Source organism: Methylosinus trichosporium OB3b, assembly GCF_002752655.1.
GTDB lineage: Bacteria > Pseudomonadota > Alphaproteobacteria > Rhizobiales > Beijerinckiaceae > Methylosinus > Methylosinus trichosporium.
The window spans coordinates 3,246,911-4,160,179 of sequence record NZ_CP023737.1 but is presented as its reverse complement, the minus strand read 5'-3'; the positions used below and the strand labels follow the sequence as shown (position 1 = coordinate 4,160,179).

Below are 913,269 nucleotides of genomic sequence, written 5' to 3'. Positions count from 1 at the left end.
CGGTGCGGCCGACGGTTCCGGTGATGTCGGCTAGCGATGCGGCGGTCTGCTCCAGATTGGCGGCGTGGCGCTCGGCGCGACGGGAGAGATCGTCGGCCGCGGCCACCGTCTCGCGCATGCCGGCGCCGAGCACCTGCGTGCTCTCGGCGACATCGGCGATCGCCTGCGACAATTGCTCGACCGCAGTGTTGAAATCGATCTGCAATCCGCGATAAGTGTATGGCACCGTCTCGGTGAGACGGCAGGTCAGATCTTTCTGCGCGATCTTCGACAGCCCGTCGCCGAGCAATTGCACGATGCGCGACTGCGCCGCGTTGGATTCCGCGATCATGCGCTCATCCGCCACATGATCGACGATGACCAGGCGCAAATTCTCACAGGCCTCGGCGAGCTCGGCGACGACATCCGCGCATGCGCCGATCTCGAGCCTGTGCTCGGTTTCGCCGCGCGCGAGATGCTGGACCGCCTCGGTCACCGCCGCGAGCGGAACGACCACCCGGCGCCACGTGCAGATCGAGGCGATTAGGCTCAGCGTGATGATCGCGGCCGCCAGCGCGAGGAGAAGGATTTGCCCATAGCCGCGCCAGGGCCCGAAAGCTCGAGCGTCGACCGCGAGGCTCCAGCCGACGACGGCCTGCAGCGCCGCGAAAGTCGCGATCGCGAAAAAAAGAATAGCCGAACGGGTTCGCAGGCTCGTCGGGAAAATCGAGGCGACGTCAGTCACTGTCGCGGCTCCGGGAAGCTCGAGCAAATGTTCGCGGCCTAGCCGCGATGGTGAGCAAGGGACGAGGATGCGCGTCGCCGCGTCGAGCCCCTCGGTCGAAGCTCGCTGGGAGAGATGGAATACGTCCGGATCGACCGGCGCAGCGAAAAGGCCTCATGCCGTCGGGACACACGTCCTGATTTCGCCGTGCGACATCAATGGCGCGCCCAGCGTTAAGGGCGAGTAAATCCGGCGCGGGACATGGGACCGGCGACCTCTCAAGCCGCCTCCCCGTCGGCCGCTATGGCGGCGGCGACGACTCTGTCGCGCCCGGCGGCTTTCGCCTGATAGAGCGCCTCGTCCGCGCGCGCGAGCGCGGCCTCTATGGCGGCTTCTCCGGCGAGCACAGCGGAGACGCCGATGCTGACCGTCAACCGCAGCGCCGACCCGGCCGAGGGCGTGCGGATCTGCATCGCCCCCTCGCGCAGCCGATGGCCGACCGCGACCGCGCCCTGCTCATCCGTCTCCGGCAGCAGCGCGACGAACTCCTCGCCGCCATAGCGTGCGACGAGATCCTCGGCCCGCAACATGCGCGCGCAGAGACCGGCGAATTCGGCGAGCACGGCGTCGCCGACCGCATGGCCATGCTCGTCGTTCACGCGCTTGAAGTGATCGAGATCGACCATCAGCACCGACAGTGGACGCCGATAGCGGGCCGCACGGCGAATTTCCGCGTCGGCGCGCGCAAAAAAATGCGAGCGATTGGCGACCCCCGTCAGCGCGTCGGTCGTCGCCAGCCGGTGCAGCCGCGCCTCCACCGCCTTGCGCTCGGAAATGTCGACGCCGCAGATCACCACGCCCGAGACGCCGCCGTCCTCGATCGGCGCGGCGGAGATCAGAAGATCGCGCCTCACCCCGTCCGGCGCGCCGACGCTCGCCTCGAAGCCGCTCACCCGCCGCTCCGTCTCCAGCAGACGCCGAAACTGCGCCCGATCGGCCGTCTCCATGTGAAGATCGGAGAGGTTCATGCGCTCGAGCACGGCCTCGCCCCCGAAACAGTCGAGAGCCGCCTGATTGGCGCGCAGCACGCGGCCGTCCGCGAGATCGCCGACGATCAGCGGCGCCGGAAGCGCGGCGAACACCGCCTCCAGCATCTTCTGACTGTCGGCGAGGCGGCTGCGCGCGAGCCGCTCCGAGCCAATCGCCGACCATTCCATGCGGCGCAGGCGATTCGAATTGGTCACCACCAGCATCAGGGCCGAGTTCAGCATGATCATCGCCAGAGCCATGCCGAGCGCCGTCTCCGATCCGCCGGGAAGCGTGTAGCCGAGCAGCATCACGGCGCTGCAGCCGACGCCGCCCATCGCGGTCCACACAAAGGCCGTCGGCACGACGAGATAATAGATCGACGGCAGCATGATCACGACGAACAGCGCAATATCGCTGCGCGAGGTGACGAGCGCTCCCACGCCGAGCGCGGTCAAGGCCTGCCAGCAGATGAGCCAGCGCTCGAGCGTCTCGAACCGAACGCAACGACGCGAGCCGAAATACGCGACGATCGCGACGAGGATGACGGCGCAGCGCGCGGGAACGGCCACATAAAAATGCGGCGTGCCGAAAAAGCGCCAGTCGCTGGCGAGAAACAGCGTGTTCAGCGCGATGGAGAGCAGAAACAGCAGACGCGCCTGGCGCGCCATCTCGGGAAAGCGCTCGTCCCGGAATGCGCGTTCGACGGCGGGGTCGCCGAATTCTCCCGAGAAAGCCGTGAGCCGAGCGGGTATGAACATCCTGAACACATGGCTGTAAATCGCCGAGCGCTCTACTGCTCAAAGCCGAGCTGCGCCGGCAGTCGACGTCGAAACAAGTGACGCCGGGACCATGACGAGGGTCAGCGAGCCGCTTTTTCGATCTCGGGCATGAGTGTGGCCTCCATCGCCTGCCGCGTCAATGGCCCGACGAACTTAAAGGCGATGGTTCCGTCGCCGCGGACCACGAAAGTCTCGGGCACGCCATAGACGCCGAAATCGATCGCCACGCGCCCGGCGAGATCGACGCCGATCGCGCCATAGGGGTTGCCGACATCCTCGAGAAAGCGGCGCGAGTTGGAAGGATCGTCCTTATAGGCGAGGCCGGCGAGCGCGACGCCCGCCTGAGCGAGCCGCGCGTCCCCGGCGAGCGCCATCAGCTGCGCATGCTCCTCGCGACAAGGCGCGCACCAGGAGGCGAAGACATTGACGACGCTCACGCGCCCCTTGCGCAGATCCTCGCCGGAAAGGCCGCCGACGCCGGGAAAGCCCGCCAGCGCCGGCAGAGCGAAGGCCGGCGCCTGCTTGCCGATGAGCGCCGAGGGCAGGCGCGACGCGTCGCCGGCGAAGAGACGGAAAAAGAACAGCACCGCGAGCAGCAGAAAGACGGCGAGCGGCAGGAACAGCGCGAGGCCGCGCCGCGGCGCCGGCCCGGAGCCGGATAGATCGACGCTCATCCCGCCACGTCCTCCTCATGCGCGCCGTCGCGCTCGAGACGGGCCAGCGTCGCGGCGAGGCGTCGATGATCGAGCCAGATGCGCAGAGCGACGACGAGCACAGTCGCCGCCGTCACCGCATAAGCGATGACGACATAGCCCCAATGATCCTCGCTCATCGCGCCGGCTCCAGCGCGTCTGCAGGCGCGCGCTCATCCGCGGCGACCGCCTGTGCGGTGAGCCGCGCCACGCGCCGGCGCAGGATCTCGTTGCGAATGGCCGTCAGATGCAGAAGCAGGAACAATGTCGTCGCGCCGAGCGCCATGATCAGCAGCGGCCACAACATGGCGGCGGCGATGGTCGGCCCGCCGGCGCGCAGCACCGAGGCCGGCTGATGCAGCGTATTCCACCAGTCGACCGAATATTTGATGATCGGAATATCGACGAATCCGACCAGCGTCATGATCGCCGCGATGCGCGCGCCGCGCGGAGAATCCTCCATCGTCTGGCGCAGAGCGATGAGGCCGAGATAGAGCAGGAACAGCACCAGCATCGAGGTGAGGCGTGCGTCCCACACCCAATAGGTCCCCCACATCGGCTTGCCCCACAGCGATCCCGTCACCAGGCAGATGAAGGCGAAGGCCGCGCCGAGCGGCGCCGCGGTCTTCTGCGCGGCGTCGGCCAGCGGATGGCGCCAGACGAGAACGCCGAGCGAGGCCGAGGTCATCACCGCATAGGCGAACATTGCGAGCCAGGCCGCCGGCACATGGATATACATGATGCGGACGGTCTCGCCCTGCTGGTAATCGGGCGGCGCGACGAAGAAGGCGAGATAGAGTCCGGCGCCGAGCAGAATCGAGCTCACGCCGCCGAGCCAGGGAAGCACGGCGCGCGTCAGCCGCAGGAAGACGGCTGGATTTGCGAGAGAGGTCAGCCAATTCATAGCGGGACGCGGCCGGGCGGCGGAGAATGCGCGCCGCGGCCCGCCGAGGCCGCGGCGCGTGCGAATCAATTCGCGGCTTTGGGCTTGGCCGGCTCCGCCGCGCTCTGCGGCTTGAAGCGGCCGTGCAGAATATCCATGGCGGCGATCAGCTGCTTGTCCTTCAGCGGATCCGGCGGGACATAGGCCTGGGAGCCGGTCTTCTCGTCGTCGCCATTCTTCAGATGGCCCTTGAGCGAGGCCTCGCCCTTGGTGTCGTCCTTGCCCTTCAGCTCGTCCGGCACATCCTGCAGAATGCTGATGTCCGGCTCGATGCCCTTGGCCTGGATCGAGCGGCCGGCGGGCGTGTAATAGCGCGCGGTGGTGAGACGCAGCGCGCCATTGCTGCCGCCGAGCGGGATGATCGTCTGCACCGAGCCCTTGCCGAACGAGCGCGTGCCGAGGATGGTTGCGCGCTTATGGTCCTGCAGCGCGCCGGCGACGATCTCCGACGCCGAGGCGGAGCCGCCATTGATCAGCACGATCACCGGCTTGCCCTTGGAGATGTCGCTCGAGGCGCGGGCGTTGTAGCGCTGCGTCTCGTCGGCGGTGCGGCCGCGCGTCGAGACGATCTCGCCATGGTCGATGAAGCTGTTGACCACCTGGATCGACTGGTCGAGCAGGCCGCCCGGATTGTTGCGCAGATCGACGATGAAGCCCTTGAGCTTGTCGCCGGGCATGTCGTGCTGGAACTTCTGCATCGCCGTGCGCAGCCCGTCCGACGTCTCCTCGTTGAACTGGGAGATGCGGATATAGCCGACGTCCTCGCCTTCCTTGTGCGAGCGCACCGATTTGATGTGGATCTCGGCGCGCACCAGCTTCACCTCGACCTTGTCGCGATCCTTGCCGCGCAACAGGGTGAGCTTGACCGGCGTGTTGATCTGGCCGCGCATCTTGTCGACGGCCTGATTGAGCGTGAGGCCCTGCACATTCTCGTCGTCGATGGCGAAAATGAGATCGCCGGACATCACGCCGGCGCGCGAGGCGGGCGTGTCGTCGATCGGCGACACCACCTTCACGAGGCCGTCCTCCTGGGTGACCTCTATGCCGAGGCCGCCGAACTTCCCCTCGGTCTGCGTCCGCATGTCCTTGAAGCCCTTGGCGTCGAGGTAGCTCGAATGCGGATCGAGCGAGGTGAGCATGCCGTTGATCGCCGATTCGACGAGCTTCTGCTCGTCCGGCTTCTCGACATAATCGGCGCGGACCTTGTCGAACACATCGCCGAACAGGCTCAGGTTCTTATAGGTGTCGGCGGCCGCGGCGAGCGCCGTCGACCCCAGAGCCATGCGCGCCTGTTGCCCCAGAGTGGCGAATCCCGCTCCGATGACGATACCCGTTATGATCAATGAGGCTCTGCGCATCATCCGCCAACCTTCTGAATCTCCGGCTTCGCCCACCATGGGCCCGGATCGATGGACGCTCCGTCCTTGCGAAACTCGACATAGAGAATGGGCTGTTTCGCGCCGATAGCAATGGCCGCCGCCGTCCTCACGGCGCCTCCGCCCATATTCGCCACCGGCTCGCCCGCCAGCACGAACTGACCTACAGTTACGGAAATCTTGTCCATCCCGGCCAGGGTGACATAATAGCCGCCGCCGGCGCTGATGATCAAGAGTTGCCCATAGCTCCGATAGGGACCGGCGAAAATCACCCAGCCGTCGCAGGGCGAGGCGACCACGGCCTGGTCCCGCACAGCCAGGGACACGCCCTTCTCGGTTCCGCCGGCGCCGTCCGCCGCGCCGAAGCGTTTCACCACCGCCCCCGCCGCCGGCAATGGCAGCCGGCCCTTCAGATCGGCGAAGCCGACCGCCGGCGCGAGCCGCGCCACATCCTTGAACGGCGCCGCCAGCGCCTTGGCGCGGCTCTCCCTGGAGGCGGCGGCCTCGGCCGCCTCGCGCGCGGCGTCCGCCTGCCGAACCGCCTCGGCGGCGCGCCGCGCCGCGTCGACCTCGCCTTCCATGCGGGCGATCAGCTCCTTGAGGCTCGTCGCCTTGGCCGCCAGCGATTTTGCCCGCTCGGCTTCGAAATCCAGCGCGCTCTGCGCCAGCATCAGCGCCTTCTGCCGCGCCTCGACCAGAGCCGCGAGCCGCACGCGCTGCTCTTTCAGCGCGGCGACCTCCACGGCGAGGCTCGCCTTCTCGGTCTCGACGCGCGCGCGTAAGGCGACGAGCTCGCCGAGATCGGTCTTCAGCGTGTCGATCTCGCCGCGCATCTGCGGCAGCACCGAGCCGAGCAGCATCGCCGCGCGAATGCCCTCGAGAATATCCTCGGGCCGCGCCAGCAGCGCCGGCGGCGGGCGGCGATCCATCCGTTGCAGGACGAGCAGCACCTCGCCGATCAGCTCGCGCCGTCCGGCCAGCGACTTGACCAGCGCCTCCTCCTTGCGCTGCGACGATTCGAGCCGGCCGGCGACCTCGTCGGCGCGCTTCTCCAGCTCCTCGATCTTGCCGGCGGCGTCGATCAGCGCCTCTGCGAGACGGGCGCGATCGGCGCGCAGCGATTGGATTTCGGTCTCGATCTTGCGCCGCTGCTCGGCCGAGACGCCGAGATTGTCCTCGACGCCGCGCAGCTCCATGCGCCGGCCGGAGAGCTCGGATGGCTCCTCCTGCTTGTCCGTGTCGGCGACCGCGGCGGTTTGCGGCGCGAGCGGGGTCGCGGCGACGGAGCCGCGCAAATGCTCGGCGCCGGCGGGGCTCGCCATATGGACGAGCATGAGGACGGCGGCGACGCCGTCCGCCCGATAAGCCATCCCCCGCGCGTGGAACCGCATCGACGCCTATCGCCCTTCGACCGTCGCAAGGGCGACATAATGGCGCGCGATTGCGAACAAAGCCTAACCCGTCTTATTCATGAAGGCGCTGTTGGAAGGGTGGCGAGCGTAGCATAGATCACTGAAACGGCGTAGGATTTGGTTGTTGACACCAACCCTTTCCCGCTGCACCGGCCTGCCACGCCCGCCATGACAGACGATACGTTCCCCGCCTTCTCGTTTCCAGCCGTCCAGGGCAAGAAAATCACAGCCGCTTTCGACGGCGGCCGCATCTCCTCGGACGGCGGCGTCATGCTGCTCGCCATGGCGGAGCGCCGGCTCGGCGTCGCCGAACGGCTGGCGCGCTGCTTTCCCGATCGCCGCGATCCTGCGCGCATCACCCACACGCTCGCCGATATGATCCGCGCCCGCATCTTCGCGATCGGCTGCGGCTATGAGGACGCCGACGATCTCGATTTTCTGCGCTCCGATCCGGCGTTCAAGCTCGCCTGCGGGCGCCTGCCCGACACGGGCCGCGATCTCGCTTCGCAGCCGACGCTGTCGCGGCTCGAGAACGCGCCGGCCCTGCGCGACGTGATCCGCCTGACCTATGCGCTCGTCGACCAATGGATGGCCTCCTACGAGAAGCCGCCATCTTCGGTCACACTCGACATCGACGACACCTGCGACATCGCGCATGGCCATCAGCAATTGTCGTTGTTCAACGCCCATTATGACGAGCGCTGCTTTCTGCCGATCCATGTCTATGACACCGAGCAGAGCCGTCCCGTCGTTATGATCCTGCGCCCGGGCAAGACGCCGTCCGGCGTCGAGGTGAGAGCGCATCTGCGCCGGCTCGTGCGGCATATCCGCAAGTCTTGGCCGACGACGGGCATCCTGTTTCGCGGCGACGGGCATTATGCGCGGCCCGAGGCGATGGCCTGGTGCGAGGATCACGGCGTCGATTACGTCTTCGGCCTTCCCGGAACCAAGCCGCTGTCCAAGAAGGTCGAGGAGACGGCGGACGCCGTCCGCGTCGAGCGCGCCCTCGACGACAAGGACGTCGTGCGAGGCTATGCCGAGACGCGTCACCGGGCCAAGTCCTGGGACAGAGAGCGCCGCGCGATCGCCCGCATCGAGGCGACGCGGCTCGGCCTCGACATTCGCTTCATCGTCACCAATCGCGCGCATGGCGCGCCGCAATGGCTCTATGAGAGTCTCTACTGCGCGCGCGGACAGGCGGAGAATCTCATCAAGCTGCACAAGACGCAGCTTTGCTCCGATCGAACCTCGTGTCGTTCGGCGCTCGCCAATCAGGTGCGCCTCGTCCTGCACACCGCCGCCTATTGGCTGATGCTCGGCGTGCGCGACGCGATCCCGCGCCCGCGCGACCTCGCCAAAGCCGAGTTCTCGACTCTGCGCCTGCGATTGCTGAAGATCGCCGCGCGCGTGATCGAGACCGCGAGCCGCGTGCGCCTCGCCTTCGCCGCCGCCTGCCCCGAGGCCGATCTCTTCTGCTCCATGCCGGCGGCGCTGCTCATGCCCGCAGGACCATGATCGACGGGGCGGCGCGCCCCCTCTCGTCTCTCCCATTCCTCCCAACGCGTTCCCGAAAGTGCGATCCTCGAAGCGGTGAAAAAGCCGAACGCCCCCGCGCGGCCCGCGAGCCGAACGGCCCGACGATGCAAAAAATCGGACCGTCACGAATAAGAGGGGCTAAACACTCCGGGAGTAGGCCGCGCCGACCTCTCTCGGCGAAAATCTGGTCCATTTTGCGGCGGCCCGAGACGGTCCGATCGCCGCGGCGAGAGAACTGGCCTTCGAACCAAATCGCCCCGCGAGCGTCGAGCGCGCGGGGCGAAACGGTCTGACGGGTAGAAGAAAGATCAGCGACCGATCTTCAGAGCTTTCACGAGCGCCGAGACGCGGCTGTCGCGAAGCGCGAGAGAGGGAAGCCCGAAGCGCATCTCGATCAGGCGCAGAATCGAAGTCGTGTCGTAATCTGCGTGATCGACGCCCGATGCGGTGAACTTCTTCGAGATCAGCACCGCCGGAATGCGCGTGCCGGGGCCCCATCCGTCATGCACGCCGGCGCGGCTCTGGCCCGGAGGCGGAACATGGTCCCACTGGCCGCCGAATTCGTCATAGGTGACGATGATCAGCGTGTCGTCGGCGTTGGGCCCGTCCAGCACCGCATCGATCAGATGCGCGACGTGCATGCTGCCGTCTCGCTCATCGGTGTAGCCGGGATGCTCGTTCTCCGCGCCGAGCGGCTTGATGAAGCTCACCGGCTTCAGCACGCCGCGTCTGGCCGCCGTGTAGAACTCCGCCTCGTCGCGCAGATGAAGCTTGCGCTCCAGCCGGCCCGGCGCGTAGGTGGCGAAATAGTTGAACGGCTGGTGATGGAACTGGAACAGCTTGTCCGGGCAATAGGGGAAAGTCGCGTTCGGAAGAGCATTGGCGTCGCTGCAGTTGGGACCCGCGCCATTGGTCCAGCCGGCGCCGTTCTTAATGCCCGCGGCGTTGGACCAACCGCCGGAATACCACGCCCAATCCACTCCCTGCGCCGTGAGAAGATCGCCGATCGTCGCATGGGCGAGCGGAGGAAGGCGCTTCGCCGGACTCGAGCTCGGGCTGTAGGGCTGATAGGACGGCTGGATGGTGTTGATCGCGTAGTTGCCGCAAACGACCGAGGCCGGGGTCGCGGGACGGCCGGCCGGCGGCTTGCAAGACGCGGTCAGAGCATTGTCGATCGCGCTCGAGCCCAGAGGGCTGGCGTAGAGCGGCGTCGACGTCGGCATGCCGTTCTCGTCGACCACGGAGTGCAGATCATTGGCTCCGCCATCATTCACCGCATTGTAGAAGGACGGCGTCTTGGCCGCGATCAGCCATTGATGGTTGAGGAAGGAGCCGCCGAACGCCGCCTGGAAAAAGTGATCGGCGATCACGTAGTTCGGAGCGGTCGGAAGGTGCAGATATTTGTAGAGCGGCAGCTTCGTCGAGTCGAAATAGCCCATCGACAGGCCGGCTGCGTCGCTGCCGGTCACATAACGATCCTGCTTGCCGCCGTGAATTTGATACTGCTCGCTGTAATAGCGGTGCATCAGATCGCGCGTGCAGCCTCCCGGGAGTCCCGATCCTTTCAGAACGCCATTCGGGCAGGTCGTATCCGTCGTCGCGATGAAGGAGTCGATCTTGAACGGCGCATTTTCGAAATGGCTCTCGAAGCTCGCGCCCGTCGTATCCGTGCAGGTCGTCGCGAGAGGCGACGGCGAGGTGAGATTGGCGTCGTTCTGCAGCAGGCAGGAATAGGAAGTCGTGCCGTCGGAGCGAACCTGCTTGGTGTGCGCCTCGTCGGCGGCGGGAAGTCCCTCCACCGGCGTGCCGCCGACGCTTCCCCACAGACCGAACAGATTGTCGAAGCTGTGATTTTCCTGATAGATCACGACGATGTGATTGAAGTCCGAGACGCTGGCGGCGAAGGCCGCTGGCGTTGATAAGGCGGCGCTCGTCAACGCCAGTATCGAAAGAGTCCGTTTCATGATGTCCTCCCCAGCACCTTTGCGAAGCGACGCTAGCTCAGCCGTTTATCGGCGCTGCGACACTTACGTGTCGAAAGCTTGACAGCAGAAACCGCGCGCGGAGCGAGCTCCGCCGCGTTCAAGGTCGAGGCGATCGGAAATTTTTATCGCGGGCGGGCTCGCTCTCGTTCACGCTGGCGGCGCGGGCCGAGCGGCGCCGGGATCGACTCGGCGCCGGAGACCGATTTTCGATCGAACGGAATCGTTCGATCAATCTGATTTCGCCGGATCGGATGATGCTCTAGCCGCGCGGCCCGATCACGATCTCGACGCCCTGCGGCGCCTCGGCGTTCTCGGGCGAGCTCGTAGCGGACAGCCTGCCGCGCTCGACTCCCATTCGCGCGAGATACTCCGTCACTCGCTCGGCGCGCGCATTTCCCGCCTCGCCGTAGGCGCGCACCTCGACCCTGGCGGCGGGGCACCGCTGCAGCAAGGACGAGATCTTCTCGAGCGCGCCGCTCGACATCCGCCGAATTCCAGCATTGCGGGTGAATCGGATCGGATATTCGGTGAGGATCGTCGCCACCGCCCTCTGGCAGGAGACGGCGTCGAGAATGCCGGAGGAAGTCGCCGCCGACTCCGCGCCGCGCTGACCATTCGGCCCCGGATCGAGCGAAACGCTCGTCTCGGGCCCGGCCTGTCGAAGCGCAGCCGAGGGCTGTTTCTTCGCTTCGGCCGGAGCTGGCGCTGGATCCGTGGCGGACGGCTCGGCCGTGGCGACGCGCGGGGCCTCCGACACCGGGGCCTCGACCACAACGAGCCGTCGAACGCCGGCAATCTGGGCGATCTTGCGCTCCGCCTCGGCGGCGCTCGCGTCGCGCGTCAACAGGAGGTCCCGCCCCTCGACCACGATCCGCGCCGGGTCGCCGCCGAACGTCTCGATAGCGGCGACGGCCCGGCGCGCCAGCTCGGCCTCGAGCGAGCGGCCGCCGACGACATTGGCGCCGACGACGATCAACGCGAGCGGGAGGAGGCCGACGGCCCAGCCCTCGTGCTCGCGCAGCGAGCGACCGCCGGCCAGCGCGCCGAGCGCCGCGCCGACGAGAAAGGCCAGGAAAAGGGCGAGGCCGGTCTCGAGCCACAGTCCGGCCCGGCCGGACAAGAGATGGAGAGCGGCGACGGGCAGTCCGGCGAGGACGGCGAGGCCGAACCAAGCGAGCCAGCCGGCCAGCGCGCCGCGCTCCGGCGCGCGCGCCAGCAGCAGGGCGGTCGCCGCGCCAATGGCGAGCGCCGCCATCCACCAGACCCAAAAATGCGTGACGAGAAAAATCATATCGCTCTCACCGAGGGCGCGCATGGACGGCGAGATTGCGTCACGGCCCGATCTTTGGCAAGGCTCGCGGACCTCTGAGGACACCACATGCGCACGCCCCTCTTCCTCGTCGCCATTCTCCTCGGCGCCTCGCCCGCGCGGGCCGAGGCTCCGCCGGTCGCGCGCGCGCCGTTTCACATTCCCGTCTTCAGCAATGACGCGATCACTTTGCTCGACGTGCCGATTCCGGCCGGCCGGGAGGCGGGCTGGCATCGCCATTCGCGCGACTTCGTGTTCGTCGTCGTGCGCGACAGCGATCTCCTGCTGCAGAATTGGGGCGAGTCCGAGACGACGCGCACGCATTGGCCGCGCGGCATGGCCGCCTTCAACGCCTTCTCGAAAAAACCCCTCGTGCATCGTGGGCAGAATATCGGCCCCGAGCCGCTCCACTTCGTCGGCTTCGAATTTCTGCAGGAAGCACCGCAGGGTCGAGCGACCTCCGCGCGTCCGCCTGCCTATCGCGAGATCATCGACAATGAGCGCCTGCGCGGCTGGCGGCTGATCCTGAAGCCGGGAGAATCGGCGCCGGGCTTCGCGCAAACAGCGCCGATGGCGCGCATCGTCGTCGAGGGCGGGCTGCTGATGGAGACATGGGAGAGCGGCGATCAGGCGATGGCGCTCGCGCCGGGCGCCTTTCAGTGGCGAGAGGCCGGCGCCGCGCCCGCGCTACGCAACGCAGGCGAGACGACGATCGAGGTCGTCGAGATCGAGACGAAGTGAAGGGAGCCCGACGCTTCGAGGCGCCCGCTGGGCGAACTCCTCGACGTTGAGGCCGTCATTGCGAGCGGAGCGAAGCAATCCAGAGCCGCGGGGCGGCCCCCTGGATTGCTTCGTCGCTGCGCTCCTCGCAATGACGGCGCCCTCCTGCCGAGCCGCATCGCCTCACACCCGCATCGGCATCAGCACATAGAGCGCGCTCGCGCCGTCGCGGTCCTGGATCAACGTCGGCGAGCCGGGGTCGGCGAGGCGGAACAACGCCGTATCGCTGTCGAGCTGGTCGGCGATGTCGAGCAGATAGCGGGAGTTGAAGCCGATGTCGATTGGCGGGCCGTCATAATCGGCCTCGATCTCCTCCACCGCCGAGCCCTGGTCGGGATTGGTCACCGACAGCACCAGCTTGCCCTCCGAGAGCGCGAGCTTCACCGCCCTGCCCCGCTCGGAGGAAATGGTCGAGACGCGGTCGACCGCTTCGCGGAAGGACGCGCGCTCGACGGTGAGGCGCTTGTCGTTGCCCGCGGGGATGACGCGGCCGTAATCGGGGAAGGTGCCGTCGATCAGCTTGGTCGTCAGCACGGTCTCGCCGAAGGAGAAGCGCATCTTATTGGTCGAGAGCTCGATCTCCACCGCGCCCTGCGCATCCTCGACGAGGCGCAGCACCTCATTGACCGCCTTGCGCGGCAGGATCACGCCCGGCATTCCCGCAGCGCCGGCGGGCGCCGGCAGCTCGACGCGGGCGAGACGGTGGCCGTCAGTGGCGACGGCGCGCAGCAGCTGATGGCCCTCGACCTCGGTCGAATGCAGGAAGATGCCATTGAGATAATAGCGTGTCTCCTCGCTGGAGATGGCGAATTGCGTCTTCAGGATCAGCTTCTTGAGGTCGGCCGGCGCGAGCTGGAAGCGATGCGAGAACTCGCCCGAGGTGACGTCGGGAAAGTCGCTCTCCGGCAGGCTCTGCAGCTGGAAGCGCGAGCGACCCGAGCGCAGCAGGAACAGCCCCTGCTCGCCGGTCCCCTCGAGCGAGACCTGCGCGCCATCCGGCAGCTTGCGCACGATGTCATAGAGCGTATGCGCGGGCAGCGTGGTCGCGCCCTTTTGCCCGATCTCGGCCGCAGCCTTCTCGGTGATTTCGAGGTCGAGGTCGGTCGCCTTCAGCAGCAGCCCGTCGGCGGCGTCGAGCAGCACATTGGCGAGGATCGGAATGGTCGTGCGCCGCTCCACCACCCGGTGAACATGCCCGAGCGCGCGCAGCAGCGCCGCCCTCTCGATGGTGATCTTCATCGCTCTACCTGTGCCGCCCGTCCAAATTATAAGGGGCGAAGTTTCGCAAGCCCGAGCGTTTCGCGCAAGAGGCGGTTGTCGGTCATCAAGTCTCCGAATCCGGGTTTGACGAGCAGAGCAATTCCAGCGTCATGGCCGCGCTCGTCGCGGCCATCCACGCCGTGACGGCTCGCGATGCTGGAACATCAGCCGAACATCACCGCCTCTTTTCCCCGCTTGTCGCGATGTCGCGGCGTGGATGCCCGCGACAAGCGCGGGCATGACGCGGTTGCACGGGGATTGTTAACCTCGAATCGAAGCCCTGGTCCCCTCGTGCTCGACAACCTCATGCAGATTGCATAAATTATGCGATATGCATGAGGAGAGGGTGAAGCCGTGCTCAAAGTCTCCGCCGCTGATTTCCAACGCAACATCGGACGCTATCAGGACATCGCCTTGCGCGAGCCGGTCGCGGTGACGCGCAACGGGCGCGAAAGCTGCGTGCTGCTGTCGGTCGATGAATACCAGCGCTTGAAGCGCCGCGACCGCCGAGTGCTCGCCGTCGAGGACTTCAGCGAGGAAGACATTGCGGCGCTCGAAAAGGCGGAAGTCCCGGCCGGCTATGAGCATCTCGACGAAGAGTTGAAAGACTGGAAGCCTTGAGCTGGCCGGCTCCCTGTCCCGGTCTGGTTATCCGCTACTCCTATCTTTGGGAACGAGAGGCGCGCGAAGGAAGAGAAGAAGGCGTGAAGGATCGTCCCTGCGCCGTCGTGCTGGTCCTCAAGGGCGAAGCCGGTGACGCGCCGCTCGTCTGCGTCCTGCCGATCCCCCACACGCCGCCCGTAGATGCGACGGAAGCCGTCGAAATTCCAGCCGTCACCAAGCAGCGCCTCGGACTGGATTCCGAACGCTCGTGGATCGTGCTGACGGAGACCAACGATTTCGTCTGGCCGGGGCCGGATTTGCGCCCTGCCGTCAACGGCGACCTTGCCAGCATCGTCTACGGAATGCTGCCGCCGCGCTTCTTCGCCCATGTCCGCGACAGGGTGGTGAGAATGCATCGCCTGCGCCGCCTCGGCCGCGTGACGCGCACGGAATAGACGCGCATTTCGCGCCTGTCTTTTGCGCGTCGGAAGCCGTTGAAAAGTGAGGGCGCGGCGGGTGTCGCAAAGTGTTGATTTTTTGTAACACGCGGTCTTGGGCAACCAACAAAGCGAGCTGCGCCGCTGCGCATTCCGAGCCTTCAAGAATTGTCGCGGTCATTAGTTCTTGATTGCCCTCAAGCGATCGATCTCCTCGCGGAGTGCACCATCGTCCCCTCCCTCTTTTGGGCGCCAAGCCATTGGCGTAACAAGGCCAGCCCTTTTGCGAGCGCTCGTGGGGTCCAGAGGCGCTTTTGCGGCACAGGACTCTCAGGGGTTGAGGCGACTACCGACAGGTAACCTCCCGGGAAATTAAGGACTACCATCACGTCCGCGCCCGCTTCAGCGCTCGCTTTCCTCGCTAAATCAGCGAACTTATCGATCACGTCAAGTTCACCCGAGCCGCGTCGCCATGTGAAGTTATCGAACATCGATGATTCCTTATTCTTCATGTCGGGAGTGTTGGATAAGCGCCTCATGTTTTATATGGAACTCGCAAAGGCTCCGTGCCCGCCTCCCCATCGGACTTTTGCATGCGCAGCGATTTTCTCACATGGGTGCGAGCTTTCGAGCAAAATCTGCGCTGCAAAAACGTTGCGTCGAAATCGCAGGCGAGCCTTTTCCGGGAGGCCCGCGCGACCCGGCCCCCTCCCACACGCTTTACCGGCCCTTAAATCGGCCGGTTTAAATCTATCCTCGCGCAACACCCATCGGAAGCAGCGGAGCGCCGCAGGCGGCGAGGCGACCTATGACGCGCGACAAGCGGCGACGCGAGCCACGATTCGCGGAGGACGGGCCCGGCGACCTTCGCGCCGACCCCAGCGAGAGCATCGGCATGGCGAAACGCAAGGCCAAGGCCCCGGCCGCGGAGGAGGCTCCCCCGCCGCCTCCGCCGAAGAAGCGGCGCCGCGGCTCGCTCGTCGGCGGCCTCGTCTATTGGGGCCTCGTCGCCTCGATCTGGGGCGGAATCGGCGCCGCCGGCCTCACCGCTTATTATGCGGCGCAGCTGCCGCCGATCGACACGCTCGCCGTGCCCAAGCGCCCGCCCAACATCGCCATTCTCGCCTCCGACGGCTCTCTGCTCGCCAATCGCGGCGACACCGGCGGCGCCGCGGTGCGCCTCAAGGACCTGCCGGCCTATCTGCCCAAGGCCTTCGTCGCCATCGAGGATCGCCGTTTCTATTCGCATTGGGGCATCGATCCGGTCGGCATCGGCCGCGCTTTGTCGCGCAACATCATCGGCCATGGCGCGATGCAGGGCGGCTCGACGCTCACCCAGCAGCTCGCCAAGAATCTGTTCCTCACCCAGGAGCGCACCGTCTCGCGCAAGATCCAGGAGGCGATCCTGGCGCTGTGGCTCGAGCACAAATATTCGAAGGACCAGATCCTCGAGCTCTATCTCAACCGCGTCTATTTCGGCTCCGGCGCCTATGGCGTCGAGGCGGCGGCGCAGCGCTATTTCGGCCATCCGGCGAGCGCCGTGACCCTCTCTGAGGCGGCCGTGCTCGCCGGGCTGATGAAGGCGCCGAGCAAGCTCGCGCCAGACCGCAATCCGGAAGGCGCGAGCGAGCGCGCCGGCCAGGTCGTCACGGCGATGGCGCAGGAGGGCCATATCAGCGAGTCCATGGCCAAGGCCGCCCTCTCGCATCCGGCGCGGGCGCGCCGCGAGCAGGCGGCGGCCGGCTCGGCCAATTACGCCGCCGATTATGTGATGGACATGCTCGACGACACGATCGGCGCGATCGATCAGGACATCGTCGTCACGACGACGCTGAACCGCAGCCTGCAGACCGAGGCGGAGAGGGCGCTCGCCGACGAGCTCGACAAGAAGGGCGCCAAGTTCGGCGTGTCGCAGGGCGCGCTGGTGGCGCTCGATCCCAATGGCGCGATCCGGGCTCTGGTCGGCGGCCGCAATTACGCCGACAGCCAGTTCAACCGCGCCGTGTCCGCCAAGCGCCAGCCGGGCTCGGCCTTCAAGCCCTTCGTCTATCTCGCCGGGCTGGAGCATGGGCTGACGCCGGACACGATCCGCGAGGATGGGCCGATCAATGTGAAGGGCTGGCAGCCGGAAAACTACAGCCATGAATATTTCGGCCCGGTCTCGCTGACCCGCGCGCTGGCGCTCTCGCTCAACACCGTCGCGGTGCGCGTCGGCCTCGAGGTCGGTCCCAAGACCGTGGTGAAGACCGCGCATCGGCTCGGCGTCAATTCCGAGCTGCAGCCCAACGCCTCGATCTCGCTCGGCACCTCCGAGGTGACGCCGCTCGAGCTCGTTTCCGCCTACGCCCCCTTCGCCAATGGCGGCATCGGCGTGCAGACGCATATCATCTCCAAGGTGAAGACCGCCTCCGGCAAGCAGCTCTACGCCCGCAAGGGCTCGAGCAACGGCCGCGTCATCGAGCCGCAGAATGTGGCGATGATGAACACGATGATGGAGGAGACGCTCTCCACCGGCACGGCGCGCAAGGCGGAGCTGCCCGGCTGGCGCGCCGCCGGCAAGACCGGCACCAGCCAAGATTTCCGCGACGCCTGGTTCATCGGCTACACGCCGCATCTCGTCGCCGGCGTCTGGCTCGGCAATGACGATAATTCGCCGACGAAGAAGGTCTCGGGCGGCAATCTGCCGGTCGAGGTGTGGAGCCGCTTCATGAAGGCGGCGCATCAGGGCGTGCCGGTGGCGGCGCTGCCCTCGGGCATTTGGCGACAGCCGCCGGCGGCGGACTCCTCGCCCTTCGCGCCGCTGCTCGGCCTCTTCTCGTCGGACGAGCCGGCCGAGCCGCCCCGCCGCGCCCGCGAGGCCCGGCCGGCGGCGCGCACCGCGGAGGCCCAGGAGCCGGGCGGCGCCGTGCATGGGCTCGAGGCGCTGCTGCCGCCGGCGGATATTCCCGACGCGCGCGCGCGGCCGCGCCGCGCCCCACCCGCCGAGGAGAAGAATATTTTCGAGAAGCTGTTCGGCGGCTAGAGCGCATTCCGATCGAACGGAAACGTACGATCGATCAGAATTCGCTCAAAAGAAGGCGCTCTAGAGCGCGATCGCCCCCTCCGCCGCGGCCGCCGCAGGATCGCCGTCTCCTCGCATCGGAGACGCGAGAGCGGCGAAAACGCGCCGCTCTCGGCGCACACTGAAAAATCAAACCCTAACGCTTGCGGCGACCGCGAGGAACGGGCTAAGCAGACGGCTCATCGTTGATAAGAGCGTCCCATGCGCTGCCCCTATTGCGGCTCGCCCGACACGCAGGTGAAGGATTCGCGACCGGCCGAGGATTCCTCGTCGATCCGGCGCCGGCGCGTGTGTCCCGGCTGCGGCGGGCGCTTCACCACTTTCGAGCGGGTGCAGCTGCGCGAATTGATGGTGATCAAGAAATCGGGACGGCGCGAGCCTTTCGACCGCGACAAGCTGATGCGCTCGCTGGAGATCGCGCTGCGCAAGCGCCCGATCGATCCCGAGCGGGTCGAGCGCATGGTCAATGGCGTCGTGCGCCAGCTCGAGAGCTCGGGCGACGCCGAGATCGAGAGCGCGCGCATCGGGGAATTGGTGATCCAGGGGCTGAAGTCGCTCGACGACGTCGCTTATGTGCGCTTCGCCTCGGTCTATCGCGATTTTCGCGAGATTGCCGATTTCCATGCCTTGATCGACGAATTGTCGCAGGGCGAGACTGAACGCGCGGCGGAGGCGGACGCGGCGGCGGGCGAGCGATGACGGAAGGCGGACCTTTCGCGCAGCAGGACGACGCCTTCATGGCGGCGGCGCTGGCGTTCGGCCGGCGCAATATGGGCCGCACCGGGCCGAACCCGGCGGTCGGCGCGCTCATCGTCAAGGACGGCGTCGTGATCGCGCGCGGCGCAACCGCCGTGGGCGGGCGCCCACACGCCGAAGCGGTCGCGGTCGCCGCCGCGGGCGAGGCGGCGCGCGGCGCGACGCTCTACGCCACGCTCGAGCCCTGCTCGCATCACGGCGCGACGCCGCCCTGCGTCGACGCCATCATCGGCGCCGGCATTGCGCGCGTGGTCTCGGCGCTCGAGGACCCGGACGCACGCGTCGCCGGCCGCGGCCATGCGCGGCTGCGCGAGGCCGGGATCGAGGTGGCCGTGGGCGTGCGCGCGCGGGAGGCGCGCGCCGATCACCTCGGACATATTCTGCGGGTGACGCAGGGCCGCCCCCTGGTGACGCTGAAGCTGGCGCAGACGGCGGACGGCTACGCCGCCGGCGCCGAGCATGATCCGCGCCTCTTCATCACCGGCGCCGTCGCCGACGCCGCCACCCATATCGAGCGGGCGCTGCATGGCGCGATCATGATCGGCGCCGGCACGGCGTCGGTGGACGATCCGCTGCTCACCGTGCGCCTGCCCGGGCTCGAGGGCGTGAAGCCTCTGCGCGTGGTGCTCGACGCCGGCCTGCGGCTGTCGCGCCGCTCCCGCCTCGCCGCCACGGCGCGCGAGACCCCGACTCTCGTCATCGCCGGCGAGAAGGTCGCAGAGGCCGCCGCCGCGGAATTCTTCGACGCGACGGCGATCGAGGTGGCGCGCGTCGCGCAGGAGGCCTCCGGCCGGCTCGTTCTGTCCGCGGCGCTGGCCGAGCTGGCGGCGCGAGGGGTGACGCGCGTGTTCAGCGAGGGCGGGCCGCGCGTCGCCGAGAGCCTGCTGCTCGGCGCGCTCGCCGACGAAGTGGTGCTGCACACGGGCCGCAAGCCGCTCGGCCGGCCGGGCCGGCTCGCGCTCTCGCCGGCGGCGCGGGCGCGGCTCGAGGACAGAGCCGCCTATCGCCTCGCCGACGAGGCGATGCTCGGCTCCGACCATATGACGCGCTACGAGAGGATCGGATAATGTTCACGGGCCTCGTCACCGACATCGGCGAAATCGTCTCGGTCGAGCCGCGCGGCGAATTGCGCCGCATCGCGATTTCCTGCTCCTATCCGCTGGAATCGATCGCGCTCGGCGCCTCGATCGCCTGCTCCGGCCCTTGCCTCACCGCCGTCGATCTTCGCCGCGAGGGCGGGCGCACGGTTTTCGAGGTCGACGCCGCGGCCGAGACTCTGGCGCGCACCACGGCCGGCCAATGGACAGTCGGGCGCCGCATCAATCTCGAGCGCTCGCTGAAGATCGGCGACGAATTGGGCGGCCATATCGTGACCGGCCATGTCGACGGCGTCGCGACGATTCTCTCCCGCGAGGACTTCGACGGCATGTCGCGCTTCTGGATAGAGGCGCCGCACGGGCTCGCCCGCTTCATCGCCGAGAAGGGCTCGGTGGCGCTCGACGGAACCTCGCTGACGGTGAATGCGGTCGAGGGCGACCGCTTTTCCGTGCTGATCATCCCGCACACGCTGGCGGTGACCACCTGGGGCGAATATCGCGCCGGCGACCGGCTCAATCTCGAGGTCGATCTGATGGCGAGATATGCGGCGCGGCTAACGGAGAAGTAGCGCCGCCATCGCGAGCCGCAGGCGGAACAATCGAGAGCGGCGGGGCGCATTTCGATGGATTCTCCCCGCCGCTCTGGATTGCTTCGCTTCGCTCGCAATGACGGCCGCCGGGATGAGCGAAAGTCGTATCCGGGGCGAAACGTCATTGCGAGCCGAAGGCGAAGCAATCCAGAGCGGCGGGGCGGGATTTCGACGATGCGCCCTGCGCTCGCGATGACGGCGCGGCTTATAGGCTTTCGCCGAAAAAATGTGTATCCATCGGCGCTTCGTTTCACGAGACGCGCCGCGCCCCCTTCCCCCGCTCTGCGGGGGAGGAGGATTCTCCGCTCTTCATGGAGGGTTCGCGCAGCGCCGATCGCGGAGGTTCCCTCCGCCTCAGGAGTCATGAATGGCTGGGTCCTATCGCGCCGACGACGATGATCTCGCGCCCGTGAACGGCGCGCGCATTCTCGTCGTCGAGTCGCGCTTCAATGAAGACATCGTCGAGCTGCTGCACGAGGGCGCCGTGCGCGCGCTCGAGGAGCTCGGCGCCGACGTCACCATCGTCACCGTCCCCGGCGCGCTCGAGCTCGCGGCCGGGGCCGCCATCGCGCTCGACGCCGCCGAGCAGGCCGGCACGCCTTATGATGGCGTCGTCGCCCTCGGCTGCGTCATTCGCGGCGACACTTATCATTTCGAGATCGTCGCCAATGAGAGCGCGCGGGCGCTCACCGATCTGTCGGTCGCGCGCCGGCTGCCGCTCGGCAATGGAGTGCTGACCGTGGACAATGAGGAGCAGGCGGCGGCGCGCGCCGATCCGAGCCAGGGCGGCGCCGACAAGGGCGGCGACGCCGCGCTCGCCGCGCTGGCGCTGGTGCGCTTGAAGCGCAAGCTCGGAGGCGTCGCATGAGCGTCGAGGAGAGGTCGGCCTCGCGTCTCGCCATCGTGCAGGCGCTCTATCAGATGGAGGTCGCCGGCAAGGGCCTCAACGAAATCTACGCCGAGTTCGAGGTCCATTGGATCGGCCGCGAGATCGAAGGGGACCAGTACAAGCCCGCCGAGCTGCAGTTCTTCCGCGACATCGTCAAGGGCGTGCTCGACAATCAGACGCCGATCGACCGCGCTCTGGACCAGGCGCTGCAGGGCGGCTGGCCGCTGCAGCGGATCGAGTCGGTGATGCGCGCCATATTGCGCGCCGGCGCCTATGAGCTGGGATTCCGCCGCGACGTGCCTGTCAAAGTGGTCATCAAGGAATATGTGGATGTCGCCGGCGCCTTCTTCGGGCCGACCGAGTCGGGCATGATCAACGCCGTGCTGGATCGGCTGGCGCGGCAGGCGCGGCCGGAGCATTTCGGCGAGAAGTGAGCGAGCGAGCATGAAGGCTCGCGTTCCAGAGGGCGCGCGGCTGGATCGCGAGCCTTAGAGGCTCGCTCTGACCGAGGGAGACCGACATGGCCGAGCGCCGCTTCAGCGAGGACGAGCTGATCGCGCAAATCTTCGCGCCGCTCGCGGCCGAAGGCGGACTCGGCCTCGCCGACGACGCGGCCGTGCTGCCCGCCGGCGCGGAACTCGTCGTCACCACCGACGCCGTGATCGCCGGCGTGCATTTCTTCCCCGATGATCCGCCGGCGCTCATCGCCAGGAAGGCGCTGCGCGTCAATCTCTCGGACCTCGCCGCCAAGGGCGCCGAGCCGGTCGGCTTTCTGCTGACGCTCGCCCTCCCCGCCGATTGGACCAACGCCTGGCTGCGCGACTTCGCCGCCGGCCTCGCCGCGGACGCCCGCGATTTCGCCTGCCCGCTCTATGGCGGGGACACCACGGCGACGCCCGGGCCTTTGACCGTCTCCATCACCGCCTTCGGCCGGGCCGCCCGCTTCGTCCCGCGCTCGGGCGCGCGGCCGGGCGATCTCGTCCTCGTCTCGGGGACCATCGGCGACGCCGCGCTCGGCCTCGGCGCAGCGCGCGGCGAGCCCTTCGCCGGAAAGCTCGGCGAGGCGGCGCGGACGCATCTCCTCGGCCGCTACCGCCTGCCGCAGCCGCGCCTCGCGCTCGCCGCGGCGCTGCGCGACCATGCGAGCGCGGCCATGGACGTCTCCGACGGCCTCGCCGGCGATCTCGCCAAGCTGCTGCGGGCGAGCGGCGCGAGCGCGCTTGTGGAGATCGCGCGCGTTCCGCTCTCACAGGCGGCGCGGGAGGCGGTCGCCCTGGAGCCGGCGCTGCTCGAGCGCGCCTTGACGGGCGGAGACGATTACGAGCTTCTCTGCTGCGCTCCGCCGTCGGCGGCCGCGCCCCTGGAACATGCGGCGCGGGCCAGCGGAGTCGCCTTGACGGAAATCGGCGTGGTCGCCGCAGGCCGCGAGCCGCCGGCCTTTATCGGCCGAGACGGCGAGCAAAGCCGTTTCGAAAAGCCGTCCTTCAGCCATTTCTGACAGCGGTCTTTTTTCACACGAACATGCCGAAAATGCCCGACAGGATCGCGGAGACGCGCTGTCCGCCCCTCCGCCGACGGCCCAGAGAGCCAGCGCCGGACCGAGAACCGAGCCGGCGGCGACCGCGGGGCGAAATCAATGGTTTCTCCCCCGTCGGCGTCCAGGGATAGGTCAGTCGCCCGATCGCCCTCAGCGTCGGCGTCGAAGCGCGGACAGACGGGAGGTTCGGCGAGAATGCACGCCGGCCGGAAGCTCGCGAGCGCAGGTTTCGAGCCATGCGCCCCCTACGGCGCCGCCATTGCCGAAAACCCGCGTTTCTGGCATGAGAAGGCCCGATATTCCCGATGGCCGCGGCCGAGCGATTCGGCTGCGCCGGGAAGCTCGTTGTCGCGGACAGGCAGTCGCCGCAAGCGCGTCTTCTCAGAACTCAACGGCGCGCGCGGCCGAGGAACGGAGAGGGCGCGATCGTCATGGTATTGTTTCTCAGCATCGTCTTCGGACTATTGTCCATCGCATATGGCGTCAAGACCTCGCAAGAGCTTTTGAAGGCCGACGCCGGATCGGCGCGCATGCAGGAGATCTCGGGCGCCGTCGCCGAGGGCGCGCAGGCCTATCTCAAGCGCCAATATACGACGATCGCCTATGTCGGCGGCGTCATCTTCGTTCTTCTCGTCATTCTGCTCGGCTGGGCGGTGGCCTTCGGCTTCCTCATCGGCGCGCTGCTCTCGGGCGCCGCCGGCTTCATCGGCATGAATGTCTCGGTGCGCGCCAATGTCCGCACCGCCCAGGCGGCGACGGTCTCGCTCGCCGGCGGCCTCGACATCGCCTTCAAGGCCGGCGCGATCACCGGCCTGCTCGTCGCCGGCCTCGCTTTGCTCGGCGTCGCAATCTATTATTTCGTGCTCACTGTATTCATGGGCTACGGCCCCTCCGACCGCACCGTCGTCGACGCGCTGGTGGCGCTCGGCTTCGGCGGCTCGCTGATCTCGATCTTCGCGCGTCTGGGCGGCGGCATCTTCACCAAGGGCGCCGATGTCGGCGCCGATCTCGTCGGCAAGGTCGAGGTCGGCATTCCGGAGGATGATCCGCGCAATCCGGCCACCATCGCCGACAATGTCGGCGACAATGTCGGCGATTGCGCCGGCATGGCGGCCGACCTGTTCGAGACCTATGTCGTCACCATCGTCGCGACCATGGTGCTGGCCTCGATCTTCTTCGCCGGCCAGGGCGGCCTCTATTCCGCGATGGTCTATCCGCTGGCGATCGGCGGCCTTTCCATCGTCACCTCCATCGCCGGCACCTATTTTGTGAAGCTCGGCGACGACGACAGCGACCTCGGCAAGCAGGCAAAGCCGATCTTCGACAAGATCGGCGTGCCGGACACGATCATGGGCGCGCTCTACAAGGGCCTCATCGCCACCGGCGCTCTCTCCATCGCCGGCCTCTTCCTCGCCACCACCTTCACCGTCGGCTGGGGTGAGATCGGCAAGGCCAATGGCGAGGCGATCCATGGCTACGGCCTGTTCTTCGCCGGCCTCATCGGCCTGCTGGCGACCGGCCTCATCGTCTACATCACCGAATATTACACCGCCACGGGCAAGCGCCCGGTGGTGTCGATCGCTCAGGCCTCTGTGACCGGCCATGGCACCAATGTGATCCAGGGCCTCGCCGTCTCGCTCGAGGCGACCGCGGCGCCGGCTCTGGTAATCGCCTTCGGCATCATCTTCGCCTATCAGGCGGGCGGGCTCTATGGCGTCGCCATCGCGGTGACCACAATGCTCGGCCTCGCCGGCATGATCGTCGCGCTCGACGCCTTCGGCCCGGTGACCGACAATGCCGGCGGCATCGCCGAAATGGCCGGCCTGCCCAAGGAAGTGCGCCAGTCGACCGACGCGCTCGACGCCGTCGGCAACACGACCAAGGCGGTGACCAAGGGCTACGCCATCGGCTCCGCCGGCCTCGGCGCGCTGGTGCTGTTCGCGGCCTATTCCAATGATCTGAAGCACTTCATCGACAGCGGCGTTCCTTACTTCAAGGGCATGGACAAGGTCGACTTCGACCTGTCCAATCCTTATGTCGTCGCCGGCCTCATCCTCGGCGGCCTGATCCCCTATCTCTTCGGCGGCATCGCCATGACCGCGGTCGGCCGCGCCGCCGGCTCGGTGGTGGAGGAGGTGCGCCGTCAGTTCAAGGAGAAGCCCGGCATCATGGACGGCACGGAGCGCCCGGATTACGGCCGCGCCGTCGACATGCTGACCCAGGCGGCGATCAAGGAGATGATCATCCCCTCGCTGCTCCCGGTCCTGGCGCCGATCGTCGTCTATTTCGGCGTGGCGCTGATCTCGGGCTCCAAGGCCAATGGCTTTGCGGCGCTCGGCGCGGCGCTGCTCGGGGTGATCGTGAACGGCCTCTTCGTCGCGGTCTCGATGACCTCGGGCGGCGGCGCCTGGGACAACGCCAAGAAGAGCTTCGAGGACGGCTTCACCGACAAGGACGGCGTCACCCATTACAAGGGCGGCGACGCGCACAAGGCCTCGGTGACCGGCGACACCGTCGGCGACCCCTATAAGGACACCGCCGGCCCGGCCGTGAATCCGGCGATCAAGATCACCAATATCGTGGCGCTGCTGCTGCTGGCGATCCTGGCGCGGTGAGCTGGTAACGAGTAGCGAATAGAGGAGGCGGGGGCGACCCCGCCTTTTTTGTGTTGAGTTCAGACGGCGGGCGTGGTCGCCCTGTGCGTGGCGGCGGGCGACCATGTTATGCTCGCGCCATGTTTCCGGTCCTACGCCTTCCTTTGCTCGCCCTCGCCCTCCTCCTCTCCGGCGCCGCCGCAGCGGCGCCCTGCCAGGACTTGGAGGACGACGGCGCGAGCTACACCGTCTGCGTCTTCGACACGCGCGTCGAATCGATCCGCCTCTTTCTCGCGGATGAGAAGAACGAGGTGTTCGGCTCCTTCTCCACGCTCGCCTCGGACCTCGCGCGCCGAGGCGAGACGCTGGCTTTTGCCATGAACGCGGGAATGTATGGCGAGGACCATCGCCCGATCGGCCTCTATATCGAGGACGGCAAAACGGAAAAGCGCGCCAACACCGCCTCCGGCGCCGGCAATTTCCACATGAAGCCGAATGGGATTTTCTGGGTGCAGGGCGCGCGCGCCGGCGTCGCCGAGACGCAGCGCTTCCTCAAAGAACGCCTGCGGCCGGCCTACGCCACGCAATCCGGGCCCATGCTGGTTCTCGGCGGACGCATCAATCCGCGCATCCATGACAGCGGCACGTCGGAGAAGATCCGCAATGGCGTCGGCGTGCGCGACGGCCATATCGTCGCTTTCGCCATCTCCAATCGGCCGGTCACTTTCCACGCCTTCGCGCATCTCTTTCGCGAGCGGCTGAAATGTCCGGACGCTTTGTTCCTCGACGGCTCGATCTCCGGGCTCTATGCGCCCTCGCTCGGCCGGCACGACCGCTTCCGGCCCATGGGGCCGATCGTCGGCGTGGTGGAAAAGGCGCGCTGATCGCGCGCCCTCAGGCCGCCTCGTGCAGCGTCCAGGCGCCGACGAAATCCGGATCGGACAGAATCTCGCCCGTCTCCCACAGCAGATAATCGCCAGGGCCGGCGTCCTTCAGCGAGCCCTGCTCGCAGGGAAGACGAATCGTCTTGCCGGCGTCCGCGCCTTCGAGCTCGATCTCGACGCTCTGCGCATCGATCGCGGCGATGGTGCCGAACATCTGCCGGATGACAGCGCCACGCGAGGTGACGCGGGTGACGCCGATCAGCGCGCGCTTGCCGACCATGCGGGCGTCGCAAGTGCTCATATAGGTCGCCATGTCTCAGTCCTCCCTTCGTTTCGATCTCTCGGGAGGATGCCGCGAGCGCCGCGCCGCCGCTGTGCGCCGGCGCACATCGCGGCCTCAGGCGCCGCTCAGCGCGCCGACATGAGCGGCGACGCAAGCGGCGAGATCCTCCGGCCGATAGCCGCCCTCCAGCAGAGACACGATGCGCCCGCCGCAGCGGCGCGCCGCGATCTCCATGAGGCGCAGCGTCAGCTCGGCGAAGTCCTGGCGCTGCAGGCGCAGCCCGCCGAGCGGGTCATGCAGATGCCCGTCGAAGCCGGCGCAAATGAGGAGGATGTCCGGCGCAAAGGCGTCGACCCTAGGTAGAATCTCGCGCCAAGCTTCGGCGAAGCGCGCGCCGTCGTCGCCCTTGGCGAGCGGCGCATTGACGATATTGTCATGCGCGCCACGCTCGCTGCGCGCGCCCGTGCCGGGATAGAGCGGCGTTTGATGGGTGGAGCAATAGAGGACGTCGCGCGCGTCCCAGAAGATCTCCTGAAGGCCGTTGCCGTGATGCACGTCGAAATCGACGATGGCGACGTGCTCGGCGCCATGCGCGGCCAGGGCGTGACGCGCGGCGACGGCGGCGTTGTTCAAGAAGCAGAAGCCCAAGGCCGCCTCGCGCGTCGCGTGATGGCCGGGCGGACGCATGGCGACGAAGGCGTTGGTCGCCGCCCCGCGCATCACCTCGTCGACGGCGAGCACCGCGCCGCCTGCAGCGTGGAGCGCCGCCTTCAGCGTGCCCGGGCTCATGGCGATGTCGGGCCCGAGCGTCGCGAGCCCGCTCTGCGGGGCGGCGCGCTCGAGGCGCTCCAGCAGCGCCGGGGCGTGGACGCGCAGGATCGCCTCGCGCGCGGCGGCCGGCGCCTCGGCGCGCCGCAGCGCGGAGAAGCGCGGCGCCGCTAGCGCGGAGGCGATGGCGGCGAGCCGCTGGGGCTGGTCGGGCCGGCCGGCGCCGACCTCATGGGCGAGGCCCGACAAATGCGAGACCAGCAGCGTCGCCCCCTGCGCTTGCGCAGGGAGGACGAGAGCGGCGGCGCCGAGAAGGCAGTCGCGACGCGTGAGCATTATCCCGTCAGGCGACCGGCGCCAGCATTGCTCCCACCTCCTCGCATTCCGCCGGCGTCAGGCGGAAGTCGAAGATGGAAAGATCCTGACGCATATGCTCCTGCGACGAGGAGCCGATCAGGCAGATGATGTCCTGCTGCGTCAGATAACGGAAGAACAACTCCGCCGGGCTTCGCCCATAAGCTTCGGCGAGCTCCTTCATGCGCGCATGAGCGAGGACGGCGTCATTGGCGGTCAGCGTCCAAAAACTCTGATAGAGAATGCCGCGCTCGCGGCAGATGGCGCGCAGCTCGCGGTCATAGCCGGTCTTGGCGTGGAAGCGGTTCTGCACCAGCGAGGGCGCGATCCGCGCGGCGCCGCAGAGCCATTCCAGCCGGCTCGGCTCGTAGATATTGCTGATGCCGAGCTGGCGAACGCCGCCCGAGTCGCACAGGCTCTCCATCGCCCGCCACGCCTCGAGCGTGTCGGCGTTCTCGACATAGGGCGAATGGAGGACGAGGCCGTCGAGACGATCGACGCGCAAATTGCGCAGCGACGCCGCGAAGGACTGGCGCACCTGCGCGCCGATGGCGGCGGCGGCGTCATAGGGAACGTTCTCCGGGTCCTGTCCCGGCAGCGGCGTGAATTTGGTCTGGAGATAGATGTCCGAGCGCGAGAGCCCTTCGGCGAAGAGCGCAGCGAGCCCCTCCCCCACGCCGGGCTCGTGATAATGCTTGGGCTGGCAGGCGGTGTCGACGCCGCGAAAGCCCGCGCGCAGCGCCTGCTCCACCAGGGACGCGGTGCGCTCCTTCTTCCAGGCCGTGCCATAGATCAGCCGCGGCATGACGACGCCGCGCGCCGAGACGATGTGCGAATCGTCGACGCCCTCCGGCGCGGTTGCGGTCATTCTCGTTTCCCTCAGGCGGCGCCGACGAACACCGTCAGCACGCCTGTATAACCGTAGAGATGGTGGCGCGCGATCTCGCCGCCGGCGAAAAAGCCAATCAGCGGCGTCGGACCCAGCGCTTCGCGAACCATCTCGAATTCGGCGTTGGGCGCGCCGAAATGCGGCCCGCCGCGGCCGGAGCAGCTGACATAGAGCGCGCCGCGCATGCCGCCGGCGCGTTCCGCTTGCGCGCGCACCTCGGCGACGATGCGCAGCAGATCATTGCGCGCCGCCTCGACGTTGCGCTTGCAGAAGGCGAGCTGCGCGCCATTCTGAAGCCGCTCGGGAACGACCAGCAGCCCGGCCTTGCGGCCGACGCCGACGATGTGGCGCACCTCGGTGTTGGCGCCGAATTGGCCGGGCTTGGCGGCCGCATCCTCGCCGACGGCGACGATGCCGACGAGCGTCTGCGCCAGCGCCTGCCCGAGCGCGTCGTCGGAAACCTCCGAGTCGAGGCCGAGATCCTCGAGCACGCAGTCGAGCGCCCGGCGATTGTCGAGCGTGACGAGATAATTGCCCTCCGCCCTCGTGACGGTTCGCCGGGGCCCGATCGGCTGGCAGCCCTGCGTGAGGCGGGAGATCACCGGCGCATCCGGCCCGAAGGCGACGCCGGACACGCCGCCGGTCAGAGGCTCGTCGGCAAAGCACAAATGCTGATTGCGCGCCGAGGAGAGGCCGCCGAATAAATAGCCGGTCGGGGTGTTGTCGCTCAACGCCTTCAGCTTTTCCTGCAGATCGGGCGTGGCGCCGTCGGCATGGACGAGCGCGGTGAAGGCGTCGAAGCCGTCCCAGGGAGCCGCCTCGCTGAAGATCCGGAACGAGGCCGGCGGCAATTCGCCCATCATCAGCGCCATGGCCGGCGTGTCGAAATATTCGGTCGCATCGGCAGCGACGCCGACCCCCACCGTCCCGACCCAATGCACGCCCGGCCATTGCTGCTTCAGCGCCGCCAGAATGCTCGCTGCGGCGGGAGTGTAATAATCTGAGAGATAGCACCAGCCGAGATTGGGCCGACGGTCGTCGCGCAGCCCGGCGCCGATCTGCTCGATGCAGGAGCGCAGGGCGTTTCCCCAATCGGGATCGCCGGCGTGAGCGCAGAGAAACGGGCTCATTGTCGCTTATACTCCCCCGACCGACGAAATGTCGTTCCGGGAAGCGAGATAGCAACGGCCGTGCCGTCCTCGCGAAGTCTCGCCGCGCGCCCCGCGAGAGAACGATAATGAGATTGAAAGAGCGAGCCTGAAGGCTCGCGGTCCGGGGACCGGGCTTGGACCGCGAGCCTTCAGGCTCGCTCTTTACCTCCCGTCAAACAGCTGAACACGCCACTGGCCCGAAACAACTCGCTATCCCACCTGCCCCCGGTGGCGCAGAAAATGATCGGCCAGCACGATGGCCATCATCGCCTCGCCCACCGGCACGGCGCGAATGCCGACGCAGGGGTCGTGGCGGCCCTTGGTGACGATCTCCGTCTCCTGGCCGCTGCGGTCGATGGTGCGGCGCGGCGTCAGGATCGAGGAGGTCGGCTTCACCGCGAAACGCGCGACGATCTCCTGGCCGGTCGAGATGCCGCCGAGCACGCCGCCGGCCTGATTGGAGAGGAACAGCGGCTTTCCGTCCGCCCCGGCGCGCATCTCGTCGGCGTTGTCCTCGCCCGAAAGCGCGGCCGCCGCGAAGCCGGCGCCGATCTCGACGCCCTTCACGGCGTTGATCGACATGAAGGCCGCGGCGAGATCGGCGTCGAGCTTGCCATAGATCGGCGCGCCCCAGCCGGCGGGGACGCCCTCGGCGACCACCTCGATCACCGCGCCGATCGAGGAGCCGGATTTGCGCACGCCGTCGAGATAATCGGCCCAGCGGCTCGCCGCCTCGGCGTCTGGACAGAACAGCGGGTTTCTGTCGACTTCCGCCCAGTCGAAACGCGCGCGGTCGATCTTGTGCGGCCCCATCTGCACCAAAGCGCCGCGGATCGTGACGCCGGCGACCACCTTGCGCGCCACCGCGCCCGCGGCGACCCGCGCCGCGGTCTCGCGCGCCGAGGAACGGCCGCCGCCGCGATAGTCGCGAATTCCATATTTGGCGTCATAGGCGTAATCGGCGTGGCCGGGTCGATATTTGTCGGCGATTTCGCCATAATCCTTCGAGCGCTGATCCGTGTTCTCGATGAGAAGCGCGATCGGCGTTCCCGTCGTCACCTGCCGTCCCGAGGAATCGGCGAACACGCCCGAGAGGATCTTCACCGCATCCGGCTCCTGCCGCTGCGTGGTGAAGCGCGACTGGCCAGGCCGGCGCTTATCGAGAAAGCCCTGAATCTCCGCTTCCGTCAGCTCCAGCCCCGGCGGACAACCGTCGACGACGACGCCGAGCGCCGGCCCATGGCTCTCGCCGAAAGTGGTGATGCGGAAGAGATGGCCGAGACTGTTATGGGACATTTTGGGTTCCGGATCGTAGGCGCCGGGGCTCGTCGGGTCACTTTACGGGATCGGCTGAGATCGCGACGCCGCGAAACCGCCCTCACCCCAAAGCGCGCGTCGCAATGTCCGACACATCGGCCGAGAGCGCCGGAGCCGCCAGGACGCGGCGCAAGGTCGCTTCGGCCAGCTTGCGGCGACGCTCCTCCAGCGAGCGCCAGGAGCGCAGCGCCGACAGGAGCCGCGCCGCGAGCTGCGGATTCTTCGGATCGAGCTCCAGCACCACGCTCGCCAGCAGATCATAGCCCGAGCCGTCGAGCGCGTGGAAGCGCGTCGGATTGCCATTGGCGAAGGCCCCGACCACCGCCCGCACCCGATTGGGATTGGCGAGCGAGAAATCCTTATGCTCCATCAGCTGCGCGACGCGCTTCGTCGTCTCCGCCTCGGGGATTGTCGATTGCAGCGCGAACCATTTGTCGAGCACGAGGTGATCGCCGGCGTAGCGCGCATAGAAGGCCTCGAAAGCCGCCTCCCGCGCTTCGCCCGGCAGCAGCGACAGGGTCGAGAGCGCCGCGAGCCGGTCGGTCATATTCGTCGCTTCGCCGAATTGCCGCTCGGCCAGCGCCCCGCCCTGCCCCGGATCGCCGGCGGCGATGAGGTCCAGGGCGGCGTTGCGCAGCGCGCGGCGGCCTGCGCTCCCGGCGTCGGGCGAGAAGCCTTCGGCCGGGACGAGCCGCGCGCGCGCGTCGGCGAGCGCGGCGGACAGACGGCGGCCGAGATCGCGGCGCAGCCCCGAGCGGGCGGAGAAGATCACATCCGGATCGACGTCGCGGCCGATCTCGCGGGCGATATCGATATCGGAGGGCAGCGACAGCGCCTGCGCGACGAGGCTCGGATCGCGCTCCGGCGCCTCGACCAGCCGGCCGAGCGCATCGAAGAAGGGGCCGTCGGCCTCGGCCGCCGGGCCGCCTCGCGCCGCCTCTATGCGCGCGAAGATCGAGCGCAGGGCGAGGCTCTGCGCCGCCTGCCAGCGATTGAACGGGTCGCTGTCGTGCGCGAGCAGCCGCTGCAGATCCTCGGCCGCTTGCGGCGGCGCGAGCCGCACCGGCGCGGAAAAGCCGCGCAGCAGCGAGACCACCGGATGCGAGCCGACATTCTCGAAGGCGACGACGCGCTTTTGCGTCGTGAGCTCGATCAGCCCGCGCTCGCATTCCTGCGCGCCGGCCTCGCGCGAGACGAGCGGAATCTCGTCGCCATTCTCGCCGATGAGGCCGAGCGCCAGCGGAATGACGAAAGGCTTCTTCTCGCTCTGCCCGGGCGTCGCCGGCGTCGATTGCTCGAAGCTGAGCGTCAGCCGCTTCGCCGCGGCGTCATAGTCGCTTTCGACGGTGACGAGCGGCGTGCCGGCCTGCTCGTACCAGAGCGAGAACTGTGAGAGGTCGCGCCCCGAAGCCTCGGCGAAGCAGGAGAGGAAATCCTCGATCGTCGCCGCCGTTCCGTCGAAACGGTCGAAATAGAGCGTCATGCCTTTGGCGAAATCATCGGCGCCGATCAGCGTCTTCAGCATGCGGATGATCTCGGCGCCCTTCTCATAGACGGTCGCCGTGTAGAAGTTGTTGATCTCGTGATAGATATTGGGCCGCACCGAATGGGCGAGCGGCCCCGCGTCCTCCGGGAACTGCTGCAGGCGCAGGCCGCGCACGTCGGAAATGCGCTTGACCGCGCGCGAGCGCTGGTCGGCCGAGAACTCCTGGTCGCGGAAGACGGTGAGGCCCTCCTTCAGGCACAGCTGGAACCAGTCGCGGCAGGTGATGCGATTGCCGGTCCAATTGTGGAAATATTCATGCGCGATCACCGATTCGACGCCGGCGTAGTCGCCGTCGGTCGCGGTCTCGGGCGAGGCCAGCACATATTTGTCGTTGAAGATGTTGAGGCCCTTGTTCTCCATCGCCCCCATGTTGAAATCGGAGACGGCGACGATGTTGAACACATCGAGATCATATTCGCGGCCGAAGACCTCCTCGTCCCAGCGCATGGAGCGAATGAGAGAATCCATGGCGTAGGACGCGTATTTCTCCTTGCCGTGCTCGACATAGATCGCAAGATCGACCATGCGGCCCGAGCGCGTGGCGAAGCGCTCGGAAATATGGCTAAGATCGCCGCCGACGAGCGCGAAGAGATAGCTCGGCTTGGGGAAGGGATCGCGCCAGAGCGCGAAATGCCGGCCGCCCTCGAGCGCGCCCGCGTCGATGCGGTTGCCATTGCCGAGCAGAACCGGCGCCTCGGCGACATCGGCCTCGATGCGCGTCGTGAAGACGCTGAGCACATCGGGACGGTCGAGGAAATAGGTGATGCGGCGAAAGCCCTCGGCCTCGCATTGCGTGCAATAGGCCGAGCCCGAGCGATAGAGCCCGGAGAGCTGGGTGTTGGCGGCGGGGTCGACCTCGGTCTCGATCTCCAGCACGAAGGGCGCGTCGGGCGTCGCGTGCAGCGTCAGCGCGTCCGGCGTCGCCTCGGCCGCGACGCTGGCGCCGTCGAGCAGCAGGCGGCGCAGGACCAGCCCGTCGCCGTCGAGCGTCAGCTCGGCGCCGGGGCGTCCTTTCGGATTGCGGCGAATCGCCAGCCGCGAGACGACTCGCGTCTTGCTGCGATGCAGCGAAATATCGAGATCGACCGAGTCGATGAGGAAATCCGGCGGCCGATAATCGGCGAGACGAATGCCCTGGGGCGGTGGATTGCGCATGGGACCTCGAAGTTCATCAACCCCTACACCCGGGGCGCCGTCCCGCGCAACGATGGTGGCGCGGCTCCGACTTGATTTTGCGGGTCGGCGCCCTGATATCGGGGACGTTTCACGCCAATGGAAGAGATCATGAGCGAAGATAAGAAGACCGAGACCACGCCGCCCGGAGAGGTCCCGCCGCTGGCGGGCGAGGCCGAGGCGCCGGCGGAGACGGCGGCCGAGGCCGGGTCCGAGCTGGAGGCGCTGAGGGCGGAAGCGGCCGGCCTGAAGGACAAGCTGCTGCGCACGCTCGCCGATATGGAGAATATGCGACGGCGGACCGAGAAGGAGGTCGCCGACGCCAAGGTCTATGGCGTCGCCAATTTCGCGCGCGAAATGCTGACCTTCGCCGATAATCTGCGCCGCGCGGTCGAGAGCGTGCCGGTCGGCGCGCGGGAGACTCTGGACCAGAGCGTCGTCACGCTGATCGAGGGCATGGAGCTCACCGAGCGTGACTTCCTGTCCCGGCTCGGCCGTTTCGGCGTCAAGCGCATCGAGGCCAAGGGCCAGCGCTTCGACCCCAATCAGCACGAGGCGCTGTTCGAAATCCCCGACGAGAGCGTGCCCAATGGCACGGTCGCGCAAGTGGTCGAGCCCGGCTATCTGATCGGCGAGCGCGTGCTCCGCCCGGCCAAGGTCGGCGTCGCTCGCGGCGGACCCAAGGGGTGATCGCCGACGCTCCCCCCGTCATTGCGAGCCGAAGGCGAAGCAATCCAGAGCCGTGGGGCGGCCCCTGGATCGCTTCGTCGCTGCGCTCCTCGCGATGACGGCGAGCCTCACAGCCACCCGTTGCGGCGGAACCGCCAATAGAGAAACGCGCATGTCCCCGTGATCGCGCCCAGGATGTAAAAATAGCCGAAGCGCCATTTCAGCTCCGGCATATGCTCGAAATTCATCCCATAAATGCCGGCGATCGCCGTCGGCACGGCGAGAATGGCCGCCCAGGCCGCGAGCCGCCGGGCGATCTCGGTCTGCTGCATCTGGCCGTTCATCAGGCTCGCCTCGAAGGCGAAGGCCAGCACCTCGCGCAAGGTGTCGATCGATTCGCGCACGCGGCGAATATGGTCGGTCACGTCGCGGAAATGCGGCTGCATGGCCGGATCGATCGCCATGACTTGCGTATGCTCGAGCCGCTGGCAGACGTCGACGAGCGGCGCGACGGCGTTGCCGAGCCGCAGCAGATCGCGGCGCAGCGTGTAGAGCCGATCGATTTGGGCGCGCCCCGGCGTGTGCTCCAGAATGGCGTCCTCGATCGCCTCGACCTCGGAGTTGATCGTCGCGAGCACGGGGAAATAATCGTCGACGATGAAATCGAGAATGGCGTAGACGATATAGTCCTCGCCCTCGGAGAGGCCGTGCGGCGCCGCCTCACAGCGCTCGCGCACCTGCGCGTAGGAGCGCGAGGCGCCGTGGCGGATCGACAGCACATAGCCCTTGCCGACGAAGAGATGCGTCTCGCCGAAGGCGATGCGGCCATTCTCCATCTGCGCCGTGCGCGCGACGATGAACAGCCCGTCTCCATATTGCTCGAGCTTGGGATATTGATGCGCCTTGCCGGCGTCCTCGATGGCGAGCGGATGCAGCCCGAACTGGCGCTGCACGCGCGCGAGCAGCGCCAGCGAAGGCTCGTGCAGCCCGATCCACACCACATTCCCCGGCTGCGCCGCGAAGGCGCCGGCGGCGTCGATGTCGATATCCTGCAATCGCTTGCCGCTGGCGTAGACGGCGGCGGCCACCACGCCGGGCTCGTGAGCGGGGTGATGCGATGGATCATTCATGGCGTTCGTCCAGCATGAGGCATGCGCAGACGAGAGGCCGAACACATGAATGAAAGGTTAAGGCGGAAACGCGCCGATCTCCCGCCCCGCGCTTGGAGAGTTACGGTGAAAGGCCCGGCAGGTCTCGCGGCGTCGCGGTTTCGCCAAGCCCGCGCAAGCGGCGCGCAGGGCGGGAGAAGGAGGGAACGTCGAGATTGCGCCTCACATCAGCGCACGAAAATCCTCGACCGTGAGCGGAGCGACGACATTGAGATCGTCGTCGAGAATTTCATACAGCGTGTCCTTGCCGCCATAGATCGTGAAGAACACGATCACATCCTTGTCGCCGCCGCCTTCGCGATGCGGATCGGGTGAGGGCGGGCTCACCTTGTAGCTGCCGACCGGCCGCATCTCCTTGATCTCCCCATTCGGGTGATAGAGCCGGTGCTCGCCCTGAATCACGAAGGTCTTGTTCAGCGTCTTGTGGCGATGCAGCAGGATCTTCTCATTGCCGGCGAATTTATACAGCACATGGATCAATCCATTGCTCTCGTCGATATCGAGCACCGACAGCCACAGATGCTCGGCGCCGGCGAGGCGCTTCCATTCGATGTTGCGGTCGTCGAAGGCGAAGCTCGGCATGGGTCCGCGTCCTCCTGATGGTTCTGGACGCGCAGAGTCTGGCCGAGAGCGCATGGCGCCGTCCAAGGACGTGCGCCTGCGCGTCGCCATGAGATTTACCCGCGAGCCGATTTGCCCGCCGAGCGCGGCCATTCCACGCCTTACGAAAGTTTCATCCGGCCGCCACTGCCGCGTAAGCCGGGCGGCCCCATTTTCCTCGGCAACGGCGGACGATCCGCCCCGCGCGCCCCCGACGGTCGCGCGCCAGATCGATGGAGACGGTTTGATGACCTCGCCTCTGCTTTTTCGTCGAGCTTTCGCCATGGGCCGAACCGCGCGCTGGCGCCGGCCCGAGCATCGCCCTTTCCGCATGGCCCTCTTCTCCGGCGTCGCCGCTCTTGCGCTCGGCGCCACGCTAGCGACGCCGCTCGCGGGCTTCGCCATGGCCGAGGCGCCGCCGGTCGAGAGCCAGACCGCTCCCGCCGGGCTCGGGCCCAAATCCTTCGCCGATCTGGTCGAGCGCGTGAAGCCGGCCGTGGTGGCGATCAAGACCAAGGCGATCGAGGTCGGCGGCGGCCCGGAGGAGGGCGTTCCGGGAATGCCGCCCGAGCTCTCGCCGGATGATCCGCTCTACCGCTTCTTCCGTCATTTCGGCCCGCCGCAGGGGCGCCGCCAGAAGCATGTCACCCAGGCGCAGGGCTCCGGCTTCGTCATCACCAGCGACGGCTATGTGGTGACCAACAACCACGTCGTCGAGCATGCGACTCAAGTGGAGGTGAGCTTCGACGACGGCCGCACGCTGCCGGCCAAGATCGTCGGGACCGACAAGCGCACCGATCTCGCGCTGCTGAAGATCAGCGACGGCAACAAGCTGGCGCATGTCGACTGGGCGAGCACGAGCCCGCGCATCGGCGACTGGGTGATCGCAGTCGGCAATCCGTTCGGCCTCGGCGGCACGGTGACCGCCGGCATCGTCTCGGCGCGCGGACGCGACATCGGCGCCGGTCCTTACGACGACTTCCTGCAGATCGACGCTCCGGTGAACCGCGGCAATTCCGGCGGTCCCTCCTTCGACGAGCGCGGCCAGGTGATCGGCGTCAACACGGCGATCTACTCGCCCTCGGGGGGATCGATCGGCATCGGCTTCGCCATTCCGGCCGAGGTCGCCAAGGATGTGATCGCGGCGCTGAAGGACAAGGGTCAGGTGGCGCGCGGCTGGATCGGCGTGCAGATTCAGCCGGTCACCCAGGAGATCGCCGAGAGCCTCGGCCTCAAATCCACGAAAGGCGCGCTGGTTGCGCAGCCGCAGCGCGGCGGCCCGGCCGATGCGGCGGGGCTGAAGTCCGGCGATGTGATCACCGCGGTCGATGGGCAGAAGATCGACAATCCGCGCGAGCTCGCCCGACGCATCGCCACGCTCGGGCCGGGCAAGACCGCCGACATCACTTATCTGCGCGGCGGCTCCGAGAAGACCGCGCGGCTGAAGCTCGGCAAGCTGCCGTCCGAGAAGGAGGCCGCGACCGAGACCGAGGACGACGGCGTGGAGCAGGGCTCCGCTCTCGCGGCCTATGGCATAGAGGTGGCGCCGGCCTCCGAGCTGCGCGGCCGCGGCGGCGGGGAGGGTCTGATCGTCGTCGGCATCGACCCCAATGGCTCGGCGGCGCAGAAGGGCCTGCAGCAGGGCGATGTGATCCTCGAGGCCAATGGTCGATCGATGAAGCGGCCCGGCGATCTCTCCGACGCCATCGACGCGGTGAAGAAGGAGGGGCGCAAATCCGTGCTGCTGCGCGTGAAATCGCAGGGTGGGACGCGCTTCGTGGCGCTCTCCGTCAGTCCGGCGTCTTAACGACTTCTTGCGTAGGGCCGCCATAGCCCCCACCCCCCGCGCGAAGCGGACCCGCGCAAGCAAGGGCGCCGGGAGATTCCGTCTCCTCTCGGCGTCTCTCCGGCAGACCGGCGCGCCCCCGCCGGTCTGCCGTTTTTGCTGAAGGTGCGCTATATGAAGGAAATGCGCATATTGATCGTCGAGGACGATTCGGAAGCCGGCGCCTATCTCGTCAAGGCGTTCCGCGAGCAGGGCCATGTCGCCGACCATGAGGTCGACGGCCTCGCCGGCTATGCGGCTGCCTCCGATGGTCGCTACGACGTGATCGTCGTCGACCGCATGCTGCCGCGGCTCGACGGCCTCTCGCTGATCTCGGGCCTGCGCGAGCAGAAGATCGAGACGCCGGCGCTGATCCTCTCGGCGCTCGGCCAGGTGGACGACCGCGTGAAGGGCCTGCGCGCCGGCGGCGACGATTATGTCGCCAAGCCCTACGCCTTCTCCGAGCTGCTCGCCCGCGTCGAGGCGCTGGCGCGCCGGCGCGGCGGCGCGAAGCAGGAGGAGACCGTCTATCGCGTCGGCGATCTCGAGCTCGATCGCCTCGCCCATAAGGTCACCTCCGCAGGACAGGAGATCGTGCTGCAGCCGCGCGAGTTCCGCCTGCTCGAATATCTGATGAAACATGCGGGGCAGGTGGTGACGCGCACCATGCTGCTCGAGAATGTCTGGGATTATCATTTCGACCCCCAGACCAATGTGATCGACGTCCACATCTCCAGGCTGCGCGCCAAGATCGACAAGAGCCGCGAGACGCCGCTCCTGCACACGATCCGCGGCGCGGGATATATGATCCGTGAAGGCGCTCGCTAGACTCTTCCGAACGACGGCCTTTCGGCTGTCGCTCGCCTATCTCGTGCTGTTCGCCTTCGGCGCGGCGCTGGTGCTGACGCGCGTGAAAATCCATGTCGAGGATCTGTTCGACGAGCAGACCGCGCAAACGATCGACGCGGATATTCGCGGCCTCGCCGAGCAATATGCGGAAGGCGGCATCCGCCAGTTGGTCGATGTGGTCGAGCGGCGCGTGCGCTCGCCCGGCGCCTCGCTCTATCTGGTGACGACCTTCGCCGGCGAGCACGTCGTCGGCAATATCGCCGCCATGCCGCGCGATCTGCCCGCGGGCTCCGAGCTCGTCGAGTCGGTGTATCAGCGCCGCGGCGAGACGACGCCGCATCATCGCGCGCTCATGCGGCTGTTCGTGCTGCCGGACGGATTCCGCCTGCTCGTCGGCTATGATCTGCACGATCGCAAGATGTTGCACGCGATTCTCGGCAAGGCGCTCGTCACCTCCTTGTTCTGGCTTGTCGCCATCGGCACGCTCGGCGGCATTTTCGTCGCGCGGCGCATCTTGGCGCGGCTCGACAAGATGTCCGCCTCGGCGCAGCGCATCATGGGCGGCGATTTGAAGCAACGCCTGCCGCTGATGGGCGCCGACGACGAGCTCGACCGCCTCGCCGGCAATCTCAACGCCATGCTGGAGCGTATCGACGAATTGATGACCGGCCTGCGCGAGGTCTCCGACAATATCGCGCACGACCTGAAGACGCCGCTGACCAGGCTGCGCAACCGCGCCGACGAGGCGCTGCGCGCCCATCTGACCGAGGACCAATATCGCGAGGCGCTCGCCGGGCTCATAGAGGAGTCGGACGGCTTGATCCGCATCTTCGACGCGCTGCTGATGATCGCGCGCGCCGAGGCCGGCTATTGCAGCGACTTCTGCAGCGAGTTCGACGCGAGCCGGGTGACGGCCGACATCGTCGAGATGTACGAGCCGGTCGCCGAGGAGCGCGGCGCGCATTTGGCGCTGCACGCGGAGCCCGGATTGACGCTGCTCGGCAATCGCGAGCTGCTCGGCCAGGCGCTGGTCAATCTCGTCGACAATGCGCTGAAATATGGCGCGCCGTCGCCGGGCGCGGTGATCGCCGTGGAGGCGCGGCGCGTCGGCGATCGCGTCGAGATCGCCGTGGCCGATCGCGGGCCGGGCATCGCCGAGAAGGATCGCGATCGAGTGACCAGCCGTTTCGTGCGGCTCGAGAATTCGCGTTCGCGGCCCGGCTCCGGCCTCGGCCTGTCGCTTGCGGCCGCCGTCGCGCGCCTACATGGCGGCGCCCTGCGTATCGACGACAATCGGCCAGGGCTGCGCGTCGCTCTCGATCTGCCGGCGCGATCGGCGCCGATGCGCCAAGGCGGCGCGGCTTCTGTTCCTCAGACCAATCTCGGCGCTGGTCTCGCGGCGCGCGAAGCGGCGAGATAATCGCGTCAGCGACGGACGCGGGCGCGCAGAATGGCGCGCAGCGCACGCCCATGCGGCAGAGCGCGCGCTCGCAGATCGTCGACGCGCTCGAAATCATCTTCACAGACAGCGCTCTGCGCGCCCTTGAACAGCAGCAGGCTGGTCGGCGTGACGATAATGTCGCCCGGCCGCAATGTCGGATCGTCGAGACGCAAAGTCTGCGCGCTCGACGCGTTTCGCCGCGCCTCCACCGCGTCGCGAAAGGCGGCGGCGGCCCGCGCCGCGAAGGCGTCATGATCCTGGCGCGCAGCATCGACGCGGCGCAACCATTCGTCGCGTTCGTCCTGCCGATGCTGCGCGAATGCGCCGCTTGTCGCGCCGGCGAGCATGACCACAGCGAGCATCGACGGGGCATGCCGACGAATAAACATTGAACACTTCATCACCGGCTTTCGCGTATCGCTTGCGGGCTACGTGTATTCCCCAGTTTGTCAATCGTCGCCGCGCTCAGAATAATGCCTATAGCGCGGGTTTCGCCGCGAGCGCTACGACATGGTGCGCTGCCGGCGCGCATGTTCTTCCGTGTTGTCGAATAATTGGGGCATGTTGCGATGATCATCTCGACACGAAGCCATGCGCGCGCAAATCGCGCGGCCGCGCCGCCGTCGCGCCCTCCCCCGCCGCGCGCCGCGGCTCGACATGTGACGCCGCCACGCCAGCGGCGCGAGCTGATCGCCGGCGCGCATCGCGCCTCGTCATTCTGCTGAAGAGATCAAAAGCTCCATGGCTCACATATCGCAGCAAGCGAGCGCGCTCGCCGATGTCGCCGCCGCTCGCCCGACATTCGCTCCCGCGCCCGGAACGACCAATGAGCACGCCACCGTCCACATCATCGACGACGACGACGCCGTCAGGGACTCGCTGGCGCTGCTGCTGTCCACCGAAGGTCTGCGCGTCGAGGCGCATGAGAGCGCCAGCGTCTTTCTCACCCATGTCCAGCCCGGCTCGCCCGGTTGCGTCGTCACCGACGCGCGCATGCCGGAGATGACCGGCATCGAGCTGCTCGAGGAGATGAAGACTCGGCAATTGTCGCTGCCGGTCGTCGTCATCACCGCTTACGCCGACGTCGATCTGGCGGTGCAGGCGATGAAGCAGGGCGCATTCGACTTTCTCGAGAAGCCCTTCGACAATGAGGCGCTGATCGCCTGCGTGCGGCTCGCGCTCGCCTTCGAGCGCGAGGAGCAGTTCCGCGCCGCCGAGACACAGACCATCCAGGCGCGCATGCAGACGCTGACGGCGCGCGAGAGCGAGGTGCTGGCGCGCCTGCTCGACGGCATGCCGAACAAGAGCATCGGCCGCGAGCTCGGCATCAGCGTGCGCACGGTCGAGGTGCATCGCGCCAATGTGATGTTGAAGATGAACGCCGGCAGCCTCTCCGAGCTGGTGCGCATGTCGCTCGCCGCCTCCGCGGCAGCCGCGGAGCAGCCGCGCGGCAAGGGCTGACGTCCATGTGTCGGCTCTGCCTGTAGCATGGCGGTCAAATTTGCGGCATAACTCCTCGGCGCGACGCTGCCGGCTCGGCCCGTGGGGGCCCTTCCGACCTCGTCGCTCGCACGGCCGCGGCCCGCTCTCCGTGGGAGCCGCGTCGCCGCGCTATGTCGAGGCGCCAGTGGACTCGAAGCTTTTTCTGCGGTTTGCGGCTTTGTCGGGGGTAGCGTTGCTGGCGGGCTGCTCTTTTCTTCCGGGCAGTGGGCCGTCGGGTGATTCGATAGTCGAGGCGACGGCTTCGGCCACGCCGGCCTTCGTCGGGGTCGAGATCGACGATTTTTCGCTCGAGGTGTTGGCGCGGCGGCGGGAACCGTCGCTGCGCGGGTCTTTCGGAGATTATCGCGCGTTGGCCTCGCAGCCGATCGGCGTCGGCGACGCGTTGCAGATCACGGTCTGGGAGGCGACGGCCGGCGGTCTGTTCTCCTCCGGCGGCGGCGACCACACGAGCCCCGGCTCGCGCTCGGCGACAATCCCCGAGCAGACGGTCGCGCGGGACGGCTCGGTCACCGTGCCCTACGCCGGGCGCATCCAGGTCGCCGGCCGCAGCCAGCAAGAGGTCGAGGCGCTCATCGTCGAGCGGCTGCGCGGCAAGGCGATCGAGCCGCAGGCGCTGGTGACGGTGACGCACAATGTGTCGAACATGGTGACGGTGACCGGCGAGGTGTCGCAGGGCGCGCGCGTGCCGCTGACGCTGCGCGGCGACCGGGTGATGGATGTGATCGCCTCGGCCGGCGGGTTCAAGACGCCTGTGCATGAGACCTTCGTCAGCCTGACGCGTGGCGACCGCACCGCACGCGTGCCGCTCGGCGCTCTCTTGGCGACCCCGCGCGAAGATATTTATGTACGACCTGGCGACATGGTGACGGTGGAGCACACGCCGCAGACCTTCACCGTGGCGGGGGCGTTGGGGTCGAACTCGGTGCTGGAGTTCGGCGCGCGCAGCCTGACGCTGGAGGAGGCGATCGGCAAGGCCGGCGGGATCGAGGATCAGCAGGCCGATCCGTCGGGCCTTTTCGTGCTGCGCTACGAGCCGAGCGGGATCGTGTCGCAATATCCGGCGACGCCGCCCGAGCTGGCGGCGCGGGCGCAAGTTCCTGTGGTCTATCATCTGGACATGCGGGACCCGAAGGCGCTGTTCGCGGCGCGCCGCTTCGCGATGCGTGACAAGGACATTCTGTTCGTTTCGAACGCCGGTCTGACGGAGGCGGGCAAGGTGCTGAAATTGGTGTCGATGCTGACGCAGCCGGCGGTCCAGGGGATTCGCACGGAGTCGCGGATCAAATAAGGCCGAAAACCGCCGCAGGGGCGCCGATAATCGGTTGACGGGGCGGAGCGTCGCAGGCAAGCTGAAGCTGGCCGAATGCTGCGGCGCCACAGACGGACATGCGATTCGAGGGACTCGCAGGACCGAGGCGCGACGGCGTTCGGATCGGCTGCGGTGTGTAGAAGTTCGGGTTCGGTTCATCCGAGTTCGGCGCCGTATGAGGCGCATGGAACGCCTGGCGTCGGAAATGGGGCGAAGCCGCGTCGCGAGGCGCCGAGCGCTTCACAATTGTCGAGGGGGCTTCTTGGCGGATCGATTGAACACGAGCGTGCTGGCGACTTGCGAGCGACGGCTCTTGGGCGCAATCGTTCAGCGCCTTCCGACCTGGGTGCTGCCGGACCAGCTGACGGCGGTCGGGCTGCTGGGAGCGGCGGCGACGGGGGCGGGGTTTCTGCTGTGCCATTGGTCGGCGTGGTTCCTGGCGCTGGTGGTGGCGGGGCTGGCGACGAACTGGTTCGGCGATTCGCTGGACGGGTCGCTGGCGCGGCACCGGTCGATCGAGCGGCCTCGCTACGGCTTCCTTCTGGATCATTCGAGCGATCTGATCGCGATGAGCCTGATCGTGGTGGGGCTCGGGGCGTCGCCTTTTTTCACCATGCCGTCGGCGCTGTTCGTGCTGTCGCTCTATCTGCTGATGAGCTCCTACACCTATCTCCGCGTGGCGACGGAGGGGGTGCATCGCCTGTCCTACGGCGGAATGGGAGCGACGGAGTTCCGGATTCTGGTGGCGGTGTGGGCGCTGATCGCGCATTGGGCCGGCCCCGGCCTGATCGAGGCGCGGATCCTGCGGTTCGCCTGGATCGACGTGTCGGTGGGCGGCCTGTCGGCCGTCGCCTTCACTTTGTTCGTGCTGATGGTTCGCCGCGATCTCGCGAAGATGGAGGCGGAGGAGGACGTCGGCGCGAGCGCGACGGTCCATCGCCTGCCGGCGCCGCGCCGGCGCGAAACGGCCGAGCCCCAGACCCTGCCGCCGCCGCCCGCCGCCGAGCCGGCCCCGCAGCTCCAGGGCGCGTCGCTGCGATAGGCAAAAAAACTCCCCTGCTCGCAATGGGAAGGCGCGGCGAGCGGCATATTTGGTCCGGATGATCCCATCCGGAGACCATCCCATGGCAGCTCATAGAGAAGCTCACACCGGCAATCGTGACGTTCGCGCCCGTCAGAAGGCCGCGCTCGACACGCCCACCGCCCTCTCCGCCGACGCGACGCGCGACGTGTCCGGCGCGCTCAACGCCGTGCTGGCCGATATTTTCGCGCTCTATCTCAAGACCAAGAATTTCCACTGGCACATGTCCGGGCCGCATTTCCGCGACTATCATCTGCTGCTCGACGAGCAGGGACAGCAGATTTTCGCCATGACCGACGACGTCGCCGAGCGCGTGCGCAAGGTCGGCGGCGCGACGCTGCGCTCGATCGGCCACATCGCCAGATTGCAGCGCATTCCGGACAATGACGCGGATTATGTCGATCCGCAGGACATGCTCGCCGAATTGCGCGACGATAATGGCGCTCTGGCGCTGCGCATGCGCGAAGCCCATTCGATCTGCGACGAGCAGGGCGACATAGCGAGCGCCTCGCTGTTGGAGACCTGGATCGACGAGACTGAGCGGCGCATCTGGTTCCTGTTCGAGGCCGGCCGCCGCGGCAACGCCTGATCGAAAGCTCTACGGCTGAGCCGGCGTCCCGCCGGCCTCGCGCGCCCGCGCGCGCTTCTCCCGCGCCGGAGCGAAGACCTCGAGCAATTGCCGCTTGATCGTCGCCTGGCGCGAGGCGGAGAGGATCTTTCCGCCCGTGAGATCGGTGACATAGAAAGAATCGACAGCCCGCTCGCCGAAGGTGACGATATGGGCCGAGCCGATGTTGAGGTTGAGGTTGGAGATGGCGTTGGTCAGATCGAACAGCAGGCCGACGCGGTCGAGGCCCGACACCTCGATGACGGTCGCGACATTGGAGAAGCTGTTGTCGATGACGATGTCGGGCGCGATGTCGAAGGCGAGGGAGCGGTCCTTGGCGCTGCGCGCGGCCACGGCCTCGGAGATGGCGATCTCGCCGCGCAGCGCCTTCTCGATGTAATCGGCGACGCGGCGCGCGCGGCGCGTCTCGTCCTCGTCGAGCGGGAAGGCGCGCGAGAAGAAGATGGTGTCGAGCGCGAGCCCGTCGGCCGTGGTGAAGATATGGGCGTCGACGATATTGGCGCCGCTCGCGGCGCAGGCGCCGGCGATGATCGACAGCAGCCGTCGATGGTCCTGCGCGACGACGGTCAGCTCCACCGCGCCGCTCTTGGTGTCGAGATCGACTGTGGTGGCGAGCGGCGCCTGCGCATTGTTCAGCTCGCGCAACAGGCGCGCATGGCGGACCTTGCGCGGCAGATCGGCCTTCAGCCAATAGGCCGAATAATGCCGCTGCGCATAAGCGTCGAACTCGGCGGCGCCCCACTCGCCGAGCGCGGCGCGCAGCTCCTCCTTGGCGAAAGCGACGCGGCTCTTGCGATCGGCCGCCGAATGGCCGCCGCCGAGCACCACCTCGGTCTCCCAATAGAGAACATTGAGCAGCTGCGCCTTCCAGGCGTCGAGCACGCCGGGCCCGACCGCATAGATGTCGCACATGGTGAGGACGAGCAGCATCTTGAGCCGCTCCATCGTCTGCACCGATGCGGCGAAATTCTCGATCGTGCGCCGGTCGGAGAGATCGCGGCTCTGCGCGATGCTGGACATCAGCAGATGATGCTGCACCAGCCAGGCGACCGTGTCGGTCTCGGCCGGGGTGAAGCCGAGGCGCGGACACAGCGAATGAGCGATGCGCGCGCCGGCGTGCGAATGATCTTCCTTGCGGCCCTTGGCGATATCGTGCAGCAGCAGGCCGAGATAGAGCGCCTTGCGATTGGCGATGGTCGGGAGAATATCGGCGGCGAGCGCCGCTTGCGCGGGGCCGCGGCCGGACTCCAGCGCGGCCAGCGCGCCGACCGCGCGCAAGAGATGCTCGTCGACCGTATAGTGATGATACATGTTGAACTGCATCATCGCGACGATGCGGCCGAATTCGGGAATGAAGCGGCCGAGCACGCCGGTCTCGTTCATTCGCCTCAGCACGATCTCGGTCATATTATGCGAGGTGAGAATGTCGAGGAAGAGACGGTTCGCCTCCTTGTCGGCGCGCAGATTCGCGTCGATGCGGCGCAGGGCGCGCGTCACGGCGCGCACCGCGTCCGGATGGATGGCGAGCGCGTGACGATCGGCGATCGAGAACAGCCGCAGAATATTGACCGGATCGCGCTCGAACACCTGCTCGTCGGCGACGCGGACGCGGTCGTGATCGACCGAAAAATCGCCGGCCGGCAGCTTTTGCGCGCGGCGCTTCAGCCGTCCGAGCACGCGGTCGAGCATGGCGCGAGGCTTGGCCTCACGCTCCTCGAGCGCCGCGCAGACAATGGCGGTGAGATCGCCCACATCTTTGGCGACGAGGAAATAATGCTTCATGAAGCGCTCGGTGCGCGAGAGACCGGCGCGATCATGATAGCCGAAGCGCGCCGCCAGCGTCGGCTGCATGTCGAAGGACAGACGCTCCTCGGCCCGGCCGGTGAGAAAATGCAGCATGCAGCGCACGCGCCACAGGAACTCCTCGCAGCGCTGGAACAGGGCCAGCTCCGCGCTGCTGAACAGTCCCGCGGCGACGAGTTCCTCGGGCTCGCGCACGCGATAGACATATTTGGCGATCCAGAACAGTGTGTGCAGATCGCGTAGGCCGCCCTTGCCCTCCTTGACGTTCGGCTCGACGAGATAGCGCGAGGAGCCGGCGCGCGAGACGCGCTGGTCGCGCTCGGCGAGCTTGGCGGCGACGAAGGCGCGCGTGTCGCCGCGCATGATCTCGCGCTCGAAGCTCGTCGTCAGCTCGCGATAGAGCTCGGCGCTGCCGAGGATGAAACGCGCCTCGAGAATCGTCGTGCGGATGGTCACGTCGGCGCGCGCCTGACGCAGGCATTCGGCGACCGAGCGGCTCGAATGCCCGACCTTCTGCCGCAGATCCCACAAGATATAGAGGATCGCCTCGACGACGCTCTCCCCCCAGGGCGTCTGCTTATAGGGCAGCAGGAACAGGAGATCGATGTCGGAGCCGGGCGCGAGCGTGCCGCGCCCATATCCGCCGACCGCGACGATGGTGAGCCTCTCGGCAAAGGTCGGATTATCGGCGACATAGACGAAGCGCACGACATAATCATAGATCGCGCCGATGATCTCATCCTCGAGATCGGAAAGGTAGCGAGCGCAGGCCATGCCCTTGCCGCCGGCGTCGAGATAGGCGCGCGCGGCCGCATGGCCGTCGGCGAGCGCGGCGCGCAGCCGCTCGACCACCGCGGCGCGCGGCGGCGCGCCGGGCTTGGCCTCGGCGCAGAGGGCGTCGATCGCCCCGCCGAGAGAGGCGCGGAGCCCGGCGGCGGCAGGGGGCCGCGGATGCGACGGCGGCGAGGCCTGGTGGCGCTGCTCGTCCAGCGCTCGCGTCACGTGCATCAGCCGGACTTGCGCAGGAAGGCGAGCTTCGCCTCGATCGCATCGAAGATCGGAGCGGCGAGATCGGGGCCGCCGACCCGCGCGAGCGCGCGCAGGCCAGTCGGCGAGGTGACGTTGATCTCGGTCAGATGGCCGTCGATCACGTCTATGCCGACGAAAAGGAGGCCGCGCGCCTTCAGCTGCGGTCCGAGCCGCGCGCAAATCTCGCGTTCGCGCTCGGTGAGCGCCGTCGCCGCCGCTGCGCCGCCGCGCACCATATTGGAGCGAATGTCGTTCTCGGCAGGGATGCGGTTGATCGCGCCCAGGGGCTCGCCGTCGACGAGCAATATGCGCTTGTCGCCGAGGACGACCGCGGGCAGGAAGCGCTGCGACACCCAGGGCTCGCGAAACATCGTATGGAACAGATCGAACAGCGAGCCGAAATTAGGATCGCTCACCGCCACTTTGAACACGCTGGCGCCGCCATGACCATAGAGCGGCTTCATGACGATCTCGCCCTGCTCGGCGCGAAAGGCCTCGATCGCCTGTCTGTCGCGCGAGATCAGCGTCGGCGGCATCAGCTCGGCGAACTCCATCACGAACAGCTTCTCCGGCGCGTTGCGCACGGCGGCCGGGTCGTTGACGACGAGGACCCGCGACTGGATTTGCTCGAGCAGATGCGTCGACGTGATATAGGCGAGATCGAAGGGCGGGTCCTGGCGCAGCAGCACCACATCCACGCCGGCGAGGTCGAGGACGCGCCGCTCGCCGAATTCATAATAGCGGGCGGGATCGTCGAAGACGGTGAGCGCGCGCGCCGGCGCCGTGAGCCGGCCGGCAACCAGCGATAGCGCGTCGGGCGTGTAATGCCAGAGCGCATGGCCGCGCCTCTGCGCCTCCAGCATCAGCGCGAAGGTCGAATCGCCGGCGAAATTGATGCGCTCGAGGGGGTCCATCTGGACCGCTATGTCGATCATGTCTCAACGCCTCATCGTCGGCGGCGCGGAGCCGACCGACAGGAAGGACAGCAGTTAACGCGTTTCGCGACCGGGCGAAAGCGCCGCCTCGTCCGCGCCCGGCCGGCGTAGCCGGCGTTAACTCGGCTTGAAGGAAGATCCGCCTAGCGTGTTCTCGAATCGGAACGCGGGAACAAACAGGATACGTGTCCCCAATGCGGTATTCATCGATCGGCGCCGGCCTCGTTTTTCGGCAGTTCCTCTTCCTGGCCCTGCTGGTGCTCATGGGAGCCACCGGCTTCGTGTCGGTGGTTCGCGTGCGCGATCTGGCGGACGCCGCCGCCGATCCGGCCAACGCCGCCCAGGTGGGCGTGCTGGTCGCGACCGCGAGCCGGGCGGCCGATTCGCTCGCGATCGAGCTCGCCATCGGCACGCTGGCCTCGGCGTTTCTGGTGGTCGGCGTGTCGATCCCGACCATACATCGCACGGTTTCGGCGCCGATCAAGACGATCGCCCGGCAAATGGCCGATCTCGCCGCCGGCGACACCACGATCGATGTGAAGGGCGCCGACCGCGCCGACGAGATCGGCTCCATCGCCAAGGCTCTGATCGTGCTGCGCGACGCCGTCCGCGCCAATAATGAGATGGCCGCCGAGATCAAGGCGCGCGACGACCGCGAGAATAGGCTGCGGCGCGAGGCGGCGATCCGCGATCAGGTCGAGCATTATTCGCACGAGCTGTCGGCGACGACCGCCAAGCTGGGCGACATGACGAAGAAGATGGCCGCCACATCGGAGGATATGATCGTGCAGGAGCGCCGCGCCCGCGAGGACACCGATTTCGCCCGCACCGCCTCGCTGCAGGCGGCCGCCGACGTCTCCTCGGTCGCCACCGCCTCCGAGCAGCTGCTGGAGGCGATCGGCGAGATCAGCCGGCAAGCGGTCGAATCGACCGCGGTGGTGCGGCAGGCGGTGCAGGAGACCAATGGCTCGAGCTCCGAGATGCTGCGCCTCTCCGCCGCCGCCAATCGCGTCGGCGACGTCGTGAACCTCATCTCGCGCATCGCCGCGCAGACCAATCTGCTCGCCCTCAACGCCACCATCGAGGCGGCCCGCGCGGGCGAGGCGGGCCGCGGCTTCGCCGTGGTCGCGCAGGAGGTCAAGAGCCTCGCCACCCAGACCGGCAAAGCGACGCAGGAGATCGCCGACCAGATCGCCGAGATCCAGGCGGCGACCAATCAGTCGGTGACGTCGATCGACAAGATCAAGACCAAGATCGCCGAGGTCGAGCATATTTCGGCGATCATCACCTCCGCCGTTCACGAGCAGGACGCCGCCACCAAGGAGATCGCCCGCGGCGTGCGCTCGGCCGCCGACAGCGCCGCGACCATGTCGCAGCATGTGACGCAGGTGGCGAGCGCCATGTCGCAGACCGGCGTCGGCGCCGAGGCGATCGTGACGCTGGCGCGCGAGATCGACCAGATGGCCCGCCGCACGCAGGCGCATACCGACGAGCTGGCTCGAAGCCTCGCGAGCTGAGTAAAGGCGTCCCGACACTCCTCCCCCCGCAAGCCAGCGGAGGATCGCCGCACCAGCGTCGCGGCGACGTGCGCGAGGTTCTGGCCATCCTCATCGGCCCCGCGCCAGAGCATCGCCGAAAGCTGTTATCGCATGCGCGTGCTCGGCGGCTCCGGAGCAATAGAGACCCGCCGCATCCGCCTCTCGTCGCGCGAACGCGAGCGCGCGTCGCGCGGGCTGCTCGGCTGCAGCGGCGCACGAGAGACTCCATCCCAGCCTTGCAATGAACACAATGCATGCATAGGGTGTTCATTGACATTGGATGGCTGAGTTCTCTCGCATACACCTCGGTGGATCTGACGACTTCCCTTCAATTTCGACTCGCAAACGTGCTCCATCTGGTGCGCGCGCGAAACCAAGGCACGATTGAAAGGAAATCGTCATGAATATCGGAACGGTGAAATGGTTCAACGCCACCAAGGGCTTCGGCTTCATTCAGCCCGACAATGGCGGCGCCGATGTGTTCGTGCATATCTCCGCGGTCGAGCGCGCGGGGATGCAGACCCTCGCCGAAGGGCAGAAGATCCAGTTCGATCTCGTTCGCGACAACAAGTCGGGCAAGAGCTCGGCCGGAAATCTCCAGATCGCGTAAGTGGTCGCCTCGTCTCATTGACCACGGATGTACTGGCAATGAGTCCTAGGTTCTCGCTGACAAAATAGCGAAAGGCTCCGCGCCCCAGAGGTGACGGAGCCTTCATGATTCAATGCCCCGTGAAAAAGCTCTCTCGATTTCGAGCACGCGGCGGCAGCGCCCGCTCCTCAGCCGCGTCGATCAGTCCGCCCTGCGATTTTCAGTATACGGTCGACCACAGCCCCGCGGCGCGAAAAAGAACGCCAGCAGCAAGCAGGCGAGACGCTCGCGGCCTTCAAACGAATGGGGCCGGTGGAGAGAATGGGACTGCCCCGATAATGCCTGATGAGACACATGCGTCGAGTGATCGCTTGCGGCGCAGGCAACCCGCCGCTCGTCGAGATATGCCGCCATTTCTTGCTCGGGAATGATCAGTCGAGGCCGAGGACCTCGCTTGTTTGCGTCTCGGAACCGCTGAAGCCGTCGAATTCATTTCGAGGAATTGGCGCGTCGCAAAAGCGGATAATCGGCATTCTCATATAGATCGCGGATTTCGGCGCCGACGTAGACGGTGTCTCCGACCTCGAGAGAGCAACTGCGCAGCCCATCGGAGGAGACGGATTCCATTGCGAAGCGGATAGCGTCCGCTGCCCGGGCGAATTTTTTGTATCCGAGGCTGTTCGGCCGAAATTTCTGGCCTTTGTAGGAGAACAATCCCGCTTCCATGCCGTAATCGAATGCGCTCATTCGTCCCATCCCCCTCTGTTCGACGCGGCTGCGATGCCGACACGCTCGCTTTCGTCGTTCTTCGGCGGTGGCAAGAAACGCTCCCGCTATGAACAAGAATGCTACACGCTCAGCCGCCTCGCTCCAGAGACGACTCCGTCACCACGCGTTCGAGACCGTCCCGTGTTCCCTTGATTCGATATTGCAGTCCCGCGCCGCCGTCCGGCAATTGGCGCGTCACCTGAAACGACACCCTTTCCGATCGTGCTCCGATGCAGTGGAGAACATGCGCCCCGACGTCGAACTTGTGCGTCGCCGACGGCCTGACGGCAGCCTTGACGCGATGACGTAGATTGCGGGCCAACTCGCTGACATTCGCGCTCATATCCTGCCCTTTCGGCTCGACGGGGAAATCGGATTTTTAAAGGGCCTAGGGATTGGCATCCGGTCGTGAGATCGAAGCCGCGTCAAGATGCGACCTCGATACGATCGGCAGAAGACTTCCCGCTGCGCGAATCGACGACGATCTCGTAAGAAATCTTCTGCCCCTCCGCGAGACCGCGTAGGCCGGCGCGTTCCACAGCCGTGATATGGACGAAGACGTCGGCTCCGCCGGCTGCCGGCTGTATGAACCCGAAACCCTTGTGAGCATTGAACCATTTTACGACGCCGGTGTTCATGGCTGTCCTTTCCGCGAAGGAACGATAGGGCGTTCGCGCAGCGCGGCGCCTTGTCGACTCAGTTTGGAGGAGGCGATGGGCTTCGCGCGCCCGGAGGTCGGCGCAACGGCAAGGTCATCCGACCGAAACCCGATCAATATCATATGGCGCGTCGTGAGCGCAGTTCAAGTGGCGTTCGGCCGCGGTTCCTTAGAAAACAATTCAGCATGGAGACGAATTCGCCGACGGCGTCGTCAGAATTAAGAAGCGCCGCGGCTTCCGCTGACCAAATGACGCCGACCCTGTCTCTCTATACAGCGAGCGCGTCTCGCGCGAAACGCTGGCCGGACACATCGGAGACGCTCGTGATGGTCGATGTCGAAAGCAGCGCCGCCTGCGTCTGCGCAACATCGATGGCGTCTGATGTCCGAGCTCCCGGCGCGGCTGCATCGCCTGCAGCTGCTGCGATATTGTTCTTGCGCAGGCGACAACCGCCGTATCGGGCAAGACGTTCTATGAGCAGTGGCGCTGTCGAGGAGAGCCGTTCGGTCGGCGAGCCGCGCCCCCGCGCGCGGCGGAGACGCGGCTGGGCGGGCGCAGCCGTCCACACGGGGAAGCGCTCGACTGGACGGCGCCAGACCGAGGCTTCCCTTCCGATGCATCACCACGCGATTTGAGTGCGCACCAGGAATGTGCTCGGATGCGCGCCGGCGAGATAAGGGCGGTTCCACGGCGCCACGAGCCTGGTGACGCGCGTCCAATTCGCCATGATGCGCACGCCATCGTCCGGATACCAGTTGAGGCCCACCGTGACATCCTCCTCACGACCGCCATTGACGCTCGAATTGGCGATGGCGGCCCGCGCCGCGGGGTTCGGCGCGAGCGCGATCAGATTGGCGAATGTGCTTCCCTGATAAGGCCCATTATTGAGATCGAGCGCGCTGTAGCGCGCGCCGAGCGCCCATGCGCCCCACCCGCCCGCGCTGAGCGGATGCTTGATCTGGATGGGTCCGAACGTCGCTGGTCCCGCGATATTCGAGACCGAATAAGTGGCGGCGCGCGACTCTCCGGTCAGGTACCACATGCCATAGACATAATAGCCGTTGAAATCGAGCGAGGTTCCGCCGGGCGCATAATTGCCTGCGGCTCGCGCCATCGCCAGCCGATCGGCGCGGCGATCATAATGGGCGCCGAGATATTCAGCCTGCACCGACAGCGGGCCATAGGCCGCCATGAATTCTGCGCCATATCCGATGACGTCGCGCACGCAATTGCCGGAAACCGCAGGGAGACCGCCGAAGGAGACGCCGCCGCAAGAAAGATCGGGCGTGCCGAGCAGATTGGTGCGAAGCGTGTTGCTCTCCATGAAGGTGTTGGAGCCGAGCGCCATCACGCGGTCGTCGCTCGATGCGGTGGCGCCATTCGGCTGATGATAGCGTCCGGACGCGCCGAGATGGATCATGCGATCGGCTTCGAGGATCGGCGCATAAGTGGCGCGCGCCGAAATGTCGAAATATTGCGAGCCGCCCGTCGCGACCCATCCTGCGGACGGCGAGACCCAAGAGGGAACCGGCGTCGTCGCGGAAGGCGACAGCGATTTGTCTTCCGGGCTCGTCGAGAACACGCCCGCCTTGAACGTCCAATTCCTGCCATGCGCGAGCGCCGACGCGCCGATATGTCGCGCCGCGCCGAATGCATCCGTCGCGAGGGAGCGTTCCAGAAAATCGATGGTCGTCTTCGCGGTGGCGCGCTCGAGCCCCATCGGCTCCCATTGATTGCCGACCTCGATCGCGACCGGCTCGGTCGTGAAGGGCAGAGTGAGCGCCGGATGCTTCAACACGAGATAGGCGTCACGGATGCCGGCGGCGCCTCCGACCGACGACGTCTGCGCGAACTCATAGGCGAATTTATATTCCCAGATGTGCGCCGCACGGCCCTCGATCTGCAACCAGGCCTGATTGAAGCCGACATTTCCCGAAAGTCCGGTCAACGGCATGGAGGAGCCGCCGCCGTCGATCAACAGACGTCCACCGATCTTGAAACTATAGGCCTTGTCCTCGCTCTCGACGAAGAGCCCGTTACGAAAGCCGATGAAGACCGGTGGAAGCGACGCCGAATGAGGAGCGCGGCCGACGCCCGCTCGAGCCGTCTCGGACGACGGCTTATCCGACTCCTCCTGCCTGCGCCCGCGACGACGCCGAGTCGTCGTCTCCAGCCCTTTGACGCGATCACGCAATGCGCGATTGTCGGCCTCCAGCCGGTTCAAGCGCTCGATCAATCGGCGAACATCCTCGCTTCCACTGTCTCGCGCATGGGCGGGCGCCGGATTTACGGCGGCCGCGCAACCGAGCGCCATGGCAATCAGACTCGCTTGTCCCAGCTTGCTCATCCTACTCTCCTCTTCTCGACGACGAACAAGGCGGCGCGATGCATTCGCTCGAGCGTCTTGGCTCTCGAGCGTCGTCGAAATCGGCGCGTGGACGGATCGCCCACGCAATAGTCATTGGACGATTCGTCGCCGAAGCGTCAGGCCTCGACGAGGGCGATCAGCCCTTCGAGCAGTGCGACGGGCTCCGGCGGGCAACCACGAATATGCAGATCCACGGGGATCACCTTGTCGACGCCGCCTTCACAGGCGTAGCTCTCCGCATAGAGTCCGCCGCTGCACGCGCAATCTCCGACAGCGACAACCCATTTCGGGTCCGGCGTCGCGGCATAGGTGCGCTCGACCGCCTCACGCATGTTCTTCGTCATCGGCCCGGTGACGAGCAGCACATCCGCGTGTCGCGGCGACGCGACGAAGCGCAGGCCGAACCGCTCGAGATCGTAGAAAGCATTGTTCAACGCATGGATCTCGAGCTCGCACGCGTTGCACGATCCCGCATCCACCTCGCGGATCGACAGGCTGCGGCCGAGCTTGCGACGCGACGCGGACTCGAGCCTCGACGCGAGCTCGGCCATCGCATCGTCGGCAGGCGGAGGAGCGCGTTCGGTCAGGCTGGACAGCGCGAGTCCCTGGAGCAGAAACTTCAGCATCGTGCGGCCCTCTAGAGATCGGTTCCGGAATAGGAACAGTTGAAGGATTTGTTGAGCAGCGGAAAGTCCGCCACGATGTTGCGCTCGATCGCCGCTTCCAGCAGCGGCCATTGAAACCAGGACGGATCGCGCAGCTGACAACGCTCCAGCATCCCGTCGGCGCCGATCCTCACCCAGGCCAGTATGTCGCCGCGAAATCCTTCGACGAGCGCCACGCCTTCGCGCATGGCGCCCGGCGCGGGGACCGCCTCGTTCTTCCACTCTCCCCCCGGCAGAATATCGAGAATCTGCTCGACGAGGCTCAGCGACGATCGCACCTCGTCGAACCGCACCCAAACGCGCGCGTCGACGTCGCCTTCGGTCGATGCGCCGAGCGTGAAGGACAGTTCCTCATAGGGCGCATAGCCGGGCGTACGCCGAGCGTCGAAAGCGCGGCCCGAGGCTCGTCCGACAACGCCTCCGCAACCGAATTTGCTCACCAGCTCGCTCGACGCATGTCCCGTGCCGACCGTGCGATCCTGCAGCGACGTTGTATCGCCGAACAGCTCGATCAACCGCGGCACGAGCGCCTTCGTCTCCTCGACCAGCTTGCGCAGCTGATTTTGCGCGCCCGGCGTCACATCCGCCGTCACTCCGCCGATGGTCACGCGATCCATCAACAGCCGATGACCGAAGCACTGGCGATTAGCGCGCAAGAAACGCTCGCGGACGACGCCGCAATGCGCGTTCATGAGAGCGAAAGCGGCGTCGTTGCAGATGGCGCCGATATCGCCGAAGTGATTGGCGAGCCGTTCGAGCTCCGCCATCAGCGCGCGAAGATAGACCGCCCGACGCGGAACCTTCATCTCGAGCGCGCTCTCCACCGCGCCGGCGAAGGCGATCGCATAGGCGACCGTGCTGTCGCCGGACACGCGTCCCGCGAGGCGCGCGCCGCGCGCCAGCGTCGCGCCCGCCATCAGCGTCTCGACGCCCTTATGCGTGTAGCCGAGACGCTCCTCGAGCCGCACCACCAATTCGCCATTGGCGGTGAAACGGAAATGGCCCGGCTCGATGATGCCGGCATGGACCGGCCCGACCGGAATTTGATGGAGCCCCGCGCCCTCCACAGGGAGAAACTCATAGGAGTCGGCCATATTGGGCGCATCAGTGCTCGGAGCCGCCGCGCCCGGCCGCCGCACGCCCCATCGTCCGTGATCGAGCCAGCGCCGCGCATCGGGGCTCTCCTCCGCCTCGACGCCATAGATGTCGCGAATGGCCCGCTCCAGCCGCAACGCCGGCGGATGCAGGCGACCGACCGACGGATAGCTCTTGTCGGGACATTCGAGCGTGACGATCGCGAACCCGCGGGCGGCCCGCTCCATCACCGCCATATGCACGGCCTCGCCGTCCGACCAGAGGCCGAGCAAATCCCCCTGCCCTTCCGCGAGCCCGACGACGATCTCGAGCCATGTCGCGCGGTCGACGACATGGCGCGGCCAGCCGCGCGCATGAGCGACAGGATCGCCTCTGAACATGCTCTCTTTCAGCTCTGTGGTTTCAAGCGCCATCGAAGCATTCCTTCAAGACTAGCCGAGGAGACGCGCCACATTCTGAAACCAGTCGACGATTCGCGGCGGAAGATAGAGACCGGCGATGAGGACCAGGGTCAGATGCAGGACCAGCGGCAGAAACGAGGCGCGCACCTCGCCGACGCTCTCACTGGGCGGGCCGAAGGCGAGCCCGGTCAAACGCAACAGCAACGCGCCGAACGACAGAAGCAGCCCGAAGACGAGCGGAATGGCGAGCAGCGGCTCGCGCGCGAAGGTCGAGGTGACGACGAGAAACTCGCTCATGAACACGCCGAGCGGCGGCAGCCCGGCGATGGCGACGACGCCGACGACGAGCCCCCAGCCGAGCAGCGGATGACTGGCGGTCAAGCCGCGAATATCGGCGATCTTCTGCGTTCCCTTGACCTGCGCGATGTGACCCACGGCGAAGAAGATCGCGGATTTCGTCAGGCTGTGCATCGCCATATGCAGCAGTCCGGCGAAATTGGCGAGCGGGCCGCCCATGCCGAAGGCGAAAGTGATGATGCCCATGTGCTCGATCGAGGAATAGGCGAACAGCCGCTTCACATCGTTGCGGGAGTAAAGAGAGAAGCCGGCGAAGATCAGCGATCCGAGGCCGAGCGCGATCATCAGCGTTCCCGGCGCGATCGCGGTGGGATTGGCCGAGAGCAGCATTTTGTATCGCAGCACCGCATAGAGCGCGACATTGAGCAGAAGGCCCGACAGCACCGCCGAGATCGGCGTCGGACCTTCGGCATGCGCATCCGGCAGCCAGGCGTGCATCGGCGCCAAGCCGACCTTCGTCCCATAGCCGAGCATGAGAAACACGAAGGCGACATTGAGAAGATGCGGATTGAACTCGGCGGCGTGCTGCAACAGCGAGGTCCAGACCATCGCATTATAGCCTTCGCCGATCACCGGCTCGGCCGACATGTAGACGAAGATGGTGCCGAACAGCGCGAGCGCGATGCCGACGCTGCCGAGGATGAAATATTTCCACGCCGCTTCGAGCGCCTCATGCGTGCGATAGGTGCCGACCATCAGGACTGTCGTCAGCGTCGCCAGCTCGACGGCGACCCACATGAGGCCGATATTATTCGCCAGCAGCCCGAGATTCATCGCGAACATCAGTGACTGATACATCGCATGATAGAATCGCACGAAGGGAGGCGTCAGCTTCCCGGACTCGATCTCATGCGAGATGTAGCTCGCGCTGAACATCGCCGTGGTGAAGCCGATGAAGGTCGACAGAACCACGAAGACGATGTTGAGGTCATCGACGAAGAGGAATGAGCCGGGCTCCGGCCGGGCGACGAGCAGCAGGAGCGCGCAGACGAACACTGCTCCGCTGACCGCGACATTAATGCGCGCGCCGCGCTGATAGTCCGACACGAAAGAGAGATAAACGGCGGCTCCGAGCGGCGTCAGCAGCAAGGAGACGAGCGCCAGATCGATCAAGAAGCTCATCGATAGCCTCCACGCGCGCGATCCAGCTCCGTGACGTCGACAGTGTCGAAACGTTCGCGAATACGGAAGAGGAACACGCCGATGACGATGAATGCGACGAGAATGGAGAAGGCGACGCTGATCTCGACGACGAGGGGCATGCCTTTGGCGCCCGTCGCGGCGAGCATCAGCCCGTTCTCGAGCGACATGAAGCCGATGACCTGGCTGACGGCGTTGCGCCGCGTCACCATCATCAGCAGGCCGAGAAGAACGACCGACAGAGCGAAGGCGACATCCTCGCGCGCGAGCGGCGCCGCCGAGGTCGTCGCCGGAAGAATCACGACGAGCGACAGAGCCACGAGGCCGATGCCGATCAGCATGGTGACGCCGACGCCGCCGACAATCTCGATGTCGCGGTGAATGCGCAGACGAACGACGATCCTCTTGAGGCTGAGCGGAATGACCAGCGCCTTGAAGATCACCGCGATCGCCACGGTGACATAGAGATGCGGCTCGTGCTCGACATAGGCCTGCCAGCCGACCGCGAGCGACAGAACGACAGCCTGAATCGCGAAGACATTGATGAGGCCTGTCAGACGATCCTGATAGAGCAGCATGAAGCTCAGCAGGACCAGGCTTCCTGCCAGCAGATGGGAGACGTCGAAAACCAGATGATCCATCACAGGCTCCGGGAGACGAACAGCAGCAGAAGCCCGAGCAGGCCGAGCATCAAGCCGGCGCCGAGGAAGTTCGGCACGCGGAAAACCCGCATCTTCGCGGTCGACACCTCGAAGAGGGCCAGCAAGAAGCCTGCTACCGCCACCTTGCCGACATAGCCGAGCGCGCTCGCCGCCATGGCGCCGACGCCGGCCTCATAAGGCGCTAGGCCCCATGGGAAGAAGATGCAGATGGTCAGCGAGACATAGAGCAGCAGCTTCATCGCCGCGGCGAGCTCGACCACGGCCAGATGGCGCCCCGAATATTCGAGCACCATCGCCTCATGGACCATCGTCAGCTCGAGATGGGTCGCCGGATTGTCGACGGGGACACGACCATTCTCCGCGATCGCGACAATGCCGAGCGCCACCAACGCGAAGGCGAAGGACACCGGCAGCTCTGAGCTCGACAACATATGATTGGCGACGACCGACAGCTCCGTCGAGCCGGCGATCAGCGAGACGATGAAGACGATCATCAGCATCGCCGGCTCGGCGAAGGATGCGAACATAATCTCGCGGCTCGATCCGATGCCGCCGAAGCTCGTGCCGACATCCATTCCGGCGAGCGCGAGAAACAGTCGCGCGCTCCCGAGTAGAGCCGTGATGACGATGAGATCGGCCGCCCAGCTGAAGGCGAGGCCCGTGGCGAAGGTCGGCGTGAGAGCGGTCGCGACCCATGTCGTCGCGAAAATGAGATAGGGCGCCGCACGGAACAGCCAGGATGCGTTCTCTGCGAGAATCACCTCCTTGCGCATCAGCCTCACGAGATCGCGATAGGGCTGCAGCAATGGCGGCCCCTGCCGGCGGAGCAGACGCGCCTTCACCTTTCGTGTGAAGCCGATGAGGAGCGGCGAGAGAGCCAGCACGAAAGCCATCTGCAGGCCCTGCGCGGCGAGAGCCAGGATCATTGCCATATTGCGATCCCCGAAAGCAGAACGATGAGCGCGACGAAGACGAGCATCAGATATCCCTGGATGGGAAGGGAATGGAATCTGTCGAGCTGCGTGGAGCAGAACGTCACTCCTCCGGAGATCGGCCGATAGATGTTCTCCATCACGCGGTCGGTGATATTCAGTGTAAATCGCGCCGGCCGGGTGTCGCCCGGCGCGGGCATGTCGACGAAATCGCGCGCGAGGAACACGGCGTTGGCGAACACGCGGCGGATCGGCTGGCTGAAGCTGCTCGCCGTATATTGAGTCGACGGCGCGGGGTCGGGATAACCGCAGTCCCAGGCGGGGCCCCTCTTCGATGCGTGCGAGCCGAAGCGATGCACGACGCGCGCCGCGAGCAGAGCCGAGAACACGATGAAGATGAACAGCACGACGCCGTTATAGGAGCTGCGGCTCTCCGCGATCGGGGCGATCGACAGAAAGGGCATGCCGCCGGGCGTCGGCATCTGCGCGCCGATGACCGACATGACCGTCGGCGAGATCACGCTGATCACGAGGCTCGGCAGCAATCCGGCCAGCAGGCAGGCCAGCAGCAGCCCCGCCATGGCGCCGAGCGACCAATCATCGGCTTCGGTCGCCGCCGTCGCGGGCTCGCTGCGCGGACGTCCGAGAAACGCGACGCCATAGGCGCGGACGAAGCCGCCGGCGCACAAGGCCGCGCTGAGCGCGAGCGCTCCGCCCACGGCCGCGATGATGAGCTTGAGGCTCCACTGCGGCAGCGATGGGCTGAGAAGGATCGACTGGAACACGAGCCATTCCGACACGAAGCCGTTGAGCGGCGGCAGCGCCGAGATGGCGATGACGCCGCCGAGCGCCACGAAGGCGGTGCGCGGCATCTTGTGGATGAGACCGCCGAGGCGCTCGATGTTGCGCTCGCCAGTCGCGCCTTGCACCGCGCCGGCGACGAAGAACAGCAGGCTCTTGAACAAGGAATGGTTCAGGGCGTGATAGAGCGCCGCCGTGAAGGCGAGCGCCGCCACCAGCGGAACGCCTTGCGACTTGAACGCCAGCGCGAGGCCGAGCGCGACGAAGACGATGCCGATGTTCTCGATCGTGCTGTAGGCGAGCAGCTTCTTGAGATCGCTCTCGACCGTGAGATAGAGCACGCCGAGCACGGCCGAGGCCGCGCCGAGCACGAGCAAGGGAATGCTCCACCAATAGGCCGGCGGGCCGAGAAGATCGAACACGACGCGAATGAAGCCGTAGATCGCCACTTTGGTCATCACGCCGCTCATGAGAGCGGAGACATGGCTCGGCGCCGCGGGATGCGCGAGCGGGAGCCACACATGCAGAGGCGCGAGGCCGGCCTTCGAGCCCGCGCCGAGGATCATCAGCGCCAGAGCGACGCCGGCGATCCAAGGCGCATGCGTCGCCGTGCGAATGGTGGAGAACTCATAGCCGCCGACCGATCCGGCGAGCAGACCGAAGGCCATCAGCAGAGCCAGCGTCCCGAAGCTCGCCATCACCAGATAGATGAAGCTCGCGCTGCGATTCTCCTCCGCTTCATGATGCGCGAGCACGAGCGCCCAGGAGGTGAGCGACATGAGCTCCCAGGCGACCAGAAAGACGAATGCGTCATCGGCCAGGAGCACCGCATTCATCGCCGCGAGAAAGGCGCAGAAAAACGGCAGCACCCGCGCCGGCTCCTTTTCGTGCGCGCCATATCCGATCGCATAGACGCTGGCCGCGACGCCGCCGAGATCGATGATCGCGACGAAGAAGGCGCTCAGCGAATCGAGCCGGAAATGCATTCCGATCCAGGGCAGGCCGAGCGGCGCAGATGCGAGCTGCGGCTCGGCGGTGAGCGCCGAGACCGCCGTGAGAAAAGAGACGAAGCACAGCGCCGCGGATATTCGATAGACGCGAGCGCCAATGTCCGTCCGCGCGCGGGCGACGACCGCATAGGCGCCCGTCGCGAACAGCCCGAGTGTCGATGTCAATAAGACCAGCAACTGCATCGCGGTCCAACCTTCCCGTTTTCTCTCGTCGGCGCGCCGGCGTCACGCCGGCGCGCATCTCGCGTTCTGCTCGAGCTCGATTACCGGCCCGGCTCCATTCTCTTGCGGGCAGCGAGCGGATGGTTGGACGCCGGCACATGCTGATCGAGACCCGACAGCAAGGCGCGGCCGCCGGTTCGCCGATAGTCGTCACAATAGTGATGCAGATATTCCATCACCGTGTGGTCGATGGTGGCCGCATCCGACATATCGATGACGACGGTCTTGCCTTCCGGGATCGACGAGAGGTCATTCTTCAGAAGCAGGAAGTTGACGAAATAGGCGGCGCCGCCGATCTGCACATGATAGACGCCGGGCTCACGCTCCTCGATGTGGATGTCGATCTTGAACACCTCGCGCCAGCGAATGCCGCGCCACAGATGGATGAGGAATTCGGTCGCGATGCCGATGCCGACGCCGATCAGCAGATCGGTGGCCAGCACGCCGACGATGGTGATGAGAAACACCACGAGCTGCTCATAGCCGATCTCGAGAGTCTTGCGGAACTCGTTCGGCGAGGCGAGGCGATATCCGGTGAAGACCAGCAGAGCCGCGAGCGAAGCCAGCGGAATCTCATGGATGAGCCGCGGAAACAGCGCCACGAAGATCAGCAGGAACGCGCCATGCGCAAAATTCGCCCAGCCGGTGCGCGCGCCATAGCTCACATTGGCGGAGCTGCGCACGATCTCCGCGATCATCGGCAATCCGCCGACCATGCCGGCGATGATATTGCCGACGCCGACCGCGGCGAGGTCGCGGTTGAGATCGGAACTGCGCTTGAAGGGATCGAGCTTGTCGACCGCCGCGGCGCTCAGCAGGCTCTCGAGGCTGCCGACGAGACAGATCGTCACCACCTGAACCCAGAACTCGGAATGACGGATCAGCGAGAAGTCCGGAAAGGCGAAGCCCGCGAGGAAATTCTCCGGAATGGAGACCAGGAACTTCGGACCGATCGTGAACTCGTGATGCGGCAGGAAGGTCGTCTGCGGCAGGAACAGATAGACGTGCTGATGATCGAGGTCGAAATATTTGCCGAGCGCCATTCCAACCAGGACGACGACCAGCGGCGCCGGGATCATCTTGAGGTAGCGGTTCTTGATCACCGACCAGATGATGAGCGTCACGAGGCCGAACCCGCCGACGACGGCGATCTCCGGATTGGGATCGATGAGGCTGCTCGGTATCGCTGCGATCGTTCCGAACAGGCTGTCCGCCTGCGGCTTGACGCCGAGCATCACATGGATCTGCTTGGCCATGATGATGATGCCGATCGCCGCGAGCATTCCATGCACCGCCGACGACGGGAAGAAGGCGCTGAGCTTGCCCGCTTTGAAGACGCCCATCAGCGTCTGTATGACGCTCGCGCACACGATGGCGGCGAGCGTGTAGCGATAGCCCGCCATCGCGTCGCCCTTGCCGAGCTCCTGGACGGAAGCGAGAATGACGACGATGAGCCCCGCCGCGGGGCCGGCGATCGTCACGAAGGAGCCGTTGATCCGCGACACCACGAGGCCACCGATGATCGCGGTGATGATGCCCGCCTGTGGCGGAAAGCCCGAGGCCATGGCGATGCCGAGACACAACGGCAGAGCGATCAGAAAGACCAGGAAGCCGGACAAGAGGTCGGAGCGCCAGTTCTGAACGAGCCCGGCCAGGCCGGTCTTCGGAAGCGCGACGAGAGGCTGGGCGGTTTGCGGGGGCTCGGGTTCAAGCGCGTTCATTGCTTCGGCTCCTCATTGTGCGAGCGCGACCCTGGAACAAGCGCGGGGCGGCGTCCGCCCTGCGCCGATCATGCGAGATCGGTCGCTCGGTCGTCATGGTAAAGCCCCGCCGCGGCGGAGGCGTTCCAGAAGAAGCTAGATCGTTACACGATGCTTCTAACAGATCGTGATACGATGTAAATGGGCTGGCGACCTCGGCGAGGCGCCGCGGCGGCCCGATCCCGGATATTGTTTCCGTTGGATCTGCGCGGCCATGGATGCTTTCTCCGACAGAGCCGACCGTGCGCGCGGCCGCCGCATGCGGCAATCCGCCACGGCCTGCTCGCGACAGCGGCCGAGGTCGCTACCGGCTTTCGCCGAAGACACGGACGAAATTATGACTCGCCCGTGCAAAAAAGTCATCCGTGAGAGCAGCTGCTCTGAACGCGACGCTCTCACGATGACAAGAACCGAGTCCATGGGCAATCCGCTCTTTTGCTAGGCGCCCGGCGCCCGAGCTTTCGCATGAGGCTTCGAGGCGCCGACTCCTCATCTCCCTTGTACGATTGTTTTTGCAGGTGGTTTTGTCGGCCCAGCCATTGGCGTGATCTTTGCTGCAAAAGGAGCGTCTAAAGGCGCGTCTCGCGCCGCCCGGCCCAACGAGGGGCCTCTCGCAATGCCGCTGATCTGGATGGCGCAGCCGCGCCACTCCAGGCAGCGGCTTTTTTGTTTCTCGAGCCCGGGCCACTGGGGCATCGCAATCGAGCGCCGCAAAGATGAGAAATCCGAGGACCCTGAAAAGACTGATCCGGAATCCCGCCCCCTGCGCAGCTCTCGCGCTCGCCGTCGGCGCCGCCCGCGCCGCCGAGGCGCCGACGGCGAGCCTCGAGCCCGCGCCGCCGCCTGCGCCGCTCGGCGTCTTCGGCGCCGACATGCCGCCGTCCGGCAAGTTCGTTCTCTCCATTATTCCGCAATTCGCCAACGCCTCGACTTTGCTGAAAGGAACCAGCGCTGTCTCGCCCGAGCAGGTGGTGACGACGACGCCCTGGCGTCTCGACCCGACGAAGACCTTGCGCGGCGTGCCGCAGAACGCGTTCATCGCCGCGCAGACGCTCGCGCTCGCCTATGGCGTCACCAAGGACCTCGCCATCGTGATGACGATCGGCATGCTCGAGAAGAATCTCGACTTTCTGACCTTCAAAGGGCCGAGCGGCGCGACGCGCCTCGGACAGAGCTACACGGGAACCGGCGGCTTCGCCGACGCCACCGCATCGGCGATCTATCGCGTCTATTCGGATCCCGTGCATCGGATCCAAATCAATCTCGGCCTGTCGTTTCCGACCGGGAGCGATCAGCACGACTTCACCTTGCTGCAAGCGGATGGGAGCTATCTGACGAGCCGGGCCTTCTATGCGATGCAGATCGGCTCCGGAACCTTCGACATCATGCCCGGCGTCGTCTACGCCGGCCATCTCGACAAATGGTCATGGGGCGTCTCCTATCGCGCCCGCCTGCCGCTCGCCGCCAATCCGGAAGGCTATCTCTATGGCGACCTGCACACATTCGACGGCTGGGGCGGCTATAGCTGGATTCCCGGCCTCACCACGACCTTGCGCGTCAACGCCTCGCTGCAGGGGCCGATTCGCGGCTATGATCCGCTCATCGCCGGCAAGGCGCCGGCCGCCAATCCCGTGTTCTACGGCGGTCAGCGCATCGAGCTGTTCGGCGGCGCGACCATCAGCGGAAAATTCATCGGCCTCGACAATGTGAGCCTCGCAATCGAGGGCGGCCCGACCGTCTATCAAAATCTCAGCGGCCCGCAATTGTCGAAGAACTGGCAGGCTGGCATGGCCCTGCGCTTCAAGATATAGAAATGGGCGCGAGCGCGACCTGCGCGCGTCGTCGACTGTCGACGCCGCCGCAGAACCGGACGACAGAACATTGAGGATCGTCATCGTCGACGAAAATCCGGTGCGCGCGGTCATTCTCGACGAAGGACTGCGCGAGGCCGGCTTCACCGATGTCGAACGCATCGGCGAGACCCATAATCTGCTCAAGCGCATCTATGCGCTCGATCCGGACGTCATTCTCATCGATCTCGAAAACCCTTCACGCGACACGCTGGAGCAGATGTTCCAGGTGAGTCGCGTCGTGCGCCGGCCGATCGCCATGTTCGTCGACCAGAGCGATACGGCCTCGATCGAAGCCTCGGTCGAGGCCGGCGTTTCCGCCTATATCGTGGACGGGCTGAAGAAGGAACGGATCAAGCCGATCCTCGAGCTCTGCGTCTCGCGCTTTCGCGCCTTCAGCCGGCTGCGCGAGGAGCTGGAGCGCGCCAAATCCGATCTCGATGAGCGCAAGACGATCGAGCGCGCCAAGGGCATATTGATGAAGGCCAAGAAGCTCACCGAGGACGAAGCCTATAAGATGATGCGCAGCGCCGCGATGCGCGAGAACAAGAAGCTCGTCGACATCGCCCGCTCGCTCATCACGGCCGCGGAGATGTTCAAATGAGCGCGACGCGCGTGCGAATCGGCTTCATCCCTCTCGTCGACGCGGCGGCCCTGCTCGTCGCGGTCGAGAAAGGCTTCGCCACCGCCGAAGGGCTCGAGGTCGAGCTCGTCCGCGAAGTTTCATGGGCGAACATGCGCGATAAGCTCGCAATCGGCTTGTTCGACGCTGCTCATCTGCTCTCGCCGATGGCGGTGGCGTCGAGCCTCGGCCTCGGCCATGTACGAGTGCCGCTGGTCGCTCCGCTCGTCATGGCGACCAATGGCAATGCGATCACCGTCTCGCCCGCGCTGTACGCCGAGATCGCCGCCGCGGGCGAGATCGCCGATCCCGCCAGCAGCGCGCGCACTCTCGCCGCCGTCGTCGCGCAGCGCAAGCGCCGCGGCGACGAGCCCCTGACCTTTGGCATGACCTTCCCCTTCTCCATGCACAATTATCAGCTGCGCTATTGGCTGGCGGAAGGCGGTCTCGATCCCGACGAGGATGTGCGGCTCGTGGTGCTGCCGCCTCCCTATATGGTGGAAAATCTGGCGCGCGGTCAGCTCGACGGCTTCTGCGTCGGCGCGCCCTGGAGCGCGGTCGCGGTCGAGGCCGGGGTGGGCGCCATTCTGCATTTCGGCTGCGATATTTTTCAGCGCGCGCCGGAGAAGGTTCTGGCCCTGCGCGAGAATGCAGTCGAAGAGACTGCCGATGTCGCCGCGGCTCTGATCCGCGCAGTGGTGAAGGGCGCGCAGCATATCGAGGGCGCCGATGGACTCGACGAGGCGGCGCGATTATTGGCGCGACCGGAATATGTCGGCGTCGACGCCGCGATGATCCGCCGCGTGCTCGAAGGCCGGCTGCGCATCGGCGCGACGCGCGAGCGATCCGCCGCAAATTATCTCGTGATCGGCGACGCCATGCGGCCGCAGCCGTGGCAGGCCGAATGGATTTACGCGCAAATGCTGCGCTGGGGCCAGACGCGCCATTCAGAGAGCGTCGAGCGGCAGGCGACGAACGTGTGGCGCCCCGATCTCTTCGACGCCGCCGTCGGCGGCGCGCCGACGCCGGGCGACATCGGCGCCTTCGCCGGCGCGCCGCTCGACGGCCGCGACATCGCCGATTATCTCGCCGGCTTCGCGATCGGGCGACGAGTCTGACCCGAACGACAACAGCAGCCGTCATTGCGAGCGTAGCGAAGCAATCCAGAGCCGCGGGACGGCGGCTCTGGATTGCTTCGCTACGTTCCTCGCAATGACGGCCCGCCCTGCGCGCATTTCTTGCGCGGATCAGTCAGACACTAGGCAGAGGCGCCCAAACGATCAGCGCCGCAGCGCTGACGCCTATGCCGCGACAAACGCTCAGAACTCTGCATTCACACGACAATCGATTCGGCGCGCAAATTGGCCCGAAAGCTGCAACGATAGGCGCGGTCAACGACGACCGCCGGTTCGCCGGCACGAGCCCACAGCCGGGCTCTGTCACAGAAGCGCTGCGCCGCTTCGGTCGTCTTGACGTTCCGAACTCTCGAAAGCGCGTGCGACCTGTGACGGAGCCGACAGGCTGTCCAACAGAGTCGGATCATGGCTGCATCGGAGAAAATGGACGCTTCCCGCAAGCTCGTCGTCATCGGCAATGGCATGGCCGCAGGGCGCGTGCTGGAGGAATTGCTCGAGCGCGACGCGAAGCGATTTCAGATCGTGACATTCGGCGCCGAGCCGCGCGTCAACTACAATCGCATTCTGCTCTCGTCGGTGCTCGCCGGCGAGAAGGATTACGACGAGATCGTCATTCACGACGAGCAATGGTATCGGCGCAACAATGTCACGCTCTTCAAAGGCGAGACGGTGGTGGCGATCGATCGCGCCGCCAGGACGGTCACGACCGTCTCGGGCCATTGCGAAAGCTATGACGAGCTGCTGATCGCGACCGGCTCCACGCCGATCGCGCTTTCTGTTCCCGGCGCGCATCTCCCCGGCGTCGTCGCCTTCCGCGATCTCGACGATGTCGACGCGATGCTGCGCCAGGCGAAGCGTGGCGGCCGCGCCGTGGTGATCGGCGGCGGACTGTTGGGGCTCGAGGCGGCGGCGGGTCTCCGAGCCAAGGGCCTCGACGTCACGGTCGTGCATCTCATGCCGACGCTGATGGAGCGCCAGCTCGATCCGTCGTCCGGCTATCTGCTGCAGAAAGCGATCGAGAAGCGCGGCATAGAAGTGCTGACGGGCGCCGAGACCCGAGCCATCCTCGGCCACGCGAAGGTCGAGGGCGTCGCGCTCGAGGGCGGAGACGTCATCGCTTGCGACATGGTGGTGATGGCGGTCGGCATAAGGCCGAACGCGCGCCTCGCCGAAGCGGCGGGCCTCCATGTCGAGCGCGGCGTCATCGTCGACGACGCCATGTCCACGAGCGATCCGCATGTGTTCGCGGTCGGCGAATGCGTCGAGCATCGCGGAACCTGCTACGGACTCGTCGCGCCTTTGTTCGAGATGGCGAAGATCGTCGCCGCGCGCCTCTGCGGAGACGAGACGGCCGTCTATCGCGGCTCGATCACTTCGACCCGCCTCAAGGTCTCAGGCATCGATCTGTTCTCGGCCGGCGATTTCTCGCAAGGCGAGGACGACGACGAGATCGTGCTGCGCGATCCGGCGCGCGGCGTCTACAAGCGCATCGTGCTGCGCGACAATCGCGTCAAGGGCGTGGTGCTCTATGGCGACACAGAGGACGGACCCTGGCTGTTCGATCTCCTGAAGAAGGAGACAGATATCGCGGCCATGCGCGACACGCTGATCTTCGGCGAGGCGTTTTCAGGAGGCGCCCAGGCGGACCCTATGGCGGCCGTTGCAGCCTTGCCGGATGATGCAGAAATCTGCGGCTGCAACGGCGTGTGCAAGGGAACGATCGTCGCGGCGATCGCACGCGGCGTCACGACGCTCGAGGAAGTGAGGGTCGAGACGAAGGCCTCGGCCTCCTGCGGGCAATGCACGGCGAAGGTCGAGACGCTGATCGCCGCGACGCTCGGCGACGCCTATAGCGGCGCGACGCGCAAGCCGATGTGCAAATGCACCGATCTCACTCATGAGGAGGTGCGCGGCTTCATCGTCGCCAGAGAGCTGAAGTCCATGCCGGCTGTGATGCAGGAGCTCGGCTGGAAGACATCCTGCGGCTGTCCCTCCTGCCGGCCGGCGCTCAATTACTATCTGCTCTGCGCTTTCCCGCGCGACTATCGCGACGACGCGCAATCGCGCTTCGTCAATGAGCGCGTGCACGCCAACATTCAAAAGGACGGAACCTTCTCCGTCGTGCCGCGCATGTGGGGCGGCCTCACCACTCCCGCAGAGCTGCGCGCCATCGCCGATGTCGCCGATCGCTTCCATATTCCCACAGTGAAGGTCACGGGCGGGCAGCGCATCGATCTGCTCGGCGTGAAGAAGGAGGATCTCCCCGCGGTCTGGGCGCAGCTCAACGCCGCCGGGCTCGTCTCTGGTCACGCCTACGCCAAGGGCCTGCGCACGGTGAAGACCTGCGTCGGCAAGGAGTGGTGCCGCTTCGGCACGCAGGATTCCACAGCGCTCGGCGTCAAGCTCGAGCGGCTTTTGTGCGGCTCGTGGACGCCAGCGAAAATGAAGCTCGCGGTCTCCGGCTGTCCGCGCAATTGCGCCGAGGCGACGGTGAAGGACATCGGCGTCGTCTGTGTCGAGTCCGGCTATGACATTCACATCGCCGGCGCCGCCGGACTGCATGTGCGCGCCACCGACCTCCTCGGCCATGTCGACACCGAGGAGGAGGCGCTGGAGCATGTCGCCGCGGTCATGCAGCTCTATCGCGAGGAGGCCGCCTATCTCGACCGCCTCTACAAATGGGTGGAGAAGACCGGGCTCGAGCGTGTGCGCAAAATGATCATGGAGGATCATGCCGCGCGCAAGGCGCTCTATGAGCGCTTCCTCGTCTCGCAGCGCGCCGTGCGCAAGGACCCCTGGGCCGAGCGCGTGGCGGGACTCGACGCCAAGGAATTCGCGCCGATCGCCACTCTTTCGTCCATCTCTCGCATAGCCGCGGAGTGAGGCGCGCCATGACCGATCGTGACTGGTTCGACATCGGCCCGCTCGAGCAAATCCCGCAACGCGGCGCGCGCATCGTGCGCACGCCGCGGCGCGACATCGCGGTGTTCCGCACCGCGGGCGACGAAGTGTTCGCGCTGGAGAATCGTTGCCCGCATCGCGGCGGACCTTTGAGCGAAGGCATTGTGCATGGGCGCAAGGTCGCCTGTCCGCTGCACAATTGGGTCATCGATCTCGACAGCGGCGAAGCGCTCGGCGCCGATCACGGCTGCGCCCGCCGCTTTCCGGTCAAGCTCTTAAAGGGCCGTGTCTATATCGAGATGGGAGCGGCGGTCGTCCCATGAACGCAACGCAGAAAGTCATTCGCACCACCTGCCCCTATTGCGGCACCGGATGCGGCGTGAAAGCGCTCGTCTCGCCGACCGGCGCGATCGAGATTTGCGGCGACGACGAGCATCCGGCCAATTTCGGCAGGCTGTGCGTCAAAGGCGCGGCGCTCGCCGAGACGCTCACAGAGGAAGGTCGCCTGCTCCATCCGAAGGTCAATGGCGCGCGCGCCGATTGGGAGACGGCGCTCCGCCTCGTCGCCGACCGCTTTCGCGAGACCATCGCCGCACATGGACCGGATGCCGTCGCCTTCTATGTCTCGGGCCAGATGCTGACGGAGGATTATTATGTCGCCAACAGACTGATGAAAGGCTTCATCGGCTCGGCCAATATCGACACCAACTCGCGCCTCTGCATGGCCTCTTCCGTCGCCGGCCATAAGCGCGCCTTCGGCGCCGATGTCGTGCCCAATGTCTATGAAGATCTGGAGACCGCCGATCTCGTGCTGCTGGTCGGCTCCAATCTCGCCTGGTGCCATCCGGTGCTCTATCAGCGGCTCGAGGCGGCCAAGGCGCGTCGGCCCGACCTGCGCATCATCGACATCGATCCGCGCCGCACCGCGACCAGCGAGCTCTGCGACGCGCATCTTGCGCTCGCGCCGGGCTCGGATGTCGCGCTGTTCCTCGGTCTGCTGACTTATCTCGATCGCGTCGGCGCCTGCGATCACGACTATGTCGCGCGTCATACGAGCGGCGTCGAGACGGCGCTCGCGGCGGCGAAGCCGTGGAGCATCGGCGATGTGGCTCGCGCGACAGGCGTCGTGGCCAGCGAGATCGAAGCGCTCTACGCGTTGTTCGCGACGCGCGAGCGTGTCGTCACCGTCTATTCGCAGGGCGTCAATCAATCGGTGCATGGAACCGACAAGGTCAACGCCATTCTCAATTGCCATCTCTTCACCGGGCGCATCGGCAAGCCGGGCAGCGGCCCTTTCTCGGTCACCGGCCAGCCCAATGCGATGGGCGGACGCGAGGTCGGCGGTCTCGCCAATCAGCTCGCCTGTCATATGGAGCTCGATGATCCGCATCATCGCGCCATCGTGCAGAGCCATTGGCGCGCGCCGACGATCGCCGACAGGCCGGGCCTCAAGGCCGTCGAAATGTTCGACGCCGTGCGCGACGGACGCGTGCGCGCAATCTGGATCATCGGCGCCAATCCGGCGGTCAGCCTGCCGCAGGCCGATGTCGTGCGCGCGGCGCTCGCCGCCTGTCCCTTCGTCGTCGTCTCCGACGCGATGGAGCACACGGACACGACGGCGCTCGCATCGGTCGTGCTGCCGGCGCAGGCCTGGAGCGAGAAGGACGGAACCGTCACCAATTCGGAGCGGCGCATCTCACGTCAACGCGCGCTGCGCAAGGGCGTCGGGGAATCGCTGCCCGATTGGCGCATCATCTGCCGCGTCGCGACGCTGATGGGCTTCGAAGGCTTCGACTACCAAACGCCCGCCGACATCTTCCGCGAATATGCCGCGCTTTCGGGCCGCCTCAACCACGGCGCGCGCGACTTCGACATTTCCGTTCATGAGGAGGCGACGCAGGCCGACTATGACCGCCTCGCGCCCTTTCAATGGCCGAGCCGCAAGGGCGCGCGCAAGTCGAGCGAGGCGAAGCGCTTTTTCGGTCGCGGTGGATTCTTCACGCCCGATCGCCGCGCGCGCCTCGTCGCGACGCCCTATGTCGCTCCTGCGCCGCATGAGCAGCACACGCCCTTTGTGCTCAACACGGGCCGCATTCGCGATCAGTGGCATACGATGACGCGAACCGGCGTCTCCCCGCGCCTCTCGCGCCATATCGCCGAGCCTTTCGTCGAGATCCATCCGGCGGACGCCGAGGCGCTGCGCATCGCGCCGGCGAGTCTCGTGCGCCTCTCCAACGCGCGCGGCGCCGTGGTGCTGCGCGCGCTCGTCACCGAGCGCCAGCGCCGCGGCGCGGTGTTCGCGCCCTTTCATTGGACGGGACTGCTGGCGAGCGCCGCGCGCGTCGACGCGCTCGTCGGCGCGGCGACCGACCCCGTCTCCGGACAGCCGGGATTGAAAGAAGCGCGCGTCACGGTCGTGCCGTTCCCGGCGCAATGGTTCGCCTTTGCGCTGACGCGAGAGAAGCCCACGTCCATTGCCGCCGATTACTGGGCGCTCGCGCGCACGCGTTTCGGCTGGCGCATCGCACTCGCGCGATTGAAAGCCCCGCCGGATCTGCGCGGCTTCACGCAGGCGCTGCTCGGTTGGCGGGACGACGACGTCATCGCCAGCGCCGAGGATCGCGCGCGCGGCGCCTGCCGCTTCGTCGCGACGCGCAACGGGCGCGCGCAGGGATTGCTGATCGCTTCGACACAGCCGGTCGCGGCGGCGCGCGACTTTCTCGTCGACGGATTCGACGACGCGCAGCCGGCCTTTCGCCTGCTCGCCGGAGGACCGGCCGCGCAGGCCGACCGCGGCGGCGCGATCTGCATCTGCCATGGCGTCGGCGCCAAGGAGATCGAGGCGGCCATCGCGCGAGACGCCGCGCCGAGCGTCGACTCCATCGGCCGCGCGACGCGCGCCGGAACCGGATGCGGATCGTGCCGTCCGGAGATTCATCGCCTCGTCAAAGCGGCGGCGAGACACGGCGCCACGCCGGCGCAGGCCGTCTGAACGATTTTTCCACCAGAAAGGAGCTTCGATGAAACTCGACGACTTCGAGAAAGCCGGTCATTGGCCGACCCTGCTCGCCGCCTTTCTCTATTTCGACGTCAGCTTCATGGCTTGGGTGTCGCTCGGACCGCTGATGATCTACATCGCCAAGGATATGGGGCTCTCGGTCGAGGACAAGCTGTCGCTGGTCGCGATACCCGTGCTCGGCGGCGCCTTCTTCCGCGTGCCGCTCGGCCTTCTCGCCGACGCGGTCGGCGCGAAGATCACCGGCGTCATCGCGCAGGCGGTGGTCATCTTCGCGGTCTCGCTCGTCTGCGTGTTCGGCCTCACCGGGCCGCTCGCCATCGCGCTGTTCGGCATATCGCTCGGCGTCGCCGGGGCCTCCTTCGCGGTCGCTCTGCCACAGGCCGGCCGCTGGTATCCGCCGCAATATCAGGGCGTGGTGATGGGCATCGCCGGCGCCGGCAACATGGGCGTCGTGCTCGACACTCTGCTCGCCCCCACCATCGCGGAGACTTACGGATGGCGCGCGGTCTATTGCGTGCTGCTGGCGCTGATGGCGCTCGTGCTCATCGTCTATTGCGCCGCCGCCAAGGATGCGCCGGTCGCCAAGAAGGCGATCACGCTCGCCGATTATGGCCGGCTGCTGACCGACTCCGACAGCCGCTGGTTCATGTTCTTCTACTTCATCACCTTCGGCGGCTTCGTCGGACTGGCTTCTGCGCTGCCGCTCTATTTCACCACGCAATATCATGCGACCGGCGTCGCCGCCGGCCTCGTCGTGGCGCTGATCGTCGCTTTCGGCTCGGGCTTTCGTCCGGTCGGCGGCTATATCGCCGATCGCATCGGCGGCGTGCGCACGCTGACGGCGCTGTTCGTCGTCGTCTCCGCCTGCTATTTCGCCATCGCGCTGCTGCCGGAAGGACCGGCGCCGGCCAAGGGCGGATGGAGCCTCACAGAGCTGCCGCCCATCGCCTTCGGCGCGGTGGCGCTGTTCTCGCTCGGCGTGCTGGCGCTCGGCATGGGCAATGGCGCGGTGTTTCAGCTGCTGCCGCAGCGCTTTCGCGCCGAGATCGGCGCGATGACCGGCCTCGTCGGCGCGGCCGGCGGGCTCGGCGGCTATTTCCTCGCCAAGACGCTCGCGGTCTCCAAGGGCATGACGGGAGGCTTCACCATTGGCTTCTCCTTCTTCAGCCTGCTCGCGCTGCTCGGTCTCGTCGGCCTCGTCTTCGTCAAGACGCGCTGGCGCACCACCTGGGGCGCCGTCTCCGGCGCACGCATCTGAAGGAGAAAGAGCTTGGCCCGCTCCGATCATGATCTGCGCATCGAGGCGGGCTTCGCCACCGAGACCGGCAAGCGTCCCGACAATCAGGACTATGTCGCCGTCTGCCTCGCTCCGCTCGGCGCCGGCGCGCTGCATGGCGTCGTCGGCGCCGTCGCCGATGGCGTCGGCGGCCATAAGGGCGGGCGCGTCGCCGCCGAGACCTGCGTGCGCGCCTTCATGGATGGCTATTATTCGCAGCCCGAGACGCTCGGCGTCGCCCGCGCGGCGTCGCGTGCGCTGGAGGCGGCCAATCGCTGGATCGCCTGGCAGGCGCGCGTCGATCCGGCGCTCGAAGGCATGGCGACGACCTTCAGCGCGCTCGTTCTGGCGCGGCGCACCGCCTCGATCCTCCATATCGGCGACACGCGCGTCTATCGGCTCGGCGTCGGCGGCTTCGAGCTGTTGACGCGCGACCATGTGCTCGGCGGCGGCGAGATGCGCCATGTGCTGCGCCGCGCCATCGGCCTCGAGGATGCGCTGCCCGTCGATCAATCCTCCTGCGCCGTCGCCCCGCACGACCGCTTTCTACTGTGCTCCGACGGGGTTCATGGCGCGCTGCGGCACGCCGATCTCCGCGCGCTGATGGCCGAGCGGCGCTCGCCGCAGGAGACCGCGACCCATATCGTCGAAGCGGCGCTCGCCGCCGGCGACGGCGACAACGCCACCGCCCTCGTCATCGATATTCTGGATCTGCCGCCGTCCGACGAGAGCGCCCTCGCCCGGCTGTTCGGAGACCTGCCGATCCGCGAGCCGCCCAAGATCGGCGAGAGCGTCGACGGCTTCGCCATAGAGGAGCGGCTGTCGGACGGCCGCTACAGCATTTTGATGCGCGCCCGCGACGAGGCGAGCGGCGCCGCGCTGGCGCTGAAATTTCCGCATCCGCGCATCGCGCAGGACGCGAGCTATCGGCTCGCCTTCGTCAGGGAGGCCTGGGCCGCGGCGCGCCTGCGCAGCCCCTTTGTCGGCGAGGTGATCGAGCTGCCGGCGGGACGCCAGAGCCGGCTCTATTCGGTCATGCCCTTCTATGCCGGCGAGACGCTGGAGCAGCGCCTGCGCCGCGCGCCCGAGCTCGGCCTCGACGAGGGCGTCGGAATCGCCATTCGCCTCGCGCGCGGGCTCGCGGCGCTGCATCGCTGCGGGATCATCCATCGCGATGTGAAGCCCGACAATGTGATCCTCGTCGCCGGCGGCGGGCTGCGGCTCGTCGATCTCGGCGTCTGCCGCGCGCCCGATCTCGAGGATTTCGCGCTCGTGGACGCGCCCGGCACGGCGAGCTACATGGCTCCGGAGCTGCTGGCCGGCGCCGCCGGCGACGAAGCCTCGGACCTCTATGCGCTCGGCGTTTCGGTCTACCGCATGTTCTGCGGCGCCTATCCCTACGGCGAGGTCGAGCCGTTCAGCCGACCGCGCTTCGGCCGGCCGAAGCCCTTGTCGGCGCGGCGTCCCGATCTTCCTGCCTGGCTCGACGCCGCGCTGCGTCGCGCCGTCGCCGTCGATCCGCGCGAGCGCTATGGCGATGTGCTGGAATTCGCCTTCGAGCTCGAGAATGGCGCGGCGCGCATGCCCCCGCCGCCGCGTCCCGCGCCACTCTATGCCCGCAATCCGCTACTGTTCTGGCAGGGCCTCAGTCTGGCGCTCACCGTCCTGCTGGCGATATCCCTCATGCGTCGCTGAAGCGAACGCTCGCGTCCCGCCACATTTGTGGGATGGGATCGAATTGCCTATATATCCCGAATCGGACGCCGGGGCGCTCGGCGCGATACGCCTTTGCTGGAGACGGATCATGAATCGTAAGCTCATCGCCGCCGCTCTCTGCGCCGGCCTCGGAATGGCCGGCGTCACGCTCTCGGCGCAAGCCGGGCCCTCGCCGATCAAGACCTTCGACACCGACAATGACGGCACGCTGGACCTCGCCGAGGTCGACAAGGCCGCCGGGGCGACCTTCGACAAGCTCGAGAAGGACAGCGACAAGACGTTGGACCAGAAGGAGATCGGCAAGCGCATCGGCAAGAAGGACTTCTCCGCCGCCGATCCTGACGAGGACGGCACCATCACCAAGGACGAATATCTCGCCTATGCCGCCGCGCTGTTCAAAGAGGCGGACAAGGACAATGAGGGCACGCTCGACGCCAAGGAGCTGAAGTCGAAGCCCGGGAAGGCGCTGCTGCAGCTGATGCGCTGACGCCCTCCAAAGGGGCGGCGCTTTCCTGTATGATTCGCGCCATGATCAGAAGTCGCGTAATCGGGGCGCTCATCGCCGCTCTCTTCGTCGTTCCCGCCGCCGCCGAGCCGTTGCGCGTCACATTCGGCGTGCTGCGGCAGACGCATTCGAGCGAGACCTTGTCGATCCTCGACCTCCCGGCCGAGGACGACACGCTCGCCGGCGCGCGCCTCGGCGCCGAGGACGACAACACCACCGGCCGCTTCACCGGCCAGAGCTTCGAGGCTCTCGACGCGAAGCTCGCGCCGGACGAGGACGCCGTCGCCGCGGCGATGCGGCTCGTCGAGGCGGGCGCGAGCCTCGTCATCGCCGATCTTTCCGCCGAGGATCTGCTGCGCGTTTCCGACGCGCTGAAGCCGCGCGACGCGCTGCTCTTCAATGTCTCCGCGCCGGACGACTCGCTGCGCGAGGAGGCCTGCCGCGCCAATGTGATCCATGTGGCGCCGACGCGCTCCATGCTCACCGACGGCCTCGCCCAATATCTCGTCTGGAAGCAGTGGCGGCGCTGGCTGTTGATCAGGGGCTCGCATCCCGCCGACGAGTTCCTCGCCGCCGCATACCGCGCCAGCGCGAAAAAATTCGGCGCGAAGATCGTCGACGAGCGCGTCTATGTCGACACGGAGGGCGGGCGGCGCTCTGATTCCGGCAGCGTGCAGACACAGCGCCTCATTCCGCCGCTGACGCAGAACGCGCCCGCCTATGACGTGCTGATCGCCGCCGACGAGAGCGAGGTGTTCGGCGCCTATCTGCCCTATCGCACGTTCGACCCGCGTCCCATCGCCGGCTCGGGCGGGCTGCGCCCCGTGAGCTGGGACGCCGCGCATGATCAATGGGGCGCGGTGCAGTTGCAGAACCGCTTCTTCCGCCAGTTCCGCCGCGGCATGAACGGGCGCGACCATCAAGCCTGGCTCGCCGCGCGCATGATCGGCGAGGCGGCGACCCGCGTCGGCTCCGCCGAGCCGAAGGCGCTGCGCGGCTTTCTCACCGGCGCGGACTTCTCGATCGCCGCCTTCAAGGGCGTACGCCTGTCGCTGCGCCCCTGGAACCTGCAGCTCCGCCAACCTATTCTGTTGACGGATGGCCGCATGACGGTATCGGTGTCGCCGCAGGAGGGCTTTCTGCATCAGACCACCGAGCTCGACACGCTCGGCGTCGACAAGCCCGAAACCAAATGCAGGCTGCCGTGATGAAGACGAGGAATCTCGACGCTCTCTTCCTTCTCCCGCGCGCGGGAGAAGGCAGCCCCGCGAAGCGGAGTCGGATGAGGGCCCATCCGTTCGCCAGTCCTGAGGGGCCCTCATCCGACCCGGCTGCGCCGGGCCACCTTCTCCTCTTCGGGGAGAAGGGACGCGCGCTGGTCTTATGTTGCGCCCTGGCCCTCGTCGCCTCCCCGGCCCACGCATTTCTCGCTTATGTCACCAACGAAAAGGGCAATTCCGTCACCGTCATCGACACGGACAAACTGACCGCGGTGAAGACGGTGAAGGTCGGCCGCCGGCCGCGCGGCGTCGAGATCTCCAAGGACGGCGCCGAGCTCTATGTCTGCGCCGGCGACGACGACACCATTCAGGTGATCGACACCAAGACTTTGCAGGTGTCCGGCAATCTCCCCTCCGGCCCCGATCCGGAGCTGATGATCCTCAGCCCTGACGGCAAGACCGTCTATGTGTCGAACGAGAACGACAATCTCGTCACCCTGATCGACACGCAGACGAAGAAGCGCGTCGGCGACGTGCCGGTCGGCGTCGAGCCGGAGGGAATGGCGGTGAGCCCGGACGGGCGCGTCATCGTCAACACCTCCGAAACCACCAATATGGCGCATCTCATCGACACGCAGACGAAGGAGATCATCGCCAATGTGCTGGTCGATGCGCGGCCGCGCTTCGCCGCCTTCAAGCCCGACGGCTCGGAGCTCTGGGTCTCCTCCGAGATCGGCGGCACGGTCTCGGTGATCGATCCGGCGAGCCATAAGGTCACGGATAAAATCCGCTTCGAGATTCCCGGCCTCTCGAAGGAGGCGATCCAGCCGATCGGCATTTCCTTCAGCGGCGACGGCAAGCGCGCCTATGTCGCGCTGGGGCCGGCCAATCGCGTCGCCGTCATCGACGTAGCGACGAAAAAAATCGAGAAATATCTGCTGGTCGGCCAGCGCGTCTGGCATCTCGCCTTCACGCCGGACGAAAAATATCTCCTGACAGCCAATGGCGTCTCCAATGACGTCTCGGTCATCGACACTGCGAGCCTCAAGGTGGTGAAGTCGATTCCTGTCGGCGCCTTTCCCTGGGGCATCGCCGTGGCGCCCAAATGAGCGCCGAGCCGCTGGCGCTCGACATCGCGCATGTCGGCCATTCTTATGGCGCGCGGCGCGCGCTCGACGATGTGAGCTTCTGCGTCCCGCCGGGCAGCTTCACCGTGCTGCTCGGGCTCAATGGCGCCGGCAAGAGCACTTTGTTCTCGCTGATCACGCGGCTCTACGCGGCGCGCGAGGGCGCGATCTCGATCTTCGGCCATGATGTCGCGCGCGAGAGCGGCGCGGCGCTGCGCCGGCTCGGCGTCGTGTTCCAGGCGCGCACGCTCGATCTCGAATTGAGCGTGATGCAGAATTTTATCTATCACGCCGCTTTGCACGGGATCGGCCCGGGCGAGGCGAAGCGGCGCGGCGCCGCGGCGCTCGCGCGCGCCGGCCTCGCCGATCGCGCCGGCGACAAGGCCCGCGATCTCTCCGGCGGGCAGATGCGGCGCGTCGAGATCCTGCGCGCGCTGCTGCACGAGCCGCGCCTGCTGCTGCTCGACGAGCCGACCGTCGGCCTCGACATCAAGGCCCGCGCCGACCTCCTCGCCCATGTGCGAGCGCTCGTCGCCGAGCGCAACCTCGCCGTTCTGTGGACGACGCATCTCATCGACGAGGTGGAGCCGACCGACGATGTGGTCGTGCTGCATCAAGGCAAGACGCTCGCCGTCGACAAGGCGGCGGCGATCATGGCCGCGACCGGGACTGAGACCATCGGCGCGGCCTTCGAGCGTCTGACCGGCGCCAAGATGCGCGACGCGGCGTGACGCCTGCGCGGCGCGAATGCGAGCCTGACGGCTCGCAGTCCAGAGCGTGCATTGGACCGCGAGCCTTCAGGCTCGCCCTCGAGCGAGCGGAGTCCCTATGACGACAGCGACCGGCTTCACCGCCCGCCAATATGCGATCTGTCTTGCCGGAATCGTCTGGCGCGAGGCGCTGCGTTTCCTGCATCAGCGCGAGCGCTTCGTCTCGGCGCTGGTGCGCCCGCTCGTCTGGCTATTCATCTTCGCCGCTGGCTTTCGCCAGGTGCTCGGCGTCTCGATCATCCCGCCCTATGAGACCTATGTGCTCTATGACGTCTATATCACGCCCGGGCTGATGGCGATGATCCAGCTGTTCAACGGCATGCAATCATCGCTGTCGATGGTCTACGACCGCGAGATGGGCAATATGCGCACGCTGCTGGTCTCGCCCTTCCCGCGCTGGTTTCTCCTCGGGTCGAAGCTCGTCGCCGGCGTCGCGGTGTCGATCCTGCAGGTCTACGCCTATCTGCTGATCGCCTATTTCTGGGAGATCGAGCCGCCGACGCCGCTCGGCTATCTCACCGTGCTGCCGGCGCTCGTTCTCTCGGGGCTGATGTTCGGCGCGCTCGGCATGCTGCTGTCGTCGGCGATCAAGCAGCTCGAGAATTTCGCCGGGGTGATGAATTTCGTCATCTTCCCGATGTTCTTCGCCTCTTCCGCGCTCTATCCGTTGTGGCGCGTGCAGGAATCGAGCCCCCTGCTCTACCGCATCTGTCAGGCCAATCCCTTCACTCATGCGGTGGAGCTGATCCGCTTCTCCTTCTACGAGAAGATCGCCTGGGACTCGCTCGGCCTCGTCCTCGCCTTCACCACGGTCTTCGCCGCCGGCGCGCTCATCGCCTATGATCCGGCGAAAGGAATGCTGATGCGCAAGGGGGGGTGACAGATCACCAAGGCGATCGCATAAAGGACTACAGTCCTGCCATCCTCGTTCTGAGGAGTCCGCAAAGCGGGCGTCTCGGAGGACGGCAACGGCGACAAAACCTTTGATTGCGTTCCGCGGCCGTCCTTCGAGACGCCGCCTACGGGCGGCTCCTCGAGACGCGGGTTAGGGGATCTATCCTTCACCCGATCGCCTGGAGAGATCACCGCTTCTTCTTGCCGCCGGTCTCCGCGGTCTTGAAGCTGTCCGCCAGTTGCGAGGCGAGAATGAGCGCGCGCGCCTCGGTCACTCGCAGCGCGCAATAGCCGAAATCCGCTTCGGAGACATAGGCGCGGCAAATCTCCTCGCGACGCGCCGAAAAGCCGGCCTGCTCGCGCACCAGCTCCTTGCGCGAGGCTTTATCGGATTTGATCTTGGCGTAGAGCGCCTTGAAGTCGTTCCGCATCTTCTGCTCGACGCGCGCCCGCAGCGTCAGCATGTCCTTCGCCTTCTTGGGGTCGAGCTCGTTCTCCCCCATGCCCCACAGTCCATTGGGATCGGCGCGGCAATCCGCCTGTTTCAGCACGCAGGCCTTGCCGTCGTTGCTCACCAGGATCGCGCCGTCCAGCGCGTCGAAAGTGAAAGGGCAGGCCGGAAAGTCCACCTCGTAGCGGCGCAGGCCGCTCTGCGTGCTCCGCATGGTGAGCCGCAAGCGCTCGACGACCTCTATGCGGCAGGCCTCCCCCGATCGCGATAGGCGATCGCCGGTGAGCGCGAGGCGGACGACCTCGAGCCCCTCGCCCTGCCGCTGCAGCTCGATGGCGCTGCGCGTGCCGTCGAGATAGAGCGCGTGGCCGACAATCGTGTCCTCGCTCGGCGGCTTGGGCGCGATGGGAGCGACCGGCCCGGAGGCGGCGGCGCGCGGACGCGACTTTCCACCCTCCATCGGCGCAGCGACGGAGCCCGCAGGCGCAGGCGCGATCGCTCCCGGCAGGGCGAGCTGCGCGCGGGCGCCGGAGAGAGCGAAAGCCGTCGCGAGGCCCGAGCCGAATCCGATGGCGCGAAGAAGCGGTCTGGACATGAAAGCAACAAAGCCGAAACATGAGGTCTCGGCAAGTGCGTACCGAGACCTTCTCGAAACGAGGCTCACCGCGGCGCGAGCACCATGATCATCTGGCGCCCTTCCATCGAGGGTTCGAGCTCGACCTTGGCGATATTGGCCGTCTCCGCCTTGACGCGCGTCATGAGGCGATAGCCGATATCTTGATGGGCGATCTCGCGGCCGCGGAAGCGCAAGGTGACCTTGACCTTGTCTCCTTCCTCGAAGAAGCGCTGAACCGCCTTCATCTTCACTTCATAGTCGTGCTCGTCGATGCCGGGACGCAGCTTGATCTCCTTGACCTCGACGATTTTCTGCTTCTTTCGGGCCTCGGCGGCCTTTTTCTGCTCGAGAAATCGAAATTTTCCATAATCGAGGAGTTTACAGACCGGGGGCTCGGAGTTGGGCGCAATCTCGACGAGATCGAGGCCCGCCGCCTCGGCGCGCGACAGCGCGTCCAGAAGCGGGATCGCTCCGTGATTCTTGCCTTCGGCGTCGATCAATTGCACATCGCGCGCGCGAATCTCCCTGTTGATGCGCGGGCCTTCCTTTTGCGGGGCCGCGGTGCTCTTCATTGGACGGCGAATGGATGTTCTCCTTTGACGAAACCGGTGGGACGTGACGAAACCGGTGGAAGTGGCGAGACGAGCCGGGAGGATCGCCGTCGAGCGAGCGGCAAAAGCCGCTCGCGCCCCGAAGGAGCCCCTCGGCGGCGGATCAGTGCGAGTAAAAGAATCTCACTCTCTTCGTCGAAGTCAACAGCCGAAATCGCGGAAGCCCCGGAATTTCCGCTTGGCGCGGCCGCGGCTCCTGCCCGATCGGGCGATGTTGCCGACTGCGCGCGCCAAGAGCGCGGCGGTCAGCCGCAATCGGAAAAGGCCGGGCAGCCGGCGCCGCAGCCCCCAGGCCCGTCCATTGACGCGCAAGGCGCCTCGGCCATAGCGCCTCCGCCGGAAGCGGGCTTGGCGATCACGGACAGCTGGCGCGTCAAATCGGCGCCGCCGCAGGCGGGGCATTGCGGAACGTCGTCGGAGCGCACAAGCGTCTCGAAGCCATGTCCACAGGAATCGCAGCTATAGGCATAGAGCGGCATGAAATCCTCTTTCGTGGAAGGTTGCCCGCTATGTGGCCGAAGCCGGCCGAGCGCCGGTCCGCCCGAATCGTCACGCTCTCATTTGCTTGCCGTTCTCGTCGAACAGGACCTCGGTCTCATCTTCGCCGAGCACGATCACCGCGCGGGCGAGCCCGCCCTCCGCCCGATATTCATAGGCGTGGCTGAGCTCGACCTCGCCATAGACGAGCTTTTCGGCCAACAGCAGCCGGTCGGCGTCATCATAGCGCGCCCGGAAATAGGTGTTGCGGTTATTGAGGTCGTTCGCCGCGAGCGGCGACACCAGATTGAGCGGCAGGCTGACGCCGCTGTAGGTGAGAAAATAGCGATAATCGCCTTCGTCGTTGCTCATGCGTTCCCCCTCGGATCGCCGCGTCTTCGCGCGGCGGCGTCGTCTTCGCTAGCGCGGCGCGCCGCGGAAGAAAAGCCTTTGTGAGCCCTCCGGCCCAACGAAGGAGGGCGGATGAGACGCCGCGCCGCGCTCTCTCGAAAGCCGCTTGACGAATTCACGAATCGGGATCAGCATTCACCTATCGCGACTGAACGGGCCGCGGGGTGTAAGGCGAATGACGCCGGCCTCGCGGAGACCCGACCGAGCGGGACCTCGGGGGAACGCGATGGTGCGGATCGACGCGAGCAATCACGCCGGTCGATATCATGCGAAACTTGCGAGAGGAGCATGACGCCACCGGGTCAGAACGATTGACCTCACTGGAGGTCGAAGGCGCAGCGAAGAAATCGAGCGCTGATTTCGGAGCACGCCAAATTCCTGATATCCGACGGAGAGCTACACGCGAAGGCCAAGCGCAACGCTCTCCGTAAATCCCTTCTGGAGCTTCCCAGACTTTTCGCTACAGGCGAAAATATCCGGCCCCGCGAGCCTCAGCGCTCCGGGGCCTTCATGCATTTGAACCAAGCGAAAATATCTCTTGATGCATCCCAGCGAAAGGTTCGTCATTGCGAGCGAAGCGAAGCAATCCAGAGCCGTGAGGCGACATCTTCCGATATTTCGCGGCGGCTCTGATTTTCCTTCGTCGCTTCGCTCCTCGCAATGACGCTCCCCCGATTGGTCGTAGGCCTTCCCCCGCCAGGAGCGCGGGAGAAGGCGAAACCCGCTCAATGCGCCAGCGACTTCACATCCTTGATGCCGGCGGAGACGAAATCCGTCCCGGCGACGCCCTTGCGGAGCACGGCCTCGGCGATCTTCACCGCGGCTTCGGCGGCGCTGGCGCGCACCTCGGCGGCGGCCTGAGCCTCGGCCTGGGCGATCTTGTCCTCGACCTGCTTGGTGCGACGAGTCACGAATTCCTCGAGGCGCTGGCGCGCTTCCTGAGCGAGCATCTCGGCCTCGCTCTTCGCCTGAGCGACGATGGCCTTGGCTTCGGCCTCGGCCTCCTCGCGCTTCTTCTCGAAGGAGGCGAGCAGGATCTCCGCCTCCGAGCGCAGGCGCTCGGCCTCGGCGAGCTCGCTCTTGATGCGATGCACGCGCGAATCGAGCGCGGCTCCCAGCTTCCTATGCGCGCCGACCCAGAAGAGCACGACGACGAAAATGCCGAAACCGACGGCGACGAAGAGTTCAGCGTCGAAATGCATGGGTTAAGACTTTCCTCAGCTCGCCTTGATGATCTGGAACTCGCCGCGCAGCGTATCGGCGGCGATGCGCGCGCCGGTCAGCTTCTCGAGGATCGATCCCGCCGCCTCGGTGGCGATCTCTTCGACATGCGACAGAGCCTGCGCCTTGGCGGCGGAGATCTGCGCGTCGGCCTCGGCCAGCTTCTTGGCGAATTCGGCCTCCTGCGCGGAGCGACGCGTCTGCGTCTCGCTGGCGGCCTGCTGCTGCGCGTCGCGGCCGATCGCCTGCGCCTGGGCCTTGGTGGCGCGCAAGGTCTCGTCATGCTCGGCGGCGGCGGCCTGCGCCTTCGTCTGCAGCTCGCGCGAGGCGGAGAGGTTGCTCTCGATGCGGCTCTCGCGGTCGCTGAGGATCGAGCCGATGCGCGGCAAAGCGATGCGCGACATCAGCACATAGAGCAGGCCGAAGATCAGCGCGAGCCACACCAGCTGCGGGGCGAAATTATTGACGTCGAACGGCGGAAAGTCGCCCCCGCCGTGATGCTCGACGGTTCCCTGCGTGGCGCCATGCGCCGGGGATTCGTGCGCCGCTTCCTCGGCGGCGGCGAGAACGATATTCGCCATGTCGGCTCCGAAACTTGTGTCGATCTGCGCGGACGGAACGAAGGCCCGGTCGTTGCGGCCGGGCCTTCGTATGCGATTACTTCAGGTAGAGCAGGATCGCGATCAGGAACGCGAAGATGCCGAGACCTTCGGCGAGCGCCGCGCCGATGATGGCGTTGGTGAACTGGCCGGCGGCGGCCGACGGATTGCGCAGCGCGCCGTTCACGAAATTGCCGAAGATGATGCCGACGCCGATCGCGGCGGCGCCCGTGCCGATGGCGGCGAGGCCCGCGCCGATCAGCTGGAAGGAAGACGCATCAGCCATTGTAGAACTCCTGCTCTTTTGAGGGCGACCATTTATTGTTGGATATTTATCAGTGGCCCGGGTGAATCGCGTCGTTGAGATAGACGCAAGTGAGGACGGCGAAGACGAACGCCTGAAGACAATTGACCAGCAGCTCCAGCGCATACATGGCGACGACCGCCAGCACCGGAATGGGCGACAGCACCGACCACGCGCCCGCGCCGATCAGCATCACCGCGAAGCCGCCGAACACGGCGAGCGTGATATGGCCCGCGAGAATATTGGCGAAGAGACGAACCGACAGCGAGATCGGCCGCGACAGGAAGGAGATGATCTCGATCGGGATCAGCACCACCAGCACCGGCGCCGGCACGCCATGCGGCACGAACAGCTTCAGGAAGCCGAATCCGTGGCGATAGAGCCCATAGAGCACGACGAGCGTGATGACGACGGCCGCGAAGGCGAAAGTGATGACGATCTGGCTCGACAGCGAGAAGGTATAGGGAACGAGGCCGATCAGATTCGACATCAGGATGAAGGTGAACAGCGTGAACACGAAGGGGAAGAAGCGCATCCCCTCCTTGCCCGCGGTCTGCCGCACGGTGTTGGCGACGAATTCATAGAGCGCCTCGGCCGCCGCCTGGCCGCGACCCGGCACCAGCGCGCGTTTGGAGGTGGCGACCATCGTCAGCAGAATGGCCGCGAGCGCCGCGAGCAGCATATAGAGAGCGGAATTGGTGAAGGAGACGTCGACGCCGCCGATGTAATACGGCGCAATGCGTTGGAGCTCGAACTGCTCGATAGGATTCATCGCCTGTCCCGGACGTGCGTCCGGCCCTTCGTCTCCGCGGAGCCGAAGGAGTCGGCCCGCCTGTTGTCACCCGCCGCCCCCCGCCCCTTTCGGCGGCGAGAGACGAAACACATTCCAGAACCCCGCCGCGACTCCGAGCCCCAGGAACAGGACCAGCAACCACGGCTTCGTGCCGAGCCAGACGTCCGCCTGCCAGCCGATGAGCGCGCCGACGAGGATCGCCGCCACGAATTCCGAAAGGACGGTGAAGCCGACGCTCATCGCCCGCCCGAACGACCCGCCGATCTGCAAGCCGCCGCCGGACGTCTGCTCGCGTCGATCCTCCTCCTGCTTGCGCAACGCGGCCTGGAGCTGCTCCAGACGGGCGCGAAGCTCGGCGTCGCTCACATTTTTCTCGGCGTCTCTCATCGGCTATCTCCCCGCGCGGTCCAGCATATGCGCGAGCTTCATAGATGATCGCCGAGAAACGCCCGGACAGGGGCGACGGAAGGGAATTCGACGCGATGCGAAACAGGCCGTGCGGCCAACTCGTTCGAGCCGCGCGCAACATATGGGCAGCGCCAGTTCGTGTCAAGACGCCGCTGCGACTTCCTAATATCTGTAAAATAACGAATTTTTCGATGTTGTTCAAATCTCGGGCGCCGGATTCTCTCGCGGTTGCGAAAGAGATCGCCGGCGCGGCGGCGCCTACCCGAAGCGAAGCGGTTCATCGACGGTTCAGTCGAGCCCCGCTTTATTACGAACCGTTCGTCGCAACGGTCGAGTGCGTCGGACAACCGAGATTACCGGAGAGCAGATCATGTTGCATTATAGGAGATGGGTCGTCGGGCTCTCGCTCGCGGCGGCCATCGTCGCTTCGAGCGCCGCGGGAGTCGCGCAGGCGCAAGCCGTGCTCGTCGAGCGAGCGATGCCGGCGCCGCTCGCCGAGGCGGCGCCCCCACCCCCGCGCGTCGGCGTCGCCTGGGTTCCCGGCCACTGGGTCTGGCGCGGCAATGAATGGTTCTGGGCGCGGGGACATTATGTCGAAGGCGTCGTGCCGGCGATGCCGGCGGCCATGATGGAAGCGCCGCCGCCACGTCCCTCGCCGGCGCATTTCTGGGTGCGCGGGCATTGGGGTTGGGAGAGCGGGCGCTGGAATTGGCGTCCAGGACTCTGGTTTCATCCCTGACGCGGCGCCGAGCCGGCGCGCGGTCATCGTCCTTCCGGCGTCTCTCCGGAAGGACGACTCGGCTCTCGAAACCCTGGGAGCAATCGGGGTATCGGAGCGTCAGCCGATGACAGCCTGCACGCCGTCCTCACCGAGCAGCGCCTTGATGCGCATCAAGAGTTGCAGCACGACGCCGAACACGCCGAGCGCCATCCAGCCGAAGAACACGAAGCCCCAGTGCAGCGGCGCGACGAACAGCTCCTCCATGAACCAGAAGGTATGCCCCCATTCGTTGAGGCCGACATTCGGAATGATCATGAAGGGGCCGATGGCGACGATGAGATAGGCCAGCGAATAGCCCTTGGCGAAATAGGGGATGCGCGTCTTGGCGTGGAAGAAGGCGCCGACCGCCATGATCGAGTAGATCGGATAGCTCATATAGAACTCGATGATGTGCGACGGCGTGAAGTCGGTGTCGCGGATCACCGTCATGTGCCAGGTGCCATCCTGCTCGGTGAAGAAGCTCGCGCCCCAATAGATGGCGATGGCGTAGATCGTCAGCCATTTGACATTGTCGACGAGCGCCCGCATCTCCTGGCGCGGCGTCACGGCGGACATGTCGCGCACGCGCGTCTTCCACAGCCAGCCGGCGAGAGCGAGGCCGCTGACGAGCTCCAGCGGGATCTCGGTCCACAGGATCGAGAGCCAATAGGTCTGGAACTCGGGCGCAAAGGAATCGAGGCCGGCGCGCCAGCCATAGATCTGCTCATAGATGCGCACGATCAGATAGAAGGTGCAGAGCGCGGCCGCGCCCATCCATAAGGGCTTCATATCGACGATGACCTCGGCGTCGTCCGCCGCTTTCGCCCGGCCGGCGGCTTCTGTCGTGAGACTCATGTTTCTCTCCTCGTTGCCTTCAAGAGGGCTGCGCGCCTCTTCCAAGAAGCGCCCGAGAAGGGGTAAGGTCGTCTCATCGCTGCGTAAAATGCATAGTTTTCATTGGGCTATCGAAACTTTTCAGTGGCCCGGCGTCTGTCGTTCTGGCGCCATGCGGACGCGCGAGCCTAGAGCGCTTTCCGATCGAACGGAATTGTTCGATCGATCAGAATTCGCTCGAACGAAAGACTGCTGGAGCGCTATCCGATCCGATTGGATCGGATAGCGCTCCAGCCTCGCGGACAATGGTGGAGCGACATGACCGAGCTGCGCAATTTCGATCTCAATCTGCTGGTGGCGTTCAATTTTCTGCTCGAGGAGCGCAGCGTCTCGCGCGCCGCGCAGAAGATGTTCATCAGCCAGTCGGCGATGAGCCATGTGCTGCAGCGCTTGCGCCAGCAGCTCGACGATCCGGTGCTGGTCAAAACGCCGCAGGGCATGCGGCCGACGCCGCGCGCGCTCTCGCTGGTCGAGCCCATAGCGGCGCTGCTCGCCGAGGTCGAGCAGGTGCTGCGCAGCTCCAAGGAGTTCTCGCCGGCGACGACGCAGCGCCGCTTCACCATCGCCACCAATGATTATGTGGAGTTCTGCCTGCTGCCGCCGCTGATGCAGGTCGTCGGACTGGAAGCGCCCAATATCGAGATTCATCTCGTGCAGACGCAGGGCTCGCTGGGTCAGGCGGCCGAGGCGGCGGATGTCGATCTCGTCATCGGCTTCGACGTGATCCTCGATCAGGCGCCCTATCTGAACCGCGAGCGCCTCTACACGGACCGCATCGTCTCGCTGGTGCGGCGCGGACATCCGGATTTTTCCCACGGCGAGGTCTCGCTCGAGCGCTTCATCGCCGCCAAGCACATGCTGATGTCGCGGCGCGAGGCCGGCACCGGCCTCATCGACGATTGGCTGGAGGCGCGCGGCCTCGCGAGAAAGGTCTCGCTGGTCGTGCCCAATTTCCTCTCGGCTCCGTGGATCGTCGCCAATACCGATCTCGTGTTCTCGCTGCCGCTGCGCATCGCCGAGCATTTCGTGCGGATCGCGCCGCTCGAGATCGTGCCGATTCCGATCGAGTTCCCGACCTATGACCTGTTGATGGTGTGGCATTCGCTGCAGGACAAGGAACCCGCCCACGCCTGGCTGCGCCGAACCATCGTCGACATCTGCCGCAAGGTCGCGCCGGAATGAACGCTCACGAGAGCCGCTGCTCGATCGCGATGCGGACCAGATCCATCGGCGTGCGCGCGCCGAGCTTGCGCTTCAAGAGCGAGCAGCTGTTGGCGATGGTCTTATAGGAGACATGCGCCGCCTCGGCGATCTCGCTCAGGCTGAGCCCCTTGCCCAGCATGCGCAAAATCTCCAGCTCGCGCGCGCTCAAGCCCGCGAGCGGATCGGCGAGCGTCTTGTCGAAGGCCAGTCGATTGGCCATGCGCGGCATCAGGAACAGGCCGCCGGCGGCGACCTCGCGCAGCGCCTTCAGCAGCAGAAAGGGATCGTCGTTCTTGGCGACATAGCCGCGCGCCCCGGCCTCGATCGCGCGCGCCGCGAAGATCGGGTCATCGTTCATCGAGAACACGACGACGCGCGCCTGGGCGTCATGCCGCAGAATGCGCCGCGTCAGCTCGAAGCCGGAGGCGCCGGGCAGATTGATGTCGACGACGGTCACATCGGGCCGCCAATCGAGAAAGGCGGCGAGGCCGCTGTCGGCGTCGCCGGCGTCGCGCGATTCGATGTCGCCCTCGGCCGCGAGAATGGCGGCGCAGCCGGAGACGATGATCGGATGATCGTCGACGATCAAAACGCGCATGACGGCGAGCCGCCTCCTTTGGGCGCGTCGATCGCGAGCGCCGGGACGGATCGTCCCTTACGGAAAAGCGGCGCAGCTTGTAAAGCTCGCGGCCGATGTTCCGCTCTCTTTCGCTCCGCGCCCGCCTCCTCGCTCTGCTCGGCGCCGCGCTCGCCGCGGGCCTTTGCGTCGGCGTTGGCCTGCTGATGCTGCACGCCGCCCAGCGCGTGCGCGCCGAATCCGACAGCACTGCGCGGCTGGCGCGGGAGTTCGCCGGCACGGCGCTCGCGAGCCTCCAGGAGTCCGAGGACCCCGTCGCCGCGCTGCGCCGCCTGTTGGCGGAGGTCGAGCAGCTGCGCCATATCCGCATCTACATGGCGGACGCGGGCGCTCCCGCGACGGCGGAGCAGCCGCGGCGCGCGCCGGCCTGGTTCGCAGCTCTCGTCGCTGCGCCGCCGAGCGTCACCCGCATGACGCTCGGGCGGGGGCGGCCGGACGGCGAGCTCGTCCTCGCCGCCGACCCCGGCGACGAGATCGACGAGATTTGGAGCGAGGTCGCGGCGCTGGCGCTCGGCGCGCTCGGCCTCGCGCTCGCCGGCTTCGCCATCGTGTCGCTGGCGGTGGGACGGGCGCTGTCGCCGGTCTCGGCGCTCGGCGAGGCGCTGGAGCGGCTGCGCGTCGGCGAGCGCTCGCTGCGTGTTCCCGTCGGCGGCGCGCCGGAATTCGTCGCCATCGCCGAGCGCGTCGAGCAGCTCGCCGAAACGCTCGCCCGGCTCGACGAGGAGAATCGCGCGCTGATCGACCGCCTTCTCCACGTGCAGGACGAGGAAAGGCGCGACATCGCCCGCGACCTCCACGACGAGATCGGTCCCTTCCTCTTCGCCATTCGCGCCGGCCTCTGCGCCCTCGCCCGCCGGCTCGACGACGACCGCCGCGCCGATTGCGCGCGCATCGAAGAGCAGATCGCGGCGCTGCAGCAGGTCAACCGGCGCATTCTCGCGCGGCTGCGGCCGGCGGCGCTCGAGGAGCTGGGCCTCGCCGGCGCGCTGGAGGCGCTGGCGAGCGGCTGGCGGGAGCGACGTCCCGAGGTGGCGATCCACCTCCTCTGCCGCGCCGACGCGGCGCTCGACGAGACGACGGCGCTCACCGCCTATCGCATCGCGCAGGAAGGGCTGACCAATGTGTTCCGCCATGCGCGCGCGACGCGCGTCGATGTGACGGTCGAGACGCAAATGTCGGACGGGCGGCCGGAATTGCGCATCGCTGTCCGCGACGACGGCGCCGGCCTCGACGCTGCGGCGCAGCAGGGCATGGGCCTGCGCGGCATGGGTTTGCGTGGAATGGGCGAGCGCGTCGCGGCGCTCGGCGGGCGTTTGACGTTTCGCCCCGCCGAGCCGCGCGGCGCGGCGCTCGAAGCGCGCCTCCCGCTCTCAGCGCGCGCGCCGGCATGATTTATGCCGCGGCGCAGCACGGGCGCCGCGGCGCCGCGGAGATTTGCGGCCGTTTCGTGACTTCTGCTCGGCGCGACGATCTGCCCCTCGCCAAGCCGAGGCGGATGGTTTATGTAGCAAAACGCACAAAGCGGAAGCAGCGCGGCGATAGCGCTGAAACCGCGAGGGGCGAGAGTTCCTAGTCTCCCCGTACAGCGGCATGAAGGACTGTCACATGGATTACCGGCGCTTTTTCGAGACGGCGATCACACGTCTCCAGGACGAGCGCCGTTACCGAGTCTTCGCCCATCTCGAACGCTGCGTCGAATGCTTCCCGCGCGCGCTCTGGCACCGGGACGACGGCACGACGCAGGATGTGACGATCTGGTGCTCCAATGATTATCTCGGCATGGGCCAGCACCCCGAGGTGATCGCCGCTATGGTCGACACCGCCGCGCGCGTCGGCGCCGGCTCGGGCGGCACGCGCAACATCTCCGGCACCAGCCATGCGATCGTCGAGCTGGAGAGCGAGCTCGCCGACCTGCACGGCAAGGAGGCGGCGCTCGTCTTCACCTCGGGATGGATTTCCAATCTCGCGGCGATCTCCACGATCGCCGATCTTCTGCCCGACTGTCTCATCCTCTCCGACGCCTCCAATCACAATTCGATGATCGAGGGCGTCAAGCGCTCGCGCGCCGAGCGCAAGATCTTCCGCCACAACGACCTCGGCCATCTCGAGGAGCTGCTCGCCGCGGCCGGCGCGCGGCCCAAGCTCATCGTCTTCGAGAGCCTCTATTCGATGAACGGCAATATCGCGCCGGTCGCCGAGATCGCCGCGCTCGCCGAGCGTTATGGCGCGATGACCTATATCGACGAGGTTCATGCGGTCGGCATGTATGGCGCGCGCGGCGGCGGCGTTTGCGAGCAGGCCGGCGTGATGGACCGTATCGATGTGATCGAGGGCACGCTGGCCAAGGGCTTCGGCACGCTCGGCGGCTATATCGCCGGCGATCGCGTCATCATCGACGCGATCCGCAGCTATGCGGCGTCCTTCATCTTCACCACAGCTCTGCCGCCGGCGGTCGCCGCGGCGGCGACCGCCGCTGTGCGCCTCTTGAAGACGCGCCCCGATCTGCGCGCCGCGCATCAGCGCGCCACCCATATCACCAAGCACGCGCTCGGCGCCGCGGGCCTGCCGGTGCTGGAGAACGGCTCGCATATCGTGCCGGTGATGGTGCGCGAGGCGGAGCTGTGCAAGGCCGCGAGCGACATGCTGCTCGAGCGGCACGGCATCTATATTCAGCCGATCAATTATCCGACGGTCGCACGCGGGACGGAGCGTCTGCGCATCACGCCGACGCCCTGCCATACGGGCGAGCATATCGTCACGCTGGTCGAAGCGATGGTCGATGTCTGGAACACGCTCGGCATCGCCTTCGTCGAGCCGCCGCAGCATCTCCACGTCGATCCCGAGAGCCGCGAGCGCTGTACCTATCCCGAGATCAAGCTCGCCGCGCAATAATCCGCAAACGGAGCCTGTTAGCGCGCTCCTTCTCCCGCTTTGGCGGGAGAAGGTGGCCCGACGAAGTCGGGTCGGATGAGGATGCGTTGCGATTTTGCGCGGTGAATGCGGAAGCGAGCCTGAAGGCTCGCAAATCCGCGCTTTGACCGCGGGCCTTCAGGCTCCCGTCAATTTCGGTGAAGCAATCCACTAAACCCGAGGCGCCCTCATCCGACCTCGCTTCGCGAGGCCACCTTCTCCCGCAAGCGGGAGAAGGAAGCGCGCTCGATCTTTCCGCCTTTTATTGTACCAGCTTGGGCTGGCTCGGGCGCGGCGCCTCGTTCTCTTGCAGAATGCCGAGGCGGCGCGCCACTTCCGTATAGGCCTCGACGAGGCCGCCCATGTCGCGGCGGAAGCGGTCCTTGTCCAGCTTGTCGTTGGACTTGATGTCCCACAGCCGGCAAGAATCGGGAGAAATCTCGTCGGCGACGACGATGCGCATCATGTCGCCTTCCCAGAGTCGTCCGCATTCCATTTTGAAGTCGACGAGGCGAATGCCGACGCCGAGGAAGAGGCCGGAGAGGAAGTCGTTGACGCGAATGGCCAGCGCCATGATGTCGTCGATCTCCTGCGGAGTCGCCCAGCCGAAGGCGGTGATATGCTCCTCGGAGACCATCGGATCGTCGAGCGCGTCGTTCTTGTAATAGAACTCGATGATGGAGCGCGGCAGCTGCGTGCCTTCCTCCATGCCGAGGCGCTTCGACAGCGAGCCGGCGGCGACATTGCGCACCACCACCTCGAGCGGAACGATCTCGACCTCACGAATCAGCTGCTCGCGCATATTGAGCCGGCGGATGAAATGCGTCGGCACGCCGATGTCGTTGAGATGCTGGAAGATGAATTCCGAGATGCGGTTGTTGAGCACGCCCTTCCCGTCGATCACCTCGTGCTTCTTGGCGTTGAAGGCGGTGGCGTCGTCCTTGAAGTGCTGGATCAAGGTTCCGGGCTCGGGCCCCTCATAGAGGACCTTGGCCTTGCCCTCGTAAATGCGGCGACGGCGGTTCATGGGGATCAACCGGGGCTTGAGAAAGTCCATCTGTCGGGCCGTGGCTCCCTCGGTTCGGCTCTCGGCGGCGTCGCCGGCCCGCCTTGCGGCGGTAGGACGTCGACCCGGAGCGGCGTTCGCAGCGGCCGCGGATGGAACGGGGTCCTATCCCTTTCCGGCGGCGGTTACAACCCGCGACGGGAGTCTAGCCGAATCGGCGAGCGGTTACAACTTGACTGAATTTTTATCAATCGGGGTGAACGTCATTAGCATTCCACCCTAAATCCGAATATAGGGCGCATGCCTCGCGAGCGCTTCTCGCGAGGCGGCCGAAACAGTCGAGGTCCAGATGAGCACGTTCGATAAGCGTGAGGAATCCTTCGAGAAGCGCTTCGTTCACGAGCAGGAGCTGCAATTCCGCGCCGAGGCCCGGCGCAACAAGCTGTTCGGCTTGTGGGCGGCCGAGCAGCTCGGCAAGAGCGCCGCCGAGGCCGAGAGCTACGCCGCGGCGCTCGTCGCCGCAGAGGCCTCTGCCGATGCGACGGAGCTGGTCTTCGCCAAGGTGAAGGCCGATTTCGAGGCGGCGGGCGTCGCGCAGTCGGACCATCAGATTCGCCGCACGCTCGACGAATTGCTGGAGACCGCCAAAGCCGAGATCAAAGCCGGCTGACGCATTCACGACATTCGAGAGAGGCCGACGCCGGCCTCTCTCTTCCAGCTCCCCCTGCTCAATGCCCCGCTTCGCGCTCATCATCGAATATGACGGCGGCCCGTTCGTCGGCTGGCAGCGCCAGGAGAATGGCGTCTCGATCCAGCAGCGGCTCGAGGAGGCGGTCGCGGCGCTCGAGAGCGGCGCGCGGCGCGTCGTGCATGGAGCGGGCCGCACCGACGCCGGCGTGCATGCGCTCGGACAGGTCGCCCATGTCGATCTGACGCGCGACTGGCGCGCCGACCGGCTGCGCGACGCGATCAACGCCCATCTGCGTCCCGACCCGATCGCCGTGCTGGAGGCGCGCGGCGTCGCCGAGGGCTTCGAGGCGCGTTTTTCGGCGGTGCGCCGTCACTATCGCTACATCATCGACAATCGCCGCGCGCCTTTGACGCTGCAGCGCGGCCGCATGTGGCATGTGAAGCGCCCGCTCGACGCCGCGGCGATGCATGCGGCGGCGCAGCTTCTGGTCGGCCGCCACGACTTCACGACCTTCCGCTCGACCGAATGCCAGGCCGAATCGCCGATCCGCACGCTGGAGCGGCTCGACGTGCGCCGCGAGGGCTCGCTGATCGAGATCACGACCTCGGCGCGGTCCTTTCTGCACAATCAGGTGCGCTCGCTGGCCGGCTCGCTGGAGCATGTCGGCTCCGGCCGCTGGAGCGCCGCCGATCTTCGCGCGGCGCTCGAGGCGCGAGAGCGCGCCCGCTGCGGCCAGGTCGCCCCGCCGCATGGGCTCTATCTCGTCGCCGTCGATTATTGAGCAGGCGCCCCGCTCACTCGATGCCGGCCTCGCGATTGCGGGCGTTGACGGCCTTGCGCAGCTGGTCGTTGATCGCGACCGGATCGGTCGGCGAAGGCTTGGCCATCAACAGCGCGCCACGCACCACCGAGGCCTCCTCGGCCGTCAGCACGACGGGCCCGGCCATGAAGGCGGCGTTGGGGAGCGTATGCAGAATGGCGCGCTTGTTGGGATGATCCTTGACCTCGACGACGCCCTCGGCGACCGGCTGGCCGTCGATGCAGACGAAAGGACCAATGACCTCGACCTTGCGGCCGTCGGAGGTCTCACGGATGAACGTCTTTTCCATCGATTTTTCTGCTCATGCTGGTGAGTTCGGAAGGCCGGTCCTCGGCCGAGCAGAACGAAGCAATCAGCGTGCCGCATAGCCGTCCCGCGAGCCCGAGCCGGACTCGCGGGATGCAATGAGGTCATCGCAGCTTCACCGTCAGATCCGTGCCGACGGCGCCGGTCTCGACGCTCGGCGGCTGATCGGAGACGATCAGCGAGCCGCCGAGCCACAGGCGCTCGGCGATGCGGTCGCGGACGTCCTGCGCGATCTCGATGCGGTCCAGCGCCTCGGCGGGACTCGACGCCGGGCCGCGCGATATTGAGCGCTCCTCGACCAGCCCCTTCTTGCGGCGCTCGCTGCGCGCCTCGGCGTAGCGCGCCGGCAACGAGACCACCGACCATTTCAGATCCTTGCCGCCATTCTCCGTCGCCGTGGCGATGAAGAGATGCGAGCCCAGCGCCATCTCCGGGTCGCGAATCGTCGCCGGCGCCTCGAACAGCGGCGTCAGCCCCTGGCGCACATAGACCTTGCGGTCCTTCTTGCTGACCAGAACCGAGATCGGCGTGGTGCGCAGCCGCGCATCCTTTTCCGCCTTGCTGGCGGCGGCGACGGCGAGGGTCGCCTCCTTCGAGCGCCGCACGGCGTCCGAGAATTCGGCGGCTCGGGCGGCCGAGGCGGCCTTGGCGGCGTCGAGCTGCGTCGTCGCCTCGGCGAGCGCGGCCTCGGCGGAGGTCTTGGCCACCGCCGCCGCCTCCTTGGCGGCCTCGGCCTTGCCGTCGCTCACCGGCGCTGTTTCGGGCGTCGCCGAGGCGACCGCCGGCCGCTCGGCGGCGGTGCGCGCCGTCTCGAAGCTCTTGGCCGCCGCTTCCGCCTTGCTCTTGGCGCTCGCCTGCGCCGCTTCGGCCGCGCGCAGATCCGCCGCGGCGCGCGCGACATTCTGGCGGGCGCCGGCGATGGCGGCGTCGGCGTCCTTGGCCGCCTGCGCGGCCGCGGCCGTGTCGGCGGCGGCCTTCACGATCAGCCTGTCGGCGAATTTACGCGGATCGAGCAGCTTCGGCTCGCTCGCGTCGCTCACGGTCGCGCCGTCGGTCGCGGGTTCCGCCGCGGCCTCGATCTGCATCTTCGGCGAGGGCAGCGAAGGATGCGAAATTTCGGTCGGCGCCACCTCATGCGGCGAGATGACGACGCGCTCGCCGATGCGCGTCAGGCCCCAGAGCTTGGAGGCGAAGCCGCCCGGCAGACGAATGCAGCCATGCGAGGCCGGATGGCCGGGCACGACTCCGAGATGCATCGCCACCCCGGACCAGGTGATGCGCTGCATGAACGGCATGGGCGCGTTGGAATAGAGGTTGGAATGATGCATGCGCTCGCGGCCGATGATGGTGAACATCCCTTCGGGCGTCGGATGGCCGGGCATGCCGGTCGAGACCATGGAGCGCTCGACGAGGCCGTTGTGATTGTAGATGGAGATGCTCTGATTGCCGATCGAGATCACCGCGAACAGCGGACGATCCGGACTGGGCGCCTCGACGCGCTTCTCGCGCGCCGCAGGCTTGGCGCGCCGGCGCGCCTTGCGCGCGGGCGGCGCCTCGGCGGCGGGAGGCTCTGGCTGGAGCGCCACATCCTCGCCGAACGCCAGCGCCGGCCCCGGCTCGAGCCAGAGAGCGGACGCGGCGAACGCCGCAGCGAAACCAGAAACAACGCAGGCGACCCCGCGGCGACGCGCCACAGCACAAACTCTCGACATGATCCGAAGTCTCCCAAACCCAGACTTTCGGCTTAACGCTCGAACCCGCCCCGCCGCAGGCGCGATCGATCGAGGCTTCGCACGACTTGGTTAAGGATTCGCAACCGGGTTGCGCTCGAGACGCGGCTTCGTGGCGCGAGCGGCGGCGGCGTGGAGCCATGAACTCGAACATGAACTTGACAATAGCCGAGCGGCGAGTCTTCATAGTGGAGGTCAAGCTGGTCGGCGACGCTCTACTCTGAAAAACTTTTTTTGCATTTAGCGCGCAGTTTCAGCAGCAAATTTCGGAGGCCAGTTATATGAAAAAAAGGATTTCACGATTCGAGCTTCTTGTCGCGATCGTTTTCGGCGCCTTGATGTCTGGGCTCGGCTTTCCCGGCGACAGTCACACGCGCAGCTCCTTGTGGTCGATCCCGGTGATTGGGTCCGCGTATGCGGAGACTGTCGGTGGTGAAGACCTTGGTGTGGAATGCGACAGCCCCCCCTGCCGTGTCGCGGCCGGCGCGCGTCCGACCACGGCGCTCACGAGCTTCATCGAGGATAGTTCTGAGACCACCTACATCGACGGTCGGATCAATTACGCAACCGGCAACTCGTTTTGGACAGAAACCGATTATACGACGGCCGGAAATTTCCCAATCGTGCTCGCCCGCTACTACAACAGCCAGCGCGACCCTTTCAGTCAGATGCCATCATTCGGAGACACATGGAGTTCTTCCTACAGTCGCTCGATAACCCTCACAAAAGACATACGCAATTGGGTCGAATACCACACCGCTCTCGTGACGCGCGACGACGGACGAATCTTAAAATTCAAGAGGACCGTCTGGGTTACCGGCCCCGAGCCGTGGTCTGCGCCGGCCAACTCCAGCTACCGGCTGGAGGGCGGTGGTGGCGGTGAGGAATACAGACTAATCACCGATAAAGATGAAACCGAAATATATAACACATCTGGACAGCTTATCTCTGTCACTGATCGCACAGGCGTCAAGATTGCGATCGGATATGACGGCTTGCAGCGTCTTTCGACAGTTAGCGACGTCTTCGGTCGTACGCTGACATTCACATATAACGGAGCGTCATTCCAAATTTCGGAGGCTCGGACGCCGGACGGGGGCGTCTACAGATACGAAATTGACTGGACTAACTTCCAACTGAAAATGGTTCAGTTTCCGGATCAGTCAAAGCGATACTACCAATATGACCGCTCTTTGCTGGCAGACGTATTGGACGAGAACGGCTCTAATTATGCGCATTTTTCTTATGACCAGCTTGGACACGCTGTTTCTACGGAGAGCGGAGACGGAGCAGGAAAGTACAGCCTGGATTACAGCGGCCTGCCATCGAACTCTGTCACGGTCACGACGCCGCTCGGCGCCGTGAAAAATTTCAACTTCGTGAAAATCGACGACTTGGCGAAGACGCTCGAAGTACGACGGCGTATTTGCGCCACTTGCCCCACAGTGCTGAGCGACGCGAGAACTTATGATGACCACGGTAATCTGACCAGCTACACTGACTTCAACGGCAATCGGACGACGATCGCCTACGATGGGGCCCGTCATCTGCCCACTTCCAAAACGGTCGCCGCCGGAACGGCGGTCTCGCGCACGATCACGACGGAATGGCGCACCGATTTCCGCCTACCGGCGAAAATATCCGACTATCAGCGTGAAACCACCTTCACCTACGACGCCAAGGGAAATCTGCTCACCGAGACGGTCGCTTCTGGGTCTTCATCGAGCACACGCTCCTACACCTACAACACATTCGGCCAAGTACTCACCGCAACGGACCCACTGGGCCGAGTGACAAAATATGCCTATGACGCCATGGGCAATCTCACGAGCGAGACCAATCCCCGCGGCCATGTCACGGCGTATACGAGCTATGACGCCAATGGCAGACCGCTGACGATCCAAGACCCGAACGGCGTCGTCACGACGCTGACCTATAATTTCCGCGGCCAGATCACCTCGCGCGTCACCCTCGGGCAGACGACGACCTACACATACGACAAGGCCGGCCAGTTGATTAAGGTTCGGGAACCTTCGGGCGCCGGGCAGGACTTCGGCTATGACGGAGCGCACCGGCTCACCGACATGCGCGATAGAGCTGGCAACCACCGCATCTATACGCTCGATGCCGCTGGTGGTCGGATCAAAGAAGAGGTCTTCGATCCGAACGGCGCGCTCCTTCGGACGCACAGCCGCACCTACGACAGCTACGAGCGCCTGTCCGAAGACTTCGGCGCGGCGGGCCAAGCTTCGAAATCCTGGTATGACGCCAATGACCGCGTCATCAGCTCGAAAGACAAGAACGGCAATGTCACGAATTTCACCTATGACGAACAGAACCGGCTCACGGAGACCCGGTGGCCGGACGCGAGGAAGATCCGCAACGCCTATGACGCCAACGGCCGCCTCGCCAGCGTCACCGACCCGCGCGGTCTGGTGACGCGCTACGCGTATAATTTTCTCGACCTGCGGGAGAAAATCACCAGCCCCGACACGCATGTCACCACCAAGACCTATGACGCCGCCGGCAATGTGCTGACCTCGACCGACGCTCTCGGCCAGACGACGACTTACCTCTATGACCAGCTGGGCCGGGTGGTGAAAGCGACCTATGCCGACGGCTCCAAAGCGACCTATGTCTATGACCAGGGCGACTATGGGATCGGTCGCCTCACCTCCATGACCGATTCCACCGGAACGACCAGCTTCGCCTATGACGCCTTCGGCCATGTGGTGCAGAAGACCCAGACCATCGGCGCCGTCTCGTTCACGACGAAATGGTATTATCACGCGACCAACGGGCGCCTCATCGGCCACACCTATCCGTCTGGTTTCAAGCTTCTCTATTCCTACGACAGCATCGGGCGCGTCAGCGCCATCACCCTCCAGCAACCGGACGGGACGACGCGGTCGACGCTGATCGGCGCGATCTCCTACGGCCCCTTCGGGCTCGTCACATCTTGGGATCCGAATGTTTCCGGCGGCGGCTCCTATGTCCGCAAATTCGATCTCGACGGGCGCATCAAGACAATCACCTCCCCGACCGGCAACAGGCTGACCTATGCCTTTGACCCCGGCGGGCGCATCACGTCGATCTCGGAAAGCAACCTTGCGGTCAAGAGCTTCTCCTATGACGTCAACGACCGCCTGACCAGCTATGTCCGCGGCTCGAATTCGATCCTCTATGAGTATGACGCGACGGGCAACCGCACCTCGGCCGGGGACGCCGCCTATACGATCGTGCCGACCAGCAATCGTATGAGCGATGTGACGTACAGCTCGGGCACGACCCAATCCTTTGTCTGGGACCAGGTTGGCGGGCTGCGGAACCAGGCCGGCGTGTTCTCCTTGAGCTATGACGCGCGCAATCGCCTCGTTGCGGCCAAGGTCGGCGCGCTGACGACGAGCTATGGCGTCAATGATCTCGGCCAGCGCGTGACGAAGAACGGGGCCAGCGGACTGGTCGAATATGTCTACGACCTTTCCGGCCATATCATCGGGACCTATGACGCGAGCGGCGCGGCGACGGAGGAGATCGTCTGGCTCGGCGACCTGCCGGCGGCGACGCTGCAGGGCGGCGCGGTCTATTTCATCATGCCGGATCATCTCGGCGCGCCGCATGAGATCGTCAATGCGGCGAACGCCCGCGTGTGGTTCTGGGACCACGACCCGTTCGGCAATGGAACGCCGACGGCGGCCGCGGGCTTCTCGCACGACCTGCGCTTCCCGGGCCAGATCTACGATTCCGAGACGCGCCTGCACAATAACGGGTTCCGCGACTATTCCCCCGCCCTCGGCCGCTATGTCCAGAGCGACCCAATCGGGCTCGACGGCGGGATCAACACCTATGCCTATGCGAAGAACAACCCGCTCAACCTCACAGATCCGACCGGGAATAACCCTATTGCTGTTGGAATTCTGACATGTGCTCAAAGTTCTTTGTGCAGTGCTGCCGTAGCTGCGATCGGAACTTGGTGGGGAACGAGGACAATTGCAGTTTCTCAGGGAGATCGATATCTTTCTGCTCCCCCTCCTCCAAATGAGGGGGATTCGGCTCCGCATGGAGCGGCAGATCATAATAAGGCAATCGACGATAAAGTGGCGGAGATAAAGGCGGAAGGCGCGAGAGATATTCGTAAAAATCAGGCCCAAGTTGACGCGGAGGGAAACAAAGTCGGCAGCAATCGCCCGGATCTGCAGTGGACCGATTCACGAGCGCGACGGCATGTGCTGGAGGTTGGCCGCAACAATGCACGCCTTCAGAGGCAGAAGGATAGAATTTCATGCAACGACCCAAACTGCGACGTCACGACAAAATACATCGGTCAACCGAACAGATGAGTATCCTCACCGCATACGAGAACTTTACTTTCTCCATCATACCTTGCGATCTGCATGTGGCGCGCGAAATGATACGGAGACAGGGCGCTCAATGGGAAAACATATTTGAAATTGATGAGGATGTGCACCGGGATGTCAGAATTATATACGATTCACCGGACGGCCCAAAGCGATATCCTTCTATTAACGTTGGAATTTTGTTGAGTGAGGTGGATGGAAACGATGGAAAGAAAACATTATTTGTCAGCAGTGTGACAGACGGATATTCGTCGATGATATTCTGCATTTCAAAGCTTATTCCTGGAGCGCATTTTAAGTTTGATGTGTCTCGCCCCGATTTGTTATATCCAGGAAACGCGATCCGTGTCCTCGAGGATGGAAAAAATGTTCGCACAGTCTATAGCATGCGTGACGGAGAGCGTTGGGTCTTCTTCGAGAATGGTCATCCATTTCCGTTTGAAGAGACTGACTTGTACCTTGCTCGTCGAAAAAGGGATCGCCTTACCCCAGAGATCATTTCGACCTACCTCGAGCGGATCGGCTACGGTTCACTGAAGCGAGAGTTTTGGATCAACGCTACCGCACCGGCGCGCTTGTTGGCTATGAGCAGTTTTAGGTTTTGTCGCCCCGATGATAATATAAATACATGAAATAATTACGAATTATATATATTTCCTGACAAGCTGGCGGCGCAATGGTCGCTTCGCGCGCCGCATGAGATCGTCGATGCGGCGAACGCCCGAGTGTGGCTCTGGGACCATCACCCGTTCGCTCGCGATCTTGCCAATCTTTCCAGGCGTCTTATGCTCCAAGCCGTTTTTGTGAAGCCCTGGTCGGGGCGCCGGAGCGGCTCGATCGGCGGCTTCGTCGATACTTACGCATATTGACGGCGCTGTCGTCGTCGCGGCTCCGAAAGCCCGGGAGAGTCATTGCAATGCTGGATTTTTCACACACGAAAATCGATTTCCGTCGATCGATCTTCAGCTACGACAAGGTGCTGGCCGCGATCGATGTCCTTGTCGGCCCCGCTATTCGCAAGAGAGCCGTTCGCAACAGCGCCGCCCTCGCGAATGAGACGAAAAGAGGGGGCTATCTCGATATCGGCTGCGGAGCCAACGCCCTCCCCGATTTCTGCAATTTGGATTACAGATGGGCCCCCGGCGTCGACATCTGCTGGGATGTGACGCATGGGCTGCCGTTCCCCAATGAATTCTTCGCCGGCGTGTTCACGGAGCATATGCTCGAGCACCTCGCCTTCGCCGACGCCCTGGCGCTGCTGGCGGAAACCCGCCGGGTTCTGCGCGCCGGCGGGACATTGCGCGTCGTCGTTCCTGACGGCGAGCTGTATTTGTCGGAATACGCCAAGCACTTGGCCGGCGGCGCTTCCAGCATGCCCTATGCCGAATATGACGCCGCGAATTTTCCCTTCGTCACGCCGATCATCAGCGTCAATCGCATCTTCAGAGAGCACGGACACCAGTTCATCTGGGACCATGAGACTCTGCGGCTCGCTTTGCTCGGGGCCGGGTTCGCCAAGGTCGAAAAACGCGCCTTCGGCGAAGGCGCAGACCCGAAGCTGCTCTGCGACAGCCCGAGTCGCCGGCTCGAATCCCTCTATGTCGAGGCGAGCTGAAATTTCGCTCCCGCTCGCCCCTCGCGCCGAACCGGCGTAGACTGCGGCCGGACCGCGCGCCCTGCCCTCGCCGCATGTGGCGCGCTAGATGTCGCAGATCGCCGCCGCCGGCGGGACGGGCCATGGAGCAGGCGTCATGAACTTCGCCCGGAAACGAGACCCTTCGCGGCCCCAGGCCTCGCCGGCGCTGGAGCGCCTCGTGCGGCGCGCGCTCGCCGCGCTCGCGCTCGAGCGGGGCGCGCGCGTGGCGGCGGCGCTCCTCACCCTGCTGCTCTTCTTCCTCGCCCTCTCCTTCTCGGGCGTGTGGCGGGAGCTCGGCCCGAGCCTGCGCATGGCCGGCGTCGCCGCTTTCGTCGCCGCGGCCGCATGGGTCCTTTTGCGCGAGGCGCTGCGCGGCCCGCCGCGGCGCGCGCAGGCGATGGCGCGGCTGGACGCGGCTCCCGGCGCCGAGCATCGGCTCGCCTCCTCGCTCGAGGACAGTCTCGCCGGCGCGCACGACGCGCCGACGCGCGCGCTGTGGGATCTGCATCGCCGGCGGCTCGAGCACAAGCTCACATCGCTCGCCCCGCCCCGGCCCGAGCCCGGCCTGCCGCGCTTCGATCCGCTGGCGCTGCGCGCCGCCGCGCTCGTCGCCGCCATCGCCGCCGCTTTCGTCGCCGGGCCGGAGCGCATGCCGCGGCTCCTCGCCGCCTTCGACTGGGACTCGGCCGGCGCCGACGGCGGCGCGCGGATCGACGCCTGGCTCGACCCGCCCGCCTATACCGGCCGCTCGCCCGTCGTGCTGCCGCGCGGCGGCGCGCGCGTCGCCGCGCCAATCCATTCCACTCTGGTGGTGCGCAGCTTCGGCGGGCGCGGCGTCGCCGCGGCGGGCGCCGGCCTCACGCCGCTGCCGCAGCGGCCGGCGCGGCCGGGGGCGAGCGAGAGCGAGGAGACGTTCAAGCTCGACGGCGAGGCCACCCTGTCGCTGCGCGGCGGCGGCTCATTCGATCTCTCCGTCATCCCCGACCGTCCGCCGACCATCGCGCTCGTCGACCCGCCCCGCGGCTCGGCGCGCGGCTCGCTGACGCTCTCCTACCGCACCGACGATGATTATGGCGTCGCCGCCGCCGAGGCGACCGCGGCTCTGCCGCCCGCCGCCGGCCGGCCGCCGCGCTCGCTCTATCCGCCGCCGCGCCTGCCACTGGCTCTGCCGCCCTCCCCCGCCGGGCTCGGCGAGGCCAAGGCGACGGTCGACGTCTCCGATCACCCCTGGGCCGGCGCCCGCGTGCTGCTGAGCCTCGTCGCCCATGACGAGGGCGGCAATCAGGGCGTCTCGGAGCCGGTCGAGACGGTGCTGCCGCAGCGCCGCTTCACCCAGCCGCTGGCGCGCGCGCTCGCCGAGCAGCGGCGCAATATCGCGCTCGACCCGGACCACGCCTCGCGCGCCCTCGTGGCGCTCGACGCGCTGAAGCTGGGCGCCGCTTTGTTCGAAACGCCCTCCGCCATTTATCTCGGCGTCGACTCCGCCAAGAACCGGCTCGAGCGCGCCCGAGACGACGATGATCTGCGCGAGGCCGCCGATCTCTTATGGGCAATGGCGCTCAGCCTCGAGGAAGGCGACGCCGGCGAGGCCGAGCGCGAGCTGCGCGCGGCGCAGCAGGAACTGCGCGAGGCGCTCGCCCGCGGCGCCGGCGAGGAGGAGATCGCCCGCCTCACCGAGCAGCTGCGCAGCGCCATGCAGGCGTTTCTGAACAGCCTCGCGAAAAGCGACAAGCAGGCGCCGCCGCAGGCCATGGACCACGACGCGCAATCGCGCGCCATCGGCGAGGACGAGCTGCAATCCATGCTGAACGAGATCGAGAAGGCGGAGCGCGCCGGCGATCTCGCCGAGGCGCAAAGACTGCTCGACGAACTGCAGAACGTGCTCGAGAATCTGCAGCCGGCCCAGGCCGGCCGTCCCGATCCGCGCGCCCAGGCGATGGGTCATGCGCTCGACGAGATCGACAAGTTGACGCGCGAGCAGCAGCAATTGCGCGACGAGACGAGCCATGGCGCCGAGCAGAAGAGCGCCAAGGGCCGGCCCTCGGCCGAGGCCGAGACGCGCGGCCGGCAGCGCGCGCTGCGCGACCGGCTGGAGAAGGAGCAGGAGCGGTTGCGCCGGTCCGGCGAGCCGGCGCCGCAGGATTTCGCCGACGCCGAGCAGGCGATGAAAGAGGCGGAGCAGGCGCTGGGCGCGCCCGGCGAGGGCCGGGGCCGCGCCGTCGACGCGCAAGGCCGCGCGCTGCAGGCGCTACGGCGCGGCGCGGATCAGCTCGCCGAGCGGATGCAGGGCGAAGGCGAAGGCGAGGAGGGGCCGTCTCGCGGCCGCCGCGCCGGTCTCGGCCAAGGCGAGGACTCCGATCCGCTCGGCCGGCCGAGCGGGCGCCGACGCGCCCAGGATTCGCGCGCCCGGCTCGATCCGCTGGGCCTGCCGCCCGCCGTCCGCGCTCGCCGCGTGCAGGAAGAGCTGCGCCGCCGCCTCGGCCAGCCCGAGCGACCGGCCGACGAGCTCGACTATTTCGAGCGGCTGCTGAAACGATAAAGATCAGCCGATTCTCGACGCGCATTCCTTCTCCCACTCGTGGGACAAGGAAGCGCCCCTGCCACGAGCGCCCTCGAACTATGACAGCGCCTGACCCCGCGGCAGCGGGCGCCCGCGCAAAAACGCCTCGATCGGCATGGGGGCCTTGCCGCCGCGTTGAACCTCGACGAGGCGCAGCGCGCCCTCGCCGCAGGCGATGAGGCCGCGATCGTCCAGCGCTTCGCCGGGCGCGCCCTTCCCTTCCTCGATCTTCGTGCGCAGAACTTTCACGCGCTCGACGCCATGGCCGAGGTCGCTCTCGAAAAAGGCGCCGGGAAAGGGCGAGAGCCCGCGCACGAGATCGTGAAGGGCGCGCGCCGGGAGGCGCCAGTCGATCCGCCCCTCGTTCTTGTCGATCTTCTGCGCATAAGTGACGCCCTGATCCGGCTGCGGCGTGAAGACGAGCGCGCCGCGCTCGAGATCGCGCAGCGCCTCGGTCATCAGCTCGGCGCCGGCCATGGCGAGCGCGTCATGCAGTTCGCCGCAGCTCATATCCGGGCCGATGGGAACACGCGCGGTCGCCGCGACGGGGCCAGTGTCCAGCCCCGCCTCCATTTTCATCACCATCACGCCGCTCTCGGAATCGCCCGCCATCACGGCGCGCTGGATCGGCGCCGCGCCGCGCCAGCGCGGCAGCAGCGAGCCATGCAGATTGAGGCAGCCCAGACGCGGCGCGTCGAGCGCCGCCTGCGGCAGGATGAGCCCATAGGCCGCGACCACTGCGACATCTGCGTCATGGGCGGCGAAGAGGCGCAAGGTCTCCTCGCCGCGAAAATTCTTCGGCGTGAACACGGGAATCGACAGAGACTCGGCCAGCCGATGCACCGGCGAGGGCTTCAGCCCCATGCCGCGCCCGGCCGGCGCCGGCGCGCGCGTGTAGACGGCGACGACCTCGTGACCGTCGGCGACGATCTTCTCGAGCAGCGGCGCGGCGAAATCGGGCGTGCCCATGAAGACGACGCGCATGGCGTTGTTTACGCCTCGACTTTGTCCGCCACCGGCGGCTGCGCGCGCGCGGCGGCCTTGACGAATTTCTTGACGACGCGCTCGCGCTTCAGACGCGAGAGATGATCGATGAAGAGCCCGCCCTCGAGATGATCGATCTCATGCTGGAGCACAGTGGCGAGCAGGCCGTCCGCCTCGATCTCGCAGGTCGCGCCCTCGCGATCGAGGAAGCTGACGCGCACCCGCGCCGGCCTCTGGACCTCCTCGAAATAATCGGGAACGGAGAGGCACCCCTCCTGATAGACGCCGAGCTCCTCGGACGCCCAGACGATCTGCGGGTTGATGAACACCATCGGATTCTTCGGCTCGTCGCCGCGCGTCGCGTCGGCGACGAGGATGCGCTTGGCAACCGCGACCTGGATCGCCGCGAGGCCGACGCCCGGCGCGTCGTACATGGTCTCCAGCATATCGTCGAGAAGCTGCCGGATCTCCGCGTCGATCACGGCCACCGGCTCGGAGACGAGCCGCAGGCGCGGATCGGGCAGGGTGATGATGGGTCGAATGGCCATTGGTGCGCCTGGTCGCTTGCGGTCCTGCCGCCGAGATAGGATTGCGCCCGCGCTTCGTCAAATCGAGGCGCGGCGTTCGGCCGCGAGCATAGGCTGATTTCGCGGGCGATGGTAGCGGCAGGCGAGCGGGAGCCGAGCGGCGGCGGTATCTATTGACGACGAAAGTGAGCCTCATCACTGCGAGTGTAACGAAGCAATCCAGCGCCCGTGGGGCGGCATCTTTCGATATTTCGCGGCGGCTCGCTTCGTCGCGCTTAAACTGGACATCTCCTCACGCGCGCCAGCGCCGCCTTAGCCGGATGTTCGCCGTTGTCGCGCCGCGGGAAAACGCCTAACATGGCTGCGAGGGACGACGCGCGAACCATTTGTTCACCAACGCGAAAGGAGCGGATCGTCCGCCTGCCGAAAAGGAATGGACAGCCGCTCGATGCTAGCGACGCGCGCCCCCGCGAAGATCAATCTCACGCTTCATATCCTCGGCCGCCGCGCGGACGGCTATCACGAGCTCGAGAGCCTCGTCGCCTTTTCCGGCGGCGGCGACGCGTTGCGGCTCGCGCCCGGCCCCGAGCTTTCGCTCGCGGTCGACGGCCCGACCGCCGCCGCGGCTGGCGTCGGCGACGATAATCTGGTGCTGCGGGCGGCGCGGCGGCTCGCGGAGCGCGTCCCCGGCCTCACGCTCGGCGCTTTTCGGCTCACCAAATATCTGCCGGTCGCGGCCGGAATCGGCGGCGGCTCCTCGGACGCCGCCGCGGCGCTGCGCCTCCTCGCCGCCGCCAACGGCCTTTCCGCCGACGATCCGCGGCTGATGGAAGCGGCGCGCGCCACGGGATCGGACGTGCCGGTGTGCCTCACGCCGCGCGCGCGCTTCATGCGCGGCGCCGGCGAGGCGGTCGGCGCGGCGCTCTCTCTGCCGCCGCTGCCAGCGGTCCTGCTCAATCCCGGCGCGCCGGTGGCGACAGCCGCAGTGTTCAAACGGCTCGGGCTCGCGCCCGGCGAGCGCACAGGCGCCGGCTCGCATCCCGCCATCACGCCCGGCATGGACGCAGAGGCGCTGCTGCTCGCCGCCCTGCGCAAGAGCCGCAACGACATGGAGGACGCGGCCTGCCTCGAAGCGCCGGTGATCGTCCATGCGCTGGCCGTGCTCTCGGCGGCGCGCGGCTGCCGGCTGGCGCGCATGTCCGGCTCCGGCGCCACCTGCTTCGCCATCTTCTCGACGCCCCATGCCGCGGCGACCGCCGCCGCGGCGATCGCCCGCCAAAACCCCGGCTGGTGGGTGAAGACGGCGGTGCTGCGATGACGCGCCCGCCGCACAAAGGTCCCCGCAACGACCGCCGCTTGCCGCCGCGCGAGGCGCCGCCGGCGGAGCCGTTCCGCCGCCCCTCCGCCGATGTCGTCGTGCTCTACGGCGCCCATGCGGTGCGCGAAGCGCTGCGCGCGCGTCGGCGCAAGCTGCTGACGCTCTACGCGACGGAAGGAGCGGCCGAGCGCATCGCCCCGCTCGCCGCCGAGGCCGGACTCACGCCGCAGATCGTCGACCCGCGCGCGCTCACGAGCCGGCTCGGCGATGAGAGCGTGCATCAGGGCCTGTTGCTGGAGGCGCGGCCCCTGCCCGCGGCGGAGATCGCCGATATCGAGACGAAGAGCGGCGTCGTGCTCGTGCTCGATCAAGTGACCGATCCGCACAATGTCGGCGCCATTCTGCGCACCGCCGCCGCCTTCGCCGTCGACGCGCTGGTGATGACCGACCGGAACAGTCCCGAGCTCACCGGCGTGCTCGCCAAGGCCGCCTCGGGCGCGCTCGAGCATGTGCTGATCGTGTCGGTCGTCAATCTCGCGCGTGCGCTGCAGGAGCTGTCGCAAAGCGGCCGGCTGGTCGTCGGCCTCGACTCCGAGGCGCCCGCGCCGCTCGAGGAGACGCGCTTGCAGAACCCCATCGCCCTCGTGCTCGGCGCCGAAGGCAAGGGCCTGCGCCGGCTGACGCGCGAGCGCTGCGACGTCCTCGCACGGCTCGACATGCCGGGACCGATCAAGAGCCTCAATGTCTCCAACGCCTGCGCCGTCGCGCTGACGACGCTGCGGTTGAAGGGGATAGCGAGTAGCGAGTAGTCCCTACTCCCTACTCGCTATTCGCCCTCACATCATCGTCATCTTGATGTAACGCCACAGATCCCTGAGATTCGTCACGATCAGCAGCAGCACGAGGCCGAGGATCACGAGTCCGAAGATGCTTCCTCCGCTCATTGGACGCTCCCTTCCGTGCAACCTGCCTCGCGCAGCGAGGCGACCAGAGTTTCGACGAGACGCGCCGCCGGCTCCACCGCGGCGGCGACCGGCGCGCTGAGCTCCATCGCGCCTTCCTCGCCGCCGAGCGTCAGCGGCTCGCAGGCGACCAGCAGGACGCGCGGCGCGTGGCCGCCGATGCGCGCGACGCTCTGCAGCACGGCGACCGGATCGAGCCCATGGGCCGAGACGATGGTCTCGTCCTCCGCGTCGATCTGCGGCTCGACGATCGACAACGTCCCCGGCTCCTCACCGCGCGGCGCCGCATCGACGAGGATCGCGACGTCATAGCCGTCGGTCAAAGCGAAGGCGAGATCGATGCCGCTGATGCCGAAATCGACGACATCCGCTTGCCCCAGCGCGTCGCTGCGCGCCAATGCACGCGCGACCTCGACGCCGAAAGCGTCGTCGCCGCAAAAAATATTGCCGATGCCGGCGACGAGAATGCGGGTCATGAAGCGCCTCCATCCAGCGGCTGCAATTCCTGCGGCGAGAAGAAGAAGCGATGGCCGGGAAAACCGGCGGCGCCGAGATCCGCGCCCGGATCTTCGACGAGCGTCACCGCGACATGCGCGCGCCCTTCGAAATCACGCTCGACCGCCTCGACCACCGCGACCTTGCCGGCGAGCGCAATGTCCATGATGTCGCCGCCCGCCTTCGGCGCGATGCGCACGCGCGCCCCGACCGCGAAGGGCGCCTCGTCGCCTTCCTCCAGCGGCCGAAAGGCCCCGTGCAGCGCGCCGAGATCGTCGCGCGTCATCGTCTCGCATCGTTGCAATATGTCGCGCGTGCGCGGATCGGCGGCGGCCATCTCGCGCTTCTCGTCAGCCGAGAGCGTGCGCACGCGCAAGGTCAATAATTCGTCGATCTCCGCGCCATCGAAGAATGCATTGCGGCTCTCCGGCGCGACCTGCGGATAATCGGAGAGGATGATCGGCGACGCCAGCATCCTGTCGCGCCGTCCCGGCTCGCCGACGAGGGTCGGCCATAGGCCCTCGCCGGCGCAGCCCCGCGCCGCGGCGCGATGGCGCTCGGGCGGCTCGATGAGCGAGACGAAGGCGCCGCCGCGCGCTTCGAATATGAGATGCGTCGAGAGAAAGGCGCGCGCCCGCGAATCTTCGCGCGCGTCGGCGTCCATCAGCGGCGACAGATTTTCGATCTCCACACGCAGGCGAAACAGCGCGTCGTCGAGCCGCGTCGCGGAAAGAACGACCTCTCCTTCCACCGCCTCGCTGCTGCGCGCGATCACCGCGACGATCTCGCCATGCGCGCGAATGGGCTCGATCTCGCGCGACGCCGCGAAGGAAAAACGCCGGCGTTGCGCCTTTCTGCAGAGATCGTCGAGCCTCGCCGCTTCGATATCGACCCGCCGCTCGATCGCTTCCTCGAAGGAGAGGAATTTCTCGCCATCGATGACGAGCGAATCCGTCGGACGATAGAATGCGATCGCCTCGACATCGGCGACCGGCGCCGCGATCTCGCCGATCTCGCGCCAGCGGTTCTGCAAAAACCGCAGCGCCATCTCGACCTCGGCGCCGGCCTCCGCCTCGATCAGAAGCTCCGCACGCATCAGCGACGCCTCGCCGCCGGCGCGCTGCGCGCTGCGCGGATGCAGCTCGCCGAACATCCAGCGCGTTCTGTTCTTCGTCGCCGACGGCCGATAGGGGTAGAGAATATAGCCCTCATAGAGAACGGCGTCGGCGATCGGCTTCACGCGGTCGATGTTCATCGCGTCGCCTCCATCTCGGCCTCGTCGAGAAGACGCGCGACGGCTTCCGCCTCGCCGAGCAGCGCGGCGCGCCGCTGGAAACGACGCAATCGCTCGAGCGTCTCGGCGCCGAGACGAATCCAATCGCCCTCGCCATAATGCCGCGTCATCAGCCGCTCCACGATCGCCAGCGGCAAAGCGAAGGACGCCTCCTTCGACCATGGGATCTGCTCGACGCGCAGCGCGCCATTCTCCTCAGTGTAGAACACCGAACCGCTGAACAGGAACAGGAGCGGCGCCGCGCCATCGATGAGCCCGCCGAAATATTTGGCGCTGGCGATTGCGACGTCGCGCGTGCAGGCGACCGGCAACCGCAGGATCGTCTCTTCGTCGAAGGCGGGAACGGCGACGCTCGCATGAGCGAAGACGAAGCTGCGCAGCGATTGCCCCCAATGCTCCGGCGCGCCGAACAATTCGACGAGCCGCTCCTTCTCCTCCACGCGATAGGAGCGGCGCATGGGCTCGATGCGGATTTGGCAGCCGAGCGTCACATTGCGAATGCGCGCGCGCGGCGTCGCGTTGGCGATGCGCAGCGAAAAGTTCAGCAACGGCGACACGGAAAAAGGCTCCGCTTCGACGCCGCTCACCTCGAAGGTAAGATCAACCATGGGCGAGGACTCCTCGCTGCGGCGCCTCGTTCAACGACACGAAGAAGCGTTCGACCTCGTCCCAGAGCGCCGCGCCGCCCGAAAGCCCCTGCCAACGCGCGCGCATGAGGCCGGTGAGCGCATAGCAGCGATCGATGGAGACGCGAAAATAGCGGCGCGCGTCGCGACGATCGATCAGCAGCGCCTCGACGTCCGGCGTCATGTCGAACAGAATCGGATTGGCCGCGGCGAGCGCCGACCAGGCGTCCTCGCTCAGAACGGATTCGATCGCGCCGGCCGGGCTCGGATAGACGGCGAGCGGACGACGCTCCTCGCCGCTCTCCAGCAGAAAGGCGAGGCCGATGGGAAGCTGCAAGCGCTCCCACAGATCGTCGGGAAGCGTGAAATCGCCGAGCGCGATCGTCGTCGGCGCGATGGCGCGTAGCGGGCCGCCCGCAGCCGCCGCGCGTAGGCAAGAGTCGCAGGCGCAGAGCATGCGGCGGCTGGACAGATCCATCGCATGACGGTGGACGGCGCCCAGCGCGGCGCCGCAGAGCTCGCAACGTTCCGCGCCGCCGTCATCGGCGACGAAGCGGCGCATGCGGGAGACCCAGCCGATAGTCATGCATCACTCCGCGAGACTGCGCGCCGTGGCGCGCTCCTCTATGACGATGCGGTCGAGATCGGGAGCCGCCTCGGTCAGCGACCGCTCGATCTCGCGCCGCGCATCGGCGCGATCCTCTTGGTCCTCGGGCAGGCGCACAGAGACGCGGGCGATGGCGCGCGAAACGTCGATGAGCTCGATTGTCGCGCCCCATTTCTCACGCAGGCCCGAGATGGCGCGCCGCAGCCGCGTCTCCGGCTCGTCCGGATGCAGCCCGTGCAGCAACAGCGCCGACGCGACATAATGATCCGCCGCGAAGGCGGCGAGCAGACGTCCGTCCTCGGCGCCGGAAGCGAGCGTCAACATGCGCGCCAGCGCCAGCCCATGCAGATCGAGGCAGGCGTCGAGCAGCGCGCGCGCGAGCGCGCGAGCTTGCGCGTCTCTCGTCTCGTCCAGCGTTTCGATCAGCCGTTCCATGCGGCCGAGACAATCGGCGAGCGCATCGCTCATGATCCCTCCCGCGGCGCGCCGAACATCGGCGAATGAACGCGCTCGAGCGTGCGGCCGCCGCCGAGATACATATGCACGCCGCAGGGCAGGCACGGATCGAAGCTGCGCACCGTGCGCATGATGTCGATGCCCTTGAACTTGTCGCGGCCGTTCTCCTCGAACAAGGGCGTGTTCTGCACCGCATCCTCATAAGGCCCCGGCGTGCCGAAATCGTCGCGCGGCGTCGCGTTCCAGGGCGTCGGCGGATAAGGGTGATAATTGGCGATGCGCCCCTCGCGAATGACGAGATGATGCGAGAGCACGCCGCGCACCGCCTCGTGAAAGCCGCAGCCGATCGCTTCGTCCGGCACGGTGAACTCGGTCCAGGTGCGCGTGCGCCCGGCCTGCACCTCCGCCAGAGCCTTGTCGATGAAGTGATAGGCGATAGCGGCGCAATAGGCTTGGAAATAGGTGCGCGCGCGATCCCGCTCGATGGCGTTGCTCCATTTGGGAATCTTCCACTCGAACTCGCATTCGGGCTTCAACGCGGTCTTGGGCAGATAGATTTTGACGCTGTCGCCCGTCGCTTTGACATAGCCGACATCGACGAGCCCGGCGAGCGCGGTGGCCCACAGGCGCGCCAGCGCGCCGCCGCCGGTGTCGAGCGCCAGATAATCGCCCGTGCGCTTGTCGTACCAGCGCGGACACATCACCCAGGAATAGTTGCCGCCGTCGAAATCGCGCTTCTGCGGCCGTGGTATCGTCGTCTGATTCCAGGGATGGCGCTGATCCACCGGATTGCCGAGCGGATCGGTCGAGACGAAGGTCTCGCGGTTCTGCCAATCGTCGTAATAGCTCGCGCCGAGCAGGATGCGGATGTTGAGATTGATGTCGACGAGATCGGTCGTCACCAGCTTTCCATCGACGATGACGCCGGGCGTCACGAACATGGCCCGGCCCCAATCGGTCATCGTCTCATAGCGATAGTCGCACTTCTCCGGATCCTGGAACGCGCCCCAGCAGCCGAGCAGAATGCGGCGACGGCCGACCTCCTCATATCCCGGCAGCGCGTCGTAGAAAAAGTCGAACAGATCATCGTGCAGCGGCACGCATTTTTTCATGAACTCGGCATATTTGACGAGGCGCACGAGATAATCGGTGAACAGCTGCACCGAAGGCGTCGTGCCGACGCCGCCGGGATAGAGCGTCGACGGATGCACATGGCGCCCTTCCATCAGGCTGAACATTTCGCGCGTGTAGCGGGAGACATGCAGCGTCTCGCGATAGAACTCGCCGGTGAAGGGGTTGAGCGCCGTCATGATGTCGGCGATGGTGCGGTAGCCGTGATCGGCGGCATGCGGCGCCGGCGTCGATTGCGCCTTGGCCCAGACGCTCGGATTGGTCTCCTTGACCATCTGCTCGCAGAAATCGACGCCGACGAGATTGTCCTGAAATATATTGTGATCGAACATATATTCGGCCGCCTCGCCGAGATTGATGATCCAATCGGCGAGCGGCGGCGGCTTGATTCCATAGGCCATGTTCTGCGCATAGACGGAACAGGTCGCGTGATTATCGCCGCAGATGCCACAGATGCGGCTGGTGATGAAATGCGAGTCGCGCGGATCCTTGCCTTTCAGGAACACACTGTAGCCGCGAAAGATCGACGAGGTGCTGTGGCATTCGGCGACGGTGCGGTTGTCGAAGTCGATCTTGGTGAAGATGCCGAGACTGCCGACGATGCGGGTGATCGGATCCCAATTCATCTCGACGAGATTGGGAGAGGACTTCCGCTCGTCGTCGATACGTCGCGCTTTCTCGTCCATATCGTTCTCCTAAAGCGGATACGCTTCTTCCGGCTTATCCGGATGATAGCCTGTGGTGCGCTCGTCCTCGTTGTGCCGCCATTTCGGCTCTTTGCTGAGCGTCGAATTGGTGAGGCGACGCAGATTGCGGATGAGGAATCCGTATGGCGTGACCAGCGTGGAGGAGATGCGCGCGCCGGGCGGCTCGTCCATGAACGGCATGAGCTTGTCGGGAAAGCCCGGCATGGTGCAGCCGATGCAGATGCCGCCGACATTGGGGCAGCCGCCGACGCCGGCGATCCAGCCGCGCTTGGGCACATTGCATTGCACGACCGGGCCCCAGCAGCCGATCTTCACGAGGCATTTGCGCGAGCCATATTCATGCGTGAAGTCGGCCTGCTCGTAATAAGCGGCGCGATCGCAGCCTTGGTGCACGGTCATGCCGAATAGCCATTTCGGCCGCAATTCCTCGTCCAGCGGAATCATCGGCGCGAGGCCGGCGAGCTGACGCAGCACATAGAGCAGCGTCTCCATGAAATTATCCGGCTGCACCGGACAGCCGGGGACATTGATGATCGGCAGCCCGGCCTTCGATTCGAAATGCCAACCGAGATAATCGGCAAGACCCATGCAGCCGGTGGGATTGCCTTTCATTCCATGCACGCCGCCATAGGTCGCGCAGGTTCCCGCCGCGATCACGCCGAGCGCCTTGCCGGCGAGGCGATCGATCCATTGCGTGGTCTTGATCGGCTCGCCCGTCTCCGGATCCGTGCCGAAGGCCGCCCAATAGCCTTCGCCGCTCAGATGCTCGTTGGGAATGGACCCTTCGACGACCAGCAGAAAATTCTCGATCTCGCCGCGCGCGGCGCTGTGAAAGAATTTCATGAAGTCGTCCCCGACCTCATAAGCGAGAACGGCGTTGTGCAAATGTACTTTCGGCAGGCCGGGCACGGCGCCCAGCAGAATGTCCTCTATGCTCGGCTCGCTCGCCGCCGTGATCGAGACGGTGTCGCCGTCGCAAGAAAGTCCCGCGGTGATCCACAGAATGTGGACCTCCTCGATGTTCGGAACATGCTGGGTGGAGCGTCCATGAGGGACCGCATCCGGAGCCGCATCGGCCATGCTCGCCTCCGCTATTCGACAAAGGAACCAAACGCGGCGTTGCGGTTTTAGTTCCTGAATGCGGGCCACGGCCGTAGTCGAGACGAAAGAGCGCCGGCTCCGGCGCTCCACAGCTCCGCATAAGTGGAATTGCGAGATTTGCGCCGACTTTGCCCTCGTCTAGGCTCGATTCTGCCCACTTTCTCCCAAAACGATCAGTAGAAAGCGCGGTCGAGGACTCGAAGGATGAGCGACATGATCGACCTCGGCGACAGGCTGGCCCGGCTCCTGTTCGAACGATTCGGCGCCGCGTCGCGGCGCTTCGACGAGCTTTCGTCCGCGGAGCGCGATCTTTATTTTCGCACGGCGCAGGACGTGCTGCGCGAGGTGGCGGCGAGCGCGCCATTCGACGCCGAGCGTCTCGTCGAGCGCGTGAGAGAGACGCGGCCGTCACGGCTCGGCTTTCTCTACATGAGCTATGCGCTCAATCGCACCGAAGCGGCGTCTCTGCTCGCCGCACGCGCCGCGCTGCCGCGTCAACGCAAGCCGGCGGCTTAGTTCCGCCGTGTCCCTCGTATCGAAGAGCGGCGTCGCCCCGCAGAGCTGGCTTTGCGCGGTCGCGCTCGCTCTCTGTGATTGCGAATATGAGCTTTCGGCGTCGCCTTCGTTTGTGCTTCAGCGCATAGCGCGACGCGCGTTGCTTGCACGGAATAGAGCGAACCTGAAGGCTCGCGGTCCACACAGCATCTGGACCGCGAGCCTTCTGGCTCGCTCTTTGGACAAAGAGTCGAGACTAGCAGCAGCGAAACGCGCTGCGGCCGCCCTCGCCGAAGCGGCTCGCCTGCCGCTCGCGGAAATAATCGTCGCGCGTCATCGCCGGCTCGTCCGGATGATTGGCGCGCCGATGCGCCGCATAGGCCTCGTAATCGCCCTGGCCGATCATCAGCTGCGCGCTCTGGCGCAGCTTTGCGGCGAGGCGCGCGAGATCAAGCCCGGGCGATGCGCAGATCCGGCACTTCATCGGTCGTCTCCCTGGTGGTGACGGTCTTGGCGCGCAAGGCGTCGCGAATCGAAACGAGGCCGAAGCCGAGCATGGACAGAACCAGCGCGATGAAGATCGCGCAAAGCGTGATGTTCACATAATCGTTGAACACGATGCGGCTCATCTCCGCGGCCGTCTTGGCCGGCGCCAGCAATTTGCCCTCGGCCGCGGCGGCGGAGAAGCGCGCCGCATGCGCGAGGAAGCCGATCTTGGCGTCGGGATGGAAGATTTTTTCAAAACCCGCGGTCAGCGTGCAGACATAGAGCCAGGCCGCCGGCGCCGCGGCGACGAAGGCGTAGGCCTGCCGCTTCATGCGGAACAGCACGACGGTGCAGAGCGTCAGCGCGATCGCCGCCAGCATTTGATTGGCGATGCCGAACAAGGGCCAGAGCGTGTTGATGCCGCCCAGAGGATCGACGACGCCGGCGTGCAGGAACCAGCCCCAGCCGCCGACCGCGAGCGCGGTGGAGGCGAGATTGGGAATCCACGCGCGCGTGTGGCGGAAGCGCGGCGCGAAGGTTCCGACGAGATCCTGGATCATGAAGCGCGCGACGCGCGTGCCGGCGTCGACGGTGGTGAGGATGAACAGCGCCTCGAACAAAATGGCGAAATGATACCAGAAGGCCATCATGCCCTGACCGCCGAGGGCGCTCGACAATATCTTCGCCATGCCGACCGCGAGCGTCGGCGCGCCGCCGGTGCGCGAGAGCACGCTCTTCTCGCCGACATCGGAAGCCGCCTGCGTCAGCGCCTCGGGCGTGATGGAAAAGCCCCAGGAGGAGATCGCCTGCGCCGCCGAATCGGCGGTCGAGCCGATCACCGCCGGCGCGCTGTTGAGCGCGAAATAGACGCCGGGCTCGAGCACGCTCGCCGACACCAGCGCCATGATGGCGACGAAGGATTCCATCAGCATCGCGCCATAGCCGATGAAGCGAATCTGCGTCTCGTCGCCGATCATCTTCGGCGTCGTGCCGGAAGAGACGAGCGCATGAAAGCCGGAGACGGCGCCGCAGGCGATGGTGATGAAGAGGAAGACGCTGCCGGCGAACACCGGCCCCGTGCCGTCGATGAAGCGGCTGACCGCCGGCATTCTCAGCTCCGGCATGACGATGAAAATGCCGATGGCGAGCGAGGCGATGGTCCCGATCTTCAGAAAGGTGGAGAGATAATCGCGCGGCGCGAGCAGCAGCCACACGGGCATCACCGAGGCGATGAAGCCGTAAGCGATCAGCATGAAGGCGAGCGCCTCGCCCTTGAAGGAGAACAGCGCGGCGAGCGCCGGAGTCTCGGCGACAGTGCGGCCATAGGCGATGCCGGCGATGAGCAGCACGAAGCCGATCGCCGACATTTCGAACACGCGCCCCGGGCGGATGTAGCGGCCGTAGATGCCCATCAGCACGGCGGTGGGCAGAGTGGCGAAGACGGTGAAGGTTCCCCAAGGGCTGTCGGCCAGCGCCTTGACGACGATGAGCGCGAGCACGGCGAGCAGGATCACCATGATGGTGAGAATGCCGACCATGGCGACGAGGCCCGGCAGCGGACCCATCTCGGTCTTGATGAGATCGCCGAGCGAGCGTCCGTCTCGGCGCGTCGAGATGAACAGCACGACGAAATCCTGCACCGCGCCGGCGAAGACGACGCCGGTGAGCAGCCACAAAGTGCCGGGCAGATAGCCCATTTGCGCGGCGAGCACCGGGCCGATCAGCGGCCCGGCCCCGGCGATGGCCGCGAAATGATGGCCGAACAGCACATATTTGTCGGTCGGCACATAATCGAGCCCGTCATTGCGCCGATGCGCAGGAGTGAGGCGAGTGGGATCGAGCCCGAGCGCGCGGTTCGCGATGAACAGCGAATAGAAGCGGAAGGCGATGAGATAGACGCAGATGGCCGCTGTGACGAGCCACATGGCGTTGACCGATTCGCCACGCGAGGTCGCGAGCGTGAAGAGCGCGAAGACGCCGATGAGGGTGACGGCGCTCCAGAGCGCGAACGAGAGCGAATTGCGGGTGGGAATCGGGTCGGACATGGGATCGCCTCGGTCGCGATGGTGGCTGCGCGACAACAAGCCGCCTTTCCCGAAAAATGCAAGAAGGGGCGCATCCATTCTCCCACTCGTGGGAGAAGATGGCCTCGCGAAGCGAGGTCGGATGAGGGTCCCGCCGCGTCGACAACTCGGTAAAACCGTGCGCGCCCTCATCCGACCCGGCTCCGCCGGGCCACCTTCTCCCGCCCTGCGGGAGAAGGATTCCGCCCTCTCTTGATTCCATGCGCAGCGACGTATATAGATATCTTTATATCTGCCTCGGACACGCCATGACCCCTTCGCCTCGTCTTCTCCCTCTGGAGCCCGCCCTCGCCGCGTTGAATGCGGCCGGCGAGGAGACGCGGCTGCGGCTGCTCGGGCTTCTGGCCGAGACCGAGCTCACCGTCAGCGAGGCTGTCGCCATTCTCGGCCAGTCGCAGCCGCGCGTCTCCCGGCATCTGAAGCTTCTCGTCGAGGCCGGGCTCGTCGAGCGTCGCCGCGAGGGCGCCTGGGCCTTCTTCCGCCTCGCCACGGCCGATGTGCAGGGCGAGATCGCCCGCAATGTCGTCTCCTGGCTCGATCCGCTCGATCCGGTGCTCGCCGGCGACCGCGCCCGGCTCGCCGAGGTGCGGCAGGCGCGCGCCGACGCCGCGGCCCGCTATTTCGCCGACCATGCGAGCGAGTGGGACGAAATCCGCTCGCTGCATGTGCCCGAGGCGCAAGTCGAGGCCGCGATGCGCGAGGCGGTGGGCGAGGCCCCGCTGCGCCGCCTGCTCGATCTCGGCGCCGGCGCCGGCCGCATGCTGGAGCTGTTCGCGCCGCAGGCGGAGCAGGCGATCGGCGTCGATCTCTCCTCCGCCATGCTCGCCGTCGCGCGCGGCCGGCTCGAGGAGGCCGGCGCGCGCAATGTGCAGCTGCGCCAGGGCGACATCTATGCGCTGCCGATCGAGCGCAACAGCTGCGATCTCGTCATCGTGCATCAGGTGCTGCATTATCTCGATGATCCCGGCCGCGCGCTGCGCGAGGCGGCGCGCGCGCTCGCGCCCGGCGGACGCCTGCTCGTCGTCGATTTCGCGCCGCATCGCGAGGAGGCGCTGCGCGATGCGCACGCCCATCGCCGTCTCGGCTTCGCCACGCAGGAGATCAGCGCGCTGCTCACGCAGGCGGGGCTCGAGGTGCTGTCGCAAAAAGACCTCGCTCCCTGCGCCGAGGACGGCGGCAAGCTCACTGTCTCGCTATGGCTGGCGCGCGATCCGCGCATTATCGCCGACCCCCTTCCTCGAACGAGCTATGAGACTGCCTGATGGCCGATGCGCGCACCTCCTGGCCTCCGGGTCATTTCGACATCTCCTATGAGTTCTTCCCGCCGAAGACGCCGGAGATGGAGATCCAATTGTGGGATTCCATCGCACGCCTCGCGCCGCTGAAGCCGAAATTCGTCTCGGTCACTTATGGCGCCGGCGGCTCCACGCGCGAGCGCACGCATAATATCGTCGCGCGGCTCGTCGCCGAGACCGACATTCTTCCCGCCGCGCATCTGACCTGCGTCTCCGCCTCGCGCGCCGAGATCGACGAGATCGTGCGCGGCTATTGGAACGCCGGCGTGCGCCACATCGTGGCGCTGCGCGGCGATCCGCCGACGGGCGTCGGCACGAAATTCGAGCCGCATCCCATCGGCTATCAGAGCTCGACAGAGCTGGTGCGCGGCATTCGCGAGATCGGCGATTTCGAGATCTCCGTCTCCACCTATCCCGAAGGCCATCCCGAGAGCCGCAGCATCGACGACGACATCGATGCGCTCGCCTCGAAGATCGACGCCGGCGCGACGCGCGCCATCACGCAATTCTTCTTCGAGAACGACGTCTATTTCCGCTTTCTCGACAAGGCGCGCAAACGCGGCATAAAAATTCCGATCGTGCCCGGCATCATGCCGGTGCAGAACTTCAAGCAGACCGCCAATTTCGCGCGCAAGGCCGGCGCGAGCGTGCCCGGCTGGCTCGCCGATCGCTTCGAGGGATTGGACGACGATCCCGTCACCCGCCGTCTCATCGCCGCCGCCGTCGCCGCCGAGCAGGTGCTCGGCCTCGCCGAGAATGGCGTGCGCGAATTTCACTTCTACACCAATAATCGCGCCGACCTCGTCTTCGCGATCTGTCATCTTCTGGGCGTGCGTCCCGTTACCGAGAAAGCCGCAGCATGAGCTTCGACAAGAACCACGGACCGAAGATTCTCGCCGCGCTGGAGCAGGCCGCGAGCGAGCGCATTCTCGTCCTCGACGGCGCCATGGGCACGATGATCCAGCGCCACAAATTCACGGAGGCCGATTTCCGCGGCGAGCGATTCAAGGACCATCCGAAGGATCTGCGCGGCAATAATGATCTGCTGACGCTGACGCAGCCGGACGCGATCGAGGCGATCCATCGCGCCTATCTCGAGGCCGGCGCCGACATCATCGAGACCAACACCTTCTCCTGCACCGCGATCGCGCAGGCAGACTATGGTCTCGAGCATATCGTCTACGAGCTCAATCTCGAAGGCGCGCGTCTCGCGCGCAAGGCCGCCGACGCGGTGGCGCGCGAGACCGGCGTTCCGCGCTTCGTCGCCGGCTCCATGGGCCCGACCAATCGCACCGCCTCGATCTCGCCCGACGTGTCCAATCCCGGCTTTCGCGCCGTCACATTCGAGGATCTGCGCGCCGCTTATCACGAGGAGGCGCTCGGCCTAATCGAGGGCGGCGCCGATATTCTGCTGATCGAGACGATCTTCGACACGCTGAACGCCAAGGCCGCGATCTATGCCGTCGAGGACGCGTTCGAAAAGGTCGGCACGCGCTTTCCGGTGATGATCTCGGGCACCATCACCGATCTCTCCGGCCGCACGCTCTCCGGCCAGACGGCCGCCGCCTTCTGGAACTCTATTCAGCACGCGAAGCCGTTCTCGATCGGCTTCAATTGCGCGCTCGGCGCGCGCGAGATGCGCCAGCATATCGCCGAGGTGTCGCGCATCGCCGACACGCGCATCTGCGCCTTCCCCAACGCCGGCCTGCCCAATGAATTCGGCCTCTATGACGAGAGTCCCGAATATATGGCCGAGCTCGTCGGCGAATTTGCGAAGTCCGGCCTCGTCAATGTGGTCGGCGGCTGCTGCGGCACCACGCCGCCGCATATCGCCGCCATCGCCGGCGCCGTGAAGGGCGTCGCGCCGCGCGCCATTCCCGAGATCGAGCCGCTGCTGCGCCTTTCCGGCCTCGAGCCTTTCACGCTCACCAAGGACATTCCCTTCGTCAATGTCGGCGAGCGCACCAATGTCACCGGCTCGGCCAAGTTCCGCAAGCTGATCACCAATGGCGATTACGCCGCCGCGCTCGATGTCGCGCGCGATCAGGTGGCCAATGGCGCGCAGGTGATCGACATCAATATGGACGAGGGCCTGCTCGATTCGAAGAAGGCCATGGTCGAGTTCCTCAATCTTCTCGCCGCCGAGCCAGACATCGCGCGCGTACCGGTGATGGTCGATTCATCGAAGTTCGAGGTGATCGAAGCGGGCCTGCAATGCCTGCAGGGCAAGGGCGTCGTCAATTCCATCTCGCTGAAGGAAGGCGAGGAGAAGTTCATCGAGGCGGCGACCAAGGTGAAGCGCTATGGCGCCGCCGTCGTCGTCATGGCCTTCGACGAGGCGGGACAGGCCGACACTTTCGCCCGCAAGGTGGAGATCTCCGGCCGCGCCTATAAGATTCTCGTCGAGGAAGTGGGCTTTCCGCCGCAGGACATCATCTTCGATCCCAACATCTTCGCCGTCGCGACCGGCATCGAGGAGCATTGCAATTACGGCGTCGACTTCATCGACGCGGCGCGCGCGATCAAGACCACCCTGCCCCATGCGCATGTGTCGGGCGGCGTCTCCAATCTCTCTTTCTCCTTCCGCGGCAACGAGCCGGTGCGCGAGGCGATGCATTCGGTGTTCCTCTATCACGCCATTGCGGCGGGCATGGATATGGGCATCGTCAACGCCGGCCAGCTCGCCGTCTATGAAAAGATCGATCCCGAGCTGCGCGAAGCCTGCGAGGACGTCGTGCGCAATCGGCGCCCGGATGCGACCGAGCGCCTCGTCGATATGGCCGAGCGCTTCAAGGGCGCCGGCGCCAAGTCTGCGGAGAAGGACGCCGCTTGGCGCGAGGCCAGCGTCGAGAAGCGCTTGGAATATGCGCTCGTCAATGGCGTCGCCGATTATGTCGATCAGGATGTCGAGGAGGCGCGCCTCGCGAGCGCGCGGCCGCTCGATGTGATCGAAGGCCCGCTGATGGCCGGCATGAATGTCGTCGGCGATCTCTTCGGCCAGGGCAAGATGTTCCTGCCGCAAGTGGTGAAATCCGCGCGCGTGATGAAGCAGGCGGTGGCGCGTCTCCTGCCTTACATGGAGGAGAACAAGGAGACGCGCTCCTCCGCCGGAAAAATCCTGCTGGCGACGGTGAAGGGCGACGTTCACGACATCGGCAAGAACATCGTCGGCGTCGTGCTCGGCTGCAACAACTTCGAGATCATCGATCTCGGCGTGATGGTCCCGACCGCGAAGATTCTGGAGACGGCGAAGGCCGAGAAGGTCGACATCATCGGCCTCTCCGGCCTCATCACGCCGTCGCTCGACGAAATGTGCTTCGTCGCCTCGGAGCTGGAGCGCGAAGGTTTTTCGGCGCCGCTGCTCATCGGCGGCGCGACGACGAGCCGCGTGCATACGGCGGTGAAGATCAGCCCCAATTACAGCAAGGGCCAGGCGGTCTATGTGACCGACGCCTCGCGCGCGGTCGGCGTCGCGCAGGCGCTGATGTCGCAATCCTCGCGCGCCGATTATGTCGCCAAGACGCGTGAGGAATATGAGAAGGTCGCGGAAGCGCATGCGCGCGCCCAGGCCGAGAAGCAGCGGGTGTCTCTCGCCGCTGCGCGCGCCAATGCGTTTGCGATCGATTGGAGCGCCTATGAGCCGCCGAAGCCGAGCTTTCTCGGCGCGCGCGTCTTCGCCTCCTATGATGTCGCAGAGCTCGTCCCCTATATCGATTGGACGCCCTTCTTCCAGACATGGGAGTTCAAGGGCCGTTATCCCGCCCTGCTCGAGGACTCCGAGCGCGGCGCGGCGGCGCAGCAATTGTTCGAAGATGCGCAGACGATGCTGGCGCGCATCGTCGAGGAGCGCTGGTTCAATCCGAAGGCTGTGATCGGCTTCTGGCCCGCCAACGCCGTCGGCGACGACATTGCGCTCTTTACCGGCGAAGGCCGCGTCGAGCGGCTGGCGACGCTGCATACGCTACGTCAGCAGCTCCTGCGCCGGGACGGCAAGCCCAATGTGGCGCTCGCCGATTTCGTCGCGCCCGAGGGCGCGGGCGCGGATTATATCGGCGCCTTCGTCGTCACCGCCGGCGCGCAGGAGGCGAAGATTTCCGAGCGCTTCGCCCGCGCCAACGACGATTATGGGGCGATCATGGTGAAGGCGCTCGCCGATCGTCTGGCGGAAGCTTTCGCCGAGCGCATGCATGCGCGCGTGCGCCGCGAGTTCTGGGGCTATGCGGCCGATGAGACCTTCACGCCGGAGCAATTGATCGGCGAGACTTATCGCGGCATTCGTCCGGCGCCGGGCTATCCGGCGCAGCCCGACCACACCGAGAAGGCGACGATCTTCCGCCTGCTCGAGGCGGAGAAGCGCACCGGCGTCGCGCTGACGGAGAGCTATGCGATGACGCCGGCGTCATCGGTCAGCGGTCTCTATTTCGCGCATCCGCAGGCGCATTATTTCGGCGTCGCCAAAGTCGAGCGCGATCAGGTGGAGGATTACGCCGCCCGCAAGGGCGTCGAGACCGCCGAGATCGAACGCTGGCTGCGGCCGGTGCTGAACTACGAGCCGGCGCCGCATAGCGAGCTGGTCGAGCCGGCGCAATAGACCTCACGACGCGCCCCTGCTCTTGCCTGCGGGAGAAGGGGCCTAGCATAGATGGGTCGGATGAAGTGAAAGCTCGCACTCGGTGCAATTTGAACGTCGGCGAGCAGTCGTACAGGCCCGCCGCGCGAGCCCACGACGAAAAGTACCTGAGTGGTACGGATTATGGCGTCAGTGGTCTGCCTAAATTAAACGTTTGGCTGAGGGCGCAGCAGCCTTGACGCATCGCCGCCGGGGGCGGAGGCGGCAGATGCACCACATCGAAAATCCAAAGAAGCAACGCCGCCGCCTCCTTGGGCGATTCCGGCGTCACCCGCACGTCGAAAATCTTGCCCTCGCGATCGACACGGAAGAGCACTGTAACTGCGCCGCGATTGAACAATAAAGCTGCCGGTGTGTGATTCTGGAGCCGCGTGGAGACGGCTCGTATCCATTGGCGTCCTTCGTCCGTCGTTTGCCAGGTCTGTGGCTGTCGAGTCGCTCGATCGCCCGCACGCCCGGCTTCCTGCACTGCCGCGGCGAGGGAAGCATTTGGCAGACCACTCGACAAAAACCCAACAAATGTCAGCGCAATTAGTTTCATTTGTGCAATATCCTTGAAGACTCAATGAAAATTGAACGTCTGCGAGCCCTCGAACGATCCGGCCGGCGGCGGCGGGCCTTGCAGGCCGGTGAGGATCTTGCGCACCAGCTCCGCATGCTTGGCGCTGCTCGAGCGCGCGATCGTCACCTTGTCGACGCGGCCTGCCGCGTCGATGTGGAAATTGGCGGTCGCCGAGCCGGGGCCCGGCGTGTTGTTCATCGGCGTGCGCTTGGCGATCTCGCTATAGAGCAGGCCGAGAAACTTGCTCTGCGACAGGCCGGAGGACACCGGCGCCGCGGTCGGCTTGGGATCGCCGGCCTTGTCTTCCATCGCGGCGACGTCGCCGCAGATCAACGTGAGCCCGCACAGAAGGGCGAAGGTGTGACGTTTCATCATGCGTCCGGATTCGATCCGGCGCGGCCCGGGCAAACGCCGCGAGCCGCGCTGCGCGATCAATGAAAGTTGAATTCCTGAACCGCGGTGAAGGCGCCGCCGGGCGGCGTCGGCGTGTGGACCGCCGCGAGAATGCGGCCGACCACCGGCTCCAACGCCGGATTGGACGAGGACTGCACCTTATGGGAGACGACGCGGCCAGAGGCGCCGACCGTGAAGGCCACATGGATCGAGCCGGTCTGCGCATCGGCGCTCGTCGGCGTATGACGCTTGAGCTCAGCGGCGAGCAGCTTGACATAGGCGTTTTTGGAGAGAGCGGGCTTCTGCTCGCTCACCTTCTTCTCAGTCTTATCCTTCGTCTTGCCCTTTTCCTCGCCCAAGGCGGCGTGGGTCGTCGGCTTCTTCTTGGCCGGCTTTTCCGCCGCGCCATGATCGGCCATGGCCGGGGCGGCCTCGGGGGCCGCAGCGTCGCCTTCGACCGCGAAGGCGGGGCCGCCGATCAAGAGGGCGGCCGTCATCAGTGCGAGCTTCTTCATCTAGACGTTTCTCCGCATTTGCATTTTTAGTGAAAGTGAAAGCTCTGACTGGCGTGGAATCCCCCGCCCGGCGGCGGCGGAGCATGGACAGACCCGAGAATCTGTCGCGCGAGCGCCGCATGCGCCGGAGACGAGCCCGAGGCCGCAATTCCGCTGATGCCGCCGCCGGCGGTCACATGGAACGAGCAATGGGCCGTGCCTTCGCCGAGGGCGGTCGTGCCGGGCACGTGACGGCGGATCGCCGCCGCCAGCAGCGCCTTATAGGCGGCCTGCGACATGCCGTTGGACTGCGACTGGCCCTCTGGAGCGCCGATTGTCCGGCGCGCCGACGCCTCACGCTTCTTGTCGTGATCGATCTCGCGCTTGCGTTCGACGATCTTCTTTTTCTTCTGCTCGACGACTTCCTTCTGCTGCGGTAGCACCGGCGCGTCGGGCGCCATCACCTGCGGCGGCGGAATGGCGAGATCGGGCTGCTCGATCTCCTCGGGCGGCGGCGGCTCCTCCTCCGCCGCGGTCACCTCCTGCGATTCCACGAAATCGCCCTGAGGCACCAGCTCCATGCTGATCGATTCGAGGCTGGTGATCGCCGGCACGGCGAGCTTCAGCAGCAGAAAGGCGACGCCCGCATGCGCCAGGACGACGCCCGAGAGGCTCGCCGCGCGCAGCCACGGCGGCTTGACGGGCGGTGGGGCGCTGTCGCCGCCCACTCCACCCTCGACGGGAGAATAAGCGACATCGGTCATTTCGCCGCTCCTCCCGCCGGAGCCGGGACCGCGGCGGGAGCCGGCGCGGCGGCGGGCGCCGCCCCGACGGCAGGCGCGACGCCGGCCGCCGCTTGGCCGGTCTTGCTGCGCGAATCGGTCAGAATGGCGAGATGGGTGATGCCGTTCATCGCCAGCCGATCCATCACCGCGATCACCTCGCCGTAATTGGCTTCCTTGTCGCCGCGCAGATGCACGACCCGGCTCAGATCGTCGCCCATGGCGGCGCGCACCATATCGACCAGCGCCTCGGGAGCGACCTCGTCGGCGCCGAGCGCGACCTTGCCCTCCTTGGAGACGACAATGACGATCGGCTCCTTGGGATTGAGCGGCTGCGCGGCTTTGGATTGCGGCAGATTGACCTTCATGCCCTTGGCGAGCAGAGGCGCCGTCACCATGAAGATGATGAGCAGCACCAGCATGACGTCGACGAGCGGCGTCACATTGATGTCGGCGAGCGGCTGATAGAGGCTGTCGCCATTCTTGAAGCGGGTGGGAAGGCCAGCCATCACGCCGCCTCCCGCTTGCGCGTCACGACCGCATGGCCGCTGGTGATGGCGAGCGCCTTGTCCTCGACGTAATGCGCGACCTGCTGGCCGGCGCGGGCGAAGGCCGCGCCGATGCGGTTATAGCCGACGGAGGCCGGAATGGCGGCCGCGAGGCCATAGGCGGTGGCGGCGAGCGCCTCGGCGATGCCGGGCGCGACCACCGCGAGGCTCGTGTCCTGCGACTGGGCGATGCCGGCGAAGCTGGTCATGATGCCCCACACCGTGCCGAACAGGCCGACGAATGGCGCGACCGACGAGATCACCGCGAGATTGGGCAGGCCGCCTTCCGCGCTGGTCAGCAGCTCGCGGCCCGCGCGGCTCATGATCTCGGCGACGCGCTCGCGCTTCTCGCCGATCGACTCGCCGGGGAGATCGAAGGAGCCGGCGTGCTCGCCCGCCGCCTCGACCGGCCCGAGCAGGCCCGCCGCGCCGCCGGCGCGCGCCGAGCGCGCCGCCCGGCCGATGCGCACGACCGAGACGACGCCCTCGACGATGAGGACCCAGGTCCATACGGAAGCGAGAATGAGCATTCCCATGACCACCTTGCCGACAGGCCCGGCGTTCATGAACATGGTTACGGGTGAAATCGAAGAATATTCCATGAGACGCACTCGTGCTCGGGGTTCCCCGACCGCGCGGCGACGCCGGCGATCTTTAGATTGGTTTTCTTTGGCTTTGCAGCGTCGTCGAATCGCGAGCGCCGTCCCGGCGGCGCGCGGCCGAATAGGCGTCGCATCCGCGCGGCGCGCGAAGCGTCCGTTCAAGCGAGCGGCGCGAACGCTGGCGGCGCGCGCGCGCAATTGACGGCTTGGCGCAGCGCGAAATGCGGAAGCGAAATGGGAGGAACGCCAAAGACGGCGGGCATCGGCGCCGGCGGCTCGAGCCGCAACAGAAGAGCCACGCGCTCCGGCAGCACCGCCGGGGCCGCATGGGCGGCGAGGCAGCATGGACAGGAGTTCTGCTTCTTGGCGCCGTTCTTCTCGGCCGGCCCGCGCTCGACGGAGGCGGCGTTCGGCGCACGATCATGACAGAAAACGGAGGCGCCCTGCGCAGCGCCCTGCAGGCCCGCGCGCGCCGACGCATGCGGCGCAGCGGCGACGAAGACACTGAATAGCAGCGCGCAAACCGAGACGATCGCGAGGAACGCGCGCATTTCTGCTCTGAGGCCTCCGCCCTGTGACATAAATGTCTCTTAACGGATTTTTTAATTTCTGACAATCTGCAGGGTCTTGGAATTGTTCTCCGCTACGCTCTAATGGCCGCCGCTCGTCTCGACACGGTTAACAGCGTACCCCTCGGCAATGGCGCTCCTCACTTTCGTCCGGCTCCTTTTCGTCCTCGCCCTGCTGACGCAGGTCGCGGCCGGCGCATTCGCGTCGCCGCAGAGCGGCGGCGCGCGGCTGTGCGGCTTCACGCATAGCGAGGCGCGCGTCCCGACCGTCGTCGACGCCTCCGAGCAGGCGCCGCAGAGAGAGACGGGCCATCGACATGGCGCCTGCGTCCTCTGCCTCTTCGGCTCGGGGGACGCTCCGCTCCATGCGCGGATACTCGCCGTCGATCCGCTCGCCGTCGCCTCCGGCGCTCGTCTTTCCTTCGTCTATGCCGAGGGGCTGGTCCGCTTTTTCGTCGACCGCAACGCCTCGGCGCGCGCCCCGCCGTCCCTCTCCTGAGCCACGATCATCTCGCACTCGGCGCCGCCGGCGCCGGTGTTCCGGCATGCGCCTTCACAGGCGCCAGGGAAGGACATCGTTCATGCATCGTCATCATCTGCTGCGCGGCGTCTCCGCCGGCGCGCTCCTCGTCTGCGCGTCCGTCATCGCGCCCGCTTTCGCCCAAGAATCGCTGCCGACCATCGATATCGGCGCCGCGCAGACCGAGGGCTCGCCCCGTCCGGCGCCGGTCTCGACCTGGTCGCCGACACGCCCCGACGGCACGTCCGCGCAGGTCGAAAAATTCAAGCTGCCCAATACGGTGGCGAGCGTCACGCGCAAGGATATCGAGGACAAGATCAATGTCATCGACACCGAGGACGTGGTCAAATATCTGCCGAGCCTGTTCGTGCGCAAACGCAACAACGGCGATACGCAAGCCGTGCTTCAGACGCGCACCTGGGGCGTCTCGTCGAGCGCGCGCAGCCTCGTCTACGCGGACGATCTGCTGCTGACCGCGCTGATCGGCAACGACAATACGATCGGCGCGCCGCGCTGGGGCCTCGTCGCCCCGGAGGAGATCGAGCGAGTCGACATGCTCTACGGCCCGTTCTCGGCGCAATATCCGGGCAATTCGCTCGGCGGCGTGCTGCAGATCACGACGCGCATGCCCGACAAGCTGGAAGTGACCGCCAAGCAGAGCGTGTCCTTGCAGGATTTCTCGCTCTATGGAACGAACAAGCTGTTCAATACGGAGGTCACGAGCGCCTCGGTCGGCGACAAGGTCGGCGATTTCTCCTGGTTCGTTTCCGCGAACTACCAGCACGGCACGACGCAGCCGCTCACTTACGCGACCACGGGCGCCGGCGTGATGTATCCCGGCGCCTATTGGGCGACGAACAAATTCGGCGCGCCCAATGTGGTGGTCGGCAGCACCGGCAATCTCGAGAACGATCAGATCAACGCGAAGTTGAAGCTCGCCTATGATTTCTCACAGGCCATTCGCGCGACCTACACGCTGGGCTTCTGGTCGAATGACGGAACCTCGATCCCCGACAACTATCTCGCGCCTGGAACCCAGAACTTCTCGGCCACGCCCGCCCTCTCCGGCTCGACCTTGCAGAGTTTCGGGTCGGGGTATTACCGCATCCAGGAGAAGATGCTCACCAACGCGCTGGCGGTGAAGTCCAACACGGGCGGCCCGTTCGACTTCGAGATCTCGGCCTCACATTTCACCTATCTGCAATCCGATCAGCGCAGCCCCTGGTCGGCGCTCGCGACGGGCGGCTATACGCAGGCCGGCAAGGACGCGCGCTATGACGGGACCTATTGGACGCTTCTCGATCTCAAGGGCATCTTGAGGCCGGAGGGATTCCTTTCCGGTCATGACGTCAGCTTCGGATTGCACGGCGATCAATTCCACCTCAACAATCCGACCTATCTGACGTCCAATTGGACCGCCGGGGCCGCCACCGCCTATCCCGGCGTCGTCCTTTCGGTGGGCAATGGAACGACGCGGACACAGGCGCTCTGGTTCCAGGACTCGTGGAAAGTCCGGCCCGACGTCAAATTCACGGTCGGCGGGCGCTGGGAGCATTGGGAAGCCACGGACGGCTACAATCAGTCGCTGCCGACGAGCGCGGTCAATTCGACAGCGACGGCGATCGCGGCCACGAATCCGAACTCCGTGCAGCCGATCTATCAGCCCAATCTCTATCACACGCGCTTCTCCCCCAAGGGATCGCTGCAATGGACGCCGGATGAGGACTGGACGCTCACCGGCTCGATCGGCCTCGCCAATCGCTTCCCGACCGCGAAGGAGCTCTATAATTTGTCGACGGTCTCGTCGACAGGCCAGAACGTGAACCCCAATCCCAATCTGCGGCCCGAGGTCGCGCTTTCGAGCGAGATCGCGGTGGAACGTAAGATCGGCGAGGACGGCAATGTGCGCGTCTCCTTCTTCAACGAGGAGGTTCGCGACGCGATCATTTCGCAGAGCTCCTATCTCGCCGGCACCAACGTCCTCTCCACGACCAACAGCAATGTCGACAAGATTCGCAATCGCGGCGTCGAGCTCGCCGCGCGCAAGGACAATGTGCTGCTGAAGGGATTGGAGCTCTCGGGCAGCCTCACTTATCTCGACGCGCGGGTTCTGGCCGACAGCAGCTGGGTCCCATCCACGGCCTATCCCTGGAACACCTCGGTCGTCGGCAAGAATGTGCCGAACGTGCCCGACTGGCGCTGGACGCTCGCCGCCACCTATCGGCCGGACGAGCATTGGGCGCTCACCGCGGCGGCGCGCTTCCAGGGCCGCATGTGGACGACGCTCGACAACAATGACGTCGCCCATGGCGTCTATCAGAGCTTCGACCGCTTCTTCGTGCTCGACACCAAGATCTCGTATAAATGGAACCAGCACATCTCCTTCGCCTTCGGCGTCGACAACATCAACAACTATAAATACTTCCTGTTCCACCCGTTCCCGCAGCGGACCTTCGTCTTCTCAGGAAAATACGAGTTCGGTCATAATCGCGGCGAGCGCGGCATCTTCTTCGAGGGTGACGAGCCGGGCCTGTTCGACGCCTTCCGCACCGCCCTCGCGCGGTGAGATCGGAGTAAGATGGGGCGGCCCGGAGCCGATACGCGCTCCGGGCCGCCTTGCTTCCTCGCGGCGGGGCAAGCTTGCCGCGAAAGAAGACAGGAGAGCGCCGTCTCTCGAGGAAGACGGCGCGGCATGGGGTTCCGAGGCCGATGTTTCGCCCGAGCCGGCGATGCTCTGCTGTGCCGCAGCGCACATCACGAAGAAAAGGCCCCGGATCGCTCCGGGGCCTTCGTTTTTTCTCGGGGGAAGCGAGATCAGAAATCCATGCCGCCCATGCCGCCGCCCGGAGGCATCGCCGGCATGGTCTCCTTCTTCGGCTGCTCGGTGATCGTCGCCTCGGTGGTGACGATGAGGCCGGCGATCGAGGACGCGTCCTGCAGCGCCGTGCGCACGACCTTGGTCGGGTCGATGATGCCGAACTTCAGCAGATCGCCATATTCGCCGGTCTGGGCGTCATAGCCGTGATTGTAGTCCGTGGACTCGAGCAGCTTGCCGACCACGACCGCGCCGTCGCCGCCGGCGTTGTCCACGATCTGACGCGCCGGAGCCTGGATCGCCTTGCGGACGATCGAAACGCCGGTCTGCTGATCGGAATTGGCGACCTTGATGTCGGCGAGAGCGGCGATGGCGCGCAGCAGCGCGACGCCGCCGCCGGGGGAGATGCCTTCCTGCACCGCGGCGCGGGTGGCGTTGAGCGCGTCGTCGACGCGGTCCTTCTTCTCCTTCACCTCGACCTCGGTCGCGCCGCCGACGCGGATCACCGCGACGCCGCCCGCGAGCTTGGCGAGACGCTCCTGCATCTTCTCACGGTCGTAGTCCGAGGTGGTCTCCTCGATCTGCGCCTTGATCTGCTGGACGCGGGCCTCGATGTCCTTCTTCTCGCCGGCGCCGTCGATGACCGTCGTGTTCTCCTTGTCGATGCGGATGCGCTTGGCGCGGCCGAGCAGCGGGAGAGTGACGTTCTCGAGCTTGATGCCGAGATCCTCGGAGACGACCTGGCCGCCCGTCAGGATGGCGATGTCCTCGAGCATGGCCTTGCGGCGATCGCCGAAGCCCGGAGCCTTCACGGCCGCGATCTTCAGACCGCCGCGCAGCTTGTTGACGACGAGAGTGGCGAGCGCCTCGCCTTCGACGTCCTCGGCGATGATGAGCAGCGGCTTGCCGGTCTGCACAACGGCCTCGAGGATCGGCAGCAGCGGCTGCAGCGTCGACAGCTTCTTCTCGTGGATGAGGATATAGGGATCCTCGAGCTCGGCGATGAGACGCTCGGCGTTGGTGATGAAGTAAGGCGAGAGATAGCCGCGGTCGAACTGCAGGCCCTCGACGATGACGGTCTCGGAGTCGAGGCTCTTGGCCTCCTCCACCGTGATCACGCCCTCATTGCCGACCTTCTGCACCGCCTTGGCGATCTCCTGGCCGATGTAGCTGTCGCCGTTCGCCGAGATGGTGCCGACCTGGGCGATCTCGTCGTTGGAGGTGACCTTCTTGGAGTTCTTCTTGAGGTCGGCGACCACCGCCTCGACCGCGAGGTCGATGCCGCGCTTCAAATCCTGCGGGTTGAGGCCGGCCGCGACCGCCTTGGCACCTTCGCGAGCGATGGCGGCGGCGAGCACGGTGGCCGTCGTGGTGCCGTCGCCGGCGGTGTCGTTCTGCTTGGAGGCGACCTCACGAACGAGCTGCGCGCCGAGATTCTCGAACTTGTCGGCGAGCTCGATCTCCTTGGCGACGGTGACGCCGTCCTTGGTAATGCGCGGCGCGCCGAAGCTCTTCTCGATGACGACGTTGCGGCCCTTGGGGCCGAGAGTGACCTTCACCGCATTGGCGAGGATCTCGACGCCGCGCAGGATACGATCGCGCGCGTCGGAGGAGAAACGGATGTCCTTGGCTGCCATTGTCGTTCAGCTCCGTTGGAATAAGAGAATGTCGGGGAAAGCGCGAGGCGTCAGACGATCACGCCCAGAATGTCGCTTTCCTTCATGATGAGGAGATCTTCCCCGTCGATCTTGACCTCGGTGCCGGACCATTTGCCGAACAGCACGCGGTCGCCTTCCTTCACATCGAGGGCGACGAGCTTGCCGCTCTCGTCGCGCGAGCCCGGGCCGACGGCGATGACCTTGCCCTCGGCGGGCTTTTCCTTGGCGGTGTCCGGAATGATGATGCCGCCTTTGGTCTTGTCCTCGCCCTCGAGGCGCTTGACCACGACCCGGTCGTGGAGGGGACGGAACGCCATGTCGTCTTCCTTCATCTGGAGCCGGCGCGTCGCCGCGACGCGCGGGCGAAGATTGCGTAAAATGCCCATTAGCACTCACCCGCGGCGAGTGCCAGCAGGCAGGCGGTGACATAGGAACGCGCCCCCGCCTTGTCAAGGCGAGAGGCGTGAACTTCGTCGCGGCGAAGAACAAGTTTCTGATTATGCTGGGAAAGAAAGTTGAGGCGCCGGGCGAGAGCGGCGTCGCGCCGTCCCGGGTCCGATAAGAATTCGGCCGGGGCGCTCGGGCTCCGGCCGTCGGATGGGGCGGTCAGCGACGCGCTTCGGCGCCCTGCCCGGTCTTGGGAATGCGCAGCACCTGGCCGGGGTAGATCTTGTCCGGGTCCGACAGCAGCGGCTTGTTGGCGGCGAAGATCTCCTCATATTTGCCGCCCTTGCCGGCGCCATATTGCGACTCGGCGATCTTCCACAAGGTGTCTCCCTGGCGCACCTTGTAGAAGAGCGACTCGGTCTCGGTCTTGCCGACAGCGATATTGCTCTCGACCTGGGAGACGCCCTTGGTGTTGCCTACGGCGAGCACGATCTTCTCCGCCTCGCTGGTCGAGGCCGCCTTGCCGCCGAGCTTGACCTTGTCGCCTTCGACATTGATCTCGATCTTGGAGGCGTCGAGCCCCTGCTTCTCGATCTCCTTCTTCAATTCTTCGGGCGGCGCCGCGGCGTTCTCGGTCGCGCCCTTGGGAGCCGGCGCGTCCTTGGCGATCGGCTCGCCGCTCTTGGCGTGGTTCCAGAAATTGAAGAGACCCATTCGTCTTCTCCTTCACAGCATGGACGCGGCGGGAAGGCTCTCGCTCGCGTGCGGCTTAGATAGGGCGGAGACGGCGGGGTCGAGGGCGCCGGCGCGGCGCAGGGGGGCTGAACGGCCGGTCGTTCAGGCGGCGGCGCCGCAGCACTTCTTGTATTTCTTGCCCGACCCGCAAGAACAAGGATCATTGCGGCCCGGCCGCGCCTCGCGGATGACGGGCGCGCTCTTGCGGGCCTCGCCTTCGACGAAATACCAACGCTGATCGGCCGCCTCGAAGCGGAACAGGGCGCGCTCGCGATGCGTCTGACGCAGCCCTTCGGCGATATAATGGGCGGTGAAGTCGACATGGCCGGTCGCATCGCCCGGCTGGCCGTCCGCCGTCGCCTCGACATCCAGGCCGAGCCATTGCGAATTTTTCGACCAGCCGGTCGCCGCCTCGCGATGAAAGCCGGCGCGATGCTCGGGCGCCAGCGTGTCGTGCAGATAATCGATGTCGCCGAGCGCATAGGCCGTGTAGCGCGAGCGCATGAGCGCCTCCGCGGTCGGCGCGGGCCTCGACCCGTCGACATAGGGGCCACAGCAGGCGGAGAGAGGCGCCGGCTCAGCGTCTTTGGCGCGGCAGGGGCAAGGCTGTTCGGTCATGCGGGATGCGGCTCGTGTCGGAGAAAAAGATGCGGGACGACTACACCAGTTCCGCCGAGATCGAAAATGCGCCCGCCGTCCAGAACACGCCCTTTGCATGGAGTTGAAGAGAACCAGAAGGCTCGCGGTCCAAGCCCGGATCCGGACCGCGAGCCTTCAGATGAGTGAATTGTGATGATCGAACGATTTCGTTCGATCGGACAGCGCTCTAATGCCCCGCCGCCGGCGGCCGATCGGTGAGCGTCAGCAGAAAGGCCACGATCGCATCGATCTCGCCGTCGTCGAGCCGCGGCTTCTCGCCGGGATTGCGATCATAGGGGACCTCCTTCACATTCACATTCTCGTGGCTCTTGGGGGCGAGATCGTTGAATTTCGCCACTTTGCCGTCGACCTTGGGAAACCAGCGCTCGGGATTGGTGTCGCGCGTCGCATAGAAGGCGACGACGTCGCGCAGGCTCGAGAACACGCCATTATGCAGATAGGGGCCGGTGATCGCGACATTGCGCAAGGTCGGCGTCTTGAACTGCCCGCACAGCCCATCGACATAGCTCTGCGGCGCGAGCGGCCGAAACGCCTTGCGGACGCAGAGACCGGGATCGAAGAAGGCCGGGTCCTTGTTGTCGGGAATCTCGGGGTTGCGCGGCGCGCCGAGCGCATCGAAGGTGAAATCGGTGAACAGCCAGTCCTGCGGCTTGTGCGAGCCGGTCTGGCCCGCGTGGCAGGCGAGGCAATTGCCCTTCTTCTTGTCCTTGAACAGAGCGAAGCCGCGCGCCTCCTCCTTGGTCAGCTTCGCCTTGCCGCGCAGAAAATCGTCGAATTTCGACGAGAACGGGTGAAAGCGCGGCGTGCTTTCGAAGGCCGCGACCGCGCGGGCGATCTTCTCGAAGGCGTCCGGCTCGGAAAAAACAGTCTCGCCATAGACCTCTTTGGCGAGCCCGGCGTAATCGCCGGCTTTGATCTTGTCGAGCACGGCGGCCTTGGACGGATTGTTCATCTCGCGCGGCTCGAGCAGAGGCCCCTCCACCTGCGCGACGAGATCGTCGGCGCGCCCGTCCCAGAACATGCCGCCGGCTGGAACCAGCGCGCCCTCGGTCGCCTCCTCCTCCTGCTCCTCGACGAGGCCGAAACGCGGCGAGAAGGAGAGATAGGAGAGCGTGGGCGTGTTGCGCTTGCCGAGCACGCCGGGACGGCTGCCCTGCGCCAGCGCCGGAACCGGCGAGCCGTTGTTGCCCTGAAAGGCCTTGGACGCGTCATGGCAGGAGGCGCAGGAGACGCCCGGCGGCTCCGAGAGGCGCGCATCCTCGAAAATCCTCTTGCCCAGCAGCTCCTTCGGCGACAATCCCGCCTCATCCGCAGCGGGCGCCGGAGCCGCGGTCTCGGCCGTCGCAGGGCCGGAAACGGCGACGAAAAAACTGAGAACCGCCCCGGACGCCAGCGTCGCGAGCCGGCGCGAGAGCGCGGGCGCCATGAGAAACTCCGAATGCGAGAGATGCGCGATAAGCCTTATCTCGGCGCGAAATGTAGAAAATACGAAACGCGCGCGTCAAACGAGATAGATTGGACGCCTTCCAAACTAAAGCGCTTCAGGCGCGCGCGTCGCAAGGCTCCGGTGTCGCGAGAAAGATCAGCACGATCGCCAAAATCACGAGAAAGCGGAAGGCCGGCTGCTGGAAGTTCCACTCGGCGGAACGCCACATCTGCAGCCATTCGCCGCCGACGATCATGAAGCCGAAGCAGTAGAGAAGCACGCCGAGCGTGAGGCCGGCGACGGCCATGCTCTTGGCCGCCTCGAAATCCGCGGCGCCGCCCTTCAGCGCGACGAAAAGTCGCTGCGCGCCGACGAGGCAGAGGCCGCCATAGGCGAGCTCGACGGCGATGATAGCGGCATAGGCGACGCGGTGGAGCGTGTCGGAAAGAATAGCGCGCGCCATCATCGCCTCGCCGGCGCCGGTCGTGTCCATGGACATGACATGGCGCACGACCTCGAAATTCGTCCCATAATCCAGAACATTGCCGAGGCCCGTGACGAGGCCGAGCAGGCCGGCGCAGGCGACGAGCAGGATTTTCGACAGGCGCAAGGTCATGGGAAGCCAGTCTAGAGCGCTTTCCGATCGAACGGAATCGTTCGATCGATCAGAATTCGCTCTAAACGCTGTGAGCAACGACGGGAAGCGCGGTTGACCGCGGCGGCGCCGTCTGAAACAGTGCCGGCCGCTCCCCGACTTTTTCGAGGTTTCCGTTGCTGTTCGTCGCCCTCTGCCTGGACAAGCCCGATCACGTCGCCCTCCGCCTCGCCACGCGCCCCGCGCATCTCGGCTTTCTGGCCGAGAACGCCGCAATGGTGAAGCTCGGCGGCGCCTTTCTCGACGACGCGGGCGAGAAGCCGATCGGCTCGATGCTGATCGTCGAGGCGACGGACGCAGCGGCGGCGCAGGCTTTTCTCGCGCGCGACCCTTACGCTCTGGCCGGGCTCTTCGCCAGCGTCGAGGTCAAGCCCTGGCGGCGCGTGGTCGGAGCCGAGCTCTGATGGCGCATTGGCTGTTCAAGAGCGAGCCCGCGACTTGGTCCTGGGACCAGATGGTCGCGGCGGGGGCCGAGGGCACCTTCTGGAACGGGGTGCGCAACCATCTCGCCAAGCAGCAGATGATGGCGATGCAGCTCGGCGAGCGCGGATTCTTCTATCATTCCAACGCCGAGAAGGCGATCGTCGGCATCGTCGAGGTGATCCGGACCTATCATCCCGATCACACCGATCCGACCGGCAAGTTCGGCATGGTCGACGTCAAGGCGGTCGAGCCGCTGAAGACGCCGGTCTCGCTCGCGCGAATCAAGGCCGACCCCCGACTCTCCGCCATGATACTGGTCAACAACTCCCGCCTCTCGGTGCAGCCGGTGACCGAGGCGGAATGGGAGCTGATTCTGTCGATGGCGGGGTGACGCGTCGACGCGCCCCTCTCGGCCGTTACCTCACGAGGGCTCGAATGTGATCCGCAGCCGATGCCCGACGGCTTCGGCGTAGCGTTCCAATGTGCGCGTCGATGGTTTGCCGCGCCCGGATTCGAGCCTCGACACCGCGCTTTCCGTCGTGCCCATGCGCTTCGCCACTTCCGCCTGCGACAATTTGGAACGCGCTCGCGCCTCGATCATGGAATTGACGAGAGCGAACTCCTCTTCGAGCGCGTCATAGGCGGCGCGATAGGCCTCGTCTTCGGCCATCCGCTTCGCATGAATGATTCGCGCGTCGATCGTCTTGGTCATTCGACCTCCTTCGCCCGTCGTCGAGCGAGCTCCAGCTCGCGCCGCGGCGTTTTTTGCGTCTTCTTCACGAAGATTCGAACGATGACCACGCGCCGTCCTTCAGCTGTGACATAGATGGCGCGGGCGACGCCGTCCTTCCCGGTGATCCGCAGTTCCCACAATTTGCCCTCGAGCGGCTTCACCCAGTCGCGCGGCAAATTTGTCAGCCCCGCACGGCGGATGACATCGAGCATCCGGGCGAGTCTCGCCTGCATCTCGATCGGAAGCGCCGCTTCCTCTTCGGCCGCAGCGGGCAGATATTCGACAGACCACATATAGACGCCTTAGCAAAAATGTGAAGCTGCTGTTCATCCACAATGGACGCGGAGCGTCGGCGAGGCGCCGTCGCTCCCATGCTCAATTTTCGTGCGAAAGCCTGTCCGGGGCCAGTCCCGTCTTTTCAGACGCGAAAAAGCGCGCTAGCACTGTTTTTCGCGACGCTCGCCCATAGGAGAAACGATGGCGCGCAAGAAAATCGCATTGATCGGCGCCGGAAACATCGGCGGCACTCTGGCTCATCTCATCGGCCTCAAAGAATTGGGCGACATCGTCCTGTTCGACATCGCCGCCGGAGTGCCGCAGGGAAAGGCCCTGGATCTCGCCCAGTCCTCCCCCGTCTCCGGTTTCGACGCGACGATCTCCGGCGCGGATGATTATTCCGCGATCGCGGGGGCCGACGTCGTCATCGTCACTGCCGGCGTGCCGCGCCAGCCGGGCATGAGCCGCGACGATCTCCTCAGCGTCAATCTCGGCGTCGTCTCCAAGGTCGGCGCCGGCATCAAGACCTATGCGCCGGACGCTTTCGTCATCTGCATCACCAACCCCCTCGATGTGATGGTGTGGGCGCTGCAAAAATGCAGCGGCTTGCCGCCGGCGAAGGTGGTGGGCATGGCGGGCGTGCTGGATTCGGCGCGTTTCCGTTATTTCCTCGCCGAGGAGCTGCAGGTTTCGGTCGAGGATGTGAGCGCCTTCGTGCTCGGCGGCCATGGCGACGACATGGTTCCTTCCGTCCGCTATTCGACCGTCGCCGGCGTTCCTCTGCCCGATCTCGTCGGCATGGGCTGGATCACCCAGGCGAAGATCGACGCCATCGTCGAGCGCACGCGCAAGGGCGGCGGCGAGATCGTCTCTCTGCTCAAGACCGGCTCGGCCTATTATGCTCCCGCCGCCTCGGCGATCGCCATGGCCGAGAGCTATTTGAAGGACAAGCGCCGCGTGCTGCCCTGCGCCGCTCATCTCTCGGGCCAATACGGCGTATCGGATCTCTATGTCGGCGTGCCAGTGGTGATCGGCGCCAATGGCGTCGAGCGCATCGTCGAAATCTCGCTCGATTCCGCCGAGCGGCAGATGTTCGATAAATCCGTCGCCTCGGTGCGCACGTTGATCGCGGCGAGCAAGGCGCTCGACCCGTCTTTCGCCTGATCCCCGCGAGCCGCGAGCGCTCGCGGCTCGCTTCGACCCGTTCTTCGGCCCATGTCGCATCCAGGATCGACCACAGATGAACATCCACGAATACCAGGCCAAAGCGATTCTGCGTGAGTTCGGCGCCCCGGTCGCCGAGGGAACGCCCGTGTTCGAGGCGCAAGAGGCGCGTCAGGCGGCGCAGTCTCTTCCGGGCCCGGTGTTCGTGGTGAAGGCGCAGATTCACGCCGGCGGCCGCGGCAAGGGCAAGTTCAAGGAGACCGCCGCCGGCGACAAGGGCGGCGTGCGTCTCGCCCGCTCGCTCGACGAGGTCGAGACCTTCGCCAAGGAAATGCTCGGCTCGACGCTCGTCACCGTGCAGACCGGCGCGACCGGCAAGCAGGTCAACCGTCTCTATATCGAGGACGGAGCCGATATCGCGCAGGAGTTTTATCTCTCGCTGCTGATCGACCGCGCCACCTCGCGCGTCTCCTTCGTCGTCTCCACCGAGGGCGGCACCGATATCGAGGCCGTCGCCCATGCGACGCCGGAGAAGATCGTGACCTTCTCCGTCGATCCGGCGACCGGCGTCATGCCGCATCACGGCCGCAAGGTCGCCGACGCGCTCGGCCTGAAGGGCCCGCTGGTGAAGGAGGCGGTCGATCTCACGGAAAAACTGTTCTCGGCCTTCCTCGCCAAGGACATGGAACTGCTGGAAATCAATCCGCTGATCGTCACCAAGGACGGGCGCCTGCGCTGCCTCGACGCCAAGATCTCCTTCGACGACAATGCGCTCTACCGTCACCCGGACGTCGTCGCGCTGCGCGACAAGACCGAGGAGGACGAGAAGGAGATCGAGGCCTCCAAATATGAGCTCGCCTATATTGCGCTCGACGGCACGATCGGCTGCATGGTCAATGGCGCCGGCCTCGCGATGGCGACCATGGACATCATCAAGCTCTATGGCGAGAACCCGGCCAACTTTCTCGATGTGGGCGGCGGCGCCGGCAAGGAGAAGGTGACGGCGGCGTTCAAGATCATCACCGCCGACCCCAAGGTGAAGGGCATTCTCGTCAACATCTTCGGCGGCATCATGCGCTGCGACGTCATCGCCGAGGGCGTCATCGCCGCGGTGAAGGAGGTGGGGCTCGCCGTGCCGCTGGTGGTGCGGCTCGAGGGCACCAATGTCGAGCTCGGCAAGTCGATCCTCGCGGCCTCCGGCCTCGATGTGATCCCGGCCGACGACCTCGACGACGCGGCGCAGAAGATCGTCGCCGCGGTGCGTGGACGCGGCTGACGCGAGCGGCCGCGGGCTCGAGCGGGGAAATATTCACACTTGCGAGGATGGCCCAAAACGGCCATCTTCCCCCATGATGGTGACGCTGCGGGGCGCAGTGTGAGGCGAATCGGCGCCGCTCCGGCCGCTTGCGGGAAACACAGCACGTGAAAAAATCCATTTCGCTTCAGGCGCCCGGCCGACGTGGCGCCGGCGGCTTCTCGAACCGCGCGGCGACCGCCGTCGCGGCGTTTTGCATCTTGTCTTTCGGCGACGCTGGCTTCGTCGGCAAGGGCTTCGCCCATGCGCGCGAAAGCCTCTCCATCGCCACGCCTTTCGAGGTCGGCGAGAGCGCGTCGGGCAATTATCTCGCCGCGATCGTCGCCGGCGCGGAGCGCGACACCCATGCCGCTTCGACCTTCTTCCGCGAGGCGCTACGCGACGATCCGCGCAATCGCGAGCTGACCGAGCGCGCCTTCGTCGCCGCGCTCGCCAATGGCAATATGGCCGAGGCTTTCGACCTCGCCGCACGCGTCGCCTCCTACGACAAGAAGAATGGCCTCGCCAATCTCGCGCTCGGCGTCGAGGGAATCAAAGCCAAGAAATACGCCAAGGCGCGAGCGGCGCTCGCCAAGGGCGGGCTCGACCGCAAGCATGACGTGACCTCCACCCTGCTCACCGCCTGGGCCTATGCCGGGGCGGGCGACAATAAGCAGGCGCTGCAGACGGCCGATAAACTGAAGGAGGACGCCTTCTCCGTCTTCCGCGACTATCACGCCGCGCTCATCGCCGACCTTTTGCCGAACGGCAAGGCCGAGGCGGAAAAGCGCTTCAAATCCGCCTATGGCTCCGAGCGCAACACGCTGCGGCTCGTCGACGCCTATGGGCGCTTTCTCGCCCGGCGCGGCAGCCGCGAGGAGGCGCGCCGCGTCTATCGCGCTTTCGACGACGTCTCGCCGCGCCATCCGATCATCACCGCGGCGATGGCCGACATCGACGCCGGCAAGCCGTTCTCGCCGCTCGTCCGCAACGCCGAGGAGGGCGCCGCCGAGGTGCTCTACGGCCTCGGGGCGATCGGCGGCCGCCAGGGCGACGAGCTCGCCTCGCTCGTCTATCTGCGCCTCTCGCAATTCCTCGCGCCCGAAAATTCGCTGGCGACGATCACCCTCGCCGACATTTACGAGCGGATGAAGCAGGAGGCGATCGCCATCGACCTCTATGACAGCGTGCCGAAGATCGACCCACTGCGCGTCAACGCCGATGTGCAGGCGGCTCTGCTGCTGGAGACGCTCGGCCGCAACAAGGAGGCGACCGACCATCTGCAATCGGTCATCGTCGAGCATCCCAAGGATCAGGAGGCGCTGACCGCGCTCGGCAACATCCAGCGCTCCCGCAAGCTGTTCGCCGAGGCGGCGGACACCTACACCAAAGTGCTGGAGCTGCAGCCGCTGCCGGACCGCAGCCAATGGCTGATCTATTATTATCGCGGCATCGCCAATGAGCGGCGCAAGAGCTGGAGCCAGGCCGAGGCCGACCTCAAGAAGGCGCTGGAGCTGTTCCCCGACCAGCCGCTGGTGCTGAACTATCTCGGCTATTCCTGGGTCGATCAGGGGCTCAATCTGGACGAAGCCTTCCGCATGCTGCGCCGCGCCGTCGATCTGCGCGCCCGCGACGGCTATATCGTCGACAGCCTCGGCTGGGCCTATTATCGGCTCGGCAACTACGACGATGCGGTGCGCGAGCTCGAGAAGGCGATCGATCTGAAGCCGTCGGATCCGGTGAGCAACGACCATCTCGGCGACGCCTATTGGCGCGTCAATCGCAAGCTCGAGGCGCGCTTTCAATGGAATCACGCGCGCGACATGAGCCCCGATCCCGACGATCTGCCCAAGATCCTCGAGAAGATCGAAAAGGGCATGACCGACGCGACTCATCCGGTCGCCAGCGACCAGACCAAGAAGAACGGCGGTTGATGGGACTTTTCCCTTCTCCCACGAAGTGGAGCGGGGTCGGATGAGGGCGCCTCCAAAAGGGGCGCGGCTCGTCACCGCTGAAACGACGTCTCACCCCATTCCCGGCGGACCCTCATCCGACCCGGCTGCGCCGGGCCACCTTCTCCCGCCAGAGCGGGAGAAGGAAACGCGCGTCGAGATTTCCGCTGGGCAGCGTCTCTCACACCAGCCGGCTCTGCGCCTTCGCCGCCTCGATGAAGCTCGCGAACAGCGGATGCGGATCGAAGGGCCGCGACTTCAGCTCCGGGTGATATTGCACGCCGATGAACCAGGGATGGTCGGGAATTTCGACCGTCTCCGGCAGCAGCCCATCCGGCGACATTCCAGCGAAGCTGAGGCCATGCGCCTCGAGTCGCTCGCGATAGGAGGAGTTCACCTCATAGCGATGGCGGTGACGCTCGGAGATATTCTGCTTGCCGTAGATTTTCGCGATGCGCGAGCCGGGCTTCAAATGCGCGGCGAAGGCGCCGAGCCGCATTGTGCCGCCGAGATCGCCGCCCGCCACGCGCTGCTCCAGCTCATTGCCGCGCAGCCATTCGGTCATGATGCCGACGACCGGCTCCTCGCAGGGGCCGAATTCGGTGGAATTGGCTTTCTCTATGCCAGCGAGCGCGCGCGCCGCCTCGATCACCGCCATCTGCATGCCGAAGCAGATGCCGAAATAGGGAACGCGCCGCTCGCGCGCGAAGCGGGCCGCGAGAATCTTGCCTTCGGCGCCGCGCTGGCCGAAGCCGCCGGGCACCAGAATGCCGTGGACATGCTCGAGATGGGCGGCCGGGTCGCTGGTCTCGAACACTTCCGATTCGATCCAGTCGAGCCTCACCTTCACGCGATTGGCGATGCCGCCATGGGCCAGCGCCTCGATCAGGCTCTTATAGGCGTCCTTCATGCCGGTATATTTGCCGACGACGGCGATCGTCACCTCGCCTTCCGAATTATTGATGCGCTGCGTCACCGCATTCCAGCGGCTCATGTCGGGCTTGGGCGCCGGATCGATGGCGAAAGCCGCGAGCACCTGGGCGTCGAGCCCGGCGGCGTGATAGGCGCGCGGCACGTCGTAGATATGGGCGGCGTCGCGCGCCTCGATCACCGCGCTCTCGCGCACATTGCAGAACAGCCCGAGCTTGCGGCGCTCCTCGCGTGGAATCTCGCGGTCGGTGCGGCACAGCAGAATGTCCGGCTGAATGCCGATCGAGCGCAGCTCCTTCACCGAATGCTGGGTGGGCTTGGTCTTCACCTCGCCGGCGCTCGGGATGTAGGGCAGCAGCGTCAGATGGATGTAGACGCAATGCTTTTCGGGCAGCTCATTGCCGAGCTGGCGGATCGCCTCGAAGAAGGGCAGTCCCTCGATGTCGCCGACCGTGCCGCCGATCTCGATCAGCGCGAAATCGACATGGTCGTTGCCCTCGAGGATGAACTCCTTGATGGCGTTGGTGACATGGGGAATGACCTGAATCGTCGCGCCGAGGTAATCGCCGCGCCGCTCCTTGGCGATGATGTCCTGATAGATACGCCCCGTGGTGACATTGTCCTGCTTGCAGGCCGGCCGCCCGGTGAAGCGCTCATAATGTCCGAGATCGAGATCGGTCTCGGCGCCGTCGTCGGTGACGAAGACCTCGCCGTGCTGATAGGGGCTCATCGTCCCCGGATCGACATTGAGGTAGGGATCGAGCTTGCGCAGCCGCACGGTGTAGCCACGCGCCTGAAGCAGCGCGCCGAGCACTGCAGACGCCAAGCCTTTGCCGAGTGAGGAGACCACGCCGCCGGTGATGAAGATGTACCGCGCCATGGGGTCCCACGCTTAGCGCCTTCCCGACCGATTCGGAAAGGCTTTTTTCGTCGAGCCGGGGCTTTTCCCCGGCTCACCTTCGCAATTGCGCTCGCGGCTCGGCTGACGCTATTTCTGCTCGGTCGCGGGCGCCTTGTCGGCGCCCTCCTCCGGAGACTCGGGCGCCTTCCACTCCAGCGGCTTGGCCGGCTCTTCGACCGCGGGCGCTGCGTCGAGCGTGGCGGGCGGCGCCGCGGCCGGCTCCCCCTGGCGCTGCTGCTGAGCGCGCTGCAACTGCTCGAAGATGCTTTCTTTCTTCCCGCTCGGCGCGGCGGCTCCCGGCGCCGGCGGTGCGCCCGGCGTCGCCGCTGGCGCGCCGCCCGACGGCACTTCCTTGAGCTCGATGATCTTGCCGGCGTCGAAGCCCTCGCCGGCGCGCTCCCAGGCGGGCAGCACCGTCAGTATGATGCTGGTCACGAAGAAGATCGCGCCGAGAATGCCGGTCGCGCGCGTCATCGCATTGGCCTGACCGCGGCCGGTGAACAGACCGCCGCCGCCGATGCCGAGCGCTCCGCCCTCCGACTTCTGATAGAGAATCAGCACGACGAGAGCGACCACCACCATCAGGTGGATGACGATGACGACCTGTTGCATGAACGGCTTTCTCCCGGCGCTTCGGTTCCGCCCGCCCGCGGCCCGCGCATGTTCTTTTCGCCGCGCCTTCTACACCATTTGCGCGGGCCGAGGGAAGAGGCGGACACGACGAGAGCGCTTTCCGATCGAAGGGAATCGTTCGATCGATCAGAATTCGCTCGAACGTAAGGAATTCTTGATCAATAGGAATTGCCGTCCTGGCCCTTCCACCCCTTGCCCGCCTCGTCGAAGCGGGTCTCGTCCTTGAACTCGATCTTGGCGCCCGGCTCGATATATTGCTTGTCCTTGACCTCCTGATTGGAGACCGTCGTCGAAAAATATTTGCTGGCCGAGCATCCCGGCTTCACCGCGCCGGCCTCGTCCGGCTTGCATTCGGGATTGGCGCCCGAAGGGAAGGAGACGGCGGCGTCGAAATAATATTCGACGGCGGCGTGGCCGGCGCCCTCGACATCGAGCCGCCAGAACCGCGTCACCTCGAACTTATCGATCACGGCGTCGGCGGCGAATTTCTGCTTCACGCGGTTCTCGAACACTTTTCGCGCATTCTCGGCGGTGGGCTCGCAGGAGAACAGGCAGAAGGCCTCGGCGCGGGTCCCCGCGAGCGAAGCGGCCAGCAGCGCGGCCGCGAGAACATGGACTTTCGACATGTGCGTCTCCTCTTATTTTCTTGAATTATTCGAGCCCGAAAGGGTCGCCGCCGCGCCCGCCGCCCGCGATGCGTCGTTTCCCGATCCATCGCAGGCTGCACGGTCGCTCCGCGACCGGCAAGAGCCGCGGCGGCGGACAGATTGTCGCATGAGACGGCTCCCCGGGACCAGTGTTGCGTCGGCGCCGCGAGCGCCGTATTGACGGCGCGACCCCAAAGAGAGACTCACTCCTAGAGAGGATTTCATGGCCGCCTACAAGCTCCTTCTTCTGCCCGGCGACGGCATCGGCCCGGAGATCATGGCCGAGGCCGAGAAGCTCGTCGCCTTTCTGAGCGCGGCCGGCGTCGCCGCCTTCGAGACGGAGAAGGGCCTCGTCGGCGGCGCCGCCTATGACGCCCATGGAGTCGCCATCAGCGAAGGCGACATGGCGTTGGCGCAGAGCGCCGACGCGGTGCTGCTCGCCGCCGTCGGCGGGCCGAAATGGGACGGCGTGCCTTATGACGTGCGCCCCGAGGCGGGCCTCCTGCGCCTGCGCAAGGACCTCGGCCTGTTCGCCAATCTGCGCCCGGCCATCTGCTATCCGGCGCTGGTCGACGCCTCCTCGCTGAAGCCCGATCTCGTCGACGGGCTCGACATCATGATCGTGCGCGAATTGACCGGCGGCGTCTATTTCGGCGAGCCCAAGGAGATCACCGATCTCGGCAATGGCCAGAAGCGCGGCGTCGACACGCAGGTCTACGAGACCTATGAGATCGAGCGCATCGCCCGCGTGGCCTTCGAGCTCGCGCGCAAGCGCTCCAACCGGGTGACGTCCTCGGAAAAATCCAATGTCATGAAGTCCGGGCTGCTGTGGCGCGAAGTGGTCACGGCTCTGCACGCGCGCGACTATTCCGATGTGAAGCTGGACCATATGCTCGCCGATTCGCTCGGCATGCAGCTGGTGCGCCGTCCCAAGCAGTTCGATGTGATCGTCACCGATAATCTGTTCGGCGATCTCTTGTCGGATGTGGCGTCGATGCTGACCGGCTCGCTCGGCATGCTGCCCTCCGCCTCGCTCGGCGGAGAGGATGCGGCGACCGGCAAGCGCAAAGCGCTCTATGAGCCGGTGCATGGCTCGGCGCCCGACATCGCCGGCAAGGGCCTCGCCAATCCGATCGCCATGATCGGCTCCGTCGTGATGGCGCTGCGCTATTCCTTCGGGCTGACCGCCGTCGCGGATGCGGTCGACAAGGCGATCGCCGACGTTCTCGCCGCGGGCCTGCGCACGGCCGACATCGCCGCGGGCGGCGCGACCGTCTCGACGAGTGAGATGGGCGACGCGATCCTGGCGGAGCTGAAGAAGACGTTTGGGTGAGGCCGGGACGCGACTCCGCGCGTCCGACCACTGTGGCGGAGCGCGCGGAGTCGAGTCTCGGGATCTTGACGATATGCGGGACGTATCGTTAATGACGCGACCGTGATACAGGGCTTCGCGGACGCCGAGACAAAGCGCTTCTTTGAAACGGGAGATTGTCCGGCGCAGTGGCGGCGCGCAAGCTCGATATGCTCGATCGACACGCGCGGCTTAGGCGTGGGAGCCGCCGCCCGAGCGCGCTCGCCTCGTGGCCAAACGGGCTTGTCCGAGGGCAATGATCGCTTAACGGCTTCCCGTGCTGGAAAGCGACCCCGAAGGCTCGCGGTCCGACGCGCCCCCTGAACGCCCGGCCTTCAGGCTCGCCTCCACCTCCGCCCGTATCGGCGCCAGATCCTCCTCGACAAAAGTCTCCTTGTCGAGCAGCCGCTGCGCCGAGGACTCGTGCACGCTGGCGCATTCCTTCAAGATTCGCGTCGCCCTCGCGAACGCCTCGTCCACCAATTCGCGCACGGCGCGGTCGATGCGCGCGCTCGTCTCCTCGCTCGCCTCGGAGCGGCGCTGGCCGAGGTCGGCGACGTCGAGATAGCGCGGCCGCTCGGCGATATAGGAGGCTTGGCCGACCGAGGGCTCCATGCCGTAGCGCGTCGCCATGGCGCGCGCCATTTCGGTGGCGCGCTGCAGATCGTCGGCGGCGCCAGTCGTCGCCTCGTGGAACACGACCATCTCCGCCGCGCGCCCGCCGAGCAGCGCCGTCATGCGGTTCAGCAATTCGGTGCGCGTCATCAGATAGCGGTCCTCGGTCGGCATCTGCATCGTATAGCCGAGCGCGCCCATGCCGCGCGGAATGATCGACACCTTCTTGACCGGGTCCATATCGGGCAGCGCCATGGAGACGATCGCATGGCCCATCTCGTGATAAGCGACGATGCGCCGCTCGCGCGGATGCAGCAGGCGATTGCGCTTCTCCGGCCCGGCGATCACGCGTTCGATCGCGGCGGTGAAATCGTCCAGCGTCACCGAAGCGGCGCGCCGCCGCGTCGCCAAGGTCGCCGCCTCATTGACGAGATTGGCCAGATCGGCGCCGGTGAAGCCCGGAGTCATGGCGGCGATCTCGTTCGGGTCGACATCGGCGCCGAGCTTGATCTTCTTCAAATGCACTTTCAGAATCGCCACGCGGCCGGTCTTGTCGGGGCGATCGACGGAAATCTGCCGATCGAAGCGTCCGGCGCGCAGCAGCGCCGGATCGAGCACCTCGGGCCTGTTGGTCGCCGCGAGCAGCACGACGCCCGAAGAGGGATCGAAACCGTCCAGCTCGGCGAGCAATTGATTGAGCGTCTGCTCCTTCTCGTCATGCCCGCCGGAGAGGCCGGAGATGCCGCGGGCGCGGCCGAGCGCGTCCAATTCGTCGATGAAGATGATGCAAGGCGCCGAGGCGCGCGCCTGCGCGAAGAGATCGCGCACGCGCGCGGCGCCGACCCCGACGAACATTTCGACGAATTCCGAGCCGGTGATGGAATAGAACGGCACGCCCGCCTCACCCGCCACGGCGCGGGCGAGCAAGGTCTTGCCGGTGCCCGGCGGGCCGACGAGCAGAATGCCTTTGGGAATGCGCGCGCCGAGGCGCCCATAAGTGCCCGGGTCCTTCAGAAAAGCGACGATCTCCTGCAATTCCTCCTTGGCCTCGTCGACGCCGGCGACATCAGCGAAGCCGACCTTCACATCGGTCTCGACGAAGATCTTGGCGCGGCTCTGGCCGATCTGCATCATCGAGCCGAGCCCCTGCGTCATGCGTCGCGACAAATAGCTCCACACGAGGAAGAACAGCGCGATCGGGACGACCCAGGAGAGCAGCGTCGTGACGAAGGTATTCTCCATGACGCCGGAATATTGGACATTGGCCGCCTGCAGCTCGGCGGCGATGTCGGTCGGCACGCGCACCGAGACGATCTGCTTGCGCCCGTCCTTCAACGGCTCCTTCAGCGTCGCATGAACGAGCTGATCGCCGACCTGGACCTCTTCGATCTTGCTGTCGCGCAGCAGGTTCTGGAACTCGCTATAGGGGACGACCTCGGTCTGTCGATAGCTCGTCCACATCTGCTGCAGCAGCAGCACGCCGATCAGCGCGAACAGCAGATAGGCGACGTTGAATCCCCAATTCGCTCGCTTGCTCGGCTTTTCGTCCGGCGGCTTCGCCATTGTCGACGCCCCTTCTCGGCAGGTCTCGCCGAACATATAGGCGCCGACGCGGGCTTATCCATATTCGGCGGCGAAGAAGGCGAGCGTGGCCTTCATCACCCGCCGCGCGCCGCACGCTCGAGAAAATCCTCGAGCGCGCGGATATAGTCCGGGTCCTCGAAGGCTCTCCACTTGTTCTCGGCCATGAAGCGCGCGAGCGCCTCGCGCTTTTCGCCGTCGCGTCCGAGCGCGATGGCGATCTCGACATAATCGTCGAGCGAGGCGGCGATCGTCTGCGCGCAGCCGATGCGCTCGAGGATCGCCGCCGTGTGGCGCCCGCGCATGAAGCGCCCTGGAAGCGTGACGATCGGGCGATCCGCCGACAGGCAATCGAGCGTCGAGCGCCCGCCCGACCAGCCCGGCGTGTCGAGGATGACATCGCAGGCGCGCGCCGCGGCGACGAACATGTCCTGCGGCATTTGCGGCAGGATCACGCAATGATCGTCGGCGTCGAGCCCCATGGCGGCGAAGGCGCGGCGAAGACGCTCGCGAAAGGCGCGCGTCACCTCGTCGCTCTTGGCGAAAGCGATGAACAGAAACTTGCACGGGCCGAGCGCCGCGGCGATGCGCGGGAACACGACATCGTAGCGCGGATGATATTTGTAGAGCGCCTGCCCGGACCAGAACAGCGGAACGCCGGGCGCGATCCCGAGCGCGGCGCGATCGAGCGTCGTCGCCGACACCGGATCGGGCGAATAATGCAGGCCGAGATGGGGCAGACGGACCAGCCGCTCCGTGTAGAAGGCCTCGGCTCCGTCCGGCTCCATCAATTCGCTCGACAGGAAATAATCCATCGTCGGCATGCCGCTCGTCTCCGGCTGGCCCCAGGCCATGCATTGCACGGGCGCGAGGCGCTGGGCGGCGAGCCATCCGGCGGTCGGATCCATGCCGATTTCGGGATAGAGCAGCACATGCGGCGCAGCGTCGATGATCGCCTCCCGCCACGCCTGCGGCGTCGCCGGCTCGCGCGGGAAGCAGTCGCATTGCGCCGCGGCGCGCCGCGTCTCCGCGTCCTCGATCTTGCCGGTGTGGAAGCCGATCACCTCGAAGCGGACGCGATCGAGATGCGCGAGCCAGCTATCGAGAAAAAGGCGAAACACCGTGTGGCGGCAAAAGAAGCCGCTGACGATTCCGATCCGGATGCGCTCGCCCGGCGCCGGCCGCGCCGCGAGCGGCGCCGGCGGCAAGGCGCGCGCGAGCAGCCCGCAGGCGAGTTCGCCATAGAGGCGCTGCAGAGCAATATCGTCCTCGCCCTGATAAGGCAGGAAGAACGGCTGCGTCGTCGCCAGCGCCGGCGCCAACGTCGCGACCGCCTGCTCGTCCTGCGCCGAGGCGGCGAGGCGCGCCAGCGCCTCGGAATAGCGCGCGCGTCGCGTCGCGACCTCGCTCTCGTCGTCATAGAGGATCGGCAGCTCGGCCATGCAGGCGGCGATGCGCGCCGCGCCATGGCGCGGATCGGCGGCCGCCGCCCCCACGTGATGCGCGACCGCCTTGTCGGCGTCGCCGGCGAGATGCAGCAGGCAGCCGAGATTGTAGAACGCGTCGGCGTGGCGCGGATCGAGGGCGAGGGCGCGCTGATAGCAGGCGAGGGCGTCGGCGAAGCTGCCGAGCTCCTGCAAGGCCGCCGCGAGATTGTTCCAATAGCTCGGCTCGCCGGGCGCGAGCCGCGCCGCCTCGGCGAGCCGCTCCACGGCCTCGGCGAAGCGGCCGCGCCGCATCAGCCAACGGCCGTAATTGCCCTGCGCCGCGACGAACCCCGGCGCGAGCCGCACAGCGTTGGCGAAGGCCTCCTCGGCCTCGCGCGCCGGGCCGACCTCGGCGAGCAGATTGGCCAGATTGTACCAAATCTCCGCCCGCTCGGGCGCGCAATCGGCGGCGCTGCGATAGTGCAGGATCGCCTCCTCGCGCTGGCCGAGCTCGTCGAGCATGGTCGCGAGATTGCAGCGCAGCTCGCCCGAACGCGGACGCAGGGCGACCGCCGCGCGCGCTTCACGCAGCGCGTCCTCATGGCGACCGAGCGCGCGAAAGGCGGTCGCGAGGCTGTTGTGATGCACGGCGGCGCCCGGCGTCAGCGCCATCGCGCGGCCGATCAGCTCCGCCCCGGTCAGCGCGTCGCCGCGCTCGACGCGAACGAGGCCGAGCAGATGCAAAGCCTCGGCATGAGACGGCTCGGCGCCGAGAATGGCGCGATAGAGCGTCTCCGCTTCATCCAGCCGCCCGGCCTCATGCCGCGCGCGGGCGTCCCTGAAGGCGGCGTCGATCGTCATCGGGACGGCATTCGTGTGATTTGCAACGACCTTCGTCTCCCCTCGCCTCTCGGTTCGGGCCACTCCGCCCGCGCCCGCGACTCGCATTGTTCCAACGAGCACTGTGTCGCGCGCATATTTCTGGAAAACTCTCCCCATATTTCCAAAACGTGAACCCACGCGCATCCTTTTTCGAGGCCGGCGCGCTAAATCCACAATGCGGAACTGTCTCGCTGTTGCGTGCTCGGTCGGATCGGGCGCGCATTTTAGCGACCGCTCCTCTGCGCCCGAGGATGGGAGGCCCGCGTGAGCGATGCCGCGAGCGACGAACCGCGCTGGGAGTGGCGCATCTTCGGCGCCGATCTCGCGCTCCTTGAAGCGCAGCTCGGCTACCCGCTCGACGCGCCGCATCGCAGCGACGAGATTTATCTCGTCAATTCGGCGACGCCGCACAGCGCGAAGATTCGCGACGGCGCGCTCGAGGTGAAGCGATTGCTGCGCGTCGACGGCGATGGGCTGGAATTGTGGCGTCCCGCCTTTCGCGCCGAATTTCCGTTCTCGGCGGATCAGCTCGCGCGCGCCGCCGCCGCTCTCGCTCTCCCCTCTCCGCCGCTGCGCGCGCAAACCTATGAGCGCGGCGATTTTTTCTCGGAGATCGTCGCGCGGTGCCGCGCGCTGCGGCCCATCGCCGTCCGCAAGTCACGCCGGCGCTACGCCTTCCGCGGCTGCGCCGCCGAAGCCGTGCGGGTGCAGATCGGCGCCGTTCCACTCTGCAGCGTCGCCGTCGAGAGCGCCGACGCGGCGCGACTGCGCGAAGCTCTGCGCGCGCTCGGCGCCGATGCGCGGCTCAATGTCAATTTTCCCAAAGGGGTCGAGCGCGCCGCGGCGCTGGCCGCCTGAACGCGCGCGAAAGGAAGAGAGAATGGCTCTGGAAATCGAACGCAAATTCCTCGTCGACCGCGATCTCTGGCGGCCGCGCCATGACGGAACCTTCTATCGCCAGGGCTATTTGTCACGCGCCGAGGACCGCGTCGTGAGAGTGCGCGCCCTCGCCGGCCGCGCCGCCTTTTTGACCATCAAGGGACGCAGCGCCGGCCTCAGCCGCATCGAGCTCGAATATCCGATCCCGGTCGAGGACGCGGAGCTGATGCTCGATCGTCTGTGCGAGCGCCCGCTGATCGAGAAGACCCGCTATGAGGAGACCGTCGGCGGCCGGCTGTGGACCGTCGACGTGTTCCAGGGCGAGAATGACGGGCTGATCCTCGCCGAGATCGAATTGTCGTCGGAGAGCGAGAGCTTCGAGCGCCCGGCCTGGCTCGGCCGCGAGGTCTCGGACGATCCGCGCTATTTCAATTCCGAGCTGTCGAAGCAACCCTTCGGCTATTGGAAGACGCCGTGACGGCGCGCGTCGAGGATTGGTGAATTTCGTGAGCGCCAGAACGGCGCTGAGAATGACGAGCGTCTGAAAGCCGATCGTCCCGAACTGCCATTTGACGATCTCGGCTTTGGTCGCCTCGAGCTCCGCTTCGGCGAGGCCCCCGCAGCAGCGCGAGACCGGCCTTGGTCGCCAGTTCCTGGCTGGTCGCCTCGGCGAAGGCTTCCGCCTGCGCGTGCAAAACTCCCGTAGCCTCGAGCTTCTCGACGAATTTCAGCGTATCGAATGCGCCGGCGGCGCTCATGAACGGTCCTCGTCAGACGCGACCGCAATATGGCGCAGCTGCGCTTTCACATTCAGCGTGATCAAGTCCGAGAGCGTCTTCCGCCCAATTTGCGACCGCTTCGACCCCCTGTTCCGCGCGCATGGACAGAGCAAAGTCCCGCGCCGCGCATATATAGCCGTCATCGCAAAGCTCGGCGAGGGCGCGCGTGGCGCTTTGCAGATCGTAGCTGGAGAGCTTCAGAGCCTGGCCGAGACGCAGACGCGCGATACGTTCGCCATGGTCCGGCTGGTCGCCGAAGAATGGAACGATCAATTGCGGCTTTCCGGATCGCAAGGCCTGGGCGGTCGTTCCAATTCCGCCGTGATGCACGACGCATGCGGCGAAAGGAAAGAGTTCGTCATGCGGCGCCTCGCAGCAGACGAATTCGTCCGCACCGACGGCGGCCGAAAGCCGCTCGGCGTCTTTGGGACCGGCGAGCAAGACTGCGCGTCGTCGAAGGGCGCGGGCAGCGTCGATGCTGACGTCATAGAAATTGCCCGAGACCTGCGGAGCGAACGACCCCAAGGTGAAGACGATGGGCGCACTCCCCGAGGACAGAAACCTTCGCAAAGCTTCGTCGAGTCCGCGCCGGCGCTCGTCTCGCGGTTCATAGAAGGGAAAGCCCGGTATCTCCATATTGGCCGGCCCATCCGTCGGGCGCGGCGCAAAACGGGGAGAATAGAGACCGAAGATTTTCGACGCGCTGTTCTTCCGGCCGAAGTCGAGGAAGAAATCCTCGCGCGAACGCGGCAGGCCGAGCTTTGTGCGAAAGGCGTGGAAACGCTTCATCCGCATGTTCACGCCCGTCCGTATGACGAAGCGGACCATTTCATTGAACGTGATCGCCCACCGCGACCTCGGTCGAAGAATGTAGGGCGCCGGCGGAGTCAGTGACGGCGCAGCAGCGGACTGCACATATAATGGCGCGAGGGCGACTCTCGCAGTCGGAAGACCGAGACGCTCCGCGGCCAAATTCGCGCCGACGAGCAGATTATGCGTCACGATGGCGTCCGCTCCCTCCGCCGCGACCAGAGCATCCTCATAGGTTGCGGCGAGGAAGCGAAGATAGATTTCGTCCAAGATGAAATAGGGATTCTTCAACATGATCCGGAAAGCGCCGGCGAGATCGACGCCGAGCGCCTGGACAATGTCGTTCTCGTGCGGCCGCAAGCGCGCATAGGCGATCCCTTCGCGCTCGATCGATCCCCTATGCATCTCAGGCGCCGCGATGACGACATCGAGCCCGCGCCGACGCAGCGCATGAGCGATGGCGATGAACGGATAGATGTCGCCGAGCGTGCCGAAGGTCGCCAGCAAAATCCGCTTGCCGTGCCGCATATGCCGTTCCTGAAAATCGAATGCACTTCACGGCGCGCGCCGAATGGTCACTTCTACACGGCTCGGCTTTCAATGGAAATGGAAACAGAACCCCCGCTGGATGTGTCGCCGACGGAAAGCGGTGGCGATCCCCGATGTGAGTCGACGGAAGCCGGGGCCGTCATTGCGAGCGGAGCGAAGCAATCCAGAGCCGCGGGGCGGCCCCTGGATTGCTTCGTCGCTTCGCTCCTCGCAATTGTCTGATGGCGAGATGTTAATGAAGGGCCGTCCCGCGTGAGCGGGATGCCTCGGGCCGGGTGGCCACCCGGCCCGAGGCGCGGACCGTCAGACCGTCTCGCAATTGGGCGCGACGTCCGTCGTCATCATGGTCGGCGGTCCGCTTTCCTTTGAAACGCTTGATGAGTTGCATGGGCCTCTGCGTCGAAAGGCGAACGCCCGAAGACAATCATAAGCTCCTTCAGGATAGCCCCGAATGTCCATCTCCACCACCGCCCCTCGTATCATCGGTTGCGACGTCGGCAAGGCCCGCATCGAGATTTTCGTCAGCCGCGATCAGAGCCGCAAATCCATCGCCAATGATCCCGTCGCCCTCGCCGAATGGACGGCGACCCTCGATCCCGACTGCCTGGTCGTCTGCGAGGCCACCGGTGGTTATGAGGCCGCTCTCCTCGCCGCCCTCCTCGCGGCCGGCGTCCCGGCCCACCGCGCCGACGCCAGAAAAGTGAAGGCCTTTATCCGATCCTTGGGCGTCCACGGGAAAACCGACGCCCTCGACGCCCGCGCTCTCGCCCGCTACGGCCAGGAGCGTCATCTCCAGCTCGCCCGCTGGCAGGCGCCCGACAAAACCCGCGGAAAGTTGCAGGCGTTGGCGCTCACGCGACGCGATCTCGTCGTCCAGCGCACCGCTTTCTCAAACCGCGCGCAGGCCCCTGGAGCCGAGCCGGTGCAGAGCTATTTGAAAGCGCTTCTCGACTGTCTCGATGCTCAGATCGCGGCGATCGACGCCGACATCGCCGCTCTGATCGAGGCGCATGACGAGCTGCGCCGCTCCGAAAAAGCCTTGCGCCGCGTGGCCGGTCTCGGAGCAAAGACCGCCGCCGCCTTGCTCGCCCTCATGCCCGAGCTCGGCTCTTGTGATCGGCGACGCGCCGCCTCTCTCGCCGGCCTCGCTCCCCATCCGCGACAGAGCGGTGAAAAAGACGCCTACCGCCGCATGACCGGCGGCAGGCCGGAGGTCAAGCGCGTGCTGTTCATGGCCGCTATGTCAGCCGCAAGGCATAATCCTGCCTTGCGCGACGTCTACAAGAGGCTTCTCGCAAACGGCAAAAAACCCATTGTCGCCCTTTCCGCAATTATGCGAAAAATCATCGTCATCGCCAACGCAAAGCTGAGGGACCTCAAAATGACCCCTCAACTGAGTTGATGACGCCGCCCCCAACGTTGCGGTTTCTCGTGACGAAGTAGAATTAACTCACGCCGCCTTTTCGGCGCGCAAGCCGCGCCTTCCGATGGGCCGGCCATTCAGCGTCAGCCCTTGGCTGTCGGTCGACACACGCACGGTGGAGCCGTCGACGATGTCGCCGGCGAGCAGCGCCTCCGCGAGCGGGTCCTGCAACTCCTTCTGGATCACGCGCTTCAGTGGCCGCGCGCCATAGGCCGGATCATAGCCCTTGGCGGCGAGCACGGCCCGCGCCTTCTCGTCGAGCTGCAGGACGATCTTGCGATCGTCGAGCAGCTTTTGCAGCCGCTCGAGCTGAATGTCGACGATCGCGCCCATATCCTCGCGCCGCAGGCGATGGAACAGAACGATCTCGTCGACGCGGTTCAGGAACTCGGGCCGGAAATGCGCGCGCACCACCTGCATCACTTCATCATGCACGGCGGTCGAATCCTCGCCCTCCTGCTGCATCACCAGGAACTCGGAACCAAGGTTCGACGTCATGATGATCAGCGTGTTCTTGAAGTCCACCGTGCGGCCCTGGCCGTCGGTCAGGCGGCCGTCGTCCAGCACCTGCAAGAGCACGTTGAACACATCCGGATGCGCTTTCTCGATCTCGTCGAACAGCACGACCTGATAGGGCCGGCGCCGCACCGCCTCAGTGAGCGCGCCGCCTTCCTCATAACCGACATAGCCGGGAGGCGCGCCGATCAGCCGCGCGACCGAATGCTTCTCCATATATTCCGACATATCGAGACGAACCATCGCCGTCTCGTCGTCGAAGAGGAAGCTCGCGAGCGCCTTGGTCAGCTCGGTCTTGCCGACGCCCGTCGGCCCGAGAAAAATGAAGGAGCCGATCGGACGATTGGGATCCTGCAATCCGGCGCGGGCGCGGCGCACCGCCGTCGAGACGGCGGCGACCGCCTCCTTCTGCCCGACGACGCGGCGCGCCAGCTCGTCCTCCATCAACAGCAGCTTCTCGCGCTCGCCCTCGAGCATCTTGTCGACTGGAATGCCGGTCCAGCGCGAGACGACCTGCGCGACATGCTCGGGCGTCACCTCCTCCTCGAGCATTTTCTGCGCGCCTTCCTTCTCGCTCGAGGCGAGCTTGCGCTCGAGATCGGGAATGACGCCATAGGTGAGCTCGCCGGCGCGCTGGAACTCGCCGCGGCGCTGAGCCTGCGCCAGCTCGTTGCGCGCCGTCTCCAACTGCTCCTTATATTTTTGCGCCTGGCCGAGCTTGTCCTTTTCGGATTTCCAGCGCTGCGTCAGCGCGGCCGATTTTTCGCTCAACTCGGCGAGCTCGGTCTCCAATTTCGCGAGCCGGTCCTTCGACGCGGCGTCCGTCTCCTTGCGCAGCGCCTCCTGCTCGATGCGCAGCTGAATGATGCGGCGATCGAGCTCGTCCAGCTCCTCGGGCTTGGAATCGATCTGCATGCGCAGGCGCGAGCCCGCCTCGTCGACGAGGTCGATGGCCTTATCGGGCAGGAAGCGATCGGAGATGTAGCGATTGGAGAGCGTCGCCGCCGCGACGATGGCGCCGTCGGTGACGCGCACGCCATGGTGCATCTCATATTTCTCTTTCAGCCCGCGCAGAATGGAGATCGTGTCCTCGACCGTCGGCTCGTTGACGAACACCGGCTGGAAACGTCGCGCCAGCGCTGCGTCCTTCTCCACATGCTTGCGATATTCGTCGAGCGTGGTCGCGCCGACGCAATGCAATTCGCCGCGCGCCAATGCCGGCTTCAGCAGATTGGACGCGTCCATCGCGCCATCGGCCTTGCCGGCGCCGACCAGCGTGTGCATCTCGTCGATGAACAGAATGATTCCGCCCTGCGCAGCGGTGATCTCGCTCAGCACCGCCTTCAAGCGCTCTTCGAACTCGCCGCGATATTTCGCGCCGGCGATCAGCGCGCCCATGTCGAGCGCCAGCAACTTCTTGTCCTCGAGCGATTCCGGCACGTCGCCATTGACGATGCGCAACGCCAGACCTTCGACGATCGCCGTCTTGCCGACGCCGGGCTCGCCGATCAACACCGGATTGTTCTTGGTGCGCCGCGACAGCACCTGAATGGTGCGGCGAATCTCCTCGTCGCGGCCGATGACGGGATCGAGCTTGCCCTCGCGCGCCGCCTCGGTGAGATCGCGCGCATATTTCTTCAGCGCGTCATAGGCGCTCTCGGCCGAGGAGGAATCGGCGGTGCGGCCCTTGCGCAGATCCTCGATCGTGGCGCTCAGCGTCTGCGGCGTCACGCCGGACTCGCTCAGAATGCGCGCCGCCTCGGTTCCCTTCTCGAGCGCGATGGCGAGCAACAGGCGCTCGACCGTGACATAGGAATCGCCGGCCTTCTGTGCGATCTTCTCGGCATTGTCGAAGAGCCGCGCCGTCGCTTGTGCGAGCTGCGGCTGTCCGGCGCCGCCGCCCGAGACTTTCGGCAGCTTGGCGAGCGCGGCTTCCGTCTTCGCCAGCGCCTCGCGCGAGCGTCCGCCCGCGCGGTCGATCAGCCCTGCGGAAAGGCCCTGCTCGTCGTCGAGCAGCACTTTGAGCACATGCTCGGGCTGCAGCTGCGGATTGCCCTCGCGCGTCGCCAGCGACAGCGCCGCCTGCACGAAGCCCTGGGCGCGCGTCGTATATTTGTCGAAATTCATATGACCCCTCCGACCGGCGAGACGCCGCGAATCGGCGCGCCTCCCCGTCACATATGGCGTGAAACCGGCCCCTCTCGGCGACCGCTGGAGGCCGATATGGGAAGGCGCGTCGGCGCCGGAAAGAGGGTGCGACGAACTGGAGCGCGAGGTTTTTGCGCATCGTTCGAGCAGATTGCGGAAAGCGAGCCTCGAGGCTCGCCTCGAGAGGCGTCACGGAAATGCTTCGCGCATGCCGATGACCGAACTGGCGATCGTCGTCGCCCTGATCCTGGTGAATGGCGCGCGCCATGGCCGAGCGCGCCTCAGCGCGCGTCCCGAGGCGTCGAGCAGGAACACGACCTGCGCCCCGCGCCGATCGTCCCCGATTCGGCCGATGCGCTCGATGTGGCGCGCTGGCCCTCGACGAATTCGAGCGCTTCCAGGGGATCGTGACCGACGCCGATATTCTCGAGGCGATCGCCGGCGGCTTCGGCACGGCGGAAGCTATCAGACGGCCGCCAGCGCGCTTGTAGACAAGGACGCCGACCCTCTCTCCGCAAGCGGGGAGAGGGTCGGCGTCGCCGTCGAATATCAATCGCCGAGCGGCAGCTCGCCGGTTTGCGTCGCCGGCTCGTCGCCGGTCGACACCGCGACATTGCCATTCGCCTCCTCGGCGCCCGCGCGCGGACGACGGCGGCGACGCGAGTTCAGATGAAAGCCGGCGGCGGCCTCCTCATGCTCGCGCACGGCGGTGCGCTCGGCGCGCGCAAAAGTATCGGCGGGCTCGTCGGCGCCCGCGGCGCGGATCGGCGTCGGCGCCGTGATGAAGGAGGGCAGACCCGCAGGCTGCTCGTCGGCGACCGGCGCCGGCTGCGGCCGCGGCTGAAAGCGGCGATTGTCCCGATTGTCCCGATTGTCGCGATTACGATCGAAGCGCTCGCCGCCCGCATCGGCGTTGCGCTCGCCGCCGCGATCGCGATCGTTGCGGCCGCTGCGGTCGCGGAAGTTGCGGTCCTGGCGTGGCTGGCGTTCGTAGCGGGGCGGAGCCTCGCCGCCGCCGATCGGGCGCTCCTCGAAAGGCTGAGGCTGCTGACCGAATTGCGGCGGCGGATTGAAATGCGGCTGCTGCGCGGGCGGCTGCTGCTGCTGATAGGGGGCCGGCGCATAAGGCTGCGGCTGATAGGCGACCGGCTGCGGCAGCCGCTCCGAGAGCGGCGCGAACCGGTCCTGCGCTCCGCCGAGATCGTCGTCGTCATCCACATCGGCTTCCGACTCGAAGGAGCGTCCGAAGCCATTCGGCTGCTGCGCCGCCTGAGCCGCGGCGATGAGGCGGAAATAATGCTCGGCGTGCTGCAGCAGGCTCTCGGCCATGATCGTATCGCTGGACGACTGCGCATCACGCGCGAGCTGCAGATATTTCTCGGCGATATGCTGCGCCGTTCCGCGAATCTTCACATCGGGGCCATTCGACTCGTAGGACCGCGTCAGGGGGTTGGGCCCCTTGCGATTGCTGCGGCCGCGGATACGCTTGTTCTGTCCAGGTCTCATCGAATATCCTCGAGAAGGTCCGTCGCTGTTCTGCATGGGCGTCGCCGTTTCATCCCGTCATGTCGGTAGAGCGCAAATACGCGACCGCTGATTACGCGACCGCAAAATCACGCGACCGGACGCACGCTTGGACGTGGTCGCGCGAGGAGGCCATCGGCGGCTTCATTCGCTCGCGTCTCGCCGCGCGAGCGCGCCCCCGGAGAGCGATCACGCGAAGACGCAGCGCAATGCGCGCCCGCGCCTCGTCGCAATCCCCTGGCGAGCGCCGGCTGCAACGCCGGCGTTTGAGTCCGTTTCGAGACGAAAACGCTTCCCGCCCGTTCGAGACGAACTCTTGCGAGCTTGCGCCGCGTCCATTGACGCGGACTGCGGCTCCCTCGACGCCGCGACGCTCGCGCGGCGTTCTGCGTCTGTCGAGAAGCCCGTCCGGCTCCACTCCGCCGCCTGAACGCGCTGCACTTCAGATCAGCTCGATTCGGAGCCTCGACCGCCCTGTTCAGACCAGAGCCGGGATTCTCGACGATCGAGCCGCTTGTTCCGTTAAGGGCGCTTCCGAGTTGATCTGCGCTCCGGCGAGTGACGAGCGATTCGCATTGCGTCTCGTCCCGTGAAATCGGCGTTCAATCGAGAAGGACTATAATCTAGCCCCCTCCTCCCGCCAAGCGAGAGATCGCGCCCTCGCGCATTTAAATAGGGAGTGTAGCGAATTTGTCACGTCCCCCGCTCGCGCTTTTCGTCACCGCGCGCGGAATTCGCGATCCTCCCACCGGCTTCGGTCTCGGCGGCGCGCGGCGACGGCGCGCTCGCAACCAGCAAAATCCTCGCGAATTTCGGCGATCTCGAGGCCGGCCGCTTCGAGCAACGCGGCGATCGACGCCGCCTGCCCCGCTCCCGCCTCCAGCACCGCGAGCGCGTGCGGCGCCAATATGCGCGGCAGATCGGCGATGATCTCACGATAACATGCGAGTCCGTCCGCGCCGCCGTCGAGCGCGAGCGAGGGATCGTGAAGCCTCACCTCGGGCGCGAGCGTCGCGATCTCGCCGCTCGCGACATAGGGCGGATTCGACACGACGAGATCGAAACGCGTCTCGAGCGCCTGCGCCCATCGCCCACGCAGGATGGTCGCGCGCGCGGCGATGCCGCAACGCGCGATATTGACGGAAGCGGCCGCGCAAGCCTCTCCCGAAAGATCGACGCCGACTGCGCGCGCCTGCGGCAGCTCGGACAAGAGCGCGCAGGTGATCGCGCCCGAGCCGACGCCGAGATCGAGAATTGTGAGCGCATCGTTTCGACGCTCGCGCAACAGATCGAGCGCCAGCGCGACGAGCGTCTCGGTGTCGGCGCGCGGATCGAGCACATCGGGCGCGACGACGAGGTCCTGCGTCCAAAATCCGCGCGCGCCCAGGATGCGCGTCACCGGCTCGCGCGCGGCGCGCCGGCGTGCGAAATCATCGAGCCGGCGTTGCACGCACGGCGAGAGACGCGCATGCGGCTCGAGCAGAAGATCGGCGGCCGTCATCTCTCCCGCCGCGAGCAGCAGCGCGCGCGCGTCGCGACGCGGCTCCTCCACGCCATTCTTCTCGAGGAGCGAGGCGACGCGGTCGAGCGCCGCCGCGCGCGTCTCCCCGAGAGCGGGTGAAGCTGCGTCCATCACTCGGTCTTGCACACCGTCTTGGCCAGCAGCGCCGTCACGCGCTTCGCGAAGGCGCCGGCGTCGAGCGGCGCTTCGCCGTCGGCGATGCGCGCCGTGTCGAGCAGCAGCCAGAAGCCGTCCTCGGCGCTGGCGCGATCGGCCTTGGACTTCTTCGCCAGCGCGACGACGACCTCGTGACCCGGATTGATCTCCAGCACCGGCTTGCCGAGCAGACCCTTGCCGCTCTCCGCGAGCATGCGCGCGAGCTGCAGATCGAAGCCGTGATCGGGCGCGACGAGACAGGCCGCGCTCTCGCGCAGACGCGTCGACACGCGCACGTCGTCGACATGCTCGCCGAGCGTCTCCTTCATCATCGCGGTGAGCAGAGCGACCTCGGAAGTCGCTTCCGCCGGCGGCGGCTCGGCGGCGCCTTCGGGAGTCGGAATGGAGTCGATGTCGGCCTTGCCCTGCGTCGCCGATTTGAACGGCTTGCCGTCGAAGCCGAGCGCGCTCGTCACCCAGAAGCTGTCGACCGCCTCGTCGAGCAGCAGCACATCGACGCCCTTGGCGCGAAACGCCTCGAGCTGCGGGCTGGCGGCGAGGCGCTTCTTGTCGTCGCCGGTGATGTAATAGATCGCCGTCTGATTGGGCTTGAGGCTCGCGACATAATCCTTCAACGACAGATCGCCATCGGGATGCAGCAGGCTGGAGAAGCGCGCGATGGCGAAAATCTCGTCGCGCCGCTGCGGATCCTCGTGAAGGCCCTCCTTGATCACCGCCCCGAAATTCTTCCACAAGGACGCGAATTTCTCCGCGTCTTTCGTCGCGAGGTCGGTGAGCTCCTTGACGATGCGCGTGGAGATGGCCTTGCGCATGGCGTCGAGCAGCGGATTATTCTGCACCATCTCGCGCGACACGTTGAGCGGCAGATCGGCGCTGTCGACGACGAGACGCATGAAGCGCAGCCACGGCGGCAGCAGATCGATCTCGCGCGAGATCAGCACGCGGCGCACATAGAGCTTGGTCCGGCTCTTGCGCGCGGGATCGAAGAGATCGTAAGGCCGCGAGCCGGGCGCGAAGGCGAGCACCGTATATTCGATGCGCCCCTCGGCGCGCCAATGCACGGTCAACGCCGGCGCGTCGAACTGTCCCGAGAGCTGCTGATAGAAATCCTCATATTCCTTTTCGGTGATCTCGGATTTGGATCGCGTCCACAGCGCCGAGCCGTCGGTGAGACGGCGCGGCTCCGCGCCCGGCGCCTCGACGAGATCGATCGGAATGGGAATCGCGCCCGAATGCTCGCGCAAAATCTCCTCTATGCGCGAAGGCGCGAGGAACTCGTCCGATTCCGCGTTCAAATGCAGGGTCACGCGCGTTCCCGGATCGGGCGCGTCGGCGAGCGGCAGCGATGAAATCTGAAACGAACCCTTGCCGTCCGAGGTCCAGAGAAACGCGTCGCTCGCGCCGGCCCGGCGCGTCGCCACCTCGACCTTCTCGGCGACCATGAAGGCCGAATAGAAGCCGATGCCGAAACGGCCGATCAGCGAAGCGCTCTTCTCGCCGCCTTTCTTCTCGAGATCGTCGAGAAAGGCGCGCGTGCCGGAGCTGGCGATGGTGCCGAGCGCGGCGACGAGATCCTCGCGCGACATGCCGACGCCATTGTCGGCGACGGTGAGCGTGCGCGCGTCCTTGTCGATGGAGATGGTGACGAGCGGCGCCGCGGCCTTCGCGGCGAGCGCTTCGTCGGACAGCGCGTCATGGCGCAGCTTCTCGATGGCGTCGGCGGCATTGGACACGAGCTCGCGGAGAAAAATATCGCGCTCGGAATAGACCGAGTGAGTCATGAGCTCGAGCAGGCGCGCGACATCGGCCTGAAAACCGTGATCGCTCTTCGTCGCATCGATCGTGGTGGTTTCGTCGTGATCGCTCACGGGGATCGTCTCCAATTTTCGCGCTTCGCCCGTCGTCGCCGCCGCGCGGCGCATGGGCGCGCCAAGTCTTCGTCGATCGGCAATGCCTTCGTCGATCGGCAATGCGCGCTCCCGCCCGGCCGGCCGGCCGGCGCGAGCGGAGCGCGACGCTCATATCGGCGATCGATCCACGAGTTGCAAGGCGGCGGAAGCGCCGAAAACAAGACGGGCCGGCGCGAGCGTCGCTCGGCCGGCCCGTCCATCGCCACGAACTCATACTACTCGAACCGACGCCCTTCCGGGGGGCTGGGGGGCTGACGAATTCCGGAAGACCGCGTTCCGAGCCTGTCGAGGCAATGATCGGAATATTGGTCGCTCCCTTTGGCGCGCAAGGGGCTCGATAGGGGCGAAAATGTGAATTCGTCGCTCCGGCCGAGCCGGGGCGTCGCAGACCCGTCACAAATGCGCTTGCTCTCGCCGCGCGCCCGCGCAATCATGGGGTTCTGAAGAGGGACCGGCATGAACGAGATGGAGACGACGGATCCGAGCGGGCGGCGCGGCCCGTTCGCCGTGGTGGCGGGTCGCGCGAATAATTCGGACAGAAGCGCCCCCTCGCGGCGGGAGGCGCCGCAGGTCGTCTCCTTCGATCGGCGTGAGCTGCGCGTCCTCTTCGATCTATATGGCGCCAAGGTCGCGGCCGGAGAATGGCGGGATTACGCCATTGATTTCTCTCCCGCCAAGGCGGTGTTCTCGATCTTCCGCCGCGCCAGCGAGGCGCCGCTCTATCGCGTCGAGAAAGACCCGGAGCTCGGCCGGCGGCAAGGCGCCTACAGCGTCGTCGCCGCGAGCGGCCTCGTGATGCGCCGCGGCCATGACCTCGCGCGCGTGCTGACAGTGTTGCAGCGCAAGTTCGAGGTGGTGCGCTCCGATTGACGTGCGAAGCGCGGGAAGCAACGCGCAAGAAAAAAGCCCGGCGCAAAGCTCCGGGCTTTTTCGCTGTAGCTGCAAGCGGTGATCAGTATCTCGCGACGACCGGGGCTGGCGGCGCTCCAAACAGATCGAAGTGATAGTTTACGCCAGCGCTGATCGTGTGGAAGCGATTCTGGACGCCGACTTGATTGGCGACGAGGCCCAGAAGCGCGTAGGAGGCGTCGTGACCGCGCTCGAGCTCGGTATAAAGATACTCGACCTTGGCGGACCAGCGCGGCAGGAACGCCCATTCGACGCCGCCGCCGGCCGTCCAGCCGGTGCGCACATCGCTGTTGGAAACAGAGACGGTCACCGGGACGCCCACCGCGCCGCCGGAATAAGTGGCGCGATAGCCGCCATATGCGAAGCCGCCCGTGCCATAGACGAGCAGAGTGGGCGCGACCGCGTAGCCCAAGCGGCCGCGAACGGTGCCGAACCAATCGAGCTGCTGCCGCGCGTTGACGAACGGCGTGTAGCCGAATTGATTTGTCGGGCCGAAGCCGTTCGAATAGCCGTTCACGCCAGCGCCGCGGAAATCTGCTTCGAGGCCGACGACGAAACTGGTTCCCGCAAACTGGCGATTATAGCCGATCTGGCCTCCGCCGAGGACGCCGTCGACCGCGCTCGACGGAAAGGACCAAAAGGCGATCGGAGTTCCTGCGGCGCTCACCGTGCCGGCGATCGACTGCTTCTCGCTCCAACCATAGCCGATATTCAAACCCGCATAGACGCCGGTCCAGGTGAACGCGGGAGCCGGCTCGACAAAAGCGACCGGAGCTTTCGCGGACGGAAGGTCGGCGGCAGAGGCCGACGAGACGGCGAAACCCAGCGTGATCATGCTGAGAGCAGACAGCGTTTTCATAATTCCCTCCATTATCGGAGCGGCGCGACAAGCGAATCAATCAGCCACTCGGCGTTTCATCGATCCGACGCGGAGTACGCCCGGCCAACGGCTACGTCAACGCTCTACAGCCGCGATACTCGCCTTGGGGATGATTTCGCGCCCAGTTGTGGCAATTCTGCTACAGTGAATATTCACATTATTGATTTGAATTCACACCATAACCGAGCGCAGGCGCTCAGGTCGCCCCGCACAGAGACGAGGCAAAAATCTAACCTCCGATCTACTCACGTTTTTTCGAGTGATCTGTCATCGAGGCTTCCGCCGCTCTCGGCGCAGGCGCTCCCAATAGTCCAGCCGCTTGCCGATCTCACGCTCGAAGCCGCGCTCCACCGGCCGGTAGAATGTCTGGCGGCCGAGCTTCTCGGGCCAATAATCCTGGCCGGAAAACGCCTCTGGCTCGTCATGGTCATAGGCGTAGCCATCGCCATAGCCTTCGCCCTTCATCAATTTGGTCGGGGCGTTGAGAATGACCTTGGGCGGCATGAGCGAGCCGGCCGCCGCGGCGACGCGGCGCGCCGCCTTGTAGGCCACATAGCCGGCGTTGGATTTGGGCGCAGTGGCGACATAGATCACCGCCTGGGCCAGCGCCAGTTCGCCCTCGGGGCTGCCGAGAAAATCATAGGCGTCCTTGGCGGCGTTGGCGACGACGAGCGCCTGCGGATCGGCGAGCCCGATATCCTCCACCGCCATGCGCACGATGCGCCGCGCCAAAAACAGCGGGTCCTCGCCCGCGTCGAGCATGCGCGCGAAATAGTAGAGCGCCGCGTCCGGGTCCGAGCCGCGCACGCATTTGTGCAGCGCGCTGATGAGATTGTAATGCCCCTCCTGCGCCTTGTCGTAGAGCGGCGCGCGCCGCTGCACGACCTCGGCGAGCCGCGCGCGGTCGAAGACTTCCCCCTCCCCCGCCGCGCGCCAGATGTCCTCGGCGAGCGTCAGAGCGGCGCGCCCGTCGCCGTCGGCCATGGCGATCAGCGCTGCGCGCGCCTCGGCGTCGAGCGGCAGCGGCCGATTCTCCGTCTGCTCGGCGCGCGCCAAAAGCTTCTCGATCGCCGCGGCGTCCAATCGCTCGAACGTCAGCACGCGCGCGCGAGAGAGAAGCGCGGCGTTGAGCTCGAACGAGGGATTCTCCGTCGTCGCGCCGATCAGCGTGACCGCGCCATCCTCCATCACCGGCAGGAAGGAATCCTGCTGGGCGCGATTGAAGCGATGAATCTCGTCGACGAACAGCAGCGTCCCCTGGCCCACGGCGCGGCGCGCGCGCGCCGCCTCGAAGGTCTTCTTCAAATCGGCGACGCCGGTGAAGATGGCGGAGATCTGAACGAAGGCGAGATCGGTCTCATGGGCGAGCAGGCGCGCCACCGTCGTCTTGCCGGTGCCGGGCGGCCCCCAGAAGATCAGCGAGCCGATCGACCCGGAACGAATCATTCGCGTCAGCGCACCGTCGGGGCCGACGAGGCGCTCCTGGCCGGCCACCTCGTCGAGGCGCCGCGGCCGCAGACGATCGGCGAGCGGATGAGGCGTGTCGCGGCCCGGCGCGGCGGAAAAGAGATCGGTCATGGCGCTATCATAAGCTCCTCGCGCAATTGCGCCGCCCGCCCGCAAGGGCGGCGCCGCGGTCGTTCGTATCCCCGCCCCTTTGCGGAACCTTAACCATGGTCGGAGGCGATTAACTGGGGATTAACCTTTCGCAGGTTAAGAAGAAGCGTTAATATTTCACGATCCTCCCTTGTGTTGCGTGGCGTCCCCGGCTGCGTAGGAGCCCAACTTTCAACACAGGTCAACTCGCATGCGCACCATCGCATTCGTCACGCAAAAGGGCGGAGCCGGAAAGAGCACGCTCGCCAGCAGCATCGCCGTCGCCGCCCGTCGGGCGGGAGAACGCGTTTTCATCATTGATTTGGATCCGCTGCAATCATTGGTCAAATGGTCGCAGGCTCGCGAGGCCGCGGACGTGCCGGTCGAGCATGTGCCGCCCGCCAAGCTCGGCAAGGCGCTCGCCGCGCTCGAGAAGAAGGGCGTGACGCTGGTGGTCATCGACGCGCCCGGCGCCGATTCGGAAAATTCCGACGCCGCCATTCGCGCCGCCGATCTCTGCATCATCCCGGCGCGTCCCAATGTCTTCGATCTGTGGGCGAGCGAGCTCACCCGCGCGAGCATCAAGGACAAGAAGAAAGAATACGCCTTCCTGCTCAATCAATGCCCGCCGGCGCAGCAGAACTCGCGCGTCGAGCAGGGTGTCGCGACTCTGCAGGAGATGGGCGCGCTGCTGACGCCGCTCATCTCCTCGCGCGTCGACTATCAGGAGGCGGCGCGCCTCGGTCTCGGGGTCAGCGAGCTGCATCCCGACGGCGTCGCGGCGCAGGAGATGCGCGACCTGTGGGCGTCGATCAAGAAGCGACTGAAGAAGGGGGCCGCGCCGGCCAAGCCTGTGAAGGCCGAAGCCGAGCCCGAGGCGAAAGCCAAGCCCGAGACGAAGGCGCCGGCCAAGGCGGAGGCGAAAGCGACCGTGAAGGCCGCCAAGGTCATCGTCAAGGCGGAGCCGAAGCCGGAGGCCAAGCCCGAGGCGCCGAAGGAGGCCGCCGCGCCGGCCGCCGCCGAGAAGCCCGCCGCCGAGAAACCTGCCGCGAAGCCGCAGGCCAAGCCCGCCGTCAAGAAGGCGGCGTGACCCGACGCCGGCGCGAGCGCGGGCGACGCAATCCAGCTTCCGCCACGCGGCTGATGGATTGCTTCGCTTCCGCGTTCAGGCGATGTCGAGGATCGTCGCGCTGTGGCGTCCGACCTCGGCGCTGTCGCCGACGCTCTTGCCCAGCAGCTCCTTGGCGAGAGGCGCGACATAGGGGATGAGGCCCTTCGACGGATCGGCCTCGTCCTCGCCGACGAGGCGATAGCTCCTGCGCTGACCCTTCTCGTCCTCGACGACGACGCGGTGACCGAAGCGCACCTGCCCCACATCGGCGATGGCGTGAACCAGCTCGGCGCTGGCGCGGCGCGCGTTCCAATAACGCAGATCGCGCGTCACGCGGGCGAGCACATGCTTGTCGTCGCCCTGCTGCGCGGCGTCCAATTCGGACTGCAGCCGCGCGAGCTCGGCCTCGATCTGCGCGAGCCCCTCGGGCGTGACCAGATTGCGGTGCGGGCTGATCGGACGATCCGGCAGCTCCTCGCGCAGCTCGTCGTCGTCCTGCTCTTTCGTGAAAGCTCCGCTCATATTTCCCCCGTGATGCGCGTTCGTTGTTTTTCAACCGATTTCGATCACCAGCCGGCCGCGAATCTTTCCGCTGACGATCGATCGCGCCCGCTCCAGCGCCGCGTCGAAGGGCGCCGTCTCCGTCATCGCCGCGAGCGTTCCCTTGTCGAGGTCGCGCGCGAGACGCTCCCAGGCTCTCCGGCGCAGAGGAATACAGGGCCGCACGCTTTCGACGCCGATCAGCGACACGCCGCGCAGAATGAATGGCGCGACCGTCGCCGGCAGCTCCATGCCCTGCGCATTGCCGCAGGCCGCCACCGCGCCGTCCCACATGGTGCGGGCCAGAACATTGGCGAGCGTGACCGAGCCGACCGTGTCGACGCCCGCGGCGAACTGCTGCTTCTGCAGCGGCTTGCCCGGCGCCGACAATTCGGCGCGATCGATGATCTCGGCGGCGCCCAGAGATTTCAGATAGGCGTTTTCCTCGGGGCGTCCAGTCGATGCGACGACATGCCATCCGAGCCCCGCCAGCAGCGCCACAGCGACCGAGCCGACCCCGCCGGCCGCGCCCGTCACCACCACCGGACCCTTCGCCGGCTCCAGACCGTGGCGCTCCAGCGCCAGCACGCAGAGCATCGACGTGTAGCCGGCGCTGCCGATCGCCATCGCCTGCGCGGCGGTGAGCCCCTCCGGCAGCGGCACGAGCCAATGGCCGCTGACGCGCGCGCGCTCGGCCAGGCCGCCGAGATGGACCTCGCCGAGCCCGCAGCCGCCGGCGATCACCGTGTCGCCGATGCGAAAATCAGGATGCGCCGAGCGTGTCACGCGGCCGGCGAAATCGACGCCTGGGATCATCGGGAAGCGGCGCACCACCGGCGCCTTGCCGGTGACGGCGAGCCCGTCCTTATAGTTGATCGTGCTGTGGGTGACGGCGACGTCGACGTCGCCCTCCATCAAATCGGCCTCGCCGAGCTCGGCATAGGCGGCGCGATAGCCGGCCTCGTCCTTATCGATGCGAATGGCTCGGAAAGCGCTCATTTTCGACTCCCAGATGTCGATTACAAGTCTTGTGGCGATCGTGCAGACAGGAGCGTCACAATAGCGGCGACCTGAAAATTTAGAAATGTTATGAATGCCCTGTTTCCGGCTTGGACATTACCGAACATTAAGTTGATTTTTGGCGCAGGTGAACGAGATTTGTCAGCGTCTCCTCAACAATCCGGTGACAAAACATGAAAAACTATCTTCTCATTACGGCGACTGCGCTCGCTCTCGCCGTCCCGTCCCTCGCGACCAGCGTCTCAGCCGAGCCGCGGATGGGCCATCAGGAAATGACGGCCGAGGATCATGCGGCCTTCCTCGACGCCAAGATCGCAGCGTTGAAAGCCGGCTTGAAGCTGACGCCCGCGCAGGAGAAGAACTGGCCCGCGGTCGAAACCGCGCTGCGCGACATCGGCAAATCGCGCGCCGCGCGCTTCGCCGAGGCGAAGGAGAAGTTCAAGAACATGCAGGAGCATCGCAGCGTCATCGAGGGCCTGCAGTTCCGCTCCAAGGCGCTGGCCGCCCGTTCACAGGAGGCGGAGAAGCTCGCCGACGCCGCCAAGCCGCTCTACGACAGCCTCGACGAATCGCAGAAGCGCCGCTTCTCCCTGCTGCTGCACAAGATCGCGCGCGGTCATATGCATCACTGGGGACATGGCGAGCACGACATGGAGTCGTCGGACCACGACAGCAGCGAGTCGCACTGACGGCTGAATGCGGCGCTCCTCGCCAAGCGCGAGGAGCGCTCCAAGCACTCTGTGTTTGAGCAAACTCTGATCGATCGACGATCGGAAAGCGCTCTAATAAGCGCGCTGCACGCAGAAGTCGACGACCTCGAGCAGCGCGGACTTCCACGGCGAGGCCGGGAAAATCTCCAGAGCGTCGCGGGCGATGGCGCCATAATGGCTCGCGCGCTCGACCGTGTCCTTCAGCGCGTCGTGCTTCTTCATCAAGGCGCAGGCGGTCTCGACGTCGCCGTCGGCGATCTCGCCCTTCTCCAAGGTGCGCCGCCAGAACTCCCGCTCGTTCTCGCTTCCGCGACGGAAGGCGAGGACGACGGGCAGAGTGATCTTGCCCTCGCGGAAGTCGTCGCCGACATTCTTGCCGAGCTTGGCCGACTGGCCCCCGTAATCGAGCGCGTCGTCGATCAGCTGGAAGGCGATGCCGAGATTCATTCCATAGGAGCGGCAGGCCGCCTCGTCGGCCTTGGGACGGCCCGAGAGCATGGGCCCGACCTCCGCCGCCGCGGCGAACAGCTCCGCGGTCTTGGAGCGGATCACCGCCATATAGGCGTCCTCGGTCGTCTGCGTGTCCTTGGCGGAATTGAGCTGCAGGATCTCGCCCTCGGCGATCACCGCCGCCGCCTGCGAGACGACGGAGAGGCAGGGCAGCACGCCGGGCTCCACCATCATCTTGAAGGCGTGGCCGAGCAGGAAGTCGCCGACCAGCACGCAGGTCTCATTGCCCCACAGCATGCGCGCGGCGATCTTGCCGCGGCGCATGTCGCTCTCGTCGACGACATCGTCATGCAGCAGAGTGGCCGTATGCATGAACTCGATGCCGGCGGCGAATTTGATGTGGCCGTCGCCACGATAGCCGCACATGCCGGCGGTGGCGAGCACCAGCATCGGCCGCAGCCTCTTGCCGCCCGCCGATATGAGGTGGTTGGCGACCTCGGGAATGGTCGTCACATCCGACCCGGTGCGCTGCAGGATCAACTGATTGACGCGCTGCAGATCGGGGCCGATGAGCGCGAGCAGACTGTCGAGGCCGGCGGCTTTCTCTTCTCTTTCTTCCAGCGGAATGACGATACCCACGTAGCCCCCTCGCCTGCTTTCTTTAGATTGCGACGGGAACTTAAGGCTTTGCGAGGCGTGCGGCAAGCCGGCCCCTGTCCGGGACGGCCGACCGCGGAAAATGCGGGGGCGGCCGCCCGGCCCAGCCTGCGCCGTCCCCCATCCGCAGCGCGAGCCGTCGGCAGGCGATAGGAGACCGTGACGTCGACGCGCGCGTAGGCGTGACCGCGGCCGACGCCCTCAGCAGCCGTTCGCGCGCTCCAACCGGCGAATGCGCTGCACCTCGCGGCTCTCGGCGCCGCTCAGCCGGCCATAGGGCGGCGAGCAGCCTTCGCCGAAGGTCGCGCGGCCGCGATCGGTGGTGAAGCAATGGCCGGCGCGCGCGTAGATCGCGTTGCGCTGCCGCCAGAGCTGCTCGCAGGAGAACCCGCGCGCCGGCTGCGCGCCCGCCGGCGTCGGCGCGCCGATCGCCGCAACGCCGGACAGAACCGCCGCCGCGGCGACGAGCCGAACGATATCGCTGGTGGATGTCATATCGGGTTCTCCCTGTTTGCGTTCGCATGTGACCGACGCTTGTCGGACCGGCGGCGCTATGACATTTTCGCAGCCGATGAACGTCCACCGAGCGACGAACGTTCCGCCGAGCTCGGAGCAGCCCGCGCCGACGCACGACCTTTTTCTCGCGGGACGGCTGCGCCTGCGGCAGACGCCGCGCGGCCATCGGGCGGGAACCGACGCCGTGCTGCTCGCCGCGGCCGTCACGGCCGAGCGCCGCGGCCTCGTGATCGATGCGGGCGCCGGAACCGGCGCCGTCGGCCTCGCCGCGGCGCTGCGCGCGGCCACGGCGGAGGTCGCGCTGGTCGAGATCGATCCCGAGGCGGCGGCGCTCGCCCGCGCCAACATCGCCGAAAATGACGCGACGCGCGTGCGGCTCTGTGAAGCCGATCTCCTCTCGCCCGCCTCCCGCCGCGCCGCCGGGATCGTCGACGAGGCCGCCGATCTCGTCCTCACCAATCCGCCGTTTCTCGATCCCGCCCGCTCGCGCGTCTCGCCCGATCCGCGGCGGGCGCTCGCCCATGTCGCCGCCGGCGGGCTCGAGCCCTGGCTGCGCGCCTGCCTCGCTCTGCTGCGGCCCGGCGGCGAGCTGGCGCTGATCCATCGCGCCGACGCGCTAACGGACTGCCTCGCGGGACTCGGCGCAAGGCTGGGCGGCTTGCGCATCCTGCCGGTCGCCCCGCGCGCGGGAGAGCCGGCGACCCGCATTCTGCTGCGCGGCGTCAAAGGCTCCAAGGCGCCGCTGGCGCTGCTGGCGCCGCTCGTGCTGCACGAGGCGGACGGCGCCTTCACGCGCGAGGCCGAGGCGCTCGCACGTGGCGACGGCTCCCTGCCCTGGTGACGCAAAAAGCTGTGGGAACGCGGCTCGGACCGAGCTAATGATTCTCTCTCCACCGACGGGAGAAGAGATCAATGACCGCGCTCCGCGCCGCCGCCGCGCTGATCGGCCTCGCCTGCCTTATCGCCCCTCACGCGCCGCGCGCGCAGGAGGACGCCGACCAATCCGATCTGCCGCCCTATTCGGCCTTCCGCCGCTCGCTGCTGGCGGAGGGATGGACGCCGGACGCCAATTACGGCCTCAAGGTCGCCTCCGGCAAGCCGCTCTATCGCTTTCCCGAAGTGCTATGCGGCCCGCAGATCTGCCATGCGCGCTGGCTCGCGCGCGGGGGTGGCGAGAAGATCGTCACGCTGCGGCGCGGCGGCCTTTCCGACGAATATCGCGTCGCGCGTTAGCATCTTTCGCCGACTCTCGACCCTGCGCTCCTTCTCCCGCGCGCGGGAGGAGGGAGCGCCTCAGGCGGCGAGATCGGCGACCACGGCGTCGAGCACCGGAAAGCCTTCGGAGCTGACCCGCAGGCGATTGTCGCGCGTCAGCTCGACGAGCCCGTCGCCGACCAGCTCCGAGACCCGCGATTGCGACAGCTTCTTGCCGGTGAGCGCGAAGAACCGGCCGGGGTCGATGCCTTCGCGCAGGCGCAGGCCCATCAGCAGGAACTCGTCGCCCTCCTGCTCGGCGGAGAGCAGTTCGTCCTCGACGAGGCCGTGCCCCTCCGATTCGACGACGGTGAGCCACATTTCCGGATGGCGCTCGGTCGCCTGAGCGCGGCGGCCGCGCGGCGTGATCAGCCGGCCATGGGCGCCGGGACCGACGCCGGCATATTCCCCATAGCGCCAATAGACGAGATTGTGCCGGCACTCGCCGCCCGGCCGGGCGTGGTTGGAGACCTCATAGGCCGGCAGTCCGGCGCGCGCCGTCATCTCCTGGGTCACGTCCCACAGCGCGCGTTGCGTGTCGGTGTCGGGAACCTCGAGCTTGCCGGCCTCGTACATCCGCTCGAACATGGTCTCGGGCTCGATCGTCAGCTGATAGAGCGAGACATGCTCGGTGACGCGGGCGAGCGCCAGCTCCAGCTCCTTGCGCCAGGCGGCGGGAGTCTGCTGCGGGCGGGCGTAGATGAGATCGAAGGAGGTGCGCTCGAACACCTTATTGGCGACGTCGAGCGCCGCCAGCGCCTCCGCCACCGTATGCTGGCGGCCGAGCGCGCGCAGCTCGATGTCGTTGAGCGCTTGCACGCCGAGCGAGACGCGATTGACGCCGGCGGCCTTGAAGCTGCGGAAGCGCGACGCCTCGACGCTGGTGGGATTGGCTTCGAGCGTGACCTCGACATCCGGTGCGAGCGGCCAGCAATCGCCGATCTCGCGCAATATGGCCTCGACCGTCGAGGCGGACATCAGCGAGGGCGTGCCGCCGCCGAAGAACACCGAACGCGTCTCGCGTCCCGGCGCGAGCGCGGCCCTGTGCCTCAACTCCGTGCGGAAGGCGTCGACGAAGCGATCTTCATCGACCTCGCCCTTGCGGACGTGGCTGTTGAAGTCGCAATAGGGGCATTTCGACAGGCAGAACGGCCAATGCACATAGACGCCGAAGCCGGGGTCGAACGCGTTTCGAATCGTCGCAGCCATGAAACCCTTATGCCATGACGGGCCGAGAAGGTCACGCTGTAAGGGAGGCCCGTTTTCACTCCGCCAGCGGCAGGGTGAAGCTGAAGACGGTTCCACCCCCCTCATTGGGCTCCGCCCAGATCCGCCCATAATGCGCCTCGACAATCGAGCGCGACAGCGAGAGGCCGACGCCGAGGCCACGCGGCTTGGTGCTCTCGAATGGCTCGAACAAGCGCGCGCTCGCCGTCTCCGAGAGGCCCGGACCGCTGTCCGCGACATCGATCCGGATCATCTTTGCGGCGACGGCCGCGGTCGAGACGCAGAGCCGGCGCCGCTCCGCCTTTTGGAGCGCCTCGATCGCATTGCCGATCAGATTCGTCATCACCCGCTCGATCTGCTCCGCATCGGCGATGACGAGATCGTCGCGAGCGCCGAGCCGAAGGACGAGCTCGACGTCCCCGCCGCGCGCCATGCGCTCGCAGACCTCCGCGATCAGGCGATGCAGGCGCACGCAGGTCTTGTCCGGCTCGCGATGCGCGATGCATTCACGCAGGCGGCGGATGATGTCGCCGGCCCGCAGCACCTGCTCGCAGGCCCGGTCCAGCGCCTCCTCGGCCTCCTTCGCGCGGCACTCGCTCCCCTTCGCCACCATGCGCTTGGCGGCCTTGAGATAAGCGGCTGTCGCGGTCAAGGGCTGGTTGATCTCATGCGCCAGCGTGCGCGCGACTCCGCCCATCGCCAGCAGCCGGTCGCTGTCGAGGCGCCGGATGCGCGCTTCGGCGCGCCGACGCTCGCTGAGATCCTGCAGGCAGACGGCGAACAGTCGGCGCGGATGAGCGAAGCCGATCTCGCTGACCGCGCAATCGATCGGCACGATCGCGCCGTCCCGGCGGCGCCCGCGCAATTCCCGGCGGCGGCGAAAATAGCCGCGATCCACGATCGCCAGCAGGTCGCGCGGCCGCCGCTCACGGCGGCCGCGATCGACCAGCGAGTCGATCGTCTCGCCGACGAGATCGCCGAGGGCGTAGCCGAACATCGCCGCAGCGGCCGGATTGGCGGAGATCACCACGCCATCCTCATCGACCGTGACGATGCCGTCGGTCGCGCTCTCGATCGTCGCGCGGAGCCGCGCCTCGCTCTGGCGCAGGGCCTGCTGGGCCCGGCCGCGTCCATAGCTCTCGACCGCGCGCCATTGCCCGCCGCGCCGCAGCAGCGTCAGCTCATGCGCGCCCAGTACGTCGCAGGCCCTCGTCGCGGCGTGGTCGGCGAGCGGATAGGTGCAGAGCGCGATGATCCGCGACGAATGGATCAGCGGATCGACCTGCGCTTCATAGCGGACGAAATCATCCCATTCGTCCTCGCTCACCCAGGAGGTGTCGCCCGAGACGCGCATTCCCGCGTAGCCGCGCGCCAGCGCCTGCGCATATCGAGCCGACCAGGCGCGGCACACTCGGCTCGCGTCGAAACGACCGGCGGTCTTGTACCAGGCGCGATAATCGAGAATTTCGATCTGTCCCCGCTCGATGCGCCGCGGCAGATCCGGCGCGGCCGCCTCCAGCGCCTCCTTCGCTCGCAAGACGCCGATCCGCCCGGAGGTGATCCACACGCAGAACTCGCCGGCTGCGAGGCCCGCGGCGAAATAAGGCGCGAGCACCTCGAGCAGCTCATCGTCGTCCGCGTAGAATTGGCAAAGATGCGCGCCCCAGGAAAGATTGTCGATCCCTTTGATTCCGGACGGCGTCGTTGATGGGCGATCGGCGGCCGTCGGCGCGACGGCGACCTTCGCAGCGCTGCAATGTCGGTTCATGGAGGTGTTGGAAATTCCTCGGTGTCGAAACGCGTTGATTGTCGAAACAGGCCATTCGAACGGGGCCGATTCCATATCCAATCATACCACGGATCAAGGCGGCTTCGAGGAATCGCAACTAAGTATAATCCGCTAGTGGCGCGCCTCGCGCGACGCCCGAATGCGCCGATTCGCCGTTCGGCCGCGCTGGTTCGCCAGCGGCCGGGCCCGCGCTGCGCGCTTGAAACCCGCTCATTCGACGTTAATTGCCCGAGCGCGTCGGCGGCGGATCCGCCCTTCGTCGCGCCCCGCAGCTCAGCCGACGCGCTCCCCGAGGCATGATCGATCTCCTGACCCATTATGGCTTGTTCGCGGCGATCGCCTTTCTCCTCGGCGCACTCGTCGCCTTCGCCAGCCGCGGCCCCGCGGCCGCGGGCGGCCTGCTGCGCCGCGGCGATCACACGATCGCGATCTGGCTCTGCCTCGCCCTCGCCGTGGCGCAGGTGACGCTCGGCCGCATCTCCCTCTATTTCGACGGCGCCCTGCTGCTGCTCGCGGCCTGCCTCGCCGGCTTCGGCGCGGTCGCGGCGATATTCGGGCCGCTCGCGCGCGACCGGCTGACCTGGCGCGTCGGCGCCTGCGGGCTCGCCGTCACCTGCGCCCTCGCCAATCTCGAATCGGCGCGCAGTCTCGAATCGGACCTGCGCCACCGCCTCGGCTCGCTGCTCGCGCGCGACGGCGACGATCCGCTGAGCTTCGAGGTCAGCGGGCGGGACGTCCTGCTGCCGAGCGAAACGCCCGGCCATGCGACGCTCGCCGCGCGGCTCGAGCGCGCCGCGGGCGTGCGCGCGGTCTGGACCGTAGACACGCTGTCGCCGCCGGCCGCGGCGCTGCGCGAGCGCGCCCTCGCGGAAGCGGCGGCGCGAGCCGCGCAGGATCGAGCGGCGCTCGCCGAATGGGAACGTCGGCAAGCCGCACTTCCGGCCCCGCAGGAGCGGCGCAGCTCCTCAACAGGCGCGCCCGCCGCTCGCGCGCCACTGGTGTGGGCGCCGCCGCGCGATCCGACCCTGCCGTCGACGGCGACGCTGGAGCCCGAGCCAAAAGCTTCTGAGCCGGCCGAGCCGCCGGCTTGCATGGCCGCGCTCGCCACGCTCGCCGACGGCCGCGCCATCCGCTTCGCCCGAGCGAGCGCGGCGCTGGACAGTGAGTCGCAACAGCTGCTGACCCGTTTCGCCGAGCAGCTGAAGCAGTGCCCGCAGGCGGCCCTCGAGATCAGGGGCGCCGCCGACACGCTCGGAAAAGCCGCGAAGAACCGCCGCCTGTCCCTGCGCCGCTCCCGAGCCGTCGCCGATTATCTCGGCCGCATGGGCGTCGGCCGTGACCGGCTCGTCAACGCCGAAGCGCGCTCGCCGGCGCGCGCGGAGAACCGTATCGAGTTCGGGGTGAGATAGTTCGCGACAGCTCAGACGAGACACGCCCGCGCCAGCGCCTGGAAGGCGCGCGCGCGGTGCGAGAGCGCGCGCGAGCCGTCGCCAGGCAGAGCGTGCTTTTCCGCCGACATCATCTCGCCGAAGGTGCGGCTGAGCCCGTCGGGAAGAAAAATCGGGTCATAGCCGAAGCCTTGTTCCCCGCGTGGCGGGAAAACCAGCACGCCGTCGACCCGCCCCTCGAACTCCTCGACATGTCCGTCCGGCCAGGCCACCGCCAGCGCGCAGACGAAATGGGCGGGAAACGGAGCCGTCGCGCCGCGCTCGGCGAGCTCGCGCTCGACGCGACGGATCGCTGCAGCGAAATCGCGATTGTCGCCGCCCCAGCGCGCCGAATAGACGCCAGGGGCGCCGTCCAGCGCGTCGACGCAGAGCCCGGAATCGTCGGCGAAGGCGGGCAGCCCCGTCGCCGCGCAGGAGGCGCGCGCCTTCAGCAGCGCATTGCCGGCGAAGCTCGTCTCCGTCTCCTCCGGCTCGGTCACGCCGAGCTCGCCCGCCGAGACCGCATCGACGCCATGCGGCTCCAGCAATTGCCGCAGCTCCCACAGCTTGCCCGGATTATGCGTCGCGATGACGAGACGGCCCTCGATCTTGCGCGCGCTCACGCGATCGCCGCCTTCTGCATCTCGATGAGCTTGCCGATCCCGGCGCGCGCCAGCGACAGCATGGCGGAGAGATCCGCCTCGGTAAACACCGCCGCCTCCGCCGTCGACTGCACCTCGACGAGACCGCCTCCGCCGGTGATGACGAAATTGGCGTCGGTCTTGGCGGTCGAATCCTCGCCATAATCGAGATCGATTACCGGTCCGGCGTCGCAGACGCCGCAGGAGACAGCCGCGACATGATCGCGCAGCGGATTCTCTTTGATGATCGAGCGCGAGCGCATCCATTGGAAGCAATCGTGCAGCGCCAGCCAGGCGCCCGAGATCGCAGCGGTGCGCGTGCCGCCGTCGGCCTGAAGAACGTCGCAGTCGACGACCACCTGCCGCTCGCCCAGCGCCGGCAGATGCGTGACCGCGCGCAGCGAGCGGCCGATCAGCCGCTGGATCTCCTGCGTGCGGCCGGACGGCTTGCCGGAGCTCGACTCGCGGCGCGTGCGCGTATGCGTCGCGCGCGGCAGCATCGCATATTCGGCGGTCACCCAGCCGCGCCCCTGGCCGCGCAGCCATGGCGGCGGCTTGTCCTCGAGCGAGGCCGCGCACAGAACATGCGTGTTGCCGAATTTGACGAGGCACGACCCCTCGGCATAGCGGGCGACGCCTCTCTCGAAGCTGACGGGACGCATTTCGTCTGGCGCGCGTTTGCTCGGACGCATGGAGACTCCAAAAAAAACGTCTCCGGCCGAGTCGAACCTCCGTTCGCTCCGCGGGCCGGTCGACCGGGTTCGCGAAGGAGCGTTTCTAAACCGGTTCGCGCGGCAGGGGAAGCGCGGCGCCTCCGCATCGCGCGAACCGGGCGCTGCGCCGTCTCGTCATTGAATGACGAGATCGGCCTGCAACGCGCCCGCGGTCTTGATCGCCTGGAGAATGGAGATGATGCCGGTCGGCTTGAGGCCGATCTGATTGAGGCCGCGCACCAGCGTCTTCAACGTCGCCCCTTCGAGCGTGCCGACCTGCCCCACCTGCTCGGTCGCGGTGATGCGCGTCTGCGAGGTCACCGTCGTCTGCCCATTGGAGAAGGGCCCCGGCTGCGACACTTCCGGCGTCTCGTTGATGCGCACGGTGAGCCCGCCCTGCGTCACCGCCACCGGCAATATCTGCACATCCTGGCCGATGACCACGGTTCCCGTGCGCTCGTCTATGACAACGCGCGCCGGCGTCGTCGGATCGACGCGCAATTCGCCGATCTCCGCGAGCAGGCGCGTCGCGCCCATGTTCGGCGCGCCGCGCACCGCGACGCTGCGATTGTCGCGCTCGCGCGCGAGACGCTGGCCGTAGCGCTCGCGTGTGAACGCATTGATCGCATCGGCGACGCGCACCGCCGTCTGAAAATCGGGATTGCGCAGCTCCAGCACCAGCGCGCCGCTGTCGCCCGACGGCCGCGGCGCCTCACGCTCGATGGTCGCGCCATTGGGCACGCGGCCCACGGTGGCGACGCCATGCGTCAGCGATTCATTCTGTCCCGACACTGCGAAGCCGGAAACGGCGATCGGCCCCTGCGCGAGCGCATAGACATTGCCGTCGACGCCGGTGAGCGTCGTGAGGATCAAGGTTCCGCCCATCAGCGAGGAGGCGTCGCCCATGGCCGAGACCGTGATGTCGATCGACGATCCCCAGCCGACGAAGGGCGGCAGCGAGGCCGTCACCATCACCGCGGCGAGATTGCGCGTGCGTAGCTGCGTGTTGGGCACATTGACGCCCATGCGGCTGAGCATGGAGGCAACCGATTGCTCGGTGAACGGCGTATTGCGCAAAGTGTCGCCCGTGCCCTGCAGGCCGACGACCAGCCCATAGCCGACGAGCTGATATTCCCTCAGCCCGCGCACCGAGACGATGTCCTTGATGCGAACGGAAGCGAGCGCCGGCGCGCAGCCGAGCAGGAGCAGGACCGCGACGACGAGACGGCGCATCATCCCTCGCTCACCCTGATCGAGCCATCCGGCTGCACGCGGCCGGTGACGACGAGCCCACTGTCCTGATTGCGCACGCGAATGAAATCGCCGACGCCGCCCGCCTGCAGCGCCGCTCCATAGGCGACGATCGTCAGGCCCGTCACCTCGAACACGATCTTCACCTGCGCATTGACGGCGACGATCCGCGGCGAATCGACGGCCATGACCGGAATCGGACGGTCGGGCAGCAAAGTGCGGCGCGCGACCTTGCCGATGAGCGCGCTCCGCGTCTCGACGACCACTCCCGCCGCGCCGCCGTTGAAGGCGCGCTCGGCCAGCATGTCGTCGCGTATCGCCTCGCCGGGATAGATGACCACGCGCGGCGTCGGCAGCATCCGCTCCTGCGCGCCGGCCACAACCGGGCAGGCGACGAAGGCGGCGATGACAAAGGCGAGCGCGCGTCTCATCTGATGCCCTTGGAGACGGTGCCGGCCATCTCGTCGACCGCGCTGATGACCTTGGAGTTGAGCTCGAAGGCGCGCTGCGCGGCGATCAGATTGACGAGCTCCTTCACCGAATCGACATTCGAGCTCTCGAGATAATATTGGCTGATGACGCCATAGCCGGGATCGCCCGGCACGCCGACGACCGGCGTCCCGGAGGCCTGATTTTGGCGGAACAGATTGCCGCCCAGCGCCTCGAGGCCGGACTCGTTGGCGAAATTGGCGATGGTCAGCTGACCGAGTTGCTGTGGATTCGTCTGACCGCCGATGACCGCCGTCACGAGGCCCGACTGGCTGACCGAGACGCTGACCGCATTGTTGGGAATGATGATCGTCGGGCTCACCAGATAGCCGTCGCCGGTCACCAGCTGCCCATTGGCGTTGGTGCTGAAGGAGCCCGAGCGCGTGTATAGTATCTCGCTGTCCGGCCCGGTGACCTGAAACCAGCCGCGCCCGTTGAGCGCCAGATCGAGCTGGTTGCCGGTCTGCGCGAGCGAGCCTTGCGTCTGCAAGCTGCGGATGGCCGTGAGGCGCACGCCGAGGCCGGTCTGCGCGCCTTCCGGAACGGTCGCGTCGCGGCCGCGGTTGGAGACGCCCTGGAGACGATCCGCCTGATAGAGGAGATCGGTGAACTCCGCGCGCGAGCGCTTGAACGCGGTGGTGTTGATGTTGGCGATGTTGTTGGAGATGACTTCGATATTCTGCTGCTGGGCGTTCATGCCCGTCGCGGCGATCGCAAGAGCTCTCATGATCTCACGAGTCCTTTTTCAAATCGTCATTCGGCTGATTTCCTGATAGGCGCCGACCGCCTTGTCGCGCACAGCGATCGCGGTCTGCAACGTGCGCTCGGCCGTCATCACCTGATCGACGACCTGCTGCACGGAGGCCTTGCCCTGCACGGCGGCGATCGACGTCGCCTCGCTCGATTTCAGCGTGTCGACCGCATCCGTCGTCAGCTGGCCGAGCACCTCGGAAAAGGAGGGGCCGTCGACTTTCGGCGTGAGCGTGGATTTTCCCGTGATCCCCTGGAGCGCCGAGACGCCGAGGTCGGCCGCGACGGAGGAAACGATGCCGGTAGCGAGCGGAATCATTGGCTTCCCTTCAAAAGATCGATCGTCATCGAGAACAACTCGCGCGTCTGCTTCATCACCTGCACATTGGCCTCGTAGGAGCGATTGGCCTCGCGCATATCCGCGACCTCGGTCATCAGATTGACGTTGGGGTATTTCACATAGCCGTCGGTGTCGGCGGCCGGATTGCCCGGATCGTGCTCGACGCGGAAGGGCGCGCGGTCGACGCCGATGGGGCCGACCTGCACGAGCGACGCGCCCGACGCGCGGTCGACCTCGCTCTGAAAGCTGATCGTCTTGCGCGAATAAGGCGCGCCGCCCGCGGTCTTGGCGACCGATTGCGCATTGGCCATGTTCTCGGCGACGACACGCAGACGCGCCGATTGCGCCGAGAGGCCGGAGCCGGCGATCTTCATCGAGGCCTGCAGCGGGTCCATCTCGCTATCCCTTCAACGTCGCCATCCACATTCCGTGGAAGGCCTTCAGAATGCTTGTGTCGATCGAGAACGCGCCGCGAATCTCGCCGGCCTTGATCATCTCCTGCTCGAGGCTGACCGAATTGCCCGAGACGGTCGTCTCCCAAGCAGTTCGCTCCTTCGGAGACGCGGCTTGCGGATCGAAGGCGGCGGACTGCACATGCAGGCTGTTCGTCTCGCTCATCTGCAGTCCGCTCTGATCCAGCACCTTGGTGAAAGGCGCGAGATCAACGGCGCGATAGCCGGGAGAATTGGCGTTGGCGACGTTCTGCGCGACGAGCGCCTGCCGCGCGGAGAGATAGCTGCGCTGGCGCTCGACGAGATCGAAGAGATAAACAGGCTCGACCATGGGTCCTCACATGATCCTTCGTCCGTTTGTCCTACGCGCTTGGTCTTGCGTCAGGCTGGACGACGAAAACGTCAACGCGCGGATGAGCCGCGAGTGCTCTGCAGGAAGTGGATGAGCTCGGCGACGGGGCGATAGAACTCCGAGGGAATCATCTGGTCGACCTCGACATGATTATACATCGCGCGTGCGAGCTCCGGACGCTCGAGCACCGGCACGCCATGGGCCTCGGCGATCTCCCTTATCTTGAGGGCGACGAGATCCTTTCCCTTGGCGACGACCGTTGGCGCGCCGCCTTCCGTACGCACATAGCGCAGCGCGATCGCGTAATGAGTCGGGTTGGCGATCACCATCGTCGCCTGCGGTACCTGCGCCATCATACGCTTGCGGGAGCGCTCGAGCGCCAGAGAGCGCATGCGGGCTTTGACGAGAGGATCGCCTTCGGACTGCTTGTGCTCCTCCTTCATCTCCTGTCGGCTCATGCGCATGTCGCGCCGCCATTTGAATTTCGACCATGCGAGATCGGCGAGCGCGATCAGCACGACCGGTATGCAGACGACGCTGGTGAGCCGAATGATCAGCTTCAGCAGCAGCGACGGCAGATGCGCGGGCTCCATCCGCATCGCATCGATGATGAGGTCGCGATCGACGGTGAGCGAGAACACGACCGCGCCGCCGATGACGGCGATCTTAGCGATCGACTTCACGAGCTCGACCACTCCAGTGACGCCGAAGATGCGCTTCAATCCCTGCTGCGGCGAGATGCGCGAGAGATCGGGCTCGATGCGCTTGAAGACGAGGCGCGGCGCGCCCTGCATCGCCGCGGAGAGCAGTCCGGTGATCATGAAGATCGACAGCATCGGCGCGAGGAAGCGGCCGATCTCCTCGGCGACGGCGCGCGACTGCATGAACGCGTCGGCGCCATTGGCCAGCGAGAATTGCCCGACATTGGAGAGCATCAGCTCCATCGAAAGAGCGAGGCGTGGCCCCACCGTCTCGATGACGAAGCTGACGCAGAGGAGAAATCCGAGGAACAAGACGGCGACCGCGACATCCCGCGCGACAGGCGTCTTGCCTTGCTCCAGCGCGTCGAGAATTTTTTTCTCGCTCGCTTCTTCTGTTCGAGAGTCGTCGTCTTCCGACTCGCTCATGGCGCGGTCGCGCTCACTCCGGGATGCCCTCCGCCGGGCTCGAGAGATCGATCTTGCCCTGCTCCGCGAGCTTCAGCACCGTGTCGGCGATGAGGCGGCGAGCCTCGAGAATGTCACGCCGCGGCGGCGACGAGCCGGTCGCGAGCTCGCTCTCGACCATGCGGCGCATGCGCGAGGACAGTGCGGCGAGGATGAAGTCGCGAATATCCACTTCGGCGCCGCGCAGCGCCAGCACGACGCGATCGGTTGGCACGGTGTCGAACAAAATCATGCGGGCGCGAACGTTGAGGCGCGTGACGTCCTCGAAGGTGAACAGCATGCTCTTGAGCGCCTCGGCGTCGCGCGGACGCCGCTCCGAGAGGCTGCGCAGCGCGCCCTCGGCCTGATCGCGCTCCATCTTGTTGATGATCGACGCGAGCTTGGCGTTCTTGGCGGCCGAAGCGGTGAGCTCTGTGTTCTGCAGGAGCTCGACCTGCAGCACGGATTCGAGCAGGCGCAACGTCTCATCGGCGACATTGCGCGCCCCCAGCATGCGGCGCACGACCTCGTCGCGCAGCGCCTGCGGCACCGCGTTGAGCGTCCGCGCCGCGCGCGCCGGATCGATGCGCGAGAGCATCAGCGCCACCGTCTGCGGATGTTCCTTGGCGACGAATTCGGTAAAGGCGCCTTCTGGCGCGTCGCCGACGCGCTCCCACACCAGCCCATTGGGGCTGCCGCGCACCTCGGACATGATCTCGGCCACCTGATCCGGCGGCACGACTCCCGTGATGAGCTGCTCGGCCTCTCCAACGGTGCCGCGCAGATCGCCGCCGCCGCTCGAGAGCTCGCTCATGAACTCTTCGATCAGCGGCTCGATCGCGCTCGCCGGCACGGAGCCGAGACCCGCGGCGAATTTGGTGATCTGCCGCAGCTCGCTCTGATCGAAATGCTTCAGCACGCGCTGCGCGACGAATTTATCGACGGACAGCAGCAGAGCGGCGACCTTTTCGGGGCCGTTGAGCACGCGTGTTTGCTCTGTGGTCATTGCGCTCGTCATCGCAGCCCTTCGCCGCCGTCACGCTCGCCTTTCGGCGTTCCGCGGCTCGATGATTTCCGTCAGCGAAACGCCGAAGCGCGTGTTGTCGTCCTCGACGACCACCACCTCTCCGCGCGCGATCAACCGACCATTGACCACGACGTCGACCGGCTCGCCGATCTTCTGATCGAGCGGCACGATCGCCCCACGCCCGAGCTTCATCAGATTCGACACCGGCATGGTGACCGACCCGACGATCACCTGCATGACGACCGGAATGCGCAGGATCGATTCGAGCTTGCGTGAATCGACGTCCATTCCCGCCCGCGGCTCCTCGCTCGCAAGTCCCGCATCTATGCGCGGACCACCGCCGATCAGCCGCTCGAGTTCCTCGCTCTTTGAGCCTTCCATGCTCGATTTCTCCCAGATGGCTGCGCCATCGAGACGGGCTTCGGCGCTCTCATGCGCCGAGCATGTCGTCGATGAATTCCTGCTCCTTGTCGACGAAATCCGCGATGCGGATGGTGTAGGCGCCGTCCTTCTGGCCGATCTCGCACCAGAACAGCGTCTGCCCCTCGCATTCGAGCGCGATGAGTCCGGTCGGCGAGACCGGCAGCTCGACGATCTGACCGACCTCGAAGCGTGCGACGTCGCCGAGCGTCAGGTCGCGTCGCTCCATCACCGCGGTGAGCGACACCTCGGTCGCCGTGATGCGGTCCTTCATCCGCTGCGCCCACAGCGGATCGGCCGACTGTATCGTCGTCGCGGGGTCGGCCGCGAGCGCCTCGCGCAGCGGATCGAGAACGCCTTGCGGAAATGTGACGAGCGCCTCGCTCTCGGCGCCGAAGGCCGTCAATCGAAAGCGACAAATCAGGGCCGATCCGCTGCGCCGCGCGGCGCCCGCGGGCTCCGGCTTCGGCTCCACGGGATCGAGCGCGAGAGCGGCGCCCGCCGTCGAGGCGAAGGAGATCTGCAGCGCCTTGGCGAGACGATCGAGCACGAGCCGCGCGAGCCGGATCTCGACGCTGGTGAGCGCGCGCTCCTCCTCGTAGAACGGCTCGGAGCCGTCGGCGCCGAACAATCCCTCGACCATGGCGAAGACGAATTTGCGCTCGGCGCCGAGCGTGACGCGCGCATCGGGCTCGGCGCCGCCATACGTGGCGGTGATGGCCAGAGCGTCGAGCGCGTTCTGCGCCTCGGCGGCGCGCGTCGCCGCGACGCTCTCCACCGCCACTTGCGGCGACACGAAGCCGAGCTTGCGCAGCATCTCCTCGAAGCCGAGAGCGGCCTCGTCGAGCGCGACGCGCAGCATCGGCAGACGATCCGGCGACAGCCCGCCGCCGGCGAGCAGCCTTTCTCTCACCGCGACGCCGGGCGCGTCCGGCGCGTCGTCGCGTTTCTTCTTCGGCGCCGCAGGCGCGGCGGGACGCTTGCCCTTCGACCCGCGCGCGGGCGCCTCGGCGACCTCTCCGGCGGTCATCTCACGCAGCCTCCGCCGCGCCGCCCGACAAGGTCTCGTTCTCGACCTCGTCGATGGTCGGACGCTCGTAGGACGGGATCGACTTGCGGCCGTGCTCCACCGCCACCTGCGGCATACCGCCATTCATGAAGGCGAGCAGCGTCTGCTTGATGATGACGTAGAGATGGCACTCCTTGGTGCGCGCCACCTTGATCTTGAAGGCGAGCGGCGTGATGACGCCATAGGAGACGAAAATCCCCGCGAAAGTGCCCACCATCGCGGCGCCGATGAGGCCGCCGAGCAGCTCCGGAGACTGGTCGAGCGCGCCCATCGCCTTGATGACGCCGAGCACCGCGGCGACGATGCCGAGCGCCGGCAAGCCGTCGCCGACCGAGGTCAGCGCGTGATAGGGCTTCAGCCGGTCATAGCGGATCGCCGCGATCTCCTCGTCCATCAGCGCCTCGATCTCGAAGGTGCGCACATTGCCGATGATGAACAGCCGGCAATAATCGCAGATGAACGCCGTCATCTCCTTGTTCTCGAGAACCTTCGGAAAGGCGGTGAAGATTTTCGATTCGGCTGGATTGTCGACATGCGCCTCGACCTCGTTGCGCGGCTTGCTGCGCAATTCGCGCATCAAGGCGTGCAGCAGCCCCAGCACATCGAGATAATCGCGATGCTTGGGGCCCTTGCCCATGATCGCCTGGCCGATGGCCTTGCCGGAATCGATAATGACCTTCGTCGGATTGGCGATGACGAAAGTGCCGAGAGAAGAGCCCATGATGATCACGAACTCCCAAGGCTGCCAGAGCACGACGAGATGTCCGCCGAGCGCGGCGAATCCACCGAACATGCATCCCATCGTAATGATCAGTCCGACGAAGAATCCCATGACGATGGTCTCTCCCGAGGGGAAATCTACTTGCTTGGAATTAGGTTTATTCGCTTGCGCGAGGCTGACATTGAGCTTTCAGCCTCACACAAGCCGGCGCTTGCAGCATAAGGAAGCGCCGCACGCCGCGGCTGCGCCACGACGGATCGCTTCGAACATGCAATCGGCCTTCTATGTCTCGCTCTCCGCGCAGCTGTCGATCGACAAGCGCATGGAGACGATCGCCAACAACATCGCCAACGCCGCCACCGCCGGCTATCGCGCCGATGGCGTCAGCTTCGAGAGCGTCGTTACGAAGACGGGGGCCGACGCGGTCGCCTATGCCTCGGCGGGGCGCGACTATGTCTCCCGCGTCGCCGGCGACATGCAGCGCACCGGCGATCCGTTCGACGTCGCCGTCGTCCGGCGCGCCTTCTTCGCCATTCGCACGCCGGATGGCGTGGCATACACGCGCGACGGCCGCATGAAGATGACCGAAACCGGCGATCTGCAGACGGTCGGCGGATATCCGATCCTCGACGCCGGCAATTCCGCGGTCGTGCTCGACCCGACCGCCGGACCGCCGATGATCTCGCGCGACGGCATGATCAACCAAGCCGGCCGCCAGATCGGCGCGATAGGCCTGTTCATGATCGACGGCGACGTCAAGCTGTCGCGCGGCCCCGGCGCCAGCGTCATCCCGGATAAGCCGGCGACAGCGGTTCTCGACTTCGGGCGCAACGGCGTCGAGCAGGGCGTCGTCGAAACCGCCAATGTCAATCCGGTTCGCGAGATGGTGAAGCTCATCTCCGCCTCGCGCGCCTTCGAGAGCGTCAGCTCGATGAATGATCTGCTCGACAGCTCGCAACGCGACGCGATTCGCACGATCGGCGGCGGCTGATGGCGTCGCTCCAACGTCTGCGCGAGGCGGTCTCGCGCCATCAGCGCAACAAGGATCTCGCACGCGTTTCCGGCCTCGTAACCGAGGTCGCCGCCTCGCATTGCCGCGTCCTGGGTCTTTCGGATTTCGTCGAGCTCGGCGAATGCGTGCGCTTCGGCGCGCCGACAGACGAGCGGCTCGGCCAGGTGGTGAAGGTCGCGAAGGACGGCGCGATCGTCAAATGCTTCGACGATCGCGCGCGCATCGGCCTCAACACGCCGGCCTTTCGCGCCGGCCCCATCGAGATCGCGCCGCACCCCGATTGGATCGGCCGCGTGCTCGACGCTTTCGGCCGCCCGGTCGACGATCGCGGCGCCGTTTCGCGCGGGGACGCGTCGCTGCAGGTCGACGCCAGCGCGCCGCTGGCGATGCGCCGGGCGCGCGTGACGACGCCGGTGCGCACGGGCGTCAAGGCGGTCGATTGCTTCACGCCGATCTGCGCGGGTCAGCGCATCGGCGTGTTCGCCGGCTCCGGCGTCGGCAAATCCACTCTGCTCGGCATGCTGGCGCGCGCGCCGGGCTTCGATCTCGCGGTCGTCTGCCTCGTCGGCGAACGCGGACGCGAGGTGCGCGAGTTCCTCGAGGAGGCTTTGGCGGGCGCGCATGCGCGCGACTCCATCACTATCGTCGCGACCGGCGACGAAAGCCCGATGATGCGCCGCCTCGCGCCGCTGACGGCGACGACCGTCGCCGAATATTTCCGCGACTGCGGCCGCAATGTGCTGCTCATCGTCGATTCGGTGACGCGCTTCGCCCACGCCTCGCGCGAGGTGGCGCTCGCCGCCGGCGAGCCGCCGGTCGCGCATGGCTACACGCCGAGCGTGTTCGCCGATATTCCGCGCCTGCTGGAGCGCGCTGGACCCGGCGAGGAAGGCAAGGGCACGATCACCGGCGTCTTCTCGGTGCTCGTCGACGGCGATAATCACAATGATCCGATCGCCGATTGCGTGCGCGGCACGCTCGACGGGCACATCGTGCTCGATCGCGCCATCGCCGAGCAGGGACGCTATCCGGCCATCGATCTCAAGACCTCGATCTCGCGTCTCGCGCATCACGCGTGGCGACCGGAGCAGCGGCATCTCATCCAGAAGTTGCGCGCTCTGGTGTCGCGATTCGAGGATACGCGCGATCTGCGCATGCTCGGCGGCTATCAGAAGGGAAGCGATCCGGAACTCGACCAGTCGGTGCTGCTCGTGCCGAAATTATATGAGGCGGTGTGCCAGTCGCCGCAATCGCCGCCCAGCATGGACCCGTTCCGCGAGGTCGCGGATCGTCTGCAGCAGGCCTCGGCGCAGGGCTGACGTCTTCCGTCATGAACCAATCTTTCATTCCTTCCTGGGCATGATTCAGTCCGTCACACCGGCGGATGAGGCCCATGGACGATTTCGCGACAATCTTGACGCGGCTCGAGGAGACGCCCCGCTCCGACGAGCGCAAGAGCGACCCGTCGCTCGCCTCGCTCCTCGAGGTGTTCGCGCGTCTCGACACGGCGACGCCGAAGTCCTCGGATAAGGAGCGCGCGTCGCTGGCTTCGCGCGTCTATGGCGCTTCCTCCGAGCCGCCGGCGCCGCGCGCCGATGCGGAGCGCAGCCAACCCCTTCCCGACCGGGAGGCGTTTTTTGCCGAGCTGCGCCGCGCCGAAGGCTCCTTGCACGAATTGCGCGCGCTGCGGCGTCGCATCGCCTGGCTCTGTCATCCCGATCGCCGCGAGAAGTCCGGCGCGCGTCAGGCGGAACGCCTGCTCGCGGAGTTCAACGCGCAGATCGACGCCGCTGTCGCTCGCGCGCCGTGGCAGAAGCTGCGTCACGGCGGCGCGTCGCGACGATAGAGCGAGCGCCGCGCTCCCCGTTCAATTGCCAGCGACGATTCCGCTCGGCGTCACCAGCACCCATTTGTCGCCGCGACGCTCGAAGGCGGTGATGCGTCCCAATCCGGCGACGACGTCGCCGGGCGATACGCGCACGATCGCGTTCGGCGTCTCCAGCAGCGCCGCGCCGCCGCGCACCTCGAGCAGATGGAATCCCGTGATCGTCGGCGTCTGCGGCGATTCGCCGATCGAGCCGACCGGCGCATAGTCGACCTTCGCTTGCGCTTGCAGCTGAGGCCGAGACTCCGATTGCGTCTGCGGCTGCGTCTGAGCGATCTGCATCTGCGCGCGCTGCGCCGCCAGAGTCGCGGGCCGGCTGTAGATAGACAAATGCTCGATACCGGCGAATTGCGGGCTGCGCTCATTGTCGGAGATCATATAGCCGGCAAAGGCGGTGGAGGCGACCGCGAGGCCGATTCCGACTGAACGCACCACGGTTTCCCCGGTGGTCCGCGCGTGCGATTGCGGCGAGCCGCGGCGTTCGGCGAATAACGCCGGCGCCGGCGCGGATGGCGCGCGTCGCGCAGCGTCGGTTCGCGGTGTCGTCCCATTGCGCATGCGATCATCTCCCGAATCGGTCGATCATTGAATGGATAGCGCAAATCGAAGACGAGAGAAATCGGCGCCGCGAGAGACGACAAGCTTCGGGAAATGTTTGAAAGATAGCAATGTGCGCGTCAAGCGTCATTCGGGTCGAGGCGACCCTCTAGATGGTGAATTCGATGCGTGTCGACGATGCCTCGGTCCAACGCAACGCTCTGCCGATCGGTCTTGCGAAATTGACGCGCCTGGCTTTCGCCGGCGTCGATCTCGGCCGCATCGCCGGACGGCTGCGCGGCATGTGCGAGCGTGACCCGTCACATGCGGGCGCGCTGATGGATCTCTCTGTCATCGATCAGCTCAACGGCGATGTCGTCATCGGCCTCGAGCGTCAGGCGCTGGCGCTGAGCCAGCAACGCGTGTTCCACAGCACCTGCTGCGGCGCCAATCCACGGCTGCGCGTGCTCGCCTTCTTCGCCGCGGCCGATATCGGCGCCAACACGCCGCTCGAGTTCCTGCTCGAGGGCTCCGACATCGCGCTGACCATGGCCTATGCGCTGCCGGGCCGCGCGTTGCCCCATGATCTGCCCGATCATGATCTCGCCTTCGTCGCCATCGCCGCGACGCCGAGCAATCGACGTCTGCTCGCCGACCTCGAGGAGCGCCTGCGATTCTGGCCGGCGCCGGTGGTCAATCTGCCGGCGCGCGTGTCGATGCTGGAGCCCGACGATCTCGGCGATCATTTGCGCGATGTGCCGGGGCTGCGCACGCCCTTGTTCGAGCGCCGGCGACGCGACCAGCTCGCCGCGCCCGGCGACAGCTGCTTTCCGCTCGTCGTCAAGCCGGTCGCTCCGGCCGAATGGGAGCCCGAGAAGATCGACGGGCCAGACGCGCTCGGCGCCTTGCTGGCGCGGCGCCACGACCCCCAGTTCCGCGTCGCGCCCTTCATCGACTGCCGCGGCGCCGACGACCGCTATCGCAAGATCCGGGTGATCTTCGTCGATCGCCGCGCCTACGCCTGCCATCTCGCCGTCTCCGACGGCTGGAACGCCTCGCATGTCGACGCGCGCATGCAGGCCGACGCTGCGAGCCGGGCGGAGGAGGAGCAGTTCTTCGCGACCTTCGACACGGAGTTCGCCATACGCCATGCGCAGACGTTCGACGCGCTGATCGATCGCGTCGGCCTCGCTTATTTCGGCGTCGATTGCGCGGAGACCCTTTCGGGCGAGCTCGCGGTGTTTCGCGCCGATCACACGCTGCTCGTCCACGACATGGACCCCGTCGACGTCTTTCCCTACAGGCCGTCGCAGATGCGCAAGATGTTCGACGCCTTTTCGGGCTATCTCTATCAGGCGGCGGGTCGCTCGCGCGCGGAGAGGCGCCGGCCCTGACAAGGATCGAATCGAATGTCCAAAGAGCGAGCCCGAAGGCTCGCTCTTTGGATCCCATCGGCGTCGATGAAGCAGACCTCTAGCCTTAGGGCTCGCTCTCGTTCAACGCGCCGCCGCGCGGTCGCGCGGGCGACAAAAATCTCGCGCCGCGTCGGTCCAGGAGCCGAAGCCGCTCGCCACCATATTGGCGATCACCGCGCATACATAGGTCTTCTGCGCCGGCGCATTGCCGGGACCCGCATGATAGCGCGCGACCGCGCTGGTCCAGCTGCCTTCGCTGGCGCGCAGCGCCTTTAAGAACTTAGCGGCATAGCCGACATTGAGGCGCGGATCGAACATCGCCTCCACCGACGCGAATTTAGCGCCGTGATAATGGTGATTGACCTGCATGCAGCCGATGTCGATCAGCACGGCGCCGCCGCGCCGCGCCATCGCGAAGCGCTCCAGCGCCTCGCGCAGATCGGCGCTGAACACGGCGCGCCCCTGCACATTCATCGCATAGGCGTTGAGCGCGCCTCTCTGGCCGGTCTCGGTCAACGCCACGGCGTAGAGCACGGCGAGCGGCACGGCGTTCTCATTGGCCGCATGGATCATCTCGCGCTCGCAGATGTTCTGTGGCGGCGCGCCGGCGGCGCGCGAGTCAGAGATAGACGCCGCCGCTGCGACGATCGACAGAACGCCGAGCCACGCTCTCCGCCGCGCCGTCGTCGCGCTCGCTCTCGCGTCGTCGTCCGCCGGTCCCCTGGCCATCGCCCGCTCCTTCTCCTGCGACGTCGCGTCGCTCGCTATTCGCGCCATTGGCGGACGAGTCGAAACTCTGTCCAGCGGCCTGCGCTTGCGCGCCGTCCGCGGCCGGCGCAGCGATTTGGATCGTGCAGCCGTCGATGGCGCAGCCGGCCGACCGCATCGCCGCGACCAGAGCGTCGCGCGAGGATTCGAGCTCGTTCAACGCTTCCGACGAGCGCACGCTGATCTTCATCTCGACGCCGGAATGCACGAGCTTCATCTTCACGACGACGGCGCCGAGCGATTCCGGCGCGAGCTCGATCGTCATCGACTTGACGACATTCGACGTTGCGCGCGGCGCGGCGTCGGCGGCGCGCCGCGTCGCTGTCGCCGGCGCTGCCCCGCTTTGATCCTGTGCGAGCAGGCTGCGCGCTTGCGGGACCAGCAGCGCCGCCATCGCCGGAGCGGGTTGCGCGGTCGGCGCCGAGAGATCGACGCGGCCGAGCGGCGTAGCGACGATCTCCTCTTTCGGCGTCGCATCGGGCGAGCTTTCGACCTCCGCGGACGCAGGAACGGACCGCGACGCGGCGAGCGCGGCGGGAAGCGTCCACGCCACGCCAGTCGCTTCGGTCAGCCGGGGCGACGGCGAGGCCGATGGCTGGGATGTCGAGGAGACCGCGGCGAAGTCCGCGGCCTCGAGGGGCGGCGCCGATGTCGTGTCGTCGGCGTCGGGCGCATCGCTGCGCGGCAGATCGAGGACGGGGCTCGCGGCGGAGGACGGCCGTGGCGCGTCGCTGATCAGCGACGGAATCGCCGCGGCGAGGTCGAAGGATCGCGCCGCCTCGCCGGCCGAGCCCGCAGGACGTGCGGAGCGCGAAGCATCCTCCCGGCTCTGCGGTCGCGCGACGGTGGAGGGAGCTGCGAGCCGGCCGGCCGGGATCGAGCGCAGCAGCGCGAGCAGCCCGTCGTCATGGACAGGCTCGGTCGCCGCCGGCGCGCTCGCCGTTGCGGAGGGAGACGAGACCGACGCGGGACTCGCGACAGGGTCGCTCGCTTTGGCCGACGCCGGCGTCGCGGCGGCCTCGACGAGAGGCGCCGCGTTCGCCGTGGCAGGCTCCGTCACCTCGGCCTTCGGCTGGGCAAGAGCGGCGGCGCGCGGTCGAACGGTTTCCGCAGCGACGGGCGACGCCGGTTCGGCGTCGCGGCTCGACTGCGATTGGCTCGGCTGCGCCTGGGGAACCGCCGGGGCGGGGGTCGCCTGGGGAGCCGCCGGGGCGGGCGTGGTGGCGGTTGATCGCTCGGGCGCGGCGGATGGCTGAGCCCCGTCGATGGAAGCGACCTCCGCCGGAGGCGTCGCGGCGGCCGAAGGCTCCGCCTGCTTCGTCACATCGACCTGCGACGACGCAGCCGGCCGTGACGCAATGGCCGGCGGATCGACGCGGCTGGAAGGCGTGCGCGCTGCGGCGATCGTCGCCTCCGCATCCCCGGCCTCGACGGCGGCGGCGGTGGCTGTCGGAGAAACGGCGGCGACAGGTCGCGAGCGATCGACAACGGGCGGCGCGCTCTCAGCCGGCGCGGAAGAAGCGCGGACCTCTACGGAAGGAGGAACGACCGTGGACGACGCGGCGACGGCGCTCGGCGCGGCGCTGTCGATCCCAGGCCGCGCCTCGGCGGTCGCGCGGGACATTGTTGCGGCCGGCTCGGAGGGGCGCGCCTCGGAAATAGTCGAAGGCGCGGCGCTCTGGCGGGGAGTCGACGCCAACACGGTCGAGCCGGTGTGAGCTTCGGGCTCAACGGCCGCAGAAGGCGCCGCGGTCATGGAAGGCCCGGCCGGCGCATTCTGCGACGAGACGGAGGCGGTCGCATTCTGCCACAGTGGCGAGGCCGTGGAACGAGCCGGCAATTCGCTCGCCGGCGCGCTCTCTCCGGACTGCGGCGCGGTTGCGCGCGGCTCCGGGCTCGACACGGAACCGGACAGCGGAGCGCTCGGCGGCGCGACATCGATCGTCGCCTCGCGCGCGGCGGGAGCCGACGCTTCGGTCGTCACATTCGCTGGCGCCCCTGCGGTCGGAGCCGCGGCGACAGCCGGGTTCGCCGCGGGACGAGCGCTCTCCACAACCGTCGCAGGACGGCTCTCGAACGCTGCGCCGGAGTCGACGATGGCAGAGCGATTCACAACTGGAGCCGCCGACTGCCGCGGAACGGCGGCCGCCGCTTCGACGACCGGCTCTGGTAGCGCGGAAGAATCGAGGGGCGCGGAAGAAATCGTCTCCGCCGCACCTTTTGCCTGCGTCTGCGGCGCAGCTGCGGCGGTCTGTTGCGACGTCCTCGAGACGAAGGTCGCCCGCGGCGCCGACGGGACCTCGGCAGCTGGCGGCGAAGCTTCGGCGAGGACGGCCGACTCTGGCGCGGAGGGCGCTCGCATTTCGGCTGGCGCAGCCGCTCGCGTCGCGGCAGGCGTAACATCGACGTTCGGCGTGGCGCTCGCGTCGACCGTCGGCGAAGTCGAGGAACGCGAGGCTGACCGGAAATCGGTGGCGACGGGCCGGTCGGAAAGTCTCGGCTGCTCGCTGGTCGCGGCAGGCGGTTGCGGAAGCTTCGAGTCGATCGAGGCCGCGAGCGGGGTGTCACGCTCGGCCGGAATGCGCGCCGGAGTCGCGCTCGTCTTCGGGGCGTCCTCGTTCGGCGGCATGTCGGACGAGCTCGTGGCCGACGCTCGCGGGCGGCTGGTCTCCGTTCGGATCGGCGGATCGGCGGCCCGAATCGACGATGCGTCGACGGAAGCCGGCGGCTCCTGCGGCGCCTCGGCGGCGTAGCTGGGCTCGGCGGCCGGGGTGATTGCAGCAGTGCGAGCCGTCGATGGCGCTTCGGCGCGATCCGGTCGAGGAGCCTGCGCCGGCGTGCTCGCAGCCTCTCGAACCGCTGCCGGCTGCGCCGCGCTCACAGTCTCGGACCGAACGATGGACACGGAAACAGGACGATCCGCGCCGGAGGGCGACACGCTGGACGACGAAGCCGCGCTCGGCGCGGTGGAGATCGGGGCCTGCCGGACCATGACAGGCTCCACCGTGCTCGGAGGCGCGGCGTCAATCCGAGCCGTCGAGGCGACGGGGACGGTAGCGACGCGTTCCGCGCCGGAGGGCGCGCCGCGGGACGAAGGAACGTCGCTCGCTGCGGTTGCGCGCGGAGCCTCGCTGGCCGCGACCAGCTCCGCCGTGGGCGCCGGGGCGGCGTCGGACCAGGCCGGCGTGGGAGTGGACGCGGAAACGGAACGATCCGCCCCGGAGGGCGCGCCGCGGGACGAAGGAACGTCGCTCGCCACGGTTGTGCGCGGAGCCTCGCTGGCCGCGACCGGCTCCGCCGTGGGCGCCGGGGCGGCGTCGGACCAGGCCGACGTGGGAGTGGACGCGGAAACGGAACGATCCGCCCCGGAGGGCGCGCCGCGGGACGAAGGAACGTCGCTCGCCGCGGTTGTGCGCGGAGCCTCGCTGACCGCGACCGGCTCCGCCGTGGGCGCCGGGGCGGCGTCGGACCAGGCCGGCGCGGAAGTGGATGCGGAAAGGGAACGATCCGTCCCGGGGGGCGCGCCGCGGGACGAAGGAACGTCGCTCGCTGCGGTTGTCCGCGGAGCCTCGCTGACCGCGACCGGCTCCGCCGTGGGCGCCGGGGCGGCGGCGGACCAGGCCGGCGCGGGAGTGGACGCGGAAACGGAACGATCCGCCCCGGAGGGCGCGCCGCGGGACGAAGGAACGTCGCTCGCCGCGGTTGTCCACGGAGCCTCGCTGGCCGCGACCGGCTCCGCCGTGGGCGCCGGGGCGGCGTCGGACCAGGCCGACGTGGGAGTGGACGCGGAAACGGAACGATCCGCCCCGGAGGGCGCGCCGCGGGACGAAGGAACGTCGCTCGCCGCGGTTGTCCGCGGAGCCTCGCTGACCGCGACCGGCTCCGCCGTGGGCGCCGGGGCGGCGTCAGAACCAGCCGTCGAGGCAAGGGACGTGGAGGCCGGACGATCCCCGCCGGCCGGCGGGGCGCTGCGGGATGAAGCGGCGCTCGGCGCGGGCGCGCTCGGAACGTCGCTGATCGCGATAGACCCCGCCGTGGTCGCCGGAGGCGCGTCAGAGCCAGCCGTCGAGGCGAGGGACGTGGAAACCTGACGATCCGCGCCGGCGGGCGGGGCGCTGCGGGAAGTAGCGGCGGCGCTCGGCGCGGGCGCGCTCGGAACGTCGCTGATCGCGACAGGCTCCGCCGTGGTCGCCGGGACCGCGTCGGAGCGAACCGTCGAGGCGAGGGACGTGGAAGCCGGACGGTCCGCGCCGGCGGGCTGGGCGCTGCGGGACGCAGCGGAGGCGCTCGGCGCGGGCGCGCTCGCGCTCGGAACGTCGCTGATCGCGAGAGGCGCCGCCATGGTCGCCGGGGCCGCGTCGGAGCGCGCCGTCGAGGCGAGGGACGTGGAAGCCGGATGGTCCGCGCCGGCCGGCGGGGCGCTGCGGGACGACGCGGCGCTCGGCGCGGGCGCGCTGGCTGGCTCCGACGCGGCCCCGGCGACCACGGCGGAGCCTGTCGCGATCAGCGAATCGAGGGACGTGGAAACCGGACGGTCCGCGCCGGCCTGCAGGGCGCTGAGGGACGAAGCGGCGGCGCTCGGCGCGGTAAGCCGTTCAGCGGGGCGCGTTCCGTTCTCGACCGCCCGCTGCGACTCGACGCGCTGCGTGGCGCTCGCGAATTTGTCCAGCTCCGGCGCAGAGGGCTGCGCCGAGTCCGGCGCCGCGGAGGGCGCGCTCGTTTCGGGAGCCTCGAACGGGACGGGCGGCGACTCGACGGGGGCGCTCGCGCGCGCCGTCTCGTCGATGCTCGATCCCTTTGATGATGCGACCACGGGCGTCCGCTCGGCTCTCTCGTCGCTCGCCACCGTGAGCGGCGGCGTCGGGGATGCTGTCCGGACCTCCGTTTCACGCGGCGCCGACGCCACGACGAGTTCGGGGTTCGCCGATGCGGGAGCGACCGTGGATGTCGAGCGACCCGCTCGCTGCGACGTGGACGGTGCGGCGACGTTCGAGGTTTCGAGGGCGGCCGCGCTCGGCGACGCATTCTCGACGACCGTGACGCCGGGAAGAGTTCGCCCGGCGGAAGATGACGCGCTCGCGGCGAAGCGCTCGGCGACAGGCGCGACGGCCGCGGCCGTCGCCCTGGCGCTCGGCGTCGCCGAGACGGGGCGGGCGGTCGTCTCGGCGAGAGCCGAACGGACGCGCGCAGTGGACGCAGGACGATCCGATTCGACGGCCGGCGTCGCGGCGGCGATCGGAGTCGGGGGGACGCTCTGCTCGACTCGGTTCGGCGCGGAAGCAGCGCTCTGCTTTGGCTTCGCCGCCGACGAAGCGGCGCTGGGCCGCGTCGTGGCCACGGGCGCGGCGGCGGCGCGGGAGCTCGGCGCCGTTTCGGTCGTCGCGCGGCCCTGCGGCGCGGCGGCGACGGCGGAGGCCTCGAGCTTCGCCTGACGCGGCTTCGCCTCGGCGCTCCGGGCCACTGTCGCGCTAGGGACGGAGCGAGCGGCGGGCGGTTCGCCGGTGCTCGGCGTCTCGGATGCGGGCGCCGATGGGTCCGCATGGGTCGCGCGCGCGCCCTCTCGCCGTGAGGGCGGCGCGAAGCGCGCGGGCGCCGTCGAGTCCTCGGCGTCGGCGAGCGGCGTCGGCTCGACGCGGGCGGATGCGAATGTGGATGTGGATGTGGATGCGTACACCGAAGCGTAAGCGGTCTTCTCTGCGGGCGCGGACCGACGGGACGGCGTCTCGGCCGCGGAAGCGGAGGCCGAGGCCGAGGCCGGAGCGTCCCGTTCGGCGGCAGGCGGCGGCGGCGCGAAGGTCGGCGCCAGCACGCTCGAGACAAAAGAGAGATCGCCCGCGCTCTCTAGCGCAAGCGGCGGAGACGTCGGCGCCGCCTCGGCGGCCGGCGGATCGGCGTCCTTTGCGGCGATCGGCTCATCGGAGGCGCCCTCCTCCGTTTCGCCGTCGATCCGTGCGGCGGGCGCCTGCGGCTCGGCGGCGCCCGCCGTCTCATCGAGCCCGGAGAGCACGGCGCCGAAGTCGGATGCGCTCGCTGCGCTGTCGTCGAGAACGCCGCGCGGCGAGCCGGATGCGCGAGCGCGCATGAGCTGATCGGCGGCGACGCTCGACAGCAACGAAGCGAGATTCATTTTTGCACCGTCTTTTGCAGCAGTATTTCGGAATCGTCGAGGGCCTGGCGCGCCGCTCGCTCGACGGGCAGCTCGTCGCGCGCGGACATCGTCTTTTCGGCGGCCTCCGGTGAGAGCCGCAAATGATCGATCGCGCCGGCGACGACCGCGCGCAGCTCCTTGTCGCCGCGCTCGAGAGAGCTGACGTCGAGCGCGGCGAACTCGCTCGCCGCCGCTTCGAAATCGCCGCCGAGCGCCGTCAGCGCCGCGCGGTTGAGCGCGACGCGCGCCTTGGCCTGATGGGTGTCGGCGAGCGTCGCGGCGCGATCGGTCTCGAGAGCCGCGAGCGCAGGGCGTCCATGCAGGATGGCGTTCTGCGCGATGGTCATATGGAGATCGAAGCGTGTCGCAGCCGGCGTCGCGTCGAACAGCGCCAGAAATTCGCCCAGCTGCCGCTCGGGGATGTCCAATGCGACGCGAATCGTCGCCGCGCGCGCCTCGCCCCAGAAATTGCGCGCGAAGGGCGAGCGCGAATATTGCGCCACATATCGGCGCGCCAGCAAAAGGAATTTGGCGGCGTCCTGCAGCGGATCGACGACCGCGACCTCGCGCCGCAGCGCCGCCTCCTCGACGAGCGAGCTCGGCATGAGCAGTCGCGCGAGATCGAGCAGCTCGCGCGCCCGCGCATTGTCGGAGCCGATCAACAACCCGCCGCGCACCAGAGCGAGATGGCCGCCGAGCGTCGCCGGCTGCTCCTTCGGATCGATCTGCGCGAACATCGGCATGGCGTCGCGGCTGCGCCCTTCCGCATAAGCGAGGCTGGCGTCGATGAGCGGCCGGTCCGCATCAGAGAAGAGATTCGCGTCGAAGATCTTGCGAATGGCGCGCGGCGAGCCGCCGCCGAGGAGATAGGTCGCCGCCGCGCGGCCGTTGGCGCGCTCCTTCCAACTGTCGGCCTCGGCCGTCGCGATCGCCGTCTGTATGCGCTCGACCTGCGCCGGTATCGCGGCGCGCGCGGTCGCCGCGCCGCGCGCCATGCCGTCCTGCAGGCCGGTGAGCTTGCGCACCAGATCGACGAACTCGTCGGCCTGCGCGCAGACGACGCCGCTCCACAGCGACAGCGCCGCGGCGAGACCCAACGCGGCGCGCATCACGCCCCGCCTTTGCGCACGAGAATTTCGATGCGTCGATTGACGGCGGCGAGCGGCTCCTTCTGCGCCTTCAGATTGCGGTCGGCGTAGCCGGCGATCTTGACGACGCGCTTCTCGGCGAGGCCGCCGCGCAGCAGCATGTAATAGGCCATGTTGGCGCGATCGGCCGAGAGGCGCCAATTGTCGTAGACCTTGGATTTATAGGATCGCGCGTCCGTATGGCCGCGCAGCTCGACCTCTCCGGGCTGCTTGGCGAGCACGCCGGCGATCTGGCCGACGATGCGCACGAGCTGCGGCTTCGGCTTCACCGAGCCGATCGCGAACATGGAGAAATTCGCGTCGTCGGTGAGGCTGATCAGCAATCCTTCCGCGGTCTCGGTCACCTCGACATGCGGACCCGGCTGCGCATTCGCGCTTTCCGCTTTGGCGATTCTGTCGACCGCGGCGCGCGTCGCGGCGAGCTGCGCGGCTTCCGCCTTGGCCTTCTCCTCGGCTTTGGCCTTCTCGTCGGCCGCGGCTGTCGCCGCCGCCTGCCGCTGCTGGCGCGTCATCGTCTTGGCGCTCGTCGGCGGCGTCGAGGACGCCGGCTTGGCGCGCTCCTCGGCCCGCTCCGTCTCGCTCGCCTTGTCGGGCGAGCCGCTCTCCTCGACATGCGGCTCGACATAGCCGACGCCACGCCCGCTGCGGTCGAAGGGATCGCCGAAGATCGGCGGCGCCTGCTCCGTCTGGCCCTCTTTCGTGTTGCCGGGACCGGCGATCTCGTCGAGCGTCGTGATCGGATCGAAGAGCAACGCCGCCTCGCGCTGCGGCGCGTCCTTGTCGCTCTCGGGGGCGGCCCCCGAATGTTCTTTCTGCGTTGCGGCCGTCGGCTTCTCGCTCTTGCCCTGCCCTCCATCCTTGGGATCGCGCAGTCCCTTGTGCGCGGGATTGGAATCGACGAGCTGCACCGGATTGAAATATTGGACGATCGCCGCCTTGGTCTCCTTCGACGTGGAATTGATGATCCACATCACCAGAAAAAAGGCCATCATCGCGGTCATGAAGTCGGCGAAAGCGATTTTCCAGGCGCCGCCGTGATGTCCCTCTTCATGATCGCCGTGGTTCTTGCGGATGAAGATGATCTCGGCTTCTTTTTCCTCGCTCATTGCGCGCCATCCTCGTCGTGCAGCTCCCGCATCCAATCCTCGAGGCTCGTCTCGATCGTCGTGGCGTCGAGACGCGCGCGGACGTCGACGCCGCCAACATCCTCGATGCGCGTCGCGACGCCTTCGCCGCCGAGCTTCTCGCACAACGAGTCGAGCAGATCGGTCGGCCCGCAGAGGCGCACGACCGGATGTTCGCGGTCGGCGATCATGACGCGCAGGCGATCGACGAGCGCCTCGACCATGCGCTCGCGCACCTCGCCGGTCACGAAGGGCTCGAGCACGCGCCCGACATCGGCGCCGGTCTCCTCGACGAAGCGATCGAAGGCGGACCGGAACTGCTCGCCGAGCCGTTCTCCCTCCTCGCGCGCCCAGCTGCGCCGCTCGGTCTCGAGTCGCAGCAGCGACGCCGCCCGCTCGCGCGCGATCAGCTCCTCGCATTCTTCCTTGGCGGCGGCGCGTCCTTCCTCGACGAGCTGGTCGCGCAGCTCGTCGGTGAGCTCGACGATCGGCTCCCGCGGCTCCGTCTCCTCCGCCTCGATCAGAGGCTCATCGATGACGACGGGCTCGGGCGCGAGCGGCGCGACGACGCGCGGCTCGTCGAAGCGCCTCAGAAAATCGGCGACGGAGCGGGCCATCACACGCTCCCTTCGGCATACATCCATTGCTTCAATATCGCCGCAGCCTGCATCTCATCGGCCTCGATGAGCTGCTCGAGCTTCTTTTGCTGGTTGAATTTCTCACGTCCGCCGATGTCCTCGATGAGGCCTGTGTCCATCTGCCCCGTGAACTGCGGCATCTCCATCGGCGCGAACGGCAGCTCGATGGAGGGCTCGGCGCCGAGCAGCGGCGGCCCGACATCATCGGCGAGCGCCGTCTCCATCGGCGCCGGCGCCTCCGCGAGCAGAGCGCGCGAGGCCGGACGCAGGCCGAAGAAGACGAGAAGAAGCGTGACCAGGATCAGCGCGCCGGCGTTGATCACCGAGCCGAGCTGATGGGTGAGGGCCTCGCTCCACCCCGCCGGCTCGACCGGGGCGAGGTCGTTCTCGTTGATGGCGAAATCGACGGCCGAGACTTTGACCGTGTCGCCGCGGTCCTTGCGCACGCCGGCGGCGGAGGCGACGAGCTGCTCGATCTCCTTGAGCTGGCGCTCGAGCGCCTCCGGCTTCGGCGCATCCTTGCCGGAGCCGGCGAGGCTCCCGCGATTGACGAGAACGGCGATCGACAGATTCTCGAGCGTGTAGCCGCCGCTCACCGTGGTGACCGTCTTCGTGGACAATTCGAAATTGGTGAGCTCCTCGCTCTTCTTGTTCTCGTCGTTCGACTGCTTGCCCTCGCCGCCCGCCTGAGGCTTCTCCTGCGGGACGTTGCGCTCGACGCTGGCGGCCTGGCTCGTGCTGTTGTTCTGCGAGGTGGAGTTCTCCTTCACCACACGCACCGAACGCTCGACGCGCGATTCCGGATCGAAGATCGTCTCATTGGTCTGCTTGCGGTCGGTGTTGATCCGCGCGCGCACGCTGACCTGGAAATTGGCGAGGCGCAGATAAGGGGTGAGGGTGCGGCGGATATTGTCCTGTATGTCCTTGGAGACTGTCTTCTCGAGCGTCAGCGTCTTGGCCGGCGCCGCATCGGTCGCATCGCCATCGGAGGCCGAGAGCAGCATGCCGTCGGTGTTGAGCACCGTCACCTGATCGACCGTCATGCCGGGAATGGAGGCGGCGACGAGATGGCGGATCGCCTGCGCCGCTTTCGAATCGTCGGGGCTCTCGGTGCGAATCACCACCGAGGCGGAGGGCGGCTGGCGCACGCGGCGGAACGAGCCTTCGTCGGGCAGCACGATATGCACGCGCGCAGCCTTGACGCCGCGGATGAGCTGGATGGTGCGCGCGAGCTCGCCCTCGAGCGCGCGCACGCGCGTCACCTCCTGCATGAAGGACGTGAGGCCGAGCGAGCCGACCTTGTCGAACAGCTCATAGCCGGCGTTGGCGCTCTGCGGCAGGCCGCGCTCGGCGAGCAGCATGCGCGCCTGCGCCGTCTGCCCGTAGCGCACGAGCACGGCGTTGCCCTCCGGATTGATGTCGAAGGCGACGCCCGAGGATTTGAGCACGGCGCCGATGCGGCTCACATCCTCGCGGTCGAGCCCTGAATAGAGCACCTCGAAATCGGGCCGCGAGACGTAATAGGCGCCGAGCCCGGTGATCGCCAGGACCAGCGTGAAGATGAGCGCGAGAGCGGAGAGCTTTCTCGGTCCGAGCCCGATCAGATTGTCGCGAAGCTGATTGAAGCGGTCCATGAGCGCATTTCGTCGGAGTGGCGCAGTGCGGAATCCGACTTTTGCGCTCTTGGCTTGTGCGAGCCTCGCGATGGCGAACGTCGGAGCCGAATGCGCGACGGGCCGCGCCTCTCGGCGCGGCCCGTCCGGCGGAAAGGCGAGGCTTTTCGCTTACTGGAACAGCTTGAGAATCATCTGGCTGTTCTGGTTGGCGATCGACAGCGACTGCACGCCGAGCTGCTGCTGCGTCTGCAACGCCTGCAGGCGCGTCGACGCCTCGTTCATATCGGCGTCGACGAGCGAGCTGACGCCATTCGTGAGCGCCTCGTTGAGCGTCTTCATGAAGGTCGCCTGGCCGCTGACGCTGGTCTGCACGGCGCCGATCTGCGCGGAATATTGCGTGAGGTCGGCGATCGCCTTGTCGGCGTTCGACAGCGTGTCGGCGATGCTGGTCGAGCTGGAGACGCTGTTCGCGTCGAGAGCGGTGAAGTCGGTCGCGGCGCTCGCGCCGGTCGCCTGCTCGGTCTCGAGAATGCCGGAGCCCGCCGCCACCGCGGGCGAGGAGCCGCCGCCGCCGATCAACGCGGTCGCGTTCAGGTCGATCGTGTTGAGGCTCGAGCCCACAGAGCCCTTGCCGTCGGAATAGGAGGCGATGGAGTTGAACGTCGCGGACGAGCCGTCGAGCAGGTTGAGGCCGTTGAAATTGGCCGAGGCGACGATGCTGGAGAGCTGGCTGCTGAGGCCTTCGAGCGTCGTGCCGATCTTGGAGAGATCGGCGCCGGGCTGCGCCGCCTGCGCGACCTGCGACTTGATGTTGTTGATGACCGAGATGGTGTTGGTGATCGCGGTCGAGGCGATGTTGAGCACCGAGGAGCTGACGTTCAACGAATCGCTGATCGTCGACAGCACGCCCTGGTCCGACTTCATCGTCTGCGCGATGCCCCAGGTGGAGGCGTTATCGGCGGCGCTGGAGATCTTGAGGCCGGTAGAGATTTCCTTCTGCGTCGTCGCCAGCGACGACTGGGTCGAGCGCAGCGACTGGAGCGCGGTAATGGCGGAGGAGTTCGTCAGAATACTGGACATGACTCATCGATCCCTGGATGGGTGGAACCTGTGACGAATGGCATCCCGGTTTTTCACCGGCTCGACGGAAGCGGCATCATGCCTTGGGCGGCTCGCCCTATCCGAAACGACGCGCTCGGAGCGCCAGCGACACGATTGCTCGACTGGCTGCTGCACGAATAGCGCTGGCGTCAGAGTTAACGGGATAACCTTAACGAAGGGCTAATGCTTGACTCTGTTGGGCGGAAGCCTCTCCACGCGGACCCGCCGAGGGAGATCCGCCCTGCGGCGACGGGGTCCTTGCGACGCTATTGCGAAAAAGAGACGCGAACTCTAGTGTCGATCGCAACGAACGAGCCGGCGGCCGCCCGAGACGACGACGGGGGGAATAGAGCTCGCCTCCGCTTCGCCCGGGCGGGGGGACGACGACGAGGAAACGCGCAGGAAATGAACAAGAACAACAAGGTGATCACCGCCGACGAGGCGATTGCGCTGATCAGCGAGAACGACGTTCTGACCACGACCGGCTTCGTCCAGAGCTGCATTCCCGAGGCGCTGCACGCCGCGCTGGAGAAGCGCTTCGTCGAGACGGGAGGACCCAAGGGCCTCACGCTGATCATGACCGCCGGCGCCGGCGACAGCAAAGGGCTCGGCACCGGCCGCCTGCACCACGAGGGATTGCTGCGCCGCGTCATCGCCGGCAATTTCGGCCGCATGCCCAAGGTCGCCCAGGCCGCGCAGGAAAACAAGATCCTCGGCTACAACCTGCCGCAGGGCGTCATTTCCCAGCTCTACCGCGCCTGCGCCGCCGGCCAGCCGGGCCTCTTCTCCAAGGTGGGCCTCTACACTTACGTGGACCCGCGCTTCGGCGGCGGCCGCGTCAATGAGGTGACCACCGACGACATCGTCAAGCATGTCGTGATCGAGGGCGAGGAGTGGCTGTTCTACACCGCCACCAAGATCGACGTCGCCTTCATCCGCGGCACCAGCGCCGATCCCTCCGGCAATATCAGCATGGAGAAGGAGTCGCTGACGCTCGACGTGCTGGCCCAGGCCATGGCGGCGCACAATAATGGCGGGATCTGCATCGCCCAGGTCGAGCGCATCGTCGATTCCGGCTCGATCCGGCCCAAGGACGTGAAGGTCCCGGGCATTCTCGTCGACTGTGTGGTCGTCGCCGACCCGCCCGAGATGCACCGGATGAATTACGGCGTGATCTATAATCCGGCGCTCGCCGGCGAGATCCGCGTGCCGGTCGAGAGCATGGCCAAAATGCCGCTCGACGCGCGCAAGATCATCGCGCGGCGCGCCGCCTTCGAGCTGCCGCCGAACGGCGTCGTCAATCTCGGCGTCGGCGCGCCGGAGGGCATCGCCGCCGTCGCCAATGAGGAGAAGCTCACGCCCTTCATCACGCTCACCACCGAGGCGGGGGCGATCGGCGGCGTGCTGGCGTCCGGCTCCTCCTTCGGCTCGGCCACCAACGCCGACTCGATCATCGACCAGAACACTCAGTTCGACTTCTACGACGGCGGCGGCCTCGACATGACCTGCCTCGGCATGGCCGAATGCGACGAGCAGGGCAATGTGAACACCAGCCGCTTCGGCGGACGCCTCAACGGCTGCGGCGGCTTCATCAACATCAGCCAGAACGCGCGTAGCGTGGTCTTCGCCGGCACTTTCACCGCCGGCGGGCTGGACGTCGCCATCGAGGACGGCCAGGTGAAGGTCCTCAAGGAAGGCCGGGCGCGCAAATTCCTGAAATTCGTCGAGCAGGTGACCTTCAGCGGCAAATATGCGCAAAAGCGCGAGCAGCCGGTGATCTATGTGACCGAGCGCTGCGTGTTCCAGCTGAAGAAGGACGGACTCGAGCTGATCGAGGTCGCGCCGGGGATCGATATCGAGCGCGACATCCTCGCGCATATGGATTTCAAGCCGATCATCAAAGAGCCGATCCCGATGGACAAGCGGATCTTCATCGACGAGCCCATGGGGCTCATCTCCGATCTGCTCAATCTCGATCTGCAGGATCGCGTCAGCTATGACGCCGATCGCAACATCCAGTTTCTCAATCTCGAGGGCTGGAGCGCGCGGTCGAAGCGCGACATCGATGATCTGCGCAAGATGCTGATCGACGCCTGCCAGACCATCGGCAAGCGCGTCAATCAGGTCGTCAATCTCGACAACTTCCGTATCAGCGAGCATCTCTACGATTACTATGCAGAGATGATCCAATACATGCTGGAGAACTATTATCTAACGACCACGCGCTACACCACCAGCGCCTTCCTGCGGCTGAAGCTGAAGGAGGCGCTGAGCAAGCGCGGCATCGCCCCCCATGTGTTCGAGCGCAAGGAGGACGCGCACACCTTCCTCGAGGTGATCGGGGAGGGTTGATCTTCCGTTATTGCGAGCGCAGCGAAGCAGGGCCGCCGCACGCGGATTGCTTCGCCGCTCGCAATCTCGCCGCCGCTCGCAATGACGACGAAGGCATGACCATCGACGCTCTCGATTCTCCCGCGCATTGCGCTACAATCTGAAAGATGTCCCGCCCGAGCGCCAGCTACGCGATCACACCGCAGATTCTCCTGCGCGCCTATTCGATCGGCCTGTTTCCGATGGCCGAGAGCGCGGAGGAGGACCAGTTGTTCTGGGTCGACCCGCAGGAGCGCGCGATCTTTCCGCTCGACGCATTCAAGATCTCGCGCTCGCTCGCCAAGACGCTCCGCTCCGATCGGTTCGAGGTGCGCATCGACCAGGATTTCGAGGCCGTCATCGACGCCTGCGCGGCCTCGGCGCCCAAGCGCGAAAACACCTGGATCAACGCCGAGATCCGCCGTCTCTACCGTGAGTTATTCAATCTCGGCTTCGTCCATACGGTCGAATGCTGGCGAGAGGGGGCCTTGGTCGGGGGGCTCTATGGCGTCGCCATGCGCGCGGCTTTCTTCGGCGAGAGCATGTTCCACCGCGAGACCGACGCCTCCAAGGTCGCGCTCGCGCATCTCGTCGGGCGGCTGCGCAGCGGCGGCTTCCGCCTGCTCGACACACAATTCATAACGACGCATCTCGCCTCGCTCGGGGCGATCGAGATCAGCCGCGACGCCTATCACGATCTGCTCGAGCACGCGCTCGCTGCGCCGCCCCGCGCCGATCCCTGGCGCGACGAACTGCGCCTCTCCGGCCGCGATATTCTGGAGATTTTGACTTAACAGAGAGCGCGACGCGATCCTTCGGCCGCGCGCGGCGGCTCTGGATTGCTTCGCTTGCGCTCGCACTGACGTCCGCGCTGCGAGCGCCTCAGAACGGAAACAGTGGCGAGGGCGCGTTCTGTCGCGGCTCCGCGGCAGGCGGCGGCTGGTTTCGCGACTTCTTTTTCGATTTCTTCTTTTCGGGCGGCGCCGCCGGCGGCGGCTCGGCGCCGTCCTCGCCGATCGGCGCCTCGGGCGCGACCGAATCGCGCGGACCGATGGGCGCGGCCTCGATCGGCGTCGGCGCAACCGGCTCGACCTTGCGCGAGCGCGAGCGCTTCTTCTCGACCGGGGCGGGCGTGGCGGCGGCGGGATCGGCGGCCGCAGGCTCGGCCGAAGCCGGCGCCTGCACGATCTCCTTGCCGCCCTTGCAGTCGGTCAGCCACACGTCATAGACCGAATGCTCGACGCCATGCAGGCCCGGGCTCGCCGCGAACATCCAGCCGGAGAAAATGCGCTTGGCCTCGTTCTTGGCCGGGTCCTGATCATCGACCTCGACGAAGCTGGTCGTCTGCGGCGCCTCGGTCTGCGGCCGCGTGTTGCAGACGCGCGGCGTGATTTGGAGCGAGCCGAACTGCACGGTCTCGTCGATGGCCACATCGAAATTGATGATGCGGCCGGTGGTCTTGTCGAGCCCGGCGAAGACCGCGGTCGGATGGCGGATCGGATCGGCGGCGGCGCCGGCGCAGAGGCCGAGGGCCGCGGCCCCGGCGAGCGGGAGGCGGCGCAGGATCGCGCGAAGGCTGGAGCGGAACGTCATATCGAGCAAGGCTTCCGATCTCGAAGCCGGGCGAAGCGCCCGACCCTTTTGCGCCCGACAACGAGCATGAGAAGCGTGGCGGATCGATGGTCGCGCGCGATTTGGCCGGCGTCGCGCTCAGCCTTCCGGCGTCCAGGCCTGATAATCGCCGCCGGCCGGCGCGCGCCGTCCCGTGGCGAGAATCGATCCCGGCGGCCGATAGGCCGCGGGCGTGCCGGTCAGATTGGGCATATGCGGCAGCTCCCACTCCCGCGGCTCGTATTTCTCGTCGGTCGGCGGCGTGTCGACCGTGTGATGGAGCCAGCCATACCAGCCGGGCGGCGTCGCCGAGCCCTCGGCATAGCCTTTGTAGATCACCCAGCGGCGCTCGAAGCCGAGCGCCTTGTCCTTCTTGCCGCCCCGACGCCGGTAATAGACATTGCCGAATTCGTCCGAGCCGACGCGCTCGCCATAGAGCAGCGTCCACAGGCCGGTGCTGAGCGTCGCCTTGTTCCACCAGGTGAAGAAGCGAATGATGTAGGACATGTCGCGAGCGTCCTCGAGATTGCGTGGCCCCTTATTGCGTCACTCGCGCGCGATGTCCAGTCGCGAGGCGTTCGGACATGCGCCGGACGCGCGCGTGGACCGTCGCCTGGACTGTCGCGTGGACTTGGCCGCAGGCGAATTTGGGCATAAATCGCTCGAGGAGAAAGGCGCGGCGAGCCGCGAGCAGATGGTCGCGCCGAGGAGCAGAACCCATGTCCGAGGCGCCGTTCGACCTCAGCCTCGCCGCCGACGGCGAGGGCTTCGTCCTCAGCCGCACCGGCGACGACGGCGTGACGACCCGCATTCCTCTCACGCCAGCCGATATTCTCTCGCTGACGCGTTCGGCGCTGGAGCTGCGCGAGAAGAGCCTTTCCGCCCGCCGGCCGGCGAGCGGCGCTGTCGAGGCCGTGCTGGCGTCGCCGGTCCGCGAGGCGACGCTCGCCCGCGAGATGCTCGGCGACCATGTGCTGCTGACGCTGACCGCGCCCGACGGCGATCGCGCGAGCTTCGCTCTGCCGCTCGAGGTCGCCGCCGATGTCTCGACGCGGCTCTCGGCGCTGCTCGAATCGGCGCCGCCGACGCTCTCGCGCCAATAAGAGAGAGTCTTCAGGCACTGCCGCGCCGGGCGGATGCGGCGCGGCGCATCGACGCGGCGGCGCGGGCGGCGGCCTGACGTCCCTTCCGGTTTTTCCTGCCGGCCCGGAAAATCTCTCCCATTGCGCGCCTCGTTCCGGCGGCAGATGCTCGCCCCTCGACCCACTCCGGCCAAGGTCACGAATGTTCGCTCCGAGGCGTTTCGCCCTTCTCTGCTGCTGTCTCCCGCTCATGCTCGGCGCCGCCGCCGCGTCCGAGCTGACGCGCCCGCAGATCGAGCAGCGGCTGGCGCAGGGCAAGAAGGGCGCGGCCGATTTCGCCGATCTCGACCTCTCCGGCGCCGATCTCCATGGCCTCGATATGTCCGGCGCCGATTTCTTCTCGGCGCGGCTCGCCGGCGCCGATCTCTCCGGCGCGCGCCTCGCCGGCGCGAATTTCACCCGCAGCGATCTGCAGAACGCCGATCTCCGCGGCGCCGATCTCCGCGGCGCGACGCTCTATGCGGCGCTGCTCGACAAATGCGATTTCTCCGGCGCCGATCTGACGCGCGCGCGCATCATCGGCGGCGGACGCGGCGTCAAATTCGTGAAGGCGAAGCTCGTCGACGCCGATCTCGGCGCCGACCCGGCCAATCAGGGCATGGTCCCGGTGCGGGCGGAGCTGCCCGAGGCGGATTTCGACGGCGCCGACCTCACCCGCGCCAACCTCACCCACGCCGTGCTCACATCGGCGCGCTTCGGCTCCGCGATCGTGACCGACGCGCGCTTCGATTACGCGGTGCTCGACGGCGCCGACATCGTTTTGACGCGGTGAGCGCCAAGGCTCGCGACACAATCTCGCGGAATGCGGAGAATTCGAAGCTTCCGCTTAAAGGAGGCGCAGGCTCTGCGCCTTAGCCTCCTCGCCTCGACGCGCTCCGCCAGAGGCTTTCGTCATGCTCGCATCCGTCTTGAGAACCGCGATCGGCGCCGTCATCGCGGCGGTCGTCATCGCGCAGCTGTCGATGCAATTCGTCTCCCGCGCTCGCAGCAAGTCCCCGGAGGCGCAGATCGCGCAGCCGATGCGCGCGCCCAGCGCCTCCTACGCCGCGCCGACGCCGTTTCGCGGCGAGGCGACGATCGCCGCCGATCGCCTCGGGCAATATGCGACCGAGGTCGAGGTCAATGGCGCGCCCGTGCACATGCTGGTCGACACCGGCGCGAGCTCGGTGGTGCTCTCCTATGACGACGCCGCGGCCGCCGGCTTCTATCCCGGGCCGGGCGACTTCAAATTCTCGGCGCAGACCGCCAATGGCGTCTCGCGCATGGCGCGCGTGCGGCTGCGCCAGATGCGGCTCGGCGCGATCGCGCTCGACAATGTCGACGCCTATGTCGCCGATCGCGGCGCGCTGGGCGCGAGCCTGCTGGGCATGACCTTCCTCTCGCGCCTGTCGCATTTCGAGGCCGCCTCCGGCCGCATGCTGCTTCGACAGTAGCGAAGCGATGCGAGCCTGAAGGCTCGCCCCCTCGCCCTGTGACGCGAAACATGCGACATGACGGGCATGTCGTTGCGTCGTCAGATCACCGTTTTCGCGCTCGTCGGCGTCGTCGCGACGCTGCTTCATTATGTCGTGCTGATCGCCCTCGTCGAGCTCGCCGAGCGCCCGCCGGTGATGGCGGCTCTCTGCGGCTATGTCGTCGGCGGCATCGTCTCCTATGGCCTCAACCGCCGCCATACTTTCGCGAGCGATCGTCCGCATGAGGAGGCGACATGGCGCTTCGCCCTCGTCGCCTTCGTCGGCTTCTGCCTCACTTATCTCTTCATGGATGTCTTCGTCGCGCGGCTCGGCGCGCCTTATCTGCCGGCGCAAATGGCGACGACCGGCGTCGTCTTCTTCTGGTCCTTCGTCGCCAATCGGCTGTGGACGTTTCGTCCGGCCGAGTAAGCTGCGGACGGCCGTCATTGCGAGCGAAGCGAAGCAATCCAGTGCCGCGGGGCGACTCCTGGATTGCTTCGTCGCTTCGCTCCTCGCAATGACGGACCGCCTACTGCCTACTCCCTGCTGAGCGAATCTATCGCCGCGCGGCCTCGAATCGCGACGGCGGCGATCTATCTGAGACGCAAACGCCAGCGCCGCCGCGACGCCGGCATTGCGATCGGATCTTTTGCAATGCGCCCCAATATCGCCCGCGCCGTTTTCGTTCTGCTGCTGCTGACCAGCATCCTGCTGCTGGCGCTCGGCTGGCTCGCCGCCGGATCGTCGCCGCCGATGCGCGCGACGCTCTACGGCCTGCACGTCTCGCTCGGCGTGCTGGCGTCGGCGGCGCTGCTCGCGGCGATCGTCCTGCGCATCGTTGCGCCGCCTCCTCCCTATCCGGCGCATTGGCCACGCTGGCGGCGCGCCATCGGCGGCTTATCGGAGCTGCTGATCTATCTCGCGCTCATCGGGCTCGTCGCGACCGGGGCGCTGTGGGCGGCCTATAGCGGCGCCGCGCTGCATGTCTTCGGCGCGCCGCTCCCGGTTTCCGATCTCGCCGACCCACCGCTGGCGCAGGCGCTCGGTCCGCTCGGCGACATCGCCCGCGCCTTCGACGTCGGCGCGACGCCGACGTCGGACGCGCTTCTCGCCGGCCATCGCTGGCTGTCTTTCCTACTGGCCGCGGCGATCATCGCGCATCTCGCGGCCGGCGCGCCGAGCCGCTTCCGGGCGCAGCGGGCGGCGCTTTCCGCCGCGCTGGTCGTGACGGACGCTCCCGCGCCGGGCGCCACCGGCCTCGCGAGCCATATGCGCCTGCTCGGCTGGGCGCAGTTCTGGATTCAGATCGCTATCGCGCTCGCGAGCGGCGTGCTGCTGCAATTCTCCACCTCGGGCCGCGCCTTCAGCCCCAGCGTGTCCGGCTTCGGCGACGCGATCTATTGGAGCTTCTACGCCTTCCTGCTGCTCTGCGTCGCGACCGCGCTCGCCTATTGCTACACACGCGCCGCGCGACGGGTCGCGGCGCGCGCCGATTATTTCGATGAGGGGCGCGGACACGCCTCCTGGCTGCTCACCGCCGGGCTCGCGATCGGCCTCGCCGGCACGCTCATCTCCTTCATCGGACTGTCGCTGAGCATTTCTCTGCTGATCGCCAAGACCGTGTCGCAGCCGCCCGGCATCGCCATCACCGACCCGTCGAAGATCATCCGCGCGCTCGACGTCTTCATTCTGCTCGTCAATTTCGCTCTGCTGCTCGCCCATTTCGTCGGCACGGGCGTCGCGGCCTGGCTGGCGGCGGGCGCGTCGCGGGCGCGCTTCCGCTCGATCGCCGCGCGCCTGCCGCTGGCGAAGAGCGCGTGAGCGCGAGCCTCACGCGACGAAATCGGCGCGCCGATAGCCTTGCGCGAACAGCAGAGCGGTGAGATCGGCGCGGTCTATGCGCGCGTGTGCGGCGGCGGCGACCTTCGGCTTCGCATGAAAAGCGACGCCGAGCCCGGCGGCCTCCAGCATGTCGAGATCATTGGCGCCGTCGCCCACGGCGAGCGTCTCCGCCGGCTGCAATCCCAATTGCGCGCGCAGCGCCTCCAGCGCCTCGCGCTTGGCGCTCGCGCCGCGGATCGGCGGCGTCACCGCGCCGGTGAGACGGCCGTCGCGCGTCTCCAGAAGGTTGGCGCGCGCCTCGTTAAAGCCGAGCCGCGCCGCAATGGGCTCGGCGAAACAGGTGAAGCCGCCGGTGACGAGCGCAGCATAGGCGCCGTTTGCGCGCATGGTGGCGAGAAGCGTCCGGGCGCCGGGAGTCGGCGTCACGCGCTCGCGCAGAATGGTCTCGACGATGGCGACGTCGAGCCCGGCGAGCAGGGCCACGCGATCGCGCAGCGCCGATTCGAAATCGAGCTCGCCGCGCATGGCGCGGGCGGTGATCGGCGCGACGCGCTCGCGCAGCCCGGCGTAAGCGGCGAGCTCGTCGACGCATTCCTGCGCGATCATCGTCGAATCCATGTCGGCGACGATGAGTCGCTTGCGCCGTTTCGCCTTCTCCTGCACGACGACGTCGACGCCGGCCGCATCGGCCGCCGCCTGCAGCGCCGCGCGCGCCTGCGGCAGAGCCTGCGGCGCAAGCATAAAGCTCGCATCGGCGGCGACGCCGGGCTCCAGCCAGTCGATCGCGACGGCGCCGACGGCCGCGCACCAGCCCATCACCGCCTCGGCCGAGAGCCTCGGACCGTCCGCGGCGGCGATGAAGGTGGCGACATGGTCGATGAGCGCTTTTGACATTTCGCTCGTTTTGCGTTGCGAAGGGCCCCATGAGGCGCTCCATTCTCATCGCAGGACCGACGGCCAGCGGCAAGTCCGCTCTGGCGCTCGCCATCGCGCAACGCATCGGCGGCGTGATCGTCAACGCGGATTCGATGCAGGTCTATCGCGACCTGCGCATTCTCACCGCCCGCCCGACGCCGGAAGAGGAGGGACGCGTTCGCCATCTCCTGTTCGGCCATGTCGACGCCGGCGTGAATTATTCCGTTGGCCGCTGGCTCGAGGATTTTCGCCGCGTGCTCGACGAGCTGGAGCGCGAGGGCGCGACGCCGATCGTCGCCGGCGGCACCGGCATGTATTTCAAGGCGGCGCTCTACGGCCTCTCCGACATTCCGCCCGTGCCGGACTCCATCCGCGAGAAAATCCGCGCCGAAGCGCAAGGACGCGCGCCGGAGTTTTTGCACGCGCGCCTCGCCGAGCGCGACCCCGAGACGGCGGCGCGGCTGCGCCCGACCGACCCGCAGCGCATTTTGCGCGCGCTCGAGGTGCTGGAGGCGACAGGGCGCCCCCTCGCCTCCTTTCATAACGCGCGCTCGGCGCCGCTGCTGGACGCCGCCGCTTGCCTCGCCTTCTTTCTCGCGCCGCCGCGCGATGCGCTCCATGCGCGGATCGACGCGCGTTTCGACGCGATGCTTCGGCAGGGCGCGCTCGACGAGGTGCGGGCGCTCGGCGCGCGCGCGCTCGATCCCGCACTACCGGCGATGCGCGCGCATGGCGCGCCGCATCTCATGCGCTTCATGCGCGGCGAGATGTCGCTCGAGGCGGCGGCGGCGCAGGGCAAGCTCGACACCCGCCATTATTCGAAGCGGCAATTCACCTTCGCCCGCCATCAGCTGCCGTCGTTCCGCTGGATCGACGCAGGCGAGACGGAAGCGGCGACCCTGGCGGCGGCGCGCTTTTGCGCTTCATCATAGCCGTCCTTGCGCGCCGCGAGGACGAGCTGGACCGCGCCGAGAAGCGAGACGCCGCCGACGAGGGCGTAGAAGAGGCCGAGCGGCGCGAGGGGCGCGAGCGCGCCGAACAGAAAGGACGTCGAGCAGATGCCGAGGTTCAGCAAGCTCGCATGATAGGAGTTGATCGTGCCGCGAAACCGCGCCGACATGCCGCTGAGGCGCGCATGATGTAGCGGGCCGCCGCAGCCATAACCGAAAGCCCAGGGCAATCCGATGAGCGCGAGCTCGACGACGGAATGCGCCGGCAGCGCGAAGGCGAGGACGCCAGCCGAGGCGGTGAAGCAGGCGAGCGGGAGGGCCCGCTCCGCCAGCGCGTCTCGCACGGAGGGGCCGGCGAGATTGCCGGCGATGGTGACGAGGCCGAAGAAGCCAGCCAGGAGGCCGGCGTCGGTGGGCGAGAGCGCGAGCTTGCGCGCCGCCACATCGGCGACGACGACGCCGAAGCCCGCGACCCATCCGAGCCAGAAATAGCTGGCCGAGAGACGCCGCAGCACGCCCGGCGTCGCCAGCGCCGCTCGGTGCGTCGCGGCGAGCGAGCCGGACGCCGCATGGGCGTGGCCGGGTCGAAACGCGGCCGTGACCGCGAGAAAGGCGAGCGCCGCGAGAAGGGCGAGAAGATAATAGGCCCATCGCCAGCCGAAGCGGTCGGCGACGGCGCCGGCGATCGAGGGCGTGATCACGAAGGCCGACATCAGCCCGACGAAGACGCGCGCCGTGAGTCTGTCGACCTCGCGCCCCGAGGCGGAATCGGCGACGAGCGACAGCGCATTGGGCTGAATGACCGCTCCGCAGAGGCCGCAGAGGGCCGAGAGCGCGACCGCCGCGGCGAGATCCGGCGCGTTCGGCAGAGCCGCGGAGAGCGCGGCGAAGCCGAGGAGACCGGCCTGCAACGGCCGTTTGCGCCCGAGCCGGTCGGACAGGGGCCCGGCGAGAATGGCGAAGCCGCCATAAGCGAGGCCATAGGCGGCGGGAAGAAAAGCGATCGCCGCCGGCGCGACGCCGAAATCGGGCGCCATGGCGGTCATCAGCGGCCCGGCGACCACCTCCGCCGAGCCGACGAGGAACAGCGCCGCCGCCAGGATCGCGAGCTGGCCGAGGGTCAAGCGCGCGCTCTCAATGCGCCCGCAGAATGAAGATTTGGAACAGCGACAGCACGATCTCGGCCAGAATGAGCACGATGATCGTCGCCTCGAGCCGGACCGAGCGGTCAACGTCGATGATCTCGGTCAGAGCGCGCGCAGTCTCGCCGATCACCTCGATCTTCGCCTTCAGGGTCTCGCCGCGCGCCTCGAGCTCATATTCGTCCTCGAGGCGCGCGTAGAGGCGCTCGAGATCGGGCCGGTCCCACAGCACATCGGGCTTGTCGTCGACGGCGACGCGCCCGGAGACGCGATGCCGCACCAGCAGCGTCTGGCCGATCAGCTCCAGCATGGCGCGGCGGCCGGAGGGCGGCCGGCCCTTGCTGGCGAGCTCGGCGGCGAAGGGCTCGATCGTGTCGAACACGGCGTTGACGCGCCGCTCGTCGCGGGCCAGCGCCACGCTCTTGGCCAAAGCGTCGGCGACGACCAGCAGCCGCTCGCCCGATGTGTCCTTGACGGCGAGGCGCCCGTTGGCGAGCAGACGATCGTCGCTCTCGGGCGCAATCTCCAGCACCAGCGTCTCGTCGTCGCTCTGCTCGGCGGCGCCGGCGACGCGCGCGCCGACCCTCGCCACGATCTCGTCCTCCTCGAGCGGCGTGAGGCCGAACAGCACCGCGACGCCGAATCGGTAGAGCACGACGAATCCGGACTGGCCGGCGGGAAAGGCCAGCGGCGAGGTGGAGACGAGATCGGCGCGCTCGAGCCCGCCCGTGTCGATTCGGTCGCCGAGCAGCAGCGCGCGCGCCGTCACGCAGCGCAGCGCGGGCGGCGCGGCTAGTTCGGACGTCGGCTGCAAATCCGCCATGAGCGATTCCCTTCCAATCCCCTTAAGGATATCATGCCGCGCGCGCAGGAGGCGAGTGGCCTCGCGCGTGACAGGCCGCTTGCGCAATCGCGGCAAAAACGCTAGCTAGCCCGCGCTGGTCGAGGACGCCCCATGCCTTATGTCGTCACGGAAAACTGCATCAAGTGCAAATATATGGATTGCGTGGAAGTTTGTCCCGTGGACTGCTTCTATGAAGGCGTCAACATGCTGGTCATCCATCCGGACGAATGCATCGACTGCGGCGTGTGCGAGCCCGAATGCCCGGCCGAGGCGATCAAGCCGGACACGGAGCCGGACCTCGAGAAATGGATGGCGCTCAACGCGGAATATGCGCAGGTCTGGCCCAATGTGACGATCAAGCGCGATCCGCCGGCCGACGCCAAGGAATGGGACGGCAAGCCGGGCAAGCTCGAATCGGGCTTCTCGCCAGAGCCCGGCCAGGGCGACTGACGCGCCGGCGAACGAATCGGATTCGTTCGCAATTTCAAGCATGATCGGCCGGGCCAGGGTAACCATGCCGCAAAGCGTCGGCGGGCTCCCTTTGATTTTCGCCGTCCGGCGTGATATACAAAGCATTAACGAATAGCGTTCGGGCGCAGGGGCGCAAAGGTCGCGTTTTGCCGATCGGGAAAACGCGCGAATCGCCGTGGCGTCGGGAACCGATCGGGGACGATGTCCGAGAGCGTCGCGTCGGTTCCGAAGAGTGAAGCGTCGAGCTTTCGCCAGTTCAAAGCATGCGCGGTCGTTGGCGCTATCCTGGCCGGGGCGCGGCTTCGCTTCCTGGCCGCGTGGCTTTCCGTCCCGTCTCCACAGCGGGACAAGATGAGGAGTACCCGCGTATGCCCTCCAGCAAGAAGTCCGCGAAAAATCGCAAGGCGCCGGCGAGCGCGACGCGCGGCGCGAGGGATGCGGAAGCCAAATCGAGCCGGTCCCGGACCGCGAGCGCCGCCGCCAAGAGCGCGGCCACGAAAAGCGTCGGCGGCAAGAGCATCGGCAAGACGAACGCAGGCAAGACGAGCGCAAGCAAGGCAGGGGCCGGCGCCAAATCGAAGGCCGGCGCGGAAAAGCGGACCATGAAGACGGCCGCCGCCAAGACGGCGAAGACCGCCGCCTCCAAGACGTCGGCCAGAACGGAAACGGCCGCCAGAACGGAGACGGTCAAGTCGGCGACGGCTCGGTCCACGGCCAGGACGGCGGCGAAGACCAAGTCGAGCTCCGCGCGCGCGGCGCAGACCACGGAACGGACGCGGACGAGATCGAAGGCCGCTGAGCGAGCGACGGCGCAGCCCGCCGAGCGAACGAGACACGGGACGGCGGCGCCGGCTCGCAGCGCCGCCTCCGCCCACAAGGCGCGCGGCGCATCGGCCGCGATCGAGACGCCGGCGACGGAAAAGATTCGCGTAAAGGCCGAACGCCCGGCGCAGGCGACGACGACGGAAACTCGGCCCGTCGCACAGGCAGAGACGACCGCGCGCAAGAGCGCCGCGGCCAAGTCACGCACGGATACGCGCGCTGCGACGCCGCGCGCGGAGATCCGCGATCAGCTCCCCGCCGCGGCGACGCCCGGCGCAACAGAGGAGGGTTCTCGAACGAAACCCGCGCGGGACAACTCGACCACCCCATCCGTCGTCCAGCCGGCCGCCGTTTCGTCCGTCGCCCCGAGCGGCGTGGAGACGAACGAAAGCGCGGCGGCGGCGACGCCCGTTTCAACTCCAGCTTCGAGCGAAACCATTCCAGTGGCAAAAACGACCCCAGGAAAGGCGATCAACGCCAAAACCTCGCCGGCGCAAAGACCAGCGGCCCCCGCTCCGGCGGTCTCCGCGAGCGCGGCCCTTTCGCCCAAGGCCATGGTCGCGGCGCGCGCCGCAGCCGCCGCCCCCGCCAAGGCCAAGGCGCCCGCCGCCGCCAAGCTGGGATTCAAGACGAATGAATTCATCGTCTATCCGGCCCATGGCGTCGGTCAGATCATGGCCATAGAGACGCAAGAGGTGGCGGGCTTCAGCCTGGAGCTGTTCGTCGTCCATTTCGTCAAGGACAAGATGACGCTGAAGGTGCCGGTCAGCAAGGTCGCGGCCGTCGGCATGCGCAAGCTCGCCGAGCCGGACGTCGTCGAAAAGGCGCTCGGCACGCTGACCGGACGGGCGCGCGTCAAGCGCACCATGTGGTCGCGGCGCGCGCAGGAATATGAGGCCAAGATCAATTCCGGAGATCTCGTCACCATCGCCGAGGTGGTCCGCGACCTCTATCGCTCCGACACGCAGCCCGAGCAGTCCTATTCCGAGCGTCAGCTCTACGAGGCCGCGCTCGACCGCATGGCCCGGGAAGTGGCGGCGGTGCGCAAGCTGATCGACTCCGAATCGCTGAAGCTGATCGAGTCCTTCCTGGCGAAGAGCCCACGCCGTGGCCAGAAGAGCGAGGACGCCTCCGACGAGGCGACCGACGGCGAAGACGGCGACGAGGACGTCGAAGCCGCCGCCTGAGGGCGGAACCGACGGGGAGAAATGAAAAGCGCGGCCCTGACGGGGCTGCGCTTTTTTCGTGCGTCATTCGCGTCCCGATCAGCCGGGGCGAAGCGACAAAGCAAATTATCCAGGTCGCCTCACGGCTCTGGATTGCTTCGCTCCGCTCGCAATGACGGGCGTAAGTGACGGCCTATTCGGCCGGAGCCTGATCCTGCGCGCGCACCAGAGCCTTGCGCAATTTGCACAGGGCGCGATTCTCGATCTGGCGGACCCGCTCCTTGGAAATGCCGAGCCGATCGCCGAGCGATTCCAAAGTGACGAGGCTCTCGCTGAGGCGCCGCTCCTGGACGATACGCAGCTCGCGCTCGGACAAAAGCTTCAGGGCGTCGGCGAGCCAGCGCGCGCGGCGATCGGAGTCGAGCCGATCCTCGACGATCTCGTCGGGCAGCGGCCGGTCGTCGACGAGGAAATCCATGCGCTCCGCCGAACTCGCCGAATCATCCTCGATCAGCTGGCTGTTGAGCGAGACGTCGGAGCCGGCGAGCCGCGAGTTCATGAGCTCGACATCGGCGCGCGAGACGCCGATCGCGCCGGCGATGGCGTCGAAGGCGTCGCCCGATTCGGCCGCCGTCTGCGGAGCGTGGGCGAGCTTGGCGCGCAGCCGGCGCAGATTGAAGAACAGCGCTTTCTGCGAGGAGCTGGTGCCGCCGCGCACGATCGACCAGTTGCGCAGCACATAGTCCTGGATCGAGGCGCGAATCCACCAGGTGGCGTAAGTGGAGAAACGTACGTCGCGCTCGGGCGCGAAGCGGGCCGCCGCCTCGAGCAGGCCGACATGACCTTCCTGAACGAGATCGGCGACGGGCAATCCGTAATGACGGAAGCGCACCGCGAGGGCGATGACGAGACGCATATGCGCCGAGGCGAGCTTGTGGAGCGCGACGCCGTCACGTCGGTCCTTCCAGGCTATCGCCAGCTGCTTTTCTTCCTCGCGCTCGAGAAAAGGCGCTTCCATCGCGGCCTTCACGAGCTCGCGTCCAACTCCGGGCAAATACGCCATCAACGCCTCCGCGGGGCCTGTCGAGGCGCGTCGAAGCAATCGACCGAAAGTCAATCGACCGACGACAATTTCCGCGCTATCGACTTTCGGCTCGAAGAAAATCTCGACGGACGCGCTAGCCCCGAGGCCCGCCCAACCCGTGAGAATTCTAGCGGTTGGACAACGTTTTCCTGGGCGCTGGGGTTCCATCCGCGCCAGCGTTTTTCGCCCCGCAGGCGCTTATTCGGCGACGAGCTTATAGCGCTCGCCGGGAACGAGCCGGTCTTGCGGGTCGAGGCCGTTGAGCAGCAGAAAATATTCGAGCGGCCGATTGGGCGCCACCATGCGGGCGGCGAGCGTGTCGGACGTGTCCTGCGCGCTCGCGGTCACGATGGCGATGCGCAGGCCGCGCACGTCGAGCGTCTCCTCCCAGCCGAGGCGCCGGAAGCTCTGCGCCGACGCCATGAAGCGGCGCTCGGCGTCGTCATTGAGCGCACGCACGGCGAAGATCAGCCGGTAGAGCTCGTCGCCGAGCTGGATCACGGCCAGCTTGAAGTTCCACTCGCCGGCGCGCGCATTGGCGATGACGGCGGGCAGGCCGTTGATCTCGACGCGGCGCACCGACGAGCGCAGCAGCCCGTCGACCCAACCCGATTCGACATAGGCCTCGAGCGTCTTGCCGGCCGGCGCGCGCACGCTGTCGAGCCGCAGCGCCTCGTCGTCGTGCTCCTTCACGCCGAACACCGCCTCGCTCGAATTCTCGAGCAGGAAGCCGTCAGGAGCGGTGAAGGTGAAGCGCAGCCGCGGATGGGTGAATTTGGGTCCGCGCACGAAGCCTTCGTTCGGATCGTCGCCATAGGCGAGACCCGAGATCGCTGCGAGATAGCCGGCGCGGTCGCGCACGCCGACGCCCGGCGCGCCGATCTGCCGCGCCGCCGCCACGGCCTTGGCGATGCGGTCGGGCGTCGAGGGATGCGTCGCCAATATGTCGAAGCCGGCGCTCTGCTTCTTGCCGTAGAGCGCGGCGCGCAGATCGGCGGATTTGCCGAGCGCGGCGAGGAAGCGCGACGCGCCGTAAGGATCGAAGCCGGCCTTGGCGATGACGCGCACGCCGATGGCGTCGGCCTCGAGCTCCTGCTGGCGCGAGAAGCTGGCGAAGGAGAGGCGCTGCGAGGCGCGCACGTCGTCGCTCTTCTGCTTGCTCTGAATGACGGCGGCGGCCTTGCTGATCACCTCCGCCTCGCGCTCGCGCTCGGCGCGCAGCGAGCTGTGGCGGGCGGTCACATGGGCGATCTCATGCGCCATCACCGCCGCCGCCTCGGAGGCGTCGCCGGCCAGCGCCAGCAGGCCGCGGGTGACATAGAGATTGCCGCTCGGCAGCGCGAAGGCGTTGACCACGGGCGTGTTGAGAATGGTGACCTTATAGGCGGCCTGGTTCGGCGTGTCGCTCGCCTGCGCGAGCTTGACCAGAATATCGTCGATGTAGCGCTCGGCCGCGGGAAAGCGATATTCGCCGCCGAACTGCGCCACCAGCTCCTTGTGCTCGACGCTCGACTGGGTCTCGACGCCGACGACGCGCGGCACGGCGGCCGGAAGCCGGCCGAGATTGGCCGCGCCGGCGTTGAGCATCTCGCCCTGGCGCTCGAGCTGCGCGCAGCCGCCGGCGGCGAGCGCGAGCGCCACGGCGAGCGCGGCGCGCGGACCGCGACGGTCAGGGCGCGCCGACGATCTCCATCTGCGCGGGAGCCAGGAGCTCCATGCGCGGTCCGTGAACTGTGTCAATCAAGCCTCGCACGCGCACGCGCCGACCCGAGAGAAGATGCGGGCGGAGCCCCTCCCGCTCGAAAGTCTCGAGATTGCGTTTCCAGATCACGACGGCGAAATCCGCCCATCGTTTCGGTCCGAAATTCAAGTAGAGAGAACCGCCGGCCTCGCCGATCCCCGTGACGACGCCTTCGACGACCACCATGCCCTTGCGCCCCTTCAGCCGGTCGGGCCGTCCGGCGTCGACGACGACATACTCGCCCGCCGACCAAAGTCCAAGCCCGCTCCGACGCGCCTCCGCCTCGGCCGCGAGCAGGCTATTGCGGCAAGGGAATGCGGCCGGATCGGGGCGAAAGCGCGCGAGCCCCTCCCGCAGCAGCGTCTCGGCCAGAAAGACGAGCGCCGCCTCGCCGCCCTCGCCCTCCACATAAAGTCCGCCGGCGAGCCGCCCCCAGCGGTCCGGCGCCGCTGGCGCGGAGAGGAACACGAGACGCCCCGCCGCGAGCCGCGCCTCGAGAAGCGCGCGCAGGCGCGCCCGGAACGGCTCGGCGGGGAGCTCCAGACCCGCGAGCGCGATGCGCCGCCCGTCCTGCGTCAGGAGATCGAGATCGGCCCCGACCGCGGCGATCTCCACCGGCGTCGCCTCCTCCATCGCGCAGGGCGGCTCCGCGCCCCGCGCCGCCGGAGCGAGAAAGACGGCGAACGCCAGAACGGCCGCGACAAGGCCTTTGCGCATGAGAAACGCCTCGCGCGACGAATGAGCGGCGCATAATGCCTCGAGCAGCGCGCGCGGCAAGCGCCGCTGGCGGGCGCGCGCCCAATTTTGGCCGAAACGCCGCCTATGCTAGATTCGTCGGCGCGCGTCGCCCTTTGCTCTCAGCCTGCGGTTTCGATCATGGCCTCTCCGCTCTTGCGCAATTCGCTCGCCTTGGCGGCGCTCGCCGCCGCCCTCTCCGCGACTTCCCTCTCCGCCGGCGCCGCGGCCGCCGCCGAAACCGACGGCGCCGGCCGGCTCGGCCAGGGGCTGCAGTCGCTGGGCCGCCGGCTCGACATCGCCCAGCTTTTCGACCACGGGCCGCGCGACATCGACGAAGAGCCGGCCGGCTCGCGCGAGGCCGCGGCGGCGGGCGTGCGCATGGATCGGCTGGAAGGCCTCGTCCGCTCGCTCAACGGCCAGGTCGAGGAGCTTCAGCATCAGGTCCGCCGTCTCGAAGAGCAGCTGCGCCGTACCGCCGAGGGCGTTCTGCCGCCGCCTCCGCGCGGCGCGGCGGCCGAGCCCTCCGGCCCGCTCGCCGCGCCCGGCCCCGCCACGACCGGCGGCGCGCTGCGCCGCGGCGACGCCTTCGATCCGAGCCGCGATCCGGCGGCGCCGGGGGCGCCGCGCCAGCTCGGAACCACGCCGCCGAGCGCGCCGCTGGCTTCGGATCTGCACTCCCCCGGCGCGCCTCTCGATCTCACGCACGGCTATGCCAATGTCGCGCCGGCTCCGGCCGCGCCGCCTCCCGCCGCCGCGGCGACAGCCGTCCTCCCGACAGCGCCGCAGTCGCCGCGCGACGAGTTCGACGTCGCGCTCTCGCGCCTGCGTCTCGGCGAATATGAAGCGGCCGAGAAGGGCTTCTCCGGCTTTCTCGCGAAGAACGCCAAGAGCAAGCTCGCCCCGCAGGCGACCTTGTACCTCGGCGAGAGCTTCTTCCTGCGCGAGCGCCATCGCGAAGCGGCGGAGAAGTTCCTCGAGATCTCGACCAAATTTCCAAGCTCGCCGCAGGCTCCCGAAGCGATGCTGCGCCTCGGACAATCGCTGCACGCCATCGGCGCCAAGGAGCAGGCCTGCGCCTCCTTCAACGAGATCGCCGTGAAATATCCGGGCGCGCCGGCGCGCGTGAAGGAGGCCGCGCAGCGCGAGAGCCGGAAGGACCAGTGCTGACGGGCGGTCATGCCCGCTGACATTCCCCTTCCCGACGCCGACCACACGCTGGCGCCGCTCGCCGCGCATGACTCCCTCCTGCTCGCCGTCTCCGGAGGACCGGATTCAATGGCGCTGATGCTGCTGGCGGCGCGATGGTCGCTGCGCGAGACGAAGCGCATCGCCGTCGCGACGGTCGATCACGGATTGCGCCCCGAGGCCGCCGAGGAGGCGCGTCGAGTGGGCGAATGGGCGCGCGCTCTCGGCTTCGAGCATCACATTCTGCGCTGGGAGGGCGAGAAGCCGCGCAGCCGCATTCAAGAGCGCGCGCGCGATGCGCGCTATCGCCTGCTCGCGGACTGCGCGCGCACGGTCGGCGCGTCGGCCATCGTCGCCGCGCATCACGCCGACGATCAGGCGGAGACGATCTTGTTCCGACTGACGCGCGGCAGCGGCGTCGCCGGCCTCGCCGGAATGGCGCCGGCGTCGCGCCTCGACGGCCTCGCCCTGCTGCGGCCGCTACTCGGTCTGCGCAAGCAGGCGCTCGAGGCGCTATGTGAAGCGGCCGGCCAACCCTTTTTTCGCGACCCCTCGAACGAAAACCCGGCCTATGCGCGCGTCAGGCTGCGGAGCCTCTCCGCCCTGCTCGCCGAGCAAGGGCTCAGCGTCGATGCGCTGCTGCGTCTCAGCGCCCGCGCCGCGCGCGCCGAAGAGGCGCTCGTCGAGGCCGCCGCGGAGGCCGCCGCCGCTCTGCCGGCGATGCGCGACGCGTCGACGTTTCGCGTGGCCGCGGCGCCGATGGCGGCGCTGCCGCGAGAGCTGCTGCGGCGCGTTGTCGCGGCGGAGGTCATGCGTATCGGCGGAGCGGAGCCGCGGCTCGAGCGGCAGGAGCGCGCCTGCGAGCGCCTCCATGAGGCGCTGGCGGCCGGCGCCTCCTTCAAAACAACGCTCGGCGGCGTGACGATCGCGCTCGCGACACACGCGCTGACGATCCGCCCGGAGCCGCCACGGCGGCGCGGATCGCCGGCCGTAAAAAAGCCATGCGGCGCGGATCCTATGACAAAGCGCTGAAAATGCGCCCCCGAACGGCCGTCTCGCGTGGCCGAAGCGCCCCTCTGGCCGTCCCCTGCCCTTCTCTTGGCAATCGGTCGCGACGCGCCTAGATTACTCGGAACGGCGTCCGTCGCCGAGGATGGCCTCGGACGGTAACGTCTTTCGCAGGTTCGACATGAACGCAAACTTCAGGAACATCGCTCTGTGGGCGATCATCGGGCTGCTCGTCGTGGCGCTCGTCATGCTGTTCCAGCAGCCGGGTCAGCGCACGCCGATCCGCGATATCTCCTTCAGCGAATTGCTCACGCAAATCGATCAGGGACGCGTCCATGACGTGACCATCGCGGGCAATGAGATCACCGGCCATTTCTCGGACAATCGTCCGTTCTCGACTTACGCGCCCAATGATCCCTCGCTGGTGCAGAAGCTCACCGCCAAGAATGTCGCGATCAGCGCGCGGCCGGCGGCGGACGGCAACAGCTGGCTGATGACCTTGCTGATCAATGGCCTGCCGCTCATCGCCTTCCTCGGCGTGTGGATCTTCCTGTCGCGCCAGATGCAGGGCGGCGCCGGCCGCGCCATGGGCTTCGGCAAGTCGAAGGCGAAGCTGCTGACGGAGACGCAGGGGCGCGTGACCTTCGAGGATGTCGCCGGCGTTGACGAAGCGAAGGAGGATTTGCAGGAGATCGTCGAGTTCCTGCGCGATCCCCAAAAATTCCAGCGGCTCGGCGGGCGCATTCCGCGCGGCGTGCTGCTGGTCGGACCGCCCGGCACGGGCAAGACGCTGCTCGCCCGCGCCATCGCCGGCGAGGCCAATGTGCCCTTCTTCACCATCTCGGGCTCGGACTTCGTCGAAATGTTCGTCGGCGTCGGCGCCTCCCGCGTGCGCGACATGTTCGAGCAGGCGAAGAAGAACGCGCCCTGCATCATCTTCGTCGACGAGATCGACGCGGTGGGTCGTCACCGCGGCGCTGGGTTAGGGGGCGGCAATGACGAGCGCGAGCAGACGCTCAATCAGCTGCTCGTCGAGATGGACGGCTTCGAGGCCAATGAGGGCATCATCCTCATCGCCGCGACCAACCGTCCGGACGTGCTCGATCCGGCGCTGATGCGTCCCGGCCGTTTCGATCGCCAGATCAATGTGCCGAACCCCGACTTCATCGGCCGCGAGAAGATCCTGAAGGTCCATGCGCGAAAAGTGCCGCTGGCGCCGGATGTGGATTTGAAGGTGGTCGCGCGCGGCACGCCGGGCTTCTCGGGCGCCGATCTCATGAACTTGGTGAACGAGGCCGCTCTGCTCGCGGCGCGTCGCAGCAAGCGCATCGTGACGCGTCAGGAGTTCGAGGATGCGCGCGACAAGATCATGATGGGCGCGGAGCGTCGCACTCTGGTGATGACGGAGGAGGAGAAGCGCCTCACCGCCTTCCACGAGGGCGGACATGCGCTGGTGCAGCTCAACATGCCGGGGTCGATCCCGATCCATAAGGCGACCATCATTCCGCGCGGCCGCGCGCTGGGCATGGTGCAGGGCCTCCCCGAACGTGATCAGATCTCGCAGAGCTACGAGCAGCTGATAGCGATGCTGGCGCTCGCCATGGGCGGTCGCGTGGCGGAGGAGCTGGTGTTCGGCCACGACAAGGTGACTTCGGGCGCGGCGAGCGACATTCAGCAATGCACGCGCATCGCCCGGGCGATGGTGACGCAGCTGGGGTTCTCGGACAAGCTCGGCACGGTCGCCTATGCGGAGCCGCAGCAGGAGCAGTTCCTCGGCTATTCGATGGGCCGCACGCAGACGCTTTCCGAAGCGACGCAGCAGACGATCGACGCCGAGGTTCGGCGTCTGGTGCAGGAAGGTTATGACGACGCCAAGCGCATCCTGACCGAGAAGCGCGCCGATCTCGATACTCTGGCCAATGGCCTCCTGGAGTTCGAGACGCTGACCGGCGAGGAGCTGATCGGCCTGCTGCAGGGCAAGCGCCCGGTGCGCGAGGATGTGCCGCCGGACGCACCGCCGGCGCGCCCCTCGCCGATCCCGACGACCGGCCGCACGCGCCCGAGCCCCGAGCCCGACGCGGGCGGTCTGGAGCCGCACCCCGTGTGAGGCGAGAAACGAGAGAATTGAAAAGCCCGGCGGCAACCCCGCCGGGCTTTTTTTGCCTGCCGGTGGCCACGGGAGTCATTTGTGAGGAGCCGCCCCACGGCTCTGGATCGCTTCGCTTCGCTCGCGATGACGGGCCGCGTGCAATCTCTGGAGAGCGTGCCTCTGTGGCGATATCGAAATAGCTGTTTGTAAGCCGACTCTCGACGCGCGCCCCTTCTCCCACTCGTGGGAGGTGGCGCTCGCGTTAGCGAGGGTCGGATGAGGGCGCTTCGGTCTCACCCGACTTTCCGCAGCGCTTTGCTTTCGAGCCGGTTTATCCGGGAGGGCCCTCGTCCCGACCCCGCTTCGCGGCGCACGGCTGTCCGGGGAAGTCAGGCATAGTTCAGAACCAGCTGCCTGGGGGACGCCAGCCGCCGGGCGGCCTGATATTTGGACGGCGGCCGATCAAGTCGACTGATCGGCCGTCGCGTGAAAAGGAACCTGCCGGCGAGTTCCGCAAACCGCAGGCACGGCAAGTCGACGTCATGGCGGTGGGCGGCGATGCGCAGCAGCACGAAAGCGATCATCGCCGCGATCAGCTGCAGCCGCACGGCGTTCTCGTTTTCGCCGAGAAACTTGCGGATGTTGAGATGCTGCTTGATCCAGCGGAACAGCAGCTCTATGGCCCAGCGCGCCTTGTAGAGCGCGGCGATCTCGACCGCCGAACGCGTCATGTCGTTGGTGATCACGACGATCAGCTGCGGCTTGCCGTCCTTCAGCGCATCGCGTTGAATATGAAGGCGACGCAGCGGCATGGGCAGTTTCGAGTCGCCCTTGCTGGCGAGCTCGACCTCGCAATCCCTGAGCACGGTGTAGCCTTCGCCGCGCGTCTGCGGCATCTCCCGCTCCGCGACGTCGGCGAGGCGGGTGTTGCTCTTTGGACGCGAGACGAAGAGAGCTCCGGCCTCGTGAATGCCCCTCCACCATTTGAAATCGTAATAACCCTTGTCGAAGACATAGGTCGCGCCGGCCTCGATCGGCGTCTTCTTGCCGATCTCGACATCATTGACATTGGCGGGCGTGACCTCGACGCAGAAGGGGCGATCGATCCCGGGATCGTAGACGACGTGCATCTTCATGCCGTGGATGCGGCCGTTCGAGCGGGCGAAGTCGTGGAACTTGCTCAGAGGAATGGGGGTCGAATCGATGAGGCGCAGGAGTTCTGCGCCGTCGCGCCGGGTTCTGCGGTCGAGTTCGCAGGAGAGGCGCGCGAACAGATCGGCGAAGACGCCGACGGGCCGGCGTGCGTTGGCTTCGGCGAGGGTGGAGCGGGCGAGCCGGCGGGAGCCGAGGTGATAATGGAATCCGCCATTGGCGTTGAAGGCGGTCTCGAGGGCGCGCAGGCTGGTCGCGCCGGCGAGCTGGGCGCAGATCAACACGACGAGGTGATCCCAGCTCTTGAAGGATTTGTCGTAGGCGTCGCCCTTGTGGCGCGCGACGATGCCGGCGAAGGCGCGACGATCGATCGGCTTGAGCAAGTCGACAAAAACGCTATTCTGAAAGCGCATGCTTGGTCCTCTATTTTCCAGTCTCGACAACCGGAAAATACCCCGAAACCCTCGGAAGTACCAGGCATGCGCCCGCGCTCGATCGACTATTTCCCCGGACAGCCGTGCCGCTCGCGGGGCCACCTTCTCCAGATCGTGTCTAGCCCTGCGGGAGAAAGGGAAGCGGTCTTTTCGACAACGGAACGGACAAAGATCGCCTGAGGCTCGCGGTCCAAACCTACAGAATTCAACTTTGTCCCGGCTATAAAAAAGCCCGGCGGGGTTGCCGCCGGGCTTTTCAATTCTCTCGTTTCTCGCCTCACACGGGGTGCGGCTCCAGACCGCCCGCGTCGGGCTCGGGGCTCGGGCGCGTGCGGCCGGTCGTCGGGATCGGCGAGGGGCGCGCCGGCGGTGCGTCCGGCGGCACATCCTCGCGCACCGGGCGCTTGCCCTGCAGCAGGCCGATCAGCTCCTCGCCGGTCAGCGTCTCGAACTCCAGGAGGCCATTGGCCAGAGTATCGAGATCGGCGCGCTTCTCGGTCAGGATGCGCTTGGCGTCGTCATAACCTTCCTGCACCAGACGCCGAACCTCGGCGTCGATCGTCTGCTGCGTCGCTTCGGAAAGCGTCTGCGTGCGGCCCATCGAATAGCCGAGGAACTGCTCCTGCTGCGGCTCCGCATAGGCGACCGTGCCGAGCTTGTCCGAGAACCCCAGCTGCGTCACCATCGCCCGGGCGATGCGCGTGCATTGCTGAATGTCGCTCGCCGCGCCCGAAGTCACCTTGTCGTGGCCGAACACCAGCTCCTCCGCCACGCGACCGCCCATGGCGAGCGCCAGCATCGCTATCAGCTGCTCGTAGCTCTGCGAGATCTGATCGCGTTCGGGGAGGCCCTGCACCATGCCCAGCGCGCGGCCGCGCGGAATGATGGTCGCCTTATGGATCGGGATCGACCCCGGCATGTTGAGCTGCACCAGCGCATGTCCGCCCTCGTGGAAGGCGGTGAGGCGCTTCTCCTCCTCCGTCATCACCAGAGTGCGACGCTCCGCGCCCATCATGATCTTGTCGCGCGCATCCTCGAACTCCTGACGCGTCACGATGCGCTTGCTGCGACGCGCCGCGAGCAGAGCGGCCTCGTTCACCAAGTTCATGAGATCGGCGCCCGAGAAGCCCGGCGTGCCGCGCGCGACCACCTTCAAATCCACATCCGGCGCCAGCGGCACTTTTCGCGCATGGACCTTCAGGATCTTCTCGCGGCCGATGAAGTCGGGGTTCGGCACATTGATCTGGCGATCGAAACGGCCGGGACGCATCAGCGCCGGATCGAGCACGTCCGGACGGTTGGTCGCGGCGATGAGGATGATGCCCTCATTGGCCTCGAAGCCGTCCATCTCGACGAGCAGCTGATTGAGCGTCTGCTCGCGCTCGTCATTGCCGCCCCCTAACCCAGCGCCGCGGTGACGACCCACCGCGTCGATCTCGTCGACGAAGATGATGCAGGGCGCGTTCTTCTTCGCCTGCTCGAACATGTCGCGCACGCGGGAGGCGCCGACGCCGACGAACATTTCGACGAAGTCCGAGCCCGAGATGGTGAAGAAGGGCACATTGGCCTCGCCGGCGATGGCGCGGGCGAGCAGCGTCTTGCCCGTGCCGGGCGGTCCGACCAGCAGCACGCCGCGCGGAATGCGTCCGCCGAGCCGCTGGAATTTTTGGGGATCGCGCAGGAACTCGACGATCTCCTGCAAATCCTCCTTCGCCTCGTCGACGCCGGCGACATCCTCGAAGGTGACACGCCCCTGCGTCTCCGTCAGCAGCTTCGCCTTCGACTTGCCGAAGCCCATGGCGCGGCCGCCGGCGCCGCCCTGCATCTGGCGCGAGAGGAAGATCCACACGCCGATGAAGGCGACGAGCGGCAGCGCATTGAGCAGCAGCGTCATCCACCAGCTGCCGCCCTCGCTCGACGGCTTGGCGCTGATCGACACATTCTTCGCCTGCAGGCGCTGAACGAGCGTCGGATCATTGGGCGCATAGGTGACGAAGGACCGATTGTCCATGAAATGGCCGGTGATTTCGCTACCGGCGATGGTGACGTCATGGACGCGGCCGAGCTCGATCTGCGCGAGGAGCTCGCTGAAGGTTATGTCGCGCCCGGACGTGCGCTGGCTGCGCTGATCGAACAGCATGGCCAAAGCGACGGCGAGCAAAGCGACGATGGCGAAAATGATGAACGGCTTATAATTGATCTTCATCGCCGACCTCCGATGGACCCGCCCCGTCGCGGCCGCCTCTTCTTCCGCGCCGAGGACCTGTGTCGCTTTCGTGACCTTACGACAGCATTTCTCGGTCGCCAAATTAAATACATTAATGCGCGAGCCCCGATTTTCGATACGCCGGCCGGCGATCGGCGCGCCGGCCGCTGGCGCAGGACAAAGCGCCGCAGATTCAATGCGAGCCCGCCTCTTTCCGAGGGCGTCTTCGGCACAAATATCTAAAAGCCGGAGAGGAATAGAGGCTCATGGACGATGCGAGCGTCGGTTTCCGCGCGCGCGGCATGCATTGCCACGGCTGCGAACGCGTCATCGAAACGGCGGCGCGCAAGCTGCCCGGCGTGCGCAGCGTGAAAGCGGACTACCCGACCGAATGGGTCGAGATCTGCTATGATCCGGCCGAGGCGACGCCCGAGCAGATCCGCGCGGCGATCGAACGGCAGGGCTATCGCACGCTGACGCTCGAGCAGTCGCAGCAGCGACGGCGTCTGACCCACATCGCCGGCGCCGTTCTCGGCCTCGCCGGCATCGGCCTGCTGATCTATCTGGACACGCATTGGATCGGCGAGGCCGCCGCGCCCGACGTCTCGCGTCATATGAGCCTCGATCTCATCTTCCTGCTCGGGCTGCTGACGGGATTTCACTGCGTCGGCATGTGCGGCGGCTTCGTGCTCGGCTACACGGCCGAGGACGCGCGGCTGGGTCTCCCCTCGCTTCGCTCGCATCTGCTCTACGGCGCCGGCAAGACGCTCTCCTACACCACGATCGGCGCGCTGTTCGGCCTCGTCGGCGCGATCGTGACCTTCACGCCGCTGCTGCGCGGCGCGGCGGGCGTCGCGGCCGGGCTCTTTCTCCTCGTCTTCGGCCTCAACATGCTGGGCCTGCTCGCGCCGCTGCGGCGCTTTCGCCTCGCTCTGCCCGCGCCTTTGCAGAGGCTGGTCGAAAAGCGCGCGTCGAGCTCGCATCGGCCCTTCGTCATCGGCCTGCTCAACGGCCTGATGATCGCCTGCGGGCCGCTGCAGGCCATGTATGTGATGGCCGCGGGAACCGGCAGCGCGCTCGAGGGCGCCAAAATGCTGCTCGCCTTCGGGCTCGGCACGCTGCCGGTGATGCTGAGCTTCGGCGCGCTGTCGACGCTCGTCTCGGCGTCGCTCACGCATCGGCTGCTGATGGCCTCGGGGGCCATCGTCGTCGCGCTCGGCGCGGTGATGATCAATCGCGGCTTGATCCTCACGGGCTGGGGCTATGATCTGCGCTCCATGCTGGCGATGCATGGAGCGAGCGCGCCGCCTGCCCCGGCGCAAGCAGGCTTTCAGACGATCGAGATGGATGTGCTGGCGACCGGCTTCTCGCCCAATCGCTTCACTGTGACGAAGGATGTTCCCGTCCATTGGGAGATCGACGGCAAGGAGATCACCAATTGCAATCGCCGCATCGTCGTTCCGAGCCTCCACCTCGAATTCGACGTGAAGCCGGGCAAGCAGACGATCGAGTTCACGCCGCGCGAGACCGGGGTCATTCGCTGGAGCTGCTGGATGGGCATGCTGCCCGGCGCGTTCGACGTGATCGACGCGCCCACGCCCGCCGCGCCGCCGAAGATCGCGCAGACGGAGGCGCCTGCGACGAAGCCGATCGAGAGCGCGCGCTCGGCGGCGCCCGACGATCATTATCGCATCGTCGCCGGCGACACGCTGCGCGCCATCGCGAAGAAGCGCTACGGCGACGCCGGCCGGTGGAAGACGATCCTCGACGCCAATCCCGGGCTCGATCCGAGGCGGCTGCGGGCGGGGATGGAGATCGTCACGCCGCGGTGAGAGACCACCAGATTTCCGTCTGAGAGAATCGCTCCATCGGAAAGCGCTCTACTCGGCCCCGATGAGCGCCGGCGGCAGCCCCGCCGACCGCCGGCTCCACATGGATCGGAACAGCCCCTCGAGGTCGCGGGTGTAGGCCGGGACATCGAAGAGCGCGGCGCCGGCGCGGTTGCGCGCGAGCTTCGCCCGCACCGCGGCGAGGCCGGCGGGATCATTGGCCAGCCGCGAGGCGAGATCGAAATAGCCGTCGAGATCCTCAGTGATCAGCTCCGGCATCCCGACCGCGCGCAGCACGCTCCCCGCCACTCGCGACGCGAAGGTCGAGCCGCTGCAGGTGACGATCGGCACGCCCGCCCAGAGCGCGTCGCTCGCGGTCGTATGCGCATTGTAGGGCGCCGTGTCGAGCACGAGATCGGCGAGCTGCAGGCGCGCGAGATGGTCGCCCTGCCCCATGTCCGGCGCGAAAACCAGGCGATTGCCGTTCACGCCCCGCTTCCAAGCCTCATTGCGCAGATTGCCCTCGGCCATGGGCGCGGCGAGCAGCCACAGCACGCTGCCGGGCGCGGCGTCGAGCAGCCGGCACCAGACGTCGAATATCTCCGGCGTGAGCTTATAGGCCTGATTGAAACAACAGAAGACGACGCCCTGCTCCGGCAGCCCGACGCTGGCGCGCAGAGGCTTCGCTCCGATCGGCCCGGCGCGGCCGCGCGGCTGATAGCTGTTGGGCATATAGGCGAAGGATTCCGAATAATCGGCGGCGGAGGCGCGAGGCGTCACATACTCGTCGGTGATGATGTAGTCGCAGAGCTCGGCGCCGAGCGTGCCGGGATAGCCGAGATAGTTCACCTGCAGCGGCGCCGGGCGCAGCATCAGAATGCCGCTGCGCGCATTGAAGGTGAAGCCCTTGAGATCGATGAGGATATCGACCTCGTCGCGGTGGATCGCCCGCGCCGCGTCGCTGTCCGAGAGGGCGGCGATGTCGGTGAAGCTGTCGAAAGTGTCGACGAGGCGTCGGCGCATGGCCTTGCCGTCGTCCGCCCCATAGGAATAGGCGTTGACGCAGAAGCGGCCGCGATCATGCGCCTCCAGCGTCTCGATCAGCAGCAGCGCTGTCGCATGATCGTGGAAGTCATTGGAGAGATAGCCGAGCCTGATCTTGCGCTCGCTCGCGGCGCGAAACCGGAAATCGAGCGTCGTCCGCTCCGCCGTCGCCGCCATGCGCCGGTCGCGCGTCCACAGCTCCGAGCAGCGCCGCTGGTCCTTCCCATCGACGCCCGGCTGTGAGAGCAGCAGAAAAGGCGGCAGGGCGCCGGAGCCGCCGGTGTCGAGCAAACGCTCGAGCGCTGTCGCATCCCCGGCGAAATCGTCCCATTCGCACATGCTGCGGCTGCGTCCGGGCGATCGCATCGCCGCCTCCCAGGTCGAAATCTCGCCTGGACATGAAGACGCGTGTCGCCTTCCGGATCAGACGGCGGGGACAAGCAATAGGCGCGCCAAAATGTGAGATCTCGACGCCGCCTCACTTCCTCCGCGCGCGGCACGGCTGTCCGGGGAAAATCAGGCATAGGCGAGCTCCAGCTGCCTCGGCGATATGCGCCGCCGCGCGGCCTGATATTTGGGCGGCGGCCGTTCGAGTCTGTCGATCGGTCGCCGCTCGAACAGAAACCTGCCGGCGAGCTCCGAGAACCGCAGATGCGCGAGTTCGATATCGTGGCGGTGGGCGGCGATGCGCAGCAGCACGAAAGCGATCATCGCCGCGATCAGCTGCAGCCGCACGGCGTTCTCGTTTTCGCCGAGAAACTTGCGGATGTTGAGATGCTGCTTGATCCAGCGGAACAGCAGCTCTATGGCCCAGCGCGCCTTGTAGAGCGCGGCGATCTCGACCGCCGAACGCGTCATGTCGTTGGTGATCACGACGATCAGCTGCGGCTTGCCGTCCTTCAGCGCATCGCGTTGAATATGAAGGCGACGCAGCGGCATGGGCAGTTTCGAGTCGCCCTTGCTGGCGAGCTCGACCTCGCAATCCCTGAGCACGGTGTAGCCTTCGCCGCGCGTCTGCGGCATCTCCCGATCCGCGAGGTCGGCGAGGCGGGTGTTGCTCTTGGGGCGCGTGACGAACAAGGCTCGGGCCTCGTGAATGTCCCTCCACCATTTGAAATCATAATAGCCCTTGTCGAAGACATAGGTCGCGCCGGCCTCGATCGGCGTCTTCTTGCCGATCTCGACATCGTTGACATTGGCGGGCGTGACCTCGACGCAGAAGGGGCGGTCGACCCCGGGATCGTAGACGACATGCATCTTCATGCCGTGGATGCGGCCGTTCGAGCGGGCGAAGTCGTGGAACTTGCTCAACGGGATAGGCGTCGAATCGATGAGGCGCAGCAGCTCGGCGCCGTCGCGGCGCGTTCTGCGGTCGAGTTCGCAGGAGAGGCGCGCGAAAAGATCGGCGAAGACGCCGACGGGCCGGCGTGCGTTGGCTTCGGCGAGGGTGGAGCGGGCGATCCTGCGGACGCCGAGGTGATAATGGGAGCCGCTGTTGGCGTTGAAGGCGGCCTCGAGGCTGCGCAGGCTCGTTTCGCCGCCGAGCTGAGCGGCGATCAGGACGACGAGATGATCCCAGCTCTTGAAGGATTTGTCGTAGGCGTCGCCCTTGTGGCGCGCGACGATTTGGCCGAACGCGCGACGATCGATCGGCTTGAGCAAGTCGACAAAAACGCTATTCTGGAAGCGCATGTCTGGTCCTTTATTTTCCAGTCTCGACAACCGGAAAATACCCCGAAACCTTCGGAAGTACCAGGCATGCGCCCGCGACTTATCGACTCATTCCCCGGACAGCCGTGACGCGCGCGGGAAAAGGGACGCAGAGAAACCGTCCTAAATCCCCGCGCCGTCGCCCATCGTCTCCTCGGACACCGAGAACACCCGCGCATTGACGAGCGACAGCGGCACGCTGCTGCCGAGCGTCGCGCCGGCGCGGTCGTCGGTGTCGATCTCGACCGTCTGGTCGTAGCCGGGAATGGAGATGGAGGCGCGCAGGCCCGCGGCCGTGCGCCGCACCGACTCGACCCGCCCCTCGAGCGTGCCGATCACGCCGCCGCGCAGCGCGATGTCGGCCGGGCGGAAATAGACGCGCGCCGGGCCGTTGCGCAGATTATCGGCTGCGACATGCAGCTCCTTGCCCTGAAAGATCACCTTGCCGTCCATGACCTGCACCGGCAGCGCCAGCGCCTCGCCGACGAAGGACAGCACAAAGGGCGAGGCCGGCCGGTCATAGAGCTCGTCCGGCGTGCCGATCTGCTCGATACGGCCCTTGTCCAGCACCACCACGCGATCGGCGAGCTCCATCGCCTCGTCCTGGTCATGGGTCACAAAAACAGTGGTGAGGCCGGTCTGGCGATGCACCTCGCGCAGCCAGCGGCGCAAATCCTTGCGCACGCGCGCGTCGAGCGCGCCAAAGGGCTCGTCCAGCAGCAGCACGCGCGGCTCGATGGCGAGCGCCCGGGCCAGCGCCACGCGCTGACGCTGGCCGCCCGAGAGCTGCGCCGGATAACGGCCCCCGAGACCGTCGAGCTGCACGAATTCGAGCAGCTTCGCCGCCCGCGCTGCGATCTCGGCGCGGGAGGGGCGCGTGCGGCGCGGGCGCACCTTCAGCCCATAGGCGATATTATCGGCGACGGTCAGATGCTTGAACAGCGCGTAATTCTGGAACACGAAGCCGACGCGCCGCTCCTGCACCGACAGCGTCGTCGCATCCTCGCCGTCGAACAGGATGCGGCCGCGCTCGGGCGAGGACAGCCCGGCGATGGCGCGCAGCAGCGTCGTCTTGCCCGAGCCGGACGGCCCGAGCAGCGCCACCAGCTCGCCGCGCGCGACGGTGAGATTGACGTCGCGCAGCGCCGGATAATCGCCGAAATCCTTCTCGACCCGCTCGATGCGGATCTCGACGCCATGTGGGCGCGGCGTCTCGTCAGTGGCGACGCCGGCCGGCGATCTGGCCGGCGTAGCGCCATTCGAGGAGCGATTTGACTCCCAGAGTGACGAGAGCCAGTCCCGCCAGGAGGGAGGCGAGCGCGAAGGCCGAGACGATGTCATACTCATTGTAGAGGATCTCCACCTGGAGCGGGATCGTATTGGTCAGTCCGCGAATATGCCCCGATACGACGGACACGGCGCCGAACTCGCCCATGGCGCGGGCGTTCGAGAGCAGCAGGCCGTAGAGCAGGCCCCATTTGATGTTGGGAAGCGTGACGGTGGCGAAGGCGCGCAAGCCGCTCGCTCCGAGCGTCAGCGCCGCCTCCTCCTCCACCGTCCCCTGCTCCTGCATCAGCGGAATGAGCTCGCGCGCGATGAAGGGAAAGGTGACGAAGACCGTCGCCAGCACGATGCCGGGAACGGCGAAGATCACCTCGATCCCATGCGCCGCGAGAAACGGGCCGAGTAGGCCCTGCGCGCCGAAGACGAGCACATAGACGAGGCCGGCGACGACCGGCGAGACCGAGAAGGGCAGATCGATGAGCGTGATCAGCACGCTCTTGCCCGGAAAGGAGAATTTGGCGATCGCCCAGGCGGCGCACAGGCCGAAGACGGCGTTGAGCGGAACGACGATCGCCGCAACGAGCAGAGTGAGCCAGATCGCGGCGCGCGCATCCGGCTCGGCGAAGGCCGCCAGAAAAGTCTCCGCGCCCTTGGAGAACGCCTCGTCGAAGACGACGACCAGCGGCATCAGCAGAAACAGGCCGAGAAAGGCGACGGCGACGCCGATCAGGAGTCGGCGCGTCAGCGGCGTCTCCTCGGTCACGCGCCGCGGCGCGGCGGCGACTGCGGGCGCGGCGTCGGAAAGAGCCGTCTCAGACATGGCCGAACCTCTTCTGGCTCCAGGCCTGTATCAGATTGATGGCGAGCAGCACGGAGAAGGAGATGGCGAGCATGATCGTCGCAACGCCCGTCGCGCCCGTATAGTCGAATTGCTCCAGCTTCACGACGATCAGCAAGGGCGCGATCTCCGAGACATAGGCGATATTGCCGGCGATGAAGATCACCGAGCCATATTCGCCGACGCTGCGCGCGAAGGCGAGCGCGAAGCCCGTCAGCAGCGCCGGCGCCATCGGCGGCAGCAGCACGCGCCAGACCGTCTGCGCCCGGCTCGCGCCGAGCGTCGCCGAAGCCTCCTCGAGCTCGGCGTCGATCTCGGCGATCAGCGGCTGCACCGTCCGCACCACGAAAGGCAGGCCGACGAAGACCAGCGCGACCAGAATGCCCCAGCGGGTGAAGGCGATCTTGATGTCATAGGCGGCGAGCGGCTCGCCGATCCAGCCGTTCGGCGCATAGAGCGCGGCGAGCGAGATGCCGGCGACCGCCGTCGGCAGGGCGAAGGGCAGATCGACGATGGCGTCGAGGAAGCGCCGGCCGAAAAACTCGTAGCGCGACAGCACCCAGGCGGCGACGAGGCCGAAGACGACGTCGATCGCCGCCGCGGCGAAGGAGATGAAGAAGCTGGTGCGCAGCGCCGCGGCGACGCGCGGTTCCGTGGCGACTCCATAGAGCCCGGCGAGCCCGAGCTCGGATGCGCGAAGGATCAGCAGCGACAAAGGGAACAGGACGACGAGGCTCAGATAGAAGATCGTGAAGCCGAAGGTCGCGCGGAATCCAGGGATGACGCTCGGCGCAGCGAAGCGCCACGCTTTGCCTCGAGATGCGGCGAATGCGCTCATGGCCTCACCGCCGCGTCCTGCTTCTGCATCTGGTCGAAGACGCCGCCATCGGCGAAATGCGTCTTCTGCGCCTCGGCCCAGCCGCCGAACACTTCGTCTATGGTGAAGAGATCGAGCTTCGGCAGCCGCTCCAAATCGGCCTCCTCCGCGAATTCCGGATGCGCCGGACGATAATAATGCTTGGCGATGATCGCCTGCGCCGCCGGCGTGTAGAGGAAATTCACATAGGCCTCGGCCGCCTTGCGCGTGCCCTTGGCGTCGACATTGGCGTCGATGACGGCGACCGGCGGCTCGGCGAGGATGGAGGCCGGCGGCGTCACGATCTCGAATTTGTCCTTGCCGAATTCGAGGGCGGCGAGGAACGCCTCATTCTCCCAGGTGATCAGCACGTCGCCGAGGCCGCGGCGGGCGAAGGTGATGGTGGCGCCGCGCGCGCCGGTGTCGAGCACGGGCGCATTTCGGTAGATCGCCCCGACGAGCGCCTTCGTCCGCGCCTCGTCGCCGGCGAATGTCTTCAGCCCATAGCCCCAGGCGGCGAGATAATTCCAGCGCGCGCCGCCGGAGGTCTTGGGATTGGGCGTCACCACGGCGATTCCCGGCCGCGCCAGATCGCCCCAATCGGCGATCTTCTTCGGATTGCCCTTGCGCACCAGAAACACGATCGTCGAGGTATAGGGCGAGGCGTTGTTGGGCAGACGCGCGCGCCAATCGGGCGCGATCTTGCCGGACTTTTTCACGATCGCGTCTATGTCGGCGGCGAGGGCGAGCGTCGCCACATCGGCGCGCAGGCCGTCGATCACCGCGCGCCCCTGCGCGCCGGAGCCGCCATGCGATGACTGGATCTCGATGGCCTCGCCGGTCCTGGCCTTCCAATCGGCGATGAAGGCCGGGTTGATGGCCTTGTACAGCTCGCGCGTCGGGTCATAGGAGGCGTTGAGCAGCGCCGTGCCGGCCTCGGCGCTCGCGGCGACGAGGATCGACGCGCCGACGAGGAGCGCGAGCGCCTTGCCGAGGCGCCGCCGCGACGAGGTTGCGCAGGGCATGCTGTTTCGCCTTTGTCTATAAATCCACTCATGTAATGGACTAATATATTCCACGCCGTCTGTAAACCGGCCGGCGGCGCGCCGGCTGGGGAAACGGGTCGGGGAACATCCCGAGCCCTCCGGCCGCAGGCGACCTCTCGACGGACCGCCTAGAGCCGGTTGATTTTTCGGATAGACGAATGGCCGGGGCCGCGCGCGTCAGCGGCGCGGGCTCGCCCGACGCGCTGTCGCCGAAGGGCCGCCGTGACGACGGGTGACCAACAGCAGCACGGCCAGCAGCGCCGCCGCGCCGATGAGCAGATAAGGCGTCGCCTCGAAATGGCTCATTCCCACGGAGAAAGGGAAACGGGCGGTCCAATGCTCGCCCGCGGAGCCGTCGACGGTGAGAAGCCCGACATATTCGCCCGGCTCGACGAACAAATGCTCGAACGAGAATGTGCCTTTCGGATAGATCTGCGGCGGCGAATAGGCCGCGGTCGCCGCTTCGAGAGCCGCCGGGTCCTCCGTCGCTTCGGCGTCCTTCAAAATGCGGAAGCCGACCTTCATCTCGCGCAATTCCGGCTCGGCGTAATCGAAGACGAAGATGGTGGCGCCGACGGCCGGCGCGTCCTCGCAGAATTTGCGATGCGAGGATGCGGGCTGATAGCCGGCGAAATAGATGAGCTCGGGTCCGGCCTTCAGAACGCAGGCGTCCTTGTCGAGGACGAGATCGCCCCGTCCGATCGCGGGCCCTGCGCCGAAGGCGAGGCCGATCGCCATCACGACGAGCAGAATGGCGCGAGTCGACATGCGCGGTCCTCCGGTCGATGATCGTGGCGGGCGTCTCCGCTCGGCCCGCCTTCAGAGCGCTTTCCGATCGAAGAAGAGAATGCTGGAGCGTCATCCGATCGGGTCACGCCGAATATCGCTCTAGGCGCGCGGCGAGGCGAAGGCAAGCGGCCGAATCGCCGCGCAGACGGCGCGCAGCGTGAATGGATTGTTAAATCGTTCCTGCGCAATATCGCCGCATGACGGATCGAGGCGCGCGTGGCGGCCGCCGCTTCGAAGACATGATGTCGCGCCGTCATGCCGGTTTCGACCCGACCGACCTCGAAGGGCCTTCCGCCGCGCAGGCCCCGAACGCTCCCTTTCCATTCCCCCCGCTCCTCGTGGAGACCTCGAGGGTCCCGCGCGGCCGCGCTCGGAGTCCGCATCATGTCCCTTTCCATTGCTCGCGCCCCGACGATGTTCGCCGTCGTGACGGTTTTGGTTTTTTTCGTGTGCGCCGCCGCCGGCCGCCTCGGCCATGAGGAGCTGCGGATCGGTGGTTCGGCCTATCAGAAGGCCGTCGCGGCGAGAGAGTTCGTCGCCGACCAGAGATCGGCGCCGCTCGATCTCGTGGACGCCTATCGCGATATCGAGCAGGCCTCCGCCGGCAAGCTCGATGCGCAGGAGGCGCAATCGCGCCTGTTGCAGCTGCGCGCCGCCTTCGAAGAGCGCAAGGCGGTCTGGACCCGTCCAGACGCTCTGCCGGGCGAGATCGGAGCGGAGCTTCGTGGACCGGCGTCGCAGGAGGCCGAGGCTTTCTGGCGTGAGGCGCTCGACGCCTATCTTCCGGCTCTGCGGCGCGGCGACGCCGTCGCGGCGAGCGCCGCATTGCAGAAGATCGAGACGAGCTTCACAGCGCATCGCCGCCAGAGCGAGCGGCTCGTCGCTGCGGGCGTCGCCTCCGCGAGAGCGGTGGAGCAGGAGGCCGCGACGCTGCGCTGGCGGATCGACGCGGCGAGCCTCGCAGGCGCCCTTCTGATCATCTCCCTCGTCGCCGGCGAAGCTGTCTTCCTGCGCCGCCGCTTCGCTGCGCCGCTCGGCGCCCTCGCCGATCATATGACGCGCCTCGCCCGGGGCGAGCGGGTCGAGGCGGCGCCGATCGGCGAACGCGACGACGAGATCGGCCGCATCGGAGCCGCCGCCGCCGTGTTTCGCGACGTGATGGAGAAGAGCCGCCTCGCCGAGGCCCGCGCCGTGGAAATGAGCGCGGAAGCGGCCGCCAAATCGAAGGAGAAGGAGGCGGGCGCCAAATGGTATATCGAGAACCGCGACTTCTTCTTTTCCGAATATACCGCCGGCATGGATCGTCTCGCCGCCGGCGACCTCGAGGCGCGCCTCGAGAAGCCGTTCATCAAGGACTATGAGGCGCTGCGCGCCCGCTTCAACTCCGCGGCCGAGCGCATGCAGCAGGCGATGAAGGGCATCGCCGCGACCTCCGGCGCGATCAGCGAGAGCACGCGCGAGATCGCCCGCGCCGCCGAGGATCTCTCGCAGCGCAACGAGCAGCAAGCCGCGACGCTCGCGCAGACGGCCTCGGCCGTCGAAAACATCACCGAGACGGTGAAACGTGCCGCCGACAGCGCCGTCGAGGCGCGCGCGATCGTCGGCGCGACCAAGACCGGCGCGGTCACCAGCGAGAAGATCGTCGGCGACGCCATCGGCGCCATGAGCGGGATCGAGAAATCGTCCTCGCAGATCGGCCAGATCATCGGCGTCATCGACGAGATCGCCTTCCAGACCAATCTCCTCGCGCTCAACGCCGGCGTCGAGGCGGCGCGCGCGGGCGAAGCGGGCAAGGGCTTCGCGGTGGTGGCCACCGAGGTGCGCGCGCTCGCGCAGCGCTCGGCCGAGGCCGCCAAGGAGATCAAGGAGCTCATCGCCGCCTCGGACGCCAAAGTGAAGGATGGCGTCGCGCTCGTCGCCGAGACCGGCTCGTCGCTGCGCCTCATCGTCGAGCAGGTCAACAAGATCGACTTGGTTGTCACCGACATCGCCGTCAGCGCGGAAGCCCAGTCCCGCAGCCTGCGCGAGATCAACACCGCGGTGCAGGAGATCGATCAGGTGACGCAGAAAAACGCGGCGATGTCCGAGGAGACCCACGCCGCGAGCCGCTCGCTCGCCGAGGACAGCGTGGAGCTCACCGCCCTCGTCGCCCGCTTCAGGATCGGCGAGGTGGAGATCGCGCGCCGGGACAGCGCGCGGCCGGCGCGGCCGGCGCCCGTCCGCATCGTGAGCGGCCGGGGCGCTGCAGCGGCCGCGGCCCGCAAGCCGGAAGCGGCCGCCGACGAATGGGCCGAGTTCTGATCCGCGACACAGGCCGTCGGGACGCGCTCGTCGACTCGACGGCCAAAGAAACGCTCGCGCTCGGCGACGAATTTCGGGCGCGCGTCGACACGCCGAAGCGCGGATTGCGTACGGCTTTTACGATTTATTTTCTTAACTGCGAATTTACGAAAGCCGCATCAGCCTGACGTCGATCCTTCTGAACTCGGAGGAACGACTCATGTGGCGATTTTTCAGCGCTCTATGCATCATGTCCATTGTGGCTTTCCTCGGTTTGCAGCGAGGAGAGGCAGGCGCATTGCCCGAGCGGCCGCAATGGCGGTCGCCGTCCGACGCCGCCTTTGCGCAGATCGGCTCCGCGCGCTTCGTCGACGCCGGCCCTATCTCGTCCAACCGTCCGACGCCGCCTCCCGCTGCCTGGGCTCCGCCGGCGGAAATCGCCCGCTCGGCTCCCGCCGTGGAAGTCCGATCCGTGCATGTTCTCGTCTGGCTGCCGCCGGCGGAGATCGCCGCCCTGGCCGATGACGACATCGCCGCCGCGCCGCTGCAGCCGTCCCCGATCTGGGCGCCGCCGCTGGAAATCGCGCCCGCCGCTACGGTGGTGGAAGGCCGATCCGCGGCCGGGAACGACACTCTCGTCTGGCTGCCGCCTGCAGAAATCGCCGCTCCGGCCGTCGTCTTGCCGGTCGCGCCGATCGTCTGGGCTCTGCCGGCGGAGATCGCGCCTGCGGCGGCGGCGCCGAACCCGCGGCTGGTTCAGGGCGTCGCCCTCGTCTGGCTGCCGCCGAAGGAAATCTCCCGGCGCGCCGGCCGAGCCGATCGGGTGTGAATCGAAGACGCCGCGCCGCTCACTTCTGGCAGTCGCGGCAGAAGAAGGTGGATCGCCCGCTCTGGGCGATCCGCGAGACCTGGCCCCGGCAGCCGGGCGTCGGACAGGGCGCGTCCTCGCGATCGTAGACTCGGAAGGAATGCTGGAAATAGCCCAGCGAGCCGTCGGTCTGCCGATGGTCGCGCAGGCTCGATCCGCCCGCCTCGATCGCCTCGCCCAGCACCTCGCGAATGGCGCGGACGAGATCGACGAGGCCGCGCTTCGGCCGGCCCTTGGCGTCGACGAGCCCGCCCGCCGCGCGCAGCGGCGAGAGATGCGCGCGGTGCAGCGCCTCGCAGACATAGATATTGCCGAGGCCGGCGATGGTGCGCTGGTCGAGCAGGGCCGCTTTCAGCGGCGCCTTGCGGCCGGCGAGCTCCGCGGCAAGAGTTTCGGGCGTCAGCTCCGGCCCCAGCGGCTCGACGCCGAGGCCGACGAACAGAGGATGCGCCGCGAGCTCGACGCGCGGAACCAAGAGCATGAAGCCGAAGCGGCGCGGATCGTTGTAAGTGACGCGCGCCCCGCCGGAAAAATGCAGCACGACGTGATCATGCGCCGCCTTCGTGTCGCGGGCGCGGTGAAAAACGCCTTCCGGGTCCGCGGCGTCGATGCGGAAGGAGCCGCTCATGCCGAGATGCATGATGAGCGCGTCGCCGCCGTCGATCTCGCCGATGAGATATTTGGCCCGTCGGCCGAGCGCGAGCACGCGCCGGCCCGCGAGCCGCGCGGCAAAGCCGGGCGGGAAGGGAAAGCGCAGATCGGCGCGCCTCAGCTCGACCCGCTCGATCGGCGATCTGGTGAAGACGGGCTCGAGACCGCGCCGGACCGTCTCGACCTCGGGCAGCTCGGGCATGCTCGAACGCGCCTCTCGGCGGAGAAAAAGCGAAATCATCGACTTCGCGCGTCGAGTGAATCAGACAAGCGGCATGAATTGTCAATCTTGCCGCGCTAGCGGTGTGATCCAGCCGATTCGACGGGGCAGAAAGAGCGAGCCTGAAGGCTCGCGGTCCAAGCGCGGCCCCCGGATCGCGAGCCTTCAGGCTCGCTCTCGAGGCCCTGTCAGATTGGCTGAAGCTAACCGCTAGTCGAGACACATGACCCGTTCGGAACGCTCTTTCGTCACGCTCGATGGCCTGCGCGCGGTCGCCGCCTTTTTCGTGATCACCTTCCACGCGCCTGCTTTTTTCGCGCCCTCGGGCGACGCCAACGGCCCGCACGCGTTCTTCGAGAGCTATCTCGCGGTCGATTTCTTCTTCGCCTTGAGCGGCTTCGTGCTGTGCCACGCCTATGGCCGGCGCATCGGCCGCGACCTCACCCGGCTCGACTTCCTGAAAGCGAGGCTCATCCGCCTCTATCCGCTCTATGCTCTGTCCTTCGTCTTCTCCTCGATCATCCTGCTCCAGCGTTTCGCCGCGGGCGAGATCGGCGCTGCGAGCGCGATCAAGGACATCTTCTTCGGCGTCGCCTTTCTTCCGGCGCCGTCGCTGACGGGCGAAACCTTTCTCTATCCGTTCAACGGCCCCGCATGGTCGCTGTTCGCCGAGCTCGTCGCCAATCTCGTCTTCTGCTTCGTCGCGGAGACCGAGACGATCGGGCTGTTCGCGTTGGCCTCCTCGGCCGGCTGCGCGCTCTGCGCTGCGGTTCTCCTCGGGGTCCTCGGCTTCGGCGACGCGGCCGATCTCGGCGCCTTGAACCACGGATTTCGCTGGAACGCGCTCGGCGCCGGGCTTCTGCGCGCCGCCTATTCGTTTTTCGCGGGCGTTCTCGTCTTTCGCATCTGGAGCCTGCGGCCGCCTGCGGTCGCTCTGCCGCCATGGCTCGTCACCCTCGTCCTGATCCTTGCTCTCGCCGCGACCCCGCCGGCCCGCCTCCAGACCGCCTATGATCTCGTCGTGACCCTCGTGCTGTTCCCCGTCCTGCTGTGGGCGGCGGCGAGCGCCGCATCCTTCGGCGTCACGGCGCGGCTGTTCGCCTTTCTCGGCGCAGCCTCCTATGGAGTCTATGTGCTGCAGGCGCCGCTCTATGACCTGACGATTTTCGTCTTCGGCCGATGGGAGGCGGCGATCGCGAAATCTCCCCTCGCCTTCGGCCTCGTCTTCATCGCCTTCCTGCTCGGCGTCGCCACGCTCGCCGATCGCTGGCTGGACCGGCCGATCCGGGCCGCGCTCACCGCGCGCTTCCTCTCCAGGGGGAGCGCCGTCGCGGCGCCCTCGCCCCAGCGAGAGAGCGATCCCATCGGCGGCGCGCGCTAAATCCGCGCCGCCTTCCACGCCGCGAGAGCGACCGGGACGATGGGCTCGATCAGCCTCTCCATCGCCTCCGCATAGACGCGGATCTCATATTGCGCATGAGCGTCGGCGCGCAGCGACAGGAAGCGGAACAGATTGAGAAGATTGGTCTTGGCGAACATGTGGCTGTAGGTCGAGAGCGGCAGCGCGGTCCGCGCCAGCTCGCGCGGCCAGCCGGCGGCGAGCAGCTCGCGATAAATGGCGAAGGACGCTTCGCAGGCGGCGCGCAGCTTGTCCGCCTCGGCCCGCCGCGCCTCGAGATCGCCGCCCTTCTGGCGGCCCTGCTTATTGGCGACCGCCTGCTCGCCGATGTTTTCCGGATCGGGGATGTAAAACACCTCCGGCAGCTCGCGATAGCGGCCGGAAAGTTCATTATAGACCCATGTGCGGTGCCGGTGCCATTGGCGGATGACGAACAGCGGCGCCATCACCTCGAACTGCAGCTCGACCGCCTCGAACGGGGTCGTATGCTTGTTCTTCCAAAGGTAATCGATGAGGCGGGCGTCCGAGCCCTCGTTCTCGCCGGCCCGCCAGGCGGCGTCATAGGAGACGCGCGCCGCGCGCACGATCGAGAGATCCGAGCCCATATGGTCGACGAGGCGGACATAGCCGTGGTCCAGGACGTTGATACGATTTGTCATTCTCGATCTCGCCGCGCCGCTCGCGCGCCCCCTGCATCGATTGCTCGGCCCGTCGTCGCGAGCGGAGCGAAGCGACCCTTCAGCCGCGGGACGGCCCGGGGATTGCTTCGTCGCTGCGCTCCTCGCAATGACGCGGGCGGAACCGGCTCGTCCCCCATTTCCGCCGCGGCCATAGCCACGGCCGAAAAGGCGCGTTATATCGCCCGGAACGCCCTCTGACGCGAGCACTTTCGGACATGACCTCAGACCATGAGACCTCGACCCATTTCGGCTACTCCGAGGTGGAGCTCGACGAGAAGCAAGGCCTCGTGGACGATGTCTTCCACAAGGTGGCGCGCCGCTACGACATCATGAACGATCTGATGTCGGCGGGGCTGCACCGGCTGTGGAAGGACGAGTTCGCCGCCAAGGTGCGGGCGCGGCGCGAGGGCTTCCGCCATCTCGATGTCGCCGGCGGCACCGGCGACATCGCCTTCCGCATCGCCAAGGCCTCCCCGGCCGACGCCAGCATCGTCGTGCTCGACATCAATGGCGACATGCTGGACGTCGGCCGCGACCGCGCCAATGAGCGGGGCCTCGCCGACAAGCTGGAGTTCGTCCAGGCCAACGCCGAATCCCTGCCCTTCCCGGACGCGCATTTCGACGCCTATACGATCGCCTTCGGCATCCGCAATGTGCCGCGCATAGAGGTGGCGCTGGCCGAGGCTTTCCGCGTGCTGAAGCCGGGCGGGCGGTTCCTCTGCCTCGAATTTTCGCAGGTCGCGGTTCCCGGCCTCGATAAAATCTACGAGGCCTATTCGTTCAACGTCATTCCGGCGATCGGCAAGCTCGTCGCCGGCGATTCCGAGCCCTATCGCTATCTGGTCGAATCGATCCGCCGCTTCCCCCGCGCGGAAGAATTCGAGCGGATGATCCGCCGCGCGGGCTTCCGCCGCACCGGCTTCGAGCGGCTGACCGGCGGCGTCGTCGCCATTCATTCCGGCTGGAAGCTCTGATCCTTAGGACGAACGGCGGCTTCTCGTGATCATCGGCCTCGGGCATTTTTTCCGACTGGCGCGCGCCGGGTTCATCCTGGCGCGCGAAGGCGTGTTCAAGGGCGTCGATCCGGCGCTGCTGCCGGTGGCGCTGCAATTTCCGCTGCGAATCGGCAATCTGCTCGCCAAGCGCGACAGCGGCGGCGCGCCGCAGGCGCTGGTGCGCGCCTTCGCCCAGATCGGCCCCTCTTATGTGAAGCTCGGCCAATTCCTGGCGACACGGCCGGATGTCGTCGGCGGCGAGATCGCCGACGCTCTGACCGCGCTGCAGGACCGCATGGAGCCTTTCGGGCGGGCGGCGGCGGTCGCGATCATCGAAAGCGCCTTCGGCAAGAAGATCGACGAGATTTTCATCAGCTTCGGCGAGCCGGTCGCCGCCGCCTCCATCGCCCAGGTGCATCAGGCCCGCGTCGCTTATCCCGATGGCGAGCGCAAGGTGGCGGTGAAAGTGCTGCGGCCCGATGTCGAGCGCCAGTTCCGCCGCGACTTCGCCGATATGTATATTCTCGCGCGCGCCGCCGAGCGCTTCTCGGCCGAGGGGCGCCGGCTGCGGTTCATCCAGGTGGTCGACACGCTCGCCCGCTCGGTGAAGCTCGAGACCGATTTCCGCCTCGAGGCGGCGGCGGCCTCCGAGTTCCACGAGAATATCGTCGACGATCCCGACATTCGCGCCCCCTCGGTCGATTGGGACCGCACGACGCGCGAGGTGCTGACGCTCGAATGGATCGACGGCGCGCCTCTATCGGACCTTCACCGCGTCGCCAGCATGGGCCATGATCTGAAGGACCTCGGCCGCAAGGTGTTGCAGTCGTTCCTGCGCACGGCGATGCGCGACGGCTTCTTCCATGCCGACATGCATCAGGGCAATTTGTTCGTCGACCGCAAGGGGCGGCTGGTCGCCATCGATTTCGGCATCATGGGCCGGCTCGGCTTCAAGGAGCGGCGCTTCCTCGCGGAAATCCTGTTCGGCTTCATCACCCGCGACTACAAGCGCGTCGCAGAGGTACATTTCGAGGCCGGCTATGTGCCGCCCGTGCATTCGGTGGAGGAGTTCTCGCAGGCGCTGCGCGCCATCGGCGAGCCGCTGCACACGATCAACGCGCAGGATATTTCCATGGCGCGGCTCCTCACCCTGCTGTTCGAGGTGACGGCGCTGTTCGACATGCGCACGCGCACCGAATTGGTGCTGCTGCAGAAGACCATGGTGGTGGCCGAAGGCGTCGCCCGCTCGCTCGATCCGACGCTGAACATCTGGAAGACGTCCGATCCGGTGGTGCGCGGCTGGATCGAGGACAATCTCGGGCCGCAGGCCAAGCTCGAGGACGCCGGCAAGGCGGCGCTGGAAGTCGCCAAATATGCGACGCGCCTGCCCAAGCTGCTCGCCGACGCCGAGGCGGCGGTGGAGACGCTGGCGGCGGCGGGCACGCGCGGCGTGCGCCTGTCGGAAGAGTCGCTCGATGGCCTCGCGCGGGCGCGCCGTTCGGCGGATCGCTGGTTCCTGCTGGCGCTGGCGGTAGCCCTGATGGCCGCGCTGCATATTCTGCGCTGACCGCGTCCTCGGACGCGCTCAGCGCCACTTCCCGCTCACCGATGCGATGACGTCACTTGCCGCCGCGATGAAGCGACGGAAACACGGCCGCGTCGGCCGGTCCTCCCATCGTCGCAGCCACGCCGGCGGTCACGGAGAGAAGGGTGACCGCGACCAGCAGGCGGCGGAGAATGGCGGAATTGATCATGGCGGCGGCTCCCGTTTCTGTGTCGCCGCGACGCTGCGGCGTTGGGAGCATCAATGCCGTGGAAGCCGAGCCGCAGCTGTGCGCTGGCGCACAGAGCGCGCGCCGGGCCGCCGTCATCGCGAGCGCAGCGAAGCGTTCCAGGGGCCGCCCTGCGACTCTGGATCGCTTAAGTTCCTCGCGTGACGGGGCGCGATGACTCAGGCCAGCAGGCCGTGATCCCGGGCGAGCTGGCGCAAATCCTTCTGCGGGCGCGCGCCCACATGCGAGATGACCTCGGCCGCCGCCAGCGCGCCGAGCGAGGCGCCGCCCTCATGCGGCAGGCCGCGCGCGAGGCCGGCGAGGAAGCCGGCGGCGAAGAGATCGCCGGCGCCGGTGGTGTCGACCACCTCCTTCACCGGATAGGCCGGAACGGCGACGCGGCGCTTGCCCTCGATCACGACGACGCCCTGCTCCGAGCGGGTCACGACGCCGAGAAGATTGCTCTCGGCCGCGAGCGCCGCCGCCGCCGTCTCGAAATCGGCGGTCTGATAGAGCGAATGCAATTCGCTCTCATTGGCGAACAGAATGTCGACGAGCCCGTCGCGCACGAGCTTCAAGAACTCGTCGCGATAGCGATCGACGCAGAACGCGTCCGAGAGCGAGAGCGCCACGCGCCGGCCGGCGGCGCGGCTGGCCTTGGCCGCCTTGAGAAAAGCTTCCTTCGCGGCCGGCGGGTCCCAGAGATAGCCCTCAAGATAGAGAATGCCGGCCGAACGCACCAGATCCTCGTCGACATCGGCCGGTCCGAGCGCCTGGCAGGCGCCCAGAAAGGTGCTCATGGTGCGCTGGCCGTCCGGCGTCACCAGAATGAGGCAGCGGGCGGTGGCGGCGCCGTCGGCGGCGAAGGGCGTCGCGAAGGCGACGCCGGCGCCGCGAATGTCATGGGCGAACTCGCGCCCGGCGTCGTCGTCCTTCACCTTGCCGATGAAGCCGGCCGAGCAGCCGAAGCCGGCGACGCCGACCAGCGTATTGGCGGCCGAGCCGCCGGACATCACCGTCGTCGGGCCCATGGCGGCGTAGAGCTGCGCCGCGCGCGCCTCGTCGACGAGCTGCATCGCGCCCTTGTGGAGGTCGAGAGCAAGGAGAGCGTCATCCTCGGCGCGGGCCAGAGTGTCGACGATGGCGTTGCCGATTCCAAGGATGTCGAGTGCGGCGGACATGGATGCAACCTCCGGGAAGGAGCGAAAACGCGAGCGCCCTCTGTAACCGAGGACGCCGCGGCGTCAATCGTCGCCGCGGCGACAAAGGCCGCGCGCCGACCCCGCCCGATATGCGGAAATCATCGCACAACACGTTGACATTATGTGATAAATATCGAAAGGAGCGACCGGCGGCGGAATTTCTCCGCGGCCCCCGCGTTTTTTTTTCGCCGAGGCCGAGCAAAAGCCGACCATTTCTTGTAGGAGAGGGGGCGAGAGGGCGAAGCGAGCGCCCGCGCCCCGCTTCGCGCCATTCGCCCGCGCGAGGCGGCGCGAGACGTTCAAGGATTCGATGAACCCCGCGGTGAGCGCCGCCATGTCGATCAGGCACCCGATCATCTCCATCACCGGCTCCTCGGGGGCCGGCACCAGCTCGGTCAAGCAGACTTTCGAGCAGATTTTTCGGCGCGAGAAGGTGGAGGTCGCCTATGTCGAGGGCGATTCCTTCCATCGCTACGACCGCGAGGAGATGAAAGTGGCGATGGCCGAGGCGCATGCGCATGGCCACGCCCATTTCAGCCATTTCGGCCCCGAGTCCAATCTGCTCGGCGAGCTCGAATCGCTGTTCAAGGAATATGGAGAGACCGGCACGGGCCGCTATCGCCATTATGTCCATGACGAGAACGAGGCCGCCGTGCTCGGCTCGCCGCCCGGAACCTTCACGCCCTGGCAGGAGCTGCCCGCCAACACCGATCTCCTGTTCTATGAAGGCCTGCACGGCGCAGTGGTGACCGAGGAGGTCAATGTCGCGCGCTACGCCGACCTCAAGATCGGCGTGGTGCCGGTCATCAATCTCGAATGGACGCAGAAGCTCCACCGCGACCGCAACATGCGCGGCTACACCACGGAGGCGGTGACAGAGACCATCCTGCGCCGCATGCCGGATTATGTGCATTACATCTGCCCGCAATTCTCCGAGACCGACATCAACTTCCAGCGGGCGGCGACGGTCGACACCTCCAACCCCTTCGTCGCGCGCTCCATTCCGAGCCCGGACGAATCGATCGTCGTGATCCGCTTCCGCGATCCGCGCGGCGTCGATTTCCCCTATCTCGTCGCGATGATCGCCGGCAGCTGGATGTCCCGCGCCAATTCGATCGTCATCCCCGGCAACAAGCTCGATCTCGCCATGCAGCTCATTCTAACGCCGCGCATTCTGGAGCTGATGAAGCGCAAGCGAGGCGCGGCCTGAGGAAGAAGAAGAAATGTCGAATGTGCTAGAGGACATCGCCGCCGTCGCCGCCGCCGGGGAGGAGCGCCGCGCCGCCAACGCCATCCGCGCGCTGGCGATGGATGCGGTGGAGAAGGCCAAATCCGGCCATCCCGGCATGCCGATGGGCATGGCCGATGTCGCGACCGTGCTGTTCAAGGAGGTCATGACCTTCGACGCTTCGGCCCCCGATTGGCCGAACCGCGACCGCTTCGTGCTGTCGGCCGGCCACGGCTCGATGCTGCTGTACGCGTTGCTCTATCTGCTCGGCTATCCGGGGGTCGTCATCGAGGATTTGAAGAGCTTCCGCCAGTTCGGCGCCAAGACGCCGGGCCATCCCGAATACGGCCATACGATCGGCGTCGAGACCACCACCGGCCCGCTCGGCCAGGGCCTCGCCACCGCGGTCGGTTTCGCCATCGCCGAACGACTGCAGGCGGCGCGCTTCAGCGACGATCTCGTCGACCACCGCACCTATGTGCTCGCCGGCGACGGCTGCCTGATGGAGGGCGTGAGCCATGAGGCGATCGATCTCGCCGGCCATCTGCGCCTCGGTCGGCTGATCGTCCTCTGGGACGATAATGGCATTTCCATCGACGGACCGACGACGCTCTCGACCTCGACCGATCAGCTCGCGCGCTTTTCCGCCTCCGGCTGGCATGTCCAACGCGTCGACGGCCATGCCCCGCAAGAGATCGCCGCGGCGCTGGCGGCGGCGCAGCAGGATGCGCGGCCGTCGCTGATCGCCTGCCGCAGCGTCATCGGCTATGGCGCGCCCGGCAAGCAGGGCAAGGAGAGCGTGCATGGCGCGCCGCTCGGCGAAACGGAGATCGAGCTCGCCCGCGCCGAGCTCGGATGGCCCTATGCGCCCTTCGAGGTCCCGGAGGAGGTGCTCGCCGATTGGCGCGCCGCCGGCGCGCGCGGACGCGAGGCGCGGCTCGCTTGGGAGCAGCGGCTCGCAGCGTCGCCGAAGCGCGCCGAGTTCGAGACATTTCTGAGCGGCGACATAGCGAGCGAGATCGCCGCGCCGCTGGCGGCGCTGCGCGCCAAATTCGCGAGCGAGATGCCCAAGATCGCGACGCGCAAATCCTCCGAGACGACGCTCGCCGTCGTCAACGAAGCGACGAGCCGAACCATCGGCGGCTCGGCCGATCTCACCCATTCCAATTTCACCATCACCAAGGGCCTGGGCTCGGTGACGGCGGAGGATTTCTCCGGCCGCTACATTCACTATGGCGTGCGAGAGCATGGCATGGCCGCGGCGATGAACGGCGTTGCGCTGCATGGCGGCTTCGTTCCCTATGGCGGCACCTTCCTCGTCTTCTCCGATTATGCGCGCGGCGCCATGCGCCTGTCGGCGCTGATGAACCAGCGCGTCGTCTATGTGATGACCCATGATTCGATCGGCCTCGGCGAGGACGGGCCGACGCATCAGCCGATCGAGCATCTCGCCAGCCTGCGCGCCATGCCCAATCTCAACGTCTTCCGCCCGGCGGATGCGATCGAGACGGCCGAGTGCTGGGAGATTGCGCTGACGACGCGGCGCACGCCCTCGGTGCTGAGCCTGTCGCGGCAGAATCTGGCGACGCTCGAGCGGCCGATTTCCGAGAATCTCTCGGCCCGCGGAGCCTATGTGCTGCGCGAGCCGAGCTCAGGGCGCCAAGTCACTTTGATCGCCACCGGCTCGGAGGTGGAAATTGCGCTCGCCGCCGCCGATCTATTATGGACGCGCGGCGTGCGCGCCGCTGTGGTCTCGATGCCCTGCTGGGAGCTGTTCGAGGCGCAGTCCGCCGCCTATCGCAACAGGGTGCTGGGCTCGACGCCGCGCGTCGCCGTCGAGGCGGCGTCGCGCTTCGGCTGGGACCGCTGGCTCGGCGATCGTGGCGAGTTCGTCGGCATGAGCGGCTTCGGCGCCAGCGCGCCGGCGGGAACGCTCTACCGGCATTTCGGCGTCACCGCCGAGAATGTGGCGGCCGCGGCCGAAACGCTGCTGCGAGCCTGACGGTTTCGAGAGCGTCATCCGATCCGAGCGGATCGGATGACGCGAGCATTCTTTCGATCGAGCGATTCTGATCGAGCGAACCTTTCCGTTCGATCGGAACGCGCTCCAAGGGGAGGAACGGCCATGGCCCTCATCACATTGCGACAGCTACTCGACCATGCCGCCGAGCACGACTATGGCGTGCCGGCCTTCAACATCAACAATATGGAGCAGGGCCTCGCGGTGATGGAGGCCGCGGCCTCAGTCGACGCGCCGGTCATCATTCAGGCGAGCCGCGGCGCGCGCTCCTACGCCAATGACGTGATGCTCGCGAAGATGATCGAAGCGCTCGCCATCATGTATCCGGACATTCCGCTGGTGATGCATCAGGATCACGGCAATAGCGAAGCGACCTGCGCCAGCGCCATCCGCTACGGCTTCACCTCGGTGATGATGGACGGCTCGCTCGAGGCCGACGGCAAGACGCCGGCGAGCTATGATTACAATGTCGCGGTGACGCGCCGCGTCGTCGATCTCGCCCATTGGGTCGGCGCGTCGGTCGAGGGCGAGCTCGGCGTGCTCGGCTCGCTGGAGACCGGCGAGGGCGAGAAGGAGGACGGCCATGGCGCCGAGGGCAAGCTCAGCCACGACCAGCTGCTGACCGACCCCGACCAGGCCGTCGACTTCGTCGCGCGCACCAAGGTCGACGCTCTCGCCATCGCCATGGGCACCTCGCATGGCGCCTATAAATTCTCGCGCAAGCCCGACGGCGCCATTCTGGCGATGCATGTGATCGAGGAGATCCACAATCGCCTGCCGAACACGCATCTCGTGATGCACGGCTCCTCCTCGGTTCCGCAGGATCTGCAGGACGCGTTCAATGCGGCCGGCGGCGAGATGCCGCAGACATGGGGCGTGCCGGTCGAAGAGATTCAGCGCGGCATCAAATTCGGCGTGCGCAAGATCAACATCGACACCGATTGTCGCATCGCCGTGACGGCGTCGATCCGCTCCACTCTGCTGAAAAACAAGGGCGAATTCGACCCGCGTAAATATCTGAAGCCGGCGCAGGAAGCGATGCGCAAGGTCTGCAAGCAGCGCTATGAGGAGTTCGGCGCCGCCGGCATGGCCTCGAAGATCAAGCCCGTGCCGCTGGCGGAAATGGCCAAGCGCTACGCCTCGGGCGCGCTCGATCCGCAATTCTCGACCAAGAAGGCGGCGGAGTAATTCGACTGCGTCAGGAGAAGCCGCAATGATGGAGCGCCGTCATTGCGAGGAGCGAAGCGACGAAGCAACCCAGGGGCCGCCCCACGGCGCTGGATTGCTTCGCTACGCTCGCAATGACGGACTTGGCTTCCGTTGGAATTGCGGCGAATTGCGAGCCTGAAGGCGCGCGAGTCACTTCGAGCGCGTGACCTTGACGTTGAAGACCGACCCCGACCGGCTCAGCACGTCGACGCGGATTCCATAGGTCGTCGAATTGTAGAATCGCCCGACCGGATATTGCGCATTGAACAGCGCATATTTCGGATAGACGCGACCGCCGGCGTCGCAATTCGGCGCGCCGCGATAATCATTGACGGTGGCGTCCGCCGGCACCGCCCAGCCGCTCGTCGAGTTGAAGAAGCAGGCGTTGCCGACGCCTCGCGGCGCGCGATTGGCGCGAAAATCATGGACGATGATTCCCTCGCCCGGCAAGCCCTTGTCGTAAGCGACGGTCTTCACCCGCGCCTCGACCGTCAGATAATGCGCCGAGGCGCCGTCGCAGGGCTGGCCGACAAGGCAAATCTTGATCATCTTGAGCCGCGAGCCCAAGGGCGAGGCCTCCCCCTCGAGCGCCACCGTCTGCGTCGAAATCTTGTCGACGACGAGCTTGTTGGCCGCCGGAATCCAGCCGAGCTTGTCCTTATGCGCGGAGATGAAGCCGCCGCCGGGCGCTCTGCAGGTGAGCGTCTGCGTCGCATTCGCGCTATTGGCGGAATTGTAGGAGCCGCAGGTGAGGAATTTGGCGGTGGAGCCGGAGCTCATCTCGTCCCAAGGGCTGTCATAGGCGTAATAGACCCAGCCCGAATGCGGCAGGCCGAGGCTGTGCCCCATCTCATGGACATAGGTCGCCGCCTCCTGTCCCCACGGCGGCTCCCAGGTTGCGCCATAGACCTTGTTCTCGAACACGAAGCCGCCGCCCCAGGCGCAGCAGTCGAGATCATTGTTGAGGACGAGATTCACATTGTCATAGCCGGAGACGTCGACGCCCTGCCCCTTGGCGAGCTTCATCGCATCATCGGCGAGGAGATCGAGATCGGCGCAGACGCCGGACCAGCCGCAATCGGCGTATTCCGTCTTGGTGCGCGGCAGCGTCAGCCAATCGGTCGCCGTCAAGCCGCCGACGCCGGCGACATCGCCGCTCCACAGCAGCTTCTTATAGGAGGTCACGCTGTAGAAGCCGTTGATCGTCGCCGGCGTTTTCAGCGCGCTGTCGGGCAGCAGCGGATTGGTGAGGCCGGCGTAGAAAGCCGGCGCATGCGGCTTCTGCGCATCGCCCTTGAAGCGCAGCAGAATGAACAGCACGCGCTTGGTGACGGCGGCGGCAGGCTCCAGCGCTTCCTTCTCGGCCCCGAGAACCGTGATCTTCTCCGCGACGACTGGAGCGCCCGCCATCGCTTGCGCATCATGCGTCTCCACCCGCACAGTCTTGCCGAAGGCCCCGATCGCAAAGGCGCGATCCGCCGGAGCGACCGTGAGCGGCGTGACCGAGCCGTCGGGCCGCGCGAGCGCGAAGCGCATATCACCCCCGGTCTGGCCCGGTCGCGGATCGGCCCAGCGCACCAGCAGGCTTCCTTCGAGCGCGGGCGCGGCGCTCTGCGCCCGCGCGCCGCCCGGCGACGAAACGATCGCTGCGGCCGCGAACGCCGTCGCGGCGACAAATCGGCAAAATGTCATCAACCTACCCCCCTCGCGGCCAGCGGCCGAACAATCGCTCGAAAATGCGTTTCAATGATGCGCCCGGCGCCTTGCCCAATTCTGACGCCGCGCAGCCGACGAAAGCGCCCGATTTCATCGGCCTCGCGGGAACTGCGGCCGATATGATAAGTTCTGTCCGAGGCGTCGTTTCCTCGCCGGCGGGAGCCTGAACGCCTGCGCCGTCGGAGCGACGCGACCACAGTCTACGACGACCGGGCGCATGCGCGCTCGCGCGCCGCCGACGCCCCTCCCCCGGTCGAAGGCTCCTGCATCGGGCCTCGATCCTCCTTCACCGGAGCGCTACGCGTCAATGGCAGAAGTTCTCCTCGCCCCCAGCATCCTCTCCGCCGATTTCGCGCGCCTCGGGGACGAAGCCCGCGCGATGGAGGCGGCCGGCGCGGACTGGCTGCATCTCGACGTGATGGACGGGCATTTCGTGCCCAATATCACTTTCGGCCCCGGCGTCGTGGCGGCGCTTCGGCGCGTGACGAAGCTGCCGCTCGACGCGCATCTGATGATCGCGCCGGCCGATCCCTATATCGGCGCCTTCGCCGAGGCCGGCGCCGACATCATCACCGCCCATGCCGAGGGCGGGCCGCATCTACATCGCACGCTGCAGGCGATCCGCGCGCGCGGCAAGAAGGCGGGCGTCTCGCTCAATCCGGCGACGCACGAGACTGCGCTCGTCCATGTTCTCGACGACGTCGATCTCATTCTGGTGATGACCGTCGACCCCGGCTTCGGCGGCCAGAGCTTCATCCACAGTCAGCTCGCCAAGATCCGCGCCATTCGCGAGATGATCGGGCGGCGCCCCATCCGCCTCCAGGTGGACGGCGGCGTGACGCCGGCGACCACGACGGCGATCGTCGAGGCGGGAGCGGACACGCTCGTCGCCGGCTCGGCGGCCTTCGCCGGCGGCGCCGACGCCTATGCGCACAACCTCGCGACTCTGCGACAGGCGGCGGACGCCGCCGGCGCCATGATCGCATGAGGCGCGGCGTCCTGTCGCGAGCCCTCGAGACGCTATCGTCACAATGGCGGACGAGAGGTCGACACGCAACCCGACGAGCGCCGAACGAATGACCTCACCGACCGCGACGCGAAACGAGCTCGAGGACCTTCTGAGGGCGCTGCGGCTGCTGCGCGAGGAGGTGGTCGCCGACGCCGCCGCGATTCTCCACGGCTGGGGCGAAGAGGTCGCCGGCAGCGGATTCGCGCCGGCGGCGGAGAATCTCGCCCATTATCTCGCGCTGCGGCGGCGCGATCTCAGCGCGCTGCAGACGCGGCTCGCGGCGCTCGGCCTCTCCTCGCTCGGCCGCAGCGAGGCCAAGGTGCTCGCCGCGCTCGACGCCATCATCGCCACTCTGCGGCGGCTCTGCGGCGAAGGCGACGCGCCCTACCCGCCGCCAGCGGCCATGCGCGCCGGCGAGGAGGCGCTGCTCGCCGCGCGCGACCTCATCTTCGGCCCCGTTCCAGCGACGCCGCGCGCCGTGGTGATGGTCACCCTGCCGAGCGAGGCGGCGAGCGACCCCGGCCTCCTTCGCCGGCTGATGGAGGCGGGCATGGGCTGCGCGCGCATAAATTGCGCACATGACGACGCCGACGCCTGGGCCCGAATGGTCGCCCATATACGCGCCGCCGAAACGGAGATGAACCGCTCCTGCCGCGTGCTGATGGACATCGCCGGGCCCAAATGCCGGATCGAGCGCCTGCGCGCGCCGGACAAGCTGCGCCTGTTTCGCGGCGACCGCTTCGCCCTGGTCACGACGCTCGACCCGCGCACGCGCGGGCCGGTGGCGGCGCTTCCGTCCTTTCCGGAAGTCGTCGACCAGCTCGCTCCGGGGGCGGAAGTGTGGATCAATGACGGGAAGATCGGCGCGCGAGTCGTCGGCCGGCGGCCGGACGGGGTGGAGCTCGAAGTCTTCGTCGCGCGCGCCAAGGGCGAGCGGCTGAAGCTCGAGAAGGGGCTGAATTTTCCGACGACCGACCTCCGCCTGCCGCCGCTGACGCCCAAGGATTTCGCCGATCTCGACATCGTCGCCGAGCTCGCCGATCTCGTCGGCTTCTCCTTCGTGCAGGAGCCGGCGGATGTGGAGCTGCTGCAGGATCATCTCGCGGCGCGGCGCGGGGAGCGGCCGCGGCAGGCGCTGGTGCTGAAGATCGAGACGCCGCTCGCGGTGCGCAATCTGCCGCGGCTGATCACGACATCGGCGGCGCATCACCCGACCGCGGTGATGATTGCGCGCGGCGATCTCGCGGTCGAGCTCGGCTTCGCCCGGCTCTCGGAGATGCAGGAGGAGATCCTGTGGCTGTGCGAGGCGGCGCATGTGCCGGTGGTGTGGGCGACGCAGGTGCTGGACCAGTTCATCCGCGACGGCGCGCCGAGCCGCGCCGAGACGACCGACGCGGCGATGGCGCAGCGGGCCGAATGCGTGATGCTGAACAAGGGGCCCTTTCTCCCCGAAGCGGTGATTTTTTTGCGCGACGTGCTGGCGCGGATGGACCGCCATCAATCCAAGAAATTCGCCCGCTTCACCCCGCTGCACGCCTGGGGGTGACCGGCGAGAGGGAGTTGCGGCGGCGGCGAGCCGGCATTATGGGAGAGCGCCCGCCTTCGACGAAGCGGGCTGTTGGGGCGTCGCCAAGTGGTAAGGCAGCGGATTTTGATTCCGCCATACGGAGGTTCGAATCCTCCCGCCCCAGCCAAAATTCTGCAAATCATTGGAATCATTGCCATCTGCAATTGCGGAATCGAGACATTCTGCGACGCTGATTCTGGCCCTGCGAATCAGCGAGCCCACTCGCGCGCGCTTCCTCGCCGGTCAGATTTCCGCGCTGCACGCCCGAGTTGACACCGCAGCCGTCGCCCTATCAAGTTCGGCCGACGCTTTGCTCGGCAAGCAGCCGATTCATTGTCAGTCATAATGGACGGAAATTTCAGCCATCGGGCAAACGAGGTTGGTCTTTCGCTGCTGGGCTGGAAAGTCGGCTTTCAAAATCGGGGAGACTGTTCGCCGTTGGTAACAGTTTAAGATGGAAAAACTACCACGTTGAGTCAAGCTATTCGCAGGTCGAAAATAACTGGACGGATGTCAGTCCGTCCGGGTTTGGAGAAGACAGAATATACGTCGTCAAAACAATTTCAGACGTGGTTCAACGCTGCATCCTCATGACCACCGACCCCGGCGATCTGGTGCTCGACCCCACCTGCGGCTCGGGCACGAGCGCTCATGTCGCCGAGCAATGGGGCCGCCGCTGGATCACCATCGACACCTCCCGCGTCGCTCTGGCGCTCGCCCGCACCCGCCTGATGAGCGCGCGCTATCCCTATTATCTCCTCGCCGACTCGCCCGAGGGCCGGCGCATATGGCCGGCGATCTGAAGAACACCGGCAAGGGCAATTTGTTCGTGGTGTTCGGCGAGCCGGACATCGACATATTGCACGAGGCCGACGGGCGGGTGAAAGTGAAGGTGAAGGGCGTCGATATCTTCGATCCCAACACGGGCGAGATCAGGAGCGACGACACCAAGGGGATCGCCGCCTGGTTCGTCGACACGAATTACAATGAGGAGAGCTTCTTCGTCCGCCACGCCTATTTTCTCGGCGCGAATGATCCGTATAAGAGCCTGAAGACGGCCTTGCAGGCGGAGATCAACAAGGAGGCATGGGAGACGCTGTATCGCGACGTCTCGCGGCCGTTCGAGCGCCCGGCGACGGGGAAGATCGCGGTGAAGGTGATCAATCACTTCGGCGACGAGGTGATGAAGGTTTTCAGGGTGTGAGGCGAGTCTGCGCCCTCATCCTGAGGCGCTTTTTGCGGCACGCAAAAAGCCTCGAAGGATGTTCCAGAGCGCGCGCTGCGGCCACCCTTCGAGACGCCCGCTGCGCGGGCTCCTCAGGGTGAGGGGGGAATTTGAAAGAGCGTAGAGCGTTTATAGAAATGAAGGGCGCTCTCCTTCTCCCACTCGTGCACGGCTGTCCGGGGAAAATCAGGCATAGGCGAGCTCCAGCTGCCTCGGCGATATGCGCCGCCGCGCGGCCTGATATTTGGGCGGCGGCCGTTCGAGTCTGTCGATCGGTCGCCGCTCGAACAGAAACCTGCCGGCGAGCTCCGAGAACCGCAGATGCGCGAGTTCGATATCGTGGCGGTGGGCGGCGATGCGCAGCAGCACGAAAGCGATCATCGCCGCGATCAGCTGCAGCCGCACGGCGTTCTCGTTTTCGCCGAGAAACTTGCGGATGTTGAGATGCTGCTTGATCCAGCGGAACAGCAGCTCTATGGCCCAGCGCGCCTTGTAGAGCGCGGCGATCTCGACCGCCGAACGCGTCATGTCGTTGGTGATCACGACGATCTCCTGCGGCTTGCCGTCCTTCAGCGCATCGCGTCGAATATGAAGGCGACGCAGCCGCATTCGCAGCTTCGAGTCGCCCTTGCTGGCGAGCTTGACCTCGCAATCCCTGAGCACGGTGTAACCTTCGCCGCGCGTTTGCGGCATCTCCCGCTCCGCGACGTCGGCGAGGCGGGTGTTGCTCTTGGGACGCGAGACGAAGAGAGCTCCGGCCTCGTGAATGCCCCTCCACCATTTGAAATCGTAATAACCCTTGTCGAAGACATAGGTCGCGCCGGCCTCGATCGGCGTCTTCTTGCCGATCTCGACATCATTGACATTGGCGGGCGTGACCTCGACGCAGAAGGGGCGATCGATCCCGGGATCGTAGACGACATGCATCTTCATGCCGTGGATGCGGCCGTTCGAGCGGGCGAAGTCGTGGAATTTGCTCAACGGGATAGGCGTCGAATCGATGAGGCGCAGGAGTTCTGCGCCGTCGCGCCGGGTTCTGCGGTCGAGTTCGCAGGAGAGGCGCGCGAACAGATCGGCGAAGACGCCGACGGGCCGGCGTGCGTTGGCTTCGGCGAGGGTGGAGCGGGCGATCCTGCGGACGCCGAGGTGATAATGGGAGCCGCTGTTGGCGTTGAAGGCGGCCTCGAGGCTGCGCAGGCTCGTTTCGCCGCCGAGCTGAGCGGCGATCAGGACGACGAGATGATCCCAGCTCTTGAAGGATTTGTCGTAGGCGTCGCCCTTGTGGCGCGCGACGATTTGGCCGAACGCGCGACGATCGATCGGCTTGAGCAAGTCGACAAAAACGCTATTCTGGAAGCGCATGTCTGGTCCTTTATTTTCCAGTCTCGACAACCGGAAAATACCCCGAAACCTTCGGAAGTACCAGGCATGCGCCCGCGACTTATCGACTCATTCCCCGGACAGCCGTGCACTCGTGGGAGAAGGTGGCCCCGCGTAGCGGGGTCGGATGAGGGCGCTTCGACGTTCGCGCTCGCATTCGAAGGGCCCTCATCCGACCCTTGCTTCGCAAGGGCCACCTTCTCCCGCGAGCGGGAGAAGGAACGCGCGGCGAGATTGCTGAAGTGAGATTGGTCCATGGAATTCCGCATCGCCGACACATTCACCGACTCCCTGGCGCGGCTTCCCGCGCCGGATCAAAAAGCCGTGAAGACCTCGGCCTTCGATCTCCAGACCAATCCCCAAAACCCCGGCCTGCAACTTCATCGCATCGAGAATTCCAAGGACCGGAATTTCTGGTCCGTGCGCGTCAATCGCGACATTCGCATCATCGTCCACAAGACCGAGGCGAGCATGCTGCTCGCTTATGTCGATCATCACGACAGGGCCTATGCCTGGGCCGAGCGGCGGCGGATCGAGGCGCATCCCAAGACCGGCGCCGTTCAGATCGTCGAGGCGCCCGAGCGCAGGGAGCTGCCGCTGTTTACGCCGCGCGAGAGCGCCGGGGCGCCGCCCTTTGCAAAATTGTCGGACGACGAGCTGCTCTCGATCGGCGCGCCGGCGGATTGGCTCGCCGACATTCGCGCGGCGAGCGAGGACGGCTTTCTGGAGCTGGCGCCGCGCCTTCCGGCGGAGGCCGCCGAGGCGCTGCTGCAATATGCGACGACCGGCCTGCTGGCGCGCCCGGCGCCCGCGCCCGCCGATCCCTACGCCCATCCGGACGCGCTGCGGCGGTTCCGCGTCGTGGAGAATATCGAGGAGCTGGCGCAGGCGCTCGATGCGCCCTGGGACAAATGGGCGGTGTTCCTGCACCCTTCGCAGCGCGATCTCGTCGAGCGGAACTATTCCGGCCCGGCGCACGTCGCCGGCTCGGCGGGCACGGGCAAGAGCGTCGTCGCCGTGCATCGGGCCGTGCGGCTGGCGCGCGCTTCGGTCCAAGCCCGCGTGTTGCTGGCGACCTTCTCCGATCCGCTCGCCGCGGCGCTGGAACGCAAGGTCCGGCTGCTCGCCGGCGCCGACTCGGGGCTGTTGTCGCGCATCCTGGTGGCCTCGCTCCCTGTCATCGCCGCCGAGCTGTTCGAGCTCGCCTATGGCCATCGTCCCCATGTCGCGACGCCGGACCGGCTCGCTCGCGCTCTGGAGAAAGCCACTGACGCGGCCGAGGGGCCGGTCAACGCCAATTTCCTGCGCTCAGAATGGACCCATGTCGTCGACGCCTGGCAGGTCGAGGATTGCGCCGCCTATCTCGCGGTTCCGCGTCTCGGCCGCAAGAACCGGCTCGGCTCCAAGCAGCGCGAGCGTCTATGGCCGATCTTCGCGGCGGCGCGGGAGAGCCTCGAGACGCGCGGCTTCACCACTTGGCCGGGCGTCTTTTCCACGGTGACGCGGCATTATGCGGAGCGGACGGAAAAGCCCTTCACCCATGTCGTCATCGACGAGGCGCAGGATCTCGGCGTTCCGGAGCTGCGCTTCGTCGCCGCCGTGGCGAACGCAAGCGAGAACGGGCTGTTCTTCGCGGGCGATCTCGGCCAGCGCATCTTTCAGCGGCCCTTCTCCTGGGGCGCGCTCGGCGTCGACATTCGCGGGCGCTCGTCCTGCCTGAAGGTGAATTATCGCACCTCGCATCAAATCCGCCGCGCCGCCGATCGGCTCTTGCCGAAGGAGATTCGCGATGTCGACGGCGTCGCCGAGGCGCGGGGCGGCACGGTCTCCGTCTTCAACGGCGCCGAGCCGCGCGTGCTCGTGGCCCCGGACGCGGCCGCGGAGATCGATGCGGTCGCGGCCTTTCTGATGGAAGCGCTGGCGAGCGGCGTCGATGCGAGTGAGATCGGCGTCTTCACGCGCAGGCCCGAGGAGCTTTCGCGGGCGCAGGCCACTGTCGCCGCAGCCGGCCGCGAGCCGATGGAATTGTCCGAGCGCGGCGACGAAGCCGGCGTGCGCATCTCGATCGGCGGGGTGCATCTCGCCAAGGGTCTCGAGTTCAAGGCCGTGGCGGCGATGGCCTGCGACGAGGAGATTCTTCCGGTGCAATCCCGCATCGACTCGGTCGCCGACGAGGTCGAGCTCGAGGGTGTCTATGAGACCGAGCGCCAACCGTTCTATGTCGCCGCAACGCGCGCGGGATCGGCTGCTGATCAGCGGCGTGGCGCCGGGCTCGGAATTCCTGCGGGATTTTACATGATCATCACGACGCCGGACCCACTCGGCCCCACTACAGCATGACCACATCCGCCGCGTCCCGCAGCGTGTCTCTCGCTATATCGGCGACATGGCGGTGATGGGTGAAGAGGATCGCCTGGCGCGCGCGACCGAATTCGGCGAGCAGGCCGAGCGCGCAGGCGACGCGCGCTTCGTCGAAGCTCGCCAGCAGATCGTCGCCGACGAAGGGCAGCGGCTGCGAATCGCGCAGCTCGAGCAGAGCGAGGCGCAGCGACAAGAACAATTGGTCGCGCGCGCCTTCGCTCATTCCGGCGACGGGCACGCGCACGCCGTCCGGGCGCAGCCCCGCCAAGGTCGGCGCGTCGCCCTCGTCATAGTCGACGCAGAGCCCCGCGAAGGCGCCGGCCGTCGCCAGCGCGAACAAGGCGGAGGCGCGCAGGATCAGCGGGTCCTGCACCGCGGCGCGATGGCGCTCTATGGCCCGCGCGGCGAGACGCGCGGCGGCGGCGCGCGTGATCCAGCGCTCCGCGACGCTCAGCAGCTCTGCGCCGGCCTCGGCTTTCTCATGCGCGGCGGCCTCGGCGTCCCGTCCCGCCGCCAGCCGCTCGCGCGCCGCCTCCGCCTCGTGCCGAAGCTTGGCGGCCGCTTCTATATCGGCGAGGAGCTGGTTTTGATCGACGCTCAGGCGCTCGATCTCCGTCGGCAGCAGATCGGCGTCGAGACCGTCCTGCTCGGCGCGCAGAGCGTCTTCGTCATAGCCGTCGCCGATCTCGACGAGATCGTGGCGAATCGACTCGATCTCTTTCGCCACGGCTTGCCGCCGCTCGAGCCGAGCCAGCGCCTCGGCCAGCGATGTGAGAGCGTCGAGACCGAGCGCGAGCCTCGCGTGTTCCAAGATCGCATCGATCCTCGCCTTCTGCGTCAGCAGCGAGGCGCGCGCGACCTCGCGCTTGTCGATCGATTCCGTCAGCGCGTCGCGACGGCTCCGCGCCATGCGCGCCGTATCGAGACGCGCGATGACCGCCTCGACCGCCGTCAGCGGCGCGTTGCCGTCGATGTGCGGCGCCGTCGCTGCAACCAAGCGCGCGACATCGGCGGCGAAAGCCGCCATATCCTCCTCCATCCGGGAGATGCGGCGGCTCAATTCCTCGAAATCTTTCTTTTGCACGGGCACGTCGCGCCAGATCGCCAGCGCCGCCTCGGCCTCGGCGATCGTCGCCTCGGCGGCGAGCCCGATCGCGCTCATCCGCGCCGGCCATTGCGCGCTCGCCGTCTCGCGCGTCTCGCGCGCTCGCTCGCTCGCGGCTTCGCGTCGTTCGACCTCCTCCTGCGCATGCTGCCGGCGGATGGCGCGCTCGCGCGCCCCAGTCCAGATTCGCTGCAAGCGGGCGAGCCGGCCGGCCGCATCCTTGTGCAGCAGCTCTATCGGCATGGACGGATCATCGTCGCCGCCGAGGTCCAGAACGAGCCGCGCCAATGCGCTGCGATGCGCCGCGAGCTTGCCCTCGAGCGCCGCCGCCTCGCATCCGCGATCCGCAAGACGCCGCCGCCGCTCCGTCAATTCGCCGATCTGCGTCAGCCAATGGGCCATCGCCGCGGGCGCGCGCGGAACGACGCCGCTGCGGCTCCACAGTTCCATCCAGGCGGCCTGAGCCGCGGACTTTCGCTCGTCGAGCGCCGCTTGCGCGTCGAGCAGATCGGCGAGCTTGCGCTGCTCTTGCGCGAGCCGCTCGCGCGCGGTCTCGAGACGCGAGGCGCGGTCGGCGTCGGAGAGGAGAACATCGGTCACTGCGTCGATGTCGCGCGTCTCGGCGCGCAGCCTGCCGAAATTCTCGCGTCGCTCGGACGGCGCCCCGTCGAGAGAGGCTTCGAGCGCCGAGGCGGCGGCGTCGCGGCGGGCGCGGGCGGCGAGCAGATCGTCACGGGTCGCGGCCGCTCCGGCGCGCGAATGCCGCTCGATCTCGCTTTCGATCCCGGCGAGGGTCGCGCGCGACGTCGCAATGTCGGCGGCCGAGCGCTTCACTTGCTCGGCAATCTCGGCATCGCTGGCGCGCGCCGCCTCTATCGCGCCTTCGTCCGGCAGCGGGCGGCGCGCCAGCTCGCTGAGCGCATTCGCCGGCGGGTCGAGCCGCGCCGCATCCGCGGCGATGCGCGCCTCCTCGAGCGCGTCCTGCGCGCGCTCGCGGCGCAGCCGATCGGCGTCGCCGGCCACTTCGGCGAAGGCCTCGAGGCGTCGCGAGTACGGTTCCGGATCGGCGAGATAGGCTTCGCTCTCCGCGGCGCCTTCGAGCTCGCGCTGCTTCTGCCGCGCCCGCTCCAGCTCGCCCAGCGCATCGGCGCAGCGCTCCTCGGCGCGCCGGCGCTCGTCGACGGCCGCGCGCGCGGCGGCCAGGGCGGGGTCGGTCGGCATGCGCGCGAGGAGCTGCTCGAAGGAGGCGAAGCCGAGCCGGCGCGCCGTCTCGGTCAGCGCATCGCCGGCGAGGCGCTGCTCGCTCTGGCGCTTGGGCAGATCGACCTGCGCCTTGCGTATGGCGCCGAGCCGCTCGCGCAGCTTCTGCGCTTCGGCGTCATGCGCCAGCAGTGTTTCATCGACGGCGAGCGCGGCGATCGTCGCCCGATCCTCGGCGTCGTCGGCGGCGCAGGCGGCGAGCCTCTCGTCGAGCGTTTCGGCCTCCTTCCAGGCGGCGCGCCAGCGCGCCGTCTCGTCGGCGGCGACCGGGGGGAGGTCGGCGAAATCCGCCAATTCCGCGCTCGATGCGGCGAGGCGCAACAGGCGCGGCCGGGTGCGCGTCGCGCGCCGGCGAAGCGCGAGCGCGCGACCGATCTCCTCATGTGCGCCGCGCAGCGCGTCGCATTTGCGCCGAGCCTCCTCGACCAATTCGTCGGCGGCCTTCAGAGCGTCCGCGGTGACGATGGCGTCGCGCAGACGCTTCTCCGCCTCGGTGAAGCGCGTCTCGGCGATATAAAACTCCCTGGAAGCGGCGCGGCGCGCCCCGAACAGCGCCTCCGCCTCCGCATCGAGCCGGGCGCGCAGCCGCGACAGGGCCGAGAGCTGCGCGGAGGAGGCGGCGAGCGTCTCCGCCAGACGTCCGCCCGCCTTCAGCAATTCCTGGCCGCCGTCGCGTAGAGCGCGGGCGGTGAGGCCGAACTCGGAAAAAAAGCTCTCGCGCGTCGCGGCGCCGAGCAACGGCGCCAGCAGCTCGTCGTCGAGCGGCTTGTCGGCCTCGTCGAGAAGCGTGTTCTTGTCGCCCTTGCGGCGCCTAAAGCTCAGCGCCGCGCCGTCGACGAGCCGCAGCCGCGCCCCGATCCGCAGCGTCCGGCTCTCATGCAGAAAGTCATAGGCGGTGCGCTTGCCGAAGCCGAACAGAAGATCGCCTATGCCGGAGAGCGCCGAGGTCTTGCCCGCCTCATTGGCGCCGAGCACGATATGCAGCCGCGCGTCGGGCCGGAAGGTCAGCGCGCGGTCGGTGAAGGCGCCATAGCGCTCGAAATGCAGCTCCTCGATCCTCACGCGGCGTCCTCCCGCTCGAGCGCGCCGAGCAGAAGATCGCGGGCGGTCTCGGCGAGCGGCGCCAGCGCCGCCGGATTGGCGGAAAATTCGGCGCGCAGGCCGCGCGGCAGCTTGTCGCTCACAAGCTCGGCCAGCTCGGCGAGCGTCGCATCGAAGCCGGGGTCGGCGGCGGCCTCGCGCAGCAGCGTCTCGAGGTCGATCGCGTCCGGCGCGGCGGGCGCTCGCGCGCGGGCCGGCGGGCGCGTCGCGATCTCCAGCCTTTCGACCCAGCAATCCTCGGCGAGGCGGAAGCCGAGCGCGCGCGCCTCCTGCTCCAGCGTCTCGCGCCCCGCGACGAGGCGCTCATGCAGCGGCGTCGCGCCGATGAGCCGGATGCGGGCGGCGAGCGGCCGCGCCTCGGCCTGCGCATGAACGGCGCCGAGCCGCGCCTCTATGCGGGCGAGCGCCGCGGCCTCATCGGCGCAATCGTCGATCTCGACGAGCTCATGCGCCCAGCGGGCGGCGTCGAGCGACACCGGCGTCGCCTCGACGATGCGTCCGTCGTCGACGGTGATCCGCATCGCGCCCTTCGCGCCCGTCTCCTTGACGCTGCGGCCCTGAATATTGCCGGGATAGACGATCCACGGATCGCGCGCGACGATCTCCGCCGCATGGACATGGCCGAGCGCCCAATAATCATAGCCGAAGCGCGCGAGATCCTCGACCGTGCAGGGCGCATAGGCGGCGTGGCCGCGCGAGCCGTCGAGCGCCGTGTGCAGGACGCCGATATTGAGCCAGCCCTCGCGCCGTTCGGGATAGCTCGCGACGAAGGCGCCATCGACGAGGCGCGTGCCGAAGCTGCGGCCATGCAGAGCGACGCGCCGCTGCTCGACGAGCAGCGTCTCGGCGCGTGACGAGGAGAAGATTCGCACGTTCGGCGGATAGGGCAAGGACTTCGACATGAGGCTGTCGGCGTCGTGATTGCCCTTGACGATGAAGGTCGGAATCCCTTTGCGGTCGAGGCGGCCGAGCGCGCGCGCAAAGAAGAGGCCGGTCGTCACATCCTTCCAATCGCCGTCGAAAATATCGCCCGATATCACGACGAAAGCGGCGTCGGTCGAGATCGCCTCGTCGATCAGCGCCTCGACGGCGCGCCGTCCCGCCTGGGCGAAGCGCGCTGCGACGGCCGGGTCCTTGACGCCGAGACCGGCGAGCGGGCTGTCGATATGGAGGTCGGCCGCATGAAGAAAACAGAACCGCATGAGCGAAAAATCTCTGATTTGGGAGTCGGGCCGAACGAGACTGCCTTTTGGCGCAGGCGAATCTGCGTCGCCACATCGTAGCCGATCCGCTCGAATGCGTCACATCCGACACGACTCGGCCGACGAAGCCGGCGCGGCAGGCATCGGGACTGTCTGCGGTTCCCGGCAGAGGAGTTTCGAGGGCGAAGGTCGGTCAGGCGACGCTGCTGCGACAGCAGTCGAACGCGGCGCCGATCCGTGAAATCATGGAAGGCGCAAGTCCGCATGTGCGCGCGATCGTCGCATGCTGGCGCGCGGCAAGAAGGCGCCGCTCGCGATCACCGCGATCATGCGCGAGCTCGTCCGCTTAATATGGGCGACGCGCGGCAGGTCGAACCGAAGCGCGGGCGACGACATCGAGGCAGCGGCCGGGGCGTCGGCGCCGGCGCCGGCGACCATGCGATCGATCGGTCGAAGAGGAGGCGGTCGTGAGCGAAAGGCCGGCTCGATGCGGTTCGAGCCGGCGCGCCTTGTCACCGTGCAACAGGAGTGGGCGCGGCGGGGTCGATGAGGCCGGCGTCGCGTAGGCGGCGCCAGAACTCCACCGGAATGACTTCATCCATGGCGGCGCGATCCTCGGCGATTCGGCTCGGACGGCTCGCGCCCGGGATGGCCGCGGCGACCGCCGGATGGGCGAGCGAGAATTGCAGCCCGGCCGCCTTCATGCCGACGCCATGCTCGTCGGCGATCGCCTTGATTCGCGCCACCTTGTCGAGAATGGCCGGCGTCGCCGGCGCATATTCGAAATTGGGTCCGCCCACCAGCGCGCCCGAGCTATAGGGTCCGCCGACGACGATGCGCAGACCGCGTTCCGCCGCCATCGGCATCACGCGCTGAAGCGCCTTTACATGGTCGAGCAACGTGTAGCGGCCGGCCAGCAGAAATATATCGGGACGCGGCTCGTCGAGCTCCATAACGATCTCGATCGGCTCGACGCGGTTGACGCCGAGGCCCCATCCCGCGATCACGCCCTCCTCTCGCAGACGGTCGAGCGTGCGAAACGCTCCGAGGCGCGCGCTCTCGAACATGGCCAGCCATTCGTCGCCATAAAAGTCCTGCGCCACGTCATGGACGAAGACGAACTCGACATGGTCGGTCCTCAGGCGCTTCAGACTGTCTTCCAGCGAGCGCAGCGTCGCGCTCTCCGAATAATCATTGACGATGCGGTTCGGACGGCCATGCGCGAAGACGCCGCTCTTCTCGCCGAGATCGCGGGCGCCGACGTCCTCGACCTCGTCGAGGATGACTCGTCCGACCTTGGTGCTGATGACGTAATCCTCGCGCGGCTTCCCCGCCAAGGCTTCGCCCAAGCGCAGCTCCGCGAGGCCGGCGCCATAGAAGGGCGCGGTGTCGAAATAGCGGACGCCGTCGTTCCAGGCGGCTTCTACCGTCGCGAGCGCTTCCTCCTCGGGAATGTCGCGGAACATATTGCCGAGCGGGGCGGCGCCGAAGCCGAGCTTGCTCGGCAGAATCTTCTCTATGCTCACCGTTTCCATCCTTTGGCTCGCCCGGCGGCGGCTCTTGCCGCCTACCGCCTCGTTCAGAACTCCTGCGCGGTCGGGCGCAGCACGATTTCATTGATGTCCACATCCGCAGGCTGCTCGATCGCGAAAGCGATGGCGCGCGCGACGGAAGCGGCCGGAATGGCGATCTTGTAGAAGTCGATCACTCTCTCGCGTGCGCGGCTCGTCGTCGAATATTTGAGGTCGCTGTCGACGGCGCCCGGCTCGATCGATGTCACCCGGATTTTTTCGCCGATCTCCTGCCGGAGCCCCTCGGAGATTGCGCGCACGGCGAATTTGGTGCCGGAGTAGACCGTGCCGCCCGGCGCGAACACCTTCGTTCCCGCGACGGAGCTGATGTTGATGATATGGCCGCCGTCCTGCGCGACGAAGATCGGCAGAGCGGCGGCGATTCCATAGAGCACGCCCTTCAGATTGACGTCGATCATCGCATCCCATTCGTCGGTGTTCACCTCGATCATGGGACGGATCGGCATCAGCCCGGCGTTGTTGACGATGACGTCGAGCCGGCCGAAATCGGCGACCACCGCATCGACGACCGCCTTGACCTGATGCTTGTCGGTCACGTCCAGCGGATAGGCGCGCGCCTCTCCGCCTGCTTTCGTGATCTCGGCGACCACCGCGTCGAGCTTGTCCTTGCGGCGCGCCGCGACGGCGATGCGGGCGCCGCGCGCCGCGAGATGGCGTGCGGTCTCGGCGCCGAGTCCGACGCCGCCGCCGGTGATGAGCACGATCTTGCCTTCGATGCCTTCGCTCATGATGCAAATCCTCTTTTGTCGCGCGTGTTCGGCTTCCGCCGGAGACGAGGCCGACGGCTCCGGCCGTCTCGCGCCGTTGGAGACGATGATTGGGCGGTCAGCCCAGCTGCACGGGGTCGAGCGCCAAAGCCGTCCGTTCGGCGAGATCATTGATCGCCGCGAGATAGGCGCGGAAATGGGGCGTCTCGCGATGCGCCGCAACCGCTTCGCTGCTCGTGTAGAGCTCATCGAGCACGAAGCGCGCGGGGTCGGTCTGGTCGCGCCAAAGATCGTAGCGCAGATTGCCCGGCTCGGCGCGGCTCGGCGCGATCATGCCGGTGAGCAGCGCTTGAAGCGCCTCACTCTTGTCGGGCCGGGCGGTCAGCAGAGCGATGATTTTCACTGCCATGGTCTTCGATCCTTCATCTGTCGCGAGGAGCGCGACGCGCATGCGCAGCGCCCCGCCGGTCATGCGCGTTCTCATTTCATTTGCTTATTTCGGCGCGAGCGAGCGATCCAACGCCGCGACGAGGGCCACGGCGATCGGATGATCGGAGCGCGGGTTCTGTCCGGTGATGAGCTCGCGGTCGATGACGACATGCGGCGCGAAGTCGACCGCGCCGACGGAAACATCGCCGCCCGCCGCCGTCAGCGCGATCCGCGTGGCGTTGGAGACGATCACCAGCACCTTTCCCTTTGATTGCAGCCTCCATTGGCGCGCGTCCTTTGGAACGCCGCCAATATCCGCCTGCGCCTATCATTCTGTAGCTTTATTTCTTTTATTCTAGATATAGGTATGAGATTATAACTGATGCGCTATGATCTGAACCTGCTGCCCATCTTCGTCGCCTTGATGGAGGAGCGCAGCGTCACTCGCGCGGCGGAGCGGCTCGGCATGACGCAGCCGGCCATGTCCAACGCATTGGCGCGGCTGCGGGCGATGCTGCAAGATCAGCTCTTCATCCGCGGGCGCTACGGCGTGCAGCCGACCCCGATCGCTCTGGAGCTCGCTCCGGTGATCGCCGATGCGCTGACGAAGCTCGACGACGCCGTTCTGGGTCAGCAGGATTTCGATCCGGCGAAGGCGGAGCGTCTCTTCACCATCGCGCCCAACAGCTATGTCGAATATGTGCTGGCCCCGGCGATCGTCGCGCGGCTCGGGCGGATCGCGCCGGGGGTCACTTTGCGTCTCACGCCCTATGGCGCGGACCTCGCAGAGACCGGAGTCGTTTCCGGCGCCACGGCGATGGTTCTCGGCCGTATCGTCGACCCGCCGGACAATCTCGTCGTGCAGCACCTGATGGAGGAGAGCCTGGCCTGCGTGGTGCGGGCCGACCATCCCGAAATCGGCGACAAGATCACGAGGAAGCAGTTCGAGGCGCTGCGCCACGTCAATGTGGTTCCGCCCGGCCGCCTGCGCGCGGGGCTGTTCCAGGCGCTGGCGCGACAGGAGCTGCGGCGCGACGTCGCCATTTCGGTGACGAATTTCTTCGCCGTCGCGGAGATGGTGGCGGTCACCGATTATTGCGCGACCTTGCCGCGCCTCATCTGCCGCAAGCTCGCCGACGACCGACGGCTCAAAGTGCTGCCGGCGCCCGTCGATCTCGGAACCTTCCCGGTCGAGATGGCGTGGCACATGCACTATCGCCACGATCCCGCCCATCGCTGGCTGCGGTCTTTGATCGCCGAGGTCGCGAGCGATATCGCAGGCGACATTTGAGCGCGCCGCGCGTCGCCTCCGCCGAGTTCAGCGGCGTCGCCCCACAGGCTCGGCTCGCCGATGCTGGCCCGCATCGACGATCACAAGATCAAAGACCGCGCCGCTCTGCTGCCGTGGCGCTGGGCCGCCGATCAGCAAGCCAAAAAGTCGCCGCCTGATCGGCGCGCAGTCCGCCCTCACCGAAAATGATCTCCCTGCGTATTATCTCATCGGAGGCTGCCATGAGACACGCGGAGGCGGGCGCCGATCAGAGAGCTCGATGCGGTCATCCAATCGCTCGCATAGCCGTTCTTGGGGAAGCTCGTGGCGCCGCGTTCGACCATCGACGAATGAGCCGACTTGTCTTTTCGCTCGCCTGCTACGGAAAGATCCGTTCGGCCGTTTTTGGCGCAAGGTATTCCCGGTGCGGCGGGAGTTTGTCGGGCGAGAGCTTGTTGCCAAGCTCGCCCAGCACACTTAAGGTACAGCTGGCGGTGTCGAATTCGGCGACCCGACGCGGGCGAGAGGGGCGGGAAAAATGCGAAAGTCTGGCGCCGCCATCGTTCTGATGGCCACGCTCTGTTGCGTCTCCGCCGCCAGCGCCGCAGGCGCGCCGGGAGGTCCCGCCTACTGCCAGATGTACGCCTCGACGACTTCGGGCACGGTGGCCGATGCGCTGAAGCGCAAGTCTTCGTGCCTGGACTATAACAAGGGCGTGCATGCAGACTACAAGATGCACTATGATTGGTGCATGCGCACGCCGACCGCCGAGGTCGAGAGCGCGGCCAATCACATCCGCGATCTGGCGAACCGCTGTCTCGCCGCGGGCGGCAATGCGCGAGCGCCGGTTCCGGGCAAGGGAGTCGTTTCCCTATACGCCCGCTCGAACGGCAATTTGTGCCTCGGCGCGGTGACCGGCATGTTGAACGTCGGCTTGGTCACCAACTGCATGAAGCCTCCCGCGCGGATCAGGATCGATGCGGGCGGACGCCGCATCCGGGCCGGCGACTCGTCCACCCAGTGTCTGAGCTTCGCAGTCGGGAAATTTTCCGAGTTCAACGATCTCCTGGTCGCTCCCTGCAATCGCGTGATCGTGGACCTGATCTACGATCCGGCGACGACGCAGATCCGCACAAAGGGCGACTACTGCCTGGGCGTGGACGGCGCAGTGAGAGAAGGCGCGCGGCTGAAGATGCAGAGCTGCTCTCCGAACGAGGCCGGTCAAAAATGGGTGTTGGACAGCGCGGTCGCGCGTCCCCTGCGATAATCTTTCACGAATGAGACATGTGCGGCGCGTCGGCGCCGCGAGGGACGCAGACGCCAGGGGAACCGCATGCTTCGATCGATGCCCGAGACCGACAGCCGCGGGCGCAATTCGCGCCGCAGCCTGCCCGCGATGGGCCGCATCGCCATGGGCGTGTTCCTGCTGTCTGGTCCCGCCCTGGCGCAGGAGCAGGCGGGCGACGCCAAATTCTGTAGCGAATATGCCGAAACGGCCGCCACCGCGGCCGAGGATGCGATCACGCGCAACCCGGCCTGTCTCGACTACGGCTCCGGCGTTCACGGCGATCGGGCGATGCACGTCGAATGGTGCGCGCGCACCGCGAGAGACAAGGTGGAGGGCGCGGCCGTCCACATCCGCAGGCTCGCGAGCCGTTGCACGAAAGGCGCGCTCGTGACGCCGACGGAATATGGCGGCTATGACATCGCGGGCGGCGAGCAATTCGAACGCCCGTATGGGCAGGCGCGCCAGTGGCAGGTCAAGGCGGCGTTCAGCGGCCGCACATTCATGTATTGCGTCGCCGAAACCGGCGTGAACGAGCGCCCGGTGCGCCTCGGCTTTGATCTGGCCATGCCCGGCGAAAGCGGACAGTGGCAGCTCGCGGTCCCGGTGAAGGCGAAGAAGGACTGGCAGGGACGGCTCGAGATCGACGGCGCCGAACCCGCCGGCCGCGCGGGCGCCGATGTCAGCGGAACGGCGGTCGACGCCTGGACGATCGCATGGCTCAACATGGGCCATGTCGACGCCTTGCGGAAGGGCCACGCCGCTGTTCTGGGCGTCGGCAAGGCCGACTATGATTTCAGTCTCGAAGGGGTCGCGGCGGCGATCACGAAGATCGAGGAATGCCGGTCGCGAAAGGGCGCGGGCGCGTCGGCCGCCGCCCCGTCCCGGCCGATCGCGCAAGCCGCGCCGCCGCAGGACTCTGCCGTCGTGAACGCTCCGGTGACCTTCGCTCCGCTTGCGAAGCCTGGGCTTTGCGTCCGCCATCCCGGCGGCTCCGGGCCGGGATCGAGCGAGCTCGAGCTGTCGCGCTGCGACGCGCCGAAGGGCGTGATCTTTCTGCTCGAGGATCGCGGCGGGCCGATCCGTCTCTCCGATCGCACCGACTCTTGCGCCAGCGTCAACCGGCTGCCCGCCCCGCCGGAGAATGTGATGATCATCCCTTGTCGTAATTCGACCGATCGTTGGCGCTATGATGAGCGGTCGCGACAGATTCGCAATGGCGACAATTATTGCTGGACGGTCGAGGGCCGCGCTTTCCGCGCCGGCGCAAAAATCATCGGCGAGCCTTGCAGGCCGAACGCGCCCGAACAGCAGTTCGAGAGGCAGTTCTGATCCGACCGACGCGGCACCTGATCCTGCCGACGCTCTCCTGTCGCGGCGCTGCAGCCTCCTGGCGGGAAGAGGCGGATAGTCAGCGCGCGGTGTTGGCAGCCGATTGTAAGCGGCGAGATCAGACGATCGCACACACGAAGCTCGAGATCGAAGACATCGAAAACATCTTTGGCGAGTTTCGATACAGATAGTTCGACATCCCTTCCGCGCGCGGGAGACGTGAGAGCTCAGCCTGCAGCGGATACGATCGAAATCCAGTCTTTCGACCGAAGGGGTTACAGGAAGGGCAGGGAATTATGAAGATGTTGCTTGCAGCCATCGCTGCGACGGCGATGCTCGGCTGCGCGTCTGCCGCGGTCGCTATGCCCAACGATCCGGACACGACGCCTGGAGACGGGTATTTCTGCGACAAATATGCGTCGTCCACCAAACGATTCGTCGATGGCGTTCTCGCGCGAAAGCCGTCGTGCCTCGACTACGGCAAGGGAGTGCACGCCGATTACCAGATGCATTTCAGCTGGTGCCAGCGCACGCCGCGCACCGAGGTCGAGGGCGCCGCGCGCCACATCCGCGATCTCGGGCGTCAGTGCGTCGGCGTTGGCCGAGGCGGCAATTTCCGCGGTCCGGATATCGGGGGCCACAACGGCGGCGGCTCTTTCGGCGCCGGCTGTCCTGCGCCTGGCAGCGTGCGATCCGCGAACTCGAGTCAGCCGACCGTCATTCAATTCGCCAACAGCACCTTTCGAACGCTCAAGATCTATTGGCTGGACTTCAATGGCCAGCCCAAATTCTACCGCGAATTGAAGCACGGGCAGGACTACCGTCAGCCGACGTATATGACCCACCCCTGGATCGCGGTCGATGCGCGCGGCAATTGCGTCGATGGCGTGTTGAAGGCGTCACGGCCCGGCGACAATCTGATCGAGCTGTTCGGCGACGTCAGGAACTGAATGACGCCGAACACGCCATGCGTCGAAGACGTATCGCGCTGATCGCTGGAGCAGCGGCGCTTCCGCGGCGCGTTCCAGCGCAATTGATATCGTCAGATCGAACCAAGACAGAAGGTCATGCTTTTCACAAATAAACACCCTTGCCGGCGCCTTCCGGCCGGCGTCGCCCTTTGCGTCGGTTCCGCCGTCCTCGCGACGGCCGCCCTCGCCGACACAACGGTCGTCTGCCCGCTCCGCCTTCTGACGACCGATGTTTCGATCGCCGATCCGGCTAGGATCGCCGGCTTCGAGCCCATTGTCGGCGGGATGACGTCGTCGCAGTCCTGGCTGCAGAATGTGGCGGTCTACACGCCCACGGCGAACGCCGGCGCAGGCGTCCAAGGCGTCGCGCAGGGCAAGCGCAGAATCGCCTATGCATTCGACGGCGCGACCGAGGTTCAGGTCGCCTGCATTTTCGAAGGCGGCGTCACGCTCGTGCGCCCGGTCGGCACGCCCATGAGCTGCACGGCCGACATCAAGCCGAGCAAGGCGAGCGGCGGCGCATGGGGCATGGAGTCCGCGCGCTTCTCCTGTCGCTGACGCATGCCCTGGCTCTTCGACGTTTCCGGAGTTTTCCAATGATCCCTGCACGCGCGGTTCTCGGCGGTCTCATTCTTGTCCTCGGTTCATTCGGCGCGGCCGCCGATGATCGCATCGCCTGCCCGCTCACGCTCGACGTCGCCTACACGAAAGTCGCCAAGCTGGATTTCGGCGCGCCCGTTCCCGACGAACCGCTCGACATCGAGGGATTCGAGCCGCGCGTCGCGACGGCCACCGTGCGCCTGATCGCCCCCGACATAGCGCCCGGCGCGGATGCGAAGAACGAGATTTCGTATGGAATGGCCGATAATGCCGAGACGGCGAAGCCCGGCGAGCTGCTCGTCTTCACGATCTGGGCCGCGGGCGAAAAGGCGCCGGTCTTTCCCGCCTTCGTGACCTGCCACTACGAAGGCGGCCTCGTTCTGCAGCGCGCCCTGCCGGCTTCGACGCGCGCCTGCACGCTGCGGAGCGCTTGGAAAAAGTCGGCGCCGAATGAACCGACCACGCGCCAGCTCTACACACGCGCGGAATTCACCTGCCGACAGTAGCGAAAACGAGAGCCGCGAAGGCGGCGCTCGAGAGAGCGAAGAAAGAAACGGCATTCGCCGCTCGCGCGGCGGCCCGCGTGATCGAGACTGCGAGCCGAAGCGGGGCGGCTGTCCATCCGCTCAAAACAAGACTCGGAAACGGGACAGCTCGGGAGGAGGTAACGCTGTGGATATCGCGAAGAACGCCTTCACGGCCGATCTTCGCGCCGCCTTACGGCGGTTCTTCGCGACAATGCCGCCTGGGCGCTCGAAGTTTGCGATAACGGCGAGGACTGACGTCGAACTGCTCGCGAAGCCGACTGCGCGCTTCCCGAGGCGTCGCGGGCGACTCCAGACGGCTGCGCATTTCCGATCGATCGAGCCGATTAAACGATCTTCGCCTCCTGGAGAGCCGCAGGATCACCGATTGCGTCGCGGAGCCAATGACTTCCGCACTCTGGCGCCCGGGCGCGGCATTCTCCCGCCCCAGCCAGAAACTCGCAGATAAACGGAATCACGAGAAAGTCGCTCCAGCCGGGGCGCGTTTCCACATCCCTTGTGACACATGGCTGGCGCACCTCGGAGATTTCCGCGCCCGCCATCCCCCATGTCGTTTGTCGCGGCGCCCGTGCGATTGGCCGCCGAAACCAGCCGACAGGTCGCGTCATAGGATTCGGTTCGCGCCGAATGCGCCGAGGAAATCGCCCGCGTGAAGCGCATCGGCATCTTCGATCCCTACCATGTACATGGGATGGGCCGCGCGTCCGCCCGTTGCTAGGGAGAGACGAATTCGAGATCACCCTCGAGCTCCGCCCGCGCGGACCGCCCGGCGCGCCGTTCTCATCGCTTCGGGATTTCTACATGATCCGTCCGCTCTCCGTTCTTGCCGTGGCCGCCGCCATGCTCGCTCTGCCCTCGACGTCATCGCTCGCCGATCGCGCCAAGGCCGACGCTTGCGCCGCCGGCCTCTCTCCCGACGCCAAGCTGATCTACTCGTCGATCATCGGAAAGATGGCGCCGGGCGTCGATCTCGTCGCGACCGTGAAGTCGCAGGCGCGCTCCCTCGTCATGGCCGGAAAGCTCGAGCGCGCCCAGGCGCAGTCCGCCGCGCAGTCGGCGGGCGGCTGCCTCAGGCAAGCACTGTGATGAGCAGATTAAGCGAGCGGCCGATCACGAAAAGGAGATCGACGATGACGCCACTCACCTTGCGTTCGGGCCTTTGCATTTTCGGTCTGGCGATGGCGATCGGACCGGCGGACGCCGCCGTCTACTGCAAATATGCCGGCGTGCCCAAAGGCTGCGTCGCACGGCCCGGAGCGATGATCGCGCCGGGGCCGCGCGTCGCCAGACACGGCGCCGTCGTCGCTCGGCCCCGCGGCGGCGCCAATCTCGGAGGCCCCGTCAATCGTATCGGTCCTCGCTGAAGGCGCGGCGACCGCCTCGTCGTCGCGCGCTGTTCATCCGTTGAGATCGGGCAAACGAGACGGCAGCGTGATGGTCACGCGCGTTCCAGCGTCGAAAGCGCAGATCTCCAGGTCTCCGCCCAGCCGCCGCGCGCGCTGGCGCATGTTCTCGACGCCCCAGCCGCCCGAGGCGCCGACGGCGAAGGGACGGCCGTCGTTCTCGATGGTGATCACCGCGCCGTCGACGGGCGCGCGGCCGGCGCGGATCACGATCCGCCGCGCCGGGCCGTGCTTGATCGCATTGGTGACCGCCTCCTGCACGATACGGAGAATCATCAGCGCATTGCCGGGCGTGACGCCGGACACCTCCGCGAGGCCGTCATTGGACCAGCAGAGGTCGACGCCGATGCGCGCGAGCCGGGGGGCGAGCCGCTCGCGCAAGGTCGCGAGGGCGAGCGGCAGCTCATGGTCCTCGAGATCCAGTGAGTTTATGACGAGCCGCAGATCGTCGAGCGCCTCCCGCGCGAGCTGCTCGATAAATCTAGCGTCGGCCGGCGAACGCTCGGCCATGGCGATGATGGAGATCAGGTGCCCGCTGATGCCATCGTGCAGATCGCGGGTCAGCCTCTGGCGCTCCTCTTCCCGGACCAGCCTCGCCGCCTCCCGGCGTTCCTCCAGATGGAGCGCCGCCAGTTCCGCCTCGCGCTCCTCGAGCCTCGCATTCAGATGCTCGTTCGCACGATCGAGCTTATCGAGGCTCAGCGCGAGGCTGCGCATCAAGATGACGAGCAAGGCCGCGAGCACGAGCGGCCGCGCATAGGGCGCGATCACGATCTCGCCGTCGAAGAAGCCGAGCAGCATGCCGGCGTCGCGAGTCTGAAACCATGCCAGAACGAAGACCGGAGCCAGCAGCAATCCCGCGTCGGCGCTCTGACGCCGGAGCGCTCCCCAGGCGAGGACGCCCGAAGCGACGGCGACCGCCGCCAGATTGAGAGCCATGCTGACCGAAGCGACGGCTTCTTTGGAGATCGCGCCGACAATCAACGCCGAGCTCAGCACGACGGGAATCGCGGCGGCGGCGGCCGCGAGCGCGCATGGCGGCCGCCGGCCGATGAGACCGAGGGCGACGCCGATGGTCGCGAGGCCGGTCGCCGGAAGAAGCGCAATGATATGAGGGCGAATGAAGCTGTGAGCGCTCTCGAGCTCCACGATCAGACCAGTCGACACGATCAATGTGAGCAGGGCCGCCGCGGCCAGCCAGGCGAAGAGACGGTCCCTCGGACGATAGAGATAAGCGATCAGAATGCCGATCGCGAACAATGTCTGCGCCGCCAGCGCCGCCACCTTCAAATGTGTCTCGATCAGATTGCGGAGCTTGAAAGTGGGAGCGAGCGCCGATCCGCCGCCGACGAAGACTCGTCCCATGCGCGCCGGAATGATCGTCCGCGACTTCTCAAAAGCGAAGATCAGTTCATTGGAGCCGGCGCGCAGCAGGGAGCGAGGCAGACGAACGAGCAGAGAGCCGCGCATGATCGGGTCCGCCCAGATCCTGCGAAGGTCGCTGTCGTAGATCGGCTCTCCATTGAGCGACAATGTGAAATCCTGTCCCGTCGGGGGAATGAGCAGGAACAGCGACTCTCCCGGCGGCGACGCCAGCTCGACGCGCAGCAGATAGGCGGCGCGCTGCGCCGAGGCGAGACGGCGCTCCGCCGCGCTGGGCGGAAGGCGAATGTCGCGCACGGAGCCGCTCTCCAACTGCAGGACGGCGCGATCGACGACGATGGCGTCGGCGGGCTCGGGGAGAATGGCGAAGGAGCCGGCGATCGCCGCGCCCATGGCGACGACAGCGAGAATCGCGCCGCCGAGCCGATGCAGCCGCCTCATAGCCGGATGAGGCCTCGGCGCGACGCTTCGTAGACGGCTTCGGAGCGGTTGTTCGATTGCAGCTTGCGATAGACGTTCTTGATGTGCGCGGGCACGGTCTGCCGCGAAATCTGCAGATGCGTCGCCAGCTCGGCATAGGTGAGGCCTTTGGCGATGCCGTGCAGAATGTCCATCTCGCGCGGCGTGAGGCGCTCCGCGGCAATCGCCGCAGCCTGCTCGTGCGCCGGCGCACGACCGGATATCCGGCGAATGATCGTGCGGGCGATCGTCGAGGAGATCGGCGAGCGGCCCGCGAGGAGATCGGCGATGGCGTCGAGAATATCGATCGGATCGCTGTCCTTGAGCAGATAGCCGGAGGCGCCGGCCTCGATCGCCTCGATGACGCTGCGATCGTCGGCCAGCGCCGATATCACCATGGCTTCCGCCTCGGGACACGCGGCGCGCAGAAGGCGAATCGCATGAACGCCGTGCCCATCCGGCAGCTTGAGATCGGTGATGAGGAGATCGACGCTCCTTCTGTCGATGACCGCCGCCGCCTCCGCCAGGGTGGAGCAGGCCGCGAGCAATTCGCCGCGCGGCCAAGCGCCGATCACCCGGGCGAGCCGCTCGCGGATCGGCCGCTCGTCCTCGACGAGGAGAATTCGGCAGCGAGGCGGAGTCTCGCCCTCCCCGATCGCGCGCGCCGGCGGTTCCAGCATGTTCTCTCTCCAGTCGTCACTGCGCTTTCGTGCTCGAAGCCTCTTCCATGGAACCGATGCTGCGACGCCTGCTCGCTCATTCCGTGCGAGAGCTACACCGCGGGCCGATTTAAACAAGCGTGGCGATCGTAAAGCGACACGGCGAAATCGCTGCTTCATGAGCCGACTCTCGACGCGCGTCCCTTCTCCCGCCCTGCGCGCCCTGCGGAAGAAGGGAGCGCCCTTTTCTACGACGGAATGGATAGGCGATTCATTTATTTCGCCATATCGCCCGAAACCGGGAGCCGACCCTATGCAGGGATGATCCCGGCGCGAGGCGGCGGACGCGGCAGGGACGCGAGAGGATCACATCGCTGCGCGCGGCTCGAGCGGCGGCGGGCGGCCGCGCAAGACGGTGCGGAAGCCGAGATGCGAGGCGCCGAGGTCGATCTCGTGCGGCTGGCGGGCGGCGGGGCGGTAGCGGCCGCAGTAGTTGGACGAGCAGAGCCAGGAGCCGCCCTTGATCACCCGGGCGGCGAGGGCCTCGTCGCCGCCGGGGTTGCGCGTCGGCCCCTGTGGATCGGCGCTCGCCTCGGCGGCGTGGCCGGGGGCCCACCAGTCGCCGGTCCATTCCCAGACATTGCCGGTCATGTCGAAGAGGCCGCGTCCATTGGGTTCGTAGCAACCGACCGGAGCGAGGCCGTGGAAGCCGTCGGAGGCCTCGTCGAAGAGCGGGAACGCCCCCTGCCAGCTATTGGCCATGTAACGTCCGTCGGGGCGGACCTCCGAGCCCCAGGCGTAGGGCCGTCCCTCCAGCCCGCCGCGGGCGGCATATTCCCATTCCGCCTCGGTCGGCAGGTCGCGGCCGAGCCAGTCGGAATAGGCGCGGGCGTCGCGCCAGGCGACATGCACCACCGGTTCGGCGTCCTTGCCGTCGATCGAGGTGCCGGGGCCGCCGGGATGGCGCCAGTCGGCGCCGTGGACGTAACGCCACCAGCTCTCGGGCGAGCGGCCGGGGTTCGTCGTCGGCATGATGAAGACCATCGAGCCCGGCGCGGTGAGCTCGGCGGGCAGGCCCGGGTGGTCCTTCGGGTCGAGGCCGGTCTCGGCGACGGTGCGCCAGCCGGTGGCGGCGACGAAGGCGGCGAACTGGGCGTTGGTGACCTCGTGGCGATCGATCCAGAAGCCGCCGACAAAGACGCGGTGGGCCGGGCGCTCCTCTGGATAGAAGTCCTCCGAGCCCATGAGGAAGGCGCCGCCGGCCACCCACGACATGCCGGCGGTAGCGGCGCGCGCGTCGCCGGCGCCGAAGCCCTTGGGCGTGCCGGAGTAAGCTCGGCAGAGCCGGGCCTGCGGGTCCACGGCGCGCGCTTGCGACATCGCCAGAGCGACCGCCGCAAGGGCGACGAGCGAGATGGCGCGGGTCAGCATGCCGGTCAATGGCGGACGGCGACGGAATGCGCTCGTCCGCCGCAGACGCCCATGGCTTTGCGCATAAAGACCTCGTCGCTGGCGGCGACCCGGCCGTCGCCGTCGAGATCGCCGCCGCACAGCGTGTCCTTGCAGCGGCCGGACTGGCGGCGCAGCAGCGCCAGATCGGCCTTGTCGACCTGGCCGTTGCGATCGAGATCGGCGCGGCGGCAGACCGTCATGCAGGCGCGGCCGAGATTGGCGCGGATGATCGACAAATCGTCGTCGTCGGTCTCGCCGTCGACATTGATGTCGTAGCGGCTCGGACCTTTGCCGGCGAAGGCTTGCCAGTCGGCGATGTCCTGGCGATCGATGCGCATATCGAGATTGCCGTCGCCCTTGGCGCGGCAGGCGGCCTCCTCGCTGGTCTCGCCGGCGATGCGGTCGATCTCGGCGGCGAGCTTGCGGTAGGTCGAACGCAGATTCGACGGCAGGCAGGTCGCCGGATCGGAGGCGGCGCAGGCGGCGAGCTTGTCATTGGCGGCGTAGTCCATGCCGGCGGGGTTGGAGCCGGCGACCTTCTTCAGGTCGTAGAACTCGTCCTTGCTCTGGGTGGCGTATTCGGCCCAAGGCACCACCGGCTGCTGGCCGGAGCCGGCGAGCGGCTTGGCGCAGTTCATCGTCTCGCTGCGCACCAGCTTCCAGCGAAGGTCGCGGGCGGCGCGCTGGCGCACCGCCATCGGAGTAATGCTGGACGAGGAATTGGCGGCGGCGACGGCGCAGCACGAGGAATATTGGGCGGCGGCGCCCGGCCCGTACCAGACGCCGCCATTGTCCTTGCAGAAACCCTCGGTCGGGAAGAGGACGTCCGAGCACTGGGAGCCGATCACGCAGGGCCAGCTGCGCTCGGAGAGATCGGGGGTGAAGGTGCCGGAGTTGATTTCCGTATAGTTGATCTTGCGGGTCGGGGTCGCCGCCGGATCGGTCAGATAGGCGTGCATCGGGACGCTGTCGAGGCGATGGGATGGCGGCGCCAGCTTGGCGGCGTCGAGGCCGGCCATGGCGGCGAAGAGGCCGTAGAGGTCGGCGGTGCTGATCAGCGCGTCGACGACGCGACCGGGTTGGACCACCTGTCCGCCGGCGACGATCAGCGGCACCCAGACGCCTGTCTGGTAGGTCGTGCCCTTGGAGCGGCCGACGTCGAAGCCGTCGGTCGCCCGCACGGTGGGGCCGAAGCTGCCATTGTCGCCGATGATCGCCACCATCGTGTCGCCGAGATTCAACCGCGCGATGGTGCGGCCGTCGGCGCCGAGCTGGGAGAGACCGATCTGGGCGAGGGTGCGGCCGATGGCGGCGTCGAGGCTCTCGATCGCCAGATTGAGCAATTCGCGGTCGGGCAGCATGGAGTTGCAGGCCGACGGCTTGTCGTCCGGGTCGGGGACGAGGGTGGTCGGCGGCTTTTGCAACGGGGCGTGGATGGCGTTGAAAGACAGGGTCAGCATGCGCGGCCCGGTCTGGCTCTTCCACCAGCTCACGCCGTCATTCTGCTGGGCGATGGTGAGGTAGGTGCGATCGACCGTCGAGCCGACGCCGCAGCTCGACAGCGTCGGGGAGCGTTTGCCGGAAAAGGCGGTGCGCGGCCAGACGTAATAGGCGTTGTAGCGGTCGAAGTCGCTCGTCGCCGGCGCGTCGGCGCCGCAGCTCTTGCCGGGGGTGAAGATGCCGCCGCGCTGCAGGCAGGTGCGGGCGGGCGAGGTCTGGGAATCGGTCTGGCCGGAGCCGATGAAGCGGCAGGAGACGCCGCTCGACGCTTTCGTGTAGCAGGCGCCGGCGGCGCCGACCTGATAATAGCCGCAGACCTGGGCCCCGGTCGGATCGACATTGCCGGCGGTCAGATCGATCGACGGCGGTCCGGAGCGCATATTGCCGGCGAAACTATCGAAGCCGCGCGACGCCGGTGCGCAGTCGCCTGCCGGGTCGCGCTCCGTGCCGAGATGGTATTTGCCGACCAGCGCGCTCTTGTAGCCGGCGGTCTCGAGCAGCCGCGGCAGGGTCGTCTCGAAGGAGGAGACGTAGGTCTGCGGCAAATGGTTCTCCTGGATCGCCAGGCCGACGCCGGTGCGCGGCGGCAGGCGGCCGGTGAAATAGGTCGAGCGGCTGGACGAGCACTGCGGCATGCTCCAGACATTGGAGAAGCGCACGCCGGCGGCGGCGATCTTCGCCATATTGGGCGTCTTGGGCGGCGTCACCCCGCCGTAGCCGAAGATCGACAACTGGTCGACGCCGACGTCGTCGAGGACGATGAAGAGGATGTCGGGGGCGGCGCGGGCCGGTGCGGCGGTCGTCGCGGCGCCGAGAAGGCCGAGGACGGCGGAGACCAATGCGGAAACGGCCGATGTCATGGTGAAACGCGCATTCATGGACGATCTCTTCCACGTCGAGCCGAAGAATCGCCTATCGTCACGAAGCGCTGAGAGCAGCGCGTCCGCGCGGGCGGAACTCGAGAGCGATCTCGAATTCGTCCCTCTCTAGCAACACGTCTGCGGGCGGCCCATCCCATGTACATGGTAGGCTCCGACATGCGCGCCTCCCCATGGGCGCGCGCCGCTTCTCGGCTCACGGTCCTCTGCGCGCGACCCGCCCCGCGGCGCTCAGCGCGGCTCCAGCGCGCAAGCCGCGTCGATAATGGCGACCGCCGCGTCGATGTCGCCGTCCTCGACCGAGAGCGGGGGAATGAGGCCGAGGAACGATCCCATGGCGCGAGTGAGGAGTCCGCGTTCAGCCAGCGTGGCGCGCCAGGGCTCCGCCTCTCCGGGGCACGCCAGTCCCTGCATCAGGCCGACGCCGCCCAGCGCCGTGAAGGCTCCACGGCGCCGGTAGAACAATTCCGTGAGCCGATCTTCGAGCCGCCAGCCTCTGTTCTGCACGCGCTCGAGAAAGCCCGGAGCGGTCAGCCCGTCCACGAGGGCGCCGCCGGCGAGAAGCGCCGCCCGATCTGCAGGGGGCGGAAGTCCCGCCGCCCCGCGCGCCGACTTCTGCGTGACGATCAGCGCGGCCAGCGGCGGAGCGCTGCGCTGCAGATGCAGGGCGACCATCATGTCCGGGGTCACGCCCGTCCACTCATGCGCCCACAGCATGCCCGAGCGGCCGAGGCCGCAGACGCTCTCGTCGAAAGCGAGGACCAGCCCATATTCGTCCGCGGTCTCGCGCAGCCGCACGAGCAGCCCGCGCGAAACGACCTCGAAGCCGGCGCTCGTCCGCACTGGAGCGACGAGAATTCCAGCGGTCCGATTGTCGACTTCCGCGGCCAATGCGCCAGCTTCGTCGCTCTGGAGCAGGATGACGTCGCCATCATCCTCCAAGCCATCCGGCAAGCCTCCCGCGGCTCCGGCGCAGACGATGAGCCGCCGCCGCTGCGGTCGGCCGACGAGCTTCTGGCGCCGCCGCATCGTCTCGACTGCGTAGCGCCAAGCCTCGGCCTCGGACGAAAACAAATAGGCGCGATCGCCGAAGGAAACGGGCGCGATCTTGGCGCTGAGCGCGTCGGCGAGGTCGCCTGTCTCAGGAACGGCTCGCGGCTCGTCCATAAGCTCCGCCCTCTCCGCGGAATGCTCCGGAAAGCCGAGCCACGAGCCCGAAAAGTCGAGCGGACTCGCCGGCCCCGACTCGTCGCCGGCGACAACGGGCTCGCTCTGATCATTGGGCTCATTGGCCGATTCTGACGATGCGCCTGACATGTTCCGCTGCTCGAGGGCGAGGCTGCGCGCTCGGTTCCTGCTGAACCGAAAGGCAAGAAGCGAGCCATGAGGGCGCGCCACCCCTCAGCCGTTCACGCCCTCGACTTGGCGGATGTGGCGGCCAACCGCGAGGCCCTTGGTCAGAGCGAAACAATAAGGATAGTAGATCTCCCTGCGCCCCCATCCGCCGCTCGGCCAATTCTCCACCATGCGCCGCAGCCGCGGCAGATCGAGCGCTTCGCTCGCCAGCGGGCTGCGCGAGAGACGTTCGATCTCCACGACGATCTCGTCCCGGGCGGCGGCGAGCCCCACATGCCAATCGGCCGATTGCAGCCCTCTGCGGCGCTCCCGCAGCACAGCGTCCGGCAGCACGCCCTCCATGGCGCGCAGCATCAACGAGCGCGGCTGTCCATCACGCAGAAACTGACTTTGCGGAATGGCGAGGCAATATTCGACGAGGCGTCGATCGGCGGTCGGATCGAGCCTGTCGAAGCCGTACATGCGCTTGGCCGCGCGCCCGTACATTGCGAGATCGAGCGTCTCGATCATCTCGACGCGCATATCGCCGCGGCGATCGATATTGGTCAGATCGCCTGAGATTTCTCGGGCTTGCTCCAGCAGGCGCAGGCGCGCTGCGAATTCGGGCCGGATCATCGAATATTGGCGAAAATCGAGCTCCGGCCGACCCGCCAGCGTCCGCACCATCCTTCGCAGAGGGGCCGGCGCCCGCCCGAGCATGTAGCGGTTGATCAGGCTCGGCCAGCTGGCCCCCTGTCGAACGAGGCCGCGGAACTCGCGCAGCAGCTCGCCCCAGCGCCCCGAGCGGCACAAATCGACGAGCCAGCCGGAGCCATTGTAGCTCATCGTCATATTGCCCATCTGGCCGGTCAGCAGCACGCCGACGCCGCGCCGACGCGCCTCCTCGCCGATGGCGTCGAGCCATGCGGAATTGACAGGCGCGGCCACCGGACAATCCATCGCGCGGCTCGCGCGGTCGCTCGCATCGAACATCGAGCCCGCGAAATTGGCGACGCGCACATGATCGATGTTGGGAAAGGACGCCGCGGTGAGCGCGGCGAGCGCGCCTTCGTCGACGATGCGCCGGGGATAATCGGCGGGATCGATCTCGCCGGCCGGCACGGCGGTGAAGGCGGTGAGACGACGATCGTGCTGCTGCAGCCGGCGCGCCGCCGTCGCCATCACGCCGCCGCTGTCGAGCCCGCCGCTCAAATCTCCGCCGATGCGCCCGCCGCCGGCGATGCGGTCACGCACCGCTGTGTCGAGCGCGGCGCGCAGCCCTTCGACATAGTCGTCGTCGCTGGCGAAGCGAATCGGCGCGAGCGACTCGGGCCGCCAATATTTCGATCGCCGGACCTCGCCGTCGCGCTCGAAGCGCGCCACATGCCCCGCCGTCACGCGCTCCAGGCCTTTGTAGAAGCTCGAGCCACGCTCCTGCGGAATCCACGCCAGCGCGCGTCCGACCCAAGCCTCGTCGATCTCCTTCGGGATCTGCGGCTGAGCCAGGAGGCCGCGCGGCTCGGTGGCGAAGAAGACAGCGCCCTCCCCTCGCCAGAAGAACAGCGGCCGCGCGCCGATGGCGTCGCGGGCGAGCAGCAGCGTGCGACGCGAGCCGTCCCAGATCGCGCAGGCGAAATCGCCGATGAGTCGATCGGCGAATTCCCCCTCCCAGCGCGCATAGGCGAACATCGCCAGCTCGCAGTCGCTGGCCATCGGCGACACGCCGTCGGCGCCGAGCATGCGCAGCAGCTCGCTGCGATTGTCCAGCCGGCCGTCGAAGGCGGCGACGGTCGCAATCCCGCGCGGAGTCCCGGCCGAGATCTGTCCCTCGTCGCAACGTCCGAAGACGGCGCCGCCATCACGAAGGACGCTCGTCCGACGCTTCGTCGTCGACGCGCGCAGCGTCATCGCCGCGAGCGAGCGTTCTATGTCCGGCGGCGCCCCATCGCCGCTCGAGACACGACATCCGGCGATCGCCATGAAGCGGCGTCCTCCTCTGCGGCGCAGCGCGCCAATGCCCGCGCGCGTCAGCTCGCCGCGGCGTTGCGGACATCATCCAATGTGAGCACGACGCCGAGCGGGTCGATGACTCCCGGCATCGGCCGAAAGCCGCGTTCGAGATAGAAGCGCTTCAGCTGCGGCGACAGCGCATGAACGCACAAGGCGCGCGCCCCGCAGCGCTCGCCGATCATCAACGCGCGCAGGATCGCCGCGCGCAGCATCGTCGAGCCGACCCCCCGCCCCTGCTCCGCGCGATCCACGGCGAGCCGCTGCAGCTGCATGATCGCGACGGCGTCGCCATCGAGTTCGGCGGACGCGCGGCGCATGCGGCGCAGACGTTGCGAATAATAAGCGACGACGCGCTCCTCGCGCAGAAGCACGAAAGTGTGACGGCCGAATTCGTCGCTCGAACCCGAAGCTTCGCTCGCATCGCGCGCCAAAGTCTCGTCGAGCAGGCGAACGCCGCAACAGAAGCCCTCGATATCGTCGCTCTGCGTCAACGGCGCCGGCTCCGCATCGTCGCGGCGCGCGGACAAGAATGCGCGCAGCTGCGGATTGTCGCGTGGCGGCGCGGCGACGAGCGCGGAGAACAACGCCCATTGCACCGCATTCAGCGGAATATCCCGCTTGCTGGACGCGCTCGAGGGCGTTGCCGGCGGCGGCTCCGGGCAGGTCGGCGCCGAGGCCGCGATCATCATCGCGCGTCCTTCGCGCATAATTCGACGACGCCCTCGCCCCGCAGATGCTCGAGCAGCTCGCGCACCTGCGTCTCGCAGGTGGCGCGGTCGACGTCATAGCGTGCGAGCAGCGCCGAGCAGATATCGCCGACCCTGCCGGGCTCGGCCAGCTCTCTCCATATCTCGGTGGCGATGCGATCGAGGCCGTAGCAAGCGCCGGTGTCGGGATTCAAGACGACGATCTCGCCGTCGACATCGGCTTCGATGACGAATTGCGCGCGCTTGACCGTGTCGGTCGCAGCCAGAGGCGTCGGCTGGATCGCCATGTTCGTCTCCCTTCACTCTTTCGTCAGCAGGCGAGCGACGGTGTGAGGCCGCTTTGTCGTCGCCCGGCGTGTTGCAGGATGCGCTCGGCTTCGCGCTCGAAGACGCCGAAGCCCCATTGGCGCGAGGCGACGAAGATTTCCGTGCGCCGCGCGATCGCCGCGCTCAGCTGCAGATGGCGTGCGCGCAGACCCATGCGGCCGAGAAATCGGTTGCGATAGGTCTGCGCGAAGATCGCATCGATCGCATCGACGCCGCGCAGGCGACGAAAGCTCGTGTCCGATTGCGCCGGCGCCGCGCCCAGCACATAGAGACGCCGCAATGGAAACGGCCCATCGCCGAGGCCGCGCGAGAACGGCATGTGAAACTTGTGATGGCCTTCGACGACACGTTCGAGGCTCTCGTCGTCGTGGCCGAGGGAGGCGACCGCATCCCGCCACAGTTTGAGGCGCGGCGGACCGGGCCAAGCCAGAGGCGCGCCGTCGCGATCGAAGCTCACGACGCAGACGTCGTCGCAGAGCAGATGACAGCCACGGCTCAAAAAATACGCCGCGAGAGTCGATTTGCCGGCGCCGGTCGGACCGGCGAAAGCGACGGCTTCCCCCTGCAGCACGATCGCATTGGCGTGCAGAGGCGTCAGCCCGCGTTGATGACAGAGAATGCCGAAGGCGGAGCCGAGCAGAAAGAGACGAATGCTGCGCGGCGAAGCGCCGGGGATTGCATCGACAACGATCTCGCGCCCGTCCTTCACCAGATAGCGCGCGACGCCCGCGACCGAAAAGGCGACGCCGCTATCCTCGACATGCAATCGATCGCTTCCCTCGCGGAAATACGGCTCCAGCTCGCCGAGGTCGCCGCGCCTCACCGCCACCAGCGGCAAGCTCGGTTGACGATGGGGCGGACATTCGTCGATTTCTGGAAGCGCGATCTGCGAGCGAATATGCAAGCCGAAACATGAGCAATGATGTTCTGCGCAATTGGCATCCGTCATAACGTCGTCCGATGAGAACTTGCAATTGGGCCGCGCATCTATCGCACGCAGACCCGAGCTCGAAAGACCGCCACATCCGCGAGGGATTACGACACCGGAGGCGATGTCCCGACGAGCATCGCCCGATGCATGAGGCTCAGGACTTCTTATCCTTGTCGGTGGTCCCATCGACCGCCGGCGTGGTGAAGAAAAACTCGGCCTCGGACAAGTCCAGTCGCCGAGCCGATGGACGGCGCCAATCCCGCGACGCCGCGCTCTGGCTCTTCTCGTCGGAGGCGCTGCAAGACGCTGCAGAAAAAAATTCGCTGTCGCCGGCGGACATGGATTGTCTCCTTCCAATTGTGATGACGTGATGCAATGCTCGAAATAGTGCTGCGATAGTGAAGCAGACGCCGAGATTGTCAAGGCGATCGGCTTTCGTAGTCTCACGGATCGACAAGCCGCATTTTGCTCGCATCGACGAACGCGCGGCGCCGCTCACGAGAAGCATGCGGTTCGAATCACCTCGGAGATCGGCGTGGATGCCGCGCGCGACGCGCAACTCACGCTGCTTTTCTGCTGCGAGCGGCGCGCCGCAAAGATGATAAGAGCGACAGAGCTCTGCTTCGGCTTCCGCCGAGAAAACGGTGGAGAATCGACGACTCGTGTTTCGTGCGTCGCCGAGGTCGAGGCAACCGACGTCCGCAAGGCGGAGCGCACCGATCGCTCCGCAACCGAATCGTCAGCCGCGATGATAAGGATGACCGGAGAGGATCGTCATGGCGCGATAAATCTGCTCGGCGACGAGAATGCGCACGAGCTGATGCGGCAGGGTCATCGCGCCGAAGGAGAACACCGCCTGCGCCCGTTCGCGCGCCGCCGGCGCGAGCCCCTCGGCGCCCCCGATGGCGAAAGCCAGCGCCTTCACGCCGCGATCACGTTCGCTTTCCAGCAGCCGGGCGAAATCGACGCTCGAGGCGGCCCGGCCGCGCTCATCGAAGACGACGAGTCTCGCGCCCGCCGGCGTGGCGGCCAGCAGAGCGGCTCCCTCCTGCGCCATGCGCTCGGCAGGGGTGCGGGCCTTGCTCTCGTCGATCTCCTGCAGATCGAGCCCGGCGAAGCCGAGATTGCGCAGAGCCGCGATCCGCGACGCATAGCGCGCGTAAATCTCTCGCTCCGGCCCGGCCTTCAGCCGCCCGACACATAATAATCCGAGACGCATCGCCCCTCGCGGTCATTCGCGAAAGCAAATGACGCTTCGGCTCCAGTCGTGCCTCGCGCGTCAGACGACGCGCAACTCCGTCGGACGCGCTCCGCCCCACATCTTCTCGAGATTGTAGAACTGGCGTACTTCCGGACGGAAGATATGGACGATGACGTCGCCCGCGTCGATCAGCACCCAATCGCCCTGTGGCAGGCCTTCGACGCGCGGGGCGACGTGACCGGCTTCCTTGCAGGCTTTGAGCACCTTGTCTGCGATGGCGCTGACATGCACGGTCGAGCGACCGGTCGCGATGATCATGTCATCGGCGATCGTCGTCTTTCCGCGCAGATCAATGGAGATGACGTCCTCGGCCTTGGCGTCTTCCAGGCTCGACAGGATTTTCGGCGCTATGGATCCGGCGAGCGGGCCGATCGGCCCGGCGGCCGGCCGGGACGGCGCGCGAGCCGCCCCTTCGAGAACACTTGTCGTCAGCTTGCGACCCTCATGTTTCGCGGCGCTGGCGCCGCAGTCACAAGATGAGACGTTTTCAGGACGATTGCAACCAGATATATGTAACGGTCCAGTCCACGCTTTTCGGCCGAAACAAAAAAAACCCGGCTCAGGGCCGGGTTTTGGAAGGCGGTCCGGGCCCATCGTGAGGTGGGAGGAACCTCGAAGCCGGGACGATTACGAAAACTAGCCGATTCCTCGCGAGGGCGCGCGGCATATTTCGTCGCATTTGTCCAGAGCGCGGGCATGCGGGCCGCCCGGGCGCCGCGAAACCGCCCGCCGTCGCATCGCGGCGCGACCGAGAGCGAATCGGCAGCCGCCGCCAATTCAACAGTCTAGATTTTGCGAGCGCGGCCGCCGCCGGCGCCGTTACGGAGCTGTGACAGAAATGTCACAGTCCTCGACTTTTTCCTTCAGGGGATGAGAACCAGCGCCCCGCTCGTGCGCCGCGCCTCGAGATCCGCATGGGCTCGGGCGGCGTCGGCGAGTCGGTAGAGCGTCGGACGCTCAAAAACGAGGTCGCCTTTCTTCACCGCGCGCACCACGTCCTTGGTCATCTCCTCGAGATCGGCGCGGCGGGCGATATGGGTGAACAGCGACGGCCGCGTCGCGAACAGCGAGCCCTTCTGCGACAGGAGGTTGATGTCGAAAGCGTCGATCTTCCCCGAAGCCGAGCCATAGCTGACGAAGAGGCCGAAGGGCCGCAGGCAATCGAGCGAGGCCGGGAAAGTGGCGCGGCCGACGCCGTCATAGACGACATCGCAGAGCTTGCCCTTGGTGATCTCGCGCACCGCGGCGACGAAATCCTCGCTGCGATAGAGAATCACGTGCTCGGCGCCGGCGGCGCGCGCGATCTTCACCTTCTCCTCATCGCCGACGGTGGCGATCACCCTCGCCCCGAGCGCGCTGGCCCAGCGGCACAGCAGCTGGCCCATGCCGCCGGCGCCGGCATGCACCAGCAGCCGGTCGCCCTTCTTCACCTTATGCGTGCGACGCAGCAGATATTGCGCGGTGAGGCCCTTCAGCATCATCGTCGCGCCGGTCTCGTAGGAAAAGGACTTCGGCAGCGGCGCCAGCGAGGCGGCGGGCACATTGCGGACCTCCGCATAGCCGCCGAGCGGGCCGACATAGGCGACGCGGTCGCCGATCTTGAAATTTTCGACCCCTTCGCCGAGGGCGACCACATCGCCGGCGCCCTCGAGGCCCGGGGTGAAGGGCAAGGCCGTCGGATAGGCGCCGCTGCGATAATAGATATCGATGAAATTGACGCCAATGGCGCGTTGCACGATCCGCGCCTCGCCGGGCCCCGGCGGCGGCGGCTCGACCTCCTCGAGCCGCAGCACCTCCGGCCCGCCCAGCTCCCGCACGAGAACAGCTCTCGACATCAAAGGTCTCCCGGGGCGACCCGTCAACCGGACAGGCGCGCGAGCAGAGCGTCCGAAACCTCGAAATTGGCGTAGACGTTCTGCACGTCGTCATTGTCCTCGAGCGCGCCGATCAGCTTCACGATCTTCTCGCCGGCCTCGTCGTCGACGGCGACGGTGTTCTGCGGCCGCCACACCAGCGCGGCCTTCTTCGGCTCGCCGAATTTGGCCTCGAGCGCCTTGGCGACGTCGCGCAGCCCCTCGACCGAGGTAATCACCTCATGGCTGTCCTCGGTCGCCGTGACATCCTCGGCCCCGGCTTCGATCGAGGCCTCCATCATCGCATCCTCGGAGGCCGCCTTGCGCGGAAACTCGACGAGGCCGACTCGGTCGAACATGAAGGACACGGCGCCGGTCTCGGCGAGCGCGCCGCCCGCCTTGGTGAAATAGGAGCGGATCTCGCCGGCGGTGCGGTTGCGATTGTCGGTCAAGGCCTCGATGATGACGGCGACGCCGCCCGGGGCGTAGCCCTCGTAGCGCACCTCGTCATAATTCTCGGCGTCGGCGCCCGAGGCCTTCTTGATGGCGCGCTCGATATTGTCCTTGGGCATGTTCTCGGCCCGGGCGGCCAGCACGGCGGCGCGCAGGCGGGCGTTCATATTGGGATCGGGCAGGCCCATCTTGGCGGCGACGGTGATCTCGCGGGCGAGCTTGGAGAAGAGCTTGGAGCGGATCGCGTCCTGCTTGCCCTTCTTGTGCATGATGTTTTTGAACTGACTATGCCCTGCCATCGCCTCGGCCCTCGAGAGTCCCGCACCGACGCCCCGCGGCGTCGCCGCGTCATATACGCCGCCGCCGAGCGGAAATAAATCCCGCCGGACGTCACGCCCACGCCGCGAAAGTCGACAGAAGCGGCGGCGACCCTATGTCAGGCCGTTGTCACGGCCTTATCCGGCCGCGGCGACCATGTGATGGAGGAAGAAAATGGGTCTGCTCGACGGAATCATCGGCGGCGCGATCGGCGTCGAGATCGCCACGCTGATCAACGGCTATATCGAGAAACGCGGCGGGCTCCAGAACGTCGTCGCCGATTTCGAGAAGGGCGGCTATGGCGACAAGGTCAAGTCCTGGATCGGCACCGGCCCCAACATGCCGATCACGGCGGAGCAGGTGCAGCAGACCCTGGGCTCGGATCGCATGAAGGAGCTCGGAAACAAATTCGGCATTCCGATGGACAAGGTCGCGGCGCAGCTCGCCGAATATCTGCCCAAGGCGATCGACAAGGTCACGCCCGAAGGCAAGCTGCCAACCGATAAATCCTGAAGGGCGCGCTCTCGACGCGCGCTCCTGCTCCCGCCCGCGAGATCGAGACCGACATCTCCCGAGCCCCTCACCATACCTCTCCCCGCAAGCGCACGGCTGTCCGGGGAAAATCAGGCATAGGCGAGCTCCAGCTGCCTCGGCGATATGCGCCGCCGCGCGGCCTGATATTTGGGCGGCGGCCGTTCGAGTCTGTCGATCGGTCGCCGCTCGAACAGAAACCTGCCGGCGAGCTCCGAGAACCGCAGATGCGCGAGTTCGATATCGTGGCGGTGGGCGGCGATGCGCAGCAGCACGAAAGCGATCATCGCCGCGATCAGCTGCAGCCGCACGGCGTTCTCGTTTTCGCCGAGAAACTTGCGGATGTTGAGATGCTGCTTGATCCAGCGGAACAGCAGCTCTATGGCCCAGCGCGCCTTGTAGAGCGCGGCGATCTCGACCGCCGAACGCGTCATGTCGTTGGTGATCACGACGATCAGCTGCGGCTTGCCGTCCTTCAGCGCATCGCGTTGAATATGAAGGCGACGCAGCGGCATGGGCAGTTTCGAGTCGCCCTTGCTGGCGAGCTCGACCTCGCAATCCCTGAGCACGGTGTAGCCTTCGCCGCGCGTCTGCGGCATCTCCCGATCCGCGAGGTCGGTGAGGCGGGTGTTGCTCTTGGGGCGCGTGACGAACAAGGCTCGGGCCTCGTGAATGTCCCTCCACCATTTGAAATCATAATAGCCCTTGTCGAAGACATAGGTCGCGCCGGCCTCGATCGGCGTCTTCTTGCCGATCTCGACATCGTTGACATTGGCGGGCGTGACCTCGACGCAGAAGGGGCGGTCGACCCCGGGATCGTAGACGACGTGCATCTTCATGCCGTGGATGCGGCCGTTCGAGCGGGCGAAGTCGTGGAATTTGCTCAACGGGATAGGCGTCGAATCGATGAGGCGCAGCAGCTCGGCGCCGTCGCGGCGCGTTCTGCGGTCGAGTTCGCAGGAGAGGCGCGCGAAAAGATCGGCGAAGACGCCGACGGGCCGGCGTGCGTTGGCTTCGGCGAGGGTGGAGCGGGCGATCCTGCGGACGCCGAGGTGATAATGGGAGCCGCTGTTGGCGTTGAAGGCGGCCTCGAGGCTGCGCAGGCTCGTTTCGCCGCCGAGCTGAGCGGCGATCAGGACGACGAGATGATCCCAGCTCTTGAAGGATTTGTCGTAGGCGTCGCCCTTGTGGCGCGCGACGATTTGGCCGAACGCGCGACGATCGATCGGCTTGAGCAAGTCGACAAAAACGCTATTCTGGAAGCGCATGTCTGGTCCTTTATTTTCCAGTCTCGACAACCGGAAAATACCCCGAAACCTTCGGAAGTACCAGGCATGCGCCCGCGACTTATCGACTCATTCCCCGGACAGCCGTGCCGCAAGCGGGGAGAGGGGCGGCCGGCGCCGCTGGAATTTGACGCGCTCGATGGAAATCGACGGCGCCCGCCGCCTCCTCTCCCCGTTCGCGGTCGTTCGCGGGGAGAGGTGAGGTGAGGGGCTTGGCGGGTTTGCGAGATCGAGACGCCGAAATGAGGATGGCCGGCGCCGTTGAAAATTCAAGCGCGCTTCGACTGCGCGGCCTCGTTGGAGTTGGCGCTCGGCGGCGTCGCCGACATTTCCGCCATTCTGGCGCCGAGGTCGATGATCGCCTGACGCAGCGCCAGCACCTCGTGCTCGCCCTCCCCCGGCGCGACATGGCCGGCGTTCTCGCGCAAATGCGCGTGCTCGCGGCGCAGCGCGTCCACCGCCCCCTGCAGCAGCGCATTATCGGAGCGCGCGGCCTCGAGACGCTCCGCATGGTCGCGCTCCTCGGCGCGGGCGACGCGCAGCGACGATTGCAACGTCTCGATCTCGATCGTCGCGCTGCGCTCCAGCGCCTGCAGCCGCGTCGCCGTCTCGCCGAGCTTGCGCTGCAGATCGGCGTTCTCGACAATGGCGATGTCGAGCTCGCGCGTCGTCTGCGCCAGCACGGCGTCGACCTCGCCGAGCCGATGCGCCTCGGCGAGGGCCCGCGCCAGCTCGTCCTGCAGCGCGTCGAGCCGCTGGCGCATCTCGGCGTTCTGCACATGCAGGCCGGCGATGCTCGACTCATGCGTCGCCACTTGGCTACGATGCAGCTCGGTCAAGCGCCCGAGCTGCTCGCGATCGGTCTCGACATTGCGCAGATTGCCGATCAGCTGCTCGACGCGGTCGGTCATGTCGTGCAGCGCGGATTCGGTCGCGCGCAACAGATCGGTGCGCTCCTCGAGAAATCCCTTGGTCTCCTCGAACCTCTTCTCGTAGAGGTCGCCGCGCGCCGTCGCCTCGGCGAGCCTGTCGTCGAGATCGGCGATGCGCGCCACGCCCTCGCCGATCGCCAGCATATCGGCGGCCTTGCCGGAGCGGACCGCCTCCATCTTCTGCTCGAGCCCGCGGTAGCGCGCCGCGAATTCGGCGCGCAGCAAATCGCGCTCGGCCGCCATTTTCTCGAGCGAGAGCGGAGTCAAAAGATCGAGCCGGCGCAGCGACAGGCGCATGGCGCGCCGCCAGAAAGCCGGTAGAATCATCAGGGTGAACAGCCCGGCCGCGAGACACCCGAGCGCGAAATACATCGCCTGTTCGATCACTTGGCGTTCCTTCGGACAACTCGGACGAGAACTCTTCTAGAGGCGCTTTCCGATCGAACGGGGTCGTTCGATCGATCAGAATTCGCTCCGACGAAAGAACTCGAGAGCGCTATCGGATGCGATCGGATCGGATAGCGCTCTAGAGGTCGGGATGAAATGGGCGCGCGCCCTCGCCCTGACAATGCCATGAGGCCCGCTCGAAATCAAAGCGCGCCGCGCGATCTTTTGCTATTGGGTAAATTCCCGCGGCAGGCCTCAGCCGCGGCCGAACAGCTTCTCTATATCGGCGAGCTTGAGCTCCACATAGGTCGGCCGGCCGTGGTTGCATTGTCCGGCGCCCGGCGTGCGCTCCATCTCGCGCAGCAGCGCATTCATCTCCTGCGCCCCGAGCCGCCGCCCGGCGCGCACCGAATGATGGCAGGCGGCGCGCGCCAGCACCGCGTCGAGCCGCTGCGTCAGCCCGCGCGCATCCCCTGCCTCGCAGATGAGATCGGCGACATCCTCGATCAGCCGCTCCACTTCGGCGTCGCCGAGCGCGGCCGGAACCTCGCGCGCCAGCACCGCGCCCGGGCCGAAAGGCTCTAGCACGAGGCCGAGCTCCGCAAGCTCGGAGAGCGACGCGAGCAGAGCGTCGAGCCGCGCGCCGTCGAGCTCGACGACGCGCGGGACCAGCAGCAGCTGGCGGGCGACGCCCTGCGCCGCGCGCTCGGCCTTCAGCCGCTCATAGACGAGCCGTTCATGGGCGGCGTGCTGGTCGACGATGACGAGTCCGTCGCGCGTCTGGGCGACGATATAGGTCTCGTGAATCTGCGCCCGCGCCGCGCCGAGCGGAGCCTCGGCATCGGCAGGCGCCGAGGGCGCGGCGGCGGGCCGGGCGTCGGCGGCGGGCGGGCCCAAATCGAAACCTGTCTGGTCGAAGCCGGCCTGCGCCGGCTCGGCGAAGCCCGCGGGCGCAGCCGGCGAGCGACGCGGGTCCCAATCGAGCGGCCGCATCGCGCCGCCGCCGCGCCACGGCGGCGCGGCGCGGCTCCGCGCGAGCAGCGCCAGAGCTTCGCGCGCCGGCGTGTCGGCGCTGCGATGGAGCGCCGAGGCCAGCGCCTCCTTCAGCGCGCCGACGACGAGGCCGCGCACGAGGCCGGGATCGGCGAAGCGCACCTCCGCCTTGGCCGGATGGACATTGACGTCGACGCTGCGCGGATCGCAGTCGATGAACAGAGCCAGCGCCGGATGGCGGTCGTGCGAGAGAAAATCGAGATAGGCGGCGCGCACGGCGCCGGCGAATAATTTGTCGCGCACCGGGCGGCCGTTCACATAGACGAATTGCATCTGCGCATTGGCGCGATGAAAGGTCGGCAGGCCGGCGAGCCCGGTGAGGCGCACGCCGGCGCGCTCGGCGTCGACGACAATCGCATTGGCGGCGAACGCCTCGCCGAGCGCCTGGGCGAGGCGCCGCGCCAGCCCCTCCTTGGTCTCGCCGCAAGCCGGATGATCGAAGCTCTGGCCGATATCGGCGCTGAAACCGAAGCGCACGGCCGGATGGGCGATGGAGAGGCGCTTCACCACATCGGCGACCGCCGCCGTCTCGGCGCGCTCGGACTTCAGGAATTTGAGCCGCGCCGGCGTCGCGGCGAACAGATCGCGCGCCTCGACCCGCGTGCCCTTCGGCCAGTCGCCGGCGCGCAGCGCCCGCCGCGCGCCGGCCTCGACGCGAATATGCGCGCCCATTTCGGCGCCGCGGGCGCGCGTATCGATGGCGAGGTCGGCGACGGCGGCGATGGAGGGCAGAGCCTCGCCGCGAAAGCCGAGCGTGGCGATCGCGGTGAGATCGCCGTCGGGAATTTTCGAGGTGGCGTGACGCTCGACGGCGAGCGCGACATCCTCGAGGTTCATGCCGAAGCCGTCGTCGACGACGCGAATGAGCCGGCGCCCGCCCGCCTCTATGGCGACGTCGACGCGCGTCGCGCCAGCGTCGAGCGCATTCTCGACGAGTTCCTTGACGGCCGAGGCCGGCCGCTCGATCACCTCGCCGGCGGCGATACGGTCGACGAGAATGGGATCGAGACGGCGGATGCGCATGGGGAGGGTTTTAGCCCAAGGGCGCGATTCGGCGAAGGGCGCCTCGGCGGCCGAATCGAGCTCTCCCGGCCCCCTCACGAGCGGTCGGATAAAGACCACGGCGCCCGCCGCCTCCTCTCCCCGCGTGCGGTCGCGTGCGGGGAGAGGTGAGGTGGAGGGCCCGGGCGGGCTCGCGCGGCGCGCCCTATTTCGCCGCGGTCGGCGTCTTCCACGGGTCGGAGAAGCGCGGCGAGGCGACGACGCGCTCGTCGGTCAGCGTGTTCAGAAAGGCGAGGAGATCGGCCTTCTCCTGCGGCGTCAGATCGATCCTCACGATCAGCCCGCTCTTCAGCGCGCTGGCGCGGCCGTCGCCCGCATGCGGCCCGCTCGCTATGTTGCGTCCGCCTTCGGAATAAATGTCGATCACCTCTTGAAGCGTCGCCACGCTGCCGTCATGCATATAGGGCGCGGTCAGCGCGATGTTGCGCAGGCTCGGCGCGCGGAACTTGCCCATGTCGTCCGGATCGCCGGTGATGTCGAAGAGCCCGTGATTGGGCGCGGGATAAGCGCCCTTTCCATCGATGTCGTAGAGCCCGGTGTTGTGGAACGGCAGCTCCGGCTCGCGCGTCCTCGCATGCACGAATTGATCGTCGAGACCGACGCTGCCATGGCAGTGATGACATTCCGCCTTCTCGCCGAAATAAAGATCATGCCCGCGCTGCTCGGCCTCGGTGAGCTGCGCCTCGCCCTGCAGATAATGATCATAGCGGCTGTCGAAGGAATAGACGCCGCGCTGGAACGCCGAGATCGCCGCGATGATCGTCGCGAAGGAAATGGGATCTTTGCTTTCGGGAAAGGCCGCGGCGAACCATTGGCGATAATCGGCGTCGGCGCGAAAGCGCGCGACGATCTCCGCCTTATTGGCGTCGCTCGCGCCCATCTCGATCGGACTATCGCCGAACAGCGGATTGAGCATCTGCCGCTCCAGCGTCACCAGCGCCGGATTGGCCCAGGTGAGCGTGCCATGCCAGCCGGAATAAGCGATCGACGGCGCATTGCGCGGCGTCTTCTCGCCGGTCGAGCCGACCGAGACGATGCGCCCATCGGTGAAGGCGCGCTCCTGCAAATGGCAGGAGGCGCAAGCGATCGTCTGATTGCCGGAGAGGCGCTTGTCGTAGAACAGGCGTCGGCCGAGCTGAAACTTCTCCTCCGACATCGCATTGTCGGCGGGAACGCGCGGCGGCGGAATATATTTGGGGAGATCCCAACTCCACTCCGCCGCTGTCGCGGGCGTCGCGGCGAGCGCCGCGACGAGAACGAGGAAGCGCGCGCGCGTCATTGCTTCGCGCCCGCGATTTTCGCCGTCTCGGCGGCGCCGACGGAGAAGATCGGCGAGACGCCGGGCCGCGTCGGTCTGCCGGCGTCATTCGCGCCCGGCGCGCTGTCGCCGAGATTGAGGCCGAGAGCGGCGAAGACCGGGGGACAATCGGGATCGTCCAACGCCGCCATGCAGCCGACCGCGCCGCCTCTGTCGACGCTGATGTCGCTGCCTTCGAGCAGCTTCGTCAGATCGAGCTCGACGCGCTGCGTCTTCGCGTCGAAACGATCGAGCCTGACGGGAAAGCGATTCTCACGCGCGCAGGAGACGATCTCGCCGCTCGCCGGATTGCCCTTGCAGCCGGTGGAGCCGAGATGCACCATCCAGGTGCGTGACTTCGAGCCGTCGGGCTTGATGACCGGCGCCGGCGGGATCACTTCTATCGTGACGAATCTGCGTCCGGCCTGCCAGTTCCACGCCATTCCGGAAATGTCGAGCGGCGCCGGCGCGGTCTCGACATTGGAATGGTTGATCGAGACGCTCTTGCCGTCGACCATGCTCTCGACCGGCGCGCCGACCGAGAATTCGAGCCCGACATAGGCGCCCTGCGGCGCGACGCCGGTGACGACATTGTTCTTGGCCGGATTGCCCGGCGTGCAGGCGGCGTTGCCGCCGCGCGCATCCTTGAAGTCGATGAGCGCGACATCGGCATATTGCCATTCGTTCTGCGTCAAAGCGATCGGCGTGCGCTCGCCCTTGGCGTCGATCAGCGCGAAGCCATGGACATAGAGCCGCGCCTCCTGCAGCTTGCCGGAAAGATGGCCGGAGCCGAGATCGGCGAGCGGCGCGCCGCAGCCGACCTCCTTGCCCCCCGCCATCAGAGCAAAGGAAATGGCGACCGGCTGCGTCTTGCCGCTGGCCGCCTGCGCCGTCCCCATCACGGCGAAGACGCATCCGGCCGCAGCCGTGACGGCGCCGATCATCTGCAATGCCCGCATCTTTCGATCCTCCTCCCATGCCCGGCCGCCGCGCCGCGGCCGGTTCGTTCTTTCGGAGCCGCCCGCTCCACTGACGCGGACGGCGCAAAAGCGGAACATCCAGAGACGGATTTCTTCGTCGCGCGAGCGCCCCGCCTCTCCGTTATCATGAATCAGAACTCCAGCCGCAGCGATCCGAGAAACGTGCGCGGCGTTCCAGTTTGAATCGTGTATCGGTCCGTCGATGTCGGATAATAGGTCGCGCCGCCGAGATTCTTGACGTTCAATTGGCCGGTGACGGTGTAGCCCTCTATGTTCGTCCGATAGGCGATCATGCCGTTGACGAGCGCGTATGCGGGAAGGACGTAGGAGTTCGCATTGTCGCCGAACGAGCTCTCGTAGACGGAAACGCCGGCGCCGAGGCTCAATCCCTGAATTTCGCCGACCGCATCATATTTCACCCAGAGATTGCCGTAGTTGCGTGGGGACGCCGGCAGCTTGGAGCCGGAAATCGCGAGCTGGGTGGTGATCAACGTCGCCGGATTATAGCTCAACGCGCCTTGAACCGTGCGCACGTCGTCATGCGTATAATTGGCGATGACGCTCCAATTATCGTCGATGCGGCCGGTCAGATCGAATTCGAAGCCCTGGCTGCGGGCTTTGCCGATCAGCAGCGTGTTCCTCGCATTGGTTGGATCCGCATAGGGAATATTGGTCTTGAAGATGTCGAAATAAGCCATTGTCAGACTGAGGCGCCTGTCGAGCAGCTCCGCCTTGACGCCGGCTTCGTAGAGTTCTCCGCGCTGCGGATCCAGCGGGAGTCCCGTCGACGACGAATTGCCGACGCCGAACGACCGCGTATAGCTGCCGTAGAGAGACAGCCATGGCAGCGGCTGATAGACGGCGCCGACGCGAGGGCTGAAGGCGGTGTTGTAGGTCGTCACATAGCTCGAGAGCGCATTGAGATAGGAGCTGAAATTCTTATTGGCGCTCGACTCCGCCCAATCATATCGTCCGCCGAGCAGGATATGAACGGTGTCGTCGAGCAAGGAGATCATGTCCTGACCGTAAACTCCTGTCCATTTTTGCGCCGATTTTCCGAACACCGGATTGCTGTAAGGATTTTCTACCTGCCAAGAGTTCGGAGCATTGATGTTGATCGAGCTGAGAAACGGCTGATAGGAGAGGTAGAGCGGAATATAGTTCTTGAATGCGTCGAGGCCGATCAATATCGAATGATCGATGAAACCGGTCGAAAATTTTCCTTTGAGGTCGAGATTGGTCGCAAACGTCCGATCCGTCGTTCCAGGGATAAAAAGGGCCAAGCGACCGAGCACGCCAGTCGTCGGATTGAAGCTGAATGGAACGATATTTTCGTTGCGGGTGGCGATGCTGGTGTAGCTCAACCGATTGGTCAGGCTCCAGCCGGGCAGAAATTCGTAAGTCCAATCATAGGCGATGCGCTTCCTGTCGGAATGATCAGGATACGCCGTCATGAGGGAAGCCGACGACAGATATCGGCTGATCGGGATCGAGGCGGGACTTCCGCCGACTGCCGGGAGCACCGGATAGTCATCCACCCAGGTCCTGTTTTGATATTCGAAATCGACATTCATCCGAAATTGCTCGATCGGGTGAAAGGTGAGCGTCGGCGCGATGAACAGGTTCCGATCCGAGACGTAATCGCGATAGGAGCCGTTGCTGTAGTACTCGGCATTGACGCGGTACAAGATGGATTTGTCCTTCGTCAGCGGACCCGTCGCGTCGATCGTCGTTCGCGTTCCACTGAAAGATTTCACTTGTTGCTGGATCGAATAATATGGCGTATCGAGCGGCCGTTTGACCACGAGATTGACGATGCCGCCGGGCTCGCCTCTGCCGAACAACAGCGACGCCGGCCCCTTGAGCACCTCGACCGTCTGCAGATTGGTCGTGTCGAGCGTGCGGATCCGATATTCCATCAGACCGTTTTTGAAGATGTTGCCGACGGGGTTCGAGAAGCCGCGAATTTTGAACACTTCGAGGACATTCGCGGTCGACGTCACGCCGCTGACATTGGTGAGGAGCGCGTCGCCGACGCTGATCGCCTGCTGATCGTCCATCGTCTGCCGCGTCACCACCTCGACGGTCAGCGGCGTCTTCAAGAGCGGCGTGTCCATCTTCAGCGTCGTCGGCGCGCTGACGGCGTTGTAGCCCGTATGCCGATCGCCCGGCCCCTGCGGCGCGCCGCCGCGACGCCCTTCTCGCGTCTCGCCTGAGGCGGCGCCCACATCGATCGCCGGCAGCGTCTCCGCGCCGCTCGCGTCGTTGCGCATCATGTCGTTCTGCGCCAGCATAATCGAGACGCTCTCGCCATCGTCGGAGAAGCGATAGGAGAGGCCTGTGCCGTCGAGCAGGCGGTCGAGGCCGCTCTTCACGGAAAAGGAGCCGCGCAGGCCGATCGATCTCATGCTCCGCGTGACGCGCGCGTCATAGAGAATATGCAGCCCGCTCTTATCGGCGAAGCTGTTGAGCGCCGCGCCGAGCGAGCCGGCCGGAATGGCGTAGAGGCGTGACATTGCGAGCGGCGTCTCCGGCGGAATCGCCGCCTGCGCCGGGGCGGGATCGCCTGTCCCGATGGTGAGCGCGCCGAGCGCCGCCGCCGCAATCGTCGAGCTCATACGCGCATTCCTGCTCCGCGCTGTCGCCGCCATTTCGTTTCCCCTTCGCGCTGCGGGGCTCGCATCGCCCCGCCTACCCGACGCGCTCGAAGCGGAAACCGGAACCGACGTCGCACAAAAAAATCCTCGCCTCTCATTGGTGCAGCACGATCAGATAATCGGTGAGGAAAGTAGCGGTGAGGCCGAGCGAGACCTCGATCTCCCGCAGAGCGCGCAGCGGATCGCCGGCGCCGAACACGCCGGTGACGCGGCGCGCGCAATCTGCCGGGCGCAGGCAGAGGATATAGCCGCGGCGGTGGCGTGAGAGAGCGGCGAGCGCCTCGCTCAACGGCGCGTCCTCGACGATGAGCTTGCCGCGCCGCCAGGCGGTCGCGGCGTCTATGTCCACATTGCGCGGCGCCTCCGCGGCGCGCTCGCGCGCATAGACGGTCTGTCCGCCTTCCGCCACGACGATTCCGCCGCCGCCGCTCGTCACCTCGACGCTATGCTCGGTGACGGTGACGCGCGCGCCCTCTTCCGTCAGCGCGATGTCGAAGGCGGTGCCGCGGGCGGTGACGCTCCCCTCCGCCGCCTCGACGACGAAGGGGCGGGCGCGGTCGGCGGCGACCTCGAACAAGGCCTCGCCGCGCAGCAGCGCCACTCGCCGCTCGCCGGCGCCATAGCGCAGGGTGATCGCCGAGCGCGCGTCGAGATGGACGCGGGAACCGTCCTCCAGCGTCACGGAGCGCGTCTCGCCGACGCTCGTCGCGCGATCGGCGCGCAAGAGAATAGAGAGATCGTCGAAGCCGATTAAAAGCGCCAGCGCCGCCGCCGCGGCCAGCGCCGCCGCCGCCGGTCGATAGCGCGGCGCGAAGGCGCGGGCGGCGCGCGGCGAGGGGGACGGGATGCGCAGATGGCCGCGCACATGACGCACCATTCCCGCGATGTCGGCGAAGGCGGCGTCATGGGCGGGGTCGCGCGCGAGCCAGGCGCGGAACGCCTCCTCCTCCTGCGGCTCCAGGGGGCCGGCGCGGCGCGCCACCCACCAGGCGATGGCCTCGTCGCGCGCGGCGTCCGTCCCTTTACCCTTTTCCTGCCCTTTACCCTTTTCCTGCATGCGAAGGCCCGCGAGTGAGGTGCGCCATCGAGACGACGGGGAAGAGGGGCGAAACGGAACCCGCCCCTTTTAAAAAGGTCAGTCCAGCGCCGCGCGGCAGAGGCGCAGGGCGTTGGCCATGTGCTTGCGCGCCATGCGGTCGGAGACGCCGAGCCGGCGCGCGATCTCGGTCATCGGAATATCCTCGAAGACGCCCATCAGGAACACATCGCGGCAGCGGGGCGACAGCGCCGCGATCGCCGCGGCGAGGCGCTCCGACTTGCGCTTATGCGCCAATGTCTCCTCGGGCGTCGCCTCGGGCGAGGGCGCGTCGAGGAAGTAGTCGACATATTGCAGATAGCTCGACTCGGTCTTGCGCCGGCGGAGGAAATCGAGGCTGAGATTGACGGCGATGCGCTGGAGAAAGGCAGGCGGGTCGACGACCGCGTCGAAACGCTCGTGCCGCAGCGCGCGCACAAAGGTCTCCTGCAGCAGGTCGGGCGCGTCGTCCGGCCCCACCTTGCGGGTCAGATAATCGAGCAGCTCGCGCCGGTTGCGCAGGAACAGCTCGCGGAAGGAGAGCCTCTTTCGGTCCGGCACGAGCGATCCTCTATGGCTCGAATCGCGGCCGGCGGCGCAGACGCGCGCGCAGGCCGCCCGGAGGGGCGGGAGAGAGGGGCGCGGCGCGCCCGAAGGGCTCAGGCTCGAGGAGGCGCGCGCGGCGATCCGGAGAAGGCGCGGCTGGAGGGCGGCGGCGCGTCCGCGGCGGGAGGGCCGGCGAGCGCGGCGGCGAGGCGACGCTCCGCCGCCTGCGCGGGCGACGGCGGCGGCGCCACGTCGCCCGCCCAGCGGAGCGCGCATTGGCTGCAATCATGCCCCGCGCTGGAGGGCGCATGGCCGCCGCCGGCGGCGCGGCAGATATCGGCCGCCGAGGCGGAGAGGACGACGCCGACGTCATCCCCTTGAACAGCAGCGCGTCGCAGATCGGCGACGAGAAAGGCGAGCGCCTGCAAAAGCAGGGCGAGCACGACGCCGCAGGAAGCGGTCGCGCGGACGGCCCGGCGTCGGAGGGGCAGAAGCTTCGCCATCAGACGAAAATCCGCAAAAGGGCGAAGATCGTCAAGCGCGCAGAATGGCGCAGGCGGTCCGTCGGGTCAGGGACGCGAGCCCGAGAGGCTCGCGCTATGGCGCCAGGAGCGTAATCCGATCCAATTGGATCGGATGACGCTCTCGCATTCTTTCGTTTGAGCGAATTCTGATCGATCGAACGATTCCGTTCGATCGGAAAGCGCTCTATTCGGCCAGCGCCGCGGTTGAACGATCGAGGCTCTGCGCGCCGGCGGGCGAGAACCAGAGGCGGTATTTGCCCTCCGCCCCGTGCCAGCCGCCGAGCTGAATTTGATAGGTCGTCCCCGCCTTCATATAGAAGGTGACGCGGCTCAGCGTGGTGCTGCTGTTCGGGATGTCGTCATTGACCGCGATCAGCGTCAGCGCATTGACCGCCGCGCCCGTGTAGACGGCGAGCACCGTGTCGTCGAGCGTCGGCGAGCCGAGCGTGTCGATGCTGATCAAACCGGAAGCGGGCGCCTTGAAGCGGAACCAGACGGTCGTCGTATTGGCGGCGTCGCCGTTGAGATCGGGCTCGCCGGTCTGCTTGGTCGCGCCGACATTGGTTCCCGAGACGCCGAGCTCCGAATTTGTCGACACATTCACGACGCGCGCCTGGGCGAAATTATCATTCGCCGGCGGGCGCACGAGATTGAGCTGGATCGCGCATTCCTGGCTGGCGCTGCGGCCGGCGACGGCGATGTGGTAGGTTTCGCCGGCGACGGCGCTGAAGCGGACGCGGCTCTGCTTCACGGTCGAGGAGATATTGTCGCTCACCGCAACGCGCGTCCCGAGATCGGCGGCCGACGCCGCGCCTTTATACACGGCGAGAACCGTGTCGAATCCCGAGCCGAGCGTGTCGATGGCGACCGGGCCGGAGGCGAGCGGCGTCCACCGCCACCACACGCTGCGCGTGGTGCTGGTGCCGACATAGCTCGGCTCGCCCGCTTCGAGCGTCGCGGCGATATTGGAGCCCTCGGTCGTATACTGAGTCGCCGTGCTGGGGATGGCGAAAGCAGCGGCGAAATTGTCGTTCTTCGGCGCGACGGGGTTGAGCAGACGCGAGCGCGCGCCGTCGATGCGCAGGCGCCGCTTGATGAACGCGCCGCCCGAGCGCGTGTCGGGCGTCAGCGGTCCGGTCGATTTCAGCGCATCCTCGATGCGGCAGGCCGACGCCTTCGGGAACAGCTGACGCAGATCGGCGATCGCGCCCGCCACATGCGGCGCGGCCATGGAGGTGCCGCATTTCGCGCCGAAGTCGTTGGTCGGCACCGAGGAGATCACGCAATCGCCGTCGGTCTCGCCGCCGGGCGCGAACAGATCCGTGGTCTGGCTGATATTGGTGTAGCTGGCGACGACGCCGGCCCGGCTCGTCGCGGCCACCGACACGATCGTCGACAGGCAGGCGGGGTAGGACATCTGGCCGGTGTCGCCGTCATTGCCGGCCGAGACCACCGACAGCACGCCCTTGCTGCGCAGGCTGTCGATCACCGGCTTCAGCAGCGCCATGTCGGCGTCGTCGTCGCAAATGCCGGCGCTGAGGCCGCCGCCGACGCTCATATTGATCGAGGCGATCTTCAGCGGATTGGCGCCGGAGTTCTCCATCACCAGATCCTCGACATGCTCGAAGGCGCGCAGGATCGTCGCCTGTGAGACGCTGTCGTTGGGGCCGAAAATATTGATCGGCACGATCATCGCGCTCGGAGCGACGCCCTTGCTCGGCGTGCCGGAGGCTCGCTTGCCCAATGCTATGCCGGCCGTATGCATGCCATGGCTCGCTCCCGCCGACGCGGCGGCCGCGCCGGTTCCGATCTGCTCATTGGAGCCGTTCGGACAATCATTGGTGTCGAGGAAGCAAGCCTCGCGCCCTGGATAGAGGCGCGACAGGCCGACGAAGACGTGATCGCGCTGCAGGCCATCGTCGATGTGCGCGATCGCATAGCCGGAGCCGGTGCCGCCGAGCGACTGAACAGTCGGCGCGCCAATGAGCGGCAGGGTCACCGCGAGATGTCGTTTCATCGGGCGATCATATCGGATCGAGACGACGCGCGGATCCTTGGCGAGCTTGGCGAGCTCGGCCGCGTCGACCACCGCGGAGAACGCCGGAACCGTGGCCAGCCGGACGAGCGCGGGCGCGCCCCTGGCCCCACCCATGCGAGACAGCTTGTGGCTCGACAGCACCGTGTCGACCGTCGCCGCGACCTTCTGCTTTGTCGCGGCGCGTGTCGAGGCGACGCGCGCTGCGGTCGCGAGCTCCTGGATCGTCGCTCCAGCGCCGGGCTCGACGACGACGATGACGCGCACGGCCCCCTCGGCGGCGAGCGCTCCGGCGATCTCCGGCGCGGTTCCGCCCTTCGCGGCAATGGCCGGATCGATCTGCGCCGTCTTCGGCGCGGCCTGCGTGGAAGAGGCCGCGACAGCGGCGACGAGCGCGACGACAATCAAACGAAACATGACGATGAAGCTCCTGCCGGGAAAGACGATCGCTCGGTCGGAGCCGATGCGCGGCCGATTATCCCGCGTAACTCCGCCCGACGCAATCCTCACGTTCACGCTCGTAGCAGGCGAAGCAGCGGGACGCTGCACGGGAGCCGGGAATGGAGGCCAAACACGAAAAGAAGCGGCGCGAACGCCGCTCCCGATCTTATTCCGATGCGCCGCTCTATTCGCCGAGCGAGGCTTTTGCGCTCTCGACGCTCTGCGCGCCCGCTGGCGAGAACGACAGCCGATAGCGGCCCTGGGCGCCATTCCAGCCGGCGACCTGGACGTAATAGGTCGAGCCCGCCGTCATCTGGAACTTCACGAGACTCTGCGCGTTGCCGGAGTCGTCGTTCACGGCGATCGGCGTCAGCGAGTTGAGGGCGGAGCCCTTGTAGACGGAGAGCACCGTGTCGAAATTCGAGCCGAACGTATCCAGCGTGATGACCTTGGTTTCGAGCGCTTTGAAGCGGAACCAGACGGTCGTCTTCGAAGCGCTATTGCCATTTGGCGCCGGCTCGCCGGTCTCGAGGGTCGAGCGCGCATTGCTTCCCGAGACATTGACCTCGGTGACGACGGGAACGGTCACGACGGTCGCCCGAGCGAAATTATCGTTCAACGGCGGGCGCGTCACATTGAGCTGAATGTTGCATTCGTCCGCCGCGGTCTTGCCGAGCACGACGATATGATAGGTCGTGCCGGCGACGGCGCTGAAGGAAACGCTGCTCTGCACGAGCGTCGGGGTGATATTGTCGCTCAGCGCGACACGTGTGCCGCGGCTCGTCACCGAGGTCGCTCCGGTATAGACCGCCAGCACCGTATCCAGCCCCGAGCCGAGCGTATCGATGACCACGGGTCCCGAAACAGTCGGCGTCCATTTCCACCACACGCTGTGGGCGTTGCCCGTCCCGGAGAAGCTGGGCTCGCCCGGCTCCTTCGTGGCTCCGACATTGGTGGCCGTGTGCACCGAATATTCGGTCGCATTCGGCGGCAGAACCGACGCCGCGGCGAAATTGTCATTGCCCGGCGCGACAGGGCTCAGGAGCCGCAGTCGCGCGCGGTCGACCTTTATGAGCGATTTGGTGAGCGAGCCGTTCGTGCGCAGATCGGAGGTGGGGATGCCGGTCCGGATCAGCGCTTCCTCGATCTGGCAGGCCGTCGCCGCCGGGACCGCCGAGCGCAGCGCGGCGACGGCTCCGGCCACATGGGGCGAGGCCATCGACGTGCCGCACTTCGCGCCGAAGGCGTTGCTCGGCACGGAGGAGATCACGCAATCGCCATTGGTCTCGCCGCCGGGCGCGAAGACGTCCGTGGTCGGGCTGATGTTGGTGTAGCTCGCAATGACGCCGGCGCGGCTCGTCGCGGCCACGGAGAAAATCGACGACAAACAGGCCGGAAACGCCATTTGGGCGGTCTGGCTCTCATTGCCCGCGGCGACGACCGACACGACGCCCTTCTTGTGCAGATTGTCCACGACCGGCTTCAGCAGCGCCATGTCCGGGCTGTCGTCGCAATTGCCGGGGCTGGCGTCGCCGCCGACGCTCATATTGATCGAGGCGATCTTCAGCGGATTCGAACCGCCGCTCTCCAGCACCAGATCCTCGACATGCTCGAAAGCGCGCTGGATCGTCGAAAACGCCGTTCCGTCGCTCGGGCCGAAGATGTTGATCGGCACCAGCTTCGCGAGCGGGGCGACGCCTTTGCGCGGCGTCGTGCCCGCATTGTAGCCGAGCGCGATGCCCGAGACGTGCATGCCGTGGCTGGCGGTGGCGGCGGCCGCCGAAGCGCCCGTCCCGATCTGCTCATTGGAGCCGTTCGGGCAATCATTGGTGGAGAGGAAGCACGCCTCGCGCCCCGGATAGAGCCGCGACAGGCCGACGAAGATGTGATTGCGCTGAATGCCGTCGTCGATCACCGCGATCGCCGCGCCGGCGCCGGCGCCGCCGGCCGAATGCACCGCCTGCATGCCGATGAAGGGCACGGTCACCGTGAGCTGCTTCTGCATCGGGCGGTCATATTGGATCGAGACGACGCTCGAGTCTTTCGCGAGCGCGACGAGTTCGGCCTCGTCGACCACGGCGGAAAACGCCGGAGTCGTCGTCAGCCGAACGAGGGCGGGCGCGCCCTTGGCGCCGCCGACGTGAGACAGCTTGTGCTTCGTCAGGACGCTGTCGAGCGCCGCCTTCACCTGGCTCTTCACCGCCGCGCGGGTCGAGGCGACGCGCGCCTGCGCCGACAGATCCTCGACGCTCGCTCCCGAGCTCGTCTTGACGACGACGAGGACTCGGACCGAGCCGGTCTCGGCGATCGCCTCGGCGATCGCGCTCGCCGTCGCCGTCTTGGCGGCGATCGCCGGATTTATCTTCGGCTCCTTGCTCTCCGCCGCTCGCGCGGACGAAGAGAGAGCGGCCGCGGTAAGCGCGGCAATCATGAAACGGAACATTTCGCTATTGCTCCCTGAACGTCGGACGGCGGGCTTCGCCCGCGCCGCGGGTGCAATATCCTGCACAACCGGACCGAAAGCAATCCTCGGGGCCTTCGCTTTGCCCAGCGCTCGTCGACGCGCCGATGACGCATTGCGAAACGCCGGAAGACAGCCGCCATTCGCTGCGGCATAAAAGGCGCAGCGAATGGAGCCCCGCCGATGTTTCACGATCCCGACCTCATGCCCTTCACGCCGCGCGCGCGTCCGTCGTTGCGCGTCGCCGCATTCAACCAGATCGAGAATTGGCCGGCGGAAACCTATCGAGAAGCGCATGCGACGATGCGCGGCGTCTTTCCGCTGCTGGCGCCGACGCTGCTCATCGCCGATCCGACGCTCATCGAGGAGGCGCTCGTCGCGCGCGCCGAAGCATTCGAGCGCGACCGCTTTCAAACGCGCGCGCTGACCAATGACGTCAATCGCGCGAGCCTGTTCTTCGCCGAAGGCGCCGATTGGCGATGGCAGCGGCGCGCCGCCGCGCCGGCCTTTCGTCACGACAATCTGCTCGCGCTCGTTCCGACCTTCGCGCGTTGCGGCGCCGATCTCGCGAAAGAATGGCGCCGCGCGAATGACGGCGCCGTGCGCGACGTCGCGCCGGAGATGTCGCGGCTCACCTTCGACATCATTCTGCGCGCCGTGCTCGGCGCCGGCGCGACGCGGCTCGACGAGCGCAGATTTCTCGAGGCGCTGGCGCCTTCGCTCGCGAGCGTCGGCTGGCGTTTTCTCTATGCGCGCATCGGCCTTCCGGAAGCGGTTCCCTATCCCGGCTCGCGCCGCGTCGCGCGAAGCATCGCCTGGCTGCATGACGCGACGAAAGAGCTGATCGCGCATCGACGCCAAGAAGCCGGGGAGTCGAAAGACATTCTCGCTCTGCTGCTCTCCGCGCAGGATCCGGAGACCGGGCGCGTGATGAGCGACGACGAGCTATTGTCCAATCTCTATACATTCATGGTCGCCGGACACGAGACCTCGGCGACGACGCTCGCCTGGGCGCTGTGGCTCATCGCCAAGGATCAAGCGACGCAGGAACGGCTGCGCGCCGAGGTGAGCGCCGTCGTCGGCGCGCGCGAGATCGGCGCGCAGGATATCGAAAAGCTCGGCTTCGCACGGCAGGTCTTGAACGAGGCGATGCGCCTCTTTCCGCCGGCGATCGGCGTCGGCCGCGCGCCGCGCGAGGACATGACGCTCGGCCCGCTGCGCCTGCGCGCCGGACAGCTGCTCATCGTCGCGAGCTTCTGCGTGCATCGACACGAGAAGCTCTGGGACGAGCCGCACGGCTTCGATCCCGAGCGTTTTTCGCCCGAGCGCGCCAAGGCGCGTCATCGCTGCGCCTTCCTGCCCTTCGGCGCCGGTCCGCGCATCTGCATCGGCATGAATTTCGCCATGATCGAGATGATCGTGCTGCTGGCGAGCCTCGTGCGCGATTTCCGTTTCCATACGACGCCCGGTCATCGCATGATGCTCGGAACCAATCTCACCTTGCGCTCGCGCACCGGCCTGCCGCTGGCGATCACGCCCCTGTGAGCCCCTCTCGCTGACGAGTCTCTTTTTTTCTGCTTCGTTTCTGGCGGCCCCCGTGTATTGTAAAGGAACGTTTTCTCGGGGGTCGACATGCTCGTTCGCTTTCTTCGCTGCGCCGGTCTCGCGCTCGGCCTCGCCGCCTCCTGCTCCGGGAAGGCGAGCGCCGCGGCGCTGTCCTTCCTCTCCGTCGCCGGCGCCAATGCCGGCGACTGCTCCGATCCCAAAACGCCCTGCCGAACGCTCTCCTATGCGCTCACGAAGACGTCGACCGGCGGCGAGATCAAGACGCTGCTCCCCGGCAATTACGGGACGGCGACCATCACCACGGCGATCACGCTCACCGGCGTTCCGGGCTCGCTGATCATGGTCGGCTCGGGCGCCGTCGGATTGACGATCAACGCCCTTTCGAGCCAGATCGTCTCCATCAGCGGCTTCACTCTCAACGGCCAGGGAGTCGGCAAGATCGGCGTCATGGTCACCAAGGCCGGGCAATTGATCCTGCGCGACTGCACGATCAAGAATTTCACCCAGACCGGCGTTCAGCTGCGGCCGGTGACCGTGATGAAATTTTCCATCGAGGACGCGTTCATCGCCAATGTCGGGACCTATGGAGTCGAGGTCAGCAAGACCGGGACGGGCTCGGCGACCGGCGTCGTCCATCGCTCCACGATCATCGGCCGCGGGACCTCCGGCATCGGCGTCTTTCTGACGCAATCCGCCAATGTCCGCGTCTCCGACAGCCTGATCGGCCATTTCGAGTTCGGGATCTATTCGGGCGCGAGCCCTGGCAATGTGCTGCGAGTCACGCGCAACACCGTCTCGCAGAACGTCAATGGCGTCGTCATCGAGAAGGATGTGGGAGCGGTCGCCGAGACGGGGCATGACAATTTCATCGCCGGCAACACCACCGATATCGACACCATCAACGGCGCTCCGCTGACCAATGTCGGCACGCAGTGATCGCGCAAAGGGAGGCTTTCATGTCGTCTCGCCGACTCGCCGCCGGCCTCGCGCTCGCGGCCGTTCTTCATGCCGCGCCGGCTCTCGCCGCGAACACCGTGTCCTTCGTCTCGGTCACCGGCGACGATGCGCGCAGCTGCGCCGCGCCGGCGACCGCCTGCCGCAGCTTCCAGCGCGCGCATGACGCGACCTCGCCGCATGGCGAGATCATCGCGCTGACGCCGGGCGATTTTCGGCCGCTGACGATCACCAAATCGATCAGCGTCACCGGCGTCGACGGCGCCGGCGTCTTCGGCGGCGCCTCGCGGCTCGTCACCATCATCGCGGAACCGACCGATGTCGTTCATCTCACCGGCCTGACGCTCGACGGCGGCTCGCTGTCCAACACCGCCGTGCATATGGGAACCGCGCGCAGCGTGACGCTCCGCAAATGCGCGATCCGCAATTTCATGCGCTGGGGGCTTCGGACGACGGCCGTCTCGCGGGCGCTGATCGAGGACGTGTCCGTCAGCGTCATCGGCAGCGACCCGGGCTTGGATCTGCATGCGCCGACCCTCGTGCGCCGCGTCGTCGCGCGCGCCGCGCATGGCTCGGCGCTCGTCGCCGGCGCGGGCGGCGTCACCGTCTCGGAATCGTCCTTCGCGGACAACGCCAATGGCGTCGACGCATTCGGTCCGCTCTACATGACCCGGTCCGCGCTGACCGGCAACAGCGTGAGCGGCTTCCTCGGCGACATCACGAGCGCCGGCGACAATTTCATTCGCGGCAATGGACCGGGCGGCGGCGGGACGATCATCAATATCGGCAGGCAGTGAGCGTGCGCTCGGGGATGGGGACAAGATGAGAAGCAAGATCGCATTTGCCGGCGCCGCGCTCGCCTGTCTCTCCGCCGCGCCCGCTCTCGCCGGCTCCGTGTCCTTCGTCTCAGCGACCGGGGACGACACACGCAATTGCGCGACGCCGGCGACCGCCTGCCGGACCTTCCAGCGCGCGCATGACGCGACCTCGCCGCATGGCGAGATCATCGCGCTGACGCCGGGCGATTACGGTCTCCTCAGGATCACCAAATCGATCAGCGTCACCGGCGTCGAGGGCGTCGGGATTTTCGGCGGCGCGGGCAGTTCCGACCAGATCAAGATCGCCGCTGGCGCGAGCGACGTCGTCTATCTCACCGGGCTGACGCTCGAAGGCGCGGGCGCTGGCGCCGGGATCGTGGTCGATAGCGCCGCCGCCGTGACGATAAGGAAGTGCGCGGTCTCAAACATCGCAAGCTCGAGATTTTATGGGATCTTCATGGGCGGGTTCGACCGGACGCTGATCGAGGACACGTCCGTTTCGAACGGAAACGACAATATAGCCATGTTCGGCGGACGCGCCCTCGTCCATCGCGTCATCTCGACCAATGCGAAAGACGTCGCGATCGTCTCGCGCGGCGCCCTGACGATCGCCGAGACATCGGCTTCGGGCAGTTCGGATGGGATTTCGCGGTCCGCGCCAATCTTCATGACCCGATCCGCGGTGACCGGGAACCGCTTTTCCGGCGTCCTCGGCGACGTCACCAGCGCCGGCGACAATCTCATTCGCGGCAACGGAACGGATGTGTCCGGGACGGTCACCAATATCGGCCGGCAGTGAGCGCAGGCGCCGCCCTTTGTGACATTGCCGCAACAAGCCGGATTTATTTCCGCGCGGCCGTTGACCGCTGCATCGGCGCGGCTCTACCTTCGGAGCCTCGCAGCGGTGTGAGCGGATGCGGCGGATGTTCTCACGCGAGCAGAGCGCGATCGGCGATCTCTTCGAGCGCCATCGACGCGAGCTGATGACTTATCTCTTGCGCAGGGTCGGACGCGACGACGCCCCCGACCTGCTGCAGGAAACCTTTGCGCGCTTCATCGCGCGGATCGAGGCCGAGGCGGTGGCCGAGCCGCCGCCCTTCCTGCAGAAGATCGCGATGAATCTCGTCCGCGATTTCGCGCGCGCCAAGGCCGCGGAGACGAAGCTGTTCGAGCTCGGCGCGGTCGGAGCCGACGCGCCCTCGCCGGAATTGTCGCCGCTCGCGCAAATGGAGGCAATGGAGAAATGGCGGCTCGTCCACGCCGCCATTCTGGCGCTGCCGCCGCGCTGCCGCGAGGTGTTCGTGCTCTATATGAACGACGGGCTCGATCTCGGCGCCATCGCCTCCAGGCTCGGGATGTCGCGCAACATGGCGCAGAAGCATATGCGCATGGCGCTCGCCCGCTGCTGGGCGGCGCTCGAATAATTTGCGCGCCCGACCTCCTCTTCCGGCCGCTCACGCGTGGAACTCGAGGAGAGGAGCGCGCCCCCGCCATGACCGACGACGAGCGAGCCATTCCCGAGGCGATCCGCGCCGCGGCCATCGACTGGTGGCTGCGCCGCAACGAGCGCGCGCCGACGCGCCGCGAGCAGCGCGCCTTCGAGGACTGGCTGGCGGCCGACCCGCGCCATGACGCGGCTTTTCAGAAAATCACCAGCGTGTGCGGCTTTCTCGGCGCGAAGCTGCCGGGCGCGCGCATCCGCAAGGCGCCCGGCCGCAAGCGCAAAATCGCCGGCGTCGCCGCCGCGGGCGCGCTGGCGCTGCTGTTCCAGCACGACATTTTCCTCTATCTGCGCGCGACCCATGTGACCGGCGCCGGCGAGACGCGGGCCGTGACCCTCGCCGACGGCTCGCGCGTGGAGCTCGACGCGAAGAGCGCCATCGCCGTGCATTTTGCGGATGGCGAGCGGCGCATCGCGCTCCTCGAGGGCGAGGCCTGGTTCGAGGTCGCGCCCGACCCCGCGCGGCCTTTCGTGGTCGCCGCCGGCTCGGGCGCCGTCACCGCGCTCGGCACGGCTTTCGACGTGGCGGTGGCAGGCGAGCGGGTGCGCGTCGTGGTCGGCGAGCACAGCGTGAAGGTGGAGAACGGCGGCGCCGGCGTCGTGGTGGCGGAGGGCGAGCGCACCGCCTTCACGGGCGGCGCTGAGGCCTCGCCGCCCGCCCGGACCGATGTCGCGCGGGCGACCGGCTGGCGCCGTGGCCGGCTGATCTTTGCGGATGCGCCGCTCGGCGAGGTGGTGGCGACGCTGGCGCGTCACCATCGTGGCTATGTCGCTTTCCTCGATCCCGCTCTGAAGGCGCGGCGGGTGACCGGCGTGTTCCTCGCCGACGATCCGCTCGCCGCCTTCGACGAGCTCGAGAGCGCGCTCGGCCTGCGCCTCACTCGGCTTTCCAATTATCTGATTTTGATCCATTAACAATTTTTTTCATCGGTCGACCTCCTCTTTTCCGGCCGCCTCCGTGGAGTCGTCGAGGGTTTTGAGAACCCAAGACGAACGAGATGAGGCGGCGATGAAGACGGGGCGTTCGAAACAGATTGCGCGAGACGGACGGGCGATTGGAGGCGGCAAGATCGGAGGCCGGATGGGATCGACGCTGGCGGCGGCGGCGATGAGCGCATTCGCATTGGGGGCCGGCGCGTCGGATAATCCGGCGCAGGCCAATGTCGCGCCGCAGGAGCGGCTGGGACTGCTGCGCCGCTATGAGCTCGGCCCGGCGCCGCTCGCCGATAATCTCAACGCCTTCGCCGACGCCAACCGGCTGCAGATCGTCTATGACGCGGAGGTGACGGGCGGCCTGCGCTCGCGCGGGCTCGTCGGCGAATACAGCGTGCGCGAGGCGCTGGACCGCCTGCTCGAAGGCTCGGGGCTGAGCTATCGCCTGTCCGAGCAACGCTCGACGATATCGATCAGGCTGGCGCAGAACGACACGGTGCGCAACGATGCGAGCGGCGCGGAACCGCTGCCGCCGATCGATGTGGGGACGGAGCAGAAAACCGGCGCTGCGCGAGGTGGTCGCCGGGCGAAGGACACGGGGCCGGGCGGCAGATTCACCGGCTATAATACGACGAGCACGACCGGCGCTCTGAAGATGGACGCGCCGATCCTGCAGACGCCGCTGGCCGTGCAGGTCGTGACGCGCCAGACCATCGACGATCAGCAGGCTTTCTCGGTCCCCAATGCGATCATGACCAATTCCAGCGGCGTCCAGCCGCAGCTCGGCTACTTCGAGCAATATAAGGTTCGTGGATTTACGACCTGGCCCTATCGGAATGGACTCTATCAATATTCCCCCGGCTTCGTCGACACGACCAATGTCCAATCCATCGAGGTTTTGAAAGGGCCCGCCGCCATGCTCTATGGTCGTTCCGAGCCCGGCGGCATCGTCAACATCGTGACGAAGCGTCCGCTGGAAACGCCTTATTACTCGATACAAGAACAAGTCGGGTCTTACGGCCTCACCAGAACCACCATGGACATCACCGGCCCGGTGACGGAGGACAAATCATTGCTGTACCGTTTCAACGGCGAATATATTTCCGAGGGTTCATTCCGCGATTTCGTCAATGATCGTCAGGTTTTTCTCGCTCCGACCGTCTCCTGGCAGCCGATCGAACAGTTCAAGATCAACATCGATTTCGAATATCAGCATCGGACCTATCTCAACGATTCTTCGTTTTTCCCCGCGTTGGGAGGGGCGCCAGCCCCAATCCCTGTCAGCCGCTATCTGCAGCAGCCGGGTGTCATTGGGAATCCCGCCGAGAATTATGACCGCAAGCTCCTCGCCTATGATTGGAAGTGGGATTTTCTGCCCGATTGGAGCCTCACGAACCGTTTTACCTACTGGACTGCGAACTATAGAAACATGAACAGTCTCGCCGGCGCGTTCAACGCCGCCACCGGCGATTGGACAACATCCGTTTTTTCGTATCCGGGATATGAGCAGGAGACATTAGCGACGAATGTCGATCTGAAAGGCAAATTCGAGACGGGCCCGCTTCGGCATTCTGTGCTGCTCGGTTACGACCATACTCAGTGGCGTTGGCCGATGCTCGAATACATGATTTCGACTTCGCAGACTATGAACATTTATAATCCGACCTATATCCCGCTCCAGAATATTTATGGCAACGTACGCGGCTGGAACCCCCAACGCCAGAAATGGGACGGACTCTATGGGCAGGATATGATCTCCGCCTTCGACGACAGAGTGCATCTGTTGCTCGGAGGCCGATTTGATTGGGCTCGAACAGGCTCGAACACGAATTACAGCAGTCCCGACCTTGCCAGAGCCACTTTCAAGGATCACTACGACCACGGTTTCAGCCCCCGCATCGGCTTGACCGTTCAACCCCTTCCATGGCTTTCGCTCTATGGCAATTTCACAAAGTCGATCGGCGCGAACAATGGTCAGAGCCTCGGCGGTCAGGCGCTCCCGCCACAAAGAGGTGAGCAATTCGAAGGCGGCGTCAAGGCCGAGTTCTTCGACGGACGGCTCTCGGCCTCGGCCGCCTATTTTGACATCACCAAAACCAATGTACCGCAGGCCAACCCAGCCAATCCCAATACCTCGCTGCTCGTGGGCAAGGTGCGCAGCCAGGGCTTCGAGTTTGATCTGACCGGTCAGGTGGACGAAAACTGGAGCCTCATCGCCAATTACACGCATGATGACGTTCGCGTCGTGCAAGGCGTCACGAACCCGAATCTCGCGACGGAGATCCTCACTCAACAGGCGATCACAGGCAATGTGCTGCCAGGGAGCCCGCGCAATTACGGCAATCTCTGGCTCAAATATGACGCCTCCGGCGAGCTGTCGGGTCTGAGCCTCGGAGGCGGCGTCACGGCGGTCGCCAGCCAGCTCGGCGACAATGCGAACTCTTTCGTCCTGCCGGCCTATGCCCTGCTTCGGGCGATGGTCTCCTATCAGTTCAAGATCGACGGCTACACGATCACCGCGCAGGTTAACGGTAACAATCTGACGAACACGAGGTATTTCACCACCTCATCCAACAGATACAACCTTACTCCCGGCACGCCGACGATAATTATGGGCTCGCTGCGCGTGGAATTCTGAGCGACAAATCGGAGAGGGTGTCATGCTGTCGCCGACAAGAGCGCTCGAAGAGGAGGATCGTGGATGGGGCTATTGCGGATAATTCATCGATCGGCGTGGGCTGTCGGCCTTCTGACAGCCGTCGCCGGCGCGGCGCTCGCGGCCAGCGGCAAGACACAGCCGGTCGCCATTTCCTTCGCTCTGATGGCGGGGGGCAAGGAGGTCGGCTGCGGGGCGCCGCTCGCCGATCTCGGCAGCGGCCATCTTTCCGGCAAGCTGCATGAGGCGCGGCTCTATGTCTATGGCTTCGCGCTGATCGACGCCAAGGGCGAGCGCACGCCGATCGCTTTGACGCAGAACGAATGGCAATATGCCGATGTCGCGCTCATCGACTTCAAGGATGCGCGCGGCGGCAACGCCGCCTGCACGCCGGGCAATCCGGCCAAGAACAATGTCGTCACCGGCGTCGCGCCGCAGGGCGCCTATGTCGGGCTCGAATTCTCGGTCGGCGCGCCGGTCGAGAGCATGGTCGACGGCAAGAGCGTCTCGATCAACCATTCCAATGTCGAGACCGCGCCGGCGCCGCTCGACATTTCCGGAATGGCGTGGAACTGGCAGGCCGGACGCAGATTCGTCACGATAGAAGTGATTCCGCCGGCGCCGGTCATCAAGCCCGACGGCTCGAAGTCGCGCACCTGGATGGTGCATCTCGGCTCCACCGGCTGCAAGGGCAATCCGGCGAGCGGCGAGATCGTCTCCTGCGCGCATGAGAATCGCTTTCCCGTCAGGCTCGATCGTTTCGACGCGAAGACGCAGCGCGTCGAGCTCGATCTGACGAAGCTGCTCGAAGGCAGCGACATCAGCGTCGACAGAGGCGGCGCGGTCGGCTGCATGGCGGCGTTGGACGATCCCGATTGTCCCGCGGTCTTCGCCGCTCTCGGCCTCAATCTCGGCGACAGCGCGCCGGGCGCGAATGACGCCGGCAGACCGACACGGCCCGGCGTCTCGCCGATCTTCTCCGTCGGCGCCGCCGAGACGGCGAAAATCGCGGGCGCGAAGCAATGACGCGCGCGCGCTTCCTCGTTCTCGTCGCGGCGCTCGCCGCGACGCCCGCGACAGCGGCGGAGTGGAGTTGGGATCTCCCCAAATATATTCCGCCGCCGCGCGTTCCCGCCGACAATGCGATGTCGGAGGAGAAGTTTCAGCTCGGCCGACGCCTGTTCTACGACAAGCGCCTCTCCGGCAATCAGACGATCGCTTGCGCCTCCTGCCATTTGCAGGAGCGCGCCTTCACCGATGGGCGCATCGTCTCGGTCGGCTCGACCGGCGAGAAGACGCCGCGCAATGCGCCGTCGATCGCTTATTCCGGCTGGCATGGCACGCTCACCTGGGCCAATCCGGCGCTGGTGACGCTGGAGCGGCAGATGCTCAATCCGCTGTTCGGCGCCGATCCGATCGAGATGGGCGCGAGCGACGCCAATAAGGCGGAGATCGTCGCGCGCTTTCGCGCCGACGCCGATTATCGCCAATGGTTCGCCGCGGCCTTTCCCGAAATGAGCGAGCCCATTTCCTTCGCGACGATCATCGCGGCGATCTCGGCGTTCCAGCGCGGCGTCTATTCCTTCGACAGCCGCTATGATCATTATCTGCAGGGCGAGGCGCAGCTCACCGAGGCCGAGCAGCGCGGACATGATCTTTATTTCGGCGAGAAGGCGGAATGTCATCACTGCCATGGCAGCGTCGGCCTCGACGATCAATTCGTGCATGCGAGGACGCGCGAGCCGGAGCTGCCGTTCCACAACACCGGGCTCTATGACATCGACGGAAAGGGCGCTTATCCCGCGCCCAATCACGGGCTCTTCGACATCACCGGCGATCCGGACGACATGGGCAAGTTCCGCGCGCCGAGCCTGCGCAACATCGCGTTGACCGCGCCCTATATGCATGACGGCAGCGTGGCGACGCTTCAAGAGGTGATCGACATTTATTCCGAAGGCGGACGCAACATAGCGAGCGGGCCGCATGCGGGCGACGGCCGCGCCAGCGCGCTGAAGAGCGGGCTGATCGTGAGGATCGATCTGACGCCGCAGGAGAAGGCCGATCTCCTCGCCTTCCTGAACACGCTGACCGACGAGCGCGTCGTCGCCTCGCCGCGCTTCTCCGACCCGTGGAAGACGCCGACGGCGGCGAAATAGGGAGCCCCGCGCGAGCCCGCCCGGGCCCCTCACCTCACCTCTCCCCGCACGCGGGGAGGCGGTCGGCGCCGTGGTCTTCGTCCGATGCGCGCGGGAAAAATTACCAGCCCCAGCCGCCCCAGCCGATCCCATAGGCGCCGAAGCCGGCGTCGACGATCCCCGATCCGCCATAGGCGTAGCCATAGGGATAGCCATAGCTGCCGTAATAGCCGGCGCCATAGGCATAGCCGGGATAGCCGACATAGACAGGCGCGGCCACTACCGCGGCCGGCTCGACATAGACGGTGCGGCGCTCGACCACGCGGCGATAAACCGTGCGGGTCTCGCAGGGCTGCTCGGTCTCCGTCTTCTCCACCGTCTTCTCCGGGCAGACGCAGCGGCGCGCGCGCGTTTTGGCGGAAGCGGAATCGGCGCCGATCTGCGCGCAGAGAGCGACGAGAACGGCGAGGCATGTCGGTTGTGCGAAATTCGTCATGGCCTGTTCCTCGAGAGCTGCGGCCTGCTCGAACCGCCGCCGCAATGAAGAATTAAGGCGGCTTCGCCATTCGGCGAGCCCGTCATCGCTTCGTCGCTGCGCGCCTCTCGAGGATAGCCTCAGCTCGCCTGCGCGAATTTCTCGGCCTGCTCGAGATCGACCGAGACGATCTGCGATATGCCGCGCTCGGCCTGGGTCACGCCGAACAGACGATCCATGCGCGCCATGGTGATGGGGTTGTGGGTGATGGCGATGAAGCGCGTGTCGGTCTTTTTGCGCATGTCGTCGAGCAGGTCGCAGAAGCGCTCGACATTATAGTCGTCGAGCGGCGCGTCGACCTCGTCGAGCACGCAGATCGGCGACGGATTGGTGAGGAACACCGCGAAGATCAGCGACATCGCCGTCAGCGCCTGCTCGCCGCCGGACAGCAGCGTCATCGTCTGCGGCTTCTTGCCGGGCGGGCGCGCCAGAATGTCGAGCCCGGCCTCCAACGGATCGTCGCTCTCGACGAGCTGCAATTCCGCCGTGCCGCCGCCGAACAAAATGGTGAACAGCTCCTTGAAATGCGCGTTCACCTTGTCGAAGGCGGCGAGAAGGCGCTCGCGGCCCTCCTTGTTGAGGCTCGCTATGGCGCCGCGCAATTTCTTGATCGCTTCGGCCAAGTCCTCGCGCTCGGCCATCATCTTGTCGCGCTGCGCCTCGACCTCGGCGAGCTCGTCCTCGGCGCGCAGGTTGACGGCGCCGAGCCGTTCGCGATCGGCCTTCAGCCCCTCGAGCCGCTTCTCCACCTCGGGGATGGCCGGCAACGGCGAGTCGGGCGCGACGCCGGCGAGCTCGGCGAGCGCCTGCGGCGCGCTCTCCAGCTCCATGGCGATCGTGTGCTCGACATCGGCGGCGCGGCGGCGGGCGGCGTCGAGCTCCGCCTCGCTGCGCGCCTTGGCCTCGCGCGCGGCGCTCATCGCCTCGAGCGCCACGCGGGCGGCGCGGTCGGCCTCGGCCAGCGCCGCCTCGCCGGCGACGCGCGCCTCGGTCGCGGCGACGCGCGCGGCCTCGGCATCGGCGATGCCGGAGAGCAGCGAGCGGCGCTGCAGCACAAAGGTCTCGGGCGCGTCGGCGAGCCGCTGCTGCTCCTCGCGCGCATCCTCGAGCCGCTGCTCCAGCTCCGCAATGCGGTCGCCGGAGCGGTCGCGACGCTCCATCCAGGAGGCGCTTTCGCGCATGATCGCCGCCTTGCGCGAGGCGCGCGTCTCGGCCTGATGGCGCAGCGACGTCAGCATGGCGCGCGCTTCGCCGGCCTGGGCGCGCTCGGCCGTGGCGCGGGCGCGCACATGCTCGACGGCGCCGGCGAGCGAGGCGGGCTCGTCCAGCTCGTCCAGCGCCCGCGAGGCCGTCTCGCGCTTCTGCACGGCTTCGTCGCGATTGGCGACGATCTGGGTCTTTGCCTCCTGCAGCGCCGAAAGACGCTGGGCGATCTGGCCGAGCCGGCGCTCGGCAGCGACATGGCGCTCGCGCGCCTCCTCGACATCGGCGCGGGCGCGGCGCTGCGCCTCGCGCGCCTCGCTCTCCATCAGCGCCGCGGCGCGCACCTGCTCCTGCGTCGCCTCCGCCTCTTCGGCGAGCGCGTCGGCGACGGCCCTGGCGGCGGCGGCCTCCTTGCGCAGATCGGAGAGACGGTTCTTCTCGGCGAGGCGGCGGGCGGCCGGCGTCGGCGCCTCGGCCGCCTGGGTGAAGCCGTCCCAGCGCCAGAGATCGCCCTCCTTGGAGACGAGCCGCTGGCCGGGCTTCAGCAGCGCCCGCAGCGAGGCCCCCTCCCCGCGCAGCACGACGCCGATCTGAGCGAGGCGGCGGGCCAGCGCCGGCGGCGCGCGCACCATTTCGGCGAGCGGGCGCACGCCGGGCGGCAGCGCCGGATCGCCGGCGGCGGCGGTGAGCGCCCAATGGGCGGGGGCGGAGGGCTCGATCGAGGCGTCGAGATCGTCGCCGAGCGCGGCGCCGAGTGCGGTCTCATAGCCCTTCTCGACCTCGACGCTCTCCACCACAGGCGCCCAGAGGTCGCCGCCGCCGCCCTCGAGCAGCTTTTCCAGCGTGCGCGCCTCGGTCTCCAGCCGCCCGGCGCGCTTTTCCGCCTCGGCGAGCGGGGCGCGCGAGGCGGCTTCGGCCGTTCTCGCCTCGGCGGTCGCCTCCTCGGCCCGACGCGCCGCCTCGTCGGCCTCATGGGCGGCGTCCATCGCCATCTCGAGCCCTTCGGCGAGGCGCTCGACCTCCTCGATCGCCCCGCCCTGCCCGGCGATCAGCGCGAATTCGGTCTCGACGCGGGTCAGCTCCGCCTCGAAACGGGCGACGCGCTGCGTCTCGTCGCGCAGCGAGGCTTCGAGCGCGGCGCGCTTGGCGTTGACGCCGGCGAGCGACTGCTGCGCGTCGGAGAGCTCGGCCTCGGTCTGCGCCAGCGCCGCCTCGAGCTCGGCGAGGCGCGCGCGCGCCTCCTCCTCCTGCAAGGACCCGATCTCGTCCGCTTCGGCCAGCTCGCCACGCTCCTCCTCGAGCCGCTGCGCCACTTCGGCGGCGTCGTCGATCAGCGAACGCTCGCGCGCGAGATCGCGGGCGAACTGCTCGGCGTGGCGCGCCAGCTCGGCGATGCGCTCCTTGGCGCGCTTCTCCTCGCCGTCCAGCGCGTCGCGCGCGACGATCAGCCGATGCAGCGCGGCGCCGGCCTCGGCCTCCTTGTCGCGCAGCTTCGGCAGCTCATGGGCGGCGATCGCCTGCGCGCGCGCCGTCTCAGCCTGCTGCAATGTGCGCTCCGCGACGAGCTTCGTGTCCTCTTCCAGCCTCCGCTCGGCGGCGCCGAGCTGCTCGCTGGCCTGGCGATGCGCGATGAAAGCGATGAGAGCCTCGTTCTGGCGGATTTGCGCGGCGACGGCGCGATAGCGCTGCGCCTGCCGCGCCTGGCGGCGCAGGCTGTCGGTCTGGCCGTCGACCTGCTTCAGCACATCCTCGAGCCGGGTGAGATTTTCCGAGGCGGCGGTGAGGCGCAGCTCGGCCTCGTGGCGGCGCGAATGCAGGCCGGCGACGCCGGCGGCCTCCTCCAATATGCGGCGGCGCGCCTGCGGCTTGGCGGAGATGATCTCGCCGATCTGCCCCTGGCGCACCAGCGCCGGCGAGCGGGCGCCGGTAGAGGCGTCGGCGAACAGCAATTGCACGTCCTTGGCGCGCACCTCACGGCCGTTGACGCGATAGGTGGAACCCGATTCGCGCTCGATACGGCGGGTGACCTCGAGCGTCTCGGCGTCGTTGAAGGCGGCGGGCGCGGCGCGGTCGCTATTGTCGAGAACGAGGCCGACCTCGGCGACATTGCGCGCCGCCCGCGAGCCGCCGCCCGAGAAGATGACGTCGTCCATCCCCGAGCCGCGCATGTTCTTGTAGGAATTCTCGCCCATGACCCAGCGCAGGGCCTCGACGAGATTGGACTTGCCGCAGCCATTCGGCCCGACGACGCCGGTGAGGCCCGGCTCGATCAGGAAATCGGTCGATTCGCAGAAGCTCTTGAAGCCGAGGAGTCGCAGCCGCTGGAATTTCATGGATCGAGAGCGCCACAAAATAGCGGCGAAAGCAACAATGGGACCGCGATATGTTGTGGAGGCGGGAGACCAGCGATGATGGGCCTCTCCCTTCTCCCGCAGGGCGCGCAGGGCGGGAGAAGGGAGAGGCCCGGCGTAGCCGGGTCGGATGAGGGCCTGCGCCGGAGAGGCTGTTTTGTCGAACCGAGCGCATCGGAGGCGCCCTCATCCGACCCTCGCTGATGCGAGGGCCACCTTGTCCCGCGAGCGGGAGAAAGGAGCCGCCCTTACTTGTGGGGAAAGGGAGCTCCCTACTCCAGCGGCTCCACCGCCACGATCTCTATGCCGAAGCCCGAAAGCCCCACATAAGTCCGCGGCTTGGGCTTCGACGTACGCAACCTGATCGAGCCGACGCCGAGGTCCTTCAAAATCTGCGCGCCGAGGCCGACGTCCAGCCATTGCGCCGTGCGCGCCTCCTCGGAACTCTTGTCCGAGGAGCCGGCCGGATTGACCGGCACGCCGGCTGCGCCGTCGCGCAGATAGACCAGCACGCCGCGCCCCTCCGCCGCGAATCGCTCCAGCGTGCGGCGAATGGCGTCGGCGCCGCCGAACACATCGGCGAGGATGTCAGCGCGATGGAGGCGCGCCGGCACGTCCTTGCCGTCGCCGATCTGGCCCACGACGAAAGCGAAATGCTGCACCGGATCGAAGGCGCTGACATAAGCGTAGCAGGTCGCCTCGCCCGCAAAAGTCTTGACCGGAAAGCTCGCCACCCGCTCGACCAGCTTTTCGCGCGCCTGGCGAAACGCGATGAGATCGGCGGTCGAGACCAGCTTCAGGCCGTGGGCGGCGGCGAATTCGACGATCTGCCTGCCGGCCATCACCGTGCCGTCGTCATTGGCCAGCTCGCAGATGACGCCGACCGGCGGCAGGCCGGCGAGGCGGCAGAGATCGACGGCGGCCTCGGTATGGCCGGAACGCATCAGCACCCCGCCCTCCTTGGCGATGAGCGGGAACACATGGCCCGGCCGCACGAAATCATGCGGGCCCATATTGCCATTGGCGAGCGCCCGCACCGTGTTGCAGCGCTGCTCCGCCGATATGCCGGTGGTGAGGCCGTGGCGGGCGTCCACCGAGACGGTGAAGGCGGTGCCGAGCGGCGCGTCATTGGCGGCGACCATGGGCGCGAGATGCAGCCGCCGCGCCTCCTCGAGGGTCAAAGGCGCGCAGACGATGCCGCAGCAATGGCGGATGATGAAGGCCATTTTTTCGGGCGTGCAGAGCGAGGCGGCGACGATGAGGTCGCCCTCGTTTTCGCGATCGTCGTCATCGGTGACGACGACGATCTCGCCGCGCCCGATCGCCTCTATGGCCTCGGTGACGGAATGGGACAAGGGTGGCTCCGATGTGGGCGCGGCGCGGGAAGGCGCGCCGGGGGCCGGTGGGGAGTGGTTTACTCCCGAGGCCGAGGGGATTCAAATGGCGGCTTCTCCGCCGGCCCATTCGAGAGAGACTGCAGGTTCCGTTTTCGCCGCAATAGGGTAGGAAGGGCCCGTCGCCCTTCACGACAGAGGAAATGGATAGCATGAAGTGCCCCAAATGCGGTTCGGAATATGCTTATCAGGACGGCGCCCTGTGGACCTGTCCGGAATGCGCGCATGAATGGAGCGAAACCGAAGCCACGCCCGAAGGTGCAGCGCAAGACGACGCAGTGATCGACGCCAATGGAAATCCGCTGGCGAATGGCGACACGGTGACGCTGATAAAGGATTTGAAGGTCAAGGGGTCGTCATCGACGGTTAAAAGCGGCGCCAAGGTCAAGAATATTCGCTTGGTCGCCGATGCAGTGGATGGCCACAACATCTCCTGCAAGATCGATGGCGTCGGCGCGATCTATCTGAAGTCCGAGTTCGTCAGAAAGGCCTGATTGCTCGGCGTCAACCGCCGTATGGTCGCTGATTACGAGCAGGCAAGAAGCCAATTCCGCGCGTCGTCGCGCTGCGACCCGGGCGCTGGAGCTGGCGTTACATTGTCAGTTCAAACGTCCGCCGAAAACATTCGAGGCTTCTGCAATTCGCAACGATCGGGACGTCGTCATTGCGAGGAGCGTAGCGACGAAGCAATCCAGGGGCCGCCCCATGGCTGAAGGATTGCTTCGCTTCGGCAGAAATCCCCCAGCCGGGAACCAGCTCCGCAATGAAGACGACAAAATCGACGATCGGCACGAGCGTCCGACTGCGCCGGCTCGATGCTGCTCGGCTCGGCGGGTCTCCTCGACGGCTATCGCCCCACATCGCATTGAGTGACGAAGCCGCTGCTGCCGATCTTCGGCGCCATTCCGGCGGACGGACGCGTGGTGCAAGATCGCAATCGCATAATCGCAGAACGCGTGACCGCCGGCCTTGATTTTTCGCTCACGCTTGTCGGCCAGCTGGGCGACAGCACCTATGCCACAGGCGTGCAGCTGCTCGCGCAATATGCGCCAGAACCACCCTTCTCCGCCGGCGAACCGGAGACGGCGCCGCGCGCGGCGACGACCATGATCGAGAGCATGTTCACTCGGATGACGCAGGCTATGGAAGCCGCAGGAAAGGCCGCCTTCGCGAAGGCGAAGGAGCTTCGAGAACGCCGCGCCCCGTCGTCCGTTCTCTAGAGCGTTGTCCGATTCAATTCGATTGGACAAGGTTCTAGCAGCGAATGTCGACGCTCACGGACAGAGGAACGCTCAGGCTCCCGCGCCTTGCGCTTCCCCCTCGATCCGCGGAAGCAGCTCACTCACATAATCCTCGAGCGCCTGCATCGCGCGGCCCTCATCCGCCGTCGCCGGCTTCAGCAGCAGCGAGCGCGGCGCCACACGCCGCTGAATGTCGATGATCTTCTCGGCAACGTCATCATGAGAACCGATCAGCGAGCGATCGATGATGTCTGCAGGATCAAACGCTGCGGCGCGATTCTGCGCGAGAAAAATCCCGCGCATGCGGTCGGCGAAACGGGTGATGAAGGGAAGCGCTTCGGCGAGCGCCTCCTCGCGCGTCCTCGCCACATAGTAGAAGCGCGCCAGAGCGAGGCGCGGGTCCCCGCCCGGCGCCGCGGCTCGATAGGCCGCCGCCGCCTCGGCCACTTTCGCCACGGGCGACAGCGATGCCGACATTATGCCGAAGCCATGACGCGCCGCATGAACGATCGCGTCCGGAGTCGAGGTCGCGAGCCAGACCGGGAGCGGCTCTTGCACGGGCTTGGGACAGAGCGTCAGATCCCGAACCTCGTAATAGCGCCCGGAGAAAGTGACACGCTCCTCCGCGAACAAGCGCAAAATCAATTCCAGCGACTCCAAGGCGCGGTCGCGCGTCTCGTCCGACGCGACGTGAAAATGCTCATTCTGAGCCGGGAACGGTCCGCCCTTTGCGACGCCGAAATCGAAGCGGCCGTGCGAAAGAACATCGATCGTGGCGACATCCTCGGCGACTTGAATCGGATTCCGAAAGGCGAGCAACACGGCCGCCGAGCCGAGCCTGATGCGAGTGGTGACGCCCGCGAGATGCGCGAGCATCGCCAGTATAGAGGGGCTGACCGCGTCATCGTCGAAATGATGCTCGGCGATCCAAGCCTCTTCGCATCCGATCGCCTCCGCGTGACGAATGAGCCGCGTCTGCACGTCGAAGCAGCGCCCATAATCCCCGGTCGGATTTTCATAAGTGCAGAACAAGCCGATGCGCATCGTCGCTCCTTTCGCGCCGAATGAACGCGACGACCGAAGATATCGCATCGCGGGCGAACGACAAGCCATTGCGAAACCACGCTGCGCGAGATCCCGTGACGCGCGCGGCTAGATCGACAGCCGCACGCCGACGACCGCCATCACCGTCGCCAGCGCCGAGCGCAAATGGCGATCTGGCACGCGCGGCGCCAGAAAGCTCCCGACCGCGACGCCGGGAATCGACCCGATCAGCAGAGCGCCCAGCAGAGACCAATCGACGCCGCCGATCAACCAATGTCCACCCCCCGCCAACAGCGTCAACGGAACCGCATGGGCGATATCGGAGCCGACGAGACGCGCCGCCGGCGCCTGCGGATAGAGCGACAAAAGCACAACCATTCCCACCGCCCCGGCGCCGACGGATGAGATCGACACGAGCGCGCCGAGGACCGCGCCGAGCAAAACAGTCACCATCATGATTTGACGATCGCCGAGGCCATTCGCGCGGCCAATGAGATAATCGACGATGCGGCCGCGCAGCAGCAGCGCAACGGCGGTCAAGACGAGAGCGAAGCCCAGCGCTCCTGTGACCACGCTATTGGAAGCGTCGCCGGTCCTTCCAGCAAACCACGACAGAGCGGCGAGAGTGACAAGCGTCGCGGGCACGGACCCGCAAGCAAGCCGACGAGTGATCCGCCAATCCACAGTGCCGTTGCACACATGCACCAGCGTCCCGCTGCTCTTCGTGATCGCCGCGCACAGCAGATCCGTGCCGACGGCCGTCGTCGGAGCGACGCCGAACGCCAAGACGAGCAGCGGCGTCATCAACGCGCCGCCGCCCACGCCGGTCAGACCGACGATGACGCCGACAATCAGCGCCGCCACCGAATAAAGAGGGTCGGTCATTTCGCTGCGCTCTTCGAAGATGGCGCGACCGCGCTCCCCCGACGCCGCAATTCTGCGCTATGCATCGACGATGGCCGGCGCCGAGGCCTTCCGTCGCCACTCATGGAATCAGCAGCTGGATCACGAGATCGGCCGCCTCCTCCGGAGATAATTTCGTCGTGTCGATCCGTAGTTCAGGATCATTCGGAGCCTCGTAAGGACTGTCGACGCCGGTGAAGTTCTTCAGCTGGCCGGCTCTCGCTTTCTTATAGAGTCCCTTGACGTCCCGAGTTTCCGCGGCGGCCAGAGGCGTGTCGACGAAAATTTCGTGGAACTCGCCCGGCGCCATCAGCCTTCGCACCATGTCGCGCTCGGCCTGAAACGGAGAGATGAAAGCGGCGATGACGATCAATCCGGCATCCGTCATCAGGCGCGCAACCTCGCCGACGCGACGAATGTTCTCGACGCGATCGGCGTCGGTGAAGCCGAGATCCTTGTTCAAGCCATGGCGAACATTGTCCCCATCGAGCAGAAATGTGTGACGATTCATCCGCCGCAGCTTCAGCTCGACCAAATTCGCGATCGTGGATTTTCCGGCCCCCGACAGGCCCGTGAACCACAGCACGGCCGGCTTCTGGTTCATCAGCTGCGCGCGGTCATCCCGTTGCAGCGCTGTCGCCTGCCAGTGAATATTCTGGCTGCGGCGAAGCGCGAAATTCAACATCCCCGCCCCAACGGTCGCATTGCTCTGCTTGTCGATCACGATGAAGCCGCCGAGGCTCCGGTCCTTCGCATAGGGCTCGAACACCAGGGGACGATCGGTAGAGAGCGTCGCCAGCCCGATCGCATTCAACTGCAGCGTCTTGGCCGCAACATGCTCCAATGTGTCGACATTCACCTGATATTTGAGGCCCTGCGCCTTTGCGGTCACGGCTTGCGCGCCGAGCTTCAACCAATAGGCTCGCCCCGGCAGCAGCGCGCTTTCGGACATCCAGACGATCGTCGCTTCGAATTGATCTGCGACCTCGGGCGGATCATCAGCAATGGCGATCACGTCGCCGCGGCCGCAATCGACCTCATCCGTCAAGGTCAGCGTCACCGACTGCCCAGCGACGGCGCAATCGAGATCCGATGTGGCGAGCACGATCCGCTCGACCTTCGACATCTTCCCCGAGGGCAGAACGCGCACAGAGTCGCCGCGGCGGACCACTCCGCTCGATATCAGCCCGGCAAAGCCCCTAAAATCCGCATTCGCTCGATTCACCCATTGAACAGACATTCGAAAGGGCTTCGCCTGGTCGGATGTCGCATCCACTTCGACGCTCTCGAGATGATCCATGAGGCTCGGACCATCGTACCAGCCCATATTAGCCGAACGCGCGCCGAATAGATTGTCTCCTCGCAGACCCGACACGGGTATCGCTCGCACATCGACGATCCCCACGCGCTCGGCGAAGGCGCCGAACTCCTCCACGATCAGCCGGAAGCGCGCCTCGTCATAGCCGATCAAATCCATCTTGTTGACCGCCAGCACGAAATGTCGAATGCCGACAAGGCGGCAAAGATAGGCGTGTCGCCGCGTCTGGCGAAGCACGCCCTTGCGCGCGTCGATCAAGATCACCGCGAGCTCGGCCTTCGACGCCCCCGTGATCATATTGCGCGTGTACTGCTCGTGCCCCGGCGCGTCCACGACGATGTATTTGCGTTCCCCCGTCGTGAAAAACCGATAGGCGACATCGATCGTAATGCCTTGCTCCCGCTCCGCGGCCAGTCCGTCGACAAGCTTCGAGAAATCGATCTCGCGCTCGCCCGAAGTGTTGCGCGCACAGCCTTCAGCGACCGCCGCGAGCTCGTCCTCGAGAATCATTTTCGCGTCGCAGAGCAAACGCCCTATGAGGGTGGACTTTCCGTCGTCCACCGAACCGCAGACGATGAAACGCAACAATCCCTTGCGCTGATGCCGCAAAATCTGACGATCCAAAGGGTCGACCATCACCGCCTCGTCTCCGAAGCAGTCCGGAGCCAATGCTTCGTGTCGCATCAGAAATAGCCTTCCTGCTTCTTCCTCTCCATCGATGCGCCATGGTCACGATCGATCGCACGCCCGCAGCGCTCGGAAGTCTTGGTCGACAGCATTTCCTGGATCACCTCTCGCGGCGTCGTCGCCACGCTTTCGACCGCTCCCGTCAAAGGGTAGCAACCAAGAGTACGAAAGCGAACTGAACGCTGCAGCGGCGTCTCGTCCGGCTGGAGACGAAAGCGATCGTCGTCGACCATCAGAATCGATCCAGCCCGTTTCACAGTCGGGCGCCGCTCCGCAAAATAGAGCGGCACGACCGGGACATTTTCAAGATGGATGTAGAGCCAGACATCGAGCTCGGTCCAATTGGACAGCGGAAACACCCGAATGCTCTCCCCCTTGCGCTTTCTGACATTGTAGAGATCCCAAAGCTCGGGACGTTGATTGCGCGGATCCCATCGATGATCGGCGGACCGGAACGAAAAAATGCGCTCCTTGGCCCGGCTCTTCTCCTCGTCACGACGCGCGCCGCCGAAGGCGACGTCAAATCCGAACTTGTCCAACGCCTGCTTGAGGCCTTCGGTCTTCCACAGATCGGTATGCAGAGCGCCGTGATCGAATGGATTGATCCCCTGCGCCATCGCCTCCGGATTATGATGAACGATGAGCTCCATTCCGGATTCACGCGCGACGCGGTCACGAAATTCATACATCGCACGAAACTTCCAGGTCGTATCGACGTGGAGCAACGGCATCGGCGGCGGCGAAGGATAGAACGCCTTGCACGCTAGATGCAGCATCACTGCGCTGTCCTTGCCGATCGAATAGAGAATGACCGGCCGATCGGCTTCGCTGACGACCTCTCTCATTATGTAGATGCTCTCGGCCTCGAGCCGCTGGAGATGAGTGAGTTCCATAGGGGGCATCGACCGCCTTGCAGTTTGAGATCGACAAACGAAGCAATTCGATAGACGTTTGGAAACAAAAAAAAGCGCCACGATCTAGATTTTTAATGGCTCTACGCGAGGGCCCTGGCTGAGACGTCGACAGAAGACGTCGTAAAAACTTTCACCGCCGATCGCACATCGGTCACGCGCTCTTCGCTGCGCCGAAGCGTAAGGAGCGCCGTTTACCGTAAATGTCGCGCGGATGATAGCAGACGGCTTGACGATGTCAAAAGCGATTTCCTCATCGAATACGAGCGTGACGCACGGCGCGTCGAAGCCTTTTCCCCCGCAAATTGCAACGAGCCAATCGCATCGTCTCACGGAGAGAGACACTGGATCGGTAACGAACCCAAGCCCCGCGGTCGATGCGCATGCGCCTACGAATACGGGATTTTCCGGTGTTGATTGATCTGATGAATGTTGAGAGAGAGTCGACTCGTTGCATCAATGGAGTCGAGAGCGTGCATGGTTCGATCGCTTGCGCTTCCGAGGACCTCGCAAGAGGGCCCGCTTCAGTGAGCGGCAGCAGGCGCGCCTCGCCCGTAGCGGGCGGAACCGAAAGCCTGCTCTCGATCGCGCGATCAGCCCGCCGAACAGCATCGGCCGCTCGCGTCTCACGATCGCAAGCCGCGCGACTGGAAGGCGGCTTCGACCCTTTCACCCGGGCGCTGCGAGCTCCCTTTGTGAAACCGCATCGCGAATTTCGACCCTGAGGTCGCCAACCCTGAGCCGACTCGCGCGTCACGCGTAATCAAAGCGACCGTCGAGACGGTTCGAAGAACTGCGATCGACGACATTGCCGAAGCTCGGGGCCGCCACGCTGCACCCGGACGGCGGTAGCGTGGAGACCGCGTCGGCGGCAAGCACCGCAACAGGGTGACCCAGCCTCGCAAACGCGTCGCTCTACTTCGCGGATCGAACCAGGCAGCCGACAAGCCTCGGTGGAGCTCCGAACGCTGACGACCACATTGAGACACCCCGTCGCTTTGCGTTCGAGTGATGTTGCGCTCTGGCTTCTTTCACCAACTCATGGTGTGAGCGATGTCGACTCGATCCCATCATCCGCCGGCGACGAACAGCCCAAGGCAGGAGGAGCTTGCCGCCTTCCCTGCGCGAGCGGGCAGGCCTCGATCGAGCCACACGAAAAAGATATTGATCCAAGCGATCAACTTTGCGCCCGAGCTCATCGGCTGCGCGAAATACACCACGCAGCTCGCGCTATACCTCGAAGCGCAAGGGCACATTGTCGAAGTCGTCACCACGCCGCCGCACTATCCTGGGTGGTTCGTGCGCGCGCCCTATCGCCGCGACGCCTATCGAAGAGAAATGCTCGGCGCGATAAGGCTGACGCGTTGCCCGATGATCGTGAAAAAAGGCGCGAGTGGCACCTGGCGTCTCATCGCGCCTCTCAGTTTTGCGGCAACCTCCGCTCCCATTGTCGCCTGGCGGATTTTGCGCCTGCGACCGGACGTCGTCTTATGCGTGGAGCCGACGCTGCTCTCGGCGCCTATCGCTCTCCTCGCGGGTCAATGTGTCGGGGCGCGTTGCATTCTGCATGTGCAGGATCTCGAAGTCGATGCCGCTTTCGAGCTCGGCCATATTCGCGGCGGCGCACTCCGAAGCATCGGCAAAGCGCTGGAGACGCGTCTGCTTCGGGGCTTCACGAGAATTATCGCGATCTCGCACAAGATGCGCGACGCCTTGCTGGCCAAGGGCCTCACGTCCGAGCAGGTCGTCGTCCTTCGCAATTGGGTCGATCTCGAAGCGATCACGCCGCGACCGAGAAGCGCGCCGAATGCGTTCCGCACGCAGTTGGGCTTTTCGCGAGCTGATTTCGTCATTCTTTATGCCGGGCACATCGGCGTCAAGCAGTCCCTCGACATCCTGCTCAAAGCGGCGAGGCGCCTCGTCGAGCATCGCTCGATCCGCTTCGTCGTCGCAGGGGAAGGACCAGCGCTGGCAGACCTGACGGAGCGGTTCTCCGATCTCACAAATCTCGCGTTCCTGCCGCTTCAAACAACAGAGCGATTCAGCGAGCTTCTCGCGATGGCGGATCTTCATGTTCTCCCACAGCATCCGAGCGCAGCCGACCTCGTATTGCCGTCGAAGCTCGGCGGAATGCTGGCGAGCGGCCGGCCGATCATCGCGACCGCGGCGTCCGGCACCGAGCTCGCCAACCTCTTGACGGATATCGCGCTGCTGTCGCCGCCCGGCGACGATGACGCGCTGGCGCAGTCGATCCTTGAAGCACGCTCCCGCGATCTGTCGGCGGAAGTCGCGCGAGGACTCGCATTAGCCGAAAAATTGAGCGCGACACGCATTCTCCCGGCTTTCGAGCGGTTGCTTTTCGACGAGGGAGCAGAGGGCGTCGCAAACGCCAACTACGCGACGCTCGAAGCCGAGCATTAGCGCGTTATCCGATCCGATTGGATCGGATAACGCGCTAGAGTTCTTTTGTTCGAGCGAATTCTGATCGATCGAACGATTCCGTTCGATCGGAAAGCGCTCTCGCGCGCGAGCGCGACACCACGCAACTGTCGATTTTGCAGGAGGCCGGCTCGACCTCGATTCGTTCGACCCGGTGATATTTCGATGACCAATTGCGCAACTCGACCATTCGACGATGAAGCGGCGCTCACCGTTTCCGTCGTCATTCCTTTCTACAACTCCGCGACCACGCTCGAACGTGCGCTGACATCCGTGACAAAGCAGACCCGTCCCGCGCTGGAAATCCTCATCGTCGACGACGCATCCAGTGACGCCCAAGCTGCATTGGCAGCGTCGATCGTCGCGGAGTTCAAAGCCGCTCGCTTGCTACATCATGACCGCAATAAGGGTCCCTCCGCCGCTCGCAACACTGGAACCAAAGCGGCGCGCGGCAATTATGTCGCGTTTCTCGATGCCGATGACTATTGGATCGACGACAAGCTCGAGCAGTGTCTGCATGTCATGAACGAGCGGGCGATCGACTTTATTGGCCACAATAACATTGTTTGCGGCCTTTCGAAACGCACAATAAACGACCAAATTCGTTTTAGCAGACCGCTCTACCGAATGAATATCCTGGATATTTTGATTTCGACCTCGCAATTCGCCCCTTCGACCGTGGTGTTCCGCAAAGGGGCGATGCCCGTCATCTTCGACGAATCGATCTTTCTGTCGGAAGACTATCGATTATGGGGTGAGCTCGTGTTCGGCGGCTTCGAGCTCTGGAAGCTTCAACGCGCCCTTTCTGTTCGCGAGGAGCCGCACATCAGAGGGAACGGCCTTTCCGGAAATGTCGAGAAACTCCTGTCGGCTCATGTCGCCACGATCAAACATTTTGCCGCGAAAGGCTTCATCAGCGAGTCCTTCGCGCAATGGGCGATGCTGTTCATGAAGCTCAAATTCATTCGCCACCGCTGATTCACAAATGATCACAATCGTGCTCGTCAACTGGCGCGGATATCACGACACGATCGAATGCCTCGAGTCGCTGATGCGGCTTTCTGGCCCTTCCTTCAATATCGTCGTCGTGGACAATGAGAGCAGCGACTCTGGCGTCGAAACGCTCATTCGCTGGGCCCACGGCGAGCAGCATGTCGACACGACGAGCCTCGCTTGGCGACGAACGGCCTCCGAGCGCCTGCGCGAACCTACCTTATCTGTCTGCATGGCGAACGAGGTCGTGGAGCTTGCATCGAATGCGTTGGTGACAATTGTCCGCGTCGCCGACAACACGGGCTTTGCCGCGGCGTGCAATCTCGGTATTCGCCTTGCGCTGTCGGAAGCGACGTGCACACATGTCTGGCTGCTGAACAATGACACGATCGTCGATCGGCGCGCGCTCGCCGCGCTGCTGGCGCGCTCGGCCAGAGACGAACGAATCGGCGTCTGTGGCTCGACTCTTCTCTATTACGACTCTCCCGATACGATCCAGAGCTTCGGCGGCGTGTTCCATCCCGCGCGCGGAGGGGGAACAAATCTCGGCGCAGGCGGCTCGCTGCGACAACTGCCTTCGACCGAGCTCGTCGAAGCAAAGATGGATTACGTGGTGGGCGCATCCATGTTGACGTCACGTCGCTTCCTGGAAGACGTTGGGCCGATGGAGGAGTCATATTTCCTCTATTTCGAGGAGTTGAATTGGTCGCGCAGGGCGCGCCGAAGCTTCAAACATGCCTGGGCGCGCGACTCCCTCGTCTTTCACAAAGAGGGCGCATCGATCGGGACCAGCTCACGCACGCGTTCGAGCGACCTGTCCATCTATTGCTACAATCTCAATCTTCTGCGATTTCTGCAGGAATTTCACCGCGCACTGCTGCCTCTGGGCGTCGCTATCGTCGTCTCGAAATTTTTCATCTCCGCGATGAATCGAGATCGCGCGGCAATGCGTGTGATCAGCCGTGTGATCGGCGATTTTCTGTGGTCCCGCGGAAGCACACGCGACGGCGTCACGCGATTGAAAAATTACGCATACGGCCATCGAGCCGCCGCGGAAGCGAAACGCCGGAGCGAGGCTCAGGGGCCCGTTGATGCTGTAGCGCCCCGGGGCTCGGTCGGCGAAGATTAGCGACGCCGATCCTCGCGCGGGCAAGCCTGGGCAAGCGCTTCAGACTCTGCGGCGTCCAACCCGCTCGTGCAACGAGGCAATCGATGAACTCTCATGTTGTCGCTTTTGCGGATCGACCAGCGACGCGCCGTATCACCGACACTTATTTTATTTTTATGGGCGCATTTTCCACCCTGCTCATCTTCAATCAGGTTTACGTCGGGGTGAATTTTTCACTAATCTGGCTAGGAATCATCGGAGCGCCACTCCTTTCGAAGAGACACCCTATTCGGCCTGAATATATTGCACTCAGCGTGTTTCTTTTACTGATACTACTAAAGTTCTTCGTTTGGTCTAATATCTCATCTATTTCTAGATATATTATATATATAATATTTGTATTATGCTGCAATGCGAGTATGGCAGAGAAAGAGTTCGAGAGATTCTTCACCGGGTTCCAGTTTGGCCTTATTCTAAATATTTTCTTGGCAGTCGTCCAAATGGCGGGACTACTGACAGATACGTTCGTTGCGACATTTCCCGTCACGACGTGGAATCGCGCCCTTTGGCACTACACGCTGCCGGAAGGGCTGTTGAAATTTCTACCACGTGTTCCTGGATTTACCCCAGAGCCTGCCTATCTAGGCACACTTGTTCTGGCCGCGGCTGGCTACCGGCGCTTTGTGCAAGGACGGCCCGTATTGTTGGGCTATTATGGAGCTTATTTGCTTATCACCGTGTTGCTTCTCGTCAACTCTAGAACCGTTGTCGTGGGCTATTGCTGGCTTGTTATGAGCGCACTTGCCTTGACGCTGCGTGATCGATGTAGCATGAAATTGATTTATCTAATGATATACGGGTTATCATTTATCACACTTCCGATTGTGATCATCGCGACGACAGATACGAGAGATCTCAAATTTCTTGCGGATCAAGACATTTCTATATTTGCGAGAGCCGTCCCGCTGACCTGGATCGACGAACAAAATAATTTGACATTCATAAACTATCTCATCGGAGTTGGTGACTACCAGTCATACACACAGTCTGTCAACATGTCTGAAGTGGTCTACACTTTGCTCGAAGCGGAAGGAGGTTTAATGGATTCAAAAAGCCTTGGTGGTGCATATTTTTACGATTTTGGATTGGCAGGTCTGGCGGCCTACGCGATAGTCGTTGGATATATCTGTCGCAACAAAACCAACTCCCTTCTCTTCATGTCCCTCATCAACATTGCATTTTTTAATGTGTATGCGCTGTCGTGGCCACTCTATTGGCTGTTTTTAATCGCTTGCGGCATCAACAACCAAATTCCGGCTGATCACCGTGAAGCGCGGCGTTGGGCCCTTCGAACCATACTCGGCGGGCGGCCCACCTTCATGCGGGGCGGCGTCGGTCCGCAGCTCCACATGCAGGACCGGTTAGAGGAGCGACCAACACAAAAGTCGCTATAGACCCCAAGTTTGCAATGCGACGCGGTTCCAATGCGCGTCTGCTGCAACGTCGTCCGACTGGCATTAAAAACTGCGCGATCATTCAAACACTCGCCCTTCAGTAACAGGAAAAGGACTCACTAATGCAGACGAAATTACGTTCTGCGCTCCGGGCCGGCCGACATTTACTTTTGAATCCGATCTCGAGCGAGTTCGATAAGGTAAGGCGTATCGTCGAATCGGGTCACGATTTCGCACTCGGCGCCGAGATCGATCGCTTGATCGCCAGCAGCAAAAATCCGCTCAATCGCTTCGGGGCGAAATATTTCTCCCAATCGGATGAGGACGGAATCACCCTCGAAATATTGAGACGAATCGAACTAGGAAATGGCGTATTTGTCGAACTCGGAGTGGGGAACGGCTTGGAAAATAATACCCTGATCCTTCTCGCTTCCGGCTGGAAGGGGGTCTGGATCGGAGGCGAGGAGCTAGCGTTCAACCATGGAGCAAATCCAAGCCGCCTGGCGTTTCGTCGTGCTTTTATAACAAAAGACAATCTCATTTCGACGATAGATGATGGCATGAAAAGCTTGAATTGTGCGTCTATCGATTTATTATCACTCGATTTAGACGGCAATGATATATATTTCATCGATAACATTCTTTCACACGGGATTTTGCCTGCCGTTGTGATCGTCGAATACAATGGCAAATTCCCTCCGCCGATTCGTTGGAGCATTTCTTACGACTCCAAACACGTGTGGGATGGAAGCGATTATCACGGCGCATCTCTGCAAAGTATGAACGATATCCTGTCGAAGTATGCTTACAAACTGGTTTGCTGCAACATCGGCACAGGCGCGAACGCCTTTTTCGTCGCCGAGCGCTTTCGTTCTGCCTTCGACGATGTTCCGATTGAACTCGCGGATATTTTTGTGCCGCTTCGCGTCAATCTATTCGTGCAGAGAGGACATCACCCATCGCCCAGCACTGTGGAAAGCATGTTGAAAGCATCGTGAGGGTCGCACTCACGACCACCGTCCTCCGTTAAATATTTCCCCAGCTTTGTATGTTCGCTTTCGTGCGGCCGAAATCGCTCACCTTACTTAAATCGAGGTAACGGACATCAACTCCATCAACTCTCGATCCGAACCGAGTTCGCGCGCCACCATCGGTTCAACGCTCGGCTCCGCGTTCCGCATGCTGTTCACCCGAATCAGCTCGGAGGACCTGCGGCGACGCCGCTTATTCGGAGTGCTGCAAGGAGTCGCAAGCGGCTTCGGAAATCGCGTTCTCGGAGTGGTGATAGCCTTCGTCTCGATTCCGCTGACGATCCGCTATCTCGGACCCGAACGATATGGCGCCTGGGTCATGCTCGGCTCGCTGCTGGCTTGGCTCAACATGACCGATTTCGGCCTGTCGAACGGACTGACAAACGCGTTGACCAGCGCCGTGAGCGAAAAACGGTTCGACCTCGCGCGAACACATGTCAGCAATGGCGTGTTGCTCTTGTGCCTGACGTCCCTCGCCTTCGGGTTGCTCGGCGTGTTCCTGTGGCCCTATTTCGATTGGAGCGCGCTGTTCGGCGTCACGAGCCCCGGCGCTCGCGCGGAGGTCGGAACTGCGGCTGCAGTCCTGCTCGTCATTGTGTTCGCGCAATCGCCGCTATCAGTGACGGTCAAAATTTACAACGCTTTCCAAGAAGGGCGTCTCGCCAATTATTGGGCGATGCTGGCGAGCGTCCTCGGCCTCGTCGCTCTGCTTGTCGTCACGCAGTCACAGGGCGGGCTTCCGTTGCTGATCTGCTCAGTCTATGGAAGCGGATTGCTCGTCAGCCTCGCGAGCGCATGCTGGCTGTTCGCCATCCACAAGCCAAAGCTCGCACCGAGCTGGCGCAGCGTCGATCTTCACAAGATGCGCGCGATCACCGATGTCGGTCTCCAATTTTTTGCTTTGCGCGCGATGGCGCTCGTCACATTCCAATCCGACTATTTTTTTATCGGACATTTCCTCGGCGCATCCCACGTGCCGCAATACAGCGTGAGCTACAGCCTGTTCAGCTATGTGTCGCTTCCCCAGACGATCGCGTCCGCCTATTTGTGGACCGCCTACAATGAAGCGATCACTCTCGGCGACATCGCATGGGTAAAAAAGACGCTGCGCGCCAACCTGTTTCTCGGATTGTCATTCGCCGCCATCGCAGCGGCGTTGTTGGCCTGCATCGCTAAGCCATTCATCGTCTGGTGGGCGGGGACGAACGTCGAACCCTCCACGACGCTGATCGGATGGATGGCCGCCTGGTGCCTGATCTACGCCTATGCGAACAGCTTCGCATGCCTCTTCGCCGCAGCCTCACATCTTCGCACGCAAGTCATTTACGCCAGCGTCGCGACATGCTCGAACCTCCTTCTCTCTTGGCAGTGGGTGCAACATTGGGGCGTCGAAGGCGTGACCGCCTCGACTGTCGTCTCTTACCTTGTTTTTATCTGCGTGCCCGTGTATTTCGATTGCCGCAGCCTCTTCGCAAAGCTGGATCGCAGAACGGTTCCCAGCCCGGCGCGGGAGACCAAATGAAGACGCTCCCATCCAGTTCATCGTGAGGTCATCGGCGATGCGAATTGCGGTCTGGCATAATCTCCCGAGCGGCGGCGGTAAGCGTGCACTGTACGAGCATGTAAGGGGACTCGTGGCGCGCGGCCACCATGTCGAGGCATGGAGCCCGCCGACCGCAGACGACACCTATCTCCCGCTCTCCGATTTGATTGACGAACATGTCGTCGAAATCGAATGGCCTGCGCCATATCGACGCAAGGGCCAAGCTGGCGTCAGCTTCGGAGTTGAGCGCTCACTCGGCGCGATGAACGATCATTGTCGACGTTGCGCCGCGGAAATAGACGCGCGGGGCTTCGACATCCTGTTCGCCAACGCCTGCATGTTCTTCCGTGCGACACAGATAGGTCGCCATCTCCGACTTCCCTCTGTTCTCTATCTTCAAGAGCCTTATCGCTGGCTCTATGAGGCGCTCCCGCGACTGAAATGGCTAGCGCCGCCGGTCGGCGCCTATTCGATCACACGTCCTTCGACATGGCGCACAGCCTATTCCGAATGGCGAGACATCGGCAACGCCCGCATTCAAGCGAGGGAAGAGCTCGCCAATGCGCAAGCGTTCGATCGCATTCTCGTCAACTCCTATTTCAGCCGCGAAAGCGTGCTGCGCGCCTATGGGCTAGATTCGCATGTATGTTATCTCGGCGTCGACACCGAGCGTTTCGTGCCCTTCGGAAAGGAGCGCGAGCGTTTCCTGATCGGGCTAGGTTCGATCACACCCGAAAAAAACATTGGTTTATGCATCGAGGCCGTGAGCTGTCTCTCGCCGCCCCGTCCCGCGCTCGTCTGGGTCGGCAATGTCGGAAACCCGAAATATCTGGCGCAAATGCAAAGTCTCGCGCACCAACGAGGCGTCGTCTTCGACCCGCGCATCTCCATCAGCGAGAACGAGCTGCTGAGCATTCTGAACAAAGCGACCGCCATGCTCTACGCGCCCCGCCTCGAGCCCTTCGGCTATGCTCCATTGGAAGCGAATGCGTGTGGCGTTCCTGTGGTCGCCGTTGCGGAAGGGGGCGTGAGAGAGACTGTCATTCACGAAGCCAATGGGCTGCTCGTCAATCACGATGCGCGATCAATGGCGGAGGCTGCGAGTCGGCTCATGAACGATCCGTCGCTCGCACGCAGCCTCGGCGACGCCGGTCGTGCGATGGTGAAGCGCCTGTGGAATGTCGACGCGGCTGTCGGACGGCTCGAGGCGCAATTGACAATGGTCGCGACCGGGCGAACTAGTTTGGCGACGGAAGTCGCATGACACCATGCGGACCGAAGCAATCGCAATTCGATCACGCTAAATTTAAGAAACGGATATGTCGATCGGCAAAAAAAGACGGCAGCCGCCAAGAGCGCATTGCAACACGCCGGCGTGCGTTTGCCCTATGACGGCAATCTCGGCGATCACCGCATCGTCGACGGAGTGGCCACGCGTTGCAGGACGATAGAAGTCCCGGGCATGACGTTCAATTCATTCATCGCCGACATCAGGTCTCCTCTCGCGGGGTAGATCGATGTGCAAGGCGCCGAGTCGAAAGCGATCGCCGGGGGAAGAAAGGTGCTCGAGAGGGCGGACTTGTTGATCACCGAATTTTCGCCGTTTCACATCGCGATGCTCGAAGGCGACAAGAACACAATCAACGACTGCCTACGGACTTTCACGCGGATATCGATTATGCTCGGAGCTGATCTACGAGGACGCGCAGAGCGCCTGCGACTGTCTCGATCGCTTTTTCGACGAAGCGAAACACGACGAACATCTATTCGAGGATATATACGCGAAGCGTTGATCGTCAGCGATTTCATCGACGCGAGTTCGACCCGCGCCAAGCATGAGGGAGAACGATGCGGTGCAAGATTTGCGGCAGCCAGTCTCAGCCGGCGTTCCGAGGAACGATTCTGGGAAAATACGACGTCGCATATTTTCATTGCTCACATTGTGAGTTTCTGCAGACGGAAGAACCCTATTGGCTGGAGGAGTCCTATTCGTCGGCCATCAGCGATCTTGATCTCGGTCCGGTCAATCGAGCGATTTGGGGCGCCCGAATCGTGGAGGGCGTGATTTGTTCGGCTTTCGACGCAAACGCAAAATTCGTCGATTGGGGTGGCGGTTATGGGGTTTTGACGAGGCTGATGCGTGACCGTGGATATGATTTCTATTGGCACGACGCCCATTGCCCCAACCTTTTCGCGAAGGCGTTCGTGGCCGATGAAAGCCAAAGCTACGCGCTTCTGAGCTGCTTCGAGGTTTTCGAGCATTTCGTCGAACCGAGGGTCGAAATTGAAAAAATGCTAAAGCTGTCGAGCAATATACTGTTCACGACTGAATTGCCGCCGAATAAAATCACGAGCCAGCGGGATTGGTGGTATCTCACGCCCGAGACAGGTCAGCATATTTCAATCTACTCGTCGCGCACACTCGAGCACCTCGCCGCGCAATATGGATTGCGGCTCATGAGCAATGGTTCCTCCTTGCACCTTCTGACGCGGGAGCCGATCTCCGAGCGACGATTTCACGCCATCGCCCGTGACGGCCGGATCGCTTGGCTGATTCGAAAGCTCGGCAGGCGCAAGCTCCTCAGACCTTCCCTTCTTCCGGATGATTTTCGTACAGTCACGGGCTGGAACGTCTGCCTCCCCGATTGATCGGAACCGTCGGCTGCCTGTCTCGCGCGGCCAGCCGCCTCGAACGCACGGAGACAGAGCGTGGGTATTCTCGAACAGATATTGTTCAACACGTCCTCCGGACCGAATTACCGACTGGACGAACAGGAAAATCATGTCCGCCAAACACCGCCCGTCACCTTGATCGCCTATTATCTCCCGCAGTTCCACCCGATCCCGCAAAATGACGCCTGGTGGGGCAAAGGATTTACAGAATGGACGAACGTCACCAAGGCCGTCCCGAGATTCAAGGGCCACTATCAACCCCGCCTTCCGGGTGAGCTCGGATTCTACGATCTGAGAAACAAAGACGTCATCGCACGTCAGGCGGAATTGGCGCGGAGCTACGGCGTCGGCGGGTTTTGCTTCCATTATTATTGGTTCGACGGCGATCGGCTTCTCGAAACGCCGTTGAACATATTCCTTCAGAATCCAGACATCGACATAAAATTCTGCATCAATTGGGCGAATGAAAATTGGACGCGGCGCTGGAGCGGCGACGACAAGCAAATCCTGAAAGCTCAACGCTACTCCCCCGAAAGCGACGCGGCCTTTGCGCGGTCGTTGGAGCCGCTCTTCCGCGATCCTCGATACATTCGGATCGATGGCCGACCGCTCATGCTGGTCTATCGGCCGGGGTTGCTGCCGGACGCCTCCGAGACAGTTGCGCGCTGGCGCGAGCATTTTGCGGCGATCGGCGAGAATCCCTATATCGTGATGGCTCAAATGGACGATGGCGACGACCCTCGCCTTTACGGAATGGACGCCGCAGCCGGCTTTCCTCCGCATCGTGTCGGCTGGACCGCGACATTCATTCCGTCGGAGACGCTCGAACGCTTCGACGCCGCCTATCACGCGAATGTTGTCGCCTATGAAGCGATGATCGAAGCTTCGCTGAATCATCGTCCGACGGGCTACAAATTATTTCCAGGCGTATGTCCGAGTTGGGACAATGAGGCGCGCAGACCAGGAAAAGGCAGCTGCTTTGCGGGGGCTAGCCCCCGACTCTACGAGGACTGGCTCACAGGCGCGTGCCGGGCCGTCTTGACCGACGCCCAAACGCGCGACGAACGCATCGTTTTCATCAACGCCTGGAACGAATGGGGCGAAGGCGCCTATCTCGAGCCGGATCGACATTACGGCTACGCCTATCTCGTGGCGACGGCCAATGCGCTGCGGCGGGTCGAAAATCAGCGCGACAACGAGGGGGCGATCGAAGGCGCGAAAGGCGCATCAAACCGCAACTCGGTGAAGCAGCGGATCAGACGAAGAGCGAGGCGAATGGCCGGCGTCATCGCTGATACGCTCGAAGGCGCCGCGCGCTTTCTGCGCTTCTGATCGCCGCGCCGCTGCTCGCCATACCAAAGCAAGCGAGAGCTGATCCTGGGAGATGCGATTAATGAGACGCTGCGTCATTCACGCCGGCACACACAAAACTGGCACGACAGCTATCCAGAGCGCGCTTACGCTGCAGCTGGAACGAAAAACAAGCCGTGGCTTTGCATACCCACGGATCGGCGATCAGTCCGCTCATCACAGCGTCGCGTTCAGCATGTTCGATCCCGGGCGGATGGCCGCCTATGGAGGCGCCGGAGTGCATGAGCTGATCGACGCGATGCGCGATTGCTCCGGAGACGTCGTCCTTTCGAGCGAAGAATTCATTCACGCAATCCATTATGCTCCTGATGCGTTCCAACACTTTCTCGATCTTATCGGCCCGATCTTCCCCAACGTCGTCATAGTGGTCTATCTGCGCAGTCAGGCCGATTATCTGCAGAGCGCCTATTTCGAACGGGTGAAGGCAGGAATGTCGGCGGATTTCTCGAGCTACGTATCGGCTCGGCTGACCAACAACCTCGGTGAGTTTCCACTCGATTACGAACTGTTGGTCGACGAGCTATTAGCGCTGAAAGGCGCCGAAATCGTCATCAGGGACTACAACTCGGGCAGTGCGGTCGAGGATTTCTTCCAGCTTTGCGGGATTGAGATCGGGAGCATCACGCAGCTCGAGCGAAAAAACGAGAGGTCCGGATTCAAGCGCTGCCTGACTCAGTTCTACGAAAACATTCACCGACGTCGCGCGAACGCCTCGGAACTCGGCGTCATCGAGGAGGTCGCGGGGCGCTACAAGGACAACCCGCCACAGCTATCGAGCCTCTGCAAGCGAGGCATTGTGAGCAGATTCGCACAAGGGAACCGACGCGTGTCGGCCGCCTATCGTCTCGAAGGGCTGGATTGCGAGTCTAGCGATGTCGGCTATTCGACGAATCGCTGCTTTTCGAATGAACCATCACTGCTCGACCCGTTCGAGAGCGATCGGCGTCGTCCTTCCATCGATCACATTTTTTCCTACAGCTTCGCCGCGCTCATTTCCACCGCCTCGGCAGCTACGCCGTCATGGACCCATGGACTGAGATGGGCTGGCGTGCGACGCTGAGCAAACGTCTTCGACCCTTTCCACGGATTTACGCTTAAGGGTTTTCATCGCCTTGCCCCGACGCATCTCGGCTGGCAGCGTCCGCGCTGGCGCATCCACCCGCCCGCGATAGAAGCGAAGTCGTATCCTTGGCGAGAGGAAAAGGTTTCATGAATTTGCAAGTGCTCCGTCAGCAGCGCGACGCATTGCAGTTGCGCGCGCCTGAGCCGAATTGGCCAAAGGGGGATGCTCCTATGCGCCAAACAGCCGCTGATGGGAGCCACCTCCCTGCCGAAGCGCCGACCACGCCTGGAACATCTGCGGCGGAGGTCCGCACGCCTGGCGCCAGCAATGCCGACATTCGTTCGTTCGCCGTCTACGCCGCGGAGTTCCTCGCCATCGTCCTCGCCAGCAGTTTCAGCGCAGCGGTGTATGGACAATTCCTGCATGGCGCTCCGGAGAATGTCATCGAGTTTCTCGGAATCGGAACCACCACCGCTCTGCTCTACTGCGGCCCGGGCAACATGCTCGGCTCAAAAAACCCACGCGCGCTGTCGCAGCTCGAATCCCGCATTCGAGAGTCGGTTTGGGCATGGGCCGTTGCGTGCGCATTGCTGCTGCTGATGATCTTTATGTTGAAAGCAGGCGCTGTGCTTTCCAGGGGCGCGATGCTCACGTTTTTCATCACCGGTTTGGCGGCGGTGACTCTAGTGAGAGGCTTTCTGGCCCCGACGCTCGTGCAAATGGTCCGCCGCGCCGCATTCGCCCGCCGCGGCGCGGTGGTCATCACCCAGTTCGCAGATCAGTCGCTGCCGGCGCTTTTGACAAGCTTGCGAAACGCAGGCTACGCCAGTCCAATAACCGTCATGATAGACCCTTCCGGATCTGCGGAACACTGGACCAAAGAACGCAAACGCGTCCTGGACCGCGTCGCAGAATATGCAAAAACCATGGCCGCCGGAGAAATCTTCCTGTGCGCCTCGGACGTCCCGCGCAGTCGACTGCGCAGCCTCAAGACCGGCCTCAGCCTCATTCCGAGATCGCTGTACTATGTTCCCGACGAATCCATGTCGCAGGCTCTCCATGGCCGGCACATCTCCGAGGTCGGCGACCGTGTGACCATCGAGATTCAACGCGAGCCATTATCCAGCGCCGAGCAGATCGCGAAACGCATCGTCGATATTCTCGGCGCGACATTTCTGCTGATCGTGCTGCTGCCTGCATTCGCCCTCGCCGCATTCGCGATCAAGCTGGACAGTCCGGGATCGGTGCTGTTTCGGCAATCGAGACGCGGCCTCGGCGGACGTCCCTTCGACATTCTCAAATTTCGAACCATGCATGTCGCAGAAAATGGTCCGGAAATTCGTCAAGCGCGTCGAAACGACAGGCGGGTCACGCGAGTCGGACGCCTGCTGCGGCGATCCAGTCTCGATGAGCTGCCGCAACTGATCAATGTCATCAAGGGCGAGATGTCGCTCGTCGGCCCCCGACCGCATGCGGTGGCTCACGACGAGGAATTCGCGAAAATCATCGAGAACTACGAGATTCGCCAACATGTGAAGCCCGGGATGACGGGCTGGGCGCAAGTCGCGGGTCTGCGTGGCGAGACACCCTCCCCGGACGCTATGGCAAAGCGCATTGAAGCCGATCTGTGGTATGCGAGGAACGCGAGCCTATGGCTGGATATCCAAATCCTCCTACGAACAGCCATTGCGATTTTCGCCCAGCCGAACGCATATTGATCACAAACCGCAGTTCGAGGTTGAGGAGGCAGCGCGCCTCCATTCAGCGGTAGTGCCAATAGCGACAACACGGAACGGTGCGGCTCCATTTCGCATACGAACGAAAGCTCGACGAAAGCCTGTCAACAACCCTTCGTCACGCCGCCGACCGAGTCTCGGCTTGCGCATAAAAGTCTGGCCTTCTTACGTAAAGACGACGCGCTCGAGACCAGTCGGCTAGCGATCTTCCGAGAGCACTCGGCTTCCATCGGCCGAACCTGATTTGGTAATTCGTCGTCGACGTCGCACCCCGTCTGATCGAGTGACGTCGCGCGGACCCTGGCCCTCAGTCGGATCCGTGGGCCTTCGCCAAGGGCGACGCGGCGCCTCCGCTTTCCCGCCTCTTGCGAGTTCCGCAGCTCCTCGATCATCGGGTCGAGCGACGGCGAACAAAATGGCGCAGCAATAGGCGAAGACCGCGGCGTTCGCGGAGGCGCGCAAGGGATAGTCCCACAGCGAATGCGCCAAGAGCATCATCACCACCAAAAGCGCTGCTAATCTAACTCTGGCGCCTTCGACATTTCTCTCGCGAAAACCGCGGCGCCCGCAGCTCACTATGAGCACGGCGGCGCCGAGGATCAGCATCACGCCGGCGGCGCCGGTTTCCACGACAATCTCGATGAGGTCATTATGCGCGTGGTTGACGGTCGCGGGGAGAATCGCGCTCGTCTCCACGAATAAGGGATAGACGCGTTCGAACGTGCCTAATCCGGAGCCGAACGGGAAGAATGCTTCAGCCGCGCGGAGCGATATGCGGGCGACAGGCCAGCGCGCGTCGGAGATGATAGCATCCTCGCCGAACCGCCCGAGGATGCCGCTCAACCCGAAAGCTGTCAGCAAGGCGCCGGACACAGCAACGAAGGCGCCGCCGACCAGACCGGCCGTCGCGCGCGCGCCCGCGAGCTGTGGGATCCCGCCCCATATCCCCAATGCAAAGAGGGCGACAGTGGACACTGCGCCGATCAACAGCGCCGATCGCGACCCGGTCATCATAAGGCCGAGCCAAACGGTCAAAGCAAATCCCAGCGATATAGCGATACGGTAGCCGCGACCGCCTGCAGCCGAGCGAGGCAAGGCGACGACGAGCATCAGAAGTGACGAATAGAGAAATGCCGCCGCGTGATTTCGGTTGGCGAAGAACCCGACTCCAACCTCACGATTCGTCACAGCATAAAAACGGAAAGCGCTGTCAGGCCCTTGCACGATCTGCACGACCTCGAGAAACACATTCGCGAGGCCGATCGCGACGATGATCCACGCGAGGCGTCGCCGCTCCTGTTCCGCGCATGCGCGCACACCGAGAAAAATCGCGACCGGAGGCAGCAGCGCGAATACCGCCCGCGTCGTCGCCCATTGGCTGATCGTCACGCCGAGCCAAGGCGGCGTTAGGTCTGCGCTATGGAATGTGTCGGCGACCGCGGCTCGGCCCGGCAACGCCATCCAAAGAGCCGGCGGCAGCGCGATCAACTGAAGCATAGGCGTGGCGAGGATGACCAGCGTCGCGATCAGCGGCCAACCGCAGCGCACACGAGCAGTCAAATAGCCATGGAGCGCCAATGCGAGCAACGGTAGACAACACAGTTGGACGAAGTCGTCGGAAACGGAGCCTTTTTGCGTGGCGCCGCCCATAAGCAGCGCCGCGCCGATCGCGACACCGCTCAAAATCTCGATCGGCCTCACGCCGCTGCCTCATCAAGGGCTGAGAGGCGACGGCGGCGTGTTTGAGATTGGCGCAGTCACAAGCAACGGCGGCAAGCCATTATTCGAATCACCGCTATCGACATTCGAGAGTCCGACCCCGAGACCGGCGGCGGTCACGCCCACAACGGCGCCGAGCGCGAGCAACTCTTCCTGCGTGAGCGGCAGTCCATCCTCGGACGATCCGTCGGCCCTGCCGACCGCCGATGGACTTGCAGACACTCGCGCCACACAGGTCGAACCGTCTTTCTCATTGATTGTCAGCATCACGCCGTTGCTCACTCGCGTGACGATGTTGCGACCAACGAAAATATCAGCCGACCCTTTCCGCGCATACACGCGGTCACCCGCCGCCAAGCGCAGGCCTTCGCGGGCCTGCGAGAATGCCGTGCTCCGCGACAGCAGCACGGTTCCCTTCACATTCTGCAGTCGAGCGGACCCGACCGCGCAGATCTTTTCAGAACGGCTATGGTTGATCGTCTCAGCGCTCTCCGTAGCGAAGCTCGTTCCGAGCGTCGCAACATTCATTACAGCGATGGCCGCCAAAAGCTTCTTCATCGCAATCTCCTCGCAATCGGATATCGTCCACAACCGATTTGGAATATGCCACGCTACCGCAGTTCCGCAGAAGTGTCGAGCCTCACTATGCCGAGGTCCTTATAACGCGCTTCGCCGCTGACTTCCGCTTCCACCGCGGCGCGCGCCGGGATCTCGAGAACGAGCCATTGTCCCGCACAACCTTCTGCCGCAATCGTAAATCGCGCCCGCAAGGAAAGCCAGGGCGTGGTGCCGGTGAGCAACTCGGTCGTCGCCAAGGGCTCCGACGAGTCGCTGCACACGATCTTCCATCGCAAGCCCCGTTCATTTTCGAGGTTCAGCAGTTTTACGGACCCAGAAAATTCATATGTCCCTGGAGCAAGCGCGAGCAGATGAACGACGTGGCGAAAGGCGACGCGGGCGCCGTAAAACCGCACGACCAGGACCCTCTCCCGCTCACGCGAAGCGATCTCCATCGACGCGCCCGCGACGGGAATGAATCGCCAATCGAATGGCAGGTCCGACATCGGATGCTCGAATCCTCCATTGTAGAAGGCCCCGACCTTGCTCAGCCTTTGCTCTGGCAGATGACCGAGCCACGCCAGATAGGCGTCCTCTATATGCCCTGCGTGAACGAGCTGCGCGAGATAGGGACTCATCTCGGCGTCGGTCGGCGGCGCCGCGGACTGGCGCAATTGTTCGTAGAGTCGCGCGAGAACGTCTGAATGCCCGGAAACGTAGCACAGATAAGTCAGAAGCGCCTGTCGCCATGGCGGCCGCGACGCCAGTAGACGCGCGAGCGCCGCCTCCACATTCGGGTCGTTCGCGATCATAACCTTCACGGCGCGAGCGAGGCTGGGCATGACGTCCAAGCTCCCACGCGCCAGAATATCGAGCTCTCTGAAGGCGTCATTGGAATTGCCGCTGGTCGCGGCTCTAAAAAACAATTGTACATGGGCGATACGATCCAAAGCGGAGTGCGCCGCCGCAGCCTTGAATATCTCGTCGATCCGCGCGCCGTTTCCGCCGCCGCGGATGAGCGCGACGCCATAGAGAGAGAGCCCTTCGAATGAAAGGGGATCGACACTCAATAGGCGCGCTGCCGCCGCCGCGGGATTGTCCGAGCGCACTGCCGCTGCAAGCTCCCCGCGCACGAGCGCCGTAAGCGCTCGCGGATCGCCCGCGTCCCACGAAAGCGCTTCAATCGGCGCGCCGACGAGCATGTCGGCCGCTGTATGGCGGACGATTCGCCAGCCGAGCGGCAACGTCATCAGAGCAATCGAGACAAATCCGACGAAAGCCTTCGTCCTCGACACTTCAGCGTGCCTCCACAGCCTCGAATCGAGTTTCAATCTGCACGTCGACGACGCGATTCGGCGCATTTCGTCGGCTCGTGCGAAGAACCTTGCGACGCCGATTCAAGGTCTCGCCCTGCGCCGTCGCCAAATCGCTGAAACGAACTGGCCCCAGGAATGACAGAGCGGCGACGAGCAAAGCCGCGACGACGATCCATCGCGACACACGCGCATGGCGCTTGCGCTGATGCGGAATGCGCTTGCGTATCGATCGACGCGCGGAAGCGAGCATCGGAGCTTGGATATCGTTCCTCGAGCCGCAACTCGGAATCGCCACGTGACCGCCGACCTCGCGCCATGCTGCGAGCACCATGCGCGCATAGCCCGACCGCCATTCGCTGTCCGAGCGATCCGGATGCAGCCAGAGCAGAAGCCATCGCAAATGGAGGCGCATGACGTCCCGTGACGCGCCCTCTCGCACGCCGAGCATGCGATAGCAATCGGCGCCAGGATGCAGAACGATTTGCAGGACGTAGAATTGCGCGGCGGCCTTCACGAATTTCGGCTCTCGACGAACGAGCGTCGCGGCCTGCTCGAGAGTGGCGTCACAACCTGCCGCAATGCGAATCACCTCGAGAACGTCGTCCGGCAGGGGACGTCTGCGAAGCCTGGCCGCGAGGCGCGGAGCGATCGCGAGCTCGAGAGCGTGAAACAGCGCCGTATCTGCGCGCACGTCAATGATCCTTCACCGCAGATGTATCTTCCACGTCGCGGTTTTCGTGATCCGCGGGCAATCGCTCGCGCTCATAGTAATAGCTATTGTAGGCGTCCGAGCCGAATCCATATCCATAGGCGCGCCCGACCTTGCTCGGATCGAATCGTGTCAACACGCTCCCGACGAGACGCGTTCTCGAAAAGCGCAGGCGCTTGACAGCCGCACGAATGCTTCGTCTGCGCGCGCAATTCGAGCCGACGACCAGTATCGCGCCATCGACGAAGCTGCCGATCAAGGGCGCATCCGCCAGACCGACGACCGGAGGGCTATCGACGATGACCACGTCGAAATTCTCACGCGCCGTCGCCAGAAGCGTTCCCATGCGAGGATTCGAAAGAAGCTCGGGAGGATTGCACGGCGACGAGCCTGCCGCGAGAAGCGTCACCCCGCGGGCGCAATTCTCGATCACGATGTCTTCGGCATAGGCGAGACCCTTCAACACATCGACGAGACCCGCGCGATTTTCCACGCCGAAGATCGTGTGCATGCTGGGTCTGCGCATATCGGCGTCTATCAACAGAACACGCATGCCCAATTGCCCGAAGCTTCCGGCGAGGCAGGCGGACGTCGTCGACTTTCCCTCGGACGGCTGCGAGCTCGTGACGAGCAATGTCTTCGGCACTCCCGACTCGGTGGCGAATTGGAGCGAGGTTCCGAGGCTGCGGAACGCTTCAGCGGCGGCCGAATAAGGCTCCGTGATCACTCGTCGCGCCAATGTGTCGCCAGGGGCTTGCTCGCAGACCGGGATGACGCCCAGCACTGCGAGTCCCAGCATCTCCTCGATCTCCTCCGGCGCCTTCACCGTGTCATCGAGAGATTCTCGCACCAGGACCGCAGCCGCCGAGGCAAGCAAGCCGAGCACCAGCGCCAGCGCCAGATTGAGCAGCAGCTTCGGACTCGATGGGACTTTCGGCAGCTCGGCCTTGTCGATGATCGCTACATTATTGGTGCCGATCGCACCGGTGATGCCGACCTCCTTGTACTGCTGCAAGAGGCCCTCGTAGAGGGTCCTGTTGGTGTCGACCTCGCGTTGCAGAATATTGTATTGAATGCTGCGATTTCGAAGATCGAGCACTTCCGTCTTGAGCTTTTCGATCTGCTCGCGAAACGAGAGCTCCTGATCGCGCGCCGCCTCGTAGCGGGCTTTGATCGCGCGCTTGATGAGAGACACCTGCGAGCTGATCTGATGATCATATTCGACGATCTGCGCCCGCAGCTGCTGCATTTCCGGGAAGTCCGGCTTCATCACGCGGAGCTTCTCCTGGAATGCCGCCGTCAGCTGTGTGCGTCGTTCACGCGCGGACTGGATATTGCGATCGTCGAGCACCTGTGGGAGCCCGACTCCATTCCCCTCCTGCGCCTGCAGCCACAGCCGCTCGCTCCTGATTCTCTCCGCCGTCGCGCCGGCGAGCGAGTCATTGAGGGACCTCAGATTTGCGCCGGCAGTCGAGATCTTGTCGTCGACATTCACGATGCCTTCTTTTTGCGCGTATTGGACCACCTGCTTTTCGGAATCTTCGAGCTTCAGCTTCACCTGCTGGAGCTTTTCCTGAAGAAACATGCGCGCGTAAGCGGAAGCCGCGTAGCGACGATCCAAGGTCATCGCAACGAAATCCTGGCCGACGGCGGCGCTCACTGCCTGAGCGATCGCGGGGTCGCGCGAGCCGAATTGAACCCTCACGATGCGAGATCGCGCGATCGGCTGAATCGACAATCCATACATCACCGTGTCGATGGCGCGCTGGCGTTGCTGTTCGGGATCGGGCGTCTCGCGTCCTTTGGAAGAGAAAATCGCACCGATTGCGCGTGTGAGCGACCAGCTGTCAGTTTCCAAGAAGCCCTTGCGATCGGCGAGCGACAGCGATGACACGACGCGCTCGGCGAGTGCGCGGCTCTTGAGCAGCTCGTGCTGGGTTTCATAGAATTGTGGGTCGGAATGATCCTCGACGACCGCATCATGATTGCGAAGAAATTTGGTCGCCTCTCGATCGATCTGAATCGTCGTCGTCGCCGTGAATATCCTCGGCATGAGAAAGGTGACGATGAGGCCGGCGACCAGAAAGCCCGTGCAAATGAGCGCGATGTCGCGCTTGTACTTCAGGACGAGGTCGATCAGCTTGAAGAACAGCGGCGTCTCGCTGTCGCCGGCATAGGAGTCGAAGCGGTCGTCGCGGAGCCCTGGATAGAACGACGCCGCAGCCGCGAGGCTGTGCTCGTCCGATCGTCTCTCGAGGACTGCCACCGGCGCCTCTCCGCCAAATCTCCGGTCTCGATTCATCCGGCCGATATCTCCTCGATACGATGAATGGAGAAGCGAGCGCTCACCACGCCCTCGCTCCGACATTCAAAAGGGTCGGAACCGTGGTCTTGAACATTTGCAGCCCCGTGCGCGCCGCGGACTCCTCTATGACGATTGTGTCGCCGCCATAGACCAGCGGATCGTCGGCTTGGCCCGTGCGAATCGCGGAGACGTCATATTTTGCGGTGATCCGCCGCTGGCCCGAAACTCTCATCAGCGACACAGTGTAGTCGCCGACGTCATTGATGCCTTCGGCCATCGCCAGCGCCTGCAGCAGCGTGGTCTTTCCTTTGAGCTGATAGACGCCCGGCCTCCGGGCGGCGCCCTCGACGGTCACGCGAAGACCGACCGATTCTTTGACCAGCACCGACACTTGCGGCGAGCGTAGAAACCTGTCGCCGAGCTTTTTCGCGAGCTCGGCCTCGAATTCGTTCAACGTCCGTCCCGCCGCCGTCACCACGCCGATCAAAGGATAGGAAACGCGGCCGGAGCCGTCGACCTGAACGGTTCGGCTCAATGTCGGAAATCCAAACACGGTGATCTCGAGAACGTCTTGCGCAGCGATACGATATGTAGCGCTCGTAAAATCCGCATCCGCCTTCAGACTGTCGGGCTCGGGCAACGAGGACGAACCGGTGGAGTGCGTCGGCGTCGGATCGAATCCCGATTCGCCCGTCGCACATCCACCCGAGACGAATGCGCAAAGGAGCGCGGACGATGCGAAGGAAATGCGCCGCGTGAAAAGCCGCCGCCTCATAATCGAGTCCTTCTCCGGGGAAATGATCGAATTTGAAATCGACTGTGGAACACGCCTGTCGCGTCGTAGCGAATCCTATCCTTTCGTCACCATGGGCGCAGGAATTGTCGCGCCGCATTTGAGAGTCGAGCAGCAGGTCGAAGTCGACGCGTCGGCGACGTGTAAACAGCGTTGATGCGGCGTCCATCGTGGACGATTAGGCGCAGGTCGATGACGATCGACATCTTGTCCATCGGCGCAGTCGCCGCAACGCGCTCGGCTTCGTCCACCACGCGATTGGACGGCGTGATCGGCGCCCGACGCCGCACCATCGACTCTCCGGCACGAGTTAGCAAGAGGGTCCGATTTAGGTAAAATCCGAGAGTCGGCGAGTACGACAGAACGCGGCGTCTGCGCCGATGCGGAATGCAGCGCGTCAACGTCATGTCGAGTAGGAAACGTCGGCGCGAAACGGCTTTCGACAAATCACCACCTCGCTGAACTCTGCGACGATGCCGACGCTGCGCTGATGAAATCGGCGAACCTCGACATCGAAGGGCGTCCATTCGGCGATGAGGTCGGGAAGATCGTAGCCGTAATGGAACGTCACGAGCGAGCCAGAAGGATCGATGGGATTTTGATGATATTCCGGGTCCAGATGATGGATGACGCTTCCATCCGGCGCGAGCGAGGCGCGTCTTTCGGTCGCGACGAGTCCCTTGTAGATCGGCACGGTATGAATATAGAAGCCGCCGCGCCTCAATGTCCGATAGATCTCCTGATAGACGCGATCGGGATGAAACACGTGCTCCATGACATCCTGTGTGATCACGACGTCGAAGGATTCGTCGGGGAGTGTCTGTGCTTCGAGATTTTCGCAACGGACGCCGAATTTGAAGCTCCCCGGCTCGACCTCGGGAAAATACTGCGTGGCGAGGTAGTTCTTGCAATCGCGTCGCAGCACGCGCGACGCCGCCTGCTCGCCGGGCGAGCTTTCGTGCAGCTGCAACGAACGCCAGCTCGGCGCGATCTGCTCGAGCGCCTGCATCAGCGCGCGTTCGCGTGGGATGGAGCCGCGTTCGCAGGCCGTGCAGATCAAATGGTCGCGGAACCATTCGTGCCTCGCCTCGAAGGTCGTTTCGCGGCGACAGACCGGGCATTCGCCTTTCCACCGCGCGATTACGGGCGAGCTGTTCATGACCAGCCGATGCTTCGCGGCTCTGAGCAGACGTCGAAGATCCTCGGTTGGCGTCAACTCGCTTCCTCCGTCATCGAGACCGTCGCGTCATCGCCTTTCGGCGTCGCGGGTGCGAATGATATCGACCAGCTCACGGATGACGAGTTCGGGATTACGCGGATCGAATGGTCGCCGACGCTCGGCGCCATGCGATGTGATGGCGACGGTGCGAGATCGGAATTACGAACAATTAAAGTTGAATTCGAGTCGAATTGCCACGATTGATCGCTCAGTCTGCAGTATGAAAATCTCGGCGAGCTCGATGATATTTGTTCTTTACCTCGGCGGCGACAGCAGCCACTATGGGAGCAGGGATGATCGTCCGACGCGAGAGAGCTTCGACTCTACTATAAAAACTCGGGCGGCGCGGAAGCGTCTGCAACCGAGACGGACGGGAATCGACCGGGAGAGCAGATGACCGACGCGCAGACGGCGGCCGATGATTGGCGTCGTCTCGTCTTCGACGAGACCAGCGCCGCCTTGATGTTGATCGACGGCGATGGCGTGGTTCTGCGCGCCAACGCCGAGGCGCAGAGATTGTTTCGATATCCGGCGCAAGATCTCTGCGGCCGGCGCCTTTGCGATCTTCTTCCCGACTTCGCTCCCGTCACATCTCCCTGCAGCGGCGTTTTCGGGGCGCGACGCGACGGCGCGCGCATTCCGGTGTTCGCGCGTATGACGCCGCTCGGTCCCGAGCCCGGCGCGAACATGCTGGCGACCCTCTTCCGTCTTGCCGGTGGGCGCAAGGACACGGCTTCGCTCGTCGAGCGCGCTGCGGGGCTCGAGGAAGCCAATGAGCGCCTGGCGCGCTTCGCTTTCGTCGCCTCGCAGGATCTGCAGGAGCCGCTGCGCAAGATCGCCGTTTTCGCCGACCTCATGCAAAAGGCGATCACCCGCGGCGTGCGGGAGGAGATTGTGCATGCGAATGAGGTGATGCGCTTTTCGGCGCTGCGCGCCCGCGCGCTGGTGGAGGATCTCCTGTCCTTCTCCCGCATCGTCAATGACGAGCTGGAGCTCGCCGCGCTCGATCTGCGGGCGGCGATCGACGCTTCGCTCGCGGCGCTCGGGCCTTCGCTCGCTATGGCGCAGGCGCGTCTCGAGGTGGATCTGCCGCGCGTCTCGATCAGCGCCGACGCCATGCAGTTCCAGCGCCTCGTTCGCAATATTTTGTCCAATGCGGTGAAATACCGCAAACCCGGCCGCCCCGTGAGCATCGCCATCCGCGGCTTTCGTGACGAGACACAGCTCTGCCTCGCCATCGCCGACGACGGCATCGGCTTCGAGGCGCAATATGCGCAGCGGGTTTTCGAGCCGTTGAAGCAGCTGCACAGCAAGGTCGATTATCCGGGCTCCGGCGTCGGCCTCGCAATGTGCAAGGCGATCGCCGATCGTCATGGTTGGCGCATTTCGGTCGAGGCTCAGCCGGGCGTCGGCGCGACCTTCTTCATCGTGCTGCCGTGCTGTGAAGCCCGCGCGCAATTCCCGCGGTAACGTCATGTGAACTTCCCGATGGCCTTGGCCGAGGCTATGCCCCTGAACGTGTGAAAGCTCGGGCTCGCGCCCGTTTCCCGGCAATAACGGACGAAGTCGTCGGCGCCGACGTCGACCAGCACGACCGTCCATCCGCTACGCTCCCAATTGGCGATTTCCTTGGCTTGGAGAAACTGCCATTTCTCATGGCTGTCGGCCGGATAATTATCGACGAGGCGCGCGAGCGCGTCGTGATCGGCGGCCGCCACGCGGGGCAGATAGGTCGTGCGCCTCTGCGCGATCATCTCTCCTCAGCCTCGCCGTCGGTTCGTGGCGATCCAGCCGCCGAACAAGAACGTCTGGTAGAAGCGGGTCACGGATTCGAACCCCGCCTCGCTCAGCAGCGCGACGAGCTCGGCCTCGGGAAGAAAATCGACATCCCTCTCGATATGCGCGCGGTCCCTGGCGAGCTCAGCCATGCCGACGTCGTTCGACGCATAGGATCGACGCCACGCCTCCGACAATCGCTCGAACTCCGGAGCGCTCTTGTCGCCGAACAAATCGGCGAGGACAAATATTCCATTGGGCTTCAGCCTGTTCGCGACGGCGCGGAGATAGGAGAGCTTCTCGTCTCGGCTCTTGATGAAATGAGCGACGAAGATGGACGAGGCGGCGTCGAATGGCGCCGGCGCCGCGTAATCCTGCAGTCGCCCCTCGAACAATTGCGCTCGGCTCGTGAGCCCGGCCTCGGCGAGCTTGCGCTCGCAGACCGCCAGCATATCGGCCGAAACATCGACGCCGACGAAGCGCCAAGACGAAAACTCACTCCCGAGCGTGATCATCTCGGCGCCCGCGCCGCAGCCGACGGACAGGAACGTCGCATCCTCCGGCACATTCCGCAGCCATGGCGCGATCATTCGATGCAGCGCGTCATAGCTCGGGCAAAATCGGCGAATCCTGCGGTCGTATCGCGCCACGAGGCTTTCATCGAAATGCTCCGAGGGATCGAAGGGCGCGTCGGTCATGGCTGCTCGCCGAGCTTGTCCAGCCTCTTCCCGAGCCGCCCCGCCAGATCCTGAATATATTGCCACGCCACGCGGCCCGAGCGCGCGCCGCGGGTGATCGACCATTCGAGCGCCTCGCGCTCGATCGTCTCCTGCGTCGCGCCCAACCTATGATGACGCGCATAGCCGAGCACCATGTCGAGATATTCTTTTTGGCTGCAATTGTGAAAGCCGAGCCACAGGCCGAAACGATCGGAGAGCGACACTTTCTCTTCCACCGCCTCGCCGGGAATAATGGCGGAGGAACGTTCGTTCTCCATCATGTCGCGCGGCAGCAGATGGCGGCGGTTGGAGGTGGCGTAGAACAGCACATTGCGCGGGCGCCCCTCGACGCCGCCCTCGAGCGCCGACTTCAAGGATTTATAGCTGGTTTCGGCCGCGTCGAAGGAAAGATCGTCGCAAAACAGCAGAAAGGCGAAGGGCGCGTCGCGCAAGGCGCCGAGGAGGCTGGGCAGGCTCTCGATATCCTCGCGATGAATCTCCACGAGCTTCAGCTGCAGCCGGCTCGCGGGATCGTGCGCGACCTCGGCGTGGACCGATTTGACCAGCGAGGACTTGCCCATGCCGCGCGCGCCCCACAGCAGCGCGTTGTTCGCGGGCAGGCCGCGGGCGAAGCGGCGCGTGTTGTCGAGCAGCAGCTCGCGCTGGCGGGCGACGCCTTCGAGCAGCGACAGCTCGACGCGATTGATTTGGACGACCGGCGTCAGCTCGGCGCGCGCGGCGCGCCAGATGAACGCCTCGGCCGCGGAAAAATCCGGCGCGGCGGGCGGCGGCGGCGCGAGCCGCTCCAGCGCCGCGGCGATGCGGGCGAGCAGAGCGAGGGCGTCGGCTTCTGGCATTCTCACGACCTTTCAGAGATTGGCGCGCCGTCGATCGCAGCGAAGTCGAACAGAAACGCATTGTCGAGATCGAGCGCGGCGTAGAGCAGCGGATCGGCGGTGAGAAAGGGCCGCCAGAATTCCGTGAAGGCGCGCGGGCCGGCGATCCCCTTGCGACGAAAGCGCCGCTCGCCCTCGCCATGCGGATCGATATTGGGATTTTGAAAGGTCTTCACGAAGCCGAAGGCCGAGAGCGCGATGAAACGCACCGCGACGCGCCGCTCGAGCGCGCGCAGCGCATCGCTCCAGCGCGCCGCCTGCAGCGATCGCCTCAGCACATGTAGAGCGACGGCGGGATCGCAGGCGTAAGTGAAGGCGCTCGGCCCGAGCTGCACGAACAAGCGCTCATATTGCGTGAAGGCGACGACGATCCGCTTCAATCGATTGTCGGGCGAAAGCGCGAGACGCTCGAGGAGCCGCGCCAGATTGGCGACCGAGGCGCCGTCCTCGAAGCGCGTGAGCGGCAGCGCCAGCACGATCGCCTCGGCGCTCTGCAGCTTGTTGGCGAAATCCTCCCGCAGATCCGGCGGCGCCTCGGCGCTATCCTCGGGAACGGCCACGGCGCCGGCGGCGTCGATGACGCGCAGCAGGATCGGCGCCTTGTCGCGTCGAGCCGGGGGCGCTTCGCCGTTCAGAGTCAGGCGAAAGAAATATTCGCCGAGGCGCGAGGGCTCCGTCGGCGCGCCGCCGGCGGCGAAATCGCGGCGCAATCTCTGATAATCATCGGTCTGGGCGTCGAGAATGTCGAGCTTGGCCGAGGAGTCGAAGCCGTGAAAGGCGGCGCGCGAGATCGACTGCAACGTCGGCCGCAGCTCGGCCGGATAGCCATGCGCGTTCTGCACGATGCAGTCGGTCGCCGTCGCCAGCAGTGAGGATTTGCCGCTTCCGCGCGGCCCGACGAGGCAGATGGTCAGCGTTTCCGGCGTCATGGGCGCGATCCCTTCCCGCCGCCCCGTTTCAGCAAGCTTCGCATCGTCGCCAGCAGCCCCTCCGGCCGCGCCGCCGCCGGCGCCGGCGCGCGCGTTTCGGCGACCGGCGCCGCGCGCGCGGCCTGTGGGCGGCGCCAATAGGCGTTGGCCTCGTCCACCATCACCGCGAGACGCGCGGCGTCGTCGATGCGCGTCCAGCGGCCGGCGCGGCGGCGCTCGAGATAGTCGCGCAGCGCGCGCGCCTCGCCCTCCAATTGCAGATCGTCGCAATAGATCGCCGCGCGCTCGACGATGGCCTCGTCGACGAGGAGCCGCGCCGTCGCCGCGAGCCGCGCCGGCTCCTTGGCGTCGACGAGCTCGATCCGAGCGGCGATCAGCGGCTGGGCCAGCACGGGCTCCCCAAGCAGCGCCCAGAGGCGCAGCTGCGCGGCCGGATCGATGTCGGCGGCGGCGAGCCCCTTCGCATTGCAGAGCCCCAGAAATCGCTGCAGCAGCGGCCGCGCCGGACCGCAATAATCGCGATAGCGCGCCTCGGTCGCGCCGCGCGTCAGCTCGGCGCGACGCGCCGAGGCCTCCATCAGCACGGGATCGGCGCGATAGGCGTCATAGCCGCCGAGCCGGGCGATGGCCGCGCGCCCGTCCGGCCCCGCATCCTCGGCGAGCGCGACGAAAGCCGCCATGGTCAGCGGATCGACGAGGTCCCACAGACGCGCCGCGGAAAAACGTCCGCCATAGCCGCAGAGCGCCAGCGCCGCGTTGAAGCCCGCGAGCAGGCGTTCACGCCGACCCTGCGCGCTCGCGGCGCGCTCATCGCCGCGGCCGGCGCCGCCCTCGGCGTCACGCTCCGCGTCGACGGCGCGGCGCAAAATTTCATCGAGCAGCCGGTCGCCGTCGGCGATGCGGCGCGCAATCGCCCCGTCGCTGTCGAGGCGAAACAGCCGCGCATAGGGCGCGCCGCCCGGATCATCGGGGATGACGCCGAAATCGCCGGCGTCGGCGCAGGTGCAGACGAGGCCGATGTCGTCGCCGAGCGCGGCGCCGAAAAAATGCAGATCGACGACGAGCCCGCTCTCCGCCCCTTCCGCGACCCGCGTCGCCGACAGCCCGTCGAAGACGGCGCCATCGGGGGCGGCGAGCACATCGGCGAGGCGATGCACGATGATCGCATCGCTCGCCTCCACCGCCTCGAAGCGCTCGCCCGGCGCGCCGATGGCGCGGCGAATGTCGGCGAGCGTCAGCGGATCGGCGGTCGGCTCGCCGGCGGCGCGCTGCTCGCGCAGCCAATCGCGGAAACGCCGCCGCTGATGCAGCGCCAGCACGACCACGGCGCGCGCGAACAAGAGATCGCCACGCACGGCGTTGGGGATGCGCAGGCGCAGGGTCGGACAGGGCGCGCCATTCTCGCGCAGCCAATTCTCCATGATGGCGAAAGGCGCCATCAGCGTCGTCGGCCCGCGCGCCGGCGGCGCGTCGATGGCCTCGACGGCGATGCGGCTCTGCTGGGCGGGGAAAATACGCTCGGCGGCGGCAAGCCGCATCAGCGCGGCGGCGCCGTCGCGCCGCTCGACGCGGCGGTTCTGGCGGACGGCCCAGACGAGGCGGCCGCCGCTGCGGGCGATCTGGTCGCGCGCCGCGCGCTCCGCGTCGCCGCGCGCCGCCAGCGAGACGGCGCGAAAGGCCGGCGGCCCCTCGCCTTCCCCCGCCTCGACGAGCAAGAGCCGGGATTCGCCGCCGGCGTGCTCGGCGTCGAAATCGCCGAGCGCGAAGCGCAGCTCGGCGCCGTCGGCGGCGCGCAGGCTCACAAAGGCGTGCTCGGACGGCAGCTCGACGACGCAATAGCCGCAACGCAGCCGCGGCGCGTCGAGAACATCGACGAGCGCGGCCCCGGAAAGCGCCGCGTCGCGCGCGGAAAATAACGTGAGATCAGGGCGAAGGCTCGGGGCGCCCGCCTCCTCGAAAAATGCGATGGCGAAGCCTCTGCGACCGTCCCAGAAAGCGTCTAGCCGATCTCGCCACATGCGACAGGGTCACCACTCGAGAAACGACAAAAGCGGGCAGCAAGATAGCCGCTAATGCGCCGCGCGCAAACCCGAGGCGCGGCCTTCCAGGAGCAATCAGGCGAAGGACTATTCCCTGACCCTCGTCCTGAGAAGCCCGCGAAGCGGCGGCTCCTCAGGACGAGGGTTGGGGATCTTATCCTTCACCCGATTCCCCTGGGGGCCTTCCGTCACAGCGAGGCGTGCGGGCGCGTCCCGCCGCCGGATTTCGGCGCGGGCGATGGGGGTCCGGAACGCCGCGGCGCCGTTGCGGGCCGCGGAAGGAGAGGTGGTGGATCGGAGCCGAAGCGTTCCGGACCACGGTCGCCTTTTCTGCTGTTCGCCGCCTCCGGGGCCAGGGAGCCTCCCCCTTTCGGGTCGTAGGTCCCCGCGCCACCCTCGGATATTCGGCCTGGTCCGCGCCTTTTTTCAAAGGCTTCCGCACGAAGGAAGACCAGCGCCGGCGACGTGGCGTCGCGAGGTTTCGAGAGAGGGTCGCCTCCCGTCCCCGCGAACCGCGCCCCGCCGACGCCGCCCGACCCTTCGGATGGCGCCCCATGCGGCGGAAGCGGGGAAGAGAATAGGAATATTATCCGCATATGTCAACCCGCGAATTTGATTGCCTAGGAAACCAAGTCAGTTAGTTTCCTAGTCAATCAAATGGAGCCCTCGCCATGTCCCCGCGTGTTCCCGAGCTGACCGACCATCTCGGCTATTGGCTGCGCCAGCTGTCGAATCACGTGTCGCACGGCTTCGCCCGGAAGCTCGCGGACAAGGATGTGACGGTCGCCGAATGGGGCTTGATGCGCATGTTGCTTGGCCGCGAGCCGACCCCTCCCAGCCGATTGGCCATCGACATGGGCCTGACGCGCGGCGCGATCACCAAGCTCGCCGACCGGCTGATCGCCAAGGGCTTCGTCATTCGCGCAGCCGATTGCGACGACAGGCGCGCGCAGACGCTGCGGCTCACGGCCGAGGGGGCGCAGTTCGTTCCGGAGCTGGCGGCGCTGGCCGATGAGAACGAGAGCGAATGCTTCGCGCATCTTGAAGACGAGGACCGCCGCGCGCTGCGGCGGATTCTGGAGCAGACGGTCGCGCGTCTCGGCCCGACCCGCATGCCGCTGGATTGAACGCGCGACATCGCCGCAAGTCACGAAACAATGAGGTGAACCAATGGACGCTCGAATTTGCGAAATCGCCGAAGCCTCCCTGCATGCGGCTGAGAGCGGAGCCAAGACGTTTCCACAGATCGTCGCGCAGCTGATCGCGGCGGGATTCGAGAGCTATGCGATCGATTTTCGTCGCGCGACCGCGACCTATTATCTGCCGGACGGCGACAGTGTCGTCATCCCGACGCATCGCCATGCGGCGCCTGTCGCCGCCGCGCTCGACGCCGGCGTTCTCGTGGCGGCGATCCGGGAGGCGCAGCAATCGGCGCCCGGCTACACCTATGCGAGATTTTGCGAGAAGGTCATGACGGGCGGCTGCGCCGGCTATCTCGTGTCCTTCTCCGGTCGCCGCGCCGTCTATTTCGGCCGCGACGCGGAAACGCATGTGGAGCATTTTCCGCGCTAGAACGCTTTCCGATCCAGTCGGCTAGAATGGCGCCCCGCGCCTCGAGACGCCCGCTACGCGTCGCGCAACTCGCAACGCTGTCGAATCGGCGCTCTTCTTTTACAATTGGAACGAATACAATATTTCCAACCCAGATTGTAATAATTCTCGATAGCCTAGTCATTTACAACCAAGTTGCGCCGCAATAATCTACCTCTCGTTCGAGACGCACTGCTTTTCACGCAGCGATGGCCTTGTGTATTTCGCGATGCGACAGCCGGATTCCATTTGGTCCAATTCCAAACTGAGAGGCAAGACATGAGCATAACAGTGATCTTCGGTTCCGACGGCGGCGCGACGAAAGGCGTCGCCTCACGTATATCCAAGAAGTGCCAGGGACGATCGGTCGACATCAAGGACGCGACGACCGATGATTTCGAGAATTGTCATCTTCTGATCCTGGGCTCGCCGACCTATGGCGACGGCACGCTGCAGACGGATTGGGAGGACAATATCGACAAGCTGCGCGGCGCCAATCTGCAGGGCAAGAAAGTCGCTCTGTTCGGCACCGGCGATCAGGAGACCTATCCGCACTCCTTCGTCGACGCCATGGGCATTCTCTATGACGAGGTGACGGCGCTGGGCGCGAAGGTGATCGGCTTCACCGAAACGGCGGGCTATGATTATCTCGGCTCCACCGCCGAGCGCGACGGCAAATTCGTCGGGCTGGCGCTCGATCTCGACACACAATCCGGCATGACCGAGAAACGAGTGACCGCATGGCTGAGCCAATTGCTCTGAGCGGGGAGGCCGTGCGGCCTCTCCCCTCCCTCACCCGGCTCTCGGCGGAAGCGGCGCCGGTGCTGCGGCTGCTCCATCACAACATCTACGAATACAGCCGCGGCGTGCGCGCGCTGTTCCTGATGACGCTCTCTCGCCGCGAGCTGCGGCTGGCGCTCGACCGGCTGGGGGCTCAGGGCATCGAATGTTTCGTGCAGGAGCTCGGCCCGGCCAAGGCCAATCTCTTCTTCGGCCGCCCCGCTCATGTCGCCGTGGCGCGCGCGCTGGTGACGCGTCCGCTCAACACGCTGACGGCGGAAGAGGATTTCATGCTCGGCACATTGCTCGGCTATGATTGCGAGCAGCAGTGCCGCCGTTATCTCTCCCGCTCGGCGCGCGCGGCGCCTCTGGCGGTCGCGGCGGAGTGAGCGCTCACACCGCCGTCTCCGCCGCGCCCAGCGCCTCGAGCGTCGCGCGAATGGAGGCCTCCTCCGATTGCGCATAGAGCGCCAGCTCATCGGCGGGCGTTGCGCCCAGCGCCTCCTCGAAGGCTCCTCGAGCGGCGCCGGCGGCGAGCTCGCGGCGACCGCCCTCGCCGAGATTGGACTGGAAGATGCCGGCGGCGCTGACGGGCAGGAAATCCTCGTAGAATATCGGCTCGGCGCGAACGAGGCCGTCGCGGACCAGCGCATCGAGACCGCCGCGGCCGGAGCCCTTGCGGACGCCCGCCGCCGGCGCATAGCGGAAGAAAGCGAGATGGCGGCGGCGCAAGGTCTCGGCGTCGTCGGGAAAATTCTCGAAGCGGCGCGCCAGCTCGGCGCCATAGGCGGCCGCGCTCGCCTCGCTCGGCGGGGCGGCGGCGAGCGTCTGCGCCAGCAGCTCGTCATAGAGCGCGCGGCCGTCCGCGGTCAGCGCCGCGCCGCGCTGCTCGATCTCGCCGAAGCGCGCCTTGTGCGCGCCTGTCTCGCCGTCGAACTGCGCCGTCTCCGCGATCGCCTTGAAGCTCGTCTGGCGCAAGAGAATCGGCGCGCGCCGGCGCGGCGGGCCCTCGACGATCGATTTGGGATCGAGCTCATGCTCGATCATCGACTGCTGCACGGCGTCGATGTCGAGCGTCGGCAGAGTGAGATGATTGATGTGCGGCCCGTGGAAGCACACGACGTCGGCGACGAGCGGATGCGCGGCAAGGAATTTGCGATAGGCGTCGAGCGAGACCTTCGCCCGCCCATGCCAGCGGAAAGTCTCCGTCGCCTCGTGAACGAACTCCATCGCCTGCGCTTCGCTGAGGCCGCCATGGGCTTCGGCGATCTCGATCAGATGCTCGCAGCGCGGCGTGAAGATGCGGCGACGCTCGAGAATCGCCATAGCGTCGCGGCGCAGCGCCGCGTCCTCGATCAGCTCGGGACGCAGCAGCGAGGTGAAGATGCGGAAGGGACAGGCGCGCGTCGATTGCTCCGTCACCGGACGGAAGCAGGTGGAATGCACCGGCACGCCGGCGGGCGCGAGATCGTAATAGCCGACAGGACTCATGCCCATCACGGCGAAGAGGCGGCGAAGGCCCGACAGCTCCTGCGGCCGGCCGACGCGAATGGCGCCGTGACGCTCGACGCCGATGAGATCATAGCGGCCGGCGCTCCGCAGTCGCTGCTCGAGCGTCTCGTCGGCGGCGAGCGTGCGGCCGTCGACCTCGGCGACGATATGGGCGAGCTTTTGATATTGCGGAACCTCGGCGCGATACATTTGCGTCATCGCCGCTGAGAACATCGCGCGGATCGTGTCGGCGGATACCAATTGCGTCATAGCCGGTCTCCGTTGTCTCGCGGTCATTGCGAGCGGAGCGAAACGATCCTTCAGCCGTGGTGCGGCCTCTGGACTGCTTCGTCGCTGCGCTCCTCGCAATGACAGCGTTGTCACAAGTCGAACTGAACGCCCTGCGCGAGCGGCAGCGCGCTCGAATAATTGATCGTGTTGGTCGCGCGTCTCATATAGGCCTTCCACGCGTCGGAGCCCGCCTCGCGACCGCCGCCGGTCTCCTTCTCGCCGCCGAATGCGCCGCCGATCTCGGCGCCCGACGGGCCGATATTCACATTGGCGATGCCGCAGTCCGAGCCTTCGGGCGAGAGAAAGCGCTCCGCCTCGCGCAGATCGCTGGTGAAGATCGACGAGGCGAGACCGTGCGACACGTCGTTCTGCATCGCCACGGCTTCGGCGAGATCGCGATAACGCATCGCATAGAGGATCGGCGCGAAGGTCTCGCGCCTCGCCACCGCCGCCTGCTCGCGCAGCTCCACCAGCGCCGGGCGAGCGTAGAACGCATTGGGCCAGCGGTCGGAGAGAATGCGCTCGCCGCCGGTGACGCGGGCGCCGAGATCGCGCGCCTCGGCCAGCGCGTCGCGCATGCGGCGATAGGAGTCCTCGTCGATCAGCGGACCGACGAGATGCTTTCCTTCGCGCGGATCGCCGACCGCGACGGTGCGATAGGCGGAATGCAGCCGCGGCAGCAATTGGTCATAGACGCTGTCATGCGCGATCAGCCGCCGCAGGCTGGTACAGCGCTGGCCGGCCGTGCCCATGGCGGAAAAGGCGATGGCGCGCACGGCGAGATCGAGCGACGCCGAAGGGCAGACGATGGCGGCGTTGTTGCCGCCGAGCTCCAGAATGGAGCGCGCGAAGCGCTGCGCGAGGCGCGGGCCCACAGCGCGGCCCATGGCGGTGGAGCCCGTCGCCGAGACGAGCGGAACGCGCTTGTCGTCGACGAGCGCCTCGCCGAGCTCGCGTCCGCCAATGGCGAGACTGCAAAGGCCCTTCGGCGCCTCGTCGCCGAAACGCTTCGCCGCGCGCTCGAACAGAGCCTGCGTCGCCAGCGCGGTCAGCGGCGTCTTCTCCGAAGGCTTCCATACGAGAGCGTCGCCGCAGACGAGCGCGATCGCCGCGTTCCACGCCCACACTGCGACGGGGAAGTTGAAGCTGGTGACGATGCCGACGACGCCGAGCGGATGCCAGGTCTCCATCATGCGATGGCCGGGCCGCTCGGTGGCGATGGTGAGCCCGTAGAGCTGGCGCGACAGGCCGACGGCATAGTCGCAGATGTCGATCATCTCCTGCACTTCGCCCTGCGCCTCGGAGGCGATCTTGCCGGCCTCGATGGTGACGAGCTGCGCCAGCTCGCTCTTCGCCGCGCGCAGCTCCTCCCCGAGCAGGCGCACCAGCTCGCCGCGCCGCGGCGGCGGAACCATGCGCCAGCGGCGGAAGGCGGCGTCGGCGGCGGCGATCGCGCGATCCAAAGCAACGTTATCGCTCGTCTTCACGGAAGCGATGACTTCACCGGTAATCGGCGAGCGTGAATGTAGACTACCGCGCTCGAACAGCTCTGACTCGACGTTGAGCTTGCCGAGAATATCGGCGGCATTCGTCGCGATTCCGCAGGGTTTCGTTGGCGTTTGCATCACTGTTCTTCCCTTCGAGCCCGGCCAATGGATTATTTGTCTCGCAAATAGCTCGCGTTCGATGTATTTGCAATCGATCGCCGGAGCGTCGGATCGACGCGCTCCGCATTGCAATCGCTCCCGCGCGCGAAAGACGGCGGGAGCCGCCGCCGGCCGCCCGCACGAAAATCGTCGAGGCGAGGCCGCGTGCAGCCCGACAACAGCGAGGTCCCGAATTCATGAACGCGAAGCTGCAAGACATCCGCGACAATCCGCACCGCGCGCGCAATTATGCGCCGCTGCCTGTCGTGCTGACGCGCGGCGAAGGCGCGCATCTCTATGACGTCGACGGCCGACGCTATGTCGATATGATGAGCGCCTATTCCGCCGTCAGCCATGGCCATGCGCATCCGCGCATTCTCGCTGCGCTGACCGCGCAGGCTCAGCGTCTCGCCGTGCCCTCGCGCGCTTATTTCGACGATCGTCTCGACGCCTTTCTCACCGAGCTCTGCGCGCTCACCGGACTCGACGTCGCTCTGCCGATGAACACGGGCGCCGAAGCGGTGGAGACGGCGATCAAGGCGGCGCGCCGCTACGGCCATCGCGTGCGCCGGCTAGCCGATCCCGAGATTCTCGTCGCCGCCGGCAATTTCCATGGCCGCACGACGACGATCATCGGCTTCTCCTCGGAGGATTCCTATCGCGACGGCTTCGGTCCCTTCGCGCCGGGCTTTCGCGCCGTTCCCTTCGGCGATCTCGCCGCGACGGAAAAGGCGATCGGACCCAATACGGTCGCGATCATGGTCGAGCCCGTGCAGGGCGAGGCCGGCGTCATCGTGCCGCCGAAGGGCTGGCTCGCCGGACTGCGCAAGCTCTGCGACGCGCGCGGCCTGCTGCTCATCGTCGACGAGGTGCAGGCGGGATTGGGGCGCACGGGCGCCTGGTTCGCGTTCCAGCACGAGAATGTGAAGCCCGACGGCGTCATGCTCGGCAAGGCGCTCGGCGGCGGCGTGCTGCCGGTGTCGGCCTTCGTCGGAACGCGCGCGCTGATGGACATGTTCACGCCGGGCTCGCATGGCTCGACCTTCGGCGGCAACACGCTCGCCGCCGCGGTGGCGCTCGAGGCGCTGCATGTGATGCGCGACGAGAAGCTCGTCGAGCGCAGCCGCGATCTCGGCGAGCATATGCTGAGCCGCCTGCGCGCGGTCGACAGCCCGGCGCTGCGCGACGTGCGCGGCCTCGGCCTCTGGGCCGGCGTCGAGATCGATCCCTTCTATGCGACCGGGCGTGAGATTTGCGAGCGGCTGTGCGAGAAGGGCGTGCTGTCGACGGTGACGCATCAGCAGGTAGTGCGACTCTCGCCGCCGCTGGTGATCGCACGCGCGGACCTCGATCTCGCGCTCGATCGCCTCGAGGAGACGCTCGCCGAAATGGTTTCGCGCCGCACGCCGCGCCGAGCGGTGGGGTGAAAAGCGAAAGAATAAAGAAAAGGGCGCTCCCTTCTCCCGCTCGCGGGAGAAGGAGCTCGCGTCGAGAGTCGGCTAGTGAGCAAACCCAGTGAGGAACGACGATGACCAAGCCGCTCGCCATGGCGCAGAACTCCGGCGTTGCGCGTCGCGACGCGCGGCAGCGCATCTTGATGTGCGCGCCGGATGATTTCGACGTGCGCTATGTGATCAATCCGTGGATGGCCGATCAGATCGGCAAGGCGACGCGCTCGCTGGCGCGCGCGCAATGGGAGACATTGCGCCGCACGCTCGCGCGGACGGTCGACATCGAGCTGGTGACGCCCGCCGCGGGCCTGCCCGACATGGTGTTCACCGCCAACGCCGGCTTCACGCTCGGCGACACGGTCGTCGTCAGCCGCTTCAGCGCCGAGGAGCGGCGCGCCGAGGAGCCGCTGTTCCGCGCCCATTTCGCCGCGCAGGGATTTAACCTCGCGCCCTGGCCCCAGGACATCGCTTTCGAAGGCGCCGGCGACGCGCTGATCGATCGCGCGCAGAAGCTCGTCTGGTGCGGCTATGGCATGCGTTCCGACGCCGCCGCGCCGCAGACGCTGGAGGCCGTGCTCGAGCGGCGCGTGATCGGCCTGCGCCTCATCGATCCGCGCTTCTATCATCTCGACACCTGCTTCTGCCCGCTCGCCGGCGGCTTCGTGATGTATCATCCGCCGGCGTTCGACGCCGAGTCGCGCGCGGCGATCGAGCGCGAGACGCCGCCGGAAAAACGCATCGAGATCGGCGAGGACGACGCGTCGCGCTTCGCCTGCAACGCCGTCGACCTTTGCGGTGAGATCGTCATGAACGACGCCTCGCCCGCATTGCAAAATCGCCTGCGGGCCGCCGGCTTCGCGCCGCTGCTGACGCCGCTCGGCGAGTTCATGAAGGCGGGCGGCTCAGCCAAATGCCTCACCTTGAAGCTCGTGGAGGCGTGAGCCTCACGCCGCGCGCGGAGCCGCCGTCTCCCCATGGGGAATGGATAGAGTGAAGGTCGCGCCGGCGCCGAGCTGCGAGACGGCCTCGATCCGCCAATGATGCCGCTCGCATGTGGCCTTGCACAAGGCGAGGCCGACTCCGGCGCCGGGATATTGCGAAAAGCTGTGCAGGCGCTTCAGCGGCTCGAAAATCGCCTCGGCGTGCTTGGGTTCGAAGCCGATGCCATTGTCGGCGACGGAGACGTGCAGCTCGTCCCCGTCCTTCGCGGAGAACACGATGCGCGGCGTGAGCTGCGGCTTGCGATATTTGATGGCGTTCGACAAAAGGCTCGACAGACAGCGCTCGAATTGAGCCTTGTCCGCGTCGACCGTCACGCCGGCCGCGACCTCGTTGACGATCTGCGCGCCGGTCTGGCGAATGAGCTCGGAAAAATCCGAGACCACCGCTTCGATCTCTCCGCGCAGCAAGAGCCGTTCCAACCGCGGCGGCGTCGACACCTGGCGCGAATAGGCGAGCAATCCATTGACCAGCTCGCGCGCCCGCAGCGCGGAGCTGCGCAGCACCTCGGTCGCATGAACGGCCTCGGTGCGGTCGTTGCGCTCGAGCGCGCGCTCCATCATCTGCGCGAAAGCGGCGATCTTGCGCAACGGCTCCTGCAGATCATGCGAGGCGACATAAGCGAAGCGCGCGAGACGCTCATTGGCGAGCTCGAGCTCATGCGCGCGTTCGACGAGCTGGCGCTCGATCTCCTTGTGATGCGAAATATCGAAGACCGTGACCGCGACGAACAGAGCGCCATTGTCGTCTTGGATCGGCGCGAGCCCGATATGCACCGGAAACTCGGCCCCGCTCTTGCGCACAGCGTAAATGTCGCGGTCGAGGCCGATCAGGACGCGGCTCGGACTGCGGTAGTACGCCTGACGCAGCTCGCGATGAAGCGCGCGCATGCGCGACGGCAGCAGAATGTCGACCTCGGCGTCGATGAGCTCGTCGGAGGAATAGCCGAACGTGTCCTCCGCGGCGCGATTGACATAAACGATGCGATCATCGGCGGCGCTAACCAGCATTCGCGCCGCAAATGCGGTCTCGACGACCATGCGCAGCACCTCGGACGCCGGTTTCGCCATTGTCGCTGTCCATAACGAGAGACGGGCCCGGACGAGGCTCGCTCGACAGACCACGCTGAGACGCGATCATATGGGACAGCGTCACGCCGGGCGCGAGGGGCGGAGCCGGCGTGCGTCGATCAGCCGCTTCAGCGCGTCGAGTTCCGTCGGCTTGACGAGATGATGATCGAAGCCCGCGGCTTCGCAGCGCAGCCGCACGGTCTCGCCGCCGGAGCCGGTGGAGGCGACCAGCACGATCTCCCGCCCATCCGGCGAGGCGCGAATCGCTCGCGCCACATCATAGCCGTTCATCCCCGGCAGGCTGAGATCGAGCAGCGCCAGCTCCGGCCGAAAGCTCTGCGCCAGCGCGATCGCCTCCTCGCCGCTGGTGGCGATGCGCGTCTCGTGCCCGTCGAGCCGCAGCAGCTCGGCCATGGCCTCGCCGACGGCGATGTCGTCGTCGACGACGAGAATTTTCAATCCCGGGCCGGTCGCCTCCACGCCCGGCTCGCGGCGATCGAGAAGGTCGCGCACCTTGCGCGCCAGCCGGTCGATCGAATAGGGCTTCACGATCAGCTCGACGCCGGGATCGAGCACGCCATTGTGCACGACGGCGTTGCGCGTGTAGCCGGTGGTGAACAGGATCTGCAGCTGCGGCCGGCGCCGGCGCGCCTCATCGGCGAGATGACGGCCATTGGCGCCCGGCATCACCACATCGGTGAACAGAAGATCGACATTGCGATTCATGTCGAGCTGGCGCAGAGCGGCTGCGGCGCCGTCCGCCTCCAGCACGCTGTAGCCGAGCTCCTTCAGCGTGTCCGCCGTGAGCGCGCGCACGCGCGCATCATCCTCGACGACCAGTATCGTCTCCTGCTTCTCCCCGCGCGGCGTCGCCCGCGCCGGCGCCGGCGCATCGGCGGCCTCCGCGGCGCCGTGGTGGCGCGGCAGATAGATCTTCACCGTCGTGCCATGGCCGGCTTCGGAATAGATCTTCACATGGCCGCCCGATTGCCGCACAAAGCCATAGACTTGGCTGAGCCCGAGGCCGGTGCCGCGGCCGGCGGGCTTGGTCGTGAAAAAGGGATCGAAGGCGCGCTCGATCACCTCGCGGCTCATGCCCGCTCCAGTGTCGGTGACGGCGACGAGCACATATTGACCGGGCGGAATCCCGACCTCGCGCGCGGCGTATTCTTCGTCGAGATAAGCGTTGCTGGTCTCGATGGTGAGCTTGCCGCCCTCGGACATGGCGTCGCGCGCATTGAGCGCGAGATTGAGGATCGTCATCTCGAGCTGGCTCGGATCGACGAAAGCGCGCCACAATCCTCCAGCGAAGACCGCTTCGAGACGCACCGGCTCGCCGAGCGTGCGGCGCAGCATCTCGGCCATGGCCGACACCATCTTGTTGGGGTCGATCGGCTCGGGCGCGAGCGGCTGGCGGCGCGAGAAGGCGAGCAGGCGATGCGTCAGCGTCGCCGCATGCTCGGCGCCTTCGAGCGCGCTGTCGAGATAGCGCATCGCGTCGGGCTGATCGACGCCGGCTAGGCGCCGCTTGGCGAGATTGACGCTGCCGATGACGACGGCGAGCATATTGTTGAAGTCATGGGCGAGACCGCCGGTGAGCTGGCCGATCGCCTCCATTTTCTGCGACTGCCGCAATTGCTCGGCGAGCGTCTCGCGCTGCGCCGCCTCGGCCGACAGCGCCTCATTGGCGGAGCGCAGCTCGTCCTGCGCCGCGGCGAGCGCGCGCAGCTGGCTGCGCAGCAGCGCGATCCCGGCGCCGCCGACCAGCATCGTCATCGCCAGCGCGACTGCGGCGCCGACCCGCAGAAGGCCGCCGCTGCGCTCGATATGGAGCGATTGGTCGTCGATGAGCTTCTGCTGGCGCGCGACCAGCGCCTCGAGGCTGGCGTGGATTTTCTCCATGAGCGCTTTGCCATGGCCGTCGCTGATGATCGCCACCGCCTCGTCGCGACGACCCTCCGCCGCGAGATCGAGGCTCTTCTTCAGCTCGCCGAGCGCGTCCTCGGCCCATCGGCGAACCTCCGCGAGCCGCTCACGCTCGTTCTCGCCGCCCATCGAGCTCGCCAGCGATGCGAAATCCCCGTCGATCTCGGCGCGGGCTTTCTCATAGGGCTCGAGATAAGAGCGATCGCCGGTGAGCAGAAAGCCTCTCTGGCCCGATTCCGCCGCGTGGAGCGAAACCAGCAGCTCGCGCTGCATCCTGCGTTCGGAGATCAGCTGCCGCACGCCGCGATATTCGGAGGACTGCTTGCCGACGAAGGCGAAAGCCGCGAACAGCGAGGCGGCGAGCACGACGAAACCCAAATAGATCGGCGCAGAAATGTCGATGAAGCTATTGCGCACTGGCGCCCTCCGGCAATGATGATGACGGGACCGCGCGTCGCCCGCCGCGCGCCGGCTCGGCGCCGGCGACGGTCGAAGGCTTCGCGACTACGCGCGGTCCACGAGGCTCACAATGGAGCCAAGGGAATCGGGTGAGGGATAAGATCCCCGACCCTCGTCCTGACAATAGAGCCTTCTCGCCTTGTATCGTCTCGATGCGAGGATTACATCTCGCCCTCGGCCCGCCGAACCGCGGTCGCCCCCGCCGGGCCTCGTTCCCCCTGACCCCCATGCCCTTCGCTCAGCTGTTTCATCCGGCGGTTTCGGCGTGGTTCGCCGATCATTTCCGCAATGCGACGCCCGCGCAAGCCGAAGCTTGGCCGGAAATCAAATCGGGGCGAAATATTCTCATCGCGGCCCCGACGGGCTCGGGAAAAACTCTCGCCGCCTTTCTCGCGGCCATCGACGATCTCGTCCGCCTGGGGCTCGAGGGGCGGCTTTCCGACGAGACCCGCGTCGTCTATGTGTCGCCGCTCAAGGCTCTGTCCAATGACATCGAGCGCAATCTCGCGGCGCCGCTGGCCGGCGTGCGCGAGCGTCTGTCTCTGCTCGGACTGCCCGACGTCGAGATTCGCACGCTGGTGCGCACCGGCGACACGCCCTCGGCCGAGCGCGCGCGCATGCGGCGGCGTCCGCCGCATATTCTGGTGACCACGCCGGAGTCGCTCTATGTGCTGCTCGGCTCGGAATCGGGCCGCAAGACGCTGGCGACGACGCGCGCCGTCATCGTCGACGAGATCCACGCCGTCGCGCCCAACAAGCGCGGCGCGCATCTTTCGCTGTCGCTGGAGCGTCTCGCCGCGCTCTGCAGCGACGAGCTCGCGCGCATCGGCCTGTCGGCGACGCAAAATCCGATTTCCACAGTGGCGCAGTTCCTCGTCGGCGCTGCAGCGGGCGAGCCAGCGATCGTCGACTCCGGCCATCACCGCGCGCGCGATCTCGAGATCGAGATCCCCGACGCGCCGCTCGAGGCGGTGATGTCCGCCGAGGTGTGGGCGCAGATCTATGACCGCCTCGCCGCGCTGATCGAAGCGCATCGCACCACTCTCGTCTTCGTCAATACGCGCCGCCTCGCCGAGCGCATCGCGCGCGAATTATCCGATCGTCTCGGCGGCGCCGCGGTCACCGCGCATCACGGCAGCATGGCGAAGGAACATCGCCTCGCCGCCGAGCAGCGGCTGAAGCGCGGCGAATTGAAAGCCCTCGTCGCCACCGCGTCTTTGGAGCTCGGAATCGACATCGGCGATGTGACGCTCGTCTGTCAGATTGCCTCGCCGCGCTCCATCGCCGGCTTTCTGCAACGCGTCGGCCGCTCCGGCCATGTCGTCGGCGGCCTGCCCAAGGGGCGGCTGTTTCCGCTCTCGCGCGACGATCTCGTCGAATGCGCGGCGCTGCTCGACAGCGTGCGCCGCGGCGAGCTCGACCGCCTCGCCATTCCGCCGCATCCGCTCGACGTGCTGGCGCAGCAGATCGTCGCCGAGGTCGCGGCGCAGGACTGGCCCGAGACCGCGCTCTATGAGCGGTTTCGCCGCGCCTTTCCGTTTCGCGAGCTGACGCGCGCCGATTTCGACGCCGTGGTGCGCATGCTCGCCGAGGGCTTCGCGACGCGGCGCGGCCGACGCGGCGCGCTCATTCATCACGACGCCGTCAATCAGATTCTGCGCGGCCGACGCGGCGCGCGCATGACGGCGCTGACCTCGGGCGGCGCCATCCCCGAGACCGCGGATTATCAGGTTCTGCTGGAGCCGGAGAACCACATCGTCGGCACGGTGCATGAGGATTTCGCCGTCGAGAGCATGGCCGGCGATATTTTTCAGCTCGGCAACGCCTCTTATCGCGTGCAGCGTGTCGAGCGCGGCGTGCTGCGCGTCGAAGACGCGCAGGGACAGCCGCCGACGATTCCCTTCTGGCTCGGCGAGGCGCCGGCGCGCACCGACGCGCTGTCGCATTCCGTCTCGCGTCTGCGCGCCGAAATCGAGTCGAGGCTGCGTCAGGATGCGAGCGGCGCCGCCGCTCTGCGCTGGTTGATGGAGGAGGTCGGCGTCGCGCCGCCGGCGGCGGAGCAGCTCGTCGATTATCTTGCCGCCGCTTTCGGCGCATTGGGCGCGCTGCCGACGCAGGACACGCTCATACTGGAGCGTTTCTTCGACGAGGCCGGCGGCATGCAGCTCGTCGTGCATTCGCCTTTCGGCGGACGCATCAACCGCGCCTTCGGCCTCGCATTGCGCAAGCGCTTCTGCCGCAAGTTCAACTTCGAGCTGCAGGCGGCGGCGACGGAGGACAATATACTGTTGTCGCTCACCACCGCGCACAGCTTCGAGCTATCCGAGGTCGCGCGCTATCTGCATTCGGCGAGCGTGCGCGGCGTGCTGGTGCAGGCGATGCTCGCGGCGCCCATGTTCATGACGCGCTGGCGCTGGACGGCGGGCATATCGCTGGCCATTCCGCGCTATCAGGGCGGGCGCAAGACGCCGCCGCAATTTTTGCGCATGCAGGCGGAAGATCTCGTCGCCGCGGTGTTTCCCGATCAGATCGCCTGCGCGGAGAATATCGTCGGCGAGCGCGAGGTTCCCGAGCATCCGCTGACCGATCAGACGATCTGGGACTGCCTGCACGAGGCGATGGACATAGACGGGCTCGAGGCGCTGCTGCGCCGGATGGAATCCGGCGATGTGCGCGTTCTCGCCTGCGATCTCACACAGCCCTCGCCGCTCGCTCTCGAGGTTCTCTCGGCGCGGCCTTACGCCTTCCTCGACGACGCGCCGCTCGAGGAGCGCCGCGCCCAGGCGGTGATGGCGCGCCGCTGGCAGGACCCGCAGAGCGCCTCCGATCTCGGCCGGCTCGATCCGGAGGCGATCGCGCGAGTGAAATCGGAGGCCTGGCCCGAGCCGATCGACGCCGAGGAATTGCATGACGCGCTGCTGTGGATCGGCTGCCTCGCCGAGGCCGAGGTCGCCGCCGCGCCGGAATGGTCGGGCTGGCTCGCCGCGCTCGCGCGAGAAAAGCGCGCCGCGCGTTTCGAGACGGAGCGCACGGCCGTCTGGATCGCCGCCGAGCGGCTGAGCCAGTTGCGCGCGCTCTGGCCAAAGGCGCGGCTCGCGCCGCAAATCGCGCCGCCGGATGGCGAAGCGCAGCTCTGGTCGGCGGAGCAGGCGCTGATCGAAATTCTGCGCGGCCGGCTCGAAGGGCTCGGGCCGGTCACGGAGCATGCGCTCGCCGCCGCGCTCGGCCTTTCGCCCTCGGATGTCGCCGGCGCCCTGCTCGCGCTCGAGGCCGAGGGCGCGGTCATGCGCGGGCGCTTTCTGCCGGGCGCCGAAGGGGCGCAATGGTGCGACCGCCGCCTGCTGGCGCGCATTCATCACTACACCATCAAGCGCCTACGCGCCGAGATCGAGCCGGTGGCGGCGCGCGACTTCCTGCGCTTCCTCTGCGAATGGCAGCATGTCGCCGGGGATGCGCGGCTCGAGGGGCCGGAGGCGCTCGGCGCCGCGCTCGAGGCGCTCGAAGGCTTCGAGGCGCCGGCGGGCTCCTGGGAGACGGAGATTCTGCCGGCGCGGCTCGGCGACTATGAGCCGGCCTATCTCGATCGTCTGTGCCTTTCCGGCCGCATCGCCTGGGCGCGGCTGATCCCGCCCGCCGCCAAGGGCCGCGCCGGCGCGCCGGTGCGCAGCTCGCCGATCGCTCTGGTGGAGCGCCGCCGGCTCGGAGATTGGATGTCGGTCGCCGCCCCTGCCGAGGCGCCTCAGCCGAGCCCGCGCGCGCTCGCCGCGCTGGAGACGCTGCGCAGAGAGGGCGCGCTGTTCTTCGACGAGCTGGCCGAGGCCTCGCGCCTGCTGCGCACCGAGCTCGAGACGGCGCTCGGCGAATTGGCCGCGCTCGGCCTCGTGACATCGGATAGTTTCGGCGGGCTGCGGGCTCTGCTGGTGCCGTCCGAGAAGCGCAAGCCGATCGACGGCGCGCTGCGCAGGGGCCGCGTGCTCGCCTTCGGCATGGAGAGCGCAGGCCGCTGGTCGCCGATCCGCCGCGCCGCCGCCGAGACGAATTCGGAAGCCCGGATGGCGGCGGTCGAGCATGTGGCGCAGGCGCTATTGCGTCGCTATGGCGTCGTGTTCTGGCGGCTGCTGGCGCGCGAGGCGGGCGCGCTGCCGCCCTGGCGCGATCTGTTGCGCGTCTATCGCCGGCTGGAGGCGCGCGGCGATATTCGCGGCGGGCGCTTCGTCGCCGGCTTCTCCGGCGAGCAATATGCGCTGCCGGAGGCGGTGGGGCTGTTGCGGGAGCTGCGCCGGCGGCCGGCCTCGGGCGCATTCGTCTCGCTGTCGGCGGCCGATCCGCTCAATCTCATCGGCGTGCTGACGCCGGGCGCAAAGCTCGCGGCGCTGACCAGCAACCGCCTGCTCTATCGCGACGGCCTGCCCATCGCCGCGCTCGCCGGCGGCAAAATCGAGTTTTTCGGCGATCTCGACGCGGCGACGCGCTGGGAGGCGGAGAAACGGCTGCTGCGGTCCGCCGCGCGCGGGCAGATGGCCGATCTCGCCTGAGCGACCACGCACGACCGGCTGCTGTTTGCGCCTTAGCTCCCTCGTGGCGGTCTCGCCCTCGACGCGACACCCAGCAGGCGCCGATCACTCGGAAGGCCGGCCTCGGAGACGCCTTTGGCGCAATCGGGCTGGGCCAGATCTCATCTTCATGCGCTGCAATAGGGATACCTATTCAGGGGATGTTGTCCGGCATCTCCCATCGTCGGTCGCGTGCTTGCATATATAGGCAATGAAACCGTCGAACAATTTACGCATCTGTGGCTGCTTGTAGGGAAATGCTGCGACCGGATCCAGCGAATGCACTATCATTGCCGTACCGACTTCGAAAAGCAGCAGCCGGCCGTCGGACGTTTCGCCGCAATCGATGATGAAGTAGTCGAGTCCGATGCGCCGAGCCATTTCCGTGAACGCGGCTTGGTGACGAACAGCGAAATCGTCATCGAATCGCGCGAAGAAAAGCGCCTCCTCGGCGCGATGATTCCAGTCATTCATTTCCGCGTTGAGATAATGAATCATCCAGTTCTTGGAAATCGCCAAGTGCGCGGCATAAGGCGCGCCGTCGATGAACAGCAGGCGGTATTTGCGGAACAGCCCATCGGCGCTGCGGTAGTCAATGAATTGCGCCAAATAAAATGAATCGACCGATTGGTTTGCGAGAAATTCAGCGAGCGCTGAGACGCCATCGAGCTTGACGAGGCCTTCCCCCGCATGCGTGCCGCGAGGGCGCGCAAGAACCGGATAAGAAGCGCCGTCGAGCAAAGCCTCGATTTCCGTTTCGCCGCGGACGACAGCCTCCAGAGCGGCGCGTGTGACCGCCGCATTGACGGGATAGACGAGCCCCGGCGTGTCGTATAGCAGCCGAAAGGCGCCATCACGGGTCAGTCGCGCGATCGCGCTAGGGCGATTGAGCAAAGGTCGCGGCCATGTCTCGACCGCCCTATCGAGCTGTTCCAGAACCCCACGATTGCGATCGCTTTCGGCGACAGCGACGAATGCGACGTCATGGTCCGGCAACGGATGCGGAAGCGCCTGGTCCGACGCGACATAAAGATAATGGAGCGCAATCGGGCCATCTTCGACCAGAAACTCCAGCGGCGTATTCGACATGAAATCGCCCGCTGTGACGATAGCGAGCAGCCGCACTTGGTTTCGGGGCTGCGATCCGGCGAGCGAAAAAATACGTTGCTGCGAGAGCGCCTGTCTTTGCAGTCGAAGGTGCGCTTCCTTGTCGCCCAGCAAATGTGCGATCATCGAGAGATCCAGCATCGCATAGGCGTCATTCGGATCCCGCTCCAGCCGGGCGGTCAGTCGGTCGTAGATTTTGGGCAATTCGTCGCCGGCCATAAAGGCGCGACACAATGTCGCGACGCCCAAAAGCTCGCCATCGTCCGACGCAGGGGTGCGGAAGCTCTCGCTCATGCGTCGCGGCGCCTCTCGCAGGCCATGATCCGGCGGAGCTTCTCGAACAAGAGCCGCAAATCGCTGCTGATCGGCTCGAAGGCCGCGTCGAATGCTTCCCCGCCCTCGAGACGTTCCGAGAAATCCGAGATTATCGGCGCGCTCATGCACACGCGTAGCGCCGAGCTCGTGCCGATCGTCACGGGCTGGCCCACATGAATAGCGCGCTGCAATTCGGCTGGGCCGTGGAGCAGCGGAGCGAGCAGAGCGCTCTTGAGCTTTAGCAGCTCTGCATCGTTTAGGAAATCGCCACCGACGCCACGCGCTTTGATTGGGATGATCGTGTCGGCGAAATCCTCCCTCGAGCGCTCATCCACTACTGCAGCGAGACTAGGACAGGCGCCGACGAGTTCCAACACCTCGCCCTTGAATCGCGCCTGCGCGCGCTGCGCAATGATAGATGGAACAGCGAGAAAGCGCTCGATCTCGACGAGCGCTGCGGCCCAGCGCAAGCCGAGGCCGAAGTTGGCCTCGGCTTGTGAATGGTGACCGAGCCGCACACGCAATGTCATGGGCCAATCGAGAGGCGAGCTATGGGCCCACAGGCCTTTCGGAACGCTCGATCCTCGAAGCTTCGCCGTGAAGGCGGCCGGTATCAGCAACGCGCCGCAAAAAGGAGGTCCGCCGGCAAATTTCGATCCGGTCACGGCGACGAGAAAGCCGCAATCCAGCAACGCGCGAACTTGCCGAGGCGTCGAGCGCAGCTGGCAGCAGTCGGCAATCACCGTCACCCTCTCGGGCGCAAGAGAGCAGATGCGATTGATCGCGTGGAGAGCGAGGCCGCTCTGGCCCGTTTTCGAAACGGCAAGATGATGAACCAAAAGGCTACGGCCCCTGGCCAGAGCCTCAGTGGCGACGCGCAAAGCATCTTCGTCTATACATTCTGGGTCACGCAGACATCCAGAGCCCTCGCGTATTTCTATGGGCTCGACTTCTATGTCGGCTCTTTCCAGTCCTGGCAGACGCCTTCCGGGCGTCGCCTCGCGGCGAAATGGCCCGGTCGATAAAAAATGCGCGCCATGTGCGGCGAGCGACACGCCACGACCGGTTTCCTCTGGCGCGACGACGAGATTCGTCAAAGGTCCTGGAACAGCGTTCAACGCGAGAGCAAGCGCGAGATATTCCGTTTCCGTCCCGGAGGGCGCGAGAACAACGTCGCAGTCCGGCGTTCCATAGGCGCGGCGGATGCGGACGCGCAATGTCTCGAACCAGTCTGCGGCGTTGGCTCCATCCTTGAGGGCGCGCCATGCGTCGAGCGCGGCTTTGAAGCCTATCGGCGAGGTCGACGACGCTGTGGAGGAGGAGAAGAAGATTTCGTCGACTCCGGGCTCCGGCGAGACCCCGTAGCGATTGCGGCGCGATACGCCATCGATCGCGATACGCTCATCGCCGCCCGTGGCGAGAAGAAAACCGAGCTTGGCGGCGTCGGTGGCGTTTCTGGTCGAGCCTTGCGGCGGAAAGAGCGTAGCGTCACGCCGGATCGAAGTGAATTGCCCTGTCAAGCCGCACCCACCTTTGCCCGCGCCGACGTCGTCCGCGCGACGCAGGATTTAAGCGCTATTAGAATATGACTGAGAGCTTGCGCCGGACTGGATAGCTTCGGGAAATGGAGCCGCCTGGACTCTGGGCGAGCGGCGCGTGACGGGATGGCGAAGATTTCTCGAACACCCGTGAATTCAGATCGTTCTTTGGTTCGAGCGCGAGCATCGAGCGTCGAGCGCCGAGCTCAAATCCTTCTCGCGCTGTATTTTCGGCCTTTTGAGCCGTTGAATGATGCGAATTGATGGTTCTACCCAGCTGGGCTGTCGAGGCTTAGAGCCTTCTCCGATTGGAGTCGTTGGTGTCGAGCCGTCCTGTCGCAATCGTAATTCTCCTTTTTGCCGATGTCGCTTCCCTGGGTCATTCGCTTCTCTTCGCGGTTGGCGCGAGGCCGCCGCATGATGGGGCGCGACTTTTCGGCGGCGCCACGCGCCTCCACACGCAGATCGCCTCGGTCTTGACTTATTTCGAATTCGGCCACTACATCGACGCGATGACTCCCGAGCCTGGAGCAGTCGCTGCGCGAGCTGTTCGAGCATCATTGGCGGGAGATCGCGTCCGGTCCGATCAGCGTCGATCGACGAGCAGCGAAACGACATGACCACGAAACCGGATCGACGACGCAAGCGAACGGCGCGAGCGGTCGCCGCCGCCGCGCTTCTCTGCTCCGGCTCGGTGCGCGCCGGCGCGGCGGACGAAGCGCCGAGCCGCATCGTCTCGCTCAACGCCTGCGCCGATCAATATCTGATCGCGCTCGCCGACAAGTCGCAGATCGCCGCGCTCACGCATTTCTCGCGCGATCCGAGCCTCTCCTATTACGCGGAAGCCGCGAAAGACTATCCCGTGACCAAGGGTGAGGTCGAAGCGGTGCTGGCGCTGCGGCCGGGGCTCGTGATCACCAATCCCTATCGACGCGCCGACGATCTCGCTCTGCTGAAGGGCAAGGTCGAGATCCTCTCCTTGAAGCCGGCCAATTCCTTCGCGGAGGTGGTCGAGGAGACGCGCCGCATCGCCGCGGCGATCGGCCAGAGCGAGCGTGGCGAAGCGCTGGCGCGCGCGATGCAAACGCGCGTCGCCGCGGCGGGACAACGACCGATCGGCGGAATCGCCGCGCATTATCAGCGCGGCGGCTATCTGACGGGGCCGGGCACGCTGATGGACGATCTGATGAGCCGCGCCGGTCTCGACAATCTCGCGCGAAGGCTCAATGGCGGGAAGATCGGACGCCTGTCGCTCGAGGAGATCATTGCTCGGCGTCCCGATTATCTCGTCGTCAGCAACGCCGGCGGCGAGGGGCAGGACCAGGGCGAGCTCGTGCTCGAGCATCCGGCGCTGGCGCGCGCCGTTCCCGCCGCGCGGCGCTTGCATGTGCCCGCCGCCTTCACCGTCTGCGGCGGCCCGTCCTATCCGGACGCGCTGGAGCGATTGCAGGCGGAAGCCGCACGCGCGATGGGGCGTTGAGCGGCAACCATCCCCTCATCCTGAGGAGGCTCCGAAGGAGCCGTCTCGAAGGATGAGCCTCCGCGCCTTCTGGAACATCCTTCGAGGCTTTTTGCGTCCCGCAAAAAGCGCCTCAGGATGAGGGCGCTGTTTATGCGAGTCATCCTCGCATCAAAACTCGATTCCCTCCTGCGCTTTCACGCCGCTGCGAAACGGATGCTTCACCAGCGTCATCTCGGTCACGAGATCGGCGCGCGCGATCAGCTCGTCCGGCGCATTGCGTCCGGTGATCACGACATGCTTCGATTGCGGCTTGTCCTGCAAGGTCGCCAACACATCGTCCAGCGGCGCATAATCATAGCGCAGGGCGACATTGAGCTCGTCGCAGACGACCATGTCGATTTCGGGATCGAGAATGCGCGCCTTCGCCACATGCCAGGCCGCCGTCGCCGTCGCAATGTCGCGCGCGCGGTCCTGCGTGTCCCAGGTGAAGCCCTCGCCCATGGGGCGGAACTCGACTTGATCGGGAAAAGCGTCGAACACCGCCTTCTCGCCCGTCTGCATCGCGCCTTTGATGAATTGAACGATGGCGACGCGCCGGCCATGGCCGATCATGCGGCAGACCATGCCGAAGGCCGCGGTCGACTTGCCCTTGCCCGCGCCCGTATGGACGATGACGAGGCCGCGCTCGATGGTCTTGCCGGCCATGATCTTCGCGCGCGCCGCCTGTATCTTGCGCATCTTCTCGCTGTGTCGGTCATCGGTCTCGCTCATCGCTGTCTCCCCTGAGCTCCGCCAGCCGCGCGCCGGCGCTGTTGGATCGCGGCTTCCACAAGCCGCGCTCGATCGCTTCCTCGAGGCGCGCGCAGGCTTCGCGCAGCGCATGGGGATTGGCGTCGGCCATGAAGCCGCGCACGGTCTCATCCTCGATGAAGGCTTGATAGACGAGATCGAAATGATGATCCTTCACCGCTCCCGTCGTCGCGGCGAAGGCGTAGAGATAATCGACCGAGGCGGCGATCTCGAAAGCGCCCTTGTAGCCATGGCGCATCGCGCCGGCGATCCATTTGGGATTGACGACGCGCGCGCGAATGACGCGGGCGATCTCTTCGTCCAATGTACGGATGATCGGCCGCTCGGGCCGCGAATGATCATTGTGATAGACGATCGGCGCCCTGCCTGTGATCGCTTCGACCGCGGCGGAGAGCCCGCCTTCGAATTGATAATAATCATCCGAGTCGAGAAGGTCGTGCTCGCGATTGTCCTGATTGTGAACGACAGCGTCGACCTGCGCGAGCCGCGTCTCCAGCGCCGCATGATTTTCTTCTCCGTCGAGGCCGTCGCCATAGGCGTAGCGGCCCCAGAGGAGAAAGGCTTCGGCGAGGTCGCGGCGCTCGCGCCACAGCTTTTCGTCGATCATCGCCTGCAATCCCGCGCCATAGGCGCCGGGCTGCGCGCCGAACACGCGCGCCGAGGCGCGGCGGGCGCTCGCGCCGGCGGCGGTCTCGCGCGCGAAGCGCGCGGCGGCGGGATTGTCCTCCTCCTCCTCGTCGAGCGCCATCACCGCGCGCGCCGCGGCGTCGATCAGCGCGATTTGATCGATGAAGGCGTCGCGGAAGAAGCCGGAGACGCGCATCGTCACATCGACGCGCGAGCGACCGAGCATGGCGAGCGGCAGAACCTCGAAGCCGGTGACGCGGCCGGAGGCCGCGTGCCACTGCGGACGCACGCCCATCAACGCGAGGGCTTGCGCAATGTCGTCGCCGCCGGTGCGCATATTCGCCGTGCCCCAGGCCGATAGCGCGACCGCGCGCAATGGTTCGCCGCTGCGCTGCAGATGATCTTCGCAGAGCCGCTGCGCCGAGGCGAAGCCGAGCCGCCAGGCGGTCGGCGTCGGCACGGCGCGCGTGTCGACGGAGTAGAAATTGCGGCCGGTCGGCAGCACATCGGGCCGCCCGCGCGTCGGCGCGCCGGAGGGGCCGGGCGCGACGAAGCGACCGGAGAGCCCCCGCATGAGCGCGTCGATCTCCGCCGCGCCGCAAGCGTTCACGCGCGGCGCCAGCGTGTCGTCGATGGCGTCGAGCACGGCGCGCGTGCGCGTCCAGCCGGCCTCTGGCGCGCGCGTCCTCGCGACGAGCTCGACGGCCAGAAGCTCGAGACGCTCCACCGTGTCGCCGCATGTGCGCCATGCGTCGCCGCTCTGCGCCGCTAGCGCCGCGGGACGCGCGCCGCTCCATGTCTCGCCGAGGCGACAGTCGAGCGGATCGAAATCGAGACCGAGACCGAGATCCTGCGCGAGGCTGCGGATCAGCGAGGCGTCGCCGCCTTCGCCATGTCGGCGCGGCGTGCGCGCGAGCGCGACGAGGAGATCTGTGCGCAGCCGCCCCTCGGGCGAGCGGCCGAACACATGCAGCCCGTCGCGGATCTGCATTTCCTTCAGCTCGCAGAGATAATTGTCGAGCGTCGACAGCGCCTCGTCGTCATCGACGCCGGCGACGCCGGCGTCGCGGTCGAGGCCGTGCGATCGCGCGAGATCCAAAATCTCCGCCTTCAGCGGCGCGAGCCGGCGCCGATCCATGCCGGAGGCCGCATAATATTCATCGACCAGCGCCTCGAGCGCCTTCAGCGGCCCATAGCTCTCCGCGCGCGTCAGCGGCGGCGTCAAATGATCGACGATGACCGCGCCGATGCGCCGCTTGGCCTGTGAACCTTCGCCCGGATCATTGACGATGAACGGATAGAGCTGCGGAATCGCGCCGGCGATGGCGCGCGGAAAGCAGGACGCGGACAGCGCCAGCGCTTTGCCGGGCAGCCATTCGAGATTGCCATGCTTGCCGAGATGCACGATGGCATGCGCATCGAAATCGCGCCGCAGCCAGGCGTAGAAGGCGAGATAGCCATGCGGCGGCGGCAGCGCCGGATCGTGATAGCTGCCCTTGGGATCGATATTGTAGCCGCGCGCCGGCTGCACGCCGACGACCACGGCGCCATAGCGATGAATGGCGAGGCGAAAGCCGCCGCGCGCGAAGAAAGGATCGCGCTCCGGCGCGCCCCAGCGCTCCATGATCGTGCTGCGCATTGCTTCCGGCAGCGTCGCGAAGAAGCTTTCGTAATCATCCAATGACAGCACGGCTTCGGTCGCATCGCGCTCGCCCGGCGCATTGGTCGGCCCCGCGAGCAGCGCGTCCATCAAGGCGCGCGCGCTCTGCGGGCGACCCGCGACGTCATAGCCTTCCGCCGCCATGGCCTCGAGAATCGTGATCGCGCTTTCCGGCGTGTCGAGGCCGACGCCATTGGCGAGTCGGCCGTCGCGATTGGGATAATTGGCGAGGATGATGGCGATGCGGCGCGCTTGCGCCGGCGCCGCGCGCAGCCGCGCCCAGCCGGCCGCCATTGCGGCGATGTGCGGTATATTCTCCTGCGCCGGCGCATGCTCGATCACGGGACATTGCGTGAGCGCGTCGAAGCGCGTTTGCGCCTTGAAGGCGGCGGCGCCGGCGAGAATGCGTCCGTCGACCTCCGGAAGCGCGACATTCATCGCTAGATCGCGCGCGCCCAGTCCGCGCGCGTCGGCGCGCCACGCCTCCTCGCTCGACGCCGCCATCACGGCTTGCAGCACGGCGGCGTCCGCCGCGTCGAACGGTCCGCCGCGCCGCTCCTCGCCCGGCGCCGAGGCGGCGAAAGCGGTGGCGTTGAGAATGACGGCGGGACGCAGCCGCTCGAACAGATCCGCGATCAAGCTGCGAGCGAACGGATTCTTGAGGCTCGGCGCGAAGATCGGCAGCGGATCGAGGCCCGCGCGCGCCAACGCGTCGCAGAGCGCGTCGATCGCCGCGGTCGCGCCCGACGCCACCATATGGCGATAGAAGACCAGCGCCGCGACCGGCGCGCCATTCCGTACGATATCATCCACTCCGACGACGCCCGCGCCCGGCCGATAGAGCCCCGCCTCCGGCATCGGCCGCGGCGGCGGCGCGATCGGCGCCGCGCCGATGAGATACGCCGCATGGCTCAAGAAATTACGGGCGTTGTCGGCGCCGCCCTCGATGAGATAAGCGAGCAGCCGCCGCCGCTCGGCGACGGGAATTGTCGACAGCGCCTCCGATTCCGGATCGTCGGCGTCATCGGAGAGCAGCGCGGCGAAGGCGACGCCGCGCTCCCGGCAGACACGCGCGATCTCATCGAGACCGTAAGGCCAATAGCTGCGCCCGCCGAGCAGGCGCACGCAGACGCAGCGCGCCGACGCGATTATTTTCTCGACATAGAGATCGACCGACAACGGATGCGCGAGGCCGAGCGGATTGGCGAGGCGCAGGCTCGGCGCATCGGCCGGACGACGCGCCGCCGCCGCGGCGAGGCAGGACAGATCGCTGTCGGCGGCCGAGAGCACGACGATGGCGCCGGGCGTCTGGCCGAGATCGACGGCCTCGTCGCCCGGAACGAGCTGGCCCTGCTGGATCGCCAGCAGATGCATCAGACGAGCGCCGCGATCAGCGCCGCCTCGATGTTCTCGCGCGCAAACCCCTTCTCGCCGATGACGACGAGGCGGCTCATGCGCGATTCGTCCTCGCGCCAGCGGCGATCATAATAGGTTTCGACGCGCGGTCCGACGGCCTGCACGATGAGCCGCGCCGGCTTGCCGCGCACGGCGACGACGCCCTTGAGGCGCAGCACGTCATGGCGCGCGAGGATGTCGCCAAGACGCGCGGCGAGCGGCTCGGCGGCTTCGATCGCGCCGGCATGCAGCACGAAGCTCGTGAAATCATCGTGATCATGATCCGCCTCCGCTTCATGGTGCGACGGCCGGCTGTCGAGATCGTCCTCGGCTGAGAGGCCGAGGCCGAGCAGAGCGGAAGGATGCAGCCGGCCCTCGCAGGCGCGCATCGCGACCACGCCCGCGCGCGCCGCCGCAAGCACGTCCCGCTCGACCGCGGCGAGCTCGGCGGCGTCGAGAAGATCGGTCTTGTTGAGCACGACGAGATCGGCCGATCCGAGCTGCTCCTCGAACAATTCCTCGAGCGGCGTCTCATGGTCGAGATTGGGATCTTGCGCGCGCAGAGCGGCGAGCGCCGCTTCGTCCGGCGCGAAACGCCCTGCGGCCACCGCCGCCGCGTCGATGACGACGATCACGCCGTCGACGGTCGCGCGCGTGCGCACATCCGGCCAGGCGAAGGCTTTCAGCAGCGGCTTGGGCAGAGCGAGGCCGCTGGTCTCGATCAATATATGCTCGGGCGGATCGGCCCGCTCCAGCAGCTTCGTCATCGTCGGCAGAAAATCATCGGCCACGGTGCAGCAGATGCAGCCATTGGCGAGCTCGACGATGTCCTCCTCCGCGCAGGCGTCGGCGCCGCAGCCGCGCAGAATGTCCCCGTCGACGCCGATGTCGCCGAACTCGTTGACGATCACCGCGAGGCGCCGCCCGCCGGCGTTGTGCAGCAGATGACGAATGAGCGTGGTCTTGCCGGAGCCGAGAAAGCCGGTGATGACTGTGGTCGGGATCTTGGTCACGGGCCTGCGCTCCGCCAATGCGTCGGGGCGCGATCGATCGCTTCGGCATCCGAAGCCGGACGTCCACCAAACGGACGCCGCCGGCGCCGAGGCGCCCCGCCCGGCCCGCGATCAGTTGTCGATGGCAGGTCTCCTGGCTTGCGGATCGAACGTTCCCATCGCCTTCCCGGCTGGGCCGCGCGCGACCCTCGCCAGTGGCGTCGTGATGAGGACTTTCCGCTTACAGTTGCGGGGGCAGCCGCGGCCTTGGACGGATCGTCCGCACCGCGTTCCCTTTTCACCTTCATTTGGAAGGACCATCGCCCTCGGGAGTATTCGAGGCGCGCGTGCCTGTCAAACGCTCTCGCAAAATCCGCTTGCCTCGCCGCGCGTCGACGCTAATCCTCCGCCCGCCTATCCGTCATCTCGCTATCGAAGCCGAGGTTTTTTTGGCAGCTGTCCCAACCTGCGGCCGGATCACGGCGCCGCCGCTCGTTCCGTTCCTGGCCGCGCTCGCAATCCTCGTCGGCGCCCTGTCCGTGCTCGTCGGCCCCGCACCGCTCTCCCCTGCCGAGATCGGCGCCGCGCTGCTCGGCGGCGGCGACCAGATTGCGCGGGACATCGTCTTTCAAATCCGCGCGCCGCGCGCGCTGCTCTCGCTGCTCATCGGCGCCATGCTCGGACTGTCGGGCGCTGCGCTGCAAGGCCTCTTGCGCAATCCGCTCGCCGATCCGGCCGTCATCGGAACCTCGAGCTCGGCGTCGCTCGGCGCTGTGATCGCGCTCTATTTCGGCGTCGCCAGAGCGGCGCCGCTGGCGCTGCCGCTGATGGCGGTGGCGGGCGCCTTGCTCGGCCTCGCGGCGCTGCTGCCGATCGCGCGGCGCAGCGAAGGCCCGTCGACGCTGATCCTCGCCGGCGTCGCCGTTTCGGCGCTCGCCGGCGCCGGCGTGTCGCTGGCGCTCAATCTCGCGCCCAATCCCTTCGCCGTGTCCGAGATCGCCTTCTGGCTGCTCGGCTCGCTGAGCGACCGCTCGCTCGAGCATGTGCTGCTGGCGACGCCGCTGATCGCCGCCGGCGCGGCGTTGATCCTGTTTCAGGCACGCGCGCTGGACGGGCTCGCGCTCGGCGAGGACGCCGCGCGCAGCCTCGGCTTCGATCTCGGCCGCGTCGGCGCGCTCGTCGCCGCGGGCGTCGCCATCGGCGTCGGCGCCGCGGTCGCGGTCTCCGGCTCCATCGGCTTCGTCGGCCTCGTCGCGCCTTATCTCGCGCGTCCTTTCACCGATCAGCGGCCGAGCCGGAGCCTCGCGCCCTCCGCGCTCATCGGCGCCGTGCTGCTGGGCCTCGCGGATATTCTGGTGCGGCTCATTCCGACCTCGACCGAGCTGCGCCTCGGCGTCGTCACCGCGATGATCGGCGCGCCCGTCTTCATCGGCGTGCTGCTGCGGCCCAACGCTCCGGGAGCCGGTCGATGAGCGCTCTTCGAGTCCGCGGCCTCGGCGTCGATCTCGGCGGCGCCGCTATTCTGCGCGACCTCGATCTCGACGCTCGCGCCGGCGCGCTCGTCGGGCTGCTCGGCCCGAATGGCGCCGGAAAATCGACGCTGCTGCGCGCGCTCTGCCGGCTCATTCCCATCCGCTCGGGAGAGATCGCCTGGGACGGACGGCCGCTGGCGCGCATGAGCGCGCGCGAGCGGGCGACGCGCCTCGCCTTCCTGCCGCAGGGCCAGACGCTGCATTGGCCGATCAGCGTGCGGCGCCTCGTCGAGCTCGGGCGGCTGCCGCGGCTCGGCCCGCTCGGCCGGATCGGCGCGGCCGATGAGGTGGCGGTCGCGGCGGCGATGGCGGCCGCCGATGTCGCCCATCTCGCCGAGCGCGCGGCGACGAGCCTCTCCGGCGGCGAGCGCGCGCGGGCGCTGCTGGCGCGAGCGCTCGCCGTCGAGGCGCCCGCGCTGCTCGCCGACGAGCCGACCGCCTCGCTCGATCCGCATCACGCGGTGGCGATCATGGAGACGCTGCGGCGCATCGCGCGCGAGGGCCGGCTGGTCCTCGCCGTGACCCATGATCTCGGCCTCGCCCAGCGCTTCTGCGACCGCATCATTCTGATCGACGAGGGACGCATCGTCGCCGACGGCGCGCCGGACGCGGCGCTGACGCCCGAGCGCCTGCGCGCCGTCTACCGCGTCGACCCCGCGGTGCTCACCGGATGGACGCCGGCGCGCCAGGACCAGCCGCGCCCGTTGTGACGCAGATCGACCAGCGACAGAGGCGGCGCGTCGATGCGCCAGAAGGAGCCGGCGGGAGCGCCGATGGCGTGGATGACCGCGGCGCGGATCACGCCGGCATGGGTGATCGCCAGCGCCGGGCCGGCGATCGCGCCGCTCTCCATCCAGCCGGCGACGCGGGCGATGAGAGCGGCGATCGATTCGCCGCCATGCGGCGCGGCCTCCGGGTCGATCAGCCATTGCTCGACCGCTTCCGGCTCTGATTCGGCGACGTCGCCGAGGCTGCGGCCGGCCCAGCGGCCATAATCGCAATCGCGCAAGGCCGGCTCGGGACGCGCCGCCAGCCCCGCCGCGGCGGCGGTGTCGAGGGCGCAACGCGCCGGACTGGCGACGATGGTCCGCGCGGACGAAAAACGACCGGCGATCCCCGCCGCCGCAGCGCGGCCCTTCTCATCGATGGGCTCGTCGAGGGGAAAGGCGGCGCTCCGCTGCGCGGCTGTGGACGCATGGCAAAGCAGCAGCAGCCGCGTCGCCGGCTCGGTCACTTCGCGGCGGCCGGCGCCCGCTCGTGGCAGAGCGCGCCGAACAGGAGGCCGAGGCTCAACCAAAGCACGGCGTTGACGCCGAGCGAGGCGAGCCGGAAATTCCACAGAGTCGTCGCGGAGAAATTCTGCGGAACCTCGTCGATCGCCGGCAGGATCGCCATCACGCCCGCCACCAGAGCGAGATAGCCGCCGACGCCGAGCAGAGCGGCGTTCCAGCCGCCGAGCCGACGCCGCGCCCCGCCGGCGGCGGAAGCCGCGGCGACGGCGGCGAGGAGGGAGACGGCGAGCATCCCGAAATGGAGGAGGCTGCGCGCGCCGATCGTCGCCGGATCGCCGACCGCCGGCGGATTGGGCGGATATTTGAGCGCCGGAACCAGGACGAGGACCGTGAGGCCGAGCGCGGCGAGCAGCAGCGCCGTCGAGCGGGCGTCCAGCCGGCCCATGCGTCCATGGGCGAAGGCGAAGACGAGGGCGAGCAGGCCCCCGAGCGCGCCGCCATAGACGAGCAGAGCGGTCAGCAGGCCAAAAGTCGCCTGCATCGCCCGGCTCACCAGCTCCGGCTCATCCTCCGCATGCGCCATCGCCGTCTCGAAGGCGATGGCGAGATCGATCTGCCGCTCGCCGAAGAGAAAGGCCAGCGCGAAGGCGACGACGCCCGCCAGGACGCCGGCCAGCATCCCGCGCAGCAGGAGCTTCGCGACCAATGTCGGGACTCCCGCTCAGTGGCAGGGGAAGCCGAGCAGATGGCGCCCGTCATGCACGAGCTCGTGGATATAGGCGCCCTCGACGAGAGCGGTCGCGCCCTGCTCGGCGCCGATGAAATAGATCGCGAGAAGGGCGAGAAGCCCGAACCAGATCGCGAAGGGGAGAATGTCCCGCACCGGAATCGGGGCCGACCGAACGTCACGGATGAGAATTTCAGTGGTCATCACGCCTCCTCGGGATCCCGCGTCCCGCTGGATTGCAAAGCGCTTCCATGGAGGTCTGGCTCCCTGCCGGATGGCAGGTCACAGTGGCGCAACCGCGCCGGATTTGACACCGGCTTCCCCATGAGCACGGGGGCAATTTGTCCGCGAAGGCGGCGCGTGTCAATCATGAAGCGCGAGGATCTCTCGAGGATCAGTGCATCCTGCGAAGGATTTCCGTCTCGAAGGACGGCGACTGGCGGAAAGTTTTTGATTAGGCCCTGCGGCCGTCCTTCGAGACGCCGCCTGCGGCGGCTCCTCAGGACGAGGGCTCCTTCACTGATCGCCCTGCGCTGCCGCGCTCACTTCGCCGATGGCGCGGCGCTCGTCTCGGCGGCGGCGACCTTCTCGGGCGTGGAATCGGCTCCGCGCATGACGCCGAGCAGACCCTTGCGCTTGGCCTCGTAATAAAAGCCGGTCGAATAGAGCCTGATGGCACGGGAAATGTCGCCCTCGGCGACGCGATAGGCGTTGGCGAGATAAGCGACGCCGTAATTGAGATTGGTCTCGGCGTCGAGCAGGCCCTTGGCCGGGCCATTATAGCCGACGCTGCGGGCGGTCGGATAGCTGATCTGCATCAGGCCCCAATAAGGACCATTCTTGGCGGCGGGATTGTAATTGCTCTCGCGGCGCACCGCTCTGTGAATGAGCGATTCCGGAATGTCGTAGGCGATGGCCTTGCGCGTGATGCTGGCTTCGAGCTTCTGGCGCGGCGTGAGGGTGATCGGCTCCGGCGGCGGAATGGGCTCGTCCGGCGCCTTGGCGACGAAGCCCGTATCCGGCGGAGCGCTGCTGCAACCGGCGAGCGCGACCAACCCGAGCGCCGCTACGGCGCGAATCGCTACTTTCATTCTGGGCCCTCCCGAGATGGACCGTAACCGCCGCGTTCACGATTGTCGACTCCGGGTTGGCGCGCGGCTTTCCCTTCTCGACGTCGCCGCCTCCGCTTCTTCCCGGGACCGCTCGACCCAGGCGTTGACGATGACGGCGTTCAAATATCGTTCACGGGCGCTCGCGAGGAAATCCGGGAGTGACGGGATGCGCCCATCGGACCGCGCGCCGGAGACCGATATGCTCGCCGCTGCGGAGAGGCAAATCAGAGTCATGAAGTCGACGTAACCCTCGACGTCGTCGTCGTCGGACAATCCGCTCAGCGTGGAGCTGTGCATGTCGAGCAGAACGTCGCCGATGCCGGCGGACCGCGCATGGATCTGCTGCGGCAAACGGCTCTCGATCGCCGCGGCGTCCAGCGCGACGCCGCTTTCCACCTCTTCGAGCCGATCCGCCGCGCGCCTCAGCTCCGCGGCGTCGTCCATCTGTCCGGACTGGGCCAGGGTCGCCGCGATGCGGCGCAGCTCGACAGAACGCACATGACCATTTTGTCTCACGCAACCATTCTCCGGTAATCGCCGGACGCGGTTTCGCCCGACGGGGCCATACCATTAGCCGCGGCGATCGTTCCGCCGCGCCGCCCAAACGCGCCAAGGCGATCGGGTGTAGGAAAAACTCCTCAATCGTCGTCCTGAGGAGCCGCCGCAAGCGGCGTCTCGAAGGACGGCCGCGGAACGAAATCAAAAGGCTTCTGCCGGCGACGTCCTTCGAGACGCCCGCTTCGCGGGCTCCTCAGGACGAGGGCCGTGGGGCTGTAGTCCTTCACCCGATGCGTCCCGTCACCGTGACACGCCGAAACTTGCATGCTAACCATATATGCATAAACCACATTTCGCCGAATACGACGGAGTTTCCCGTATCCGGAGAAAGATGTCAACCATAATCGAGACGGAATGTGCCGGAAACGGATGAGGGACCCGTATTCGACAGGAGCGGCCTCGCCAGGAGACTGGCGCAGGCGGTCGAGCTGGCGGGCGGCTCGGCGCGCGTGCTGAGAGAATCCGGCGTCAAGGCCTCCACCTATAGCCGTTATATCAAGGAGCAGAGCGAAGCGTCGGCCGAGAAGCTCGGACGCATAGCGGAAGTGGCCGGCGTCTCGCTCGACTGGCTCGTCCTCGATCGCGGCGCGCCCGTATTCGAGCAGGAAGGCGAGCCGCCGCCCTTGCCGGCAGGCCCGGATATGGCGATGATCCCGCATTCGCATGTGCGCCCGCGAGTCGCGGAGCCAGCCGATTCGCGCAGCGCCCTCGTCGAGAAGCTGCCGTTTCCGCGCGCCCTGCTGCGCCGGCTCGGCCTCGGCGCGGGCGAGGTCGAGTTCGTGCGCGCAGTGGGCGATTCGATGGAGCCGACGATCGACGACGGCGCTCTCGTTCTGATCGACCGCACCCGAAAAGAGATCGCCGGCGACGCGATCTACCTCGTGACGCTGGACGGCGAAGCACGCCTCGAGCGCGTGCGCCGGAATATCGACGGCTCCATTTTGCTCATCTCCGACAATAGAAGATACGACCCGGAGCATGTTCGGCGACAGGATGTCGAGCGGCTCGCTGTGCATGGCCGAGCGTGCTGGACGGAAAAGCGGCTCTGATCCCTCGTCTTCCGCTCACCCCGCCCCTTCCAGCAGCCGGGCGGCGGCGGCGCGGGCTTCGTCGGTGATGGTCGCGCCGGCCAGCATGCGGGCGATCTCCTCGCGCCGCTCGGCCGCCGCCAGCTCGGCGACGCGGGTAGCGACCCGGCCGGCCTCGGCCTTTTTGCCAGCGCCGGCCGCGCTCTTGGCGATGCGCAAATGACGGCTCGCGCGCGCCGCCACTTGCGGCGCATGCGTCACCGTCAGCACCTGGGCGCGCTGCGCGAGCCGCGCGAGGCGCTGGCCGATGGCGTCGGCCACGGCGCCGCCGACGCCGGTGTCGATCTCGTCGAAGACGAGGGTCGGGACCGAGCCGCGGTCGGCCAGCACGACCTTCAGCGCCAGCATGAAGCGCGCGAGCTCGCCGCCCGAGGCCACTTTCACCAGCGGGCCGGGCCGCGAGCCGGGATTGGTCTGCACCCAGAACTCGACCCGGTCATATCCGTCCGGCCCGCCATTCGTCGGATCGCTGACGATCTCGGTGCGAAAATGCGCGCCGTCGAGGCGCAGCGGCTTCAGCTCCGCATCGACCTGCGCGTCGAGCTTCTTGGCCGCCGCCCGCCGCGCCGCGGACAGTTTTTCCGCCGCGCGCGCAAAAGCGGCGGCGGCGCGCTCGACCTCCTGCGCCAGAGCGGCGATGCGCGCTTCTCCGGCGTCGAGCGCCGCGAGCTCGCCGGAAAAGCGCTCGGCCAGCGCGGCGAGATCGTCGACGGCGACCTGATGCTTGCGCCCGGCGCCGCGCAGCGCGAACAGACGCTCCTCGATGCGCTCCAATTCGCGCGGGTCGAAATCGGCGTCGGCGAGCGCCTGCTCCAACACCTGCTCGGCGACGCCGAGCGCGTCGAGCGCCGCCGAGATCGCCCGCGCCGGCGGCTCCAGCAGCTGCGGGGCCTGCGGCAGGCGCCGCTCCAGCCGCCGCGACGCCGCGGCGATCTCCGAGGCCGGCGAGCGCTCTCCTGCGAAAGCCGCGAGCGCGTCGCGCAGATCGCCGGCGACTTTTTCCGACCGCTGCATGGACTGGCGCCGCTCGGCGAGCAAGGCCTCCTCGCCCTTCTGCGGCGCCAGCGCCTCCAGCTCCTCCACCGCATGGCGCAGATAATCGGCCTCGGCCCGCGCCGCGGCGACTCGCGCCTCCTCCTCGGCCAGAGATTTGCGCGCCTTCTGCAGCGCGCCATGCAGCGCGCGCGTCTCGGCCGCGAGGCCGGTGTGGCCGCCATGAGCGTCGACGAGCGCGCGATGCGCGCTCGGATCGACGAGGGCGCGGTCGTCGTGCTGGCAATGGATCTCGACCAGCTCGGCGCCGATGGCGCGCAGCGCCTGGGCGCTCACCGGCTGGTCGTTGACGAAGGCGCGCGTGCGTCCGTCCGCCGTCTGCACCCGGCGCAGCACCATCTCCTCGCCGGTGTCGAGGCCGAACTCACGCGCGGCGACATGAGCGGAATGCAGCGGCGGCAGGTCGAAGACGGCCGTCACCTGCCCCTGCGTCTCGCCGGCGCGCACCAGAGCGGCGTCGCCGCGCGCGCCGAGCGCCAGCAGAAAGGCGTCGAGCAGGATGGATTTGCCGGCGCCGGTCTCGCCGGTCAGCGTCGTCAGCCCCGACGCGAAGTCGAGATCGAGCCGATCGATGAGAACGATGTCGCGAATGGACAAACGGACGAGCATGAGCGCACTACTTCACTGCCGGCGCTCGCCGACCGTCGCTCCGGTCAGCTGGCGCCCAGCGTCTTGCCGATCTTGGAGAGCCAGGAGCCCTGATGCTCCTGCGGCGCCACGCCGCCCGTCGCGAGCAGCTCGTGAGCGTCCTTGTACCACTGCGAATCGGGGAAATTATGCCCCAGAATGGCGGCCGCCGTCTGCGCCTCGTTGACGATTCCCATAGCGAAATAGGCCTCGGTCAGACGATAGAGCGCCTCCTCGGCGTGGCGGGTCGTCTGATATTTGGCCAGCACGTCGTGGAAACGGTTGACCGCCGCCGGATAATTCTTGCGCGTCAGATAGAAGCGGCCGACCGACATGTCCTTGGCGGCGAGCTGATCGCGCGCCACCTGGATCTTGTATTTGACGTCGGCGACATATTCCGACTTGGGGAATTTCTCGACCAGCTGATTGAAGATGACGAGCGCCTTCTGCGCCGTCTCCTGGTCCTGCATCACGCCAGGCACTTGATTGTAATAGGACATGCCGGCGAGATAGTACATATAGGGCGTCTCGGGCGAGGTCGGGTAGAGCCCGATATAACGCTGCGCCGAGGCGACCGCATCATCGTAGCTCGGCTTGGAATATTGAGCGAAAGTCTGCATCAGCAGGCCTTTGCGCGCCCAATGCGAGAAGGGATATTGCTTCTCGAGCTCGCCGAACTTCTTCGCCGCGGTCTCGTAGTCCTTCGCCTCGAGCTTGGCGAGGGCCTGATTATAGATATCCTCTGCCGGAATGTCGGGCAGCAGCTCGGTCTTGTATTTCTCACCCGAGAACAGGCCGAAGCCGTTGGAAATGCTGTCCATGATATCGGCGCGGGCCGGCGCGGCGGCGAGCAGCGCCGCAAGGGCGATGGCGAAACGGCTTGACGGTCGTGAAATCATCGGCATGTCATCTGCCTCATCGGCATTCGCAGGGCTCGCATTTTTGTAAACCATATCGGCGCGCGGCGCCACTCGGCCCGCCGACGCAAGATGACGAGCCGCATCGGGCGAGATTATGGCCGATGCGCGGCGGCTCGATCGGTAATCTTCCGTCAGGCCATCTCCTCCCGCACCCGCTGGCGCGCGCGCTCGGGCACGAGATCCCAGCGGGTGCGAAAGATCGTGTCGCAGAGGCCGGGACTGCCGAAGCCGTCGGAAAAGCTCACATTGCCGCGCGTGTGGTGATTGCCATGCGCGATGCTGGAGGTGAGATGGTCGAGCACGGCGTTCAGCCGCCGGCGCCAGCCGCTCGCCGCCGGATCGCGGAAGGCGACGCCGAAATCATAGCCCGAATGCTCATAGAGTCCGCCGAAGGCGCCGAGGCAGGGCACGACGAGATGGAACAACATGTTCGAGCCGCCGCCGCCGACCAGAACGAGAGGCAGGAGATAAGGCAGGGTGATCTCGAGGAAGAAGTCGGGCGCCGATTGATAGCAGGCGCTGATCGCCTTGCTGGCGCCGGTCGTGTGATGGAGCGTGTGGCCGAGCGGGCGCATCAGCGCCGGATGATGCATCAGCCGATGCGAGGCGTATTGCACGATATCATGGCCGACGCCCATGGCGGCGAGCAGCAGCGCCGCCCCGGCGAGCGAAAGCTCGGACGAGCCGACGAAGGCGAGGCCGAAATATTGCGTCGCCAGCATGGCCGGCAGCAATATCGCCGTCTGATTGAGCAGCACGCGCGGCAGCAGCCGCCGATAGCTCAGGCGATCGAGATCGCGCGTCTTGAAGCGCGCGAGCCGACGCGTCCGATCGCACCATTCGAACGCCAGTCCGACGCCGTGAAAGGCGATCATATGGACGAGCCAGGCGAGCAAGGACAGCGGCAGGGCGACAGCGAGCGGATCGAAGGACATGAAGGCGAGTTCCTGGCGGGAGCCGAAACGACGCGTGCGCCGCAAAGCGCGCCGAGCGACTGAACTCATCAGTTCATAGCCGAGTTCTGGGCCATTTTGAAGGCCTCTGTGACGCGCGCATTGTCGCGCGCGCCCAACGGCTTGCGCGTGGCGGGCCGGCGGGCCCGTCGACCACGGAGCGCCGCGCCCTAGATGCGACGGAGCGGCCGCCTCTCGAGCCGTCTCCCGGAGCCAAGGTCATGCCGGCGCGCGGATTCTCGCTGTTCTCGTCGCTCCGCCACGCCGCCTGGCGCGCCGATCTCGCCGCCGGCGTCACCCTCGCCGCCATCGCCATTCCCGAGCAGATGGCGACGGCGCGGCTCGCCGGCTTTCCGCCGCAGATCGGCTTCTTCGCCTTTCTCGCCGGCTCGCTCGCCTTCGCCGCCTTCGGCGCCAATCGCTTTTTGTCGTCGGGCGCCGATTCGACCATCGCGCCGATCTTCGCCGGCGCCCTCGCTCTGCTGGCCGCTCGCGGCTCGCCGCAATTTCTGGCGCTCGCCTCCTTCCTCGCTCTCCTCGTCGGGGCGATCCTCGTCATCGGCTTTCTGCTGCGCGCCGGCTGGATCGCCGATCTCCTCTCGGTTCCGGTGACGACGGGATTTCTCGCCGGCATAGCGATCCATATTCTGATCTCGCAGCTGCCGGCGCTGCTCGGCCTGCCGAGCGTCGAAGGCAATGAGTTCTATCGGGTGAAGGAAATGGCGAGGCATTGGCGCGAGGTCGATCCGGCGACTCTCGCCATCGGGCTCGGCGCGCTCGCGACCATCGCCCTCGGCGAGAAGATCGCCCCGCGCCTGCCGGCGGCGCTGCTCGCGCTCGCCGGCGCGAGCCTCGCCGTGCGCTTTTTCGATCTCGAGCGGCGCGGCGTCGCCGTGCTCGGCGCGGTGTCGACCGACGTGCCCCATCCGCGCTTTCCCGAGATCGCGGCGGCGGATATTCCGCATCTCGTCGGCCTCGCCATCATCATCGCCATGGTGATCATGGTGCAGACGGCGGCGACCTCGCGCTCCTTTCCCAATGAGGAAGGGCGCGCGCCCGATGTCGATCGCGATTATCTCGGCGTCGGCGCCGGCTGCCTCGCCGCCGGCCTCGTCGGCGCCTTCGCCGTCGACGCCTCGCCGCCGCGAACGGCGATCGTCGCCGCGACCGGCGGGCGCTCTCAGCTCTCCTCCATCGTCGCCGCGCTCGTTATCGGCGCGCTGCTCCTCTTCGGCGCCGCGCTGCTCGCCCATGTGCCGGAAGCGGCGCTCGCCGGCGTGCTGCTATTCATCGCCGCGCGCATCTTCCGCCTGCATGTGATGCGCGACATCGCCCGCAAGACGCGCGCCGAGCTGGCGCTGGTGGCGCTGACCATGGCCGCGGTGGTGGCGCTGCCGGTGCAGACCGGCGTGTCGCTCGCCATTCTCCTGTCGCTGCTGCATGGCGTGTGGACGACGACGCGCACGCGGCTCATCGGGCTCGAACGCGTGCCCGGCACATCCATCTGGTGGCCCTGCGGCGGCGACGGAGCCGGCGAGCGGCTCGCGGGCGTGCTGGTCGCCGGCTTCCAGGCGCCGCTCTCCTTCCTCAACGCCTATGGTTTTCAACGCGAGCTGCGCGAGGCCATCGAAGCGAGCGCGCCGCGCCCGAAGCTCGTCGTGCTTGAGGCGAGCAATATCGTCGAGATCGATTACACCGCGGCGGGCGTGCTCGCGCGGACGATCATGGATTGCCGCGCCGCGGGCGCGGAGGTCGCGATCGCCCGGCTCGAATCGGTGCGCGCGAAAGACGCGCTGCAGCGATTCGGCGTGATGAAGACTCTCGGCGAAGGAAGGCTGTTCCGCAGCGTCGACGAGGCGACGCGGACACTGGCGCCGGAGGCGGACGTCATCGACCCCTGATGGCGATGACGCGTCGGCTCATGTCAAAGCCTCACGAATTCGTCGGCTCGCCTTGGCCAAGCTCGGACTTCGGCCGGAGGCCCGTTCCGCCGACCAACTCGTTCGAATGAACTCACATAATCTCGAATTATAGCCGAATCCCTGCGACGCCGCGGCGCCTTTCATCGGCAAAAGATCATCGCGCAAGTCCCTCGGCGCGGAGCGAGCGAGGCGCAAGAGATATTGCTTGGGATCTTGCAGAGATTCGGGCTCTGCATCAATCTTCTGCGGGGAAATGTGAAGGAACATCCCCATTCCTTCTCTGTCCGCCAACAGCCATGCTTCGACCTCACGAACCGCCACACGAAAAACGAGATTCGGCGGACGAACTTTCGCGCCGAACCAGTCGCGCATCAGCGCAGGCGGACAGGACGCCGCATCCAGGTCGGTGAGAACGACGACCGGCGCTCTCCTCGCCGTTTCGCAAAACTTATCGATGCTTCGGCGAAGATAGCCATAGCCGTTCTTGCGAACGGCCCGAACGCCTGCTTCGCTTCCCCCGGCCTCGATGACGAGCCGACAGACCACGGCCTCGCTCAACTCGTCTTCCGTCGCGACGAGCAGCATCGGCTCAGCTCAACGCCATCTTATGCAAATCTTCTGGGTGCGCTTTCGGTAGCAGAATCTCGGCGGGCGAATGCCCTTCTCGCATCAGAACGAGTTCGTCGTCCGAGGGCGGTTGAACGATCGTTCCCTCTTGAACGCGCTGGAGACGGAGAACGCCTCTTCCATCGATGCTCTTGTTATCGAGCAGCGCCTGACTATGCGTGCTGATGATGATCTGTCTTTGTCGCTTCTTCGTCGAGCGGCGAACCTGCTCGATCAGACGCGGAAGGTTGCGAACGATCTCCTCGTCGAGAGAAAGCTCGGGCTCTTCCAGCAACAATAAGCCATCTCCTTCCATGAGAAGCCAGAACAGCGCTATCAGCCGGAGCGTTCCATCCGAGAACTGGTCCTCCCGCTGCCACCCCGCACCGGGGCGATGATGCGCATATTTGGCCTCTAAATGAGGACGTCCGGTGATCTCGTCGCGGACGAATTTCAATTCCTCGAACTGAGGAACGGCCACCGACAGCGCCTTTTGGATGCGCGACAGCCGGGAGCTTCTGACTTTTGAACTCGATTTGGCGACCCGCTCGAGAAAGGCCTGACCGAACGGATCGCTTTCGACGGTCTGCCCGCCGATCGCGCTTCCGAACTTGACCAGTTGCGGAACGAGATGCAGATAAGCGATCTCGCTGAATTGATCGGCGAGTTCTCTGAATTCGGAGTTTGTCTGAATTTGCTCTAAAGAGGTTTGCGTCAGCCGCTCCCGATCGAGAAGGTCGTTCTCGTCGGGTCGTCGAAGCGGGCAGCTCTCTTTACCATCGACGAATTTGTATACTTCTTCAGCGGCAATGATCGGCCGCTTAGCGCCGCTGCTTTCAGATTTGAGCGCGAGAACATACCTCCAGAGAGGCGTCGGATCATCGAATTTTTCAGAAAGATGAACCTCTATCACGACCTCTGGCTTGCTGCGCGCGTGCAAGCAACGCAGCTTCTTCAGCCCCCCGCGATCGGCTATGGCTTTCTGGATGCCGCCGCCCTGAGCCTTGGCGATATCTCTCAGGAAACGGAACACGTCGAGCAGGTTGGATTTCCCGGTCGCATTTGCGCCGAGCACATAGGTCACGTCCAAGAGCCTCGCTTCTGCGTGCTGGAAGTTCTTCCAATTCTGAAGCTTGACTCGAGAAATCAGCATGACCTATGCGCCCGCCCGATATCTTTATGCGTGTCTCTCGCTTTAGACGCCAGCCACGAAAAACCAGAAGCCCCTTCACGCAGCCTTCTGCTTCGGCGCGATCAGCTTCCGGTTCATCAGCACCTCGGCGATCTGCACCGCGTTCAGCGCCGCTCCCTTGCGCAGATTGTCGGAGACGCACCACAGGACGAGGCCGTTCTCGACAGTCGGATCGTCCCTGATGCGCGAGACATAGGTCGCGTCCTCGCCCGCCGCCTCGTGCGGCGTGATGTAGCCGCCGGGCTCGTGCTTGTCGATGACGAGCACGCCCGGCGCCTCGCGCAGAATATTGCGCGCCTCGTCGGGCGACAGCGGATTCTCGAACTCGATGTTCACCGCCTCGCTGTGGCCGATGAACACCGGCACGCGCACGCAAGTGGCGACGAGCTTGATCTTGGGATCCAGGATCTTCTTCGTCTCGGCCACCATCTTCCATTCTTCCTTGGTGAAGCCGTCCTCCATGAAGACGTCGATCTGCGGAATGAGGTTGAAGGCGATGCGCTTGGGAAACTTCTTCGATTCGAGCGGATCGGAGACGAAGATGGAGCGCGTCTGGGCGAACAGCTCGTCCATGCCCTCCTTGCCGGCGCCGGAGACCGATTGATAGGTGGAGACGACGACGCGCTTGATCTTCGCCGCGTCATGCAGCGGCTTCAGCGTGACGACGAGCTGCGCGGTCGAGCAATTGGGATTGGCGATGATGTGCTTCTTGGTGAAGCCGGCGGCCGCGTCGGCGTTCACCTCCGGCACCACCAGCGGCACGTCCGGGTCCATGCGCCAAGCCGAGCTGTTGTCGATGACGACGCAGCTCTGCGCGCCGATGCGCGGCGACCATTCGCGCGACACGTCGCCGCCCGCGGACATGAGGCAGATGTCCGTGTCGGAGAAGTCATAGGTGTCGAGATGACGGCATTTGAGCGTCTTGTCGCCGAAGGACACCTCCGTCCCGATCGAGCGGGACGAGGCGAGCGCGACCACTTCCGAGACCGGAAAGCGGCGCTCCGCCAGAATGTCGAGCATCTCGCGGCCCACATTGCCTGTGGCGCCCACGACGGCGACCTTGAAACCCATGGGACGTTCTCCTCGTGCCCCGCCACGACGGCGGCGCGGCGAAGCGAGCCTGAAGGCTCGCGGTCCAGTTCCCGCCCCTCGGACCGCGGGCCTTCAGGCTCGCTGACCGCGCAACCTGTCGACTGTCGGGTTATGGCCGCGACCGGTCGGAATGTCGAGCCCCGACGTCAGCGCTTGCGCAGCACGCAGCCCTCGTTGCAGGTGTCGCGGAACACGCCGACCTCGAAGATCGCCGGCAGGTCGGCCTCGAGGTCGCGCCAGATAAAGACGCAGAGATTCTCGAGCGTCGGCTTGCCGAGACCGTCGAGCTCGTTGAGGAAGGAATGGTCGAGCGTCTCGCGCAGCAGCGCGAGGCGGCGGCCGAGCTTGCCGAGGTCCATCACCCAGTCCTCGCCCTCGACCCGCGGCCCGCGCAAGGTCACCCGCACGCGGAACGAATGTCCGTGCAGATTGCGGTAGATTCCGCCGGTCGGGTGCTCCGGGTCGCACAGAGCGTGCGCCGCCTCGAAGCAGAACTCCCGATAGACTTCGAACTCGAGTGTCATCTCACCCCGATCGTCTTGTGCGTCTGCAGCGAGAACCGCCAGCGCGGATGCGCGAGGCAATAATCGACCGCCGCCCTCGTATTCTGCGCCGCCTCCGGCCCATCCATGGGCTGGAGCAGGAAATGGTCGAAGGCCAATCCCTCGAACAGCTCCGGCTCGGCGCCCGGCTGCGGATAGACGAGCTTCAGCTCGTCGCCGGAACTCTGAACCAGCGGCGCCCCGGCCTTGGGGCTGACGCAAATCCAGTCGATCTCGCTCGGCGCGGCGCGCGTCCCATTGGTCTCGATCGCGATCTCGAAGCCCGCATCATGGAGAGCGTCGACGAGCGCCGCGTCGATTTGCAGCATGGGCTCGCCGCCGGTCAAGACAACGAAACGCCGCTCGCGCTCCCCTCCCCAGAGGCCGGCAAGATGCGCGGCCAGCGCCGCGGCGGTCTCGAACCTACCGCCGCCCTCGCCGTTGGTCCCGACGAAATCCGTGTCGCAGAAGCGGCAGACGGCCTCGGCCCGGTCGATCTCGCGACCACTCCAGAGATTGCAGCCGGCAAAACGGCAGAAGACGGCGGCCCGCCCGACGTGGCGGCCCTCCCCCTGCAGCGTCTTGAATGCCTCCTTGACCGCATAGGCCATGATGTCGGGTCCGGCTCCGGCGATGCGGCCTGATTAGGGCCTCGCGCCGGCCGGGTCCAGCGCGGCTGTCCTCGACGTTCTCGCCGGTGGGGCGGTGAGCCTCGGAGCGAGCGATCGATATCCCGCTTTCAAACGGCGAAGCCCCACCTCAACAAGGAAGGGTCTCGGTCACATGCCCTATGATCAATAAACCGGCTGCTGATATCTGCGCCGGATATTTTCCAAGCTTATCAATCATATTCTTGATTGATTCTACGTCCTGCTCAAGCTTTCCGTCTGGAACGCCCGGATTGCCCCTCTTGTATTTGGCTATACGGGGGATGAGCATCCATTCGATCGACCGCAGAGGTATCGGGCCGAAACACGCAAAAGTGTCGACCCAAGGCCGCGGCGGGTATAGAGCCATCGGGAAATAAACTCTTTGTTCTTCTGAAACGTCGATAAATTTCACGAGGCAATATTCGAGCCGCCGCTCGGGTTCGTTCAATATTGAAAGCAGCTTTCGCCATTTCGTGTCCGACATGAGCGAAGCGTGCGCGCGCGCCCGAATCACGCGACCGACGCGCTGAAGCTCCTCGCGCCCATGTGTGGCCATGCTGCACCTTCCGAAAGCATCGGGTCCCGTCGGCTAAAAGATAGCAGGACTGCTTTGCTTTGAAAACAATCGTTTCAACATCGACGTGTCGCTCGATCTGCCCGAAGCGGCCAGCTCCTCGGCGCAACCGGCGAACGAGAACGGTGGGGCCGAAAGCTTCGTCCTCGGCAGTCGCGACGAGGCGCGGGACTGCTGCGGCGCGCCGCCTCTATCTACCCGTTCCTCGGCCGGTCGTCTTTGTCGATGCCGGGCTCCGGAGGGCGCGGGCGCGGGTCGAGACTGCGGATATAGGAGACGATGTCGTCGATCTCGCGCCGCGACAAATGCATGTCGGGCATTTTCGGATGTGGATCGACGAGGAAATTGGCCAGCGCCTTGGCGTCCTCGCGGCGATGGGCGATGTCGGCGAAGCTCGGCGCGTCGGCCATGGCCCGCTTCTGCCCGTCGGTCACCAGATGGCAGGAGGCGCACCAGCGCTGAGCGATCCGCTTGCCATGGGCGGCGTCGCCGGCCGCGAGGGCCGGAAGGGCGGCGATGATCACGGCCGCTGCGGCGGCGATCGCGAATTTTTGTGGCGCCATTGGCTCTGTCCTCCCCTGTGGCGACGCCGGACGCCGCCTATCGATTCGGCATCAGAACATGATTTATCGCGCGAGAGAATGCGGCCGAGGCGCGCGAGGGACGCGCCGCAAGTCATCTCCACGAGGGGCGCGCGGCGATTTGTTCGCCCGCGGGCGCTTGACGAGCCTCGCCGCAAAATGCTCAAGGTGCGCTCGAGTGGCGTCCGCGGGCGCCTCGCAAGCTCGACCTAGCAGGAGATCGACATGACGACGGAAATCGTGATCGTTTCCGCGGCGCGTACCGCCGTTGGATCGTTCAACGGGGCGTTCGGCGCGACGCCGGCCCATGAGCTCGGAGCCGTCGCGGTGAAGGCCGCCATCGAGCGTGCGGGGCTCGCGCCCGCCGACATCGATGAGGTCATTCTCGGCCAGGTGCTGGGCGCCGCGCAAGGCCAGAATCCGGCGCGCCAAGCGGCCATCAAGGCCGGCGTGCCGCAGGAGAAGACCGCTTTCGGCATCAATCAGGTGTGCGGCTCGGGCCTGCGCGCCGTGGCGCTCGCCGCCCAGCAGATTCAGGCCGGCGACGCGAGCGTGATCGTCGCTGGCGGCCAGGAGAGCATGTCGCTGTCGCAGCACTCCGCGCATATGCGCGCCGGCACCAAGATGGGCGACGTCAAATTCGTCGACACGATGATCGTCGACGGCCTGACCGACGCCTTCAACAATTACCACATGGGCATCACCGCGGAGAATGTCGCGGCCAAGTGGCAGATCAGCCGCGCCGAGCAGGACGCTTTCGCCGTCGCCTCGCAGAACAAGGCGGAAGCCGCCCAGAAGGCGGGAAAATTCAAGGACGAGATCGTCCCCTTCACCGTCTCGACCCGCAAGGGCGACGTGATCGTCGACCAGGACGAATATATCAAGCATGGCGTGACGCTCGAGGGCGTCGCCAAGCTGAAGCCGGCTTTCACCAAGGAGGGCACGGTGACGGCGGCCAACGCCTCGGGCCTCAACGACGGCGCCGCGGCGCTGGTCGTGATGTCGGCCGCGGAAGCGGCGCGGCGCGGCCTCACCCCCCTCGCCCGCATCGCCTCCTGGGCGACCGCCGGCGTCGATCCGTCGGTGATGGGCTCCGGCCCGATCCCGGCCTCGCGCAAGGCGCTCGAGAAGGCGGGCTGGAAGATCGGCGATCTCGATCTCGTCGAGGCCAATGAGGCCTTCGCCGCGCAGGCGCTGGCCGTGAACAAGGACCTCGGCTGGGATCCGGCGATCGTCAACGTCAATGGCGGCGCCATCGCCATCGGCCATCCGATCGGCGCCTCGGGCGCGCGCGTCCTGACGACGCTGCTCTATGAGCTCGCGCGTCGCGGCGGCAAGCGCGGCCTCGCCACGCTGTGCATCGGCGGCGGCATGGGCGTCGCGCTGACGATCGAGCGCTAGAGCGCTTTCCGATCGAACGGCATCGTTCGATCGACCAGAATTCGCTCAAACGAAAAATGCCAGAGCGTGATGCGATCCAATCGGATCGGATCACGCTCTAGATATCGGACCGCGAGCCTTCGAGGCTCGCGGTCCGGCTTTTTGACATTCGATGAAGGAGGACGAGGTGGGCAGAACAGCGGTTGTGACGGGCGGAACGCGCGGCATCGGCGAGGCGATTTCCAAGGCGCTGAAGGCGGCAGGCTATAATGTCGCCGCGACCTATGCGGGCAATGACGAGGCGGCGAACAAGTTCAAGGACGCGACGGGCATTCCCGTCTATAAGTTCGACGTGTCGGACTATGACGCCTGCGCCGCCGCTCTCGCCGCCATCGAGACGGACCTCGGCCCCGTCGACGTTCTGGTCAACAACGCCGGCATCACCAAGGATCGCCTGTTCCACAAGATGGAGCTGGCGCAGTGGCGCGCGGTGATCGACACCAATCTGAACTCGCTGTTCAACGTCACGCGCCCGGTCATCAACGGCATGCGCGACCGCGGCTTCGGCCGCATCATCGTGATCTCGTCGATCAACGGCCAGAAGGGCCAGGCCGGCCAAACCAATTATTCCGCCTCCAAGGCCGGCGACATCGGCTTCGTCAAGGCGCTGGCGCAGGAGAGCGCGGCGAAGGGCATCACCGTCAACGCCATCGCGCCCGGCTATATCGCCACCGAGATGGTGAAGGCGGTGCCGCAGGAAGTGCTCGACAAGCACATCATCCCGCATATCGCCGTCGGCCGCCTCGGCGAGCCGGAGGAGATCGCCCGCGCCGTGGTGTTCCTCGCCTCCGACGAGGCCGGCTTCATCACCGGCTCGACGCTGACGATCAACGGCGGCCAGTATCTGACCTGATCCACAGGGTGGATTTGCTTCTCGAGAAGCGAGCCTGAAGGCTCGCTCTTCCGAGGCTTCGAAATGGAGGACGCAGCCCTGGAGCGGGGCGCGTCCCCTCACTCCGCCTCGGCATAGGCCGCGTCGCCATGCTCGCCGGCGAGCGGCAAGGTGAAGCTCAAGATCGCGCCGCCGCCGGGGTTGGACTCGGCCCAGAGCCGGCCGTAATGCGCCTCGACAATGGCGCGCGAGACCGCGAGGCCGACCCCGAGACCGTGGGTCTTGGTGGTGACGAAGGGCTCGAACAAGAGACTGGTGATCTCCTCCGAGAGTCCCGCGCCGGTGTCGGCGATATCGGTGCGGATCATGCCGCCCTCGAGCCGCGTCGAGATGACGAGCTCGCGCCGCTCGGCGCGCTGCATCGCCTCGACGGCGTTGCGCTCGAGATTGATCAGCACCTGCCGCATCTGCGCGCGATCGACGATGACGCGATCATTGGCGGCCGCGAGCGCGATCGTGACCGCGACCTTCGCCGTCGTCTCATCGGCGCCGGCGACGCCGCTGGTTTCCTCTATGATCCGATGCAGGCTCTGCAGCGTCTTGTCCGGCTCCGCGGCGGCGACAACGCCGCGCAATTCGCCGATGATCTGCGCCGACCGCATGACCTGGGCGACCGCGCGCTCCAAAATTCGCTCCAGATCGACCGCCACCCCCTCGCCGCGCCGGACGCGCTGCAGAAGCCTTCGCGCCGTGCCGAGATAAGCGGCGATCGCGGACAGCGGCTGATTGACCTCATGGGCGACGCCGGCCGCCACCTGCGCCATCAGATCGAAGCGATCGACACGCAATTTATGCATCTGCGCTTCGGCGCGGCGGCGCTCGGTGAGGTCGCGCAGGAAGCCGATGAAGAGGCGGCCGCCTTCGAACGGCGCCTCGGTGATCGTCAGCTCCAGCGGAAAGGCCGAGCCGTCCTTTCTCCGCCCGACGAGCCCCCCCACCTCCGGCTCCGCGTCCCTGGCGGCCGGCCAATCGGCGAGAAAGCTCCCCGGCTCCAGCGCCTGCGGCACGAAGAGGCCGAACGGACGGCCGATCGCCTCGCCCGGCTCATAGGCGAACATGCGCAGAGCCGCGGAGTTCACCGACAGGATGACGCCGCTCTCGTCCAGAGTGACGATGCCGTCGACGGCGCTCTCGACCAGCGCCCGCAGATGCGCCTGACTGGCCATCGCCTCGCGCTCGCAACGCTTGCGCTCGCTCACGTCGCGCATGGTGCGGGCGAAGCCGCGCAGCCGTCCGCGGTCGTCGCGCAGCGGCGAGACCTGCATCTCGACCGGGAAGGAGGTCCCGTCCTTGCGCAGACATTCGCTCTCGCCCTTGTAGCCGCCATGCGCGACCGCCGAATCGAGCTCCTGCGCCGCCGCGCCGCGCCGATCCTCGGGATAGAAGACCGCGACGTCGCGGCCGACGATCTCCGCCGCCGTCCAGCCGCATATGCGCTCGGCGCCGAGATTCCAGCTGGCGACGCGCCCCTCGGGATCGAGAGTGAACAAGGCCGTGTCGGGCGCGCCTTGCGCCATGAGACGGAAATATTCCTCGCTCTCGCGCTGCGCCTGCCGCGCGCGATGGGCGGCGACATTCTCGATGACCTCCCATTGGCCGTTGCGGCGCATCAGCGCGAAATCATGACGTGCGATGACGTCCAATACTTCCGATGCGCCGCAGCAGGACAAAGGATAGGAGCATAGCGACAGAATTCGTCTCGAGGAGACCAGAGAACCGAGCCGCGTTTCATATTTCGCTATATGCGGCCATTCCTCGGCGCCGAACTCGAAGGCGTTGCCGGCGACGCGCAGCCCCGCGAAGCCGCGAACGGACGCTTCCTCCAGCTTGTTTTCCAGCACGCGCAACGCATGCGCGCCGTCGAGCCGGCCTTCATGGAGATAGACCGCCTCGAAGGGCGCGATTTCGATGAGGCCGGCGGCGCGTCCTTTGCGCAATTGCGGCGAGAGACGTCCCAGAGCCGCCCGAGCCTGCTCGACGCTGACCGGCGGCGCGACCGCCCACAGGCATAGCTCCTGAGCCGCGACGCCGGCGGCGAAATAAGGCGCGACGATCTCCAGGAGCTCGTCCGCATTGCGATAGAACTGGCAAAAATGCGAGCCCCAGGCCAGCTCGCCGACGCACTCGATTCCAGAGACGCGGAGCGGCTCGTCTATTCCGATCGACCCGTCGAAGCACAATTGCGTTTCGGAATGCATACGCTCTGTTCCGGAATAAACGGCACGCGCAGACAATCGGCGGCGCGACGGCGAACGCCGTCGACGCCGCCATGTCGCCGCATCGACTTTGCCAAAATGATACAGCGCTGAGACGCCTCTCAGCCCGGATCAAGAAGCGAGCCAGAAACTCGCCGTTTCTAACCGGGACAGGCTTCCGCGGTCAGCGATCCGCAGCGGCTCCTCGCGCGGCGACGACCTCGCGCGCCTGCCGCCCCACCACCTCGGCGAGATGATCGAAGGCGGCCTCGAAACTGCCGGCGCCGGAGGTGGCCGAGCGCAGCTCGATGATGAGGTCGCCGATCTCCGCCTCGGGGATCAGCGCCTCGATCTCGTCCCAGCCGTCCCAGCCGGAACGCGCGCGAAATCCGAGTATTTGCCCACGCCGCGCGGTCACGAGGGAGGCGGCGCGCGACATGGCGTCGCTCGGCGTGCGCATCACCACGGCGAGCAGGGGCTCGAGCAGCAGCGGCTCCGCCTTGCCGAGCGCCTCGGTCATTCCGATGCGGGCGGCGATGCGGAACGCCATGTCGGAGGAATCGACGCTGTGATAGGAGCCGTCGACCAGAACCGCCTCGACATCGACGACCGGAAAGCCGAGTGGGCCGTGGACCAGCGCGTCGCGGCAGCCGGCCTCGACCGATGAGTAGTATTGTTTTGGCACAACTCCGCCATGGACCCGCTCGACGAAGCCGAAGCCCTCGCCGCGCCCGCGCGGACCGACTTCGAGCACGACGTCGCCGAACTGGCCATGGCCGCCCGACTGCTTCTTGTGCCGGCCGCGCACGCTCACCGCGCGGCGGATCGTCTCCCGGTAGCCGACGGCCGGCGGATGCGTCGCGACAGTGACGCCGTAACGGGAGGCGAGCCGCTCCAGCGCAACGCGAATATGCATCTCGCCCTGGCCCAGCAGCTTCATCTCGCCGAGCTGCTGATCGTGAACGAAGACGAGCGACGGGTCCTCGTCGATCAGCTTGGCGAGCGCGGCGGTGAGCCGCATCTCGTCCTTTCGATCCTTCACCGCGAGCGCCAGCGCATAGACCGGAGCCGGCGTCTCGATCTTCGCCGGAGCGGGCGCCGGGCCATGCGTCTCGGCGCTCAGAATATCGCCGATCGCGGCATGCTCGAGCCGGCCGAAGGCGAGCGTGTCGCCGGCCTCGGCCACGGACTGCTTCGTCGCGGCGCCGCCGATCAGCGAGGCGAGGCCGGAGATCTTGTCCTCGACGCCCGAGGCGCCGACGACCGGCTGGCCGTCGTGAAAGCTTCCGCGCAGCACGCGCGCCAGCGACAGCTTGCCGCCATGCGGCGTATGGACGGCGCGGATCACCTGCGCCAGCGCCGGACCCGCGTCGGCGACGCCGAGCCGCGCCCGCGTCGCGCCGATCCCCGGCGCCTCGTGACGCAGCGCCTTCATGAGCCGCGTGACGCCGGCGCCGCGCTCGGCCGCGCCGACGAACACCGGCGCGACATGGCCGCCTCGCAATTCCTTGGCGAGATCGTCGAACACCTGATCGCGCGGCGGCTCGATATCGGTGATCAGTTCCTCCATCAGCGCGTCGTCGTAATCGGCGAGCCGCTCCAGCATGGAATAGCGCGCCTCCTTCTCGAGGACGGTCTCGCCGGGCGGAATGTCGATCACCTCGGAAGGCGCATGCTCGCGATAGACATAGGCGCGCTCCAGAGCGAGATCGATGAAGCCGACCGCAATGCCGTTGTTCCAAATCGGGATTTGCCGCAGCAGCAAAGGCGTTCGCGAGACCGACTGCAGGAACGAGAGCGTCTCGCGCAGATTGCCGGCGGCGGCGTCGATCTTGTTGAGGAAGATGAAATGCGGAACGCCGGCGTCCTCGACCGCGCGCAGCACGAGCTGAAGCGCCGGCAGCTTGCGCGGATCGGCCTCGGCGACCACGATGGCGGCGTCGGCGACAGGCAGGAGCTGACGCTGCTCATGGGCGAATTCGACCGAGCCGGGGCAATCGACGAACACATAGCGGTCGCCGAGATAATCGACGCCGCCGACATTGCTCTCGACGCTCATCGCATGGGCGCGCGCCTCGGGCGAGGAATCGCCGACGCTGGTCCCGTCGCGCACGAAGCCCTGGCGCGCGATCGCGCCGCATCGCGCCAGCAGGCACTCGAACAGGCTCGTCTTGCCGCTCTGAAAGGGGCCCACCAGCGCGACCAGACGCGCGCCTGCGGCTCTCGTCTCGCCGGACGTTTTCGTCTCACTCATGACCCGCTCCCGTTGCCGGCGCCGGCGAGTGGAAACCTTGTCGGCTCCGTGACCGCGATGCTCCCACCAAGCCGAGCGGCGCGCAACCATGAAAGCATGACGCGTCGCCGCAGGAGTCGTTGGGTCGCAACATCAAGACATAGGAGACAGCGCCCGCGCATTCCACTGCGCCCAGCGTCCGTGGAAGTCGGCGCGGCCGAGCGCCACGCTCTCGCCGCCCGGCCATAATGTCAGCGTGACGGCGGCCGAGCGCATGTCGCCGTCGGCCTCCATGCGCGCCCAGGCGAAGGGCGCCTGTGGCGTCGCCGCCGCCCCCGCCGCCGCGATCGCGGCTTTGGCGCGCGTCTTCGTTTCCAGCGGCAGATATTGCCAGACGATAGTGTGATGCAGCAGCCGGGCGCGGCCGGGCGCGAGCGGCGCGGCGAGGCGCGCGGCGAGAAAATCGCCGGCGTCGGCGCGCGCGACCCGCTCGTCGCGCCGCGCCGCCAGCGCCAGCGCCCGCTCCACGCGCGCGAGGCGTTCGGTCTGGTCGGGCCAGACATAAGCGAGCAGGCGCTCGCGATCGGCGGCGAGCGCGGGATCGAGCGGATCGACGTCGCAGCCGGCGCGCGCGGCGATCTCGAGCGGCGCGGCGAGCGGCGGCGGCTCGCCGCGCCAGTCGCAGACGAGCCTCAATCCGGCGTCGGGCGCCCCCCAACAGCCGACGCCGAGTTCGAAGGCGTAGCGGTCGAAATGGAGATTGAGCCCGGCGCTGGCGCCGATCTCCAGCACTTCGAGCGGCCGCTTCACCAGATCGGCGACGCAGAGCGCGGCGCCCAGCAGGATCGAGGATCGCGCCGTCTCATTGGTCTGCGGCGGCCGATCGAGAAAGGCGGCGAGCGATGCGTCATGCGCGGCGATGGCGCTCGCGAGCGCGCGCCGCAGCGCCGCTTCATCCGGCGCCTGCGGGGGATAGACGGCGGCAAGCTCCGGCGCGCGGCCCGAACGGGCGAGGAAATGCAGAGCGCCAGCGGCGCGCAGCGGCAGCGCATCGGCCGTCGCGCGCTCTCCCCAGCTCAGAATGCGGCGCCCGAAGGCGCTGCGCGCATCGAGATCGCGGCGCAGAATATCGCAGAGCGCCGCGGTGAAGGGCGAGCCGAGATTGCGACAGGCTTCGGCCTGCGTCACGAACGCAGCGTCGATGGAGGAAGGCGTGAGGCTCATCTCGCGATGCTACGTGATCATGCGCGGTGCCGGAAGCGCCGCTTGATCGTGTCGAGCTTCGGCTCCATATACGCCGCGGGGCGCCGATGACGGGCCTCGCGAGACATTTCACGAGAAGCGCCGCGAGGGCTTCGCCATGGCACGACTGCCGACGCTCAATTCCCCTTTTCTGCTGGGGTTCGACGAGATCGAGCGCGCGCTCGACCGCGTCACCCGCTCGGCCTCGGACGGCTATCCGCCCTATAACATCGAACGCCTTCCGCGCAGCGAGGACAGCCCCGAGCGGCTGCGGTTGACCTTGGCCGTCGCCGGATTCACGCGCGACCAGCTCGACATATCGCTCGAGGAGAATCAGCTGGTCATTCGCGGCAAGCAGACCGACGATCGCGAGCGGCAGTATCTGCATCGCGGCATCGCCGCGCGCCAGTTTCAGCGCGCCTTCCTGCTGGCCGAGGGCATGCAGGTGCTGGGCGCCGATCTGCTCAACGGGCTGTTGTCGATCGACCTCGTGCGCCCCGAGCCGGAGCGCGTCATCCGCAAGATCGATATTGCGACGCCGGACGAGCCGGGAAAGTAGACGCCCAGAGACCTCTCAGGAAAGGCGTCCCTTCTCCCACTTGTGGGAGAAGGAGAGAGCGTCGAGAGTCCGCTTTTTCTTCGTACGGCTTTATTCCGCCGGCGCCTGCACCGTCTTCGGCGCGCGCGGGGGCGGCGCGGCGAGCTTGGTCGCGATCGCGATTCCCGCCAGAGTCGCCACATAGACGATGACCTGCAATTGCGTCGGCTGGTCGGTATAGCCGATCAGCGTATGCAGCACGCGCCCGAAAACGCTCGAATCCGGCAGGATGGCGGACGTGTCCCACAAGGTCTCCGACAAGGCCGTGACGATCCAGGCCTGCTGCAGAAAGCCGATGCTCTGCGCGGCGAGGCCGGCCGCGAGCAGAGTGATCATCGCCGTCGTCACCGCGAACAAATGGCGCGCCGGTATGGTGACGAGGCCGAAATAGGTGAGCGCGCTCACCGCCGCGCCGAGCGCGAGGCCGCCGAGCCCGCCGAGCAGCAGCGCCGCTCCGGTCTCGCCCGAAGCGAGAATGCCATAGAGGAACAGCGCCACTTCCGACCCCTCGCGCAGCACGGCGAGAGCGACGACGACGGCGAGCGCCACAAAGGATTTTTCGCCCGCCACGGCGGCGCGGCCGACCGCCGCCAGCTCCGAGGCGAGCTCGCGGCCATGACGCGCCATCCAGATATTATGCCAGGCGAGCATCACGACGGCGACGGCCAGCACGCCGGCGTTGAACAATTCCTGGCCGCGGCCGGCGACCGCCTGCGACAGAGCGTCGGCGAAGACGGCGACGACGCCGGCGCCGAGCGCGCCCGCCGCGACGCCGCCGAAGATGAAGGGCCGCGCCCCTCGCGCGCCGCGCGTGACCGCGAGCACGATGCCGATCACGAGACCCGCCTCGATGACCTCGCGAAAGACGATGATGAGCGCGCCCAGCATGAATGCTTCCCTCTTACTCGACGACCAGCTCGCCCTTGGCCGTGTCCTCGTGATATTCGCCGGCGAAGGCGTAGCGGCCGGGCTTCAGCGGCCGCAGCCGCACGGTGATCTCGCCATTGCCGGCGACCACCTTCTCGACCTTGAGCGCCTTGCTCTCGAACTCCTCCGGCGTAGCGTCCAAATTTTTCACCGTGATGGCGATCGGCTCGCCGGCGCGAGCCGTGAGCGAGGCGGGCTCGAAACGATGATCCTTGATCGAGAGTTCGAGCGCAGTCTCGCTGGAGGCGGTGGCGGCCGAGCCCGCCAGAGCGGCGGCGATGGCGAGAAGGGTGCGGAAACGTGTCATGTCATGGCCTCTCGAAGTGAATGACGTCTCCCCCCGCCAGCTCCGCTTCCGGGAAAGCAAGAATTGGCCCAGCGTGCGCGTGCGAGGAGCGTTATCGAACTGTCATAATATCGTAAGATGGCAATGTTTCTCCAACAATGCCGCAAGATCGGATTGCTTCCAAACTTGCTCGGACCAATGGTCGCGGGGCGAGGCTCAACCGGGATAGCCGTGGCGCGACTTGCTGGCGCGCAGGAGCGACAGCGCCGCGCCGCCGCGTCCAGCCGCGCAGGCCGAATCGGCCGGCGCCAGCTCCGATTGGATGGTCGCGTAGACGCTCTGGCCGACGTGCCCCATGGCGAGGTCGTTGTCGAGCACGGCGCGATAGCGGGCGAGCGCGCCGGCGCAGCCCTCGCCCGCGGGCAGAGCGAAATTCTGTGGAGTGACCGTGCGGCTCGCGACGACAGGCGCGCTCGCCGTCGGCGGCTGCGCGGAATTGCAGCCGGCGAGCGCGAGAAGGGCGAATGCGGCGGCGAAGGATGGATTGCCGGTCTCAGGCATCGACTTTTCCCCCTTTGGATCAGTGAAAACGAATTCGAAGCCCTTCGAGAGCGAGCCTGAAGGCTCGCGGTCCAGGGGCCGCGCTTGGACCGCGAGCCTTCAGGCTCGCTCTTTCAGCCCAATCAAATCGGCTGAATCACGCCAAGATCGCCCGTCGCGCGATCATTCGTTGAGCAGGCGCTCCACGAAAGCCTCGATTCCCTTCATGCGCCGCGGGCGGCGCTGACGCTCGGAACGCAAAATGGCGATGAGATCGTCGAAGGTGCGCTGCAGATCATCATTGACGAGCACATAATCATAGGCCTTCCAGCGCTGGATCTCGTTGCGGGCGTTGTCGAGCCGCCGCTCGATCGTCTCGCGTGAATCCTCGGCGCGCCGCTCGAGCCGCGCGCGCAGCTCTTTCATCGACGGCGGCAGGATGAACACGGTGACGGTGTCGGCGCCCATCTTCTCGCGCACCTGCTGCGTGCCCTGATAATCGATGTCGAACAGCGCGTCGCGCCCCTCGTTCAATATCTCCTCGACCGGGGCGCGCGGCGTTCCGTAGAAATTGCCGTGCACCTCGGCCCATTCCAGCAGCTCGCCGGACTCGCGCATCGCTTCGAAGCGCTTCTGCGAGATGAAGGAGTAATGGATGCCGTCGACCTCGCTGGAGCGCCGCGCGCGCGTCGTCACGGAGATCGACAAGGTGAGGTCGAGCTCCCGACTCTGCAGCAACATGCGCGTCAGCGTCGTCTTTCCCGCGCCGGAGGGCGAGGAGAGGATGAGAACTATACCGCGGCGGTCGGGGGTATGGGGCATCGGCGGTCCATGGCGAATAGCGAGCAGCGAATAGCGAGTGGAAGGCTCGGTGCTCGCTATTGGCTACTCCCTATTCGCTATTCGCTCATCACTCAATATTCTGCACCTGCTCCCGCCACTGCTCCACCTCTATCTTGAGCTCGAGGCCGATCGCGGTGAGGGCGCCGTCGTTGGATTTGGCGCAGAGCGTGTTGGTCTCGCGCGAGAGCTCCTGCGCGATGAAGTCGAGCCGGCGGCCGACCGGCCCGCCCTTCCCGAGCAGATCGCGCGCGCTTCCCACATGCGCCTTCAATCGATCGAGCTCCTCGCGAATATCGGCCTTGACCGCGAGCAGCACCGCCTCCTGATGCAGGCGCTGCGGATCGAAGGCGGCGCCGGTGTCGAGCAGGGCGGCGACCTGCTGCGCCAGCCGCGCGCGCACCGCCTCGGCGCCGCGGCCGGGCAGCGCCTCGGCCTGCGCCGTGAGCCCGGCGATGCGGTCGAGCCTCTGCGTCAGCACGGCGGAGAGCGCCGCGCCCTCGGCGAGGCGCGAGGCGGCGAGTTGATCGAGCGCTGTGGCGAGCGTCTTCAAAATCTGCGCGTCCAGCGCATTGCGCTGCTCCTCGTCGTCTTCCGGCTCGACAATCTCGACGATGCCGCGCACCGCGAGCAGGCCGTCGAGCGAGGCAGGGCGCAGGGACGCATGCAGAGGAATATCGTCGAGCGCTTTCAGCAGACGCTCGAGCGCGGCGCGATTGACGCGCGTCTCGACGACGGAATCGTCGCGCTTGGCGGTGAGGCCGGCGAAGCACGCCCCACGCGTGACGCGCCCGCCGATGAGCGCGCGCGCCTTCACCTCCACAGCGTCGAAATTGGGCGGCGCGCGCAGCCGCAGGTCGAGCCCCTTGGCGTTGACGGTCTTGATCTCCCAGGCGTAGCGCCATGGTCCGAGCGTATCATGGGCGCGGGCGAAGCCCGTCATGCTGGCGAGGGACATGTTGCTCCTATGGAGGGCGAGTAGGGAGTAGTGAATAGGGAGTAGTGGTCTCGGAGCGAGTCACTACTCACTGCCCACCACTCCCTACTCCCCACTCACTTCATCGATAGCTCGCCAAATTCGGCACCGTCTTGGGCGAGCTCAAATCCCAGCTCTTGTCGCGCAGCGGATCGAGCGGCGTGCCTTCCGAAGCGTCGAAGGCGCGCGCGCGGCCGCGCCGTCCGGCCGCGGCGGCGACAGCTTCCTGAGCGCCGGCCGCCACAGCCGTCTCGCCGCCGGCGTCATCGGCTGCCGGCTCGGGAGCGAGGCCGAGTCGCGCCGCCCGCGCGCGCTGCTCGGCGCGCAGACGATCGGGAACGGGATAGGTCGCCGAAGGATCGGAAAGATCGTCGCCCGTGTCGGCGACGACGGCGTCCGCCTCCTCCTCCTGCGGCGCGGCGAGCAGCAGCGCGACATTGGCCGTCTCCGGCCGGGCGCGCTCGGCGAAGTCCGTGGTGAACAGCGGCGGCGCGATCTTCGGCGCGGCGGCGCGCTCGAAGGAGAGGCGCAGGCTCTCCGCATTCTCGCCGGCGAATTGCGGCGGCACATCCGGCAGATAGGCGCCGAGGCGCTTCAAGGCGCCATGATCGGCGGTGACGCGCAGCCCGCGCGGATGGTCCTCGCGCGGCTCGTCCACCGCGATCAGCCGGCCGATTCCATCGGCCTCGCCGCGTCGGCGGCGCGCCGGCGGCGCCTGATCAGGCTGCGGCGACGGACCGACGAACGAGCCGGGCTCGGCGCGGTCCACGCCCTTCTCCTTCTGGTCCCGCTCGATCTGCCGCCAGCGCTGCACATTGCGCTGATGCTGCTCCAGCGTCTCTGCGAACACATGGCCGCCGGTCCCATCGGCGACGAAATAGAGATCCTGCGTGCGCGAGGGATTGGCCGCCGCCTCGAGCGCCGCCTTGCCGGGATTGGCGATCGGTCCCGGCGGCAGCCCCTCGATCGCATAAGTGTTGTAGGGCGTGTATTTCTCGAGCTCGGAGCGCAGAATGCCGCGCCCGAGCGTCGCCTTGCCGCCGACGAGGCCATAGACGATGGTCGGATCGGACTGCAGCCGCATTCCCTTGCGCAGCCGATTGACGAAGACCGCGGCGACGCGCGGCCGCTCGTCGGCGCGGCCGGTCTCCTTCTCGACGATCGAGGCGAGGGTGACGAGTTCGTAAGGAGTCTTGATCGGCAGATCGGGCGAGCGGCGCGACCAGATATGGTCGAGGAACTTGCGCTGATCCTCCTGCATCTTGATCAGGAGCTTGGCGCGGGGATAGCCGCGCGCGACCTTGTAGGTCTCGGGAAGCAGCGCGCCTTCCTTGGGCGTCTCCGGCATGTCGCCGGCGAGCACCTCATTGTCGCGCAGACGCCCCAGCACCTGCTCCGTGGTGAGCCCCTCGGGAACGGTGACGCCATGCAGCAGCTGGCGGCCGCCGACGAGCTCGTCCATCACTTCCCGCAGGCTGGAGTTCTGCTTGAACAAATATTCGCCCGGCTTCAGCTTCGAGCGGGCGCCCTCGATCAGCAGCGCGATATTCATCAGCATCGGGCTGTCGATGACGCCCTCGCGCTCGAGCGTCGCGAGAATGTCGGGGACGTCGCTGCGCGGCGCGATATAAACGATCTTCTCGGCGCCGAGAGGACCCGGCTCGCGCAGCTTGTGCATGACCGCGATGACGCCGAACACGCCGGCGATGGCGAACAGGAGCAGCACCGACAAAAAGCCGCTGAGCGCCGAGAGCGCGCCCTCGCGCCGCTTGGAGCGGCGCGGCGGCGGAGGCGGCGCGTCCGGCTGCGCCTGCCGGCTCGCCCGGCGACGAAAGAAAGACGACGAATTCTGACCGTCCGGCTCGCGCGAGCCTTGCTCCGGCTGGTCGGGCGGGCCGTTCTGAGCGTCGCTCATCGGAGCACTCCGTCTTTGCGTTTCGTCGGTCGCGTCGTCGATCGGCTCAATTGCATCGCGGCCGCGTGGAGGGACGGAGGCGCGGCCGCTCTCCATATAGCGCGAAAGAAACAGCCCGGCTATTGCACGCGGCGGAACACCAGCGAGGCGTTGGTGCCGCCGAAGCCGAAGGAGTTGGACAAAGCAATGTCGATTCTGCGTTCGCGCGCCACATGCGGAACGAGATCCACCGCCGTCTCGACCGATGGATTGTCGAGATTGCGCGTCGGCGGCGCGATATTGTGCCGCATGGCGAGGATCGAATAGATCGCCTCGACTGCGCCGGCCGCGCCGAGCAGATGGCCGATCGCCGATTTTGTCGAGGACATCGACAGCTTCGGCTCCTCATTGCCGATCAGCCGATGCACGGCGGAAAGCTCGATCTCGTCGCCGAGCGGCGTCGAGGTGCCATGCGCATTCACGTAATCCACATCCGAGATGCTCAGGCCGGCGCGCTTCAGCGCCGCCGACATGCAGCGATAGGCCCCGTCGCCGTCCGGAGCCGGAGCGGTGATGTGATAGGCGTCGCCCGACATGCCATAGCCGACCAGCTCCGCGTAGATGTGCGCGCCGCGAGCCTTGGCGTGCTCATAGGATTCGAGCACGACGACGCCGGCGCCCTCGCCCATCACGAAGCCGTCGCGGTCGCGGTCATAGGGACGCGACCCCGCTTCGGGACGGTCGTTGAAGCCGGTGGACAGCGCGCGGCAGGCGGCGAAGCCGGCCACGCCGATGCGGTTGACCGGCGATTCGGCGCCGCCCGCCACCATCACCTCGGCCTCGCCGAGCGCGATCAGCCGGCCCGCGTCGCCGATGGCGTGCGCGCCGGTCGAGCAGGCGGTCACCACCGCATGATTGGGCCCCTTGAGGCCGTGCATGATCGACACATAGCCGGAGGCCAGATTGATGATGCGGCCCGAGATGAAGAAAGGCGACACGCGGCGCGGGCCCTTCTCCTTCAGGATGAGCGACGTCTCATAGATGCCGCCGAGTCCGCCGATGCCGGAGCCGATCAGCACGCCGGTCGACTCCTGCTTCTCCGGCGTGTCCGCCTTCCAGCCTGCGTCGGCCAGCGCCTGGGTCGCGGCGCTCGCCGCATAGACGATGAAATCGTCGACCTTGCGCTGCTCCTTCGGCTCGAACCAGGCGTCGGCGTCGAAGCTGCCGTTCGAGCCGTCGCCGCGCGGCACGATTCCTGCGATCTGGCAGGCCAGATCCGACGCCTCGAATGTATCGATGCGGCGAAACCCGTGCCCGCCGGCGATCAGCTTTTTCCAATTGACGTCGACGCCGCAGCCCAGCGGCGACACGATGCCGAGCCCAGTAACCACCACCCTGCGCATGATTGCTCTCGAGCGCTGCTCTCACTCCGCGTCCAAAGGACGCCGCCCCTCACGAGAAAACGCGACGCCGATCCGAAACGGACCGTCTGCGCCGCGCGGCCGACGACCGCCCTCAGGCGGCCTTGGCTTTTTCCAGGAAGGCGACAGCGTCGCCGACCGTGAGAATCGTCTCGGCCGCGTCGTCGGGAATCTCGACGCCGAACTCCTCCTCGAAGGCCATGACCAGCTCGACCGTGTCGAGCGAGTCGGCTCCGAGATCATCGATGAAATTCGCCTTGTCGATCACCTTGTCGGGCTCGACGCCGAGATGTTCGACAACGATCTTCTTAACGCGCTCGGCGACATCGCTCATCTGTTCTGATCCTCGTTCGATTGTTCTGCTGATACCGATCTCGCGGCGCCGGACGACATCGACCCGGCCGCGCTCGATCGTTCAGGGGGTAAACCTCTTCACCTTACCCGTTGCCCGTTGCTCGGCTCGCGCGATTGCGGCGGAATATCGCCACTCGGGAAACGAACCGGAGGCTCGCCCGACTCTACGAACGGCGTCTCCCCCCGGCCAGCGTCGCGTCTGGTAGCATAATTCATTCGCCGTGGCGAGGGGGCGCGCGCCCCTTCGCCATCGCTTCAGATCATCGCCATTCCGCCGTTCACATGGAGAGTCTGGCCGGTGACATAGGCCGCCTCCTCACTCGCCAGATAGACGACGGCGCCGGCCACGTCCGCGCCGGCTCCGAGCCGCCCGGCCGGCACGGCGCGCAGGATCGCCTCCTTTTGCGCGTCGTTCAGCGCATCCGTCATCGGCGTCGCGATGAAGCCCGGAGCGACGCAATTGACCGTGATGCCGCGCGAGGCGACCTCGGCCGCCAGCGATTTGGTCATGCCGATCATGCCGGCCTTGGAAGCCGCGTAATTGCCCTGTCCCGGATTGCCGGTCACGCCGACGATCGAGGTGATGCCGATGATTCGGCCGTGGCGCTTGCGCATCATCCCCCGCAGCGCCGCCCGCGACAGCCGGAAGGCCGAGGTGAGGTTGACGTTGAGCACCGCCTCCCAATCCTCGTCCTTGAGCCGCATGAACAGCATGTCGCGGGTCATGCCGGCGTTGTTGACGAGGATGTCGAGGCCGCCGAGCGCCTTCTCGGCCGCGGGGACCAGCGCCTCGGTCTGCGCCTTGTCGGCGAGATCGCAAGGCAGCGCATGGGCGCGCTCGCCGAGCTCGCCGACCAGCGCCTCCAGCGCCTCGCGGCGCGTGCCCGAGAGCGCGACGGCCGCGCCGCGCGAATGCAGGGCGCGTGCGATGTCGCTGCCGATGCCGCCGCTCGCGCCGGTCACCAGAGCCGTCTTGCCGGTCAGATCGAACATGTCTCCCCCGTGCGTTTTGGCGGGCTGTATACGGCGCCGGACGCGCGCCGCGCAATCGCCCGTCGAGCGGCGCGGCGGGAACGGCGCTAGGTAAGCCTACGGATGTATATCCAGCAACATTACGTATAAATGCGAAGCAGTCTCGCTGATACTTAAGGGTGCTGGTTTGCAACACCGACGATTTAAATGGCGAAAACATGTCGTTCCACGCGAGGAGGCAGTTTACAGCGCGGCTCATTTACGAAATCTTCGCTTCGTGGCGGTTCAAATGCTTGTGACGCACGAGCCGAACAGCGATTGGCGTGCGCGCGCCATTTTTTATGAATCGAAGGAGCTATCTATGAATATCAAGTTTTCCGCCCTCGCGGTCGCCGCAGCGCTGGTTGCCGGCTCGGCCGCCGCCGCCGATCTGCCGTCCCGCAAGGAGGCGCCGGTGTTTGTTCCGCCGCCGGTCTTCTCCTGGACCGGTCCCTATGTCGGCCTCAATCTCGGCGGCAGCTGGATCACCCGCAACAACGACTGGAACAATTGGGGCGGTTGGGGTTGGAACAACAACAACAGCGGCTCGAACGGCGGCGTCTCGGGCGGCCTGCAGATCGGCTATAATTATCAGCTGAGCCCGATGTTCGTCGTCGGCCTGGAGACCGATTTCCAGGGCACGAGCATCGGCGGCGGCAACAACAACAATAATTGGTGGGGCTATGGCGGCGTGGGCTGGAGCAACTGGTGGAACAACAACAATAACGAGCGCGTGCCGTGGTTCGGCACCGTCCGCGGCCGCCTCGGCGTCGCTCTGCTCGACTCCCGCCTGCTGATCTACGGCACCGGCGGCTTCGGCTATGGCGAGGTGAATCGCAACGACCTGTTCAGCTGGTGGGGCGGCAACAACGGCCAGCTCCGCACCGGCTGGACCGCGGGCGGCGGCATCGAATGGGCCTTCCTCCCCAACTGGTCGGCGAAGATCGAATATCTCTACACGGAACTCGACAATAACAATAACAACAACAACGGCGCTTGGCTGCTGGCGGCCCTTCCCGGATATAATCCGGCCGTGGTCGGACTGGGCGCCTGGGCCTGGAACAATCGTCACCGCACCCAGATCAACACGGTGCGCGCCGGCGTGAACTATCACTTCAACCTGTTCACGCCCGCTCCGGTCGTCGCCCGCTACTGATCGCCTCTGTCTCACGAGGCTGAGAGAGCCCGGCCGTTCGCGGCCGGGCTTTTCTTTTGCTCGGAGCGCTTTCCGATTCGAACGGAATCGTTCGATCGATCAGAATTCGCTCGAGCGAAAGAATTATAGAGCGCTATCTCATCCGATCGGATCGAATAGCGCTTCTAGAAAAAGCTGCGATAGGCGTCGAGATCGGCCGGCGCGCCGACGCTGATCCCCGCCGCCTGCGGCGCGATGCGCTTCAACAGCCCGGTCAGCACCTTGCCGGCGCCGCATTCGACGAATTTGCCCGTCCCCTGCTCCGCCATATAGGCGACGCATTCGCGCCAGCGCACCGTTCCCGTCACCTGCTCCACGAGCAGCCGGCGGATCTCCTCCGGCTGCATCACCGGGCTCGCCGTGACATTGGCCACGACCGCGACGCGCGGCGCATGAATGGTCGTCGTCGCCAGCGCGGCCCGCATGGCCTCGGCCGCCGGCTGCATCAGCGCGCAATGGAAGGGGGCGGACACCGGCAGCGCGACGGCGCGCTTGACGCCGCGCCCCTTGGCGATCTCGATCGCCCGCTCCACCGCCGCCTTCGCGCCGGAGACGACGATCTGGCCGCCGCCATTGTCATTGGCCACCTGACAGACGGAGCCCTGCTCCGCCTCCGCGGCGATCTCGCGCGCCGCCGCCATCTCGACGCCGAGGAGAGCCGCCATCGCGCCGGCGCCGACCGGAACCGCCGCCTGCATCGCCTCGCCGCGCAGCCGCAGCAGCCGCGCCGTATCGGCGAGCGAGAGCGCGCCAGCGGCCGCGAGCGCCGAATATTCGCCGAGCGAATGACCGGCGACGAAAGCAGCGTCTCGGGAAAGATCGAGCCCGGCCTGCGCCTCGAGCACGCGGATGGCGGCGAGCGACACGGCCATCAGCGCCGGCTGAGCATTGGCGGTCAGCGTCAGCTCGGCCTCCGGGCCCTCGAACATCACGCGCGAGAGCGATGCGCCGAGCGCGTCGTCGACCTCGGCGAAGACGGCGCGCGCCTCCGCGAAAGCCTCGCCGAGCGCCTTGCCCATGCCGATCGCCTGCGACCCCTGACCCGGAAAAACAAAAGCCCTCGCCATGCGCTGCTCGCCTCGTCTCATTGCCTCGATGAGCGCGCCGAGTGACGCAAGGACGCAAGCCTGTCAAGTGCGCGCCCGACCGGCGCGGGCCGCCGCTGCTCGCGCTGGCATGATCGCGCCGCTTGGCGCGTCTATGCGCAAAGCGAGGATGGCCGCCGCTCGCCGAGCCTCGCGGCCGACAAATCAATTGCGCTGTGGAGGAGCTCGAATGCCGAGCGACGGAACCGATGACATGATCAGGATCCCGCCTTCGCGGCACGCCTCGCCTTCATGAGCGCATCGATCGTCGAGCGTCGATAGAGCAGACGCTGCGCCTTCGCCGTCGCTGTTCTTCGTTGCGCATGGCGCTCCGGCTTCATCCACATTTTCCGACATCGAGACGACGATCTCCCGATACGTCGCACAGCATCGAGGTTGCGGCATGACCTTGTCATCGACGAAATTCACGAGCGCGAGCGTGCGCCCCGACAGCGACAATCTGGTGAATCTTCTGCGCATGCGCGCCGCCGATCAATCGACGAAGCTCGCCTATCTCTTTCTCGACGACGGCGAGCGCGAAGGCGCGCGGACGAGCTTCGCCGACCTCGATCTTCGTGCGCGCGCCATCGCCGCGCGTCTCGCCTCCGCCGGAGCAAAAGGCGCGCGCGCGCTGCTTTTGTATCCGCCGGGACTTCCCTATATCGAAGCCTTCTTCGGCTGCCTCTACGCCGGCGTCGTCGCCGTTCCCGCCTATCCTCCATCGGGCCGTCACTTCGACCGCCTGCGATCGATCGTCCTCGATTCGCAACCTTCGATCATTCTGACGACCGAGGCTATGAGGCTTCGCTTCGAGACGAGCGAGGACATTCCGACGACCGCGGCCGGCTGGATCGCCACCGACCAGATCGACGTCGCCGCGAGCGCCGACTGGCGCCCCTATGCTCCGACCGCGGGCGACCTCGCCTTCCTGCAATATACGTCCGGCTCCACCGCCGAGCCGCGCGGCGTGATGATCTCCCATGGCAATCTCATGAGCAATCAGGCGCTGATCGCCGAGAGCTTCGGCCACGGCCCCGATTCCGATCTCGTGGGATGGCTGCCGCTCTATCACGACATGGGTCTCATCGGAAATATTCTGCAGCCCATGTATGTCGGCGCCACCGCCTATCTCATGTCGCCAATGGCGTTTCTGGAAAAGCCGGCGCGCTGGCTGCAGGCGATCTCTCGCTATGGCGCGCGAACCAGCGGCGGACCGAACTTCGCGTATGATCTCTGCGTGCGCAAGATGAAGGAGGAGGACAAGCGCGACCTCGACCTGAGTGAATGGCGTGTCGCCTTCAGCGGCGCCGAGCCGGTGCGCGCCAAGACGCTCGACGGCTTCGCACGCGCATTCGCCGATTGCGGCTTTCGCCGCGACGCCTTCACCGCCTGCTACGGACTCGCCGAAGCCACTCTCGTCGTGACGGCGCCGACGGGCGAGCGTCCGATTCCGATCATCGAGATCGACAGGGCCGCGCTCGACGCCGGGCGCATGCTGCGCGCCGCGACCGGACGCTCGCTCTCCTTCGTCGGATGCGGCCACGCCTGGCCGGGCTATGAGGTCGCGATCGTCGATCCGGAGCGCTCGACGCGCTGCGGTCCCGCCGCCGTCGGAGAGATCTGGGTCGCCGGGCCGGGAGTCGCACGCGGCTATTGGGAACGGCCAGAGGATAGCGCGCGCGTGTTCGGGGCGCGCATCGCCGGCGAAGATCGAGGGCCTTATCTGCGGACCGGCGATCTCGGCTTCTTCGAGGATGGCGAGCTTTTCATCGCTGGACGATTGAAAGACATGATCATCGTCGCCGGACGCAATATTCACGCGCAGGATGTCGAGGCGGCGATCGAGCAGCGCGTCGCCGATCTGCGTCCGGGCGCCGTCGCCGCTCTCTCGCTCACACAGGCCGACGAGGAGCGGCTCGTCGTGATCGCCGAGCCCGATCGCGCGGCCGCCGCGGCGAGCGAGAGCGCTCACGCCGACATCCTCACTCTCATTCGCCGCTGCGTCGCCGAAGATCTCGGCGTCGAGCCGGCGCATGTCGTGCTGGCGCGCCCAGGCTCCATTCCCAAGACATCGAGTGGAAAGCTGCGCCGCTCCGAATGCCGCCGGCTGCTCCTCGCCGATGAATTGACCGTGATCGCGCAATGGAGCCGCGCGCGGCCCGAGGCCGAAGCGACGTTGAAGCGACACGAAGCGGCGCCGCGCCCGAGCGCCTTCCTGAGGCAAGCGATGAGCTATGTCGACGCCGAGCAACGCGCTGCGCTGCTGCGACGGTTCCTGTCGACGAGCGCCGCCGAGATTCTCGACATGTCCGAGCGCGAGGTGAGCGACGCCGCCTCCTTCGTCGACGTCGGGCTGAGCTCGCTTCGCGCTGTCGAGCTGAAGCATCGCATCGACGCCGCTCTCGACATCGACGCGCCGATCGAGCTGCTGCTCTCGAATGTGAGCATGGCGACGGCCGCCGACGCCATGCTGCGGATCGTCGATGGGAGCACGCCGCCCTCACTGGGCGCTGCGCCGCATGAGCGTAGGGATTCGGCCCTCTCCTTCACGCAGCGCTCCATGTGGACGATCCATCGTCTCGAAGGCGCGGGCGAAGCCTATAATCTGCATCTTGCGATCGGCTTCGAGGCGCCGATCGACGTCGAGCGTCTGCAGCGCGCAATTCACTGCCTGGTGGAGCGGCACGAGCAGCTGCGAACCGTGTTTCGGCCATGCGCCGGCGAAGACATGGCCGAGCGCGTCGCTCTGAACGACGCGCCGCTGGTCCTGCGCGTCGAAAAAGCCGCGCATTGGAGCGATGCGGAGCTGCGCGACGCAATGTCGAAGGAGGCGCGCCGGTCATTCGACATAGAGAACGAGCCGCCGCTGCGGGTCGTGCTCTATCGTGTCACCGAGGACCGCCATGCGCTCTTGTTCGTCGCGCATCACATCGCCGTCGATCAATGGTCGCTGGTCCTGCTGCTCGACGAGCTCGACCGCTGCTATCGCGGCGAGGCGCAGACGGCCGCCGAGCCGCGCTATGGCGCCTTCGTCGCCGCTGAAGCCGATTATCTCGCCTCCGCCGCGGCGGAGCGCGATTGGACCTATTGGCGCGAGCAGCTCGCCGGGCCGCTTCCGGTTCTCGATCTGCCGCAGGATTTTCGCCGCGCAGGCCGCCGCGACTATCGCGGCGGATCGACGCTTCTCATGATCGACGACAGCGCGACGCGTCGACTGAAGGACCTCGCCAGACGCGAGGGCGTCAGCCTCTATTCGGCGCTGCTCACCGTCTATTTCGCGCTGCTGCGACGCTCCTGCGGACAGGACGACATCATCGTCGGCGGCGCCGCGAGCGGGCGTCTCGACCACGCCGCCGCCGCAACCGTCGGCAATTGCGTCAATCCCATCGCCATAAGATCGAAGATCGCGCCTCAGGATCGCTTCATCGATCTGCTGCGCCGAGTGAATGAACAAGTGAAGGGCGCGATCGTCCATCAGCGCTTTCCGTTCCAGCTCGTCGTCGAGCGCCTCAATCCCGTCCGCGTCGACGATCAATGGCCGATCTATCAGACCTGGTTCGTTCTGCAGCAAGCGCAGGGCGGCGCGCCCAGCGCCGCGGCGGCTCTGTCGCTGGGCGAGGAGCTCGGCGCGATCGATCTGCTCGGCGTGGCGGCGAAGCCCGTGGCGCTGAGCAACCGCGTCGAAATGTTCGACCTCAAGGTGATGGCGGCGGAGCACGAGGGTCGTCTCGCCCTTTCCTTTCAATTCAGCGAGCAGGTGCTGTCGCGCTCGTCCGTCGCGGCGATGGCCGATCGCTATGCGAGGCTCCTCGACGCTCTGCTGCGATCGCCCGACTGTCGCATCGGCGACGCCCACATGCTCGACGAAGCCGAGCGGCGAACGATTCTCGTCCGATCGACAGGCGATGAGCTGAGCGCGCCGCGCGAAACATTGCTGCACGACCTCATCGGCGCGGACGCGCGCAGCGACGATATCGCCGTCGTCGCCGAGGATGGATCGCTGACCTATGGCGAATTGCGTCTGCGCGCCAATCAAATCGCGCGCCTGCTGCAACGAGCGGGAATAGGGCCGGAGACGCCCGTCGGCGTGCTCCTCGATCCCGGACTGGATTATGTCGCGTCTGTGCTCGGCGTGCTCGTGGCGGGCGGCGCCTTCGTTCCGCTGGACCCGGCCTATCCGTCGGAGCGGCTGCGTTACATGCTCGCAGATTCCGGCGCGCGCGCCTTGATCTCCGCGCAAAGCCTGCCACGCCTCGACTGCGTGATTCCTAAGATTCTCGTCGACGCCGACGAGCTCGCGGATGTTTCGAATGACGCCGTGGTCTCCAGTGCCCATCCCGACAACCTCGCTTATATCGTCTACACCTCCGGCTCCACGGGAGGCGCCAAAGGCGTGATGGCGACGCATCGCAATGCGGTCGCGTCCCTCCTCGCGCGCTTCGCCTTCTATCCGCAGACGGTCGACGACTTTCTGCTTCTCTCCTCGCTTTCCTTCGACAGCTCCTTTGCGGGATTATTCTGGACGCTGGCGCGCGGCGGACGGCTCCATCTCGTCGCCGAGACGACGCGCCGCGATCCCGTCGCGTTGAAGGAGATCATCGCGAGCCGCGACATCACCCATTTCCTCTGTCTCCCCTCCTTCCACCGCGAGCTGCTCGGAGAGCTCTCGCGCGGAGAGCGGACGATGCTGAAATGCTGCATCGTCGCCGGCGAGGCCTGCGGCGCCGATGTGGTCGAGCGCCATTTTCACACGCTTCCAGAAGCAGCGCTGATCAATGAATATGGTCCGACGGAATGCTCGGTCTGGTGCGCCGCCGAGCAGCTGAGCACGGAAGACGATCTCTCATCGGGCGTCAGCATCGGCCGCGCGATTCCCGGCTCTCGCGCTTATGTTCTCGATGAAAATGGCGAACTCGCGCCAGTCGGAATCGCCGGCGAGCTCTGCGTGGGCGGAGCAGGAGTCGCGCGCGGCTATCGCGGCGGCGCGGAGCTGACCGCGACGAAATTCACACCCGATCCGTTCGGCTTCGGCGAGCGTCTCTATCGCACCGGGGATCGCGCGAGATATCGCGCGGATGGAAAGCTCGAATTCATGGGCCGCTCCGACCAGCAGGTGAAGATTCGCGGTCATCGCATCGAAATCTCCGAAGTGGAGGATGTGCTGTCGCGACTGCCCGGCGTCCGCGAGGCGGCGGTCGTGGCGCGAGCCGACGCAACCGGAGACAAGCGGCTCGTCGCTTATGTCGTCGGCGAGCTCGAGCCGCGGGCGGTGAAAGAGGCGTTTCGAAGCGAGGCCCCGCACTATATGACGCCGCATTTCGTCGTGGCGCTGCAGCGCCTGCCGCGGCTCGACAATGGCAAGGTCGATCGCAAGGCGCTTCCCGCGCCGGACGTCGACGCTTTGCTTAGCGAACGCTATGTCGCGCCGACGACCGAGACGGAAGCAGCGATCTGCGCCGTGTTCGCCGAGACGCTCGGCCTCGCGCGCGTCGGCGCCGACGACGACTTCTTCGATCTCGGCGGCGATTCGATCCGCGCAATTCAGGCGGCGAGCGCGCTGAGACTGCGAGGATATGAGGCGGCGCCGCGCGATTTCTTCCAATATCCGACCGCAGCGTCTCTCGCTCCGCGCCTGCGCGTCGCGAAAGACGGGACGGAGCCGACTCGCGAGCGGCGTTCGACGCCCTTCTCTCTCGCCCAGCTCGGCGCAACCGATGTCGAGCGATTGAAGGCTGTGCATGGTGACGCTCAGGATATATATCCGCTCACGCCCATGCAGGAAGGCATGTTGTTCCATGCGCTCTCGCAGCAGGGGACCGGCCTCTATCTGATGCAGGACCGCTACGAGATCAAAGGCGCGCTCGATATCGACGCCTTCCTAGAAGCGTGGCGGCGCGTTATCGACCGGCACGACATTCTACGCACCTCCTTCGACTGGTCGAGCGAAGGACGGCCGCATCAAATCGTGCATCGCGCCGCGGCGCTTCCCTTCGAGGTCACGGATCTGAGCGGAGCCACGGAACAGGAGCAGACGAACGCGATCGATCGCGCGCTCGCCGCCGAAAGGGAAGCGGGCTTCGACCTCGCGCAGGCGCCGCTCATGCGCATCCGCATCTTTCGCCTCGCAGATGATCGTCACATCTGCGTGCGCAGCTTCCATCACATCATATTGGACGACTGGTGCACGTCTTTGCTCATCCTCGACGTTCGCCGGCACTATGCCGCTGTGCGAAAGGGAGAGGCCACGGAATTTGCGCCGGCGCCGCAGTTCTGGCGCTATATCGAATGGATCGCGGAACAGAGCGAGCGGACAGCCGAGCAGTTCTGGCGCGCCCATCTCGACGGATTCGTCGAGCCGACGCCGCTCGTCGGGGCGAAACCGTCGACACGCGACGCCGTCTCCTTCGTCGAGGATATCGTCGTCGACCTTTCCAACGAGATGTACGAGCGGCTCAGAGCGCTCGTTCAGCAACGCCGGCTGACGCTGAACACTTTCGTGCAAGGAGCGCTCGCGCTCACTCTCGGACGCGCCGGCGGGGTCGACGATGTCGTCTTCGGCGTCACCGCGTCCGGCCGGCCGATCGATCTCGACGGCGCCGACGCGACGCTCGGGCTATTCATCAACAGCCTGCCCTTGCGCGTCAGGATCGACCGACGCAAGCCTGTCATCGATTGGCTCCGCGAGATTCTCGCGGACAATCTCGAGATGCGCCAATATGAGTTCGTTCCCCAGACGAACATCCAGCGCTGGAGCGCCATCTCGCGCTCCGACGCGCCGCTCTTCCAGCATCTGCTGACCTTCGAGAACGCGCCGCTCGACCCATCCGTGCGAGGGGAGAAGGACGTGCTCGACATCGATCTGCTGCAGCTGCGCGTTCACACCAATTATCCGCTCACCTTCGTCGCCATTCCCGGCGAGACCCTCGGCCTGCGCCTCACTTATGATCGCGAGCGCTTCGACGCCGAGACGGTGCAGCGGATCGCAGAGGCGTTCCGGCGCTCGCTGGAGCAGCTGATCGTCAATTGCGATTCTCGCCTCTGCGAGCTGGCGCTGTTGTCGCCAGCGGAGGTGGAGGAGCTGACGGTCGCCTGGAACGCGACGGATCGCGATCATGGCGAGCCGCTCGATCTCGTCGCGCGCTTCGAGGCGCAAGCGGCGACGGCGCCGAACCGCATCGCCGCCGCCTGCGGCGACGGCTCCATTCGCTATGGCGAGCTGAATGCGCGCGCCAATCGCCTCGCCCACGCCTTGATCCAATGCGGCGTCGGACCCGATGTCGTCGTCGCTCTGCTCGATGATCGCGGCGTCGACTTCCTCGTCGCCATTCTGGCGATCTTCAAGGCCGGCGGCGCCTATCTGCCGCTCGATCCCGCGCATCCAGACGGGCGCATCGCGCAAGTGCTCGCCGAGAGCGAGGTCGCTCTGCTCGCCGCCGGCGCCGCCCTGCGCAACCGCGCCCACGACATCGCTGCGACGCTCGGCGACGACCAGCCGCGCCTGCTCGATCTCGCAACGCTCGAAGCGAGCGAGAGCCGCACGGACAATCCGCCGCGTCGTCACGCGCCGGACAATCTCGCCTTCGTCATCTTCACCTCCGGTTCCACTGGAAAGCCCAAGGGCGCGATGGTCGAGCATCGCGGAATGTTCAACAATCTCGTCACCAAGATTCCCGCGCTCGCCCTCACCGAAAATGATGTGATCGCCCAGACCGCATCGCAATGTTTCGACATCTCCGTCTGGCAATTCCTCACCGCGCTCACCATCGGCGCGCGCGTCGAGATCTTCCCCGACGCCGTCTCGCGCGATCCCCAGCGTCTCGCCGCGGACATCGCGCGCGGCGTCACCATATTGGAGGCGGTGCCGTCGATGATCCGCGCGCTGCTCGAGCTCGCCGACAGCGACGCGTCGATCGACGGATTGCGCTGGCTGCTGCCTTGCGGCGAGGCCTTCGCGCCGGAGCTGTGCCGGCGATTCATGGAGCGCTATCCGCAGGTGAGACTGCTCAACGCCTATGGCCCCGCCGAATGTTCGGACGATGTGACCTATCATCCGATCATCGAGCCGCCGATTGGCGATGAGCTCAGCGTTCCGATCGGACGCCCGGTCGACAATACGAAGATCTATCTTCTCGATCGCTGGCTCGATCCGGCGCCGATCGGCGTCGACGCCGAGATTTGCGTCGCCGGCGTGCAGGTGGGGCGCGGCTATCTCGGACGCGCCGATCTCACCGCGGCGTCCTTCGCGCCCGATCCCTTCGGCCCGCCCGGCTCGCGCCTCTATCGCACCGGCGATCTCGGCCGCTATCGCGCCGATGGCGTCATCGAATTTCTCGGCCGCGTCGATCATCAAGTGAAGATCCGCGGCCATCGCATCGAGCCGGGAGAAGTCGAGGCCTGCCTCTCCGCTCATGTCGACGTCTGCGCGGCCGCTGTGGTCGCGCGCGAAGCGTCGCGCGGCGTCTATCGACTCGTCGCTTATGTGGTCGGCCGCGATCGTGAGCCGGAGCCGGAGGAGCTGCGCGCCTATCTGCGTCAGAGCCTGCCCGATTATATGATTCCGTCAGCCTTTGTGAACCTCGGCGCGCTGCCGCTGACGCGCAACGGCAAGGTCGATCGCAAGGCCCTGCCGGAGCCCGACATCGCCGCGCAGCTCGCCGACAAATTCGTCGCCCCGCGCAATGACGCCGAACGCGCCCTCGCTAAAATCTGGGCCGACGTCCTGCGCGTCGACGCCGTCGGCGTCCACGATAATTTCTTCGAGCTCGGAGGCGATTCCATTCTCAGCATTCAGATCGTCAGCCGGGCGCGCCGCGCCGGGCTGACGCTGATGCCCAAGCAGATCTTCGACCTTCCCACGGTGGCGCAGCTCGCCGAGGCAGCGCGCGCGCAGTCGGCGATCGTGGAAGAAGGCGTCGTCGCGGGCGAGGCGCCGCTGACGCCCATCCAGCATTGGTTCTTCGAGCAGGAGCTCGACGAGCCCCATCATTGGAATCTCGCCGTCCTGCTCGAGCTGCGCGACGAAATGACGCCGGCTGATTTCGAGACGGCGACGCGCCGTCTCGTCGAGCATCATGACGCGCTGCGCATGCGCTTCACCCAGCGAGAAAGAGGCTGGTCGGCTTTCGTCGCGCCCTCGGAGGAAGGCGACGTCTTTCACGTGGAAGACCTGTCCTCGGTTCCTGCCGAAGCACATGAAGAGACGATCGCCGCGCGGGCGACGCAGTGGCAGCGACGTTTCGATCTTGCGGCCGGGCCGCTGTTTCGCATCGTCTGGTTCGATTTGGGCGCGTCGGCAAAACCACGCATTCTCCTCGCCGCGCATCATCTCGTCGTGGACGGAGTCAGCCTGCGCATCCTGCTCGAGGATATGGAAAGCGCCTGCCGGCAGGCGAAGAGCGGGCGAGCGATCACGCTCCCGGCGAAGACGACCTCCTACCGGACATGGGCGCGACGCCTGTCGCAGACGGCGATTCCACCCGGCGACATCGACTATTGGTCGGCGCTCGACGAGATCGAGGCGCAGCCGCTTCACGTCGAGAACCCTCGCGGGTCGCGCCGGCGGCGGCACGGCGCCGAAGCGCGGGTCGCGCTCGACGCCGAGACGACGCGGGCGCTACTGCAAGACGCGCCGGCGGCCTATCACACGCGCATCAACGAGCTGCTGCTCGCATCCTTCGCGCGCGCTGTCTGCGCCTGGACGGGATCGAACGTGGTCACGATCGATCTCGAAGGACATGGGCGCGAGGATGTGATCGCCGGAGTCGATGTGAGCCGCACGGTCGGCTGGTTCACGAGCATCTATCCGGTGCGGCTGCAGGACGTTCTCGAGAGCGATCCCGAACAGCTGATCAAATCGGTCAAGGAGCAGCTGCGGCGCATACCGACCAATGGCTTCTATCATGGCGTTCGGCGCTATCTGCGCGACGAAGGCGGCGCGCGCGGCGATATCCTCTTCAACTATCTCGGCCGGCTCGATCAGGCCCTCTCGCCCGATTCGCCCTTCGCCCCGGCGACGGGCGCGAGCGGGGAAAATCTCTCGCTCGAAGGAAGCTTCAGCCATGAGTGGGAGATTGTCGGCGATGTGACCGACGGCTGCCTGCGCCTCTGCTGGCGCTTCAGCGCAGAGCGCTATTCGCGCTCGACCATCGAAGCTCTCGCCGCCGAATGGAAGCGCGAGCTGGAAGGGCTCGTGCGTCATTGCCTCGACGTCGAGACATCGAGCTTCACGCCATCAGACTTCCCGCTGTCGACGCTCGGACAAGCCGATCTCGACAGGCTGATCACCGATCCCGCCAATGTCGAGGATATCTATCCCGCGGCGCCGATGCAGCAGGGATTGCTGCTGCACACGCTGCTCGACCCACATTCCGGCATTTATCTGATGCAGGACGTGATCGAGCTGAAGGCCGATCTCGACGTCGACGCGTTCCGGCATGCATGGCGCCAGGTCGTCGATTCGCATTCGATGCTACGGACGGCGTTTTATTGGACGACGGACGAGCGGCCTCACCAGATCGCGCTGAAATCGGTCCCAATGCCGTGCGAGCTGTTCGACTGGCGCGACCTCGAAGAGGAGGAGAGAGGACTGCAGCTGCAGACGATGCTCCATGACGAGCTTACCTCCGGCCTCACTCTCGATCGCGCGCCGATCCTGCGCATGCGCCTCATCCGCACCGGGCCGGATCGCTGGACCTATATTCGCAGCCATCATCACATCATGCTGGACGCCTGGTGTCTGCCGCTGCTGCTCGCCGATTTTCTGCGCTACTATGAGGCGGCGCTCAGGGGCGCGCCGGCGCCGACGCGCGTCGCCACGCCCTATCGCGCCTATATCGCATGGCTGCAGCGCCAGGACCTCGACGCGGCGCAGAGCTATTGGCGCGAGGCGCTCGCAGGATTCAGGACGCCGACGTTTCTAGCGGCGAAACGTCCCCGGCGCTCGCTCGCGCCGGGAGAGGTCGAGGTGACCGATGCGCAGGCCGAGCTCTCCAAGGAGGACACGACCGCGCTGCATGAGGCCTGCCGCAGGCATCGGTTGACGACCAGCGCGTTTCTGCAGGGCGCATGGGCGCTGCTGATGGTCCATTATCTCAACCGCAGCGAAATAGTGTTCGGCGTCACTGTGGCCGGGCGTCCGGGCGAGCTCGACCGCGTCGAGGACATGGCGGGGCTGTTCATCAACACTCTGCCCTGCCGGGTCACGGTGGAGCCGTCCGCGCGCATCGCCGACTGGCTGCGCCGTCTGCTGTCGCAAACGGCGGAGATGCGGCAATATGAATATGCGCCGCTCACCGACATTCAAAAATGGAGCGAGATCGAACGCGGCGAGCAGCTCTTCGACAGCTTCGTCGTCTATGAGAATGTGCCGGTGAACGAATCGCTGCGTCGCAGCGAGCTGCCGCTCGAAGTGCTGAGCTATTCGTCGCGGACGCATTCGAACTATCCGCTCAATCTCAGCGTCATGCCCAATGAGAGGCTGCATCTGCGCCTGACCTATAATCAGACGCTGCTCGATGCGGAGTCGGCCGACCGAATGGTCGATCACTATCGTCGATTGCTCGAGGGCATGATCCGAACGCCCGATTCTCGCGTCTGCGAGCTGGCGCTGTTGTCGCCAGCGGAGGTGGAGGAGCTGACGGTCGCCTGGAACGCGACGGATCGCGATCATGGCGAGCCGCTCGATCTCGTCGCGCGCTTCGAGGCGCAAGCGGCGACGGCGCCGAACCGCATCGCCGTCGCCTGCGGCGACGTCTCCATTCGCTATGGCGAGCTGAACATGCGCGCCAATAAGCTCGCGCACGCCTTGAGCCGATGCGGAGTCGGACCCGATGTCGTCGTCGCTCTGCTCGATGATCGCGGCGTCGACTTCCTCGTCGCCATTCTGGCGATCTTCAAGGCCGGCGGCGCCTATCTGCCGCTCGATCCCGCGCATCCCGACGGGCGCATCGCGCAAGTGCTCGCCGAGAGCGAGGTCGCTCTGCTCGCCGCCGGCGCTGCCCTGCGCAACCGCGCCCGCGACATCGCTGCGACGCTCGGCGACGACCAGCCGCGCCTGCTCGATCTCGCAACGCTCGAAGCGAGCGAGAGCCGCACGGACAATCCGCCGCGCCGCCAGGCGCCGGACAATCTCGCCTTCGTCATCTTCACCTCCGGCTCCACTGGAAAGCCCAAGGGCGCGATGGTCGAGCATCGCGGAATGTTCAACAATCTCGTCACCAAGATTCCCGCGCTCGGCCTCACCGAAAACGATGTGATCGCCCAGACCGCATCGCAATGTTTCGACATCTCCGTCTGGCAATTCCTCACCGCGCTCACCATCGGCGCGCGCGTCGAGATCTTCCCCGACGCCGTCTCGCGCGATCCCCAGCGTCTCGCCGCGGAGATCGCGCGCGGCGTCACCATATTGGAGGCGGTGCCGTCGATGATCCGCGCGCTGCTCGAGCTCGCCGACAGCGACGCGTCGATCGACGGATTGCGCTGGCTGCTGCCTTGCGGCGAAGCCTTCGCGCCGGAGCTGTGCCGGCGATTCATGGAGCGCTATCCGCAGGTGAGACTGCTCAACGCCTATGGCCCCGCCGAATGTTCGGACGATGTGACCTATCATCCGATCATCGAGCCGCCGATGGGCGATGAGCTCAGCGTTCCGATCGGACGCCCCGTCGACAATACGAAGATCTATCTTCTCGATCGCTGGCTCGATCCGGCGCCGATCGGCGTCGACGCCGAGATTTGCGTCGCCGGCGTGCAGGTGGGGCGTGGCTATCTCGGACGCGCCGATCTCACCGCGGCGTCTTTCGCGCCCGATCCCTTCGGCCCGCCCGGCTCGCGCCTCTATCGCACCGGCGATCTCGGCCGCTATCGCGCCGATGGCGTCATCGAGTTTCTCGGCCGCGTCGATCATCAGGTGAAGATCCGCGGCCATCGCATCGAGCCGGGAGAAGTCGAAGCCTGTCTCTCCGCTCATGTCGACGTCTGCGCGGCCGCTGTGGTCGCGCGCGAAGCGTCGCGCGGCGTCTATCGACTCGTCGCTTATGTGGTCGGCCGCGATCGTGAGCCGGAGCCGGAGGAGCTGCGCGCCTATCTGCGCCAGAGCCTGCCCGATTATATGATTCCGTCAGCCTTTGTGAACCTCGGCGCGCTGCCGCTGACGCGCAACGGCAAGGTGGATCGCAAGGCCCTGCCGGAGCCCGACATCGCCGCGCAGCTCGCCGACAAATTCGTCGCCCCGCGCAATGACGCCGAACGCGCCCTCGCCAAAATCTGGGCCGACGTCCTGCGCGTCGACGCCGTCGGCGTCCGCGATAATTTCTTCGAGCTCGGAGGGCACTCCCTGCTCATGACGCAGATCGCATCCCGCATCCAGATGGCCTTCGACATTCAGATTCCGCTGCGGTCGCTCTTCGAAGCGCGCACGGTCGCGGAAATGGCGGAGGTCGTGAATGCCGGACTTTCCGCGCGCGCCGGCCGCGAAATCGCGTCGCCTGCGAACGGTGATTACGAGGTGATCGACTTGTGAGAGCGCATTGGATTCGGGAACAGGCTCAGCGGCCATCATCGAGGACGAGCTCGGCGACATTCTGTTCGCTGAGCGAGTTCTGATCGATCGAACGGTTCGATCGGAAAGCGCTCTAGATGAGGTCGTCGATCTCCTCGATTTCGTCGTCCTCCTCGAGCGGCGGAGGGACGCTGTCGTCGGTCTCCGCGTCATCCGCATCCGCTTCCGTTTCCGCGTCATCTGTCTCCGCGGACGCCGTTTCGTCGCTAGAGGCATCTTCGGCGGGGACGCGCGCGTCGCTCTGCATCGGGCGATAAGGCCCTTTGCCGCGCGGCGCGGAGCGAGGCAGCTCCACGACTTGAAAAATCGCCGCGCATTTCGGGCAGGCGATCGGATCGCGATTGAGATCGAAAAACGCCACGCCACAGCTCAGGCATCGGCGCTTGGCGCCAAGTTCGGCTTTCGCCACGGCGTTCTCCTCATTGGTGATCGTCACGCCCATGAGCCACCCATGAGCGATGACGACGCGCCCCGGCCTCGCTCCCGTCGCGGCGTCTCCGCAGTCGACGGGAACAGGCTATGAGCAGCTGTTACGCCTCGACCTGCAGCTGGTCGGCCGAAGATTTTCCGCTACGTTTGTCGATGACGGTCTCGTAGGAGATTTTCTGGCCTTCCGCGAGCCCGCGCAGCCCCGCTCGCTCCACGGCGCTGATGTGAACGAACACATCCGCTCCGCCGGAATCCGGCTGGATGAAGCCGAAGCCTTTTTGCGAGTTGAACCATTTTACGACGCCGGTCTGCATGAGTTTTCCTTTTTTCCTCTACGTGAGAGGCAGTTGGCGGTCGCGCGCACGCGAGCACGTGAAGAATCGAAGCTCTGGAGGGAAAGTCGCACGCCGACGCGCCTGAAAAGGCGGGAAAGCTCGTCTATTCGGCCGAAACTCGATTTACCTGATATAGGGCGTCGCAGCGAAAAAGCAACAGACCGGTTTCGGTCGAGGCGAGACCTCGCCCATAATACGCATCGGCGCGCGCATCGAGCGCCGTCTGGTCGACGCTCGCCGGATCACGGCGACGGGAAAGCGAGGCCGAATGTCGCGCCGCCTCCAGGCGTCTGCGTGACATAGACGCCGCCACCCTGCTTTTCCGCGAGCTCTTTGACGATCGAAAGTCCGAGACCGGCGCCGCGCGTCGTTTCGGTCCGGCGCCAGAAGGGCTCGAAGACGAGGTCCTGCTCGCTCGCGGCGACGCCTTCGCCATGGTCGATGACCTCGAGGCGAGCGTCCGGGCCGACGCGAAGCACGATCGTGCCGCCCAGAGGCTCGGCGCGCAGCGCATTGTTGATGAGATTGGACAGCATGCATTCGAGCGCTTGGCCGTTGGCGCGAACGATCACCGGAGCCGCCGGCGGATCGAGAGCGATCGACCGCCCGCTGTCGACGATCAACGGCAGATAATCGGCGATTATATGGCGAGCGAGCGCGCCGAGATCGAGGTCCGCGACGGCGAGACGTCCACGCTCCGCGCCGCGGGCGAGAACCAGCAATTGCTCGACGACGGACTGCATGCGCCGCATGTCGCGGCCGAGATCGGAGAGAAAGCCCGGCTCGTTCGGCGCGTCGAGGCGCGCGCGCAGAATCGCGATCGGCGTGAGCAGCTCATGCGCGGCGTTGGCGGTGAAGCGCCGCTGCCGCTTGGCGCCGTCCTCGAGCCGCGCCAGCGCGGCGTTGATCGCATCGAGCAGAGGCGCGATCTCCTTCGGAGCCTTCGCGGCGTCGATGCGCTGGTCGATGGAGGAAAGATCGATCTTCGCGAGCCGCTCCTTGGCCGCATAGAGCGGCGCCAATCCGAAGCGCGTCGCCAGCCAGGAGCCGATGATCGCAAATACGACGTAGGGCGAGAAGGGGACGAGCTGCGCAATGTCCGTATGCGCCCGCATCACGGCGATGAGATCCTCCGGATGCAGCGCGTAGCCATGGATCACCATCGAATAATTCGGCGTCGTCATCCGCATGTAGACGCCGCGCGCATCGGGGTCCGGATCGTTCGAAATCCGGAAATAGGTTTTGATGGAAATGATCGCGCCGCCGCTCGGCAAGACGCGCGCGAGTTCCTCCGACGAGCCGGCGAGCGCGGCGCCACTGCGCTCGTCGATGATCGCGAAACGGAAATTCGGATTGCGGGCCTGATAGGCGCGCAGCGCGGGCGTCGCCTCGATATGGACGGAGCCGTCCGAATCCTTTCTGAGCGCGTTCTCGATCACCTCGATCGCGTGGAACTCCGCCCAGACAGTGTTGGACTCGGTCGCCGCGAGGCCCAGATAAGTGACGAGGATCGTCACGCTCGGCCAGACGAGAAACAGAACGATCAGCTCGGCCACAGTGATGGCGAGCACGAGCCGCGCGAGCAGCGACGGGCTTCTCATTTCTCCTTACGCTCCGACAGCAGATAGCCGACGTCGCGCGCGGTGTGGATCTCGACGCCGGCGTCGAGATCGAGCAACCGGCGCCGCAGGCGCGACACCAGCATGCTGAGCGCATTGGCCTGCACATCGTCGGCGAAGCCGTAGATTTCGGCGAGCAGCCGGTCGCGCAGCACCGCGCGCCCGGCGTTCAGCAGCAGAATATCGAGCAGGGCGCGCTCGCGCTTGTGAAATAGAACATTCGCTCCATTGACGCTGACGTCGCGCGTTTCGGGGTTGAAAACGATTCCGCCGACCGCGATCGGCGGCGGCGCCTCGCCGCCGCCCAGCCGCCGCAGGCAGGCGCGCACACGCGCGACCAGCTCATTGGCGTCGAAGGGCTTGGTCACATAATCGTCGGCGCCGGCGTCGAGCCCCTCGATCCGATCGTCGACCGCGTTGCGCGCGGTCATCATCACGATGCGGATCGACGGCTGCAGACGACGAATGGCGGGCAGGACGGAGACCGCGTCGCCGTCCGGAAGGCGCCGGTCGAGCAGAACCAGCGAATATTTGTGCTGCCGAAGCGCCTCGATCGTCTCGTCGAGCGAGCCGACGCGATCGGCCACAAAGCCCGAGCGCGCGAGCTTTCTCTCGACGAGCCTGGCCATCTCCGGCTCGTCCTCCACCATCAGAACCCGCATCTCTGAGCGCCGCCTCGCGTCAATCGGGAGCGGCGATTATCCCCGCCGATTGTGGCGGACGCAAGCGGGCGCGAGCGCGACTGTTGCTCGAGCGCCACAGTCCACGAAAAGCCATTCCGCCGGCGCTCACGTTATGTTCGGGTTAAGCGGAGCCCCTAGGGCTCTGTGCATCGGGTGGGAATCGAGGGGCGGCGGGCCCGTCTCCCATCGCGAAACGACCTCGCCGTCGATTGGACGGCGACAAGGAGGCCACATATGAATTCTCGTTCGCCACTGCTGAATCCCCATTCGCCACTGCGATCCGTCAGCGCTCTCGTCCTCGCCGCGGCGGCCGGCCTGCCCGGCGCCGTTTCGGCGCAGGAGGCGCTGCCGCCCATTTCCATCGCCGCCGAGGAGCGGCGGCCGGCCGCGAGGACTGAGGCCAAGGACGTCCAGAACACGACGGCCGGGCCGGTGCGCGGCTATCAGGCGCTCACCGCGCGCGTCGCCCGCATGGACACGCCGATCAAGCAGCTGCCGATCTCCGTCGTCGTGGTTCCTCGCAAGCTCATCGACGATCAGGCGGCCGTCTCGCAGGCCGAGGTGTTCCTCAACGTCTCGGGCCTCGTGCCGGTGGACCCCCGCTTTCCCGGCGGCGTCAACATCAAGCTCAGGGGCATGGACGCCGAGCGCTACATCGACGGACTGCCGACGTTCGGCTATCTCGGCGAGCGCGACCTCCTCGTCAATGTCGAGCGGGCCGAGGTGCTGAAAGGTCCCGCCAATATTCTGTTCGAGGGCGGAAAGAGCCCTGTCGGCGGCGTCGTCAACATCGTGTCGAAGCTGCCGACGCCGGACCGATTCGCGGAAGCCGGCGTGCGCGCCGGCGGCTATCGTTTCGTCAGCCCCTATCTCGATATCAATCAGCCGCTCAATGACGCGAAGACGCTGCTGTTCCGCTTCGCCGGCCAGTTCCAGTCCACCCATTCGATCGTCGACACGATCCAACGCCAGAGCTACACGCTCGATCCGACGCTGACCATCACCGATAACGCCGGCACCTCGCTCACCCTGCAGGGTCACGTCGCGCGCCGCCAGCAGCAGGATTATCCGGGGCTGCCCGCCGTCGGCTCGGTCGATCGCTCGGCCTATTCCATTCGCCGCACGGCCTTTCTCTCCGATCCCAATGTTCCCGTCACCTCCACCGAATTGCAATCGGTGACGGCGCGCTTCGATCACGCCTTCGACGAGACCTTCTCCACCTTCACCTCGGCGCGCTATTCGACCTCGCGCATCTGGGAGCCCTCGCAGCTCATCCTCAGCAATGATCCGACCGCGATCGATTTCGGCGCGCCTTTGGGCGTCTATGGCGGGCCGTCCTCTTTCGCCGTGTACAACGATCTGATGGATGAGCGGATGACCGAGCTTTCCATCACCTCCAATTTCGTCGCGAAATTCGACTATGGTCCGACGCAGAACCGCGTGCTCGTCGGCGGCGACTTCAATCGCGTCACCGACCGTGGAGTGATGGTTCTCAATAATGCGACCGGTCTCGATCCGGTCTTCGGCGCCTTCGGCTTGCCGCAGCTCATCGACTTCCGCTCGCCCTATTTTCCGCCCTTTCGTCTCCCGGTCGATGGCGCGGCGGACTCGTACGTCATGTCGAAGATCGACAACAGCTATCAGAACGCCGGCGCGACCGTCCAGCTGCAGTCGACGATCTTCGAGCGGCTGCATTTTCTCGGCGCGCTGCGCTTCGCCACCGTCGACATCCATTTCATCGAGATGGCCGTCTCGCCGCCGAGCCATTATGACGCGAGCGCCACGCGCGTCCTGCCGCGCGTCGGCGCGACCTATGATGTGACCGACTGGCTGTCGGTCTATGGCGGCTATTCGGAGGGCTTGCGCGGCGTCAGCTATTTCGTCGGCGACGGCCAGGCGCCCAAGCCCGAGGGCACACGCTCGCTCGAGGGCGGCGTGAAGCTCGACGGTCCCTTCGGCCTCTCCGGCACGCTCGCCTATTTCGATCTCACCCGCACCAATGTGACGACCAATGCGCCCGGCTCGCTCACCTCGGTTCAGACCGGCGAGCAGAACTCGCATGGATTCGAGGCCGATCTCGTGTGGCAGCCGACGCCGAGCCTCTCCTTCCTCGGCAGCTTCGCTCATATCGACGCCAAGGTCACGCAAGACGAGAATCCGCAATTCATGAATGCGCGCCTCGTCGGAGTTCCACGCGACTCGGGCCGCTTCTGGGGCCATTACGCCTTCGACGGCGCGCTGCAGGGCTGGTCCCTCGGCGCCGGCTTCTACGCCGCCTCCTCGCAATTCGTCGAGCTCGGCCGCGACTGGACGACGCCCGGCTACATCACATTCGACGCCAATCTCGCCTACAAGCATCAGAACTTCACCTTCTCGATCGCGGGCAAGAATCTCGGCGATCGACAATACTACGTTCAATATCCCTATTTCTCGCGCGTCGCGCCGGGAGAGGGACGCACGATCTTCGCCACCGTCTCCGTTAAAATGTAGGAGGGAAAATTGGACGTTATCGATCGCCGCCGCTTCAACGAGGGCCTCGCCGCTCTCGCGACGCTCGTCGCCGGCGGCGCCTTCGACGCGCGCGCCGCCACGCGGATCACAGCCGATCACGACATGTCGAACATGCCGGCCCTATGGTCCGGCAATGAGAAGATCGGCTTTCTGATCTATCCGCAACTCACGGCGCTCGACATGATCGGCCCGCATTTCATGCTCACCGGGCTGATGGGCGCGACGGCCTATGTGATCGGCAAGAGCAAGGCGCCGGTCGTCAGCGATACGGGACTGACGATCACGCCGGATGCGAGCTTCGACGACGCGCCGCTCGATCTCGATATTCTCTGCGTCCCCGGCGGCGCGTCCGGCACGCTCGCCGCGATGCAGGACGAGGCGACCCTACGCTTCATCAGAAGCCGCGGCGCACGCGCGAGATATGTGACCTCGGTCTGCACGGGCTCGCTGCTGCTCGGCGCGGCGGGCCTGCTCGAGGGCTATCGCGCCACCTCGCATTGGTCGGCGACATCGCTGCTGCCGATCTTCGGCGCGACGCATGCGCCCGGCCGTTTCGTCCGCGACCGCAATCGCATCACCGCGGCCGGCGTGACGGCGGGCCTAGATTTCGGATTGGCCCTCGTCGCCGAGCTGCGCGACCGCACTTACGCCGAGAGCATGCAGCTCATCGCGCAATATGCGCCCGAGCCGCCCTTCGACGCGGGCGAGCCGGAGCGCGCGCCGGCGGCCGTCAGAACGATGATGGAAGACATGTTCGCCGGCTTCCGCGCCTCCGCCGACCGCATCGGACGAGACGCCTATGAGAGATCGAAATCGTTCTGATCTCGCAAAAGAGCGGCGCGGCCGGCGACGAGGCGCGCCCTCGTCCATGGACGCTTGACTCCTCGAGCGAAGGCGAGCACGCTCCCGTTCAACCTGGAGAATATGCTCGATCAAATTTACTATCAGCACCCTGATCGCGTCGCGTCTTGCGACGCGCATCTTCGCCGTCGTCGGCGGAGTCGATCGCAGGCCACGCGAGATCCAGCATGTTCCCGGGCGTTCGGGAGAAATCCAAATGCGGCGTTTCATCATTTCACTTCAACATCGGATCGAGCCCATCCCGCTCACAGCGTCGTCCTCGCGGGCGCCGGAGCCTTCTTTCGACGGAAAACGCGCCGCGCGCGACAGATGATCCGCGAGTCATAAACCATGAAAATCACATTGCAGAGCTTTGCGTCCGCACGGACGGCGCTGGCGCTCGCCATTATTTTCGCGGGCGTGTTCGGCTGGTGGCGATGGCTCGCGGCCGATGAGAGCGCCGCCGGCCGATTTCAGACCCATCCCCTCGGGCGCGGCCTCGTCGAGCGCAGCGTCACCGCCTCCGGCACGGTGAAAGCTTTGGTGACGGTCGACGTCGGCTCGCAGCTCTCGGGTCCGATCATCGACATGAAGGCCGATTTCAACAGCCAGGTGAAGCGCGGCGATCTCATCGCCGTCATCGATCGCGCCCCCTTCGAGGCGAAAGTCCAGGCCGCCTCGGCGAATCTGGCGATCGCCAAGGCCGAGGTCGCACGGCGCGAGGCGGCGATGGCGAAGGTGCAGAAGCAGCTCGGGCTGCTCGATCGCGACGTCGAGCGCTACAAGGCGCTCGCCTCCTCGGCCGGCGTCTCGCGTCAGCAGCTCGATCAGGCGCAGACGCAGAGCGACACGACACGGCACGAGCTCGGCGCCGCGCGCGCCGATCTCGACTCGGCGCGGGCGACCGTCGTGCTGCGCCAGGCCGAGCTCGATCAAGCCGAGATCAATCTTCACCGCACATTGATCCGCTCGCCGATCGACGGCGTGGTGATCGACCGGCGCATGCAGCCGGGACAGACCGTGACGGCCGAATATCAGACGCCCATCTTGTTTCAGATCGCGCAGGACCTCTCGCAGATTCAGGTGCTGGCGCAGGTCGACGAGGCAGATATCGGCGCCGTGCATCGCGGCGACGACGTGCGCTTCACCGTCGAGGCTTTTCCGGAGGAGAGCTTCGCGGGCGTCGTGGACCAGATCCGGCTGGCCGCCGCCAAGACCAGCGGCGTCGTGACCTATACGGTGGTCGTGCGCGCGCAAAACCGCGACATGCGGCTCTTTCCCGATATGACCGCGACCGTTCGCATCATCACAGCGCGGCGCGAAGGCGTGATGATCGTGCGCAACGAGGCGATCCGCTTTCGTCCCGAGGCCGCGCTCCTCGGCGGCCTCGGGCCGGTCGACGGACATGCGCGTCTGTGGGTTCTCGGCGGCGGCAATGCGATTTTGCCGAAATTGGCGCGGCTCGGACTCGAGGGCGATGCGACCACCGAGATTCTGGATGGCGAGGTTCGACCGGGCGACATGATCGTCCTGCGCACGGCCGATGCTGCGGCGCAAGGGAGAAAGTGAATGTCGGGATCGGTTGCGGCGCCCATGATCGAGGCCTGCGCGCTGACCAAGACCTACGACCTCGGGAAAGAAAAAGTGCAAGCTCTGCGCGGCGTCGACTTCTCGATCGCCGCGGGAGAATTCGTCGCCATCATGGGCGCATCGGGGTCGGGCAAATCGACATTGGCCAATCTGCTGGGAGCGCTCGACACGCCGACCTCCGGCATGCTTCGCATCGCCGGGCGGCCCGTCTCGGCGATGTCGAGCGACGAGCTGGCCAGATTGCGGAACGAGAGCATCGGCTTCGTGTTCCAGCAGTTCAATCTGATGGCGCGAATGACGGCGTTGGAGAATGTGAAGCTCCCGCTCGTCTATGCGGCGCAGGCGCCCTCCGACGCCGAGGCGGACGAGCGGGCGCGCACGAGACTGACCGAGGTCGGCCTCGAGGCGCGGCAGACACACCGCCCGAGCCAGCTCTCCGGCGGCCAGCAGCAACGCGTCGCCATCGCCCGCGCCCTGGTGAACGACCCGAGGATCGTCATCGCCGACGAGCCGACCGGCGCGCTCGACACGCAGAACTCGCATGAGATCATGACGCTTCTCTCCTCCCTCAACGCGCGTGGGCTGACCTTGATCGTCATCACGCACGAACCCGATATCGCCGCCTATGGCGACCGGCTGCTGCGGTTTCGCGACGGCCGCATCGTCGAGGACAGCCGGCAGAAGCGCTGCGGAACGCGCGCGGAGGCGGTCGGATGACTCCTCGCACGCTGCTTCGAGAGGCGATCACCGCGCTTCGCCTCAATCTGCTGCGCAGCGCGCTGACGGCGGTGGGCGTCATCCTCGGCGTCAGCGGGCTCGTCGTCATCACTTCGGCGAATGCGGGTGCGGACAAGCTCATCGAGCGCCAGATCGGCGAGCTCGGCACGGACACGCTGATCGCCCATGCCGTGAAGGTGGAGAATGCTCTGCGGCGCGGCGCGGCCGTTATTCTCACGGATCAGGACGCCAAGGCGATCGGCCAGCTCGTGGCCGGGGTTCGGCATATTTCGCGGGAGGTCTACAGCAACGTCACCCTCGTGCTGGGAAATTCCAGCTGGATCACCGAATATTGGGGCGTCGACGCCGCCTATCTCGACGTCTTCGGCGTCAAGATCGCGGAAGGGCGCTTCTTCGACGAGGCCGAGGTTCGCACCGGCGCCAAGGTCGCGGTGCTCGGCGCGACTGTCGCCCGCAAGCTGTTCGGCGCCGAGACGCCTATCGATCGTGTGGTGCGCATGGGCGACGCGCCGATTCGCATCATCGGCGTGCGCGCCAAACGCGGCTCCGTCGGCGGGCAGGATCAGGACAATTTCATCATCGTTCCGATCACGACGGCGCGCGCGCATCTCCCCAACTCGCAAATGACCACCGCGCGGCAGCTCAGCCTGATCGACATGAAGGTCGCCGCCGGGGCGGACCGCTACATGGTGAAGAAGGAGATCCTCGAGCTCTTGCGCGAGCGCAAGCATCTCAGCGGCGCCCAGGAGGACAAGGTGGAGATCAACGATCCGACGCAGTTCATTCAGATGATGAACACGACGCAGTCGATTCTGACGGGCCTCCTCGGCGCGACGGCGGCGATCTTCCTCCTCGTCGGCGGCGTCGGCATCATGAACATCATGCTGGTGTCGGTCACGGAGCGCACCAAGGAGATCGGGCTCCGCCTCGCGATCGGCGCGCGCAAGCGCGACATTCTGCTGCAGTTCCTGGCCGAGGCCGTCACCTTGTGCCTCCTCGCCGGACTGCTCGGCCTCGCCCTCGGCCTCGCGGCGAGCGTGATCGTGGCGCATGTGGTCGAATGGCCCCTGGTCCTCTCCTCCTCGAGCCTTCTGACCGCCTTTCTGGTCTCCGTCGGCATCGGCGTTCTGTTCGGCTATCTTCCGGCGCAACGCGCGGCGGCGATGAATCCGATCGACGCGCTGAGACGCGAATAGGGGATGCGCGCAGGACCGACGGCGCCGCGCGGGCTCGAACCTGTCCGGCGAAAAGCGGCTCGGCTCTGGTCGACGACCACCGCTTTCGCGCGTTTTTGCGCTTTCCCTCTTGCCAAGCGCCGCGCGCCTATTGAAAATTCCTCATGACCTCGATTATTTCGTCAGCGCGCCGCCTTCTGACGCGCGCCAGACGCAGGATGAGAATGAACAGGTTCGAGCGACAACCGCAAGCCGCGGGCGAAGCCGAGGTCGAGTATGGCGACGGCGAGTTCCGCGTGCGCCGCGCCGGCGCCTTCGTGCGCTGCGCCGTCACCGGCGAGCCCATTCCGCTCGAGGAGCTGCGCTATTGGAATGTCGACCTGCAGGAGCCCTATAGCAGCCCGCAGGCCAAGCTGACGCGGATCGGCGTCAAGCTGCCGCAGTGAGCGCGCCGGCGAGCGCCGCGCGCAGCGCCTCCTCCTGCTGGAAGCGAATGACGATCGGCAGCACCGAGCCGACTCCGGGACAGCGCGCCGCATCCTTCTCCGTGGTCACGAGCCGCGCGCCGAGCGTGCGCGCCTGCCGGTCCAGCGCAAACAGATCCCGCCGCGAGAAGCGATGATGATCGGGGAAGGCGCGCCGCCCGACCAGCCGCGCCCCCGTCTCCTCCAGCGTCGCGAAAAATTTTTCCGGACGCGCGATCCCGGCGAAGGCGAGAACCGGCGCGCCCGCGAGGCGGCGCGCGGCCTCGGGGTCCGGGCGCACGGCGGCGCGAAACACGGGCTTGCCCGAAGATCGCGCGAGCGCGGCGATGGCGTCGCCGGCCGCGCCCGCGCCGATGACGACGACCGCGTCGACGATGGCGAGCTGGCGAAGGAGCGGCGCGCGCAACGGGCCGGCGGGCGGGCACAGACCATTGCCGGCGCCATGGCCGGCGTCGACGACGACGAGAGCGAGATCAGCGTCGATGCGGCGGCTGTGCAGCCCATCGTCCAAGATCAGCACGCTCGCTCCGGCGGCCTGCGCGACCCGCGCCGCGGCGAGGCGGTCGACGCCAGCGAAGGTCGGCGCGCTGCGCGCCAGCAGCAGCGCTTCGTCGCCGGCCTCGGCGGCGGTGTGACGCTCGGGGTCGACGCGAAAAGGCGGTCGGCCGGCCGCTCCCCCATAGCCGCGTGTGGAAAAAGCCGGAGCCTCGCCGAGCTCGCGCAGCAGCGCCGCCAGCGCGAGCGCGGTCGGCGTCTTGCCGTCGCCGCCGAGAGTGAGGCCGCCGACGACGATCACGGGAAGCTCCGCCCGCGGCGCTGGCCGCGCCAGCCGCGCGCCGGCCGCGGCGCCATAGACGGCCCCGAGCGGGGCGAGCGCGCGCGCCAGCGGAGAGGGGAAACCGCGCCGCCAGAAGCCGGGCGCGCGGATCATCTCTGCTCCAGCGCCGATTGCGCGAGATAGGGCTCGATCGCCGCCATGATGCTCTGCGAGGCGCCGCCGAGCCGCGCCACCACATCGGCGCCGGCGCGGCCCATCTTGCGCATGCGCGAGGGGTCGGCCAGCAGATATTGCAGCGCGCGCGCCAGCGTCTCGGCGTCGATCACACGCGCCGCCGCGCGCGCCGTCGCCAGCTCGGCGTAGATGTCGGCGAAATTTTCCACATGCGGCCCGTGCAGCACCGCGCAGCCGAGCTTGGCCGGCTCGATCGGGCTGTGGCCGCCGGCGGCGGTCAGCGACTTGCCCATGAACACGACGCCGGCCGTGCGCAGCAGCAGGCCCAATTCGCCGACCGTGTCCGCCACATAGATTTGCGTCCGGCGCTGCGGCTCGCCGTCCAGCGTGCGCTGCGTCGCCAGGAGCCCGGCGGCCCGCGCCAGCGCCGCGATCTCGCCGCCGCGCTCGGGCCGGCGCGGCGCGATGATGGTGAGAAGGCCAGGAATGTCGCGCTCGAGCGCGAGATGCGCCTCTATGGCGATCTTCTCCTCGCCTTCATGCGTGGAGACGGCGGCCCAGACCGCGCGCGCGCCGATGGCGCCGGTGAAGGCGGCGAGCCGCGTGGGACCGGCCGGCGGCGGCGGCACGTCGAATTTGAGATTGCCGCAGACGCGCACGCGCGGGGCGCCGAGGCCGAGATAGCGCGCCGCGCTCTCGGCGTTCTGGGCGAGGCAGAGATCGATCTTGCCGAGCAGCCGTCCCGGCCCGCCCGGCAGACGGCGCCAGCGCTCGGCCGAGCGGCGGGAGATCGTCGCATTGACGAGGATGAGCGGCATGCGCCGCGCATGGACGGCGCGGATCATATTCGGCCACAGCTCGGATTCGGCGAACAGCACGATGTCGGGCCGCCAATGACAAAGGAAGCGCTCGACGAAGCGCGGCGCGTCCAGCGGCACATATTGATGCGTCGCCCCGGCGGGCAGGCGCGCCTTCACCACCTTTGCCGAGGCGACCGTGCCGGTCGTCACCAGCACCTCGACGCCGCGCTGGATGAAGCGGTCGATCAGCGGCAGCAGGGCGAGGCTCTCGCCGATGCTCGCCCCATGCAGCCAGACGAGACGGCCCTCTGGGCGCTCCGCGCTGGCGACGCCGACGCGCTCCTTCAGCCGGACCGGATCCTCCTTGCCTTGCCGCGCCCGCCAAGCGAGCGCGCCGCCGGCGAAGGGCGTGAGGCCGATGGTCAGCAATCGGTAGATCGTCAGCAACGGCATCGATGTTCCGAGACAGGAAAAGAAAACCCGACGGCGCGCCGCGGGGGCGGCGCGGGACCGATCGGTCTTCAGGCCCGTTTCGCCTCGGGGTCGAGAAGACCGTCGAGATGCACGACGAAATAGCGCATATGCGCATTGTCGACGCTCGCATGCGCCTTCGCCTTCCAGGCGGCGACGGCGGCGTCGATGTCGGAGAAAATGCCGACGATGTCGAGCTTGGCGGGGTCGCGAAAGGCGACGCCCTGCAGATCGGCGAGCTCGCCGCCGAACACGAGATGAAGGGGCTGCGCCGGCGCGGCGCCGGCCTCCACTGCCGATTTGCTCATATTTCGCCTTTCGAAACGGCTCGCGCCAAAGCGAGGCTCTCGGGAAAGATCGACTGCGGCGCCGCGACCAGCATGTCGCGCCGCGACTCCGGACGATTGTAGCGCAGCGGCGCGCCCTCGAGCTCCGACAGCACGCCGCCAGCCTCCGTGACTATCACATCGGCGGCGGCGATGTCCCAGTCCCGTGAATCCTTCGACGCGATGGCGAGGTCGTTGCGCCCGGAGGCGATGTCGGCGAGGCGCAGGGCCAGCGAGGGCGTGCGCGTCTGCAGATCGAAATGATGGGGCGAGCGCGCGAAATAGCCGGCGAGCCCGCGCGGCGCGACGATGCGCGCGCCATCGAGGGAGGGCCGCGTCGAGACCCGGATCGCCGCGCCATTGAGCCGCGCGCCGGCGCCCGCCGCCGCCGTGAAGGTCGCCTCCATCGCCGGCGCGTGAACGACGCCGAGAACGGGACGCCCGTTCTCGATGAGGGCGATCGACACCGCCCAGCGCGTGTCGCCGCGCGAGAAGGCGAAGGTTCCGTCGATCGGATCGACGACGAAGATGCGCGAATGGGACAGGCGCTCGGCGCTGTCAGCCGTCTCCTCGGACAGCCAGCCGGCGTCCGGAAACAGCGCGGGCGCGGCCTCGAACAGGAAACGGTCGACGGCGAAATCGGCCTCGGTGACCGGCGAGCCGCCGTCCTTATAAGTGATCTCGGCGCTGGTGCGCGCGCCGGGACGGAAATAGGCCAGAGCGATCTCCCCCGCTCGCCGCGCAACGGCTTCGAGCAGCGGCAGCTTCGCCGCGAGGTCTGTTCGATTATCGGCCATTGGAACGATTGGTTAAGCGAGCCGGGCCCGCCCCGCAAGGCGCCTTTTTGCGGCGAATTGTCGTCGATTTGACCGACCGCATTTGCCACCCGTTCACCCAATCTCGGCGATTTGACCTCAAAAGCAATGGTTTACGCCCGATTCACCAGCCTCGTTAGCAAGCTTCGCCAGGGGCCTCGGGCAATATGCGTCCAACGAGACGAGAGCCTCACTTTTCGGAGAGACGACATGTTCGAGCACGGCAAAGCGGCGGAAGCCCTCCCGCAATTCCGAGTCCAGCCCGATCGGCGCGCCGACGAGGGCGAGCGGCGCGTCAGCGTCGGCCGCCGCGACATTCTGATCACCCGGCGCCTCGCCGGCGTCTCGATGATGATCACCGTGCCGGTGCGCGCCTATCGCGGCGTCGCGCTGGAGGTCGAGCCGCGCGGCGACGGCGGCGCCTCCTATCGCCTGTCGCTCGCCCATCGCGACCCCGATCTCGATGTGGTGCTGGCCGAGACCGCCGACGGCGGCGCCGTCTCTGCCGACTGGAAATATTGGGCCGCTTATCTCGACCTGCCGCGCCTCGCCCGCGAGGAGGGAGAGCTGGAGACGCTCGACCCGCGCATCGGCGAGGTGGCCTATCGCGGCGCTCTGGAGCGCCGGCGCAACATCGTCGTGCAGCAGCGCCGCCCGCGCTTTTCCGCGCGCCGCAAGATCGGCGAGCCGGCGCGAGCCGGCGTGGTGCATGAGGATGAGCGGGAGATTATTTGTTACGAGTGAGCGGGCGACCGCCAGACGCATCGTTCTCACTCCGCGACCTTCAGTTAAAAGGCGCGCGAATGCTCAGAGGCGGGCGCCGCGCAGCAGGCGTGTCGTGATGTCGCGCTTGCCATGAATGTCGCCGCGCGCCGGACGCACGCGCTTCATCGACGAGCGGCTTCGCCCACGCCAGATCGTCGTCCGCAATGCTGGCGCTCCCGAACGCCATCCTTTCGGCAAGGGCTTGTTGCAGCGCCGCTTGCATCGTCGGGAAGGCGCCGGCCGCGACCTGCGCGGCGAGCCAAGCCTGCTGTAAGGGAGATCGTGAGATTCATTCCGCGAACCTTATCACAACCGACTGTAAAAGCGTAGTTCCCTAGTCAATGAGCCGCAGCAGGCGGGAGGCGCACAGAAAAGCTATTTACGCGCTGGCCTGAGATAACAGCGCTGCGATCGCCAGCCCCGCGAACAGCAGAAAGCCCGCGTCTCTATTGGAGCGAAACAGCATCAGCGCCGTCGCCGGCGCGACGCTAGGCCCGGTGCGCGAGACCTGCCAGCTAAGATGCGCCGTGTAAGCGAGCACGCCCAGGTGAGCGGCCACGCCGAGATGCGCAGTCAGCACGGCAAGCTCAGCGCAGAGCGCCGAGGCGGCGTAGAGCGTCCCGACCGCGAGGCGCACGCGCGCGCCGAACAGCAGCGCCGTCGAACGCACGCCGGCGATGACGTCGTCGCGCTTGTCCTGCAGCGCATAGATCGTGTCATAGCCGATCGTCCACAGGATCGCCGCCAGATAGAGCAGGACCGCCGGCCAGCCGAGCGCGCCCGCCTGCGCGGTCCAGCCGAGCAGCGCGCCATAAGCGAAGGCGAGGCCCAGCACCGCCTGCGGCCAGGAGGTGATGCGCTTGGCGAAAGGATAGATCAGCACGATCAGCGGCGAGGCGAAGGCGAGCGCGATGGTGAAGCCGTTGAACGACAGCAGCACGCCGAGGCCGACGAGACATTGCAGGACGAGAAAGACGATCGCCGCGCGCAGGCTCGCCCGGCCGCTGGCGAGCGGCCGGCCGCGCGTTCGCTCCACCTTGGCGTCGATGTCGCGGTCGACGATGTCATTATAGGTCGAGCCGGCGCCGCGCATGGACACCGCGCCGATGAAGAACAGAATGAGATGCAGGAGGTCGAGCGGGCGCCCCAGCGCGGCGGAGGCGAGCGCGCTCCCCTCCCAGCAGGGCAGCAGCAGCAGCTGCCAGCCGATCGGCCGGTCGAGCCGCGCCAGCTGGACGAAGGGCCGCAGCGGCGCCGGCGCCCATCGCAGCAGAAAATGTCCCGCGACCGCGTCGGGCAGGCGCTCGTCGGCGCTCTCGGCTGCTCTCACAACGGGCCGGCCGGCAGCTTCACCGCCTGCGGACCCACTCCGGCGGCCTGCTCCTCCTGCATCTTCTTCGCCTTGGCGGCGAAGGAGCAGGCCTGCGAGGCGAAGCCCTGCGTCTTGGCGCGCTGCTGCTTGAAATTTTCCACCATCTGCTCGGGGATGTTGCACCACTCCTTGTTCTTCTGGAGATAAGCGAACATCTCGGTCTCGATCACGACGAGGCGGCGCGCCACCGGGCAGGCGGCGATCGGGTCCATCTTGCCCTTGGCGGCCTTGCCGATCTTGTTCAGCGCCAGCATCTGCGCATTGCGCTTCTCGGACAGCTTCTGAAAATCCTCCTGGCAGGACTGGGCGGACGCCGCCTGGGCTCCCGCGACAGCGAGAAGCAGTCCCAAAACCGGCGCGCCGAGGCGTGCGCGCGATCCCCCTCCTGCGATCATTGCCGAGATCCCCTTGTTCATGGCCCGAGGTTTTAGCAAGACACTTGCGCCGCTTGCAAGCTTTGGGCAGTGTCGCCTCCAAAGCGGCGGCTTGATGGCGGCGCGCCGCCCTCCCCCGGATGGACAGTGCCTTCTTACGATTTCGCCGCGCAACGCCTCTTCGTCGATGAGCGCCTCGAGGCCGGCGCGCGTATGATTCCGGATGGGGATCGCCTCAATTACCTGCTCAATGTACTGCGCCTGCGCGAGGGCGACGGCGTTCTGCTGTTCAACGGCCGCGACGGCGAATGGCTGGCGCGGCTCGAGAAGGTCACGCGCCGCTCCGCCGAGCTCGTCGCGACGACGCGCGCGCGAGAGCAGACGGCGCCATGCGATCTCCATTATTGCTTCGCCCCGCTCAAACATGCGCGGCTCGACTATATGGCTCAGAAGGCGACCGAAATGGGCGCGTCGCGGCTCGTCCCGATCATCACCCGCCGCACCCAGGCGCGACGGGTCAATCTGACGCGACTGCGGGCCAACGCCATCGAGGCCGCCGAGCAATGCGGCGTCCTCGGCGTTCCGGAGGTCGCCGAGGAGGTTTCTCTCGACGCCTTTTTGGCCGGCCTCTGCGCGAGCCGCCTGCTCGTCTTCTGCGACGAAGCGGCCGAGATCGCCGATCCGGTCGCGGCGCTGCGTGCGGCGCCCGAGCATGAAGGGATCGCGGTGATTATCGGGCCGGAAGGCGGATTCGACGAGGAGGAGCGCCGAGCGATCCTGTCGGCGGGCAAGGTCGCGCGCCTCGCGCTCGGGCCGCGCATCCTGCGGGCGGATACGGCGGCGGTCGCGGCGCTGGCGATCGTGCAGACGACGATCGGTGATTGGCGCTGACGACACGATCCCGCCATGATGTTCCCCTCTAGTGAAGCCACGGTCCAGCGCGACCGCCGAGCCCCACCGGGTACTTGTCACGAGCGTGATTGTAACGAGTTGGTAAGCAATCGGCCGGCAACATCGATCCATGGCGCACGATCCGACGCTCTCCCCGCGCCTTTGCGATGCGATATTTTATCGAGGCTAATCGACGCATGAAAGTTTCGACCGCCGAACCGCTCGGGCTCGACGTCCCGCGCTTTATCGCCGGACTGTGCCTCGGCGCTGCGCTGCTCGCACCGCAGGCCGCCTTCGCGCAGACGACCGGCTCGCTCGCGCCCAGCCCCTGCGCGCGCTATGGCGAGGGCTTCGTGCCCGTCGCGGGCTCCAATTCCTGCGTGCGCCTCGGCGGCCATGTCCGCGTCGACGGCGCGATCGCGACGGCCGGCGCGCGCAGCGAGCTGCGGCCGGTCGGACATTCCTATGTGCGCGCGCCATCGGGCTGGACCGGGCTCTATCCGCGCTGAGTGGCGAAAGCCTCTCGATTTCAAAAAGAGCTTCGACCAGGTCGCGCGCTCGAGAGCGAGCGGCGCGCCGATCCTCCATTGCGCCAAACATAAACGACTCCATTCTGGCGCGGCTCTCCTTGCAAAAGCTCTCTTTCTCAATTTCCTCGGACCAGAGCGCGCCGCGCAATCCCCGGCGAGTCCAAATGCAGGGAAATCGTCATGCACAAGATCAAATTCCGGATGAGCGGCGACGATCTAAAACCCCGCCGCACCCGCATGGAAATTCCCGGCTGGGCCGGCCAGCCGGAGAAGCGCACAGATGGCTCACATGAGCATGCTTGGCACTGTGTGCCTTTTTCCGAATACGCCAAATATGGCGTCGAAATCTTCTACCCCTACAAAAACGAGCTGCGCGTTTCGACGCAGAACGGTCGACTGATTCTCGATGGCGACTTCGGCTCCCCGCCCGATCCCGTCCGCAGCTGGCCGCCCTTCCGCGATTTTGGCGCCAGCTATTACACCTATCAGCTTCTGCTCGATCTCAAACCCGAGCCCGGTTATTCGATCAAGGTCGAGACGCATCCGAGTTTTTATACAGATAGCACCGGCACAGCGCCGATCGCCGTGCCGGCGATCATCCGCGAATGGTGGCCGATGGTCTATTTTCTCGTGTTCAAGTCGCCGACGGAAGGGCAAACGCATATCTTCCGGGCAGACACGCCGATGGCCCAATTCACAATGATCCCGGCGGAAAGCGATGTCGAACTGGAGCCTATGAGCTTCGACGAAGCGGCTGAACGCGAATTACAGTCGCGACGCATCTACGCGAGCCGTGAAACGCTCGGCGCCGCCTCGCGATGGCTGTCGAGCACCGACACGGTTTTCGACGGCACCTATCGCCACATCTATGGCGCGGCGCGTTCGACTGCGGAGAAGAAGTAACAACCAGGCCCTCGATGAAAGGCGCGACTGGTCGTTTTTACCACCAACCGCCATTCCAGTGGTGGTGATAATAGCGCGGCGGACCGTAGTAATAGCCCCCGCCGCCCCGACCCCAGCCGTGATGGTGGTGGTGGTGGTGGTGGTGATGGTGGTGGTGGTGATGGTGGTGATGCCAGCGGCGGCGATAGGGGTAGCCGTAACCGCCATAATAGGGGTCGCCGTAGCCGTAATATTGCGCCGTCTGGATGTGCGGCTCGGGCTGCGAAGCCTCTCGCGCCATGGCCTCCTTCAGGAGCGCTGCGGCGTTTGGAATCGGTTGCAGAAGCTCCGTATAGGAACTGGGCGACATCACTTCGCCGAGTGTTCTCGCCTCGGCCGCCGGCGTTGTCGCAGCGAGCGGCAGCGCTGAAATTGCGCCGACAAGTCCGGCTGTCTTCTTGTCCATAAACATTCCCTTCCGCAGTCACTCGACTCGCGCCATCCCACAACGGAAGTCATTGTAGCGCGGCGACGACCAGGGCAAGCATCGCAGTTTGCGCATGAACTGCCCGTGAATGGCTGCGTCAACCGATCACGAGTCGGCGGCAACTCGGGTCCGGAGACCGACACCTTCCGCCGACTGGTCGGAATGCTCGCTGGAGCTTGGAACTCGAAGAATGGATTGCAGACCAGAATGGCGTCGACGCGCCAAGAGCAGCAGCGCAGCGCCTATCGAACTAGAGCGCTATCCGATCCGATTGGATCGGATAGCGCTCTAGAATTCTTTCGTTTGAGCGAATTCTGATCGATCGAACGATTCCGTTCGATCGGAAAGCGCTCTAACGAGCTTGCAGCGGCTTTCTCGACTCAACGCTGCAAGACGAGGTTCACCACATGATTGTCCTCCGTCTCGTCCTTGCTCTCCAGCCCCTTGGAAAAATGGATCAAGCGAATTTCGATCCGTTGCATGATGGGATACTGCTCCATAACGCCGCGTGCGATCATATAAGCCATCGCAGAAAGCGTGGTCGGTTCCGATGCCGGCAGATTCTCGCTGCCCAGCTTTCGCACCAAATCCACCAAGGGCGGGTTGCCCACGCTGAGTTCGCCTTGCTCGTAATACTTGGCGTCTTTCAGCCAATATTTGACGTCGGCTCTAAAACGTCGTTCGACGAGGCCGGGCCTGTATGAGCCCTTGTGCGCGGCCGTGTTCGTGAAATAAATCCTGGTCACGGCGTTGTAGGTTTCGGCCAGCGCCACTTGCGGCGCAAGCGCTTTCGCCTCTTCGGCGCAAGCGCCAATGACGGGAAAAAGAATTATGAGGCCGACGCACGTCAGGAACATCCCGACAGACGCCGGTCGGATAGGACCTGCTTTCATCGCTTTCTCCTTCCGCAGCTCGGCCCCCGCCCACAGGGGCGTCGCAGGCTTTCCGGTTTCGGCTTCCACTCGGACCAACACGCACGCGTGTTGTCGAAACCCCGGCCATGAGCGCTGGCCCTTGATCTAGAGCGCTTTCTGATCCAATTGGATCGACTAGCGCTCTAGATTCTTTCGTTTGCGCGAATTCTGATCGATCGAACGATTCCGTTCGATCGCAAAGCGCACTAAAAGACTCCACGCCGGCTCGGAGAGTCACCTTCTACGACAAGCAGAGTTTTTGAACGTCCGAGATAGGGGCGCCTGGGGAAATTCACGCGGCCTCCTCTTACAGTGGGTGGCCCCCTTCACATCACACATTCCTCGAACGCCGGGTCGACCGACCCCCGCCAGGTCCCGCGAAACGCCTCGAGGCGCTGCTCCGCCAGGGTGCGGCCGGTTTCGGCGATCGTCTCGAGCGGCGCGAGATAGATGGTCTCGTCGCGGCCCTGCGCGTCTTGCGCCGCCCGGCGGGCGAGGCCGCCGCGCGCCAGCGCCAGCATGTCGAGCGCGATGTCGCGCGCCTCGCGTCCGCCGATGCGCGCGCGCAGAGCCAGACGCGGAACGTCGGCGCGCAGCGCCTCGCGCTCCTCGGCGCTCCAGCCCTTGATCAGCTCGAGCGCGCCGTCGAGAGCGATGCGGTCGTAGAACAGGCCGACGAACAGCGCCGACAGCGCGGCGATATGCGAGCGCGGCCCGGCGTCCGCCCCGCGCATCTCCAGATAGCGCTTCAGCCGCGCCTCCGGGAAAATCGCTCCGAGATGGTTGGTCCAGTCGGCCATGGTGGCGCGCTCGCCCGGCAGAGCGGCGAGCCGGCCTTCGAGCAGGTCGCGGAAGCTCGCGCCGGCCACATCGTGATAATGGTCGCCGCGCTTGACGAAATAGAGCGGCACGTCGAGCGCATAGTCGACATAGCGCTCGAAGCCCATGCCCGGCTCGAAGGCGAAGGGCAGCATTCCGGTGCGCGCGGCGTCGGTGTCGAGCCAGATTTGCGAGCGCTGCGACAAAAGGCCGGACGGCGCTCCGTCGATGAAGGGAGAATTGGCGAACAGCGCGGTGACGATCGGCTGCAGCGCCAGGCCGACGCGCAGCTTCTCCACCATGTCCCGCTCTGAGACGAAGTCCAGATTGACCTGCACCGTCGCGGTGCGGAACATCATGTCGAGCCCGAGCGCGCCGACCTTCGGCATATAGGCGGCCATGATCTTATAGCGCTGCTTGGGCATGGCCGGCGTCTCGTCGCGCCGCCATTTCGGGCTGGCGCCGAGATCGAGGAAGGCGATCCCGAGCCGCTGCGCCACCGGCTCGAGGGCGGCGAAATGGGCGTCGGTCTCCGCCTTGGTGCCGTGGACGGTTGCGAGCGGCGCGCCCGACAATTCGAACTGGCCGCCCGGCTCCAGCGAGACCGCCCCTCCCCCATGCTCGTCATAGAGGCCGATCAGCGCGTCACGGTCCATGATCGGCGCCCAGCCGAGAGCGGAGCCCAATCCCTCCAGCAGCGCGCGAATGCCGCCGCCGGGCGGATCATAGGGGACGGGCGCGCGAGAGCGGACGAAGAAGGGGATTTTCTCGTGCTCCGTGCCGACCGCGAGCGCATCCTGGCTCTTGATGCCGGCCTCGAGCCATTCCACGAGCGCGTCTCGCGACGTGACCGGCGTCGAATCGTTAACGTCGCGAGCCATCGGCAACTTTCGTATCGGACCGCGGGGCGTCCCGGTCCTCGGTGATCTTTCGGCCTTCCGCCGGGGCGGAAGGCGGGCTTGAACGAGACGCCTCCGGCGGAAGGCGCCGAAGCAAACTGCGTTCCGGCCGGTGAATTGGCGGAAAAGCCGCCCGCGCGCAAGTGCGCGGCGGAAAACTCCGCTCTTTAAAGCCATTAACGCTTTCGACAGGCGGCAGGCTTATCATCGGGTTGACGGCTTTCCAGCGGTCCCGCCCGATCCGGAAAGGCTTCGTTTTCCATCGGGCGCGGCCGGCGCCGCGGCGAGAGGTTCAGCGCATGCAAAGATCGCTCTGTAGATTTCTCGCCGACGAGATCGGAGCGACCTCGATCGAATATGCGACCATCGGCGCCTTCGTATCGATTTTGATCTACTCCGCGACCAAGGTCATCGGGACGAAGCTGTCCTCGGCCTATCTCATGCCCGTCGTCGGCAATCTGACCTGAACCGGCGCGCAGCGTCGAAGGAGCGCGCCCCGCGAGGCGCGCTTCTCGGAACCGCTATGATGCGAGCGCGGGCGCACGTCAGCGCTCGGGGCCGAAAATCCGGCCGAGCAGCTCGTCGAGATCGGCCTTGCGGTCGCCGGCCATGGGCGCGTCGGTCGCGACGATCCGCCGAATCCGGACCAGAACCTCGTCCTCCCCGCCCACGGCCCCGACCGGCGCGGGAGCCGGCTGCGCGGGCTCGGCGACCGGCGGCGGCGCGCGCAGACCGAACAGCGACGCGAGGAAGCCGATGACGCCGCCCCCGGTCGGCCGGGCGGCGACAGGCGCGGGCTCGGCGGGCGCGGGTTCCACCGGCGCGGAGTCGCCGGGCGGCTCCGTCGGCGCCAGCGCCACATCGAGGCCGCGCTCCGCCAAGGTCGACGAGAGCCCGCCCGCGACGATCGAGGCGAAGACCGGCAGCAGGCTCTGCAGCACATCGGCGCGCAGGCCGCAGCCGCGCGCGGCGAATTGTGAGACCTCGCCGGCCGCGGCCGCCGAGCCGAACAAATGGACGACGATCGTGTCTCCAGCCGCAACGCCCTCGTCCGAATGCGCGCTTTCCACGCTCTCGAAGGAGGTTTTGTGCCGCGGCTCGCCGATAGCGGCGATGACGGAACGAAGGGCGTCGGGCGATCGGCATGCATGAGCGAGAGCGGTGGCCAGCGCTGGCGACAGCGCTTCTACCGCGGCCTCGGTCTGCCAGGGCGCCAGTCCGCGCCGCTCGGAAAGTTCGTTGACGAACTGGCCGCCATGGGCGGCTTTCACTATATCGCCCAAATTCGACATATGCCCCTCCCGTCCCCTTGCGAGGCCGCGAGTCCTAGGGCCGTGAGACCCCGGGAGCGGCCGGTCGTCATCACCAACGAACCTTCATTAATGGATTTCGGGAAGTCGGGCGAGTGCGGATCGGTCGCGAGGTCGAGCCCGGCGTGCGCTCGGACTGGCGTCCTCCGTCATTTTTTTGCCGGGATCTGCAAATTGCGCTTGCGCTCGCGCTTAAATCATACTTTTCTAGTATGAAAGTATTTTATTTGGAGTGAGTGTGATGGTCCTCGTCGTAGCACGTTCGATTTCTCTTCGTGGTGGCGCGTTTTTGAGTATGGTCGCGTCGATCTCGGTCCTTGGCGCGGCGCGCGCCGAGGACGCCGCTGTGCAGGACGTCATCGTCACCAGCAGCGACAAAAATAAACCTGGAGAATTGTCGAAACGAAAGACCCAGGTGCAGAAAATCCCGCGCCCCATCGTCGTCGTCGACCCGAAGACAGCGCAGCGCGAGCAATTGTATCGCCTCGAGGACTTCGCCCAAAAAATTCCCAACTATAATCCCGGCTCGGGCAATCCGAGAACGGCGCGCCCCGCCATTCGCGGAGTCAGCGCTGGCGCTGGAACTGGCGACGGCGCGGAATTCGACACGGGATTCATGATCGACAATGTGTTTTGGAAGCATGTCGGCTTCCAATGGGCAAATTTCATCGATATCGACTCGGCGGAGGTCGCCCTCGGACCACAGGGAACGGCTGGCGGCAAGAATACGACGGTCGGAAGCTTCGTCATCCGCACGCAATTGCCTTCGTTCGAGCGCAAAACGACGTTTGAGACGCAATTCGGCAGCTATTCCCATGTGCTCCAGCAGGTGAACACGACTGGGCCGATCATCGACGACAGGCTGGCCTACCGCATTGCCGCCTATTACGATCACGGCGACGGCTGGATCACCGATAAGGTTTCCGGAGCGACGTTGCTGAATAATAATCGATGGGGTGTACGTGGACAGCTACTCTATGTTGGTGATAACTTCACTGATCGCCTCATCTTTAATATTTCACAATCTCATGAATATAATAATAATGCGAGCGGCCCTTACGCCGACACGTTTCAGACGTATTGGAATGGAACGCGCCCGGGCAGCACCTACGCGCAGAATGTCGCGTCGCGGCTCGGCCGGTCATTGCTCACTCTCGATCCCTACAGCCCCGCCAACACCGATCAGGGCACGCTCGACCAACGCCTGCACATGGTGTCGAACGAGCTGAACGTGAACATCGGCGAAAATGTCTTCACCTCGATCAGCGCCTACGGCAACTTCCGGCTGCTGCCGCGCAATCAGCAGGGCAATAATCTGACCGAGATCAGCAAGGGCGCCACCGACACTTATGTCGATCAGTTCTCGCAGGAATTCCGGCTGACGTCGCCGCGCGACCAGCCGCTCGAATGGCAGGTCGGCTTCTTCGGTTTCTATGATTATGTCTGGAACCGCAACAACACCATCTTCGGCGGCGACGCCGCCGCCTGGTTCGGCAACACCCATTTGTTGCGCGGCATGGCCAGCAATCGCGACGGCAAGGCCCGCGATCTGCAACTCGCGGCTTATGGCAACGGCACTTATCATCTCGACGATCAGCTGAGCGTGACGCTCGGGCTGCGCGACAGCTGGGAGGTGCGGTCCGGCTCCGATTTCAGCTGGATCACCCTCGTCCCCGGCAACGGCGCGCTCGAGCAGCAGCAGGCCGCCATCGTCGCCGGCGGAGGGCAGCGCTTCTTCGACACCGGCGGGCAAAAATCGACGCTCAATGCGCTCACGGGCCTCTTCAATCCGCAATACAAGGTCACCGAGAATGTGATGGCGTACGGTCTCGTCGGCCGCGGCGAGAAGGCCGGCGCGGTCAACACGGCCGCCCAGGCGATCTTCGTCGGCGACGTGTTCCAGAAATTCCAGCCGATCGTCACCAAGCCTGAGGTGTCCTGGGACTATGAGGTCGGCGTCAAGACTGTCTGGAACGAGGGTCGGCTCGTCCTCAACGGCAATTTCTACTGGAACGACATCTATAATTTCCAGACCAATTTCGTCGACGCGTCGATCCTCGACGGCAATGGCGTGCCGTTGCGGCAGACCTATCTCGGCGTCGCTCCCCATGCGCGCCTGCGCGGCTTCGAGTTCGACGGCCGCTGGAACGCCTTCGAGGGCTTCTGGTTCAATTATTCCGGCGCCGTGGTCGAGGCGCGCTGGATCGATTTCGACGACGCGCCGGTCGACGCCTCCTGGACCTGGACCACTATTGCGACGACGGGTCCGTTCGCCGGCCTCCGGGCGCCGGTGAAGGTCAGCCGCAGCAATACGCGGTTCAACGCGGTGCCGACCTTCCAGTTCAACGTCGGCGCCAATTACGAGACCAAGCTCGGACGTCTCTTCGACGAGGCCCAGGGCGGGGGCGAGTGGTGGACGCGGCCGCTGGTCGGCGTCGCCTATGTGAATGTGGCCTGGCAGGACAAGACGCAGGTTACCAATCCGGACGCGGTCTACACCTATTGGCAGCCGGCCTACGCCATCGCCAACCTCGGATTGGGCGTCAAAACGGAAGACGAGAGCGTCAGCCTCAACGCCTGGGTGAAGAATCTGACCAATCAAATTCCGATCGTGAACACGGGGGCGACGGCGATCGATCCGGGCACGGCCACGGCCCCGGCGACCGTGAATTTCTACCGCTTCCCGCGATTGATCGGAGGAACCTTGCGATTTTCTTTCTGAAGACCGCCGCGTGGCGAGCCTGCCGGGATCGCCGGCGCTCGCCGGGCCCGGGCTTCACCCGTCACAGACCCGCCAGCGGCGCCAGACCGCGGGCGGGCTGCGCACGTCTTGCTCCCGGCTCGCCACCCGGCCAGCCGCTTGACGCCTTTCCCTGCGCGAGACATTACAACTCAGCGGCGCGAAGGCCCGCAGCCCCTTTGAAGGAGAGGCGTGAAGCCATGACGTTCGAGCCCCGCCCGCCGAAGCCGCCGCTGAAGATTCTGCTGTGCTCGCCGCGCGGCTTCTGCGCCGGGGTCGTGCGCGCCATCGACGCGGTCGAGCGCGCCCTCGCCAAATTCGGTCCGCCCGTCTATGTGCGCCACGAGATCGTCCATAATCGCTATGTGGTCGAGGCGCTGAAGGCCAAGGGCGCGATCTTCGTCGAGGAGCTCGAGGAGGTGCCGGACACGCAGGCGCCGGTGATCTTCTCGGCCCATGGCGTCGCCAAATCCGTCTCCGCGGCGGCCGAGGAGCGCAGCCTGCTCGCCATAGACGCCACCTGCCCGTTGGTCACCAAAGTGCATCGCGAGGCGGAAATCCACTGGAAGCGCGGGCGCACCGTGCTGCTCGTCGGCCACGCCGGTCATCCGGAAGTGGTCGGCACCATGGGGCAATTGCCGCCGGGCGCGGTGGTGCTGGTCGAATCGGTCGGCGCGATCGCGGAGCTCGACTTCGCCGACGGCGCCAATCTCGCCTATGTCACGCAGACCACGCTGTCGATCGACGACTCGCAGGAGATCGTCGGGGCGCTGACCCGCCGCTTCCCGCAGATCGTCGGGCCGCACAAGGAGGACATCTGCTACGCCACCACCAATCGCCAGGCGGCGGTCAAGCAGGTGGCGCCGCATGTCGACGCGGTGATCGTCGTCGGCTCGCCCAATTCCTCCAATTCCCAGCGCCTGCGCGAGGTCGCCGAGCGCGCCGGCGCCCCGGCGCGGCTGCTGCAGGGCCGCGCCGAGATCGACTGGAACCTGTTCGGCTCCATCGCCACGCTCGGCATCACCGCCGGCGCCTCGGCGCCCGAGGTGCTGGTCGAGGAGATCATGGACGCATTCGCCGAACGCTATGAGATCAGCGTCGAGACCGTCTCGGCGGCCGACGAGGACGTCTCCTTCCCGCTGCCCAAGGAATTGCGCGCGCACGCGTGATGCGCGCGCCGTCTCTCTCGAAATTGCGAAGATCATGGCCGTCTATACGGATGTCGACGACGAAGAGCTGATCGGATTTCTGCGCGCCTATGACCTCGGCGCCCTGCTCTCCTGCAAGGGCATCGCCGAGGGCGTCGAGAATTCGAACTTCTACCTGCATGTCAGCGCCGGCAGCTTCATCCTCACGCTCTATGAGAAGCGCGTGGCCGAGGCCGATCTGCCGTTTTTCCTCGGCCTGATGGAACATCTTTCCGCGCGAGGAGTGACTTGCCCCCAGCCGGTGCGCGACCGCGCCGGCAGGGCGCTCGGCCGGCTCGCGGGACGGCCCGCCGTCATCGTCACTTTTCTCGACGGCTATTCCATCCATCACCCCGAGGCGGCCCATTGCGCGCAGCTCGGAGCGGCGCTGGCGCGGCTGCATCTCGCCGGCGCCGATTTTTCGATGCGCCGCCCCAATTCGCTGTCGGTCGCGGCGTGGCGGCCGCTCTATGCGCCCTGCGCCGCCCGCGCTGGCGAGGTGGCTCCCGACCTCGGCGACATCGTCGCTGCGGAGCTCGACGTCCTGGAGCGCGGCTGGCCGCGGGATCTCCCCGAGGGCGTCATCCACGCCGATCTCTTTCCCGACAATGTGTTCTTCCTCGGGGATCAGATTTCCGGCCTCATCGATTTTTATTTCGCCTGCACCGACGCGCTCGCCTATGACCTCGCCGTCTGCCTCAACGCCTGGTGCTTCGACGCGGCGGGCAATTTCGACGCCGCCAAGGGCGCGGCGATGCTGGGCGCCTATCAGAGCCTGCGGCCGCTGACCGCCGCCGAGATCGAGGCGTTTCCGCTGCTCGCCCGCGGCGCGGCGATGCGCTTCCTGCTGACGCGCTTCGTCGATTCGCTCGATGTGCCGGCCGGCGCCTTGGTGCGGCCCAAGGACCCGCGCGAATATCTGGCGCGGTTGCGCTTCCACCGCGGCATCGGCGCCGCGCGCGACTATGGCCTCGCATGAGCGGCCGCGTCGCCATCTGGACCGACGGCGCCTGCTCGGGCAATCCCGGCCCCGGCGGCTGGGGCGCGATTCTGCGCTTCGGCGACCGCGAGAAGGAGCTCTGCGGCGGCGAGGAGGCGACCACCAATAATCGCATGGAGCTGACCGCGGCGATCATGGCGCTGGAGGCGCTGACGCGGCCCTGCCCCATCGATCTCTACACCGACTCGCAATATGTGCGCGACGGCGTCTCCTCCTGGATTCACGGCTGGAAGGCGCGCGGCTGGAAGACAGCCGACCGCAAGCCGGTGAAGAACGCCGAGCTGTGGCGACGGCTCGACGCGGCGCAGGAGCGCCATGACGTCGCCTGGCACTGGGTGCGCGGCCATGCCGGCGACGAGATGAACGAGCGCGCCGACGCGCTGGCGCGCAAGGGGATGGCTCCGTTCCAGCGAAATCGCCGGTCCGCCGCCCGCGACCCCTTGTCGGGCGGCTGACCGGCGCCCATTTCGCTTGGGGTAGGACTCTTCTTCTCCACTCCGGGCGCGGCCGCGGCGGCCGCGCCGGTTTTATTTCCCCTACTCCAGCCGCAACGGCAGCTCCACCCCGCCCTTCTCCAGACGAATCGTCGCACGCGCGCCGATCGGTCGGTCGCGCTCGCCGGCGCCGAGCTTCAACGAAAAGCCGCCCGCCTCGTCGCGCAGTACGTCGATGATGTAAGGTTCCGGCGCCTCGACGAAGACGTCCTCGGCCTTTCCCTTGCCGAGAAACCGCAGCGTCCACCCATCGGCGTTCTTCGCGACCGCGACCAGGGCGCGCGCCTGCGCTTCGCCCACGCGTTCGGGAACCCGCGCCTCGGCGCCCGCGAGCCGCTCCGCATAGGGCGAGGCGCCGCTCATCGGCAGCGCCAGCGACAATTTCGCCTTGGCCGGCAGGCACATATCGCCGCAGGCGGCGTAATCCAGCGCCAGCCTCAAGACGACCGGCTTGCCGGCGTCCGCAGGCGTGACGCGCAGGGGAAAGACAACGCTCTCGTCATAGCCGGCGACGATCATTCCCGCTTCATCGAGATGTTTGGGGACCGGATAGAGCGGCTCGGCCGAGGCCAGATTTTCCGAGCCCGAAAAATCGAACACAGGCGGCGCGCCGGAATCGCCCGGCTGGCGCCAATAGGTGATGGTCTTGGGATCGAGCGCGATCTCGACGCCGGCGTGATAGACGCCGCCGGCGCCCGGCGCCGAATTGGCGATGAGGCGCGCGGTCGAGCGCGTCGCGCGCGCCGGCTCCGAAGCGAAAGGCTCCGCCCTCGCGGCGCAAAGAAGAGGCAACGCGAGCAGCGCGCAGGCCGCCAGCTCGGCGATTCGTCTTTTGGTCATGAGAGATGTCCGTAATGCCCAGCGCCGCTTTTTCGCGCGTCGAACGCCGCTTGTTAAGGGGGCGCCCGAGGCGTAATATCGGATGCTATGAGCCCGATCGGGAAGAAACAAGGCCATAAGCAGCCGGTTTCCCGCGCCAAGCGCGGCGAGCCGATCATCGGCGCATCCGAGCCTTCCCGGCCTTGGGGGAATGGGACGAAAACCTCGGGCCGCCGCTATCTCGACGGTCAGCTGCTCGTCGCCATGCCCGGCATGAGCGATCAGCGCTTCGCCCGCTCGGTGATCTATCTCTGCGCCCATTCCGAAGACGGAGCGATGGGGCTCGTCGTCAATCAGCCCTCGCAGGTGCGCAATTTCCCCGATCTTCTGGTGCAGCTGCAGATCATCAAGCCGCAGGAGCGCATCGAGCTGCCGGAGGGCGCCGAGGCGATTCAGGTGCTGCAGGGCGGGCCGGTGCAGACCGACCGCGGCTTCGTGCTGCATTCGGCCGATTTCTATATCGACAACTCGACCCTGCCGATCGACGACACGGTGTCGCTGACGGCGACGGTCGATATTCTGCGCGCCATCGCCCAGGGCGAGGGGCCGCGGCAGGCGCTGCTGGCGCTCGGCTTCGCCGGCTGGGACTCGGGACAGCTCGAGAACGAGATCCAGCACAATGGCTGGCTGCACTGCCCCGCCGATCCCTCGATCGTATTCGACAGCGATCTCGAGTCCAAATATGCGCGCGCGCTGCGGCTGATCGGCATCGACCTCGGCCGCCTCTCCTCGACCGCCGGCCACGGGTGACGGCGGGCGGTGACTGGAAGCGAAAACGCCCGCTCCCACCCGCGAAGAAACGCGAAATGAGGGAGGGGCGTCGGCCTGCAATTCGGGTGAAACACCCCATTGGGGCAGTTTCCGATCCAAATGGATCGGAAACCGAATCAGCCCCTTTGTCCCAAGCAAATTCTGATCGCTCGGTTGCCCACCTCCGTTTATACCAACCCTCCGAGAGGCCGACTCACGTGAGGGATTCCCGAATCGGCTGAAATTTGATTCGACATGGCGAACACACGGAGGTTCGCGATGGCGGCGGCGATTGGGCTTCGAGGCGATTACGACGCGCGCTCCCTGCGGGCGATAGCGAAGCGTTCGAAGGACGGGCCGCAAGCGCGCCGTCTCCTCGCCCTGGCGTCGATCTATGATGGCGGCGCGCGCAGCGAGGCGGCGAAGATCGGCGGCGTCACACTCCAGGTCGTTCGCGACTGGGTGCTGCGTTTCAACGCCGAGGGGCCCGACGGGCTCGTCGACCGCAAGGCGCCCGGACAACCCTCGCGGCTCGACGACGCGCATCGCGCCGCGCTGGCGGCGCTCATCGAAGAGGGGCCGACGCCTGCCATTCATGGCGTCGTGCGCTGGCGGATCGTCGATCTGTGCCAGTGGACATTCGAGGAGCTTCGCGTCGTCGTCTCGGAACAGACCATGAGCCGCGAGCTGCGCAAAATGGGCTATCGCAAGCTGTCGGCGCGGCCGCGTCATCACGCGCAGGCCGAAGGCGCTATCGAGGATTTTAAAAAAGTTTCCCAGCTCGTCTGGAGGAAATCGCGCACGAAAAGCGCGTCGCCTCCGACAAAATAGAAATCTGGTTCGAGGACGAGGCGCGCGTCGGCCAGAAAAACAAGATCACGCGCCGATGGGCGAAACGCGGATCGCGGCCGAGCGCGCCCCACGATCAGCGGACCGCCTCGACCTACATATTCGGCGCTATCTGTCCAAAGGACGGCAAGGGCGCGGCGCTGGTTCTCCCCGCCTGCAACACCTATGCGATGAATCTGCTCCTCGTCGAAATCAGCAAAGCTGTCGCGCCAGGCGCCCACGCCGCTCTCATCGTCGACCGCGCCGGCTGGCACATGACCGACAAGCTGGTCGTTCCTTCCAACATCACGCTCGTTCCCTTGCCGGCGAAATGTCCAGAGCTGAATCCCGCCGAAAACGTCTGGCAGTTTTTGCGCGAGAACTGGCTGTCCAACCGCGTCTTCAAATCCTATGACGATATCGTCGATCATTGTTGCGCCGCCTGGAACAAGCTCATCGAGCAGCCGTGGCGCATCATGTCCATCGGGCTACGCGGCTGGGCGCATGGGTTTTAATCAGTGAGGATTGGTATTAGAGGGAGCGTTCTAGAGAACTTCTGCATTCCATGAAAAACTAGCTCCCGACGAGCCAGGGTTGTTTTGGCAATTAATGACAAATACGGTTGAGGTAGTTCCAGACACCCAGAAATATCCTGGATTAGTGGTCGGATTGTTTGTTGGCGTCACGATAATGCTACCATTACTAGGTGTCCGGTTGAGCCCGTGTGTCACGCTGACAGACGTGCTCCCGCTGGGAATAGTCGCTGTTCCCTTAGCCTCAGTCTTGTAGCCGAGGTTCCCGCGAACGACGCTGTCCACTCCGATAGGCGATATCTTCGTCGAGCTAGCAGGCCTCACGTCGTTCCCAGTGATAATGGAAAGGTTGGTGGTCCCCTCCTCCGAAATTGCTATGGTCGTGCGACTATCGAGCGAATATCCGTTTATAATCTTATTATTTAAACAGCTAGATAGCCTAACGGCCCTGCTGCTATTATTAGCGAGATTAGCCGTAACAACCCGCCAGTTATCCAGAATATTATTTGCGCCACCGGATATTCGTATACCATCTTCACGACAGCCATCAATTGTGATTTTTGATACATTATTATTATCACCAGTAATGTAAGCGCCAAAGCGAAACTTTCCAGAAACATATATATTGTCGGCGCTGTTGTAATCTGTGTCCAATCGAAAGCCATCTGAACTCGCCCAATTGTTGAAAGACGTATTTTCAGTTATATTCATTACGATCTTGACATTTGAATAATGTGACTTTCCTCCTGCGGGAAAGAGAGGAGTGCCGCTCCGCGTGATAGCCCAAAGACCCGAAGGGTCACTCTGCGCGGACATCCATTGCACCCCATTGTCATAAAACCAATCCCCCGTATCAGACGCGTAGAAATGGCGCCCGAAAGTGCCGGCAGTCGGTCGATTGGCTAAGAGGTCACATATCAGATGATCACTCTCCCATTCGACATGGATGTTAGACATAACGACACCATCGCTTTGGGGCGATATTGCAACATTTCCAACATTGTATAAGATCACATTATTGACCGTCGCGGCACCATAGGCGACGTGAATGCCGTGATATTCAATTCCGTATCCAATGACATTATTTACAACCACATCCTTCGCGCCATAGAACAGCCGCAGACCATCGCCGCCGCCACGCCCGCTTACACCTATATTCTCAAGATAAACATCACTGATAAATATATTCTTGTTAACACGATCCAAAACTGTGTGCGATGATGAATCGACCTCGGTTACTATACCGTGTTGGTCGCTATTCTTTACCGCGACCCCTCGCATGTAAAAACCATCAACCTCATTGATACGAACCGCGTGGCATCCGGTAGTCGCGCCGATAGCCGTCCCATTATGATCCAACGTTAGATTAAAAATACCGATATTGGTGTTGCCCGTGCCAATCGTCGAGACGAGATGGATATTTCCCGTACCATCCAAGGCTTTGATAACAGTTACTCCTTGACCTGCTCCGACTAGAAATGTATTGCTGACGAGCTGCACGCCAATAGCATTTGAATCTCTAGAAACATAAAACTCACCAGGAGGAAACCGCACGAGTCCTCCTGCTTGAATAGCTCGTTGAATTGGGATTCGCCAGTCCGACCCGTACGATGGGTCCCAATAGTCAGTAACCCACACTTCTTGATTGAGGCGGTCGGCTACAGGATGCGCATATGCTCCCGTATGACTGGCGAGATAGACATGATTGGCGCTATTAAAAGCATCCGCATGCTTGTTGGTTGGGTCGTAGACAGTGGTGTCCATCGTAGTCATGGCATCATCTCCTCTAGCCAAACTCAAAGGTGCCAGAGCTTATCAACGAGCTACATATCATGGGGCTACGCGCTCGCCCGACAATCTCGGCAAGAAATCTATATTGCACAGCCGTATCGACCATGCGCGCAAGTCTAGCTTGTGATTGAAGCCGTCCCGGACGTGAAGACGACCTCAGCTGCGACGATTTCATCGCAACCGTTACATTCTCGCCGCATCTCTCGCCTGATTCATTCGAGCAGCGAGCGAAGCGCGAAAGGCACGAACTTCTTCCCTCGACACGAAATGTCCCGTAAACAAGGAATTCATCAAAAGAGCAGATGAAGCCAGCGACTCCAGCTCTTAAGCACGCTTCCTCGCGGGACCACAAACAGGCCTTAAGCTTTTCGCTGATAGATCGCAGTGCCGCTCTCAAGGCCGTGGAATTGAAACCGCGTGTCGGGGTCCATGATCGCGTTGCAGACCAGCTTTACATGCGCGACCTTGATCTGCTGCGGATCATATTCCTTGAGGGTCTGCGGACGAACATCGGGATTTCGTGACGGCGACTTCGCCATCGACCACCCCCAGTCGTCGAAGAGCATATAGCCGCCCGGCTTGCACAGCTCTTTGAGAATGCAGGCGGCCGGGGCGTCGAGATGGAAAATATGCCCGCCATCGACATAAACCAGGTCGAACATCGGCAGCTTTTTCTCGACGAAGCCCATCGCCAGCTGAAAGTGATATCCCGCGAACACGCCGGGCGGCGACCCCCAGTCGCTGTTCACATTCGTATAGCCGAGGCCGGCGAGATCTCTGGTGAGCTCCTGCACGTCCTTATCGCGGCTGAACAGATAGATCTGCCCCAAATTGTCCATCAGCTTCGCCACCGCCTGCGTGGTGGCGCCGATGCCGACGCCAATTTCATAAAATACAAACTCATTCTTGTCGGCCAGACGATCTCTCAACTCTGCTATGCATCGGAGAACGATCGGATCGGCTTTGGAAATCGTCTGATAGTTGGGAAGACCTATTTTTTCGAGCACGCCTCGTCTCCAAAAGCAGCAGCGAACCGCCGAGCGAACACCTACGTAGTGTTAACCGATGTCATCGCGCCGATCAAGGGTCTGCGAAATGCACGACAGCCGGAATTTGCTTTACAAAAAGGGACTTCGCCCACGAGAGCGCGCGCGACGCGACTGATCGGCGACCGCTTTCCCGGTGCGAGCAAAGCGAGCAATCCTCGCTCGCACCGACGCGATCGACGACCCTCGAGAGCGAGCCTGAAGGCTCGCGGTCCAGGGCCCGCGCTTGGACCGCGAGCCTTCAGGCTCGCTCTCTCACACCTTTTCCTTCACTCCGCCTCGCGCACCTGCGCCGGTGCGGCGGGGGCGTGCTCGATCTTCGGCGTGCGCTTGAAGGTGGATTTGCGTCCGCGCATCGTCTGCAAAATCTTCGCGCCATTGGAGAAGGCGAGATAGATCATCAAGGGCGGCACCGACAGCATCGTCTTCACATAATCGACGAAGGAGCCGCGCTTCAGCGCGAGATAGGGCGGCAGAGTGAAGCCGAGGACGACGATCGCCGTCTCGGCGCCGATGAATTTCAAAATCGGCAGATAGGGCAGCAGCGAGCCGCGCAGCAGCGCGCCGAGCACCAGCGCGATGAGGCCGAGCGCCGCCGTCGGGAAGAAAATCTGATGCACGATCAGCACGATCGCCGCGACGCGCTGCGTCAGCGTCCAGGGCGCGCGCCAGAGCGGCAGCACGGTCTTCTTCGCCACCTGCACGAAGCCGTTGGACCAGCGCCGCTGCTGGCGGCGGAAGTCGCGCAGCTCTTCCGGCACCTGCCCCGGGATCGGCGGTTCGGTGACGAAAATGCCATGCCAGCCGCCGAGCGCGGCGCGCACGGTGAGGTCGAGATCCTCGCAGAGCGAGTAATCGGACCAGCCGCCCGATTTCTCGATCGTCTCGCGGCGCCAGATTCCGCCGGTGCCGTTGAACTGAAACAGCCAGCCGGCGCGCGCGCGCGTGCGTTGCTCGATCAGGAAGTGGCCGTCCTGCACCAGGCCTTGCGCGCGCGTCAGCCAATTCTTGCGGAAATTGGAGAATTCGCAGCGCGACTGGACGAAGCCGGCGCGGTCGTCCTTCACCAGCAGCGGCACGGTGCGCTTCAGCCAGTCCGCCGGCGGCCGGAAATCGGCGTCGAGCATGGCGACATAGGGCGCGTCATAGAGAGCGAGGCCGGCCGCGCAGGCGCCGGCCTTGAAGCCGGAGCGATCCTCGCGGCGCACATGCAGAATATCGGCGCCCTGCGCGCGCAATTCGCGCGCTGCCGCCTCGGCGCGCTCCGGCGTCTCGTCGGTCGAATCGTCGAGCAGCTGAATGTGCAGCCGATCGCGCGGCCAATCGAGCAGAGCGACGCAGCGCAGCGCCTGCTCGGTCACCGCCGGCTCGTTGAACACCGGGATCTGCAGCAGCACATGCGGCAGCTCGTCCTCGGGAAGCGCGGCGGCCACAGGATCCTTCACGCCGCGCAACTGATCGAAGAGAAAGCGGGCGATGATCGCGATGAAGCCCGCGCCGATCAGGATCAGAATGAGCGCCGCCGCGAGGCAGACGCCATCGGCGAGCAACTGCAGAAGTGCGATGATCAAGCGCTCTATCCTTCTTCTTTCGCGACGGGAAGCGGGGCCGGCGCGACCGTGTCGCCGGCCGCGGCGCGCGTGTCGATCGTCGCCTGCGCCCACACCACCCGCGTGGCGGTCCAGGCGTGCAGCCACACCGCGAGCATCGTCGCCTCGCGAGTGAGAAATACAGCCGGCGCATACCAGGATAGCGGCCAGCCCTTGACGATGGAGAGCAGCATCTCGAGCGTGAGCCACAGACCGAAGGTCACGGAGAGGCCGCACAGGGGAGAGAGGCCGGCGAGCGGCGCGACGACGAGCGAGGCGGCGAAGGACGGCAGCGCCTGACAGAACGGCTCCGCGAGGAAGGACAATATTTCGTCGTCGCGGCGCACGACGCTCCATCGCAGCTGGCGCTCATAGAGATCGCGGAAAGTACGCAGACCCAGCTCCTGCCGCACCAGCCGGTGCGAGAACACGGTCTTGAGGCCGATCCGGCTCAGCGCCTTGGCGGTGGCGTTGTCCTCGCCGACCGTATGGGCGATCGCCGCGAAGCCGCCGGCGCGCAGGAAATCGCTGCGGCGGAACAGCATGATCTTGCCGACGCCGAAGCCATGGCCGGCCGCCGAGGCCGCGAACAGCATACGCTGATGCGGGCCGTTCATGATCGCCGCCTCGACATGGGCGGCGAAATTGGTCGGCGCGGAGGCATAGGGAATCCCACAGACCATGCCGATCCCGTCTTTCAAATGGCGCATCGTCTCGGCGAGATCGTCCGGCTCGAGGACGATGTTGGAATCCTTCATCAAGATCACATCGTTCGCGGCGTCGTTGAACGGCCGGAACAGATTATCGACCTTGGGGCTCGCCGCGAAGCGCGCCGTCGAATGCAGAATGCGCGTCTCGATCTGCGGATGGCGCGCGAAAATCTCGCGCATGGTCGAGACCGCCGGGGACGCGGCCTCCGCCGCCGAGGCGATCGCCTCGAATTGCGGATAGAGCTGTGCGAGCGCCGATTCCTGCGCCCGGGCGAAACCGCGGTCGAGCGTCTTCACCGGCAGGACGATGGAGACGGGCGGCTGGTCCTTCCGCGTTCCCCGCCGCACGACCACCCTCGGATGGATGATGGCCGCGAAGACGGAAAGAATCAGCAGACCGACGGAACTCGCCCAGAAGACCGCGCAGAATATGACGAGCGGCAATGCGAATTGGTCGATCACGGCTCCTCCCGCTCGAGGGTTTGCGGCACGGTCACGTCGAATCGGCGCATCACCGAATCGACCACGCCGGGCGGCAGCCACGCAAATAGTTTCATCGCATAATAAATAAACAGCGGAAAGGCGATCACCGCCGCGCGGCGCTCCAGTCCACGGATGATGATCTCCGCGGCCTTCGCGTCGCTGACGCGGCCCGGCTGCCAGGCGTCGAGCTTGGCGGTCATCGGCGTCGTCACGAAACCCGGAACAATGAGACTGACGCCGACGCCATGCGGCGCGAGCGCGCCGCGAAGCGAATCGGCATAAAGATGCACCGCCGCCTTGCTGGCGCAATAGGCCGGAGAATACGGAAGGCCGCGCAGGCCGGCCATGGAGCCGACGACGGCGATCTGGCCCCGCCGCCGCGCCGTCATCGCCGCTATGGCCGGCTCCACCGTGTTGAACACGCCATGGACGTTGATCGCCAACAGGCCGCGCACCGCCTCGGGGTCCTCGGCGATCTGGCCCGAGGCGAGGCCGGTGGAGACGCCGGCGTTGGCGATGACGAGATCGAGCGGCGCGCGCGCGTCCGATTCGGCGATGCGCGCGGCCATGCCGCGGCGGTCGCGCACATCGGCGATGGTCGTGTCGACCTCGGCGCCGGCGGCGCGGCAGGCCACGGCCGTCTCCTCGAGCCTTTCCGCGTCGCGCCCATAGAGCGCGAGGCTGCGCCCCTCCCGCGCATAGGCCTGCGCCAGCGCGCGGCCGATGCCGCTCGACGCGCCGGTGATGAGGATGCGCCGCGTCTTCATCGTCCGCCCACGCGCTGCGGCGCGATCATCAGCGCCTCGCCGACGATCGCCGGCGCGCGTGTCTCGCCGGTGGCCAGAAGCCGCAAGAAGACCCCCTCCTGCTCGGACGCCCTCAGCACGCGGCCGGTGAGCGTCACCGCCTCGCCGCGCGTCACCGGCTGCACGAACTTACCGGACAATCGGGCGAGAAAAAGATCGCGCCGCCATGCGAGCAGCATAGGCTCGAAGGCCGCCAGCAGCTTCATGCCATGAACCGGCGGCGCGCGAAAGCCGATCGCCAGCGCCAGCCCCTCGTCGAGATGGATCGGATTATCGTCGCCGGAAACCTCCGCATAGGCGGCGAGCGCGGCGGCGTCGAACGGGCCGATGCGCCAGTCGGGCAGGCGCTCGCCGATGGCGGGCAGGCGCAGGCCGCTCACGGCGCGCCCTCCAGCCCCAGCGGACGCGGCACGATGCGCAGCAGCGTCTCGACATGGAGCCGCGCCTCGCCCCCGGGCGTCGTGACCGAGGCGTTCACAGCGAGCCGCGGCGGGCTCGCCTCGCGGCGCAGGGAGACGGTGAGATCATAGCTCTCGCCGACGCGCAGCGGCGCGAAATAGCGAAAATTCTGCGACTCGTGGACGGGCAGCGCGTTCTCGCCGTCGAGCGCGGCGCGGATCGCCGCGGAAATTCCCGGCGTCATCATCCACACCGCCGGAAAAGCCGCCGGCACGATCTTCTCGAGAGTCTCCGCGAAGCCGGTCTCGCGCCGGTAGCGCGCGACCCGCTCCTCGTCGGCGACGACGCGAAAGGGGCCGAGGCGGAGTTCCCCGCCGGCGGGCTCAGTGAGCACGGGCGCCTCCGCCGTCGAGCGCGCGCAGGATCAGCACCACATTGATGCCGCCGAACGCGAAGGAATTGGTCATGGCGTGACGCATCGGCGTTCGCCGCGCCTCATTGGGCACGGCGTCTATCGGGCAGCGCGGATCATATTCGAGGAAATTGATCGTCGGCGGCGCGATCTGCTCCTCGAGCGCCGCGATGGTCACGACGAGCTCGAGCCCGCTGCCCGCGCCGAGCGCATGTCCGTGAATGGGCTTGGTCGAGGAGACCGGCAGCCGCGCCGCGCGCTCGCCGAAGACGCGGGCGATCGCCCCCGCCTCGGTGATGTCATTGGCGTGGGTCGCCGTGCCATGGGCGTTCACATAGTCGATATCGTCCGGCGCGAGGCCGGCGTCGTCGAGCGCCGCGACGATCGAATTGGCGACGCCGTCGAGATCGGGACGCACGAAATCCTTGGCGTCGCTGGTGGTGCCATAGCCCGCGAGCTCGCAGAGCGGCGCATGGCCGCGCCGCTCGGCCGCCTCCAACGTCTCCAGCAGGAACACCGCGGCGCCCTCGCCGAGATGCATGCCGTTGCGCCCCTTCGAGAACGGCCGGCAGAGATCGGGCGTCAACACGCGCAGCCCTTCCCAGGCGCGGATGGTGCCGTTGATGACGCAGGCCTCGGCGCCGCCGACGATGGCGCGGTCGACGATGCCGAAGCGGATCATCTGCGCGCCGAGCCCGACCGCCTGGCTCGCCGAGGAGCAGGCGCTGCCCATCGAGAAGGTGGGCCCATTGCAGGAATAGCGCATGCCGAGCGTCGTCGGCGCGGCGCTCGGAATGAGGCGCGGCACGCTCAGCATGTCCGGCCGGATCGACTGCGTGTAATAACGATAGAGGCCGTTGTCGATCGTCGTCATGCCGCCGATGCCGGAGCCGATGATGACGGCCGTGCGCGGGCCGGCGAGATCGTCGCGGCCGAGCCCCGCCTGCGCGACCGCCTCGTCGGCCGAGACCAGGGCGAATTGCGTGAACGGATCGCAGAAGGGCAGGAATTTCGCGTCGATATGCGCGGCCGGATCGAAATCGGGCACTTGCGCAGCCTGCTTCACCCGCCCGTCATAGGGATGCGGCGTCACCAGCGGACGGATTTGCGACACGCCGTCCCGCGCCGCCGCCCACAAGGCTCCTGCGCCGACGCCGGCCGCCGAGACCGCCCCCATGCCGGAGATCACCACGCGACGCCCGCCGGCGCCCCCGGAAGCGGCCATTTACTGCTTCTCTCGCTCTTTCATCACATATTCGGCGATGGCGCCGATCAGCGCCTCGACCGTCTTGGCGTCCTGCAGCGAACCATCCATCGGGATGTAGACGTTGAACTTTTCCTCGAGGGCGGTGAGAATCATGACGATGTCCACCGATTTGAGATCGAGGCTCTCGATCGTCGCGTCCGGCGTCACCTTGGTGCGGTCCACCATTCCCTCGGCCGCGATGACCTCGATAATCTCCTCGACGAGCTTGGCCTTCTCCTGCGGATCATCTGCCACGTCCACCTCCGTTCAGGTCGTTCAGGCGCGTCGGCCGCCTCCGAACGCGGAGACGGCGCTTTAACCCTCGTTAACGCGCCCGGCCGGGAAAATAAAGCCCGGCCCGGGCGAAGCGGCGCGGATAGGACTCGCGGCAGGGCCCGCTTCATGCCAGAAGACGGCTCGAACCGACTATCCTTCGAGGCTCGCTCATGACTTTGCACGACGCGCCGCTGGCCGGCGTCTTTCCACAGGGAAAAGAGGAGGACTGGCGCAAAATCGTCGATCGCGCGCTCAAGGGAGCGCCGTTCGAGAAGCTGATTTCCAAGACTTATGACGGCGTCGAGATCGCACCGCTCTATGCGCGCGCGACCGCTCCGGGCCCGCGGGCGCTGCGCGCCGCGCCCGGCCGCTGGTCCGTTCTCGCCCGCGTCGATCATGGCGATCCCGCGACGGCCAATCGTCTGGCGCTCGACGACCTCGAAGGCGGCGCCGACGGATTGCACATCGTGCTCGCCGGCGCGCAGGGCGCCTATGGAAGCGGCGTCGCCGACGACGGCGACGAGAGCATCGCGCAGCTCTTCCAGAGCTTCCACTTCGAATATGGCGTTCCGGCGCTGATCGAATTCTCGCCGCGCGCGCCGAACGCCGTGAGCGCCATTCGGCGCCTGCTCGACCGCGCCCATATCGAGCCCTCGATCACGCGCGTCGCCTTCGGCTTCGATCCGCTCGGCGCGCAGGCGCTGCACGGCTTCCTGCCGGCCCCCTGGACCGAGCATTCGGCCGTCTTCGCCGCCGAGGTCAAAAGCGTCGCGGAGGCCGGCTTCCGCTTCGGCGCGGCTTTCGCCGACGCCCGTGTGATCCACGCCGCCGGCGGCTCGGAGGCGCAGGAGCTCGGCTTCGCGCTTTCCGCAGCCCTCGCCTATCTGCGCGCGCTCGAGGCCAATGGGCTGCCGCTGGAGACGGCGCGCGCGCTTCTGGCCTTCCGCCTTTCCGCCGACGCCGACCAATTCGTCACCATCGCCAAATTCCGCGCTCTGCGCCGCCTGTTCGCGCGCGTCGAATCGGCCTGCGGCCTCGCGCCGGAGCCCATTTACGTTCACGCGGAAACCGCCTGGCGCATGGCGACGCGGCGCGATCCCTGGACCAATCTGCTTCGCGCGACGCTCGCCACTTTCGGCGCGGCGATCGGCGGGGCGGACGCCGTGACCGTGCTGCCCTTCACCCAGGCGCTCGGAACGCCGGACGCCTTCGCCCGGCGCCTCGCGCGCGACACGCAGCTGGTGCTGCAGGACGAATCGCATGTGCATGTGGTCGACGATCCGGCCGCCGGCGCCGGCGGCATGGAGGCGCTGACCGAGGCGCTCGCCGAGCGCGGCTGGAGCGAGTTCCAGAAGATCGAGGCCGAGGGCGGGCTGGCCGCGTCGTTGGAAAAAGGCGCGCTGCAGGCCCGCGTCGCCGAAACGGCGGACAAAAGGGCGCAGAACGTCGCGCGCGCGCGCGACAAGATCACCGGCTCCAACGAGTTCCCCGATATCGGCGAGGCGCCGGTGGCGGCGCTGGCGCCGTTCGACGCCTCGCGTTCCGAGGCCGAGGCGCCGGCGGGCGCGCTCCGCTCGTCGCCGCTGCCGCCGCGCCGTCTCGCCGAGCCTTTCGAGGCGCTGCGCGACCGCTCCGACGCCGCGCTGGCCGCGACCGGCGCGCGTCCGCGCGTGTTTCTGGCCAATCTCGGCTCGGTCGCCGCCTATACGGCGCGGGCGCATTTCGCCAAGAACTTCTTCGAGGCCGGCGGCATGGAGGCGGTGTTCGGCGAGGACGGCGGGGATCTTGCAGCGGGTTGGCGCGCCAGCGGCGCGAAGCTCGCCTGCATCTGCTCCTCCGATGCGATCTATGCGGAGCGGGCGGAGGAAGCGGCCCGCGCGCTCGCCGCGGCAGGGGCGCGCGTCTATCTCGCCGGGCGGCCCGGCGAGCTGGAAAAAGCGCTGCGATCGGCGGGAGTCGCAGACTTTATTTACGCTGGCGGCGATATGTTCGCGACGCTGCAGCGTGCGTTCGAGGAGGCCGGCTGATGCGGGGAATCGTTCTTTCTGTTCTGGGTTCTGTGATGCTCGCGAGCAGCGTGCAGGCCGCTCCGCGTGAGAGCGCGGGAACGCCCGAGGCCGGCCGTTATGACGGCGCCTGGGTGTTCGAGGCGCGCGTGACGGTGGGCTCCTGCCCCGGGCTGCTGCCCGGCTCGATCGAGATTCGCGGCGACCTTCTGGTCGGCACGCAGGCCGCGGCGGCGGCGTTCGCCGCTGGACGCATGGCGCATTGGGGCTATGTGGAGAGCGACGGCGCGATCATGACGCGCTTCACCTCGCAGGACGGTCATGTGGCGCGCGCACATGGCCAGCTGCGCGGCAATTCGGGCTCGGGCGCGTGGTCGTCCTCGACTGACAAATGCGGCGGCACCTGGCGCGCCCAGCGCGGCGGAGCGCAACGCGCGGGGCGGTGATCGACTGCCTGATTTCGAAGGCTCGCGTTCCCTTCTCCCGCTTGCGGGAGGTGGCCCCGCGAAGCGGGGTCGGATGAGGGTCCTCGTCGCTTCGGCGGGTAATCTTTACACAGCCTTTTCTGCAAGCGCCCTCATCCGACCCGACTTCGTCTGGCCACCTTCTCCCGCAGGGCGGGAGAAGGGGCGCGGCTCGGCCTTTCCGCGAGCCTTTCGCTCAATTCTCCTCTTCGCCGAACACCGGATAGGGCTGCGCGGAGCGCGCCGTCTGGCGTTGCGGGATCGGAGTCGCGGCGGCCGTCGGCTGCGGCGCGGAGACGGCCGAGGCGAGGCCGAGGCCGTCGCGCTGATAAATATCGTCGCGGAACTGGATCAGCCCGTCGGGCGCCGCCCAGGCGGTGACATAGACCCAATAGACCGGCACCGCCGGCGTGATCCGCACATCGACGCGCTCGCCCGAGCGGATCACCTCGTCGATGTGGTCGCGGTCCCAGCCGGGCGTCTCCTTCAAGAGCCAGGCGACATAATCGCGCACATTCTGCAGGCGGATGCAGCCGGAGGAGACGAAACGGAAGTCGTCGCCGAAAATGCCCTTGGCCGGCGTGTCGTGCATATAGACGCCGTACGGATTGGCGATGTCGATGCGCACGACGCCGAGCGAGTTGAAATCGCCGCCGATATCCTGGCGGAACTTATAATTCATCGCATCGAGCGAGTTCCAGTTGATCTGCTCGGGCGCGAGCTCCATCCCGTCCTTGTTGTAGACGCGAATGTGATTGGCGGTGAGATAGTTGGGATCGGCCTGCATCTTGGGGATGAGATCCTTGCGGATCACCGAGGCGGGCACGGTCCAGAACGGGTTGAAGTTGATCTGAATCGCCTTGGTCTGCATCACCGGCGACTGGCGGTCGATCTTGCCGACGCCGGCGATGTGATGGGTGACGACATAGCCGTTCTCCACCGTCTCCACCGAGGCGGCGGGAATATTGGCCGTCACATAGCGATTGCCGAGATCGCGCGAGAAGCTGCGCAGCCGGATGAGATTGGTCTCGAGCTGGCGCATGCGCGCCTCCGCCGGCACATTCATGGCGACGAAAGTCTGCTGCGCGACGACGCCGGTGGCGTTGACGCCGTGCCGGGCCTGGAAGCGGCGCACGGCGGCCTCGACGTAAGAATCGAAGATGGGACTCGCGCCGGCGTCCTGGCCAATGTCGCCGGAGATCATGAGACGGCGACGCAGGATGGAGACGGCCGGGCTGTTCGAGCCGAGCTTCAGCTGCTGGCCGGCCGGCACCATGGGCCAGCCGCCGCGCGCGACGATGTCCTGCATCTGCTGTATCGCCGCCTCGGTCGCGGCGACGGTCTGCGTCGACAAGATCGGCGTCGTCGAGCGCGACACGGTGAGCCGCGGGTCGGCGTCATAGCGCTGCGCCCATTCGGCCTGACCGCCATAGCCGTCCCCGGCGGCGAGCGCGGCGGGCGAGACGAGCGATGCGGCGAGGATCGAGGCGCGAAGGGGCGCGAAGGCGGAGGATGAAAATCTACGCACCAGAAGCTCCAATTCCCGATACGGCCGCGGAGACGAGTCGACGTCCGCGCTTGGCGACGCGACGCGCGACCTTCGATTTACGGCGAGCTGGTTAAGAAGGGCCGAATAGTCCGGCGTTTTTGTGACACGTCGACGGAAACGAGCTTGCGTCTTCGACTCTTGGCCCTAAGATTGGAATCATGACGACCGTTACGATCCAGGACGCGCAGGAGCGGCTCGCCGAGCTCACCCGACGGGTGGAGGAAGCGGGAGAAAAGGTCGTCGTTACGCGCGACGGCCGGCCCGTTGTCGATCTCGTCCCTCACCGCGAGACGCACGGGCTGAACCTCGACGCCGGACGGAGCCTGCTGAAGGCTCGAGGCATAGCCGCGCCAGCGCCGTTCATCGCCGATGATTTCGACGAGCCGCTTCCGGAAGATATTTTGCTGCGGCCGCTCTCGTGACATGAGGCTCGGTCTCGGATGAGGCTCCTCCTCGACACCCACGTCCTGCTCCATCTGATGCGCGACACGCTGCATCTGCGCGATCCACGTCTCTCAGCGCGCCTGGCGTCTCCGAGCACGCAGTCTCATGCGAGCGTCGCGAGCCTATGGGAAGTCGCGATCAAGACCCGGCTCGGCAAGCTCGACCCCGGCATGGCTCTGGACGACATCGCCGATTACATGGAAGCTATCGGGCTGTCCATTCTGCCGATCGACCGTCGACACGCCGTCGTTGGCGTCGAGCCCGATCCAGCGACGCGCGACCCGTTCGATCGAATGCTGCTCGCTCAATGCAGCATCGAGAATCTCCGACTCGCCACGCTCGATCGGGCGCTCCTGGCCCATCCCCTTTCCCTGCCGCGTGACTGAGGCGCGCGCGGCGCGACCTCGTCACTCCACCCGCTTCCAGCCGTCCATACCGAGCCGCTCCTGCGGCAGGAAGCGCGCCTTGTAATCCATCTTGCGCGAACCTTCGACCCAGTAGCCGAGATAGAGATGCGGCAGGCCGGCGCGGCGGACGCGCTCCACATGGTCGAGAATCATGAAGGCGCCGAGCGAGCGCTCCTCGCGATGCGGATCGTAGAAGGAATAGACCATCGACAAGCCGTCGGCGAGATAATCGGTGAGGCAGCAGGCAACGAGCTGGCCGGGCCCGCCGTCCGGCCTCGCCAGGCGATATTCGATGAGCCGCGTCTCGACATGGCTGTCCTCGACCATCATCTGATAATCGACCATGCTCATGTCGGCCATGCCGCCGTCATTGTGCCGGGCGCTCACATAGGCGCGGAACAGCGAATATTGCTCGGCGCCGGCATGGGGCCGCCGCGCCTCGCTCGCCACCTCGGCGTTGCGCTTCCTCACCCGCTTCAGATTGCGCGACAGCTCGAACTCGTCGACGCGCACGCGCACCGAGACGCAGGCCCGGCAGGTCTCACAGGCGGGACGATAGGCGATCGTCTGCGAGCGGCGGAAACCCGATTGGGTGAGCGTGTCGTTGAGCGCCGGCGCGCGCCGGCCGATCAGATGGGTGAAGACCTTCCGTTCCTCTCGCCCCGGCAGATAGGGACAGGGAGCGGGGGAGGTCAGGTAGAATTGCGGCGCGTCGCGGGGCTCTCTCGTCACGCTCGTTCGTCCTCGTGGCGGAAATCGATATACCGCTTCCTCCGCCGCCGGCCAGCGCTGGGGCCGCCGGACGCGTTCGCGACATACTAGAATCGAGCGCCGCCCCGCGCCAAGCTTTTTGAGCGAAAAGCGTCAGACGGCGCGTTTTCGCCGATTTGGCGACGCTGAGAGAGCGACGCTCGCCGCTCACGCCGATCGTCGCAGCACGATCACATCGGCCAGAATATCGTGAAGGCAGCGCTTGTCCGAGGTGACGAAGGTAACGAGCAGAAGCGGCGGAAACAGCCAGCTCACATAGAACAGCACGCCGTGAACCGCGGCGTTCAGAAAAGGCGCGGGCTCGCCGCTCGCGAGCCGCACCTCGAGATCCATGGCGCGCTGGCCGAGCGTCGCCATGCGCCAACCCGAGACCGTCAACCCATTGTAGAAAAAGGCGACGAGCGGGAACAGCGGCGGCAGCAGAAGCGCCGACAGGCCAAAGCTGAGCACCAGCAGCCCGACCCAGAGGCCGACCGACAGGACGCTCACCAGCACGAGATCGAGGCAGAGCGCCGCGATTCGGCGAATACGCACGCCGACCAGCGCCGCGCGCGGAACGAGCGGACGCGGCTCGGCCTGGGAATAGAAGCGGCGGTCGTCGCCGCCGGCGTCGAACATGGGCATTTTCTCCTCGTGAGCGCCGCGGTCGAGCCGGCGAGCGCCGCGGTCGAGCCGGAATGTCGGCGCGCCGGAGCGAAACTTCAAGCGGCCGCGCGGGGAAAGCGGGGATTAATCGGCCCCGCGCTTGACGGCGCCGCGCCTGCGTAGCATGGCTCGCGCCGGAACAGGGGAGAAGAGCGCCGCCTTCGAAGGCTCGCTCCTCGAGCCCCGCAGCCGTCGCCGCGAGACGAAGGCGATCGAACGGGAAGACGAGGCCCCATGTCCAGCGATACGATCGACATGTCCAGCAATACGGTGAACGGCGGCCATCTGCGCGCCTTCATCGAGCGAATCGAGAAGCTGGAAGAGGAAAAACGCGCCATCGCCGACGACATCAAGGACGTCTATGGCGAGGCCAAGGGCACCGGCTTCGACCCCAAGATCATGCGCAAGATCATCTCTCTGCGTCGCCAGGACAAGCACAAGCGCCAGGAGGAGGAGGAGATTCTCGACCTCTATCTGGCCGCGCTCGGCGAGTGATCCGGCGGCGCCGGTAAGCCTCCGTTAACCATAACTCCTTAACGCTCGATCTCGCGCGCCCCGCCGGGCGTCCGCGAGGATTCGAGTGCCATCCGCAAGGTTCGACAGCCGCGCCGCGGCAACGACGCTGATCGTCCTGTCGCTGGCGGCGCCCGCGGCGGTCGGGCCTTCGCGCGTCGCGCTCGGCCAGTCGCTATCGCCCTTCTCGCTCGATCTCGCGCCGCTGCGCGATCTCCCGGCGGTGCCGCCGATTCCCGGCGCCGACGCGCCGACGCCCGGCGAGGCGCAGCGCGCGCTCGCGCCCGCTCAGCGGCGCGGCGCGCAGGAGGCGCCGCCGTCCGGCGCCCCCAATTACGGCCTGCCCCGTCCGCGCGTCGTGCTGCCAAAGCCCTATCCGCCGCCGCAGGCGCTGAAGCCGCCGCCCTTCTCGCCGACCCATCCCCTGCCCCGGCTGAAGCCCTATCGCACCTCGGCCGAGGCCAAGGAGGCGTCGCGGCGCCGCTATCGCGTCCTGCGCCTCGGCCTGCGCGGGGCGCTCGAATTGCCCGAGCGGCCGCCGCCGTCGACCGTGGCGGTCCCGGATTTCCTGCCGCCACGCGCCAAGCCGCTGCTCGAGCCCGACCCCTACGGCCCGCTCGGCTTCGGCATCGGCTCGCTGCGGCTCTACGCCTATGCCGAGCCGAGCTATGGCTATGACACGAATCCCAATCGGCTCGCGCAAGACGTGCAGGGATCCCGTTTCGCGCGCGTCGACGTCGGGCTGCGGCTGCGCTCGGAATGGACGCGCGACGACGTGCAGGCCAATCTGCGCCTCGGCTATGTCGATTATTTCAGCGTCGAGAACGCCGACCGGCCGGACGGCGTCGGCGATTTCCTCTACCGCTACGACGTCGCCCGCGACACCAAGGTCAAATTCGAAGGACGCTTCACGCTGGACACACAGCGGCCCGGCGCGCCGGGCCTCGCGACCAACTCGGCCAATGTCGTCGTCATCAATCGTCCGCTGATCGTCTCGCTCGGAACCGCCGTCGGCGTCACGCAGAGCTTCGGCCGCCTCGATGCGACGTTGCGCGGCTCCTTCGATCGCTGGATCTATCAGAACGCCTATTACAACGACGGCTCGGTGCTCGACCTCGCCGCGACCAGCTACAACGCCTATGGCGTCAATCCGCGCATCGCCTACGAGCTGACGCCGAGCGTGCGGCCCTATGCCGAGGCGATCCTCGACCGCCGCGTGCATGACTCCTGGCTCGACCCCTATGGCTATGCGCGCGACAGCACCGGCGCCCAGGCGCGCGTCGGCACGACCTTCAAGATCACCGATCTCCTGCGCGGAGAAGCCTCGGGCGGCTATGCTCAGCGCGATTACGCCGATGTGCGGCTGCCGCTGCTGCGCGGCCCGATCATCGACGCCGCGCTCATCTATTCGGCGACGCCTCTGACCACCTTCACCCTGCGCACCGGCACGACCCTCTCCGAGACCTCGCTCGCCGGCGCCGCCGGCATTCTCTCGCGCAATGTGACTCTCGATGTCGTGCACGCGTTTCGACGCAATTTCATCGTCACCGGAACGGGCAGCTTCCAGACCAATAATTATCAGGGCGGCGACAGGCTGGAGCGCGTGGTCACCGCGGGCGTGAAGCTCGAATATAAGATCACGCGCTCGATCGCCATCAAGGCGAGCTATTTCTATCAGCACCTCGCGAGCTCGGCCGGAGCGACCTCGAGCTTCACCGCCAATGTGATCATGGCGGGAGTGCGCTTCGAGCCGTGAGGCGCGTCGCCGCCCTTTTAGTCACTTGAAAACCGCCACGGTCATTGCGAGCGCAGCGAAGCAATCTAGAACTATGGGGCGGTTCCTGGATTGTTTCGTCGCTGCGCTCCTCGCAATGACGGCCCCACTTTTCATGTCGCAGAAATCGGCCCGTCCCGCCCCTATTCCGCCGGCGCTAGAGCCGGCGCGGCGGCGCGGCGCGGCGGCAGGACGAAGCGCTTCAGCTTCAGCGCCGGCTTCTCGATGAAGGTCCACGACGCGGCCGCGAAGGCGAGCGTGCCGACGAGCGCGAGGCTCATGATGATCGCGAGCTTCGCGCCTTTCGACGCGCCGTCGAGATGCGGCAGCAGGAAGAAGGCCAGCGCCTGCGTGATGGGATAGCCGTAGAGATAGAGCCCATAGGAGAAATCGGCCTTCAGCAGCCGGTCGAACCGGGAAAAGCGCATCATTCCCACATAGACGACGCAATAAGCGAGGCAGAGGCCGGCGAGAAAATCGCTCGTCTTCGTCGCCATCAGCAGCACATAGAGCCCGCCGAAGAGAACGAACAGGCGCAAGTCGAGCCGCACATGCTCGGCATAGACCCACAGCGCCACGCCGACGAGAAAGAGATAGACGAGGAACCAGCCGGCAAAGCGCGTCGTGTCGAGCCGCGTCGGCGCGAGAAAGCCGAAGCTCGCCGTCAGCGCGACGCCGACCGAGACGACGAGGAACACTGCGAGAAAGCCTCTGCGCGTGAACAACAACCCGCTCGCCATCAGCGCGCTGAGCACGAGATAGCAATAGAACTCCGCGGGCAGCGTCCACAAATTGCCGTTGACGAGAGCAGGAACGGGATTGTCGGTGAAGACGCCCGGAAGCTCATAAGTGACGAAACCGAAAATATTGCCGAAATAGCGATAGAATTGCGCATCTCCGAAATAGGCGCCGAGCGCGACGCTGGTGACGAGCGGGCCGAGCACGAGCGCCGACAGCAGCACTTCCGAAGCGAGCGCCGGCGCGATGCGCAAGGCGCGGAAGGTCAGGAACTGGCGCGTGTCGCGAGTGCGGAACGCGCTGCCGGCGACGAGAAAGCCGCTCAGCACGAAGAAGGCGCCGACCAGCGAGAACAGGAACGGCCGCAGCAGCTCGATGATCGACTGGCGCAGAAATACCGCGTCGCCGCCCTGCAGCAGCATAGAGAGGCTGGCGACCGCATCGCCCTTGGTCGCCGCGGGCGCGCGCTCGCCGCCGACGGCGAGCACCGAGGCGTGATGCAGCAGAATGACGATGGACAGAGCATGGCGGACGAAATGGAAGCCGGGCCCCTTGCCGTCATTCTCCCGCAGCGCGGCGTCGAGATTCATCGTCAGTCCTCTCCGCTGCGCACGCGCCGGCCAAAGGGGCCGCGGCGGCAGCCGGGCGATCTTCTTCGCCACTCATAAAGAAGGGCTTAAATTCGACTGCTCGATCAGAAAACGCTCTAAGCGACAAAGGACTCGCCCCGCGGCTCTGGATTGCTTCGCTGCGCTCGCAATGACGAGCCCGAATGCTCGGTTCGGACGACCCAGCGCATGCGCGCGGCCTCGAGCCCCCAGGCGGCGCCGACGAAGATCCAGAAGAAGCGCCAATGGTCGATGTCGATCTGCAGACCCTGCAAGAAGAACACGAGAGCCGCCGCGGCGACGAGCTGCGCCGACCTCTGAAACGGCGTGCGCTGCAGGCTGGCGCGCAGCAGCACGCCGAGACTGAGCGTCGCGAGGCCGAGGAAGGCGAAGCCGCCGAGCCAGCCATTGGAGGCGAAGGCGTTCACATAGCTGTTGTGCGGCTCGATGCCGAAAGTGAGGCGAAAGCGCAGAGGCCCCATGCCATTCGGCCGCTCGACCAGCATGGGCAGCGAGCGCAGCTGATTGCCGAATCGGCCCGTCGGGCCCTCGTCATATTCCTGCGTCGCCGACGCGCGCTTGAAGAAGAACTCGCGCACAGAGGCGTCGGTGGCGAGCACGCCGGCGACGCCGAGCGAGACGATCAGCGTCGCCGTCGCGGCCGCCGCGCCGATGCGCAGCCGCATGCGCCGCGAATCCGCGGTGATCATCGACAGCAGCGTGAGCACGAAGACCGAGACGATCCCGGCGCCCCAGGAGCCGCGCGAGAAGGAGGCGAACAGCGCCGCGCCAGACAGAGCGAGGCCGAGCAGCGTGACCGGCCAGTAGCGCATGCGGCCGAGCAGCAGCCGCTGCACAAAGAACAACAGGCCGGGCACCATATAGGAGCCGAGCACGTTCGGGTCTTTGAACGGCGCCATGGCGCGGCCGTCGAGAGTCATCGTCTGCGGATTGCCGAAGAGCTGCGCCCAGGAACCGACCGCTATGATGGCCGCCAGCATGCAGCTCGCCGCATAGCCGCTCATGCACAATTCGAAACGTCGCTCGGCGTCCTGCGAGAAGAACAGCATATAGAAGACGCCGGTCATCGAGATGAACAGCGTGTGAGTCATGAACTCGACGGGGTCGGGCTCGTTCCAATAGGGGATGAGCGAGATATAGCCGCCGAGCGTCCACAGGATCATCAGCGCGGCGCCGGGCAGCACGCCGCGATGCAGCGTGAAGCCGCCGAGGAACCACACGACCATGGTCAGCAGAATGAGGAAGTCGTATGGCGAGGGCTCGATGAACACCACCGAGCCGGAGAAGGAGGTGATCCAGAGCAGCGCATCGAGCAGCCGCCGGTAGTTCAATATTGGGCCGGATGGCGGCGCCGCGGCGTCTGTCACAATATGCGCCATCATCATATCCACCAAGGCGTGTTCCGTCGCGCAGCCGCGCGGGATGGACGAGAGAGACGGCCTCTGTGAGATTTGCTAGCCTCGCTAGAGTTAAGAAAGCGTGATCTTCGCTTGTCATGCTCTGCCCCTACGTCTGGAGCCTCCCATGCATCGGCCATCGTCCCCGAAGCATCCCCCGCACGACGCGCTGCTTCGCGCCGCGCAGGCGTCGAGCGAGGAGCTGCTGGCGCGGCTCGGAACAACGCGCGACGGCCTCTCCGCCCGCGAGGCGGCGCGGCGGCTGCGCCAAATCGGCCTCAACCGCATCGCCCGCGAGCGGCGACCGAGCATGCTGCGAGAGCTCGCCGGCCGGGCGAGAAATCCACTCAATGCTCTGCTGCTCTCGCTGGCCCTCGCCTCCTATGCGCTCGGCGAATTGCGCGCGGCGATCGTCATCGCCGCCATGGTCGTGCTCAGCGTCGGCCTCGCCTTCGTCCAGGAGCATCGCTCCAACGAGGCCGCGGCGCGGCTGCAAGCGATGGTGCGCACACACGCCTCGGTGCGGCGTCCGGGAGCGCATACGGCGGATCGATATGTCGAGGAGCCGGTGGAGCGGCTCGCGCCCGGCGATATTCTGCGGCTCTCCGCCGGCGACATGATTCCCGCCGATCTGCGGCTCATCGAGGCCCGAGATCTGTTCGTCAATCAATCGACGCTGACCGGCGAATCCATGCCGGTGGAAAAGATTGCGCAATCGTCATCGGCGAGCGATCCGTTCGAGGCGCAAAGTCTGGCGCTGATGGGCGCCAATGTGGTGAGCGGCTACGCGACCGCGGTCGTCGTCGAGACCGGCCGACGCACCGTGCTCGGCGCCATGGCCGACGAGATCGCCGGTCCGCGCGAGGAGACGAGCTTCGACAAAGGCGTCACGCGCTTCACCCTGCTGATGATGGTCTTCATGTCGGTGATGGCGCCGGCTGTGTTCGTCATCAATGGCGTCACCAAGGGCGATTGGCTACAGGCCATGCTGTTCGCCGTCTCGGTCGCCGTCGGCCTGACGCCGGAAATGCTGCCGATGATCGTCACCGTCAATCTCGCCAAGGGCGCGATCGCCATGGCGCGCAAGAAGGCGATCGTGAAACGCCTCAACTCGATCCAGAATTTCGGCGCGATGGATGTGCTCTGCACCGACAAGACCGGCACGCTGACGCAGGACCGCATCATCTTGAAGCGCTGCCTCGACATCTTCGGCGAGGAGTCCGCCCGCGTGCTCGAGCTCGCCTATCTCAACAGCCATTTCCAATCGGGGCTGAAGAACCTGCTCGACCGCGCCGTGCTCGAGCATCACGAGCTCGCTCACGCGCTGAGGCCCGATCACGCCTATGAGAAGATCGACGAGATCCCGTTCGATTTCGAGCGCCGCCGCCTCTCCGTCGTCGTGCGCCGGGACGACGGTCCGCATCTCCTCATCTGCAAGGGCGCCGTCGAGGAGCTGTTCGCGGCGTCGAGCCGGTATGAAACCGAGAGCGGCTGCGGCGTGCTCGATCCGTCGCATCTCGACGCCGCGCGACGCGAGATGGAGGAGCTGAACGGCGACGGCTTCCGCGTCGTCGCCGTCGCCTATCGAGAACTGCCGCAGCAGCAGACCATATTCGCGCCGACGGACGAATGTGATCTCATTCTCGTCGGCTACATCGCTTTTCTCGATCCGCCCAAGGACAGCGCCGCCGGCGCCCTGGCGGCGCTCGCGAAGGCCGGCGTCGCGGTGAAGATCCTGACCGGCGACAATGACGTCGTCACGCGCAAAGTGTGCAAGGACGTCGGGCTCGCGGTCGAGCGCGTCGCGCTCGGCGCCGATGTCGAGCGAGCGAGCGACGACGAGCTGACGGCGCTCGCCGAACGGACGGCGGTGTTCGCCAAGCTGTCGCCGCCGCAGAAGGCGCGGGTGATCGACGCGCTGCATCGCGGCGGCCATGTCGTCGGCTATCTCGGCGACGGCATCAACGACGGGCCGGCGCTGAAGGCCGCCGATGTCGGCGTCTCGGTCGACACGGCGGTCGACATCGCCAAGGAATTGGCCGACATCATCCTGCTCGAGAAGAGCCTCGCCGTGCTCGGCGACGGCGTGCTCGAGGGACGCCGCGTGTTCGCCAACATCGTCAAATATATAAAAATGGGCGCGAGCTCCAACTTCGGCAACATGTTCAGCGTGCTCGGCGCCAGCGCCTTCCTGCCATTCCTGCCGATGACGCCGCTACAGGTGATCACCAACAACATGCTCTATGACATCTCCCAATCGGCGATCCCGACCGACACGGTCGACGAGGAATATCTCGCGGCGCCGCGTCGGTGGGACATCGACAATATCGCCAAATTCGTGCTCTGCATCGGTCCGATCAGCTCGATCTTCGATTATGCGACCTTCGTGCTGATGATCTTCGTCTTCGGCGCCCTCGCCGATCCGACCTTGTTCCAGACCGGCTGGTTCGTCGAATCGCTGCTGACGCAGACGCTCGTCATCCATGTCATCCGCACCGCGCGCATTCCGTTTCTGCAGAGCCGCGCCAGCGACGCCTTGATGCTGACGACGATCGCCGTCTGCCTCGTCGGCGCGGCGCTGCCATTCTCGCCGCTCGCCGACGTGTTCGGCCTCACGCCGCTGCCGCTTCTCTATTGGCCGGCGCTCCTCGGCTTCCTGCTCTGCTACGCCGCGCTCGCGCAGATCGCCAAGAGCTGGTTCGCGCGCCGATGGGGGATGTAGAATGGGCGAATCGAATCGCTTCCGCCGTGAACGATTCCGTTCGATCGGAAAGCGCTAACCGGCTGCGTCGCGACGACGGAGTGACGTCATGGGTCTCATTGCCGCCATTCGCCGTCGCCGCGTGCAGCTGGCGCTCGGATCGCGCATCACCATCGCCGCCGTGGCGACGCTGGTCATCGGCCATCTCACCGACACGCCCATGGTGCTGTGGGCGGTGCTGACCGCGGTTATTCTGACGCAGATGAGCGTCGGCCGCTCGGTCAAGGCGACCATCGATTATGCGCTCGGCACGGTCGGCGGCGCCATCTATGCGGGGCTCGTCTCCGCGCTGCTGCCGCCGACGAGCGAAGCCTCGCTCGTCGGCGCCCTCGCGCTCGCCATCGCGCCGCTGGCGACGCTCGCCGCTTTCAGCCCGCGCTTCTCCGTCGCGCCTTCGACCGGCGTCATCGTCGTGCTGGCGCCGACCCTCACCCATGCGACGCCCTTTCACTCCGCCTCTGACCGCGTGCTCGAGGTGGCGCTCGGCGGCGCCGTCGCGCTCGTCGTCTCGCACATCGTCTTTCCGGCGCGGGCGCGCGTGCTGGCGCGACAAGCTGCCGCCGACATGCTCGAGACGATCGCCGAAGCGCTGCCGCTGCTGTTCGCCGGCTTCGCCGACGGACAGGACGCAGAGACCATCCGCGCCCTGCAGCGGAGCATAGGGACCGCGTTCGCCCGGCTCGACCGCATGGAGCAGGAGGCGCGGCATGAGCGCATCGCCGCCGTCTCCGGCGCCGAGCCCGATCTCGCGCCGCTGCTGCAGGCGCTGCTGCGCATGCGCCATGATCTCGTGATGATCGGACGCGCCGCGCTCACGCCTCTGCCGCTTGCGCTCGCCGAATCGCTAGGACCCGCGCTCGACGCGATCGCAACACAGGCGGGAGAACGGGCGCGCGGTCTCGCCCGCGCGCTGCGCGAGAGCCGTGCGATCGACGCGTCGGCGCCGCTCGACGACGCATTCGAGGCTTTCGCGCAAGAGATCGCGCGGCTGCGCGACGACGGCCGGCTGCGCAGCCTCACGGTCGACGAGCTCGAGCATCTCTTCGCGCTCGCTTTCGCCTGCGAGCAATGGCGCGAGGATTTCGCCGAGCTCGCCCGCCGCATCGGCGAAGGCGCGCGTTAAGAAAGCATTAAGGTTAACGAATTATTGCTCGGCCTCGACCGTATTCGCGGCAAAGAGGAGCAGCGGCCCCATGTCCCCTTTGAACTTCGACGCAGCGCGACCGGCGGCCACGGCTCTCGCCCTCTGCGCGCTGCTCGCCCTCGGAGGGTGCGGCAAGCTCTCCGACGTCACCGGCTCGATCGGCCCGCAACGGCGCGTCGAGCCGCCGCGCGATGAAAGCGAGCTGCGGAGCTTTGCCGAAGAATGGGGGCGCCGCTACGACGCCTCGCCGAAAAACAAGGCTGTCGCCCTCACCTATGCGCGCGCATTGTCCAAGCTCGGTCGCCATGCGCAGGCGGTCGCCGTGCTGCAGGGGCTCGCCATCCGCTATCCGGAGCAGCTCGACGTGCTCGCCGCCTATGGCAAGGCGCTGGCCGATGCAGGTCGCCTACAGGAAGCCGCCGAGGTGCTGGGCCGCGCCCATACGCCAGAGCGACCCGACTGGTCGGTGCTGTCCGCGCAAGGCTCGATCGCCGATCAGCTCGGTCAGCACGATGAAGCGCGCGAATATTATCGAGCGGCGCTGAAAATCCGGACGAACGACCCCGGCGTGCTCTCCAACCTCGGCCTCTCCTACGCGCTCTCCAAGCAGCTCTCGCTCGCCGAAGAGACGCTGCTGACCGCCGCCGCACAGCCGACGGCCGACATGCGCGTGCGTCAGAATCTCGCGCTGGTGCTGGCTCTGCAAGGCAAATTCGCCGAAGCCGAGAGCTGGTCGCGCCACGATCTCTCGCCGATCGACGCCGCCGCCAATGTCGCGTCGATCCGTGAAATGATCGCGCAGTCCAACAGCTGGCGCGAGATCCAGAACTATGGCGCGCGCACGCGCAAGTCGGCCGCGAGCGCGACGCGCTGACGGCGTTTATCGCTTGTGCGAGTTCCATTCGATCGGAAAGCGCGCCGAACTCGGAGCACCGTCACCAGCTCTGCGACATCACCTGAATGATCGCCGGCGCCATCACCACCACCATCAGCACCGGCAGGAAGAACACGATCATCGGCACAGTGAGCTTGGGCGGCAGCGCCGCCGCCTGACGCTCGGCCTCGGCCATACGCATGTCGCGGCTCTCCTGCGCCGTCACGCGCAGCGCACGCCCCAGCGGCGTTCCATATTTCTCCGCCTGAATGAGCACGGTGCAAATCTGCTTGACGCAATCGAGGCCCGTGCGCGCCGCGAGATTGTGAAAGGCCTGGCGACGATCGGGCAGATAAGAGAGCTCGGCCGTCGCCAGCGCGAATTCTTCGGCGAGCGGCACGGAGCGCACGCCGATCTCCTTGCCCACCTTGCGGAAAGCGTGCTCGATCGACAATCCCGATTCGACGCAGATCAACATCAGATCAAGCGCATCGGGGAAGGCGATGCGCATGCTCTGTTGGCGCTTGGTGATCGCATTGGTGAGGAACAGCTCCGGCGATTTGACGCCGACATAAGCGGCGAAGATGACGACGCCGATCTTGACGAGGAGCGACCAGTCCGAATCGTCGACGACGGTGAAGTAGAAAATCCCGAACAGAACGAAGGCGATCGGCGTGACCAGCCGAAAGAACAGAAAGGCGATCTCCGCCTGCGGGCCGCGATAGCCCGCCGAGGCGAGGCGCATCTTGGCGTCGCCAGTGTTGAGCCAGGTGTCGAGCGAGAACCGGTCGACGATGTTCTTCATATAGACCTTGGGCTGCTGCCGCAGGCCCTTGGGGCCGCTCTCCTTGGCTTTGGCGTTGGCGGCGGCGCGCTCGCGCGCGCGGATGCGCTCGCGCTCGCTGGCGACGCTCTTCATGCGCTTGGCGAGACGATCGCCGCCCGAGAAGGTGAGGCCGATGGAGATCACCGTGGCGACGACAGCCACGGCGATCATCAGGCTGAACATCAACCGCCCGTTGGACGCATATTGGACGAAAGTGTCGAACATGTCCTCGCTCTTTTCACGCTGCGGCCGACGACGCGCTAGATCTCGAAATCGATCATGTTCTTCATGATGAAGACGCCGACGGCCATCCACAGCAGGCTGCCGGCGATGATCATATTGCCGACCGTCGTGTCGAACAGCACCGCCATATAGGGCTTGTTGGTGAACCACACCGCGAGGCCGACCAGAAACGGCAGGCTGCCGATGATGCCCGCCGAGGCTTTCGCCTCCGCCGACATGGCTCTGACCTTGGCTTTCATCTTCTTACGTTCGCGCAGCACGCCGGCGAGATTGCTCAACGCCTCGGAGAGATTGCCGCCCGACTTCTCCTGCAGGCTGATGACGATCGAGAAGAAAGAAGCTTCGGCGACCGGCATGCGCTCGGCGAAGCGCTCGGTCGCCTCGCCGATCGAGAGGCCGATCGTCTGCGATTCGACGATCTGGCGAAATTCGCTGCGCACCGGCTCATCGGCTTCGGAAGCAATCATGCGGAAGCAGTCGCCGACCGGCAGGCCCGCCTTGATGCCGCGAATGATGATGTCCACCGAGCCGGGAAAGGCCTCGATGAACTTGGCGACGCGTCGACGCGCCAGAAAGCCGAGCCCCCAATGCGGCAGACCGACGCCGACGGCGACGCCGACGCCGACGCCGATGGCGAGCAGAGGATCTTGATTGAGAATGAAGGAGAAGAGCGCGGCGAAGAGGCCGGCGACGCCAGCGCCGATCATGAACAAGGAACGCGACACGGCGAGGCCCGCCTGCGCGATGCGCTGCTCGAGCGTGATCTGCTTCGCCTTGGTCTCGATGTCCTTGAGGCTGTCCTGAATCATTTTCCGGCGCTTGGCCGGATCGGCGCTGCGGCCTTCGCGGCGCCGGTCGCCCGAAGCCATCAGCGCCGCCGTGCGCTTCTGCGCTTTGAAGTCGCCCGAGAGATAAGGATAGACGACCGCATACATGACGCCGCCGACCGCGAGCGCGGCGAGCGTAGCGCCGATGAGACTCTGTCGATCCACGCGAATGCCTTTCTCTGAAGCCGGCCTCGGCCGCTCGAACGATCCGTTCGATCAAGAAACATTCTAGTCGACCGGTCCCTCGACCACCGCCGCGTCGAGCGCCGCGCCGAGACGATTCTCCTCGCCGTAATATCGAGCGCGCTCCCAGAAGCGCGGACGGCCGATGCCGGTGGAGCGGTGCCGCCCGATGATGCGGCCATTGGCGTCTTCGCCGAGAATCTCGTAGATGAACAGATCCTGCAGCGTGACCACATCGCCCTCCTGCCCCAGCACCTCGGTGATGTGAGTGATGCGGCGCGACCCGTCGCGCAGGCGCGCCGCCTGCACGATGATGTCGATCGACGAGACGATCATGTCGCGGATCGTCTTGGCCGGCAGAGAGAATCCGCCCATGGTGATCATGGATTCGAGACGCGACAACGCCTCGCGCGGCGAGTTCGCGTGCAGAGTGCCCATCGAGCCGTCATGGCCGGTGTTCATCGCCTGCAGCAGATCGAAGGCCTCCGGTCCGCGCACCTCGCCGACGATGATGCGCTCGGGGCGCATGCGCAGACAATTCTTGACGAGATCGCGCATCGTCACCGAGCCCTGGCCCTCGAGATTGGGCGGGCGCGTCTCGAGACGCACCACATGCGGTTGCTGCAATTGCAGCTCGGCCGCGTCCTCGCAGGTGATGACGCGCTCGTCCGCATCGATGTAATTGGTGAGGCAGTTGAGCAGCGTCGTCTTGCCCGAGCCCGTGCCGCCGGAGATCAGCACATTGCAGCGCACGCGGCCGATGATCTTCAGCACCTCGCCGCCTTCGGGCGAGATGCTGGCGTAGCGGACGAGCTGATCGAGAGTGAGCTTGTCCCTGCGGAATTTGCGGATCGTCAGCGCGGGTCCGTCGATAGCGAGCGGCGGACCGATGACGTTCACGCGCGAGCCGTCGAGCAGGCGCGCGTCGCAGATCGGCGAGGATTCGTCGACGCGGCGGCCGACCTGGCTGACGATGCGCTGGCAGATGTTCATCAATTGCGCATTGTCGCGAAATCTTATGCCGGTCAGCTGAATCTTGCCGCCGACCTCGATATAGGTCTTGGTGGCGCCGTTCACCATGATGTCGGCGATGTCGTCGCGCATCAGCAGCGGCTCGAGCGGACCATAGCCGAGCACGTCGTTGCAGATGTCCTCGAGCAAATCCTCCTGCTCGGAGATCGACATCACCACATTCTTGATGGCGACGATCTCGTGGACGATGTCGCGAATCTCCTCGCGCGCATTGTCGGGATCGAGCTTGGAGAGCTGAGCGAGATCGATCGCCTCGATGAGCGCCGCGAAGATCATGCTCTTCGTCGCGTAATATTGCTCGGACTTGCGCTGCTCGACCGGCTGCGGCGCCGTCGCCGCGGCTGCAGGGGCTGCTGCGGCGGACTTGGGCGCAGCGGCTACCGCCGGTTCGGGAGTTCGTGCGCGCGTCTCGGCGCCGACATTGGTGCGCTTTCCGAACATACCTGTTCCTCGTCTCCTATCGCCGCGCGTCAGCCGGCGCGCCGGCGCGAAAAGCGCTCGATGAGCGGCGCGAACAAGCCCGACTTGGCCTTGCGCAGCCCCGTGCGTCCCATCAGCTCGCGTCCGAGAGCGTCGAAAGATTCGACGATCTTCGAGCCCGGCTCGACCTCGGCGAGCATCTGCCCATTATTGGCCGCGGAGCCGAACAGCTTGGCCTCGAACGGAATCACCGCCGCGAGCTCGATCTCGATCGCCTTGGCGAAGTCGGCGGGCGTGATCTCGGGTCGGCGCGGAACTCCGACCATGTTGAGCAGGACCTTCGGCGCCTGGTCGTTGCGCCGCGACAGGCGCAGCGTGTCGAGCAGCGTCTTGGTGTTGCGCAGGCTCGCGAGATCGGGCGCGGCGACGATCGCCAGCTGATCGGCGCCGACCAGCACGCGCTTCGTCCACGCCGACCATTGATGCGGAACGTCGAGCACCGTGCTAGGCGAAGTGGCGCGCAGCACGTCGATGATCGCGTCGAAGGCCGATTCGGGCAGATCATAGAGCCGGTCGATGGTCGCGGGCGCGGCGAGCAGGCTGAGCTGATCGCTGCATTTCGACAGCAGGCGATCGACGAGATTGGAATCGACGCGGTCGGGCGCGAACACGGCCTCGGCGACGCCCTGCGGCGGGTCCTGATTGAAATCGAGGCCCGCGGTGCCGAACGGGAGATCGAGATCCGCGATCACCGTCTGCATCTGCAGAGCGCGCGCGATCGACCAGGCGAGATTATGCGCGATGCTGGACGCGCCGACGCCGCCCTTGGCGCCGACGACCGCGATGATGCGCCCGAGCGATTCGGCCGCCGCCGTGTAGAGCTCGGAGAGTCGCGCGATGAAGCTCAGAGTGTCGAGCGGCGCAACGATATAATCGCTGACGCCGCGAGAGATGAGCTCACGATAGAGCGCGATGTCGTTCTCGTGGCCGAGCACGACGACCTTGGTGCCCGGATCGCAGGATTCGGCGAGCGTATCGAGCTGCCCGATCAGCTGGCGACGATCGCCGAACGTCTCGAGAATGATCAGATTGGGCGTCGGCGCGCCGCGAAACGCCTCGATGGCCGCGGCGACGCCGCCCATGTGAACCTTCACATGAGTCTTGTCCATGCGACGATCGACGGCGGCTGTGTTCATCAGCGCCACGAAGTCCTGCGTCTCGCAGAATGCCTGCACGGAAATGCGCGGCAAAGGCGCGATCTGCGGCGCCGATCCGCCGCTCGCCGCGCCGGCGTCACTGGTCATCAATCGCCTCCCACTGAGCTGATGTTGCTTCCCTTGACCATCCATTTCGTCGACGGATCGACGCCCGTACGCACCTTGTTCAAGGCGCGCATGCGCGATTCGATATCCGCCGGAGTCTCTCCGCGCGGCGAGGCGAGATCGCGCGGATCATCGATCTGCGCCGCCAGCGTCGCTTGATTGGCGCAGCCGAAATTCCAATGCGTGTCGTTGTTCCAGCCCTTCAGAGAGCTCGCCGAGGCGAGATCTTCCGGCCATTGGCCGCACCGATCCGCGACCTTGGCCTTGATGCCCTGGAACGACAGCCGCACCGGCGCGGCGAGATCGGCGTCGCTCACTGGATAGGTGCCGACATAGACCGCTCCCGCGACGCCGGAGTCGGCGAGCTGCCTCCGCACAGCGTCGACGCCCGCCCGCGTCGCCGTATTGCGCGAGCCGGTCGGCGCCAGCAGCGTGATCTGTCCATGGCCGAGGCGCCGATAGCGTTGCACGAAAGACTGGATGCGATCGACCGTCGCCTGATCGAGCCTCTGCTCGGGAAAGACGTCGATGGCGGTTGTCGCATCGGCGAGCACGACCGGGTGACGATCGCGATAATCATGCACGACGGCGGGCGGCGGCATCACCTTGTTGACGCCGCAGCCTGCGAGCGGCGCCGCCATCGCCGCGGCCAAGGCCGCGCGGGCGCAGAGCGCGGGAAGGCGCGCCGCGATCGTCGCTCTCGTGGATCGCATAGACATGGGAGCCGCTCCTCGCATAGCGCTCAGTCCTGAATGAAGCCGATGCGACCCTTGAGCTGAGGGGCCGCCTGCGGATGCTGGGGATTGGCGTAGAGCCGGTTGACGCGTCCGAGCAGCCACGCTTGCGGATCGCTGGCGTCGGCGAAGCCGTCGTCGGGACGGGTGACGTCGCGCGCCGACAACGCGCGGGCGATGTAGGGCGTCACGACGATGAGCAACTCGGTCTCGTTGCGCTGATAATCGCGCGAGCGGAACAGCGCGCCGAGAACGGGAAGATTGATGAGGCCGGGAAGACCGTTGATCGCCTGATCGGATTTTTGCGTCAAAAGGCCGGCCGTGGCGATCGAACCGCCGGAGGGAAGCTCGACGCTGGTCTCGTTCTTGCGCGTCTTGAAGCCCGGAACGGTGACGCCGTTGTAGGCTTGGGCCGCCTGATAGTCGATCTCCGTCACCTCGGTGGCGAGATGCAGCAGAATGCGCCCTTGCGCGAGCACGACGGGCGTGAAGTTCAGCGATACGCCATAGGGCTTGAACACGATGCCGACGGAAGAGCAGAGGGTCGAGCCGGCGATGCAGCTGCTGTTGCCAGGCACCGCGATCTCGCCGCCGACGGTGAATTTCGCGCTCTCGCCCGAGATAGCGGTGACGGTCGGCTCGGCGAGCACGCGCGACACGCCGTAACGCTCATAGGCCTGCAAGGTCGCCGTGGAGCCATTGTTGCCGTTGATCGTCAGCGAGCTCGCGGTCAATGCCGAGTTGACGGCGAAAGGGTTCTGCTGCACGAGCTGGCCCCAGCCGCCCTTCAGCAGCGTCTCGCCGCCGCTCTGCGCGGAAATGCCGAGCTGCTTGAGCACGCGCCGCTCCACCTCGGCCACAGTGACCTTCAACATCACCTGGTCCTGCGTGCGGATGACGAGCGCGTTGACGACGAGGCCGTCGGCCGGCGAGCCGCCGGCGCTCTGGGCCGAGGCCGAGGCCGAGCGCGCGGCGAAGCCCTTGGCGATGTCGACGGCGCGCTGCGCCTCGGAGGCGGAGTCGACCGTTCCCGTGAGAATGATCGCGTCATTGACGGTGCGCGCGGAAATATTCGAGTTCGGCAGGGCGGCGTGCAGCAACGGGCCGAGCTCGCCGACGTCGCGGCCGATGCTGATCTCGAGATTGGCGATCTGGCGGCCGCTGCGGTCGAGCGCGAAGATCGTCGTCTGGCCGGTCTCGACGCCCATGATGTAGAGCTTGCGGGTCGAACGCACGACGGCGTTGGCGACCTTGGGATTGCCGACGACGATCTCCGCCGCGTCGGCCGGCAGGTCGACGATGATCGACTTGCCGACGCCCATGGCGACCCTTCGCGACATGATCGCGTCGCTGTCCGATTCGACGCCCCAGCTCTGCGGCGCCGCCACGGCGGGAAGCGACCCCGCGCCGACGAGCGCCAGCGCCGTGGCGAGGGTCGGAATGAGATGACGTCTCGAGCCGCTCATGCGCGCCGCTCCTCGCCGAATGTCCATTGCATCGTCTCTTTCTTCGGTGCGGCGCGTCACCGCGCGCGCATGGTGGAGGTCACGCCGAAGCGCACGATGGTGAGCGGGTCCTGGCCGGGCGCCGCCGATTCCGGCTTCTCGTCGGCGAGCGCGTCGGCGATCGGACGCAGCATCAGCGCGAGCTGCCCGGAGCGCTGCGCGAGAATGACGAGCTCGGCCTGACGCGGCTCGAGATCGAGGGTGGCGGTCGCGCCGGTGACGCTGCTCTCGCCATTCTTGGTCTGGAACACAGGTCCCATGGCGAGCACGCGCACATTGCGCAGAATGACCTCCGAATTCATGTCGGAGCCGATCTGCCCGCCCTGATCGGGATCGCGATAGAGGCGGATCACGTCGACGTGATCATTGGGCAGGATGAAGCCGCCAGCCGTCGTGTTGGGCGAGACGTCGATGGCCACCGCGCGCCGGCCGGCGGAGATCATCGTGGACATCAGCCCGGGCGTCTGGCCCTTGATCAGCCGCTCGCGGCGGATCGGCTCGCCATTGGCGAGCGGCGTGCGCACGAAGGCGCCCTCTATGTCTTTCTTGATCTCCGGCGCTTCGCTCTTGCGCAGCACGCCCGGCGGCACGGCGGAGATCGGCCATTCGATCCAGCTGGTGTCCGCCTCGGCGAGCGCCGCGCCGAAGGGAAGGTCGCGGGCCGCGACCAGCACCTGATCCGTCGTGCGCGGGGGCGGCGGCGCGACCAGATGCATCGGCTGCGGCGGCGTCGGCTCGGTGCTCAGCATCATGAAAGCTCCGCCGCCCGCAACAATGGCGACGCCGAGGACCGCGATCTGGGCTTTGTTCATCTCTCGACTTCCAATCGACTCCGGCTCGAGCGGAGCGTTGCAGATTGAAGCCGACAAACGTCAAATTATAGTTAATGGCGCGTTACGTCCGCGCAGGGATGAACGGCGAAGAGATCCACGCCGATCAACTCCCCTCGACTGGGATCAAAAGCGAAACGCCGAACGGGCGCGCGCCAGACCGTCGCGCCCGCCGCCGCGCTCTCCGTGGGAATCGGCGCGAGAATCCACGCTGGCGCATCCCCGCGCGCGCAAAAATGCGCGAGCTTTTGCGGCGACATGTCCGGATAGAGCGGATCCGGCTTCGACAGCTTGCGTGAAATCGTGCCGCCGTCGGCGAGCCATCCCTCGTCGATCAGCGCGCGCATGCGCTCGAACCAGATGAACGTCAATTCGCGTGAATAGATGATGGCGTTTCCCTGCACGCCCGCCGCCCAATTGGGACGGCCCGCCCAATACCAGGCCTCCTGATTGCCGCCGAGCCACAGGATCGGGCCCGGGCGAGCGGACAGGAGCTCGATGAGCTCGCTCTGGCGGCCGGAGCGCGCCATGGTCATGCGATAAGCGTCCCACTCCTGCCGCCAGCTCGCCGCGACGACGAGACAGAAGGCGGCGCTCAGAGCGGCGAGAAGACGCGGAGCGATTCGCAACGGCGGACGCATGGCGAGACAGACGCCGAGCAGAGCGATCGGCACGGCGAACGCATGCCCGTCGAGCAACAGCCAATAGGGCGGCGGCCGCGCGCCCACCGGCGCGGCGGCCGTGGAAGCGGCGGCGAGCCGATAATACACGACGATCTCGAACAGCGAGAGCAGGCCGACGCCGATCCAGAGCCAGCGCCCGGCCCCTCGATCGGCATAGCGAGAGAGATCGACGTGCGCGATGCGCAGCGCGAGGGCGAGTCCGGCGACGAGCGCGCCGGCGGCGCTCGACTCGATGAGCCAGGACAGCGCGAGCAATGCGAGAATGATTCGCGCGACCGGCCCTTCGCGCCACAGCGTGACGCCGCAGAGCCCGAAGCCGGCCGCGGCCGCGAGCGCCAGAAGCCATCCCGCCCGCCAGGGCTGAGCCTGCGCGACGAGCAGCAGCGGATAGAGGTCGCCGAAGACGAGCGCGAGCGTCATCGCCGCGGACCCGATGACGAGAATCGAGATGAAGAGACGCCGCGTCGCGCCCTGCGTGACGACGGCCGCGAGAGCGACGGTCGCGCCGCGCTGCGCCAGAAGCGCCCAAGCGCGCTCCGGCCAGGTGGTCGGGAACAAATAATCATCCGGACCGCGCAGCATGGCGAGCCATTGCGGATCGATCGGCGTCGTCAGGCGATCGAGGAAAGGCGCGCCGAGCGCCGCCGCGCCGACGAGAAGGACTGCAGCCGCGAAGCCGACGACGAGCCAGCGCCGGTCCGACAAGGCATGAAAGACAAAAATCACGCCGACGCCGGCGGCCGCCATCACCGGATGCAGCATTATGGCGAGACATGCGAACAACGCCGCGAGCGCGGAACGCGCGGCGAGCGTCGCAGCGAGAGCGGCGAGCACGGCGGCCTCGGCGAAGACGCGCGGCGTGGCGATCGGCTCGCCGTAATAGACGGTGGCGTAAGAACTATAAGCGGCGGAAAAGCTCGCGCAGGCGAGCGCCACGGCGACGGCGTTGGCGCGCCCCGCGAGGACGCGCGCCAGAACGACGAGCGCGATGGACCAGAGCAGGAGGCCGCAGGCCGCGACGAGGAGCGCGGCGCTCTGCGCGCCGAGCGCGGCGACGAGCGGACGCAGCAGCATCGGGAACAGGCTGAATCGCATCTGGCCGTCGAGCCGCCACATGGGATCCTGTCCGACCCCCTGCGGATCGAGCGCAGCCAGCGCGCCGCCCATATACACTGCCGAGTCGCCGACGATTCCCGTATAGGGCCGCAGCAGCGCGACGCTGGCGACGAGCGCCGCGAACACCGCCGTCGCGCGCCAGCCGGCGCACGCGTCCTGCGCGCCAGAAGGAGCGGCCTGCGCCGGCGCGAGCAAGGGGTCGCTCACGCGCCGACGAGCAAGGTCCAGACGCGGGACTGCGGATAGATCAACAGCCCGCCGATGGCGAGCGCGATCCCATAGGGAACGCCGGCCATGCTATCGCACAAATGCGCAAATCGCGGAGAATCGGCGACCGCGCGCGGCTCGCGCCGACGCAGCTCCAGAATGACGAGAGTGAGCGCGCCGCCGATGAGCGAGGCGGCCAATCCATAATCGAGCAGATGATCCCAGCCGAGCCAGAGAGCCGTCGCCGAGGCGAGCTTGGCGTCGCCGCCGCCGATCCAGCCGAGCTGGAACATCGCGAAAGTGACGATCAGCATGACCATTCCGCAGCTCGCATGCGACAGCGCGATCGCAAGCGGCATCTGCGTGTAGGCGGCGAGCGCGGCGAAGATGACGACGAGCGCGATCGACACGCGATTGGGAATCGTCATGGTGAGGAGATCGGTGAAGGCGGCGAACACCATGAGAGTCGGGAACAGGACCAGCGCGACGGCTTCGATCATGTGTCGTTCCTCTTCGCTGCGCCTCGCTCCGGCGGAGCGGCGAGCCCGATGGAGAAGCTGAAGCTCGAGCGAGAAGACTGCGAGCAAGAAGGTTGACGGAGCGTTAACGGTGCGGCGAGCGCCGGCCTGGAGAGCTCTCCGATCGAACGGAACCGTTCGATCGACGAGAATTCGCTCGAGCGAAAGAGCGCTAGAGCGCTATCCGATCCTGGATCGGATAGCGCTCTAGCCAAACGAAAGGAGCGGCCCGAAAGCCGCTCCTTCGACAGCCGAACACGACGCCCGTGGCCGGCGATCAGGTCAGATTCTGCGCGATCTTGTCGAAGGTGTTCGACAGATTCGTGCCGACCATCTTCACGGCGACGATGATGACGACCGAGATCAGCGCGCCGATCAGGCCATACTCGATGGCGGTGGCGCCGGACTCGTTCTCGACGAAGGAGGCGAAAAGGTTCTTCATGACGTGTATTCTCCTGGTTCGATGTGGGAGCAGAGCCGAGAGAGACGATCCGCGCCCAGGTTGATGACCGACCTAAATATTTTCGACCGCGGCCGGATGCTCTCTTTAGGCGTCGCGATTCGGGTTGCGGCGGCGTCGGCGCGGGCCGGCCGCGCCGCCACGACCATCAGGTGAGGTTCTGCGCGATCTTGTCGAAGGTGTTCGACAGATTCGTGCCGACCATCTTCACGGCGACGATGATGACGACCGAGATCAGCGCGCCGATCAGGCCATATTCGATGGCCGTCGCGCCGGACTCGTTCCCGACGAAGCGGGCGATCATGGATTTCATGGCACTTGCTCCTGACACCACAATACGTGATCCGCTTGTCGAGCCCCGCTCGCCGGATCGGTGATGACATTAGGTAGAACTTCTTGCGATCGAGTTAATCGGGTTGTGCAGCGAATCGTCGGCTGCGTCCTTTGCTCTTCAGCAAGAATTCACGATTGCGTGTTGCGATGGGTCGCGCGAACCGACATCGAATCGGGGCGCGGGTTCCCTGGGTTGCGAGGTGCGTGATGAGCTGCCGGCGGGTCTTTCGACTCTTCTTTCCTTTCGTGATCGTCGCCGTCATGGGCGCGACCTCGCGAAGCTTCGCCGAGCAGCGCGCGCTCTATGTGGACATAGACCGCGCCCGCGTCGTGCGCATGCCGGACGGCGCGCAGACGATCATCATCGGCAATCCGCTCGTCGCCGATGTGACCATGCTCAAAGCCAACCGGCTGCTGGTCGTGACCGGAAAGAGCTTCGGCACCACCAATCTCATCCTGCTCGACGAGAGCGGCGGAGAAGTGGTCGAGCAGACGATCACCGTCACGCCGGCCTCCGACAAGCTGGTGGTCCTGCGCGGATCGCGACGTGAATCCTACGCCTGCTCGCCCGATTGCTCTCCCGCGGTGGATCTCGCCGACGACAAGGACTATACGTCTCAGATCGTCGAAGCGATCAAGCTGCACGAGAGCTCCGCGGCGCCCGGCAAGCGCTGAGCGAGACGCGATGAAGAGGCCAGGCCTCACCTTTTCCTTCGGCCGCCGAAGCGGAGCGCGTCGCTTCGCGGCGGATCGACGCGCGACGATGTCGGTCGAGTTCGCCATCGTGTCCGTGCCGCTGCTCGGCCTCATCGGCGCGATCTTCGAGGTCGGCCTCGTCTATATGAGGGGCGAGCAGCTGCAAATCGCCACGCAGAACGCCAGCCGGGCCATGCTCACGAACAGCATCGGCAATATGACCTATCAGAACTTCATCAATAATTATGTCTGCTCCTGGCAGACCACCGGAACCGTGGCGCCGGGGACGCTCGACAGAAGCTTCGACTGCTCACGTCTCCTCGTCGATGTCAGCAGCCCGTCGAGCTGGACGGGCGCCGCGACCTCGAACAGTTTCTACACGGCGCCCAACGCGCTCGGCTCGACGATCACAATGCCGGCGGCGGGCAGCATCGCCGTGGTGCGCATCGTCTATCCGATGCCGATGATGACGGCGATTCTGACGGGTGGCGTTCTGACGGGTATGACGCTCGGCAATGGAAAGACCGCCGGAGGCTGGCTCACCTCCTACAAGGGCGAATGGAATCACATGCTGCTCGGCATCGCCTCCTTCCGCGTGGAGCCTTCGTCATGAGTGGACGCCGCATGGCGCGCGCCTCCTTTCTCGAAGACGAGCGCGCGATCTCGGCGGTCGAGTTCGCTCTCATCCTGCCGATCGCGCTGATGCTCTATCTTGGTCTCGTGGTGCTGGCGCTCGGTCAGCGCGCGTCGCAAAAGCTCGATCTCGTAGCGCACAGCCTGTCGGATCTCGCGGCCCAGCAATTGGACGGCGGCGCGGCGAGCGGCCAAGCCGGAATGACCGAGACGACGATTCAGAGCATCTTCTCCGCGGCCGCGACGCTGCTCGCGCCCTATTCCGCGACCGGCCTGAAGATGACCATCTCCGAGGTGACCATCTCCGCCGACTCGACGCAAGCGAGCGGCTATAAGGCCAGCGTGAATTGGAGCATTGCGCAGAACTCCGGCGAGCTGCGGCCATGCACGATCGGCGGCGCCGCGATGCTCAACGCCGCCGATGTGAGGCCCGTCGATCCGAACTCGATGCCGACGAGCTACACGGCCGCCAAGACGGTCTCTCTTACCAACGCCGACGGCTCCACGACCAGCGTGACGGTCGCTCCGACAGTCGGCTCGATCATCGTCGCCGATGTGATCTATCCCTATCAGGCGGCGCGCGGCTTCGCGCGCTTCAGCTGGCTGCCGGCCACAGTCACCTTGGCGCGCACGAGCTATTCGCCCGTCCGCAACACCTACAGCCCCAACCATATACAATATTACATGACCACGGGGACGAACTGCTCGGCGTCGCCCTGATCGAGACGCGCCGAGCGAGCGTTGAGAGCGCTATCCCGATCCGATTGGATCGGACGCTCTAGAGCTGCGGACGATAATCCTCGGCGCCCCAATGCAGCAGGCGCCGCGCCCGCTCCGGGCCGCGCGCCTCGCCGCCCAACCCGTAATGCAGCGCCAGCCGTTCCAGCGCGATTTTGAGGACCACTTTGGCCGAGCGATGCGGCCAGCCGCGCTCGCTCTCGACCAGCTCGAGGCCCTTGAGATAGCCGCAGACATCGGCGACGAGGCCGGCGAGATCGGGACCGACGGCGTCGAAGGCGCGCGAGACGCGGCGGCGAGCGTCGATGGCGACCTCCGCGACCGGCGCGCCGCCAACGCCTCCCGCGCGGCCCGCGGAGGCCTCCCAATCGGCAGTCACGCGCTGCAGCAGCTGCGCCTGCGTCATGTCGCGGCGAAAGCGCTCGCCCGCCTCGACCTGCTCGGGGGCCAGAAATGGCCGGCCGTCACGATCCTTGCGCCGCGCCAGCCAGGCGAGCGGGCTCTCGCCCTCATTGACCAGCGCGCCGGCGCCGCGCCCTCCTCGATCCGTAGACGCGCGAGCGGCGAATGCTGAGCGCGGAACGGATCGACGTTTGCCGGCGCAGCGCCCCGGCGCAGCGCCGCGCGGCCCTCCGGCGTCAGCAGCAGCCGGCGCGTCTCTCCTTCTCCCTCCCATCGCGCGAGCCCCTGCGCCGCGACGCTCTCGGCGACCGCCATCGGCAGGCTGGCGCGCACGACGGTCACATTCTTGCGCGGCGCGACGACGATGATCGCGCTCTCGTCGATCTGGCCGCGCAGCGCGCGCGCGCCGGCCTCGTCCAGAGCTTCGAGCAGGCGGCGCGCGGCGCGGTCGAGCGCCGCCGACGAAAGGCGTGGTCGCTTGGTCATCTATCGTCTCCGATCGTTGGAGTGGCCAGGAAAGAACGGTAGAGCAGGAGCAGGCCGCGCTGCGCGAGCAGGCCGGCCTCGAGGGCGGCGACGGCGCGGTCGAAACGCGGATCGTCGCGCCGATCCTCGATCACGGCGCAGGCATGGCGCACGCTGGCGCGATCACGGCGCAGCGCGCGCGCGCAGGCCGAAAGACTGGCGCCATAGACGACATGATGGAGATAGACAGCGAGCTGCCGCGCCTCGGCGATCGGCGCTCGCCCGCGCCTGCGCGATGCGATCGCGGCGGGCTCGACGCCCCGCGCGGCCGCCGTGGCGGCGATGCAGAGGCGGGAAGCCGCGTCGGGAAATTTTTTCTTCTCGGCCATGGGGTTCGTCGGAAAAGCGGCGCTCGGCCGAGGGACGCCGACGATAGATCAGACTAAAATCCTATTCAAGGGACAAAAAACTTATCCTCAGGCGCTCCGCCTCGGCCATGCTGGCGCAGATGGAGTCCCACATGCCGCATGCACCCGAAGCCTCCCCCTCGCCTCACACGCGTGAAGACCATCTGCGCCAACGCGCGCGCGACGCGCTGAGCGTGACGTTCGACGCCGCGCTCGCCGCCTATCGCCGCAACGAGTTCCTTCGCTGCTTCCATCGCTTGTCCAGCGAGACGATCGCGGCCGAAACACCGCAGGCGGCGCGCGCCGTGCTGCGCGAGATCGAGCGGGCGCTGCGCGGCGAGCGCGCCCGCGCCGGACATTGGACCTATGATCTCGACCGCCACATCGGGCTCGTCGTCGCCTATCGCGCCGAGCAGGCCCGCGCCGAGCGCATTTCACGACGCGCGACGCGACGAGGCCGCGCGAGCGCGTAGCGCGCCGCACTTTGTGACGCCTCGGATATGGTCTACATAGCGGCGGGCCCTGCGCGCGGCCCGCCTGTTCGTTGGTCGCCGAGGCGTTGCGAAGTCCAATGATGCTGATGGAACGATTGCTCGCTCTGATGACCGGCGTGATCGTCGCGATCTGCCTCGGCGTCGGCCTCGTGATGATGGCGCTCGGGCCCGGCAGGAAGGACGCCGAAGCGCCGACGAGCGCGCTGGCGGCGCAGCTCCCGCCTGTGGTCGACCGCGCCGCGGCGCGCGCGCAAATCGAGCTGACGATCGCCGCCGCCCCGGAATATCGGCCGTTCTTCGATCGTCTGCGGCTCGCCTTTCCGAGCGATTACGAGGCGGCGCTCGACGCTTTCGCGACCGCCGGCGCCGGCGCCGACACCGTCGACTACTACCTCGCCGAGGCGGTGCGGCGGCTGCGGCAGGCGCGCGGCGTTCTCGCGGCGCGCGCCGAGCCGGCCGCGCTCACGCGCGTGTTCGATCTCAATCTCTCCGTGCTGCGCGCTCTCGCCGGCGAGGACAAGAGGCTCTGCGCCACATTCCTCTATGGCGGGGTCGATCAGGATTTTCACAATTTCGCCGCCCGCCGGCGCGCGCTCGTCGGCGAGATGGCGATCGTCGGCCTCGAGGCCATATCGAGCGGCCGCACCCGCAACGAGGAGCGCGCGGCGCCGAGCGACGAGGATTTTCGCGCGCTCGAGAAGGCGCTGACCGAGCGCGGGCTCGGCAAAGCGGAAGTCGATTCGCTGCTCGACGGCAAGAGCCCCGATCCGCCCTTCGACGACGCGAAGACCTGCGCGATCGGCCAGACCTATCTCGAGGCGCTGCGCGGCCTGCCCGAGCCGGTCCGGCTGCGCATCTGGGGCCTCGCCGTGGAGCTGATGGCGCGGTCCTGATCCTGGACCTCCTGGACCGCCTCGCAAACGGACGGCCTCCGCCAGGAGCCGTAGCGCCACGGCGCGGCGGGGTGGGCGGCTTCGGGCGCGCGATCCGGAACGGGATCATAGCCGTCGCCGCCTCCCGGCCGGCAGCGGCAGATGCGCGCGAAGCCCATCCAGCCGCCCGCCCACAGGCCATGCCGGCGGATCGCCTCGTCCGCATAATCCGAGCAAGTCGGCAGATAGCGGCACTCCCGGCCGATGAAGGCCGACAAGGTGAGGCGGTAGGCGAAAATGAGCACGCGGGCGCAGCGCGCGGGCAATGATCGGAGCATTGCGTCTTTCCTCATGCCGCGCCTTCATCCCCGACGCCGGTCGCTCGACGAGGCGCGCCGGATGAGCCGGCGCGCGGCCCACCGCGCCGCCGGTTCCAGCCTCGTTCGTCGTCGCGAATATAGACCAGCCGGTCGCTCCGATCACGCGCAGCGGGAGGCCGCTCCTCCCATGCGGGACGCATGATCCAGAGCGCTATCCGATTGGATCGGATAGCGCTCTCGTCTTGATGACGGTCCGCGAGCCGAAGGGCGACGACATCGAACGCTCTGGTCTCGCCGTCGCCACGAGTCTCATACGGATGCGCTGGTTGACACTCTCTCTAGCAGCCGCTATCTTTCATAGTAGTTATACCGTATTAATTGAATTTTTTGAGGGATTTGAGAAATGGATCATGATAGGCTCGATATGAATCACCGGCCAGAAATCGACGGCCTGCGAGCCGCAGCCGTTATTGCCGTAATAATTAACCACTTTGATCACAGCATGCTGCCCAGCGGCTATCTCGGCGTCGATATCTTCTTTGTAATATCTGGTTACGTCATAACAATGTCGATTGCCTTGCAGAGCAAGAGCGGACTCGGCGATTTTCTCTCGAGCTTCTACACGAGACGGATCAAGCGCCTTGCGCCCGCCCTGATCCTGTTCGTCCTGGCGATGAGCCTTGCGACGGTCGCGCTGGAGCCGGCCCCGAGGGAGTCGCTGAACACGGGAATAGCCGCGCTGTTCGGCGTCTCGAACCTCTATCTGCTGCAGCAAGCGACGGATTATTTCGGCTCAGCGATCGAGGAAAACAGCTTCGTTCACACATGGTCGCTCGGCGTGGAGGAGCAGATTTATCTGATCTATCCATTCTGTGTCTGGTTCTCGGGCAGGGGGAGAGGCGCCCGCATCGCGCCGAAGGCGATCCTGGGACTCGCCATCGTGTCTCTGATCGCCTTCGTCGTGCTCTATCGTATCGATCGGCCAGTGGCGTATTTCCTGGCGCCGACGCGCTTCTGGGAGTTTTCCGCCGGTGCGCTGATGTTCTTTTTTCGCGACTCCGCGCGCCTCGAACGTTTCATCCAGCGAATTCCGACCGGTATGATGGCGGCGGCGATGCTGTTGGCGCTGCTCGCGCCGCCGCGCGCCGCCATCCCGGCGACGATCGCGGTGGTCCTGTCGACGGCCGGGCTCATCAGAGGATTTTGTCCCGGGACATTCACTTACGCGATCTTCTCACGTCGGGAGATCGTTTACGTCGGTCTCATCTCCTACTCGCTGTACCTTTGGCACTGGGGAGTGTTCTGGCTCGCTCGCGAGACGATCGGCGCCGATGGATGGGCCGCAGCCGTCCAGTTCGCCCTGATCTTTCTCATCGCCGGGATGTCCCATCATTATATCGAACGTCCCCTTCGCAGGTCGGAATGGTCGCGCTGGCGCTCGGCGTCGATCGGCTACGGGGTTGTCGCGTCGATAGCGGCCTGCGCGCTGCTGGTCGTGCTGGCGGGGCCTTTCGGCCGCGATCTGTATCTCGGGAGAATACTGGGGCTTCCTGCGCCCGAGCACCTCCAGAAGACTTGGTGGAGGGATTGGGAGACTGGTAAGTATATTGAAAAATGCCATGTCGAAAACATCTTTCGCGCCGAATATGTCGGTGAGTGTCTGGCGATCCGGGACGGCGAGCGCAAGCACGCGTTCCTGGTCGGCGACAGCTTCGCCCGAAACTACCTGTCAGCGCTGCGGGGCGCCTTCGTCGATCATGAGATCCACTACCTGACAATGGGATATGGTTGCGCGTTCGTGCCGCCGAAATTGGCCGATGAGCGCTCTTTCGTGAATTGTCCAAATTATGTGGAGGCGAGCTACCGTTACCTGACCGAGCAGGTCCGGGCCAACGACATCGTATTCATCGGACAGTCGTTGTGGGACCATAAACGCCAAACGCCGCAGTATTTCGAATTCATCAAGTCGTTCGCCACGGCAATCAACGAGAAAAGGGCGTCGGTGGTTCTGCTCGACAGCACGGTTTCGCCGGCCAAGCGGCCTGAAAAATGTCTCATCACCCCCTGGCGTCCCGTCGAACCGAGAACCTGCGCGCTGACCCGATCGGCAGTCGTCGCCGCATACAAAGAGTTCGACCGATTGGCGCTCGACGCCGCGCGGGAGGTCCCGAACTTCTATTACGCGCCTCTGCGCACGGGCCTATGTCGTGACGATCGGTGCGGCCAGACGACAACGGGCGGCGCGCCGATCTGGCATGACACTGGGCACATCACCGAAGAGGCGTCGCTGGAGCTAGCGCCTTTGTTGCGTCGCGCTCTCGAGAACCAAGGCTTCTTCGAGCGGCAGGCTGGCCTTCAATGATCGAGGGCCTCCTGGAGACGATCGCATGGCGGCTCGGGCGTAATAAAGAGCCGCCCATCGCTGGGCGGCTCTTTGATTGCGGCAATCACTCCGCTGCGGCGGGTGGAAGCTGCGGCGTCGGCCGTGCGTCGGCCTCGGCCTGGCGCTGCGTGATGATGAGATCGTCGCGGCCCGTGGCGATTCCGCGGAACTTCGACATCGCCGCGCCGGTGCCGGCGGGAATGAGCCGGCCGACGATCACATTCTCCTTGAGGCCGACCAGCGGATCGACCTTGCCGTTCACCGCGGCTTCGGTCAGCACGCGCGTCGTCTCCTGGAACGAGGCCGCCGAGAAGAAGGAACGCGTCTGCAGCGACGCCTTGGTGATGCCGAGCAGCACCGGCGTTCCCGTCGCAAGCTTCTTGCCCTCTTCCAGCATCCGGGCGTTCGCCTCCTCGAGCTCGGTCTGATCCACCTGCTCGCCATCGAGGAAGCCGGTGTCGCCGGCGTCGACGATGTCGACCTTCTGCAGCATCTGACGAACAATCACCTCGATGTGCTTGTCGTTGATGTTGACGCCCTGCAGTCGGTAGACCTCCTGGATCTCGTTGACGAGATAAGCCGCGAGCTCCTCCACGCCCTTGATCGCCAGAATGTCGTGCGGCGCCGGATTGCCGTCGACGATGTAATCGCCCTTCTCCACGACGTCGCCGTCCTGAAGATGGATGTGCTTGCCTTTGGGGATGAGATATTCGACCGGCTCCGCCCCCTCCTCGTGCGGGACGATGGAGAGACGCTGCTTGTTCTTATAGTCGCGGCCGAATTGCACCGTGCCGGAGATCTCGGCGATGATCGCGTGATCCTTCGGACGGCGCGCCTCGAACAGCTCGGCGACGCGCGGCAGACCGCCGGTGATGTCGCGCGTCTTGGCGCTCTCGACCGAGATACGCGCGACGATGTCGCCGGCCTTGATCGTCGAGCCCGGCTCGACCGCGATGATCGAGTCGACCGGCAGCGTGTAGCGGGCGTCGCCGCCACGCTGCAGCTTGGCGATCTTGCCGTCCGCCGTCTTGATGACGATCGACGGCTTCAGGCTCGCGGAGCGCAGGTTGAGACGATAGTCCATGACCATGCGCTTGGTGATGCCGGTGGATTCGTCCGCCGTCTCCGCCATCGACTGGCCTTCGACGAGGTCCTCGAAGCCGATCACGCCGTCGACCTCGCTGATGATGGGACGCGTGTAGGGATCCCATTCCGCCATGCGCTGGCCGCGCTTGATCTTGTCGCCGTCGTCGACCTTGAGCCGCGCGCCATATTGCACGCGATTGACCGCGCGCTCGACGCCGTCCGGCCCGACGATGACGATCGCGACATTGCGCGCCATCACCATCAGATCGCCGTCCGAGTTGCGCGCCACATGGCGGTTGCGCAGATGGACCGTTCCTTCGAAGTTCGACTCCATGAAGGACTGGTCGGCGATCGTCGCCGCGCCGCCGATGTGGAAGGTGCGCATGGTGAGCTGGGTGCCCGGCTCGCCGATCGACTGCGCCGCGATGACGCCGACCGCCTCGCCCATGTTGACCGGCGTGCCGCGCGCGAGATCGCGTCCATAGCATTTCGCGCAAACGCCGTTCTTGGCCTCGCAGGTCAGCACCGAACGGATCTTCACCTCCTGAATGCCGGCGGCGTTGATGCGCTCGATATGCCACTCCTCGATCATCTCGCCGACCGGCACGATCACATTGCCGTCCGCGTCACGCAGCTCCTCCGCCGTCGTGCGGCCGAGAATGCGCGAGGCGAGCGTCGCGACGATCTGGCCGGCGTCGATGATCGCCCGCATGCGGATGCCCTTGTCGGAGCCGCAATCGACCGTGGTGATGATCGAATCCTGCGCCACGTCGACGAGGCGACGCGTGAGATAGCCCGAGTTCGCGGTCTTCAACGCGGTGTCCGACAAGCCCTTGCGGGAGCCGTGCGTCGAGTTGAAGTATTCGAGAACGGTGAGGCCCTCTTTGAAGTTCGAGATGATCGGGCTCTCGATGATCTCGCCCGACGGCTTGGCCATCAGGCCGCGCATCGCCGCGAGCTGCTTCATCTGCGCCGGCGAGCCGCGCGCGCCCGAATGCGACATCATGTAGATCGAGTTGATCGGCATGTCGCGGCCGTGCTCGTCCTTGCGCACCGCGGAGATGCGAATCATCATCTCCTCGGCGAGCTTATCCGTGCACTTGGCCCAGGCGTCGACGACCTTGTTGTATTTCTCGCCCTGCGTGATGAGGCCGTCGTTGTACTGCTGCTCATATTCCTTGGTGGCGGCGCGCGTCTCGGCGACGATGCGCTCCTTCGTCTCCGGCACGACCATGTCGTCCTTGCCGAAGGAGATGCCGGCCTTGAACGCCTCGCGGAAGCCGAGCGACATGATGCGGTCGCAGAAGATCACCGTCTCCTTCTGACCGCAGTTGCGGTAGACGGTGTCGATCATGTTGGAGATCTCCTTCTTCGTCATCAGCTTGTTGGCTGCGTCGAAGGGGATCTTGCGGTTCTTGGGCAACAGCTGGCCGAGGATCAGGCGCCCGGGCGTCGTGTCGAAGATTTTCCGCACGCGCTTGCCGTTCTCGTCATAGGTCCAGGCGCGGCCTTTGATCTTGGTGTGCAACGTGATCGCCTTGGAGGCGATCGCGTGCTCGATCTCGCCCTGATCGGCGAGCGCCATGCCCTGCCCCGGCTCGCCGTCGCGCTCCAGCGTCAGATAATAGAGGCCGAGAACAATGTCCTGCGACGGCACGATGATCGGCTGACCATTGGCCGGATGCAGAATATTGTTCGTCGACATCATCAGGACGCGCGCTTCGAGCTGCGCCTCCAGCGACAGCGGCACATGCACGGCCATCTGGTCGCCGTCGAAATCGGCGTTGAAGGCCGCGCAGACGAGCGGATGCAGCTGGATCGCCTTGCCCTCGATCAGCACCGGCTCGAAGGCCTGAATGCCGAGACGGTGCAATGTCGGCGCGCGGTTGAGCAGCACCGGATGCTCGCGGATCACCTCGTCGAGGATGTCCCAAACTTCCGGCTTCTCCTTCTCGACCAGCTTCTTGGCCTGCTTCACCGTGGCCGAATGCCCCTTCGCGTCGAGGCGCGAATAGATGAAGGGCTTGAACAGCTCGAGCGCCATCTTCTTCGGCAGGCCGCATTGATGGAGCTTGAGCTCCGGGCCCACGACGATGACCGAGCGGCCGGAATAATCGACGCGCTTGCCGAGCAGATTCTGGCGGAAACGGCCCTGCTTGCCCTTCAGCATATCGGCGAGCGACTTCAGCGGGCGCTTGTTGGCGCCGGTGATGACGCGGCCGCGGCGGCCGTTGTCGAACAGAGCGTCGACCGCCTCCTGAAGCATGCGCTTCTCGTTGCGGATGATGATGTCCGGCGCGCGCAGCTCGATCAGCCGCTTCAGGCGGTTGTTGCGGTTGATGACGCGGCGGTAGAGATCGTTCAGATCCGAGGTCGCGAAACGGCCGCCGTCGAGCGGCACCAGCGGACGCAGATCCGGCGGAATGACCGGGATTTCCTTCAGGATCATCCACTCCGGCTTGTTGCCGGACTGGATGAAGGCCTCGATGATCTTCAGGCGCTTGGCGAGCTTCTTGGGCTTCAGCTCGGTCGTCGCCTCGGCGATCTCCTGGCGCAGCCGCGCGGCGATGCCCTCGAGATCCATCGACTCGAGCAGCTTGCGGATCGCCTCCGCGCCGATCATGGCGGTGAAATTGTCCTGCCCATATTCGTCCTGGGCGCGCAGATACTCATCCTCGGTGAGGAGCTGGCGCTCCTTCAAAGGCGTGAGGCCCGGATCGATGGTGATGTAGGACTCGAAATAGAGGATGCGCTCGAGGTCCTTCAGCGTCATGTCGAGCAGAAGGCCGATGCGCGAAGGCAGCGACTTCAAGAACCAGATATGCGCGACGGGCGCGGCGAGCGAGATATGGCCCATGCGGTCGCGCCGAACGCGTGCGAGCGTGACCTCGACGCCGCATTTCTCGCAGATGACGCCCTTGTATTTCATGCGCTTGTACTTGCCGCACAAGCACTCGTAGTCCTTGATCGGACCAAAGATGCGCGCGCAGAACAGGCCGTCGCGCTCCGGCTTGAAGGTGCGGTAGTTGATCGTCTCCGGCTTCTTGATCTCGCCGAACGACCAGGAGAGGATTTTTTCCGGGCTCGCGATCGAAATCTGAATCTGGTCGAACGCCTGCGGCTGGACGACCGGATTGAAGAGATTCATGACCTCTTGCTGATTCATGGTCTTCTCCTAGAGACGCGGGACAAAGCAGCGTGCTGGCTTCGCTCTGTCTGTCCGTTGCGTCCACGATCTTGATGCGCATCCCCTCTCCCGCATTGCAGGTGAGAGGATGGCCCGGCGACAGCCGGGTCGGGTGAGGCCTTCGGGCCTCTCGCGCAGGGCGCCGCCCTCACGCTCGGCGAGGGCGGCCTTCTCCCGCACAGCGGGAGAAGGCGGTCCGTGGAATTATTCCGCCGCCTCGGCCGTCTCGGTCGACTCCGGCGGCTGCTCCTCGTCCTCGCCCTCTTCGGCCGTCGTGAGCTCGACATTGAGCGCCAGCGACCGCATCTCCTTGATGAGCACGTTGAAGCTCTCCGGAATGCCCGATTCGAAGGTGTCGTCGCCGCGCACGATCGATTCATAGACCTTGGTGCGGCCGGCGACGTCGTCCGATTTCACCGTCAGCATCTCCTGCAGCGTGTAGGCCGCGCCATAGGCCTCGAGCGCCCACACCTCCATCTCGCCGAAGCGCTGGCCGCCGAACTGCGCCTTGCCGCCGAGCGGCTGCTGCGTGACCAGCGAATAGGGGCCGATCGAGCGTGCGTGGATCTTGTCGTCGACGAGATGGTGAAGCTTCAGGATATAGATATAGCCGACCGTGACCTTGCGGTCGAAGGGCTCGCCCGTGCGGCCGTCGAACAGCGTCACCTGCCCGGACGACGCCAAGCCGGCGCGACCGAGCATGTCGCAGATGTCCTTCTCGCGCGCGCCGTCGAAGACCGGCGTCGCGATCGGCACGCCGCGGCGCAGATTCTTGCCGACCTCGAGCAGCGTCGGCTCGTCGAGGCTTTCGAGAGATTCGTTCGGACCATAGATCTCGACGAGCTTCTCCTTGAGCGGCGCCGCATTCTTGGTGCGCATATAGGCGTCCACCGCGGCGCTCACCTGCTTGCCGAGACCGGCGCAGGCCCAGCCGAGATGGGTCTCGAGAATCTGGCCGACATTCATGCGGCTCGGCACGCCGAGCGGGTTCAGCACGATGTCGACCGGCGTTCCGTCCTCGAGGAAGGGCATGTCCTCCTGCGGCACGATGCGCGAGACCACGCCCTTGTTGCCGTGACGGCCGGCCATCTTGTCGCCGGGCTGAATCTTGCGCTTCACCGCGACGAAGACCTTGACCATCTTCATCACGCCGGGCGGCAGCTCGTCGCCGCGCTGCAGCTTCTCGACCTTGTCGAGGAAACGGTTCTCGAGACCCTTCTTCGACTCGTCATATTGCTTGCGCACGGCCTCGATGCCGGCCATCAGATTGTCGTCCTCGACGACGAAGGTCCACCATTGCGAGCGCGGATATTCGTCGAGGATCGCCTGGGTGAGCGGCTGATCCTTCTTGAAGCTCTTCGGCCCGGCGATGGCGACCTTGCCGAGCAGCATCTCGTGGAGACGCGCATAGACGTTGCGGTCGAGGATGGCGAGCTCGTCGTCGCGGTCCTTGGCGAGACGCTCGATCTCCTCGCGCTCGATCGCCTGGGCGCGCTCGTCCTTCTCGACGCCGTGGCGGTTGAACACGCGCACCTCGACGATCGTGCCCTGCACGCCCGGCGGCACGCGCAGCGACGTGTCGCGCACGTCCGACGCCTTCTCGCCGAAGATGGCGCGCAGGAGCTTCTCCTCCGGCGTCATCGGGCTCTCGCCCTTGGGCGTGATCTTGCCGACGAGAATGTCGCCGGCCTGCACTTCCGCGCCGATATAGACGATGCCCGCCTCGTCGAGATTCTTCAGCGTCTCTTCCGAGACGTTGGGAATGTCGCGCGTGATCTCCTCCGGCCCGAGCTTGGTGTCGCGGGCCATCACCTCGAACTCGTCGATGTGGATGGAGGTGAACACATCCTCCTTCACGATGCGCTCGTTGAGGAGGATCGAGTCCTCGAAGTTATAGCCGTTCCAGGGCATGAAGGCGACGAGCACATTGCGGCCGAGCGCGAGATCGCCCATGTCGGTCGACGGACCGTCGGCGATGATGTCGCCTTTGCGCACGAAGTCGCCGACCTTCACCAGCGGTTTCTGATTGATGCAAGTCGACTGGTTCGAGCGCTGGAACTTCATCAGCCGATAGATGTCGACGCCGGGCTTGGCCGGGTCCTGCTCCTCGGTGGCGCGGACGACGATACGGGTCGCGTCGATCTGGTCGACGACGCCGGTGCGGCGCGCCGCGATGGCGGCGCCCGAGTCGGCGGCGACGATCGGCTCCATGCCGGTGCCGACGAAAGGCGCGTCGGCCTTCACCAGCGGCACCGCCTGGCGCTGCATGTTGGAGCCCATCAGCGCGCGGTTGGCGTCGTCATTCTCGAGGAACGGAATGAGCGCCGCGGCCACGGAGACGAGCTGCTTGGGCGACACGTCCATGGCGTCGACGCGCTCGCGCGGGACCAGCACGACATCGCCGGCGTGACGGCACAGCACCAGATCCTCGGTGAGATTGCCCTCGGCGTCGATCGGCGCATTGGCCTGCGCGACGTGATATTTCTGCTCTTCCATCGCCGACAGATAGGCGACCTCGTCGGTCACCTTGCCGTCGCGCACGCGCCGATACGGCCCCTCGATGAAGCCATATTTGTTGACGCGCGCAAAAGTCGCGAGCGAGTTGATGAGGCCGATGTTCGGCCCCTCCGGCGTCTCGATCGGGCAGATGCGGCCGTAATGCGTCGGATGCACGTCGCGAACCTCGAAGCCGGCGCGCTCACGCGTCAGGCCGCCCGGGCCGAGCGCCGAGAGGCGGCGCTTATGGGTGATCTCCGACAGCGGATTGGTCTGGTCCATGAACTGCGACAGCTGCGACGAGCCGAAGAACTCGCGCACCGCCGCCGCCGCCGGCTTGGCGTTGATGAGATCCTGCGGCATCACCGTGTCGATGTCGACCGAGGACATGCGCTCCTTGATCGCGCGCTCCATGCGCAGCAGGCCGAGACGATACTGATTCTCCATCAGCTCGCCGACGCTGCGGACGCGCCGATTGCCGAGATGGTCGATGTCGTCGATCTCGCCGCGGCCGTCGCGCAGATCGACGAGCGCGCGCACCACCGCCACGATGTCCTCGCGGCGCAGCACGCGCATCGTGTCCGGCGCGTCGAGATCGAGGCGCATATTCATCTTCACGCGGCCGACCGCCGAGAGGTCGTAGCGCTCCGAATCGAAGAACAGCGAATGGAACATCGCCTCGGCGGTGTCCATCGTCGGCGGCTCGCCCGGACGCATCACTCGATAGATGTCGAACAAGGCGTCCTCGCGCGAGGAGTTCTTGTCGATCGCCAGCGTGTTGCGGATATAGGGACCGATGTTGATGTGGTCGATGTCGAGAATGGGCAGCTCGTCGAAGCCCTTCTCGACCAGCATGGGCAGGGTCTTGATGGTGATCTCATCGCCCGCCTCGGCGAAGATCTCGCCCGTCGACGGATCATAGAGGTCCTGCGCCAGATATTGGCCGTAGAGATCCTCGGACTGCACCTTGATCGCCTTCACGCCCTTCTCGGCGAGCTGGCGCGCGGCGCGCACGGTGAGCTTCTTGCCGGCCTCGACCAGCACCTCGCCCGAATCCGCGTCGACGATGTCGTTGACCGCCTTCACGCCCTTCAGGCGCTCGGGATCGAAAGGCTGGCGCCAGCTGTCGCCGGAGGCCTTGTAGACGACGGTCTTGTAGAAGGTGGAGAGAATCTCCTCGCCGTCGAGACCGAGCGCGAACAGCAGCGACGTCACCGGAATCTTGCGGCGACGGTCGATGCGCGCATAGACGATGTCCTTGGCGTCGAACTCGATGTCGAGCCAGGAGCCGCGATAGGGAATGATGCGCGCCGCGAACAGCAGCTTGCCGGAAGAGTGGCTCTTGCCCTTGTCGTGATCGAAGAACACGCCCGGCGAGCGGTGCATCTGCGAGACGATGACGCGCTCGGTGCCATTGACGATGAAGGTGCCGTTCGCCGTCATGAAGGGCATGTCGCCCATATAGACGTCCTGCTCCTTGATGTCCTTGACCGACTTCGCCTGCGTGTCGGGATCGACGTCGAACACGATGAGGCGCAGCGTCACTTTCAGCGGCGCGGCGAAGGTCATGCCGCGCTGTCGGCACTCGTCGACGTCATATTTCGGCGGCTCGAACTCGTAGCGCACGAATTCGAGCAGCGAGACCTGCGAGAAGTCGGAGATCGGGAAGACGGATTTGAACACCGACTGCAGCCCCTCGTCGGGACGCCCGCCCTGCGGCTCGTCGACGAGGAGAAATTGGTCGTAGGAGGCCTTTTGCACTTCGATCAGATTGGGCATCTCCGCGGCTTCGCGAATATGTCCGAAGAATTTGCGGACACGCTTGCGACCGGAGAAAGTCTGCGCCGACGTCTGAGCCATGTCGCCTCTCGATTCCTCTTAGGTGACAGCGAATAGCGAGTTGCGAATAGCGAATAGTGGGACCGCCCTATTCGCTATTCGCCATTCGCCATCCGCTCCTGATCATCCTCGTGTCGAAAACCCTCTCCCGCTCGAGGCGGGAGAGGGCGGTGTCGTTCTTACTTGAGCTCGACCTTGGCGCCGACCTTCTCGAGGGTCGCCTTGATCTTCTCGGCCTCGTCCTTGCCGACGCCTTCCTTGACCGGCTTCGGCGCGCCTTCGACGAGGTCCTTGGCTTCCTTGAGGCCGAGGCCGGTGATCGCGCGGACCTCCTTGATGACCTCGATCTTCTTGTCGCCGGCGGCGGCCAGAATGACGTTGAACTCGGTCTTCTCCTCGACGGGAGCCGCAGCGGCGCCGCCGGCGCCCGGAGCGGCGGCGACCGCGACCGCCGCAGCAGCCGACACGCCCCACTTCTCCTCGAGCATCTTCGCCAGCTCGGCGGCCTCGAGCACGGTGAGAGCCGACAGGTCCTCGACGATCTTTTCCAGATTGGCCATGGGTGTTCAGTCCTTCGAATTTAGTTGGTTGGTTGTGCGAGCCGCCTATCAGGCCGCATTCGCGTCTCTGTCGGCATAGGCTTGAACCACGCGCGCCAGCTTGCCGGCCGGAGCCGTCGTGAGCTGGGCCAGCTTGGTCGCGGGCGCCTGGATGAGGCCCACGAGCTTGCCGCGCAGCTCGTCGAGCGACGGCAGAGTCGCGAGCGACTTCACACCGTCCACGTCGAGCGCGGTGGCGCCGAGCGCGCCGCCGAGGATGACGAATTTGTCGTGATCCTTGGCGAAGGCCGCGGCGACCTTGGGCGCCGCCACCGGATCGTCCGAATAGGCGATCAGGGTCGGTCCCTTCATGAGGGAGCCGATGGAGGCGACGCTCGTGCCGTCGAGAGCGATTTTGGCGAGGCGGTTCTTGGCGACCTGAACGCTGGCGCCAGATTCGCGAGCCTGCTTGCGCAGCTTCTGCATCTGGGCGACGGTCAGGCCGGAGTAATGCGCCACGACGACGACCGGGGTCTTCGAGAAGACCTCGTTCAGCGCCGCAACGGCTTGCTTCTTCTCCGCTCTGTCCACGGTTGCTCTCTCCTCGAGCGGGGCCGCAGGGCCCCGCCGGTTGCGAAAAGCCGCGCTCCTCCGCGGGCGCGGCGGAGCAACGACCCCGTAGATCCTGTCCCCTGGGCGCGGTCTCTAGGCCGCGCTTCGGATCAGAGGGGCGCCAACCAAATTCGAAAGACCGCGCAGAGGCCGCTTTGCAAAGCGGCCCGCCGGCCCTACAATTCCGGTCTTCCCCGTCTATGCAGGCCGCTCGCGCGAGGAAGGGAGGCCCCTCTCGCCCGAGCCGATTGAGCTCTCCGGGGACGAGCCCCGAAAGTGAGCGCCGGCAGTCTCGGACAGGACATGGCCGGACGGGACGCGAGGAAATTTCCCCGGGCCCGCCGGCCTATCCACCGCCTCGCCATGCTCTCTCGATCAGGAAGCTCGGCTCGGCGGAAGCTCTTTTTGAAAGCGGGGTCGCGAACGCAGGCCGACCCCTGAATGGGCTATTTAACGACCCTGGCCAGCTTTGCCAAGGAGTTTTTCCAAAGATTCTCTCGCAAGCGCAAAGTGCAAGCGAAAAATCCCCTCCGGGACGAAAATTTCCGGGCCACGCTCCGCCCACGCGTCAGGACCGCCGCTCGAGCGTGACCGTCGCCGTTCCGGTATTGTCGGTGTAGAAGCTCTGCGGCGTCTGCCCCCAGGGAAAGAACGCCACGTCATTGACGAAGAGAAACAGCTCGCCGGTCTGCTCGGCGACGAAATCGGAAACGAGCGCGCGCCTCGGATAGACCGAGCGGCAGGCGCCGCCGGCGAAGGTGAAGTCGCGCGCCTCCCAGGCCGCCTGCGCCGCGCCGATCTCTGCGCGCGGCAACGCCTCGCCGGGCTTCAGCCGCTCGCCCAGAGCGCGGCAGCCCGCCGGCTCGGCGTCGCTCGCGCAATAGGCCGCGTGCTCGGGCGTCGCGGCGAAATCGCGCGGCAGGCCGGTGCATTTGCCCTCATGCGGCGACAGCGGCAGGTCGCGCGTCGCCGGCGCCAGCGGCCACTCCTCGGCGCCCCGCGCGCCGATGCGCGCAATGGGCCGGTGCCAGGCGGCGTCCGGCCAGCGCCGAAACGCCGTGGCCAGAAGAAACGAGGCGCTCGGACTGTCGAAGCCCTGGACATCGGTCAGAATCGTTCGATCGAGCCAGGGATCGTCCAGCGGCCCCACCTCGAGCGTCAGCCGATAGGCGGCGCCGCGCTCCACCGCGAGCCCGCTCGCCCAGCAGGGATTATTGGTGGCGAAGCCGTCCGGATGCGCTTTCGAATAGCCGGGCTTGGCCACAGCCGCCCCCGCTCCGATCCATTGCAGCCGCTCGGGCGGCGTCGACCAGCAGACGAGACCCGCGCCGACCAGCGCGTTGAACCAGAGCCGGCTCGCGCCGGCGAGCGCCACGCCGAAGATCGCGACGGAGAACAGCGCCGGCGCGCCCCAAGCGCGCGACTGCCGATGCAAAAACGCCGACACAGGACTCTTGCGCAGCATGCGCACGAGAGAATTGGTCCGCGCCTCGGGCGGCGGCGGCGCGCCCTCGACCCAGCCGCGCTGCGCCAGATCGTGAATGCTCTCCGCCAGAGCGCCGGCTCGCCGCCACAGCCACAGCAGCAGGACGATGAGCGCCCCGCCGATCCAAGGATGCGCGAAGATCGCGCGCAGGAAGGGCGCGAGATAAGAGGGCGTCACCGAGAGCAGCAGCTCGGCGACGCCCTTCAACGCGCTGACGAGGCCGTCGCCGACCCGCCCCGCGATCTCGAGGACGCTCGCCGGCGCGACCGCGCTCGACGAAGCTCCGCCCTCGCCGAAGGCGATCAGATTATCCAGGAGGTCGCCGGTCGCCGGCAGCAGCAACAGCGCCGCCAATGCGCCGACCAGCGCGAAATAATTGACGCGCCGCCGCCAGATGTGATCGCGCGCGAGCTCGAGCGTGGCGTCGGCGGGACCGAGCAGAGCGGCGACCGCGGCCTCGGCGCGCCGCTGCATCTGCGCGAGCGCGCCCGCTTCGATCGGCGGCGGCGACGGCCGCGTGGCGTCGAGCGCCGCCCAGCGCCTCTCCCCCCGCGCCAGCAGAGCGCGGTCCGGCGTCAGAAACACCGCGTCCGCCGGCAGGACGACCGGAGCATAATTGCACGATCGTTCCGCCATGCGCTCGGCGACCGAGTGATGAACGATCGTCGGGCCGAAATCCCACATCGGCGTCGGCGCCAATGAGCGCGGATCATAGCGATAGAGGGAGGCGAGCCCCGCGCGTGAATCGGCGAGCGGCGCGAACGACGACGCGGTTTCGCGAAACGCCTCGAGCGCGCCCGTCCGCAACGCCGGACCTCTCGCCACCGGATCGTCCGGCGCGAGACGCTCCGCCTCCTCGAGCATCCAGACGAGCGGCGTATGCGCTACGGAATCATCGGCATAGCCGCCGCCGATGTTCGAATGCACGCCGGCGAACCACACCTCGTCGATCTCGGGGTCGCGTCCGTCCCTTTGTCGTCCGCGCTGGTCGATCCGGATCGGATGGAACGAAGTGCGCTCGTCGTCGAGCGCGAGCGCATGACGCACATAGGTCGCGCTCGGCGCGATCGCGCGATCCATGCCGAAGGAGATCGGAACGACGAATGTGTTGATCGCCTCGCGCAGCTCCTCGATCGGCACGCCATAGGCCTCGACCGTGTCGAACAGGCCGACGAAGGCGATTCTTATCGCCTCGCCCTTCGGCGCCGCATTGCTCCGGCGCCCGAGCCGGCGCAACCACACCCACACATTCTTCAAACGGCTGTCGTCGTTTCGCTGATAGGAGCGCCACGCCGCCTTCGCATTGCGACGCATCACCGCCGAGGACACGGCGCCGTTCTCGGTCTCGTTCGGCTGCAGCCCCTCGCGATAGATAAGGTCGATCAGCACGCGGATCGTGAAGGCGCCGCGGCTGAAGCCGAACATATAGATCTCGTCGCCCGGCGCATAATTCCAGCTGAGGAAGCGATAGAGCTTCAACACATTGGCCGGCACGCCTATGCCCGTCGCGCCGTCGAGCATCGCCCATGGCTTGAACTCGGAAGTGCCGACGCCGGGAATATAATAAGCGATCTGATTTCGCGCCGAGGTGTCGAGCGCGCGATAGATGCGCCAGACATTGGACTCCTGCGTCGTGACGGCGTTGCCGGTGCCGTCGGCGAACAATAATATCTTCTTCTCGCGAATGGCTGTGCGTGTCATCGGCGACGCCCGCTCAAAAAAACTCGCGCTCGAACAATTCCCGTTGCCGCGAAGCGAGGCGGCATGGAAGGCTCATCCTCTACCCGCGCACGCGCTTTGGCAAGCACGAACATTCGGCGCGCGGATCATCGACCGGCGATTGGCGCGGCGGCGGCGCGCGCAGCCTCGACGACTCGCGCGAGACGGGACTCGTCCCATCCTGCGCGCAGAAGAAATGCGCGCGCCTCGCGCGCGCTCTCGTCCGCATCGCTCGCGCTCGCCGCTTCGAGCAATATGCGTGCGTCCGACGGCGCGCGCTGAACCCGCCAATTGGTTTGCGCGAGACGCAGCGCCTCGGCGCGATCGCCCGCCAGATACAAAGCGAAGCGCGCTTCGTCCCCGAGATGCAGCGCCTCCCCGCGGCGCCGTCCTGCGGCGAAGCGCTCGGAGAGCTCGACGATATGCTCGCGCAGACGCGGCGAGCCGAGGCGCCGCTCGGCGAGCGCGAGACGCAGCAGCGCCGCATCCATGCGGGTCGCCTCGGCGAGCAGCGCCGAGGCATCGGCGAAACGCGCTTCATCCAACAGGAAATCCGCATAGGCCGCGAGCAGATAGGCCGAAGGCTTCGCGATCTGCAGAGCCTCGGTGAAGCGGCGCTCGGCGTGGTCCGATCGACCACGCCGCGCCGCGATCTCGGCAAGCAGAGTGAGCGCCCATCGTCTCCGTTCCGCCGGCGCCGACGCCCGCTCTTCGAGCACACGCTCGAGCGCGTCCGCCGCTTCGTCCACCGCGCCGTCGACGCTCGCCACATCGCTCACGCAACCGACGGCGAGCAGAGGATCTTTCGCCGCGACCAGCGGCGCGCAGCTCGCCCGTGCGTCGTCGAACCGTCCCTGCAGCTTGGAGATCGACGCGCGCATGAGCCATGCCTGCAGATTGCCGGGATCGACCGCGAAGACCGCGTCGAGATCAGCGCGCGCGCCATCGAAATCATGCCGGTTCTGCAAGATCATGGCGCGCAGCAGGCGCGCTTCCGCCGGCGGCGCGGCGAGGCGCCATATGGGCGCGAGCGCGGCCGCGGCATAACCAAAATAGCGCGGATCGGCTTCCTCCGCGCCTAGCCGCACATATTTGCGCGCGAGCCGCAGCGCGCTCGACGAATCCATCGACCGCGCGCGCAGCGCGTCGCCGACCCGCGCGGCGCCGCGCGGCAGACGCTCGAGCGGCTCTTCGTCATTGGCCGGCGTCGACGGCTCCCCCGCCGCCGTGATGGCGGCCAGGCTCGAAACGACGAGGAAGAGAAGCGCCGTCATGCGTCGCATATCGCCAATTCCTTCAATTGTGATCGTCCCGCGCGTCGTCGCGCGCCGCTTTTTTTGGGGCGCTGTCTTGCCAAAAATATGAGACGACCTTATCCTTCGCGCAATTGGTTGCTTTTGTCTCGCGGACGCCTTCGCAGCGCATCGGACATTGGTTTCGTCCTTCCGCCGCGCGGGCGATATTTTGTTTCAGAATGTGAGGTTCCGATGACGTCGCGTCCTTCGGCTCGATCGTTGCTCAATGCGTTGGCGCTGATCACCGCGCTTCTACTCCCGTCTGCCGGCCGGGCTTCCGATCATGCCGATCCGATGTGGCTCGCGGAAGACGAGCAGGAAGCCAATATCACCGGCCTCTTCTTCTTTCCCGAAGGCGATCAGTATGTGGCGATCCTGGACGTGCGTCGCTCGCTCGTCGGTCCGCCGCCCTATAATCTCGAGCCCTTCGAATATAACATCCATATGGATTTTCACACGAAGCTGCGCTTCGACAGGGCGGAGGACCTCGCCCGCTACGGCGGAACCATCGACGCGCCGGAAGGCATAGCGCCGGACGCGACCATCCGCATCCGTCTCGACAATGACGCCAAGGTGAAGGAGACATCCTTCAAAGGATTGGGCGATGCGCAGAGCATCCGAGTGTTTTCCGGCGTGCGCGACGATCCCTTCATTTTTCCCAAATTTTTCGGCGTGAATGTCATCACCATGGCGTTCAGCATTCCGCAAGCCTCTTTTCCCGAGCATGCGGAGAGCTTTGTCCTCTGGGCGACGAGCAATCGCGTCGACGGTGGCGAGCAAATCGATCATGTCGGCCGCTCCAATCGCACGCAGCTCGGCCGTTTCGAGATATTGAATAAAATTCCGCCGAGCCAGCATGTCGCCGAGATCAAGGAGAAGGCCGAGCCGCGGGGCAAGGTTCAAGCCTTTCTCGCCCAGTGGCTGCCGCCGCTCGCCAATCTCAATCAGCTGAGCGGCTTTCTCATTCGCCATTACGACGCCGTGCCGGATGTGATGATCTTCACGCGCACGCGTCCGCCGGGCTTTCCCAATGGCCGCCGTCTCGAGGATGATGTGGCGCGGCTGACCTGCGCGCAGGGTGATTGTCCGCTGCAGGAAAACGCCTTCATCGACACGATGCAATGGCCACGCTCGACCGTGAACGACAAGCCGTTGACGACGGAATTTCCCTATCTCGCCGAGGCCTGGCCTCCCAAGCCGCAGCCCGCCGGCGCCACTGGACCTTACGTCGTCCGTTTCTTCATGCGCCCTCTGGTGCAGATCGCGATCGGCGCGCTCCTGCTACTCTTCATCATCCGCGCCCTGATCCATTGGTTCGGACGGCGATCCGCGCTGAAAGCCTGACGCGAGAGACGCGAACAATCGATTGCCGCGCGCGATCCGAGCGGTGGATCCGCGCGAATCTGAGCATTCATCAATCGGGAGGAACCGATGCTCGAGAAATTGCTGAGGAGCTTGCTCGGCGCCGCCATGATCGGCGCCTTGGGAGCGAGCGCCGCGAGAGCGGCCGAGGATTGCGGATCGGGCGCCGGAAAAATAAAGGACGAAGCCATGTGCGTCGGACGCACGGCCGAGTCGCTTCCCGGCGCCGACGACGATTATTTCGTCAATATGGATTACGGCGCCACCAAGCGCCCCGAGGAGCTCGCGAAAGCGCTCGACCCCTATCTTCCCGGAATAACGCCCGAGGACGCGCGCAAAGCGGCGGTCGTGGGGCGCAACAATTGGGTGGTCTGGACGGCCGGCAACGACCGTCTGTGGAACATCATGAATCAGAAGTCATTCGGTCAGCTCGACTTCCTCAAGACCTTGTCGAGCCATCCGAGCCTCACCAAATTCAGCCGCGACAATCGCTGGTCCTATCTGGGTCTCGTCAACGAGCCCTGCTTCGAGAAGGCGACCGGACCGCGCGCCGACCGCTTCGGACTCTGGCTCGACACGCGCGACCCGAGCTGTCCTGCCGACCCTTATGAAGACGAGACGAAATATCCGGGCGTCAAATTCGGCGCGCGCGGCCGCAGCGAGGCCTTTCCGGTCGGCTCCTATTACGGCTATGCGACCGGCATCGTCGGATTGCGATTGTTTCCCAATCCCGATTTCGACGACGAGGCCGAGAGAAAATGGGACCCGGTCCGCTTCTACACCGACCCGTCCTATTACAACGACAAAGATCTCATTCGTCCCTATCGCGTCGGAATGTCCTGCGGCTTCTGCCATGTCGGCCCAAATCCGACCAATCCGCCGGCCGATCCCGAGCATCCCAAATGGGAGAATCTCAACTCCAATCCCGGCGCGCAATATTTCTGGTGGGATCGCATCTTCACCTATGCCGCCGATCCGAAGGATTTCGCCTGGCAATATTTTCATGTGTCGCGACCGGGCGCGCTCGACACCTCGCTGCTGTCGACCGACTACATCATGAATCCGCGCACGATGAACGCGATCTATCAGCTCGGCCCCCGTCTCGCGCTCGGGCTGAAGCTCGGCCGCGAGAAGCTCACCGGCGGCGAGCAGCTCAACAAGCAATTCACCGAATATGTTCCAGCGCAATCGCCGCTGACGCAATTCTTCAAGGCCCCCGATCAGGCGTTCACCCCCCATGTCCTGAAGGACGGCTCGGATTCCGCCGGCGCGCTCGGCTCGTTCAACCGCGTCTATGTCAATATCGGCCTGTTCAGCGAGGAATGGCTCGAGCATTTCAACGCGATCGTCGGCGGCAAACCGATCAGCGCCATTCCGATCGCAACTGGCCGCGCCAACTCGACCTATTGGCAGGCCAATGAGGCGCAGACGCCCAATACGGCGCTGTTCTTCCTTGCGACGGCAAAGCCGGACTATCTGAAGAACGCGCCCGCCGGCGCCAATCATCTCACTTGGGATGCGGCGACGCTCGATCGCGGCAAGGAAGTTTTCGGCGAACGCTGCCTGCGCTGCCATTCGAGCAAGCTGCCGGAAAAGACCTTCGAACTCTTCCCGAAGGAGGGCTGCGTCGGCAAGGATTATCTCTCCTGCTGGAACAAATATTGGGCTTATACGAAAACCGATGCGTTCAAGCAGGAGGCCAAGGCGATCGCCAAGAGCGGCGATTTTCTCACCGACAACTTCCTGTCGACCGATCTTCGCGTTCCCGTGAGCCTGCTCGAGACCAACGCCTGCAGCCCGCTCGCCACCAATGCGATCAAGAACAACATCTGGAACGATTTCTCCTCGAGCTCCTACAAGGAGCTGCCGTCGGTCGGAACGATCACCGTGCATGATCCCTACACCGGCGCGCCGCGCTCCTATGCGATGCCCGCGGGCGGGCGCGGCTACACGCGTCCTCCATCGCTCGTCAGCCTGTGGTCGACCGCGCCATTCCTCGTCAACAACAGCCTCGGCGCTTTTCAGGAGAGTCCCTCCGTGGACGCGCGGCTGAAATCCTTCGACAGCTCCATCGAGCAGCTGCTGTGGCCGGAAAAGCGCATCACCAAATATGAAACCTACGGCCAGCACGACATCGACTATGTGACCGCCTCGGGCAAGAAATTGCGCGGCGCCGTCGATGTGACCACCGAGACGAGCTATCTGCGCGTGCCCAAGGGTTTTCTGCCCAATCTGCTGCAAGCGGGCATCGATGTCGGCGAGGATGTGAAATGGCTCGTCGACGCGCTGCGCCTCGGCAATTTCTTCGATGAGAACGGCGTCGCCATCGGCCCCATTCCGAAAGGCACGCCGGTGGCGCTGATCGGCAATCTCGATCTCGACAAGCGCGACAATCCGCTCGAGGATCTGCTGCACAAGGCGAAAGTGCTCAAGCTTCTCGCCAAGCTCAAGATCGCGCTGAAGTCGCTGCCGCCGAACGCCAGCGACGACGACGCGCGCCGCGCCTTCGCGAGCTCCTACGGCGATCTGCTCGAGCTCAACAAATGTCCCGATTTCATCGCCAATCGCGGACATTATTTCGGCACCGATTATTTCGCCGAGGAGCCGGGCCTGAGCGACGCCGACAAAAAGGCGCTGATCGCTTTCTTGAAAACCATGTGACGCCTCAGAGCGCTTTCCGATCGAACGGAATTATTCCATCGATCAGAATTCGCTCGAGCGAAAGAATGCAGAGCGTTATCCGATCCGTCCGGATTGAATAACGCTCTCGCCCCGCGCCCCTGTGGGGCCCGGGCCGCGCGTTGGACAAGGGAAACGACCATGAACCTCAGCGACAAGGCGAGCTTCGAATATGTGGTGGTCGGCTCGGGCGCCGGCGGCGGCACGGTGGCCGCGCGCCTCGCGGAAGCCGGCTGCAAGGTGCTCGTGCTCGAAGCGGGCGGCGATCCGAAGACGATGTCGGGAGGCGACGCCGCCTATCCGAACGAGGAGCGCCTCCCCGACGATTATCGCGTGCCGGTGTTCCATGCCTGCTCGACCGAAAATCGAGCGATGCAATGGGACTTCTTCGTCCGCCATTACGGCGAGGACGCGCTGCAGAAGCGCGATCTCAAATATCGCGAGACCTATCGCGGCGAGCGCGTCGACGGCGTGCTCTATCCGCGCGCCGGCTGCCTGGGCGGCTGCACGGCGCATAATGCGATGATCATGGTCTATCCGCACAACGCCGATTGGGACCATATCGCCGAGCTCACCGGCGACGTCTCCTGGCGCGCGGACAATATGCGCCTTTATTTCGAGAAACTGGAGAATTGCAATCATCGCTTCTTCTTCCGCCTGCTGGCCAAGCTCGGCGTCAATCCGACACGGCACGGCTGGCGAGGCTGGCTGCATACGGAGAAGAATGTCCCGGCCGCGGCGCTGGACGATTTCGACCTCGTCACCGCGCTGACCGGATCGATCCTCAAGGCCATCGGCGAGTCCCCCTCCCTCATCAAGCGTCTCGCCTGGTGGGCGTTCGGCAAGGGCGACCCCAATGATTGGCGGCTCGTGCGCGACAACGCCTTCGGCCTGCATTACCCGCCGCTCAACACGCGCAAGCACGAGCGCATCGGCACGCGCGAGCGGCTGATCGAGACGCGTGACAAATATCCCGACAATCTGACCATCGAGCTCGACGCTCTGGCGACGCGCATCCTGTTCGACGACGACAATCGCGCGATCGGCGTCGAATATCGCAAGGGCGCGAAGCTCTATCAGGCGCATTTCGATCCGAGCGGCGAACCGGGCGAGACGCGAACAGTGTTTGCGACGCGTGAGGTCATTCTCGCCGGCGGCGCCTTCAACACGCCGCAGCTGCTGATGCTGTCCGGCGTCGGCGCGAGGGAGGAGCTGGAGCCGCTCGGCATTGCGACGCGCATCGACCTGCCGGGAGTGGGCAAGAATCTACAGGATCGCTACGAGGTCGGCGTCGTCAATCGCGTCAAGCAGGATTGGAGCATATTGAAGGGCGCGAAATATAAGAACACCGACCCTCAATATGCCGATTGGCTGCGGACGAAGAACGACTACACCGGCTCCGTCTATGGCACCAATGGCGCCGTGCTCGCCGTCATCCGCCGCTCTGCGCGCGAGCGGCCTTTGCCGGATCTCTTCTGCTTCGCCGTGCTCGCCGATTTCCGCGGCTATGAGCCCGACTATTCCAAGCGGATCGTCGAGAAGCTCAATTATCTGACCTGGGCCGTGCTCAAGGCGCACACCAATAATCGCGCGGGCTATGTGAAGCTGAAATCCACCAACCCGCTCGAGCGCCCGGACATCAATTTCCGCTACTTCGTCGAAGGCACGCCCGATCACGACGAGGATCTCGAATCGGTGGTCGAGGGCGTGAAGTTCGTGCGCGATCTCACCCGCCCCCTGATCGAGACCGGCATCGTCGAGGAGGAGGAGGCTCCCGGCATGGACGTGACGAGCGACGCGCAGATTCGTGACTTCGTTCGCTATCAATCCTGGGGCCATCACGCGTCCTGCACTTGCGCGATCGGCCCCGACGGCGCGCGCGACGCCGTTCTCGATTCGCAATTCCGCGTGCGCGGCGCGAAAGGGTTGCGCGTCGTCGACGCTTCAGCGTTCCCGCGCATTCCCGGATTCTTCATCGTGAGCGCCGTCTATATGATCGGCGAGAAGGCGGCCGACGTCATTCTCGCTGATCGCAAAGTCGCGCCCGCAATGGCGCAGGCCGCGGAATAGCGACTTGCGCAAAGGCGTACGGCTCCTGCTCCTCGTCGCCGGCGCCGGCGTCTTCCCGGCGTCGGCGCAAGCGCATAGCGAGCTCGCGGCGCTCGGCGGCTTCTGGTCCGGCGTCGCGCATTTCTTCATCGGCTGCGAACGACCGGCCCTGGCGGTCGCGCTCGCCATCTGGGCCGGATTGCAGCAGCGCCGCGCCGATCAGGCCGTCGTGAGCTGCTTTGCCTTCGCCGCCTTCGCCGCTGCGCTCGCCATCGGCGATCTCGGCGACGACAATCGCGTTGCATCTGCGGCGGCGCTCGTCGCGCTGGCGCCTGTGGGCGCCGCCGGCGCCGCGGGCGTGCAAATCGACCTACGCCGATTGCTGCTCACGGCCGCCCTATGCGGCGCGACCGCAGGCTCGATCGGCGTCACGAGCGCGACTCTCGCCGACCGCATGGCCGCCGCGGCGGGCCTATCGATCGCCGCGGCGGCGGCCGCATCCTATGGCCTCGTCGCCGCATCCTTCGTCACACCCTGGCGCGCCGCGCGTCTCGGCTTGCGACTCTGCGCCGGCGTCGCGGGGCTTGCCGCCGCTGTCTGCGCCTCGGGACAGTCGATCCTTTGCGCGCCACATTGACGCTTCGCCTCATCTTGGCGCTGCTCGCCATCACGACGGCGACGCCTCCGCAGACCGCATGCGCGCATCTCTCGTCGGATAGCTATCTGCATATCGACATCGATGCGCAGGGACGCATCAGAGGACAATGGGATATTGCGCTGCGCGATCTCGACGCCGCCGTCGGGCTCGACACGTCCGATGACGGCCTCGTGACGTGGGGATTGCTGAAGGCGCGTCGCATTGCGATCGAGGCCTATGCTTCGGAGCGCCTCGCGATCGACGGATGCGCGCTGCAGGGGCGGGATCTGCTGGTCGATCGTCACGCCGGCGCCGCCTACGCCGTCCTGCGCTTCGAGGCGGAATGCCGACCGACGCCGAACGAGCGACAGCTTCATTACCGTCTTCTGTTCGACATCGACCCGACGCATCGCGGTCTTCTCACTCTCGTCACGCCGTCCGGCGAGCGATCCGAGCTGCTTTCACCGGAGCGCGGCGATGTCGCGCTCGATCCGTCCGCAGCGGAGGAGTCCGGGTCCTTTCTTCGTTTCGTGCGCTTCGGCGTCGATCATATTCTCTTCGGCCATGATCATCTCCTCTTCGTCGCCGTGCTGATGATCTTCGCAGCCTTCCGGCGCGGCGAGAACGGGCGCTGGAAGCCGCTCGACGGCTTCGGCGAATGCGCGCTCCACACCTTGACGATGCTGACCGCCTTCACGGCCGCGCACGCTATCACCTTATCGCTCGGCGCTTTCCGTCTCGTGGACGCGCCCTCGCGTTTCGTCGAGCCGGCCATCGCGGCGACGATCATGGCGGCGGCGATCGACAATCTTCGCGCTATCCTGCCGCGCGCGCGCTGGATGGTCGCATTCGGCTTCGGCCTCGTGCACGGGCTCGCCTTCGCGACCGCGCTCGGGCCCATGGGACTCGCCCCCTCCAAGCTGCTGCTGGCGCTCGCCGGCTTCAATGGCGGCGTCGAGCTCGGACAGATCGCCGTCGCGTCGCTGCTCATGCCGATCATGTTCTCGATGCGACGCAGCCTCGTCTATGCGCGCGCCATAGCGCCGGCGCTCAGCCTCGTCGCATTCACGATCGCGCTCGCATGGTTCGTTGACCGTGTCGGCGCGCTGCGATAATCTTCGCGAGATCAGACGTAGTGATAGAGCTTACAAGACATTCGACAGAGCCGACGCATCTGGCGGCCTATACGTTGCCGGCGACCGAGGCGACGAGACCATCGAGACATGATCGGATGAAGCAGCAAAGGCGATCATGCGCCGCGCGAAAGCGTGAGCCGAAAGGAAGACCGACATGGATGAATTGTCGAAACAGGAATTTCAGATCGGCCTCACAATGTCCGGCGCGATTTCCGCCGGCGCCTATACGGCCGGCGTCCTCGATTTTCTGATCGAGGCGCTGGAGGCTTGGGAAAAAGCACGCGAAGGGGACCAGAGCGGAGCGGTCCCGAACCATCGCGTCGGCATAAAGGTGATGTCCGGCGCCTCCGCCGGCGCCATCACCGCGGCGATCGGCGCCATCGCGCTCGTCGACAACGCGAAGCCCGGCGTCTTCACGCAGGGCGGCTTCAGCTATCGCTACACTCTCCCCAAGCTCTATGACGCATGGGTCGTCAAGCCGACGCTCGACGCCGCGGATCCGAAGATTCAGGATTTCCTGTCGCTCGAGGATCTCGACATCCGTCCGCCCGAGGCGCAAGATTTCTCGCGCACCAGCCGCACGCCCTTTCCGGCGAAGAACGATCCGCTCCCCGTCGTGTCGCTGCTCAACGCCCGCCTGCTCGACGAGATTGCCGCGGATGCGATCAGCGTCGGCGACGTTCGCGCGCCGCGGCCCTATGTCTCCGCGACGCTGCACATCTATCTCACATTGTCCAATCTTCGCGGCGTCCCCTGGAGACTGCGCTTCGACGGCGGCGATTACCATATGATCTCGCATGGCGACCGCGCGCATTTCGTGCTGACCGGCGCCGGCGGTTGGCGAACGAGCAGCGATTTCGCCGACAGCGACACGCGGCGCGCCGAGCTCGATCTCGCGACCATTCCCAATCCCGCGACGCGCGACTCCTGGAAAGATTACGCTGTCTGCGCGCTCGGCTCCTCGGCCTTTCCGGTCGGCCTCGCGCCGCGTCTCATCGACGCGCCGCTGCCGCAGGATTACGAGGGGCGCCGCTATCCCAACAACGACATCGCCGGCCTTGAAAATCTGGCGCCGCAATGGCCGCCGGCGGTGGAGAGCGAGAGTCCGTTCTGGTTCACCTGCGCCGACGGCGGCATCATCGACAACGACCCGTTCGAATATGCGCGCTTCACGCTGAAGAAGAAGGCGACCGACGAACGCATTCTGTTCGATCTCCACGAGGCCGACCGCGCCGTGGTGATGATCTCGCCCTTTCCCGAGCCCAAGCCGATCCGCAACGAAGGCGAACCGGCGATGGATATCGTCAGCCTGTTCCGCTCGCTGATGCCCTCGCTGATCGATCAGGCGCGCTTCAAGCCCGGCGAGCTCGCGCTCGCCGTCGATCCCGATCATGGCAGCCGCTATCTGATCGGCCCGCGCCGCGTCGTCGACGGCAAGCCGCAACGCTATGGCATCGCCAGCGGCCTGCTCGGCGGATTCGGCGGCTTCGTCGCGCGCGCGTTTCGCGATCATGATTATCAGCTCGGACGACGCAATTGTCAGAAGTTTCTGCTGACCGCCTTCGCTGTTCCGGCCGATCATCCGATCGTGACGAGCTGGCCGCCGCAGGTCGACAAACAGGCGCTCGAAGCACTGCCGGAAGAGAGCGATCCGGCAGGCTCGGCGTCCTATTGCCTCGTTCCGCTCTATGGCTCGGCGAAGGAAACCGTCGAGCTTCCACCCTGGCCCCGGATCACACAGGCCGATCTCGATCGCCTCATGGAGCGCATCGGCGCTCGCTTCGATCGCGTCGCGCCTTTGCTGGTTCAGCAAAATGTGCGCGGCGTGCTCGGCCTTCTGCTCGGCTTCGTGCTGATGCCGGGAATACGCAGCGCGCCGGGCCTGATCCGCGACAAGACGTTGAGCTTTGCACGGCTCGCCATTCTCGCCGATCTCGTGCGCCGCGACCAGATCACCGGCTGGGAGCTGCCGAGCGATCTCGGCGTCGATGCGGATGACGCGCGGCTCGTCATCGCCGAGCTGCTCGATCCCGCATTCGACGAGCGCAATGTCGAAGGCATTCGCAGGGCGACGGCGCCGATGAGCCAGACGCTGGACGCAAAGACCATCGAGCGCATTCTCGAACGGCTGAAGGAGGCACGCGACAAGCCCTATCGCGTGTGGGAGGCGCCGTGGCGGGACAGAAACGGGGGCCGCTTGTTCACGCTCGCGAGCCGCAAGCCCGATCTCGTGAGCCGCGCGCTCATTCAACTCGGCGTCGGCTTCTTCAAGCCGACCGTCGATCCGCCGGGCGTCTGAGCCGCAATGCCGGCGCGGCGCGCGTCCAGCGTCTCGAAAGCGCGGCGCAAATGGCCATGGGCGGCGCTGAGCGCCGCCTCCGCCTCGGCGTGCTCCCAACCTTGCAGCAAAAGAAACGCGAGCTTCACGCTGCCGCCGGAGCGGCGCAGCGCGGCGTCGATCTCTTCGGCTCCGCGGCCCGTCAATCGCGCGAGAATTTTCTCGCTGCGGCGAACCAGCTTCTTGTTGGACGCCTGCACATCGACCATCAACCCGTCAAAGACACGGCCGAGCAGAATCATCACCAGCGACGACAGCAGCAGCAGAGCGGTGCGCTGCGCGGCGCCCGCCTTCATGCGCGTCGAGCCAGCGATCACCTCCGGTCCCGTGTCGAGGAAAATCGCGTGATCGGCCTCGGCGAGCAGAGGCGTGTCGCGATTATTGGCGACGCCGATGACGAGCGCGCCGGCGCGCTTCGCCTCGCGCAGACAGGCGAGCGTGAAGGGCGTCGTGCCGCTCGCCGCGAGCGCGATCAGCACATCGGCCCGCCCCACCCCATGACGACGCATCAGCTCGATGGCGCGCGCGCTCTCGTCCTCGGCGCCTTCCACCGCCTTCAGCAGAGCATCCTCGCCGCCGGCGATGAGCAGCAGCAATTTGTCCTGCGGCCAGCCGAAGGTCGGCGCGAGCTCGGCGCCGTCCTGCACCGCGAGCCGCCCAGAGGTGCCGGCGCCGACGTAGACGAGTCGCCCGCCAGCGCCGAGCTTCTGCTCGATCGCGAGCGCCGCGCTTTCCAGCGACGCGCGCGCGGCGCGCACCGCGGCGACGGCGGCGAGCTGGCCTTCGATCATCGCATCGAGAATCTCCGCCGGCTCCCAGGCGTCGATGCGCGAATAGCGTGGGCTCGGACGTTCCGTTTCCATATCGCTTCTCCTTGCGACAGAGTTTTGGGCCGCGGCCTCGATTCGCAAGCGGAGCCGAGAGCCTGCGGCGAAGAATTGCTTCTCGCGCGCCGCGCGCCATTGTGAGATAAGACCGCGGCCGGGGGGCGCGCACCGATAGGCCGCCGATGACGACGCCAGACAATCGAATGGCGCAGGAAGCGCGCGAAGCGCCGAGCGCCGTCGCGCGACAGCAGCGCGCGCTCGCGGAGCCGCTCGCGCGTCTCGTCGCGCGGCTGCGCGAGCGACCGCCGCAAGTCGCCGTCACTTGCGCGCGCGGCAGCTCCGCCCATGCCGCGACCTTCGGCAAGCATCTGCTCGAGCGCCATCTCGGACTGCCTGTCGCCGCCGCTGCGCCGAGCATCGCCAGCGTCTATCATCGCAGCCTTCGCCTCGAGGGCCAGCTGTTCCTGGCGATCTCGCAATCGGGCGGCAGCAATGATCTCATCGAGCTCGCGGCTTCCGCGCGCCGGGCCGGAGCAGTGACGGCTTGCATCGTCAATGAGACGGCGAGCGCGCTCGCCGCTCAATGTGAGTTTGCGCTGCCCATGGAGGCCGGACCCGAGCTCGCCGTTCCGGCGACCAAGACGTTCATAAGCTCGCTCGCGGCGCTGGCGCGGCTCGTCGCGCTATGGAGCGAGGACGCGGCGCTGACCGCGGCGCTGCCGCGCCTGCCGGAGCGGCTCGCAGCGGCGGCGGAGCTCGACTGGAGCGCGCTGGTCGGCGCTTTCGCGCGCGCGGGCAGCCTCGTCGCCATCGGCCGCGGACCGACGCTCGCCATTGCGCGCGAGGCGGCGCTGAAGCTGAAGGAAACCTCCAATCTTCATGCGGAGGCCTTCAGCTCGGCGGAGTTTCTGCACGGTCCCGTTTCGCTGGTGTCGTCGCTCTATCCGGTGCTGATGCTCACGCCGCAGGACGAAGCGGCGCCGGGAATGCGCGCGCTCGCCGCAGATCTTCGCCGCAAGGGCGCGGCGCTGCTCACGACCGACGATGCGAGCGAAGCCGCGACGCATCTGCCGACGCTGGCGAGCGACCATGCCGAGCTCGACGCGATCTGCCTGATCCAGAGCTTTTATGGCGTCGTCGCGCGGCTCGCGGCGGCGCGCGGCGCCGATGTCGATCGGCCGCGCCATTTGCAGAAGGTCACGCGCACGCGATGAAGGAAAGATTGGCGATCGCAGCCGATATCGTCTTCGACGGCGATAGCATCCATCGCGACGCGGCGGTTCTGATCGAGGACGAAGCGATCGTCGCGCTGACTCGGCGTGACGATGTCGCCGCAGCGACGATCGTCGATCTGCCTGCGGGCGCTTGGCTCGCGCCGGGCTTCATCGATCTTCAAGTGAATGGCGGCGGCGATGTGCTTTTCAACGACGAGCCGACGCCGGACGCCATCGCGACGATCCTGCGCGCGCATCGCCGATTTGGCACGACATCGCTGCTGCCGACGCTCATCACCGACACGGATGAGAAGATGCGCGCCGCGGCGCATGCGATCGCGGACAGCATGACGCGCGAGCGGGGCGTTCTCGGCGTACATTTCGAAGGGCCTTTCCTTTCGCCGCGGAAGCTCGGCGTGCATCGCGGCGATCTCGTGCGGCGACCCGAGCCGCATCATCTCGCTATTCTCGCGCCGCCGCCGGGCTGCGTCTCGCTGGTGACGCTCGCGCCCGAGGAGGTTCCCGATGGCTTCATCGCTGCGCTGACGCGCGCCGGCTGCAAGATCGCGCTCGGCCATTCGATGGCGAGCTATGAAGAGACCCGCACGGCGATGCGCGATGGACTCACCGGCTTCACCCATTTGTTCAACGCCATGCGCCCGCTCGGCAGCCGCGAGGGCGGCCCGATCGCCGCTGCGCTCGAATCGCCCGACGCCTGCTATGGCTTGATCGTCGATGGCGAGCATGTGCATTCGACGATGCTGCGGCTGGCGCTGCGCGCTAGCGTTGGCCATCCGATGCTCGTCACCGACGCCATGCCTCCCGTCGGCGGACACAGCGACGAATTCGCGCTACAGGGCCGGCGCATTCTCGCGCGCGACGGCCGCTGCGTGACGGAGGACGGCGTGCTGGCGGGCGCCGCGCTCGATATGGCGAGCGCGGTGCGCAATTGCGTCGCGCGGCTCGGCCTGCCGCTCGAACGCGCGCTGACGCTCGCCTCGCGCGAGCCGGCGCATTTTCTGGGACTCGGCGATCGGCTCGGCCGTCTCGCGCCGGGCTATCGCGCGGATATGGTCGCATTCGCGCCGCACGATGTCTCGATCATCGCGACCTGGGTGGCGGGCGCGTCTTGATTTTCTGGACTCGCTCGCAATGAGGGCTATGGCTTCAAACCACGAATACGGTCGATCGATTCTTCGGCATGAATATGCATCGCGGCGTCGCTCGCGCAAGCTTCGCGAAGATCGCGCGCGTAATGCGCAGCCTGCTCCTGCTCGTCCAGCATATTATTGCCGATGAGCAGAAAATCGGCGCCGGCGCGGAGCGCGCGGCGACAGGCTTCGCCGGTCGACATCAGCTTCTGCACGCCTTGCATCTGTAGATCGTCGGTCAGGATCGTCGCCTGCGGCGCGATGGCGCGCAGCTTGCCGACGGCGACCGAAGACAGGCAAACAGGCGTCTCCTTCTCCCATTGATTCACGACGCCATGGCTGAACAACACCATCGGAATGCGCGCAATCAGCCGCTCGAACACGGCGACCTGCGGCTCGGTCAGGCAGTCGGAGAGATCCATCACATGATCATGCGGATTGACCTTGGCGCCGCCGGTCCCGGGGAAATGCTTGAGGCAGAGCTTCAGTCCGACCAGTCGCGCGGCTTCCGCCAGCGTGCGCGCGCATTCCTCCACGATCGCAGGATCGGCGGAGAAGCTGCGCTGCGCCGAGCCGATGTCAGGACTGTCCGGATTGATGTCGAGATCGACGACGGGCGCGAGATTCACATCGAGCCCGAGCTCGCGCAATTCGTGATAAGCGGGTCGCACGGCGGCGAGACGCTCGGCCGCGCTCATGCGCCCGAGCATGCGCGCGCTCGGCAGCGGCGCGAAGCCGCGCTCCTCCTTGAGGCGGCGCACCTTGCCGCCTTCCTGATCGATGAAGATCAGCGGATGCGACGGCAGCGCGTGCAGCTCCGCGCAGAGCGCCGCAAGCTGCGCAGGATCGAAAATGTTGCGCTCATATTTCTTGTCGATGCAGTCATAGTCGAACAGGATGACTCCGCCGAGGCCGAAGTCATGTGCGAATTCGCGCAGCCATCGCGGAATCTGCGCGCCGCGAAATCCGAGAAGAAAGAGCTCGCCGATCGGCAGCGCCATGAGATCCACTCCGTCGGCGAGCCGGACGGCTCGCGGTCCATGAGCAAATGGCGCGCGGTCGCGCGCGGTCAAACGTCGCAGAGATAATTGCTGCGCCCGCGCCTGTTCTCGACTATGAGTGGCCGCAATCGATAGACCGAGGACGACGCCATGAGCGATCAAATCGCGCAAGCCGCGCCGCCGACGCGCTATGCGCTCGGCGCGGCGTTCGGCGTTTCCGCCGTCTGCATCTGGGCCACTTGGATCGCGGTCACGCGACATGGCGTCACGACCACGCTCTCCGTCTATGATCTCACCATGCTGCGCTTCGGCGCCGCCGGCGCGCTGCTGCTGCCGGTCGTTCTGCGCAAGGGCCTCGCGCTCGAGCGGCTCGGTCCGTGGCGTCTCGCCACTCTCGTCTGCGGCGCCGGCGCGCCTTATGTGCTCGTCGCCGCGAGCGGACTGCGCCTCGCGCCCGCGGCCCATGCCGGCGCGCTGCTGCCCGGCTCCATGCCCATGTTCGTCGCCGCGCTCGCCGCCGTGCTGATGAATGAGCGCTTCTCGACAGCCCGCAAGCTCGGCTATGCGCTGATCGCCTGCGGCGTCCTCGCCATCGTGTTCGGGACGGCGCCGCTCGCGGATGGCGCGCTCGGCCATCTGCTGCTGCTCGGCGCAGCTTTCATCTGGGCCTGCTATGCGCTGGCGCTGCGCGCTTCGCGGCTCGAGTCGCTGCATGCGGCGGCGCTCGTCTCCACCGGCTCGCTGGTCATTTATCTGCCGATCTATTTCCTCGTCTTCGGCGGGCGGGCGTTCGACGCGCCGCTGAGCGATGTTCTGTTCCAGACTTTGTTCCAGGGCGTGCTCGTCTCCGTCGTCGCTCTCTATTTTTTCGGCAAGGCGATCGAGCTGCTCGGCGCTTCTGCTGGCGCGGCCTTCGCGGCGCTGACGCCGCCGATGGCGGCGCTCTTGGCCGTGCCGATTCTCGGCGAGATTCCCTCGCCGATCGAACAAGCGGCGCTGCTGTGCGTCTCCTTCGGCGTCTATCTCGCGAGCGGCGGCAGGCTGCCCGATCTCGCGGCGCGCCTCCGGCGCGGCTGAGCGCGGAACGACTCCGTCGCCGCGGGGTTATCCTTTACTTCGTCGCCCGCGGGAGAAACGACATGCCGGCGAGATCCAAAGCCCAGCAGCAGGCCGCCGGAGCCGCGCTCGCCGCAAAGCGCGGCGAGATATCGCCGAGCGAGCTGCAAGGCGCGTCGAAATCCATGTATGAATCGATGAGCGAGGAGCAGCTCCGCGAGTTCGCCGCGACCAAGCGCAAAGGCAAGCCCGAGCACGTTCACAAATGATCTAAGGAGAACGCCATGCATGTGGAAGCCATGATCTCCAAGCATCCGCAGGCGCGCGGCCAGACGGATCGGTCGCTCGTCCAATGCGTCGAGATGTGCTTCGATTGCGCGCAGACCTGCGCGGCCTGCGCCGACGCCTGTCTCGGCGAGGATAAGGTCGCGGATCTGCGCCATTGCATCCGGCTCAATCTCGATTGCGCCGAAATCTGCGTCGCTGCCGGCTCGATCGCCTCGCGCGCCGCCGGTACGGAGGAGTCGATACTGCGCACGATGCTGCAGACCTGCGCCGAGATGTGCCGCATGTGCGAGGAGGAGTGCCGACGCCACGCCGGCAACCATGAGCATTGTCGCATCTGCGCCGACGTTTGCAAGGAATGCGAGACCGCGTGCCGCTCCGCGACGGGGCTCACGCATTAGAGCTTTCCGATCCGATTGGATCGGATACCGCTCTAGAATTCATTCGTTTGAGCGAATTCTTATCGATCGAATGATTCCGTGCGGTCGGAAAGCGCTCTCGACATGCGGAGGGCGGCGGGCCTCGTCACCGCGAATGACGCGGAGCAAACCAGAACCCTGCCCGCGACCCTGGTTTGCTTCGTCGCGGCGCTCCTCGCAATGACGACCCTGATGGTCGTGGAATCTTTTCGACGCAGTCGAATTAGCGCGAGCCCTCAGTCTCGCGTCTCGGTCACTCCATAGGCCTTCAAGAAGACTGCGAGCCCCGCCTCCATGATCCGCTCGGCCTCCTCCTGATCGCGTAGCTCGAGGCCGAGCGCGACACGGAACGGCGTGTCCAGCAGCGCGAGGTTCATCAGCTGCTCGGCGGCGATGCCCGCATCATCAAAAGCGAGCAGGCGCTTCGCCCTCGCCTGCTCGAGATATGCGACGACGAAATCCACGACGATTTGCCGGGCGCTCTTGAAATAGAGCTTGCAGAGATCGGGAAAGCGCCAGCGCTCGCCCGAAACAGTCTGGAAAAACGCCATCGACTCCTTGGCGAGGAAATGCCGGACGAAATGGCTGCACAGCGCATGCAGCGCCGGCTGCACGCCTTCGTCGAGATCGGGCGAAGGCAACGTCACGCATTTTTCCTTGCATTCGACCTGAATCAGATGGCTGAACAGCGCCTCCTTGCTGGGGAAATAGGCATAGAGCGTCGCCTTGGAGACGCCCGCGCGGCGCGCGATGGCGTCCATGCTGGTGTCCGAGAATCCCTGCTCCAGGAATTGGGCCCGCGCCGCTACGAGGATTTGGCATTCCTTGCGGCCGGGCACATGCTCTTCCGTGAGTTCTGGAGCCGGAGCAACTGGCTCTGATGTCATGGCGATCGATCCAATTTCGTTTGCGTCACTCTAAGACCTCTCTTCGCCTTTTCCTACCTGGTCTCCGTCCGGGGACGTCCGACGCGAGGAAAAGGCGGTGACTTCGACAACGCCGGCGCCGTTTCAGCATTGACACCGCAGTCACAGGTTAACATAATACGAAACAGAACTGAACGGTTCAGTTTTTTTGTGCGTCACAAGGCGGTCCCTGTGCCCCCCAGAACCTTCGCGCGTTCAGCAATGATCATTCCGCCCCCCGACGATCCGCCCAGCCTCGCGCCGCGGCGGCCGTGGACAGCCCGCATGGGCGCAGCCGGCGCGCTCGCCGCCTGCGCCCTGGCGGGCTGCGCGGTCGGCCCCGACTTCGCCTCCCCGCCGGCCCCCGGGGCCGCCGGATATGGAGCGATTCCCTCCAAGACCCAATCGACGCCGACCGCCGGCGGGGCCTCGCAGACGCTGGTCCACGGCCGCGACATTCCCGGCGAATGGTGGAAGCTGTTCCGCTCCCGGAGCCTGACGGCGCTGGTCGAGGAGGCGGTCGCGAATCACCCGAACATCGCCGCCGCCGAAGCAGCCTTACGGCAGGCTCGGGAGACCATCGAGGCGGATCGGGGCTCGTTCTTTCCGAGCGCGACCCTTAATCAAAGCTTCACCCGCAGCCAGATGTCGACCTCGCAATACGGTGGTCTCGGCGGCTCCTCCAATTCTCTGCTCCTCTATTCGCTGCACAATTCCAATGTGGCGGTGTCCTTCACGCCGGACGTGTTCGGCAAGACGCAGCGCACGGTGGAGAGCGACGAGGCGGCGGCCGAGTATCAGCGGTTCCAGCTCGAGGCGACCTATCTCGCCCTGACCGCCAACGTCGTGACGGCGGCGGTCTCCGACGGCTCCTACGCGGCGCAGATCAAGGTGACGCGTGAGCTGATCGCGGCCTATCGCGAGCAGCTGCGGCTGTTGGAGAAGCGCTTCGAGCTCGGCGCGGTGAGCCAGGCGGACGTCCTGTCGGAGCGCACGTTGCTGGCGCAGGCCGAGGCCACGCTGCCGCCGCTGGAGAAAGCGCGCGCCCAGACGCGCAATCTGCTGATGGCCTATCTCGGCCGTTTCCCCAACGGCGACAATGGCGAGGCGGTCGACATCGCCAATTTGAAGCTTCCTCGCGAGCTGCCGGTCAGCCTGCCCTCCACTCTGGTGCGCCAACGCCCGGACGTGCTCTCGGCCGAGAGCCAACTGCATCAGGCGAGCGCCCAGGTCGGCGTCGCTACGGCGAACATGCTGCCGCAATTCACGCTCTCGGCCACGGGCGGAACCACAGGCAACAATTTCGCGAAGCTGATGACGCCGACAAGCATGGTCTACACGTTGGCGGAGCAAGCCTCGGCGCAAGCCTTCGACGCGGGGACGTTGTTCCACCGGCGCGAGGCCAAGGTCGCGGCGCTCGAGCAATCGGCGGCGCAATATCGCGCGACCGTCATCTCGGCGGTGCAGAATGTCGCCGACTCGCTGCAGGCGGTCTCTCATGACGCCGCCACATTGCGCGCGCAGGTCGCGGCCGAGAAGGCGGCGGCCAAGAGCCTCGAGATCGCGCGCATCCAATATTCCGTCGGCGCGACCAATTATTCGATCGTGCTCGACGCCGAGCAGAGCCTGTTGAACACGCGCCTCGCCCGCGTGAAAGCGCAGGCGGCCCGCTTCGCCGACACGGCGGCGCTGTTTCAGTCTCTCGGCGGCGGCTGGTGGAACCGCGTCGACGAGACGCCCGCCTCCGCGCCCAAGCCCACCGATCCCGTTGCCCTGTCCCCGATCGCCGCCGCGATCCGGGCGCAGGCGGAGGAGCACATACGCAATGACCGCTAGCGCTTCCCCCCTCTCACGCAAACGTCTCGGCGCCACGAAGCCGATGGCGATCATGCTGGCGATCGTCGCCGTCGTCTTCGGCCTGCTCTACGGCTTCGTCGTGTTTCGCTCGGCCATGATCAAGCAGTTCCTCGCCGGCATGGCCAATCCGCCGCAGACCGTCACTGTGACTAAAGCCGCATTTCAGGAATGGCGTCCGAAGCGGACCGCGGTCGGCACGTTTCGCGCCGTCAACGGCTCCGATCTCTCGCTCGAGGTCGCCGGCATCGTGGAGAAGATCCACTTCCAGTCGGGCGAGCAGGTCGCGGAAGGGCAGCTGCTGCTCGAGCTGCGCAAGGACACGGACACGACGCGGCTCGCCTCGCTGCAGGCCTCGGCCGATCTCGCCGGCATCACTCTGCGCCGCGATCAATCGCAGCTGAAGCTGCATGCGACGAGCCAGGCGACCGTCGACACCGACGTCGCCAATCTCAAGAGCGCCGACGCGCAGGTCGCGCAGCAGGAGGCGGTGATCGCACAGAAGACTTTGCGCGCGCCCTTCGCCGGCCGGCTCGGCATTCGCAGCGTCGATCTCGGACAATATATCGGCGCCGGCTCCGTCATCGTGACGCTGCAGGCGCTCGATCCGATCTTCCTCGATTTTCTGCTGCCGCAGCAGGCGCTGAACGGCGTCGAGGTGGGCCAGCCGATCGACGCCAATGTCGACGCCTTTCCGGGCAAGAAATTCACCGGCAAGATCGTCGCGATCAATTCCAAGGTCGATCAGGCGAGCCGCAATGTGCAGGTGCGCGCGAGCCTCGCCAACGCCGATCACAAGCTCACACCCGGAATGTTCGCCGAGATCGACATCGTGACCGGCCATCCCGAGCGGCGGATCACCCTGCCGCAGACGGCGATCGTCTACGCGCCTTTCGGCAATTCGGTGTTTCTCGTGCAGCAGAACGCCGCCGACAAGAGCGCGCCGGCGGGCGGCCTCACGGCGCAGCAGGTGTTCGTGCGCCTCGGCGCGACGCGCGGCGACGAGGTCGCTGTGCTGGAGGGCGTCCCGGAAGGCGCGACGGTCGTCACCGCCGGACAGGTGAAGCTCCGAAACGGCTCGCCGCTGAAAATTTCGGACGCGCCGCAACCGCCCGTCGATCCCGATCCCAAGCCCGTGGATCAGTGAACGGAGACAGCGAATATGCGTTTCACCGACATTTTCGTGCGTCGCCCGGTGCTCGCCTCGGTGGTGAGCCTCCTGATCCTGGTGATGGGCCTGCGCTCGCTCGTCACCTTGCCGACGCTGCAATATCCGCGCACGCAGAACGCCGTCGTCACCGTGACGACCTCCTATTTCGGCGCCGATCCCGCGACCGTCGCCGGCTTCGTCACGACGCCGCTCGAGAACGCCATCGCGCAGGCGAACGGCATCGACTATCTCACATCGACGAGTCAGGTCGGCACGAGCACCATCACCGCCAATCTGCGCCTCAACTATGATTCGGGCAAGGCGCTGACCGAGATCAGCACCAAGATCGACTCGGTGCTCAATCAGCTGCCCTCGGCCGTGCAGCGGCCGGTCATCACCGTGAAGATCGGCCAGACCACCGACGCCATGTATATCGGCTTCAATAGCGATATTCTGACGTCGAGCCAGGTCACCGATTATCTGATCCGCGTCGTGCAGCCGCGTCTGCAATCCGTGCCGGGCGTGCAGACGGCGGAGCTCATCGGCGGCAAGACCTTCGCGCTGAGGGCCTGGCTCGATCCGGTGAAGCTCGCCGCCTATGGCCTCACCGCGAGCGAGCTCAGCGCCGCGCTGCAGGGCAACGATTATATCGCCGGGCTCGGCTCGACCAAGGGCGAGATGGTGCAGGTCACGCTCACCGCGGCGACCTCGATGCATTCGCTGGAGGAGTTCCGCAATCTCGTCGTCAAGCAGGTGAGCGGCGCCAATGTGAAGCTGCGCGACGTCGCCAATGTCACGCTCGGCTCGGAGGATTACGAGTCCTCGGTGGCCTTCAACGGCAAGAAGGCCGTCTATATCGGCATTCTCGTCGCGCCCAACGCCAATCTTCTCGATGTCGTCAAAGGCGTCAAGGACGCCTATCCGGACATTCTGAAATCGCTGCCGCAAGGGCTGAACAGCGAGATCGTCTATGACACGACCGAGTTCGTGAACAGCTCGATCGACGAGGTGGTCCATACGCTGATCGAGGCCATCCTCATCGTCACCGGCGTCGTGTTCATGTTCCTCGGCTCCTGGCGCTCGGTGGTGATACCGATCGTGGCGATTCCGCTGTCGCTCGTCGGCACCTTCACCATTCTGCTGGCGCTCGGCTTCTCGATCAATCTGCTCACCCTGCTGGCGCTGGTGCTGGCGATCGGCCTCGTCGTGGACGACGCCATCATCGTCGTCGAGAACGTCAATCGCCATCTCGCCGACGGTCTGAAGCCATTCGACGCGGCGTTGCAGGCGGCGCGCGAGCTCGCCGGACCGATCATCGCCATGACCATCGTGCTGATCGCCGTCTATGTGCCGATCGGATTCCAGGGCGGTCTCACGGGCGCGCTCTTCGTCGAATTCGCCTTTACTCTCGCCGGCTCGGTGACGGTTTCGGCGATCATCGCGCTCACTCTGTCGCCGGTCAGCTGCGCGCTGGTCCTGAAGGCGCCGCAAGCGGGACAGGAAACGCTGGAAACGAAGATCGTCGCCTTCATCGACGCCAAAATGGACTGGGTCAAGGAGCGCTATCACCGCCTGCTCGAGCGCTCCCTCCACTTCGTGCCGGTCACGCTCACCTTCGGCGGGCTCGTGCTGCTGAGCATCTTCTGGCTCTATTCGAACTCGAAGAACGAGCTCGCGCCGAACGAGGACCAGGGCGTCGTCTTCGCGCAATCGACTTCCGCGCCCAACGCCACTCTGAAGCAGAAGCTGTTCTATGGCGATCAGGTCTACCAGACCTTCGCCAAGCATCCGGAGATGACCAGCTCGTTCCAGATCGTCACGCCCGGCCTCATCTTCGGCGGCGTCGTGCTGACGCCGGCCGACAAGCGCAAGATGAGCGCCGAGCAGCTGCAGCAGGCGCTGCAGCAGGAGCTCGCAAGCTCGGTGCCGGGACAGCGGCTCGTCACCTTCCAGCCGCAGCCCTTGCCGGGCTCCAATGGTCTGCCGATTCAATTCGTGGTGCAGAGCACCGACACATTCGACAAGATGAACGACATCTCGCGCGAGTTCCTGTCGAAAGCGCTGGCGACCGGGAACTTCATGTTTCTCGACACGGATCTGAAGATCGATCAGCCGCAGATGTCGCTGGTGATCGACCGCGAGAAGACGGCGCAGCTGGGCTTGCGCATGCTCGACGTCGGCGGCGCGCTCACCACGGGATTGAGCGGCGGCTACACGCAATATTTCGGGCTGGACGGACGCTCGTACAAGGTCATCCCGCAGATGGCGCAACAGTTCCGGCTCAATCCGGATCAGATCTTGAACTATTACATCAAGACCGCGGACGGCTCCTCCGTGCCGCTGTCGACGGTGGCGAAGTTCCAGACGATGGTGGTGCCGGAATCGCTCAACCATTTCCAGCAGATCAATTCCTTCACCATCTCCGGCGTCGCGGCGCCGGGCGTCATCGCCGGAGAGGCGCTGGCGACGTTGAAGGAGGTCGCAGCGCAGACATTGCCGGCGTCCTACACGATCGACTACGCCGGCGCCCTGCGCCAATTCGTGCAGGAGTCGAGCGGCTTCGCCGTGACCTTCGGCTTCGCGCTCATCATCATCTTCCTGGCGCTCGCGGCGCAGTTCGAGAGCTTCCGCGATCCGCTCATCATCCTCGTCTCCGTGCCCATGTCGATCGCCGGCGCGCTCGTCTTCATCATGCTGGGCTTCGGGGGCGCGAGCATCAACATCTACACGCAGGTCGGACTCGTGACGCTGATGGGCCTCATCAGCAAGCACGGCATTCTCATCGTCGAATTCGCCAATGAGCAGCAGCACAGCGGCAAGACGAAATATGAGGCGATCATCGAGGCGACCTCGATCCGCCTGCGTCCCATCCTCATGACCACGGCGGCGATGGTGCTGGGAGTGCTGCCGCTCATCATGGCGACCGGCGCCGGCGCGGCGTCGCGCTACAATATGGGCCTCGTCATCGCCTCGGGCCTGTCGATCGGCACTCTGTTCACTCTGTTCGTGCTGCCGGCCGTCTATCTCGTGCTCGCCGCCGACCATTCCAAACATGTGGAGGCCGCGACAGACGCCGAGACGGAGGCGCGAGCCCGGGCGCAGACGTCCCACGCCTGACGCGGCGCGGGACGCTCGCATCCCGCGCCCTAGATGAGAAAGGCGTCGCCGGCGCACGTCGGCGGCGCCTTTCTCGCGAGGCGGGTCATGCAAGCCAGTCATCTGCATTATTTCCCGCTGCCGCCGATCGCCTATGCGATCTTCGCCGGCGCGCTGATCGCCCTTTTCATTCTCATTCAGCTGGGCCTGCTGCGCTACGCCTATCAGCGCATCGGGCTCAGTCCGAGCGGCGCCATGCTGGCGCTGATCGGCTCCCTCCTCGGCAGCTATGTGAACATACCCGTGGCTCAGCTGCCGGACGAGACCGTCCGCACGCGCGAGGCCATCGAGTTCTTCGGCTCGCGCTATGAATTGCCGATCGAGGCCGATTGGCCGGGCACGATCATCGCCGTCAACATCGGCGGCGCGATCATTCCGGCGGCGCTGTCGATCTATCTGCTCTCGCGCAACCGCATATGGGGCCTCGGACTGGTGGCGACGGCGATCGTCGCCGCGGTCGTGCATCTGCTGGCGCGGCCGGTGGAAGGAGTCGGCATCGCCGTGCCGATCTTCGCGCCGCCGCTCGTCGCCGCCGCGGTGGCGATCGTCATGTCCCGCGAGCTCGCGGCGCCGCTCGCCTATGTGAGCGGCAGCCTCGGCACGCTGATCGGCGCCGATCTTCTGAACTTCGGCCGCCTTCAGGGCATCGGCGCGCCAGTGCTGTCGATCGGCGGCGCCGGCGTCTTCGACGGCGTTTTTCTCGCCGGGATCATCGCGGTTCTGCTGTCCGCCCTCGGCGGACGCCCCCGTCACGTCCCGGCCGGCGCGTGAGCGCGCGGGCGCCCTTGCATCTCGCGCCGGCGCCGCTATAAAGCGCGCTTCGCGACGCTTCCGGCCGGGGGCTGAACGGAAGGCCTCGGCTCGCGTCGGGGCAGGGCGAAAAACCCGTCTTCCCGTGTCTCCGCCTTCGAACTTCCCGCTCGAGCCTTTCCGCAAGGCTCGAAGGGCTCTGCGCCGGAGCGGCTCGCGACAACGGAAAGGCGAAGAATATGGCTCTCTACGAGCATATCTATCTCGCCCGCCAGGATATTTCACCGCAGCAGGTGGAAGCTCTGACGGGACAGTTCAAGACCATCATCGCCTCGCTCGGCGGCAAGGTCTCGAAGACCGAATATTGGGGCGTGAAATCGCTCGCCTATCGGATCAAGAAGAACCGCAAGGCGCATTTCACTCTGCTCAACATCGAAGCGCCGCCGGCGGCCCTCGCCGAGGTGGAGCGCCAGCAGGGTCTCAGCGAGGACGTTCTGCGCTTCCTGACGCTGCGCGTCGACGCGCTGGAGGAAGGCCCGTCGGCGCAGCTGCGCAAGCGCGACGACGACGACCGCGGCGACCGCCGCGGCCCGCGTCCCGACCGTGGCGGCGATCGTGGCGACCGCGGCGAGCGTCGTCCCCGCCGTGACGAGCCTCGCGCCGAAGGGGAGAGCTTCTGATGTCCACGCCCGCCCGCCGTCCTTTCTTCCGCCGCCGCAAGAGCTGCCCCTTCTCGGGCGCCAATGCGCCGAAGATCGACTATAAGGACACGCGCCTGCTGTCCCGCTACATCTCCGAGCGCGGCAAGATCGTGCCCTCGCGCATCACCGCCGTCTCGGCCAAGAAGCAGCGCGAGCTGGCGCAAGCCATCAAGCGCGCCCGCTTCCTCGGCCTGCTGCCTTATGTGATCCGCTGATCGCCGCGCGGACGCGGCGAGCGTCGGCGCGAAAATACGAGATGACGCAGAGCTCGACACATTCGGGCTCTGCGTTTTCGTTTATGGGCGAGGCTATTCGGCGCTGACCACGCGAGGCTCCTCGCCGCCGATCGCCGGCCGCGAATCGCCCGGCCGCAGATCGCCCGGCGACTTGTCGCCGGGACGCATCGCCATAGCGTTCTTGAGTTGCTCCAGCGCCGCTTTCATTTCCTCGAGCTCGTGTTTTTGATCGACGCCGAGCTTGTCCTTGGCGATTTCCTCGATGTCGGCGAATTTCTTCAGCACCACGCCGACCTTCTCGACGACCTCGTGCCGATGCAGGCCGCTCGTCACCTGCGTGACCGAATCGAGCAATCTCGACGCTTTGCCCACGACTCTCGCGATGGCCCAGACGAGGACCCCGATCAAAACGATCGTCGCGACGATCAACGCGATGATCCAGCCGCTCATGTGCGATCTCCGTTGCGAGCCCGCGACAGGCGCCGCGAGCGATCCCGGCGTCACATAGAACGGAAGATCAGGCGAGCAATGCGCCGGCCGGACATGCCGCCGCGTCGCCTCTCGCTTCAGCCGACGGGCGCGTCGGTCGCTATGGTTCGCCGCGCCACCATGGCGAGCGTCGAGCCCTGCACGATGATGCTGAACAGCACGATCACATAGGTCGCGACCAGGATCGTCGATTTGGCCGGATCGTCCGGAATCGACAAGGCGAGAGCGACGGAAATGCCGCCGCGCACGCCAGCCCAGGTGAGAAACGGCACATTGCGGAGCGAAAAGAGCTTGCTCGACCGCCACAGCAGCGCCGGAACTCCGACGGCCGTCAAGCGCGCGCCGAGCACGATCGGGATGGCGATGGCCGCGAGGAGCAACGCGCGGGGATCGAAATCGAGGAGCAGCACCTCGAGGCCGATCAGCAGGAACAGCACGGAGTTGAGGATCTCGTCGATCAAGGTCCAGAGGCTGAACACATAGCTCTGGGTGCGCTCGCTCATCGCATCCTGCGGCGCGCGATGGCCGATCAGCAGGCCGGCGGCGACGACCGCGAGCGGTCCGCTCATATGGAGGCGCTGCGCCAGCGCATAGGTCGACATGACGAGCGCGATCGTGATGAGAACCTCGACCGGATAATCGTCGATCGCCCGCATCGCCCGATAGCCGACATAGCCGGTCACGACGCCGAGCACGAGGCTGCCGCCCATCTCCAGCAGCAGAAGCTCGCCGATGGACGAGGCGCTCATATGCTCGCCGTTCCCCGTCGCGAACAGCAGCAGGATCGTGTAGAGCACGACGCCGACGCCGTCGTTGAACAGCGACTCGCCCTGCATCTCGACCTCGAGGCTCGCCGGCACGTCGACATTCTTCAACGTGCCCATGACGGCGACCGGATCGGTCGGGCTGATCAGCGCGCCGAAGACGAAGGCCCAGGCCAGCGGCAATTGGAGATCGATCAAACGGCCGGCCTGCCAGATCGCGCCGCCGACGATCACGGTGGACAGCAGCGTGCCGAACACCGCCAGCACGGCGACCGCCGTCGCCCGGCTGCGCAGCTTGGCGAGATCGACATGGAGAGAGCCGGCGAACAGCAGAAACGCCAGCATTCCATTCATCACCACATCGGCGAAATCGATCCGCCGCAGCCCTCCCGTCAGCTCCTCGAACAAATGCTTGTCGGGAAGGGCGAGGTCGATGGCGAGGAGAATGAGCGAGGCGAAGACGCTCATCAGCAGAAGGCCGATCATATGCGGCGTCGGCAGATATTTGCGGTTGATCCATCCGAGGATGGCCGAAAGCGTCAGCAGAATCGTCGCGAGCTCGAAAATCGACAGCACTTTTGAAGCTCCCCTCGCGCGCCGCTCGCGGCGACGCCGAACGCAGGCTACGCCCGCGCCTGCGCCGAGACAATTCTCGCGAGACGGCGTCGGCGCAATCGGGCCCGCCGGTGAAGCCGCCGGCTCACATACCGCCCAAATGCTCCGCCACCGCGAAAATATCCTTGTCGCCGCGGCCGCACAGATTCATCACCATTAGATGATCCTGCGGCTTTTGCGGCGCGAGCTGCATGACCTTGGCGAGCGCATGCGAGGGCTCGAGCGCCGGGATGATTCCCTCGAGCTTGGAGCAGAGCTGGAAGGCCGCGAGCGCCTCCTTGTCGGTGGCCGATAGGTAAGTCACGCGGCCGATGTCGCGCAGCCAGGAATGTTCCGGCCCAATGCCCGGATAATCGAGGCCGGCGGAGATCGAATGGCCTTCGAGAATCTGGCCGTCGTCGTCCATCAGCAGATAGGTGCGATTGCCATGCAGCACGCCGGGCCGCCCGCCGGCGAGCGAGGCGGCATGGCCGTTCTCGACGTCGAGCCCATGGCCCGCCGCCTCGACGCCGTAAATCTCCACTGACGCGTCGTCGAGGAAGGGGTGAAACAGGCCGATGGCGTTGGAGCCGCCGCCGATGCAGGCGACGAGCGAATCGGGCAGACGCCCTTCCGCCTCCAGCATTTGCGCCTTGGCCTCATTGCCGATCACCGATTGGAAATCGCGCACCATGGCGGGATAGGGATGCGGGCCCGCCGCCGTGCCGATGCAATAGAAAGTGTCGGCGACATTGGTCACCCAGTCGCGCAGCGCCTCGTTCATCGCATCCTTCAGCGTGCGCGCGCCGGCCTGCACGGGGCGGACCTCGGCGCCGAGCATCTTCATGCGAAACACATTGGGCTTCTGCCGCTCGACATCGACCGCGCCCATATAGACGACGCATTCGAGGCCGAAGCGCGCGCAGGCGGTGGCGGTGGCGACGCCGTGCTGGCCGGCGCCGGTCTCGGCGATGATGCGCTTCTTGCCCATGCGGCGGGCGAGCAGAATCTGGCCGAGCACATTGTTGATCTTATGCGCGCCGGTGTGGTTGAGCTCGTCGCGCTTGAAATAGATTTTGGCGCCGCCTGCCCCGCCGACCGCCGCGGTCAACCCGCGCAAATGCTCGGTCATGCGCTCGGCGTAATAGAGCGGGCTCGGCCGGCCGACATAATGCTTCAGCAGGCTGTCGAGCTCGGACTGATAGGCGGGGTCGGCCTTGGCCTCTCCATAGGCGCGCTCGAGATCGAGAATCAGCGGCATCAGGGTCTCGGCGACGAACCGCCCGCCGAACAGGCCGAAGCGGCCGTTCTCGTCCGGCCCGTTGCGGAAGGAATTCGGAGCCTGCTGATTCATCGCGCGTCCTCGCCGGTCTTCGTTTGCGCGGCTGTCTTAGACCCTCCGCCGTCGCGATGAAAGCGGGGCGGGCTGGGACCTCACGCCTCCGGCCAGAAGCCCTCGTCCATGATCTCCTCGAAGGTCCAGGGACAGGTCTCTGGAAACGTCTCTTCCGCCAGACTGGTCTCGACCGCCGCCTTGCGGCGCGCGTAACGATAGGCGGAGACGAGCGTCGGGACGAGGAGGGATTTCAGGCTCGGATTGTCCGCGAGATGGTCGGTGATCTCGTCCCTGGAATTGGCGATGGAGAGGCGCGAGGAGTTGCCTCGGCCGACGGGCTGATGCCTCCATTTGAGCAGATGCAGCAGCAGCACGGTCAGCCGACTGACGAGCTCGCGCTTCTCGGTCCGGCCCATGCTCTCGATCTCCTCGGCGATATGTGCGATGTCCGCGCGGGCGAGGTCGCCGACGCGCAACAGATTGGCCTGCTCCTTCGCCCAGGCGTAGAAGTCTTTGTCATAGAGGTAAGACCCCGTCATCGCCGCCTCCCTCTCGCGCGAGAGTCACACGTCAGCAATAGTTTCATCCTCTCATATCGCGCCCGTCATGTCGAAATCACCGCCGCGCCGCCGCGACGAAAGCGGCGATCTTGGCCTCGTCCTTCACGCCGCGCGCGCTCTCGACGCCGGAGGACACGTCGACCGCCGGCGCCTGCGTCAGCGCGAGAGCCTCGGCCACATTGTCGGGATCGAGCCCGCCCGACAGCATCCACTCGCCGCCCGCATGGCCGCGCAGCGCCGTCCAGTCGAAGGCAAGGCCCGCCCCGCCGGGGACGGCGGCGCCCGGCGCCGGCTTGGCGTCGAAGAGAAGGATATCGGCGGCGCCGAGATAGGCCGCCGCCGCCGCCACATCGGCCGCGGTCGCGACGCCGATCGCTTTGATCACCGGCAGGCCGAAGCGGGCCTTCACCGCTCCGACGCGCTCCGGCGTTTCGCGCCCATGCAATTGCAGCAGATCCGGCGCCAGCGCATCGACCATGGCGTCGAGATCGGCGTTAGAGGCGTCGACGCTGAGCGCGACCTTGCGAATGCGCCCCTGCGCCGCGCGGCCGAGCGCGCGCGCCGTCTCCAGCGAGATATGGCGCGGACTCTTCGCGAAAAACACGAAGCCCGCCATGTCGGCGCCGGCCGCGATCGTCGCCTCCAGCGTCGGCAGAGTGGACAAGCCGCAGATTTTGATGCGGATATCGGACATGCTCGTCTCCCGCGGCGCGAGGGGTCGCTGAGCAGCCCTTCTATCGCCGGAGCGAAGCCGAAAAAAGCCTCGCGCGGCCGAAGCCGGCGAGGCCAAGTCATTCGGATCGCCACATGATGCGTCCGGAAGGAGCATGATGGAGCGTCGGAGTGATATCCGGTCTGAGTGTCAGAAAAACCACCAATTTCGCAAGATCGCCGGGTCCAGCTGCGACGTGTCGTCGCGCCCGACGACGAGATTGGCGAAAAGCCGCTCGTGACGTCGGCGCTGGCGGGCGTGAGTCACGCCGGCCCCTTCGACAGCATGATGGCGACGAACGCGACTGCGGCCGAGATCCAGAAAATAGTGTTGCCCAGATCGCCGCCGGTGTGAACTTGCAGCGCCATGCGTTCCTCCCGCTCGATGTCGGACCGAGCGTTCGACGACACGACGCTCGGCCCGGTTGTTTTTCGCTCCAGGCCGTTCGACTTCGGCCGAAGTCGATAATTGCGCGGCGCGCCCGCGGCGAAACCGCCAGTTTCCACTCTGCGAGGGGTCCAGCCGCGCGGCCCTTCGCCGTGGGGTTCCCGACGCCGGTTTGCGCCGCCGTGCTTTCGTGTTAGACGAAGACTTTGATCGCGCTCGGTTCGCGATGCGTCGCGCTGTTCCAGCTAGCGGCGCGAACGACGCCCTCGGCGCGGCAGCCTGAGAAGGAACAGCGTTCTTGTCCATCCCGTTCCGCTATATCTGGTCGATCGGCGGCTACATCCTTCGCCAGCATCTCGCCGGCCGGAAGCGCTATCCGCTCGTTCTGATGCTGGAGCCCTTGTTCCGCTGCAATCTCGCCTGCGCCGGCTGCGGCAAGATCGACTATCCGGATCATATCCTCGACAAGCGCCTTTCGGCCGCGGACAGCCTCGCCTCGGTGGACGAATGCGGCGCGCCGGTCGTCGTCATCGCCGGCGGCGAGCCGCTGCTGCACAAGGAGCTGCCGCAGATCGTGCAAGGCATCATGGCGCGCAAGAAATTCGCCATCGTCTGCACCAATGCGCTGCTGCTCGCCAAGAAGATCGATCAATATGAGCCGAGCCCCTATTTCACCTGGTCGATCCATCTCGACGGCGACGAAGAGATGCACGATCGCGCCGTGAGCCAGAAGGGCGTCTACAAGCGCGCGGTCGAGGCGATCGCTCTGGCGAAGTCGAAAGGCTTCCGCGTCACCATCAACAGCACCTTTTTCCAGGACGCCGATCCCGAGCGCGTCGCCGATTTCTTCGACGAGGCGAAGCGCCTCGGCGTCGACGGCATGACCGTGTCGCCGGGCTATGCCTATGAGCGCGCGCCGAACAAGACTCACTTCCTCAATCGCGCGCGCACCAAGGAGCTGTTCCGCGACATTCTGCGCCGTGGTCGCGGCGGCAAGGCCTGGTCCTTCGTGCAGTCGACGCTGTTCCTCGACTTTCTCGCCGGCAATCAGACCTATCATTGCACGCCCTGGGGCAATCCGGCGCGCACCGTGTTCGGCTGGCAGCGGCCCTGCTATCTCGTCGGCGAGGGCTATGTCCCGACCTTCGAGCAGCTGATGGAGGAGACCGACTGGGACTCCTATGGCGTCGGCAATTACGAGAAATGCGCCGACTGCATGGTGCATTGCGGGTTCGAGGCGACCGCCGTGCAGGACGCCGTCGTGCGTCCGTGGAAAGCCGCCTGGGTCGCCCTGCGCGGCGTGCGCACCGAGGGCGATTTCGCGCCCGACATCCCGCTCGATAAGCAGCGGCCGGCGCAATATGTGTTCGACGCCAATGTGGCGACGCTCTCAGAGCTCCGGGAGGCCGAGGCTCAGAAGCGGTCCGAGAAGACGCCCACAGCGGCCTAGCGTCGCCGAGGATTTACGAAAATCCATCCCCGCGAGAATGAGGTCGCCGATCTGACCCGGCTCGCGGGCGAGATCACGAAACACGGCGCGCAGATCGACGCCGCCATCCGGCGTCACCGCGCTCTGCGCCAAAGGCGGCAGCGCGCGCGCCGCCGGATCATTGATGACGCGCACCACGGCGAGCGGCAGCCGCCGGCGCGCCGCGAAATCCGCCGCTATATGCGACTCCATATCGACGGCGACGGCGCCGGTCTTCGCCCGCAACGAGGCTTTGGCGGCGGGATCGAGCACGGGCGCCTCGACGCCGACGATGGCGCCGCAGACGATCTTGCCGCCAGCCGCGGCGAGCCCCTCGCTCAATATGGCCGAGAGCTCCGCGCTGGTGTCATAGCGCTCGCCGTCGGCGACCACGGCGCCGCCGACGACCACATCGCCCGGATGCAGCGCCGGGTCGAGCCCGCCCGCTATGCCGAAGCTGACGACGCCGGCGAGGGCGAAGCCTTGCGTGCGCTCCAGCGCCGCGCGCAGGCCTTCGGTGTCGGCGCCGCTGCAGATCGGCACCAGTCCCTCGCCCTCGGCGCAAGCGCGTTCGCTGAGCAGCCCGGTGATGATGAGAAAGCGCGGCGGCTCCTCGTCGTCATGGCCGTCCAAGCGGCGTCTAGAGGCCGGTCTGGACAATTTTGCTATTGCCTCTCTGCAGGTTGCGGTAGCGCGCGAGCGCCCATAGCGGGAAGAATTTCGCGTAGCCGTGATAGCGCAGATAGAACACGCGGGGGAAGCCGGTCGCGGTGAAGAGCTCCTCCGTCCACAGGCCGTCCTCGGCCTGCCGCGCCTGGAGATAGGCGATCCCGCGCGCCACGGCGAGATGGTCGACCTCTCCCGCCGCCATCAGCGCGAGCACGGCCCAAGCCGTTTGCGACGCTGTGCTCGGCGCCTTCTCATAGCCGCGATAGTCGAGCTTGTAGCTGTCGCCATCCTCTCCCCAGCCGCCGTCCTCGTTCTGAATGGCGACGAGCCAGTCGACCGCGCGCCGCATGGCGCGATGCTCCGGGCGCACGCCCGCGGCGTTCAGCGCGCAGAGCGTCGACCATGTGCCGTAGATATAGTTCATCCCCCAGCGGCCGAACCAGCTGCCGTCCGGCATTTGCTCGGCGAGCAGATAATCGACGCCGGCCTTCAGCCGCGGGCTCGTCTCCGGCCTGTCGCCGAGCTGGGCCAGCATGGAGACGCAGCGCGCCGAGACGTCGGCGGTCGGAGGATCGAGCAGCGCCCCATGATCGGCGAAGGGGATGTGGTTGAGGTAATAATATTCATTATCCGCGTCGAAGGCGCCCCATGCGCCGTTGCGGCTCTGCATCCCTTCGATCCATTCGCGCGCGCGGGCGATGGCCTCGTCATAGGGCTGCGGGCCGCCGCGATGCGCTCGGTCCATCGCCGTCACGACGACGGCGGTGTCGTCGACATCGGGATAATAGGCGTTGGCGTATTGGAAGGCCCAGCCGCCGGGACGCAGATCGGGCCGCTGCGCGGCCCAGTCGCCCTTCACGTCGAGCACCTGCAGCGGCGCGAGCCATTCGAGCCCCGCGCGCACGCGCGCCTCATTCTCCGCGCCGCCGACCTCGAGCAGCGCATGGCAGGCGAGCGCCGTGTCCCACACCGGCGAGACGCAGGGCTGGCAATAGGCCTCGTCGTCCTTGATCACCAGCAGACGCTCGATCGATTCGCGCGCGAGCTTCACGCGCTCGTCATCGGCGGGAACGCCGAGCACGTCATACATTTCGAGGCTGTTGACCATGGCCGGGAAGATGGCGCCGAGCCCGTCGAAGCCATTGAGCCGCGTGGTCACGAAGGCTTCCGCCGCCTTGATGGCGCGGGCGCGCAGGCCCTTGGGAAAATAGGGCTCGGCGGCGCGTAGCAGCTTGTCGACGGCGCCGAAGACGGCGATGAGCGCCGGATGCTGATGCGCGCCCTTCGGCCATTCCTTCACCGCCTCGGGCGGCGTCGTGAACAGCTCGCGAATATGCACGCCGAGCCGATTGACCGCCTGCGGCTTCAGGCTCTGCAGCACCAGGAGCGGCACGAGCACGGTGCGGCCCCAATACGAGATCTTGTCGATGTGGAACGGGAACCATTTCGGCAGCAGCATGATCTCAACCGGCATCGCCGGCACGGCGCGCCAGGGAACCTGCCCATAGAGCGCCAGCAGCGCGCGCGTGAACACATTGCTGCGCGCCGCGCCGCCATGCGCGAGAATCGCCTCGCGCGCGCGCGCCATATGCGGCGCGTCGATGTCGTCGCCGATCATCTTGAGCGCAAAATAGGCCTTCACGCTGGCGCTCATGTCGAAGGCGCCGGCGTGGAACAGCGGCCAGCCGCCATGCGCGCCCTGGATGCGGCGCAGATAATTGCCGATCTTGCCCTCGATGACGCGATCGATCGGCTCGTCGCGATAATGGCGCATCAGCACATATTCGGCGGGGATGGTGGCGTCCGCCTCCAGCTCGAAGCACCAATGGCCGTCCGCCGCGCCGAGCGCCGTCAGCGCCCGCGCGGCCCTCGCTATGCTCGCGTCGAGCGTGTCGGCGGAGAATGAGGGCGTCTCGGCGGCCAGCGCAGTCGCGGTCATGTCGATCCTTTCATCCGATCTTGCGTATAAATTCATCGGGTCACAGCCGCGCGACGCGCAGGCTCGGCGCCTCGGCGCCGCTCGACGGCTTGACCACGATCTCGACATCCTGGCCGAGCGCGACGAGAAAACGCAGCAGCCGCTCGACCGAGAATTGCCGGAAGTCTCCGCGCAGCATTTTGGAGACGTCCGGCTGCTTGACGCCGAACAGGCAGGCCGCCTCCACTTGCTTGAGGCCGCGCTCTTTGATGAGGCGGCCGATCTTGCCGACGAGCTGCGCCTTGAGCGCGCCGTCGTCGCTCTGACGCGCAGGCTCATGCGTTTCTCGTTGCTCTGCCCCTGTCATCGTCCTCTGTCCGGGTCGCGGGCGATCGGGTGAGGGAAAATCCCCGACCCTCGTCCTGAGGAGCCGCCGCACCAAGCTTCGCGAAGGACGGCCCGGGGCTGAATTGACGAGCATCTCGCCCGTGACCATCCTTCGAGACGCCCGCTTCGCAGGCTCCTCGGGACGAGGGCGACAGGCTGTTTCATGCACCCGATCGCCCTTCGAATCGCTCAGCAGAGCTTCATCGACATGAGCAGTTGCAAGAGGAGCGTGAGCGCGAGCATCCATCGAATATGCCGCATGTGTCGCGCGATCCGCTCGAACGTCGCATCGGCCCGGAGCGCGACCGAGCCGACCTTCGCCTGGATTTCTCTCCGATCGGTCGCCGAGTGGTCCATATCGAGCCCCCTATTCGGGACGACCTCCAATATAGTGATCTTCCTATATCGTCAAGCGCTCCGGCGGCTGGCTCATCCCTTGCTAAAACCTTTCCAGAGTCCGCCGCCTCTGTGTCGCGACGCGGCGATTGTTGGAAAGGGGTCAAGCCGATGGACGATCTTTTCGTGATTTGTCGAACAAGCCACATCGAGGACGGCCAAGCCCATGGCTTCGTCCTGATGCGCGCCTACGACAATGGCGACAGCAAGGCCTGGCCGATCCTCATCACCCGCAAGGGCAACAATTTCTACGGCTTCGAGAATTCCTGCCCGCACGAGAACATGCGCCTCGACACCCAGCAGGGCGTGTTCCTCGACGAGGACGGCAATTTTCTCACCTGCGGCCGGCATCGCGCGCAATTCGACATCGACACGGGCCATTGCTTCATCGGCCCCTGCCAGGGCGCGAAGCTGACGCCTCTCTCGCTCGTCGTCGACGACGGGGATCTCTGCATCACCGGGGTGATGCTGGCGGACGAGTGACGAAGGGCGCCCGGGCGAGAGACGGACTGGCGCGGGCGCCGGGACAAGAGAGGACAGTGAGGATCAATTCATGACCGACATGGCGGAACTGCAGAAGCGCAAGCAGCCCCTCAATCTGGCGATCGTCTATGTGGACCCCGACGCCTTCATCGCCAATTACATGGGCTGGCTGGAGATCACCACCTTCATCACCGCGCTGCGCGCCGGCGATGTCACGGTTCCCGCCGACGGCGTGACCCCCAAGCTCACCCCGCAGCAGCTGAAGGGCTCCGCGGCGGTCAATTACGGCGGCGACGCGCTGTTCGCCTTCTTCATGACCGCGGCGCTCAAGGGCGACAAGGCCGCGACGGACAAGGTCGAGGCCGCGCTCGTCGAGAGCATGGGCAAGGACTTCCCCGGCGCGACCTCCTTGTGGAGCTTCCGCACGCCGATGGACCCGCCCATCAGCCTCGAGGATCATGTCGGCGCCGCCGGCAAGAAGATGCTGCTCGGCGACATTCCGCCGCCGCCGCTGCGCGCCAAGGAGAATTGGAACTCCGGCATCCGCTTCTTCGAGCAGGCGCGCAAATCCAATTTCGTGCACGAGATCATGTATCCGCTCGCGATCTGGAGCCGCGAGCGCTGGACCGACACGCTGGAGAAGGGCATCTCCTTCCTCACCCATATCGAGGACAATGTCCCGGTGCTGCGCGAGGTGCTCGAGGAAAAGCGCAATGATCAGGCATTCGTCGCCAATCTGCTGCTCAAATTGGCGCCGGCCATCGATCAGGAGCTGACCGAGGATATGGAAGGCTTCCTGCGCTCGCTGGCGCGCCGCAACTGAGGACGGCGCCGAGCGCGATTTGTAAGCAGACGACGGCCGCCTCGGCCGTCGTCGCCAGCCTTCGCGCGGCGGCCAGCCGATGCTAGAAGAGCGAGCCTGAAGATCTATGGGGGCTCGCCCTTCCCCGCCTCTGACGCAAGCCACTCGTCCTACCGCGCGCGACGGGACGCCACGCGAAGGTCGCGGCAGGCGGACACGCGGCGTCACGCCGCCGCGAGCACCACTTCCTTATATTCCGGGATCACATCCTCCGGCGCGCCGACCGCGCGCACCGATCCGTTATCGATCCAGATGACCCGGTCGCAGAGATTGGAGAGGAAGTGCAGATCATGGGAGACGACGAGGATCGTCCCCCTCTTGGCGAAATCGGCGATGAAGGCCTCGCATTTGGCCTGAAACAGCTCGTCGCCGACCGACAGCGCCTCGTCGACGATGAGAATATCGGCGTCGGCGTTGGCGCAGATGGCGAAGGCGACGCGCGCCAGCATGCCGCTCGAATAGAGCCGCATCGGCTGATCGAAGAACGGGCCGATGTCGGCGAATGCGGCGATCGCCGGAAGGCGCTTCTCCACCTCCTTGCGCTTCAAGCCGAGAATGGCGCCGCCAATCATGGCGTTCTCGCGCCCGGTCAACAGGCCGTCGAAGCCCGAGCCGAGCGCGAGGATCGGCGCGACGCGTCCCTTCACCTCGAATGAGCCGCGCGTCGGCCGCGTGATGCCGCAGAGGATCTGCAGCAGCGTCGTCTTGCCGGCGCCGTTGCGGCCGATGATGCCGACCTTCTCGCCCTTGCCGATGGTGAAGCCGATATCATGGAGCACCCAATGCTCCTTGTAGAACTTTCGCCACAGGCCGAACAGCACCTGCTTGAGCTGGTCGTTGCGGTGGAGATAGAGCTGGAAGGCCTTGCCGACGCCTTCGCAGCGGATGATGGTCTCAGATGACATCGACGATCACCGATTTGTAGCGCATGAAGAATTGGTAGCCGAAGATGAACACGGCATAGGAGACGACGACCAGCGCGATATAGGCGAGAGGATGCGGCAGCACGCCGTCGAGCGCGACGCCACGCAGCATCTCGATATAGTCCCCGACCAGATTGAAGCGCAGCCACATGGAGAGATTGGGGGGCATTTGCGCGAGACGGTAGAAGATCGGCGTCGCGAACATCAGCACCGGCACCACCGACACCATGATATGGGCGACGTCGCGCGTGAAGGCGCCGAGCGCCATCAGGAACCAGACGACGCCCATCATGAAGCAGGCGAAGGGCAGCACCAGCAGCGGCGTGAACAAAATGGTCCAGGGCAGCTCATGCGCGGTGGCGAGGCGGAAGGCCATATAGACTGCAAAGCTCACGCCGCCATAGACGAAGGCGCGGATCGTCGCCACCCAGGCGATGGTCTCGCTGGGGAAGATCGACTTCTTGACGAAGGTCACATGCTCGTGCAGCAGGCCCGGCGCCCGATAGGCGAGCTCGCTGAACAGATTGAAGACGATGAGCCCGATGAAGATGCCGGATGCGTAGCTCGTCGTGCTGATGCCCTGGGAGAGCTGCGGCACGGTGATCGAGAACAGCACCGTATAGGTGAGCAGCATGATGAGCGGCGCGAGCACCGCCCACAGCGGCCCGAGCACCGAGCCGCGGAATCTCACCGTCAGCTCCCGGCGCACGACGGCGCGGATCAGCTCCCGGTGATGCCAGGCGCGCTCGATGGGGGCGACGGCGGCGGAAAGGGATGTCGGGGCGAGCGACTGCAGGTCAGGGCTCCTATGGATAGCGACGGCGCCGGACCGCATAGACCAGTTCGCGGCCGCTCATGTCAACGGTCGCCGACACGCAGGGCCAAGAGGAGGCTTGACCCGCGCCGCCGAGGCGCCATTCTCTCGTCATGATCCGCATGGGACACCCTCTCGCGCCGCTTCCGCCGGGCAGCAGCGGCTTCGCCAATCTCGGCGAGCGTCCGCGCGAGATTTTCCGCCAGATCGTCGACACTTACCTCGCGAGCGGCGATCCCGTCGGCTCGCGCCAGCTGTCTCGCCTGCTGCCGATGGCCTTGTCGCCGGCCTCGGTCCGCAATGTGATGCAGGATCTCGAGGAATTGGGCCTCGTCTACGCCCCTCACACCAGCGCCGGCCGTATGCCGACCGAGCTCGGCTTGCGGTTCTTCGTCGATTCGCTGCTGCAGATCGGCGATATGGAGGAGAGCGAGCGCGCGCAGATCGAGGCGCAGGTCGAGGCGGCTTCCAAGGACCACGACCTCGAGGGCGTGCTGGCCGAGGCGACCAGCCTGCTCTCCGGACTGACCCGCGGCGCCGCCGTGGTGGTCACCAGCAAGGACAATGCGCGGCTGAAGCAGATCGAGTTCGTCCGCCTCGAGCCGGAGCGGGCGCTCGCCATTCTGGTCGGCGAGGACGGCTCGGTGGAAAATCGCGTGCTGCAGGTGCCGCGCGACCTGCCGGCGTCCTCATTGGTCGAGGCGGCCAATTATCTCAACGCGCGCATTCGCGGACGCACTCTTCTCGATCTGCGCAGCGAGATCGAGGCGGCGCGCAAGGCGGCGCAGAGCGAGCTCGACGCGCTGACGGCGCGGCTCGTCGAGGCCGGACTGGCGAGCTGGGGCGGATCCGGCGCCGAGCATCGCCAGCTCATCGTGCGCGGCCAGGCCAATCTGCTCGAGGATTTGACCGCAATGGCCGATCTCGACCGCATCCGCCTGCTGTTCGCCGATCTCGAGACCAAGACCGAGGTCATCGATCTGCTGGAGCGGGCCGAGACCGGCGAGGGCGTGCGCATCTTCATCGGCTCGGAGAACCGGCTGTTCTCGCTCTCCGGCTCGTCGATGATCGCCGCGCCGCTGCGCGACGGCAATAAGCGCATCGTCGGCGCGCTCGGCGTCATCGGCCCGACGCGGCTCAATTACGCGCGCATCGTACCCATGGTGGATTATACGGCCAAAGTGGTGGCGCGCGTCGTCGCCGGCGGCGGCTGAGCCGATGATCATTTCCTGCGCCGCCGACTTCCGCGAGGCCGCGCGAAAAAAATTGCCGCGCTTCCTGTTCGATTACATCGATGGCGGCGCCAATGACGAGACGACATTGCGCGCCAATCTCGATGATCTGCGCGCCGTGCGGCTGCGCCAGCGCGTGCTGCGCAGCCTCCCCGAGGTCGCGCTCGGAACGGAGTTCTTCGGCCGCCCCGCCGATCTGCCGGTCATTCTCGCGCCGGTCGGCCTCGCGGGAATGGCGGCGCGCCGCGGCGAAGCGCAGTCCGCCGCGGCGGCCATGGCGCGCAACATTCCTTTCACCCTCTCGACCGTGTCGATCTGCCCGCTCGAGGAGGTCGCGGCCGCCTGCCCGCGGCCGATCTGGTTCCAGCTCTATGTGCTGAAGGACCGCGGCTTCATGCGCCATATGCTGGAGCGGGCGCGGGCGGCAGGCGTCGAGACGCTGGTGTTCACGGTCGATCTGCCGGTTCATGGCTCACGCTATCGCGACGCGCATTCGGGCCTCTCCGGGCCGTTCGTGCGCACGCGGCGGCTGCTGCAGGCGGCGGGGCGGCCCGCCTGGGCCTATGACGTCGGCCTCATGGGCCGCCCGCACGATCTCGGCAATATCTCCAAATATCTCGGCAAGCGCACGGGCCTCCTCGATTACATCGGCTGGCTCGGCCGCAATATCGATCCGACCATCGGCTGGCGGGACATCGAATGGGTCCGCGAGTTCTGGCCCGGCCCGATGATCCTCAAAGGCATATTGGACGTCGAGGACGCGCGCGACGCCGCGCGTTTCGGCGCGGACGGAATCGTCGTCTCCAATCATGGCGGACGCCAGCTCGATGGCGCATTGTCGACGGCGAAGGCGCTTCCGCCGATCGCCGACGCCGTCGGCGACGCGCTCACCGTGCTCGCCGATTCGGGCGTGCGATCCGGTCTCGACGTCCTGCGCATGCTGGCGCTCGGCGCGAAGGGCGTGATGCTCGGACGCGCCGCGGCTTTCGCGCTCGCCGCCGGCGGACGCGGCGGCGTCGAGACGATGCTCGACCTGCTCGCCAAGGAGCTGCGCACCGCGATGGTCCTGACCGGCGCGCCCTCGATCGCCGCGGTCGACCGTTCGATCCTCGCCTGAGCGCAGGCGGTTCCCTCAATGGTTCGGCTCGCGCGCCTCCGCCTGGCCAGCGTTCTTCACTCGCCTTCATCGAAGCGGCCGGCGCGAGAGTTATCCGTTGGAACCGTCACGGATCAGAGGATCATCGACCGATCGGCGTCACCAGGGCAATTCGCCTGCCTCGTTGACGAAGACGCCGGTCGGCCCATCGTCCTCGAGCAGCGCGAATTTGATCGCGATCACCGCCGCTTGGTCCGGAGTCCGCGTGCCCATGAAATTGGTCGCCTCCGTCGCCGTATAACCGGGGCAAATCGCATTGACCTTGGCGCCCTTGTCCTTCAACAGCCGAGCATAGCTGAGCGTCAGAGAATTCAGCGCAGCCTTTGACGCCTGATAGGTCGGCATCGCGAAATTTGCGTAAATCCAATCCGGCTTGGAGCGTAGCCCGAACGAACTCAGCTCGGACGAGACATTGACGATTCGCGGTCGCTTCGAGCGCGCCAGCAGCGGCGTCATCGCTTCCGTCAATCGGGCGACCCCGACGACATTGACCTCCAGCGTCCGTCGCATTCGTTCGGTCGTCGACAGCGACGCATCGTGGTCCAGGCCGATGCCGGCATTATTCACCAGAATGTCCAGGCGGCCGTGATCTTGCGCAATCAGCAGAGCGAGCGCGGAAACGCTGGCGTCATCCGTGGCGTCCAACTGCACCGGCCGCACATTCAACCCTTCTTTCTGCAAGGTGGCGCAAGCGGCTTCGCCCCGCCCGAGATCGCGACATCCGAGCAGAACATCTACTCCTCGGCGCGCGAGGCCAGTCGCAATCGCAAGTCCGATTCCGCGATTGGCGCCGCTGACCAAGGCAAAAGTCTTATTCGTTTCCATTTTGTCCGTCCCTGAAAGTCACAGGCGCGCCCGTCTGCAGAACAGCCACGAGCGTCAACCCTGAGAGACACTTCGGCCGCACGCGGCCGAAGAGCTTGCACAGACAAGCCGACACTTCGTATAAAACCTCGAGTTAGGTTGAGGTCAAGAGGGAGAACGCTCTCCATGAACACCAAGCGAATCCAGATGCTGTCGGTGGGAGAGGTCGCGCAACGAAGCGGCGTCGCGATCTCGACGCTTCATTTCTATGAGGCGAAGGGGCTGATCGCGTCGATCCGCAGCCGCGGCAACCAGCGACGTTTCTCGCGCGACATTCTGCGGAGAATCGCCATTATTCGCGTCGCGCAGCGCCTCGGCGTCCCCCTTGCGGAAATCGTCGACCTTCTGAAGCCCGTTCCCGCCGGAAAACAGCCGACGGCCGCCGATGTCAAAGACATGATCGTCAATTGGCGGCGGGCTTTGCAGGCGCGGATCGACGGACTGACTCTCCTCCGCGACAGACTGGACGGCTGCATCGGATGCGGCTGCCTGTCCTTGGAGGACTGCCCGCTACGCAATCCCTCCGACCGACTCGGCGCTGACGGCCAGGGAGCAGTATTATTGAAGTGCGATGGCGTCCGAGACGCGAATGATTAGCGATATGAGAACTGAGCGACCTTTGCGAAGTGGGACGGAATTTTTCGTGCCGACGCGGCGATGTTTCCGATCCGTTTACCTTCTCGCGACATTCTCGCTCACGGTAATGGTGAAGCTCTGGATTGGAAAACAAACAAATAAGCGTCAAAAAAGCGCCTAATTGCAAATTCATTCTACCTATCGTGCCGTGTCCGCGAGTGTGTGGTTGACCTCGTGAGACGAATCTCCAGTCACTCGATGCTGAAATAGCGTCGAAATAGCGTGCGTTACGGACAATGCTCCGAAAGTGGGGGTGAATGACTCAGACGACCGGCGACAACAACGAGCTCTCTACCGCAAGCCGCCGCGCCTTTTCCCGCAGAATCGTCTTTTCGGCCATCCTCCTCACCGGAGCCGCCGTCTCTGGCGCGATGATCTGCCTGAGCGACGGCCCGCGCCTCGACCCGGAGGCGGAGCAGATCGCCGTCCGAGCGGCGTTCAACCCCTTCGGAGCCCTGCTCGTCGATCTGCGCTCGCGCATGGCCTCCGCTATGGCGGAGTCCGAGATCGTGATCGCGTCGATCGCGCCGACCGAAGCGCGCAGCGGCGCGACCTCTCCCGCCGACGACGCCGATGCGCGCGAGGAGCGGACCGAAGCGGCGCAGCCGAGCCCGCCGCTCGCCCAGCAGACGGCGCCGCTGCCGCCGCGCCGTCCGAGCGAATTCGCCTTTCCTCTCGGGCGCGAGGGATTTCGTGCGCCGGCCCGCGGCGTCGCGGCGAGAAAGACCGCGCTCTCGCCGGCGCCCGCCGACAATCGCTCGCTGTTCGAGAAATTCTTCGGCGCGCTGCAGCCGACGACTTCCGCGCTCGCCTATGCGCCCTCCGACACGCGCCTCTCCGACGCCTGGCGCGCCAGCGCCAATCCGGCGCTGCGCTATGAGGAGGGCACCGCCGTCTACGACATCGCCGGCCATACGGTCTATCTCCCGGATGGCACGCGGCTCGAGGCGCATTCGGGCCTCGGCGACAAATTCGACGATCCGCGCTTCGCCCATGTGCGCATGCGCGGCGTGACGCCGCCGCATATCTATGAACTCACGCTGCGCGAGAAGCCGTTCCATGGCGTGCGCGCGATCCGGCTGACGCCGGTCGGCGGCGAGGGCAACATCTTCGGCCGCGTCGGCCTGCTCGCCCACACTTATATGCTCGGCCCGCGCGGCGATTCCAACGGCTGCGTCTCGTTCCGGAATTACGCCGCCTTCCTGCGCGCGTTCGACAAGGGCGACATCAAGAGGCTCGTCGTCGTCGCCAAGCTCGACTGAGCGCCGTCCGCTCTCGAAAATCTGTTCGCAACGACCGGCGGCGAGGATGCGATGCATCCTCGCCGCCGCTGCATTTTCAGTCTCGCGATCGGGCGCGCGCGGCGGCGAGGCGTATAATCCCGTATGGACTTGGCGCGGCGAAGGGAGGAAACGAATGATACGGCGGCGTCTCTCGCTGTGCGCGCGTTTCGCGCGGTGTCGTTGGTTTATTCCTTTGCAATCGCCCAGAGCCGATGATCGATCTTCATTCGCATTTCTTGCCCGGCGTCGACGACGGCGCTCCCGATCTCGCGACGGCGCTGGAGATGGCGCGCATGGCGGTCGCGGACGGCGTCACGATTCAAGCCTGCACGCCGCATATTCTTCCCGGCCTCTATCATAACACCGGCCCGGAGATTCGCCTCGCGACGCGCACGCTGCAACGCCATCTCGACGACGCGGATATTCCGCTGACGCTCGTCGCCGGCGCCGATGTGCATATCGCGCCCGATCTCGTCGAAGGACTGCGGTCCGGGCGCGTGCTGTCGATCGCCGACACGCGCTATGTGCTCGTCGAGCCGCCGCATCACGTGGCGCCGCTGCGCCTCGTCGACTCCTTCTTCAGCCTTCTGCTCGCCGGCTATGTTCCGATCTTGACGCATCCGGAGCGCCTGTCCTGGATCGCCTCGCATTATGCGTCGATCGAGAAGCTGTTTCAGAGCGGCGTGCTCATGCAGCTCACCGCCGGCGCGCTGCTCGGCGGCTTCGGACGCGCGCCGCGTTATTGGGCGGAACGCATGCTGGACGAAGGACGAGCGCATATTCTCGCCTCGGATGCGCATGGCGTCGGCCGGCGGCGTCCCAATCTCGGCGCCGGCTTCGAGGCGGCGGCGCAACGCGTCGGCGAGGAGGAGGCCTCGGCTCTGGTGCTCGGCCGGCCACGAATGATTCTGGCGAACGAGCCGCCCTCGCGGTTGCCGGCGCCCTCGCGCGCGACTGTCACGGCCGCGAATGCGAATGCGCGCTCGATGCGAAACAATGGGGGCGGAAATGGACATCAGGTCGAGACGGATCATGGCGATGGCGACGGCTGGCGCGATTTTCTCGGCCGGATGCGAGCAATCTTTCGATGATCGCGGCCGCGTGATCAGCGCGGATTTCACCGGATCGACACAGGCCGCCGAGCCCGCTTCCGCCGAAACCGCGCAGCTCGCGAATTCGGTCGGCAGCTTCGTCGCCGCCGCGACGCCCGGCAACACGGCCTATAAGATCGGCCCGCAGGATGTGATCGAGATCGTCGTGTTCAAGGTGCCGGAGCTCACGCGCGCCGTGCAGGTGGCGGACACGGGCTCGATCAATCTGCCGCTCGTCGGCGAGTTTCCGGTCGCCGGCAAGACCGCGCAGCAGGTGGAGCGCGAGCTCACGGCCAAGCTCGGCGCGACCTTTCTCAAATCGCCGCAAGTGTCGGTCTATGTGAAGGAGTTCAACAGCCAGCGCGTGACCATCGAAGGAGCGGTCAAGCGGCCCGGCGTGCTGCCCCTGCGCGGCAAATATTCGCTGCTGCAGGTGTGCGCGCTCGCCGAAGGGCTGGATCGTGACGTGGCGTCGAGCCAGGTGATGGTGTTTCGCAACCACAACGGTCAGCGCATCGCCGCCGAGTTCGATATGGATGCGATCCGCGACGGGCACGCGCCGGATCCGGCGATCGAGGACGGCGACGTGATCGTCGTGCCGACTTCGTCGGGCAAGGTCGCGCTGAACTCGTTCCTGCGCATTACGCCGGCTCTCGCCAGCTTCCGTCCATCGGTTTGGTAGCGGCCCCTGGGCCGCCGATATTTTGCGAGGTCGAGCCCGCATGAACGATAAGACAGCGACGAACGAAGACGATTCGGGCAAGCTGATTCCGCGCCCCGCCGCCTCGGCGCTCTATGGCGATGCGGAAAGTCCCGGCGGCTATGTCGGAACGGGCGGCATCGAGGTCGAGCCGACGCTGTGGGAATATTGGCGTATTTTTCTGCGGCATAAATGGCAGGCGCTGGCGATCGTCACCGCCGTGGTCGCGCTCGGCATGCTGCGCACATTGATGATGACGCCGCTCTACACTGCGACGACGCGCGTGCAGATCGACCGCCATGTCGCGCGCGTGGTCGAGAACGGCAATGTCACTCCCCTCGAGGGCTCCGACGCCGAATTCCTGCGCACGCAATATGAGCTGCTGCAGGGATCGGCCATCGCGGAGCGCGCTGCCTCGACGCTGAAGCTCGCCGACGATGCGGATTTCGTCGCGCCGAGCGAAGCCGGATTGCTGCCGACGCTGAGGTCGCTCCTCGGCTTCGACGCGAAGTCCCGCGGCGGGGCCGACCGCGCCCTGCGCGAGCAGGCCGCCGCCGGACGCGTCCTCGGCAATCGCGCGATCAAGCCGGTGGCCGGCTCGCGTCTCGTCGACATCGCCTACACGGACCCGAGCCCGGCGCGATCGCAGAAGATCGCCGCCGGGTTGGCGCAGGCCTTCGTGGATTCCAATCTCGACAAGCGCTTCCAGGTCAACGCTTTCGCCAAGGCCTTCCTCGAGGATCAGATCCGGCAGCTGCAGATCCGGCTGCAGGAGTCCGAGAAGCGCCTCGTCGAGTTCGGCCAGAAAGAGCAGATCATCACCACCAACGAGAAGTCCTCGATCGCCGAGAATAATCTGGCGGCGGGCAGCGCCGTGCTCGGACAGCTGGCGGCGGAGCGCATCCGCAACGAGCAGCTCTACAAGCAGGTGTCGGAGGCGCGAGCCGTCAATCTTCCGCAGCTCCTCGGCAACAAGGCGGTGGAGGATCTGCGCGAGAAGCGCAACGCGCTCGTCACCGAATATCAGGAGAAGCTCGAGACCTTCAAGCCGAACTATCCGGGCATGGTGCAGATCAACAACAAGATCAAGGAAATCGACCGGCAGATCGAGATCGAGGTCAAAGCGGTCAAGGATTCCTACAAGGGCGCTTACGAGGCCTCGCTCAGCCAGGAGAGGGAGATGAAGGCGCGCGTCGAGACATTGCGCGCCGAAGTGCTCGACCTGCAAGAGCGCAGCATTCAGTATAATATTCTCAAGCGCGAGGTCGACACCAATCGCGCGCTCTATGAGCATCTGCTGCAGCGCTACAAGGAGGTCGACGTCGCCAGCGGCGCCGGCGCGAACAATGTGTTCATCGTGGAGCAGGCGCATCTGCCCGGCGCGCCGTCCTCACCGCAGACCAGCCGCAATCTGCTCACCTCCCTCGCTCTCGGCGTCGCCGCCGCGGCGCTGTTCATCTTCCTCTTGGAGAAGTTCGACGACACGATCAGCACGGCGGAGGAGCTCGAGCGTCTCACCGGCCTCGCGACGCTCGGCCTCATTCCCCAGATCGAAGGCGAGGGACGCACGATCGAGGGCGAGCTCGCGGAGCTGCGCTCGGGGGTGTGCGAGGCCTATCGCTCCTTGTGCACCTCTCTGCATTTCGCCACCGAGAGCGGGCTGCCCAAGAGCCTGCTCGTCACCAGCTCGGCGGCGGGCGAAGGCAAATCGACCACGGCGCTCGCCATCGCCCGCCATTTCGCCACTCTGGGGCTCAAGGTTCTCATCATCGACGCCGACCTTCGCCGTCCATCGCTGCACGTGCGCTTCGGTCTCGACAACAGCACGGGGCTCAGCAATTATCTCTCCGGAGGATGCTCGCCGCCCAAGGCGATGCAGAATACGACGACCAATAATCTCGTGTTCATGCCGTCCGGCCCCATTCCGCCCAATCCGGCCGATCTCCTCGCCAGCTCGCGCTTCATGACGCTGCTCACCGTCGGCGCGGAGGTCTTCGACCTCATCGTCATCGACAGTCCGCCGGTGCTCGGCCTCGCCGACGCGCAGCTGCTCTCCAATGTCGCGGCCGCCACCGTCTTCGTCATCCGCTCCGGCGGCACGCGCAAGGGCCAGCTGCGTCATTCGTTGAAGCGCCTGCGCTTCGCGCGCGCCAATGTGGTCGGCGGCGTGCTGACGCGGCAGGACGCGAAAGCCGGCGCCTATGGATATGGCTACGGCTATGGATATGGATATGGCTACGGCTACAGCTATGGACAGGACGAAGCCCCCAAGGAGCTGGCGACGGATAAGGCGGAGGCGCAGACGGTCGAGGAGCGTCACGCGTGACGGGGCGTGCGACCGCGCTGCGATCCGCCATCGATCTGGTGCAGGCGCCTTCTCGCGTCCGCGTCGCGCAATCCGGCCCGCTGCCGGCGGACGTGCCACTGCTGCTGCGCGTCGCCGCGCGCGACGAGGAGGCGCTCTCCCATGCCGAAGCGGCGAGCGGCCGCTCGCGCGAGCTCATTCATGCGGCGGCGATGTTCTTCGTCGAGCAGATCCTGCTCGATCCTAGATCCGACAGCTATCGCATTCTCGGCGGCGATCCCTCGACGCCGGCGCCGGATCTGCGCCGCAACATGGCGTTGCTGTTGCGCAGCCTGCATCCGGACATCGACCCGCAGGGCGACAGCCATGCGGCGGCCGCACGCATCGCGCAGGCCTGGAACAATGTGAAGACGCCCGAACGCCGCGCCGCCTATGACGCGCATCTCGCAGAAGCGTCGCCGCGGCCCGGCCGCCTGCTCGCGCGCAAGCGCAGTCGAAGGCGGCTGCCGGCGCCCAAGCGCGTCGCCGTCGCGCGGCGGCCCGGACTGCTGCTGCGCGCGCTGCTGTTCCTGTTTCGCCGTCGCCGCGCGACGGACGGCGCATGAGCCCGCGCGCCCGGACGTCCGGCGCCCCGCGCCGCCTGCGCGTCGTCCTCTTCGGCGTCGTCGGCCTTTGCCTCGCTTATGAGCTCGTCACCGCCGATCTCGCGCCGCATCTCGCTTCCCTCTGGCCGAAGGCGGCGCTCGCCGTGGCGCCGAACAATCCGGCGGCGCTGCTCGCCGTCGCCGAGCGCATCGTCGAATCCTCCAATTCCGGCGCCGCTCTCTCCCCCGCCGATCGCGCGCGCGCGCGCCGGCTCGCCGAGACGGCTGCGGCGCAGGCGCCGCTGCGCGCCGCGCCCTGGCGCCTCATCGGACGGCTCACCCCCGATGATCGCGCCGAGCCGTTCATGGAGGCGGCGGCGCAACGCTCGCTGACCGAGGCCGGAGCGCTGCGCTTTCTGCTCGCGCGCCGCGTCGCGCAGGCGCGCTACGCGCATGCGGCCGAGATCGCCGATATTTTGCTGCGCTCGCGCACCGACGCTTTCGATGATGCGGCGGCGTTCATGACGCTCATCGCCGAGGCCGACGAAGGCGCGCCCATCGTGCGACGGATGATCGCCGCGCATCCGCGCTGGCGCGACCCGTTTCTGCTGAAGCTGAGCGAAGGCGCGAGCGATGCGCGCACGCCCTTGCGGCTGCTGCTGGCGGCGCGCGACGAGCCGAGCCCGCGCAGCGAGGAGGCCGCCCGCCGCTATCTCCAAGCGCTGTTCCGCGCCGGCCATTATGATTTCGCCTATGAAGCCTGGCGCCGATTGCTGCCGAAGGGACGGACGGCGCCGTCATCCGGTTTGTTCAACGCGGGTTTCGCCGAGCCTCCGACCGCCTCGCCCTTCGACTGGACCCTCGAAGCCGCCGCCGGCGTCGCCATCGACATTGCGGAGGTCGACGGCGAGCGCGCGCTGCGCCTTCGCTACAACCAACGCGCCGCGCCGCACAGCGTGCGGCAATATGTGAAGCTCGCGCCCGGCCTCTGGCGCATGAGCTACCGGCTGCGCGGCGCGCTCGAAAGTCCGCGCGGGCTGCGCTGGCGCATCGCCTGCGCCGACGGCGCGACCGTGCTCGGCGAGAGCGAGATGGCGAGGGGCCGCTTCGACAATTGGACCACGTTCAAGTTCGATTTCGCCGCGCCAAACGCCAATTGTCCGCTGCAATCGGTCTCTCTCATTCTCGACGCGCGCTCCCCCTCGGAATGGATCGCGTCGGGCGAGATGCTCTTTACGGGCCTCGCGCTCGAGCGCGTGGACTCGGGACTGCGCGCGGCGCAGTAGCGCCCTGCCTCACCGACGTTACGAGCCTCGGGAACGAGCCTCCAAGGCTCGCGAGCGCGCCGCAGTCACGACGCCCCTCCTCGGATCAGCCGCATCACCTCGAGCGCGTCGGCGATCTCGTCGCGCCGCCGCTCCACCGCCTCCTCGCCCTCGCGGACGGCCTCTTCCGTGCGATCGAACTCGAGCAGGCCGATATGGCCGACGCGCGGCGTGATGTGAACGTCGGGCGGGTCGCCGGCGAGGCGCGAGCGCGTCAGGCGGTCCTGCATGATCGAGAGCGATGTGGTCATGACGCCGAAGATGCTCGGCCGGTCGGGGTCGCGACGAAAGATGCCGCGCGTCAGGCTCTCGGTCAGCGACGCGATGAAGGGCTTTTGCTTGTCCTCCGCCAGAGTGAGGGGATCGAGGCTGAACGACCCCGGCAGGCGCGCCGCGTCGCGCGACTTGCCGATGATGTCGGTGTTGAGATTGACCGCGATCACCATTTCGGCGCCGAGCGCGCGGCAAGCGGCGACCGGCAACGGATCGACGAGCGCGCCATCGGCGAGCCAGCGGCCTTCGAGCTCGATGGGCGGGAACAGGCCCGGCAGCGAGAACGAGGCGCGCAGCGCATCGGCGAGATCGCCCTTCTGCAGCCAGATTTCATGGCCCGTCACCAGATCGGTGGCGACGGCGACGAAGGGAGTGGGCAAGGTCTCGATCCGCAGCGGGCCGAGCGCGCGGCGCAATTCCATGCGCAGCCGATCACCTTTTATGAGGCCGCCATAGCCGAGCTGGAGATCGAGATAGGACATGATGCGGCGCTTGTTCAGCGAGCTCGCCCAGTCCTCGAGCTCGTCGAGCTTTCCAGCCAGGTAGCAGCCGCCGACCAGAGCCCCGGCCGAGGCGCCGGCGATCACGTCGAATTGCACGCCGAGCCGGCCGAGCGCGCGCAGCGCCCCGATATGCGCCCAGCCGCGCGCCATGCCGCTGCTGAGCGCGAGGCCGATCTTGCGCTTTCCGAGCATCGGGGCGGAGCCCACCGCATCCTCTTGCATGACCACACCTTTTTATACACTCTTCGGATGCACATATCCCTGACGTTTCACCGTCGCGCCGAGCGGCGCCGCGCGCAAGGGGACGCGCTGATGAGCATTGATACGGTTGGATTCGATCATTTTCGCGAAATGATCGAGGCGTCGCCGGCGGCGATCATCATGGCCGGCGCGGACGGGGCCATGCGTTACGCCAATATGGAGACGGAGCGCATGTTCGGCTACGCCCGCGCCGAGCTGATCGGCCGTCCGGTGGAACTGCTCGTGCCGGCGCGGCTGCGCCGCCGCCATGCCCATATGCGCCGGCTCTACTGCGCCGACCCGTCGCGGCTGCTGATGGGCCGGGGACCCGAGATCCAGGCGCGCCGGCGCGACGGCAGCGAGTTTCCGGTCGAGATCGGGCTCGCCCCGGCGCAGACCGCCGCCGGCCTCGTCGTCATGGCCACTGTGCTCGACATGAGCGAGCGCCGCGCCGTCGAGCGCGAGCTCGCCGGCAGCGTCGCCGAATTGGAGCACGCCAATGAGCAGCTCGCGCAATTCGCTTACGTCGCCTCGCTCGATCTGCACCAGCCGCTGGCCGAGATCGTCGGCCAGTCGCAGCGGCTCGATGCGGCGATGGCGGCCGGCGACTGCGCCGCTGTGATGGAGGCGAGCCGCCGCATGCGCCATTGCGCGCTCGGGGCCCGCCGACTGGTCGAGGACCTGCTGATCTACGCCCGCACCATCTATGGCGATCAGCGGCTGGAGATCGTCGAGCTGGGCGAGGAGGTGCGACGCGCGCTCGACGAGATCGCGCCGTCCCTCGCCAGCGGCGAGACGCGACTCGGCGTCGATCTACCCGAGGCGGCCTTCATCGCCGACCGGGCGCAATTCGCGCGTCTCATTCAGAACATCGTCGCCAACGCCGTCAAATATCGCAAGCCCGGCGAGGCCGCGCGGGTGGCGATCATCGGCGCCGTCGACGCGTCCGCCATGCTGACGCTCGAGATCGCCGATTGGGGCGTCGGTTTCGATCCGGAGTTCACGCAACGCATTTTCGAGCCTTTCAGCCGCCCGGCCGGCGTCGAATATGCCGGCGCCGGCATAGAGCTGGCGATCTGCAAATCCATCGCCGACCGCCACGGCTGGCGCATTTCCGTCGAATCGAAGCCGGGACAGGGCGCGGCCTTCCGCTTTTCCATCCCGACGCTAATCGCGATCCCGAGCGCGCGCGAGACGTGACGTTCGACCGTCGCAACAGCTTCTGCACGGCCATAACGATCCACAGCATCCACAGCATAGTCGTAGACTTTCTGTCGCGCTGATGCAGATTTCCTGTCACGCTGATCATGTCACGAAGGAGTCTATAATGACTTCTCCGATCGCAGGCTTTCCCCAAGGCGTCTGCTCATCAAGCTCCCGCCCGCCATTTGCGGCAGTACACAAATGTACATGACCGCGCCTTTCTTCACACGCGCGCAAGATCGTGAGCAACTTTTCTATTCCAGCGGCGTCGATAGCGACTTTTATAACGCCGTTTTCGTAATCGAAGCTCAACATTGGCCGCACTCCTTCCACGCAAGTTATTATTGCTCGATCGCGTCGGTTTGAAAAATCAGCGAGAGGCTTCCGTGGCTCACCGTCCCTCACCAGCGCTGACTGGCGCACTGAGCCCTTGACTAACGCCCCTCCGCCCCCGATGCTGACGAACGAATTGTTCGGCAAATCGAACATGAGGCGAAAGATTTGGCCAGAGCGCTGCCGGCTATAGAGACCATGTCCGCTTCCGACGCCCAATATGGCAAATTCGTCGAATTCGGAGCGGACCGGCCGCTCGTCACCGACGGCGGGGGATGCGTCGCGCCGCTCACCATCGGCTTCCAGACCTATGGCGAGTTGAACGCCGCGCGCTCCAACGCCATTCTGCTCTGCCATGCGCTGACCGGCGACCAGCACGCCGCCAATCTCCATCCGCTGACCGGCAAGCCCGGCTGGTGGGATGTGATGGTCGGCCCCGGCAAGCCCTTCGACACCGAGCGTTTCTTCGTCATCAGCTCCAATGTCGTCGGCGGCTGCCTCGGCACCACCGGCCCGGCGTCGACCAACCCCGCCACCGGCCGGCCCTATGGGCTCGACTTCCCCGTGGTCACGATCCGCGACATGGTGCGGGCGCAGGCCATGCTGATCGACCATCTCGGCATCGAGACCTTGTTCTGCGTCGCCGGCGGCTCCATGGGCGGCATGCAGGTGCTGCAATGGGCGGCGAGCTATCCCGAGCGCGTCTTCTCCGCCATGCCGATCGCCACGGCGCCCAAGCATTCCTCGCAGAATATCGCCTTTCACGAGGTCGGCCGCCAGGCGGTGATGGCCGATCCCGACTGGCGCGGCGGGCGCTATCTCGAGCAGGGCGTGCGCCCCGAGAAGGGCCTCGCCGTCGCGCGCATGGCCGCGCATATCACCTATCTCTCGGAGCCGGCGCTGCAGCGCAAGTTCGGCCGCAATCTGCAGGATCGCGCCGCGCCGACCTTCTCCTTCGACGCCGATTTCCAGATCGAGAATTATCTGCGCTATCAGGGCATGGCCTTCGTCGACCGCTTCGACGCCAATTCCTATCTCTATGTGACGCGCGCCTGCGATTATTTCGATCTCGCGGCCGATTATGGCGGCGCGCTGGCGCAGGCGTTCCAGGGAACGAGGACGCGCTTTTGCGTCGTCTCCTTCAATTCCGACTGGCTCTATCCGACCTCCGCCTCGCGCGCCATCGTGCATGCGCTCAACGCCGGCGGCGCCTCGGTCTCCTTCGTCGAGATCGACAGCGACAAGGGTCACGACGCCTTCCTCGTCCACGAGCCGGAGTTCATCGCGACGACGCGCGGCTTCCTCGAATCGGCTGCGGCGGCGCGCGGATTGCCGCCGCGCGCCGGGGAGACGCGCGCGTGAACGCTTCCTCCCCTCTCCCGCCGCGCGCGGTTCGCGTCGATCTCGCCGCCGTCGCCGCCATGGTGGCGCCGGGCGCCCGCGTGCTGGATGTCGGCTGCGGCGACGGGGCGCTGCTGCAATGGCTCGCCGCGACAAGGCAGGTCGACGGTCGCGGCGTCGAATTGTCCCAGCGCGGCGTCAATGATTGCGTCGCCAAGGGGCTCTCGGTCATTCAGGGCGACGCCGACACCGATCTCTCCGATTATCCGACCGACGGATTCGACTACGTGATCCTGTCGCAGACGCTGCAGGCGACGCGCCGGCCCAAGGATGTGCTCGTCAACATGCTGCGCATCGGCCGCCGCGCCATCGTCTCCTTTCCCAATTTCGGCCATTGGCGCGTGCGCCTGTCGCTGATGCTGCATGGGCGCATGCCCCTCACGCCCACGCTGACCGACAGCTGGTACGAGACGCAGAATATTCATCTCTGCACCATCAAGGATTTCGTCGAGCTCGTCGACGATATCGGCGCGCATATCGAGCGCGGCGTGGCGCTCGATCATTCCGGCCAGCCGATTCGCGTCAACGCGCCCTGGTGGGTGTGGAACCTGCTCGGCGCGCAGGCGATCTTTCTGCTGGAGCGCAATGAGCGAAAAAATTTCTCGGAGTCTCCGTAATATTACATAGGCGCTTGAAAAAGGCGCGACTCGCAGCGCGTGAATTCGCGCTGCGTATCGATATGCGAAGACGTCGCCGCCCCGTGCGAAAGCTTGCAAGGCCCGCAAATTCAACACTATCGTCGCGTCTCACCATTTCCTGCGCGTCGCCGCGTCGCAGATGTGCGGCTTTTCCTGCGCCGCTGTTCGGGATAGATTGCCCATCAATGATCGACGGAGCGCGATTTTCGGCGCCAATCCGTCGACGAAACGGAGCCCGCCCGGAGCGCTCTATGTCGGAGTCGCCGTCGCTGAGGGACGCGCCGCTGTTCGCGTCTGTCGATGGACAGACGTTGCAGCGCCTGACGCGCGACTCCAAGGTCGAATATTTCCATGACGGCGCGACGATCTTCCGCCAGGGCGACCGCGCGCTCTGCGTCGTCGTCGTGCTCGACGGCTATGTGAAATTGTCGAGCACCAGCGCCTGCGGCGACGAGACGCTCGTCAATATCTGCTCGATCGGCGAGAGCCTCTATGAAGCGCTGACTCCGGACGGCGAGAACTATCGCATCGGCGCCGAGGCGATCGGCGAGGTCTGCGCGATGAAATTATCGGCGGCGCGCTTTCGCGACGCCCTGCGCGATTCCTCCTCGCTCTGCGGCGCCGTGATCGCCGAGGCCTCGCGCAAGGTGAGCGCGCTCATCGGCGAGATCGAATCGCTCAAGGGACTGAACGCCGATCAGCGCCTCGCGCGCTTCATTCTCTCTCTGTGTCCGCCGGGCGAGGACAGCTGCTGCATTCGCCTGCCTTACGACAAGCGGCTGATCGCGGCGCGTCTCGGCGTGAAGCAGGAGACGCTCTCGCGCTCTTTCGCGCGGCTGCGCGACGTCGGCGTGCGCACGGAAATGCGCGACGTGCTGGTCGAGAGCGTGCCCCGACTCGCCGCCGAATGTTTCGGCGACAACGCAGCGAGCGCCGATCGTCGCGAGACGGCCGACAGTCGCGACACGGTGGCGTGACGCATCACCCTTGCTCGACGAAGCTCTCCAGCACCATCTTGCGCCCGGCCTTGTCGAAATCGACGGACAGCTTATTGCCGTCCACCGCCGCCACCGTGCCGGGACCGAATTTCTGATGGAACACGCGGACGCCGACGGCAAAGCGTGACGAGCTCGTCGACTTCGCCAGCACCTCGCCTTGAATGGTCAAAGGCGCGCGGCGCCGCGCGGCCGGCCCCGATTCGCGCGCCGACTCTCGCGTCGCCTGGGCGCGCTTCCAGCCCGGCGTCGAATAGCTCGAGCCGTATGAATCCATATTGGCGAAGCGCGACACGCCATAGGAGCCATATTGCGAGGCGCCCGCCGCCTCCGTCACCTCCACATCCGATGCCGGCAATTCGTCGAGGAAACGCGAGGGGATGGTCGATTGCCACAGGCCGTGAATGCGGCGATTGGTGGCGAAGAAGATCTTGAGGCGGCGCTTGGCGCGGGTGACGCCGACATAAGCGAGGCGGCGCTCCTCCTCGAGGCCGGCGCGGCCATTGTCGTCGAGCGAGCGCTGATGCGGGAACAGTCCCTCCTCCCAGCCGGGGAGATAGACGGTCTCGAACTCGAGGCCCTTGGCGCCATGCAGCGTCATGATCGACACGCGCCGCTGATCGGCGGCCTCGTCGGTCTCCATCACCAACGACACATGCTCGAGGAAGCCGGCGAGATCGGGGAACTCCTCCATCGCCCGCACCAGCTCTTTCAAATTCTCCAAGCGGCCGGCGGCCTCGGGCGTCTTGTCGTCGCGCCACATCTGCGTATAACCGGATTCATCGAGCACCAGCTCGGCCAATTCGTTCTGCGGCGTCGTGTCGATGAGCCCGCGCCAGCGGTCGAAATCGGCCATCAGATTGCGCAGCGTCGCGCGAGGCTTGGGCTTCAGCTCCTCGGTCTCGACGAGGACGCGCGCCGCCTGCGTCAGCGGAACCGACGCCTGCCGCGAATAATCATGCAGCACTTGCAGCGTGGCGTCGCCGAGCCCGCGCTTGGGCGTGTTGACGATGCGCTCGAAGGCGAGATCGTCGAAGGGCTGCGCGACGCAGCGCAGATAGGCGAGCGCGTCGCGGATCTCGAGCCGCTCATAGAAGCGCGGGCCGCCGATCACGCGATAAGGCAGGCCGAGCGTGATGAAGCGATCCTCGAACTCGCGCATCTGGAACGAGGCGCGCACCAGAATGGCGACCTCATCGAGATCCTGCCCCTTGCGCTGCAATTGCTCGATATCCTCGCCGATCGCACGCGCCTCCTCCTCGCTGTCCCAGACGCCGGTGACGGTCGGCTTGTCGCCGTCGGCGCCCTCGGTGAACAAGGTCTTGCCGAGCCGGCCTTCATTATGGGCGATGAGATGCGAGGCGGCCGCGAGAATATGGCCGGTGGAGCGGTAATTGCGCTCGAGCCGCACGATCTTGGCGCCGGGGAAATCCTTCTCGAAGCGCAATATGTTCTCGACCTCGGCGCCGCGCCACCCATAGACGCTCTGATCGTCGTCGCCGACGCAACAGACATTGTGGCGCCCCTGCGCGATGAGGCGCAGCCACAGATATTGCGCAGTGTTGGTGTCCTGATATTCGTCGACGAGAATATAGCGGAAGCGCTGCCGATAGTCGTCGAGCACATCGGCGTTCTCGCGGAACAGGCGCAAGGCCTCGAGCAGCAGATCGCCGAAGTCGACGGCGTTGAGCGCCTTCAATCGCTCCTGATAGAGCGCATAGAGCTTGCCGCCCTTGCCGTCGGCGAAGCTCCTCGCCTCGCCCGCGGGCACTTGCGCGGGCGAGAGTCCGCGGTTCTTCCACGCGTCGATCTGATGCGCGAGGGCGCGCGGCGGCCAGCGCTTATCATCGACATTCTCGGCCTGGAGCACCTGCTTCAAGAGGCGAATCTGGTCGTCGGTGTCGAGAATGGTGAAATTGGATTTGAGCCCGACCAGCTCGGCGTGGCGGCGCAGGATCTTGGCGCTGATCGCATGAAACGTGCCGAGCCATTGCAGCGCCTCGGCGCCCGGGCCGGCGAGCGTCTCGACGCGCTCGCGCATCTCGCGCGCGGCCTTGTTGGTGAAGGTGACGGCGAGGATTTCCCACGGCCGCGCCTTGGCGCTGGCGAGAATATGGGCGATGCGCGTCGTCAGCACGCGCGTCTTGCCGGTGCCGGCGCCGGCCAGCACCAGCAGCGGGCCGTCGATCGTCTCGACGGCGGCGCGCTGCTCGGGATTGAGCGCGTCGAGAAACGGATTGCGGCCGGCGAGCGCCGAGGCCCGCGCCGCTATGCCGCCCTCGCGCGGCGTGAATTCCTCCGTCGGAAGCGGACGTGTCAAATCGCGGGACTCCCTCGTCGAGTCTGCAAGGATACAGGAGAACGGAAGGCGAATCACCCTCGTTCCCGCGATCCATTGTGGAGATCGCACGCGCCAGCGTTCCCGCCGCCGTTTTCGGCGCGGGAGATGGGAGGTCCGGAACGCCGCGGCGCCGTTTTCGGCCGCGGAAAAAAGGAGAGCGTCGGAGCCGGAAGCGTTCCGGACCACGGCTGCCTCTTCTACTGTTCGCCGCCTCCGGGGCCAGGGTTGTTTTCCCCTTTCGGGTAGTCTATCCCCGCGCCACCCTCGGATATTCGGCCCGGTCCGCGCCTTTTTTCAAAGGCTTCCGCACGAAGGAAGACCAGCGCCGGCGACGTGGCGTCGCAAGGCATCGAGAGAGGGTCGCCTCCCGTCCCCGCGATCCGCGCCCCGCCGACGCCGCCCGACCCTTCGGATGGCGCCCCATGCGGCGGAAGCGGGGAGGAGAGTAGGAATAAAATCATTTATTGTCAAGATCGCCTTCAACGGATTTCACTACATTGACTTATGAAACCAATATGCAATCATCCAGCTCGTGCGACGGAAATGCGCCGATCCGCAAAAGCAGCAGAGGCCTCGACCATGGCGACCGCCGTCAGCCGGATACTCGATCATCTGCGCAGCGATGGGGGCCTGCAGGGGAAAGACATTGCGAATATCGTCGCCGTGTCGCCCGCCACCGTTTCTCGCTGGTCGAACGGCAAGGCGACGCCCGATCTGCGGACTCAGACGGTCATCGCAGAGCTGCGCTATGTCGTCGATCGCTTGTCGGATTTTTATACGCCCGACGAGACGCGGCTGTGGCTCCACGCCAAGCACCCGATGTTGAACGGCGAGCGCGCGATCGATCTCATCAATTCCGGGCGAACCGAGGCCGTGCTCGCCGTCATCGAGGCGCTCGCCTCGGGCGCTTACAGCTGATGGCCGCAGATATTCGCAAGGCGCGCGATCTGCAGATTCTCGATGCGGTCGACGCCTTGCCGCGCGAGCCATTCGACGGGCGCGTCTGGCGCGTCGCGCCGACGGGACGCGACCCGGCTCTCGGCGGTCCTTCTCTGAGCCGCTGGTGCAACGGCGCGTTCGACGTGCTGTATACGTCGCTGGAGCGAGACGGCGCCGTCGCGGAAGTGCATGCGCTCTTGTCGCTGCAGCCCGTCTTTCCGTCGAAGCCGGTCTGGCTCTGCTTCGAGCTGGCCGTTCGCGCGACCAAAACGCTGCGCATCGCCGATCTGTCGGCCTTGCAGACCCTCGGCGTCGAGATTGCGGACTATCGCCGTCGCAGCTACGAGCAAACGCAGGACATAGCGGACGCCGCGTTTTTTCTGGGGTTCGACGGACTAATGGCGCCGAGCGCGAGACGGCCTTGCGCCAGTCTCGTCTTGTTCACGTCTCGGCTCGATCCCGCCGACGTCGAGGTCGTGTCCGAGGGGGGCGATCCGATCGACTGGAGCGATTGGAAGTCGCGTTCGCCCGTGGCGGGAGCGTAGGAGCGTCGCGCTTTCGGCGCGGCTCACGACGAATTTTGCTCGACCCGAGGCGAGGGCCACCTTCTCCCAGAAATGCGGTATTATGGCGCAAACACCATAAGCAATAGGATGCACTTCTAATAATCAAAAAATACTGACTTGCATTTTAGCTCTTACCTCAGATGAGACTTCGTCATGAAGCTCAAGTATTCTTTGTGCCGACATGTATATTGCTTTCAAATCGTTAACACCTTTTGCGTCTTTTAACCTAGCCCTAAGCGTGTCAAGCTCAGCGGCATATAGATTAAATACACTATTATTATTTGCACTTACCTCGCTTCTCAATCGACTAATGTGCAACTGAGCAGCGACGATGGCCGAAAACAATTCATCCTTGCTTTGCTTTGCGTCATTACTAAGAATTGAATTTGTATATATACCTAGCTGACCGAAAATATTAACCTGAGATTCATCAAATCCTTCCTTTTCTTTAATGATAGCGGCTATATGATCCTTGCTATTCTCAAGCCTACTTTCGAACCACGAATTCATTCCAGTAGATACTGCGGCAGACACGACCACGGGAATACCAATAACTTCGGCAATCCTAATGATCGCCCTAAGAATTCCACCAGCGCTTTTTTCCATTTCAGTCAACCTTCTTAACATGTTTCTTGTGAACCTTTACTTTTAGACCAACGCCATCCTGAGCCTCCTTGTTAAGATTACATGCTGCATTGTATTGCTCAACGTTTATCGCCGCCATAATTGCCCTATATTTTTGCTGAACTTCTATTTCACACCCAGATTGGCCTGCGGTCATTTCTGCTGTATTCACAATATGCGCTTCAGCCGCCTGCGCAAATGATAGGTCACCCGCCGTCGCAGCAATAAGAGCCGCTACAAGCAGCGGCAAAGCAGCGCGACGCGCATGTAGAATATACTCTCCAGGAGAGCTGAAATCAATCTCAAACGAATACAATATGTCCTGCTCGAAATATGAATTTATCGCGGCATCAATACTCATAGCGGCAAATTTTTCCAATTCACCTATCTCGCACGCATTAAATGCCGCCGCGAAATAAGTTATCAGCTCGATACCAGGAACCGCCTGCGTAGCAATATTACGATATTTAGGTCCGCTAAATATGTAACGAGCATTTTCGCCAAACACGTAATCACCGTAGGCGTACTTGAATACATCTTGGCCAAATGAGCTCTTATCTATGTTTATGACTGCCTTCCTGTTGCTGAGCAATTTGGATAGCGCCTGCGGCATGAAGCGTCTTTCGGTAGCTGTTTCTAGCCATCTAACGCGGCGTAGCGGGCCTAACTCGCCTTCGCATCGAGGTATCGCAATAGACTCCTCCGGGTTGAACTGACCAACCACCTCGCCTATAAGAATCGGATCATAAATGGTTTTTTGTCCAACCAAAATTAGGTCCATTGGCTTTACTTTAAGAAATAACGTCTTTATATTACCAGCCGCAGAACTGATAGATCTGCCGTCTTCAATACTAAAATATAGTGGGTTACGGGATGGGGCGCGCTTCGTGTGCCCGCGCAAATAATCGCTCCATTTCTGGCTCATGACTATATGTTGTTTAAGAAGTCGATCGTCATATAGTGCATCATACGATAGCGATATCGCCGGCGTATCTAAAAATACACATCCACGCTCAATAAATGTCGGAAGGAATATACGATTTAGCCCCGGGAACATTGACCAAATCTGTTGATTTTGCGGGATAATCGCAGTATTTAGATCGAGCACGATCATGTTTCTGGCAACGCTCCATGCATAAAGCGCCAATGATGCGCTTTCCCATGCATGGACATCTCTATAACAACAATTGCGGTTGCCCGGCAACGCTTGTGGCGTTGCGCCATAATTCCGCACGAGTGGGAGAAGGGACGCGCGTCGAGAGTCGGCGCCTCCCTCACCCCCGCGCCGCCGCGCCCACATAGAGCGCGCGGGCCTGGGGGGCCTCGAGGCCGCGCGGGGTGAAGACGTCGCGGGCGAGGAAATGGCCGGTGAGGCGGAAGGCCGCCGCCAGCTCGGACGCATCGGCCGGGGCGCGGGCGCAATCCTGCAGAAAGGGCGGGAAGGGCAGCAGGCGGTCGCGCCAGGGCGCGCCGGCGTCGCGGGTCACCGCCCGGCCGGTCTTGGGCGAGACGAAGGCGAGATCCTGCGTCGCCCCGGTCAGAGCGCAGCGCTCGACATCGAGGCCGAAGCCGAGCGCCTGCAGCAGAGCCAGCTCGAAACGCGCCATCAGCGCGGGAGCGAGATCGAGCGAATCGAGCCGATCGGCGATCAGTTCGGCCATCTCGAATAACTCCCGTTGCGCGTCGCGTTCCGGCAGCAGGCGCAGCAGCGCGGCGAGATGGGCGACGCCATGCAGAGCGAAGGCGCGGTCGATGAGCCGCGCCGCGCGCGAGCGCAGAGGCTCCACGGCGAAGGCGCCGAGATGCTCCTCGAGCCGCGCCCGCCACAGGACCTCGACGCTGTTGCCGACCTGCAGGACCGACCGAAGGGCGCGGCCGGAGCCGCCGCGCACGAGGCCCATATGGCGGCCGTGCGCGCGCGTCATCAGCTCCAGAATCACCGCGGACTCGCCGTGGCGGCGCACGCCGATGACGAGCCCTTCGTCCCGCCATTCCATCGTCCGGCCTATAGCTCCGAGAGCTTCACATCCGCCGTATATTCGAAATCATAGACATCCTTGGTGATCGCCTGGCCGCAGATCACCCGGCCCTTCACCGTGTCGAAGGTCAGCGTCGCCGAGCCATAGAGCGACCAGCCGAGGCTCAGCGCCTCGGTGACGCGTTTACAAAATTCCGCGTCGTCCGGCCCGGTCAGATAGCGATAGACGGTGGACCTCTTGCCTCGCCCGTTGGACATCGTCAGCCTCTTTAGAATGGGATGGCCGCGAGGCGGATCGCCCGCGGCGCTGCTTTCCTCAATCCATGGACGGAGCGCCGCGCGCAAGCGGAATTTGCGCCTCAGCGCCCCCCGCCGAGCTTGAGCAGGCGCAGCACCAGAAACGCCGGCACCACGATCAGCGCGCCGGTCAGCACATATTCGCCGACCAGCTTCACCGCGCCGACGCCGAGCGAGGAGATATGGTCGAAGAAGCGCTGCACGCCATGCAGCAGATCGATCGGCCGCAGCTCCAGCCACATCAGCAGCGCGCCGACGACGAGCGAGACGAACAGGAGCTTGACGAACACTTGCAGCGGCGAGCCGCCGAGGAAATTGTCGATCGCAGACATGAGGACCCTTCTCGTTCAACAGCGTCACATGATTATCGCATGATCGCCGGCGCGTCATCGCGAGCGACGCACGAAGTCTCGACGTGAACCGACGATAGCCGGGCCCGTCATTGCGAGCGGAGCGAAGCAAGCCAGAGCGGCGGGGCGGCCCCTGGGTTGCTTCGTCGCTGCGCTCCTCGCAATGACGGCGACCCAGGCGTTGCGGATTTTTCGTGACCAGAGAGAACTCAGAGCCGCTCGCTCTCGGGCGCCTCCTCGCGGAAGAGCCGCATCATGCGGCGCACGAATTTCTCGGTGAAGGAGAGCGCGCGCTCGAACTCCTGCTCGCCGGGCAGCGGCTTCTTCGGCGCCTCGGCGCCGGCGAGCTTGGCGCGCAGATCGGCGTTCTCCTTGGACAGCCGGTCGATCTCCGCCATCAGCGCGGCGCGCTCGTCGGCCGCGGCGCGGCACGCCGAAACGCCGTTCTCGGTCGCGCAATGGGCGACAGCGCCGGTGTCTCTGTCGAGCCGCAGGAAGCCGTTCTCCGCCGGCGTCATCGAATAACGGCCGTCGGCGGGCGCGTCCTCGGCGTGAGCGCCGCCGGCGATGAGAGCGAGGAGGAGGAGAATCGCGCGCATGGGCTTGCGTCCTGGTTGGAGCGAGGGCGAGCCTGAAAGCTCGCGGTCCAGGCGCCGCGTCGGACCGCGAGCCTTCAGGCTCGCACCCCATAATAGTCCTCGACGAGGCGCGGATATGACCGTGACGTGTAAGGCCCCCGCTTTTTCCAGAGCGCGTCCACCGGCAGCGCCAAAATCGCGTCATTGAGCGCCGCGGGCGTCTCGGCGAGCGCGAGATCGAGAATCTGCCCCTGGTCCAGCTCGCGCAGCCGCTCCGCCGGCGCGCCGATGTCGAAGACGACCGGCGGAACCCCGGCCGCGAGCGCCAGCGACAGCGTGTAGCAGAAGGTCTCCGGCCAGATGGAGGGGAAGAAGGCGAAGTGCGGGCGCCATTGCTCGACGAGAGCGAGGCCGGCGTCCTCGCTCGGATAATGGCCTGTCTCGACGACGCCTTCATCCTCGAGCTCCGACTTCAGCACCGAGGAGCCGATGATGCGATAGCGCAGCGGCAGATCGCGGCGCCGCGCGTCGAGCGCCAGCGCATGCAGCAGCCGCGCGCCCTTGTGCAAAGTGATCGCGCCGATCACCGCGATGCGCAGCGGCGCGTCGATCGGCGGCTCCGGCTCGCGCAGCGCCGGCGGCGCGTAAACATGCGGACGCAGCTCCGTCCGCACATTCGGATAGGCATGAGCGAGCCGTGCGGCGGCGTCGCGCGAGGGCGCGAATATGCTCTTCGCTTTTTCATAAAAGGCGCCGTAACGCGCTTCCCGCTCGGCCGGATCGACGATCGGCGCATGTTCCTTGTCGGCGGCGACGCAGGCGCGGCAAATGTCGATGCGGCGCTCGGCGCAATAATCGCCCTGCGGCGTCACCAGATGATGGCGATGGCAGAGCGCGGTGTAATCATGCAGCGTGCAAAAATAGCCCGGCGCGGCGCGCTCGATGATCGACATGAGGCTCAGAGTCGACGGCCAGTCCAATCCGACGAAGGAATGGACATGAATAATCTCCGGCCGCGCCCAGGCGAAAAAATCCTCGATCGTGCGCGCATGGCGCGCGATCGACAATGCGGCGAGCGAGGGCGCATAGATCGACGCGCCGCGCGTCTCGATCGTGATGTCATCGCCGCGGCTGGCGCCGAGCTTCATCAGCAGCACGTCGAAGCCTTCGTCGTCGAGGCGCTTCGCGAGATCGTCGACATGGGTGGCGACGCCGCCGCGAATGGCGTGAGTGACCATCACCGCGACGCGGCGGCGAAGGCTCTTCGCCAGCCGATAGAGATCGAGCCGGATGCGCGCCTCCAGCGCCGGATCGGCGCGGATATAGAGCGCGACGCGCATCGGATAATCGGGATGCTTGTCGGCGAGCGCGCGCTGATTGGCGGCGCGCTCGGTCTTGGCGCGCTCGGCGAAGGACACCTGCCCCGCATGATAGACGAAGACGTCATGCGCGATCACATTGACATGGCCGGCCTCGGCGGCGCGCCGGCAGAAATCGCATTCCTCGCCATAGCCATGGCCGAAGGCCTCGGCGTCGAAGCCGCCGATGGCGTCGATGACGGCGCCGCGCATATACATGCAGAAGCCGACGCCGGTCGGCGCGACGCTGCGCGCGCCGACGTTGCAGGCCTTGGCGAAATCGTCGAGCTCGGCGGGCGACGCTTCGAGCGCCAGCATATTGTCGCGATTGGAGACCGGATAGCTGCAGATGGTGGCGTTGTTCGAGAAGGGTGTGATGGTCGCGATGCGCGCGTCGCTGCGCGCATGGGCGAGCAGACGGTCGATCCAGTCGCCATGGACGATGGCGTCGGAGTTGAGAATGACGACATCGCGCGATCCGCGCCGCTCCAGCGCCTTGTTGACGCTGCGCACGAAGCCGAGATTTTCCTCGTTCTCGAGATAGTCGAAGAGGCCGCGTGAAGAAAGATCGCGCAGCGCATCGGTCAGCGCCGGCTCGGGACTGCGATCATTGACGACGACGAGATTGAACGGCGTCTGCTGCGCATGGGCGAGCACGGCGTGAAGGCTCGCCAGCGTCTCGTCATAGCCGCGATAGACGGGCACGATCACATCGACCTCGGCGTTCGCGACCTGTCTCGCGGGACGGACGCCGTTCCACTCCTGCGCGGCCGGCGCCGTCGGCTTCGGCCAGGCCAGCGCGCCGACGGGGTTGGGCTTGCGCCCTTCGCCGCGCCCGCGCGTGATATAATGATGGAACGGATTTTCGCCCGCGGCGCGCACGTCGGGATTGCTCGAGAGATAATAGGACGTCCAGAACACGGCGCTCGGATCGCGCCCCTCGCGCCAGCCGCGCTCGATGTAATGCGCGAGCGGGTCGAGCTTCTGCGCCGCCACATCGGGATTGGCGCGCAGATAGAAACCCGCATCGAACTCCGGCGCGAGCGCCGCGGCGATATTTGCGCGGGCGGGCGCCACGCGCGGCGCCTGCGCGGCCATCGAGCGCGTCGCGACGTGATGATAGAGCGGGCTGACCTTGGCGGCGCGCGCATGGCTGTTGGCGTCGAGATAGTTATTGGTCGAGAAATCGGCGGATGGATCGAAGCCGAGGCGCCATCCGCTGCGCAGATAATGATCGAGCGCATCGCAATCGAGGGCGCCGCCGAGATATTTCAGCCGATAGAAGTCTTCGTCGAAATGGCCGGCGACGACGCGCTTCTGCAGCTCGATCAGCTCCTCTTCCGTTTCCGGAAACACGCGCAGCGGCTGCGCGTGCTTATTGGCGAGATAATGCAGCAGCGGATTCTCGCGCCGTCCGCAGCTCGGGTTCTCGTCGCGATAATAGAGCGTGTGAAAGCTCCAGGACGGATTGCGTCCTTCGCGCCAGCCGTGCCTCAGAAAATGGGCGAGAGGATCGATTCCGGCGGCGGCGACGTCCGGATAGGCCGCGGCGTAATACTCCGCGTCGAAATGCGGGAGGCCGCGGCCGAGCCGCACGCCGATCATGATCGCCAGTCGTCGCAGCATCCGCTCTCGTTCGCTTTCGCCTGAGGAGCACGTTTTCCGATTCTCGGTTCCGAGAAGAGCGAGCCTCAAGGCTCGCGGTCCAAGGGGCCGCGCTCGGACCGCGAGTCTTCAGACTCGCTCTTCGCGAAACACGTCGAATTCATGTGACGCAGAGCCACCTAGGAAATTCCCGGCTCATTGTAAAGCTGGCGGCCGGCCGCCTTTGAACTCGGCCCGACAACGAGTAAGCTCGCGCGAGCCGATAAATCGCAAGCGAAAGGCGCGGTCGTGGCGGAAGCAAAGCAATTCGATGTGGTGGTGATCGGCTCGGGCCTCGGCGGCCTGACCGCGGGGGCGCTGCTCGCCAAGCAAGGCTATGGCGTCTGCCTGATCGAGCGCAATTTCAGCCTCGGCGGCGCCGCCTCGGTCTATAAGGTCGGCTCGCTGACGGTCGAGGCCTCGCTGCATCAGACTTCCGACCCGCGCGATCCGCGCGACGTCAAGCACCGCATCCTGGACGAGCTCGGCATTCTGAACGAGATCGAATGGATTCCGACCGGGCCGCTCTACACGGTGAGCGGCGGGCCGCTGGACGAGCCCTTCACTCTGCCGGTCGGCTTCGCCGCGGCCAAGGACGCGCTGTCGGCGCGCTTTCCCGCCAAGGCCAAGGCGATCCATTCCTTTCTCGACCGCATCGATCAGATCCAGGATTCCTTGTGGAATCTCTCCGCCGCGCGCGAGGAGCGCTCCATCGCCAGACTGGCGAAGGGACTAGCGGAGATCGCGCCGGTCGCCGCCGACTGGCGCGCCTCGCTCTCCGATGTGCTCGCGCGCGAGTTCGGCGAGGAGGAGGGGCTGAAGGCCGCGCTCGCCGCCAATCTCTTCTATTATGGCGATGATCCGAAGCGCATGTGGTTCGTCTTCTATGCGCTGGCGCAGGGCGGCTATATCGGCTCGGGCGGCGCCTATATCAAAGGAGGCTCGCGGCAGCTGAGCCTCAAGCTCGCCAAGACGATCACCAAGGCCGGCGGCGTGGTGAAGCTCGGCCGCAATGCGAGCGCCATCGAGCTCGACGGCGAGGGCCGCCCCGTCGCCGTCCGCCATGTGGCGCGCAAATCCGGCGAGGACGAGGAGCGCGTCACCGCGCGCGCGGTGCTCGCCAATTGCGGGCCGAATGTCGCCGCCGATCTGCTGCCGGAGGCGGCGCGCGCGGCGATGGGCGAGGCCTTCGGGACGCGGGCGCTGTCGACCTCGCTGTTCTGCGCGCATTACGGCCTCTCCGCCAAGCCGCAGACCATCGGCCTCGCCGATTATTCGAGCATCGTGCTGCCGGCGGAGATGCGCCGCTTCGACGATTACGGCGCCGGCGCGAGCCTGCTCGCCGATGCGCCGAAGGGTCCGCTGCCGGCCTATGGAATCGCCAATTTCAGCGCCATCGATTCGGGGCTGTGGGAGGAGACGCCGATCCTGCTCAGCGTGCTCGGGCTCGATCGGATGGACAATTGGCGGGGGCTCTCGCGCGACGACGCGCGGGCGCGGCGCGAGCAATGGCTCGACGCGCTGCAGGCGCGGCTCGAGCGCGATTATCCGGGCTTCTCGGGCCTCGTGCAGGAGCGCACGCTGCTCAATGCGCAATCCATGGCGGGCTATCTCAACACGCCGGACGGCGCGGTCTATGGCTTCGCCTCGCTGCCGCCGACCGAGTCGATCCTCTCGGGCTTTCCGCGCACCCCGCGCACGCCGGTGCCGGGGCTCTATCTGTCTTCGGCCTTCGGCGGCGAGCATGGCTTCAATGGCGCCATGCTGTCGGGGGCGGAAGCGGCGAAGCTGGCGGGAGCCGAGCTGGCGGGCGGGTGACACGTTTCGCGAGCTCGCCCAGGCCCCTCACCTCACCTCGCCCCGCTCGCGGGGAGAGGTGAGGTGAGGTGAGGGGCCCGGGAAAGAGGCGTCACGCCCCTTCGAGGCGCGACGACCAGTCCTCGACCTTGCGGCGCAGGAGACGGCGGGACGCGAGCTCGCGCCAGGGCGCGGCGAGCTGCGGCAGCTGCGTCATCTGTTCCAGCGCATCGAAATCCAGCATGCGGCGGTAGAGCAGCTCGTTGAGGCGCAGCACCGGCCAGTCGGGCAGCGGCCGCTCGATCAGCTCGAGCCGGTCGCCGGGCTGCACGGCCCCCTCGCCGAGCACGCGATAATACCAGCCGGTGCGGCCGCTGTCCTGCACCCGGCGCGCCATATCCTTGCGCTGAAAGCGCTCGTTGAGCTTCCAGCAGGGCTGGCGCCCCTGGCTCACCTGCAGGCGCGCCGCGCCGAGCGCGAACACGTCGCCGACACAGACATCCTGCTCTGTGATCCCGAAAGTGGAGATATTCTCGCCGAAGGCGGGGGCTTCGGCCAGCGCCGCGGCGAGCGCCGGCTCCTCGCCGAACCAGCGCGCATAATGATCGCGCGGATAATGATGCAGCGCCTTCTCCTCGCCGCCGTGATTGACGAGATCTCCCTGGCGGTCGCCGTCGAGTCCGGTGCGCGTGATGCGCCAAGGCGGCGGCGCGACGCTCTTGCCGATGCCGCTCGGCGCAGCGCGCGGCCCGAGCGGGAACAGCGAATGCGCGGCGAACATCGTCTCGATCGAAACGGAAACCATTTTGCCCTCGAAAAGGCCTCGCGCGGGGCCGGCCCGGCGAGGCGAGTTCGCTTCAAGTGACAGCGCAGGAGCAATAGCGCGTTTATTTCAGCGCGGCGAGATCCGCGCCGAAATTGATGTGATAGGCGCGCCCGTCGATGACGAAGGCGGGCACCGATTTCACCCCGGCCGCCTCGGCCTCGCGCAGGCGCGACTTGTCCTCGCCGAGATGAACGATCTCGACGTCGAACGCATCCTTGTCGAGAGCCTGCGCGAAGGCGGTCTCCGCATCCGCGCAGACGGGGCAGCCGGCGTGATAGAAGGTCGCTTTCCGAGCCATTGCCTCAGTCCTCCAGTTTTGGGCCCGCCGCGGCGGGCCGGTTTGTCCCGGGGACGCCGCCCCGGGAAGCTTCGCGCGCGCTCAGCCGGGGAGCAGCGCGCAGAAACAGCGCCCAGGCGGCGTCGCGCTGCGCCGGCGGCGCCTCCTCCTGCTCGGGGCAGTCGAGCCGCAGATGGCGTCCGCCGAAAGCCGCGTCGACCAGGGCGCAATGATGCGGCAGCTCCGCATCCTCATGCACGAACGGACGAAAATGCCGGCAGCCGACGCAGAGCCGCTGCGGCGCGATCGCCTCGGCCTCCTGCAGCGCGCGAATGGTCTTGATGACGAGGCGGAGCAATTGCTCCTGCTCGCTCGCCAGCAGCGTCGCCAGCGCGCGCTCGATCGCCGAATCCTCGGTCTGCGCGGCGAGGGACGCCGCGCGGCCGGCGGCGGTGGCGCGCAGGCGGACGGCGCGCGCATCCTCGGGGTCGGGCGATTTGGCGATCAGCCCCTTGCGCGCCAGCGCGGCGACCGAATCGGTGGCGGTCGGCTGCGACACGGCGAGATGATCGGCGACGGCGCGCAGCCGTGCGCCCTGGTCGCCGCGCGCGACGAGGAAGGTCAGAGCGTCGAGCTGGGTGGGCGTGAGCGCGGCGCCCTCGGCGGCGCCCCAGCGCTCGGCCCGCAGCACCGCGCCGATGCGGTCCAGCCCTTCGCGGAGACGACGAGGAAGAGGAGTGGAAAGGGCGTCGAAGGGCGTCATGGAAAAAAGATAGGACTCCTATTTATAATGGTCAAGCGAAAAGGGCGTCCCCGAAGGGACGCCCTGGACTCGCGGATGCGCGCAGCGATCAGCGCGAATAGAACTCGATGACCAGATTGGGCTCCATCTGCACCGGATAGGGCACCTCGTTCGGCAGCGGAACGCGGTTCAGCTTCGCGGTCATCTTATTGTGATCGACCTCATAATAGTCGGGCACGTCGCGCTCGCCGAGAGCCACCGATTCGAGCACGGTGATCGCCTGCTTGGAGCTCTCCTTCACCTCGACCACATCGTCGAGCTTGACGAGATAGGAGGGGATGTTCACCCGGCGGCCGTTCACCCTGATGTGGCCGTGGTTGATGAACTGGCGGGCGGCGAAGACGGTCGGCACGAATTTGGCGCGATAGACCACGGCGTCGAGGCGGCGCTCGAGCAGGCCGATCAGATTGTCTCCCGAGTCGCCCTTGAGGCGGATGGCCTCCGCATAATATTTGCGGAACTGCTTCTCGGAGATGTTGCCGTAATAGCCCTTGAGCTTCTGCTTGGCTTTCAGCTGCGTGCCGAAGTCCGAGAGCTTGCCCTTGCGGCGCTGGCCGTGCTGGCCGGGGCCATATTCGCGGCGGTTCACCGGGCTCTTCGGGCGGCCCCAGATGTTCTGACCGAGTCGGCGGTCGAGCTTGTACTTTGATTCAGCGCGTTTCGTCACTTGCTGCGTCCTGTTCTCGCGCCCTCGCACGGGAAAAGCACGCCGCTCCCGCCCTTCGAGGGCGAGCTGCGCCGAACCACGTTCCCGCGCCGAGGGACATTTCCTCAGCGTCGAAAGAACGCGCCCTCCTCTGCCGGATGATCCGGCCGACAGGCCCTCCTCGGACGAAGATCACGAGGACGGCCACGGGTGCGCGCCGGCGGAAGCTCTCGCCTCGACCGGACGCTGGGTTGCTAAGCGCCCGAGCGGCGGAAGTCAAGGCGGCCTCCGCATACGCGAATTTGCCTGTCGAAAGCGCACATCTTCGGCGGCGCCTTCGCCGCGACGCGCGCGGACGTGTCGGATTTGCGACGGACCGCGCTCCGCGCCGAATATGCAAATAATGGAAACAACGAGAGTTTCTCTGGACGGGGCGGCAAAGGGCCCGCCCCGCCCCCTCCGGCTCGGTTGTTGCACCTCCCGATTGCCGGGACCCGTTGGAGCTGTGTGATGAATCCGAGATTTGGCTATCTGTGCCTGTTCGACAATCCCACCCTCGAGGACGGCCGCGCCTTGACGCGCCAGCTCATTCTGGTGCGCGAGGCCGAGCGCATGCGCTTCGACGACATCTGGGTCGGCGAGCAGCATTTCGACGATCGCTGGCCGAGCGGCGCCACTTCGGTGATGCTCGGCTACGCCGCCGGCGTCACCATGCGCGCGCGCGTCGGCTCCGCCGCTTATCTGCCGGCGCTGCGCGATCCGATCCAGCTCGCCGAGGATGTCGCCAGCATCGATCTGCTCACCAAGGGCCGCTTCAATTTCGGCGTCGCCAGCGGCGCCGCCTTCGGGGACGACGCCAAGCGTTTCGGCGTCGAGCCGGCCGACCTCGCCGAGCGCGGGCTCGAGGCGCTGGAGCTGGTGCAGCGCCTGCTGAAGGAAACGGACGTCACGCATAAGGGCAAGTTCTTCGACGTCGACAAATTGACTCTCGCGCCGCGGCCGGAGCAGCCGATCCCCACCTGGATCGCCACCACCACCGACAGCACGATTCGGCTCGCCGCGCGCAAGGGCTATGGCCTCATGGCCTCGGCCACCTGCACCGAGGAGCGGCTGCGCCAGATGCTGGCGATCTATCGCGAGGAGGCGCCGGAGGGCGATCCGCGCCTGGTGCTGGCGCGCTTCGGCTTCGCGACCTCCGGCCGCGACGAGGCGATCTCGATCGCCACGCCCTATCTCGAGGCGTTCTGCGAGCAGATGAAGCGGCGCGACCGCGCCGGGAGCGGCGAGCTCGACCCGCAGGCGCTGCTGTCGATGTCGCTCGTCGGCGACTATAAGGAGGTCGCGGCGCATGTGAACCGGCTGAACGAGGAGCTCGGCGTGCATGGAATCGCCGTCATTCCGACCTCGGCGCAATTCGACACGGTGAAGCGCTGCCTCGCCGCCTTCGTCGACGAGATCCGTCTGCGCCTTCCTGTGGACTGAATGGACGGATTGTCGCGTTTCGCGCTTTGCTCGTGTTATATCCGCGACAATATAGCTGGCGCCTGCCGGCGCGGCGCCGCACGCTTTGGTCAGACCCCTGTTTTCGAAGGGTGTTTTCCGATTTTCGCGCTGGCGCAGGGCTTGCTTTCCTTCTTTGCGGATCAGGAGGAATTCATGCGCGCGCCGGAAGACCCGGACGCCCAGCCGCGACGCAAGCGTCCGCTGGTCGTCATTTTGGGGACGAATGAGATCGCTTCGGCGGTCGCCGTCCATATGCATCGCATCGGCTGGGCCGTCGTGCTGAGCCATGATTCCTTCCCTCCGGTCATCCGGCGGCAGATGGCCTTCCATGACACTCTCTATGGCGAGAGGATCACGCTCGACGGAGTGACCAGCGAACGCGCCGAGACGGCGTTGGAGCTGCTCGCCATTCTCGACTATTCGGCCCATATCGCGGTCACGCCGCTGCAATTCCACGATCTCGTCGCGCTGCGTGCGCCCGACGCGCTGGTCGATGCGCGGATGCAGAAATATCGCGCCACGCCCGATCTGCGCCATCTCGCCGGGCTCGCCGTCGGCCTCGGCCCGAATTTCGCCGTCGGGCGCAATTGCGACATCGCCATCGAGACCAAGCCCTCCGAAGCCGGGCGCATCGTCCATAGCGGCGAGACAGAGGCGGCGGATCATGTTCCGCTGGTGCTCGGCGGCGTCGGCGAGGAGCGTTTCGTCTATTCCGCCCGTCCGGGCCTGTGGCACACGGCGATCGACATCGGCCAGCGCGTGTTCAAGGACTTCGTCGTCGGCCATCTCGGCGGCGAGCCGATCACCGCGCCGCTCGACGGCGTGCTGCGCGGAGTCGTCCGCGACGGCGCCCAAATCCCCTGCGGCGTGAAAGTTCTGGAGATCGATCCGCGTGGCCGCACGGCGCGCTGGACCGGCATCGACGAGCGCTCGGCGCTGGTCGCCAGCGCCGTCTCCCGCGCCATACGCGTGAAGCTGGCCGAGCGCGCCGCCGCCCTGTCGCCCGGATCTTTCGTGGCGCAGTGAATATGGCGTTGTCGCAAATGTGACAGGGCCGTCGCATTTCTGCTATGTTGAGCGCTATATTGCTGGTCGCGGAGCGGGAGATGCGGATGACGCGGGCGGAGCATGAGCCCTCGCAGATGTCGGCCTTGCAGGTCGGAGTGGTGCTGCGGCTGCCCAATGGCGGTTCGCTAGGGCCGCAGGACCTCGAGCTGATCGACGCGGTGCGCAAGGAGCGCTCGATTATCGGGGCGAGCCGCGCGCTCGGCCTCTCCTATCGCAAATGCTGGCTGTCGGTCGACGCGCTCAACCGCACCTTCGAGAGCCCGGTCGTCGCCACTTTTCCCGGCCGCCGCGAGGGCGGCGCAGAGATCACGCCCTTCGGCGAGCGGCTGGCGAGCATTTATCGCTCGATCGAGCGCCATGCGGCGCATTCGGCCAAGCGCACGCTGGACGAGGTCATCGCCTCCCTGAACTGGTCCTTTCAGAAGACGGCCAGCGACGCGGATAAGGAGCCGAATCAGGATCGAGCGTCCGGCCGCTGATCGCCACGGCCTTGATCATCGCCCAAGCGCGCAGCCCCTCGATCAACGCGAGGCGCTCGACCGATTCGCGCGTGATGATCGCCTGCAGCTCCGCCCCGCCGAGCGACAAAGTGGCGACGACGAAAGGCGGCGCGAGGAGCTGAAGCGAGACGATCTCGCCGGGCAGACGGTTGAGGATGGTCACATCCATCGGCCGCGACAAAGCGATCGAGACGTCGCTGGCGTCGATCTCCGCTTCCACCACCGTGTCGACCGCGGCGTCCACCAGCGGCACGCGCAGCTCGCCGCCCGCAAACAGCAGCGTCGACAGCCCCAGCACATCGTCGTGCCGCAGCAGGCGCGCCGGAAAAACCGTCACGAAACGATGGGTTCGGGCGAGAAGAGGCGATCTCTGGTCCAGCATGCCGCGGACAAAGCGAGAAATGCGCCACTCACATTTTCGTGCAGAACGGCTCGGATCGCCTCGCATCAGAGCCGATTCGACGGGAAAGAGCGAGCCTGAAGGCTCGCGGTCCAGGGGCAGGGCTTGGACCGCGAACCTTCAGGCTCGCTCTTTCACACTGTCAAATCGATTGAATCACGCCGATCGACGGCGTCCGGACGCCGTGGCGCGGCGTCCGGGATCTCGCAAATCGTCCGATCAGCTCGGATTGCGGATCTTCAGCGCCTCGAGCTGCGCGCGGCTGACGCGGAAGTCGCCGCGGCCGCCCATGCGCGGCGAATAGCGATCGGGAATGCGCTTGCAGAGGAAATTGTACCATTCCTGCGGGGTGAAGTGGGAGGGGCACTCGTCGATCATCCAAATGGTGGCGTCGGTGCGGAAACGCACGTGAATGATGAAGCCGTCGGCGACCTCGGAAGCGACGCCGGCCTGGGGACCCGGAGCCTCGGACACGGGCGCCGCGACGCCGACGGGAGCCACATTGCCGACCTCGGTCGTTTCCGTCGAAGAAACATTCGCTTGCACATCAACCTCCATCTTCGCCGCCACAGCGGCGCTCTCCCACTTCATCGGCGCTTTGCCGCCGGTTGCTCCGGCATGACGGCTCCGAACGCGCCTTTATATAAGAGCCGTATAAATTGGTATATTGCAAGCCTTCCAGAGAAGCGTTCTATTTCTGCGGCAAAAGGTCACTGGCGCCATAATATGCGACTGTCATACGTCGCACGCGAAGGAACGGCTGCTCGAGGCCGGAATCTTGCTTGTCGTCACGCGACTGCAACAGACGACGGTTCGAGCCATGTCCGACCGACATTCCTGCGTGCTGATCCTGGGGATCGGAGAAACCGCCTCGGCGATCGCGCGCGAACTATTCCTCGCCGATCATATTGTCGCCCTTCACCAGGCCGCGCCGCCGCCGGATCTGCGTCGCAAGATGACCTTCTCAGACGCCTGGTTCGACGGCTCGAGCGTGCTCGAGGGGGTCGAGGCGCGCCGCGCCGACCTCGTCGCCGAATTCATGCTGGGCCTGCGCAGCCGCATGTTCGTTCCGGTGCTGACGCATCCGCTGCAGCAGATTCTCGAGCGCTGGCCCTGGGAGGTCGTCGTCGACGCCGAAATGGCGCCGCGCCGGGAGCCTTTCGGCGTGCGCAATCTCGCCGGCCTCACTATCGGCGTCTCGCCCGGCTCCGTCGCCGGCGAGAGCTGCGACCTCGTGGTCGACGCCCATGGCAAGGACCCGGGCGCGATCCGCAGGCCGGGCGAGGGTCCAGGCCCCGCCGCAGAGCCCGAGCCGGGCGAGAGCGAGCCGGCGCGCGCGCCGGTCTCGGGGATTTTTTCGATGATCAAGGACATCGGCAATGTCGTCGAGGCCGGCGAGGCCTTCGGCATGATCGACGGAACGCCGGCGCTCGCGCCATACGCCGGGCGCATCCGCGGCATCATCAAGCATGGGCGCGCCGTCGCCGCCGGCACGCCGCTCGCCGACATCGCCGCCTCCACCGCCGCGCAGGTCGCCGGCATGACGCCGCGCAATCGGCTGATCGCGCGCGGCGTCGCCTTCGCCATCGAGATGCAGGCGGAGGGCTGGACGCCCTTCTCCTGGGACGCCTTGAACGAGGGCGGAAGCGGCTTCACCAGCTGAACTTCGCTGGGCGCGCTCTCCTTTCCGCGCTGGACTATCGGCCCCTAGGTCGTTAGACGGAGGGCGTCCCCCCGGAGCGATTTCATGGCGCTGACGCGCATTTGCCTGGCGCGCCACGGCGAGACCAATTGGAATCTCGAGCGGCGCGTCCAGGGACAGCTGAACATCCCACTCAACGTCAAAGGCCTCGCCCAGGCGGAGGCTTTGGCGCAAGAGCTCGCGGACGAACGCTTCGACCACGTCTACAGCAGCGATCTGAAGCGCGCGCTGCAGACGGCGACGCCGATCGCGACGCGGCTCGGCCTGCCGATCACCACCAGCGCCGCGCTGCGCGAGAAGCATGACGGCGAATGGCAGGGCCTCGTCTCCGACGAGGTCGAGCGGCTCTATCCGCGCCAATATGCGATGCATCGGCGGCGGCGGCCGCATTTCACCATTCTCGGCGGCGGCGAGAGCCATGTGCAATTCGCCACGCGCGTGCGCGCCGAGCTCGACGCGATCGCCGAGCGCCATGCCGGCGGATCAGTGCTGGTGATCGCCCATGCCGGCGTGCTGGACATCGCTTATCGCATCGCCGCCGGCGTCGGCCTCTCGGTGAAGCGCGAAGCGCCGGTGCTGAACGCCGCGCCCTGCTGGTTCACGCAGGAGAACGGCGTCTGGCGGCTGACGCATTGGGCCGTGGAGCGCGGCCGCCCTCCCCTGACGCTTCCCTATGCGGGCAAGCTGCGCCGACGCGAGGCGGCGCGCGTGCTGCTGCTCAACTCCGCCGGCGAAGCGCTGCTGCTGCGCTATTCGTCGCGACTCGCGCCGCATCTGATCCAGCGCGGCCATGCGCATTTCTGGGGCGCGGTGGGCGGCGCGCTGGAGCCGGGCGAGACCTTCGACCGCGCCGCGCGGCGTGAACTGTTCGAGGAGACGGGGCTCGAGGGCGTCGAGCTCGGGCCGGTGGTCGCCGCCCGCGAATTTCCCATGCAGCTCGGCGAGGACTGGCTGCTCGCGAGCGAGCGCTTCTATGCGGTGCGGGTCGGCGACGGCTTCACGCTCGACACGCGCAATTTCACCGAGATCGAGCGGCGCGACGTGCTCGGCTGGAAATGGTGGAGCGCGCAGGAGATCGCCGCCTCGCAGGAGCTGATCTTTCCCGAGGCGCTGGACTGGCTGCTGGAAACGCTGCGCGACACGTGACGCGGCTTTCGCCTTGGGGAATCGGGTGAAGATAAAACCCTGACCCTGCGGCTTTCGCTCCGTATCGGTTTTTGAAAGAGAATTCGGTAATTCATGACGGATCGTCTCACCCTTTATTGCTTCGCCTGTGCGGGCTCGAGCGCGGCGCCCTTCTATCGCTGGCGTCGGCTCGTCCCGTCCTGGCTGCGCATAGAGCCGGTCGAGCGGCCCGGCCGCGGCGTGCGCCTGCGCGAGCCGCATTTGCGCGGATTCGAGGAGACGGCGCGGCTGCTCACGGGCGAGATCGCCGCCGGGCTCGCGCCGAATTACGCGCTGTTCGGCCATAGTCTCGGAGCGCTGCTCGCCTTCGGCTGCGCGCGCGAGCTACGGCGCCGGGGCGCTCCGCCGCCAAGAGCGCTGGCGCTCGCCGCCGCCGCAGCGCCCTCCCGACGCAAGGACGCGCGCTTCGCCGCGCTGCGCTCGGACGAAGACGTGATCGCGACGCTGCGCCGGCTCGGCGGCACCCCCGAAGAAGTGTTCGCCGACCCCGAGCTGTCGCGCATGGCGCTCGACGCCGCCGCCGCAGATTTCACGGTCGTCGACGATTTCCGCCATGCCGCCAAGGAAGAGCCTTTCGATTTTCCCGTCCTCGTCTTCGGCGGACGCGCGGACGATGTCGGGGAGGAAGCGCTGCGCGCCTGGAGCGAGGAGACAAAGGGGCCGTTCAGCTGTGAGCTGATGGACGGCGGACATTTCTTCCTGCGCGAGCGCGAGGAGGAGTTCGTCGCGATGCTCGTGGCGCGGCTTACGGCGGCTCTGGCCTGGCCGCGGTTCGGCGCCGATCGATGAGGCCCGCCTCTGCGAACCGACCATACGCGCCGGAGCAAATTGGAAACCGGATCTTCGTGGCCGCCTGCTGCGCTGCTGGGACAATCTCACATGTTCTTATTTCGCACGACGCCTTGTTTCGTCGTTTTGCAGCGCTCACGAACGTCTATATCGTCACATACTTCATTATGTTTATGACAGTTGGCTTTGCCTCTGCAAGCTCGAAGAATTTATCGACTATGGCGTCACTTATTCTCGCTAGTTGGTTTTGCAGCGCAGCTTCATATCTAATTTCAGTGCTTTGTTTTGGACCTTACAGTCACCATGTTCACGCGACAGATCTGTTGTTCGTGTCAATTTTTTTTCCATTCCTCGCAGCAGGAGGTTGGATCCCCGGCATCATTGCCGTCTGTCTGTTCGCGTCGAGAGCTGTGTGCCGGGCGCTCTAAATCCGCGCGGCCGACACTCCTTGTCTTGTCCCTCACAACCCCGGCGCGTACCCCATCGCCTGATTGAGCCGCGACACGGCGGCGCCGGCGTTGACCATGGCGCTCGCATGCATGCGCTGGGCGTCGAGCTGAATCTGGCGCAGGCGATAGAGATCGAGCGCGCTGATCTCGCCGAGGCTGAAGGATTTGCGCGACAATTCGAACTGATCATTGGCGACCTTCAGCCGCTCGGTCGCGAGCTTGGCCGCGCGCTGGGCCGCCGCCAGCGTCGCGCGCGCCGCGGCGATATCGCCGAGCACGACGCGCTTGGCGCGCTCATATTCGGCGGTGGCGCGGCGCATCTCCGCCTGCGCCTCGGCGATGCGCGGCTCGTTGCGTCCGGGCGTCGGCAACGGCACGCGCACGCGCACGCCGACAGTGGTCGAATCGGTGCGCTGATTGGAGAGCTGCTGCGTCGGGTCGGTCGAATATTGGTTGTTGTATTCATAGCGGCCGAAGACGCCGATGTCGGGACTCTCGATCGGCGTCGCATGAATGAGCCGCAGCTCCGCCTCGGCGCGCACCAGCGCCGCGCGCGGCGCGCGCAGCGCCGGATGATTTTCGATATCGGCCGGCGGGCGAATGGGCTCCAGCGCGCCGTCCGGCGGCGCGCCGCCGGTCAGGACCATATAGTCGACCCGCGCGGCCTTCTCCTGGCCCTCCATTTCGGCGAGCTCGGTCTCGGCGGCGAGCGTCTCGTTCTGCGCGAGCAGCGCGTCGCCCTGGGCGGCGTCGCCGAGCTCGACGCGCCGCTTCATGTCGCGGCCGAGATCGCGCGCCGTCGCCACGCGGCTGCGCGCGACCGCGACATCGCGCGCGGCGCGCTGGGCGTTCCACCAGGCGTCGCGCAGCAGGCGCGCGACCTCGAGCCGGCGCCGCGCGAGATCTTGCTCGACCTCGTGCAAGCCGGTCGTCACCGTCGCGGCGAAAGCGTCGCGCTGGCCGGGCAGCCACAGCGGCATGCCGGCCTCGACCTCCGTCTCATTGAAGTCGCGCAGATTGCCGCGGACGTTGCGACGCTGCAGTCCGCCGAGATAGGGCGAGCCGGGCGTGATCGAATCCGCAGTGGCGAAGCGGGCCGAAATGGCGCGATGGCGCGCGTCGAGCGTCATGCTCGGCGCATCGATGTCGACCGCGATGTCGAGATGGCGCGCCAGCACGTAGGTTTGGCGCGGCGCCGCCGGCTTGCGCTGCTTGGCGGCGAGCGCGGGCGACGCCACGAGGAGCGCGGCGAGGAGGACGAGCGCACGCGAGACGACGCGGACTGGCGGTCGAACATGCGTCATCGGCGGGCGATCCGCCATTTGGCGAGACGCGAATCGGGCCTCGCCGCCTCGCTCTCGGCCGGCGGCGCGGCGCGGCGCGGCAGGCGGAAGCGATCATAGAGGATCGGCAGCAGCACCAGCGTGAGCGCGGTGGCGGTGATGAGCCCGCCGATCACGACGATGGCGAGCGGGCGCTGAATCTCGGCGCCCGGGCCGCTGGCGAAGAGGAAGGGCATGAGGCCGAAAGCGGCGATGGTCGCGGTGAGGATGACCGGCCGCATGCGGCGTCTCGCGCCTTCGCGCACCGCCTCATGCACCGGCCGGCCCTCGGCGACGAGCTTGTTGATATAGGAGATCAGCACCACGCCATTGAGCACGGCGATGCCGATCAGCGCGATGAAGCCGACGGAGGCCGGCACCGACAGGAACTCGCCCGAGAGCCACAGGCCGATGACGCCGCCGATCGCCGCGAAGGGCACGTTGCAGAAGACCAGCGCCGCCTGTGCGATCGAGTTGAAGGTCAGATAGAGGAGCAGGAAGATCAGCGCCAGCGCCAGAGGCACGACGAGGGCGAGCCGCGCCGAGGCGCGTTGCTGATTCTCGAATTGGCCGCCCCAGACGAATTGATAGCCGACCGGCGCCTTCACCTCCTTGGCGACGGCGGCCTTGGCCTCGTCGACGAAGCCGACGAGATCGCGGCCCGAGACATTGGCGAGAATGGTGGCGAAGCGCCGGCCCTCCTCGCGGATCACCTGAATGGGTCCGTCCTCGATGCGGATGTCGGCGAGCTGCGACAGCTCGACCACCTTGCCCTCGGGCGAGACGACCGGCAGGCGCGCGAAATCCACAGGCGAGCGGCGCGACACCTGATCGCCGCGCAGCACCAGGGGCGTGCGGATCGGCCCTTCCAGCACCAGACCGACCTGGCGTCCGTCCACCCACACGCGCAGCCCATCCTGGATTTCGCTGACATTGAGGCCGAAACGGCCGGCGGCCAAGCGGTCGATCTTGGCGCTCAGATAGCGCATGCCGTCGTTCTTGAGCGCGAACACGTCCTCGGAGCCGGGGATTTTCTTCAGCGTCGCCGCCACCTCGCGGGCGAGGCGGTTCAGCTCGTCGAGATCGTCGCCGAACACTTTCACCACCACATCGCCGCGCGCGCCGATGATCATCTCCTGCACGCGCATGTCGATCGGCTGCGAGAAGGAATAGGAGATGCCGGGAATGGATTCGAGCACCTGCCGCATCTCGCCGATCAGCCAGTCCATGCCCTTGCCGCGCCAGTCCTTCTGCGGCGCGAGCGTCAGGAACATGTCGGTCTCGTTGAGGCCGACCGGATCGATGCCGAGCTCGTCGGCGCCGGCGCGGCCCATCACGCCCTTGATCTCCGGCACGCGCGCCATCAGCGCGCGCTCGATGCGCATGTCGGTCTCGGCGGCGACATCGACGCTGACGGTCGGGTGCATGCGCACGGTGATGACCGGCGTGCCTTCGTCCATCACCGGCATGAAGGTCTGGCCGATATTGTTGGAGGCGAGCAGCGCCACAGCGAGACCGGCGGTGACGATTCCGCCGACGGCGAGCGGCCGGCGCAGCGCCCGCTCCAGCAGCGGATTGTAGAAATTCGACAAGCGCCGAACGAGCGGCGGCTCGTCGGTCTCGCCGGCGCGCAGCAGCGACGCGCTCAGCGCCGGCACCACGGTCAGAGACAGGAACAGCGCCGAGGCGAGCGCAAAGGCGATGGTGAGCGCCACCGGCGCGAACAAGCGCCCTTCGAGCCCCTCGAGCGAGAGCAGCGGCAGGAACACGGTGATGATGATGATCGCGCCGGAGATCAGCGGCGCCGCCACCTCGCGCGTCGATTCGAAGGTGAGGCGCACGCGCTCGCCGATGTTCGCCTCCTTCACCGAGGTCAGCCGATGCTCGACATTCTCGACGACGACCACCGCGCAATCGACCAATATGCCGATGGCGATGGCGAGGCCGCCGAGCGACATGATATTGGCCGAGAGGCCCCATTGCCGCATGATCGCGAAAGTGGCGAGCGCGGCCAGCGGGAGAATCAGGGAGACGACCAGCGCCGCGCGCAGATTGCCGAGGAACAGGAACAGCAGGATGACGACGAGGACGATCGCCTCGATCAGCACTTTCTGCACGGTCCAGACGGCTTTGCCGATCAGCTCGCTACGGTCGTAGAAGATGTCGAGATGGACGCCCGGCGGCAGGCTCGGCTTCAGTTCGTCGAGCCGCGCCTTGACGCCCGCGACGACCATGCTGGCGTCGGCGCCGCGCAGGCCGAGCACGAGCGCCCACACCGCCTCCGCCTCGCCATTGCGGGTCGAGACGCCGTTGCGCGCGAGCGAGCCGTTGCGCACCTCGGCGACGTCGCCGATGCGCACGACCCCGGTCGGCTTGGCGGCGACCACCACGGAACGAATGTCGTCGAGCGAGCGCAGGCGGCCCTCGGCGCGCACCAGCAGCGCCTCCTCGCCGTCGCGCACGCGGCCGGCGCCGTCGTTGCGGTTGTTCTCGGAGAGCGCTGTCTTCAGCATCGAGACGGTGATGCCGCGCGCCGCCATCGCCGGCGGCGAGGGCGCGACCTCGAAGGTGCGCACGAAACCGCCGAGCACATTGACATCTGCGACGCCGGGGAGGCTGCGCAGCGCCGGGCGGATGGTCCAGTCGACGAGGCTGCGCTGCTCGGTGGGCGTCAGCCCGCCGCCGACGATGGTGAACATCAGCATCTCGCCGAGCGGCGTGACAATGGGCGCGAGGCCGCCCGAGGCGCCGTCGGGGAGCTGGTCGGCGACCGAGGCGAGACGCTCGTTGACCTGAGCGCGCGCCCAATAAATGTCGGTCCCTTCGGTGAACTCGAAGGTCAGCAGCGCGACCGAATAGCGCGTCATCGAGCGCATGCGCACGAGATTGGGCACGCCGCGCACGGCGATCTCGATCGGCGCGGTGACGCGGTTCTCGAGCTCCTCGGGCGTCAGGCCCGGCGCGCGCATGGAGACCAGCACCTGCACCGGCGCGACGTCGGGGAAGGCGTCGATCGGCAGCTTGGAATAGGCGTGCGCGCCCCAGACGGCGAGCCCCAGCGCCCCGAGAAACACGAGGAGCCTCTGCGCGAGCGCCATTCTGATGAGTTGATCGAGCATTGTCCTTCGCTTATTTGGCGTTCGGGTCGCGGGCTGCGAGCTCGGCCAAAAGGGTCAACATGCCGCGGGTGGCCACGCGATCGGTGGCCGCGAGCGGCGCCTGCACCGAGGCGAATTGCGGCGTCTCGGCGACCAGCTTGACCGAAACGGCGCGAAAGCCGTCATCCGCGCGCACGAAAATCCAATCGTGCTCGCGAAGATGGACGACGGCGTCGGCCGGCACGCGCCATTGCGTCCCGCCGGCGCCGCGCAGACGCAGAATGGCCTGCACCGCCTGTCCCGGCCGGACGGCGCTCTTGCCGGGGCTAAACTCGGCCACGGCGGTGACCGATTGCGTCGCCGGATCGACCGTGCGGCCGATGCGGATGAGCTTGCCCTCGACGCCGAGGCTCGGCATCACCACGCGATCCGCGCGGTCGAGCCCGACCGATCGGCCGATGGGGATCTGCAGATTGACCCAGATGGGATCGAGCCGCGCGATGGTGACGAGCGGCGACGAGGCCTGAATGCGGTCGCCGACTGTCGCATGGCGGGCGAGAATGACGCCCGCGACCGGCGCGCGCACGGTGAGCGCGGCGCCGAGCCTGCGCTCCTTGCGCAAGGTCTCGATCGCCTGCTCGCTCATGCCGTCGAGCGCGAGCTGTTGCGCGCGCGCGTCGAGCAGAGCGCGCGCCTGCGTCGCCTCGGCGCGCGTCACCAGCAGCCGCCGCTCGGCGATGATCCGCTCCTTGTAGAGCTGCTCGTCGCGCCGCAGCTTCTCGCCCGCCAGAGCGGCGTCGGCGGCGGCCTGGAGAAAAGCCCGCTGCGATTCGATGAGCTCGGAAGATTTCAGAGTGGCGATGGCGTCGCCCTCCTTCACCTCCTCGTCGGGCGAGACCAGCAGCGTCTCGACGAGGCCCGCCGCCGGCGCCGCGACCATATGCAGCTGCTGCGGCGGCACGGTCACGGTCCCGGGAACCACGAGCTCGTCGCTGCCGGAGGATTTCTCGATCGGCTTGGTCTCGATCCCCGCCGCCTCGATCGCCTGTTCGGTGAGCGGGATCGACACGTCCTCGGCGGCGAGAGCGACGCTCGCGCCCAAGGCCGCCCCGAGAACGGCGCAGCGCCGCGCTGCGCGCACAAGATTTTGAAAGATCGGTTTTTTCATGCTGAGCGGGGCGGAGCCTTTGCGTCACGGGCGAATTTGGCCTATCGAAGCTGACAGACGGCTGACGAACTCGAGCTCGACGCTTGATTTCTAAATTGTAACACTCTGGGCCGCCCATGCGAATTCTTCTGGTCGAGGACGACGAGCGCATCGCTGGCGACATCGCCCGCGCTCTCGTCGAGGCCGGCTATGTGGTCGAGACCATCGGCAATGGCGAGGAGGCCTGGTTCCTCGGCGACACCGAGGATTTCGCCGCCGTCCTGCTCGACCTCGGCCTTCCCGGGCTCGACGGCCTCACCGTGCTGGAGCGCTGGCGCGAGCAGGGACGCAACACGCCCGTGCTGGCTTTGAGCGCGCGCGGCTCCTGGAGCGAGCGCGTCCAGGGGATCGACGCCGGAGCCGATGATTATCTGCCCAAGCCCTTCCGCATGGAGGAGCTGATGGCGCGGCTGCGCTCGCTCATCCGCCGTTCGACCGGCCGCGCCTCCTCGGTGACGCGCAACGGGCGCGTGTCGCTCGACGAGCGCAGCATGCAGATCAAATTGGGCGACGCTCCGGTGGAGATGACCGCGATCGAATATCGCCTCATCGCCTATCTGATGCATCGGCGCGGCGAGGTGGTGGCGCAATCCGAGCTCGCCGAGCACATCTACGGCCACGATCAGCAGCAGTCCAACGCCATCGAGGTGCTGATCGGCCGGGTGCGCAAGAAGATCGGCGCCGGCTTCATCGAGACGCGGCGCGGCTTCGGCTATCTCGTCCCGGATCACGACGCGTGAGAACGCGCTCGCTGCGGCTGCGTCTGTTCCTCGCCGGCGCGGCGGCCGTGACGCTGGCGCTGACGCTCGCCGGCTTCGGACTCGTGCTGCTGTTCGAGCATCATCTCGAGCGCACCATGGACGACGACATCGAGACCTATGTCCGCAACCTCGTCTCGGAGCTGACGGTCGACGCCTCCAAGGGGCGGCTGCGCGTCATTCGCAGCGCGCCCGATCCGCGCTTCGAGCGGCTGCACTCGGGCTTCTATTGGCAGGTCGCGACCGATGACGAGGGCGAGATCGAGCGTTCGCCCTCGCTCGGCGACAGGAGCCTCGCATTTCCCGCCGGCTGCGAGCCCGACAACGAGATCCGCTATTACAGAATGATCGGCCCGCGAGGCAATCCGATGCGCGGCGGCCTCGCCTGCGTCTCGATCGGCGATGCGGAGGCGCCGCTGCGCGTGCGCGTGCTCGCCGCGCTCGGCCTCGTCGCCGTCGCCACGGCGCGCGACGCCTTCGCCACCGAGATGCTCGCGACTCTGCTGCTGCTCGCCCTCGGCTTCGGCTTCGCCATGTGGATGCAGGTCGGGCTCGGCCTCGCGCCGCTGGCGCGGCTCTGCGCCGAGGTCGGCGAGATCGCGCGCGGAACCCGGCGACGCCTCGACCAGGAAGGCCCGCGCGAGGTGCAGGCGCTCGTCGACGAGCTCAACGGCCTGCTCGACGAGCGCGAGAAGGAGATTGCGCGCGCGCGCAATCGCGCCGCCGATCTCGCGCATGGGCTCAAGACGCCGCTCACCGCGCTCGCCGCCGATGCGCGGCTCCTCCGCGCACGCGGAGCGATCGACATCGCGCAATCGCTGGACCGCATCGGCGACGCCATGCATCGCCATGTGGAGCGCGAGCTCGCGCGCGCCCGCATCCGCCATGCGCCGCGCAGCGAGCCGACGCCGGTCCCCGAGGTGGTCGACGCGCTGGCGCGCACGCTGGCGAGCGCCGGCGCCGAGGTCGTCTTCGATCTGCGCATCGCGCCGGGCGCGCGCGTCGCTGTCGAGCGCGTCGATCTCATGGAGATGCTCGGCAATCTGATGGAGAACGCCGCGCGCCATGCGACGAGCCGCGTGCGCGTGTCGGCGGCCGGCGGACGCTTCGTCGTCGAGGACGACGGCGCCGGCCTGCCGGCCGAGAGCGAGGCGCTGATCCGCGAGCGCGGCGGCAGGCTGGACGAGAGCGGCGGCGCCGGATTGGGCCTCGCCATCGTGCAGGACATGCTCGACGCCTATGGCGGCGCGCTGCGCTTCGCGCGCTCCGACCTCGGCGGATTGCGCGTCGAGGCGGATCTTTCGCGCGCCGATGTCGCCGCCACGGAAGCGAGATGAACGTGCTTCTCCTTCTACTGCGTCCCATGATGAACATTTATTCGAGACGACGCTTGGCTCCTCGCACGCGCGCCGATGCGCGACATCGTCGAGCAATTGCTCGACGATGTCGCGGATGCGCCGCGCGGCGACCGGCGAGCACAATGGCGACACCGTGACGACATGGCTCGTCGCGCTGCTGCCGATCACCGGCGTCGTCATCTATCTGAAGAAGCGCCGCGCGACGCGCCGCGTCACAGCGCGGGCGTCAGCCCCGCAGCCAGATTCTCGCGCGCCAGCTTGATCAATATGCGGCTCGACGCCTCGTCGGCGAGCCAGCCCTCCACGCGCGGATTGGCGAGCTCGGCGCGATCATGGCCGGCGAACGCTTCATAGCAGCGCGCGAGAAATTGCGGCAGCGTCAAGAAATCACCGACGCCCTGCGAAATATGATGGTTCTCGCATTTGAACAGATAGCTTCCCTGCACGCCGTAATGTTTCGCTATCGGCGGATAGACCGGAAAATATCGCTGCGCGCGAGCTCGTCGATGTCATAATAATGGCTGTTGATCGCGCGCGGCGAGAGGCCGGCGGATTCGAGCAGCTTTCTGGCGACGTCGCACATCACGAATCCCATCGGATGCACAGAGCTGTACATGAACACGCCGCGCCGCGACCAGCTCATCAGCTCGGCGGACAAATCGAGGCCGAACTTGTCGCGCGCCGTCTCGACGAGCTCGCGCGAGGCCTCGCCCCACATATCGAGATAGCCGACCGCCTCGAACACATTCTCATTGAACAGCGCATTGGCCATGTCGAGCGACAGACCCTTCAGATAGGCGAACAGACAGAGCGCCGACTGGTAGGGTCCGAGCGGGCCGGTGACATAGCCGTGCAGGCGCGTCGGATCGTGTATGAACACGAGATCGGGATGGAAGGCTGCGAAGCAGACGGGCCCGAACAATCTGGTCTTCGGCAGCAGGCCGACGAGATCCTGCGAGTCGCCGCCGTTGCGCAGATGGCCGGGGAGAAACTCGTGCACGAAGACATGATCATAGGTTGCAAGCGTCCGAGCCAGCGCGCGAAGGGTGACATACGAATGGCCGATCATCGTGAAGCGGTCGACGGTGGCCAAAGGCTCGAGCAGCTTCATGCCATAAGCGACGCCATAGCTCTGACAATTGCCGACGACCGCAATGCGCGGCCCATCGTCGCGGGCGCCCCGCCTGGTCCCTGGCCGGCCCATGACGCGCGCGAGCCGCGGCGCGACGGCGTGACGGCTCCAGGAGCGAAGGACTTCTTTATCGAGCGGTGAAAGCATTCGGGTCCATTCGGAGGATGACGCGGTCTCGCGCGACGCGCGGATGACAAGCTTGCGGGCTCCGCCTATGTTCAGGCGCGCGAGCGGCCGATTGCAGCACTCGCGGCCGAACACAATGGAGTCACGCGACGAACATGGCGGAAAACCCCTATAGCTACCTACCCGACCATCGCTTCTGGCGCAAGGCGGTCACATCCGTGCCCTCGTTCGCCATCGATCCGATGGTGCGCGAGCCGCCCTTCGTCCTCACGACCGAGGATAAGGTGGCGACAGCGGGCAGCTGCTTCGCGCAGGAGATCGCCCATGCGCTGCAAGAGAGCGGCTATCACTACTACCTCGCCGAGCAGCCGCCCGAAGGCCTGTCCGCGCAGGAGGCGCTGCGCCGCAATTATTCGATGTATTCGTGCCGCTATGGCAATATCTACACGACAGCGCAGCTGCGCCAGCTGATCGACCGCGCCTATGGCCGCTTCGTCCCCGAGCTCGACGTCTGGACTCGTCCCGAGGACGGCCGCTTCGTCGATCCGTTTCGGCCGCGCATCGAGCCCGATGCATTCGCGACGCCGGACGAGATGCGCGCAGACCGGGAGCGGCATCTCGCCGCAGTGCGGCGCATGCTGGAGACGATGGATGTGTTCGTCTTCACCTTCGGCCACACCGAGACCTGGCGTCACAAGCGCGACGGCGCGATCCTGCAGCTCGCTCCCGGCGTCGCAGGCGGCGAATGGGACCCGAATGTGTTCGAGTTCTACAATATGACGGTGAGCGAAGTCGTGCGTGATTTCCTCGCCGCGATCGACCGCATCCGCGAGGTCAACGCGCGCGTGCGCATCATTCTCAGCGTATCGCCCGTCGGCATCATCGCCACCTATGAGGATCGTCACGTCGTCGAATCCAACAGCGTGGTGAAATCCATTCTGCGCGCCGCCGCCGATGAGGTGGTGCGCGCGCGGCCGAACATCGCCTATTTTCCCTCCTTCGATCTCGCCACCATATCGGCGACGGTTCCCCTGTTCTATCGGGAGGACACGCGCCGCATCAACCCGTACGGAGTCGACCGCGCTATGCGTATGTTCTTCGATCATCTGACCGATCGCGCGCAGCGCAAAGCGAGCGAAGGAATCGTCAAGATCGACGTCGCCGCCGAGGCGGAGAGCAACTCCCGCATCGTCTGCGACGAAGAGGCGATCGACGCGGGCTGACGGTCTGCCTTGCGCGATTTGCCGATGCGCCCGAGGAGCGAGTCGCACGCGCTCTGGCGAGCGGCGCCGGTCATGCCCATATCTTTCTCGAGGCAAGGGGAGGATAATCATGGTCACGGGCTCACTCGCGCTCGCCGCCGCCGCGGCGTTCACCGGCGCGTCCCTCTATGTGAATTTCGTGGAGCAGCCGGCGCGCCTGCGGCTCGACGACAAGGCTCTGCTCGCGGAATGGGAGGACAGCGACCATCGCGGCTTCGTCATTCTCGCCGGATTGGCGCTCGTCTCCGCCGCGCTCGGCTTCGTCCATTACAAGAGCGAGGATGATTTTCGCTGGCTGGTCGGCGCCGCTACGATCATCGCCGCCTGGCCTTTCATGTTTTTCGCGATCGTGCCGCTCAACAATCGCATATTGGCGCTGATCGCCGCGGAGGCGGGACCGGAGGCGCGCAAGACCATCGAATTATGGGGACGGCTCGAGCTCGGCCTCACCGCGCTCGGCGCCGCGGCGACCAGCGTCTACGTATTCGCGACCGCTTGAGCCGCCGAATAGCCGAATATTCGACATGTTGTTCATCGACGCTTCGATCAGTGCAGTTCGAGGAGGAGCATCCCCATGCGACGATTTTTGCAACGCTCTTTCGGTGAGAATTTTTCGACACTCGCGACGACCGCCGCCGCCGCCCTGCTGCTCGCCGCCGAGCCGGCGGCGAGCGCTCCCGCCAATGATCCGCATGGCGTCTGGTTGCGGCCGGAAGGCGGCGTGCAGTTCAGCTTCTATGATTGCGACGGCCTGCTCTGCGCCAAGGTGCTGTCCGCGCAGAATGCGGAAGACCGCAGCGCCATCGGCGCCGTGATCCTGCGCGGCGCCAAGCAGACCGGACCGAACGAATGGACCGGCAAGCTGTTCAATGTCGACGACGGCAAGACCTATGACGGTCTCATCACCCTCGTCAGCGCGACGCAGCTGACGCTGAAGGGGTGCCTCTGGGGCGTGCTGTGCAGCGACGAGACCTGGACGCGCGTCTCCGGACCGCCGGCGCGCCATGCGATGGCCGACGCGCCGGGGCGATGAGCGGCGCGTCACGACTTTGGGTCGAGTGAATTCTCATCGATCGAACGAGTTCGTTCGATCGGAAAGCGCTCTCGCAAAAATACGGATCGATCTGATCTCCAAGCGCGCCGGAAGAGCATTCCGGTCGACGACGCCGCCCCATTCGCCGCCGAGCGCGAGATTGATGCGCAGATGCATCGGCTGGCGAAAGGCGGCGGCGCGCTCCGGATCGAGCGAGAGCACGGTTTCGCCGTCGATCGAGACGGCGACGCGCTGCGCCGTCCAGTCGAGCCGATAGAGGCGCCAGCGCGTCGCAAGATCGGCGAGCTTCGTCGTCGCCGACCAATTGGTCAGCTGCTGCAGCGACGGACCGGCGTGAGCGCTGGTGAAGACGAGGTCGGGCTGCTGGCCGACCTCCTCCATCATGTCGATCTCGGTGTAAGGACGGCCCTCCGCGCCGAGCATCCACAAGGCCGGCCAGGTCCCGGCGCCCGCTGGCAGGCGCGCGACGATCTCGACGACGCCATAGCGCATGGGAAGACGCGTGACGATGCTGCCCGATGTGAGCGCGGCCATGGGCGCGGCGCGCGTCCAATCCGTGGAGCCGGGCTCATAGGCGGCGTTGGCGACGTCTTCGCCGCGCGCTTCGAGAATGAGCGCGCCGCCGTCGACGAAGACATTGGACGCACGGTAATATTGCTGCTCGTGATTGCGGATGAAGCCGATCTCATAGGTCCAGAAGTCCTCGTCGAGCCGGCTGGCGCGGGAGAAATCCTCCTCATGGACGAGATGCGGCGCTCCTTCGCCGCCGCGCGACGGCGATCCCAGCGCGAGCAGCAGCGCGCCGGCGAGACCGAGCAGCGCCGCGGCGGAGACGCTGCGCATGGGCAGCGCGAATTTCGCGTCTCGGCCCGCGCCCGCAGCGCGGGACGTGAGCCGCGCCCGCAGCGCGGCCAGGATTGGCCGCTCGAGCCACAGATGGACGGCGACGCCGGACGCCACGGCGAGCGCGACGACCACACAAACCGCGATGATCCCGGGCGTCGCCGCTTCGACCGGAAGGTCGAGCTTCTTCGCGGCGAGGCGCGCGCAGGTGAGCACGAGCGGATGCGCGAGATAGATCGAATAGGAGGCGTCGCCGAGCAGAACGAGCAGCGGCCAGCTCGGGAGCGCGCCACGCTCCTCGATCGCCAGCAGCGCCAGCAAAAGCGCGGCGGCGCCGAGCCCGGCCGTGATCACGCGCAGGGAATCGTCCGAGTCGAACAGCAGCGTCATCGCGAGGACGCCGACGACGAGCAGCGCGGCGGCGGCGCGCCGGTCGACGCGGCGCAGACGTCCCTCGACATGGAGGCAGCCGATAAAGGCGCCGATCAGAAATTCGAGAATGACCGGATTGCAGTAGATGTGCAGGAACGGGTCGTCCGGCCGGACCGCGAGGTAGAAGGCGACCGCGGCGAGAAACGCCCCGGTGAGCGCGGCGAGGCGCCGCCGCAGCGACAGAGCGGGGAATCCGAGCAGAGCGGCGAACGCCAGATAGAAATAGACTTCGTAGTTCAACGTCCAGCCGAGCTTGAAGAAAGGCGTGTAATTGCCCTCGAGCGGGTTGAAATGGGGGATGAACAGCAGCGACAGCGTCACATGATCGAAGGTCACGAGATTATGCAGCATGGCGCCGGGAGCGATCAGCGCGACGGCGAGAATGGCGAGCGTGACCAGCCAATAGAGTGGAACCACGCGGATCGCGCGGCGCAGCAGAAACTGGCGCGGCGGCAGGGGACGGCGCGCGGTGATCGCCACCATGATGAAGCCGCTGATGACGAAGAAGAGATCGACGCCGGCCGCGCCGAACTCGCGCGGCAATGGCCAGGAAAACCGATCCGTATAGACCTTGGTGTGAAGATAGACGACGAGCAGCGCAGCGACGGCTCGCAAATATTGCACGGCCAGGATCTCGCCATCGGCGGCGGTCTTTGCTTTCGTCATGGGTTCCTTCCACTCGCGAGAGCGCTTTCCGATCGAATTGAAACGTTCGATCGATCAGAGTTCGCTCAAACGTAGAATGCTCGAGCCTCATCCGACCCAGCCGGATCGGATGAGGCTCGAATGCGTCGCGCCCCGGGACAAACGCCCAAGCTCGGCTGTGCAGAACGGGAACAGCCCAGCTCGCACTGCGCGGGAGGAAGGAGAAACCATGCCAGCAAAAAATTCGGGCGCGGCGCCGCCCGCCCCGTCAGCGCGTCGCGCGCGCGGCGATCTCGGCGGCGGCGCGCAGAGCCTCGGCGCTCACCGGGCCGAGCAGCACGAAGGCGCGGCCTCCGGCGCGCCATTCGATCGTCTCGAGTCCCGGCTCGAGCCGCGGCGGCGGCCCGACGAAGCGCTCGCCGGCCACGCGCTCGATATAGAGACCGACCAGCGCGCCCTCGGCGGCTCGATAGAACAGCAGGCCCGCCGGTCCCTGCGCGCCCGGCGTCAGCCGTCCGCCGCGCAGCTCGAGCCCGGCGGGGCTCAAATCCGGCAGCACGCCGAAGCCGACGCGCGCGGCGAGCCATCTCGACAGCTCGGCGGCCTGCTCGGCGCCGAGTTCCACCGGCCGCTCGTCCGATGCGAAAGTAAGATAGGCGATCTCGGCGCGCTCGACGAAAGCCGGCGCGCGCGCCGGCGCGGCCGGTGGCGTCGCCGGACTGGTGAGGGCGAGCAGAACCGCGCCGGCGGCGAGCGCGCCCGCCACCAGCGTCACCAGCGAGAGGGCGATCATCGGCCGGCGCTGGATCCTGCGGCTCGTGTCCGGCCGCCGCAGGGTGCGCAGCGACGACGCCTTGCTGGGGCTGAAGCGCGCCCAATTCACACTCGAGCCGAAGCCGGCGGCGAGGCCGCTCTTGCTCACGCTGCGCAGCGCGGGCGGCAGCGGCTCCTTGACCGTCTGCGCGAAGGCCGAGCGCAACGCCGCATTCTGGCGCCGCCAGCCCTCGACCAGCGCGGCGTCCTCCTGATGCTTGTGGAGATGGTCCTCGATGCGGCGGCGCTCCTCCGCCTCGAGCTCGCCGTCGACATAGGCATGCAGCTCGGACTCGTCCACAGGATCGGCGCGCATGGTTATTTCACGAGGCGAAGATGTGGTCCGGGACGCCGGCCGGCGTCGGGCGTCGGCCTCCGGTCGAGGGCGGTGAGCGCCGAACGGGCGCGCATCAGCCGCATCATCACCACGGGCCGATCGGTACGGGTGATCCGCGCCACCTCGTCGTAAGTAAAGCCTTCGAGCGCGACGAGCAGCAGCGTCTCGCGCTCCTCCAAGGCGAGATCGGCGAGGCGATGCATGATGGCCGGTTGGCGCAGCGAGGGACGATGCGCGGGCGCCGCGCGCAGCAGCCGCTGCGCGGCGTTGGTCAGAGCGATATAGAGATCGACCCGCGGATCCAGCGCAGAAGTCTCGCCATGCGCCTCGTCGGCCGTGGTCTGCAGCGCGGTCTGAGCCAGCTCGTCGGCGCGCTCATTGTCGGCGCCGGCGAGCAGCGCGCGCGCGTAGCGCCGCAGCCCGGGCGTCAGCCTTTCCAACGTCTCGGCGAAATCGTCCGGCTTGCCCATCGGTCGGCCCATTGCGCGCGGTGTCTCGGCGACTTTTTCTCGCTCGGCTCTGGTTCGCTTCCGGCGCCGATATTATGCCACTCCGGCGCGATTGACTATCTCCGCGCCCTACGATTTATGTCTTTTTGTCCGCGCGGACGGCGGTCTGGAGCGCTTTCCGAACGAACGGATTCGCTCGAACGTAACACTGCCTCTCAACGGCGCGCTCGACGATCGGCGGCGAGTCGGCCGGTCGAGCGGCTCATCAGGACACATTCTATATGTCGCAGCCAGAACCGACGTCGAACGGCAGTCTCAAAAACGGCGTTCTCGCCGGCAAGCGCGGCCTCGTCCTCGGCGTCGCCAATAATCGCTCGATCGCCTGGGGCATCGCCAAGGCGGCGCGCGAGGCGGGAGCCGAGCTCGCGCTCACCTATCAGGTGGAGGCGCTGGAGAAGCGCGTGCGTCCGCTCGCCGAGGAGCTCGGCGCCGTGGTCGCCGGACGCTGCGACGTGAGCGAGCCCGAGACCATCGACGCGGTCTTCGCCGAGGTCGAGCGGCTGTGGGGCAAGCTCGACTTCGTGGTCCATTGTCTCGCTTTTTCGGACAAGGACCAGCTCGACGGCCGCTATGTCGACACGACGGCGGAGAATTTCACGCAGTCGCTGGCGATCTCCTGCTACTCCTTCACCGCCATCGCCCAGCGCGCCGAGAGACTGATGCCGGAGGGCGGCTCGCTGCTCACCCTCACTTATTACGGCGCCGAGAAATGGATGCCGCATTATAATGTGATGGGCGTCGCCAAGGCCGCGCTCGAGGCGTCAGTGCGCTATCTCGCCGCCGATCTCGGGGTGAAGAACATTCGCGTCAACGCCATCTCGGCCGGGCCGATCAAGACGCTCGCAGCCTCCGGCATCGGCGATTTCCGCTATATTCTGAGGTGGAACGAATATAACGCGCCGCTGCGCCGCGTCGTCACCATCGAGGAGGTCGGCGAGACCGCGGTCTATCTGCTTTCGCCCTGGGCGCGCGGCGTCACCGGCGAGGTGCTGCATGTCGACGCCGGCTATCATGTCGTCGGCATGATGAATCCGAGCGCGGCGCCCAAGATGGCGCAGCTGCTGGCGCTGCTGCCGCAGGAGAAGTGAGGGGCCGCACGGCCCCTCCCCTCGATACCCACTGATCAGCTTCATGCGCCCGCGCGCGGAGCAGCGCTCGCGGACGCGCCCCTCAATAGGCGATCACGCTGGCGACCGGCGACGCGCAATCATAGGTCTGGCCGACCGAAACGAAGTCGATCGCGAGCCCGCTCGTTCCGACATCCGCCGCAGTGGTCGGCAGCGTGTGGGCGGTGACGTCGAAGAGCTGCGGCAAGGGCGAGCCGACGCCGCCGTCCCAATCGCCGCCGGTCACGCCATTGACGGCCACATCCGTGCCCGGGCCGGCGATCTGCACGCCGTTGACGTAGGTTTTTTCCTTGGCGACGCCGAAACCACGCCCGCCCGCGAGGCCGGTCTGGCCGTCGGCGCCGATATTGTCCCACAAGACCGGCTTCGTCTTCACGCCGCCCGGGATCTTCAGCGTGTAGCTGGTCGAGCCGGCGAAGGTCGTCCCGGCCAAGGCTTTGTCATAAATTGCGACATTGCGCGCGCCCGTTCCGACCACGACGAGCGCGGCGCCTTCCGCCGCCGGCAAGGAGAAGGAGGCCCAGGGATCGGCGCCGCTATTGGTGGCCGAAGCCGCGCTCGGCAGCACGATCTGATAGACGCCGTTGTATTTGGCGACCGTGGAGACATCGGCGCGATAAATGGCGACGCCATTGGATTTCCAGCAGGTGTCGGCGCCGACGCCGATCAACGTCCCGGTGCGATTGGCGCAGGCCAGCGTCCCCGTCGAATTGGTCTGTCGGCAGAACCGCGCCTGCTGCGTCGCCGGCGGCGTGCTCGCAAAGAGATAGGCCCAATAGAGATAGGCTCTCTTCACCGGGGCGACGACGCCGCTGATCTGAATGGAGCCGTATTGGCGATTGCGCAGCGCAACCCCCGCCGTGGCGTATTGAGCGCCGGTAAAGACGTTCCCACTCGGCGGCGAAATTTCGGCGGGCGCAGCGGCCGCCTTCTCCATGGCCTGCTGGACCGATCGCGAGAGTCCCTTCGCGGCGCTGGTTCCGAGCGCCGGATCGAGGCCGGCGCTCGTCGCGAGCGATTCGGCGGCCAATGCTCCAGACGAAAGAAGGAGAAGCGGCGATAGAAGGACCCCCCACATCTGTTCGGCTCGAAACAGATGAAACCCTTTCATCAGAACCTCCACTTTCCGGTATGAGATCAGTCGCTGAAACAGCTCCGGATCAAACGCTGAATGCGGGACGCCGAAAAGCGGCTGTCGGATCCCGAAGTCTTTTCGAACATGTCGGAACCAGTCTTCCAACCGTCGCCCCGGAAAATCGAAGCGACGCAATTACTCTCTATAGCCAACTGCGCCGCAGATAACAATCAGTTCAGCTCACGGTGTTGGCGCACCGACCGGCGGGGACGGCGGCGCGGACACGAAAAATCAGATGAAACAAGCAATTTCCGAAAAAGAGGCGGCGATCGGATAGCCGGTCACCTCGACGCCCGCGGCGTCGAGCCAAGCATGGGCGTCGAGGGCCTTCGTCCGTCCCTTGGCGACGCCGAAATGCAAGACGCTCGCGACCCCGCGCCGCTGCAGCATGACGCGCGCGGCGATCGCCTGCGGCAGGCAGACGACATCGAAAGGCACATTGCCCACGGCGGCGCGCACGGCCCAGCCGACCTGCCGGGCGCAGCGCGCGGCGCGCTCCGGGTCGGCGGGAGGGACCGCGCGCGTCCGCGCCTCCGCCGGCGAGACGAGCGACCCGAGCCGGCTGGCGAGCATCGGAAAGGGCGCGAGCCGCAGCAGCACGCGGGCGAAGGCGAGACAAACGGCCGCCTCGAGCAAGAGCGCGCGCTCCGAGAGGTCGAGCTGCGACAGCCGCCGCAGCCTGGAAGAGAGCGAACGACGCCGCGCCATGCCGTCTCCACAGCCGTCTGCGACGCCCGCCGAGCCTCGCCGGCCGAAGCGATAGCGCAACGCCGCAGCGGGAGCAATCGTCGGAGGATGAAGGACAACAGCCCTGACAATTGTCCCGAGCAGCGCCGCCGTCAGAACTTCATCGCGACGCCGAACGTCGCGCTGCGCGGCGCGCCGAGGATCACCTCCGTCGGATAGGAGATTTCCGCCCAATTCACATAGGTCCGATCGAAGAGATTGTTGACCCGGAACATCGCGTCGACCCCTTCCGTCAAATGATAGGTCAACCCGATGTCGGCGAGCAGATAGCTCTCGAGGAACAGAGTGTTGGCGTTGTTGCCGGCGCGCGAGTCGACGAAGCGCAGACCAAAGCCCGCATCGAGCGGGAGATCGGCGATATTCGAGTAGGACGTCCACAAATTGGCGGTCCAGGCGGGGACGTTCGGCGGCCGGTTGCCCGAAGCGAGCACGAGCGTCGACGGATCGTAGAAGAAGCCGTAGCGCGCATAGGTGTAAGCGGCGTTGATCGACGCCTTCCACTGCGGCGTGATGAGGAAGCTCGCGGCGAATTCCACGCCGCGCGACATCTGGCTGCCGACATTGGAGGCCGTGTTCTGCGTCATCTGCGAGAGAATGTTGGAACGGTGGATCTCATAGAGCGCGAGCGTCGCTTCACCCTTGCCGTCCTGGAACGACGCCTTGGCGCCGACTTCATATTGGCGCGAGCTGCTCAGATCGAAGTTCTGGGCGGCGTTGACGACATAGATCGCCGAGCCGATCGGGTCCTTGGCCGTCGAATATTGACCATAGAGCGACAGATCGTTCGTCACATCATAGATTGCGCCGACACGGAAGTTGAAGGGATGGTAGTTGCGCCGAAAGCTCGACGACGCGGCGAATGTGCCGTTCTGATTGTAATTGACGCGATCCAGCCGCTGAAACTCATAGCGCGCGCCGGTCACCAGCTTGAGATCGGGCCGCAGCGTCAGCACATCCTCGAACAGTCCCGCATAATCGTCGATCCGCGTCGGCGAACGGCGGATCGGCCATTCGCCGGGATAGACGCCCCATGCGCCCTGGCTCGGATTCCAGGCGTCGACAAAATCGGCGATCGCCGCGCTCGGAAAGCCGCGGTCCCGGACGAAATGCGTCGAGTTGACGTCGGAGCCCAGCAGGAATTTGTTGTCGAAGCCGAGAATCGGACGATCGACCGTCATGGTCAGCGTGTTTCCGATCTTGTGCTGATCATGGTACACATAGAATCGGTCACGCGAGAACGACCCCGCCGGAATCGCATTGCCGTATGCGTCCACCTTGCCATTGCCCGCCCCTTGAAACGTATAGGTCTCGGCGTTCTGCCATTTACGGTCGGCGTGAAAATAATAGGCGTCGTCGGTGAAGGTGACCTCGTTCGTCGGCTTGTAGACCACATGAGCGGTCGGCAAGATCTGCGTCGACGACAACAGCGCGTCGGACACATTGTAGTTGTTGAAGCGCATATCGCGATCGAGCGTGAGGCCCGTCGAGGACGAGATCACGCCCGTCATGGGCGAGCGCGCCGAGGCGGCCGGCACCATCGGCGTGCCGTAATAGGGCGACATATTATCGGTGAGGAAGTCAAAGCCGAATTTGGCGCTGAACGTCTCCGTCGGCTTCCACAGCACGCTGGTCGTGACATTGAGCGAATCGGACGGCGCGTTCTTGACGAAGCCGGACGAGCGGCTGCGGCTCACGTCGAGACGCGCGGCGATGTCGTCGCTGATCTGCGCGCCGCCGCCGAGGCCCCAATTGACCGTGCCGAAGCTGCCGCCGTTCACGAAGGCGTCGAAGCGCGTCGGGCCGAAGCTCGGCTCCTTGGTGCGAATGTCGACGACGCCGCCGATCGCCCCTTGCCCATGCAGCAGCGAGGCCGGCCCTTTGAGCACCTCGACGCTCTCGACATTGAAGCTGTTGGCCGGCCGATTGATGAAATTGGCCGGACCGAGATAGACGCCGTCACGCAGCACGGTGATCGCGTTGCCGGTGAAGCCGCGCATCGAATAGCTGGTCGGGCTGATCGGATTCGTGCCGACGATGACGCCCGGAAACGCTGCGACGGCGTCCTGGGCCTGATCGAATCCGCGTTCGCGCATCTCTTGACTGCGCATCACATGGACGGATGCCGGCGTCTGGCGCGGCGTGAGGCCGAGACGGCTCGAAGCCGGGACGGTTTTGTCGAGCGGCGAACGCGGCTCGTCGCGGCGCGCCGATCGTGCGCCCGCGTCCGCCTGCCCCGCGCCGATTTCGATCGCCGGCAGCGCCTCCTGCGCGGAGGCGGCGTGAGCGCCGAGAGTGAAGATGAGCGCGCCGAGCGATGCGCCGCGCGAAAGGCAATAAGAGTACATGGGTCTTTCTCCGGACGCAGCCGTTGGCGCGTCGTCGCAAAACGAGAGATCGTGGCGAAGCCGAGGGTCGCCCGGCGGATCAGGAGAAAGCGGCGGGCGGCGCGCGCGAGGACCAGGCGTGTCCAAAGCCATCCGTTCGTCGCGCGCGGCAGGTGGGGCGGCGCAACGTCGCCGCCGTCGCGTCGATCAGCGCGCGCGCGGCGGATGTCTCGATGCGAGGGACGCCGCCGCCGCACCCGCTCGGGCAGCAAAGCGCGCAATGGGAGACATGAGGCGTCTCGCGCGGCGTCGACGCATCGCCGGTCTTCGCCTTCGCGCAACTGCGCTCGACGCGGCTTTGAAGCTCCGCGCCACTCGCGGAGGATCCCGCCGCCGCTCCGTAGAACGGCGAAAGCGCGATCAGAAGCGCGACGAGAAGGGCGACGATGCGCGCCCGCGCTCCGCGCGCAGACCGCCCGCCGTGCCATCTCTGTCCGCCGCTCGCCGCCATCGTCTTCCATTCGAGCTGTCGACGCGGGGCGCGCTCCTGCCGCCTCGCATCGGCTGTTCCGCCGCTGCTCCGCCTCAGTCATAAGCGCGCAACCTGTCGAATCTCTGGCGTCGCGCTCCATGGACCGAACTTCCCCCGGCTGTGTCGATTCCGCCACACCCGAGCGCCGTCGGCCGACAAGGCGAGGCGCTTGATCGAGCGCGCGATTTGGGCCACCAATCGGCTCCGTCGCCGGTCGAACGGAAGGATCCTCGTCGCTTGCGAATCCTGCTCATCGAAGATGAAAGCGAGATGGCGCGTCTCATCGCGTCGCTGGTCGCGCATGCGGGCTTCGTGATCGACAGGGTGGGGACGCTCGGCGACGCGCTCGCCTCGCTGCGCGTCAACGCCTATGACCTCCTCCTGCTCGACCGGCGTCTGCCGGATGGAGACGGCATCTCGCTGCTGCCCGAGGTTCGCGCCGCGCAGCCCGGAATTCGGGTCATGATGATCACGGCGCTCGACGGGCTGACCGAGAAAATCTCGGGGCTCGAGGCCGGCGCCGACGACTATCTCACCAAGCCGTTTCAGGGCGCGGAGCTCATCGCGCGCATACGCGCCTGCCTGCGGCGACCTGGCGGCGACGTGCTGCCGCCGATCAGGGTCGGCGCCGTCGCATTCGACCTCGACAGCAATGAGGTCACGGTGGCGGGGCGCACGATCATTCTCACGCGGCGCGAGATGATGCTGCTGCGCTCGCTGATGCAGCGCGCGAGCCGCGTCGCCGCGCGCGAGACATTGATACAGGAGATCTATGGCGTCGACGAAGAAGTGCAGGCGAATGCGCTCGATTCGATCGTGTCTCGGCTACGCAAGCAATTGGCGGCCTATGGCGCACGGATCGAGATTCACACGGTGAAAGGCCGCGGTTATCTGCTCACGGAGCAAGCGCGTTGATGTCGCTCGCGCGCCGCATCGTCATCTATCTCGTCGCCGCGCAGCTCCTCGCCTTCCTGCTCGGATGGGTCATGACGCTCGGCCTCGGCATGGCCGGCGTGGAGCTGTTCGCCACGACATGGGACGAGCTCGCCAAGGCTCGCGCCGAGAAGCAGGTCGTCGCCTCGGTGGCGCGAGCGGCCGACGGCGCGATCGTGCTCGCGCCGACGCCGGAGCTGCAGGCGGAGCAAAGACGCGCGCCGGATATGAAGATCGCCGCCTTCGACATGCAGAAACGACCGCTCGCAGGCTCGTCGGCGGAGCTTGTGGCCGTGCTCCGCCATCTCATCGGAATCAGCCCCACCCATGTCCATTTCGTGCTGCCGGGCGACGAATCGTCGACGCCGCTCGGGCTCATGGAGCCGAAATGGACGCCCTATGGCCGCATCCACATCGCCGTTTATGGCCAGAAGTTTCGTTGGGACGATCTGATCGACGCCTGGCAGAGGGAGTTCCGCTGGCTCAATATCTATGTGGTGATGGCCGTGTCGCTGTCGACCGCGACCGCATGGTTCGCGATGCGGCGAGGCATGCGGCCCCTGCACGCGGTGGCCCGCGAGGCCGAGCTCATCGATATGGATTCGCTGCATCAGCGCCTCACCTCGAGCCTCGTGCCGACCGAGATCACGCCGCTCGTGCGCGCGATGAACGAGGCGCTCGAGCGGCTCGATCTCGGAACCGCGCGTCAGCGTCGCTTCACCGCCAACGCCGCCCATGAGCTGCGCACGCCCGTCGCGGTGCTGACCGCGCGGTTGGACGCGCCGGAGGAAGCGAGCTTCAAGAGCGATTTGAAGCGCGACGCGCATCGCATAAAATATATCGTCGAGCAATTGCTGGCGACGCTGCGCGCCGGCGAGCAGCCGGCGCTGCTGGCGGAACGGGTCGACCTCGGCGCGGTGACGCGCGCCGTGGTCGATGATGCGGCGCTGCTGGCCATTCGCGACGATAAGCAGATCGAGTTCATCGGCGCGCCGGCGCCGGTCGAAGTGCGCGGCAATGGCGCGGCGATCGCCGCGGTGGTGGGAAATCTGATCGACAATGCGCTGCGCGCCGAGCCCGAAAACGGTGAGATCGTCGTTCGCATCGGCGAGGATGCGACCGTCTCGGTCGCCGATCACGGGCCCGGGATTCCCGAGAGCGAGCGGTTGATGATCTTCGAGCCGTTCTGGCGCAAGAACGAGGCGACGCCCGGGGCCGGTCTCGGCCTCGCCATCGCCAAGGATCTCGTCGAGAAGCACAGGGGCCGTATCTGGGTCGAGGAGACGCCGGGGGGCGGCGCGACCTTCAAGCTGTCGTTCCCTCACCCCGCCGCGGGCTGAGTCGAGGCCGTCATCGGCGGCGCCGCTTCTAGGCCCTTCACTCCGGCGGCCGAACGGCTTAAACGAGCCCAGCCCCGCCCTCATCAGGATGTCGACGCCCATGATCCCGCGCTATTCCCGGCCCGAAATGACCAAGATCTGGGAGCCGCAGACGCGCTTCCGCATCTGGTTCGAGATCGAGGCCTACGCCTGCGACGCTCTGGCCGAGATCGGGGTCATCCCCAAGGAGAGCGCTAAGGCGATCTGGGACAAGGCCGATTTCGTCACCTTCGACGTCGCGCGCATCGACGAGATCGAGCGCGTCACCAAGCATGACGTCATCGCCTTCCTCACTCATCTCGGCGAGTTCATCGGCCCGGATTCGCGCTTCGTGCATCAGGGCATGACCAGCTCGGACGTGCTCGACACCTGCCTCGCCGTGCAATTGGCGCGCGCCGCCGATTTGCTGATCGCCGATGTCGATGGTCTGCTCGCGGCGCTGAAGCGCCGGGCGCTGGAGCATAGATACACGCCGACGATCGGCCGCTCGCATGGCATTCACGCCGAGCCGACGACCTTCGGCCTCAAGCTCGCGCAAGCCTATGCCGAGTTCACGCGCGCGCGTGAGCGGCTGGTGGCTGCGCGCAAGGAGGTCGCGACCTGCGCCATCTCCGGCGCCGTCGGCACTTTCGCCAATGTCGATCCGCGCGTCGAGGAGCATGTGGCCAAGCAGCTCGGACTCGCCGTCGAGCCGGTGTCGACGCAGGTCATTCCGCGAGATCGCCATGCGGCGTATTTCGCGACGCTCGGCGTCGTCGCCTCCTCGGTGGAGCGGCTGGCGACCGAAATTCGTCATTTGCAACGCACCGAGGTGCTGGAGGCGGAGGAATATTTCTCCGCCGGGCAGAAGGGTTCTTCCGCCATGCCGCACAAGCGCAATCCGGTGCTCACCGAAAATCTCACCGGCCTCGCGCGGCTCGTGCGCGGCATGGTGACGCCGGCCCTGGAGAATGTCGCGCTCTGGCACGAGCGCGACATCTCGCACTCCTCGGTCGAGCGCAACATCGGGCCGGACGCCACGGTGACGCTGGATTTCGCGCTCGCGCGTTTGACCAGCGTCGTCGATCAGCTGCTGATCTATCCGCAGAACATGCAGAAGAATCTCGACCGGCTCGGCGGCCTCGTGCATTCGCAGCGCGTGCTGCTGGCGCTGACGCAGAAGGGCGTCTCGCGCGAGGACGCCTATGCGCTGGTGCAGAGGAACGCGATGCCGGTGTGGCGCGGCGAAGGCGAGTTCCGCACGCTGCTCGGCGCCGATGCGGAAGTGAGCGCCAAGCTCTCGCCGGCCGAGCTCGACGAATTGTTCGACCTCGCCTATCACTTCAAGCATGTCGACACGATTTTCGCGCGGGTGTTCGGCGAGAGCTGAGACGACGCGCGGCAGAGGGAGCGACGGCTTCGAGAATGCGAGCCTGAAGGCTCGCGGTCCAAGTGCGGCCCCGGACCGCGAGCCTTCAGGCTCGCTCTCGAGGCCCATCAATGTCGAAGACGCAGACCGCTAATCGCGCGCCATGCCGGCGCCCAGTTCCCTCTCGTCGAGCGCCACCGATTTCACCAGCGCGAACACCGGGCCGCCGACCGTCAGATTCATCTCGGCGACCGACAGCCGCGTCACCGAGGCGGTGAGAACGTCGCCGCCGGTCATGGCGATCTGCACGAAAGCCAGCGGCCCCTCATCCTCGTCGATCGCGCGGATCACGCCCTCGAGCATGGTGCGAATGCTGGACTCGCTCGGCCGGCGGCGCGCTAGCGCCACATCCGTGGCTTTGATCAGCGCCCGCACCGGCCGCTCGCCGTCGGCGACGCGCGCCGCCACGACGATCTCGCCGGCCGGATGCGCGAGCCGCGTCACGCCATAGCGCGAATCGAACACGCCCGCCTGCGCGCGCAGCGCGCTCACCACCGAGAAGCGGCCGCCCTCGACCGCCCGGCTCGCCGCCGCGATCGTCTCCGACGGCAGGCCCTGCGCGACGATGCGGCCGCGCTCCAGCGCCACCACCTCGTCGGCGAGCCGCAAAATCTCGTCGGCCGCATGGGAGACGAGCAGGATCGGAATGGCGAATTCGTCGCGCAGCCGCTCGATCAGCGCCATGATCTCCTGGCGCCGGTCGAAATCGAGCGAGGCCATCGGCTCGTCCATCACCAAGAGGCGCGGCGAGCATAGGAGCGCGCGGGCGAGCCCGACGCGCTGGCGCTCGCCGCCCGAGAGCGTGCCCGGCCGGCGGCGCAGCAGATGTGCGACCCCGAGCGTCTCGACCACAGAGTCGAAAGGAACGCGGCGCTCGGCGACGGGGGTGAAGAAACGGCCGAACAATATGTTCGTCTTCACGTCGAGATGCGGAAACAGCAACGCGTCCTGAAACACGAGGCTGATGCGGCGCTTCTCTGGCGGAACGAACAGCCGCGTCGCTCTGTCGACCAGCGTGGCGCCATTGACGGCGATGCGTCCCGCATCCGGCGCCGCGAGGCCGGCGACGAGATGCGCGAGCGACGTCTTGCCGGAGCCGGACGGGCCATAGAGCGCGAGAATGCGCGCCTTGCTGGCGAAGGAGGCGGTGAGCGTGAAATCGCCGCGGCGCAGGCGCAGGCCGTCGACCGCGATCATCTGCCGGCCCTCGTCGCGTCGGCGCGTTTCTGCAGGATCTCCGACAGCACCAGCGCCCCGATGGCGATGACGCCCGACACGGCGGCGAGGCGCAGCGCGTCGGCGTCGCCGTCCGGCGTCTGGGTGAGGCTGTAGATCGCGGCCGGTATGGTCTGCGTCTCGCCCGGAATGTTGGAGACGAAGGTGATGGTGGCGCCGAACTCGCCGAGCGCCTTGGCGAAGCCGAGAATGGCGCCGACGATGACGCCGGGCGCCGCCAGCGGCAGGGTGACGAGGAAGAAGGTCCATAAGGGATCGGCGCCGAGCGAGCGCGAGGCCTGGCCGAGCCGCTCGTCTATGCTCTCGAAGGAGAGGCGAATCGGCCGGATCATCAGCGGAAAGCTCATCACCGCCGCCGCGAGCGCCGCGCCGGTCCAGCGGAAGGCGAAGACGATGCCGAGATATTCGGCCAGGAAATGTCCGATCGGGGCCTTGCGGCCGAGCAGCAGCAGCAGCACGAAGCCGGTCACTACCGGCGGCATCACCAGCGGCAGATGGATGAGCGCGTTGAGCGCCGCATGGCCGGGAAAGCGCCAACGCGCCAGCGCATAGGCGACGAAAATGGCGAGAGGCAGGGAGACGACGGTGGCCGTCCCCGCGACCTTCAGGCTGAGGGCGATGGCCGTCAGCTCCTGAGGGGAGAAGTCGAGCAAAGGCGAGAGGCTCCGAAAGGCGTTTTCGGAGCCTTACGCCTTCGCCGTCGTTACGTCGAGAGCTTACACAGCGCCGCGAGGCCTCATGCGGCGCCGATGGCGCCATTGATCCAGCGCAGCAATTCGCCCTTGGGCGCGGCGCCGACCTTCTGCGCGGCGGCCTTGCCGTCCTTGAAGACGATCAAGGTCGGGATGGAGCGGATGCCGAGCGCTCCGGCGACATTGGGATTCTCGTCGACATTGAGCTTGACGACCTTGAGCTTATCCTTGAGCTCAATGGCGATTTCCTCGAGCGCCGGAGCAATGGTGCGGCAGGGCCCGCACCATTCGGCCCAGAAATCCACGACGACCGGCTGGTCGGATTTCAGAACCTCGGCTTCGAAACTGGCGTCGGAGACTTTGATGGCCGTGGACATGGTTCGCCTTTCGAAGTGAAACGTGGCGAGAGAGTAGGAAGTGGGCCGTGCGGCGTCAAGGCGAGGGGGCGGGGAGCGATCCGCGCGCGGGCTCCACGAAGATTTTCGCTCGGCCTATTTCCAGCGCTCGATGACGACCGCCGCAAGGCTCGAAACTCGGCATACTCTGGATTGGGGCAAGTATCATGTCGATGCAATCAGAATGAAAGCGCGTCGGCGGCCAGACGCGACGGCCGATTCATCGATTGACAGAGGCGATAGTCGTTCGATAGTTTTTCGCTGAGACGGTGCAATTGACTTGGCTTTTTCCCGATTGGGATCGCTTTGACGGAGACATAAGATGGCGGCTTCGACGGCGGCGACGGTGGCCGTGGCCTGTGTCGCAATGTTCCAGGCGGTGACGAAAGAGGGCGATCGAGCGCTGTATTTCAGCGATGGCGCGACAACGAAAAAGCTGATTGATCTCGTCGACGCCCCTGGAGCTGACGCTTATTCCTTCACCAGCGTCGGCAAAGGCAACGTCCTCTTCTCCAATACCTCGGAAGCGGCGGGCCGCGAGCTGTGGATCACCAATGGCGCGGCCGCCGGCACGCGACTCTTGAAGGACATCAACCCCGGCGCCGCGTCGTCCTCGCCCGGCGGCGGTTGGAGTGCGTCGCGTAACACGCGTTTCGAGACAATCGGCGACAGGGCGATCTTTCCCGCGGTGACCAAACTGCAGGGTCACGAGATGTGGACGTCCGACGGCACGGCCGCCGGGACGCAAATCCTCACCGACCAGCTTCCCGGACCTGGCAATGGGGCCGGGCATCCCCCGGCGAATCCCTTGGTGTTCTCCAATGGCGCTTTCGCGATCTACTCGGATTTCGGCTCCAATATCTGGGCCACCCACGGAATCGGGGGCGAGCAGGTGCTCAAATGGAAGAGCGGCGTCGCAATTTATCCGGGGCTCGGAACTGTCGGGAACAGGATTCTGTTCGGCCCCGATCTCTGGGTCACCAATGGCACGGCTGCACGAACAAGATCCTTGAAACCAGCTTCCAGCCCAAATTGGAGGGTGTGGAGCATCAGCCGGCTGCGTGGGATGCCTTACGCGCTGCTGTCCGTCACGACGAATTCGGTGGACAGCCGTGAGCTATGGGTCACGGACGGCACGGAGGGGGGCACCAAGCGGCTCGGCAATGTCAATCTCTACAATTGGGGCTCGAACAACGATCCTTTTGTCAAAATCGGATCGAAAGTCTATTTCGTGGCGACCAATGTGATTGCCAACAATCCTGCTGGTCAAGAGCTGTGGGTGACCCAAGGAACCGCAGCGACGACCAAGCGCGCAGTCGTCCTCGCCCCGACGCCTCAATTTACTTCCTTCGCGCCTCTCGGCTCCAAGCTCTATTTCACGGCTAAAGCGACGCAGGAGGGCTACTCATTCGCTGTCAATCGCGCCTTCGTGACAGACGGCACGACGGCAGGGACACGCATGCTCTCGACGTTGTTGACCCCGGCCGGACCGCTCCTCAGCCTCCATAATCGCGTGGTCTTTCCCGTCAGCTCATCCGGGCAAGTCGCGCTCTGGGCCGCGGGGTCGGGTCTCGCGGCGCCTGTGAAAGTCTCGTATAACTTTTCCAAGATCGTCGGAATGCAGAATGTCGAGATTCGCAGTCCGAACGGAGTTAATACGCCCTGCGCGAAATGAGCGGCTCGATCATGTGAAGGGAAAGCGACGAACCCTATTGCAGCTTCCCCTTCACCACCTTCGTCCCCGCCTTCCCCGCCATCGATCGCGGCGGCGGACGACTCAACGGCCGCGCCTCGCCGCCGCCGAAGTTGTGTGGACCCATATCCGCATCCGTCGGTTTTCGCGCACGCGTGCCGGGAACGGACTCCTCGCCCGCGCCGCCGCGTCCCCGCGGGCGCATCAGCGGATTGGCTTCGGCCAATAGCTCGGCGCGCTGCAGGCGGGAAATCTCGTCGCGCAGGCGCGCCGCCTCCTCGAAGGCGAGATCGGCGGCCGCCGCCTTCATGCGCTTCTCGAGATCGGCGAGCGTCGCCTGCATGTTGTGGCCGGGCGCCAGCTCCGAGAGGCCGGCGTCGACGGTCACATGATCCTGCTCGGCGAGCGAGCCGAGAATATCGGCGATGTCGCGCTTGATGCTCGCCGGCGTGATGCCATGCTCGGCATTATAGGCCTGCTGCTTGGCGCGGCGGCGGTCGGTCTCGTCCATGGCGCGCTTCATCGAGCCGGTGACGGAATCGGCATAGAGGATCACGCGCCCGTCGACATTGCGCGCGGCGCGGCCGATCGTTTGCACCAGCGAGGTCTCGGAGCGCAGAAACCCTTCCTTGTCGGCGTCGAGAATGCCGACGAAGCCGCATTCGGGAATATCCAACCCTTCGCGCAACAGATTGATGCCGACCAGCACGTCGAAGGCGCCGAGACGTAGGTCGCGGATGATCTCGATGCGCTCGATCGTGTCGATGTCCGAATGCATGTAGCGCACGCGCACGCCATTCTCGTGCAGATATTCGGTGAGGTCTTCCGCCATGCGCTTGGTCAGCACGGTGACCAGCGAGCGATAGCCGAGATCGCTCACCGCCTTCACCTCGCCGAGCAGATCGTCGACCTGCGAGCGCGCGGGGCGAATCTCGACCGGCGGATCGATGAGGCCGGTCGGACGAATGACCTGCTCGACGAAGACGCCGCCGGTCTGCTCCATCTCCCAATCGCCGGGCGTCGCCGAGACGGCGATGGTCTGCGGCCGCATCGCGTCCCATTCCTCGAAGCGCAGCGGCCGATTGTCCATGCAGGAGGGCAGGCGGAATCCATATTCGGCGAGCGTGGCCTTGCGGCGGAAGTCGCCCTTGTACATCGCGCCGATCTGCGGAATGCTCACATGGCTCTCGTCGGCGAAGACGATGGCGTTGTCGGGCAGATATTCGAACAGGGTCGGCGGCGGCTCGCCCGGCCGGCGGCCGGTGAGATAGCGCGAATAATTCTCGATGCCGGCGCAGGAGCCGGTCGCCTCCATCATCTCGAGGTCGAAGCGGGTGCGCTGCTCCAATCGCTGCGCCTCGACGAGGCGCCCGGCGTTGTTCAGCTCGCCGAGCCGCGCGCGCAATTCGTCCTTGATCGCCTTGATCGATTGCAGCAGCGTCGGGCGCGGCGTCACATAGTGAGAGTTCGCATAGACCTTCACGAATTCGAGATCCTGCGTCTTCTTTCCGGTGAGCGGATCGAATTCGCAGATCGATTCCACCTCGTCGCCGAAGAAGGAGATGCGCCAGCCGCGGTCTTCATAATGCGCCGGAAAAATATCGACCGTATCGCCGCGCACGCGAAACGTGCCGCGCGTGAAGTCGGAGCTGATGCGGCGATATTGCAGGGCGACGAGATCGGTGACGAGCTGGCGCTGCTCCAGCTTCTCGCCGAGGCTGACGCCGAAGGTCATCGCCGTATAAGTTTCGACCGAGCCGATGCCGTAGATGCAGGAGACGGACGCGACGATGATGACGTCGTCGCGCTCGAGCAGAGAGCGCGTCGCGGCGTGGCGCATGCGGTCGATCTGCTCGTTCACCGAGGATTCCTTCTCGATATAGGTGTCGGTGCGCGGCACATAGGCCTCCGGCTGATAATAGTCGTAATAGGAGACGAAATATTCGACGGCGTTGTTGGGGAAGAAGCTCTTGAACTCGCCATAGAGCTGGGCGGCGAGAGTCTTGTTGGGCGCGAGCACCAGCGCCGGCCGCTGCGTGCGCGCGATCACCTGCGCCATCGTATAGGTCTTGCCGGAGCCGGTGACGCCGAGCAGCACTTGGTCGCGCTCATTGGCGCCGACGCCGGCGGTCAACTCGGCGATCGCCTGCGGCTGGTCGCCGCGCGGCTCATAATCGGAGACGAGGTCGAATTTGACGCCGCCCTCGCTCTTCTGCGGGCGCTCGGGACGATGCGGCGTCCACGGCTTCTTCTCGCGCAGATTGGGATCGCCGAGCTTCAACAGCTGCTCGAGGCTCTCCATCGTCGCGGTGACGCCGCCCGGCCCGCGAAGCTCGAGCTTTTCGACGAGCTCGTCATCGACGCCGATCACCGCGCCCGGATCATAGCCCGCCTGCGGCGCCTCCTCGAATCCCGCCTGCCGCTCGGCGAGGCCGGGGTTGAGCAGCGCCTGCAAATGCGGCGCGATCGGCGCGACCTCGGGCTTGGCGGCCTTTGCGCGCGTCGGTCTCGCGGGGTCCTTCGGCTTTTTCGGGGAAGAGGCCATGGCCGCGAATATGGCCCCGGACACGCGCGGATGGAAGCGAGAAGAGCGCCCGTCGCGTTCTTTAGAGCCCGGCGAGCAGCTTGGCCAGCAGGCGGTCGAGCGTTTTCTGCTCCTCTTCCGTCAGCGGCGAGAGGAGCGCCGTTTCGGCCTGCACATGGCGCGTCAGAACGTCGTCGATGAGCGCCTTGCCCGAGTCGGTCAACGCCACCAGCGCGCCGCGCCTATCGGTGGGATGCCTGAGGCGCTGGACGAGCCCGGCCTTTTCCAGCCGATCGATCCGCGCCGTCATGCCGCCGGACGAGATCATCGTCGCCTCATAGAGCGCCGTCGGCGTGAGGGCGTAGGGCGAGCCCGAGCGGCGCAGCGTCGCCAATACGTCGAACTCGCCCATTTGCAGTCCGAAGTCGGCGAAGACGGAAGCGAGGCGGTCGCGCGTGATTAGCTGCGCCAGCTCGAGAAGCCGGCCCAGAACCTCCATCGGGAAGGGATCGAGGTCGGGCCGCTCCGTCCGCCATTGGCGGGCGGCGGCGGCGGCGCGGTCTTTGGGCGTGTCGGGTTCGGTCATATATCTTGACATCGAGATACTTTATGAAAAGATATTAGCCCACGAGGGCTCGAATGGCAACCGCCGACGACCTCGCCGCCTCTGGAGAAGCCCCATGACCTCGACGGCCGAAAGCGCGCCCGACGCCGCCACCTCTTCCGCAACGAGCGAGGGCAAGACGCCGCAGCAAGGATTGACTCTGGCCGTCGTCCTGCTCATCGCCTTCAACCTGCGGCCGGCGATGGCGGGGCTGGGACCGCTGCTCGACCTCGTCGAGCGCGCGGCCGACCTCAACTCGGCGCAGGCCGGGCTCCTCACCACCCTGCCGATTTTCCTCATGGGCCTCGGCGCCTTCGCGGGCGGCGGGCTGCGCCGCCTGCTCGGCGCAAAGCGCGGCGTCGCCCTCGCGATCATGCTCATCGCGCTGGCCTGCGCGAGCCGATGGGTGTGGAATGACGCCGCCGGAATGCTCGCCAGCGCCGCGGGCGCCGGCCTCGGCGTGGCGGCCGTCCAGGCGCTGCTGCCCGGCGTCATCAAGGCGCGCTTCGGCGCCGGCGTTGGCCGCGCGATGGGGCTCTATACGACTGCGATCATGGGCGGCGCCGCCGTCGCCGCCGCGACCGCCGCCGGCCTTGCGAGCGTCATCGGCTGGCAAGCGGCGCTCGCCCTCTGGTCGCTGCCGGCCCTCCTGGCGGCGGCGGCCTGGACGGCGCTTCGTTTTCCGCCGGAAACGACGAAGGCGGCGGCCAGCGAGGCGGGCGAATCATTCTGGCGCAATGGCCGCGCCTGGACGCTAATGCTATTCTTCGGCATCGGCACCGGCGCCTTCACGCTGGTTCTCGCCTGGCTGCCGCCCTATTACATGAGCCTCGACGAGAGCCGGCAATCGAGCGGCTTTTGGCTGGCCGGCGTGATCGTCGCGGAGGTCGTCGCCAGCCTCGCCGTGTCGGCCTTCATCAACCGCTTTCCCGATCGCCGCGGCCCGCTGATCGCGGCGCTGCTCGGCGTCGCGGCGGGCCTCGCCAGCCTCGTCGCGGCGCCGATCGCCCTCGCCGCGCCGGCTGCGCTGCTGCTCGGACTGGGTCTCGGCGCCCTGTTTCCGCTCTCCCTGATCGTCACGCTGGATCATGTCGACGATCCGGCTCGCGCCGGCGACCTCGCCGCCTTCGTCCAGGGCGGCGGCTATATCGTGGCGAGCACGACCCCCTTCATCGCCGGCGCGATACGGGATCGCGTCGCGGATCTCTCGAGCGCCTGGGCCGCGATGGCAGCGATCATCCTTTTATCTGTCGCCATCGCCGCCCGCTTTTCTCCGGGCAGCTATCGGCGATCGCGCGGATAGAGACGGCCGTCGAGCTCGCGCTGCGCATGCCGCTCGATGCGCCCAAAATCTGGCGGCGACAGCCGCGCCCGCGGGAATCAGACCGATCAGCGCCGCGAGCGCGCCGAACGTCTTGTAGACGGTCGCACGACTCTCGGCGACGAGCTTATGCTCCAGTGAAACGACCTTCTGCTCGAGCGCCTGGATCTTGATCGCGACCCGGTCGACGTCATGCTTCGTCGCGACGGTTTCCGTCAGCGCGCCCGCGAGCGCCTCCGCCGACCCTTATCACCACGGCGCGAGACGTCGCCCTCTCGCCCCGGCTTAACTCCGCCGCGCGCCCCGGCTAAAAGGGGCGCCGCGGCAGGCGTGCGCCCGGAGCGACGAAGCGATGAAGACGAGGCGATGAAGATCAGTCTGGTGGGGGGCTCTAACACGGGAATTTCGTACGGCTGGGCCAGGCAATTCGAGGCGGCGGCGAAGCGCCATCAGGTGGAGAACCGCTTCCTCGGCGCGGTCGGCTCGCTGTTCGGGCTGCTGCGGCTGATGGAGATGGAGGGCGAGGACGCGCCGCTTCCCGATCTCGTCATCTTCGAATATTCACTGAACGACATGATGCTGCTCGACTCGGGGCTCGTCACGCCCACGCAGCTGCGCGAGACGCTGCTCGACGTCGTCGGCTTTTGCGCGAGCCGCCGCCTTCCCCTCATCTTCCTCTGCCTCGAGGTGCAGCCGATCGGCCGGCAGCGCGTCCACGCCTGCGTCGCCGTGGTCAAGAGGCTCTATCTCGAGATCGCGCAGGCGCATGGCGTGCGCTGCCTCACTCTGGACGCGATCCTCGGCCCGCCGCGCCCGGAGGATTTCGTCGACGAGCATCACCTCAGCGAGGAGATATCGGGACGAGTGGTGGATCGGCTGCTGCTGGAGATCGCGCTCGGCCGCGCCACGATTCCGCGGGCTCCCGTGCGGCCTCCGAGCTTTTTCTATCATCGCGCCGCCGAGGCGCAGATCTCGGGGCCGTGCCGGCGCGTCGATCTCTCCTCGACCGTCTTCTCGGGAGAATTTCTGGAGATCGCCCGCGGCGGCTCGGCCCGCTGGCCGGGCCATGGCGAGCTCATCGGCGTGATGCTGCGCTCGACTCAGACGGCGGGGGAATTCGCGATCGCCGCCGGCAAGCGCAAATTGCGCAAGAACGCCCAATCGGCCATGCGGCTCGCCGCCCCACGCCTCATGCTGCTGCATTATCTGCAAAAGCCTCTGGCCTGCGCCGGCGATCTCGACATTTCGATGCCCGCGAGCGAAGTGGAGCTGATGCGGCTGCGCGCGGATCGAACGCCGCTGTCGACGGCGCCCGCGGCGCCCTTCGACGCGCAGCTCCTCGAGATTCACGGCGTGATGATGCGGCGGCCCGGGCTCTGAATGCGCGCCTGAAGGCTCGTCTCTCGCCGCCCTATTGCGCGGCCTCGGCGGCCGGCTCCGCGCCGAGCGCCGGGCGGATGTGGCGGGCGAAATCCTCGAGCGACCGAAGGTTTTTCTCGGCGTCGCGCGAGATCGGCTTCAGCAGAATGGCGCGAAACGCGGTCTGGTCGCGATAGGCGGCGATTTTTTCGGCGACCTCGTCGAAATCTCCGATCAGCGAGCGCTCGAGCAGCCCCTCTTCCGTCAGCGACGGCGGCGGCGCGCCGTCCTGGCGCGCGAAATTGCCGCGCATGCGCTCGGCGAAGCGGGCGAGGAAGGGAACCGCCTCGGCGAGCGCCTGCTCGCGGCGCGGCGCGGCGAAATAGAAGCGCGCCATGGTGAAGCGCGGATCGCCCTCCGGCCCCGCCGCCTCGCGATAGACGCGCAAGGTCTCGGCGATCTGCTCGATCGGGAAGGGCGGACCCGCCATCACGCCATAGCCGTTGCGCGCGGCGTAGCGGATCGCGCCCGGCGTCGTCGTCGCGAGATAGGTCGGGATCGGCTTTTGCACGGGGCGGGGCGAGAGGCTGACGCCATTGGCCTGATAATGCGCGCCGGTGAAAGTGACCTTGTCCTCGTAGAGCAGCCGCTCGACGAGGCCGAGCGCCTCCAGCGTCATCTCGCGCGTATGATCCTTGCCGGCGCCGAAATGGCGGTTCTGCATCTCGAACGGCCCGCCGCGGGCGACGCCGAATTCGAAACGGCCATGCGAGAGATTGTCGATCGTCGCGACATCCTCGGCGACTTGAATCGGATTGCGAAAGGCGAGCAGCACCGCCGCCGAGCCGAGCCGGATGCGGCTGGTGACGCCGGAAAGATAAGCGAGGAGCGAGAGGATGGACGGACAGACGGCGTCCGCATCGAAATGGTGCTCGGCGACCCAGGCCTCCTCGAAGCCGAGCGCCTCGGCATGGCGCACGAGCCGCGTCTGCGTCTCGAAACAGCGCGCGAAATCCTGCTGCGGATTCTCATATGTGCAGAAGACGCCGAACCGCATGGCGCTGTCCTTCGATGGGGCCGCTCCCGGCCGCTTCGACGACGCATGCGGCCAGGCTATATACGCCAGTTACATATTGAGCGTGAAGGATAGGGACGACGCGCTTTTCCAGCAAGCACAAAGAATCGCCTCTCGCGATTTCAGGCTCTTATGCGCGGCTCCGGCGACTGTCATAGACAATTCGCATGATGTGACGAGAATTGCCTATTGATCGCCGATCGGCGCTGTGGCGATTTCGCTCGTGAAAAGATCGGATAATCGCGCCAGCGCATAGTCGGGTTCGGAGGAACCATGTCGTCAGCCGCCTCAACCTCCCAGTCTTTCTTCAGCCGCGAGCGCTCCGTGGCGGAGCATGGGTTCAATCGCTGGCTGGTGCCGCCGGCGGCGCTCGCCATCCATCTCTGCATCGGCATGGCCTATGGTTTCAGCGTGTTCTGGCTGCCGCTGTCGCGCGCCGTCGGCGTTTCCGAGCCGAAGGCCTGCCCGGCCGAAATGAGCTTTTTCGACAGCGTCGTCACGACGAGCTGCGATTGGAAGATCAGCATGCTCGGCTGGACCTTCACGCTGTTCTTCGTGTTCCTCGGCTCCTCGGCCGCCGTGTTCGGCCATTGGCTGGAGACGGCGGGCCCGCGCAAAGCGGGGCTCGCGGCGGCGGCGTGCTGGTGCGGCGGCCTGCTGATCTCGGCGGCGGGCGTCTATCTCCATCAAATCTGGATGCTGTGGCTCGGCTCCGGCGTCATCGGCGGCATCGGCCTCGGATTGGGCTATATCTCCCCGGTTTCGACGCTGATCAAATGGTTCCCCGACCGGCGCGGCATGGCCACCGGCATGGCGATCATGGGCTTCGGCGGCGGGGCCATGATCGGCGCGCCGCTCGCCGACAAGCTGATGAGCTATTTCGCGACTCCGACGTCGGTCGGCGTCTGGCAGACCTTCGTCGCGATGGCGGCGATCTATTTCGTGTTCATGGTCGGCGGCGCGCTCGGCTACCGCGTGCCGCGCGACGGCTGGACGCCCGAGGGCTGGACGCCGCCGACGGCGGCCGCCAACAAGATGGTGACGAGCCGCCACGTGCATCTCGACGTCGCCTGGAAGACTCCGCAGTTCTGGCTGCTCTGGGCGGTGCTCACTCTCAATGTCAGCGCCGGCATCGGCGTCATCGGCATGGCCTCTCCCATGCTGCAGGAAGTCTTCGGTGGGCATCTCATCGGCCTCGACATCGGTTTTTCCGATCTCTCTCCGGATCAGAAAAAGAAGATCGCCGCCATCGCCGCCGGCTTCACCGGCCTGCTGAGCCTCTGCAACATCGGCGGGCGCTTCTTCTGGGCCACGGGATCGGACAAGCTCGGCCGCAAGACCACTTATGCGATCTTCTTCGTGCTCGGCTTCTTTCTCTACGCCGCGGCGCCCTGGGCGGCGACGCAGGGCAATGTGATCCTGTTCGTGCTGTTCTTCTGCATCATCCTGTCGATGTATGGCGGCGGCTTCGCGACCATCCCCGCCTATCTCGCCGACATCTTCGGCACGCATCACGTCGGCGCCATTCACGGTCGCCTGCTCACCGCCTGGTCGACGGCCGGCGTGCTCGGGCCGGTGCTCGTCAATTACATCCGCGATTATCAGCTCGACCACGGCGTCGCGCGCGACGCCGTCTATAATCAGACCATGTATATTCTCGCCGGCTTGCTGGTCCTCGGCCTCGTCTGCGATCTCGCCGTGCGGCCGGTCGCGGAACGCCTTTTCATGACCGACGACCAAGTGGCGGCCGAGAAGAAGACCACCGTCGCGGCCGTCGCGAGAGAAGAAGCGGAAGCGCACGCCGATTTCGAGGATTTCGTCGAGGAGGGCGCCGTCGCCGAAGCGGCCGCCGCCGAGGCGCGCCGCGTCGATGCGCGGCGCAACGGCGGCGCGCGCGCGCTGCTGATCCTCGCCTGGGCGGCGGTCGGCGTTCCGCTCGCCTGGGGCGTGTCGATCACCTTGCAGAAGACCTTCGTTCTGTTCCACTAGCGAAAGGGCGCTCCCTTCTCCCACTTGTGGGAGTAGGTGGCCCCGCGAAGCGGGGTCGGATGAGGGCCCACTCGGATAAACAGTTCGAGTTCAAGGTCTTGTGCTGCGTGAATCGGGAAGACCGCAGGCGCCCTCATCCGATCCTCGCTGACGCGAGGGCCACCTTCTCCCGCCCTGCGGGAGAAGGGACGCACGTCGAGAGTCGGCTAATAAAGCTGATATTTCGCCGTGTCGCCTGACGACGGCCCGTCGTCACCCCACCGACACTGAGGCGACGATTATGCGCCGACCGATTTTCCTTCTTCTTACTGTCGCGCTGGGCGCGCCGGCTCTGGCCGAGGGCGCGCCGCCGGCGGCGCTGCAGAGCGAGCTGAAATATGCGCCCGTTCCCCTTTTTCAGGGCGTCTTCGCCGCGCCGGTGACCGGCACGGCGACGCAGCCTGGCGCGCTCTATGCGCTGTCGGTGAAATATGCGGCCGGCGCGCGATCGCTGCCGCACACGCATCCGGACACGCGCGTCGTGACCATCATCTCCGGCCGTTTCTACGCCGGAGTCGGCGGCGCTCTCGACGAAGCCTCGCTGCGCATCCTCGGCCCCGGCGACTCGATCGTCATTCCCGCCGAGACGGTTCATCACGGCTGGGCGAAGGACGGCGAGGTCCTGATGCTCGAAACCGGTGTGGGGCCGACCGGCGCGAGCCTGTGGCCGAAGCCGCCGCCGCAGCGTTGACGCCGCGGGCCCACCGGCGCCAGATGCGCGCGCAAGAGCGCGCTGGGCGCCGGGGATAGAGCAGTGCGACCATCGACCGAGCCCTCCGACGATAAGACCGCCGCACGGCCGACGCCGATGATGGCGCAATATATCGAGATCAAATCCGCCAATCCGGACTGCCTGCTGTTCTACCGGATGGGCGATTTCTACGAATTATTCTTCACCGACGCCGAAGCGGCGTCGCGCGCGCTCGGCATCATGCTGACGAAGCGCGGCAAGCATCAGGGCCATGACATTCCGATGTGCGGCGTGCCGGTGGAGCGCGCCGACGATTATCTGCAAAAGCTCATCGCCCTCGGCCATCGCGTCGCCGTCTGCGAGCAATTGGAGGACCCGGCCGAGGCGCGCAAGCGCGGCGGCAAATCGGTGGTGCGGCGCGACGTCGTGCGGCTCGTCACGCCCGGCACCATCACCGAAGAGACGCTGCTCGATCCCGCGCGCGCCAACGCTTTCGCGGCGCTGGCGCGCATTCGCGCCGCCGACGGCGGCTGGCGCTATGGCTTCGCCTGCGTCGATATTTCGACCGGCGCCTTCGATGTCGGCGAAGCGGGCGAGACGGAGCTCACCGCGGAGCTCGTCCGATTGGAGCCGCGCGAGATCGTCGCCGCCGAGGCGATCTGCGCCGAGGCGCGGCTCGCCGCGCTGCTCGCCGAGATCGCGCCGACGACCCCGCTCGGCCGCGACGCCGGCGGCGGCGAGAGCGCCGAGCGGCGACTGCTCGATTTCTACGGCGTCGCCACGCTCGAAGGCCTCGGCGCGCTGTCGGAGGCGGAAATCGCCGCCGCCGCCGCCGCGATCCTCTATGTCGAGCGCACGCAGAAGGGCAAGAAACCGGCGCTGCGCCCGCCGTCGAGCCTGCGCCGCAGCAGGGCGCTGGAGATCGACGCGGCGACGCGCGCCAATCTCGAGCTGACGCGCACGCTGAAGGGCGAGCGCGAGGGCTCGCTGCTCGCGACCATCGACCTCACCATGACGCCCGCCGGCGCGCGGGCGCTCGCCGAGCGCGTCGCCGCCCCCGCGACCGATCCGGCGCTGATCGGCGAGCGGCTCGACGCCGTCGCTTTCTTCGTCGATGCGCCCGATCTGCGCGCGCGCCTGCGCGCCCTGCTCGCCCGCGCGCCCGATCTCGCCCGCGCGCTCTCGCGGCTCGCGCTGCAGCGCGGCGGCCCGCGCGATCTCGGCAATATTCGCGCGGCGCTCACCAGCGCCCGCGACATCGAGTCCTGCTTTGCCGGGAACGCGCCCGCGCTCGTCGCGCAAGAGGTCGCGGCGCTCACGCAAGCGGATGCGCAATTGGAGCAGGCGATCGCAGCGCGCCTCGTCGTCGATCCGCCGCTCGACAAGCGCGCCGGCAATTTCATCGCCCGCGGCGTCGACGAGACGCTCGACGAAGCGCGGGATCTGCGCGACGAGAGTCGCCGCGTCATCGCCTCGCTGCAGCAGAAATATGTGGAGCTGGCCGAGACGAAGCAGCTCAAGATCAAGCACAATCACTTCCTCGGCTTCTTCATCGAGGTCCCGCAGGCGCAGGGCGAGCGGCTGCTGCGCGCGCCCTTCGACGCGACCTTCACGCATCGCCAGACGATGCAGGATGCGATGCGTTTCTCGACGCGCGAACTCGTCGAGCTCGAGGCGAAGATCGCCTCCGCCGCCGATCGCGCGCAGGAGCGCGAGCTGGCGCTCTACGACGAGCTCTGCGCGCGCGTGCTGGAAAAGGCCCAGGAGCTGCAGAGATTGGCGCAAGCCTTCGCCGCGCTCGACGTCTTCGCGGCGCTGGCGGAATTGGCGGTCTCGCGCGACTGGACGCGCCCCCATGTCGATTCTTCGCTCGATTTCGAGATCGTCGGCGGGCGCCATCCGGTCGTCGAGGCGGCGCTGCATGCGAAAGGAGAGGTCTTCGCCGTCAACGACTGCGACCTCGGCGACGCGCGCGCCGGCAAGATCGCCATGGTCACCGGCCCGAACATGGCCGGCAAATCCACCTATCTGCGCCAGAACGCGCTGATCGCCATTCTCGCGCAGGCGGGCTCCTATGTCCCCGCGCAGCGCGCGCGCGTCGGCGCCGTGGATCGTCTGTTCTCACGCGTCGGCGCGGCCGACGATCTCGCGCGCGGGCGCTCGACCTTCATGGTGGAGATGGTGGAGACGGCGGCGATATTGAATTGCGCCGGGCCGCGCTCCTTCGTCATTCTCGACGAGATCGGCCGCGGCACCGCGACCTTCGACGGCCTCTCGATCGCCTGGGCGACGATCGAGCATCTGCACGAGATCAACCGCTCGCGCGCATTGTTCGCGACGCATTTCCACGAGCTGACGCAATTGACGAAGCGGCTTCCGCGACTCGTCAATCTCACCATGAAGGTGAAGGATCACGCCGGCGAGGTTGTGTTCCTGCACGAGGTGACGAAGGGCGCCGCCGATCGCTCCTATGGCGTGCATGTCGCCGAGCTCGCCGGCCTGCCCGCCAGCGTCGTCGCGCGCGCCCATGCGATTCTCGCGCAGCTCGAGGCGGCGGATCGGCGTGCGCCGGTGGAAAAGCTCATCGACGATCTGCCGCTGTTCGCGCATGTGGCGCAGAGCGCGCCGGCCAAGGACGCGCTGCACGAGGCGCTGGCGGCGATCGACCCGGACGCGCTGACGCCGCGCGAGGCGCTCGCCGCGCTCTATGAGCTGAAGTCCAAGGCGGCGCGCTGAGTCCGCGCATTCGAGGTAAATCGTCGCGATCGCCGTCACCGACCTTCAATCGCGCCGCGAAATTCTCATCCGTCGCCGTCGCGAGCGCCCCAGATGTCGCTCGCGAGCTTTGTTCGGAGACGGGTCGTGACAGCATCGAGATGTGATCGCTTCGCCGGCGGCATGGCCGTCGTTGCGAGGAGCAAAGCGACGAAGCCATCCAGGAGTCGCGCCGCGGCTCTGGATTGCTTCGCTTCGCTCGCAATGACGGAAGCTGCGATATGCCGCGAGATTTGCCGAGCGCTACGCCTCGTCTGCGTCCTCGCCGCGACTACTCTTCTCGCCGCGCCGGCTCTGGCCTGCACCAGCTTTCTGCTGAAGGCGGCGGATGGTTCGCGCGTCTATGGCCGCACGCTCGAATTCGGCTTTCCGCTGGAGTCGCAGGCGGTCGTCATTCCCCGCCGCTTCGTCTCGCACGCCACCGGCGCCGACGGCAAATCCGCCTGGAGCTGGAAGTCGCGCTACGCCATCGCCGGCATGAACGCCTTCGGCCTGCCGGTCGTCGTCGACGGCGTCAATGAGAAGGGCCTCGCCGGCGGCATTCTCTATTTTCCGGGCTTCGCCTCCTATGCCGATCCGGCGCAGGCCGATCCCGCCCATGCGCTCGCGCCCTGGGAGCTGCTCTCTTGGGCGCTCGGCAATTTCGCCAGCGTCGCCGAGGTCCGCGCGGCGCTCGCGCCTCGATCTCGGTCATCGGCGTGACGCAGCCGACGCTCGGCATCGTCCCGCCCTTTCATTACACGCTGCATGACGCGAGCGGCGCGTCCATCGTCGTGGAGCCGATCGGCGGAACGCTGACGATCCATGACAATCCGCTCGGAATCCTCACCAACGCCCCATCCTTCGACTGGCATCTCACCAATCTGCGAAATTATGTGAAGCTCTCGCCGGTCGAGGCGCCGCCGCTCGAGATCGGCGGCGAGAGCTTCGCGCCGCTCGGCTCCGGCTCCGGAATGCTGGGCGTTCCCGGCGATCCGACGCCGCCCTCGCGCTTCGTGCGCGCGCTCGCGCTCACGCTCTCGGCCGCGCCGCAGAAGGACGCGGCCGGGACTGTGCGGCTCGCCGAGCATCTCCTCAATAATTTCGATATACCGACGGGCCTCGTGCGGCCCGCGCCGCACGAGACCGCGCGCTTCGAATTCACGCAATGGTCGGCGATCGCCGATCTCTCGCGCGCGATCTATTATGTGAAGAGCTATGACGACCAGACCCTGCGCAGCGTCGATCTGTCGAAATTCGACCTCGACGCGCACGGCCTGCGCGCCGCGCCGCTGCGCGCTTCGCCGCACCCGCCCACGCTCGAGTTTCCGCGCCGGTGACGCGGCAAGCCCCTCCGCGGACCGCCTAGAGCCCGTTGGAGCCGGCTCTTGCCAGCCGACCGGCCATTGGGTAAGCCCCACGAAGCGAGAACTCGCCCACGCGCCGGCGGGCGTGGGCTTTCCCGGCGCGCGGCCATTTTTGGGGAATCGTCGATGACGAGACGTGCGCTGCTGACGGGAATCACCGGACAGGACGGAGCCTATCTCGCTCAATTATTGCTGAGCAAAGGATATGAAGTCTGCGGCGTCATTCGCCGCTCGTCGCATCGCGGCGTCGAGGACCATCGGCTGCGCTGGCTCGGCGTCGCCGACAAGGTGCGGCTGATCGACGGCGATCTCGCCGATCTCTCCAGCCTGCTGCGCATCGTGCAGGAGGTCGAGCCGCAGGAAATCTATAATCTCGCGGCGCAATCCTTCGTCGCCTCCTCCTGGCGTCAGCCGATCCTCACCGCCAATATCACCGCGGTCGGCGTCGCCAACATGCTCGAGGCGACGCGCATCGCCGCGCCGCAGGCGCGTTTCTATCAGGCCTCCTCCTCCGAAATGTTCGGCCTCATCCAGGAGCCGATGCAGAGCGAGAAGACGCCCTTCTATCCGCGCAGCCCTTACGCCGTCGCCAAGCTCTACGGGCATTGGATCACGGTCAATTATCGCGAGAGCTTCGGCCTGCACGCCTCCTCGGGCATTCTCTTCAACCACGAGAGCCCGCTGCGCGGAGTGGAGTTCGTCACCCGCAAGGTCAGCGACGCCGTCGCGCGCATCAAGCTCGGCAAGGCCAAGGAGCTGCGTCTCGGCAATATCGACGCCAAGCGCGACTGGGGCCATGCGCGCGACTATGTGCGCGCCATGTGGATGATGCTGCAGCAGGAGACGCCGGACGATTATGTCGTCGCCACCGGACGCACGACGACGGTGCGCGACATGTGCCGCATCGCCTTCGCCCATGCCGGTCTCGACATGGAGGCGCATGTGGTGATCGATCCGGCCTTCTATCGTCCGGCCGAGGTCGACATTCTGCTCGGCGACGCGTCCAAGGCGCGCGCCGCGCTCGGCTGGGAGCCGCAAACCGGCCTCGAGGAGATGATCCGCGAGATGGTCGACGCCGACATCGAGCGCCTGTCGCGCGCGCCGGAGAGCTGATGCCGAGAGACTATGCCCGCATCCTTCTGACCGGTGGCACCGGCTTCGTCGGCCCCTATCTGCAGGAGGCGCTGGCGCGCGCCTATCCGCGCGCGCGGCGCTTCGTTCTGGCGCGGCCGGGCGAGGCTCCCGCCTCGCCGGACTGGTCGCCGCTCGTGGCCGATATCGTCGACGCCGAGGCGGTGGAGCGCGCGATCGACGTCGCGCAGCCCGATCTCGTGGCCCATCTCGCCGCGCAAGCCTCGGCCGCGCAGTCGATCCACGCCGCCGAGGCGACATGGCGGGTCAATTTTCTCGGCTCCTTCCATCTCGCTTCCGCGCTCGCCCGCCACGCGCCTTCGGCGGTCGTGCTGTTCGTCTCCACCGCCGACGTCTATGGCGCTCGGCTCGGCGACGGGCCGGCGCGCGAGGAGACGCCGACGAGCCCGCTCAGCGCCTATGCGCGATCGAAGATCGCGGCCGAGACCATGCTCGCCGATGTGCTGCCGCAGACCGCGCGGCTCATCGTGACGCGGCCGTTCAACCATGCCGGGCCGGGACAGGACATGCGCTTCGCGCTGCCCTCCTTCGCCGCGCAGATCGCCGGGATCGAGACGGGGCGGCTGGCGCCGCGGCTCGACGTCGGCGATCTCTCGGTGCGGCGCGACTTCCTCGATGTGCGCGACGTCGTCGACGCCTATGCGCGGCTCGTCGGCGCCGCGCCCGATCTGCCGCCGCGCAGCCTCTTCAACATCGCCTCCGGCGCGCCGCGCTCGCTCTCCTACATGCTCGACACGCTGCGCGCCTGCGCGACGCGCAATTTCGACATTGTCGTCGATCCGGCGCGGCTGCGCCCGGCCGATATTCCGGTCGCGGTCGGCGACGCGTCCAAGCTGCGCGCCGCGACCGGCTGGGCGCCGTCGCATTCGATCGACGCCATGCTCCGCGACCTGCTCGATCATTGGCGCGCGCAGGAAGCGCGGGCCGAGATCCGATGAAGCGAGCCTGAAGGCTCGCGGTCCAGGCTCGGGCCGAAGCGGCCGCGCCGCTACGTAGCCTTCCGCAGGTGGTCTAACGAATTGTCCGGGCGATCCGCTCGCGGGCAGGATCGGCGCATTCCATTCGAATGGAGCCGTCGATTGTCCATCACGCCCGCGCTGCAGTCGCATAGCCGCGAAAATGAGATCGCCTCGTCCGTGCAAGCCGACGATCGCTCCGCGCTCGAAGCGCGCATCCGGCTTCTCGATCATCAGCTCGATCATCTGCGCAGCGAGCTGCGGCATCTCGTCCATGAGCGCGAGCTGATGACCTATTCGGTCGCCGGTCATATCTATCAGCCGCTGCGGCGGCTCGAGGCGCGGCTCGTCGACGGCTTTCTCGGCCTGCGCGAAGCGGTCGCGCCGAAGCCTTCGACGCCGCCGGCGAAAATCGAAGACACGCCCGTCGCCAATGTGCCGCGCATCGCGCCCGCCGCGCGGCTCGTGCCCGCTCGCCGCCTGCTCGTCGACGTCACCGCCACCGCCAAATGGGACGCCGGCACCGGCATTCAGCGGGTTGCGAAAATGGTGACGCAGGCGCTCTATCGCGACGCCGCGCCGCTCCTTCCCGCGATCGCGGTGCGCTGCGAGGGCGGGCGCCTCCTCACCTGCCGCCGCTTCGTCGCCTCGCTCTGCGGCGACGCTGCGACAGCCGAGGACGAAGACGAGGAGATCATCCTCGCGCCGGGCGATTATTTCCTCACCCTCGCCGACACTTGGAACGTGCTCGACGAATATGCGCGCGTCTTCGACCGCGTCCACGAGGCCGGCGGCGCCGTCGTCTCCTGCATCTTCGATCTCATCCCGGCGCTGCATCCGGGCGCCTGCCATCATACGACGCCGGCCCGCTACGAATCCTGGCTCGCGCGCGCGCTCGTCGAGAGCGACGCCTTTCTCGCCATCTCGCGCACGGTGGCGCAGGAGCTCGCCGATTTCGTCGAGGCGCGCGGACTGCCGCATCGGCGCGGGCTCAAGATCGGCTGGTTCCCGCTCGGCTCGGAGATTTCCTGCGGCCCGGCGACGGCGCCGCGCAAGAAGATCGCCGCCGCCGTCGGCCCGGCGCCTCTCTTCCTCTGCGTCGGCACGATCGAGCCGCGCAAGGGGCAGCGCGTCGCTCTGCGCGCCTTCGACGCGCTGTGGCGCGAAGGCCGCGACGTCCGCCTCGTCTTCGTCGGCCGGCGCGGCTGGTGCGAGGAGGCTGTCGTCGCCGAGATCGCCGGCCATGCCGAATATCAGCGGCGGCTGTTCTGGTTCGACGATGCGAACGACGCCGAGCTCGCTTTTCTCTACGACCATGCGACGGCGGCGCTGGCGCCCTCCTTCGCCGAGGGCTTCGGGCTGCCGATCGCCGAGGCGGCGCGGCGCGGGCGGCCGACGATCTGCAGCGACATTCCGGTGTTTCGCGAGGTCGGCGGCGCCGGCGCGCTGTATTTCGCGGTCAATGACCCCAGCGCTCTCGCCGCGCGCGTCGCCGATCTCCTCGACGGGCGCGCCAGCGGCGACCCGGCGGCGACCAGCCGCGCCTCCTGGACCGAGGCCGCCCATCGCATCGTCTCGGTCATCGCGAAGGACGATTGGAGCCACGAGCTCGCCTGAAGCGGGGGCAGATGGGACGCGAGAGAGCGCGCCTGAGGCTCGCTCTTTCAACCCCGTAAAATCGCCTGGATCACGCCACGGAATTGCCTCGCGCCGCTCGTCATGACGGCCCGGAGCTTCGTTGGCGCACATGGACATAGCTGCCCCTCGGCGGTCGCAGTTCCGTCGGGCGCCGAAGCATGGTAGAGACGGCGCAGCGTCAGCGACGCCTGCCCTGCCGGCGGGCGGTCCCGAGCTTCGCGCGCCGCGACGGGAGGGCACTCGGCCTGCCGGTCGCGCTCCAACCAACAATAGGCCGCCCCATGTCGATCTCTCTGCCCACGCTCAGCCTGCCCACCACGCCGAGAGCCATCATCGACATCATGCGGCTCGAGGCCGGCCCGACCGCCTTGCCCGCCTCCCGCACCTTTCTCTTCGTGAGCCTCGCCGCTTATGCCGTGGGCGAGATGGCGCAGCAGCTCGTCGCCAAGGATCTTCTTCCCTCGATCGCCTATGGCCTCGGCAGCACGGTTCTGCTCGTCGCCTTCACCTTCGTCGCTCTGCTGCTGGTCGGCGCGCGCGATCGCCTCCCCCAGACGCTCGCCGCTCTGGGGTCGGTCGGCGCGGTGGTGGCCGTCGTCGTCATCGTCCTGCATCTGATGGTGGGCGTCGTTCTGCCGCCGCCGCTGCCGACGGAAAAGCTGGTCAACTTCCTGCTGTTCCCGCTGGTGCTGTGGAAAGTGACGCTGTTCATGTGGATCTTCCGCCATGCGTCGCTGCGGTTCATCCCGTCGATCGCGGTGTCGGTGCTCTATGTCGGCTTCACCGTGTTCGTGCTCGCCCCGTTGCTGGCGCGCGTCTTCTTGTTCCTCTGAGCGGCGCGCTTCGCCGCTCGAGCGCGCAGCTCGGGCGGCGGCATTAAGCCAGAATTAAGTATAATCCCTCATCCTTCGTTCATCTTCGCGTCGAAACGCCGAGCGGTCGGCCGGCGCGAAGCGAGGATGAGCAGATGAATTTTCCCGGTTTTCGCGCTTTGCTGTGTTGCGCAGCGCTCGGCGTCGCCGCCGGCGGCCCGGCGCGCGCCGCGGACATGCCTTTCTTTTCACCTCCCGAAGCGGCGATCGACACCGAGGCCGAGCTCGGGACGGGCTGGTATCTGCGCGGCGACGTGGGCTATTCCAACATCACCTCGCCGCAGGTCATCGCCGACATCATCAATTCGACCGCGCGCTCCGGCTCGATCTCCGGCTCGGTCGGCGCCGGCTATCAATATAATTCCTGGCTGCGCACCGAGCTGGCGCTCGATCGCTCGGTGATTCGGCCGAACGCCACCGGGACCCCGTTCTGGTGTCCCTATACGGCGCGTCCACTGGACACGGCGGCGCGATATGACTCTAGTGGAGTGGAGACCGCCCCGAGCCATCCGCTGGGCTACGCCTATGATCCGAACGAGACCTGCCAAGCGCGCACAACCGGAAACATGAGCCGGATCACTGGGCTCTTCAACGCCTATGTCGATCTCGGCAATTGGTTCGGCCTCACTCCCTATGTCGGCGCGGGCGTCGGCGCGAGCTATGTGCGGACGAGCGGAGGGGTCAATTACTACAAGACGTCGGACGGCAGCCCCTACGCCGCCGATCTATCGCCGACGAGCGGCTATCCGCTCGCTTGGTACAACATCCAGAACGGAAATCGAGAAAACGTCAATCTGCCCTATGCGCCGCAATATTGGGACCGCAATCTCAGCAAGAGCAGCTGGAAGTTCGCCTGGGCGCTGTTCGCCGGCGCGAGCTATGACCTTTCGGAGAATTTCAAGATCGACATCGGCTATCGCTATCTGAACTCCGGCAAATATACCGGGCTCGCGGGCTTCAGCGGCGCGACGCCCAAGAGCTATGATCTTATCTCGCACGAGGTCAGAGTCGGCGTCCGCGTGACCACTGACTGACCCGCGGGCCGCGAGGCTCGCGGCGGCGCGGCCCTCGAGAATTGCAGAACGTCACGACCTCCACGCCGTGACGCTGGCCGGGACGCTGGTCGAGTCGCCGCGCCGCGTCATCGCGCGTCCTCTCGCGGAAGAAACACGGCCAGCAATCCGATCAGCGGCAGGAACGCGCACAGCTGGAACATGAATTCTATGCTGGTGCGGTCGGCCAGCGCGCCGAGCGCCGCGGCGGCGAGGCCGCTGATGCCGAAGGCGAAGCCGAAGAAGAGGCCCGAGACCGCGCCGATGCGGTTCGGCGTCAATTCCTGCGCGAAGACGAGGATCGCCGGAAAGGCCGAAGCGAGCATGAAGCCGATGATGGCGCTGAGCGCGACGGTCGCCGGAAGATCGACATAGGGCAGCGCCAGCGTGAACGGCAGCACGCCGAGGATCGAGCCCCAGATGACTCTCCTGCGGCCGAAGCGGTCGCCGAGCGCGCCGCCGAGCACCGTGCCGCCCGCCGAGGTGGCGAGAAAGACGAAGAGATAGATCTGCGCGTCGCGCGGCGCGAGATCGAAGCGGCTCATCAGATAGAAGACGTAATAATTGCCGAGCGCCGCCAGATAGACGAATTTCGAGAACATCAGCGCCACCAGCACGGCGAGCGCCCAGCGGCGCTGGTCCGCGGGCAGGCCGGCGTCGGCGCGCGCGGCGATGTGGCGCGGCGCGGCGCCATGGCCGTTCCCGCGCAGCCAGGCGCCGAGCGGCGCCGACACCGCCATGGCGCCGAGCGCCGCGAGGGCGAACCAGGCGAGGCTGCTCTGGCCGCGCGGCAGAATGAAGAAGGCCGCCAGCAGCGGCCCGAGCGACGCGCCGAAATTGCCGCCGACCTGAAACAGCGACTGCGCCAGCCCATGCGCGCCGCCCGAAGCGAGGCGAGCGATGCGCGCCGATTCGGGATGGAAGATGGAGGAGCCGATTCCCATCAGCGCCGCCGCCGCCAGAAGCGCGGCGAAGCTCGGCGCGAAGGCGAGTGCCAGCAGGCCGCAAAAGGTGGCGCCCATCCCGATGACGAGCGAATAAGGCTGCGGCCGCCTGTCGGTGTAGAGGCCGACGAGCGGCTGCAGCAGCGAGGCGGTGATCTGATAGGTGAAGGTGATGAGGCCGATCTGGCCGAAATCGAGATCGAACCCGCCCTTGAGCAGCGGATAGACCGCCGGCAGCAGCGATTGCATCAGATCATTGAGAAAATGACAGAAGCTGATCGCCCCCAGCACCGGAAAGACCGTGGCGCCGATCCGCGTCCGGTCGGCGATGGATCGACTCGAAGACATTGAAATTCTGTCGCCTCCCGATGGAGCGCTGGCCGCGCTCAAAAAATCCCTTCCACCCTTCGCAACGCCGGCGCCACGAAATCCACGAAGGCTCGGACGGTCGGGCGCAGATATCTGGTCGAGGGATAGACGAGAAAAAACTCCGTCGGCTCGATCTCCCAATCGGGCAGCACGCGCAGCAGCCGGCCCGCCGCCAGATCCTGCGCGACCAGCAGCAGCTGCGTGGTTCCGACGCCGCGGCCGGCCGTCAGCGCGTCGAGCAGCACGCGCGCATTATTGGTCGTCAGCTTGGGGCGCACGGGAAGCGCGATTTTCTCCTTGCCGCGGCGCAAGAGCAGCGCGCCGGCGCGCAGCGAGGCGTCGGTGACGATAAGGTCCCGGCCGGCGAGCTCCACGCAGCTCGCCACGGGCCCGCGACGCGCGAGATAATCGGGAGAGGCGACGAGAATGCGACGGCTATAGCCGATGCGGCGCATCACGAGACGCTGATCGGTCGGCCGCTCCATGCGCAGCGCGAGATCGAAATTCTCGTGGATGAGATCGACCGGCCGATTGTCCAGGGAGAGCTCGACGTCGACCGCGGGATGGCGATCCTGGAATTGCGCCGCCAGCGCGTGCAGATCGCGCTCGCCGATGCAGGCCGGCCCATGCAGGCGGAGGCGCCCCTCGATCGCGCCGCCATCGCTGCGCAGTCCCTCGATGGCCGCGTCGATCACCGCCAGCGCGCCGCCCGCCGCCTCGTAGAGCGCGAGGCCCTGCGGCGTCGGGCGCAGCGCGCGGGCGCCGCGCTCGACGAGCTTCGCGCCGACATGGCCCTCGAGATTGCGCAGCAGCTTGCTGACCGCGGGTTGCGACACGCCGAGATCGGCCGCCGCCGCGGTCATCGAGCCGCGCTCGACCGAGCGGACGAAGGCGCGAAGGGCGGCGGCGAGGTCCATGCATTCTCGTTGGTTATGGAAGTCATTCCCGCATGACGAATAGACGGGGCGGGCCGGATCGACAACTCTGGCGTGGAAGGTGTTCACCCTCCCCTCGAGGCTGACACATTTCCAAAAGGGCCGTCATGGCCGGGCTCGTCCCGGCCATCCACGCCGTGACGCCGCGGTTTTTCGCATTGCTATGCGCGACGTCAGCATTGCTGCGACAGTCTCCGCAACTCGGCGGAGACGAGAAACCCAGCTATCGCGGGCGCTTTCCGAGCGTTGCTCCGCGGCGTGGCGTGGATGGCCGGGACGAGCCCGGCCATGACGGCGCTACGCATCTTGGATGCGCCCTCGAGAGGAGGGGGGCGCCCGCAGATCGAAGAAGGAGGGAACCACATGGAGCGCCGCGCTTTTCTCGCCGCCACGGCGGGCGCCGCATTGCTCGGGCCGGCCCTCGCGGAAGTCGCGCCAGCGGCTCTTCCCGCGGACGGCGCCAGCCGTTTCGTCGAGGCCAATGGCGTGCGTCTGCATTATGTCGTCGTCGGCGCCGGACCGGCGGTGGTGCTGCTGCATGGCTGGCCGCAGACCTGGCTCGCCTGGAAGCAGACGATGGAGCGGCTCGCCTCGCGCTTCACGCTGATCGCGCCGGATCTGCGCGGCGTCGGCCTCTCGCAGCGCACGCCCGCCGGCTATGACAAGCAAACCATCGCCGCCGATATCGCCGCGCTGATCGCCCATGTCGCGGGCGGCCGCGCCCATGTGGTCGGGCACGACATGGGCGGCAAGGCCGCTTTTCTGCTCGCGCATCTGCATCCGGACTGCGTCGAGAGACTCGTTCTGGTCGATTGTCTGCTGCCCGGAACGGAGAATATGGACGCGGCGCATGGCGGCGCTTGGCATTATGGATTCCACATGGCGCCGGAGATTCCCGAGCTGCTGACCAAGGGACGGGAGCACGCTTATATCACCGCGCAGATCCGCGCATGGTCCTATCGAAAGACCGCCGTGTCCGAGGCGACAATCGCCGAATATGCGCGCCATTATGCGACGCCGGGCGGCATGGCGGCGGGCTTCGCCTTTTATCGCGCGCTGCCCGAGGACGCGCGCCTCGCCGCTTCATTCACGGACAGCACGCTCTCCATGCCGGTGATGACGATCGCCGGGCGCCATGGCGTCGGCGCGCGGCTCGAGGAGGCCGCGCGGCGGCAGGCGCGCGACCTCACCGCGGAGATCGTCGAGGACAGCGGACATTTCGTCGCCGAGGAAGCGCCGGATTTCTTCTGCGACCGGCTCGCGCGCTTTCTTTCGGCGTGATCACCCCTCCCCGTGCAGATCGCGCTGCTCCATGCGCGCCATGAACAGAAAGCTCGCCAGCGTGAGCAGCGCGGCGACGCCGAGCGCTGTGCGGAAGGCGGCGCGCAGCGCCTCGGGCGCCGCCACGGGGCCGCCGCCGATCACGATGGCGCCGAAGATGGCGACGATGAACACGCCGCCGAGCTGACGCGAGAATTGCGTCACCGCCGTCGCCGTGCCGAGATTATGCGCGGGAACCGCGTTCTGCACCGCGACCGTGGTCACCGGCAGCATGGCGCCGACGCCGAGCCCGACCACCGCCAGCAGCGCGTCGAGCGCCGCGAGCGACAGCGCGCCGAGCGCCAGCCACAACGCCGCCATGGCGAGGGTCGCCGCGCCGAGGCCGATGAGCGGCGCCGCTTTGTAGTGGCGGATGCGGCTCATTAGCCGGCCCGAGATGGTGGCCCCGGTCACCGTCGCAATGGTGAGCGGAATGAGCGCGAGGCCGGACTGATCGGCGGTGAGCCCGAGCGCGCCCTCGAAATAGATCGGCAGGAACATGGTCAGCGCGATGAAGGTCCCGAGCCCGAAGGCGCCCGAGAGCGTCGCGTCGCGCACCACGGAATCGCCGAGCACGTCGAGCGGGATCAGCGGCTCCTCGGCCGCGCGCGTGCGCCAGGCGAACAGCGCCCAGGCCGCGGCGGCCGCCGCCAGCAGCGCCAGCATCGGCGCCGAGCTCCAGGCGAGGCGCTCGCCGCCCCAGGAGAGCGCGAGCTGCGTCACGCTGGAGCCGACGACGAGCAGCGCCGCGCCGGCGATGTCGAGACGATGCGGATGGCGGCGCTGCGGCAGCCGACGGAGATGAAACCAGCTCATGGCGAAGGCGACGAGGCCGAGCGGGACATTGATCCAGAAGATCAGCGACCAGTGGAGATGCTCGGCGAAGACGCCGCCGAGCGCCGGCCCGCCGACGCTGGCGGCGATGAAGACAATGGAGAAATAGGTCATCATGCGGCCGCGCTCGCGCGGCGTGACGAGATCGGCGATGACCGTCTGCGCGAGCGCGATGAGGCCGCCGCCGCCCATGCCCTGCACGGCGCGGGCGAGGGCGAGCAGGCCCATGCTCGGCGCGAGCGCGCAGAAGACGGAGCCGGCGACGAAAATGGCGACGCCGATCAGCAGCATGGCGCGCGCCCCATGAATGTCGGCGAGCTTGCCATAAAGCGGGGTCACCGCGGTGGAGGCGACGAGGTAGGCGGTGACGATCCAGGGCAGATGGACGAAATCGCCGAGATCGGCGGCGATGGTCGGCATGGCGGTGGCGACGATGGATTGATCGAGCGCCGAAAGCAGCATGGCGAGGCCGAGGCCGACCATGATTTGGATCAGCTCGCTCTTCGTCGGCGCCTGTCGCGAGAGCTCGGTCGGCGGTTTGTTCACGGGGCCTGCTCCTCTTTGCGCGGCGCCGCACAATAGCCGACGCGACACGGCGCGCGCCATCGTCTACAGAAAGATTGGGCGGAAAGCCCTTCGCCACGAGCCGCACGGGAACCCAGCCATGCGCAATCATCTTCCTTTCGCCGCCCTTTCCGCAGCCGACGCCGGCGCCGGCGGACTGACGCTGACGAGCCCCGATATCGCCGAGGGCGCGGTCATCGATCTGAAATTCGCCTTCGATGGATTCGGCGGGGGCGGCGGCAATGTCTCGCCCGCCTTCGCCTGGAGCGAGCCGCCGGCAGGAACCAGGAGCTTTGCGCTGTTCTGCCACGATCCCGACGCGCCGACCGGCGGCGCCGGCTTCTGGCACTGGCTGGTCGTCGATATTCCCGGCACGGCGCGGGCTCTGGCGCAGGGCGCGGGAACGCCGGACGGAGCCGGCCTGCCGACGGGCGCAAAGCAGATTCGCAGCGATTATGGAATTTCCGCCTGGGGCGGCCCCTGCCCGCCGGTCGGCGATCCGCCGCATCGCTATGTGTTCACGCTCTATGCGCTCGGCGTCGAGAAGGTCGAGGCGCCGGAGGGCGCGACCGCCTCGCTGGTCGGCTTTCTCGTCAATCAGAATGTCCTCGCCAAGGCGAATCTGACCGGGCTCTATGGCCGCTGACCAGCGGCCATAGATACAGCCGGCGCGTCACTGCTACGCTTTGATCTTGTTTGTTTTTCGAGCGGCGCCATATAGACGCGCGAGACCAATTCGCCATGGGCGGGACAAAGATCATGAGCCGTGATGCGTCCTTAGGGCGTAACCCCGACAGGACGAGATCCCTCTTCCCGGCGGCGCCTCGACCGGCGCCGCCCCGACATCCACCATGTTGCAGACCGCATTCGCCAGCCGCCCGTTTTTTAGGCTGTTCGAAGAAAATTTTCGCAGGCTCGGTGTAAATAGAAGGCAGTTTTCATTTCACCAGAACTGAGCTATGTTCGACGTTCGTCTTCGGTCACGCGACGTCGCTCCCCCGAGCGGCGCAGCGCGAGAGCTGGAGTCTGCAGAAATGGATCGGCTGTCTTACCAGCTCTATGAGATGATGCATCTGGCCTTCGCGCCGGCGCGCGCGATGTCGGACGCAACGCTCACGACCTTCACCAATCCGTTCAACCCTTTCGCGCATACCTCCGTCGGCCGCAGCGTCGCGGCGGCGGCGGAATTGTTCGAGCGGATGACGCGCCGTTACAGCAAGCCGGTCTTCGGACTGAAGGAGACGACGGTCGACGGCCTCGTCGTTCCGGTCACGGAAGAGGTGCTGTGGGAGCGCCCGTTCTGCCGCCTCGTGCATTTCCGGCGCCAGCGCGCGGAGGGTGCGCCGCGCCAGTCCAAGCTGCTGATCGTCGCCCCGATGTCCGGGCATTTTGCGACCTTGCTGCGCGGCACGGTCGAGGCCTTCCTGCCGAGCCATGACGTCTACATCACCGATTGGTGCAACGCCCGCGTCGTCCCGACCGAGCGCGGCGCCTTCGGTCTCGACGATTACATCGATTATCTCATCGAGATGATGCGCATCCTGTCCAAGCGCGGCGACGGCGTGTCGCTGCACACGCTCGGCGTCTGCCAGGCGTCGGTGCCGCTGATCTGCGCGGTAGCGGCGCTGGACGGCGAGGGCGGCGTGGACGCGCCCGAATCCATGGTGCTGATGGGCGGGCCGATCGATCCGCGCCGCAGCCCGACCGCGGTCAACCGCCTCGCCGTCGAGCGCGGCGTCGACTGGTTCCACCGCCATTGCATCCACACCGTGCCGTTCCCGCACGCCGGGCTCGGGCGCAGCGTCTATCCGGGCTTTCTGCAGCTCTCGGGCTTCATGGCGATGAATCTCGAGCGCCATGTCGCCGCCCATGTGGAGATGTTCAACCATCTCGTCGAGGGCGACGGCGATTCGGCGGAAAAGCATCGCGATTTCTATGACGAATATCTCGCGGTCATGGATCTCGACGCCGACTTCTATCTGGAGACGGTGGAGAAGGTGTTCATTCGCCACGAAATCCCGCAAGGGGAGCTGCGCCATCACGGCGAGCTCATCGATCTTACGGCGATCCAGCGCACCGCTCTGCTCACGGTCGAGGGCGAGAAGGACGATATCTCCGGCGTCGGCCAGACCTATGCGGCGCAGGAGCTGTGCGCCAATATTCCCGAGGCGCGCAAGCAACATTATCTGCAAGAGGGCGTCGGCCATTACGGCGTGTTCAACGGCTCGCGCTTCCGCAAGGAGATCGCGCCGCGCATCGGCGATTTCATGGCGAGGGTGGAGCAGGCGGGCGGCTGATGACGGGCGGCGGCGCGTCGCCGTCGCCCCGCGGAGCGTCCAAGCGGACATTCGCTACCATGTCAAACCAGCAGCTGTCCCGCAGTAGCAAGCTCGAGTCGGCGCAATGGGCCTGCTGTCACTCACTGTGCATATTCCCTTCGGAGTCGAGCAGGTGACGCTGTGTCGATCCGAATCGCCGTCTTGATCGTCCCAGCTATCGCCGATGGCGGATGGGGCGTCACCGATCAACCTGACAGGTTCTCCTGCGCTGGATCGGTCACTATTGCCGACAGAACGGCCTTCGTATGGAGCGTGTCCCGCAAAAAAATCCAACGCTGGACATGCGCCCCCTAATGTTCGTTGCGCTTCTACGACATGGACAACCTTTGCCGATGTCCACCCGTATCTCCACGCCCGATCTCCATATGCCTTATAGCCGATGTGATACCACTCTGTTTCTCCGTTCGTTCGGCGATAGCCGCACCAGAGCAGATCACCCGAATATGACTCGAGGCGATCCGCAACCGGAAAATTCATGCCTGGGCCCTTACGGATATTCGTGAACTCGGGCCGTCCCTCGAGGCTCATTCTCCAGCAATCGGCGACAGCAGGACTGCTCGCGAGCAGCGTTAGCATTATCATTGCTGCTTTCATGTCTCGTTCTCCTCTGGTCGAGACGGGATAGCGGCCTCCTTTAGAAATCCGTGGCCGATATGGATCGTCTAGATGTTTTTACAATACGGAGATTATGAGAAATATTTACTCTAGACCTTCGCGCTGATGCATTGAAAGGATTTTACAAATATTTGATATTTAAAATTCAATACGCTTGAACTCATTGTCGACGATGCACGACACAAGTCGATGCGCAGCCTGCCATGGCCGGGTCTGCGGGATGCCTGAGAAGCCATGCTCGATTTAAAAAAACGGCAGACTGTCGGCGCTCTGGCAACGAGCTCGAAAGAGCGGCATGTCTCGCTATCTTTTCGTCGACGATTGGGCTACACAGCGCTTCCATAAGCGACGGCATCGGAAACGGCGTTCGGCGCCGCATTTCTCGTATCGAGCGCGCTGCGTTGCGGCGTAGGTCTCCTCGCGCACACGATCATGGCCCCATCCTTCGACGATCTCGACATCCGCCGCCGGCGCATCCGTTTTCGCGCCTGGCGCCGCGGCATGCGCGAAATGGACTTGATCATGGGCGGCTTCGTCGACTCCGAGATCCGCGGGCTGGACGACGCCGCGCTCGAGGCGCTCGAGGCGCTGCTCGACGCCGATGACGACGCCGTCTATGGCTGGCTGTGCGCCGCCGGCGCGCCGCCCGCCTATGACACGCCGCTGTTTCGCAGAATCGCGGCCTTTCACGCCAATGGGCCGTTGGAGCGAGGGCGCGGCGCGTGACCGATCTCAAAAAGGCCATCGCCCGCATCGAGGCCGGCGACGCGCTCGCCTTCACCCATGTTCCCGACGGTTTCGACGCCTTCGTCTGCGCCGACCTCGCCCGCGCTCTGGCGCGCGGCGCGGAGGGCAAGCCGGCCGTCTTCGTCCATGTGGCGCGCGACGCGCAGCGCTCGGCCGCCTTTCGCGAGGCGCTGCGCTTCGCCGCGCCCGAGGTCGAGGCGCTGGACGTGCCCGGCTGGGACTGCCAGCCCTATGACCGCGTCTCGCCCAATGCGGCGATCAGCGCGCGGCGCATGACCGCGCTCGCGCGTCTCGCCCGCTCCAAATCCTCGGCCGAGCGGCCGCGAATCGTCACCACCACGGTCGATTGCCTGCTACAGCGCGTGCCGCCGCTCGAGGCCGTCGCCGCCGACACATTCTCCGCCGCGCCCGGCAATGTCGTGCATATGGATGAGCTGGCGCGCTGGCTCGAGGCCAATGGCTTCCTGCGCTCCTCGGCCGTGCGCGAGACCGGCGAATACGCCCAGCGCGGCGGCATTCTCGATCTCTACGCGCCGGGCATGCCGACGCCGGTGCGGCTCGATTTCTTCGGCGACACGCTCGAATCCATCCGCAGCTTCGATCCGGAGAGTCAGCGCACCATCGGCCAGCTGCGCGCGCTCGATCTCGTGCCGATGAGCGAATTGCGGCTGACGAGCGACTCCATGCGCCGGTTCCGCCAGGCCTACACCACGCGCTTCGGCGGACAGACGCGCGGCGACCATCTCTATGAGGCGATCAGCGAGGGCCGCCGCTTTCAGGGCGCCGAGCATTGGCTGCCGCTATTCTATCCGCGCATGGGCAGCCTGTTCGATTATATCGGCTCCGCTCCCTTGATGCTCGACCAGCTCGTCGACGAAGCGGCGGGGGAGCGCGCCGCGCAGATCGCCGATTATTACGACGCGCGCAAATTCGCCTATGACGCCGCGCCCGCCGAGGCGAGCTACAAGCCGCTGGAGCCGAAAGAACTCTATCTCTCCGTCGAGGAGTGGCGCGGACAGATCGAGGCGCGCGGCCGCGCGCGCTTCTCGCCCTTCGCCGCGCCGGAGGGCGCCGAGAAGACCGCGATCGATTGCGCGGCGCGGCCGGGCCGCGATTTTGCGCCCGAGCGCAATGACGAGAACGCCAATGTCTTCGAGGCCGCGGTCGATCATGTGAAGGCGCTGCGCGGCGCCGGCAAGAGCGTCGTCGTCGCCGGCTGGTCGGACGGCTCCTGCGAGCGCCTCGGCAGCGTGCTCGCCGAGCATGGACTGCGCGACGTGCAGACCGTGTCGTCGCTGCCGGCGGCGCTGGCGCTCGGCAAAGGCGCAACGGCGCTCGCCGTGCTCGGCGTCGAGCATGGCTTCGAGACAGACGGGCTCGTCGTCATCGGCGAGCAGGACATTCTCGGCGACCGCATGGTGCGTCGCCGCCGCAAGACCAAGCATACGGAAAATCTGCTCGGCGAGATCGCCGCGCTCTCGGCCGGCGATCTCGTGGTGCATGTCGATCACGGCATCGGCCGCTTCATCGGCCTCGAGACCATCACCGCCGCCGGCGCGCCGCACGACTGCCTCGAGATTCATTACGCCGGCGGCGATAAGCTCTATCTGCCGGTCGAGAACATCGAGCTCTTGTCGCGCTACGGCTCCGAGGACACCGAGGCGCAGCTCGACAAATTGGGCGGCGTCGGCTGGCAGACGCGCAAGGCGCGGATGAAGAACCGTATTCGCGAGATGGCCAAGGGCCTCATCGCGATCGCGGCCCAGCGCATGCTGCGTCAGGCGACGAAGCTCGCGCCGCCGGAAGGGCTCTACGACGAATTCTGCGCGCGCTTTCCCTATGACGAGACCGAGGATCAGGCCGCGGCGATCGAGGCGGTGCTCGACGATCTTAGCTCGGGTCGGCCGATGGATCGGCTTGTCTGCGGCGACGTCGGCTTCGGCAAGACGGAAGTGGCGCTGCGCGCCGCCTTCTGCGCGGCGATCAACGGACGTCAGGTCGCCGTCGTCGTGCCGACGACATTGCTCGCGCGCCAGCATTACAAGACCTTCTCGACGCGCTTCTCCGGCCTGCCGATCCGCGTCGCGCAATTGTCGCGCATGACCACCGCCGCCGATGCGCGCCTCGCCAAGAGCGGAATCGCCGACGGCACGATCGACATCGTCGTCGGCACACACGCCGTGCTCGGCAAGACGATCTCGTTCAAGGATCTCGGCCTCGTCATCATCGACGAGGAGCAGCATTTCGGCGTCGGCCATAAGGAGCGCTTGAAGGAGCTGCGCGCGGAAGTGCATGTGCTGACTTTGTCGGCGACGCCGATCCCGCGCACGCTGCAGCTCGCCATGACCGGCGTGCGCGAATTGTCGCTGATCGCCACGGCGCCCGTCGATCGCCTCGCCGTGCGCAGCTTCGTCTCGCCCTTCGATCCGCTGATCGTGCGCGAGGCGCTGCTGCGCGAGCGCTATCGCGGCGGACAGGCCTTCTTCGTTTGTCCGCGCATCGAGGATTTGGAGGACGCCGCCGCCTTCCTGCGCGAGGTCGTGCCCGAGGCGAAATTCGTCATGGCGCATGGGCAGATGGCGGCGGGCGATCTCGAAGAGCGCATGACCGCCTTCTATGACGGGAAATACGACATCCTTCTCTCGACGACGATCGTCGAATCCGGCCTCGACATTCCGACCGCCAACACGCTGATCGTCTGGCGCGCCGACATGTTCGGCCTCGCGCAGCTCTATCAGCTGCGCGGCCGCGTCGGCCGCTCCAAGACGCGCGCCTATGCGCTGTTCACGACGCCCGCCAATAAGACCATCACGCCGCAGGCGCAAAAGCGGCTCGAGGTGCTGCAGAGTCTCGACACGCTCGGCGCCGGCTTCCAGCTCGCGAGCCACGACCTCGACATTCGCGGCGCCGGCAATCTCCTCGGCGACGAGCAGTCCGGCCATATCAAGGAGGTCGGCTACGAGCTCTATCAGCAGATGCTGGGCGATGCGATCACGCTGCTGAAGGCCGGAATCGAAGAGCCGCAGGAAGAGGCGTGGTCGCCGACCATCGCCATTGGCGCGCCAGTGACGATACCGGAAGACTATGTCCCCGATCTCACGCTGCGCCTGCAGCTCTATCGCCGCCTCTCGACGCTGGAGACCGACGCCGACATCGAATCCTTCGCGGCGGAGCTCATCGACCGCTTCGGCGCCTTCCCGCCGGAGGTGGAGCAATTGCTGAAGATCGTGGCGATCAAGGCCATGTGCCGGCGCGCCCATGTGGAGAAGGTGGAGGCGGGGCCGAAAGGCGTCATCATCGCCTTCCGCGACGGCAGCTTCGCCGACCCCGCCGGCCTCGCCCGCTATGTGATGGACCAGGGATCGCAGGCCAAGGTGCGCCCGGACATGCGTATCGTGTTCATCCGCGATTTCGCCGATATGAAGGGCCGGCTCGAAGGGACGCGCCGCATTCTGCGCACGCTGGTGTCGATCGCGGAGAAGAAGAAGGCGGCGTGAGGGCCTATTCGTTCGGGAGCGGGATGCTCCGCGCACGTTTCGCCCGAGCGATACAGACACGATTGCGGCCCAGCGTCTTGGCGCGGTAGAGCGCCTCGTCCGCGCGGCGCATCGCATGAGAGAAGGTTTCGTCCGCGGCGATTTCGGCGACGCCGATGCTGACGGTGATCGGGGGCAGGCGCGGCGTGACGTGCAGCGCCGCGGCGCGTCGGATCGTCTCGGCGACGCGTCGTCCTCGAGCGAGCGGCGCGCCATGCAGGAAAACGACGAACTCCTCGCCGCCCATGCGGCCGGCGAGCGCGCCCTCGGGCGTCGTCAGCCGTAGCAGCGCAGCGAAATATCGCAAGACATCGTCGCCGACCGCATGGCCGAATCGATCGTTGACCCGTTTGAAATGATCGAGGTCGAGAAGAACGACCGTCGTCGGATCACGCCCGGCCTTCGCGCTCGCGAGCCGGGACGCGCAAGCAAGGTCGAAACCGCGACGGTTCAAGAGCCCGGTCAATTGATCGGTCTCCGCCGCGCGACGCGCCTCGGCGATCGCCTTTTGCGCGACGATGAGCAAGGTGAGCAGCCCGGCCGCGATCAGCAGAACGCCGGTCGCCGATTGCGAGGCGATCGCATAGGAGCTCGCCACATATTCGCTCGGCGTGCGACCGACGCCGAAGGCGGCCGCGAAAAAGGGCTTCACGAGGAAATGCGCCGCGATCAGCCCATAGAGGCCCGCGAGCGCGATCTCGAGCGCCCCGCGTCGGCTCGCGAGCAGAATGATCCAGCCGCTGCAGGCGCACGCAAAGGCGTAGGGCGTCTGATAGACGAGGTTGAATGCGAGATTGTTCTGCGGCCATTCGGCGATCATCGCGCCGCTGGACAGCGCGGCGCAATAGAGCCCGCCAACGACGCTCCAGCGCGGGCCACGATCGTAGAAGCGGGCGAGAGAGCCGGTCATCAAAAACAGGCCTGCGCAAAAGCCCACATAGTTCAGCGCGCCGAAGAAATTGGGCCAGGGGCTGAAGGGAATGACGAACAGGCTCACCGGCGCCAGCATTCCGAGCATATAGCTCGCGGCGAACCACAGCGCCCGGCGGCCGGCCGGATTGGTCAGCGCGACAAATATGAAGCTCGCGGCGAACAGCGCCGCGATCATGATGTTGACGATGAGAGCGAAGGACGCGCCGAGCATGGGACTCCCGAAGACGCCGGAATACACCTATAAGATTGGCGATACGCGTCATTTTCACGTCCGCGGCAGTCGAGCGGGGCTGGGCCTGCCCGTCTGCCCATCGTTGGAGGACAATAGCTTGCGTTCTATGGACGGGATCGGGAGGCCGATCGACCTCCTCGGCGCATGGCGCGCGACGCCGCTCTATCTGCGCATCGTCGCCGCTGTGGCGCTCGGCGTCGCGACTGGCCTCGCGCTCGGGCCGCAGGCGCAACTTCTCGAGACGCCCGCCAAGCTGGTCCTGCGCCTGCTCGGCGCTCTGGCGCCGCCGCTGATCCTGCTCGCCATCGTGCAGGCCCTCATGCGCGCGCATCTGGGCGGACGGCAGGCGCTGCGCCTCGTCACCCTGCTCCTCGCCAACACGCTCGTCGCCATACTCATCGGCCTCGCCGTCGCCAATGTGGTACAGCCCGGGCGCTGGACGACCGCCGCGCCCGGCGCCGCGCCGGCGAAAGCCGCCGCCGCCGTCGACCCGCTGTCGCAATTGCTCGACAGCGTGCCGAGGAGCATCATTGGGCCGTTCTCGGACAATGGCGCGGTGATGGGCGTCATCTTCATCGCCGTCGCCTTCGGCGTCGCGCTGCGCGGCTTCAAGACGCATGAGGTGCGCACGGTCGAGGACCTCGTGCATGTGGCGCTGTCGAGCCTCATCGTCATCCTGCACTGGATCATCGACGTCGTGCCGCTCGCGGTCTTCGGCCTCGTCGCCAGCATCGTCGGCGTCAAGGGCTTCGGCGACTTCATCGCGCTCGGCGGCTTCTTCATCGCCGTGCTGACGGCGCTGACGCTGCAATTTCTCTATTATTGCGCGCGCATCCGCTTCGGCTCATGGGCTCGCCCGCGCGCTGTCGTCGCCGGCGTGCGCGACGCGCTGCTGATGGCCTTCTCAACCGGCAGCTCCACGGCGACCATGCCGCTCACCTATGAGCGCCTGCGCGACAAGGTGGGCCTGCGCGAGCAATCGGCGAGCATGGGCGCGCTGGTCGGCTCCAATTTCAACAATGACGGCACGGCGCTCTATGAGGCGATGTCGGCGCTGTTCGTGGCGCAATTGATCGGCCTGCAGCTGTCGCTCGGCGACCAGTTCCTGGTGGTGCTGACCTCGGTTCTGGCCTCGGTGGGCGCCGCCGGCATTCCGGAAGCCGGCCTCGTGACCATGACCATGGTGTTCCGCGCCGTGGCGCTGCCGACCGACTACATCGCGCTGCTGCTGACGATCGACTGGCTGCTCGACCGCTGCCGCACGGCGATCAATGTGATGGGCGATGTGACGGTGAGCTGTCTGCTGGATGGGAAGGTGAGGGCGCCGCAAGACCACGCCAGAGATGGCGCAGCGCTTCAATAAAACCGGAAACGCCCCTGCAGCGATAAACAGCACCGACCGAGCGTCTTGCGGACGGTCGGCGGCGCCGGCGGCAGCTTCAGCGAGGAGATGACGCTCGCGGCGATGAGATCATGGGCATCGCTGGAAGAGTCGTCGACCTTCCCCTTGACCACGCGTCCGGCGCTATCGACGCAGAAGCTGACATCCGCCCGCCCACGTCCGAGATTGAGACGCGGCGCATGCTCCTTGATCTGCTGATAAATCGCGCGCTTCCATTGATACAGCTCGGCGGCGGCCGGGTCTTCCGGCTCGCCGAAACCTTCGAAGATAGATTGCGCCACGGCCGGCTGAGCCGACGCCGCCAGAATTGCCGCAATGAAAAGCGTCTTGAACATGGGAACCTCGAAACACTGGGCGATCAATAAGCTATTGCAACAATACCGGATCGGGCGGCGGGGTCAATCAGCCGAGCTTCTGCTTTGTCCCCGCCCCGGCGCCCTCGGCCTCAATAAGCGCGGGCGATCAAAATCTCCTCCACCGCCGGACGGCCGGTGAAGACGCAGGTTCCGCTCGCCGCGCCTTGGCCGAGCGGAATGTTGCGCAAGGTCAGCTTCAGCGCCTTCAGCCGCGTCTCGACCTGCTCCAGCTCGGCGCCGGTCGGCCGCGCCCAGGGCGCGCGCACCCAGCCCTTGAAGGCCGACGCCTCGTCGTCCTCGGCCGCCTTGCCGAAATAATCGGCGATGGCGTCGAAGCTGGTCAGATCGGCGCGGATATTGGCGTCGAGCCGCGCCTTCGCCTCCTCGAACAGGTTTTTCTGAATCTCGGCGAGCAGCGCAGGCGCCGTGGCGAGGAAGTCCGCGCGAGGCATGCCGACCGAGACGATCTTGTCGCCGTCGCGCAAGCGGTCGCGGCGGATCATCGTCACCATGCCGTTAGATGCGTCGCGCGGGCCGATCTCCAGAATGATCGGCGCGCCGCGCCGCGCCCAGTCCCAGCGCTTATTGGCGGCGCGGACCGGCTTCTTGTCGACATGGGCGCGCAAGGGCGCCTTCAGCGCGACGAGATCGTCGAGATCCGCCTTCAGCGCCTCGCAATAAGCGAGCACCTCGGAATCCTCAGGCTTGTCGCGCAGCATCGGCACGACGACGATCTGCTTGGGCGCGATGGCCGGCGGCAGGCGCAGCCCGTCATCGTCGCCATGAGTCATGATCACGCCGCCGACGAGACGCGTCGAGACGCCCCAGCTCGTCGTGTGGCAGAACTCCAGCTCGCCGCTCGCGCCCTGGAAGCGGATGTTCTGCGCATGGGCGAAGTTCGTGCCGAGATAATGCGAGGTGCCGGCCTGCAGGGCCTTGCCGTCCTGCATCATCGCCTCGATGGAGTAAGTGTTCACGGCGCCCGGAAAGCGCTCGTTCTCCGGCTTCTCGCCGGCGATCACCGGCACGGCCAGCACATCCTCGACGATCTCGCGATAGACCTCGAGCATCTTTCGCGTCTCTTCCCGCGCGTCCGCCTCGTCGGCATGGGCGGTGTGGCCCTCCTGCCAGAGGAACTCGCTGGTGCGCAGGAAGAGGCGCGTGCGCATCTCCCAGCGCACGACATTGGCCCATTGGTTGATCAGCACCGGCAAATCGCGATGCGAGCTGACCCAGCGGCGGAAGGCGTCGCCGATGATGGTCTCCGAGGTCGGCCGCACGATCAGCGGCTCCTCGAGCTTGGAGTCGGGATCGACGACGAGCTTGCCGTCCACCGATTTCAGCCGGTGATGGGTGACGACCGCCATCTCCTTGGCGAAGCCTTCGACATGGCTCGCCTCCTGAGCGATGAAGCTCATCGGGATGAACAGCGGAAAATAGCAGTTCTCGTGCCCGGTCTCCTTGATGCGCTTGTCGAGCGCCGCCTGGATCAGCTCCCAGACGCCATAGCCCCAGGGCTTGACGATCATGCAGCCGCGCACCGGGCTGGTCTCGGCGAGATCGGCCTCGGCGACCACCGCCTGATACCATTGGGCGAAATTTTCGTCTCTCGTGACCGACAGGGCGCGTTTCATCTTTGCCTTCGGGGATGTGATTCTGGGCCGAGGGGAGAGATAGCCCAAGGGAGCCGTGATGGCGAGGGAGGCGACGCCGTCCCGGCGCGCGCCCCGCGGCTCTGGATCGCTTCGTCGGCTACGCCTCCTCGCGATGACGGGGTGTTTCGGCCGTCAGCGGCCTCCGAGGCATCTTACGTCCCCAGTCACGACAGGGGCGAAGACTACAGGACATCCGCGCTTTGCGCGATAAATTCGCCGTCTTCGCCCATTGGGTATATAGTTCCGCGCGAGCGTCCCCATCGAGTCCCATGAGGCGCGAGCGGAGCTTATGGCGCGCAAGTGATCGACAAGCTGGAATTCTTCATCACCGTCGCCAAGGAGCGCAGCTTCTCGCGCGCCGCGGAACTGTGCGGCGTCACCCAGCCGACGCTCTCGGCGGGCGTCAAGCAGCTCGAGGACAGTCTCGGCGTGCTGCTGGTCAATCGCTCCTCGCGCTTCCACGGCCTCACCGCCGAGGGCGAGCGGGTGCTGGAATGGGCCAAGCGCATCGTCGCCGACGCGCGGGCGATGCGGCAGGAGGTGCGCGCGCTGAAGGAAGGTCTCGGCGGCCAGCTGAAGATCGCCGCCATTCCCACCGCCCTCACCATGATCCCGGCGCTGACGACGCCCTTCCGCGAGAAACATCCGGGGGTGCGCTTCACCATTCTGACCAGCTCCTCGACCGATATTCTCTCGATGCTCGACAATCTCGAGATCGACGCCGGCCTCACCTATCTCGACAATGAGCCCTTGGGCCGCGTGCGGACGGTGCCGCTGTTTTCCGAGCGCTACCGGCTCTTGACCTCGACGGATAATCCGCTCGGCAATCGCGACAAGGTGACCTGGGCCGATGTCGGGCGCATTCCGCTCTGCCTGCTGACGCCAGACATGCAGAACCGCCGCATCGTCGAGCGGCTGATCCGCGACGCCGGCGGGAACCCGGAGCCTGCCCTCGAGTCCAATTCGGTGATCGTCCTCTTCGCCCATGTGAAGACCGGCCGCTGGGCCACCATCCTACCCGAAAAGCTGGCCGACTCCCTACGCGTCACCGCCCCTTTGCGCGCGATCCCCATCGTCGAGCCCGAGGCCGTCCATGAGATCGGATTGGTGGTCCCGCACCGCGAGCCGACCATTCCGCAAGTGGCCGCGCTCGTGCTGGAGGCCAAGAAACTCGCGAAGAATCCATCGCCTGCGGATTTATAGGGTTCGCCTATCGTACAACGATTCCAGGTTATTGATCAAAACCCGCTTTTGCTGCACTGTTGGGGCAATTACCTAAAAAGGGCGGACGTCGGCCGTCCGGGTCCGCTCTATAAGAATGGGGAAGAAATGTCTGGCGCTGTTCCATGGAACGAGGCGCGGGCGCAGGAGATCATCGACGCCCATCTCGGGCTCGAGGGTCCTGCCCTGCCCATCCTGCATGCCATTCAGGAAGAATTCGGCTATGTGCCCGAGGCGGCGGTGCCGCAGATCGCGCAGTCGCTGAACATCTCCCGGGCCGAGATGCATGGCGTCGTCAGCTTCTACCACGACTTCCGCCGCGCGCCGGCCGGCCGCCATGTGCTGAAGCTGTGCCGCGCCGAGTCCTGCCAATCCATGGGCTCGGAGAAGATCGCCAAGGATTTCCTCGAGCGCGTCAAGCTCGAATGGGGCGGGACCGCCAATGACGGCTCGCTGACCGTCGAGGCGGTCTATTGCCTCGGCCTGTGCGCCCACAGCCCCGGCGCTCTCTACGACAATGAGCCCATCGGCCGCGTCGACGCGGAAATGCTGGACGAGCTGGCGGCGGAGGCGCGCAACTCATGACCAAGGTCTATGTTCCCCGCGATATGGCCGCGCTGGCGGTCGGCGCCAAGCGGGTTCTCGCCGCGATCGAGAAAGAGGCCGCCGCGCGCGGCGAGGCCATTCAGATCGTCCGCAACGGCTCGCGCGGCCTGCTCTGGCTCGAGCCTCTGGTCGAGGTCGAGACGCCGGAAGGCCGCATCGGCTATGGCAATGTGAAGCCCTCCGACGTTCCCTCGTTGTTCGACGCCGGCTTCTTGAGGGGCGGCGCGCATCCGCTCTCGATCGGCAAGGTCGAGGAGCATCCCTATTGGGCCAAGCAGACGCGCGTCACCTTCGAGCGCGTCGGCGTCATCGATCCCGTGAATCTCGACGATTACGTCGCCCATGGCGGCGGGCAGGGCCTCGCCAAGGCCTTCGAGATCGGCCCGGCCAAGGTGATCGAGGAAGTGACGAAGTCGGGCCTGCGCGGCCGCGGCGGCGCGGGCTTCCCGGCCGGCATCAAATGGAAGACGGTCGCCGACGCTCCGGCCGACCGCCGCTATGTCGTCACCAACGCCGACGAGGGCGATAGCGGCACTTTCGCCGATCGCATGGTGATGGAGGGCGATCCCTTCGTCCTCATCGAGGGCATGACGATCTGCGGCTACGCCATCGGCGCGAGCAAGGGCTTCATTTATCTCCGCGCAGAATATCCGCAATGCGCCGAGGTGCTGACCGAGGCGCTGGAGGCGGCGCGCAAGGCCGGCTGGCTCGGCCCGAATGTTCGGGGCTCGGGTTTCGCCTTCGACATCGAGCTGCGCATCGGCGCCGGCGCCTATGTCTGCGGCGAGGAGACCTCGCTGCTCGAGAGCCTCGAGGGCAAGCGCGGCATCGTGCGCGCCAAGCCGCCGCTGCCGGCGCATGTCGGCTTCATGAGCCGGCCGACCGTCGTCAACAATGTTCTGACGCTGGCCACCGCGCCCGCCATTCTCGCCAAGGGCGGCGAATATTACGCTTCCCTGGGCGTCGGCCGCTCGCGCGGCACCATGCCGCTGCAGATCGCCGGCAATGTGAAATTTGGCGGCCTCTATGAGACGCCCTTCGGGCTGACGCTCGGCGAGATCGTCAACGACATCGGCGGCGGCTCGCTCTCGGGCCGTCCCGTGCGCGCCGTGCAATGCGGCGGCCCGCTCGGCGCCTATGTGCCGCCGTCGCTGTTCGACACGCCCTTCGATTATGAGGCGTTCCAGAAGCATGACAGCCTGATCGGCCATGGCGGCCTCGTCGTGTTCGACGACACCGTCGACATGGCGCAGATGGCGCGCTTCGGCATGGAGTTCTGCGCGATCGAAAGCTGCGGCAAATGCACGCCCTGCCGCATCGGCTCCACGCGCGGCGTCGAGACGATCGACAGAATCGTCGAAGGCGTCGATGTGGAAGCCAATATCGAGCTTCTGTCCGATCTCTGCCACACGATGAAATTCGGGTCCCTCTGCGCGCTCGGAGGTTTTGCGCCCTATCCTGTCGAGAGCGCTCTTCGTCATTATCCGGAAGATTTCCGCAAAGCGACGCTTCCCGCCGCCGCCGAGTGAGGAGCAAGAGCCATGAGCCTCGTCAAAGAAACCGATTACGGCACGCCTGCCTCGAAGTCGGAAAAAGAAGTCACTCTGACCATCGACGGCGTATCGGTCACCGTGCCCGAGGGCACGTCCATCATGCGCGCGGCGATGGAGGTCGGGACCGAGATTCCGAAGCTCTGCGCCACCGACAGCCTCAAGGCTTTCGGCTCCTGCCGCCTCTGCGTCGTCGAGATCGACGGCCGTTACGGCACGCCGGCCTCCTGCACCACGCCGGTGCTGCCGGGCATGAGCGTCCATACGCAGACGCCGCGCCTCAAGGCGATCCGCCGCGGCGTGATGGAGCTCTATATCTCCGACCATCCGCTCGACTGCCTCACCTGCGCCGCCAATGGCGATTGCGAGTTGCAGACCATGGCCGGCGCGGTCGGCCTGCGCGACGTGCGCTATGGCTATGACGGCGCCAATCACGTGTTCGCGCGCAGCCGCAAGGACGGCGCGGCCAATTTCGAATGGATGCCGAAGGACGAGTCGAACCCCTACTTCACCTATGACCCGTCGAAATGCATCGTCTGCAATCGTTGCGTTCGCGCCTGCGAGGAGACGCAAGGCACTTTCGCGCTGACGATCGACGGCCGCGGCTTCGACAGCCGCGTCTCTCCCGGCATGGCCGAAGCCTTCATGGAATCGGAATGCGTCTCCTGCGGCGCCTGCGTGCAGGCCTGCCCGACCGCGACGCTGACCGAGAAGTCGGTGATCGCCATCGGCCAGCCGGAGCATTCGGAGGTCACCACCTGCGCCTATTGCGGCGTCGGCTGCACCTTCAAGGCGGAAATGCGCGGCGAGGAGATCGTCCGCATGGTTCCCTGGAAGGACGGCAAGGCCAATCACGGCCATAGCTGCATCAAGGGCCGCTTCGCTTACGGCTATGCGCTGCACAAGGAGCGCGTCACGACGCCGATGATCCGCGACAAGGCGACCGATCCCTGGCGCGTCGTCTCCTGGGAGGAGGCGATCGCCTTCGCCGCCGATCGCTTCAAGGCGATCCAGGAGAAATACGGCAAGCGTTCGGTCGGCGTCATCACCTCCTCGCGTTGCTCGAATGAGGAGACCTATCTCGTTCAGAAGCTGACCCGCGCCGGCTTCGGCAACAACAACACCGACACTTGCGCGCGCGTCTGCCATTCGCCGACCGGCTATGGCCTCAACCAGGCTTTCGGCACCTCGGCCGGCACGCAGGACTTCGACTCGGTCGACGACTCGGACGTCATCCTCGTCATCGGCGCCAATCCGACCGACGCGCATCCGGTGTTCGGCTCGCGCATGAAGAAGCGCCTGCGCGACGGCGCCAAGCTCATCGTCGTCGATCCGCGCCGCATCGATCTGGTGCGTTCGCCTCATATCGTGGCGAATCATCATCTTGCGCTGAAGCCAGGAACGAATGTCGCGATCGTCACCTCGCTCGCGCATGTGATCGTCAAGGAAGGCCTCGTCAATGAAGCCTTCGTCCGCGAGCGCTGCGATTGGGACGAGTTCCAGGATTGGGCGGCTTTCGTCTCCGACGATCGCAACAGCCCCGAAGAAGTCGAGAAGCTCTCGGGCGTTCCGGCAGAAGACATTCGCGCCGCGGCGCGTCTCTACGCCACCGGCGGCCGTGCGGCGATCTATTACGGCCTCGGCGTCACCGAGCACAGCCAGGGATCGACGACGGTCATGGCGATCGCCAATCTCGCCATGGCCACCGGCAATCTCGGCCGCCGCGGCGTCGGCGTGAACCCGTTGCGCGGACAGAACAATGTGCAGGGCTCCTGCGACATGGGCTCGTTCCCGCACGAGCTGCCGGGCTATCGCCACATCTCCAATGAGGCGGCGCGCAAGACCTTCGAGGAGGCCTGGGGCGTCACGCTCGACAATGAGCCCGGCCTGCGCATCCCCAATATGTTCGACGCGGCGATCGCCGGCGAGTTCATGGGCCTCTATTGCCAGGGCGAGGACATTCTCCAGTCCGATCCGGACACGAAGCATGTCAGCCGTGCGCTCGAGGCGATGGAATGCGTCATCGTGCAGGACCTCTTCCTGAACGAGACCGCGAACTACGCCCATGTGTTCCTGCCGGGCGCGTCCTTCCTCGAGAAGGACGGCACTTTCACCAACGCCGAGCGCCGCATCCAGCGCATCCGCAAGGTGATGAGCCCGAAGAACGGCTATGGCGATTGGGAGATCACCCAAATGCTCGCCAAGGCCTTCGGCCTCGACTGGAGCTACTCGCATCCGAGCGAGATCATGGACGAGATCGCGCGGCTGACCCCGACCTTCAAGAACGTCTCCTACGAGAAGCTCGACGAGGTCGGCTCGGTTCAGTGGCCGTGCAACGACGCGGCGCCGGAAGGCATGCCGATCATGCACATCGAGGGCTTCACCCGCGGCAAGGGCAAATTCGTCATCACCGAATATGTCCCGACCGACGAGAAGACCGGACCGCGCTTCCCGCTGCTGCTGACGACGGGCCGCATTCTCTCGCAATATAACGTCGGCGCGCAGACTCGCCGCACCGACAACAGCCGCTGGCACGAGGAGGATGTCCTCGAGATCCATCCGAGCGACGCGGAGTTGCGCGGTGTTCGCGACGGAGATTGGGTGCGTATCGCCAGCCGCGCCGGCGAGATCACGCTGCACGCCAAGGTCACCGACCGCATGGCGCCGGGCGTCGTCTACACCACCTTCCATCACCCGCTCTCGCAGGCCAATGTGGTCACCACCGATAATTCGGATTGGGCCACCAATTGCCCCGAATATAAGGTGACGGCGGTGCAGATCTCGCCCTCCAACGGCCCGACCGAATGGCAGGAGCAATATCGCGAGATGGCCGAGAACGCCCGCCGCATCGCCACCACCGCGGCGGAGTAAGGCGGAACGCCGGGCGCCAATCCTTCTCCCGCAGGGCGGGAGAAGGTGGCCCTCGCGTCAGCGAGGGTCGGATGAGGGCCCGCGCCGTCGACCAACCATGTCGGCGACGGGCCTGGATCCATCCGCGACACGACGAGGCCCCTCATCCGACCCGGCCATAGCCCGTCGCTTGCGACGGGCGTCCTGACAGACGCCCTATGGCCGGACCACCTTCTCCCGCATGCGGGAGAAGGGGCGCGCACTGGAGAAAGATCGAGGATGACCGACGAGCTGCCCGCGCCCAGCATTCGCGTTCCGTGCGTCGCACGGCGCAATGACGCGGCTTCGGACAGCTTTCGCGTCATCCCCGAAGAGACGCCGATCGCCTTCACCTATGGCGGCTCGACCCATGCCGTGATGATGGCGACGCCCGCCGATCTCGAGGATTTTTCGCTCGGCTTCGCTCTCACCGAAGGACTGATCGACAGCGCCGACGAGGCGGGCGAATTCGAGATCGTCTCCTCCGACGCCGGAATAGAGCTGCGCAGCTGGCTCGCTGGCGGACGACAGGAGGCCTATGCCGCGCGCAAACGCTCGATGGCCGGGCCGACCGGCTGCGGCCTCTGCGGCATCGAGAGCCTCGAGCAGGCGAGCCGACCACTGCCGGTTCTCGACAATGCGCTGCGTGTTCCGGCGGTGGCTTTGATCGCGGCGATGGACCGCCTGCCCGGGGCGCAGCCGCTCAATCGCGAGACGCGCGCCGTTCACGCCGCCGCCTTCTGGGCGCCCGGCGACGACGCGCTGATCGTGCGCGAGGACGTCGGCCGCCACAATGCGCTCGACAAGCTCGCTGGCGCGCTGGCGCGTCAGGGCGTCTCAGCGGCGCAGGGCGTGGTGCTGATGACCAGCCGCGTGTCGGTCGAGCTGGTGCAAAAGGCCGCGCGCATCGGCGCGCCGGTCATCGCCGCCGTCTCCGCGCCGACGGCGCTCGCCGTCCGCACGGCGGAAAAATGCGGCGTCACCCTGGTCGCCGTCGTGCGCGGCCGCGACTTCGAAATCTTCACCCATCCCGAACGCATTCTGGAGCAGGTCTCGTCCCATGTCGCATAACACCGCCGAGAAGCTCGTCAAAATGGCCAATCAGATCGGCGCGTTCTTCGCCGCCCAGAGACATTCGGACGCGGTCGCCGGCACGGCGGAGCATTTGAAGAAATTCTGGGACCCGCGCATGCGCGCCGGCATCATCGCCCATGTCGAGCATGGCGGCGAAGGCCTCGACACGGTGCCGCTCCAGGCCGTGCAGAAGCTCGCCGGGAAATAGAAGCGAATAGCGAGCAGATCGGCGCTCGGCTTTTTCTATTCGCTACTCGCCCTTCCCCCGCAGTCTCTCCAACACCGCTTTCGTCGCGAACCCGTCCGCCGGCTGCAGGCCCACGCTCAGCTGAAAGGCGTGAACGGCGTTGCGGCTCGTGCGGCCGAGCTTGCCGTCGATCGTCCCGCGATAGAGCCCGCGGGCGGCGAGCAGGCGTTGCATTTCCATGCAATCGGCGGTCGAGAGCGCAGCGACCTTCGGCCAAGGCGCGATCGGCGCCTTGCGCCCGGCGATGCGCTCCGCCAAGAGCGCCACCGACAGCGCATAGGCGTCCGACGTATTGTATTGGCGGATCGCCTCGAAATTATCGGTGATCAGAAAAGTCGGTCCGGCGGCGCCCGCGGGCTGAAACAGGCTCGCCGCGCCGCTCTCGGGCAGCCTCCCGCCGTCGGCCTGCGAAAACCCGGTCGCTCTCCATTGCGAGAGATCGAGATCGAGCGCGCCATAGTCGAAGGTGGGAGGAACCACGACCTCGATGACGGGCGGAAGCCCCGCGACCCAGCCGGATTCTTTCAAGAAATTACCGATCGAGGCGAGGGAGTCGAGTCGGTTCGTCCAAATATCGGCGGGACCCTCGCCGTCATAGCTCTGCGCGAATTTCAGATAGGCCGAGGGCAGGAACTGCGGCTGCCCCATAGCGCCGGCCCAGGAACCACGCAGGCGCTCCCGCGCGACATAGCCCCGCTGCAGCATCACCAGAGCCGCTATATATTCGTCGGAGAACACCGTTCCCCTGTGGCCGCCATAGGCCAGGGTCGCGAGCACGCTCAGAGTGTCGGCGGCTCCGGTCGCGGAACCGAAATTGCTTTCCACTCCGAGAATGGCGAGCAGCGTCGTCGAAGCGACGCCGCTGCGCTGTTCGATCCGCGCCAATGGCGCGGCCAGTTCTGTGGCGAGGCTGCGGCCGCGCGCGACGCGCGCCGGCGTGAGCGCGCTCGACAGATAAGATGGTATAGAGATAGTAAATTCCGCTTGTGTGTGCGGGCGTTGCAAGACGCTCGTCTCTATACTCGAGCTTTCGACCGCTCGATCGAAGACTTCGCGCGAAACGCCCGCACGCTCCGCCGCCGGCCACAAATTCTGCAGGAAAGCCGCGAGACCGCTGTCGTCCCGCGCGCTCGCGGCGCCGCAGCAAACCGCTATAAAGCTAAAAAATACAATTAGATGCTTCAAATATACCCCGCCCCGGCCTAGGCCTGGGGCGCCGCGGCGCCGCGCGAGCTCCGTCGGCCGCGCTCGGGCCCCGGAAAGGCGGCGCTTTCTGGAATCCTTACACCTTAGGCCATTTCGTTTGACAGCCGGCGGCGTGGCGTTTTCTATTGACATCAACCCGAGTTCCCTAGAGGAGCCGCACGCAGGACCGAGGCGGAACCGAAAATGACGCATCAACCTATGATTACGAATTTTCGCGCCCCGATCCAGTTGGGAAAGCGGCCGAGCAACACCCCGCCCTCTCGGGGCGAGGAAGAACTGAAGGCGAAGCTGCGGGGCGCCGGGCTGCGGCCGACCGTGCAGCGCATCGCCCTCTCCAAGCTTCTCTACGGCAATGGCGATCGCCATGTGAGCGCCGAGGCGCTGCACGCCGAAGCCCGCGAGGCCGGGCTGCAGATGTCGCTGTCGACGGTCTACAACACGCTGAACCAGTTCGCCGATGTCGGACTGTTGCGCGAGATCGCGGTGCAGGGTCCGCGCACCTATTTCCACACCCGCACCTCGCCGCATCACCATTTCATGGACGAGGTCAGCAAGAAGATGTTCGACGTCGTCGATGGCAGCGTCCAATTCGCCAGCCTGCCGCCGCCGCCCGAGGGCATGGAGATCGTCGGCTGCGACGTGATCATCCGCCTGCGGCCGAAGCGGAAGGGCTGAGGGCGGTCTCGCTTCGGCCGATTTGAACGTCACGAAATGCGAGCCTGAAGGCTCGCGGTCCAGGTACGGGCTTGGACCGCGAGCCTTCAGGCTCGCTTCTCGAGATAATCACCCATCCGGCGCAAGCCGCCGGTCACAGCAGCTTCTTCAGCTCCGCGCGCAGGCCCTCGGCGATATCCGGCCGCGCCAGGCCGAAGGCGATATTGGCGGCGAGGAAGCCGAGCTTCGAGCCCGTGTCATAGGTCCGACCGTCGAAGCGCACGCCGTGGAAAGACTGGCTGGCCTGCAGCGCCACCATGCCATCGGTGAGCTGAATCTCGCCGCCCGCGCCCTTCTCGCCCTTCTCCAGAATGGAGAAGATCTCCGGCTGCAGAATATAGCGGCCCGAGATCATCAGATTGCTCGGCGCCGTGCCGCGCGGCGGCTTCTCCACCATGCCGGCGATCTCGAAGCTGTCGCCATAATCCTTCGCCACCGCGACGATCCCATATTGATGCGTCTCCTCCGGCGGAACCTCCTCCACCGCGATGATATTGCCGCCATGCGCCTCATAGGCGGCGACCGCCTGCGCGAGGCAGCGGCTTTGCTTCGGCCCATTGGGCAAAGTCACCATATCGGGCAGCAGCACCGCGAAGGGCTCGTCGCCGACGATCTCGCGCGCGCACCAGACGGCGTGGCCGAGGCCGAGGGGCGCCTGCTGGCGCGTGAAGCTGGTCGCGCCGGCAGGCGGCAGATCGGCGGCGAGCGCCTCGAATTCCTTGGTCTTGCCGCGCCGGCGCAGCGTATCCTCGAGCTCATAGGAAATATCGAAATGATCCTCGATCACCGCTTTGTTGCGTCCGGTCACGAAAATGAAATGTTCTATGCCCGCCTCGCGCGCCTCGTCCACGACATGCTGCAGCACCGGCCGGTCGACCACTGTGAGCATTTCCTTCGGAACCGCCTTGGTGGCGGGAAGAAACCGCGTGCCGAGGCCTGCGACCGGAAAAACTGCCTTGCGAATGCGCTTGCTCATGTGTAATCCGTTGCATCGTGGCGATTGCGGCGATGCGTCGCCGCCCGGCGCCCGCTTTCGAGCGCGCCCGCCCCTTTTGCCCTTTATTTCGGGCTTAGGGAAGTCTCCAGCAGAGGCGTGGCCGCATGACCATTCTCGTAACCGGCGGCGCGGGCTATATCGGCAGCCATATGACGCTCGAGCTGCGCGACGCGGGCGAGAAGCTGGTCGTGCTCGACGACCTCTCCACCGGCTTCCGCTCGGCTGTTCCCGCCGATGTCCCGATGATTGTCGGCGATTTCGGCGACGACGAGCTGGTGCGCGACATTCTCGTCTATAACCAGATCGACTCGATCATCCATTTCGCCGCGAAGATCGTCGTTCCGGAATCGGTCGCCGATCCGCTCGGCTATTATCTCAACAACACGGCCAAGGCGCGCAGCCTGCTGGCCAACGCCGTCCAGACGGGCGTGAAGCGCTTCATCTTCTCCTCCACCGCGGCCGTCTATGGCGATCCGCAGTCCAATCCCGTCACCGAGGATGCTGTCCTCGCCCCGGTGTCGCCCTATGGGCGCTCCAAGCTGATGGTCGAATGGATGCTGGAGGATGCGAGCCGCGCCCACGGCCTCGACTATGTGGTCCTGCGCTATTTCAACGTCGCCGGCGCCGATCCGCTCGGCCGCTCCGGCCAGTCGACGCCCAACGCCACGCATCTCATCAAGGTCGCGGCGCAGGCGGCGCTGGGGCTGCGTCCCAAGCTGCAGGTGTTCGGAACGGATTATGCGACGCCGGACGGAACCTGCGTGCGCGATTACATCCAGGTCAACGACCTCGCCCGCGCTCATCTCGACGCGCTGCGGCATTTGCGCTCGGGCGGCGCGAGCCTCGTGTGCAATTGCGGCTATGGCCACGGCTTTTCCGTGCTCGAGGTGATCGAGATGGTGAAGCGCGTGTCGGGCGTCGATTTTCCGGTCGAGCTCGCCGGGCGGCGCCCCGGCGATCCGGCGGCGATCGTCGCCGCCAATGAGCGGATCAGAGCCGCTTTCGGCTGGACGCCGCGCTATGACGATCTCGAGGCGATCGTGCGCCAAGCGCTCGACTGGGAGCGCCGCTTGGTCGAGCAGCCGCCGGTCTGACAGAGTTTGCGCATCCGCAGGCGGGCGGCCGGCGCGAGGCGTGACAAGTCGAAGCTGCTTCAAACTGTTGAATAGCGCCGCGCGTCTCGCGCACGACCGAGCAGAACCGCTTCGTATGATCTGAATTTCGCCGCCTTCGCCGCTGCATGATCGCGGCCGGCCGAGTTTTGAACGTGGAGATTTCCGCCTATTGCAGCGCCCGCCGCATTCTCGACGGAGCCGCTCGCGCCGAATGCGTTTGGCGTCGGGCCGCTTTTCGCTTATGTGCTGGCGCAGCGAGGTCACGCCCGAGGAGTTACGATGTTCCCGAAGCCCGTCGCCGAATTGTCGCCCAACACCTTCGCCTTCGAGCAGACGCCGCTGGTCAAGCCCACGGGCTTTCGTGAATATGACGCGCGCTGGCTGTTCGAGAAAGAGCTCAATCTCATGGGCGTGCAGGCGCTGGGCCTCGGGCTCGGGACGCTGATCCACGAGATGGGCGTCGCGCCCGAGCTCGTCACCGGGCACGACTATCGCGCTTATTCCTCCTCGATCAAGCTGGCGCTGATCTCCGGATTGATGGCGGCGGGCGTGCGCGTGCACGACATCGGCCTCGCGCTCTCGCCCATGGCCTATTTCGCGCAATTCGCGCTCGACGTTCCGGCCGTCGCCATGGTCACCGCCTCGCACAACGACAATGGCTGGACCGGCGTGAAGATGGGCGCGCAGCGGCCCGTCACTTTCGGTCCCGTGGAAATGGGGCGCTTGAAGGAGATCGTGCTCGCGGGCGCCTTCCGCTTCGCCGAGGGCGGCTCCTATCGCTATGTCGAGAATTTCGGCCAAATCTATCTCGACGATCTCGCCGCCAATGTGAAGCTCTCGCGCAAGCTGAAGGTCGTCGCCGCCTGCGGCAATGGCACGGCCGGCGCCTTCGCGCCCAAGCTGCTCGAGCGCATCGGCTGCGAGGTCGTGCCGCTCGACATCGAGCTCGACTATAATTTCCCGCACTATAATCCGAACCCCGAAGATCTGCACATGCTGCACGCCATGGCCGACAAGGTGCGCGAGAGCGGCGCCGACGTCGGGCTCGGCTTCGACGGCGACGGCGATCGCTGCGGCGTCGTCGACAACAAGGGCGACGAGATTTTCGCCGACAAGATCGGCGTGATGCTGGCGCGCGATCTCGCCAAGCTCTATCCGGGCTCGACCTTCGTCGTCGATGTGAAATCGACCGGCCTCTTCGGCACCGATCCGGAGCTTCTGGCCCGCGGCGTCAAGGCGGATTATTGGAAGACCGGCCATTCCTACATCAAGCGCCGCGTCACCGAGCTGAAAGCGCTCGCCGGCTTCGAGAAGTCGGGGCATTTCTTCTTCAACACGCCGATCGGCCGCGGCTATGACGACGGCATTCTGACCGCCGTGCATGTGCTGCAGATGCTCGACCGCAATCCGACCAAGTCCATGTCCGACCTCTACGCCGATCTGCCCAAGACCTGGGGCTCGCCGACCATGTCGCCCCATTGCGCCGACGAGCGCAAATATCAGGTCGTCGAAGAGGTGACGGCGCGCTTCCAGAAGATGGCTGCCGACGGCGAGGCCTTCACCGGCCAGAAGATTCGCGATCTCGTCACCGTGAATGGCGTGCGCGTGACGGTCGCGGACGGCACCTGGGGTCTGGTGCGCGCCTCCTCCAACAAGCCGGAGCTGGTGGTCGTCGTCGAGAGCCCGGCGTCGGAAGCGCGCATGCGGGAGATGTTCCAGGCGATCGACGCCGTGCTGCGCCAGAGCGACGGCGTCGGCGCCTATAATCAGACGATCTGATCGGCCGGAGATTTCGCCGAGTCTTGACGCGGTCCACATGCGCATTCGGCCAGCGACAACGCCGCCGGCCGCCGCTTCTCCCCGCGAGCGGGGAGAGGAGGCGGGAGGCGCCGCTGAAACAATGAGCTGGTTCAGCGCGGTTTCATTCGCTCTGCGCCGCGCCGTCGCGGCGGAACGGCAGGCCGGCCTCGTAATCGGCGACCGCCTCGTCGATCGCGACCTTCTCGCGCGACAGGAACTCGTCGACCGCCGTGCGCAGCCGCGCATCAGCGAAATCATGCGCCGAATGCGTCGGCGCCGGCCGATAGCCGCGCGCCAGCTTGTGCTCGCCCTGCGCCCCCGCCTCCACGCGCTGATAGCCGTGGCGGATGGCGTATTCGATCGCCTGATAATAACAGACCTCGAAATGCAGGAAGGGCCGCTCCTCCAGCGCGCCCCAATTGCGGCCATAGATGGCGTCGTCGCCGAGGAAATTAATGGCGCCGGCGATATGCTCATCGCCGCGCCGCGCCATCACCAGCAGGACGCGCTCCGCCATGGTCGCGCCGATCTGATGAAAGAAATCGCGCGTGAGATAGGGCCGCCCCCATTTGCGCCCGCTCGTGTCCATGTAGAAGGCGAAAAAGCGGTCCCAATGCTCGGGCTTTATGTCGGCTCCCCTGAGCAGATCGATGGAGAGATCGTCGCCCAAAGCGTCGCGGCGCTCGCGCTTGATGGTCTTGCGCTTGCGCGAGGACAGCGCGGCGAGGAAATCGTCGAAATCGCGATAGTTCTCGTTGAGGAAATGGAACTGCTCGCCGACGCGCGGCGCGAAGCCGGCGCCCTCGAGCGCACGCGTCTCGGCCTTCGTCCCGAAGGTGACATGGAGTGAGGAGGCCTCGGCCGCCTGCCGCAAGGCGCGCAGCGCGGCGATCAGGGATTCGCGCGCGCCCTCCGGCGCGTCGCGGGCGACCAGAAGACGACGTCCGGTCGCGGGCGTGAACGGAACGGCGACCTGAATCTTGGGATAATAGCGCCCGCCCGCGTTCTCATAGGCCTGCGCCCAGCCGAAATCGAAGACATATTCGCCCATGCTGTGCATTTTGACATAGGAGGGCGCGGCGGCGACGAGCCGCCCATCGGGATCGTCGAGCAGCGTGTAGAGCGGCGTCCAGCCGGTGCGCGCGCCGACCGATTTCGAGCGCTCGAGCGCGAGCAGAAAGGCGCTGGAGATGAAGGGATTGTAGCGCTCCCCTTCGGCCTCTTCCGGCGTGAGGCCCGGCGGATTGGCGAGCGCGTCCCATTCGCCCGCGTCGACCTGATCGAGCGAGGGAATGAAGCGGGCTTTGTATCGGGCGGTGGTCATGGGCTCCGGGGGTGACGGGCGAGAGGCGCGATACGAGGGCAAGCGAAAGCCGTTCCATAAGTGGATCTGCGACCGATCGCCGCTTGACGTCCTTATGTATATTACTTATCTTATCCTCCATGACAATAAGATCAATAAGATTGGTAAGGTCGCTATGGACGCCGTCACGAACCCCTATGCGCCGGGCGCAGGTAGCCAGCCCCCTGAGCTGGCAGGCCGAGACGAGCTCATTCAAAAGACGAAGACCACGCTTGCGCGAGTAAAGATGGGTCGCCAAGCAAAAAGCTTCATGCTGGTCGGCCTGCGTGGCGTAGGCAAAACGGTGCTTTTGAATAAAATACAGGAAATTGCCGAAAAAAGCGGGTATGTCGCCATATTGCTAGAGTCACCGGAAGGGAAAAGCCTTCCTGAACTTTTAATACCATGTCTCAGAAAAATTTTGTTCAAACTCGATACGAAGGAAATGGTGAACGAATCGGTTAAGCGAGGCATGATGGTCTTGCGATCGTTTATATCGACGGTGAAAGTCAATTGGGAGGGCTTCGACATCGGAGTGGATCCGGAGGTCGGGTCCGCCGATAGTGGCGATTTGGAGGCCGATCTGCCCGATCTCGTCGAGGCCATCGGTGTTGCTGCAAAATCCCGCCAATCGTCAGTCGCAATCATAATCGACGAATTGCAGTATGTCCCAGAGGTAGAGTTTAGCGCATTGATAATGGCGATGCACCGCGTTGCGCAAAAGCAGCTTCCAATAGTATTGATCGCAGCCGGCCTTCCGCAGCTCGTCGGGCTTGCCGGTCGCTCGAAGTCTTACGCCGAGCGACTTTTCGACTACCCTAAAATCGATAAGCTGTCCTATGAGGACGCCGCAACCGCTCTTTTAGAGCCTGCGCGTCGTGAAGGTGTCAGTTTTGAACAAAGCGCCGTCGATTCTGTTATTCGGCTTACTCAAGGCTATCCATATTTTTTGCAAGAATGGGGTTATCATGCGTGGAACATCGCGCAAAACTCGCCAATCACGAAAGCTGACGTCGAGCAAGCAAGCGCAACAGCTCTCAAAAATCTCGATGAGAGCTTTTTTCGGGTTCGTTTCGACCGCCTGACCCCAAGGGAAAAGGACTATCTTTTCGCGATGGCCGCGCTCGGCCCAGGCCCCCACAGATCCGGCGACGTCGCGTCGGAACTCGGCGTCTTCGTGGAAAGTATCGCGCCGGTGCGCAGCTCCTTGATAAAAAAAGGAATGATCTTTAGTCCGGCGCATGGAGACACGGCATTCACCGTGCCGCTCTTCGACGAATACTTGAAGCGGGTGCATCCCTGATTCCGGCACGCAGAAGCGGCACGGTGTTTGCATTATATTTAGGCGCCGCCCCGGCCGGGCGGCGCGCCCGACAAAAACGATCAAGAGGAACAGAATGCCGCTCTATTCCTACCAATGCGAGAATTGCCACGCGGAATTCGAGCTTCTGGTTCGCGCCTCGGACACGCCGGCATGCCCGTCCTGCGGCAGCGAGAAGCTTCACCAGGGGGTCTCGAAAATCCAAGTCGAGATCAAATATCCGGCCATCGCCAGATCATGGCGCCGGGCCGCCGCCGCCGAGGGCGATCTCAGCAATTTCAGCAAGCAGGAGATCATGGCGCCGAAGAAGAGCTGACGCCTCAGCGCGCAGCCTCGTCGCGGACCCCGAGCTCATAGGCGCTCCACAGCGCCATGGCGGCGAGGATCAGGTCGAAAATCGTCACCTGCCAGCGCGGCATGGCGTCCGCGACATGCGGCTGCATGAAATGCGCCGAGGCGGCGAGCAGCGCCGCCAGCGGCAACGCGGCGGCGAGCGCCACGGGCGCCGGCCGGCCGAGCGCGCGAAAGCGCTTGGCCGAGAGATTGACGAAGCTCGCGGCGATCACCAGCACCGCGAGCGCATAAAGGCAGAGGTAGAAATAGGCGATCATCGTCTGCCAGACGAACAGTGGAGTCGTCGCGAGATCGTGGAACGTGTAGGGCAGCAGCGCCCACATCGCCAGCGTCAGCAGGACGAGCGGCGCCGCGAGGATGGCGGCGCCGAGCCGCCAGTCCGCGCGGTCGATGCGACCCGCCTCGGTGCGAAACAGGAAGACCAGCCGGTCGCGAAAGGGCGCCGCCATCAGTCCCTCAACAGCTCGTTGATCGCGGTCTTGCCGCGCGTCTGCGCATCCACCGTCTTCACGATGACGGCGCAATAGAGCGACGGGCCGGCCGAGCCGTCCGGCAGCGGCTTTCCGGGCAGATTGCCGGACACCACCACCGAATAGGGCGGCACATAGCCGGTGTGAATTTGGCCCGTGGCGCGGTCGATCACCTTGGTCGAGGCGCCGATGAAGACGCCCATGGAGATCACCGCGCCCTTGCCCACGACGACGCCCTCGACAATCTCCGAGCGCGCGCCGATGAAGCAATCGTCCTCGATGATGGTGGGGCCGGCCTGTAGCGGCTCCAGCACCCCGCCGATGCCGACGCCGCCCGAGAGATGCACATTCTTGCCGATCTGCGCGCAGGAGCCGACCGTCGCCCAGGTGTCGACCATGGTCCCGGCGTCGACGAAGGCGCCGAGATTGACGAAGGAGGGCATCAGAATGACGCCCGGCGCCACATAGGCGGAATGGCGCACGACGGAGCCCGGCACGGAGCGGAAGCCCGCCGCCTTATGCTCGGCCGCGCCCCAGCCGGCGAATTTAGACGGAACCTTGTCCCACCAGGTGGCGCCGCCGGGCCCGCCCTCGATCACGCTCATGTCATTGAGGCGGAAGGAGAGCAGCACGGCTTTCTTCAGCCATTGATTGACCTTCCAGGAGGACGGCCCGGTCTCGCCCTCGATCTTCTCGGCGACGCGCAGCTTGCCCGAATCGAGGAGGCGCAGCGCGCTCTCGACCGCGTGGCGAATGTCGCCCTGCGTCGAGGCGTCGATATTGGCCCTGTCCTCGAAGGCGGTGGTGATGATGTTCTCGAGACCGGTGTGCGGCATGAATCGTGGCTCCAAGGATTGCCGGCTATAGGCGGCAAGGGCGCGGCCCTGTCAATCGGCGAAATGGGCGCGCCCTCCCCGCGGCGCGGCCGTAATCCGTCGTAGATCTTCGCGCGGAAAGGGCGCGTCCCTCTCCCGCTGTCATTCTCCCATGTCGGCGCGATCACTGTTGCGCCGCGTCCACCCCCGCCTCCCGCGAGCCGATGAATTGCGCGCGCGCCAACTGCTCGAACAATCCGCCCTTCGCCACCAGCTCGTCGAAGGTCCCGCTCTCGACGATCTCGCCCTGGTCCAGCACCAGAATGCGGTCGGCGTGGCGCACCGTGGCGAGGCGATGGGCGATGATGAAAGTGGTGCGGCCGCGCGTCGCGGCCTCCAGCGCCTTCTGCAGCTGGCGCTCGGTGGTCGCGTCGAGCGCGCTCGTCGCCTCGTCGAAGATCATGATCGGCGGGTTCTTCAGCAGAGCGCGAGCGATCGAGAGGCGCTGGCGCTCGCCGCCCGAGAGCGTGCGGCCGCGCTCGCCGATGCGCGTCGCCAGCCCGTCGCTCTGCCGCGCGACGAGATCGCGCGCCTGCGCCAGCTCGACGGCGCGGGCGATCTCCTCCTCGCTCGCATCCGGCTTGCCGACGCGCAGATTCTCCTCGATCGAGCGGGCGAACAGCATCGGCTCCTGGAACACGACGCCGATGTTCCGCCGCAGCGAGGCCAGGGTCATGTCGCGAATGTCGACCCCGTCGATGGTGATGCGGCCCTCTTTCGGATCGAACACCCGGTGCAGCAGGCCGAGCGTCGTCGATTTGCCCGAGCCCGTGGCGCCGACCAGCGCGATGGTCTCGCCGGGCCGCGCCGAGAAGGAGACATTGCGCAGCGCGAGGCGGGCGCGGTCATAGGAGAAGCTCACGGCCTCGAAAGCGACGGCGCCGTCGAGCCGGCCCATCTCGCGCGCCCCCTCGCGGTCGGCGACGTCGGGACGCGTGTCGAGAATGGCGAAGAACTCGCCGATCTTGGGCGCGAGCAGAAACAGCACATTGAGGAAGCCGACCACCTGCTCGAGCCGGCCGATCAGCATTGTGGCGAAGCTCATGAAGGCGACGATCTCGCCGATCGAGGCGAGGCCCTGCAGGTGCAGCCAGGCCCCGAGCAGGAAGATGACGAGCAGCGTCAGCGTCGCCGAAGCTCGGCTCGCCACCGCCGCCAGCGCCCACCAGGAGAGCACCGGAATCTGCGCCGCCAGCAGCTCGTCGATGATGCGGCGCAGCGCCCGCGTCTCGCTGTCGATGCGGGTGAAGCTCTGCACCACGGCGACATTGCCGAGCGTGTCGGAGGCATGCTCGGCGAGATCTGAGTGATGCCGCTCCACCGCGCTCTGCAGTTCCTGCGTGCGGCGCAGGACGAAAGCCGAGAGCAGGCCGAAGGCGGCGACGAGGACGATGAGCGGCGCCGCGAGCCGCCAATTGACGAGGAGCGTCGCCGGCAGCAGCACGAACAGCGCGACGAAGGAGGCGCAATTCTCGCGGAAGAAGGACAGCCACAGGCCGAACATGCCGCCGGCGCCCTCGAGCATCACCTTGAGCAGGCGGCCCGAATGCGCGACGGAATGGAAGCTCGACGGAAGGTCGAGCACATGCTCGAAATAGCCGGCCATCACCGCGAGGCGGCGGCGATGCGCGAGCCGGTCGGCGTGCAACGCGACCAGAACCGAGGCGGCGATGGAGAAGAGGCCAAAGCCGCCCCAGGCCGCGAGCAGCGGCAGGAGGTCGCTCCAGGCGAGGCGCTGGCTGGCGACCTGAGCCTTGGTGAGCACGTCGATGACGCGGCCGAACAGCATGGGCTCGGCGAATTGCGCGATGGCGACGGCCAGATTGGCCGCGACGAGGCCGGCGGCGAGCCGCGCCTCGGGCTCGAGCTGCCGCAGCACGCGGAAATAGACGGAGAGAACGGACATGGCGGATTAGATGGGAGCGCGGACAGCGCCGTCTACAGTGGGCGCGGCGGCGGCGCAACAAGCCGACTTTGGACACGCGCAGGCGGAGGCCCCTTTTTGATCGAGGGCGGACATCTGATAGGATCGTGAACAATGGCTTGCGATGGAGAGCCGGCATGTTTCACGATCCCGATTTCCTTCCCTTCACGCCGCGTGCGACGCCCTCCTTTCTGGCGGTCAGCCGCAACTTCCTCGAAAACTATCCGACGCAGGCCTATCGCTCCGACTATTGGACGTCCGAAGGCTTTCTCGAGATCGTGCCGCGCATGCATTATGTGGCGAGTCCGGCGCTCATCGAGGAATTGCTGGTCTCCCGCGCCGACGCCTTCCGCCGCGACGAGGTGGTCAGCAGGGCGCTCGCCGGCCCGGTGGAGCGCGACAGCCTGTTCTTCTCGGAGGGCGCCGAGTGGAAATGGCAGAGGCGCGCGCTGTCGCCCGCCTTCCGCCACGAGAATATTCTCGCGCTCGTTCCGCATTTTTCTCGCTGCGCGCAGGCGCAGGCGCAGGAGTGGCGCGACCTCGAGCAGGGCGCGAGCGTCGACATCATGCACGCCATGTCACGCACCACCTTCGCTGTGATCGAGAAGGCGGTCTATGGCGCCGCGGAGGATTTCGATCGCGACGGCTTCATCGCGGCGCTGCGTCCCGTGCTCGGCGGCGTCGGCTGGCGCATGTTGGCGGCGATGTTTCATCTGCCGCCGGATTTGACGCCCTATCCGGGCTTCCTCGCCGCGCGCCGCGCCACGCGCTTTCTGCGCGCCGAGACGCACAAGCTGCTCGCCGCCCGGCGCGCCGTGGCGGACGACAGGCGCGATATTCTCGGCCTCATGCTCTCGGCGCGCGATCCGGAAACCGGCCGCGCGCTCGACGACAGCGAGCTCGTCGCCAATATTCACGGCTTCCTGCTCGCCGGCCATGAGACGGCGGCGGTCGCGCTCGCCTGGAGCCTCTGGCTGCTCGCCAAGGACCAGGAATCGCAGCAGCGCCTGCGCGAGGAGGTCTGCCGCCTCTGCGGCGACGCCGAGATCGGCGCCGACACGGTCGAGACTCTCGCCTTCACGCGGCAGGTTCTGCAGGAGTCGATGCGGCTGTTTCCGCCGGCGGCGGCGATCGGCCGTCAGGCGCGCGCCGACACGACGCTCGGGCCGCATCACGTGCGCGCGAACGAGCCGATTTACATCATCACCTGGTGCCTGCATCGCAACGAGACGCTGTGGGACGAGCCGCTCGGCTTCGACCCCGACCGTTTCGCGCCGGACAAAGTGAAGGCGCGGCCGCGCTACGCCTTCCTGCCCTTCGGCGCCGGGCCTCGCATCTGCGTCGGCATGGGCTTCGCGATGCTGGAGATGACGGCGATCCTGGCGACTCTCGTGCGCGCGTTCCGCTTCGAGACCGCGCCCGGCCATCGCCTCGAGCTGGCGCCGAGCTTCACGACGCGGCCGAAGGGCGCGCTGCCGCTGCGCGTCACGCGACTCGACGCGAAGGTCGGCGACGACGCCTCGCGCCGGCTGTCGGCATAGGCGCCGCCACCTCGGCGATGTCGCGGTCGGCCGAGATCATAGCGACTTTCGGACAAGAACAACCATGTCCGCCGCCTCCTCTCCCCGCCTGCGGGCTACGGCATGCACACATCTTCTCGAGTCGCCTCAACGACTTGCGGAAACTCGAAGGGAAAAATATGGCTTCGAGGCGGTTGTGAAAGCGAAACCCCGCTGCTCAGCCTGTAATTTCCTCTTGATTTCGAAGACATTTTTCACCTTCGATATATGTGTGCATGCCGTAGCGCCTGCGGGGAGAGGAGGCGGCCGGCGCCGTCGACTCTACGCTCTTTGCTGCGTCCCACCCCACTGGCCCGCGCCTGTCGCCCGCCGCGCGGGCGCCCGTCGATGCCCGCCCTGTGCGCGCTCGCACGCGCGGCCGCGGCCGGCCGAGCTCATTTCCCCTGCGCCGGCGCCGTCAAGAATTCGCTAACGCCACCGCCGAAAATGACGCGGAGCCGCAAAGCTCGCCGGCGCCGCCGACGAACGATAAAATTGTATAAAATCTCAACAGGATGACGTTCGATATCGGTCCCTCGGCGCGGCAATGGCTGCGCTTGTCGCGCCGCGCGGCCGGGCCTATACGAAAATTTCCGCAGCGCCGCGTCTTGTTCCCCCGCTGCGGCGTCGCGCTGTCAGACCAAGGCTCCATGGCCACTCTCTATCATCATCCGCTGTGTCCGCATTCGCGTTTCGTTCGGCTGATCCTCGCCGAGCACGCGATCGAGACGACGCTGATCGAGGAGAGGGCCGCCGAGCGCCGCCGCGAGTTCCTGGCTCTCGATCCGGCCGGCCGCACGCCGGTGCTGGTCGACGACGATGGAACCGTCGTCTCCGGCGCCATGGTGATCGCCGAATATCTCGAGGAGACCGCGGACCCCGAGCTCAACCGCCTGCGGCTGCTGCCGCAAACGCCGCGCGAGCGCGCCGAGACGCGGCGGCTGACCGAATGGTTCAACCTCAAATTCTACGAGGAGGTGACCAATTGGCTGGTCACCGAGAAAGTCTATAAGCGCTTTCTCGCTCCCGAGATCGGCGGCGGCGCGCCGGACATGGATCTGCTGCGCGTCGCGCGCGCCAATATTCGTCCCCATATGCGCTACATCGGCTATCTGACCGGGGCGCGGAACTGGCTGGCGGGCGAGACCTTGAGCCTCGCCGATTTCGCCGCCGCCGCGCATCTCTCCTGCGCCGATTATCTGGGCGACGTTCCATGGGACGAATACGAGACGGTCAAGCATTGGTACCAGCGGATCAAATCGCGCCCGGCCTTTCGCCCGCTGCTCTCGGACCGCGCCGTGGGGACGACGCCGGCGGCGTGCTACGCCGATCTCGACTTCTGAGCCTCGAGGAGGCGCTGCGCGCGCAGGCCGCGGCGCTCGGCTTCGATCTCTGCCGCATCGCCCCCGCGAGCGCGCCGCCGCAGGCCGGCGAGCGTCTCGCCGCCTGGCTCGCCAGCGGCGCCCATGGCGATATGGAGTGGATGGCCGCGACGCCGGAGCGCCGCGCCGCGCCGCAGGGCCTGTGGAGCGAGGCGCGCTCCATCGTGCTGCTCGGCGCCAATTACGGCGCGGACGGGGACCCGCTCGCCGATCTCGCGCGCCGCGACCATGGCGCGATCTCGCTCTACGCCCGCCGGCGCGATTATCATGAGGTGATCAAGGGCCGGCTGAAGCAGCTCGCCGCCTTCCTGCTGTCCCGCGCCGGGGCCGGCGACGCCAAAGTGTTCGTCGACACGGCTCCGGTGATGGAGAAGCCGCTGGCGCAGGCCGCCGGGCTCGGATGGCAGGGCAAGCACACCAATCTCGTCTCGCGCCGCTTCGGCTCCTGGCTGTTCCTCGGCTCGATCTTCACCGATCTGACGCTCGCGCCCGACGCGCCGGAGCGCGATCATTGCGGCTCCTGCCGCAAATGCCTCGACATCTGCCCGACGAACGCCTTTCCCGCCCCCTATCGGCTCGATGCGCGCCGCTGCGTCGCTTATCTCACCATCGAGCACAGGGGCCCGATCCCGCGCGAGCTGCGCGCCGCCATCGGCAATCGCGTGTTCGGCTGCGACGACTGCCTCGCCGTCTGCCCCTGGAACAAATTCGCGCGGGCCGCTCGCGACGCCCGGCTCGCTCTGCGTCCCGAACTGGACGCCATGCCGCTCGCAGGGCTCGCCGCGCTGGACGATGCGGGCTTTCGCGCGCTCTTCGCCGCGACGCCGGTCAAGCGGCTCGGCCATGCGCGGTTCCTGCGCAATGTGGCGATCGCCATCGGCAACAGCGGCGAGGCGCGCCTTTCCGCCGCTCTGCGGCCGCTGCTCGACCATGCCTCGCCGGTGACGCGCGGAGCCGCCGTGTGGGCGCTGGCCCGACTCTTGCCGCGAGAGGAGCTCGCATCCTTGGCGCGAGCATATGCTCCGCGCGAGCCGGATGCGCTAGTCTGCACGGAATGGGCAAAAGAGACACAGTCGGAGAAAAAATAACGCCGCTTTCGCTCCACCGCAGCGCAACCGGCTCATCCTCCATGGATTCGTCGCGCCTTCGCCTGTAGACTCCGCACTGTCACCGCAACCGCCGGCGCCTTCCGCCATGCCGAACCTATCGCGACGCACCATCGATGATCCCGCCACCGAGGCGGCGCGCCTGCTGGCGCGGCTCAGCATCATGCTGCTGTTCATCATCTCTCAGGTCGCGCCGATCCTCGCCCGGCAGACGATCTACATCCTGCTGCCGATCGGCGCGGCGCTGCTGCTGCTGTCGGCGAGCCTCGCGCCGGATTCACGCCGGCTCGGCCAGATCATCGCTCTGGCGCTGAAGCCGACGACGCTCGCAGCGCTGTTCTTCGTCGGCTGGACCGGCCTGTCGCTGGCCTGGACGCCCTTCGGCTCCGGTCCGGCGGAGCGATTCGGCAAGAGCGCGGCGACGCTGGCGCTGGTGGCGGCCGCCTGCGCGCTGCTGCCGGCCCGCACCAAGACCTCCAATCTCAATCTTCTGCCGATCGGCACCGCCGCCGCGGCCGGGGCGCTGCTCGCCGTCGCGCTCCTCGCGCATCCGCTGGCGCCGCCGGCGGATCTCGACAGCGACCCGCTGCAGCGCGCCGGCCTCGGCCTCGCTTTGGTGCTGTGGCCCGCGCTCGGCGCTCTGGCGCTGCGAGGGCGGTGGATCTCGGCCGGCGTGGTCGCGGCTGCGGCCGTCGCCGCCTGCGCCCTCGCCCGCTCGCCCGCCGCGCTTCCGGCGCTGATCGTCGGAGCGCTGGTCCTCGCCTTATCCTTCGGCAAGGCGCGGCGCGTCTCGCGCCTGCTGGCGCTGCTGGCGGCGACGGCGATTCTCGTTGCGCCGCTGGCGGCGATCCTTTCCGCCTATGCGCTGCCGGAACATCCGCCGGCCGCACTCGAGCCGCTGCTGGTGTGGGGCCACATCCTCATCGGCGACGGGCCGCGGGCGCTGCTCGGCCATGGCTTCGGCGCGGCCATCTATGGCGTGCTCGGCCATTATCTCGATCAGGAGACGCCGCGCAGCCTCGTCTTTCAGGTGTGGTTCGATCTCGGCGCGATCGGCGCCCTCGCCCTCGCGGCGGTGGCGGCGCGCGCCTTCATCATCGCCGGGCGGACGCGGCCGGTGCTCGCGCCTTTTCTACTGGCGGGCCTCGCCACCGGCCTCGCCATCTCCATGCTCGGCCCCGCCGGCGAGCAGCTCTGGTGGCTGACGCTGGCCGGGCTCGACGCCATCGCCTTCGCTCTGGTGATGAAGGGGCAGTTTCGCAACCGGCGCCCCTATGTCCAGCCCAATTGGGCGGTGGGACGAATCGTCGGGCGCTGAACGCTAGGGCGCCATCCGATTCCGTTCGATCGGAAAGCGCTCTAGACCTCAATGCGCGCAGGCGACGCCGCGCGTGACGCTGACGCGGCCGTCCGCATCCTCGACCTTGGTGACCGCGAGCACGCAATCTTCATCCTCGTCGCCATAGGCGCGATCGACGTGAATCGCGGCGCCCTGGCCGAACGGGCGCAGCGCGCTCGCGCCCTCGCCGAAATTGGCGCGATGGACGGGGGCGGCGGCGGACTTGTGGAGCGGCGCGACGGCCGGCGCGGCGGCGACCGCGGCGCAAAATCCGGTGACGACGATCGCTGCGGCGACGAGGCGCGAAGCGCCGTTCGAAAAGAGCCTGTTTCCCGAAGCCATCATGACGCACACTCCCTTTTCGAGCATAACGCGGATCGCCCCGCTCTGGTTGCAGGCGAGATGGAGAAACCCGTCTGCGTCGTCCGATTTGTCGACCGATAGTTAAAGCGGAGCGAAAGCCGCCGCTGTGCGCCGGCGCACTTTCCTCGATGCGCGATCGGATGTTTCGCCGTGAGGCGGCTGGGCGCGCCGGGCCGCCGGCGCATCTCGTCTCGACGCTGCGCGCGATTGCTCACGTGTCGACAATCGGAGCGCGAGAAACTATAAGCGCTCCGCAATCTGTCGAAACGAGACGTGGCGCTTGCTGAAATGACCATCGGGCGCGAGCGAATGAGAGCAGGCGAGACGAGGAAGCGGTTGCTTCGGCTTCTGGTCAATGAAAGACGATTTTTCGACAAGACATATTATTTGAAAGCCAATCCCGATGTCGCCGCGTCGAAGGCGAATCCTTTCAAGCATTTCATGCGTCACGGCTGGCGCGAGGGCCGCAATCCCTCCGCGGCGTTCGATTGCCTCTATTATCTCGCCACTCGCGATCTCTCGCTCGAAACCAATGCGTTGACGCATTATGTCGACTGCGTCTGGCCGCTTTCGGAAGGGTTGGCGCCCTCCGGCGAGGACGAGGTCGTCCGCTTCCAGATCGAGACCGTCCGGCCGCATGTCGACGCGTCCTTCTACCGCGCGCGCTATGGCCTCGACGAGGACGTCGACGCCGCCGAGCATTATCTGCGCGTCGGGTGCAAGCTTCTGTTCGATCCGTCGCCGTTCTTCTCGACCGAGCGCCATCTCGAGGCTCACCCCTTTCTAAGAAGCGCGAGCGCATCGCCGCTCTATCATCGACTGGCGCTACGGCCGGACGATCCCGCGAGCCCCGACGCGAGCGCCCCGGCGAAACTGGCGTCGAATATCGAACGCGTCGATTCCTGTTCGATCGCGGGATGGGCCTATGATCCGGCCGCGCCCGCCGAGCCGGTGGTCCTGGATGTCTCGATCGACGGCGTTCATTTCGCGCAGGCGACCGCCGAGTGGTCACGAAACGATCTGCGCAGCCTCGATCCTCGCATCGTCGGCGGCTGCTTCGAGACTTTCCTGCCGCCGGGCGCCGGAGCCGCGGTCGTCGATATTTCTCGGCGCGGCGCTTCGATCGAAGGCGCGCCGCTGACGGTCGAGCTGAAGCCGCATAGCCCGCGGATCGTCTCCTGCCGTCGCGTCCGGCGCCCGCTCGCCGTCGTGGTCACGCCGATCGACGACTCCGCGCGGGCGTTGAAGCGCTGCCTCGACGCCGTGATGCGCCACACCCGCGCCTCGACGTCGCTGATCCTGATCGACGACGCGAGCGCCGATCCGCAGATCGCCGAAACGCTGCGAGCGTTCGAAGGCCTGCCGAACATCGTGCTGCGGCGAAACGACGAGCCGGTCGGATATGCGAAATCGGTCGATCTCGGATTGGAGATCGCGCGCGCATCGGACGTGATTCTTCTGAGCTGCGACGCGCTGGCGGGGCCGCGCTGGGCCGATAATCTGCAGGACGCCGCCTATAGCGCCGATGACATCGCATCCGTCACCGCCCTCTGCGACGACGTCGGCGCCTTCGCCGTTCCGGATCCGCGACGTCGCGTTCCGATCGAGCCGGGATGGACGATGGAAGACTATCAGCGGCTCATCCTGCAGCATTCATCGTCGCTCCTGCCGCAGACGCCGGTCGCCGATGGATTCTGCATGTTTCTGAGGCGCGATGCGCTCGATGAGCTCGGCCCGTTCGACGCGGGATCTTTTGTCGGCCGTCACGGCGCGGAACAGGATTGGTCGATGCGCGCCGGCAGAGCCGGATGGCGTCATTTGATCGACGACCGCACGCTCGTGCATCGCATGGCTTCCGCCGACTCGCATGACGTCGCGCCGAACGCGGAAGGAGCCCGAACGATTCTCGAAGCGCGTCACCTCGACTATAGAGCGCTGTCGCGGCGTCTCGACGTCGATCCGAGGATCAATGCGGTGCGCCATGGCGTGCGGCGGCTGCGCGAGGAGATGGCCGCAGAGCGTGTCGCGACGCCGAAGCCGCGCATCCTGTTCGTGATCTCGACCCGCACCGGCGGCACGCCGATGAGCAATCGCGATCTCATGAGAGGACTGCGCGATCGTTTCGAACCCTTCCTTCTCCATTGCGATCGACGAAGGCTCACTTTGACGAAGGTGGAGCTCGACGAGTCGCGAGACGAAACCGTCGAGCGATGCGAGCTCGACCAGCCGATCGAGCTCGTCGATCATGACAGCCGCCATTACGCCGTGACGGTGGAGGACTGGCTGGCGCGACATGCGATCGAGCTCGTGCATATCCGCCATCTCGCCTGGCACGGCCTCGCTCTGCCGAAGATCGCCCGCCGCGCCGGAATTCCGGTGATCATGTCCTTCCACGATTATTACGCCGTGTGTCCGTCGCTGAAGCTGCTCGACGAAACCGGCCGCTATTGCGGCGGAGCCTGCACGCCGACGCCGGGCGAATGCGTTCCGGATCTGTGGACCCTGCAGGCCGCGCCGCCGCTGAAGGGCGCTTGGGTGCGCGAGTGGCGGAGGAAATTCGCCGAAGCCTTCGCTCACTGCGACGCTTTCGTCTCCACATCGCAGGCCGCGACGACGATTCTGGAGGCGAATTTTCCCGCGCTCGCCGGCCGCATCGACATCATCGAGCACGGCCGCGATTTTCCGTCCTTTCATCCGCCTCGCGCCGCGCCGCGAAGCGGCGCGCCGGCCGATATTCTGGTCCCCGGAAATCTCTCGGCGGAGAAGGGGCGCGACCTCGTGATGTCGCTCGCCGCGCTCGACGCGGGGCGCCGCTTGCGGTTTCACCTGCTCGGCGAGGTGTTTCCGCCGCTGCAGGGGGCGGGCGTCGTGTCGCACGGCGCCTATTCGCGCGAGCAATTCGCGGCGCGCTGTCTCGCGACCGACGCGACGATCGGCGCCGTCTTTTCGAAATGGCCGGAAACGCATTGCCACACATTGACCGAGCTGTGGTCGGTCGGCCTGCCGGTGATCGGCCTCGATTTCGGCGCCGTGGCGGAGCGCATTCGCGCCACCGGCGCCGGTTGGGTCGTTCCGCTCGATCGCGTCGAGACGCTCTATTCCGACATCTGCGACATCGTCAGCGACGGCGAGGCGCTCGCACGCGCTCGGGCGGCGGTCGCCGCATGGCAGGAAAATGAAGGCGCGCACAACACCGTCGCCGCAATGGCGACGAAATATGAGGCGCTCTATCGCAGAGTGCGAGCCGCGCGCGCATTGGGGAGCGAGCGCTGAAGACTCAGGCCGCGGGACGCCGGCGCTCGCCGTTCATCAGATGCGGATGCGCCTCGTCGTCGAATTTCGGCAGGGCGTTCATCACGCGCTCGGGCGGGAACACGACGATCGCCTCGGTGCCTTCGCGCACCTTGGAGGCGAGCTTGAACAGGCCGCCGTGCAGATCGATGAGGCCCTTGACGATCGGCAGGCCGAGGCCCGTGCCCTCCTCGGCGTTCTTCTGCGCCAGCGTGCCGCGGCCGAAGGAGGACATCACCACGGCGATCTCCTCTTCCGGAATGCCGGGGCCGGTGTCTCTGATCGCCACATATTGTCCGCCGGCGCTGGTCCAGCCGACCTTCAGCGTCACCTGTCCGCCCTGCGGCGTGAATTTGATGGCGTTGGTGAGGAGATTGAGCACGATCTGCCGCACCGCGCGCTCGTCCGCCCAGAGGCGCGGCAGGTCCGGCTCCGTCATCTCGATCATCTCGATCCCGCGCTTTTGCGCGCGGATGGTGAGAAGATGGCGGCAATCCTCGACCATCGTCGCGAGCGAGACGCTCTCCTCCTTCAGCTCGTAGCGGCCGGCCTCGACGCGCGAGAGATCGAGAATCTCGTTGATGAGCATCAAGAGATGCTGGCCGCTCGAATGAATGTCGTTGGAATAGTCCTTGTAGGCCGCGACCGCATGAACGCCGAACAATTCGTTCTTGAGCACCTCGGAGAAGCCGAGAATGGCGTTCAAGGGCGTGCGCAGCTCATGGCTCATGGTGGCGAGGAAGCGCGATTTGGCGAGATTGGCCTCCTCGGCGCGCCGGCGCGCCTCGTCGGAATTGGCCTTGGCCTGCTCCAACTCGCCGATGAGATCGTCCTTCTCGATGCGGAAGAACAGGCTCTCCCGCGTCACATGGTGGAAGCGCTTGGCGAGCACGACGAAGAACACCTGCGCCGCGCCGACCAATGCGAGCAGCGAGAGGCTCGTATCCTCGAGCGAGGAGACTCGCAGGCAGGCGACGATGGCGATCGAGATCGGCGTGACGGTCGCATAGACGGCGATCGGAATCGTCGCTGCGACCATGGTGTTGAACGCCGCCGCCAGCATCAGCATGGCGAGCACGAAGGCCTTGGCGTTGGGGTCGCCCGCCTGCAGCAGCAGCGCCGCCATCGAAGCCCAGACGAGGCCATGGGCGAATTCCGCGGCGACGAATTTGCTTCGCCAGGATATGACGTTGATATCGGCGTCGGCGAGCCGGTCGAGGCGCTTGGCGAAGCCGTAGCAGAGCAGCAGCGTCGAGAAGGCGAAAGTGGTCCAGACGATCTCGAGCTCGCCCTCCATCCAATAGCGCGTGAGGCCCGCCACCATGGCGATGAGCGCCGAGGCGGGGACGGCCGAATGGAGCCGGGCGGAGGCGTAGGCGCGCAGCAGGCCGACGTCGCAGCCGCGATGGCCCGTGTCCGAGGTGGTGAGCTTCTCGCGCGCCTCGCGCACTTTGACGCCGCGACGGCGGCGCTGCGAGCGGCCGTCCTGCGAACGGCCGCGCTCGATCATCTCGGCGGTAATCTCATCCATGATACGCGGGACCCGAAGCAATGAAACATCGCGCTCTCATTGCCTCGGGGCCGCGGTCCCGCTCCGGCGCGGCGGCGGGGGCCACAGCGAAAAAGCGAGAGATTTCCGCGCAATCCGTCGGCAAGATCGAGCAATGGCGATAATGCTGCGCAAACGTTAACGGGGGGCTCACGCAATATGTCGAATTGTCCGCATCGCGGGCCGGCGGGGTGAGCGCGGCCGAGCTTCCCGCTCTCCTCGCCGCGATCGGCGCCTGCCGCATCTGCGCCGAGCGGCCCGTGGGCCCGCCGCTGCCGCATGCGCCGCGGCCGGTGGTGCGCGTCTCGCCGATGGCGCGGCTGCTGATCGCCGGACAGGCGCCGGGCATGCGCGTGCATCGCTCCGGCCTGCCCTTCGACGATCCTTCCGGCGACCGGCTGCGCAGCTGGATGGGCGTCGATCGCGCGACCTTCTACGATGTCTCGCGCATCGGCGTCGCCGCCATGAGCTTCTGCTTTCCGGGCTATGACGCGCATGGCGGCGACCTGCCGCCGCGCCGCGAATGCGCGCGCGAGTGGCATGACGCGCTTTTCGCCGCTCTGCCGCAGGTGGAGACGATCCTGGCGGTCGGCAAATATGCGCAGGCCTATCATCTGCGCCGTCTCGGCCGCCCGGTCCCGGCCGGCGCGAGCGTCGCCGCCACGGTCGGCCGCTGGCGCGAGCTCTTCGACCTCGAGCCGCGCATCGTGCCGCTGCCGCATCCCTCGTGGCGCAACAGCGGCTGGCTGAAGCGCCATCCCTGGTTCGAGGCCGAGGCCCTGCCGGCGCTCCGCGCGGAGGTGGCGCGGCTGCTTCTCACTTGAAAGCGGGACTGGGGGGCCATATTGACCTCGCCGGCGCAGTGTTGCGCCGTTTGCCAGCGCGAGCCCAGCTTCATGACCGATCAGGATTTCCGCCGCCGCCTCGACGAGGCCGCCGCAGCGACGCAAGCGACGCTGGACGCGCTGCTCGCGCCTTCGCCGCTCGAAGGCGAGATCGCGCGGCCCGCCCGCTTGCTCGAGGCGATGCGCTATGTCGCGCTCGGCGGCGGCAAGCGCCTGCGGCCCTTTCTGGCGCTCGAATCGGCGCGGCTCTTCGGCGTTTGCGGCGAGAGCGCGGCGCGCGCCGCCGCCGCCATCGAGATGATCCACTGCTATTCGCTCGCCCATGACGATCTTCCGGCGATGGACGACGACGATCTGCGCCGCGGCCGCCCGACCGCGCACAAGGCCTTCGACGAGGCGACCGCCATTCTCGCCGGCGACGGCCTGCTCACTTATGCTTTCGACGTGCTGGCCGATCCGGCGACCCACGCCGATCCGCTGATCCGCGCGCGGCTGGTGCTGGCGCTGGCTCGCGCCGCCGGGCTCGGCGGCATGGTCGGCGGCCAGGCGCTCGACCTCGAGGCGGAAAAGGCGGCGGCGCCGCTGACGCAGGAGGAGACGCTCCGCCTGCAGGCGATGAAGACCGGCGCGCTGCTGCGCGTCTGCGTCGATTTCGGCGCCATTCTCGGCGGGGCGTCGGCAGAGGTCGCCGCAGCGCTCGGCCGTTATGGCGACGCGCTCGGCGCCGCCTTCCAGATCGCCGACGACATTCTCGACGCCGAGGGCGACGAGGCGGCGCTCGGCAAGCGCGCCGGCAAGGACGCCGAACGCAACAAGGCGACGCTCATCGGCCTGCTCGGCCTCGAAAAAGCGCGGGCGCGGCGCGACGCCCTGGTCGAGACCGCGGTGGCGGCGCTCGCCGACGCCAAGCTCGGCGAGGCGACGGCGACATTGGCCGAGGCGGCGCGCTTCGTCGCTCTGCGCAGCAGCTGAAGGCGCCGGCGGCAGTGGCGGAGACCCCTCGCGCAAATCACCGGCGACGCCCGCTGCTCTGGCGCATTCTGCGGGCGCGCTCGCGTCTCTTTCTCTGCGCATTCGCCGGCGTCGCCGTCGGACTGCTCCCCCTGCCCTGGCGCGATGTGACTCGCGCGCTCCTCGGCTGGAACGCCTTCGCGCTTTTTTATCTCCTCGTCTCCGCCGAGCAGATGGCGCGCTCGACATTGGCCACGATGCGCCATCGCGCGCAGCTGCAGGACGAGGGGCGGCTCGTCATTCTCGTCTTCACCATCGCCACGGGCTGCGCGACTCTCGGCGCGATCGTCGCCGAGCTCGGCCCGGTGAAGGACCTCCAGGGCGCGTCGAAGACCGCGCATGTGGGCCTCGCGGCGTTGACCGTCGTCAGCTCCTGGCTGTTCATCCATCTCGCCTTCGCCCTGCACTATGCGCATGAGTTCTACCTCGAGCGGGCGAGCGCGCCGGACCGTCCGGCAGAGCTGCGCGGCGGGCTGATGTTTCCGGGGACGGCGCAGCCGGGCTATATCGATTTTCTCTATTTCGCCTATGTGATCGGCGTCGCTTGCCAGACGGCGGACGTCTCCACCTCATCGACGACCATGCGCGCCGTGGCTCTGGCGCAGGGCGTCCTCGCTTTCTTCTTCAACACGGCCATATTGGCGCTGATGGTGAACATCGCTGCCGGCCTCGTCTGAGAGACTTCATTCGCGCGCCTTCGCCAGCGCCCGCTCCAGCGCGAAAACGCGCAGCGCGGAGGAGAGATTGGCGTCCCCCCGCGCCGCATCGACGCGGGCGACGAGCGCGGCGAGCGAGCAGCCTTCCTCGGCGGCGGCGGCCTTCAGCGCCTCCCAGAAGGCGCGCTCCAGCGACACGCTGGTGCGATGGCCGGCGACGACCAGCGAATGTTTTTCGAGCGCGGTCGGCGGGACGGCGTCAGGCGGTCCGTCGTTGGCGCGCGGCATAGGGAGTTGTGGGCGGCGCATGGCGAAGCGTCTCGGGCGCCGCGGCGGCGCCATGCTCGGTCTTATCCCAGTGATAGGGCCTGATCCACAAGTCGCGCAGGGCGCGCCAAGCCGCGAGCATCAGCATCAGCGCCCAGAGGGGCCGCAACAGCAACGCCGGCCACAGATGCAGCAGGCCGCCGCGCCGCATGGCGATCAGCCGCGCGCCGAGCTCGGCGTAGAAGGCCATCACCGCGACATAGCACCAAAGACAGCAGTGGACGTGCTCGAAGGCCGTCTCGGGTCGCAACAGCCGGCCGAAGGCCGCGTCGAGACCGAGCGCGAGCGCGAGCAGCGGCCCATGCAACGGCGCCAGCACGCCGCCGACGAGCAGCGCGACGACGGCGAGCGCGCGCAGGGCGCCGAGATCGGCGACGAGTCGCGAGGGCGCGCGGCAATGGACGAGAGCTGTCTGCATCCAGCCCTTCATCCAGCGCGAGCGCTGCGCGACCAGCTTGCCGAATGCGATCGGCGCCTCCTCATAGGTGCGCGAGGACATGGTTCGCGCGACATAGCCGCAGCGGGCGAGGCGCAGGCCGAGGTCTGCATCCTCGGTCACATTATAGGCGTCCCAGCCGCCGAGCGCGCGCAGGGCCGCGACGCGGAAATGATTGGAGGTTCCGCCCAGAAAGAAGGGCAGGCCCGCGGCCGAGGCGCCCTTGTCGAAGACGAGGAACAACAGCGCATAATCGATAGCGAACAGCGCCGTCATCCAATTCTGCGCGCCATTGTGGATGCAAAGGCTCGCCTGGAGGCAGGCGAGCTTCTCGTCGCCTGCGGCGAAGAGCGCGGCGGCCTTGCGCAATTGATCCGGCTCGGGCGCGTCCTCGGCGTCGAACACGGCGACGAGCGAGCCGCGCAGGAAAGGCAGAGCGATGTTGAGCGCGCGCGGCTTGGTGCGCGGCTCGCCCGGCGGCGCGACGATGATCTCGCAGAAGGGACGCAGAGGCGCCGCCCGCAGCGCCGCGGCGGTCTCGTGATCATCGTCCTCGATCACGAATTTCACATCGAGCTTGGCGTGCGGATAATCCCGGTATTATGTAGCAGCCGCACCTATAAGCAAAATCAAAGTCTTACGCTTCTATTGCGCTGCGTCAGAGCTAGAAGGAGGCGAGTCTGTAGCTAAATTTGACAACGTCGCAGCAAGTGATTCCGTCAGTTCTGTTGGGAGCGGCCCTCCGTTATCCGCGGTCGTCGCCTCCGCGGCGACTTCGCCTTCTTCTCTTTTCGTTAGCTCTTCATAGCTTCTATTCCACACGTCTACGAATTGGTCATAACTTGTATGCCGCCTCCTAGCGGCTCCATCGAGGCTCCAACAGCTTGATTTCTTACAAAAAATATACGGGAACTCCATTTTTTCGTCGAACATAAATTCGCGAAGAAAATTTCGCAAATGTATAGACTCTATATCTCCTGTTTTCGTAAGAGCGCGCTCGTAAGCCAATATTTCTTTCTTCTTTGTACTTCTTTCCATATCAAGAGTAACTATTGGATACGGCCTTCCTTGTATCACGCCCTTTAATGTATCTCTTCCGTGGTAATTGAATCTGCCCGGCAACAGGCCGTCGCACATGCATTGGCTTAGCAAATACGCTAGAGAAGCTGAAATTGCGAGCCTATCTGAGCTTGAGTGCTTTGTTACCCTAAACCCTGAGTCCATTTCTTTCCCAAGAAAATCAAACTTGCTCGGCTGTGCGTCGGCGGCAGCCTCGGTTTCTTCATCTGGGAGAGTTCCTTTAGCGGCGCGTTCGGCCGGGGAAACGATATCTACCGTAACGTTCGGAGCTGGGAATGAAGCAGTCCAAGCTGATCCTTTAACGTCCATAGGACCATTGCTGGCCAATTGCGCGCCGTAGCTCTCAAGCGCCTGCATGAACGCTATTATAGAGAACGCAAGATGTTCTAGATCAACAATCTTGTTGGCGAACAACATCTCGTCGCCGACTGTTTTCCAAATATTTGGCCGCCCGTAATCCTCCCCATTCGCACCTTTGTCGCCCGCAACTATCCGTGCAAATTTTTCCGCCAAAAGCGCGGGGAATTCACGGTAAAAGTTACGCGTAGCAATTACCCAGCGCGGGGATACCTCGCCGTCGTCTGTGACAGCCCCATCCCCGCCTTTGTAAGACGTAGACCCAACTAGGTCCACTGATATAAATAGCCTTATTCTATATTCTGGCAGCTTTATATCTTGACTGCTCATTGCAGACCAAGACTCTCGGCTCTGATGCTTGCCGATTGCTCGCTGACAACAAACATACTAGCCAATTGCTTTATATCGCTTGTTTGCGCGTATGCCGCCCTAAAATCCTTTTCCCGCATCAGGAACGAAGCCGCGAACCAATTAGCCTCCCACTCCGTGCGTTGAAGATCGGCATTGGATGGGTCAACCCACCTAGTGGCGCGCATCGCAGCTCCGGGGTACTGCTTGGCGACCATCGGATAATGGATAAACAGATGTCCTAGCTCATGCGCTATCGTAAAGCGGTCTCGCACAAGCGAAGTTATTGACGGGAGAAAGATAGTGAAATCATTCCCCGACCGCACCACGATAGACTCTGGCAGCTTACCATCCATCCTCTGCGGAGTTTTATAGACGATCTTCCCCCCCATCCGAGCGACGACCGGCTCCAGCATAGCGCCCCTGGTTAGCCCGATGCCAACAGAAACCTGCTCGGCGAAAGCTGAGATGTTCGCTTTCGACGCTCGAGACGGAATCGGGTCAAAAAGATCCATGCTCGGCGTATGAGCGATAAATGCCGATTTGTCAAGGCTAAAAACTGCCATGCGGATATGAAATTCCATTTTTGTTCAAATCATTACGAGTGATCGGCGCAGTCGTCGGATGGAAAAATGTTCTGGAATCGTTCTGAGCGTGCGGCCGCGCACCGCGCGCCGAGGTTGGCTTACGGATACTCATGTTCGGTCATCATGAGAATCCGGCGCGCAAGCGGTCACTCTCGGATGGGAAGGGGGCGGATGGCCGGGCCAAGGAAGCGTTTGCAGGCTTCCAAGTGGGGTTCGACTCCCCCCACCTCCACCAAATCTTCTAAACGGAATCAGTCTTGCGCCGTAGCGCTTTTGCCAGACTCACCGAAAAGGACGCCGCATGTCTTGCTATCGGCCTCGCCCACGAACCGAACCCCGCGGCGTTCAAGTTCAGCTTGAATTGCCTTTAGGTTGTTCGCCATCGGCTGACGCCGCCCGGCTTCAAAATCTCGAACAGTCGAAACTCCGACGCTTGCAGCGCTTGCAAGCTCGGGTTGCGAAATATCAAGAAAAGCGCGCGCTGCGCGGCACTGCCCAGGAGTCATGCCAGGAAGATAGCGACGGCAATAAAAAGCGTCAAGGTCATCACTTTGTGTTGACGCCATCGCTTTCGTCACTTATCAGTGAGGTCAACGCAAAACGTTGGACCTCAGGACATGGCGCAGCACTTCCTCCTCTCCTCCGCCGCTCGCACGCTCTCGCTGACGAAGGTCGCGCGTATGAGCGACGACGAGGCCCGCGGCGCCTTCCGGGAAATCCGTTGGGCTTCCACCAGCGGCGACCCGGTTTGCCCTTCCTGCGGCTGCGTTGCCGTCTACTCCTACAAGTCCCGCCCTATCTTCAAATGCAAAGGATGCGATAGCCAGTTCTCTGTCACGTCCGGGACCATCTTCGCCAACCGCAAGCTCCCGGTTCGCGACTACCTCATGGCGATTGCCATCTTCGCGAATGGCGCGAAGGGCCACAGCGCGCTTCAGCTCTCCCGTGACCTCGACGTCCAGTACAAGACCGCTTTCGTTCTTGCTCATAAAATCCGCGAGGCGCTTGCGGCCGAGGTCGAAGGCATGAAAGCCACTGGCGATGTCGAAATCGATGGCGCCTATTTCGGCGGTTACGTGAAGCCGACCAATCACAAAGAGAACCGCCGCGACCGTCGCCTTGCTGTGAACCAGAACGGCAAGCGCCAGTGCGTCGTCATCATGCGCGAGCGCAACGGCCGCACACTCCCCTTCGTCTTCAAGAGCGAAGCCGAGTCGGTTTCAACGATTGCCGGCCGAGTTGCCGCCGGCGCGACCGTTCATGCTGACGAGGCCCTTCATTGGGATCGGCTCCACGCGCTCTACCTGACGAAGCGCATCAATCATGAGCACTCCTATTCCGAGGATGGCGCTTGCACGAACCAAGCGGAGAGCTTCTTCTCTCGTCTGCGTCGCGCCGAAATCGGAACGCACCACCACATCGCCGGCCGGTATCTCTCTGCCTACGCTCGCGAGATGGCGTGGCGCGAAGATCACCGCCGCGTTTCGAATGGCGAGCAATATCTTATGATGGCGTCAGCGGCGCTAGCGCATCCTGTGTCGCGCCAGTGGAAGGGGTATTGGCAGCGCCCCGCCATAGATTGACGCCATTCATGTTTCGTTAATCCGCATCGTGAATGATCAACCCGTGCCCACAATCCGAGCTACGTAGCCGTAGCTATAGGTTGACATCGGCCTTGAAAGTGGGGTTTAACCCACTAGTTGTCTGATTTGTCGCCCAGCGCGCTCCCTATGTGCGTCATGGCGGCTTTCTCTTGTGTTGGGAAAGGAGGGTGGACATGAGATCGCAACTTGATCGAGCGGCAGGAATCCTGTTCCCCGCTAATGACGCTGCTCGCGTCGGGAATGTCAAGTTTTTCACATTGAACCGCCACGTCACAGGAGAGCAGTTAGCCGATCAGCTCCTACGCGCTGATGCGCAAGTGGAAGCGAAGGAGGCTACTCTTGTGCTCGATATTGACGGCGATTTGACCGCCTGACGAGAATCGGTTAGCCAGCTAGGCTTCTGTCTGGAGCTGGCTGATCGATGCTGCTTTTTTCTGATCTCTACAAAATTGCCGATAGCGAATCGGCTACGGTCGTATCCGTAAAAGCGTTGGCCTCCCAAATCGTCGCGCGCCATTCCGACATCGGTGAGGTTAATTTCTGGGCAGTCGACCTAGACCCAACGATATCTTTCGGCCACATCAGGTTTGATAAAGACCGATCAAGCCCATACGGTGAAACGTATAGGGTAGCCAACATCCGTTATCATAGACCAATGAATAGGTGTTGGCGGAGATTCGTATGCTGCAAAGAGCTTATGCATGTCTTCGACTCTCCTGAAGAGAGGGTCGATGGCAGAGAGAAATTTTTGACTCTGATGGAAGAACTTGAGTCAACGCCTTTGTCATCTGATGCGTCGCCAATGTATCAATCAGAAATAAGAGCTCAGTGGATGGCTCTACTATGCTTGGCCCCCAAGCGCTTGCGAGATCCATTTGTTGAAATGCTTAGGCAAGGGGCAATGTCACCGTACGATGTAGCTGTAAGGCTCAAGATTCCAGAGGCGTATATTTCTGCTATTTCAACTGATTACTACAATAAAGTGCTCGACCATTTGGTTGAGTAGGTCCGCCGTCATATATGCGAACAACTCCGCCCTCCAAACCATGCTCCCGCGCAAGCCACCGCTACGCTTACGATTGCCCGTTCCGCCAGACCCTAACGCCCTTCCGCTTCCCCACCCCAATGACGCGCCCGCGCTTCTCCTGCATTCGCATGGCTTGAACGATCCGGTAATTGATCGCTATGCGGAGTACTGCGTCGCTTTCGTCCATACCCTTGGCTTGGATGACCGCGAGCGATAGCTCTCGCGTGTCCAGCCCCTCGGGAGCCTCGGCTAGGGCCATCTGGCAAATCTTGTGGATCTCACCGCGCTTGAAGAGGCGGGTTAGATCCATGTGGACCGGGAAGACCTCATGCTCTCCGTTCAGCTCGAATAAGCGGAGAGTCGCGTTGACGTGGGCGAGGTCCCGGCGAAGCGTCTCTATCTTCTTCTCATAGGCGCGGATGGCGCCTTCCATCTGGTCGCGCTTGGAGCGGAGGGTGGAGAGGATATGAGGATCGGCCATGCCTAACCATGGCATAAGCTCGACAATTCAGGTAGATAGGCTAAGGTGTAGCTGCTACATAATACCGGATAATCCAGCGCCGCCATGGCTTTCGCGAGCTGGCGCGCGACCGGCGCCTCACGGTAGAGCGCGACGATGACCGAATAGACCGGCAGGTCCGCCTCCGCGAGAGAAGGCGCGCGCTCCTCCGCCGCGGGGCCATGCGCGCAGGCGTAGATGCGCAGCAGCACGCTGCCGAGAAAGGCGAGCGCCAGCAGCGAGGCCGTGGCCAGGCCCGCCTGCGACGCCGGCGCCGCCCAGGCTGCCGCCAGAATGAACCCCACCGGCGCGCCGCTCGCCAAAGCGCGCCGCACGCACAGATGCGGCAGGATGCGCTCGACCGAATGCGCGGCCGCGCGCGTCAGCGAGTCAACGCTGGCGCGGCGCAGCGCCTCATCGAGCAGCGCCGGCGTGGCGATGGCGAAGAGCGGGCGTCCCGCCGCCGTGCGCGAGAGACCCATGAGACGGACGATGTCCGCCCCGCGCGGCGCGAACAGCCAGAGCGGCCCCGAAGGCGAGCCGGGAGCAAAGCGCGCATATCCCCGCGCCGCGTCGGCCTCGAGATCGGTGGAGGGCGCGAGACCTTCGGGCGCGTCGAGAAAGGGGACCTTCAGCTCGGCGGCGAGCGCACGGTAGAACGCCTCCTGCGTGAGGAGCCCTTCGGCGATCAGCACGGCGTCGGCCGTCGCCCCCTGACGCCGCGCCATCGCCGCGCCATATTGCAGCATGACCAGCGGCGCGCCATGGGCGGCGAGAAAGGCGATCTCCGGCGGCAGCGGACGGCCGGCGCCGGGCGCGAGCTTCTCGGGAGAGTTCCAAGCGCGCCGGCGGGGAGCGTCGGACTCGGGCGCGGCGTCGCGGCGCCGCGGAACGGAGACGGGATCGTCGCGCTGCAGCGACGCGGATCGCGGGGAAAACCTATCGACCCGATCGACGCTCATAAGCTAAGCTCCGCGAACCGCCGCGCCGCCGTTCGCGCGAACCTCGGGACTTTGGCTCTCGACTGAAATGATGAAGTCAACGAAAGCACCAATAGCTTCAGCTTGGCAAAAGGGCGCGGCTTTGGCAAGCCGCCGGCTCGCGCTCGCGCTGATCGTCGCGCCTCTGCTCACGGCTTTCGCCCAAGCGGCGGAGCCTGCGCCCGCGCCTTCCTTCTGGGACCCGGGGCGCAAGCTGGAGAAGCCCGATCTCTCCACGATCAAGCAGATCCGCTTCCTCACCGAGGATGATTATCCGCCCTTCGATTTCGCTCTGCCGGATGGGACGGTCGCCGGCTTCAATGTCGATCTCGCGCGCGCGCTCTGCGAGGAGCTCGAGGTCGTCTGCACCATTCAGCGCCGCCGCTTCGATCTCATCGTCGCCGCGCTCGAGGAGGGCGCCGGAGACGCGGCCGTCGCCTCGATGGCGGTGAGCGACGCGGCGCGCAAGGCGGTCGATTTCACCGCGCCTTATTACACGACGCCCGGCCGTTTCGTGATCCGCAAGGATTCGCTGCTGCCCGCAGCGACGCCGTCGGCGCTCGCCGATCGCACCATCGCCGTCGCCGAGGGCGGCGCCCATGAGGCGTTTCTGAAGACCTTCTTTCCCAAGGCGACGCTCGCGACCTTCCCCACCGCGCAGCAGGCGCGCGCGGCGCTGAAGGAGGGCCGCGCCCATGCGATGTTCGGCGACGCCATCACGCTCGCCTTCTGGCTCAATGGCCAGGAGGCGGGCGAGTGCTGTCGGTTCATGGATGGCCCGTTCACCGATCCGCGCTTCTTCGGCGACGGCGTCGGCATAGCGGTGAGGAAGAACAATGTCGCGCTGCGCCGCGCGCTCGATTACGCGCTGGCCCGGATCGCGCAGAAGGGCGTCTATTCAGAGCTGTATCTGAAGTATTTTCCGATCGGGCCGTATTGAGGGGCGGTGAAGTCGAACATCGGGTTCGTCATTGCGAGCCTCGCGAAGCAATCCACAGCAACGGGGCGGGCTCTGGATTGCTTCGTCGCTTCGCTCCTCGCAATGACGCCCCTCACTGATCCGCTATTACGCCCGGAACTCCCGCGCCAGCGCCTTCTCGATCTCGGGCAGCGGGTGGCGCGTCAAATCCTTGTCCAGCTCGCCTTTCACCTTGCCTTTGGCTTTCGGCGACAGCTCCTGGCGCAATTCTCCGAGGACGCGCGGCGGGGCGATGATGACGATCTCGCTCAATTCGCCGGACTCGGCCGCGGCATTGATCCGCTCGGCGACGCTCTTGGCGAAATGCTCCTTCTCGAGCTCGTGCCAGTCGGCGTTCTCGACGGCGCTGCGCGGCGCTCCGCCCGTGCCGAAGGCGCGGCCGGGCGCGTCGGTCCCCTGCTCGCGCGTCGGGGGATTATCGTCGACGCGCGCCTCGACGACGCGCAGATCGATAAGGTCCGGATCGCCATGATTTTGCAGAAACAGGGCTCTGCGGCCGTCGCCGACGAGAACCCAGGCGCCATTGTGAACCGCTATATTGGTCATGTGTTTGTCTTTCGTTGAACGGCCCTGCAGGATCCATCTGGGGGCCGCTCGGCGAGACGACAAGCGCGACGAGACGCCGCGCTTCCGCTTTCAGGCGGACGCTTCTTCCGTCTCGCGCTCCTCCTGCGCGGCGCGACGCAGCGCGCGCTCGGCGGCGTCGGCCTCGCGCTGGCGGCTCCACATCGCCGCATAGGCGCCGCCGCGCGCCAGCAATTGCTGGTGCGAGCCGCGCTCCATGACGCGGCCCTGGTCGAGAAACAGGATTTCGTCCGCATCCACCACCGTCGACAGCCGATGCGCAATCACGAGAGTCGTGCGGCCGCGCGAGACGCGCGCCAGCGCTTCCTGAATCTCATGCTCGGTGAAGCTGTCCAGCGCCGATGTCGCCTCGTCCAGCACGAGAATCGGCGGCCCTTTGAGAATGGTGCGGGCGATGGCGACGCGTTGCTTCTCGCCGCCCGAGAGCTTCAACCCGCGCTCGCCGACCTGCGCGCCATAGCCGCCCGGCGCGCTGCGGATGAAATTGTCGATCTGCGCGAGCCGCGCCGCCTCGCGCACCTCCTCCATGCTCGCGTCCCAGCGGCCATAGCGGATGTTGTAGGCGATGCTGTCGTTGAACAGCACCGTATCCTGCGGCACCATGCCGATAGAATCGCGCAGGCTGCGTTGCGTCACGGCGGCAATATCCTGGCCGTCGATGAGAATGCGGCCCGATTGCGGCTCGTAGAAACGGAACATGAGGCGCGAGATCGTCGATTTGCCGGCGCCCGATGGCCCGACGATGGCGATGGTCGCGCCGGGCGCCGCCTCGAAGGAGACGTCGCGCAGGATCGGCCGCTGCGGATCATAGGCGAAGGCGACATTGTCGAAGACGACGCGTCCCTCGCGAACGACGAGATCGCGCGCATCCGGCCGATCGGCGATCTCCGGCTGCTCGGAGATGATGGCGAACATCTTCTCTATGTCGACGATCGCCTGCCGCGTCTCGCGATAGAGCGTGCCCATGAAATTGAGCGGCTGATAGAGCTGGATCATCATCGCATTGACCAGCACGAAATCGCCGACGCTGTTGCGACCCGATTTCACGCCATAGGCGCACATGACCATGATGATGGTGAGGCCCGCCGTGTAGATGAGCGCCTGGCCGGCGTTGAGCACGGCGAGCGAGACATAGGATTTGACGCTGGCGCCCTCATAGAGCGCCATGGATTTGTCGTAACGCTCCGCCTCGCGCCGCTCGGCGCCGAAATATTTCACCGTCTCGTAATTCAAGAGGCTGTCGATCGCCTTCACATTGGCGTCGACGTCGCTCTCGTTCATCGCGCGGCGAATGGCGATTCGCCAATTGGTGGCGAGCAGCGTGTAGCCGAGAAAGGCGACAATCGTCAGCGTCGCCACGAGAGCGTAGGCGAGATCGAATTGCACGAGCAGCACGCCGAGCACGAGCGCGAATTCGATGACAGTCGGAACCGCCGTCGACATCACGAGGCGCGTCAGCGTCTCTATGGCGTTGCGGCCACGCTCCAGCACGCGCGTCAACCCGCCGGTCTTGCGCGAGATGTGAAAGCGCAGCGACAATTGATGCATATGCACGAAGACATGATCGGCGAGCCGCCGCACCGCATGCATCGCCACCGCCGCGAACAGAGCGTCGCGCGCCTGCGTCAAGAATGCGTAGAGCGTGCGCAGCGCGCCATAGAGCAGGGTGAAGGCGGCGGCCCCGAGCAGCACGGGCGCGGCATTGTCGAGAGTGAGAGAATCGGCCGCCCATTTGAAGGTGAAGGGGACCGCCATGTTCACCAATTTGCCGATGACGAGCAGCACCAGCGCGTAGAGCACGCGGCGCTCGAGATCGGGCCGGCCCTTCGGCCAGATATAGGGCCACAGCCCGCGAATCGTCGCCGTCACGGAAACGTCGCCGGCAGGCTTTTCGATCTCTTCGACCGCCCCATGTACCGAAGCTTCCGTGTCGTCCTGCTCGACCTGTCGCATACCTTCGTCCCGTCCCCTCTCGCTGGAGGAGTTCACATGACATCCAATGTCCATATAAGAGCTTTGCGGGGAGAACGCACGACCGCTCCGGCTACGCCGTTTTCGGCGGCCCGAGACGACGCCTCCGGCGCCGACCAATGGTCCGGCCTTGACGCGAGCGCTCCGGCGCGCCATCAACATTGCATGAACGATAGTCGGAAGATCGAGCGCATTTGCGTTTATTGCGGCTCTTCCTCGGGCGATGATCCGATGTTCGCGCATGCGGCCGAGGCGCTCGGCGCGGCGATCGCGCGCGAGAAGATGGAGCTCGTGTTCGGCGGCGGCTCTTGCGGGCTGATGGACGTGGTCGCGGGCGCGGCGCTCGCCAATGGCGCACGCGTCACCGGAATCATTCCAGGCTTTCTCGATGAGCGCGAGATCGCGCTGCCGACCGTCTCCGAGCTGCAGGTCGTGCCCGACATGCATACGCGCAAACGGCTGATGTTCGAGAAATCCGACGCTTTCGTAGCGCTGCCGGGCGGCATCGGCACGCTCGAGGAGCTGACCGAGCAATTGACGTGGATTCAGCTCGGCCGTCACAGCAAGCCGCTGGTCATCGCCGATATCGGCGGCTTCTGGAAGCCGCTGCTGTCGCTATTCGCGCATATGCATAACGCCGGCTTCATCCGCCCCGGCTATGAGGTGCGCTATCTCGTCGCCGAACGCATCGAAGATGTGATTCCGATGCTGCGCGCCGTTCACGCGCCGAAGTCGGAAGGCGAGGAGCAGACCATAGAACAGCATTTTTGAAAGAGGGGCACTCCCTTCTCCCACTTGTGCACGGCTGTCCGGGGAAAATCAGGCATAGGCGAGCTCCAGCTGCCTCGGCGATATGCGCCGCCGCGCGGCCTGATATTTGGGCGGCGGCCGTTCGAGTCTGTCGATCGGTCGCCGCTCGAACAGAAACCTGCCGGCGAGCTCCGAGAACCGCAGATGCGCGAGTTCGATATCGTGGCGGTGGGCGGCGATGCGCAGCAGCACGAAAGCGATCATCGCCGCGATCAGCTGCAGCCGCACGGCGTTCTCGTTTTCGCCGAGAAACTTGCGGATGTTGAGATGCTGCTTGATCCAGCGGAACAGCAGCTCTATGGCCCAGCGCGCCTTGTAGAGCGCGGCGATCTCGACCGCCGAACGCGTCATGTCGTTGGTGATCACGACGATCAGCTGCGGCTTGCCGTCCTTCAGCGCATCGCGTTGAATATGAAGGCGACGCAGCGGCATGGGCAGTTTCGAGTCGCCCTTGCTGGCGAGCTCGACCTCGCAATCCCTGAGCACGGTGTAGCCTTCGCCGCGCGTCTGCGGCATCTCCCGATCCGCGAGGTCGGCGAGGCGGGTGTTGCTCTTGGGGCGCGTGACGAACAAGGCTCGGGCCTCGTGAATGTCCCTCCACCATTTGAAATCATAATAGCCCTTGTCGAAGACATAGGTCGCGCCGGCCTCGATCGGCGTCTTCTTGCCGATCTCGACATCGTTGACATTGGCGGGCGTGACCTCGACGCAGAAGGGGCGGTCGACCCCGGGATCGTAGACGACATGCATCTTCATGCCGTGGATGCGGCCGTTCGAGCGGGCGAAGTCGTGGAACTTGCTCAACGGGATAGGCGTCGAATCGATGAGGCGCAGCAGCTCGGCGCCGTCGCGGCGCGTTCTGCGGTCGAGTTCGCAGGAGAGGCGCGCGAAAAGATCGGCGAAGACGCCGACGGGCCGGCGTGCGTTGGCTTCGGCGAGGGTGGAGCGGGCGATCCTGCGGACGCCGAGGTGATAATGGGAGCCGCTGTTGGCGTTGAAGGCGGCCTCGAGGCTGCGCAGGCTCGTTTCGCCGCCGAGCTGAGCGGCGATCAGGACGACGAGATGATCCCAGCTCTTGAAGGATTTGTCGTAGGCGTCGCCCTTGTGGCGCGCGACGATTTGGCCGAACGCGCGACGATCGATCGGCTTGAGCAAGTCGACAAAAACGCTATTCTGGAAGCGCATGTCTGGTCCTTTATTTTCCAGTCTCGACAACCGGAAAATACCCCGAAACCTTCGGAAGTACCAGGCATGCGCCCGCGACTTATCGACTCATTCCCCGGACAGCCGTGCCACTTGTGGGAGAAGGTGGCCCGACGAAGTCGGGTCGGATGAGGGTCCTTCACGCGTCGCTCGATCTCGACGGGCCCTCATCCGACCCCGCTTCGCGGGGCCGCCTTTTCCCGCGCGCGGGAGAAGGAAGAACGTCTATGTCGCGCCCGACTTCACGAGCTTGTAGATGATCGCATCGACCAGCGCCTCGAAGGAGGCGTCGACGACATTGGGCGAGACGCCGACGGTCGACCAGATCTCGCCCTTGGCGTCGGCGCATTCGACCAGCACGCGCGTCACCGCATCGGTGCCGCCCTGGAACACGCGCACGCGATAATCGACGAGCTTCACATCCTCGATGAAGGATTGATATTTGCCGAGGTCCTTGCGCAGCGCCACGTCGAGCGCGTTGATCGGCCCATTGCCTTCGGCGGCCGAGATCGTCGAGCGTCCGTCGATGCGCAGCTTCACGATCGCCTCGGCGCCGGCGTCGTCCGAGGCGCCGATCGCGCCGAAGCGGCGATCGACCGCGACGCTGTAGCGCTCGATGTCGAAATAATGTGGCAGCTCGCCGAGCACGCGCTTGGCGAGCAGAAAGAAGGACGCGTCGGCGCCTTCAAAGGCGTAGCCCTGCGCCTCCTTCTCCTTCACCTCCTCGAGCAGGCGCGTAAGGCGCGGATCGTCCTTGCGCAGCGTCAGCCCGAGGCGTTCGAGCTCGGCGACGATATTGGATTTGCCGGCCTGATCCGACACCAGCACGCGGCGCTGATTGCCGACGCTCTCGGGCGGCACATGCTCATAGGTGCGCGGATCGGCGAGCACGGCGGAAGCGTGAATGCCGGCCTTGGTGGCGAAGGCGCCGGCGCCGACATAGGGCGCATGGCGGTTCGGCGCGCGGTTCAGCAATTCGTCGAGCGCATGGCTCGCGCGGGTGAGGCCCGTGAGGCTCTCGCGCGTCACGCCGATCTCGAAGCGATCGGCATAATCGCTCTTCAGCAGAAGATTGGCGATGATGGTGGTGAGATTGGCGTTGCCGCAGCGCTCGCCGAGGCCATTCAGCGCGCCCTGAATCTGCCGCACGCCGCCGCGCAGCGCGGCGAGCGAGACGGCGACCGCCTGTCCGGTGTCGTCATGCGCATGAATGCCGAGCCGCTCGCCGGGAATGACGCGCGCGACCTCGGCGACGATGCGCTCGACCTCATGCGGCTGCGAGCCGCCATTGGTGTCGCACAGCACGATCCATCGCGCTCCCGCCTCATGCGCGGCGATGGCGCAGCAAAGAGCATAATCGCGATTGTCCTTGTAGCCGTCGAAGAAATGCTCGCAATCGACGAGCGCTTCCTTGCCGCGCGCAACGGCGGCGGCGACCGATTGGCGAATGCCGTCGAGATTATCCTCGAGCGTCGAGCGCAGCGCGACGCGCACCTGATAATCCCACGCCTTGGCGACGAAGGTGACGCAATCGCAATCGGCGTCGAGCAGAGCGGCGACGCCCGGATCATTGGCGGCCGAGCGGCCCTGTCGGCGCGTCATGCCGAAGGCGGCGAAGCGCGCCTTCGTCTGCGGCCGCTTCGCGAAGAATTCGGTGTCGAGCGGATTGGCGCCGGGATAGCCGCCTTCGATATAATCGACGCCGAGATCGTCGAGAAGCGCGGCGATCTGGCGCTTGTCGGCGAGCGAGAAATCGACGCCGGTCGTCTGCGCGCCGTCGCGCAATGTCGTATCGAAGATCGTCAGCCGTTCCCGCGTCATCGCGCCTGCGCCTTTTCGTCGAGCGTCTTCTTCATCGTCGTGTTGCCGAGCCATTCGCCGCGCAATTCACGCGTGTTGCGCTGATAGGGAACATAGCCGCGCGCGGCGAAGAAATCGCGCGCCGCATCGGAGGCGTCGACGCTGATCTCGCGCGCGCCGCGCGCCTGCGCGAGCTTTTCCAGCGCATCGGTCAGCGCCGCGCCGACGCCGCGCCGCGCCGCGCGCGGATGCACATAGAGCATGTCGAGGCGTGTGTTATCGCGCAGCGAGGCGAAGCCGGCGATTTCTCCATCGAGCGAGGCGACGAGGGTCAGCGCGCCCGCGAGCTTTTGCGCGAAGGCCGCTTCGTCATCGGCCGCCGCGGCCCAGGCGGCGCGCTGATCCTCGTCATAGTCCTCGGCGGCGAGCGTCTCGACGCTCTCGCGGAAGAGTTCTGCGAGCAGCGGCGTATCTGCCGGCAGAAAGGGACGAAGGCCCGGCGGAGCGGCGGCGCGGCCCATCAGATCACCTCGAACGCGCTCAGCACACGCCAGGCGAAAGCCGCGGCGAGAGCGAGGATGAGCAGCTTGAAGAGGAGATAGGACGCCCAATGCCCCGGGAAGGGGAGATATTTGCGCCAGTCGATGTCAGGCATGGACGTCTCCTCACGGTTGCGATGCTTGATTTTGATGCGATCCGGCAGGAAGCTCGCGTTCATGTCGAAGCCATTCGCGCGGCGATTGCGCGCCACGAGCACGCCCGCGGAATCGCTGCTGTGGCGCGAGTTGCGGGCGTCGAAGCTCGATGGGCTGAAGTTCCGGCGACAGACGCCGATCGCCGGCTATATCGCCGATTTTTGCTGTTATGAGCTCGGCCTGACGATCGAGCTCGACGGCAAGCATCATGCGGAGCAGCCGATCTCGGACGCGGAGCGCCGCACGGTGATCGAGAGCCACGGATTTTTGGAGCTGCGTTTCACCAATGACGAAGTGAAAGAGCGGCTCGACTGGGTTCTGCAGGAAATCCGCCGCGCCGCGGACATTGCCCGCTGCCGCGCGCCGAGGCGCCCTTTTCCGCGCCTCGATTAGAGTCCGAGTGGTGGAGCGCGACTCCTTCTCCCATGGGGAGAAGGTGGCCCCGCGAAGCGGGGTCGGATGAGGGGAGCCCCGCTCTCCGCCAAAGCCCCCGGCGCCGTAGCCCCTCACCCGGCCGCTCCGCGGCCATCCTCTCCCTATGGGAGAGGGATTGCGCGAACAGGGATAGGTGGTGGGCCTCACCGCTTCACTTCCCATGTCGTCGTGCCGTCCTTATTGTCCTTCAGCGCGACGCCCATTGCTGCGAGCGCGTCGCGGATGCGGTCGGACTCGGCCCAGTTTTTTGTGGCACGAGCAGTGCGGCGTCTCTCAATTAACTCTTTAATTTTGTCGCTTTCCGCTTCGTCAACGCTTGATCTCTGCCACGCTGGATCAAGAATCGTCTGCAATCCCAAGAGCGACAACGCCGCCCGTAGCCGCGCCGCCGCAATTTGCTGCTCAACAGGCGATGCTGCGGTTGACTCTTCCCCCCACTCCAGAGCGGCGGTCGGCCCGACGCGGGCTAATTCATGAATCCGGCTCAAAGCGGCCGGAGTATTTAGATCATCAGCAAGATATTCCATAAATGCCGACGGTAATGGTCCGAAATCGGATATGTCGTCATCTAGACTCAAGGCCAACTCGACGAATCTTCTCCATCGCAGCAGAGTTCGTTCCGCCTCCTCCAGCGCCTTCACGGTGAAATCGATCGGCTGGCGATAATGCGTCCGCAGCATAGCGAGGCGCAGCACCTCGCCCGGCCATTTGCGTCCGCCGAAATTCTCCGTGTGCAACAGTTCGTGAATCGTCACGAAATTCCCCAGGCTCTTGGACATCTTCTCGCCCTCGACCTGCAGGAATCCATTGTGCATCCAGTAATTCGCCATCACTTCGTGGCCGAAGGCGCAGCGCGTCTGGGCGATCTCGTTCTCGTGATGCGGGAAGACGAGATCGATGCCGCCGCCGTGAATGTCGAAGGTCTCGCCGAGATGCTTCCACGACATCGCCGAGCATTCGAGATGCCAGCCCGGCCGGCCGCGCCCCCAGGGCGAGTCCCAGCCGGGCTCGCTGTCCTTCGACGGCTTCCACAGCACGAAATCCATGTCGCCGCGCTTATAGGGCGCGACGTCGACTCTCGCGCCGGCGATCATCTCGTCCAGCGGGCGGCGCGACAGCCGGCCGTAATCGGCCATCGACGGCACGTCGAACAGCACATGGCCGTCGGCGGCATAGGCATGGCCGGAGGCGATGAGCTTCTCGACGAGGGCGATCATCTGCGCGATATGTTCTGTCGCGCGCGGCTGCACGCTGGGCGGCAGGCAGCCGAGCGCAGCGACATCGGCCTGGAAGATGGCGTTGGTGCCCTCGGTCAGCTCGCGGATCGAAATGCCGCGCTCGGCGGCGCGGGCGTTGATCTTGTCGTCGACATCGGTGATGTTGCGGACATAGGTCACATGCTCGGCGCCATAGAGCTGGCGCAGCAGCCGGAACAGCACGTCGAAGACGATCAGCGGCCGGGCGTTGCCGATATGGGCGTAGTCATAGACAGTCGGCCCGCAGACATACATGCGCACATTGGCCGGATCGATCGGCCGGAATTCCTCTTTAACGCGCGTCAGCGTGTTGTAGAGCTTCAAAACGGGAGCGTCGGACGACATGGTTTCCCCTCGGCCTGCCGGCCCGGGGCGTCATTTGTGTCGAAGAGGGACGTGACGGCTCCGGCCAGCGATTTCGCTAGCTGATAATGATCCGACAGATGCGGGAGCGGAGCGTGCGCAGCATGGGGCTAACATGCGCGCTCCCGTGGTTTCCGTCAAGGCGCCGCAGCGAAGGGAGCGGGATGATCGAGATTTGGGAGGAGCTGGCCAGAGCCCGGACGGCGGCGGGCGACGAGCTGATCCTGCGCCGCCGCGCCGGTGTCTTCGAGATCCGCTGCAACGGCTATGACCTCATGTCCAATCGCGCGCATCGTTCGGAGGAGGCGCTGGCGCAGCTGGCGCTCGAAGAGCTGCACGCGCCGGCGACGCGCATTCTCGTCGGCGGCCTCGGCCTCGGCTTCACCTTGCGCGCTGCGCTCGACGGCGCCCCGCCCGCGGCGCGGGTGACGGTCTGCGAGCTGCTGCCCGAGATCGTCGGCTGGTGCCGAGGCCCGCTGGCGCCGCTCGCCGGCCGCCCCCTCGACGATCCGCGCGTCAATCTGCGCGTCGGCGATATCGCCGAGACGATAGCCTCCGCCGACAATGCTTTCGACGCCGTGCTTCTCGACGTCGACAATGGACCGGATGCGCTCTCCTGCGCCGCCAATGGCGCGCTCTATTCGCGCGAAGGGCTGGCGCGCCTGCGCGCCGCGCTGGCGCGGGAGGGCGTGCTCGCCGTCTGGTCCGCCGATCCCTCGCCCAGTTTCGAGACGGCGCTCGACGCGGCCGGATGGCGCTGGCGCGCGCAGGAGGTCGCGGCGCGCGGCGTCGACGGCGATCCGCTGCATGTGGTCTACACGGCCCGCCCTTTCTGAGCGCCGAATTCCACGAGCCGGTCGCTTTTCGCGCTAATATGCGCGCGGCGAATCTACCCCCGAGAGGATCGGCGAATGCGACGTTTCTGGCGACAACTCATTGCGGCGGCTTTTATTTGCGGGCTCGGCGAGGCGGCGCTCGCGCAGCAGCCGCGCGTCGTGCCGCAATCGCATGCGGACGCGGTGCTCTCCTTCTCGCCGATCGTCAAAAAGGCGAGCCCGGCCGTCGTCAATGTGTTTGCGACGCGGATCGAGCAGCGGCCCGTCAACCCGTTCTTGGACGATCCGATCTTCCGCCGCTTCTTCGGCGAGGGCGGCGGAGGGCCGCGCGGTCCCACCGCTCAGTCGCTCGGCTCCGGGGTCATTGTCGATGCGGGCGGGCTCGTCGTCACCAATAATCACGTCATCGAGGGCATGACCGACGTCAAGGTGTCGCTCGCCGACAAGCGCGAGATTCCCGCGAAGATCCTGCTGCGCGACCCGCGCACCGACCTCGCCGTGCTGAAGCTGACCGAGGGCTCCGCCTTCCCCACCATGGAGCTCGGCGATTCGGATGCGCTCGAGGTCGGCGATCTCACGCTCGCCATCGGCAATCCCTTCGGCGTCGGCCAGACGGTGACGCAGGGCATCGTCTCGGCGCTGGCCCGCACGCAGGTCGGCATCTCCGACTATGGCTTCTTCATCCAGACCGACGCCTCGATCAATCCCGGCAATTCGGGCGGTCCGCTCGTCGACATGAACGGGCGCGTCGTCGGCATCAATTCCGCGATCTTCTCGAAGTCCGGCGGCTCGGTCGGCATCGGCTTCGCCATTCCGGTCAATATGGTCAAGATCGTCGTGGCGGCGGCCAAGGGCGGCGGCCATCAGGTGAAACGGCCGTGGCTCGGCGCCACGTTGCAAAATCTCTCCAAGGAGATTTCCGATGGGCTCGGGCTCGAGCGGCCGGCCGGCGCGCTGATCGCCGATCTCATCGCCAAGGGTCCGGCCGCCGAGGCGGGGCTGAAGCGCGGCGACGTCATCGTCTCGGTGGACGGCCAGTCGGCCGACGATCCGGAGGCGGTCGGCTATCGGCTCGCCACCAAGCCGCTCGGCGGTCAGGCGACGCTCGGCGTGCTGCGCGGCGGCAAGACGGTGTTTCTGCCACTGCGCCTCGCCCCGGCGCCGGAGACTCCGGCGCGCGATCCGGTGAAGGTGAAGGGCGCTTCGCCCTTCGCCGGCGCGACGGTGGTCAATCTGTCGCCGGCCGTGGTCGAGGAGCTGTCGGTGCAGGGCGTCGCCATCGGCGTGGTGGTGACCGAGATCGACGAGGACTCCACCGCTGCGCGGCTCAATTTGCAGAAGGGCGACGTGATCCTCGCCATCAATGACGAGAAGATCGGCACGACGCGCGAGCTGGAGCAGGCGACGGGCGGGCGCCGCTATTACTGGAAGATCACGCTGGCGCGCGGCGGGCAGGTGTTCACGACGGTAGTGGGGGGGTAGCGGTCCTTTTGCGCCGTCGGTCAGCCTTTGGGCCGGCGGCGCCTCGTCCGAGCTTCCATTCCGTCCACGCTTCGCATATTCGGCGGCCATCTCCGACATGGCGACGTGAAGCGCTTTCTCGCTCAACAAATCGAGGCGACTTTCGAGATATTTGATCCGCGCCGTCGATTCCGCTTCGGCGGCGATCCGCTCTCGCTCGATGCGATCGATCTTGTCGCTCTGCCGTTCGATCAGACGCTTGAATTCGTCGAGCGACTCTCTCGTATATCGACGCAGCTCGTCGAACTGCACCGTCGTCGTCACGATCTCCTTGTAGAGTTCCGCGAGCTTCACCGTGAGCTGCGACAATATCCTATTGCCGAACACGAAATGCTCCGCAAAGAGAAATAAAAACGCTCAGAACTTTTTTGCCCAAGCTTGGTAATCTCGCAATTCTGCTTTGTATTCCTGCATGGACTTTGCGAGATTTTTTACCTCGGCCGAAATCTTGTCGAGCTCGGCTGCTTGCTGGCGCATGGACTGGAAGCGGTGGTGGGTGGCTCGGAGAAAATCTCGAATACCGAGAGCGAGGTTGGAACGCGGCCACGCAGACTCTATGCGGTGGAACCGCGAATCATTCATGACACCGCTCCCGTCTCGGACCGTGACCCGGCCGACAGCATAAGTTTACACCAGTCACGTCGGTCCGCCAGCTTCTCTTGTGCTGCGTCGACGAACGTGTCTCGAGAGCGAGCCTTCAGGCTCGCTCTTTCAGCTCTGCATCATACGTTCAGTGGAGGCTCACCGTCTGCAGCTGATGCTCCCAGGCGTTGGCCCGCGCGCCTTCTTCCGTGTCGGCGAGCACGATCGGGCTGCCATCGGCGCCGAGCAGGGCGAAGAGGGTGATGCCCGGCTGGATCGGAGGCGCCTGGGGATAGAGGCGCGTCACATCCTCCGACCGCATGGTCCGCACATAGGCGATGGCTCCATCGCCGAGATGGGCGAACTGCTCGGTGGTCAGAGGCGGGAGCTTTCTCTCGTATGTGATCTTGCCTTCCATGACACTCTCCTCGGCGGTCGGTACGACCCGCCTTACGGGCGCCTACCTTCGTAGCACAGGAGATATTTGTACATCGTAGCCCCGGATTGTTAGGGGCGGCGCCGAGGATTCTCGTTCTGCTAACGCTACAGGTCGAGAACGATGCGCGCCGGGTCCTCGAGCTGCTCCTTGACCCGCACCAGAAAGGTCACCGCCTCCTTCCCGTCGACAATGCGATGGTCGTAGGAGAGGGCGAGATACATCATCGGCCGGATCTCGATCTTGCCGGCGACGACCACCGGGCGCTCCTCGATCTTATGCATGCCGAGAATGCCCGATTGCGGGGCGTTGAGGATCGGCGTCGACATCAGCGAGCCATAGGTGCCGCCATTGGAGATGGTGAAGGTGCCGCCGGACAGATCCTCGAGGTCGAGCCGGCCTTCGCGAGCGCGGCGGCCGAACTCGCCGATCGCCTTCTCGATCTCGGCGACGCTGAGCCGGTCGGCGTCGCGCACCACCGGCACCACGAGGCCCTTATCCGTGCCCACGGCCACGCCGATATGGCAATAATGCTTGTAGATGACGTCGGCGCCGTCGATCTCGGCGTTGACCGCCGGGACCTCCTCGAGCGCCTTGCAGCAGGCCTTCACGAAGAAGCCCATGAAGCCGAGCTTCACATGATGCTTCTTCTCGAACAGATCCTTGTAGCGGTTGCGCAGCGCCATCACCGCCGACATGTCGACCTCGTTGAAGGTCGTCAGCATGGCGGCGTTGGCCTGCGCCTCCTTCAGGCGCCTCGCGATGGTCTGGCGCAGGCGCGACATGCGGACGCGCTCCTCGCGCTCCACGTCGCCGGGGGCGGAGGCGGGGCGCGGCGCCGGCGGCGCGCTGACGGGGGGAAGGGGCGCCGGCGGCGGCGCGACCGGCGCGGGCCTCGCCGCGAGCGCCAGCACATCCTCCTTCAGCACTTGACCCTGCTTGCCGGAACCTATGACGCCGGAGAGATCCACGCCCTGCTCGCGTGCGATCTTGGCGGCGGACGGGGCAGGCGGACGGCTCGGCGCCTCGGAGACCGTCGCGCCGGCGCCGGCCGCGACGGTTTCGGGCGCCGCGACAGCGGCCGCGACCGGCGCCGCGCGCGGGGCGGGAGCCGGGGCGAAGACGGCGCCGGCTCCATCGGTGATCTGGCCGAGCAGGGCCCCCGGCGTCACCGTCTCGCCCTCCTTGGCCAAGGTCTCGGCGAGCACGCCGGCGGCCGGAGCGTTGACCTCGAGGGTCACCTTGTCGGTTTCGAGCTCGACCAGCGGCTCGTCGGCGGCGACCGCCTCGCCCGCCTTCTTGAACCAGCGGCCGATCGTCGCCTCGGTGACCGATTCACCGAGCGTGGGAACGCGGATTTCCGTCATGTTCACTCCGCCGCCAAAGAAGAGACGCGCGCTGAAAAGGCTTCGTCCAGAAAGGCCCGAAGCTGCGCCTGATGCTTGGACATTGTGCCGGCCGCCGTCGCCGCCGAGGCGGGCCGGCCGATATAGCGCGCGCGTTTCGATTGGCCGCCGACCTGGGTCAGCACCCATTCGAGATAAGGCTCGACGAAGAACCACGCGCCCATATTCTTGGGCTCCTCCTGGCACCAGAACACATCGGCCTGCTTGAAGCGCGACAGCATGGTGACGAGGCCCTTCAGCGGGAAGGGGTAGAGCTGCTCTACGCGCAGCAGATAGACGTCATTGGCGCCGCGCGCCTCGCGCTCCTCGAGCAAATCATAATAGACCTTGCCCGAGCACATGATGACGCGGGCGATGCGATCGTCCGGCGCGAGGCGGAAGCTGTCGGAGGGATGCAGCTCGGCGTCGTCGGAGATGAAGCGGTGGAACATCGTCCCCTCGCCCATGTCCTCGAGGCGCGAGACGCAGCGCTTATGACGCAGCAACGATTTCGGCGTCATCAGCACCAAAGGCTTGCGAATGTCGCGATGCAGCTGTCGGCGCAGGATGTGAAAATAATTCGCCGGCGTCGAGCAATTGGCGACCTGCATATTGTCCTCGGCGCAGAGCTGCAGATAGCGCTCGAGCCGCGCCGACGAATGCTCCGGCCCCTGGCCCTCATAACCATGCGGCAGCAGGCAGACGAGGCCGGACATGCGCAGCCATTTGCGCTCGCCCGCCGACAGGAACTGATCGAAGATCACCTGCGCGCCATTGGCGAAATCGCCGAATTGCGCCTCCCACAGCACCAGCGAGCGCGGCTCGGCGAGCGAATAGCCATATTCGAAGCCGAGCACCGCTTCTTCCGAGAGCATCGAATTGATGACCTCGAAGCGTCCCTGCCCCTGGCCGAGATGATCGAGCGGCAGATAGCGGGATTCGTCCTCCTGATCGACCAGCACGGAATGGCGCTGTGAGAAGGTGCCGCGCTCGCTGTCTTGGCCCGAGAGGCGCACATTATAGCCTTCCGCCAGCAGCGAGCCGAACGCCAGCGCTTCCGCCGTCGCCCAGTCGATTCCAGCGCCGCTCATGATCGCGGCGCGTCGGGAATCGAGGAAGCGCTGGATGGTGCGGTGGATGTGGAAGGTCTCCGGAACCTTGGTGAGCTCGTCGCCGATGCGGCGCAGCGTCTCGACCGGCACGCCGGTCTTGCCGCGACGCTCGTCCTCGGAGGATTGATAGCCTGGCTTCACGCCGGCCCAGCGGCCGTCGAGCCAATCGGCCTTGTTGGGCCGATAGGATTGCGCCGCCTCCATCTCCTGCTCGAGACGCTGCCGCCATTCGGTCTTGATCGCCTCGACATCGTCGCGCGTGACGAGCCCCTCGCCGATCAGCTTCTCCGCATAGAGATCGAAGGTCGTCTTATGCGACCGGATCTTCTTGTACATCAGCGGCTGGGTGAAGGCCGGCTCGTCGCCCTCATTGTGGCCGAAGCGGCGATAGCACCACATGTCGATGACGACGGGCTTCTGGAACTGCTGGCGGAACTCCGTCGCGACGCGCGCGGCGTAGACGACCGCCTCCGGATCGTCGCCATTCACATGGAAGATCGGCGCCTCGACCATCTTCGCCACATCGGACGGATAGGGCGAGGAGCGCGAATAGCGCGGATAGGTGGTGAAGCCGATCTGATTATTGATGATGAAATGCACCGAGCCGCCGGTGCGATGGCCCTTCAGGCCCGAGAGCCCGAAACATTCGGCGACGACGCCCTGGCCGGCGAAGGCCGCGTCGCCATGGATCAGCAGCGGCATCACGCAGCGGCGTTCATTGTCGGCGCAATGATATTGATCCTGCTTGGCGCGCACTTTTCCGAGCACCACGGGATCGACGATCTCGAGATGCGACGGATTGGCGGTGAGCGACAAATGCACCTTGTTGTTGTCGAACTCTCGGTCCGACGACGCGCCGAGATGATATTTGACGTCGCCCGAGCCCTCGACCTCGTCCGGCAGGAAGGAGCCGCCCTTGAACTCGTGGAACAGAGCGCGATGCGGCTTGCCCATGACCTGGCACAGCACGTTGAGGCGGCCGCGATGGGCCATGCCGAGCACGATCTCCTTCGCGCCCAGCGCGCCGCCGCGCTTGATGATCTGCTCCAGCGCCGGCACGATGGATTCGGAGCCGTCGAGCCCGAAGCGCTTGGTGCCGGTGTATTTGACGTCGAGGAACTTCTCGAAGCCTTCCGCCTCGACCAGCTTGCGCAGAATGGCCTTCTTGCCTTCGGCGGTGAAGGCGATCTCCTTCTTCGGTCCCTCGATGCGGGATTGAATCCAGGCTTTCTCCTCCGGATTGGAGATATGCATGAACTCATAGCCGATGGGGCCGCAATAGGTGCGGCGCAGGATCGCCACCATCTCGAAGACGCTGGCGTATTTCATGCCCATCACGCCGTCGATGAAGATCTTGCGATCATAGTCCTCGTCGGTGAAGCCATAGGTGCCGGGATGCAGCTCGCCATGATCCTGGCGCTCGCTATCCTGGCGCTGCTCGAGCCCGAGCGGATCGAGATTGGCGTGCAGATGGCCGCGCATGCGATAGGCGCGGATCATCATCAGCGCGCGCACGCTGTCGCGCGCGGCGCGCTGAAGCTCCTCGGCCGAAGGCGCGGCCGCTTTTTCGGCGCCGGCCTTGCTCGGCGCGGGCTTGGCCGACTCACCGCCGGCCAGCGCAGAGGCGAGTTCGTCGGTCGGCTGCATCGGCCAGCCCGGCCGCGCCCAGGACGGGCCCGCCGGCCCGCGCGGCTCGCCGGTCGCGCCGAGGCTCGCGAAATACTCGCGCCACGCCGGGCCGACCGAGGAGGGATCCGCCTCATAGGCCGTGAGCAGATGTTCGATATAAGCGGCGTCGACTCCTTGTAGAGCCTCGCTCTGCGCAGCCGCGTTCCTTCGGGGCTGCGGAGCGTTTCCCGCCGAACCGCCATTCGTCTCGAGACGCGCCATTCTTCTATCTCCCGAGCGTCGAGCTCGCATCAACTAGAGCGAAATCTTTTTTACGCTTCCTTACGATTTCGCTCCGCACCGGAGACGACGAGAGGCCGGCGCCTCGCGGCGTCGGCTTGCTCGTCATTCGCCGGGCTCCGGCTTCCGATTGTTTGCATGAACAAGAGCGCGGGGGCTCCTGAAGCCCCCTCCCCGGCCCTCCCCCGCTACGCGGGAGAAGGAGCATATACCGCGCGCCACGAGGCCCGCGCATCATCGCGACCGCGCCGTTCCACGAAGCGGTGGGGCGCGAAGGAGGGGAGCGCCGCCTCGGATCGAGACGACGCTTTTTCCCCTCAGCCGTTCAGCATCTCGACAAGAGTCTTGCCGAGCCGCGCTGGCGAGGGCGACACTCTGATCCCGGCCGACTCCATCGCCGCGATCTTGCTCTCCGCGTCGCCCTTGCCGCCGGAGACGATCGCTCCGGCATGTCCCATGCGCCGCCCGGGCGGCGCAGTCCGGCCGGCGATGAAGCCGACCATCGGCTTCTTGCGGCCGCGCTTGGCCTCGTCCCGAAGGAACTCGGCCGCGTCTTCTTCCGCGGAGCCGCCGATCTCGCCGATCATGATGATGGATTTGGTGGCGTCGTCGGCCAGAAACAACTCCAGCACCTCGATGAAGTCGGTTCCCTTGACCGGATCGCCGCCGATGCCGACCGCGCTGGTCTGGCCGAGGCCCTCGCGCGTCGTCTGGAACACGGCCTCATAGGTCAGCGTGCCCGAGCGCGAGACGACGCCGACGGAGCCGTTGCTGAAGATATTGCCCGGCATGATGCCGATCTTGCACTCGCCCGCGGTGACGACGCCGGGGCAGTTCGGCCCGATGAGCCGCGACTTGGAGCCCGAGAGCGCGCGCCGCACGCGGATCATGTCGTGAACCGGCACGCCCTCGGTGATGGCGACGATGAGCGGGATCTCGGCGTCGATCGCTTCGCAAATAGCGTCGGCCGCGCCCGGCGGCGGCACATAGATGACGCTGGCGTCGGCGCCGGTCTTCTCGCGCGCCTCGGCGACGGTGTCGAAGACGGGGAGGTCGAGATGTTTCGAGCCGCCCTTGCCCGGCGAGACTCCGCCGACCATGCGCGTGCCGTAGAGAATGGCCTGCTCCGAATGGAACGTGCCGTTCTTGCCGGTGAAACCTTGACAGATGACCTTGGTGTTCTTGTCGATGAGGACGGACATTTGGGTCCCTGGGGCGTCGCGGCGCACCCTCGCCGCCGGAATCGGACCGCCACGCTCCCGCCAGAACTCGATGTGGAGGGCGCCGCGGCGGATTTTCTCAGGCCGAGAGGCGCGTTTTGCTGCGCTTCGGCCTGCATGATTGCAAAATATCTGGACGCCTCGCGCGCATCAAGGCGCCGAAACGCGGAAGGGGCTTTCGCTGCTGCGCGAAATAATGGCAGAATGCCCGACTTTTCTCGGAGCCGGAGAATTTCTAGGCGCCGCCACTCGCGAACCCGGCCGAAAATGACAGGCGCGCCGCGCCGGCGGAGCCTATATCTTATCGGCCGGCCGCGTCGCGGCCGCAGCCGATGCGAAGAGGAAGCATGGATCGTCAGGCCGTGCGGCGCGAGAGCCGCTTCGTTTCCGCCGCGGACGGTCGGCGTCTGCATGTCGTCGACTATCTCCCCGCCGAGGGCTCGCTCCTCGCCGATGGCGCGGCGGCGACGCCCGTCGTCTGCCTGCCCGGGCTCACGCGCTCGGCCGAGGATTTCGAGCGGGTCGCTCTCGCTCTGGCGCAGCGGGGTCGGCGCGTGCTGGCGCTCGATTATCGCGGCCGCGGCCTTTCCGACTGGGATCCGGATTGGCGCCGCTACTGCCTCGATGTCGAGGAGGCCGATCTTTTCGCCGTGCTCGACGCGTCGGACGTCGGCCGGGCGAGCTTCATCGGCACCTCGCGCGGCGGCATTCACCTGATGCGCCTCGCCGCGCGGCGGCCGGAAATTCTGCATGCGGCGGTCGTGAACGACATCGGCCCGGTGATCGAGGCCGGCGGATTGCGCCGCATCAAGAGCTATGTCGGTCGCATGCCAACCGTCCCCTCGATGGCGATCGCGGTGGCGACGCTGAAGCTGGTCGCCGGCCCGCAGTTCCCGGCGCTGACGCAGGACGAATGGGAGGCGTTCGCGCGCGCGAGCTTCGCCGAGACGGACGGCCGACTGACGCTGCGCTACGACCCCGAGCTCGCCCATGTGCTGGACGACGTCGGCCCCGACAGCGGCCCGATCCTGTTCGAGGAGGAGTGGAAGGCGATGGAGTCGATCCCGGCGCTGGTCATTCGCGGCGGCCTTTCCGATCTGCTCTCGCCGGAGACCTTCGCGGCGATGGCCGAGGGGCATCCGCTGCTCGAGCGGCTGACAGTCGAAGGCCAGGGCCATGCGCCGCTGCTGCTGGACCCGCCGACGATCGCCGCGGTCGTGGATTTCATCGAGAGGCGGGGTTAGCGACGCCGCCTCGGGCGGCCGCTCAATCCGCATCCCCCAGGGGATGCAGATCCCTCACCATCGCCCGGATGCGCTCATCCAGCACATGCGTGTAAATCTGTGTCGTCGAAATATCGGCATGGCCGAGCAATTCCTGCACGACGCGGAGATCGGCGCCGTTCTGCAGCAGATGGCTGGCGAAGGCGTGGCGCAGCGCATGCGGGCTGATGTCGCGCGCCGACAGGCCCGCGGCCGCCGCCGCGGTCTTCAGATCGCGGGCGAAAGCCTGGCGGGTCAGATGGCCCTCGGCCGCGTCGGACGGGAATAGGAAGTGCGAATCGGCGAGGCCCGGCGCATGCTTGGCCAGCAGCGCGCGAAAAACCGTCAGTGCGGCTTTGGCGCGCGGCGTCATCGGCGCCAGCCGCTCCTTGGAGCCTTTGCCGCGCACGGTGAAGAAGGAATCGCGGCTGCGCGCCGCGCTCGCCGGCAGCGAGACCAGCTCGGACACGCGCAGGCCGGTGGCGTAGAGCGTCTCCAGCAGCGCATAGAGCCGGGCCGCGCGCAGGCGCTCGCCGGCCGCGCGGCTCTCGTCCTCGAGCCCTTCGCGCGCCGTCTCGAGCAGCCGCTCGACCTCGTCCATGGCGAGAATGTCCGGCGCGCTGTGCTGGCGCCGCGGCCCCTCCAACGGTGTGGAGGGGTCGTCGGCGCGATAACGGTCGACATAGAGGAACTTGTGGAACTGGCGCAGCGCCGAGAGCCGCCGCGCGCTGGTCGCGGCGGTCATGCCGCGACTCTGTAGCGTCGCCAGATAGGCGCGCAACCCGTCGGTCGTGACGCCGAGCGGCTCCGCGCCCGTGCGCTCGAGATGCGCGACATAATCCTCGAGGTCGCGCCGATAAGCGTCGAGCGTGTTGCGCGCCGCGCCGCGCTCGGCGGCCAGCATGTCGAGAAAGGCGCCGATCAGCGGATGGCGCTTCGCCTCGCCCATGCTTCGCTCACTTGTTGAGACGCTGCGGATTGATGGTCTGCGTCATCTCACGCGGCTGCGGCGTGACCGTGGCGACGATCGCCAGCATCGCCGCATAAGCGAGGCCGGCGAGCACGGCGACGATGACCAGGAAGCGGATCAGGCTGGGCAAGTCGACGCCCTCATGCAAAAGAAAAATCTTCTCGGCGGGTATCGCGCGAAGCCGGCGCAATTGCAACGGCGCCGGCCCGCTCGAAATATCGGCGCTCTCGCCGCGTCCGGCCATGGCCGATGCAGCGACAGAGTCAACGAACCACGACTCGCGTGCCGACATGCACGCGGTCATAGAGGTCGATCACGTCTTCGTTCATCATGCGGATGCAGCCCGACGAGACGTTCTGGCCGATCGTATAGGGCTCGTTGGTGCCGTGGATGCGATAGAGCGAGCCGCCGAGATAGAGCGCGCGCGCGCCGAGCGGATTGGCCGGACCGCCGGCCATATGGCGCGGCAAATCGGGCCGGCGCGCCAGCATTTCCGAGGGCGGCGTCCAGTCGGGCCATTGCGCCTTGCGGGTGATCGGCTTGACGCCGGTCCAGGTGAAGCCGGGCCGGCCGACGCCGATCCCGTAGCGGACGGCGCGGCCATGAGCGAGCACATAATAGAGCAGCTTATTGTCAGAATCGACGACGATCGTGCCGGGCCGCTCGCCGCCGCCATAATCGATTTCCGCGCGCTGGAACACGGGATCGATCTGCCGCTGCAGATTGGCTTCCTGCGCCGGCGCATAGGCGGCGAGCTGCGGCCGCGGTTGCGGCGCGCGTTGCGCCCGGGACGGCGCGGAGCCGGTCATCAGAAGCTCGATGAAGCCGCCGCCATAGGCGCCCGGAGAGGCGGCGGCGGCGGCGACGGCGATCGGCGCCGGCTCGGGCGCGCCGACCGGCGCCGGAGCAGCGAGCATGCGCGCGGCTTCCCGCTCGCCGATGCCGGAAATGACGCGCGGCTCGGCGCTGGCCGCCGTCGCTGCGAGAGCGAGGCCGAAGGCGGCGACGAGCCGCGTCGCGGATCTGTGCTGAGCTGTGCTGGACATGGAACGCGTCACTTCCTCTGCGCCGGAACGAACAGACGGCGCGATCCGCGTCTATTCGACGCCGATCAGAATAAACCATCGATTTTAAGGGTAAATCGAAAGCATATGTAATGGTTATCGAACGACGAACGGCCGAGCTCGCGTAGGGTTTTGCTAACCATCGCCGGGAAAATAGCGCCGATCATCGCGGGCGGGAAGAAGTGAGCCGTGAATCTGCAGCGATCCGCGCTCGACGCGAGGCGACGACGTGGGCTTCGTCCCGCCGAGCCGATTTTACGCCGCGAACTGCTCGCGTTTCGTCTGGTCACCGCGACCGGCGAGCAGTCCAGGTATAGAGATGTCCTCGTCCAGCTCGTCCCAGTGCAGCCCCTCGTCGCTGATCATGACGGCGAGGCGCTGCTCGCTGGACGCGTGCAGCAGGCGCGGAAACCAGGCGAGGGGAACGCCGAGAGTGCGCCCGTCCGATAGCTCTACCCAGAAGCTATCGTCGTCGAAGCGAACGGATTTAGCCGAAATGCTCACGCCAAGCCCTCCTGATGTCTCCGGCCCGATCTTGGACGATCTGCTCCAATTCGCGCAAGGCCCGCGCATCGAAGCGCGCGCTCTGCGCGAGGCCGACAGGCTCCAGCCAAAACTTCGCAGTGCGGCCGTCCTTCATCACATGAATATGGATCGGCTCGCGCGGGTCGCCCTCGTTCGAATAGAAAAAGAACCGGTATCCGTTCTGACGAAAAACAGCCGGCATCAGATTCGGTCCTTTTCCTTCTCGACTTGCTCGCCCCCTCAGCCCTCCAGCAGCCTTCGCGCGATGACCTGCGCCTGTATTTCCGCCGCGCCCTCGAAGATGTTGAGGATGCGCGCGTCGCAGAGCACGCGGGAGACCGGATATTCCAGGGCGAAGCCGTTGCCGCCGTGAATCTGCAGCGCATTGTCGGCCGCCGCCCAGGCGACGCGGGCGCCCAGCAGCTTGGCCATGCCGGCCTCGAGATCGCAGCGCTTGCCCTCGTCCTTCTCGCGGGCGGCGAAATAGGTGATCTGGCGCGCCACGTGAATTTCGATCGCCATGGTGACGATCTTGTCGAAGACGCGCGGGAAGGAGAACAGCGGCTTGCCGAATTGCACGCGCTCCTTGGCGTAGCGCAGGCCCAAGTCGAGCGCCGCCTGAGCGACGCCGAGCGCGCGCGCCGCCGTCTGAATGCGCGCGGATTCGAAGGTCTCCATCAGCTGCTTGAAGCCCTTGCCTTCCTCGCCGCCGAGAAGGTTTGCGGCCGGCACCTCGAAATTGTCGAAGCCGATCTCGAACTCCTTCATGCCGCGATAGCCGAGCACCTCGATCTCGCCGCCGGTCATGCCCTTCGCCGGGAAAGGATTTTCGTCGGTGCCGCGCGGCTTCTCGGCCAGCAGCATGGAGAGGCCCTTATAGCCCTTCTCGTTCGGATTGGTGCGCACCAGCAGCGTCATCACATCGGCGCGCACCGGATGGGTGATCCAGGTCTTATTGCCGACGACCTTGTAGACATCGCCCTCGCGCGTCGCGCGGGTGCGCAGATTTGCGAGGTCGGAGCCATTGTTCGGCTCGGTGAAGACGGCGGTCGGCAGAATCTCGCCGCTGGCGATCTTCGGCAGATATTTCTGCTTCTGCTCTTCCGTGCCGCCGACGAGGATCAATTCGCCGGCGATCTCCGAACGCGTGCCCAGCGAGCCGACGCCGATATAGGCGCGCGACAGCTCTTCCGACACTACGCACATGGCGATCTTGCCCATGCCGGAGCCGCCATATTCTTCCGGAATGGTGAGGCCGAACACGCCGAGCTCGGAGAGGCCGGTGATGACCTCGAGCGGGATATAGTCGTTCTTCAGATGCCATTCATGCGCATGCGGCGTCACATTGTCGGAGGCGAATTTGCGCATCTCGCTGCGGATCGCCTCCAGCGTCTCGTCGAGACCGGTGGCGCCGATGGTCTCTGCCGCCTCGTGATGATCGATCAGCTCGGCGAGGCGGGCGCGGTTCGGCGCGGTGGAGCCGGTGGCGATCAGCGCGTCGACCTCGGCAATGCGGCGGGCGGCGACATCGGCGGGCGTGAGGCCGAAATCCGAGAGGCGCACGAACTCGCCCTGGCTCATCGGAATGCCGCCGAACACCTGCGCGAGATATTCGCTGAAAGCGATGCGGGTGAGGAGGTTCTCGGTCTCGCCATAGGCGCCTTCGGCGATGAGGCGATCGGCATAGGCGAGCAATTCGCGCAGGCCCTGCACATAAGTCGCGAACCAGGAGAGGCCGTGGGCGGCGTGCTGCTCAGTCTCGATCAGCTCATTGGAGAGCTTGCCGTCCTTGGTGACGCGCGCGCGCACGGCGGCGAGCGCTTGGGCGTAGAGCGCCTCCACCGAGGCGAAAGCCGCCTTTGCGTCCGGCAGCCAATTCGTGGAGGAGGTCTCAGCGCTCATTCTCTCTCGCTCTTTCCGAAGGGCCGCTCGGGCCGTGGTGAAATGTGAATCTTACATGCCGCCATTTGGCGGCGGACGCAACCGACGCCTTTCTTCCTCTCGGCCGCCTCGTCATCTCGAGCGCAGCGAAGCGATCCAGGACCCGCCCCACGACTCTGGATCGCTTCGCTGCGCTCGCGATGACGGCTGAAAGAGCATTGACAGGCGCTTTCCATGTTAGTTATATAACTTATAAGTTACATATCTGGCAGGCTATCGATGTCCGACCCCCTCAGCGCCACTTTCGCCGCCCTCGCCGACCCGACGCGCCGCGCCATTCTCGCCCGGCTCGCTCGGGGAGAGGCCTCGGTCGGCGAGCTTGCCGCTCCATTCACGATCAGTCAGCCGGCCGTCTCGAAGCATCTGAAGGTGCTCGAGCAGGCCGGCCTCGTCACCCGCGGCCGCGCCGCGCAATCGCGGCCCTGCAAGCTCAATGCGGCGCGGCTGCGCGAGGTCTCGGACTGGCTCGAAACCTATCGGCGCTTCTGGGAGGAGAGCTTCGATCGGCTCGACGCCTATCTCGCCGAATTGCAGAAAGGCGATCCCGATGCCCCGAAGAACTGACGAAACGATCGCGCCGCTCGTCGTCACGCGCCGCTTCGCCGCGCCGCCGGCGCTGCTTTTCGGCGCCTGGCTTGATGCGAAGGCCGTGGGCCGCTGGCTGTTCGCGACGCCCGGCGGCGTGTCCTCACATGTCGAGATCGACGCGCGCGTCGGCGGCGGCTTCGCCATCCACGAGACGCGCGGGGAAACGCTGGCCACGCATTTCGGCGAATATATCGAGATCGATCCTCCGCGCCGCTTGGTTTTCCTCATGGGAACGAGCCGCGAAGGGCCGTTCTCGCGCATTGCGGTCGACATTGCGCCGGACGGCGCCGGCTCGCTGTTGACGCTCACCCATTTCATCGCCCCGGATGTCGCGCCGAAAACCCCGGCCTTCCGCGCCGGCTGGAGCGGCATTCTCGACGGCCTCGCGCGCGAGACCGGCGAAGCCGACGCGCCGCACAGCCTCGTGCTGATCCGCAGCTTCGAGGCGCCGCGCGCGCTCGTCTACAAATGCTGGACCGAGCCGCGGCACATGATGCGCTGGCTCTGTCCCGCGACCTTCACGGTTCTCTTCGCCGAGAACGACTTTCGCATCGGCGGCGCATGGCGTTCCGGCATGCGCTCTCCGGAGGGCGAGGAGTTCATCCATCACGGCGAATATGTCGAGATCGCGCCGCCTTCGCGCCTCGTGATGACGCATCGCTGGGAGCGCAATCATCTCGAGCCCGTCGCGCTGACGACGCTGGAGATTTCACTCGTCGAGCAAGACGGCAAGACCGAGATGATCTTCGTGCAGAGCGGCCTCGCGACGGAAGCTTCCGCGCTCTCGCATCGGCACGGCTGGACCGGCGCCTTCGATTATCTCGGCCAGCTTGCGCGCGAGTTGGCGGCGTTGGGTCAGTGACAAAGCAATTCGATCATCAGCAGAGGAGAAACCGAATGCACATTCAGCCCTATCTGTTCTTCAACGGCCGGCTCGACGACGCCATCGCCTTCTACAAGGACAGGCTCGGCGCCGAGACGCTGATGCTGCTTCGCTACAAGGACTGTCCCGAGCCGCCGCCGCCCGGCGTCCTCGCGCCGAATTGGGATGACAAGATCATGCATTCCTGCCTGAAGATCGGCGAGACGAGCTTCTTCGCCTCGGATGGCTGCGGCAATCTCGCGAGCAGCTTCAACGGCTTCGGCCTTTCGATCGCGGTGAAGGGCGAGGCCGAGGCGGATCGAGTCTTCGGCGCGCTTTCCGATGGCGGCGAGATCCGGATGCCGCTCGGAACAACCTTCTTCTCGCCGCGCTTCGGCATGGTGGTCGACCGCTTCGGCGTGCTGTGGATGATCATCGTCCCGCAGTGAGCGGCGGTTGACGAACCGAACAGCCGGGCCATGATCCCCTCCAAACGGGCGCCGCGCTCTCGGCGACGCCCGAGGACAAGAGGATGTCATGAGCGTTCAACCCTATCTCGTCTTCGACGGCCGCGCCGAAGAGGCCGCCGCCTTCTATGAAAAAGCGCTCGGCGCGCAGATCACCATGCTGATGCGCTACAAGGACAGTCCTGTGCCGACGCCCGAGGAGATGCTGCCGCCCGGCTGGAGCGCCAAGGTCATGCATATGTGCTTCAAGGTCGGCGATTCGGTGATCTTCGGCTCGGACGGCGACGGCGAGGCCACCGGCTTCAAAGGCTTCTCGCTTTCCTACAGCGCCAAGACGCCGGAAGAGGCCGAGCGCGTCTATGCCGCGCTCGCCGAGGGCGGCGAGACGCAGATGAAGCTCGGCAAGACGTTCTTCTCACCCTTGTTCGGCATGCTCACCGATCGCTTCGGCGTCAATTGGATGGTGGTCGTGCCGCAATGAAGGCGCGCGCTTTCTTCTTCCGCATAGCGGGATAGGCGGCCCGGCCACAGGGCGTCCGCGCAAGCTATGGGCTGGGGCCGGGTCCGAGCCGATCATCCGTTCAAAACTCGAGAGATGAAACGCCGCGAGGCGCTGCTTCAAAAAAAAAGCTCCGCCCTCGCGAGGAGGGCGGAGCCTTTGTAAAGCTCGACCGATCAGCCCTTCTTCGGGCCTTCGGCTTCTCTCGCCTTCAGAGCGGCGCCGAGAATGTCGCCGAGCGAAGCGCCCGAATCGGCGGAGCCGTATTGGGCGATCGCCTCCTTCTCCTCGGCCATCTCCAGCGCCTTGATCGACACCGCGACCTTGCGCGCCTTGCGGTCGAACAGAGTGATGCGGACATCGACCTTCTCGCCGACGGCGAAGCGCTCGGGACGCTGGTCGGCGCGATCGCGCGCCAGCTCGTTGCGCTTGATGAAGGTGGTGAGATCGGTGCCGATGATCTTCACCTCGAGACCGGCCTCCTTCACCTCGAGCACCTCGGTGGTGACGACGGCGCCCTTCTTCACCTCGCCCGCGCCTTCCTCGGCGGAGATGGAGGCGAACGGGTCGTTGGCGAGCTGCTTCACGCCGAGAGAGATGCGCTCCTTCTCGATGTCGACGTCGAGCACCTGAGCGGTGATCATATCGCCCTTCTTATACTCCTCGATCACCTGCTCGCCGGGGCGGTTCCAGTCGAGATCGGAGAGATGGACCATGCCGTCCACATCGCCGTCGAGGCCGATGAACAGGCCGAACTCGGTCTTGTTCTTGACCTCGCCGGAAACGGTCGAGCCCTGCGGGTGCTTCTCGGCGAAGGCCTCCCACGGATTCTGCAGCGTCTGCTTGAGGCCGAGCGAGATGCGGCGCTTGACCGGATCGACCTCGAGCACCTGCACGTCGACTTCCTGGCTGGTCGCGACGATCTTGCCGGGATGCACGTTCTTCTTCGTCCAGGACATTTCCGAGACGTGGACGAGGCCCTCGATCCCCGGCTCCAGCTCCACGAAGGCGCCGTAGTCGGTGATGTTGGTGACGCGGCCATGGAACTTGGCGCCGATCGGATATTTCGCCTCGATGCCCTGCCACGGATCCTCGAGCAGCTGCTTCATGCCGAGCGAGATGCGGTGCGTCTCGTGATTGATCTTGATGATCTTCACGCGAACGCTCTGGCCGATCGACAGAACCTCGCTCGGATGATTGACGCGGCGCCAGGCCACATCGGTGACATGCAGCAGACCGTCGATGCCGCCGAGATCGACGAAGGCGCCGTAATCGGTGATGTTCTTGACGACGCCCTCGATGACCTGCCCCTCCTCGAGGTTGGCCACGATCTCGTGACGCTGCTCGGCGCGGCTCTCCTCGAGCACGGTGCGGCGCGACACGACGATATTGCCGCGGCGGCGGTCCATTTTGAGGATATGGAACGGCTGCGGGACATTCATCAGCGGGCCGACGTCGCGGATCGGACGAATGTCCACTTGGCTGCGCGGCAGGAAGGCCACGGCGCCGTCGAGGTCGACGGTGAAGCCGCCCTTGACCTGGTTGAAGATGACGCCTTCGACCTTCTCGTTGTTCTCGAAGCCCTTCTCGAGCTTGACCCAGCTCTCCTCGCGGCGCGCCTTGTCACGCGAGATCACGGCCTCGCCGAGCGCGTTCTCGATGCGCTCGAGATAGACCTCGACCTCCTCGCCCACCTTGGGGGCGGGATCGCGGCCATAGCCGGTGAATTCCTTGAGGGCGACGCGCCCTTCTGTCTTCAGGCCGACATCGATGACGGCGACGTCCTTCTCGATGGCGACCACGCGGCCCTTGATGACGGACCCTTCGAAAGCCTCGTTCTGGCCGTAGCTTTCGTCGAGCAGGGCGGCAAAATCCTCGCGCGAAGGCGCGCGCTCTGTTGCAGTGGACATTCGTTCTCCTGGAGACCCTCTCGGGCGGGCGCCGGCTGGGGTTGGCGTTGCGGACGGGCTTCTTCGGTCGGAGGCTTCCCGCGAGCTGTGCCCTCTGGGAAACGAGAGTTCTCTGACGAGAACTGGCCGGCGCGGCCCGATCGAAAAAGCTCTGATTCAAAACAGGAGAGGCCGGAGGGGAAATCCCGCCGGCCGATCCTATGGATAATCTAACAAAGCAACGCGCCCCGGGCAAGCGACGCGAGCGGCCTGCGTAGATCTACGGACGCCGCGCGAAACCCTCGCGCGTCAGGCCTGGCTCTGGAACTGGCTCTGGCCGCGCGCCACCAGGACGCGGACCTCCATGGTCTCCTCGCCGCCGCCGTAGCGCGCGGCGCGGATCGGCGCGGCGCCGAGATGATCGAGAGCGACGGCGACGCGCACATAGCTCTCGTCGGGCGAGGCGCCTTCGGCCGGATCGAAGCCGACCCAGCCCAGCCCCCCGACGAGGCTCTCGGCCCAGCAATGCTCCGCCGCGCGCTCGGCGCGCAACGCATAGCCGGAGACGAAGCGGGAGGGGAGGTCCAGCGCGCGCGAGCAGGCGACGAAGACATGCGCCAGATCGGCGCCGCCGCCATTGCGCCGCGCCAGCGCGTCCGCGGCCGCGCCCTTGGGCTCCGGCGCCGACGGATCGAACAGCACAGCCTCGTGCAGCGCCTTGACCAGCGCATGCAGCTTCGACAGCGCGTCCGACGCTGTTGCGGTCGCGGCGCGGGCGAAATCGCGCAGCGTCGGCTCGATCTCGGTCTGCGGCGTCTCGCGCAGATAGAGCTGCGGCGGAAAGCGCTCCACGGCGCCGCGCACCACGCCGGCCGTGTCGAAGGTCTCGACCTCGCCCTCGACCAGAATGGTCAGCGCCTCGAGCGGACCCTCGACCCAAAGGCTATGCGCGATATTGCCGAAGGCGTCCTCGCAGGCGCGCAGGCGGCAATCGTGATCGACGTCGATGCGCCAGCCGAGCACGCGCTGCCCGTCGTAATTACGGGGCGTCAGCGCCAGCTTCTGCATCGCCGCCTTCTGCGGCTCGGCATAGCGATAGATCGTCTCCCGCCTCACTCGGATCAGCATGTCGTCGCCGGTTGGTCCTGTCGCAAGCGCGTAATCCTAGAAGAGATATTGCTCGGACACCAGCGCCCCGAGCCGATGATTGTCGGCGATGAAGGTCTGGATGAACTCGTGCAGGCCGGTGTGAAACACGCTCTCGATCGTGGCGTTCTCGAGCTGGCCGAGCACGGCGCGGCCATGACGCTGCGCCGGGCCGTGGCGGCCGTGCGACTTGCCGAGCCGATCGAGATTCTGCACGACGCTCTCATAGCAGGCGAGCAGCGAGCGCGGCATTTCCGGCCGCAGGATCAGGAGATCGGCGACGAGCCAGGGCTTCAGGCTGTCGCGATAGACCCAATGATAGGCGGTGTGCGCCGACACCGCGCGCAAAATCGCATTCCACTGGAAATAGTCGAGCGAGCCGCCGACGGCTTCCGAATCCGGCAGCAGCACGTGATATTTCACGTCGAGCAGGCGCGCGGTGTTGTCGGCGCGCTCGATGTAGAGGCCGACCCGCGAGAACCAATAGGCGTCGTTGCGCAGCATGGTGCGATGCGCGCCGCCGTCATAGGCGGCCGACACCTGCTTCACCGCATCGAGGAAGCGCGTCAAATCCTCGCTGGAGCGGCCGCCGCGCTGGCCGAAGGCTTTCAGCTCGAGATAGGCGCCGTTGATTGCCTCCCACATCTCGACGGTCAGCGCCGTACGCACCGCGCGGGCGTTGGCGCGGGCGGTCTCGATGCAATTGCGGATCGAGCTCGAATTCTCCGCCGAGAAGGCGAGGAAGTCGGTGACATGGGCTTCGTCGACCGGCAGGCCGGCGGCGTGGAACGCCGGCGCCGCGCCCGAGGAGAGCAGCGCGCTCTCCCATTCCGTCTCGGCCCCGCCATAGGCCTTGGGCAGGGTGGCGAGGCGGCGCGTCGCCTGCAGAATGCGCGCGAGAAAATCGGCGCGCTCCATGTAGCGGGCCAGCCAGTAGAGATTATCCGCCGTGCGTGAGAGCATGAGGTCCCATCATCGTGTCTTCGTGCGGGTTTGTTTCGCGCAAGCTCTTGATCGACCGATCACGCCCGCGCCGGCGCGTCGTCGATGATCCATGTGTCCTTGGTTCCCCCGCCCTGGCTCGAATTCACCACCAACGAATTCTCCGTCATGGCGACGCGGGTCAAGCCGCCGGGGACGACGCTCGCGCCATTCGGACCATAGAGCACGAAGGGCCGAAGATCGACATGGCGGGGCGCGACGCCGCGCTCCACCGACACCGGGCAGGTCGAGAGCGCGAGCGTCGGCTGGGCGATGAAATTGGTCGGATTGGCGGCGAGCTTTACGGAAAAATCGGCGATCTGCGCGCGCGTCGCATGGGGGCCGACCAGCATGCCATAGCCGCCCGAGCCATTGACCTCCTTCACCACCAGCTCGTCGAGATGCTCGAGCACATAGGCGAGCGCCTCCTTCTCGCGGCAACGCCAGGTGGGAACGTTCTTCAGCAGCGGCTCCTCGCCGAGATAGAAGCGGATCACCTCGGGCATATAGGTGTAGATCGCCTTGTCGTCGGCGACGCCGGTGCCGACTGCATTGGCGAGCGTCACATTGCCTGCATGATAGGCGCCCATCAGCCCGGCGACGCCCAGCGCCGAATCGGGGCGGAAGGCGAGCGGATCGAGGAAGTCGTCGTCGATGCGGCGATAGATCACATCGACGCGGCGCGGACCCTCGGTCGTGCGCATGTAGACGATATCGTCCTTGACGAAGAGGTCGCGGCCCTCGACCAGCTCTATGCCGAGCTTGTCGGCGAGGAATGAGTGCTCGTAGAAGGCGGAATTATATTGGCCCGGGGTCAGCAGCACGCTGACCGGATCGGCGCCGGCGCTGCGCGGCGCGGCCGAGCGCAGGGTCGCAAGCAATTGGTCGGGATAGTTCTCGATCGGCGCGACGCGATGCAGCGCGAAGAGATCGGGCAGCAGCCGCATCATCACTTCGCGATTCTCGAGCATATAGGAGACGCCCGACGGCGTGCGGGCGTTGTCCTCCAGCACATAGAAGCCGTCGTCGTCGGTGCGGATGATGTCGATGCCGGCGATATGCACGAAAATATCATGCGGGACGCGGCGTCCCGCCATTTCCGGACGGAAGGAAGGATTGCGATAGACGAGCTCCGAGGGCACGACCCCGGCGCGCAGAATATCTCCAGGACCATAGAGATCGCCGAGGAAGAGGTTCAGCGCCTTCACCCGCTGCACCAGTCCCTTCTCGAGCTGCGCCCATTCGGCGCGGGCGATGATGCGCGGCAGAATATCGAAGGGAATGAGGCGCTCGGTCGCCTCCTGCGAGCCATAGACGGCGAAGGTGATGCCGATACGGCGAAACAAATATTCGGCCTGCGCTCGCCGCGAGGCGAGAAATTCGGGCTCGACCGTGGACAACCATCTCGAAAGCTTTTCGTAAGGGAGGCGGGTCGAGCCGTCGACGCCGCCCATTTCGTCGAATTGCGCTGCCTTCGAAAGCACGTGTCGCTCTCCTCGAGGGGTTTCCGGCAAGGGCGGCCGTTCGCGCGACGCGGCGCGCCCGTGAGCATTGCGTGGCAAGAAGCGAGCCAGCCGAATTTCGCGGGAATGGTCGAGGCTTCGGCTCGCACGCATACTACTCGAATCGGGCGCGCAGCGCCAATCATAGCGTCCGATCTCGGCTCGCACGCCCACGCTCGGTGAGAGCGGATCGGGCGTCGCGCCTTAAGTGAAGTCCATCGCCCATACCGGCGAGGAGCCGTGACAGGATGCGAATCGCCGAGCGATCGACGACGAGCATCATGAGACGAATATTTCTGGCGACGGCTGCGCTGGCTGCGGCCGCCGCGACGCCGCGCGCCGCCGAGACCGCTCTGTCGCCCCCCACCCTGTGGGAGGGCATGCATATCGGCGTCAACGCCGGCGCCGGCTTTCCGCTCTCGAGCGGCGGCCGCCTCGAGGGCTTCGGCGCCGACGCCTTCGGCCTCGCCGCGCCGAGCCATGACCGGGCCGGCGCGAGCATCGGCGCGCAGATCGGCTATGACTGGCGCAAGGGCGAGATCGTCTATGGCGTCGAGACCGATTTCAATTATCTCGGCTTGCGGCGCGCCGCGACCGGACTCTTCGCCGCACCCTCGTCCTTCGGCCTCGGCGGCTACGCCCTCACCGCCGACGAGTCGAGCAATAGCTTCATGAGCCTGCGCGGCCGGCTCGGGCGCGCCTACGGCCCCTGGCTCGTCTATGGGACCGGCGGCGTCGCCGCCGGCGGCTGGCGCGGGGCCTCCAATCTGGCGCGGCTGCCGTCGCTCGCGCTCTATTCGGCGCCCCTCTCGCAGTCATCGCGCATGAAATATGCGATCGGCGCCGGCGTGCAGCGCGCGCTCGGCGACCATTGGTCGGCGCGACTCGAATATCTCTATTTGAACCAGCAATCGCAGAAGCAGCTATACGAGACCGCCGAGGCGACGCCGCCCTTCTTGGCGCGCCAGCGCAGCGAATCGCACATTCTGCGCTTCGGCCTCGACTATCGCTTCGCGCCGGAAGAGCGCACCAGCTCGGCCGAAACGCCGCAGCAGCCGCGCGACGAAACGAAGACGAAGAGCGGCCGCGAGACGGCCGCCTCGAAGACGGACGACGACGAAGAAGGGAAGGGGAAGGACAAAGAGAAGGACGAGGAAACGGCGGAGCCGGAAAATTTCAACTTTCATTGGCAGACGACCGCCGTGCTGCAGGGCTATCCGAAATTTCCGGCCCTCTACAGCGGCCTTTTCAGCCTGCCGCCCAATGGCCGCGCCGACGTCGGAGCGACGAACGATCTCTTCTTCGGCATGCGCCTCTGGGAGGGCGCCGCCGCCTATCTCAATCCCGAGATCAACGCCGGCCATGCGCTCGCCGATTCCGTCGGCGCCGCCGCCTATGTCAACGGCGCCGTGGCGAGGGTCGGCGCCTCGGCTCCCTATCTGCGTTTCCAGCGCTATTTTCTGCGCCAGATCATCGGCCTCGGCGGGTCGGCGAGCGGCGCCGATCCCGAATTCGGCGGCTATGACGAGACGCTGCAGACCGCGCAGAATCAGCTCGCCGGCAAGGTCCCCAAGGATCGGCTGACCTTCACCATCGGCAAATTCGCCGCGCCCGATATTTTCGACAACAACAAATACGCCCATGATCCGACCACGGGCTTCCTCAACATCGCCGTCAATGCGATGGGCGCTTTCGATTATGGCGCCGACTGGTGGGGCTACACCTATGGCGCGGCGGTCGAATGGAAGCAGGATCGGTGGACCGCGCGGGCGGGACTGTTTCAGCTCTCGCAATATCCGAACTGGCCGACGATCGAGCCGCGCATCGGCCGCCAGTTCTGCGCCGTCGCCGAGCTCGAGAGCCGCTATGAGCTGTTCGGCCGGCCGGGCGCGCTGCGACTGCTCGGCTATGGCGACAACGGCTATTTCGCCGATCTCGGCGACGTCGTGAACTATGCCTTCCTCGCCGGCGAGTTTCCGCCGGACCCGAGCTATCCATGGCTGCGCAAGCGCCATCTCAAGCTCGGCGGAGGGCTCAATCTGGAGCAGGAGCTCTCGTCCGAGCTCGGCTTCTTCCTGCGCGCCAGCATCTCCGACGGGCGGTTCGAATTCATCGATTTCAGCGATATTCAGCGCTCGCTGGCGCTCGGCTTCGTCGCCCGCGGCGGGCTCTGGGGCCGCGCCGAGGACGAGTTCGGCGCCGCAATGGTGTTCTCCGGCCTCTCCGGCCCGCAGGCGCGCTATTACGCGCTCGGCGGAACGGGCCTTCTCATCGGCGACGGCGCGATGACCTATGCCGGCGAGAAGGTGATCGAGGGCTATTACCGATATCGTCTGCGCGAGGGCGTCGACCTCTCGCTCGATTATCAGTTCATCGGCAATCCCTCGCACAATGTCGCGCGCGGCCCGGTCAATATTTTCGGCGTGAGGCTGCGCGCGATGTTCTGACCGCAGGGAGTCACGAAGACGTCATTCGGCTCGACTGTAACGCTCTCTTGTGCGAGACGGCGACGAAACCGGGTGGCGTGCGTCATCCGGACGGAAGGGAAGCAAGAGCGAGCCTGAAGGCTCGCGGTCCAGGGCCGCTCTCGGACCGCGAGCCTTCAGACTCGCTCTCGAGACATCAGAATGTGATTCGCAGCGAACGACGCCATGAGACTCCACCTCTTCGCGACCCTGCCTCCGCTCCTCGCCGCGAGCGCCGGCGCCTGCGCGGAGCCGGCGCCGCCGCCGATCTTCTCCTGGGCCGGGCTTCACCTCGGCGTCGATGCGGGCGTGGGCTTGCCGGTCGCGAGCGGCGGCCGCGTCGAAGCCGCCGCGGGTCTTTCGCCGACGGCCCATGCGCTGATCGCGCCCGGCCGTGATCGCGCCGGCGTCAGCTTCGGCGCGCGGATCGGCTATGACTGGCAGAAGGGGCCCTGGGTCTATGGCCTCGAGTCCGAGCTGAACTTTCTCGATCTGCGCAGGGGCGACGACGGCGTCTTCGCCGGCTTTGGCGCGCTCGGCGCCGCGACGCGCCGGCTCACGACGCAGGAGAACGGCCAATATGTCGCGAGCGTTCGCGGCCGGCTCGGCTACGCCTTCGGCCGCACGCTCGTCTATGCGGCCGCCGGCGTCGCCGCGGGCGGCTGGCGCGGCGCCTCTCTCCTCACCGTGACTCCGGGCGTCGCCGGCCCCTTCTTCGCGCCGGTGTCGGACTCTTCGCGCATGAAATTCGTGATCGGCGCCGGCGTGGAGCAGGCGCTGTTCGACCGCTGGTCGGCGCGTCTCGAATATACCTATGTCAATCAGCAATTGCAGATTCGCCATTTCGACGATTACTCCTCCTCGGCCTTCGACGTGCGCCAGCGCAGCGAAGCGCATCTGCTGCGGCTCGGGCTCGATTATCGTTTCGACCCTCAGGAGGAGGCGGGCGACGGCGCGAGCGCCGCGGACGCGAGCACGAAGGACAAGAAGAACGAGAAGGACGAGAATAACGAGAAAAAGGACGAGAAGAAGGGGAAGAAGGGCGAAAACGACGAGAAGAGCGACGATCAATCGCAGGAGGAGCGCTACAGCTTCCACGGCCAGACCACCGCCGTCGTGCAGGGTTATCCGAAGTTCCGCGCGCAATATAGCGGAGAGAACAGCTTTCCGCCGAACGGCCTCGCCAACGCCGGCTCGACCAGCAATCTCTTCTTCGGCCTGCGGCTCTGGGACGGCGGCGCCGTCTATCTCAATCCCGAGATCGACGTCGGCTATGGCCTCGCCAATTCGATCGGCGCCGCCTCTTTCGTCGACGGCGCCGTCGCCAAGGTCGGGCGCGCCGCGCCTTATATGCGGTTCCAGCGCTATTTCCTGCGCCAGATCGTCGGGCTCGACGGCGACGCCAAGGTGAGCGATCCGGAGACGGGCTCCTTCAACGAGGTGCTCGAATCGACGCAGAACCAGCTCTCTGGCAAGGTCGACAAGGATCGCATCGTCCTCACCATCGGCAAGTTCGCCGTGCCGGACGTGTTCGACGACAATAAATACGCCCATGATCCCAACACCGGCTTCTTGAATTTCGGCGTCAACTCGATGGGCGCTTTCGATTATGCCGCCGACGCCTGGGGCTACACCCACGGAATCGCGGCAGAGTGGAAGCAGGATTGGTGGACGGCGCGCGCCGGATTGTTCCAGCTCTCGGACATTCCCAACAGCCCCAATATCGAGCCGCAGATCGGCCGGCAGTTCATGGGCGTCGTCGAATTGGAGGGGCGCTACGAGCTGTTCCGCCAGCCGGGCGTGATCAAATTTCTCGGCTATGGCGACAATGGCAATTTCGCCACGGTCGGCGACGCCGTCAACTATGCGCTGCTCACCGGCGCGCTGCCGCCCGATGTGAATCTGCCCTGGCTGCGCCGGCGTCATCTCAAGCTCGGCGGCGGAATCAATGTGCAGCAGCAGATCTCGGAGGAGATCGGCTTCTTCCTGCGCGCCAGCATGGCGGACGGTCGTTTCGAGACGGTGGACTTCACCGACATCGACCGCTCGCTGGCCACCGGCGTCACCCTGCAGGGCGCGCTCTGGGGCCGCGACAAGGACGAGATCGGCCTCGCCGGCGTGTTCTCGGGCCTCGCGGGGCCACGCATCCGCTATTTCGGCCTCGGCGGCCTCAGCGTCTATATCGGCGACGGCGGACTCTCCTACGCCGGCGAGAAGGTCTTCGAAACCTATTACAAATATAATATGCGCGACGGAATCGAGCTGACGCTCGACTATCAGTTCATCGGCAACCCGGGACATAATGTCGCACGCGGGCCGGTGAATGTGTTCGGACTGCGCTTGCACGCCCAATTCTGACTTGGAGAGGCTCAGTATCACTATTTACAGCTGAACCAATTCTGTGCGAACTTGCGGGCACGCTCGCGTCGACGCCATATGACGCAGCGGCAGGGATCATCCGCATGTCGCGGGCGCCCTTAACGAGCGTCGCTTACAATCGCGCGTCTGGATGATCGAATCTGCGCTGCAAATCGCGTCGCCCTTTCTCAACTCCCCTCGCGTCTGCCATCGCCGCTCATCGCAATCACAAATCCTTATGGGAGTAGAAACGTGCTTCAGCTCGCAACGAAAGCCGCCGTCGCGCTCGTCCTCATGAGCGCTCCGGCGCTGGCCGAAAGCTGGAATGTCTCCGAGGAGAGCAATTCCGGCATCAAGAGCTCGACCGGAACATGGGCCGTCACCGCCGACGGCGACAAGCTGTCGGGCAAGGCCGAGATGCAGTCGGCCGAAGGCGCGCCGACCGCCTACACCTTCGAGGGCTCGAAGAGCGGCGAGGTCTACACGATCACGATCGGCGAGCGGGAAGACAAGCTGACCGGCTGCGTCTGGACCGGCGCCGCTCCCGAGAAGTCCGATCCGAAGCACTTCAAGCTCATCGGCAAGGTGAAATGCTCGAGCGGCCCGGGCTTCGTGATCCGCGCCTCGAAGATGTAATCACCCGCCTTCCCCGCGCGTTCCGGCCCTCCGCTCGGAACGCGCGGATCCGATCACGCTTCGCTGTTGTCCCCTCCGCCGCCCCAGCCGCCGCCGCCCGAGCCGGACTCCGAGCCGCCGCCGACCGGCCAGGACACGCCGACGCCGCCGCCCGAGGAGGGCATGCGCGAGGCGATATGGCCGACGAGGCGCGAGAAGGGCATGGATTGCAGCCACACATGGCCCGGCCCGACGAGCCGCGCGAAGAAAAAGCCCTCGCCGCCGAAGAACATGGATTTGACGCCGCCGACCGGCACGACGTCGAAGGAGACGGTCGCGGTCTGCGCGACGAGGCAGCCCGAATCGACATGCAGCTCCTCGCCCGGCGCGAGCTCGCGCTCGACCACCGCGCCGCCGGCGTGGACGAAGACGATTCCGTTCCCGGAGAGGCGCTGCATGATGAAGCCCTCGCCGCCGAAGAGGCCGGTCATGATCTTCTTCTGAAAGGCGATGTCGATGGCGACGCCGGGGGCGCCGGCGAGAAAGGTGTCGCGCTGGCAGAGGAGCTCGCCGCCGAGGAGATCGAGCCGCAGCGGCAGGATTTTTCCCGGATAGGGCGCGGCGAAGGCGGCGCGCGCCGGGCTGTAGCCATTATTGGTGAAGCGCGTCATGAACAAAGTGGAGCCCGACAGCGCGCGCTTGGCGCCGCGCCAGAGCTTGCCGAGCAGCCCCGAATCCTCCTGCGCGCCGTCGCCGAAGATCGTCTCCATGCCGACGGCCGCTTCCTTGAACATCATGGCGCCGGCTTCGGCGACGCAGGCGCGGCCGGGATCGAGCTCGATCTCGACGAATTGCATCTCATGGCCTTTGATCTCGAAGCGCAGCGCCTCCGCGGGCGAGCGATTCGCCCCGGGCGCGACCGACGGCACCGAAGGATAAGCCCCCCAAATGCCGCCGCCGCCGAGAAACCCGCCTTCGCCCGAGCTCATGTCCGCTTCCTCTCGATCGCATTGCGACGACGAAGCTTGCCAGATCATTCGGAGCATTTCAAAATCGGAGCGGCCCTTCCGACGCCCGGCGCGCCTCAGCCGCGGCCGCGATAGGACGGCACGCCCTGGTCCGGCAGCCACAATCCTTGCGGCGGAGCGCCGGTCTGCCAGAACACGTCGATCGGAATGCCGCCGCGCGGATACCAATAGCCGCCGATGCGCAGCCAGCGCGGCGCGAGCGCCGCGACGAGGTCCTTGGCGATGCGCAAGGTGCAATCCTCGTGAAAGGCCCCGTGGTTACGGTAGCTGCTAAGATAGAGCTTCAAGGATTTGGACTCGACGAGCCATTCCGCCGGCGCATAGTCGATGACGATATGCGCGAAATCCGGCTGCCCGGTGACCGGGCAGAGCGAGGTGAACTCGGGCGCGACGAAGCGCACGAGATAGGTCTCCGAAGGATGCGGATTGGCGACGAGGTCGAGCTCGGCCTCGTCCGGCGAGGCCGGCAGCGCGGCCTTGCGCCCGAGCAATTCGGGGCCTTTGTGCGTCTTGGTCATGCGCCGGTTCGATCCGAAGGCGCGCGCGCGGTCAAGGAAAATCCGCGCGGCGCGGATTTTGATGCGGCGTCGCGCCGGAGTATAGTCTCCGGGCGCCCGAGCGGAAGAGAAATGGCATGACCGAGAACAAGATCGACGCTTTGTTGGCGCTGCGCCGCGAAGGGCGCTTTCTGGTGGGGCGCGATCGCATCAAGCTGCTGGAGGCCGTCGCCGAGCATGGCAGCATCACCAAGGCGGCCAAGGCGGTCGGCTTCAGCTACAAGACCGCCTGGGACGCGGTGAACTCCATCAACAATCTTCTGCCGAGCCCGGCCTTCGTCACCAAGGCCGGCGGCCGCTCGGGCGGCGGCGCCGAGGTGACGGCGGAGGGGCGCCGGCTCATCGCCACCTTCCACCGGCTCGAGGAGCGGCTCTCGCGCATCTCCTCGCTGATCGCCGAGGAGGGGCTCGAGGATCAGGACGATTTTCTGCTGTGGAGCGTCGGCCTCAAGATTTCAGCCCGGAACATCTTTCAAACCGAGGTGGTGCAGGTCAAGCGCTGGCCGGTCGACGTCGAGGTCACGCTGCGCGTGTCGCCGGAGACCTATATTCTCTCCGTCGTGACCAATGACGCCGCCGACGAGCTCGGCCTCGCGCCCGGGCGCAAGGCGCTGGCGCTGATCAAATCCTCCTTCGTCGGCCTCGCGCCCGCGGATCTCGCGGGGGCCGAGCCGCCGCCGAGCGGCGCGCGCAACCGCTTCGCCGGCGTCGTGCGTCGGCGCATCGACGCCGAGCGCAACAGCGAGGTGCTCGTCGACATCGGCTCCGGCAAGACGATGAGCTGCGTCGTCCCGCGCCAGACCGCGGAAGACCTCTCCATCGCCGAGGGCGACAAGATCGTCGCCACATTCAAGCCCTCGGATGTGATTCTCGCCGTCGACTGATCTCGAGCAGATCGCCGCCACTTTCGGCGCCCCTGTCGATTGACAGGGCGACGATGGCGGCTTTATGTTTTCGTTATGCACTTCGAACACATAGCGAAATCCCTCCGCCCCAGCCGCCGCGCCCTGCTCGCCGGACTGCCTGCGGCCCTCGGGGCCGCTCTCGTCTCCCGCCCGGCGCGCGCCGCGGGCGACGCGCTGGTGGTCGTCACCAGCTTTCCCGAAGAGCTGACGACACGTTACGAGGCCGAGTTCGAAAAGGCGCATCCGGATCTGCATGTCCAATTCGTCTGGAAGCAGTCGCGCGACGCGCTCGCTCTGCTGAGCCAGCCGGATCAGGGCGGCGTCGACGTGTGTTGGGCGCCTTCGCTCAGCAATTTTCCTATATTGCGGGACAGCGGCGCCTTCCGCCCGCTGGCGGTCGATCGCGCCGCTCTGCCGGGCCGTCTCGGCGCCCAGCCGATTTCCGATCCGAAGGGCATGTTCGAAGCCTACGACCTCGCGGGCTATGGGATCGTCTATGATCCGGCGGCGCTCGCGGCGCTCGGCGCCGCGGTCCCGAAGCGCTGGAGCGATCTCGCCGCGCCGGCCCTCGCCGGCCGCATCGCCATGCCGCTCGCCGGCAAGGTCGGCTTCTCGCCGGCGCTCTACGACATCATCCTTCAGGCCGAAGGCTGGGAGCGCGGCTGGGCGCTGCTCTGCGAGATCGCCGGCGGCGCGCAGCTTTCGGGCTCCGGCCCCGGCCCCACCGGCGCGGTGAAGGAGGGGCGCGCCGCGCTCGGCCTCACCATCGACTTCCTGGCGCTGGGCGCGCAGGCCAATGGCGCGGGCGTCGGCTTCGCCTATCCCGAGCGCACAGCCTTTCTGCCCGGCCATATCGCGGTCACAGCGGCGACGCGCCGTCCCGAGGCGGCGCGCGCCTTCGTCGATTTCGCGCTCTCGACCAAGGGCCAGAAGCTGTTGATGGAGGCCGACAGCAGCCGTCATCCGGCGCGGCCGGACGCCTATGCCGGCAAGGCCGTGCGGATCGTCGATCCTTTCGCTCTGCCCGAGGGCTCCTTCTTCAGCTATGACGCCGAGATCGGGCGGCGACGTCCCGGCCTCATCAGCGTTCTGTTCGATCTTTCCATCGCCGAGCGCCATGCGGAGACCGTCGCTTTCTGGCGCGCGCTCCATGCGGCCGAGGCGCGGCTCGCCGCCGCGCCCGCCGCCGGGGGCGCCGCGATCGTCGCCGAAGCGCGCAAGCTCGCCGGCTTCGTTCCGGTTTCCGCCGCCGAAGCGTCGGAGCCGACGCTGCTCGACCGTTTCAGCGGACGCGACGTCAAAGACCCCGATCTCGCGGGGCGCTGGCGCGCCGAAATCGGCGCCGCGCGGGCGGAAGCGACGCGGCTGCTCGCCTCGCTCGACGCGCGGCTGTGAGACTCCTTCTCGCGGCGGCCGCGCTCATCCTGCTCACGGCCGGCGCGCCATACGAAACGCCGCAGATCGACGGCGAAATCTTCTCTCGGCCCCTCCCCGGCCTCGACGAGACGCTCGAGAGCGCCTTCCGCGTGGGAAACAGCCTGTTCCGCCGCGCCTGGATCATCGGCCCATCGGCCGAGCCGTCCGAACTGACCGGCCTCGGACCGCTCTACAACCGGCTCTCCTGCATCGCCTGCCATGTGAAGAACGGCCGCGGCCCGACGCCCGACGCGGAGAATGGCGTCGCGCGCGCCATGGTCCTGCGCCTCGGCGTCGAGGGACGCGACGCCGAGGGCGGGCCGCTCTCGCATCCGATCTATGGGGCGCAGCTCAATCCGGAGGGAATACCCGGCGTTCCGGGCGAAGGCCGCGCCATTCTCGCCTTCGACGCCTTCGCGACGCGTCTCGACGACGGCGAGATCGTCACCATGCGCCGCCCCCGCCTCTCCTTTCGCGATCTCGCCTATGGGCCGATCGGTCCGGAGACGCGGATGTCGCTGCGCAATGCGCCTCCGGTCTTCGGCCTCGGCCTGCTCGAGGCCGTTCCGGACGACGAAATCATCTCCCATGCGGCGGGCCCGGGCGGCGGCCGGCCCAACCATGTCTATGACATGGCGGCCGGCCGCATCAGGCTCGGCCGCTTCGGCCTCAAGGCCAATCAGCCGACTCTCCGTCAGCAGATCGCCGCCGCCTTCGCCGAGGACATCGGCGTCGCCTCGGCGCTGTTCCCGGAGGCCGGCTGCGCGCCCGCGCAGCTCGCCTGCCGCGCGGCGGCCGGCGCGGGCGCCGAGCTCTCCCCGAAGCAGCTCGGCGCCGTGCTCGACTATGTTCGCGGCCTCGCCGTTCCGGCGCGACGCCAGACCGATGATGCGCGCGTGCGGCGCGGCGCGACTTTGTTCGCGGCGCTCGGCTGCTCATCCTGCCACCGCGAGACGCTGCGGCTCGGCGCCGTGGATTTTGCGCCGGCGCTGAGCGGCGCGGAGATCCATCCCTATACCGACCTGCTGCTGCACGACATGGGCGAAGGCCTCGCCGACGGCCGCGCCGATTTCGAGGCCGGCCCGCGCGACTGGCGCACGCCGCCGCTCTGGGGCCTCGGCCTCGCCGGGCGCTTCGCCACGACAGGCCTGCTGCACGACGGACGCGCCGCCACGACGGCCGAGGCGATCCTCTGGCATGGCGGCGAGGCGGAGGACGCGCAAGGGCGCTTTCGCGCTCTGCCCCGCGCCGAACGGGAAGCGCTGCTCGCCTTCCTCGACTCTCTTTGACAGCCCTTGCAACCAATCGGGGGATTGGATGATGAAGCACGACGCCACTCTTATCTTCACCTTCGCCGCTGCGAGCGTCGCCGCCATGACTGCGAGCGCCATGACGGCGAGCGCCTTCGCCATGGATCAGCCGCAGCCTTTCGATCTCGGCGAGATCCATGTCGGCGCGCAGCGCATGAGCACGCCGGAAAAGAAGACGCCGCAGAAAAAGGACGACGGCCCGGCGCCGCGGCAAACGACCGATTCCTTCGGCGGCTCTGTGCTGAGCAATCGGCAGATCGAAACCTATCAGCGCGACTCGCTCGATCGCGCGATCAATCTCGCTCCAGGCGTGAACAGCAACACGACCGGCGGCTCGCGCAATGAGCAGAACATTTATGTGCGCGGCTTCGATCGCTGGCAGGTTCCGCTCACCATCGACGGCGTGCGCGTCTATCTGCCCGCCGACAACAGGCTCGATTTCGCGCGCTTCCTGACGCCCGACATCGCCTCCGTGCAGATCGCCAAGGGCTATGTCTCGGTGCTCGACGGCCCCGGCGGCATGGGCGGACAGATCAATCTCGTCTCGCGCAAGCCGACCCGCGAGATCGAGGGCGAAATGCGCACCGGCCTCGAATTCGGCCGCGACGGAACCTATGAGGGGATCAAGACCTATGGGCTCATCGGAACGAAGCAGGAGAATTACTATCTCCAGGTGAGCGGCGCCTGGCGCGACCTGCGTGGATGGATGCTGCCGGAGAGCTTCACGCCGACCGCCAATCAGGGCGCGGGTCAACGCGCCAATTCGGGCGCCTATGATTGGAACGTGAACGCCAAGGCCGGCTACACGCCCAACGCCACCGATGAATATTCGCTCAGCTTCGTTCGGCAGGATGGCAAGAAGAGCGCGCCGCTCCATATCACCGATCCGGTCGCCAGCCAGAAATACTGGAGCTGGCCCTATTGGCGCGTGCAGAATCTCTATTTCCTGTCCAACACCAAGCTCGGCGACGATTTCTATCTGAAGACCAAGGCCTATTGGAGCAAGTTCGACAATGGCCTGTTCTCCTACAACGACGCCGACCTGACGATTCAGCGAACGCAGAAAGCGTTCCGCAGCTATTACGCCGATTATGCGCTCGGCGCCGATGTCGAGGCCGGCGCCGACATCGAGGGCGTCGACACGCTGAAGCTCGCCGGACATTATCGCTTCGACGAGCATGGCGCCTGGCAGGAATATTATGGCGTGAACGCCTCCGGCGGCTCGGCCGGCTGCGCGACCAATGTCGTCTGCTTCACCCAGCCGACCGTCTATGCGCAGGAGGACACGTATTCACTGGCGATCGAGAACACCTTCCATCCGACCAAGGACATCGATCTCGTGCAGGGCTTCGCCTATGACTGGCGCCATCTGCGCAAGGCGGAGGATTATGTGGTCGGCTCCGGCGTGCTGAACTATCCGCTGCGCGACATGACGGCGCCCAATTATCAGGGCGCGGCGATCTGGCGCTACAACGACACGGACAAGGTCTATTTCAACGTCTCCGACCGCGCCCGCTTTCCCACTCTGTTCGAGCGCTTCAGCACGCGTTTCGGCGGCGCCACCTCCAATCCGTCGCTGCGGCCGGAGCGCGCCGTCAATTTCGATCTCGGCTGGTCGAGCGAGTTCGCGCCGGGCGGCCGCGTCGCCATCGACGTGTTTCACAGCATCGTCAGCGATCTCATTCAGAGCGTCCCGGTTCCCCAATTCGGCGCTGGCGTCACGCAGAGCCAGAATGTCGGCGACGGCCGCTTCTGGGGCGGCGAGATCACGGTCGATTACGCGCCGGCGGAGAATTTCTCGCTCGGCGGCAATCTCACTCTGATGCGCCGCCGCGTGAACGCGCCCTATATCGCCAATTTCCAGCCGATCGGCGTGCCGGACGCCAAAATGTTCCTCTTCGCCGCCTATCGGCCGATCGCCGAGCTCACTCTGTCGCCCAATATCGAGATGGCCAGCAATCGCTGGACCTCGAACACCAGCGGATCGCTCTATTACCGGACCGGCGCCTATTTCCTCACCCACATGCAGGCGGATTATCAGGTCCACGAGAATCTGAAGCTCACCGCCGGCGTGCGCAATTTGTTCGACACGGCCTACACGCTGACCGACGGCTTCCCCGAGCCCGGCCGCAGCTTCTATCTCAGCGCGAAGACCACCTTCTGACCGGCGATCCGGCAGGACGCCGAGCCGCATCGGCGTCCTGCCCCGCGCGGCGCGCGCTCGCCAAGGCGCGCCGCGCCGATAGTCCCGGCGAAAAGCTCGGGCATCGCGAGAGCGGCGGGGAATGTCGGGAAGCAGAAGCATCTGCGCGTCGCAGAGCCTGCACATAGATTATCTCTGGAGCGACGCGAATAGCCGGGAAAAAATCGCCTTCGCCTTCAACAACCGGGCTCCTACGGCGCCATCGCCTTCTCCAAGCTCCAGCCGTCCTGACCACTCATTTGACGCGCCGCCGAAAACTCCGCGCGCTGGCCGGCGTCGCGCAAATCTCCAATCATCGTCTGCGGGACCAAATTTACGACGCCTCGAGGCTCGAGGCGATCGCCGATCCGCTTCGCCTTCTTGTGGAGCGGCTCACGCGCCCCGGTCCGCTGACGGCCTTCGCCTTGCCAGCCGCTTCTATCCGATCGTGAATCTGTTCGAACGTCTGGAGATCGCGCGGCTGAAGCGGCTCGGCTTCGACGAGACGTTCTATCTGCGCAAGAACACCGATGTTCTGCAGTTTCGGGGCCCCCGCTGCTGCATTTCATTCGTCACGGCAGGAAGGAGGGACGGCTGAACCAGCTGAGCGGCCGAGACCGATTTCGCGTCCGCGAATGGTGGGGGAAGTAGGACTCGAACCTACGAAGGCATAGCCAGCGGATTTACAGTCCGCCCCCTTTGCCGCTCGGGACATTCCCCCAGCGCCGCGCGCCCCGTCGAAACCGGGCGGACGAGCAGGGCGCATATGCGGAAATTGCCCCGCCGCTGTCAACCCGAAAATGGTTGCCGAAAATGGTTGCGGCCGAGGATGGCGCGCTCAGCGCCCGTCAGGCGATGAGTCGCTCATAGACCTCGAGCGTCGCGGCGCACATGCGGTCGATGGAAAAATGCGCCTGCACATGGCGCCGCGCGCGCGCCGTCAGAGCGTCGCGCTCCGAGGGCCGCAGCTCGAGCGCGGCGCGGATCGCCAGCGCCAGCGCCGCGGCGTCGCCGGGCGCGACGCGCCAGCCCGTGGCCTCGGCCGCCGGCGCCTGAGGCGGCGCCAGCACCGTCTCGACCGCGGCCCCGCAATCGGAAACGACGACCGGCGCGCCGAGCGCCTGCGCCTCGACGGCCACGCGGCCGAACGCCTCGGGCGTGATCGAAGGCGCCACGGCGACGGCGGCGGCGAGATAGGCGGCCGGCATGTCGGCGCAATAGCCCGGCGTCAGCACCAGACCGGCGAGGCCGGCGCGGGCGATCTCGGCCGCGACGCTGGCCCGGAAGCCGGGGTTGGGCGCGTCGCCGACGCAGACGAAGCGCACATCGGCGAGGCCCTCGGCGACGAGGCGCGCGGCGGCCTCGATCAGCACGAGATGGCCCTTGCGCGCGGCGAGCCGCGCCGGCAGCAGCACGACCCGATGGTGCGGCGCGACGCCCCAGGCCGCGCGCGCCCGCTCGACGCGGGCGGGCTCGACCGCATTGGGCGAGAAGGCGCGCAGATCGACGCCGCGGGCGATGACGACGAGGCGCTCCGCCGCCTCCGGATAGAGCGCGGCGATATGCCGGGCGGTGAATTGCGAATTGGCGATCACCGCATCGCCCGCCGCCATGATCGAATTATAGCGCTGCTTGATCGCCGAGGAGCCGCCATAGACGCTGTGATAGGTGGTCACGAAGCGCGCGCCGGCCCGCCGCGCCGCATAACAGGCCACCCAGGCGCAGGCGCGCGAGCGGGCGTGGACGATGTCGACGCGCTCCTCGCGCAGAATGCGGGCGAGGCGCAGGGAATTGAGCGCCATGGCGACGGGGTTTTTGGTCGCCGCGGGAAAGGGCAGCCAGACGCCGCCCTTGGCCTGCAGCTCGCTGACCATCCGCCCCCCAGTGGTGGCGACGAGCGCGCGCGCCCCAGCCTCGTGCAGCGCCTGCGCGACATCGGTCGCGGCGCGCTCGGCCCCGCCCGATTGCAGATCGGGGACGATCTGCAGCACGGTGCGTCCGGCGAGCAAGCGGCTGCTCGAGGGGAAGGCGGCGATATCCTGTAGCATGGGGCGTCCGAGCTGGATAAACGAGAACGTCGGTGCGAGGAAGGCGGGCCTCCCCTCGTCTTCGACCGAGAATTGAGCCGAGAGTATGGCCCGCGGCGGTTTCACGGCGCAGGATCGAGAGGAGTCTCACGTGGAGGGCGCGAAGGACGAGCTGCGCTTCGTGGAGGTCGCTCCGGCCGGGGGGACGCCGCGCCGCAGCATCGCATTTCGGCGGCGCCTGCCGCGCGGCGCCGGGGCGCTGCGGCCGGGAATCGTCTTTCTCGGCGGCTTCGCCTCCGACATGCGCGGCTCCAAGGCCTCCTTTCTAGACGAATGGGCGCAGCGGGAAGGCCGCGCTCTGCTGCGCTTCGATTATTCGGGCCATGGCGAATCGGGCGGGCGCTTCGAGGACGGAGCCATCGGCGACTGGCTGGAGGACAGCCTCGCCGCCTTCGACGCCGCGACCGAAGGTCCGCAAATCCTCGTCGGAACCTCCATGGGCGGCTGGATCGCCCTGCTGCTGACGCAGAGGCTGGCGGCGACCGGGCGGCGGCCGCACGCGCTCGTGCTGATCGCCCCCGCCGTCGATTTCACCGAGGAGCTGCTGTGGGCCTCCGCCGACGCGGAGGCGCGCCGCGCCATCCTCCAGCAGGGCGTCTGGCCGCGGCCCTCGCGCTATGCGCCGCATCCGACGCCGATCACGAGGCGGCTCGTCGAGGAGGGGCGCGCGCATCTTCTGCTCGGCGGATTGATCCGCACTCATGCGCCCGTGACCATTCTGCAGGGCATGCAGGACGAGGACGTCCCTTACGCCCATGCGCTGCGGCTCGTCGAACGTCTCCCCGCCGATCCGGTGAGCCTGTCGTTGATCGTCGACGGCGATCACCGATTGTCGCGACGCCAGGATCTCGACCATCTCGTCGCGACGATCGAAGCGCTCGGCTGAGGCAGGCGTCTGCGACCGCGCGCGCCTCCGCCGATTGACGAGCGCGCCTCCCGCGCGCTACCGCCTTTCCGCCCTCTCATCCGAGCGCCCCGATGTTTTTCATCCTTTCGAAGATCGCCGCATTCTTCATCTCTCCCTCCAACGCCGTCGTCTTTCTGATGACCCTCGGCGTCGCTTTGCTGTTCACGCGCTATGCGAAGACCGGGCGGCGTCTGGCGACGCTCGGCCTCGCCGCATTGCTGATCATGGCGGCCACGCCGCTCGGCGGCGCTCTGATGGCGGCGCTCGAGAATCGCTTTCCGGCGCCGCCGCAAGATGCGCCGCCGCCGGATGGAATCGTCGTTCTCGGCGGCGCGATGGACGAGCACATCACCGCCGCGCGCGGGCGCGCCGCCTTCAACGAGGCGGGAGAGCGCCTCCTCGCCTTCGTCGAGCTCGCCCGCCGCTATCCGCAGGCGCGTCTCGTCTTCTCCGGCGGCTCGGCGTCGCTGACGGAAGCACGTTTTACCGAGGCGGACGCCGCCGCGGTCTTCTTCCGCGAGGCGGGGCTCGCCCCCGAGCGCGTGCTCTACGAGAACCGCTCACGCAACACCTGGGAAAACGCCGTCTATACGCGCGATCTGGCGCGACCCGCGTCGTCCGAGCGCTGGCTCCTCGTCACCTCGGCGGCGCATATGCCGCGGGCCATGGGGATTTTTCGGCAGGTCGGTTTTCCGGCCACCGCCTTTCCGGTGGATTATCGCACGACCGGCCACATCGGCTGGAGCCTGCGGCCCGACAAGCACATCGCCGACGGGCTCGCCTTTTTCGACACAGCTGCGCATGAATGGATCGGCCTCGCCGTCTATCATTGGACCGGCAAGACCGACGCTCTGTTTCCTGCGCCCTGATCAGTCGCGCGGCGGCTTCTTCGAACGGCCGGGACCCGGCGCGTCCACGGCGCGTCCCGTCGGCGAGGCGGCGGACCAGGAGCCGTGCTTCATCTCGAGGAAGAGCGAGATGGCCTGGGCGCGATTGCGCACCTCGAGCTTCTCGAACAAATTGCGCAGATGGAATTTGATCGTGTTGATCGAGACGCCGAAATCCTTGGCGAGCTGGTTGTTGGTGTGGCCGGAGCCGAGCGCCGAGAGCAGGCTGCGCTCGCGCAGCGTCAGATTCTCCAGCGGATCGGAGCGCATCTTACGAATGTCGACGAAGGGGAACACCATGTCGCCGGCTGCCACGGACGCCAGCACGTCGAGCAGCCGCTCCGGCGGCGCGCGCTTGCTGACGAAGCCGGCGCCGCCGAGCTGCAGCGTCTCCGCCGGGGCGGCGGGATCATTGGTGCCGCTGTAGACGACGATCTTCGGCGCCGAAGGCTGGCGCGAGAGCGCGCGCAGAACCTCACGGGCGTGCAGCGTGGGCAATTGCCAGCCGATGATGGCGATCTGGAACTGATGCAGCTTCGCCGCGTCCAGGAACTCCTCGCCATCCGTCACTTTCAGCACGAGATGGAAGCGACGGTCGGCGGCGAGCAGCGACTCGAGCCCGGCGAGGATCAGAGGGCTCTTGTCCGCAATGGCCACATCGATCGGAAAGGCGCCGACCGTCTCATTGCGATCCGCCCCTTCGGACGGGCCGTCCGCCGTCTTTTGTCGCAGGGCGGATCTCTGACCGTCGACGCTCGATTGGGCGGCGAGCCCGCCAGAGCCGGCGACTCGCGGTCTTTCATCTCCGAGCTTCGTCGAAGACGTCGAGGCCATGGACCACTCCACAGAAAGCGCTGAGCCGGCAGGAAATCGCTCTTAGCCGAGCGCTAGCGGCCCGCCGCCGAGCCCGAAGGGCGAGGCCTCGAATATATAGATTGTGATTCCGATTGGAAAGCCTCGGCTGCCGACCGAAGGGGCGAGGATGTCCGCGAGTGGCGCGCCGCCGTCAGAGCTTCGGCGGGCGGGAGAGACGATGGCCGAAAAGCCGGCGCGGCGCATCGGCCGTCGCCGATACGCCGCGCAGATGCATGAACTGAAACCGTCGCGTCAGTCGCTGAGGACCCAACGAGCGGCGAAATAAGCCGCAGCGCCGATCGCGATGATCGCGACCATGCCGACCGGCGTCGCCGCATAGGTTGTCAACTCGAGAATAGCTCCCATAACGCTTCCTCCTCCTGTCAAGCCCGAGATTGGTCGGGCCACCAGCCGCTCCACGATATCACTGATGACATGCGGAGTCTCGCCGTCACACGCGAATCGCTCGGTGGATGCCGGTCGCCGACATGCGAGCGACCCGAACGGCTGAGGCGCGCCGGCTCGCGACGATGGACCTCGCTCACGCGTCGGTCCGTCGCTCGAAGCCAAAAGTCGGGCGAGCCGATCGGCGCCGCGTCCCACTGTAGCGGCGCGAGGTGGGCATAATTGCAGGCGCCCATGCTTGTCAAGGAGCCGTGCGAGCGGGCAATCGAGACGGCGACGATCCCGAGACGCATTCTTCGCGCATCCGACCATCGCGACAATGCGTCATGTCGGGGACGATGCGTCATATCGAGCCTGCGGATCCTCCGCATCGGGTCGAGTCGTCAGTGATCTCGCGGATTGCCGACAGCGACGCGCGGCTCGGACGACATCTCCGCATTTTGTGCCAAATACTGAAATTCATTGTTATCACGTAGTCTTCCGCCGAATGCTCACAGCATTGCTCTTGATTTAGATCAATAAAACGAAAGACTGCTGCGTTAGTTTGACGCTGCGACGGCGCGTCGGCTCGCCACGGCGAGCGCGCGCGCTCTACGTTTCTCGGCAAGCCCGGCGCCGATGAGATGCGCACGGGCGATCGGAGAGACGCCATGTCCACTTATGGAACCGACGATCCCGTTGTCTTCGTGCTGCTCGGCGAGGCCGTCGTCATCGCGACCGTCGCGGTCGCCATCGTCGCGACGCTCGCGGTCAATGCGGGGCTTCGCGCGCTGAAATCGAAGAGCTGACGCGCGCCGCGCGCGGGAGGAGCCGCCGCGCGCGAACGAGCGAGCCCTATGGCTGCGCGCTCAGCGCAGCCAAACGAACACCAATCCGACCGCGAGAGCGAGGCCGAAACCGATCAGCAGATTGACCAGGAACCCGCCTTCGAACTCCTCCATCGCCATCCTCCCAACCCGCTCGCGTCAAAGAGACGCATTCCCAATATTGCATTTGGAGCTGAGAATAATAATAGGGCGGCTCATCTCCCAGGGGGTCGCCTCATCCCCTCCCAGCCCGGCGACAGCCGGGCTTTTTTTCGGCCGCGGGTTTTGGTGAGAGAATTGAAGCCCCGAGAAAATTGAAGCCCTTTGCGCTCGAATGGAATGTCGATGACGCAGCGCTCTAGAATTCTTTTGAGCGAACTCAAATCGATCGAACGATTCCCTTCGATGGAAAGCGTTCTAGTTGCGACCGTCGACGTCGGCGCGGGTCTGCTCGGCCTCGAGCAAGGACAAGCGGGCCATTTTGAGGAAATATTCGGCCAACGGCTCGATCTCCCGTGATTCCACGATCAGATAATCGAGCATGCCGATCAGAGCGGCCAAGCGATCGAACTCGGCGCCGGCGGCCTGAGTGAGCGGCGATTCTTTCGGCGGCTTGTTGCGAATCATGCCCACCCCTCCCGGCGCTGCCAGAGTCAGAAAGCAGGGGTGAAGCCGGCCGGCAATCGAAAACTTTCTCGCTCGACGCGATATTCTCTCAATGAGCGCGCCGTCGCCGCCAATCGGCGACCTGCGCGCGAATCCAGTCCGTCCGTTCCGGATAGCGCCGCTCGAGGTCGAGCGCGATGGCCTCGACTCCCCGCGACGCCGTCTCCCACGTAACTTCGTTCCGCTCGAGCAGAGCGTCCGTCTGCTCGAGGCTCCGCGCGAGGAGGCGCTCGAGCTCTTGATCGACCGGCATGTCGACCCCCTTCGCCGCCATGGATCGGCGCGCGAAGCGGAAATAGGGGCCAAAGCCGGAGGAACCGTTAAGTCGTTCAGGAAAAATTTACCGCTGCGCCACATCGCTCAGACGCACGCGACCGCGGCGTTTTTATCCACCCGCGGCTCGCTGCGCCGGGCGACGCCGAGGCATGAGCGCCGGCCGCCCCGCGCGGCCGGCGCCCTATTCCCTTTCCTGTAAAGAGCGGCTATCGCTCGCGGTCGAGCCCCCGAGCGAAAGAGACCGTCATGAAGCTCCCCAACCAATTCTATCGTCCGCTCGCCATCGGAGCGCCGGCGCCCATGCGGGAGCCGCCGGTGAAGGTCGAGCGCATGATCCATTTCGTGCCGCCGCATCTCGAGAAGCTGCGCGCCAAGGTTCCCGAGCTCGCCAAGCAGGTGGACGTCGTGCTCGGCAATCTCGAGGACGCCATCCCCTCCGACGCCAAGGAGGCCGCCCGCAAGGGCTTCATCGAGATGGCGAAGGCGACCGACTTCGGCTCCACGGGCCTGTGGACCCGCATCAACGCGCTGAACTCGCCCTGGATCCTCGACGATCTGATGGAGATCGTCGCCGCGGTCGGCAATAAGCTCGATGTGGTGATGCTGCCCAAGGTCGAAGGGCCGTGGGATATTCATTATCTCGACCAGCTGCTCGCCCAGCTCGAAGCGCGCAACGGCGTGACCAAGCCGATCCTGATCCATGCGATCCTCGAGACCGCCGAGGGCGTCAAGAATGTCGACGCCATCGCCGCGGCGAGCCCGCGCATGCATGGCGTCAGCCTCGGCCCGGCCGATCTCGCCGCCTCGCGCGCGATGAAGACGACGCGCGTCGGCGGCGGCCATCCCGATTATCGCGTCATCGCCGACGCCGTCCCCGGCGAGGCGGCGCGCGCGACCTTCCAGCAGGATTTGTGGCATTACACCATCGCCAAGATGGTGGACGCCTGCGCCTCCGCGGGCATCAAGGCGTTTTACGGCCCGTTCGGCGATTTCTCCGATCCGGCCGCCTGTGAATCGCAGTTCCGCAACGCCTTCCTGCTCGGCTGCGCCGGCGCCTGGTCGCTGCACCCGACGCAGATCGCCATCGCCAAGAAAGTGTTCTCGCCCGATCCGGCGGAGGTCGCCTTCGCCCGCCGCGTGCTGGAGGCGATGCCGGACGGCGCCGGCGCGGTGATGATCGACGGCCGCATGCAGGACGACGCCACCTGGAAGCAATGCAAGGTGGTCGTCGACCTCGCCCGGCAGGTCGCCGCCAACGACCCGGATTATGCGGCGGTCTACGGCTTCTGAGGGCGCCGCCGATCGGCCGGCGCGCTCCCTCGCGAAAGCGCGCCGCCGCCGACTGTCACATCCGCGACATTGACGGGAGGCGCACGCCTGCGCTACGAACATCATCCGGACAGTGTACAGAGTGGCGTCGTTTGTCATGCCGAGAGAATGTGTCGCCAAATTCGCGATCGGGCAGGTCGTCAAGCATCGCCGCTACCCGTTTCGCGGCGTGATTTACGATGTCGACCCCGAATTCGCCAACACCGAGGAATGGTGGCTCTCCATTCCCGAGGAAGTGCGGCCGCGCAAGGACCAGCCATTCTATCATCTGTTCGCGGAGAATTCGGAGACGGAATATGTCGCCTATGTCTCCGAGCAGAACCTCGTTCCCGACGAATCGGGCGATCCGGTGCGCCATCCGCAGGTCGATGAGACCTTCGAGCGCGCCGAGGACGGGTATTATCGGGTGAAGTCCGCCAAGCGGCACTGAGCTGGCCGGCCTTAGGCGACACGGCGAAACGACTGCTTCATTAGCCGACTCTCGACGCGCGTCCCTTCTCCCACTCGTGGGAGAAGGTGGCCCTCGCTTTAGCGAGGGTCGGATGAGGGTCCATGCAGTTTTCCGAGTCGTGCAGCGCTACGCCTCGAGTTCGAAACGATTTATCGTCGAGGACCCTCATCCGACCCCGCTTCGCGGGGCCACCTTCTCCCGCCCTGCGGGAGAAGGGCGCTCGCCTCGAGACCCGCGCATGCGGGATGCGGTGTTCTCGCTTACTTGCCGGCGGGCGCCGCGGGCTTTTGCGCCTCGAGCTTCTTACGCTCTTCCTCGGCCTTCTTCTGCAGCTCGTCCTGCAGCTTCTTCTGCTGCTCCTCGAGCACCTTGGGGTCGATCGGCGGGCCATCGAAGGCCTTGCCGAAGCCGGCCAGCGGCAGCAGGAAAGTGACCTCGTTATTATACTGATTCTTGACGATGATCGTCAGCTTCTCGGCCTTCTTCATGCTGTCGACGAGCGACGCCTTGACCTTGGCGAGAGCAAAGCAGCCGTTGGGGAAGCAGATCTCGAACTCGCCGGCCTCGAGCGCGCCCTTGTCCACCGCGAAGCGGAAGCCCGGCCGCAGCATCAGTCCCGGAGGCAGCAGCAGGCGCACGACCTTGGTGTCCTCGCCCTTGGGGTCGTAGACGGCGAGCGCCAGCAGCGGCTGGTCGGCCTGCGCGCCGAAGTCGCGCGTCGTATAGCAGACTTCCTTCTTCGACTGCGGATCGCCGCCGCAGACCTTGGTCCAATCGGGCTGCACAGCGACGAGGTCCGCCTTGATCGGCCCCTGAGGAGCCTGCGGCTGCGCCTGCTGTGCGGGAGCCGCGGGCGACGCAGGCGCTGGCGCCGGCGCAGCGGGGGCAGGCGCAGGCTTGCGCGGCGCTGGCTTCTGCTGCGCCTGCGCGCCCGCCGAGACGAGGAGGGCCCCCGTGAGAGCCGCGGCGAGGAGCCGCGGAAATAGAATTGACATAAGTCGTCCTTTCGAGTGGGTGCTCGTGGGCTCGTTCGCTCGAAGAAGGGTTCGTCACGTCCCTTTCATCGGTCGTCGCCCCTCATGGCGGGCGAGAGAGTGACGGAACGCCTCATACAAAATCGACGCGGCGAACGCCAGTCGTCGCAGCGAATTGCTCGAGCTTTGCGGCCTTTGCGCGGCGCGCCGCGATATCGCCACGTTCGGCCCTGCTTTTTCCAATAAGATTTGCGAATCGTCGCCCGCCGGAACCGCTCCGGCTCACCTCGAGAAAGGTCGATACATGACGATGAGAGCGATTCGCGACGCCATCTCGAGCACGCGGCTTCTCCTCGCCCTCCTTCTCGCCTTGCCGGCCCTGGCGCCGGCGGCGCGCGCCGCGACGCATGGAATCGCCATGCATGGCGAGCCTGCGCTGCCGCCGGATTTCGCGCATCTTCCTTACGCCGATCCGAACGCCATCCCGGGCGGCAAGGTCCGCATCGGTCTTTCCGGCGCCTTCGACAGCCTCAATCCCTTCAATCTGAAATCCGGCTCGACCGCGCAGGGGATCAACGGCAATGTGTTCCAGAGCCTGCTGGCGCGCTCCAATGACGAGCCCTTCACGCTCTACGGCCTCGTCGCGCGTTCGGTGGAGACCGACGACTCCCGCGAGCATGTGACCTTCCGCCTCGATCCGCGCGCCCATTTCTCCGACGGCGCGCCGCTCACCTCGGCCGATGTGCTGTTCTCCTTCGATCTTCTGAAGACCAAGGGCCGGCCGCAGCAGCGCATCGCCTATGGCCTCGTCAAGCGCGCCGAGGCGCCCGACGCGCAGACGGTGACCTTCGATCTGACCGGCGCCAAGGATCGCGAATTGCCGCTGATCCTCGGCCTGATGCCGGTGCTGCCCGCGCATGCGACCGACGTCGAGCATTTCACCGACGCCTCCTTGAAGCCGCCCATCGGCTCCGGCCCCTATGTGATCGCCGAGGTCGAGCCCGGCGCGCGGCTCGTGCTGAGGCGCGATCCGAATTATTGGGGCAAGGATCTGCCGCTGCAGCGGGGCATGTATAATTTCGACGAGATCGACATCGATTATTTCCGCGACGGAAATGCGCTGTTCGAGGCCTTCAAGGCCGGGCTCGTCGATTATCGCGAGGAGACCAGCACCGCGCGCTGGGCCAGTGGCTATGACGTCCCGGCCGCGCGCGACGGCCGCATCGCGCTCGAAACCCTGAAGAGCCCGGGGCCCAAGGGGCTCGAGGGCTTCGTCTTCAATCTGCGGCGCGCGCCTTTCGCCGATATCCGCCTGCGCGAGGCGCTCGGGCTGATGTTCGATTTCGAATGGGTCGACGCCAATCTCTATTCCGGCCTCTACACCCGCACCAAGAGCTTCTTCGACGAATCGGAGCTCTGCTCCACCGGCCGTCCAGCCAGCGAGGCGGAGCGCGCTCTGCTCGCGCCCTTCCCCGGCGCCGTGCGCGAGGACATTCTCGAAGGCCGCTGGACGCCGCCGGTCCATGACGGCACCGGGCGCGACCGCGAGCCGGCGCGGCGCGCGCTGGAGCTGCTTTCGCAAGCGGGCTGGAAGCTCGTCGACAATGCGCTGGTCAAGGACGGCGTTCCGCTCGCCTTCGAGATCATGGTCACCAATCGAGATCAGGAGCGGCTCGCGCTCTTCTACGCCGATTCGCTGCGGCGCATCGGCGTCGCCGCCTCGGTGCGGCTCGTCGACGAGGTGCAATATCAGCGGCGGCGACAGAAATTCGAGTTCGACGTGATGATCGGCAATTGGGTGGCCTCGGCCTCGCCCGGCAATGAGCAGCGCATGCGCTGGGGCTCCGCAAGCGCCGCGCAAGAAGGCTCCTTTAATCTCGCGGGAGCTTCCTCGCCGGCGATCGACGCGCTCATAGCGGCGCTCGTCTCCGCGCGCGGGCATGAAGACTTCGTCGCCGCAGTGCGCGCCTATGATCGCGTGCTGCTTTCCGGTTTCTACGTCGTGCCGCTCTTTCACGCATCGAAGCAATGGATCGCTCACTCGACGAAACTCGCGCGGCCGCAGACGTTGCCGCGCTACTCGCCCTTGTTCGGGGCGACCTTGGAGAGCTGGTGGAGGACGGCGCCGTGACCACATCGCCCGATCCCGCCGCCCGCCAGGCCGCGGCGCTCTCCCGCGCGCATCCGCTGACCATGTTCGGCTTCGATGCGCTGATCTCCGGCGCAGCCAAGCTGCGACCCGGCCGCATCGCCGCCAGCGACGCGCTCGGCGGCGAGACGCTCGACCACGCCGAGCTCGACCGCCGCGTCGACGGCTTCCGCGCCGAGCTGCGCGACTATGACCTCGAGCCCGGCGAGCGGGTGCTGCTGGCCGCGGCCCCGAGCGTGCGCAGCCTCACCGCGCTCATCGGCCTCATCGCCGCCGGCCTTGAGCCGGTGCTGGCCCCGCTCGGCCTCTCCCCGCAGGCGCTCGCCGCCGGCGCCCGCGGCGTCTCGGCCGCGGCGCTGATCGGCCCGGCGTCGATCGCCGGCGAGAGCCTCGAGGAGACGCTGCTGGGCGTCGCCGCGACCGCGCCGTCGATCCGCCTCATCGGCTCGCTCGGTCCCGGAACCATCGACGGAGCCGTCTGTCTCGGCTCGCTCGATCGCGTTCCCACCCCTCCGCCCGCATGGGACATAGCGGCGGAACGGCCGCCGCCGACGCGCAAGGTGACCATCGGCGTGCTGGATCAATTCGGCGCGCCGCGCTTCTATGAGCAGAGCGCGCTGCTCGCCCGCAGCCTCGCGCTCGTCGCCGAGGCGCGGGTCAGCGGCGCGGCGCCTCTGGTCGCTCTGTGCTCGCCGGGAACCATCGGCGGCCTCATCGCCGGCCCGCTGGCCTCGCTCCTTTCGGGCGCGCCGCTGCATTTCGTCTCGCCCTTCGACGCCGACGGCTTCCTCGCCCATCTCGACGCCATCGGCCCGGCGCGGCTCGTCGCGCCGCGGGCGATCCTCGCCGATCTCGACGCCGCAGGCCTCCTGACCAGCGGCGCGCTCGTCGGCTGCATCGCCATCGCCCGGCCGGACGAAGCGGAGGACGGTTTTCGAGCGCCGGCGGACAGCTGTCCGATCGTCGAGGTCGCCGCCGACGGCGCCGCCCGCCCCGCGGCGCGCGAATGGGCGCGGACCGCCTCCTGATGGCCCGCTTCAACGAATTTGCTGAGCTTCGAGAGCGAGCCTGAAGGCTCGCGGTCCAGGGGCTGCACTTGGATCGCGCTTGGACCGGGAGCCTTCAGGCTCGCTCTCTTCGAGTCCTGTCAAATCGGTTGCAGAACGCCACTGGTCCGCGGTCCGCCGAGGCGACCCGGCGAAACCGTTGCTTTCCATCGACACGCGGCGCATTCTGCCGGCCATGTCCGACGAGACCTCGCTTCTGGCGGCCAACGCCGCTTATTATCGCGCCTTCATAGAGGGCGACATCGACCGCATGAGCGCCCTCTGGGGCGAGGACGACGTCGCCTGCATTCATCCCGGCTGGCCGCCGCTGTTCGGCCGCGAGGCGGTGCTCGCCTCCTATCGCGACATTCTGCGCAATCCGATGCAGGAGCCGATCGTGCGCCGCAACGAGCGCGCGCTGATCGCCGGCGCCGAGGGGCGCGTGATCTGCGTCGAGGTGGTGGGCGGCGCCGCGCTGGTGGCGACCAATTGGTTCCGCTTCGCCGGCGGCGCCTGGCGGCTCGTCCATCATCAGGCGAGTCCGCTCGCCATCGGCGCGCCCGAGCCGCCGCCGCAGGAGCGTCCGCGCTCGCTGCACTGATTATTTCTTGGCGAGGCCGACGATATAGGCGGCGATCGAATCGGTCTCGTCGGCGGTCAGAATGAGATTGGGCATCTTCGCATGGGAGGTGCGCAGAAAGACTTTGATCGCCAGCTCATTGGTCGAGGGCATGCGAGCGAGCTCCACGAAGCTCGGCGCCTTCGATTCCGCATCCCTCGCCGGCGTGTCGGCGTCGATGCGATGACATTCGACGCAGAGGGAGGCGGCGAGGCGCCGGCCCGCCGTCGGATCGGCGGTTTGCGCCGGCGCCGTTGTGGCGCCGGCGAGCGCCGCGAGGAGAAGAACCGCTCGAATCGTCTTGCTCATGCCGACGCCTTCCTTTTGTCATCCGCCCGCCGCCGTCACCAAGCTTGCCGTCATTGCGAGCGAAGCGAAGCAATCCAGAGCAGCGGGGCGACTTCGCTATTGCTTCGTCGCTGCGCTCCTCGCAATGATGACGCTCAAATTTCGAACTCGCTGCGCTTGAACAGCGCATAGAGCTCCACGCCCTGCTCGGCCAGCGCCTCGGTCGCGCCCTCCTCGCGATCGACGACGACCAGCGCCTTGGTCGCGCGGCAATCCGGATGCTCCGCCCGCAAACCTTCGATCGTCTTGAGGATCGAGCCGCCGGAGGTCGCCACATCGTCGACGATCAGCACATCGGCGCCGGCGCGCACATGGCCGTCGATGCGCTCCAGCGCGCCATGCGACTTCGCCTCCTTGCGCACGAAAAAGGCGTCGACCGGCGCGCCCTTGGCGTGGCTGAGGACGAGAATGGCCGAGACCATGGGAATGGCGCCGACGGCGAGCCCGCCGACGCAGGAAAGATCATGCGCCTTCATGAAATCGACGATGACGTCGCCAAGAAGATGCGCGCCCTCCGGCAGCATGGTCGTCTGGCGGAGCTGAAACAGATAATTGCTCTTGCGGCCGGAGGAGAGCGTGAACTCGCCCCGCTGCAGAGAATGCCTGTCGATCAAATGATGGAGCCGCGCCCGGCGCGGATCGGCCGCCTCGACGACGGCGCCCGAGATTGCGTGACCTCTGCTGTCCTGATTGCTCATGCTCCCGCCCTTTCTCGCTCCACCAATTAGAGCGCTTTTTGACCGAACGGAACCGTCCGATCGCGCTCGAGCGAAAGAATGCGGGGGCGCGAGACATAGAGCCGCGCCTGCCCGGGGCGCGAGCTTGTCCCGCTTCGCGCCGTCGGTCTATTGTGCGCTCCGCCTCGACCCGAGGCTTGCCGCAGCACACGCAAAAGGAACGCCGATGAAACGGCTGCCGATCGTCGTCGCCTTGATCTTGATGTCGGTTTTTCCGGCCCTCGCCCATACGGCGGATATTTCGACGGGCAAGATCACGCCGGAAAAGGACCGCGCCTTCCGGGTCGACATCGGCTTTCTGGCGACCGACCTCGAGCGGATCTTCTCGCAGACCATGTCGGAGCGTTCCGGCGCCGAGCTGTCGCAGCCCGGCGTGCTGGAGACCGAGATCGGCCGGCTGATCCAGCGCCGCGTCTCGATGCGCGACGCCGAAGGTCATGATTGCACGAGCCGCGTCGATTACGCCGGCGAGGACCCGGCCAACGCCGACAGCGCGCTCGTCACTCTCGCCTTCGATTGCGCCGCCGCGCCCGCAACTCTGTCCTACGACGCGACCAAGCTGCTGGCGGCGCAGGGCGCGAAGGGCAAGCATCTCGTCACGCTCGAGGGCGAGAACGCCGGGCAGACGATGCTCTACCCCTCCGATCCGCCGCTCGATCTCTCCAAGCCGCTGGAGACGACGTGGCAGCTGATGGGCAAGTTCCTGATGGCCGGCGTCGAGCACATTCTCACCGGCTACGATCATCTGTGCTTCCTGATAGCCATTCTGCTGTGGGCGACGCGCGTCTGGCCGGTGGTGAAGATCGTGACCGCCTTCACCGTCTCGCATTCGGTGACGCTGTCGCTGGCGACGCTCGACATCGTCACTCTGCCCTCGCAATGGGTGGAGGCGGCGATCGCGGCGTCGATCATCTATGTCGCGGTGGAGAATTTCTTCTCGCGGCGCGTCGACGGCCGCTGGCGCGACACTTTCCTGTTCGGCTTCATTCACGGCTTCGGCTTCGCCAGCAGCCTGAAGGAGCTGGGCGTGCCGCAGCATGCGATCGTGCCCGCGCTCGCCTCTTTCAACATCGGCGTGGAGGTCGGTCAGGTGGGGGTCGTGCTCATTCTCGTGCCGACGCTGCTGCTGATCGACAGGCAGACCGGCGGCAAGCGCGACAAGCGGCTCGTCTACGCGGCCTCGACGATCATCGCGCTGTTCGGCGCTTATTGGCTGCTGGAGCGCGTCGGCCTGCTCGGCATGGTCGGTCTCGGCGGCTGATCCTTTCGGGGAGCGGGGCCGTGCGCCGGCCTCGCTCCGCGTCCGCAGCGCTCATTTGCCCGGCATGAACGAGCCGAGAATCCCGCCGAGCAGCGCGCCGATGACGACGGCGCCGATCGCCGCAGGAAATCCGACCACCGCGGCTCCGGTGAGAGCGCCGAGCACGGCGCCTACGCCGCCGAATATATAGGCATTCGCCGACATCATGCGGTCGACCTGGTCCTGGTCCGCCATGGTTGCTCTCCTCGTTTGTTTTTCGGCGGTTTCCGCGAGGCGGCCCGCCCTTCGACTCTAGCTAGCGCGCCCGCCCCGGCGGCAAGGGCCGCAAAATGACGAAAAGGGCGAAATCGCTTCGCACTCGAAGCGCTATCCAATCCGATCGGATAGCGCTCGAGCCATTCTTTCTTTTGAGCGAATTCGGATCGATCGAACGATTCCGTTCGATCGGAAAGCGCTCTAGCGTATGATCGCCACGCCATGACGCCTGAAGACATGCTCTCGCGCCTCCTCTATCGGGACGGGCTGATGCTCGTCGTCGACAAGCCGGCCGGCCTGCCCGTGCATCGCGGCCCCAGGGGCGGCGACAATCTCGAGGATCATTTCGACGCGCTGCGCTTCGGCCTGCCGCGGCCGCCGGCGCTCGCCCACAGGCTCGACCGCGACACCTCCGGCTGCCTCGTGCTCGGCCGCCATCGCAAGGCGCTGGAGCGGCTCGGGAAGCTGTTCCGCGACGGGCGTATAGAAAAGACCTATTGGGCGGTGGTCGAAGGCGCGCCGGCGGACGACGCGGGCGAGATCGACATGGCGCTCGGCCGCCTCGATTCGACGCGCGGCTGGTGGATGCGGCCGGACCCCCTCGGCCTGCCGGCTCAGACCCATTGGCGCGCCCTCGCCCGCGGCCAGGATACGGAGGGGCGCGACATCGCCTTTCTGGAACTGAAGCCGCGCACCGGCCGCACGCATCAGCTGCGCGTCCACATGCAAGCGATGGGCTGGCCGATCCTCGGCGACCCGGTCTATGGACATGGCAAGCGCGAGGGCGCGCCGCCGCTGCATCTGCATGCGCGCGCCATCGTCGTGCCGATACGCGACGGCCATGAGAGCGTCGCCGTCACGGCGCCCGTCCCGCCGCATATGCGCGGAACGCTGGACACGCTCGGCTGTGACGAGACGCGAGCCTGAAGGCCGCCACGCACGCCCCTAAGGGCCTTCCACAGCTTCCTCCCCTCTCCGCTCGGCCATAGAAACAGACCAGCAATATCCATCCGGCCGACGCCGCACGTCGGCCGGCGGTTTCACTTCGACTTTATTTAAAAAAGCGAGCCGCGGATGCTCTTTTACGAACCGCTGTTCCTGTTTCTCTATGCGCCCTTCGTCTATTGCCTCTATCTGCTGCTCGGCGCCCGACGCGGCGCGCGGCTCGCCCTGCTGCTCGTCGCCAGCCTTCTCTTCTACGCCTGGAGCGAGCCGCTCTTCGTCTTCCTCGTGCTCGCGACGGTCCTCGCGGATTTTTTCATCGCCCGGCGCATCGCCGCGAACGCGCGCGCCGGCGGGCTGTGGCTCGCGCTCGGCGTCGCCTGCAATCTCGGCGTGCTCGTCACTTTCAAATATGCGGGATTTCTCGTCGCCAATGTCGATGCGGTGGCGCGCGCCTTCGGCGCGCCGGGGCTCGCTCTGCCGGCGATCGCTCTGCCGATCGGCGTCTCCTTCATCGTGTTCGAGAAGATCACTTATCTCGTCGATGTGCGCCGCGGCGTCACGGCGCCGGCGCGGAGCTTCTCGCTCTACGCCTTCTATGTGTTCTTCTTTCCCAAGCTGCTCGCCGGGCCGATCGTCAAATATCACGAGATCGCCGCGCAGCTCGACCGCTTCCGCCACGCCGACATGGACGATTTCGTCCAGGGGTTCGCGCGCTTCATGCTCGGCGTCGCGCAGAAGCTGCTCCTCGCCGACACTCTGGCCGACGGCGCCGATCTCGTCTTCCTCGCCGACGCCTCGCGCATCGGCTGCGCCGACGCCTTCGCCGGCGTGCTGTTCTTCACCTTCCAAATCTATTTCGATTTCACCGGCTACTCCAACATGGCGATCGGCCTCGCCCGCATGTTCGGATTTCGGCTGCCGGAGAATTTCGACAGGCCCTATGTCGCGGCGAGCCTCACCGAATTCTGGCGCCGCTGGCATATGTCGCTCACCGGCTGGATCAAGGATTATCTCTATGTTCCGCTCGGCGGCAATCGGCTCGGCGAGCGGCGCACGCAGATCAATCTCTGGATCTGCTTCCTCGCCTCCGGCCTCTGGCACGGCGCCGCCTGGACCTATGTCGCCTGGGGCGCCTATAACGGCTTCTTCCTCGCTCTGGAGCGCGCCTTCCTGCTCGACTGGCTGAAGCGCCGGCCTGTCTGGCTCGCCAATCTGCTCACTTTTCTCGTCATCATGATTGGCTGGACCTTGTTCCGCGCGACCTCGCTCGAGCAGGCGGGGCGGCTGCTGCTCGCCATGGCGCGGCCCTGGCCCGCCGCCGAGCCGATCCTGTTTCCGGCCTATGACCTCGTCGTCCTGCTGATCGCCGCGGCGATCTGCGTCGCGCAGCGGCTCACGCTGTCGCTCGGCGACCGCGCCGCGCTCGCGCCGCTCGCGCAGCGCCTCGCCTTCGCAGCCAATGGCGCGCTCGCTCTGCTCTTTGCCTGCGCTGTCGGCAAGGGCCTCGCCGATCCGTTCAAGCCCTTCCTCTATTTCCGCTTCTGACCCATGCGCCAAAGCCTCGCCCGCCTGCCGATCTTCGCCGCCGCCGGCGCGATCCTGTTTTACTTCCTCAGCGTCTTCTGGAACGCCGCGGTCGAGCGCGATCATCCCAAATGGCGATTGCGAAGCGCCAAGCCGCTCGCCGGCGTCGCCGAGCCGGCGCCGCTCGATATCTCGACGCGCTCCTTCCTGTCCGGCGCGCTTCAGAAATCCGCCTCGACCGCGCTCGGTCGTTCGCTATGGGTGTTTCCCTTTTCCGTGCGGGCGAAGAACCAGCTTCTATTCTCGCTGTTCGGCGTCTCCGGCGCGCAGAACATCGTGATCGGCCGCGACGGACAATTGTTCGAGCGCTTCTATATCGATGAGTTCTGCAGCCGCGGCGAAGCGCCCGACCGAAGCGTCGTCGATCGCTGGGCCGATCGCGTCGCCGCCGATCGCGCGGCGCTGCACGCGATGGGCAAGGGCTTCGCTTATATGATCTCGCCCTCCAAGGCGTCCTATGCGCCGCACGCTTTTCCCGAGCGCACGCATTGCCCGGCCCTCGCGGCGCGAACCACCGACAAACTCGCGCCGTTTCGCTCCGCGCTCGCCGCGCGCGCTCTGCCGCATGTCGACGCCCCGGCTCTGCTGGCGGCGCGGCGCGCGGCCTATCCGCTCGGCTTTTTTCCACGCGGCGGCACGCATTGGAATCTGCTCGCCGCTGCGCTCGCGACACGCGAGGCGACGCGGCAGATGGCCACGCGCGAAGGCGCGTTTCCGCTCGGCCGCTATGATTTCGATTGGAGCCTGTCGCAGGAGGCGAAGGGGACCGACCAGGATTTGCTCGAGCTGCTCAATCTGCTCTGGCCCGACACGCATTATCCCGTGGCGAAGCTCGCGGCGAAAACAGCGACGCCCTGCGTGCGCGCGCCGCGCCTCACCGCGCTCGGCGGCAGCTTCTTGCGCGAGATCATCGTCGCGCTCGCTCACGCGCCCTGTCCGCCGGAGGTCGATTATTGGTTCTCGTTGCGCTCCGAGACCGATCATATGGGCCTCGTCCGCTATCACACGCAGCCGGGCGAGACCGGCAATGGCGAAAGACGCGACGCCGATCTCTCGCAATTGCGCGCGAGCCTCGAGACCGCCGATGCGGTGCTGCTCGAGGAGAATGAAGCGCAGATCGGCGCGCTGAGCCAGGTCGACAATCTCTGGCGCGCGCTGCATCCGGGCGCCGACGCGGTGGCCAGCGACGGTCGCGGTCAGCCGGCGGCGGCGCTGGCGCGTCCGGCCATGCGGGCGTATTCGCCATAGACGATCTCGCGGCCATAGGCGCGCTCGAGCCGGCGCACGGTGAAATGTCCCTGCGCCAGCCGCTGGAAATGGCGGATGAAGGCGACATTGATCGCCGCGCCGCTGAGCGCGCCGATGAGCGGGACGGCCTGCGCAGCCGCCTTCTGCGACACCACGACGCCGAAACGCGCGGAGACGAGCGCGAGGAAGCGCGCCAGCGCCGGCGCTCCGGCGTCGGCGGCGGCGCGGCCGCCCATGAAGCGGCTCGCGTCGGTCACCGATTTGGCCAGCAGCCCGCGCAGAGCGAGATAGCCGCCCTCGAGCAGATTGCCCTCCTCCGCATGTCCGCCGAGCGCAAACACCTGCAGGCAGGCGATGAGCGCTTCCGGATCGGAGAGGTCCTCGCCCTCGCGCCGGGCGATGTCGGCGATGGAGCGCAGCATGATCGTCGTCGAGAGCGGCAACTCCACCGGAAGGCTGGCGACGCCGATGGCGCCGCCCATCGCGCCGCTCGCCGCCGCGAGCCGCTGGTGCAGACGCCCGCCGTCGCGCGGCGGCGTCGCCGCGAGGCTGGAAACGGCGATGCGCAGCGCCGCCTCGAGGCCGCGCCGCGCCGCGGCGGCGACGAAAGCCTGCGCCTCGGGCGGAAGCATGCGGCCGGGAAAGCCGATCCGACGCCCCGTCGCCGTCGCCATACGCTCGACGAAGCTCATTCGCTCCAGAATATCCACCGCGGACTGGAGCGCCGCGCGATCCGCCTCGCTCAGCTGGCGAAACGCCGCCTGCGGAAGCCCCTGCGTCACCCTTGCCGCCTCCTCTTGTCGCGCGTCCGCCCCGCGCTTGAAATCGGATCGCCGCCTCGCGCCCGCAAGGGCCGGCGGGCTGCGTGAACGGACGCACTTCCAACCGGCGTCATAGATTGCTATCTGACAGCCGAGGACAAGGCGTATTATTGGCCGAAGCGCGGCGTTGGGCCGCCGCCCGTCCCAGCGTGGGATGGGCCTTCGAGCGACGGGGGAAGAGTCTCATGAGTAAATCGATCAAATCTTTGGCGCGGCTCGCCGCGCCGGCGGGCCTCGCGGCCCTTCTGGCGGCGCTCGCGCCGGCCTCGGCCTCGGCCGAAGCCTATGCCGGCTCTCTCGAATGCTCGTTCGCGGGCGCGGAGGGCGGCCTCGCCGTCGAGAGCCTGAAGCTCGATTGCTATTACGAGGACGAGAACGACGCTCCAGCCGAGCATTATGTCGGCGAGCTGACCAATGTCGGCGCGGTGATCGGCGTGACCGGACCGGGCGATCTCGCCTGGGGCGTGGTGGTCGAGAGCGGCAAGGTCGGCCAGGGCGCGCTCGCCGGGGAATTCGTCGGCGCGCATGGCGCTTTCGCGGTCGGCGGCGGCTTCGGCGCCACGGTGCTGGTCGGCGGCTCGAACGACTCGGTGTCGCTGCAGCCGATCGCGGTCCAGGGCGGCACGGGCCTCAATATTTCGGCGGGCATCGCTCATCTGACACTGACCTATGCGCCGGCGCCGCAGCCCCGCCATCACCGCAAGCACCATCGCCGGCTCATCACCAAGCCGTGAGGTGGATGGGCGAAGGGCGTATTCGCCCATCGCCTCGACGCCTTGCGAGGAGCGCAGCGGCGAAGCAATCCAGGGGCCGCCCCGCGGCTCTAGATTGCTTCGCTCCGCTCGCAATGACGGCCGATTCCTCGCCGCATGCCATTGCGAGGAGCGCAGCGATGACGCTCAGTCTTCGAATTCGATCAGCCGATCGGTGGGAAAGTCATAGAGCTTGCCGGTCTCGGCCCAGTCGGGCCGGCACAGCGCCGCGAGCCTCGGCGCGAATTCCTCCGGCGTGCGCAGCGTCTGCGGATCTTCGCCCGGCATGGCGGCGGCGCGCATGTCGGTGCGCAGCGGGCCGGGATTGGCGAGCATCACCTTCACATTGGACGTATTGACGGTCTCGGCCGCATAGGTGCGGGCGAGCGCGTTGACCGCCGCCTTGGAGACCGCATAGGGCCCCCAATAGGCCTTGATCCGCCAGGCGGCGCCCGAGGTGACGAACACGCAGCGCCCGGCGTCCGACGCGCGCAGCAGCATGTCCATCGCCCGCACCAGCCGCCAATTGGCGGTGACATTGACGTCCATGATGCGCGCCCATTGCTGGGGCTCGACATGGGGAAGCGGCGTGAGCGGTCCGAGCAGGCCCGCATTGCCGACCAGAATATCGAGCTTCTTCCAGCGCTCGTGGATGCAGGCCCCGAGCCGATCGAGATTGTCGAACTCGGCGACGTCGAGCGGAACGATCGTCGCCTCGCCGCCGAAGCCGGTGATCTCGTCATAGAGAAATTCGAGCGGTCCCTGCGCGCGCGCCAGAGCGACGACATGCGCGCCCTCCCGCGCGAGCTGCAAAGCGACGGCGCGGCCGATGCCGCGCGACGCGCCGGTGACGAGAGCGACGCGACCGACGAGCGCGTTCATGCGAATATCTCCGTGAGGGTGAGGTCGAGGCCGGGCGGATCGAGCCGGATCGCGCCTTCGGTGACGATGCGCAACAGGATCGGCTCATCGGCGCCTTGCCGGCGGTAATGCAGGACCGTGCGTCGATCGAGATCGACGACGAGATAGTGAACGAGGCTCTCGAGCTTGAAATAGCCGGCGAGCTTCACGCTCTTGTCGATGTGGCGCGAGGAGGGCGACAGAACCTCGACGATGACGACGGGCGCGGGCGAGAGCATGGCGTCGGGCGCGATCGGGTCTCCGCAGTTCACCAGCACATCGGGCTCATAGACCGTCTGCGCGTCGATCGCGACGCCGAGGCCATCGACATAGGATTTACAGGGCGCGCCGGCGTCTTTGATCGCCCGTGCCAGAGCCTGCCAAATCGACGCCTTGGCGTCGACATGCGCGGCGCGCTCCGGCGCCATGGCGACGATCTCGCCATCGATGAGCTCGTAGCGGCCCCGCTCCTGGCGTTCGGACCAGACGAGAAAATCGGCAATGGCCATGCGTTTGACGGCGGGGGCGTTCATATTTCCTCATCTAGCACGCCGCCGCGCCGCGGCGCGAGCCGCTCACGCCCTCAGACGAAACACGAGGGCGAGATTATTCGCCGGCATCTCGACGATGCGCGGCGCCGAGAACCCGTTCTTCGCCGCGCAGGCGGCCACCGCCTCGAGGTCGCGCACGCCCCAGGCGGGATTGGTCGCGCGCAGGCTGGCGTCGAACTCGACATTGCTCGGCGCCGTATGGGCGCCGCCCTGCTTATAGGGGCCGTAGGTGACGAGCGGCGCGCCGTCGGGAAGCAGCGTCGCCGCGGTCGCGAACAGGCTCTCGCTCGCCTCCCAGGGCGAGATATGGATCATATTGATGCAGACGAGCGCGTCGATGCGATCGATGGGCCAGGGCTGGCGCACGTCGAGCTCGAGGGGCGCGAGGACATTGCCGAGCCCGGTCGCGGCGATCCAGGCGGCGACGCTCGCTCGCGCCCGGGCGTCCGGGTCGGAGGGCTGGAAGGTCAGCGCCGGCAGGTTCTGCGCGAAATGCGTCACATGCTCGCCCGTGCCGCTGGCGATCTCCAGCACGAGGCCCGACGCCGGCAGCTCCGCGCGCAGCACGTCGAGGATCGGCCCGCGATTGCGCTGCGCGGCGGGAGCAAAGAGGCGATCATCGGCGGCGTCTGACATCGGCGGCCCTGCGTTTGGCGCCGACGTCGCGCCGGCGCAAGGGGGGAAGCAAGAGCGAGGCCGAAGTCTCGCATCGCTATATAACCGCACGACCTATTACATGATATCTATATGATAAATATCGTTAAACGATCTAACACCTATCGACGATAGAAAAAGGCGATGGCCATACCGGACTCGATTATTGATTATCGCTATGCAATCGATATTCATAACGTAGCGAAGGCAGTTCCCGGGGCGCGGCCATGACACTGATCAAGGAAATCGATTTCGGCACTCCCGCCTCCACGTCGGAGAAGATGGTCAGCTTCACCATCGACGGGAAGGAATGCTCCGCGCCCGAGGGAACCTCGATCATGCGGGCGGCGACGGCCGCGGGCGTCGACATACCGAAACTCTGCGCCACCGACAGCCTGAAGGCCTTCGGCTCCTGCCGGCTCTGCGTGATCGAGATCGAGGGCCGCTATGGAACGCCGGCGTCCTGCACGACGCCGGTGGCGCAGGGCATGGCGGTGAAGACGCTGACGCCGCGGCTCGACAAGATCCGCCGCGGGATCATGGAGCTCTACATCTCCGATCATCCGCTCGACTGCCTCACCTGCGCCGCCAATGGCGATTGCGAGCTGCAATCCATGGCCGGCGCCGTCTCACTGCGCGAGGTGCGCTACGATCAGGGCGCCAATCACGTCTTCGCGCGCAATCACGGCCGCATCAATCCCGAGTGGAAGCCGAAGGATACGTCCAACCCTTATTTCACTTATGACCCATCGAAGTGCATCGTCTGCAATCGCTGCGTGCGCGCTTGCGCCGAGACGCAGGGCACTTTCGCGCTGACGATCGACGGGCGCGGCTTCGACAGCCGCGTCTCTCCGGGCGTGAACGAAGCCTATTTCGAGTCCGAATGCGTCTCCTGCGGCGCCTGCGTGCAGGCCTGTCCGACCGCCACTTTGATCGAGACGTCGGTGATCGAGAACGGCCAGCCGGAGCATTCGGCGGTCACGACCTGCGCCTATTGCGGCGTCGGCTGCGCCTTCAAGGCCGAGATGCGCGGTGAAGAGATCATCCGCATGGTCCCGTGGAAGGACGGCAAGGCCAATCATGGCCACAGCTGCGTCAAGGGCCGCTTCGCCTATGGCTATGCGCTGCATCGCGACCGTGTGACGAGCCCCATGATCCGCGAGAAGATCACCGATCCCTGGCGCGAAGTCTCCTGGGAGGAGGCGATCGCCCATGCGGCTTCGGAGTTCAAGCGCATCCAGGCGAAATATGGACGCAATGCGGTCGGCGGCATCACCTCCTCGCGCTGCACGAGCGAGGAGACCTATCTCGTCCAGAAGCTCATTCGCAGCGGCTTCGGCAACAATAATGTCGACACTTGCGCGCGCGTCTGCCATTCGCCGACCGGCTATGGGCTGAGCCAGGCGTTCGGCACATCGGCCGGCACGCAGGATTTCGATTCCGTCGACGATTCCGACGTCGTTCTCGTCATAGGCTGCAATCCGACCGATGCGCATCCGGTGTTCGGCTCACGGATGAAGAAGCGGCTGCGCGAGGGCGCGAAGCTCATCGTCATCGATCCGCGCCGCACCGAGCTCGTGCGCTCGCCGCATATCGAGGCCGATTTCCATCTGCCGCTGCGGCCCGGCACCAATGTCGCGGTCGTCACCGCGCTCGCTCATGTGATCGTCACCGAAGGGCTCGTGAACGAAGCGTTCGTGCGCGCGCGCTGCGACTGGGACGAGTTTCAAGATTGGGCCGATTTCGTCGCCGAGCCACGCCATAGTCCCGAGGCGATCGAGACGCTCACCGGCGTCGCGGCCGCCGATATTCGCGGCGCGGCGCGGCTCTACGCCAGCGGCGGGCGCGCGGCGATCTATTATGGGCTGGGCGTCACAGAGCACAGCCAGGGCTCGACCACGGTGATGGGCATCGCCAATCTCGCCATGGCGACCGGCAATCTCGGCCGCCGCGGCGTCGGCGTGAATCCGCTGCGCGGGCAGAACAATGTGCAGGGCTCCTGCGACATGGGCTCATTCCCGCACGAGTTCCCCGGCTATCGCCACGTCTCCGACGACAAGGTGCGCCAGAGCTTCGAGGAGGCGTGGGGCGTCGCGCTCGATCCGGAGCCGGGCCTGCGCATCCCCAATATGTTCGACGCGGCGGTCGAGGGAACGTTCAAGGGCATGTATGTGCAGGGCGAGGATATTCTGCAGTCCGACCCCGACATCAAGCATGTCTCGGCCGGACTCGGCGCGCTCGAATGTCTCGTCGTGCAGGATCTCTTCCTCAACGAGACGGCCAATTACGCGCATGTGTTCCTGCCCGGTGCGAGCTTTCTCGAGAAGGACGGCTCTTTCATCAACGCCGAGCGCCGCATCCAGCGCGTGCGCCGGGTGATGAGCCCCAAGGCGCGCTACGCCGATTGGGAGGCGACGCAGCTCTTCGCCAATGCGCTCGGCTGCAATTGGACCTATGCGCATCCGAGCGAGATCATGGACGAGATCGCGCGGCTGACGCCGGCCTTCCGCAATGTCTCCTACGCCAAGCTCGACGAGGTCGGCTCGGTGCAATGGCCCTGCAACGACGCTTCGCCGGAAGGCATGCCGATCATGCACATCGAGAGCTTCGCGCGCGGCAAAGGAAAATTCGTCATCACCGAATATATTCCGACCGAGGAGCGCACCGGGCCGCGCTTCCCGCTGCTGCTGACGACGGGACGCATTCTCTCGCAATATAACGTCGGCGCGCAGACGCGGCGCACCGAGAACAGCCAATGGCATCCGGAGGATGTGCTGGAGATTCACCCGCATGACGCCGAGCTGCGCGGCGTGCGCGACGGCGATTGGGTGCGCGTGCAGAGCCGCGCCGGCGAAACCACCTTGCACGCCAGGATCACCGATCGCGTGGCGCCCGGCGTCGTCTACACGACCTTCCACCATCCGCTCTGCCAGACCAATGTGGTGACCACCGATAATTCCGACTGGGCCACCAATTGCCCGGAATACAAAGTGACGGCGGTGCAGATCTCGCCCTCCAACGGCCCCACCGAATGGCAGGAGCGCTACCGCGACCTCTCCGAGACCAGCCGCCGCATCGCCGCCCCGGCCGCGCCCGGAGAGTGAACGCCGCGCCCCTCTCTCCTCCTCCCCGCTTCTCTAGGAGAGAGGGGGCGCGGCGGCGTCGTTCCCCTCATGTTCCGGCTTTCCCAGCCGTCGCGACGTGGGTGGCCGCGACGGCTGGTCTGCTTCACCGAAATCGATGAGCTTCGAGAAAGAGTGAGCCTGAAGGCTCGCAGTTTTGGGGCTCCAACGGCGCCTGCCGCCTCCTCTTCCCGCCAGAGCGGAGAGGTCGCGGCAGGCGCCGCCACTGGACCGCGAGCCCTCAGCCTCGCTATTCCTGCCCAGTCGAAGCAGCTGAATCGCTCGTCCCCGCTTCGAAGCTCTTCGCCGTGGACCGCCGCCGACCGATTGATTGACAAGGGCTCGGGCGCCTCTTATCTGTCGCGCGTCATCGCAGCGCCGGCCCCTCGGGGCGCGGCCGCGCGGTCGCGCCCCGCCGCCTTTCGAAAATAGATTTCCAAATCGAAAGGAAGTTGTGCGAAAAGGCGGCCAGCCCCGGCCTCCGCCGGAGGCTCATCTGGAAGGGTTCCCGCATGCTCGGCGCCATCGCCAAGAAGATTTTCGGCTCGGCCAACGATCGCCGTCTCAAGACCTATCAGCCGAAGGTCAAGGCGATCAATGCCTTGGAGAGCGAGCTCGCCGCCCTTTCCGACGACGAGCTGCGCGCACGCACGCAAGAGTTTCGAGAACAGCTCGAGAACGGCCGCAAGCTCGACGATCTTCTCGTTCCCGCCTTCGCCACGGTGCGCGAGGCGGCCAAGCGCGTGCTCGGCCAACGACATTTCGACGTGCAGCTGATCGGCGGCATGGTGCTGCACGAGGGCGCGATCGCCGAGATGCGCACCGGCGAAGGCAAGACGCTGGTCGCGACGCTGGCCGTCTATCTCAACGCGCTCGCCGGGCGCGGCGTTCACGTCGTCACCGTCAACGATTATCTCGCCCGCCGCGACGCCGAATGGATGGGCCGCGTCTATCGCTTCCTCGGCATGAGCGTCGGCGTCATCGTCCATGATATTTCCGACGAGGACCGCGCCGCGGCCTACGCCAGCGACATCACCTATGGCACCAACAACGAGTTCGGCTTCGACTATCTGCGCGACAACATGAAATATGAGCTGGCGCAGATGGTGCAGCGCGCGCATGTCTTCGCCATCGTCGACGAGGTCGACTCCATTCTGGTGGACGAGGCGCGCACGCCGCTCATCATCTCCGGCCATTCGGACGACAAGTCCGACCTCTACAACGCCATCGACAAGCTCATTCCCAAGCTCGACAAGGATGATTTCGAGCTCGACGAGAAGCAGCGCACGGTCAATCTGACCGAGGCCGGCAACGAGCATATGGAGGAGCTGCTGGCCGAGTCCGGCGTGCTCGTCGAGGGCGCGCTCTACGAGGCGCAGAACGTCACGCTCGTTCACCACGTCAATCAAGCGCTGCGCGCGCACAAGCTGTTCCAGCGCGACAAGGATTATATCGTTCGCAAGGGCGAGGTGGTGATCATCGACGAGTTCACCGGCCGCATGATGCCGGGCCGCCGCTATTCGGAAGGGCTGCATCAGGCGCTCGAGGCCAAGGAGCATGTCGCCGTCCAGCCGGAGAATGTGACGCTCGCCTCGATCACCTTCCAGAACTACTTCCGCCTCTATGAGAAGCTCGCCGGCATGACCGGCACGGCCTCGACGGAATCGGAGGAGTTCGCGGAGATCTACCGGCTCGACGTCGTCGAGATTCCGACCAATCGTTCCGTGCAGCGCATCGACGAGGACGACGAGGTCTATCGCACCGGCAAGGAGAAGCTCGACGCCATCGCCGCCGAAATCGAGGAGGCGAGCGCCAAGATGCAGCCGCTTCTGGTCGGCACGACGTCGATCGAGAAATCCGAGCAGCTCGCCGAGTTCCTGGCCTCCAAGGGCTATAAGCAGATCGACTTCTCCGATCCGACCAAGGCGCTCGCCAAGCTCTATGAGGCGGCGCATTCGGGCACGCCGTCGCGTCTGTTCGCCGTTCTCAACGCGCGCTTCCACGAGCAGGAGGCCTATATCGTCGCCGAGGCCGGCGTGCCCGGCGCGATCACAATCGCCACCAACATGGCCGGCCGCGGCACCGACATTCAGCTCGGCGGCAATGTGGAGATGCGCGTCGCGCAGGAATGCGCCGCGCTCGACGGCGCTCCGCGCGAGGCGAAGGAAGCCGAGATCCGCGCCGAGGTCGCCGAGTTCAAGGAAAAGGCGATCGCCGCCGGCGGCCTCTTCATCATCGGCACCGAGCGGCACGAGAGCCGCCGCATCGACAATCAGCTGCGCGGCCGCTCGGGCCGCCAGGGCGACCCCGGCCGCTCGAAATTCTTCCTGTCGCTGCAGGACGATCTCATGCGCATCTTCGGCTCGGAGCGCATGGACAAGATGCTGGTCAGCCTCGGCCTGCAGGAGGGCGAGGCGATCGTCCATCCCTGGATCAACAAGGCGCTGGAGAAGGCGCAGCACAAGGTCGAGGCGCGCAATTTCGACATCCGCAAGAACATATTGAAATTCGACAACGTCATGAACGACCAGCGCAAGGTGATCTTCGAGCGCCGGCGCGAGATCATGGCGGAGGAGAGCGTCGAGGAGACGGTGAACGAGATGCGCGAGGATGTCGTCGCGCAGCTCGTCGCGGAGCATATTCCCCGTGACGCCTACGCCGAGTCCTGGGACGTCGAGGCTCTCGCCGATGAAGCGCGCGCCAAGCTCAATCTCGATCTGCCGATCGAGGATTGGGCGAAGGAAGAGGGCATCGCCGACGAGGAGATCAAGGAGCGCCTGCTCAACGCGGCCAACGAGTCCTACGCCGAGCGCGTCGAGCGCAACACGGCGCAGCTCTCGCGCATGATCGAGAAGCAGGTGGTGCTGCAGGCGCTCGATCAGCTGTGGCGCGATCATCTCGTGGTGCTCGACCATCTGCGCCAGGTGATCGGCTGGCGCGGCATGGCGCAGCGCGATCCGCTCAACGAATACAAGTCCGAGGCGCTGGAGCTGTTCCGCAGCCTGATGACGCATTGGGACGAGGCCGTCACCTCGCAGCTGATGCGCGTCGAGGTGTCCTTCGAGGCGTCGCCCGCGCCGACCGAGCTGCCGCCGATGGAATATGTCCATCCGGACCCGAACGCCGCCGGCGCGGAGCAGAGCGCGCTCGCCGATCTCAATGCGCGGCTCGCCGCCGCCGATTTCTCGCCGCAGGCGATGGGCGCGGCCGAGGTCGCCGAGGCGCCGGAGCGCGATCCGGCAAATCCGGCGAGCTGGGGCAAGGTCGGCCGCAACGAGCCCTGCCCCTGCGGCTCGGGCAAGAAGTTCAAGCACTGCCACGGCGCATTGGTGTGAGTAGGGAGTAGGCAGTAGGCAGTAGTGAGCAAGCCTCTCGGCTCTCCGCTCCACGCCGCTACTGCCGACTCCCTACTCCCTATTCCCTACTCACTCGGAGCCGATCCTTGTCCGACATCGACTTCTCCAAGGTCCTCATCGCGCAGGGCGGCGGCCCGACCGCCGTCATCAATCAATCACTGGTCGGCGCGATTCTCGAGTCGCGCAAGTTCCGCTGCGTCGATCGCGTCTATGGGGCGCTCCACGGCGTGCGCGGCATCGTCAATGAGGACTTCGTCGATCTGACGCAGGAGACGACGCATAATCTCGAAATGGTCGCCTGCACGCCCTCCTCGGCGCTGGGCTCCACGCGCGACAAGCCGGACCTCAAATATTGCCATGAGATCTTCGAGGTGCTGCGCGCGCATGGAATCGGCTGCTTCTTCTATGTCGGCGGCAATGACAGCTCCGACACCGTGCGCATCGTCTCGGAAGAAGCGCAGAGGGCGCGCTATCCGCTGCGCGTGATGCATATTCCGAAGACCATCGACAATGATCTGATGATCAACGACCACACGCCCGGCTTTCCCTCCGCGGCGCGCTGGGTGGCGCAGGCCTTCGCCGGCGCCAATCTCGATAATTGGGCGCTGCCCGGCGTCTATATCGCCGTGGTGATGGGCCGCCACGCCGGCTTTCTCACCGCCGCCTCCGCGCTCGGCAAGAAATTCCCCGACGATGGGCCGCATCTCATCTATGTGCCCGAGCGCGCGTTCGACACCGAGAAGTTCCTCGCCGATGTGAAAGCGACGATGGACCGCTACGGCCGCTGCGTCGTCGCCGTGTCCGAAGGAATCGCCGACGCGAATCACACGCCGATCGCGGCCAAGCTCGCCGAGCAGATCGAGAAGGACGCGCATGGCAATGTGCATCTCGGCGGCGGCGCTCTCGCCGACATGCTGACCGAGCTCGTCAAGACCAAGCTCGGCTTCAAGCGCGTGCGCGCCGACACTTTCGGCTATGTGCAGCGCAGCTTCGTCGGCTGCGTCTCCGACGTGGACCAGCGCGAGGCGCGCGAGGTGGGCGAGAAGGCGGTGCAGCTCGCGCTATGGGGCGACCGCGACGGCTCCGTGACGATTCACCGCACTGGCTTCTACTCGGTCGATTACCAGCTCACGCCTCTGGAGGCGGTCGCCGGCAAAACCAAGGTCATGCCCGACGAGTTCATCAGCGAGAGCGGGACCGATGTGACCGACGCGTTCAGGCTCTATCTGCGTCCGCTGCTCGGCTCCGGAATGCCCGACGCTTTTCGTCTGCGACACAATCATGTCGCCAAGATTTTGAAAAAGTGACAGCGCCGCGGGAGGCCCGGAGCCGCCGAGCGCCCGCCGAGCGCCAACGGAAGTTGTTGATTTTATAATTGGTTCGATTCGGGGAAGGGTTCGTTGACCGGAAATCGTCCTCCACCCCTACCCAAGGCTCGATTCTTGCTTGATTTATGACCGGGCGTCGTGGTTGCATAGTGCGTCGAGACTTATAAACTGAGGTCCGAGCACGACGCCGAAGCGTCGCGGGTCCCGGCGGAACGACAGGCGGAGCGCTGCTTGCACGTTTTGTTAGGCCGACGCTGATATCGAGTGTGGTTGGTTCGATTCGCATCTGCGGGCCGATCCGTCAGGAGACTGGAACATGAGCAAGGTCGGCAGCAGCGATTCGAAGAACACGCTCTACTGCTCCTTTTGCGGCAAGAGCCAGCACGAGGTGCGCAAGCTCATCGCTGGGCCGACGGTGTTCATCTGCGACGAATGCGTCGAGCTGTGCATGGACATCATCCGCGAGGAGAACAAGTCCATCGTCAAGCAGCGCGACGGCATTCCGACGCCGCGCGAGATCTGCAAGGTGCTGGACGATTATGTGATCGGCCAGGCGCAGGCGAAACGCGTGCTGTCGGTCGCGGTGCACAACCACTATAAGCGGCTCAATCACGCGACCAAGCACGGCGACGTCGAGCTCGCCAAATCCAACATTCTGCTCATCGGCCCGACCGGCGTCGGCAAGACCATGCTGGCGCAGACGCTGGCGCGCATTCTCGATGTGCCCTTCACCATGGCCGACGCGACGACGCTCACCGAGGCGGGCTATGTCGGCGAGGATGTCGAGAACATCATTCTGAAGCTGCTGCAGGCCTCCGACTATAATGTCGAGCGGGCGCAGCGCGGCATCGTCTATGTCGACGAGATCGACAAGATCTCGCGCAAGTCCGACAATCCCTCGATCACCCGCGACGTGTCGGGCGAGGGCGTGCAGCAGGCGCTGCTGAAGATCATGGAAGGCACCATCGCCTCCGTGCCGCCGCAGGGCGGGCGCAAGCATCCGCAGCAGGAGTTTCTGCAGGTCGACACGACCAACATCCTGTTCATCTGCGGCGGCGCCTTCGCCGGACTCGAGAAGATCATCTCCTCGCGCGGCCGCGGCACCTCGATCGGCTTCGGCGCCACCGTGCAGGCGCCGGACGAGCGCCGCACCGGCGACATCTTCCGCCATGTGCAGCCGGAGGATCTGCTGAAGTTCGGCCTGATCCCGGAATTCGTCGGCCGTCTGCCGGTGATCGCGACGCTCGAGGATCTGGACGAGGAGGCGTTGAAGCGCATCCTCACCGAGCCGAAGAATGCGCTGGTGAAGCAATATCAGCGACTGTTCGAGATGGAGAGCACCGAGCTGACCTTCCAGGACGAGGCGCTCTCCTCGGTCGCGCGCAAGGCGATCGAGCGCCACACCGGCGCGCGCGGCCTGCGCTCGATCATGGAAGGCATTCTGCTCGACACGATGTTCGAGCTGCCGGGCCTCGAAGGCGTCGAGCAGGTCGTCATCGGTCCGGAAGTGGTCGAGGGCAAGGCGCGGCCGCTCTACATCTATGCCGAGCGCAACGAGAAGAGCGGCGCCAGCGCGTGACGCGAATTTCGGCAGGAGCGGCCGCATTCTTCGCCGCTCCCGCCCGCGACCAAGTCGCAGTCGGTTGTTTTTCCAGCGTTCTTGAAGTGCGGCGCCGCCAGGCCCATTTGTTGCGTAGAGCCTTCAAAGCGCGAGCGGCGAAGGCGGCTGTTTCAGTCGGCGACTAGCCCGGAACTTGCTTGCCTTCCATGCGTCATAGCCCCGCCACGACCCGCCCGTGCGGAGTGCGAAACGGAACAGGATACACGAAATGACGAACGAAAAGCGGAATTCCATCGCGCCCGGCGCGGTCGAGAGTTACCCGGTTCTGCCGCTGCGCGACATCGTGGTCTTTCCTCATATGATCGTTCCGCTGTTCGTCGCGCGTGAAAAATCGATTCACGCGCTCGAGGAGGTGACGAAATCCGATCGGCTGATTCTGCTCGCGACGCAGAAGAACGCCGGCGACGACGATCCGGCCGCCGATTCCATCTATCAGATCGGCACGCTCGCCTCGGTGCTGCAGCTGCTGAAGCTGCCCGACGGCACTGTGAAGGTGCTGGTGGAAGGCGTCGCACGCGCCAAGGTGCGCACCTACACGCGCACCGATGAATATTACGAGGCGGACGCCGAGACGCTGGGCGACGACACGGAAGCGCCCGTCGAGATCGAGGCGCTCGGCCGCTCGGTCATCGCCGAGTTCGATTCCTATGTGAAGCTCAACAAGAAGGTCTCGCCCGAGATCGCCAGCGCGGTCACGCAGATCGAGGATTTCTCCAAGCTCGCCGACACGGTCGCCTCGCATCTCTCGGTGAAGATCGCCGAGAAGCAGGATGTGCTGGAGACCATCTCCGTCGCCAAGCGTCTGGAGAAATGCCTCTCGCTGATGGAGAGCGAAATCTCCGTGCTGCAGGTGGAGAAGCGCATCCGCACGCGCGTCAAGCGCCAGATGGAGAAGACGCAGCGCGAGTATTATCTCAACGAGCAGATGAAGGCGATCCAGAAGGAGCTCGGCGACGAGGACGGCAAGGACGATCTCGCCGAGCTCGAGGAGCGGATCAAGAACACCAAGCTCTCGAAAGAGGCGCGCGACAAGGCGGTCGCCGAGTTCAAGAAGCTGCGTCAGATGTCGCCCATGTCGGCGGAAGCGACCGTCGTGCGCAATTATCTCGACTGGCTGCTGGCGCTGCCCTGGGGCAAGAAATCGAAGATCAAGCGCGATCTCGAGGCGGCGCAGGACGTGCTCGACACCGATCACTTCGGCCTCGACAAGGTCAAGGAGCGCATCCTCGAATATCTCGCCGTGCAGAGCCGTGCCAATAAGCTGACCGGTCCGATCCTGTGCCTCGTCGGCCCGCCCGGCGTCGGCAAGACATCGCTCGGCAAGTCGATCGCCAAGGCCACGGGCCGCGAGTTCGTGCGCATGTCGCTCGGCGGCGTGCGCGACGAGGCCGAGATCCGCGGCCACCGCCGCACCTATATCGGCTCCATGCCCGGCAAGATCATCCAGTCGATGCGCAAGGCCAAGACGTCCAACCCGCTCTTCCTGCTCGACGAGATCGACAAGATGGGCATGGACTTCCGCGGCGATCCGTCCTCCGCTCTGCTCGAGGTGCTCGATCCCGAGCAGAACGCCACTTTCGCCGATCACTATCTCGAGGTCGACTACGATCTGTCGAATGTCATGTTCGTGACGACGTCGAACACGTTGAACATCCCTGCGCCCTTGATGGACCGCATGGAGATCATCCGCATCGCCGGCTACACCGAGGACGAGAAGGCCGAGATCGCGCGCAAGCATCTCATTCCCAATGCGGTCAAGAAGCACGGCCTCTCCGCCGACGAATGGGCGATCGACGACGAAGCGCTGATGACGCTGATCCGCCGCTACACACGTGAAGCGGGCGTGCGCAGCCTCGAGCGCGAGATCTCCAATCTCGCCCGCAAGGCGGTGAAGGAGATTCTCCTCTCCAAGGAGAAGGGCAAGAAGGTTCGCGTCACCAACGACAACATCACCGATTACCTCGGCGTGCATAAGTTCCGCTATGGCGAGGCGGAGCTCGAGGATCAGGTGGGCGTCGTCACCGGCCTCGCGGTCACCGGCGTCGGCGGCGAGCTGCTGACGATCGAAGGCGTGATGATGCCGGGCAAGGGCAAGATGACCGTCACCGGCAATCTGCAGGATGTGATGAAGGAGTCGATCTCCGCGGCCGCCTCTTATGTGCGCTCCCGCGCCGTCGATTTCGGCATCGAGCCGCCGCTGTTCGACCGCCGCGACATCCACGTCCATGTGCCGGAAGGCGCGACGCCCAAGGACGGTCCCTCGGCCGGCACCGCCATGGCGACGACGATCGTGTCGATCCTCACCGGCATTCCGGTGCGTCGCGACATCGCCATGACCGGCGAGATCACGCTGCGCGGCCGCGTGCTGCCGATCGGCGGCCTGAAGGAGAAGCTGCTCGCGGCGCTGCGCGGCGGCCTCAAGAAGGTGCTGATCCCGGAGGAGAACGCCAAGGATCTGGCCGATATTCCGGACTCTGTGAAGAACGGCCTCGAGGTGGTGCCGGTCTCGCGCATGGACGAGGTGCTCGCGCATGCGCTCGTGCGTCAGCCGACGCCGATCGTCTGGGAGGAGCCCGCCCCGATCACGCGTGTGGTCGAGGAGGATGCGGCCGGCGTTCGCGCGCACTGATCGCCGAGGCTCGAGGCTCGCGCCGTGAGACATGCGGCGCGGGTCGATCAGCCGATCCGGGAATTCCAGAGCTTTGCGCGTAAAACAGCGCCCGCCGCCCCTGTTTCACAGGGATTGCGGCGGGTCGCGGCGTTCTAACCCTTGCTTTTGCTGACATTCCGGCACATCACTCTCGAACGCCGGGTTTGACGATTCGTGGCCGCTCGCCCTTTCGACGCCCGGCTCCCCGGCGGAAAGAGAAGGGATCTGAGACCATGGTCAACAAATTGGAGCTGGTCGAGCATGTCGCCGAGGCGACCGACACGTCGAAAGCCGCCGCCACCGCCGCCATCGACGCCGTTCTGGAAGGCATCACCATGGCCCTGAAGAAGGGCGAGGAAGTGCGGCTCGTCGGTTTCGGCACCTTTTCCGTCAAGAAGCGCGCCGCCGGCGTCGGCCGCAATCCGGCGACCGGCGAGGAGATCCAGATTCCCGAATCGACGAGCGCCCGCTTCAAGCCCGGCGCAACGCTGAAGGCGGCCCTCAACAAGACCAAGTGAGGATTGGAGCCTCGCGCCGCTCGTCGCCGAGCGGACCGATCTTCCACTCGCCGTCGGGGCGCGTCCCTCGCCGGCGGATGCTCATGACGGCCGGCGCCATCTTGCGCCGAAGGGCTCCTGTCCGTAAACCTGTCCCACGTTCTCCGGCTGCGGAGGACGCGACGGGCGGTTAGCTCAGTTGGTAGAGCGTCTCGCTTACACCGAGAGGGTCGGCGGTTCGAGTCCGTCACCGCCCACCAATTCAACGCGGGATCCTCGGAGTCGACACAGCGGAGCGCCGAGCGGGCATCGAATGAACATCCTCCCTGTCGTTCTCATCGCGCTGGCGGCGGCCGCCGCCGCAACAGCGCCGGTCCGCGCCGACGAAATGTCGTTTCGTCTGGTGACGCTGGCCGATTCCCATTGCGGCGGGCGCTGTCCGCAGGTGGTCGCGGCCGAGGGCGAGATCGTCGAGGACACGCCCGACGTCTTTTTGCGATTCCTGCGCAATCGCGCCAGCCGGGAGCCGTTGCGGAGCATCTTGCTCATCGATTCCCCCGGCGGCAAAGTCGTCGCCTCCATGTCGCTCGGCCAGGAGCTGCGCAAGCTCGGCATGGCGGTGGTGGTCGCGCGCGTCGGCGCCGAGGGCGGGCCGCTGGTGTCGGGCCGCTGCTATTCGGCCTGCGTCTATGCGCTGATGGGCGGGCTGAAGCGGGTCATTCCGCGCCAGAGCCGCGTCGGCGTCCACCGCATGTTCAATTATGTCGACGGCGTCGACCCGATGAGCGGCGAAGCCTTGCGCGAGCGCCGCTACGCCGACGGCGGGATGCGCAAGGCGCTGTCCCGCTACAGCGCCTCGATGGGGATCAGCCGCGACCTCATCGCGCTCGCCGAGCGCACATCTCCCGATCGCGTGCATCTGCTCACGGCCGCCGAGATCTCCCGCTGGCGTCTCGGCACGCCCAACCTGTAAAACAAGAACGAACGGCCCCGCAGCCGCTCCAACGAAGGTGAAGCGTTCCATGAAGCATATCATCGATGGTCTCGAACAGCGCCGCGATTCGGCGCGTCTCGGCGGCGGCGCCCGGCGCATCGACGCGCAGCATGCGCGCGGCAAGCTCACGGCGCGCGAGCGTATCGACCTTCTGCTCGATCACGGCTCCTTCGAAGAATTCGACATGTTCGTCGCGCATCGCTGCACGGACTTCGGCATGGACCAGGGCGAGAAGATCTCGGGCGACGGCGTCGTCACCGGCTGGGGCACGGTCAATGGCCGCGCCGTCTTCGTCTTCGCCAAGGATTTCACCGTCTTCGGCGGCTCGCTGTCGGAGACGCATGCGCAGAAGATCACCAAGCTGCAGGACATGGCGCTGAAGAACCGGGCGCCGATCATCGGCCTGTTCGACGCCGGCGGCGCGCGCATTCAGGAGGGCGTCGCGGCGCTCGGGGGCTATGGCGAGGTGTTCCAGCGCAATGTGCTGGCCTCCGGCGTCATTCCGCAGATTTCCGTCATCATGGGCCCCTGCGCCGGCGGCGACGTCTATTCGCCGGCGATGACCGACTTCATCTTCATGGTGCGCGACACGAGCTATATGTTCGTCACCGGCCCGGATGTGGTGAAGACCGTCACCAATGAGACGGTGACGGCGGAGGAGCTCGGCGGCGCCTCGGTGCATACGACCAAGAGCTCCATCGCCGACAAGGCCTATGACAATGACGTCGAGGCGCTGCTGCAGATGCGCCGGCTGATCGACTTCCTGCCCTCCTCCAACAAGGAGGACCCGCCGGAATGGCCGAGCTTCGACGAAACCGAGCGGCTCGACGCCTCGCTCGACACGCTCGTGCCCGACAATCCGAACAAGCCGTATGATATCAAAGAGCTGATCACCAAGATCGCCGATGAGGGCGATTTCTTCGAGATTCAGGAGACGCACGCCCGGAACATGGTGGTGGGCTTCGGCCGCATCGAGGGGCGCACGGTCGGCTTCGTCGCCAATCAGCCGATGGTGCTCGCCGGCGTGCTCGACATCGACGCTTCCAAGAAGGCGGCGCGCTTCGTGCGCTTCTGCGACTGCTTCAACATTCCGATCGTCACCTTCGTCGACGTGCCGGGCTTCCTCCCCGGAACCGCGCAGGAATATGGCGGCCTCATCAAGCATGGCGCGAAGCTGCTGTTCGCCTATGCCGAGGCCACCGTGCCGAAAGTGACGCTGATCACCCGCAAGGCCTTCGGCGGCGCCTATGACGTCATGGCCTCCAAGCATCTGCGCGGCGACGTCAATTACGCCTGGCCCTCGGCGCAGATCGCGGTGATGGGCGCCAAGGGCGCGGTCGAGATCATCTTCCGCGCCGATCTCGGCGACGCCGACAAGATCGCCCAGCGCACCAAGGAATATGAGGATCGCTTCCTGTCGCCCTTCGTCGCGGCCGAGCGCGGCTATATCGACGAGGTGATCATGCCGAGCGCGACCCGCAAGCGCATCGCCCGGGCGCTCGCCCTGCTCCGCCACAAGGAGCTGGAGAATCCGTGGAAGAAGCACGACAACATCCCGCTCTGACCTATCCAACCGGGCGGGCGTCTGCGCCGCCCGGTCGCAGGGCGCGCGGGCGGCGCGGAAACTGCCATCGCGAAAGGCGCCCGCCGCACAATTTCTTTTCACTCTGCGGCCTTTTCAGATGACAAACCGGTCGGCCTGTCATAATGTCCTCCACGCCGAGCTGGCAGGAAAAAACATAAGATCGCCAAAGGCGTTCGACGAGTAGCTGGCTAAGGTCCAAGTCGGGGAGGACGCCGGAAGCTTTTTCGATCCGCGAGACGCTCCACATCATGTCCGCGCTGACGGCCTGTGAGGCCGAATCGAATGCTCCGGTCAAAGGACGGGTACCAAAGAGTGGGGAGAGGCAAGGGCCGTCCCCGCTCTTTGTGTATCTAGAGCCACGATAGAGGTTTCCTTTCGATCGATAGGGGGCGCTGCGGAACCAGGCACGCAGGCGCTGCGCCCACACGTCCATCGCGGCGACCGTCAGATCCATTTTCGAGTGTTTCGTGTATTGCGTCTATTGCAGAATGGCGCCATGCTTGGATCAGGAGATTCCCGCATGGCGCACGCTCTGATCAATCCGCTTGTCCCGTCCCGAGAGGATTCGGCGCAGGCTCGGGCTGCGCAAGCCGCGCTCGGCCGAGACGAAGCGGGCCGCGCCACCCTCGTCCTGCGCGTCGGCGCGGAGGGAGAGGAGAGGACGCTCGATCTTCCGCCGCTCGTCACCTCGATGCTGAAAGACCTTCTGCGAACGATCGCCGCCGGAAAGGCCGTTTCGCTCATCCCTCTCGAGGCGGAAATCACGACACAGCAGGCCGCGGAATTATTGAATGTCTCGCGGCCGTTCGTGATCGGCCTCATCGAGAAAGGATCGCTTCCGGCGCGCATGGTCGGCAATCAGCGCCGACTGCCCTTGCAGGAGGTTCTCGCCTATAAGGCGGAAAATCGGGCGAGCCGGCGCGAGGCGCTGGCGGAGCTGGCGGAGCAGGATCGAGCGTTGGGGCTGGAATGATAGTGGCGAGCAGGCCGGCCGCCTTTCTCGACGCGAGCGTTCTCTATCCGGCCCTCCTGCGAAATATGCTGATGCATTTTGCCCTCGCGGATCTCTTTCGAGCGCATTGGTCGGAGCGCGTGCATGAAGAATGGATGAGGTCGCTGTTGCGCGACCGACCTGACATTTCCCGTCAGCAGCTCGAGCGCACACGCCGTCTCATGGATTTGCATGTCCTGGATGCGCTGGTCGAAGGGTATGAGGCACACATAGAAGCCGTCACTCTGCCGGACGCCGACGACCGCCATGTCGTCGCTGCAGCGATTCACTGCGGCGCAGCCACCGTAGTGACTGCAAACCTACGCGACTTTCCTCCATCTGCGCTCTCGCCGCTCGGTCTCGTCGCCGAACATCCCGACGCGTTTCTGTCGAGCGTGATGGCCGGCGACGAGGAGGTCGCGCTCGGCGCGTTCCTCGATCTGTGCACGAGCAGAAAAATGCCGCCGCAGTCGCCGCGCGAAGTGTTGGAAGTCATGACTCGCCGAGGTCTGGTCGCGACGGCGGCCGCCCTGGCAAGCTTGATCTAGATCTCGCAAGGAGGCCCCCTTGCCCACGCCGCCACCGCAGCCTATGCCTCGATTCATCGCAACCAGGGGGAGCGACAATGTCCATCAAGCGGATCGGCGCCGGCGCGCGCATGAGCAAGGCCGTCGTGCATGGCGGCGTGATCTATACAGCCGGCCAGGTGGCCGAGGAGACCAAGGGCGGCTCGGTCGCCGACCAGACGCGCGAGATTCTCGGCCTCATCGACACGATCCTGAACGAGGCGGGCGGTGAGAAGGCCAAGATTCTCTCGGCCACCATCTATCTCGCCGACATAGCGACCTTCGCCGAGATGAATTCGGTCTGGGACGTCTGGGTCGACAAGGCAAATCCGCCGGCGCGCGCCACCGTCGAGGCGAAACTCGTCGCGCCCGCCTATAAGGTCGAGATCGCCGTCATCGCGGCGCTGTGACGCCCGAGAGCGGATTGTCGGGGTCATAGGCGTAGCGCAGGGTCTCGAAGCGCATCATCCGCGCGTCGAACAGCACGAGCCGCCCCACGAGCCCCTCGCCGAAGCCGACGATCTCGCGGATCACCTCGAGCGCCATCATCGCGCCGACGATTCCGGTGAGCGCGCCGAGCACGCCCGCCTCCTCGCATGTCGGCACGGCGCCCGGCGGCGGCGGCGCGGGGAAGAGGCAGCGATAGGTCGGGTTGGGCGCGCCGTCCGGCCCGGTCTCGAAGGGTCGCAGCGTCGTCAGCGAGGCGTCGAAGCCGCCGACGGCGGCGGTCACGAGCGGCTTCTTCTCATAAAAGCAGGCGTCGGAGACGATGTAGCGCGTCGCGAAATTGTCGGAGCCGTCGGCGACGATGTCGTAATCGGCGACGAGGGCGCGGGCGTCCTCGGCGGTCACGCGCAGCGCATGCGGCTCGACGACGACATTGGGATTGAGCCGCTCCACCGCATCCTGCGCGCTCTCCACCTTCAGCCGGCCGACATCCATCGAGCCATGGATCACCTGGCGCTGAAGATTGGACAGCGAAACCTCGTCATCGTCGGCGACGCCGATCACGCCGACACCGGCCGCGGCGAGATATTGCAGCATCGGCGCCCCGAGCCCGCCGGCGCCAATCACGAGCACGCGCGCCGCCTTCAGCCGCTGCTGGCCGGGCCCGCCGACGTCGCGCAGCACGATGTGACGCGCATAACGCTCGATCTCTTCCGCCGATAAGGTCATTGTCTGCTTTTCCAGCTTACGATTCCACGACGACTTTGCGCGCGATGGAACGTGGGGCCCTGCGTCATCCGGATTGAAGGGTCAGAAGACCGAGCCTGAAGGCTCGCTCTTTCGGCACTGTCAAATCGGCTGGATCAACCACTAGCCATTGGTGTCAGCTTCATTCGCGGTTGGGGAACTCCGCTACAATCTCGATCTGCCCGACGATCGCTCCATTGAATTCCACGAGATCTTCGGCAGGAATCCAATACTCCATGTTTTCTCGACCGCCCGCGATATGGATCGGGTAGCGGCTAATGAAGCTGCGGCGCACCTGAAAGCGGGTCACGAAGCCGCCTCCACGCGGAGCGTTCCAGTCACGAGCGATCTTGATCGCATAAGCCTCGGTGGTCACGGGATAAAAGATCGGCTGCTCGGGCAAGCGCGGCGGAAATTCTCGCATGCCGGACGCCGAGATCAGCTCGAGCTCGCGTGGCCCGACAGGCCTCCACAGGATCATGACGTCATCGCCGAGCAGCTGTAGAACGTGCTGGCAAGCGATGCGCACAGGGTCACGAAAGCGCGCTTCGGCTTCGGCGATCTTATGATCTTCCCTCTCCAATGCCGAAGGCGTCCACATCTCTCGCGCAGGCCCCATCGGAAGCGCATCCGTTTCCGAATCGACGGCGGCGAAAAGGTTCAGCGCCTCACCCATTTCCGGCCAAGCAGTCGAAACATCGATCCGGAGTCGGGCCAAAATGCGAGACGCGGCGATGACGCCGATTTTCCCGTCGAGAAGTCCGAGGACGACGCGCCTCAGTTCTTCGTCGATAGTTGCGCGACGCTCGAGGTTCAGGTGGTAAGAATCCGAACTCATGGGGGATTTCCTGAAGGGGCCTCGCGCGCAAAAGGTCGGATCAATGACAATGAGCGCGGCGACATGATAACGCGCTCCAGGATTGCACGATACTGCCGCCAACCCGCGGACCGGCAGGCAGGGCCGCCTAGCGACGATATCGTGGTTCGGCGCGGACCCGCCTGTTCTATGTGAATAAGGCTTGCATAAGACGCGAACCACGCCTTTGCTGAATAAGCGCCGATTCGCGGCGACGCGAGGAATTGGTTCATGAACCTACCGGCTCCGCCCACCGGGCTCTACCCGGAAGATTATGACAGAATCGAAGCCGCCGTGATGGAGACCGTGCGAGGCCGCTGGTTCCTGCTCGAATATGCGCGCCGCCAGCGCGCCGCCGAGACCGAGCGGCTGGTGCAGGCGGTCGATCGCCTGGAGCGTTTTGCGGCCGCGCGCGTGGAAGACCAGCAGGAGCCCGCCGACCCGGCGCCGGTCGGCGACTGGCGCTTGCCGCAGCGCCTCGCGGAGCGCGCGCGCGAATTCGCGCAGACTCTGCGCGCCAGCGGGCTCGATGAGACATTCTGCGCCCAGGCCGACGCTCTGGCGGAACAATTCGCCGCTTACGCCGCAGGCGGCGCGAGCGAAGCGGCGCCCTCGCCCGCCGAGCCGGAGCGAGGAATCGTCGTCGAGGTCATAGACCCGCCCCGAACCTTCATGGCGGATGTCGTCGAGGATTTCGCCGCCGATATCGCCCATGACGAGGCGGAATGGACCATGGACATCGCCGCCGAGGCGCAGCCGGAAGAGGAAGAGACCGCGCCCAGCGAGCCGGAAGCGCGCGCCGAGCCGATCATCCTCGACCCGCGCCGCGCCGCTCTGTCACGGCTTGATCATCTCTCCCTGCACGAAAAGCTTCGGCTGTTCGGCTGACGACGTCTTGCCCGCCTCGGCCGTCTTGCCCGGCTCGCCGGCCTGATGGGCGGCGGCGACATTGTCGAGAAACTGCCGCGCGCTCGCCTCCCAGGTGAAGGTCAGCGCATGATCGCGCGCCGCCGCGCGCGGCGCCTCGGTCGCCGCGAGACAGGCCGCCTGCAAATCCTCGCTCAGCACGCCGGCGCCGCCGCCGACGACATCGACCGGCCCAGCGACCGGAAAGGCCGCGACCGGCAGGCCGCAGGCCATCGCCTCGAGCAGCACCATTCCGAATGTGTCGGTGCGGCTCGGAAAGACGAACACGTCGGAGCTGGCGTAGATCGTCGCCAGCTCGGCGCTGGTCTTCACGCCGACGAAACGCGCCGCCGGAAAGGCCGCCTCGAGCGCGGCCCGCGCCGGCCCGTCGCCGACGACGAGCTTCGTTCCCGGCAGATCGAGCGACAGAAAGGCCTCGACATTCTTCTCGACGGCGAGTCGGCCGGCATAGAGGAAGATCGGCCGCGGCAGGCCGAGATCGGTCGCAGCGCCGGGATGAAAGAGATCGTGATCGACGCCGCGCGACCAGCGCATCAGCCGGCGAAAGCCGCGCCCGGCGAGCTCTTGCGCGAGCGTCTGCGTCGACACCATGGTTCCGCAGCCGCTGTTGTGGAAGCGGCGCAGCAGCGCATAGGTCACATCCACCGGCAGGCGCGAGCGGGCATGGATATATTCGGGAAAGCGGGTGTGATAGCTGGTCGTGAAGCGGCGTCCCTGGCGCCGGCAGCAGGCGCGCGTCGCGAGGCCGACCGGCCCTTCCGTCGCGATATGGACATGCTCATAGCCTTCGCCGAGGCGGCGCGCCACGGCTCCCGGCCAAGCCAGGGCCAGCCGGATCTCCGGATAGGTCGGCATCGGAACCGAGGCGAAATCCTGCGGCGTCAGGAAATCGATCGTCGCTCCGAGCGCGCGCGCCGCGCCCGCCATCGATTCGAGAGAACGCACGACGCCATTCACTTGCGGACGCCACGCATCCGTCGCAATCAGAATTCGCATCAGGCGGCGGCCCTCGCCGGCGCGGCGATCGCGCCTCGCTCTTCGACCGCCGCGGCCGGCTGCGCCTCTGCGGTCTCGTGCCAATGGATGATCTCGAAGCTTCCGTCCGAATGCTCGACCACGGCCGTGCAGCTCTCGACGAAATCGCCGGTGTTGACATAGAGCATGTCGCCGATCTTGCGGATCGTCGCATGGTGGATATGGCCGCAGACGACGCCGTCCACGCCGCGACGCGCGGCTTCGGCGGCCAGAGTGTCCTCGAAATCGCCGATGAAGTTCACCGCTTTCTTCACTTTCAGCTTGGCCCAGGCCGAGAAGGACCAATAGCCGACGCCGAACAGGCGGCGAATGCGATTGTTCCAGATGTTGAGCCACAGCGCCAGCTCATAGGCCCAGTCGCCGAGGAAGGCGAGCCAGCGCGCGTGCCGGACGACGATGTCGAACTGATCGCCATGGATGACCAGCATCTTCTTGCCGTCGGCCGTCTCGTGAATGTCGGTCTCGGTGACCTCGACGCCGCCGAACACCATTCCCGTGTAATCGCGGGCGAATTCGTCGTGATTGCCAGGCACATAGATGACGCGCGCGCCCTTGCGCGCCTTGCGTAGCAGCTTCTGCACCACGTCATTGTGCGTCTGCGGCCAATACCAGCCGTTTTTCAGCCGCCAGCCATCGACAATGTCGCCGACCAGATAGATGGTGTCGGCGTCGTGATGCCGCAGGAAGTCGAGCAGAAGCTCGGCCTGCAGCCCGCGCGTGCCGAGGTGAAGGTCCGACAGGAACAAGGTCCGGAAGCGCCGGGCCTCGGTGGAGTCGGCCGATGGATCCGTTGCGGTCATTTCGACGCGTCGCCTCTTCTAGTGCCGCCCTTGCCGCCGTTTCTTCCCACCAGATTCTTGTTGCGTGACGATGACAGTCGCTCCGTCCGCCGCCTCGGACCCCAAAAGCATGAATTTCCCGTTCGATATTTCGAACGCTTTCGAATATCTTTCCGATCGCATTTCGCTACAGGAGAGCGCATGGGCGTCGAGGGCCGCGACCGGCAGAAAATTCTCGAGGCGGGAGCCGTGGCCTTGACCGGCCAGCTCGGGGCGACTGTCCAGCGGCTGCGCAAGGCCTATAATCTGTCGCTGTCCGAACTGTCGCAGCAGTCGGGCGTGGCCAAGTCGATCATCAGCCAGATCGAGCGCAACGAGACCAATCCGACGCTCGCCACCATCTGGCGCCTGTCCCAGGCGCTCGACGTCTCGATCGAGCGGGTCCTGCAGACCACGGAGGACGAGCCCTTTTTGGAGAAGACGAGCCGATCGGACACGCCGATCCTCGTCTCCGACGACGGAAAATGCCGCCTCGCCATCATCGGCTGGATAAAAACCGTAGAATGGCTGCAATGTTATGAGTTCTCCGCCGATCCCGGCGGCGTGCTGGAATCGGAAGCGCATCAGCGCGGCTCGGTCGAGAGCCTGTCCTCGCGCGAGGGCGAGCTCGAGATCGAGGTGGCGGGCGTGCGAGCGATCGTGCGCGCGGGAGAAACTTTGCGTTATCGCTGCGACCGTCCGCATGTGATCCGCAACATCGGCCCGACCATGGCGCAGGCGACCATGGTCGTGATTCTCAAAGCAGCGGCGATGGAGTGACGTTTGTCGGAGACGCGAGGCCGCCACGCAGCGGCGACGATCGAGCGAGGAACAGATCACGCCGAGCTGCGCCTGTCGCTATTGTTCGCCTCGATCTACGCCATCGTCGGGGTGCAGCTGCCGTTCTTCTCGATCTGGCTGTCGGGGCGCGGACTCGACGCTCTGCAGATCGCCGCCATTCTCGCCGTTCAGCCGGTCATCCGCATAGGCTCGACCCTGATCGCCTCGCGCCGCGCCGATCGTCATGGCGACCACGGCGCCATGCTGGTGGCTTGCGCCGCGGGCGTCGCCGCCGGCTATGCGGCGACCGGGCTCTCACATGGCTTCGCCGCCATTCTGTGCATGGTCGCCCTGGTCGCGCTGGCGCAAGGGCCGATCGCGCCGCTGGCCGACGGCATCAGCTTCGAGCAGGCGCGACGGCGGCGAGAGCTCGGCCTGCCGCAGATGCATTATTCCTGGGTGCGTGGCTGGGGGTCCGTGTCGATCCTGATCTTTCTCGCCGCCAGCGGGCCGATCGCCGGCGCGCTGCCGGGCGAGGACATCATCTGGCTGCTCGCCGGCGTCGGCGCGCTCTCCTGCCTGTGGAGCCTAGCCGCTCTGATCGGGCTCCGCCACGCGGCGCCGATCTGCGCGCTGCGCCGCAACCCGCCCGTCGAGCGGCCGGGCCTCGTCATTCTGCTGATCGCCGCGGCGACGCTCATCCAGAGCTCGCACTCGATGGTCAACGCCTTCGGCGCTTTGCATTGGAAGCAGATGGGCCATAGCGACACTTTCGTCGCCTTCGCCTGGGTCGTCGCGCTCGCGACCGAGGTCGCGGCCTTCCTGATGGCGGGACGCTGGTTCGGCGGCGAGGCGCGGGCCGTGTCCTTCCTCATGGTCGGCGGAGTCGCGGCGGTTTTCCGGTGGATGCTGATGTCGCTCGATCTCAACCCGGCGGGGATTTTCTTCGCCCAGGCGCTGCACGGCGCCTCATGCGCGGCGGTGCAGATCGGGCCGGCCTATCTGCTCGCCGCGCTCGGCGGCCGGGAGCGTCAGGCGCAGGCGCAGGCATGGCTCGCCGCCGCGATCGCGGGTGGCAATGGCCTGTTCACGCTGTTGTCGGGACCGCTCTACACCATGATGGGCGAGCACGCCTATCTGGCGATGGCGGGCTTCGCCTTCCTGGGCACGCTGCTCTCCTTCGGCGTGGCCAAGCTCGCCGACGAATGGCGCGCGTCGACCCATATCGCCACGGCGGAGCCGCAGCACAGCGGCGCCGCCTGAGGAATCCGGCACAACGCGGGTGGGGGCGGGTGGACGCGCTGGTTTCGGGAAAATGGCATGGGCGGGCTTGCCGAGGCTTTCGAACTGGTCGAGGCCGGCCGGCGCATCTGCGAATAGAGCCGCGCGCCGTGGATGATTGAAAATCCCGTCAGCACGCTCGGGAGCCGCTGGCGCAAGCCGGATCACACGTTCCACCCGCATGAAAGCGGGAAATCCCGCGTTCCGGCCGCTGTTCATTCACAGCATGCCGCCGTCTGACGATCGCGGGAGCCTCCGCAGCGTTATGCCGCCCGGCTTGCTGATATCAATCATTATATTGACGCTGTTGGATGACCGAAAACGGGTGTGGCCGCGCCACCACCACAATCAGGAAAATTCATAACTATCGCCCCATAATCGAGTGTGGTGTATTATAGGAACGGAAACGGAACGAACGCGCATGCCGGGGTCTAACGAGTATCGACTGGAAATCGACGCTTTCAGCGTCGATACTCTGCCCATGTCTCGACTGGCCGAGTACATGGCCGAGCTGGCGCGTCTGCTCGGCGAAGAAGAGCGAGTGCATTTCAAAAAGCTGGAACCTGGCAGCGCGGTTCTCATCACGACCGTGGAAGCGCCGGCCGCTCCAAAGGTGGAAGAGCGTATCGCGGGCGTTGCTGACGGCCGGGCTCCCACCGACGCCCTCAAAGCGTTCCGCACCATCGACACCATGCTCGCCAAGGACAATGCGATTGCCACGTTGAGCGGGGGCGAAGGGTCGAACGTGATAGCGTTCCCCGGCCGTACCCGTCCTAAACCGGTGCGTTATGGGCCGTTCCGCGAGCGCGGATCGCTCGACGGCGTGCTGATCCGACTTGGCGGACGCGACTCCACGATTCCCGTGCTAATCAAGGACGCCGAGGGCGCTGAACATAACTGTCAGACCACCCTCGAGGTGTCGAAACGCCTCGCTAACCATTATCGAGGCGGCACGCTGCGCGTTTACGGCAACGGGAAATGGCTGCGGGAAGAGAACGGGTCTTGGGTGCTGCAACAATTCGATATCGATGATTTCGAGGTCTTGGACGACGCGCCGCTACTGAGCGCTGTCGAGAAGCTGCGGAGCGTGCCGGGCGGCGACTGGGACGAGGTGGACATCCTCGGGCTGCGCAAAGATGCCGGGGAAACTCACTAGAGCGGATTCGTCTTAAACCGGCTCATATCCTGAGGCGGCGAAAAAATTAGCGCATTCGGTGGGGGAGAACTCCTTCAGCAGTGCGCCGATCCGGTTCCAAAGGGCGTCGACGGTCCGCTCTGCGGCTTTGCGGAGCAGAGCTTTGAGCTTGGAGAAGGCCTTCTCGATCGGGTTGAAGTCGGGACTGTAGGGCGGAAGAAAGAGCAGCGTCGCGCCGGCCGCCTCGATGGCCTTGCGCACGCCAGCGCTCTTGTGGCTCCCCAGATTGTCCATCACGACAATGTCGCCCGATGAGAGCGTCGGAACGAGAACCTGATCGACATAGGCTTGGAACCATTGGCCATTGATCGGGCCGTCGAGAACCATCGGCGCTGTCATTCCGGTCAGGCGCAGGCCGGCGACGAATGTCGTCGTCTTCCAATGCCCATGCGGAACGCCGGCGCGCAGCCGCTCGCCTTTGGGCGCGCGCCCGTTCTTGCGCGCCATATTGGTGGTGGTCCAGGTCTCGTCGATGAAGACGAGTTTTTCGGGGTCGAGATCGAGCTGGTTGTCGAACCAGGCTTCGCGCCGCTCTCTCACGTCCTCCCGGTCCTGCTCGCTCGCATGGGCGGTCTTTTTTTAAAGGTCAGACCACAGCGGTCGAGGAAGCCCCACAGCGTCGCTCGGCTGGACTTTATCCCGCGTTCGGCGAGGAGCCGCTCCAACAGCTCGCTGATGGTCAGGTCCGGCGTCGCCTCGATCAGCGCCAGCAGGAAATCTCGGTGTGGGTCGAGCTTGCAGCGCTTCGGCTGCCCCTGTTTGCGCGCGCCGCGCTCGCCGCTCTGACGCGCGCGGCGAACCCAGACGATCGCGGTCGCATCGCCGACCCCGAAACGCGCCGCCGCCTGACGGGCCGAAAGGCCCTTTAACGCGGCGTCGATCACCCGGTCACGCAAATCCTGGCTGTAGGCTCGAGCCATCTTCCCCCTCCGTCATGCTCATGACGTCAAGGAATCAGGCTTTCCCCGATTCGGGAATCCTGTCTTGAATCGGAAAATGACGAACCCGCTCTAAATGCCGGTAATTTTCGACACGTCGTTTCTTGCGGCGATGCTTGATCCAAAGGTGCAAGGGGGCGGGGATGCCGACATTGATGAAAGGCTCCGGTTCCTGCTGAGCGGACTCGATAAAGAGCGGGAGGTGGTGATTGTGCCGACTCCCGCCCTGAGCGAGGCGCTGATCGGGGCAGGCGATGCCGCTCCGCAATACTTGGAGATTTTAAACAAGTCGGCGCGTTTCCGAGTCGCACCTTTTGGTGAAAGGGCGGCGGTTGAAGCGGCTGCGGCGCATCGTGAGGCCATCCGGGCCGGCGACAAGAAGGAAGGCTCCGCGAGCTGGGCAAAGGTCAAGTTCGATAGACAAATCATAGCAATAGCGCGTGTCGAGGGTGTGACGCGCATTTACTCGAATGACAGTGACATTCGCCGCTACCTTGCCGGCAGCGGCGAAATCGAGGTGATCAAAATGGAGGACCTTCCGTCGCCTCCTGAGCCACCTCGGGACCTGCTCTCCCCTGAAAAGAAATAGAAACTCGAGCAATGCCGAGACCTCGGCATTGCTTGAAGGGCGCCCTCGGCGTCACGCGTGCGGGTTCGCCATTTGACGGAACACCCATAACGAGAGGCTTTCCCCACCCTCCGGGAAACAACGTATTCTGGAGGGCTATACTGGGGGCGTCCGGAACGTGTCCAGAATCGCTTTGATTCGCGCCGGCCACGATGTTGCAGGTTATTGTCAGCAACAGGAAACGAATGGCTGCAGCCGTGCCTTACAGACGGGTTTGCATGGCTGGGGTATCGGAGAGGGCCCCGCCGATAAGACCATCTAAAACTCAGAAGGAATCGCCGCACGAGCGGGCGAGCCGAAGCCTGACGCGAGGGCTGCCTTCTCCCGCCTCGCGGGAGAAGGATCGTGCGTCGAGGGTCGGCGAATGGGTCAGGACAAATCGCCCATGTGCTTTTGCGAATAGAGCTGCACGCCGAGCTGCTTGATCAGCTCGAGCTGCGTCTCGAGGAAGTCGATGTGACGCTCCTCGCTCTTCACCACCTCCTCGAACAACAGCTTGCTGACGCGGTCCTGAATGGAGAGCGCGTAATCGGCCGCCTCGAGATAGAGGGCGCGCGCGTCGATCTCGGTGGCGAGATCGAGACGGATGATCTCCTCGACCGACTGGCCGATGCGCAGCGGATCGAGGCTCTGCATGTTGGGAAAGCCTTCGAGGAATAGAATGCGATGCACGAACTGGTCAGCGTGCTCCATCTCCTCGATGGATTCCGAGCGCCACTTCTTGCCGAGCTCCTTGAAGCCCCAATTGTCGAGAATGCGGTAGTGCAGCCAGTACTGATTGATCGCCGTGAGTTCGGCGCGAACGCCACGATTGAGATATTCGAGTAGTTTTGCGTCGCCGCGCATGAGCGCCCCTTTCCCAACATCGCGGCGCGTTCACATCACGCCGCCAATTCGTCCGCGCGACAATTATCGCATTCGCCGGCCCCGCTGCAATGATCAGACAGCGACGACGCATGCTGATCGACGAGCGCGCTGATGTTGCGCGCGCATCGGCCGCAGCGCGGCTCACATCCCATGTGACGAAAGACCGCCCCGACACTGGGCCGATCCGATCTTCTTCCGAGGAGCTCGCGGACCTGTCCATCCGAAAGCACGTTGCAAGAGCAGACGATCATCTTCCGCACCTAGTTTGGAAAGGTTGTAAACTAGCTGTGATTTCAGTAGCTTACCCGACCAAATCTAATTTTTCCAGCGCTCCGTTGTCGGCTTGCCGACAGGGGACGCCGTTGCGCGGAGACGACGCAAATCACGCGCCACCACCCCTCTATTTTGCCTCCTAAATACTGTGGAAAGTTTCCAAAACAAGCCCCCTCGGCAAGCCGCCGAAGCCAACGCTCTAGCTGTCGCGCCCGGGCGCGCTAGGCCTGACCGCGCCACGTCGGCGATTGCGCTCGCCCGAAGATTATTGTTCATCGTCACCCATGGAACAAAAGACGGGAAACGCCTTCGGCTTCAGCGTTGCTGTGGCGCTCGGCGGCGGCGGCGCGCGCGGTCTCGCCCATATCGCCGTGCTCGAGGCGCTCGACGAATTGGGCGTGCGCCCCTGCGCCATCGCCGGCTCCTCCATCGGCGCCATCGTCGGCGCGGCCTATGCCGCGGGCTTTTCCGGCTCCGACCTACGTCTCCATGCGGAGGAAATGTTCCGCAACCGCATGCGGCTCGCACGCCGCCTCTTGCGCTCGCGGGCGCGCCGACGCGTGCGAACCTTCTCCGATTTCGCGCATCCGGCGCTGCTCGACGCCGAGCGTTTTCTCGAGGCCTTCTGGCCGCCGGGGATTCCCACGACCTTCGAGGAGCTGCCGATTCCCTTCCTCGCCGTCGCGACGGATTTTCGCCTGCGGCGCGAGGCGGTCGTCTCCTCCGGCCCGCTGCGGCCGGCGGTCGCCGGCTCCATGGCGATTCCGGGCCTCGTGCGGCCGGTCGCCTATGGCGACAGCTATCTCATCGACGGCGGCCTCGTGAATCCGCTCCCCTATAATCACCTCGTCGGACTCGCCGACATCATCGTCGCGGTCGATGTTTCGGGTTCGAGCAATGGGCGCGAGCGTGGCCGGCCGCCCTCCCCTTTCGAGACGATCATCGTCGCCAGCCAGATCATGATGAACGCCATCAGCGCCCGCATGCTGGCGGAGCAGCCGCCGGATGTGCTGATCTCGCCGGCCGTACGGCAATATCTCGCGCTCGATCTGTTCAAGGCCAAGCATATCTTCGCCGCCGGCGACGCCTGCCGCGAGGAGGTGGCGCTGGGGCTGCGGCGCGCGGCCACGCGGCTCCAGCTTCAGCGCCTCGCCTGAAAGAAGGCGCGCAGCAGCTCGGCCGCCTCGCGCTCGCGCAGGCCGCCATAGACCTCCGGCGCATGGTGGCAGGTCTTCTGCGAGAACACGCGCGCGCCATGCTCGACGCCGCCGCCCTTGGGATCTTCCGCGCCGAAATAGAGCCGGCGGATGCGCGCGAAGGAGATCGCCGCCGCGCACATGGCGCAGGGCTCGAGCGTCACATAGAGATCGCAATCCGTCAGCCGCTCCGTCCGCAGCGTCGCACAGGCGGCGCGAATAGCGAGCATTTCCGCATGGGCGGTGGGATCGCGGTCGCGCAGCGTGCGATTGCCGGCGACAGCAATAATCGCGCCATTGCGGACGATCGTGGCGCCGACCGGAACCTCGTCCGCGGCGAAGGCGGCGCGGGCGGCGTCGAAGGCGGCGGAGAGCGGATCGGTCACGAAGTCGTCTTGCGGTGTTTCGAGAATGCGAGCCTGAAGGCTCGCGGTCCAAGTCCCGGCTCCTCTCGTCAGCTCGACGGCGAGCCGTCGAGCGGCGCGTTCAATATCCATCTATGGCCGAACGGGTCGCGCAGCGCGGCGTAGCGCGTGCCCCAGAAGGAGTTGGTCGGCTGCGTCTCGATCTTGGCGCCGAGCTGGCCGGCGCGGGCGACGATGTCGTCGACCTCCTTGGCCCGGTCATATTCGAGGCTGATCGACACCGTCACCTGCTCGCCGGGCAGCGGTGGGCGGGCGTGGCCGAGCTCGGGGAAAACATCGGCCAGCATCACCGAGCCGCCGTTGATGGCAAGCTCGCAATGGGCGATGCGCAGCCCGTCGACCGAGGGCATCAGCGCGCGCTGCTTGGCGCCGAAAGCGGCGGTGTAGAAGGCGATCGCGCCGGCGGCCGGCGTGACGGTGAGATAGGGCGCGACCCTCGGGCGCTGCGTGGTCATCTGTGCATGCTCATGGCTCGGCCGTTTCCTCGGGGGCGAGCGCGTCGCCCCAGCCCTTTTTCTTTATAGGACCGAATCTGCGCTTATCGCGCTTTTCGACCACAGCTTCGTCGATTCCCGCCCGCGAGCAAAGCTTTATCCTTAATCCATGCTTGAGGGCCGCCGGCCGCGCCAGCGCCCGCGCCGCGGCGGGCGCCCCCGGCAGGCTCGCGCGCGCGGCGACGAGATAGGCGAATTTCTCGTCCTCGAAGGGCGCATCGGCGCCTTTGGCGAGCTTGTGATCGCGCGAGCGCGCGAGCCGCACTGAAAAATGACACCAGTCCGGCGGCGCGATCGGACAGGGCGCCTCATGCGGACAGGGCGCGAATATGCGCGCGCCGGCGGCGACGAGCCGCGCCCGCGCCGTCATCAGCCGGCGCCAGTCGCGCGGCGTTCCCGGCTCGACCATGATGAGCGCGCCGTCGCAGGCCGCGAAGGCGGCGTCGACGACCGAAGGGAGCGCCTCCTCTGCAATCTCGGTCAACGCATAGCTCGCGACGACGAGATCGAAACGCTCCGCGGGCGGGGAGGCGAGATCGGCCTCGACGAGCCGCGCCCGCGCCAGCGCGCCGACGCCGCTCTCGCCGAGCCGCCTCGCCATGTCGAGAAAGGCGCGGCTGCGGTCGAGAAGGGTCGTCTCCTCGATGTCCGGCCAGGCTTCGCGCGCGGCGAGGCTCGCGGTCCCGAGGCCGGCGCCGAGATCGAGCAGGCGGCGCGGCCGAAAATCCGGAGCCTGCTCGGCGAGCCGGCCGAGCGCGTCGATGGTCGCGGCATAGGTCGCCGGCAGGCGCGTCAGCGCATAGGCGAGCGCATCCGTCTCATCCGCTATCGCCTGCGCCGTGCGCCCTTGGGCCCGATAGATCGCCGAGATGCGCGCCGCGCGCTCGGCCAATTCCTTACGCGAGCGCTGATCCATGAGGCGCGCCACGGCCGCCGCGAGATCGGCCGGGAGCGTCGTCGAAAACCCTGTCACGTCGGTTGAGCCTCCCGCTTCGGCGTCGCCGAGATTAGATATTCCAAGCCGCCCCTGTTGCGGGTAGAACCGGACCCGACAATGGACGAATTCGCATGAGGCCGGAACCGCCGAGGCGCCGGCCTCCCGCGTCGCGAGGATTGAGACAAATGGCCGAACGCCCGCGCACCCTCTACGACAAGATCTGGGACGACCACCTCGTCCACGAGCAGGAGGACGGCGCGTGCCTCATTTATATCGACCGCCATCTCGTCCATGAGGTGACGAGCCCGCAAGCTTTCGAAGGCCTGCGCGTCTCCGGCCGCAAGGTCCGCTCGCCCGAGCGCACGCTCGCCGTCGTCGATCACAATGTGCCGACCACCGATCGCTCCAAGCCAATCGAGGACCCCGAGAGCAAGGCGCAGGTCGAGCAGCTCGCCATCAACGCCGCCGAGTTCGGCGTCGAATATTACAACGAGCATGACGCGCGCCAGGGCGTCGTCCATATCGTCGGCCCCGAGCAGGGCTTCACTCTGCCGGGCTCGACCATCGTCTGCGGCGACAGCCACACCTCGACGCATGGCGCTTTCGGCGCGCTCGCTCATGGCATCGGCACCTCGGAGGTCGAGCATGTGCTCGCCACCCAGACACTGATCCAGAAGAAGGCCGCCAACATGCTGGTGCGCGTCGACGGCAGGCTGGCCGAGGGCGCGACCGCCAAGGACATCATCCTGGCCATCATCGGCGAGATCGGCACGGCCGGCGGCACCGGCCATGTGATCGAATATGCGGGCGAGGCGATCCGCGACCTCTCGATCGAGGGCCGCATGACCGTCTGCAACATGTCGATCGAGGGCGGCGCGCGCGCCGGCCTCGTCGCGCCGGACGAGAAGACCTACGCCTATCTGCGCGGGCGGCCCAAGGCCCCGCAGGGAGAAATGTTCGACGCCGCCTGCCGTTACTGGGACAGCCTGCGCAGCGACGAAGGCGCGCATTACGACCGCATCATCACGCTCGACGCCGCGAGCCTGCCGCCGACGCTGACCTGGGGCACCTCGCCCGAGGATGTGGCGCCGATCACCGGCGCCGTGCCGACGCCGGACAGCGTCGCCAATCCGGCCAAGCGCGCCGCCATCGCCCGGGCGCTCGACTATATGGGCCTGAAGGGCGGCGAAAAACTGACCGACATCGCCATCGACCGCGTCTTCATCGGCTCCTGCACCAATGGCCGCATCGAGGATCTGCGCGCCGCCGCGGCGATGATCGCCGGCAAGAAGGTGAGCGAACGCGTCAACGCCATGGTCGTGCCGGGCTCGGGCCTCGTCAAGGCGCAGGCCGAGGCCGAGGGGCTGGACAAGATCTTCCTCGCCGCCGGCTTCGAATGGCGCGAGCCCGGATGCTCCATGTGCCTCGCGATGAACCCGGATCGCCTCGCTCCCGGCGAGCGCTGCGCCTCGACCTCGAACCGTAATTTCGAGGGCCGCCAGGGCTATAAGGGCCGCACCCATCTCGTCTCGCCGGCGATGGCGGCGGCGGCGGCGATCGCCGGACATTTCGTCGATGTGCGCAGCTGGAGATAGGCCATGGCATCGCTCGACGACAATGCTCTCGCCGATTTGCGGGCTCCGACCCTCGAGGATCTCGAGGTGCTGGCGGACGCCGCCTTCGCCGCGCTGCCGTCGCGCTTCACGCGCCTTTGCGAAGGGCTGGTGATCCATGTCGAGGATTTCCCGGAAGAGGAGGTCCTCGAGGAGATGGAGTGCGAGACCGAGTTCGATCTCTTAGGCCTCTTCCGCGGCCAGGGCCTCGCGCAACGAGACGCGGAGCCGCGCACCGGCGAGGCTCCCAATATGATCTGGCTCTACCGCCGCCCGATCCTCGATTTTTGGGCGGACGGCGAGAACACGCTGCAGGAGGTGATCACTCACGTTCTCGTGCACGAGATCGGCCACCATTTCGGCCTCTCGGACGAGGATATGGAGGAGATCGAGCAGAAGGCGGGGTGAGCGAGGCGAAAAAAGGAAGGGCGCTCTACGACTTCCAATATCGTCGTGACGGCGCGGGCCCTCATCCGACCTCGCTTCGCGAGGCCACCTTCTCCCGCGGCGGAGCGGGAGAAGGGATCACCCGACATTCTCGCCCCTTATTCCTTCACATCCGGCGGCGTCGCCTCCTCCGCCAGCGCGGCCAGCGCATCGGCGAGGGTCGCGGAGCTTTGCGCCTGCGAGCCGAGCCGGCGGATCGAGACCGTGTGCTCGGCCGCCTCCTTCTTGCCGACGACGAGAAGCACCGGGACCTTGGCGAGCGAATGCTCGCGGACCTTATAGGTGATCTTCTCATTGCGCAGATCGAGATCGACCGCGAGGCCGACATTGCGCGCCTCCGCCGCCACTTCATAGGCATAATCGTCCGCATCTTGCGTGATGGTGCAGACGACGATCTGCAACGGCGACAGCCATAGGGGCAGATGGCCGGCGTAATGCTCGATCAGAATGCCTGTGAAGCGCTCCAGCGAGCCGAACATGGCGCGATGAATCATCACCGGCGTCTTCTTCTCGCTGTCCGAGCCGATGTAGAAGGCGCCGAATCGGCCCGGCAGGTTGAAGTCGACCTGCGTCGTGCCGCATTGCCATTCGCGGCCGATGGCGTCGCGCAGAGTATATTCGAGCTTCGGGCCGTAGAAGGCGCCCTCGCCCGGATTGACGCCGGTCTTCAGGCCGCGCGCCTTCAGCTCGTCGAGCACCTTGTAGAGCGCCGCCTCGGCCTTGGCCCAGGCTTCGTCGGAGCCGACATGCTTCTCCGGCCGCGTGGAGAGCTTCACCACGACGTCGTCGAAGCCGAAGTCACGATAGATCGTCAGGATGAGGTCGTTGATCTTCAACGCCTCCTCCATGATCTGATCCTCATTGCAGAAGATATGCGCATCGTCCTGCGTGAAGGCGCGCACGCGCATCATGCCGTGCAACGCGCCGGACGGCTCATAGCGATGCACAATGCCGAATTCTGCGATCTTCACCGGCAGGTCGCGGTACGACTTCAGCCCGTTCTTGAAGATCTGCACATGGCCGGGGCAGTTCATCGGCTTCAGCGCGAAGATGCGTTCGTCCTCGGTCTTGGTGAGGAACATGTTCTCGCGATAGGTCTGCCAATGACCCGACGTCTCCCACAAGGCGCGGTCGAGCACCTGCGGCGTGTTCACCTCTTTGTAGCCTGCGGCCTTCTGGCGCCGGCGCATATAGGAGACGAGCGACTGGAACAGCGCCCAGCCCTTCTCGTGCCAGAAGATCGTGCCCGGCCCCTCCTCCTGGAAATGAAACAGGTCCATCTCGCGGCCGAGGCGGCGATGGTCGCGCCGCTCCGCTTCCTCGAGCCGATGCAGATAGGCGTCCAGCTCCTCCTGCTTGGCGAAGGCGGTTCCATAGATGCGCGAGAGCATCGGGTTGTTGTGGTCGCCGCGCCAATAGGCGCCGGCCACCTTCATCAGCTTGAAGGCGGTTCCGACCTTGCCGATCGACGGCAAATGCGGGCCGCGGCAGAGGTCGAGCCAATGGCCCTGGCGATAGATTTTCAAATCTTCGCCGCCGGGAATGCTCTCAATCAGCTCGCGCTTGAAGGCCTCGCCCCTGGCGGTGAAGAATGTCTTGGCCTGATCGCGCGTCCACACTTCTTTCGTGATCGCGGCGTCGCGCGCGACGATCTCGCGCATCTTCTTCTCGATCGCCGGCAGATCGTCCGGCGTGAACGGCTCGGAGCGATAGAAGTCGTAATAGAAGCCGTTCTCGATCACCGGGCCGATGGTGACCTGCGTGCCGGGGAACAGCTCCTGCACCGCTTCGGCGAGCAGATGCGCGCAATCATGGCGAATGAGCTCCAGCGCGCGCGGGTCCTCTCTGCCGACGAACTCGATTTTCGCGTCGCGGTCGATGGGGTCGGCGAGGTCGCGCAGCTCTCCGTCGAGCGCCATGGCCACGGTGCGCTTGGCGAGGGAAGGGGAGATGCTCTTGGCGATGTCGAGGCCGGAGACGCCCGGCTCGAATTGACGGGACGCCCCGTCGGGGAAAGTCACGGCGATCATGATCGTCTCCTTTGCGCCCACTCGCCGATACGAATCGGCGTAAGTCGCGAAGATCGGGCAAGGCCCGAACGGCGCCTGATTAAGAGCAGACGCCGCGCTTGGCAATGAAAAAGGGCCGGAGACACCCGCCGCGCTGGGGCAAGATGCCACAGTCAAAGACACGGCTCCCGACGCTTAAATCACAGACTGACGCTGTTGAAACGAGCTCGCGCTCGCCGGAGTTCAGTCCATGACGCAAGGTTCCGCCCCCTCTCGCCGCCGCTTCCTGCTCCAGGCCGGAGCGGGAGCGGCGGCGCTGGGGCTGCCCGGCGCGACGCAGGCGATGCAGGGCATGCGCGACATCCCACGCCGCGCGCCCAATCGGGCGTCGCCGGGCTTTCATCCCGATGTCGAGATCGAGCTCGTCTGCCGGTCCGCATCGCCGAGCCGTCCGAACGCTTCACGTATCGCTGTCACATCCTCGAGCACGAGGACATGGAGATGATGCGCGAGTTCCAGGTGGAATGAGGCAATTGCAAAAAAGGGAGGACGATATGAGGACGATCTCGAAATGGACTGTGGCGACCGCGACTCTGCTGCTGGCCCTCGGCGGAGCGGCGTCGGCGCAGCAATGGCAATCCACGCCGCCGAGCGGCGGCGCCGACCATGGCATGTCCGGCCATGAGCAGAGCGGCGGCGAGAGCCATGGCGGCGAGAGCCATGGCGGCATGAACCACGGCGGCATGGATCACGGCGGCATGGATCACGGCAAGGGCGGCGGCGGGGGCATGGGCGGAATGGGGGGAATGGGCGGCATGGGCGGAATGGGAGGAATGGGTCATGGCGGAATGAGCCATGGCGGCATGGGTGGCGGCGGCATGGACCATGGCGGCATGGACCATGGCGACTCGGCCAAAGCCGCCGAGGGCGAGGGACATGACAAGCACGGCGGCATGGTGATGAAGCGCCTGTGCGGTCCCGCGGACCATGTCGAGGGGCGGCTCGCCTATCTTAAGGCAGAGCTGCAATTGACCGACGCCCAGGCGCCGCAATGGAATGCCTTCGCCGACGCCTATCGCGCGGCCGGCCAGAAGACCGCGCAATTCTGCGCCGCCGCGAAGGACCATAAGATGACGGGCGGCGTGCTGGAGCAGCTAGAAATGATGGAGCGTAATATGAGCGCTCATCTCGATCAGGTTCGCGCCATCAGAACGGCGGTGGAGCCGCTGTTCGCAACGTTGACCGACGAGCAGAAGAAGGCCGCCGAGGAGGCCATGACAGGCGTGATGGAAATCGGCATGGGCGGCAAAGGTGGAATGGGAGGCATGAAACACTAGAGCTAGAGATCGCCCCTATCGAGAAACATTCCGGACACTCCTCGACAAATTCGAGAGACACGCTTCGGCGACAAGCGGTGTCTCGGCTTCGGGAGAGGACTCTGCGAATGAGGAAAACCGTTTCAGCACTGGCGTCGACCTTCGTGCTTCTCGCCGGCGACGTGCGCGCCGCCGATCTCCCGCCGCAGGCCACGGTGTTCGGGGGAGCGCGGCCCGCTTACGCATGGAGCGGTGTCTACGCCGGTCTGAACCTCGGCGCCGGGCTGTCGGCGTCGGGTCTCGACCGCAGCGGCATCCTCGGCGGCGGGCAGCTCGGTTACAATTACCGGCTCGGCCCGCTGTTCGTCGTCGGTCTCGAGACGGATTTTCAGGGAACGAGCCTCGGCGGCGACAGCGGCCGGTACGGTTTCCCCTCGCCGAGGTTCGACTGGTTCGGCACGGCGCGCGGCCGCGTCGGCGTCCTGCCTTTCAGCGATCATCTCCTCTTCTTTGGAACCGGCGGCTACGCCTATGGCCATGACGGCGACCGCATGCACGACGGCTGGACCGCGGGCGGCGGCCTCGAATGGGCCTTCGCGCGCGATTGGTCGGTCAAGGCGGAATATCTCTACACCGATTTCGGGGCTGGCGGACAGCCCCGTTTCCCCGCGCCGCGACGCGTCGACGATTTCCACTTCATGCGCGCCGGCGTGAACTATCACTTCGACCTGCTCTCGACGCAGGCCGAATTCGTCCACTGAGCTGCTTCGCCGCTCAGCCTCGCCCGAAGGTCTCGTCGAAGGAATAGCCCGTTCCGCGCACGGTGCGGATCGGGTCCTTCTCGCGGCCGCGGATGATCGCCTTGCGCAACCGGCCGACATGCACGTCGACAGTGCGCTCGTCGATCTCGGCCGAGAGACCCCAGACGCTGTCGAGCAGCTGCGCGCGGGAAAAGACGCGGCCGGGCTTCTCCATCAGATATTCGAGCAGCCGAAACTCGGTCGGCCCGAGATGAATCTCGCGGCCCGCCCGCTTCACCCGGCGCGTCTCGCGATCGAGGTCGATGTCGCCGGCGACCAGCCGCGTCGCGACCCGCTCCGGCCGCGCGCGGCGCAGCAGCGCATGCACGCGCGCCATCAGCTCCGGCGTCGAGAACGGCTTCACCACATAATCGTCGGCGCCGACCGAGAGGCCCCGCACGCGCTCGTTCTCGTCGCCGCGCGCGGTCAGCATGATGACCGGCATGGTGCGCGTGTCGTCGCGCGCGCGAAGGCGCCGGCAGATCTCGAGGCCGGAGACGCCCGGCAGCATCCAATCGAGGATGACGAGATCGGGCAGCGATTCGGACAAGCGAATCTCCGCCTCGTCGCCACGCTCGACATGCTCGACCTGAAAGCCCTCCGACTCGAGATTATAGGCGAGCAGAAGGGCGAGCGCCGCCTCGTCCTCGACGACGAGAATGCGCGGCGCCCGGTCGTTCGGCGTCTCGCGCGACGCCGAGACGCGGACTTCGTTCATGGCGTCTGCTCTTTCGTGTCATCGGACGGCGTCGCCGGCCTGCCGCCCTTGGGCCGTTCGGTCGGCATGGATTCGCCGGTGACGAGATAGACGATCGTCTCCGCCACATTGGTGGTGTGATCGCCGATCCGCTCGATATTCTTCGAGCAGAACAGGAGATGCGTGCAGAAGGAGATGTTGCGCGGATCCTCCATCATGAAGGTGAGAAGATCGCGGAACACCGAGTCCTCGAGCGCGTCGAGCTCCACGTCATTGGCCCACACCGCCTTGGCGCGCTCGACGTCGCGCTGCGCATAGGCGTCGAGCACGTCCTTGAGCTGCAACGAGGCGACCTCCGCCATCGTCTTCAGCCCGATGATGGCGCGCGGCACGCGCGCCTCGGCCAATATCTTCACCGTGCGCTTGGCGATGCTCTTGGCGAGGTCGCCGACGCGCTCGAGATCAGCGGCGATGCGCATCGCCGCGATGCACTCGCGCAGATCGACGGCGAGCGGCTGCCGCCGCGCGATGGTGAGGATGGCGCTCTCTTCGATCTCACGCTGCAGCGCGTCGAGCCGCGTGTCGGTGGCGACGACGCGGTGCGCGAGCTCGGTGTCGAAATTGGCGAGGGCGTCCATCGCCTCGCCCAGCATTTTCTCGGCGATGCCGCCCATCTCGGCGATCCGGCGGCCGAGCGCCTCGAGATCCCGGTCGTAGGAACTGACGATATGTTCGCTCATGGTCTCGTCCTCATGCGCCGCGCGGCGCGCGCGTCAGCCGAAACGGCCGGTGATATAGTCTTGCGTCTTCTTGCTCTGCGGCGCGGTGAACAGAGTGTTGGTCTCGCCGAATTCGACGAGGTCGCCGAGATACATGAAGGCGGTGAAATCCGAGACGCGCGCCGCCTGCTGCATGTTGTGGGTGACGATGGCGATCGTGTAGCGCTCCGACAATTCGTCGATCAGCTCCTCGACCTTCGCGGTGGAGATCGGATCGAGCGCCGAGCAGGGCTCGTCGAACAGGATCACCTCCGGGTGGATGGCGACGGTGCGGGCGATGCACAATCGCTGCTGCTGGCCGCCCGAGAGGCCGAGGCCGCTCGAATTGAGCTTGTCGCGCACCTCGTCCCACAGCGCCGCGCCGCGCAGCGCCGCCTCGACGCGTCCGTCGAGCTCGCTGCGCGAGAGCTTCTCATAGAGACGGATGCCGAAAGCGATATTGTCGTAGATCGACATCGGGAACGGCGTCGGCTTCTGGAACACCATGCCGACGCGCGAGCGCAGGAGATTGAGGTCGACGCTCGGGTCGAGAATATTCTCACCGTCGAGCAGCACCTCGCCCTCGGCGCGCTGCCTGGGATAGAGGTCGTACATGCGGTTCAGAACGCGCAGCAGCGTCGACTTGCCGCAACCCGACGGGCCGATGAAGGCCGTCACCTTATGGGTGTAGAGCGGCAGCGAGATCTTCTTCAGCGCATGCGACTGGCCGTAATAGAAGTCCAGATCGCGCACCGAGACCTTGGTGGAGGTTTTGGTTTCGATCACCGGCATGGCGGTCATTTGTGCTTTCCTCCGCTGCTGAGAGCGCGCGCTGTGATCGACAGGAGCAGAACGGCGATCGTGACCAGCAGGGCGCCGGTCCAGGCCAGCTGCTGCCAGTCCTTGTAGGGTGAGAGCGCGAATTGGAAGATGACGACGGGAAGGCTCGACAAGGGAGCGTTGAGATCGGTGCTCCAGAACTGGTTGTTGAGCGAGGTGAACAGAAGCGGCGCCGTTTCGCCGGAGACGCGGGCGACCGCGAGCAGGACGCCGGTGACGATGCCGGATTTGGCGGCGCGATAGGCGACGCGCAGCAGCATATGCGAGCGCGGCAGGCCGAGCGCCGCCGCCGCCTCGCGCAGCGGTCCCGGAACCAGCAGCAGCATGTCCTCCGTGGTGCGCACGACCACCGGCACGACGAGCACGGCGAGCGCGAGCGCGCCGGCGATGCCGGAGAAATGCCCGACACGCGCCACCACCACCGTGTAGACGAACAGGCCGATGACGATCGACGGCGCGCTGAGCAGAATGTCGTTGATGAAGCGCACCACCATGCTGAGCTTCGAATAGCGGCCATATTCGGCCATATAGGTGCCGGCGAGCATGCCGAGCGGCGTGCCGACGACGACGCCGATGACCGTCATCACCAGCGAGCCGGCGATGGCGTTGAGCAGGCCGCCGGTCGCGCCCGGCGGCGGCGTCATCTCGGTGAAGACGGCGGGCGTCAGCCCGCGCGCGCCCTCATAGATCAAGGCGCCGAGGATCAGCACGAGCCAGGCCAGCCCGAACAAGGTGCCGGCCCAGCACATCGCCTTGGCGACGACGTCGACGCGGCGTCGGTGGGAATAGAGCGACAAGGGGTCAGGCTCCCGATTTCTGCTCGATGCGCATCAGCATGAAGCGCGCCGCCGCCAGCACGAAGAAAGTGATGACGAAGAGGATGAGGCCGAGCTCGATCAGCGCGGAAGTGTAGACGTCGCCGACCGCTTCCGTGAATTCATTGGCGATGGTCGCCGAGATCGTCGTGCCCGGCGCGAGCAGCGAGCTCGACACACGGTGGGCGTTGCCGATGACGAAGGTCACGGCCATCGTCTCGCCGAGCGCGCGGCCGAGGCCGAGCATCACGCCGCCGATGACGCCGACGCGCGTGTAGGGAATGACGACATAGCGCATCACCTCCCAGGTGGTGCAGCCGACGCCGGAGGCCGCTTCCTTGAGCACGGGCGGCACGGTGTCGAACACGTCGCGCGAGATGGAGGTGATGAAGGGCAGCACCATGATGGCGAGGATGAACCCCGCGGTCAGCATGCCGATGCCATAGGGCGGGCCGGCGAAGAGGCTCGACAGCACCGGAATGTCGCCGGTCAGCGAGATCAACGCCGGCTGCACATGCTGCTGCAGGAAGGGCGCGAGCACGAACAGGCCCCAGATGCCGTAGATGATCGAGGGAATGCCGGCGAGCAGCTCGATGGCGACGCCGATCGGGCGACGCAGCGCGTGCGGGCACAGCTCGGTGAGGAAGATGGCGATGCCGAGCCCGAGCGGCACGGCGATGATCATGGCGATCGTGGAGGTGACCAGAGTGCCGTAGATCGGCGCCACAGCGCCGAACTTCTCGGTGACGGGGTTCCACGATTCGGTCGTCAGAAAGCCGAGGCCGAAGGCGCGGATCGCCGGCAGGGAGCCGTAGATCAGCGAAAAGATCACGCCGCCGAGGATCAGCAGGACGAGGATCGCCGCCGAGCGCGTGAGATTGTGGAAGAAGAAATCGAAGAGAGCCATGCGGCGCAGAACTTTGCCGCGCTCGACTTCGGCGGCGCGAGGCGGCGCCGCCACGATTGCCAGGTCTGACACGCTGTCGTCTCTCGTTTGGCGGTGGAAGCCGACGTCCATTGCACGCTCCAGGGGGCCGGAAATCGCCCGATCTCTCGATAGCGCGACTTCCGGTCCGCCGCATCGTTCGGCGCGACAGCGCCCTCGAGATTCCGTCTCGCTCGACTGGCCAATGGGCGCCGCCCGGCGGGAGCGATCCCGCCGGGCGGCGCGACGATCAGTTCGACGCCAGCGGCTTGCCGCTCGCATCGGTGACATGCGCCCAGCTCTTCTTGATCAGAGCCACGACGCCGGCCGGCATCGGAATATAGTCGAGCTCCTCTGCCGCCTTGCCGCCCTTGGCGAAGGCCCAGCCGAAGAACTTCAGCGCCTCGCCCGCGGCGGCGACGTCCTGCGGCTGCTTGGGCAGCAGAATGAAGGTCGCGGCGGTGATCGGCCAGGACTGGGCGCCCGGCTGGTCGGTGAGGATCTGATAGAAGCCCGGCGCATTGGCCCAGTCGGCGTTGGCGGCGGCCGCCTGGAAGGTCGGCGTCGTCGGCGCGACGGCCTTGCCGTCCTTGTTGACGAGCTTGGTGAAGGTCAGCTTGTTCTGCTTGGCGTAGGCGTATTCGACATAGCCGATCGCGCCCTTGGTGTTGGCGACATTGTTGGCGACGCCTTCATTGCCCTTGGCGCCGATGCCGACCGGCCACTCGACCGAGGCGTTCTCGCCGACCTTGGCCTTCCAGTCGGCGCTGACCTTGGACAGATAATTGGTGAAGTTGAAGGTCGTGCCCGAGCCGTCCGAGCGATGCACGACGGCGATCGCGGTCGAGGGCAGCTTTTGCTTGGGGTTCAGCTTCTTGATCGCAGCGTCGTCCCATTTGACGATCTCGCCGAGGAAGATGGCGGCGAGGGTCTGGCCGTCGAGCACGAGGTCGCCCGACTTCACGCCGTCGAGATTGACGACCGGAACGATGCCGCCGATCACCTGCGGCCACTGCACGAGGCCGGCGGCCTCGAGATCCTCGGCCTTGAGCGGCTGGTCGGAAGCGCCGAAGGTCACCGTGCGCGCCTTGATCTGCTTGATGCCGCCGCCCGAGCCGATCGACTGATAGTTGAGGCCGGCCCCGGTCTCCTTCTTATAGGTGTCCGCCCATTTGGCGTAGATCGGATAGGGGAAGGTCGCGCCCGCGCCGGAGATGTCGACCGCGACAGCCGCGCTCGCCGTGGCGAGAGCCACGGTCGCCGCCAGAGCGATCCGGTTGAAGAATTTGAAGATCATCTTTGTCTCTTTCGAACTCGAGGCTCACTTGAGGGCGGCGCGCGTCCTGCGCCCCGGCGACGCGCAAACTAGTCTCTCGCAACGCGTCTTTTATGACAGTTATATGACAGTTAGATGACACACATAGTCTACTGAAATATATCGGTAACTATCAAACGCCATCGGCTTTTTCCGCCTCGGCGAGGGGCAAGAAGACACGAAAGGTGGCGCCTTTGTCCGGCGCTGAATCTATGGCGAGGCGGCCACGGTGGCGAGCCACGATGTGCTTGACGATGGCGAGGCCGAGGCCGGTGCCGCCCTTGGCGCGGCTCTTGCCCGCATCGACGCGATAGAAGCGCTCGGTGAGGCGCGGCAGATGTTCCGGCGAGATTCCAGGGCCGTGGTCGCGCACCGAGAAGACGGCCGAGGCGCCGAGCGGCGCGAGCGAGATTTCGACCGGGCCGGCTCCATATTTGATCGCATTCTCGATCAGATTTTCCGCGACGCGGGCGAGCTCGTCGCGATCGCCGGGAACGACGACCGGGCCAGTGGCGTCGAGCTTCAGCTCGATCCCGCTGTCCTCGGCCATAGGCCCGAGCGTGTCGACGATATGGGCGACGAGAATGGCGAGATCGACCGGCGTGTCGGGGCGCAGATGCAGATGCTGCTCGATGCGCGAGAGCGACAAGAGATCGTCGACGAGCCGCGACATGCGCTGCGCCTGCTCGCGCATGATCGAGAGGAAACGCTCGCGCGCCTTGGCGTCGTCGCGCGCCGGGCCTTGCAGGGTCTCGACGAAGCCGAGCAGCGAGGCGAGCGGCGTGCGCAGCTCATGGCTGGCGTTGGCGACGAAATCGACGCGCATGCGCTCGACGCGGCGCGATTCGGTCAAGTCGCGCAGGCTCGCCACCGCGGCGTTCTCATAGCCATCGAGGCGCAGCGGCGCGATATGCACCTCGAACCAGCATTCGACCGGCAGGCGCTCGACCCAGATCACCTTCTCCGGCGCGCCGCCGCGCAGCACGCGCTCGAGCGCGTCGAGCACATCGGGCGAGCGCAGGCTGCGCGCCAGCGGATCATTGACGCGCAGCGACGGCAGCACCGAGCGCGCGGAGCGATTGGCGGCGACGATGCGCGCCTCGGAATCGATGACGAAGACCGCCTCCGGAAGCGCGTCGATGACGAGGCCGAGAAGGGCTTCTCCCTGATAGCGGCGGCGCAGATCGGACATTGTTTCTCTCAGTCGAGCGCGGGCGTGGGGCGGGCTGCGTCCCTGGACCGCGAACCGTCCGGCTCGCTCTGCTGGTCGCGGCGCCGAGCCCGCTACTCGCGGGCCTCCATGATGCGGTTGATGGTCTCGCGCAGGCTGTGCCAGCGGCGCGAGCCCTCGTCCGCGCCCAGCAGCGCCAGCGCGAGGATGAAGGGCAGGAAATAATAGAGCACGCGGAACAGCAGCAGGGAGGCGAGCAGGCTCTCCTGCGAATGGCTCGGCAGCGCGTGCAGCATCGTCGCCTCGAACACGCCGATGCCGCCCGGCGCATGGCTGACGACGCCGAGGACGCAGGCGAACACATAGACGCAGGCGAAGGTGAAGAAGTCGAGATTCGTCTCCTGCGGCAGCAGCAGGTAGAGCGCGGCGGCGGCGCAGCACAGGTCGACGACGCCGAGAACGGTCTGGCCGAGCGAGGGAACGAAGCCCGGCAGCTCGAACATATGGCCGCGCAGGCGCACGCGCCGCCGACGCAGCGCCACCCAGACGAGGTAATAGCCGACGCCGGCGCAGACGAGGAGGCCGAGCGCGACATTGAGAAAGGCCGGCAATTTGTCGATCGCGCCGAGCTCTCCGGCCCGCGCCACGAGGCCGACCCCGACCACCGAGGCCATGCCGAGCCAGAAGGTGACGCCGGCGATCACCGTGACATTGGCGACCTGCACGGCGCCGACGCCGACGCGCGAATAGATCCAATAGCGCACCGCCGCGGCGGTGACGACCGGAAAGCCCAGATTGAAGGAGAAGGCGTAGCTGGTGAAAGAGGCGAGCGCGGCGATCCGGTAGCGCACGCGCAGGCCGAGCTGGCGCAGCGCCAGCGCGTCATAGCCGGTGAGCGCGAGATAGGAGAGCGCGGTGAGCAGCAGCGCGCCGAGCACCTGCTCGGCGCTGGTCGCGCCGATGGCGGCGCGCACGTCGGAGAATTTGAGGCTCGAGACGACGCCGGCCAGGCTGAAGCCGGCCAGCGCGAAGACGGCGAGGCTGGCGACGCCGGCGAGCGCCTTGCCGAGATTGGGCGCGAGACGCCGGCGCGCCGTCTCGACGAGATCAGGAAAGGTCTTCGGCTCGCTTACTTTCGGCGCCGCGGCCTCGTTCGCCTCGTCCTGCGAGCGCTTCGCTTTCTCGCGCGCTTCGAGCTGCCGGCGAAAATGCGCGGAAGCTTCTTCGATGCGGCGGCGGGCGGAAGCGTTCAATATCGGCCGGCGGGCCTCTCGGCGTCCATTCATAGGATTTTCGATCCCGCTTTTTTTAAAGCCGTGCGGCCCCGAGACGAGACGCAGCCGAAGCAACGTCGCGGCGTGGGGAGGTTCGGTTTCCCGCCGAACCATGACGACAAGATGACGAGGCCGGCCCGGCGGGCCGGCGAAGGGTCAGAACAGGCCATGCATGAACCAGCGTGGACGAGCGCTATCATGACCGGACAAGCCTTTGCGGAACAACCAGAAACGCAGGCCCTCGCGGTCTTCCACATAAAAATAGTCGCGCGTCTCCTCATCCTGGGGCGCGCTCCACCATTGCGGGGCGATGCGCTCCGGCCCCTCATAGGCCGCGAGCTCGTGCAACGCGCGCCGCCAGCGGAAACGCAGCGGCGGCCCGTCCGGCATCGGCGCGACGGCCTCGATCGGCTCGGGATGCTCGAGCAGACGCAGAGGCCGCGCCGGCGCCGGCGCCGCGGCGACGCGCGCAGGCGGCGGCGCGGCGGCGGGAAGGGCGGCGACCGCGAGCTCGGGAATATGACTGGCCTGCGGATAGAGACGCAGCACGCGGCGCAGGCCGAGCCGCGCGCCGAGCCGGTCGACGAGATCGGAAAGGTCGGCGCCGGCGCCCTCCGCCTCGGGAGCGAGGCCGAGATCGGCCTGCGGCGTCGCGCAGAGCTCGGTCCGCGTGGCGCCGAGCCGGATCACGTCGAAACCATAGCCCGTGTCGAGCCCCTCCTCGGCGAGGACGGCGAGGCGCTCGCGCAGCAGCAGGGCGATGAGCCCCGGATCGCGCAACGGCCGGCTGGTCCCCGTCTCTATATGGGCGACCGCGCCGTCGACGCGGTAGAAATCGGCCGCGACATGGCGCGCGCCGGCGCCGTGGCGCTCCAGCAGCAGGCAGAGCTCGCGCGCCAGAATCGCGAGGGTCCGCTCTATGTCCTCGCGCCGCGTCAGCCCCTCGGGAAAGCGGCGCTCGGCCATGAAATCCGGGGCCTCGAAACGCGGCGAGATCGGCTCGCGCCGCCGGCAGGCGATGGCGTCGAGCCGCGCCATCGCCTCCGGCCCGAAACGGGCGGCGAGCGGCGCGCGCGGCCGCGACAGCAGATCGCCGAGCGTGCGCAGGCCGGCGCGCTCCATGCGGCGGCGCGCCGTCTCGTCGTGGCGCAGCGCCGCGACCGGCAGGCGCGCGGCGAGCGCCTCGATCTCCGCCGGCGACGCCTCGGCCGCAACCCGCGTCGCGCCGGCGAAGCGCGCCAGAGCGCCGGCCAGAGCCGGCCCCGGAGCCAGCGCGCCTCGCGTGCAAAACCCCTGGGCGGCGAGGCGGCGCTCGGCCTCGGCCAGCAGGGCGGCCTCGCCGCCGAACAAATGCGCGGCGCCGGTCACATCCATGAGGACGCCGTCCGGCGGATCGGTCGCGGCGAGCGGGGTGAAGCGCCGGCACCAATCGGCGATTTTTGCGAGCAAAGCGGCGTCGGCCGCCGGGTCGGCCGGTGCGAGCCGCAGCGCCGGGCGCATGGCGCGGGCGTCGGCGACCGCCATTCCGGGGGCGAGCCCGGCCCGCTCGGCGCGCGCGTCGACGGCGGTCAGGCGCTCGCCGCCTTTGCCCTCGGCGAAGAGGGCGAAGGGCGCGTCCTCGTCAGAGCGCGCGCGTGCGCGCAAAATCCGGTCGGTCGGAAGGCGCGGCAGGAACAAAGCGAGGCAGCGCATGGCGGAACTCGGCTCTCTCAGGATCGAAGACGATGTCGCGCCAGACCTGCGGATCGAAGGCGCCGACGAGGCCGCGCGCCTTGACGACGCGCAGGCGAAAGACGCGAGGCCCGGGCGGCGGCCGCGCCGCGCTCTCGCGCCGCGGAGCGAGGGAGGCGGCGATCTCGAAGCGCGCCTCGGCGGCGCTCGCAAGACGCAGCGCCTCGACGCGCGGCAGCAGCAGCAGGCCGGCGCTCCCGCTCCGCCGCGCGGCGAGGACGAGGCGCCGCGAGGCGGCGAGGCCATAGGCGCCCGCCTCGGCCCAGCTCTCGGCGACGACCGCCGCCGGCGCGCTCTTCAGCGCCTCCTCCATGGCCCAGAAAGTGTCGCGCGGGCGGCGCGTGCGCGCCAGCACCAGACGCTCGGGGGAGAGGCCCGCCGCCTGCAGGGCGCGCCCATAGGGCAGGCCGATCTCGCGCGCGACCATGTCCTCGGCGATCCAGACGATTCCCGCCTGCGGCCGCAGCCGGGCGCAGCGCAGCGCCAGCGCGAAGGCGAAGCCCGCGGCCGCCGCGGCGTCCTTGGGCCGCGCCGGCACGATCTCACAGGCGCCGCGGCGGCAATGCGCGAACAGCCGCTCGAGATCGGCGGGCTCCGCCCCGGAGGGCGGACGCGGCTCCGCCTCCCGCCCGCCCTCGCCCGCGAGCGCGGCGATCTGGCGACGCAAAAAGACGATCCGTTCCGAAACGCCGCCCTGCGACATCGGTTCTTCGGCCCCTCATGTTCGATATTTGTTCTCATGCTGACTCGGTCCCGGACGAGAGTCAAGCGGCGTGTCGAGCCGCATGTCGAGCCTTGACAGGCGCCCGCCGGGCGCCACACTCGCCGGGCGGGAGGGGACGAAATGGCGAAGGACGACAAGGGCGCGAAGCCGCCCGCCCAAGGACGGAAGAATACGGGCCAGAAGAATGCGGAGGCGCTCGCCGCCGCGCTGCGCGCCAATCTGCTCCGCCGCAAGGCCGCGCGACCGCGCCCCGCGCCGACCGGGCAGGACGGCGGGCCGAAGGACGCGCGCTGAATGTGCGGCGAGGGGAGCGGGACGGTTCGGGTTTCTCCGATGCGCCAGGAGCAGTCATTCGCCCAAAGGCTCCATATAACGATTCACAGGGAGCGAGGACTTGTTGGACAGCAAGTCGACGTGCATGAAATTCTGCCGATGAAATTCGGCGTCAGCGCTACCTACCCGGCTAAACAAAGCCATCTTGCCCATAACCTACACCTTCGACAGGTTACGCATTTTTCAGAGACATCTCGGACACAATCGGCGCAACGAACAGATGGAACTAATGACATACAATCTGACAGAAGGGCATCTTGACGCGCCGGCCGATGTCAGCGTAACCGATGGTCTTTCTGCAAGATTAGGCATAGCGCTTCCGAGCGATTATCTTGACTTCCTTCGCCAGCATAATGGCGGCGAAGGATTTATCGGCGGCAACTATATCATCTTCTGGAAAGCCGAGGAGCTTGCCGACTTCAATCGTGGATATGAGGTCGAAAAATACGCCCCCGACATCCTCCTGTTTGGTTCTAATGGCGGCGGTGAGGGTTACGGCTTCGACATCCAATCGGCAGCGATGCCCATAGTCCGTATCCCCTTCATCGGGATGGAGCGCCGCTATGCGACACCTGTGGCCAAGGACTTCCCGGACCTCTTCGCCAAGCTGGCGATACCACTATGAGCGATCGTCTCAACCCTCGCTAAAGCAGGATCGCTTCCAGGAATGTCGCTTTCGGGTCAAAAGTGGACTCCAACCGCCCAGCGTCGGCGCCACCCAAAAACCCACCTCCCGGTTGACAGCCGCCCCGTTTCGTTCCAATAGTCACGCTATATTGCACCGCAATATCCGCAGCCGCGGGCGCGGCCCGCGTCACTCGAAACGGGGAGTCGCCATGATGAAAATCGTCATGTCTCGTCATTCCCCGGGCCGAGCCTGATCGTTCAGGCGCCGAGCCCGGCAGTGTTCCGGGCTCTTCTCAGGCTCCCGCCGCGTCCTTCGATCTGACGCCATTGCGACGCCAGCCCTCCCGGAACGAGCCCCGACGCCTCCCGCGTCGTCCATTCTTCTTCTCGAGGGAGCGGAGCGCCGGCGCGTTCCGCGCGACCATGACCGCTTATTGGCAGACTCTGCGTTTCGCCGCCGCCTATTGGCTCCTGTCGCCCCGCCTGCTCGCCTTGATGCTGGCGGCGCGCCTCGTCTCCAATGTCGTCGACGTCTTTGTGCCGGTGGCCTCCGGCCGGCTCGCCGACGCCGTCGCCGCCGAGCCGCGCGCGCTCGGCCCCGCGCTCGCCGCGCTCGGCGCCTTTCTCGGCACGGTGCTGCTGTTTCACACGCTGCGCAATTTCGTCGCCTTCTCGGTCTGCCATGTGGCGGCGCATGGCATGGCGGCGCTGGTGCGCGACGCTTTTGCCCGTGTGCAGCGCTTTTCGGCGGATTGGCACGCCAACGCCTTCGCCGGCGCCACGGTGCGCAAGATCGCGCGCGGCATGTGGTCCTTCGACTCCCTCACCGACACGCTGATCTTCGGCATTCTGCCGGCCGCGACGGTCATCGTCGCCATCACCGGCCTGCTGTCCTGGCGCTGGCCGCTGCTCGGCGTCGTCGTCGCCATCGGCATCGCCTTCTTCCTGGCGATCGGCGTCGGCCTGTCGCTCGGCTGGATCAGCCCCGCCGCGCAGATTTCGCAGGCGCTCGATTCGGCGGTGAGCGCGCGGCTCGCCGATTCCATCACCGGCAATCAGATCGTCAAAGGCTTCGCCGCCGAGCCGCGCGAGGACGAGAGCTTCGCGGCGCTGGTCGCGCAATGGACGAAGCGCACGCTCATTTCCTGGTATCGCGGCTCCACCGTCGGCCTGCTGCAAGCGATGGTGCTCATCGTCATGCAGGCGACGCTGCTCGGCTGCGGCCTGTCGCTGTGGTCCGAAGGGCAGATGACGACCGGCGACGTCGTGAGCCTCATCGGCATACAGGGCCTCATCAACGGCTACCTGCGCGACATTGGCGAGCATGTGCGCAATCTGCAGCGGGCGGTGAACGAGATGGAGGATGTGGTCGCCTTCGCCGCCGCCGAGCCGGAAGTGGTGGACGCGCCGGGCGCGCGGCCGCTCGCGGTGACGCGCGGCGAGATCGTCTTCGATCGCGTGCGCTTCAGCTATCCGGCCGCCCGCAAGCCGCTCTATGAGGATTTCTCGATCACGATCCGCGCCGGCGAGCGCATCGGCCTCGTCGGCGCCTCTGGCGCCGGCAAGACCACTTTCGTCAAGCTGCTGCAACGCCAGTTCGACCTCGACGCGGGACGCATCTTGGTCGACGGGCAGGACATTGCGCAGGTGACGCAGGATTCTCTGCGCCGCGCCATCGGCATCGTCGCGCAGGAGCCGATCCTGTTTCATCGCCCGCTCGGCGAGAACATCGCCTATGGACGGCCGGACGCCGCGCCTTACGAGATCGCCGAGGCGGCGCGTCTCGCTCATGCCGACATGTTCATCGAGCGTCTGCCGGACGCGTACGAGACGCTGGTCGGCGAGCGCGGCGTGAAGCTCTCGGGCGGCGAGCGCCAGCGCGTCGCCATCGCCCGCGCCATTCTCGCCGATACGCCGATATTGGTGCTGGACGAGGCGACCTCCTCGCTCGATTCGGTGTCGGAATTTCATATCCGCGCCGCGATCGAGCAATTGTCGGCGGGCCGCACGACGATCGTCGTCGCGCATCGGCTGTCGACGGTGCAGCGTCTCGATCGCATTCTCGTGTTCGATCACGGCCGCATCGTCGAGGACGGATCGCACGCGGAACTGCTGCGTCTGCCGGATGGGATTTATCGCCGTCTGTTCGAGACGCAGATGGGAGGGAGTGATCTCATCGAGGAGGCGACCATTCCGGCGGGCTGACTCGGCGTGAGGATGCGAGCCTGAAGGCTCGCGGTCCGAGCGCGGCCCCTGGACCACGAGCCTTCAGGCTCGCATTCCGCCATGCGCGCGCATCGCCTCGATCGCCGCCTCCGCCTCGCTTTGCAGCGCGTCGGCGGCGGCTTTCGTCAGCGCGCGGCGCGGCGTTGCGATCTCCAGCGTGGTGAAAACGCGCGCGGGGCGCGTCGACAGCAGGAACACGCGATCGGCGAGCTCGATCGCCTCGCGAATGTCATGGGTGACGATCAGCGTCGTCACGCGTCTCTCGTCGATCAGCGCCGCGATCTCTCCGCGCAGCTCGCGCGCCAGCATCGCGTCGAGCGAGACGAAGGGCTCGTCCATCAGCAGAAGATCGGGCTCGATCGCCAGCGCCCGCGCCAGCGCGACGCGGCGGGCGAGGCCGAGCGACAATTCGCCGGGAAAATGCCCGGCGTGCTCGGCGAGGCCGAGCCGCATGAGCAGAGCCGCGATCGTCTCCTCGCGCGCCTGCGGCGCGGCGATGCGCAGATTGTCGACGACGCTGCGCCAGGGCAGGAGGCGCGGCTCCTGGAACACCATGCCGAGCCGCCCGCCCGCCGGCAGGCGAATGGCGCCCTCATATTGCGCGTCGAGGCCGGCGATGAGCCGCAGCAGCGTGGTCTTGCCGCAGCCCGACGGCCCCACCACCGCGCCGGCGCGCCCCATCGGCAGAGTGAATTGCAGATCTTGCAGGACGCGCTGCGGGCGGCCGCCGGCCGTCACATGGTCCTTAGATGTGACCCTGACCTCGAGCAGGGCTGCGGCGCCATCGTGAGACATGTCGTTCGAGAGGCTGCACCAGAAGCGTTTCGACGCCGAGCATCAGGAGGACGAAGGGGATCGCATAAGCGAGCAGCAAACGCACGTCGAAAAGCTGAAACGCCATATTGATCTCGAAGCCGACGCCATTGGAGCGGCCGATCAGCTCCACCACCAGCACGATCTTCCAGACGAGCGAGAGGCCGGAGCGCGTCGAAGCGGCGATATAGGGCGCGAGCTGCGGCGCCACCACATGGCGCAGCCGCGTCGCCGGCGAGAAGCGGAACGCCTCAGCCATCTCATCGAGCCGCGCGTCCAGCGACCGCGCGCCTTCGCGCATCACCACGATGGCGTTGGGCAGCTTGTTCAGCGCCACGGCGCCGATCGCCGCCGCCTCGGTGAGCCCGGCCCAGAGATAAGCGAGCACGATGACGACGAGCGCCGGCAGATTGAGCAGCACCACCACCCAGGGGTCGAGCAGCCGGTCGACGAGCGCGCGCCGGCCCATGGCGTAGCCGAGCGCCGAGCCGAGGCTCATGGCGAGAAGAAAGGCGGCGGCGACGCGCCCGAGCGTCGCGGCGAGATTGGAAAACAGCGCGCCGGACTGCGCCTGCTCGAGCATCGCCGCGAACACCGGCGCGGGGCCGGGCAGCAGGCGCGGATCGGCGAAGAACGCCGCCGCCTGCCAGCACAGCAGCAGCAGAGCGGCGGAAGCGAGACGGATCATCTCACGCCCGGCGAAGCCGCCTCGTAGAACGTGCCCGCCGGCAATGTCGTCGCTCTGCCGACCAGCGCCGTCCCGCCGATCTGCGCGAGGGTCGCATAGAGCGCGGCGGCGTCGCGGCGCTCCTCCTCGAGGCTGCGGCTCGGAATCCCTTCCGCATAGTGCTTACGATAGAGGGCGAGGGTCGCCGCATCGCTCGTCCGGATTTGCGCCGCGGCGATGTTCCAGGCGGCGCCCGAGCTCACGATCAAGCGCTTGGTCTTCGCCGCCACAGCGAGGAAGCGGGCCAGCGCCGGCCCGTTCGCAGCGGCGAAGCGCTCGTCGAACACATAGCCGGTGACGATCGGCGCCGCCGTCGCGCCGAGCGCTGTCTCGACGTCCCGCATGTCGAGGACGCGAGAGAGGCCGCGCGCCTCGAGATCGACGGCGAAATTCCAGAAGACCAGCGCGGCGTCGAGCTCGCCCTGCGCCGCCTTCTCCGCGATGAGCGGCGGCGCGCCATAGACGATGGTCGCGGATTTCGTGAGATCGACGCCCTGCCGCAGCGCATAGGCGCGCAGCAGCAGCCAGGCCTTGTCGAGCGGCCCGCCGGCGACGCCGAGCGTCTTGCCCGAAAGATCGGCGACGCTGTGGATGGCGGCGTTCTTCGCCATCACGGCGCCGATGGCGCTGGAATGGGGAGAAAGGGTGAGCCGCGCCCCGTCGCCGCGCTGGCGCGCCACCCACAGCCAATCGGAGACGACAATGTCGGCGGCGCCGTTCTGGATCGCGATCTTGGCGGCGTCGGTGCTGGCGAGCTCGGCGACCTCGAGCTCGAGATCCGCCTCCTTATCGAGCCCGAGCGCGCGCACCACCGCGATCTCCCAGGCGCCCGTGCCGGTCTTCTGCAGAGCGAGGCGGATGCGGTCGGCCGCCTGCGCCGGCGCGCAGAGCGCGGCGAGGAGGGAAGCCGTCAGGATATTTCGGAACATCAGGCGCAAATCGATCCTGCTCGTCAGAGGGCGCTCACCGACAAAGCATAGCATATTTCCCGATCGGCGAGCGGTCAGCGCGCTTTGAGGATCGACGGCGATCGCGCGAATAAAACGGCGCCGGCGCCGGCCATGGCGCCTGTGAAGCCGACCCCGGGCGCAGCCGCGGATCCGAGCGTCGCCTCGACGACTTGGGTGACGGCCGGATCCGTGGCGATTGTCTCGCCGGCGATCCATCCGAGCAGCCCAGCGCCCGGCAGAGCGAGCGCGGGAAATCGATCGAACAGGACGGCGAGCGCTTCGGCGCCGACAACCACCAGGGGAATGCTGAGGAGGAGCCCGAAGACTATCGCCGCGAGATCGTCGCGCGCGACGGCCGCGATCGCGATCACATTGTCGAGGCTCATCACCAGAGTGGCGACGGCGATCGCGCGGGCCGCTCGGATCACGCCGTCGCCGGAGATGGCGCGTTGGTCGCCGTCTCGATTCGGCAGCCCTAGATGAAAGGCGATTTGCAGGAGCGCGGCGCCGGCCAGGAGCCGCAAGAAGGGAATGCGCATCAGAAACGACACGATGGCGATAAAAAAAGCCGTCAAGAGGACGGCGACGCCGACGCCCAGCGCCATGCCCCAGCGTCGCCGACGCAAAGGGAGCTCGCGCGCGGCGAGTGTGATCGCGACGACATTGTCGCCGGAAAGCAGGAAATTGACGCCCGCGACCTGCAGCGCGAGCCCGAAGAACGACGGCTCCGACAATCGCCAGACGAAGGGCTGCATTGTGAGCTCTCGGGGTTCGAGGACTGGGGTTCGAGGACGCCGGGCAGAGATATGTCGCGAGACGGTGTGAAAGCATCGACGTCGATCGCGGCGCCGCAGCAGATCGAGGCCGAGGATCCGGCGAAGCGCGAGCTGTCTCTGAGGCGATGAAACGGTAGAATCGCCCCACGGTGGAGGAACGCTCATGTGGCCTTTGGCGGGTTTTGCTCTGGGAGCCGTCGCCGGCGCGGCAGCCGTCGCGCTCGGCGGAAAGGAAATGGCGGAGGCCGCGCGCCCCGGCGCCAAAGCGGCGATCAAGGCGGCGTTGGCGGCGCTCCACGAAGCCCGCGTGCGCCAGGCGGAGCTGGTGGAGCAGGCCGAGGATTTGTTCGCGGAAGCGACCGCCGAGGTCGTGGAGGAGCGAACGGCGACTGTCGCCGCGACGATCCGCGCCGATGCGCAGAAGGCCGCGCAGGAGCGCAATGCGGAGCTGGTGCGCCGCGCCGAGATCGCCGCCGCCGTGCGCGCGCTCTATGCCGAATCGGCCGGCGAGCCGCAGAGCGACAGACTCGCCGAAGCGATCGCCGCCGCCGAGGAGCGCGCCCGCGCCATCATCGAGGCCGGCCGGAGGGAAGCGGGCGCCTCCGCGGAAACGATCGATCTCTCCGCGATCAAGCGAGCGCGCGCCGGGGGAGAGCATGAGTGAGGCGCTTCCGGTCGCGATCATCGCGCATCAGATGGAGGGACGCACGCGCCTGCGCCTCGCGCAAAGGCGCGGCGACGAGACATTCTTCGCCGATGTCGCGAGCAAGCTCGCCGGGCTCGACGGCGTCAGCCGGGCCGAGCCGGCGGCCCTCACCGGCGGCCTGCTGATCTTCCATGACGGCCCTCTCGCCGACATAGGCGCAGCGGCGCAGACGGCCGGACTGTTCCGGCTCGAGGGCGAGCGCCCGCAGATCGCCGAGCCGGCGGCGCCGAAGCCGAGCCCGCGCGCAGTGGCGGCGCTCGCTCTCGCCGCCGCCGCCCTCTGGCAAATCCGCAAGGAGAAGCTGTTCCCATCGGCGCTCACGCTCGCCTGGCGTGCGGCGGCTCTCGCCGGCTTCCGCTTCGCGCTCGGCGACGATTGGGGCGTGGACGAATAGGTCGACGTCCGTCATTGCGAGCGGAGCGAAGCAATCCAGAGCCGTGAGGCGGCCCCTTTGTTGCTGGCTCTACTGACGCCTCACTTTTTCGGCGCTGCGCCCGAAAGCGCGCGGATCGCGTCATTGGCGACCGCGGAGCCGATCGCGACGCCCGCTATGGCGAAGAGGTCGCGGCCGCCGATCGGCGCGAGCCCGAGGATGCGGCGCGTCACGGGAAAGACCTGCGCCGCCGCCTGCACGGCCGTCGAGAGAAGGATCGCTCCGACGAGCTTGCGATTGGGCGCGCGCATCACCTTGGCGGCGAGACCGGCGCGCTCCGATCGGCAGCTCACCGAATAGAGGAGCTGGCCGAGGGTCAGCCCATGAAATGTGACCGTCCCCGAGCGCGCGGCGTCGCGCGCGCCGCCGGCGAGCGAATAGGCGGCGAGCGCGCAAGATCCCAGCACGACGCCTTCGAGGAGAAGCGAGCGAAAATCGGCCGGCGCCAGGATCGGCGCGCGCGCATCGCGCGGCGGCTGCTCGAGGAGACCGTCTTCCGGCTCCTCGAGGCCGAGCGCCAGCGCCGGCAGCGGCTCTCCGGCGATGTTGAGCCAAAGCAGCTGCGTCGAGCTCATGGCGACGCCGCCGTCGAGCAGCGCGGCCCCCAGCATGACGAAAGTCTCGGACACGCTCGTCGCGATGAGATAGCGCAGCACCTTGCGGATATTCGCATGAGTGGCGCGGCCGAGCCGCACCGCCTCGACGACGCCGTGAAGATCATTGGAGACCAGCACCATATCGGCGACCTCGCGGGCGACGTCGGCTCCGTCTCCGCCCATGGCGATGCTGATGTCGGCGGCGCGCAGCGCCGGGCCGTCGTTGACGCCGTCGCCGGTCATGCCGACGACGCGCCCGCCGTTCTGCAACGCCTTGACAATGTTGAGCTTGTCGACCGGGCTGACGCGCGCGAACACTTGCGCCCGCGCGCTTCGCGCCGCCAGCGTCTCCGGCGGAAGCGCGGCGATCTCGCCCGCCTCCAGCACAACGACGTCGCCGCCGTCGCCCAGATCGAGCTGGCGCGCGATGGCGAGCGCGGTCGCGCTCTGGTCTCCCGTGATCATGACGGAGCGAACGCCGGCGCGATGCAGCAGCTTCAGCGCCGACGGAACGCCCGGACGGATGGGATCGACGAGGCCGGCGAGGCCGAGCCAGACGAGCTCGCGCTCGTCATAGGGATCGCCGCCCACCTCCGAGACCGCGACGCCGAGCACGCGCAGCGCGCGCGAAGCCATTTGCGCATTGGCTTCGCGAATGCTCGAGCGCGCCGCCTCGTCGAGCGGCGCGACGCCCTCCCGCGCCGCCCGGCCGGCGCAGCGGCGCAACACCTCCTCGGGATCGCCTTTGACGCAGAGCAATTCTCCGCCATCGTCCCTCCGATGCAGCGTGCTCATGCGCATGCGGTGTTCGGAGCGGGGAACGTCGGCGAGGAGCGGCGCATCGGCGCGCAGCGCCGCGACATCCACGCCGAAGGCGAGCGCCGCCTCGATGAGCGCGCTCTCGGTGGGCGTGCCATCGATATGCGCCACCGCGCCCGCCGGCTCCAGAACGGCGTCGCTGCACAGAGCAGCCGCCTCGAGCAGCCGCTTCGTCATGGTCCGCGCCTCCGCATCGCCCTCGACGAGCCGTCCGCCCTCGAGCGCCAGCAGCGCGCCGTCGACATGGGCGGCGACCATGCGCATGCGGTTTTCCGTCAGCGTGCCGGTCTTGTCGAGGCCGATCACCTCCATGGCGCCGAGCGTCTCCACCGCGTCGAGCTTGCGCGCCAGCACATCATGGCGGCGCATGTTCTCGACGCCGAGCGCCAGAGTGGTGGTGGCGACGGCCGGCAAGCCCTCGGGGATCGCCGCGACGACGAGGGAGATCGCATTGCGGAGCATCAGGATCAGACCTCGCCCGCGATAGACGCCGATGCCGAACACGACGCCGCAGACGAGCGCGCTGACGACGATCAGCTCGCGCTCGACGTCGTAGAGCTGGCGCTGCATCGGCGTCGCCGGCGGGCGCAGCGCGCCGAGCAGCCGCTGAATGCGGCCGATTTCCGTCGCTCCCCCCGTCGCGGTGACGAGCGCGGCCGCGCAGCCGCCGGTGACCGCCGTACCGCGATAGAGCATGTTGCAACGCTCCGGCAGGACCGTCGCCGCAGGCAGCGTCCGCCCCGCCGCCTTGCGCGCCGGAGCCGCCTCGCCGGTCAAGGCCGCTTCATTGACCGAGAAATCGGCGCAGGAGATCAGCCGAGCGTCGGCGGGGATCAGCATGCCGCGCTCGAGCAGCAGAATGTCGCCGCGCACGATCTCCGCAGGATCGAGGAGAGCGCGCGCGCCGCTGCGCATCACTGGCGTCGGCCGCGGCGCATAATCCGAGAGGCTGCGGATGGTTCGCTCGGCGCGACGCTCCGTCGCCGTGGCGACGCCGGCGTTCAGCAGCACGACCGCGGCGATGACGGCGGCGTCGATCACGCCGCCGGTCATCACCGACAGCGCCGCCGAGCCGATGAGGAGACCGACCGGCAGGCTGACCATCTGATCGGCGAAAATGGCCAGCGTCGAGCGCGGCTTCACATGCGGAATTTCATTGCGCCCGAGCGTCGCGAGGCGGCGCGCCGCCTCCTCATCGTCGAGACCGGCCTCGACGCCGACGCGCAGCCGCCGCGCCGCCTCGGCGGCGGTCATCGCATGCCATGGCGGATCGGCGGCGCCGTCGTCCTTCGCCACACCCTGCACTGCGTCCTGCGCCATGTCCGCACGCGAGACCGCGGCCTGGTCCTGTTCGGCGACGGCGTCATCCACCGCCAGTCTGATCTGCGCCATGGACGCCGGTGCGGAAAATTCAGCCAGCACGGTCGCGGTCGTGGCGCTCGCGCGCGCGCGTGTGACGCCGGGACAGGCCAGCAGCCGGCTCGTCACCGTCTCGGCGAGCGCGCTTCGTCCCGAGAGGCCGAGATGACGAATGCGCACGCGGCCGGGAACCGCCGCATGGATGATTTGCGCGCGCGCCAGCGCCAGATCGGCTCTCCTCTGCGCAGACATGACTGAGATCGTCCGAGGTTGGTGGCGCGCGCGCGTCCGAGCGAACGCAGCGAGACATATGGCTCGCTTCCCCCGCGACCGCCAGCTCGCGCGACCGCGCGGAGCTGCCGGGGAAAAACGAAAAAATGAGGACGTGACGACTTGCGCTGTCACGTCCCCGCTGAAAATTTTTTCAAATATGAATAACCCGTAAGCGGGACCGCCGCCGGGCGCATCACCCGTTCAGGGGACGAGGCGGGCGCTGTCCTCCTTCGCGTCGTCGATCGAGGCGAGTGAGGCGATCTCGCTCCGGGCGGCGCGATAGAGAGCATCGGCAAGCAGAGACCGGCCGTATCCGCTTTATCGCCGCCGATCGACAGCGAGCCGACCCGGCAGCGCGTCGCCGGCGCGCGGATATTTCGGCAGCTTCCGCAGGGTTTGCTCCGGCAGCTCGGCGAGCTGCACGGAGGTCGACGAAAGCGTTTAGTCGCCCCCGATCGTCGCGAAGCTTCTCGTCACTTCCGTCAGGCGCGCCTCAAACGCTGGTTCGCTCGCGATAGAGGCGCACCGTCTCGCGAAGGCGGTTATTGACCGGCTTCGGGTCGAGCAGCGCATCGCCGAATGTTCTCTGTCCCGAACCGAGAGCGAGAGCTGACCGTGCTGCCGATCGGACGTTCTGCTGCGCCCACTCGACCCCGACGCCGCCGCCAGTATCATATTCATTCGTCGGCGACGATCGCGGTGGTCGATGATGTCTACGGCGTCGAACCCCTCAAAGGCGCGCAGAGCGTCACGACGGCTTCAGTGACGCCACCAATCTACCCATTTGGGCTCTTTCGACGTGCCGATGGTGGCGAGATAAGCGGCGATATCGGCGATGTCGTTCGGTCCGACGAGGGCGAGGCCCTTGTAGGAACGCATTCCGCCTTCCTTCTTGTCGCCATACATGGCCTCGCGAACGTCGCCGGCCTCCTTGTGGCGCACATTCGGCCCCATGCCGCCGCCGCCATTGTCGCCATGGCAACCGTTGCAGTTGAGCTTCATCCACGCCTTGCGTCCCTCCGACGCGCCGGCCGAAGCCACGACCGGCGCCAGAGCTGCGACGGCAAAGGCCGACACGGCCACGATGAATTTGATGCGCATCTCGTTCGTCCTCTTCTGTCGACCGCGGTTTCAAGGCTTCACTTTCTCCGGCGCCGCGGCGACCAGCGGCACGCCCGATTCGCGCAGAATGGCGGCGATCTCAACGGTGTGAGCGTCGAGTGCGCGCTGCAGCCGATCGCGCAAGGCGACATCCGCCTTGCGCACGCCGACCGCCATGGGAAAGACGAAGGCGACCTCCGGCCGCCGCGGATCATGAGTAATGGGCTCAATTCGCAGCGCGCCGCCGTGCTTGCGCGCGAAGAAGCCTGCGACAGGCCCCCAGACGAAAGCGACATCGATCTCCCCCGCGGCCACCGCGTCGATGATACGGCCCTGCGGCGGTTGCGACGCGCCGTCCTCCGCCCACATGGGAAAGGGCGTGATATGCTCGGTGAAGCCGCGCGTCGACAGCGACAGCGCCGGGGGCGTCGTCGCGCCTTCATTGCCGACGAGCGGCAATCCGATGCGCGCCTCTCGCAGCCATTCGTCGTCGAAGGAGACGAAACGACGCGTATCGGCGGAGCGCGTCACGGCGACGAAGCTCGACGCGAAATAGGGCCGCGTCGTCACCGTGGCCGGAAGCCCCTCCGGGATAGCGACGACGGCGTCGCACATGCCCTCGAGCAGAGTGCGCCGCAGGAAGCTCTTATGGCCGGCGAACCAGAAGAAATCGACGTCGACTGTCATGTCGGCGGCGAGCACGGCGGCGATTTTGTTCTCGAACCCGTCCCGGTCCTTGCTCGAATAAGGCGGATTGGCCGGATCGGCGCAGACGAGAAAAGCACGGCGCGGGGCGTTCGCCGGCGTTTGCTGCGCGAAAGCGAGAGTGGCCGACGATAAGGCCGCGACCGTCAGCAGATGCGATAGGAAGCCGGGCATGGCGTCTCTCCCTCGAAGCGGTGACCATTGGCCGGCGCGCGATCGCAAGGGTCGCGCGCCTCGCCGCGCTCACGGGAGCTTGTACACATGCACATAGCCGCTGGTCGCCGTGCTCGGAGCCGCCGGCGCCGCCGTCGCGCCGAACTCGATCGCCGCGCGTCCCGAGGGGCTGGCCGGAGCGACCGAATCCTCGCCGAAGACGGCGCCCGCCGGACAGGGGCCGCCGGCGAAGCCGCCGTTGATGAAGCCGAGTCCGGTGGTGATGGCGACGCGCTGCTTGCCGTCGGGACCCGAGAAAGTGATCGGCGCCGAAGCGACGCCGCATTCGAGATCTTTCGACAGCAGCAATTGCCCGGTCTTCGCGTCGACCGCCTTGAACTTGCGGTCGAGCGTTCCATAGAACCCGACGCCGCTCGCCGTGGACAGCGCACCGCCGAAGACTGGCAGCGGCTCCGCGATCGTCCAGGCGCGCTTGCCCGCCACCGGATCGAAGGCGACGAACTCGCCCATATTGCCGCCGGGACCGGGATACATGGCGAGGCTGGCGCCGACGATCGGCGTCGAAGCGATGAAATTCACCTTCAGCGCCTCGTAATTCATGCACAGGTTCATCGCGCCGAAATAGAACAGTTTCGTCTTCGGCGAATAGGTGGAATATTCCCAATCCTTCGCGCCGAAGGCGGAGGGGCAAATGTCATTGGTGGCGACGCCCTCATGCGTGCGCTTCGCCGCGACGACCGATGGAAGTCCGGTCGTGAGGCTGACGCCCGTCGCCCAATTGAGATTGGCGAAAGGCTTGGCGCTGACGAGTTCGCCCGTGGCGCGGTCGAGGATGTAATTGAAGCCGTTCTTGTGGAAGTTGACGATCACTTGGCGCTTGACGCCGCCGATGGTGAGATCGACCACCGTGTTCTCGCTGGTCGCGTCATAATCCCAATTGTCGTGCGGCACGGTCTGATAGGCCCAGGCCGCCTGCCCCGTCTCCGGCTTGCGGGCGAAGATTGTCGCCGCCCATTTGTTCTCCCCGGGACGCATGTCCGGATTGAAAGTGCCGGGCTGCGAGGTGCCATAGAAGATGAGATCGAGCGCGGGATCATAGGTGACCCAGGTCCAGGAGCTCGCGCCGCCGTTCCGCCACAGCGAGCCCGGCCATGTCGTGGCGCCGCGATCGACGCCCTGATCCTTCGCGTAGAAGGGATGAAAACTCGAATCGATCTTCACCTCGGCGTCGGGGCCGGTGGAATAGGCCTGCCAGACAAGCGCGCCGGTCGCGAGATCGAGCGCGCGCACCGAGCCGCGGATGCCCATCTCGGAGCCGGAGCTGCCGAAGATCACCTTGTCGCGCACGATGATCGGCGCGGTATTCAGAGTCTCGCCGGTCCAGGGGTCGGCGACCTTCTTGCGCCAGACCTGCTTGCCGGTCTTCGCATCGACGGCGACGACATTGCCGTCGAGCAGCGTGTAGACGACCAGCCCCTTCGCATAGGCCGCGCCGCGATTGACGATGTCGCAGCAGGTGAGGCCGCGCGCGAACCCCGCCGGTCTCGGATCGAAGGTCCACAACGCCATGCCGGGGCGCGTTAGGTCGAGAGCGATCAGTTTGTTGGGAAAGGGCGTGACCACATACATGACCGAGCCGACGACCAGCGGGCTGCCCTGGTGGCTGCCCTTGGTCCCGGTCGGATAGGAGAACTCCTCTACGAGCGAGCCGACATTGGCGGGCGTGATCTCGGCGAGCTTGCTGTAGCGCGTGCCTTGCGACGTGCCGCCCGCGGTCGTCCACTCGGCGGCGGTCTGCGCCTGCGCGTCCGCCGACAGCGCGCCGCTCGACAGCGCGAAGGCCGCAACGAGGCCGATGAGCGAACGCGGTCGACTGTCGGTCGAAGGCTGCTCGCGCAGGAAGTCGGATCGACGTGAAAAGGGCCATCTGGACATGCGCATCTCCCAGTCCGTCTCTCGCGCCTTTGCACACTCGTCCGAACCGGTCGTGCTGCATCACCGTCCTTCCGTCGCAGAAGTTCCGCGCGGCGGGAGATCGAGCGATTTGAGACGCTGAAGTTGAAGCTACGCGGAGGAGCCTAACGAGACCAGAACCTCTCCCTCGCAAATTACCGAAACTTCCCGCTTTGCACAGCAGTGGCGGAGGAACTGAAAAGATATCAATTAGCTCATAGCGCAGCGGCACTTCGTCGCGGAACGCTCGGAGCTAGGTCACATCGGCGTTCTCGCGCGAGCCGCAGCGATCAACCAGCCTACGGCTGGCGCGACGCGCTGCTGACCGCGCCCAGCCGGCGCGATCGAGGAGAAGATGACAGGCGCTGAAGGACGAGAAGCGCGCGCTGGCCGAGAGCCTGTTCGACCCGGAGGGAACCCCGACCCTCGCTCTGACCGAGGCCGATCTCGACCTGTTGTTCGCGCCGTGACGGGCGAGCGTTTGGAATGGCGATCGTGAAATGTGAAGGGAACATAGGAGCCGAGCTATCTCGCATGCTCGTCGAGGAACTTGCGGCAGGCGTCGAAGTCCTGCCGATAGAGGTCGGGCAATTTCACTTTCTTGGCGCGCGACAGGTTTTCCGCATAGGCGACCATCTTGTCGGTCGGCGCTTTCGAACGCCCGCCGCGCTCATTGCTGTCCGTCTCGGGCGGTTTCGCCTTCGGCGCACGCTGCGTCTTCGATCCACGACGACGCGGCCCCGCGCCGGCGCTCTTCGCGGTGGCGGCCGGCGCGCCCCGGCGTCGACGCGCCGGCGCGGAGGCCGCCAGCTCGACCTTGCCGATCGACTTTTCGACCAGCGCCTCGATCAGCTCGCGCGCGGCCGTGGCGACGCCGTCGATCACCGCATGATAGTCGGCCTTGCCGACGAGGACCTCGTCGAGGCGCATCTCCCATAGAGCGGTGGTGGCGGGATCGACGAGCGCAGGCGCCGCGCCGCGCAACAGCTCGAACAGCTGCAAGCCGGCCGGGGTCGGCACGACGAGCTTGCCATCCGCCGTCAGCAAATTCTGCCGCTTCAATCCCTTGATGATTTCCGCCCGGGTCGCCGGCGTGCCGATGCCCTTGGCCTCCTTCAGCCGGTCGCGAAGCGCCGCGTCCTCGACGAAGCGCCACGCATTCTGCATCGCATCGACGAGCGTGCCTTCGTTGTAGCGCGGCGGCGGCTGCGTTCGCTTCGCTTCGACGCGCGCGTCCGACAGAACCGCGCTCTCGCCGTCGCGGAGCGCGGGAAGCGTCTGCTCCGCCTCGGTCTCGGCGTCCGGCTCATGCGCCTGATAGACGGCCTTCCAGCCGAGCCGCAGCGGAATCCGCCCCACGGCGCGGAACTCCGCGGCTGTTCGGCCGGGAATGGGAACCGCCATTGTGACGACGGTCTGCCGATATTCGTAATCGGGCATCACCGCGGCGAGATAGGAACGGCAGATGAGCGCGAACAGCCGCTTCTCGTCGTCATCGAGCCGCGTCAGCCGCGTTTCGAGATCGTCGAGAACATTGACATTGGGCACGACCGCATGATGCGACACGCCCTCCAGCGCCTTGTCGCAGAAATGGCCGGATTTCCCGCGCCGGATCACCGGAGACGCGATGTCGAGCTGCGCGAAGCCGCGCAGGCGCGTCAGAGCGGCGACGATGGCCGGCGCGTCGCCGATCTGATTTTCGGCGAGGTAGCGCGCCTCCGCGCGCGGATAGGTGATCAGCTTCTTGCCCTCGCCGTCATAGAGCTCCTGCGCCACCGACAGCGTCTTGTCGGCGGTCCAGCCCCAGCGCTGGCCGCAGGTCTTCTGCAAGGACGGAAGATCGAAGAGACGCGGCGGCACCTGACGCTTGTCGTCGACCGTGACGCCGAGGGGCCCGCGGTAGCCGCCGGCGGCCGCGGCGATCGTCTCGGCCTCGGCGCGCTTCTTGATCCGCATCTTGGGCGCCGGCGCGTGACGCATCAGAAAGGCGCCGCCCTCGACGGTCGCCGTGGCGACGATCTCGAAATAATCCTCGGGGCGAAAATTGCGGATTTCCAATTCACGCAGGCAGACGATCGCCAGGGTCGGCGTCTTCACCCGGCCGATCCCGATCACGCCCCGCACGCCGGGCGCGAGCAAGGTCTTCGTCGCGGTTCGGGTCAGCGACAGATTGAAGATCTGGTCGGCCTGCTGGCGCGCCACCGCCGCCTCATAGAGCGGGCGCATCTCGGCGTTGGGCTTCAGCCGGGCGAAGGCCTGCTGGAGCGTCTTCGGGTCCTGGGCGGTGAACAAAGCTCGCCGCACGCGCCCGCGATAGTTCAGATGATCGAGGATTTCCTGGCCGATCAGCTGGCCCTCGCGGTCGCAATCGGTCGCCAATATCACATCGTCACAGGCGGAGAGCGCCGCCCGTATGGCCGCGAGCTTCGCCGGCTTATTGCCCTGCGCGGCGGCGCGAGTCGGATAGAGCCCGTCGGGCTTCAGGACGACGCAGGACCAGCTCTTCCAAGCGGGATTGATCTCGTCGGGCTCGGCGAGACGAAGCAGATGGCCTTCGGCCGGCAGAATCTGCCCATAGCGGGCCCCGAGCGCCGCGCGCAGGTCCTTCGCCTGACTGGATTTTTCCGTGATGATGAGAGTCGCCATGCGCCACGCCGAATCGAAAAGAGGACTTCAGCCTAGCGCAAGTGTGAGAACGAACAAAGAACAAAATCACAGCGGCCAATGGAACTGTGGCTGTCCGGTTAAGACAGACACTCACTACAACGCGGCCGGGGCGCCGCGCTGACGCCGCCCCATTGGCCGAACGTGACCCGTATCAGACGTTGCATCGGACTCGTCTGCGCGTCCACAATGGGCGGAAAGGCGGCATAAGGCGAACGCGCCTCGAATGTCTGCTTCCGGCGAAATCTGACGGCCCTACGAAAACATTGCCGCTTCCGATTTTCTGTAGTTGTGCGCGATCAAGCGGTTTCTTGACGAAGGTCGTCGTCATTCCGTTATGGACGCACTCGTGGAACGCATGGCGGTCGAGTGGATCGTGCGGTTCGCCTGCTATTGCATGAACTCCAGCAGCGGACCGGCCGCAAAACATTGTCGTTCGGCCCATCGGTGAAAGGCTGGTCGCTCGTTCGGCCGAAGATAGACCGCTGTCACGACTTCGGTGTCGCAGTAGATCACGCTGAAACGTCCCTTGTTTCGACGCGCGAGAAGAGCGTTCACCGTTTCGAACAGCGGCGACAGATCCATTCGCTTCGCGGCGCCCATCTCGAAACGTGCGGAGGCTCCGTCGTCCATCATCAGATCCACGACGAGCTCTTCCGGTTTTTCCGTCTCGGCAACCGAACGAACGGTGAAATCCCCGCCCGCGAGGGCTTCGAGTTCCTTCACCTTTTCCTTCGAGAATTCGCCGGGCCAATGTTCGTTGACAACGCTGATAGAGGCGGCGTTTTCGAAAATCGAGGCGGAATGCGCGTCGAGAATGGTCACACGGTCGTCTTCGCTCAGGGTCCAAAGGTCTGGCAGGACCGCCTGGAGATCGCTGCCGCCATAGAGGTCGTCGAAGGCGTCCGACTCGCCTGCCAGATCGAGCAGCATCAAGAGATCCAATGTATTGCCGCCGATCAGATCACTCCTGCCGGCGAAGAATTGCTCCAGGTCGCCAGCTCGAGACCGGCTCGCGCATTCGCGGAGAACACGGATCATGAGTAGATCGCGGTTCAAGGTCGGAACAATCCTGAACCCGCCGTCTTCCAGCCGTCGAATGCTGTCTCGCACGAGGCGCGCATTGGCTTCGTTCGCCAGAAGCACGTCCATCGAACGTCGCCACTCCTTCATGGCATCCTGAAGCTCGGCGGAACGCTCGGCCGCGGAATTCCGACGCCAATTCCAGATACCTTGCGCTGCGTCCTGAACCGCTCGTGCGATCTCGCGGCGATTCTTGAAGAGATGAACGACCAGCGGAACAACGAGCGCAAGACCAAACAAGAGGAAGGCGACGCCAGCCTTGATCCCGACCTCGTCCTGGAACTTTCGTTCCGCGATGTCGGCGAGGATAACAGGACGAGCCGCCTCCGCTAGCGCAATGACCTCCGTCTTCGATGTCGTCAATTCACCGTCCGTCGTGATTTGACGCCAGAAGCGGACGCTGATGTGGGTCGGGCCGTAGGCGTGCGGCCGCCCGAAGGAATCTGTCCAACGAAGCTCGATCAGATAAGTCTGGGGCTGCCCGGATTGACGCGTGGCCGGATAGGCTCGCGCGATCGATGCGATGGCGTGGTAACCTCGCTCGGTCATTTCCCGGAAGTCGCGTTGATCGCGCCAGGAGCCGATCGTCATGAACAACCCGACGACCAGCGAGAACGGCCCCAGAACCAAAGCCAAAAACCAAAGCATCGCAATTCCCTATTTCGAAAATGAAGTGAGCGACATTTAGCTGTCTCGATTTCGAGGAGCCCGGCCCGCCGTCCGTCCGTAATGAAACGCGACGTCACGATAGCCTCCCGGCGCACACGAATGCAAATTGTCAACCCACGCTTTCCAAAACTAACAAGGAAAGTTTGTGATTTATGCGGGCCCCCAATCACGGAGTAAGCCGACCTTCTGCCGGATCTCGATTTAAGTCCGCAACTGGCTCCGAAGCGGACATCAAGCGCGCGGACCAGAATGTCCGCCGTTGGCGCATAGACGCCGCAGAAAGAATGGCGAAGGCATCCCTATATGTCGCGGGTGTCTATCTTAACCGGACGGGCATGGATCGATCAACCGCGGCTCTTTTTCGCTTTCGCGCCGATCCATTTCGCCGCGCGCGTTCGGGCATCGGATTGCGTCCCGCGGCGGGAAGACGGCTTGTTTCCCTCGGCGGCGGCGCGCAGCGACGGCTCGGGCTTCTTTGTGGGCGATGTCGCCTTCGGGGCGCTTGCCATGTCCGGCGGCGCCACGGAGGGCCGGCGGGCTGCGCGCTTGCCTTTCGTTCCCGAGTCTTCTTTCGACGCCTCTACCGCGTCGAGGATCACGGGCGCCGACTTCGCGCGCCGCTTTTGCGCCGTCACGCCCGCATCGGTCTTCGATCGCGCCTTTGCCTCTGCTGCGACGACAGGCACAGGGGACGGCGAAGCGGGCGCCTTGGATTTCGTCGAGCCGCGCGTCTTCGGCGCGGGCGCCACCGGGGCTGCGCTCGCGGCGCCCCGGCTCGCCCGGCTGGACTTCGGGCTTTTCGACGCCGGCGCTTTCTCAGCCCCGGCTTTGCGCGCGGGGCTGTGCTCCCCGCCTGCGATCGCCACGGGCTCCCGCGCCGCCGGCGCCATGTCGATGCCGAACAGCGCGGCGACGTCGTCCGCGGCGAGGATGCGCTCGCTCTCATTCGGTCGCGCCGCCGCCGCAGCGGCGTCGGCGTTGGAGACGAGATCGGCGCTGTCGACGCCGCGCAGCAGGAACAATAGCTCCGGCTGCGCATCGAGGCGCGCGCCGACGCCATAGAGCGCCGCCGCGACATGCTTGCACATGTGCGCCCCATCCGGACAGGAGCACGACATTTTGATCTCGCGCGGGGACGGGAACAGGCCGTCGCCCTCGCGGCAGACGCGCTCCATGATGTGCTTCGAAATCTTGCCCTTCAGCAATTCGACCAGCGAGCCGATGGAGCCGGCGCAATCGCGGCAGATCGCCTTCCAGCGTTCCGTCGTCGCCGGGGTGACGGCGATCTCGATCGTGTAGATCTCGGAGCCGCTGACAATCGAGGTGATTTTACCTTTGGCGATTTGCAGATCGATGACCGATCCGTTGCGCACATAGGTGCGCCCGCGCGGCAGGCGGCTCTCGAAATCGGAATAGCGCTCGAGATTATCGCACCAGGCCGTGCCCCAAAAGCTCTGCGCGATCTTGCGGCCTTCGATCACGACCGGCGTGACGATGCGCCCCTTCTTCTTCAGCTTCGTCACTTCCTTGGCCGCCTGGGCGCGACGTTGGGCGACCGGGACGTAGGGAGGATAGCTGAAGTAGGACATGTCTCACGCTTCCTTCATCGCCGCGTCGAGATCGAGCCGCACCAGCGCCATGAGGTCCCGATCATTCATCCCCGCGAGGTCGATCTCCTGGCCGCCGCCGAGGACATCCTGCGCCAATTGCCGCTTCGACTCGATTAGCTGATCGATTCGCTCCTCGATCGTGCCACGGCAGACGAATTTATGCACCAGCACATTGCGCTTCTGGCCGATACGAAAGGCGCGGTCGGTCGCCTGGTTTTCCACAGAGGGATTCCACCAGCGGTCGAAATGGGCGACATGCGAGGCGGCGGTGAGGGTGAGGCCCGAGCCGCCGGCTTTCAGCGACAGGACGAAGAAGGGGATGGTCTCGTCCTCCTGGAATTTCTTCACGAGGTCCTTGCGCTTGGCCACCGGCGTATCGCCATGCAGCACGAGGCCGGAGCGGCCGAACACCGAGGCGAGCAGACGCTCGAGCGGCGCGATGATCTCTTTGAACTGGGTGAAGACCAGCAGCTTCTCCTGACGGCTCGCGACCGTCTCGGCGATCTCGGCGAGCCGCGCGAATTTGCCGCTCTGCGCCGGCTCATAGGCGCCGTCCGACAGCCATTGCGAGGGATGATTGCAGATCTGCTTCAAGCGCATCAGCATCGCCAGAACCAGCCCGCGCCGGGCGATGTCGTCGTCCGCCTGCTTCAGACGCTGCTCCAGCTCGTCGACCGCGACCTCATAGAGCGCCGCCTGCTTCTTGGAGAGTGCGCAAAAGGCCGGAACTTCCGTCTTGTCCGGGAGATCGGCGATGACGCTTTTATCGGTCTTGAGGCGGCGCAGGATATAGGGCGCCGCCAGCCGCTTCAGCGGCGCATAGGAGGGCGGCTCGGCGGCCGCGAGGCGCTTCACGAAATCGGCGAAGGCCTTGGAGGTTCCGAGCAGGCCGGGATTGATGAAATCGAAGATCGACCACAGATCGCGAAGATTGTTCTCGATCGGCGTGCCGGTGAGCGCGATGCGCGCCTGCCCGCGCAAGGATTTGACCGCGCGCGTCTGCTTGGCGTTGGGGTTCTTGATCGCCTGCGCCTCGTCGAGCACGACGAAGCGCCATCTGGTTTCGGCGAAAGCGCTTAGACGCAAGAGCGTGGCGTAGCTGGTCACGACGAGATCGGCGGCCGAAAAACTGTCCGGCGTGACCGCTTTCAGTTCCGCGCCCGCCATGAAGGCTGGATGACAGACGACGACGCGCAGGCTCGGCGCGAAGCGCTCCGCCTCGGAGGCCCAATTGGCCAGCAGCGAGGCCGGCGCGACGAGAAGGCTCGCGCCCCCCTCCGGCGCGCGGCTCTTTGCTGTGAGCAGCAGCGCGAGCAGCTGAATGGTTTTGCCGAGGCCCATGTCGTCGGCGAGACAGGCGCCGAGCTCGAGGCGCGTGAGCAGCGCCAGCCATTGCACGCCGGCCTTCTGATAGGGCCGCAGATCCGCCTTCAACGCGGCGCCCAAATCGGCCTCGCCGGCGGCCTGCGGATCGCGACAGGCGCGCAAGGTTTCGGCGAGCCAGGGGCCGGCGTCGATATGGCCCCATTTCGCATCGGCCGGCGCGGCTTTGGCGCCGATGTCGGCGCCAGCGACGAGCCGCATCGCCTGCGCGAAATTCAGCCCCTCTTTATCGGCGAGCCGCTCCACCGCTTCGAAGCGCTCGAGCGTCGCCTTCAGCCGCTCGCGGTCGATCTCGACCCATTTTCCGCGCAGCAGAGCGAGGCCGGCGGTCGATTCGAGGAGGCTCTCGATTTCCTCCTGCGTGAGCGGCTCGCCGTCGAGCGTGACGCGCATGTCGAAGTCGAGCATCTGCTCGACGCCGACGCGCGACGGCTCATTGGAGCCGATCGTCGCTTCGACCTCGGGACGACTCGGGCGATTCATGCGCCAGCTCGCCGGCATGCGCACGATCAGCCCCGAGGCCTCCATCGTCTCGACGCTCTCGAGGAAGCGCATGGCGTCCTTCGGCGTCCAGCGTAACGGATGAAAAATCTCGCCGGCGTCGACGATCTCCTTCAGCCAATCCAGCCGCTCGGCGGCGTGACTGACCGGCTCCAGCAGCTCGAGCAGCTTGCGCTTGTCGTCGGCATGGTCGCGCAGCGCCTGCGCGAGCGGCGCATGACGCAAGCCGCCCTGCTCGCCGAGCGAGGCCGCATAGGTCGCCATGAAGGCGAAGGGAAAATCGGGATCGCGCCGGTTCTCGGCGAGATTGAGATGCACGCGCCCGACCAGCCGCCAGCGGCGATCCGCGCCGGCCATGAAATCCCGGAGCGAGTTGCGGCTCTCGGCGAGCTCGAGGCGAAGCGCTTCCGCCATCCGCCCCCATGCCGCCACGAGGATGTGCGCGGTCAGATATTCGCCCCCCGCCATCGGCGGGGCGGCGTCGACCAGCTCCGACAGCACGCCCGCAGACGGCGGCTCGCTCGCCGCCTCGAGCGACAGGCAGAGCAAGCGCACGAAGCGCATCGCAAAACCGCGCCAAAAAGCGAGACCGGGCGGCAGATCGGCTCCCGCCTCGGCGAGACCGAGATGCAGCAGACCATGACCGTCGCCGCGCGAAAAATACGCCGCGAGCCGCGCCGCGATCGCATCGTCGAGCGGCGCCTCGTCCTCCCGCGCCTCGAGGCGCAGAGCGCCATGCGGCGTCAGAACGGGAATGAGCGAGAGGGACATGAGAGGCGAGCGGTCTCGGAGGCGAGCGCGTCACCTTATCAGACGCATATCGGCGTCGTCGATGGAGCGTCGAGCGGCGCGCGGGCCGACGCCTGTGGATGGCTCGATCCGGCGGCCGCTAACGGCTTTGCCCGTGAGCTGTTGCACATCGACCGTCCCGGCGCACAATGTTCTTGCCACAGACGAATGGCGCCAAGGGCTATTGGTGATCGGAAGAAGGCCTCGTCCGCGAGACTCTGTCCTAACAGATGAAGCAGCCGGCTCGAATCGAATCTGGGCGTTTGGGTGGAGACCAGGAAATCTCATTGGTCTCAGGCATCCAAGAGACCTACGAAGAAAACATTCTTCCGCCGGAGTCCGCGACGGCCGAATTGGCGCGTCAATAGGCCCGCTTGTCGCGAAAGATCATCATCAATGTCCTGACGACGATATCGATATCGAGCCAGAATGTCCAATTGTCTATGTAATAGAGATCGCAATCGACGCGGTTCTGGAGCTTGTCTAATGTGTCGAGTTCGCCACGAAAACCTTGAACCTGCGCCCATCCTGTCATGCCGGGCTTCACGCGATGGCGAACCGCGTAATAGTCGACGAGTTCCTCGAGATTGTGGCCCTCGGTTCGCGTGGACAGCGCATGCGGCCGAGGACCGACGATCGACATGTCGCCGCGAAGAACGTTGAAAAGCTGTGGGAGCTCGTCGATGCTCGTGCCGCGGATGAAGCGTCCGACCCGCGTCACCCTCGGATCGTTCCGGCGCGTCTGAACCGAGGCGTGAAGATCGGTCTTTTCGGAGAACATCGAACGAAACTTCCACAGTTCGAAGGTCCGGCCGTTGAAACCGACTCGGGGCTGGCGAAACAGGATCGGCCCGGGAGAATCGAGCTTGATCGCAAGGGTGGTCGCGGCCGCATCCATTTTTTGGGCTTTCGGAATGATATACCGGATTTGATGAGCGCGGTGGACATGGTTCTGCACACATCGATCGCTCCGGAGCCGTTCGGCAGGGTGATCGTCGAGGGCATGATGGCTCAAAAGCCGGTGATAGCGACGGCGGCTGGAGAGGCTCTGGAGATCATCGAGAATGGCGTGACCGGCATGCTGGTCGAGTGCGAAATCATTTCGTCGTCTCGTGAGGTTACCGGGCATGGTAACCGAGGCGGGGCTTCGCCGCGTGACCGCGTTCCGGCAGAATGAGCCGCCCCGCCCCCGCTTTTCGTGAAAACCGTCGGCGTGACGGCCCGCCATCACCCCGAGAGGAAGCACGCAAAAGGCGCCCGCTCGGACGACCGGTCGCGGTCCGACTCGCCGTGCGATGCAACATGCTGGCCGAGGTCGGCCAGCAGCAGCGAGGGCGCTTTCGACGGGCTTCACCGCGACGACCGACGCCTTTCGGCTGCGGCGTTTCGCGCGGGTCGGGCGACGAAACGGTTCGCGCTCGGCATCGCGGCCGTCAGGAAAGAGGCAAAGCCGTGCGAGGTGAGAAGCAACTCTGAAGGATGCGCGGCGGCGGCCGCAGCGCAGCGCGCGTCGACGCGCGCACGACTGCATTCGTGCGAGGCGCTGAGCGAAAAAGGCGAGGGCGTTACAAATGTCCAGGGATCGTCATGCCGCGCTCGTCCATCCACGCCGGGCCACCGAGATGCGTAAAAGGAGAAGGCGATGATGTCGGCTCATGTTCCAGCATTCAGGGGCGTTACGGCGCGGATGGCCGCGTCGAGCGCGGCCATGACGCTGGAAACCCATAACGGCATTGCGCATTCCGAGGCATGTCATGGCTGCGCTCACAGCGCGTTGCGATAGGCTTTCTTCGAGAAGACGATCATGAAGATGATCCATGCGTCCATCGGCAAGGACCAATGGTCGATGTAATAGAGGTCGTGCTCGACGCGCGCGCGGATCTTCTCGGGCGAGTCGATCTCGCCGCGCAGGCCGTTGACCTGCGCCCAGCCGGTGATGCCGGGCTTCACATTGTGGCGGCGGGCGTAGAGCGCGATCTCGGTCTCATAGAGCTGGTCGTGCACGAGCGCATGCGGGCGCGGTCCGACCAGCGACATGTCGCCGCGCAGCACATTGAGGAACTGCGGCAGCTCGTCGATATTGTAGCGGCGGATGAAGCGCCCGACGCGGGTGATGCGCGCGTCGCCCGCCGTCGCCTGCGTGACTTTCGCGCCGTCCTCCATCGTCGTCATGGAGCGGAATTTGGCGATGCGGAAGGGCTCGCGATTGAAGCCGTAGCGGCGCTGGAAGAACAGCGCCGGGCCTTTGCTGTCGAGCTTGATCGCGACAGCGGTGAGGAGCAGCAGCGGCGACAGCACGACGAGTCCGAGCGCCGAGAGCGCGATGTCCATGGCGCGCTTGCCGAGGATCTCCAGCGCGTCATGCGGGCGACCGTTGAGGTTGAGGCTGGTGATCGCGCCGATCTTGTTGACATGCGCGTCGACGAAACGGTCGAGCACGCGCTCGGGGCCGAGATGGACCGACGCGGGCACGCGCAGAAAAGCGGTGACGCAATGGTCGATCACATCGGTGCGCGACCAGGGCGCGAGGATGAACACATCGTCCGGCCGCAGCATGCGCGCGGAGGCCTGGGCCAGCGCCAGATCGTCGCGGAGCGCCTCGGGCTCGTCGCGCAGAGCGACGGCGGCGACGACATTCATGCCGCTCTTCCAGGGATGATAGCGCCGCGTGAACGCCTCGATCTCGCGTTCGAAGCCGACGAGAAAGACGCGCCGCGCCGACACGCCGCCGCGCTCGGCGCTGCGCTTGACGAGCAGCACGAGGCTGGCGCGCTCGGCGTAGATCGCGAGCATGCCGACGGCGTAGAACAGCACGAAGGCGGCGCGCGAGGACTCCTCCGTCGCCTTGGCGAGAAATCCGAAGGCCAGCGTGCACAGAACCGCGACGCTCCACAGCAGGAAGCAGCGCCAGCCGTGTCCGGAAAAATCGAGGTAATTCTTGATCGAATATTCGTGCCGCATCACATTCGACAGCACGAACAGGATCGCGGCGAAGAGGCACAGGCGCAGATTGGGCAGCGTCAGCCCGCTCACATTATAAGCGAGCGAATAATACAAAGTCTCGCAGCCGATCGCGCTCCACAGCACGATGGCGAAATCGAGCAGCGCCGCCATGACGGAAAAGGACGCCCGCACGAGGGCGGTGTTCTGTCCCGGCATGGCCTGCGACCAGCCGCGACGCGCGGGGACTCTCTGCTCGCCGCGAGCGCGCGCCGCGCCCTGTGGCGGGGACGGAATGGAAAGATCGGCGAAACGCGACACGGCCTGCCTCCAACCCGATGATTCGGCGCCGTGCCGATTTGAAGCAAATTGTTGCGATCGGCCGGCGTTCGGGAAAAAGACTGCAAGCTATGCGCCCAGCGCCGGCGCGAGCGCGCTCGCGGAGCGGCCGGCATGGTTCGGAATGTGATTTTAAATAGTTTATTTACAGCGCTTTATGTCGTGAATCGAGGCTCGGACGGCCGGATTCCGACCGGCGCGGCGGATCGAGCCTTCACAATGGCGTCATCCTGCCTGTAGACTATGGGGCGTCGGGAGCTGGAGGGGCGGTCCGGCCGATTATTCGCGAGGGCTGAGGTGAGCGTTCACTTTCGGCAGTCCATTGTCTCCCCGCAGGCCTGCCCTGCGCTGGTGCTCAACGCCGATTACCGGCCGCTGAGCTACTACCCTCTTTCGCTCTGGGGCTGGCAGGACGCGATCAAGGCCGTGTTCCTCGACCGGGTCAATATCGTCTCGGAATATGACAAGACGGTCAAAAGCCCGACCTATGAGATGCGCCTGCCCTCTGTGGTCTCGCTCAAGTCCTATGTGCGGCCGGCGCGCCATCCGGCGTTCACGCGCTTCAACGTGTTTCTGCGCGACCGCTTCACCTGCCAATACTGCGGCGCGCAGCATGACCTCACCTTCGATCACGTGATCCCGCGCTCCAAGGGCGGGGCGACCACATGGGAGAACGTCGTCGCGGCCTGCTCGCCCTGCAATCTGCGCAAGGGCGACCGGCTGCCGTTCGAGGCGCATATGATTCCGGCCCAGCCTCCGTTCCAGCCGAGCGTCGCCGATCTGCATCGCAACGGCCGGCTGTTCCCGCCCAATTATCTGCACGACAGCTGGCTCGATTATCTCTATTGGGACTCGGTCCTCGAGCCCTGAAAGCCACCCTTCGCCGATGCTGCGTCGTCTCGTCGTGATCCCCTTCGGCTTTCTGTTCGCGGCCGGAGCGGGGATGATCTTTCTGCCGCTCGCCGCGCTCTTCGATGCGACGACGCGCGACGTCGGTCTCGGCCTGGCGCTCCGCGCGCTGTTCGGCGATTTCGCCGACGCCTATGGACCGGACGAGGCGGCGGCGGCGCTCGGTTTCGTCTTCTGGGCCGTGGGCGTCGGAGTCTGCGCGGCGCCGCTCGCCGTGGTGGCGCTGATCGGGGAGGCGGCCGGCGTGCGCGCCTCCGCCTGGTATATCGGCGCGACCGGGCTGCTCGCCGCGGCCGCACCGTGGATCCTGCGGGCGGCGCGCGGCTCGGCCCGGGCGGGCGAGATGACCGCCGCCGAAGGCCGTTTCGCGCTGCTGTTCTTCCTCACCGGAGCGCTGACGGGCGCGATCTATTGGCTGATCGCCGGACGCGGCGCCGGCAAGGCGCCGGGCTGAACCGGCTCAGCGCGAGATGCCGCCGAGCACGCCGCGCAGCACTTCCTTCGCCACCTGCGTGCCGATCGAGCGCGCCGCCGATTGCACGGCCGAGCGCAGCGCCAGCTCGCCGGCCGAGAGGCGCTTCGGGTTCTCGCGCTTGAACAGGCCGCCGACGAGGCCGCCGAGCATGCCCGTCAGCCCGCCGCCGGAGGAGGCGCCGGCCTCGACCGGGGCGCCGCCGGCCGGCCCCGCGCCCGCCGAGCGCAAATGGCCTTCGGCCCGCTTCTGCAGCACCTCATAGGCCGATTCGCGATCGACGGCCGTATCATATTTGCCGCGCAAGGCGCTCGTCGCCAGCGTCTGCGCGCGCTCCTGCGGCGTGACGGGCCCGACGCGGGCGGCGGGCGGGGCGATCAGCACGCGGTCCACGACCTCGGGCTTGCCCTTGGCGTCGAGCATGGAGACGAGACCTTCGCCGACGCCGAGCTGCATGATCGCCTCCGACGTGTCGAAGGCGGGGTTGCGCCGAAACGTCTCGGCCGCGGCGCGCACGGCGCGCTGGTCGCGCGGCGTGAAGGCGCGCAGCGCATGCTGCACGCGATTGCCGAGCTGGCCCAGCACCGTATCGGGCACGTCGAGCGGGTTCTGCGTGACGAAATAGACGCCGACGCCCTTGGAGCGAATGAGCCGCACCACCTGCTCGATCGCGGTGAGCAGCGGCTTGGGCGCATCGTCGAACAGAAGATGCGCCTCGTCGAAGAAGAACACGAGCTTGGGCTGCGCGAGATCGCCGACCTCGGGCAATTGCTCGAACAGCTCGGACAAGAGCCACAGGAGAAAAGTAGCGTAGAGACGCGGCGAGCGCATCAGCCGGTCGGCCGCGAGAATATTGATGACGCCGCGCCCGTCGCGGTCGGCGCGCAGGAAGTCGGCGATGTCGAGCGCCGGCTCGCCGAAGAATTTCTCGCCGCCCTGCGCCTCGAGCGTCAGCAATTGGCGCTGGATCGCGCCGATCGAGGCCGGCGCGACATTGCCATATTTGGTCTGCAATTCGCTCGCATGATCGGCGACGAACTTCAGCGCCGCGCGCAGATCCTTGAGGTCCAGCAGCAGCAGGCCCTGCTCGTCGGCGACGCGAAACACCACATTGAGCACGCCCTCTTGAATCTCGTTGAGCTCGAGCAGCCGCGCGAGCAGCAGCGGCCCCATCTCGGCGATGGTGGCGCGCACCGGATGTCCCTGCTCGCCGAAAATGTCCCAGAACACGACGGGAAAGCGATCCGGCTCGTAAGCGAGGCCGATTTCGAGACAGCGGTCGACGAACGCCTGGCGCGGCTCGCCCGGCTGCGACAGGCCGGCGAGATCGCCTTTGACATCGGCCATGAACACGGCCGTCCCGGCGTTGGAGAAACCTTCGGCGAGACGCTGCAACGTCACGGTCTTGCCGCCGCCGGTCGCGCCGGCGACGAGGCCGTGGCGATTGCCGACCGCGAGCGTCAGGTAAGAATAGACGCCGTCGGCGTTCGCGCCGACCAGGATCTTGCCGGGAACGGCGTTCGCATCTTCGCACATGTCTTCGCGCCTCTCGTGCGCCTGGCCGGGCGGGAATCGGCCGGGCGGTCTTATATATCTCGAGCGCGCCGGCGCGGGCGCGGATTTCGGCGCCGCCTGCTTTCGCTGCGATGCGGCGCCGACATGAGAATCGGCGACGCTTGGCGAACGCTGCTCCGCAGGCTAAGTTCCGCGGCGGAGAGGAGCCTCGACGACGATCGCCGGTCTGGCCGCCGCAGACGCGCCGATCGCACGGACCCGCGCCGCATGGCTCCGAGCCGCGCGAGGGAGGCGCGGTCTTTCGTCGAAGCGAGCGAGCTCATGTCTGTCGTCCTCCTCGATCGACGCAGCGCGCGGCAGTGAGACACGAACAAAAATCCAATGGGAAGAACGCCGATGTCCAAGAGTTTCGCCAAGGGTTCGCAAAAGAGCCGCGCCAAGAGCGGCGGTCTTCCGAAGCTGCCGCTCCTCGCGATCGGCGGCGCGTGCCTCGTGGCCTTCGCGGCGCTCGTCGTCGTCACCAGCCTGAAGCCGCCGCCGCCGCCGGCCTCCGCGATCGGCGGACCGTTCCGGCTCGTGGCGCAGAATGGCCAGGAGGTGACCGAGAAGGACTTCCTCGGGCGCCCGTTCCTGGTGTTCTTCGGCTACACGCATTGCCCCGACATTTGTCACGCCACTCTGTTCGAGATCTCGGAGGTGTTGCGCGCGCTCGGCCCCGACGCCAACGCCGGCGCTCTGTTCGTCACCGTGGATCCCGAGCGCGACACGCCGGCGATCATGAAGGACTATCTCTCCAATTTCGATCCGCGCATCGTCGGCGTCTCCGGCGACCGCGCCGCGATCGACCCTGTGCTGCAGGAATATCGGATCTATTCCAAGAAGGCCGGGGAGAGCGGCGGGGATTACGCCGTCGACCACACGACCGTCGTCTATCTCATGGACAAGAACGGCCGCTTCGTCAGCTCGTTCAATCTCTCCCGCAAGCCGGCGGACGCCGCGCGCGATCTGCAGCGCTATCTGTGAGCGCGCGATAGAGGCGCAAATGCAACGCCTCCGGTTTTTTTCGTAAGCGCCGCACTTCGCTCTCGCGACGTGCGGGCGCTTTGCGTTAGCATCCCGTCATGCTTCGAATCAGACGCGATGGTCTCGCCAAGGCCGCCGGCTCCTCGGTCATCACCGTCTCGCATGCGGGCGAGACGATCGCGGTGTCGTTGCGGCGCTCCGCCGCCGCGCGCCGTTTCACTCTGCGCGTGCGCTTCGCGGCGCGCGACGCCGTTCTCACAATGCCGTCGCGCTCGTCCCTGCGCGAGGCGCGGGAGTTCACCGAGCGTCACGCCGCCTGGATATCCGCGCGTCTGCGCCGTCTGCCCGACATCATCCCCTTCGAGCATGGCGCGATCGTGCCGATGCGCGGCGTCGACCACAGGCTCGCGCATCGCCCCGGCGCGCGCGGCACGGTGTGGATCGAAGCGCCCGAGGAAGACGCTGCGGCCGTCGAGCTCTGCGTCGCCGGCGCCGCGGAGCATATGCATCGGCGCGTCGTCGATTTTTTCAAGCGCGAGGCGCGCGGCGATCTCGAGCGCGCGGTGCTGCATCACACGCGCGCGCTCGGCCTGCCGCCGCGCGGCGTCGGCCTGCGCGACACGGTGAGCCGCTGGGGCTCCTGCTCGGCCTCGGGCTCGCTGAATTTCTCCTGGCGGCTGGTGATGGCGCCGCCTTTCGTGCTCGACTATCTCGCCGCGCATGAGGTGGCGCATCTCCAGCATCTCGATCATTCCGAACGTTTCTGGGCGCTGGCGCGGCGGCTTTGTCCGCAGACCGATCGCGCCGAGGCCTGGCTCTCGGCGCATGGCGCCCATCTGCACAAATACGGCGCCGCGGAATAGAGAGCGCGGCCCGCGCCGGCGGGAACGCGCCGCGACAACTCCTCCGGGCGACCTGAATTTTGCCGCAAGACGGAATCCGTCGTTCCGCGATGCAAAATTCTGCGCTATGCTCCAGCCCAATCCTTCGTCGGGACCGGTAATTCCGAGGTGACGCATGGCCGACGTGATTTTTTATGAGAAGCCCGGCTGCGCCAGCAATGCGCGGCAGAAAGCCCTCCTCGTCGCTTCGGGCCATTCGCTCGACGTGCGCGATCTTCTCTCCGAGCCGTGGAGCGTCTCCAGCCTGCGACCCTATTTCGGCGAGACGCCGGTCAGGGAATGGTTCAATCCCGCGGCGCCGCAGGTGAAGTCCGGCGAGATCGATGTCGAGAAGATCACGCCTCAGGCGGCGCTGGTCATGATGATCGTCGACCCGATATTGATCCGCAGGCCGCTGATCAAGGTCGGCGGCCGCTGCGAGGCGGGGTTCGATTCCGAGCGCATCGGCGCCTGGATCGGCCTGACCTCCAGCGAAAAGCGCGTCGACGACCGCTGCTCGCGGCCGGCGCCGCGATCCGATGGCGGCACGGAGGTCGCCTCCTTCCCCAGCGACTGACGGCGGAACGTCGGGCGCGGATCGGAGACGGAAGATGCTGTTCAACCGAACGGGCGCGTCCGACGCGCACGTCTGCCGCGCCTTTTTCGACGAGCTGCTCGAGCGCTGCCGCGCCTTGCCGCCGATCCGCATGGGCGTCGTTCATCCTTGTGACCCGGTCTCGCTGAAGGGCGCGCTCGCAGCGCGCGACGCCGGTCTGGTGACGCCGGTGATCGTCGCTCCGCGCGCAAAAATCGCCTCCGTCGCAGCGGCGGCCGGGATCTCGCTCGACGATCTCGATCTCGTCGACGCTCCCCACAGCCATGCCGCCGCCGCCCGCGCCGTCGAGCTCGTGCGCGGCGGCGAGGTCGACGCGCTGATGAAGGGCTCGCTGCATACCGACGAGCTGATGGGCGCCGTGGTGCGCGAGGGCTCGGGACTGCGCACCGAGCGGCGCATCAGCCACGTCTTCGTGCTCGACGTGCCGAGCTATTGCAAGCCGCTGCTCGTCACCGACGCGGCCATCAACATCGCGCCGACGCTCGCGGCCAAGCGCGACATCGCCCAGAACGCCATCGACCTCGCGCATGCGCTCGGCATCGCGCGCCCGAAGCTCGCGGCGCTCTCGGCGGTCGAGACCGTCGACGCCGCGATCCCCTCGACGATCGACGCGGCCGCGCTCTGCAAGATGGCCGACCGCGGCCAGATCACCGGCGCCGACGTCGATGGTCCGCTCGCTTTCGACAACGCCATCTCGCTGGAGGCGGCCAAGACCAAGGGCATCACGTCGAGCGTCGCCGGCGACGCCGATATTCTGCTCGCGCCGGATCTCGAGGCCGGCAACATCCTCGCCAAGCAGCTCGTCTATCTCGCCGGAGCCGAGGATGCGGGGCTCGTGCTCGGGGCCCGCGCGCCGATCGTGCTGACGAGCCGCGCCGACGGCGTGCGCGCGCGCGTCGTCTCCTGCGCGCTGGCGCAGCTCTTCGCCCATCGCACGCTGGAGGCCGTGTGACCGGCGTCCTGCTCGCGCTGAACGCCGGCTCGTCCAGCCTCAAATTCGCGCTCTATGACGCGTCGTCGCTCACGCCTCTCTGTCGCGGCGCGGCTGCGGCGCTCGGCGCCAAGGGGCAGGCGGCGCATTTTTCCGCGCAGGGGTCCGCCGCGGAACCGCTCGCGGCCGGAGCCGCGCTCGCGCCGGACATCGATCATGAAGGCGCGGCGCGTTGGCTGATCGAGCGCATCGGCGCGCGCCTGCCGGAGCTGGAGCTCGCCGTCGTCGGCCATAGAGTCGTGCATGGCGGAGCGGAGTTTTCGTCCCCCGTGCGGGTGACGCCGGAGATTCTGGCGCGTCTCGAGGCTTATATTCCGCTCGCGCCCGGCCATCAGCCGCATAATCTCGCGCCGATCCACAGCCTGCTGGCGAGCCGGCCCGATTTGCCGCAGATCGCCTGTTTCGACACGGCCTTCCACCGGACGCAGCCGCGCGTCGCGCAATTGTTTCCGCTGCCGCGCGCCTTCGCCGAGCGCGGCGTGCTGCGCTACGGCTTCCATGGGCTCTCCTATCAATTCATCGCGCAGGAGCTGCGGCGGCTGCTGCCCGAGCGAGCGCAAGGCCGCGTGATCGTCGCGCATCTCGGCCATGGCGCGAGCCTCTGCGCGATGCGCGGACTCGAGAGCGTCGCCACGACGATGGGCTTCACCGCGCTCGACGGGCTGATGATGGGCTCGCGCAGCGGCGCGATCGATCCCGGGCTGCTGCTGCATCTCATTCTGCAGGAGGGCCTGTCGGCGCTGGCCGTGCATAAGCTGCTCTATGACGAATCGGGCCTCCTCGGCGTCTCCGGGATCAGCGACGATCTGCGCGCGCTCGAGGCCGACGGCTCGCCTGTCGCCGAGGAGGCGATGGCGCTGTTCGCCTATCGCGCCGCGCGCGAGATCGGCTCGCTGGCGAGCGCGCTGGGCGGACTCGACTGTCTCGTGTTCACGGCCGGAATCGGCGAGAATTCGCCGACGATGCGCGCGCGCATCTGCGGCTATCTCGGCTATCTCGGCGTGGCGCTCGACGACGCGGCCAACGCCCGCGGCGCGCTATCGATCGGCGCCGGCGCGGCCGAGGTTCTGGTCGTCGCCACCAATGAGGAGGCGGTGATCGCCGAAGCCGCCCGCGGGCTCTGGCGCGAGGGCGCGGCCGGGCGCTGAGCCCCCGCGTTCTCGACATCCTTGCCCGAGCGTGGCAGAACCGCCACAGAAATTTCAACCGCGTGGCGGAGACGATGACGGATATCGCTGAACTTGAGACGCAGACTTTGGCGGCGATCGCGGCGGCGGCGGACGAGGCGGCGCTGGAAGCGGTGCGCGTCGGCGCGCTGGGCAAGAAGGGCGGCATCTCGGCTCTGCTCTCGACGCTCGGCAAAATGTCGCCCGACGAGCGCAAGACCGAAGGCGCGAAGATCAATGCGCTGAAGGACAAGGCGACGGCGGCGATCACGGCGCGGCGCGAGACGCTGCAGGCGCAGGCGCTGGAAAAGCGCCTCGCCGCCGAGACGCTCGACGTGACGCTTCCCGTGCAGGAGAGCGGCCAGGACCTCGGCCGCATCCATCCGATCTCGCAGGTGGTGGACGAGCTGACGGCGATCTTCGCCGATATGGGCTTCTCCGTCGCCGAGGGGCCGGACATAGAGAGCGACGATTATAATTTCACCAAGCTGAACTTCCCCGAGGGCCATCCGGCGCGGGAGATGCACGACACTTTCTTCTTTGCGCCGGGCGCGGACGGCAAGCGCAAGCTGCTGCGCACGCATACGAGCCCGGTGCAGGTGCGCACAATGCTGAGCAAGGCGCCGCCGATCCGCGTCATCTGCCCCGGCCGCACCTATCGCTGCGACAGCGACCAGACGCATACGCCGATGTTCCATCAGGTCGAGGGGCTCGTCATCGACGAGGCGACCCATATGGGCCATCTGAAATGGGTGCTGGAAGAGTTTCTGAAGGCCTTCTTCGAGGTGAAGGCGGTGAAGATGCGCTTTCGTCCGTCCTTCTTCCCCTTCACCGAGCCGTCGGCGGAGGTGGATGTGCAGTGCCGGCGCCAGGGCGGCGACATCCGCTTCGGCGAGGGCGAGGATTGGATGGAGATCCTGGGCTGCGGCATGGTGCATCCCAATGTGCTGCGCAATTGCGGACTCGATCCGGACAAATATCAGGGCTTCGCCTTCGGCCTCGGCATCGATCGGCTCGCCATGCTGAAATACGGCATGTCGGATCTGCGCGCCTTCTTCGAGGCCGATGTGCGCTGGCTGACGCATTACGGCTTCCGGCCGCTGGACTTCCCGACGCTGGCGGGGGGATTGAGCGGCTAAAAGTCAATGGAGACATGTCGATGATGACCGACTCCAAGATCGGCGAGATCGCGACGGCGGTCCTGAAGCGTCGTTTCGCAGAGGCCGGTTTCCTGAACGCCGAAGCAGCGACGGAAGAAGATTTCGACGGCGGGCCGATCGTTCGAGTGATGGCGCATTTCGCTCGCCCGCTCCACGATCTTCGCACATTCGTCTCCTCGGCCGGAGCCATACGCGACGAATTGTCGAAGTCCGGCGAAGAGCGCTTCGTCATTCTGACTCATGATTACCCGGGATCGGAGCGCGAGGTCGACGAGGATGAAGACGAGCTCGAGCGATGAACACGATGGTAGAACGGCTGTTGTCGCTCGCGGAAGACCTGCAATCGCAGGACGTGCGAAGCGCCGTCTTCCGGCGGCGCGCCGTGAGCACCGCCTATTACGCCGTCTTTCACGCACTCGCGCGTCTGTGCGCCGACGAGCTGATCGGCAAGAACGGAAGATCGTCACGAGATTACGAACGCGTCTACCGCGCGTTGGACCATGGTCCGCTGAAAAGCGCCTTCGAACGCTCGCCACTGAAAGACGATCGGAGATTATGTCGTCGCTCTTCAAAGCGCGCGACACAAGGCGGACTACATGCCTCCAAGGCGAGATTTGCTGCGGCGCGAAGAATGCCTGGAGCTGATGGAGGCGGCCAAGAGCGCCGTCGAACGGCTGAAAGGCCTGGAGCCGGCCGAACGCCCAACCTTGTCCGTGCATCTGCTGTTCAAGAACCGTATGCCGTGAAGTCGCTCTCGAAAGCGCGTCGATCGACGCGCCAGCATGTCGCACGGCCCGAAGGCGCCGGGCTTCCTGCAATGAACAAAAAGCTTCGAAAGCTCGATCAATGAAACTCACACTCTCCTGGCTCAAGGACCATCTCGAGACGAGCGCGACGCTCGACGAGGTGGTCGAAACTCTGACGCGCATCGGCCTCGAGGTCGAGCATGTGCATGATCCCGCCGCGCAGCTGAAGGACTTCGTCATCGCGCATGTGCTCGAGGCGAAGCCCCATCCCAACGCCGATCGGCTGCGCGTCTGCATGGTCGATGCGGGCGCCGGCGCGCCGGTGCAGGTCGTCTGCGGCGCGCCCAATGCGCGCACGGGATTGAGAAGCGTGTTCTCCGCGCCGGGGACCTATATTCCCGGTAAAAAGATCACGCTCGGCAAGGGCGTCATCCGCGGCGTCGAATCGCTCGGCATGCTGTGCTCGGCGGCCGAGCTCGAATTGTCGAACGATCATGACGGCATCATCGAGCTGCCGCAGGACGCGCCCGTCGGCGCGCCTTACGCCAAATGGGCGGGGCTCGACGATCCGGTGATCGAGATCAATCTCACGCCGAACCGGCCCGACGCCGCCGGCATTTTCGGCATTGCCCGCGACCTCGCCGCGGCCGGCCTCGGCACGCTGAAGACGTTGCCGATCGAGACGATCGAGGGCCGCTTCGCCATGCCGCAGCGCGTGACGCTCGACTTCGCCGATGCGGACACGCATCTCGCTCCGCTGTTCGCGCTGCGCCTCGTGCGCGGCGTGAACAATGGGCAGAGCCCCGCCTGGCTGCAGGATCGTCTGCGCGCCATCGGCCTTCGCCCGATCAATGCGCTCGTCGACGTCACCAATTATCTGACCTTCGACCGCGCGCGTCCGTTGCATGTGTTCGACGCTGGGAAGGTGGCCGGCGATCTCGTCGTGCGCCGCGCGCGCGCCGGCGAGGAATTGCTCGCGCTGGATGGCAAGACCTATGCTCTCGACGCCGACATGGTCGTCATCGCCGACGACAATGGCCCCGAATCTCTCGCCGGCGTCATGGGAGGCGAGCATTCGGGCTGCTCGGAGGCGACGACCGACGTCCTCATCGAGACGGCTCTGTGGGATCCGACCAATATCGCCCATGCCGGCCGCAAGCTCGGCATCTCCACCGATGCGCGCTATCGGTTCGAGCGCGGCGTCGACCCGGCTTTCGCTCTGCCCGGCCTCGAGCTGGCGACGAAGCTGGTGCTCGAATTCTGCGGCGGCGAAGCCTCCGACATCGTGGTCGCCGGCTCGGCGGAAACGCCGCCGCGCCAGCTGCGCTTTCCCTTTGGCGAGACCAAGCGGCTCACTGGCCTCGATGTCTCGCGCGCCGATTCCGCCGCTATTTTGACGCGCCTCGGCTTTGCGGTCGAAGCGGGCGACGACGACGCGCTCGTCACCGTCCCGAGCTGGCGCCCGGACATCGAAGGCAAGGCCGATCTCGTCGAGGAGGTCGCGCGCATCGTCGGCTTCGACAATATCGCCGCCGCGCCTCTGCCACGCTGCGCCGGCGTGACGGAGGCCGTTCTCACCTTGCTGCAGAAGCGCACGCGTTTCGCGCGGCGCGCGCTCGCGGCGCGCGGCCTCGTCGAGGCGGTCACCTGGTCCTTCGTGCCGAAGGAGCAGGCCGAGGCGTTCGGCGGCGGCGGCGCGGCGCTGGCGCTCGCCAATCCGATCGCGGCGGAGCTCTCCGACATGCGGCCGAGCCTCTTGCCCGGCCTCATCGCCGCCGCCGGCCGCAACGCCGCGCGCGGCTTCGCCGAAGTGGCGCTGTTCGAGGTCGGCCAGATTTTCCTCAGCGAGGACGAGAAGGGCCAGAAGATCGCCGCGACCGGCCTGCGCCGCGGCCTCGCTCTGCCGACCGGCTCCGGTCGCCATTGGGCGGGGAAGGAGCGCACGGCCGGCGTGTTCGATGTGAAGGCCGACGCGCTCGCGCTGCTGCAATCGCTCGGCGTCGCCACCGGCGGCCTGCAGATCGTCGCCGGCGCGCCCTCCTGGTACCATCCGGGCCGGTCGGGCACGCTGCAATTCGGCCCCAAGGCGATCATCGGCCATTTCGGCGAATTGCATCCGCGACTGCTGCAGCAGCTCGACGTCGAAGGTCCCATCGCCGTCTTCGAGATCATCCTCGACGCGCTGCCTGCGCCCAAGGCGAAACCCACCAAGGCGAAACCCAAACTCGAGCTCTCCGATCTCCAGCCGCTCTCGCGCGATTTCGCTTTCCTCATGGACCGCGCCGCGCCGGCGGGCGAATTGGTCAAGGCGGTGCAGAACGCCGATCGCACGCTCATCGCCGATGTGACGGTGTTCGACGTCTATGAGGGGGCGGGCGTGCCCGAGGGCCAGAAATCGGTCGGCGTCGCGGTGACGCTGCAACCGCGCGACAAGACTTTGACGGATGGCGAGATCGAGGCGCTCGCCCACAAAATCGTCACAGACGCAGGCAAGAAAGCGGGAGCACGATTGAGAGGATGAACATGCAGCGCATGATTCGGGTCGCCGCGGCGGCGACCCTCGTCACCGTTCCGGCCATGGCCGGCCCTCGTTCGATCGCCGATTGCGAGCAGATACAGGCCGCGGACGCCTATAATCATTGCCTCGCCGCCTTCGGCCCCGTCGCCGCCGGCCACAAGGCCCTGCCTTATGCAGAGACCAGCGAAATGCGCGCGGGCGACGCGCGCGGGCGGGTGACGGTGGCCAAGAGCCGGCGCGGACGCGCCCGCATCGTGCTCACGCCCGGGCGGAGCGCCGCCGACTGACGCCAACGCCGCGACAGGGAACGCCGATGCTGCGAAAGCCTGCGCGATGCGATACGACGACGGACGGGATTTCCCGCCGTGATTTCGTCAATGGCCTGCTCGTCGCGGGCGCCGGTCTGACGCCGCTGCGCGCGCTCGCCGCCGGCGAGGCCTGCGACGGGGCCATCGGCCTCGATCCGCGCGTGCTGCGCGGCGGCAATCTTCCCGCGACCTTCCTCGTCTCGCATTGGCTACGCGATGGCCGGCTCGATATTGGCGCGAATGCGGTGACGGTCGCGCCCGGCTGCGACGATGTCGCCGGCGCCTTTCCGATCATCGACGGCGGCGAGAGCTTCGACGCGATCATCGTCGGCGGCGGCCTCGCCGGGCTCTCCGCCGCTTTTCATTTCTTGCGCGAGCGTCCCGCCGCGCGGCTGCTGATCCTCGAGGCGGGGCCGACGCTCGGCGGCAACGCCGGCCGCGACGACGCCGCGCCTCTCCCCGGGCCGGCCGCGACCGCCGGCGCCTATTGCGCGATCCCCGGCGGCGACTGGCTGAAGACGGTCTATCGCGAGCTCGGCGTCGATTGGAACGCTCTGCTCATCTCCGATCCGGTCGACAGTTTTTTTCTCGACGAGCATGCGCCGGGCGCGCTCCCCGGCGCGCGCGGCTGGAGCATCGACACATTCGAGAGCGGTCTGGCGCGCCTCCCCTATGCGCCGAAAATTCTCGCCGATTTCGAGCGCGCGCGTAAAGCGATCCTCCGCCTCGGCGACGCCGGCGTCACCGATCCGGCCGACGAGAGCCCGCCGGAACATGATACGCTCGCCATGGCGAGCCTCGACCACTATCTTCGGATCACGCTCGGCTGCGACGCCGCGGTTTCCGATTTCTTCACCGCCTATACGCTCACCGCCTTCGGCGGCACGGCGGCGCAGGTGAACGCCCATAGCGCGATCGGCTTTCTCGCGAGCGAGTTCCAGCGCCATGCGATCTTCACCTTTCCCGGCGGAACCTCGGAACTGGCGCGGCGCTTTCAGCGCTGGCTCGGCGAAGAGCCGGACGCGCCGCCGCGCGTCGAATTGAACGCCACGGTCCTGCGCATCGATCCGCAGTCGCAGCGCGCCGGCGCGAGCCTCGTCTATCATCAGGACCGCGTGTTCCGCCGCGTCGAGGCGCGGCGGATCATCGTCGCGGCGCCGGCGCAAGCGGCGCGCCGGCTCGTCGACCACATCAGCGATACCGCGCGGCGGCAGGCCTGGAGCCAGATCCATGCGGCGCCGATCGTCGTCGCCAATGTCGCGCTGCGTCGCGCCGCGCCGCTCGTGCAACTCGGATTGGGCTATAGCCAGAGCTGGTTCGGCGGGCGGCATTTCGTCAATTTCACTATCGCCGATTGGGCCGGCGGCGCGCGCGCCGACGCCGGGCGCGCCACGACGCTCACATTCTATGGCGGCTGCTCCGCCGAGCTCGACGCGCTGCCCGAGGCGCGCATGGCGCTGATGCGCACGCCCTTCACCGATTATGAAGATTCGTTGCGCAGCGACGTCGCGCGGGTGCTGCGCGGCGCCGATTTCGATTTCGACCGCGACGTGACGGCGCTCTATCTCTATCGCTGGGGCCATAGCATGTTGCGTCCTCCGCCGGGCTGGCTGTTCGGGCCGGCCGCCAAGGCGGGCGGGGCGCCGGACCGCGCCGCCGCGCCGCGCCGCATCGCCTGCGCCCCGCTCGGCCCGCTGGTGTTCGCCGGCCAGCATGCGCAGGGCGCGCCCTCGGTGGAGAGCGCTCTCGCCTCCGGCCGCCGCGCCGCGCTGCAGGCGCTGTGACGCTGCGGCAACAGCCGCGGATTTATTGCAGCGTGAGCTTTTGTCCTTGACGCCTTCCCCCGTTTTGCCGACCCTGCGACAATGGCGACGCTCCCGCCTCTCCTTCGTCGGATCGCCGGCGCATTCGCGTCCTGCGTCGCGGCGCTGCTGCTGCTGCAGGCGCTGGCCTTCGCCGCACCGCGCGGCCCCATGGCCGAGAGCGGCTGGGCGCCCGTGTGTGCGGCCGCCGGGAGCGGCGCGGATCATGCCCCCGTCGATAAGGGAAGCGGCTGCACGGGGCTCGCCTGCTGTCAGGCCGCGCGGCCCATCGCCTTCGGCGAGCCGGCGCTCGGCCTGCTCACGCGGCGGCCCCGCCTCGTACCAGCGCCGCGGCGCGTCGCCGATGTCGGGCCAGACAGGCGCATGCGGCGCCCCTGGTCGTCGCGCGCGCCGCCGCGCGCCTGAAAGCGTCACGCCTCGTCGTCGCGGAGTGGCAGAGCCCTCCGCCGCCCCACTCGCCGGGCCGCCGTCTCCAGACGCGCGCCCCGCGTCGGACGCAGGCCATGCCCGATCAGACGAAACATTCGCTCCGCGACTTGTTCTTGCGCAACAAGCGCGATCTCCTCGCCTATCTCACCCGCCGCGTGGGCTCGGACGACGCCTCCGACCTGCTGCAGGAGACTTTTGCGCGCGCCTTGCGCTATGAGAGCTTCCGCGAAATCGCCGATCCGCCGGCCTTTCTGCAGCGCATCGCCGCCAATCTGCTGCGCGACCTCGCCCGCCGCCGCAAGATCGAGCGGAGGATCATCGATTCCGGCCGCGACGCCGCCGACGTCCCGAGCGAGGCCGACGAGGGTGAAGGGCGCCTCGATCTCGAGCGCCAGTCGAAACGCTTGCAGGCGGCCATGGCCGATCTGCCGCCCGGCTGCCGCGAGGTGCTGACCCTCGCCATCCACGACAATCTCTCGATCGAGGAGATCGCCGCGCGGCTCGGCATATCGGAGAATGGCGCGCGCAAGCAGTTGCGCCGCGCCGTGCTGCGCTGCCGCGCCGCGGTGGAGTGAGTATTTTACGCGCTTCTGTCCCCTCGAGGGGGTGGGCGCGTCGAAGGAGGCGAAGCGGCGATGAGGGCGGACAGGAATAGATGAACGAGGGGCGTGGACAAAATGCCCGCCGGCGCGAGGCGGCGGTCGATTGGTGGATGCGCCTGCGCGCCGGCCCGCTGGGCGCGGACGAGCAGGCCGCCTATGAGTCATGGCGCGCCGATCCCGCCAACGCCGCGGCTCTGGACAATATCGCGCGCCTCACCGCTCATATGGCCACTCTACCGCGGCCGGCGGCGAAACGGCCCGCGCCGGCGCGTCCCGCGCTGCGGCTCGCGCTCGCCGCTCCGCTCCTCGCCGCGACTGTCGCGCTGCTCGCCGACTGGGGCGAGCTCTCGGCCTTTCTGCGCTCCGACCATTTCTCCGGCGCCGGCGAGACGCGGCTCGTCACGCTCGAGGACGGCTCGCGCGTCCATCTCGACGCCCGCTCGGCGATCGCGCTGCGCTTCGACGCTTCGGAGCGCCGCGTGGAGTTGCTCTCGGGCGAGGCCTATTTCGAGGTCGCGCCGGCGCCGTCGCGCCCCTTCGTCGTGGCCGCCGCCGGCGGGAGCGTCACCGCGCTCGGCACCGCCTTCGATGTGGCGCTGGACGAAACGGGCGCCCACGTCGCCGTCACCGAGCACAGCGTGCGGGTCGCGAGCGGCGGGGCCGAGGTGACGGTCGGCGAGGGCCAGCAGAGCGCCTTTCGCGACGGCGCCGTGGCGACGGCGCCCGCGCCCGTCAAGACCGGTTGGGTCACCGCCTGGCGGCGCGGCAAGCTGATCGTCGAGAATGCGCCGCTGCGCGATCTGCTCGCCGCGCTCGGCCGCCGCAATCGCGGCGTCTTCGCTTGCGCCAGCGCGGCGATCTGCGCGCGCGGCGTCACCGGGGTGTTCAGCGCCGACGATCCCGCCCAGGCGATCGAGGCGATCGAGACCGCGCTCGGCCTTCGCGCCACTTTCGTCACCCGCTTCGTCGCCATCCTGCATGAGTGAGGGGCGCGGTGATGCATAAAAGTCACAGCCCGCAGCTTCCGCGTTCCGGCTCGAAAAATCTTTGTCCCCTTTTCGCGGGCTCCCCGTCGGTTGGTCGCGGGGCGTGCGGACGCCCCACGATCCGAGGGGCGAAAAACGATGAAGCGGCGAGTCGTTGCGAATGAGCGCAGCAAGCGGAACAGGGCGCGGCGGGGAGGCGAGGCCATGGGAACAGCGCTCGCCTCGCTGATGCTCGGCGCCGCCGTCGGCGGCGGGACGCCGGTCACGCCGGCGGCGGCCTCCATCGCGCCCGAGGAGATCGGCGGGCTCGTCGCCACCTATCACATCCCGCCGGGGTCGATGTCCTCGGCGCTCAACGATCTCGCCGATTCCGTCGGCATGCATGTGGCCTTCGAGGCGCGCCTCGCGCAGGGCCTGCGCACGAAGGGCCTCACCGGCCGGCATTCGCTGCGCGAGGCGCTCGACCGGCTGCTCGCCGGCACCGACCTCATCTATCGCTTCGCCGATAATCGCCGCACCGTGCTGATCACGCTGGCGCAGAACGACACGACGCGCAATGACGCGAGCGGGGCGGAGGCGCTGCCGCCGATCGACGTCGGCGCCCAGCAGACGCGAGCGCGCGGCGCCGCGGGCCTCGGAAGCGGGGGAGCGACCGGATATGTCACGCCCACCACTTCGACCGCGACCAAGATGGACATTCCGAACCTGCAGCTGCCGGCGTCGGTGAAGGTGGTGCCGCACGAGGTTCTGAAGGATCAGGTCGTCACCAACATCAAGGACGCGCTCGAGAATGTGAGCAGCGTGCAGACCGCGCAATCGCAATCGGGCAGCCAGGTCTTCAACCGCATTCGCGGCTTCCTGACGCCGCGCATGTTTCGCAATGGCCTGCTAGCGGTGTCGCCGGGCAATCTCCTCGATATCGGCACGTCGAACATCGAGAGAGTCGAGGTGATGAAGGGGCCCGACTCGATGCTCTACGGCCGCAGCGATCCGGGCGGACTGATCAATATCGTGACGAAGCGTCCGGTGGACGCGCCGATCCACACGATTCAGCAGCGCTTCGGGCAGTTCTCGCAATATTTCACCGAATGGGACATCGCCGATTCTGCGACCGAGGACAAATCCGTCCTCTATCGCGTCTCGGGCGGCTATCTGAACAGCGGCGGCTTCCGCGATTTCAGCCATACCGACCGCGTCCACGTCAATCCGAGCGTGACCTGGCGCCCGACGCAGGACACGAGCTTCACGGCGGACGTCGAATATTACAATCAGGACTTCACGCAGAATCTCGGCATCACTATCGATCCCTCGAATCCTACCCGGCCAGCTAATATTCCGATCTCGCGCAACCACGTCGGGCCCAATGCGCCCCTGTCCAACAACCGCAACCTCTATGTCGGATCGGAGCTGACGCACCGATTCAACGACAGCTTCACCTTGAAACATCGCTTCCTGGCCAGCTTCCTGCATCACGACGACGCCTACTCCAGCAACGCCGACGTCGATTCGGCGGGCAATGTGCTCAGGCTTCCCTTCAGTCAGCAGAATGATTCGGAAGTCTACGGCACGAATCTCGATCTGCTCGGGCATTTCGATATCGCCGACACGCATCACGACACGCTGATCGGATTCGACTATCAGCACATTTATGCGGCCTACGGAAATCAGGGGCGCTTCTACCCGCCAGACCCCGCGTTCACCGTCAATATGTACGATCCATGGGCCAGCGCGGTCTACACCTCGATCCCAACCTCATTCTACGAGTGGCAGCGCGTCTATGACCGGCCCCGCTATCTGAACGATCGCCAAGTCAATCTGTTGGATCAGGAAGGTCTCTACTTCCAGGACCATGTCTCGCTCCTGGACGGAAAGCTGCATATTCTCGGCGGCGGCCGCTTCGACTGGCTCTGGCAGGGCCAAGCGCGCGGCAGCTCCGCCGAGGCGGCCGAATCCTATATCTACTCTCATCCCGTGACCATCAATCCCGCCGCGGTCGGCGATCCCCTGTCCGCCGCCAATCGTCAATACAGCTTCCTCGCGCCCACCCGTTCCGACACGGCCTTCAGTCCGCGCGTCGGCCTTCTCTTCCAGCCCGTTCCCTGGGCGAGCGTCTACGGAAGCTGGACGCAGGCGTTCACACCCAATATCAGCGCCTCGGCGGGCGTCGACAATTTCAATCGCCCCTTCGCGCCCGGGAAAAGCGAGCAGGTCGAGGTCGGCGCGAAGGCGGAATGGTTCGACGGGCGGCTGACGACGACGGTCGCGTTGTTCGAGCTGGAGAAGAAGAACATCCCGGTGCGCGACATCGCCTCGCTCGACCCGACCGCGCTCCTCCTGGTCGGCGCGGCGCGCAGCAAGGGCGTCGAATTCGACGCGAGCGGCAAGATCCTCGATAATATGAGCCTCATCAGCAGCTTCACCTATATGGATGCGCGCGTCACAAAGGACACGAACACCGATCCGGCGACCACCACGCAAGGACGCCGCCTGATGGGCGTTCCGCGCTATCAGGGAAGCTTCTGGGCAAAATGGGATGTGAGGGAGATCACGGCGCTCGACGGTCTCAGCCTCGGTTTCGGCGTGTTCGTCGTCGGCAATCGCCAGGGCGACGATCAGAGCAGCTTCCAGCTTCCCGGCTATGTGCGTCTCGATGCGATGGCCGCCTATAAATGGAAGGTCATGGGTCAGACGGTGACGGCGCAGCTCAATCTGCGCAATCTCGCCAACACCCGCTACTACGAGTCGTCGGACAGCAATTTCTCGACGCCGAAATATGCGATCTATCCCGGGGCGCCGTTCACGGCCGTCGGCACGATCAAGCTCGAGTTCTAGGAATAGAGCTCGGGCGGCATCCTGTGGCGGCGCTGCAACAGGGAGCGGATTTCGTCCGCTCCCGCGCCGCCCCTCACCACCGCATCACGGCGCCGCCCCAGGTCATGCCGGCGCCGATCGCCATCATGGCGATCACATCGCCCTTCTTCAAACGCCCCGCGCGATTGGCCTCATCCAGCGTGATCGGCAGCGAGGCGCTCGAGGTGTTGCCGAAGCGGGCGATGTTCATCCAGCATTTCTCGACCGGCACGCCGAGATTGGCGAGCACGGATTCGATGATGCGGGCGTTGGCCTGATGGGCGATCACATGGTCGATCTCGCTCGGGCTCACCCCCGCCTGCGCCAGCGCCTCGCCGACGATCTCCGGCAGGACGCGGGTGGCGAACTTATAGACCTCGCGGCCCTTCATCTTGATCTTGCCGCCCTCGAGGACGCCCTCGGCGCCGGCCGAGGGGCGCGGAATTCCGAGAATGCCGGTGAGGGAGCCGTCGGTGCGCAGGCTCGTCGCCAGCAGTCCGCGCCCCTCCTCCTCGCCGCGGCCGAGCACCATGGCGCCGGCGCCGTCGCCGAACAGCACGCAGGTCTCGCGATTGGTCCAATCGGTGACGCGGCTCAGCGTCTCCGCGCCGATCACCAGCGCGCGCCGAATCTTGCCGCTCTGCAGGAACTGGTCGGCGATGGAGAGCGCGTAGAGCGAGCCGGCGCAGGCGGCGGAGACGTCGAAGGCGAAAGCGTTGGCGGCGCCGATCGCAGCCTGCACATAGGCGGCCGAGGCGGGGGTCATGGCGTCGCCGGTGACGGTGCCGAGAATGATCATGTCGATCTCGAGCGGATCGACGCCGGCGAGAGCGAGAGCGTTGCGCGCCGCCGCGGCCGCCATGGTCGCGGTCGATTCCTCCGGCGCGGCGACGCGCCGCTCCTCTATGCCGGTGCGGCTGACGATCCAGGGACCGGAGGTCGCGACCATTTTCTCGAGGTCGGAATTGGTCAGGACCCGTGAGGGAGAATAGGACCCGGTTCCGAGGATGACGGTTCTGAGCAAAGGCGTGTCGCCCTTTCTTTCTTGCTGGGGGCGAGCCTTCGAGGCTCGCGGTCCAGATGCGGGCCTCGGACCGCGCCTTCAGGCTCGCTCTCGACAGCTCGCCCGATCCTGGCGCGGCGACGAGCCTCGGCTTCGGCATTGCGCGCGCCAGGGCGATTGCCACGGCGCTCGCGCCATGGCAAGCGTCTTTCCATGCAGAACCCGCCCCCTCCGGCCGAGCCCGCCGCCGACGCGCCGCGCGTCTCCTTCGTCTCGCTCGGCTGTCCCAAGGCGCTGGTCGACAGCGAGCGCATCCTCACGCGGCTGCGCGCCGAGGGCTATGAGCTCTCGCGCACCCATGCGGGGGCCGATGTCGTCGTCGTCAACACCTGCGGCTTTCTCGACAGCGCCAAGGCGGAATCGCTCGAGGCGATCGGCGCTGCGCTGAAGGAGAACGGCAAGGTCGTCGTCACCGGCTGCATGGGCGCCGAGCCGCAGGCGATCACCGACCGCTTTCCGCAAGTGACGGCGATCACCGGGCCGCAGGCCTATGAGAGCGTGGTGGAGGCGGTCCATGCGGCGGCGCCGCCGCGTCGCGATCCGTTCCTCGATCTGGTGCCGGAGCAGGGCGTCAAGCTGACGCCCCGTCACTACGCCTATCTGAAAATTTCCGAGGGCTGCGACAATTCCTGCTCCTTCTGCATCATTCCGCATCTGCGCGGCCCGCTCGCCTCGCGCCCGGCGGCGGAGGTGCTGCGCGAGGCCGAGAAGCTGGTGAAGGCGGGCGTGAAGGAGCTGCTGGTGATCTCGCAGGACACGAGCGCCTATGGGCGCGACCTGCGCTATGCCGAGAGCGCCTTCGGCGATCGCGCGGTGCGCGCGCGCTTCCTCGATCTCTCCCGGGAGCTCGGCTCGCTCGGCGCATGGGTCAGGCTGCATTACGTCTACCCTTACCCGCATGTCGACGAGGTCGTCGCGCTGATGGCGGAGGGGAAGGTGCTCCCCTATCTCGATATCCCATTCCAGCACGCCGCGCCCTCCGTATTGAAGACGATGAAGCGCCCCGCCAATGAGGAGAAGACGCTGGAGCGCATCAAGGCGTGGCGGCGCATCTGCCCCGACCTCACCTTGCGCTCGACCTTCATCGTCGGCTTTCCGGGCGAGACCGAGGCGGATTTTTGCTATTTGCTCGATTGGCTGGACGAGGCGGAGATCGACCGCGCCGGCGCCTTCCGCTACGAGCCGGTGGCCGGCGCGCCGGCCAACGACCTGCCGCTGGAGGCGGTTCCCGACGAGGTGAAGGAGACGCGCTGGAAGCGCTTCATGGAGCGCCAGCAGAAGGTGAGCGCCAGGCTGCTGAAGCGCAAGATCGGCAAGCGCCTGCAGGTGCTGATCGACGAGCCGGGCGGCGGAGCATCCGGCGCCCTCGCCAAGGGACGCTCGAAGGCCGATGCGCCACAGATCGACGGCGCGGTGAATGTGGCGTCACGCAGGCCGCTCAGGGCCGGAGATATCGTGACAGTGAAGATCGAGCGGGCGGACGCTTACGATCTTCACGGCGTGGCGGTGTGATCGCCGCACGCCTCGCGAGCGGCTGATGCCGGCCTCATGTCCTCGGGCCGCTCGGAGCCCGATCGCATCGCCGCCGCAATATCCGGCAGCAGCGTGCGGGACGCTTCGACGAGGATCGCGAGCGTCACGGCGAGCGTCGCCCCCGCCGCCGCCGATTGCCGCCGGCTCATCGGCGCCGACTCCAAATCGAGCGCGTGAGGCGACAATAGGCGATAGGTCCAGACCGCGACGAGCAGCGCGGCCACGCTGCCGAGATAATTCGCCGTGACCCACGGCGTCGTCGCATAGCCGAGAGCCGCAAACACAGCGGTGATCGACACCGCCCGCGAGATGCGGCCGGGAGCGAGCGCGTCGACCGCCTTGCCGCCGTCGAGCATGCCCAGCGGCGCGAGATTGACGATATTCAACAGAATCATCGTCGAGACGAGAGGGATCAGGACGAAGGCCGCCGCGGCTCTCGCATCGGCGCCGTCGAGGAGCCGGTCGAGCAGATCGAGATCGGGCGCGCCGCCCTCGATGCTCCAATAGGCCGCCGGCGCGAGCGCCGCCACCAGCAGAGCGGAAAAAGCCGGGCCGCCGAGAGCGATCATCGCTCGCTCGTAGCGGCTCGATGTCGGGCGCGCGCCGAGGGTCGCGCCTCCGAAGAACGGAATGAGCATTATGGCGGCGTCGCTATGGCCGAAGGCGCGCATCACGACATAATGGCCGAGCTCATGGAGCAGAACCGCAGCCTCCAGGCAGACGGCCGTGAGCACATAGAACCAGACCGAATGCTCCGAAGCGCCCACGCCGAGCATCAGCGCGCTCGCGGCGATCGCCGCCACGCCGAGCCCGATCGCCGCCGAGCGCGACAAGGCCGATTTTGCAGGAGGCGCGGCGGAGCCTTCGCAATGCGCGCGCAAGTGATCATGATATCGGTCGTAGAAGCGGGACGCCCACAAATGGCCGACGATTCCCTTCGGCCTCACATCGATGCGCTGCTCGAGGCGCGTGACGCCGTTCTCCTCGGTGAGCGTCGAGACGGTGCGCGCAGCGTCCGCCGGCTTCCAGGCGACGCCGCCGAACGACTCGATCTCGGTCTCGAGACGTGTCGCCGGCTCGAGATGGAGGACGCGCGACACGAGCGTCCTGGTCACGCCCGGTCGAGCCGAAAATCGGACCACGGCCTCGTGCCGCAGCGGCGGGCCCTCGACGAAGCGCTGCGTCTCGATCTGCAGCACGCCCGCCCAACCGTTCGGGGGCGAGGGCTCGAGCAACATGGCGGACCAGACGGCTTCCGGCGTGGCGGCGATCGAAACGCTGCAACGGAAGACGCGTCGCCACAAAGGCGCGTAGAACATGAGCCAGAAGGCGGCGAAAGCGCAGAGCAGCCAGACGAGCGATCCTGCGGCCCCTTCGAAAAATTCGGTCAGTGAAATCATTGCGGCGGCCATGACGGTCCCCTTTCACGACGACACCATGCCGATGCGAGGTTCACAGAGGCTTAAGCGAAAGCGAGATCGCGCGTCACGGCGCCATGACGCGCGTGTCGCGCACCGGATACAGAGACGGCGGTCCGTCGTCACTGGTCGCAGGCGCATGGTCGCATCGCTGTTGCTGCATGATCTTGTTCACGAACTCCGGCAGCAGCGCGCGGGATGCGACGACATAGGCGGCGATCGTCAAAAGGAGCGCCGCGAAGGTGACGGCGAGCTGGCCGCTGCTCATCGGCTCCGATCGACGATCGAGCGTGTCGGGCGTGAGCATCGCATAGGCCCATGTCACGGCCGCCACCGCGGCGACGGCGCCGGCGAACGTCGCCGACCCCGCGATCGCCGATGCGACGCCGACCCCAGAGAGAAGAGCGGCGCCGAGGAGAGCGCGCGTCGCGCGGCTGCGAGCGAGAGCGCCGACGATCGCCGCGCCGTCGAGCGAGCCGACGGGAGCGAGCTGCACGAGATTGTAGAAGATCATGAGCACGGCAATGACCGGCGCGCAGTCTCGGACCGTCGAGATCGGATCGTCGTCGGTCTCGGCGGATAAGCCGCCGCAATCGACAGGGATCGCATCGAGGCCCCATTGCGCGAGAGGCGTGAGCGCCAGCGCCGCGAGGGCCGACAGACCCGGACCGCAGAGCGCGGACATCGCGCGTTCGTACCGGCTCGACGCGCGGCGCGCGCCGAGCGTTGCGACGCCGAAAAAGGGGAGGAGCGTCATCCTCGCATCGCCATGCCCGAACATGCGCATCGCGAGGAAGTGACCGAGCTCGTGCAGGATGATCGCGAGCTGAAGTAGCGCGAAGAGCATGACGAGCCCCGAGCCGGTCTCGGCGTTCTCCGCTCGGCCCAGCGCGACGCCTCCGGCGACGACGGCCGCCACGGCGAGCCACGCCGCGGTCCGTCGCATCGGGAACGACATCGGCGGCGGCGACGCGCCTTCGCAATGCGCGCGGATATGATCCCAATAGCGATCATAGAATCGAGATAGCGACCAATGGCCGAGCAGCCCCCGGACCTCTCGGCTGATCTCGTGCTCGATCCGGGTCAGCCCCTTCTCCTCCTCGAGACGGAGGCTGACGCGCGTCGCCTGCGCCGGCGTCGCCGCGACGCCGTCGAGCAATTCGCATTGGCTCTCCAGCCGTTTCGCGTGATCGATGTGCAGGATGCGCGAGAGCGTGGTCCGGGTCGGTCCGGCTCGGCCCGAAACGCCGACCACGGCCTCGTGGCGGATCGGCGGGCCTTCGACGAAACTCTGGCTTTCGACCTGCGCCGCGCCGCCCCAGCCGTCCGGTGGCGAGGGCTCGAGAGTCAAAGCGGACCAGATTTTCTCGGCCGGCGCGCAGATCGAGAGTCGGTGTCGGAACATGCGCCGTCCGCGCGGCGCATGGAAGACGATCCAACAAATGGCGGCGATGCCGAGCGCCCAGACGAGTGTCTCGCCGGTCGCGCCCTCGAAAAATTCGGATGCTGAAATCATTATCGGTCCTGCTGGTCCTCGAGCCCCGATGAGCGGCCCGCACACGTCGAGCGGCGGCGCGGCGTCTCGTCCGCATCGCGGTGTGATAGACTATCAAACCGCCTGCTCTCGCGCCCCTGCTCGGCTCGTGTCAGAAGGGCGGAGCCGAATGACAGAAACGATAGAGAGGAGCCGTCCATGACCGACGAACCGCCGAAGGACCCCATTCCGCGTTTTCTGGCCAGCCGTCAGCTCGTCTTCTTCACGGCGGTCATTCTCGCCATGTGGGTGTTCGTCACCTTCTTCTTCCGCAATCCCTATCAGCAGGCGGTGGAGTTTGGTTACTACGACAAGCACCCTTACGACGAAGGGATGGTGTGGACCTATGTGCTGATCGTCGTGCCGATGATCGGCCTCGGCGCCGCGCTGCTGTGGTGGCAGCGGCGCAGCCAGCGCAGATGATCAACCGCGGCGCGCGCTGCGCAGCGCCGTCGAGGATTGCGCGACGCGCGGGCCATGCAGAAAGACGAAGGCCGGCGGCCGCGCGTCGGCGAGACGCGCGGCGTCTTCCTCGCGCCGGCGCGCGCCGGCGAAACGCTGCGCCGCTTTGGCCGATATCGCCCTGAAGGTCGCGCCGGGGCGATCCACGACCGCGATCGGCGTCGTGCGCACGATCTCCTGCCAGTCGCGCCAGCGGTCGAACTGCAGCAGATTATCGGCGCCCATGATCCAGACGAAGCGCACGCCGGGACAATGGCGGCGCAGATAGCGCAGAGTGTCGGCGGTGTAGCGCGCGCCGATCTCGGCCTCGATCCCGGTGACGACGATGCGCGGATCGCGCGCGATCTTCTGCGCGGCGGCGATGCGCTGCTTCAGCGGCTGCAGTCCGGCGGTCTGCTTGAGTGGATTGCCCGGCGTCGCCAGCCACCACAGGCGATCGAGCGCGAGGCGCCGCAGCGCGACGCGCGAGACATGGAAATGCCCCTCGTGCGGCGGGTCGAAGGAGCCGCCGAAGAGGCCGATGCGCATGCCGGGCGCGTGGGGCGGGAGGCGGAATGAAGTCACTTCCGAGCCTGAGGAAATCCGGAGTGTTCTTCTGTCGTCGGCCCCGAGGAGCAGGCCTCGTCAACTCGCATAGCGTATGAGCGCGCCCACGACCTCGTCGAGAGGTTTGTTGGCGGCGTCGAAGATCGCGACGTCGGCGATATTGACCGGAAGGTCGCGACCATCGGCGTTCGGCGCGACGACGAAGACTTTCTTGCCGAGCGCTTTGGCTGCGCCAGCTTCAAACACGGCAAAATTGGCTCCGCTCGCGCCGGTCTGCGGCAGCACCAAAATCATCGCGTCCGAGCATTCGATCGCCTTGCGCAAGCCGTCTTCCCAAGACGAGCCTGGAGAGAGAGCGGCGTCGCGCCAAACCGTTCCACCCCGTCGCTCGATCTCGGCAGCGAGCGAAGCGGCGTATCGGCGGTCGTCCTGGCCATGGGAAAGAAAAAATTTCATCCTTGGTCCCTGCGGCTCGCACGCTCCAGCATCTCCCGAAGATAGTCCTCGTAATCGTCGAGGGCAATGACGTTCGTCGGGCCGAGGCAGGCCATTCCGCCATGGTTTCTCTCGATTTCCTCGATCGTGATCCCGTAGAGCACGCCGAAAAATCTTTTCCGCAGGGCCCAGGCGGCCGAAAGCTCCGTCCAGACCCAATTACGGTCGACGGACCATGGGGTCAGCAGCGCCACGAGCTCATCGCAGCCTTCGATTCCCTCACGAATTCGTAACTCTATGCGGTCGCCTTTCTTGATGTCGAAAATGTCGATGAAGGCCGAAGCGCCGCCGTCCTGGATGAGGCGCGCCATTTGGCGCGCGATCCATTTGTCGTGCCAGCCGTGCGAGATGAAGATCGAATAGGTCAAAATCGACTCTCCACTCCGCCGGAATCTTCACCCCCGCACCTGGCCGGCGCCGTGGACGCGATAGTTGAACGATGTCAGCTGCTCGACGCCGACCGGCCCCCTCGCATGCATCCGCCCGGTCGCTATGCCGATCTCGGCGCCGAAGCCGAACTCGCCGCCGTCGGCGAATTGCGTCGAGGCGTTGTGCAGCACGATCGCCGAATCGACCTCCGTCAGGAAGCGCCGCGCCGCGCCCTCGTCGTTCGTGACGATGCAATCGGTGTGATGCGAGCCATGGGTCTCGATATGGGCGATCGCCGCATCGAGCCCGTCGACGACGCGCGCTGCGATGATCGCATCGAGATATTCGGCGCGCCAATCCGCTTCGCTCGCGGGCACGACCCGCAGATCCGTCGCCTGCGCGGCGTCGTCGCCGCGCACCTCGCAGCCGGCGTCGAGCAGCGCCTGCACCAGCGGCGCAAGATGCGTCGCCGCGCAGGCGCGGTCGATGAGCAGAGTCTCGGCCGCGCCGCAAATGCCGGTGCGGCGCATCTTGGCGTTCAGCACGATGCGCCGCGCCATGTCGAGATCGGCGTCGGCATGGATGTAGACATGCACGATCCCTTCGAGATGGGCGAACACCGGCACGCGAGCCTCATGCTGCACGCGCTCGACGAGGCTTTTGCCGCCGCGCGGCACGATGACGTCGATATTGCCGTCGAGCCCGGCCAGCATGGCGCCGACGGCGTCGCGATCGGCGACGGGAACGAGCGAGATCGCCGCCTCTGGCAGGCCGGCTGCGCGCAGGCCCGCGGTGAGACAGTCGTGAATGCCGCGCGAGGAGCGCAGGCTCTCCGAGCCGCCGCGCAAAATCGCGGCGTTGCCGGCCTTCAGGCACAGCGCGCCGGCGTCGGCGGTGACATTGGGGCGGCTCTCGTAAATGACGCCGATGACGCCGAGCGGGGTCGAGACGCGCTCGATCACGAGACCGTTGGGCCGCTCGAAGCGGGCGAGAAGGCGGCCGACCGGATCGGGAAGCTCGGCGATCTCCTCGAGGCCGCGCGCGATGGCCTCGATCCGGCCAGGGTCGAGCGTCAGCCGATCGAGGAAGGACGAGGCCGTTCCGCGCGCCCGCGCCTCGGCGACGTCGAGCGCATTGGCGGCGAGAATGTCCGGCGTGCGCAGCCGCAGCTCGTCCGCCGCGGCGCGCAAAGCCGCGTCCTTGGTCTCGCGCGGGGCGAGAGCGACCGAGCGCGCGGCCCGTCGGGCGGCGTGGCCGATGCCGGTCATCAGCGCCTGGACATCTGCGCCGGCGGTGTCGATCTTCTGCGCTTGCGCCATGACTTTCGTCTCTCTTCGCCGAACAGCGATGCGCTGGTGAAATTCGACCGATTCGACAGGGCTGAAAGAGCGAGCCTGAAGGCTCGCGGTCCGAGCGCAGCCCTGGACCGCGAGCCTTCAGGCTCGCTAACACATCGCTAGCACGAGAGGCCCCCGGCGCGAAAGGGGCGGCCCTTCGCGCCGGGCTTCGAGCGATCGCGGCTCAGTCGTCGCTGAGCCCGCCTGCCGCCGCGCCGGCGCCGGCCCCGGCGGCGGAGGCTGCAGCCGCGGCGGCCTCGGCGTCGCTGCGCTCCGAATCATGCGCCTTCGCCTTGGACTTCTTCGAGTGGTGAGCGCGCTTGGCGGGCTTGCCCTTGCCCTCGGCCGCCTGCTGCTGCTGGGCCGCCTCCTGCTCCGCGGCGGCGGCGTCGTCATGGCCGGCGGCGGCGGGGTCGCCCGCATCCTCGCTCTGGGAGGCGGCCGGCGCCGCATGGCGCTTTGCGGCGTGCGAGAGGGTCGGCGCGAGCGCGAAAGCGAGGGCGAGGCCGAGCGAGGCGGCGATGAGGCTGCGTGACATGATGTAAACACTCCTTGGAGAGATCGAATGGACCTTAATACGGACCGTGAGCGGACCGAAGGCCCGCGATCTGTCCCGAACAAATCGGCCAATTTGCGGCCTGCCGCGCACAGGGAGGGAGCTTCGGCGCGCCCGGCGTTCGCTGTCGTTCGCCCCCTTGCCGGCTGCGGCGTTCTCGCCTATAAGCCCGGCCATCTCACAGGCGAAAGTCCAAAGCGGTTCCTGCTTCAAGGACCCGTTCCGGTGGCCGGCGCGTCCGGCCTCTCCTCGACGCTTTCGCCGTGGCTCAACCGGAGAAACAAAAAATGGCGCTTCCCGATTTCACCATGCGCGGACTGCTCGAGTCCGGCGCGCATTTCGGCCATCAGTCGCATCGCTGGAACCCGAAGATGGCGCCGTTCATCTTCGGCGCGCGCAACAACATCCACATCATCGACCTCGCCCAGACGGTGCCGCTGCTGCACCAGGCGCTGAAGGTCGTCTCCGACACGGTGGCGCGCGGCGGGCGCGTGCTGTTCGTCGGCACCAAGCGTCAGGCGCAGGACCAGATCGCCGACGCCGCCCGGCGCAGCGCGCAATATTACATCAACTCCCGCTGGCTGGGCGGCACGCTCACCAATTGGAAGACCATTTCCGGCTCCATCCAGCGTCTCCGCAAGCTCGACGAGCAGCTCTCGGTCGGCTCCGGCGGCGTCACCAAGAAAGAGCGCCTGCTGCTGACGCGCGAGAAGGAAAAGCTGGAGAAGGCGCTTGGCGGCATCAAGGACATGGGCGGCACGCCGGACCTCTTGTTCGTCATCGACACGAACAAGGAGCAGCTCGCCATCAAGGAGGCGGGCCGGCTCAAGATCCCGGTCGTCGCCATTCTCGACACCAATTGCGATCCGGACGGCATCACCTATCCGATCCCCGGCAACGACGACGCCGGCCGCGCCATCGCGCTCTATTGCGATCTGATCGCGCGCGCGGCGATCGACGGCATCTCGCGCAGCCAGGGCCTATCCGGCATGGACATCGGCGCGATGGAGGCGCCGATGGCCGAGCCGGCGCTCGGGACCGTCCATGAGGATCTGCGCTCGCCCGAGACCGTCGCCGCCGACGCCGCGGCCGAGGTCGACATCGCGCTCGAGCCCTTCGAGCTGCTGGCGGCGCCGCGCGGCGCCCCGGACGATCTCGCCAAGCTGCATGGCGTCGGCCCGCAGCTGGTCAAGAAGCTCAATGACGGCGGCATCTTCCATTATTGGCAGGTCGCCTCGATGCAGCCGGGCGACATCGAGAAGCTCGACCATGATCTGAAGCTCAACGGGCGCATCACCCGCGACGGCTGGATCGATCAGGCGCGCGCTCTGGCGACGGCCTGATTTCGCGCCAGCGTCATATTCTCGTCCAATGATCCGCGCGCCGTCGGTCCGACGGCGCGCCCAACGCTCTTACAAGGGGTCGAACCCATGGCCACGATCACTGCCGCTCTCGTCAAGGACCTGCGCGAGAGCACGGGCGCCGGCATGATGGATTGCAAGGCCGCTCTCACCGAGACCGATGGCGACATCGAGGCGGCCGTCGATTGGCTGCGCAAGAAGGGCCTCTCCAAGGCCGCCAAGAAGTCCGGCCGCGTCGCCGCCGAGGGCCTCGTCGCCGCCATTGTCGGCGAGGGCGTCGGCGTCGTGGTGGAGGTGAATTCCGAGACCGACTTCGTCGCGCGCAACGAGGACTTTCAGAAGCTCGTCCGCACGATCGCCGACGTCGCGCTCAGCTCCGGCGCCGCGAGCGCCGAGGAGCTCACCGGCAAGGCCTATCCGGGCGGCGGCACGGTCGCCGAGGCGATCACCTCCGGCATCGCCACCATCGGTGAGAATCTGACGCTGCGCCGCGCCGGCGGCTTCGCCGTCGAGGGCGCGGTCAGCCGCTATGTGCACACGCAGATCTCCGATGGACTCGGCAAGATCGCGGTGATCGTCGCGCTCGAATCGAAGGGCGACAAGGAGGTGCTGTCGACGCTGGCGCGGCAGATCGCCATGCATGTCGCCTCCGCCAATCCGCTGGCGCTCGACGCCTCCGGCCTCGATCCCGCGACCATCGAGCGCGAGAAGGCGCTGCTCGCCGAGAAGAACGCCGGCAAGCCGGCCCATGTGCTGGAGAAGATCATCGAGTCGGGCCTCAAGACCTATTACAAGGAGGTCGTGCTGCTCGATCAGGTCTCCAACCACCCGGATCACAGCGGCAAGACCATCGCCCAGACTCTCAAGGAGCACGAGGGCAAGGCCGGCTCGCCGATCGCGATCAAGGGCTTCCTGCGCTATGCGCTCGGCGAGGGCATCGAGAAGGAGACGAGCGACTTCGCCGCCGAGGTCGCCGCCGCCGCCAAGGGCTGACCGCCCGCAGGTCGAGCCAAACGAAAGGGGCGAAGCGAGCCGGTCGGCCGCTTCGCCCCTTTTCTTTGCGCCGTGTTCTTCGCGCCCGTCGCGCATGACCCGCTCTCCCGCAGCGAGTCATGCGCGCGGCCGATCAGAACAGGTTGAAGTGATAGTTCACGCCGGCGCGGACCGTGTGGAACTTGGCGCGCTGCGGAGCGACCCAACCCCAGCCCGAGTTGTTCTGGAGGTCGGTGTAGAGATATTCGACCTTCGCCGACCAATTGGGCAGAAACGCCCATTCGACGCCGCCGCCGGCGGTCCAGCCGGTGTGCGTGTCGCTGGACCACGGCGCCTTCACCTCGCCATAGGCGAAACCGCCCGTGCCGTAGGCCAGCAGCTGGGAGTCGAACAGGGTGACGCCGACGCGGCCGCGCACCGTGCCGAACCAGGGCAGGCTCACCTGCTGTCCGAACCAAGTGTTGCGGCTGAGGCTCGTGCCCTGGAAGTCGGTCTCGAGGCCGACGACGAACAGGGGCGAGAGCTGCAGATTATAGCCGATCTGGCCGCCGCCCACGACGCCGCTGTAGTCGCCGCCAAGGCCGTTGTCGGCCTTGAATGCGCCGCCCGCGTTGAGGCCGACATAGGCGCCGGTCCAGGAGAAAACCGGCGGCGGCGGCGCAAAGTCCGGCGCCGCCTTGCGCGACGGCAGATCGGCCGCCTGAGCGGCTCCCGCCGCCAGCGCGGCGGAGATCGCGATAGCCGAAAGGCTGTTCTTGATAGTCATGGTCCCTCCCCCAGGTTTCGATCGAAACACTGTCGCCGCTCGAGCGTGAGCGGCGCAGAGGGCGGAATAGTCGAGACCTGGTTAACAAGTCAACCATGGTTGACTCCGTCGCAGGGCCGCGGGAGCGCCCGAGCCAGACCGGAAAGGTTGCAGAACGCCCTCTCGCGAGATTGACCGCCGACGTCGGAAGAATAGTCTGGTCGGCCGGGCGGCGGGGAGAATCGAAAAGATGCGTGAGGAAAAAGCGGGCAAAAGGTCCGCGGAGGCCACCAAGCAGAAAATATTGGCGGCGGCGATCACGCGTTTTGCGCGCGCATCTTACGAGGAAGTCAGGCTGAGAGATATTGCCGCCGATGTGCGGCTAGATGTCGCGCTCGTCCACCGCTCCTTCGGCTCGAAGGACCAGCTGTTCGCGGCGGTGATCGCGGCAACCTCCCCTTCCGATCTGCTCACGGCCGACCACGAGGCGCTGTGCGCCGCCTTCGCCCGCCGCAATTTTGCGCCCTGCCAGAACGAGGGCCTGCAGATTTTCATTCGTTCGCTCACCAGCCCGCTCGCCAGAAGCGCGCTGCGCGCTCATTGCTCGCGCGATTTCATCGAGCCGCTCGCCGCCACGCTCGGCGGGCCGGAAGCGCCGCAGCGCGCCGCGCTGTTCATCGCCAGCACGATCGGCGTCGCGATCCTGCGCGACATTCTGGAAATCGGCCCGCTCTGCGAGCGCGCCGATACGGATCGCCAGACGCTGATCGAAGGCCTGCTCGCCTCATGTCTCGGAGTGGAGCGGCGGGCCGGCGATGTCGTCGCCGCGCCTGGAGACTAGAGCATTCTTTCGTTTGAGCGAATTCTGATCGATCGAATTCCGTTCGATCGGAAAGCGCTCCAGGCTCAGAACTCGGCCCAATCGTCGGCCTCGGCCTTGCGGACCGCGGCGCCCGATCCGGCGCTCGCGACCTGCTTCAGCGCCGGACGCGGCGCGTTCTGCGAGCGGCCGCCGGGGCGCTGGCCGAGGCGGAAGCTCGCCACCGACCGCGCCAGCTCCTCGGTCTCGCGGCGCAGGCTATGGCTCGCGGCCGTCGTCTCCTCGACCATGGCGGCGTTCTTCTGCGTGCTTTGGTCCATCTGGCCGACGGCCGTGTTCACCTCGGCGAGGCTCGTCGCCTGCTCGCGCGCGCCGACCGCTATGTCGGTGACGACCCGGTCGATCTCGCCGACTTGAGCGACGATCGTGTCCAGCGCCCGGCCGGTCTCGCCGACGAGATCGACGCCCTGCCCGACCTCGATGGTCGAGGTCGCGATGAGGCTCTTGATCTCCCGGGCCGCCTCGGCCGAGCGCTGCGCCAGCGCCCGCACTTCCGACGCCACCACCGCGAAGCCCTTGCCGGCGTCGCCGGCGCGCGCCGCCTCGACGCCGGCGTTGAGGGCGAGGAGATTGGTTTGGAACGCGATCTCGTCGATGACGCCGATGATCTGGCCGATCTCCCCGGAGGATTTCTCGATGCGTCCCATGGCGTCGACGGCGCGACGGACGATCGCGCCGCTGCGCTCCGCCTCGGTCTTGGTCGAGCCGACGATCGCGCTGGCGTGTCCGGCGCCCTCGGCGCTGCGGCGCACGGTCGTCGTGATCTCCTCGAGCGCCGCCGCGGTCTCCTCCAGGGCCGCCGCCTGCTGCTCGGTGCGGCGCGCGAGGTCGTCCGCTGCCAATGCGATCTGCGACGCGCCGGAGCCGATCGCCTCGGACCCGCCGGCGACATGCGCCAGCGCCGATTCGAGCTGGGCCGCCGCGGCGTTGAAATCGTTCTGCAGGCGGCGATAGGCCGCAGGCACGGCGGACGCCAGCCGATGGGTGAGATTTCGGTCGGCGAGCGCCGCGAGGCCGGCGCCGATCGCGTCGAGCGCCGCCTCGCGTTCGTGGTCCGCGGCGGCCTGCTCGGCGCGGCGGCGCGCCTCGGCCTCCTCGGTCCTGCGACGCTGCTCGGCGTCGCGCGCCTCGGCCGCGCGCAGCTCCAGCGCATTGCGTTTGAACGTGTCCAGCGCTCGCGCCATTGCGCCGACCTCGTCGCGCCGGGCGACGCCCTCGACGACGATGTCGCATCCGCCCTCGGCGATTTCGCCCATCTGCGCGGTGAGCCGCAGGATCGGCCGGCCGATCTTGCGACCCGACACATAGAACATGATGGCGGCGCCGAGCATCACCGCGATGGCGCCGAGCGCCAGCATCGCCAGAATCGTCTGATCGGCGCGACGCGAGAGGTCCTGGCCGGTCCCCTGATTCTCGGCGACGACGGCGACGTAATAAGCGCGCATCTGATGCGCGAGCGCGGCGATCTCCGCATCGATGGGCGCGAGCGCTCTCACGAGCTCGGCGAGTCGGTCGAGATCCCGAGGCTGCAGTTTCGAGCCATTGTCGAGCGACGGCGTGCTCTCGATCGTCGCGACGGCGGCGCGCGCCTGCTCGACGACCGCGGCGATGCGGGTGCGAAAGCCTTCGATCGTCGTGGCGCGCGACGGATCGAGCGCGGCGGCCTCTCTCAGCAGTCCGTCGATTCGCGGGCCGGAGCTTTCGAACTCTTCTTTCGCTGTCCGATGCAGAGCATTCTGCGAATCATGGGCGAGCATCGAATGGACGGAATAGCCGATCTCGGTCAGCGCGCGATTGGATCTGAGCATGCGAATGGCGGACGCGTCGGAGTGCTCGACCAGTTGTTCGTAGCTCTGCGCGAGATTGGTCACGCGATAGGCCCCGAGCCCGGTCACGCCCAGAAACAACAGACTCGTGACGCCGAGTGGAACGAAACTCTTGATGGTGAGCCCGAGATCGTCGAAAGTCATGGCGGGTCGATCCTCTTCGAATCGCAACTGGAAACGACGGCCGGAGCCGCTCGGCGCCGCATTGCGCGCAAATCATGACAGCAGGCCGCAGAACACGGGGCTGCGGCGTCGCGCCGTCCTTTTTGGAACGCGGCGACGCTAGGCTGAAAACCTTGCCAAATTGTCTATCCAGTCAAAGTCTTCTGAACGATTTATCGAAAAAGAAACCACGTCTCGGTCCATGCGTTGCCGCGCGCCCCCTTGTGGCGGGCGCGCGCTGCTGACAAGCTGTCCCGCGAATCGAATCGCGAGGCGATACATGAGCACCCCTGCGCGCGCCGCCGCCGACAAGATCGGCGCTCTCGGCCGGCTCGGACCAGTGGACACGGCGGTCGTGCTCGGCCGGGATTTTCTCGCCGCGGCCGACATCGCCGAGCAGGCGACCAGCGTCCCCTATGGCGAGCTGCCGGGCTTTCCTCCCGTCCCCGGCGGCGATCTGACGATCGGTCTCGTCGAAGGCTCGCCGATGATGTTCTTCCGCGGTCGACCGGAATTCTACTCCTCCGGCGATCCGAGCCTCATGTCGAGCGCCTTCGAGACGCTGTCGCTGCTCGGCGTCCGCGCCGTGCTGTCGACCGGCCATGTCACCTCGACCAACGCCGACCTGCTGCCGCCATCGCTGCTGAGCGTCGCCGATCACATCAATCTCAGCGGCCTCAATCCGCTGATCGGCGCCGCCGGCGACAATTTCGTCAATATGAACGCCGCCTATGACAAGCGGCTGATGCGCCGCCTCAAGCAATCCGCGGCCACAGCGGGCGTCACGATGAGCGAGGGCGTGTTGCTGTGGCTCTCGGGGCCGAGCTTCGAGACGCCCGCGGAAGCCAGGCTGGCGCGCCTGCTCGGCGTCGACGCGATCGGCATGTCGATCGCGCCGGAGGCCATTCTGGCGCGGCGTTTCGCCCTGCCTTTCGCCGGCGTCGCCGTCGCCACCGATTATGCGGCCGGCTTCTGCAACGGCAATCCGACCTATGATCCGACGCGCAGCGCCGGCCTCGTCGCGATGCGACGGCTGCTGCGCGCGTTTCAGAAGAACAGATAGGCCGATCAGCCGCCTTCGTCCTGACGGGTGAAGGCGAGGATTTTCGCCGTCAGCCGCTGCACCGTCTCGCCCGTCTGATTCGACGTGGTCACGCGAATTTCGACGACGCCGCGCTCGGCGCCGGGGCGCGCCGCGACAGAGAGAATCTCCGCTTCCACCGAGAGCTGATCGCCGGGACGCACGGGCTGCGTCCATTCGATGCGGCCGCCGGTTCCGATGAGCCCGCCGGCGAGCGGCGCGCATTGCGTGAGCATGCGCATGGTCAGCGCGGCCGTGTGCCAGCCGCTCGCCACCTGCTCGTGAAAGAAGGTCGCGCGCGCCGTCTCCGCATCGAGATGGAAGGGCTGCGGGTCGAATTGCGTGGCGAAAGCTTCGACCGCTTCGCGGGTCACCTCGACCGGGCCGGCGTGGAAGCGCTGGCCGACGGCGAGATCCTCGAGATGGAGAGTCAATCAGTCGTCCTCACCGGGGAGCGCGGGGCCGCGCTGCTTCGCAACGCGCCGATCCTGCGCATTTCGGCTTCGTATATCAAAGCGAGGCGAGACGAGCGAGCCTTCGTCTACTGCGTCACACAATGAAAAATTACTCAAAAACAGGTGTCTCGATGTCGGCCAACGGACGTTGGAGCGTCATGCGAGCGAAGCGAAGCAATCCTTCAGCCGCGGGGCGGCCCCTGGGCTGCTTCGTCAATTCGCTCCTCGCAATGACGCCGCCCCAATCATAGCGGCTCTCGTGACGCAGTAGATTTACAGGTTCGCTCCCTCCACACGCGCCTACTCTCCCGCGCGCACCTCGCGCAGGCTGCGCAAGGGCGTGACCTCCGCGACCTCGCCGCGCGTCTCGCCGAGCGCGCGGCGGCGCTCCTGTATGGCGAGGCGCGCCTGATCGAGCGCCAGCGACACCATATGCAGCTCGCTAGGCGCCATTTTGCGCAGCCGCACATCGGCCATGGCGTCGACGATCGCCTGATCCAATTCGCGCTCGTAATCATCGAGCTCGGCGGCGTTGGGCGCGGCGCGCGCCGCCGGGAGAATTTCCAGCAGGCGCTCGATCAGCCGCTCGGAGCGCAGCTGCGTCGAGATGCGCAGGCGGCTCGCGAGCGCCGCCGCCGCCGAGCCGACGAGCGATGTCAGCATCGCGCCGAGATAGAGAAAATCGCTGTATTTGTCGAAGAAGCCGTGCTCGTCGCCGTCGATGAAGTCGATCGTTCCCTGATGCGCGGGCACCGCCGAATCCTTGTCGGTGGACGGCGCCTCCATGTAATTGGCGAGCGGCGCGAGCGCGGCGAGCGCGGCGCGATGGACGAGCAGTTCGCGCGTGAGCTCGCCGGCGACGCTGGCGGCGATGATCGGCCTGCCGACCAGCAGCACCGCGACGCTCGGCGTCTCCAGCGATTCGGCCGGGCGCGGCGGGTCCCCGCCGAGCGCGCCGCGCAACACCTCGGTCGTCTCCAGCGTCGGCACCCGCTTGGCGATCGCCTTGGCCTCGGCGATCGGCAGAAACACCGGCGGCTTGCCATTGCCGGCCGCGGCGATCTTGGCGACGACCTCGCTGGCGACGCCGAACTGGGGCAGAGCGACGAGGAAGATCGCCTCGACGGCGCGCGCGCGCAGCGCGTCTTCGACGCCGCCGGGCGCGACGACGGTGGTCGTCACGCTCTGCCGCGGAATGTCGTATTGATCCAAAATCGTCTCGAGCAGCCGTGCGTTGGACTGGGCGCCGGGGACCTCTTGCACCACTGCGACCTTCTTGCCGCGCAGATCGGCAATGCGCTTCAGCCTGGTTCCGCCGGGCGCGATCAGCAGCGCGGCGTTGCGATGCAGCACCACCAGCGCCCGCGCGGCCGGCGGCAGAGCGTCGCTGCGCACGACGGCGAGGTCGCTCGATCCGTGCTCGAGAGCGGCCGCGGCCGCGGCGGCGTCGGCGACCGGGACGACCTTGAGGCGCACCTCCTCGCGCTGATGCGCGAAAGTCTGCGCCGCCGCCGTCATCAGACGGAAATCCTGCGCGCTCTGCGCCACGGCGACGCGCAGCTCGGTCGGCCGATTATAGGCGTAGAGCGCGGCGGCGATGCCGCCGACGACCACGAGACAGGCGGCGACGGCGGCGAGAAGGGTTCGTGTCATTTTCGGTCAGCCTCGGTCACGAAGCCCGAATCTGACGTCAATGTGCGACCGATTGTGGTTTTCTCCAAGGCTAGCTGAAGGAAATCTTGGGCGAGCCGATGGAAATTATGCTCCTTTCGCGCCGCGGGCGTTGCGCTTGGCGAGCGTGCGCAAGCGCAGCGCGTTGAGCTTGATGAAGCCTTCGGCGTCGCGATGGTCATAGGCGACCGCTCCCTCCTCGAAGGTCACGAGCTCCTTGTCATAGAGCGAATAGGGGCTCTCGCGCCCGACGACGGCGGCGCTTCCCTTATAGAGCTTCAGCCGCACACGGCCGGTGACCAGCTCCTGGCTCTTGTCGATCAGCGCCTGCAGCATCTCGCGCTCGGGCGCGAACCAGAAGCCGTTGTAGATCAGCTCGGCGTATTTCGGCATGATCTCGTCTTTCAGATGCGCGGCGCCGCGGTCGAGCGTCACGCTCTCGATCCCGCGATGGGCGACGAGCAGAATGGCGCCGCCGGGCGTCTCGTACATGCCGCGCGACTTGATGCCGACATAGCGGTTCTCGACGAGGTCGAGCCGGCCGATTCCATGGGCGCGGCCGAGCTCGTTGAGCTTGGTCAGCAGCGCGCCCGGCGTGAGCGCGACGCCATCCACGGCGACGGCGTCGCCCTTCGCGAAGTCGATGGTCACATATTGCGGAACGTCCGGCGCCTTCTCCGGATCGATGGTGCGCGAGAAGACGTAATCAGGCACTTCCTGCGCCGGATCCTCGAGCACCTTGCCCTCGGAGGAGGTGTGCAGAAGATTGGCGTCGACCGAAAAGGGCGCCTCGCCGCGCTTGTCCTTGGCGATCGGAATCTGATTCTTCTCGGCGAAGTCGATGAGCGCGGTGCGCGAGGTCAAATCCCATTCGCGCCAGGGCGCGATGACGTTGATGTCCGGCTCCAGCGCATAATAGCCGAGCTCGAAGCGCACCTGGTCGTTGCCCTTGCCGGTCGCGCCATGGCAGACGGCGTCGGCGCCGAGCTTTCTCGCGATCTCGATCTGCTTCTTGGCGATCAAGGGCCGCGCGATCGAGGTGCCGAGCAGATAGAGCCCCTCATATTGGGCGTTGGCGCGAAACATCGGGAAGACGAAGTCGCGCACGAACTCCTCGCGCAGATCCTCGATGAAGATATGCTCGGGCTTGACGCCGAGCAGCTCCGCCTTGGCGCGCGCCGGCTCCAGCTCCTCGCCCTGGCCGAGATCGGCGGTGAAGGTCACCACCTCGCAGCCATAGGTCGTCTGCAGCCATTTGAGGATGATCGAGGTGTCGAGGCCGCCGGAATAGGCGAGGACGACGCGTTTGATGTCTTTCTTCTGGCGAGACATGTCTTCTCTGTTCCTGGACGGGGCCGCAGCCGAAATCGAGGCGCGACTATAGTGTCGCCCGCCGCGCGCGCAAGCAGCGCGTCGGGCGGCGGCGGTCGTCGTCGCGCTCGTCTTCGGCGCGGCGCCGCGCTACAATGGGGCATGAACAAGAAGCGAGCGCCGCAGCGCGGCCTCACGCCGGCGCGGCGGGCGGCCCTCGACATTCTCACCAAGGCCAACCGCCCGGTCGGCGCCTATGAGATGATCGATCTGCTTGCGGTGGAGAACGGCAAGCGTCCCGCTCCGATCTCGGTGTACCGAGCGCTCGGCTATCTCCTGGACCAGGGCCTCGCGCATCGGCTCGCCTCGCGCAACGCCTTCGTCGTCTGCGGCCACGCTCATGAGGACGGCGAGCCGGTGATCTTCTTCATCTGCGACGAATGCGGCGAGGTGCGCGAGGCGACCTCGCCCACGCTCGCGGGCGCTTTGACGAGCGCGAGCGCGGCGGTCGGCTTCGAGCCGCGCACCCGTGTTCTCGAGATCGCCGGCCGCTGCGCGCGCTGCACGGAGGCCGCGAGCGAAGCGTGAGCCTGAGCGTGGCGCTGTCGAGAACTTTACCATGCTCGCGACGAATCCTGTCGACGCCGCCCGCGATCTTCGCCAATATTCCACTCGGCGCCCCAACTGATGACGGAATGAACCGTTACGTCTACCCTGAGCCCGATCCGATGCTCATATGGACGTTGAGACAAGCTTTCCGCCAGCCCGGCACAATCTTTGCCTCGGATGCTCTCGGTCGACGAGGGTGGGGCGGTCGACGGAACTGGCGACGAGGCGGCCCGGAGCCCATGCTCCGGGGCCGTCGAGACGATGAGCCACAGCGCTCGAGGCGACAGGTGCCCCATGACGAACCCGGACGTTTTTGCTGATTTTGCGCGGAGCTACCGAGGCAGGCGAGCGGTCGAGATGCCGCTCTCCGACTATCTCGACCTCTGCCGCGAAAATCCGAAGACTTACGCGAGCGCCGCCGAGCGCATTCTCGAGGCCATCGGCGAGCCGGAGCTGATCGACACCTCGCGCGACCCACGGCTCGGCCGCATCTTCATGAACCGGACGATCCGCATCTATCCCGCCTTCGCCGAGTTTTTCGGCATGGAGGAGACGATCGAGCGCATCGTCAGCTTCTTTCGCCATGCCGCGCAGGGGCTCGAGGAGCGCAAGCAGATCCTCTATCTGCTCGGCCCCGTCGGCGGCGGCAAATCCTCGCTCGCCGAGCGCCTCAAGGCGCTGATGGAGGTCGATCCGATCTATGTGCTGAAGGCCGGCGAAGAACTCTCGCCGGTGTTCGAGAGCCCGCTCGGCCTGTTCGATCCGGCGACGGCCGGCGACATGCTGGAGCAGCGCTACGGCATTCCGCGCCGGCGCCTCAACGGCCTGATGAGCCCGTGGTGCCTGAAGCGGCTCGACGAGTTCGGCGGCGACATCACTCGCTTCACTGTCGTCAAGGTCACGCCGTCGCGGCTGCGTCAGATCGCCATCGCCAAGACCGAGCCCGGCGACGAGAACAACCAGGACATCTCCTCTCTGGTCGGCAAGGTCGACATCCGCAAGCTCGAATCGCTCGCCCAGGCCGATCCCGACGCCTACAGCTATTCCGGCGGCTTGAACCGGGCCAATCAGGGACTGCTCGAATTCGTCGAGATGTTCAAGGCGCCGATCAAGATGCTGCATCCGCTGCTGACGGCGACGCAGGAGGGAAACTACATCGGCACCGAGAATATCGGCGCCATTCCTTTCTCCGGCATCGTGATGGCCCATTCCAACGAGGCGGAATGGCAGAGCTTCAAGAACAACCGCAACAATGAGGCCTTCATCGATCGCATCTACGTGATCAAGGTGCCCTATTGCCTGCGCGTCACCGAGGAGCAGCACATTTATGAAAAGCTGCTGAAAGGCTCCGAGCTCGCCGAGGCCAGCTGCGCCCCGAGCACGCTGGAGATGCTCGCGCGCTTCATCGTGCTCTCGCGCCTGAAGCCGCATGAGAACTCGAACCTCTTCTCCAAGATGCGCGTTTACGACGGCGAGAGCCTGCGCGAGGTCGATCCGCGCGCGCGCAGCATGATGGAGTACAAGGAGGCCGCCGGCGTCGACGAAGGCATGGACGGCTGCTCGACCCGCTTCGCCTTCAAGGTTCTGGCGGCGACCTTCAATCACGACACGGTCGAGGTCGCGGCCGATCCTGTGCATCTCATGTATGTGCTCGAGCAGTCGCTGCGCCGCGAGCAGCTGCCGCCCGAGACGGAGAAGCGCTATCTCGAGTTCATCAAGGCCGAGCTCGCGCCGCGCTACGCCGAATTCATCGGCAACGAAATTCAGAAGGCCTATCTCGAATCCTATCAGGATTACGGTCAGAATCTGTTCGACCGCTACATCGATTACGCCGACGCCTGGATCGAGGATCAGGACTTCAAGGATCCGGACACGGGCCAGATGCTGGACCGCGACCTGTTGAACCAGGAGCTCACCAAGATCGAGAAGCCGGCGGGAATCGCCAACCCCAAGGATTTCCGCAACGAGGTGGTGAAGTTCGCGCTGCGCTGGCGCGCCTCCAACGAGGGGAGGAACCCATCCTGGGCGAGCTATGAGAAGATCCGCGACGTGATCGAGCGGCGCATGTTCTCGCAGGTCGAGGAGCTTTTGCCGATCATTTCGTTCGGATCGAAAAAAGACACTCAGACAGAAAAAAAACATGCAGAATTCGTAAGCCGCATGATGGCCCGTGGCTATACGGAGCGACAGGTGCGCCGTCTGGTCGAATGGTACATGCGCGTCAAACAGGCCGGCTGACGGAGAGGGAGGCCGGCGAAGAACGGGTGATGGAACGATGCACATCGTCGATCGTCGGTTGAACCCCGGAAGCAAGAGCTTCGCGAACCGCCAGCGCTTTCTGCGCCGCGCCAAGGATATGGTGGAGAAGGCGGTTCGCGAGGCGAGCAAGGATCGCGCGATCGGCGACCTCGAGAGCCCGGGCGAAATCTCCATTCCCTCCGAGGGCACCCGCGAGCCCACATTTCGCCACACGCAGGGCTCGCGGCGCGACCTCGTGCTGCCCGGCAACAAGGACTATGTCGAGGGCGATCTGATCGAGCGCCCGCAAGGCGAGGGCGAAGGCGACGGCGCCGGCGGCCAGGTCGGCCGCGGCGACGGTCAGGAGGACGCCTTCCGATTCATCCTCACGCGCGATGAATTTCTGAGCATCTTCCTCGATGATCTCGAGCTGCCCGACCTCGCCAAGCGGCGTGTCGCCCAGACCGAGAAAGAGGGGCTGCGCCGCGCCGGCTTCACCACCACCGGCACGCCGGCCAATCTCGCGCTGCATCGCACGCTGCAGACATCGCTGTCGCGCCGCATCGCGCTCAAGCGGCCGAAGCAGCAAGCGGTCGACGAGCTCGAGCGCAACATAGAGGCGGCGGAGCTGCGCGACGCCGCGGAGGCCGAGCGCCTGCGCGGCGAGCTGAAAACGCTGCAGCAAAAGCGCGCGCGCATCTCCTATCTCGATCCGATCGATCTGCGCTATCGCCGCTTCGAGCGCTTCCCCAAGCCGGTCACCCAGGCGGTGATGTTCTGCCTGATGGACGTGTCCGGCTCGATGACCGAGCATATGAAGGATCTCGCCAAGCGCTTCTTCATGCTGCTGCACGTCTTTCTCACGCGCCGCTACAAGCGCGTCGAGATCGTGTTCATCCGCCACACCGATCGCGCCGGCGAGGTGGACGAGGAGACCTTCTTCCGCTCCGCCGAAACCGGCGGCACCATGGTGTCCTCGGCGCTGCAGGAGATGGCGCGCATCATCCGCGAGCGCTACGATCCCGGCGTGTGGAACATCTACGCCGCGCAGGCCTCGGACGGCGACAATCTGTCGAGCGACAATCCGCAGACGCGCGAGCTGCTGCAGAATCACATTCTGCCGCTCTGCCAATATTTCGCTTATGTCGAGGTGAGCGGGCCCAACTCCGACACGCATGGCTATGCGCCGCATCACGGCCAGACGTCGCTGTGGATCACCTACGCCTCGCTGCAGAAGGAGAGCGAGAAGTTCCAGATGCGGCGCGTCTCGCGCCGCGAGCATATCTATTCCGTGTTCCGCCAATTGTTCCAGCGGCGCGCCGCCAAGACCGCGGAGGCAAACTGATGCGGGGGGAATTGCTGTTCGAAGGCAAGGACTGGGACTTCGAGACGATCCAGCGCATCCATGACGCGGTCGCGACGATCGCCCATAAGGAGCTCGGCCTCGACACTTTCGCCAATCAGATCGAGGTCATCACCGCCGAGCAGATGCTCGACGCCTATGCGTCGACCGGAATGCCTCTGTTCTACAAGCATTGGTCGTTCGGCAAGCGATTCGCCCAGCATGAGGGCATCTACCGCATGGGCCTGCAGGGCCTCGCCTATGAGATCGTCATCAACGCCGATCCCTGCATCAGCTACATCATGGAGGAGAATTCCGCCACGATGCAGACCCTGGTGATCGCTCATGCGGCCTTCGGCCATAATCATTTCTTCAAGCATAATTACCAGTTCCGGCAATGGACCGATCCGGAAGGCATTCTCGATTATCTCTCCTTCGCCAAGACCTATATCGCCAATTGCGAGGAGCGCTACGGCCATGCCGAGGTCGAGCGCCTTCTCGACGCCGCCCATGCCTTGATGCCGCAGGGAATCGACCGCTACCCGCGCAAGCGGCCGATGAATCTGCAATTGGAGGAGAAGCGCGAGCAGGATCGCAAGGAGGAGCGCGAGCGGCTCTATGACGATCTCTGGCGCACCGTGCCCGGCCGCGCGCGCGGCTCGCGCCAGCTCGCCAGCGACAAGCGGCGCGCGCTGCTCGGCCTGCCGCAGGAGAACATTCTCTATTTTCTCGAGAAGGTGGCGCCGCGGCTGAAGCCGTGGCAGCGCGAGGTGTTGCGCATCGTGCGGCTGATCGCGCAATATTTCTATCCGCAGCAGCAGACCAAGGTCATGAACGAGGGTTGCGCGACCTATTGCCATTATCGTCTGCTCGGCCGTCTGCACGAGACCGGGCAGATCGGCGACGGCAGCTTTCTCGAGTTCCTGACCTCGCACACCAACGCCACGCGCCAGCCTTTCTACGACAGCCCGTCCTATAGCGGGATAAATCCTTATGCGCTCGGCTTCGACATGATGCGCGACATAGAGCGGATCGTGCGCGAGCCGACCGAGGAGGACCGCTATTGGTTCCCCGAGATCGCCGGAACCGGCGACGAGATGGAGGTGCTGCGCCATGTCTGGGCGAACTATCGCGACGACAGCTTCATCGCGCAATTCCTGAGCCCGCGGCTCATCCGCAACTGGCGGCTGTTCCATGTCGTCGACGATCGCGAGCATCCGCATCTCGAGGTCGCCGCGATCCACAATGAGCGCGGCTATCGCGACCTGCGTCGCAGCCTCGCCGCCCAATATGAGGTGGGCGGCTATGCGCCGGACATTCAGGTCGTCGACGTCGATCTCGCCGGCAATCGCAAGCTGGTGCTGCATCACCGCGTCCGCGACGGCAAGATGCTCGAGCTCGCCAACGCCTCGATGGTGCTCGGCCATCTCGCCAATCTCTGGGGATATGAGGTGCTGCTCCAGGAGATCGACGCGACCAGCGAGCAAGTGCTGAAGGAGCATATGGTGCGGCCGGAGCACGGGTGAGCGGGCGCGATCGAGCCCTCCCGACCGCTGCAGAAAAGGGCGCGTCCCTTCTCCCGCAGGGCGACCACAAGTGGGAGAAGGAGCGCGCGGCGAGAATCGGCGGATCAAGACATCGCCTCCAGCAGCTTTTGCGCCGCCGGGCCGGAGGAGGCCGGGTTCTGGCCGGTGATCAGCCTCCCGTCCTGCACGACATAGGCCGCCCAATCGGCGCCTTTCGAGAACAGGCCGCCCAGCGCCCTGAGCTCGTCCTCGACCAGGAACGGCACGACATGGGTGAGGCCGACCGCCTCCTCCTCGCTATTGGTGAAGCCAGTCACATTCTTGCCCTCCACCAGCGGCGCGCCGCTCGGCCCCTTCACATGGCGCAGCACGCCGGGCGCGTGGCAGACGAGGGCGATAGGCTTGCCGGCGGCGACGAAGGATTCGAGCAGACCAATCGAATGGGCGTCCTCGGCGAGATCCCATAAAGGTCCATGGCCGCCGGGGTAGAACGCCGTGTCGAAATCCTCCTGGCGGAGACCGTCGAGCCGCGCCGTGCTCGCGAGCAGCGCCTGGGCCTCCGCATCCGCCTCGAAGCGGCGGGTGAGATCGGTTTGGAAATCGGGCTCGCTGCTCTTGGGGTCGAGCGGCGGCCGCCCGCCCGCTGGCGACGCCAGCGTCACGTCGGCGCCGGCGTCCCGGAAGACATAATAAGGCGCGGCGAGCTCTTCCAGCCAGAAGCCGGTCTTCCGGCCGGTGTCGCCGAGCTTGTCGTGCGAGGTGAGGACGATCAGAATCTTCATGATTTTCTCCCTGCCGGGCGTTGTCGAGCGTATGAAATGGGGCGGCCGTGCGGCCGCGCTCGCCCGAAACACCGGGCGCTCTCGCGAGCCTACTTGGATTCGGCCCGAAATTGATCCACAAGCGCGCATCATACGCGTGGCTTGGCCGGAGCGAACCCTGATGACCCTGATGTTGACGAGCGTCGCCTGCGTGGCCGAGGCCGAGATCGTTCTTTCCGGCGGCGCCGACCTCATCGACTGCAAGGACCCCGCGCGCGGCGCGCTCGGCGCGCTGCCGGCGCCGGACATCGCCGCCATCGTCGCCGCGGTGGGCGGGCGCCGCCCGGTCAGCGCCGTCGTCGAGCTGCCGCATGATCCGGCGCAGGCGCGCGAGGCGATCGAGCGCACGGCCGCGCTCGGCGTCTCCTTCGTCAAATTCGCGCTGCCGGCGACCCCGGACGCCGAGCGGCTGATCGCGGCGCTGGCGCCCATCGCCGCGACGACGCGGCTCGTCGCCGTGCTGTTCGCCGATCAGGGGCCGGACCTCGATCTGCTGTCGCGCCTCGTCGAGGCGGGCTTTGCCGGCGCGCTGCTCGACACGGCGCATAAGGGCAAGGGCCGGCTGATCGATCATTGCGACATCGGCGCGCTGACGGCCTTTGTGGCGCGCTGCCATACGCTCGGCCTCGAGGCCGGGCTCGCCGGCTCGCTCGAATCGCCGGACGTCCCGCGCCTGCTGGTGACGAAGGCGGATGTGCTCGGCTTTCGCGGCGCGCTCTGCGTCGGCCGCGACCGCCAAGCCGCAGTGGATCCGGCCGCGGTGGCGCTGATCCGCGACCTCATTCCCGGCGGCCCGCGCGCGGCGGTCGGCGTCGCCGCCAATGTCGACTGGTCGCTGGTCGTCGGCCGCGGCTTTCTCGACAGCCGCGAGCGGGTCCGCGAGATCGATCATGTCTTCGTGCGCGACCTCGTCATTCCGGTCGAGATCGGCGCCTATGATTTCGAGCGCGGCCGCAGCCAGCGCGTCCGCTTCAATGTCGACGTCGACGTGACGCGCGCGGTCGGCGGCGACGACATGCGCACGGTGTTCTCCTATGACGTGATCATGGACGCCATCCGCATCATTCTGGCGTCCGGCCATATCGACATGGTCGAGACCATCGCCGAACGCTTGGCCGAAATGGTGCTGCGCCACGAGCGCGCCCAGGCGGTCAGCGTGCAGGTCGAAAAGCTCGATGTGGCGCCGGGTTCCGTCGGCGTCCGCATCCGGCGCGAGCGGCAGCCGGAGACGGCGGAAGTTCATCAACTCCTTTCCGGGCTCGCCGATGCCGTCGACAAGCAGCCGAAATCCTGAGCTGCGACATCTCGTCGCCAAGCTCGGCGGCAGCCTGTGGCGCCAGCCGCGCGCGCTGCGCGGCTGGCTCGCGGCGCTCGCGCGCTACGCCGGGCCGCTGACCATCGCGCCGGGCGGCGGACCTTTCGCCGACGCGGTGCGCGACGCGCAGCGGGGCATGGGCTTTTCCGATGCCGCGGCGCATGAGATGGCGATCATGGGAATGGAGCAATATGCGACGGCGCTGGCCGACCTCGCGTCCGGTCTCGTCGCGGTGACGACGCCGGCCGAGGCCGCGGCCGCGCATCGCCGCGGCGCGATCGCGCTCTGGCGCCCGGTTGCGATGACGCGCGCCGCTCCCCAGATACCAGCGAGCTGGGACATGACCTCCGACAGTCTCGCCGCCTGGTTCGCCCGTGAAGCCGGGACGAAGACGCTGCTGCTGATCAAGAGCGTGGATCTCTCCACGCTGCCTCGCGCCGAGGAGCGGCCGGATCGGGGCGCGGCGCAGATCGTCGACCCTCGCTTCGCGCATTTTGCGCGCGAACTCGCGGTCACTATAGCCGGCCCGGCCGATCTCGCCTCGGCCGAAGAGAAGATGAGCCGGGGAGACCTTCCGGGCGTGGCTTATTCCTTCGAGAGAGAGCAACACATCGCATGAAAAAGATCGTCTCGCCGCGGTGGGGCTGGGCGCTCACCGGCTCGGGCCATTTCTTCACCGAATGTCTCGACATCATTCGCTCGCTCGACCATGTCGACCTCTTCGTCAGCAAGGCGGCGGCGGAGGTGATCCGCATGTACAAGCATCGCTTGGACGAGATGCCGGACCATGTCCGCATCTTCAAGGACACGACCGCGAGCTCGGTTCCCGTCGGCGGCTTCTATCACAGCCTCTATCACACGCTGATCGTCGCGCCGGCGACCTCCAACACGGTCGCCAAATTCGTCTATGGCATCTCCGACAATCTCGCGACCAATGTGTTCGCCCAGGCCGGCAAATGCCGCGTGCCGACAGTGGTGTTCGCCTGCGACACGGCGCCGGAGCTGGAGACCCAGGCGCCCGATCGCAAAGTGATGGTCTATCCGCGCCGCATCGATCTCGAGAACACCGACAAGCTGAAGAACTTCGAGTCGACGCAGGTCGCCGAGAGCCTCGCCGCCCTGCACGAAGCGGTCGAGCGCCGGCGCCGCGAGATCGCCGCGCCGGAGCCTATGGGACGGGAAGCCTGAGGGAATGTCCGAGCGGCTGCTCTTTCTTACCGGCCATCTCGCTCTTCCGCGCCTCGAGCGCATGCTGGCGAGCTTCGGCGAGGAGGCGAGCGGCTGGCGCGTTCACGACATCGGCGTGAAGGTCGCGGCGCTGATGACGCAGGAGATCATCCTGCGCCGCCTGCCGCGTCCGCTGGAAGCGGAACGAGTGATCCTGCCCGGCCGCTGCCGCGCCGATCTCCGCGCTTTGTCGGAAGCTTTCGGCGCGCCCTTCGAGCGCGGGCCGGAAGAGATTGCCGACCTTCCCGCTTTTTTCGGCAAGCGCGCCGGCAAGGCCGATCTCACGCGCTTCGACATGCGCATCTTCGCCGAGATCGTCGACGCCTCGATCATGAGCGTCGATGAGGTCGTCGCGCGCGCGCAGGCGCTGACGGAGGCCGGCGCCGATGTGATCGATCTCGGCTGCCTGCCCGACACGCCGTTTCCGCATATGGAAGAGACGATCCGAGCGCTGAAGGCGCGAGGTTTCAAAGTCAGCCTCGACTCGGCGCGGCGCGACGAGCTGGAGCGCGGCGCCTGCGCCGGCGCCGATCATCTCCTGAGCCTCGACGAGCATACGCTCTCGATCCTGCCGGATCATTCGTCGCTCGTTCCCATTCTCGTGCCCAATCCGCACGGCGATCTCGATTCGCTGCAACGCGCCGCGCGCATCGCCGAGAGCCGAGGCATCGCCTATATTCTCGATCCGATCCTCGATCCCATTCATTTCGGTCTCGCCGCCTCGATCGAGCGTTATGTCGAAACGAGGCGGCGCGAGCCGACGGCCGAGATCATGATGGGCACCGGCAATCTCACCGAATTGACCGACGCGGACTCCTCCGGCGTGACGGCGGTGCTGCTCGGCCTCTGCTCGGAGCTCGACATTCGTCATCTCCTCACCGTGCAGGTGAGCCCGCATACGCGCCGCACGGTGCAGGAGCATGACGCCGCGCGCCGCATGCTCTACGCCGCGCGCGCCGATCGCGCTCTGCCCAAGGGCTACAGCGACGCGCTGCTGCAGATTCACGACAAGCGCCCCTATGCGGCGACGCCGGACGAGATCTCCGAGTTGGCGCGCGAGCTGCGCGACGAGAATTTCCGCATAGAGGTCGCCGAGGACGGCATTCATATCTATGCGCGTCATTTTCACCGCGTCGCGCCGGACGCCATGTCGCTCTTTCCCGAGCTCGGCGTCGCGAAGGACGGCGCGCACGCCTTCTATCTCGCGAGCGAATTGACCAAGGCGGAGATCGCCTTTCGTCTCGGCAAGCGCTATCGGCAGGACGAACCGCTCGATTTCGGCTGCGCGCTCGATCGCGCGGTCGAGGACGAGACGCGTCTGCGCGAGGCGGGGCACACGCTGCGCAAGGCGCGGGAGCAATGATGAGCTTCGAGATGCGAGCCTGAAGGCTCGCGGTCCAAGAGGCGCAATCTGGACCGCGAGCCTTCAGGCTCGCATTCGACAGACTTCGAATTCGACGACGCAATCCGATAGGAGCAGCCCATGCCGATGATCCGCGAATGCGTCGTCACCACCGTCGGCCCCACCGGCCAAACTCATCTCGCGCCGCTCGGACTGATCGAGGATGGCGCGTTCTGGATCATCGCGCCCTTCCGTCCCTCGACCACTCTCGCCAATCTGGAGGCGGCGCCCTTCGCCACGGCGAGCTTCATCGACGATGTGCGCATCATCGCCGGCTGCGTGTGCGGCAGAAGCGATTTTCCGCTCGAGCCCGTCTCCGGCTGGTCGACGCCGCGCCTCGCCGCAGCCCTGTCGCATGCGGAGCTGGAGGTCGCGCGCGCCGAGGCCGATCCGAAGCGCCCGCGCTTTTTTTGTCGCGTGAAAAAAATCGTCTCCCATGCGCCGTTTCTCGGCTTCAACCGCGCGCAGGCGGCGGTGGTGGAGGCGGCGATATTGGCGACGCGCCTCGGCATGCTGCCGCGCGAAAAAATCGACACAGAGCTCGCTTATCTGCAGATCGCCGTCGACAAGACGGCCGGCCCCGTCGAACGCGAGGCCTGGGATCTGGTGACGGCGAAGATCAAGTCCTATCTCCAGACGCAGCCGGACTGAAACGATTCGGCGCGCTCCGCCACGGCGCCTCTCCGCCGCGCGGAGGGAGCGCGCCGATGCGTCCGCACGCATTTTTTTCGAAGGAACGACCATGTCCGAAGCAATGACGACCGAGCATCTCGAACATGCGGAGCACGCCGAGCATGTCGCGCATCAAGGCGCGCCCTTCCTGACGCAAGTGTCGATGACGATCGCCATCATGGCGGTGATCGCGGCGACCATCGGCAGCCTGGAGACGATCGAGACGGCGGCGACGCTCGGCGCGCAGAACGCCGCCGCATTGAGCCAGAGCAAGGCCAGCGATCAATGGGCCTTCTTCCAGGCCAAGAGCATCAAGAAGAGCGTGCATGAGGTCGGCGCGCGGCAGAGCGGGCCGCAGGCCGACGCGCTCGCCGCCGAGGCGAAGCGCTATGGCGAGGAGAGCAAGGCGATCAAATCGGAGGCCGAGGGCTTCGAGCATCAGGTCGAGGAGCGCCTGCACGAGGCCGAGCATCACGAGCATCGCCATCATATCTTGACGATGGCGGTGACGCTGCTGCACGCCGCGATCGCCATTGCGACGATCGCCATCATCACCAAGGGACGCAAATGGCCCTGGTACGCCGGGCTGGCGCTCACCGTGGCGGGCGTCGCTCTGGCGGGCTATGCCTATATCTGAGAAGGCTGCGCCCTCGGCCGTCGCCGCGACAGCGGCGGCGGCGAAGCTGCTCCCGATCCAGATATTGCGCGGAGCGGCGGCGGTCGGCGTCGTGCTGTTCCACAGCGTCGGCAACAGCCGTTCTTACACGGGCGACCAGGAGAATCGGCTCCTGCATGTGTTCGAGAACGGCGGCCACGGAGTCGACCTTTTCTTTGTGATATCCGGCTTCATCATCTGCTGCTCGACGCGCGCCTCCGCGACGAGCCGCGGCGCCTTTCTGAGACGGCGCCTCGAGCGCATCGCGCCGATCTATTGGATATTCACCGCGGTCATGGCCGCGGCGGCGCTCCTCGTGCCGTCGCTCTTCTCCAATGCGAGCGACGTCCTCGGGCTTCGCGCGGTCTCATCCTTTCTGTTCGCATCCTTCCTCGGCGACACGACCCCGATCATCTATGTCGGATGGTCTCTCGAGCTCGAGATGTTCTTCTATCTCGTCGTCGCGCTGCTCCTCCATCCGTCCGAGCGAATGTGGAGCCAAATCGTCTATCTGTTTTCGATATTGACGATCTTGCACGTCGCGCCGTTCACGAAGACGCTCGGCGTCGTTCACGGCTTCTTCACGCAGCCACGTCTCTTGGAATTCGCTTACGGCGTCCTGGCGGCGCTGATCGTCGCGCGTCGTCCCGTCGCCAAGCCCTTCGCCGTCGCCGCTCTCGCCACGCTGACGGTCTCGGCCGACGACGACGCCGGCAGCCTGATCGGCGCCGGCCTTCCTGCTGCGCTGCTCGTGCTTCTCGCGGCATTCTGGAGCGAGCGCGACCGGCGCCCGACTGCGGTGGAGCGGCTGTGCGGCCGCATCGGCGACGCGTCCTATTCGATCTATCTGGTTCAGGTCTTCGTCATCTCCGCCGTCGGCAAGACCGTCTCGCGGCTGCATGCGTCGATCGACATTCTGATCCTGGTCGAAACGGGGCTGTCGATCCTCGCCGGCTATGCGGTTTTCCGTCTGCTCGAGCAGCCTCTGCTCGCAGCGCTCCGAAGCTTTCGCTCCAAAAAGAGCAACGCCCGGGACGACGAAGCTCGCCCCGAGCGGGTGGCGTGAAGGCGCCGCGTCACATCGGCGCGGGCAGAGCCTCGAGCTGCGCCATTCCGGCCCGCACCGCCGATTGCACCTTCTCGAAGGCGCGCACCTCGATCTGGCGCACGCGCTCGCGCGAGACGCCGAACTCGGTGGAGAGATCCTCGAGCGTGACCGGATCCTCGGAGAGCCGGCGCGCCTCGAAGATGCGACGCTCGCGCGGGTTGAGCACGGTGAGCGCGCCGCGCAGCGCATCGAGCCGGTTGCCCGCCTCCTCCTGGTCGACGAGGATGCGCTCCTGGTCGGAGGAATCGTCGACGAGCCAGTCCTGCCACTCGCCTTCGCCCTCCTCGCGCAAAGGCGCGTTGAGCGAGGCGTCGCCGGACATGCGGCGGTTCATCTCGATCACATCCTGATTGGTCACGCCGAGGCGGCGGGCGATCTCGCCGACGTGCTCGGGCGTCAGATCGCCGTCCTCGAAGGCCGAGATCTTGCTCTTGGCCTTGCGCAGATTGAAGAACAGCTTCTTCTGGCTCGCCGTGGTGCCCATTTTGACGAGCGACCAGGAACGCAGGATATATTCTTGAATCGAAGCGCGGATCCACCACATCGCATAAGTGGCGAGGCGGAAGCCGCGTTCGGGCTCGAAGCGCTTGACGGCCTGCATCAGGCCGACATTGCCCTCGGAGACGATCTCGCCGATCGGCAGGCCATAGCCGCGATAGCCCATGGCGATCTTGGCCACGAGCCGCAGATGCGACGTGACGAGCTTTTGCGCGGCGTTGGGGTCCTCATGCTCGCGCCAGCGTTTGGCGAGCATATATTCTTGCTCCGGCTCCAGCATGGGGAACCGGCGGATTTCTGCGAGATAGCGCGAGAGGCCGCTGTCGCCTGAGAGGGTGGGAAGGGCGTTCGCCATGTTCACCTCCTGGCGGGCCCCCTTATGCGGCGAGCCCGCAATGGTCGGCCGCAAGCGCCGGCCGTAACGCATCAATATAAACCGATCCGAGAATGGCTGAAAGATGGCTTTTTGCTGAGGGGCGGCTAACGCCGAGGTTAAATCTCCGTAATGCGCGCGACGCAGGTTCGCGCACAACTAGAGCGCTCGGCTGCGGCGTCACGTCCCTTCCCGTCGACGCGGCGCCATTCACGCGTCGCCGAGCGGCGAGTCGCGATCCAGCAGCTGGCTCGCGACGGTCGTGTCGTCGTCTCGTTCGACCGTATCCGGCATGCGGGACGCCGAAAAGTCGTGCCGCAGATAGGGCCGAACGGCAAAATAAAACGCAACTGAAACAATCACCGCTCCAATGCCCAGCCCGATGAGAGTCGAAAGAAATTTCGGCGTCATGCAAAACTCCTCATTCGGCCGCGACGCGGCGAATGTCTTCGCATGGGGACCGCGGCTCGCGCCGGGCCCACCACCTCATAAGATCAAACCGTAACGACAATCTTTCCGACCTGCTCGTTCGATTCGAGAAAGCGATGCGCCTCGACGATGCGCTCGAAGGCGAAGCTGCGTGCGATGATCGGCCGCAGGCTCCCTTTCGCGAGGCCGTCCAACACGAAGCGCACGCCACGCTCGCGCTTGGACGGATCGCGCGTCACCGAGAACAGCGTGTAACCCCGTAGCGACAGCTGCTTGCGAATGGCTGTGAACAAAGGAAAGGGCGTCGGCGCGCTCGCCAGCGCGCCGTAGAGGAAGATGATCCCGCCGCTGGCGGCGGCCTCCGCCAGCGCGTCTACGCCCGGCCCGCCGATCGGATCGAAGACGAGGCGGGCGCCGTCTCCTCTGGTGATGCGGAGCGTCTCAGCGACGAGATCGTCGCTCTCGGTCACGATCACATGCTGTGCTCCCGCCGCCTCCAACGCCTCGCGCTTGGCCCGCGTGCGCGTGACCGCGATCGAGGTCGCGCCCGCGGCGTTGGCGATCTGAATGGCGGCGAGGCCGACGCTGCTCGACGCCGCGGTGATGACGACCGCATCGCCTTTGCCGACGCCGCCGATCTCGACCAGCGCGCCATAGGCGGTTAGATATTGCATCCAGATCGCCGCAGCCTCGCTCCAGGAGAGGAAGCTCGGATGTCTGACCACCGCATGCGCCGGAACGATCGCGGCCTCGCCATAGACGCCATATTCTGTCATCGAGAAGGCCGGCATCGTGCTCACCGCGTCGCCGATCGCAAATCCCGTCACCCCTTCGCCGATCGCCTCGATCTCTCCCGAAGCCTCATAGCCGAGCAGGGAGGGCAGGCGCGGCGCTTCGATATAGCCGCCGGAGCGGAACATCGCCTCGGCGCGATTGAGGCCGATCGCACGGACGCGGATGCGGATCTCGCCGGCCTTCGGGGCTCCGATGTCCAATTCGTCGATCTGGAGCGCGTCCGGACCGCCTAGACGATGAAAACGAACGATGCGGGTCATTCGGGTTCTCCTCTTCGAGCGCTCGGCGACCCTAGCGCTGCGTCTGCCCGGTGGAAATTCCGCAAGGCTTCGCCAGGCTTGTGCAATAATTCACCTATGGACTGGGAGGATCTCCGCTATTTCCTCGTGCTGTCGCGCTGCGGCTCGCTATCCGCGGCGGCGCGCGAGCTCGGCGTCGACCATGCGACGGTCGGGAGGCGAATCGCCGCGCTGGAGGCGTCGCTCGGTCTGCGGCTGATGGATCGGCTTCCGCGCAGCCGTCCGCTCACCGAGGACGGCGCCGCGATCGCCGCCGTCGCCGAACGCATGGATGCGCTCGCCGAAGAGGCGCTTCGGCGCTCGCGCGGGGCGACGCTGACCTTGTCCGGCGCGGTGCGCGTCTCGCTGCCCCCCGTCCTGGCGACGCTCTGCGTGGCCCCGAGAATCGGAACGCTTCGCCGCCTCCATCCCCGGCTCAAGCTGGTGCTCCTCGCCACCGCGACCTTCGCGGCGCTCGATCGGGGCGAAGCCGATATTGCGATCCGCATGAGCCGGCCGGAGGAGCCGGACGCGGTCGCGCGCCGCATCGGCTCGATGCGCTTCGCCCTCTACGCGCGACGCGATGTCGCGGAGCGGCCCACGGAGGACTTAGAGCTCATCGGCTTCGACGAGTCGCTCGGCCATTTGTCGCAGCAGCGCTGGCTGCACAAGCTCTCGAGCGGTCGAGGAATGGCGTTCGAAGCCAACGATCTTTTCGCCCAGCAGGCCGCCGTTCGCGCCGGAGCCGGCGCGGCGGTGCTGCCGAGCTTCATGGGGGACGACGACGAGGCGCTCGTGCGACTGCCGGTCGAGCCGCCGCCGAAGCGCGACCTCTGGCTGATCGCCTATCCGGATCTGCGCCGCTCGCCCGCGGTTCGCGCAGTCATGGATTTTCTCGCGGACTGCATCGCCGCCGATCCCCGTTTGCGGCCGTGAGGCATAAGAGGCGTCCTGCGGCTCGCATCGCGATTGCTCAGGCGTCCGACAGCGCCGCGCGTAGCGCCGTTAGATCCGCCGGCAATTCGCTCTCGAACAACAACTCCTCGCGCGTCGCCGGATGCGGGAACCCCAGCGTCGCCGCATGCAGCGCCTGGCGGCCGAGCGCCTCGACGACGGCGCGCGCCGCGGGCGCGAGCAGCGCGGTCTTGGTCTTGAAGCCCGCGCCATAGGTCGCGTCGCCGATCAGCGGATGGCCGATATGGGCCATATGCACGCGAATCTGATGCGTGCGGCCGGTCTCGAGCCGGCAGGCGACGAGCGAGACGACGCCAAAGCTCTCGATCAGCTCCCAATGGGTGATCGCCTCGCGGCCGCGCTCCTCCGAAACCACCGCCATTCTCTCGCGCTGGATCGAATGGCGGCCGATCGGCGCCTCCACCGTGCCGCGCGCGCGCTCGGGAACGCCCCAGACGAAGGCGAGATATTCGCGCATGAGGCCGAGGCTGCGGCCATGGTCCTCGAAGAGGCGCGAGAGGCCCTTGTGCGCGGCGTCGGTCTTGGCGACCACCAGAAGCCCGGACGTGTCCTTGTCGATGCGATGCACGATGCCGGGCTTCTTGACCCCGCCGATGCCGGAGAGGCTGTCGCCGCAGTGGCCGAGCAGCGCATTGACCAGAGTGCCCGATTCATGGCCATGCGCCGGATGCACGACGAGCCCCGCCGGCTTGTCGACGACGATGAGATGCGCGTCCTCGAAACGGATATCGAGCGGAATATTCTCGGGCTGCGGCTCCGGCGGCTGCGGCGGCGGCACCGCCAGAGACACGCGGTCGCCGGCGGCGAGCTTGCGCGCGGCGTCGCGCGTCGGCGCCGGGCCGATGGTGAGGCGCCCGTCCTCGATCAGCGCCTTCAGCCGCGTGCGCGAGAGAGACGCGGCGACGATCTCCGGCCGCTCGGCGAGGAAACGGTCCAGCCGCGTCCCCGCCGCCTCGGGCGGAACCTCGAAAGCGAACAACAAATCCTCGATCGTCTCGTCATCCGCCTCGCGCATGGAATTCCTTCGATTGTTCTGTCGTCGGCGTGCTAACGGAGCGGCGTCCTCGCCTCGGAGCCGCCGCCATCCTCGTTTCGCCCGAAAGTCCCAGCTGCGCCATCCTCGGCGCCGGTCCCGCCGGCCTCGTCGCCGCCGATCGTCTCGCGCGGCTCGGCGCGCGAGTGACCGTCTACGAGCACAAGCCGAGCCCTGCGCGCAAATTGCTCATGGCCGGGCGCGGCGGCCTCAATATCACGCATAGCGAGAGCCTGGACAAATTTGTGACGCGCTATGGCGCGGCTTCCGCTCGGCTCGAGCCCATTCTCCGTGATTTTCCGCCGGATGCGCTGCGCGCTTTTTGCGCGGAGCTCGGCGAGGAAACATTCGTGGGGTCCAGCGGGCGCGTGTTCCCGAAGAGCTTCAAAGCGGCGCCGCTGCTGCGCGCGCTGCTCGCGCGTCTTGCCGCCAATGGCGTGACCATCGCCACGCGCCATCGCTTCGACGGTTTCGACGAGGAGGGCGCGCTGCGGCTGATCGGCGCCGGCGGGGAGGCGATGCTTCGGCGCGCCGATGCGGTCGTGCTCGCGCTCGGCGGCGCCTCCTGGCCGCGGCTCGGCGCCGATGGCGCCTGGGCCGGCATGCTCGCGGCGACAGGCGTCGCGGTGACGCCGCTCGCGCCCGCCAATTGCGGCGTTCTGATCGATTGGCCCGAGGCGTTTCGCGCCGCTTTCGAAGGCGCGCCGCTGAAGACGATCGCGCTGCGTCACGGCGAGGCGCGCATCGCCGGCGACGTCGTCGTCACGCGCGGCGGGCTCGAGGGCGGGCCGGTCTATGCGCTCGCCTCCGCGCTGCGCCGCGCGATCGAGCGCGACGGAGCCGCGACGATGCTCGTCGACCTGCGCCCGACGCTGTCGCTCGAAGCGCTCGCCGCAAAGCTCGGCCGCGAGCGCGCAAAGCAGTCCTTCGCCAATTTTCTGCGCAAGGCGGCCGGGCTCTCCAAGCTCGAGATCGCACTGCTGCGCATCGCCGCGCCGACGCCGCCCGAGGACGCGCAGGGTCTCGCCGCGCTCATCAAGGCGCTGCCCTTGCCGATCGCCGCGACTGCCGGCCTCGCGCGCGCGATCTCGACCAGCGGCGGCGTCGCTTTCGACGAGCTCAACGAGGATTTGATGCTGAAGCGCCTGCCGGGCGCGTTCGTCGCCGGCGAGATGCTGGATTTCGACGCGCCCACCGGCGGCTATCTGCTGCAGGCGGCGTTCTCGACCGGCATGGCCGCGGCGCGTGGAGTGTCGCGTAGACTCGATTTGAAGGGCGCACCCTTCTCCCGCTCTGCGATCGCAAGCGGGGAGAGGGGGCGGTCGGCGCCATGCGATTCTCTCGACGAATCCGGGCTTCCTCCAGCAAAGGCCGCGGCGCCTCCGCCCCCTCTCCCCGCTCGCGCCGCTCGCGGGGAGAGGTGAGGTGAGGGGCGAGGCGGGTGGGCGCGATGGCGACGCCGCGAACTCTCCCGGGCCCCTCTCCGTACCTCTCCCCGCGAGCGGGGCGAGGGGGCGGCCGGCGCCGTGCGATTCTCTCGGCCAATCCGGGCTTCCTCCAAGCAAAGGCCGCGGCGCCTCCGCCTCTCCTCTCCCCGCTCGCGCGCTCTGAGGGAGAAGCAGCGCGCAGCGAGATTCGCAATGATCGTCACCGCTCTGTTTTCCCACCCCGCCGCGCCAGCTCCGGCTCGACCAGATTGTAGCGGATCAGATAGGTCAGGGCGCGGCGCCAGGATTCGTCCGTCTCGCCGCGCAGATCGGTCTGCGAAATATTGACCAGCTCGCCGCTGCGCGCGTCGCGGATGCGAAATTCGAGAACCTGCTCCATCACGCTGATCTTGCGGAAGAGGCCGACGAAGGAGAGATCGGCGCCCGCCGCGCGCGCCACATCGGCGTCGCAGCCGTTGCATTTGCGCAGCCAATGCTGCGCCACTCTCGCCTCATCGGTCGCGCCCGCGTCGACGATCTCGAACAGGCCAGAGGCGGCGAGCAATTCGCGGGCGAGCCGCGTCATCTTGCGCAGACGTTCGGTCTCTTCGGCGCTCTCCCCGGCAAGCGGACCGCCGGCGCTGAAATCATCGAGCTCGAGATCGAAGACGACGAGCTTCAACGGCGGCGCCGCGAGCGCCGGCGAGGAGAGGAGGGCGACAGCGCCGAGCAGAATGATCGAGAAGAAACGAGTCA

General features: G+C 66.2%; 808 protein-coding genes, 3 tRNA genes, 3 pseudogenes and 1 riboswitch (2 of these 815 only partly in view). Of the genes and pseudogenes, 379 read left to right on the top strand and 435 right to left on the bottom strand.

The window, feature by feature from the left end; genetic code table 11:
• From CQW49_RS19660 to CQW49_RS19630, 7 genes are all read right to left on the bottom strand, one after another.
• Positions 1-724 carry the beginning of a methyl-accepting chemotaxis protein gene (locus CQW49_RS19660; protein ID WP_003609643.1) on the bottom strand. Its footprint begins 746 nt before the window's first position, so the window shows 724 of its 1,470 coding nt (coding positions 1-724); it begins with the start codon at positions 722-724; its stop codon lies off the left edge, out of view.
• Between the two features lie 257 nt (positions 725-981).
• On the bottom strand, positions 982-2,400 hold the full coding sequence (locus CQW49_RS19655) for a GGDEF domain-containing protein (protein ID WP_157926093.1): 1,419 nt from the start codon (positions 2,398-2,400) through the stop codon (positions 982-984).
• Positions 2,401-2,591: 191 nt separating this feature from the next.
• On the bottom strand, positions 2,592-3,185 hold the full coding sequence (locus tag CQW49_RS19650) for a DsbE family thiol:disulfide interchange protein (protein ID WP_003609646.1): 594 nt from the start codon (positions 3,183-3,185) through the stop codon (positions 2,592-2,594).
• Positions 3,182-3,343, bottom strand: coding sequence for a heme exporter protein CcmD (ccmD, locus tag CQW49_RS19645; protein WP_003609647.1), 162 nt, complete (start codon positions 3,341-3,343; stop codon positions 3,182-3,184). Before ccmD ends, CQW49_RS19650 begins: the two co-directional genes overlap by 4 nt.
• Positions 3,340-4,107 carry a heme ABC transporter permease gene (locus tag CQW49_RS19640; RefSeq protein WP_024749468.1) on the bottom strand — a complete coding sequence of 256 codons (768 nt, stop codon included), beginning with the start codon at positions 4,105-4,107 and terminating at the stop codon, positions 3,340-3,342. Before CQW49_RS19640 ends, ccmD begins: the two co-directional genes overlap by 4 nt.
• A gap of 65 nt (positions 4,108-4,172) precedes the next feature.
• On the bottom strand, positions 4,173-5,507 hold the full coding sequence (locus CQW49_RS19635; RefSeq protein ID WP_003609649.1) for a S41 family peptidase: 1,335 nt from the start codon (positions 5,505-5,507) through the stop codon (positions 4,173-4,175).
• Complete coding sequence (locus tag CQW49_RS19630; RefSeq protein ID WP_065083603.1) at positions 5,504-6,892, bottom strand: murein hydrolase activator EnvC family protein; 1,389 nt, start codon at positions 6,890-6,892, stop codon at positions 5,504-5,506. Before CQW49_RS19630 ends, CQW49_RS19635 begins: the two co-directional genes overlap by 4 nt.
• Positions 6,893-7,102: 210 nt before the next feature.
• Between CQW49_RS19630 and CQW49_RS19625 the strand changes: the two genes are divergently transcribed.
• Positions 7,103-8,449 (top strand): IS1380 family transposase, encoded by a 1,347-nt coding sequence (locus CQW49_RS19625; RefSeq protein WP_003616184.1) that lies wholly within the window; start codon positions 7,103-7,105, stop codon positions 8,447-8,449.
• 329 nt (positions 8,450-8,778) lie between these two features.
• On the opposite strand, the gene acpA is transcribed toward CQW49_RS19625, so the two are convergent.
• Positions 8,779-10,434 (bottom strand): acid phosphatase, encoded by a 1,656-nt coding sequence (gene acpA, locus CQW49_RS19620; RefSeq protein WP_003609651.1) that lies wholly within the window; start codon positions 10,432-10,434, stop codon positions 8,779-8,781.
• Between the two features lie 280 nt (positions 10,435-10,714).
• Positions 10,715-11,746, bottom strand: coding sequence for an OmpA family protein (locus tag CQW49_RS19610; protein ID WP_003609652.1), 1,032 nt, complete (start codon positions 11,744-11,746; stop codon positions 10,715-10,717).
• 87 nt (positions 11,747-11,833) lie between these two features.
• On the opposite strand from CQW49_RS19610, the gene CQW49_RS19605 reads away from it, so the two are divergent.
• A complete protein-coding gene (locus CQW49_RS19605) occupies positions 11,834-12,505 on the top strand; it encodes a cupin domain-containing protein (RefSeq protein ID WP_003609653.1) in 672 nt (223 codons plus the stop codon).
• 162 nt (positions 12,506-12,667) lie between these two features.
• On the opposite strand, the gene dnaN is transcribed toward CQW49_RS19605, so the two are convergent.
• On the bottom strand, positions 12,668-13,783 hold the full coding sequence (dnaN, locus tag CQW49_RS19600; protein WP_003609654.1) for a DNA polymerase III subunit beta: 1,116 nt from the start codon (positions 13,781-13,783) through the stop codon (positions 12,668-12,670).
• A gap of 375 nt (positions 13,784-14,158) precedes the next feature.
• Here dnaN and CQW49_RS19595 point away from each other — a divergent pair, with 375 nt between their 5' ends.
• The 11 genes from CQW49_RS19595 to CQW49_RS19545 all read left to right on the top strand — a co-directional run bounded on the left by CQW49_RS19595 (position 14,159) and on the right by CQW49_RS19545 (position 26,252).
• Positions 14,159-14,425, top strand: a complete 267-nt coding sequence (locus tag CQW49_RS19595) for a type II toxin-antitoxin system Phd/YefM family antitoxin (protein WP_003609655.1) — start codon at positions 14,159-14,161, stop codon at positions 14,423-14,425.
• An 83-nt stretch (positions 14,426-14,508) separates the two neighbouring features.
• Positions 14,509-14,862 (top strand): hypothetical protein, encoded by a 354-nt coding sequence (locus CQW49_RS19590; RefSeq protein ID WP_003609656.1) that lies wholly within the window; start codon positions 14,509-14,511, stop codon positions 14,860-14,862.
• Between the two features lie 790 nt (positions 14,863-15,652).
• Positions 15,653-17,866, top strand: coding sequence for a transglycosylase domain-containing protein (locus CQW49_RS19585; protein ID WP_024749473.1), 2,214 nt, complete (start codon positions 15,653-15,655; stop codon positions 17,864-17,866).
• Between the two features lie 240 nt (positions 17,867-18,106).
• Complete coding sequence (nrdR, locus tag CQW49_RS19580) at positions 18,107-18,604, top strand: transcriptional regulator NrdR (RefSeq protein ID WP_003616064.1); 498 nt, start codon at positions 18,107-18,109, stop codon at positions 18,602-18,604.
• Positions 18,601-19,728 carry a bifunctional diaminohydroxyphosphoribosylaminopyrimidine deaminase/5-amino-6-(5-phosphoribosylamino)uracil reductase RibD gene (gene ribD / locus CQW49_RS19575; protein WP_003616067.1) on the top strand — a complete coding sequence of 376 codons (1,128 nt, stop codon included), beginning with the start codon at positions 18,601-18,603 and terminating at the stop codon, positions 19,726-19,728. The genes nrdR and ribD overlap by 4 nt, the downstream gene beginning before the upstream one ends.
• On the top strand, positions 19,728-20,327 hold the full coding sequence (locus tag CQW49_RS19570; protein WP_003616069.1) for a riboflavin synthase: 600 nt from the start codon (positions 19,728-19,730) through the stop codon (positions 20,325-20,327). Before ribD ends, CQW49_RS19570 begins: the two co-directional genes overlap by 1 nt.
• A 388-nt stretch (positions 20,328-20,715) precedes the next feature.
• Positions 20,716-21,216: a 6,7-dimethyl-8-ribityllumazine synthase gene (gene ribH, locus CQW49_RS19565; RefSeq protein ID WP_003615796.1), complete on the top strand. Its 501-nt coding sequence runs from the start codon at positions 20,716-20,718 to the stop codon at positions 21,214-21,216.
• Positions 21,213-21,671, top strand: a complete 459-nt coding sequence (gene nusB / locus CQW49_RS19560; protein WP_003615798.1) for a transcription antitermination factor NusB — start codon at positions 21,213-21,215, stop codon at positions 21,669-21,671. The genes ribH and nusB overlap by 4 nt, the downstream gene beginning before the upstream one ends.
• A gap of 86 nt (positions 21,672-21,757) precedes the next feature.
• Positions 21,758-22,735, top strand: coding sequence for a thiamine-phosphate kinase (thiL, locus tag CQW49_RS19555; protein WP_003615800.1), 978 nt, complete (start codon positions 21,758-21,760; stop codon positions 22,733-22,735).
• Between the two features lie 470 nt (positions 22,736-23,205).
• On the top strand, positions 23,206-25,389 hold the full coding sequence (locus tag CQW49_RS19550; protein WP_003615801.1) for a sodium-translocating pyrophosphatase: 2,184 nt from the start codon (positions 23,206-23,208) through the stop codon (positions 25,387-25,389).
• A gap of 119 nt (positions 25,390-25,508) precedes the next feature.
• Positions 25,509-26,252 (top strand): phosphodiester glycosidase family protein, encoded by a 744-nt coding sequence (locus tag CQW49_RS19545; protein ID WP_003615803.1) that lies wholly within the window; start codon positions 25,509-25,511, stop codon positions 26,250-26,252.
• A gap of 10 nt (positions 26,253-26,262) precedes the next feature.
• Here CQW49_RS19545 and CQW49_RS19540 read toward each other — a convergent pair whose 3' ends face one another.
• From CQW49_RS19540 to pepN, 6 genes are all read right to left on the bottom strand, one after another.
• Positions 26,263-26,565 carry a hypothetical protein gene (locus CQW49_RS19540; RefSeq protein WP_003615805.1) on the bottom strand — a complete coding sequence of 101 codons (303 nt, stop codon included), beginning with the start codon at positions 26,563-26,565 and terminating at the stop codon, positions 26,263-26,265.
• A gap of 84 nt (positions 26,566-26,649) precedes the next feature.
• Positions 26,650-27,639 carry a histone deacetylase family protein gene (locus tag CQW49_RS19535; RefSeq protein ID WP_024749475.1) on the bottom strand — a complete coding sequence of 330 codons (990 nt, stop codon included), beginning with the start codon at positions 27,637-27,639 and terminating at the stop codon, positions 26,650-26,652.
• A 7-nt stretch (positions 27,640-27,646) separates the two neighbouring features.
• Positions 27,647-28,525 (bottom strand): aldo/keto reductase family protein, encoded by an 879-nt coding sequence (locus tag CQW49_RS19530; RefSeq protein ID WP_003614997.1) that lies wholly within the window; start codon positions 28,523-28,525, stop codon positions 27,647-27,649.
• 11 nt (positions 28,526-28,536) lie between these two features.
• Positions 28,537-29,676: an FIST signal transduction protein gene (locus tag CQW49_RS19525; protein ID WP_003614999.1), complete on the bottom strand. Its 1,140-nt coding sequence runs from the start codon at positions 29,674-29,676 to the stop codon at positions 28,537-28,539.
• 231 nt (positions 29,677-29,907) lie between these two features.
• Positions 29,908-30,993, bottom strand: coding sequence for a chorismate synthase (gene aroC, locus CQW49_RS19520; RefSeq protein WP_003615001.1), 1,086 nt, complete (start codon positions 30,991-30,993; stop codon positions 29,908-29,910).
• A gap of 82 nt (positions 30,994-31,075) precedes the next feature.
• Positions 31,076-33,715 (bottom strand): aminopeptidase N, encoded by a 2,640-nt coding sequence (pepN, locus tag CQW49_RS19515; RefSeq protein ID WP_003615003.1) that lies wholly within the window; start codon positions 33,713-33,715, stop codon positions 31,076-31,078.
• Between the two features lie 129 nt (positions 33,716-33,844).
• Here pepN and grpE point away from each other — a divergent pair, with 129 nt between their 5' ends.
• On the top strand, positions 33,845-34,423 hold the full coding sequence (gene grpE / locus CQW49_RS19510; protein ID WP_003615005.1) for a nucleotide exchange factor GrpE: 579 nt from the start codon (positions 33,845-33,847) through the stop codon (positions 34,421-34,423).
• 107 nt (positions 34,424-34,530) lie between these two features.
• Here grpE and CQW49_RS19505 read toward each other — a convergent pair whose 3' ends face one another.
• Together CQW49_RS19505 and CQW49_RS19500 are read right to left on the bottom strand one after the other, a co-directional pair.
• Entirely contained in the window at positions 34,531-35,532 is a 1,002-nt protein-coding gene (locus CQW49_RS19505) for a magnesium and cobalt transport protein CorA (RefSeq protein ID WP_003615007.1), read from the bottom strand.
• Between the two features lie 201 nt (positions 35,533-35,733).
• Positions 35,734-36,153, bottom strand: coding sequence for a hypothetical protein (locus tag CQW49_RS19500; RefSeq protein ID WP_003615009.1), 420 nt, complete (start codon positions 36,151-36,153; stop codon positions 35,734-35,736).
• 301 nt (positions 36,154-36,454) lie between these two features.
• On the opposite strand from CQW49_RS19500, the gene CQW49_RS19495 reads away from it, so the two are divergent.
• From CQW49_RS19495 to CQW49_RS19485, 3 genes are all read left to right on the top strand, one after another.
• A complete protein-coding gene (locus tag CQW49_RS19495; protein ID WP_003615011.1) occupies positions 36,455-37,978 on the top strand; it encodes a Do family serine endopeptidase in 1,524 nt (507 codons plus the stop codon).
• Between the two features lie 162 nt (positions 37,979-38,140).
• On the top strand, positions 38,141-38,824 hold the full coding sequence (locus tag CQW49_RS19490; protein WP_024749477.1) for a response regulator transcription factor: 684 nt from the start codon (positions 38,141-38,143) through the stop codon (positions 38,822-38,824).
• Positions 38,808-40,265, top strand: a complete 1,458-nt coding sequence (locus CQW49_RS19485) for a sensor histidine kinase (RefSeq protein ID WP_065083604.1) — start codon at positions 38,808-38,810, stop codon at positions 40,263-40,265. Before CQW49_RS19490 ends, CQW49_RS19485 begins: the two co-directional genes overlap by 17 nt.
• Before the next feature lie 5 nt (positions 40,266-40,270).
• Here the strand turns inward: CQW49_RS19485 and CQW49_RS19480 are convergent, their stop codons facing one another.
• The gene (locus tag CQW49_RS19480; RefSeq protein ID WP_155931233.1) at positions 40,271-40,675 is read right to left on the bottom strand and encodes a hypothetical protein; all 405 of its coding nucleotides are present in this window, start codon (positions 40,673-40,675) and stop codon (positions 40,271-40,273) included.
• Positions 40,676-41,027: 352 nt separating this feature from the next.
• Between CQW49_RS19480 and fixJ the strand changes: the two genes are divergently transcribed.
• The 4 genes from fixJ (at position 41,028) to CQW49_RS19460 (ending at position 44,768) form a co-directional block, all read left to right on the top strand.
• A complete protein-coding gene (gene fixJ, locus CQW49_RS19475) occupies positions 41,028-41,747 on the top strand; it encodes a response regulator FixJ (protein ID WP_003615020.1) in 720 nt (239 codons plus the stop codon).
• Between the two features lie 166 nt (positions 41,748-41,913).
• Positions 41,914-43,077: a polysaccharide biosynthesis/export family protein gene (locus tag CQW49_RS19470; RefSeq protein WP_003615022.1), complete on the top strand. Its 1,164-nt coding sequence runs from the start codon at positions 41,914-41,916 to the stop codon at positions 43,075-43,077.
• A gap of 334 nt (positions 43,078-43,411) precedes the next feature.
• Positions 43,412-44,140, top strand: a complete 729-nt coding sequence (locus CQW49_RS19465) for a CDP-alcohol phosphatidyltransferase family protein (RefSeq protein WP_244441268.1) — start codon at positions 43,412-43,414, stop codon at positions 44,138-44,140.
• 82 nt (positions 44,141-44,222) lie between these two features.
• Positions 44,223-44,768 (top strand): Dps family protein, encoded by a 546-nt coding sequence (locus CQW49_RS19460; RefSeq protein ID WP_003616032.1) that lies wholly within the window; start codon positions 44,223-44,225, stop codon positions 44,766-44,768.
• Positions 44,769-44,777: 9 nt separating this feature from the next.
• On the opposite strand, the gene CQW49_RS19455 is transcribed toward CQW49_RS19460, so the two are convergent.
• Positions 44,778-47,618: a [protein-PII] uridylyltransferase gene (locus CQW49_RS19455; protein ID WP_024749478.1), complete on the bottom strand. Its 2,841-nt coding sequence runs from the start codon at positions 47,616-47,618 to the stop codon at positions 44,778-44,780.
• Positions 47,618-48,574 carry a glutathione synthase gene (gshB, locus tag CQW49_RS19450; RefSeq protein ID WP_003612510.1) on the bottom strand — a complete coding sequence of 319 codons (957 nt, stop codon included), beginning with the start codon at positions 48,572-48,574 and terminating at the stop codon, positions 47,618-47,620. The genes CQW49_RS19455 and gshB overlap by 1 nt, the downstream gene beginning before the upstream one ends.
• 194 nt (positions 48,575-48,768) lie before the next feature.
• Between gshB and CQW49_RS19445 the strand changes: the two genes are divergently transcribed.
• The gene (locus CQW49_RS19445; protein ID WP_003612512.1) at positions 48,769-50,091 is read left to right on the top strand and encodes a methyl-accepting chemotaxis protein; all 1,323 of its coding nucleotides are present in this window, start codon (positions 48,769-48,771) and stop codon (positions 50,089-50,091) included.
• A gap of 421 nt (positions 50,092-50,512) precedes the next feature.
• Entirely contained in the window at positions 50,513-50,722 is a 210-nt protein-coding gene (locus CQW49_RS19440) for a cold-shock protein (RefSeq protein ID WP_003612514.1), read from the top strand.
• 468 nt (positions 50,723-51,190) lie between these two features.
• Here CQW49_RS19440 and CQW49_RS19435 read toward each other — a convergent pair whose 3' ends face one another.
• The 11 genes from CQW49_RS19435 to CQW49_RS19385 all read right to left on the bottom strand — a co-directional run bounded on the left by CQW49_RS19435 (position 51,191) and on the right by CQW49_RS19385 (position 63,502).
• Positions 51,191-51,448: a hypothetical protein gene (locus tag CQW49_RS19435; RefSeq protein ID WP_003612516.1), complete on the bottom strand. Its 258-nt coding sequence runs from the start codon at positions 51,446-51,448 to the stop codon at positions 51,191-51,193.
• Between the two features lie 109 nt (positions 51,449-51,557).
• The gene (locus CQW49_RS19430) at positions 51,558-51,812 is read right to left on the bottom strand and encodes a hypothetical protein (RefSeq protein ID WP_003612518.1); all 255 of its coding nucleotides are present in this window, start codon (positions 51,810-51,812) and stop codon (positions 51,558-51,560) included.
• 82 nt (positions 51,813-51,894) lie between these two features.
• Complete coding sequence (locus tag CQW49_RS19425; protein WP_003612521.1) at positions 51,895-52,107, bottom strand: cold-shock protein; 213 nt, start codon at positions 52,105-52,107, stop codon at positions 51,895-51,897.
• Positions 52,108-52,747: 640 nt separating this feature from the next.
• On the bottom strand, positions 52,748-54,475 hold the full coding sequence (locus CQW49_RS19420) for an OprO/OprP family phosphate-selective porin (RefSeq protein ID WP_003612523.1): 1,728 nt from the start codon (positions 54,473-54,475) through the stop codon (positions 52,748-52,750).
• Between the two features lie 137 nt (positions 54,476-54,612).
• Positions 54,613-55,122, bottom strand: a complete 510-nt coding sequence (locus CQW49_RS19415) for an NADH-quinone oxidoreductase subunit B family protein (protein WP_003612525.1) — start codon at positions 55,120-55,122, stop codon at positions 54,613-54,615.
• Between the two features lie 11 nt (positions 55,123-55,133).
• Complete coding sequence (locus tag CQW49_RS19410; protein ID WP_003612527.1) at positions 55,134-56,669, bottom strand: hydrogenase large subunit; 1,536 nt, start codon at positions 56,667-56,669, stop codon at positions 55,134-55,136.
• A gap of 18 nt (positions 56,670-56,687) precedes the next feature.
• Positions 56,688-58,136, bottom strand: a complete 1,449-nt coding sequence (locus CQW49_RS19405) for a hydrogenase 4 subunit F (protein WP_003612529.1) — start codon at positions 58,134-58,136, stop codon at positions 56,688-56,690.
• Entirely contained in the window at positions 58,133-58,795 is a 663-nt protein-coding gene (locus CQW49_RS19400; protein ID WP_003612531.1) for a hypothetical protein, read from the bottom strand. Before CQW49_RS19400 ends, CQW49_RS19405 begins: the two co-directional genes overlap by 4 nt.
• Positions 58,795-59,748: a respiratory chain complex I subunit 1 family protein gene (locus CQW49_RS19395; RefSeq protein ID WP_003612533.1), complete on the bottom strand. Its 954-nt coding sequence runs from the start codon at positions 59,746-59,748 to the stop codon at positions 58,795-58,797. Before CQW49_RS19395 ends, CQW49_RS19400 begins: the two co-directional genes overlap by 1 nt.
• Positions 59,739-61,742: a hydrogenase 4 subunit B gene (hyfB, locus tag CQW49_RS19390; protein WP_003612535.1), complete on the bottom strand. Its 2,004-nt coding sequence runs from the start codon at positions 61,740-61,742 to the stop codon at positions 59,739-59,741. The genes CQW49_RS19395 and hyfB overlap by 10 nt, the downstream gene beginning before the upstream one ends.
• An 80-nt stretch (positions 61,743-61,822) precedes the next feature.
• Positions 61,823-63,502, bottom strand: a complete 1,680-nt coding sequence (locus CQW49_RS19385; RefSeq protein ID WP_003612536.1) for a SulP family inorganic anion transporter — start codon at positions 63,500-63,502, stop codon at positions 61,823-61,825.
• Positions 63,503-64,257: 755 nt separating this feature from the next.
• On the opposite strand from CQW49_RS19385, the gene CQW49_RS19380 reads away from it, so the two are divergent.
• From CQW49_RS19380 to CQW49_RS19320, 13 genes are all read left to right on the top strand, one after another.
• The gene (locus CQW49_RS19380; protein WP_003612538.1) at positions 64,258-65,352 is read left to right on the top strand and encodes a hypothetical protein; all 1,095 of its coding nucleotides are present in this window, start codon (positions 64,258-64,260) and stop codon (positions 65,350-65,352) included.
• A gap of 70 nt (positions 65,353-65,422) precedes the next feature.
• Positions 65,423-65,995: an ANTAR domain-containing response regulator gene (locus CQW49_RS19375; RefSeq protein WP_003612539.1), complete on the top strand. Its 573-nt coding sequence runs from the start codon at positions 65,423-65,425 to the stop codon at positions 65,993-65,995.
• Positions 65,992-67,131 (top strand): CmpA/NrtA family ABC transporter substrate-binding protein, encoded by a 1,140-nt coding sequence (locus CQW49_RS19370; RefSeq protein ID WP_003612541.1) that lies wholly within the window; start codon positions 65,992-65,994, stop codon positions 67,129-67,131. Before CQW49_RS19375 ends, CQW49_RS19370 begins: the two co-directional genes overlap by 4 nt.
• A 423-nt stretch (positions 67,132-67,554) precedes the next feature.
• On the top strand, positions 67,555-70,032 hold the full coding sequence (gene nirB / locus CQW49_RS19365; RefSeq protein ID WP_003612543.1) for a nitrite reductase large subunit NirB: 2,478 nt from the start codon (positions 67,555-67,557) through the stop codon (positions 70,030-70,032).
• A gap of 8 nt (positions 70,033-70,040) precedes the next feature.
• Positions 70,041-70,373, top strand: a complete 333-nt coding sequence (gene nirD / locus CQW49_RS19360) for a nitrite reductase small subunit NirD (RefSeq protein ID WP_003612544.1) — start codon at positions 70,041-70,043, stop codon at positions 70,371-70,373.
• Positions 70,370-73,042, top strand: a complete 2,673-nt coding sequence (locus CQW49_RS19355) for a nitrate reductase (protein WP_003612545.1) — start codon at positions 70,370-70,372, stop codon at positions 73,040-73,042. The genes nirD and CQW49_RS19355 overlap by 4 nt, the downstream gene beginning before the upstream one ends.
• Positions 73,043-73,070: 28 nt before the next feature.
• Entirely contained in the window at positions 73,071-74,327 is a 1,257-nt protein-coding gene (locus CQW49_RS19350; protein WP_003612547.1) for an MFS transporter, read from the top strand.
• A 12-nt stretch (positions 74,328-74,339) separates the two neighbouring features.
• Positions 74,340-76,040 carry a bifunctional protein-serine/threonine kinase/phosphatase gene (locus CQW49_RS19345; protein WP_003612549.1) on the top strand — a complete coding sequence of 567 codons (1,701 nt, stop codon included), beginning with the start codon at positions 74,340-74,342 and terminating at the stop codon, positions 76,038-76,040.
• A 109-nt stretch (positions 76,041-76,149) separates the two neighbouring features.
• Positions 76,150-76,548 (top strand): EF-hand domain-containing protein, encoded by a 399-nt coding sequence (locus tag CQW49_RS19340; RefSeq protein WP_003612551.1) that lies wholly within the window; start codon positions 76,150-76,152, stop codon positions 76,546-76,548.
• Positions 76,549-76,589: 41 nt separating this feature from the next.
• A complete protein-coding gene (locus tag CQW49_RS19335; RefSeq protein WP_024749479.1) occupies positions 76,590-77,774 on the top strand; it encodes an ABC transporter substrate-binding protein in 1,185 nt (394 codons plus the stop codon).
• Positions 77,774-78,895 (top strand): YVTN family beta-propeller repeat protein, encoded by a 1,122-nt coding sequence (locus CQW49_RS19330; RefSeq protein ID WP_003612554.1) that lies wholly within the window; start codon positions 77,774-77,776, stop codon positions 78,893-78,895. The genes CQW49_RS19335 and CQW49_RS19330 overlap by 1 nt, the downstream gene beginning before the upstream one ends.
• Positions 78,892-79,644 (top strand): ATP-binding cassette domain-containing protein, encoded by a 753-nt coding sequence (locus CQW49_RS19325; protein ID WP_003612555.1) that lies wholly within the window; start codon positions 78,892-78,894, stop codon positions 79,642-79,644. Before CQW49_RS19330 ends, CQW49_RS19325 begins: the two co-directional genes overlap by 4 nt.
• Positions 79,645-79,741: 97 nt before the next feature.
• Complete coding sequence (locus CQW49_RS19320; protein WP_003612556.1) at positions 79,742-80,563, top strand: ABC transporter permease; 822 nt, start codon at positions 79,742-79,744, stop codon at positions 80,561-80,563.
• A gap of 202 nt (positions 80,564-80,765) precedes the next feature.
• Here CQW49_RS19320 and CQW49_RS19315 read toward each other — a convergent pair whose 3' ends face one another.
• The 9 genes from CQW49_RS19315 to CQW49_RS19275 all read right to left on the bottom strand — a co-directional run bounded on the left by CQW49_RS19315 (position 80,766) and on the right by CQW49_RS19275 (position 86,447).
• Entirely contained in the window at positions 80,766-81,623 is an 858-nt protein-coding gene (locus CQW49_RS19315; RefSeq protein WP_003612557.1) for a hypothetical protein, read from the bottom strand.
• 65 nt (positions 81,624-81,688) lie between these two features.
• Complete coding sequence (infC, locus tag CQW49_RS19310) at positions 81,689-82,216, bottom strand: translation initiation factor IF-3 (RefSeq protein WP_003612558.1); 528 nt, start codon at positions 82,214-82,216, stop codon at positions 81,689-81,691.
• A gap of 284 nt (positions 82,217-82,500) precedes the next feature.
• A complete protein-coding gene (locus tag CQW49_RS19305; protein ID WP_003612559.1) occupies positions 82,501-82,734 on the bottom strand; it encodes an FmdB family zinc ribbon protein in 234 nt (77 codons plus the stop codon).
• Between the two features lie 70 nt (positions 82,735-82,804).
• Entirely contained in the window at positions 82,805-83,104 is a 300-nt protein-coding gene (locus CQW49_RS19300) for a DUF6156 family protein (RefSeq protein WP_003612561.1), read from the bottom strand.
• A 764-nt stretch (positions 83,105-83,868) separates the two neighbouring features.
• Entirely contained in the window at positions 83,869-84,345 is a 477-nt protein-coding gene (locus tag CQW49_RS19295; protein ID WP_003612562.1) for a F0F1 ATP synthase subunit B family protein, read from the bottom strand.
• 15 nt (positions 84,346-84,360) lie between these two features.
• A complete protein-coding gene (locus CQW49_RS19290) occupies positions 84,361-84,945 on the bottom strand; it encodes a F0F1 ATP synthase subunit B family protein (protein ID WP_003612563.1) in 585 nt (194 codons plus the stop codon).
• A 76-nt stretch (positions 84,946-85,021) separates the two neighbouring features.
• Positions 85,022-85,249 carry a F0F1 ATP synthase subunit C gene (locus CQW49_RS19285; protein WP_003612564.1) on the bottom strand — a complete coding sequence of 76 codons (228 nt, stop codon included), beginning with the start codon at positions 85,247-85,249 and terminating at the stop codon, positions 85,022-85,024.
• A 49-nt stretch (positions 85,250-85,298) separates the two neighbouring features.
• Positions 85,299-86,039 (bottom strand): F0F1 ATP synthase subunit A, encoded by a 741-nt coding sequence (locus tag CQW49_RS19280; protein ID WP_003612565.1) that lies wholly within the window; start codon positions 86,037-86,039, stop codon positions 85,299-85,301.
• 66 nt (positions 86,040-86,105) lie between these two features.
• Positions 86,106-86,447: an AtpZ/AtpI family protein gene (locus CQW49_RS19275; protein WP_003612566.1), complete on the bottom strand. Its 342-nt coding sequence runs from the start codon at positions 86,445-86,447 to the stop codon at positions 86,106-86,108.
• 391 nt (positions 86,448-86,838) lie between these two features.
• Here CQW49_RS19275 and CQW49_RS19270 point away from each other — a divergent pair, with 391 nt between their 5' ends.
• Positions 86,839-87,207: a YXWGXW repeat-containing protein gene (locus tag CQW49_RS19270; RefSeq protein WP_003612567.1), complete on the top strand. Its 369-nt coding sequence runs from the start codon at positions 86,839-86,841 to the stop codon at positions 87,205-87,207.
• A 99-nt stretch (positions 87,208-87,306) separates the two neighbouring features.
• On the opposite strand, the gene amoC is transcribed toward CQW49_RS19270, so the two are convergent.
• Complete coding sequence (gene amoC / locus CQW49_RS19265) at positions 87,307-88,083, bottom strand: bacterial ammonia monooxygenase, subunit AmoC (RefSeq protein WP_003612568.1); 777 nt, start codon at positions 88,081-88,083, stop codon at positions 87,307-87,309.
• A 297-nt stretch (positions 88,084-88,380) separates the two neighbouring features.
• Between amoC and CQW49_RS19260 the strand changes: the two genes are divergently transcribed.
• Positions 88,381-89,304 (top strand): LysR family transcriptional regulator, encoded by a 924-nt coding sequence (locus CQW49_RS19260; RefSeq protein WP_003612569.1) that lies wholly within the window; start codon positions 88,381-88,383, stop codon positions 89,302-89,304.
• Positions 89,305-89,308: 4 nt separating this feature from the next.
• Here CQW49_RS19260 and CQW49_RS19255 read toward each other — a convergent pair whose 3' ends face one another.
• Entirely contained in the window at positions 89,309-89,923 is a 615-nt protein-coding gene (locus CQW49_RS19255) for a response regulator transcription factor (RefSeq protein WP_003612571.1), read from the bottom strand.
• Between the two features lie 95 nt (positions 89,924-90,018).
• Here CQW49_RS19255 and CQW49_RS19250 point away from each other — a divergent pair, with 95 nt between their 5' ends.
• Positions 90,019-91,353 carry a histidine kinase gene (locus tag CQW49_RS19250; protein ID WP_003612573.1) on the top strand — a complete coding sequence of 445 codons (1,335 nt, stop codon included), beginning with the start codon at positions 90,019-90,021 and terminating at the stop codon, positions 91,351-91,353.
• 214 nt (positions 91,354-91,567) lie between these two features.
• The gene (hemA, locus tag CQW49_RS19240; RefSeq protein ID WP_003612574.1) at positions 91,568-92,854 is read left to right on the top strand and encodes a 5-aminolevulinate synthase; all 1,287 of its coding nucleotides are present in this window, start codon (positions 91,568-91,570) and stop codon (positions 92,852-92,854) included.
• Positions 92,855-93,134: 280 nt separating this feature from the next.
• Here hemA and purC read toward each other — a convergent pair whose 3' ends face one another.
• Positions 93,135-93,929, bottom strand: a complete 795-nt coding sequence (purC, locus tag CQW49_RS19235; RefSeq protein WP_003612575.1) for a phosphoribosylaminoimidazolesuccinocarboxamide synthase — start codon at positions 93,927-93,929, stop codon at positions 93,135-93,137.
• A gap of 298 nt (positions 93,930-94,227) precedes the next feature.
• Between purC and CQW49_RS19230 the strand changes: the two genes are divergently transcribed.
• On the top strand, positions 94,228-94,548 hold the full coding sequence (locus CQW49_RS19230) for a DUF1476 domain-containing protein (protein WP_003612576.1): 321 nt from the start codon (positions 94,228-94,230) through the stop codon (positions 94,546-94,548).
• A 61-nt stretch (positions 94,549-94,609) separates the two neighbouring features.
• Positions 94,610-95,350, top strand: a complete 741-nt coding sequence (gene truA / locus CQW49_RS19225; RefSeq protein ID WP_003612577.1) for a tRNA pseudouridine(38-40) synthase TruA — start codon at positions 94,610-94,612, stop codon at positions 95,348-95,350.
• Positions 95,351-95,363: 13 nt separating this feature from the next.
• Here truA and CQW49_RS19220 read toward each other — a convergent pair whose 3' ends face one another.
• Together CQW49_RS19220 and CQW49_RS19215 are read right to left on the bottom strand one after the other, a co-directional pair.
• Positions 95,364-95,678 carry a hypothetical protein gene (locus CQW49_RS19220; RefSeq protein WP_003612579.1) on the bottom strand — a complete coding sequence of 105 codons (315 nt, stop codon included), beginning with the start codon at positions 95,676-95,678 and terminating at the stop codon, positions 95,364-95,366.
• Between the two features lie 121 nt (positions 95,679-95,799).
• Positions 95,800-97,407, bottom strand: a complete 1,608-nt coding sequence (locus CQW49_RS19215; protein WP_003612581.1) for a L,D-transpeptidase — start codon at positions 97,405-97,407, stop codon at positions 95,800-95,802.
• Between the two features lie 299 nt (positions 97,408-97,706).
• On the opposite strand from CQW49_RS19215, the gene CQW49_RS19210 reads away from it, so the two are divergent.
• From CQW49_RS19210 to CQW49_RS19200, 4 genes are all read left to right on the top strand, one after another.
• Positions 97,707-101,765 carry an RHS repeat-associated core domain-containing protein gene (locus CQW49_RS19210; RefSeq protein WP_003612582.1) on the top strand — a complete coding sequence of 1,353 codons (4,059 nt, stop codon included), beginning with the start codon at positions 97,707-97,709 and terminating at the stop codon, positions 101,763-101,765.
• Complete coding sequence (locus CQW49_RS24785) at positions 101,708-102,415, top strand: hypothetical protein (RefSeq protein ID WP_003612583.1); 708 nt, start codon at positions 101,708-101,710, stop codon at positions 102,413-102,415. The genes CQW49_RS19210 and CQW49_RS24785 overlap by 58 nt, the downstream gene beginning before the upstream one ends.
• A gap of 284 nt (positions 102,416-102,699) precedes the next feature.
• Positions 102,700-103,398: a class I SAM-dependent methyltransferase gene (locus tag CQW49_RS19205; RefSeq protein WP_003612585.1), complete on the top strand. Its 699-nt coding sequence runs from the start codon at positions 102,700-102,702 to the stop codon at positions 103,396-103,398.
• A gap of 88 nt (positions 103,399-103,486) precedes the next feature.
• Positions 103,487-105,958 carry a TIGR02302 family protein gene (locus CQW49_RS19200; RefSeq protein WP_244441275.1) on the top strand — a complete coding sequence of 824 codons (2,472 nt, stop codon included), beginning with the start codon at positions 103,487-103,489 and terminating at the stop codon, positions 105,956-105,958.
• A 78-nt stretch (positions 105,959-106,036) separates the two neighbouring features.
• Here the strand turns inward: CQW49_RS19200 and fmt are convergent, their stop codons facing one another.
• On the bottom strand, positions 106,037-106,963 hold the full coding sequence (fmt, locus tag CQW49_RS19195) for a methionyl-tRNA formyltransferase (protein ID WP_003612914.1): 927 nt from the start codon (positions 106,961-106,963) through the stop codon (positions 106,037-106,039).
• A gap of 8 nt (positions 106,964-106,971) precedes the next feature.
• A complete protein-coding gene (gene def / locus CQW49_RS19190; RefSeq protein ID WP_003612915.1) occupies positions 106,972-107,511 on the bottom strand; it encodes a peptide deformylase in 540 nt (179 codons plus the stop codon).
• Positions 107,512-107,938: 427 nt separating this feature from the next.
• On the opposite strand from def, the gene CQW49_RS19185 reads away from it, so the two are divergent.
• Positions 107,939-108,808, top strand: coding sequence for a 4-(cytidine 5'-diphospho)-2-C-methyl-D-erythritol kinase (locus tag CQW49_RS19185; RefSeq protein ID WP_003612916.1), 870 nt, complete (start codon positions 107,939-107,941; stop codon positions 108,806-108,808).
• Positions 108,805-109,617, top strand: a complete 813-nt coding sequence (rlmB, locus tag CQW49_RS19180) for a 23S rRNA (guanosine(2251)-2'-O)-methyltransferase RlmB (RefSeq protein ID WP_003612917.1) — start codon at positions 108,805-108,807, stop codon at positions 109,615-109,617. Before CQW49_RS19185 ends, rlmB begins: the two co-directional genes overlap by 4 nt.
• Positions 109,618-109,748: 131 nt before the next feature.
• On the opposite strand, the gene CQW49_RS19175 is transcribed toward rlmB, so the two are convergent.
• From CQW49_RS19175 to CQW49_RS19145, 7 genes are read right to left on the bottom strand one after another with little or no spacing between them, the layout of a single operon-like run.
• Positions 109,749-110,246, bottom strand: coding sequence for a hydrogenase maturation protease (locus CQW49_RS19175; RefSeq protein WP_003612921.1), 498 nt, complete (start codon positions 110,244-110,246; stop codon positions 109,749-109,751).
• Positions 110,243-111,520, bottom strand: coding sequence for a hypothetical protein (locus CQW49_RS19170; RefSeq protein ID WP_003612923.1), 1,278 nt, complete (start codon positions 111,518-111,520; stop codon positions 110,243-110,245). The genes CQW49_RS19175 and CQW49_RS19170 overlap by 4 nt, the downstream gene beginning before the upstream one ends.
• On the bottom strand, positions 111,517-112,167 hold the full coding sequence (locus CQW49_RS19165) for a DUF6084 family protein (RefSeq protein WP_003612925.1): 651 nt from the start codon (positions 112,165-112,167) through the stop codon (positions 111,517-111,519). The genes CQW49_RS19170 and CQW49_RS19165 overlap by 4 nt, the downstream gene beginning before the upstream one ends.
• On the bottom strand, positions 112,160-112,771 hold the full coding sequence (locus CQW49_RS19160; protein WP_003612927.1) for a DUF5947 family protein: 612 nt from the start codon (positions 112,769-112,771) through the stop codon (positions 112,160-112,162). The genes CQW49_RS19165 and CQW49_RS19160 overlap by 8 nt, the downstream gene beginning before the upstream one ends.
• A gap of 3 nt (positions 112,772-112,774) precedes the next feature.
• Positions 112,775-113,260, bottom strand: a complete 486-nt coding sequence (locus CQW49_RS19155) for a hypothetical protein (protein WP_003612929.1) — start codon at positions 113,258-113,260, stop codon at positions 112,775-112,777.
• Positions 113,257-115,065 (bottom strand): nickel-dependent hydrogenase large subunit, encoded by a 1,809-nt coding sequence (locus CQW49_RS19150; protein ID WP_003612931.1) that lies wholly within the window; start codon positions 115,063-115,065, stop codon positions 113,257-113,259. The genes CQW49_RS19155 and CQW49_RS19150 overlap by 4 nt, the downstream gene beginning before the upstream one ends.
• A gap of 9 nt (positions 115,066-115,074) precedes the next feature.
• On the bottom strand, positions 115,075-116,166 hold the full coding sequence (locus tag CQW49_RS19145) for an NADH-quinone oxidoreductase subunit B family protein (RefSeq protein ID WP_003612933.1): 1,092 nt from the start codon (positions 116,164-116,166) through the stop codon (positions 115,075-115,077).
• A gap of 234 nt (positions 116,167-116,400) precedes the next feature.
• Here CQW49_RS19145 and CQW49_RS19140 point away from each other — a divergent pair, with 234 nt between their 5' ends.
• A complete protein-coding gene (locus tag CQW49_RS19140) occupies positions 116,401-116,703 on the top strand; it encodes a hypothetical protein (RefSeq protein ID WP_003612937.1) in 303 nt (100 codons plus the stop codon).
• 235 nt (positions 116,704-116,938) lie between these two features.
• Here the strand turns inward: CQW49_RS19140 and CQW49_RS19135 are convergent, their stop codons facing one another.
• Positions 116,939-117,166 (bottom strand): YbdD/YjiX family protein, encoded by a 228-nt coding sequence (locus tag CQW49_RS19135; RefSeq protein ID WP_003612940.1) that lies wholly within the window; start codon positions 117,164-117,166, stop codon positions 116,939-116,941.
• Positions 117,132-119,213, bottom strand: a complete 2,082-nt coding sequence (locus tag CQW49_RS19130; protein ID WP_003612941.1) for a carbon starvation CstA family protein — start codon at positions 119,211-119,213, stop codon at positions 117,132-117,134. The genes CQW49_RS19135 and CQW49_RS19130 overlap by 35 nt, the downstream gene beginning before the upstream one ends.
• A gap of 287 nt (positions 119,214-119,500) precedes the next feature.
• Here CQW49_RS19130 and CQW49_RS19125 point away from each other — a divergent pair, with 287 nt between their 5' ends.
• Genes CQW49_RS19125 through metH form a run of 3 tightly spaced genes read left to right on the top strand, consistent with a single transcriptional unit; the run spans position 119,501 to position 125,138 of the window.
• Positions 119,501-120,514, top strand: a complete 1,014-nt coding sequence (locus CQW49_RS19125) for an ArsR/SmtB family transcription factor (RefSeq protein WP_003612942.1) — start codon at positions 119,501-119,503, stop codon at positions 120,512-120,514.
• A complete protein-coding gene (gene metF / locus CQW49_RS19120) occupies positions 120,514-121,410 on the top strand; it encodes a methylenetetrahydrofolate reductase [NAD(P)H] (RefSeq protein ID WP_003612943.1) in 897 nt (298 codons plus the stop codon). The genes CQW49_RS19125 and metF overlap by 1 nt, the downstream gene beginning before the upstream one ends.
• Complete coding sequence (metH, locus tag CQW49_RS19115) at positions 121,407-125,138, top strand: methionine synthase (RefSeq protein WP_003612944.1); 3,732 nt, start codon at positions 121,407-121,409, stop codon at positions 125,136-125,138. Before metF ends, metH begins: the two co-directional genes overlap by 4 nt.
• Before the next feature lie 160 nt (positions 125,139-125,298).
• Here metH and CQW49_RS24780 read toward each other — a convergent pair whose 3' ends face one another.
• The 7 genes from CQW49_RS24780 to CQW49_RS19080 form a co-directional block, all read right to left on the bottom strand.
• Positions 125,299-125,718 carry a hypothetical protein gene (locus tag CQW49_RS24780; protein WP_003612946.1) on the bottom strand — a complete coding sequence of 140 codons (420 nt, stop codon included), beginning with the start codon at positions 125,716-125,718 and terminating at the stop codon, positions 125,299-125,301.
• 21 nt (positions 125,719-125,739) lie between these two features.
• A complete protein-coding gene (locus CQW49_RS19105) occupies positions 125,740-126,114 on the bottom strand; it encodes an energy transducer TonB family protein (RefSeq protein ID WP_193787559.1) in 375 nt (124 codons plus the stop codon).
• Positions 126,115-126,170: 56 nt separating this feature from the next.
• Positions 126,171-126,647: a hypothetical protein gene (locus CQW49_RS19100; protein WP_003612950.1), complete on the bottom strand. Its 477-nt coding sequence runs from the start codon at positions 126,645-126,647 to the stop codon at positions 126,171-126,173.
• A 26-nt stretch (positions 126,648-126,673) separates the two neighbouring features.
• Positions 126,674-127,390, bottom strand: coding sequence for a hypothetical protein (locus CQW49_RS19095; protein WP_003612951.1), 717 nt, complete (start codon positions 127,388-127,390; stop codon positions 126,674-126,676).
• On the bottom strand, positions 127,387-127,917 hold the full coding sequence (locus tag CQW49_RS19090) for an ExbD/TolR family protein (protein ID WP_003612953.1): 531 nt from the start codon (positions 127,915-127,917) through the stop codon (positions 127,387-127,389). The genes CQW49_RS19095 and CQW49_RS19090 overlap by 4 nt, the downstream gene beginning before the upstream one ends.
• The gene (locus CQW49_RS19085; protein ID WP_003612955.1) at positions 127,917-128,558 is read right to left on the bottom strand and encodes a MotA/TolQ/ExbB proton channel family protein; all 642 of its coding nucleotides are present in this window, start codon (positions 128,556-128,558) and stop codon (positions 127,917-127,919) included. The genes CQW49_RS19090 and CQW49_RS19085 overlap by 1 nt, the downstream gene beginning before the upstream one ends.
• Before the next feature lie 158 nt (positions 128,559-128,716).
• The gene (locus CQW49_RS19080; protein ID WP_003612956.1) at positions 128,717-129,109 is read right to left on the bottom strand and encodes a DUF2946 family protein; all 393 of its coding nucleotides are present in this window, start codon (positions 129,107-129,109) and stop codon (positions 128,717-128,719) included.
• Positions 129,110-129,257: 148 nt separating this feature from the next.
• Between CQW49_RS19080 and CQW49_RS19075 the strand changes: the two genes are divergently transcribed.
• Positions 129,258-129,626, top strand: a complete 369-nt coding sequence (locus tag CQW49_RS19075; RefSeq protein ID WP_003612958.1) for a DUF2946 family protein — start codon at positions 129,258-129,260, stop codon at positions 129,624-129,626.
• A gap of 82 nt (positions 129,627-129,708) precedes the next feature.
• The gene (locus tag CQW49_RS19070; RefSeq protein WP_003612960.1) at positions 129,709-132,213 is read left to right on the top strand and encodes a TonB-dependent receptor; all 2,505 of its coding nucleotides are present in this window, start codon (positions 129,709-129,711) and stop codon (positions 132,211-132,213) included.
• Between the two features lie 248 nt (positions 132,214-132,461).
• Here CQW49_RS19070 and groL read toward each other — a convergent pair whose 3' ends face one another.
• The 6 genes from groL to CQW49_RS19040 all read right to left on the bottom strand — a co-directional run bounded on the left by groL (position 132,462) and on the right by CQW49_RS19040 (position 137,944).
• On the bottom strand, positions 132,462-134,099 hold the full coding sequence (groL, locus tag CQW49_RS19065; RefSeq protein WP_003612962.1) for a chaperonin GroEL: 1,638 nt from the start codon (positions 134,097-134,099) through the stop codon (positions 132,462-132,464).
• A 50-nt stretch (positions 134,100-134,149) separates the two neighbouring features.
• The gene (gene groES / locus CQW49_RS19060; RefSeq protein ID WP_024749487.1) at positions 134,150-134,437 is read right to left on the bottom strand and encodes a co-chaperone GroES; all 288 of its coding nucleotides are present in this window, start codon (positions 134,435-134,437) and stop codon (positions 134,150-134,152) included.
• A gap of 289 nt (positions 134,438-134,726) precedes the next feature.
• Entirely contained in the window at positions 134,727-135,221 is a 495-nt protein-coding gene (lysM, locus tag CQW49_RS19055; RefSeq protein WP_003612966.1) for a peptidoglycan-binding protein LysM, read from the bottom strand.
• A 123-nt stretch (positions 135,222-135,344) separates the two neighbouring features.
• Positions 135,345-135,860 (bottom strand): YchJ family protein, encoded by a 516-nt coding sequence (locus tag CQW49_RS19050; RefSeq protein ID WP_024749488.1) that lies wholly within the window; start codon positions 135,858-135,860, stop codon positions 135,345-135,347.
• A gap of 208 nt (positions 135,861-136,068) precedes the next feature.
• Entirely contained in the window at positions 136,069-137,328 is a 1,260-nt protein-coding gene (locus tag CQW49_RS19045; RefSeq protein WP_003612971.1) for a cytochrome-c peroxidase, read from the bottom strand.
• A gap of 115 nt (positions 137,329-137,443) precedes the next feature.
• Complete coding sequence (locus CQW49_RS19040) at positions 137,444-137,944, bottom strand: DUF2165 family protein (protein WP_003612972.1); 501 nt, start codon at positions 137,942-137,944, stop codon at positions 137,444-137,446.
• 155 nt (positions 137,945-138,099) lie between these two features.
• On the opposite strand from CQW49_RS19040, the gene CQW49_RS19035 reads away from it, so the two are divergent.
• Positions 138,100-138,387, top strand: a complete 288-nt coding sequence (locus tag CQW49_RS19035; protein ID WP_003612973.1) for a YciI family protein — start codon at positions 138,100-138,102, stop codon at positions 138,385-138,387.
• A complete protein-coding gene (locus CQW49_RS19030; RefSeq protein WP_003612974.1) occupies positions 138,387-138,797 on the top strand; it encodes an EVE domain-containing protein in 411 nt (136 codons plus the stop codon). Before CQW49_RS19035 ends, CQW49_RS19030 begins: the two co-directional genes overlap by 1 nt.
• 30 nt (positions 138,798-138,827) lie before the next feature.
• Here CQW49_RS19030 and CQW49_RS19025 read toward each other — a convergent pair whose 3' ends face one another.
• Together CQW49_RS19025 and CQW49_RS19020 are read right to left on the bottom strand one after the other, a co-directional pair.
• Positions 138,828-139,118, bottom strand: coding sequence for a helix-turn-helix domain-containing protein (locus CQW49_RS19025; protein ID WP_003612976.1), 291 nt, complete (start codon positions 139,116-139,118; stop codon positions 138,828-138,830).
• Entirely contained in the window at positions 139,115-139,432 is a 318-nt protein-coding gene (locus tag CQW49_RS19020) for a type II toxin-antitoxin system RelE/ParE family toxin (protein WP_003612979.1), read from the bottom strand. The genes CQW49_RS19025 and CQW49_RS19020 overlap by 4 nt, the downstream gene beginning before the upstream one ends.
• 184 nt (positions 139,433-139,616) lie before the next feature.
• On the opposite strand from CQW49_RS19020, the gene mdh reads away from it, so the two are divergent.
• The 3 genes from mdh (at position 139,617) to CQW49_RS19005 (ending at position 143,807) form a co-directional block, all read left to right on the top strand.
• Positions 139,617-140,579 (top strand): malate dehydrogenase, encoded by a 963-nt coding sequence (gene mdh / locus CQW49_RS19015; protein ID WP_003612980.1) that lies wholly within the window; start codon positions 139,617-139,619, stop codon positions 140,577-140,579.
• A 76-nt stretch (positions 140,580-140,655) separates the two neighbouring features.
• A complete protein-coding gene (gene sucC / locus CQW49_RS19010; RefSeq protein ID WP_003612982.1) occupies positions 140,656-141,855 on the top strand; it encodes an ADP-forming succinate--CoA ligase subunit beta in 1,200 nt (399 codons plus the stop codon).
• A gap of 146 nt (positions 141,856-142,001) precedes the next feature.
• Positions 142,002-143,807: a tetratricopeptide repeat protein gene (locus CQW49_RS19005; protein WP_099831827.1), complete on the top strand. Its 1,806-nt coding sequence runs from the start codon at positions 142,002-142,004 to the stop codon at positions 143,805-143,807.
• A 199-nt stretch (positions 143,808-144,006) separates the two neighbouring features.
• On the opposite strand, the gene CQW49_RS19000 is transcribed toward CQW49_RS19005, so the two are convergent.
• The 3 genes from CQW49_RS19000 to CQW49_RS18990 all read right to left on the bottom strand — a co-directional run bounded on the left by CQW49_RS19000 (position 144,007) and on the right by CQW49_RS18990 (position 146,915).
• Positions 144,007-145,635: a CTP synthase gene (locus CQW49_RS19000; protein ID WP_003612986.1), complete on the bottom strand. Its 1,629-nt coding sequence runs from the start codon at positions 145,633-145,635 to the stop codon at positions 144,007-144,009.
• Positions 145,636-145,743: 108 nt separating this feature from the next.
• Complete coding sequence (gene secG / locus CQW49_RS18995; protein WP_003612987.1) at positions 145,744-146,268, bottom strand: preprotein translocase subunit SecG; 525 nt, start codon at positions 146,266-146,268, stop codon at positions 145,744-145,746.
• Between the two features lie 179 nt (positions 146,269-146,447).
• Positions 146,448-146,915, bottom strand: coding sequence for a hypothetical protein (locus tag CQW49_RS18990; protein ID WP_003612989.1), 468 nt, complete (start codon positions 146,913-146,915; stop codon positions 146,448-146,450).
• Between the two features lie 244 nt (positions 146,916-147,159).
• Here CQW49_RS18990 and leuB point away from each other — a divergent pair, with 244 nt between their 5' ends.
• A complete protein-coding gene (gene leuB, locus CQW49_RS18985; RefSeq protein WP_003612990.1) occupies positions 147,160-148,269 on the top strand; it encodes a 3-isopropylmalate dehydrogenase in 1,110 nt (369 codons plus the stop codon).
• Between the two features lie 282 nt (positions 148,270-148,551).
• Here leuB and ftsH (CQW49_RS18980) read toward each other — a convergent pair whose 3' ends face one another.
• A complete protein-coding gene (ftsH, locus tag CQW49_RS18980; protein ID WP_003612991.1) occupies positions 148,552-150,465 on the bottom strand; it encodes an ATP-dependent zinc metalloprotease FtsH in 1,914 nt (637 codons plus the stop codon).
• Between the two features lie 95 nt (positions 150,466-150,560).
• Positions 150,561-152,771, bottom strand: coding sequence for an O-linked N-acetylglucosamine transferase, SPINDLY family protein (locus tag CQW49_RS18975; RefSeq protein WP_024749489.1), 2,211 nt, complete (start codon positions 152,769-152,771; stop codon positions 150,561-150,563).
• Between the two features lie 285 nt (positions 152,772-153,056).
• Here CQW49_RS18975 and CQW49_RS18970 point away from each other — a divergent pair, with 285 nt between their 5' ends.
• Positions 153,057-153,650, top strand: a complete 594-nt coding sequence (locus tag CQW49_RS18970; RefSeq protein WP_003612993.1) for a hypothetical protein — start codon at positions 153,057-153,059, stop codon at positions 153,648-153,650.
• 22 nt (positions 153,651-153,672) lie between these two features.
• Positions 153,673-154,149, top strand: coding sequence for a CYTH domain-containing protein (locus tag CQW49_RS18965; protein ID WP_003612994.1), 477 nt, complete (start codon positions 153,673-153,675; stop codon positions 154,147-154,149).
• Positions 154,150-154,441: 292 nt separating this feature from the next.
• Here the strand turns inward: CQW49_RS18965 and CQW49_RS18950 are convergent, their stop codons facing one another.
• Entirely contained in the window at positions 154,442-155,788 is a 1,347-nt protein-coding gene (locus tag CQW49_RS18950; RefSeq protein WP_003612995.1) for a glycosyltransferase, read from the bottom strand.
• A gap of 472 nt (positions 155,789-156,260) precedes the next feature.
• Here CQW49_RS18950 and CQW49_RS18945 point away from each other — a divergent pair, with 472 nt between their 5' ends.
• On the top strand, positions 156,261-157,211 hold the full coding sequence (locus CQW49_RS18945) for an IS110 family RNA-guided transposase (RefSeq protein ID WP_003616302.1): 951 nt from the start codon (positions 156,261-156,263) through the stop codon (positions 157,209-157,211).
• Between the two features lie 48 nt (positions 157,212-157,259).
• On the opposite strand, the gene clpB is transcribed toward CQW49_RS18945, so the two are convergent.
• The 4 genes from clpB to htpG all read right to left on the bottom strand — a co-directional run bounded on the left by clpB (position 157,260) and on the right by htpG (position 165,020).
• Positions 157,260-159,875 (bottom strand): ATP-dependent chaperone ClpB, encoded by a 2,616-nt coding sequence (clpB, locus tag CQW49_RS18940; RefSeq protein ID WP_003613314.1) that lies wholly within the window; start codon positions 159,873-159,875, stop codon positions 157,260-157,262.
• Positions 159,876-160,445: 570 nt separating this feature from the next.
• Complete coding sequence (locus tag CQW49_RS18935; RefSeq protein ID WP_003613315.1) at positions 160,446-161,402, bottom strand: DUF4167 domain-containing protein; 957 nt, start codon at positions 161,400-161,402, stop codon at positions 160,446-160,448.
• A 736-nt stretch (positions 161,403-162,138) separates the two neighbouring features.
• A complete protein-coding gene (gene prmC / locus CQW49_RS18925; RefSeq protein WP_003613317.1) occupies positions 162,139-163,053 on the bottom strand; it encodes a peptide chain release factor N(5)-glutamine methyltransferase in 915 nt (304 codons plus the stop codon).
• Positions 163,053-165,020 carry a molecular chaperone HtpG gene (htpG, locus tag CQW49_RS18920; RefSeq protein WP_003613319.1) on the bottom strand — a complete coding sequence of 656 codons (1,968 nt, stop codon included), beginning with the start codon at positions 165,018-165,020 and terminating at the stop codon, positions 163,053-163,055. Before htpG ends, prmC begins: the two co-directional genes overlap by 1 nt.
• A 444-nt stretch (positions 165,021-165,464) precedes the next feature.
• Here htpG and CQW49_RS18915 point away from each other — a divergent pair, with 444 nt between their 5' ends.
• Positions 165,465-165,878 carry a DUF2794 domain-containing protein gene (locus CQW49_RS18915; RefSeq protein ID WP_003613320.1) on the top strand — a complete coding sequence of 138 codons (414 nt, stop codon included), beginning with the start codon at positions 165,465-165,467 and terminating at the stop codon, positions 165,876-165,878.
• Between the two features lie 82 nt (positions 165,879-165,960).
• On the opposite strand, the gene CQW49_RS18910 is transcribed toward CQW49_RS18915, so the two are convergent.
• Together CQW49_RS18910 and CQW49_RS18905 are read right to left on the bottom strand one after the other, a co-directional pair.
• Positions 165,961-166,776 carry an outer membrane protein gene (locus CQW49_RS18910; protein ID WP_003613322.1) on the bottom strand — a complete coding sequence of 272 codons (816 nt, stop codon included), beginning with the start codon at positions 166,774-166,776 and terminating at the stop codon, positions 165,961-165,963.
• 288 nt (positions 166,777-167,064) lie between these two features.
• Positions 167,065-168,375 (bottom strand): replication-associated recombination protein A, encoded by a 1,311-nt coding sequence (locus CQW49_RS18905; protein WP_003613325.1) that lies wholly within the window; start codon positions 168,373-168,375, stop codon positions 167,065-167,067.
• A 229-nt stretch (positions 168,376-168,604) separates the two neighbouring features.
• On the opposite strand from CQW49_RS18905, the gene CQW49_RS18900 reads away from it, so the two are divergent.
• Positions 168,605-169,483: a ParA family protein gene (locus CQW49_RS18900; RefSeq protein WP_003613328.1), complete on the top strand. Its 879-nt coding sequence runs from the start codon at positions 168,605-168,607 to the stop codon at positions 169,481-169,483.
• A 75-nt stretch (positions 169,484-169,558) separates the two neighbouring features.
• Here the strand turns inward: CQW49_RS18900 and greA are convergent, their stop codons facing one another.
• Entirely contained in the window at positions 169,559-170,026 is a 468-nt protein-coding gene (greA, locus tag CQW49_RS18895; RefSeq protein ID WP_003613329.1) for a transcription elongation factor GreA, read from the bottom strand.
• Positions 170,027-170,056: 30 nt separating this feature from the next.
• On the bottom strand, positions 170,057-171,043 hold the full coding sequence (gene acuI / locus CQW49_RS18890; RefSeq protein WP_003613332.1) for an acrylyl-CoA reductase (NADPH): 987 nt from the start codon (positions 171,041-171,043) through the stop codon (positions 170,057-170,059).
• A 194-nt stretch (positions 171,044-171,237) separates the two neighbouring features.
• On the opposite strand from acuI, the gene CQW49_RS18885 reads away from it, so the two are divergent.
• Entirely contained in the window at positions 171,238-171,753 is a 516-nt protein-coding gene (locus tag CQW49_RS18885) for a Spy/CpxP family protein refolding chaperone (RefSeq protein ID WP_003613333.1), read from the top strand.
• A gap of 93 nt (positions 171,754-171,846) precedes the next feature.
• On the opposite strand, the gene CQW49_RS18880 is transcribed toward CQW49_RS18885, so the two are convergent.
• Both CQW49_RS18880 and CQW49_RS18875 read right to left on the bottom strand, forming a co-directional pair.
• Entirely contained in the window at positions 171,847-172,863 is a 1,017-nt protein-coding gene (locus CQW49_RS18880; RefSeq protein ID WP_003613335.1) for a polyprenyl synthetase family protein, read from the bottom strand.
• Positions 172,864-173,082: 219 nt separating this feature from the next.
• The gene (locus CQW49_RS18875) at positions 173,083-173,376 is read right to left on the bottom strand and encodes a YARHG domain-containing protein (RefSeq protein ID WP_003613336.1); all 294 of its coding nucleotides are present in this window, start codon (positions 173,374-173,376) and stop codon (positions 173,083-173,085) included.
• 58 nt (positions 173,377-173,434) lie between these two features.
• Here CQW49_RS18875 and CQW49_RS18870 point away from each other — a divergent pair, with 58 nt between their 5' ends.
• Both CQW49_RS18870 and CQW49_RS18865 read left to right on the top strand, forming a co-directional pair.
• A complete protein-coding gene (locus CQW49_RS18870) occupies positions 173,435-174,238 on the top strand; it encodes a tRNA1(Val) (adenine(37)-N6)-methyltransferase (protein WP_003613337.1) in 804 nt (267 codons plus the stop codon).
• A gap of 71 nt (positions 174,239-174,309) precedes the next feature.
• On the top strand, positions 174,310-174,630 hold the full coding sequence (locus CQW49_RS18865) for a hypothetical protein (RefSeq protein ID WP_003613339.1): 321 nt from the start codon (positions 174,310-174,312) through the stop codon (positions 174,628-174,630).
• 60 nt (positions 174,631-174,690) lie between these two features.
• Here the strand turns inward: CQW49_RS18865 and hemW are convergent, their stop codons facing one another.
• Positions 174,691-175,860: a radical SAM family heme chaperone HemW gene (gene hemW / locus CQW49_RS18860; protein ID WP_003613340.1), complete on the bottom strand. Its 1,170-nt coding sequence runs from the start codon at positions 175,858-175,860 to the stop codon at positions 174,691-174,693.
• A 55-nt stretch (positions 175,861-175,915) separates the two neighbouring features.
• Entirely contained in the window at positions 175,916-177,646 is a 1,731-nt protein-coding gene (locus CQW49_RS18855; RefSeq protein ID WP_003613343.1) for an MEDS domain-containing protein, read from the bottom strand.
• 317 nt (positions 177,647-177,963) lie between these two features.
• On the opposite strand from CQW49_RS18855, the gene CQW49_RS18845 reads away from it, so the two are divergent.
• Complete coding sequence (locus tag CQW49_RS18845) at positions 177,964-179,076, top strand: OmpA family protein (RefSeq protein WP_003613345.1); 1,113 nt, start codon at positions 177,964-177,966, stop codon at positions 179,074-179,076.
• A gap of 11 nt (positions 179,077-179,087) precedes the next feature.
• Here CQW49_RS18845 and rdgB read toward each other — a convergent pair whose 3' ends face one another.
• From rdgB to motA, 13 genes are all read right to left on the bottom strand, one after another.
• Positions 179,088-179,717, bottom strand: coding sequence for an RdgB/HAM1 family non-canonical purine NTP pyrophosphatase (gene rdgB, locus CQW49_RS18840; protein ID WP_003613347.1), 630 nt, complete (start codon positions 179,715-179,717; stop codon positions 179,088-179,090).
• A complete protein-coding gene (gene rph / locus CQW49_RS18835; RefSeq protein WP_003613350.1) occupies positions 179,714-180,427 on the bottom strand; it encodes a ribonuclease PH in 714 nt (237 codons plus the stop codon). Before rph ends, rdgB begins: the two co-directional genes overlap by 4 nt.
• A 156-nt stretch (positions 180,428-180,583) precedes the next feature.
• On the bottom strand, positions 180,584-181,684 hold the full coding sequence (locus CQW49_RS18830) for a flagellar basal body P-ring protein FlgI (RefSeq protein ID WP_003613352.1): 1,101 nt from the start codon (positions 181,682-181,684) through the stop codon (positions 180,584-180,586).
• Complete coding sequence (gene flgA / locus CQW49_RS18825; RefSeq protein WP_003613354.1) at positions 181,681-182,130, bottom strand: flagellar basal body P-ring formation chaperone FlgA; 450 nt, start codon at positions 182,128-182,130, stop codon at positions 181,681-181,683. The genes CQW49_RS18830 and flgA overlap by 4 nt, the downstream gene beginning before the upstream one ends.
• Positions 182,127-182,915: a flagellar basal-body rod protein FlgG gene (gene flgG / locus CQW49_RS18820; RefSeq protein WP_003613356.1), complete on the bottom strand. Its 789-nt coding sequence runs from the start codon at positions 182,913-182,915 to the stop codon at positions 182,127-182,129. The genes flgA and flgG overlap by 4 nt, the downstream gene beginning before the upstream one ends.
• Before the next feature lie 18 nt (positions 182,916-182,933).
• Positions 182,934-183,257, bottom strand: a complete 324-nt coding sequence (fliE, locus tag CQW49_RS18815) for a flagellar hook-basal body complex protein FliE (protein WP_003613358.1) — start codon at positions 183,255-183,257, stop codon at positions 182,934-182,936.
• Positions 183,254-183,673 (bottom strand): flagellar basal body rod protein FlgC, encoded by a 420-nt coding sequence (flgC, locus tag CQW49_RS18810; protein ID WP_003613359.1) that lies wholly within the window; start codon positions 183,671-183,673, stop codon positions 183,254-183,256. Before flgC ends, fliE begins: the two co-directional genes overlap by 4 nt.
• Positions 183,674-183,677: 4 nt before the next feature.
• On the bottom strand, positions 183,678-184,061 hold the full coding sequence (gene flgB, locus CQW49_RS18805) for a flagellar biosynthesis protein FlgB (RefSeq protein WP_003613361.1): 384 nt from the start codon (positions 184,059-184,061) through the stop codon (positions 183,678-183,680).
• 71 nt (positions 184,062-184,132) lie between these two features.
• On the bottom strand, positions 184,133-185,209 hold the full coding sequence (flhB, locus tag CQW49_RS18800; protein WP_003613362.1) for a flagellar biosynthesis protein FlhB: 1,077 nt from the start codon (positions 185,207-185,209) through the stop codon (positions 184,133-184,135).
• Positions 185,210-185,222: 13 nt separating this feature from the next.
• Positions 185,223-186,233, bottom strand: coding sequence for a flagellar motor switch protein FliG (locus tag CQW49_RS18795; RefSeq protein WP_244441276.1), 1,011 nt, complete (start codon positions 186,231-186,233; stop codon positions 185,223-185,225).
• A gap of 30 nt (positions 186,234-186,263) precedes the next feature.
• Positions 186,264-186,542, bottom strand: coding sequence for a flagellar motor switch protein FliN (gene fliN, locus CQW49_RS18790; protein ID WP_051418860.1), 279 nt, complete (start codon positions 186,540-186,542; stop codon positions 186,264-186,266).
• A 142-nt stretch (positions 186,543-186,684) separates the two neighbouring features.
• Positions 186,685-187,704 (bottom strand): FliM/FliN family flagellar motor switch protein, encoded by a 1,020-nt coding sequence (locus tag CQW49_RS18785; protein ID WP_003613368.1) that lies wholly within the window; start codon positions 187,702-187,704, stop codon positions 186,685-186,687.
• A gap of 1 nt (position 187,705) precedes the next feature.
• On the bottom strand, positions 187,706-188,575 hold the full coding sequence (gene motA / locus CQW49_RS18780; RefSeq protein WP_003613370.1) for a flagellar motor stator protein MotA: 870 nt from the start codon (positions 188,573-188,575) through the stop codon (positions 187,706-187,708).
• A gap of 157 nt (positions 188,576-188,732) precedes the next feature.
• On the opposite strand from motA, the gene flgF reads away from it, so the two are divergent.
• The 3 genes from flgF to CQW49_RS18765 all read left to right on the top strand — a co-directional run bounded on the left by flgF (position 188,733) and on the right by CQW49_RS18765 (position 191,322).
• Positions 188,733-189,455 (top strand): flagellar basal-body rod protein FlgF, encoded by a 723-nt coding sequence (gene flgF / locus CQW49_RS18775; RefSeq protein ID WP_003613371.1) that lies wholly within the window; start codon positions 188,733-188,735, stop codon positions 189,453-189,455.
• Complete coding sequence (gene fliI, locus CQW49_RS18770; RefSeq protein WP_003613374.1) at positions 189,455-190,795, top strand: flagellar protein export ATPase FliI; 1,341 nt, start codon at positions 189,455-189,457, stop codon at positions 190,793-190,795. The genes flgF and fliI overlap by 1 nt, the downstream gene beginning before the upstream one ends.
• A gap of 74 nt (positions 190,796-190,869) precedes the next feature.
• Positions 190,870-191,322 carry a hypothetical protein gene (locus tag CQW49_RS18765; RefSeq protein ID WP_003613376.1) on the top strand — a complete coding sequence of 151 codons (453 nt, stop codon included), beginning with the start codon at positions 190,870-190,872 and terminating at the stop codon, positions 191,320-191,322.
• A gap of 21 nt (positions 191,323-191,343) precedes the next feature.
• On the opposite strand, the gene CQW49_RS18760 is transcribed toward CQW49_RS18765, so the two are convergent.
• Positions 191,344-191,793 (bottom strand): hypothetical protein, encoded by a 450-nt coding sequence (locus CQW49_RS18760; protein WP_244441277.1) that lies wholly within the window; start codon positions 191,791-191,793, stop codon positions 191,344-191,346.
• A 290-nt stretch (positions 191,794-192,083) separates the two neighbouring features.
• On the opposite strand from CQW49_RS18760, the gene CQW49_RS18755 reads away from it, so the two are divergent.
• A complete protein-coding gene (locus CQW49_RS18755; RefSeq protein ID WP_040566872.1) occupies positions 192,084-193,292 on the top strand; it encodes an ATP-grasp domain-containing protein in 1,209 nt (402 codons plus the stop codon).
• Positions 193,293-193,394: 102 nt separating this feature from the next.
• Here the strand turns inward: CQW49_RS18755 and CQW49_RS18750 are convergent, their stop codons facing one another.
• Together CQW49_RS18750 and CQW49_RS18745 are read right to left on the bottom strand one after the other, a co-directional pair.
• Positions 193,395-193,886, bottom strand: coding sequence for a transglycosylase SLT domain-containing protein (locus CQW49_RS18750; RefSeq protein WP_003613379.1), 492 nt, complete (start codon positions 193,884-193,886; stop codon positions 193,395-193,397).
• A gap of 46 nt (positions 193,887-193,932) precedes the next feature.
• Positions 193,933-195,141, bottom strand: coding sequence for a flagellar hook-length control protein FliK (locus tag CQW49_RS18745; RefSeq protein ID WP_155931234.1), 1,209 nt, complete (start codon positions 195,139-195,141; stop codon positions 193,933-193,935).
• On the opposite strand from CQW49_RS18745, the gene CQW49_RS24775 reads away from it, so the two are divergent.
• From CQW49_RS24775 to CQW49_RS18725, 5 genes are all read left to right on the top strand, one after another.
• Complete coding sequence (locus CQW49_RS24775; RefSeq protein WP_155931235.1) at positions 195,125-195,337, top strand: hypothetical protein; 213 nt, start codon at positions 195,125-195,127, stop codon at positions 195,335-195,337. The two genes, CQW49_RS18745 and CQW49_RS24775, sit on opposite strands and share 17 nt — an antisense overlap.
• Positions 195,338-195,346: 9 nt before the next feature.
• Complete coding sequence (locus tag CQW49_RS18740; RefSeq protein ID WP_024749492.1) at positions 195,347-195,799, top strand: hypothetical protein; 453 nt, start codon at positions 195,347-195,349, stop codon at positions 195,797-195,799.
• Positions 195,800-195,835: 36 nt separating this feature from the next.
• A complete protein-coding gene (locus CQW49_RS18735) occupies positions 195,836-196,834 on the top strand; it encodes a hypothetical protein (RefSeq protein ID WP_003613382.1) in 999 nt (332 codons plus the stop codon).
• Positions 196,835-196,978: 144 nt separating this feature from the next.
• Complete coding sequence (locus CQW49_RS18730) at positions 196,979-198,172, top strand: hypothetical protein (RefSeq protein WP_024749493.1); 1,194 nt, start codon at positions 196,979-196,981, stop codon at positions 198,170-198,172.
• 138 nt (positions 198,173-198,310) lie between these two features.
• On the top strand, positions 198,311-199,513 hold the full coding sequence (locus tag CQW49_RS18725; protein ID WP_155931236.1) for a hypothetical protein: 1,203 nt from the start codon (positions 198,311-198,313) through the stop codon (positions 199,511-199,513).
• A 691-nt stretch (positions 199,514-200,204) separates the two neighbouring features.
• Here the strand turns inward: CQW49_RS18725 and CQW49_RS18715 are convergent.
• The 5 genes from CQW49_RS18715 to CQW49_RS18695 form a co-directional block, all read right to left on the bottom strand.
• Positions 200,205-201,338 (bottom strand): hypothetical protein, encoded by a 1,134-nt coding sequence (locus tag CQW49_RS18715; protein ID WP_003614222.1) that lies wholly within the window; start codon positions 201,336-201,338, stop codon positions 200,205-200,207.
• On the bottom strand, positions 201,338-202,483 hold the full coding sequence (locus tag CQW49_RS18710) for a flagellar motor protein MotB (protein ID WP_003614224.1): 1,146 nt from the start codon (positions 202,481-202,483) through the stop codon (positions 201,338-201,340). The genes CQW49_RS18715 and CQW49_RS18710 overlap by 1 nt, the downstream gene beginning before the upstream one ends.
• The gene (locus CQW49_RS18705; protein ID WP_003614225.1) at positions 202,480-203,118 is read right to left on the bottom strand and encodes a hypothetical protein; all 639 of its coding nucleotides are present in this window, start codon (positions 203,116-203,118) and stop codon (positions 202,480-202,482) included. The genes CQW49_RS18710 and CQW49_RS18705 overlap by 4 nt, the downstream gene beginning before the upstream one ends.
• Positions 203,118-204,773, bottom strand: coding sequence for a flagellar basal-body MS-ring/collar protein FliF (gene fliF / locus CQW49_RS18700; protein ID WP_003614226.1), 1,656 nt, complete (start codon positions 204,771-204,773; stop codon positions 203,118-203,120). Before fliF ends, CQW49_RS18705 begins: the two co-directional genes overlap by 1 nt.
• A 150-nt stretch (positions 204,774-204,923) precedes the next feature.
• Entirely contained in the window at positions 204,924-205,835 is a 912-nt protein-coding gene (locus tag CQW49_RS18695) for a flagellin N-terminal helical domain-containing protein (RefSeq protein ID WP_003614227.1), read from the bottom strand.
• Between the two features lie 426 nt (positions 205,836-206,261).
• On the opposite strand from CQW49_RS18695, the gene CQW49_RS18690 reads away from it, so the two are divergent.
• Together CQW49_RS18690 and aat are read left to right on the top strand one after the other, a co-directional pair.
• Positions 206,262-208,208: an acyl CoA:acetate/3-ketoacid CoA transferase gene (locus tag CQW49_RS18690; RefSeq protein ID WP_003614229.1), complete on the top strand. Its 1,947-nt coding sequence runs from the start codon at positions 206,262-206,264 to the stop codon at positions 208,206-208,208.
• Between the two features lie 146 nt (positions 208,209-208,354).
• Positions 208,355-209,020: a leucyl/phenylalanyl-tRNA--protein transferase gene (gene aat / locus CQW49_RS18685; protein ID WP_003614230.1), complete on the top strand. Its 666-nt coding sequence runs from the start codon at positions 208,355-208,357 to the stop codon at positions 209,018-209,020.
• An 88-nt stretch (positions 209,021-209,108) separates the two neighbouring features.
• Here aat and CQW49_RS18680 read toward each other — a convergent pair whose 3' ends face one another.
• Positions 209,109-209,819 carry a DUF2155 domain-containing protein gene (locus CQW49_RS18680; RefSeq protein ID WP_003614231.1) on the bottom strand — a complete coding sequence of 237 codons (711 nt, stop codon included), beginning with the start codon at positions 209,817-209,819 and terminating at the stop codon, positions 209,109-209,111.
• Positions 209,820-209,936: 117 nt separating this feature from the next.
• A complete protein-coding gene (locus CQW49_RS18675; protein ID WP_004448531.1) occupies positions 209,937-210,344 on the bottom strand; it encodes an NADH:ubiquinone oxidoreductase subunit NDUFA12 in 408 nt (135 codons plus the stop codon).
• Positions 210,345-210,556: 212 nt separating this feature from the next.
• Here CQW49_RS18675 and CQW49_RS18665 point away from each other — a divergent pair, with 212 nt between their 5' ends.
• The 5 genes from CQW49_RS18665 (at position 210,557) to CQW49_RS18645 (ending at position 214,254) form a co-directional block, all read left to right on the top strand.
• Positions 210,557-210,940 carry a hypothetical protein gene (locus tag CQW49_RS18665; RefSeq protein WP_004448532.1) on the top strand — a complete coding sequence of 128 codons (384 nt, stop codon included), beginning with the start codon at positions 210,557-210,559 and terminating at the stop codon, positions 210,938-210,940.
• 181 nt (positions 210,941-211,121) lie between these two features.
• Positions 211,122-211,751, top strand: coding sequence for a pentapeptide repeat-containing protein (locus CQW49_RS18660; RefSeq protein WP_004448533.1), 630 nt, complete (start codon positions 211,122-211,124; stop codon positions 211,749-211,751).
• A gap of 121 nt (positions 211,752-211,872) precedes the next feature.
• Entirely contained in the window at positions 211,873-212,412 is a 540-nt protein-coding gene (locus tag CQW49_RS18655; RefSeq protein WP_004448534.1) for a retropepsin-like aspartic protease family protein, read from the top strand.
• A 66-nt stretch (positions 212,413-212,478) separates the two neighbouring features.
• Positions 212,479-212,862 carry a GtrA family protein gene (locus tag CQW49_RS18650; protein WP_024749498.1) on the top strand — a complete coding sequence of 128 codons (384 nt, stop codon included), beginning with the start codon at positions 212,479-212,481 and terminating at the stop codon, positions 212,860-212,862.
• 225 nt (positions 212,863-213,087) lie between these two features.
• Complete coding sequence (locus CQW49_RS18645) at positions 213,088-214,254, top strand: DUF3611 family protein (protein ID WP_004448536.1); 1,167 nt, start codon at positions 213,088-213,090, stop codon at positions 214,252-214,254.
• Between the two features lie 9 nt (positions 214,255-214,263).
• On the opposite strand, the gene serB is transcribed toward CQW49_RS18645, so the two are convergent.
• Entirely contained in the window at positions 214,264-215,169 is a 906-nt protein-coding gene (gene serB / locus CQW49_RS18640) for a phosphoserine phosphatase SerB (RefSeq protein WP_004448537.1), read from the bottom strand.
• 29 nt (positions 215,170-215,198) lie between these two features.
• Between serB and miaA the strand changes: the two genes are divergently transcribed.
• Positions 215,199-216,122 carry a tRNA (adenosine(37)-N6)-dimethylallyltransferase MiaA gene (gene miaA / locus CQW49_RS18635; protein WP_004448539.1) on the top strand — a complete coding sequence of 308 codons (924 nt, stop codon included), beginning with the start codon at positions 215,199-215,201 and terminating at the stop codon, positions 216,120-216,122.
• On the opposite strand, the gene CQW49_RS18630 is transcribed toward miaA, so the two are convergent.
• A complete protein-coding gene (locus CQW49_RS18630; RefSeq protein ID WP_004448540.1) occupies positions 216,038-217,264 on the bottom strand; it encodes an MFS transporter in 1,227 nt (408 codons plus the stop codon). The two genes, miaA and CQW49_RS18630, sit on opposite strands and share 85 nt — an antisense overlap.
• A 10-nt stretch (positions 217,265-217,274) precedes the next feature.
• Positions 217,275-218,105: an RMD1 family protein gene (locus tag CQW49_RS18625; protein ID WP_004448542.1), complete on the bottom strand. Its 831-nt coding sequence runs from the start codon at positions 218,103-218,105 to the stop codon at positions 217,275-217,277.
• A gap of 132 nt (positions 218,106-218,237) precedes the next feature.
• Here CQW49_RS18625 and fdxA point away from each other — a divergent pair, with 132 nt between their 5' ends.
• Positions 218,238-218,576 carry a ferredoxin FdxA gene (fdxA, locus tag CQW49_RS18620; protein ID WP_004448543.1) on the top strand — a complete coding sequence of 113 codons (339 nt, stop codon included), beginning with the start codon at positions 218,238-218,240 and terminating at the stop codon, positions 218,574-218,576.
• Positions 218,577-218,877: 301 nt separating this feature from the next.
• On the opposite strand, the gene CQW49_RS24770 is transcribed toward fdxA, so the two are convergent.
• Positions 218,878-219,333 carry a hypothetical protein gene (locus CQW49_RS24770; protein ID WP_155931237.1) on the bottom strand — a complete coding sequence of 152 codons (456 nt, stop codon included), beginning with the start codon at positions 219,331-219,333 and terminating at the stop codon, positions 218,878-218,880.
• A gap of 529 nt (positions 219,334-219,862) precedes the next feature.
• Here CQW49_RS24770 and CQW49_RS18605 point away from each other — a divergent pair.
• Complete coding sequence (locus CQW49_RS18605) at positions 219,863-220,606, top strand: CarD family transcriptional regulator (RefSeq protein WP_244441278.1); 744 nt, start codon at positions 219,863-219,865, stop codon at positions 220,604-220,606.
• 172 nt (positions 220,607-220,778) lie between these two features.
• Here the strand turns inward: CQW49_RS18605 and CQW49_RS18600 are convergent, their stop codons facing one another.
• The 3 genes from CQW49_RS18600 to CQW49_RS18590 all read right to left on the bottom strand — a co-directional run bounded on the left by CQW49_RS18600 (position 220,779) and on the right by CQW49_RS18590 (position 224,127).
• Positions 220,779-221,648, bottom strand: coding sequence for an RNA polymerase factor sigma-32 (locus tag CQW49_RS18600; RefSeq protein WP_004448549.1), 870 nt, complete (start codon positions 221,646-221,648; stop codon positions 220,779-220,781).
• A 219-nt stretch (positions 221,649-221,867) separates the two neighbouring features.
• Positions 221,868-223,310, bottom strand: coding sequence for a M48 family metalloprotease (locus tag CQW49_RS18595; RefSeq protein ID WP_004448551.1), 1,443 nt, complete (start codon positions 223,308-223,310; stop codon positions 221,868-221,870).
• A gap of 28 nt (positions 223,311-223,338) precedes the next feature.
• The gene (locus CQW49_RS18590; protein WP_004448553.1) at positions 223,339-224,127 is read right to left on the bottom strand and encodes a thermonuclease family protein; all 789 of its coding nucleotides are present in this window, start codon (positions 224,125-224,127) and stop codon (positions 223,339-223,341) included.
• Between the two features lie 159 nt (positions 224,128-224,286).
• Here CQW49_RS18590 and ybgF point away from each other — a divergent pair, with 159 nt between their 5' ends.
• The 3 genes from ybgF to ftsH (CQW49_RS18575) all read left to right on the top strand — a co-directional run bounded on the left by ybgF (position 224,287) and on the right by ftsH (CQW49_RS18575) (position 228,448).
• Entirely contained in the window at positions 224,287-225,315 is a 1,029-nt protein-coding gene (ybgF, locus tag CQW49_RS18585; protein ID WP_081735676.1) for a tol-pal system protein YbgF, read from the top strand.
• A 9-nt stretch (positions 225,316-225,324) separates the two neighbouring features.
• A complete protein-coding gene (gene tilS, locus CQW49_RS18580) occupies positions 225,325-226,365 on the top strand; it encodes a tRNA lysidine(34) synthetase TilS (RefSeq protein ID WP_024749503.1) in 1,041 nt (346 codons plus the stop codon).
• 157 nt (positions 226,366-226,522) lie between these two features.
• Positions 226,523-228,448 (top strand): ATP-dependent zinc metalloprotease FtsH, encoded by a 1,926-nt coding sequence (ftsH, locus tag CQW49_RS18575; protein ID WP_024749504.1) that lies wholly within the window; start codon positions 226,523-226,525, stop codon positions 228,446-228,448.
• A gap of 371 nt (positions 228,449-228,819) precedes the next feature.
• Here the strand turns inward: ftsH (CQW49_RS18575) and CQW49_RS18570 are convergent, their stop codons facing one another.
• Complete coding sequence (locus tag CQW49_RS18570; protein WP_099831824.1) at positions 228,820-229,995, bottom strand: IS4 family transposase; 1,176 nt, start codon at positions 229,993-229,995, stop codon at positions 228,820-228,822.
• Positions 229,996-230,293: 298 nt separating this feature from the next.
• The gene (ftsH, locus tag CQW49_RS18565; protein WP_024749506.1) at positions 230,294-232,222 is read right to left on the bottom strand and encodes an ATP-dependent zinc metalloprotease FtsH; all 1,929 of its coding nucleotides are present in this window, start codon (positions 232,220-232,222) and stop codon (positions 230,294-230,296) included.
• Between the two features lie 266 nt (positions 232,223-232,488).
• On the opposite strand from ftsH (CQW49_RS18565), the gene CQW49_RS18560 reads away from it, so the two are divergent.
• On the top strand, positions 232,489-234,054 hold the full coding sequence (locus CQW49_RS18560) for an urease accessory protein UreH domain-containing protein (protein WP_003615993.1): 1,566 nt from the start codon (positions 232,489-232,491) through the stop codon (positions 234,052-234,054).
• Positions 234,055-234,102: 48 nt separating this feature from the next.
• Here CQW49_RS18560 and CQW49_RS18555 read toward each other — a convergent pair whose 3' ends face one another.
• From CQW49_RS18555 to CQW49_RS18525, 7 genes are all read right to left on the bottom strand, one after another.
• Positions 234,103-235,461, bottom strand: a complete 1,359-nt coding sequence (locus CQW49_RS18555) for an O-linked N-acetylglucosamine transferase, SPINDLY family protein (protein ID WP_003615995.1) — start codon at positions 235,459-235,461, stop codon at positions 234,103-234,105.
• A gap of 150 nt (positions 235,462-235,611) precedes the next feature.
• Positions 235,612-236,787, bottom strand: coding sequence for an IS4 family transposase (locus tag CQW49_RS18550; protein ID WP_024749364.1), 1,176 nt, complete (start codon positions 236,785-236,787; stop codon positions 235,612-235,614).
• 141 nt (positions 236,788-236,928) lie between these two features.
• Positions 236,929-237,987 (bottom strand): sulfate/molybdate ABC transporter ATP-binding protein, encoded by a 1,059-nt coding sequence (locus CQW49_RS18545; RefSeq protein WP_274541239.1) that lies wholly within the window; start codon positions 237,985-237,987, stop codon positions 236,929-236,931.
• A gap of 34 nt (positions 237,988-238,021) precedes the next feature.
• Entirely contained in the window at positions 238,022-238,909 is an 888-nt protein-coding gene (gene cysW / locus CQW49_RS18540; RefSeq protein WP_003614305.1) for a sulfate ABC transporter permease subunit CysW, read from the bottom strand.
• Positions 238,902-239,765: a sulfate ABC transporter permease subunit CysT gene (gene cysT, locus CQW49_RS18535; RefSeq protein WP_003614307.1), complete on the bottom strand. Its 864-nt coding sequence runs from the start codon at positions 239,763-239,765 to the stop codon at positions 238,902-238,904. Before cysT ends, cysW begins: the two co-directional genes overlap by 8 nt.
• The gene (locus CQW49_RS18530; RefSeq protein WP_003614308.1) at positions 239,762-240,808 is read right to left on the bottom strand and encodes a sulfate ABC transporter substrate-binding protein; all 1,047 of its coding nucleotides are present in this window, start codon (positions 240,806-240,808) and stop codon (positions 239,762-239,764) included. Before CQW49_RS18530 ends, cysT begins: the two co-directional genes overlap by 4 nt.
• A 198-nt stretch (positions 240,809-241,006) precedes the next feature.
• Positions 241,007-241,597 (bottom strand): hypothetical protein, encoded by a 591-nt coding sequence (locus CQW49_RS18525; RefSeq protein ID WP_003614311.1) that lies wholly within the window; start codon positions 241,595-241,597, stop codon positions 241,007-241,009.
• Between the two features lie 405 nt (positions 241,598-242,002).
• Here CQW49_RS18525 and CQW49_RS18520 point away from each other — a divergent pair, with 405 nt between their 5' ends.
• The 3 genes from CQW49_RS18520 to CQW49_RS18510 all read left to right on the top strand — a co-directional run bounded on the left by CQW49_RS18520 (position 242,003) and on the right by CQW49_RS18510 (position 244,727).
• Entirely contained in the window at positions 242,003-243,919 is a 1,917-nt protein-coding gene (locus CQW49_RS18520) for a methyl-accepting chemotaxis protein (RefSeq protein WP_003614313.1), read from the top strand.
• A complete protein-coding gene (locus CQW49_RS18515; RefSeq protein WP_024749508.1) occupies positions 243,904-244,086 on the top strand; it encodes a hypothetical protein in 183 nt (60 codons plus the stop codon). Before CQW49_RS18520 ends, CQW49_RS18515 begins: the two co-directional genes overlap by 16 nt.
• A gap of 62 nt (positions 244,087-244,148) precedes the next feature.
• Entirely contained in the window at positions 244,149-244,727 is a 579-nt protein-coding gene (locus tag CQW49_RS18510) for a hypothetical protein (RefSeq protein ID WP_155931238.1), read from the top strand.
• A gap of 19 nt (positions 244,728-244,746) precedes the next feature.
• Here the strand turns inward: CQW49_RS18510 and mutM are convergent, their stop codons facing one another.
• Positions 244,747-245,619, bottom strand: coding sequence for a bifunctional DNA-formamidopyrimidine glycosylase/DNA-(apurinic or apyrimidinic site) lyase (gene mutM, locus CQW49_RS18505; protein WP_003614316.1), 873 nt, complete (start codon positions 245,617-245,619; stop codon positions 244,747-244,749).
• 241 nt (positions 245,620-245,860) lie between these two features.
• Here mutM and CQW49_RS18500 point away from each other — a divergent pair, with 241 nt between their 5' ends.
• Entirely contained in the window at positions 245,861-247,018 is a 1,158-nt protein-coding gene (locus CQW49_RS18500) for an acyltransferase family protein (RefSeq protein ID WP_003614319.1), read from the top strand.
• Here CQW49_RS18500 and thyX read toward each other — a convergent pair.
• Complete coding sequence (gene thyX, locus CQW49_RS18495; RefSeq protein ID WP_003614320.1) at positions 247,015-247,695, bottom strand: FAD-dependent thymidylate synthase; 681 nt, start codon at positions 247,693-247,695, stop codon at positions 247,015-247,017. The two genes, CQW49_RS18500 and thyX, sit on opposite strands and share 4 nt — an antisense overlap.
• A gap of 236 nt (positions 247,696-247,931) precedes the next feature.
• Here thyX and ubiE point away from each other — a divergent pair, with 236 nt between their 5' ends.
• Together ubiE and ubiB are read left to right on the top strand one after the other, a co-directional pair.
• The gene (ubiE, locus tag CQW49_RS18490) at positions 247,932-248,690 is read left to right on the top strand and encodes a bifunctional demethylmenaquinone methyltransferase/2-methoxy-6-polyprenyl-1,4-benzoquinol methylase UbiE (protein WP_003614322.1); all 759 of its coding nucleotides are present in this window, start codon (positions 247,932-247,934) and stop codon (positions 248,688-248,690) included.
• Between the two features lie 25 nt (positions 248,691-248,715).
• Positions 248,716-250,278: a 2-polyprenylphenol 6-hydroxylase gene (ubiB, locus tag CQW49_RS18485; RefSeq protein WP_003614323.1), complete on the top strand. Its 1,563-nt coding sequence runs from the start codon at positions 248,716-248,718 to the stop codon at positions 250,276-250,278.
• Positions 250,279-250,330: 52 nt separating this feature from the next.
• Here the strand turns inward: ubiB and CQW49_RS26140 are convergent, their stop codons facing one another.
• Positions 250,331-250,465 (bottom strand): hypothetical protein, encoded by a 135-nt coding sequence (locus tag CQW49_RS26140; RefSeq protein WP_003614325.1) that lies wholly within the window; start codon positions 250,463-250,465, stop codon positions 250,331-250,333.
• Between the two features lie 197 nt (positions 250,466-250,662).
• Complete coding sequence (locus CQW49_RS18475) at positions 250,663-251,664, bottom strand: adenosine kinase (RefSeq protein ID WP_003614327.1); 1,002 nt, start codon at positions 251,662-251,664, stop codon at positions 250,663-250,665.
• A gap of 355 nt (positions 251,665-252,019) precedes the next feature.
• Between CQW49_RS18475 and CQW49_RS18465 the strand changes: the two genes are divergently transcribed.
• From CQW49_RS18465 to fba, 3 genes are all read left to right on the top strand, one after another.
• Positions 252,020-252,895, top strand: coding sequence for a phosphoribulokinase (locus CQW49_RS18465; protein WP_024749512.1), 876 nt, complete (start codon positions 252,020-252,022; stop codon positions 252,893-252,895).
• A 13-nt stretch (positions 252,896-252,908) separates the two neighbouring features.
• Positions 252,909-254,915, top strand: coding sequence for a transketolase (gene tkt, locus CQW49_RS18460; protein WP_003614331.1), 2,007 nt, complete (start codon positions 252,909-252,911; stop codon positions 254,913-254,915).
• A gap of 123 nt (positions 254,916-255,038) precedes the next feature.
• Positions 255,039-256,121, top strand: a complete 1,083-nt coding sequence (gene fba, locus CQW49_RS18455; RefSeq protein WP_003614333.1) for a class II fructose-bisphosphate aldolase — start codon at positions 255,039-255,041, stop codon at positions 256,119-256,121.
• A gap of 171 nt (positions 256,122-256,292) precedes the next feature.
• Here fba and CQW49_RS18450 read toward each other — a convergent pair whose 3' ends face one another.
• On the bottom strand, positions 256,293-257,834 hold the full coding sequence (locus CQW49_RS18450) for a metallopeptidase domain-containing protein (RefSeq protein ID WP_003614335.1): 1,542 nt from the start codon (positions 257,832-257,834) through the stop codon (positions 256,293-256,295).
• A gap of 331 nt (positions 257,835-258,165) precedes the next feature.
• Between CQW49_RS18450 and rpe the strand changes: the two genes are divergently transcribed.
• The 5 genes from rpe to CQW49_RS25720 all read left to right on the top strand — a co-directional run bounded on the left by rpe (position 258,166) and on the right by CQW49_RS25720 (position 261,638).
• Positions 258,166-258,846, top strand: a complete 681-nt coding sequence (rpe, locus tag CQW49_RS18445; protein ID WP_003614337.1) for a ribulose-phosphate 3-epimerase — start codon at positions 258,166-258,168, stop codon at positions 258,844-258,846.
• A gap of 88 nt (positions 258,847-258,934) precedes the next feature.
• On the top strand, positions 258,935-260,413 hold the full coding sequence (locus CQW49_RS18440; RefSeq protein ID WP_003614340.1) for a pyruvate kinase: 1,479 nt from the start codon (positions 258,935-258,937) through the stop codon (positions 260,411-260,413).
• A 73-nt stretch (positions 260,414-260,486) separates the two neighbouring features.
• Positions 260,487-260,561: transfer RNA gene (locus CQW49_RS18435), tRNA-Gln, on the top strand.
• Positions 260,562-261,024: 463 nt separating this feature from the next.
• Positions 261,025-261,237 (top strand): DNA methyltransferase, encoded by a 213-nt coding sequence (locus CQW49_RS25725; RefSeq protein WP_003614342.1) that lies wholly within the window; start codon positions 261,025-261,027, stop codon positions 261,235-261,237.
• The gene (locus tag CQW49_RS25720; protein ID WP_003614344.1) at positions 261,222-261,638 is read left to right on the top strand and encodes a hypothetical protein; all 417 of its coding nucleotides are present in this window, start codon (positions 261,222-261,224) and stop codon (positions 261,636-261,638) included. The genes CQW49_RS25725 and CQW49_RS25720 overlap by 16 nt, the downstream gene beginning before the upstream one ends.
• A 207-nt stretch (positions 261,639-261,845) precedes the next feature.
• Here CQW49_RS25720 and CQW49_RS18425 read toward each other — a convergent pair whose 3' ends face one another.
• The gene (locus CQW49_RS18425; protein WP_024749513.1) at positions 261,846-263,021 is read right to left on the bottom strand and encodes an IS4 family transposase; all 1,176 of its coding nucleotides are present in this window, start codon (positions 263,019-263,021) and stop codon (positions 261,846-261,848) included.
• A gap of 273 nt (positions 263,022-263,294) precedes the next feature.
• Between CQW49_RS18425 and CQW49_RS18420 the strand changes: the two genes are divergently transcribed.
• Positions 263,295-265,379, top strand: coding sequence for a UvrD-helicase domain-containing protein (locus tag CQW49_RS18420; protein WP_003613723.1), 2,085 nt, complete (start codon positions 263,295-263,297; stop codon positions 265,377-265,379).
• Here CQW49_RS18420 and CQW49_RS18415 read toward each other — a convergent pair.
• Positions 265,369-268,827: an ATP-binding protein gene (locus CQW49_RS18415; RefSeq protein WP_003613725.1), complete on the bottom strand. Its 3,459-nt coding sequence runs from the start codon at positions 268,825-268,827 to the stop codon at positions 265,369-265,371. The two genes, CQW49_RS18420 and CQW49_RS18415, sit on opposite strands and share 11 nt — an antisense overlap.
• Entirely contained in the window at positions 268,824-270,068 is a 1,245-nt protein-coding gene (locus CQW49_RS18410; protein ID WP_003613727.1) for a metallophosphoesterase family protein, read from the bottom strand. Before CQW49_RS18410 ends, CQW49_RS18415 begins: the two co-directional genes overlap by 4 nt.
• A gap of 283 nt (positions 270,069-270,351) precedes the next feature.
• Here CQW49_RS18410 and CQW49_RS24765 point away from each other — a divergent pair, with 283 nt between their 5' ends.
• A complete protein-coding gene (locus CQW49_RS24765) occupies positions 270,352-270,618 on the top strand; it encodes a hypothetical protein (protein ID WP_155931239.1) in 267 nt (88 codons plus the stop codon).
• On the opposite strand, the gene CQW49_RS18400 is transcribed toward CQW49_RS24765, so the two are convergent.
• The 4 genes from CQW49_RS18400 to CQW49_RS18385 form a co-directional block, all read right to left on the bottom strand.
• On the bottom strand, positions 270,581-271,603 hold the full coding sequence (locus tag CQW49_RS18400; RefSeq protein ID WP_003613728.1) for an aldo/keto reductase: 1,023 nt from the start codon (positions 271,601-271,603) through the stop codon (positions 270,581-270,583). The two genes, CQW49_RS24765 and CQW49_RS18400, sit on opposite strands and share 38 nt — an antisense overlap.
• Before the next feature lie 44 nt (positions 271,604-271,647).
• Positions 271,648-272,388: an SDR family oxidoreductase gene (locus tag CQW49_RS18395; protein WP_003613730.1), complete on the bottom strand. Its 741-nt coding sequence runs from the start codon at positions 272,386-272,388 to the stop codon at positions 271,648-271,650.
• A 97-nt stretch (positions 272,389-272,485) separates the two neighbouring features.
• Positions 272,486-272,776, bottom strand: coding sequence for a putative quinol monooxygenase (locus CQW49_RS18390; protein ID WP_040566891.1), 291 nt, complete (start codon positions 272,774-272,776; stop codon positions 272,486-272,488).
• 84 nt (positions 272,777-272,860) lie between these two features.
• A complete protein-coding gene (locus tag CQW49_RS18385; RefSeq protein ID WP_244441279.1) occupies positions 272,861-273,049 on the bottom strand; it encodes a type 1 glutamine amidotransferase family protein in 189 nt (62 codons plus the stop codon).
• Between the two features lie 129 nt (positions 273,050-273,178).
• Between CQW49_RS18385 and CQW49_RS18380 the strand changes: the two genes are divergently transcribed.
• From CQW49_RS18380 to CQW49_RS18340, 8 genes are all read left to right on the top strand, one after another.
• Positions 273,179-274,087, top strand: a complete 909-nt coding sequence (locus tag CQW49_RS18380) for a LysR family transcriptional regulator (RefSeq protein WP_003613735.1) — start codon at positions 273,179-273,181, stop codon at positions 274,085-274,087.
• Positions 274,088-274,604: 517 nt separating this feature from the next.
• Entirely contained in the window at positions 274,605-275,333 is a 729-nt protein-coding gene (locus CQW49_RS18375) for an RICIN domain-containing protein (RefSeq protein ID WP_003613737.1), read from the top strand.
• A 66-nt stretch (positions 275,334-275,399) separates the two neighbouring features.
• Positions 275,400-276,683: a ricin-type beta-trefoil lectin domain protein gene (locus CQW49_RS18370; protein WP_003613739.1), complete on the top strand. Its 1,284-nt coding sequence runs from the start codon at positions 275,400-275,402 to the stop codon at positions 276,681-276,683.
• Between the two features lie 302 nt (positions 276,684-276,985).
• Positions 276,986-277,633 (top strand): VHL beta domain-containing protein, encoded by a 648-nt coding sequence (locus tag CQW49_RS18365; protein ID WP_157926092.1) that lies wholly within the window; start codon positions 276,986-276,988, stop codon positions 277,631-277,633.
• 117 nt (positions 277,634-277,750) lie between these two features.
• Positions 277,751-278,212, top strand: coding sequence for an STY0301 family protein (locus CQW49_RS18360; protein WP_003613744.1), 462 nt, complete (start codon positions 277,751-277,753; stop codon positions 278,210-278,212).
• A 38-nt stretch (positions 278,213-278,250) separates the two neighbouring features.
• Positions 278,251-278,760, top strand: coding sequence for a hypothetical protein (locus CQW49_RS24760; RefSeq protein ID WP_003613747.1), 510 nt, complete (start codon positions 278,251-278,253; stop codon positions 278,758-278,760).
• Positions 278,761-279,600: 840 nt separating this feature from the next.
• Complete coding sequence (locus CQW49_RS18345) at positions 279,601-279,885, top strand: hypothetical protein (protein ID WP_003613749.1); 285 nt, start codon at positions 279,601-279,603, stop codon at positions 279,883-279,885.
• A gap of 44 nt (positions 279,886-279,929) precedes the next feature.
• Positions 279,930-280,163: a hypothetical protein gene (locus tag CQW49_RS18340; protein ID WP_003613751.1), complete on the top strand. Its 234-nt coding sequence runs from the start codon at positions 279,930-279,932 to the stop codon at positions 280,161-280,163.
• 33 nt (positions 280,164-280,196) lie between these two features.
• On the opposite strand, the gene CQW49_RS18335 is transcribed toward CQW49_RS18340, so the two are convergent.
• From CQW49_RS18335 to CQW49_RS18270, 14 genes are all read right to left on the bottom strand, one after another.
• Complete coding sequence (locus CQW49_RS18335; protein ID WP_003613754.1) at positions 280,197-282,026, bottom strand: sensor histidine kinase; 1,830 nt, start codon at positions 282,024-282,026, stop codon at positions 280,197-280,199.
• Positions 282,023-282,724, bottom strand: a complete 702-nt coding sequence (locus tag CQW49_RS18330) for a response regulator (protein ID WP_003613755.1) — start codon at positions 282,722-282,724, stop codon at positions 282,023-282,025. Before CQW49_RS18330 ends, CQW49_RS18335 begins: the two co-directional genes overlap by 4 nt.
• Before the next feature lie 345 nt (positions 282,725-283,069).
• Positions 283,070-284,134: a formylglycine-generating enzyme family protein gene (locus CQW49_RS18325; protein WP_003613757.1), complete on the bottom strand. Its 1,065-nt coding sequence runs from the start codon at positions 284,132-284,134 to the stop codon at positions 283,070-283,072.
• A 5-nt stretch (positions 284,135-284,139) separates the two neighbouring features.
• Positions 284,140-286,533, bottom strand: coding sequence for a sulfatase-like hydrolase/transferase (locus tag CQW49_RS18320; RefSeq protein WP_003613759.1), 2,394 nt, complete (start codon positions 286,531-286,533; stop codon positions 284,140-284,142).
• A 231-nt stretch (positions 286,534-286,764) separates the two neighbouring features.
• Positions 286,765-287,700, bottom strand: a complete 936-nt coding sequence (locus tag CQW49_RS18315) for an aminotransferase class III-fold pyridoxal phosphate-dependent enzyme (protein ID WP_244441280.1) — start codon at positions 287,698-287,700, stop codon at positions 286,765-286,767.
• Positions 287,701-287,934: 234 nt separating this feature from the next.
• Positions 287,935-289,848 carry an asparagine synthetase B family protein gene (locus CQW49_RS18310; protein ID WP_003613763.1) on the bottom strand — a complete coding sequence of 638 codons (1,914 nt, stop codon included), beginning with the start codon at positions 289,846-289,848 and terminating at the stop codon, positions 287,935-287,937.
• Positions 289,849-289,895: 47 nt separating this feature from the next.
• Complete coding sequence (locus CQW49_RS18305) at positions 289,896-290,567, bottom strand: GNAT family N-acetyltransferase (protein ID WP_003613765.1); 672 nt, start codon at positions 290,565-290,567, stop codon at positions 289,896-289,898.
• A complete protein-coding gene (locus CQW49_RS18300) occupies positions 290,564-290,872 on the bottom strand; it encodes a PqqD family peptide modification chaperone (RefSeq protein ID WP_003613766.1) in 309 nt (102 codons plus the stop codon). Before CQW49_RS18300 ends, CQW49_RS18305 begins: the two co-directional genes overlap by 4 nt.
• Before the next feature lie 23 nt (positions 290,873-290,895).
• Complete coding sequence (locus tag CQW49_RS18295) at positions 290,896-291,741, bottom strand: phosphoenolpyruvate carboxykinase (ATP) (protein ID WP_003613768.1); 846 nt, start codon at positions 291,739-291,741, stop codon at positions 290,896-290,898.
• 256 nt (positions 291,742-291,997) lie between these two features.
• Complete coding sequence (locus CQW49_RS24755; protein ID WP_155931240.1) at positions 291,998-292,351, bottom strand: hypothetical protein; 354 nt, start codon at positions 292,349-292,351, stop codon at positions 291,998-292,000.
• A gap of 231 nt (positions 292,352-292,582) precedes the next feature.
• Positions 292,583-293,062 (bottom strand): 23S rRNA (pseudouridine(1915)-N(3))-methyltransferase RlmH, encoded by a 480-nt coding sequence (gene rlmH / locus CQW49_RS18285; RefSeq protein WP_003613772.1) that lies wholly within the window; start codon positions 293,060-293,062, stop codon positions 292,583-292,585.
• Between the two features lie 60 nt (positions 293,063-293,122).
• The gene (gene rsfS, locus CQW49_RS25715) at positions 293,123-293,536 is read right to left on the bottom strand and encodes a ribosome silencing factor (RefSeq protein WP_040566902.1); all 414 of its coding nucleotides are present in this window, start codon (positions 293,534-293,536) and stop codon (positions 293,123-293,125) included.
• Positions 293,537-293,967: 431 nt separating this feature from the next.
• Complete coding sequence (locus CQW49_RS18275) at positions 293,968-294,939, bottom strand: quinone oxidoreductase family protein (RefSeq protein ID WP_003613775.1); 972 nt, start codon at positions 294,937-294,939, stop codon at positions 293,968-293,970.
• A gap of 23 nt (positions 294,940-294,962) precedes the next feature.
• Positions 294,963-295,709, bottom strand: a complete 747-nt coding sequence (locus CQW49_RS18270; RefSeq protein ID WP_003613777.1) for a YebC/PmpR family DNA-binding transcriptional regulator — start codon at positions 295,707-295,709, stop codon at positions 294,963-294,965.
• Between the two features lie 193 nt (positions 295,710-295,902).
• Between CQW49_RS18270 and CQW49_RS18265 the strand changes: the two genes are divergently transcribed.
• Complete coding sequence (locus CQW49_RS18265) at positions 295,903-296,241, top strand: YidB family protein (RefSeq protein ID WP_003613779.1); 339 nt, start codon at positions 295,903-295,905, stop codon at positions 296,239-296,241.
• Between the two features lie 110 nt (positions 296,242-296,351).
• On the opposite strand, the gene CQW49_RS18260 is transcribed toward CQW49_RS18265, so the two are convergent.
• The 11 genes from CQW49_RS18260 to CQW49_RS18210 form a co-directional block, all read right to left on the bottom strand.
• A complete protein-coding gene (locus CQW49_RS18260) occupies positions 296,352-297,527 on the bottom strand; it encodes an IS4 family transposase (RefSeq protein ID WP_024749735.1) in 1,176 nt (391 codons plus the stop codon).
• A gap of 287 nt (positions 297,528-297,814) precedes the next feature.
• A complete protein-coding gene (locus CQW49_RS18255; protein ID WP_003616103.1) occupies positions 297,815-298,864 on the bottom strand; it encodes a coiled-coil domain-containing protein in 1,050 nt (349 codons plus the stop codon).
• A gap of 255 nt (positions 298,865-299,119) precedes the next feature.
• Positions 299,120-300,940 (bottom strand): DNA mismatch repair endonuclease MutL, encoded by a 1,821-nt coding sequence (gene mutL, locus CQW49_RS18250; RefSeq protein ID WP_024749523.1) that lies wholly within the window; start codon positions 300,938-300,940, stop codon positions 299,120-299,122.
• Between the two features lie 184 nt (positions 300,941-301,124).
• Positions 301,125-302,258 carry a methanobactin export MATE transporter MbnM gene (locus tag CQW49_RS18245; protein WP_024749529.1) on the bottom strand — a complete coding sequence of 378 codons (1,134 nt, stop codon included), beginning with the start codon at positions 302,256-302,258 and terminating at the stop codon, positions 301,125-301,127.
• Positions 302,255-303,235: an MbnP family copper-binding protein gene (locus CQW49_RS18240; protein ID WP_024749525.1), complete on the bottom strand. Its 981-nt coding sequence runs from the start codon at positions 303,233-303,235 to the stop codon at positions 302,255-302,257. Before CQW49_RS18240 ends, CQW49_RS18245 begins: the two co-directional genes overlap by 4 nt.
• Positions 303,236-303,387: 152 nt before the next feature.
• The gene (locus CQW49_RS18235; protein WP_003615924.1) at positions 303,388-305,874 is read right to left on the bottom strand and encodes a TonB-dependent siderophore receptor; all 2,487 of its coding nucleotides are present in this window, start codon (positions 305,872-305,874) and stop codon (positions 303,388-303,390) included.
• A 133-nt stretch (positions 305,875-306,007) separates the two neighbouring features.
• Entirely contained in the window at positions 306,008-306,970 is a 963-nt protein-coding gene (locus CQW49_RS18230) for a FecR family protein (RefSeq protein WP_003615926.1), read from the bottom strand.
• 78 nt (positions 306,971-307,048) lie between these two features.
• Positions 307,049-307,549: an RNA polymerase sigma factor gene (locus CQW49_RS18225; RefSeq protein ID WP_003615928.1), complete on the bottom strand. Its 501-nt coding sequence runs from the start codon at positions 307,547-307,549 to the stop codon at positions 307,049-307,051.
• Between the two features lie 98 nt (positions 307,550-307,647).
• Positions 307,648-308,037 (bottom strand): hypothetical protein, encoded by a 390-nt coding sequence (locus CQW49_RS25710; RefSeq protein ID WP_024749526.1) that lies wholly within the window; start codon positions 308,035-308,037, stop codon positions 307,648-307,650.
• Positions 308,038-308,242: 205 nt separating this feature from the next.
• The gene (locus CQW49_RS18215) at positions 308,243-310,510 is read right to left on the bottom strand and encodes a S8 family peptidase (RefSeq protein WP_003615184.1); all 2,268 of its coding nucleotides are present in this window, start codon (positions 310,508-310,510) and stop codon (positions 308,243-308,245) included.
• Between the two features lie 208 nt (positions 310,511-310,718).
• Complete coding sequence (locus CQW49_RS18210) at positions 310,719-312,977, bottom strand: S8 family peptidase (protein ID WP_003615186.1); 2,259 nt, start codon at positions 312,975-312,977, stop codon at positions 310,719-310,721.
• A 201-nt stretch (positions 312,978-313,178) separates the two neighbouring features.
• Here CQW49_RS18210 and CQW49_RS18205 point away from each other — a divergent pair, with 201 nt between their 5' ends.
• The 9 genes from CQW49_RS18205 to CQW49_RS18165 all read left to right on the top strand — a co-directional run bounded on the left by CQW49_RS18205 (position 313,179) and on the right by CQW49_RS18165 (position 323,579).
• Positions 313,179-314,540, top strand: a complete 1,362-nt coding sequence (locus tag CQW49_RS18205) for a cytochrome P450 (protein ID WP_003615188.1) — start codon at positions 313,179-313,181, stop codon at positions 314,538-314,540.
• Between the two features lie 87 nt (positions 314,541-314,627).
• Positions 314,628-315,497, top strand: coding sequence for a right-handed parallel beta-helix repeat-containing protein (locus CQW49_RS18200; protein ID WP_003615190.1), 870 nt, complete (start codon positions 314,628-314,630; stop codon positions 315,495-315,497).
• Positions 315,498-315,517: 20 nt separating this feature from the next.
• Positions 315,518-316,312: a right-handed parallel beta-helix repeat-containing protein gene (locus tag CQW49_RS18195; protein ID WP_003615192.1), complete on the top strand. Its 795-nt coding sequence runs from the start codon at positions 315,518-315,520 to the stop codon at positions 316,310-316,312.
• Between the two features lie 25 nt (positions 316,313-316,337).
• Positions 316,338-317,132 (top strand): right-handed parallel beta-helix repeat-containing protein, encoded by a 795-nt coding sequence (locus CQW49_RS18190; RefSeq protein ID WP_003615194.1) that lies wholly within the window; start codon positions 316,338-316,340, stop codon positions 317,130-317,132.
• Positions 317,133-317,256: 124 nt separating this feature from the next.
• Positions 317,257-317,757 (top strand): RNA polymerase sigma factor, encoded by a 501-nt coding sequence (locus tag CQW49_RS18185; RefSeq protein WP_003615196.1) that lies wholly within the window; start codon positions 317,257-317,259, stop codon positions 317,755-317,757.
• Positions 317,758-317,825: 68 nt separating this feature from the next.
• Positions 317,826-318,749: a FecR family protein gene (locus CQW49_RS18180; RefSeq protein WP_003615197.1), complete on the top strand. Its 924-nt coding sequence runs from the start codon at positions 317,826-317,828 to the stop codon at positions 318,747-318,749.
• 166 nt (positions 318,750-318,915) lie between these two features.
• Positions 318,916-321,405, top strand: a complete 2,490-nt coding sequence (locus CQW49_RS18175; RefSeq protein ID WP_003615200.1) for a TonB-dependent siderophore receptor — start codon at positions 318,916-318,918, stop codon at positions 321,403-321,405.
• Positions 321,406-321,468: 63 nt separating this feature from the next.
• Positions 321,469-322,449, top strand: coding sequence for an MbnP family copper-binding protein (locus tag CQW49_RS18170; RefSeq protein ID WP_051418650.1), 981 nt, complete (start codon positions 321,469-321,471; stop codon positions 322,447-322,449).
• On the top strand, positions 322,446-323,579 hold the full coding sequence (locus CQW49_RS18165) for a methanobactin export MATE transporter MbnM (RefSeq protein WP_024749524.1): 1,134 nt from the start codon (positions 322,446-322,448) through the stop codon (positions 323,577-323,579). The genes CQW49_RS18170 and CQW49_RS18165 overlap by 4 nt, the downstream gene beginning before the upstream one ends.
• A gap of 100 nt (positions 323,580-323,679) precedes the next feature.
• On the opposite strand, the gene CQW49_RS18160 is transcribed toward CQW49_RS18165, so the two are convergent.
• The 3 genes from CQW49_RS18160 to ribB all read right to left on the bottom strand — a co-directional run bounded on the left by CQW49_RS18160 (position 323,680) and on the right by ribB (position 329,002).
• Complete coding sequence (locus tag CQW49_RS18160; RefSeq protein WP_003616122.1) at positions 323,680-324,054, bottom strand: hypothetical protein; 375 nt, start codon at positions 324,052-324,054, stop codon at positions 323,680-323,682.
• 119 nt (positions 324,055-324,173) lie between these two features.
• Complete coding sequence (gene smc / locus CQW49_RS18155; RefSeq protein ID WP_099831823.1) at positions 324,174-327,629, bottom strand: chromosome segregation protein SMC; 3,456 nt, start codon at positions 327,627-327,629, stop codon at positions 324,174-324,176.
• Positions 327,630-327,919: 290 nt separating this feature from the next.
• Positions 327,920-329,002 carry a 3,4-dihydroxy-2-butanone-4-phosphate synthase gene (ribB, locus tag CQW49_RS18150; RefSeq protein ID WP_003610206.1) on the bottom strand — a complete coding sequence of 361 codons (1,083 nt, stop codon included), beginning with the start codon at positions 329,000-329,002 and terminating at the stop codon, positions 327,920-327,922.
• 191 nt (positions 329,003-329,193) lie between these two features.
• On the opposite strand from ribB, the gene CQW49_RS18145 reads away from it, so the two are divergent.
• Both CQW49_RS18145 and CQW49_RS18140 read left to right on the top strand, forming a co-directional pair.
• The gene (locus tag CQW49_RS18145) at positions 329,194-329,535 is read left to right on the top strand and encodes a zinc ribbon domain-containing protein YjdM (RefSeq protein ID WP_003610208.1); all 342 of its coding nucleotides are present in this window, start codon (positions 329,194-329,196) and stop codon (positions 329,533-329,535) included.
• 375 nt (positions 329,536-329,910) lie between these two features.
• On the top strand, positions 329,911-330,261 hold the full coding sequence (locus CQW49_RS18140) for a type 1 glutamine amidotransferase family protein (RefSeq protein ID WP_003610209.1): 351 nt from the start codon (positions 329,911-329,913) through the stop codon (positions 330,259-330,261).
• A 72-nt stretch (positions 330,262-330,333) separates the two neighbouring features.
• On the opposite strand, the gene CQW49_RS18135 is transcribed toward CQW49_RS18140, so the two are convergent.
• The 4 genes from CQW49_RS18135 to cysD all read right to left on the bottom strand — a co-directional run bounded on the left by CQW49_RS18135 (position 330,334) and on the right by cysD (position 335,136).
• On the bottom strand, positions 330,334-331,326 hold the full coding sequence (locus CQW49_RS18135; RefSeq protein ID WP_003610210.1) for an LLM class flavin-dependent oxidoreductase: 993 nt from the start codon (positions 331,324-331,326) through the stop codon (positions 330,334-330,336).
• 108 nt (positions 331,327-331,434) lie between these two features.
• Positions 331,435-332,211: a sulfite exporter TauE/SafE family protein gene (locus CQW49_RS18130; protein WP_003610212.1), complete on the bottom strand. Its 777-nt coding sequence runs from the start codon at positions 332,209-332,211 to the stop codon at positions 331,435-331,437.
• Between the two features lie 100 nt (positions 332,212-332,311).
• Positions 332,312-334,183: an adenylyl-sulfate kinase gene (gene cysC, locus CQW49_RS18125; protein ID WP_197507826.1), complete on the bottom strand. Its 1,872-nt coding sequence runs from the start codon at positions 334,181-334,183 to the stop codon at positions 332,312-332,314.
• Between the two features lie 47 nt (positions 334,184-334,230).
• Positions 334,231-335,136 (bottom strand): sulfate adenylyltransferase subunit CysD, encoded by a 906-nt coding sequence (cysD, locus tag CQW49_RS18120; protein ID WP_003610215.1) that lies wholly within the window; start codon positions 335,134-335,136, stop codon positions 334,231-334,233.
• A gap of 1,062 nt (positions 335,137-336,198) precedes the next feature.
• Here cysD and CQW49_RS18115 point away from each other — a divergent pair.
• From CQW49_RS18115 to CQW49_RS18060, 11 genes are all read left to right on the top strand, one after another.
• Positions 336,199-337,566, top strand: a complete 1,368-nt coding sequence (locus CQW49_RS18115; RefSeq protein WP_024749530.1) for a WcaI family glycosyltransferase — start codon at positions 336,199-336,201, stop codon at positions 337,564-337,566.
• Positions 337,567-337,749: 183 nt separating this feature from the next.
• Positions 337,750-338,562, top strand: a complete 813-nt coding sequence (locus CQW49_RS18110) for a glycosyltransferase family 2 protein (RefSeq protein ID WP_003610219.1) — start codon at positions 337,750-337,752, stop codon at positions 338,560-338,562.
• A gap of 247 nt (positions 338,563-338,809) precedes the next feature.
• Positions 338,810-339,706, top strand: coding sequence for a glycosyltransferase (locus tag CQW49_RS18105; RefSeq protein ID WP_162150806.1), 897 nt, complete (start codon positions 338,810-338,812; stop codon positions 339,704-339,706).
• An 83-nt stretch (positions 339,707-339,789) separates the two neighbouring features.
• Positions 339,790-341,139: a hypothetical protein gene (locus CQW49_RS18100; RefSeq protein ID WP_003610225.1), complete on the top strand. Its 1,350-nt coding sequence runs from the start codon at positions 339,790-339,792 to the stop codon at positions 341,137-341,139.
• A gap of 122 nt (positions 341,140-341,261) precedes the next feature.
• A complete protein-coding gene (locus tag CQW49_RS18095) occupies positions 341,262-342,137 on the top strand; it encodes a hypothetical protein (protein WP_003610227.1) in 876 nt (291 codons plus the stop codon).
• Between the two features lie 280 nt (positions 342,138-342,417).
• On the top strand, positions 342,418-343,692 hold the full coding sequence (locus tag CQW49_RS18090) for a lipopolysaccharide biosynthesis protein (RefSeq protein ID WP_244441282.1): 1,275 nt from the start codon (positions 342,418-342,420) through the stop codon (positions 343,690-343,692).
• A gap of 112 nt (positions 343,693-343,804) precedes the next feature.
• Complete coding sequence (locus CQW49_RS18085; RefSeq protein ID WP_051418652.1) at positions 343,805-344,977, top strand: glycosyltransferase family 4 protein; 1,173 nt, start codon at positions 343,805-343,807, stop codon at positions 344,975-344,977.
• A gap of 584 nt (positions 344,978-345,561) precedes the next feature.
• On the top strand, positions 345,562-346,362 hold the full coding sequence (locus CQW49_RS18075) for a class I SAM-dependent methyltransferase (RefSeq protein ID WP_003610232.1): 801 nt from the start codon (positions 345,562-345,564) through the stop codon (positions 346,360-346,362).
• 60 nt (positions 346,363-346,422) lie between these two features.
• Positions 346,423-347,718, top strand: a complete 1,296-nt coding sequence (locus CQW49_RS18070) for a glycosyltransferase WbsX family protein (protein ID WP_003610234.1) — start codon at positions 346,423-346,425, stop codon at positions 347,716-347,718.
• A 61-nt stretch (positions 347,719-347,779) separates the two neighbouring features.
• Positions 347,780-348,817: a hypothetical protein gene (locus tag CQW49_RS18065; RefSeq protein ID WP_003610235.1), complete on the top strand. Its 1,038-nt coding sequence runs from the start codon at positions 347,780-347,782 to the stop codon at positions 348,815-348,817.
• Between the two features lie 149 nt (positions 348,818-348,966).
• The gene (locus CQW49_RS18060; protein ID WP_003610238.1) at positions 348,967-350,538 is read left to right on the top strand and encodes an exopolysaccharide biosynthesis polyprenyl glycosylphosphotransferase; all 1,572 of its coding nucleotides are present in this window, start codon (positions 348,967-348,969) and stop codon (positions 350,536-350,538) included.
• Between the two features lie 216 nt (positions 350,539-350,754).
• Here CQW49_RS18060 and CQW49_RS18055 read toward each other — a convergent pair whose 3' ends face one another.
• The 6 genes from CQW49_RS18055 to CQW49_RS18030 all read right to left on the bottom strand — a co-directional run bounded on the left by CQW49_RS18055 (position 350,755) and on the right by CQW49_RS18030 (position 357,716).
• Positions 350,755-352,257 carry an O-antigen ligase family protein gene (locus tag CQW49_RS18055; protein WP_003610240.1) on the bottom strand — a complete coding sequence of 501 codons (1,503 nt, stop codon included), beginning with the start codon at positions 352,255-352,257 and terminating at the stop codon, positions 350,755-350,757.
• 12 nt (positions 352,258-352,269) lie between these two features.
• The gene (locus tag CQW49_RS18050) at positions 352,270-352,833 is read right to left on the bottom strand and encodes a hypothetical protein (protein WP_003610242.1); all 564 of its coding nucleotides are present in this window, start codon (positions 352,831-352,833) and stop codon (positions 352,270-352,272) included.
• 53 nt (positions 352,834-352,886) lie between these two features.
• Positions 352,887-354,083, bottom strand: coding sequence for a hypothetical protein (locus CQW49_RS18045; RefSeq protein WP_155931243.1), 1,197 nt, complete (start codon positions 354,081-354,083; stop codon positions 352,887-352,889).
• A gap of 46 nt (positions 354,084-354,129) precedes the next feature.
• The gene (locus CQW49_RS18040) at positions 354,130-354,840 is read right to left on the bottom strand and encodes a hypothetical protein (protein WP_003610246.1); all 711 of its coding nucleotides are present in this window, start codon (positions 354,838-354,840) and stop codon (positions 354,130-354,132) included.
• A gap of 1 nt (position 354,841) precedes the next feature.
• On the bottom strand, positions 354,842-357,124 hold the full coding sequence (locus tag CQW49_RS18035; RefSeq protein WP_051418654.1) for a GumC family protein: 2,283 nt from the start codon (positions 357,122-357,124) through the stop codon (positions 354,842-354,844).
• A gap of 79 nt (positions 357,125-357,203) precedes the next feature.
• Entirely contained in the window at positions 357,204-357,716 is a 513-nt protein-coding gene (locus CQW49_RS18030; RefSeq protein WP_244441283.1) for a polysaccharide biosynthesis/export family protein, read from the bottom strand.
• A 100-nt stretch (positions 357,717-357,816) separates the two neighbouring features.
• Between CQW49_RS18030 and CQW49_RS25705 the strand changes: the two genes are divergently transcribed.
• The gene (locus CQW49_RS25705; RefSeq protein WP_040566372.1) at positions 357,817-358,113 is read left to right on the top strand and encodes a hypothetical protein; all 297 of its coding nucleotides are present in this window, start codon (positions 357,817-357,819) and stop codon (positions 358,111-358,113) included.
• Between the two features lie 246 nt (positions 358,114-358,359).
• Here CQW49_RS25705 and CQW49_RS18025 read toward each other — a convergent pair whose 3' ends face one another.
• A complete protein-coding gene (locus tag CQW49_RS18025) occupies positions 358,360-358,965 on the bottom strand; it encodes a class I SAM-dependent methyltransferase (protein ID WP_197507827.1) in 606 nt (201 codons plus the stop codon).
• A 69-nt stretch (positions 358,966-359,034) separates the two neighbouring features.
• Here CQW49_RS18025 and CQW49_RS18020 point away from each other — a divergent pair, with 69 nt between their 5' ends.
• A complete protein-coding gene (locus CQW49_RS18020) occupies positions 359,035-359,379 on the top strand; it encodes a hypothetical protein (protein ID WP_162150800.1) in 345 nt (114 codons plus the stop codon).
• A gap of 189 nt (positions 359,380-359,568) precedes the next feature.
• Positions 359,569-360,645 carry a sensor histidine kinase gene (locus tag CQW49_RS18015; RefSeq protein WP_003610250.1) on the top strand — a complete coding sequence of 359 codons (1,077 nt, stop codon included), beginning with the start codon at positions 359,569-359,571 and terminating at the stop codon, positions 360,643-360,645.
• Between the two features lie 2 nt (positions 360,646-360,647).
• Here the strand turns inward: CQW49_RS18015 and CQW49_RS18010 are convergent, their stop codons facing one another.
• The 5 genes from CQW49_RS18010 to CQW49_RS17990 are packed head-to-tail and all read right to left on the bottom strand — an operon-like array spanning position 360,648 to position 365,513.
• Positions 360,648-360,929, bottom strand: a complete 282-nt coding sequence (locus CQW49_RS18010) for a hypothetical protein (protein WP_003610251.1) — start codon at positions 360,927-360,929, stop codon at positions 360,648-360,650.
• Positions 360,930-360,935: 6 nt separating this feature from the next.
• Positions 360,936-361,649, bottom strand: a complete 714-nt coding sequence (locus CQW49_RS18005) for an SAM-dependent methyltransferase (RefSeq protein ID WP_003610252.1) — start codon at positions 361,647-361,649, stop codon at positions 360,936-360,938.
• Positions 361,646-362,527, bottom strand: a complete 882-nt coding sequence (locus CQW49_RS18000) for an ATP-binding protein (RefSeq protein ID WP_003610253.1) — start codon at positions 362,525-362,527, stop codon at positions 361,646-361,648. The genes CQW49_RS18005 and CQW49_RS18000 overlap by 4 nt, the downstream gene beginning before the upstream one ends.
• Before the next feature lie 2 nt (positions 362,528-362,529).
• On the bottom strand, positions 362,530-363,495 hold the full coding sequence (locus CQW49_RS17995; protein WP_003610254.1) for a hypothetical protein: 966 nt from the start codon (positions 363,493-363,495) through the stop codon (positions 362,530-362,532).
• The gene (locus CQW49_RS17990; protein ID WP_003610255.1) at positions 363,492-365,513 is read right to left on the bottom strand and encodes a hypothetical protein; all 2,022 of its coding nucleotides are present in this window, start codon (positions 365,511-365,513) and stop codon (positions 363,492-363,494) included. The genes CQW49_RS17995 and CQW49_RS17990 overlap by 4 nt, the downstream gene beginning before the upstream one ends.
• Before the next feature lie 692 nt (positions 365,514-366,205).
• Here CQW49_RS17990 and CQW49_RS17985 point away from each other — a divergent pair.
• From CQW49_RS17985 to CQW49_RS17970, 4 genes are all read left to right on the top strand, one after another.
• Positions 366,206-366,661 (top strand): MarR family winged helix-turn-helix transcriptional regulator, encoded by a 456-nt coding sequence (locus CQW49_RS17985; protein WP_003610256.1) that lies wholly within the window; start codon positions 366,206-366,208, stop codon positions 366,659-366,661.
• Positions 366,662-366,704: 43 nt separating this feature from the next.
• Positions 366,705-367,106, top strand: a complete 402-nt coding sequence (locus CQW49_RS17980) for a DUF1398 family protein (RefSeq protein ID WP_003610258.1) — start codon at positions 366,705-366,707, stop codon at positions 367,104-367,106.
• A gap of 297 nt (positions 367,107-367,403) precedes the next feature.
• Positions 367,404-367,886, top strand: coding sequence for a flavodoxin FldA (gene fldA, locus CQW49_RS17975; RefSeq protein WP_003610259.1), 483 nt, complete (start codon positions 367,404-367,406; stop codon positions 367,884-367,886).
• Positions 367,865-368,293 (top strand): DUF2023 family protein, encoded by a 429-nt coding sequence (locus tag CQW49_RS17970; RefSeq protein WP_003610260.1) that lies wholly within the window; start codon positions 367,865-367,867, stop codon positions 368,291-368,293. The genes fldA and CQW49_RS17970 overlap by 22 nt, the downstream gene beginning before the upstream one ends.
• 4 nt (positions 368,294-368,297) lie before the next feature.
• Here CQW49_RS17970 and hglS read toward each other — a convergent pair whose 3' ends face one another.
• The gene (gene hglS / locus CQW49_RS17965) at positions 368,298-369,665 is read right to left on the bottom strand and encodes a 2-oxoadipate dioxygenase/decarboxylase HglS (protein ID WP_003610264.1); all 1,368 of its coding nucleotides are present in this window, start codon (positions 369,663-369,665) and stop codon (positions 368,298-368,300) included.
• Positions 369,666-369,775: 110 nt separating this feature from the next.
• Positions 369,776-371,311: an L-piperidine-6-carboxylate dehydrogenase gene (gene amaB / locus CQW49_RS17960; protein WP_003610266.1), complete on the bottom strand. Its 1,536-nt coding sequence runs from the start codon at positions 371,309-371,311 to the stop codon at positions 369,776-369,778.
• Positions 371,312-371,529: 218 nt separating this feature from the next.
• Between amaB and rocD the strand changes: the two genes are divergently transcribed.
• Together rocD and CQW49_RS17945 are read left to right on the top strand one after the other, a co-directional pair.
• Complete coding sequence (gene rocD, locus CQW49_RS17950; protein WP_003610268.1) at positions 371,530-372,759, top strand: ornithine--oxo-acid transaminase; 1,230 nt, start codon at positions 371,530-371,532, stop codon at positions 372,757-372,759.
• A 101-nt stretch (positions 372,760-372,860) separates the two neighbouring features.
• Complete coding sequence (locus CQW49_RS17945; protein ID WP_003610269.1) at positions 372,861-373,724, top strand: dimethylarginine dimethylaminohydrolase family protein; 864 nt, start codon at positions 372,861-372,863, stop codon at positions 373,722-373,724.
• 3 nt (positions 373,725-373,727) lie between these two features.
• Here CQW49_RS17945 and CQW49_RS17940 read toward each other — a convergent pair whose 3' ends face one another.
• Positions 373,728-374,852 carry a sensor histidine kinase gene (locus CQW49_RS17940; RefSeq protein ID WP_003610272.1) on the bottom strand — a complete coding sequence of 375 codons (1,125 nt, stop codon included), beginning with the start codon at positions 374,850-374,852 and terminating at the stop codon, positions 373,728-373,730.
• 81 nt (positions 374,853-374,933) lie between these two features.
• On the bottom strand, positions 374,934-377,195 hold the full coding sequence (locus CQW49_RS17935; RefSeq protein ID WP_003610274.1) for a response regulator: 2,262 nt from the start codon (positions 377,193-377,195) through the stop codon (positions 374,934-374,936).
• A gap of 269 nt (positions 377,196-377,464) precedes the next feature.
• Here CQW49_RS17935 and CQW49_RS17930 point away from each other — a divergent pair, with 269 nt between their 5' ends.
• The gene (locus tag CQW49_RS17930) at positions 377,465-381,772 is read left to right on the top strand and encodes a DEAD/DEAH box helicase (RefSeq protein WP_003610276.1); all 4,308 of its coding nucleotides are present in this window, start codon (positions 377,465-377,467) and stop codon (positions 381,770-381,772) included.
• Between the two features lie 168 nt (positions 381,773-381,940).
• On the opposite strand, the gene CQW49_RS17925 is transcribed toward CQW49_RS17930, so the two are convergent.
• Together CQW49_RS17925 and CQW49_RS17920 are read right to left on the bottom strand one after the other, a co-directional pair.
• Positions 381,941-383,191, bottom strand: coding sequence for an ATP-grasp domain-containing protein (locus CQW49_RS17925; RefSeq protein ID WP_003610277.1), 1,251 nt, complete (start codon positions 383,189-383,191; stop codon positions 381,941-381,943).
• A complete protein-coding gene (locus tag CQW49_RS17920) occupies positions 383,188-384,732 on the bottom strand; it encodes a hypothetical protein (protein WP_003610279.1) in 1,545 nt (514 codons plus the stop codon). Before CQW49_RS17920 ends, CQW49_RS17925 begins: the two co-directional genes overlap by 4 nt.
• Positions 384,733-385,366: 634 nt before the next feature.
• On the opposite strand from CQW49_RS17920, the gene CQW49_RS17915 reads away from it, so the two are divergent.
• Positions 385,367-386,230 (top strand): ABC transporter substrate-binding protein, encoded by an 864-nt coding sequence (locus CQW49_RS17915; RefSeq protein WP_003610282.1) that lies wholly within the window; start codon positions 385,367-385,369, stop codon positions 386,228-386,230.
• Between the two features lie 150 nt (positions 386,231-386,380).
• Here CQW49_RS17915 and cobO read toward each other — a convergent pair whose 3' ends face one another.
• The 3 genes from cobO to cobW are packed head-to-tail and all read right to left on the bottom strand — an operon-like array spanning position 386,381 to position 391,717.
• Positions 386,381-386,983: a cob(I)yrinic acid a,c-diamide adenosyltransferase gene (gene cobO / locus CQW49_RS17910; protein WP_003610285.1), complete on the bottom strand. Its 603-nt coding sequence runs from the start codon at positions 386,981-386,983 to the stop codon at positions 386,381-386,383.
• Positions 386,967-390,683 carry a cobaltochelatase subunit CobN gene (gene cobN, locus CQW49_RS17905; RefSeq protein ID WP_003610287.1) on the bottom strand — a complete coding sequence of 1,239 codons (3,717 nt, stop codon included), beginning with the start codon at positions 390,681-390,683 and terminating at the stop codon, positions 386,967-386,969. Before cobN ends, cobO begins: the two co-directional genes overlap by 17 nt.
• Positions 390,683-391,717 carry a cobalamin biosynthesis protein CobW gene (gene cobW / locus CQW49_RS17900; protein ID WP_003610288.1) on the bottom strand — a complete coding sequence of 345 codons (1,035 nt, stop codon included), beginning with the start codon at positions 391,715-391,717 and terminating at the stop codon, positions 390,683-390,685. The genes cobN and cobW overlap by 1 nt, the downstream gene beginning before the upstream one ends.
• 106 nt (positions 391,718-391,823) lie before the next feature.
• A riboswitch (cobalamin riboswitch) is annotated at positions 391,824-392,033 on the bottom strand.
• A gap of 112 nt (positions 392,034-392,145) precedes the next feature.
• Between cobW and CQW49_RS17895 the strand changes: the two genes are divergently transcribed.
• Both CQW49_RS17895 and CQW49_RS17890 read left to right on the top strand, forming a co-directional pair.
• Complete coding sequence (locus CQW49_RS17895; RefSeq protein ID WP_003610291.1) at positions 392,146-393,168, top strand: FecCD family ABC transporter permease; 1,023 nt, start codon at positions 392,146-392,148, stop codon at positions 393,166-393,168.
• A gap of 65 nt (positions 393,169-393,233) precedes the next feature.
• Positions 393,234-393,938: pseudogene (locus tag CQW49_RS17890) on the top strand (ABC transporter ATP-binding protein); the annotation flags it as partial.
• On the opposite strand, the gene CQW49_RS17885 reads toward CQW49_RS17890, so the two are convergent.
• The 5 genes from CQW49_RS17885 to CQW49_RS17865 form a co-directional block, all read right to left on the bottom strand.
• On the bottom strand, positions 393,869-394,462 hold the full coding sequence (locus tag CQW49_RS17885) for a histidine phosphatase family protein (protein WP_003610295.1): 594 nt from the start codon (positions 394,460-394,462) through the stop codon (positions 393,869-393,871). The pseudogene CQW49_RS17890 and the gene CQW49_RS17885 overlap by 70 nt on opposite strands.
• On the bottom strand, positions 394,459-395,166 hold the full coding sequence (locus CQW49_RS17880) for a CbtA family protein (RefSeq protein ID WP_003610297.1): 708 nt from the start codon (positions 395,164-395,166) through the stop codon (positions 394,459-394,461). Before CQW49_RS17880 ends, CQW49_RS17885 begins: the two co-directional genes overlap by 4 nt.
• Positions 395,167-395,181: 15 nt before the next feature.
• The gene (locus CQW49_RS17875) at positions 395,182-395,391 is read right to left on the bottom strand and encodes a CbtB domain-containing protein (RefSeq protein ID WP_003610299.1); all 210 of its coding nucleotides are present in this window, start codon (positions 395,389-395,391) and stop codon (positions 395,182-395,184) included.
• 338 nt (positions 395,392-395,729) lie between these two features.
• Positions 395,730-396,278, bottom strand: a complete 549-nt coding sequence (locus tag CQW49_RS26180; RefSeq protein WP_003610301.1) for a lytic transglycosylase domain-containing protein — start codon at positions 396,276-396,278, stop codon at positions 395,730-395,732.
• A gap of 36 nt (positions 396,279-396,314) precedes the next feature.
• Positions 396,315-396,815 (bottom strand): hypothetical protein, encoded by a 501-nt coding sequence (locus tag CQW49_RS17865; protein ID WP_003610303.1) that lies wholly within the window; start codon positions 396,813-396,815, stop codon positions 396,315-396,317.
• Positions 396,816-397,213: 398 nt separating this feature from the next.
• On the opposite strand from CQW49_RS17865, the gene CQW49_RS17860 reads away from it, so the two are divergent.
• The gene (locus CQW49_RS17860; protein WP_003610305.1) at positions 397,214-397,906 is read left to right on the top strand and encodes an XRE family transcriptional regulator; all 693 of its coding nucleotides are present in this window, start codon (positions 397,214-397,216) and stop codon (positions 397,904-397,906) included.
• Positions 397,907-397,921: 15 nt separating this feature from the next.
• On the opposite strand, the gene recN is transcribed toward CQW49_RS17860, so the two are convergent.
• From recN to CQW49_RS17845, 3 genes are all read right to left on the bottom strand, one after another.
• Positions 397,922-399,607 carry a DNA repair protein RecN gene (recN, locus tag CQW49_RS17855; protein ID WP_003610307.1) on the bottom strand — a complete coding sequence of 562 codons (1,686 nt, stop codon included), beginning with the start codon at positions 399,605-399,607 and terminating at the stop codon, positions 397,922-397,924.
• A 44-nt stretch (positions 399,608-399,651) separates the two neighbouring features.
• Entirely contained in the window at positions 399,652-400,530 is an 879-nt protein-coding gene (locus CQW49_RS17850; RefSeq protein ID WP_003610309.1) for an outer membrane protein assembly factor BamD, read from the bottom strand.
• Between the two features lie 146 nt (positions 400,531-400,676).
• Complete coding sequence (locus CQW49_RS17845; protein WP_003610311.1) at positions 400,677-401,480, bottom strand: sterol desaturase family protein; 804 nt, start codon at positions 401,478-401,480, stop codon at positions 400,677-400,679.
• A 239-nt stretch (positions 401,481-401,719) separates the two neighbouring features.
• On the opposite strand from CQW49_RS17845, the gene CQW49_RS17840 reads away from it, so the two are divergent.
• Positions 401,720-403,399, top strand: coding sequence for a SulP family inorganic anion transporter (locus tag CQW49_RS17840; protein ID WP_003610313.1), 1,680 nt, complete (start codon positions 401,720-401,722; stop codon positions 403,397-403,399).
• An 18-nt stretch (positions 403,400-403,417) separates the two neighbouring features.
• On the opposite strand, the gene CQW49_RS17835 is transcribed toward CQW49_RS17840, so the two are convergent.
• The 7 genes from CQW49_RS17835 to CQW49_RS17810 all read right to left on the bottom strand — a co-directional run bounded on the left by CQW49_RS17835 (position 403,418) and on the right by CQW49_RS17810 (position 408,639).
• Positions 403,418-404,005 carry a DUF4276 family protein gene (locus CQW49_RS17835; protein WP_003610315.1) on the bottom strand — a complete coding sequence of 196 codons (588 nt, stop codon included), beginning with the start codon at positions 404,003-404,005 and terminating at the stop codon, positions 403,418-403,420.
• 4 nt (positions 404,006-404,009) lie between these two features.
• Positions 404,010-405,110, bottom strand: a complete 1,101-nt coding sequence (locus tag CQW49_RS17830) for an AAA family ATPase (RefSeq protein WP_003610317.1) — start codon at positions 405,108-405,110, stop codon at positions 404,010-404,012.
• Positions 405,111-405,254: 144 nt separating this feature from the next.
• A complete protein-coding gene (locus CQW49_RS17825; protein WP_003610318.1) occupies positions 405,255-406,289 on the bottom strand; it encodes an aspartate-semialdehyde dehydrogenase in 1,035 nt (344 codons plus the stop codon).
• Between the two features lie 167 nt (positions 406,290-406,456).
• Positions 406,457-406,834, bottom strand: a complete 378-nt coding sequence (locus tag CQW49_RS17820; protein WP_003610320.1) for a 6-pyruvoyl trahydropterin synthase family protein — start codon at positions 406,832-406,834, stop codon at positions 406,457-406,459.
• Positions 406,831-407,463 carry a 7-carboxy-7-deazaguanine synthase gene (gene queE, locus CQW49_RS17815; RefSeq protein WP_003610322.1) on the bottom strand — a complete coding sequence of 211 codons (633 nt, stop codon included), beginning with the start codon at positions 407,461-407,463 and terminating at the stop codon, positions 406,831-406,833. Before queE ends, CQW49_RS17820 begins: the two co-directional genes overlap by 4 nt.
• 148 nt (positions 407,464-407,611) lie before the next feature.
• Entirely contained in the window at positions 407,612-408,058 is a 447-nt protein-coding gene (locus tag CQW49_RS24750; protein WP_155931247.1) for a DUF6678 family protein, read from the bottom strand.
• A gap of 212 nt (positions 408,059-408,270) precedes the next feature.
• Positions 408,271-408,639 carry a c-type cytochrome gene (locus CQW49_RS17810; RefSeq protein WP_003610324.1) on the bottom strand — a complete coding sequence of 123 codons (369 nt, stop codon included), beginning with the start codon at positions 408,637-408,639 and terminating at the stop codon, positions 408,271-408,273.
• Between the two features lie 243 nt (positions 408,640-408,882).
• Between CQW49_RS17810 and CQW49_RS17805 the strand changes: the two genes are divergently transcribed.
• Entirely contained in the window at positions 408,883-410,058 is a 1,176-nt protein-coding gene (locus CQW49_RS17805; protein ID WP_003610327.1) for an acetyl-CoA C-acetyltransferase, read from the top strand.
• A 166-nt stretch (positions 410,059-410,224) separates the two neighbouring features.
• Positions 410,225-410,950 (top strand): acetoacetyl-CoA reductase, encoded by a 726-nt coding sequence (gene phbB / locus CQW49_RS17800; RefSeq protein ID WP_003610328.1) that lies wholly within the window; start codon positions 410,225-410,227, stop codon positions 410,948-410,950.
• 98 nt (positions 410,951-411,048) lie between these two features.
• Here the strand turns inward: phbB and CQW49_RS17795 are convergent, their stop codons facing one another.
• The 3 genes from CQW49_RS17795 to CQW49_RS17785 form a co-directional block, all read right to left on the bottom strand.
• Positions 411,049-413,187 carry a PAS domain S-box protein gene (locus CQW49_RS17795; RefSeq protein WP_003610330.1) on the bottom strand — a complete coding sequence of 713 codons (2,139 nt, stop codon included), beginning with the start codon at positions 413,185-413,187 and terminating at the stop codon, positions 411,049-411,051.
• Positions 413,188-413,368: 181 nt separating this feature from the next.
• On the bottom strand, positions 413,369-415,438 hold the full coding sequence (locus CQW49_RS17790) for an elongation factor G (protein ID WP_003610332.1): 2,070 nt from the start codon (positions 415,436-415,438) through the stop codon (positions 413,369-413,371).
• A gap of 132 nt (positions 415,439-415,570) precedes the next feature.
• The gene (locus CQW49_RS17785) at positions 415,571-416,641 is read right to left on the bottom strand and encodes a DUF2332 domain-containing protein (protein WP_024749540.1); all 1,071 of its coding nucleotides are present in this window, start codon (positions 416,639-416,641) and stop codon (positions 415,571-415,573) included.
• 136 nt (positions 416,642-416,777) lie between these two features.
• Between CQW49_RS17785 and CQW49_RS17780 the strand changes: the two genes are divergently transcribed.
• Entirely contained in the window at positions 416,778-417,218 is a 441-nt protein-coding gene (locus CQW49_RS17780; protein WP_003608249.1) for an Hsp20 family protein, read from the top strand.
• 90 nt (positions 417,219-417,308) lie between these two features.
• Here the strand turns inward: CQW49_RS17780 and CQW49_RS17775 are convergent, their stop codons facing one another.
• From CQW49_RS17775 to fabG, 9 genes are all read right to left on the bottom strand, one after another.
• Positions 417,309-418,145, bottom strand: a complete 837-nt coding sequence (locus tag CQW49_RS17775; protein ID WP_003608251.1) for an FTR1 family iron permease — start codon at positions 418,143-418,145, stop codon at positions 417,309-417,311.
• 13 nt (positions 418,146-418,158) lie between these two features.
• Complete coding sequence (locus tag CQW49_RS17770) at positions 418,159-418,491, bottom strand: cupredoxin domain-containing protein (protein ID WP_003608252.1); 333 nt, start codon at positions 418,489-418,491, stop codon at positions 418,159-418,161.
• A 195-nt stretch (positions 418,492-418,686) separates the two neighbouring features.
• The gene (locus tag CQW49_RS17765; RefSeq protein WP_003608255.1) at positions 418,687-419,031 is read right to left on the bottom strand and encodes a hypothetical protein; all 345 of its coding nucleotides are present in this window, start codon (positions 419,029-419,031) and stop codon (positions 418,687-418,689) included.
• Between the two features lie 162 nt (positions 419,032-419,193).
• Positions 419,194-419,832, bottom strand: coding sequence for a guanylate kinase (gene gmk / locus CQW49_RS17760; protein ID WP_003608257.1), 639 nt, complete (start codon positions 419,830-419,832; stop codon positions 419,194-419,196).
• An 88-nt stretch (positions 419,833-419,920) separates the two neighbouring features.
• Positions 419,921-420,808, bottom strand: coding sequence for a YicC/YloC family endoribonuclease (locus CQW49_RS17755; protein ID WP_003608258.1), 888 nt, complete (start codon positions 420,806-420,808; stop codon positions 419,921-419,923).
• A 100-nt stretch (positions 420,809-420,908) separates the two neighbouring features.
• A complete protein-coding gene (mltG, locus tag CQW49_RS17750; RefSeq protein ID WP_003608260.1) occupies positions 420,909-422,741 on the bottom strand; it encodes an endolytic transglycosylase MltG in 1,833 nt (610 codons plus the stop codon).
• 119 nt (positions 422,742-422,860) lie between these two features.
• Complete coding sequence (gene fabF, locus CQW49_RS17745) at positions 422,861-424,123, bottom strand: beta-ketoacyl-ACP synthase II (protein WP_003608262.1); 1,263 nt, start codon at positions 424,121-424,123, stop codon at positions 422,861-422,863.
• 112 nt (positions 424,124-424,235) lie between these two features.
• Entirely contained in the window at positions 424,236-424,475 is a 240-nt protein-coding gene (locus CQW49_RS17740) for an acyl carrier protein (protein ID WP_003608264.1), read from the bottom strand.
• Positions 424,476-424,750: 275 nt separating this feature from the next.
• A complete protein-coding gene (gene fabG / locus CQW49_RS17735) occupies positions 424,751-425,488 on the bottom strand; it encodes a 3-oxoacyl-[acyl-carrier-protein] reductase (protein ID WP_003608266.1) in 738 nt (245 codons plus the stop codon).
• Positions 425,489-425,828: 340 nt separating this feature from the next.
• Here fabG and CQW49_RS17730 point away from each other — a divergent pair, with 340 nt between their 5' ends.
• Positions 425,829-426,662, top strand: coding sequence for an outer membrane protein (locus CQW49_RS17730; RefSeq protein WP_003608268.1), 834 nt, complete (start codon positions 425,829-425,831; stop codon positions 426,660-426,662).
• A gap of 164 nt (positions 426,663-426,826) precedes the next feature.
• Here the strand turns inward: CQW49_RS17730 and fabD are convergent, their stop codons facing one another.
• Complete coding sequence (gene fabD / locus CQW49_RS17725; protein ID WP_003608271.1) at positions 426,827-427,768, bottom strand: ACP S-malonyltransferase; 942 nt, start codon at positions 427,766-427,768, stop codon at positions 426,827-426,829.
• A 183-nt stretch (positions 427,769-427,951) separates the two neighbouring features.
• Entirely contained in the window at positions 427,952-428,245 is a 294-nt protein-coding gene (locus tag CQW49_RS24745; protein WP_162150807.1) for a hypothetical protein, read from the bottom strand.
• Here CQW49_RS24745 and CQW49_RS17720 point away from each other — a divergent pair.
• On the top strand, positions 428,226-441,302 hold the full coding sequence (locus tag CQW49_RS17720) for a non-ribosomal peptide synthetase (protein ID WP_162150808.1): 13,077 nt from the start codon (positions 428,226-428,228) through the stop codon (positions 441,300-441,302). The genes CQW49_RS24745 and CQW49_RS17720 overlap by 20 nt on opposite strands.
• Positions 441,303-441,414: 112 nt before the next feature.
• On the opposite strand, the gene CQW49_RS17715 is transcribed toward CQW49_RS17720, so the two are convergent.
• The 4 genes from CQW49_RS17715 to CQW49_RS17700 all read right to left on the bottom strand — a co-directional run bounded on the left by CQW49_RS17715 (position 441,415) and on the right by CQW49_RS17700 (position 444,386).
• Positions 441,415-441,777, bottom strand: a complete 363-nt coding sequence (locus CQW49_RS17715) for a TIGR02300 family protein (RefSeq protein WP_244441284.1) — start codon at positions 441,775-441,777, stop codon at positions 441,415-441,417.
• Positions 441,778-441,871: 94 nt separating this feature from the next.
• Positions 441,872-442,084 (bottom strand): cold-shock protein, encoded by a 213-nt coding sequence (locus CQW49_RS17710; RefSeq protein ID WP_003608278.1) that lies wholly within the window; start codon positions 442,082-442,084, stop codon positions 441,872-441,874.
• A gap of 263 nt (positions 442,085-442,347) precedes the next feature.
• Complete coding sequence (locus tag CQW49_RS17705) at positions 442,348-443,706, bottom strand: sensor histidine kinase (protein ID WP_003608279.1); 1,359 nt, start codon at positions 443,704-443,706, stop codon at positions 442,348-442,350.
• A complete protein-coding gene (locus CQW49_RS17700; protein WP_003608281.1) occupies positions 443,703-444,386 on the bottom strand; it encodes a response regulator transcription factor in 684 nt (227 codons plus the stop codon). Before CQW49_RS17700 ends, CQW49_RS17705 begins: the two co-directional genes overlap by 4 nt.
• 255 nt (positions 444,387-444,641) lie before the next feature.
• On the opposite strand from CQW49_RS17700, the gene CQW49_RS17695 reads away from it, so the two are divergent.
• The 6 genes from CQW49_RS17695 to CQW49_RS17670 all read left to right on the top strand — a co-directional run bounded on the left by CQW49_RS17695 (position 444,642) and on the right by CQW49_RS17670 (position 451,707).
• Positions 444,642-446,897 (top strand): TonB-dependent siderophore receptor, encoded by a 2,256-nt coding sequence (locus tag CQW49_RS17695; protein WP_003608283.1) that lies wholly within the window; start codon positions 444,642-444,644, stop codon positions 446,895-446,897.
• 9 nt (positions 446,898-446,906) lie between these two features.
• The gene (locus tag CQW49_RS17690) at positions 446,907-447,740 is read left to right on the top strand and encodes a DJ-1/PfpI family protein (RefSeq protein ID WP_003608286.1); all 834 of its coding nucleotides are present in this window, start codon (positions 446,907-446,909) and stop codon (positions 447,738-447,740) included.
• A gap of 369 nt (positions 447,741-448,109) precedes the next feature.
• The gene (locus CQW49_RS17685; RefSeq protein ID WP_003608289.1) at positions 448,110-449,327 is read left to right on the top strand and encodes an efflux RND transporter periplasmic adaptor subunit; all 1,218 of its coding nucleotides are present in this window, start codon (positions 448,110-448,112) and stop codon (positions 449,325-449,327) included.
• A complete protein-coding gene (locus CQW49_RS17680; RefSeq protein ID WP_003608291.1) occupies positions 449,328-450,065 on the top strand; it encodes an ABC transporter ATP-binding protein in 738 nt (245 codons plus the stop codon).
• Complete coding sequence (locus CQW49_RS17675) at positions 450,062-451,282, top strand: ABC transporter permease (protein ID WP_003608294.1); 1,221 nt, start codon at positions 450,062-450,064, stop codon at positions 451,280-451,282. Before CQW49_RS17680 ends, CQW49_RS17675 begins: the two co-directional genes overlap by 4 nt.
• Positions 451,283-451,485: 203 nt before the next feature.
• Positions 451,486-451,707: a DUF2093 domain-containing protein gene (locus CQW49_RS17670; protein WP_003608296.1), complete on the top strand. Its 222-nt coding sequence runs from the start codon at positions 451,486-451,488 to the stop codon at positions 451,705-451,707.
• On the opposite strand, the gene lpxK is transcribed toward CQW49_RS17670, so the two are convergent.
• The 4 genes from lpxK to CQW49_RS17650 form a co-directional block, all read right to left on the bottom strand.
• Entirely contained in the window at positions 451,691-452,674 is a 984-nt protein-coding gene (gene lpxK / locus CQW49_RS17665) for a tetraacyldisaccharide 4'-kinase (protein WP_024749546.1), read from the bottom strand. The genes CQW49_RS17670 and lpxK overlap by 17 nt on opposite strands.
• Positions 452,674-453,951: a 3-deoxy-D-manno-octulosonic acid transferase gene (locus CQW49_RS17660; protein ID WP_003608300.1), complete on the bottom strand. Its 1,278-nt coding sequence runs from the start codon at positions 453,949-453,951 to the stop codon at positions 452,674-452,676. The genes lpxK and CQW49_RS17660 overlap by 1 nt, the downstream gene beginning before the upstream one ends.
• Before the next feature lie 68 nt (positions 453,952-454,019).
• Complete coding sequence (locus CQW49_RS17655; protein WP_003608301.1) at positions 454,020-454,277, bottom strand: DUF4170 domain-containing protein; 258 nt, start codon at positions 454,275-454,277, stop codon at positions 454,020-454,022.
• Complete coding sequence (locus tag CQW49_RS17650; protein WP_003608303.1) at positions 454,274-455,092, bottom strand: 3'(2'),5'-bisphosphate nucleotidase CysQ; 819 nt, start codon at positions 455,090-455,092, stop codon at positions 454,274-454,276. The genes CQW49_RS17655 and CQW49_RS17650 overlap by 4 nt, the downstream gene beginning before the upstream one ends.
• A 228-nt stretch (positions 455,093-455,320) precedes the next feature.
• Here CQW49_RS17650 and CQW49_RS17645 point away from each other — a divergent pair, with 228 nt between their 5' ends.
• Positions 455,321-455,854 carry a DUF6101 family protein gene (locus CQW49_RS17645; RefSeq protein WP_003608305.1) on the top strand — a complete coding sequence of 178 codons (534 nt, stop codon included), beginning with the start codon at positions 455,321-455,323 and terminating at the stop codon, positions 455,852-455,854.
• 63 nt (positions 455,855-455,917) lie between these two features.
• Here CQW49_RS17645 and CQW49_RS26135 read toward each other — a convergent pair whose 3' ends face one another.
• The 3 genes from CQW49_RS26135 to CQW49_RS17630 all read right to left on the bottom strand — a co-directional run bounded on the left by CQW49_RS26135 (position 455,918) and on the right by CQW49_RS17630 (position 457,642).
• Positions 455,918-456,040 (bottom strand): hypothetical protein, encoded by a 123-nt coding sequence (locus tag CQW49_RS26135; RefSeq protein ID WP_274541226.1) that lies wholly within the window; start codon positions 456,038-456,040, stop codon positions 455,918-455,920.
• Between the two features lie 214 nt (positions 456,041-456,254).
• Complete coding sequence (ubiA, locus tag CQW49_RS17635) at positions 456,255-457,205, bottom strand: 4-hydroxybenzoate octaprenyltransferase (RefSeq protein ID WP_003608306.1); 951 nt, start codon at positions 457,203-457,205, stop codon at positions 456,255-456,257.
• A complete protein-coding gene (locus tag CQW49_RS17630) occupies positions 457,202-457,642 on the bottom strand; it encodes a hypothetical protein (RefSeq protein WP_003608309.1) in 441 nt (146 codons plus the stop codon). Before CQW49_RS17630 ends, ubiA begins: the two co-directional genes overlap by 4 nt.
• 126 nt (positions 457,643-457,768) lie before the next feature.
• Between CQW49_RS17630 and CQW49_RS17625 the strand changes: the two genes are divergently transcribed.
• The 3 genes from CQW49_RS17625 to CQW49_RS17615 all read left to right on the top strand — a co-directional run bounded on the left by CQW49_RS17625 (position 457,769) and on the right by CQW49_RS17615 (position 459,945).
• The gene (locus tag CQW49_RS17625; protein WP_003608311.1) at positions 457,769-458,512 is read left to right on the top strand and encodes a 16S rRNA (uracil(1498)-N(3))-methyltransferase; all 744 of its coding nucleotides are present in this window, start codon (positions 457,769-457,771) and stop codon (positions 458,510-458,512) included.
• Positions 458,513-458,709: 197 nt separating this feature from the next.
• Positions 458,710-459,021, top strand: coding sequence for a hypothetical protein (locus tag CQW49_RS17620; protein ID WP_003608312.1), 312 nt, complete (start codon positions 458,710-458,712; stop codon positions 459,019-459,021).
• Between the two features lie 201 nt (positions 459,022-459,222).
• Positions 459,223-459,945 carry a hypothetical protein gene (locus CQW49_RS17615; RefSeq protein WP_003608314.1) on the top strand — a complete coding sequence of 241 codons (723 nt, stop codon included), beginning with the start codon at positions 459,223-459,225 and terminating at the stop codon, positions 459,943-459,945.
• Positions 459,946-459,982: 37 nt separating this feature from the next.
• Here the strand turns inward: CQW49_RS17615 and CQW49_RS17610 are convergent, their stop codons facing one another.
• From CQW49_RS17610 to CQW49_RS17600, 3 genes are all read right to left on the bottom strand, one after another.
• Positions 459,983-460,390, bottom strand: a complete 408-nt coding sequence (locus CQW49_RS17610; RefSeq protein WP_024749548.1) for a hypothetical protein — start codon at positions 460,388-460,390, stop codon at positions 459,983-459,985.
• 401 nt (positions 460,391-460,791) lie between these two features.
• Complete coding sequence (locus CQW49_RS17605) at positions 460,792-461,304, bottom strand: hypothetical protein (protein WP_003608318.1); 513 nt, start codon at positions 461,302-461,304, stop codon at positions 460,792-460,794.
• Positions 461,305-461,651: 347 nt separating this feature from the next.
• A complete protein-coding gene (locus tag CQW49_RS17600) occupies positions 461,652-463,025 on the bottom strand; it encodes a glutamate--cysteine ligase (RefSeq protein ID WP_024749550.1) in 1,374 nt (457 codons plus the stop codon).
• A gap of 317 nt (positions 463,026-463,342) precedes the next feature.
• Between CQW49_RS17600 and CQW49_RS17595 the strand changes: the two genes are divergently transcribed.
• Positions 463,343-463,510, top strand: a complete 168-nt coding sequence (locus CQW49_RS17595) for a Flp family type IVb pilin (protein ID WP_003608321.1) — start codon at positions 463,343-463,345, stop codon at positions 463,508-463,510.
• A gap of 78 nt (positions 463,511-463,588) precedes the next feature.
• On the opposite strand, the gene CQW49_RS17590 is transcribed toward CQW49_RS17595, so the two are convergent.
• A complete protein-coding gene (locus tag CQW49_RS17590; protein WP_003608324.1) occupies positions 463,589-464,335 on the bottom strand; it encodes a DUF937 domain-containing protein in 747 nt (248 codons plus the stop codon).
• A gap of 313 nt (positions 464,336-464,648) precedes the next feature.
• On the opposite strand from CQW49_RS17590, the gene CQW49_RS17585 reads away from it, so the two are divergent.
• From CQW49_RS17585 to rnhA, 4 genes are all read left to right on the top strand, one after another.
• Positions 464,649-467,075: a TonB-dependent receptor gene (locus tag CQW49_RS17585; protein ID WP_065083589.1), complete on the top strand. Its 2,427-nt coding sequence runs from the start codon at positions 464,649-464,651 to the stop codon at positions 467,073-467,075.
• Positions 467,076-467,293: 218 nt separating this feature from the next.
• The gene (gene ispH / locus CQW49_RS17580) at positions 467,294-468,262 is read left to right on the top strand and encodes a 4-hydroxy-3-methylbut-2-enyl diphosphate reductase (protein ID WP_003608328.1); all 969 of its coding nucleotides are present in this window, start codon (positions 467,294-467,296) and stop codon (positions 468,260-468,262) included.
• Positions 468,263-468,296: 34 nt separating this feature from the next.
• The gene (gene thrB / locus CQW49_RS17575) at positions 468,297-469,259 is read left to right on the top strand and encodes a homoserine kinase (RefSeq protein WP_003608330.1); all 963 of its coding nucleotides are present in this window, start codon (positions 468,297-468,299) and stop codon (positions 469,257-469,259) included.
• Positions 469,256-469,735, top strand: a complete 480-nt coding sequence (gene rnhA, locus CQW49_RS17570; RefSeq protein ID WP_003608332.1) for a ribonuclease HI — start codon at positions 469,256-469,258, stop codon at positions 469,733-469,735. The genes thrB and rnhA overlap by 4 nt, the downstream gene beginning before the upstream one ends.
• 81 nt (positions 469,736-469,816) lie before the next feature.
• On the opposite strand, the gene CQW49_RS17565 is transcribed toward rnhA, so the two are convergent.
• Positions 469,817-470,614, bottom strand: coding sequence for a protein-disulfide reductase DsbD domain-containing protein (locus CQW49_RS17565; RefSeq protein WP_003608334.1), 798 nt, complete (start codon positions 470,612-470,614; stop codon positions 469,817-469,819).
• 87 nt (positions 470,615-470,701) lie between these two features.
• Between CQW49_RS17565 and CQW49_RS17560 the strand changes: the two genes are divergently transcribed.
• Together CQW49_RS17560 and CQW49_RS17555 are read left to right on the top strand one after the other, a co-directional pair.
• Positions 470,702-471,403 (top strand): YqgE/AlgH family protein, encoded by a 702-nt coding sequence (locus CQW49_RS17560; RefSeq protein ID WP_003608335.1) that lies wholly within the window; start codon positions 470,702-470,704, stop codon positions 471,401-471,403.
• Positions 471,404-471,682: 279 nt separating this feature from the next.
• Positions 471,683-472,746 (top strand): IS630 family transposase gene (locus CQW49_RS17555; RefSeq protein WP_099831820.1). Its coding sequence is split into 2 segments (ribosomal slippage): positions 471,683-472,175 and positions 472,175-472,746, totalling 1,065 coding nucleotides; the frame shifts between segments, so codons are not numbered across the junction.
• A 30-nt stretch (positions 472,747-472,776) separates the two neighbouring features.
• Here CQW49_RS17555 and CQW49_RS17550 read toward each other — a convergent pair.
• The 9 genes from CQW49_RS17550 to CQW49_RS17510 form a co-directional block, all read right to left on the bottom strand.
• Positions 472,777-474,537, bottom strand: a complete 1,761-nt coding sequence (locus CQW49_RS17550; protein WP_003608344.1) for a pectate lyase family protein — start codon at positions 474,535-474,537, stop codon at positions 472,777-472,779.
• Positions 474,538-474,914: 377 nt separating this feature from the next.
• On the bottom strand, positions 474,915-475,562 hold the full coding sequence (locus CQW49_RS17545) for a class I SAM-dependent methyltransferase (protein WP_003608347.1): 648 nt from the start codon (positions 475,560-475,562) through the stop codon (positions 474,915-474,917).
• Positions 475,563-475,870: 308 nt separating this feature from the next.
• Complete coding sequence (locus CQW49_RS17540; protein WP_003608349.1) at positions 475,871-477,172, bottom strand: glycosyltransferase family 2 protein; 1,302 nt, start codon at positions 477,170-477,172, stop codon at positions 475,871-475,873.
• A 5-nt stretch (positions 477,173-477,177) separates the two neighbouring features.
• Positions 477,178-478,362 carry a glycosyltransferase gene (locus CQW49_RS17535; RefSeq protein WP_003608350.1) on the bottom strand — a complete coding sequence of 395 codons (1,185 nt, stop codon included), beginning with the start codon at positions 478,360-478,362 and terminating at the stop codon, positions 477,178-477,180.
• Positions 478,359-479,150 (bottom strand): SDR family NAD(P)-dependent oxidoreductase, encoded by a 792-nt coding sequence (locus CQW49_RS17530; RefSeq protein WP_003608352.1) that lies wholly within the window; start codon positions 479,148-479,150, stop codon positions 478,359-478,361. Before CQW49_RS17530 ends, CQW49_RS17535 begins: the two co-directional genes overlap by 4 nt.
• A complete protein-coding gene (locus tag CQW49_RS17525) occupies positions 479,147-479,569 on the bottom strand; it encodes a MaoC family dehydratase (protein WP_003608355.1) in 423 nt (140 codons plus the stop codon). Before CQW49_RS17525 ends, CQW49_RS17530 begins: the two co-directional genes overlap by 4 nt.
• Complete coding sequence (locus CQW49_RS17520; RefSeq protein WP_003608357.1) at positions 479,566-479,982, bottom strand: hypothetical protein; 417 nt, start codon at positions 479,980-479,982, stop codon at positions 479,566-479,568. Before CQW49_RS17520 ends, CQW49_RS17525 begins: the two co-directional genes overlap by 4 nt.
• Positions 479,972-481,225: a beta-ketoacyl-[acyl-carrier-protein] synthase family protein gene (locus tag CQW49_RS17515; protein WP_003608359.1), complete on the bottom strand. Its 1,254-nt coding sequence runs from the start codon at positions 481,223-481,225 to the stop codon at positions 479,972-479,974. The genes CQW49_RS17520 and CQW49_RS17515 overlap by 11 nt, the downstream gene beginning before the upstream one ends.
• Positions 481,226-481,501, bottom strand: a complete 276-nt coding sequence (locus CQW49_RS17510) for an acyl carrier protein (RefSeq protein ID WP_003608361.1) — start codon at positions 481,499-481,501, stop codon at positions 481,226-481,228.
• Between the two features lie 191 nt (positions 481,502-481,692).
• Here CQW49_RS17510 and CQW49_RS17505 point away from each other — a divergent pair, with 191 nt between their 5' ends.
• Positions 481,693-483,549 carry a methylmalonyl-CoA mutase subunit beta gene (locus tag CQW49_RS17505; protein WP_003608363.1) on the top strand — a complete coding sequence of 619 codons (1,857 nt, stop codon included), beginning with the start codon at positions 481,693-481,695 and terminating at the stop codon, positions 483,547-483,549.
• Positions 483,549-483,974 carry a hypothetical protein gene (locus tag CQW49_RS17500; protein WP_003608365.1) on the top strand — a complete coding sequence of 142 codons (426 nt, stop codon included), beginning with the start codon at positions 483,549-483,551 and terminating at the stop codon, positions 483,972-483,974. Before CQW49_RS17505 ends, CQW49_RS17500 begins: the two co-directional genes overlap by 1 nt.
• Before the next feature lie 214 nt (positions 483,975-484,188).
• On the opposite strand, the gene CQW49_RS17495 is transcribed toward CQW49_RS17500, so the two are convergent.
• Positions 484,189-485,520, bottom strand: coding sequence for a L,D-transpeptidase family protein (locus CQW49_RS17495; protein ID WP_003608366.1), 1,332 nt, complete (start codon positions 485,518-485,520; stop codon positions 484,189-484,191).
• A gap of 179 nt (positions 485,521-485,699) precedes the next feature.
• Here CQW49_RS17495 and CQW49_RS17490 point away from each other — a divergent pair, with 179 nt between their 5' ends.
• A complete protein-coding gene (locus tag CQW49_RS17490) occupies positions 485,700-485,963 on the top strand; it encodes a type II toxin-antitoxin system Phd/YefM family antitoxin (protein WP_003608367.1) in 264 nt (87 codons plus the stop codon).
• Between the two features lie 18 nt (positions 485,964-485,981).
• On the top strand, positions 485,982-486,371 hold the full coding sequence (locus CQW49_RS17485) for a type II toxin-antitoxin system VapC family toxin (protein ID WP_003608370.1): 390 nt from the start codon (positions 485,982-485,984) through the stop codon (positions 486,369-486,371).
• A 21-nt stretch (positions 486,372-486,392) separates the two neighbouring features.
• Here the strand turns inward: CQW49_RS17485 and CQW49_RS17480 are convergent, their stop codons facing one another.
• Positions 486,393-487,124: an arginyltransferase gene (locus tag CQW49_RS17480; RefSeq protein WP_003608371.1), complete on the bottom strand. Its 732-nt coding sequence runs from the start codon at positions 487,122-487,124 to the stop codon at positions 486,393-486,395.
• A 186-nt stretch (positions 487,125-487,310) separates the two neighbouring features.
• Complete coding sequence (locus tag CQW49_RS17475; RefSeq protein WP_003608373.1) at positions 487,311-487,781, bottom strand: RDD family protein; 471 nt, start codon at positions 487,779-487,781, stop codon at positions 487,311-487,313.
• Positions 487,782-488,042: 261 nt separating this feature from the next.
• Here CQW49_RS17475 and CQW49_RS17470 point away from each other — a divergent pair, with 261 nt between their 5' ends.
• Positions 488,043-488,303, top strand: coding sequence for a DUF2312 domain-containing protein (locus CQW49_RS17470; RefSeq protein ID WP_003608375.1), 261 nt, complete (start codon positions 488,043-488,045; stop codon positions 488,301-488,303).
• Positions 488,304-488,388: 85 nt separating this feature from the next.
• Entirely contained in the window at positions 488,389-490,077 is a 1,689-nt protein-coding gene (locus CQW49_RS17465; protein WP_065083588.1) for an outer membrane beta-barrel protein, read from the top strand.
• 161 nt (positions 490,078-490,238) lie between these two features.
• Here the strand turns inward: CQW49_RS17465 and CQW49_RS17455 are convergent, their stop codons facing one another.
• Entirely contained in the window at positions 490,239-491,423 is a 1,185-nt protein-coding gene (locus tag CQW49_RS17455; RefSeq protein WP_003608379.1) for an acyltransferase family protein, read from the bottom strand.
• A 116-nt stretch (positions 491,424-491,539) separates the two neighbouring features.
• Positions 491,540-492,829, bottom strand: coding sequence for an O-antigen ligase family protein (locus tag CQW49_RS17450; protein ID WP_198586447.1), 1,290 nt, complete (start codon positions 492,827-492,829; stop codon positions 491,540-491,542).
• 157 nt (positions 492,830-492,986) lie between these two features.
• On the opposite strand from CQW49_RS17450, the gene mgtA reads away from it, so the two are divergent.
• The 3 genes from mgtA to CQW49_RS17435 all read left to right on the top strand — a co-directional run bounded on the left by mgtA (position 492,987) and on the right by CQW49_RS17435 (position 497,638).
• On the top strand, positions 492,987-495,581 hold the full coding sequence (gene mgtA / locus CQW49_RS17445; RefSeq protein WP_003608384.1) for a magnesium-translocating P-type ATPase: 2,595 nt from the start codon (positions 492,987-492,989) through the stop codon (positions 495,579-495,581).
• 88 nt (positions 495,582-495,669) lie between these two features.
• A complete protein-coding gene (locus CQW49_RS17440; protein WP_003608386.1) occupies positions 495,670-496,743 on the top strand; it encodes an FUSC family protein in 1,074 nt (357 codons plus the stop codon).
• A gap of 70 nt (positions 496,744-496,813) precedes the next feature.
• The gene (locus CQW49_RS17435; protein WP_003608388.1) at positions 496,814-497,638 is read left to right on the top strand and encodes a tetratricopeptide repeat protein; all 825 of its coding nucleotides are present in this window, start codon (positions 496,814-496,816) and stop codon (positions 497,636-497,638) included.
• 61 nt (positions 497,639-497,699) lie between these two features.
• On the opposite strand, the gene CQW49_RS17430 is transcribed toward CQW49_RS17435, so the two are convergent.
• From CQW49_RS17430 to CQW49_RS17380, 11 genes are all read right to left on the bottom strand, one after another.
• Entirely contained in the window at positions 497,700-498,689 is a 990-nt protein-coding gene (locus CQW49_RS17430) for a type II secretion system F family protein (protein ID WP_003608390.1), read from the bottom strand.
• Positions 498,690-498,724: 35 nt separating this feature from the next.
• Positions 498,725-499,699, bottom strand: a complete 975-nt coding sequence (locus tag CQW49_RS17425) for a type II secretion system F family protein (RefSeq protein WP_099831818.1) — start codon at positions 499,697-499,699, stop codon at positions 498,725-498,727.
• A 63-nt stretch (positions 499,700-499,762) separates the two neighbouring features.
• Positions 499,763-501,190 carry a TadA family conjugal transfer-associated ATPase gene (locus CQW49_RS17420; RefSeq protein ID WP_003608394.1) on the bottom strand — a complete coding sequence of 476 codons (1,428 nt, stop codon included), beginning with the start codon at positions 501,188-501,190 and terminating at the stop codon, positions 499,763-499,765.
• 29 nt (positions 501,191-501,219) lie between these two features.
• Positions 501,220-502,473, bottom strand: coding sequence for a CpaE/TadZ family protein (locus CQW49_RS17415; RefSeq protein WP_003608396.1), 1,254 nt, complete (start codon positions 502,471-502,473; stop codon positions 501,220-501,222).
• Positions 502,473-503,210, bottom strand: a complete 738-nt coding sequence (locus CQW49_RS17410) for a CpaD family pilus assembly protein (protein WP_003608399.1) — start codon at positions 503,208-503,210, stop codon at positions 502,473-502,475. Before CQW49_RS17410 ends, CQW49_RS17415 begins: the two co-directional genes overlap by 1 nt.
• Positions 503,211-503,233: 23 nt before the next feature.
• Positions 503,234-504,691 (bottom strand): type II and III secretion system protein family protein, encoded by a 1,458-nt coding sequence (locus CQW49_RS17405; protein ID WP_003608401.1) that lies wholly within the window; start codon positions 504,689-504,691, stop codon positions 503,234-503,236.
• A 56-nt stretch (positions 504,692-504,747) separates the two neighbouring features.
• Positions 504,748-505,542 (bottom strand): Flp pilus assembly protein CpaB, encoded by a 795-nt coding sequence (cpaB, locus tag CQW49_RS17400; RefSeq protein WP_003608403.1) that lies wholly within the window; start codon positions 505,540-505,542, stop codon positions 504,748-504,750.
• Positions 505,543-505,613: 71 nt separating this feature from the next.
• Positions 505,614-507,566, bottom strand: a complete 1,953-nt coding sequence (locus CQW49_RS17395) for a hypothetical protein (RefSeq protein WP_003608404.1) — start codon at positions 507,564-507,566, stop codon at positions 505,614-505,616.
• Entirely contained in the window at positions 507,563-508,066 is a 504-nt protein-coding gene (locus CQW49_RS17390; protein ID WP_003608405.1) for an A24 family peptidase, read from the bottom strand. Before CQW49_RS17390 ends, CQW49_RS17395 begins: the two co-directional genes overlap by 4 nt.
• A 295-nt stretch (positions 508,067-508,361) precedes the next feature.
• Positions 508,362-508,526: a Flp family type IVb pilin gene (locus CQW49_RS17385; protein WP_003608406.1), complete on the bottom strand. Its 165-nt coding sequence runs from the start codon at positions 508,524-508,526 to the stop codon at positions 508,362-508,364.
• Positions 508,527-508,692: 166 nt separating this feature from the next.
• Complete coding sequence (locus CQW49_RS17380) at positions 508,693-508,857, bottom strand: Flp family type IVb pilin (RefSeq protein ID WP_003608407.1); 165 nt, start codon at positions 508,855-508,857, stop codon at positions 508,693-508,695.
• Between the two features lie 227 nt (positions 508,858-509,084).
• Here CQW49_RS17380 and CQW49_RS17375 point away from each other — a divergent pair, with 227 nt between their 5' ends.
• From CQW49_RS17375 to CQW49_RS17365, 3 genes are all read left to right on the top strand, one after another.
• Positions 509,085-509,552, top strand: a complete 468-nt coding sequence (locus CQW49_RS17375; protein ID WP_003608408.1) for a pilus assembly protein N-terminal domain-containing protein — start codon at positions 509,085-509,087, stop codon at positions 509,550-509,552.
• A gap of 88 nt (positions 509,553-509,640) precedes the next feature.
• Positions 509,641-510,186, top strand: a complete 546-nt coding sequence (locus tag CQW49_RS17370) for a TadE/TadG family type IV pilus assembly protein (protein WP_244441285.1) — start codon at positions 509,641-509,643, stop codon at positions 510,184-510,186.
• Positions 510,183-510,926 carry a TadE/TadG family type IV pilus assembly protein gene (locus CQW49_RS17365; protein ID WP_003608410.1) on the top strand — a complete coding sequence of 248 codons (744 nt, stop codon included), beginning with the start codon at positions 510,183-510,185 and terminating at the stop codon, positions 510,924-510,926. The genes CQW49_RS17370 and CQW49_RS17365 overlap by 4 nt, the downstream gene beginning before the upstream one ends.
• A gap of 58 nt (positions 510,927-510,984) precedes the next feature.
• On the opposite strand, the gene CQW49_RS25695 is transcribed toward CQW49_RS17365, so the two are convergent.
• Genes CQW49_RS25695 through CQW49_RS17355 form a run of 3 tightly spaced genes read right to left on the bottom strand, consistent with a single transcriptional unit; the run spans position 510,985 to position 512,200 of the window.
• Positions 510,985-511,431 carry a DUF6456 domain-containing protein gene (locus CQW49_RS25695; protein WP_244593412.1) on the bottom strand — a complete coding sequence of 149 codons (447 nt, stop codon included), beginning with the start codon at positions 511,429-511,431 and terminating at the stop codon, positions 510,985-510,987.
• On the bottom strand, positions 511,347-511,832 hold the full coding sequence (locus CQW49_RS25690; protein ID WP_003608412.1) for a hypothetical protein: 486 nt from the start codon (positions 511,830-511,832) through the stop codon (positions 511,347-511,349). The genes CQW49_RS25695 and CQW49_RS25690 overlap by 85 nt, the downstream gene beginning before the upstream one ends.
• Complete coding sequence (locus CQW49_RS17355; protein ID WP_003608413.1) at positions 511,829-512,200, bottom strand: helix-turn-helix domain-containing protein; 372 nt, start codon at positions 512,198-512,200, stop codon at positions 511,829-511,831. The genes CQW49_RS25690 and CQW49_RS17355 overlap by 4 nt, the downstream gene beginning before the upstream one ends.
• A 131-nt stretch (positions 512,201-512,331) precedes the next feature.
• On the opposite strand from CQW49_RS17355, the gene CQW49_RS25175 reads away from it, so the two are divergent.
• Entirely contained in the window at positions 512,332-512,691 is a 360-nt protein-coding gene (locus CQW49_RS25175; protein WP_003608414.1) for a hypothetical protein, read from the top strand.
• 107 nt (positions 512,692-512,798) lie between these two features.
• Positions 512,799-513,605, top strand: a complete 807-nt coding sequence (locus tag CQW49_RS17345; protein WP_244441286.1) for a hypothetical protein — start codon at positions 512,799-512,801, stop codon at positions 513,603-513,605.
• On the opposite strand, the gene yidD is transcribed toward CQW49_RS17345, so the two are convergent.
• Positions 513,521-513,922 (bottom strand): membrane protein insertion efficiency factor YidD, encoded by a 402-nt coding sequence (gene yidD / locus CQW49_RS17340; protein ID WP_003608418.1) that lies wholly within the window; start codon positions 513,920-513,922, stop codon positions 513,521-513,523. The two genes, CQW49_RS17345 and yidD, sit on opposite strands and share 85 nt — an antisense overlap.
• Before the next feature lie 385 nt (positions 513,923-514,307).
• On the opposite strand from yidD, the gene CQW49_RS17335 reads away from it, so the two are divergent.
• On the top strand, positions 514,308-516,266 hold the full coding sequence (locus tag CQW49_RS17335; RefSeq protein WP_003608420.1) for an acyltransferase family protein: 1,959 nt from the start codon (positions 514,308-514,310) through the stop codon (positions 516,264-516,266).
• An 85-nt stretch (positions 516,267-516,351) separates the two neighbouring features.
• Here the strand turns inward: CQW49_RS17335 and rpoC are convergent, their stop codons facing one another.
• The 6 genes from rpoC to CQW49_RS17300 form a co-directional block, all read right to left on the bottom strand.
• Positions 516,352-520,539: a DNA-directed RNA polymerase subunit beta' gene (gene rpoC, locus CQW49_RS17330; protein ID WP_003608423.1), complete on the bottom strand. Its 4,188-nt coding sequence runs from the start codon at positions 520,537-520,539 to the stop codon at positions 516,352-516,354.
• A 225-nt stretch (positions 520,540-520,764) separates the two neighbouring features.
• Entirely contained in the window at positions 520,765-524,916 is a 4,152-nt protein-coding gene (rpoB, locus tag CQW49_RS17320; RefSeq protein WP_003608425.1) for a DNA-directed RNA polymerase subunit beta, read from the bottom strand.
• 158 nt (positions 524,917-525,074) lie between these two features.
• On the bottom strand, positions 525,075-525,455 hold the full coding sequence (rplL, locus tag CQW49_RS17315; RefSeq protein WP_003608427.1) for a 50S ribosomal protein L7/L12: 381 nt from the start codon (positions 525,453-525,455) through the stop codon (positions 525,075-525,077).
• Positions 525,456-525,503: 48 nt separating this feature from the next.
• Positions 525,504-526,025, bottom strand: coding sequence for a 50S ribosomal protein L10 (gene rplJ, locus CQW49_RS17310; protein WP_003608429.1), 522 nt, complete (start codon positions 526,023-526,025; stop codon positions 525,504-525,506).
• A gap of 589 nt (positions 526,026-526,614) precedes the next feature.
• Positions 526,615-529,233: a DUF2235 domain-containing protein gene (locus CQW49_RS17305; protein WP_003608431.1), complete on the bottom strand. Its 2,619-nt coding sequence runs from the start codon at positions 529,231-529,233 to the stop codon at positions 526,615-526,617.
• 125 nt (positions 529,234-529,358) lie between these two features.
• Positions 529,359-530,534 carry a tetratricopeptide repeat protein gene (locus tag CQW49_RS17300; RefSeq protein ID WP_003608432.1) on the bottom strand — a complete coding sequence of 392 codons (1,176 nt, stop codon included), beginning with the start codon at positions 530,532-530,534 and terminating at the stop codon, positions 529,359-529,361.
• Between the two features lie 204 nt (positions 530,535-530,738).
• Between CQW49_RS17300 and CQW49_RS17295 the strand changes: the two genes are divergently transcribed.
• From CQW49_RS17295 to CQW49_RS17270, 6 genes are all read left to right on the top strand, one after another.
• On the top strand, positions 530,739-531,890 hold the full coding sequence (locus CQW49_RS17295; RefSeq protein WP_003608434.1) for a hypothetical protein: 1,152 nt from the start codon (positions 530,739-530,741) through the stop codon (positions 531,888-531,890).
• An 87-nt stretch (positions 531,891-531,977) separates the two neighbouring features.
• Positions 531,978-534,569, top strand: coding sequence for a hypothetical protein (locus tag CQW49_RS17290; protein WP_003608436.1), 2,592 nt, complete (start codon positions 531,978-531,980; stop codon positions 534,567-534,569).
• 159 nt (positions 534,570-534,728) lie between these two features.
• Positions 534,729-536,657 (top strand): GMC family oxidoreductase, encoded by a 1,929-nt coding sequence (locus CQW49_RS17285; protein WP_003608439.1) that lies wholly within the window; start codon positions 534,729-534,731, stop codon positions 536,655-536,657.
• Positions 536,658-536,661: 4 nt separating this feature from the next.
• Positions 536,662-537,273, top strand: a complete 612-nt coding sequence (locus tag CQW49_RS24740; RefSeq protein ID WP_003608441.1) for a hypothetical protein — start codon at positions 536,662-536,664, stop codon at positions 537,271-537,273.
• A complete protein-coding gene (locus CQW49_RS17275; protein WP_003608443.1) occupies positions 537,270-538,388 on the top strand; it encodes a HupE/UreJ family protein in 1,119 nt (372 codons plus the stop codon). Before CQW49_RS24740 ends, CQW49_RS17275 begins: the two co-directional genes overlap by 4 nt.
• Before the next feature lie 175 nt (positions 538,389-538,563).
• Positions 538,564-540,708, top strand: coding sequence for a patatin-like phospholipase family protein (locus CQW49_RS17270; protein WP_003608444.1), 2,145 nt, complete (start codon positions 538,564-538,566; stop codon positions 540,706-540,708).
• Here the strand turns inward: CQW49_RS17270 and CQW49_RS17265 are convergent.
• Complete coding sequence (locus tag CQW49_RS17265; protein WP_003608446.1) at positions 540,657-541,610, bottom strand: N-acetylmuramic acid 6-phosphate etherase; 954 nt, start codon at positions 541,608-541,610, stop codon at positions 540,657-540,659. The two genes, CQW49_RS17270 and CQW49_RS17265, sit on opposite strands and share 52 nt — an antisense overlap.
• Positions 541,611-541,756: 146 nt before the next feature.
• Between CQW49_RS17265 and CQW49_RS17260 the strand changes: the two genes are divergently transcribed.
• A complete protein-coding gene (locus tag CQW49_RS17260; RefSeq protein WP_003608448.1) occupies positions 541,757-542,788 on the top strand; it encodes an SIS domain-containing protein in 1,032 nt (343 codons plus the stop codon).
• Positions 542,785-543,921 (top strand): N-acetylglucosamine-6-phosphate deacetylase, encoded by a 1,137-nt coding sequence (gene nagA, locus CQW49_RS17255; RefSeq protein WP_003608450.1) that lies wholly within the window; start codon positions 542,785-542,787, stop codon positions 543,919-543,921. The genes CQW49_RS17260 and nagA overlap by 4 nt, the downstream gene beginning before the upstream one ends.
• Before the next feature lie 26 nt (positions 543,922-543,947).
• Here nagA and CQW49_RS17250 read toward each other — a convergent pair whose 3' ends face one another.
• A complete protein-coding gene (locus CQW49_RS17250; protein ID WP_003608452.1) occupies positions 543,948-544,940 on the bottom strand; it encodes a glycoside hydrolase family 3 N-terminal domain-containing protein in 993 nt (330 codons plus the stop codon).
• 150 nt (positions 544,941-545,090) lie between these two features.
• Between CQW49_RS17250 and CQW49_RS17245 the strand changes: the two genes are divergently transcribed.
• From CQW49_RS17245 to CQW49_RS17235, 3 genes are all read left to right on the top strand, one after another.
• A complete protein-coding gene (locus tag CQW49_RS17245) occupies positions 545,091-546,017 on the top strand; it encodes a DMT family transporter (RefSeq protein ID WP_003608454.1) in 927 nt (308 codons plus the stop codon).
• Between the two features lie 62 nt (positions 546,018-546,079).
• Positions 546,080-546,265 (top strand): DUF3008 family protein, encoded by a 186-nt coding sequence (locus tag CQW49_RS17240; RefSeq protein WP_003608456.1) that lies wholly within the window; start codon positions 546,080-546,082, stop codon positions 546,263-546,265.
• Positions 546,266-546,280: 15 nt separating this feature from the next.
• Positions 546,281-546,682 (top strand): four-helix bundle copper-binding protein, encoded by a 402-nt coding sequence (locus tag CQW49_RS17235; protein WP_003608458.1) that lies wholly within the window; start codon positions 546,281-546,283, stop codon positions 546,680-546,682.
• A gap of 254 nt (positions 546,683-546,936) precedes the next feature.
• Here the strand turns inward: CQW49_RS17235 and CQW49_RS17230 are convergent, their stop codons facing one another.
• Positions 546,937-547,587: a TetR/AcrR family transcriptional regulator gene (locus CQW49_RS17230; protein ID WP_003608459.1), complete on the bottom strand. Its 651-nt coding sequence runs from the start codon at positions 547,585-547,587 to the stop codon at positions 546,937-546,939.
• Positions 547,588-547,827: 240 nt separating this feature from the next.
• Here CQW49_RS17230 and CQW49_RS17225 point away from each other — a divergent pair, with 240 nt between their 5' ends.
• The 6 genes from CQW49_RS17225 to rpsR all read left to right on the top strand — a co-directional run bounded on the left by CQW49_RS17225 (position 547,828) and on the right by rpsR (position 555,431).
• Entirely contained in the window at positions 547,828-549,441 is a 1,614-nt protein-coding gene (locus CQW49_RS17225; protein ID WP_024749558.1) for an efflux transporter outer membrane subunit, read from the top strand.
• Positions 549,431-550,606 (top strand): efflux RND transporter periplasmic adaptor subunit, encoded by a 1,176-nt coding sequence (locus tag CQW49_RS17220; RefSeq protein WP_003608464.1) that lies wholly within the window; start codon positions 549,431-549,433, stop codon positions 550,604-550,606. Before CQW49_RS17225 ends, CQW49_RS17220 begins: the two co-directional genes overlap by 11 nt.
• Before the next feature lie 15 nt (positions 550,607-550,621).
• Positions 550,622-553,726 carry an efflux RND transporter permease subunit gene (locus CQW49_RS17215; protein WP_003608465.1) on the top strand — a complete coding sequence of 1,035 codons (3,105 nt, stop codon included), beginning with the start codon at positions 550,622-550,624 and terminating at the stop codon, positions 553,724-553,726.
• 87 nt (positions 553,727-553,813) lie between these two features.
• Positions 553,814-554,536, top strand: coding sequence for a DUF1614 domain-containing protein (locus CQW49_RS17210; protein WP_003608466.1), 723 nt, complete (start codon positions 553,814-553,816; stop codon positions 554,534-554,536).
• Between the two features lie 218 nt (positions 554,537-554,754).
• Positions 554,755-555,195 carry a 30S ribosomal protein S6 gene (gene rpsF / locus CQW49_RS17205; protein ID WP_003608467.1) on the top strand — a complete coding sequence of 147 codons (441 nt, stop codon included), beginning with the start codon at positions 554,755-554,757 and terminating at the stop codon, positions 555,193-555,195.
• Positions 555,195-555,431: a 30S ribosomal protein S18 gene (gene rpsR / locus CQW49_RS17200; protein WP_003608469.1), complete on the top strand. Its 237-nt coding sequence runs from the start codon at positions 555,195-555,197 to the stop codon at positions 555,429-555,431. Before rpsF ends, rpsR begins: the two co-directional genes overlap by 1 nt.
• A 93-nt stretch (positions 555,432-555,524) precedes the next feature.
• Here rpsR and CQW49_RS17195 read toward each other — a convergent pair whose 3' ends face one another.
• The 6 genes from CQW49_RS17195 to CQW49_RS17170 all read right to left on the bottom strand — a co-directional run bounded on the left by CQW49_RS17195 (position 555,525) and on the right by CQW49_RS17170 (position 560,413).
• The gene (locus tag CQW49_RS17195; protein ID WP_003608471.1) at positions 555,525-555,902 is read right to left on the bottom strand and encodes a hypothetical protein; all 378 of its coding nucleotides are present in this window, start codon (positions 555,900-555,902) and stop codon (positions 555,525-555,527) included.
• Between the two features lie 116 nt (positions 555,903-556,018).
• Positions 556,019-557,281 carry a cation:proton antiporter gene (locus CQW49_RS17190; RefSeq protein WP_003608473.1) on the bottom strand — a complete coding sequence of 421 codons (1,263 nt, stop codon included), beginning with the start codon at positions 557,279-557,281 and terminating at the stop codon, positions 556,019-556,021.
• 124 nt (positions 557,282-557,405) lie between these two features.
• The gene (trpB, locus tag CQW49_RS17185; protein WP_003608475.1) at positions 557,406-558,653 is read right to left on the bottom strand and encodes a tryptophan synthase subunit beta; all 1,248 of its coding nucleotides are present in this window, start codon (positions 558,651-558,653) and stop codon (positions 557,406-557,408) included.
• Between the two features lie 80 nt (positions 558,654-558,733).
• Positions 558,734-559,174 (bottom strand): DUF29 domain-containing protein, encoded by a 441-nt coding sequence (locus CQW49_RS17180; RefSeq protein WP_003608477.1) that lies wholly within the window; start codon positions 559,172-559,174, stop codon positions 558,734-558,736.
• Between the two features lie 76 nt (positions 559,175-559,250).
• Positions 559,251-559,889 (bottom strand): phosphoribosylanthranilate isomerase, encoded by a 639-nt coding sequence (locus CQW49_RS17175; RefSeq protein WP_003608479.1) that lies wholly within the window; start codon positions 559,887-559,889, stop codon positions 559,251-559,253.
• Positions 559,890-560,170: 281 nt separating this feature from the next.
• On the bottom strand, positions 560,171-560,413 hold the full coding sequence (locus tag CQW49_RS17170) for a hypothetical protein (protein WP_024749559.1): 243 nt from the start codon (positions 560,411-560,413) through the stop codon (positions 560,171-560,173).
• Positions 560,414-560,592: 179 nt separating this feature from the next.
• Between CQW49_RS17170 and hpnH the strand changes: the two genes are divergently transcribed.
• Positions 560,593-561,744, top strand: coding sequence for an adenosyl-hopene transferase HpnH (gene hpnH / locus CQW49_RS17165; protein ID WP_003608483.1), 1,152 nt, complete (start codon positions 560,593-560,595; stop codon positions 561,742-561,744).
• Here hpnH and CQW49_RS17160 read toward each other — a convergent pair.
• From CQW49_RS17160 to CQW49_RS17150, 3 genes are read right to left on the bottom strand one after another with little or no spacing between them, the layout of a single operon-like run.
• A complete protein-coding gene (locus tag CQW49_RS17160; RefSeq protein ID WP_024749560.1) occupies positions 561,685-562,395 on the bottom strand; it encodes a phosphorylase in 711 nt (236 codons plus the stop codon). The genes hpnH and CQW49_RS17160 overlap by 60 nt on opposite strands.
• A 7-nt stretch (positions 562,396-562,402) precedes the next feature.
• The gene (gene shc / locus CQW49_RS17155; protein WP_003608487.1) at positions 562,403-564,370 is read right to left on the bottom strand and encodes a squalene--hopene cyclase; all 1,968 of its coding nucleotides are present in this window, start codon (positions 564,368-564,370) and stop codon (positions 562,403-562,405) included.
• 40 nt (positions 564,371-564,410) lie between these two features.
• Positions 564,411-564,716: a helix-turn-helix domain-containing protein gene (locus CQW49_RS17150; protein ID WP_003608488.1), complete on the bottom strand. Its 306-nt coding sequence runs from the start codon at positions 564,714-564,716 to the stop codon at positions 564,411-564,413.
• A gap of 527 nt (positions 564,717-565,243) precedes the next feature.
• Between CQW49_RS17150 and CQW49_RS17145 the strand changes: the two genes are divergently transcribed.
• Together CQW49_RS17145 and CQW49_RS17140 are read left to right on the top strand one after the other, a co-directional pair.
• Positions 565,244-565,615, top strand: coding sequence for a Rieske (2Fe-2S) protein (locus tag CQW49_RS17145; RefSeq protein ID WP_003608490.1), 372 nt, complete (start codon positions 565,244-565,246; stop codon positions 565,613-565,615).
• 70 nt (positions 565,616-565,685) lie between these two features.
• Positions 565,686-566,438, top strand: a complete 753-nt coding sequence (locus tag CQW49_RS17140; RefSeq protein WP_003608491.1) for a hypothetical protein — start codon at positions 565,686-565,688, stop codon at positions 566,436-566,438.
• 203 nt (positions 566,439-566,641) lie between these two features.
• Here the strand turns inward: CQW49_RS17140 and CQW49_RS17135 are convergent, their stop codons facing one another.
• Together CQW49_RS17135 and CQW49_RS17130 are read right to left on the bottom strand one after the other, a co-directional pair.
• Positions 566,642-567,382: an ABC transporter ATP-binding protein gene (locus CQW49_RS17135; protein WP_003608492.1), complete on the bottom strand. Its 741-nt coding sequence runs from the start codon at positions 567,380-567,382 to the stop codon at positions 566,642-566,644.
• Positions 567,372-568,235 (bottom strand): ABC transporter permease, encoded by an 864-nt coding sequence (locus CQW49_RS17130; RefSeq protein ID WP_003608493.1) that lies wholly within the window; start codon positions 568,233-568,235, stop codon positions 567,372-567,374. The genes CQW49_RS17135 and CQW49_RS17130 overlap by 11 nt, the downstream gene beginning before the upstream one ends.
• Positions 568,236-568,327: 92 nt before the next feature.
• Here CQW49_RS17130 and hrcA point away from each other — a divergent pair, with 92 nt between their 5' ends.
• Entirely contained in the window at positions 568,328-569,428 is a 1,101-nt protein-coding gene (gene hrcA / locus CQW49_RS17125; protein ID WP_003608494.1) for a heat-inducible transcriptional repressor HrcA, read from the top strand.
• Positions 569,429-569,432: 4 nt separating this feature from the next.
• Positions 569,433-570,563: an FMN-dependent L-lactate dehydrogenase LldD gene (lldD, locus tag CQW49_RS17120; protein WP_003608495.1), complete on the top strand. Its 1,131-nt coding sequence runs from the start codon at positions 569,433-569,435 to the stop codon at positions 570,561-570,563.
• 138 nt (positions 570,564-570,701) lie between these two features.
• On the opposite strand, the gene CQW49_RS17115 is transcribed toward lldD, so the two are convergent.
• Entirely contained in the window at positions 570,702-571,427 is a 726-nt protein-coding gene (locus tag CQW49_RS17115; RefSeq protein ID WP_003608497.1) for an SDR family oxidoreductase, read from the bottom strand.
• 165 nt (positions 571,428-571,592) lie between these two features.
• Here CQW49_RS17115 and soxR point away from each other — a divergent pair, with 165 nt between their 5' ends.
• From soxR to CQW49_RS17080, 7 genes are all read left to right on the top strand, one after another.
• Positions 571,593-572,063 (top strand): redox-sensitive transcriptional activator SoxR, encoded by a 471-nt coding sequence (soxR, locus tag CQW49_RS17110; protein ID WP_003608498.1) that lies wholly within the window; start codon positions 571,593-571,595, stop codon positions 572,061-572,063.
• A 296-nt stretch (positions 572,064-572,359) separates the two neighbouring features.
• Positions 572,360-573,364, top strand: coding sequence for a DUF2778 domain-containing protein (locus tag CQW49_RS17105; protein WP_003608500.1), 1,005 nt, complete (start codon positions 572,360-572,362; stop codon positions 573,362-573,364).
• 233 nt (positions 573,365-573,597) lie between these two features.
• Positions 573,598-574,476: a tyrosine-protein phosphatase gene (locus tag CQW49_RS17100; RefSeq protein WP_003608502.1), complete on the top strand. Its 879-nt coding sequence runs from the start codon at positions 573,598-573,600 to the stop codon at positions 574,474-574,476.
• On the top strand, positions 574,424-575,158 hold the full coding sequence (locus CQW49_RS17095; protein ID WP_051418668.1) for a polysaccharide biosynthesis/export family protein: 735 nt from the start codon (positions 574,424-574,426) through the stop codon (positions 575,156-575,158). The genes CQW49_RS17100 and CQW49_RS17095 overlap by 53 nt, the downstream gene beginning before the upstream one ends.
• Before the next feature lie 40 nt (positions 575,159-575,198).
• On the top strand, positions 575,199-577,502 hold the full coding sequence (locus tag CQW49_RS17090) for a GumC family protein (RefSeq protein ID WP_003608506.1): 2,304 nt from the start codon (positions 575,199-575,201) through the stop codon (positions 577,500-577,502).
• On the top strand, positions 577,499-578,086 hold the full coding sequence (locus CQW49_RS17085) for a hypothetical protein (protein WP_003608507.1): 588 nt from the start codon (positions 577,499-577,501) through the stop codon (positions 578,084-578,086). Before CQW49_RS17090 ends, CQW49_RS17085 begins: the two co-directional genes overlap by 4 nt.
• Positions 578,083-579,351, top strand: coding sequence for a hypothetical protein (locus CQW49_RS17080; protein WP_003608510.1), 1,269 nt, complete (start codon positions 578,083-578,085; stop codon positions 579,349-579,351). Before CQW49_RS17085 ends, CQW49_RS17080 begins: the two co-directional genes overlap by 4 nt.
• Positions 579,352-579,416: 65 nt before the next feature.
• Here the strand turns inward: CQW49_RS17080 and CQW49_RS17075 are convergent, their stop codons facing one another.
• Positions 579,417-580,388 (bottom strand): patatin-like phospholipase family protein, encoded by a 972-nt coding sequence (locus tag CQW49_RS17075; protein WP_003608512.1) that lies wholly within the window; start codon positions 580,386-580,388, stop codon positions 579,417-579,419.
• A gap of 90 nt (positions 580,389-580,478) precedes the next feature.
• On the opposite strand from CQW49_RS17075, the gene CQW49_RS17070 reads away from it, so the two are divergent.
• Entirely contained in the window at positions 580,479-581,606 is a 1,128-nt protein-coding gene (locus CQW49_RS17070; protein ID WP_003608514.1) for a sensor histidine kinase, read from the top strand.
• A 105-nt stretch (positions 581,607-581,711) separates the two neighbouring features.
• On the opposite strand, the gene CQW49_RS17065 is transcribed toward CQW49_RS17070, so the two are convergent.
• Entirely contained in the window at positions 581,712-581,924 is a 213-nt protein-coding gene (locus tag CQW49_RS17065; RefSeq protein WP_003608516.1) for a hypothetical protein, read from the bottom strand.
• A 216-nt stretch (positions 581,925-582,140) separates the two neighbouring features.
• Here CQW49_RS17065 and metX point away from each other — a divergent pair, with 216 nt between their 5' ends.
• The 3 genes from metX to CQW49_RS17050 all read left to right on the top strand — a co-directional run bounded on the left by metX (position 582,141) and on the right by CQW49_RS17050 (position 584,958).
• The gene (gene metX, locus CQW49_RS17060; protein WP_051418670.1) at positions 582,141-583,304 is read left to right on the top strand and encodes a homoserine O-acetyltransferase MetX; all 1,164 of its coding nucleotides are present in this window, start codon (positions 582,141-582,143) and stop codon (positions 583,302-583,304) included.
• Positions 583,301-583,960 carry a methionine biosynthesis protein MetW gene (gene metW, locus CQW49_RS17055; RefSeq protein WP_003608518.1) on the top strand — a complete coding sequence of 220 codons (660 nt, stop codon included), beginning with the start codon at positions 583,301-583,303 and terminating at the stop codon, positions 583,958-583,960. Before metX ends, metW begins: the two co-directional genes overlap by 4 nt.
• Before the next feature lie 272 nt (positions 583,961-584,232).
• Positions 584,233-584,958: a Crp/Fnr family transcriptional regulator gene (locus CQW49_RS17050; protein ID WP_003608520.1), complete on the top strand. Its 726-nt coding sequence runs from the start codon at positions 584,233-584,235 to the stop codon at positions 584,956-584,958.
• A gap of 4 nt (positions 584,959-584,962) precedes the next feature.
• Here CQW49_RS17050 and CQW49_RS17045 read toward each other — a convergent pair whose 3' ends face one another.
• Positions 584,963-587,296: an ATP-dependent helicase gene (locus tag CQW49_RS17045; protein ID WP_003608522.1), complete on the bottom strand. Its 2,334-nt coding sequence runs from the start codon at positions 587,294-587,296 to the stop codon at positions 584,963-584,965.
• Between the two features lie 600 nt (positions 587,297-587,896).
• Here CQW49_RS17045 and CQW49_RS17040 point away from each other — a divergent pair.
• Positions 587,897-588,235, top strand: a complete 339-nt coding sequence (locus CQW49_RS17040) for an antitoxin Xre/MbcA/ParS toxin-binding domain-containing protein (RefSeq protein WP_003608524.1) — start codon at positions 587,897-587,899, stop codon at positions 588,233-588,235.
• Positions 588,235-588,801 (top strand): RES family NAD+ phosphorylase, encoded by a 567-nt coding sequence (locus tag CQW49_RS17035; protein ID WP_003608527.1) that lies wholly within the window; start codon positions 588,235-588,237, stop codon positions 588,799-588,801. Before CQW49_RS17040 ends, CQW49_RS17035 begins: the two co-directional genes overlap by 1 nt.
• Positions 588,802-588,924: 123 nt before the next feature.
• Here the strand turns inward: CQW49_RS17035 and CQW49_RS24735 are convergent, their stop codons facing one another.
• The 7 genes from CQW49_RS24735 to CQW49_RS17010 all read right to left on the bottom strand — a co-directional run bounded on the left by CQW49_RS24735 (position 588,925) and on the right by CQW49_RS17010 (position 595,633).
• Complete coding sequence (locus tag CQW49_RS24735) at positions 588,925-589,428, bottom strand: hypothetical protein (RefSeq protein ID WP_155931249.1); 504 nt, start codon at positions 589,426-589,428, stop codon at positions 588,925-588,927.
• A gap of 1 nt (position 589,429) precedes the next feature.
• Positions 589,430-590,560 carry a hypothetical protein gene (locus CQW49_RS24730; RefSeq protein ID WP_155931250.1) on the bottom strand — a complete coding sequence of 377 codons (1,131 nt, stop codon included), beginning with the start codon at positions 590,558-590,560 and terminating at the stop codon, positions 589,430-589,432.
• A 160-nt stretch (positions 590,561-590,720) separates the two neighbouring features.
• Complete coding sequence (recO, locus tag CQW49_RS17030) at positions 590,721-591,443, bottom strand: DNA repair protein RecO (protein ID WP_003608531.1); 723 nt, start codon at positions 591,441-591,443, stop codon at positions 590,721-590,723.
• A gap of 8 nt (positions 591,444-591,451) precedes the next feature.
• Positions 591,452-591,682, bottom strand: a complete 231-nt coding sequence (locus tag CQW49_RS17025) for a DUF1737 domain-containing protein (protein ID WP_003608532.1) — start codon at positions 591,680-591,682, stop codon at positions 591,452-591,454.
• A gap of 101 nt (positions 591,683-591,783) precedes the next feature.
• On the bottom strand, positions 591,784-592,053 hold the full coding sequence (locus CQW49_RS17020; RefSeq protein ID WP_003608534.1) for a DUF6460 domain-containing protein: 270 nt from the start codon (positions 592,051-592,053) through the stop codon (positions 591,784-591,786).
• A 227-nt stretch (positions 592,054-592,280) separates the two neighbouring features.
• Complete coding sequence (locus CQW49_RS17015; RefSeq protein WP_003608536.1) at positions 592,281-592,670, bottom strand: hypothetical protein; 390 nt, start codon at positions 592,668-592,670, stop codon at positions 592,281-592,283.
• Between the two features lie 74 nt (positions 592,671-592,744).
• Entirely contained in the window at positions 592,745-595,633 is a 2,889-nt protein-coding gene (locus CQW49_RS17010) for a glycosyltransferase (protein WP_003608538.1), read from the bottom strand.
• A gap of 267 nt (positions 595,634-595,900) precedes the next feature.
• Between CQW49_RS17010 and CQW49_RS17005 the strand changes: the two genes are divergently transcribed.
• Positions 595,901-597,469, top strand: coding sequence for a phytoene desaturase family protein (locus tag CQW49_RS17005; RefSeq protein WP_003608541.1), 1,569 nt, complete (start codon positions 595,901-595,903; stop codon positions 597,467-597,469).
• Positions 597,470-597,560: 91 nt separating this feature from the next.
• Here the strand turns inward: CQW49_RS17005 and CQW49_RS17000 are convergent, their stop codons facing one another.
• The 4 genes from CQW49_RS17000 to rpsD form a co-directional block, all read right to left on the bottom strand.
• Complete coding sequence (locus CQW49_RS17000; RefSeq protein WP_003608543.1) at positions 597,561-598,253, bottom strand: MOSC domain-containing protein; 693 nt, start codon at positions 598,251-598,253, stop codon at positions 597,561-597,563.
• 82 nt (positions 598,254-598,335) lie between these two features.
• The gene (locus tag CQW49_RS16995) at positions 598,336-598,572 is read right to left on the bottom strand and encodes a thioredoxin family protein (RefSeq protein ID WP_003608544.1); all 237 of its coding nucleotides are present in this window, start codon (positions 598,570-598,572) and stop codon (positions 598,336-598,338) included.
• Positions 598,573-598,576: 4 nt separating this feature from the next.
• Positions 598,577-599,314 (bottom strand): MarR family winged helix-turn-helix transcriptional regulator, encoded by a 738-nt coding sequence (locus tag CQW49_RS16990; RefSeq protein WP_003608546.1) that lies wholly within the window; start codon positions 599,312-599,314, stop codon positions 598,577-598,579.
• A gap of 88 nt (positions 599,315-599,402) precedes the next feature.
• Entirely contained in the window at positions 599,403-600,020 is a 618-nt protein-coding gene (rpsD, locus tag CQW49_RS16985) for a 30S ribosomal protein S4 (protein WP_003608549.1), read from the bottom strand.
• A gap of 489 nt (positions 600,021-600,509) precedes the next feature.
• Here rpsD and CQW49_RS16980 point away from each other — a divergent pair, with 489 nt between their 5' ends.
• From CQW49_RS16980 to CQW49_RS16970, 3 genes are all read left to right on the top strand, one after another.
• The gene (locus tag CQW49_RS16980) at positions 600,510-601,481 is read left to right on the top strand and encodes an LLM class flavin-dependent oxidoreductase (RefSeq protein WP_003608551.1); all 972 of its coding nucleotides are present in this window, start codon (positions 600,510-600,512) and stop codon (positions 601,479-601,481) included.
• 174 nt (positions 601,482-601,655) lie between these two features.
• Complete coding sequence (locus tag CQW49_RS16975) at positions 601,656-602,528, top strand: hypothetical protein (protein WP_003608554.1); 873 nt, start codon at positions 601,656-601,658, stop codon at positions 602,526-602,528.
• A gap of 80 nt (positions 602,529-602,608) precedes the next feature.
• A complete protein-coding gene (locus CQW49_RS16970) occupies positions 602,609-603,049 on the top strand; it encodes a winged helix-turn-helix domain-containing protein (protein WP_003608556.1) in 441 nt (146 codons plus the stop codon).
• On the opposite strand, the gene CQW49_RS16965 is transcribed toward CQW49_RS16970, so the two are convergent.
• Both CQW49_RS16965 and CQW49_RS16960 read right to left on the bottom strand, forming a co-directional pair.
• Entirely contained in the window at positions 602,964-603,452 is a 489-nt protein-coding gene (locus CQW49_RS16965) for a TOBE domain-containing protein (RefSeq protein WP_003608558.1), read from the bottom strand. The genes CQW49_RS16970 and CQW49_RS16965 overlap by 86 nt on opposite strands.
• 237 nt (positions 603,453-603,689) lie before the next feature.
• The gene (locus CQW49_RS16960) at positions 603,690-604,061 is read right to left on the bottom strand and encodes a hypothetical protein (protein ID WP_003608560.1); all 372 of its coding nucleotides are present in this window, start codon (positions 604,059-604,061) and stop codon (positions 603,690-603,692) included.
• 229 nt (positions 604,062-604,290) lie between these two features.
• Between CQW49_RS16960 and CQW49_RS16955 the strand changes: the two genes are divergently transcribed.
• From CQW49_RS16955 to CQW49_RS16945, 3 genes are all read left to right on the top strand, one after another.
• Entirely contained in the window at positions 604,291-605,133 is an 843-nt protein-coding gene (locus CQW49_RS16955) for a hypothetical protein (protein ID WP_024749562.1), read from the top strand.
• An 84-nt stretch (positions 605,134-605,217) separates the two neighbouring features.
• Positions 605,218-606,318, top strand: coding sequence for a histidine phosphatase family protein (locus tag CQW49_RS16950; RefSeq protein ID WP_003608564.1), 1,101 nt, complete (start codon positions 605,218-605,220; stop codon positions 606,316-606,318).
• A 93-nt stretch (positions 606,319-606,411) separates the two neighbouring features.
• Positions 606,412-607,146 (top strand): thioesterase II family protein, encoded by a 735-nt coding sequence (locus tag CQW49_RS16945; RefSeq protein WP_003608566.1) that lies wholly within the window; start codon positions 606,412-606,414, stop codon positions 607,144-607,146.
• 460 nt (positions 607,147-607,606) lie between these two features.
• Here the strand turns inward: CQW49_RS16945 and CQW49_RS16940 are convergent, their stop codons facing one another.
• From CQW49_RS16940 to CQW49_RS16930, 3 genes are read right to left on the bottom strand one after another with little or no spacing between them, the layout of a single operon-like run.
• Complete coding sequence (locus tag CQW49_RS16940) at positions 607,607-608,899, bottom strand: TolC family protein (RefSeq protein ID WP_003608568.1); 1,293 nt, start codon at positions 608,897-608,899, stop codon at positions 607,607-607,609.
• Positions 608,896-612,036: an efflux RND transporter permease subunit gene (locus CQW49_RS16935; RefSeq protein WP_003608569.1), complete on the bottom strand. Its 3,141-nt coding sequence runs from the start codon at positions 612,034-612,036 to the stop codon at positions 608,896-608,898. Before CQW49_RS16935 ends, CQW49_RS16940 begins: the two co-directional genes overlap by 4 nt.
• Before the next feature lie 10 nt (positions 612,037-612,046).
• Complete coding sequence (locus tag CQW49_RS16930; RefSeq protein WP_003608571.1) at positions 612,047-613,183, bottom strand: efflux RND transporter periplasmic adaptor subunit; 1,137 nt, start codon at positions 613,181-613,183, stop codon at positions 612,047-612,049.
• A 116-nt stretch (positions 613,184-613,299) separates the two neighbouring features.
• Between CQW49_RS16930 and CQW49_RS16925 the strand changes: the two genes are divergently transcribed.
• Both CQW49_RS16925 and CQW49_RS16920 read left to right on the top strand, forming a co-directional pair.
• The gene (locus tag CQW49_RS16925; RefSeq protein ID WP_003608573.1) at positions 613,300-613,962 is read left to right on the top strand and encodes a response regulator transcription factor; all 663 of its coding nucleotides are present in this window, start codon (positions 613,300-613,302) and stop codon (positions 613,960-613,962) included.
• Positions 613,959-615,317: an ATP-binding protein gene (locus CQW49_RS16920; RefSeq protein WP_003608575.1), complete on the top strand. Its 1,359-nt coding sequence runs from the start codon at positions 613,959-613,961 to the stop codon at positions 615,315-615,317. Before CQW49_RS16925 ends, CQW49_RS16920 begins: the two co-directional genes overlap by 4 nt.
• 233 nt (positions 615,318-615,550) lie before the next feature.
• On the opposite strand, the gene CQW49_RS25685 is transcribed toward CQW49_RS16920, so the two are convergent.
• Complete coding sequence (locus tag CQW49_RS25685; RefSeq protein ID WP_244593390.1) at positions 615,551-615,784, bottom strand: hypothetical protein; 234 nt, start codon at positions 615,782-615,784, stop codon at positions 615,551-615,553.
• Between the two features lie 14 nt (positions 615,785-615,798).
• A complete protein-coding gene (locus tag CQW49_RS16915; RefSeq protein ID WP_244593389.1) occupies positions 615,799-616,617 on the bottom strand; it encodes a WcbI family polysaccharide biosynthesis putative acetyltransferase in 819 nt (272 codons plus the stop codon).
• 134 nt (positions 616,618-616,751) lie between these two features.
• Here CQW49_RS16915 and CQW49_RS16910 point away from each other — a divergent pair, with 134 nt between their 5' ends.
• From CQW49_RS16910 to CQW49_RS16900, 3 genes are all read left to right on the top strand, one after another.
• Positions 616,752-617,819, top strand: a complete 1,068-nt coding sequence (locus CQW49_RS16910) for a GSCFA domain-containing protein (RefSeq protein ID WP_003608579.1) — start codon at positions 616,752-616,754, stop codon at positions 617,817-617,819.
• Between the two features lie 109 nt (positions 617,820-617,928).
• The gene (locus CQW49_RS16905; protein WP_003608581.1) at positions 617,929-618,357 is read left to right on the top strand and encodes an anthrone oxygenase family protein; all 429 of its coding nucleotides are present in this window, start codon (positions 617,929-617,931) and stop codon (positions 618,355-618,357) included.
• A gap of 75 nt (positions 618,358-618,432) precedes the next feature.
• On the top strand, positions 618,433-618,891 hold the full coding sequence (locus CQW49_RS16900; RefSeq protein WP_003608583.1) for a DUF2147 domain-containing protein: 459 nt from the start codon (positions 618,433-618,435) through the stop codon (positions 618,889-618,891).
• 33 nt (positions 618,892-618,924) lie between these two features.
• Here CQW49_RS16900 and CQW49_RS16895 read toward each other — a convergent pair whose 3' ends face one another.
• The 3 genes from CQW49_RS16895 to CQW49_RS16885 all read right to left on the bottom strand — a co-directional run bounded on the left by CQW49_RS16895 (position 618,925) and on the right by CQW49_RS16885 (position 622,464).
• A complete protein-coding gene (locus tag CQW49_RS16895; RefSeq protein WP_003608585.1) occupies positions 618,925-620,853 on the bottom strand; it encodes an acyltransferase family protein in 1,929 nt (642 codons plus the stop codon).
• Positions 620,854-621,100: 247 nt separating this feature from the next.
• Positions 621,101-621,961: an anti-sigma factor family protein gene (locus CQW49_RS16890; protein WP_003608586.1), complete on the bottom strand. Its 861-nt coding sequence runs from the start codon at positions 621,959-621,961 to the stop codon at positions 621,101-621,103.
• 2 nt (positions 621,962-621,963) lie between these two features.
• A complete protein-coding gene (locus CQW49_RS16885) occupies positions 621,964-622,464 on the bottom strand; it encodes a sigma factor-like helix-turn-helix DNA-binding protein (protein WP_003608588.1) in 501 nt (166 codons plus the stop codon).
• A 248-nt stretch (positions 622,465-622,712) separates the two neighbouring features.
• On the opposite strand from CQW49_RS16885, the gene fabI reads away from it, so the two are divergent.
• A complete protein-coding gene (gene fabI, locus CQW49_RS16880; RefSeq protein ID WP_003608591.1) occupies positions 622,713-623,579 on the top strand; it encodes an enoyl-ACP reductase FabI in 867 nt (288 codons plus the stop codon).
• A gap of 82 nt (positions 623,580-623,661) precedes the next feature.
• Here the strand turns inward: fabI and CQW49_RS16875 are convergent, their stop codons facing one another.
• The 3 genes from CQW49_RS16875 to CQW49_RS16865 all read right to left on the bottom strand — a co-directional run bounded on the left by CQW49_RS16875 (position 623,662) and on the right by CQW49_RS16865 (position 627,845).
• The gene (locus tag CQW49_RS16875; RefSeq protein ID WP_003608593.1) at positions 623,662-624,729 is read right to left on the bottom strand and encodes a hypothetical protein; all 1,068 of its coding nucleotides are present in this window, start codon (positions 624,727-624,729) and stop codon (positions 623,662-623,664) included.
• 255 nt (positions 624,730-624,984) lie between these two features.
• Positions 624,985-625,461, bottom strand: a complete 477-nt coding sequence (locus CQW49_RS16870; protein WP_003608595.1) for a lasso peptide biosynthesis B2 protein — start codon at positions 625,459-625,461, stop codon at positions 624,985-624,987.
• Between the two features lie 131 nt (positions 625,462-625,592).
• Positions 625,593-627,845, bottom strand: a complete 2,253-nt coding sequence (locus CQW49_RS16865; RefSeq protein WP_003608597.1) for a TonB-dependent receptor — start codon at positions 627,843-627,845, stop codon at positions 625,593-625,595.
• A 781-nt stretch (positions 627,846-628,626) separates the two neighbouring features.
• On the opposite strand from CQW49_RS16865, the gene CQW49_RS16850 reads away from it, so the two are divergent.
• The 3 genes from CQW49_RS16850 to purB all read left to right on the top strand — a co-directional run bounded on the left by CQW49_RS16850 (position 628,627) and on the right by purB (position 632,037).
• A complete protein-coding gene (locus CQW49_RS16850) occupies positions 628,627-629,271 on the top strand; it encodes a response regulator transcription factor (RefSeq protein WP_099831814.1) in 645 nt (214 codons plus the stop codon).
• Positions 629,271-630,629, top strand: a complete 1,359-nt coding sequence (locus CQW49_RS16845; protein WP_003608600.1) for a sensor histidine kinase — start codon at positions 629,271-629,273, stop codon at positions 630,627-630,629. Before CQW49_RS16850 ends, CQW49_RS16845 begins: the two co-directional genes overlap by 1 nt.
• 100 nt (positions 630,630-630,729) lie before the next feature.
• Positions 630,730-632,037, top strand: coding sequence for an adenylosuccinate lyase (gene purB, locus CQW49_RS16840; protein WP_003608602.1), 1,308 nt, complete (start codon positions 630,730-630,732; stop codon positions 632,035-632,037).
• A gap of 129 nt (positions 632,038-632,166) precedes the next feature.
• Here purB and modC read toward each other — a convergent pair whose 3' ends face one another.
• The 3 genes from modC to trxA form a co-directional block, all read right to left on the bottom strand.
• Positions 632,167-633,273: a molybdenum ABC transporter ATP-binding protein gene (modC, locus tag CQW49_RS16835; RefSeq protein WP_003608603.1), complete on the bottom strand. Its 1,107-nt coding sequence runs from the start codon at positions 633,271-633,273 to the stop codon at positions 632,167-632,169.
• The gene (gene modB, locus CQW49_RS16830; RefSeq protein WP_003608605.1) at positions 633,270-633,965 is read right to left on the bottom strand and encodes a molybdate ABC transporter permease subunit; all 696 of its coding nucleotides are present in this window, start codon (positions 633,963-633,965) and stop codon (positions 633,270-633,272) included. Before modB ends, modC begins: the two co-directional genes overlap by 4 nt.
• Positions 633,966-634,048: 83 nt before the next feature.
• Positions 634,049-634,381 carry a thioredoxin gene (trxA, locus tag CQW49_RS16825; protein ID WP_003608607.1) on the bottom strand — a complete coding sequence of 111 codons (333 nt, stop codon included), beginning with the start codon at positions 634,379-634,381 and terminating at the stop codon, positions 634,049-634,051.
• Positions 634,382-634,721: 340 nt separating this feature from the next.
• Between trxA and CQW49_RS16820 the strand changes: the two genes are divergently transcribed.
• Positions 634,722-636,074, top strand: a complete 1,353-nt coding sequence (locus tag CQW49_RS16820) for a hypothetical protein (protein WP_003608608.1) — start codon at positions 634,722-634,724, stop codon at positions 636,072-636,074.
• Positions 636,075-636,108: 34 nt separating this feature from the next.
• Here CQW49_RS16820 and uvrB read toward each other — a convergent pair whose 3' ends face one another.
• Positions 636,109-638,637 (bottom strand): excinuclease ABC subunit UvrB, encoded by a 2,529-nt coding sequence (uvrB, locus tag CQW49_RS16815; protein ID WP_003608611.1) that lies wholly within the window; start codon positions 638,635-638,637, stop codon positions 636,109-636,111.
• A 61-nt stretch (positions 638,638-638,698) separates the two neighbouring features.
• Positions 638,699-639,202 carry a MarR family winged helix-turn-helix transcriptional regulator gene (locus CQW49_RS16810; protein WP_003608613.1) on the bottom strand — a complete coding sequence of 168 codons (504 nt, stop codon included), beginning with the start codon at positions 639,200-639,202 and terminating at the stop codon, positions 638,699-638,701.
• A 94-nt stretch (positions 639,203-639,296) separates the two neighbouring features.
• Here CQW49_RS16810 and CQW49_RS16805 point away from each other — a divergent pair, with 94 nt between their 5' ends.
• Entirely contained in the window at positions 639,297-640,523 is a 1,227-nt protein-coding gene (locus CQW49_RS16805; RefSeq protein ID WP_003608614.1) for an MFS transporter, read from the top strand.
• Positions 640,524-640,907: 384 nt separating this feature from the next.
• Positions 640,908-641,921 carry a hypothetical protein gene (locus CQW49_RS16800; RefSeq protein WP_003608616.1) on the top strand — a complete coding sequence of 338 codons (1,014 nt, stop codon included), beginning with the start codon at positions 640,908-640,910 and terminating at the stop codon, positions 641,919-641,921.
• Positions 641,922-641,952: 31 nt separating this feature from the next.
• On the opposite strand, the gene CQW49_RS16795 is transcribed toward CQW49_RS16800, so the two are convergent.
• Positions 641,953-642,957: an LLM class flavin-dependent oxidoreductase gene (locus CQW49_RS16795; RefSeq protein WP_003608619.1), complete on the bottom strand. Its 1,005-nt coding sequence runs from the start codon at positions 642,955-642,957 to the stop codon at positions 641,953-641,955.
• A 291-nt stretch (positions 642,958-643,248) separates the two neighbouring features.
• Here CQW49_RS16795 and CQW49_RS16785 point away from each other — a divergent pair, with 291 nt between their 5' ends.
• From CQW49_RS16785 to CQW49_RS16745, 9 genes and pseudogenes are all read left to right on the top strand, one after another.
• Positions 643,249-644,964 carry an OFA family MFS transporter gene (locus tag CQW49_RS16785; RefSeq protein ID WP_003608621.1) on the top strand — a complete coding sequence of 572 codons (1,716 nt, stop codon included), beginning with the start codon at positions 643,249-643,251 and terminating at the stop codon, positions 644,962-644,964.
• Between the two features lie 280 nt (positions 644,965-645,244).
• On the top strand, positions 645,245-645,694 hold the full coding sequence (locus tag CQW49_RS16780) for a cupin domain-containing protein (protein ID WP_003608623.1): 450 nt from the start codon (positions 645,245-645,247) through the stop codon (positions 645,692-645,694).
• Between the two features lie 117 nt (positions 645,695-645,811).
• Complete coding sequence (gene mutS, locus CQW49_RS16775; RefSeq protein ID WP_003608625.1) at positions 645,812-648,430, top strand: DNA mismatch repair protein MutS; 2,619 nt, start codon at positions 645,812-645,814, stop codon at positions 648,428-648,430.
• A 243-nt stretch (positions 648,431-648,673) separates the two neighbouring features.
• Positions 648,674-649,788: pseudogene (locus tag CQW49_RS26365) on the top strand (linear amide C-N hydrolase).
• A 153-nt stretch (positions 649,789-649,941) separates the two neighbouring features.
• Positions 649,942-650,928: a GDP-mannose 4,6-dehydratase gene (gene gmd, locus CQW49_RS16765; RefSeq protein WP_003608630.1), complete on the top strand. Its 987-nt coding sequence runs from the start codon at positions 649,942-649,944 to the stop codon at positions 650,926-650,928.
• Positions 650,928-651,905: a GDP-mannose 4,6-dehydratase gene (locus CQW49_RS16760; RefSeq protein ID WP_003608632.1), complete on the top strand. Its 978-nt coding sequence runs from the start codon at positions 650,928-650,930 to the stop codon at positions 651,903-651,905. Before gmd ends, CQW49_RS16760 begins: the two co-directional genes overlap by 1 nt.
• Positions 651,906-652,046: 141 nt before the next feature.
• Entirely contained in the window at positions 652,047-653,540 is a 1,494-nt protein-coding gene (locus CQW49_RS16755) for a glycosyltransferase family 4 protein (protein ID WP_024749571.1), read from the top strand.
• A 302-nt stretch (positions 653,541-653,842) separates the two neighbouring features.
• On the top strand, positions 653,843-654,394 hold the full coding sequence (locus CQW49_RS16750; protein WP_003614356.1) for a hypothetical protein: 552 nt from the start codon (positions 653,843-653,845) through the stop codon (positions 654,392-654,394).
• Between the two features lie 134 nt (positions 654,395-654,528).
• The gene (locus CQW49_RS16745; protein WP_003614358.1) at positions 654,529-655,467 is read left to right on the top strand and encodes an outer membrane protein; all 939 of its coding nucleotides are present in this window, start codon (positions 654,529-654,531) and stop codon (positions 655,465-655,467) included.
• A gap of 107 nt (positions 655,468-655,574) precedes the next feature.
• Here CQW49_RS16745 and CQW49_RS16740 read toward each other — a convergent pair whose 3' ends face one another.
• On the bottom strand, positions 655,575-656,777 hold the full coding sequence (locus CQW49_RS16740; protein ID WP_003614360.1) for an MFS transporter: 1,203 nt from the start codon (positions 656,775-656,777) through the stop codon (positions 655,575-655,577).
• 38 nt (positions 656,778-656,815) lie between these two features.
• Entirely contained in the window at positions 656,816-657,715 is a 900-nt protein-coding gene (locus CQW49_RS16735; protein WP_003614362.1) for a LysR family transcriptional regulator, read from the bottom strand.
• Positions 657,716-658,096: 381 nt separating this feature from the next.
• Here CQW49_RS16735 and CQW49_RS16730 point away from each other — a divergent pair, with 381 nt between their 5' ends.
• Positions 658,097-659,014, top strand: a complete 918-nt coding sequence (locus tag CQW49_RS16730; RefSeq protein WP_003614364.1) for an alpha/beta fold hydrolase — start codon at positions 658,097-658,099, stop codon at positions 659,012-659,014.
• On the opposite strand, the gene CQW49_RS16725 is transcribed toward CQW49_RS16730, so the two are convergent.
• Entirely contained in the window at positions 659,015-660,433 is a 1,419-nt protein-coding gene (locus tag CQW49_RS16725) for an MDR family MFS transporter (RefSeq protein WP_003614366.1), read from the bottom strand.
• A 118-nt stretch (positions 660,434-660,551) separates the two neighbouring features.
• On the opposite strand from CQW49_RS16725, the gene CQW49_RS16720 reads away from it, so the two are divergent.
• The 4 genes from CQW49_RS16720 (at position 660,552) to mfd (ending at position 667,649) form a co-directional block, all read left to right on the top strand.
• Positions 660,552-661,097: a YbhB/YbcL family Raf kinase inhibitor-like protein gene (locus tag CQW49_RS16720; protein ID WP_003614368.1), complete on the top strand. Its 546-nt coding sequence runs from the start codon at positions 660,552-660,554 to the stop codon at positions 661,095-661,097.
• A 388-nt stretch (positions 661,098-661,485) separates the two neighbouring features.
• Positions 661,486-662,748: a polyhydroxyalkanoate depolymerase gene (locus CQW49_RS16715; RefSeq protein ID WP_003614370.1), complete on the top strand. Its 1,263-nt coding sequence runs from the start codon at positions 661,486-661,488 to the stop codon at positions 662,746-662,748.
• Between the two features lie 1,089 nt (positions 662,749-663,837).
• Positions 663,838-664,131, top strand: a complete 294-nt coding sequence (locus tag CQW49_RS16710; RefSeq protein ID WP_003614372.1) for a succinate dehydrogenase assembly factor 2 — start codon at positions 663,838-663,840, stop codon at positions 664,129-664,131.
• The gene (gene mfd / locus CQW49_RS16705; RefSeq protein ID WP_003614373.1) at positions 664,128-667,649 is read left to right on the top strand and encodes a transcription-repair coupling factor; all 3,522 of its coding nucleotides are present in this window, start codon (positions 664,128-664,130) and stop codon (positions 667,647-667,649) included. The genes CQW49_RS16710 and mfd overlap by 4 nt, the downstream gene beginning before the upstream one ends.
• A gap of 4 nt (positions 667,650-667,653) precedes the next feature.
• Here mfd and CQW49_RS16700 read toward each other — a convergent pair whose 3' ends face one another.
• Complete coding sequence (locus tag CQW49_RS16700) at positions 667,654-668,832, bottom strand: GGDEF domain-containing protein (protein WP_003614374.1); 1,179 nt, start codon at positions 668,830-668,832, stop codon at positions 667,654-667,656.
• 127 nt (positions 668,833-668,959) lie between these two features.
• Between CQW49_RS16700 and CQW49_RS16695 the strand changes: the two genes are divergently transcribed.
• Positions 668,960-670,216, top strand: coding sequence for a dicarboxylate/amino acid:cation symporter (locus CQW49_RS16695; protein WP_040566387.1), 1,257 nt, complete (start codon positions 668,960-668,962; stop codon positions 670,214-670,216).
• Here CQW49_RS16695 and CQW49_RS16690 read toward each other — a convergent pair.
• Positions 670,210-670,590 (bottom strand): hypothetical protein, encoded by a 381-nt coding sequence (locus CQW49_RS16690; protein ID WP_003614376.1) that lies wholly within the window; start codon positions 670,588-670,590, stop codon positions 670,210-670,212. The genes CQW49_RS16695 and CQW49_RS16690 overlap by 7 nt on opposite strands.
• Positions 670,591-670,700: 110 nt before the next feature.
• On the bottom strand, positions 670,701-672,245 hold the full coding sequence (gene proS / locus CQW49_RS16685) for a proline--tRNA ligase (protein ID WP_003614377.1): 1,545 nt from the start codon (positions 672,243-672,245) through the stop codon (positions 670,701-670,703).
• 321 nt (positions 672,246-672,566) lie between these two features.
• On the opposite strand from proS, the gene CQW49_RS16680 reads away from it, so the two are divergent.
• The 6 genes from CQW49_RS16680 (at position 672,567) to CQW49_RS16655 (ending at position 679,814) form a co-directional block, all read left to right on the top strand.
• Positions 672,567-673,469 carry a LysR family transcriptional regulator gene (locus CQW49_RS16680; RefSeq protein WP_003614378.1) on the top strand — a complete coding sequence of 301 codons (903 nt, stop codon included), beginning with the start codon at positions 672,567-672,569 and terminating at the stop codon, positions 673,467-673,469.
• Positions 673,470-673,595: 126 nt separating this feature from the next.
• Positions 673,596-674,072, top strand: coding sequence for a formate dehydrogenase subunit gamma (locus CQW49_RS16675; protein ID WP_024749572.1), 477 nt, complete (start codon positions 673,596-673,598; stop codon positions 674,070-674,072).
• Entirely contained in the window at positions 674,069-675,622 is a 1,554-nt protein-coding gene (locus tag CQW49_RS16670) for a formate dehydrogenase beta subunit (RefSeq protein WP_003614380.1), read from the top strand. Before CQW49_RS16675 ends, CQW49_RS16670 begins: the two co-directional genes overlap by 4 nt.
• 12 nt (positions 675,623-675,634) lie before the next feature.
• The gene (gene fdhF, locus CQW49_RS16665) at positions 675,635-678,514 is read left to right on the top strand and encodes a formate dehydrogenase subunit alpha (RefSeq protein WP_003614381.1); all 2,880 of its coding nucleotides are present in this window, start codon (positions 675,635-675,637) and stop codon (positions 678,512-678,514) included.
• Between the two features lie 258 nt (positions 678,515-678,772).
• Positions 678,773-679,603, top strand: coding sequence for a formate dehydrogenase accessory sulfurtransferase FdhD (gene fdhD / locus CQW49_RS16660; RefSeq protein WP_003613005.1), 831 nt, complete (start codon positions 678,773-678,775; stop codon positions 679,601-679,603).
• The gene (locus CQW49_RS16655; RefSeq protein ID WP_003613007.1) at positions 679,593-679,814 is read left to right on the top strand and encodes a formate dehydrogenase subunit delta; all 222 of its coding nucleotides are present in this window, start codon (positions 679,593-679,595) and stop codon (positions 679,812-679,814) included. The genes fdhD and CQW49_RS16655 overlap by 11 nt, the downstream gene beginning before the upstream one ends.
• A 42-nt stretch (positions 679,815-679,856) precedes the next feature.
• On the opposite strand, the gene CQW49_RS16650 is transcribed toward CQW49_RS16655, so the two are convergent.
• Positions 679,857-681,038 (bottom strand): lytic murein transglycosylase, encoded by a 1,182-nt coding sequence (locus tag CQW49_RS16650; protein ID WP_024749573.1) that lies wholly within the window; start codon positions 681,036-681,038, stop codon positions 679,857-679,859.
• 204 nt (positions 681,039-681,242) lie between these two features.
• Between CQW49_RS16650 and irrA the strand changes: the two genes are divergently transcribed.
• Entirely contained in the window at positions 681,243-681,734 is a 492-nt protein-coding gene (irrA, locus tag CQW49_RS16645) for an iron response transcriptional regulator IrrA (RefSeq protein WP_003613011.1), read from the top strand.
• A 133-nt stretch (positions 681,735-681,867) separates the two neighbouring features.
• Here irrA and CQW49_RS16640 read toward each other — a convergent pair whose 3' ends face one another.
• Positions 681,868-682,749, bottom strand: coding sequence for a UTP--glucose-1-phosphate uridylyltransferase (locus tag CQW49_RS16640; protein WP_003613013.1), 882 nt, complete (start codon positions 682,747-682,749; stop codon positions 681,868-681,870).
• Between the two features lie 125 nt (positions 682,750-682,874).
• Between CQW49_RS16640 and galE the strand changes: the two genes are divergently transcribed.
• Both galE and CQW49_RS16630 read left to right on the top strand, forming a co-directional pair.
• Positions 682,875-683,864, top strand: coding sequence for a UDP-glucose 4-epimerase GalE (gene galE / locus CQW49_RS16635; RefSeq protein WP_003613015.1), 990 nt, complete (start codon positions 682,875-682,877; stop codon positions 683,862-683,864).
• Between the two features lie 300 nt (positions 683,865-684,164).
• Positions 684,165-685,664 (top strand): phosphomannomutase/phosphoglucomutase, encoded by a 1,500-nt coding sequence (locus CQW49_RS16630; RefSeq protein ID WP_003613018.1) that lies wholly within the window; start codon positions 684,165-684,167, stop codon positions 685,662-685,664.
• A gap of 142 nt (positions 685,665-685,806) precedes the next feature.
• On the opposite strand, the gene CQW49_RS16625 is transcribed toward CQW49_RS16630, so the two are convergent.
• Complete coding sequence (locus CQW49_RS16625; RefSeq protein ID WP_003613020.1) at positions 685,807-687,009, bottom strand: GNAT family N-acetyltransferase; 1,203 nt, start codon at positions 687,007-687,009, stop codon at positions 685,807-685,809.
• Here CQW49_RS16625 and CQW49_RS16620 point away from each other — a divergent pair.
• Positions 686,978-688,330, top strand: coding sequence for an ATP-binding protein (locus CQW49_RS16620; protein ID WP_244441287.1), 1,353 nt, complete (start codon positions 686,978-686,980; stop codon positions 688,328-688,330). The genes CQW49_RS16625 and CQW49_RS16620 overlap by 32 nt on opposite strands.
• A 94-nt stretch (positions 688,331-688,424) precedes the next feature.
• Positions 688,425-688,664, top strand: a complete 240-nt coding sequence (locus tag CQW49_RS16615; protein ID WP_003613024.1) for an FmdB family zinc ribbon protein — start codon at positions 688,425-688,427, stop codon at positions 688,662-688,664.
• A gap of 4 nt (positions 688,665-688,668) precedes the next feature.
• Here CQW49_RS16615 and CQW49_RS16610 read toward each other — a convergent pair whose 3' ends face one another.
• The 3 genes from CQW49_RS16610 to CQW49_RS16600 form a co-directional block, all read right to left on the bottom strand.
• A complete protein-coding gene (locus CQW49_RS16610; protein ID WP_003613027.1) occupies positions 688,669-689,151 on the bottom strand; it encodes a hypothetical protein in 483 nt (160 codons plus the stop codon).
• The gene (gene dapD, locus CQW49_RS16605; protein ID WP_003613029.1) at positions 689,151-690,008 is read right to left on the bottom strand and encodes a 2,3,4,5-tetrahydropyridine-2,6-dicarboxylate N-succinyltransferase; all 858 of its coding nucleotides are present in this window, start codon (positions 690,006-690,008) and stop codon (positions 689,151-689,153) included. Before dapD ends, CQW49_RS16610 begins: the two co-directional genes overlap by 1 nt.
• A 163-nt stretch (positions 690,009-690,171) precedes the next feature.
• Positions 690,172-691,953 carry a glucan ABC transporter ATP-binding protein/ permease gene (locus tag CQW49_RS16600; RefSeq protein WP_003613031.1) on the bottom strand — a complete coding sequence of 594 codons (1,782 nt, stop codon included), beginning with the start codon at positions 691,951-691,953 and terminating at the stop codon, positions 690,172-690,174.
• 155 nt (positions 691,954-692,108) lie between these two features.
• On the opposite strand from CQW49_RS16600, the gene CQW49_RS16595 reads away from it, so the two are divergent.
• The 4 genes from CQW49_RS16595 (at position 692,109) to CQW49_RS16580 (ending at position 697,336) form a co-directional block, all read left to right on the top strand.
• Positions 692,109-693,512, top strand: coding sequence for a cytochrome P450 (locus CQW49_RS16595; protein ID WP_003613032.1), 1,404 nt, complete (start codon positions 692,109-692,111; stop codon positions 693,510-693,512).
• Positions 693,513-694,180: 668 nt separating this feature from the next.
• On the top strand, positions 694,181-694,873 hold the full coding sequence (locus CQW49_RS16590; RefSeq protein WP_024749575.1) for a glutathione S-transferase family protein: 693 nt from the start codon (positions 694,181-694,183) through the stop codon (positions 694,871-694,873).
• Complete coding sequence (gene queG / locus CQW49_RS16585; RefSeq protein ID WP_003613034.1) at positions 694,849-696,000, top strand: tRNA epoxyqueuosine(34) reductase QueG; 1,152 nt, start codon at positions 694,849-694,851, stop codon at positions 695,998-696,000. The genes CQW49_RS16590 and queG overlap by 25 nt, the downstream gene beginning before the upstream one ends.
• 106 nt (positions 696,001-696,106) lie before the next feature.
• Entirely contained in the window at positions 696,107-697,336 is a 1,230-nt protein-coding gene (locus tag CQW49_RS16580; RefSeq protein ID WP_003613035.1) for a hypothetical protein, read from the top strand.
• 48 nt (positions 697,337-697,384) lie between these two features.
• Here CQW49_RS16580 and CQW49_RS16575 read toward each other — a convergent pair whose 3' ends face one another.
• Positions 697,385-697,702 carry a hypothetical protein gene (locus CQW49_RS16575; RefSeq protein WP_003613036.1) on the bottom strand — a complete coding sequence of 106 codons (318 nt, stop codon included), beginning with the start codon at positions 697,700-697,702 and terminating at the stop codon, positions 697,385-697,387.
• A 354-nt stretch (positions 697,703-698,056) separates the two neighbouring features.
• Here CQW49_RS16575 and CQW49_RS16570 point away from each other — a divergent pair, with 354 nt between their 5' ends.
• Positions 698,057-700,993, top strand: a complete 2,937-nt coding sequence (locus CQW49_RS16570; protein ID WP_003613037.1) for a glycosyltransferase — start codon at positions 698,057-698,059, stop codon at positions 700,991-700,993.
• Between the two features lie 4 nt (positions 700,994-700,997).
• Here CQW49_RS16570 and CQW49_RS16565 read toward each other — a convergent pair whose 3' ends face one another.
• Positions 700,998-702,542: a sensor histidine kinase gene (locus tag CQW49_RS16565; RefSeq protein ID WP_003613038.1), complete on the bottom strand. Its 1,545-nt coding sequence runs from the start codon at positions 702,540-702,542 to the stop codon at positions 700,998-701,000.
• 185 nt (positions 702,543-702,727) lie between these two features.
• Between CQW49_RS16565 and CQW49_RS16560 the strand changes: the two genes are divergently transcribed.
• The 3 genes from CQW49_RS16560 (at position 702,728) to CQW49_RS16550 (ending at position 705,093) form a co-directional block, all read left to right on the top strand.
• On the top strand, positions 702,728-703,384 hold the full coding sequence (locus tag CQW49_RS16560; RefSeq protein ID WP_244593388.1) for a uracil-DNA glycosylase family protein: 657 nt from the start codon (positions 702,728-702,730) through the stop codon (positions 703,382-703,384).
• A 72-nt stretch (positions 703,385-703,456) separates the two neighbouring features.
• Positions 703,457-704,377, top strand: a complete 921-nt coding sequence (locus tag CQW49_RS16555) for a polyprenyl synthetase family protein (RefSeq protein ID WP_003613040.1) — start codon at positions 703,457-703,459, stop codon at positions 704,375-704,377.
• Positions 704,378-704,391: 14 nt separating this feature from the next.
• A complete protein-coding gene (locus tag CQW49_RS16550; protein ID WP_003613041.1) occupies positions 704,392-705,093 on the top strand; it encodes a DUF1345 domain-containing protein in 702 nt (233 codons plus the stop codon).
• Positions 705,094-705,099: 6 nt separating this feature from the next.
• Here CQW49_RS16550 and CQW49_RS16545 read toward each other — a convergent pair whose 3' ends face one another.
• From CQW49_RS16545 to CQW49_RS25680, 5 genes and pseudogenes are all read right to left on the bottom strand, one after another.
• Positions 705,100-705,360, bottom strand: a complete 261-nt coding sequence (locus CQW49_RS16545) for a ribbon-helix-helix domain-containing protein (RefSeq protein WP_024749578.1) — start codon at positions 705,358-705,360, stop codon at positions 705,100-705,102.
• A pseudogene (locus tag CQW49_RS16540) lies at positions 705,332-706,408 on the bottom strand (glycosyltransferase family 2 protein); the annotation flags it as partial. The gene CQW49_RS16545 and the pseudogene CQW49_RS16540, both read right to left, overlap by 29 nt.
• 72 nt (positions 706,409-706,480) lie before the next feature.
• Positions 706,481-707,602 (bottom strand): hypothetical protein, encoded by a 1,122-nt coding sequence (locus CQW49_RS24720; protein ID WP_003613045.1) that lies wholly within the window; start codon positions 707,600-707,602, stop codon positions 706,481-706,483.
• On the bottom strand, positions 707,599-708,204 hold the full coding sequence (locus CQW49_RS16535) for an ImmA/IrrE family metallo-endopeptidase (RefSeq protein ID WP_051418674.1): 606 nt from the start codon (positions 708,202-708,204) through the stop codon (positions 707,599-707,601). Before CQW49_RS16535 ends, CQW49_RS24720 begins: the two co-directional genes overlap by 4 nt.
• 254 nt (positions 708,205-708,458) lie before the next feature.
• Complete coding sequence (locus tag CQW49_RS25680) at positions 708,459-708,713, bottom strand: helix-turn-helix domain-containing protein (RefSeq protein ID WP_040566392.1); 255 nt, start codon at positions 708,711-708,713, stop codon at positions 708,459-708,461.
• A 111-nt stretch (positions 708,714-708,824) separates the two neighbouring features.
• Here CQW49_RS25680 and CQW49_RS16525 point away from each other — a divergent pair, with 111 nt between their 5' ends.
• The 3 genes from CQW49_RS16525 (at position 708,825) to CQW49_RS24710 (ending at position 710,817) form a co-directional block, all read left to right on the top strand.
• Positions 708,825-709,790, top strand: a complete 966-nt coding sequence (locus CQW49_RS16525; protein ID WP_003613048.1) for an IS1595 family transposase — start codon at positions 708,825-708,827, stop codon at positions 709,788-709,790.
• Positions 709,791-709,984: 194 nt separating this feature from the next.
• Entirely contained in the window at positions 709,985-710,185 is a 201-nt protein-coding gene (locus CQW49_RS24715) for a hypothetical protein (protein ID WP_024749580.1), read from the top strand.
• Between the two features lie 323 nt (positions 710,186-710,508).
• On the top strand, positions 710,509-710,817 hold the full coding sequence (locus CQW49_RS24710) for a hypothetical protein (protein WP_155931252.1): 309 nt from the start codon (positions 710,509-710,511) through the stop codon (positions 710,815-710,817).
• Positions 710,818-710,884: 67 nt separating this feature from the next.
• Here CQW49_RS24710 and CQW49_RS16520 read toward each other — a convergent pair whose 3' ends face one another.
• Complete coding sequence (locus CQW49_RS16520) at positions 710,885-711,319, bottom strand: hypothetical protein (protein WP_003613051.1); 435 nt, start codon at positions 711,317-711,319, stop codon at positions 710,885-710,887.
• Positions 711,320-711,321: 2 nt separating this feature from the next.
• On the bottom strand, positions 711,322-712,299 hold the full coding sequence (locus tag CQW49_RS16515) for a hypothetical protein (protein WP_003613053.1): 978 nt from the start codon (positions 712,297-712,299) through the stop codon (positions 711,322-711,324).
• Between the two features lie 121 nt (positions 712,300-712,420).
• Between CQW49_RS16515 and CQW49_RS16510 the strand changes: the two genes are divergently transcribed.
• Positions 712,421-713,257, top strand: a complete 837-nt coding sequence (locus CQW49_RS16510; RefSeq protein ID WP_003613055.1) for a transporter substrate-binding domain-containing protein — start codon at positions 712,421-712,423, stop codon at positions 713,255-713,257.
• Positions 713,258-713,383: 126 nt separating this feature from the next.
• On the opposite strand, the gene CQW49_RS16500 is transcribed toward CQW49_RS16510, so the two are convergent.
• Both CQW49_RS16500 and CQW49_RS16495 read right to left on the bottom strand, forming a co-directional pair.
• Complete coding sequence (locus CQW49_RS16500) at positions 713,384-713,842, bottom strand: baeRF12 domain-containing protein (protein WP_003613058.1); 459 nt, start codon at positions 713,840-713,842, stop codon at positions 713,384-713,386.
• Between the two features lie 90 nt (positions 713,843-713,932).
• A complete protein-coding gene (locus CQW49_RS16495; RefSeq protein ID WP_003613060.1) occupies positions 713,933-715,834 on the bottom strand; it encodes an ABCB family ABC transporter ATP-binding protein/permease in 1,902 nt (633 codons plus the stop codon).
• A 183-nt stretch (positions 715,835-716,017) separates the two neighbouring features.
• Here CQW49_RS16495 and CQW49_RS16490 point away from each other — a divergent pair, with 183 nt between their 5' ends.
• The gene (locus CQW49_RS16490) at positions 716,018-716,623 is read left to right on the top strand and encodes an LOG family protein (protein ID WP_099831812.1); all 606 of its coding nucleotides are present in this window, start codon (positions 716,018-716,020) and stop codon (positions 716,621-716,623) included.
• A gap of 48 nt (positions 716,624-716,671) precedes the next feature.
• On the opposite strand, the gene CQW49_RS16485 is transcribed toward CQW49_RS16490, so the two are convergent.
• The 4 genes from CQW49_RS16485 to CQW49_RS26120 all read right to left on the bottom strand — a co-directional run bounded on the left by CQW49_RS16485 (position 716,672) and on the right by CQW49_RS26120 (position 720,320).
• Positions 716,672-717,847, bottom strand: coding sequence for an IS4 family transposase (locus tag CQW49_RS16485; protein WP_024749364.1), 1,176 nt, complete (start codon positions 717,845-717,847; stop codon positions 716,672-716,674).
• Between the two features lie 243 nt (positions 717,848-718,090).
• Complete coding sequence (cimA, locus tag CQW49_RS16475) at positions 718,091-719,686, bottom strand: citramalate synthase (RefSeq protein WP_003613062.1); 1,596 nt, start codon at positions 719,684-719,686, stop codon at positions 718,091-718,093.
• A complete protein-coding gene (locus CQW49_RS16470; protein ID WP_003613063.1) occupies positions 719,683-720,186 on the bottom strand; it encodes a GNAT family N-acetyltransferase in 504 nt (167 codons plus the stop codon). The genes cimA and CQW49_RS16470 overlap by 4 nt, the downstream gene beginning before the upstream one ends.
• Positions 720,186-720,320, bottom strand: a complete 135-nt coding sequence (locus CQW49_RS26120) for a hypothetical protein (RefSeq protein WP_003613064.1) — start codon at positions 720,318-720,320, stop codon at positions 720,186-720,188. The genes CQW49_RS16470 and CQW49_RS26120 overlap by 1 nt, the downstream gene beginning before the upstream one ends.
• A 61-nt stretch (positions 720,321-720,381) precedes the next feature.
• On the opposite strand from CQW49_RS26120, the gene CQW49_RS16460 reads away from it, so the two are divergent.
• The gene (locus CQW49_RS16460; RefSeq protein WP_003613065.1) at positions 720,382-720,753 is read left to right on the top strand and encodes an endonuclease domain-containing protein; all 372 of its coding nucleotides are present in this window, start codon (positions 720,382-720,384) and stop codon (positions 720,751-720,753) included.
• 185 nt (positions 720,754-720,938) lie between these two features.
• Here the strand turns inward: CQW49_RS16460 and cysS are convergent, their stop codons facing one another.
• Positions 720,939-722,396, bottom strand: coding sequence for a cysteine--tRNA ligase (cysS, locus tag CQW49_RS16455; protein WP_003613066.1), 1,458 nt, complete (start codon positions 722,394-722,396; stop codon positions 720,939-720,941).
• Positions 722,397-722,578: 182 nt separating this feature from the next.
• On the opposite strand from cysS, the gene CQW49_RS16450 reads away from it, so the two are divergent.
• The 3 genes from CQW49_RS16450 to CQW49_RS16440 all read left to right on the top strand — a co-directional run bounded on the left by CQW49_RS16450 (position 722,579) and on the right by CQW49_RS16440 (position 725,122).
• Positions 722,579-723,250, top strand: a complete 672-nt coding sequence (locus tag CQW49_RS16450) for a spermine/spermidine synthase domain-containing protein (protein ID WP_003613067.1) — start codon at positions 722,579-722,581, stop codon at positions 723,248-723,250.
• A gap of 75 nt (positions 723,251-723,325) precedes the next feature.
• Positions 723,326-724,732, top strand: a complete 1,407-nt coding sequence (locus tag CQW49_RS16445; RefSeq protein WP_003613069.1) for a Do family serine endopeptidase — start codon at positions 723,326-723,328, stop codon at positions 724,730-724,732.
• 105 nt (positions 724,733-724,837) lie between these two features.
• On the top strand, positions 724,838-725,122 hold the full coding sequence (locus tag CQW49_RS16440; protein ID WP_155931253.1) for a hypothetical protein: 285 nt from the start codon (positions 724,838-724,840) through the stop codon (positions 725,120-725,122).
• 6 nt (positions 725,123-725,128) lie between these two features.
• Here CQW49_RS16440 and CQW49_RS24705 read toward each other — a convergent pair whose 3' ends face one another.
• From CQW49_RS24705 to sucD, 5 genes are all read right to left on the bottom strand, one after another.
• The gene (locus tag CQW49_RS24705; protein WP_003613073.1) at positions 725,129-725,353 is read right to left on the bottom strand and encodes a hypothetical protein; all 225 of its coding nucleotides are present in this window, start codon (positions 725,351-725,353) and stop codon (positions 725,129-725,131) included.
• A 148-nt stretch (positions 725,354-725,501) separates the two neighbouring features.
• A complete protein-coding gene (locus CQW49_RS16435; protein ID WP_003613075.1) occupies positions 725,502-725,771 on the bottom strand; it encodes a BQ00720 family protein in 270 nt (89 codons plus the stop codon).
• Positions 725,772-725,896: 125 nt separating this feature from the next.
• Positions 725,897-727,156 carry a 2-oxoglutarate dehydrogenase complex dihydrolipoyllysine-residue succinyltransferase gene (gene odhB / locus CQW49_RS16430; protein WP_099831810.1) on the bottom strand — a complete coding sequence of 420 codons (1,260 nt, stop codon included), beginning with the start codon at positions 727,154-727,156 and terminating at the stop codon, positions 725,897-725,899.
• Positions 727,157-727,158: 2 nt separating this feature from the next.
• A complete protein-coding gene (locus CQW49_RS16425) occupies positions 727,159-730,176 on the bottom strand; it encodes a 2-oxoglutarate dehydrogenase E1 component (protein WP_003613867.1) in 3,018 nt (1,005 codons plus the stop codon).
• 335 nt (positions 730,177-730,511) lie between these two features.
• Complete coding sequence (sucD, locus tag CQW49_RS16420; RefSeq protein WP_003613868.1) at positions 730,512-731,396, bottom strand: succinate--CoA ligase subunit alpha; 885 nt, start codon at positions 731,394-731,396, stop codon at positions 730,512-730,514.
• A gap of 365 nt (positions 731,397-731,761) precedes the next feature.
• Between sucD and CQW49_RS16415 the strand changes: the two genes are divergently transcribed.
• Positions 731,762-732,658 carry an alpha/beta fold hydrolase gene (locus CQW49_RS16415; RefSeq protein ID WP_003613869.1) on the top strand — a complete coding sequence of 299 codons (897 nt, stop codon included), beginning with the start codon at positions 731,762-731,764 and terminating at the stop codon, positions 732,656-732,658.
• Between the two features lie 22 nt (positions 732,659-732,680).
• On the opposite strand, the gene CQW49_RS16410 is transcribed toward CQW49_RS16415, so the two are convergent.
• The 6 genes from CQW49_RS16410 to CQW49_RS16385 form a co-directional block, all read right to left on the bottom strand.
• Positions 732,681-733,625, bottom strand: coding sequence for a tyrosine recombinase (locus CQW49_RS16410; RefSeq protein ID WP_003613870.1), 945 nt, complete (start codon positions 733,623-733,625; stop codon positions 732,681-732,683).
• A 7-nt stretch (positions 733,626-733,632) separates the two neighbouring features.
• Entirely contained in the window at positions 733,633-733,890 is a 258-nt protein-coding gene (locus CQW49_RS25675) for a hypothetical protein (RefSeq protein ID WP_003613872.1), read from the bottom strand.
• Positions 733,891-733,909: 19 nt separating this feature from the next.
• Positions 733,910-734,692, bottom strand: coding sequence for a L,D-transpeptidase (locus CQW49_RS16400; RefSeq protein WP_003613874.1), 783 nt, complete (start codon positions 734,690-734,692; stop codon positions 733,910-733,912).
• A gap of 273 nt (positions 734,693-734,965) precedes the next feature.
• The gene (locus CQW49_RS16395; protein WP_003613875.1) at positions 734,966-735,214 is read right to left on the bottom strand and encodes a DUF2442 domain-containing protein; all 249 of its coding nucleotides are present in this window, start codon (positions 735,212-735,214) and stop codon (positions 734,966-734,968) included.
• Positions 735,198-735,437, bottom strand: coding sequence for a DUF4160 domain-containing protein (locus CQW49_RS16390; protein ID WP_003613877.1), 240 nt, complete (start codon positions 735,435-735,437; stop codon positions 735,198-735,200). Before CQW49_RS16390 ends, CQW49_RS16395 begins: the two co-directional genes overlap by 17 nt.
• 38 nt (positions 735,438-735,475) lie before the next feature.
• The gene (locus CQW49_RS16385; protein ID WP_003613879.1) at positions 735,476-737,137 is read right to left on the bottom strand and encodes an acyl-CoA dehydrogenase family protein; all 1,662 of its coding nucleotides are present in this window, start codon (positions 737,135-737,137) and stop codon (positions 735,476-735,478) included.
• Positions 737,138-737,395: 258 nt separating this feature from the next.
• Between CQW49_RS16385 and CQW49_RS16380 the strand changes: the two genes are divergently transcribed.
• From CQW49_RS16380 to CQW49_RS16365, 4 genes are all read left to right on the top strand, one after another.
• Positions 737,396-737,740 carry an ArsR/SmtB family transcription factor gene (locus CQW49_RS16380; RefSeq protein ID WP_003613882.1) on the top strand — a complete coding sequence of 115 codons (345 nt, stop codon included), beginning with the start codon at positions 737,396-737,398 and terminating at the stop codon, positions 737,738-737,740.
• A complete protein-coding gene (locus CQW49_RS16375; protein ID WP_003613884.1) occupies positions 737,724-738,626 on the top strand; it encodes an SRPBCC family protein in 903 nt (300 codons plus the stop codon). Before CQW49_RS16380 ends, CQW49_RS16375 begins: the two co-directional genes overlap by 17 nt.
• 35 nt (positions 738,627-738,661) lie before the next feature.
• Positions 738,662-739,075, top strand: a complete 414-nt coding sequence (locus CQW49_RS16370; RefSeq protein WP_003613886.1) for a VOC family protein — start codon at positions 738,662-738,664, stop codon at positions 739,073-739,075.
• Between the two features lie 88 nt (positions 739,076-739,163).
• A complete protein-coding gene (locus CQW49_RS16365; RefSeq protein ID WP_003613888.1) occupies positions 739,164-739,574 on the top strand; it encodes a VOC family protein in 411 nt (136 codons plus the stop codon).
• 194 nt (positions 739,575-739,768) lie between these two features.
• On the opposite strand, the gene rpsA is transcribed toward CQW49_RS16365, so the two are convergent.
• From rpsA to CQW49_RS16345, 4 genes are all read right to left on the bottom strand, one after another.
• Positions 739,769-741,502 (bottom strand): 30S ribosomal protein S1, encoded by a 1,734-nt coding sequence (rpsA, locus tag CQW49_RS16360; RefSeq protein ID WP_003613889.1) that lies wholly within the window; start codon positions 741,500-741,502, stop codon positions 739,769-739,771.
• Positions 741,503-741,790: 288 nt separating this feature from the next.
• Complete coding sequence (locus tag CQW49_RS16355; protein ID WP_003613891.1) at positions 741,791-742,609, bottom strand: transglutaminase family protein; 819 nt, start codon at positions 742,607-742,609, stop codon at positions 741,791-741,793.
• Positions 742,610-742,645: 36 nt separating this feature from the next.
• A complete protein-coding gene (locus CQW49_RS16350; protein WP_003613892.1) occupies positions 742,646-743,590 on the bottom strand; it encodes an alpha-E domain-containing protein in 945 nt (314 codons plus the stop codon).
• A gap of 59 nt (positions 743,591-743,649) precedes the next feature.
• Positions 743,650-745,062 (bottom strand): circularly permuted type 2 ATP-grasp protein, encoded by a 1,413-nt coding sequence (locus tag CQW49_RS16345; protein ID WP_193787566.1) that lies wholly within the window; start codon positions 745,060-745,062, stop codon positions 743,650-743,652.
• Between the two features lie 329 nt (positions 745,063-745,391).
• On the opposite strand from CQW49_RS16345, the gene CQW49_RS16340 reads away from it, so the two are divergent.
• The 3 genes from CQW49_RS16340 to CQW49_RS16330 all read left to right on the top strand — a co-directional run bounded on the left by CQW49_RS16340 (position 745,392) and on the right by CQW49_RS16330 (position 750,569).
• Positions 745,392-747,557 (top strand): carbohydrate porin, encoded by a 2,166-nt coding sequence (locus tag CQW49_RS16340; protein ID WP_099831900.1) that lies wholly within the window; start codon positions 745,392-745,394, stop codon positions 747,555-747,557.
• 204 nt (positions 747,558-747,761) lie between these two features.
• Positions 747,762-749,933, top strand: coding sequence for a carbohydrate porin (locus CQW49_RS16335; protein ID WP_003613896.1), 2,172 nt, complete (start codon positions 747,762-747,764; stop codon positions 749,931-749,933).
• A 252-nt stretch (positions 749,934-750,185) separates the two neighbouring features.
• Positions 750,186-750,569 carry a hypothetical protein gene (locus tag CQW49_RS16330; protein WP_003613899.1) on the top strand — a complete coding sequence of 128 codons (384 nt, stop codon included), beginning with the start codon at positions 750,186-750,188 and terminating at the stop codon, positions 750,567-750,569.
• Positions 750,570-750,622: 53 nt separating this feature from the next.
• Here CQW49_RS16330 and CQW49_RS16325 read toward each other — a convergent pair whose 3' ends face one another.
• Positions 750,623-751,537, bottom strand: coding sequence for a TIGR00266 family protein (locus CQW49_RS16325; protein WP_003613901.1), 915 nt, complete (start codon positions 751,535-751,537; stop codon positions 750,623-750,625).
• 95 nt (positions 751,538-751,632) lie between these two features.
• The gene (gene queF / locus CQW49_RS16320; RefSeq protein ID WP_003613903.1) at positions 751,633-752,094 is read right to left on the bottom strand and encodes a preQ(1) synthase; all 462 of its coding nucleotides are present in this window, start codon (positions 752,092-752,094) and stop codon (positions 751,633-751,635) included.
• Between the two features lie 116 nt (positions 752,095-752,210).
• Here queF and CQW49_RS16315 point away from each other — a divergent pair, with 116 nt between their 5' ends.
• From CQW49_RS16315 to CQW49_RS24700, 5 genes are all read left to right on the top strand, one after another.
• Positions 752,211-753,017: a TOBE domain-containing protein gene (locus tag CQW49_RS16315; RefSeq protein WP_003613904.1), complete on the top strand. Its 807-nt coding sequence runs from the start codon at positions 752,211-752,213 to the stop codon at positions 753,015-753,017.
• 75 nt (positions 753,018-753,092) lie between these two features.
• Positions 753,093-754,433, top strand: a complete 1,341-nt coding sequence (locus CQW49_RS16310; protein WP_003613907.1) for an ABC transporter substrate-binding protein — start codon at positions 753,093-753,095, stop codon at positions 754,431-754,433.
• Positions 754,430-755,743: a di-heme oxidoreductase family protein gene (locus CQW49_RS16305; RefSeq protein ID WP_003613908.1), complete on the top strand. Its 1,314-nt coding sequence runs from the start codon at positions 754,430-754,432 to the stop codon at positions 755,741-755,743. Before CQW49_RS16310 ends, CQW49_RS16305 begins: the two co-directional genes overlap by 4 nt.
• Positions 755,744-755,774: 31 nt before the next feature.
• Positions 755,775-757,928, top strand: a complete 2,154-nt coding sequence (locus CQW49_RS16300; RefSeq protein ID WP_003613909.1) for a TonB-dependent receptor — start codon at positions 755,775-755,777, stop codon at positions 757,926-757,928.
• Between the two features lie 466 nt (positions 757,929-758,394).
• The gene (locus tag CQW49_RS24700) at positions 758,395-758,544 is read left to right on the top strand and encodes a hypothetical protein (RefSeq protein ID WP_155931254.1); all 150 of its coding nucleotides are present in this window, start codon (positions 758,395-758,397) and stop codon (positions 758,542-758,544) included.
• A 38-nt stretch (positions 758,545-758,582) separates the two neighbouring features.
• Here CQW49_RS24700 and CQW49_RS16290 read toward each other — a convergent pair.
• A tRNA-Tyr gene (locus CQW49_RS16290) sits at positions 758,583-758,667 on the bottom strand.
• A 127-nt stretch (positions 758,668-758,794) separates the two neighbouring features.
• Positions 758,795-759,994, bottom strand: a complete 1,200-nt coding sequence (locus CQW49_RS16285) for a glycosyltransferase family 4 protein (protein ID WP_040566397.1) — start codon at positions 759,992-759,994, stop codon at positions 758,795-758,797.
• A gap of 130 nt (positions 759,995-760,124) precedes the next feature.
• On the opposite strand from CQW49_RS16285, the gene CQW49_RS16280 reads away from it, so the two are divergent.
• Positions 760,125-760,919 (top strand): alpha/beta hydrolase, encoded by a 795-nt coding sequence (locus CQW49_RS16280; RefSeq protein WP_003611636.1) that lies wholly within the window; start codon positions 760,125-760,127, stop codon positions 760,917-760,919.
• Positions 760,920-761,011: 92 nt separating this feature from the next.
• Positions 761,012-761,809, top strand: a complete 798-nt coding sequence (locus CQW49_RS16275; protein WP_003611637.1) for a YdcF family protein — start codon at positions 761,012-761,014, stop codon at positions 761,807-761,809.
• Here CQW49_RS16275 and CQW49_RS16270 read toward each other — a convergent pair whose 3' ends face one another.
• On the bottom strand, positions 761,810-762,661 hold the full coding sequence (locus tag CQW49_RS16270) for a response regulator transcription factor (protein ID WP_003611640.1): 852 nt from the start codon (positions 762,659-762,661) through the stop codon (positions 761,810-761,812).
• Between the two features lie 1,076 nt (positions 762,662-763,737).
• On the opposite strand from CQW49_RS16270, the gene CQW49_RS25170 reads away from it, so the two are divergent.
• On the top strand, positions 763,738-763,875 hold the full coding sequence (locus CQW49_RS25170; protein ID WP_003611644.1) for a hypothetical protein: 138 nt from the start codon (positions 763,738-763,740) through the stop codon (positions 763,873-763,875).
• 435 nt (positions 763,876-764,310) lie between these two features.
• Here CQW49_RS25170 and CQW49_RS16260 read toward each other — a convergent pair whose 3' ends face one another.
• On the bottom strand, positions 764,311-764,520 hold the full coding sequence (locus tag CQW49_RS16260; RefSeq protein WP_003611648.1) for a hypothetical protein: 210 nt from the start codon (positions 764,518-764,520) through the stop codon (positions 764,311-764,313).
• A gap of 88 nt (positions 764,521-764,608) precedes the next feature.
• Entirely contained in the window at positions 764,609-764,833 is a 225-nt protein-coding gene (locus CQW49_RS16255) for a hypothetical protein (RefSeq protein WP_024749591.1), read from the bottom strand.
• A 248-nt stretch (positions 764,834-765,081) separates the two neighbouring features.
• Here CQW49_RS16255 and CQW49_RS16250 point away from each other — a divergent pair, with 248 nt between their 5' ends.
• The gene (locus CQW49_RS16250) at positions 765,082-766,125 is read left to right on the top strand and encodes an HpcH/HpaI aldolase/citrate lyase family protein (protein WP_003611653.1); all 1,044 of its coding nucleotides are present in this window, start codon (positions 765,082-765,084) and stop codon (positions 766,123-766,125) included.
• A gap of 136 nt (positions 766,126-766,261) precedes the next feature.
• A complete protein-coding gene (gene hspQ / locus CQW49_RS16245) occupies positions 766,262-766,594 on the top strand; it encodes a heat shock protein HspQ (protein WP_003611655.1) in 333 nt (110 codons plus the stop codon).
• 281 nt (positions 766,595-766,875) lie between these two features.
• Here hspQ and CQW49_RS16240 read toward each other — a convergent pair whose 3' ends face one another.
• Positions 766,876-767,610: an invasion associated locus B family protein gene (locus CQW49_RS16240; RefSeq protein WP_003611657.1), complete on the bottom strand. Its 735-nt coding sequence runs from the start codon at positions 767,608-767,610 to the stop codon at positions 766,876-766,878.
• 283 nt (positions 767,611-767,893) lie between these two features.
• Here CQW49_RS16240 and CQW49_RS16235 point away from each other — a divergent pair, with 283 nt between their 5' ends.
• The 3 genes from CQW49_RS16235 to CQW49_RS16225 all read left to right on the top strand — a co-directional run bounded on the left by CQW49_RS16235 (position 767,894) and on the right by CQW49_RS16225 (position 771,385).
• Positions 767,894-769,720: an extracellular solute-binding protein gene (locus CQW49_RS16235; protein WP_003611658.1), complete on the top strand. Its 1,827-nt coding sequence runs from the start codon at positions 767,894-767,896 to the stop codon at positions 769,718-769,720.
• Positions 769,717-770,766 carry an AMP-binding protein gene (locus CQW49_RS16230; RefSeq protein ID WP_003611660.1) on the top strand — a complete coding sequence of 350 codons (1,050 nt, stop codon included), beginning with the start codon at positions 769,717-769,719 and terminating at the stop codon, positions 770,764-770,766. Before CQW49_RS16235 ends, CQW49_RS16230 begins: the two co-directional genes overlap by 4 nt.
• Positions 770,767-770,944: 178 nt before the next feature.
• The gene (locus tag CQW49_RS16225; protein WP_338065182.1) at positions 770,945-771,385 is read left to right on the top strand and encodes a nuclear transport factor 2 family protein; all 441 of its coding nucleotides are present in this window, start codon (positions 770,945-770,947) and stop codon (positions 771,383-771,385) included.
• Here the strand turns inward: CQW49_RS16225 and CQW49_RS16220 are convergent, their stop codons facing one another.
• Together CQW49_RS16220 and pyrE are read right to left on the bottom strand one after the other, a co-directional pair.
• A complete protein-coding gene (locus CQW49_RS16220) occupies positions 771,386-771,712 on the bottom strand; it encodes a c-type cytochrome (RefSeq protein WP_003611664.1) in 327 nt (108 codons plus the stop codon).
• Between the two features lie 134 nt (positions 771,713-771,846).
• The gene (gene pyrE / locus CQW49_RS16215) at positions 771,847-772,449 is read right to left on the bottom strand and encodes an orotate phosphoribosyltransferase (protein WP_003611665.1); all 603 of its coding nucleotides are present in this window, start codon (positions 772,447-772,449) and stop codon (positions 771,847-771,849) included.
• Positions 772,450-772,654: 205 nt separating this feature from the next.
• On the opposite strand from pyrE, the gene CQW49_RS16210 reads away from it, so the two are divergent.
• Complete coding sequence (locus CQW49_RS16210; RefSeq protein ID WP_003611666.1) at positions 772,655-773,749, top strand: HupE/UreJ family protein; 1,095 nt, start codon at positions 772,655-772,657, stop codon at positions 773,747-773,749.
• Between the two features lie 51 nt (positions 773,750-773,800).
• Here the strand turns inward: CQW49_RS16210 and CQW49_RS16205 are convergent, their stop codons facing one another.
• The gene (locus tag CQW49_RS16205; RefSeq protein ID WP_003611668.1) at positions 773,801-773,983 is read right to left on the bottom strand and encodes a hypothetical protein; all 183 of its coding nucleotides are present in this window, start codon (positions 773,981-773,983) and stop codon (positions 773,801-773,803) included.
• A gap of 243 nt (positions 773,984-774,226) precedes the next feature.
• On the opposite strand from CQW49_RS16205, the gene CQW49_RS16200 reads away from it, so the two are divergent.
• From CQW49_RS16200 to CQW49_RS16190, 3 genes are all read left to right on the top strand, one after another.
• Complete coding sequence (locus tag CQW49_RS16200) at positions 774,227-774,931, top strand: RluA family pseudouridine synthase (protein WP_024749594.1); 705 nt, start codon at positions 774,227-774,229, stop codon at positions 774,929-774,931.
• A 147-nt stretch (positions 774,932-775,078) separates the two neighbouring features.
• Positions 775,079-776,494: an MBOAT family O-acyltransferase gene (locus tag CQW49_RS16195; protein ID WP_003611672.1), complete on the top strand. Its 1,416-nt coding sequence runs from the start codon at positions 775,079-775,081 to the stop codon at positions 776,492-776,494.
• Between the two features lie 3 nt (positions 776,495-776,497).
• Entirely contained in the window at positions 776,498-777,781 is a 1,284-nt protein-coding gene (locus tag CQW49_RS16190) for an alginate O-acetyltransferase AlgX-related protein (protein WP_099831808.1), read from the top strand.
• Here CQW49_RS16190 and CQW49_RS16185 read toward each other — a convergent pair.
• A complete protein-coding gene (locus CQW49_RS16185) occupies positions 777,730-778,563 on the bottom strand; it encodes an EcsC family protein (protein ID WP_003611674.1) in 834 nt (277 codons plus the stop codon). The two genes, CQW49_RS16190 and CQW49_RS16185, sit on opposite strands and share 52 nt — an antisense overlap.
• A 224-nt stretch (positions 778,564-778,787) precedes the next feature.
• Between CQW49_RS16185 and CQW49_RS16180 the strand changes: the two genes are divergently transcribed.
• Positions 778,788-779,336 carry a DUF992 domain-containing protein gene (locus CQW49_RS16180; protein WP_003611676.1) on the top strand — a complete coding sequence of 183 codons (549 nt, stop codon included), beginning with the start codon at positions 778,788-778,790 and terminating at the stop codon, positions 779,334-779,336.
• A 165-nt stretch (positions 779,337-779,501) separates the two neighbouring features.
• Here the strand turns inward: CQW49_RS16180 and CQW49_RS16175 are convergent, their stop codons facing one another.
• From CQW49_RS16175 to CQW49_RS16165, 3 genes are read right to left on the bottom strand one after another with little or no spacing between them, the layout of a single operon-like run.
• Positions 779,502-780,236, bottom strand: a complete 735-nt coding sequence (locus tag CQW49_RS16175) for an SDR family NAD(P)-dependent oxidoreductase (protein ID WP_003611678.1) — start codon at positions 780,234-780,236, stop codon at positions 779,502-779,504.
• On the bottom strand, positions 780,233-780,787 hold the full coding sequence (locus tag CQW49_RS16170) for a Uma2 family endonuclease (RefSeq protein ID WP_003611680.1): 555 nt from the start codon (positions 780,785-780,787) through the stop codon (positions 780,233-780,235). The genes CQW49_RS16175 and CQW49_RS16170 overlap by 4 nt, the downstream gene beginning before the upstream one ends.
• Positions 780,788-780,829: 42 nt before the next feature.
• Entirely contained in the window at positions 780,830-781,441 is a 612-nt protein-coding gene (locus CQW49_RS16165) for a DUF938 domain-containing protein (RefSeq protein ID WP_003611682.1), read from the bottom strand.
• A 245-nt stretch (positions 781,442-781,686) separates the two neighbouring features.
• Between CQW49_RS16165 and fdhF (CQW49_RS16160) the strand changes: the two genes are divergently transcribed.
• The 12 genes from fdhF (CQW49_RS16160) (at position 781,687) to CQW49_RS16105 (ending at position 798,579) form a co-directional block, all read left to right on the top strand.
• On the top strand, positions 781,687-784,563 hold the full coding sequence (gene fdhF / locus CQW49_RS16160) for a formate dehydrogenase subunit alpha (protein ID WP_003611684.1): 2,877 nt from the start codon (positions 781,687-781,689) through the stop codon (positions 784,561-784,563).
• Positions 784,564-785,093: 530 nt separating this feature from the next.
• Complete coding sequence (secA, locus tag CQW49_RS16155; protein WP_003611686.1) at positions 785,094-787,916, top strand: preprotein translocase subunit SecA; 2,823 nt, start codon at positions 785,094-785,096, stop codon at positions 787,914-787,916.
• 107 nt (positions 787,917-788,023) lie between these two features.
• On the top strand, positions 788,024-789,244 hold the full coding sequence (locus CQW49_RS16150) for a 6-phosphofructokinase (protein ID WP_003611687.1): 1,221 nt from the start codon (positions 788,024-788,026) through the stop codon (positions 789,242-789,244).
• A gap of 337 nt (positions 789,245-789,581) precedes the next feature.
• Positions 789,582-790,844: an ATP-dependent Clp protease ATP-binding subunit ClpX gene (gene clpX, locus CQW49_RS16145; protein ID WP_003611689.1), complete on the top strand. Its 1,263-nt coding sequence runs from the start codon at positions 789,582-789,584 to the stop codon at positions 790,842-790,844.
• 250 nt (positions 790,845-791,094) lie between these two features.
• The gene (gene lon / locus CQW49_RS16140; RefSeq protein ID WP_003611692.1) at positions 791,095-793,515 is read left to right on the top strand and encodes an endopeptidase La; all 2,421 of its coding nucleotides are present in this window, start codon (positions 791,095-791,097) and stop codon (positions 793,513-793,515) included.
• 254 nt (positions 793,516-793,769) lie between these two features.
• The gene (locus CQW49_RS16135; RefSeq protein ID WP_003611694.1) at positions 793,770-794,054 is read left to right on the top strand and encodes an HU family DNA-binding protein; all 285 of its coding nucleotides are present in this window, start codon (positions 793,770-793,772) and stop codon (positions 794,052-794,054) included.
• A 163-nt stretch (positions 794,055-794,217) separates the two neighbouring features.
• Positions 794,218-794,293: transfer RNA gene (locus CQW49_RS16130), tRNA-Val, on the top strand.
• A 53-nt stretch (positions 794,294-794,346) separates the two neighbouring features.
• Positions 794,347-795,006, top strand: coding sequence for a COG3904 family protein (locus CQW49_RS16125; RefSeq protein WP_003611696.1), 660 nt, complete (start codon positions 794,347-794,349; stop codon positions 795,004-795,006).
• A 49-nt stretch (positions 795,007-795,055) separates the two neighbouring features.
• Complete coding sequence (locus CQW49_RS16120) at positions 795,056-796,591, top strand: acyl-CoA carboxylase subunit beta (RefSeq protein WP_003611698.1); 1,536 nt, start codon at positions 795,056-795,058, stop codon at positions 796,589-796,591.
• Positions 796,592-797,132: 541 nt separating this feature from the next.
• Entirely contained in the window at positions 797,133-797,585 is a 453-nt protein-coding gene (locus tag CQW49_RS16115) for an excisionase family DNA-binding protein (RefSeq protein WP_003611700.1), read from the top strand.
• A gap of 71 nt (positions 797,586-797,656) precedes the next feature.
• Positions 797,657-798,151, top strand: a complete 495-nt coding sequence (locus CQW49_RS16110; RefSeq protein WP_244441290.1) for a VapC50 family PIN domain-containing toxin — start codon at positions 797,657-797,659, stop codon at positions 798,149-798,151.
• 77 nt (positions 798,152-798,228) lie between these two features.
• Positions 798,229-798,579 (top strand): RidA family protein, encoded by a 351-nt coding sequence (locus CQW49_RS16105; protein WP_003611705.1) that lies wholly within the window; start codon positions 798,229-798,231, stop codon positions 798,577-798,579.
• Here CQW49_RS16105 and CQW49_RS16100 read toward each other — a convergent pair.
• Both CQW49_RS16100 and CQW49_RS16095 read right to left on the bottom strand, forming a co-directional pair.
• The gene (locus CQW49_RS16100) at positions 798,563-799,345 is read right to left on the bottom strand and encodes a HesA/MoeB/ThiF family protein (protein ID WP_003611706.1); all 783 of its coding nucleotides are present in this window, start codon (positions 799,343-799,345) and stop codon (positions 798,563-798,565) included. The two genes, CQW49_RS16105 and CQW49_RS16100, sit on opposite strands and share 17 nt — an antisense overlap.
• 160 nt (positions 799,346-799,505) lie before the next feature.
• A complete protein-coding gene (locus CQW49_RS16095) occupies positions 799,506-799,844 on the bottom strand; it encodes a hypothetical protein (RefSeq protein ID WP_040567036.1) in 339 nt (112 codons plus the stop codon).
• A gap of 606 nt (positions 799,845-800,450) precedes the next feature.
• Here CQW49_RS16095 and CQW49_RS16090 point away from each other — a divergent pair.
• Positions 800,451-801,107, top strand: a complete 657-nt coding sequence (locus tag CQW49_RS16090; RefSeq protein ID WP_003611710.1) for a hypothetical protein — start codon at positions 800,451-800,453, stop codon at positions 801,105-801,107.
• Here CQW49_RS16090 and CQW49_RS16085 read toward each other — a convergent pair.
• Both CQW49_RS16085 and CQW49_RS16080 read right to left on the bottom strand, forming a co-directional pair.
• A complete protein-coding gene (locus CQW49_RS16085; RefSeq protein WP_003611711.1) occupies positions 801,057-802,142 on the bottom strand; it encodes a glycosyltransferase family 4 protein in 1,086 nt (361 codons plus the stop codon). The genes CQW49_RS16090 and CQW49_RS16085 overlap by 51 nt on opposite strands.
• Complete coding sequence (locus tag CQW49_RS16080; RefSeq protein WP_003611712.1) at positions 802,142-802,981, bottom strand: UDP-2,3-diacylglucosamine diphosphatase; 840 nt, start codon at positions 802,979-802,981, stop codon at positions 802,142-802,144. Before CQW49_RS16080 ends, CQW49_RS16085 begins: the two co-directional genes overlap by 1 nt.
• Before the next feature lie 180 nt (positions 802,982-803,161).
• Here CQW49_RS16080 and CQW49_RS16075 point away from each other — a divergent pair, with 180 nt between their 5' ends.
• The 3 genes from CQW49_RS16075 to CQW49_RS16065 all read left to right on the top strand — a co-directional run bounded on the left by CQW49_RS16075 (position 803,162) and on the right by CQW49_RS16065 (position 806,216).
• The gene (locus tag CQW49_RS16075) at positions 803,162-803,779 is read left to right on the top strand and encodes a helix-turn-helix domain-containing protein (protein WP_003611713.1); all 618 of its coding nucleotides are present in this window, start codon (positions 803,162-803,164) and stop codon (positions 803,777-803,779) included.
• Positions 803,780-803,782: 3 nt separating this feature from the next.
• A complete protein-coding gene (locus CQW49_RS16070; RefSeq protein WP_003611714.1) occupies positions 803,783-805,042 on the top strand; it encodes an MFS transporter in 1,260 nt (419 codons plus the stop codon).
• Positions 805,043-805,481: 439 nt separating this feature from the next.
• A complete protein-coding gene (locus CQW49_RS16065) occupies positions 805,482-806,216 on the top strand; it encodes a hypothetical protein (protein WP_003611715.1) in 735 nt (244 codons plus the stop codon).
• A gap of 12 nt (positions 806,217-806,228) precedes the next feature.
• Here the strand turns inward: CQW49_RS16065 and CQW49_RS16060 are convergent.
• Positions 806,229-807,175 (bottom strand): IS630 family transposase gene (locus CQW49_RS16060; RefSeq protein ID WP_099831807.1). Its coding sequence is split into 2 segments (ribosomal slippage): positions 806,229-806,836 and positions 806,836-807,175, totalling 948 coding nucleotides; the frame shifts between segments, so codons are not numbered across the junction.
• Between the two features lie 94 nt (positions 807,176-807,269).
• Between CQW49_RS16060 and CQW49_RS16055 the strand changes: the two genes are divergently transcribed.
• Complete coding sequence (locus tag CQW49_RS16055; protein WP_065083578.1) at positions 807,270-807,782, top strand: PIN domain-containing protein; 513 nt, start codon at positions 807,270-807,272, stop codon at positions 807,780-807,782.
• 408 nt (positions 807,783-808,190) lie between these two features.
• Here the strand turns inward: CQW49_RS16055 and bfr are convergent, their stop codons facing one another.
• Entirely contained in the window at positions 808,191-808,667 is a 477-nt protein-coding gene (bfr, locus tag CQW49_RS16050; RefSeq protein WP_003611718.1) for a bacterioferritin, read from the bottom strand.
• A gap of 35 nt (positions 808,668-808,702) precedes the next feature.
• Positions 808,703-808,939: a (2Fe-2S)-binding protein gene (locus CQW49_RS16045; RefSeq protein WP_024749598.1), complete on the bottom strand. Its 237-nt coding sequence runs from the start codon at positions 808,937-808,939 to the stop codon at positions 808,703-808,705.
• Positions 808,940-809,245: 306 nt separating this feature from the next.
• On the opposite strand from CQW49_RS16045, the gene CQW49_RS16040 reads away from it, so the two are divergent.
• Positions 809,246-810,118: a patatin-like phospholipase family protein gene (locus CQW49_RS16040; RefSeq protein WP_003611719.1), complete on the top strand. Its 873-nt coding sequence runs from the start codon at positions 809,246-809,248 to the stop codon at positions 810,116-810,118.
• On the opposite strand, the gene CQW49_RS16035 is transcribed toward CQW49_RS16040, so the two are convergent.
• The 3 genes from CQW49_RS16035 to CQW49_RS16025 form a co-directional block, all read right to left on the bottom strand.
• Positions 810,103-810,543 (bottom strand): nucleoside deaminase, encoded by a 441-nt coding sequence (locus CQW49_RS16035; protein WP_024749599.1) that lies wholly within the window; start codon positions 810,541-810,543, stop codon positions 810,103-810,105. The two genes, CQW49_RS16040 and CQW49_RS16035, sit on opposite strands and share 16 nt — an antisense overlap.
• A gap of 68 nt (positions 810,544-810,611) precedes the next feature.
• A complete protein-coding gene (locus tag CQW49_RS16030) occupies positions 810,612-811,037 on the bottom strand; it encodes a VOC family protein (protein WP_003611723.1) in 426 nt (141 codons plus the stop codon).
• 10 nt (positions 811,038-811,047) lie between these two features.
• Positions 811,048-812,049, bottom strand: coding sequence for a small ribosomal subunit Rsm22 family protein (locus CQW49_RS16025; RefSeq protein ID WP_003611725.1), 1,002 nt, complete (start codon positions 812,047-812,049; stop codon positions 811,048-811,050).
• A 149-nt stretch (positions 812,050-812,198) separates the two neighbouring features.
• Between CQW49_RS16025 and leuC the strand changes: the two genes are divergently transcribed.
• Both leuC and CQW49_RS16015 read left to right on the top strand, forming a co-directional pair.
• Complete coding sequence (gene leuC, locus CQW49_RS16020) at positions 812,199-813,608, top strand: 3-isopropylmalate dehydratase large subunit (RefSeq protein ID WP_003611727.1); 1,410 nt, start codon at positions 812,199-812,201, stop codon at positions 813,606-813,608.
• Positions 813,609-813,611: 3 nt separating this feature from the next.
• Positions 813,612-814,034 (top strand): metallopeptidase family protein, encoded by a 423-nt coding sequence (locus CQW49_RS16015; RefSeq protein WP_003611729.1) that lies wholly within the window; start codon positions 813,612-813,614, stop codon positions 814,032-814,034.
• Positions 814,035-814,171: 137 nt separating this feature from the next.
• On the opposite strand, the gene thrS is transcribed toward CQW49_RS16015, so the two are convergent.
• On the bottom strand, positions 814,172-816,103 hold the full coding sequence (gene thrS, locus CQW49_RS16010) for a threonine--tRNA ligase (RefSeq protein ID WP_003611732.1): 1,932 nt from the start codon (positions 816,101-816,103) through the stop codon (positions 814,172-814,174).
• A 195-nt stretch (positions 816,104-816,298) separates the two neighbouring features.
• On the opposite strand from thrS, the gene CQW49_RS16005 reads away from it, so the two are divergent.
• The 3 genes from CQW49_RS16005 (at position 816,299) to CQW49_RS15995 (ending at position 818,159) form a co-directional block, all read left to right on the top strand.
• Entirely contained in the window at positions 816,299-816,610 is a 312-nt protein-coding gene (locus CQW49_RS16005) for a multicopper oxidase domain-containing protein (protein WP_157926089.1), read from the top strand.
• Between the two features lie 26 nt (positions 816,611-816,636).
• Positions 816,637-817,419: a Spy/CpxP family protein refolding chaperone gene (locus tag CQW49_RS26115; RefSeq protein WP_003611736.1), complete on the top strand. Its 783-nt coding sequence runs from the start codon at positions 816,637-816,639 to the stop codon at positions 817,417-817,419.
• 107 nt (positions 817,420-817,526) lie between these two features.
• Complete coding sequence (locus tag CQW49_RS15995) at positions 817,527-818,159, top strand: outer membrane protein (RefSeq protein WP_003611739.1); 633 nt, start codon at positions 817,527-817,529, stop codon at positions 818,157-818,159.
• Positions 818,160-818,172: 13 nt separating this feature from the next.
• Here the strand turns inward: CQW49_RS15995 and phoB are convergent, their stop codons facing one another.
• From phoB to CQW49_RS15945, 10 genes are all read right to left on the bottom strand, one after another.
• Entirely contained in the window at positions 818,173-818,916 is a 744-nt protein-coding gene (phoB, locus tag CQW49_RS15990; protein ID WP_003611740.1) for a phosphate regulon transcriptional regulator PhoB, read from the bottom strand.
• Positions 818,913-819,635: a phosphate signaling complex protein PhoU gene (gene phoU, locus CQW49_RS15985; protein WP_003611741.1), complete on the bottom strand. Its 723-nt coding sequence runs from the start codon at positions 819,633-819,635 to the stop codon at positions 818,913-818,915. The genes phoB and phoU overlap by 4 nt, the downstream gene beginning before the upstream one ends.
• 33 nt (positions 819,636-819,668) lie before the next feature.
• Complete coding sequence (gene pstB, locus CQW49_RS15980) at positions 819,669-820,454, bottom strand: phosphate ABC transporter ATP-binding protein PstB (RefSeq protein WP_003611742.1); 786 nt, start codon at positions 820,452-820,454, stop codon at positions 819,669-819,671.
• The gene (gene pstA, locus CQW49_RS15975; protein ID WP_003611743.1) at positions 820,451-821,290 is read right to left on the bottom strand and encodes a phosphate ABC transporter permease PstA; all 840 of its coding nucleotides are present in this window, start codon (positions 821,288-821,290) and stop codon (positions 820,451-820,453) included. The genes pstB and pstA overlap by 4 nt, the downstream gene beginning before the upstream one ends.
• Positions 821,291-821,294: 4 nt before the next feature.
• Positions 821,295-822,215 (bottom strand): phosphate ABC transporter permease subunit PstC, encoded by a 921-nt coding sequence (gene pstC, locus CQW49_RS15970; RefSeq protein WP_420845623.1) that lies wholly within the window; start codon positions 822,213-822,215, stop codon positions 821,295-821,297.
• Between the two features lie 268 nt (positions 822,216-822,483).
• Positions 822,484-823,530 (bottom strand): phosphate ABC transporter substrate-binding protein PstS, encoded by a 1,047-nt coding sequence (pstS, locus tag CQW49_RS15965; RefSeq protein ID WP_003611745.1) that lies wholly within the window; start codon positions 823,528-823,530, stop codon positions 822,484-822,486.
• Positions 823,531-823,681: 151 nt separating this feature from the next.
• Positions 823,682-824,740 (bottom strand): ATP-binding protein, encoded by a 1,059-nt coding sequence (locus CQW49_RS15960; protein WP_003611746.1) that lies wholly within the window; start codon positions 824,738-824,740, stop codon positions 823,682-823,684.
• Between the two features lie 92 nt (positions 824,741-824,832).
• A complete protein-coding gene (locus CQW49_RS15955; RefSeq protein ID WP_003611747.1) occupies positions 824,833-826,005 on the bottom strand; it encodes a lysylphosphatidylglycerol synthase domain-containing protein in 1,173 nt (390 codons plus the stop codon).
• Between the two features lie 144 nt (positions 826,006-826,149).
• Positions 826,150-827,685, bottom strand: a complete 1,536-nt coding sequence (locus tag CQW49_RS15950; protein WP_024749603.1) for a Y-family DNA polymerase — start codon at positions 827,683-827,685, stop codon at positions 826,150-826,152.
• Positions 827,615-828,427: a hypothetical protein gene (locus CQW49_RS15945; RefSeq protein WP_003610038.1), complete on the bottom strand. Its 813-nt coding sequence runs from the start codon at positions 828,425-828,427 to the stop codon at positions 827,615-827,617. The genes CQW49_RS15950 and CQW49_RS15945 overlap by 71 nt, the downstream gene beginning before the upstream one ends.
• Positions 828,428-828,568: 141 nt before the next feature.
• Here CQW49_RS15945 and CQW49_RS24690 point away from each other — a divergent pair, with 141 nt between their 5' ends.
• The 3 genes from CQW49_RS24690 (at position 828,569) to CQW49_RS15935 (ending at position 831,613) form a co-directional block, all read left to right on the top strand.
• Positions 828,569-828,742 carry a hypothetical protein gene (locus tag CQW49_RS24690; protein ID WP_003610039.1) on the top strand — a complete coding sequence of 58 codons (174 nt, stop codon included), beginning with the start codon at positions 828,569-828,571 and terminating at the stop codon, positions 828,740-828,742.
• A 268-nt stretch (positions 828,743-829,010) separates the two neighbouring features.
• Positions 829,011-829,406 (top strand): SMI1/KNR4 family protein, encoded by a 396-nt coding sequence (locus CQW49_RS15940; protein ID WP_024749605.1) that lies wholly within the window; start codon positions 829,011-829,013, stop codon positions 829,404-829,406.
• Between the two features lie 425 nt (positions 829,407-829,831).
• On the top strand, positions 829,832-831,613 hold the full coding sequence (locus CQW49_RS15935; RefSeq protein ID WP_003610044.1) for an ABC transporter ATP-binding protein: 1,782 nt from the start codon (positions 829,832-829,834) through the stop codon (positions 831,611-831,613).
• 63 nt (positions 831,614-831,676) lie between these two features.
• Here CQW49_RS15935 and CQW49_RS15930 read toward each other — a convergent pair whose 3' ends face one another.
• The 4 genes from CQW49_RS15930 to CQW49_RS15915 form a co-directional block, all read right to left on the bottom strand.
• Positions 831,677-832,429 carry an ABC transporter ATP-binding protein gene (locus tag CQW49_RS15930; protein ID WP_003610046.1) on the bottom strand — a complete coding sequence of 251 codons (753 nt, stop codon included), beginning with the start codon at positions 832,427-832,429 and terminating at the stop codon, positions 831,677-831,679.
• Complete coding sequence (locus CQW49_RS15925) at positions 832,380-833,135, bottom strand: ABC transporter permease (RefSeq protein ID WP_003610048.1); 756 nt, start codon at positions 833,133-833,135, stop codon at positions 832,380-832,382. Before CQW49_RS15925 ends, CQW49_RS15930 begins: the two co-directional genes overlap by 50 nt.
• Positions 833,132-834,103 carry an ABC transporter substrate-binding protein gene (locus tag CQW49_RS15920; RefSeq protein WP_040566405.1) on the bottom strand — a complete coding sequence of 324 codons (972 nt, stop codon included), beginning with the start codon at positions 834,101-834,103 and terminating at the stop codon, positions 833,132-833,134. The genes CQW49_RS15925 and CQW49_RS15920 overlap by 4 nt, the downstream gene beginning before the upstream one ends.
• A gap of 74 nt (positions 834,104-834,177) precedes the next feature.
• The gene (locus CQW49_RS15915) at positions 834,178-834,879 is read right to left on the bottom strand and encodes a YjbE family putative metal transport protein (protein WP_003610052.1); all 702 of its coding nucleotides are present in this window, start codon (positions 834,877-834,879) and stop codon (positions 834,178-834,180) included.
• A gap of 184 nt (positions 834,880-835,063) precedes the next feature.
• Between CQW49_RS15915 and CQW49_RS15910 the strand changes: the two genes are divergently transcribed.
• Positions 835,064-835,564: a hypothetical protein gene (locus CQW49_RS15910; RefSeq protein WP_003610054.1), complete on the top strand. Its 501-nt coding sequence runs from the start codon at positions 835,064-835,066 to the stop codon at positions 835,562-835,564.
• Entirely contained in the window at positions 835,557-836,000 is a 444-nt protein-coding gene (locus tag CQW49_RS15905; RefSeq protein WP_003610056.1) for a hypothetical protein, read from the top strand. Before CQW49_RS15910 ends, CQW49_RS15905 begins: the two co-directional genes overlap by 8 nt.
• Positions 836,001-836,080: 80 nt before the next feature.
• On the opposite strand, the gene CQW49_RS15900 is transcribed toward CQW49_RS15905, so the two are convergent.
• From CQW49_RS15900 to CQW49_RS25665, 9 genes are all read right to left on the bottom strand, one after another.
• Positions 836,081-839,065, bottom strand: coding sequence for a cation-translocating P-type ATPase (locus CQW49_RS15900; RefSeq protein ID WP_003610058.1), 2,985 nt, complete (start codon positions 839,063-839,065; stop codon positions 836,081-836,083).
• A 780-nt stretch (positions 839,066-839,845) separates the two neighbouring features.
• The gene (locus tag CQW49_RS15885; RefSeq protein ID WP_003610060.1) at positions 839,846-840,187 is read right to left on the bottom strand and encodes a c-type cytochrome; all 342 of its coding nucleotides are present in this window, start codon (positions 840,185-840,187) and stop codon (positions 839,846-839,848) included.
• Positions 840,188-840,217: 30 nt separating this feature from the next.
• Positions 840,218-841,066 (bottom strand): quinoprotein dehydrogenase-associated putative ABC transporter substrate-binding protein, encoded by an 849-nt coding sequence (locus tag CQW49_RS15880; protein ID WP_003610062.1) that lies wholly within the window; start codon positions 841,064-841,066, stop codon positions 840,218-840,220.
• Positions 841,067-841,135: 69 nt separating this feature from the next.
• Positions 841,136-843,001 carry a PQQ-dependent dehydrogenase, methanol/ethanol family gene (locus CQW49_RS15875; protein ID WP_157926088.1) on the bottom strand — a complete coding sequence of 622 codons (1,866 nt, stop codon included), beginning with the start codon at positions 842,999-843,001 and terminating at the stop codon, positions 841,136-841,138.
• A 543-nt stretch (positions 843,002-843,544) separates the two neighbouring features.
• The gene (locus CQW49_RS15870) at positions 843,545-845,665 is read right to left on the bottom strand and encodes a DNA topoisomerase (protein ID WP_003610064.1); all 2,121 of its coding nucleotides are present in this window, start codon (positions 845,663-845,665) and stop codon (positions 843,545-843,547) included.
• Positions 845,666-846,073: 408 nt separating this feature from the next.
• Positions 846,074-847,414 carry a hypothetical protein gene (locus CQW49_RS15865; protein ID WP_003610065.1) on the bottom strand — a complete coding sequence of 447 codons (1,341 nt, stop codon included), beginning with the start codon at positions 847,412-847,414 and terminating at the stop codon, positions 846,074-846,076.
• A gap of 365 nt (positions 847,415-847,779) precedes the next feature.
• Positions 847,780-849,024 carry an SWIM zinc finger family protein gene (locus CQW49_RS15860; RefSeq protein ID WP_003610066.1) on the bottom strand — a complete coding sequence of 415 codons (1,245 nt, stop codon included), beginning with the start codon at positions 849,022-849,024 and terminating at the stop codon, positions 847,780-847,782.
• A gap of 3 nt (positions 849,025-849,027) precedes the next feature.
• Positions 849,028-851,700, bottom strand: coding sequence for a DEAD/DEAH box helicase (locus tag CQW49_RS15855; protein WP_003610067.1), 2,673 nt, complete (start codon positions 851,698-851,700; stop codon positions 849,028-849,030).
• A gap of 379 nt (positions 851,701-852,079) precedes the next feature.
• Positions 852,080-852,616 carry a sugar transferase gene (locus tag CQW49_RS25665; RefSeq protein ID WP_003610068.1) on the bottom strand — a complete coding sequence of 179 codons (537 nt, stop codon included), beginning with the start codon at positions 852,614-852,616 and terminating at the stop codon, positions 852,080-852,082.
• A 33-nt stretch (positions 852,617-852,649) separates the two neighbouring features.
• Between CQW49_RS25665 and CQW49_RS25660 the strand changes: the two genes are divergently transcribed.
• The gene (locus CQW49_RS25660) at positions 852,650-852,895 is read left to right on the top strand and encodes a glycosyltransferase (RefSeq protein WP_024749609.1); all 246 of its coding nucleotides are present in this window, start codon (positions 852,650-852,652) and stop codon (positions 852,893-852,895) included.
• 587 nt (positions 852,896-853,482) lie between these two features.
• Here the strand turns inward: CQW49_RS25660 and CQW49_RS15845 are convergent.
• Positions 853,483-854,979, bottom strand: a complete 1,497-nt coding sequence (locus CQW49_RS15845; RefSeq protein WP_003610070.1) for an exopolysaccharide biosynthesis polyprenyl glycosylphosphotransferase — start codon at positions 854,977-854,979, stop codon at positions 853,483-853,485.
• Positions 854,980-855,348: 369 nt separating this feature from the next.
• Here CQW49_RS15845 and CQW49_RS15840 point away from each other — a divergent pair, with 369 nt between their 5' ends.
• Positions 855,349-855,867 carry an HNH endonuclease gene (locus CQW49_RS15840; protein WP_024749610.1) on the top strand — a complete coding sequence of 173 codons (519 nt, stop codon included), beginning with the start codon at positions 855,349-855,351 and terminating at the stop codon, positions 855,865-855,867.
• A gap of 16 nt (positions 855,868-855,883) precedes the next feature.
• A complete protein-coding gene (locus CQW49_RS15835; protein ID WP_003610078.1) occupies positions 855,884-856,360 on the top strand; it encodes a hypothetical protein in 477 nt (158 codons plus the stop codon).
• A gap of 6 nt (positions 856,361-856,366) precedes the next feature.
• Here the strand turns inward: CQW49_RS15835 and CQW49_RS15830 are convergent, their stop codons facing one another.
• A complete protein-coding gene (locus tag CQW49_RS15830) occupies positions 856,367-857,914 on the bottom strand; it encodes a helicase HerA-like domain-containing protein (protein WP_003610080.1) in 1,548 nt (515 codons plus the stop codon).
• A gap of 375 nt (positions 857,915-858,289) precedes the next feature.
• Between CQW49_RS15830 and CQW49_RS15820 the strand changes: the two genes are divergently transcribed.
• The 15 genes from CQW49_RS15820 (at position 858,290) to CQW49_RS15755 (ending at position 873,974) form a co-directional block, all read left to right on the top strand.
• Positions 858,290-858,916, top strand: a complete 627-nt coding sequence (locus CQW49_RS15820) for an SCO family protein (protein ID WP_003610082.1) — start codon at positions 858,290-858,292, stop codon at positions 858,914-858,916.
• Between the two features lie 98 nt (positions 858,917-859,014).
• Positions 859,015-859,779, top strand: a complete 765-nt coding sequence (locus CQW49_RS15815; RefSeq protein WP_003610084.1) for a M48 family metallopeptidase — start codon at positions 859,015-859,017, stop codon at positions 859,777-859,779.
• Positions 859,780-859,933: 154 nt separating this feature from the next.
• A complete protein-coding gene (locus CQW49_RS15810; protein ID WP_003610087.1) occupies positions 859,934-860,374 on the top strand; it encodes an ArsC/Spx/MgsR family protein in 441 nt (146 codons plus the stop codon).
• Positions 860,375-860,408: 34 nt separating this feature from the next.
• Entirely contained in the window at positions 860,409-861,365 is a 957-nt protein-coding gene (locus CQW49_RS15805; RefSeq protein WP_003610089.1) for a bifunctional enoyl-CoA hydratase/phosphate acetyltransferase, read from the top strand.
• A complete protein-coding gene (locus CQW49_RS15800) occupies positions 861,362-862,552 on the top strand; it encodes an acetate/propionate family kinase (RefSeq protein WP_003610091.1) in 1,191 nt (396 codons plus the stop codon). Before CQW49_RS15805 ends, CQW49_RS15800 begins: the two co-directional genes overlap by 4 nt.
• 74 nt (positions 862,553-862,626) lie before the next feature.
• Positions 862,627-863,709, top strand: coding sequence for a phenylalanine--tRNA ligase subunit alpha (gene pheS, locus CQW49_RS15795; protein ID WP_003610093.1), 1,083 nt, complete (start codon positions 862,627-862,629; stop codon positions 863,707-863,709).
• A gap of 20 nt (positions 863,710-863,729) precedes the next feature.
• A complete protein-coding gene (locus CQW49_RS15790; RefSeq protein WP_003610095.1) occupies positions 863,730-864,029 on the top strand; it encodes a hypothetical protein in 300 nt (99 codons plus the stop codon).
• 297 nt (positions 864,030-864,326) lie between these two features.
• Positions 864,327-864,476, top strand: a complete 150-nt coding sequence (locus CQW49_RS25165; RefSeq protein WP_003610096.1) for a hypothetical protein — start codon at positions 864,327-864,329, stop codon at positions 864,474-864,476.
• A gap of 100 nt (positions 864,477-864,576) precedes the next feature.
• A complete protein-coding gene (pheT, locus tag CQW49_RS15785) occupies positions 864,577-866,997 on the top strand; it encodes a phenylalanine--tRNA ligase subunit beta (RefSeq protein WP_003610098.1) in 2,421 nt (806 codons plus the stop codon).
• A gap of 2 nt (positions 866,998-866,999) precedes the next feature.
• A complete protein-coding gene (locus tag CQW49_RS15780) occupies positions 867,000-867,281 on the top strand; it encodes a hypothetical protein (protein WP_003610100.1) in 282 nt (93 codons plus the stop codon).
• 26 nt (positions 867,282-867,307) lie between these two features.
• Positions 867,308-869,086 carry an FAD-dependent oxidoreductase gene (locus tag CQW49_RS15775; protein ID WP_003610102.1) on the top strand — a complete coding sequence of 593 codons (1,779 nt, stop codon included), beginning with the start codon at positions 867,308-867,310 and terminating at the stop codon, positions 869,084-869,086.
• Between the two features lie 81 nt (positions 869,087-869,167).
• Positions 869,168-869,530, top strand: a complete 363-nt coding sequence (locus CQW49_RS15770; protein WP_003610105.1) for a hypothetical protein — start codon at positions 869,168-869,170, stop codon at positions 869,528-869,530.
• 98 nt (positions 869,531-869,628) lie between these two features.
• A complete protein-coding gene (locus CQW49_RS15765) occupies positions 869,629-870,129 on the top strand; it encodes an RNA polymerase sigma factor (RefSeq protein WP_003610112.1) in 501 nt (166 codons plus the stop codon).
• An 80-nt stretch (positions 870,130-870,209) separates the two neighbouring features.
• The gene (locus CQW49_RS15760) at positions 870,210-871,142 is read left to right on the top strand and encodes a FecR family protein (RefSeq protein WP_003610114.1); all 933 of its coding nucleotides are present in this window, start codon (positions 870,210-870,212) and stop codon (positions 871,140-871,142) included.
• A gap of 204 nt (positions 871,143-871,346) precedes the next feature.
• On the top strand, positions 871,347-873,974 hold the full coding sequence (locus tag CQW49_RS15755; RefSeq protein WP_003610115.1) for a TonB-dependent siderophore receptor: 2,628 nt from the start codon (positions 871,347-871,349) through the stop codon (positions 873,972-873,974).
• Between the two features lie 73 nt (positions 873,975-874,047).
• Here the strand turns inward: CQW49_RS15755 and CQW49_RS15750 are convergent, their stop codons facing one another.
• On the bottom strand, positions 874,048-875,016 hold the full coding sequence (locus CQW49_RS15750; RefSeq protein ID WP_003610117.1) for a beta-ketoacyl-ACP synthase III: 969 nt from the start codon (positions 875,014-875,016) through the stop codon (positions 874,048-874,050).
• A 192-nt stretch (positions 875,017-875,208) separates the two neighbouring features.
• Between CQW49_RS15750 and rimO the strand changes: the two genes are divergently transcribed.
• The gene (rimO, locus tag CQW49_RS15745) at positions 875,209-876,567 is read left to right on the top strand and encodes a 30S ribosomal protein S12 methylthiotransferase RimO (protein ID WP_003610119.1); all 1,359 of its coding nucleotides are present in this window, start codon (positions 875,209-875,211) and stop codon (positions 876,565-876,567) included.
• Here the strand turns inward: rimO and CQW49_RS15740 are convergent.
• Positions 876,549-878,000: a site-2 protease family protein gene (locus CQW49_RS15740; RefSeq protein ID WP_003610121.1), complete on the bottom strand. Its 1,452-nt coding sequence runs from the start codon at positions 877,998-878,000 to the stop codon at positions 876,549-876,551. The genes rimO and CQW49_RS15740 overlap by 19 nt on opposite strands.
• A gap of 73 nt (positions 878,001-878,073) precedes the next feature.
• Positions 878,074-879,522 carry a zinc metalloprotease gene (locus CQW49_RS15735; protein WP_003610123.1) on the bottom strand — a complete coding sequence of 483 codons (1,449 nt, stop codon included), beginning with the start codon at positions 879,520-879,522 and terminating at the stop codon, positions 878,074-878,076.
• Positions 879,523-879,699: 177 nt separating this feature from the next.
• Here CQW49_RS15735 and CQW49_RS15730 point away from each other — a divergent pair, with 177 nt between their 5' ends.
• Positions 879,700-879,963: a hypothetical protein gene (locus CQW49_RS15730; RefSeq protein ID WP_003610124.1), complete on the top strand. Its 264-nt coding sequence runs from the start codon at positions 879,700-879,702 to the stop codon at positions 879,961-879,963.
• Here CQW49_RS15730 and CQW49_RS15725 read toward each other — a convergent pair whose 3' ends face one another.
• The 5 genes from CQW49_RS15725 to CQW49_RS15705 all read right to left on the bottom strand — a co-directional run bounded on the left by CQW49_RS15725 (position 879,964) and on the right by CQW49_RS15705 (position 883,287).
• Positions 879,964-880,530 (bottom strand): nicotinate-nucleotide adenylyltransferase, encoded by a 567-nt coding sequence (locus CQW49_RS15725; RefSeq protein WP_040566413.1) that lies wholly within the window; start codon positions 880,528-880,530, stop codon positions 879,964-879,966.
• Positions 880,531-880,626: 96 nt separating this feature from the next.
• Positions 880,627-881,004, bottom strand: coding sequence for a toll/interleukin-1 receptor domain-containing protein (locus CQW49_RS15720; protein ID WP_003610126.1), 378 nt, complete (start codon positions 881,002-881,004; stop codon positions 880,627-880,629).
• The gene (locus CQW49_RS15715; protein WP_003610127.1) at positions 881,001-881,411 is read right to left on the bottom strand and encodes a toll/interleukin-1 receptor domain-containing protein; all 411 of its coding nucleotides are present in this window, start codon (positions 881,409-881,411) and stop codon (positions 881,001-881,003) included. The genes CQW49_RS15720 and CQW49_RS15715 overlap by 4 nt, the downstream gene beginning before the upstream one ends.
• Positions 881,412-881,438: 27 nt before the next feature.
• Complete coding sequence (locus tag CQW49_RS15710) at positions 881,439-882,731, bottom strand: glutamate-5-semialdehyde dehydrogenase (RefSeq protein ID WP_003610128.1); 1,293 nt, start codon at positions 882,729-882,731, stop codon at positions 881,439-881,441.
• A 202-nt stretch (positions 882,732-882,933) separates the two neighbouring features.
• Positions 882,934-883,287: a hypothetical protein gene (locus CQW49_RS15705; RefSeq protein ID WP_003610129.1), complete on the bottom strand. Its 354-nt coding sequence runs from the start codon at positions 883,285-883,287 to the stop codon at positions 882,934-882,936.
• A 305-nt stretch (positions 883,288-883,592) separates the two neighbouring features.
• On the opposite strand from CQW49_RS15705, the gene CQW49_RS15700 reads away from it, so the two are divergent.
• A complete protein-coding gene (locus CQW49_RS15700) occupies positions 883,593-884,648 on the top strand; it encodes a 30S ribosomal protein S2 (protein ID WP_003610130.1) in 1,056 nt (351 codons plus the stop codon).
• An 87-nt stretch (positions 884,649-884,735) separates the two neighbouring features.
• Positions 884,736-885,659 carry a translation elongation factor Ts gene (gene tsf, locus CQW49_RS15695; RefSeq protein WP_003610131.1) on the top strand — a complete coding sequence of 308 codons (924 nt, stop codon included), beginning with the start codon at positions 884,736-884,738 and terminating at the stop codon, positions 885,657-885,659.
• Between the two features lie 133 nt (positions 885,660-885,792).
• Here the strand turns inward: tsf and CQW49_RS15690 are convergent, their stop codons facing one another.
• Positions 885,793-886,425: an outer membrane protein gene (locus CQW49_RS15690; protein WP_003610132.1), complete on the bottom strand. Its 633-nt coding sequence runs from the start codon at positions 886,423-886,425 to the stop codon at positions 885,793-885,795.
• A gap of 229 nt (positions 886,426-886,654) precedes the next feature.
• Between CQW49_RS15690 and CQW49_RS15685 the strand changes: the two genes are divergently transcribed.
• Positions 886,655-887,245 (top strand): TetR/AcrR family transcriptional regulator, encoded by a 591-nt coding sequence (locus CQW49_RS15685; protein WP_003610133.1) that lies wholly within the window; start codon positions 886,655-886,657, stop codon positions 887,243-887,245.
• A 65-nt stretch (positions 887,246-887,310) separates the two neighbouring features.
• On the opposite strand, the gene CQW49_RS15680 is transcribed toward CQW49_RS15685, so the two are convergent.
• Positions 887,311-889,254 carry a methyl-accepting chemotaxis protein gene (locus tag CQW49_RS15680; protein ID WP_003610135.1) on the bottom strand — a complete coding sequence of 648 codons (1,944 nt, stop codon included), beginning with the start codon at positions 889,252-889,254 and terminating at the stop codon, positions 887,311-887,313.
• Positions 889,255-889,552: 298 nt separating this feature from the next.
• Here CQW49_RS15680 and CQW49_RS15675 point away from each other — a divergent pair, with 298 nt between their 5' ends.
• Positions 889,553-890,335 (top strand): phosphorylase family protein, encoded by a 783-nt coding sequence (locus CQW49_RS15675; protein ID WP_003610137.1) that lies wholly within the window; start codon positions 889,553-889,555, stop codon positions 890,333-890,335.
• Between the two features lie 5 nt (positions 890,336-890,340).
• Here CQW49_RS15675 and CQW49_RS15670 read toward each other — a convergent pair whose 3' ends face one another.
• The 3 genes from CQW49_RS15670 to CQW49_RS15660 all read right to left on the bottom strand — a co-directional run bounded on the left by CQW49_RS15670 (position 890,341) and on the right by CQW49_RS15660 (position 893,811).
• Positions 890,341-890,787 carry a MaoC/PaaZ C-terminal domain-containing protein gene (locus CQW49_RS15670; protein ID WP_003610139.1) on the bottom strand — a complete coding sequence of 149 codons (447 nt, stop codon included), beginning with the start codon at positions 890,785-890,787 and terminating at the stop codon, positions 890,341-890,343.
• A gap of 321 nt (positions 890,788-891,108) precedes the next feature.
• Complete coding sequence (locus tag CQW49_RS15665) at positions 891,109-892,461, bottom strand: type 2 periplasmic-binding domain-containing protein (protein WP_003610141.1); 1,353 nt, start codon at positions 892,459-892,461, stop codon at positions 891,109-891,111.
• A 105-nt stretch (positions 892,462-892,566) separates the two neighbouring features.
• Positions 892,567-893,811, bottom strand: coding sequence for an argininosuccinate synthase (locus CQW49_RS15660; protein ID WP_003610143.1), 1,245 nt, complete (start codon positions 893,809-893,811; stop codon positions 892,567-892,569).
• 141 nt (positions 893,812-893,952) lie between these two features.
• On the opposite strand from CQW49_RS15660, the gene CQW49_RS15655 reads away from it, so the two are divergent.
• From CQW49_RS15655 to CQW49_RS15640, 4 genes are all read left to right on the top strand, one after another.
• Entirely contained in the window at positions 893,953-894,378 is a 426-nt protein-coding gene (locus CQW49_RS15655; RefSeq protein WP_003610144.1) for a transcriptional repressor, read from the top strand.
• Between the two features lie 315 nt (positions 894,379-894,693).
• Positions 894,694-896,637 (top strand): PrkA family serine protein kinase, encoded by a 1,944-nt coding sequence (locus CQW49_RS15650; RefSeq protein WP_024749614.1) that lies wholly within the window; start codon positions 894,694-894,696, stop codon positions 896,635-896,637.
• Positions 896,638-896,674: 37 nt separating this feature from the next.
• Positions 896,675-897,982 (top strand): YeaH/YhbH family protein, encoded by a 1,308-nt coding sequence (locus CQW49_RS15645; RefSeq protein ID WP_003610148.1) that lies wholly within the window; start codon positions 896,675-896,677, stop codon positions 897,980-897,982.
• Complete coding sequence (locus CQW49_RS15640) at positions 897,982-899,505, top strand: SpoVR family protein (RefSeq protein WP_003610150.1); 1,524 nt, start codon at positions 897,982-897,984, stop codon at positions 899,503-899,505. Before CQW49_RS15645 ends, CQW49_RS15640 begins: the two co-directional genes overlap by 1 nt.
• Positions 899,506-899,609: 104 nt before the next feature.
• Here the strand turns inward: CQW49_RS15640 and CQW49_RS15635 are convergent, their stop codons facing one another.
• Entirely contained in the window at positions 899,610-900,287 is a 678-nt protein-coding gene (locus CQW49_RS15635; RefSeq protein WP_003610151.1) for a type 1 glutamine amidotransferase domain-containing protein, read from the bottom strand.
• 160 nt (positions 900,288-900,447) lie between these two features.
• On the opposite strand from CQW49_RS15635, the gene CQW49_RS15630 reads away from it, so the two are divergent.
• The 7 genes from CQW49_RS15630 (at position 900,448) to CQW49_RS15600 (ending at position 906,663) form a co-directional block, all read left to right on the top strand.
• Positions 900,448-901,620, top strand: coding sequence for a (5-formylfuran-3-yl)methyl phosphate synthase (locus CQW49_RS15630; RefSeq protein ID WP_003610157.1), 1,173 nt, complete (start codon positions 900,448-900,450; stop codon positions 901,618-901,620).
• The gene (locus tag CQW49_RS15625; protein WP_003610158.1) at positions 901,592-902,260 is read left to right on the top strand and encodes an amino acid kinase family protein; all 669 of its coding nucleotides are present in this window, start codon (positions 901,592-901,594) and stop codon (positions 902,258-902,260) included. Before CQW49_RS15630 ends, CQW49_RS15625 begins: the two co-directional genes overlap by 29 nt.
• A complete protein-coding gene (locus CQW49_RS15620) occupies positions 902,257-902,829 on the top strand; it encodes a flavoprotein (RefSeq protein WP_003610160.1) in 573 nt (190 codons plus the stop codon). The genes CQW49_RS15625 and CQW49_RS15620 overlap by 4 nt, the downstream gene beginning before the upstream one ends.
• A 4-nt stretch (positions 902,830-902,833) precedes the next feature.
• Positions 902,834-904,231: a DUF6513 domain-containing protein gene (locus CQW49_RS15615; RefSeq protein WP_003610162.1), complete on the top strand. Its 1,398-nt coding sequence runs from the start codon at positions 902,834-902,836 to the stop codon at positions 904,229-904,231.
• 120 nt (positions 904,232-904,351) lie between these two features.
• Positions 904,352-904,921, top strand: a complete 570-nt coding sequence (locus tag CQW49_RS15610; RefSeq protein WP_003610164.1) for a DUF447 domain-containing protein — start codon at positions 904,352-904,354, stop codon at positions 904,919-904,921.
• Between the two features lie 91 nt (positions 904,922-905,012).
• On the top strand, positions 905,013-905,579 hold the full coding sequence (locus CQW49_RS15605; RefSeq protein WP_003610166.1) for a DUF4337 family protein: 567 nt from the start codon (positions 905,013-905,015) through the stop codon (positions 905,577-905,579).
• The gene (locus CQW49_RS15600; protein WP_003610168.1) at positions 905,566-906,663 is read left to right on the top strand and encodes an acyltransferase family protein; all 1,098 of its coding nucleotides are present in this window, start codon (positions 905,566-905,568) and stop codon (positions 906,661-906,663) included. The genes CQW49_RS15605 and CQW49_RS15600 overlap by 14 nt, the downstream gene beginning before the upstream one ends.
• A gap of 10 nt (positions 906,664-906,673) precedes the next feature.
• Here CQW49_RS15600 and rpoH read toward each other — a convergent pair whose 3' ends face one another.
• The 3 genes from rpoH to CQW49_RS15585 form a co-directional block, all read right to left on the bottom strand.
• A complete protein-coding gene (rpoH, locus tag CQW49_RS15595; RefSeq protein WP_003610169.1) occupies positions 906,674-907,558 on the bottom strand; it encodes an RNA polymerase sigma factor RpoH in 885 nt (294 codons plus the stop codon).
• 228 nt (positions 907,559-907,786) lie between these two features.
• Positions 907,787-907,987, bottom strand: a complete 201-nt coding sequence (locus CQW49_RS15590; RefSeq protein WP_003610172.1) for a hypothetical protein — start codon at positions 907,985-907,987, stop codon at positions 907,787-907,789.
• Between the two features lie 83 nt (positions 907,988-908,070).
• On the bottom strand, positions 908,071-909,060 hold the full coding sequence (locus tag CQW49_RS15585; RefSeq protein WP_003610174.1) for a zinc-dependent alcohol dehydrogenase family protein: 990 nt from the start codon (positions 909,058-909,060) through the stop codon (positions 908,071-908,073).
• Between the two features lie 96 nt (positions 909,061-909,156).
• On the opposite strand from CQW49_RS15585, the gene CQW49_RS15580 reads away from it, so the two are divergent.
• Positions 909,157-910,014, top strand: a complete 858-nt coding sequence (locus tag CQW49_RS15580) for a LysR family transcriptional regulator (protein ID WP_003610177.1) — start codon at positions 909,157-909,159, stop codon at positions 910,012-910,014.
• A 37-nt stretch (positions 910,015-910,051) separates the two neighbouring features.
• On the opposite strand, the gene CQW49_RS15575 is transcribed toward CQW49_RS15580, so the two are convergent.
• The gene (locus CQW49_RS15575; protein WP_003610178.1) at positions 910,052-911,068 is read right to left on the bottom strand and encodes an RluA family pseudouridine synthase; all 1,017 of its coding nucleotides are present in this window, start codon (positions 911,066-911,068) and stop codon (positions 910,052-910,054) included.
• A 29-nt stretch (positions 911,069-911,097) separates the two neighbouring features.
• On the opposite strand from CQW49_RS15575, the gene CQW49_RS15570 reads away from it, so the two are divergent.
• Complete coding sequence (locus CQW49_RS15570) at positions 911,098-912,510, top strand: BaiN/RdsA family NAD(P)/FAD-dependent oxidoreductase (protein ID WP_003610179.1); 1,413 nt, start codon at positions 911,098-911,100, stop codon at positions 912,508-912,510.
• 223 nt (positions 912,511-912,733) lie between these two features.
• On the opposite strand, the gene CQW49_RS15565 is transcribed toward CQW49_RS15570, so the two are convergent.
• On the bottom strand, positions 912,734-913,269 hold the 3' portion of the coding sequence (locus CQW49_RS15565; protein ID WP_003610180.1) for a DUF3280 domain-containing protein. The gene runs 1 nt beyond the window's last position; 536 of the gene's 537 nt are visible here — the last part of the coding sequence; its start codon straddles the right edge of the window (only 2 of its three bases are visible, at positions 913,268-913,269); its stop codon occupies positions 912,734-912,736.

What these genes read in the sequence shown, in the direction of transcription:
- CQW49_RS16925 (WP_003608573.1), top strand. Translation starts at nt 613,300, where the DNA reads ATGCGAATTCTTCTGGTCGAGGACGACGAGCGCATCGCTGGCGACATC.
- CQW49_RS19255 (WP_003612571.1), bottom strand. Translation starts at nt 89,923, where the DNA reads ATGCGCGTTTTGATCGTCGACGATCATCCGATCATCGTCTCCGGCTGC.
- CQW49_RS16125 (WP_003611696.1), top strand. Translation starts at nt 794,347, where the DNA reads ATGAACATCCTCCCTGTCGTTCTCATCGCGCTGGCGGCGGCCGCCGCC.
- CQW49_RS19230 (WP_003612576.1), top strand. Translation starts at nt 94,228, where the DNA reads ATGAGCACGTTCGATAAGCGTGAGGAATCCTTCGAGAAGCGCTTCGTT.
- CQW49_RS26140 (WP_003614325.1), bottom strand. Translation starts at nt 250,465, where the DNA reads ATGATCAATTCCGCCATTCTCCGCCGCCTGCTGGTCGCGGTCACCCTT.
- CQW49_RS19635 (WP_003609649.1), bottom strand. Translation starts at nt 5,507, where the DNA reads ATGATGCGCAGAGCCTCATTGATCATAACGGGTATCGTCATCGGAGCG.
- CQW49_RS15765 (WP_003610112.1), top strand. Translation starts at nt 869,629, where the DNA reads ATGCCCGATCAGACGAAACATTCGCTCCGCGACTTGTTCTTGCGCAAC.
- CQW49_RS18935 (WP_003613315.1), bottom strand. Translation starts at nt 161,402, where the DNA reads ATGAGACCTGGACAGAACAAGCGTATCCGCGGCCGCAGCAATCGCAAG.
- CQW49_RS18375 (WP_003613737.1), top strand. Translation starts at nt 274,605, where the DNA reads ATGCGAAAGTCTGGCGCCGCCATCGTTCTGATGGCCACGCTCTGTTGC.
- CQW49_RS18395 (WP_003613730.1), bottom strand. Translation starts at nt 272,388, where the DNA reads ATGAGCGAAGGCATCGAAGGCAAGATCGTGCTCATCACCGGCGGCGGC.
- ftsH (WP_003612991.1), bottom strand. Translation starts at nt 150,465, where the DNA reads ATGGCGAAGCCGCCGGACGAAAAGCCGAGCAAGCGAGCGAATTGGGGA.
- CQW49_RS16875 (WP_003608593.1), bottom strand. Translation starts at nt 624,729, where the DNA reads ATGAAAGGGTTTCATCTGTTTCGAGCCGAACAGATGTGGGGGGTCCTT.
- CQW49_RS17985 (WP_003610256.1), top strand. Translation starts at nt 366,206, where the DNA reads ATGTCCCCGCGTGTTCCCGAGCTGACCGACCATCTCGGCTATTGGCTG.
- CQW49_RS17455 (WP_003608379.1), bottom strand. Translation starts at nt 491,423, where the DNA reads ATGAATCTCGACGCCGCGCTGCGGGAGAATGACGGCAAGGGGCCCGGC.
- CQW49_RS16980 (WP_003608551.1), top strand. Translation starts at nt 600,510, where the DNA reads ATGAATCCGAGATTTGGCTATCTGTGCCTGTTCGACAATCCCACCCTC.
- CQW49_RS16965 (WP_003608558.1), bottom strand. Translation starts at nt 603,452, where the DNA reads ATGCTGGACCAGAGATCGCCTCTTCTCGCCCGAACCCATCGTTTCGTG.
- CQW49_RS16700 (WP_003614374.1), bottom strand. Translation starts at nt 668,832, where the DNA reads ATGCTCGGCGCGTCCTTCGCTCTCATCGTCAACATCATGATCGCGGCG.
- CQW49_RS19150 (WP_003612931.1), bottom strand. Translation starts at nt 115,065, where the DNA reads ATGGACGAGAAAGCGCGACGTATCGACGACGAGCGGAAGTCCTCTCCC.
- CQW49_RS15660 (WP_003610143.1), bottom strand. Translation starts at nt 893,811, where the DNA reads ATGTCTCGCCAGAAGAAAGACATCAAACGCGTCGTCCTCGCCTATTCC.
- CQW49_RS16095 (WP_040567036.1), bottom strand. Translation starts at nt 799,844, where the DNA reads ATGATCCTGTGGAGGCCTGTCGGGCCACGCGAGCTCGAGCTGATCTCG.
- CQW49_RS18315 (WP_244441280.1), bottom strand. Translation starts at nt 287,700, where the DNA reads ATGGACGAGCCGCGAGCCGTTCCTGAGACAGGCGACCTCGCCGACGCG.
- CQW49_RS18945 (WP_003616302.1), top strand. Translation starts at nt 156,261, where the DNA reads ATGTCCATCTCCACCACCGCCCCTCGTATCATCGGTTGCGACGTCGGC.
- CQW49_RS17515 (WP_003608359.1), bottom strand. Translation starts at nt 481,225, where the DNA reads ATGGCCGCTTCCGGGGGCGCCGGCGGGCGTCGCGTGGTGATCTCCGGC.
- CQW49_RS17790 (WP_003610332.1), bottom strand. Translation starts at nt 415,438, where the DNA reads ATGAGTGAGACGAAAACGTCCGGCGAGACGAGAGCCGCAGGCGCGCGT.
- CQW49_RS19505 (WP_003615007.1), bottom strand. Translation starts at nt 35,532, where the DNA reads ATGAATGATCCATCGCATCACCCCGCTCACGAGCCCGGCGTGGTGGCC.
- fldA (WP_003610259.1), top strand. Translation starts at nt 367,404, where the DNA reads ATGAGCATAACAGTGATCTTCGGTTCCGACGGCGGCGCGACGAAAGGC.
- fba (WP_003614333.1), top strand. Translation starts at nt 255,039, where the DNA reads ATGGCCCTCATCACATTGCGACAGCTACTCGACCATGCCGCCGAGCAC.
- CQW49_RS17180 (WP_003608477.1), bottom strand. Translation starts at nt 559,174, where the DNA reads ATGACGGGGTCTTACCTCTATGACAAAGACTTCTACGCCTGGGCGAAG.
- CQW49_RS18440 (WP_003614340.1), top strand. Translation starts at nt 258,935, where the DNA reads ATGACCTCACCGACCGCGACGCGAAACGAGCTCGAGGACCTTCTGAGG.
- CQW49_RS18180 (WP_003615197.1), top strand. Translation starts at nt 317,826, where the DNA reads ATGACCGACGACGAGCGAGCCATTCCCGAGGCGATCCGCGCCGCGGCC.
- CQW49_RS17010 (WP_003608538.1), bottom strand. Translation starts at nt 595,633, where the DNA reads ATGCTGCGACGACTGGCGATCATGATCGGCGTGCGGCTCGGCCGCGGC.
- CQW49_RS16435 (WP_003613075.1), bottom strand. Translation starts at nt 725,771, where the DNA reads ATGGAAGGCAAGATCACATACGAGAGAAAGCTCCCGCCTCTGACCACC.
- thrS (WP_003611732.1), bottom strand. Translation starts at nt 816,103, where the DNA reads ATGATCGCCGTGACTTTCCCCGACGGGGCGTCCCGTCAATTCGAGCCG.
- CQW49_RS16190 (WP_099831808.1), top strand. Translation starts at nt 776,498, where the DNA reads ATGCGCCAAAGCCTCGCCCGCCTGCCGATCTTCGCCGCCGCCGGCGCG.
- CQW49_RS18305 (WP_003613765.1), bottom strand. Translation starts at nt 290,567, where the DNA reads ATGATGATCGCGGCCTCGGCGCCGACCTGCCCGGAGCCGCCGCCGGCA.
- CQW49_RS17755 (WP_003608258.1), bottom strand. Translation starts at nt 420,808, where the DNA reads ATGTCCCTCGCCAGCATGACGGGCTTCGCCCGCGCCCATGATACGCTC.
- CQW49_RS15575 (WP_003610178.1), bottom strand. Translation starts at nt 911,068, where the DNA reads ATGCGCGAGGCGGATGACGAGACGATCGAGGATTTGTTGTTCGCTTTC.
- CQW49_RS17550 (WP_003608344.1), bottom strand. Translation starts at nt 474,537, where the DNA reads ATGACTACGATGGACACCACTGTCTACGACCCAACCAACAAGCATGCG.
- CQW49_RS15615 (WP_003610162.1), top strand. Translation starts at nt 902,834, where the DNA reads ATGTCCGAGCGGCTGCTCTTTCTTACCGGCCATCTCGCTCTTCCGCGC.
- CQW49_RS18520 (WP_003614313.1), top strand. Translation starts at nt 242,003, where the DNA reads ATGTCCCTTTCCATTGCTCGCGCCCCGACGATGTTCGCCGTCGTGACG.
- CQW49_RS17840 (WP_003610313.1), top strand. Translation starts at nt 401,720, where the DNA reads ATGCCGGCGCGCGGATTCTCGCTGTTCTCGTCGCTCCGCCACGCCGCC.
- rpoC (WP_003608423.1), bottom strand. Translation starts at nt 520,539, where the DNA reads ATGAATCAGCAAGAGGTCATGAATCTCTTCAATCCGGTCGTCCAGCCG.
- CQW49_RS25720 (WP_003614344.1), top strand. Translation starts at nt 261,222, where the DNA reads ATGGCCGGCGATCTGAAGAACACCGGCAAGGGCAATTTGTTCGTGGTG.
- fixJ (WP_003615020.1), top strand. Translation starts at nt 41,028, where the DNA reads ATGGCTCACATATCGCAGCAAGCGAGCGCGCTCGCCGATGTCGCCGCC.
- CQW49_RS18145 (WP_003610208.1), top strand. Translation starts at nt 329,194, where the DNA reads ATGAAGTGCCCCAAATGCGGTTCGGAATATGCTTATCAGGACGGCGCC.
- CQW49_RS17035 (WP_003608527.1), top strand. Translation starts at nt 588,235, where the DNA reads ATGGCCGCAGATATTCGCAAGGCGCGCGATCTGCAGATTCTCGATGCG.
- CQW49_RS16610 (WP_003613027.1), bottom strand. Translation starts at nt 689,151, where the DNA reads ATGGCGGCGCCCTTTCGCGACCGGCTGGTCTTCCTGTTTCGCACCGAG.
- CQW49_RS16205 (WP_003611668.1), bottom strand. Translation starts at nt 773,983, where the DNA reads ATGGCGGACCAGGACCAGGTCGACCGCATGATGTCGGCGAATGCCTAT.
- CQW49_RS19570 (WP_003616069.1), top strand. Translation starts at nt 19,728, where the DNA reads ATGTTCACGGGCCTCGTCACCGACATCGGCGAAATCGTCTCGGTCGAG.
- CQW49_RS17295 (WP_003608434.1), top strand. Translation starts at nt 530,739, where the DNA reads ATGACGTCGCGTCCTTCGGCTCGATCGTTGCTCAATGCGTTGGCGCTG.
- rpoH (WP_003610169.1), bottom strand. Translation starts at nt 907,558, where the DNA reads ATGGCGAACGCCCTTCCCACCCTCTCAGGCGACAGCGGCCTCTCGCGC.
- CQW49_RS17135 (WP_003608492.1), bottom strand. Translation starts at nt 567,382, where the DNA reads ATGTCATCTGAGACCATCATCCGCTGCGAAGGCGTCGGCAAGGCCTTC.
- CQW49_RS18000 (WP_003610253.1), bottom strand. Translation starts at nt 362,527, where the DNA reads ATGCCAGAAGCCGACGCCCTCGCTCTGCTCGCCCGCATCGCCGCGGCG.
- CQW49_RS15995 (WP_003611739.1), top strand. Translation starts at nt 817,527, where the DNA reads ATGAGGAAAACCGTTTCAGCACTGGCGTCGACCTTCGTGCTTCTCGCC.
- rpsA (WP_003613889.1), bottom strand. Translation starts at nt 741,502, where the DNA reads ATGTCCACTGCAACAGAGCGCGCGCCTTCGCGCGAGGATTTTGCCGCC.
- CQW49_RS15855 (WP_003610067.1), bottom strand. Translation starts at nt 851,700, where the DNA reads ATGTCCCTCTCGCTCATTCCCGTTCTGACGCCGCATGGCGCTCTGCGC.
- CQW49_RS19460 (WP_003616032.1), top strand. Translation starts at nt 44,223, where the DNA reads ATGGCAGCTCATAGAGAAGCTCACACCGGCAATCGTGACGTTCGCGCC.
- mdh (WP_003612980.1), top strand. Translation starts at nt 139,617, where the DNA reads ATGGCGCGCAAGAAAATCGCATTGATCGGCGCCGGAAACATCGGCGGC.
- CQW49_RS15860 (WP_003610066.1), bottom strand. Translation starts at nt 849,024, where the DNA reads ATGTCCTACTTCAGCTATCCTCCCTACGTCCCGGTCGCCCAACGTCGC.
- CQW49_RS16385 (WP_003613879.1), bottom strand. Translation starts at nt 737,137, where the DNA reads ATGAGCGCTGAGACCTCCTCCACGAATTGGCTGCCGGACGCAAAGGCG.
- CQW49_RS18340 (WP_003613751.1), top strand. Translation starts at nt 279,930, where the DNA reads ATGACGCCACTCACCTTGCGTTCGGGCCTTTGCATTTTCGGTCTGGCG.
- CQW49_RS19655 (WP_157926093.1), bottom strand. Translation starts at nt 2,400, where the DNA reads ATGGCGCGCCAGGCGCGTCTGCTGTTTCTGCTCTCCATCGCGCTGAAC.
- galE (WP_003613015.1), top strand. Translation starts at nt 682,875, where the DNA reads ATGACCATTCTCGTAACCGGCGGCGCGGGCTATATCGGCAGCCATATG.
- CQW49_RS18185 (WP_003615196.1), top strand. Translation starts at nt 317,257, where the DNA reads ATGTTCTCACGCGAGCAGAGCGCGATCGGCGATCTCTTCGAGCGCCAT.
- CQW49_RS16590 (WP_024749575.1), top strand. Translation starts at nt 694,181, where the DNA reads ATGGCCACTCTCTATCATCATCCGCTGTGTCCGCATTCGCGTTTCGTT.
- CQW49_RS16335 (WP_003613896.1), top strand. Translation starts at nt 747,762, where the DNA reads ATGAGACTCCACCTCTTCGCGACCCTGCCTCCGCTCCTCGCCGCGAGC.
- fabG (WP_003608266.1), bottom strand. Translation starts at nt 425,488, where the DNA reads ATGTTCGATCTGACCGGCAAGACGGCTCTGGTGACCGGCGCGAGCGGC.
- CQW49_RS19025 (WP_003612976.1), bottom strand. Translation starts at nt 139,118, where the DNA reads ATGACCAAGACGATCGACGCGCGAATCATTCATGCGAAGCGGATGGCC.
- CQW49_RS15915 (WP_003610052.1), bottom strand. Translation starts at nt 834,879, where the DNA reads ATGCAGCCCTTCGTCTGGCGATTGTCGGAGCCGTCGTTCTTCGGGCTC.
- CQW49_RS18240 (WP_024749525.1), bottom strand. Translation starts at nt 303,235, where the DNA reads ATGCGGGCATTGCAGATGATCGGCGCCGTCACGGCTGCGGCCGGATGC.
- CQW49_RS16085 (WP_003611711.1), bottom strand. Translation starts at nt 802,142, where the DNA reads ATGCGAATTCTGATTGCGACGGATGCGTGGCGTCCGCAAGTGAATGGC.
- CQW49_RS18425 (WP_024749513.1), bottom strand. Translation starts at nt 263,021, where the DNA reads ATGCGCTTCCAGAATAGCGTTTTTGTCGACTTGCTCAAGCCGATCGAT.
- metH (WP_003612944.1), top strand. Translation starts at nt 121,407, where the DNA reads ATGAGCTTCGACAAGAACCACGGACCGAAGATTCTCGCCGCGCTGGAG.
- rpoB (WP_003608425.1), bottom strand. Translation starts at nt 524,916, where the DNA reads ATGGCTCAGACGTCGGCGCAGACTTTCTCCGGTCGCAAGCGTGTCCGC.
- CQW49_RS16930 (WP_003608571.1), bottom strand. Translation starts at nt 613,183, where the DNA reads ATGAAAAAACCGATCTTTCAAAATCTTGTGCGCGCAGCGCGGCGCTGC.
- CQW49_RS16350 (WP_003613892.1), bottom strand. Translation starts at nt 743,590, where the DNA reads ATGCTCTCACGCACGGCGGATAATCTCTACTGGCTGGCCCGCTACATG.
- CQW49_RS17145 (WP_003608490.1), top strand. Translation starts at nt 565,244, where the DNA reads ATGGACGATCTTTTCGTGATTTGTCGAACAAGCCACATCGAGGACGGC.
- CQW49_RS19260 (WP_003612569.1), top strand. Translation starts at nt 88,381, where the DNA reads ATGACCGAGCTGCGCAATTTCGATCTCAATCTGCTGGTGGCGTTCAAT.
- rimO (WP_003610119.1), top strand. Translation starts at nt 875,209, where the DNA reads ATGCAGAACCCGCCCCCTCCGGCCGAGCCCGCCGCCGACGCGCCGCGC.
- CQW49_RS16915 (WP_244593389.1), bottom strand. Translation starts at nt 616,617, where the DNA reads ATGCTTTCACCGCTCGATAAAGAAGTCCTTCGCTCCTGGAGCCGTCAC.
- CQW49_RS18965 (WP_003612994.1), top strand. Translation starts at nt 153,673, where the DNA reads ATGGCTCTGGAAATCGAACGCAAATTCCTCGTCGACCGCGATCTCTGG.
- CQW49_RS19545 (WP_003615803.1), top strand. Translation starts at nt 25,509, where the DNA reads ATGTTTCCGGTCCTACGCCTTCCTTTGCTCGCCCTCGCCCTCCTCCTC.
- CQW49_RS19385 (WP_003612536.1), bottom strand. Translation starts at nt 63,502, where the DNA reads ATGAACGCGCTTGAACCCGAGCCCCCGCAAACCGCCCAGCCTCTCGTC.
- fdhF (WP_003614381.1), top strand. Translation starts at nt 675,635, where the DNA reads ATGAGCCTCGTCAAAGAAACCGATTACGGCACGCCTGCCTCGAAGTCG.
- CQW49_RS19165 (WP_003612925.1), bottom strand. Translation starts at nt 112,167, where the DNA reads ATGGTTGATCTTACCTTCGAGGTGAGCGGCGTCGAAGCGGAGCCTTTT.
- CQW49_RS16415 (WP_003613869.1), top strand. Translation starts at nt 731,762, where the DNA reads ATGGATCGTCAGGCCGTGCGGCGCGAGAGCCGCTTCGTTTCCGCCGCG.
- CQW49_RS19070 (WP_003612960.1), top strand. Translation starts at nt 129,709, where the DNA reads ATGCATCGTCATCATCTGCTGCGCGGCGTCTCCGCCGGCGCGCTCCTC.
- rlmB (WP_003612917.1), top strand. Translation starts at nt 108,805, where the DNA reads ATGACGCGCCCGCCGCACAAAGGTCCCCGCAACGACCGCCGCTTGCCG.
- CQW49_RS16175 (WP_003611678.1), bottom strand. Translation starts at nt 780,236, where the DNA reads ATGAACGCGCTCGTCGGTCGCGTCGCTCTCGTCACCGGCGCGTCGCGC.
- CQW49_RS16105 (WP_003611705.1), top strand. Translation starts at nt 798,229, where the DNA reads ATGTCCATCAAGCGGATCGGCGCCGGCGCGCGCATGAGCAAGGCCGTC.
- CQW49_RS16810 (WP_003608613.1), bottom strand. Translation starts at nt 639,202, where the DNA reads ATGACCGAACCCGACACGCCCAAAGACCGCGCCGCCGCCGCCGCCCGC.
- CQW49_RS19630 (WP_065083603.1), bottom strand. Translation starts at nt 6,892, where the DNA reads ATGGCTTATCGGGCGGACGGCGTCGCCGCCGTCCTCATGCTCGTCCAT.
- pstB (WP_003611742.1), bottom strand. Translation starts at nt 820,454, where the DNA reads ATGACCGCCATGCCGGTGATCGAAACCAAAACCTCCACCAAGGTCTCG.
- CQW49_RS18235 (WP_003615924.1), bottom strand. Translation starts at nt 305,874, where the DNA reads ATGAGCTCGACGATTGCGGCGGCGGCGCTCGGCGCGCTCACCATCGGG.
- CQW49_RS18270 (WP_003613777.1), bottom strand. Translation starts at nt 295,709, where the DNA reads ATGGCAGGGCATAGTCAGTTCAAAAACATCATGCACAAGAAGGGCAAG.
- CQW49_RS17645 (WP_003608305.1), top strand. Translation starts at nt 455,321, where the DNA reads ATGTTCGAGCACGGCAAAGCGGCGGAAGCCCTCCCGCAATTCCGAGTC.
- CQW49_RS18625 (WP_004448542.1), bottom strand. Translation starts at nt 218,105, where the DNA reads ATGGCGGATTTGCAGCCGACGTCCGAACTAGCCGCGCCGCCCGCGCTG.
- CQW49_RS16995 (WP_003608544.1), bottom strand. Translation starts at nt 598,572, where the DNA reads ATGGCTCGGAAAGCGACCTTCTATCACGCCGGCTGCCCCGTCTGCGCG.
- CQW49_RS16345 (WP_193787566.1), bottom strand. Translation starts at nt 745,062, where the DNA reads ATGGGCGGCGTCGACGGCTCGACCCGCCTCCCTTACGAAAAGCTTTCG.
- CQW49_RS17785 (WP_024749540.1), bottom strand. Translation starts at nt 416,641, where the DNA reads ATGAGCCTCACGCCTTCCTCCATCGACGCTGCGTTCGTGACGCAGGCC.
- CQW49_RS17430 (WP_003608390.1), bottom strand. Translation starts at nt 498,689, where the DNA reads ATGTTCGACACTTTCGTCCAATATGCGTCCAACGGGCGGTTGATGTTC.
- CQW49_RS16760 (WP_003608632.1), top strand. Translation starts at nt 650,928, where the DNA reads ATGCCGAGAGACTATGCCCGCATCCTTCTGACCGGTGGCACCGGCTTC.
- CQW49_RS16910 (WP_003608579.1), top strand. Translation starts at nt 616,752, where the DNA reads ATGGCGGAAAACCCCTATAGCTACCTACCCGACCATCGCTTCTGGCGC.
- CQW49_RS17835 (WP_003610315.1), bottom strand. Translation starts at nt 404,005, where the DNA reads ATGCTGCTCGTCGCGACGGAAGACGAGTTGAGCGAGGCCGTGGTCTGT.
- cysC (WP_197507826.1), bottom strand. Translation starts at nt 334,183, where the DNA reads ATGGTCGACCCTTTGGATCGTCAGATTTTGCGGCATCAGCGCAAGGGA.
- htpG (WP_003613319.1), bottom strand. Translation starts at nt 165,020, where the DNA reads ATGCGCCGCGCGGCGGCGACGACGGGCGAAGCGCGAAAATTGGAGACG.
- gmk (WP_003608257.1), bottom strand. Translation starts at nt 419,832, where the DNA reads ATGCCCCATACCCCCGACCGCCGCGGTATAGTTCTCATCCTCTCCTCG.
- CQW49_RS15960 (WP_003611746.1), bottom strand. Translation starts at nt 824,740, where the DNA reads ATGTCCGATCTGCGCCGCCGCTATCAGGGAGAAGCCCTTCTCGGCCTC.
- CQW49_RS18515 (WP_024749508.1), top strand. Translation starts at nt 243,904, where the DNA reads ATGGGCCGAGTTCTGATCCGCGACACAGGCCGTCGGGACGCGCTCGTC.
- CQW49_RS25660 (WP_024749609.1), top strand. Translation starts at nt 852,650, where the DNA reads ATGAGCGCGGTGGACATGGTTCTGCACACATCGATCGCTCCGGAGCCG.
- pepN (WP_003615003.1), bottom strand. Translation starts at nt 33,715, where the DNA reads ATGCGCAATCCACCGCCCCAGGGCATTCGTCTCGCCGATTATCGGCCG.
- clpB (WP_003613314.1), bottom strand. Translation starts at nt 159,875, where the DNA reads ATGAATTTCGACAAATATACGACGCGCGCCCAGGGCTTCGTGCAGGCG.
- yidD (WP_003608418.1), bottom strand. Translation starts at nt 513,922, where the DNA reads ATGCTCCGATCATTGCCCGCGCGCTGCGCCCGCGTGCTCATTTTCGCC.
- CQW49_RS15620 (WP_003610160.1), top strand. Translation starts at nt 902,257, where the DNA reads ATGAAAAAGATCGTCTCGCCGCGGTGGGGCTGGGCGCTCACCGGCTCG.
- CQW49_RS15905 (WP_003610056.1), top strand. Translation starts at nt 835,557, where the DNA reads ATGAGTGAGGCGCTTCCGGTCGCGATCATCGCGCATCAGATGGAGGGA.
- CQW49_RS17680 (WP_003608291.1), top strand. Translation starts at nt 449,328, where the DNA reads ATGTCGGGATCGGTTGCGGCGCCCATGATCGAGGCCTGCGCGCTGACC.
- CQW49_RS15910 (WP_003610054.1), top strand. Translation starts at nt 835,064, where the DNA reads ATGTGGCCTTTGGCGGGTTTTGCTCTGGGAGCCGTCGCCGGCGCGGCA.
- rplL (WP_003608427.1), bottom strand. Translation starts at nt 525,455, where the DNA reads ATGGCCAATCTGGAAAAGATCGTCGAGGACCTGTCGGCTCTCACCGTG.
- CQW49_RS19410 (WP_003612527.1), bottom strand. Translation starts at nt 56,669, where the DNA reads ATGGCGCTTGAAACCACAGAGCTGAAAGAGAGCATGTTCAGAGGCGAT.
- CQW49_RS16895 (WP_003608585.1), bottom strand. Translation starts at nt 620,853, where the DNA reads ATGACGAAAGCAAAGACCGCCGCCGATGGCGAGATCCTGGCCGTGCAA.
- CQW49_RS19395 (WP_003612533.1), bottom strand. Translation starts at nt 59,748, where the DNA reads ATGGCAATGATCCTGGCTCTCGCCGCGCAGGGCCTGCAGATGGCTTTC.
- CQW49_RS25165 (WP_003610096.1), top strand. Translation starts at nt 864,327, where the DNA reads ATGCCTCCAAGGCGAGATTTGCTGCGGCGCGAAGAATGCCTGGAGCTG.
- CQW49_RS16255 (WP_024749591.1), bottom strand. Translation starts at nt 764,833, where the DNA reads ATGGCGGCGAAGGGGGTCGACATGCCGGTCGATCAAGAGCTCGAGCGC.
- CQW49_RS16310 (WP_003613907.1), top strand. Translation starts at nt 753,093, where the DNA reads ATGCACTTCGAACACATAGCGAAATCCCTCCGCCCCAGCCGCCGCGCC.
- sucD (WP_003613868.1), bottom strand. Translation starts at nt 731,396, where the DNA reads ATGTCCGTCCTCATCGACAAGAACACCAAGGTCATCTGTCAAGGTTTC.
- cysW (WP_003614305.1), bottom strand. Translation starts at nt 238,909, where the DNA reads ATGTCTGAGACGGCTCTTTCCGACGCCGCGCCCGCAGTCGCCGCCGCG.
- CQW49_RS16535 (WP_051418674.1), bottom strand. Translation starts at nt 708,204, where the DNA reads ATGGAATTTCATATCCGCATGGCAGTTTTTAGCCTTGACAAATCGGCA.
- CQW49_RS19530 (WP_003614997.1), bottom strand. Translation starts at nt 28,525, where the DNA reads ATGACCGCAACCGCGCCGGAGGGCGTCGACGATTCGCACATCGTCTCG.
- CQW49_RS16675 (WP_024749572.1), top strand. Translation starts at nt 673,596, where the DNA reads ATGTCTGGCGCTGTTCCATGGAACGAGGCGCGGGCGCAGGAGATCATC.
- CQW49_RS18005 (WP_003610252.1), bottom strand. Translation starts at nt 361,649, where the DNA reads ATGACCGACGCGCCCTTCGATCCCTCGGAGCATTTCGATGAAAGCCTC.
- phoB (WP_003611740.1), bottom strand. Translation starts at nt 818,916, where the DNA reads ATGAACGAAGTCCGCGTCTCGGCGTCGCGCGAGACGCCGAACGACCGG.
- CQW49_RS16490 (WP_099831812.1), top strand. Translation starts at nt 716,018, where the DNA reads ATGAACGATAGTCGGAAGATCGAGCGCATTTGCGTTTATTGCGGCTCT.
- dapD (WP_003613029.1), bottom strand. Translation starts at nt 690,008, where the DNA reads ATGCCGCACACCGGTCTCGAGAACATCATCACCACCGCCTTCGAGGAC.
- nagA (WP_003608450.1), top strand. Translation starts at nt 542,785, where the DNA reads ATGAAGGAAAGATTGGCGATCGCAGCCGATATCGTCTTCGACGGCGAT.
- purB (WP_003608602.1), top strand. Translation starts at nt 630,730, where the DNA reads ATGATCCCGCGCTATTCCCGGCCCGAAATGACCAAGATCTGGGAGCCG.
- CQW49_RS16300 (WP_003613909.1), top strand. Translation starts at nt 755,775, where the DNA reads ATGAAGCACGACGCCACTCTTATCTTCACCTTCGCCGCTGCGAGCGTC.
- CQW49_RS16900 (WP_003608583.1), top strand. Translation starts at nt 618,433, where the DNA reads ATGCGACGATTTTTGCAACGCTCTTTCGGTGAGAATTTTTCGACACTC.
- miaA (WP_004448539.1), top strand. Translation starts at nt 215,199, where the DNA reads ATGAGGCGCTCCATTCTCATCGCAGGACCGACGGCCAGCGGCAAGTCC.
- CQW49_RS16485 (WP_024749364.1), bottom strand. Translation starts at nt 717,847, where the DNA reads ATGCGCTTCCAGAATAGCGTTTTTGTCGACTTGCTCAAGCCGATCGAT.
- CQW49_RS17220 (WP_003608464.1), top strand. Translation starts at nt 549,431, where the DNA reads ATGACCGCTAGCGCTTCCCCCCTCTCACGCAAACGTCTCGGCGCCACG.
- CQW49_RS16515 (WP_003613053.1), bottom strand. Translation starts at nt 712,299, where the DNA reads ATGAGCGTCGATCGGGTCGATAGGTTTTCCCCGCGATCCGCGTCGCTG.
- CQW49_RS17615 (WP_003608314.1), top strand. Translation starts at nt 459,223, where the DNA reads ATGCACAAGATCAAATTCCGGATGAGCGGCGACGATCTAAAACCCCGC.
- CQW49_RS16500 (WP_003613058.1), bottom strand. Translation starts at nt 713,842, where the DNA reads ATGACCAATATAGCGGTTCACAATGGCGCCTGGGTTCTCGTCGGCGAC.
- CQW49_RS18170 (WP_051418650.1), top strand. Translation starts at nt 321,469, where the DNA reads ATGGGGCTATTGCGGATAATTCATCGATCGGCGTGGGCTGTCGGCCTT.
- CQW49_RS19430 (WP_003612518.1), bottom strand. Translation starts at nt 51,812, where the DNA reads ATGAGCGCGAATGTCAGCGAGTTGGCCCGCAATCTACGTCATCGCGTC.
- CQW49_RS15705 (WP_003610129.1), bottom strand. Translation starts at nt 883,287, where the DNA reads ATGTCACGCAGCCTCATCGCCGCCTCGCTCGGCCTCGCCCTCGCTTTC.
- CQW49_RS18570 (WP_099831824.1), bottom strand. Translation starts at nt 229,995, where the DNA reads ATGCGCTTTCAGAATAGCGTTTTTGTCGACTTGCTCAAGCCGATCGAT.
- CQW49_RS17195 (WP_003608471.1), bottom strand. Translation starts at nt 555,902, where the DNA reads ATGAGCGGCTGGATCATCGCGTTGATCGTCGCGACGATCGTTTTGATC.
- CQW49_RS18510 (WP_155931238.1), top strand. Translation starts at nt 244,149, where the DNA reads ATGTCCATTGTGGCTTTCCTCGGTTTGCAGCGAGGAGAGGCAGGCGCA.
- CQW49_RS24715 (WP_024749580.1), top strand. Translation starts at nt 709,985, where the DNA reads ATGAGATCGCAACTTGATCGAGCGGCAGGAATCCTGTTCCCCGCTAAT.
- CQW49_RS18400 (WP_003613728.1), bottom strand. Translation starts at nt 271,603, where the DNA reads ATGGAAACGGTGAGCATAGAGAAGATTCTGCCGAGCAAGCTCGGCTTC.
- CQW49_RS16625 (WP_003613020.1), bottom strand. Translation starts at nt 687,009, where the DNA reads ATGACCACCGCCCGATACAAAGCCCGCTTCATTCCCTCGCTCGATCAG.
- rpsR (WP_003608469.1), top strand. Translation starts at nt 555,195, where the DNA reads ATGTCCACGCCCGCCCGCCGTCCTTTCTTCCGCCGCCGCAAGAGCTGC.
- CQW49_RS18600 (WP_004448549.1), bottom strand. Translation starts at nt 221,648, where the DNA reads ATGGCGTATTTGCCCGGAGTTGGACGCGAGCTCGTGAAGGCCGCGATG.
- CQW49_RS19080 (WP_003612956.1), bottom strand. Translation starts at nt 129,109, where the DNA reads ATGCGCGCGTTCCTCGCGATCGTCTCGGTTTGCGCGCTGCTATTCAGT.
- CQW49_RS19315 (WP_003612557.1), bottom strand. Translation starts at nt 81,623, where the DNA reads ATGTCCAGACCGCTTCTTCGCGCCATCGGATTCGGCTCGGGCCTCGCG.
- CQW49_RS19585 (WP_024749473.1), top strand. Translation starts at nt 15,653, where the DNA reads ATGACGCGCGACAAGCGGCGACGCGAGCCACGATTCGCGGAGGACGGG.
- CQW49_RS17560 (WP_003608335.1), top strand. Translation starts at nt 470,702, where the DNA reads ATGAGCCCGATCGGGAAGAAACAAGGCCATAAGCAGCCGGTTTCCCGC.
- tsf (WP_003610131.1), top strand. Translation starts at nt 884,736, where the DNA reads ATGGCCACGATCACTGCCGCTCTCGTCAAGGACCTGCGCGAGAGCACG.
- CQW49_RS17215 (WP_003608465.1), top strand. Translation starts at nt 550,622, where the DNA reads ATGCGTTTCACCGACATTTTCGTGCGTCGCCCGGTGCTCGCCTCGGTG.
- CQW49_RS19130 (WP_003612941.1), bottom strand. Translation starts at nt 119,213, where the DNA reads ATGTCCGACCCGATTCCCACCCGCAATTCGCTCTCGTTCGCGCTCTGG.
- CQW49_RS17475 (WP_003608373.1), bottom strand. Translation starts at nt 487,781, where the DNA reads ATGTTCGACGCCGGCGGCGACGACCGCCGCTTCTATTCCCAGGCCGAG.
- aat (WP_003614230.1), top strand. Translation starts at nt 208,355, where the DNA reads ATGTCCCGCCCGAGCGCCAGCTACGCGATCACACCGCAGATTCTCCTG.
- fabF (WP_003608262.1), bottom strand. Translation starts at nt 424,123, where the DNA reads ATGCGCAGGGTGGTGGTTACTGGGCTCGGCATCGTGTCGCCGCTGGGC.
- CQW49_RS18110 (WP_003610219.1), top strand. Translation starts at nt 337,750, where the DNA reads ATGACCAATTGCGCAACTCGACCATTCGACGATGAAGCGGCGCTCACC.
- nirB (WP_003612543.1), top strand. Translation starts at nt 67,555, where the DNA reads ATGGCTGCATCGGAGAAAATGGACGCTTCCCGCAAGCTCGTCGTCATC.
- CQW49_RS16240 (WP_003611657.1), bottom strand. Translation starts at nt 767,610, where the DNA reads ATGTCAATTCTATTTCCGCGGCTCCTCGCCGCGGCTCTCACGGGGGCC.
- nusB (WP_003615798.1), top strand. Translation starts at nt 21,213, where the DNA reads ATGAGCGTCGAGGAGAGGTCGGCCTCGCGTCTCGCCATCGTGCAGGCG.
- CQW49_RS18420 (WP_003613723.1), top strand. Translation starts at nt 263,295, where the DNA reads ATGGAATTCCGCATCGCCGACACATTCACCGACTCCCTGGCGCGGCTT.
- CQW49_RS17305 (WP_003608431.1), bottom strand. Translation starts at nt 529,233, where the DNA reads ATGACACGCACAGCCATTCGCGAGAAGAAGATATTATTGTTCGCCGAC.
- CQW49_RS16935 (WP_003608569.1), bottom strand. Translation starts at nt 612,036, where the DNA reads ATGCTCGATCAACTCATCAGAATGGCGCTCGCGCAGAGGCTCCTCGTG.
- CQW49_RS24785 (WP_003612583.1), top strand. Translation starts at nt 101,708, where the DNA reads ATGCAACGACCCAAACTGCGACGTCACGACAAAATACATCGGTCAACC.
- CQW49_RS16630 (WP_003613018.1), top strand. Translation starts at nt 684,165, where the DNA reads ATGTTCCCGAAGCCCGTCGCCGAATTGTCGCCCAACACCTTCGCCTTC.
- CQW49_RS18680 (WP_003614231.1), bottom strand. Translation starts at nt 209,819, where the DNA reads ATGACGTTCCGCTCCAGCCTTCGCGCGATCCTGCGCCGCCTCCCGCTC.
- CQW49_RS16960 (WP_003608560.1), bottom strand. Translation starts at nt 604,061, where the DNA reads ATGAAGTGGGAGAGCGCCGCTGTGGCGGCGAAGATGGAGGTTGATGTG.
- CQW49_RS17075 (WP_003608512.1), bottom strand. Translation starts at nt 580,388, where the DNA reads ATGCAAGAGGATGCGGTGGGCTCCGCCCCGATGCTCGGAAAGCGCAAG.
- CQW49_RS18665 (WP_004448532.1), top strand. Translation starts at nt 210,557, where the DNA reads ATGTCCGAGGCGCCGTTCGACCTCAGCCTCGCCGCCGACGGCGAGGGC.
- CQW49_RS17250 (WP_003608452.1), bottom strand. Translation starts at nt 544,940, where the DNA reads ATGGCGCTGCCGATCGGCGAGCTCTTTCTTCTCGGATTTCGCGGCGCG.
- soxR (WP_003608498.1), top strand. Translation starts at nt 571,593, where the DNA reads ATGAACACCAAGCGAATCCAGATGCTGTCGGTGGGAGAGGTCGCGCAA.
- CQW49_RS18655 (WP_004448534.1), top strand. Translation starts at nt 211,873, where the DNA reads ATGCTCGCATCCGTCTTGAGAACCGCGATCGGCGCCGTCATCGCGGCG.
- CQW49_RS15725 (WP_040566413.1), bottom strand. Translation starts at nt 880,530, where the DNA reads ATGCGCATCGGCCTCTTCGGCGGCTCCTTCGACCCGCCGCACGAGGGG.
- CQW49_RS19420 (WP_003612523.1), bottom strand. Translation starts at nt 54,475, where the DNA reads ATGAGCAAGCTGGGACAAGCGAGTCTGATTGCCATGGCGCTCGGTTGC.
- CQW49_RS16730 (WP_003614364.1), top strand. Translation starts at nt 658,097, where the DNA reads ATGGAGCGCCGCGCTTTTCTCGCCGCCACGGCGGGCGCCGCATTGCTC.
- CQW49_RS18475 (WP_003614327.1), bottom strand. Translation starts at nt 251,664, where the DNA reads ATGTCCGCCGCACTCGACATCCTTGGAATCGGCAACGCCATCGTCGAC.
- CQW49_RS25690 (WP_003608412.1), bottom strand. Translation starts at nt 511,832, where the DNA reads ATGACCAAGCGACCACGCCTTTCGTCGGCGGCGCTCGACCGCGCCGCG.
- CQW49_RS18175 (WP_003615200.1), top strand. Translation starts at nt 318,916, where the DNA reads ATGGGATCGACGCTGGCGGCGGCGGCGATGAGCGCATTCGCATTGGGG.
- CQW49_RS17780 (WP_003608249.1), top strand. Translation starts at nt 416,778, where the DNA reads ATGGCACGACTGCCGACGCTCAATTCCCCTTTTCTGCTGGGGTTCGAC.
- CQW49_RS18100 (WP_003610225.1), top strand. Translation starts at nt 339,790, where the DNA reads ATGAACTCTCATGTTGTCGCTTTTGCGGATCGACCAGCGACGCGCCGT.
- CQW49_RS17820 (WP_003610320.1), bottom strand. Translation starts at nt 406,834, where the DNA reads ATGACACTCGAGTTCGAAGTCTATCGGGAGTTCTGCTTCGAGGCGGCG.
- CQW49_RS16640 (WP_003613013.1), bottom strand. Translation starts at nt 682,749, where the DNA reads ATGAGCAAGCGCATTCGCAAGGCAGTTTTTCCGGTCGCAGGCCTCGGC.
- CQW49_RS18210 (WP_003615186.1), bottom strand. Translation starts at nt 312,977, where the DNA reads ATGTTCCGTTTCATGATTGCCGCGCTTACCGCGGCCGCTCTCTCTTCG.
- CQW49_RS15875 (WP_157926088.1), bottom strand. Translation starts at nt 843,001, where the DNA reads ATGTCCAGATGGCCCTTTTCACGTCGATCCGACTTCCTGCGCGAGCAG.
- bfr (WP_003611718.1), bottom strand. Translation starts at nt 808,667, where the DNA reads ATGCGCGGCGACGCAAAACTACTCGAATATCTCAATCGTGGCGTTCGC.
- CQW49_RS19650 (WP_003609646.1), bottom strand. Translation starts at nt 3,185, where the DNA reads ATGAGCGTCGATCTATCCGGCTCCGGGCCGGCGCCGCGGCGCGGCCTC.
- CQW49_RS17500 (WP_003608365.1), top strand. Translation starts at nt 483,549, where the DNA reads ATGCGGGGAATCGTTCTTTCTGTTCTGGGTTCTGTGATGCTCGCGAGC.
- CQW49_RS16250 (WP_003611653.1), top strand. Translation starts at nt 765,082, where the DNA reads ATGAAGCTCCCCAACCAATTCTATCGTCCGCTCGCCATCGGAGCGCCG.
- CQW49_RS19105 (WP_193787559.1), bottom strand. Translation starts at nt 126,114, where the DNA reads ATGATGAAACGTCACACCTTCGCCCTTCTGTGCGGGCTCACGTTGATC.
- CQW49_RS15955 (WP_003611747.1), bottom strand. Translation starts at nt 826,005, where the DNA reads ATGAATGGACGCCGAGAGGCCCGCCGGCCGATATTGAACGCTTCCGCC.
- CQW49_RS19050 (WP_024749488.1), bottom strand. Translation starts at nt 135,860, where the DNA reads ATGACCGAACAGCCTTGCCCCTGCCGCGCCAAAGACGCTGAGCCGGCG.
- CQW49_RS17105 (WP_003608500.1), top strand. Translation starts at nt 572,360, where the DNA reads ATGACTCAGACGACCGGCGACAACAACGAGCTCTCTACCGCAAGCCGC.
- CQW49_RS17970 (WP_003610260.1), top strand. Translation starts at nt 367,865, where the DNA reads ATGGCTGAGCCAATTGCTCTGAGCGGGGAGGCCGTGCGGCCTCTCCCC.
- CQW49_RS19290 (WP_003612563.1), bottom strand. Translation starts at nt 84,945, where the DNA reads ATGGCGAATATCGTTCTCGCCGCCGCCGAGGAAGCGGCGCACGAATCC.
- CQW49_RS16780 (WP_003608623.1), top strand. Translation starts at nt 645,245, where the DNA reads ATGCGCCGACCGATTTTCCTTCTTCTTACTGTCGCGCTGGGCGCGCCG.
- CQW49_RS16045 (WP_024749598.1), bottom strand. Translation starts at nt 808,939, where the DNA reads ATGATCGTCTGCTCTTGCAACGTGCTTTCGGATGGACAGGTCCGCGAG.
- CQW49_RS18200 (WP_003615190.1), top strand. Translation starts at nt 314,628, where the DNA reads ATGCTCGTTCGCTTTCTTCGCTGCGCCGGTCTCGCGCTCGGCCTCGCC.
- mltG (WP_003608260.1), bottom strand. Translation starts at nt 422,741, where the DNA reads ATGAGCGACGCTCAGAACGGCCCGCCCGACCAGCCGGAGCAAGGCTCG.
- CQW49_RS18105 (WP_162150806.1), top strand. Translation starts at nt 338,810, where the DNA reads ATGGCGAACGAGGTCGTGGAGCTTGCATCGAATGCGTTGGTGACAATT.
- CQW49_RS18915 (WP_003613320.1), top strand. Translation starts at nt 165,465, where the DNA reads ATGAACGAGATGGAGACGACGGATCCGAGCGGGCGGCGCGGCCCGTTC.
- CQW49_RS17775 (WP_003608251.1), bottom strand. Translation starts at nt 418,145, where the DNA reads ATGCTGGGCGCGCTCATCATCGTCTTTCGCGAGGTCATCGAGGCGGGT.
- CQW49_RS16340 (WP_099831900.1), top strand. Translation starts at nt 745,392, where the DNA reads ATGAGACGAATATTTCTGGCGACGGCTGCGCTGGCTGCGGCCGCCGCG.
- CQW49_RS16370 (WP_003613886.1), top strand. Translation starts at nt 738,662, where the DNA reads ATGCACATTCAGCCCTATCTGTTCTTCAACGGCCGGCTCGACGACGCC.
- flgC (WP_003613359.1), bottom strand. Translation starts at nt 183,673, where the DNA reads ATGGACCCGCTGCAGGCCTCGATGAAGATCGCCGGCTCCGGCCTCTCG.
- CQW49_RS24765 (WP_155931239.1), top strand. Translation starts at nt 270,352, where the DNA reads ATGCTGGCGCGCGGCAAGAAGGCGCCGCTCGCGATCACCGCGATCATG.
- CQW49_RS17100 (WP_003608502.1), top strand. Translation starts at nt 573,598, where the DNA reads ATGATCGATCTTCATTCGCATTTCTTGCCCGGCGTCGACGACGGCGCT.
- ribH (WP_003615796.1), top strand. Translation starts at nt 20,716, where the DNA reads ATGGCTGGGTCCTATCGCGCCGACGACGATGATCTCGCGCCCGTGAAC.
- CQW49_RS15920 (WP_040566405.1), bottom strand. Translation starts at nt 834,103, where the DNA reads ATGTTCCGAAATATCCTGACGGCTTCCCTCCTCGCCGCGCTCTGCGCG.
- CQW49_RS17765 (WP_003608255.1), bottom strand. Translation starts at nt 419,031, where the DNA reads ATGCCTGAGACCGGCAATCCATCCTTCGCCGCCGCATTCGCCCTTCTC.
- CQW49_RS17490 (WP_003608367.1), top strand. Translation starts at nt 485,700, where the DNA reads ATGACGACCGTTACGATCCAGGACGCGCAGGAGCGGCTCGCCGAGCTC.
- CQW49_RS17845 (WP_003610311.1), bottom strand. Translation starts at nt 401,480, where the DNA reads ATGTCCTTCGATCCGCTCGCTGTCGCCCTGCCGCTGTCCTTGCTCGCC.
- rpe (WP_003614337.1), top strand. Translation starts at nt 258,166, where the DNA reads ATGGCAGAAGTTCTCCTCGCCCCCAGCATCCTCTCCGCCGATTTCGCG.
- amaB (WP_003610266.1), bottom strand. Translation starts at nt 371,311, where the DNA reads ATGCAAACGCCAACGAAACCCTGCGGAATCGCGACGAATGCCGCCGAT.
- CQW49_RS18045 (WP_155931243.1), bottom strand. Translation starts at nt 354,083, where the DNA reads ATGACGTTGCCGCTCGGCTGGCGAATCGTCCGCCATACAGCGGCCGAC.
- CQW49_RS19300 (WP_003612561.1), bottom strand. Translation starts at nt 83,104, where the DNA reads ATGAGCAACGACGAAGGCGATTATCGCTATTTTCTCACCTACAGCGGC.
- CQW49_RS19535 (WP_024749475.1), bottom strand. Translation starts at nt 27,639, where the DNA reads ATGCTCACGCGTCGCGACTGCCTTCTCGGCGCCGCCGCTCTCGTCCTC.
- CQW49_RS18370 (WP_003613739.1), top strand. Translation starts at nt 275,400, where the DNA reads ATGCTTCGATCGATGCCCGAGACCGACAGCCGCGGGCGCAATTCGCGC.
- modC (WP_003608603.1), bottom strand. Translation starts at nt 633,273, where the DNA reads ATGATCGCGGTCGACGGCCTGCGCCTGCGCCGCGGCGATTTCACGCTC.
- CQW49_RS18695 (WP_003614227.1), bottom strand. Translation starts at nt 205,835, where the DNA reads ATGTCCAGTATTCTGACGAACTCCTCCGCCATTACCGCGCTCCAGTCG.
- CQW49_RS19605 (WP_003609653.1), top strand. Translation starts at nt 11,834, where the DNA reads ATGCGCACGCCCCTCTTCCTCGTCGCCATTCTCCTCGGCGCCTCGCCC.
- CQW49_RS17335 (WP_003608420.1), top strand. Translation starts at nt 514,308, where the DNA reads ATGGATCATGATAGGCTCGATATGAATCACCGGCCAGAAATCGACGGC.
- CQW49_RS19020 (WP_003612979.1), bottom strand. Translation starts at nt 139,432, where the DNA reads ATGTGGTCTGTCGAATATCTGCCCGCTGCGGCCGAAGAGGAAGCGGCG.
- infC (WP_003612558.1), bottom strand. Translation starts at nt 82,216, where the DNA reads ATGAAGAGCACCGCGGCCCCGCAAAAGGAAGGCCCGCGCATCAACAGG.
- CQW49_RS17080 (WP_003608510.1), top strand. Translation starts at nt 578,083, where the DNA reads ATGAGCCCGCGCGCCCGGACGTCCGGCGCCCCGCGCCGCCTGCGCGTC.
- CQW49_RS17415 (WP_003608396.1), bottom strand. Translation starts at nt 502,473, where the DNA reads ATGACCAGTGACGCCGGCGCGGCGAGCGGCGGATCGGCGCCGCAGATC.
- CQW49_RS18130 (WP_003610212.1), bottom strand. Translation starts at nt 332,211, where the DNA reads ATGACCGACCCTCTTTATTCGGTGGCGGCGCTGATTGTCGGCGTCATC.
- CQW49_RS18410 (WP_003613727.1), bottom strand. Translation starts at nt 270,068, where the DNA reads ATGCGGTTCTGTTTTCTTCATGCGGCCGACCTCCATATCGACAGCCCG.
- CQW49_RS18865 (WP_003613339.1), top strand. Translation starts at nt 174,310, where the DNA reads ATGACCGCGCTCCGCGCCGCCGCCGCGCTGATCGGCCTCGCCTGCCTT.
- CQW49_RS17385 (WP_003608406.1), bottom strand. Translation starts at nt 508,526, where the DNA reads ATGAAGAACCTTTTCGCCTCCTTCGTCGAGAACGAGTCCGGCGCCACC.
- CQW49_RS18525 (WP_003614311.1), bottom strand. Translation starts at nt 241,597, where the DNA reads ATGTCGACTCGCGCCATTCTGCTCGTCGTGATGGCGATCGGCCTCGCC.
- CQW49_RS17565 (WP_003608334.1), bottom strand. Translation starts at nt 470,614, where the DNA reads ATGACCAAAAGACGAATCGCCGAGCTGGCGGCCTGCGCGCTGCTCGCG.
- CQW49_RS15720 (WP_003610126.1), bottom strand. Translation starts at nt 881,004, where the DNA reads ATGAAATTTTTTCTTTCCCATGGCCAGGACGACCGCCGATACGCCGCT.
- CQW49_RS18905 (WP_003613325.1), bottom strand. Translation starts at nt 168,375, where the DNA reads ATGACCGATCTCTTTTCCGCCGCGCCGGGCCGCGACACGCCTCATCCG.
- CQW49_RS16735 (WP_003614362.1), bottom strand. Translation starts at nt 657,715, where the DNA reads ATGGACCTCGCCGCCGCCCTTCGCGCCTTCGTCCGCTCGGTCGAGCGC.
- CQW49_RS25725 (WP_003614342.1), top strand. Translation starts at nt 261,025, where the DNA reads ATGACCACCGACCCCGGCGATCTGGTGCTCGACCCCACCTGCGGCTCG.
- CQW49_RS16170 (WP_003611680.1), bottom strand. Translation starts at nt 780,787, where the DNA reads ATGAACGCCCCCGCCGTCAAACGCATGGCCATTGCCGATTTTCTCGTC.
- CQW49_RS16690 (WP_003614376.1), bottom strand. Translation starts at nt 670,590, where the DNA reads ATGTTCAAGACGCTTTTCATTGCGGCAATTCTGGCGGCGTCGGCTCAG.
- queF (WP_003613903.1), bottom strand. Translation starts at nt 752,094, where the DNA reads ATGACCAAGACGCACAAAGGCCCCGAATTGCTCGGGCGCAAGGCCGCG.
- flgB (WP_003613361.1), bottom strand. Translation starts at nt 184,061, where the DNA reads ATGGTCGAGCCTGTTTATCTCTTCGATCTCGTCGAGCGCCAGCGCAGC.
- fliN (WP_051418860.1), bottom strand. Translation starts at nt 186,542, where the DNA reads ATGGACGTCGATTCACGCAAGCTCGAATCGATCCTGCGCATTCCGGTC.
- CQW49_RS15815 (WP_003610084.1), top strand. Translation starts at nt 859,015, where the DNA reads ATGCTTCGAATCAGACGCGATGGTCTCGCCAAGGCCGCCGGCTCCTCG.
- CQW49_RS18365 (WP_157926092.1), top strand. Translation starts at nt 276,986, where the DNA reads ATGTTGCTTGCAGCCATCGCTGCGACGGCGATGCTCGGCTGCGCGTCT.
- CQW49_RS15600 (WP_003610168.1), top strand. Translation starts at nt 905,566, where the DNA reads ATGCCTATATCTGAGAAGGCTGCGCCCTCGGCCGTCGCCGCGACAGCG.
- CQW49_RS15635 (WP_003610151.1), bottom strand. Translation starts at nt 900,287, where the DNA reads ATGAAGATTCTGATCGTCCTCACCTCGCACGACAAGCTCGGCGACACC.
- mutL (WP_024749523.1), bottom strand. Translation starts at nt 300,940, where the DNA reads ATGCGCATCCGCCGTCTCGATCCCATTCTCGTCGACCGTATCGCCGCC.
- trpB (WP_003608475.1), bottom strand. Translation starts at nt 558,653, where the DNA reads ATGAATCAGCAGGCTCCGAATTCCTTCCGCAACGGGCCGGACGAGAAC.
- CQW49_RS16375 (WP_003613884.1), top strand. Translation starts at nt 737,724, where the DNA reads ATGCCCCGAAGAACTGACGAAACGATCGCGCCGCTCGTCGTCACGCGC.
- CQW49_RS18135 (WP_003610210.1), bottom strand. Translation starts at nt 331,326, where the DNA reads ATGCGCATCGGCTTGTTCTGCACTTATGAAAATCCGACCGGGGATTAT.
- CQW49_RS16575 (WP_003613036.1), bottom strand. Translation starts at nt 697,702, where the DNA reads ATGATGGCTTCGGGAAACAGGCTCTTTTCGAACGGCGCTTCGCGCCTC.
- CQW49_RS15805 (WP_003610089.1), top strand. Translation starts at nt 860,409, where the DNA reads ATGCTGTTCAACCGAACGGGCGCGTCCGACGCGCACGTCTGCCGCGCC.
- CQW49_RS16600 (WP_003613031.1), bottom strand. Translation starts at nt 691,953, where the DNA reads ATGTCCGTTCTCTCCGTCTATTTCCGCGTGCTGCGGCAGCTCGAGCCC.
- CQW49_RS18785 (WP_003613368.1), bottom strand. Translation starts at nt 187,704, where the DNA reads ATGACCGCCGGAGAGGTCGCCGAGGCGCCCGCGCGCGGGTCGAAGGGC.
- CQW49_RS25710 (WP_024749526.1), bottom strand. Translation starts at nt 308,037, where the DNA reads ATGGCGAAGCTTCTGCCCCTCCGACGCCGGGCCGTCCGCGCGACCGCT.
- lon (WP_003611692.1), top strand. Translation starts at nt 791,095, where the DNA reads ATGACGAACGAAAAGCGGAATTCCATCGCGCCCGGCGCGGTCGAGAGT.
- fliF (WP_003614226.1), bottom strand. Translation starts at nt 204,773, where the DNA reads ATGGACCGCTTCAATCAGCTTCGCGACAATCTGATCGGGCTCGGACCG.
- CQW49_RS19275 (WP_003612566.1), bottom strand. Translation starts at nt 86,447, where the DNA reads ATGAGAGACGCCGAGAAAAATGTGAGCGACGCCGAGCTTCGCGCCCGT.
- thrB (WP_003608330.1), top strand. Translation starts at nt 468,297, where the DNA reads ATGGCCGTCTATACGGATGTCGACGACGAAGAGCTGATCGGATTTCTG.
- CQW49_RS15865 (WP_003610065.1), bottom strand. Translation starts at nt 847,414, where the DNA reads ATGCTTTGGTTTTTGGCTTTGGTTCTGGGGCCGTTCTCGCTGGTCGTC.
- CQW49_RS17670 (WP_003608296.1), top strand. Translation starts at nt 451,486, where the DNA reads ATGAACAGGTTCGAGCGACAACCGCAAGCCGCGGGCGAAGCCGAGGTC.
- CQW49_RS16670 (WP_003614380.1), top strand. Translation starts at nt 674,069, where the DNA reads ATGACCAAGGTCTATGTTCCCCGCGATATGGCCGCGCTGGCGGTCGGC.
- CQW49_RS17505 (WP_003608363.1), top strand. Translation starts at nt 481,693, where the DNA reads ATGACTTTGCACGACGCGCCGCTGGCCGGCGTCTTTCCACAGGGAAAA.
- CQW49_RS19140 (WP_003612937.1), top strand. Translation starts at nt 116,401, where the DNA reads ATGATCGACCTCGGCGACAGGCTGGCCCGGCTCCTGTTCGAACGATTC.
- CQW49_RS19325 (WP_003612555.1), top strand. Translation starts at nt 78,892, where the DNA reads ATGAGCGCCGAGCCGCTGGCGCTCGACATCGCGCATGTCGGCCATTCT.
- CQW49_RS16425 (WP_003613867.1), bottom strand. Translation starts at nt 730,176, where the DNA reads ATGGCGCGTCTCGAGACGAATGGCGGTTCGGCGGGAAACGCTCCGCAG.
- CQW49_RS19400 (WP_003612531.1), bottom strand. Translation starts at nt 58,795, where the DNA reads ATGGATCATCTGGTTTTCGACGTCTCCCATCTGCTGGCAGGAAGCCTG.
- CQW49_RS16165 (WP_003611682.1), bottom strand. Translation starts at nt 781,441, where the DNA reads ATGTCAGACGCCGCCGATGATCGCCTCTTTGCTCCCGCCGCGCAGCGC.
- CQW49_RS17175 (WP_003608479.1), bottom strand. Translation starts at nt 559,889, where the DNA reads ATGTCCGATATCCGCATCAAAATCTGCGGCTTGTCCACTCTGCCGACG.
- CQW49_RS15770 (WP_003610105.1), top strand. Translation starts at nt 869,168, where the DNA reads ATGGCGACGCTCCCGCCTCTCCTTCGTCGGATCGCCGGCGCATTCGCG.
- CQW49_RS17805 (WP_003610327.1), top strand. Translation starts at nt 408,883, where the DNA reads ATGACGACGGAAATCGTGATCGTTTCCGCGGCGCGTACCGCCGTTGGA.
- ribD (WP_003616067.1), top strand. Translation starts at nt 18,601, where the DNA reads ATGACGGAAGGCGGACCTTTCGCGCAGCAGGACGACGCCTTCATGGCG.
- gshB (WP_003612510.1), bottom strand. Translation starts at nt 48,574, where the DNA reads ATGATCGACATAGCGGTCCAGATGGACCCCCTCGAGCGCATCAATTTC.
- CQW49_RS25680 (WP_040566392.1), bottom strand. Translation starts at nt 708,713, where the DNA reads ATGACTCCTGGGCAGTGCCGCGCAGCGCGCGCTTTTCTTGATATTTCG.
- CQW49_RS19490 (WP_024749477.1), top strand. Translation starts at nt 38,141, where the DNA reads ATGCGCATATTGATCGTCGAGGACGATTCGGAAGCCGGCGCCTATCTC.
- CQW49_RS15625 (WP_003610158.1), top strand. Translation starts at nt 901,592, where the DNA reads ATGCCGTCGACAAGCAGCCGAAATCCTGAGCTGCGACATCTCGTCGCC.
- CQW49_RS16740 (WP_003614360.1), bottom strand. Translation starts at nt 656,777, where the DNA reads ATGTCTTCGAGTCGATCCATCGCCGACCGGACGCGGATCGGCGCCACG.
- CQW49_RS17355 (WP_003608413.1), bottom strand. Translation starts at nt 512,200, where the DNA reads ATGGCCGAGAAGAAAAAATTTCCCGACGCGGCTTCCCGCCTCTGCATC.
- cysS (WP_003613066.1), bottom strand. Translation starts at nt 722,396, where the DNA reads ATGTCGTCCGACGCTCCCGTTTTGAAGCTCTACAACACGCTGACGCGC.
- CQW49_RS19175 (WP_003612921.1), bottom strand. Translation starts at nt 110,246, where the DNA reads ATGACCCGCATTCTCGTCGCCGGCATCGGCAATATTTTTTGCGGCGAC.
- metX (WP_051418670.1), top strand. Translation starts at nt 582,141, where the DNA reads ATGTCCGCTTCCGACGCCCAATATGGCAAATTCGTCGAATTCGGAGCG.
- CQW49_RS18710 (WP_003614224.1), bottom strand. Translation starts at nt 202,483, where the DNA reads ATGAGCGAGGAAAAAGAAGCCGAGATCATCTTCATCCGCAAGAACCAC.
- CQW49_RS16800 (WP_003608616.1), top strand. Translation starts at nt 640,908, where the DNA reads ATGAAGATCAGTCTGGTGGGGGGCTCTAACACGGGAATTTCGTACGGC.
- proS (WP_003614377.1), bottom strand. Translation starts at nt 672,245, where the DNA reads ATGAAACGCGCCCTGTCGGTCACGAGAGACGAAAATTTCGCCCAATGG.
- CQW49_RS15585 (WP_003610174.1), bottom strand. Translation starts at nt 909,060, where the DNA reads ATGACCCGCATCGTTCGTTTTCATCGTCTAGGCGGTCCGGACGCGCTC.
- CQW49_RS17000 (WP_003608543.1), bottom strand. Translation starts at nt 598,253, where the DNA reads ATGGTTTCCGTTTCGATCGAGACGATGTTCGCCGCGCATTCGCTGTTC.
- CQW49_RS18195 (WP_003615192.1), top strand. Translation starts at nt 315,518, where the DNA reads ATGTCGTCTCGCCGACTCGCCGCCGGCCTCGCGCTCGCGGCCGTTCTT.
- CQW49_RS15790 (WP_003610095.1), top strand. Translation starts at nt 863,730, where the DNA reads ATGATGACCGACTCCAAGATCGGCGAGATCGCGACGGCGGTCCTGAAG.
- CQW49_RS17290 (WP_003608436.1), top strand. Translation starts at nt 531,978, where the DNA reads ATGCTCGAGAAATTGCTGAGGAGCTTGCTCGGCGCCGCCATGATCGGC.
- shc (WP_003608487.1), bottom strand. Translation starts at nt 564,370, where the DNA reads ATGACCGCGACTGCGCTGGCCGCCGAGACGCCCTCATTCTCCGCCGAC.
- CQW49_RS17795 (WP_003610330.1), bottom strand. Translation starts at nt 413,187, where the DNA reads ATGCATTCCGAAACGCAATTGTGCTTCGACGGGTCGATCGGAATAGAC.
- gmd (WP_003608630.1), top strand. Translation starts at nt 649,942, where the DNA reads ATGACGAGACGTGCGCTGCTGACGGGAATCACCGGACAGGACGGAGCC.
- CQW49_RS18870 (WP_003613337.1), top strand. Translation starts at nt 173,435, where the DNA reads ATGACATTTTCGCAGCCGATGAACGTCCACCGAGCGACGAACGTTCCG.
- lysM (WP_003612966.1), bottom strand. Translation starts at nt 135,221, where the DNA reads ATGGGTCTCTTCAATTTCTGGAACCACGCCAAGAGCGGCGAGCCGATC.
- CQW49_RS17380 (WP_003608407.1), bottom strand. Translation starts at nt 508,857, where the DNA reads ATGAAATCCATGATCGCCCGCTTCGTCGGGAACGAGTCCGGCGCGACG.
- CQW49_RS19625 (WP_003616184.1), top strand. Translation starts at nt 7,103, where the DNA reads ATGACAGACGATACGTTCCCCGCCTTCTCGTTTCCAGCCGTCCAGGGC.
- CQW49_RS15880 (WP_003610062.1), bottom strand. Translation starts at nt 841,066, where the DNA reads ATGCCCGGCTTCCTATCGCATCTGCTGACGGTCGCGGCCTTATCGTCG.
- CQW49_RS17770 (WP_003608252.1), bottom strand. Translation starts at nt 418,491, where the DNA reads ATGACACGTTTCCGCACCCTTCTCGCCATCGCCGCCGCTCTGGCGGGC.
- CQW49_RS18015 (WP_003610250.1), top strand. Translation starts at nt 359,569, where the DNA reads ATGACCGACGCGCAGACGGCGGCCGATGATTGGCGTCGTCTCGTCTTC.
- CQW49_RS18885 (WP_003613333.1), top strand. Translation starts at nt 171,238, where the DNA reads ATGAAAAACTATCTTCTCATTACGGCGACTGCGCTCGCTCTCGCCGTC.
- CQW49_RS24730 (WP_155931250.1), bottom strand. Translation starts at nt 590,560, where the DNA reads ATGATCGTGCTCGATCTAAATACTGCGATTATCCCGCAAAATCAACAG.
- rpsF (WP_003608467.1), top strand. Translation starts at nt 554,755, where the DNA reads ATGGCTCTCTACGAGCATATCTATCTCGCCCGCCAGGATATTTCACCG.
- CQW49_RS19205 (WP_003612585.1), top strand. Translation starts at nt 102,700, where the DNA reads ATGCTGGATTTTTCACACACGAAAATCGATTTCCGTCGATCGATCTTC.
- CQW49_RS17530 (WP_003608352.1), bottom strand. Translation starts at nt 479,150, where the DNA reads ATGAAGACGCGGCGCATCCTCATCACCGGCGCGTCGAGCGGCATCGGC.
- cobO (WP_003610285.1), bottom strand. Translation starts at nt 386,983, where the DNA reads ATGAGCGAGACCGATGACCGACACAGCGAGAAGATGCGCAAGATACAG.
- CQW49_RS18245 (WP_024749529.1), bottom strand. Translation starts at nt 302,258, where the DNA reads ATGACGCGCGCGCGCTTCCTCGTTCTCGTCGCGGCGCTCGCCGCGACG.
- CQW49_RS16090 (WP_003611710.1), top strand. Translation starts at nt 800,451, where the DNA reads ATGAACCTACCGGCTCCGCCCACCGGGCTCTACCCGGAAGATTATGAC.
- CQW49_RS18265 (WP_003613779.1), top strand. Translation starts at nt 295,903, where the DNA reads ATGGGTCTGCTCGACGGAATCATCGGCGGCGCGATCGGCGTCGAGATC.
- CQW49_RS18675 (WP_004448531.1), bottom strand. Translation starts at nt 210,344, where the DNA reads ATGTCCTACATCATTCGCTTCTTCACCTGGTGGAACAAGGCGACGCTC.
- motA (WP_003613370.1), bottom strand. Translation starts at nt 188,575, where the DNA reads ATGGGATTCTTCGTCGGACTGATCATTACGATGGGATGCATGTTCGGT.
- CQW49_RS25175 (WP_003608414.1), top strand. Translation starts at nt 512,332, where the DNA reads ATGCCGCATGCACCCGAAGCCTCCCCCTCGCCTCACACGCGTGAAGAC.
- CQW49_RS16845 (WP_003608600.1), top strand. Translation starts at nt 629,271, where the DNA reads ATGTCGCTCGCGCGCCGCATCGTCATCTATCTCGTCGCCGCGCAGCTC.
- CQW49_RS19480 (WP_155931233.1), bottom strand. Translation starts at nt 40,675, where the DNA reads ATGTTTATTCGTCGGCATGCCCCGTCGATGCTCGCTGTGGTCATGCTC.
- CQW49_RS19160 (WP_003612927.1), bottom strand. Translation starts at nt 112,771, where the DNA reads ATGACTATCGGCTGGGTCTCCCGCATGCGCCGCTTCGTCGCCGATGAC.
- rlmH (WP_003613772.1), bottom strand. Translation starts at nt 293,062, where the DNA reads ATGCGTCTCGGATTATTATGTGTCGGGCGGCTGAAGGCCGGGCCGGAG.
- flgF (WP_003613371.1), top strand. Translation starts at nt 188,733, where the DNA reads ATGCAATCGGCCTTCTATGTCTCGCTCTCCGCGCAGCTGTCGATCGAC.
- ubiE (WP_003614322.1), top strand. Translation starts at nt 247,932, where the DNA reads ATGACCTCAGACCATGAGACCTCGACCCATTTCGGCTACTCCGAGGTG.
- CQW49_RS18845 (WP_003613345.1), top strand. Translation starts at nt 177,964, where the DNA reads ATGATCGATCTCCTGACCCATTATGGCTTGTTCGCGGCGATCGCCTTT.
- CQW49_RS17650 (WP_003608303.1), bottom strand. Translation starts at nt 455,092, where the DNA reads ATGGCCGATAATCGAACAGACCTCGCGGCGAAGCTGCCGCTGCTCGAA.
- CQW49_RS16615 (WP_003613024.1), top strand. Translation starts at nt 688,425, where the DNA reads ATGCCGCTCTATTCCTACCAATGCGAGAATTGCCACGCGGAATTCGAG.
- CQW49_RS15690 (WP_003610132.1), bottom strand. Translation starts at nt 886,425, where the DNA reads ATGACTATCAAGAACAGCCTTTCGGCTATCGCGATCTCCGCCGCGCTG.
- CQW49_RS18025 (WP_197507827.1), bottom strand. Translation starts at nt 358,965, where the DNA reads ATGCAGGCGCTCGAGCAGATCGCGCCGAGCTGGCGTTCGTTGCAGCTG.
- CQW49_RS19350 (WP_003612547.1), top strand. Translation starts at nt 73,071, where the DNA reads ATGAAACTCGACGACTTCGAGAAAGCCGGTCATTGGCCGACCCTGCTC.
- CQW49_RS18165 (WP_024749524.1), top strand. Translation starts at nt 322,446, where the DNA reads ATGACGCGCGCGCGCTTCCTCGTTCTCGTCGCGGCGCTCGCCGCGACG.
- CQW49_RS15775 (WP_003610102.1), top strand. Translation starts at nt 867,308, where the DNA reads ATGCTGCGAAAGCCTGCGCGATGCGATACGACGACGGACGGGATTTCC.
- CQW49_RS15870 (WP_003610064.1), bottom strand. Translation starts at nt 845,665, where the DNA reads ATGGCGACTCTCATCATCACGGAAAAATCCAGTCAGGCGAAGGACCTG.
- CQW49_RS19095 (WP_003612951.1), bottom strand. Translation starts at nt 127,390, where the DNA reads ATGACCGATGTCGCTTATTCTCCCGTCGAGGGTGGAGTGGGCGGCGAC.
- CQW49_RS16785 (WP_003608621.1), top strand. Translation starts at nt 643,249, where the DNA reads ATGTCGTCAGCCGCCTCAACCTCCCAGTCTTTCTTCAGCCGCGAGCGC.
- ftsH (WP_024749506.1), bottom strand. Translation starts at nt 232,222, where the DNA reads ATGAAGATCAATTATAAGCCGTTCATCATTTTCGCCATCGTCGCTTTG.
- CQW49_RS16040 (WP_003611719.1), top strand. Translation starts at nt 809,246, where the DNA reads ATGGAACAAAAGACGGGAAACGCCTTCGGCTTCAGCGTTGCTGTGGCG.
- CQW49_RS18275 (WP_003613775.1), bottom strand. Translation starts at nt 294,939, where the DNA reads ATGTCGAGAGCTGTTCTCGTGCGGGAGCTGGGCGGGCCGGAGGTGCTG.
- CQW49_RS15900 (WP_003610058.1), bottom strand. Translation starts at nt 839,065, where the DNA reads ATGTCTGCGCAGAGGAGAGCCGATCTGGCGCTGGCGCGCGCGCAAATC.
- CQW49_RS18755 (WP_040566872.1), top strand. Translation starts at nt 192,084, where the DNA reads ATGCGTGTCGACGATGCCTCGGTCCAACGCAACGCTCTGCCGATCGGT.
- CQW49_RS18990 (WP_003612989.1), bottom strand. Translation starts at nt 146,915, where the DNA reads ATGTCGAAAGTCCATGTTCTCGCGGCCGCGCTGCTGGCCGCTTCGCTC.
- CQW49_RS18795 (WP_244441276.1), bottom strand. Translation starts at nt 186,233, where the DNA reads ATGACCACAGAGCAAACACGCGTGCTCAACGGCCCCGAAAAGGTCGCC.
- CQW49_RS16955 (WP_024749562.1), top strand. Translation starts at nt 604,291, where the DNA reads ATGTCCGACCGACATTCCTGCGTGCTGATCCTGGGGATCGGAGAAACC.
- CQW49_RS18950 (WP_003612995.1), bottom strand. Translation starts at nt 155,788, where the DNA reads ATGCGGCACGGCAAGCGGATTTTGCTGGCGACCTTCGGCACGCTCGGC.
- serB (WP_004448537.1), bottom strand. Translation starts at nt 215,169, where the DNA reads ATGTCAAAAGCGCTCATCGACCATGTCGCCACCTTCATCGCCGCCGCG.
- CQW49_RS16260 (WP_003611648.1), bottom strand. Translation starts at nt 764,520, where the DNA reads ATGATTCGCAACAAGCCGCCGAAAGAATCGCCGCTCACTCAGGCCGCC.
- CQW49_RS17620 (WP_003608312.1), top strand. Translation starts at nt 458,710, where the DNA reads ATGAAAGTTTCGACCGCCGAACCGCTCGGGCTCGACGTCCCGCGCTTT.
- CQW49_RS17070 (WP_003608514.1), top strand. Translation starts at nt 580,479, where the DNA reads ATGAGCATTGATACGGTTGGATTCGATCATTTTCGCGAAATGATCGAG.
- CQW49_RS18705 (WP_003614225.1), bottom strand. Translation starts at nt 203,118, where the DNA reads ATGGCCCGCTCCGTCGCCGATTTTCTGAGGCGCTTCGACGAGCCGCGC.
- CQW49_RS25665 (WP_003610068.1), bottom strand. Translation starts at nt 852,616, where the DNA reads ATGGATGCGGCCGCGACCACCCTTGCGATCAAGCTCGATTCTCCCGGG.
- leuB (WP_003612990.1), top strand. Translation starts at nt 147,160, where the DNA reads ATGGCCGCCTACAAGCTCCTTCTTCTGCCCGGCGACGGCATCGGCCCG.
- CQW49_RS16745 (WP_003614358.1), top strand. Translation starts at nt 654,529, where the DNA reads ATGAATTTTCCCGGTTTTCGCGCTTTGCTGTGTTGCGCAGCGCTCGGC.
- CQW49_RS17440 (WP_003608386.1), top strand. Translation starts at nt 495,670, where the DNA reads ATGGGTCTCATTGCCGCCATTCGCCGTCGCCGCGTGCAGCTGGCGCTC.
- CQW49_RS18010 (WP_003610251.1), bottom strand. Translation starts at nt 360,929, where the DNA reads ATGATCGCGCAGAGGCGCACGACCTATCTGCCCCGCGTGGCGGCCGCC.
- CQW49_RS19380 (WP_003612538.1), top strand. Translation starts at nt 64,258, where the DNA reads ATGAGAAATCCGAGGACCCTGAAAAGACTGATCCGGAATCCCGCCCCC.
- CQW49_RS16885 (WP_003608588.1), bottom strand. Translation starts at nt 622,464, where the DNA reads ATGGGCCGACCGATGGGCAAGCCGGACGATTTCGCCGAGACGTTGGAA.
- CQW49_RS18765 (WP_003613376.1), top strand. Translation starts at nt 190,870, where the DNA reads ATGGACGATTTCGCGACAATCTTGACGCGGCTCGAGGAGACGCCCCGC.
- CQW49_RS15925 (WP_003610048.1), bottom strand. Translation starts at nt 833,135, where the DNA reads ATGATCCGTCTCGCTTCCGCCGCTCTGCTGCTGCTGTGCTGGCAGGCG.
- CQW49_RS17850 (WP_003610309.1), bottom strand. Translation starts at nt 400,530, where the DNA reads ATGCCGATGATTTCACGACCGTCAAGCCGTTTCGCCATCGCCCTTGCG.
- CQW49_RS19185 (WP_003612916.1), top strand. Translation starts at nt 107,939, where the DNA reads ATGCTAGCGACGCGCGCCCCCGCGAAGATCAATCTCACGCTTCATATC.
- CQW49_RS18550 (WP_024749364.1), bottom strand. Translation starts at nt 236,787, where the DNA reads ATGCGCTTCCAGAATAGCGTTTTTGTCGACTTGCTCAAGCCGATCGAT.
- CQW49_RS18750 (WP_003613379.1), bottom strand. Translation starts at nt 193,886, where the DNA reads ATGATCCATGCGGCCAATGAGAACGCCGTGCCGCTCGCCGTGCTCTAC.
- CQW49_RS15950 (WP_024749603.1), bottom strand. Translation starts at nt 827,685, where the DNA reads ATGCGCTGCCTCGCTTTGTTCCTGCCGCGCCTTCCGACCGACCGGATT.
- CQW49_RS18830 (WP_003613352.1), bottom strand. Translation starts at nt 181,684, where the DNA reads ATGATGCGCCGTCTCGTCGTCGCGGTCCTGCTCCTGCTCGGCTGCGCG.
- CQW49_RS16595 (WP_003613032.1), top strand. Translation starts at nt 692,109, where the DNA reads ATGTTTCACGATCCCGATTTCCTTCCCTTCACGCCGCGTGCGACGCCC.
- CQW49_RS17405 (WP_003608401.1), bottom strand. Translation starts at nt 504,691, where the DNA reads ATGAGCGGCTCGAGACGTCATCTCATTCCGACCCTCGCCACGGCGCTG.
- CQW49_RS16075 (WP_003611713.1), top strand. Translation starts at nt 803,162, where the DNA reads ATGGGCGTCGAGGGCCGCGACCGGCAGAAAATTCTCGAGGCGGGAGCC.
- CQW49_RS19295 (WP_003612562.1), bottom strand. Translation starts at nt 84,345, where the DNA reads ATGCATTTCGACGCTGAACTCTTCGTCGCCGTCGGTTTCGGCATTTTC.
- metF (WP_003612943.1), top strand. Translation starts at nt 120,514, where the DNA reads ATGGCCGATGCGCGCACCTCCTGGCCTCCGGGTCATTTCGACATCTCC.
- cysD (WP_003610215.1), bottom strand. Translation starts at nt 335,136, where the DNA reads ATGCCCCCTATGGAACTCACTCATCTCCAGCGGCTCGAGGCCGAGAGC.
- CQW49_RS16795 (WP_003608619.1), bottom strand. Translation starts at nt 642,957, where the DNA reads ATGCGGTTCGGCGTCTTCTGCACATATGAGAATCCGCAGCAGGATTTC.
- CQW49_RS24755 (WP_155931240.1), bottom strand. Translation starts at nt 292,351, where the DNA reads ATGCTTCTCGTGAGCGGCGCCGCGCGTTCGTCGATGCGAGCAAAATGC.
- CQW49_RS17260 (WP_003608448.1), top strand. Translation starts at nt 541,757, where the DNA reads ATGACGACGCCAGACAATCGAATGGCGCAGGAAGCGCGCGAAGCGCCG.
- lldD (WP_003608495.1), top strand. Translation starts at nt 569,433, where the DNA reads ATGATCATTTCCTGCGCCGCCGACTTCCGCGAGGCCGCGCGAAAAAAA.
- secG (WP_003612987.1), bottom strand. Translation starts at nt 146,268, where the DNA reads ATGCAACAGGTCGTCATCGTCATCCACCTGATGGTGGTGGTCGCTCTC.
- trxA (WP_003608607.1), bottom strand. Translation starts at nt 634,381, where the DNA reads ATGTCCACGGCCATCAAAGTCTCCGACGCCAGTTTCGAAGCCGAGGTT.
- CQW49_RS17370 (WP_244441285.1), top strand. Translation starts at nt 509,641, where the DNA reads ATGTCGGTCGAGTTCGCCATCGTGTCCGTGCCGCTGCTCGGCCTCATC.
- CQW49_RS17700 (WP_003608281.1), bottom strand. Translation starts at nt 444,386, where the DNA reads ATGCGGGTTCTGATGGTGGAGGACGAGCCGGAGATGGCCAGGCTCGTC.
- irrA (WP_003613011.1), top strand. Translation starts at nt 681,243, where the DNA reads ATGACGCATCAACCTATGATTACGAATTTTCGCGCCCCGATCCAGTTG.
- CQW49_RS17740 (WP_003608264.1), bottom strand. Translation starts at nt 424,475, where the DNA reads ATGAGCGATGTCGCCGAGCGCGTTAAGAAGATCGTTGTCGAACATCTC.
- CQW49_RS17825 (WP_003610318.1), bottom strand. Translation starts at nt 406,289, where the DNA reads ATGGGTTTCAAGGTCGCCGTCGTGGGCGCCACAGGCAATGTGGGCCGC.
- CQW49_RS18260 (WP_024749735.1), bottom strand. Translation starts at nt 297,527, where the DNA reads ATGCGCTTCCAGAATAGCGTTTTTGTCGACTTGCTCAAGCCGATCGAT.
- CQW49_RS18660 (WP_004448533.1), top strand. Translation starts at nt 211,122, where the DNA reads ATGTTCGCTCCGAGGCGTTTCGCCCTTCTCTGCTGCTGTCTCCCGCTC.
- CQW49_RS15650 (WP_024749614.1), top strand. Translation starts at nt 894,694, where the DNA reads ATGACGAACCCGGACGTTTTTGCTGATTTTGCGCGGAGCTACCGAGGC.
- CQW49_RS17630 (WP_003608309.1), bottom strand. Translation starts at nt 457,642, where the DNA reads ATGATCGCAGGAGGGGGATCGCGCGCACGCCTCGGCGCGCCGGTTTTG.
- CQW49_RS17990 (WP_003610255.1), bottom strand. Translation starts at nt 365,513, where the DNA reads ATGTGGCGAGATCGGCTAGACGCTTTCTGGGACGGTCGCAGAGGCTTC.
- nirD (WP_003612544.1), top strand. Translation starts at nt 70,041, where the DNA reads ATGACCGATCGTGACTGGTTCGACATCGGCCCGCTCGAGCAAATCCCG.
- CQW49_RS17025 (WP_003608532.1), bottom strand. Translation starts at nt 591,682, where the DNA reads ATGTCCAACGGGCGAGGCAAGAGGTCCACCGTCTATCGCTATCTGACC.
- CQW49_RS19405 (WP_003612529.1), bottom strand. Translation starts at nt 58,136, where the DNA reads ATGAGCTTCTTGATCGATCTGGCGCTCGTCTCCTTGCTGCTGACGCCG.
- CQW49_RS18050 (WP_003610242.1), bottom strand. Translation starts at nt 352,833, where the DNA reads ATGAAGAAGCTTTTGGCGGCCATCGCTGTAATGAATGTTGCGACGCTC.
- phoU (WP_003611741.1), bottom strand. Translation starts at nt 819,635, where the DNA reads ATGAGCGAACATATCGTCAGTTCCTACGACCGGGATCTCGAGGCGCTC.
- cysT (WP_003614307.1), bottom strand. Translation starts at nt 239,765, where the DNA reads ATGAGCGCATTCGCCGCATCTCGAGGCAAAGCGTGGCGCTTCGCTGCG.
- flhB (WP_003613362.1), bottom strand. Translation starts at nt 185,209, where the DNA reads ATGAGCGAGTCGGAAGACGACGACTCTCGAACAGAAGAAGCGAGCGAG.
- CQW49_RS16805 (WP_003608614.1), top strand. Translation starts at nt 639,297, where the DNA reads ATGACCTCGACGGCCGAAAGCGCGCCCGACGCCGCCACCTCTTCCGCA.
- CQW49_RS17915 (WP_003610282.1), top strand. Translation starts at nt 385,367, where the DNA reads ATGACCACGAAACCGGATCGACGACGCAAGCGAACGGCGCGAGCGGTC.
- CQW49_RS17595 (WP_003608321.1), top strand. Translation starts at nt 463,343, where the DNA reads ATGCAAAGATCGCTCTGTAGATTTCTCGCCGACGAGATCGGAGCGACC.
- CQW49_RS17225 (WP_024749558.1), top strand. Translation starts at nt 547,828, where the DNA reads ATGATCATTCCGCCCCCCGACGATCCGCCCAGCCTCGCGCCGCGGCGG.
- hspQ (WP_003611655.1), top strand. Translation starts at nt 766,262, where the DNA reads ATGCCGAGAGAATGTGTCGCCAAATTCGCGATCGGGCAGGTCGTCAAG.
- CQW49_RS16355 (WP_003613891.1), bottom strand. Translation starts at nt 742,609, where the DNA reads ATGCTGATCCGAGTGAGGCGGGAGACGATCTATCGCTATGCCGAGCCG.
- CQW49_RS19285 (WP_003612564.1), bottom strand. Translation starts at nt 85,249, where the DNA reads ATGGCTGATGCGTCTTCCTTCCAGCTGATCGGCGCGGGCCTCGCCGCC.
- CQW49_RS16030 (WP_003611723.1), bottom strand. Translation starts at nt 811,037, where the DNA reads ATGACCACGCAGCGCCCGAGGGTCGCGCCCTATCTCACCGTCACGCCG.
- CQW49_RS17115 (WP_003608497.1), bottom strand. Translation starts at nt 571,427, where the DNA reads ATGGAAACGAATAAGACTTTTGCCTTGGTCAGCGGCGCCAATCGCGGA.
- cpaB (WP_003608403.1), bottom strand. Translation starts at nt 505,542, where the DNA reads ATGAACAAAGCCCAGATCGCGGTCCTCGGCGTCGCCATTGTTGCGGGC.
- CQW49_RS19550 (WP_003615801.1), top strand. Translation starts at nt 23,206, where the DNA reads ATGGTATTGTTTCTCAGCATCGTCTTCGGACTATTGTCCATCGCATAT.
- CQW49_RS18465 (WP_024749512.1), top strand. Translation starts at nt 252,020, where the DNA reads ATGTCGATCAGGCACCCGATCATCTCCATCACCGGCTCCTCGGGGGCC.
- CQW49_RS19610 (WP_003609652.1), bottom strand. Translation starts at nt 11,746, where the DNA reads ATGATTTTTCTCGTCACGCATTTTTGGGTCTGGTGGATGGCGGCGCTC.
- CQW49_RS15780 (WP_003610100.1), top strand. Translation starts at nt 867,000, where the DNA reads ATGCAGCGCATGATTCGGGTCGCCGCGGCGGCGACCCTCGTCACCGTT.
- CQW49_RS17980 (WP_003610258.1), top strand. Translation starts at nt 366,705, where the DNA reads ATGGACGCTCGAATTTGCGAAATCGCCGAAGCCTCCCTGCATGCGGCT.
- CQW49_RS16220 (WP_003611664.1), bottom strand. Translation starts at nt 771,712, where the DNA reads ATGAGCAAGACGATTCGAGCGGTTCTTCTCCTCGCGGCGCTCGCCGGC.
- CQW49_RS19495 (WP_003615011.1), top strand. Translation starts at nt 36,455, where the DNA reads ATGGGCCGAACCGCGCGCTGGCGCCGGCCCGAGCATCGCCCTTTCCGC.
- CQW49_RS16750 (WP_003614356.1), top strand. Translation starts at nt 653,843, where the DNA reads ATGTCGATCTCTCTGCCCACGCTCAGCCTGCCCACCACGCCGAGAGCC.
- CQW49_RS19340 (WP_003612551.1), top strand. Translation starts at nt 76,150, where the DNA reads ATGAATCGTAAGCTCATCGCCGCCGCTCTCTGCGCCGGCCTCGGAATG.
- CQW49_RS19415 (WP_003612525.1), bottom strand. Translation starts at nt 55,122, where the DNA reads ATGCTGAAGTTTCTGCTCCAGGGACTCGCGCTGTCCAGCCTGACCGAA.
- uvrB (WP_003608611.1), bottom strand. Translation starts at nt 638,637, where the DNA reads ATGGCCTCTTCCCCGAAAAAGCCGAAGGACCCCGCGAGACCGACGCGC.
- CQW49_RS17015 (WP_003608536.1), bottom strand. Translation starts at nt 592,670, where the DNA reads ATGCGCGCGATTCTCCTCCTCCTCGCTCTCATCGCCGGCGGCGCTCAC.
- CQW49_RS16950 (WP_003608564.1), top strand. Translation starts at nt 605,218, where the DNA reads ATGGCGCTGACGCGCATTTGCCTGGCGCGCCACGGCGAGACCAATTGG.
- CQW49_RS19435 (WP_003612516.1), bottom strand. Translation starts at nt 51,448, where the DNA reads ATGAGCGCATTCGATTACGGCATGGAAGCGGGATTGTTCTCCTACAAA.
- CQW49_RS16080 (WP_003611712.1), bottom strand. Translation starts at nt 802,981, where the DNA reads ATGACCGCAACGGATCCATCGGCCGACTCCACCGAGGCCCGGCGCTTC.
- CQW49_RS16890 (WP_003608586.1), bottom strand. Translation starts at nt 621,961, where the DNA reads ATGCGCGCCGATCCTGTGGACGAGTCCGAGCTGCATGCCTATGTCGAC.
- CQW49_RS16990 (WP_003608546.1), bottom strand. Translation starts at nt 599,314, where the DNA reads ATGACGCCCTTCGACGCCCTTTCCACTCCTCTTCCTCGTCGTCTCCGC.
- CQW49_RS15755 (WP_003610115.1), top strand. Translation starts at nt 871,347, where the DNA reads ATGGGAACAGCGCTCGCCTCGCTGATGCTCGGCGCCGCCGTCGGCGGC.
- CQW49_RS17210 (WP_003608466.1), top strand. Translation starts at nt 553,814, where the DNA reads ATGCAAGCCAGTCATCTGCATTATTTCCCGCTGCCGCCGATCGCCTAT.
- CQW49_RS16710 (WP_003614372.1), top strand. Translation starts at nt 663,838, where the DNA reads ATGGCCCCATCCTTCGACGATCTCGACATCCGCCGCCGGCGCATCCGT.
- CQW49_RS17435 (WP_003608388.1), top strand. Translation starts at nt 496,814, where the DNA reads ATGTCCCCTTTGAACTTCGACGCAGCGCGACCGGCGGCCACGGCTCTC.
- CQW49_RS17585 (WP_065083589.1), top strand. Translation starts at nt 464,649, where the DNA reads ATGGTCGCGTCGATCTCGGTCCTTGGCGCGGCGCGCGCCGAGGACGCC.
- CQW49_RS19125 (WP_003612942.1), top strand. Translation starts at nt 119,501, where the DNA reads ATGACCCCTTCGCCTCGTCTTCTCCCTCTGGAGCCCGCCCTCGCCGCG.
- CQW49_RS17730 (WP_003608268.1), top strand. Translation starts at nt 425,829, where the DNA reads ATGAATATCAAGTTTTCCGCCCTCGCGGTCGCCGCAGCGCTGGTTGCC.
- CQW49_RS19075 (WP_003612958.1), top strand. Translation starts at nt 129,258, where the DNA reads ATGGCGCTCCTCACTTTCGTCCGGCTCCTTTTCGTCCTCGCCCTGCTG.
- CQW49_RS16100 (WP_003611706.1), bottom strand. Translation starts at nt 799,345, where the DNA reads ATGACCTTATCGGCGGAAGAGATCGAGCGTTATGCGCGTCACATCGTG.
- CQW49_RS18560 (WP_003615993.1), top strand. Translation starts at nt 232,489, where the DNA reads ATGGACGATGCGAGCGTCGGTTTCCGCGCGCGCGGCATGCATTGCCAC.
- CQW49_RS18330 (WP_003613755.1), bottom strand. Translation starts at nt 282,724, where the DNA reads ATGCTGGAACCGCCGGCGCGCGCGATCGGGGAGGGCGAGACTCCGCCT.
- CQW49_RS16120 (WP_003611698.1), top strand. Translation starts at nt 795,056, where the DNA reads ATGAAGCATATCATCGATGGTCTCGAACAGCGCCGCGATTCGGCGCGT.
- CQW49_RS19640 (WP_024749468.1), bottom strand. Translation starts at nt 4,107, where the DNA reads ATGAATTGGCTGACCTCTCTCGCAAATCCAGCCGTCTTCCTGCGGCTG.
- CQW49_RS18555 (WP_003615995.1), bottom strand. Translation starts at nt 235,461, where the DNA reads ATGCGATCGCCCGGACGCAGCCGCAGCATGTGCGAATGGGACGATTTC.
- CQW49_RS18335 (WP_003613754.1), bottom strand. Translation starts at nt 282,026, where the DNA reads ATGAGGCGGCTGCATCGGCTCGGCGGCGCGATTCTCGCTGTCGTCGCC.
- CQW49_RS24760 (WP_003613747.1), top strand. Translation starts at nt 278,251, where the DNA reads ATGATCCCTGCACGCGCGGTTCTCGGCGGTCTCATTCTTGTCCTCGGT.
- CQW49_RS16365 (WP_003613888.1), top strand. Translation starts at nt 739,164, where the DNA reads ATGAGCGTTCAACCCTATCTCGTCTTCGACGGCCGCGCCGAAGAGGCC.
- CQW49_RS16055 (WP_065083578.1), top strand. Translation starts at nt 807,270, where the DNA reads ATGCCGGTAATTTTCGACACGTCGTTTCTTGCGGCGATGCTTGATCCA.
- CQW49_RS16655 (WP_003613007.1), top strand. Translation starts at nt 679,593, where the DNA reads ATGTCGCATAACACCGCCGAGAAGCTCGTCAAAATGGCCAATCAGATC.
- CQW49_RS17685 (WP_003608289.1), top strand. Translation starts at nt 448,110, where the DNA reads ATGAAAATCACATTGCAGAGCTTTGCGTCCGCACGGACGGCGCTGGCG.
- CQW49_RS16545 (WP_024749578.1), bottom strand. Translation starts at nt 705,360, where the DNA reads ATGCCGCGCGCCAACGACGGACCGCCTGACGCCGTCCCGCCGACCGCG.
- cimA (WP_003613062.1), bottom strand. Translation starts at nt 719,686, where the DNA reads ATGACGCGGGAACGGCTGACGATCTTCGATACGACATTGCGCGACGGC.
- CQW49_RS18320 (WP_003613759.1), bottom strand. Translation starts at nt 286,533, where the DNA reads ATGAATGCGCGTTTCACCATGACATCGGCCGTTTCCGCATTGGTCTCC.
- CQW49_RS16270 (WP_003611640.1), bottom strand. Translation starts at nt 762,661, where the DNA reads ATGGCCTCGACGTCTTCGACGAAGCTCGGAGATGAAAGACCGCGAGTC.
- CQW49_RS17390 (WP_003608405.1), bottom strand. Translation starts at nt 508,066, where the DNA reads ATGATCGAAGCCGTCGCGCTGGTCCTGTTCCCGACTCTCATGGTGTTC.
- CQW49_RS16565 (WP_003613038.1), bottom strand. Translation starts at nt 702,542, where the DNA reads ATGGATGAGATTACCGCCGAGATGATCGAGCGCGGCCGTTCGCAGGAC.
- CQW49_RS17095 (WP_051418668.1), top strand. Translation starts at nt 574,424, where the DNA reads ATGGCGACGGCTGGCGCGATTTTCTCGGCCGGATGCGAGCAATCTTTC.
- CQW49_RS18075 (WP_003610232.1), top strand. Translation starts at nt 345,562, where the DNA reads ATGCGGTGCAAGATTTGCGGCAGCCAGTCTCAGCCGGCGTTCCGAGGA.
- CQW49_RS16940 (WP_003608568.1), bottom strand. Translation starts at nt 608,899, where the DNA reads ATGACGCATGTTCGACCGCCAGTCCGCGTCGTCTCGCGTGCGCTCGTC.
- CQW49_RS18450 (WP_003614335.1), bottom strand. Translation starts at nt 257,834, where the DNA reads ATGACATTTTGCCGATTTGTCGCCGCGACGGCGTTCGCGGCCGCAGCG.
- CQW49_RS15885 (WP_003610060.1), bottom strand. Translation starts at nt 840,187, where the DNA reads ATGCGCATCAAATTCATCGTGGCCGTGTCGGCCTTTGCCGTCGCAGCT.
- ispH (WP_003608328.1), top strand. Translation starts at nt 467,294, where the DNA reads ATGACGTTCGAGCCCCGCCCGCCGAAGCCGCCGCTGAAGATTCTGCTG.
- CQW49_RS16015 (WP_003611729.1), top strand. Translation starts at nt 813,612, where the DNA reads ATGGCATCGCTCGACGACAATGCTCTCGCCGATTTGCGGGCTCCGACC.
- CQW49_RS19250 (WP_003612573.1), top strand. Translation starts at nt 90,019, where the DNA reads ATGTTCCGCTCTCTTTCGCTCCGCGCCCGCCTCCTCGCTCTGCTCGGC.
- truA (WP_003612577.1), top strand. Translation starts at nt 94,610, where the DNA reads ATGCCCCGCTTCGCGCTCATCATCGAATATGACGGCGGCCCGTTCGTC.
- CQW49_RS16110 (WP_244441290.1), top strand. Translation starts at nt 797,657, where the DNA reads ATGCATTTTGCCCTCGCGGATCTCTTTCGAGCGCATTGGTCGGAGCGC.
- CQW49_RS15740 (WP_003610121.1), bottom strand. Translation starts at nt 878,000, where the DNA reads ATGGCCGCCGCAATGATTTCACTGACCGAATTTTTCGAAGGGGCCGCA.
- CQW49_RS18230 (WP_003615926.1), bottom strand. Translation starts at nt 306,970, where the DNA reads ATGCAGGAAAAGGGTAAAGGGCAGGAAAAGGGTAAAGGGACGGACGCC.
- CQW49_RS17245 (WP_003608454.1), top strand. Translation starts at nt 545,091, where the DNA reads ATGAGCGATCAAATCGCGCAAGCCGCGCCGCCGACGCGCTATGCGCTC.
- CQW49_RS15700 (WP_003610130.1), top strand. Translation starts at nt 883,593, where the DNA reads ATGGCGCTTCCCGATTTCACCATGCGCGGACTGCTCGAGTCCGGCGCG.
- CQW49_RS15760 (WP_003610114.1), top strand. Translation starts at nt 870,210, where the DNA reads ATGAACGAGGGGCGTGGACAAAATGCCCGCCGGCGCGAGGCGGCGGTC.
- CQW49_RS24690 (WP_003610039.1), top strand. Translation starts at nt 828,569, where the DNA reads ATGGCGAAGGACGACAAGGGCGCGAAGCCGCCCGCCCAAGGACGGAAG.
- CQW49_RS16870 (WP_003608595.1), bottom strand. Translation starts at nt 625,461, where the DNA reads ATGGCGCGGCGTCGTTCGCTCTCTTCCAGGCTGCGGCGGCTGTCGCAG.
- CQW49_RS24710 (WP_155931252.1), top strand. Translation starts at nt 710,509, where the DNA reads ATGCATGTCTTCGACTCTCCTGAAGAGAGGGTCGATGGCAGAGAGAAA.
- CQW49_RS15810 (WP_003610087.1), top strand. Translation starts at nt 859,934, where the DNA reads ATGGCCGACGTGATTTTTTATGAGAAGCCCGGCTGCGCCAGCAATGCG.
- rocD (WP_003610268.1), top strand. Translation starts at nt 371,530, where the DNA reads ATGAACGCGAAGCTGCAAGACATCCGCGACAATCCGCACCGCGCGCGC.
- CQW49_RS19455 (WP_024749478.1), bottom strand. Translation starts at nt 47,618, where the DNA reads ATGCACGTGACGCGAGCGCTGGACGAGCAGCGCCACCAGGCCTCGCCG.
- greA (WP_003613329.1), bottom strand. Translation starts at nt 170,026, where the DNA reads ATGAGCGGAGCTTTCACGAAAGAGCAGGACGACGACGAGCTGCGCGAG.
- CQW49_RS17265 (WP_003608446.1), bottom strand. Translation starts at nt 541,610, where the DNA reads ATGGAAACGGAACGTCCGAGCCCACGCTATTCGCGCATCGACGCCTGG.
- thiL (WP_003615800.1), top strand. Translation starts at nt 21,758, where the DNA reads ATGGCCGAGCGCCGCTTCAGCGAGGACGAGCTGATCGCGCAAATCTTC.
- CQW49_RS19145 (WP_003612933.1), bottom strand. Translation starts at nt 116,166, where the DNA reads ATGGCCGATGCGGCTCCGGATGCGGTCCCTCATGGACGCTCCACCCAG.
- mutS (WP_003608625.1), top strand. Translation starts at nt 645,812, where the DNA reads ATGATGGCGCAATATATCGAGATCAAATCCGCCAATCCGGACTGCCTG.
- CQW49_RS18590 (WP_004448553.1), bottom strand. Translation starts at nt 224,127, where the DNA reads ATGCGCAAAGGCCTTGTCGCGGCCGTTCTGGCGTTCGCCGTCTTTCTC.
- CQW49_RS16970 (WP_003608556.1), top strand. Translation starts at nt 602,609, where the DNA reads ATGCGGATGACGCGGGCGGAGCATGAGCCCTCGCAGATGTCGGCCTTG.
- CQW49_RS17140 (WP_003608491.1), top strand. Translation starts at nt 565,686, where the DNA reads ATGACCGACATGGCGGAACTGCAGAAGCGCAAGCAGCCCCTCAATCTG.
- CQW49_RS16460 (WP_003613065.1), top strand. Translation starts at nt 720,382, where the DNA reads ATGTCGAAGCCATTCGCGCGGCGATTGCGCGCCACGAGCACGCCCGCG.
- CQW49_RS19425 (WP_003612521.1), bottom strand. Translation starts at nt 52,107, where the DNA reads ATGAACACCGGCGTCGTAAAATGGTTCAATGCTCACAAGGGTTTCGGG.
- CQW49_RS17420 (WP_003608394.1), bottom strand. Translation starts at nt 501,190, where the DNA reads ATGTTCGGAAAGCGCACCAATGTCGGCGCCGAGACGCGCGCACGAACT.
- CQW49_RS16555 (WP_003613040.1), top strand. Translation starts at nt 703,457, where the DNA reads ATGACCGATCAGGATTTCCGCCGCCGCCTCGACGAGGCCGCCGCAGCG.
- CQW49_RS16520 (WP_003613051.1), bottom strand. Translation starts at nt 711,319, where the DNA reads ATGGCCGATCCTCATATCCTCTCCACCCTCCGCTCCAAGCGCGACCAG.
- CQW49_RS18900 (WP_003613328.1), top strand. Translation starts at nt 168,605, where the DNA reads ATGCGCACCATCGCATTCGTCACGCAAAAGGGCGGAGCCGGAAAGAGC.
- CQW49_RS15930 (WP_003610046.1), bottom strand. Translation starts at nt 832,429, where the DNA reads ATGTCTCACGATGGCGCCGCAGCCCTGCTCGAGGTCAGGGTCACATCT.
- CQW49_RS17940 (WP_003610272.1), bottom strand. Translation starts at nt 374,852, where the DNA reads ATGGCGAAACCGGCGTCCGAGGTGCTGCGCATGGTCGTCGAGACCGCA.
- CQW49_RS17925 (WP_003610277.1), bottom strand. Translation starts at nt 383,191, where the DNA reads ATGAGCGAGAGCTTCCGCACCCCTGCGTCGGACGATGGCGAGCTTTTG.
- CQW49_RS19305 (WP_003612559.1), bottom strand. Translation starts at nt 82,734, where the DNA reads ATGCCGCTCTATGCCTATAGCTGCGATTCCTGTGGACATGGCTTCGAG.
- acuI (WP_003613332.1), bottom strand. Translation starts at nt 171,043, where the DNA reads ATGAGCGCTTTCCGAGCCATTCGCATCGATAAGGACGAGGCCGGCTAT.
- CQW49_RS17300 (WP_003608432.1), bottom strand. Translation starts at nt 530,534, where the DNA reads ATGCGACGCATGACGGCGCTTCTCTTCCTCGTCGTTTCGAGCCTGGCC.
- hyfB (WP_003612535.1), bottom strand. Translation starts at nt 61,742, where the DNA reads ATGCAGTTGCTGGTCTTATTGACATCGACACTCGGGCTGTTCGCGACG.
- CQW49_RS16235 (WP_003611658.1), top strand. Translation starts at nt 767,894, where the DNA reads ATGACGATGAGAGCGATTCGCGACGCCATCTCGAGCACGCGGCTTCTC.
- CQW49_RS16945 (WP_003608566.1), top strand. Translation starts at nt 606,412, where the DNA reads ATGACGGATCGTCTCACCCTTTATTGCTTCGCCTGTGCGGGCTCGAGC.
- CQW49_RS17660 (WP_003608300.1), bottom strand. Translation starts at nt 453,951, where the DNA reads ATGCCGTTGCTGACGATCTACCGATTGCTGACCATCGGCCTCACGCCC.
- CQW49_RS17930 (WP_003610276.1), top strand. Translation starts at nt 377,465, where the DNA reads ATGCCCTTCGCTCAGCTGTTTCATCCGGCGGTTTCGGCGTGGTTCGCC.
- CQW49_RS24705 (WP_003613073.1), bottom strand. Translation starts at nt 725,353, where the DNA reads ATGAATGATTCGCGGTTCCACCGCATAGAGTCTGCGTGGCCGCGTTCC.
- CQW49_RS18300 (WP_003613766.1), bottom strand. Translation starts at nt 290,872, where the DNA reads ATGGCGATCCAGCCGACGCCTCTGGCTGCGACCGACACGGTCAAGCGC.
- leuC (WP_003611727.1), top strand. Translation starts at nt 812,199, where the DNA reads ATGGCCGAACGCCCGCGCACCCTCTACGACAAGATCTGGGACGACCAC.
- pheT (WP_003610098.1), top strand. Translation starts at nt 864,577, where the DNA reads ATGAAACTCACACTCTCCTGGCTCAAGGACCATCTCGAGACGAGCGCG.
- CQW49_RS16380 (WP_003613882.1), top strand. Translation starts at nt 737,396, where the DNA reads ATGTCCGACCCCCTCAGCGCCACTTTCGCCGCCCTCGCCGACCCGACG.
- rph (WP_003613350.1), bottom strand. Translation starts at nt 180,427, where the DNA reads ATGCGTCCGAGCAAACGCGCGCCAGACGAAATGCGTCCCGTCAGCTTC.
- ybgF (WP_081735676.1), top strand. Translation starts at nt 224,287, where the DNA reads ATGGCCTCTCCGCTCTTGCGCAATTCGCTCGCCTTGGCGGCGCTCGCC.
- CQW49_RS15835 (WP_003610078.1), top strand. Translation starts at nt 855,884, where the DNA reads ATGCTGCGTCGTCTCGTCGTGATCCCCTTCGGCTTTCTGTTCGCGGCC.
- CQW49_RS18205 (WP_003615188.1), top strand. Translation starts at nt 313,179, where the DNA reads ATGTTTCACGATCCCGACCTCATGCCCTTCACGCCGCGCGCGCGTCCG.
- CQW49_RS18095 (WP_003610227.1), top strand. Translation starts at nt 341,262, where the DNA reads ATGCAGACGAAATTACGTTCTGCGCTCCGGGCCGGCCGACATTTACTT.
- CQW49_RS19045 (WP_003612971.1), bottom strand. Translation starts at nt 137,328, where the DNA reads ATGGCGCCCGCGCTCTCGCGCCGGCTCGCGACGCTGGCGTCCGGGGCG.
- CQW49_RS17020 (WP_003608534.1), bottom strand. Translation starts at nt 592,053, where the DNA reads ATGTCTGCGATCGACAATTTCCTCGGCGGCTCGCCGCTGCAAGTGTTC.
- CQW49_RS18735 (WP_003613382.1), top strand. Translation starts at nt 195,836, where the DNA reads ATGGAAGGCCCGGCCGGCGCATTCTGCGACGAGACGGAGGCGGTCGCA.
- CQW49_RS15735 (WP_003610123.1), bottom strand. Translation starts at nt 879,522, where the DNA reads ATGATTTCAGCATCCGAATTTTTCGAGGGCGCGACCGGCGAGACACTC.
- CQW49_RS18215 (WP_003615184.1), bottom strand. Translation starts at nt 310,510, where the DNA reads ATGTTTCGTTTGATTGTCGTCGCGCTCGTCGCCGCTGTCGCGGCCTCT.
- CQW49_RS19440 (WP_003612514.1), top strand. Translation starts at nt 50,513, where the DNA reads ATGAATATCGGAACGGTGAAATGGTTCAACGCCACCAAGGGCTTCGGC.
- pstS (WP_003611745.1), bottom strand. Translation starts at nt 823,530, where the DNA reads ATGATCTTCAAATTCTTCAACCGGATCGCTCTGGCGGCGACCGTGGCT.
- CQW49_RS15730 (WP_003610124.1), top strand. Translation starts at nt 879,700, where the DNA reads ATGACCGACGAACCGCCGAAGGACCCCATTCCGCGTTTTCTGGCCAGC.
- CQW49_RS19085 (WP_003612955.1), bottom strand. Translation starts at nt 128,558, where the DNA reads ATGGAATATTCTTCGATTTCACCCGTAACCATGTTCATGAACGCCGGG.
- CQW49_RS17485 (WP_003608370.1), top strand. Translation starts at nt 485,982, where the DNA reads ATGAGGCTCCTCCTCGACACCCACGTCCTGCTCCATCTGATGCGCGAC.
- CQW49_RS19170 (WP_003612923.1), bottom strand. Translation starts at nt 111,520, where the DNA reads ATGAACATCGACCGCGTGAAGCCGATCGCCGACGCCGTTCTCTATGAG.
- CQW49_RS25675 (WP_003613872.1), bottom strand. Translation starts at nt 733,890, where the DNA reads ATGGCCGGACGCGGCGAGAGCGCCGATATTTCGAGCGGGCCGGCGCCG.
- CQW49_RS16195 (WP_003611672.1), top strand. Translation starts at nt 775,079, where the DNA reads ATGCTCTTTTACGAACCGCTGTTCCTGTTTCTCTATGCGCCCTTCGTC.
- CQW49_RS19370 (WP_003612541.1), top strand. Translation starts at nt 65,992, where the DNA reads ATGAGCGCGACGCGCGTGCGAATCGGCTTCATCCCTCTCGTCGACGCG.
- CQW49_RS18325 (WP_003613757.1), bottom strand. Translation starts at nt 284,134, where the DNA reads ATGCTGACCCGCGCCATCTCGCTCGTCGCCCTTGCGGCGGTCGCTCTG.
- CQW49_RS19210 (WP_003612582.1), top strand. Translation starts at nt 97,707, where the DNA reads ATGAAAAAAAGGATTTCACGATTCGAGCTTCTTGTCGCGATCGTTTTC.
- CQW49_RS15945 (WP_003610038.1), bottom strand. Translation starts at nt 828,427, where the DNA reads ATGTCGCAGGGCGGCGTTTCGGAACGGATCGTCTTTTTGCGTCGCCAG.
- smc (WP_099831823.1), bottom strand. Translation starts at nt 327,629, where the DNA reads ATGAAATTCCAGCGGCTGCGACTCCTCGGCTTCAAGAGCTTCTGCGAA.
- CQW49_RS17230 (WP_003608459.1), bottom strand. Translation starts at nt 547,587, where the DNA reads ATGACATCAGAGCCAGTTGCTCCGGCTCCAGAACTCACGGAAGAGCAT.
- dnaN (WP_003609654.1), bottom strand. Translation starts at nt 13,783, where the DNA reads ATGAAGATCACCATCGAGAGGGCGGCGCTGCTGCGCGCGCTCGGGCAT.
- CQW49_RS24720 (WP_003613045.1), bottom strand. Translation starts at nt 707,602, where the DNA reads ATGAGCAGTCAAGATATAAAGCTGCCAGAATATAGAATAAGGCTATTT.
- mutM (WP_003614316.1), bottom strand. Translation starts at nt 245,619, where the DNA reads ATGCCCGAGCTGCCCGAGGTCGAGACGGTCCGGCGCGGTCTCGAGCCC.
- CQW49_RS17375 (WP_003608408.1), top strand. Translation starts at nt 509,085, where the DNA reads ATGAGCTGCCGGCGGGTCTTTCGACTCTTCTTTCCTTTCGTGATCGTC.
- CQW49_RS19200 (WP_244441275.1), top strand. Translation starts at nt 103,487, where the DNA reads ATGTCGCAGATCGCCGCCGCCGGCGGGACGGGCCATGGAGCAGGCGTC.
- CQW49_RS18190 (WP_003615194.1), top strand. Translation starts at nt 316,338, where the DNA reads ATGAGAAGCAAGATCGCATTTGCCGGCGCCGCGCTCGCCTGTCTCTCC.
- recO (WP_003608531.1), bottom strand. Translation starts at nt 591,443, where the DNA reads ATGGAATGGCGGGACGAAGGGCTCGTCATCGGCGTGCGCCGCCACGGC.
- CQW49_RS15665 (WP_003610141.1), bottom strand. Translation starts at nt 892,461, where the DNA reads ATGACACGAACCCTTCTCGCCGCCGTCGCCGCCTGTCTCGTGGTCGTC.
- CQW49_RS16450 (WP_003613067.1), top strand. Translation starts at nt 722,579, where the DNA reads ATGATCGAGATTTGGGAGGAGCTGGCCAGAGCCCGGACGGCGGCGGGC.
- cobN (WP_003610287.1), bottom strand. Translation starts at nt 390,683, where the DNA reads ATGCATCTGCTGGCGATCCAGCAGGGCCAGCTCGTTCCGGGCGACGAG.
- CQW49_RS16285 (WP_040566397.1), bottom strand. Translation starts at nt 759,994, where the DNA reads ATGCTACAGGATATCGCCGCCTTCCCCTCGAGCAGCCGCTTGCTCGCC.
- CQW49_RS16400 (WP_003613874.1), bottom strand. Translation starts at nt 734,692, where the DNA reads ATGTCCAGCACAGCTCAGCACAGATCCGCGACGCGGCTCGTCGCCGCC.
- CQW49_RS26180 (WP_003610301.1), bottom strand. Translation starts at nt 396,278, where the DNA reads ATGAAAGTAGCGATTCGCGCCGTAGCGGCGCTCGGGTTGGTCGCGCTC.
- CQW49_RS19100 (WP_003612950.1), bottom strand. Translation starts at nt 126,647, where the DNA reads ATGAAGAAGCTCGCACTGATGACGGCCGCCCTCTTGATCGGCGGCCCC.
- CQW49_RS16905 (WP_003608581.1), top strand. Translation starts at nt 617,929, where the DNA reads ATGGTCACGGGCTCACTCGCGCTCGCCGCCGCCGCGGCGTTCACCGGC.
- secA (WP_003611686.1), top strand. Translation starts at nt 785,094, where the DNA reads ATGCTCGGCGCCATCGCCAAGAAGATTTTCGGCTCGGCCAACGATCGC.
- CQW49_RS18715 (WP_003614222.1), bottom strand. Translation starts at nt 201,338, where the DNA reads ATGCGCGCCGCGTTGGGTCTCGCCGCGGCGCTGTCGCTGTGGAGCGGC.
- CQW49_RS19280 (WP_003612565.1), bottom strand. Translation starts at nt 86,039, where the DNA reads ATGAATCCTATCGAGCAGTTCGAGCTCCAACGCATTGCGCCGTATTAC.
- CQW49_RS17710 (WP_003608278.1), bottom strand. Translation starts at nt 442,084, where the DNA reads ATGCAGACCGGCGTCGTAAAATGGTTCAACTCGCAAAAAGGCTTCGGC.
- CQW49_RS19155 (WP_003612929.1), bottom strand. Translation starts at nt 113,260, where the DNA reads ATGAGCGATGCGCTCGCCGATTGTCTCGGCCGCATGGAACGGCTGATC.
- CQW49_RS18650 (WP_024749498.1), top strand. Translation starts at nt 212,479, where the DNA reads ATGTCGTTGCGTCGTCAGATCACCGTTTTCGCGCTCGTCGGCGTCGTC.
- CQW49_RS16580 (WP_003613035.1), top strand. Translation starts at nt 696,107, where the DNA reads ATGCCGAACCTATCGCGACGCACCATCGATGATCCCGCCACCGAGGCG.
- CQW49_RS15710 (WP_003610128.1), bottom strand. Translation starts at nt 882,731, where the DNA reads ATGGCGCAAGCGCAGAAGATCGACACCGCCGGCGCAGATGTCCAGGCG.
- fabD (WP_003608271.1), bottom strand. Translation starts at nt 427,768, where the DNA reads ATGGCGAGGGCTTTTGTTTTTCCGGGTCAGGGGTCGCAGGCGATCGGC.
- CQW49_RS17470 (WP_003608375.1), top strand. Translation starts at nt 488,043, where the DNA reads ATGTCCAGCGATACGATCGACATGTCCAGCAATACGGTGAACGGCGGC.
- hrcA (WP_003608494.1), top strand. Translation starts at nt 568,328, where the DNA reads ATGATCCGCATGGGACACCCTCTCGCGCCGCTTCCGCCGGGCAGCAGC.
- CQW49_RS15935 (WP_003610044.1), top strand. Translation starts at nt 829,832, where the DNA reads ATGACCGCTTATTGGCAGACTCTGCGTTTCGCCGCCGCCTATTGGCTC.
- CQW49_RS24735 (WP_155931249.1), bottom strand. Translation starts at nt 589,428, where the DNA reads ATGGAAAAAAGCGCTGGTGGAATTCTTAGGGCGATCATTAGGATTGCC.
- CQW49_RS16620 (WP_244441287.1), top strand. Translation starts at nt 686,978, where the DNA reads ATGAAGCGGGCTTTGTATCGGGCGGTGGTCATGGGCTCCGGGGGTGAC.
- CQW49_RS18345 (WP_003613749.1), top strand. Translation starts at nt 279,601, where the DNA reads ATGATCCGTCCGCTCTCCGTTCTTGCCGTGGCCGCCGCCATGCTCGCT.
- CQW49_RS18060 (WP_003610238.1), top strand. Translation starts at nt 348,967, where the DNA reads ATGAATTTGCAAGTGCTCCGTCAGCAGCGCGACGCATTGCAGTTGCGC.
- CQW49_RS17345 (WP_244441286.1), top strand. Translation starts at nt 512,799, where the DNA reads ATGGAACGATTGCTCGCTCTGATGACCGGCGTGATCGTCGCGATCTGC.
- CQW49_RS16820 (WP_003608608.1), top strand. Translation starts at nt 634,722, where the DNA reads ATGGCGGCTTCGACGGCGGCGACGGTGGCCGTGGCCTGTGTCGCAATG.
- CQW49_RS24750 (WP_155931247.1), bottom strand. Translation starts at nt 408,058, where the DNA reads ATGGCCACACATGGGCGCGAGGAGCTTCAGCGCGTCGGTCGCGTGATT.
- CQW49_RS19220 (WP_003612579.1), bottom strand. Translation starts at nt 95,678, where the DNA reads ATGGAAAAGACGTTCATCCGTGAGACCTCCGACGGCCGCAAGGTCGAG.
- CQW49_RS18730 (WP_024749493.1), top strand. Translation starts at nt 196,979, where the DNA reads ATGGACACGGAAACAGGACGATCCGCGCCGGAGGGCGACACGCTGGAC.
- CQW49_RS16180 (WP_003611676.1), top strand. Translation starts at nt 778,788, where the DNA reads ATGAGTAAATCGATCAAATCTTTGGCGCGGCTCGCCGCGCCGGCGGGC.
- mgtA (WP_003608384.1), top strand. Translation starts at nt 492,987, where the DNA reads ATGCATCGGCCATCGTCCCCGAAGCATCCCCCGCACGACGCGCTGCTT.
- pheS (WP_003610093.1), top strand. Translation starts at nt 862,627, where the DNA reads ATGACGGATATCGCTGAACTTGAGACGCAGACTTTGGCGGCGATCGCG.
- CQW49_RS16325 (WP_003613901.1), bottom strand. Translation starts at nt 751,537, where the DNA reads ATGAGCTCGGGCGAAGGCGGGTTTCTCGGCGGCGGCGGCATTTGGGGG.
- recN (WP_003610307.1), bottom strand. Translation starts at nt 399,607, where the DNA reads ATGCTCGTCCGTTTGTCCATTCGCGACATCGTTCTCATCGATCGGCTC.
- CQW49_RS17675 (WP_003608294.1), top strand. Translation starts at nt 450,062, where the DNA reads ATGACTCCTCGCACGCTGCTTCGAGAGGCGATCACCGCGCTTCGCCTC.
- CQW49_RS17600 (WP_024749550.1), bottom strand. Translation starts at nt 463,025, where the DNA reads ATGGCTCGCGACGTTAACGATTCGACGCCGGTCACGTCGCGAGACGCG.
- CQW49_RS19500 (WP_003615009.1), bottom strand. Translation starts at nt 36,153, where the DNA reads ATGCCGAGCTTCGCCTTCGACGACCGCAACATCGAATGGAAGCGCCTC.
- tilS (WP_024749503.1), top strand. Translation starts at nt 225,325, where the DNA reads ATGCCCGCTGACATTCCCCTTCCCGACGCCGACCACACGCTGGCGCCG.
- amoC (WP_003612568.1), bottom strand. Translation starts at nt 88,083, where the DNA reads ATGAGTCTCACGACAGAAGCCGCCGGCCGGGCGAAAGCGGCGGACGAC.
- prmC (WP_003613317.1), bottom strand. Translation starts at nt 163,053, where the DNA reads ATGGACGCAGCTTCACCCGCTCTCGGGGAGACGCGCGCGGCGGCGCTC.
- CQW49_RS16065 (WP_003611715.1), top strand. Translation starts at nt 805,482, where the DNA reads ATGCCGGGGTCTAACGAGTATCGACTGGAAATCGACGCTTTCAGCGTC.
- purC (WP_003612575.1), bottom strand. Translation starts at nt 93,929, where the DNA reads ATGGACTTTCTCAAGCCCCGGTTGATCCCCATGAACCGCCGTCGCCGC.
- CQW49_RS16275 (WP_003611637.1), top strand. Translation starts at nt 761,012, where the DNA reads ATGTTTTTCATCCTTTCGAAGATCGCCGCATTCTTCATCTCTCCCTCC.
- CQW49_RS19540 (WP_003615805.1), bottom strand. Translation starts at nt 26,565, where the DNA reads ATGGCGACCTATATGAGCACTTGCGACGCCCGCATGGTCGGCAAGCGC.
- CQW49_RS17410 (WP_003608399.1), bottom strand. Translation starts at nt 503,210, where the DNA reads ATGTCTATGCGATCCACGAGAGCGACGATCGCGGCGCGCCTTCCCGCG.
- CQW49_RS17240 (WP_003608456.1), top strand. Translation starts at nt 546,080, where the DNA reads ATGCCGGCGAGATCCAAAGCCCAGCAGCAGGCCGCCGGAGCCGCGCTC.
- groL (WP_003612962.1), bottom strand. Translation starts at nt 134,099, where the DNA reads ATGGCAGCCAAGGACATCCGTTTCTCCTCCGACGCGCGCGATCGTATC.
- CQW49_RS19040 (WP_003612972.1), bottom strand. Translation starts at nt 137,944, where the DNA reads ATGACCTTGCGCCTGTCGAAAATCCTGCTCGTCGCCTGCGCCGGCCTG.
- groES (WP_024749487.1), bottom strand. Translation starts at nt 134,437, where the DNA reads ATGGCGTTCCGTCCCCTCCACGACCGGGTCGTGGTCAAGCGCCTCGAG.
- CQW49_RS18310 (WP_003613763.1), bottom strand. Translation starts at nt 289,848, where the DNA reads ATGGCGATCGCCGGATGTCGTGTCTCGAGCGGCGATGGGGCGCCGCCG.
- CQW49_RS18740 (WP_024749492.1), top strand. Translation starts at nt 195,347, where the DNA reads ATGGAAGCGACCTCCGCCGGAGGCGTCGCGGCGGCCGAAGGCTCCGCC.
- fdxA (WP_004448543.1), top strand. Translation starts at nt 218,238, where the DNA reads ATGCCTTATGTCGTCACGGAAAACTGCATCAAGTGCAAATATATGGAT.
- fmt (WP_003612914.1), bottom strand. Translation starts at nt 106,963, where the DNA reads ATGCGCGTCGTCTTCATGGGCACGCCCGATTTCGCCGCGCCGCTGCTC.
- CQW49_RS15820 (WP_003610082.1), top strand. Translation starts at nt 858,290, where the DNA reads ATGTCCAAGAGTTTCGCCAAGGGTTCGCAAAAGAGCCGCGCCAAGAGC.
- queE (WP_003610322.1), bottom strand. Translation starts at nt 407,463, where the DNA reads ATGGCCTATGCGGTCAAGGAGGCATTCAAGACGCTGCAGGGGGAGGGC.
- def (WP_003612915.1), bottom strand. Translation starts at nt 107,511, where the DNA reads ATGGCCATTCGACCCATCATCACCCTGCCCGATCCGCGCCTGCGGCTC.
- aroC (WP_003615001.1), bottom strand. Translation starts at nt 30,993, where the DNA reads ATGTCCCATAACAGTCTCGGCCATCTCTTCCGCATCACCACTTTCGGC.
- hglS (WP_003610264.1), bottom strand. Translation starts at nt 369,665, where the DNA reads ATGACGCAATTGGTATCCGCCGACACGATCCGCGCGATGTTCTCAGCG.
- CQW49_RS16850 (WP_099831814.1), top strand. Translation starts at nt 628,627, where the DNA reads ATGGCGCGTCTCATCGCGTCGCTGGTCGCGCATGCGGGCTTCGTGATC.
- CQW49_RS19030 (WP_003612974.1), top strand. Translation starts at nt 138,387, where the DNA reads ATGGCGCATTGGCTGTTCAAGAGCGAGCCCGCGACTTGGTCCTGGGAC.
- CQW49_RS17235 (WP_003608458.1), top strand. Translation starts at nt 546,281, where the DNA reads ATGCATGTGGAAGCCATGATCTCCAAGCATCCGCAGGCGCGCGGCCAG.
- CQW49_RS15590 (WP_003610172.1), bottom strand. Translation starts at nt 907,987, where the DNA reads ATGACGCCGAAATTTCTTTCGACTCTCATCGGGCTGGGCATTGGAGCG.
- CQW49_RS15685 (WP_003610133.1), top strand. Translation starts at nt 886,655, where the DNA reads ATGCGTGAGGAAAAAGCGGGCAAAAGGTCCGCGGAGGCCACCAAGCAG.
- CQW49_RS19445 (WP_003612512.1), top strand. Translation starts at nt 48,769, where the DNA reads ATGCGGTATTCATCGATCGGCGCCGGCCTCGTTTTTCGGCAGTTCCTC.
- CQW49_RS18975 (WP_024749489.1), bottom strand. Translation starts at nt 152,771, where the DNA reads ATGACGATCGACGCCGCCTTCAGGGACGCCCGCGCGCGGCATGAGGCC.
- CQW49_RS18065 (WP_003610235.1), top strand. Translation starts at nt 347,780, where the DNA reads ATGAGACGCTGCGTCATTCACGCCGGCACACACAAAACTGGCACGACA.
- CQW49_RS17945 (WP_003610269.1), top strand. Translation starts at nt 372,861, where the DNA reads ATGACCAAGCCGCTCGCCATGGCGCAGAACTCCGGCGTTGCGCGTCGC.
- CQW49_RS15610 (WP_003610164.1), top strand. Translation starts at nt 904,352, where the DNA reads ATGCCGATGATCCGCGAATGCGTCGTCACCACCGTCGGCCCCACCGGC.
- CQW49_RS26120 (WP_003613064.1), bottom strand. Translation starts at nt 720,320, where the DNA reads ATGCCTGACATCGACTGGCGCAAATATCTCCCCTTCCCGGGGCATTGG.
- odhB (WP_099831810.1), bottom strand. Translation starts at nt 727,156, where the DNA reads ATGACGGAAATCCGCGTTCCCACGCTCGGTGAATCGGTCACCGAGGCG.
- CQW49_RS15580 (WP_003610177.1), top strand. Translation starts at nt 909,157, where the DNA reads ATGGACTGGGAGGATCTCCGCTATTTCCTCGTGCTGTCGCGCTGCGGC.
- CQW49_RS19270 (WP_003612567.1), top strand. Translation starts at nt 86,839, where the DNA reads ATGTTGCATTATAGGAGATGGGTCGTCGGGCTCTCGCTCGCGGCGGCC.
- CQW49_RS17130 (WP_003608493.1), bottom strand. Translation starts at nt 568,235, where the DNA reads ATGCGGTCCGGCGCCGTCGCTATCCATAGGAGCCCTGACCTGCAGTCG.
- CQW49_RS15830 (WP_003610080.1), bottom strand. Translation starts at nt 857,914, where the DNA reads ATGTGCGAAGATGCGAACGCCGTTCCCGGCAAGATCCTGGTCGGCGCG.
- rnhA (WP_003608332.1), top strand. Translation starts at nt 469,256, where the DNA reads ATGAGCGGCCGCGTCGCCATCTGGACCGACGGCGCCTGCTCGGGCAAT.
- CQW49_RS15675 (WP_003610137.1), top strand. Translation starts at nt 889,553, where the DNA reads ATGAGCACCCCTGCGCGCGCCGCCGCCGACAAGATCGGCGCTCTCGGC.
- CQW49_RS16975 (WP_003608554.1), top strand. Translation starts at nt 601,656, where the DNA reads ATGCGCGCGCCGGAAGACCCGGACGCCCAGCCGCGACGCAAGCGTCCG.
- CQW49_RS16865 (WP_003608597.1), bottom strand. Translation starts at nt 627,845, where the DNA reads ATGTACTCTTATTGCCTTTCGCGCGGCGCATCGCTCGGCGCGCTCATC.
- CQW49_RS17150 (WP_003608488.1), bottom strand. Translation starts at nt 564,716, where the DNA reads ATGACAGGGGCAGAGCAACGAGAAACGCATGAGCCTGCGCGTCAGAGC.
- sucC (WP_003612982.1), top strand. Translation starts at nt 140,656, where the DNA reads ATGAACATCCACGAATACCAGGCCAAAGCGATTCTGCGTGAGTTCGGC.
- fabI (WP_003608591.1), top strand. Translation starts at nt 622,713, where the DNA reads ATGTCGCAGCCAGAACCGACGTCGAACGGCAGTCTCAAAAACGGCGTT.
- CQW49_RS15605 (WP_003610166.1), top strand. Translation starts at nt 905,013, where the DNA reads ATGTCCGAAGCAATGACGACCGAGCATCTCGAACATGCGGAGCACGCC.
- CQW49_RS17285 (WP_003608439.1), top strand. Translation starts at nt 534,729, where the DNA reads ATGAACCTCAGCGACAAGGCGAGCTTCGAATATGTGGTGGTCGGCTCG.
- CQW49_RS18390 (WP_040566891.1), bottom strand. Translation starts at nt 272,776, where the DNA reads ATGGCAGTGAAAATCATCGCTCTGCTGACCGCCCGGCCCGACAAGAGT.
- CQW49_RS19525 (WP_003614999.1), bottom strand. Translation starts at nt 29,676, where the DNA reads ATGAGCCCGTTTCTCTGCGCTCACGCCGGCGATCCCGATTGGGGAAAC.
- CQW49_RS18500 (WP_003614319.1), top strand. Translation starts at nt 245,861, where the DNA reads ATGACCCGTTCGGAACGCTCTTTCGTCACGCTCGATGGCCTGCGCGCG.
- CQW49_RS18160 (WP_003616122.1), bottom strand. Translation starts at nt 324,054, where the DNA reads ATGACGAATTTCGCACAACCGACATGCCTCGCCGTTCTCGTCGCTCTC.
- CQW49_RS18115 (WP_024749530.1), top strand. Translation starts at nt 336,199, where the DNA reads ATGTCGACTCGATCCCATCATCCGCCGGCGACGAACAGCCCAAGGCAG.
- CQW49_RS16495 (WP_003613060.1), bottom strand. Translation starts at nt 715,834, where the DNA reads ATGCGACAGGTCGAGCAGGACGACACGGAAGCTTCGGTACATGGGGCG.
- ccmD (WP_003609647.1), bottom strand. Translation starts at nt 3,343, where the DNA reads ATGAGCGAGGATCATTGGGGCTATGTCGTCATCGCTTATGCGGTGACG.
- CQW49_RS17605 (WP_003608318.1), bottom strand. Translation starts at nt 461,304, where the DNA reads ATGAAAGCAGGTCCTATCCGACCGGCGTCTGTCGGGATGTTCCTGACG.
- CQW49_RS16200 (WP_024749594.1), top strand. Translation starts at nt 774,227, where the DNA reads ATGACGCCTGAAGACATGCTCTCGCGCCTCCTCTATCGGGACGGGCTG.
- CQW49_RS15940 (WP_024749605.1), top strand. Translation starts at nt 829,011, where the DNA reads ATGACATACAATCTGACAGAAGGGCATCTTGACGCGCCGGCCGATGTC.
- CQW49_RS18645 (WP_004448536.1), top strand. Translation starts at nt 213,088, where the DNA reads ATGCGCCCCAATATCGCCCGCGCCGTTTTCGTTCTGCTGCTGCTGACC.
- pstC (WP_420845623.1), bottom strand. Translation starts at nt 822,215, where the DNA reads ATGGCTCTCTTCGATTTCTTCTTCCACAATCTCACGCGCTCGGCGGCG.
- CQW49_RS17610 (WP_024749548.1), bottom strand. Translation starts at nt 460,390, where the DNA reads ATGGACAAGAAGACAGCCGGACTTGTCGGCGCAATTTCAGCGCTGCCG.
- CQW49_RS16315 (WP_003613904.1), top strand. Translation starts at nt 752,211, where the DNA reads ATGACCGAGAACAAGATCGACGCTTTGTTGGCGCTGCGCCGCGAAGGG.
- CQW49_RS16410 (WP_003613870.1), bottom strand. Translation starts at nt 733,625, where the DNA reads ATGGGCGAGGCGAAGCGCCATCCGCTGATCGGCGCCTTTCTCGACATG.
- CQW49_RS18530 (WP_003614308.1), bottom strand. Translation starts at nt 240,808, where the DNA reads ATGCCCTGCGCAACCTCGTCGCGGCGGCGCCTCGGCAAGGCGCTCGCG.
- thyX (WP_003614320.1), bottom strand. Translation starts at nt 247,695, where the DNA reads ATGACAAATCGTATCAACGTCCTGGACCACGGCTATGTCCGCCTCGTC.
- CQW49_RS17655 (WP_003608301.1), bottom strand. Translation starts at nt 454,277, where the DNA reads ATGAGCAAATCGGCAGTGGAGGCCGGCGCCGCGCCGGCGCAGCCCCTT.
- CQW49_RS17875 (WP_003610299.1), bottom strand. Translation starts at nt 395,391, where the DNA reads ATGACCACTGAAATTCTCATCCGTGACGTTCGGTCGGCCCCGATTCCG.
- CQW49_RS17810 (WP_003610324.1), bottom strand. Translation starts at nt 408,639, where the DNA reads ATGGCGCCACAAAAATTCGCGATCGCCGCCGCAGCGGCCGTGATCATC.
- CQW49_RS15630 (WP_003610157.1), top strand. Translation starts at nt 900,448, where the DNA reads ATGACCCTGATGTTGACGAGCGTCGCCTGCGTGGCCGAGGCCGAGATC.
- CQW49_RS15640 (WP_003610150.1), top strand. Translation starts at nt 897,982, where the DNA reads ATGCGGGGGGAATTGCTGTTCGAAGGCAAGGACTGGGACTTCGAGACG.
- hemW (WP_003613340.1), bottom strand. Translation starts at nt 175,860, where the DNA reads ATGGCTGCGACGATTCGAAACGCGTTCGACCCCGGCTTCGGCGTCTAT.
- CQW49_RS19215 (WP_003612581.1), bottom strand. Translation starts at nt 97,407, where the DNA reads ATGTCGAGAGTTTGTGCTGTGGCGCGTCGCCGCGGGGTCGCCTGCGTT.
- acpA (WP_003609651.1), bottom strand. Translation starts at nt 10,434, where the DNA reads ATGAAACGGACTCTTTCGATACTGGCGTTGACGAGCGCCGCCTTATCA.
- CQW49_RS16390 (WP_003613877.1), bottom strand. Translation starts at nt 735,437, where the DNA reads ATGCCGGCTGTTTTTCGTCAGAACGGATACCGGTTCTTTTTCTATTCG.
- CQW49_RS17995 (WP_003610254.1), bottom strand. Translation starts at nt 363,495, where the DNA reads ATGACGCCGGAAACGCTGACCATCTGCCTCGTCGGGCCGCGCGGAAGC.
- CQW49_RS17705 (WP_003608279.1), bottom strand. Translation starts at nt 443,706, where the DNA reads ATGAGAAGCCCGTCGCTGCTCGCGCGGCTCGTGCTCGCCATCACTGTG.
- CQW49_RS19135 (WP_003612940.1), bottom strand. Translation starts at nt 117,166, where the DNA reads ATGAAGTGCCGGATCTGCGCATCGCCCGGGCTTGATCTCGCGCGCCTC.
- CQW49_RS24780 (WP_003612946.1), bottom strand. Translation starts at nt 125,718, where the DNA reads ATGAAACTAATTGCGCTGACATTTGTTGGGTTTTTGTCGAGTGGTCTG.
- CQW49_RS19355 (WP_003612545.1), top strand. Translation starts at nt 70,370, where the DNA reads ATGAACGCAACGCAGAAAGTCATTCGCACCACCTGCCCCTATTGCGGC.
- CQW49_RS17695 (WP_003608283.1), top strand. Translation starts at nt 444,642, where the DNA reads ATGAATTCTCGTTCGCCACTGCTGAATCCCCATTCGCCACTGCGATCC.
- CQW49_RS16525 (WP_003613048.1), top strand. Translation starts at nt 708,825, where the DNA reads ATGGCGCAGCACTTCCTCCTCTCCTCCGCCGCTCGCACGCTCTCGCTG.
- grpE (WP_003615005.1), top strand. Translation starts at nt 33,845, where the DNA reads ATGAGCGAAGATAAGAAGACCGAGACCACGCCGCCCGGAGAGGTCCCG.
- CQW49_RS18360 (WP_003613744.1), top strand. Translation starts at nt 277,751, where the DNA reads ATGCTTTTCACAAATAAACACCCTTGCCGGCGCCTTCCGGCCGGCGTC.
- CQW49_RS18875 (WP_003613336.1), bottom strand. Translation starts at nt 173,376, where the DNA reads ATGACATCCACCAGCGATATCGTTCGGCTCGTCGCCGCGGCGGCGGTT.
- fliI (WP_003613374.1), top strand. Translation starts at nt 189,455, where the DNA reads ATGGCGTCGCTCCAACGTCTGCGCGAGGCGGTCTCGCGCCATCAGCGC.
- CQW49_RS19330 (WP_003612554.1), top strand. Translation starts at nt 77,774, where the DNA reads ATGAAGACGAGGAATCTCGACGCTCTCTTCCTTCTCCCGCGCGCGGGA.
- fdhF (WP_003611684.1), top strand. Translation starts at nt 781,687, where the DNA reads ATGACACTGATCAAGGAAATCGATTTCGGCACTCCCGCCTCCACGTCG.
- fliE (WP_003613358.1), bottom strand. Translation starts at nt 183,257, where the DNA reads ATGATTCCGCTCGCTACCGGCATCGTTTCCTCCGTCGCGGCCGACCTC.
- CQW49_RS19000 (WP_003612986.1), bottom strand. Translation starts at nt 145,635, where the DNA reads ATGGCGCGGTACATCTTCATCACCGGCGGCGTGGTCTCCTCACTCGGC.
- fdhD (WP_003613005.1), top strand. Translation starts at nt 678,773, where the DNA reads ATGACCGACGAGCTGCCCGCGCCCAGCATTCGCGTTCCGTGCGTCGCA.
- clpX (WP_003611689.1), top strand. Translation starts at nt 789,582, where the DNA reads ATGAGCAAGGTCGGCAGCAGCGATTCGAAGAACACGCTCTACTGCTCC.
- CQW49_RS17040 (WP_003608524.1), top strand. Translation starts at nt 587,897, where the DNA reads ATGGCGACCGCCGTCAGCCGGATACTCGATCATCTGCGCAGCGATGGG.
- CQW49_RS25170 (WP_003611644.1), top strand. Translation starts at nt 763,738, where the DNA reads ATGTCCACTTATGGAACCGACGATCCCGTTGTCTTCGTGCTGCTCGGC.
- CQW49_RS16115 (WP_003611700.1), top strand. Translation starts at nt 797,133, where the DNA reads ATGGCGCACGCTCTGATCAATCCGCTTGTCCCGTCCCGAGAGGATTCG.
- CQW49_RS16210 (WP_003611666.1), top strand. Translation starts at nt 772,655, where the DNA reads ATGAAACGGCTGCCGATCGTCGTCGCCTTGATCTTGATGTCGGTTTTT.
- tkt (WP_003614331.1), top strand. Translation starts at nt 252,909, where the DNA reads ATGTCGAATGTGCTAGAGGACATCGCCGCCGTCGCCGCCGCCGGGGAG.
- CQW49_RS17590 (WP_003608324.1), bottom strand. Translation starts at nt 464,335, where the DNA reads ATGTCGAATTTGGGCGATATAGTGAAAGCCGCCCATGGCGGCCAGTTC.
- CQW49_RS16695 (WP_040566387.1), top strand. Translation starts at nt 668,960, where the DNA reads ATGGACGGGATCGGGAGGCCGATCGACCTCCTCGGCGCATGGCGCGCG.
- flgG (WP_003613356.1), bottom strand. Translation starts at nt 182,915, where the DNA reads ATGAGAGCTCTTGCGATCGCCGCGACGGGCATGAACGCCCAGCAGCAG.
- CQW49_RS16445 (WP_003613069.1), top strand. Translation starts at nt 723,326, where the DNA reads ATGCGACGTTTCTGGCGACAACTCATTGCGGCGGCTTTTATTTGCGGG.
- CQW49_RS16715 (WP_003614370.1), top strand. Translation starts at nt 661,486, where the DNA reads ATGGATCGGCTGTCTTACCAGCTCTATGAGATGATGCATCTGGCCTTC.
- CQW49_RS18910 (WP_003613322.1), bottom strand. Translation starts at nt 166,776, where the DNA reads ATGAAAACGCTGTCTGCTCTCAGCATGATCACGCTGGGTTTCGCCGTC.
- flgA (WP_003613354.1), bottom strand. Translation starts at nt 182,130, where the DNA reads ATGAGACGCGCGCTCGCCTTTGTCATCGCCGCCTTCGTCGCCTGCCCG.
- nrdR (WP_003616064.1), top strand. Translation starts at nt 18,107, where the DNA reads ATGCGCTGCCCCTATTGCGGCTCGCCCGACACGCAGGTGAAGGATTCG.
- pyrE (WP_003611665.1), bottom strand. Translation starts at nt 772,449, where the DNA reads ATGAGCAATCAGGACAGCAGAGGTCACGCAATCTCGGGCGCCGTCGTC.
- CQW49_RS17065 (WP_003608516.1), bottom strand. Translation starts at nt 581,924, where the DNA reads ATGTTGAGCTTCGATTACGAAAACGGCGTTATAAAAGTCGCTATCGAC.
- CQW49_RS18855 (WP_003613343.1), bottom strand. Translation starts at nt 177,646, where the DNA reads ATGAACCGACATTGCAGCGCTGCGAAGGTCGCCGTCGCGCCGACGGCC.
- CQW49_RS16720 (WP_003614368.1), top strand. Translation starts at nt 660,552, where the DNA reads ATGCGCAATCATCTTCCTTTCGCCGCCCTTTCCGCAGCCGACGCCGGC.
- CQW49_RS16135 (WP_003611694.1), top strand. Translation starts at nt 793,770, where the DNA reads ATGGTCAACAAATTGGAGCTGGTCGAGCATGTCGCCGAGGCGACCGAC.
- CQW49_RS17050 (WP_003608520.1), top strand. Translation starts at nt 584,233, where the DNA reads ATGTCGGAGTCGCCGTCGCTGAGGGACGCGCCGCTGTTCGCGTCTGTC.
- CQW49_RS17365 (WP_003608410.1), top strand. Translation starts at nt 510,183, where the DNA reads ATGAGTGGACGCCGCATGGCGCGCGCCTCCTTTCTCGAAGACGAGCGC.
- CQW49_RS18380 (WP_003613735.1), top strand. Translation starts at nt 273,179, where the DNA reads ATGCGCTATGATCTGAACCTGCTGCCCATCTTCGTCGCCTTGATGGAG.
- CQW49_RS17090 (WP_003608506.1), top strand. Translation starts at nt 575,199, where the DNA reads ATGAACGATAAGACAGCGACGAACGAAGACGATTCGGGCAAGCTGATT.
- CQW49_RS18690 (WP_003614229.1), top strand. Translation starts at nt 206,262, where the DNA reads ATGAACAAGAACAACAAGGTGATCACCGCCGACGAGGCGATTGCGCTG.
- CQW49_RS15645 (WP_003610148.1), top strand. Translation starts at nt 896,675, where the DNA reads ATGCACATCGTCGATCGTCGGTTGAACCCCGGAAGCAAGAGCTTCGCG.
- CQW49_RS26115 (WP_003611736.1), top strand. Translation starts at nt 816,637, where the DNA reads ATGAGGACGATCTCGAAATGGACTGTGGCGACCGCGACTCTGCTGCTG.
- CQW49_RS16470 (WP_003613063.1), bottom strand. Translation starts at nt 720,186, where the DNA reads ATGGGCCGCGCCGCCGCTCCGCCGGGCCTTCGTCCCTTTCTGCCGGCA.
- CQW49_RS17270 (WP_003608444.1), top strand. Translation starts at nt 538,564, where the DNA reads ATGGATGAATTGTCGAAACAGGAATTTCAGATCGGCCTCACAATGTCC.
- ftsH (WP_024749504.1), top strand. Translation starts at nt 226,523, where the DNA reads ATGAACGCAAACTTCAGGAACATCGCTCTGTGGGCGATCATCGGGCTG.
- CQW49_RS19090 (WP_003612953.1), bottom strand. Translation starts at nt 127,917, where the DNA reads ATGGCTGGCCTTCCCACCCGCTTCAAGAATGGCGACAGCCTCTATCAG.
- CQW49_RS19320 (WP_003612556.1), top strand. Translation starts at nt 79,742, where the DNA reads ATGACGACAGCGACCGGCTTCACCGCCCGCCAATATGCGATCTGTCTT.
- CQW49_RS15680 (WP_003610135.1), bottom strand. Translation starts at nt 889,254, where the DNA reads ATGACTTTCGACGATCTCGGGCTCACCATCAAGAGTTTCGTTCCACTC.
- CQW49_RS19335 (WP_024749479.1), top strand. Translation starts at nt 76,590, where the DNA reads ATGATCAGAAGTCGCGTAATCGGGGCGCTCATCGCCGCTCTCTTCGTC.
- CQW49_RS15655 (WP_003610144.1), top strand. Translation starts at nt 893,953, where the DNA reads ATGAACAAGAAGCGAGCGCCGCAGCGCGGCCTCACGCCGGCGCGGCGG.
- hemA (WP_003612574.1), top strand. Translation starts at nt 91,568, where the DNA reads ATGGATTACCGGCGCTTTTTCGAGACGGCGATCACACGTCTCCAGGAC.